The organism is Actinoplanes ianthinogenes (assembly GCF_018324205.1).
GTDB classification, from domain to species: Bacteria; Actinomycetota; Actinomycetes; order Mycobacteriales; family Micromonosporaceae; genus Actinoplanes; species Actinoplanes ianthinogenes.
Genome location: NZ_AP023356.1, coordinates 6247108 through 7169853, shown reverse-complemented (window position 1 = coordinate 7169853; position 922746 = coordinate 6247108). Strand labels below are relative to the sequence as shown.

General features: G+C 71.8%; 841 protein-coding genes, 3 tRNA genes, 1 other RNA gene, 8 pseudogenes and 1 riboswitch (2 of these 854 cut by a window edge). Of the genes and pseudogenes, 398 read left to right on the top strand and 455 right to left on the bottom strand.

Features of this window, described 5'->3' with window-relative positions; all coding sequences use genetic code 11:
• Positions 1–19: the beginning of a helix-turn-helix domain-containing protein gene (locus Aiant_RS32620; protein ID WP_189333526.1), read on the bottom strand. The gene continues 521 nt to the left of window position 1, outside the view; the window shows 19 of its 540 coding nt (coding positions 1–19); its start codon is at positions 17–19; its stop codon lies off the left edge, out of view.
• A 93-nt stretch (positions 20–112) separates the two neighbouring features.
• Here Aiant_RS32620 and Aiant_RS32615 point away from each other — a divergent pair, with 93 nt between their 5' ends.
• The 4 genes from Aiant_RS32615 to Aiant_RS32600 all read left to right on the top strand — a co-directional run bounded on the left by Aiant_RS32615 (position 113) and on the right by Aiant_RS32600 (position 2957).
• Positions 113–1108 carry an NADH-quinone oxidoreductase subunit B family protein gene (locus Aiant_RS32615; protein ID WP_189333527.1) on the top strand — a complete coding sequence of 332 codons (996 nt, stop codon included), beginning with the start codon at positions 113–115 and terminating at the stop codon, positions 1106–1108.
• Positions 1089–1580: a hypothetical protein gene (locus tag Aiant_RS32610; RefSeq protein ID WP_189333528.1), complete on the top strand. Its 492-nt coding sequence runs from the start codon at positions 1089–1091 to the stop codon at positions 1578–1580. Before Aiant_RS32615 ends, Aiant_RS32610 begins: the two co-directional genes overlap by 20 nt.
• Positions 1577–2173 (top strand): DUF5947 family protein, encoded by a 597-nt coding sequence (locus Aiant_RS32605; protein WP_189333529.1) that lies wholly within the window; start codon positions 1577–1579, stop codon positions 2171–2173. Before Aiant_RS32610 ends, Aiant_RS32605 begins: the two co-directional genes overlap by 4 nt.
• 229 nt (positions 2174–2402) lie before the next feature.
• Positions 2403–2957 carry a hypothetical protein gene (locus Aiant_RS32600; protein ID WP_189333530.1) on the top strand — a complete coding sequence of 185 codons (555 nt, stop codon included), beginning with the start codon at positions 2403–2405 and terminating at the stop codon, positions 2955–2957.
• Positions 2958–2961: 4 nt separating this feature from the next.
• Here Aiant_RS32600 and Aiant_RS32595 read toward each other — a convergent pair whose 3' ends face one another.
• A complete protein-coding gene (locus Aiant_RS32595) occupies positions 2962–3276 on the bottom strand; it encodes a hydrogenase maturation nickel metallochaperone HypA (RefSeq protein ID WP_189333531.1) in 315 nt (104 codons plus the stop codon).
• A gap of 117 nt (positions 3277–3393) precedes the next feature.
• On the opposite strand from Aiant_RS32595, the gene Aiant_RS32590 reads away from it, so the two are divergent.
• Genes Aiant_RS32590 through Aiant_RS32540 form a run of 11 tightly spaced genes read left to right on the top strand, consistent with a single transcriptional unit; the run spans position 3394 to position 16498 of the window.
• Positions 3394–5133 carry a nickel-dependent hydrogenase large subunit gene (locus Aiant_RS32590; protein WP_189333532.1) on the top strand — a complete coding sequence of 580 codons (1740 nt, stop codon included), beginning with the start codon at positions 3394–3396 and terminating at the stop codon, positions 5131–5133.
• A gap of 5 nt (positions 5134–5138) precedes the next feature.
• Positions 5139–6353 (top strand): hypothetical protein, encoded by a 1215-nt coding sequence (locus tag Aiant_RS32585; protein ID WP_189333533.1) that lies wholly within the window; start codon positions 5139–5141, stop codon positions 6351–6353.
• Positions 6350–6826 (top strand): hydrogenase maturation protease, encoded by a 477-nt coding sequence (locus Aiant_RS32580; RefSeq protein ID WP_189333534.1) that lies wholly within the window; start codon positions 6350–6352, stop codon positions 6824–6826. The genes Aiant_RS32585 and Aiant_RS32580 overlap by 4 nt, the downstream gene beginning before the upstream one ends.
• A 1-nt stretch (position 6827) precedes the next feature.
• Entirely contained in the window at positions 6828–9410 is a 2583-nt protein-coding gene (gene hypF, locus Aiant_RS32575; protein ID WP_189333535.1) for a carbamoyltransferase HypF, read from the top strand.
• Between the two features lie 19 nt (positions 9411–9429).
• Entirely contained in the window at positions 9430–9687 is a 258-nt protein-coding gene (locus tag Aiant_RS32570) for a HypC/HybG/HupF family hydrogenase formation chaperone (protein WP_189333536.1), read from the top strand.
• Entirely contained in the window at positions 9684–10772 is a 1089-nt protein-coding gene (gene hypD / locus Aiant_RS32565) for a hydrogenase formation protein HypD (protein ID WP_189333537.1), read from the top strand. The genes Aiant_RS32570 and hypD overlap by 4 nt, the downstream gene beginning before the upstream one ends.
• Positions 10769–11812, top strand: a complete 1044-nt coding sequence (gene hypE, locus Aiant_RS32560; protein WP_189333538.1) for a hydrogenase expression/formation protein HypE — start codon at positions 10769–10771, stop codon at positions 11810–11812. The genes hypD and hypE overlap by 4 nt, the downstream gene beginning before the upstream one ends.
• 1 nt (position 11813) lies before the next feature.
• Positions 11814–12491 carry a DUF6390 family protein gene (locus Aiant_RS32555; RefSeq protein ID WP_189333539.1) on the top strand — a complete coding sequence of 226 codons (678 nt, stop codon included), beginning with the start codon at positions 11814–11816 and terminating at the stop codon, positions 12489–12491.
• 47 nt (positions 12492–12538) lie between these two features.
• On the top strand, positions 12539–13126 hold the full coding sequence (locus Aiant_RS32550) for a D-alanyl-D-alanine carboxypeptidase family protein (protein WP_189333540.1): 588 nt from the start codon (positions 12539–12541) through the stop codon (positions 13124–13126).
• Positions 13119–15080, top strand: coding sequence for a sensor histidine kinase (locus tag Aiant_RS46045; protein ID WP_229830746.1), 1962 nt, complete (start codon positions 13119–13121; stop codon positions 15078–15080). Before Aiant_RS32550 ends, Aiant_RS46045 begins: the two co-directional genes overlap by 8 nt.
• Entirely contained in the window at positions 15059–16498 is a 1440-nt protein-coding gene (locus tag Aiant_RS32540; RefSeq protein WP_189333541.1) for a hypothetical protein, read from the top strand. Before Aiant_RS46045 ends, Aiant_RS32540 begins: the two co-directional genes overlap by 22 nt.
• Here Aiant_RS32540 and Aiant_RS32535 read toward each other — a convergent pair.
• Positions 16471–17073, bottom strand: coding sequence for a response regulator (locus Aiant_RS32535; protein ID WP_189333795.1), 603 nt, complete (start codon positions 17071–17073; stop codon positions 16471–16473). The two genes, Aiant_RS32540 and Aiant_RS32535, sit on opposite strands and share 28 nt — an antisense overlap.
• Before the next feature lie 86 nt (positions 17074–17159).
• On the opposite strand from Aiant_RS32535, the gene Aiant_RS32530 reads away from it, so the two are divergent.
• The gene (locus tag Aiant_RS32530; protein ID WP_189333542.1) at positions 17160–18260 is read left to right on the top strand and encodes a phospholipase D-like domain-containing protein; all 1101 of its coding nucleotides are present in this window, start codon (positions 17160–17162) and stop codon (positions 18258–18260) included.
• Between the two features lie 162 nt (positions 18261–18422).
• Positions 18423–19178: a M23 family metallopeptidase gene (locus tag Aiant_RS32525; protein ID WP_189333543.1), complete on the top strand. Its 756-nt coding sequence runs from the start codon at positions 18423–18425 to the stop codon at positions 19176–19178.
• 3 nt (positions 19179–19181) lie between these two features.
• On the opposite strand, the gene Aiant_RS32520 is transcribed toward Aiant_RS32525, so the two are convergent.
• Positions 19182–20441 (bottom strand): MFS transporter, encoded by a 1260-nt coding sequence (locus tag Aiant_RS32520; protein ID WP_189333544.1) that lies wholly within the window; start codon positions 20439–20441, stop codon positions 19182–19184.
• Positions 20442–20799: 358 nt separating this feature from the next.
• Between Aiant_RS32520 and Aiant_RS32515 the strand changes: the two genes are divergently transcribed.
• Both Aiant_RS32515 and Aiant_RS32510 read left to right on the top strand, forming a co-directional pair.
• The gene (locus Aiant_RS32515) at positions 20800–22236 is read left to right on the top strand and encodes a GGDEF domain-containing protein (RefSeq protein WP_189333545.1); all 1437 of its coding nucleotides are present in this window, start codon (positions 20800–20802) and stop codon (positions 22234–22236) included.
• A gap of 53 nt (positions 22237–22289) precedes the next feature.
• On the top strand, positions 22290–22814 hold the full coding sequence (locus tag Aiant_RS32510) for a GNAT family N-acetyltransferase (RefSeq protein WP_189333546.1): 525 nt from the start codon (positions 22290–22292) through the stop codon (positions 22812–22814).
• Positions 22815–22826: 12 nt separating this feature from the next.
• Here the strand turns inward: Aiant_RS32510 and iolB are convergent, their stop codons facing one another.
• The 7 genes from iolB to Aiant_RS32475 are packed head-to-tail and all read right to left on the bottom strand — an operon-like array spanning position 22827 to position 30390.
• The gene (iolB, locus tag Aiant_RS32505; protein WP_189333547.1) at positions 22827–23651 is read right to left on the bottom strand and encodes a 5-deoxy-glucuronate isomerase; all 825 of its coding nucleotides are present in this window, start codon (positions 23649–23651) and stop codon (positions 22827–22829) included.
• Positions 23652–23661: 10 nt separating this feature from the next.
• A complete protein-coding gene (locus Aiant_RS32500) occupies positions 23662–24744 on the bottom strand; it encodes a glycoside hydrolase family 88 protein (protein ID WP_189333548.1) in 1083 nt (360 codons plus the stop codon).
• 32 nt (positions 24745–24776) lie between these two features.
• Positions 24777–25493, bottom strand: coding sequence for a YesL family protein (locus Aiant_RS32495; RefSeq protein WP_189333549.1), 717 nt, complete (start codon positions 25491–25493; stop codon positions 24777–24779).
• Positions 25490–26368, bottom strand: a complete 879-nt coding sequence (locus Aiant_RS32490) for a carbohydrate ABC transporter permease (RefSeq protein WP_189333550.1) — start codon at positions 26366–26368, stop codon at positions 25490–25492. The genes Aiant_RS32495 and Aiant_RS32490 overlap by 4 nt, the downstream gene beginning before the upstream one ends.
• A gap of 1 nt (position 26369) precedes the next feature.
• Positions 26370–27236, bottom strand: coding sequence for a carbohydrate ABC transporter permease (locus tag Aiant_RS32485; RefSeq protein ID WP_229830749.1), 867 nt, complete (start codon positions 27234–27236; stop codon positions 26370–26372).
• On the bottom strand, positions 27233–28522 hold the full coding sequence (locus Aiant_RS32480) for an extracellular solute-binding protein (protein WP_189333551.1): 1290 nt from the start codon (positions 28520–28522) through the stop codon (positions 27233–27235). The genes Aiant_RS32485 and Aiant_RS32480 overlap by 4 nt, the downstream gene beginning before the upstream one ends.
• Positions 28519–30390, bottom strand: coding sequence for a DUF2264 domain-containing protein (locus Aiant_RS32475; protein ID WP_229830752.1), 1872 nt, complete (start codon positions 30388–30390; stop codon positions 28519–28521). Before Aiant_RS32475 ends, Aiant_RS32480 begins: the two co-directional genes overlap by 4 nt.
• A gap of 216 nt (positions 30391–30606) precedes the next feature.
• Between Aiant_RS32475 and Aiant_RS32470 the strand changes: the two genes are divergently transcribed.
• Positions 30607–32607: a heparinase II/III domain-containing protein gene (locus Aiant_RS32470; RefSeq protein ID WP_189333553.1), complete on the top strand. Its 2001-nt coding sequence runs from the start codon at positions 30607–30609 to the stop codon at positions 32605–32607.
• Positions 32604–33695 (top strand): substrate-binding domain-containing protein, encoded by a 1092-nt coding sequence (locus tag Aiant_RS32465; protein ID WP_189333554.1) that lies wholly within the window; start codon positions 32604–32606, stop codon positions 33693–33695. Before Aiant_RS32470 ends, Aiant_RS32465 begins: the two co-directional genes overlap by 4 nt.
• A gap of 95 nt (positions 33696–33790) precedes the next feature.
• Here the strand turns inward: Aiant_RS32465 and Aiant_RS32460 are convergent, their stop codons facing one another.
• Positions 33791–34306, bottom strand: a complete 516-nt coding sequence (locus Aiant_RS32460; protein WP_229830801.1) for a hypothetical protein — start codon at positions 34304–34306, stop codon at positions 33791–33793.
• Between the two features lie 280 nt (positions 34307–34586).
• Here Aiant_RS32460 and Aiant_RS32455 point away from each other — a divergent pair, with 280 nt between their 5' ends.
• From Aiant_RS32455 to Aiant_RS32445, 3 genes are all read left to right on the top strand, one after another.
• Complete coding sequence (locus Aiant_RS32455) at positions 34587–35216, top strand: hypothetical protein (RefSeq protein WP_229830755.1); 630 nt, start codon at positions 34587–34589, stop codon at positions 35214–35216.
• Positions 35216–37669 carry an AAA family ATPase gene (locus Aiant_RS32450; protein ID WP_189333557.1) on the top strand — a complete coding sequence of 818 codons (2454 nt, stop codon included), beginning with the start codon at positions 35216–35218 and terminating at the stop codon, positions 37667–37669. Before Aiant_RS32455 ends, Aiant_RS32450 begins: the two co-directional genes overlap by 1 nt.
• Before the next feature lie 83 nt (positions 37670–37752).
• Positions 37753–38085, top strand: coding sequence for an STAS domain-containing protein (locus tag Aiant_RS32445; protein ID WP_189333558.1), 333 nt, complete (start codon positions 37753–37755; stop codon positions 38083–38085).
• Between the two features lie 511 nt (positions 38086–38596).
• Here Aiant_RS32445 and Aiant_RS32440 read toward each other — a convergent pair.
• The 5 genes from Aiant_RS32440 to Aiant_RS32420 all read right to left on the bottom strand — a co-directional run bounded on the left by Aiant_RS32440 (position 38597) and on the right by Aiant_RS32420 (position 47811).
• Positions 38597–39340 (bottom strand): sulfite exporter TauE/SafE family protein, encoded by a 744-nt coding sequence (locus Aiant_RS32440; protein WP_189333559.1) that lies wholly within the window; start codon positions 39338–39340, stop codon positions 38597–38599.
• A gap of 138 nt (positions 39341–39478) precedes the next feature.
• Positions 39479–41875, bottom strand: a complete 2397-nt coding sequence (locus tag Aiant_RS32435) for a ricin-type beta-trefoil lectin domain protein (protein WP_189333560.1) — start codon at positions 41873–41875, stop codon at positions 39479–39481.
• A 31-nt stretch (positions 41876–41906) separates the two neighbouring features.
• The gene (locus Aiant_RS32430; RefSeq protein WP_189333561.1) at positions 41907–43337 is read right to left on the bottom strand and encodes an endo-1,4-beta-xylanase; all 1431 of its coding nucleotides are present in this window, start codon (positions 43335–43337) and stop codon (positions 41907–41909) included.
• Positions 43338–43358: 21 nt separating this feature from the next.
• Entirely contained in the window at positions 43359–46115 is a 2757-nt protein-coding gene (locus Aiant_RS32425; protein WP_189333562.1) for a glycosyl hydrolase family 95 catalytic domain-containing protein, read from the bottom strand.
• Positions 46116–46386: 271 nt separating this feature from the next.
• The gene (locus Aiant_RS32420) at positions 46387–47811 is read right to left on the bottom strand and encodes an RICIN domain-containing protein (protein WP_189333563.1); all 1425 of its coding nucleotides are present in this window, start codon (positions 47809–47811) and stop codon (positions 46387–46389) included.
• Between the two features lie 136 nt (positions 47812–47947).
• Here Aiant_RS32420 and Aiant_RS32415 point away from each other — a divergent pair, with 136 nt between their 5' ends.
• Positions 47948–49144: an MFS transporter gene (locus tag Aiant_RS32415; RefSeq protein WP_189333564.1), complete on the top strand. Its 1197-nt coding sequence runs from the start codon at positions 47948–47950 to the stop codon at positions 49142–49144.
• A gap of 71 nt (positions 49145–49215) precedes the next feature.
• Positions 49216–49380, top strand: a complete 165-nt coding sequence (locus tag Aiant_RS32410) for a Flp family type IVb pilin (protein ID WP_189333565.1) — start codon at positions 49216–49218, stop codon at positions 49378–49380.
• 22 nt (positions 49381–49402) lie between these two features.
• Here the strand turns inward: Aiant_RS32410 and Aiant_RS32405 are convergent, their stop codons facing one another.
• Together Aiant_RS32405 and Aiant_RS32400 are read right to left on the bottom strand one after the other, a co-directional pair.
• On the bottom strand, positions 49403–50644 hold the full coding sequence (locus Aiant_RS32405) for a GDSL-type esterase/lipase family protein (protein ID WP_189333566.1): 1242 nt from the start codon (positions 50642–50644) through the stop codon (positions 49403–49405).
• Positions 50645–50646: 2 nt separating this feature from the next.
• Positions 50647–53589, bottom strand: a complete 2943-nt coding sequence (locus Aiant_RS32400; protein ID WP_189333567.1) for a glycosyl hydrolase 115 family protein — start codon at positions 53587–53589, stop codon at positions 50647–50649.
• 233 nt (positions 53590–53822) lie between these two features.
• Between Aiant_RS32400 and Aiant_RS32395 the strand changes: the two genes are divergently transcribed.
• The 3 genes from Aiant_RS32395 to Aiant_RS32385 all read left to right on the top strand — a co-directional run bounded on the left by Aiant_RS32395 (position 53823) and on the right by Aiant_RS32385 (position 57594).
• Positions 53823–55778: a PAS domain-containing sensor histidine kinase gene (locus tag Aiant_RS32395; protein WP_189333568.1), complete on the top strand. Its 1956-nt coding sequence runs from the start codon at positions 53823–53825 to the stop codon at positions 55776–55778.
• Positions 55779–55824: 46 nt separating this feature from the next.
• Complete coding sequence (locus tag Aiant_RS32390; RefSeq protein ID WP_189333569.1) at positions 55825–56814, top strand: radical SAM protein; 990 nt, start codon at positions 55825–55827, stop codon at positions 56812–56814.
• A 180-nt stretch (positions 56815–56994) separates the two neighbouring features.
• Entirely contained in the window at positions 56995–57594 is a 600-nt protein-coding gene (locus Aiant_RS32385; protein WP_189333570.1) for a DUF3455 domain-containing protein, read from the top strand.
• 42 nt (positions 57595–57636) lie between these two features.
• Here Aiant_RS32385 and Aiant_RS32380 read toward each other — a convergent pair whose 3' ends face one another.
• From Aiant_RS32380 to Aiant_RS32355, 6 genes are all read right to left on the bottom strand, one after another.
• Entirely contained in the window at positions 57637–57939 is a 303-nt protein-coding gene (locus tag Aiant_RS32380) for a hypothetical protein (RefSeq protein WP_212846566.1), read from the bottom strand.
• Positions 57940–57951: 12 nt separating this feature from the next.
• Complete coding sequence (locus Aiant_RS32375; protein WP_189333572.1) at positions 57952–58935, bottom strand: WXG100-like domain-containing protein; 984 nt, start codon at positions 58933–58935, stop codon at positions 57952–57954.
• Between the two features lie 2 nt (positions 58936–58937).
• The gene (locus Aiant_RS32370) at positions 58938–59294 is read right to left on the bottom strand and encodes a hypothetical protein (RefSeq protein ID WP_189333573.1); all 357 of its coding nucleotides are present in this window, start codon (positions 59292–59294) and stop codon (positions 58938–58940) included.
• Positions 59291–59611: a hypothetical protein gene (locus Aiant_RS32365; protein WP_189333574.1), complete on the bottom strand. Its 321-nt coding sequence runs from the start codon at positions 59609–59611 to the stop codon at positions 59291–59293. Before Aiant_RS32365 ends, Aiant_RS32370 begins: the two co-directional genes overlap by 4 nt.
• A 151-nt stretch (positions 59612–59762) precedes the next feature.
• A complete protein-coding gene (locus Aiant_RS32360; protein WP_189333575.1) occupies positions 59763–60464 on the bottom strand; it encodes a DivIVA domain-containing protein in 702 nt (233 codons plus the stop codon).
• A 194-nt stretch (positions 60465–60658) separates the two neighbouring features.
• Complete coding sequence (locus Aiant_RS32355) at positions 60659–61873, bottom strand: low temperature requirement protein A (RefSeq protein ID WP_189333576.1); 1215 nt, start codon at positions 61871–61873, stop codon at positions 60659–60661.
• Positions 61874–61957: 84 nt separating this feature from the next.
• On the opposite strand from Aiant_RS32355, the gene Aiant_RS32350 reads away from it, so the two are divergent.
• The 6 genes from Aiant_RS32350 to purU all read left to right on the top strand — a co-directional run bounded on the left by Aiant_RS32350 (position 61958) and on the right by purU (position 67285).
• A complete protein-coding gene (locus Aiant_RS32350) occupies positions 61958–63502 on the top strand; it encodes a serine hydrolase domain-containing protein (RefSeq protein ID WP_189333577.1) in 1545 nt (514 codons plus the stop codon).
• Between the two features lie 12 nt (positions 63503–63514).
• Positions 63515–64351 carry a rhamnogalacturonan acetylesterase gene (locus Aiant_RS32345; protein ID WP_189333578.1) on the top strand — a complete coding sequence of 279 codons (837 nt, stop codon included), beginning with the start codon at positions 63515–63517 and terminating at the stop codon, positions 64349–64351.
• 64 nt (positions 64352–64415) lie between these two features.
• A complete protein-coding gene (locus Aiant_RS32340; RefSeq protein WP_189333579.1) occupies positions 64416–65636 on the top strand; it encodes an inorganic phosphate transporter in 1221 nt (406 codons plus the stop codon).
• A 10-nt stretch (positions 65637–65646) separates the two neighbouring features.
• A complete protein-coding gene (locus Aiant_RS32335; protein ID WP_189333580.1) occupies positions 65647–65928 on the top strand; it encodes a hypothetical protein in 282 nt (93 codons plus the stop codon).
• Positions 65929–65941: 13 nt separating this feature from the next.
• Positions 65942–66259: a DUF3349 domain-containing protein gene (locus Aiant_RS32330; RefSeq protein ID WP_189333581.1), complete on the top strand. Its 318-nt coding sequence runs from the start codon at positions 65942–65944 to the stop codon at positions 66257–66259.
• A 120-nt stretch (positions 66260–66379) separates the two neighbouring features.
• A complete protein-coding gene (purU, locus tag Aiant_RS32325; RefSeq protein ID WP_189333582.1) occupies positions 66380–67285 on the top strand; it encodes a formyltetrahydrofolate deformylase in 906 nt (301 codons plus the stop codon).
• 1192 nt (positions 67286–68477) lie between these two features.
• Here the strand turns inward: purU and Aiant_RS32320 are convergent.
• Complete coding sequence (locus tag Aiant_RS32320) at positions 68478–69239, bottom strand: SGNH/GDSL hydrolase family protein (RefSeq protein ID WP_189333583.1); 762 nt, start codon at positions 69237–69239, stop codon at positions 68478–68480.
• 514 nt (positions 69240–69753) lie between these two features.
• Complete coding sequence (locus Aiant_RS32315) at positions 69754–70746, bottom strand: sulfotransferase (RefSeq protein ID WP_189333584.1); 993 nt, start codon at positions 70744–70746, stop codon at positions 69754–69756.
• A gap of 244 nt (positions 70747–70990) precedes the next feature.
• Between Aiant_RS32315 and Aiant_RS32310 the strand changes: the two genes are divergently transcribed.
• From Aiant_RS32310 to Aiant_RS32300, 3 genes are all read left to right on the top strand, one after another.
• Positions 70991–71890: an alpha/beta hydrolase gene (locus Aiant_RS32310; RefSeq protein WP_189333585.1), complete on the top strand. Its 900-nt coding sequence runs from the start codon at positions 70991–70993 to the stop codon at positions 71888–71890.
• A gap of 211 nt (positions 71891–72101) precedes the next feature.
• Positions 72102–72953 (top strand): Midasin, encoded by an 852-nt coding sequence (locus tag Aiant_RS32305; RefSeq protein WP_189333586.1) that lies wholly within the window; start codon positions 72102–72104, stop codon positions 72951–72953.
• Positions 72954–73020: 67 nt separating this feature from the next.
• Complete coding sequence (locus tag Aiant_RS32300) at positions 73021–73497, top strand: NUDIX domain-containing protein (RefSeq protein ID WP_306415839.1); 477 nt, start codon at positions 73021–73023, stop codon at positions 73495–73497.
• Here the strand turns inward: Aiant_RS32300 and Aiant_RS32295 are convergent.
• Positions 73482–74321: a helix-turn-helix transcriptional regulator gene (locus tag Aiant_RS32295; RefSeq protein ID WP_189333587.1), complete on the bottom strand. Its 840-nt coding sequence runs from the start codon at positions 74319–74321 to the stop codon at positions 73482–73484. The two genes, Aiant_RS32300 and Aiant_RS32295, sit on opposite strands and share 16 nt — an antisense overlap.
• An 86-nt stretch (positions 74322–74407) precedes the next feature.
• Between Aiant_RS32295 and Aiant_RS32290 the strand changes: the two genes are divergently transcribed.
• Both Aiant_RS32290 and Aiant_RS32285 read left to right on the top strand, forming a co-directional pair.
• The gene (locus Aiant_RS32290; protein WP_189333588.1) at positions 74408–75421 is read left to right on the top strand and encodes an aldo/keto reductase; all 1014 of its coding nucleotides are present in this window, start codon (positions 74408–74410) and stop codon (positions 75419–75421) included.
• Entirely contained in the window at positions 75418–76173 is a 756-nt protein-coding gene (locus Aiant_RS32285) for an alpha/beta fold hydrolase (RefSeq protein WP_189333589.1), read from the top strand. Before Aiant_RS32290 ends, Aiant_RS32285 begins: the two co-directional genes overlap by 4 nt.
• A 150-nt stretch (positions 76174–76323) precedes the next feature.
• Here the strand turns inward: Aiant_RS32285 and Aiant_RS32280 are convergent, their stop codons facing one another.
• Positions 76324–77121, bottom strand: coding sequence for a polysaccharide deacetylase family protein (locus Aiant_RS32280; RefSeq protein WP_189333590.1), 798 nt, complete (start codon positions 77119–77121; stop codon positions 76324–76326).
• 214 nt (positions 77122–77335) lie between these two features.
• Here Aiant_RS32280 and Aiant_RS32275 point away from each other — a divergent pair, with 214 nt between their 5' ends.
• A complete protein-coding gene (locus tag Aiant_RS32275; RefSeq protein WP_189333591.1) occupies positions 77336–77809 on the top strand; it encodes a DUF1707 and DUF4190 domain-containing protein in 474 nt (157 codons plus the stop codon).
• Here the strand turns inward: Aiant_RS32275 and Aiant_RS32270 are convergent.
• Positions 77781–78314 (bottom strand): SDR family NAD(P)-dependent oxidoreductase, encoded by a 534-nt coding sequence (locus Aiant_RS32270; protein ID WP_189333592.1) that lies wholly within the window; start codon positions 78312–78314, stop codon positions 77781–77783. The two genes, Aiant_RS32275 and Aiant_RS32270, sit on opposite strands and share 29 nt — an antisense overlap.
• 145 nt (positions 78315–78459) lie before the next feature.
• On the opposite strand from Aiant_RS32270, the gene Aiant_RS32265 reads away from it, so the two are divergent.
• Positions 78460–80502, top strand: coding sequence for a methyl-accepting chemotaxis protein (locus Aiant_RS32265; RefSeq protein ID WP_189333593.1), 2043 nt, complete (start codon positions 78460–78462; stop codon positions 80500–80502).
• A gap of 6 nt (positions 80503–80508) precedes the next feature.
• Here Aiant_RS32265 and Aiant_RS32260 read toward each other — a convergent pair whose 3' ends face one another.
• On the bottom strand, positions 80509–82059 hold the full coding sequence (locus tag Aiant_RS32260) for a M1 family metallopeptidase (protein WP_189333594.1): 1551 nt from the start codon (positions 82057–82059) through the stop codon (positions 80509–80511).
• Positions 82060–82184: 125 nt separating this feature from the next.
• Here Aiant_RS32260 and Aiant_RS46915 point away from each other — a divergent pair, with 125 nt between their 5' ends.
• Genes Aiant_RS46915 through Aiant_RS32245 form a run of 4 tightly spaced genes read left to right on the top strand, consistent with a single transcriptional unit; the run spans position 82185 to position 86152 of the window.
• Complete coding sequence (locus Aiant_RS46915; RefSeq protein WP_342358065.1) at positions 82185–83096, top strand: pyruvate formate lyase family protein; 912 nt, start codon at positions 82185–82187, stop codon at positions 83094–83096.
• Between the two features lie 2 nt (positions 83097–83098).
• Positions 83099–84244, top strand: a complete 1146-nt coding sequence (locus Aiant_RS47090) for a pyruvate formate lyase family protein (protein WP_425322632.1) — start codon at positions 83099–83101, stop codon at positions 84242–84244.
• On the top strand, positions 84241–84984 hold the full coding sequence (pflA, locus tag Aiant_RS32250) for a pyruvate formate-lyase-activating protein (protein ID WP_189333595.1): 744 nt from the start codon (positions 84241–84243) through the stop codon (positions 84982–84984). The genes Aiant_RS47090 and pflA overlap by 4 nt, the downstream gene beginning before the upstream one ends.
• A gap of 52 nt (positions 84985–85036) precedes the next feature.
• Positions 85037–86152, top strand: coding sequence for an AI-2E family transporter (locus tag Aiant_RS32245; RefSeq protein ID WP_189333596.1), 1116 nt, complete (start codon positions 85037–85039; stop codon positions 86150–86152).
• Here the strand turns inward: Aiant_RS32245 and Aiant_RS32240 are convergent.
• The gene (locus Aiant_RS32240) at positions 86120–86419 is read right to left on the bottom strand and encodes a hypothetical protein (RefSeq protein WP_189333597.1); all 300 of its coding nucleotides are present in this window, start codon (positions 86417–86419) and stop codon (positions 86120–86122) included. The two genes, Aiant_RS32245 and Aiant_RS32240, sit on opposite strands and share 33 nt — an antisense overlap.
• A gap of 234 nt (positions 86420–86653) precedes the next feature.
• Here Aiant_RS32240 and Aiant_RS32235 point away from each other — a divergent pair, with 234 nt between their 5' ends.
• From Aiant_RS32235 to Aiant_RS32225, 3 genes are all read left to right on the top strand, one after another.
• Positions 86654–87079: an Hsp20/alpha crystallin family protein gene (locus Aiant_RS32235; protein ID WP_189333598.1), complete on the top strand. Its 426-nt coding sequence runs from the start codon at positions 86654–86656 to the stop codon at positions 87077–87079.
• 267 nt (positions 87080–87346) lie between these two features.
• Positions 87347–88324 (top strand): LacI family DNA-binding transcriptional regulator, encoded by a 978-nt coding sequence (locus Aiant_RS32230; RefSeq protein ID WP_189333599.1) that lies wholly within the window; start codon positions 87347–87349, stop codon positions 88322–88324.
• A gap of 32 nt (positions 88325–88356) precedes the next feature.
• Positions 88357–89541, top strand: a complete 1185-nt coding sequence (locus tag Aiant_RS32225; RefSeq protein ID WP_189333600.1) for an aminotransferase class I/II-fold pyridoxal phosphate-dependent enzyme — start codon at positions 88357–88359, stop codon at positions 89539–89541.
• Positions 89542–89705: 164 nt separating this feature from the next.
• Here Aiant_RS32225 and Aiant_RS32220 read toward each other — a convergent pair whose 3' ends face one another.
• The 3 genes from Aiant_RS32220 to Aiant_RS32210 form a co-directional block, all read right to left on the bottom strand.
• Entirely contained in the window at positions 89706–90305 is a 600-nt protein-coding gene (locus tag Aiant_RS32220) for a hypothetical protein (protein WP_212846565.1), read from the bottom strand.
• Between the two features lie 418 nt (positions 90306–90723).
• Entirely contained in the window at positions 90724–93606 is a 2883-nt protein-coding gene (locus tag Aiant_RS46670) for a carbohydrate binding domain-containing protein (protein WP_189333798.1), read from the bottom strand.
• Positions 93607–93839: 233 nt separating this feature from the next.
• Complete coding sequence (locus Aiant_RS32210; RefSeq protein ID WP_189333602.1) at positions 93840–94430, bottom strand: TetR family transcriptional regulator C-terminal domain-containing protein; 591 nt, start codon at positions 94428–94430, stop codon at positions 93840–93842.
• 202 nt (positions 94431–94632) lie between these two features.
• Here Aiant_RS32210 and Aiant_RS32205 point away from each other — a divergent pair, with 202 nt between their 5' ends.
• From Aiant_RS32205 to fahA, 3 genes are read left to right on the top strand one after another with little or no spacing between them, the layout of a single operon-like run.
• A complete protein-coding gene (locus Aiant_RS32205; RefSeq protein ID WP_189333603.1) occupies positions 94633–95808 on the top strand; it encodes a homogentisate 1,2-dioxygenase in 1176 nt (391 codons plus the stop codon).
• Positions 95805–96758: a hypothetical protein gene (locus Aiant_RS32200; RefSeq protein ID WP_212846564.1), complete on the top strand. Its 954-nt coding sequence runs from the start codon at positions 95805–95807 to the stop codon at positions 96756–96758. Before Aiant_RS32205 ends, Aiant_RS32200 begins: the two co-directional genes overlap by 4 nt.
• On the top strand, positions 96755–98008 hold the full coding sequence (gene fahA, locus Aiant_RS32195; RefSeq protein WP_189333604.1) for a fumarylacetoacetase: 1254 nt from the start codon (positions 96755–96757) through the stop codon (positions 98006–98008). Before Aiant_RS32200 ends, fahA begins: the two co-directional genes overlap by 4 nt.
• 194 nt (positions 98009–98202) lie before the next feature.
• Here the strand turns inward: fahA and Aiant_RS32190 are convergent, their stop codons facing one another.
• From Aiant_RS32190 to Aiant_RS32170, 5 genes are all read right to left on the bottom strand, one after another.
• Positions 98203–98589: a hypothetical protein gene (locus tag Aiant_RS32190; RefSeq protein WP_229830757.1), complete on the bottom strand. Its 387-nt coding sequence runs from the start codon at positions 98587–98589 to the stop codon at positions 98203–98205.
• Positions 98590–98777: 188 nt separating this feature from the next.
• Positions 98778–99773 carry a nitronate monooxygenase gene (locus tag Aiant_RS32185; protein ID WP_189333605.1) on the bottom strand — a complete coding sequence of 332 codons (996 nt, stop codon included), beginning with the start codon at positions 99771–99773 and terminating at the stop codon, positions 98778–98780.
• Positions 99774–99847: 74 nt separating this feature from the next.
• The gene (locus Aiant_RS32180) at positions 99848–100270 is read right to left on the bottom strand and encodes an RDD family protein (protein WP_212846563.1); all 423 of its coding nucleotides are present in this window, start codon (positions 100268–100270) and stop codon (positions 99848–99850) included.
• A gap of 231 nt (positions 100271–100501) precedes the next feature.
• Positions 100502–100912 carry a DUF2752 domain-containing protein gene (locus Aiant_RS32175; RefSeq protein ID WP_245006628.1) on the bottom strand — a complete coding sequence of 137 codons (411 nt, stop codon included), beginning with the start codon at positions 100910–100912 and terminating at the stop codon, positions 100502–100504.
• An 81-nt stretch (positions 100913–100993) separates the two neighbouring features.
• Complete coding sequence (locus Aiant_RS32170; protein ID WP_189333608.1) at positions 100994–106183, bottom strand: diguanylate cyclase; 5190 nt, start codon at positions 106181–106183, stop codon at positions 100994–100996.
• 157 nt (positions 106184–106340) lie between these two features.
• Here Aiant_RS32170 and Aiant_RS32165 point away from each other — a divergent pair, with 157 nt between their 5' ends.
• The gene (locus tag Aiant_RS32165; protein ID WP_229830759.1) at positions 106341–107207 is read left to right on the top strand and encodes a M15 family metallopeptidase; all 867 of its coding nucleotides are present in this window, start codon (positions 106341–106343) and stop codon (positions 107205–107207) included.
• Between the two features lie 101 nt (positions 107208–107308).
• On the opposite strand, the gene Aiant_RS32160 is transcribed toward Aiant_RS32165, so the two are convergent.
• A complete protein-coding gene (locus tag Aiant_RS32160) occupies positions 107309–108001 on the bottom strand; it encodes a hypothetical protein (RefSeq protein WP_189333610.1) in 693 nt (230 codons plus the stop codon).
• A 198-nt stretch (positions 108002–108199) separates the two neighbouring features.
• Positions 108200–108616 (bottom strand): PPOX class F420-dependent oxidoreductase, encoded by a 417-nt coding sequence (locus tag Aiant_RS32155; RefSeq protein ID WP_189333611.1) that lies wholly within the window; start codon positions 108614–108616, stop codon positions 108200–108202.
• Positions 108617–108886: 270 nt separating this feature from the next.
• Here Aiant_RS32155 and Aiant_RS32150 point away from each other — a divergent pair, with 270 nt between their 5' ends.
• Positions 108887–109942: a hypothetical protein gene (locus tag Aiant_RS32150; RefSeq protein ID WP_189333612.1), complete on the top strand. Its 1056-nt coding sequence runs from the start codon at positions 108887–108889 to the stop codon at positions 109940–109942.
• A 26-nt stretch (positions 109943–109968) separates the two neighbouring features.
• On the opposite strand, the gene Aiant_RS32145 is transcribed toward Aiant_RS32150, so the two are convergent.
• Positions 109969–110700 (bottom strand): MBL fold metallo-hydrolase, encoded by a 732-nt coding sequence (locus Aiant_RS32145; RefSeq protein WP_189333613.1) that lies wholly within the window; start codon positions 110698–110700, stop codon positions 109969–109971.
• Between the two features lie 73 nt (positions 110701–110773).
• Between Aiant_RS32145 and Aiant_RS32140 the strand changes: the two genes are divergently transcribed.
• The 4 genes from Aiant_RS32140 to Aiant_RS32125 all read left to right on the top strand — a co-directional run bounded on the left by Aiant_RS32140 (position 110774) and on the right by Aiant_RS32125 (position 112835).
• Positions 110774–111094 carry a TrmB family transcriptional regulator gene (locus Aiant_RS32140; RefSeq protein WP_189333614.1) on the top strand — a complete coding sequence of 107 codons (321 nt, stop codon included), beginning with the start codon at positions 110774–110776 and terminating at the stop codon, positions 111092–111094.
• A gap of 11 nt (positions 111095–111105) precedes the next feature.
• Complete coding sequence (locus tag Aiant_RS32135) at positions 111106–111714, top strand: DUF998 domain-containing protein (RefSeq protein ID WP_189333615.1); 609 nt, start codon at positions 111106–111108, stop codon at positions 111712–111714.
• A 113-nt stretch (positions 111715–111827) separates the two neighbouring features.
• Positions 111828–112217 carry a Rid family detoxifying hydrolase gene (locus Aiant_RS32130; protein WP_189333616.1) on the top strand — a complete coding sequence of 130 codons (390 nt, stop codon included), beginning with the start codon at positions 111828–111830 and terminating at the stop codon, positions 112215–112217.
• A 33-nt stretch (positions 112218–112250) separates the two neighbouring features.
• Positions 112251–112835 (top strand): hypothetical protein, encoded by a 585-nt coding sequence (locus Aiant_RS32125; protein WP_189333617.1) that lies wholly within the window; start codon positions 112251–112253, stop codon positions 112833–112835.
• Positions 112836–112856: 21 nt separating this feature from the next.
• On the opposite strand, the gene Aiant_RS32120 is transcribed toward Aiant_RS32125, so the two are convergent.
• Both Aiant_RS32120 and lpdA (Aiant_RS32115) read right to left on the bottom strand, forming a co-directional pair.
• A complete protein-coding gene (locus Aiant_RS32120) occupies positions 112857–114077 on the bottom strand; it encodes a lysylphosphatidylglycerol synthase transmembrane domain-containing protein (RefSeq protein WP_189333618.1) in 1221 nt (406 codons plus the stop codon).
• 276 nt (positions 114078–114353) lie between these two features.
• A complete protein-coding gene (lpdA, locus tag Aiant_RS32115; protein ID WP_189333619.1) occupies positions 114354–115733 on the bottom strand; it encodes a dihydrolipoyl dehydrogenase in 1380 nt (459 codons plus the stop codon).
• Between the two features lie 101 nt (positions 115734–115834).
• On the opposite strand from lpdA (Aiant_RS32115), the gene Aiant_RS32110 reads away from it, so the two are divergent.
• The 5 genes from Aiant_RS32110 to Aiant_RS32090 are packed head-to-tail and all read left to right on the top strand — an operon-like array spanning position 115835 to position 123227.
• Positions 115835–116803, top strand: a complete 969-nt coding sequence (locus Aiant_RS32110) for an effector-associated domain EAD1-containing protein (protein ID WP_189333620.1) — start codon at positions 115835–115837, stop codon at positions 116801–116803.
• Positions 116781–117728 (top strand): AAA family ATPase, encoded by a 948-nt coding sequence (locus Aiant_RS32105; RefSeq protein ID WP_189333621.1) that lies wholly within the window; start codon positions 116781–116783, stop codon positions 117726–117728. Before Aiant_RS32110 ends, Aiant_RS32105 begins: the two co-directional genes overlap by 23 nt.
• A complete protein-coding gene (locus tag Aiant_RS32100) occupies positions 117725–118906 on the top strand; it encodes a VWA domain-containing protein (RefSeq protein ID WP_189333622.1) in 1182 nt (393 codons plus the stop codon). Before Aiant_RS32105 ends, Aiant_RS32100 begins: the two co-directional genes overlap by 4 nt.
• A complete protein-coding gene (gene eccCb, locus Aiant_RS32095; RefSeq protein WP_189333623.1) occupies positions 118903–122190 on the top strand; it encodes a type VII secretion protein EccCb in 3288 nt (1095 codons plus the stop codon). The genes Aiant_RS32100 and eccCb overlap by 4 nt, the downstream gene beginning before the upstream one ends.
• On the top strand, positions 122187–123227 hold the full coding sequence (locus tag Aiant_RS32090) for an effector-associated domain EAD1-containing protein (RefSeq protein WP_189333624.1): 1041 nt from the start codon (positions 122187–122189) through the stop codon (positions 123225–123227). The genes eccCb and Aiant_RS32090 overlap by 4 nt, the downstream gene beginning before the upstream one ends.
• Here the strand turns inward: Aiant_RS32090 and Aiant_RS32085 are convergent.
• From Aiant_RS32085 to Aiant_RS32075, 3 genes are all read right to left on the bottom strand, one after another.
• Entirely contained in the window at positions 123214–124344 is a 1131-nt protein-coding gene (locus tag Aiant_RS32085; RefSeq protein ID WP_189333625.1) for a hypothetical protein, read from the bottom strand. The two genes, Aiant_RS32090 and Aiant_RS32085, sit on opposite strands and share 14 nt — an antisense overlap.
• Before the next feature lie 116 nt (positions 124345–124460).
• Positions 124461–126032 carry an amidohydrolase gene (locus tag Aiant_RS32080; RefSeq protein ID WP_212846562.1) on the bottom strand — a complete coding sequence of 524 codons (1572 nt, stop codon included), beginning with the start codon at positions 126030–126032 and terminating at the stop codon, positions 124461–124463.
• 8 nt (positions 126033–126040) lie between these two features.
• Positions 126041–126649: a TetR/AcrR family transcriptional regulator gene (locus Aiant_RS32075; RefSeq protein WP_189333627.1), complete on the bottom strand. Its 609-nt coding sequence runs from the start codon at positions 126647–126649 to the stop codon at positions 126041–126043.
• Between the two features lie 72 nt (positions 126650–126721).
• Here Aiant_RS32075 and Aiant_RS32070 point away from each other — a divergent pair, with 72 nt between their 5' ends.
• The 3 genes from Aiant_RS32070 to Aiant_RS32060 are packed head-to-tail and all read left to right on the top strand — an operon-like array spanning position 126722 to position 131027.
• Positions 126722–128131: a purine-cytosine permease family protein gene (locus Aiant_RS32070; RefSeq protein WP_189333628.1), complete on the top strand. Its 1410-nt coding sequence runs from the start codon at positions 126722–126724 to the stop codon at positions 128129–128131.
• Positions 128132–128190: 59 nt separating this feature from the next.
• Positions 128191–129030, top strand: a complete 840-nt coding sequence (locus tag Aiant_RS32065) for a hypothetical protein (RefSeq protein ID WP_189333629.1) — start codon at positions 128191–128193, stop codon at positions 129028–129030.
• Positions 129027–131027 carry a hypothetical protein gene (locus Aiant_RS32060; protein WP_189333630.1) on the top strand — a complete coding sequence of 667 codons (2001 nt, stop codon included), beginning with the start codon at positions 129027–129029 and terminating at the stop codon, positions 131025–131027. Before Aiant_RS32065 ends, Aiant_RS32060 begins: the two co-directional genes overlap by 4 nt.
• A gap of 15 nt (positions 131028–131042) precedes the next feature.
• On the opposite strand, the gene Aiant_RS32055 is transcribed toward Aiant_RS32060, so the two are convergent.
• The 3 genes from Aiant_RS32055 to Aiant_RS32045 all read right to left on the bottom strand — a co-directional run bounded on the left by Aiant_RS32055 (position 131043) and on the right by Aiant_RS32045 (position 134433).
• Positions 131043–132071 (bottom strand): hypothetical protein, encoded by a 1029-nt coding sequence (locus Aiant_RS32055; protein ID WP_189333631.1) that lies wholly within the window; start codon positions 132069–132071, stop codon positions 131043–131045.
• 267 nt (positions 132072–132338) lie between these two features.
• Positions 132339–133460: a glycosyltransferase gene (locus tag Aiant_RS32050; RefSeq protein WP_189333632.1), complete on the bottom strand. Its 1122-nt coding sequence runs from the start codon at positions 133458–133460 to the stop codon at positions 132339–132341.
• The gene (locus tag Aiant_RS32045; RefSeq protein ID WP_189333633.1) at positions 133450–134433 is read right to left on the bottom strand and encodes a glycosyltransferase family 2 protein; all 984 of its coding nucleotides are present in this window, start codon (positions 134431–134433) and stop codon (positions 133450–133452) included. Before Aiant_RS32045 ends, Aiant_RS32050 begins: the two co-directional genes overlap by 11 nt.
• A gap of 216 nt (positions 134434–134649) precedes the next feature.
• On the opposite strand from Aiant_RS32045, the gene Aiant_RS32040 reads away from it, so the two are divergent.
• Together Aiant_RS32040 and Aiant_RS32035 are read left to right on the top strand one after the other, a co-directional pair.
• The gene (locus Aiant_RS32040) at positions 134650–135777 is read left to right on the top strand and encodes an LCP family protein (protein ID WP_189333634.1); all 1128 of its coding nucleotides are present in this window, start codon (positions 134650–134652) and stop codon (positions 135775–135777) included.
• Between the two features lie 28 nt (positions 135778–135805).
• A complete protein-coding gene (locus Aiant_RS32035) occupies positions 135806–136735 on the top strand; it encodes a diacylglycerol/lipid kinase family protein (RefSeq protein WP_189333635.1) in 930 nt (309 codons plus the stop codon).
• Between the two features lie 28 nt (positions 136736–136763).
• Here the strand turns inward: Aiant_RS32035 and Aiant_RS46025 are convergent, their stop codons facing one another.
• A complete protein-coding gene (locus Aiant_RS46025) occupies positions 136764–137321 on the bottom strand; it encodes an Rdx family protein (protein ID WP_229830763.1) in 558 nt (185 codons plus the stop codon).
• Positions 137322–137420: 99 nt separating this feature from the next.
• Between Aiant_RS46025 and Aiant_RS32020 the strand changes: the two genes are divergently transcribed.
• Both Aiant_RS32020 and Aiant_RS32015 read left to right on the top strand, forming a co-directional pair.
• Positions 137421–138077: a hypothetical protein gene (locus tag Aiant_RS32020; protein WP_189333636.1), complete on the top strand. Its 657-nt coding sequence runs from the start codon at positions 137421–137423 to the stop codon at positions 138075–138077.
• A gap of 156 nt (positions 138078–138233) precedes the next feature.
• A complete protein-coding gene (locus Aiant_RS32015; protein WP_189333637.1) occupies positions 138234–139334 on the top strand; it encodes a calcium:cation antiporter in 1101 nt (366 codons plus the stop codon).
• 173 nt (positions 139335–139507) lie between these two features.
• Here Aiant_RS32015 and Aiant_RS32010 read toward each other — a convergent pair whose 3' ends face one another.
• The 8 genes from Aiant_RS32010 to Aiant_RS31975 form a co-directional block, all read right to left on the bottom strand.
• Positions 139508–140035, bottom strand: coding sequence for a pyruvoyl-dependent arginine decarboxylase (locus Aiant_RS32010; RefSeq protein ID WP_189333638.1), 528 nt, complete (start codon positions 140033–140035; stop codon positions 139508–139510).
• Positions 140036–140156: 121 nt separating this feature from the next.
• On the bottom strand, positions 140157–140582 hold the full coding sequence (locus Aiant_RS32005; protein WP_189333639.1) for a MarR family winged helix-turn-helix transcriptional regulator: 426 nt from the start codon (positions 140580–140582) through the stop codon (positions 140157–140159).
• 4 nt (positions 140583–140586) lie between these two features.
• The gene (locus tag Aiant_RS32000; RefSeq protein WP_189333640.1) at positions 140587–141459 is read right to left on the bottom strand and encodes an alpha/beta hydrolase family protein; all 873 of its coding nucleotides are present in this window, start codon (positions 141457–141459) and stop codon (positions 140587–140589) included.
• Positions 141460–141682: 223 nt separating this feature from the next.
• Complete coding sequence (locus tag Aiant_RS31995; protein WP_189333641.1) at positions 141683–144460, bottom strand: AbfB domain-containing protein; 2778 nt, start codon at positions 144458–144460, stop codon at positions 141683–141685.
• Between the two features lie 8 nt (positions 144461–144468).
• Positions 144469–145446 (bottom strand): ABC transporter permease, encoded by a 978-nt coding sequence (locus tag Aiant_RS31990; protein ID WP_189333801.1) that lies wholly within the window; start codon positions 145444–145446, stop codon positions 144469–144471.
• A 2-nt stretch (positions 145447–145448) separates the two neighbouring features.
• Positions 145449–146408 (bottom strand): ABC transporter permease, encoded by a 960-nt coding sequence (locus Aiant_RS31985; RefSeq protein ID WP_189333642.1) that lies wholly within the window; start codon positions 146406–146408, stop codon positions 145449–145451.
• The gene (locus tag Aiant_RS31980) at positions 146398–147906 is read right to left on the bottom strand and encodes a sugar ABC transporter ATP-binding protein (RefSeq protein WP_189333643.1); all 1509 of its coding nucleotides are present in this window, start codon (positions 147904–147906) and stop codon (positions 146398–146400) included. Before Aiant_RS31980 ends, Aiant_RS31985 begins: the two co-directional genes overlap by 11 nt.
• A 62-nt stretch (positions 147907–147968) precedes the next feature.
• Complete coding sequence (locus tag Aiant_RS31975; RefSeq protein WP_229830765.1) at positions 147969–149042, bottom strand: ABC transporter substrate-binding protein; 1074 nt, start codon at positions 149040–149042, stop codon at positions 147969–147971.
• 443 nt (positions 149043–149485) lie between these two features.
• On the opposite strand from Aiant_RS31975, the gene Aiant_RS31970 reads away from it, so the two are divergent.
• Positions 149486–149992 carry a GAF domain-containing protein gene (locus Aiant_RS31970; RefSeq protein WP_189333645.1) on the top strand — a complete coding sequence of 169 codons (507 nt, stop codon included), beginning with the start codon at positions 149486–149488 and terminating at the stop codon, positions 149990–149992.
• A 12-nt stretch (positions 149993–150004) separates the two neighbouring features.
• On the opposite strand, the gene Aiant_RS31965 is transcribed toward Aiant_RS31970, so the two are convergent.
• The 6 genes from Aiant_RS31965 to Aiant_RS31940 all read right to left on the bottom strand — a co-directional run bounded on the left by Aiant_RS31965 (position 150005) and on the right by Aiant_RS31940 (position 155630).
• The gene (locus Aiant_RS31965) at positions 150005–150409 is read right to left on the bottom strand and encodes a VOC family protein (RefSeq protein WP_212846557.1); all 405 of its coding nucleotides are present in this window, start codon (positions 150407–150409) and stop codon (positions 150005–150007) included.
• Between the two features lie 10 nt (positions 150410–150419).
• On the bottom strand, positions 150420–150860 hold the full coding sequence (locus Aiant_RS31960) for a helix-turn-helix transcriptional regulator (RefSeq protein WP_189333647.1): 441 nt from the start codon (positions 150858–150860) through the stop codon (positions 150420–150422).
• 137 nt (positions 150861–150997) lie between these two features.
• The gene (locus tag Aiant_RS31955) at positions 150998–151600 is read right to left on the bottom strand and encodes an HAD-IA family hydrolase (protein WP_189333648.1); all 603 of its coding nucleotides are present in this window, start codon (positions 151598–151600) and stop codon (positions 150998–151000) included.
• Positions 151601–151660: 60 nt separating this feature from the next.
• A complete protein-coding gene (locus Aiant_RS31950; RefSeq protein WP_189333649.1) occupies positions 151661–152893 on the bottom strand; it encodes a hypothetical protein in 1233 nt (410 codons plus the stop codon).
• 140 nt (positions 152894–153033) lie between these two features.
• Positions 153034–154134: an aminopeptidase P family protein gene (locus Aiant_RS31945; protein WP_189333650.1), complete on the bottom strand. Its 1101-nt coding sequence runs from the start codon at positions 154132–154134 to the stop codon at positions 153034–153036.
• Entirely contained in the window at positions 154131–155630 is a 1500-nt protein-coding gene (locus tag Aiant_RS31940) for an MFS transporter (protein WP_189333651.1), read from the bottom strand. The genes Aiant_RS31945 and Aiant_RS31940 overlap by 4 nt, the downstream gene beginning before the upstream one ends.
• Positions 155631–155739: 109 nt before the next feature.
• Here Aiant_RS31940 and Aiant_RS31935 point away from each other — a divergent pair, with 109 nt between their 5' ends.
• The 6 genes from Aiant_RS31935 to Aiant_RS31910 are packed head-to-tail and all read left to right on the top strand — an operon-like array spanning position 155740 to position 161866.
• Positions 155740–156981, top strand: a complete 1242-nt coding sequence (locus Aiant_RS31935) for a threonine/serine exporter family protein (RefSeq protein ID WP_229830767.1) — start codon at positions 155740–155742, stop codon at positions 156979–156981.
• Entirely contained in the window at positions 156978–158189 is a 1212-nt protein-coding gene (locus Aiant_RS31930; protein ID WP_189333652.1) for a threonine/serine exporter family protein, read from the top strand. The genes Aiant_RS31935 and Aiant_RS31930 overlap by 4 nt, the downstream gene beginning before the upstream one ends.
• Positions 158190–158225: 36 nt before the next feature.
• Positions 158226–158666 carry a DUF2231 domain-containing protein gene (locus Aiant_RS31925; RefSeq protein ID WP_189333653.1) on the top strand — a complete coding sequence of 147 codons (441 nt, stop codon included), beginning with the start codon at positions 158226–158228 and terminating at the stop codon, positions 158664–158666.
• Positions 158663–160114 (top strand): glutamate/gamma-aminobutyrate antiporter GadC, encoded by a 1452-nt coding sequence (gene gadC, locus Aiant_RS31920; protein ID WP_189333654.1) that lies wholly within the window; start codon positions 158663–158665, stop codon positions 160112–160114. The genes Aiant_RS31925 and gadC overlap by 4 nt, the downstream gene beginning before the upstream one ends.
• Positions 160111–160524, top strand: a complete 414-nt coding sequence (locus tag Aiant_RS31915; protein WP_189333655.1) for a hypothetical protein — start codon at positions 160111–160113, stop codon at positions 160522–160524. The genes gadC and Aiant_RS31915 overlap by 4 nt, the downstream gene beginning before the upstream one ends.
• Before the next feature lie 4 nt (positions 160525–160528).
• Positions 160529–161866: a dipeptidase gene (locus Aiant_RS31910; RefSeq protein WP_189333656.1), complete on the top strand. Its 1338-nt coding sequence runs from the start codon at positions 160529–160531 to the stop codon at positions 161864–161866.
• A gap of 751 nt (positions 161867–162617) precedes the next feature.
• On the opposite strand, the gene Aiant_RS31905 is transcribed toward Aiant_RS31910, so the two are convergent.
• From Aiant_RS31905 to Aiant_RS31880, 6 genes are read right to left on the bottom strand one after another with little or no spacing between them, the layout of a single operon-like run.
• Positions 162618–163154, bottom strand: a complete 537-nt coding sequence (locus tag Aiant_RS31905; RefSeq protein ID WP_189333657.1) for an HdeD family acid-resistance protein — start codon at positions 163152–163154, stop codon at positions 162618–162620.
• A 55-nt stretch (positions 163155–163209) separates the two neighbouring features.
• Positions 163210–163650 (bottom strand): DUF7144 family membrane protein, encoded by a 441-nt coding sequence (locus tag Aiant_RS31900; protein ID WP_189333658.1) that lies wholly within the window; start codon positions 163648–163650, stop codon positions 163210–163212.
• A 16-nt stretch (positions 163651–163666) separates the two neighbouring features.
• The gene (locus tag Aiant_RS31895; protein ID WP_189333659.1) at positions 163667–164125 is read right to left on the bottom strand and encodes a hypothetical protein; all 459 of its coding nucleotides are present in this window, start codon (positions 164123–164125) and stop codon (positions 163667–163669) included.
• Between the two features lie 33 nt (positions 164126–164158).
• Complete coding sequence (locus Aiant_RS31890) at positions 164159–164848, bottom strand: potassium channel family protein (protein ID WP_189333660.1); 690 nt, start codon at positions 164846–164848, stop codon at positions 164159–164161.
• Positions 164845–165069, bottom strand: coding sequence for a hypothetical protein (locus Aiant_RS31885; protein ID WP_189333661.1), 225 nt, complete (start codon positions 165067–165069; stop codon positions 164845–164847). The genes Aiant_RS31890 and Aiant_RS31885 overlap by 4 nt, the downstream gene beginning before the upstream one ends.
• A gap of 11 nt (positions 165070–165080) precedes the next feature.
• Positions 165081–165947, bottom strand: coding sequence for a M48 family metallopeptidase (locus Aiant_RS31880; protein WP_229830769.1), 867 nt, complete (start codon positions 165945–165947; stop codon positions 165081–165083).
• Between the two features lie 259 nt (positions 165948–166206).
• Between Aiant_RS31880 and Aiant_RS31875 the strand changes: the two genes are divergently transcribed.
• On the top strand, positions 166207–167502 hold the full coding sequence (locus Aiant_RS31875) for a diacylglycerol/lipid kinase family protein (protein ID WP_189333662.1): 1296 nt from the start codon (positions 166207–166209) through the stop codon (positions 167500–167502).
• A 146-nt stretch (positions 167503–167648) separates the two neighbouring features.
• Here the strand turns inward: Aiant_RS31875 and Aiant_RS31870 are convergent, their stop codons facing one another.
• Positions 167649–168191 carry a hypothetical protein gene (locus tag Aiant_RS31870; protein ID WP_189333663.1) on the bottom strand — a complete coding sequence of 181 codons (543 nt, stop codon included), beginning with the start codon at positions 168189–168191 and terminating at the stop codon, positions 167649–167651.
• 118 nt (positions 168192–168309) lie between these two features.
• On the opposite strand from Aiant_RS31870, the gene Aiant_RS31865 reads away from it, so the two are divergent.
• The 3 genes from Aiant_RS31865 to Aiant_RS31855 are packed head-to-tail and all read left to right on the top strand — an operon-like array spanning position 168310 to position 170025.
• Entirely contained in the window at positions 168310–168717 is a 408-nt protein-coding gene (locus tag Aiant_RS31865; protein ID WP_189333664.1) for a mediator of RNA polymerase II transcription subunit 21, read from the top strand.
• Positions 168718–168733: 16 nt separating this feature from the next.
• Entirely contained in the window at positions 168734–169147 is a 414-nt protein-coding gene (locus Aiant_RS31860; protein ID WP_189333665.1) for a DUF7144 family membrane protein, read from the top strand.
• Positions 169144–170025 carry a YihY/virulence factor BrkB family protein gene (locus tag Aiant_RS31855; RefSeq protein WP_189333666.1) on the top strand — a complete coding sequence of 294 codons (882 nt, stop codon included), beginning with the start codon at positions 169144–169146 and terminating at the stop codon, positions 170023–170025. The genes Aiant_RS31860 and Aiant_RS31855 overlap by 4 nt, the downstream gene beginning before the upstream one ends.
• On the opposite strand, the gene Aiant_RS31850 is transcribed toward Aiant_RS31855, so the two are convergent.
• Complete coding sequence (locus Aiant_RS31850) at positions 169967–171370, bottom strand: MFS transporter (protein WP_189333667.1); 1404 nt, start codon at positions 171368–171370, stop codon at positions 169967–169969. The two genes, Aiant_RS31855 and Aiant_RS31850, sit on opposite strands and share 59 nt — an antisense overlap.
• An 89-nt stretch (positions 171371–171459) precedes the next feature.
• Positions 171460–172059, bottom strand: a complete 600-nt coding sequence (locus Aiant_RS31845; RefSeq protein WP_189333668.1) for an Rv1733c family protein — start codon at positions 172057–172059, stop codon at positions 171460–171462.
• Positions 172060–172252: 193 nt separating this feature from the next.
• Between Aiant_RS31845 and Aiant_RS31840 the strand changes: the two genes are divergently transcribed.
• Positions 172253–172744, top strand: coding sequence for a hypothetical protein (locus Aiant_RS31840; RefSeq protein WP_189333669.1), 492 nt, complete (start codon positions 172253–172255; stop codon positions 172742–172744).
• 6 nt (positions 172745–172750) lie between these two features.
• Here Aiant_RS31840 and Aiant_RS31835 read toward each other — a convergent pair whose 3' ends face one another.
• From Aiant_RS31835 to Aiant_RS31805, 7 genes are all read right to left on the bottom strand, one after another.
• Positions 172751–173497, bottom strand: coding sequence for a metallophosphoesterase family protein (locus Aiant_RS31835; protein WP_189333670.1), 747 nt, complete (start codon positions 173495–173497; stop codon positions 172751–172753).
• Between the two features lie 61 nt (positions 173498–173558).
• Positions 173559–174491: a carbamate kinase gene (locus Aiant_RS31830; RefSeq protein WP_189333671.1), complete on the bottom strand. Its 933-nt coding sequence runs from the start codon at positions 174489–174491 to the stop codon at positions 173559–173561.
• Positions 174492–174494: 3 nt separating this feature from the next.
• The gene (gene argF, locus Aiant_RS31825; protein WP_189333672.1) at positions 174495–175496 is read right to left on the bottom strand and encodes an ornithine carbamoyltransferase; all 1002 of its coding nucleotides are present in this window, start codon (positions 175494–175496) and stop codon (positions 174495–174497) included.
• A gap of 11 nt (positions 175497–175507) precedes the next feature.
• Positions 175508–176728, bottom strand: a complete 1221-nt coding sequence (locus Aiant_RS31820; protein WP_189333673.1) for an arginine deiminase — start codon at positions 176726–176728, stop codon at positions 175508–175510.
• A gap of 13 nt (positions 176729–176741) precedes the next feature.
• On the bottom strand, positions 176742–178100 hold the full coding sequence (locus Aiant_RS31815) for an amino acid permease (protein WP_212846555.1): 1359 nt from the start codon (positions 178098–178100) through the stop codon (positions 176742–176744).
• Between the two features lie 20 nt (positions 178101–178120).
• Positions 178121–178957, bottom strand: a complete 837-nt coding sequence (locus tag Aiant_RS31810) for a class II glutamine amidotransferase (RefSeq protein ID WP_189333675.1) — start codon at positions 178955–178957, stop codon at positions 178121–178123.
• A 58-nt stretch (positions 178958–179015) separates the two neighbouring features.
• Positions 179016–180935 carry a phage holin family protein gene (locus Aiant_RS31805; protein ID WP_189333676.1) on the bottom strand — a complete coding sequence of 640 codons (1920 nt, stop codon included), beginning with the start codon at positions 180933–180935 and terminating at the stop codon, positions 179016–179018.
• Positions 180936–181095: 160 nt separating this feature from the next.
• On the opposite strand from Aiant_RS31805, the gene Aiant_RS31800 reads away from it, so the two are divergent.
• On the top strand, positions 181096–181941 hold the full coding sequence (locus tag Aiant_RS31800) for a YhjD/YihY/BrkB family envelope integrity protein (RefSeq protein ID WP_189333677.1): 846 nt from the start codon (positions 181096–181098) through the stop codon (positions 181939–181941).
• On the opposite strand, the gene Aiant_RS31795 is transcribed toward Aiant_RS31800, so the two are convergent.
• Positions 181913–184489 carry a winged helix-turn-helix domain-containing protein gene (locus tag Aiant_RS31795; protein WP_229830771.1) on the bottom strand — a complete coding sequence of 859 codons (2577 nt, stop codon included), beginning with the start codon at positions 184487–184489 and terminating at the stop codon, positions 181913–181915. The two genes, Aiant_RS31800 and Aiant_RS31795, sit on opposite strands and share 29 nt — an antisense overlap.
• A gap of 340 nt (positions 184490–184829) precedes the next feature.
• On the opposite strand from Aiant_RS31795, the gene Aiant_RS31790 reads away from it, so the two are divergent.
• Positions 184830–185276 carry a DUF7144 family membrane protein gene (locus Aiant_RS31790; RefSeq protein WP_189333679.1) on the top strand — a complete coding sequence of 149 codons (447 nt, stop codon included), beginning with the start codon at positions 184830–184832 and terminating at the stop codon, positions 185274–185276.
• Between the two features lie 101 nt (positions 185277–185377).
• Here the strand turns inward: Aiant_RS31790 and Aiant_RS46665 are convergent, their stop codons facing one another.
• The 5 genes from Aiant_RS46665 to Aiant_RS31765 all read right to left on the bottom strand — a co-directional run bounded on the left by Aiant_RS46665 (position 185378) and on the right by Aiant_RS31765 (position 194339).
• A complete protein-coding gene (locus Aiant_RS46665) occupies positions 185378–187909 on the bottom strand; it encodes a winged helix-turn-helix domain-containing protein (protein ID WP_268248827.1) in 2532 nt (843 codons plus the stop codon).
• A gap of 178 nt (positions 187910–188087) precedes the next feature.
• Complete coding sequence (locus Aiant_RS31780) at positions 188088–189518, bottom strand: alpha-amylase family protein (RefSeq protein ID WP_189333681.1); 1431 nt, start codon at positions 189516–189518, stop codon at positions 188088–188090.
• Positions 189515–192139, bottom strand: a complete 2625-nt coding sequence (locus Aiant_RS31775) for an MGH1-like glycoside hydrolase domain-containing protein (RefSeq protein WP_189333682.1) — start codon at positions 192137–192139, stop codon at positions 189515–189517. The genes Aiant_RS31780 and Aiant_RS31775 overlap by 4 nt, the downstream gene beginning before the upstream one ends.
• 24 nt (positions 192140–192163) lie before the next feature.
• Complete coding sequence (locus Aiant_RS31770) at positions 192164–193834, bottom strand: SulP family inorganic anion transporter (RefSeq protein WP_189333683.1); 1671 nt, start codon at positions 193832–193834, stop codon at positions 192164–192166.
• A 10-nt stretch (positions 193835–193844) separates the two neighbouring features.
• Positions 193845–194339, bottom strand: coding sequence for a DUF1269 domain-containing protein (locus tag Aiant_RS31765; protein ID WP_189333684.1), 495 nt, complete (start codon positions 194337–194339; stop codon positions 193845–193847).
• A 220-nt stretch (positions 194340–194559) separates the two neighbouring features.
• Here Aiant_RS31765 and Aiant_RS31760 point away from each other — a divergent pair, with 220 nt between their 5' ends.
• From Aiant_RS31760 to Aiant_RS31740, 5 genes are read left to right on the top strand one after another with little or no spacing between them, the layout of a single operon-like run.
• Positions 194560–194766, top strand: a complete 207-nt coding sequence (locus Aiant_RS31760; RefSeq protein WP_189333685.1) for a hypothetical protein — start codon at positions 194560–194562, stop codon at positions 194764–194766.
• Positions 194763–195179, top strand: a complete 417-nt coding sequence (locus tag Aiant_RS31755) for a DUF7144 family membrane protein (RefSeq protein WP_189333686.1) — start codon at positions 194763–194765, stop codon at positions 195177–195179. The genes Aiant_RS31760 and Aiant_RS31755 overlap by 4 nt, the downstream gene beginning before the upstream one ends.
• 51 nt (positions 195180–195230) lie before the next feature.
• Positions 195231–196352, top strand: a complete 1122-nt coding sequence (locus tag Aiant_RS31750; RefSeq protein WP_189333687.1) for an AI-2E family transporter — start codon at positions 195231–195233, stop codon at positions 196350–196352.
• Positions 196353–196356: 4 nt separating this feature from the next.
• On the top strand, positions 196357–196851 hold the full coding sequence (locus Aiant_RS31745; protein WP_189333688.1) for a DUF1269 domain-containing protein: 495 nt from the start codon (positions 196357–196359) through the stop codon (positions 196849–196851).
• Positions 196848–198200 carry a DUF2252 domain-containing protein gene (locus tag Aiant_RS31740; protein WP_189333689.1) on the top strand — a complete coding sequence of 451 codons (1353 nt, stop codon included), beginning with the start codon at positions 196848–196850 and terminating at the stop codon, positions 198198–198200. Before Aiant_RS31745 ends, Aiant_RS31740 begins: the two co-directional genes overlap by 4 nt.
• Positions 198201–198257: 57 nt before the next feature.
• Here Aiant_RS31740 and Aiant_RS31735 read toward each other — a convergent pair whose 3' ends face one another.
• Positions 198258–199724, bottom strand: coding sequence for a hypothetical protein (locus tag Aiant_RS31735; RefSeq protein ID WP_229830773.1), 1467 nt, complete (start codon positions 199722–199724; stop codon positions 198258–198260).
• 442 nt (positions 199725–200166) lie between these two features.
• Here Aiant_RS31735 and Aiant_RS31730 point away from each other — a divergent pair, with 442 nt between their 5' ends.
• The 3 genes from Aiant_RS31730 to Aiant_RS31720 are packed head-to-tail and all read left to right on the top strand — an operon-like array spanning position 200167 to position 201146.
• Positions 200167–200400, top strand: coding sequence for a hypothetical protein (locus tag Aiant_RS31730; protein WP_189333690.1), 234 nt, complete (start codon positions 200167–200169; stop codon positions 200398–200400).
• A complete protein-coding gene (locus Aiant_RS31725; protein WP_189333691.1) occupies positions 200400–200852 on the top strand; it encodes a DUF6325 family protein in 453 nt (150 codons plus the stop codon). Before Aiant_RS31730 ends, Aiant_RS31725 begins: the two co-directional genes overlap by 1 nt.
• A gap of 6 nt (positions 200853–200858) precedes the next feature.
• On the top strand, positions 200859–201146 hold the full coding sequence (locus Aiant_RS31720; RefSeq protein WP_189333692.1) for an SHOCT domain-containing protein: 288 nt from the start codon (positions 200859–200861) through the stop codon (positions 201144–201146).
• 49 nt (positions 201147–201195) lie between these two features.
• On the opposite strand, the gene Aiant_RS31715 is transcribed toward Aiant_RS31720, so the two are convergent.
• The 6 genes from Aiant_RS31715 to Aiant_RS31690 are packed head-to-tail and all read right to left on the bottom strand — an operon-like array spanning position 201196 to position 206520.
• Complete coding sequence (locus tag Aiant_RS31715; RefSeq protein ID WP_245006627.1) at positions 201196–202245, bottom strand: carboxylate-amine ligase; 1050 nt, start codon at positions 202243–202245, stop codon at positions 201196–201198.
• A gap of 27 nt (positions 202246–202272) precedes the next feature.
• Positions 202273–202689 carry an RDD family protein gene (locus tag Aiant_RS31710; protein ID WP_189333694.1) on the bottom strand — a complete coding sequence of 139 codons (417 nt, stop codon included), beginning with the start codon at positions 202687–202689 and terminating at the stop codon, positions 202273–202275.
• Positions 202686–203132, bottom strand: coding sequence for a hypothetical protein (locus Aiant_RS31705; RefSeq protein WP_189333695.1), 447 nt, complete (start codon positions 203130–203132; stop codon positions 202686–202688). Before Aiant_RS31705 ends, Aiant_RS31710 begins: the two co-directional genes overlap by 4 nt.
• The gene (locus Aiant_RS31700) at positions 203132–205783 is read right to left on the bottom strand and encodes a cation-translocating P-type ATPase (RefSeq protein ID WP_229830775.1); all 2652 of its coding nucleotides are present in this window, start codon (positions 205781–205783) and stop codon (positions 203132–203134) included. Before Aiant_RS31700 ends, Aiant_RS31705 begins: the two co-directional genes overlap by 1 nt.
• Before the next feature lie 22 nt (positions 205784–205805).
• Positions 205806–206291 carry a DUF6069 family protein gene (locus Aiant_RS31695; RefSeq protein ID WP_189333697.1) on the bottom strand — a complete coding sequence of 162 codons (486 nt, stop codon included), beginning with the start codon at positions 206289–206291 and terminating at the stop codon, positions 205806–205808.
• A gap of 58 nt (positions 206292–206349) precedes the next feature.
• Positions 206350–206520 (bottom strand): hypothetical protein, encoded by a 171-nt coding sequence (locus tag Aiant_RS31690; RefSeq protein WP_189333698.1) that lies wholly within the window; start codon positions 206518–206520, stop codon positions 206350–206352.
• A gap of 128 nt (positions 206521–206648) precedes the next feature.
• Here Aiant_RS31690 and Aiant_RS31685 point away from each other — a divergent pair, with 128 nt between their 5' ends.
• Positions 206649–207872: a pyridoxal phosphate-dependent aminotransferase gene (locus tag Aiant_RS31685; RefSeq protein ID WP_189333699.1), complete on the top strand. Its 1224-nt coding sequence runs from the start codon at positions 206649–206651 to the stop codon at positions 207870–207872.
• On the opposite strand, the gene Aiant_RS31680 is transcribed toward Aiant_RS31685, so the two are convergent.
• On the bottom strand, positions 207869–208855 hold the full coding sequence (locus Aiant_RS31680) for an aldo/keto reductase (RefSeq protein ID WP_189333700.1): 987 nt from the start codon (positions 208853–208855) through the stop codon (positions 207869–207871). The two genes, Aiant_RS31685 and Aiant_RS31680, sit on opposite strands and share 4 nt — an antisense overlap.
• A gap of 1754 nt (positions 208856–210609) precedes the next feature.
• Between Aiant_RS31680 and Aiant_RS31675 the strand changes: the two genes are divergently transcribed.
• On the top strand, positions 210610–210747 hold the full coding sequence (locus Aiant_RS31675; RefSeq protein WP_212846553.1) for a hypothetical protein: 138 nt from the start codon (positions 210610–210612) through the stop codon (positions 210745–210747).
• Positions 210748–210965: 218 nt separating this feature from the next.
• On the opposite strand, the gene Aiant_RS31670 is transcribed toward Aiant_RS31675, so the two are convergent.
• The 4 genes from Aiant_RS31670 to Aiant_RS31655 all read right to left on the bottom strand — a co-directional run bounded on the left by Aiant_RS31670 (position 210966) and on the right by Aiant_RS31655 (position 216276).
• Positions 210966–212765 carry a glycoside hydrolase family 15 protein gene (locus Aiant_RS31670; RefSeq protein WP_189333702.1) on the bottom strand — a complete coding sequence of 600 codons (1800 nt, stop codon included), beginning with the start codon at positions 212763–212765 and terminating at the stop codon, positions 210966–210968.
• Between the two features lie 84 nt (positions 212766–212849).
• Entirely contained in the window at positions 212850–213692 is an 843-nt protein-coding gene (locus Aiant_RS31665) for a geranyl diphosphate 2-C-methyltransferase (RefSeq protein ID WP_189333703.1), read from the bottom strand.
• Positions 213689–214867, bottom strand: coding sequence for a family 2 encapsulin nanocompartment cargo protein terpene cyclase (locus Aiant_RS31660; RefSeq protein WP_229830777.1), 1179 nt, complete (start codon positions 214865–214867; stop codon positions 213689–213691). Before Aiant_RS31660 ends, Aiant_RS31665 begins: the two co-directional genes overlap by 4 nt.
• Positions 214867–216276 carry a family 2B encapsulin nanocompartment shell protein gene (locus Aiant_RS31655; protein ID WP_189333704.1) on the bottom strand — a complete coding sequence of 470 codons (1410 nt, stop codon included), beginning with the start codon at positions 216274–216276 and terminating at the stop codon, positions 214867–214869. The genes Aiant_RS31660 and Aiant_RS31655 overlap by 1 nt, the downstream gene beginning before the upstream one ends.
• Before the next feature lie 198 nt (positions 216277–216474).
• Here Aiant_RS31655 and Aiant_RS31650 point away from each other — a divergent pair, with 198 nt between their 5' ends.
• The 6 genes from Aiant_RS31650 (at position 216475) to Aiant_RS31625 (ending at position 222543) form a co-directional block, all read left to right on the top strand.
• Positions 216475–217452 (top strand): hypothetical protein, encoded by a 978-nt coding sequence (locus Aiant_RS31650; RefSeq protein ID WP_189333705.1) that lies wholly within the window; start codon positions 216475–216477, stop codon positions 217450–217452.
• Between the two features lie 110 nt (positions 217453–217562).
• Positions 217563–218063 (top strand): hypothetical protein, encoded by a 501-nt coding sequence (locus tag Aiant_RS31645; RefSeq protein WP_189333706.1) that lies wholly within the window; start codon positions 217563–217565, stop codon positions 218061–218063.
• 48 nt (positions 218064–218111) lie between these two features.
• Complete coding sequence (locus tag Aiant_RS31640) at positions 218112–219317, top strand: GAF domain-containing sensor histidine kinase (RefSeq protein WP_189333707.1); 1206 nt, start codon at positions 218112–218114, stop codon at positions 219315–219317.
• Between the two features lie 19 nt (positions 219318–219336).
• The gene (locus Aiant_RS31635) at positions 219337–219915 is read left to right on the top strand and encodes a hypothetical protein (RefSeq protein ID WP_229830779.1); all 579 of its coding nucleotides are present in this window, start codon (positions 219337–219339) and stop codon (positions 219913–219915) included.
• 19 nt (positions 219916–219934) lie between these two features.
• Complete coding sequence (locus Aiant_RS31630) at positions 219935–221491, top strand: cation:proton antiporter (protein ID WP_189333708.1); 1557 nt, start codon at positions 219935–219937, stop codon at positions 221489–221491.
• Between the two features lie 254 nt (positions 221492–221745).
• A complete protein-coding gene (locus Aiant_RS31625) occupies positions 221746–222543 on the top strand; it encodes a phosphatase PAP2 family protein (RefSeq protein ID WP_189333709.1) in 798 nt (265 codons plus the stop codon).
• Positions 222544–222762: 219 nt separating this feature from the next.
• Here Aiant_RS31625 and Aiant_RS31620 read toward each other — a convergent pair whose 3' ends face one another.
• On the bottom strand, positions 222763–223269 hold the full coding sequence (locus tag Aiant_RS31620; protein WP_189333710.1) for an FBP domain-containing protein: 507 nt from the start codon (positions 223267–223269) through the stop codon (positions 222763–222765).
• Positions 223270–223302: 33 nt separating this feature from the next.
• Positions 223303–225630: a sensor histidine kinase gene (locus tag Aiant_RS31615; RefSeq protein WP_189333711.1), complete on the bottom strand. Its 2328-nt coding sequence runs from the start codon at positions 225628–225630 to the stop codon at positions 223303–223305.
• 104 nt (positions 225631–225734) lie between these two features.
• On the opposite strand from Aiant_RS31615, the gene Aiant_RS31610 reads away from it, so the two are divergent.
• Positions 225735–225911, top strand: a complete 177-nt coding sequence (locus tag Aiant_RS31610; protein ID WP_189333712.1) for a hypothetical protein — start codon at positions 225735–225737, stop codon at positions 225909–225911.
• Between the two features lie 12 nt (positions 225912–225923).
• Here the strand turns inward: Aiant_RS31610 and Aiant_RS31605 are convergent, their stop codons facing one another.
• Positions 225924–226583, bottom strand: a complete 660-nt coding sequence (locus Aiant_RS31605) for a TetR/AcrR family transcriptional regulator (protein ID WP_189333713.1) — start codon at positions 226581–226583, stop codon at positions 225924–225926.
• Between the two features lie 95 nt (positions 226584–226678).
• On the opposite strand from Aiant_RS31605, the gene Aiant_RS31600 reads away from it, so the two are divergent.
• Together Aiant_RS31600 and Aiant_RS31595 are read left to right on the top strand one after the other, a co-directional pair.
• Positions 226679–227650 (top strand): NAD(P)-dependent alcohol dehydrogenase, encoded by a 972-nt coding sequence (locus Aiant_RS31600; RefSeq protein ID WP_189333714.1) that lies wholly within the window; start codon positions 226679–226681, stop codon positions 227648–227650.
• A gap of 9 nt (positions 227651–227659) precedes the next feature.
• On the top strand, positions 227660–228454 hold the full coding sequence (locus Aiant_RS31595; protein ID WP_189333715.1) for an isocitrate lyase/PEP mutase family protein: 795 nt from the start codon (positions 227660–227662) through the stop codon (positions 228452–228454).
• Here the strand turns inward: Aiant_RS31595 and Aiant_RS31590 are convergent.
• Both Aiant_RS31590 and Aiant_RS31585 read right to left on the bottom strand, forming a co-directional pair.
• On the bottom strand, positions 228451–229677 hold the full coding sequence (locus tag Aiant_RS31590; RefSeq protein WP_189333716.1) for a GAF domain-containing sensor histidine kinase: 1227 nt from the start codon (positions 229675–229677) through the stop codon (positions 228451–228453). The genes Aiant_RS31595 and Aiant_RS31590 overlap by 4 nt on opposite strands.
• 44 nt (positions 229678–229721) lie before the next feature.
• Positions 229722–231761 carry an ATP-binding protein gene (locus tag Aiant_RS31585; RefSeq protein WP_189333717.1) on the bottom strand — a complete coding sequence of 680 codons (2040 nt, stop codon included), beginning with the start codon at positions 231759–231761 and terminating at the stop codon, positions 229722–229724.
• Between the two features lie 183 nt (positions 231762–231944).
• On the opposite strand from Aiant_RS31585, the gene Aiant_RS31580 reads away from it, so the two are divergent.
• The 6 genes from Aiant_RS31580 to Aiant_RS31555 all read left to right on the top strand — a co-directional run bounded on the left by Aiant_RS31580 (position 231945) and on the right by Aiant_RS31555 (position 239484).
• The gene (locus Aiant_RS31580) at positions 231945–233126 is read left to right on the top strand and encodes a globin domain-containing protein (protein WP_189333718.1); all 1182 of its coding nucleotides are present in this window, start codon (positions 231945–231947) and stop codon (positions 233124–233126) included.
• Positions 233127–233204: 78 nt separating this feature from the next.
• Positions 233205–233624 (top strand): response regulator transcription factor, encoded by a 420-nt coding sequence (locus Aiant_RS31575; protein WP_189333719.1) that lies wholly within the window; start codon positions 233205–233207, stop codon positions 233622–233624.
• 31 nt (positions 233625–233655) lie between these two features.
• Complete coding sequence (locus Aiant_RS31570; protein WP_189333720.1) at positions 233656–235884, top strand: ATP-binding protein; 2229 nt, start codon at positions 233656–233658, stop codon at positions 235882–235884.
• 74 nt (positions 235885–235958) lie between these two features.
• The gene (locus tag Aiant_RS31565; protein ID WP_189333721.1) at positions 235959–237410 is read left to right on the top strand and encodes a type IV pilus modification PilV family protein; all 1452 of its coding nucleotides are present in this window, start codon (positions 235959–235961) and stop codon (positions 237408–237410) included.
• Positions 237404–237967 carry a PulJ/GspJ family protein gene (locus Aiant_RS31560; protein ID WP_189333722.1) on the top strand — a complete coding sequence of 188 codons (564 nt, stop codon included), beginning with the start codon at positions 237404–237406 and terminating at the stop codon, positions 237965–237967. The genes Aiant_RS31565 and Aiant_RS31560 overlap by 7 nt, the downstream gene beginning before the upstream one ends.
• The gene (locus Aiant_RS31555) at positions 237964–239484 is read left to right on the top strand and encodes an RICIN domain-containing protein (RefSeq protein WP_189333723.1); all 1521 of its coding nucleotides are present in this window, start codon (positions 237964–237966) and stop codon (positions 239482–239484) included. The genes Aiant_RS31560 and Aiant_RS31555 overlap by 4 nt, the downstream gene beginning before the upstream one ends.
• Here the strand turns inward: Aiant_RS31555 and Aiant_RS31550 are convergent.
• Positions 239481–239804: a hypothetical protein gene (locus tag Aiant_RS31550; RefSeq protein WP_229830781.1), complete on the bottom strand. Its 324-nt coding sequence runs from the start codon at positions 239802–239804 to the stop codon at positions 239481–239483. The two genes, Aiant_RS31555 and Aiant_RS31550, sit on opposite strands and share 4 nt — an antisense overlap.
• Positions 239805–239998: 194 nt before the next feature.
• Here Aiant_RS31550 and Aiant_RS31545 point away from each other — a divergent pair, with 194 nt between their 5' ends.
• Positions 239999–240859, top strand: a complete 861-nt coding sequence (locus tag Aiant_RS31545; protein WP_229830782.1) for an SDR family oxidoreductase — start codon at positions 239999–240001, stop codon at positions 240857–240859.
• On the opposite strand, the gene Aiant_RS31540 is transcribed toward Aiant_RS31545, so the two are convergent.
• Positions 240846–241415 (bottom strand): nucleoside/nucleotide kinase family protein, encoded by a 570-nt coding sequence (locus Aiant_RS31540; protein ID WP_189333724.1) that lies wholly within the window; start codon positions 241413–241415, stop codon positions 240846–240848. The genes Aiant_RS31545 and Aiant_RS31540 overlap by 14 nt on opposite strands.
• A gap of 283 nt (positions 241416–241698) precedes the next feature.
• Here Aiant_RS31540 and Aiant_RS31535 point away from each other — a divergent pair, with 283 nt between their 5' ends.
• Positions 241699–242646, top strand: coding sequence for a glycosyltransferase family 2 protein (locus Aiant_RS31535; protein WP_189333725.1), 948 nt, complete (start codon positions 241699–241701; stop codon positions 242644–242646).
• A 34-nt stretch (positions 242647–242680) separates the two neighbouring features.
• Here the strand turns inward: Aiant_RS31535 and Aiant_RS31530 are convergent, their stop codons facing one another.
• Positions 242681–242947, bottom strand: coding sequence for a helix-turn-helix domain-containing protein (locus Aiant_RS31530; protein WP_189333726.1), 267 nt, complete (start codon positions 242945–242947; stop codon positions 242681–242683).
• A 64-nt stretch (positions 242948–243011) separates the two neighbouring features.
• On the opposite strand from Aiant_RS31530, the gene map reads away from it, so the two are divergent.
• Positions 243012–243779 (top strand): type I methionyl aminopeptidase, encoded by a 768-nt coding sequence (gene map, locus Aiant_RS31525; protein WP_189333727.1) that lies wholly within the window; start codon positions 243012–243014, stop codon positions 243777–243779.
• 431 nt (positions 243780–244210) lie between these two features.
• Here the strand turns inward: map and Aiant_RS31520 are convergent, their stop codons facing one another.
• The 4 genes from Aiant_RS31520 to Aiant_RS31505 form a co-directional block, all read right to left on the bottom strand.
• On the bottom strand, positions 244211–244963 hold the full coding sequence (locus tag Aiant_RS31520) for a DUF6928 family protein (protein WP_189333728.1): 753 nt from the start codon (positions 244961–244963) through the stop codon (positions 244211–244213).
• A gap of 338 nt (positions 244964–245301) precedes the next feature.
• A complete protein-coding gene (locus Aiant_RS31515; protein WP_189333729.1) occupies positions 245302–247557 on the bottom strand; it encodes an FdhF/YdeP family oxidoreductase in 2256 nt (751 codons plus the stop codon).
• A 194-nt stretch (positions 247558–247751) separates the two neighbouring features.
• Positions 247752–248366, bottom strand: a complete 615-nt coding sequence (locus Aiant_RS31510; protein ID WP_189333730.1) for an NAD(P)-dependent oxidoreductase — start codon at positions 248364–248366, stop codon at positions 247752–247754.
• A gap of 5 nt (positions 248367–248371) precedes the next feature.
• The gene (locus Aiant_RS31505) at positions 248372–249154 is read right to left on the bottom strand and encodes an inositol monophosphatase family protein (RefSeq protein ID WP_189333731.1); all 783 of its coding nucleotides are present in this window, start codon (positions 249152–249154) and stop codon (positions 248372–248374) included.
• A 67-nt stretch (positions 249155–249221) separates the two neighbouring features.
• Here Aiant_RS31505 and Aiant_RS31500 point away from each other — a divergent pair, with 67 nt between their 5' ends.
• Positions 249222–250151, top strand: a complete 930-nt coding sequence (locus tag Aiant_RS31500; RefSeq protein ID WP_189333732.1) for a LysR family transcriptional regulator — start codon at positions 249222–249224, stop codon at positions 250149–250151.
• A gap of 3 nt (positions 250152–250154) precedes the next feature.
• Here the strand turns inward: Aiant_RS31500 and Aiant_RS46010 are convergent.
• Positions 250155–250322, bottom strand: a pseudogene (locus Aiant_RS46010) (IS701 family transposase); the annotation flags it as partial.
• Positions 250323–250359: 37 nt separating this feature from the next.
• Entirely contained in the window at positions 250360–251556 is a 1197-nt protein-coding gene (locus Aiant_RS31495; protein WP_189333733.1) for a DUF1444 domain-containing protein, read from the bottom strand.
• Between the two features lie 2434 nt (positions 251557–253990).
• On the opposite strand from Aiant_RS31495, the gene Aiant_RS31490 reads away from it, so the two are divergent.
• The gene (locus Aiant_RS31490; protein WP_189333734.1) at positions 253991–254374 is read left to right on the top strand and encodes a hypothetical protein; all 384 of its coding nucleotides are present in this window, start codon (positions 253991–253993) and stop codon (positions 254372–254374) included.
• Between the two features lie 69 nt (positions 254375–254443).
• Here Aiant_RS31490 and Aiant_RS31485 read toward each other — a convergent pair whose 3' ends face one another.
• From Aiant_RS31485 to Aiant_RS31435, 11 genes are all read right to left on the bottom strand, one after another.
• Positions 254444–254740: a MoaD/ThiS family protein gene (locus Aiant_RS31485; RefSeq protein ID WP_189333735.1), complete on the bottom strand. Its 297-nt coding sequence runs from the start codon at positions 254738–254740 to the stop codon at positions 254444–254446.
• A complete protein-coding gene (locus Aiant_RS31480; RefSeq protein ID WP_189333736.1) occupies positions 254737–255852 on the bottom strand; it encodes a WD40/YVTN/BNR-like repeat-containing protein in 1116 nt (371 codons plus the stop codon). Before Aiant_RS31480 ends, Aiant_RS31485 begins: the two co-directional genes overlap by 4 nt.
• Before the next feature lie 34 nt (positions 255853–255886).
• Complete coding sequence (locus Aiant_RS31475) at positions 255887–257419, bottom strand: methyl-accepting chemotaxis protein (protein ID WP_189333737.1); 1533 nt, start codon at positions 257417–257419, stop codon at positions 255887–255889.
• Positions 257420–257494: 75 nt separating this feature from the next.
• Positions 257495–258160 carry a response regulator gene (locus Aiant_RS31470; protein ID WP_189333738.1) on the bottom strand — a complete coding sequence of 222 codons (666 nt, stop codon included), beginning with the start codon at positions 258158–258160 and terminating at the stop codon, positions 257495–257497.
• A 13-nt stretch (positions 258161–258173) separates the two neighbouring features.
• The gene (locus Aiant_RS31465) at positions 258174–260651 is read right to left on the bottom strand and encodes a DUF4118 domain-containing protein (RefSeq protein ID WP_189333739.1); all 2478 of its coding nucleotides are present in this window, start codon (positions 260649–260651) and stop codon (positions 258174–258176) included.
• The gene (locus Aiant_RS31460; protein WP_189333740.1) at positions 260638–261387 is read right to left on the bottom strand and encodes a potassium-transporting ATPase subunit C; all 750 of its coding nucleotides are present in this window, start codon (positions 261385–261387) and stop codon (positions 260638–260640) included. Before Aiant_RS31460 ends, Aiant_RS31465 begins: the two co-directional genes overlap by 14 nt.
• A 6-nt stretch (positions 261388–261393) precedes the next feature.
• Positions 261394–263445 carry a potassium-transporting ATPase subunit KdpB gene (gene kdpB / locus Aiant_RS31455; protein ID WP_189333741.1) on the bottom strand — a complete coding sequence of 684 codons (2052 nt, stop codon included), beginning with the start codon at positions 263443–263445 and terminating at the stop codon, positions 261394–261396.
• On the bottom strand, positions 263442–265079 hold the full coding sequence (gene kdpA / locus Aiant_RS31450; RefSeq protein WP_189333742.1) for a potassium-transporting ATPase subunit KdpA: 1638 nt from the start codon (positions 265077–265079) through the stop codon (positions 263442–263444). Before kdpA ends, kdpB begins: the two co-directional genes overlap by 4 nt.
• Complete coding sequence (locus tag Aiant_RS31445; protein ID WP_189333743.1) at positions 265079–265168, bottom strand: K(+)-transporting ATPase subunit F; 90 nt, start codon at positions 265166–265168, stop codon at positions 265079–265081. Before Aiant_RS31445 ends, kdpA begins: the two co-directional genes overlap by 1 nt.
• A 196-nt stretch (positions 265169–265364) precedes the next feature.
• Positions 265365–265817, bottom strand: a complete 453-nt coding sequence (locus Aiant_RS31440) for a universal stress protein (protein WP_189333744.1) — start codon at positions 265815–265817, stop codon at positions 265365–265367.
• Between the two features lie 131 nt (positions 265818–265948).
• A complete protein-coding gene (locus tag Aiant_RS31435; RefSeq protein ID WP_189333745.1) occupies positions 265949–266953 on the bottom strand; it encodes a DUF2278 family protein in 1005 nt (334 codons plus the stop codon).
• A 161-nt stretch (positions 266954–267114) separates the two neighbouring features.
• Here Aiant_RS31435 and Aiant_RS31430 point away from each other — a divergent pair, with 161 nt between their 5' ends.
• Positions 267115–267759, top strand: coding sequence for a hypothetical protein (locus Aiant_RS31430; protein ID WP_189333746.1), 645 nt, complete (start codon positions 267115–267117; stop codon positions 267757–267759).
• Here Aiant_RS31430 and Aiant_RS31425 read toward each other — a convergent pair.
• A complete protein-coding gene (locus Aiant_RS31425; RefSeq protein WP_189333747.1) occupies positions 267747–268634 on the bottom strand; it encodes an SDR family oxidoreductase in 888 nt (295 codons plus the stop codon). The two genes, Aiant_RS31430 and Aiant_RS31425, sit on opposite strands and share 13 nt — an antisense overlap.
• Positions 268635–268719: 85 nt before the next feature.
• On the opposite strand from Aiant_RS31425, the gene Aiant_RS31420 reads away from it, so the two are divergent.
• The gene (locus Aiant_RS31420) at positions 268720–269280 is read left to right on the top strand and encodes a TetR/AcrR family transcriptional regulator (RefSeq protein WP_189333748.1); all 561 of its coding nucleotides are present in this window, start codon (positions 268720–268722) and stop codon (positions 269278–269280) included.
• Here the strand turns inward: Aiant_RS31420 and Aiant_RS31415 are convergent.
• The 4 genes from Aiant_RS31415 to Aiant_RS31400 form a co-directional block, all read right to left on the bottom strand.
• Positions 269277–270515, bottom strand: coding sequence for an SLC13 family permease (locus tag Aiant_RS31415; protein ID WP_189333749.1), 1239 nt, complete (start codon positions 270513–270515; stop codon positions 269277–269279). The genes Aiant_RS31420 and Aiant_RS31415 overlap by 4 nt on opposite strands.
• A gap of 44 nt (positions 270516–270559) precedes the next feature.
• Positions 270560–271849 carry a hemolysin family protein gene (locus Aiant_RS31410; RefSeq protein ID WP_189333750.1) on the bottom strand — a complete coding sequence of 430 codons (1290 nt, stop codon included), beginning with the start codon at positions 271847–271849 and terminating at the stop codon, positions 270560–270562.
• Between the two features lie 187 nt (positions 271850–272036).
• Positions 272037–273503 (bottom strand): sensor histidine kinase, encoded by a 1467-nt coding sequence (locus Aiant_RS31405; RefSeq protein ID WP_189333751.1) that lies wholly within the window; start codon positions 273501–273503, stop codon positions 272037–272039.
• 51 nt (positions 273504–273554) lie between these two features.
• Positions 273555–274142, bottom strand: a complete 588-nt coding sequence (locus Aiant_RS31400) for a TetR/AcrR family transcriptional regulator (RefSeq protein WP_189333752.1) — start codon at positions 274140–274142, stop codon at positions 273555–273557.
• Between the two features lie 240 nt (positions 274143–274382).
• Here Aiant_RS31400 and Aiant_RS31395 point away from each other — a divergent pair, with 240 nt between their 5' ends.
• Positions 274383–275834, top strand: a complete 1452-nt coding sequence (locus Aiant_RS31395) for a CocE/NonD family hydrolase (RefSeq protein WP_229830783.1) — start codon at positions 274383–274385, stop codon at positions 275832–275834.
• Between the two features lie 21 nt (positions 275835–275855).
• Here the strand turns inward: Aiant_RS31395 and Aiant_RS31390 are convergent, their stop codons facing one another.
• The 3 genes from Aiant_RS31390 to Aiant_RS31380 form a co-directional block, all read right to left on the bottom strand.
• A complete protein-coding gene (locus tag Aiant_RS31390) occupies positions 275856–276935 on the bottom strand; it encodes a hypothetical protein (protein ID WP_189333754.1) in 1080 nt (359 codons plus the stop codon).
• Positions 276936–277119: 184 nt separating this feature from the next.
• The gene (locus Aiant_RS31385; RefSeq protein ID WP_229830785.1) at positions 277120–277647 is read right to left on the bottom strand and encodes a class F sortase; all 528 of its coding nucleotides are present in this window, start codon (positions 277645–277647) and stop codon (positions 277120–277122) included.
• Between the two features lie 97 nt (positions 277648–277744).
• Positions 277745–279013, bottom strand: coding sequence for a hypothetical protein (locus Aiant_RS31380; protein WP_229830787.1), 1269 nt, complete (start codon positions 279011–279013; stop codon positions 277745–277747).
• A gap of 158 nt (positions 279014–279171) precedes the next feature.
• Here Aiant_RS31380 and Aiant_RS31375 point away from each other — a divergent pair, with 158 nt between their 5' ends.
• From Aiant_RS31375 to Aiant_RS31335, 9 genes are all read left to right on the top strand, one after another.
• Entirely contained in the window at positions 279172–280494 is a 1323-nt protein-coding gene (locus tag Aiant_RS31375; RefSeq protein ID WP_189333756.1) for a serine/threonine-protein kinase, read from the top strand.
• Between the two features lie 16 nt (positions 280495–280510).
• Positions 280511–281506, top strand: coding sequence for a 3-oxoacyl-ACP synthase III family protein (locus Aiant_RS31370; protein ID WP_189333757.1), 996 nt, complete (start codon positions 280511–280513; stop codon positions 281504–281506).
• Positions 281503–282246, top strand: coding sequence for a glycosyltransferase (locus Aiant_RS31365; protein WP_212846552.1), 744 nt, complete (start codon positions 281503–281505; stop codon positions 282244–282246). The genes Aiant_RS31370 and Aiant_RS31365 overlap by 4 nt, the downstream gene beginning before the upstream one ends.
• A 6-nt stretch (positions 282247–282252) precedes the next feature.
• Positions 282253–283740 (top strand): AMP-binding protein, encoded by a 1488-nt coding sequence (locus Aiant_RS31360; protein ID WP_189333758.1) that lies wholly within the window; start codon positions 282253–282255, stop codon positions 283738–283740.
• Complete coding sequence (locus Aiant_RS31355; protein ID WP_189333759.1) at positions 283737–284489, top strand: glycosyltransferase family 2 protein; 753 nt, start codon at positions 283737–283739, stop codon at positions 284487–284489. The genes Aiant_RS31360 and Aiant_RS31355 overlap by 4 nt, the downstream gene beginning before the upstream one ends.
• Positions 284486–285619, top strand: coding sequence for a cytochrome P450 (locus Aiant_RS31350; protein WP_229830790.1), 1134 nt, complete (start codon positions 284486–284488; stop codon positions 285617–285619). Before Aiant_RS31355 ends, Aiant_RS31350 begins: the two co-directional genes overlap by 4 nt.
• On the top strand, positions 285616–286563 hold the full coding sequence (locus tag Aiant_RS31345) for an NAD-dependent epimerase/dehydratase family protein (protein WP_189333760.1): 948 nt from the start codon (positions 285616–285618) through the stop codon (positions 286561–286563). Before Aiant_RS31350 ends, Aiant_RS31345 begins: the two co-directional genes overlap by 4 nt.
• A gap of 159 nt (positions 286564–286722) precedes the next feature.
• The gene (locus Aiant_RS31340) at positions 286723–287343 is read left to right on the top strand and encodes a TetR/AcrR family transcriptional regulator (RefSeq protein WP_189333761.1); all 621 of its coding nucleotides are present in this window, start codon (positions 286723–286725) and stop codon (positions 287341–287343) included.
• A 299-nt stretch (positions 287344–287642) separates the two neighbouring features.
• Positions 287643–288470 carry a GtrA family protein gene (locus Aiant_RS31335; RefSeq protein ID WP_189333762.1) on the top strand — a complete coding sequence of 276 codons (828 nt, stop codon included), beginning with the start codon at positions 287643–287645 and terminating at the stop codon, positions 288468–288470.
• Positions 288471–288695: 225 nt separating this feature from the next.
• Here the strand turns inward: Aiant_RS31335 and Aiant_RS31330 are convergent, their stop codons facing one another.
• The 4 genes from Aiant_RS31330 to Aiant_RS31315 all read right to left on the bottom strand — a co-directional run bounded on the left by Aiant_RS31330 (position 288696) and on the right by Aiant_RS31315 (position 294545).
• Complete coding sequence (locus tag Aiant_RS31330; protein ID WP_189333763.1) at positions 288696–289262, bottom strand: TetR/AcrR family transcriptional regulator; 567 nt, start codon at positions 289260–289262, stop codon at positions 288696–288698.
• 250 nt (positions 289263–289512) lie between these two features.
• The gene (locus Aiant_RS31325; protein ID WP_189333764.1) at positions 289513–290922 is read right to left on the bottom strand and encodes a hypothetical protein; all 1410 of its coding nucleotides are present in this window, start codon (positions 290920–290922) and stop codon (positions 289513–289515) included.
• A gap of 114 nt (positions 290923–291036) precedes the next feature.
• The gene (gene ctaD / locus Aiant_RS31320; RefSeq protein WP_189333765.1) at positions 291037–292773 is read right to left on the bottom strand and encodes an aa3-type cytochrome oxidase subunit I; all 1737 of its coding nucleotides are present in this window, start codon (positions 292771–292773) and stop codon (positions 291037–291039) included.
• Positions 292774–293027: 254 nt separating this feature from the next.
• Positions 293028–294545, bottom strand: coding sequence for a DNA polymerase IV (locus Aiant_RS31315; protein WP_245006626.1), 1518 nt, complete (start codon positions 294543–294545; stop codon positions 293028–293030).
• 45 nt (positions 294546–294590) lie between these two features.
• On the opposite strand from Aiant_RS31315, the gene Aiant_RS31310 reads away from it, so the two are divergent.
• The 4 genes from Aiant_RS31310 to Aiant_RS31295 all read left to right on the top strand — a co-directional run bounded on the left by Aiant_RS31310 (position 294591) and on the right by Aiant_RS31295 (position 299383).
• Entirely contained in the window at positions 294591–295868 is a 1278-nt protein-coding gene (locus Aiant_RS31310; RefSeq protein ID WP_189333767.1) for an alpha-hydroxy-acid oxidizing protein, read from the top strand.
• Positions 295869–295894: 26 nt separating this feature from the next.
• Entirely contained in the window at positions 295895–296500 is a 606-nt protein-coding gene (locus Aiant_RS31305) for a hypothetical protein (RefSeq protein WP_189333768.1), read from the top strand.
• A 71-nt stretch (positions 296501–296571) separates the two neighbouring features.
• The gene (locus Aiant_RS46660; protein ID WP_212847257.1) at positions 296572–297618 is read left to right on the top strand and encodes an ATP-binding protein; all 1047 of its coding nucleotides are present in this window, start codon (positions 296572–296574) and stop codon (positions 297616–297618) included.
• Position 297619: 1 nt separating this feature from the next.
• Positions 297620–299383 (top strand): vWA domain-containing protein, encoded by a 1764-nt coding sequence (locus tag Aiant_RS31295; protein WP_189333770.1) that lies wholly within the window; start codon positions 297620–297622, stop codon positions 299381–299383.
• A 104-nt stretch (positions 299384–299487) separates the two neighbouring features.
• Here the strand turns inward: Aiant_RS31295 and Aiant_RS31290 are convergent, their stop codons facing one another.
• The gene (locus Aiant_RS31290; protein ID WP_189333771.1) at positions 299488–299976 is read right to left on the bottom strand and encodes a hypothetical protein; all 489 of its coding nucleotides are present in this window, start codon (positions 299974–299976) and stop codon (positions 299488–299490) included.
• Positions 299977–300080: 104 nt separating this feature from the next.
• On the opposite strand from Aiant_RS31290, the gene Aiant_RS31285 reads away from it, so the two are divergent.
• From Aiant_RS31285 to Aiant_RS31275, 3 genes are read left to right on the top strand one after another with little or no spacing between them, the layout of a single operon-like run.
• Positions 300081–300458, top strand: a complete 378-nt coding sequence (locus tag Aiant_RS31285) for a YccF domain-containing protein (protein WP_229830792.1) — start codon at positions 300081–300083, stop codon at positions 300456–300458.
• Positions 300459–300494: 36 nt separating this feature from the next.
• Positions 300495–300767 (top strand): GlsB/YeaQ/YmgE family stress response membrane protein, encoded by a 273-nt coding sequence (locus tag Aiant_RS31280; protein ID WP_189333773.1) that lies wholly within the window; start codon positions 300495–300497, stop codon positions 300765–300767.
• A 46-nt stretch (positions 300768–300813) separates the two neighbouring features.
• Positions 300814–302037 (top strand): NYN domain-containing protein, encoded by a 1224-nt coding sequence (locus tag Aiant_RS31275; RefSeq protein ID WP_189333774.1) that lies wholly within the window; start codon positions 300814–300816, stop codon positions 302035–302037.
• 534 nt (positions 302038–302571) lie between these two features.
• Here the strand turns inward: Aiant_RS31275 and Aiant_RS31270 are convergent.
• Entirely contained in the window at positions 302572–303243 is a 672-nt protein-coding gene (locus Aiant_RS31270; RefSeq protein ID WP_189333775.1) for a TetR/AcrR family transcriptional regulator, read from the bottom strand.
• Between the two features lie 130 nt (positions 303244–303373).
• Here Aiant_RS31270 and Aiant_RS31265 point away from each other — a divergent pair, with 130 nt between their 5' ends.
• From Aiant_RS31265 to Aiant_RS31255, 3 genes are all read left to right on the top strand, one after another.
• Entirely contained in the window at positions 303374–305548 is a 2175-nt protein-coding gene (locus Aiant_RS31265) for a glycoside hydrolase family 3 C-terminal domain-containing protein (RefSeq protein ID WP_189333776.1), read from the top strand.
• 91 nt (positions 305549–305639) lie between these two features.
• The gene (locus tag Aiant_RS31260) at positions 305640–305993 is read left to right on the top strand and encodes a PadR family transcriptional regulator (RefSeq protein ID WP_189333777.1); all 354 of its coding nucleotides are present in this window, start codon (positions 305640–305642) and stop codon (positions 305991–305993) included.
• On the top strand, positions 305990–306967 hold the full coding sequence (locus Aiant_RS31255; RefSeq protein WP_189333778.1) for a permease prefix domain 1-containing protein: 978 nt from the start codon (positions 305990–305992) through the stop codon (positions 306965–306967). The genes Aiant_RS31260 and Aiant_RS31255 overlap by 4 nt, the downstream gene beginning before the upstream one ends.
• 47 nt (positions 306968–307014) lie before the next feature.
• Here Aiant_RS31255 and Aiant_RS31250 read toward each other — a convergent pair whose 3' ends face one another.
• Positions 307015–307389: a response regulator transcription factor gene (locus tag Aiant_RS31250; protein ID WP_189333779.1), complete on the bottom strand. Its 375-nt coding sequence runs from the start codon at positions 307387–307389 to the stop codon at positions 307015–307017.
• Between the two features lie 241 nt (positions 307390–307630).
• Between Aiant_RS31250 and Aiant_RS31245 the strand changes: the two genes are divergently transcribed.
• On the top strand, positions 307631–307864 hold the full coding sequence (locus Aiant_RS31245; RefSeq protein WP_189333780.1) for a hypothetical protein: 234 nt from the start codon (positions 307631–307633) through the stop codon (positions 307862–307864).
• A gap of 75 nt (positions 307865–307939) precedes the next feature.
• Here Aiant_RS31245 and Aiant_RS31240 read toward each other — a convergent pair whose 3' ends face one another.
• The 4 genes from Aiant_RS31240 to Aiant_RS31230 all read right to left on the bottom strand — a co-directional run bounded on the left by Aiant_RS31240 (position 307940) and on the right by Aiant_RS31230 (position 313324).
• Positions 307940–308212, bottom strand: coding sequence for a hypothetical protein (locus Aiant_RS31240; protein ID WP_189333781.1), 273 nt, complete (start codon positions 308210–308212; stop codon positions 307940–307942).
• Between the two features lie 113 nt (positions 308213–308325).
• Complete coding sequence (locus Aiant_RS46655) at positions 308326–308451, bottom strand: hypothetical protein (RefSeq protein WP_268248829.1); 126 nt, start codon at positions 308449–308451, stop codon at positions 308326–308328.
• Positions 308452–308519: 68 nt separating this feature from the next.
• Positions 308520–310322 (bottom strand): anthranilate synthase family protein, encoded by a 1803-nt coding sequence (locus Aiant_RS31235; protein WP_189333782.1) that lies wholly within the window; start codon positions 310320–310322, stop codon positions 308520–308522.
• Positions 310323–310690: 368 nt separating this feature from the next.
• Positions 310691–313324 carry an MGH1-like glycoside hydrolase domain-containing protein gene (locus Aiant_RS31230; RefSeq protein WP_189333783.1) on the bottom strand — a complete coding sequence of 878 codons (2634 nt, stop codon included), beginning with the start codon at positions 313322–313324 and terminating at the stop codon, positions 310691–310693.
• A gap of 124 nt (positions 313325–313448) precedes the next feature.
• Between Aiant_RS31230 and Aiant_RS31225 the strand changes: the two genes are divergently transcribed.
• Genes Aiant_RS31225 through Aiant_RS31215 form a run of 3 tightly spaced genes read left to right on the top strand, consistent with a single transcriptional unit; the run spans position 313449 to position 317359 of the window.
• Positions 313449–315278, top strand: a complete 1830-nt coding sequence (locus Aiant_RS31225) for an amylo-alpha-1,6-glucosidase (protein ID WP_425322726.1) — start codon at positions 313449–313451, stop codon at positions 315276–315278.
• 50 nt (positions 315279–315328) lie between these two features.
• A complete protein-coding gene (locus Aiant_RS31220; RefSeq protein ID WP_189333784.1) occupies positions 315329–316819 on the top strand; it encodes a GGDEF domain-containing protein in 1491 nt (496 codons plus the stop codon).
• A 54-nt stretch (positions 316820–316873) separates the two neighbouring features.
• Positions 316874–317359: an NUDIX hydrolase gene (locus Aiant_RS31215; RefSeq protein WP_189333785.1), complete on the top strand. Its 486-nt coding sequence runs from the start codon at positions 316874–316876 to the stop codon at positions 317357–317359.
• A gap of 322 nt (positions 317360–317681) precedes the next feature.
• Here Aiant_RS31215 and Aiant_RS31210 read toward each other — a convergent pair whose 3' ends face one another.
• Together Aiant_RS31210 and Aiant_RS31205 are read right to left on the bottom strand one after the other, a co-directional pair.
• The gene (locus tag Aiant_RS31210; protein ID WP_189333786.1) at positions 317682–318353 is read right to left on the bottom strand and encodes a response regulator; all 672 of its coding nucleotides are present in this window, start codon (positions 318351–318353) and stop codon (positions 317682–317684) included.
• On the bottom strand, positions 318350–319795 hold the full coding sequence (locus Aiant_RS31205) for a sensor histidine kinase (protein ID WP_229830795.1): 1446 nt from the start codon (positions 319793–319795) through the stop codon (positions 318350–318352). The genes Aiant_RS31210 and Aiant_RS31205 overlap by 4 nt, the downstream gene beginning before the upstream one ends.
• A gap of 221 nt (positions 319796–320016) precedes the next feature.
• On the opposite strand from Aiant_RS31205, the gene Aiant_RS31200 reads away from it, so the two are divergent.
• Together Aiant_RS31200 and Aiant_RS31195 are read left to right on the top strand one after the other, a co-directional pair.
• Positions 320017–320451: a DUF1707 domain-containing protein gene (locus Aiant_RS31200; protein ID WP_229830798.1), complete on the top strand. Its 435-nt coding sequence runs from the start codon at positions 320017–320019 to the stop codon at positions 320449–320451.
• Between the two features lie 111 nt (positions 320452–320562).
• A complete protein-coding gene (locus Aiant_RS31195; protein WP_189333788.1) occupies positions 320563–321390 on the top strand; it encodes a metal-dependent hydrolase in 828 nt (275 codons plus the stop codon).
• Here Aiant_RS31195 and Aiant_RS31190 read toward each other — a convergent pair.
• From Aiant_RS31190 to murD, 11 genes are all read right to left on the bottom strand, one after another.
• On the bottom strand, positions 321359–321850 hold the full coding sequence (locus tag Aiant_RS31190; protein WP_189333789.1) for a gluconokinase: 492 nt from the start codon (positions 321848–321850) through the stop codon (positions 321359–321361). The genes Aiant_RS31195 and Aiant_RS31190 overlap by 32 nt on opposite strands.
• Before the next feature lie 13 nt (positions 321851–321863).
• Positions 321864–325463, bottom strand: a complete 3600-nt coding sequence (gene metH / locus Aiant_RS31185) for a methionine synthase (RefSeq protein ID WP_189333790.1) — start codon at positions 325461–325463, stop codon at positions 321864–321866.
• Positions 325464–325583: 120 nt separating this feature from the next.
• The gene (locus Aiant_RS31180; protein WP_189333791.1) at positions 325584–327224 is read right to left on the bottom strand and encodes a bifunctional 3'-5' exonuclease/DNA polymerase; all 1641 of its coding nucleotides are present in this window, start codon (positions 327222–327224) and stop codon (positions 325584–325586) included.
• 35 nt (positions 327225–327259) lie between these two features.
• Positions 327260–328162 carry a carbohydrate ABC transporter permease gene (locus tag Aiant_RS31175; protein ID WP_212846551.1) on the bottom strand — a complete coding sequence of 301 codons (903 nt, stop codon included), beginning with the start codon at positions 328160–328162 and terminating at the stop codon, positions 327260–327262.
• Between the two features lie 16 nt (positions 328163–328178).
• Positions 328179–329072: a carbohydrate ABC transporter permease gene (locus tag Aiant_RS31170; RefSeq protein WP_189337034.1), complete on the bottom strand. Its 894-nt coding sequence runs from the start codon at positions 329070–329072 to the stop codon at positions 328179–328181.
• Between the two features lie 31 nt (positions 329073–329103).
• Positions 329104–330528 (bottom strand): N-acetylglucosamine/diacetylchitobiose ABC transporter substrate-binding protein, encoded by a 1425-nt coding sequence (ngcE, locus tag Aiant_RS31165; RefSeq protein ID WP_212846550.1) that lies wholly within the window; start codon positions 330526–330528, stop codon positions 329104–329106.
• Positions 330529–330552: 24 nt separating this feature from the next.
• Complete coding sequence (locus Aiant_RS31160; protein ID WP_189336744.1) at positions 330553–331449, bottom strand: carbohydrate ABC transporter permease; 897 nt, start codon at positions 331447–331449, stop codon at positions 330553–330555.
• Positions 331449–332438 (bottom strand): carbohydrate ABC transporter permease, encoded by a 990-nt coding sequence (locus tag Aiant_RS31155; protein ID WP_189336743.1) that lies wholly within the window; start codon positions 332436–332438, stop codon positions 331449–331451. The genes Aiant_RS31160 and Aiant_RS31155 overlap by 1 nt, the downstream gene beginning before the upstream one ends.
• A 92-nt stretch (positions 332439–332530) precedes the next feature.
• Positions 332531–333838 (bottom strand): extracellular solute-binding protein, encoded by a 1308-nt coding sequence (locus tag Aiant_RS31150; protein WP_189336742.1) that lies wholly within the window; start codon positions 333836–333838, stop codon positions 332531–332533.
• A 36-nt stretch (positions 333839–333874) separates the two neighbouring features.
• On the bottom strand, positions 333875–335005 hold the full coding sequence (locus tag Aiant_RS31145; RefSeq protein WP_189336741.1) for a MurR/RpiR family transcriptional regulator: 1131 nt from the start codon (positions 335003–335005) through the stop codon (positions 333875–333877).
• A gap of 1330 nt (positions 335006–336335) precedes the next feature.
• On the bottom strand, positions 336336–337679 hold the full coding sequence (murD, locus tag Aiant_RS31140) for a UDP-N-acetylmuramoyl-L-alanine--D-glutamate ligase (RefSeq protein ID WP_189336740.1): 1344 nt from the start codon (positions 337677–337679) through the stop codon (positions 336336–336338).
• A gap of 89 nt (positions 337680–337768) precedes the next feature.
• Here murD and Aiant_RS31135 point away from each other — a divergent pair, with 89 nt between their 5' ends.
• Positions 337769–339049, top strand: coding sequence for a MurL-like N-terminal domain-containing (locus Aiant_RS31135; protein ID WP_189336752.1), 1281 nt, complete (start codon positions 337769–337771; stop codon positions 339047–339049).
• 196 nt (positions 339050–339245) lie between these two features.
• Here the strand turns inward: Aiant_RS31135 and Aiant_RS46000 are convergent, their stop codons facing one another.
• The gene (locus Aiant_RS46000; protein ID WP_245006625.1) at positions 339246–340484 is read right to left on the bottom strand and encodes an FAD-binding oxidoreductase; all 1239 of its coding nucleotides are present in this window, start codon (positions 340482–340484) and stop codon (positions 339246–339248) included.
• Positions 340485–341243: 759 nt separating this feature from the next.
• Between Aiant_RS46000 and Aiant_RS31125 the strand changes: the two genes are divergently transcribed.
• Positions 341244–342038: a TrmH family RNA methyltransferase gene (locus Aiant_RS31125; protein WP_189336739.1), complete on the top strand. Its 795-nt coding sequence runs from the start codon at positions 341244–341246 to the stop codon at positions 342036–342038.
• On the opposite strand, the gene Aiant_RS31120 is transcribed toward Aiant_RS31125, so the two are convergent.
• Positions 342028–342531 carry an RICIN domain-containing protein gene (locus Aiant_RS31120; protein ID WP_189336738.1) on the bottom strand — a complete coding sequence of 168 codons (504 nt, stop codon included), beginning with the start codon at positions 342529–342531 and terminating at the stop codon, positions 342028–342030. The genes Aiant_RS31125 and Aiant_RS31120 overlap by 11 nt on opposite strands.
• 148 nt (positions 342532–342679) lie before the next feature.
• On the opposite strand from Aiant_RS31120, the gene Aiant_RS31115 reads away from it, so the two are divergent.
• The gene (locus Aiant_RS31115; protein WP_189336737.1) at positions 342680–345481 is read left to right on the top strand and encodes a helix-turn-helix transcriptional regulator; all 2802 of its coding nucleotides are present in this window, start codon (positions 342680–342682) and stop codon (positions 345479–345481) included.
• Between the two features lie 6 nt (positions 345482–345487).
• Here the strand turns inward: Aiant_RS31115 and Aiant_RS31110 are convergent, their stop codons facing one another.
• The 4 genes from Aiant_RS31110 to Aiant_RS31095 form a co-directional block, all read right to left on the bottom strand.
• Entirely contained in the window at positions 345488–346075 is a 588-nt protein-coding gene (locus tag Aiant_RS31110; protein ID WP_189336736.1) for a dihydrofolate reductase family protein, read from the bottom strand.
• A gap of 35 nt (positions 346076–346110) precedes the next feature.
• The gene (locus Aiant_RS31105) at positions 346111–346788 is read right to left on the bottom strand and encodes a hypothetical protein (protein WP_189336735.1); all 678 of its coding nucleotides are present in this window, start codon (positions 346786–346788) and stop codon (positions 346111–346113) included.
• A gap of 164 nt (positions 346789–346952) precedes the next feature.
• Entirely contained in the window at positions 346953–348071 is a 1119-nt protein-coding gene (locus Aiant_RS31100) for an SPFH domain-containing protein (RefSeq protein ID WP_189336734.1), read from the bottom strand.
• 34 nt (positions 348072–348105) lie between these two features.
• A complete protein-coding gene (locus Aiant_RS31095) occupies positions 348106–348555 on the bottom strand; it encodes an NfeD family protein (protein WP_189336733.1) in 450 nt (149 codons plus the stop codon).
• Between the two features lie 110 nt (positions 348556–348665).
• Here Aiant_RS31095 and Aiant_RS31090 point away from each other — a divergent pair, with 110 nt between their 5' ends.
• Positions 348666–349976, top strand: a complete 1311-nt coding sequence (locus tag Aiant_RS31090; RefSeq protein ID WP_189336732.1) for a serine hydrolase domain-containing protein — start codon at positions 348666–348668, stop codon at positions 349974–349976.
• A 1121-nt stretch (positions 349977–351097) separates the two neighbouring features.
• On the opposite strand, the gene Aiant_RS31085 is transcribed toward Aiant_RS31090, so the two are convergent.
• Positions 351098–351985: a DMT family transporter gene (locus tag Aiant_RS31085; RefSeq protein WP_229831466.1), complete on the bottom strand. Its 888-nt coding sequence runs from the start codon at positions 351983–351985 to the stop codon at positions 351098–351100.
• A 146-nt stretch (positions 351986–352131) separates the two neighbouring features.
• Here Aiant_RS31085 and pdxR (Aiant_RS31080) point away from each other — a divergent pair, with 146 nt between their 5' ends.
• Positions 352132–353559, top strand: coding sequence for a MocR-like pyridoxine biosynthesis transcription factor PdxR (pdxR, locus tag Aiant_RS31080; RefSeq protein ID WP_229831465.1), 1428 nt, complete (start codon positions 352132–352134; stop codon positions 353557–353559).
• Positions 353560–354601: 1042 nt separating this feature from the next.
• Here pdxR (Aiant_RS31080) and Aiant_RS31075 read toward each other — a convergent pair.
• Positions 354602–355408, bottom strand: coding sequence for a DUF3097 domain-containing protein (locus tag Aiant_RS31075; RefSeq protein WP_189336729.1), 807 nt, complete (start codon positions 355406–355408; stop codon positions 354602–354604).
• Between the two features lie 90 nt (positions 355409–355498).
• On the opposite strand from Aiant_RS31075, the gene Aiant_RS31070 reads away from it, so the two are divergent.
• Both Aiant_RS31070 and Aiant_RS31065 read left to right on the top strand, forming a co-directional pair.
• Positions 355499–356281, top strand: coding sequence for a hypothetical protein (locus Aiant_RS31070; RefSeq protein ID WP_189336728.1), 783 nt, complete (start codon positions 355499–355501; stop codon positions 356279–356281).
• A complete protein-coding gene (locus tag Aiant_RS31065; protein ID WP_189336727.1) occupies positions 356278–356775 on the top strand; it encodes an NUDIX domain-containing protein in 498 nt (165 codons plus the stop codon). Before Aiant_RS31070 ends, Aiant_RS31065 begins: the two co-directional genes overlap by 4 nt.
• Here the strand turns inward: Aiant_RS31065 and Aiant_RS31060 are convergent.
• The 6 genes from Aiant_RS31060 to fabG all read right to left on the bottom strand — a co-directional run bounded on the left by Aiant_RS31060 (position 356764) and on the right by fabG (position 361061).
• The gene (locus Aiant_RS31060) at positions 356764–357171 is read right to left on the bottom strand and encodes an NUDIX hydrolase (RefSeq protein WP_189336726.1); all 408 of its coding nucleotides are present in this window, start codon (positions 357169–357171) and stop codon (positions 356764–356766) included. The genes Aiant_RS31065 and Aiant_RS31060 overlap by 12 nt on opposite strands.
• On the bottom strand, positions 357168–357590 hold the full coding sequence (locus Aiant_RS31055) for an NUDIX domain-containing protein (protein ID WP_425322725.1): 423 nt from the start codon (positions 357588–357590) through the stop codon (positions 357168–357170). The genes Aiant_RS31060 and Aiant_RS31055 overlap by 4 nt, the downstream gene beginning before the upstream one ends.
• 131 nt (positions 357591–357721) lie before the next feature.
• The gene (locus Aiant_RS31050) at positions 357722–358558 is read right to left on the bottom strand and encodes an HAD-IIA family hydrolase (RefSeq protein WP_425322724.1); all 837 of its coding nucleotides are present in this window, start codon (positions 358556–358558) and stop codon (positions 357722–357724) included.
• Positions 358498–359529, bottom strand: a complete 1032-nt coding sequence (locus Aiant_RS31045) for a ferrochelatase (RefSeq protein WP_189336724.1) — start codon at positions 359527–359529, stop codon at positions 358498–358500. The genes Aiant_RS31050 and Aiant_RS31045 overlap by 61 nt, the downstream gene beginning before the upstream one ends.
• A 19-nt stretch (positions 359530–359548) precedes the next feature.
• Positions 359549–360316, bottom strand: a complete 768-nt coding sequence (fabI, locus tag Aiant_RS31040; protein ID WP_189336723.1) for an enoyl-ACP reductase FabI — start codon at positions 360314–360316, stop codon at positions 359549–359551.
• A 40-nt stretch (positions 360317–360356) separates the two neighbouring features.
• Positions 360357–361061 (bottom strand): beta-ketoacyl-ACP reductase, encoded by a 705-nt coding sequence (fabG, locus tag Aiant_RS31035; RefSeq protein WP_189336722.1) that lies wholly within the window; start codon positions 361059–361061, stop codon positions 360357–360359.
• 230 nt (positions 361062–361291) lie between these two features.
• Between fabG and Aiant_RS31030 the strand changes: the two genes are divergently transcribed.
• Together Aiant_RS31030 and Aiant_RS31025 are read left to right on the top strand one after the other, a co-directional pair.
• Positions 361292–362380 carry a sensor histidine kinase gene (locus Aiant_RS31030; protein WP_229831464.1) on the top strand — a complete coding sequence of 363 codons (1089 nt, stop codon included), beginning with the start codon at positions 361292–361294 and terminating at the stop codon, positions 362378–362380.
• A complete protein-coding gene (locus Aiant_RS31025; RefSeq protein WP_189336720.1) occupies positions 362377–363033 on the top strand; it encodes a response regulator in 657 nt (218 codons plus the stop codon). The genes Aiant_RS31030 and Aiant_RS31025 overlap by 4 nt, the downstream gene beginning before the upstream one ends.
• 444 nt (positions 363034–363477) lie before the next feature.
• Here Aiant_RS31025 and Aiant_RS31020 read toward each other — a convergent pair whose 3' ends face one another.
• From Aiant_RS31020 to Aiant_RS31010, 3 genes are read right to left on the bottom strand one after another with little or no spacing between them, the layout of a single operon-like run.
• Entirely contained in the window at positions 363478–364428 is a 951-nt protein-coding gene (locus tag Aiant_RS31020) for a VWA domain-containing protein (RefSeq protein ID WP_189336719.1), read from the bottom strand.
• Positions 364425–365618, bottom strand: coding sequence for a DUF58 domain-containing protein (locus tag Aiant_RS31015; protein WP_229831463.1), 1194 nt, complete (start codon positions 365616–365618; stop codon positions 364425–364427). Before Aiant_RS31015 ends, Aiant_RS31020 begins: the two co-directional genes overlap by 4 nt.
• Positions 365615–366787: an AAA family ATPase gene (locus Aiant_RS31010; protein ID WP_189336718.1), complete on the bottom strand. Its 1173-nt coding sequence runs from the start codon at positions 366785–366787 to the stop codon at positions 365615–365617. The genes Aiant_RS31015 and Aiant_RS31010 overlap by 4 nt, the downstream gene beginning before the upstream one ends.
• A gap of 345 nt (positions 366788–367132) precedes the next feature.
• Here Aiant_RS31010 and Aiant_RS31005 point away from each other — a divergent pair, with 345 nt between their 5' ends.
• From Aiant_RS31005 to Aiant_RS30990, 4 genes are read left to right on the top strand one after another with little or no spacing between them, the layout of a single operon-like run.
• Positions 367133–367354 carry a hypothetical protein gene (locus Aiant_RS31005; RefSeq protein ID WP_189336717.1) on the top strand — a complete coding sequence of 74 codons (222 nt, stop codon included), beginning with the start codon at positions 367133–367135 and terminating at the stop codon, positions 367352–367354.
• A gap of 9 nt (positions 367355–367363) precedes the next feature.
• Positions 367364–367867, top strand: a complete 504-nt coding sequence (locus tag Aiant_RS31000; RefSeq protein WP_189336716.1) for a PH domain-containing protein — start codon at positions 367364–367366, stop codon at positions 367865–367867.
• Positions 367864–369273 carry a PH domain-containing protein gene (locus Aiant_RS30995; RefSeq protein ID WP_189336715.1) on the top strand — a complete coding sequence of 470 codons (1410 nt, stop codon included), beginning with the start codon at positions 367864–367866 and terminating at the stop codon, positions 369271–369273. Before Aiant_RS31000 ends, Aiant_RS30995 begins: the two co-directional genes overlap by 4 nt.
• 9 nt (positions 369274–369282) lie before the next feature.
• Positions 369283–369675 carry a thioesterase family protein gene (locus Aiant_RS30990; RefSeq protein WP_189336714.1) on the top strand — a complete coding sequence of 131 codons (393 nt, stop codon included), beginning with the start codon at positions 369283–369285 and terminating at the stop codon, positions 369673–369675.
• On the opposite strand, the gene Aiant_RS30985 is transcribed toward Aiant_RS30990, so the two are convergent.
• A complete protein-coding gene (locus tag Aiant_RS30985) occupies positions 369672–370628 on the bottom strand; it encodes a carbohydrate kinase family protein (RefSeq protein WP_189336713.1) in 957 nt (318 codons plus the stop codon). The genes Aiant_RS30990 and Aiant_RS30985 overlap by 4 nt on opposite strands.
• An 87-nt stretch (positions 370629–370715) precedes the next feature.
• On the opposite strand from Aiant_RS30985, the gene Aiant_RS30980 reads away from it, so the two are divergent.
• The 3 genes from Aiant_RS30980 to Aiant_RS30970 all read left to right on the top strand — a co-directional run bounded on the left by Aiant_RS30980 (position 370716) and on the right by Aiant_RS30970 (position 373360).
• Positions 370716–371255, top strand: coding sequence for a superoxide dismutase family protein (locus Aiant_RS30980; RefSeq protein ID WP_189336712.1), 540 nt, complete (start codon positions 370716–370718; stop codon positions 371253–371255).
• A 54-nt stretch (positions 371256–371309) separates the two neighbouring features.
• Positions 371310–372782 carry an aminopeptidase P family protein gene (locus Aiant_RS30975; RefSeq protein WP_189336711.1) on the top strand — a complete coding sequence of 491 codons (1473 nt, stop codon included), beginning with the start codon at positions 371310–371312 and terminating at the stop codon, positions 372780–372782.
• Positions 372783–372883: 101 nt separating this feature from the next.
• A complete protein-coding gene (locus tag Aiant_RS30970) occupies positions 372884–373360 on the top strand; it encodes a hypothetical protein (RefSeq protein ID WP_189336710.1) in 477 nt (158 codons plus the stop codon).
• A gap of 28 nt (positions 373361–373388) precedes the next feature.
• Here Aiant_RS30970 and Aiant_RS30965 read toward each other — a convergent pair whose 3' ends face one another.
• The 3 genes from Aiant_RS30965 to Aiant_RS30955 all read right to left on the bottom strand — a co-directional run bounded on the left by Aiant_RS30965 (position 373389) and on the right by Aiant_RS30955 (position 377571).
• A complete protein-coding gene (locus Aiant_RS30965) occupies positions 373389–373901 on the bottom strand; it encodes a hypothetical protein (RefSeq protein ID WP_189336709.1) in 513 nt (170 codons plus the stop codon).
• A gap of 77 nt (positions 373902–373978) precedes the next feature.
• Positions 373979–377149, bottom strand: coding sequence for a pullulanase-type alpha-1,6-glucosidase (gene pulA / locus Aiant_RS30960; protein WP_189336708.1), 3171 nt, complete (start codon positions 377147–377149; stop codon positions 373979–373981).
• Positions 377150–377181: 32 nt separating this feature from the next.
• Positions 377182–377571: a hypothetical protein gene (locus Aiant_RS30955; protein WP_189336707.1), complete on the bottom strand. Its 390-nt coding sequence runs from the start codon at positions 377569–377571 to the stop codon at positions 377182–377184.
• A gap of 215 nt (positions 377572–377786) precedes the next feature.
• On the opposite strand from Aiant_RS30955, the gene acnA reads away from it, so the two are divergent.
• Complete coding sequence (gene acnA, locus Aiant_RS30950) at positions 377787–380564, top strand: aconitate hydratase AcnA (protein WP_189336706.1); 2778 nt, start codon at positions 377787–377789, stop codon at positions 380562–380564.
• Between the two features lie 45 nt (positions 380565–380609).
• Here the strand turns inward: acnA and Aiant_RS30945 are convergent, their stop codons facing one another.
• Positions 380610–381422 (bottom strand): hypothetical protein, encoded by an 813-nt coding sequence (locus Aiant_RS30945; RefSeq protein ID WP_189336705.1) that lies wholly within the window; start codon positions 381420–381422, stop codon positions 380610–380612.
• A gap of 74 nt (positions 381423–381496) precedes the next feature.
• Here Aiant_RS30945 and Aiant_RS30940 point away from each other — a divergent pair, with 74 nt between their 5' ends.
• Positions 381497–381742 carry a DUF2630 family protein gene (locus Aiant_RS30940; RefSeq protein WP_189336704.1) on the top strand — a complete coding sequence of 82 codons (246 nt, stop codon included), beginning with the start codon at positions 381497–381499 and terminating at the stop codon, positions 381740–381742.
• A 150-nt stretch (positions 381743–381892) separates the two neighbouring features.
• Here the strand turns inward: Aiant_RS30940 and Aiant_RS30935 are convergent, their stop codons facing one another.
• Both Aiant_RS30935 and Aiant_RS30930 read right to left on the bottom strand, forming a co-directional pair.
• A complete protein-coding gene (locus Aiant_RS30935; RefSeq protein WP_425322631.1) occupies positions 381893–382810 on the bottom strand; it encodes a serine protein kinase RIO in 918 nt (305 codons plus the stop codon).
• Positions 382811–383132: 322 nt separating this feature from the next.
• Positions 383133–383780: an HAD family hydrolase gene (locus Aiant_RS30930; RefSeq protein WP_189336703.1), complete on the bottom strand. Its 648-nt coding sequence runs from the start codon at positions 383778–383780 to the stop codon at positions 383133–383135.
• Between the two features lie 154 nt (positions 383781–383934).
• On the opposite strand from Aiant_RS30930, the gene Aiant_RS30925 reads away from it, so the two are divergent.
• Positions 383935–384513 (top strand): TetR/AcrR family transcriptional regulator, encoded by a 579-nt coding sequence (locus Aiant_RS30925; RefSeq protein ID WP_189336702.1) that lies wholly within the window; start codon positions 383935–383937, stop codon positions 384511–384513.
• Positions 384514–384517: 4 nt separating this feature from the next.
• Here the strand turns inward: Aiant_RS30925 and Aiant_RS30920 are convergent, their stop codons facing one another.
• Positions 384518–384889, bottom strand: a complete 372-nt coding sequence (locus Aiant_RS30920) for a nuclear transport factor 2 family protein (protein ID WP_189336701.1) — start codon at positions 384887–384889, stop codon at positions 384518–384520.
• A 122-nt stretch (positions 384890–385011) separates the two neighbouring features.
• On the opposite strand from Aiant_RS30920, the gene Aiant_RS30915 reads away from it, so the two are divergent.
• From Aiant_RS30915 to mug, 3 genes are all read left to right on the top strand, one after another.
• Positions 385012–385755, top strand: coding sequence for a helix-turn-helix domain-containing protein (locus Aiant_RS30915; protein ID WP_189336700.1), 744 nt, complete (start codon positions 385012–385014; stop codon positions 385753–385755).
• Between the two features lie 81 nt (positions 385756–385836).
• Positions 385837–386598: an SDR family oxidoreductase gene (locus Aiant_RS30910; protein WP_189336699.1), complete on the top strand. Its 762-nt coding sequence runs from the start codon at positions 385837–385839 to the stop codon at positions 386596–386598.
• Complete coding sequence (mug, locus tag Aiant_RS30905; protein WP_425322630.1) at positions 386595–387188, top strand: G/U mismatch-specific DNA glycosylase; 594 nt, start codon at positions 386595–386597, stop codon at positions 387186–387188. The genes Aiant_RS30910 and mug overlap by 4 nt, the downstream gene beginning before the upstream one ends.
• On the opposite strand, the gene Aiant_RS30900 is transcribed toward mug, so the two are convergent.
• The 5 genes from Aiant_RS30900 to Aiant_RS30880 all read right to left on the bottom strand — a co-directional run bounded on the left by Aiant_RS30900 (position 387157) and on the right by Aiant_RS30880 (position 392507).
• Positions 387157–387366 carry a hypothetical protein gene (locus Aiant_RS30900; RefSeq protein ID WP_189336698.1) on the bottom strand — a complete coding sequence of 70 codons (210 nt, stop codon included), beginning with the start codon at positions 387364–387366 and terminating at the stop codon, positions 387157–387159. The genes mug and Aiant_RS30900 overlap by 32 nt on opposite strands.
• Entirely contained in the window at positions 387363–389294 is a 1932-nt protein-coding gene (locus Aiant_RS30895; protein ID WP_189336747.1) for an ABC transporter ATP-binding protein, read from the bottom strand. The genes Aiant_RS30900 and Aiant_RS30895 overlap by 4 nt, the downstream gene beginning before the upstream one ends.
• A gap of 133 nt (positions 389295–389427) precedes the next feature.
• A complete protein-coding gene (locus tag Aiant_RS30890) occupies positions 389428–390228 on the bottom strand; it encodes an enoyl-CoA hydratase/isomerase family protein (protein WP_425322629.1) in 801 nt (266 codons plus the stop codon).
• Complete coding sequence (locus Aiant_RS30885; protein WP_014441759.1) at positions 390225–390452, bottom strand: helix-turn-helix domain-containing protein; 228 nt, start codon at positions 390450–390452, stop codon at positions 390225–390227. Before Aiant_RS30885 ends, Aiant_RS30890 begins: the two co-directional genes overlap by 4 nt.
• 450 nt (positions 390453–390902) lie before the next feature.
• Positions 390903–392507, bottom strand: coding sequence for an ABC-F family ATP-binding cassette domain-containing protein (locus Aiant_RS30880; RefSeq protein WP_189336697.1), 1605 nt, complete (start codon positions 392505–392507; stop codon positions 390903–390905).
• A gap of 178 nt (positions 392508–392685) precedes the next feature.
• Between Aiant_RS30880 and ypfJ the strand changes: the two genes are divergently transcribed.
• Positions 392686–393615: a KPN_02809 family neutral zinc metallopeptidase gene (ypfJ, locus tag Aiant_RS30875; RefSeq protein ID WP_189336696.1), complete on the top strand. Its 930-nt coding sequence runs from the start codon at positions 392686–392688 to the stop codon at positions 393613–393615.
• A gap of 67 nt (positions 393616–393682) precedes the next feature.
• Here the strand turns inward: ypfJ and Aiant_RS30870 are convergent, their stop codons facing one another.
• Positions 393683–394315 (bottom strand): acVLRF1 family peptidyl-tRNA hydrolase, encoded by a 633-nt coding sequence (locus Aiant_RS30870; protein WP_189336695.1) that lies wholly within the window; start codon positions 394313–394315, stop codon positions 393683–393685.
• Between the two features lie 32 nt (positions 394316–394347).
• Between Aiant_RS30870 and Aiant_RS30865 the strand changes: the two genes are divergently transcribed.
• Complete coding sequence (locus Aiant_RS30865) at positions 394348–395061, top strand: DNA alkylation repair protein (RefSeq protein ID WP_189336694.1); 714 nt, start codon at positions 394348–394350, stop codon at positions 395059–395061.
• Between the two features lie 298 nt (positions 395062–395359).
• On the opposite strand, the gene Aiant_RS30860 is transcribed toward Aiant_RS30865, so the two are convergent.
• Entirely contained in the window at positions 395360–395962 is a 603-nt protein-coding gene (locus tag Aiant_RS30860) for a LysE family transporter (protein ID WP_189336693.1), read from the bottom strand.
• 174 nt (positions 395963–396136) lie between these two features.
• The gene (locus Aiant_RS30855) at positions 396137–396646 is read right to left on the bottom strand and encodes an AAA family ATPase (RefSeq protein ID WP_189336692.1); all 510 of its coding nucleotides are present in this window, start codon (positions 396644–396646) and stop codon (positions 396137–396139) included.
• A gap of 56 nt (positions 396647–396702) precedes the next feature.
• Here Aiant_RS30855 and Aiant_RS30850 point away from each other — a divergent pair, with 56 nt between their 5' ends.
• Complete coding sequence (locus tag Aiant_RS30850) at positions 396703–397401, top strand: histidine phosphatase family protein (RefSeq protein WP_189336691.1); 699 nt, start codon at positions 396703–396705, stop codon at positions 397399–397401.
• A gap of 88 nt (positions 397402–397489) precedes the next feature.
• Positions 397490–398734 (top strand): MFS transporter, encoded by a 1245-nt coding sequence (locus Aiant_RS30845; RefSeq protein WP_189336690.1) that lies wholly within the window; start codon positions 397490–397492, stop codon positions 398732–398734.
• Between the two features lie 345 nt (positions 398735–399079).
• Here the strand turns inward: Aiant_RS30845 and Aiant_RS30840 are convergent, their stop codons facing one another.
• A complete protein-coding gene (locus Aiant_RS30840) occupies positions 399080–399925 on the bottom strand; it encodes an alpha/beta fold hydrolase (protein WP_189336689.1) in 846 nt (281 codons plus the stop codon).
• Positions 399926–399995: 70 nt separating this feature from the next.
• Between Aiant_RS30840 and Aiant_RS30835 the strand changes: the two genes are divergently transcribed.
• Positions 399996–401564 carry a nucleotidyl transferase AbiEii/AbiGii toxin family protein gene (locus Aiant_RS30835; RefSeq protein ID WP_229831462.1) on the top strand — a complete coding sequence of 523 codons (1569 nt, stop codon included), beginning with the start codon at positions 399996–399998 and terminating at the stop codon, positions 401562–401564.
• 261 nt (positions 401565–401825) lie between these two features.
• On the opposite strand, the gene Aiant_RS30830 is transcribed toward Aiant_RS30835, so the two are convergent.
• From Aiant_RS30830 to Aiant_RS30790, 9 genes are all read right to left on the bottom strand, one after another.
• Entirely contained in the window at positions 401826–402563 is a 738-nt protein-coding gene (locus Aiant_RS30830) for a maleylpyruvate isomerase family mycothiol-dependent enzyme (protein WP_189336687.1), read from the bottom strand.
• 76 nt (positions 402564–402639) lie between these two features.
• Positions 402640–403095 carry a metal-sulfur cluster assembly factor gene (locus tag Aiant_RS30825; protein WP_189336686.1) on the bottom strand — a complete coding sequence of 152 codons (456 nt, stop codon included), beginning with the start codon at positions 403093–403095 and terminating at the stop codon, positions 402640–402642.
• Positions 403092–403547 (bottom strand): Fe-S cluster assembly sulfur transfer protein SufU, encoded by a 456-nt coding sequence (sufU, locus tag Aiant_RS30820; protein WP_189336745.1) that lies wholly within the window; start codon positions 403545–403547, stop codon positions 403092–403094. Before sufU ends, Aiant_RS30825 begins: the two co-directional genes overlap by 4 nt.
• Positions 403544–404773 carry a cysteine desulfurase gene (locus Aiant_RS30815; RefSeq protein WP_189336685.1) on the bottom strand — a complete coding sequence of 410 codons (1230 nt, stop codon included), beginning with the start codon at positions 404771–404773 and terminating at the stop codon, positions 403544–403546. Before Aiant_RS30815 ends, sufU begins: the two co-directional genes overlap by 4 nt.
• Positions 404774–404782: 9 nt before the next feature.
• Positions 404783–405541 (bottom strand): Fe-S cluster assembly ATPase SufC, encoded by a 759-nt coding sequence (gene sufC / locus Aiant_RS30810; protein ID WP_189336684.1) that lies wholly within the window; start codon positions 405539–405541, stop codon positions 404783–404785.
• Positions 405538–405870 (bottom strand): Rieske (2Fe-2S) protein, encoded by a 333-nt coding sequence (locus Aiant_RS30805; protein ID WP_189336683.1) that lies wholly within the window; start codon positions 405868–405870, stop codon positions 405538–405540. Before Aiant_RS30805 ends, sufC begins: the two co-directional genes overlap by 4 nt.
• Positions 405867–406994, bottom strand: a complete 1128-nt coding sequence (gene sufD / locus Aiant_RS30800) for a Fe-S cluster assembly protein SufD (protein WP_189336682.1) — start codon at positions 406992–406994, stop codon at positions 405867–405869. The genes Aiant_RS30805 and sufD overlap by 4 nt, the downstream gene beginning before the upstream one ends.
• Before the next feature lie 38 nt (positions 406995–407032).
• A complete protein-coding gene (gene sufB, locus Aiant_RS30795; protein WP_189336681.1) occupies positions 407033–408454 on the bottom strand; it encodes a Fe-S cluster assembly protein SufB in 1422 nt (473 codons plus the stop codon).
• Positions 408447–409172 (bottom strand): helix-turn-helix transcriptional regulator, encoded by a 726-nt coding sequence (locus Aiant_RS30790; protein ID WP_229831461.1) that lies wholly within the window; start codon positions 409170–409172, stop codon positions 408447–408449. Before Aiant_RS30790 ends, sufB begins: the two co-directional genes overlap by 8 nt.
• A gap of 116 nt (positions 409173–409288) precedes the next feature.
• On the opposite strand from Aiant_RS30790, the gene Aiant_RS30785 reads away from it, so the two are divergent.
• On the top strand, positions 409289–410245 hold the full coding sequence (locus Aiant_RS30785; RefSeq protein WP_425322628.1) for a COX15/CtaA family protein: 957 nt from the start codon (positions 409289–409291) through the stop codon (positions 410243–410245).
• A 1722-nt stretch (positions 410246–411967) separates the two neighbouring features.
• Here the strand turns inward: Aiant_RS30785 and Aiant_RS30775 are convergent.
• The 3 genes from Aiant_RS30775 to Aiant_RS30765 form a co-directional block, all read right to left on the bottom strand.
• Entirely contained in the window at positions 411968–412849 is an 882-nt protein-coding gene (locus tag Aiant_RS30775) for an ATP-grasp domain-containing protein (protein WP_189335832.1), read from the bottom strand.
• Positions 412849–413142, bottom strand: coding sequence for a hypothetical protein (locus Aiant_RS30770; protein WP_185040401.1), 294 nt, complete (start codon positions 413140–413142; stop codon positions 412849–412851). Before Aiant_RS30770 ends, Aiant_RS30775 begins: the two co-directional genes overlap by 1 nt.
• A 226-nt stretch (positions 413143–413368) precedes the next feature.
• A complete protein-coding gene (locus tag Aiant_RS30765; RefSeq protein ID WP_425322627.1) occupies positions 413369–414331 on the bottom strand; it encodes a heme o synthase in 963 nt (320 codons plus the stop codon).
• Positions 414332–414668: 337 nt separating this feature from the next.
• Here Aiant_RS30765 and tkt point away from each other — a divergent pair, with 337 nt between their 5' ends.
• From tkt to Aiant_RS30735, 6 genes are all read left to right on the top strand, one after another.
• Positions 414669–416708 (top strand): transketolase, encoded by a 2040-nt coding sequence (tkt, locus tag Aiant_RS30760; RefSeq protein ID WP_229831306.1) that lies wholly within the window; start codon positions 414669–414671, stop codon positions 416706–416708.
• Positions 416709–416722: 14 nt separating this feature from the next.
• Positions 416723–417835, top strand: a complete 1113-nt coding sequence (gene tal, locus Aiant_RS30755) for a transaldolase (RefSeq protein ID WP_189335830.1) — start codon at positions 416723–416725, stop codon at positions 417833–417835.
• Between the two features lie 75 nt (positions 417836–417910).
• Positions 417911–419428 carry a glucose-6-phosphate dehydrogenase gene (zwf, locus tag Aiant_RS30750; RefSeq protein WP_189335829.1) on the top strand — a complete coding sequence of 506 codons (1518 nt, stop codon included), beginning with the start codon at positions 417911–417913 and terminating at the stop codon, positions 419426–419428.
• Positions 419425–420423, top strand: coding sequence for a glucose-6-phosphate dehydrogenase assembly protein OpcA (locus Aiant_RS30745; protein ID WP_189335828.1), 999 nt, complete (start codon positions 419425–419427; stop codon positions 420421–420423). The genes zwf and Aiant_RS30745 overlap by 4 nt, the downstream gene beginning before the upstream one ends.
• 70 nt (positions 420424–420493) lie before the next feature.
• The gene (gene pgl, locus Aiant_RS30740; protein ID WP_189335827.1) at positions 420494–421216 is read left to right on the top strand and encodes a 6-phosphogluconolactonase; all 723 of its coding nucleotides are present in this window, start codon (positions 420494–420496) and stop codon (positions 421214–421216) included.
• A 24-nt stretch (positions 421217–421240) separates the two neighbouring features.
• Positions 421241–421843 carry a GNAT family N-acetyltransferase gene (locus Aiant_RS30735; RefSeq protein WP_189335826.1) on the top strand — a complete coding sequence of 201 codons (603 nt, stop codon included), beginning with the start codon at positions 421241–421243 and terminating at the stop codon, positions 421841–421843.
• A 1-nt stretch (position 421844) separates the two neighbouring features.
• On the opposite strand, the gene Aiant_RS30730 is transcribed toward Aiant_RS30735, so the two are convergent.
• From Aiant_RS30730 to rsgA, 13 genes are all read right to left on the bottom strand, one after another.
• Positions 421845–422189 carry an RNA polymerase-binding protein RbpA gene (locus tag Aiant_RS30730; RefSeq protein ID WP_189335825.1) on the bottom strand — a complete coding sequence of 115 codons (345 nt, stop codon included), beginning with the start codon at positions 422187–422189 and terminating at the stop codon, positions 421845–421847.
• A gap of 128 nt (positions 422190–422317) precedes the next feature.
• Complete coding sequence (gene secG / locus Aiant_RS30725; RefSeq protein WP_189335824.1) at positions 422318–422575, bottom strand: preprotein translocase subunit SecG; 258 nt, start codon at positions 422573–422575, stop codon at positions 422318–422320.
• Between the two features lie 92 nt (positions 422576–422667).
• A complete protein-coding gene (gene tpiA / locus Aiant_RS30720) occupies positions 422668–423459 on the bottom strand; it encodes a triose-phosphate isomerase (RefSeq protein WP_189335823.1) in 792 nt (263 codons plus the stop codon).
• Entirely contained in the window at positions 423459–424655 is a 1197-nt protein-coding gene (locus Aiant_RS30715) for a phosphoglycerate kinase (RefSeq protein ID WP_189335822.1), read from the bottom strand. The genes tpiA and Aiant_RS30715 overlap by 1 nt, the downstream gene beginning before the upstream one ends.
• Positions 424656–424663: 8 nt before the next feature.
• Complete coding sequence (gap, locus tag Aiant_RS30710; RefSeq protein ID WP_189335821.1) at positions 424664–425665, bottom strand: type I glyceraldehyde-3-phosphate dehydrogenase; 1002 nt, start codon at positions 425663–425665, stop codon at positions 424664–424666.
• Between the two features lie 383 nt (positions 425666–426048).
• Complete coding sequence (whiA, locus tag Aiant_RS30705) at positions 426049–427029, bottom strand: DNA-binding protein WhiA (RefSeq protein ID WP_189335820.1); 981 nt, start codon at positions 427027–427029, stop codon at positions 426049–426051.
• A gap of 56 nt (positions 427030–427085) precedes the next feature.
• Entirely contained in the window at positions 427086–428120 is a 1035-nt protein-coding gene (locus Aiant_RS30700) for a gluconeogenesis factor YvcK family protein (protein WP_229831293.1), read from the bottom strand.
• Positions 428117–429019: an RNase adapter RapZ gene (gene rapZ / locus Aiant_RS30695; RefSeq protein WP_189335842.1), complete on the bottom strand. Its 903-nt coding sequence runs from the start codon at positions 429017–429019 to the stop codon at positions 428117–428119. Before rapZ ends, Aiant_RS30700 begins: the two co-directional genes overlap by 4 nt.
• A 112-nt stretch (positions 429020–429131) precedes the next feature.
• Entirely contained in the window at positions 429132–431120 is a 1989-nt protein-coding gene (uvrC, locus tag Aiant_RS30690; RefSeq protein WP_189335819.1) for an excinuclease ABC subunit UvrC, read from the bottom strand.
• Between the two features lie 110 nt (positions 431121–431230).
• On the bottom strand, positions 431231–431764 hold the full coding sequence (locus tag Aiant_RS30685) for a Rieske (2Fe-2S) protein (RefSeq protein WP_189335818.1): 534 nt from the start codon (positions 431762–431764) through the stop codon (positions 431231–431233).
• 355 nt (positions 431765–432119) lie between these two features.
• Positions 432120–435077: an excinuclease ABC subunit UvrA gene (gene uvrA, locus Aiant_RS30680; RefSeq protein ID WP_189335817.1), complete on the bottom strand. Its 2958-nt coding sequence runs from the start codon at positions 435075–435077 to the stop codon at positions 432120–432122.
• A gap of 248 nt (positions 435078–435325) precedes the next feature.
• Entirely contained in the window at positions 435326–437122 is a 1797-nt protein-coding gene (locus Aiant_RS30675) for a glycosyltransferase family protein (RefSeq protein ID WP_189335816.1), read from the bottom strand.
• Positions 437123–437338: 216 nt separating this feature from the next.
• The gene (gene rsgA / locus Aiant_RS30670) at positions 437339–438373 is read right to left on the bottom strand and encodes a ribosome small subunit-dependent GTPase A (RefSeq protein WP_189335815.1); all 1035 of its coding nucleotides are present in this window, start codon (positions 438371–438373) and stop codon (positions 437339–437341) included.
• A 197-nt stretch (positions 438374–438570) separates the two neighbouring features.
• Here rsgA and Aiant_RS30665 point away from each other — a divergent pair, with 197 nt between their 5' ends.
• The 3 genes from Aiant_RS30665 (at position 438571) to Aiant_RS30655 (ending at position 440854) form a co-directional block, all read left to right on the top strand.
• The gene (locus Aiant_RS30665) at positions 438571–439272 is read left to right on the top strand and encodes a maleylpyruvate isomerase family mycothiol-dependent enzyme (protein ID WP_189335814.1); all 702 of its coding nucleotides are present in this window, start codon (positions 438571–438573) and stop codon (positions 439270–439272) included.
• A gap of 8 nt (positions 439273–439280) precedes the next feature.
• Positions 439281–439925 (top strand): MBL fold metallo-hydrolase, encoded by a 645-nt coding sequence (locus Aiant_RS30660; RefSeq protein WP_189335813.1) that lies wholly within the window; start codon positions 439281–439283, stop codon positions 439923–439925.
• A gap of 671 nt (positions 439926–440596) precedes the next feature.
• Entirely contained in the window at positions 440597–440854 is a 258-nt protein-coding gene (locus Aiant_RS30655) for a hypothetical protein (RefSeq protein WP_189335812.1), read from the top strand.
• 77 nt (positions 440855–440931) lie between these two features.
• On the opposite strand, the gene Aiant_RS30650 is transcribed toward Aiant_RS30655, so the two are convergent.
• From Aiant_RS30650 to Aiant_RS30630, 5 genes are all read right to left on the bottom strand, one after another.
• Complete coding sequence (locus Aiant_RS30650; RefSeq protein WP_189335811.1) at positions 440932–441588, bottom strand: hypothetical protein; 657 nt, start codon at positions 441586–441588, stop codon at positions 440932–440934.
• A gap of 12 nt (positions 441589–441600) precedes the next feature.
• Positions 441601–442113, bottom strand: coding sequence for a SigE family RNA polymerase sigma factor (locus tag Aiant_RS30645; RefSeq protein WP_189335810.1), 513 nt, complete (start codon positions 442111–442113; stop codon positions 441601–441603).
• On the bottom strand, positions 442110–442889 hold the full coding sequence (locus tag Aiant_RS30640; protein ID WP_189335809.1) for an aspartate/glutamate racemase family protein: 780 nt from the start codon (positions 442887–442889) through the stop codon (positions 442110–442112). Before Aiant_RS30640 ends, Aiant_RS30645 begins: the two co-directional genes overlap by 4 nt.
• Entirely contained in the window at positions 442889–444385 is a 1497-nt protein-coding gene (locus tag Aiant_RS30635; RefSeq protein WP_189335808.1) for an NCS1 family nucleobase:cation symporter-1, read from the bottom strand. Before Aiant_RS30635 ends, Aiant_RS30640 begins: the two co-directional genes overlap by 1 nt.
• Before the next feature lie 67 nt (positions 444386–444452).
• On the bottom strand, positions 444453–445358 hold the full coding sequence (locus tag Aiant_RS30630; RefSeq protein WP_189335807.1) for an alpha/beta fold hydrolase: 906 nt from the start codon (positions 445356–445358) through the stop codon (positions 444453–444455).
• 64 nt (positions 445359–445422) lie between these two features.
• On the opposite strand from Aiant_RS30630, the gene Aiant_RS30625 reads away from it, so the two are divergent.
• Entirely contained in the window at positions 445423–446037 is a 615-nt protein-coding gene (locus tag Aiant_RS30625; protein ID WP_189335806.1) for a TetR/AcrR family transcriptional regulator, read from the top strand.
• Positions 446038–446218: 181 nt separating this feature from the next.
• Here Aiant_RS30625 and Aiant_RS30620 read toward each other — a convergent pair whose 3' ends face one another.
• Positions 446219–446935 (bottom strand): GntR family transcriptional regulator, encoded by a 717-nt coding sequence (locus Aiant_RS30620; RefSeq protein WP_189335805.1) that lies wholly within the window; start codon positions 446933–446935, stop codon positions 446219–446221.
• 208 nt (positions 446936–447143) lie between these two features.
• On the opposite strand from Aiant_RS30620, the gene Aiant_RS30615 reads away from it, so the two are divergent.
• The gene (locus Aiant_RS30615) at positions 447144–447755 is read left to right on the top strand and encodes an ATP-dependent Clp protease proteolytic subunit (RefSeq protein ID WP_189335804.1); all 612 of its coding nucleotides are present in this window, start codon (positions 447144–447146) and stop codon (positions 447753–447755) included.
• A gap of 113 nt (positions 447756–447868) precedes the next feature.
• Here the strand turns inward: Aiant_RS30615 and Aiant_RS30610 are convergent, their stop codons facing one another.
• Together Aiant_RS30610 and Aiant_RS30605 are read right to left on the bottom strand one after the other, a co-directional pair.
• Entirely contained in the window at positions 447869–448294 is a 426-nt protein-coding gene (locus Aiant_RS30610; protein WP_185040379.1) for an uL11 family ribosomal protein, read from the bottom strand.
• A 187-nt stretch (positions 448295–448481) separates the two neighbouring features.
• Positions 448482–449282 carry a transglycosylase SLT domain-containing protein gene (locus Aiant_RS30605; protein ID WP_189335803.1) on the bottom strand — a complete coding sequence of 267 codons (801 nt, stop codon included), beginning with the start codon at positions 449280–449282 and terminating at the stop codon, positions 448482–448484.
• Between the two features lie 152 nt (positions 449283–449434).
• On the opposite strand from Aiant_RS30605, the gene typA reads away from it, so the two are divergent.
• Entirely contained in the window at positions 449435–451300 is a 1866-nt protein-coding gene (gene typA, locus Aiant_RS30600; RefSeq protein WP_189335802.1) for a translational GTPase TypA, read from the top strand.
• Positions 451301–451682: 382 nt separating this feature from the next.
• Here the strand turns inward: typA and Aiant_RS30595 are convergent, their stop codons facing one another.
• Entirely contained in the window at positions 451683–452684 is a 1002-nt protein-coding gene (locus tag Aiant_RS30595; RefSeq protein WP_189335801.1) for a TerC family protein, read from the bottom strand.
• A 613-nt stretch (positions 452685–453297) separates the two neighbouring features.
• Here Aiant_RS30595 and Aiant_RS30590 point away from each other — a divergent pair.
• Positions 453298–453633: an antibiotic biosynthesis monooxygenase family protein gene (locus Aiant_RS30590; protein ID WP_189335800.1), complete on the top strand. Its 336-nt coding sequence runs from the start codon at positions 453298–453300 to the stop codon at positions 453631–453633.
• Between the two features lie 20 nt (positions 453634–453653).
• Here the strand turns inward: Aiant_RS30590 and Aiant_RS30585 are convergent, their stop codons facing one another.
• Positions 453654–454046 (bottom strand): winged helix-turn-helix transcriptional regulator, encoded by a 393-nt coding sequence (locus Aiant_RS30585; protein ID WP_189335799.1) that lies wholly within the window; start codon positions 454044–454046, stop codon positions 453654–453656.
• A gap of 270 nt (positions 454047–454316) precedes the next feature.
• On the opposite strand from Aiant_RS30585, the gene Aiant_RS30580 reads away from it, so the two are divergent.
• Complete coding sequence (locus Aiant_RS30580; protein ID WP_189335798.1) at positions 454317–454898, top strand: MBL fold metallo-hydrolase; 582 nt, start codon at positions 454317–454319, stop codon at positions 454896–454898.
• 617 nt (positions 454899–455515) lie between these two features.
• On the opposite strand, the gene uvrB is transcribed toward Aiant_RS30580, so the two are convergent.
• From uvrB to rpsA, 3 genes are all read right to left on the bottom strand, one after another.
• Positions 455516–457621: an excinuclease ABC subunit UvrB gene (gene uvrB, locus Aiant_RS30575; protein WP_189335797.1), complete on the bottom strand. Its 2106-nt coding sequence runs from the start codon at positions 457619–457621 to the stop codon at positions 455516–455518.
• Between the two features lie 307 nt (positions 457622–457928).
• Positions 457929–459125: a dephospho-CoA kinase gene (coaE, locus tag Aiant_RS30570; RefSeq protein WP_189335796.1), complete on the bottom strand. Its 1197-nt coding sequence runs from the start codon at positions 459123–459125 to the stop codon at positions 457929–457931.
• A gap of 127 nt (positions 459126–459252) precedes the next feature.
• The gene (gene rpsA / locus Aiant_RS30565) at positions 459253–460755 is read right to left on the bottom strand and encodes a 30S ribosomal protein S1 (RefSeq protein WP_189335795.1); all 1503 of its coding nucleotides are present in this window, start codon (positions 460753–460755) and stop codon (positions 459253–459255) included.
• A 322-nt stretch (positions 460756–461077) separates the two neighbouring features.
• Between rpsA and Aiant_RS30560 the strand changes: the two genes are divergently transcribed.
• From Aiant_RS30560 to Aiant_RS30550, 3 genes and pseudogenes are all read left to right on the top strand, one after another.
• The gene (locus Aiant_RS30560) at positions 461078–461893 is read left to right on the top strand and encodes a class I SAM-dependent methyltransferase (protein ID WP_229831290.1); all 816 of its coding nucleotides are present in this window, start codon (positions 461078–461080) and stop codon (positions 461891–461893) included.
• A 36-nt stretch (positions 461894–461929) separates the two neighbouring features.
• Positions 461930–462142, top strand: a complete 213-nt coding sequence (locus tag Aiant_RS30555) for a hypervirulence associated TUDOR domain-containing protein (RefSeq protein WP_189335794.1) — start codon at positions 461930–461932, stop codon at positions 462140–462142.
• A pseudogene (locus Aiant_RS30550) lies at positions 462135–462455 on the top strand (DUF3140 domain-containing protein); the annotation flags it as partial. The gene Aiant_RS30555 and the pseudogene Aiant_RS30550, both read left to right, overlap by 8 nt.
• Here the strand turns inward: Aiant_RS30550 and Aiant_RS30545 are convergent.
• From Aiant_RS30545 to Aiant_RS30495, 11 genes are all read right to left on the bottom strand, one after another.
• The gene (locus tag Aiant_RS30545; protein ID WP_425322723.1) at positions 462455–462862 is read right to left on the bottom strand and encodes an ArsR/SmtB family transcription factor; all 408 of its coding nucleotides are present in this window, start codon (positions 462860–462862) and stop codon (positions 462455–462457) included. The pseudogene Aiant_RS30550 and the gene Aiant_RS30545 overlap by 1 nt on opposite strands.
• 184 nt (positions 462863–463046) lie before the next feature.
• Entirely contained in the window at positions 463047–465743 is a 2697-nt protein-coding gene (gene polA / locus Aiant_RS30540) for a DNA polymerase I (RefSeq protein ID WP_189335792.1), read from the bottom strand.
• Positions 465744–465797: 54 nt separating this feature from the next.
• Positions 465798–466559: an amino acid ABC transporter ATP-binding protein gene (locus Aiant_RS30535; RefSeq protein ID WP_280528214.1), complete on the bottom strand. Its 762-nt coding sequence runs from the start codon at positions 466557–466559 to the stop codon at positions 465798–465800.
• Complete coding sequence (locus Aiant_RS30530; protein WP_189335791.1) at positions 466556–467542, bottom strand: amino acid ABC transporter permease; 987 nt, start codon at positions 467540–467542, stop codon at positions 466556–466558. The genes Aiant_RS30535 and Aiant_RS30530 overlap by 4 nt, the downstream gene beginning before the upstream one ends.
• A 13-nt stretch (positions 467543–467555) precedes the next feature.
• The gene (locus Aiant_RS30525; RefSeq protein ID WP_189335790.1) at positions 467556–468455 is read right to left on the bottom strand and encodes an ABC transporter substrate-binding protein; all 900 of its coding nucleotides are present in this window, start codon (positions 468453–468455) and stop codon (positions 467556–467558) included.
• Positions 468456–468483: 28 nt separating this feature from the next.
• On the bottom strand, positions 468484–469194 hold the full coding sequence (locus Aiant_RS30520) for an ABC transporter ATP-binding protein (RefSeq protein ID WP_189335789.1): 711 nt from the start codon (positions 469192–469194) through the stop codon (positions 468484–468486).
• Positions 469184–469939 carry an ABC transporter ATP-binding protein gene (locus tag Aiant_RS30515; protein ID WP_189335838.1) on the bottom strand — a complete coding sequence of 252 codons (756 nt, stop codon included), beginning with the start codon at positions 469937–469939 and terminating at the stop codon, positions 469184–469186. Before Aiant_RS30515 ends, Aiant_RS30520 begins: the two co-directional genes overlap by 11 nt.
• Before the next feature lie 137 nt (positions 469940–470076).
• A complete protein-coding gene (locus Aiant_RS30510) occupies positions 470077–471201 on the bottom strand; it encodes a branched-chain amino acid ABC transporter permease (protein ID WP_189335788.1) in 1125 nt (374 codons plus the stop codon).
• Complete coding sequence (locus Aiant_RS30505; protein WP_189335787.1) at positions 471198–472148, bottom strand: branched-chain amino acid ABC transporter permease; 951 nt, start codon at positions 472146–472148, stop codon at positions 471198–471200. Before Aiant_RS30505 ends, Aiant_RS30510 begins: the two co-directional genes overlap by 4 nt.
• 82 nt (positions 472149–472230) lie before the next feature.
• On the bottom strand, positions 472231–473394 hold the full coding sequence (locus Aiant_RS30500) for a branched-chain amino acid ABC transporter substrate-binding protein (protein WP_189335786.1): 1164 nt from the start codon (positions 473392–473394) through the stop codon (positions 472231–472233).
• A gap of 209 nt (positions 473395–473603) precedes the next feature.
• Positions 473604–474224, bottom strand: coding sequence for an ANTAR domain-containing response regulator (locus Aiant_RS30495; protein WP_189335785.1), 621 nt, complete (start codon positions 474222–474224; stop codon positions 473604–473606).
• Positions 474225–474354: 130 nt separating this feature from the next.
• Between Aiant_RS30495 and Aiant_RS30490 the strand changes: the two genes are divergently transcribed.
• Together Aiant_RS30490 and Aiant_RS30485 are read left to right on the top strand one after the other, a co-directional pair.
• Positions 474355–474431: transfer RNA gene (locus Aiant_RS30490), tRNA-Leu, on the top strand.
• A 279-nt stretch (positions 474432–474710) separates the two neighbouring features.
• Positions 474711–475610, top strand: coding sequence for an HdeD family acid-resistance protein (locus Aiant_RS30485; protein WP_189335784.1), 900 nt, complete (start codon positions 474711–474713; stop codon positions 475608–475610).
• Between the two features lie 82 nt (positions 475611–475692).
• Here Aiant_RS30485 and Aiant_RS30480 read toward each other — a convergent pair whose 3' ends face one another.
• From Aiant_RS30480 to gltB, 4 genes are all read right to left on the bottom strand, one after another.
• Positions 475693–476571: an acyl-CoA thioesterase gene (locus Aiant_RS30480; RefSeq protein ID WP_189335783.1), complete on the bottom strand. Its 879-nt coding sequence runs from the start codon at positions 476569–476571 to the stop codon at positions 475693–475695.
• On the bottom strand, positions 476568–478007 hold the full coding sequence (pyk, locus tag Aiant_RS30475; protein WP_189335782.1) for a pyruvate kinase: 1440 nt from the start codon (positions 478005–478007) through the stop codon (positions 476568–476570). The genes Aiant_RS30480 and pyk overlap by 4 nt, the downstream gene beginning before the upstream one ends.
• Positions 478008–478276: 269 nt before the next feature.
• Entirely contained in the window at positions 478277–479749 is a 1473-nt protein-coding gene (locus Aiant_RS30470; protein ID WP_189335781.1) for a glutamate synthase subunit beta, read from the bottom strand.
• Entirely contained in the window at positions 479742–484295 is a 4554-nt protein-coding gene (gltB, locus tag Aiant_RS30465; RefSeq protein WP_189335780.1) for a glutamate synthase large subunit, read from the bottom strand. The genes Aiant_RS30470 and gltB overlap by 8 nt, the downstream gene beginning before the upstream one ends.
• A 204-nt stretch (positions 484296–484499) precedes the next feature.
• On the opposite strand from gltB, the gene Aiant_RS30460 reads away from it, so the two are divergent.
• Together Aiant_RS30460 and Aiant_RS30455 are read left to right on the top strand one after the other, a co-directional pair.
• Complete coding sequence (locus Aiant_RS30460) at positions 484500–485378, top strand: GNAT family N-acetyltransferase (RefSeq protein WP_189335779.1); 879 nt, start codon at positions 484500–484502, stop codon at positions 485376–485378.
• A 256-nt stretch (positions 485379–485634) separates the two neighbouring features.
• Positions 485635–486081 carry a hypothetical protein gene (locus Aiant_RS30455; protein ID WP_189335778.1) on the top strand — a complete coding sequence of 149 codons (447 nt, stop codon included), beginning with the start codon at positions 485635–485637 and terminating at the stop codon, positions 486079–486081.
• A gap of 143 nt (positions 486082–486224) precedes the next feature.
• On the opposite strand, the gene Aiant_RS30450 is transcribed toward Aiant_RS30455, so the two are convergent.
• The 5 genes from Aiant_RS30450 to trpC form a co-directional block, all read right to left on the bottom strand.
• Positions 486225–487412: an FAD-dependent oxidoreductase gene (locus Aiant_RS30450; protein ID WP_189335777.1), complete on the bottom strand. Its 1188-nt coding sequence runs from the start codon at positions 487410–487412 to the stop codon at positions 486225–486227.
• A 29-nt stretch (positions 487413–487441) separates the two neighbouring features.
• Positions 487442–488512 carry a prolipoprotein diacylglyceryl transferase gene (lgt, locus tag Aiant_RS30445; RefSeq protein WP_229831286.1) on the bottom strand — a complete coding sequence of 357 codons (1071 nt, stop codon included), beginning with the start codon at positions 488510–488512 and terminating at the stop codon, positions 487442–487444.
• 133 nt (positions 488513–488645) lie between these two features.
• Positions 488646–489443, bottom strand: a complete 798-nt coding sequence (gene trpA / locus Aiant_RS30440) for a tryptophan synthase subunit alpha (RefSeq protein WP_189335775.1) — start codon at positions 489441–489443, stop codon at positions 488646–488648.
• Entirely contained in the window at positions 489440–490681 is a 1242-nt protein-coding gene (trpB, locus tag Aiant_RS30435; protein WP_189335774.1) for a tryptophan synthase subunit beta, read from the bottom strand. Before trpB ends, trpA begins: the two co-directional genes overlap by 4 nt.
• Positions 490678–491538 carry an indole-3-glycerol phosphate synthase TrpC gene (gene trpC, locus Aiant_RS30430; protein ID WP_189335773.1) on the bottom strand — a complete coding sequence of 287 codons (861 nt, stop codon included), beginning with the start codon at positions 491536–491538 and terminating at the stop codon, positions 490678–490680. Before trpC ends, trpB begins: the two co-directional genes overlap by 4 nt.
• 319 nt (positions 491539–491857) lie before the next feature.
• Between trpC and Aiant_RS30425 the strand changes: the two genes are divergently transcribed.
• The gene (locus tag Aiant_RS30425) at positions 491858–492145 is read left to right on the top strand and encodes a hypothetical protein (RefSeq protein WP_189335772.1); all 288 of its coding nucleotides are present in this window, start codon (positions 491858–491860) and stop codon (positions 492143–492145) included.
• Positions 492146–492230: 85 nt separating this feature from the next.
• On the opposite strand, the gene Aiant_RS30420 is transcribed toward Aiant_RS30425, so the two are convergent.
• From Aiant_RS30420 to hisI, 3 genes are read right to left on the bottom strand one after another with little or no spacing between them, the layout of a single operon-like run.
• Positions 492231–492776, bottom strand: a complete 546-nt coding sequence (locus Aiant_RS30420; protein ID WP_189335771.1) for a Trp biosynthesis-associated membrane protein — start codon at positions 492774–492776, stop codon at positions 492231–492233.
• Positions 492773–494281 carry an anthranilate synthase component I gene (locus Aiant_RS30415; protein ID WP_189335770.1) on the bottom strand — a complete coding sequence of 503 codons (1509 nt, stop codon included), beginning with the start codon at positions 494279–494281 and terminating at the stop codon, positions 492773–492775. Before Aiant_RS30415 ends, Aiant_RS30420 begins: the two co-directional genes overlap by 4 nt.
• Entirely contained in the window at positions 494278–494652 is a 375-nt protein-coding gene (gene hisI, locus Aiant_RS30410; RefSeq protein ID WP_425322722.1) for a phosphoribosyl-AMP cyclohydrolase, read from the bottom strand. The genes Aiant_RS30415 and hisI overlap by 4 nt, the downstream gene beginning before the upstream one ends.
• A gap of 189 nt (positions 494653–494841) precedes the next feature.
• Here hisI and Aiant_RS30405 point away from each other — a divergent pair, with 189 nt between their 5' ends.
• Positions 494842–496797, top strand: coding sequence for a hypothetical protein (locus Aiant_RS30405; RefSeq protein ID WP_189335768.1), 1956 nt, complete (start codon positions 494842–494844; stop codon positions 496795–496797).
• Positions 496798–497086: 289 nt separating this feature from the next.
• On the opposite strand, the gene Aiant_RS30400 is transcribed toward Aiant_RS30405, so the two are convergent.
• Entirely contained in the window at positions 497087–497812 is a 726-nt protein-coding gene (locus tag Aiant_RS30400; protein ID WP_189335767.1) for a DUF2470 domain-containing protein, read from the bottom strand.
• 70 nt (positions 497813–497882) lie between these two features.
• Here Aiant_RS30400 and rpsD point away from each other — a divergent pair, with 70 nt between their 5' ends.
• On the top strand, positions 497883–498491 hold the full coding sequence (gene rpsD, locus Aiant_RS30395) for a 30S ribosomal protein S4 (protein WP_189335766.1): 609 nt from the start codon (positions 497883–497885) through the stop codon (positions 498489–498491).
• Positions 498492–498506: 15 nt separating this feature from the next.
• On the opposite strand, the gene Aiant_RS30390 is transcribed toward rpsD, so the two are convergent.
• Together Aiant_RS30390 and Aiant_RS30385 are read right to left on the bottom strand one after the other, a co-directional pair.
• Entirely contained in the window at positions 498507–500270 is a 1764-nt protein-coding gene (locus Aiant_RS30390; protein ID WP_189335765.1) for an ABC transporter ATP-binding protein, read from the bottom strand.
• A complete protein-coding gene (locus Aiant_RS30385) occupies positions 500267–502039 on the bottom strand; it encodes an ABC transporter ATP-binding protein (protein ID WP_189335764.1) in 1773 nt (590 codons plus the stop codon). Before Aiant_RS30385 ends, Aiant_RS30390 begins: the two co-directional genes overlap by 4 nt.
• A 123-nt stretch (positions 502040–502162) precedes the next feature.
• Between Aiant_RS30385 and Aiant_RS30380 the strand changes: the two genes are divergently transcribed.
• Both Aiant_RS30380 and Aiant_RS30375 read left to right on the top strand, forming a co-directional pair.
• Positions 502163–502789 (top strand): TIGR03085 family metal-binding protein, encoded by a 627-nt coding sequence (locus Aiant_RS30380; protein ID WP_189335763.1) that lies wholly within the window; start codon positions 502163–502165, stop codon positions 502787–502789.
• Positions 502790–502859: 70 nt separating this feature from the next.
• Positions 502860–504152: an APC family permease gene (locus Aiant_RS30375; RefSeq protein ID WP_189335762.1), complete on the top strand. Its 1293-nt coding sequence runs from the start codon at positions 502860–502862 to the stop codon at positions 504150–504152.
• On the opposite strand, the gene pdxR (Aiant_RS30370) is transcribed toward Aiant_RS30375, so the two are convergent.
• Together pdxR (Aiant_RS30370) and Aiant_RS30365 are read right to left on the bottom strand one after the other, a co-directional pair.
• Positions 504048–505412: a MocR-like pyridoxine biosynthesis transcription factor PdxR gene (pdxR, locus tag Aiant_RS30370; protein ID WP_189335761.1), complete on the bottom strand. Its 1365-nt coding sequence runs from the start codon at positions 505410–505412 to the stop codon at positions 504048–504050. The two genes, Aiant_RS30375 and pdxR (Aiant_RS30370), sit on opposite strands and share 105 nt — an antisense overlap.
• 180 nt (positions 505413–505592) lie before the next feature.
• Positions 505593–506447, bottom strand: a complete 855-nt coding sequence (locus tag Aiant_RS30365; protein ID WP_189335760.1) for a carbohydrate kinase family protein — start codon at positions 506445–506447, stop codon at positions 505593–505595.
• A gap of 124 nt (positions 506448–506571) precedes the next feature.
• On the opposite strand from Aiant_RS30365, the gene Aiant_RS30360 reads away from it, so the two are divergent.
• Together Aiant_RS30360 and Aiant_RS30355 are read left to right on the top strand one after the other, a co-directional pair.
• Positions 506572–508395, top strand: a complete 1824-nt coding sequence (locus tag Aiant_RS30360; RefSeq protein ID WP_189335759.1) for an AMP-dependent synthetase/ligase — start codon at positions 506572–506574, stop codon at positions 508393–508395.
• 252 nt (positions 508396–508647) lie between these two features.
• Complete coding sequence (locus tag Aiant_RS30355) at positions 508648–508980, top strand: VOC family protein (RefSeq protein WP_189335758.1); 333 nt, start codon at positions 508648–508650, stop codon at positions 508978–508980.
• A gap of 107 nt (positions 508981–509087) precedes the next feature.
• Here the strand turns inward: Aiant_RS30355 and yczR are convergent, their stop codons facing one another.
• Entirely contained in the window at positions 509088–510542 is a 1455-nt protein-coding gene (yczR, locus tag Aiant_RS30350) for a MocR-like transcription factor YczR (protein WP_189335757.1), read from the bottom strand.
• Between the two features lie 58 nt (positions 510543–510600).
• Between yczR and yczE the strand changes: the two genes are divergently transcribed.
• Both yczE and Aiant_RS30340 read left to right on the top strand, forming a co-directional pair.
• Positions 510601–511224, top strand: coding sequence for a membrane protein YczE (yczE, locus tag Aiant_RS30345; protein ID WP_189335756.1), 624 nt, complete (start codon positions 510601–510603; stop codon positions 511222–511224).
• A 132-nt stretch (positions 511225–511356) separates the two neighbouring features.
• On the top strand, positions 511357–511785 hold the full coding sequence (locus Aiant_RS30340; protein WP_189335755.1) for a hypothetical protein: 429 nt from the start codon (positions 511357–511359) through the stop codon (positions 511783–511785).
• 454 nt (positions 511786–512239) lie between these two features.
• Here Aiant_RS30340 and hisF read toward each other — a convergent pair whose 3' ends face one another.
• Both hisF and Aiant_RS30330 read right to left on the bottom strand, forming a co-directional pair.
• Entirely contained in the window at positions 512240–513001 is a 762-nt protein-coding gene (gene hisF, locus Aiant_RS30335) for an imidazole glycerol phosphate synthase subunit HisF (RefSeq protein ID WP_189335754.1), read from the bottom strand.
• Positions 512998–513882 (bottom strand): EamA family transporter, encoded by an 885-nt coding sequence (locus Aiant_RS30330; protein ID WP_189335753.1) that lies wholly within the window; start codon positions 513880–513882, stop codon positions 512998–513000. The genes hisF and Aiant_RS30330 overlap by 4 nt, the downstream gene beginning before the upstream one ends.
• A gap of 91 nt (positions 513883–513973) precedes the next feature.
• Here Aiant_RS30330 and Aiant_RS30325 point away from each other — a divergent pair, with 91 nt between their 5' ends.
• Positions 513974–514423: a nitroreductase/quinone reductase family protein gene (locus tag Aiant_RS30325; RefSeq protein ID WP_189335752.1), complete on the top strand. Its 450-nt coding sequence runs from the start codon at positions 513974–513976 to the stop codon at positions 514421–514423.
• A gap of 19 nt (positions 514424–514442) precedes the next feature.
• On the opposite strand, the gene priA is transcribed toward Aiant_RS30325, so the two are convergent.
• Genes priA through hisD form a run of 6 tightly spaced genes read right to left on the bottom strand, consistent with a single transcriptional unit; the run spans position 514443 to position 519109 of the window.
• The gene (gene priA / locus Aiant_RS30320) at positions 514443–515168 is read right to left on the bottom strand and encodes a bifunctional 1-(5-phosphoribosyl)-5-((5-phosphoribosylamino)methylideneamino)imidazole-4-carboxamide isomerase/phosphoribosylanthranilate isomerase PriA (protein ID WP_189335751.1); all 726 of its coding nucleotides are present in this window, start codon (positions 515166–515168) and stop codon (positions 514443–514445) included.
• Between the two features lie 10 nt (positions 515169–515178).
• Entirely contained in the window at positions 515179–515499 is a 321-nt protein-coding gene (locus tag Aiant_RS30315) for a hypothetical protein (protein WP_189335750.1), read from the bottom strand.
• Entirely contained in the window at positions 515496–516116 is a 621-nt protein-coding gene (gene hisH, locus Aiant_RS30310) for an imidazole glycerol phosphate synthase subunit HisH (protein WP_189335749.1), read from the bottom strand. The genes Aiant_RS30315 and hisH overlap by 4 nt, the downstream gene beginning before the upstream one ends.
• 1 nt (position 516117) lies before the next feature.
• The gene (gene hisB, locus Aiant_RS30305; protein ID WP_111648744.1) at positions 516118–516729 is read right to left on the bottom strand and encodes an imidazoleglycerol-phosphate dehydratase HisB; all 612 of its coding nucleotides are present in this window, start codon (positions 516727–516729) and stop codon (positions 516118–516120) included.
• A complete protein-coding gene (locus Aiant_RS30300; protein WP_189335748.1) occupies positions 516726–517802 on the bottom strand; it encodes a histidinol-phosphate transaminase in 1077 nt (358 codons plus the stop codon). The genes hisB and Aiant_RS30300 overlap by 4 nt, the downstream gene beginning before the upstream one ends.
• Positions 517799–519109, bottom strand: coding sequence for a histidinol dehydrogenase (gene hisD, locus Aiant_RS30295; RefSeq protein ID WP_189335747.1), 1311 nt, complete (start codon positions 519107–519109; stop codon positions 517799–517801). Before hisD ends, Aiant_RS30300 begins: the two co-directional genes overlap by 4 nt.
• 165 nt (positions 519110–519274) lie before the next feature.
• Here hisD and Aiant_RS30290 point away from each other — a divergent pair, with 165 nt between their 5' ends.
• The gene (locus Aiant_RS30290) at positions 519275–519982 is read left to right on the top strand and encodes an LON peptidase substrate-binding domain-containing protein (protein WP_189335746.1); all 708 of its coding nucleotides are present in this window, start codon (positions 519275–519277) and stop codon (positions 519980–519982) included.
• On the opposite strand, the gene Aiant_RS45995 is transcribed toward Aiant_RS30290, so the two are convergent.
• From Aiant_RS45995 to Aiant_RS30155, 27 genes are all read right to left on the bottom strand, one after another.
• Complete coding sequence (locus Aiant_RS45995) at positions 519897–520847, bottom strand: hypothetical protein (protein WP_229831283.1); 951 nt, start codon at positions 520845–520847, stop codon at positions 519897–519899. The two genes, Aiant_RS30290 and Aiant_RS45995, sit on opposite strands and share 86 nt — an antisense overlap.
• Before the next feature lie 30 nt (positions 520848–520877).
• Positions 520878–524411, bottom strand: coding sequence for a DNA polymerase III subunit alpha (dnaE, locus tag Aiant_RS30280; protein ID WP_189335745.1), 3534 nt, complete (start codon positions 524409–524411; stop codon positions 520878–520880).
• A 40-nt stretch (positions 524412–524451) separates the two neighbouring features.
• On the bottom strand, positions 524452–525888 hold the full coding sequence (locus Aiant_RS30275) for a MinD/ParA family ATP-binding protein (RefSeq protein ID WP_189335744.1): 1437 nt from the start codon (positions 525886–525888) through the stop codon (positions 524452–524454).
• Between the two features lie 184 nt (positions 525889–526072).
• Positions 526073–527014: a hypothetical protein gene (locus Aiant_RS30270; protein WP_229831281.1), complete on the bottom strand. Its 942-nt coding sequence runs from the start codon at positions 527012–527014 to the stop codon at positions 526073–526075.
• A gap of 91 nt (positions 527015–527105) precedes the next feature.
• Positions 527106–528035 carry an RluA family pseudouridine synthase gene (locus Aiant_RS30265; protein ID WP_189335742.1) on the bottom strand — a complete coding sequence of 310 codons (930 nt, stop codon included), beginning with the start codon at positions 528033–528035 and terminating at the stop codon, positions 527106–527108.
• Entirely contained in the window at positions 528032–528631 is a 600-nt protein-coding gene (gene lspA, locus Aiant_RS30260) for a signal peptidase II (protein WP_189335741.1), read from the bottom strand. Before lspA ends, Aiant_RS30265 begins: the two co-directional genes overlap by 4 nt.
• Complete coding sequence (locus tag Aiant_RS30255; RefSeq protein WP_189335740.1) at positions 528604–529026, bottom strand: TraR/DksA family transcriptional regulator; 423 nt, start codon at positions 529024–529026, stop codon at positions 528604–528606. The genes lspA and Aiant_RS30255 overlap by 28 nt, the downstream gene beginning before the upstream one ends.
• Before the next feature lie 443 nt (positions 529027–529469).
• Positions 529470–529775, bottom strand: a complete 306-nt coding sequence (locus Aiant_RS30250; RefSeq protein WP_229831278.1) for a DUF167 domain-containing protein — start codon at positions 529773–529775, stop codon at positions 529470–529472.
• A gap of 793 nt (positions 529776–530568) precedes the next feature.
• A complete protein-coding gene (locus Aiant_RS47085) occupies positions 530569–531585 on the bottom strand; it encodes a hypothetical protein (RefSeq protein ID WP_189335738.1) in 1017 nt (338 codons plus the stop codon).
• Between the two features lie 32 nt (positions 531586–531617).
• Positions 531618–532427: a DivIVA domain-containing protein gene (locus Aiant_RS30240; RefSeq protein ID WP_189335737.1), complete on the bottom strand. Its 810-nt coding sequence runs from the start codon at positions 532425–532427 to the stop codon at positions 531618–531620.
• 43 nt (positions 532428–532470) lie between these two features.
• Entirely contained in the window at positions 532471–532776 is a 306-nt protein-coding gene (locus Aiant_RS30235) for a YggT family protein (protein ID WP_189335736.1), read from the bottom strand.
• A gap of 23 nt (positions 532777–532799) precedes the next feature.
• Positions 532800–533555 carry a cell division protein SepF gene (locus Aiant_RS30230; RefSeq protein ID WP_189335735.1) on the bottom strand — a complete coding sequence of 252 codons (756 nt, stop codon included), beginning with the start codon at positions 533553–533555 and terminating at the stop codon, positions 532800–532802.
• A 186-nt stretch (positions 533556–533741) separates the two neighbouring features.
• Entirely contained in the window at positions 533742–534452 is a 711-nt protein-coding gene (locus Aiant_RS30225; RefSeq protein ID WP_189335734.1) for a YggS family pyridoxal phosphate-dependent enzyme, read from the bottom strand.
• Between the two features lie 18 nt (positions 534453–534470).
• Entirely contained in the window at positions 534471–535607 is a 1137-nt protein-coding gene (gene ftsZ, locus Aiant_RS30220; RefSeq protein ID WP_189335733.1) for a cell division protein FtsZ, read from the bottom strand.
• 299 nt (positions 535608–535906) lie between these two features.
• On the bottom strand, positions 535907–536674 hold the full coding sequence (locus tag Aiant_RS30215) for a cell division protein FtsQ/DivIB (protein ID WP_229831277.1): 768 nt from the start codon (positions 536672–536674) through the stop codon (positions 535907–535909).
• Between the two features lie 2 nt (positions 536675–536676).
• Positions 536677–538113 carry a UDP-N-acetylmuramate--L-alanine ligase gene (murC, locus tag Aiant_RS30210; RefSeq protein WP_189335732.1) on the bottom strand — a complete coding sequence of 479 codons (1437 nt, stop codon included), beginning with the start codon at positions 538111–538113 and terminating at the stop codon, positions 536677–536679.
• A 28-nt stretch (positions 538114–538141) separates the two neighbouring features.
• Positions 538142–539248: an undecaprenyldiphospho-muramoylpentapeptide beta-N-acetylglucosaminyltransferase gene (gene murG / locus Aiant_RS30205; RefSeq protein ID WP_189335731.1), complete on the bottom strand. Its 1107-nt coding sequence runs from the start codon at positions 539246–539248 to the stop codon at positions 538142–538144.
• Complete coding sequence (locus Aiant_RS30200; RefSeq protein WP_189335730.1) at positions 539248–540663, bottom strand: FtsW/RodA/SpoVE family cell cycle protein; 1416 nt, start codon at positions 540661–540663, stop codon at positions 539248–539250. The genes murG and Aiant_RS30200 overlap by 1 nt, the downstream gene beginning before the upstream one ends.
• 91 nt (positions 540664–540754) lie before the next feature.
• A complete protein-coding gene (locus Aiant_RS30195; protein ID WP_212846549.1) occupies positions 540755–541492 on the bottom strand; it encodes a hypothetical protein in 738 nt (245 codons plus the stop codon).
• Between the two features lie 265 nt (positions 541493–541757).
• Positions 541758–542873 carry a phospho-N-acetylmuramoyl-pentapeptide-transferase gene (mraY, locus tag Aiant_RS30190; protein ID WP_189335728.1) on the bottom strand — a complete coding sequence of 372 codons (1116 nt, stop codon included), beginning with the start codon at positions 542871–542873 and terminating at the stop codon, positions 541758–541760.
• Positions 542870–544261, bottom strand: a complete 1392-nt coding sequence (locus tag Aiant_RS30185) for a UDP-N-acetylmuramoyl-tripeptide--D-alanyl-D-alanine ligase (protein WP_189335727.1) — start codon at positions 544259–544261, stop codon at positions 542870–542872. Before Aiant_RS30185 ends, mraY begins: the two co-directional genes overlap by 4 nt.
• The gene (locus Aiant_RS30180; protein ID WP_189335726.1) at positions 544258–545763 is read right to left on the bottom strand and encodes a UDP-N-acetylmuramoyl-L-alanyl-D-glutamate--2,6-diaminopimelate ligase; all 1506 of its coding nucleotides are present in this window, start codon (positions 545761–545763) and stop codon (positions 544258–544260) included. The genes Aiant_RS30185 and Aiant_RS30180 overlap by 4 nt, the downstream gene beginning before the upstream one ends.
• A 56-nt stretch (positions 545764–545819) precedes the next feature.
• A complete protein-coding gene (locus tag Aiant_RS30175) occupies positions 545820–548234 on the bottom strand; it encodes a peptidoglycan D,D-transpeptidase FtsI family protein (RefSeq protein ID WP_189335725.1) in 2415 nt (804 codons plus the stop codon).
• A 3-nt stretch (positions 548235–548237) separates the two neighbouring features.
• On the bottom strand, positions 548238–548747 hold the full coding sequence (gene ftsL, locus Aiant_RS30170; RefSeq protein WP_306415854.1) for a cell division protein FtsL: 510 nt from the start codon (positions 548745–548747) through the stop codon (positions 548238–548240).
• 206 nt (positions 548748–548953) lie between these two features.
• Entirely contained in the window at positions 548954–550078 is a 1125-nt protein-coding gene (gene rsmH, locus Aiant_RS30165; protein ID WP_189335724.1) for a 16S rRNA (cytosine(1402)-N(4))-methyltransferase RsmH, read from the bottom strand.
• A gap of 233 nt (positions 550079–550311) precedes the next feature.
• Positions 550312–550743: a division/cell wall cluster transcriptional repressor MraZ gene (mraZ, locus tag Aiant_RS30160; RefSeq protein ID WP_043523825.1), complete on the bottom strand. Its 432-nt coding sequence runs from the start codon at positions 550741–550743 to the stop codon at positions 550312–550314.
• Between the two features lie 674 nt (positions 550744–551417).
• Positions 551418–552248, bottom strand: coding sequence for a C40 family peptidase (locus Aiant_RS30155; protein ID WP_229831274.1), 831 nt, complete (start codon positions 552246–552248; stop codon positions 551418–551420).
• A 6-nt stretch (positions 552249–552254) separates the two neighbouring features.
• Positions 552255–552384: riboswitch (cyclic di-AMP (ydaO/yuaA leader) on the bottom strand.
• Between the two features lie 469 nt (positions 552385–552853).
• Here Aiant_RS30155 and Aiant_RS30150 point away from each other — a divergent pair.
• The 3 genes from Aiant_RS30150 (at position 552854) to Aiant_RS30140 (ending at position 555702) form a co-directional block, all read left to right on the top strand.
• Entirely contained in the window at positions 552854–554074 is a 1221-nt protein-coding gene (locus tag Aiant_RS30150) for a Mur ligase family protein (protein WP_189335835.1), read from the top strand.
• Positions 554075–554095: 21 nt separating this feature from the next.
• Entirely contained in the window at positions 554096–554809 is a 714-nt protein-coding gene (locus tag Aiant_RS30145) for a type 1 glutamine amidotransferase (RefSeq protein WP_189335723.1), read from the top strand.
• 92 nt (positions 554810–554901) lie between these two features.
• On the top strand, positions 554902–555702 hold the full coding sequence (locus tag Aiant_RS30140; RefSeq protein ID WP_189335722.1) for a TVP38/TMEM64 family protein: 801 nt from the start codon (positions 554902–554904) through the stop codon (positions 555700–555702).
• A 116-nt stretch (positions 555703–555818) separates the two neighbouring features.
• On the opposite strand, the gene Aiant_RS30135 is transcribed toward Aiant_RS30140, so the two are convergent.
• Positions 555819–556541, bottom strand: coding sequence for a nucleotidyltransferase domain-containing protein (locus Aiant_RS30135; protein WP_189335721.1), 723 nt, complete (start codon positions 556539–556541; stop codon positions 555819–555821).
• Positions 556542–557000: 459 nt separating this feature from the next.
• Positions 557001–559808: a leucine--tRNA ligase gene (gene leuS / locus Aiant_RS30130; RefSeq protein WP_189335720.1), complete on the bottom strand. Its 2808-nt coding sequence runs from the start codon at positions 559806–559808 to the stop codon at positions 557001–557003.
• Between the two features lie 430 nt (positions 559809–560238).
• Here leuS and Aiant_RS30125 point away from each other — a divergent pair, with 430 nt between their 5' ends.
• The 3 genes from Aiant_RS30125 to Aiant_RS30115 are packed head-to-tail and all read left to right on the top strand — an operon-like array spanning position 560239 to position 565015.
• On the top strand, positions 560239–561276 hold the full coding sequence (locus Aiant_RS30125; RefSeq protein ID WP_189335719.1) for an AAA family ATPase: 1038 nt from the start codon (positions 560239–560241) through the stop codon (positions 561274–561276).
• Between the two features lie 2 nt (positions 561277–561278).
• Entirely contained in the window at positions 561279–562577 is a 1299-nt protein-coding gene (locus Aiant_RS30120; protein WP_189335834.1) for a DUF58 domain-containing protein, read from the top strand.
• Entirely contained in the window at positions 562574–565015 is a 2442-nt protein-coding gene (locus Aiant_RS30115) for a transglutaminase TgpA family protein (protein WP_189335718.1), read from the top strand. The genes Aiant_RS30120 and Aiant_RS30115 overlap by 4 nt, the downstream gene beginning before the upstream one ends.
• Before the next feature lie 493 nt (positions 565016–565508).
• On the opposite strand, the gene Aiant_RS30110 is transcribed toward Aiant_RS30115, so the two are convergent.
• The 8 genes and pseudogenes from Aiant_RS30110 to Aiant_RS30075 all read right to left on the bottom strand — a co-directional run bounded on the left by Aiant_RS30110 (position 565509) and on the right by Aiant_RS30075 (position 575444).
• Positions 565509–565901: a DUF3040 domain-containing protein gene (locus Aiant_RS30110; RefSeq protein WP_185040298.1), complete on the bottom strand. Its 393-nt coding sequence runs from the start codon at positions 565899–565901 to the stop codon at positions 565509–565511.
• 227 nt (positions 565902–566128) lie between these two features.
• Positions 566129–567319 (bottom strand): alkaline phosphatase family protein, encoded by a 1191-nt coding sequence (locus tag Aiant_RS30105; protein ID WP_189335717.1) that lies wholly within the window; start codon positions 567317–567319, stop codon positions 566129–566131.
• On the bottom strand, positions 567316–568062 hold the full coding sequence (locus Aiant_RS30100) for a methyltransferase domain-containing protein (RefSeq protein WP_189335716.1): 747 nt from the start codon (positions 568060–568062) through the stop codon (positions 567316–567318). Before Aiant_RS30100 ends, Aiant_RS30105 begins: the two co-directional genes overlap by 4 nt.
• Positions 568063–568089: 27 nt before the next feature.
• The gene (locus tag Aiant_RS30095; RefSeq protein ID WP_189335715.1) at positions 568090–568467 is read right to left on the bottom strand and encodes an SSI family serine proteinase inhibitor; all 378 of its coding nucleotides are present in this window, start codon (positions 568465–568467) and stop codon (positions 568090–568092) included.
• A 64-nt stretch (positions 568468–568531) separates the two neighbouring features.
• Positions 568532–571885, bottom strand: a complete 3354-nt coding sequence (locus Aiant_RS30090; protein ID WP_189335714.1) for an error-prone DNA polymerase — start codon at positions 571883–571885, stop codon at positions 568532–568534.
• 12 nt (positions 571886–571897) lie between these two features.
• Positions 571898–573733: a DNA polymerase Y family protein gene (locus tag Aiant_RS30085; RefSeq protein WP_189335713.1), complete on the bottom strand. Its 1836-nt coding sequence runs from the start codon at positions 573731–573733 to the stop codon at positions 571898–571900.
• Positions 573734–573981: 248 nt separating this feature from the next.
• Positions 573982–574782: pseudogene (locus tag Aiant_RS45985) on the bottom strand (hypothetical protein); the annotation flags it as partial.
• A 260-nt stretch (positions 574783–575042) separates the two neighbouring features.
• On the bottom strand, positions 575043–575444 hold the full coding sequence (locus tag Aiant_RS30075) for an SAV_6107 family HEPN domain-containing protein (protein WP_189335833.1): 402 nt from the start codon (positions 575442–575444) through the stop codon (positions 575043–575045).
• Positions 575445–576195: 751 nt separating this feature from the next.
• Between Aiant_RS30075 and Aiant_RS30070 the strand changes: the two genes are divergently transcribed.
• The 3 genes from Aiant_RS30070 to Aiant_RS30060 all read left to right on the top strand — a co-directional run bounded on the left by Aiant_RS30070 (position 576196) and on the right by Aiant_RS30060 (position 578719).
• Complete coding sequence (locus Aiant_RS30070; protein ID WP_189335711.1) at positions 576196–576357, top strand: hypothetical protein; 162 nt, start codon at positions 576196–576198, stop codon at positions 576355–576357.
• Positions 576358–576766: 409 nt separating this feature from the next.
• A complete protein-coding gene (locus Aiant_RS30065) occupies positions 576767–577756 on the top strand; it encodes an IS481 family transposase (protein ID WP_212847250.1) in 990 nt (329 codons plus the stop codon).
• Positions 577757–577936: 180 nt separating this feature from the next.
• On the top strand, positions 577937–578719 hold the full coding sequence (locus Aiant_RS30060; RefSeq protein ID WP_189336399.1) for a hypothetical protein: 783 nt from the start codon (positions 577937–577939) through the stop codon (positions 578717–578719).
• 74 nt (positions 578720–578793) lie between these two features.
• Here the strand turns inward: Aiant_RS30060 and Aiant_RS30055 are convergent, their stop codons facing one another.
• A complete protein-coding gene (locus tag Aiant_RS30055) occupies positions 578794–580743 on the bottom strand; it encodes an APC family permease (protein ID WP_189336398.1) in 1950 nt (649 codons plus the stop codon).
• 73 nt (positions 580744–580816) lie between these two features.
• Between Aiant_RS30055 and Aiant_RS30050 the strand changes: the two genes are divergently transcribed.
• Genes Aiant_RS30050 through Aiant_RS30025 form a run of 6 tightly spaced genes read left to right on the top strand, consistent with a single transcriptional unit; the run spans position 580817 to position 586160 of the window.
• The gene (locus Aiant_RS30050; RefSeq protein ID WP_189336397.1) at positions 580817–581632 is read left to right on the top strand and encodes an SDR family NAD(P)-dependent oxidoreductase; all 816 of its coding nucleotides are present in this window, start codon (positions 580817–580819) and stop codon (positions 581630–581632) included.
• Positions 581629–582294, top strand: coding sequence for a monooxygenase (locus Aiant_RS30045; RefSeq protein WP_189336396.1), 666 nt, complete (start codon positions 581629–581631; stop codon positions 582292–582294). The genes Aiant_RS30050 and Aiant_RS30045 overlap by 4 nt, the downstream gene beginning before the upstream one ends.
• A gap of 3 nt (positions 582295–582297) precedes the next feature.
• Entirely contained in the window at positions 582298–582876 is a 579-nt protein-coding gene (locus Aiant_RS30040) for a GNAT family N-acetyltransferase (protein WP_189336395.1), read from the top strand.
• A 3-nt stretch (positions 582877–582879) separates the two neighbouring features.
• On the top strand, positions 582880–583656 hold the full coding sequence (locus Aiant_RS30035) for a carotenoid biosynthesis protein (RefSeq protein WP_189336394.1): 777 nt from the start codon (positions 582880–582882) through the stop codon (positions 583654–583656).
• Positions 583653–584711, top strand: coding sequence for a glycosyltransferase family 2 protein (locus Aiant_RS30030; protein ID WP_189336393.1), 1059 nt, complete (start codon positions 583653–583655; stop codon positions 584709–584711). Before Aiant_RS30035 ends, Aiant_RS30030 begins: the two co-directional genes overlap by 4 nt.
• A 15-nt stretch (positions 584712–584726) precedes the next feature.
• Complete coding sequence (locus Aiant_RS30025; protein WP_189336392.1) at positions 584727–586160, top strand: phytoene desaturase family protein; 1434 nt, start codon at positions 584727–584729, stop codon at positions 586158–586160.
• 156 nt (positions 586161–586316) lie between these two features.
• Here the strand turns inward: Aiant_RS30025 and Aiant_RS30020 are convergent, their stop codons facing one another.
• From Aiant_RS30020 to Aiant_RS30010, 3 genes are all read right to left on the bottom strand, one after another.
• A complete protein-coding gene (locus Aiant_RS30020; RefSeq protein ID WP_189336391.1) occupies positions 586317–588023 on the bottom strand; it encodes a substrate-binding domain-containing protein in 1707 nt (568 codons plus the stop codon).
• Between the two features lie 113 nt (positions 588024–588136).
• Positions 588137–588892, bottom strand: a complete 756-nt coding sequence (locus tag Aiant_RS30015; protein ID WP_189336390.1) for a class I SAM-dependent methyltransferase — start codon at positions 588890–588892, stop codon at positions 588137–588139.
• 54 nt (positions 588893–588946) lie between these two features.
• Entirely contained in the window at positions 588947–589870 is a 924-nt protein-coding gene (locus Aiant_RS30010; protein ID WP_189336404.1) for a LysR family transcriptional regulator, read from the bottom strand.
• 179 nt (positions 589871–590049) lie between these two features.
• Between Aiant_RS30010 and Aiant_RS30005 the strand changes: the two genes are divergently transcribed.
• The 4 genes from Aiant_RS30005 to Aiant_RS29990 all read left to right on the top strand — a co-directional run bounded on the left by Aiant_RS30005 (position 590050) and on the right by Aiant_RS29990 (position 594051).
• The gene (locus tag Aiant_RS30005) at positions 590050–590682 is read left to right on the top strand and encodes a succinate dehydrogenase cytochrome b subunit (RefSeq protein WP_229831417.1); all 633 of its coding nucleotides are present in this window, start codon (positions 590050–590052) and stop codon (positions 590680–590682) included.
• 1 nt (position 590683) lies between these two features.
• Positions 590684–592633: a fumarate reductase/succinate dehydrogenase flavoprotein subunit gene (locus tag Aiant_RS30000; protein WP_189336388.1), complete on the top strand. Its 1950-nt coding sequence runs from the start codon at positions 590684–590686 to the stop codon at positions 592631–592633.
• Complete coding sequence (locus Aiant_RS29995; RefSeq protein WP_189336387.1) at positions 592633–593376, top strand: succinate dehydrogenase/fumarate reductase iron-sulfur subunit; 744 nt, start codon at positions 592633–592635, stop codon at positions 593374–593376. Before Aiant_RS30000 ends, Aiant_RS29995 begins: the two co-directional genes overlap by 1 nt.
• 159 nt (positions 593377–593535) lie before the next feature.
• Complete coding sequence (locus tag Aiant_RS29990) at positions 593536–594051, top strand: VOC family protein (RefSeq protein ID WP_189336386.1); 516 nt, start codon at positions 593536–593538, stop codon at positions 594049–594051.
• 31 nt (positions 594052–594082) lie between these two features.
• Here Aiant_RS29990 and Aiant_RS29985 read toward each other — a convergent pair whose 3' ends face one another.
• On the bottom strand, positions 594083–595480 hold the full coding sequence (locus Aiant_RS29985) for an FAD-dependent monooxygenase (protein ID WP_189336385.1): 1398 nt from the start codon (positions 595478–595480) through the stop codon (positions 594083–594085).
• Positions 595481–595532: 52 nt separating this feature from the next.
• Between Aiant_RS29985 and Aiant_RS29980 the strand changes: the two genes are divergently transcribed.
• Positions 595533–596195 carry a TetR/AcrR family transcriptional regulator gene (locus Aiant_RS29980; protein WP_189336384.1) on the top strand — a complete coding sequence of 221 codons (663 nt, stop codon included), beginning with the start codon at positions 595533–595535 and terminating at the stop codon, positions 596193–596195.
• 480 nt (positions 596196–596675) lie between these two features.
• Here Aiant_RS29980 and Aiant_RS29975 read toward each other — a convergent pair whose 3' ends face one another.
• From Aiant_RS29975 to Aiant_RS29965, 3 genes are all read right to left on the bottom strand, one after another.
• Entirely contained in the window at positions 596676–598145 is a 1470-nt protein-coding gene (locus Aiant_RS29975) for an MFS transporter (RefSeq protein ID WP_229831414.1), read from the bottom strand.
• Positions 598146–598204: 59 nt separating this feature from the next.
• Positions 598205–598702: a hypothetical protein gene (locus Aiant_RS29970; RefSeq protein ID WP_189336383.1), complete on the bottom strand. Its 498-nt coding sequence runs from the start codon at positions 598700–598702 to the stop codon at positions 598205–598207.
• A 608-nt stretch (positions 598703–599310) separates the two neighbouring features.
• Complete coding sequence (locus Aiant_RS29965; RefSeq protein WP_189336382.1) at positions 599311–600015, bottom strand: TetR/AcrR family transcriptional regulator; 705 nt, start codon at positions 600013–600015, stop codon at positions 599311–599313.
• 81 nt (positions 600016–600096) lie between these two features.
• Here Aiant_RS29965 and Aiant_RS29960 point away from each other — a divergent pair, with 81 nt between their 5' ends.
• On the top strand, positions 600097–600840 hold the full coding sequence (locus Aiant_RS29960) for a DUF2306 domain-containing protein (RefSeq protein WP_189336381.1): 744 nt from the start codon (positions 600097–600099) through the stop codon (positions 600838–600840).
• Positions 600841–601141: 301 nt separating this feature from the next.
• On the opposite strand, the gene Aiant_RS29955 is transcribed toward Aiant_RS29960, so the two are convergent.
• The 5 genes from Aiant_RS29955 to metF all read right to left on the bottom strand — a co-directional run bounded on the left by Aiant_RS29955 (position 601142) and on the right by metF (position 605609).
• Positions 601142–602869, bottom strand: a complete 1728-nt coding sequence (locus tag Aiant_RS29955; RefSeq protein WP_189336380.1) for an MFS transporter — start codon at positions 602867–602869, stop codon at positions 601142–601144.
• A 76-nt stretch (positions 602870–602945) separates the two neighbouring features.
• Entirely contained in the window at positions 602946–603425 is a 480-nt protein-coding gene (locus Aiant_RS29950) for a MarR family winged helix-turn-helix transcriptional regulator (protein ID WP_189336379.1), read from the bottom strand.
• Positions 603426–603522: 97 nt separating this feature from the next.
• Positions 603523–603960, bottom strand: coding sequence for an HNH endonuclease (locus Aiant_RS29945; RefSeq protein ID WP_189336378.1), 438 nt, complete (start codon positions 603958–603960; stop codon positions 603523–603525).
• A 102-nt stretch (positions 603961–604062) separates the two neighbouring features.
• Positions 604063–604689: a CDP-alcohol phosphatidyltransferase family protein gene (locus Aiant_RS29940; protein ID WP_189336377.1), complete on the bottom strand. Its 627-nt coding sequence runs from the start codon at positions 604687–604689 to the stop codon at positions 604063–604065.
• Complete coding sequence (gene metF, locus Aiant_RS29935; protein WP_189336376.1) at positions 604686–605609, bottom strand: methylenetetrahydrofolate reductase [NAD(P)H]; 924 nt, start codon at positions 605607–605609, stop codon at positions 604686–604688. The genes Aiant_RS29940 and metF overlap by 4 nt, the downstream gene beginning before the upstream one ends.
• A 60-nt stretch (positions 605610–605669) precedes the next feature.
• On the opposite strand from metF, the gene Aiant_RS29930 reads away from it, so the two are divergent.
• On the top strand, positions 605670–606740 hold the full coding sequence (locus tag Aiant_RS29930) for a polyprenyl synthetase family protein (protein ID WP_189336375.1): 1071 nt from the start codon (positions 605670–605672) through the stop codon (positions 606738–606740).
• On the opposite strand, the gene Aiant_RS29925 is transcribed toward Aiant_RS29930, so the two are convergent.
• From Aiant_RS29925 to Aiant_RS29915, 3 genes are read right to left on the bottom strand one after another with little or no spacing between them, the layout of a single operon-like run.
• The gene (locus Aiant_RS29925) at positions 606721–607056 is read right to left on the bottom strand and encodes a lycopene cyclase domain-containing protein (protein WP_189336374.1); all 336 of its coding nucleotides are present in this window, start codon (positions 607054–607056) and stop codon (positions 606721–606723) included. The genes Aiant_RS29930 and Aiant_RS29925 overlap by 20 nt on opposite strands.
• Entirely contained in the window at positions 607053–607379 is a 327-nt protein-coding gene (locus Aiant_RS29920) for a lycopene cyclase domain-containing protein (RefSeq protein ID WP_189336373.1), read from the bottom strand. The genes Aiant_RS29925 and Aiant_RS29920 overlap by 4 nt, the downstream gene beginning before the upstream one ends.
• 4 nt (positions 607380–607383) lie before the next feature.
• Entirely contained in the window at positions 607384–607734 is a 351-nt protein-coding gene (locus tag Aiant_RS29915; RefSeq protein ID WP_189336372.1) for an Rv2175c family DNA-binding protein, read from the bottom strand.
• A gap of 36 nt (positions 607735–607770) precedes the next feature.
• Between Aiant_RS29915 and Aiant_RS29910 the strand changes: the two genes are divergently transcribed.
• From Aiant_RS29910 to Aiant_RS29900, 3 genes are all read left to right on the top strand, one after another.
• A complete protein-coding gene (locus Aiant_RS29910; protein ID WP_189336371.1) occupies positions 607771–608505 on the top strand; it encodes a hypothetical protein in 735 nt (244 codons plus the stop codon).
• A 124-nt stretch (positions 608506–608629) separates the two neighbouring features.
• The gene (gene pknB, locus Aiant_RS29905; RefSeq protein ID WP_189336370.1) at positions 608630–610627 is read left to right on the top strand and encodes a Stk1 family PASTA domain-containing Ser/Thr kinase; all 1998 of its coding nucleotides are present in this window, start codon (positions 608630–608632) and stop codon (positions 610625–610627) included.
• A complete protein-coding gene (locus tag Aiant_RS29900; RefSeq protein ID WP_189336369.1) occupies positions 610618–611481 on the top strand; it encodes a deoxyribonuclease IV in 864 nt (287 codons plus the stop codon). Before pknB ends, Aiant_RS29900 begins: the two co-directional genes overlap by 10 nt.
• Here the strand turns inward: Aiant_RS29900 and Aiant_RS29895 are convergent.
• A complete protein-coding gene (locus tag Aiant_RS29895; protein WP_189336368.1) occupies positions 611459–612331 on the bottom strand; it encodes a hypothetical protein in 873 nt (290 codons plus the stop codon). The genes Aiant_RS29900 and Aiant_RS29895 overlap by 23 nt on opposite strands.
• A 322-nt stretch (positions 612332–612653) precedes the next feature.
• Between Aiant_RS29895 and Aiant_RS29890 the strand changes: the two genes are divergently transcribed.
• Positions 612654–613436: a LamG domain-containing protein gene (locus Aiant_RS29890; protein WP_189336367.1), complete on the top strand. Its 783-nt coding sequence runs from the start codon at positions 612654–612656 to the stop codon at positions 613434–613436.
• A 70-nt stretch (positions 613437–613506) separates the two neighbouring features.
• Here the strand turns inward: Aiant_RS29890 and Aiant_RS29885 are convergent, their stop codons facing one another.
• Entirely contained in the window at positions 613507–614379 is an 873-nt protein-coding gene (locus Aiant_RS29885) for a LysR family transcriptional regulator (RefSeq protein ID WP_189336366.1), read from the bottom strand.
• A 72-nt stretch (positions 614380–614451) separates the two neighbouring features.
• Here Aiant_RS29885 and Aiant_RS29880 point away from each other — a divergent pair, with 72 nt between their 5' ends.
• Complete coding sequence (locus Aiant_RS29880) at positions 614452–615153, top strand: CTP synthase C-terminal region-related (seleno)protein (RefSeq protein ID WP_189336365.1); 702 nt, start codon at positions 614452–614454, stop codon at positions 615151–615153.
• On the opposite strand, the gene Aiant_RS29875 is transcribed toward Aiant_RS29880, so the two are convergent.
• The 5 genes from Aiant_RS29875 to Aiant_RS29855 form a co-directional block, all read right to left on the bottom strand.
• A complete protein-coding gene (locus tag Aiant_RS29875) occupies positions 615138–616325 on the bottom strand; it encodes an IPT/TIG domain-containing protein (RefSeq protein ID WP_189336364.1) in 1188 nt (395 codons plus the stop codon). The two genes, Aiant_RS29880 and Aiant_RS29875, sit on opposite strands and share 16 nt — an antisense overlap.
• Before the next feature lie 20 nt (positions 616326–616345).
• Complete coding sequence (locus tag Aiant_RS29870; RefSeq protein WP_189336363.1) at positions 616346–617857, bottom strand: IPT/TIG domain-containing protein; 1512 nt, start codon at positions 617855–617857, stop codon at positions 616346–616348.
• A gap of 44 nt (positions 617858–617901) precedes the next feature.
• Positions 617902–618921: a threonine aldolase family protein gene (locus Aiant_RS29865; protein WP_189336362.1), complete on the bottom strand. Its 1020-nt coding sequence runs from the start codon at positions 618919–618921 to the stop codon at positions 617902–617904.
• On the bottom strand, positions 618914–620305 hold the full coding sequence (locus tag Aiant_RS29860; protein WP_189336361.1) for a class II 3-deoxy-7-phosphoheptulonate synthase: 1392 nt from the start codon (positions 620303–620305) through the stop codon (positions 618914–618916). The genes Aiant_RS29865 and Aiant_RS29860 overlap by 8 nt, the downstream gene beginning before the upstream one ends.
• A 64-nt stretch (positions 620306–620369) precedes the next feature.
• The gene (locus tag Aiant_RS29855; protein WP_189336360.1) at positions 620370–621872 is read right to left on the bottom strand and encodes a glycosyl hydrolase family 18 protein; all 1503 of its coding nucleotides are present in this window, start codon (positions 621870–621872) and stop codon (positions 620370–620372) included.
• 559 nt (positions 621873–622431) lie between these two features.
• Here Aiant_RS29855 and Aiant_RS29850 point away from each other — a divergent pair.
• The 62 genes from Aiant_RS29850 to Aiant_RS29550 all read left to right on the top strand — a co-directional run bounded on the left by Aiant_RS29850 (position 622432) and on the right by Aiant_RS29550 (position 659707).
• The gene (locus Aiant_RS29850) at positions 622432–622641 is read left to right on the top strand and encodes a helix-turn-helix domain-containing protein (RefSeq protein WP_189336359.1); all 210 of its coding nucleotides are present in this window, start codon (positions 622432–622434) and stop codon (positions 622639–622641) included.
• 92 nt (positions 622642–622733) lie between these two features.
• Positions 622734–622874, top strand: coding sequence for a hypothetical protein (locus Aiant_RS29845; RefSeq protein WP_189336358.1), 141 nt, complete (start codon positions 622734–622736; stop codon positions 622872–622874).
• Positions 622875–622952: 78 nt separating this feature from the next.
• Positions 622953–623861 (top strand): hypothetical protein, encoded by a 909-nt coding sequence (locus tag Aiant_RS29840; protein ID WP_189336357.1) that lies wholly within the window; start codon positions 622953–622955, stop codon positions 623859–623861.
• Positions 623861–624106: a hypothetical protein gene (locus Aiant_RS29835; RefSeq protein WP_189336356.1), complete on the top strand. Its 246-nt coding sequence runs from the start codon at positions 623861–623863 to the stop codon at positions 624104–624106. Before Aiant_RS29840 ends, Aiant_RS29835 begins: the two co-directional genes overlap by 1 nt.
• A 152-nt stretch (positions 624107–624258) precedes the next feature.
• Positions 624259–624609, top strand: coding sequence for a hypothetical protein (locus Aiant_RS29830; protein WP_189336355.1), 351 nt, complete (start codon positions 624259–624261; stop codon positions 624607–624609).
• Positions 624606–624962 carry a hypothetical protein gene (locus tag Aiant_RS29825; RefSeq protein WP_189336354.1) on the top strand — a complete coding sequence of 119 codons (357 nt, stop codon included), beginning with the start codon at positions 624606–624608 and terminating at the stop codon, positions 624960–624962. The genes Aiant_RS29830 and Aiant_RS29825 overlap by 4 nt, the downstream gene beginning before the upstream one ends.
• Positions 624959–625183, top strand: a complete 225-nt coding sequence (locus Aiant_RS29820) for a hypothetical protein (RefSeq protein WP_189336353.1) — start codon at positions 624959–624961, stop codon at positions 625181–625183. The genes Aiant_RS29825 and Aiant_RS29820 overlap by 4 nt, the downstream gene beginning before the upstream one ends.
• A complete protein-coding gene (locus Aiant_RS29815; RefSeq protein ID WP_189336352.1) occupies positions 625180–625599 on the top strand; it encodes a hypothetical protein in 420 nt (139 codons plus the stop codon). Before Aiant_RS29820 ends, Aiant_RS29815 begins: the two co-directional genes overlap by 4 nt.
• Positions 625599–625922 (top strand): hypothetical protein, encoded by a 324-nt coding sequence (locus Aiant_RS29810; RefSeq protein ID WP_189336351.1) that lies wholly within the window; start codon positions 625599–625601, stop codon positions 625920–625922. The genes Aiant_RS29815 and Aiant_RS29810 overlap by 1 nt, the downstream gene beginning before the upstream one ends.
• Positions 625919–626623, top strand: coding sequence for a hypothetical protein (locus Aiant_RS29805; protein WP_189336350.1), 705 nt, complete (start codon positions 625919–625921; stop codon positions 626621–626623). Before Aiant_RS29810 ends, Aiant_RS29805 begins: the two co-directional genes overlap by 4 nt.
• The gene (locus Aiant_RS29800; protein WP_189336349.1) at positions 626620–626934 is read left to right on the top strand and encodes a hypothetical protein; all 315 of its coding nucleotides are present in this window, start codon (positions 626620–626622) and stop codon (positions 626932–626934) included. The genes Aiant_RS29805 and Aiant_RS29800 overlap by 4 nt, the downstream gene beginning before the upstream one ends.
• On the top strand, positions 626931–627857 hold the full coding sequence (locus Aiant_RS29795; RefSeq protein ID WP_189336348.1) for a PD-(D/E)XK nuclease-like domain-containing protein: 927 nt from the start codon (positions 626931–626933) through the stop codon (positions 627855–627857). Before Aiant_RS29800 ends, Aiant_RS29795 begins: the two co-directional genes overlap by 4 nt.
• The gene (locus tag Aiant_RS29790) at positions 627857–628042 is read left to right on the top strand and encodes a hypothetical protein (protein ID WP_189336347.1); all 186 of its coding nucleotides are present in this window, start codon (positions 627857–627859) and stop codon (positions 628040–628042) included. Before Aiant_RS29795 ends, Aiant_RS29790 begins: the two co-directional genes overlap by 1 nt.
• Positions 628039–628908, top strand: coding sequence for a hypothetical protein (locus Aiant_RS29785; protein WP_189336346.1), 870 nt, complete (start codon positions 628039–628041; stop codon positions 628906–628908). The genes Aiant_RS29790 and Aiant_RS29785 overlap by 4 nt, the downstream gene beginning before the upstream one ends.
• Positions 628908–629237 carry an ArsR/SmtB family transcription factor gene (locus Aiant_RS29780; protein WP_189336345.1) on the top strand — a complete coding sequence of 110 codons (330 nt, stop codon included), beginning with the start codon at positions 628908–628910 and terminating at the stop codon, positions 629235–629237. Before Aiant_RS29785 ends, Aiant_RS29780 begins: the two co-directional genes overlap by 1 nt.
• Positions 629234–629794, top strand: coding sequence for a crossover junction endodeoxyribonuclease RuvC (locus Aiant_RS29775; RefSeq protein ID WP_189336344.1), 561 nt, complete (start codon positions 629234–629236; stop codon positions 629792–629794). Before Aiant_RS29780 ends, Aiant_RS29775 begins: the two co-directional genes overlap by 4 nt.
• Positions 629794–630048: a hypothetical protein gene (locus Aiant_RS29770; RefSeq protein ID WP_189336343.1), complete on the top strand. Its 255-nt coding sequence runs from the start codon at positions 629794–629796 to the stop codon at positions 630046–630048. The genes Aiant_RS29775 and Aiant_RS29770 overlap by 1 nt, the downstream gene beginning before the upstream one ends.
• A gap of 49 nt (positions 630049–630097) precedes the next feature.
• On the top strand, positions 630098–631039 hold the full coding sequence (locus Aiant_RS29765) for a hypothetical protein (RefSeq protein ID WP_189336342.1): 942 nt from the start codon (positions 630098–630100) through the stop codon (positions 631037–631039).
• A gap of 4 nt (positions 631040–631043) precedes the next feature.
• Complete coding sequence (locus Aiant_RS29760) at positions 631044–631298, top strand: hypothetical protein (protein WP_189336341.1); 255 nt, start codon at positions 631044–631046, stop codon at positions 631296–631298.
• An 8-nt stretch (positions 631299–631306) separates the two neighbouring features.
• A tRNA-Ile gene (locus Aiant_RS29755) sits at positions 631307–631384 on the top strand.
• A gap of 35 nt (positions 631385–631419) precedes the next feature.
• Complete coding sequence (locus tag Aiant_RS29750; RefSeq protein ID WP_189336340.1) at positions 631420–631908, top strand: hypothetical protein; 489 nt, start codon at positions 631420–631422, stop codon at positions 631906–631908.
• Between the two features lie 23 nt (positions 631909–631931).
• The gene (locus tag Aiant_RS29745; protein WP_189336339.1) at positions 631932–632096 is read left to right on the top strand and encodes a hypothetical protein; all 165 of its coding nucleotides are present in this window, start codon (positions 631932–631934) and stop codon (positions 632094–632096) included.
• A complete protein-coding gene (locus tag Aiant_RS29740; RefSeq protein WP_189336338.1) occupies positions 632093–632323 on the top strand; it encodes a hypothetical protein in 231 nt (76 codons plus the stop codon). The genes Aiant_RS29745 and Aiant_RS29740 overlap by 4 nt, the downstream gene beginning before the upstream one ends.
• Before the next feature lie 126 nt (positions 632324–632449).
• Positions 632450–632677: a hypothetical protein gene (locus tag Aiant_RS29735; protein WP_189336337.1), complete on the top strand. Its 228-nt coding sequence runs from the start codon at positions 632450–632452 to the stop codon at positions 632675–632677.
• Positions 632674–633024 (top strand): hypothetical protein, encoded by a 351-nt coding sequence (locus tag Aiant_RS29730; RefSeq protein WP_189336336.1) that lies wholly within the window; start codon positions 632674–632676, stop codon positions 633022–633024. The genes Aiant_RS29735 and Aiant_RS29730 overlap by 4 nt, the downstream gene beginning before the upstream one ends.
• 8 nt (positions 633025–633032) lie before the next feature.
• Positions 633033–633278, top strand: a complete 246-nt coding sequence (locus Aiant_RS29725) for a hypothetical protein (protein WP_189336335.1) — start codon at positions 633033–633035, stop codon at positions 633276–633278.
• A gap of 35 nt (positions 633279–633313) precedes the next feature.
• Positions 633314–633586, top strand: coding sequence for a hypothetical protein (locus Aiant_RS29720; protein ID WP_189336334.1), 273 nt, complete (start codon positions 633314–633316; stop codon positions 633584–633586).
• Positions 633576–633881, top strand: coding sequence for a hypothetical protein (locus Aiant_RS29715; protein WP_189336333.1), 306 nt, complete (start codon positions 633576–633578; stop codon positions 633879–633881). Before Aiant_RS29720 ends, Aiant_RS29715 begins: the two co-directional genes overlap by 11 nt.
• Complete coding sequence (locus tag Aiant_RS29710; protein WP_189336332.1) at positions 633878–634132, top strand: hypothetical protein; 255 nt, start codon at positions 633878–633880, stop codon at positions 634130–634132. Before Aiant_RS29715 ends, Aiant_RS29710 begins: the two co-directional genes overlap by 4 nt.
• Before the next feature lie 73 nt (positions 634133–634205).
• Positions 634206–634928 carry a hypothetical protein gene (locus tag Aiant_RS29705; protein ID WP_189336331.1) on the top strand — a complete coding sequence of 241 codons (723 nt, stop codon included), beginning with the start codon at positions 634206–634208 and terminating at the stop codon, positions 634926–634928.
• Positions 634925–635212: a WhiB family transcriptional regulator gene (locus Aiant_RS29700; protein ID WP_189336330.1), complete on the top strand. Its 288-nt coding sequence runs from the start codon at positions 634925–634927 to the stop codon at positions 635210–635212. Before Aiant_RS29705 ends, Aiant_RS29700 begins: the two co-directional genes overlap by 4 nt.
• Entirely contained in the window at positions 635209–636150 is a 942-nt protein-coding gene (locus tag Aiant_RS29695; protein ID WP_189336329.1) for a hypothetical protein, read from the top strand. The genes Aiant_RS29700 and Aiant_RS29695 overlap by 4 nt, the downstream gene beginning before the upstream one ends.
• A complete protein-coding gene (locus Aiant_RS29690; protein ID WP_189336328.1) occupies positions 636147–636338 on the top strand; it encodes a hypothetical protein in 192 nt (63 codons plus the stop codon). The genes Aiant_RS29695 and Aiant_RS29690 overlap by 4 nt, the downstream gene beginning before the upstream one ends.
• A gap of 508 nt (positions 636339–636846) precedes the next feature.
• On the top strand, positions 636847–637812 hold the full coding sequence (locus tag Aiant_RS29685) for a hypothetical protein (RefSeq protein ID WP_189336405.1): 966 nt from the start codon (positions 636847–636849) through the stop codon (positions 637810–637812).
• Entirely contained in the window at positions 637809–638390 is a 582-nt protein-coding gene (locus Aiant_RS29680) for a DUF4082 domain-containing protein (RefSeq protein WP_189336327.1), read from the top strand. Before Aiant_RS29685 ends, Aiant_RS29680 begins: the two co-directional genes overlap by 4 nt.
• 7 nt (positions 638391–638397) lie before the next feature.
• Positions 638398–638646 carry a hypothetical protein gene (locus Aiant_RS29675; protein WP_189336326.1) on the top strand — a complete coding sequence of 83 codons (249 nt, stop codon included), beginning with the start codon at positions 638398–638400 and terminating at the stop codon, positions 638644–638646.
• Positions 638643–639305, top strand: coding sequence for an AAA family ATPase (locus Aiant_RS47080; RefSeq protein WP_425322626.1), 663 nt, complete (start codon positions 638643–638645; stop codon positions 639303–639305). Before Aiant_RS29675 ends, Aiant_RS47080 begins: the two co-directional genes overlap by 4 nt.
• Before the next feature lie 132 nt (positions 639306–639437).
• Positions 639438–639989 (top strand): helix-turn-helix domain-containing protein, encoded by a 552-nt coding sequence (locus Aiant_RS29670; RefSeq protein ID WP_189336325.1) that lies wholly within the window; start codon positions 639438–639440, stop codon positions 639987–639989.
• The gene (locus Aiant_RS29665; RefSeq protein ID WP_189336324.1) at positions 639986–641611 is read left to right on the top strand and encodes a terminase; all 1626 of its coding nucleotides are present in this window, start codon (positions 639986–639988) and stop codon (positions 641609–641611) included. The genes Aiant_RS29670 and Aiant_RS29665 overlap by 4 nt, the downstream gene beginning before the upstream one ends.
• A gap of 11 nt (positions 641612–641622) precedes the next feature.
• On the top strand, positions 641623–641856 hold the full coding sequence (locus tag Aiant_RS29660; RefSeq protein WP_189336323.1) for a hypothetical protein: 234 nt from the start codon (positions 641623–641625) through the stop codon (positions 641854–641856).
• Positions 641856–642026 carry a hypothetical protein gene (locus Aiant_RS29655; protein ID WP_189336322.1) on the top strand — a complete coding sequence of 57 codons (171 nt, stop codon included), beginning with the start codon at positions 641856–641858 and terminating at the stop codon, positions 642024–642026. The genes Aiant_RS29660 and Aiant_RS29655 overlap by 1 nt, the downstream gene beginning before the upstream one ends.
• The gene (locus Aiant_RS29650) at positions 642023–643459 is read left to right on the top strand and encodes a hypothetical protein (protein WP_189336321.1); all 1437 of its coding nucleotides are present in this window, start codon (positions 642023–642025) and stop codon (positions 643457–643459) included. Before Aiant_RS29655 ends, Aiant_RS29650 begins: the two co-directional genes overlap by 4 nt.
• Entirely contained in the window at positions 643456–643740 is a 285-nt protein-coding gene (locus Aiant_RS29645; RefSeq protein ID WP_189336320.1) for a hypothetical protein, read from the top strand. Before Aiant_RS29650 ends, Aiant_RS29645 begins: the two co-directional genes overlap by 4 nt.
• Before the next feature lie 2 nt (positions 643741–643742).
• Positions 643743–646781, top strand: coding sequence for a peptidoglycan-binding domain-containing protein (locus Aiant_RS29640; protein ID WP_189336319.1), 3039 nt, complete (start codon positions 643743–643745; stop codon positions 646779–646781).
• A 66-nt stretch (positions 646782–646847) separates the two neighbouring features.
• Positions 646848–647249 carry a hypothetical protein gene (locus Aiant_RS29635; protein WP_189336318.1) on the top strand — a complete coding sequence of 134 codons (402 nt, stop codon included), beginning with the start codon at positions 646848–646850 and terminating at the stop codon, positions 647247–647249.
• Positions 647249–647518 carry a hypothetical protein gene (locus tag Aiant_RS29630; protein WP_189336317.1) on the top strand — a complete coding sequence of 90 codons (270 nt, stop codon included), beginning with the start codon at positions 647249–647251 and terminating at the stop codon, positions 647516–647518. The genes Aiant_RS29635 and Aiant_RS29630 overlap by 1 nt, the downstream gene beginning before the upstream one ends.
• Positions 647518–648501, top strand: a complete 984-nt coding sequence (locus Aiant_RS29625) for a hypothetical protein (RefSeq protein ID WP_189336316.1) — start codon at positions 647518–647520, stop codon at positions 648499–648501. Before Aiant_RS29630 ends, Aiant_RS29625 begins: the two co-directional genes overlap by 1 nt.
• Entirely contained in the window at positions 648498–648941 is a 444-nt protein-coding gene (locus Aiant_RS29620; RefSeq protein ID WP_189336315.1) for a hypothetical protein, read from the top strand. Before Aiant_RS29625 ends, Aiant_RS29620 begins: the two co-directional genes overlap by 4 nt.
• A 10-nt stretch (positions 648942–648951) precedes the next feature.
• The gene (locus Aiant_RS29615; protein ID WP_189336314.1) at positions 648952–649263 is read left to right on the top strand and encodes a hypothetical protein; all 312 of its coding nucleotides are present in this window, start codon (positions 648952–648954) and stop codon (positions 649261–649263) included.
• Position 649264: 1 nt separating this feature from the next.
• Positions 649265–650011 carry a hypothetical protein gene (locus Aiant_RS29610; protein ID WP_189336313.1) on the top strand — a complete coding sequence of 249 codons (747 nt, stop codon included), beginning with the start codon at positions 649265–649267 and terminating at the stop codon, positions 650009–650011.
• A gap of 13 nt (positions 650012–650024) precedes the next feature.
• Positions 650025–650444, top strand: coding sequence for a radical SAM protein (locus tag Aiant_RS29605; RefSeq protein WP_189336312.1), 420 nt, complete (start codon positions 650025–650027; stop codon positions 650442–650444).
• Complete coding sequence (locus Aiant_RS29600; protein ID WP_189336311.1) at positions 650444–650947, top strand: hypothetical protein; 504 nt, start codon at positions 650444–650446, stop codon at positions 650945–650947. The genes Aiant_RS29605 and Aiant_RS29600 overlap by 1 nt, the downstream gene beginning before the upstream one ends.
• Position 650948: 1 nt before the next feature.
• Positions 650949–651329, top strand: coding sequence for a hypothetical protein (locus Aiant_RS29595; RefSeq protein WP_189336310.1), 381 nt, complete (start codon positions 650949–650951; stop codon positions 651327–651329).
• 135 nt (positions 651330–651464) lie between these two features.
• On the top strand, positions 651465–653411 hold the full coding sequence (locus Aiant_RS29590) for a hypothetical protein (protein ID WP_189336309.1): 1947 nt from the start codon (positions 651465–651467) through the stop codon (positions 653409–653411).
• Positions 653411–656119: a hypothetical protein gene (locus tag Aiant_RS29585; protein WP_189336308.1), complete on the top strand. Its 2709-nt coding sequence runs from the start codon at positions 653411–653413 to the stop codon at positions 656117–656119. The genes Aiant_RS29590 and Aiant_RS29585 overlap by 1 nt, the downstream gene beginning before the upstream one ends.
• A gap of 9 nt (positions 656120–656128) precedes the next feature.
• Positions 656129–656545, top strand: a complete 417-nt coding sequence (locus Aiant_RS29580) for a hypothetical protein (protein ID WP_189336307.1) — start codon at positions 656129–656131, stop codon at positions 656543–656545.
• 11 nt (positions 656546–656556) lie between these two features.
• On the top strand, positions 656557–657534 hold the full coding sequence (locus Aiant_RS29575) for a hypothetical protein (RefSeq protein WP_189336306.1): 978 nt from the start codon (positions 656557–656559) through the stop codon (positions 657532–657534).
• Between the two features lie 43 nt (positions 657535–657577).
• Complete coding sequence (locus tag Aiant_RS29570; protein ID WP_189336305.1) at positions 657578–657871, top strand: hypothetical protein; 294 nt, start codon at positions 657578–657580, stop codon at positions 657869–657871.
• Entirely contained in the window at positions 657868–658104 is a 237-nt protein-coding gene (locus Aiant_RS29565) for a hypothetical protein (protein ID WP_189336304.1), read from the top strand. Before Aiant_RS29570 ends, Aiant_RS29565 begins: the two co-directional genes overlap by 4 nt.
• 339 nt (positions 658105–658443) lie before the next feature.
• The gene (locus tag Aiant_RS29560; RefSeq protein WP_189336303.1) at positions 658444–658656 is read left to right on the top strand and encodes a hypothetical protein; all 213 of its coding nucleotides are present in this window, start codon (positions 658444–658446) and stop codon (positions 658654–658656) included.
• The gene (locus Aiant_RS29555) at positions 658653–658934 is read left to right on the top strand and encodes a hypothetical protein (protein WP_189336302.1); all 282 of its coding nucleotides are present in this window, start codon (positions 658653–658655) and stop codon (positions 658932–658934) included. The genes Aiant_RS29560 and Aiant_RS29555 overlap by 4 nt, the downstream gene beginning before the upstream one ends.
• A complete protein-coding gene (locus tag Aiant_RS29550) occupies positions 658931–659707 on the top strand; it encodes a hypothetical protein (protein ID WP_189336301.1) in 777 nt (258 codons plus the stop codon). The genes Aiant_RS29555 and Aiant_RS29550 overlap by 4 nt, the downstream gene beginning before the upstream one ends.
• Here Aiant_RS29550 and Aiant_RS29545 read toward each other — a convergent pair.
• The 4 genes from Aiant_RS29545 to Aiant_RS29530 all read right to left on the bottom strand — a co-directional run bounded on the left by Aiant_RS29545 (position 659704) and on the right by Aiant_RS29530 (position 661574).
• The gene (locus Aiant_RS29545; RefSeq protein ID WP_189336300.1) at positions 659704–659907 is read right to left on the bottom strand and encodes a hypothetical protein; all 204 of its coding nucleotides are present in this window, start codon (positions 659905–659907) and stop codon (positions 659704–659706) included. The two genes, Aiant_RS29550 and Aiant_RS29545, sit on opposite strands and share 4 nt — an antisense overlap.
• Positions 659908–660017: 110 nt before the next feature.
• Positions 660018–660539 carry a hypothetical protein gene (locus Aiant_RS29540; protein ID WP_189336299.1) on the bottom strand — a complete coding sequence of 174 codons (522 nt, stop codon included), beginning with the start codon at positions 660537–660539 and terminating at the stop codon, positions 660018–660020.
• 106 nt (positions 660540–660645) lie between these two features.
• The gene (gene cutA / locus Aiant_RS29535; protein ID WP_189336298.1) at positions 660646–660978 is read right to left on the bottom strand and encodes a divalent-cation tolerance protein CutA; all 333 of its coding nucleotides are present in this window, start codon (positions 660976–660978) and stop codon (positions 660646–660648) included.
• On the bottom strand, positions 660975–661574 hold the full coding sequence (locus tag Aiant_RS29530) for a helix-turn-helix transcriptional regulator (RefSeq protein ID WP_189336297.1): 600 nt from the start codon (positions 661572–661574) through the stop codon (positions 660975–660977). Before Aiant_RS29530 ends, cutA begins: the two co-directional genes overlap by 4 nt.
• A gap of 465 nt (positions 661575–662039) precedes the next feature.
• Between Aiant_RS29530 and Aiant_RS29525 the strand changes: the two genes are divergently transcribed.
• From Aiant_RS29525 to Aiant_RS29515, 3 genes are read left to right on the top strand one after another with little or no spacing between them, the layout of a single operon-like run.
• Positions 662040–662285 (top strand): hypothetical protein, encoded by a 246-nt coding sequence (locus tag Aiant_RS29525; protein ID WP_189336296.1) that lies wholly within the window; start codon positions 662040–662042, stop codon positions 662283–662285.
• The gene (locus Aiant_RS29520; RefSeq protein ID WP_189336295.1) at positions 662285–662455 is read left to right on the top strand and encodes a zinc finger domain-containing protein; all 171 of its coding nucleotides are present in this window, start codon (positions 662285–662287) and stop codon (positions 662453–662455) included. The genes Aiant_RS29525 and Aiant_RS29520 overlap by 1 nt, the downstream gene beginning before the upstream one ends.
• Positions 662452–662835, top strand: coding sequence for a hypothetical protein (locus Aiant_RS29515; protein WP_189336294.1), 384 nt, complete (start codon positions 662452–662454; stop codon positions 662833–662835). Before Aiant_RS29520 ends, Aiant_RS29515 begins: the two co-directional genes overlap by 4 nt.
• On the opposite strand, the gene Aiant_RS29510 is transcribed toward Aiant_RS29515, so the two are convergent.
• The gene (locus Aiant_RS29510) at positions 662832–663050 is read right to left on the bottom strand and encodes a helix-turn-helix transcriptional regulator (protein WP_229831413.1); all 219 of its coding nucleotides are present in this window, start codon (positions 663048–663050) and stop codon (positions 662832–662834) included. The genes Aiant_RS29515 and Aiant_RS29510 overlap by 4 nt on opposite strands.
• Before the next feature lie 275 nt (positions 663051–663325).
• Here Aiant_RS29510 and Aiant_RS29505 point away from each other — a divergent pair, with 275 nt between their 5' ends.
• Complete coding sequence (locus Aiant_RS29505; RefSeq protein WP_189336293.1) at positions 663326–663688, top strand: hypothetical protein; 363 nt, start codon at positions 663326–663328, stop codon at positions 663686–663688.
• Between the two features lie 59 nt (positions 663689–663747).
• Here the strand turns inward: Aiant_RS29505 and Aiant_RS29500 are convergent, their stop codons facing one another.
• Positions 663748–664572 carry a tyrosine-type recombinase/integrase gene (locus tag Aiant_RS29500; protein ID WP_189336292.1) on the bottom strand — a complete coding sequence of 275 codons (825 nt, stop codon included), beginning with the start codon at positions 664570–664572 and terminating at the stop codon, positions 663748–663750.
• A gap of 385 nt (positions 664573–664957) precedes the next feature.
• Here Aiant_RS29500 and Aiant_RS29495 point away from each other — a divergent pair, with 385 nt between their 5' ends.
• Both Aiant_RS29495 and Aiant_RS29490 read left to right on the top strand, forming a co-directional pair.
• Positions 664958–665428, top strand: coding sequence for a glutathione peroxidase (locus Aiant_RS29495; RefSeq protein ID WP_189336291.1), 471 nt, complete (start codon positions 664958–664960; stop codon positions 665426–665428).
• A 64-nt stretch (positions 665429–665492) separates the two neighbouring features.
• A complete protein-coding gene (locus Aiant_RS29490) occupies positions 665493–666170 on the top strand; it encodes a DUF429 domain-containing protein (protein WP_189336290.1) in 678 nt (225 codons plus the stop codon).
• Between the two features lie 1225 nt (positions 666171–667395).
• Here the strand turns inward: Aiant_RS29490 and proC are convergent.
• The 4 genes from proC to Aiant_RS29470 form a co-directional block, all read right to left on the bottom strand.
• Complete coding sequence (gene proC, locus Aiant_RS29485) at positions 667396–668202, bottom strand: pyrroline-5-carboxylate reductase (RefSeq protein ID WP_189336289.1); 807 nt, start codon at positions 668200–668202, stop codon at positions 667396–667398.
• 61 nt (positions 668203–668263) lie between these two features.
• Complete coding sequence (locus tag Aiant_RS29480; RefSeq protein ID WP_189336288.1) at positions 668264–669292, bottom strand: 6-phosphofructokinase; 1029 nt, start codon at positions 669290–669292, stop codon at positions 668264–668266.
• A gap of 138 nt (positions 669293–669430) precedes the next feature.
• Complete coding sequence (locus tag Aiant_RS29475; protein ID WP_189336287.1) at positions 669431–669817, bottom strand: ROK family protein; 387 nt, start codon at positions 669815–669817, stop codon at positions 669431–669433.
• A 724-nt stretch (positions 669818–670541) separates the two neighbouring features.
• Positions 670542–672032 (bottom strand): DHA2 family efflux MFS transporter permease subunit, encoded by a 1491-nt coding sequence (locus Aiant_RS29470; RefSeq protein WP_189336286.1) that lies wholly within the window; start codon positions 672030–672032, stop codon positions 670542–670544.
• Between the two features lie 95 nt (positions 672033–672127).
• On the opposite strand from Aiant_RS29470, the gene Aiant_RS46650 reads away from it, so the two are divergent.
• Positions 672128–672784 carry a TetR/AcrR family transcriptional regulator gene (locus Aiant_RS46650; RefSeq protein ID WP_189336285.1) on the top strand — a complete coding sequence of 219 codons (657 nt, stop codon included), beginning with the start codon at positions 672128–672130 and terminating at the stop codon, positions 672782–672784.
• On the opposite strand, the gene Aiant_RS29460 is transcribed toward Aiant_RS46650, so the two are convergent.
• Positions 672785–673279 (bottom strand): polyadenylate-specific 3'-exoribonuclease AS, encoded by a 495-nt coding sequence (locus Aiant_RS29460; protein WP_189336284.1) that lies wholly within the window; start codon positions 673277–673279, stop codon positions 672785–672787. It lies immediately after the preceding gene.
• 22 nt (positions 673280–673301) lie between these two features.
• Positions 673302–674138 carry a phosphotransferase enzyme family protein gene (locus Aiant_RS29455; RefSeq protein ID WP_229831411.1) on the bottom strand — a complete coding sequence of 279 codons (837 nt, stop codon included), beginning with the start codon at positions 674136–674138 and terminating at the stop codon, positions 673302–673304.
• 266 nt (positions 674139–674404) lie between these two features.
• On the opposite strand from Aiant_RS29455, the gene Aiant_RS29450 reads away from it, so the two are divergent.
• Positions 674405–675079 carry a Crp/Fnr family transcriptional regulator gene (locus tag Aiant_RS29450; protein ID WP_425322721.1) on the top strand — a complete coding sequence of 225 codons (675 nt, stop codon included), beginning with the start codon at positions 674405–674407 and terminating at the stop codon, positions 675077–675079.
• Between the two features lie 116 nt (positions 675080–675195).
• Here the strand turns inward: Aiant_RS29450 and Aiant_RS29445 are convergent, their stop codons facing one another.
• Positions 675196–675876, bottom strand: a complete 681-nt coding sequence (locus tag Aiant_RS29445) for a lysophospholipid acyltransferase family protein (RefSeq protein ID WP_189336281.1) — start codon at positions 675874–675876, stop codon at positions 675196–675198.
• Between the two features lie 142 nt (positions 675877–676018).
• Between Aiant_RS29445 and Aiant_RS29440 the strand changes: the two genes are divergently transcribed.
• Both Aiant_RS29440 and Aiant_RS29435 read left to right on the top strand, forming a co-directional pair.
• On the top strand, positions 676019–676789 hold the full coding sequence (locus tag Aiant_RS29440) for a DUF308 domain-containing protein (RefSeq protein ID WP_189336280.1): 771 nt from the start codon (positions 676019–676021) through the stop codon (positions 676787–676789).
• A 47-nt stretch (positions 676790–676836) separates the two neighbouring features.
• The gene (locus Aiant_RS29435; protein WP_189336279.1) at positions 676837–678291 is read left to right on the top strand and encodes an alpha,alpha-trehalose-phosphate synthase (UDP-forming); all 1455 of its coding nucleotides are present in this window, start codon (positions 676837–676839) and stop codon (positions 678289–678291) included.
• A gap of 142 nt (positions 678292–678433) precedes the next feature.
• On the opposite strand, the gene Aiant_RS29430 is transcribed toward Aiant_RS29435, so the two are convergent.
• From Aiant_RS29430 to Aiant_RS29405, 6 genes are all read right to left on the bottom strand, one after another.
• Complete coding sequence (locus tag Aiant_RS29430; protein WP_189336278.1) at positions 678434–679036, bottom strand: alpha/beta hydrolase; 603 nt, start codon at positions 679034–679036, stop codon at positions 678434–678436.
• Positions 679033–680376 (bottom strand): flavin-containing monooxygenase, encoded by a 1344-nt coding sequence (locus Aiant_RS29425; RefSeq protein WP_189336277.1) that lies wholly within the window; start codon positions 680374–680376, stop codon positions 679033–679035. The genes Aiant_RS29430 and Aiant_RS29425 overlap by 4 nt, the downstream gene beginning before the upstream one ends.
• A gap of 25 nt (positions 680377–680401) precedes the next feature.
• Positions 680402–681079, bottom strand: a complete 678-nt coding sequence (locus tag Aiant_RS29420; protein ID WP_189336276.1) for an endonuclease/exonuclease/phosphatase family protein — start codon at positions 681077–681079, stop codon at positions 680402–680404.
• A gap of 15 nt (positions 681080–681094) precedes the next feature.
• The gene (locus Aiant_RS29415) at positions 681095–682045 is read right to left on the bottom strand and encodes an ROK family glucokinase (protein ID WP_189336275.1); all 951 of its coding nucleotides are present in this window, start codon (positions 682043–682045) and stop codon (positions 681095–681097) included.
• A gap of 26 nt (positions 682046–682071) precedes the next feature.
• Complete coding sequence (locus Aiant_RS29410; RefSeq protein WP_189336274.1) at positions 682072–683472, bottom strand: hypothetical protein; 1401 nt, start codon at positions 683470–683472, stop codon at positions 682072–682074.
• 69 nt (positions 683473–683541) lie between these two features.
• Positions 683542–683994, bottom strand: coding sequence for an SRPBCC family protein (locus Aiant_RS29405; protein ID WP_189336273.1), 453 nt, complete (start codon positions 683992–683994; stop codon positions 683542–683544).
• Positions 683995–684131: 137 nt separating this feature from the next.
• Here Aiant_RS29405 and Aiant_RS29400 point away from each other — a divergent pair, with 137 nt between their 5' ends.
• Both Aiant_RS29400 and Aiant_RS29395 read left to right on the top strand, forming a co-directional pair.
• Positions 684132–685811, top strand: coding sequence for a sensor histidine kinase (locus tag Aiant_RS29400; RefSeq protein WP_189336272.1), 1680 nt, complete (start codon positions 684132–684134; stop codon positions 685809–685811).
• Positions 685812–685818: 7 nt separating this feature from the next.
• Positions 685819–686487, top strand: a complete 669-nt coding sequence (locus Aiant_RS29395) for a response regulator transcription factor (protein ID WP_014688640.1) — start codon at positions 685819–685821, stop codon at positions 686485–686487.
• On the opposite strand, the gene Aiant_RS46645 is transcribed toward Aiant_RS29395, so the two are convergent.
• The 3 genes from Aiant_RS46645 to Aiant_RS29385 are packed head-to-tail and all read right to left on the bottom strand — an operon-like array spanning position 686484 to position 687410.
• The gene (locus Aiant_RS46645; RefSeq protein ID WP_268248865.1) at positions 686484–686615 is read right to left on the bottom strand and encodes a DUF4395 family protein; all 132 of its coding nucleotides are present in this window, start codon (positions 686613–686615) and stop codon (positions 686484–686486) included. The two genes, Aiant_RS29395 and Aiant_RS46645, sit on opposite strands and share 4 nt — an antisense overlap.
• Before the next feature lie 20 nt (positions 686616–686635).
• Complete coding sequence (locus Aiant_RS46640; RefSeq protein WP_268248864.1) at positions 686636–686899, bottom strand: DUF4395 domain-containing protein; 264 nt, start codon at positions 686897–686899, stop codon at positions 686636–686638.
• 7 nt (positions 686900–686906) lie between these two features.
• Positions 686907–687410, bottom strand: a complete 504-nt coding sequence (locus tag Aiant_RS29385; RefSeq protein WP_229831409.1) for a MarR family winged helix-turn-helix transcriptional regulator — start codon at positions 687408–687410, stop codon at positions 686907–686909.
• Between the two features lie 68 nt (positions 687411–687478).
• Here Aiant_RS29385 and Aiant_RS29380 point away from each other — a divergent pair, with 68 nt between their 5' ends.
• Entirely contained in the window at positions 687479–688687 is a 1209-nt protein-coding gene (locus tag Aiant_RS29380; protein ID WP_189336271.1) for an MFS transporter, read from the top strand.
• Between the two features lie 603 nt (positions 688688–689290).
• Here Aiant_RS29380 and Aiant_RS29370 read toward each other — a convergent pair.
• The 6 genes from Aiant_RS29370 to Aiant_RS29345 form a co-directional block, all read right to left on the bottom strand.
• Positions 689291–689629, bottom strand: coding sequence for a TlpA family protein disulfide reductase (locus tag Aiant_RS29370; protein WP_229831408.1), 339 nt, complete (start codon positions 689627–689629; stop codon positions 689291–689293).
• 551 nt (positions 689630–690180) lie between these two features.
• Positions 690181–692055: an ABC transporter ATP-binding protein gene (locus Aiant_RS29365; protein ID WP_189336269.1), complete on the bottom strand. Its 1875-nt coding sequence runs from the start codon at positions 692053–692055 to the stop codon at positions 690181–690183.
• A 617-nt stretch (positions 692056–692672) separates the two neighbouring features.
• Positions 692673–693800: a glycosyltransferase family 4 protein gene (locus tag Aiant_RS29360; RefSeq protein WP_189336268.1), complete on the bottom strand. Its 1128-nt coding sequence runs from the start codon at positions 693798–693800 to the stop codon at positions 692673–692675.
• Positions 693800–695056: a M48 family metallopeptidase gene (locus Aiant_RS29355; protein ID WP_189336267.1), complete on the bottom strand. Its 1257-nt coding sequence runs from the start codon at positions 695054–695056 to the stop codon at positions 693800–693802. Before Aiant_RS29355 ends, Aiant_RS29360 begins: the two co-directional genes overlap by 1 nt.
• Positions 695057–695084: 28 nt before the next feature.
• Positions 695085–695297, bottom strand: coding sequence for a hypothetical protein (locus tag Aiant_RS29350; RefSeq protein WP_189336266.1), 213 nt, complete (start codon positions 695295–695297; stop codon positions 695085–695087).
• A gap of 84 nt (positions 695298–695381) precedes the next feature.
• Positions 695382–696947 carry an NYN domain-containing protein gene (locus Aiant_RS29345; RefSeq protein WP_189336265.1) on the bottom strand — a complete coding sequence of 522 codons (1566 nt, stop codon included), beginning with the start codon at positions 696945–696947 and terminating at the stop codon, positions 695382–695384.
• A gap of 104 nt (positions 696948–697051) precedes the next feature.
• Here Aiant_RS29345 and Aiant_RS29340 point away from each other — a divergent pair, with 104 nt between their 5' ends.
• From Aiant_RS29340 to Aiant_RS29325, 4 genes are all read left to right on the top strand, one after another.
• Positions 697052–698851, top strand: coding sequence for a DEDD exonuclease domain-containing protein (locus tag Aiant_RS29340; RefSeq protein ID WP_425322625.1), 1800 nt, complete (start codon positions 697052–697054; stop codon positions 698849–698851).
• A gap of 106 nt (positions 698852–698957) precedes the next feature.
• Positions 698958–700760 (top strand): RelA/SpoT family protein, encoded by a 1803-nt coding sequence (locus Aiant_RS29335; protein ID WP_189336263.1) that lies wholly within the window; start codon positions 698958–698960, stop codon positions 700758–700760.
• 32 nt (positions 700761–700792) lie between these two features.
• Complete coding sequence (locus tag Aiant_RS29330) at positions 700793–701359, top strand: NUDIX domain-containing protein (protein WP_189336262.1); 567 nt, start codon at positions 700793–700795, stop codon at positions 701357–701359.
• Complete coding sequence (locus Aiant_RS29325; protein ID WP_189336261.1) at positions 701356–702216, top strand: nucleotidyltransferase family protein; 861 nt, start codon at positions 701356–701358, stop codon at positions 702214–702216. The genes Aiant_RS29330 and Aiant_RS29325 overlap by 4 nt, the downstream gene beginning before the upstream one ends.
• A gap of 38 nt (positions 702217–702254) precedes the next feature.
• On the opposite strand, the gene Aiant_RS29320 is transcribed toward Aiant_RS29325, so the two are convergent.
• The 5 genes from Aiant_RS29320 to ctaE form a co-directional block, all read right to left on the bottom strand.
• Positions 702255–702542, bottom strand: a complete 288-nt coding sequence (locus Aiant_RS29320) for an Lrp/AsnC family transcriptional regulator (RefSeq protein ID WP_185040226.1) — start codon at positions 702540–702542, stop codon at positions 702255–702257.
• Between the two features lie 110 nt (positions 702543–702652).
• The gene (gene qcrB, locus Aiant_RS29315; RefSeq protein ID WP_189336260.1) at positions 702653–704263 is read right to left on the bottom strand and encodes a cytochrome bc1 complex cytochrome b subunit; all 1611 of its coding nucleotides are present in this window, start codon (positions 704261–704263) and stop codon (positions 702653–702655) included.
• Positions 704260–705351: a cytochrome bc1 complex Rieske iron-sulfur subunit gene (qcrA, locus tag Aiant_RS29310; RefSeq protein ID WP_189336259.1), complete on the bottom strand. Its 1092-nt coding sequence runs from the start codon at positions 705349–705351 to the stop codon at positions 704260–704262. The genes qcrB and qcrA overlap by 4 nt, the downstream gene beginning before the upstream one ends.
• Positions 705348–706196, bottom strand: coding sequence for a cytochrome bc1 complex diheme cytochrome c subunit (gene qcrC, locus Aiant_RS29305; protein WP_189336258.1), 849 nt, complete (start codon positions 706194–706196; stop codon positions 705348–705350). The genes qcrA and qcrC overlap by 4 nt, the downstream gene beginning before the upstream one ends.
• A 50-nt stretch (positions 706197–706246) precedes the next feature.
• On the bottom strand, positions 706247–706843 hold the full coding sequence (gene ctaE / locus Aiant_RS29300; protein ID WP_189336257.1) for an aa3-type cytochrome oxidase subunit III: 597 nt from the start codon (positions 706841–706843) through the stop codon (positions 706247–706249).
• Between the two features lie 109 nt (positions 706844–706952).
• Between ctaE and Aiant_RS29295 the strand changes: the two genes are divergently transcribed.
• The 5 genes from Aiant_RS29295 to Aiant_RS29275 all read left to right on the top strand — a co-directional run bounded on the left by Aiant_RS29295 (position 706953) and on the right by Aiant_RS29275 (position 711475).
• Positions 706953–707924 carry a cytochrome c oxidase assembly protein gene (locus Aiant_RS29295; protein WP_189336256.1) on the top strand — a complete coding sequence of 324 codons (972 nt, stop codon included), beginning with the start codon at positions 706953–706955 and terminating at the stop codon, positions 707922–707924.
• Positions 707925–707973: 49 nt separating this feature from the next.
• A complete protein-coding gene (locus Aiant_RS29290) occupies positions 707974–708408 on the top strand; it encodes a hypothetical protein (RefSeq protein ID WP_185040220.1) in 435 nt (144 codons plus the stop codon).
• 36 nt (positions 708409–708444) lie between these two features.
• Positions 708445–709503, top strand: a complete 1059-nt coding sequence (gene trpD, locus Aiant_RS29285; RefSeq protein WP_212846548.1) for an anthranilate phosphoribosyltransferase — start codon at positions 708445–708447, stop codon at positions 709501–709503.
• A gap of 347 nt (positions 709504–709850) precedes the next feature.
• Entirely contained in the window at positions 709851–710060 is a 210-nt protein-coding gene (locus Aiant_RS29280; protein WP_189336254.1) for a hypothetical protein, read from the top strand.
• A gap of 579 nt (positions 710061–710639) precedes the next feature.
• Positions 710640–711475, top strand: a protein-coding gene (locus Aiant_RS29275; RefSeq protein ID WP_425322624.1) for an IS5 family transposase whose coding sequence is annotated in 2 segments (ribosomal slippage) — positions 710640–710957 and positions 710960–711475 — 834 coding nt in all. Because the reading frame shifts where the segments join, the coding sequence is not laid out codon by codon here.
• A gap of 78 nt (positions 711476–711553) precedes the next feature.
• On the opposite strand, the gene Aiant_RS29270 is transcribed toward Aiant_RS29275, so the two are convergent.
• Positions 711554–711979 carry a cytochrome c oxidase subunit 4 gene (locus Aiant_RS29270; RefSeq protein ID WP_189334838.1) on the bottom strand — a complete coding sequence of 142 codons (426 nt, stop codon included), beginning with the start codon at positions 711977–711979 and terminating at the stop codon, positions 711554–711556.
• A 9-nt stretch (positions 711980–711988) separates the two neighbouring features.
• Positions 711989–712924 carry an aa3-type cytochrome oxidase subunit II gene (gene ctaC / locus Aiant_RS29265; protein WP_189334837.1) on the bottom strand — a complete coding sequence of 312 codons (936 nt, stop codon included), beginning with the start codon at positions 712922–712924 and terminating at the stop codon, positions 711989–711991.
• Between the two features lie 156 nt (positions 712925–713080).
• Between ctaC and Aiant_RS29260 the strand changes: the two genes are divergently transcribed.
• Both Aiant_RS29260 and Aiant_RS29255 read left to right on the top strand, forming a co-directional pair.
• Positions 713081–714217 carry a cysteine desulfurase family protein gene (locus tag Aiant_RS29260; RefSeq protein WP_189334836.1) on the top strand — a complete coding sequence of 379 codons (1137 nt, stop codon included), beginning with the start codon at positions 713081–713083 and terminating at the stop codon, positions 714215–714217.
• Positions 714214–714423, top strand: a complete 210-nt coding sequence (locus Aiant_RS29255) for a sulfurtransferase TusA family protein (RefSeq protein ID WP_189334852.1) — start codon at positions 714214–714216, stop codon at positions 714421–714423. The genes Aiant_RS29260 and Aiant_RS29255 overlap by 4 nt, the downstream gene beginning before the upstream one ends.
• Here Aiant_RS29255 and Aiant_RS29250 read toward each other — a convergent pair.
• The 4 genes and pseudogenes from Aiant_RS29250 to Aiant_RS29235 all read right to left on the bottom strand — a co-directional run bounded on the left by Aiant_RS29250 (position 714420) and on the right by Aiant_RS29235 (position 717583).
• The gene (locus Aiant_RS29250) at positions 714420–714920 is read right to left on the bottom strand and encodes a P-loop nucleotide/nucleoside kinase family protein (protein ID WP_189334835.1); all 501 of its coding nucleotides are present in this window, start codon (positions 714918–714920) and stop codon (positions 714420–714422) included. The genes Aiant_RS29255 and Aiant_RS29250 overlap by 4 nt on opposite strands.
• Positions 714920–715897, bottom strand: coding sequence for a carbohydrate kinase family protein (locus Aiant_RS29245; protein ID WP_189334834.1), 978 nt, complete (start codon positions 715895–715897; stop codon positions 714920–714922). The genes Aiant_RS29250 and Aiant_RS29245 overlap by 1 nt, the downstream gene beginning before the upstream one ends.
• 122 nt (positions 715898–716019) lie before the next feature.
• Positions 716020–716388: an iron-sulfur cluster insertion protein ErpA gene (gene erpA / locus Aiant_RS29240; RefSeq protein WP_185040212.1), complete on the bottom strand. Its 369-nt coding sequence runs from the start codon at positions 716386–716388 to the stop codon at positions 716020–716022.
• Between the two features lie 89 nt (positions 716389–716477).
• Positions 716478–717583: pseudogene (locus Aiant_RS29235) on the bottom strand (glycerate kinase family protein).
• A gap of 71 nt (positions 717584–717654) precedes the next feature.
• Here Aiant_RS29235 and nadA point away from each other — a divergent pair.
• The 3 genes from nadA to Aiant_RS29220 all read left to right on the top strand — a co-directional run bounded on the left by nadA (position 717655) and on the right by Aiant_RS29220 (position 721053).
• Positions 717655–718824 carry a quinolinate synthase NadA gene (nadA, locus tag Aiant_RS29230; protein ID WP_189334832.1) on the top strand — a complete coding sequence of 390 codons (1170 nt, stop codon included), beginning with the start codon at positions 717655–717657 and terminating at the stop codon, positions 718822–718824.
• A 185-nt stretch (positions 718825–719009) separates the two neighbouring features.
• Complete coding sequence (gene murA / locus Aiant_RS29225) at positions 719010–720365, top strand: UDP-N-acetylglucosamine 1-carboxyvinyltransferase (RefSeq protein ID WP_189334831.1); 1356 nt, start codon at positions 719010–719012, stop codon at positions 720363–720365.
• A 67-nt stretch (positions 720366–720432) separates the two neighbouring features.
• A complete protein-coding gene (locus Aiant_RS29220) occupies positions 720433–721053 on the top strand; it encodes a DUF3043 domain-containing protein (RefSeq protein WP_189334830.1) in 621 nt (206 codons plus the stop codon).
• Positions 721054–721608: 555 nt separating this feature from the next.
• On the opposite strand, the gene Aiant_RS29215 is transcribed toward Aiant_RS29220, so the two are convergent.
• Both Aiant_RS29215 and Aiant_RS29210 read right to left on the bottom strand, forming a co-directional pair.
• The gene (locus tag Aiant_RS29215; RefSeq protein WP_189334829.1) at positions 721609–721917 is read right to left on the bottom strand and encodes an AzlD domain-containing protein; all 309 of its coding nucleotides are present in this window, start codon (positions 721915–721917) and stop codon (positions 721609–721611) included.
• Positions 721911–722876: an AzlC family ABC transporter permease gene (locus tag Aiant_RS29210; RefSeq protein WP_189334828.1), complete on the bottom strand. Its 966-nt coding sequence runs from the start codon at positions 722874–722876 to the stop codon at positions 721911–721913. The genes Aiant_RS29215 and Aiant_RS29210 overlap by 7 nt, the downstream gene beginning before the upstream one ends.
• A 69-nt stretch (positions 722877–722945) precedes the next feature.
• Here Aiant_RS29210 and Aiant_RS29205 point away from each other — a divergent pair, with 69 nt between their 5' ends.
• The gene (locus Aiant_RS29205; protein WP_189334827.1) at positions 722946–723503 is read left to right on the top strand and encodes a helix-turn-helix domain-containing protein; all 558 of its coding nucleotides are present in this window, start codon (positions 722946–722948) and stop codon (positions 723501–723503) included.
• On the opposite strand, the gene Aiant_RS29200 is transcribed toward Aiant_RS29205, so the two are convergent.
• The 4 genes from Aiant_RS29200 to Aiant_RS29185 form a co-directional block, all read right to left on the bottom strand.
• On the bottom strand, positions 723500–724816 hold the full coding sequence (locus Aiant_RS29200) for a glycoside hydrolase family 16 protein (RefSeq protein ID WP_189334826.1): 1317 nt from the start codon (positions 724814–724816) through the stop codon (positions 723500–723502). The genes Aiant_RS29205 and Aiant_RS29200 overlap by 4 nt on opposite strands.
• 63 nt (positions 724817–724879) lie before the next feature.
• Positions 724880–725827, bottom strand: a complete 948-nt coding sequence (locus Aiant_RS29195) for an ABC transporter ATP-binding protein (RefSeq protein ID WP_189334825.1) — start codon at positions 725825–725827, stop codon at positions 724880–724882.
• The gene (locus tag Aiant_RS29190) at positions 725824–726624 is read right to left on the bottom strand and encodes an ABC transporter permease (RefSeq protein WP_189334824.1); all 801 of its coding nucleotides are present in this window, start codon (positions 726622–726624) and stop codon (positions 725824–725826) included. The genes Aiant_RS29195 and Aiant_RS29190 overlap by 4 nt, the downstream gene beginning before the upstream one ends.
• Positions 726617–727330: an ABC transporter permease gene (locus Aiant_RS29185; RefSeq protein ID WP_229831059.1), complete on the bottom strand. Its 714-nt coding sequence runs from the start codon at positions 727328–727330 to the stop codon at positions 726617–726619. Before Aiant_RS29185 ends, Aiant_RS29190 begins: the two co-directional genes overlap by 8 nt.
• 1955 nt (positions 727331–729285) lie before the next feature.
• On the opposite strand from Aiant_RS29185, the gene Aiant_RS29180 reads away from it, so the two are divergent.
• Positions 729286–734103, top strand: a complete 4818-nt coding sequence (locus tag Aiant_RS29180) for a WG repeat-containing protein (protein WP_189334822.1) — start codon at positions 729286–729288, stop codon at positions 734101–734103.
• Between the two features lie 21 nt (positions 734104–734124).
• The gene (locus Aiant_RS29175; RefSeq protein ID WP_189334821.1) at positions 734125–735123 is read left to right on the top strand and encodes an aldo/keto reductase family protein; all 999 of its coding nucleotides are present in this window, start codon (positions 734125–734127) and stop codon (positions 735121–735123) included.
• Between the two features lie 13 nt (positions 735124–735136).
• Here the strand turns inward: Aiant_RS29175 and Aiant_RS29170 are convergent, their stop codons facing one another.
• Together Aiant_RS29170 and Aiant_RS29165 are read right to left on the bottom strand one after the other, a co-directional pair.
• Complete coding sequence (locus Aiant_RS29170) at positions 735137–735952, bottom strand: site-2 protease family protein (RefSeq protein WP_189334820.1); 816 nt, start codon at positions 735950–735952, stop codon at positions 735137–735139.
• Between the two features lies 1 nt (position 735953).
• Positions 735954–736151: a hypothetical protein gene (locus Aiant_RS29165; protein ID WP_189334819.1), complete on the bottom strand. Its 198-nt coding sequence runs from the start codon at positions 736149–736151 to the stop codon at positions 735954–735956.
• An 83-nt stretch (positions 736152–736234) separates the two neighbouring features.
• On the opposite strand from Aiant_RS29165, the gene Aiant_RS29160 reads away from it, so the two are divergent.
• Positions 736235–738268 (top strand): bifunctional adenosylcobinamide kinase/adenosylcobinamide-phosphate guanylyltransferase, encoded by a 2034-nt coding sequence (locus Aiant_RS29160; RefSeq protein ID WP_212846547.1) that lies wholly within the window; start codon positions 736235–736237, stop codon positions 738266–738268.
• On the top strand, positions 738265–738999 hold the full coding sequence (locus Aiant_RS29155) for an adenosylcobinamide-GDP ribazoletransferase (protein WP_189334818.1): 735 nt from the start codon (positions 738265–738267) through the stop codon (positions 738997–738999). Before Aiant_RS29160 ends, Aiant_RS29155 begins: the two co-directional genes overlap by 4 nt.
• Positions 739000–739757: 758 nt before the next feature.
• On the opposite strand, the gene gcvT is transcribed toward Aiant_RS29155, so the two are convergent.
• Positions 739758–740849: a glycine cleavage system aminomethyltransferase GcvT gene (gene gcvT, locus Aiant_RS29150; protein WP_189334817.1), complete on the bottom strand. Its 1092-nt coding sequence runs from the start codon at positions 740847–740849 to the stop codon at positions 739758–739760.
• 120 nt (positions 740850–740969) lie between these two features.
• On the opposite strand from gcvT, the gene Aiant_RS29145 reads away from it, so the two are divergent.
• On the top strand, positions 740970–742502 hold the full coding sequence (locus tag Aiant_RS29145) for a leucyl aminopeptidase (RefSeq protein ID WP_189334816.1): 1533 nt from the start codon (positions 740970–740972) through the stop codon (positions 742500–742502).
• Between the two features lie 21 nt (positions 742503–742523).
• Here the strand turns inward: Aiant_RS29145 and Aiant_RS29140 are convergent, their stop codons facing one another.
• Positions 742524–742844: a hypothetical protein gene (locus Aiant_RS29140; RefSeq protein ID WP_189334815.1), complete on the bottom strand. Its 321-nt coding sequence runs from the start codon at positions 742842–742844 to the stop codon at positions 742524–742526.
• A 166-nt stretch (positions 742845–743010) separates the two neighbouring features.
• Here Aiant_RS29140 and lpdA (Aiant_RS29135) point away from each other — a divergent pair, with 166 nt between their 5' ends.
• From lpdA (Aiant_RS29135) to lipB, 5 genes are all read left to right on the top strand, one after another.
• Positions 743011–744402, top strand: coding sequence for a dihydrolipoyl dehydrogenase (gene lpdA, locus Aiant_RS29135; protein WP_189334814.1), 1392 nt, complete (start codon positions 743011–743013; stop codon positions 744400–744402).
• Positions 744403–744439: 37 nt separating this feature from the next.
• Complete coding sequence (sucB, locus tag Aiant_RS29130) at positions 744440–746233, top strand: 2-oxoglutarate dehydrogenase, E2 component, dihydrolipoamide succinyltransferase (protein WP_189334813.1); 1794 nt, start codon at positions 744440–744442, stop codon at positions 746231–746233.
• A gap of 86 nt (positions 746234–746319) precedes the next feature.
• The gene (locus Aiant_RS29125; protein ID WP_189334812.1) at positions 746320–747219 is read left to right on the top strand and encodes a TIGR01777 family oxidoreductase; all 900 of its coding nucleotides are present in this window, start codon (positions 746320–746322) and stop codon (positions 747217–747219) included.
• A gap of 30 nt (positions 747220–747249) precedes the next feature.
• Positions 747250–749130, top strand: a complete 1881-nt coding sequence (locus Aiant_RS29120) for a DUF6311 domain-containing protein (protein WP_189334811.1) — start codon at positions 747250–747252, stop codon at positions 749128–749130.
• Between the two features lie 32 nt (positions 749131–749162).
• Positions 749163–749792, top strand: a complete 630-nt coding sequence (gene lipB / locus Aiant_RS29115) for a lipoyl(octanoyl) transferase LipB (RefSeq protein ID WP_189334810.1) — start codon at positions 749163–749165, stop codon at positions 749790–749792.
• Here the strand turns inward: lipB and Aiant_RS29110 are convergent.
• Together Aiant_RS29110 and aspS are read right to left on the bottom strand one after the other, a co-directional pair.
• On the bottom strand, positions 749776–750957 hold the full coding sequence (locus Aiant_RS29110; RefSeq protein ID WP_189334809.1) for an outer membrane protein assembly factor BamB family protein: 1182 nt from the start codon (positions 750955–750957) through the stop codon (positions 749776–749778). The two genes, lipB and Aiant_RS29110, sit on opposite strands and share 17 nt — an antisense overlap.
• Before the next feature lie 15 nt (positions 750958–750972).
• Complete coding sequence (aspS, locus tag Aiant_RS29105) at positions 750973–752226, bottom strand: aspartate--tRNA(Asn) ligase (protein ID WP_189334808.1); 1254 nt, start codon at positions 752224–752226, stop codon at positions 750973–750975.
• A 385-nt stretch (positions 752227–752611) separates the two neighbouring features.
• Between aspS and lipA the strand changes: the two genes are divergently transcribed.
• Positions 752612–753508, top strand: coding sequence for a lipoyl synthase (gene lipA, locus Aiant_RS29100; protein ID WP_189334851.1), 897 nt, complete (start codon positions 752612–752614; stop codon positions 753506–753508).
• Positions 753509–753578: 70 nt separating this feature from the next.
• Here lipA and Aiant_RS29095 read toward each other — a convergent pair whose 3' ends face one another.
• From Aiant_RS29095 to Aiant_RS29085, 3 genes are all read right to left on the bottom strand, one after another.
• Positions 753579–753842 carry a hypothetical protein gene (locus Aiant_RS29095; RefSeq protein ID WP_189334807.1) on the bottom strand — a complete coding sequence of 88 codons (264 nt, stop codon included), beginning with the start codon at positions 753840–753842 and terminating at the stop codon, positions 753579–753581.
• Between the two features lie 183 nt (positions 753843–754025).
• Complete coding sequence (locus Aiant_RS29090; protein ID WP_229831057.1) at positions 754026–756908, bottom strand: helix-turn-helix transcriptional regulator; 2883 nt, start codon at positions 756906–756908, stop codon at positions 754026–754028.
• Positions 756909–756952: 44 nt separating this feature from the next.
• On the bottom strand, positions 756953–757117 hold the full coding sequence (locus tag Aiant_RS29085; RefSeq protein ID WP_189334805.1) for a hypothetical protein: 165 nt from the start codon (positions 757115–757117) through the stop codon (positions 756953–756955).
• 175 nt (positions 757118–757292) lie between these two features.
• Here Aiant_RS29085 and Aiant_RS29080 point away from each other — a divergent pair, with 175 nt between their 5' ends.
• Genes Aiant_RS29080 through Aiant_RS29065 form a run of 4 tightly spaced genes read left to right on the top strand, consistent with a single transcriptional unit; the run spans position 757293 to position 762474 of the window.
• A complete protein-coding gene (locus Aiant_RS29080; RefSeq protein WP_189334804.1) occupies positions 757293–757985 on the top strand; it encodes a DUF4191 domain-containing protein in 693 nt (230 codons plus the stop codon).
• Positions 757986–758043: 58 nt separating this feature from the next.
• Positions 758044–759378, top strand: coding sequence for a hypothetical protein (locus tag Aiant_RS29075; RefSeq protein WP_189334803.1), 1335 nt, complete (start codon positions 758044–758046; stop codon positions 759376–759378).
• A gap of 10 nt (positions 759379–759388) precedes the next feature.
• Positions 759389–761047, top strand: coding sequence for a right-handed parallel beta-helix repeat-containing protein (locus Aiant_RS29070; RefSeq protein ID WP_189334802.1), 1659 nt, complete (start codon positions 759389–759391; stop codon positions 761045–761047).
• Between the two features lie 56 nt (positions 761048–761103).
• Positions 761104–762474: a type VII secretion protein EccE gene (locus tag Aiant_RS29065; protein WP_189334801.1), complete on the top strand. Its 1371-nt coding sequence runs from the start codon at positions 761104–761106 to the stop codon at positions 762472–762474.
• A gap of 326 nt (positions 762475–762800) precedes the next feature.
• Here Aiant_RS29065 and Aiant_RS29060 read toward each other — a convergent pair whose 3' ends face one another.
• Entirely contained in the window at positions 762801–763133 is a 333-nt protein-coding gene (locus tag Aiant_RS29060; protein WP_189334853.1) for a hypothetical protein, read from the bottom strand.
• Positions 763134–763169: 36 nt separating this feature from the next.
• Here Aiant_RS29060 and Aiant_RS29055 point away from each other — a divergent pair, with 36 nt between their 5' ends.
• The 3 genes from Aiant_RS29055 (at position 763170) to Aiant_RS29045 (ending at position 766016) form a co-directional block, all read left to right on the top strand.
• Positions 763170–764051 (top strand): hypothetical protein, encoded by an 882-nt coding sequence (locus Aiant_RS29055; protein ID WP_229831054.1) that lies wholly within the window; start codon positions 763170–763172, stop codon positions 764049–764051.
• A 347-nt stretch (positions 764052–764398) separates the two neighbouring features.
• Positions 764399–765067, top strand: a complete 669-nt coding sequence (locus Aiant_RS29050) for a DUF4097 family beta strand repeat-containing protein (RefSeq protein ID WP_342358064.1) — start codon at positions 764399–764401, stop codon at positions 765065–765067.
• A gap of 124 nt (positions 765068–765191) precedes the next feature.
• A complete protein-coding gene (locus Aiant_RS29045; protein ID WP_189334800.1) occupies positions 765192–766016 on the top strand; it encodes an alpha/beta fold hydrolase in 825 nt (274 codons plus the stop codon).
• 207 nt (positions 766017–766223) lie between these two features.
• Here Aiant_RS29045 and eccCa read toward each other — a convergent pair whose 3' ends face one another.
• Positions 766224–770180: a type VII secretion protein EccCa gene (eccCa, locus tag Aiant_RS29040; RefSeq protein ID WP_189334799.1), complete on the bottom strand. Its 3957-nt coding sequence runs from the start codon at positions 770178–770180 to the stop codon at positions 766224–766226.
• 146 nt (positions 770181–770326) lie between these two features.
• On the opposite strand from eccCa, the gene eccD reads away from it, so the two are divergent.
• Both eccD and eccB read left to right on the top strand, forming a co-directional pair.
• Positions 770327–771730, top strand: coding sequence for a type VII secretion integral membrane protein EccD (eccD, locus tag Aiant_RS29035; RefSeq protein WP_189334798.1), 1404 nt, complete (start codon positions 770327–770329; stop codon positions 771728–771730).
• Positions 771731–771736: 6 nt separating this feature from the next.
• A complete protein-coding gene (gene eccB / locus Aiant_RS29030; RefSeq protein ID WP_189334797.1) occupies positions 771737–773107 on the top strand; it encodes a type VII secretion protein EccB in 1371 nt (456 codons plus the stop codon).
• On the opposite strand, the gene Aiant_RS29025 is transcribed toward eccB, so the two are convergent.
• From Aiant_RS29025 to Aiant_RS29010, 4 genes are all read right to left on the bottom strand, one after another.
• On the bottom strand, positions 773100–774329 hold the full coding sequence (locus Aiant_RS29025; RefSeq protein WP_212846545.1) for a S8 family serine peptidase: 1230 nt from the start codon (positions 774327–774329) through the stop codon (positions 773100–773102). The two genes, eccB and Aiant_RS29025, sit on opposite strands and share 8 nt — an antisense overlap.
• Before the next feature lie 46 nt (positions 774330–774375).
• Positions 774376–775227, bottom strand: coding sequence for an SseB family protein (locus tag Aiant_RS29020; protein ID WP_189334795.1), 852 nt, complete (start codon positions 775225–775227; stop codon positions 774376–774378).
• A 73-nt stretch (positions 775228–775300) separates the two neighbouring features.
• Positions 775301–776269, bottom strand: a complete 969-nt coding sequence (locus Aiant_RS29015; RefSeq protein WP_189334794.1) for an SMI1/KNR4 family protein — start codon at positions 776267–776269, stop codon at positions 775301–775303.
• Between the two features lie 5 nt (positions 776270–776274).
• Positions 776275–777312 carry a hypothetical protein gene (locus tag Aiant_RS29010; RefSeq protein WP_189334793.1) on the bottom strand — a complete coding sequence of 346 codons (1038 nt, stop codon included), beginning with the start codon at positions 777310–777312 and terminating at the stop codon, positions 776275–776277.
• 38 nt (positions 777313–777350) lie between these two features.
• Here Aiant_RS29010 and Aiant_RS29005 point away from each other — a divergent pair, with 38 nt between their 5' ends.
• Together Aiant_RS29005 and Aiant_RS29000 are read left to right on the top strand one after the other, a co-directional pair.
• Positions 777351–777701: a hypothetical protein gene (locus Aiant_RS29005; protein WP_189334792.1), complete on the top strand. Its 351-nt coding sequence runs from the start codon at positions 777351–777353 to the stop codon at positions 777699–777701.
• Between the two features lie 14 nt (positions 777702–777715).
• Positions 777716–778066 carry a hypothetical protein gene (locus Aiant_RS29000; protein WP_189334791.1) on the top strand — a complete coding sequence of 117 codons (351 nt, stop codon included), beginning with the start codon at positions 777716–777718 and terminating at the stop codon, positions 778064–778066.
• Positions 778067–778129: 63 nt separating this feature from the next.
• Here Aiant_RS29000 and Aiant_RS28995 read toward each other — a convergent pair whose 3' ends face one another.
• Entirely contained in the window at positions 778130–779014 is an 885-nt protein-coding gene (locus tag Aiant_RS28995; protein ID WP_189334790.1) for a hypothetical protein, read from the bottom strand.
• A 67-nt stretch (positions 779015–779081) separates the two neighbouring features.
• Here Aiant_RS28995 and Aiant_RS28990 point away from each other — a divergent pair, with 67 nt between their 5' ends.
• Positions 779082–779537, top strand: coding sequence for a hypothetical protein (locus tag Aiant_RS28990; RefSeq protein WP_189334789.1), 456 nt, complete (start codon positions 779082–779084; stop codon positions 779535–779537).
• Between the two features lie 9 nt (positions 779538–779546).
• On the opposite strand, the gene Aiant_RS28985 is transcribed toward Aiant_RS28990, so the two are convergent.
• The 9 genes from Aiant_RS28985 to Aiant_RS28945 all read right to left on the bottom strand — a co-directional run bounded on the left by Aiant_RS28985 (position 779547) and on the right by Aiant_RS28945 (position 798377).
• Positions 779547–780074 (bottom strand): hypothetical protein, encoded by a 528-nt coding sequence (locus Aiant_RS28985; RefSeq protein ID WP_189334788.1) that lies wholly within the window; start codon positions 780072–780074, stop codon positions 779547–779549.
• Positions 780075–780099: 25 nt separating this feature from the next.
• Positions 780100–781143 (bottom strand): hypothetical protein, encoded by a 1044-nt coding sequence (locus tag Aiant_RS28980; RefSeq protein ID WP_189334787.1) that lies wholly within the window; start codon positions 781141–781143, stop codon positions 780100–780102.
• A complete protein-coding gene (locus Aiant_RS28975; RefSeq protein WP_189334786.1) occupies positions 781140–781712 on the bottom strand; it encodes a hypothetical protein in 573 nt (190 codons plus the stop codon). The genes Aiant_RS28980 and Aiant_RS28975 overlap by 4 nt, the downstream gene beginning before the upstream one ends.
• A 102-nt stretch (positions 781713–781814) precedes the next feature.
• Positions 781815–782855, bottom strand: a complete 1041-nt coding sequence (locus Aiant_RS28970) for a hypothetical protein (protein WP_189334785.1) — start codon at positions 782853–782855, stop codon at positions 781815–781817.
• Between the two features lie 182 nt (positions 782856–783037).
• The gene (locus Aiant_RS28965) at positions 783038–796867 is read right to left on the bottom strand and encodes a glycosyltransferase (protein WP_189334784.1); all 13830 of its coding nucleotides are present in this window, start codon (positions 796865–796867) and stop codon (positions 783038–783040) included.
• A 17-nt stretch (positions 796868–796884) separates the two neighbouring features.
• A complete protein-coding gene (locus Aiant_RS28960) occupies positions 796885–797244 on the bottom strand; it encodes a hypothetical protein (protein WP_189334783.1) in 360 nt (119 codons plus the stop codon).
• The gene (locus tag Aiant_RS28955; RefSeq protein ID WP_189334782.1) at positions 797237–797647 is read right to left on the bottom strand and encodes a YbaB/EbfC family nucleoid-associated protein; all 411 of its coding nucleotides are present in this window, start codon (positions 797645–797647) and stop codon (positions 797237–797239) included. The genes Aiant_RS28960 and Aiant_RS28955 overlap by 8 nt, the downstream gene beginning before the upstream one ends.
• Positions 797648–797723: 76 nt before the next feature.
• Positions 797724–798008, bottom strand: a complete 285-nt coding sequence (locus Aiant_RS28950) for a WXG100 family type VII secretion target (RefSeq protein WP_189334781.1) — start codon at positions 798006–798008, stop codon at positions 797724–797726.
• 27 nt (positions 798009–798035) lie between these two features.
• Complete coding sequence (locus Aiant_RS28945; RefSeq protein ID WP_189334780.1) at positions 798036–798377, bottom strand: WXG100 family type VII secretion target; 342 nt, start codon at positions 798375–798377, stop codon at positions 798036–798038.
• Positions 798378–798614: 237 nt separating this feature from the next.
• On the opposite strand from Aiant_RS28945, the gene Aiant_RS28940 reads away from it, so the two are divergent.
• The 4 genes from Aiant_RS28940 to Aiant_RS28925 all read left to right on the top strand — a co-directional run bounded on the left by Aiant_RS28940 (position 798615) and on the right by Aiant_RS28925 (position 802737).
• Positions 798615–799676, top strand: a complete 1062-nt coding sequence (locus Aiant_RS28940) for a hypothetical protein (protein ID WP_189334779.1) — start codon at positions 798615–798617, stop codon at positions 799674–799676.
• A gap of 2 nt (positions 799677–799678) precedes the next feature.
• The gene (locus Aiant_RS28935) at positions 799679–801616 is read left to right on the top strand and encodes a hypothetical protein (RefSeq protein ID WP_189334778.1); all 1938 of its coding nucleotides are present in this window, start codon (positions 799679–799681) and stop codon (positions 801614–801616) included.
• 98 nt (positions 801617–801714) lie between these two features.
• Positions 801715–802164 (top strand): hypothetical protein, encoded by a 450-nt coding sequence (locus Aiant_RS28930; RefSeq protein WP_189334777.1) that lies wholly within the window; start codon positions 801715–801717, stop codon positions 802162–802164.
• A gap of 21 nt (positions 802165–802185) precedes the next feature.
• On the top strand, positions 802186–802737 hold the full coding sequence (locus tag Aiant_RS28925) for a hypothetical protein (protein ID WP_189334776.1): 552 nt from the start codon (positions 802186–802188) through the stop codon (positions 802735–802737).
• Here Aiant_RS28925 and Aiant_RS28920 read toward each other — a convergent pair whose 3' ends face one another.
• Positions 802738–803133: an RDD family protein gene (locus Aiant_RS28920; RefSeq protein WP_229831052.1), complete on the bottom strand. Its 396-nt coding sequence runs from the start codon at positions 803131–803133 to the stop codon at positions 802738–802740.
• A 191-nt stretch (positions 803134–803324) separates the two neighbouring features.
• Between Aiant_RS28920 and glnA (Aiant_RS28915) the strand changes: the two genes are divergently transcribed.
• The 4 genes from glnA (Aiant_RS28915) (at position 803325) to Aiant_RS28900 (ending at position 807042) form a co-directional block, all read left to right on the top strand.
• Positions 803325–804749, top strand: a complete 1425-nt coding sequence (gene glnA / locus Aiant_RS28915) for a type I glutamate--ammonia ligase (RefSeq protein WP_189334775.1) — start codon at positions 803325–803327, stop codon at positions 804747–804749.
• Positions 804750–804980: 231 nt separating this feature from the next.
• Positions 804981–805760 carry a GntR family transcriptional regulator gene (locus Aiant_RS28910; protein WP_189334774.1) on the top strand — a complete coding sequence of 260 codons (780 nt, stop codon included), beginning with the start codon at positions 804981–804983 and terminating at the stop codon, positions 805758–805760.
• On the top strand, positions 805760–806587 hold the full coding sequence (locus tag Aiant_RS28905; protein WP_189334773.1) for a hypothetical protein: 828 nt from the start codon (positions 805760–805762) through the stop codon (positions 806585–806587). The genes Aiant_RS28910 and Aiant_RS28905 overlap by 1 nt, the downstream gene beginning before the upstream one ends.
• Entirely contained in the window at positions 806584–807042 is a 459-nt protein-coding gene (locus Aiant_RS28900) for an NUDIX hydrolase (RefSeq protein ID WP_189334772.1), read from the top strand. The genes Aiant_RS28905 and Aiant_RS28900 overlap by 4 nt, the downstream gene beginning before the upstream one ends.
• Before the next feature lie 204 nt (positions 807043–807246).
• On the opposite strand, the gene Aiant_RS28895 is transcribed toward Aiant_RS28900, so the two are convergent.
• Both Aiant_RS28895 and Aiant_RS28890 read right to left on the bottom strand, forming a co-directional pair.
• Positions 807247–807411 (bottom strand): hypothetical protein, encoded by a 165-nt coding sequence (locus tag Aiant_RS28895; protein WP_189334771.1) that lies wholly within the window; start codon positions 807409–807411, stop codon positions 807247–807249.
• Positions 807412–807523: 112 nt separating this feature from the next.
• Positions 807524–808165 (bottom strand): hypothetical protein, encoded by a 642-nt coding sequence (locus tag Aiant_RS28890; RefSeq protein ID WP_189334770.1) that lies wholly within the window; start codon positions 808163–808165, stop codon positions 807524–807526.
• 2265 nt (positions 808166–810430) lie between these two features.
• Here Aiant_RS28890 and Aiant_RS28885 point away from each other — a divergent pair.
• Complete coding sequence (locus tag Aiant_RS28885; protein ID WP_189334769.1) at positions 810431–813439, top strand: AfsR/SARP family transcriptional regulator; 3009 nt, start codon at positions 810431–810433, stop codon at positions 813437–813439.
• Positions 813440–813521: 82 nt separating this feature from the next.
• On the opposite strand, the gene Aiant_RS28880 is transcribed toward Aiant_RS28885, so the two are convergent.
• From Aiant_RS28880 to mptB, 5 genes are read right to left on the bottom strand one after another with little or no spacing between them, the layout of a single operon-like run.
• Entirely contained in the window at positions 813522–814316 is a 795-nt protein-coding gene (locus tag Aiant_RS28880) for an ABC transporter permease (RefSeq protein ID WP_189334768.1), read from the bottom strand.
• On the bottom strand, positions 814313–815263 hold the full coding sequence (locus tag Aiant_RS28875) for an ATP-binding cassette domain-containing protein (protein ID WP_189334767.1): 951 nt from the start codon (positions 815261–815263) through the stop codon (positions 814313–814315). The genes Aiant_RS28880 and Aiant_RS28875 overlap by 4 nt, the downstream gene beginning before the upstream one ends.
• 56 nt (positions 815264–815319) lie before the next feature.
• Positions 815320–817443, bottom strand: a complete 2124-nt coding sequence (locus Aiant_RS28870) for an esterase-like activity of phytase family protein (protein ID WP_189334766.1) — start codon at positions 817441–817443, stop codon at positions 815320–815322.
• A gap of 9 nt (positions 817444–817452) precedes the next feature.
• Positions 817453–818610, bottom strand: a complete 1158-nt coding sequence (locus Aiant_RS28865) for a glycosyltransferase 87 family protein (RefSeq protein ID WP_189334765.1) — start codon at positions 818608–818610, stop codon at positions 817453–817455.
• Entirely contained in the window at positions 818537–819931 is a 1395-nt protein-coding gene (gene mptB / locus Aiant_RS28860) for a polyprenol phosphomannose-dependent alpha 1,6 mannosyltransferase MptB (protein WP_189334764.1), read from the bottom strand. The genes Aiant_RS28865 and mptB overlap by 74 nt, the downstream gene beginning before the upstream one ends.
• 58 nt (positions 819932–819989) lie before the next feature.
• On the opposite strand from mptB, the pseudogene Aiant_RS47075 reads away from it, so the two are divergent.
• A pseudogene (locus Aiant_RS47075) lies at positions 819990–820406 on the top strand (hypothetical protein); the annotation flags it as partial.
• Between the two features lie 621 nt (positions 820407–821027).
• Positions 821028–822032: pseudogene (locus Aiant_RS47070) on the top strand (hypothetical protein); the annotation flags it as partial.
• Here the strand turns inward: Aiant_RS47070 and Aiant_RS28850 are convergent.
• A complete protein-coding gene (locus tag Aiant_RS28850) occupies positions 822014–823123 on the bottom strand; it encodes an MFS transporter (RefSeq protein WP_189334763.1) in 1110 nt (369 codons plus the stop codon). The pseudogene Aiant_RS47070 and the gene Aiant_RS28850 overlap by 19 nt on opposite strands.
• Positions 823124–823252: 129 nt before the next feature.
• A complete protein-coding gene (locus tag Aiant_RS28845; RefSeq protein WP_189334762.1) occupies positions 823253–823459 on the bottom strand; it encodes a hypothetical protein in 207 nt (68 codons plus the stop codon).
• A 101-nt stretch (positions 823460–823560) separates the two neighbouring features.
• Here Aiant_RS28845 and Aiant_RS28840 point away from each other — a divergent pair, with 101 nt between their 5' ends.
• Positions 823561–823995: a MarR family winged helix-turn-helix transcriptional regulator gene (locus tag Aiant_RS28840; protein WP_189334761.1), complete on the top strand. Its 435-nt coding sequence runs from the start codon at positions 823561–823563 to the stop codon at positions 823993–823995.
• A gap of 114 nt (positions 823996–824109) precedes the next feature.
• Here the strand turns inward: Aiant_RS28840 and Aiant_RS28835 are convergent, their stop codons facing one another.
• Positions 824110–827082, bottom strand: a complete 2973-nt coding sequence (locus Aiant_RS28835) for a bifunctional [glutamine synthetase] adenylyltransferase/[glutamine synthetase]-adenylyl-L-tyrosine phosphorylase (protein ID WP_189334760.1) — start codon at positions 827080–827082, stop codon at positions 824110–824112.
• A 1-nt stretch (position 827083) separates the two neighbouring features.
• Entirely contained in the window at positions 827084–827857 is a 774-nt protein-coding gene (locus Aiant_RS28830; protein ID WP_189334759.1) for a type 1 glutamine amidotransferase, read from the bottom strand.
• 105 nt (positions 827858–827962) lie between these two features.
• Here Aiant_RS28830 and Aiant_RS28825 point away from each other — a divergent pair, with 105 nt between their 5' ends.
• Positions 827963–828337: a VOC family protein gene (locus Aiant_RS28825; RefSeq protein WP_189334758.1), complete on the top strand. Its 375-nt coding sequence runs from the start codon at positions 827963–827965 to the stop codon at positions 828335–828337.
• 37 nt (positions 828338–828374) lie between these two features.
• On the opposite strand, the gene Aiant_RS28820 is transcribed toward Aiant_RS28825, so the two are convergent.
• Together Aiant_RS28820 and Aiant_RS28815 are read right to left on the bottom strand one after the other, a co-directional pair.
• The gene (locus tag Aiant_RS28820; protein WP_189334757.1) at positions 828375–828821 is read right to left on the bottom strand and encodes a GNAT family N-acetyltransferase; all 447 of its coding nucleotides are present in this window, start codon (positions 828819–828821) and stop codon (positions 828375–828377) included.
• Between the two features lie 169 nt (positions 828822–828990).
• Positions 828991–829749, bottom strand: coding sequence for a helix-turn-helix transcriptional regulator (locus tag Aiant_RS28815; protein ID WP_189334756.1), 759 nt, complete (start codon positions 829747–829749; stop codon positions 828991–828993).
• 57 nt (positions 829750–829806) lie between these two features.
• On the opposite strand from Aiant_RS28815, the gene Aiant_RS28810 reads away from it, so the two are divergent.
• Complete coding sequence (locus tag Aiant_RS28810) at positions 829807–830949, top strand: low temperature requirement protein A (protein ID WP_189334755.1); 1143 nt, start codon at positions 829807–829809, stop codon at positions 830947–830949.
• Positions 830950–831054: 105 nt separating this feature from the next.
• Here Aiant_RS28810 and Aiant_RS28805 read toward each other — a convergent pair whose 3' ends face one another.
• Entirely contained in the window at positions 831055–831480 is a 426-nt protein-coding gene (locus Aiant_RS28805) for a DUF350 domain-containing protein (RefSeq protein ID WP_189334754.1), read from the bottom strand.
• 132 nt (positions 831481–831612) lie between these two features.
• The gene (gene glnA / locus Aiant_RS28800) at positions 831613–832965 is read right to left on the bottom strand and encodes a type I glutamate--ammonia ligase (RefSeq protein ID WP_185040140.1); all 1353 of its coding nucleotides are present in this window, start codon (positions 832963–832965) and stop codon (positions 831613–831615) included.
• Positions 832966–833077: 112 nt separating this feature from the next.
• On the opposite strand from glnA (Aiant_RS28800), the gene Aiant_RS28795 reads away from it, so the two are divergent.
• Together Aiant_RS28795 and panB are read left to right on the top strand one after the other, a co-directional pair.
• Entirely contained in the window at positions 833078–834853 is a 1776-nt protein-coding gene (locus tag Aiant_RS28795) for an NAD+ synthase (protein ID WP_189334753.1), read from the top strand.
• A 101-nt stretch (positions 834854–834954) separates the two neighbouring features.
• Entirely contained in the window at positions 834955–835785 is an 831-nt protein-coding gene (gene panB, locus Aiant_RS28790; protein ID WP_189334752.1) for a 3-methyl-2-oxobutanoate hydroxymethyltransferase, read from the top strand.
• A 718-nt stretch (positions 835786–836503) separates the two neighbouring features.
• Here panB and Aiant_RS28785 read toward each other — a convergent pair.
• Positions 836504–837928: an RNB domain-containing ribonuclease gene (locus tag Aiant_RS28785; protein WP_189334751.1), complete on the bottom strand. Its 1425-nt coding sequence runs from the start codon at positions 837926–837928 to the stop codon at positions 836504–836506.
• Between the two features lie 2950 nt (positions 837929–840878).
• On the opposite strand from Aiant_RS28785, the gene Aiant_RS47065 reads away from it, so the two are divergent.
• Complete coding sequence (locus tag Aiant_RS47065) at positions 840879–842723, top strand: pentapeptide repeat-containing protein (RefSeq protein WP_368857294.1); 1845 nt, start codon at positions 840879–840881, stop codon at positions 842721–842723.
• Between the two features lie 1979 nt (positions 842724–844702).
• On the opposite strand, the gene Aiant_RS28775 is transcribed toward Aiant_RS47065, so the two are convergent.
• Entirely contained in the window at positions 844703–844906 is a 204-nt protein-coding gene (locus Aiant_RS28775; protein ID WP_189334750.1) for a hypothetical protein, read from the bottom strand.
• Between the two features lie 242 nt (positions 844907–845148).
• On the bottom strand, positions 845149–846174 hold the full coding sequence (locus tag Aiant_RS28770; protein WP_189334749.1) for an aspartate-semialdehyde dehydrogenase: 1026 nt from the start codon (positions 846172–846174) through the stop codon (positions 845149–845151).
• 102 nt (positions 846175–846276) lie between these two features.
• Here Aiant_RS28770 and Aiant_RS28765 point away from each other — a divergent pair, with 102 nt between their 5' ends.
• A complete protein-coding gene (locus Aiant_RS28765; protein WP_189334748.1) occupies positions 846277–847068 on the top strand; it encodes a class I SAM-dependent methyltransferase in 792 nt (263 codons plus the stop codon).
• 101 nt (positions 847069–847169) lie between these two features.
• Here Aiant_RS28765 and Aiant_RS28760 read toward each other — a convergent pair whose 3' ends face one another.
• The 4 genes from Aiant_RS28760 to Aiant_RS28745 are packed head-to-tail and all read right to left on the bottom strand — an operon-like array spanning position 847170 to position 850936.
• Positions 847170–847760, bottom strand: coding sequence for a M15 family metallopeptidase (locus Aiant_RS28760; protein WP_229831047.1), 591 nt, complete (start codon positions 847758–847760; stop codon positions 847170–847172).
• Positions 847663–848955 (bottom strand): ABC transporter permease, encoded by a 1293-nt coding sequence (locus Aiant_RS28755; protein ID WP_212846544.1) that lies wholly within the window; start codon positions 848953–848955, stop codon positions 847663–847665. Before Aiant_RS28755 ends, Aiant_RS28760 begins: the two co-directional genes overlap by 98 nt.
• A gap of 14 nt (positions 848956–848969) precedes the next feature.
• A complete protein-coding gene (locus Aiant_RS28750) occupies positions 848970–849857 on the bottom strand; it encodes a threonine/serine dehydratase (RefSeq protein WP_189334745.1) in 888 nt (295 codons plus the stop codon).
• A 20-nt stretch (positions 849858–849877) separates the two neighbouring features.
• Positions 849878–850936 (bottom strand): type I glyceraldehyde-3-phosphate dehydrogenase, encoded by a 1059-nt coding sequence (locus Aiant_RS28745; RefSeq protein WP_189334744.1) that lies wholly within the window; start codon positions 850934–850936, stop codon positions 849878–849880.
• Positions 850937–851141: 205 nt separating this feature from the next.
• Between Aiant_RS28745 and Aiant_RS28740 the strand changes: the two genes are divergently transcribed.
• Positions 851142–851519, top strand: a complete 378-nt coding sequence (locus Aiant_RS28740) for a toll/interleukin-1 receptor domain-containing protein (RefSeq protein WP_189334743.1) — start codon at positions 851142–851144, stop codon at positions 851517–851519.
• A 154-nt stretch (positions 851520–851673) separates the two neighbouring features.
• Here Aiant_RS28740 and Aiant_RS28735 read toward each other — a convergent pair whose 3' ends face one another.
• Complete coding sequence (locus Aiant_RS28735) at positions 851674–852438, bottom strand: sulfite exporter TauE/SafE family protein (RefSeq protein ID WP_189334742.1); 765 nt, start codon at positions 852436–852438, stop codon at positions 851674–851676.
• Positions 852439–852561: 123 nt separating this feature from the next.
• Here Aiant_RS28735 and rnpB point away from each other — a divergent pair.
• Positions 852562–852954: RNase P RNA component class A (gene rnpB / locus Aiant_RS28730), an RNA gene on the top strand.
• Positions 852955–853022: 68 nt separating this feature from the next.
• Here the strand turns inward: rnpB and Aiant_RS28725 are convergent.
• The 9 genes from Aiant_RS28725 to Aiant_RS28685 all read right to left on the bottom strand — a co-directional run bounded on the left by Aiant_RS28725 (position 853023) and on the right by Aiant_RS28685 (position 861902).
• Positions 853023–853760 (bottom strand): hypothetical protein, encoded by a 738-nt coding sequence (locus Aiant_RS28725; RefSeq protein WP_229831045.1) that lies wholly within the window; start codon positions 853758–853760, stop codon positions 853023–853025.
• Positions 853761–853954: 194 nt separating this feature from the next.
• Positions 853955–855541, bottom strand: coding sequence for a monocarboxylate uptake permease MctP (gene mctP, locus Aiant_RS28720; protein WP_229831074.1), 1587 nt, complete (start codon positions 855539–855541; stop codon positions 853955–853957).
• A 56-nt stretch (positions 855542–855597) separates the two neighbouring features.
• Positions 855598–855828: a DUF3311 domain-containing protein gene (locus tag Aiant_RS28715; RefSeq protein WP_189334739.1), complete on the bottom strand. Its 231-nt coding sequence runs from the start codon at positions 855826–855828 to the stop codon at positions 855598–855600.
• Between the two features lie 132 nt (positions 855829–855960).
• Positions 855961–857241: a glycoside hydrolase family 18 protein gene (locus tag Aiant_RS28710; protein WP_189334738.1), complete on the bottom strand. Its 1281-nt coding sequence runs from the start codon at positions 857239–857241 to the stop codon at positions 855961–855963.
• 81 nt (positions 857242–857322) lie between these two features.
• Positions 857323–858414, bottom strand: a complete 1092-nt coding sequence (locus tag Aiant_RS28705) for a bifunctional RNase H/acid phosphatase (RefSeq protein WP_212846542.1) — start codon at positions 858412–858414, stop codon at positions 857323–857325.
• Positions 858411–859145, bottom strand: coding sequence for a zinc ribbon domain-containing protein (locus Aiant_RS28700; RefSeq protein WP_189334737.1), 735 nt, complete (start codon positions 859143–859145; stop codon positions 858411–858413). The genes Aiant_RS28705 and Aiant_RS28700 overlap by 4 nt, the downstream gene beginning before the upstream one ends.
• Positions 859142–859993 carry a Nif3-like dinuclear metal center hexameric protein gene (locus Aiant_RS28695; protein WP_229831042.1) on the bottom strand — a complete coding sequence of 284 codons (852 nt, stop codon included), beginning with the start codon at positions 859991–859993 and terminating at the stop codon, positions 859142–859144. Before Aiant_RS28695 ends, Aiant_RS28700 begins: the two co-directional genes overlap by 4 nt.
• A gap of 81 nt (positions 859994–860074) precedes the next feature.
• Positions 860075–860659: a flavoprotein gene (locus tag Aiant_RS28690; RefSeq protein ID WP_189334844.1), complete on the bottom strand. Its 585-nt coding sequence runs from the start codon at positions 860657–860659 to the stop codon at positions 860075–860077.
• A gap of 16 nt (positions 860660–860675) precedes the next feature.
• Positions 860676–861902: a helix-turn-helix domain-containing protein gene (locus Aiant_RS28685; protein WP_189334736.1), complete on the bottom strand. Its 1227-nt coding sequence runs from the start codon at positions 861900–861902 to the stop codon at positions 860676–860678.
• Between the two features lie 242 nt (positions 861903–862144).
• Between Aiant_RS28685 and Aiant_RS28680 the strand changes: the two genes are divergently transcribed.
• The gene (locus Aiant_RS28680) at positions 862145–862813 is read left to right on the top strand and encodes a bifunctional DNA primase/polymerase (RefSeq protein ID WP_189334735.1); all 669 of its coding nucleotides are present in this window, start codon (positions 862145–862147) and stop codon (positions 862811–862813) included.
• Positions 862814–862961: 148 nt separating this feature from the next.
• Here Aiant_RS28680 and Aiant_RS28675 read toward each other — a convergent pair whose 3' ends face one another.
• Complete coding sequence (locus tag Aiant_RS28675) at positions 862962–863795, bottom strand: hypothetical protein (protein ID WP_229831073.1); 834 nt, start codon at positions 863793–863795, stop codon at positions 862962–862964.
• Between the two features lie 295 nt (positions 863796–864090).
• Between Aiant_RS28675 and Aiant_RS28670 the strand changes: the two genes are divergently transcribed.
• Complete coding sequence (locus tag Aiant_RS28670) at positions 864091–864588, top strand: hypothetical protein (RefSeq protein WP_189334733.1); 498 nt, start codon at positions 864091–864093, stop codon at positions 864586–864588.
• Positions 864589–864949: 361 nt separating this feature from the next.
• On the opposite strand, the gene Aiant_RS28665 is transcribed toward Aiant_RS28670, so the two are convergent.
• The 4 genes from Aiant_RS28665 to Aiant_RS28650 form a co-directional block, all read right to left on the bottom strand.
• Positions 864950–865024 (bottom strand) — tRNA-Val (locus Aiant_RS28665).
• 52 nt (positions 865025–865076) lie between these two features.
• Positions 865077–865541: a peroxiredoxin gene (locus Aiant_RS28660; protein WP_189334732.1), complete on the bottom strand. Its 465-nt coding sequence runs from the start codon at positions 865539–865541 to the stop codon at positions 865077–865079.
• A 70-nt stretch (positions 865542–865611) separates the two neighbouring features.
• Positions 865612–866046, bottom strand: a complete 435-nt coding sequence (locus Aiant_RS28655) for a DUF3052 domain-containing protein (protein WP_185040114.1) — start codon at positions 866044–866046, stop codon at positions 865612–865614.
• Between the two features lie 108 nt (positions 866047–866154).
• Positions 866155–868374 (bottom strand): transketolase C-terminal domain-containing protein, encoded by a 2220-nt coding sequence (locus Aiant_RS28650; protein ID WP_189334731.1) that lies wholly within the window; start codon positions 868372–868374, stop codon positions 866155–866157.
• A gap of 186 nt (positions 868375–868560) precedes the next feature.
• On the opposite strand from Aiant_RS28650, the gene Aiant_RS28645 reads away from it, so the two are divergent.
• Positions 868561–868965, top strand: coding sequence for a YjbQ family protein (locus Aiant_RS28645; protein WP_189334730.1), 405 nt, complete (start codon positions 868561–868563; stop codon positions 868963–868965).
• A gap of 152 nt (positions 868966–869117) precedes the next feature.
• Entirely contained in the window at positions 869118–871856 is a 2739-nt protein-coding gene (aceE, locus tag Aiant_RS28640; RefSeq protein ID WP_189334729.1) for a pyruvate dehydrogenase (acetyl-transferring), homodimeric type, read from the top strand.
• 68 nt (positions 871857–871924) lie between these two features.
• On the opposite strand, the gene Aiant_RS28635 is transcribed toward aceE, so the two are convergent.
• A complete protein-coding gene (locus Aiant_RS28635) occupies positions 871925–872458 on the bottom strand; it encodes a dihydrofolate reductase family protein (RefSeq protein ID WP_189334728.1) in 534 nt (177 codons plus the stop codon).
• A 104-nt stretch (positions 872459–872562) separates the two neighbouring features.
• On the opposite strand from Aiant_RS28635, the gene gltX reads away from it, so the two are divergent.
• Positions 872563–873975, top strand: coding sequence for a glutamate--tRNA ligase (gene gltX / locus Aiant_RS28630; protein ID WP_189334727.1), 1413 nt, complete (start codon positions 872563–872565; stop codon positions 873973–873975).
• Positions 873976–874281: 306 nt separating this feature from the next.
• Positions 874282–875013 carry a hypothetical protein gene (locus Aiant_RS28625; protein WP_189334726.1) on the top strand — a complete coding sequence of 244 codons (732 nt, stop codon included), beginning with the start codon at positions 874282–874284 and terminating at the stop codon, positions 875011–875013.
• A 1320-nt stretch (positions 875014–876333) separates the two neighbouring features.
• On the opposite strand, the gene Aiant_RS28620 is transcribed toward Aiant_RS28625, so the two are convergent.
• Together Aiant_RS28620 and Aiant_RS28615 are read right to left on the bottom strand one after the other, a co-directional pair.
• Positions 876334–876903, bottom strand: coding sequence for a TetR/AcrR family transcriptional regulator (locus Aiant_RS28620; protein WP_189334725.1), 570 nt, complete (start codon positions 876901–876903; stop codon positions 876334–876336).
• 297 nt (positions 876904–877200) lie between these two features.
• Positions 877201–877434, bottom strand: coding sequence for a hypothetical protein (locus Aiant_RS28615; RefSeq protein ID WP_189334724.1), 234 nt, complete (start codon positions 877432–877434; stop codon positions 877201–877203).
• Between the two features lie 232 nt (positions 877435–877666).
• On the opposite strand from Aiant_RS28615, the gene Aiant_RS28610 reads away from it, so the two are divergent.
• The 6 genes and pseudogenes from Aiant_RS28610 (at position 877667) to Aiant_RS28585 (ending at position 883805) form a co-directional block, all read left to right on the top strand.
• Positions 877667–878875, top strand: a complete 1209-nt coding sequence (locus tag Aiant_RS28610; protein ID WP_189334723.1) for a PucR family transcriptional regulator — start codon at positions 877667–877669, stop codon at positions 878873–878875.
• Between the two features lie 154 nt (positions 878876–879029).
• Positions 879030–879956: pseudogene (locus Aiant_RS28605) on the top strand (ACP S-malonyltransferase); the annotation flags it as partial.
• A 37-nt stretch (positions 879957–879993) separates the two neighbouring features.
• Entirely contained in the window at positions 879994–880941 is a 948-nt protein-coding gene (locus Aiant_RS28600; protein WP_189334843.1) for a beta-ketoacyl-ACP synthase III, read from the top strand.
• Between the two features lie 46 nt (positions 880942–880987).
• Positions 880988–881230 carry an acyl carrier protein gene (locus Aiant_RS28595; RefSeq protein ID WP_189334721.1) on the top strand — a complete coding sequence of 81 codons (243 nt, stop codon included), beginning with the start codon at positions 880988–880990 and terminating at the stop codon, positions 881228–881230.
• Between the two features lies 1 nt (position 881231).
• Complete coding sequence (gene fabF / locus Aiant_RS28590) at positions 881232–882458, top strand: beta-ketoacyl-ACP synthase II (protein WP_189334720.1); 1227 nt, start codon at positions 881232–881234, stop codon at positions 882456–882458.
• Positions 882459–882470: 12 nt separating this feature from the next.
• The gene (locus Aiant_RS28585) at positions 882471–883805 is read left to right on the top strand and encodes a carboxyl transferase domain-containing protein (protein WP_189334719.1); all 1335 of its coding nucleotides are present in this window, start codon (positions 882471–882473) and stop codon (positions 883803–883805) included.
• Positions 883806–884224: 419 nt separating this feature from the next.
• On the opposite strand, the gene Aiant_RS28580 is transcribed toward Aiant_RS28585, so the two are convergent.
• Both Aiant_RS28580 and Aiant_RS28575 read right to left on the bottom strand, forming a co-directional pair.
• Positions 884225–885967: a glycoside hydrolase family 3 protein gene (locus Aiant_RS28580; RefSeq protein ID WP_189334718.1), complete on the bottom strand. Its 1743-nt coding sequence runs from the start codon at positions 885965–885967 to the stop codon at positions 884225–884227.
• A gap of 99 nt (positions 885968–886066) precedes the next feature.
• Positions 886067–886558 (bottom strand): DUF3145 domain-containing protein, encoded by a 492-nt coding sequence (locus Aiant_RS28575; RefSeq protein WP_189334717.1) that lies wholly within the window; start codon positions 886556–886558, stop codon positions 886067–886069.
• A 243-nt stretch (positions 886559–886801) separates the two neighbouring features.
• Here Aiant_RS28575 and Aiant_RS28570 point away from each other — a divergent pair, with 243 nt between their 5' ends.
• The gene (locus Aiant_RS28570; protein WP_189334716.1) at positions 886802–887128 is read left to right on the top strand and encodes a hypothetical protein; all 327 of its coding nucleotides are present in this window, start codon (positions 886802–886804) and stop codon (positions 887126–887128) included.
• Positions 887129–887216: 88 nt separating this feature from the next.
• Here the strand turns inward: Aiant_RS28570 and Aiant_RS28565 are convergent, their stop codons facing one another.
• Complete coding sequence (locus Aiant_RS28565; RefSeq protein WP_189334715.1) at positions 887217–887825, bottom strand: carbonic anhydrase; 609 nt, start codon at positions 887823–887825, stop codon at positions 887217–887219.
• 170 nt (positions 887826–887995) lie between these two features.
• Here Aiant_RS28565 and Aiant_RS28560 point away from each other — a divergent pair, with 170 nt between their 5' ends.
• From Aiant_RS28560 to surE, 5 genes are all read left to right on the top strand, one after another.
• Positions 887996–888937, top strand: a complete 942-nt coding sequence (locus Aiant_RS28560; protein ID WP_189334714.1) for an alpha/beta fold hydrolase — start codon at positions 887996–887998, stop codon at positions 888935–888937.
• Between the two features lie 152 nt (positions 888938–889089).
• A complete protein-coding gene (locus Aiant_RS28555; RefSeq protein WP_189334713.1) occupies positions 889090–891213 on the top strand; it encodes a HelD family protein in 2124 nt (707 codons plus the stop codon).
• Positions 891214–891304: 91 nt separating this feature from the next.
• Positions 891305–891613 (top strand): hypothetical protein, encoded by a 309-nt coding sequence (locus Aiant_RS28550; RefSeq protein ID WP_189334712.1) that lies wholly within the window; start codon positions 891305–891307, stop codon positions 891611–891613.
• Positions 891614–891678: 65 nt separating this feature from the next.
• On the top strand, positions 891679–892617 hold the full coding sequence (locus Aiant_RS28545) for a PfkB family carbohydrate kinase (RefSeq protein WP_229831040.1): 939 nt from the start codon (positions 891679–891681) through the stop codon (positions 892615–892617).
• Complete coding sequence (gene surE, locus Aiant_RS28540) at positions 892614–893465, top strand: 5'/3'-nucleotidase SurE (protein WP_189334711.1); 852 nt, start codon at positions 892614–892616, stop codon at positions 893463–893465. Before Aiant_RS28545 ends, surE begins: the two co-directional genes overlap by 4 nt.
• A 17-nt stretch (positions 893466–893482) precedes the next feature.
• On the opposite strand, the gene Aiant_RS28535 is transcribed toward surE, so the two are convergent.
• Positions 893483–893833, bottom strand: coding sequence for an STAS domain-containing protein (locus Aiant_RS28535; RefSeq protein ID WP_189334710.1), 351 nt, complete (start codon positions 893831–893833; stop codon positions 893483–893485).
• 295 nt (positions 893834–894128) lie between these two features.
• Here Aiant_RS28535 and Aiant_RS28530 point away from each other — a divergent pair, with 295 nt between their 5' ends.
• The 4 genes from Aiant_RS28530 (at position 894129) to Aiant_RS28515 (ending at position 898140) form a co-directional block, all read left to right on the top strand.
• The gene (locus Aiant_RS28530; RefSeq protein WP_189334709.1) at positions 894129–894542 is read left to right on the top strand and encodes a hypothetical protein; all 414 of its coding nucleotides are present in this window, start codon (positions 894129–894131) and stop codon (positions 894540–894542) included.
• 375 nt (positions 894543–894917) lie between these two features.
• Positions 894918–896351, top strand: coding sequence for a serine/threonine-protein kinase (locus tag Aiant_RS28525; RefSeq protein ID WP_189334708.1), 1434 nt, complete (start codon positions 894918–894920; stop codon positions 896349–896351).
• A gap of 36 nt (positions 896352–896387) precedes the next feature.
• Entirely contained in the window at positions 896388–897248 is an 861-nt protein-coding gene (locus Aiant_RS28520; protein ID WP_189334707.1) for a MerR family transcriptional regulator, read from the top strand.
• Between the two features lie 82 nt (positions 897249–897330).
• The gene (locus Aiant_RS28515; RefSeq protein ID WP_189334706.1) at positions 897331–898140 is read left to right on the top strand and encodes a hypothetical protein; all 810 of its coding nucleotides are present in this window, start codon (positions 897331–897333) and stop codon (positions 898138–898140) included.
• Between the two features lie 5 nt (positions 898141–898145).
• Here the strand turns inward: Aiant_RS28515 and Aiant_RS28510 are convergent, their stop codons facing one another.
• Positions 898146–899948: a bifunctional metallophosphatase/5'-nucleotidase gene (locus Aiant_RS28510; RefSeq protein WP_189334705.1), complete on the bottom strand. Its 1803-nt coding sequence runs from the start codon at positions 899946–899948 to the stop codon at positions 898146–898148.
• Positions 899949–900066: 118 nt separating this feature from the next.
• On the bottom strand, positions 900067–901710 hold the full coding sequence (argS, locus tag Aiant_RS28505; RefSeq protein ID WP_189334704.1) for an arginine--tRNA ligase: 1644 nt from the start codon (positions 901708–901710) through the stop codon (positions 900067–900069).
• Between the two features lie 194 nt (positions 901711–901904).
• Here argS and Aiant_RS28500 point away from each other — a divergent pair, with 194 nt between their 5' ends.
• Together Aiant_RS28500 and Aiant_RS28495 are read left to right on the top strand one after the other, a co-directional pair.
• Positions 901905–902357, top strand: coding sequence for a protein-tyrosine phosphatase family protein (locus Aiant_RS28500; RefSeq protein ID WP_229831038.1), 453 nt, complete (start codon positions 901905–901907; stop codon positions 902355–902357).
• Between the two features lie 91 nt (positions 902358–902448).
• Positions 902449–903198: a hypothetical protein gene (locus Aiant_RS28495; protein WP_189334703.1), complete on the top strand. Its 750-nt coding sequence runs from the start codon at positions 902449–902451 to the stop codon at positions 903196–903198.
• Here Aiant_RS28495 and Aiant_RS28490 read toward each other — a convergent pair.
• The 6 genes and pseudogenes from Aiant_RS28490 to Aiant_RS28480 form a co-directional block, all read right to left on the bottom strand.
• Positions 903195–903785: a hypothetical protein gene (locus Aiant_RS28490; RefSeq protein WP_189334702.1), complete on the bottom strand. Its 591-nt coding sequence runs from the start codon at positions 903783–903785 to the stop codon at positions 903195–903197. The genes Aiant_RS28495 and Aiant_RS28490 overlap by 4 nt on opposite strands.
• Positions 903782–904969 (bottom strand): extracellular solute-binding protein, encoded by a 1188-nt coding sequence (locus Aiant_RS28485; protein ID WP_189334701.1) that lies wholly within the window; start codon positions 904967–904969, stop codon positions 903782–903784. Before Aiant_RS28485 ends, Aiant_RS28490 begins: the two co-directional genes overlap by 4 nt.
• Positions 904970–904998: 29 nt before the next feature.
• Positions 904999–905229 carry a DUF6250 domain-containing protein gene (locus tag Aiant_RS47060; protein WP_425322623.1) on the bottom strand — a complete coding sequence of 77 codons (231 nt, stop codon included), beginning with the start codon at positions 905227–905229 and terminating at the stop codon, positions 904999–905001.
• Positions 905211–905333 (bottom strand): annotated as a pseudogene (locus tag Aiant_RS47055) (rhamnogalacturonan lyase family protein); the annotation flags it as partial. The pseudogene Aiant_RS47055 and the gene Aiant_RS47060, both read right to left, overlap by 19 nt.
• Positions 905334–905349: 16 nt before the next feature.
• On the bottom strand, positions 905350–905478 hold the full coding sequence (locus Aiant_RS46630; RefSeq protein WP_268248841.1) for a hypothetical protein: 129 nt from the start codon (positions 905476–905478) through the stop codon (positions 905350–905352).
• Between the two features lie 82 nt (positions 905479–905560).
• On the bottom strand, positions 905561–905989 hold the full coding sequence (locus tag Aiant_RS28480; protein WP_189334700.1) for a MarR family winged helix-turn-helix transcriptional regulator: 429 nt from the start codon (positions 905987–905989) through the stop codon (positions 905561–905563).
• Positions 905990–906050: 61 nt separating this feature from the next.
• Here Aiant_RS28480 and Aiant_RS28475 point away from each other — a divergent pair, with 61 nt between their 5' ends.
• The 6 genes from Aiant_RS28475 (at position 906051) to urtE (ending at position 912100) form a co-directional block, all read left to right on the top strand.
• Positions 906051–907097: a substrate-binding domain-containing protein gene (locus tag Aiant_RS28475; RefSeq protein WP_229831036.1), complete on the top strand. Its 1047-nt coding sequence runs from the start codon at positions 906051–906053 to the stop codon at positions 907095–907097.
• Positions 907098–907418: 321 nt separating this feature from the next.
• Positions 907419–908630: an urea ABC transporter substrate-binding protein gene (gene urtA / locus Aiant_RS28470; protein WP_229831035.1), complete on the top strand. Its 1212-nt coding sequence runs from the start codon at positions 907419–907421 to the stop codon at positions 908628–908630.
• Positions 908631–908687: 57 nt separating this feature from the next.
• A complete protein-coding gene (gene urtB, locus Aiant_RS28465; protein ID WP_189334697.1) occupies positions 908688–909575 on the top strand; it encodes an urea ABC transporter permease subunit UrtB in 888 nt (295 codons plus the stop codon).
• Positions 909572–910669 (top strand): urea ABC transporter permease subunit UrtC, encoded by a 1098-nt coding sequence (gene urtC / locus Aiant_RS28460; RefSeq protein WP_189334696.1) that lies wholly within the window; start codon positions 909572–909574, stop codon positions 910667–910669. Before urtB ends, urtC begins: the two co-directional genes overlap by 4 nt.
• Complete coding sequence (gene urtD / locus Aiant_RS28455) at positions 910666–911421, top strand: urea ABC transporter ATP-binding protein UrtD (RefSeq protein ID WP_189334695.1); 756 nt, start codon at positions 910666–910668, stop codon at positions 911419–911421. The genes urtC and urtD overlap by 4 nt, the downstream gene beginning before the upstream one ends.
• The gene (urtE, locus tag Aiant_RS28450) at positions 911408–912100 is read left to right on the top strand and encodes an urea ABC transporter ATP-binding subunit UrtE (RefSeq protein ID WP_189334694.1); all 693 of its coding nucleotides are present in this window, start codon (positions 911408–911410) and stop codon (positions 912098–912100) included. Before urtD ends, urtE begins: the two co-directional genes overlap by 14 nt.
• A gap of 5 nt (positions 912101–912105) precedes the next feature.
• On the opposite strand, the gene Aiant_RS28445 is transcribed toward urtE, so the two are convergent.
• From Aiant_RS28445 to Aiant_RS28435, 3 genes are read right to left on the bottom strand one after another with little or no spacing between them, the layout of a single operon-like run.
• Positions 912106–912753 (bottom strand): hypothetical protein, encoded by a 648-nt coding sequence (locus tag Aiant_RS28445; protein ID WP_189334693.1) that lies wholly within the window; start codon positions 912751–912753, stop codon positions 912106–912108.
• A gap of 45 nt (positions 912754–912798) precedes the next feature.
• The gene (locus tag Aiant_RS28440) at positions 912799–913674 is read right to left on the bottom strand and encodes a GDSL-type esterase/lipase family protein (RefSeq protein WP_189334692.1); all 876 of its coding nucleotides are present in this window, start codon (positions 913672–913674) and stop codon (positions 912799–912801) included.
• 5 nt (positions 913675–913679) lie between these two features.
• A complete protein-coding gene (locus Aiant_RS28435) occupies positions 913680–913985 on the bottom strand; it encodes a hypothetical protein (RefSeq protein WP_189334691.1) in 306 nt (101 codons plus the stop codon).
• A gap of 109 nt (positions 913986–914094) precedes the next feature.
• Between Aiant_RS28435 and Aiant_RS28430 the strand changes: the two genes are divergently transcribed.
• Positions 914095–914616 carry a SigE family RNA polymerase sigma factor gene (locus Aiant_RS28430; RefSeq protein WP_189334690.1) on the top strand — a complete coding sequence of 174 codons (522 nt, stop codon included), beginning with the start codon at positions 914095–914097 and terminating at the stop codon, positions 914614–914616.
• A complete protein-coding gene (locus Aiant_RS28425) occupies positions 914613–915842 on the top strand; it encodes a hypothetical protein (RefSeq protein ID WP_189334689.1) in 1230 nt (409 codons plus the stop codon). Before Aiant_RS28430 ends, Aiant_RS28425 begins: the two co-directional genes overlap by 4 nt.
• A 97-nt stretch (positions 915843–915939) precedes the next feature.
• Here Aiant_RS28425 and Aiant_RS28420 read toward each other — a convergent pair whose 3' ends face one another.
• Positions 915940–917502 carry an ADP-ribosyltransferase domain-containing protein gene (locus tag Aiant_RS28420; protein ID WP_189334688.1) on the bottom strand — a complete coding sequence of 521 codons (1563 nt, stop codon included), beginning with the start codon at positions 917500–917502 and terminating at the stop codon, positions 915940–915942.
• A 65-nt stretch (positions 917503–917567) separates the two neighbouring features.
• Between Aiant_RS28420 and Aiant_RS28415 the strand changes: the two genes are divergently transcribed.
• The gene (locus Aiant_RS28415) at positions 917568–918221 is read left to right on the top strand and encodes a macro domain-containing protein (protein ID WP_212846538.1); all 654 of its coding nucleotides are present in this window, start codon (positions 917568–917570) and stop codon (positions 918219–918221) included.
• Positions 918218–918829, top strand: coding sequence for a hypothetical protein (locus tag Aiant_RS28410; protein ID WP_189334686.1), 612 nt, complete (start codon positions 918218–918220; stop codon positions 918827–918829). Before Aiant_RS28415 ends, Aiant_RS28410 begins: the two co-directional genes overlap by 4 nt.
• Here the strand turns inward: Aiant_RS28410 and Aiant_RS28405 are convergent, their stop codons facing one another.
• On the bottom strand, positions 918830–920071 hold the full coding sequence (locus Aiant_RS28405) for a DUF7402 domain-containing protein (RefSeq protein ID WP_189334685.1): 1242 nt from the start codon (positions 920069–920071) through the stop codon (positions 918830–918832).
• Between the two features lie 202 nt (positions 920072–920273).
• Between Aiant_RS28405 and Aiant_RS28400 the strand changes: the two genes are divergently transcribed.
• Positions 920274–920831, top strand: coding sequence for a hypothetical protein (locus Aiant_RS28400; protein ID WP_189334684.1), 558 nt, complete (start codon positions 920274–920276; stop codon positions 920829–920831).
• 67 nt (positions 920832–920898) lie between these two features.
• Positions 920899–921795 carry a LysR family transcriptional regulator gene (locus Aiant_RS28395; RefSeq protein WP_189334683.1) on the top strand — a complete coding sequence of 299 codons (897 nt, stop codon included), beginning with the start codon at positions 920899–920901 and terminating at the stop codon, positions 921793–921795.
• A gap of 51 nt (positions 921796–921846) precedes the next feature.
• Here Aiant_RS28395 and Aiant_RS28390 read toward each other — a convergent pair whose 3' ends face one another.
• A protein-coding gene (locus tag Aiant_RS28390; RefSeq protein WP_212846532.1) for a LamG-like jellyroll fold domain-containing protein crosses the window boundary here: on the bottom strand, positions 921847–922746 show its 3' end. It continues 1563 nt past the right edge of the window; 900 of the gene's 2463 nt are visible here — the last part of the coding sequence; its start codon lies beyond the right edge, outside the window; it ends in the stop codon at positions 921847–921849.

Genomic DNA, 922746 nt, shown 5'->3' with positions numbered 1-922746 from the left:
CCGGGGCGTCCGGAACCATGGCGTCACCTTACGCCGGCCCGGACGGGTGACCAGCTTCTGCGAGCGGCCGCGGGAGCCTAGGCTGCCGGGTATCGAGCGGACGGTGACGGCGATGCTGCCAACAGACTTCGGCGACGATCGGGTGCTGCACATCCTGTGGATGAACGGCGGCCTCAGCTGCGACGGCGAATCGGTCTCGCTGACCGCCGCGACCCAGCCGAGCATCGAGGAGATCGTGCTCGGCGCGCTGCCCGGCCTGCCGCCGATCGAGCTGCACTGGCCCTATCTGGACTATCAGAACGGTCCGGACCTGATGACCTGGTGGCACCGCGCGGAGCGGGGCGAGCTGGACCCGTTCATCCTGGTGGTCGAGGGTTCGGTGCCGGACGAGCGCAACAAGCCGGAGGGGTATTGGAGCGGGTTCGGCAACGACCCGGTGACCGGTCAGCCGATCACCGTGAGCGAGTGGCTGGACCGGCTCGCGCCCCGGGCCACCGCGGTGGTCGCGGTCGGGACCTGCGCGGCGTACGGCGGGATCCACGCGATGGCCGGCAACCCGACCGGCGCCATGGGCGTGCCGGACTACCTGGGCCGGGAGTGGCGCTCGACGGCCGGGGTGCCGGTGGTCTGCGTGCCCGGCTGCCCGACCCATCCGGACAATCTCTCGGAGACCCTGGTCTACCTGCTGAACCAGGTCGCCGGGCAGGCGCCGATGATCCCGCTCGACGAGGAGTTGCGCCCGCGGTGGCTGTTCGAGGCGACCGTGCACTCCGGCTGCGACCGCGCGTCCTATTACGACCAGAGCGACTTCGTGGCCGGGCCCGGCTCGTCCGCCTGCCTCGTCAAGATCGGCTGCTGGGGCCAGGTGGTGCGGTGCAACGTGGCGAAACGGGGCTGGATCAACGGGGTGGGCGGCTGCCCCAACGTGGGCGGCATCTGCATCGGCTGCACCATGCCCGGCTTCCCGGACAAGTTCCAGCCGTTCATGGAGAACCCGGTGGGCGCGGCGACCGGGCCGGTCACCGCGTTCGTGCCGCTGGTGCAGACCCTGCGCGGTTTCACCGTCCGGGTCGGCATGGAGCCGGTCGATGAGCCCGCCCGATCCTGACACCGTGGCCGCGCGGATCGAGGGGCTGCTGGCCGCCCTGCGCGCCGGGCCGGATCCGCGGGCCGCGGACACCGCCGAGGAGCTGGTCCGCTGCCTGGTCCAGCTCTACGGCGCCGGGCTGGGCCGGATCACCGCCGCGCTCGGCCCGGAACGGGTCACCGAGCTGTGCGCGGACCCGCTGGTGGCGAGCCTGCTGCTGATCCACGACCTGCATCCGGTGCCGGCCGCCGACCGGATCCGCGCGGCGGTTCCCGGCGCCGTCATCGACCTGGACCCGGACGGCACCGTGCACGTGCATGCCGCCGAGCCGGCCCCGGGCTGCGGCGGCACCCGGCAGGCGCTGGTCCAGCGGATCGAGGCCGCGGTGCGCCGGGCGGCGCCCGAGGCGGGCCCGGTCGACGTCCGGTTCCCACCCGCCCGGCCGGCCCTGCTCCAGATCTCCCGCCGGCCCGGCGCGGTGCGCTCGCCGTGAGCCTGCGCCGCTTCGCCCGGCCGGGCGCGGGCCCGGTACGCCGCTGCGAGCTCTGCGGCGAGCCGCTGGGTGAGCCGCACGGTCACCTGGTGGCGCTGGACGATCGGGCGCTGCGCTGCGTCTGCCGGGCCTGCCACCTGCTGTTCGCCCCGGAGGGCGCGGGCCGGCTCCGGGCGATCCCGAACCGCTACCTGACCGATCCTGACCATCCCCTCGACGGGTCGGACTGGAACCGGCTGGGCATCCCGGCGCTCCCGGTGTTCGTCTTCGTCAACAGCGACCTGGGCCGGCCGGTGGCCTGCTGCCCGAGCCCGGCCGGCACCACCGAGTCCACGGTGGATCCGGGCGACTGGGCGGCGCTGGGTGAGGTGTGCCCGCTGTTCCGGATGCCCGCCCCGGACGTCGAGGCGATCTACGTCAGCCGTACCCCGGAGGGCCTCGACGCCGCCCTCGTCCCGATCGACGTCTGTTTCGCGCTGGCCGGCGCGATCCGGCTGCACTGGCGGGGGCCGGACGGTGGTTCCGAGGTGCGCCGGGCATTGACCACGTTCCAGCGACGGATCGGCGAACGCGCCCGTCACTCGATCGGCTGAGTGCACTCGCCCAGCGCCGCCGGCCACCGGACACAACTGTCCGGCACCACCCGTGACCAGGTGTTCCCTTCCTCCGCAGGCGCCCAGAGCTGGGCGGACACGCTTGGGGCTGGTGGCCGTCGGGGAGGGTAGGGCAACGTGACCAGCACGCCAGACCGGCACCGTCATGAGCGGTGACCCCCTTGCCGGAGGGCGCCCCCGCTACGACGAATCCCCGAGGAGCGAGAACGTGATCTGGCACCGCATCTCCGAGCACCGGGCCCTGGCCGTCGCCAATGCCGGACGGTGGTACCTGCCGTTCGAGCCACCGCCGGCCCGGCCGGCCGGAATATCGCTGCTCGAGCTGCCCACCGACGAGTCGTCGGTCACCGTCGCGGTGGTCCGTGAGCCCGCCACCGGCTGCCACCGGATGGTGTCCCGGCTGGCCGAGCTCGCGGCGGCCGACGAGCTCCTCGTGGTGCTCGGGTCGGACGGCCCGGCGCTGACGGCCGGTTCGGCCGTGATCGCCGGGCTTCGTCGCCGTCTGACCCGGCACCACGTGGTCCCGATGCCGGCCCGGCAGGACCGCGCCTGGCTGCGGGAGAACCTCACGGCGCTGCACAACTGCCTGGCCGACGGGAGCCTGCCGGTGCTGGTCACCTCGCCCGCGGCGCTGCACTCGGTGGCCGCCGAGACCGCCAGCAGCGTGCACGCCGACCGGGTGGTCGGGGTGCGGCACACGCCCGCCGACGCGGAGCTGGTCCCCATCTGGCACCGGCAGCCGGTGGTCGCGCTGGCCGGGTGACCGGTCAGGCCAGTTCCATCGTGACTATCTCCAGCTCCCGTCCGCCGGTGACCGCCACGTCGGCGCTCCCGCACGAGCAGAGCAGGATCTGATCGGGCAGCTCGCTCTCCCGCCCGCAGGCTCGGCACAGGACGGTCGCCGGCCGGTGCTCGATGACCAGTTCGATGCCCGCCGCGGCCAGCTGGAAGCCGAACCGCAGGGCGTCGGGCTGCACCGCGTGCAGCGCGCCGACCCGCACGGTGACCCGGCGCACCGGGCGACCGGCCGCGCGGTCCCGGACCTCGCCGGCGATGCCCTCGGCGATCGACAACTCGTGCACGTTCGCGCCTCCGGGATACCCGGTCAGGTGGTGTTCGCCGGGCCGATTGACAGTCTCCCACGCACCGCGCAAGGCTGTTACACGCGTCACACTATCGGGCGGGACGGTGGAGACCGCATGACCGAGCTCGTGGAGATGGCCTGGGATCCGATCACCCGGATCGTCGGCAGCCTGGGCATCTACACCAAAATCGACTTCGAGCGCCGGGTCGTCGCCGAGTGCCGGAGCACCAGCTCGATCTTCCGCGGGTACTCGATCTTCATGAAGGGCAAGGACCCGCGGGACGCGCACTTCATCACCAGCCGGATCTGCGGCATCTGCGGCGACAACCACGCCACCTGCTCCTGTTACGCGCAGAACATGGCGTACGGCGTGAAGCCCCCGCCGCTCGCCGACTGGATCGTGAATCTGGGCGAGGCCGCCGAGTACATGTTCGACCACAACATCTTCCAGGAGAACCTGGTCGGGGTCGATTACTGCGAGAAGATGGTGGCCGAGACCAACCCGGGCGTGCTGGAGCTGGCCGACCGGACGCAGGCCCGGCACGCCGACCGGCACGGCTTCCGCACCGTCGGCGACATCATGCGCTCGCTCAACCCGTTCACCGGTGAGTTCTACCGCGAGGCGCTCCAGGTCAGCCGGATGACCCGCGAGATGTTCTGCCTGATGGAGGGGCGCCACGTGCACCCGTCCACGCTGTACCCGGGCGGGGTCGGCACGGTCGCCACCAGCCAGCTGATGACCGACTATCTGACCCGGCTGATGCGCTACATCGAGTTCATGAAGAAGGCCGTGCCGATGCACGACGACCTCTTCGACTTCTTCTACATGGCGCTGCCCGGCTACGAGGAGGTCGGCAACCGCCGGGTCCTGCTGGGTTGCTGGGGGTCCTTCCAGGACCCCGAACACTGCGATTTCCGGTACGCCGGGATGGCCGACTGGGGTCGCAAGATGTACGTCACCCCGGGCATCGTCGTCGACGGCAAGCTGATCACCACCGACCTCGTGAAGATCAACCTGGGGATCCGGATCCTGCTCGGCTCGTCGTACTACGACGACTGGGCGGACCAGGAGATCTTCGTGACCCAGGACCCGCTCGGCAACCCGGTCGACCGCCGCCACCCGTGGAACCAGCACACCAACCCGCACCCGCAGAAACGCGACCTGGACGACAAGTACAGCTGGGTGATGTCGCCGCGCTGGTTCGACGGCAAGGACTACCTGGCCCTGGACACCGGCGGCGGCCCGCTGGCCCGGCTCTGGACCACGGCGCTGGCCGGGCTGGTCGACATCGGGTACGTCCGCTCGACCGGGTCGAGCGTGCGGATCAACCTGCCGAAAACGGCGCTCAAGGGTCCGGTCGAGCTGGAGTGGACCATCCCGCGGTGGAGCAACACGCTGGAGCGCAACCGGGCGCGGACCTACTTCCAGGCGTACGCCGCCGCCTGCGCGCTGCACTTCGCCGAGCGGGCGCTGGGCGAGATCCGGGCCGGGCGGACCAAGACCTGGGAGCCGTTCGAGGTGCCGGACGAGGGCATCGGCTGCGGCTTCACCGAGGCGGTGCGCGGCGCGCTCTCGCACCACATGGTGATCCGGGACGGCCGGATCGCGAACTACCACCCGTACCCGCCGACGCCGTGGAACGCCGGGCCGCGGGACAGCTTCGGCACCCCGGGACCGTACGAGGACGCGGTGCAGGGCCAGCCGATCTTCGAGGAGAACGACCGGGAGAACTTCAAGGGCATCGACATCATGCGTACGGTGCGCAGCTTCGACCCGTGCCTGCCCTGCGGCGTGCACATGTATCTCGGCGGCGGGAAGAAGCTGGAGCTGACCCACTCCCCGGCGGGCGGGTGACCGGGATGACGCCCAGCCTGGACGCCGCCCGGGCGGTCGCGGACGCGGTGCTCTACGAGGGTTACCTGCTCTACCCGTACCGGGCCGGCGCGCTGAAGAACCGGTTCCGGTGGCAGTTCGGCGTGCTCGGGCCGCCCGGGGCGCAGCCGTCGGCGTTCGCCGAGCCGGCCGGGATGAGCATGCAGTGCCTGGTCGCGCCGGGCGACTTCGGGTACGGCGTGGTCGACATCCACCTGCGGTTCCTCCAGGTGCAGGCCCGCCGGGTGACCGGGGTGCCGGCGGTGCTGAGCTGCGACGAGGCGGTGCCCCGGGAGATCGTGCTGCCCGGGGTGCCGCTGTGCGGGTCCACCACCTACCGGGTGAGCGTGCCCGGCGGCGAGGAGGTCACCGACGTCCCGCCGGACGGGTGGATCCTGCGGTCCCGGCGGCCGCTGGCCGCCCGGGTCCGTACCGTGGCCGAACCGGACGGCGACCTGCTGCGGCTCACCGTCGAGGTCGAGAACGAGCACCCCGGCCCGGTCACCGGCAAGGACGCCGCGCTGCGGCACTCGCTGGTCGCCACCCACCTGCTGCTCCGCACGCACGGCGCGACCTTCGTCTCGGTGCGCACCGACCGCCCGGAGGCGGCCCGCTGCCGGCAGCACCGCTGCTGGCCGGTGCTGGCCGGGCCGCCGGACACCACCGGCCTGCTGCTCGGCTCGCCGATCATCCTGGACGACCACCCGCACATCGCCGAGCAGAGCCCGGGCGACCTGTTCGACGCCACCGAGATCGACGAGCTGCTCAGCCTGCGGGTGATGACGATGACCGAGCAGGAGAAGGCCGAGGCCCGGGCCACCGACCCGCGCGCCGCCGCGATCGTCGACCGCTGCGACCGGATGGGCGCGGACGACCTGCTCGCCCTGCACGGCGTCCGGCTCCCCCCGGCCTCGCCGGAGCTGATGGTGAACGGCGTGACGGTGGCCGCCGGCACCCGGGTGCGGCTGCACCCGTCGCGGCGGGCCGACGCGCAGGACCTGTTCTTCGCCGGCCGGGTGGCCCGGGTCTGCGCGATCCGGTCCGACGTGGACGGTGGCGTGCACGTCGCCGTGGTGCTGGCCGAGGACCCGGCCGCCGACCTGCACGACTGGTACGGCCGGTACCTGTACTTCGCGCCCGACGAGGTCGAGCCCCTGCCGGACGAGGCGGAGCCGAGCGGCGGAGCAGGACCGAGCCGATGACCGCACGCGTCCTGGTCGCCGGCATCGGCAACCTCTTCCTCGGCGACGACGGCTTCGGTCCGGAGGTGGTCCGGCGGCTGCTCGCCGGCGACCCGTTGCCGGCCGGCGTCCGGGTCACCGACTACGGCATCCGCGGCATGCACCTCGCCTTCGACCTGCTCGATCCGTACGACGCGGTGATCCTGGTGGACGCGCTGCCCGGCGAGGGGCAGGCCGGGCTGGTCGAGGTGCTGCGGGTGACCGGTGTCCCGGACGGGCGGGACCTCGACGGGCACCAGATGGACCCGGCCGCGGTGCTGGCCGCGGTGGTCCGGCTCGGCGGGACGGTGCCGGACACGTACGTCGTCGGCTGCCGGGTCGCCACGGTCGGCGAGGGGATCGGGCTGAGCGCGCCGGTGGCCGCCGCCGTGCCGGCCGCGGCCGCGACGGTCCGCGCGCTGACCGCCTCGGTGGCGGGCGCCGGAGGGGGCTGACATGTGCCTAGGCATCCCGGGGCGGGTGCTGTCGGTGCTGCCCGGCAACGCGGGACAGCTCGCGCTGGTCGACGTGGTCGGCGCCGAGCGGCAGGTGAACATCGGCATGCTCGACGCGCCGCCCGCCCCGGACGACTGGGTGCTGATCCACCTGGGCTTCGCCGTCGAGATCATCGACGCGGAGCGGGCCGCCCGGGCGCTCGGCGCTCTGGAGCTGATCGGCCGGCCGCGCGACGACGCCGCCCGGATCCGGCGCCGCTACACCGTGTCCGGGCTGGTGCAGGGCGTCGGGTTCCGGCCGTTCGCCTACGCCGTGGCGGGTGAGCTGGCGCTGGCCGGGTCGGTGGTGAACACCGTGGACGGCGTGGTGGTCGAGGTGGAGGGGGACGCCGGGGCGGTGCACGAGTACGGCCGCCGGCTGCGTGACCGGCCACCGCCGCTGGCCCTGGTCACCGCGGTGCGTGCGGAGCCGCTCCCGGCCGAGGGCGGCACCGGGTTCACCATCGGCGCCTCCGGCTCGGCCGCGCCGGCCCGCACACTGGCCTCCCCCGACGTGGCGATCTGCGCCGACTGCCTGGCCGAGCTGCACGACCCGGCCGACCGCCGGCACCGGCACCCCTTCATCTCCTGCGTCAACTGCGGGCCGCGTTTCACGATCATCGAGAGCCTTCCGTACGACCGCGCCACCACCACGATGGCCGGCTTCCCGATGTGCGCGGCGTGCGAGGCCGAGTACCGCGATCCGGCCGACCGGCGGTTCCACGCCCAGCCGATCGCCTGCCCGGACTGCGGCCCCCGGCTGGAGCTGATCGCCCCGGCCGGCGCACCGACCGGCGCGGACGCGCTCGCCGGGGCCGGGAAGCTGCCGGCCACCGGCGCGGACGCGCTCGCCGAGGCCCGGCGGCTGCTGGCCGCCGGGCGGATCGTGGCCGTGAAAGGGCTCGGCGGTTACCACCTGGCCTGCGACGCGACCAGCGGCGCCGCGGTCGCCGAGCTGCGTCGCCGCAAGAACCGTGGCGGGAAGCCGTTCGCGGTGATGGTCACCGACCTGGCCGCCGCCCGGCGGCTCGCGGAGGTCGGTGACGAGGCGGCCGCGCTGCTCACCGGCGTCCAGCGCCCGATCGTGCTGCTCCCCCGGCGGCCGGGCGCGGCAGTCGCCGCCGAGGTCGCCCCGGACACCCCGGACCTGGGCATCCTGCTGCCCTACACGCCGCTGCACGTGCTGCTGCTCGGCCTGCCGGGTGACCCGCCCGGCCCGCCGGCCCTGGTGATGACGTCCGGGAACCGGGCCGGCGAGCCGATCGTGACCGGTGACGCGGAGGCGGTCCGCCGGCTGACCGGCCTCGCCGACGCCTGGCTGCGGCACGACCGGGAGATCCGGGCGCCGTGCGACGACTCGGTCAGCCGGCCCCTCGCCGGTGGAACCGGACTACCGATCCGCCGGTCCCGGGGCTACGCGCCGCTGCCCCTGACACTGCCGTTCCCGATCCGGCCGACCCTGGCCGTCGGCGCCGACCTGAAAAACACCTGCGCGCTCGGCGACGGCCGGTACGCCTGGCTCAGCCAGCACCTCGGCGACCTCGACGAGCTCGCCACCCTCGACGCGCTGACCGGCGCCGAGCGGCACCTGGAACGGCTCACCGGGGTCCGCCCGGAGGTGCTCGCCGCCGACCCGCACCCCGGCTACCGGTCCACCGGCTGGGCCCGCGCGCACGCCGCCGGCCGCCCGGTCCGGCTGGTCCAGCACCACCACGCGCACATCGCTGCGGTGATGGCCGAGCACGGGCTGGGCCGGGACGAGCGGGTGATCGGCTTCGCGTTCGACGGGACCGGGTACGGGCCGGACGGCGCGATCTGGGGCGGCGAGGTGCTGATCGCCGGCTACCGCGACTACCGGCGGGCCGCCCACCTCGGGTACGTCCCGCTCGCCGGCGGGGACGCGAGCGTGCGGCGGACGTACCGGATGGCCCTGGCCCACCTGCGGGCCGCCGAGGTGCCGTGGGATCCGGACCTGCCGCCGGTGGCCGCCTGCCCGCCGGCCGAGCGGCGGGTCCTCGACCATCAGCTCGCCACCGGGCTGGGGTGCGCGCCGACCTCCAGTGTGGGGCGGCTGTTCGACGCGGTCGCCGCGCTCGCCGGGGTACGCCAGACGGTCGCCTACGAGGCCGAGGCGGCGATCGTCCTGGAGGGTGTGTCCCGTGCGCGGGGGAACGGGACGCTCCGGCCGTACGAGAACTGTCTGAGCGAAGCCGGACCACCGCGGACCTGGCCGTGGGTCGCGGACCCGGCGCCGCTGATCCGGGCGGTCGCCGGCGATGTGCGGGCCGGCCTGCCCGCGGCCGTGATCGGCGCACGGTTCCACGCGACCCTGGCCGGCCTGATCGGGGTGCTGGCCGACCGGTGCCGGACCGTGACCGGGCTCGGCGTGGCCGTCCTCGGCGGCGGCGTCTTCCAGAACACCCTGCTGATCGAGTCGGCGACCCGGGAGCTGCGGGACCGCGGCTTCACGGTGCTGCGGCCCGGCCTGCTCCCGCCCAGCGACGGCGGCCTCGCCCTGGGCCAGCTCGCGGTGGCCGGGTGGTGAACGAAGGAGGGAACCAGCCATGTGCCTGGCCGTCCCCGGACGGGTGCTGAGCGTCGTCGAGACCGACGGCACCCGGATGGCCGAGGTCGACTTCGGCGGCGTCCGCAAGGACGTCTGCCTGGAGTACGTCCCGGACGCCACGGTCGGCGAGTACGTCATCGTGCACGTCGGCTTCGCCATCCAGCGCCTCGACGAGGAGTCCGCGATCCGCACCCTGGCCGGCTTCGCCCGGCTGGGCCTACTGAACGAGGAGTTCGGGGAGCGAGGAACGCCGTGAAGTACCTGGACGAGTTCAGCGATCCGGACCTGGCGGCCGGCCTGCTGGAGCAGATCCACGCGAGCGTCACCCGGCCGTGGGCGCTGATGGAGGTGTGCGGCGGGCAGACCCACTCGATCATCCGGCACGGCATCGACCAGCTGCTGCCGGACGGCATCGAGATGATCCACGGGCCGGGCTGCCCGGTCTGCGTGACCCCGCTGGAGACCATCGACCGGGCGCTGGCGATCGCCGCGCAGCCGGACGTGATCTTCTGCTCGTTCGGCGACATGCTGCGGGTGCCGGGCAGCGGCCGGGACCTGTTCACGGTGCGCAGCGAGGGCGGCGACGTCCGGGTGGTCTACTCCCCGCTCGACGCGGTCCGGCTGGCCCGGGAGAACCCGGACCGGGAGGTGGTGTTCTTCGGGATCGGGTTCGAGACCACCGCGCCGGCCAACGCGATGACCGTGCGCCAGGCCCGGCGGCTCGGGCTGCGTAACTTCTCGCTGCTGGTGTCGCACGTGCTGGTCCCGCCGGCGATCGCCGCGATCATGGAGGCGCCGCGCTGCCGGGTGCAGGCGTTCCTGGCCGCCGGGCACGTGTGCAGCGTGATGGGCACCGGGGAGTACCCGCCGCTGGCCGCGAAGTACCGGGTGCCGATCGTGGTCACCGGGTTCGAGCCGCTGGACATCCTGGAGGGGGTGCGCCAGGCGGTCGGCCAGCTGGAGGCGGGACGGCACGAGGTGCGCAACGCGTACCCGCGGGCGGTCCGCGACGAGGGCAACCCGGCGGCCATGGCGATGCTGCGCGACGTGTTCGAGGTGACCGACCGGACCTGGCGGGGCATCGGGATGATCCCCGGCAGCGGCTGGCGGCTCGCCGAGCGGTACCGGGAGTTCGACGCGGAGCACCGGTTCGCGGTCGGTGACGTGCGGACCGCGGAGTCGCCGCTGTGCCGGTCCGGCGAGGTGTTGCAGGGGCTGCTGAAACCGGACGAGTGCGCGGCGTTCGGCACGCGGTGCACGCCGCGGAACCCGCTCGGGGCGACGATGGTGTCGTCCGAGGGGGCGTGCGCGGCCTATTACGCGTACCGGCGGCTCTCATGACGATCGACTTCGAGGGCTGGGCGTGCCCGCTGCCGCTGCGGGACACCCCGGCGATCGTGATGGGGCACGGCGGCGGCGGGGCGATGTCCGGCGACCTGATCAACCACCTGTTCCTGCCCGCGTTCGGCGACGTCGCGCTCACCGACAGCGCGGTGGTCACCGCCGGGACCGCCCGGCTGGCGTTCTCCACCGACTCCTTCGTGGTGCGGCCGATGTTCTTCCCGGGCGGCTCGATCGGCGACCTCGCGGTCAACGGCACCGTCAACGACCTGGCCATGTCCGGCGCCACCCCGCTCTACCTGTCGGCCGCGTTCATCCTCCAGGAGGGCACCCCGCTCCCCGCGGTCGGCCGGATCGCGACGGCCATGGGCGAGGCCGCGCGCGCCGCCGGGGTCCGGCTGGTCACCGGCGACACCAAGGTGGTCGACTTCGACAGCGGCGACGGCGTCTACGTCACCACCACCGGCATCGGCCTGGTCGCCGACGGCGTGGACCTCGGGCCGCACCGGGCCACGGCCGGCGACGCGGTCCTGGTCAGCGGGCCGCTCGGGGTGCACGGGGTGGCGGTGCTCAGCTGCCGGCAGGGCCTGGAGTTCGGCACCGAGGTGCGCAGCGACACCGCGCCGCTGCACGGCCTGGTCGCCGCGATGCTGGCCACCGGCGCGGACGTGCACACGCTGCGCGACCCTACCCGGGGCGGGCTGGCGGCCACCCTGAACGAGATCGCCGGGGCCGCGAAGCTCGGTGTCGAGCTGGTCGAGCGGGACCTGCCGGTGCCGGCCGAGGTGGCCGACGCCTGCCACCTGCTCGGCCTCGACCCGCTCCAGGTGGCGAACGAGGGGAAGCTGGTCGCGCTGGTCCCGCCGGACCAGGCCGACCGGGTGCTGGCCGCGATGCGGGAGCATCCGTACGGCCGGGACGCCTGCCGGATCGGCGTCTGCGTCGCCGAGCATCCGGGCATGGTGGTGGCGCGCACCGGGCTCGGCGGGACCCGGGTGGTGACCATGCCGATCGGCGAGCAACTGCCCCGGATCTGCTGAGGTGAGCGACGCCGGGGCGGTGCTGTTCGCCCGGTACGCGTACCCGCCGAACGAGCTGGGGCACTGCGGGCCGGACGGGGCCGCCGCGCTGCTCGACGCGGGCGCGCCGGACGAGATCGGGCGGCGGGCGCGGGGCTTCCACGGCGCCTGGACCTACCTGGAGTTCATCGCCCGCGCGGCCGGGCTGGACGATCCGCTGGACGAGGCGGTGGTGCGGGCGTACTGGCTCGGCGGCGAGCTGCTGGACCGGGTGCCCGGGGCGGAGCTGGCCGACTTCCTGCGGGCGCGGTTCGGCCCGGTCTTCGCGGGGCCGGCCGTGGCGCACCACGCGTTCCAGGTGTTCGCGGTGTACCCGTGGCTGGGGCTGCTGCGGCGTACCGGGCACCCGTCGGCGCTGACCGTGCTGGACCGGTGCCGGATCCGGCCCGGGACGGTGGTCGCGGTGGACGGGGAGCAGGCGGTGGTGCGCTGCCGCCCGCTGGTGTGGGACGGCGGCGCGCTGGCCGGCGGGCCGGTGCGGGAGGAGCGGGTGAGCTGGTCGGTGGGCGGGCGGGCGCTGCTGGCGGGGCTCGGCGTGGGTGATCGGGTGGCGTTGCACTGGGACTGGGTATGTGACCGGATCAGTGCGGGCGAGGCGGCCGGGCTGGTGGCGTACGAGAAGCGGATGGTGAATTTCTGAGTACGCGTACTCAGGAACGTGCGCCCGCGAGCCGGGATCTTGAGTACATGCCTCTGCACGAGACCGATCGGGGCGTGGCGGAGCCGAGGCGCCGCCGCGACCCGGTGTACGCCGCCGCCACCCGGCTGCTGGCCTTCGCCCTGGCCCCGGTGGCTGCCCTGATCACTGTTGGGCAGGCCCGGCAGACCGCCTGCCGGTGGGCGCTCACCGCGCGGTTCCCGGCGGAGAGCCTGGACGGGCTGGCCCCGGCCGCGCGGGCGGCGTTCGAGGCGGCCCGCACCCGGGCGCTGTGGGAGCACGGCGAGCTGATCGGGCTCACCTCCGGGTATCGCGACCACGGCACGCAGACCGTGCTGTACCTGGCCGAGGTGCGGCGCCGCGGGTCGGTGGCCGAGGCGCGGCGGTGGACGCTGCCGCCCGAGGAGTCCCGGCATGTGGCAGGCACGGCGATGGACGTCCGCCCCACGGAGGGGGCCCGGTGGCTGGAGCGACACGGGGCGCTGCACGGCCTCTACCGGGTTTACGACAACGAGTGGTGGCACTTCGAGTACCACCCCGGGGGCCGTCCGCCGCGCCTGCCGCATCCGGGCGCACACGCGTTCGCATCGATAGGCCATGATCTGCGCCATGGATAGCAACCGCCGGCCGGCGATCCTCACCGGGCTGAGTGGCTGCCTGCTGCTGATCTTCCTGCCGGCCTCGGTGAGCGGCGGGCTCAGCCTGGTCGCCCCGTTCGGCAGCGAGTACTACTCCGGGATGCCCCGGTCGGCGGCCGGGATCGTGGTCCTGCCGCAGGTCGCCGCGCTGGTCCTGGCGCTGCTGCTGGTGCGCTGGTGGCCCTGGCTGCTGGTGACGTCGGGGGTGTTGGTCGCCGGGATCACGCTGTCCACGATGCCGCGCGAGATGCTGCTGCCGGCCTACCTGATCGGGCCGGTGACCGTCACGTTCGCCCTGATCGGGGTGCTGGCCTGCGCGCAGCGCCTGTTCCTCGACGGCGCGCCACGCTGGGGCGCCGCGATCGCCGTGCTGGCGCTGGGCCTGCGGGTGTTCTCCGCGGCGGTGATCGGCCGCGGCGGCATGGCGTCCCGCGACTACCAGCTGCTCAAGGCCGGCGTGGTCGCGGTGGCGCTGTTCGGGCTGCTCGCGTTCGCCTGGCGGGTGCCGCGCGCCGGCCGTGCGCCGCTGAGCTGGGCGCGGGTCCGGCCGGTGCTGGCCGCCGGGGCCGCCGTGTTCCTGGTGATCCCGCTGTCGCTGGTGACCCGGGCCGACGTCGCCACGCTGCTCGGCATCGACTCGTCGGTCCTGTTCCGGCACCCGTGGGTGGAGAACGCGCTGGCCGGCGGGGCCACCCTGGTGCTGGCCGCCGGGCTGGCGGCGCTGGCCGGGCTGTGGTCGCTCGGCGGCGCGCTGACCATGGCCCTCGCCCAGGCCGGCATGGGCACGCCGCTGCTGCTGGCTTTCTTCGCGCTGGAGGGGCAGACCGCGGCCCGCTGGTCGGGTGTGCTGGCCGGGACCGCGATCGGGGTGCTGGCCGCGCTCACCCGGTGGCGGGTGGCGGTCGCCGGGACGCTGCACGTGCTGGCCGCCACCTCGCTGTTCATCGCCTGGTCGGCGACGACCGGCGACCCGGGCCGGATCGGCACCCAGCACCGGGTGGTCCCGGCGCTGATCATCCTGGTGCTGGTCGTCGCGGCGGTGACCGCGACCGCCGGCGCCACCGTGCCGGTGCTGGCCCGGCGCGGCTCGATCCCGGCGGTGCTCGGCCCGGTCGCCGGGCTGCTCGCGGCCAGCGCCGGGCTGCTGCTGGCGGCGACCTATGTGGAGGACGACGGCCTACCGGCCTCGGACACCCTGAACGCGGTGCGGCACCTGACCACCTCGGGCGTGCTGCTGCTGGTCGCCGGCGCCGCGGTCGGCGGCCTCGGGCTCGCCCACTACCTGACCGAACGCTGGGCGGAGCGGCGACGGGCCGAGGAGATCCGCCGGGAGGCGGCCGCCGCCGAGCGGGACCGGCTGGCCCGCCCGATCCACGACGGGGTGCTCCAGGTGCTGGCCATGGTGCAGCGGCAGGGCGCCGAGCCGGGCGCCACCGGCACCGCGCTGGCCGAGCTCGCCACGCTGGCCGGGCAGCAGGAGACCGCGCTGCGCAAACTGCTCGCCGGCGGCGGCACGCTGGTCCCGCCGGCCCGCGAGACCGAGGCGGTCGACCTGCGCGCGGCCCTGTCCGAACTGGCCGGTCCGGGGATCGAGGTCGCCACGCCGGCCGAGGCGGTGCCGCTGGCCGGGCACGAGGGCCGGGAGCTGCTCGCCGCGGTCCGCGCGGCCCTGGAGAACGTGCGCCGGCACGCCGGGTCCGGGGCGCGGGCCTGGCTGCTGCTCGAGGACGAGGGCGACGGCGTCCGGGTCACGGTCCGCGACGACGGGGCCGGGATCGCGCCGGGCCGGCTCGCCGAGGCGGAACGCGACGGGCGGCTCGGCGTCGCCCAGTCGATGCGCGGCCGGATCGAGGATCTGCGCGGCACCATGACCGTGGACAGCCGTCCCGGCGAGGGAACAGAGGTGGAGTTGTGGGTACCCCGTCGAGGCTGATCGGCACGTCGCTGCTGGCCATGACCTCGTTCCTGCTGGTGCCGTCGTTGCTCGACCTGATCGCCGGCGAGGGTTACGTGACGATCGTCGACGGGAACCCGCAACCGGACCCGGCCGCTGGCACGGGCCCGATCCGGCTCGCGCTGATCGGCGTGATCTGGCTGGTCAGCCTGATCGGGGCGATCCGCGGCGGCGCGATCCGGGTCCGGGCGATGCCGGTGCTGCTGGGCTGGGTCGTGGCGCCGGCGGCGCTGGCCGGGCTGCGGACGATGCTCGGCACCGTGCCGTGGGTGGACCGGCTGCTGGACGCGGTGCTGCTGGCGCTGGTGCTCGCCGTGCAGGCGGCGGCGCTGCTGAGTCCCGAGGCGAAGCGGACCAGGGTGTGGCCGGCCGCTGTCGCGACGCTGGCCGGGCTGGCGCTGACCTTCGGGATCGTGGTGTGGAACCCGTACCGGGCGCCGGTGATCCACACCGGGCCCGGGATCGAGGGCGCGGTGGCGGTGGCCTGGCCGGCCGGGCAGCATCCGGTGATCGTCACCATCGGCGGGGTGCGGTACTGCGAGGACGACCGGTGCGCGACCTTCCGCGGGGTGACCGGGTCGCCGGCCGCGGTGCAGGGGTACAGCACCGTCTCCATCGGTGCGGACGGCACCGTGGTCAAGGCGGCGCTCAGTGGCGGGACGGACACCGGCGGCCCGTTCGTGCAGTACGCCCGCTGCGACCGGGAAGGCTGCCGGACCGCGTACTTCCCGGTCCGGGCCTCGGCCGACGACGAGCTGGACCTGTACGGCCGGATCGAGGTCGCGGGCGCCGCCGCGCCGGACGGCTCGCTCTGGTTCTTGCTGGCCGTCCCGCAACCCGGCGGCCGGCACCGATTCACCATGGTCCACTGCGCCATCGCCTGCGTGCACCCGGACCGGTACCCGATCGGCGCCGCCGACCAGCCCGCGGACGACGGCTACCGGGACGGGATGCGGGCCCAGCTCCGGATCGGGGCGGACGGGCGGCCGCACGCGGGGTTCTGGGTGGGCCGCAGCATCCTGGAGCTGACCTGCGACCCGGACACCTGCGCCCACCCGCGGCAGGACAAGCGGCCCGGCGGCGACCCGGAGGCGGTGTGGGCGCTGACCGGCCGGGGGACGGTCGTCCACTCCGGAGGCAAGCTGTCCGACGGCCGGCAGACCTGGCAGCTGTCCGAGTCCGGCTCCGGCTCCGTCGCCGTCGACGAGCAGGCGACCTATGCGGCGGCCGGGGAGGAGGTGTGGCGCTGCGCCGACGTCGACTGTGACGCGGTGTCGCTGGGCACCCCGGCCCGGGGGCTCATCGCGGTCGGCGGGGACGGCCGGCTGCTGGTGATCCGCGACGACCGGGTGCTGCTGGTCGACAAGCCTTACGAGATGCCCTCCTCCAGGGCGTAACGGACCAGTTCGGCCCGGTTGTGCATCTGGAGTTTGCCGAGCGTGTTCTGCACGTGGTTCTGCACCGTGCGGTGCGAGAGCACCAGGCGCTCGGCGATCTGCTTGTACGACAACCCCTTCGCCACCAGCCGCAGCACCTCGGTCTCCCGCTCGGTCAGCCGCGGCCGCCCCGGTCGCCGGTACTCCCCCAGCACCAGCCCGGCCAGTCCCGGGGTGAACACCGGGTCGCCCTCCGCGGTCCGCCGCACCGCGTCCAGGAACTCCTGCCGCCCGGCAGATTTCAGCAGGTAACCGGTGGCCCCGGCCTTGACCGCCTCGAGCACGTCGCGGTGCTCGCCGCTGGCCGAGAGCATCAGGATCCGCACCCCGGGGTCGGCCGCCCGCAGCCCGTGGATCACCGCCACCCCGGACAGGTCGGGCAGTTGCAGGTCGAGCACCACCACGTCGGGCCGGGCCGCGGGGGCCACCCGCAGCGCCTGCCGCCCCTCGCCGACCGCGGCGGTGACCAGATATCCGGCCTCGCCGAGGTCCCGGGCCACCCCGTCCCGCCACATCGGGTGGTCGTCCACCACCATCACGCGTACCGCCACGCCGATCACCATAACGACGTGCGGATGATCGGCGGATGGGCCGGCGCCGGGCCCCGGCGCACACTGGCCCCATGGGTGCTGACCTCGGCGGAATCGAGTTCTACGCGGGCCCACCGGTGCTGGGTGGACCGGACGACCTGGACGCGGTCATCCGCGCGTTCATCGACGGCGCGACCAGCAAGCTGCTGATCGCCGTGCAGGAGCTGGACTCCCGGCTGATCGCCGACGCGATCGTGGCGGCCCGGGCCCGGCGGGTGAAGATGCAGATCATCCTGGAGGGCGATTACCTGCGGGAGGAGAAACCGGTCGCCGACCCGTGGCTGATCGGCGGGGAGAACGAGGGCAACCGGGTGATCCACGCGGCGCTGCTGCGCGCCGGCATCGACCTGGTCACCGACCTGAACCCGTACATCTTCCACCAGAAGTTCATGGTCCGGGACCCGGGGAAACCGACCGCCGCCGTCCTCACCGGCTCCACCAACTTCACCCACACCGACACCGGCACCAACCCGCCGGACGTCCTGGACAAACCGGGCAACAACCTGAACCACGTGGTCGTGCTGCACGGCAGGACCGCGGCCGATCTCTACATGGCCGAGTTCGCCCGGTTGCGCAGCGGCACCTTCGGCGACCTGCACGAGCGGCACGAGCCGCGGCCGCGCGAGTTCCGGCTCGGCGGCATCCGGGTGAAACCCGTCTTCGCCCCGGAGCAGGGCCCGGAGATGGAGATCATGAAGCAGATGCTGAAGGCGAAGGAGCGGGTGGACTTCGCGATGTTCACCTTCGCCCAGTCGTCCGGCATCGACGACACCATGGAGTGGATGCTGCGGGCCGGCGTCCCGGTCCGCGGTGTCCTCGACCGCGGGCAGGGCTCGCAACGGTGGGCCGCGACCGAGCCGCTCAAGGCCGCCGGGGCGCAGCTCTACGAGAACACGCCCGGCAACGGCGTCCGGAAGATCCACCACAAGCTGATGGTGATCGACCGCAAGCTGACCATCATCGGCAGCTTCAACTACACCGCCCCGGCCGCCACGCTCAACGACGAGAACATCGTCGTCCTCGGCGACCTGGAGGAGACGAACCCGGACGCGCAGGCCGCCCAGGAACGGCTCGCCGCCTACGCCCTGACCGAGATCGATCGCATCATCACCACTCTCTCCCGGCCCGCCTGACCCTCCCGGTCCGCTTCCCCTCCGGCCGCCGCTTGGGGTACGACCACAGCTCCCGTGGCGCAAATCCTGACAAGTCCGGGTCGCCGTCCGCCGCCGGGCCCCCTAGAGTGGGCGGTCGGCGTCGCGCCCGCGTCGCCGGACGGCGGATGAGGGGACGGCGGGATGCGCAAGTTCGTGGCCGGAGTCGCGGCCATGACGGCGGCGCTGGCCTTGGCGGCCTGTGGCGACAAGAACGAGGAGCCGTACTTCGTGAGCGAGGGGTCGGCCGTCTCGGGCTCGGCCGCGCCGGCCACCTCGGCGGCGGCCCCGGCGAGCGAGGTGACCAGCGCGCCACCGGCGAGCCCGAGCGCGAGCGCCTCGCCGAGCGTCAGCCCCTCCGCGTCGAAGAAGGCGACCAGCTTCACCTATGTCTTCCCGGTGGTCGGCAACAACTCGTACGCGCACACCCACCACGACTACCCGGCCACCGACGTGATCACCGGCTGCGGCAACAAGTTCCGCGCGGTCACCGACGGCGAGGTGCTCGCCGTCAGCACCGTCGACAGGTGGAAGGCCTCGGTCAACGACGGCGCCACCCGCGGCGGCCTGTCCATCTCCATCCTCGGCGACGACGGCGTGCGCTACTACGGCTCGCACCTGTCGAAGATCGCCGCCGGGGTGACCGTCGGCGCTCGGGTCACCGCCGGCCAGACCATCGGCAAGACCGGCGACACCGGCGACGCCAGCGCCTGCCACCTGCACTTCGGCATCTCCCCGCCGTGCGCGAAGTCCGGCGACTGGTGGAACCAGCGCGGCACCGTCTTCCCGTGGCCGTACCTGGACGCCTGGAAGGCCGGGAAGAACAAGTCCCCGGTCGCCGCGGTCAAGAAGTGGAAGGCCGCGAACGGCTGCCCGACCAAGCCCACCACCTTCGGCTGACCGTCAGGCCGGGACCGGGTCCCGTTCCGGCTCCGCCACCGGCTGAGCCGGCCGGGCGGGCGTGAAGACACCGGCCGAGGTGGCCAGCACGACCAGGACGGCGAGCGTCGCCAGCAGCGCGGCGCCGCCGACCACCAGGCTCGGGCGGACCGTCTCGGCGACCGCACCGGCCCCGAGCATGGACAGGCCCTGCACCGCGCAGAGCCCGGACATCGCCACCCCGAACGCGCGCGCCCGGTAGGCGGCCGGGACGGCCCGGCCGAAGAGGGCGTTCAGCGGGATGCTGAACGCGCCGGCCAGCCCGCTGACGAAGAGCAGGACCAGCACCACCGGCAGCGGCGGCTGCGCGGCGACCGGCAGCAGCACGGCGCAGGACAGGACGGCGAGCGGCAGCATCAGCTTCTGTCGCAGCTCCGGCGGGCAGAACCGGGTGAGCAGGACGCCGCCGATCGCCACCCCGGCCGGCATCATGGCGAGCAGCAGGCCGCCGACGCGGGCGCCGCCGCCGTACTCGCCGGCCAGCGGGGCGACCACCCCCTCGGTGCCGTACACCAGGCAGGCCAGCCAGAAGAGCAGCAGGTAGGACCGGAGGGCGCGGTCGGTGAAGACCACGCGTACCCCGGCGGTGGTCTCGGCCCACCAGGAGCCGGACGGTTCGGCGGCGACCTCGGTGGCCGCCGCGCAGCGGCGCAGACCGGTCGCGATCAGCGTGGCGGAGAGCAGGAAGGTGGCCGCGTCGACGGCCAGCACCGTCTGCGCCGAGCCGACGGTGACCAGCAGGCCGCCCAGCGCGAACCCGGCCACCTGGGTGACCTCGGCGACGATGTTGTCCAGGCCGTTCGCGACCGGGTAGCGGTCGCCGTGAAGGATGTCGGGCAGCAGCGACGAGCGCGCCGACTGGAACGGCGGGCGGCACAGGTTGGCCACGAACGCGATCGCCACCAGCAGCGCCACCGGCATCCCCGGGACCAGCATGAGCAGCACGAGCGCGGCCCGGACGAGGTCGCCGCCGAGCAGCACCCGGCGCCGCGGCAGCCGGTCGGCGAGGACCGCGAGCAGCGGGCCGCCGACCACCCAGGTCAGGTAGGAGCCGGCGAACGTGAGCGCGGCCAGCAGCGAAGATCCGGAGCGCTGGTAGACCAGGAACGACAAGGCCACCGCGGTCAGCTGATCGCCGATCATCGACAGCAGGTTGGCGGTGAAGAGGTGGCGGTACTCGCGGACCGCGAAGACCTCGCGGTACCCTGCCGGCTGTTCGGGCAACGATACTTCCCTGTACATAGGTCGACGGCGGGTCGTCCCAGGTCCAGTTGGGACGACCCGCCGTCGCTGACGGTCAAACCACGTTCAAAGGATGCTCAATTCCAGCTACGACCACGCATATGGCGGCCCTCCTTTCCCGTCGAGACCTCGCGCAACTTCAGCTCCAGGTACGACCGCGCATCGAGGCACCTCCTTCACCGGCCGGGATCGACTGACGGGACCTACCGTAAGTTTCCCAAGAATTCGGGCATATCAGCTTTTCGTATGACCTATCGGCGCCACCCGTCGCGATCGGGACGACTCAGATCGGCCCCGTCCCGGCCGATGGGAAGCGGCCGAGCCGAGAGGGGTGAACCGGATGCGCTGGCCCCACGCCACCGCGCCGGCGTGGATCGTTCACGCCGGCTTCCTGACCTGCGCCCTCGGCGCGGGCGGCGGGTTCGCCCTGGCCACGCCGGGCGTCCGCGCGGTGATCTACACGCTGGTCGTGATCGCCTCGATCGGGCTGTTCGTCCTGGCCCTGGTCTCCGGGCACCTGGCGCACCCCCGGCCGTGGCTGGTCGCCATCGGCGGTCTCCTGCTGCTCCTCACCGACCAGCTGCTCTGGCCGTACTGGATCATCGACGGCCACCTGGGCCGGGCCGAGGGCCGTCCCGCCGACCTGCTGCTCGCCGCCGCGCACGGGCTGTTCATGGTCGGCGCCGCGATGGCGGTCCGGCACCGGATGAGCGCGGACGCCGGCGGCATCGTCGACGCCGCGATGTTCGGCCTGTGCGCCGGTGGCGCGCTCTGGATCTGGGTGTTCGAGCCGCACCTGCCGGCTGGCGCCACCCCGGTCGGCCAGGCGCAGGTGCTGACCGACGTGCTCGCGCTCTGCGCGGTCATCGGCTGCCTGCTGCGGATGGCCTCGGCGGCCACCGGCGCGGCCCGCGGCACGATCGGCTACCTGCTGCTCACCGTGGTGCTGACCGGCGCCGCGCTGACCGCCGGAGCGCTCGGGGTGCCGCACCGCGGCACCTGGTCCGGCGTGCTGATGCTGGTCGCCTTCCTGACCATCGCGGCCGGCGCGGTGCACCCGGGCGCGCCGGCCGCGATCGAGCCGACCGGGGTCACCGAACGCCGGCCCGGCCGGTTCCACCTCGGCTGGCTCGGGGTGGCGCTGAGCGTGAACCCGGCCATCACCGCGGTGCAGGCCATCCGCGGGGACGACCGGGCCGGGCCGCAGCTGCCGGTCGCCACCCTGCTGGTGATCCCGCTGGTGCTGATCCGTTTCAAGCAGCTGTCCGGGCAGCGGGAGAAGGCCGAGCGGGTGCTCGCCTACCAGGCCTCGCACGACGAGCTGACCGGCCTGTACAACCGGCGGCAGATCATGGCCGAGATCGACCGCGCGCTGGCCACCCAGCATCCGGTCACCGTGCTGCTCTGCGACCTGGACGGGTTCAAACCGGTCAACGACCGGCACGGGCACGCGGCCGGGGACGAGGTGCTCCGGACCGTCGCCGCCCGCCTCACCGCGGTGGCCGGCCAGGGGCACGCGGTGGGCCGGCTCGGCGGCGACGAGTTCGTGGTGCTCTGCCGATCCGGCACCGAGGCCGAGGTGGCCGACCTGCGGGACCGGATCGCCGGCACGGTCGGTGCGCCGATCCCGCTGGCCGACGCGACCGTCTCGGTGGGCGTCACCATCGGCGCGGCCCGCACCACCCCGTGCGCCCGGCTCGATCGCACCGCCCTGATCGCCCAGGCCGACGCCGCCATGTACGCCGGCAAACAGCACCGCCGCGCCCGGGTCGCCTGACCCGGGCGGCAATCGGTTTGCCTGCCGGGCCGGTCGGCGGCACAGTGGCCGCCATGGAAGCACCCGAAATGATCAACGCCGGGACGATCGTCCTCAAGCGCTGGGAACCGGCCTGGGCCGCCGAGGCCGCGGCGGCGGTCCAGGAGTCCCTCCCCGAGCTCAAGCCGTTCCTGCCCTGGGCCACCGACGGTTACGGCCTCGACGAGAGCCGCGCCTACATCCAGATGTCGGTGGACAACTGGGCGGCCGGCACCGAGTTCAACTACGCGATCTTCACGGCCGTGGGCGAGCTGGCCGGCTCGATCGGCCTGATGACCCGGATGGGCCCGGGCACCCTGGAGATCGGCTACTGGATGCGGACCCCGTATGCCGGCCGGGGCTACATGACCGCCGCGGTCACGGTGCTGACCCGGGTGGCCCTCACCCTGCCCGGCGTGGAGCGGGTCGCGATCCGGTATGCCGAGGCCAACAAGGCGTCCGCCGCCGTCGCGGCGAAGGCCGGCTTCGCCGAGGTGGCCCGCGGCCCGGAGACGCCCGGCGCGACCACGATCCTGATCACGGCCGAGCGCCGGGCCTGATCCCGCGGATCGTCAGTGCCCCAGGTCGCGCAGCATCGGCACGGACCTGCCCACCCAGGACAGGTTCACGTCCTCCAGCGCGCCCTGGGTCCGCTGCGTCCCGCCCAGGAACCACAGGTAATAGGTGATGTACCCGGGCGCGCTGACCACCGTGTGATATCCCTCCGGCATCATGTGCACCCCGTGGTCGCGGACCGTGAAGTTCTCCTCGTAGCCCTCGTCGGTGTACATCCGGCAGATCCCGAACCCGTCACCGGGCTGCACCTTGAAGTAGTACATCTCCTCGTGGGCCGCCTCGGCGGGCAGGTTGTCGTTCTTGTGCCGATGCGGCGGGTATGTGCTCCAGTTCCCGCTCGGGGTGAACGTCTCCCCCACGATCAGCCGCCGCGCCGGCAGGTCCGGCTGCGCGATCTCGGTGAGGATCTGGTGGTACGTCCGCCCGAAGTTCGCCGCTCCCCACCGGCCGGACGCGACCCGGGCCGGCTCGATCACGTACGGGTCCACGGCCAGGTCCGACGGGGCGCTGGGCAGCGCGATCTCCACCGGCCCGGACGCCTCCACGGTCACCGCGACGCCGGCCGGGATGTAGACCGAGTGCGGTTTTCCGGAGAACACGTTCGCCCGGCCGCCCACGTCGGCGAACTTGGCCGCGCCGACGGTGAAGGTGGCCTTGCCGCTGAGGATCACGGCCAGCATCTCGCGGTCGCCGGACTCACCCGACCAGGACTCCCCGGCGCCGAGCCGGAGCAGCTGGAAACCGAGCAGCGAGCACGGGTTGAACGGCAGCTCGTTGAGCCCGGGCTCGGCCGGGATGTAGCAGTGGTACCGGTAATCCATGACAGCTCCTTCACCAGGGATGGGTCCAGCCGGGCCGGGTGACGCGGGTGAGGGCCTCCAGGTAGAAGTAGTCACCCCAGAGCGTTCCCTCGTCGACGCCGACACCTTTGGGTTTGTCGTAGACGCCGTGCCGCAGCAGCGCGTTGCCACCGCTGAGGTAGTCGCTGATCAGTGAGCCGAGTATGCGCCCGGCCGCGTCCCGCTCGCCGAGCTCCCACAGCCCGCACGCCGCGATCGCCGCCGCCGAGGAGTCCCGTTCGACGCCGGTCAGCGAGAGATCCCAGTAGGGCACGCCGTCGGCCGGCAGGTGCGCCCGGAAGTAGTCGGCGCAGCGCCGGGCCGCGGTGAGGAAGGACTCGTCGCCGGTGTGCCGGTGGTTCAGCAGGAACCCGTAGACGCCCCAGGCCTGGCCCCGCGCCCAGCACGACTCGTCGGCGTGACCCTGCTCGGTCTCCCCGCGCAGCGGCTCGCCGCTCACCGGATCCCAGTAGAACGTGTGGTACGTGCTCCCGTCCGGCCGCAGGATGTGGTCGCGCAGCTGCGCCGCGTGCCGCCACGCCGTCTCGGCGTACCGGTGCTCCCCGGTCTCCTCCGCCGCCCAGAACAGCAGCGGCGTGTTCATCAGGCTGTCGATGATGGTCCGGCCCCGCTGCGCCGGATCCCGCAGGTCACCCCAGGCCTGAATGATCCCGGCCGGGTGCAGGACGCGAGACATCAGGTGGTCGGCCGCCGCCAGCGCGGCCCGCTTCGCCACCGGATTCCCGGTACGCCGGACCGCCGTCACGCACGACAGCGTGTACAGAAAACCAAGATCGTGGGTGTCCACGTCGACCCGCCCGTCGACCCGTGCCGCGAAGCTCCCGACGTGCCCGCTCGCCGCCGTCAGATACTTCTCGTCCCCGGTCAGGTCGTACGCCAGCCAGAGCATCCCGGGCCAGAAACTGGTCGTCCATCCCACGTTCCCGGCCCGCATCGGGTAGCGGTCCCCAACCGTGGTGTCGTCCGGATACTCGTCGCCGAACTCGTGCAGGTTGCCGTCGATGATGGACAGTGCCGCGGTCACCGCGGCGGCGGTCACGTCGATCGCCGTCATGTGGTCCTTTCGGTCGGGAGGTCGGCTGGTTCTCAGGGCTGGGTCGCGGGCTCCGCGGATCGGCGCGCGTCGTCCACACCGGCGGCTCGTCCACAGGCCGCCCGCCCGGCACCACGATCACGAATAGACTGGCCCGGGGCAGGCCCCCCTGGGCGGGTGGGGACGGGCGAGTGGGGGGACAGCGTCCAGCGACTGTTCGCCCACACCACATACAGCAGCGGCGACGCCGCCAGGCTGACCGCCGGCACCGGCGCCGCCACGTAAAGCGCCTCCCACAACACCAGCACCCCGAGCGACGGCACCGTCAGATACCACCGGCGCACTCCCCCGAACACCCCGGCCCGCAACACGTCACGCAGCCTGGCGTCCGGCCGGCCGGCGATCGCCACCAGCGCCAGCACCGCTGTGGCCACCACCAGCCCGATCAGCACCACCAGCACCGGGATCACCACCGCACCGGCGGGATGCTCCCAGGCGGCCCGGATGTCCACGCCGAGCACGACCACCACGGCCGTGGCCAACGCGCCGAGCGGCAGCGCCCGGCGACAGGACCGCAGCCAGGCCCGCACGAAGGTGCGGACCACCGGCCCGGGGTACGCGCCGAAGACGGCGAACGCCGCGCACAGCCCGGGCGCCGCGAACCCCAGCAGCCACGGGCTGAGGAACACCGGCAGCACCGCGACGGCGAGCAGCACGTTCGTCATCAGGGCCAGGTAGGCCAGGTCGAAGAGGGTGCCGATCCGGTTCATCCCTTCAGTCCCGTCGTCGCGATGCCCTCGACGAAGTACCGCTGCCCGAGCAGGAAGACCACCACGATCGGCAGCACGGAGAGCACCGAGCCGGTCATGATCAGGGCGTACTCCGCGTTGTACTGGCTGATGAAGGTACGCAGGCCGAGCTGGATCGTCCACAGATCGCTGGACCGCAGGTACAGCAGCGGCCCGAGGAAGTCGTTCCACGTGTTGACCAGGGTGATCAGGGCGAGGCTGGCCAGTGCCGGGGTGGACAGCGGCAGCATGATCCGGCGGTAGATGCCGAACTCGCTCATCCCGTCGATCCGGGCCGCGTCGATCAGCTCGTCCGGGATCGACTCGTAGAACTGCTTCATCAGGAAGACGCCGAGCGCGCCGAACGCCTGGATCGCGATGATCGACCACAGGGTGTCCGACAGGTGCATCTTCGACAACAGCACGAACTGCGGGATCATGTACGACTGCCAGGGCACCGCCAGGGTGCCGAGGTAGGCCAGGAACAGCAGGTCCCGCCCCGGGAACCGGATCTTGGCGAAGCCGTACGCGGCGAAGCTGCCGGTGAACACCTGGAGCAGGGTGACCACCACCGAGAGCAGCACGGTGTTGCCGAGCCAGGTGGTCATGTCCGACCGGGTCCAGATGTCCACGTAGTGGTGCCACTGCGGATCCGCGGGCAACCATTGGACCGGCAGGGTGAACACCTCGTTGTTGGTCTTCAGCGAGGAGACGACCATCCAGTAGAACGGCAGCAGCACGGCCACCGAGGCGACGGCCAGAAGGAGATATCCGGCGAAGCGGCCCCACTTGAAGGAACGCCGCCGATGGTGGTCGCGCCGTGCCGCCACGGCGGGCTTGTCCAGGAGAAGACTCATCTCAGGCCTCCCTCCGCCGGTTCACCACGAACTGCACGACGGTGACCAGGAAGCAGAGCAGGAACAGGACGACCGACACCGCGGACGCGTAACCGAACTGGTTCTCCTCGAAGCCCTTGCGGTAGACGTACTGGGCCAGCACCAGGGTGGACTGGCCGGGGCCGCCGTTGGTCATCACCAGGATCAGGTCGAGGATCTTGAAGCTGTTCACGGTGAGCAGCACGATCACGAAGAACATGGTCGGGCGCAGGCAGGGCAGGGTGACCGCGCGCAGCCGCTGCCAGGCGCCGGCGCCGTCCACCCGGGCCGCCTCGTAGAGCTCGCCCGGCACGGTCTGCAACCCGGCCAGGAAGATCAGCATGAAGTAGCCCATCTCCCGCCAGGTGCCGACCAGGATCACCGCCGGCATCGAAGCGTCCGCCGAGGTGGTCCAGCCCGGCGGATGGTCGGCGCCGATGGCCCGCAGCATCGCGTTGATCGGGCCGTACCCGGGGCTGAACAGCATGTTCCAGACCTGGGCGACGGCCACGATCGACGCGATGTAGGGGAAGAACGCGACGGTGCGGAAGAACGCCACGGCCCGCAGCCGCTTGTTCAGCAGCAGCGCCAGCCCCAGCGACACCACCAGGGTGAGCGGGATGTGGAACACCGTGTAGTACAGCGTGTTCCGCATCGCGGTCCAGAAGACGGCGTCGTGGATCAGCTGCCGGGCGTTGTCCAGGCCGGTCCACTCGGCGCCGCCGAAGATGTCCCAGGTGGTGAACGCGTAGTAGAACAGCAGCACCACCGGCACCATGGTGAGCAGCGCGAACCCGGCGAGGTTCGGCAGCAGGAAGCCCCAGCCGAGCAGAGTGTTCCGGCGGGTCACTTGGTGAGGACCTCGTTCTTGGCCCGCTCCTGCGCCTCGGCGATCGCGGTGTCGATGTCCTTGGAGCCGGACAGCACCGCGGTGTGCAGGTCGTTGAGGATGTTCTGCAACGGCGCGGTGTTCTTGCCGACCGGGTTCTCCGGCTTGGTGTCGTGCTTGGTGAACGCGAACTTGGACACCGCGTCGGTGGGTACGCCCGGGATCGCGAAGATGGTGCCGGCCGCGGCGTCGGTGTTCGCCGGGGTGATGCCGATGCCCGCGAGCGCCTTCGCGGCGTCGGCGCTCCCGGCGTACGCAAGGAATTTCTTCGCAGTGTCGATCCTGTCTTTATTGATCTTAGGGTTGATACCCATGCCGGTCGGGTCGGCGAAGGTGACCGGCGTGGCGGAGGTGCCGGTGGTCGACTTGTCGAGCTGCGGCGCCGGGGCGATGCCCCACTCGAACCTGTCCGCGTCGCCGCTCTTCTGCTGGCTGAGCAGGGTGGCGATGTACCAGGTGCCCATGGTCATCATGGCCGCCTGCTGCTTGCCGAACTGCGCCTGGTAGGTCAGGTTGTTGGTGGTCGCGTCGCCGAGCGAGACCTGCGCCCCGGCCTTCTGGAGATCGACGGCCCGGGTGTAATACGGCTTCAGGTAACCGAAGTTCCCGCTGGTCAGGTCGGCGCCGGGCGACTGCGCCAGCGCGAATCCCTGCAACGTCGACTGCCAGACGTGCTCGTAGACGCCGAGCGCCTTGGACCCGGCCGCCTTCAGCCCGGTGGTCAGCCGCTTGCCCGCGTCGGCATAGTCGTCCCAGGTCCACGACCCGTCCGGATACTTCACCTTGGCCTGGTCGAACAGCGCCTTGTTGTAGTAGATGACCCAGGAGTCCTGCCGATAGGGAATCGCGTACGTCTTCCCCTCGACCTGGTACGACGACAGTCCGTTGGTGCCCGAGCCGAGCCCGGACGCCACGTCCGAGACGTCCAGCAGCTGCTTGCCGTTCTGGTAGGTGTAGAAGTTCTTCAGCGTCTTCTGCACGTACACGTCCGGCGCCTTGCCGGCCGCCAGGTCCGCGATCATCTGGGTGTCGTAGTTCTTCGGGTCGTACTCCTTGAGCGCGACCGTGACGTCCGGATACTTCGCGTGGAACCCGTCGGCGAGCACCTTGAACTCGGGCGTGGTGGCCAGGCTCCACCCGGCCAGCGTGAGCGTGTTCGCGTCGTCCCCGCCGGACCCGCCGTCTCCGGACGAGCAACCGGTCAGCGCGAGCAAGAGCGCCGTGACGGCGGCTGTCGAGCGTTTCATCCCTGCTCCTTCATCAGATCGAGGTGGTGCTCCGTGATGACGCCGTCCGGCCAGGTCACCCGCACGGTGTCGCCGATCTCGACACGACAGCGCGGTTCCTCGGGCAAGGCGGTGGTGAGCGCGACGAGCGTGGCGGTCCAGGCGCCCGGCTCGACCGGATGGTCGACCCAGGGCACCCGGACCGGGCCGCCGAACGGCCCGGCGTCGTCGTGGACGGTGGTCCCGGTCGCGCCGCCGGGCGGCAGGATCGCGGACAGATGGGAGATCAGGTCGCCGGTGACCGGCCAGCCGCCGATCCGCAGCCGCAGCGTCGCGGGATCGTCGCGGACGTCGTCGACCTGCGCCAGCCGCACCTCGAAGATCCCGCGGACCAGCGAGAAGACCGTGAGACGCGCGGCCGTCCGGACCGTCCCGGCCCGCCCCGACCCGTGGTCCGGACCGCTGTCCTCGATCCGCACCCAGTGGATCAGACCGTCAGACCCGGTTTCCGGTACGCCCAGAGCCCGCATCCCGCTGCGATGCGTGGTGTTCCCGTCCCGGTCGACGAGCACCACCGACTGGTCCTCGGGCCGGGTCCAGCCCGCCTCGTCGAGCACCGGCGCGGTCGCCGTCGAGTAGCCGAGCCGGGCGTACAGCGGTGAGTCCGCCCCACCGCGCCCCTCGAACCCGTGGTCCGTCCCGTGGTTGACCACCCGGACGATCCCGTCGGCTCTCGTGCCGGAGACGATCCAGGCCGGAGCCGCCACCGTCCGGACGAAGTCACCCCGCTCGACCGGCAGCGGCACGCTCGGCGCGGTCCACACCGGATGGTCGGCGGGCAGCGCGATCCCGAGCAGGCCCTTGCTCGCCCAATACGGCGACCCGGGCCCGGAGTACGACTGCGCCAGCCGCCGCCACGTCCCGTGCCACCCCATGGTGAGCAGCCCGTCCCCGTCCGGCGCGCCCCGATCCACGAAGTGCCGCACGACCAGGTCGGCCGCGTGCCGCAACTGCCCGGCCGGCACCGACGGCACCTCGGCGACGACGCCGGCCCAGAACGGTACGGCCGCCGCGAACCGGTAGATCAGGCTGCGTCCCTGCACCAGCGGCGACCCGTCCGCACCGACCAGCGCGACCGCGTCCTGGAGATACCGGTCGAGATCGCTCACCCACTGCTTCTCGCGCCCGCCGGTCAGGCCGGACGCGCCGAGCATCCGCATCCACAGGATCGGGTAGAGGTGCAGCGCCCACCCGATGTAGTGGTCGAACCCGCGCCGGTCCCCGTCGGAGAGCCAGCCGTCGGCGCGCCGGAACGACTCGTGCGCGGCCAGGTCGGCGGCGATGTCCCCGGCCGACCACGGGCCACCGGCCGAGCGCAGGAACGTCTGCACCACGATCCGGAACCAGACCCAGTTGATCCGTGGATAGGTGTCGTCGCCGACGGCCGGCGCGAGGTAGTCGACGATCCGCTCCTGCACCGCCGGGTCGAGCCGGTCCCACAGCCAGGGGCGGGTCAGGTCCAGGATCAGCGCGATGCTCGCCGCCTCGACCTTGGCCTGCGAGTGCTCGGTGAGCCGTACCCAGCGCTCGGGCGAGTGCGGGTCGCTGCCGGTGGCCAGGCCGGTCGCGTACCAGTCGAGCAGCTCGTCGACGCCCTCGCCGCGGGCACCGGCGATCCGGAAGCCGGCCGTCAGGAACGTCCGGGCGAAGCCTTCGAGCCCGTCCACGTCGTGGCCGTAACCGCCCTCGGCGCCGGGGAAGGTGATCCGGGCGTGGCCGGGCGAACCGTGGCGACGGGCGGCGGAGAGCATCCGGTCGGCCAGGTGCAGCCACTGCTCGCGGGTCCAGTCGGGGCGGGACGGGGCGGGTGTTCGCGGATCCTCAGGCACGCGGCACTCTCCGGAGTGGAGCGATCGTTGCGTGGAAGTAAAACGCTCATAATCGAGCATGTCAATGTCTGTTACGAACTGATGCGCTCAGAAGCGATCTGCCTTCTCAACCTGGAGCTTTGCTTCCCGACGGTCCAGAGTGGCGATCGGCGCAGGCATCCATGACCGCCGAAGTGATCTGATACGATCTCAATCGATCACATCGGGGGTGGTGCGATGAGCTCGTTCACCGGGCCTCTGGCCGAGTTGTGGCCGACGGTCGGGCCGGGGCTGCTGCGGCCACCCGGCCGCTGCCTGCCGGTCCCCCCGGCGACCGACCGCACCGCCTGGACCCCTCCCGACCCTGCCGGCCACCGCGCGGACCGGGCCGCTCCCGACGCCGGCCATCGCTCGGACGGAGCCGCTCCCGACGCCGGCCATCGCCCAGACGGGGCCGCTCTCGACGCGACCACCGTGCGGGAGCTGCGAGCGCGGGCCGAGGCCGAGCTCGGGACCCCGTGGCCGGTGCCGTTGGCCAGCGGTTATGCGCGCTACTTCCGGGACGGGGATCGGGACGGCTACGAGCAGGTCGTGTGGGCGCGGCACGAGCGGGTCGCGCGGGCCGCGGTGGTCGCGGCGGTGACGCTCGACGAGCGGTGGCTGGACGAGGTGGCCGACGGGGTGACCCTCTGGTGCGAGCAGAGCAGTTGGTGCTGGCCCGCGCACGACGACACGTTCGAGCGGTACGGCGCGGTGGTGCCGACCGTCGCCGAGCCCTACCTGGATCTCGGCGCCGGCGAGGTGGCCGCCGACCTGGCCTGGATCGACCACCTGCTCGGGGCGCCACTGGACGAGCGGGTGCCCGGCGTGCGCGCGCGGATCCGGTGGGAGGTGGAGCGCCGGGTGCTGGGGCCGTTCGAGCGGCGGCGGGACTGGCAGTGGCTCGGGGACGTGCACAACTGGAACCCCTGGATCCACGGGAACGTCCTGGTCGCCGCCTTGCAGCTGGTCGACCCCGGCGAGCGGCGGGAGGCGCTGGTCCGGCTCGCGATCGAGGGTATCGATCGGTTTGTCGCCGCGCTGCCCCCGGACGGCGCGATCGACGAGGGCTACGGGTACTGGTGGAACGGCGCTGGCCGGCTCCTCGAGGCCCTCGACGTGCTGGCCTACGCCTCGGACGGGGCGCTGACCGCCGGCGCGATCCCGGTCCTGCGCGAGACCGTGGCGTTCCCGCACCGGATGCACCTGGGCGGCCCCTGGTATGTCAACTTCGCGGACTGCTCGGCCCGCCCCTCCGGCGACCAGCCGTGGCAGCAACTGCACCGCGAAGCCCGCCGTGCGGGCGACCCGGCGGCACTCGCCCACGCGGCGGCCCACCGCCGCCCCGGCGAGCCGGTCGCCCACGAGTCCGACGGCCTGGGCCGCCTCCTGCGCGCCCTGACCGACCCCGCCTGGCTCGCGGCCTCCACCACCCCACCCGCCCCTGCCACCGGCAACCCGGCCGGCCTCGCGGGCGAGTCCTGGCTGGCGCGGGAGGTGTGGTTTCCGTCGACGCAGGTGCTGATCGCGCGGGCGACGGCCGGTAGTGCCGCCGGGCTGACGCTGGCGGTCAAGGGCGGGCACAACGACGAGAACCACAACCACAACGACGTGGGCAGTTTCCTGGTCGCGCTGAACGGGGTGCCGGTGCTGGTGGATCCGGGACGGCCGACGTACACGGCGCAGACGTTCGGGCCGCGACGGTACGAGCTGTGGATGATGGGGAGCTCCTGGCACAACGTTCCGGAGATCCGAGGGGTGGCACAGGCGGCGGGACGTGCGTGCCGGGCTCGGGACGTCGTCAGGTCGTACCGGGAACTGGTCTTGGATCTTGCCGACGCCTATCCGGGAGCGGGCGTGCGGACCTGGCGCCGGACGGCCCGGCTTGATCGGGACACGGTGACCGTGACCGATCAGTGGGAGCTGGAGCCCGGCGACGACCGGCCGACGCGGATCCACCTGGTGCTGGCCGGTGCGGTGCGCGTCGGCGACGGCACGGCCGAGGTGCGCGCGCCGGACGGCGCGGGCCTGCTGCGGCTGAGCTGGAGTCCGCCGGTACCGTGCGCGACAAGCGTGCGGGAGCTGGACGATCCCCTGCTCAGCACCGTCTGGGGCGATCGCCTGACCCGCCTGGAGATCGACGTGAGCGGGCTCGGCCCGATCGGTACGCTCGACCTGACCGTCAAGGAGCCGGAGTGAACACATCGGACAAGCGGGGTCCGCTGGCGGAGACCCGGCGGGCGCGGCTGCTCGAGGCGTTGCAGCGGGACGGGGTGCTGCGGATCTCCGACCTGACCGAGACGCTCGGCGCGGCGGCCGTGACGCTGCGCCGGGACATCGCGCAGCTGGCCGCCGAGGGCCTGGTCCGGCGGGTGCACGGCGGCGTGGCCCTGCCGTCGGCGGACGACCCGCCCGCCCTGGCCGAGGAGCCGGACGTCACCGCGCTCGGGATGCTGGTGCCGTCGCTGGACTACTACTACCCGGCGGTGGCCCGGGGCGCCGAGGAGGCGGCCCGCGAGCTGGCGATGCGGATCGTGCTGCGCGGTGGGTCCTACAAGACCGAGGACGATCAGCCGCACCTGCTCCGCCTGGTCGATCAGGGGGTGGACGCGCTGATCGTGGCGCCCCGGATGGACGTGCCGACCGCCGGACGGACCATCGACTGGCTGGCCGGCACCGGGCTGCCGGTGGTGCTGCTGGAGCGCACCGCGGCGACCGGGCCGTTCCACGCGGCCCTCGAGTCGGTGGTCACCGACCACGCGCTGGGCGCCGCCATGGCGGTCCGGCACCTGGTCGGTCTCGGCCACCGCAGGGTCGGCGTGGCCCTCGCGATGAACAGCCCGACCCGCCCGCACGTGCATCGCGGCTGGCGGGAGGCGGCCACCGAGTGCGCCCTGGACGTGGCCGCGACGGTCGACGCGCTGATCCCGGACGCGCAGAGCCCGGACTCGGCGGCTGCCCTGGACGAGGTGCTCGACCGCTGCCTGGCCACCGGGACGACGGCCCTGCTGGTGCACGCCGACCCGGAGGCGATCGCGCTGGTCCAGCGGTGCGAGGAGCGGCGGATCGCGGTGCCCGGGCAGCTCTCGGTGGTGGCCTACGACGACGAGGTGGCCGGGTTGTTCAGCCCGGCACTGACCGCGGTCCGGCCGCCGCGCCGGTCGATCGGGCGGGCGGCGGTCCGGCTGGTCGCCGACCGCCTCGCCGACCCGGACCGGCCGGCCCACCGCGTGGTGATCAGCCCGTCGCTGCGGATCCGCGCCTCCACCGCCGCCCCGCCGGACTGAGCGGATCCGCGCCTCCACGGCCGCCCCGCCGGGCTGACGGCCCGCCATCAGGGATCCGCCGCCTGCCGGAATGCCTCCCGCCGGCGTGCGGGCCGTCAGGCGCGGGCCTGTTTCTCCGCGACCTCGACGACCTTCTTGACCGCGGCCGGGCTGAGCCGGTTGCCACCGGCCACGAGCAGGCGATCCAACTCCCGGGCCGTGGAGATCAGGCACTCCCGGGGCGGTCCGTGAAAGCTGATCGTCCCGGAGCCGATGAAGGTGAGCACCGGCGTCACCGGCACCGCGCGCCCGAGGTCGGCGGCGAGCACCTCCGCGGTGCGCCGGGCCGTCAATCTGGCGTCGACCACATAGGACTGGCGCCGGCCGCCGCTCTGCACGGCGTCGCCGACGATCAGGACCCGGGAGAGTCCCTGGTCGACGACCGTGACCGCGTAGATCCCGCCGGGCCCGATCACCAGGAACCCGGGACCGGCCGGCAGGTCCACCAGGGACCACTCCGGCCCGAGCCGGTCGAGCCGGGCCAGGGCACGCGCGTCGGCGCTCTCCCGGCGGCGGTGGTCACGCTCGGCGCGCACCCGCCGAGCCCACTCCACCGGGGTCAGTTTGGGCATCCTGTCCACCCGCACCACCGTAGCTCCACAGGTCACCGGACGGCCGGAACGACCACCGGCCCGCGCGTCAATGACGAATTTGAAGTTGATCTTTATATCGAGTCGACACAATTGAGTCGACATTTGCCGATTCACCTGGGTGCACCACGAAACTCAAGGTCTCGAATACGGAGATCAGAGCACCGTTCGGTAACAACCTGGGGTGATACTGCTAGCACGGGCGGTGCGTTCAGGGCGGTGGTTGCCAGTGCTGAGACGAGCGATCCAATCCGGAGTGGCGGTGGTGGCCGTTGCGGCGGTCACCCTGGGATGTGCGGCTCCGGAATACACCTACGTGAAGAACTCCGACGAGAAGACCTACTTCAAGGTTCCGCACGACTGGGCGGAGACCGATGCCGACGACATCGACAATGCCCTGAGCGGGACCAATCCGGATTCGGCGACCGCGGCACTGCGCCGGCAACACTCGTGGTCGGTGGCCTACGACGCCGCCTCGATCCCCAACGGCCTGCACTTGCTGAGCTACGACGCGACCGACCAGCCGATCGTCTACGCCCGGGTCACCCAGCTCACGGAGCGGGAGCAGAACGCCGTGTCGCTGGACAACCTGCGCAACAGCGTCCTGCCGGTGACCGCAGCCGCGCGTGAGGCCGCGAACGATCCTCAGCTGAGCGACTTCGAACTGCTCAGCGACGAGGTGCTCACCCCGACCGACGGCACTCACGGCGTCCGGGTCGTCTACGACTACTCGGTCACCGGCGTGATGCACACCTTCGACCTGACCGCCCTGGTCAACAACACCGGTGACCGGCTGTACATGCTCCTCATCCGGTGCTCCACGAGCTGTTACCGGGAACGCGGCGAGCAATTGAACGCCATCGCCACATCCTTCACGGTGAGGAGCAAGTGATGACCGCTCCGACTGACGTCACCCCCGAGGGCCTGCGCCCACCGGACGAGGGTCCCCGCGAACGCCAGGAACGCACCACTCGCAAGAAGCTCCCGTTCTGGGACCGGATCAAGTTCCTGCTGCTCTTCACGATCGCCTGGTTCGCTCTGGTCTGGACAGATATGGCGGACAACCCGCTGTTGACGTTCCAGGACGCGATGTACGCCCGGCTGCACAGCGGCTCCGGCATCACCCTGCTGGTGCTGGCCGGCCTCGAGGTGCTCCGCCAGCTGCACTACCTGATCAGCGAGCACGTCTCCTGGTACCACCGGATGTGGACGCACGGCATCTTCGGCGGCGTCGAGCGGCTCACCCACCGGATGTTCTCCGACTGGACGCGCTACCGGCTGACCCGGGTCTTCAAGTGGCTGCTGTTCCTCGCGGTCGTGTCGCTGGTGCTCGCCTCCGCCCTGGACACCACCCCGGCCCTGGCGCTGTTCCAGATCCCGGCCCTGCTGTGGTCGGCCGCGCCGATGTTCCTCCAGGTCATCTTCATCCTGTTCATCGCGGTCGGGCAGTTCGCGGCGATCTTCTGGTTCCTGTCCCGGGGCGGCGTCGAGGTCTACTACCCGGACGACGTGAAGACCCGGTTCACCGACGTGTGGGGCCAGGACCACGTGCTGGAGCGGGTCAAGGAGAACATCGTCTACCTCGAACGTCCCGAGGCGATCGAGGGCCAGGGCGGTTACGTGCCCGGCGGCATCCTGCTCTGGGGCCCGCCCGGGACCGGCAAGACCCTGATGGCCGAGGCGGTGGCCGGCGAGACCGGGCGGCCGTACGTGTTCGTCGACCCGGGCGCGTTCATCAACATGTTCTTCGGCGTCGGCGTGCTGAAGGTCAAGGGACTCTTCCGCAAGCTGCGCAAACTCGCGCTCCGCTACGGCGGCGTGATCGTCTTCTTCGACGAGGCGGACTCGCTCGGCAACCGGGGCGCGCTGGCGCAGGGCGGGCCGGGCTTCCCGCGCGGCGGGTTCAGCCACTCCGGCTGCAACGGGATGTCCTACCTGTCCGAGCAGTCCCGCTGGGAGGCCGCCCGTGAGGCCATGATGTACGGCGGCGGGATGGGCGGCGGCGGTGGCATGGGCACCCTCGAAGCCCTGCTCACCGAGCTGTCCGGGCTGAAGAAGCCGCGCGGGTTCATCAACCGGCACGTGCGCCGGGCGCTGGGCATGCGGCCCAAGCCGCCGCCGAAGTACCGGATCCTGGTGATGATGGCGACGAACCTGCCGGAGGCGCTGGACGAGGCGCTGCTGCGACCGGGCCGGATCGACCGGATCTACAAGGTGGGTTACCCGAGCAAGGCCGGGCGGGTGCGGACGTACCAGGGCTATCTGGAGAAGGTCCGGCACGAGCTGACCGACGAGCAGGTCGACAAGCTGGCGACGATCACGCCGTACGCGACCGGCGCGACCATCAAGGACATGGTGAACGAGGCGCTGATCACCGCGATCCGCGACGGCCGGGACACCATCACCTGGCGCGACATCATCAAGGCGAAGCAGCTCAAGGAGCTCGGCCCGGCGGAGAACGTCGAGTACATCGAGCGGGAGCGGCACGCGGTGGCGGTGCACGAGGCTTGTCACGCGGTGGTGGCGTACCGGACCCGGCACCACATGGAGATCGACATCGCGACGATCGAGAAGGGCAGCGGGTACCTGGGCATGGTGGCCAGCATCCCGCCGGAGGACCAGTTCACCACCTGGCGCAGCCACTACGAGTCGGACATCCTGGTCTCGCTCGCCTCGCTGGCCGGTGAGCGGATGTTCTTCGACGGCGACAGCTCCTCCGGCGTCTCCGGCGACCTGGAGCAGGCGACCGCGGTGGCCACCAACATGGAGGGTGTCTGGGGCATGGGGTCGACGGTGTCGTCCTACGCCGCCTCCAGCCGCCTCGGCGTCGGCACCCCCGGCGCGATGCCCAAGGGCGAGAAGAACGACCTGAGCGCCCGGCGCGCCCTGGCCGACCGGATCGAGGACAGCCTGAGCGAGATGATGAACAGGGCGACCGCCATCCTCACCGAGAACCGGCGGCAGGTCCTGGCCCTGGCACACGCCCTGGAGACGCACAAGACGCTGACCGGCGAGGACGTGGTCGCGGTCCTCGAGGGCCGGCCCGGTCCGCTGGTCGACGGCTCGGTCTACGCCGACGACCAGTTCATCGCCGAGGTGGAGAGTTACCACCGGGCCGCGCTCGTCGCGCACCGCGGGCACGGCCGGCTCGGCGTGGCGCTCCCGGCCCGGCACGTCCCGGAACCGGTCATCCTGGAGGTCGCCGCCGACGTCCCGGCCCCCAACGGCACCGCCGCCGGCCGTGCCGCCCCGACGGGCAACGAGATCTGGCGGCGTCCGGACCCGGTCGACCCGCCCGCCAACGGCAACGGCGTCCCCCAGCAGCGTCACCCCGAGCAGCCCTGACCGTCCACCGATCGGCGTCGTCCCTCTCCGGGGCGGCGCCGATCATGTGTCCGGACCCGCTTCCCGGGGTAGCTTGGGGCGGCATGACGACTGATGCGATCGTGTCGTACCGGACCAGCGCCGACGGCCGGACCCTGCACGCCACGCTGCTGGCACCGGAGCTGGACGTGGACGTCGCCGACGAGCTGCGCGCCAGCCTGGAGAAAGCCGTCGACGGCTCCCCGTGCCGCCAGCTCGACCTGGACCTGGCCGAGGTGACCTTCATCGACTCCTATTCGCTGGGCGCCCTGGTCGGCGTCCGCAACACCGCTGCCGCGGCCGGCCTCACCATGATCCTGACCCGCCCCTCGCCGCCGGTCCGCCAGGCGATCGAGGTGACGGGACTGGCCGAGGTCTTCGGCATCGCCCCGGTCTGACCTTCCCCACCGCCCCAAGATCAACTTCAGGATCTTCCTTTACGCAGGCCCAGCGGGGTGCGGACCGCATGCTCCCGCGCGGGCCGGAGGCGGCGATCTGGCCGCTGGCGCGTCCAAACCAATCGCCGCCTCCTTCACTGTCCGCGGCTGGTCCCGGAGATCAACCCCCAGCTGGCCCCCACCGCCCTATCCCACCCCCGGAAAGGGCCACCAGCACCAGCCCGACACCCCCCAGCTGGACCCCACCGCCCTACCCCATGCCCGGAAAGGGCCACCAAGGCCAGCCCGACACCCCCCAGCTGGACCCCAGCGCCCTATCTCGTGCCTGGATAGGGCCACCAGGACCAGCCCGACACACCCCGGCTGGCCCCCAGCGCCCCATCCCATGCCCGGAAAGGGCCACCAAGGCCAGCCCGACACTTCTCAGCTGGCCCTCAGCGCCCTGGCCACGCCGCTTGACATCCCTGGCACAGGGGGATGCCTTCACGGTCCGTGGGTGGTCACCGAGAAGTCAGGCGGCGGTGTTCCAGAGGTAGGTGGCCAGGCCGAGGGCGGCGACGGCGATCGCCACCCGCAAAGGGCGTTCCGGGGTGCGGCGGACCAGGGCCGGGCCGATCCAGCTGCCGATCAGGCAGCCCAGGCCCAGCAGCGCCGCCGCGGCCCAGTGCACCGGGCCGGTCAGGGCGTAGAGGATGGCGGCGACCAGGTTCGCCACGCCGAGCACCATGCTCTTGACCGCGTTGGTGACCGGGAACGGCTCGGTCACCGCGACCGCGAGCACGGCCAGCAGCAGCACGCCGGCCGCCGCACCGAAGTAGCCGCCGTAGACCGCGATCAGGAACACCGACAGGCTCAGCGGCGGCCGCCGGCCGGGCCGCAGGTACCAGTCCCGGACGGTGTTGCGGAAGAGCAGGACCAGCGCACCGAGCACGATCAGACCGGGCACGATCCGCTCGAACGCCTCGGACGGCGTACCGAGCAGCAGCAGCGCCCCGGCCACCCCGCCGGCGACCGCGATCCCGCTGAGCCCGGCGATCCGGCGGCCCTGGCCGCGCAGCTCCCGCCGGGCGCCCACCGCCGACCCGGCCGTGCTGGCCATCAGCGCGACCGTGTTCGTCATGTTCGCCGCCACCGGCGGAAGCCCGGCGGCGAGCAGCACCGGATAGCTGACGAGCGACGCCAGCCCGGCCATCGACCCGGTCAGCCCGGCCCCGATTCCCCCCGCCACCAGCAGCGCACCATCGCCAGGCCCCATGTCCCGGCACCCTACGGTGACTCCCGTCCGGCTCCCCCGCCGCCGTCCGCCTCTGTGATGTGGTGGCGGACGGCGGCCTGTCCCGGGCAGTGACTTCGCTTCAGGACGTCACGGCGGTCCTCATCCGGCACTACTCGGTCATGACCTGATCCATCGCTGGTTGCTGCCCCCGTTGCACGTCCACAGTTCGACGGCCGTGCCGTTGGCCGTCCCGGCGCCGGTCACGTCCAGGCACAGACCGGACTGGACGCCGGTGATCGTGCCGTCGGCGTTGAGCCGCCATTGCTGATTGGCCGCGCCGGTGCAGGACCAGATCCGGACCCGGGCGCCGGCGGCGGCGCCGGGGGCGTCGAGGCACTTGTTGCCATAGACGGTCAGCTGGTTGCCCGACGTCGCCGTCCAGGTCTGGTTGGCGCCACCGTTGCAGTCCCAGATCTGCACGACCGTCCCGTCGGCCTGGCTCTGCCCGTTGACGTCCAGGCACCGGTTCGACCCGGCTCCGCGCAACGTGCCGGTCGGGCTCGGGTCGCCGCCGAGCGGGGTGATGGTCAGGTTGTCGAACTGGGCGGTCACGCCCTGGCCGGTGGCGTAACCGATCTGGCCGGCCACCCAGGTGGAGTCCGAGACACTGCCCAGCGTGGTCCCGTCGAGGGCGGCGGTCAGGGTGCTGCCGTTGAGGGTGAGGGCCAGCTTGTGCCAGCGCCCGGTGCCCAGGGCCGTCGTGGTGCCGCTGGCCAGGGTCCGCTGGTTGCCGCTGGTGGTGTTGCTGCGGATCGACCACGAGCCGTTGTCGGACACCCGCAGGTAGTAGGCGTTGAGGTTGTGCGGGTTGTCGTGGTTGTAGTTGCCGGCCCGGCCGACGAGTTGCGCGTAGCCGCTCTTCTCCAGCAGGACGTCGGACGAGACGGTGTAGTTGCGCCAGTTGACGTCACCGAGCAGCGTGAACGGCTCGGCGTGCCCCGTCGTCCAGAAGATCGGCGCCTGTTCCGACATCTGGCGTACGCACTGACCGGCACGGCCGCCACCGCACGGGGTCACCTCGAAGGAGCCCTGGTGGTCGGAGAGGTATTTCGCCTCGCGTCCGGTCGCGTAGCCGTCGAAGTCGTCGCTGTAGGGCAGTGTCAGGGCGCCCTGGGCGGGGCTGGTCGCGGTGCCCTTGCCCTGCCCGGTGGTCGTGGTGATGCTGTAGACGTAGCCGGGCTGGACGGTCAGCGAGAACGAACCACCGGACGGGGTGATGTCACTGCGCCGGACGAACTGGTCGGCCGGGTTTCCCGACCGGACGTTGGTGGACCACACGTGCACGGTCCCGGTCGACAGCCCTCCGGTGACGGTGAACTGGAGGTCCTGGGCCGAGCCGGCGTCCATCGTCTCGATGATGGTGCTGTAGTCGCTGCCCGTCGGCGACCTCAGGGAGACGTAGCTGCCGTTGGCGCGATTGCCGCCGAGGTAGCCCGTGGAGCTGTCCAGATAACGCCATCCCGGTGCGGTGAACTGGGTGGTGTGGCCCATGACCCAGGTGCTCGCACCGATCGAGTAGTAGCCGGACCACGGCTGTGGCGCGACGGCCACACCGGTGGTGGCCCAGGGGATGTTGGGTGTGATCGCGGCGATGACCGGCCAGTTCAGGTAGGCGGTCATCTTCCCGTCGATGTAGTCCCGGTTGATGCCGCGGGCCAGGGCCGGCGCTCCCCCGTTGTAGTCGTCGGAGCCGTTCTCGCTGGCCCACAGCGTCTTGCCCGAGTTGACCGCGTTCGCCGAGCTGGGGCAGCTGGTCTGGGCGCTGCGGTAGCCGCAGACGTAGTGGCTGCCGACCACCGAGATGGCCGAGCCGAACGCGGGGTCGCGCAGCGCGTCGTCCGCCGAGCCCCAGCCGAACTCGTCCGAGGCCACGATCTTGACGTTCGGGTATCCGCGCGAGTTCAGCGCCGAGCGCAGGTTCTTGTACCAGGTCAGATCCCGTCCGCGTTCGTTCCAGCCGCCGAGGTAGTCGATGGTCAGCCCGTGGGAGGTGGCGCACCCGAGCCAGGCGATCAGGTAGTCGATCGAGTCGCTGGACCAGAAGTTGCCGTTGCCGATCCAGCCGGGGGCGCCCCAGGACAATCCGACCAGCTTGATGCCGGGATTACGGGCCTTCGCCTGGCCCATCAGCCACCATTCGTACCCACGGTCGCAGTTCACCTGGCCGCGCGTGTGCTCGTGGCTGGGTTCCGCGCCGGAGGTCGAGTTGGTGTCGCCGCCGATCTCCACTTTCATGATCTGCATCGCCGCGCCGTACCCCGGCTTGAACAGGTAGTCGAGGATGTCGCTGCGCTGGGGTTCCGGATAGTCGATGAGCAGGCGGCTGTTGCCGCCGCCGCCGCTGATGGCCCCCACGCCGTCGAACGTGCGCCCGCCGGACGCCCCGTTGATGGTGATCGCCGTGGCGGCCTGCGCCGGTGCGGGAATCACGGTCAGCGCCCCCGCCACGGCCAGCAGCAGACCGGCGGCGGCGGCCCAGCCGCGGTGCGGCCGGTGCTCCTCACGTGTTGTCATCCGAATGCCGTTCCCTTCTGGGCGGTAGCGGTCAGGGGTTGGTGCACGCGACGACGACGGGCGCCGTGCTGCTGCTGCCGTTGACCAGGAAGCCGAAGCTGGTCGAGGCGTTCGCGCCGAGGGTGCCGTTGTAGTCGGCGTTGCGGACGCTGATCGTGCCGCTGGTGCCGGTGCTGACGCCGTTCCAGACGTTCGCGAGGGTCTGCCCGCCGGCCAGCGTCAGTTGCACGGTCCAGCCGCGGAGGGTGGCCGAGCCGTTGTTGGCCACGGTGACCTCGCCCTGGAAGCCGCCGCTCCAGCTGTTGGTCAGGTGATACGTCGCGGTGCAGGCGCCCGGCGACGGGCTGCTCGGCGGCGGGCTGCTCGGCGACGGGCTGCTCGGTGACGGGCTGCCCGGAGTGCTCGGCGACGGGTCGCTCGTGCCGGGCACCGAGGTGGAGGCGGCGTTGAGGGCGTTGAGGACCGACGTGTACGCCGCCTTGGGGTTGCTGTTGCGGTCGAACAGCAGCGGGTTCTCGCTGCCACGCCAGGAGTCGCTGTCACGGATGCCCCACGTCGTGATGCCGACGCAGCGGGGGACGCTCACGCAGGCCTGGGTCAGTCCCGCGTACTGCGTGGCGGAGGCGTTGGTGACGTCGGCCTCGGTCAGCGCCACGTCGACACCCAGGGCGGCGAAGCTCGACAGCGTGGTCTGGAAGTTGCCCGGCAACGAGCTGCCACCGGTGAAGTGCGTCTGCAGGCCGACGCAGTCGACCGGGACGCCGCGGGACTTGAAGTCCCGGATCATGGCGTAGACACCCTGCGTCTTGGCGTACGTCCAATTCTCGATGTTGTAGTCGTTGTAGCAGAGCTTCACCGACGGATCAGCGGCCCGGGCGGTCCGGAACGCCACCTCGATCCAGTCGTTGCCGGTGGACTGCAGGTTGGAGCCGCGGCGGCTGCCGTTCTCGGCGAAGGCCTCGTTGACCACGTCCCAGGCGTAGAGCTTGCCGCGGTAATGGGCCATCACGCCGTTGATGTGGTCGATCATCGCGGTGCGCAGGGCGCTGCCACTGAGGCTCCCCCAGAATCGCGGTTGCTGCGCGTGCCAGGCCAGGGTGTGGCCACGGACCCGCATGCCGTGCTGGGTGGCCCAGTTGTAGATCGCGTCACCGGCCCGGAAGTCGAACTGGCCGCGGTTGGGCTCGGTCGCGTCGGGCTTCATCTCGTTGACGGCCGTCATCATGTCGAACTCGCGGTTCGCGATGGTCAGGAAGCCCTGGTCGCTGAGGCGGTCGCCGCCCATGGCGGCCCCGAAGTACCGCCCGCTGCGCTCGGCGGCCGCCTTGAGGGTGGTCCCGGGCGGGCCGGTCAGGTCGGCACGGGCGACGGTGGCCACGGCCACCGTGGACACGGCGATCAGCAAGGCACAGGCGCCGCCGAGGAGAAGTCGGGCGCGGCCACCGGTACGGCGTCGGTTCATCTCGGTGCTTCCTCTCGCGGTTCAGCTGGTGGTGACGGTGAGGGCGGTGGGCGGTACGTTCACGCCGGTCACCGAGGCGATCAGTCCGAAGCTGGTGGCGGCGCCGGGGGCAAGGGCGCCGTTGTACGCGGCGTTGGTCACCGTCACGTCCGGTCCGCTCTGGATGTAGGTGCCGTTCCAGACCTGGCTGATGACCTGACCACCGGGGAAGGTCCAGGAGACGGTCCATCCCCTGATCGCCGTGGCTCCCGCGGTCACCGTCACCTCGGCCTGGAAGCCACCGGACCAGGAACTCGTCACCGCGTACGCCGCCCGCGCGCCGCCCGGCGGCGACGACGGGGACGACGGGGACGGGGTCGCCGCGGGCCGGGCGGCCCGGTAGGTGTGGCCGGCGCGAGCGGAGAGCTGTACGGCGTCGGACTCCAGGCGAGTCACGGCGATGGTCGCGCCGTCGGTGAGGTCGGTGACGGTGAAGGTCCCGGTGAACAACTGGGCGCGCAGCCTGACGGCGCCGTCACGATCGGCCGTGATCAGCAGCTCGTCCGCCTGACCGGCGCTCCAGCTCAGTCCCACCGTGTATCCGCCCCGCGCCCGCAGGCCGGTCACCCGGCCGGCGGGCCAGGCGGCCGGCAACGCCGGCAGCAGGTGCAGTTCGGCGTTGTGGCTCTGCAGCAGCATCTCCGCGATGCCGGAGGTGGCGCCGAAATTGCCGTCGATCTGGAACGGCGGATGCAGGTCGAACATGTTGGGCGCGAGGCGGTCCGGGCGCACGAGATCGCCCAGCAGCTTGCGCGCCCGGGCGCCGTCCTCCAGCCGTGCCCAGTAATTGATCTTCCAAGCGAGCGACCAGCCGGTCCCGTCGTCGCCGCGCAACTCCAGGGTCCGGCGTGCGGCCTGGTGGAGCTGGGGAGTGCCGCGCTTGGTGATCTGGTTGCTGGGGTGCAGGCCGTACAGGTGGGAGACGTGCCGGTGGTTCGGCTCCGTCTCGACCCAGTCGGCCAGCCACTCCTGGATGTTTCCGCGCGAGCCGACGCGCATCGGTGGCAGCCGGTCCCTCGTCGCCCGTACCCGGGCCCGGAAGTCCTGGTCGACGCCGAGGATGTCGCCGGCCCGGTCGACCCCGTCGAACAGGTCGCGCAGGATCTGGTTGTCCATGGTGGGACCGGCGCACACGCTGGCGTTCGCGTGGTGGGGCAGTTCCGGCGAGTTCGACGGGTTGGTGACCAGATAGCCACGCGCCGGGTCGGTGACCAGCGTGTCCAGGAAGAACTGCGCGGCACCCCGCATGGCCGGGTAGTGATCGCGCAGGAAGCCGAGGTCGCCGGTGAAACGGTAGTGGTCCCAGATCAGGGTGGCGAGCCACGCGCCGCCGGTCTGCCACATGCCCCACAGCGCGCCGTCGACCACCGAGGTGCCCCGCCAGGCGTCGGTGTTGTGGTGGGCGACCCAGCCGCCGGCGCCGTACTGCGCCTGCGCCGTCCGGGCGCCGCTCACCGCCAGCTCCTTGATCATGGCGAAGACCGGCTGGTAGCACTCCGCCAGGTTGGTGGAGTCGGCCGGCCAGTAGTTCATCGGCAGGTTCGCGTTGAGGGTGTACTTCGAGTCCCACTGGGGGCTGGTCGAGTCGTTCCAGATGCCCTGCAGGTTGGCCGGCTGGGTGCCCGGCCGCGACGAGGAGATCAGCAGGTACCGGCCGAACTGGAACAGCAGCGCGGAGAACTGCGGGTCGTCGGCGGTGGCGTGCTGCGCGATCCGCACGTCGGTCGGCTGGTCGGCGGCGGCGGTGCGGCCCAGCTCGATCGTCACCCGGCCGAACAACGCCTGGTAGTCGGCGACGTGCCGGGTGCGCAGCTGGTCGTAGGAGAGGGCGCGGGCGGCCGTCAACCGGCTGCGCGCGATGCCCTGGTAGTCGCCGTTGACGGTGCGGTAGTCGACGTAGCTCGAGCCGATCGACACCAGCAGCGTCACGCTGGTGGCACCGGACACCCGCAGCGTGCCGCCGGAGCTTGCGACCGACCCTCCGGTGACGACGGCCTCGGCCAGGGCGAGGAAGCGGACGGATCCGGTGACGCCCTCCATGGTGCCGGAGATCCCGTCGAGGGCGATCATGGCGCCACCGGGGCTGGACGTGGTGGTGCGCTGCGGGCTGGCGAAGGTGCCGCTGAACGAGATCGCGCCGGCCCGGTCCGCCGTCAACCGGACGACGATCACCTGGTCCGGCGCGCTCGCGAACACCTCACGCTGGTGACGCACCCCGTTCAGCACGTACGTCGTGGTGGCGATCGCGGTCGTCAGGTCGAGCGTCCGGTGGTACTGCGTGGCCCCCGAGGCGGAACCCAGGGCCAGCCGGAGGTCACCGACGGTCTGGTACGCCAGCTGCCCGCCGGGCGTACCCATCATGGTCTGGTTGATCAGGTCCTGCGCCGACGTCCACTGGTCGGCGAAGACCCGGCGCCGGATCTCGGGCAGGGCCGCCGCTCCCCGGGAGTTGCTGGAGTCGTAGGGGCCACCGGCCCAGACGGTGTCCTCGTTCAGCTGGAGCCGTTCGGTGTCGACGTTGCCGAACACCATGGCGCCGAGGCGTCCGTTGCCGATCGGCAGTGCCCGCAGCCACTCCGTGCCGGCCGGCTCGTCGTACCAGAGGGCGAGGTCGCCGGCCGCACGCACCTCGGCGGGTGCTGCCGAGCCGGCCCGTGCGGCCGCCGTCCGGCCCAGTGGCAGGAGCGCCGCCCCGGCCGCGCCGCCGAGAAGCAGGCGTCTGCGTGTCACCTCGGGCATGGCGGTGCCTCCAAGCAGAGCTGAGTCGAATGCCGGACCCTCGTGGAAGCGCTCCCAGCGGCCCCCAGATTGCCAGATTGTTTCCGGCTCATCAAGCGAAAGACGTCAATGCAATGCGGTTTTCGGGGAGCCGCTTTTATAACACTTTCCGATCGACGATTTTTGAATAATGGCGCGCGGCGTTCCACCGGCCGGCACCGTGCCGAAGGGGCGCGGACCTGCGCGAACCCGGAGCCGCGAGATGCCTATCGGCAGCGAGCCGGCGGCGCCTTCACGCGGCGCTCCGCGTCCACTGCTGATTGGCGCCGCCGTTGCAGGTGTATTGGTGGATGTCCACGCCGTCGGCGGTCCCGGACCCGACCACGTCGAGGCACTTGCCGCTGTGCCGGGCGACCAGCGTCCCGTAGCCGCCCGAGACGACCCAGGACCACTGCTGGTTGGTGCCGCTGCCGCAGGTGTACTGGATGACGTTCGCGCCGTCCGCGGCCGACGCCGACGCCACGTCCAGGCACTTGCCGCTGTACTGGTTGACCACCCGGACGTACCCGTTGCCGAGGTCCTCGAAGGACCACTTCTGGTTCGCGCCGCCGTTCCAGGTGTACTGCTTCACCTCGGCGCCGTCCGCGATCGACGAGCCGACCAGGTCCATCGCCTTGCCGCTGGCGCGGCTGGTGACCCGGTAGTGGGTGAGCGGCGTGTTGCCGGCGACGTCCAGCCCCCACGAGTAGCGCAGCTGGTCGCGGCCGGAGTTGTTGGTGGTGGTCAGGGTCAGCGCGGTGCCGCTGCCGCTGATCTCCTGGAGCCGGTACGGGTCGGCGACCCGCACCCCCGGCCAGTAGACCGTGCCCAGCCCCTCCGCCCGCGCCTCGGCCGCCACCCCGCGGATGAACGCGATCATGTCGTTCGTCGTCGAGGGCACGTCGAAGTTGCGCCCGTCGGTCATGGTCGCACCGAATTCGGTGATCACCACCCGATTCGCGTACGCCCCGACGCTGCTCCGCAACGACTCCCGCCACGAGTCCTCGGTGTGCCGGCTCGCGTCGAAGAACTGGTAGATGTGCCGGGAGATGAGCGTGCCGTCGAACCGGGTGTCGCCGCCGATCGTGGTGAGCCGCTGGTTGTACCCGGCCCCGCTGATGATCACGCGGCCGCGCGGCACGCCGGAATACGTGCTGAGCCACTGGGCGGCCAGGTTCTTCCAGTCGGCGTCGCTGTAGCCGTACGGCTCGTTGAACGGTTCGAAGTAGACGCTGGCGTTCGACGAGTACCTGCTCACGATGGTCTGCCACATCGACCAATACTGGCCGGCGTTGTCGACCTTGCCGTCCCGGGAGCTGTTCGCCTCCCAGTAACTCAGGATGACCTTCATGCCCTTGGCGGCGGCCATGTCGATGGCGCCGGTGTAGGACGCCCAGTAGGACCCGGCGACGGTCGGGTAGTTGACCGGCATCCGGACCGTGTCGGCGCCCAGGTTGGTCGCGAAGCCGGTGAGGATCGCGTTCGCCTTGGCCTGGGTGGTGGCGTAGCTGTCGGCGGTGCTCAGCCCGCCGAGCACGAGGGTGTCGTCGACGAAGTTGTCGCGCTGGTCGGCCCAGTTCACCCCGCGGAAGCCGGTGGTGGCGGCGGTGACCGGGGCGCTCGGGAGGGTCAGGGCGCTGGTGAGCAGGAGCAGGACGAGGGGGATTCTTGCTCGCATGGCGAGGCCTTTCGTCTCGGCCGGCGGACACCGGCTGGGGATCGAGATGCCTCGATGTTAACGTAAACCTCCGTAAACGACCTCGTCTCCTGTTGGGCACCAACTCCCGGCCGCTGAGGCGTGAGATCATCCCGCCGTGCGTCGCTCGATCATCACCCTGCTCGTCGTCTGCCAGAGCGCCCAGGCGCTGATCTTCGGCGGGATCGCGCTGTTCCTCCCGCTGATCCGGACCGACCTGGGCCTGACCTTCGCCCAGGCGGGGACGCTGGCCGCGGCGAGCAACCTGACGTACGCCCTGATGCAGGTGCCGTCCGGATTCCTGGCCGACCGGTTCTCCCCGCGCACCCTGTTCCTGATCGGGCTGCTCAGGACGAACCTGCTGGCGGCCACGTTCGCCGTGCTCACGTCGTACGAAATCCTCCTGATCAATCAGGCCTTGTCCGGTTTCTTCCGGGCGCTGGTCTTCGCGCCCGGCCTGCTGCTGATCAGCGAGCAGTTCCCGAGCGACCGGCGCGCCACCGCGATGGGCCTGTACGTCGCCGGCGGCTTCTCCAGCAACATCCTGCTCAGCTCGCTCGGCCCGTGGCTGGTCGGCCCGCTCGGCTGGCGGCTGCTGTTCGCGCTGTTCGCGGCGGCCGGCCTGCTGGTGCTGGTGCTGTACCGGCGGGCGGCCGGACCGGCCGTGCCGAAGCCGCCCACCGGCGACCCGGCCCGGATCACCGACCTGCCGGCGCTGCTCCGGCACCGGATCGTCTGGCTGACCGGGGTGATCCAGTTCGCCCGGCTCGCGGTCGCCCAGGGGTTCACCTTCTGGCTGGCCACCTGGCTGGTGGTGGACCGCGGGCAGTCGCTGGCCACGGCCGGGCTGGTGGTCGCGCTCGGTGCCGCGGTCACCGCGCCGGCAAACTACTTCGGCGGCCTGATCTCCGACCGGCTCGGCCGGCCGCTGCTGGTGATCGGCGGTTCGCTGGCGATCCTGACCACCGGGCTGGCGCTGCTCACCTACGTGCCCGGGATGCCGGCGATCCTGGTGGTGGTCGCGATGATCTCGGTGGTGGTGCAGGTCTACTTCGGGCCGCTGTTCGCGGTGCCGATCGCGGTGCTCGGGCCGGAGCGGGCCGGGCTGCTCAGCGGGTTCGGCAACTTCTGCGCCAACCTGGGCGGTTTCGCGTTCGTCTACGCGCTCGGGGCGGTGAAGGACGCGACCGGATCGTTCCGGACCGGTTTCCTCAGCCTGTCCGCGCTGTGCCTGATCGCGCTGGTCGCGGCGTTCCTGGCCCGGCCGGTCGTGGCCGGCCGCAACCGATCGGGACCCGTACCGCACCGCGGATGAACCTCACCGGGGCGGCCGGCCCGCCGAAGAACAGGGTGCAAGTGTGGTGCACGTCGAAGAGGGAGATCCCCATGGACAAGCTCACCGAAGGCCGCCGCGACGACGAGGGCGCCACCGTCGTCGAGTACTCCCTGCTCGCCGCGATCGTCACGGGCATCTGCCTGGTCACCATCACCTCGCTGGGCCACCAGATCGCGCACGTCCTCACCGTCGCCGGCGGGTCCCTGCTCCCCTGATCGGGAACAGGGACCCGGCCGGTCAGAACAGGCGGCGCGGCACGGCGGCGGCGAGCGCCGCGTAACCCGCCGGGTTCAGGTGCAGGTGGTCGCCGACGTCGAAGGCCGGGTCGAGACGGGACGGCGCGGCCGGGTCCGCCACCGCGGCGGCGAAGTCGACGTACGAGTCGAACACCCCGCCCCGGATCACCCCGTTGACCGCCACCCGGGCCCGCTCCCGCAGCCCGCCCGGGTCGTCGTACCCGGCGTTCCCGCCGAACGGCGTGATCGTCGCGCCGTAGACCCGCAGCTTCTTGGCGTGCGCCCGCTGCACGATCTGCCGGTACGCCCCGGTCAGCGCCGTGATCGCCCGCAACTGCCCGGCCTCGGTGGCCTCCGCGGTCCCGATGTCGTTGACCCCCTCGAAGATCAGCACCCACGCGGCGCCGCTGACCCCGAGCACGTCCCGGTCGAGCCGGGCCAGGACGTTCGGCCCGAGGCCGTCGTGCAGCACCCGGTTCCCGCCGGCCGCCTGGTTGAGGATCGCCAGCCGCGGGTCGCGCCAGCGGGCGGCCAGCTGGTCGGGCCAGCGGTCGTTGCCGTTGGTGGTGGAGCCGCGGCCGTCGGTCAGCGAATCGCCGACGATCACCACACCGGCGGCCCGGCTGGCGACCACCTCGACCCCGCTGATCAGATACCAGTGATCGACCGGCGTCGCATCCGACATCTCGGACTTGTCCGTCCAGTCTCCATGGGCCAGCCAGGAGGTCGTCCGGGAACCCGGATGTGCCGTCAGGTTCAGCCCCGCCTGCCCGGTCGCGAGATAGGCGGAAACGGTCAGGTTCGCCCTGGCCGCGACGGGCATCGCCACCGGGTCCGAGACGACCTGCGCGCCGGCGGGCACGACGATCGACGGCAGCCCACTGAAGGTCAGCGGCCGCGAGCTGCCCGGGGCGATCCCGGACACTCCGGCTTTGCCGTCGACCGGCAGGGCCACGGAGGCGGCGGACAACGGCAGGTCCGTGGTGCCGAAGGCGTTGGAGAAGCGGACCCGCAGCCACTTCCCCCCGATCGAGGTGTGCACGGTCTGCCGCAGCGTGGTGTCCACCAGCACCGCGTCGGTCCCGGTGAACGGCGCCGGCGGCATGTTCCCCGGCTCGGTGAGCTGCGGCATCGCGGTCCAGGTGTGCACCCAGGACGCGCTGTCGGAGGCGGAGGCGGCGGACGGGACGAGGCCCGCGGCGACCGCGCCGGTCGATCCGGCCAGCAGGGCACGACGTTTCATGATCAGAACCTCCGGCTGGTCGGCGGACCGAGATAGCTGTACTTGACCCCGCCGGTGTCCACGATCAGCCGTTGCAGGATCACCGAGGAGTCCAGCGCCCAGAACGAGACGGTGTGCGTCCCGGCCCCGGCGATCTGGTGCGTGGTACTGGTGACGTTGACGTTGTCCGAGGTGTTGCGGGCCCACTGCCGGTTCATCGTGGTGTCGACGGCCCCCGTCGCCGCGACCGCGTCGACCACCTGCGGGGTGCCGCCGTCCACCGCGATCGCGTACCGGAGCTGCCCGTTGCGCGGCGCCAGCAGCGCGTTGATCGTCACGGGGCCGGCGCTGGTCAGCGTCACCCGGTAGTCGAGCCGGGCGTCGCCGCCGCCGGCCGGCATGATGCCGTCACCGGTCTTGCCGATCCCGGGCAGCACCCGCCAGTCACCCGCCTTGCGATCGAAACCGGTCGCCGGGATCGACACGTAGCCGTTCGCCTCGGCATAACCCCGCGGCGTGATCCCGGGGTTGCGGACCGGCGCGCGGACCACGACCGCGCTCCCCGCGCCTTCCACCCTTATCGGTACGACGGTGAGCCCGGCCGGGGCTCGCCGCCAGTCGACCGACACCACCGCCCGGACCTGCTTCCCCACCGTCCCGGTCGCCGGCGTCACGCGCACCCACGGCTGCTCCGCCGTGATCGTGTAGGCGAACGGCGTGGTGCCCTTGTTGTAGACGTCGACGTACTGCTGCGGCTGGGCCTGCCACGGGCTGAACTCCGGCAGCGTGGTGGCGTCGCCGCCGTCCAGCGCCACGCCGAGCGCCGCGTCCGCCGGGACCTCGATGCGCTTGAGGTACGGGTAGATCTCGTCGGGCAGCGCCACGTTGTTGAGCTCGGGCTGCTGCCACGGGGCGTTCGGGCCGTACCGGGCCACGTTGCCGTACCCGATCTTGGGTTGCAGCTGCCAGTCCTTCCACTTCCCGCCGGCCAGCGCGGTGTTGTAGTGCGCGTTGAGCGCCTGGTCCTCGGCGAACCGGGCCTCCGCCTCGTCGGCCAGGTCGTTGGTGGCCGCCCGGCCCTGCGCGGCGTACAGGATGTTGGTGAACTCGGCGCGGCGCAGCCGGTACAGGTTCGCGGTCGCCTTCACCTGGTAGTAGACGAGCTGGAAGAAGGCGTCCTGCCAGGCCTCCGGCACGCGTCTTCTGATCGATTCGGCGCGGGCGGCCAGGGCCTGCCACTCGGCGACCACCCGGTCCATCTCGCGGTAATCGGTGAGGCTGAACGGGTTGCCCTGGTCGTCGTAGACCACGGCGGTCGGGTCGGTGGTCAGGTCCTTGGCGGGGTCGACGGTGATCCGGCGGTTGAGCAGCTCCGGCTTGCGGCGGGACTGGAGCCGGCCGTACCCGGAAAGGACCTCCGCGATCTCGGCGGACAGTGCCGTGCCGAAGTTCTCCGCCGCGAAGCGGCGCTCCCAGGCCTCGATGCCGCCCAGCGGGACGGCGTCCGGATTCCAGGCGTAGTCGAGGAAGAACTGGGTGGGCTCCTCCTCGTTCTTCAGGTCGCCGACGTTGGCCACCCAGAGCCGGTCCACTCCGGACGCGTACGCGCGGTGCAGCTGCTCCCAGGTGTTGGTCAGGTTGGCGGTGTCCACCCACTTGTAGTTGCGGCCGTCGCCGACGTAGTCGAAGTGGTAATACAGGCCGTAACCACCGCTGCGGGCCGGGAGCGACGGGTCGGGCAGCTTGCGCATGTTGCCCCAGTTGTCGTCGCAGAAGACCACGGTCACGTCGTCCGGCGGGCGGTAACCCTTGTCCCAGTAGCGCTGCACCTCCTTGTAGAGGGTCTGCACCTGCGGCGCGCCCAGCATGCCCTCCTCGCCGAGGATCTGCCGCTGGGTGTCGATGATCGAGCTCATCAGGTCGATGCCGTCGCCGTCCGGCAGGCTCACGTCACCGTTGCCGCGCATGCCGAGCGTGACCACGCCCTCGATGCCCTGGTCGCGCATCCGCTCGATGCCGGCCCGCCAGTAGTCCTTGATCGCGTCCGGGTTGCGCCGGAAGCTCCACTCCCCGGTGCCGGTGGGGTGCCGGTTCCACTCCTCGATGCCGCGCATCATCGGCGCCTCGTGCGAGGTGCCCATGACGACGCCGTAGTAGCTCGCGGTGGCGTGGTTGGCCGGGTCGTCCTCGGCGAACGCGCGGCCCCAGACGGCCGGCCAGAGGTAGTTGGCCTTGAGCCGGAGCATCGTCTCGAAGACCTTGGCGTAGTAGTTGGCGTTCAGCCCGCCCGGGTAGCCGGGCGCCTTGCCCGGGCCGAAGAAGGCGGGTGCCCAGGTGCCGGTGTCCGGGTTCTCGTCGTTGATGAAGACACCGCGGTACTTGACCTTCGGGGTGCCCTGGCTGTGCCGGCCGGGCAGGGCGTACAGCGCGTCCGCGTGCGGGACCGGCACGTCGTCCCAGAAGTGCCAGGGCGAGACGCCGATCCGGCGGGACACGTCGTAGACGCCGTAGATGGTGCCGCGCTGGTCGCTGCCGGCGATCACGAAGGCACGCCGGACGCCCGGCAGGGGATGCTCGACGACCTGCTGCAACGAGGTCTCCCACCGGCCGGCGACGCCGTGGGTGTCGAGCTTGCCGGCCGCGATCAGGCGGTCGATCAGCGCCGACCGTCCGATGGTGCCGACGATGATCGGGTCCCGCCCGGCGGGGACGGTGTCCTGGGCGGTCGACGGGGTGACGCCGGTGGCCGCGCCGAGGTCGGAGCGCAGGTCGCCGGCTGCCCGCAGCACGCCCGGGTAGTCGTTCGCACTGGTCACGATCGGTGCGGCGACCAGCGGGAAGCGGCCGGGGCCGGGCCGGGTGGAAATGTAGTCGGCGGTGCTCTGGGGGGTGGGGGCGGCACGGGCGGGGACGGGGGTGAGGAGGAGGGCGAGCACGGTGAACGCGCCCGCGAGGGGGCTTCGCATGGGTACGCCTCCGGTGGATGAAGCGCTCCGAAACTTTCGGTAACATGCCGATCGGTAACGGCAACGTATAGCCATGCGTCTATAGAGTCAATGAGTGCAGCAGGACCTCGGTCCGGCATATCGTCCGAAACTTTCATAGATTCCGCCGGACCGCAGGTCAGCGGACCGTGGTGCCACCCCCGACATCTCAGCTCCGTGCGGCGCCGTCCGATAGGACAAACGTGCCGGATCAGATGTTTCTGCTGGCCAATCTGGTGATCATGGTGGCCTACGCGGCCATCACGGCGGCCATCGTCGTGCCGGTCGGACGCGCCGGCCAGCTGCGCAGCAACAAACTCGCCACCGCCACCGCCATGATCTTCTTCAGCTGCGCGGTCGGGCACGGCCTGCACGCGTTCGCCATGCTGCTGGCCGAACTTCGCGGGGCCCGGCACCCGGCCACCCACGCCGACACGGCCGACTGGTTCTGGACCTCGGCGGTCTGGGACACGCTCACCGCCACCGTGGCGGTCTACTACTGGACCCTGCGCCGGAACTACCGGGTGCTGCTGGCCCCGGGCGCGATCTACGACGACCCGTGGAGCCGGGACCGGCTGGACCGGGCCGACGCCCGGGAACGAGCCGCCCGCGACGTGGCCGAGGCGCAGCGGGCGATCCTCGCCACGGTGGTCCAGCACAGCGCGGACGCGATCGCCGGGCTCGATCCGGACGGCCGGTTCACCGCCTGGAACAGCGGCGCCGAACGGATCTTCGGGTACACCGCCGAGGAGGTCATCGGGCAACCGGTCAGCATCCTGGCCGACGCCGGGTCGACCGCCGCCGACCAGCTCGACTGGCTGGAACGGGTCCGGAACAGCCCCGGTGGCGTCAGCTACGAGGGCCGGCGGCTGCGCAAGGACGGCACACCGGTGGACGTGGCCATGGCGATCTCGCCGATCCACGACCACGGCGGCGCGCTCGCCGGCTTCTCCGCGGTCGTCCGGGACGTCACCGCGGCCAAGGAGCACGCCGAACGCCAGCGTGCCGTGCAGGAGCGCACCCAGCAGGCGCAGCGGATGGAGAGCCTGGGCAACCTGGCCGGCGGGGTGGCGCACGACTTCAACAACATCCTGGCGATCATCGCGAACTACACCGAGTTCGCGATCGAGGAGACCGGCGACCGACCGGAGGTGCGGGCCGATCTCGTCCAGGTGCGCACCGCCGTGGAGCGGGCCACCAATCTCACCCGGCAGCTGCTCACTTTCACCCGGGGCGACGCCATCCAGCCGCGCAACGTCTCGCTCAACGCGGCGCTGGCCGAGGTCCAGGCCATGCTGGAGCGGACCATCGGCGAGCACATCCACCTGGTCGCCCGGCCGTCGTCCGTCCCGCTGACCGTGCACGCCGACCCCGGCCAGCTCCATCAGGTGCTGCTGAACCTGGCGATCAACGCCCGGGACGCGATGCCGGAGGGCGGCACGCTGGTGCTCGAGGCGAACACCGCCGACCTGGACGGCAACGAGGTCAACATGCAGCCGCCGCTGCCGGCCGGCCGGTATGCCCGGCTGCTGATCAGCGACACCGGCGAGGGCATGCCGCCGGAGGTGGCGGCCCGCGTCTTCGAGCCGTTCTTCACCACCAAGCCACGGGGCAAGGGCACCGGGCTGGGCCTGGCCACCGTGTACGGCATCGTCACCGAGGCCGGCGGCAGCATCAACCTGTACTCGGAGCACGGCGTGGGCACCACGTTCCGGATCTACCTGCCGCTCGTGGACGCCCCCGCCGACCTCCTGACCGGCGGGCAGCCGAGCAGCCCGCCGCGCGGCGACGGGCAGACCGTGCTGGTGGTCGAGGACGAGGTGGCGCTGTCCCGGATCATCACCCGGATCCTGACCGAGAACGGATACCGGGCGGTGACCGCCCCGGACGGCCGGTCGGCGCTGGCCAAGTACCAGCAGCACGGCTGCGACCTGCTGCTGACCGACGTGATCATGCCGGAGATGTCCGGGCCCCGGCTGGCCGAGCTGCTCCACGAGCAGCAGCCGGACCTGCCGGTGATCTTCATGTCCGGGTACAGCAACGGGCTGCTCGGCACCACCCACGTGCTCGACGACGACATCGCGTTCCTGGAGAAGCCGTTCACGGCCGCCGACCTGCTGCACAAACTGGCCGCGGCCAGGACCGCCGACGCCGTGACCCGCACTCCTTGACCCCGCCGGGCGTTTCGAGGGCCGGGCACGGGGCATCCGGCGGCCCATGTCCGTTTCCGTGCTGGACCCGCCGCTGCCCGCGCACCTCCAGGTCGAGGTCACCTCGGCTTGCAACCTGCGCTGCACGATGTGCCTGGTCCGCTATCGGCCGCCGGTGAACAAACTGGCCGGGGCGATGCCGCTGGAGCTGTTCCACCGGCTGGTCGGTGAGCTGCCGCTGCGCCGGCTCACCCTGCAAGGCCTGGGCGAGCCGCTGCTCTCGCCGCACCTGCCGGAGATGATCGCGACGGCCGTCCGCGGCGGCATCCGGGTCGGCTTCAACACCAACGCCACCCTGCTGAACCGGCGCCGCGCCGAGGAACTGGTGGCCAGCCGCGTGGACTGGCTGCACGTGTCGCTGGACGGCGCCGGACCGGAGGTCTACGAGGCGATCCGGGAGGGCGCCCGGTTCGACACGGTGCTCGGGAACCTCGCCGGGCTGGTCGCGGCGAAACGGGCGGCGGGCAGCGCCACCCCGTGGATCCGGGTGGTCTTCGTGGCCATGCGAGACAACGTCGCCGAACTGCCGGCGCTGGTCCGGCTGCTGGCCGGGATCGGGGTGAACGAGCTCCGGGTGCAGAACCTGTCGCACAGTTTCGACGACACCGGGACCGGTGGCTACGACGAGATCCGCGACTTCACCGCCCGGCAGGCGCTGTGGTCCGGCGCCGACCTGGCCCGGGTCCGGTCGGTGTTCGCCGAGGCGCTGGCCGCCGCCCGGGACAGCGACCTGCGGCTGCGGCTGCCCAGCCTGGCCGACGAAGGCGGTGGCAACTGTGGCTGGCCGTGGGAGGCGGCTTATGTGACCAGCGCCGGCGTCGTCCAGCCGTGCTGCATGGTGATGGGCGACGACCGGATCCGGCTCGGCGACCTGACCGAGTCGAGCTTCGCCGACATCTGGCACGGGCCGGCGTACCGCGACTTTCGGCGGCGGCTGGACAGCGCCACCCCGCCCGAGGTGTGCGCCGGCTGCTCGCTGTACCGGCACACGTTCTGAACCGGAATGATTAGCCGGAACCTCGCCGGGCGGGACCCATTGAGACATCGACATCCGCCGAATGATGACTCCCGGACGTACGAACGGTCAGTAACCGGACTGCGGTCGATCCGTGGTGGATACGGCATCCGTGTCTGTATCCGGTGGGCAGGGGGCTCACCCACAACGCAGGGGGAATTCATGTTCCGTACCAAGCGTTCCCGGATCCGCGCTCTCACCCTGGCCGGCGGCCTGGTCGCCGCCCTCGGCACGGTCGGCGCGGTCACCTTCGACGCGTCGGCCGCCGAGAACACGGCGGCGAGCGGCAATCTGCGGCCGCTGACGCCGGCCGTCTCGGCGGTCCCGGAGGCGATCCGGCCGCCGGACGGGTCCCGGCCGATCGGCGCCTACCTGGTGGCCACGGGGACACAGACCTACACGTGCGTGGTGCCGGCCGGTGCGGCGAGCGGGGCCTTCACCGGAGGATCGGTGCCCGAGGCGCAGCTGGTCGGGACGGGCGGGTGGATCCACCACTTCGCCGGGCCGAGCTGGCAGTCGGAGCGGGACGGGTCGCTGGTGACGGCGACCAAGGAGAAGGAGCTGAAGCGCGACGGGACGATCGCGGAGCTGCTGCTGAAGGTGAACTCGCACTCCGGGACCGGGATCCTGAGCAAGGCCGACTACATCAACCGGCTCTACACCTCGGGTGGGGTCGCGCCCGCCGGGTCGTGCACCGCCGGGCAGACCGCCTCGGTGGCCTACAAGGCCGTCTACGTCTTCTGGGACGCCCCGGCCGCCTGACCCGCCGCGACATCGGCCCGGCGGTCCGCCGCCGGGCCGGTCTCACCCTTCGCTGGGCTCCTGACCGACGGTCCAGAACACCGGCTCGAACTTCCAGAACCGCGAGATCTCGGTGAGGATCTCCCGCAGGTTCCCGGCCAGCTCGGGTGGCAGCGGCTCGCCGTTGTCGTCCCACCGCGGCTCTGCCGGCAGCCGGAACAGCATCTGGCCGACTCCGTGATCGACCGCGATCATCAGCGAGTGCTCCCCGAGCCGCAGCAGCACGTCCTCACGCCCCGCGCCGGCCAGCATCGCGCCACTCTCGACGTGCAGCGCCAGCTGTGACTCCAACGCGCGCACCGTCATGCTGGCGGCCTCCTACGGGAACGGATCGATCTCATCGATCCTCGTAATCTTTGGGTTCAGCTGCAAGGCGGGCTTCTCCGCAGTGTTCCAGATGCTTCCCGACCAGCTGTTGTGCGTCCAGCCGGTGGCCACACCAGACGCGTCTTGCGCGTAGCGCTGAGAAAGTCGTTTCCACACCTCGGCCGCCTGATCCCGGTTGATCGGTGACCCGTGCTCGAAAAGCTTCAGATCGTCGAAGCGGCGGCCGCCCGGTGTCATCTCCAACGTCACCGAGAGGACGCCGTCGACCTGCTTCTCCGCGTATTGCCGCATCTTCTCGCCGTTCGGCTGGTTGCCGGAGTAGAAGTTGGCGCCGTTGAACGGGCTGCGCACGTCGGCGTTCTCCACCTGGTGCATGAAGCCCTTGAACGCCGTCTTCTCGCTGCCCTTCAGCGTCTTGTCCGCCAGATGCCTCGCGCCGGCCTTCTCCAGCATCCTGGCCGCCTTCCGGAGCAGCGCCGCGATCTCCCGCTCGATCAGCGCCATCGCCTCATGGATCAGCTTCCGGCAGGCCACCCGGGTCAGCGCGATCCAGACCGGAATCTCCGCGAGGGTCGCCCCGGCCGTCGCCGCCGCCGTGGCGACCGCCTGCCCCACCTCGACCGCCAGCGCGGTCAGCTGGGCGATGAACGCCGCCTTCAGCCCGATCGTCACGCCGGCCATGGCGATCAGCGCCCCGCCGATCAGCTCCGCCGCCGTCGCCGCGTCCTGGAGGTGGCGGCCCGGCCCGTCCTCGCCGTTCCACCAGCGCTCGAACGCCTCGATCGAGTCGCCCTCGTTCTCCAGCCACACCATGCGGGCGGTGTCGGTGGCCTGCCGCGCGTGCGCCCGCATCCGGGTGCCGTGCGCGATCCACGCCTGGCCGTCGGCCTGGAGCTGATCCTCGTCGGCCTCCGGCCACTCCAGGCCGATCCAGCTGAGCGGTTCGGTCAGCTCGGCGGGCAGCGTGACGGTCATGGTCAGCCCCCGCCGCCCGCCGCGGCGCCGTGTGCCGCGGCGCCGAGCGCACCGCCGTACAGGGAAACAGCGGCCGCCGCGTCCTCGGCCGCGACCGAGCGGGCCTCCATGACCAGCGTCGTGGCGGCGAAGCCGACCTGTTCGGTGTAGGAACCGAGCGCGTCCAGCGCGGTCACGACGACCGCCCGGTACGCGATCCCGAACACCCCGCCGGCCTCGTCCCCGCCCCAGGGCGTCGACGCCCCGCCCACCTCGCGCTCCAGCTCGGCGATGTCGTCGGCCATCCGCTGGGCGACCCCGGCGAGGTCCCGCCCGGCGGCCGCCATGCTCTCCGGGTCGACCCGCAGCCGCCCGCTCACGGCCGGGCCGCCCGCCGGTTCAGGTCGTACAGCGCCGTGGAGACCTCGGCGAACCGGCGCTCCGCGGTGTCCGACGCCTCGGCCAGCGCGTTCCGGAGGCGTTCCGGGGTGGCGACCGCGTCGTACCGGCCGGGGCGGTCCCGCAACCCGGCCTGGGCCATGTCGAACGCTTCCAGCAGCGCGACGCGCAGCTCGTCGAGCGGCAGGTACGCCACCCGCGGGTCGAGGTACAGGTCGGACACCCGCCCGTCGCCCTCGAGTTCGACCCGGACCCGGCCGTCCGCCGCCTCACCGTAGGCGAACTCCTGATAGGCCATGGCGCCCCTCCCCCTCGACGTCGTGGGAACGCCCTGTGAAGCGGCGCTCACCCCCTGTGTCGCCGAATACAGCCGGGAGAGAGAAAGCGTTCAATGAAAAAGCCCCGCGGACCGAAATCGGTCCGCGGGGCTCGACGCCGCCGGGTGGTGCTTACTCCAGCTCGCGACCCGCCGAGTCGGGGCCGCTGGTGAGGTCCATCAGCTGCTGGGTGACGTGGTTGGTGAGGGCCTGCTGGTATCCCTTGGCCAGCTGGCCCAGCTTGTCGATCTCGTCGATCAGCGCGGCCCGTTTCTCCACCAGGCTGTCCATCGCCTCGGCGTGGTTGCGGCGCGCGTCGCTCTCGATCGTGCTGGCCTTCATCTGCGCCTCGGCGGTCAGCTGCTCGGCCTTGCCGCGAGCCTGCTCGAGCAGCGCCTCCACCTCGCGCTGGGCGTCGCGCATGTGCTCGTCGGCGGTGCGCTGGGCCATCATCAGCACCCGGGCGTTCCGGTCGTCGTCGCCGACGGTCGGCATCGCGCCGGACGGGGTGGCGCTGCGCGCGCGCTCCAGCTGGGCCTGCATGTCCCGGGCGTTCTGCTCGGCGCGGGCGCGGGCCTCCTGGAGCCGCTCCAGCTGCCCCTGGAGGTCGGCGAACTCGTTGGTGATCACCATGGTGGCGGCCGGGTTGCTCGCCATCCCACCGCCGCCGCGCTGCGCCTGGTTACGCAGCGCGTTGTTCTCCTCCAGGAGGCGGATCAGCTCCTGCTCCACCTCGTCGAGGAACGCGTCGACCTCTTCCTCGTCGTATCCACGCTTGCCGATCGGCGGCTTCTTGAAGGCCACGTTGTGGATATCTGCTGGGGTGAGCGGCATCGCATTCCTCGGTTCCCGTCGGCGGACGTGGTGCGGCCCGAAATCCTACGCAACGGCGGCACGTTACCGCCGGTCGGCATGATCACGCGCCCCCAAAGCCGGTGACCTGCCATTTTGTGAGTAGGCGCACGCCCGGGTCACAGCGTGCAAGTCACGGATAGTACCGGCCGGAGGCGGCTCGCACATCCGGTGGTTCACACCTTGGCCACTCGGACGGCACCGGCCTTGTGCTGCGCGACGCCGGTGATCACGCCGGCCACCAGGACCGCCGCGCAGAGTGCCACCAGGAGCATCGGCGGCCCGTCCGGGAGCAGGGTGGCCGCCAGGATCAACGGTATGCCGAGGCCCGGCCAGACGAGCGCCACCCGCCACCGCCGGGACAGCACACCCTGGATGACCGTGGCGCTGAGCAGGTATCCGGCCAGTCCGGCGCCGAGCACCGCCCGGGTGCCGGTGGACACGTGCTCATGCGTGATGGCGTGCTCCAGGCCGACCGCGACGGCGGCGAGGCTCACGGCGACCGGGAGGTGGGCGTACACGTAGAAATCGTGCACCCCGCGGCGCGTGCGCTCACCGCCCTCCTGGACCAGGCGGCGTTTCGCCGCGCCGCCGGACAGGTCGAAGTAGGACCACCAGAGTGCCGCCGCGGCCAGGAAGGCGAACATGGCCGTCGCGATCACCTCGGCCGACCAGTCGCCGTCGCGCAGCCCGACCACGGTGGCCGCCACCGACTCGCCGAGCACCAGGATCACGAAGAGCCCGAACCGTTCCGGCAGGTGCTCCATGTGCAGCGGCGGCGCGTCCGGGACCCGGGCCGCCAGGTAGGGACCGGCCAGGTCGACCAGCACCCCGAGCGCCCAGAGGGCGTACCGGGCCGGTTCCGGCACCGCCAGCGAGAGCAGCCAGCAGGCGGCCCCGGCGGCATGCCCCCACAGGTACGGCCGGATCCCCACCCGGGTATCCGGCAGAGTCCGCCACACCCGCAGGTAGCCGAGCACCAGGACCACCCGCAGCAGCGCGTAGCCGGCCGCGAACCAGCGCGCGTGCGCGCCGATCGCCTGGTCGGCCGCCGCAGCCATGACGATCACCCCGCCCATCCCGGTGAGCGTGAGCAGCCGGAAGATCGCGTCGTCGGTGTCGAACCGGTTGGCGTACAGCGTGGTGCTGGCCCACGCCCACCAGCCGGCCACCAGGATCGCGGTGAACGTGAACGCGCCGCTCCAGGTCTGGTGCTCGGCCAGCACGTCCGCGCAGTGCCCGACGAACAGCACGAAGGCCAGGTCGAAGAAGAGCTCCAGCCGGGTCGCCGAGCGGTTCGAGTCGCGGTTCACGTCCGGTGGCCGGACCAGGTCCCGCTCCTCCTCGTCCTCCCGGTCCAGCCGGTCCTGCTCCGCCGTCGTGTCGGCCATCCCGCCTCCCAGGTCGCAGGTCGGGGATACCCCTAAGTGAAGGACCGGAACCAGGCAGTGACACCCGTGGATAGAGTGAGCCGCATGTCCGTATCGGTTACCCGGCGTACCGTCCTCGCCGCCGCTGCCGCAACCGGCGCCGCGACCCTGACCACAGCCCCCGCGAAGGCCCTCGGCAGCGCCTTCGCCGACCTGGAAGCCAAGATCAAGGAGGGGATGGCGGCCTACGGCATCCCCGGCGTCGCCCTCGGCCTGCGCTATCGCGGCCGGGACTACCTGCGCGGGTACGGCGTGACCAGCGTCGCCGACCCGCAGCCGGTGGACCCGGACACCGTGTTCCAGGTCGGTTCCACCACCAAGACCTTCACCGGCACCGCGCTCATGCGGCTGGTCGAGCGCGGCAAGCTCGACCTGAACCGGACCGTCCGCAGTTATCTGCCCGATTTCCGCACCGCCGACCCGGCGGCCTCGGCCCGGGTCACCGTCCGGCAGGTGGTCCAGCACAGCGCGGGCTGGCTGGGCGACTTCCTGCTGGACACCGGGCCGGACGACGGGGCGCTCGCGCGGTACGTGACCGAGATGTCCCGGGTGCCGCAGCTGACCGCGCCGGGGACCGTGTTCGGGTACAACAACGCGGCGCTCTCGGTGGCCGGGCGGCTGATCGAGGTGGCGACCGGCCGGACGTACGAAAATGCCGTCCGCGTCCTGGTGACCGATCCGCTCGGCCTGGAGCACAGCGCGTTCTTCCTGGACCAGCTGCCCGGCGCCCGGGTGGCCCTGCCGCACCTGCCGGACGCCGACGGCAATCCCGCCGCCCTCCCGGAGCTGTACACCGTGCCGCGCAGCATCGCCCCGGCCGGCGGCCTGATCTCCAGCGCCCGGGACCAGCTCCGCTGGGCGCGCTACCACCTGGGCACCGGGAAGCCGCTGCTCAACCCCCGCTCGCTGCACCTGATGCAGTCGCACCCGGGCCCGGGCGGCACCCTCTTCGTCGAGCTGAACGGGGTCGGCATCACCTGGATGCTGCGCCCGACGGCGGAGGGCCCGCTGGTGGTGCAGCACGGCGGCGACTGGATCGGGCAGCACTCCGGGTTCCTGATGGTGCCGGAGCGGGACTTCGCGATCACCGTGCTGACCAACTCGGAGACCGGCCCGGCGCTGCTGGCCGAGCTGTTCGCCGACGACTGGGCGCTGACCCGGTTCCTCGGCCTGCACAACCTGCCCGCCAAGCCGCGGCTGCTGCCGGCCGACAAGCTCGCCGAGTATGCCGGGACCTACAGCTTCGAGCAGATCGGGTTCGACGGCGAGACCGTCTCGCTCTCCTTCGACATGGTCCCGGACGCCGGGAAGCTGCTCTTCCGGGCGGCCGACGGCACCGCCGGCGGGTGGGCGGTCTTCTACCGCCGGGACTACGTGCTGGAGCAGGCGCCGGACGGGACGTACGGCGCCGGCCGGGACAACTTCGTCCGGGGCGACGACGGGACGGTCGTCTGGTTCCGCAGTGGTGGCCGGCTGTTCCGCAGGAGTCCGCTCGGCAGCGCCCCGCTGGCCGCGAAACGTCCCGTCACGCCGTGGAAGCTACCCCCTCTCAGCACCGGGAAAGCGCTTGCCCACATCGACCTGAGCTGATTCCATGTGGGGATGACGATCGACCGGAGAACCCTCCTGCGCGCATCCCTCGGCGGCGCGACCGCCGGCGTCCTCGGCGTCACCACCGCGGCGCACGCCGCTCCCCGCCCCCGTCGCCGGTCCACGATCTTCGTGGCCGGCGACTCCACCGCCGCCACCTACGCCCTGGCCGACGCTCCCCGCGCCGGCTGGGGCCAGGCGCTGCCCGTCTTCCTGCACCACGAGATCACCGTGGTCAACGCCGCCCTCTCCGGCGCCAGCTCGAAGAGCTTCGCCGACCTGGGCCGGCTGGACCTGATCCGGGACGCCCTCCGCCCCGGCGACACCCTGCTCGTCTCCTTCGGCCACAACGACGAGAAGGTCGAGGACCCGGCCCGCGGAACCGACCCGTGGACCACCTTCCAGGACTACCTGCGCCGCTACCTCGACGGCGCCCGCGCGGCCCGGGCCCATCCGATCCTGGTCACCCCGGTCGAACGGCGCCGGTTCACCACCGCCGGGGTGCCCTACCTCTCGCACGGCGAGTACCCGGACGCCATGCGCGCCCTGGCCACCGAGACCGGGACCCCGCTGATCGACCTCACCGCGCTCTCCTTCGCGCTCTGGGGCGAGCTCGGCCCGGAGGCCACCAAGGACCACTTCCTCTGGCGGGACGCGGGCGAGTCGCCGAACTATCCGGCCGGGGTCGCCGACAACACCCACTTCCAGGCACACGGCGCGATCGAGGTGGCCCGGCTCGTGGTCGGCGCGGGCTGCACCATCCCCGGCCGCGACCGGCGCGCGCTGCGCGACGCGTCCATCCCGGACGAGGTGCTCACCTGGCCCGCCACCCGGCCGGCGGAGAGCTGAAGCCTGGCTGAACGCTGGACGAACTCGCTTTTAGCCCGTCATCGACGGGGTAGAGGCTGATCTCGTGACCGAGACAACAGTGGTCCTCATCCTCGTGGTCATCACCGCCCTCGGCTTCGACTTCACCAACGGCTTCCACGACACGGCCAACGCGATGGCGACCTCGATCGCCACCGGCGCGCTGCGTCCCAAGGTGGCCGTGCTCCTGTCCGCCGTGCTCAACCTGGTCGGCGCGTTCCTCTCGGTGGAGGTCGCGCTCACCGTCACCAACGCGGTGGTCAAGATCCAGAACAGCGACGGCACCCCGAAGGAGGCCCTGCTCGCCGACGGGGGCCTGGGTTTGCTGCTGATCATCCTGGCCGGCCTGGTCGGCGGCATCGTCTGGAACCTGGTCACCTGGCTGCTCGGCCTGCCGTCCAGCTCGTCGCACGCGCTGTTCGGCGGGCTGATCGGCGCCGCCGTGGCCGGCCTGGGCTGGGCCGGCGTCAAGTGGACCGGCGACGGCTCCAAGCTGGACGGCGTGGTCGGCAAGGTGCTCCTGCCCGCCGTCATGTCGCCGGTGATCGCCTGCGTGGTCGCCGCGGCCGGCACCTGGATGATCTACCGGATCACCGTCGGGGTGGCCCAGCGGTTCACCGACAACGGGTTCCGCTGGGGCCAGATCGGCTCGGCCTCGCTGGTCTCGCTCGCGCACGGCACCAACGACGCGCAGAAGACGATGGGCGTGATCACCCTCTCCCTGATCGCGGCCGGCGAGTGGACCGACACCGGGAACATCCCGTTCTGGGTCAAGGTCTCCTGCGCGCTGGCCATCGCCCTCGGCACCTACCTGGGCGGCTGGCGGATCATCCGAACCCTGGGCAGGGGCCTGGTGGAGATCACCCCGCCGCAGGGCATGGCCGCCGAGGCGGCCTCGGCCGCGGTCATCCTCTCCTCCAGCCACCTGGGCTTCGCGCTCTCCACCACGCAGGTGGCGACCGGCTCGATCCTGGGCAGCGGCGTCGGCAAGCCGGGCGCGAAGGTGCGCTGGCCGGTGGCCGGCCGGATGGTCTCCGCCTGGGTCATCACGCTGCCCGCGGCCGGCCTGGTCGGCGCGCTCATGTGGTGGATCAGCGACCTGATCGGCGGGCTCGCCGGCGCGCTGACGATCTTCGCGATCCTGATCGTCCTCGCCGCCCTCATGTACCACCGCTCCCGCCGCGAGCCGATCGACCAGCACAACGTCAACGACGACTGGGACGCCCCGGCGGGCACGCCCAGGGCGACCGCCGGCACGGCGCGCTGAGGAGGACGACATGCACAACCTGACCCTGGCCTTCGAGGGCGCCTGGAAGGTGCTGCTCGCCAGCCTGATCCTGGGCGCCGGGCTGCCGGCGATCTTCGCGCTCGGTGTCCGGTCGCTCGCCTACGGCGGCGCGGGCCCGAAACCGCGGCCGCTCGCCACCGCCGGTGGGTACGCCGCCTTCGCCGTGGTCCTGCTCGGGGTGCTCCTCGGGATCGCGTACATCGTGGCCAGCGGGCTCGGCAAGACGCTCACCTTCGAGCACGTCTTCCCGGCCATCGCCGACAAGCACTGACCGGGAGGGCGGCATGAGCGAGCAACGGTCGAACTTCCTGGCGCGGGCCGTGGAGTGGCTCCGGGCCGGTTACCCGGAGGGCGTGCCCCGCCGGGACTACGTGGTCCTGCTCGGCCTGCTGCGCCGCAAGCTGACCGAGGACGAGATCCGCACGATCGCCCGGGAGCTCGCCGCGCAGACGCAACCGGGCGACGGCCCGATCACCGCCGCCGACATCGAGGAGATGATCAGCGACCGGATGCTGCAGGACGCCACCCCGGCCGACGTGGTCCGGGTGTCGGCGCACCTGGCGGCCGGCGGCTGGCCCCTCGCCGACCCGCCCCCCGAGTGATCCGCGGCACTGGATGGGCCCGGACGTCACCGTCCGGGCCTTTTCGCGGCCCATAGGGCGGATCATGTCACTGCCCTTCTCCGCGCTACGGTGCTCACTCTGACGAAAGGAGGACCTGACGTGACGCTGACCCAGGATGCACTCGCGGTCCGCACAGAGCCCTCGCCCACCCACAATCAGGCCGTCCTGATCGTGCACGGCAAGGATCGGACCGGCATCGTCGCCGCGATCAGCGCCGTTCTCGGCAAGCACGACGCGAACATCGTGTCGCTCGACCAGTACTCCGACAACCCGCACGGCGGGGCGTTCTTCCAGCGGACCGTCTTCGCGCTGGACCACCTCAAGGCCCGGCTGCCGCAGGTCGAGCTGGACCTGCAGGCCAAGCTGGCCGAGGGCTTCGAGCTGGAGTACACCCTGCGCGACCTGTCGCAGCCCAAGCGCGTGGCGATCTTCGCCTCCAAGGACGACCACTGCCTGCTCGACCTGCTCTGGCGCCACCGCCGCGGCGAGCTCCCGGTGAACGTCTCGATGGTCATCTCCAACCACCCGGACACCGCCGACGAGGTCCGCTTCTTCGGCGTCCCGTTCTTCCACGTGCCGTCCGCCGGCCCGGACAAGTCCGCCGCGGAGGCCCAGCACCTGCGCCTGCTCCAGGGCAACGTCGACTTCATCGTCCTGGCCCGCTACATGCAGATCCTCTCCGGCGACTTCATCGAGCGCGTCGGCGTCCCGATCATCAACATCCACCACAGCTTCCTGCCGTCGTTCATCGGCGCGGGCCCCTACGCCAAGGCCAAGCAGCGCGGCGTCAAGCTGGTCGGCGCGACCGCCCACTACGTCACCGAGGACCTCGACGAGGGCCCGATCATCGAACAGGACGTCATCCGCGTCTCCCACGCCGACACGGTCCGCGACCTGCAACGCCGGGGCGCGGACGTGGAGCGGGCGGTGCTCTCGCGCGCGGTCCGCTGGCACTGCGAGGACCGAGTCATCCGCCACGACAACCACACGATCGTCTTCGCCTGACCAGCACCATCCCCGAGGCGGCCAAGGCCATCCGCCTCACGGCCGATCAGTCCGAGGCCCGCCGCGCCCCTTCTCCGCGGCGGGCCTTCGCCACACCAAGATCAAATTCTTCACATACGCGGGTACGCCGGGGTGCGGACCGCATGCTCCCGCGCGGGCCGGGCCCGGCGATCTGGCCGCTGCGCGTCCAAAACAATCGCCGCACCCTTCAATGTCCGCCGCTGGTCCCGGAGATCAAACCCGGGCTGGCCCCCAGCGCCCTATCCCTCCCCCGGATAGGGCCACCAGTACCAGCCGAACAACCCCGGCTGGCGCTCAGCGCCCTATCCCTGCCCCGGATAGGGCCACCAAAGCCAGCCCGACAACCCCGGCTGGCCCCCAGCGCCCTATCCCTCCCCCGGAAAGGGCCACCAGAGCCAGCCCGACAGCCCCGGCTGGCCCCCAGCGCCCTATCCCTCCCCCGAATAGGACCACCAGAGCCAGCCCGACAACCCCGGCTGGCCCCCAGCGCCCTATCCCTCCCCCGAATAGGACCACCAGAGCCAGCCCGACAACCCCGGCTGGCCCCCAGCGCCCTATCCCTCCCCCGAATAGGACCACCAGAGCCAGCCCGACAACCCCGGCTGGCCCCCAGCGCCCTATCCCTCCCCCGAATAGGACCACCAGAGCCAGCCCGACAACCCCGGCTGGCGCTCAGCGCCCTATCCAGGCGCGACATAGGGCCCTGAGCACCAGCCCGGTGTTCCGGCTGCGCTCAGGGCCGTTATCCATCCGGCTTTCGGACACTCAGCGCCAGCCGGGGCGGTGAGCGGACCCCCACCAACGGACCGCGAGCGGCGGCCGCAACCGCGAGCAGGGACCCCGTGGCTCGGTACGCAGACCGCGACAAACCGCGGACCGAAAACGGCGGCCGCAACCGCGAGCAGAGACCCATGGCTTGGCAGGCAGACCGCGACGAACCGCGAGCCGAAAGCGGCGGCCGCAACCGTGAGCAGGGACCCCGTGGCTTGGCACGCAGACCGCGACAAACCGCGAGCCGAAAGCGGCGGCCGCAACCGCGAGCAGAGACCCCATGGCTTGGCACGCAGACCGCGAGCAGCGGCAGGACGCCACTCTCCGGCGCACCCACAGCCACGGCCCGCCGACGCTCTGGCCCCGGAGCGGCGGACGAGGAAGCGGCAGGAGGGCGGGGTCAGGCCGGCTGGGTCGCCGGGACCGAGATCCAGTCGGTGTACTTGCCGGTGCGGTTGTCGCCGGAGGACTGGCCGCGCAGCCGGCGCTGCACCCACGGCAGCACGTGCTCGCGGTAGTACCGGGCCTCCGCCAGCAACCCGCCCCGGGCCCCCGGACCGGGATCGATCACGTGCGCCGGCGTCGGGTGCCCGAGCGCGTCGAGCACCAGGCTCGCCACCCGCCGGTGCCCGTTCGCGTTCAGGTGCAGGCGGTCCGCCGACCAGTACCCGGCCCGCTGGATCTCCTTGTCGTGGAACACGTCCACGAACGTCAGGTCGTACCGCTTCGCGAACGGCGCGCACGCGGCGGTCAGCGCCTCGCCCTTGCGCCGCATCGAACCGCCGAGCGGCAGCCGCGACGACGGGTCGGCGCCGGAGAGCAGCAGCACCCGCACCCCGTTGTCCAGGCACCGCCGGATCGCCTGCTCGGTCATCTCGACCAGCGTCGACAGGTCGCCGCCGGGCCGCATCATGTCGTTGCCGCCGCCGTTGAGCGACAGCAGCGTCGGCTTCGGGTCGAGGGCGAGCGCCGCGTCCAGTTGTTCGGTGACGATCGGGCGCAGCAGCCGGCCCCGGATCGCCATGTTCGCGTACTGGATCGGCTCGCCGAGCCCGGCGGCCAGCCCGGCCGCGACCAGGTCGGCCCAGCCCCGCTCGCTCCCGTCCGGCTGGGTGTCCCCCATGCCCTCGGTGAAGCTGTCCCCGATCGCGACGTACCGCATCCGCACTCCCCCGGCCCTCGCCGCCAGCCCGACATTGAGCTGCCAGCCCAACATTGAGCTGCCAGCCCGACATTGCTGAGCTGCCAGCCCGACATCACAGCTGCCAGCCTGACATTACTGATCAGTACCCACCCTAGTCAGCGGGTGCGGCGACACGGCGAGCCCGTGATCAACGACTCCCCGGCGAGAGGGACGGTGACCGCACCGCCGGATGTGAGCATCGGCGCGATGGCGATGGCCGCGGTGCTCCTCCCGGCAGCGGGACAGACGACCACTGCCGTCCGCGCTGATCGTGGTGCCGGCTCGGCGCTGGTCAAGTGCTCCAGGCGGACCTCGCCGCCCCGGCTCCACGCGGTCCAGCAACCGGTGAACCTTGCCGTTGGCGCGGATTGCGGGCGCCGGTCCCGGGCGCGGCGGAACGGGACGGCGCCGAGGTCGTTGCGGGAACTCCCCCATCGGGCCGGCGCCGCCCAACGGGATGCCATCCGCTGCCGGTTGCTGACAAAGCGTCCCGTCAGGAGAGCTTCGAGTGCTCCGGTACCCGCGGCGCGGGAGGGCGGACCGGCCGGTTGGGCAGACTCGTCCGAGCGCGGTATCCGTACCGGTGCAGCAGCGGCCAGGCGAGCGCGGTGGCGGTCAGCCGCGGCCCGGGGGCCTGCTCCTGGCGCCACCGGTCGTCCGCCCGCAGCGCCACCTCGCCGGTGCGGAACCGTCCCGGGTTCCCGGCGATCGTGTGATTGGTGGCCAGCGACACCGTGACGTCGTCGGTGAACGGCCCGTCGACGGCGTCCACCCCGGCGAAATCGAGCAGGCTCTCGATCGTCGCGCGCGGCCGGGCCACGAAGTCCTCGTACCGCAACATCCGGTAACGCCCGCCGTAAGCGCCGGCCAGCCGTTCCGCGAGGGCGTTGCGGACCAGCCAGTGCATGGTGCTGGCGGCCGGCGCCTCGCGGTGCATCATGGCCGGTTTCCCGCGGTCCACCTGCGGGACCGTGCGCATCCAGGAATGGGTGACCGCGCGTGGATCGCGGATCATGTGCAGCAGATAGGGCTCCACGCCGGCCATCCCGGGCAGCAGCGCGGCGGCCGACGGTATCTTCGAGGAATCGATGATCAGCCGAGCCCCGGTGACCTCGCCGATCGCGCCGTAGAGCCGCCGGGTGACCTGCCGGTACTCCTCCGCCTCCGGTCCGGCCACCGGCGCGGTCAGCGCGCGGGTGTGCCGCACCCGGATCGCCTGCCGCTGGAGCCGGAACATCCGTCGCGGATCGGGCCGCTCGGCCCCGAAGGCGGCGTCGAGAATGTCACCCCACAATGCGCAGCGCGGCAACGTCACGCCGCATCCGCATTTGCGCCCCTCGATGAGCCCCCGGCTCCACAGATAGAACAACTCGCCGGTCGAGAACACACCGTCATACGAATTCAGAATGTTGTCGACAATGGTGGTGCCGCTCCGGCCCCACCCGGCGATGTACATGACCTTCACCAGCCGCGTCGTCGCACTCACGCTGACGATCAACGACCCGGCAACACTCTCGTGACGTGTTTTAACCGGACATATCCGTTTTGCCCAGCAAGCCGCCATCAAGATCAAGATCCGCTTACGGTACGCCCGGCAGCCCCGTGCCCCGGATCAGGTGCGAGGCGGTCCCCGGCACGCCTCGCGTTCCCGCAGGCCGGCGGCCATCTTTCCGGTGCCCGGACCACGTCCGCCCCCGCCCCCGGCACCATTTCTGATACGAGGTGAGATCGTGACCGCAGAAACGCACGAACCGCAGCCGTACGCACCGCCCGCACCCGTCACCGAGGGCGACCGGGTCAGCCGGCGGGATGCCGTGGTGGCCGAGGTTCCCGGCTTCCGCCCGCTGACCCTGGACCTGTTCCGGCCGGTGGCCGCCGAGCGACCCAGCCCGCTGCTCATCTGGATCCACGGAGGCGCCTGGCTGTTCGGCAGCAACAAGAGCGACGGGCCGCTCGCACCCGGGAACATCACCACCCGCAGTCTCGCGGCCGGGTTCGCGGTGGCCCGGGTGACCTATCGCTTCAGCCGCGAGGCCTGCTTCCCGGCGCAGCTGCACGACGTCAAGGCGGCCGTCCGCTGGCTGCGCAAGTACGCCGCCGAGCTGGGCCTGGACCCGGCCCGGTTCGGCGTCTGGGGCGAGTCCGCGGGCGGCCACCTCGCCTCGCTGATCGCCCTGACCGGCGACGATCCGGATCCGGCGCTGGCCGGGCGCAACGGGATACGGGGCGTCTCCGACGCGGTCCAGTCGGCGGTCGTCTGGTACGGCCCGAGCAACCTGCCGACCATGGCCGCGCAGAACCATCCGGAGGGCCCGCACGACCACGACGCCGCGGATTCGCCGGAGAGCCTGCTGATCGGCGGCCCGGTGCCGACCCACCCGACCGAGGCGGTGGCCGCCTCCCCGGTCACCTACGTCTCCGGCGACACACCCCCGATCCTGCTGATGCACGGCGCCGACGACCGGATCGTGCCCGCGGCCCAGAGCGAGGAACTGCACGACCGGCTGGTCGCGCTGGGCGCCCCGGCGACCCTGCGCGTCATCCCCGGCGCGGATCACTGCTTCACCGGCGTCGACCTGGCACCGCTGGTCGACGAGTCCCTGGAGCACTTCGCCAAGACCCTGTCCTGAGCGGGTCCGGCGGCCGCCACGGGACGGGCGGCCGCCGGGTGCGGCGAGCGCGGGGCTCCGGGCGTACCGAAACAGTGGCGGGCAATGCGGGAAGCGGGACCTGGTTGCCGGACGGGAGCGAGTCCGGGGCGGGTCGGGTCCGAAACCGCCACGGGGTCACGCGCGGCCCTACGGTGGTGACTCCCCGTAAGCGTCACGAGAGGCCCCCACCGTGAACTACCGCCGTTCCGTCTCCGTCGCGATCGCCGCCGCCGCTGCCACCGTGACCATGCTGTCGATGTCCGGCGCCGCGATGGCGGCTCACGCGCAGAGTGCCAAGCCGGCCGCCGCCGCGACCAAGGACGCCGACCGGGACGGGATGCCGGACAAGTGGGAGAAGGCGAACGGCCTGAACCCGAAGAAGAACGACGCGCGCGCGGACAAGGACCGGGACGGGCTGAACAACAAGGCCGAGTTCAAGGCCGGGACCAACCCGCGCAGCGCGGACACCGACCGGGACGGGATGGACGACGGGTGGGAGGTGGACAACCGCCTGAACCCGAAGAGGGACGACGCGGACGCCGACCCGGACGACGACGCTCTGACCAACGGCCAGGAGTTCGAGCTCGGCTACAGCCCGCGGGCGCAGGACAGCGACGACAACGACATCCCCGACGGTGACGAGGACCCGGACGAGGACGGGCTCAGCAACGTGCAGGAGTACCAGCTCGGGTACGACCCGCAGGAGGCCGACTCGGACGACAACGACGTCACCGACGGCGAGGAGGACCTGGACGGCGACGGGCTCACCAACGCCCAGGAGTTCCTGCTCGACGACGACCCGGAGAGCGACGACACCGACGGCGACGGGGTGCTCGACGCCGACGAGGACAGCGACGGCGACGGGGTCGGCGATCTGGACGAGCTGACGGCCGGCACCGACCCGCAGGACCCGGCCGACGCCGAGCTGCCCGGCGACGACGCCCCGAGCGACGAGGTCCCCGGCGACGACGCGCCGGGCGACGACGTCCCCGGCGACGACACCCCGGGCGACGACGTCCCGGGCGACGCCGGCGAAGCGTAGGCAACCGGCCGGGAAACAGAAACATCGCCGACCCCCACTGCGGCGCGGTCACCGCTAGCCTGACGCGGTGACCGCGAGCGACTACACCGCGACGTTGGCGCGCAAACGGATGGGCGCCGGCGCCCTGCTCTCCGACCAGTTCGGACGGGTGCTGCTGGTCGAGCCGACCTACGTGCCGTACTGGGAGATTCCCGGCGGCTCGGTGGAGGCCGGCGAGTCGCCGTACGCGGCGGTGAACCGGGAGCTGCGGGAGGAGCTCGGCGTGCTGGTCCGGGTGGGCCGGCTGCTGGTCACCGACTGGGTGGCGCCGGTGCCGGAGCGCACCGAGGGACTGATGATGATCTACGACGGCGGGCTGCTCACGCCTGAGCAGACCGCCCGGATCCGGCTGCCCGCCGCCGAGTTGCGCAGCTGGGCCTGGTGCACGCCGCAGGAGGCGTCCGGCGTGCTCCCGGAGACCCTCGCCCGGCGGATCACCGCCGCGGTCCGCGCCCGCCAGGACGGCGCGGCGTACTACCTGGAGAACGGCTACTTCGTGGCGTAACTCCAGGTCGCCAGCAGGCGCAGGGCGGTCTCGGACGGGGAGCCCTCCTCGACGGTGTGGGCGACCAGGGCCTGGTCCGGATTGTCGGGCAGGCGCAGGGCCTCGAAACCGAGGGTCAGGCGGCCGACGACCGGGTGCAGATACACATAAGTCCCGTGGGTCTTCTCCTTGAGACCGTGCTCGGCCCAGGCCGCGCGGAACTCCGGGCTGCCGGCCCGCAGCTCCTCGATCAGCGCCCGGCTGCGTGGGTCGGCCGGGTGGCGCGCGCCGTCCAGCCGCAGGAATCCGGCCACGTCCCGGACCTTGGCCGGCCAGTCCGCGTAAAGCCGGCGGATGCCCTCGTCGAGCAGGACCAGGCGGGCCATGTTGCGCTGCTCCGGCGCCAGCGCGCCGAAGTCGGTGAGCAGGGCGGCGGCCAGATCGTTCCAGGCCAGGACGTCGGCGTCGCGACCGATCACGTACGCCGGGACGTCGCCGACGGAGCGCAGCAGGCGAAGCAGCCCGGGTCGCACCCGCTGCTCGCGCCCGGCTTCGGCGGGCGTGAACGGCCGGGCCAGCCGGTACAGATGGTCCCGCTCGACCGGGTCCAGGCGCAGCGCCCGGGCCACCGCGTCCAGCACCGACTCGGAGAAGTGCAGGGTCCGGCCCTGCTCCAGCCGCACGTAGTGGTCGACGCTGACGCCGGCCAGCAGGGCCAGCTCCTCGCGCCGCAGCCCGGGCACCCGGCGCCGGCCGCCGCCGGGCAGGCCCAGCTCGTCCGGGTTGAGCCGGGCCCGCCGGGAGCGGAGGAACTCGCCCAGCTCGGCACGCCGGTCCAGAATCATGCACCCAGTATTCCCGGCCGCGGGCCGCGCTGCCTGGTCACGTCATGCCCTGGTTGCGGCGCCGGGTCCGGCCGACGATCGCTGTCATGACGACAACCCGAGAACTCGGCACGACCGGTCTGGAACTGTCCACCGCCGGACTCGGCGCGTGGGTGATGGGCGGCGCGGACTGGGAGTACGCGTGGGGCCCGCAGGACGACGCCGACTCGATCGCCACCATCCACCGGGCGGTCGGCGCCGGGATCAACTGGATCGACACCGCGGCCGCGTACGGCCTGGGCCACTCCGAGGAGGTGGTCGGCCGGGCGGTCGCCGCGCTGCCGGCCGCCGACCGCCCGCTGCTGTTCACCAAGACCGGCCTGGTCTGGGACGACCCGGCCCGGCGGGACACACCGCCGCGGCGGCTGATGACCGCCGCCTCGGTGCGCCGCGAGCTGGAGGAGTCGCTGCGCCGGCTGCGGGTCGACCACATCGACCTCTACCAGGTGCACTGGCCGGGCGACGGCAAGCTGCTGGTCTGGGGTGGCGCCGACGAGACCGAGCCGGTCGGTGCCACCGAGCTGGAGGAGTACTGGCAGACCATGGCGGATCTGCGGACCGAGGGCAAGGTCCGGGCCATCGGGCTGTCCAACCACGGGGTCGCCGAGCTCGCGCGGGCGGAGAAGGTGGCGCACGTGGACGCCATTCAGCCGCCGTTCTCCGCGCTGGTCCGGGACGCGGCCGACCAGATCGCCTGGAGCGCCGGGAACGGCACCGGCGTGATCGTCTACCAGCCGATGCACTCCGGGCTGCTGACCGGGACGTTCGACGCGGCCCGGGTGGCGGCGCTGCCGGCGAACGACTGGCGGCGCACGCACCCGGACTTCACCACCCGCCTGCCGGAGAACCTGCGGACGGTCGACGCGCTGCGGCGGGTCGCCGACCGGCACGGCGTGCCGGTGGCCGCGGTGGCGGTGGCCTGGGTGCTGGCCTGGCCGGGGGTGACCGGCGCGATCGTCGGCGCCCGCCGCCCGGAGCAGATCGACGGCTGGCTGCCCGGCGCGGACCTCCGGCTCACGGACGGCGACCGGGAGGAGATCTCGCATAGCCTCGGCGGGTGACTGATCTCTTCGTCGAGGAATTCGGCGCCGGGCCACTGCTCGGCTACTCGCACGGCATCTTCTTCAGCAACCGGGTCGAGGACCGGCTCGGCCAGCTCGACTGGTCCCGGCTCGCCGGCTCCCACCGGATCGTCCGTCACCACCAGCGCGGGCACGGGCTCTCGCCCGGCGAGCCGGACCCGGACCTCTACACCTGGTCCAGCCTGGCCGATGACCTGCTGACGGTGGCCGACGAGGTGGCCGGCGACGGCCCGGCTGACTGGGCCGGGTCGTCGATGGGCACCGGCACACTGCTCTGGGCGGCGGCCCGGCGGCCGGAACGGTTCCGCCGCCTGGTGCTGATGATCCCGCCGACGGTGCGTGACGGCCGGGAGGCGTCGCGGCGGGCTTACGAGTCCGGCGCCGCCGGCGTCGAGGTCAGGGGCAAGGACGCCTGGGTGACCATCATGCGCGGGTTCGGAAAGCCGGAGATCTTCGCCGATGTGCCCGGGTGGGAGTTCTCGGCCGACGTGCCGGAGGCACTGCTGCCCGCGGTGATGCGCGGGGCAGCCCGCAGCGACCTGCCCGCCGACGAGGCGCTGGCGGCGGTCACCCACCCGGCGCTGATCCTGGCCTGGGAGACCGACCCGGGGCACCCGGTGGCCAGCGCCGAGCTGCTGGCGAAGGTGTTGCCGGACGCCCGGCTGCACGTCTCGGCCACCTCGGCCGACGTGCGCACCTGGCCGGACCGGATCGGCGAGTTCCTGTCCTGAGCCGCACGGGAAGCGGACCGAGCCGCGCGGCGGACGACTGAGCCGCGAGGGGAAGCGGACCCGCACGACACGCGCCGCGGCCCGGTGGAAGCCGGGCCGCGCGAGCCGATTCGCACGGGGCCGCCAGTCGTACAGTGAAAAGATTTTGATCTAACTCGCTGATTGTTTTTTCGCGCCGGCGATCATCTCGGAGACGGTGACCATCCGGAAGCCGCGGGCGCGCAGGCCCTCGAACATCATCGACAGGCCACGGATGGTCACCAGCCGCCGCTCGTCGCCCTCGTCGTGGGCGAGCAGGATCGAGCCGGGCCGCACCGAGTCGATGATGTCGCGGGCCTGGCCCTCCGGGTCGCCCTTGAACATCAGCTCGCGCATGGCTTTCGACCAGAGGACCACGTCGTAGCCCATCGAGTCGGCGGCCAGCATGGTGGAGCCGCCGATGTGCCCGAACGGCGGGCGGAGCAGGGTGACCGGCCGGTGGAACTGCTTGTGGATCTCGTCCTCGGTGCGTTTCAGCGACTCGGTGACCCCGGCCAGGTCGAGGGTGGCCAGGTCGTCGTGCTCCCAGGTGTGGTTGCCGATCTCGTGCCGGTCCATCCGGCCGCGCACCACGTCCGCGTTTTTCGCCAGATTGCTGCCGACCATGAAGAAGGTGGCCGGCACGTCCGCCTCGTCGAGCACGTCGAGGACCTGCGGGGTCCAGTGCGGAGCGGGCCCGTCGTCGAAGGTGAACGCCACCACCGGCTCGGTGGTCTCGACGTAGTAGCGGACCGCGACGCCCGGGTGGTGCACCGCGTCGAGCACGTCGGCGGCCGCCGCATAACCACCGGCCACCGGTGGACGGTCCCAGCCGAACAGGTGCGGGATCTCCTTCATCCCGGCCGCGCCGACCGCGACACCCGCCGCGCCGACCAGGGCGGTGCGCAGGAAATCGCGGCGGTTCAGCATGGAGCCATTACTTGTGCCACGGTCTACCCCCGTATGCCCGGCATCGACGTCCCCGGATTCTCCATGACCCTGTCAAGCCCAGCAGGTGAACATCTCGCTAGATAGAGCACCGAACTGTCGGATACCGGGCAGGCACCGTAATCAAGATCACTCCGAGGGAAGACCGCCCGGCCGGTGGACGCGCCGAACGACGGTCGCCGGTAGCCTTTCCGGCATGTATCGCTCGCCGCACGTCCGCGTCTCGGATGCCGACCGTGAGGCCATCGTCGCGCACCTGAGCGCCGCGGCCGCCGAGGGCCGGCTCACCATCGAGGAGTTCAGCGAGCGGTCCCGGCAGGCGTACGCGTCACGCACCTGGGGCGAGCTCTCCACAATGGTGCACGACCTGCCGACGCCGGTGCCGCCCCGGCCGGCGTTCCCGCCGCCGCCGGCCGCCGATCAGCGCAGCAAGACCCCGCTGCTCGCGATGATCGTCGGGATCCTGTCCCTGCCGATGGTCCCCGTCTTCGGGTTCCCCCTGGGCGCCTTCAGCGGCATCGCCGCGGTGGTGCTCGGCGTCGTCGCGCTGAGGGCCAATCCGGTGCCGAACGGGCGGGCGATGGCGATCACCGGCCTGCTCTGCGGCTCGCTCGGCATCCTGTCCCAGGTGGTGCTGATCGTCACGCTGATGCTCGGCTACTTCTCCTAGTCCGGTGCCACCAGCGGCCCGCGCCGAGCCGGACCCGGCCCGCGTTGCGCTCCATCGCGTCCAGCAGCACGCAGGCCGCCCGGTACGCCTCGTCGCCGGACAACACGGTGTCCGCCGGGATCACCGCGGTGACCCGCACGGTCGTCCCGGTGTGCAGCGCGCCGGTCCCTGCCCCGTGCACCAGGTGCGCCTCCGGCCGGTTGCGCAGCAGCGGCAGGAACGTCCGGAACAGTGTGCCGGCGTCGTCGACCACGCCGTCCACCCGTCCCCAGCGCTCGATCACCGCGCCCGGAAGCGCTTCGACGTCCAGCCGGTCGGTCACGTCCACCACGTGGGTGGAGAGCTGCTGCGGGGCGACCACCTGGCGGGCGGTCTCGCGCAGCGCGACCGGATCACGGTCCGCGGCGGCCACCCGGGCGCCGCGCCGGACCGCCTCCAGGGCCACCGCCCGGCCGATCCCGCTGCCCGCACCGATCACCACCAGGGTCCGGCCCGCCACTCTCATTCCGCACTCCCTCGATAGTGACGGCGATCACGCTACTGCGGCTCGGTAAAGAAAGGCAACGACACGGGTTTCGGACTTCTCATCGCGGGGACGGGAGAAAACGGCAAAATACCGACAGATAGGGAACGAGGAGGGAGGCCCGGCATTGCGTCCGCCGCCCCTCCCGCTTCGCCCGGTTCTGGCGATCACCGATCGGCTGCGCACCGGCATGCGGCTCGGCCTGCTGGTGCTCGCCCTGCTCGTGCCGGGCGGCCTGGCCACCGGCATGTACACCGCCGAGAAGGGCCACGACCTGTCCTTCAGCGACAAGGAGCGGCAGGGCGTCGCCGTCCTCGGGCCGGCCCTCACCGCGCTCGCCGACACCGCCGCCGGCCGCAAGCCCGACCTGGACGCGATCCGCACGGCGATCGCCGCGCACCCCGATCTCGACCTCGGCGGCGAGATGACGAAGGTGCCGGAGATCGGCGACGGCTCGGGCGCCGCGCGGATCGCCACGGCCACCGGCCTGGCCGGGCTGATCGCCGCGCTCGGCAACACCTCGAACCTGATCCTCGACCCCGACCTGGACTCGTTCTACGTGATGGACGCCCAGGTGGTGCAGGTCCCGCAGGCGCTGCTGACCGCGCTCGCGGCGGCTCACCCGGACACCGGGCTGAACACCCGGCAGGCAGTCGCCGCCCAGGCGGTGCGGGCCGGCCGGCTGGAGGGGATCGCCGACGCGCTGCGCAACGACGTGGCGACCGCGGCCAGGAACACCCACAGCGACGGGCTGGCGAACCGGCTCACCCCGGTGCAGACGCTGGCCGACACGATCACCGCGCTGGACAAGCACCTGACCGAGACCCTCGACACCCCGGGGCCCGCCGATCCGGCCGCGGTCGCGGCGGCGGCCACCGCTACCGTACGCCCGCTGACCAGCACCCTGACCGACCTGCTCGACGCGCGGATGGCCGCGAACTCGCTGGAACGCGGCCTGGTCCTGGGCATCTCACTGGGTGGCTTCCTGCTCGCCCTCTGGTGCGCCGCCGCGGTGCTCTGGCGGACCAGCCACGACGTGCGGCAGACGGTGGCGGCGGTGACCGCGATCTCGCAGGCCGATCTGGCGCCCCGGCCACTGCCCGGCGGGCGCGACGAGATGGGCGACATCGGCCGGGCCCTGGTGGTGGCGAGCGCCCGGTTGCAGGACCAGGAGGCCGCCCTGGCCCAGGCCGACGTGGCCCGGGAACAGCAACTGCGGGCCGGGTTCATGCACCAGCGCCAGGCCGAGACCCTGTTCCGGCGGCGGACCCAGGAGATCATCGACGAGTCCACCACGGTGATCGCCGAGGAGCTGCGGCAGGTCACCGACAAGGTCAGCGAGGTGCGTACCGCGGCCGACGTGATCGACGAGCGGATCAGCGTGGCGGACGCGGCGACCAACGCGATCGTCGGCCAGGCACACGACGCCGAACAGGTGATCTCGTCGCTCGAGCACAGCCTGCGCCGGGTCGCCTCGACCGCCGAGCTGGTCACCGGGATCGCCCGGCAGACCCGGCTGCTGGCCCTGAACGCGACCATCGAGGCGGCCCGGGCCGGCGAGCTCGGATACGGCTTCACCGTGGTCGCCGACGAGGTCAAGCAGCTCGCCATGCACACCGCCGAGTCCACCGACCAGATCCTGCGGACCATCGACGACCTGAGGCGGGACACCACCGCGATGTCCGACACGATCGCCACGATGATCGACGGCATCGGCGGGGTCGGCGACGCGGCCACCTCGTTGCGCTCGGTCGCCGCCGACCAGGGCACGCTGATGGGGCGGCTGGCCGAGCAGATGACCGCCACGCTGGGCCGGGTCGACGAGATGACCGACCTGGCCGACCGCCTGGAGCGGCGGGAGCACGAGCGGATCGCCGCGGCCGGCAAGGTCGCCCTGCGCCGGCCCGGACAGGGCGCGACCAGGGCCGTGCTGATCAACCTCAGTGCCGGTGGGCTGCGCTGCATCGTCGCCGGCGAGGACACGTTCGCCGAGGGCACCTCGATCGACGCGGAACTGACCGGGTTCGCCGACGGCACGGTCACCGTTCCCTCGCGGGTGGTGAACGTGGTCGACTCCCCCGGCCAGCAGGAGCTCGGCCTTCAGTTCCTGGTCACCGACGACGCCATGGCGCAGCAGCTGGTGGCCTTCGCGGAACAGATGGTCGGTTGATCTTTCTTACCGGAGCGTTCTCGCCAGGGCGGAGGCCTTGGCGGAGGCCTTGGCGGACGCGGCGGTCGGCGGGGTCACCGTCCAGTCCGGGTGACCCGGCATGGGCGGCGTCGTGGTGCCATAGAGCCAGGCGCCCAGGAACCCGCGCAGGTTCTGGCCGGACACCTTCGAGGCCAGCGCGATGAAGTCGTCCGTCGAGGCGGACTTGCCGCGGTACGTCGAGACCCAGGCGCGTTCCAGGGACTCGAACTTCTTCACGCCGATCTTCGTGCGCAGCGCGTACAGGACCAGCGCGCCGCCGTCGTACACGTTGGGGTTGAAGACGTCCCAGATGGAGTCGGAGCGCAGCGGGTGCGCCACCGGGCCGTAGTCCTTCCGGTACTGGTCACCCTTGCTGTAGACGTTCTTGAAGTACGACTCCAGGTCGGTGTAACCGGTGTAGTCCTCGAACTGGCCGTGCTCCAGGGCGTAGGTCAGCTCGTACCAGGTGGCGTGGCCCTCGCTCTGCCAGACGTTGCTCCACTCGTACGGCGCGACGCTGTCGCCGAACCACATGTGCGCGAGCTCGTGGTTCATGATCGGGTCGAGCACGAACTTCGGGTAGGAGAAGAGCCCGGTGTCGTACAGCGACAGGGTCTGCGTCTCCAATGCGAAGCCCAGGTCGGCGTCGATCACCAGCGAGCCGTACCTCTCGAACGGGTACTTGCCGACCTTGTTCACCATCCAGGCCAGCTGCTCGCGCTCCACCTCCGCCTTGGGCAGCAGGTCGGCGGCGAGCCGGGTGGGCACCACGTCACGGATCGGCACGCCGCCCACCGCCGGGCGCTCGTGCACCGTGAACGCGCCGACCGCGAGCTGGATCAGCTCGCTGGCCATCGGCTTGGTCTCCCGGTACACCGAGGTGACCGTGGTCCCGCTGGTCCGGTCACCCACGTGCACGCCGTTGGCGACCGCGGCCCAGCCGGACGGCCGGGTCATCGAGATGGTGTACGTCGCCATGTCCCGCGGGTGGTCGTTGCTCGGGAACAGCTGGTGCGACTGGTCCGGCTGCCCCGCCATGATGGTGCCGTCCGGGGTGGTGACGAACCCGGCCGGCGAGTCGGCGTTGGCCGGGATCGGGGTCGCGGTGAAGCCACTGACCGTGACCCAGAACCGCTTGCCCTTGGCCAGATGGTGCGCCGGCGTGACGATCAGCTCGTCGCCGTCGCGGCTGAACCTCGCCGGCTTGCCGTTGACCGACACCTTGCCGACCCCGTCGCCGCCGAAGTCGAGGTCGAACCGGGACAGGTTCTGGGTGGCCACCGCGGTGATCGTCACGTCACCGGTGATCTGCTGCTTGGGGTCCTTCTGCGGATAACGGATCTTCAGGTTGTAGTCCTGCACGTCATACCCACCGTTACCGAGCAGCGGGTACAGCCGGTCACCGAGACCGGCCGATCCTGGACTGGCAGCTCCCCCGCCCGCGTACGCCGGGGCGGCCAGGCCGGCCACCACGACCACCGCGGTGGCGCCGGCCGCGAGCAGCCCCGAGAGACGTTTCTCGATTAAGTCACTCATGACCGCCGACGGTACGCCGTCCATTGTCGATCGTCACCGTCCTGTCCCGGATCAGTCGGGACGTTGGTCCCTGTCGCCCGGGACCGCGCCCGGCGCACGCTGAGAAAGCAGACGGAGGAGGCACCATGACGACAACGGCCTGGCGGGGGTTCCACGGGACGGCCTGGCGCGAGACGGTCGACGTCAGCGCGTTCGTGCACGACAACGTGCGGCCCTACACGGGGGACGCCGCGTTCCTGGCCGGCGCCACCGCGCGCACCACGCGGATCTGGGCGCGGCTGACCCGCATGTTCCCGGAGGAGCGCGCCCGCGGGATCCACGACGTGGACGCGCACACCCCGTCCACCATCACGTCGCACGCGCCCGGTTACATCGACCGCGACCACGAGCTGATCGTCGGCCTCCAGACCAGCGCGCCGCTGCGCCGGGCGATCATGCCGGCCGGCGGGCTCCGCATGGTGCAGAACGGTTTGGCCGCCTACGGTTACTCGCTGGACTCGACCGTCCGCGCCATCTACAGCCAGTACCGCAAAACTCACAACGACGGCGTGTTCGACGCCTACCCGGCGGACGTGCTGGCGGCCCGCCGCTCGCACATCATCACCGGCCTGCCGGACGCGTACGGCCGGGGCCGGATCATCGGCGACTACCGCCGCGTCGCCCTCTACGGCGTCGACTTCCTGATCGCCGAGCGCCGGGCCCGCAAGACCGCGCTCGACGCGACGCGCTCCGCCGAGGACGTGATCCGCGACCGGGAGGAGCTGGCCGAGCAGATCCGCGCCCTGGAGGACCTGCGGTTCATGGCCGGCCGCTACGGCTTCGACATCTCCGGCCCGGCGGCCACCGGCCGTGAGGCGATCCAGTGGCTCTACTTCGCGTACCTCGCCGCGATCAAGGAGCAGAACGGCGCGGCCATGTCGCTCGGCCGCACCTCAACGTTCCTCGACATCTACCTGCAACGCGACCTGGACGAGGGGGTGCTCACCGAGGAGCGGGCGCCCTCTACAACCTGGGTCCCGCCCCCGAGCCGAACCTGACCGTGCTCTGGTCGCCGCGGCTGCCCGAGGGGTTCAAGCGGTTCTGCGCCCAGGTCAGCCTGGACACCAGCGCGATCCAGTACGAGAACGACGACCTGATCCGCCCCGCGTACAGCGACGACACCGCGATCGCCTGCTGTGTCTCGGCCATGCGGGTCGGCAAGGACATGCAGTTCTTCGGCGCCCGGGCGAACCTGGCGAAAGCGCTGCTGTACGCCATCAACGGCGGCCGTGACGAGATGTCCGGTTCACAGATCACCCCGCCCTTCGCCCCCATCACCCACGATGTCCTGAAATATCAGGAGGTGATGGCGACGTTCGATCACGTCCTCGACTGGCTCGCCGAGACCTACGTCGACGCGCTCAACGTCATCCACTACATGCACGACAAGTACGCGTACGAGCGCATCGAGATGGCCCTGCACGACTACCCGGTGCATCGCTTCCTCGCCACCGGGATCGCCGGCCTCTCGGTTGCCGCCGACAGCCTCTCCGCGATCAAGTACGCGCAGGTGAAGGCGCTGCGCGACGAGACCGGGCTGGTCGTCGACTACGCCGTCGACGGCGAGTTCCCGGCGTTCGGCAACAACGACGACCGGGCCGACGAGATCGCGGTCGACCTGGTGGAGCGGTTCATGGCGAAAATCCGCCGGCAGCCGACCTACCGCGGGGCCGAGCCCAGCCTGTCCGTGCTGACCATCACGTCCAACGTGGTGTACGGCAAGCACACCGGCAACACGCCGGACGGGCGACGGGCCGGCGAACCGTTCGCGCCGGGCGCCAACCCGATGAACGGGCGGGACCGGCACGGCCTGGTCGCGGCGGCGCTCTCGGTGGCGAAACTGCCGTACCGCTGTGCCCGCGACGGCATCTCGCTGACCACCACGGTCACGCCGGACGGCCTGGGCCACAGCCGCGACGAGCGGATCGCCAACCTGGCCGGGGTGCTCGACGGGTACACCGACGCCGGCGGCTTCCACCTGAACGTGAACGTGCTGGACCGCGCCACGCTCGAGGACGCCATGCTGCACCCGGAGGACTACCCGCAGCTCACCATCCGGGTCTCCGGCTACGCGGTGAACTTCGTCAAGCTCACCGCCGAGCAGCAGCGCGACGTCATCTCCCGGACCTTCCACGGTGCGCTGTGACGACCGCGCTGCTCACCGGCAGCCTGCACTCGTTCGACGTGTCGACGGGCGTCGACGGGCCGGGGACGCGATTCGTCGCGTTCCTGGCCGGTTGCCCGCTGCGCTGCCAGTACTGCCACAGCCCGGACACCTGGCACCGCCGCGCCGGGCAACCGGTCACGGCCGACGATGTGATGAGCGAGATCGCGCGCTACGAGCGGTTCGTCAAGGTGGCCGGCGGCGGCGTCACGATCAGCGGCGGCGAGCCGCTGGAGCAGCCCGGCTTCGTCCGCGAGATCCTGCGCCGCTGCAAGGCGAAAGGGCTGCACACGGCCCTCGACACCAGCGGTTTCCTGGGCGACCGGGCGGATGACGAGCTGCTGGCCGCCACCGATCTGGTCCTGCTGGACATCAAGTCCGGCGACCCGGAGGCCTACCGCCGGGTGACCGGCACCGGCCGCATGGAGCCCACCGTCCGCTTCGCCCACCGGCTCGCCGACCGCGGCATCCCGATCTGGGTCCGTTTCGTGCTGGTCCCCGGTCTCACCGACGCCGAGGCCGACGTGGCGGCCGTCGCCGAGATCGCCGCCGCCGTCCCCACCGTCGAACGGGTCGAGGTCCTCCCGTTCCACCGCCTCGGCATCCACAAGTACGACGCTCTGCGCCTGCGCTTCCCGCTGGCCGGCACCCCCGCGCCGTCCCCGGAGCTCCTCTCCCGCGTCCACGGCCAGTTCCGCGCCCACGGCCTCCAGGTCTTCTGACGCTCCGGCCAGGGTCATCCCGGGAGGTGTGGTTCACCGTAAGGTGATCAACATGCCCACACTGAGCGCCACCAAGACCCGGGCGGCGCTGCGCGACGCCGCCCGGGTCTCCGGCCAGAGCCTGCTGATCCTGCTGCTCACCTACGTGCTGCTGCGGTTGCTCGGGATGGCCTGGTCGGTCCTCTGGCCGCTGGTGGTGGCCCTGCTGCTGACCACGCTCACCTGGCCGCCGGTGCGCTTCCTGCGCCGCAAGGGCTGGCCGCCCGCGCTCGCCGCGTCACTGGTCACCGTGCTGTTTCTGGGCCTGATCGCGGGCATCGTGGTGCTGATCGCGGTCCCCGTCTCGGCGCAGTCCGGCAAGCTCGGGCAGGGCGTGGTGGACGGCATCCAGACGGTCCGGGACTGGGCCTCCGGGCCCCCGCTGAAGATCAGCGACGACCAGGTCAACAGCGGCCTGAACAGCGCCATCGACAAGCTCCAGGCCAGCGTCGGCAGCATCGCGAACGCCACCCTGACCGGCGTGAGCACGGTGGTGAACGGCCTGGTCACCACGATCCTGGCGCTGTTCCTGATGTTCTTCTTCCTCAAGGACGGCCCGCGCTTCCTGCCCTGGCTGAGCCGCCAGCTGCCCGGCCGGCTGAGCACCGACCTGCCGGAGATCGCCGCCCGCAGCTGGAACACGCTCGGCTCGTTCGTCCGCTCGCAGGCGTTCGTCGGCCTGCTCGACGCGGTCTTCATCGGCCTCGGCCTGTGGATCACCGGAGTCCCGCTGGTGCTGCCGCTCGCGGTGCTGACCTTCATCACCGCGTTCATCCCGATCGTCGGCGCGGTCTTCGCCGGCCTGGTCGCGGTGCTGATCGCGCTGGTCTTCAGCGGCTGGGTCAAGGCGTTGATTGTGCTCGGCATCATCCTGCTGGTCCAGCAGCTGGAGGGCAACGTCTTCCAGCCGATGATCCAGAGCCGTGGCCTGGGCCTGCACGCGGCCGTGGTGCTGCTCGCGGTGACCCTGGGCGGCAACCTGGCCGGCATCGTCGGCAGCCTGCTGGCCGTGCCGGTCGCCGCCCTGGTCGCGGTCGTCTGGAACTACCTCCGGGAGCAGCTGAGCGAGCCGGTGCCCGTCGAGGAGCCGGTGGAGCTACCCGTGCCCGAGCCGGACCCGCATGGGTGACGGCCACGGGTGGTGGGCACATTCCGCCTCGCACCAGCGGGTGCGGTAACCGCGGCCTTCGAGCTCGGCGCGGGCGACGCTCATCCAGGCCGGCGGCTCGTCCGGGCTGTAGCGGCCGGCCAGGAAGGCGGGCATCCGCGGGTCACCCATCGCGGTGGCCCGCCGGTGGATGCACAGGTCGGCGAGGACCTCGTCGACCTGGTGCGGGCTGGCGGCGACGTGCAGTACCCACTGATCGTCGACCGGGGGCGGCGGCTGTGTCCACATCAGCGATCACCTCCTCGAACGGCGGCGCAACTTCCTGAATCAACCAATAGAACTTGAGTCGAGCGCTGTCAACTCCCTCAAGGATTCGCAGGCCACGACCGGTTTTCGGCGAGAGACTTGACGACACCATCGGTTCGTTGTATGGGTAGAGACAGGTTGAGTCAAGGGCACTCAACCACCGGGGGATCCCCGGACCGAAAGCTTTGGTGAGGGAGCACCAAGGAGGAGATGACCATGCTTCTGCGTACCGACCCGTTCCGCGACATCGACCGCCTGTTCGAGCAGATCGTCGGCACCACCAGCCGGCCCGCGGTGATGCACGTCGACGCCGAACGCGACGGTGACACCTTCTACGTGTACTTCGACCTGCCCGGCGTCGACCCCGACTCGATCGACGTCACCGTCGAGCGCAACGTCCTCGAGGTCAAGGCCGAGCGCCGGCGCCACACCAAGGACGGCGTCGAGACCGTGATCAACGAGCGGCCGGTGGGCGTGTTCAGCCGCCAGCTGTTCCTCGGCGACACGCTCGACACCGACAGGTTGCAGGCCACCTACGACAACGGCGTGCTGACCCTGCAGATCCCGATCTCCGACATGGCCAAGCCGCGCAAGATCGCCATCGCCTCGGGCACCAGCGGCCGCAAGCAGATCAAGGGCTGACCGGCCGCGACGCCGGCATGCCCGCACCGGCCGGTGTCCTCGTGACCTCTCTTCCGGTCACCTCCGAAGCGGCCCGGCACCCCGACCGGGTGCCGGGCCGTGACCAGCCCGCCGCAACCGGCTCGCCCCGAGGCCACCGCGTCCGCCGAGACGCAGCTCCGGGATCGACGGTCAGGAGTGCGCAGGGGGCTACCCTGTGTTGCTTGCGACGGTGCTGAAGGGGGCTGCGTAGTGCCGGCAGATCAGCGACCCGCCACGCTCCACGACGTGGCCCGGCTCGCCCGCGTCTCGGTGGCGACCGCGTCCAAGGCGCTCAACGGGCGCAAGCACGTCTCCGCGGCCAGCCGGGCCGAGGTGCTCAAGGCCGCCGAGGTGCTGGCGTACTCGCCGAACACGCTGGCCCGCGGTCTGGTCGCGGGCCGCACCGGGATGGTCGGCCTGCTCACCTCGGACCTGGAGGGGCGGCTGTCGATCCCGATCCTGATGGGCGCCGAGGACGCGTTCGGCGCCGACCGGACCAGTGTGCTGCTCTGCGACGCCCGCGGCGACGCCGTCCGGGAGGGGCACCACCTGCGGACCCTGCTCAGCCGGCGGGTGGACGGGCTGATCGTGGTGGGCGCCCGGCCCGACCCGCGGCCGTCGATCGGGCGGGACCTGCCGGTGCCGGTGGTCTACGCGTACGCGCCGTCCGCCGACCCGGACGACCTCTCCCTGGTCACCGACAACGTGACGGCCGGCCGGACGGCGATCCGGCACCTGGTCGAGGTGGGCCGGCGGCGGATCGCGCACATCACCGGCGACCCGTCCTACGGCGCGGCGCAGGACCGGGCCCGCGGCGCCCTGGACGAGCTGGCCGAGCACGGCCTCAAGCTGGCCGGTGACCGGGTGATGTTCGGCGCCTGGTCGGAGGCGTGGGGCCGGAGCGCCACCGGGATGCTGCTCACCCAGCGCACCGCGGTCGACGCGATCTTCGCGGGCTCCGACCAGATCGCGCGGGGCGTGCTCGACGCCCTGCACGGCGCCGGCCTGGAGGTCCCGCGGGACGTGGCGGTCCTCGGCTTCGACAACTGGGAGATCTTCACGACCAGCTCGACCCCGCCGCTGTCCAGCATCGACATGAACCTGGAGACGCTCGGCCGGGTCGCCGCGGAACGCCTGATGGCGGCGTTCGACGGCCGGCTCGGCTCGGGCGTCGAGCAGCTTCCGTGCCGCCTGGTCCCGCGCGAGTCGACCACCGCCCGCTGAGGCCGCGCGCCGCGGGGTGGCATGCTGCGGCCATGAGGTTGTCGCAGCGTGCCCAGTCCGCCGAGCCGTTCCACGCCATGGCGTTCGGCGAGCAGGCCGGCAAACTGGAGGCGGCCGGCCACCACGTGATCCGGCTCGGCCTCGGCGAGCCCGATTTCGGCGCGCCTCCGGCCGTCCGCGCGGCGATGCGCGAGGTGATGGACGGGCGCCCACTGCCCTACACGCCGGCTTTCGGCCTGCCCGCGCTGCGCGAGGCGATCGCCGGTTTCTACCGCGACCGGCACGGCGTCCCGATCGACCCGGCCCGGATCGCCGTCACCCCCGGCGCGTCCGGCGCGCTGCTGCTGGCCGCGGCCGCGACCACGGATCCCGGCGACGAGGTGATCCTGGCCGACCCGTCCTACCCCTGCAACCGGCAGCTGGTCGAGACCTTCGGCGGCACGGTGGTCACCGCCCCGACCACCCCCGGCTCGCGCTACCAGCTGGACGCCGCCGCCGTCGACCGGGCCTGGACCGACCGCACCAGCGCCGTCATGGTCGCCAGCCCGGCCAACCCGACCGGCACCTCGATCCCGTTCACCGAGCTCGTCGAGGTGTGCCGCCGAGCCGAGGCCCGCGGCGCCTGGCGCATCATCGACGAGATCTACCTGGACCTGGCCGACCCGTCCGCGGACGGCACCCCACCGCGCACCATCCTCACCGCCGACCCGGACGCCATCGTCATCAACAGCTTCTCCAAGTATTTCGGCATGACCGGCTGGCGTCTCGGCTGGTGCGTCCTGCCACCAGCCCTGGTCCCCGCGGTCGAGCGGCTGGCCATGAACTATTTTCTCTGCGCCTCCACCCCGGCCCAGATCGCCGCCCTGTCCTGCTTCACCCCGGACTCCCTGGCCGTCTGCGAGGCCCGCCGCCAGGAGTTGTCCGCCCGCCGCGCGATCGCCCTGACCGGCCTGGCCGCCATCGGCCTCCCGGTCCCGGTGCCCCCGGACGGCGCCTTCTACATCTACTTCGACGTCTCCCCCACCGGCCTCACCGCCTGGGAGTTCTGCCGCCGAGCCCTGGCCGAGGCCCACGTGGCCGTCACCCCGGGCCGCGACTTCGGCGCCCAGACCGCCGAGTCTCACGTCCGCCTGTCCTACACCGCCTCCCAGGCCGACCTCAGGGAAGGCCTGAACCGCCTGGCCACCTTCGTCCGCTCCCTGCCCGCCGCCACCTGACGGGCCCGCTTCGCCCCTCTTAAAATCCCATTTTGTACGACTTGCCCCTCCGTGGCTGGTCAGTGCGCAAGACCGCGACCGGCCCGGACCGCCACGCGCGTCATGCGGGTTCGCCGCCGCTCACGGTCGCCGCGGAGGTTTGCCCGCACCTCGACCAGGCGGATTCAGGCGGTCGTCGCAACGCCACCAATTCGGCGAAGGATGCGGCGCCAGCGGCCAGTCGGCGACGGTCTGCCGGGGAAACCGTGCCAGCCCAAGTCCTGAATATTCCGATCGTCGAGCGCAGCAGGATTGATGCTCCAAGCGCCTGCTATCCGCAGCACCTTCTCTTCATCGGGTGCGGTCTTGAACCAGATATCCCATTCCTCCTCGCCCCAGCAACTGGTGTCGGCCGGCGGGACCACACCAACATGAGCCTCGCGCTCGGGCTCCGAGGGACTGCCGATGGCGAGCATGACCTCATCGGACTCCCCGACGTAGCAATAGGCGCGACTCAGTTCACCATCGATCGCGCGGGCCCACGCGTGGTACTCGACTACGCGATGAGTTCCGAAGAATTGCACCTCGCCGAGTACCCGGCTCAGCGCGCGCAGCCGATCAGGGAACTCCGGCTCTGCCGCGTCGAGTGCCAATTCACGCGGGCTATGGGCGAGGGTCCAGCCGCTGATCGCCGGACAGACATAGATTCCCTCGTGGTAGGCGCGCTCGGTGCCGGCCCCGAACGACATCCTTACCCGGCCGGCGAGTCCGAGCGCATCGGCCACCCGCTCAGGCTCACAGTCGCGCACCGCGATCCAGCAAGTCTTGTATGCGAAGCCCACCATCAGATCGTTGCATCGACCGACCGTCTGGCACCGCCAAAGCAGTGGACGCCCCATCACCTCGGAGCCGTGAGCCGGTTGAAGACCGGCAGTCAGGCACGCGCTCCGCGGCGGATGAGGGCGCTTGGATGTGGCTCCGGACCCACGCGCCTTCATGCCCTGAGCCATGAGGTGAAGACGGGTCAGATGTTGCGACGACCGATAGAACCTGAACCACCAGCGGACCCGCACGACACGCGCCTCGGTCCGGAGCGGCCGCGGTCTCGCGAGCCGGCCGCCAGGGGACTCCGAGTCGTACAAAATGAAAAAGAATGCCCCGCCGCTTCCGAAAGAAAGCGGCGGGGCCGAATGCGAAGAGTCCTTATTTCAGATACGTCGTGTCCGCGCCGACCTTGCCGGGCGCGGGATTGCCCGTCTGGTCGAGGACGTAGACCCGGAGGTTGCCCTTGCCGCTCAGCGAGATCGACAACGAACCGCCGGTGACCACCTTCCGGTCACCGGTGACCGCGTCGACATACGTGCCGTTCGGGATGCCGCTGAACGTCGCGCTCCCGGAGACCGTGATCAGCGCGAAACTGTCCACGCCGCCGGCGGTGTAGCGGCGCTTGTACGCCATTCCGCCGGAGACGCCGTCGATGGAGTACTGCCCCATCTGGAGCGCGGGGACCGCGCGGCGGATCTGGTTGAGCCGTTGCAGATGCTTGACCAGCGGCTTCGACAGGGTGGTCGCCACGTTACCGGTCGCCGAGGAGACCACGCCGTAATCGCTCGCGGTGACCGACCCGGTGAGGTTGTCGCCGTAATACGCCCGCCCGGTCGTGGCCAGCGGACACGTCGGTCCGCAGTCGATCTGCTTGCCGGCCTGGAACTCGATCTCCGACCCGTAGTACAGCGTCGGGATGCCGCGGAACGTCCACATCAGCGACATGTTCTCGGCCCACGCGTCGGTCCCGCCGGAGTACCGCGTCGACGACTTGTTCGGCCCGTAGTCGTGCGAGTCGACATAGACCACGTTGTACGTCGCGTCGTTGACCGAGTCGTCCGAGTCCTTGCCGTTGCTGAACGCGTTCTGCGCGTCACCGAAGTTCATGTGCATGCGCATGTCGATGATGTTCATGCCGGAGAACTGGCTGTGGTCCGGCGCGTGATACGCATTCCCGCTCAGGAACGCGTTGGTGCTCGTCGGCTGGTTACCGGTGCCCAGGTTGTTCTCGTAGGTGAACTGCTCGATCGCCGCCGTGGCGTCGTCGGCCGAGTACGTCTTGCGCTCTTTCCAGGTGTAGAACTGCGCCGAGTGGTTCACCGACCCGCGGTTCCACTTGTCGTTGACGAACGCCGCCACCTCACCGAAGACGTAGAAGTCGTCGGCCTTCGCCGCGCCGTACTTCTGCACCAGGTGGTCGTGCAGCGCGGGCAGGAACCGCCGGTTCCAGGTGACCCGGGGAATGTGCACGGCGGTGTCGATCCGGAACCCGTCGACGCCCATGTCGATGTACTTGTTGTACGCGTCGATCAGGTATTTCTGCACCGTCGCGTTCTCGGTGTTGAAGTCGGCCAGATCCTCGTGCAACCAGCAGGACCGCGCGTCCTCGCCCTCCCAGTTCCCGATCCAGCACTGATGATAGAGGTCGGACGGGAACATCTTGGCGGTCGGCGACGGCCACTGGCAGTTGTAGAGGGTGTACCCCTCCTTGCTCTTGCCACCGGTCGGCGTGCCGTAGTTCGGGCAGGTGTTCCCGGCCGGCGCGGTGCCGCTCCACAGGTCGCCGTTGTACGGGTACCCCTTGGCGTTCTCCTGCAGCGGGTCGTACTGCTGCCCGGCCACCTTCTCGCTGTAGTACCAGCTCCACTGGCTGTCCCGGACCCCGTACACGGTCGGCGTGAACAGCCCGTTGGCACCCCACCGGGAGCTGTGGTTGTACACCACGTCCTGATAGATCTTGAGCCCCTTGGCGTGCGCCTTGTTGATCAGGTCCTGGTAGGACGCCCCGGTCGACTCGAGGCGCGGGTCCACCCGGTAGAAGTCCCAGCCGTGGTACCCGTGGTAGTCGTAGTCGGACCGGTTCAGCACCACCGGCGTGATCCAGATGGCGGAGAAGCCGAGCCCCTTGATGTAGTCGAGCTTGTCGACCAGCCCCTGGAAGTCGCCCCGGAACATCGGGTCGTTGTTCGCCGCGTTGCCGGAGGCCACGTGCTGGCTGCCGCCCCGGTCGTTGCCGGTGTCCCCGTCGTAGAACCGGGCGGTCAGCACGAAGTAGATGCTGTCCTTGCGCGGGTCCCCGCCGAGCATCTCGCCCTGGGTGACCGGCGCGGCCTCGCCGGTGGTGACCGTGACCGCGCTGCTGGCGGCCGACAGGTTGCCGGCCGCGTCGACCGCCTTGACCGTGTAGGTGTACGCGGTCCTCGCCGACAGCCCGCGGTCCGCGTAGGCGTTGGCCGACGAGGTCAGCACCGTGCCGCCCCGGATGATCTGGTAGCCGGCCACGCCGACGTTGTCGGTCGAGGCGGTCCAGGTCAGCGAGACCGTGGTGTTCTGCACGGTCGCGGCGAGCCCGGCCGGCGTGCTGGGCGCGGTGGTGTCGGCCGGCGCGGTGACGCACGGGCTCGTCGCGTTCGCGGTGATCACCCCGGCGTTGACCGTGGTCACCCCGGTGCCCAGCGCGTAGTTCTTGCCCGCGTTGTTGTCCCAGGTCCCGGAGCCGTTGGTGAAGGTGGCCTGCCAGCCGGTGGCGGTGCCGAGGCTGACCGTCTCGCGGGCCCAGCCGCTGCACGCCTCCTCGTCCATCACCACGCCCGGCGCGGTCGTCCACGAGCCTCCGGCCGGCGCCCAGTGCAGATAGCTGGTGGTCCAGGACGTCTTGTAATACACGGTCGCGGTGTTCGTCGCCGAGGTGCTGCACGGCTCGACCGAGCTGACCGCGCCGCCGGAGATCGCCACGATCCCGGTGCCGACGCTGTAGTTGGCGCCCGAGTTGTTGTCCCAGGTGCCGGAGCCGTTGGTGAAGACGACCTGCATCCCGGCGGCGGTGCCCAGGTCGACCGTCTTCTGGTACCAGCCGGTGCAGCTGGAGGCGGTCATCGCGACCCCGGGCACGGTGGTCCAGGCGCCGCCGGTGGGCGCGTAGTGGACGTTGACAGTGGACCAGGAACCGGGCGGTTTGTAGTAGACGGTCACCGAGTTGGCCGCGCGCGCCGCCGGTGCGGCGAGCACCAGCAGGGGGATGACGCAGAGCGCAGCGAACATTCTGCGGAGAAACGTGGACACGGAAGAGCCTCCAGGGCCATGGGGGACGGCGCTGTTAGAGAGGTGCGGTGTGACAAGCCGGAAATCCGGCGTTCATGTGTGAACGGAAGGTAGCAAGTTCTTTCAGGACCCGAAAGAGCTTCCCATCAATATGCACACAGCAGCACCTCAAGACCCCAGGATCAAGCGCTTTCGGTACGCGAAGAGGGGCCCCAGAGGCCTTGCAAGTTCTTTCAGCGCCGCCACGGAAGCAGACAGTGGTCGACCATCCCGAGCTGCCGGCTCGGGTCCACCATGGGTGACGCCATCACCGCGTTCACCTGCTGTCCGAGGCAGACGGTGAGCAGCACGTCGAGCACGTCCGGAATCGGCATGGCCGGGTCGAGGACCCCGTCCTCGATCGCCTCGGCGAAGTAACCGGCAATCAGCCCGCCCCAGTAGTCCCCCAGGTCCTCCTGGGTCTCCTCGATCTTGGCGTTCGCCGCGAGCCGGCCCCAGAAACCGACCACCACGTGCGCCTCGTCCAGGGTCTCCTTGGTCAGCGGCAGGATCTCCCGGATCATCGGGTAGAACGCGTCCAGCCCGCGCAGCCCGGCCGTGACCGCGGCGATCCGCCCGTTGGTCCGCTCCACGATCCGCTTGTACGCCCCCGCGGCCACATCGTCGAACCCGTCGAAGTAGTGCCAGAGCGCGCCGGTGCCGATGTTCAGCTCGGCCGCGATCGCCCGGCTGGTCGCCGCGGACAGCCCGTCCCGGGCCACCACCGCGAGATACGCCTCGACGATCTCGGACCGCCGCTGGTCGTGATCAACGATCTTCGGCACGGTGCCCCCTTCTCCACCGTCAGGCTACCGGCTTGATCGGCTGTGACGAATCCGTGGATCCCCTTGTGCGGCCTGTTACGGCTCCGTAAATTCCGTAGCACATGGAGTCGTCACCACCACCCCTGGTGACGACTGCGTGGTCCTGGACCACTGCGGCGTGACCCGCCGAGGTGGTCCGCAGGAACCACAGGAGGTCAGACGCGTGACGTTCTACCGGCAGGTGGGCAGCATCCCGCCGAAGCGGCACACCCAGCACCGCCGTCCCGACGGCGGGCTGTATGCCGAGGAGTTGGTCGGCGAGGAGGGCTTCTCCTCCGACTCGTCGTTGCTCTACCACCGCGGCATCCCGTCGGCCATCGTCGACGCCCGCCCGTGGGAGCTCCCCGACCAGTCCCTGACGCCGAACCTCCCCCTGGTCCCACGGCACCTCAAGCTGCACGACCTGGCGTTCAAGGACGCCGACCCGGTCACCTCGCGCCGCCTGGTCCTGGGCAACGCCGACGTCCGGATCTCCTACGCGGTCTCCACCGAGATCTCGCCGTATTACCGCAACGCGACCGGCGACGAGTGCGTTTACGTCGAGCGGGGCAGCGCCACCGTGGAGACGGTGTTCGGCGCGCTCACCGTCGGCCAGGGCGATTACGTGATCATCCCGCGGACCACCACGCACCGGTGGATCCCGACCGGCGCCGAGCCGCTGCGCACGTACGCGATCGAGGCGAGCTCGCACATCGCCCCGCCGAAACGCTACCTCTCCCGTTACGGGCAGTTCCTGGAGCACGCGCCGTACTGCGAGCGGGACCTGCGCGGGCCGGTCGAGCCGATGCTGGCCGAGGGCACCGACGTCGAGGTGTACATCAAGCACCGCGGCGGCGGCTCGATCCACGTCGTGCCGGAGCACCCGTTCGACGTGGTCGGCTGGGACGGGTGCCTGTACCCGTACGCGTTCAACATCGCCGACTTCGAGCCGATCACCGGCCGCGTGCACCAGCCGCCGCCGGTGCACCAGGTCTTCGAGGGCACCAACTTCGTGATCTGCAACTTCGTGCCCCGCAAGGTCGACTACCACCCGCTCGCCGTCCCGGTGCCGTATTACCACTCGAACGTCGACTCCGACGAGGTGATGTTCTACGTCGACGGGGACTACGAGGCGCGCAAGGGCTCCGGCATCGGCAAGGGCTCGATCTCGCTGCACCCCGGCGGGCACTCGCACGGCCCGCAGCCCGGTGCGGTCGAGCGCTCGCTCGGCGTCGAGTTCTTCGACGAGACCGCGGTCATGGTCGACACGTTCCGCCCGCTCGACCTCGGCGAGGCGGGCCTGGCCTCCGACGACGGCCGCTACGCCTGGTCGTGGTCCGGCCGCGGCCCCGCCGCATGACCGCGCCGGCCACCCCACCGCACGCCGCGACCACCGACCCCGGCACCGCGTCCGCCGCGGTGGCTTCCGCGCAGCCCGCGGCACCCGCCTCCTCCGGGCGGCCCGCGGCGGCCGCCGCCTCCGGGCGGCCCACGGCGGCTGTCGGCGAGTTGTTCGCGCGGTTCTTCGACGACGCGGCGCTCTTCCCGCCCGGGAACGCGACGATGGCCGAGGCCGTGCCGGCCTTCCTGCGGCGGCACGGGACGCTCGTCGGGCCGTTCGTGCTGCCCGCGTCGCGGCTGGCGGAGGTCGACGTACACCTCGATCGGTCCGGACCGCCGCTGGACCTCGCGCTGATCGCCTCGCCCGCCGATCTGCCGGCCGCGGCCGGCACGATCGCGAAACACCCGGGATTGCGGCTGGCCACGGTCGAGGCCACGGTCGCGGTCGATGCCGCGCACCTGCGGTTGACGGTACGCACGGCAGCCGGCTGCCTTCCGCCCGATCTGCCCGTGGCGGTCGAGATCCCGCGCACCGACGCGCGTGACGAGGTGCTCGACGCGCTGGCCGGCACCGGCTTCCGCGCCAAGCTGCGCACCGGCGGGGTGCGCGCCGACCTGTTCCCGCCGGTCGCCGAGCTGGCCGCGACGATCCGGGCGTGCGTCGACCGGGGCATCGCCTTCAAATGCACCGCCGGACTGCATCACGCCATCCGCCACACCGACCCGGCGACCGGTTTCGACCACCACGGCTTCCTGAACGTCCTGCTCGCCGCCGATGAACCGTCCCGCGCCGCCGAGCACCTGGCCCGCACCGACGCCGCCGCGATCGCGACCGAGTTGCGGACCTGGTCCCCGGCTCGCGCCGCCCGCGCCCGCGCGGTCTTCACCTCGTTCGGCACCTGCGACGTCGGCGACCCGATCCACGATCTCGTCCAACTCGGCCTGCTCCCGGAGAGAATCACCGTATGACCTGGCTCGACCTGCCCTCGGACACCGGCTTCGGCCTGGCCAACCTGCCCTACGGCATCTTCTCCCCGGCCCGGGCCACCGCCCACGACCCGTCCCCGGGCGCCGCGACCACGCGCGGACCGGCGCACCCGGGCGCGCCGCGCACCGGCGTGGCGATCGGTGACCACGTGCTGGACCTCGCCGGGCTGACCGGCGACCCGGTGCACGCCACCGGTTCGCTGAATGCCTTCATGGCACGGGGCCCGGAGTCCTGGGCCTCCACCCGTGCGATGATCACCGCGTGGCTGACCGATCCGGCCCATCGCGAGCGGGTCGAGCCGCACCTGATCCCGCGCTCCTCGGTCACCCTGCACCTGCCGATCGAGGTGGCCGACTACGTCGACTTCTACAGCTCGCGGGACCACGCGGAGAACCTGGGCCGGATGTTCCGCCCCGGCTCCCCGCCGCTCACCCCGAACTGGAAGCACCTCCCGATCGGCTACCACGGCCGGTCCGGGACCGTGCGGGTCTCCGGCACCCCGGTGGTCCGCCCGCTGGGCCAGTCCCGCCGCCCGGACGAGCCCCCGGTCTTCGGCCCGTCCCGCCGGCTCGACATCGAGGCCGAGGTGGGCTTCGTCGTCGGCATGCCGTCCGAGCTCGGCGCCCCGGTCGCGGCCCGCGACTTCCCGTCGCACGTCTTCGGGGTCTGCCTGGTCAACGACTGGTCCGCCCGCGACCTCCAGGCCTGGGAGTACGTCCCGCTCGGCCCGTTCCTGGGCAAGTCCTTCCTGACCTCGGTCTCCCCGTGGGTCGTGCCGCTGACCGCGCTCGCCGCGGCCCGGGTCGCTGCGCCGGCTCGCGACGAGCCCCTGCTCCCCTACCTGGACGACCGCGACGACCCCTGGGGCCTCGACCTGTCCCTGGAGGTCCGGCTGAACGGCACGGTGATCAGCCGTCCCCCGTTCGCCGGGATGTACTGGACCCCGGCCCAGCAGCTCGCCCACATGACCGTCAACGGCGCCTCGCTGCGCACCGGTGACCTCTACGCCTCCGGCACGGTCAGCGGCCCGGCCCCGGACACCCGAGGCTCCCTGATCGAGCTCTCCTGGAACTCCCAGGAGCCCCTGAAACTCCCGGACGGCTCCACCCGCTCGTTCCTGGAGGACGGCGACGAGGTGACCATCACCGCCACCGCCCCGGCCGCCGACGGCTCCCGCCTCTGTTTCGGCGAGGTGACCGGCCGGGTGGTCCCCGCCCCGCCGGCGGAATAGCTGTTAATCGCCCGGTTTCCGTTACCCCGGTGGCAACGGAAACCGGGCTCCCCCCAGCAAAGTCAATGGCGCGCTCCGCACCCGAATCTTCAGGTTGATGCGCGGCGCACGCACGAATCCGCACAATCGTGCGCGGGAATCATCGGCGCCGGGTGCACCCGAGAAATCCCGCACGAAAAGGTGTTCGCGGTCGGTCAGCGGACGAGCAGCGTGTAATTCGGCGCGACGCCGGTGCGGCACCGATACGACACCCAGACGTGCTTGGCCACGCCGTCGGCCCCGACCCGGTCGCACTCGGCGTCCGGATAGGCCACCTCGGTGAACAGCGCGGTGTAGACAACCCGCTCGGTGGCCGACGCCTTGTACCTCGGCGTATACGTGATCACCAGGTCGTCTCCGGCGATCCCGGAGTAGATCATCGTCGTGGACCAGAGCCCGGCGGCCTCACCGGCGGAACCGATGACCGCGGCGCGACCGAACCCATAGGTGCCCAGCACGTCGGTCGTGTGGCGCGGGGCAGCCTGTGCCACACCGGGCACGAGCACGGCCGGAACAATAGCGGCGAGCAGCGCACTACGCATTTCCAGGATCCTTTTCTGAATCGCCGCGAGGATCTCCCGCGACGCCGGACGAGATCACCGGCGAACGGTTCTCATCCGCCCGGCCGACCTCGGCCCGAAACAGAATCTACACCGGAGTCGAACCCGAATGTCGCGTGCCGCGAAGAACAATTTGTTAAGTATTAACGATCGTTAATTTAGTTCTTATTTCAGGCCGAAAGGAGCTGGTCCACCAGCGTCGCGGTGGCCGCGGGACGAGCGGCCGCGTGGTTCACCCCGGCCCAGAGGTTCAGCGCGCCGGCGTCGCCCCGCCGGGCCGCCGCCGCCCGGATCGGAGCCGTCAGGTGATGGATCGCCGGGTAGCCGACCGGGGCGAGCGGCGAGTACACATCCACGAAACGATTCCGCAGCGCCCGCGCCGGCTGCCCGGTGAACGCCCTGGTCACCACGGTCTCCACGGACTCGCCGGAGAGCATGGCGGCCCGCTGGACTCCACGGGTGCCGGCCTCCTCGGCGAGCAGGAACGCGGTGCCGCACTGCACCGCCGCCGCGCCGGCGCGGAGCAGCCCCGGGACGTCCGCGCCACCGGCCGCGATCACCGGCAGATCGGTGACGGCACGGACCTCGGCCAGCACCTCCGCCGCGCCGCGGTCGCCGCGATAGGCCGCCGGGCGGAACGTCGCCGAGTGCCCGCCCGCATCCCCGCCCTGCGCGATCAGGCCGTCCGGCCCCGCCGCGAGCGCCTGACGCGCCTCGTCAGCGGTCGTCACGGTGATCAGCACCGCCGAGCCGGCCGCGTGCAGCGCCCGCACCACCGCCACCGGCGGGACACCGAAGGTGAAGCTGACCAGCGGGACCCGATGCTCCACGGCGATCGCCACCTTGGCCGCGAAGTGATCGTCGTCGGCCGGCCGGATCGGCGGCAGCTCCACGCCGTAGCGCTCGGCCTCGGGACGCAACGCCTCCCGATACCGCTCGACGGCCGCCACGTCACGCAGCGGCGGCATCGGCACGAAGAGGTTGAGGCCGTACGTCGATGAGGAACCTCGCACCGAGCGGACCTCGGCCTCGACAGCCTCCGGGGTCTTGTAGCCGGCGGCGAGGAAGCCGAGCGCGCCGGCCCTGCCGGCGGCGACGACCAGCTCCGGGGTGGACGGACCGCCGGCCATCGGCGCCACCACGATCGGCCGCAACACGTCCCGCATGCGCCCAAACTACCGCCGCGGTAACAGAAAACCCCGCCGGTGCGGGCACCGGCGGGGTTTCGACGAGCGGTATGTCAGAGACGCACGACGACCGTGCTGCAGATCTTGTCGGACAGGGTCTGCCGCTTCTCGTCCCAGAGCGGGAACAGGTAGCCGATGCCGCAGATGAAACCGTCCGCAATGTGGGCCAGATCCCGCAGGAACGCCTTGCCGGCCCCGATGGTCTGGCCGCTCGCGCCGTCCACCAGCTTGATGCCGAGCGCCTTCTTGCCCCAACTCTGGCCCGTGGTGCCGGCCAAGTACCAGCGGTTGTAACCCCAAGCGGCGAGACCCAGGAAGTAGATCACCCAGTACATCGGGCTGGTGTGGATCTCCAGGGTTTGCGGGTCCACGGTGGGCCGGAAGAACAGCGCCACGATGTAGAACGGCACGTAGACCAGCATGTCAATGATGGTGGCGCCGACGCGCTGGATCCAGCTCGCGTAACCCACCGGCATGCCGGGGCCGTAGCCGGGAGCGCCGTAGCCCGGGGCGGGCGCGCCGTAAGCCGGCTGGCCGTAACCCGGGGCGGGCTGGCCGTACGGCTGCTGCGGCTGGCCATAGGGCTGCTGGGGCTGGCCGTACTGGGGCTGGCCGTACTGCGGCTGCTCGCCCTGGCCGTAGGGCGGCTGCTGCCCCTGGCCGTAAGGGTCGTTGGGGGAGGGTATGACATGTCAGAAGTCCTTTTATCAGGCCCAGCTCACGCCGAGCCGGTGCAGTTGAAAGAGCCAGCTCGCCGTCGCCAGCAGTCCGGCCAACCATCCCATCCGCCGCCGCCCGGTGGGCGACCACGGTTTCGGCGGGGCCAGCACACCCGTGGCGCGCAACGCCACGAGCGGGCCGACGGCGACCGCTAGAGCCGCCAGACCGAAGATCACCGGGTTCGCGTGGAAGGCCGCCGCGGCCTGGCCGCGCACGAGCGCGACGGCCGCGGTGGTCAAGCCACAGCCCGGGCACGGCACGCCGGCGAACGTCCGCAGCGGGCAGGGAAGACCCATGCCACTGCCGGTCGTCAGGGCGGGCCACACCGCGGCGGCCCCGGCCACGAGCACGCCGAAGCCACCGATCCGCTCTGGCACGGAGAAGGTTCGCAACGGCACACCTCGTGATCAAGGAAAGGCGCACAATGATAAGGCGTCACGTCTATCCCTCGCGACCCCGTTCACCTGCGCATCTGCGGATCAGTCAGCCATCACACGGTTGCGGCCCGCTTCCTTTGCCCGGTAAAGGGCGTGATCCGCGCGCGCGAGAAGGTCGTCCAGCGCCGCATCTCCGTCACCCAGTCGGGTCAGGCCGATGCTGATGGTGACAGGAAGGGGTCCCGCCTGGGTGTTGACGGGCTCGCCGCCGACCGCCATACGCACCCGCTCGGCCAGCTCCAACGCCTCACCCTCGTGGTCCGGCAGGACGATCGCGAACTCCTCCCCGCCGTACCTGCCGAGCACGTCGGAGTGCCGCAGCACGGCCCGGATCCGCCGGGCCACGGTGCGGATCACCTCGTCGCCGACGCCGTGGCCGTACGTGTCGTTCACGCTCTTGAACTTGTCGATGTCCAGCATCGCGGCGGCCAGCGGCCGGCCGCCCCGGGCCGCGGCCTGCACCAGCGCCCCGGCCACGGCGTAGAAGTGCCGCCGGTTGTGCTGCCCGGTCAGCTCGTCCGTGGTGGCCAGCTCCTGCACCCGGGTGAACAGCCGGGCGTTGTCGTACGCGGTCATCCCCTGCGAGGACAGCGCCGCCGCCACCTGCCGGCTGGTGTCGTCCAGCGTCTGGCCGCCGAGCAGCGCCACTCCGGCCCGCCCGTCCCGGCCGTCCAGCGGCACCGCGAGCGCCACCGGGTGTCCGGCCAGCAGCCGCTCCCGCAGCCCGCCGGTGCCGGCCGGGTCCAGCAGGGCCGGCTCGGTCAGCCCGGCGAGCAGCGCGATCTCCTCGGGGGTGAGGCGCGCCCCGGCCACCTCGGCCGGTTCCAGCACCTCGCCGTCCGGGGCGACCAGGCAACCGGACGCGGCGCCGAGCGAGCCCTGCAGCGTGCCGCTGAGCCGGCGCAGCAGCCGGTCCGGCTCCAGGATCCCGGTCAGCTCGGCCAGGCTGGCCCGCAGCATCTCGGCGAGCGCCTGCTGCTGCTGGGCAGCCTGCACGGCCAGGTGCAGCTGCGCGGCCCGGGCGGTCTCCAGGGAGACCGCGACGTGGCTGCTGACCGCGGTGAGCACCTCGACGTCGTCGTCGGTGAAGATGCCCCGGGCGAGCCTGCTGTCCAGGTAGACCACGCCGATCAGGCGGCCCTTGAACTGCACCGGTGCGACCAGGATGCTGCGCAGCCCGTGCTGCACCGCGCTGCGCGAGCCGAGCGCGGCGCCCTGCTCGGTGCCGGTGACCACGACCGCCTCGCCGGACTCGGCGACCCGGCGGACCAGGGTGGCGCCGTACCCGGTGGTGTCGGTGAGCTCGCCGTCGGCGGACCGCCCGGCGAACCGGACCGGCTCGCCCGCCTCGTCGAGCAGGAAGAACAGCGCCCGCTCGGCGCCCAGGATGCGCAGCGTCTCGTCCAGCGTGACCTGGGCCAGCTGCTGCGGGTCGAGAACCGTGGCAGCCGCCGTGCTGACCTGCTGCAACGCCTCCAGACGGCGGTTGCGGCCGGTGGTACCGGTGCCGCCGCCGCGGCGGTCCGCGACGGTACGCCGATGGGTGCTCGCCCCCTCGTCCACGCCGAACTCGGTCCGGGTCTGCCGCCGGCGCGGCTCCCAGCCGTAGAACGCGGTCAGGGTGAGGGCGGACCGGGCTTGCCGCTCGGACTCGTGGATCTGGCCCAGCGCGCGCATCGCGCGGGCCCGGATCCGGTGCAGCTCGTAGTGCGCCAGCGGGGCGTCCAGCGCCCGGGCCTGCTTCTCCGCCTCGTCGGCCAGCTTGATGCTGCGCGCGTGCTCGCCGCTGATCTGACTCAGCGAGGCCTGCAACATCTTGTGGGCGAGCCGGGTCAGCGGCGTGCCACCGACCCGGCCGAGTTCGCGGATCGCCTCGACGGCGTCGGCCCGCCGGGCGGCCCGCTCCTCGTCGGTGGCGAAGCGCATCCGGATCAGCTTGGCGTGCGCGTGGAACACGTAGATCCACTTGTGCTGGGCCATCAGGTCGCCGCGGCGCAGCCCGAGCTCGCCGAACTCGGTCATCACCTGGTCGAACGGCTCGCCGATCTCGCCCTGTTCGAGCAGCGCGCAGGCCGCCGCGGTGAGGATGTTGGCCCGCTGCACCCGGGTGCCGGTGCCGGCCGGGTAGGCCTCGCGCATCTTCTGCAGGGCGGCCGCGGCCTCGCCGGTCCGGCCCTGATAGGCGGGGACCATGACGCCCAGCATGCCGAGCGAGGTGCCCATCGCCTGCGCCGGGTCGGCCAGCGCGCGCAGGCCGCGCTCGTACTCCCGCTCGGCCTCGCCGGTGTAGCCGCGCAGCAGCAGCCGCAGCCCCTGGGAGGCGTGCCCGGGCAGGGTCTGCGCCGGCTCGTACCAGCGGGCGTTCTTGGTGATGGTCTTTTCCCAGGTGGAGCCGTCGTCGTAGCCGCCGAACAGCATCGCGCAGCCGTGGATCCACTCGACGTAGGCGACCAGCGCCGGGTCGCCCAGCTCGGTGGCGACCCGGGTGGCGCGGCGCAGGCACCTGGTTCCCACGCCGTGCAGCTTGATCACCGAGGTGACGTAGCCGACCAGCGCGTACACGTGGGCGTACTCGCGGCTGGGGCCGAGCCGGTTCACCGCCCAGAGCGCGCGCATCGCCAGCACGATGCCCTCGCGCAGGCGGAGGCCGACCACGGCGGCGTACCCACCGGCGTCCAGCACCGCGGTCAGCACCGCGAGGGTTTCCCGCTTGTGGCCCTGGGCGGTGCCGAAGCCGAGCCGGGTCCGGCGGACGAAACCACCCGCGAACGCGTACGCCAGCGTGGACAGGATCAGCAGCAGTCCGTTGGCCGGCAGCGGCCGGCCCAGCTCGGTCAGCGCGTGCCGGGCCGCCTCGAGAGCCCGGGCGTCGTCCCAGACGGTGTGGTGCAGCTCGATCCGGGTGGTGTAAAGGCGGGCGCGCTGCACCCGGTCGGTCTCGGCGGCGAGCGCCTGTTCGAGGACGTCGTCGGCCTGGGCGACCCGGCCGGCCCGCAGGTAGGCCTGGGCGAGCGCGTGCAGCAGCGCGGTGCCGGGCGCAGGGTCGCCGTCGACCGCGTCGGTGAGATAGCCGATCGCGTCGACCGGGGCCTGGTCGGCCAGCGCCTGCAGCCCGGCGACGGCCGCGGTGCGGCGCCGCTCGGCCTCCGGGGCGGCGTCACCGGCCCGCTGGTAGTGCCGGGCGACGGTGTACGCGTGCCCCTCGTCCCGCAACTCCGGCGGCAGCTGGTCGAGGACCGCGGCCAGCGCGGCGTGACAGTGGCGGAGCCGGTCGCCGGAGAGGCGTTCGAGCAGGTTGTCGCGGAGCTGGGGGTGGACGAAGGCGTACCAGCCGCCGGGGCGCACCTCGAGGACGTGCCGATCGAGACCGGCCCGCAGCGCCTCCAGGGTCTCCTCGGCGTCGCCGTCCGGCAGCCCCTCCGGGCGGAACCGGACGCCGGCGACCGCCGCCGTGGTGAGCCGGTCGAGGACCGGTTCGGGCAGGCCGGACAGGCGGGCGGCGAGCAGGTCACGGACGCCGGCGGTGGACGGCAGCGCGTCGGCCCCGGCCGCGTCCAGCCGCCAGGTGCCCCAGAGCGGGCCGAGCAGGCCGGCGCCGAGCAACCGCATCAGGTAGCTGACCACGGCGAGCGGGGTGCCGTCGGTGCGGACCGTGACGTGCCGGGCCAGCTCGGCCGGCACCTCGGCGCCGGGCAGCCGGGAGGCGACCACCTCGGCCACCACCGGCGGCGGCAGCGGGGTGCAGGTCAGTTCCAAGGTGCCGGGCACGTCCAGGTCCAGGCTGGGCTCCTCGGCGATGTCGGTCAGCAGCACCAGCAGCGGCAGGTGCGGCAGGTCCGGGGCGAGCGCGGCGAGCAGCTGCCGGGTGGCGGCGTCCAGCAGGTGCGCGTCGTCGATCACCAGGATCATGCCGTCGGCGCGCCGGGCCAGGTCGCCGAGGAAGGTGGCGCCGGCCGCGAAGACGTGCTCGTCACCGCCGGCGGCGGGACCGGCCGGGGTCAGCAGGCCGAGGTCGCCGAACAGTTTGATCACCTGGGCGACGCCGGCCCCGGTGGCGGCCTCGACGATGTTCCGCTCGGCCGTTTCGCGGGCCTCGGCGGGCAGCCGGTGGATCCGGGCCATCGAGGCCTGCACGGCTTCGCGGAGGACGGCGAGCGGGACCGCCTCGTCCGGGCGGCAGGTGCCCCAGAGCACCGGGCAGCCTTCCGCGGCGGCCAGTCCGGCGGCGTGCTCGGCGAGCCGCGTCCGCCCGGAACCGGGCGTGCCGTGGATCATCACCACGCCGCCCAGGCCGGCCCGGGCTCGTTCCCAGCGGCGGGCCAGCCGGTCCGCCTCGGCGTCCCGGCCGCACATCGGCCAGTGACCGGCGGCCGGCTCCTCGGCGGCCGCGCCGCCCGGGCATCGCCGCAGGGCGGTGAGCAGGGCGGCAGGATCCGGGTAGCGGTCGTCCGGGTCCTTGGCGAGCAGCCGCTGCACCACGGCGGCCAGCTCCGGAGCGATCTCCGGGCGCTTCTCCCGGACGTCCGGGACCGGGGCGGCCAGGTGCAGCCGGAGCAGCTCGCCGACGTCGTCGGCCTCGAACGGCAGCCGCCCGGTCAGGCACTCGTAGAGCACCACGCCGAGCGAGTACAGGTCGGAGCGGCCGTCGACCGGGCGGCGCAGCATCCCGGACTGCTCCGGCGAGGTGTAGAGGAAGGTGCCGACCGCCTGGTCCGCCTCCTCGGCGGTGACGTCCCGGCCGAGCTGGGCCAGCCCGAAGTCGATCAGCTTGGCCCGATCGTCCTTGCCGATCATGATGTTGTCCGGCTTGATGTCCCGGTGCACCAGGCCGACCCGGTGCGCGGCGGCCAGGCCGCGGGCCAGCTGGGCGGCCAGCTCGACGGTCCGCTCCTGGCTCAGCACGCCGTAGACCAGCAGGTCGGCGAGGGAGCCGCCGGAGAGGTGCTCGAGCACCAGGCCGGGCACCCCGTCGACTTCGCCGACCGCGTGCACGCCGACGACACCCGGGTCGTTGATGCAGGCGAGCAGGGCCGCCTCGCGCTGGAACGCGCTCTGGATCTCGGCGGGCTCACCGGCGTCGGCGAGCGGTCGCTTCAACGCGTACTCCTGGCCGCCACGGCGGACCTGGTGCACCATGGTGAACGCGCCGCGGCCGAGCTCGTCGACCACCTGGAGATCGGTCAGCTCAGCGGCACGCGGCCCGTGGGGGCGCACCTGGGGGAAATCCGTCACCGAACGCACTCATTCCGTATCTGCCTGCACCCCTGCTGATCGACCGGTTACTCCAGAACCTGAACGTTCCCGCAACCGGGTTCGCCGGCGCTCCCCGTCCGGGTCGATGTCACGGCGTTCGGCTGCGCCCCCGTCGTCCGGGCCGGAGCCTGTTCTGGTGCTCAAACGCGTGCTCACCGCTCTGCTCCTGCTGCCCTTCTCGCAGTCCGCCTCTCAGCTGCCTTTTTCGCAGGCCGCAGCCGCGCTGCCTTCCTCTCAGGCCGCGCTGCCTTTATTCCAGGTCGCGGCTCCGCTGCCTTCTTCTCAGGTCGCGCCCCCGCTGCCGCCCGGGCACATCGTCCGGCCGGGCGACACCTTGTCGGCGATCGCGGACCTCTACCACCTCCGGACCGCCGACCTGCGCCGCTGGAACAGCCTCACCCGGGACGAGGTCCTCCGCCCCGACGGCGCTCTCCGCCTGTCCGGTTCCGATCAGTACCGCCCGGCCTGGGCCACCCGGGTCGAAACGGTCACCGCCACCGAGGCGAACGGCGACCCGGCCAAGAAGTGCCCGGTCCCACCCGAGTCGCTACGCCGGGTCTGGGTCCGCTACACGGACTTCAACGGCGTGGTGCACGACGGCAACCTGATCGTCCACCAGTCGATCGTCCCGGCGACCCAGCGAGCCTTCGCCCTCCTGTACGCCTGGCACTTCCCCGTCATGGCCATGGCCCCCGCACCCGGCTTCCCCGACCGCAGCGTTCTGACCAGCGGCTACGAATGCCGCACCGTAGCCGGCACGACGAAGTGGTCCCAGCACGCCTACGGCCTGGCCATCGACGTCAACCCCCGCCAGAACCCGATGATCCGCGGCACCTACCTGGACCCGCCGCACAGCGAACCCTGGATCCGCCGTCTCCCCTACCGAACCGGCATGATCCACGACAACGGCGCCGAGCTGGCCTTCACCACCAACGGCTTCGCCTGGGGCGGCCGCTGGCACTCCTTGAAGGACTACATGCACTTCAGCCCCACCAACCTCTAATGACCTGCTGGCGTCACCCAAGCACGACGTACGTCGACTTCCCCCAACTCCTGCCACGCCCTGGCAATGACTGGCTCATCTGGCACGGACCTGACTTCCCGCTACGGAGCGCCGTTAATGGGTTCCTCGTTGGGGCCGAGGAAGACCTCCAAGTAGAAGTTGGTAACAGTCGACCATTCGAGCGGCGCTCCATTTTCCTCAGCCTGGCGCAAATGGTCGCGGTATTTACGCATCTGCCGCTCAATACCTAGCGTCCGCTGAGATGGCGCAGGCTCGATATCGAGATCAGCGCGCACGACATCCATCAGCCGCGCCCGGACCAACCGAGCGCCCTCCCCGGCAATCTCAGCGACGAGGCTGGATTCGGGTGCGGCGGCCGCCGCTTCGGCCCCTGAGCAAACCGCAATTACGCAGTTGTGCAACCTGGTCAGCTGTATTGACGCCTCAAGGCCGGCGACGACGCCAGCAGCGGCCAGAGCCTCGATCACCGCAGGTGACAAAGCGTTAAGGTGCTCTGGTTTCAGGTTCCACGGCGTTGCACCTCGGCCCCACTGGTCAACGGCGGCAACGGCTTGCCCGTAGAGTGCGCGCCGCTCGACGTGCCAGCGGGCCCGATCCTCGCGCTCCCATTGCTCTCGCCGCTCGGCCCGTTCACGTTGCCAGCGCTCGCTCTCTCGCCGATCGGTTCGCCGCTGCGTCAGTACATGCCCGAAGACGCCGGCGAGGCCGCCAATCGCCGCGGCAACGACGACACCCGCGAAGGCGAGGACGGGAACCCACCAAGGTGTTTGCACCGGCGCAGGCTACTAGGGCACCTCAACAGTGTTGATCGCTCGGCGTTGTCGCCATCGGTTGTCACCCAGTTAGACGCTCAACAGCGGTCTGACCATGGGGCTTGTGTCTGCACGGCGATGACGGTCGTGTTCGCGTCGCTACCATCGCCGAGCAGCTGCCGGGGAACGGTTGATCGGGCAGGTCGCCAGCTGACCGGGTCACTTCGCCCAGGGGCCGACTCCGCCGACGCGGTCGATGCGGTAGCGGATGATCCAGCCCTCGGCCCGGGGCGCCGGGAAGGACGAGCCCGGCCCCAGATACACCGGGGTGAGGCGATCCAGCAGGTCCCAGGCCTGTGCGCTCGGCTCGACGGTCGCGTGGGCGCGGAGGACGGCGTGCTCGGCCAGGAAGACGCCGGGGCGGCGTGGGGCGTCGAAGGAGAGGACGACCCGGGGGTCGCGCTCGATGTTGCGCAGCTTGACCCGCCGGCTGAGGTGGCCGCTGACCACGTCGTCGCCGTCGAGACCGATCCAGATCACCGAGACCTGGGGGCTGCCGTCGGGGTTCGTGGTGCTCAGGTGGGCGAGCGGGCCGGACTCGATCAGGTCGCGCAGTTCCTTCGGCAGAGCGCTCATGCCTGAACCCTAGCCATCCGGAGCAGCCGCTGGTGCCCCGCCGGCATGTCAGCGTTGCGCGGGCCGGCAGCCCCGGTCAGCGTCAGGAACCCCGGGTCGCGCCCCGCTCCGGTTCCGGCTGGTGCCCATGGCCCTTTCCCGGCCCCCAATAGGGCCGTGGGCACCAGCCGGGGGCTGTGCCGCGACCCGGCTGGGAGGCGGGGTGGCGCGATCCGGGGGAATCCGGCGAAGGGCCGCATCCGCCCTGATCAGCGTGGCTAGGGTGAAGAAATGCAGATTATTCGGCATAAATCGGTCAGAGCGACGCTCGCTCTCACGCTCTCCGCCGGCTTGGGGCTGACCGCGGTGGGCCTCGGCCAGGCCGCTGCGGCCTCCACCAGGGCGAGCGGCAACCAAGGCGTCTGGACGCCGCCCAGGAACGTCATCATCGCCCAGCTGATGGCCGACGCGGCCGCCCCGTCGCTGCTGACCGGCTCGGTGCTGCCCGCCGAACTGGCCGGCGCCGCTCTGCTGCCCGGCGCGTCACCGCTGCTCGGGGCGGCGGCTGCGGTCGCTGACAAGCCGGACCCCGAGCGGCTCAAGGCCGCCCTACTGGTGCAGACCGACCTGCCGCACGGGTACGCGCCGATGCCGGACGCGCTGAAAGCCTTCGCCGACGCCGGCTCCCAGATCGGCGCCTGCGACAAGAAGCCCGCGCCGGCCGCGCCCGGCAAGCCCGCCGCGCCCGGCAAGCCCGCCGCGCCCGGCAAGCCCGGCGCCGAGCAGCCCACGGTCCCGGACCGGCCGGTGGCGCCGGGCAATCCGACCGGTCCCGGCATCCCGGTGCAGCCCCGCCCGCGCGTCGCCGTGTCGCCACCCGGCGGCCCAGGGCCCGACCAGCCCGGGAAGCCGGGCCCGGACCAACCGGGCGGGGCGAAGCCGGTCAGTGACACGGTGCGGGCCGCGTTCATGAAGGGGGAGACCGGGCCGGTGCTGATCGAGGCGCTCAACCCGGCCGGGGACCGCGGCGCCCGCGACATCGTCGCGCAGGTCGCCGAGTCGCCGCGTCGCTGCCCCACCTACGACGAGGGGAAGCCCGGCTCCCCCGACGCGCTGCACATGGCCACGTTTCCGCTCGACGTGCCGCGGCTGGGCACCAAGTCGGCGGGCGTGCGCTTCGAGGTCGACATGACCAGTCCACGCGTCACGGTGTACGGGAAGATGATCGCGGTGTCCCTGCGCGGCGTCGCGCTCACCATTCTGCTCGCCAATCTGGAGGAGCCGGACCAGCGCGAACTCGAGGCGATCACGCGGTCCGCCGTACGCAAACTCAAGCACCAGAAATGACAGCGGACCGCGAGTGAACGGCGGCGTCAGAGCGACGCCGCCAATTTCTGCAAAGCCTCCTTGGCGCCCGAGGTGAGCGGCTCGCCGTGCCCCGGCAGGATCGCCTTGACGTCGAGGCCGGCCAGTTTCTTCACCGACGCGATCGCCGCCGTCTCGTCCGCGGTGAATTGCGGGTCGGAGCCTTCCAGGCCATTTTGGGTACGCAAGGCGTCGCCGGCCACCAGCGTCCCGGTCGACGTGTCGAGGATCGAGATGTGCCCGGCCGTGTGGCCCGGCGTGCTCACGATCCGCAGCCCGAAGACGTCGGCGCCGTCGTCGAGCGGCTTGATGTCGGCGTCCGAGACGATGTTCCCGGCATCCGCCGCGCCGGTGTAGAACGACGCCTTGACGTGCGGGAACAGCTCGTCCACCCCGCCCGCGTGGTCCTGGTGGTAATGCGTGATCAGCACGTGTTTCACCGTGGCCCAGTCGGCGCCGGCCGCCTGCAAGCCGGTGTGGATCGACTCGCCGGAGCCGGGCGTGCCGGTGTCGACCACGGCCGCCTCCTTGCCGCGGACCAGCACATAGGCGGAGACGAATCCGAGGGTGACGCGTTTCCAACCGGTGTTCTCCTGGGTGGCCGCCACGCTCGGCGCCGGCTCCGCGGTCGAGGGTGGCGATGACTTGGAACAAGCGGTGATCGTGTTGTAGACGGCGAGCCCCAGCACCCCGGCCCCGCTGGTCACGAAAAGACGTCGGTTGATCCGATGAGCGGTCATCTCTCTTGCTTAGCGCAATCAGCCCGGAACCGGCAGCTATGCTTCGGCATTTACCTCTGCCTATAGTGCTGACATGCCGGTCCAGCGCCTGGTGGGGCACCTGCGCGAGCTGGGATTCTCTCCGTACGAGGCACGCTGTTACGCCGGGCTGCTCGGCGCCGGCGCGCAGACCGGGTACGCGGTCGCCAAGCTCACCGGCGTCCCGCAGCCCAAGGTGTACGAGACCCTGCGCCGCCTGGTCGCCCGGGGTGCGGCCGAGCGGCTGCCCGGCTCACCGACCCGGTTCACGGCGGTCGATCCGAAGGTGCTGCTGGACCGGCTGGCGAGCGATCACGCGGCTTCGATCGCCGGCGCCCGCGCGGCGGCGGCCGAGGTGGACGGTTCGCTCGCCTAAGATCGACTCTCGTGTCTGGAAGCCTGCTCGCGGTCCTCGCTGTCGTCCTGCTGCTCGTCTATCTGGCGATCTTCGTCCTCATGCACCTGCGGCCCACCGGGTACAGCGTGGTGCGCAACGCGGTCAGCGACTACGGGGTGGGCCCGACCGCGGGCCTGTTCCGGGTCGCGGTCGTCGCGAACAGCCTGGGGATCCTGGCGCTGACCGGCGCGCTGGCCGGGGCGTTCGGCTCGGGTCCGTTCTCCACCGCGGACTACGTGATCCTGCTGCTGATCCCGGTGACCAGGCTGGCGATGGGGTTCTTCCCAACGGACGTCCCCGGGGAGCGGGTCACCACGACCGGGCGGATCCACCTGCTGCTGGCGATCGCGTCGTTCACCTTCGTCTATCTGTCGGTGGCGAACCTGACCCCGTACCTGAGCGACATCACCGCGGAGGTGACCGGTTACGTGCTGATCACTCTGCGGTGGCTCGCGGCGGCCGGCCTGCTCGCGGTCGTGGTGACGATGGTGGCGCCGGCCCTGCGCCGCGTCTTCGGCCTGGCGGAGCGGGTGTTCCTGCTCAGCAGCAACGTGTGGTTCCTGGTCGTCGCCCTGGTGATCGCCGTCCGGGGCAGCTGACCCCGCCATCGCGGGGCGGGCCGGGTCCTCGGGCACGGCTACGGGGTTTCTCCAGCCGAAGCTGTCAGGTAGTTGAAAGCTTGTCGATGGGTCGTGCGCCAGACTCGGGGTTCATGGAGAGAGTCGCGGTATCCAGTGCGGGCGCGCCGGAGGCGCTCGGGCCGTACAGTCAGGCGATCGTCGCGAACGGGTTCGTGTTCTGTTCCGGGATGCCGGGGATCGATCCGGTGAGCGGGGAGCCGGTGGACGGCATCGAGGGGCAGACCGAGCAGGCGTTGCGGAACCTGGGGGCGGTTCTCGACGCGGCCGGGTCGGGGCTCGATGAGCTGGTCAAGGTGACTGTCTTCTACGCGCGGGTCGAGGACTTCTCGCTGATCAACGAGGTGTTGGCGCGACACATGCCGGAACCACCGCCGGCCCGGTCGGCGCCGGCGAACGTTGCTCTGCCGCGCGGTCTGCTGATCTCGATCGAGGCGATCGCCGCCACGCGTTCGCGTGATTGACTCGTGTCCAACGGCGCTGGTAGGCACGGAAGGGTGACCTTCCTGTGGTCCTACACCGATGCCTTGGCAGCCGGCGACGAGGGTTGGTGGCGGGTGGCGACCCGGCACACCGCCGATCTGCTGGAGGCGGAGCACTGGTGGCTGGACCCACCCGGGCCGGTTCCGGTCCAGCACCTGCTGGTCGAGACGACCGCGCTGCTGTCCTACGCGCTGGCCCGCAGCCGGGACGGCGACCCGGACACGGTGACCGGCGCCATGCTTGCCGCCTGGGCCGCGGCCCGTCCCCTCCCGATGCTCGACGAAACGGTCCCGGACTCGATCGAGGGCTCTCTGTCGCTGATGCAGTGGAGCAAGATCTTCGAGGAACAACGCCTCCGCCAGCAGGACGACCTGGCCCGGCTCCTGCATGCCGCCGGTCACCGCCTGCCCGCCGCTGACCACCAGCTCGCCGCACCCGGCCACCAGCGGCCCGAGCCCGCCGATCCGGTCATGGTTCTCTGGAACGACCTGGTCGACCGGGAGCACCCGGGGCGCCGATACGGTCCGGACTCCCGCCTCCCCGGCCCGGCCCTGGCGCTCGGTCTCGGCGCCGTCGTTCAGCACTTCGACCGCGCCTGACCCACAACCCGAGCCGCCGGTTCAGGGTTCGCGGAATCGCGCCACCCCGTCCGGGAGGGCATCCATGCGGGTGGGGCGGCGGAGGGCCAGGTGGGCGGCCAGGCCGGCCGGGAGGATCAGCCAGAACGAGACGGCTCGGTAGATCAGGACAACGGCTGCGGCGGTCACCTGAGGGGCGCCGGCGGCGATCAGACCGGCCAGCATGCTGGTCTCGATCAGGCCGATGCCGCCCGGGGTCAGCGGGATCTGGCGGACCACCTGGACGGCCAGGTAGATCAGTGCCAGGCGATGCCAGGGGATCTCGACGTGCACCGCCGCGGCCGCGAGGACCAGGCAGCACATGTCCAGGAGCCAGTTGACCGTGCTGGCCACGAGCACGGCGAACCAGGTCACCGGCGGGACGGCCCGCGCGTCCCGCAGCGCCTGCGTCAGGGCGGGCCGGCGCAGGAGACGGGCGGCCGGCGCGATGACCCGGCGACCGGCTGCGCGGAGGCGGCCAGCGCCCCGGCGACGGCCGGGTGAGCCAGGGACGGCGGACCGGGGTGAGAGGTCGGGCGGGCCGGAGGCGATGGACCGGGGTGAGAGGTCGGGCGGGCCGGAAGCGGTGGGCTGCGGCGAAACGTCGGGCAGGCCGGAAGCGGCGGCCTGCGGCGAAACGTCGGGCAGGCCGGAAGCGGCGGCCTGCGGCGAAACGTCGGGTGAGCCGGAGACGGCGGGCTGCGGCGAAAGGAAAGGAGCGGCGGGGCGGCGGGAGCGGAGGCGGAGCCACAGCAGGGTGGCGGCCAGCAGGGTGAGGAGGGTGGCCGGCACGGACCAGGCGGCCGAACAGAGGAGGACCAGGGACAGGACGGTGACCACGGCGGAGAGCAGGGTGGCGGTGGCGGAGACGGCCGGGGTGGCGCCGTGCCGGCGGTAGGTCTGGAAGGCGTAGGCGGCGGACGCGGCGGAGCCGGCCGGGAGGGCCAGGCTGAGGGCGGAGCGGACGTAGGTCATGGCGACCGCGCGCCAGGACGGGACGTGGACGTCGAAGGCCGCGAGGAGGCGGCGCTGCTGCTCGGCGTACGCGAACTGGGACAGCGATCCGGCGGCGACCGCCAGCAGTGCCCACCACCAGTCGGCGGCGCGCAGCGCGCCGAGGAAGTCGGCCGGGTCCGGCAGCCGGCCGCGGAGAGTGCCGATCGCTACCGCGGCCACCAGCACGATCAGGAGATAGCGCAGCCGGCGCCGGCCCGTTCCGGACACCGGCGCTCGATCGGAATCGTCGTCCTCCCCGCCGTCGGCAGCGGGGAGTTCGCGTGTGGGCGGGACGCCGGGTGGGGCCGGGGCTGGGGCCGGCTGGGCGATCACGGTCACCGGTTCAGCGTTCCGGAACGGCGAGCGTTGGTCGTCATCCGCAGGGAGGCATTGCGGGGTACCGCGGACGCGGTACTTCCGGCGGGAATGGGCCGGGCGGCCTACGCCGCGCGGACCACGCGACCGCCCGGGGCGCGGCGGGCGGGCCCCGGGCGGCGCGGCGGGTCAGAAGTTGATCATGTGGCCGGCGAGGCCGTGGATCGCTTCCTTGACGGCTTCGCCCAGGGTCGGGTGGGCGTGCACGTTGCGGGCCACCTCGGTGACCGTCAGGTCCCACTGCTGGGCCAGGGTCAGCTCGGGCAGCAGCTCGGTGACGTCCGGGCCGATCAGGTGGGCGCCGAGCAGTTCCCCGTAACGAGCGTCACTGATGATCTTGACGAAGCCGGTGGCGTCGCCGAGGCCGTGCGCCTTGCCGTTCGCGGTGAACGGGAACTTCGCCACCCTGACGTCGAAGCCCTGCTCGCGGGCCTGCGCCTCGGTCCAGCCGAAGCTCGCCACCTGCGGCTGGCAGTAGGTGGCGCGCGGGATCATCCGGTAGTCGAGCGACATCGTCTCGGCGCCCGCGATGGTCTCGGCCGCCACGATGCCCATCGCCTCGGCGGTGTGCGCGAGCATCAGCTTGGCGGTGACGTCGCCGATGGCGAAGATGCCCGGGACGTTGGTGCGGCAGTGCTCGTCCACCTCGACCGCGCCCCGCTCGGTGAGCGTGACACCGGTGGTCTCCAGGCCGTAACCATCGACGTTGGGCGCGAAGCCGATCGCCTGGAGCACCTTGTCGGCCTCCAGCACCTCGGTCTTGCCGTTGCGCGAGACGGTGACCCGCACCGCGTCGGCCCGCTCCTCGATGCTCTCCACCTTCGCGCCGAGCCGCACGTCGACGCCGAGCTTGCGGTACTGCCGGAGCAGCTCCTTGGAGACGTCCTCGTCCTCCAGCGGCAGCATCCGGTCGAGGAACTCCACGATGGTCACCTCGACGCCGTAGTTGCGCAGGACGTACGCGAACTCCACGCCGATCGCGCCGGCACCCACCACGATGATGCTGCCCGGCAGCTCCGGGTCGAGGATCTGCTCCTCGTAGGTGACCACCCGGTCGGTGACGGTGGTGCCCGGGATCAGCCGGGTGCTCGACCCGGTGGCCAGGATGCAGTGGTCGAAGGTGACCTGCCGGTCCCCGACCCGCAGCGTGCTCGCGTCGGTGAAGACGCCGCGCCCCTGGATCTCGGTGATCCCGTTCTTCTTCATCAGGTAGTGCACGCCCTTGACCCGGCCGTCGGCCACAGTACGGCTGCGCCGGTGCGCGACCCCGTAGTCGAAGGTGACCGTGCCGTCGATGCCGAACGTCTTCGCCTCGTGGGTGAAGATGTGTGCCAGTTCGGCGTTGCGCAGCAGCGCCTTCGACGGGATGCAGCCGACGTTGAGACAGACGCCGCCCCAGTACTTCTCCTCGACGACGGCGGTGGAGAGCCCGAGCTGGGCGGCACGGATGGCGGCCACGTAACCGCCCGGCCCGGCGCCCAGCACGACAAGATCGAAATGTTCGGCCATGCCGCCGACCCTAGTCCGCAGTGGACCGGTCGCGGGCGGCCTTGCCCAGGTATTCATCGGGGCTCTACTGTCGCAGGATCCGCAATCTCACCGGACCGCAGTTGCGCGAGCTCGCCGAGGTCATGTGCGACGCCTACGTCGACCGGCAGCCGCTGGAGGAGCTCTTTCTCTTCCGGCTGGACCGGGATCTGTCGACCTACGTGGGCAATGTCGGCATGTCCGAGGTGATCTTCACGGTGATCCGTACGGCCAGGACGCAGGGCTGGCTGCCCGACCTGGTCGACCAGTTCCTCACCGACCGGGCGGACAACGCCGCGGTGCAGCGGTGGGCCGGCCAGAATTGGTCCGGCGGGCCGGCGCCGGCGATTCCGCCGCCGCCGGTCGACCATCGGCTGCTCGACTCCACCTTCTTCGACCTGGCGCCGCTGAAGAACCGGGTGAACGAGGTCCGGCGCCGGGTGCACCGCGCGGTGCTCGGGTTCGGTGTGCACGACGCCGACCCCACGGTCGTCGAGAAGCTCGTCGCCTGGCTGCCGCACTCGCTGGGCGAGAGCGAGTGCAAGGATCCGCTCAGCCTGCGCCCGGATCTGTATCCGGTGGACCGGCAAATCAAGCACGCGCTGCGTTACCTGCCCGACCTGGAGTACGTGAACGTGATCTGTCGGGTGCAGACCGAGGGCGCGCCGGTCACCACGCTCGCGGCGTTCTGGCGCGGGCTGTGTGCCCAGGCCGGGGTGCCGCGGCACCGGTTCGTGGTGCTGTTCACCGGCGGCCTGCGCAGGGACACCGGCGACTATCCACCGGACGTGGAGCGCCTGCCGCCCCCGGCGGTGCAGCAGGAGGACATCTATCTGTGGACCCAGGAGGTGGTGTCGCGGCGGGGCTGGCCACCGGCGCTGGCCGACTCGTGGGGCGCGCACCTGGAGCGAGAGGCGTCGATCGGCGCCGAGCTGGACATCCGGCTGCTCCTTGAGGAGATCGACAAGACGACGCGCCGGGCCCGGCAGACGCCGGACGAGTTCCGGCGGCATTTGGAGGGGTTGGGTCGTGCAGACGCGGCATCGCGTTGACACCTCGGTCTGGTTCGACGCCGAGGAGAAGCTACCGCCGTCCCGGGAGATCGAGGACGTCGCGGCGCCGATCGCGGTGACCGATCCGCCGGTGCGGGAGGTGCAGCGGGAGCCGTACCGGTTCGCGCCCCGGCTCGCCGAGGCGGTGAATCTGGCGATCGGGCTGGGCCGCCCGCTGCTGCTCCAGGGTGACCCGGGCGTCGGCAAGACCCGGGTGGCGCACGCGGTGGCCTATGCGCTCGGGCTGCCGCTGGAGCGGGCGTACGTGAAATCCACCAGCCGTGGCCGCGACCTGCTCTACACCTACGACGCGGTCCGCCGCCTGCACGACGTGCATCTGCACCTGCCCGCGGCCCAGGATGTGCGGCCCTATCTGCGGCTCGGCCCGCTCGGCCGGGTGATCGCCCGCGCCGAGCACCAGCGCCGCTCGGTGCTGCTGATCGACGAGATCGACAAGGCCGACCTGGATTTCCCCAACGATCTGCTGCACGAGCTGGACGAGCTGGCGTTCAGCGTCGAGGAGGACCCCGGCCAACGGTACGCGGTGCCGCCGGACCGTCCCGACCTGCGCCCGATCATCGTGGTCACGAACAACGAGGAGAAGACGCTGCCCGGCGCCTTCCTGCGCCGTTGCGTCTTCCACTACCTGGAGTTCCCGGCCGACCCGGCGGAGCTCGACGCCATCCTGGCGCTGCACGGCATCGACGGCCCGGACCTGCGGGAGGCGGTCGTCCGGGTGGCGCAGCGGCTCGGCGAGGTCGACTTCACCCGGCGGCCGGGGCTGAGCGAGCTGCTCGACTGGGCCGGGTTCCTCAAGGCCATGGCGGTCCCGGCGGACCGGGTGGACCAGCTGCCGTATCTCGGCGCCCTGGTCAAGCACCTGCCGGATCAGGTCCGGGCACGCGGCCGGGTGTCCCCGCCATGACCGGCGCGGCCCTGCCGCCGTTCCTGGTCGACCTGGTCACCCGGCTGCGCCGGCGCGGTCTGCCGATCGGGGTGGACGACTACCTGGCGCTGCGGTCCGCGCTCGGCGCCGGCTTCGGGGTGGCCTCGACCGCGGACTTCACCGAGCTGTGCGTGGCGCTCTGGGCGAAGTCGCTGGACGAGCGGGACCTGGTCCGGACCGTGCTGGCCGGCGCCGACCTGCCGGTGTGGCAGTCCGGGGTGGCCGCTGTCCCGCCACGCGCCGCGGAACCGCCGGTCGAGATCCCGGCCGGTGAGCCGCGCCCGGAGCCCGCGCCCGAGACCTCTCCGCAGCCGGCGCCCGAGACTCCGGCCCGGCCGGTAGTGCAGCGGCTGACCGGGATGACGGTGCCGCCGCCGAGCACCGGCGAGTTCGACTCGACGCTCGCGGTCACGCCCCGCTTCCCGCTCACCGCGCGCGAGATCGCGCAGATCTGGCGGCGGCTGCGCCGCCCGGTGCGGCAGGGACCACCGATCGAGGTGGATCTTGAGGCAACCCTTGACCGGTACGGCCGGACGGGTCTCGTGCAGGCCCCGGTCATGATGCCCGCCCGCCGGAACACCGCGCGGCTGCTCCTGCTGGTGGACCGGCAGGGCTCGATGACGCCGTACGCCGCGTACGTCGACCACCTGATCCGGGCCATCCGCAGCGCCGGGCGGCTCGACGCGATCACCACCTGGTACTTCCACAACCTGCCGGGCAAGCGGGTGGACAGCGCGCTGCTGGACCAGTTGCCCGACCCGTTCAGCCCGGCGGTCGACGCGGTGCTGACCCGGATCCCGCCGTTGCGGACCGGGCTGGTGCACGCCGACCCGGACCTGACCGAGCCGGTGCCGTTCGCCAGGGTGCTGGAGCAGACCGCGCCGGGCACCGCGGTGGCGATCGTCAGCGACGCCGGGGCGGCCCGCGGCAGCCTGCGGACGACCCGGCTGCTCGGGTCCTTGTCCCTGGTCAAGGCGTGGTATTCGGCGCACTGCCCGGTCGCCTGGATCAACCCGGTGCCGGTGTCCCGGTGGGCCGGGAGCACGGCCGAGCAGCTGGCCCGGCACGTGCCGATGTCCGGGCTCACCACCGAGGGACTGCACCGGGCGGTCGACGTGCTGCGCGGACGGCCGGGCCGGACGGAGCGGCCGCTGTGAGCGCGTGGACCCGGTCCTCCCGGGCGACCCAGGTGCTCTACGACGTGCGGACGGGGCTGCCGCCGGGAGCTCTCGACCTGGCCTGCCACGCGGCGGTGCCGGTCGTGCTCGACGTCGGGTTCCTGCACCTGTTACGGATCAACTTCTTCCTGGATCCGCCGGTGAGCCTCGGTCACGAGGTGGAGGCGGAGCTGCTGAACTCGGCCATGTTCCAGGAGGTCGGGGACGGGCTGTACGAGGTCGAGGCGGAACTGCGCGGGATGCTGCTGGCCGCCCTGGAGTCGGCGTACGGGACGGACCGGCTGAAGAAGGTCGCGCTGCTGCTGGAGCAGTACACCGATCACAGTGACCCGTGGAGCCCGCGCGAGCTGGACTTCGCCCAGCGGCTGACCGCCCTCAGCATGATCAACCCGGGTCGGGCGGCCGACTGGCTGGAGTTCGCGCAGCAGGCCACCGCGGGGTCGGACCAGCTCGGGCGCGAGTGGTTCGTCGCGATGCGGGAGCGCCTCGACCGGCAGGAGTCGCGCCCGGACAGCCTGGCGTACCGGCAGGCGGAGCTGCTCGACGAGCTGGCCTCCTTCGAGGGGCCGCCGGGCGTGGACGCGCTGACCGAACTGGGCCGGCTGAGTCTGCTGCCCGGGGTGGATCTGACGGCGGTGCTGCGGGCTCTGGACGAGCTCGAGGTGGACGACGGCTCCGAGTTCGGCGTGACCCTCCAGCGGATCCGCGCCACCCTGGCCGGCCTCGCTCCCGCCGCGGAGCCGGTGGCGCGGCGCGCGAGCCTCGACGACGAGTTCTCCCTGCTGGAGCTTCTCGGCATCGAGGACCTCTCCGCCGCCCGGATCTCCGCGCTCTGGAATCAGGGTGCCACGCCCTTGTTCGTGAGCTTCGGGCTGGACGAGAACGGCGCCACAGTGAACTTGGTGCCCGCCTCCGGCGATCCCCATGCGCTGATCGTCGGCATACCCGGATCGGGACGCTCGGAACTGCTCCGCACGCTGGTGCTGAGCCTAGCCCTGTACTACTCGCCGGAGCAGGTTCGGCTCCTGTTGATCGACTCGCACGGCAGCGCCCTGTTCAACGAGATGGACCGGCTGCCGCACACAACCGGCCTGGTGGTCAACCCGGCCGGCGATCCTGCCCTGCTCGACCGTCTGCTGGAGGTGATCGACGGCGAACTCGACCGGCGGCGCGCCAACTATCGGTCGCTCACCGCTTTGCCGCACCTGTTCATCGTCTGCGACGAAATCGTCAGCCTGCTCAACGCGAATCCGGAAGCCGAGGAGCGGATCCTCGCGGTGGCCCGGGACGGGCCGGCGCTCAACATATGCCTGATCCTGGCCACTCAGAGCGTGCAGCGTGACCAGCTGCGCGGGCTGGACGGCGAGCTGACCTGGCGGATCGCGCTGGCCGGTGGATCCACCGCCGAGTCGGAAGCCGTGCTGGGCAGCGCGGCGGCCCGCGACCTGCCCGGCGAGCCCGGGTTTGGCCTGCTGCGGCACGGCGGGGATCAGCAGTTGACCAGATTCCGGGCGGCCTATGTGTCCGGCCCGGTCTCAGCACCCGGCGGAGGGCGGCCACGGCGGCTCGCCGAGGTCGCCGTCAACCTGCTGAGCGGCATGGCCGACCCGGTCCCGCGGATCTGGCTGCCACCGCTGGGCGGCCCCGGCTCGCTGGACGCGATGGACCCCGTCACGATCGACGTGGAACGCGGACTTCAGTTCGTGCACCGCTCCGACCGGCCCGCGCTCACGGTGCCGATCGGCATCGTCGATCTGCCTCGCGAGGGCCGCCGTGACCTGCTGACCCTCGACTTCGGCGGCGACGCCTACCACGTGGGGATCGTGGGCGGAGCGGGGAGCGGCACGTCCGCCGCCCTGCGCACCGTGGTCCTCGCACTGGCGCTGTCGCACACCCCGGAGGAGGTGCAGATCTACTGCCTCAGCCCGGAGCCGGGGACCTTCGACGAGCTCCGGGACCTGCCGCACGTCGGCGGCGTCTTCGACCGGCGCAACCCGGACGGCGTCAAGGCCACCCTGGACAAGATCATCTATCTGTTCCGGCAGCGGCACCGGCAGCACGGCGGCCTGGCATTTCCCCGGGATCTCCGGCATGGTGGCCATGGGCACGTCTTCCTCGTGCTGGACGACCCGGCTGCGTTGCGCGCCAGTGCCCTGGAAGCGCTCTCCGAGCTGGTCCGGGGCCGGATCGGACACGGGATCCACCTGGTGGCCGGCGGCAGTCGGTGGCAGGACCTGCCCATGCCGCCCAGCGGTCTGCCCGAGTCCCAGCTGGAGCTCCGGCTCGACCGGCCGGACACCTCCGCGATCAACGCGCGAGCGGCCGCGCGGGTGCCGGCTCACTGGCCCGGGCATGGCATCACCCGGCCGGCCAGCCCCAGCACGGCGGTCCGGCACTTCGTCATCGCCCAGCCCGATCTGACCAGGACGCCGACCGCCCAGGTGGTGAACTTGGCAGCCGTCGGATGGCCGGGCCGCGGCGCGCCACGAATCGAAGTGTTGCCGAACTCGTTCATGTTCGCGGAGCTGACCGCCGAGCTGGGGCTGGCCGGCCGGATCCCGATAGGACTGCGTGAGCTGGACAACGGCCGGATGGAGGTGGACACCGAGAAGCACCCGAGCTTCCTGGTCTTCGGTGCTGCGGAAGCCGGCCGGACCACCTTCCTGTGGAACTGGGCCACCTGGCTGATCCGCCGGTGGACGCCCCTCCAGGCACGAATGCTGGTGATCGACTATGGCCGAGGACTGGTCCGCCTGGCCGACGCGGAGCACGTCCTCGGCTACGCCGTGTCGGCCTCGCATGCAATGACGCTGGTGCGCCAGATGGCCGACGCCCTCACCCACCGCCTGCCCGGGCCGGAGATCACCCCGGAGGAGCTGCGGACGCGGTCTTGGTGGACCGGACCCGAACTCTTCGTGCTGGTCGATGACTACGAGCTGGTGGCCTCCGCCCCCGGCAACCCGCTCGCCCCCCTCGTGGATCTGCTTCCACATGCTCGGGACATCGGTCTTCACCTCGTGCTGGCCCGGCGCACCGGCGGCGCCCGCGAAGCGAGGCTGACCGACCCGGTGTTGCAGCAGCTTCGCGAAACGGACGCACCGGGTCTGGTCATGTCCGGTGACCCGGCGGACGGAGCGCTGATCGGCAACGTCCGGCCAGAGCCGATGCCCCCCGGCCGGGCCCGCTTCGTCGTCCCCGGCGAGCCGACCCAGTGGGTGCAGCTGGCCCGCCGGATCTGGCCCGACCAGGAGGACCCGGCATGATCGACGGGCGGACGGCTCGGCTGCTCAGCGAGTCGCTGATGGACGCCTTCCCCCGGACGGCCGACCTCGAGGAGATGCTCTACTTCCAGCTCGACCGGCAGCTGGCCCGGATCGTCTCCACCGAGCAGCCGCTGACCACGGTCGTCTTCCGGCTGATCCGGGCCGCCGACTCGGAAGGCTGGCTGGACCGGCTCGTCCAGGCCGCCCGCGACTCCCGGCCGGCCCATCCCGGGCTGTTCGAGGTCGCCCAGTCCCGCCGGCCGACCGTGGACACGGGCGGACTGGAGAGCATCCTCAGCAGCCGGAACCTGGATATCCGGCCGGCCCTGTTCCGCGAAGCCCTCGCTCGCCTCGAAGGCCAGATCTGCCTCCTCGAAGAACGCACCGCCGTCGGCAGCCGGCCGCTGGGCACCGGGTTCCTGATCGGGCCGGATCGCGCGCTGACCAGCTACCACGTCGTACGAAAATTGATTGATCGAAAAACCGGAGCGGGTGACGTCGTGCTGCGCTTCGACCACAAGCATCCCGTGGACGGTGGACCGCCGTCGGAGGGGACCGCGTTCGGCCTGGCGCCGGACTGGCTGGTCGCCGCCGCGCCGAACGCGGCCTTCGAGGAGCTTCCGGGCGAGTCCGCCGAGTTGCCGGCCGCGGGTGAGCTCGACTTCGCGGTGCTGCGGATCGCCGGAAGCCCCGGCGAGGAGCCGATCGGGGCGCATCCCGACCCGAGGGCCGGGCGGCGGGGCTGGATCACCACGATCGGCGACGTGCCGCGCCGGAACGACGACATCCTGGTGTTGCAACACCTGCTCGGGCGGCCGATGCGGCTCGCTTTCGGCAAGGTGCTCGACGTGAACGCGAACGGGACCCGGCTGCGGCACACCGCCGACACCGACGAGGGGTCGTCCGGGTCGCCGTGCTTCACGCTCGCGTTCGAGCTGGTCGCGATCCATCAGGCCGGCGACCCGAACCAGGACGCCTGGCGGCCGAAGACCTACAACCGGGCGGTGCCGGCGCGGCCGGTGTTCAACACTTTGTGACGGCGGTGAGCCGGGCTACGCCGGCGGCGGGGACCTTCTCGACCGAGCCGTCGTCCGATCGGCGGACGCGCAGCTCACCGTCCGCCGTGGAGTCGAGCAGGGTGCCGCAGATCTGGGCCTGCTCGACCGTGGTCACCTTGACCAGGGGCTGGGCGGGGGCCGATTCGGGGAGGAACCAGTTCAGCACGCCGGCGACGGCGAGCAGGACCAGGGCGCTGCCGGCCAGGGCGACCGCGGAGCGCAGCCGCTTGCCGAGAGCCGCGGGCAGAGCCTGCCGGTCCCGATGCCAGTCGAGCAGTTCCTGATCGGTGGCCGTGGATCGGGTGCGCGGCCAGCCGTACGCCGCGCGGTAGGCCTGCACGACGGCGCTCCCGGCGGCGATCAGCGCGACCGCGACCACGAGCCCCAGGACGACCTTGCCGGGGTTCGCCAGCTTGCGGATCTGGTCGGTGCCGAGGGTCAGGCCGGCGATCCCGATCAGGCCGAAGAGCGCGCCCAGCGCGCCGAGCCACTTCTCCGCGGCCGCCCGCAACCGCTCCGGCTGCCCGTCCTGCGCCTCCCGGAAGGCCTCGGCGGCCGCCTGGAGCGACGCCGCATCCCGGGCCGACGCAGCATCCCGGAGCGACGCAGCATCCCGGGCCGACGCAGCATCCCGGAGCGATGCGGCGTCCCCGAGCGACCCGGCGTCCCGGAGCGACGCGGCGTCCCCGGCCGATGCCGTCTCCCGCGCCGACGCAGCATCCCGGGCCGACGCGGCATCCCCGGCCGGTCCGGCATCCCGGGCCGCGCCGGAACCGATCGGCTCGACCGTGATCGGGTCGCCGATCAGGGCGGTCGCGGCCCACGTCGCGCCGCATCCCCGGGGCGGGTTCCCCGGCCAGCCAGGATGCTCGGTCCCGCAGTTGCACACCACCGCGAAACTGCGCCGCGTGACCGCGTCGCCGTCCCCGCCGCCCTCCAATGACGTGCTGGTCAGCGAGACCTCGAGGCGCTGCGGATCGTCGCAGGCCGGGCACGGCCCGGTGAGGCGCAGCGTGGTCCCGGCCCGCACACCGCTCCAGCCGGCGACCTGTGTGGCGGTGACCGTGATCGGTCCCGGTTGATACGCCTTCGGCATGCCGCGAGGCTAGCGGACCGGCGCGCGGCGGCTGTCCTCACCGGTGAGGGCGGCACCTATGTCCGGGACGTCGCGCTCGCACGGACGCGTGACCGGCCGGCTGACCCCGGGAACGGTCACAGATCGGCGGCCCGGTGCACGACGCGGCCACCGGTGACGGTGAGCCGGACCGGCAGCGCGGCCAGATCCTGATCAGACACCCGCAGCGGGTCGTCGGCGAGCACGGTCAGGTCGGCGCGATCACCGACCGCCAGGCGGCCCGAGCCCGCGTTGACGGTCATCCCCCGCAACGCCTGGAGCGGGGTGAGCGCCTGGTCGGGGCCGTGCGGCGGCTGGGTCAGGTCGCGGGCCGGACGGCGGTGACGGGCACCGGCCATCACGCCGAGCGGCGGGTACGGGGCGATCGGCCAGTCCGAGCCGAGCACCACGGTCGCGCCGGCCTCCCAGAGGTCGCGGCAGCGCCAGGCGCGGGCGGCGCGGTCCTCGCCGAGGCGGCGGGACCAGTTGTCGGTGTGGTCGGCCCGGGTGAACTCGCAGCAGTGGGTGGGCTGCATGGAGGCGGTCACGCCCAGTTCCGCGAAGCGGGGCACGAGGTCGTCCGGGAGGGTCTCGATGTGCTCGATGCGATGCCCGATTTTTCGGGATTTTTCGTGGGTTTCGAGCACGAAGCGTACGGCCGCGTCACCGATCGCGTGCGTCGCGGTCGGCACCCCGGCAGCGTCCAGCTCACCGATGACCTTGCGGAAAAGCAACGGATCCGGCCAGTAGGCGTGGACCGATTCTCCATGACAGTCCGGCTTCTCCAACCAGGCCGTCCCGTTGTCGATCGTCCCGTCCATGAAGAGCTTCACGCCGTCGACGCGCCACAGCGCACCACCCTCCCCCTGCGCCGCGATCAGCTCGCCGACTCCGTCCCCCGGCCGGCACCAGGGTGCGAGCCGCAACCGCAGCGGCAGCTCACCCCGCTCGTCCAGCTCGCGCAGCACGGCCCGCTCGGCGACATCGCCCTCCATCATGTGCCCGCCGGTGAGCCCGGCCGCCGCCATCCCGCGCAGCACCTCGGCCACCCGCGCCCGGAACTGCTCCCCGGTCGGCTTCGGCGCGGCGTCCTCGACGAGCATGCTCGCCGGCTCCTCCAGGAGCAGCCCGGTCGGGCGACCGCGCTCGTCGCAGACGACCTCCGCCTGCTCGGCGAAGCGGCGCGGGCCGGTCACCCCGGCCAGCTCCAGGGCACGGTGGCTGGCGAGCGTGGAGTGCGCGTCGAAGAGGCGGAGCACGGCGGGCACCCCGTCGAGGACCGGGCCCACGGTGTCCGCGCTGATCGGGAGGTCGCCGAAGACGTTCGGGTCGAGGCCCCAGCCGTGCAGCCACTCGCCGGGGGCCAGGGCGCGACGGGCGCGGTCCAGCTCGGCGCGCAGGGCGGGCAGGTCGGTGCAGGCCGAGAGGTCGGCGCCGCGGGTCAGGTCCGCGCCGGAGACCGGGTGGCAGTGGCCGTCGATCAGGCCCGGGGTGACCACGGCGTCGCGCAGGTCGATGACGGTCGTGGCGGGGCGGATCAAGGGGCGTACCGAAAACTCGTCGCCCACCGCGACGATCTCGCCGCCGTGCGCGACGAGCGCACCGTGCGGGAGGAATCGGCCGGTCACCGGGTCGAGCAGGCGGGCATTGAGCAGGACGAGATCGGACACCACGGCTCCTAGAGCGATCCGGCGGGCAGGCCGAGCTCACGCTCGGCGGTCATCACGGCGAAGGCGGCGGCTTCCGGCGGGATCCGACCGACATTGACGTACGTGCTGACGCCGTCCACCGCGACCAGGATCCGGGTGGCCGCCACCGCCGCGTCCCCGGCCACGAACGCGCCGGTGGCGATCCCGTCCGCGATCACCGCGGTCAGCCGCTCGTGCCAGTTGTCCTGCTGGCGGTTGACCTCGGCGGAGAGCACCGGGCGATAGCGGCTGAGGTGACGAGCGTTCAGCCACAGACGGCTCACGTCGTCGAACATCTCGCCGATAGCAGCTTCGAAGAACCGCCGGAAGCGCTCCAGGGGCGTGGCGTCGGAGGGCGGCAGGAGCTCGTCGAGCTCGGCCGAGGCGGTCGCGCCGAACGCCGTGGCCACCAGCTCCTCGGCGACCGGGAAGTAGTGGCTGATCAGTCCGGGGCGGACGCCGAGCTCGTCGGCGACCCGGCGGAGGGTGACGCTCTCCAGGCCCTCGGCCAGCGCGACGCCGCCGGCCGCCCGGACGATCTCGGCCCGGCGGTCTTCCGCGGTTTTACGTGTCCGTGACGGAGAGGGGCTTGACGTCATGCATCGCAGGCTATTGGGTGTGTGACCAATAAGCAATTGAGCGCATGACCAATAGCCGTTTGCGGAGGTCCCATGACGTCTATCGACACTGTGCCGGGTGACCGAGCAGGGCAGATCGAACAGCGCGGCATCGAGTACGTGCCGGACGGCGAACGGCACGGCCGTCCCCGCGAGCTGTTCGCGCTCTGGGCCGCGCCGAACGTCAACTACGTCTCGCTGACCCTCGGCGGGATGCTGACCGGGCTGCTCGGGCTCAGCTGGCAGGCCGGGCTGGTGATCACCGTGCTCGGCAACCTGCTCTGGGTGTTGATCGGCATCCTCGCGGCGAGCGGCACCTCCTCCGGCACGCCGAGCGAGGTGGTCTCCCGGACCATGTTCGGGATCCGGGGGAACCGGGTGAACATCGCGATCACCGGGTGGCTGCTCTGCGTCTCCTACATCGCCCTCAACCTGGCTGCCGCCGCGCTGGCCGCGTTCGCCCTGGCCGACGTCTTCGGCTGGCAGCCCGGCAAGCCCGCCCAGGTGGCGCTGGTCATCGTGATCGCCGCGGTGACGCTGACCCTGAGCGTCTACGGGCACGCCACCATCACCCGTCTCTACCAGCCGTTCTCCGCGGTGCTCGGCGGCGCGTTCCTGATCCTCGGCGGCTACGTCCTGACGCACACCAACTGGGACTGGCGGCCGGCCGAGCCGCTGCACGGCGCCGCCCTGATCGCCGCCTGGATGGCCGGGATCGCCATCATCGGCTCCGGCCCGCTCTCCTACCTCAACAGCGCGGACTTCGCCCGCTACCTGCCCCGGAGCACCTCGGCCAGGTCGGTGGCCGGCTGGACCTTCCTCGGCGCGTTCCTGCCCAGCACGATCATCTCCGGGCTGGGCGTGCTGGCCGGGACCGTGATCGACATGACCGACCCGCAGACCACGCTGCGCGCGATCCTGCCCGGCTGGTTCTACCCGGTCTTCCTGCTCGCGGTGGTGCTCGGGCTGATCGCGAACAACGCGATGACGGCGTACAGCTCCGGCCTGGCGCTGCAGGCGATCGGGGTGAAGCTGCGCCGGTCGGTGTCGGTGCTGCTGGACGGTACGGTCGGCATCCTGGTCACGCTGTACGCGCTGTTCGTCTCGGAGAACTTCCTGGACACCGTGAGCCAGGCACTGCAGCTGTCGATCGTGCTGGTCGGGCCGAGCGTGGCGATCTACGTCGCGGACATCCTGCTGCGCCGCAACGACTACGACGGCGAGCAGCTCAGCGACGAGACGCCGGGCTCCCCGTTCTGGTACTCCGCCGGGGTCAACTGGCACGGCACGATCGCCCTGCTCACCGGCATGGTCGCGGCGGCACTCTGCGCGGACACCGACGTCTACCTCGGGCCGGTCGCGCGGGCCCTGTCCGGCATCGACCTGTCGCTGCCGGTCGGCATCCTGGTCACCGGCGGCCTGTACACGGTGCTGATGCGCGGGCGGGTGCGCGCCACGATGTAAAGCCGCCGGACACGGCGAGTTCGCCTGCCGGACGCCGGAGCAGGGTGGGATGTGCCACCGTGCACCACGCCAACCACTACTACGGGCACTCCCACGTGCTGGCCCGGTACTGCGGGCTCGACCCGGCCGAGGTCCACCGGATCCGGGGGTACCTCCAGCACGGCTGGAACATCGGGGACGGGATGGCGCCCGACCACGAGTTCACGCCCGGCATCCCGCTGTTCGTCTGGAGCGACCAGGTCCGCCGCCGGGCCTGGTCGCTCGGGCGGCGGCCGGTGCACGTGATCGGGGCGCCGTGGGCGTACCTGCTGGCCATGGACCCGATCCCGGCCGCCGCCCCTCGGGAGGGGACGATCTACTACCCCTTCCACGGCTGGGAGGGGCAGCACATCGTCGGCGACCACGGCAGGCTGATCGAGGAGATCCGGGCGACCGAGGACGGGCCGGTCACGGTCTGCCTGTACTGGCAGGAGTACCGGTCGGCCCGCCTGCGCCGCCGTTACGAACGGGCCGGCTTCCGGGTGGTCTGCCACGGCTATCGCGGCGGCTGGTACAAGGACCTGGACCCGCGGTTCCTCCAGCGGCAGCTCGCCGAGCAGCGCCGGCACCGCCGGGTGGCGTCCAACCGGCTGTGCAGCGCGATCTTCTACGGCATCCTGGCGGGCTGCGAACCGGCGGTCTACGGGGATCCGATGCGGCTCGAAGGGGAACGCTCGTCGTTCGGCGGGCAGTCCCGGATCGAGCGCCAGTGGGCGTCACTGCACGGAGTGCACCCCGATCCGGTGCGGGCGCGGGCCGTCGCGGTCGCCGAGCTGGGCGCCGATCGCCTGCTCTCCCCCGCCGAGCTCCGCCGCCTCTTCCACTGGCCGGCCCCCCACCCGGAAGGAGCGGCTCGGTGAGCGTGCTCGTGATCGGCGGCGAGATGCCACATTGGTCGGAACCGGCCGGCTCCGGCGCGCACGGTCCGGCGCTGGCCGCGCTCGCGGCCGCGACGCACGGCAGGACGCTGGTCGTCGGACCGCACGGGCCCGAGATCGTCGCTCAGCTCACCGACCGCGAGCTGACGTTTTTGGTACGCGGGGAGCACGATGGCCGCCCTGGCGCCCAGGTCTGGTGTGGCAGCCTCGACCGGCTTCCCGCCGGGCCGGAGTTCGACACGGTGCTGGCGCTGGGCGGGCTGGACCGGGCCGGGACCACGGAGTCTCCCGACCTGCGCTGGTCAGAGGCGTTGTCCCGGGTGGTGGGGGTGTTGCGCCCGGGTGGACGGCTGGTGCTCGGGGTGGACAATCCGGCCGGCCTGCATCACCTGGTCGCCCTGCCGGCCGAGCCGTCCCCGGCGGACTGGTCCGCCCCGGCCGAGGATGCTCCGGCCGGCTTTTCCCGGCTCGTCGCGGCGCTGTGCTCCGCCGGCCTGGAGGTGGATCGTGGCTATGCCGGGTTCCCCGCGCCGGGCGCGCCGTCCGCGCTGGTCAGTGCGGAGTTGCTCGCCGACCCGGCGATGCTCGGATTCCTGCAGTCGACCCTGCGCCGGTCTCTCGTCCCGACATCTCCGCTGCTCGCGGACCCTCGCCCGGTGGCCGCCCGCCTCCTGCGATCCGGGCTGGCCCTGCAAACCGCACCCGCCTGGTTCCTGGTCGCCACCCGCCCCGGCCCCCGGCCGGATCCGGGGCCGGTCTCCGGTGCCTCTGCCGTCCCGGCGCATCCACCAGCCCCGAGCGTCTCCTGGATCCCGGCACCACCCGAGGGCCCGACCGCCCCGCTTGGGCCGGCGGGTCCACCGGTTCTGGATCTGCCGCACGCCCTGATCGGCGCGCCACCCCCAGCGATCTTGTCGGCCGCTCCGCCGACCGTTCCGCCGGCTGCTCCGCCAACCGTTCCGCCGGCTGCTCCGCCAACCCTTCCGCCGGCTGCTCCGCCAACCCTTCCGCCGCCTGCTCCGCCAACCGTTCCGCCGCCTGGTCCGCCGGCTGCTCCGCCAACCGTTCCGCCGCCTGGTCCGCCGGCCGCTCCGCCAACCGTTCCGCCGCCTGGTCCGCCGGCCGCTCCGCCGGCTGCGGAGGACCTCAGCCTTCACCGCTCGCCAGACGGAACATCGCTGCTCGTCCGGGTGGACCGTGATCCGGTCCACGGGTGGATGTGCTCCGGCGCCGCATCCCCGCTGCCGGCGGGCCGATGCCTGCACGACGTGTTGATCACCGCGTTCCGACGTCATGATCAGCCGACGGCGCGCCGCCTGTTGACGGCCTGGCAAAGCGGCAAACTGGCCGAAATGGACGCGGATGAGCTCATCGTCGGCTCGGACGGAACCCTGCATCCCTCGGCGGCATTTCCTACCGAGACAACCGATTCGCCGGAAACTGTCGATCAGGTCGCCACTCCGAATTCGATCGAATCACCGGGCTCCCTGGCTTCTGCCGGACACCCCGGATCTGCTGCTCCCGTCGAACCGATGGGTTCGGTCGCACAGGCCGATACCGCGCTCCGGCGATTCGCCGCGGCGATGTTCCACGAGGGACTCGCGCACCTCTGGCCGGCTCCCGCCGACGAATCCGAAGTCGCCGCCCTCCTGGCGGAGATGGCCGGTCGGCAGGCAGACACCGAAAGGCACCAGAGTTCGGGCCGCGGTGAGCGATCGCACGTGGATCTGCCGACACTGCGGGAGACGGTGGCCGAGCGGGATCGGTTACGCCGTGAGCTGGCCGAAGCGCGCGCCCAGGTCGACTGGTGCGAGCAGCGAGTGGCGCAGCGCGACGCCGAACTGATCCGCGCCAACCGCATCATCACCGCACTGAAGGCCACCGCACCCGGCCGGGCGGCAACCGCCATGGCCGGTGGCCTGCGCACCGGAAAGCGGGTGGCGCGGGCCGCCCTCCGCCGCCTCCGTCCGGAAGCCTGAGGAGGCGGCGGCCGGTCAGAGTATGCGGACGAGGATGCTGAAGGCGATGCCGACGATCAGGCAGATCGTGGCCACCTTCATGGCGGTGGCGGCCAGGCGCTCGCCGTTGCGCTTCGCACGGCTGGCCAGGAATATGGCGACCCCGCCGAAGAGCGGGGGCACCAGGAAGACCGCGATGGCGCTCAGGACGAACGCGATCACGCTGAGCGTGTTCCCCTGGGCGACCGGCTGCGGATATCCATGGCCGTAAGGCGAGGGGCCGTAAGGCGAGGGGCCGTAGGGCGAGGGGCCGTAGGACGGCTGGCCCGGATACGGCTGCCCTGGATAGGGCTGCTGGCCTGGATAGGGCGGCTGGCCTGGATAGGGCGGCTGGCCGGGGTAAGGCGGCTGACCCGGGTAGACCTGGGCCGGCGGGTAGGGCTGGCCGGGCGGCGTATACGGCTGCGGCGGAGTGCCCGGCGCTCCGTAGGGCGGGCCGGGTGGGCCGTAGGTCGGCGACGGGCTGTAGGGCGCGGGTGGAGGGCTCGGCGCCGACTGACCATAGGGCCCGGTCTGCGGCGGCGTTCCATAACCGGCCGGCGGGAACGGCCCGGCGGAAGCCGGCGGAGCGCTCGACGGCGGCCCACCGAACGGCGGCGTCGAGGCAACCGGCGGGGCGCTCGACGGCGGCACACCGTAAGCCGGCGGAGCGCTCGACGGCGGCGCACCGTAAGCGGGCGGGGCGCTCGACGGCGGCGCACCGTAAGCGGGCGGGGCGCTCGACGGCGGCGCACCGTAAGCCGGCGGAGCGCTCGGCGGCGGCGGGCTGTAGGGCTGGGCCGGGGCGGCGCTCAACGGGTCAGGGGTGACCGGCGGTGGCGTGAACGGGTCGGCCGTGGTGGGACCGGAGAACGGGTCGGCCGGGACCCCGTAGGGCGACGTGGGCATGGCGGTGGTCGCCGGGTACCTCGGGTCGGTCTGGCTGGGCGGCGTGGTGGTGTGGCCGCAGGCCGGGCAGACGCCGGTGGAGGGTACGGCGGTGGAACCGCAATGTGTACAGGTCATGCTGCCTCTCCCGTGCTCCGTCGGCGCTGCGTATCGGCACTGCGCGGAGGGATCTGAGCGCCGGGACCCCGGATGGGATCAGCGCCACCATGAGCCGCGACGCGGACCCGGCGCCGGGCAGGTCGCGCGGATGAACGGACCTCGAAGCGGGCACGGGCCTCGAAGCGGATGCGAGCCTCGAAGCGGAGACCGGCCGAAGCGGAGACCAGCCCCGGACGGACCCGGCCCCTCGAAGCGGACGAGCGGGCATCGAGCAGTGAGCGGATATCAGCGCTGACTGGTCAGCCTAGCGCCCGCTGTCGACTCGTCATAGAGACGCTCCAGCCGCCGCGTCTGCTCCCCCAGGTCGAAGTGCGTGCCGATGCGCCGCCGTGCCTGGGTGCCCAGCCGGTGCCGCAGCTCCGCGTCCCCGAGCAGCCGGGTCAGCGACGCGGCCAGCGCGGCCGGGTCCGCCTCGGGGGTGAGCAGACCGGTCTCCCCGTCCACGACCGCTTCCGGGATGCCGCTGTGCCGGGTCGCGACGACCGGCAGGCCCAGCGCGCCGGCCTCCAGGATCGTGGTGGGCAGTCCCTCGGTGTCGCCGTCCGGTGCGGTCTTCGACGGGCAGGCCAGGATCCGGGACTCGGACAGGTGCCGGGCCACCGCCTCGGGGGACTCGCTGCCCACGAAGGTGGCGTCCACCCGCAGCTCCTCGGCCCGGGCGCGCATCGCCGGCATCAGCTCGCCGTCGCCGATGAACAGCGCGCGCGGGCGCGGCGTCTCGATCCGGGCGAGCGCGGCCAGCAGGTCGTCGACGCCCTTCTTGGCGACGAAGCGGCCGACGAACACCACGTCCCAGCGCTTCGGGACCATCGGGACGGCCGCGGGGACCGGCACGCCGGTGTAGTGCACGCGTACCTTCGCCGGGTCGGCGCCCCAGCGGATCGCCCGCTCCCGGATCACCTCGGAGACCGCGATGACCGTGGTGGCCCGGCGGAAGACGGTGCGCAGGTTGCGGCGGTACCGCAGGCCCTTGGCGCCGGGGCCGGCCGGCTGCCGGGTGACGTCGTGGCCGTGCACGGTCACCACGAGTGGCACACGGAGCCGGGCGGCCGTGTGGCTGACCAGCCAGCCGTCACCGCCGAAGTGGGCGTGCAGGAGCTCTGGGCGTACCGAAAGAAGGGTGTGGTGAAGCCGGGGCGAAGCCCCGGTCAAGCGCAGGCGCAGGAAGCCTCGGTGGTCCGGGAAGGCGATCACGTCGTCCGGGCGGGAGAGCGCCGACTCGATCCGGGTGGCGCCCACGTAGGTCGGGGTCCAGCGGGACAGGGCGTCGCCCTGGTTGCGGATGAACGTCTCGGATCCGGGCAGCATGGCGCTGCGCCAGATCGCGACCCGGCGCTCAGTCGACATCGGCGTGCACCTGCGGCGCCGGCTCGGCCGGCCGGCTCACGGACCGGCGGCCGACGACCAGATCGCGCAGCCGGTGCCGCAGGCTCGGCGGAAGCGCCCAGATCTGGAGGTGGGTGAGGTAGTCGAGCAGGCCCGGGCGACCGTGCCGGCGGGCCTCGGCGAGCAGCTCACGGAAGAGCTTGCCGTCCCGGGTCGGCGCGGCCATCGAGCTGAGCACGCTGAGCGTGAAGGCGGCGTAGGCACGCCGGGTGAACAGCTCGCGGCTGGCGCGCAGCCACTCCAGCTGCTCGCGCCACGGGTTCTCCAGGCTGATCCGCTCGCGGTCCTCGTCCTGGTGCCACAGGACCAGCGGCTCGGCCGCGTAGATCAACTCGGTGCCCGGCTCGCGCAGCGCCCGCAGCGCCCAGTCCAGCTCCTGCTGCCGGCGCAGGCCGACGGTGAACGGCACGGCGCGCCACAGCTCGGTGGGCGCCATGATGGTGGAGGTCTGGATGAACCCGTCGCCGTAGAACAAGCCCTTGCGGACGGTGAAGTACTCGCTGATCGGCTCGCCCGGCGCGGGCAGCCGGCGCGGCATGACCGAGTCGGCGCGCGGGGTCCGGTTCACCATCCGGCAGGCCACGATCGGCGTCGCGGACCCGGCCTGAGCGGCCAGGTCGAGCTGCACGGCGAGCTTGGTGGGCAGCCACTCGTCGTCGTCGTCGAGCATCGCGGTGAACCGGCCGCGGGCGTGCCGTGCGCCGGTGTTGCGGGCGTTCGGCGCCTTGCCGCGCCGCGGGAGCACGAGCACGTCCAGCCGGGGGTCGCCGATCTCGGCCAGGGCCCGGGTGGTGGCGTCGTCGGGGCCGTCGACGACGACGAGGACCTCGAGGTTCCGGTGTGTCTGACCGAGCGCGCTGCGGGCGGCGCGGACCGCCAGCTCCGGCCGGTTGCACGTCGGGATGACCACGCTGACGTCCGGCTGAGGGGACATGTCGACTCGCTTAACGGCGGGGAATGGTGATCTGGACGCTAGGGACGGTCGAAGGCGCGACAGTGAACGGAAGTAAGCGGGTCGCCGGCGGCTGGAGAAAATTCACAGCCGTCGGCGCAATCTTTCGAGCGGCCGCTCCCGTCTTCATGGGTGGAATGACCGTCGACCCAGAGGAGACCTCCCGTGCGCAGGATCAGCAGGCGCCGACGACGCCGCATGCCACGCTGGGCTTTCTGGACCGTGGTCCTCGGAGCAGCGCTGCTGGTGGTCGGTGGCGGCGGCGCGGTCGGGGTGCGCTTCGCGGTGGCCGCGGCCACCTCCGAGGTCGGCCAGGAGGATCTGCTCGGCAACGCCAAACCCGTCGAGGAGAAGAAGAACGTCAATCTCGACGGCGCGAAGAACGTGCTGCTGGTCGGCATCGACCAGCGCCCCTCACAGATCAACGGCGAGGCACTGCGCTCCGACTCGATCATCCTGCTGCACATCAACAAAGATCATTCGAGTGGCTATCTGATCTCCCTGCCCCGGGACAGCTACGTGCGAATCCCGGCCTATGACAACGGCGCGCAGTCGTTCGCGGGCGGCAAGTTCAAGATCAATGCCGCGTTCGCCTTCGGCACCCGCGGGCTGAAGGGCACCGAGGCGCTGAAACACGGCTTCGAGCTGCTCACCATGACGATCAAGGAGCTGACCGGGATCACCCCGGACGCCGGCGCGATCATCGACTTCCAGGGCTTCCGCGACGTGGTCAAGGTGCTCGGCCGCGTCTGTATGTATGTGGACACCCAGACCACCTCGATCCACCGGGGCACCGACGCCAACGGCAAGCCGGCCGCCCCCTTCGTGATCAACCCGGACGGCACACTGCGGTCCAGGATCGCGGGGGTGAAACCGAAGGTCTACACGAAGGGCGATCACTGCTTCACGCCGGCTGACGCGCTCGACTTCGTCCGGCAGCGCGACCTGCTCGGCGACAAGTCGCTGGACTACGGCCGGCAGCGGCACCAGCAGCAGTTCTTCAAGGCGATCATCAACCAGGCGGTGTCCGACGGGCTCGACTCGCCGACGAAACTCCCGGCGCTGCTGAGCGCGTTCGGCAAGTCGATGACAGTGGACAAGGGCGGCATCAGCCTCGTCGACTGGGCGCTGGGGATGCGCGACCTGAAACCCGACCGGCTGGTCACCATCAAGACCAACGCCGGCAAGCTGAACTCGCAGAACGTGCCGAACGTGGGCAGTGTCGAGCTGTTGAGCGACGACAGCATGAAACTGCTCCAGGCCGTCAAGAGAGACACCATCGACAGCTTCCTGCTGAGCCACCCGGACTTCATCTCGACGGTCTGAGCGGACCGGCGGCGGATAGGGTCGCGGGGTGCGGAGCAAGCAGCAGCTCACCGATGACATCCGCCGCGACCGCCGGGCGGCGCTGGTCGTCAACACGCGGTCCCGCCGCGGGCGGCAGCTCTACGAGGACGCTCGGGACCGGCTGCTCACGGCCGGTTTCGAGCTCCTCGGGACATATGCCATGGAGGAGTCCGGCGAGCTGGAGACGCTGCTTCAGGACGCGCTCGGCAAGGGGCCGGACCTGCTGATCGCCGGCGGGGGCGACGGCACGATCAGCACCGCCGGGCGGCTGCTCGCGCACCGGGACGTCGCGCTCGGGCTGCTGCCGCTCGGCACCACGAACAACTTCGCCCGGACCGTGCGTATCGCGCCGGACCTGGACACCGCGATAGCCACGCTGGTCGACGGCAAGGTGATCGACGTGGACCTGGGGGTCGCCGGGGACCGGCCGTTCACCAATCACGTCGGGATCGGGCTGTCCGCCGAGGTGATGATCAGCGTGCCGCCGGGGCTGAAGCGGCTGGCCGGGCGGGTCGCCTACCCGCTCACCGCGCTCGGGCTGCTGGCCCGGCACCGGCCGTTGCGGGCCACGATCCGGGCCGAGGGGCGGGAGCTGCGCTTCCACACCCACCAGGTGTATGTGGCGAACGGCGGGTTCCACGCCGGGCGCCCGATCACCGCGGACGCGCACGCGGACGACCGGCTGCTGGTGGCGTACCCGGTCGGTGGTCCGGCGCGGCGCGAGCTGCTGCGCGAGACGGCTCGCAACGCGGCCACGGGACATAGGCGGACGCTGCACGAACGCCCGTTCCTCGCGGTCCGCGAACTCTGGCTGGAGACGGACCGGCCCGCGGCGGTCGAGGTCGACGGCGAGCCGTGCGGCGCCACCCCGATGCGGATCGCGGTCGACCCGAACGCGCTGCGCATCATGGCCCCGCTGGACAGTCCCGACCTCTGACCCGCGGCAGTAAGGGTTATTTCGGAACTTAACTCTTACCCGGCGGCGCGGCTGGATCGGTGGGCGCGGCGGGCGCGGCGGGCGCGGCGGGCGCGGCGGGCGCGGCGGGCGCGACCGCAACGGCGGGAGCGACGGGAGCGACGGGAGCGGCCGGCGCGGCGGGAGCGGCCGGCGCGGCCGGAACGGCGGAAGCGTCCGGCGCGGCCGGAACGGCGGAAGCGTCCGGCGCGGCCGGAACGGCGGAAGCGTCCGGCGCGGCCGGAACGGCGGAAGCGTCCGGCGCGGCCGGAGCGGCCGAAGCGGAAGCGGCACGGTCGGAGTGGCCCAGGTCGCGGCCGGGGGCTACCAGGTCGCGGACCAGTCGCTTGAGCTGGGGCAGGTCCGGGAAGCCGTCCGGCTTGCGGGTCCACAGGACCTCGTCGTCGAGGCGCACCTCGAACACGCCGCCGATGCCGGGGACCAGCGCCACCTCGCCCAGATCCCGGGGGAACGTCGTCAGCAACTCCTGTGCCAGCCACGCCGCCCGCAACAGCCAGCGGCACTGCGTGCAGTATTCGATCTCGATCCGGGGCGTCCGCTCACTCACAACGCCCGAGTATGCCCGGCCGCGGGCCGGATGCTTGCCCACCCCGGCATCGACCCTTAGGTTGACGAACAGCGTTTCGGAGTGAGAAACGGAGCTCGCATGGTCAGCACGCTTTTCGCCCTGATCGCCGTGGCCGAACTCGTCCTTCTGACCCTGCTCCTCCGCCTGCCCCGCGGCTGGGTGCCCACCCTGCTGATCCTCGTGCTCGTCGCCCTGATCGGGGACAACGCGGTGATCGCGAGCGGCCGCCTGCTCGGCGCCGGCCCGCTGCTGCACGCCCTCTCGATCCCGCGATTCGTCACGCACGCCCTGCTGGTGCCGCTGCTCATCATGGTCGGTGTCGGTCTCGGCCGCCGTCACCGGGTCGGCTGGCTCCAGCGCCGCACCGCCCCGGCGGCCTTCGGCGCACTCACCGCCCTGATGATCGCGCTCGGCGTGTTCCAGGACGTGGCCGCCCTCGACCTCCAGCCCAAGACCTACGCCGACACCATCCGATACACCAACGCCGCCGCTGCCGGCCCGCCCATCCCGGCCATCGTCGCGATCGGGGTACTGATCGCCATCGGCATCGCCGTCCAGATCACCACCCGCCACCCCTGGCTGCTGATCGGCTCCCTCACGATGCTGATCGCGGCCGGCGTCGGCGCGGCCGTCCCGTGGCTGGGCAATCTCGGCGAACTCCTCCTGGCGCTCACCCTGTGGCAAACCGCCAAAAACCCAGATTTTGTACGTTCTACGCAGACTATCCGTGGCTAACCGCGAGGCCCGCCGCACACCGGACCGCCCGGCGCCCGCCGGGCTGAATCCCGGCTCGAGGTAGCGGCTCGAACAGATCGAGAAGCGGACCGCGGAAGTCTCGGTGGCATTTCCGGAAGCCGGGCCGGCCGGCGGAGCCTCTGGCAGAGTTGGCGGATGACGCCCAAGATTCGGTCCTATCTGTCGCACTGGACGGTCTACCTTCCGGTGCTCGCCGTTGCCACCCTCGTCCTGACCTGGGGCCGCGACCTGCCCCCACCCGCCGTCGCCCTGCTGGCCGCCCTGCTCGCCGGCGCCGTCCTGGCCGCCGTGCACCACGCCGAGGTGGTCGCGCACCGGGTGGGTGAGCCGTTCGGTTCCCTGGTGCTCGCGGTGGCCGTGACCATCATCGAGGTCGCCCTGATCGTCACGCTGATGATCAGTGGTGGCGAGAAGTCCCAGTCGCTGGCCCGGGACACCGTCTTCGCCGCCGTGATGATCACCTGCAACGGGATTCTGGGCCTGTCCCTGCTGGTCGGCGCGCTGCGGCGACGGATCGCGGTCTTCAACCCGGAGGGGACCGGGGCCGCGTTCGCCACGGTCGCGATGATCGCCACGCTCAGTCTGGTGCTGCCGAGCTTCACCACCAGCCGACCGGGCCCGCAGTTCTCCCCGGCACAGTTGGGCTTCGCGGCCATCGCGTCGCTCGGGCTCTACCTGCTCTTCGTGACCGTGCAGACGCGCCGGCACCGGGACTATTTTCTGCCGATCACCACCGAGGGCCGGGTCGTCGACGAGGAGGAGCACCTCGATCCGCCGACGAACCGGGCGACCCTGCTCAGTCTCGGCCTGCTAATGCTCGCCCTGGCCGGCGTGGTCGGCCTGGCCAAGGGCGTGTCCCCGGCGGTCGAGTCGGGCGTGGCGGGCGCGGGCCTGCCGCAGTCCGTCGTCGGCGTGGTGATCGCGCTGCTGGTGCTGCTCCCGGAGACGATCGCGGCGGTCCGCGCGGCGACCCGGGACCGCATGCAGACCAGCCTGAACCTGGCGCTCGGCTCGGCGATGGCGAGCATCGGCCTGACCATCCCGGCGATCGCGGTGTCGATGTTCTGGCTGGACGGCCCGCTGCTGCTCGGCCTGGGCGGCACCCAGACGGTGCTGCTGGCCCTGACCGTGGTGATCGGCACGCTCACCGTCGTCCCCGGCCGCGCGAACGTCCTCCAGGGCGGCCTCCACCTGAGCCTGCTGGCGGCGTTCCTCTTCCTGGCCGCGAGCCCCTGAGGGACGGCCTGGCCGCGAGCCCCTGAGGGACGGCCGGGGCGCGAGCCCCTGAGGGCCGGCCGGGGCGCGAGCCCTGACCACGAGAAGCCCCGCTCCGAACCGGAGCGGGGCTGTCCACGGGAGAACCAGAGCGAGACCGGCCGGGAGCGGCGCGGATTCGCGTACCGAAAGAGTCAGTTCATGCCGGGCGGGTCGGTCGCGCGGATCCCGCGCCAGGAAGCGGTCTCGTAGGGCGCGAGCACCAGCGCGCAAACCGGTTCCCCGTCGCAGACCGCACCGTGCACCACGAAGTCCGGTCCGTCGAACTCGTCCTCGTGCCCCTTTACCAGGTCCCGCAGGCTGGCCTTGATCGCCTCGCGGACGAACGCCTCGCTGGTCCCCTCGTGCTCGACGAAGAGCCCACCCTTCCCGTCGCGCCGCTGCACCCAGCCGATGCCGGCCCACGCCTCCTCGCCCACCTGGGTCGCGTGCTGCTCGGCGTAGACGCAGTACAGCTTGTCGCCCCAGGCGCCGACCGGGACCGGCGCCTTGCCGCTCGGGTCGACCGCGGTGCCGGGCGGGATGACGCTGGAGAGCCGGACCAGGTTGTAGAAACCGCACTCCATGGTCACCAGGGCGTCGTGGAACGCGGCGAGCGAGGTGGTGCCCCGGCCGATGGCGCGAACGACGGGGATCTGGTCGAAGACGACGGAGTCAGTCATGGGTCTCCTCGGACGGGTCGGACGGCAGCGGCGCGGGTACCCGGTGGGCGCCCACGCCGTGTTCCTTCGGCCATCCCCGGCCGGGGTTGAGGAAAGCGCCGGGTTTTCCTCCCGGCATCGGTCACTCCCGATGCATGGAGACCCGGGTCACATGCTCCAGCCAGCGCTGGACCACCGCCACCTCGGCCTCGTTGAAACCTGCCGTGAGCTGCTGATTCAGGTCGTCGACCAGTTCCCGGGCACGGGACACCGCGGAGAGGCCGCGCGGGGTGAGGGCGAGCCGCACGGCGCGGGCGTCGGCCGGGTCCGGGGAGCGGGTCACGCAGCCGCCCCGCTCCAGCCGGTTGACCAGGCCGCTCATCCCGGACGGGGAGGCGCCGAGGGCCGCGGTCACGTCGCCGATCAGGGCGTTCTCGTGTCCGGCCAGGTAGAAGAGCACGCCGGCGCCGGACGCGCCGATCCCGGTGTCCCCGGAACGGGCGTCGATCCAGCGCCGGACCGCGCGGTCGGCATTGAAGAGCAGGAAGATCAGGCGAGGCAGGCGCACGCGGTCATCTTGTCGCCTTCGCCGCGTGGGTGTGCAACCAGGCCAGCAGTTCCGGCCAGACGGCCTCGCGCATCGAGCGGCGCATCAGCCCGTGATGCCCGATCACCGGCACCCCGGCGGCGGCCGGCGTGTAGGTCCGCCGCTCCACCTCGGCGCCGGTCAGGTGGGTGGTGAGCGCGTCCATCTGGCGCGGCGTGGACCACGGGTCGTCCGAGGTGCCGACGGCGAGGACCGGGCCGGTCAGGGTCGCGGTCCGCTCCCGGGCGCGCATCGACGGGTCGTCGAAGAAGTAGTTGTCCATCCGGGCCCAGCCGCCCCACTCGGCCATCGCGGCCAGCGGCAGATTTTCCCCGAGGCCCAGGCGGCGGGCCGGGACGTAGCCGTAGAACCGGCCGGCGAGCGGGCCCAGCAGGTGCAGCAGCAGCCGCACCCGGAAGCGCTCCGCGCGGCTGGGGATGGTGCGGATCGCGGCGACGTGCGACGCGACGATGACCGAGGCGGCCAGGTCGGTGCCGGCCGCGCCGAGCGCGATGACGTGCCCGCCCAGGCTGTGCCCGAGGGCGAGCCGGGGCAGCCCGGGGAACCGCTGCCGCGCCCACTGCGCGACGGCCGGCGCGTCCGCACCGATCCAGTCGCGCATCCCCAGGTCGCGGTGGTCGCGCGGGTGGCCGGAGCGGCCGGTGCCCCGGTAGTCGTAGGTGACCGTGGCGATCCCGTGCTCCGCCAGGTAATCCGCGAACGCGGCGTAGAAGCCCTGCGGGGTGGCGGTCGCGGGGTGCAGGACGAGGACGGCGTCGGCGACGGACGGCTCGAACACCGTGGCCACGATGGCGCCACCCGTCGCGACCGGGATGCGCACCGTCTCGTTATTTCGCATGCGAAATAAGGTAACACCGCCGAGTGCCGATCCTGTGCGCCGCTGTGGTGACCACCACACTCCTGCCGGCCCGCCGCCTGCCTCTGACCGCCGAGATCCGAACCACCGGCTCGCGCTGATGGTGGTCATCCAGCCCGGGACACCACCACCACGCCCAGCCTGATGACCACGGCCGAACGGCCGCCCAGGGCTGTTCCCCTGGACGGCCGTTCGGTGGTTGCGGTCAGGCCCAGCCGGTGGCGACGTTCCAGCTGCTGTCCGCGGAGAGTTGCTGGGGACGGTTCCGGTCGGTGCCGACGCCGGCCGAGATCCAGGCCTGCGAGTCGTAGTGCCGCAGGTAGTTGCCCGGGAGGTTGATCGACTCGAAGGTCACCCCGGTGCCGCCCAGACCGGGGCGAGCGCAGAAGGTGGCGTCCGAGGCGAACAGGGCCGAACCGTCGTTGGCGGCGAGCCGGATCCGGCTGTCGGCGTGCCGCAGGAACTGGCCCGGGTAGTTGACCGACTCGAAGGTGTAGCAGGACGAATCGGCCAGGCCGTGCCGCAGGGTGAACGTGGCGTCCTGCTTGAGCAGCGCGCCGCTGCCCGCGTCGACGTGTTCGGTCCAGCCCTGGCTGTCCGCGTGCCGCAGGTACCGGTCGGTGAAGCCGAACGTGGTGACCTGCAGCGACCGCCGCACGTCGAACGGCAGGATCACCGAGCTGCGCCACTGCGCCGGGTTGGTCACGTTCCAGGTGGCGTCGGCGGCGAACTGCGCGCTGCCGTCGTTCGCCGCCAGCACCACGTTGTCCGACTGGTGCCGCAGGAACGAGCCCGGGAAGTTGTACGACGCGAACGACGTGCCGCCGGTCGCCAGCCCGGCGCGCGAGCACCAGGTGGCGTCGGCCCGGAACGTACCACCGGTGTCGGCGTCGATCCGGACCTGCCCGCTCGCGTGCCGCAGGAATTTGCCGGGGAAGTTGACCGACTCGAACGAGTAGCAGTGCGGGTCGGCCAGACCGGCGACGGTCCGGAACGACGCGTCCTGCCGCGCGGTGTCCCCGCTGATCACGTCGGTGCGGGCCAGGGAGTTCGCGTGCCGCAGGTAGCGGTTCGTCAGCCCGGCGTTGGTCACCTGGAACGAGCGGACGTGCCCCAGGGTGAGCGGCGCCGCCGCGTTCTGGTTCTTGGACGCGTTGATCAGATTGGTCAGCGCGGTCCGCACCTGGCCGGTGTCCACCTTCTGCACCTGACGGTCATAGGTGAACAGCCCGTTGTACTCGCCCTCCACGTCGGTGATCTCGGTGTAGACGAATCCGGACAGGCCCCTCGACGTCATCAGCCGCTCGGAGTCCCGGATCATCCCGGTGAACCGGTCGTTGAGCTGCGCGTTCGACGACATCTGCTCGTACGCGAAGAACTTGCCGTCCGGGCTGTACTCGTGCCCCGGCGTGCGCAGGCCGAGCCCGCCGAACTCGCCCAGGATGGACACCCGCGACGCGGTCGGCGCCGGCGCGTCCGGTCCGGTGTAGATGTGCCAGTCGATGATGTCGCCGGTGCCCGGGTCGCCCTTGGACGCGCAGCAGTTGAAGCCGCTGTGCGGGTTCATCAGCCGGGTGGAGTCGTAGCTCTCCAGGTCCCGGGTGATCCGCTGGGTGTCGGCCAGGTTCCACTCGCCCCAGCCCTCGTTGAACGGGACGTAGGTGACCACCGACGGGAAGGCCCGGTGCTCGTCGATGATCTCGTGGGCCTCGGTCTCGTACTCGGCGATCTGAGCGGCCGTCCGGTTCGCGTCGAACGGGATGGTCGACGGGATGTCCTGCCAGACCAGCAGCCCGAGCCGGTCCGCCCAGTAGTACCAGCGGGCGGGCTCCACCTTGATGTGCTTGCGGACCATGTTGAAGCCCAGGTCCTTGTGCTTCTGCAGGTCCGAGGCGAGCGCCGCGTCGGTGGGCGCGGTGTACAGCCCGTCGGGCCAGAAGCCCTGGTCGAGGGTGCCGGCCTGGAAGACGAACTCGCCGTTCAGGGTCGGGCGCAGCACCCCGTTGACCAGCTTGGTGCCGACCTCGCGCATGCCGAAGTAGCTGGTCACCTGGTCGACGGTGGCGCCGGACGCGTTGCGCAGCGAAACGCGCAGGTTGTAGAGGTAGGGATCGTCGGGCGACCACAGGCGCGGGTTGGGCACCGGGACGGTGAATTCGGTGAACCCACCGACGGAGCTGCCGACGACCGTCGAACCCGCCAGCGCCTCGGCGAGCACGCTGTAACCGGACACGTTTCCGCGCGTGAAGACGCGAACTCGCGCCGTCTTACCCGAGATATTCGGATAAATATCGACAGAGAACAACGAGGACGTAGCGGTCGGCTCGAGCCACACCGTCTGCCAGATCCCCGAGGTCGGCGTGTAGAAGATGCCACTGGGGTTGTTGGTCTGCTTGCCGATCGGCTGCTTCTCCCCGCGACCGTCCGTCGGGTCGTACACCCGCACGATGATCTCGTTGGTGCCGCCGTTCAGAGCGTCGGTGACGTCCACCTCGAACCGGTCGTAGCCGCCCCTGTGGGTGGTCACCTGCCGGCCGTTGACCCAGACCGTGGCCTCGTAGTCGACGGCGCCGAAGTGCAGCTGCACCCGCCGGCCGCTCCACGCCGCCGGCACGGTGAAGGTCCGGCGGTAGAACATCAGGTCACGGTCGTCGTTGCGCATGATCCCGGAGAGCGCCGACTCCACCGGGTACGGCACCAGGATCCGCTCCGGCAGCGTCTGCCCGACCGGCGGCGCGGCGTTGCGGTCGACCGTCGCCGGGTTGAGGAACTGCCATTCGCCGTTGAGCGACTGCCAGTCCGGGCGGGTCATCTGCGGGCGCGGATATTCGGGGAGCGGGTTGGTCGTGGACACCTGATTGGTCCACGGGGTGGTGAGCGGGGGTGTCTTGGGGGTGACGGCCGCGGCCGGGCTGCCGGTGGCGGCGATGCCACCGGCGACCAGCGCGAATGCGGCCACCGCTCGGAGGACGAGGCGGCGCATCTGACTCCTTAGGGGGATGGGGTGCGTCGGACCCGGGCGAGGTAGGTCTGAGCCACCACGACAGCGGCGAGGAAGGCGCCGCTGATCACCTGCTGCCAGTTGCTGTTGACGTCACCGTTCTGGTTGATCAGGTTCTGGATGACGCCGAGCAGCAGCACACCCGCGACCGTGCCGGCGATGGACCCGGCGCCACCGGTGAGCAGGGTGCCGCCGATGACGACGGCGGCGATGGCATCGAGCTCCATGCCGCCGCCGAGCACGGTGACGCCGGAGCCGAGCTTGGCCGCGTTGATCGCACCGGCCAGGCCGGCGAGCAGGCCGGAGAGCAGGTAGACCCCGACCTTGATCCGGCGTACCGGCAGGCCCATCAGCGCCGCGGCGTCCTCGCTGCCGCCGATCGCCTGCACGCCGTGACCGAACCGGGTGCGGTTGAGCAGCAGCACCCCGAGCAGCACCAGCACCGCGGTCAGCCAGACCTGGACGCCGACGCCGAGCAGCGAGCCGGTGCCGATCCGGTGGAAGGCGTCGCTCTCCACCAGGTAGGTGGTCGAGCCCTGGTCGCTGATGCTGCGCATCAGACCGCGGGCGCCGAGGAGCGAGGCCAGGGTCACGATGAAGGGCGCCATCTGCGTTCGCGAGATCAACACCCCGTTCAGTACGCCGATCGCCCCGCACACCAGCAGCGGCGCGGCCAGCGCGGCGGCGAAGCCGTACTGGGAGGCCCAGGCGGCGACCACCCCGCCGAGCGCGTAGAGCGAGCCGACCAACAGGTCGATGCCACCCGTGATGATCACGAAGGTCATCCCGAGCGCGATCAGCATCGGTGGCGCCGCGGCGACCAGGATCGTCCCGGCGTTGTCCACGCTGCGGAACCCGGGGAACAGGGCGAGGCTGACCACCACCACGGCGAACAGCACGGCGAGCGCACCCTGGCGCTGCACCACCCCGGACATCCGGCCGGGGCTCGCGGGAAGTGTGGCGGACATGGTCACCGGGTCCTCCTCTCCCGGGCCACGTAGACCGCGACCAGGATGATCACGGCCTGCACCATCTCGGTGGTGGACGGCGGGAGATCGTGTTTGATCATGGTGGCGACCACCAGTTGCATGAGCAGGGCGCCGGCCACGGTGCCGAGCACCCGGACCCGGCCGCCGGTGAGCGGCGTGCCGCCGACCACCACCGCGGTGATCGCGGAGAGCTCGATCAGCAGGCCGACTGCCGAGGCGTCGCTGGACTGGATCCGCGAGACCGAGAGCAGGCCGGCGATCGCGGCGAGCACCGCGCAGAGCACGTAGACCCCGATCAGGACCCGCTTGACCGGCAGGCCGGCCAGCTCGGCCGCGGGCCGGTTGCCGCCGATGGCGAGCAGCCGCCGGCCGAACACGGTGCGCCGGATCACGAACGCGACCACCAGCACCAGCAGCGCGGCGGTCCACACCAGCACCGGGACGCCGAGCAGGTCACCGGAGCCGAGGTAGAGGAAGTCCTCGTTGCGGATGTCCTTGAGCTGGCCACCGGAGATCACCACGGCCAGACCGCGGCCGCCGACGAACAGCGCCAGGGTGGCCACGATCGGTTGCAGGCCGACCTTCGCCACCAGCAGGCCGTTGGCCAGCCCGACGGCGACCCCGGCCAGCAGCGAGACGCCGATCGCGGCGACCACGCCGTAGCCCAGGTAGAGCGGGATCAGCGCGGCGGTCAGCGCCATCACCGAGCCGACCGAGAGGTCGATGCCCTCGGTGCCGATCACCAGCGCCATGCCCATCGCCACGATCACCACGGGCGCCGCCTGGATCAGCTGGATCCGCAGGTTGCTCAGGGTCAGGAAGTACGGCGTGAACGCGATGTTGTACGCGATCAGCAGCAGGATGGCGGCGTAGACCCCGTACTTGGGCAGCCACGCCTTGTCGAACGCCCACCGCGGGCGGGCGAGAGCTTCAGTGGTCATCCGCGGCCTCCGCGATCGTGGCCATCAGGTCCTCGGTGGTCACCCGGTCGCCGGTCAGCGTGCCGACCACCACGCCGTCGCGCAGCACCACCACCCGGTGGGCGCCCTCGACCAGCTCCTCGGCGTCCGAGGAGACCAGCACGACGCCGAGCCCCTCGCCGGCCAGCTCGTCGATCAGCGCCTGCACCTCGGCCTTGGCGCCGACGTCGATGCCCCGGGTCGGCTCGTCCAGCAGCAGCACCTTGGGGCCGGTGGCGAGCAGCCGGGCCAGCAGCACCTTCTGCTGGTTGCCGCCGGACAGGTCGCCGACCACCTGGTGCGGGCTGGACGCCTTGATCCGCAGCCGCTTCATGTAGATGTCCACGACCTCGTCGATCTTCCGGTCGCTGACCAGGCCCATCCTGGTCATCCGGGGCAGGATGGCCAGCGCGATGTTGTCCCGGATGGACAGCCCCGGGACGATCCCCTCGGCCTTGCGGTCCTCCGGCTGGGTCGCCACGCCGGCCTTCACCGCGCGTACCGTGCTGGGCCTGGTCAGCCTGACGCCGTCCACCTCGATCTCGCCGGCGTCCACCGGGTAGGCCCCGCCGATCGCCTTGACGGTCTCGCTGCGGCCGGCGCCGAGCAGGCCGCCGAGCCCGACCACCTCGCCGGGGCGCACCTCGAAACTGATGCCGTCGAGCCGCGGCCGGCTGGTCAGACCGGTCACCCGGAGCACCGGCTCGCCGGCCTCGTCACGGACCGGCACCTCGGTGAAACTGGTGAAGTCCTCGCCGAACTCGCGGCCCAGCATCAGCGAGACGAGCTTGCGGCGTTCCAGGTCGGCCATCCGGCCGGTGTGCACCAGCTTGCCGTCGCGCAGGATGGTGACCGTGTCACAGATCCGGTAGAGCTCGTCGAGCCGGTGCGAGACGTAGATGATGCCGATCCCCCGGGCGTGCAGGTCCCGGATCACCCCGAACAGGGTCTCCACCTCGCGTGGCTCCAGCGACGAGGTGGGCTCGTCCATCACCACGACCTTGGCGTCGATCATCACGGCCCGGGCCAACGCGACCATCTGCTGCGCGCCGAGCGGCAGGGTGCCGAGCCGGCGGCGCGCGTCGGTGCGGACGCCGTAACCGGACAGGATCTCGGTGGCCTCGCGCACCATCCGGGCCTCGTCCAGCAGGCCGAACCGGTTGCGCGGCTCGCGGCCGAGGAACAGGTTGTGCGCCACGCTCATCAGCGGGACGAGGTTGACCTCCTGATAGATGGTCGAGATCCCGGCGCGCTGGGCGTCCAGCGGGGTGCCGAACCGGGCCGGCTCACCCCGGTACCGCAGCTCGCCGCCGTCCGGCTGGTACACCCCGGTGAGTACTTTGATCAACGTCGACTTGCCGGCGCCGTTCTCCCCCACGAGCGCGTGCACCTCACCCGGATTCAGGGTGAAGGACACCCCGTCCAGCGCACGCACACCCGGGAAGATCTTGGAGACACCGGCCACTTCCAGCAGCGCCATGCGCCGCCCTCCTCCGTGCCGGACCGGCGCCCGGCCTCGCGGGCCGGGCGCCGGCGTATCGCTCAGTACGCGCTGGTGATGTCGGTCTTGGCGTTGCTCTCGTCGTACGACCGGTCCTGGATGATGATGTCCTGGCCGACCGGCTTGCCACCGAAGAAGTCGGTCGCGGTGGAGAAGGCCAGCGGGCCGAAACGCGGGTTCGACTCGATGACCGAGTAGATCCAGCCGTCGATGATCGCCTGGACCGCGCCCTTGGTGCCGTCGATCGACACGATCTTCACGTCGCCGGCCTTCTTGCCGGCGCCCTTCAGCGCGGTGATCGCGCCCAGGGCCATCTCGTCGTTCTCGCCGTAGATGCCGTTGATCTTCGGGTTGGACTGCAGCAGCTGCTCGGCGACCTTCTGCCCGTCCTCCCGGGAGAAGTTGCCGGTCTGCTCGAAGGTCACCTTGATCTCCGGCGCGACCTTGGCGATCTCGTCCTTGAAGCCGCTGGTCCGCAGCGTGGTGACGTTGTTGCCGGGGGCGCCCAGCAGGATCGCCACCTCGCCCTTGTTGCCCAGCGCCTTGGCCATCGCGTCGGCGGCCCGCTTGCCCTGCTCGGCGAAGTCCGAGCCGATGAAGCTCAGGTAGTCCTTGCAGGCGGTGGCGTTGATCTTCCGGTCGATGGTGATGATCGGGATGTGCTTGGCGGACGCCTTGGCGAACACCGAGTCCCAGCCGTCCGAGTTGAGCGGCGCGATGATCAGCAGCTGGACGCCGCCGTCGATCATCTGCTCCACGTCGGCGATCTGCTTGGGGAACTGCGAGTTCGCGTTCGTGGTCTTCAGGTTGGTGATGCCCAGCTTCGCGGCCTCGTCCTTGATGGACTGCGTCTCCGCGATCCGGAACGGGTTCGCCTCCTTCTCCGACTGGGAGAAGCCCACCTGCGCCGTCTTCAAGTCGATCTTGGAGGCGCCGTACTGGTCGGAGGTGCAGGTGGCGGCGTTGGGTGCGGCGGACTGCACGACCTGGGTGGCGGCGGGGCCCGCGCTGGAGCCGCCGCCGGTCGCCCCGGAGTCCTCGCTCTTGGCACAGGCGCCGGCGCCGAGCAGCAGCGCGGCGGCGGCAAAGGTGGCGGCAACGGTTTTCGGGCGCACGGAACTGACGTTATTGAACATGGAGCCCCCTCAAAGCCAAACGGCTTCACACGCAAACGGTGGTGGACCACTCACTTGTCCGATCAGGAACTCACACATTCACCCATCGACGCTCGTTATCTGTCAAGACCCCTAACCGTAATCGGGGCGAAACGTGACATCACCGCGTTGTGAACGCTCACGTACGGACGGTGCCGCAGGCCGCGGCGTGACCCGACCGGCCGGGGCCCCGACTGGCGTGCATGAACACGCATAACGCGTAAAGGCGGAGGGGATGCTCATTCGGGGCGCTCAGGTCGTACCGAAAACCGGTTTTGATCAACAACCGGGCGGCAACCGGCGGCGCACCCGATGGCACCCGGGGGCCCGCACCTTGGGTTCACCGCGCCGCCGTTCCGGACGACATCCGGGCGACGGCGTGCCCTCGGTTGAAAGGATCTTCCATGTCGGTGACGGCCTTCGAGACCTGCTCGCTGGACGTGCTGGTGGACACGCGGACCGCCGCGGTGACCGACCTGTTCCTGGCGGGGCTGCTGGTCCGGGACCGGTTGCAGGAGATCCTGGACGAGGTCGCCGGGGAGCTGAAGGCCCCGATCGCCGGGATCAACCTGGTCCGCGAGGACGCCGTGCTGTTCGCGGCCGCGACCGGCGCGCCGGCCTGCCTCGACGACCCGGGCGGCATGCCCGCCGAGTGGGCGCCGTGCAGCCGGGTGGCCGGCCACGACAGCCCGCTGGTGATCGGCGACCTGCACGCCGGGACCTGGGGGTTCTTTCCGCCGTCGGCACTGTTCGGCGCGATGCGGACCTATGCCGGGGTGCCGCTGCGCCGGCACGGCGTGGTGGCCGGCACGCTGTTCATCATGTCCGACGTGTCGGACGTCTTCGACGAGGAGACGATCGCGCGGCTCGAGGACCGGGCCGGCGAGGTGATGCGGATCCTGGCACCGTGACGTCCGGCGCTCCTACAGCTGATTGATTCTGATCATGTTGCCGGCCGGGTCGCGGAAGGCGCAGTCGCGGATCCCGTAAGGCTGGTCGGCCGGCTCCTGGACCACGTCGGCGCCACCGGCCACCAGCCGCTCGAAGACGGCGTCGACGTCCTCGGCCCCCAGGATCAGACCGGCGTAGGTGCCTTTCGCCATCATCTCGGCGATCATCCGCCGCTCGTCCTCGGTGATGCTGGGATCGACGGCCGGCGGCGTCAGCACGATCGAGGTCGACTGGCCTTTCGGTCCGACCGTGATCCAGCGCATGGCGCCGTAACCGACGTCCTTGCGGATCTCGAAACCGAGGACGTCACGGTAGAAGGCGACGGACGCCTCCGGGTCGGTGTGCGGCAGGAAACTCGCGTGAATGGTGATGTCCATGCCGCCCATGCTAGGAACGCGCAGCCTGGCGGGCTTCTCGATTCCTGACCGGTCTGGTCACCTGTTTCGCCACGCAACTCGGAATGCCCTCGGTGGCGCCGGACTGGGTTTTCCGGTACTCACTCGGGGAGACGCCGACCAGCTGGGTGAACCGGGTGCTGAAGGTGCCCAGCGACGAACACCCCACCGCGAAGCAGACCTCGGTGACGCTGAGATCGCCGCGGCGCAGCAGGGACATGGCCCGCTCGATGCGGCGGGTCATCAGGTAGCCGTAAGGGGACTCGCCGAAGGCGAGCTTGAACTCCCGGCTGAGGTGGCCGGCGGACATGTTCGCCCCGCGGGCCAGGGCTTCGACGTCGAGCGGCTGAGCGTAATCGCGGTCGATGCGATCCCGCACGCGCCGAAGCCGGACGAGGTCACGCAGCCGTTCCGGTGCCCCCGATCTGCTCATTCCCGCATCCTGCCACGGCGGATCGCGCGGCGGCTTCCCGCGAAGGACCCACTTCAAGATCCTTATATACGCGGGTCCGCCGGGGTACGGACCGCATGCTCCCGCGCGAGCCGGGGTCCGTGGGTGGTCCGGGAGATCTAACCCAGGAGGCGGGCCAGGTCGGCCAGGGTGTCGACGGTGAGGTCGGCTTCCAGGCCGCGCAGGCCCGCGGTGCGGGCGCCGGCGGCCCGGCCGGCCCGGACGCCGACCTCCGCGTCCTCGACGACCAGGCAGGTCGCGGGCGGGACGCCGAGGATGGCGGCGGCTTTGAGGTAACCGTCCGGGGCGGGTTTGCCGGCCGCGATGTCCTCGACGGTGACCAGCACGGGCGGCACGATGCCGGCGGCGGCCAGCCGGGCGTTGGCGAGGCGGATGTCCGCGCTGGTCACGACCGCCCAGGGGAGGCCACGGCGGGCGAGGGTGCCGAGGAGCTCGGCGGCGCCGGGGCCCGCGGTGACGTCCGAGAGGTCGTCGTATTGGAGAGCCAGTTGGCGGGCGGCGGCGATGCCGGTCTCGGCGGCCGGGAGGAAGCGGCGGACGGTCGTCTCGGCGGGCGCGCCGTGGGCGACGGCCAGGACCGCGTCCGGGTCCACGCCGTGCTCGGCCGACCAGGTGCGCCAGGCTCGCTCCACGGCGGCGTGCGACTCCACCAGGGTGCCGTCCATGTCGAGCAGTACGGCCTTGATGTCCGACAGATCCACCGTGACCCCCTCCGATGTTTATGCTCTCCGGTAGAGCATAAACATCGGAGAGCGGGCGGTTCAGTACCCCGGGTGGGAGTTCCCGCTCGGGCCGAGATCGTCCGGGTCGGTGTAGTCGGCGTAACCGGGCGCCGGACCCGGATCGCCCGGGCGCGGCTGGCCGGGTTGGGGCTGGCCGGGCTGGGCGGGACCGGGCTGCTGGGTGGGATAGCCCGGCTGCGCCTGTCCCGGCTGCGGCTGGGTCGGGTATCCCGGTGCCGGACCACGACCGGGATCGGAGCCGGGGGCCGCGTGACGGGGCGGCGGCGGGTAGTCGTACGGATCCTCCTCGTCGAGCGGCTCCCCGTAGGCGTTGGTGGCCGGCGGCGGCGCGGCCTCCGCCGGCGCCGGCGCCGCGTGCTGCGCGGCGTAGACGGTGGCCGGCCCGGGCGCCGGCTCCAGCGCGGCGGTGAGCGCCGCCAGGATCGCGTCCAGCCGCGGCCGCAGCATCTGCCAGTCCCGCCCGCTCGCCACCGCCTCGTTCTCCGCGTCCACCGCGATCACCAGGTCGCGCAGCATCCCGCCGATCCCACCGGCGTACGAGGACCGCTCCTCGTCCGGCGCCGTCGCCACCACGGCGGCCCAGCGCGCCTCCAGCGACGTCAGGTCGTCGCGCACCGGCGGCCAGGCCAGTCCCCGCTGCCCGGGGTCGGCCGTGGTCAGCACCGGCGGAAGGCGCACGCCGAGCACCGTCCGGGTCTCCCCGGCCAGCCCGCGCGTCTCCCCGTCCCAGGCGGTGACCTTCCGGTTGCGGCCGTAGAGCAGCGCCCCGACCAGGCCGGTGAGCAGCGCGATCAGCAGCAGCCAGCCCCAGGCCCCGCCGCTGCTCTCGTCCTCACCGGCGGCCGGCTCGGCGACGACGGCCGAGGTGGAGGTCGCGGTCGGCTCCGGCTCCTCGGTCTCGGTGGGTTCCTGGGTCTTCGTGGGTTCCTGGGTCTTCGTGGGTTCCTGGGTCTTGGTCGGTTCCTGGGTCTTGGTGGGTTCCTGGGTCTTGGTCGGTTCCGGCTTCTCGGTCGTCTTCGTCGGCTCCGCGGTCCGGCTCTCCCGGGTGCGGGTCGGCTCCGGCTCCGAGGTCGTCGTGGTCTCGTCCCCGGTGGGCGTCGGACGGGTCCGGTCCGCGGTGTTCTCCACGGACGGGCGGTTCGACGGCAGCCCCTCCGGCTTGTTCTCCCCGCTGCACGCCGCCGGACCGGCGAGCAGCAGCCCGGCCAGCGCGAGCGCCGCGACCGGGCGCCGATTTCGCAGAGACTCCATCGCTTCCTCACTCCTAGCCGGCACGAGAGAACAAGGGGGGAGGCGGGGCGCCGGCCCATCAAGTGGCGGCACTACGGCCGGCGCCCCGCAACGCCACGGACGACCCCCATCGGCCGCGGCGTTCCATGAGGAGAAGTCGGTCAGGCCACGACCTGGAGGTCGTGACTGGTGTTGTTGAGGCGCCGGCCACCGGTCTCGGTCACCGTGACGATGTCCTCGATCCGCACGCCGAGCCGCCCGGGCAGGTAGATCCCCGGCTCGATGGAGAAGCACATCCCGGGGACGAGCGGCTGCTCCTCCCCCTCGACCATGTACGGCGGCTCGTGCGTGGTCAGCCCGATCCCGTGCCCGGTCCGGTGGATGAAGTACTCGCCGTACCCGGCCTCGTCGATCACCCGCCGCGCCATCCGGTCGACCTCCTGGCACGGGATGCCGGGGCGGACCGCCTCGAACGCGGCCTGCTGCGCCCGCCGGACCACGTCGAAGATCTCCTGCTCGTCCGCGGTCGGCGGTCCGACGTGCACGGTCCGGGTGGTGTCCGAGCCGTAGGAGTCCTTGAGCCCGCCGAAGTCGAGCACCACCATGTCGCCGCGCCGGATCACCCGGTCGCCCATCTCGTGGTGCGGGTTGGCGCCGTTGGGACCGGACCCGACCACGGTGAAGTCCACCTGGGAGTGCCCGTGCTCGGTCAGCAGGCGGGCCAGGTCGTTGCCGACCTCGCGTTCGGTGCGGCCCTCGAAGCGTACCGAAATGATCTGCTCGTAAGCCGCGTCGGCGGCGGCCCCGGCGGCCGCGAGCCGGTCCACCTCGTCGGCGTCCTTGACCGCCCGCAGCATCGGCAGGCTGCCGGTCATCGACGTGTAGGACGAGTCGGGCAGCGCCTTCTGGAGACCGAGCAGGTGCATCGCCCAGGCCGAGTCGGAGATCGCGTAGCGGCCGCTCGGGTCCAGCAGGCGCGCCGCCGCGGCGTACGGATCGGTCCCGTCCGCCCAGTCGGTGATCGCCACCGGGGCGCCCTCGGCGTCCGGGCGTTCCAGCACCGGCACGATCAGGTGCGGGTCGTGGTCGGCGTCCAGCACCAGCATGGTGATCCGCTCGGTGATCGCGGTCGGCTGGTACCCGGTGAAGTAGGTCAGGTCGGGACCGGGTGTGACGAGCAGCCCGGTGAGGCCGGCCTCGGCCGCCTGCGCCACCGCGCGTTCCATCCGCTGGACGTAGTCCTTGCTGGTGAACGGGGTCATCGAGCACCTCCGGTAGTCGCCGGCTGCGGCCGGGTCGGAATCGTGTGGCTGGTCGCCGCGGCTGCGGCCGCGAGGTGGACGGCGGTGGCCGGCTCGGACCTGTGCCGGCGCAGCAGGAGCACCAGGGCCACCCCGGCGGCGGACATCAGCGCCAGCAGCAGCGCGCCGGCGCCGAGCCCGTCCGAGATCCCCTCGGGGGTGGTCCGGCCGGCGGTGGCCGCGGCGGAGACGGTGGCCGCGGCGGCGACCGCGAGGGATCCGCCCACGTAGCGGGCCATGTTGGAGATGCCGGAGGCCTGGCCGACCTCGTCGGCGTCGACCGCGCTGGTCGAGGCGGACGACGCCGGGCCGTTGGCCAGCCCGAGACCGACCGAGAGGACGATCAGCGGGAGGACGAAGGCGCCGTAGCCCCAGGACGGGCTGACGAAGATGAGCGCCGCGCAGCCGACCGTGGAGAGTCCGAAACCGATCGCTACCGCGTACCTCGGGCCGATCTTCACCGCGAGCGGCGTGATCACCGGGGTGATCGCGATCATCGCGGCCGCGGCCGGCAGCGTGGCCAGGCCGGCCTCCAGCGCGGTCATCCCGAATCCGTTGGGGTCCTGGAAGTAGAGGCTGAGCAGGTACATCAGCGCGTTGATCACGCCGGCCACCAGCAGGATCGCCAGCGCGGCGCCGACCAGCACCCGGTTGCGCAGCAGCTGGAGGTCGACCAGCGGCGCGGTGGCGCGCCGCTCGGCCCAGACGAACCCGACGCCGCCGAGCACCGCGATCACCAGGCAGATGACGGTCGGCGCGGAGAACCAGCCCCAGTCGCCGCCCTCGCTGAGCGCCAGCACCAGCGGGACCAGCAGGACCGCGACCAGGACGGTGCCGAGCACGTCGATCTGCCGGGGCCGGTCCGGGTCGCGGGACTCCTTCACGGTGAACCAGGTCAGCGGGATGCACAGGGCGGCGATCAGCGCGTCGATCCAGAACAGTCCCTGCCAGCCGGTCGAGTCGACCAGCACGCCGCCGAGCAGCGGACCGGCCGCGCCGCCGACCGCGGACGCGGCGCCCCACAGCGTGATCGCCTTCATCTGCCCGGCGCCGGACGAGTCCACCGAGAGCAGGCTCATCCCGCAGGCCAGGATGGTCGAGCCGGCCGCGCCCTGGATCATCCGGCCGGCGATCACCCCGGCCGCCGCCGAGGAGAGGGCGATCAGCGCGCAGGACAGGACGAACAGGACCAGGCCGCCGAGGAAGATCCGGCGGCGGCCGAAGACGTCGCCGAGCGCGCCGGAGGTGACGATCACCGCGGCGCCGACCAGCATGTACCCGGTCACCGCCCACTGCAGCGTGTCCACCGAGGCGCCGACGTCCTCGCTGATCGCCGGGAGCAGGATCGTCACGGCGGACGTGTTGGCGTTCACCACCAGCGCGGACACACAGGCCGCGAGCAGGACACCGAGTCCTGCCGCGCGGTTGGTCGTTGCCGGTGAATCCGTCGCCGCCATGGGCCGCCCCTCCCTTTCGATGCCGCCAGCCTCTCCGGCGCCGGCGCGTACCGGCATCGTTCGTGCCGGATGAATCGCCGGGCCGCGGAACCGCCTACCTTCGGAGCCCATGGCCGCATCGACCATGCCGCTCACCCCCGCTGACGAGCAGGATCTGCAACAGTTCCTGCTGTTCCTGGGCAGCGCGCTCACCGCCGCCGGCGAGGCGGTCAACCAGATCGAGGAGCACCTGTCGAGGGTCGCGGCCGCGTACGGCGCCCCGCACGCCAGGTTCAGCGTGCTGCCCACCTACGTGGTGGTGTCCCTGGAACCGGGCCGGCCGGCCACCCTGGAGCCGACCCGGCAGCTGCGCGGCGGCCTCCGGCTGGACCAGACGGCCGCCCTGTTCGACCTGCTCCGGGTCGCCCAGCGGGGCGAGGTGCCGCCCGCGACGGGTAGCCGCCAGGTGCTCGCCGCGGTGGACATGCCCCCGCGGTTCGGGCCGGTCACGCGGGTGACCGGGCACGCCGTGCTGATCGTCGGCATCTGCCTGATCCTGGCCCCCACCTGGGGCGACGTCGCGCTGGCCGGCCTTTTCGGGGTGCTGATCGGGGTGCTCCGGCTGGTCGGCGGCCGCTGGGCCAGCGTCCAGATGATCATGCCGGTGATCGCCGCGTTCGCCGTCTCGGCGATCACCTTCGTGCTGGCCGGCGGCGGGTGGCTGGAGGCCGACCTGCGAGCCATGGTGGCGCCGCTGGTGACCTTCCTGCCCGGGGCGATGCTGACCATGGGCGTGGTGGAGCTGTCCGCGTACGAGATGATCACCGGCTCCAGCCGGCTGGTCGCCGGGGCCCTCCAGCTCATGCTGCTCGCCTTCGGGATCATCGGCGCGGCGCACGTCACCGGCGTGCCGGCACCGGCCGCGCCCAGCGACGTGGCGCCGAACACGGTCGGCTGGTGGGCGCCCTGGGCGGGTGTCCTGATCGTCGGGATCGGCAACTACCTGCTGCACGCCGGGCCACCACGCTCGTTCGGCTGGCTGCTGCTGGTGCTCTACTCCGGCTACCTCGCGCAGTACCTCGGGAATCTGTTGCTCGGCGGCTACCTGAGCGGGTTCGTCGGGGCGCTGGCCCTGACCGTGGTGGCCTACCTGGTGGAACGCCGGCCCTCGGGGCCACCGGCGCTGGTCTCGTTCCTGCCCGGGTTCTGGCTGCTGGTGCCAGGCGCGCTCACCCTGATCGGGGTGACCGAGTACCTCGGGCAGGACACGGTACGCGGGGTGCAGGACGTGATCGGCTCGATCGGCACGATGGTCGCCATCGCGCTCGGGGTGCTGTGCGGGCACCCGCTGGTCCGGGCCATGACCCGATGACCACCGAGAAGGAGCTGCTGGGACTGCTCGGGCCGCTGAGCGAGTGGCTGCTCAGCTCCAGTTTCGAGGGGACGATGCGGTGCGAGGCGATCGTCCGGGAGGTGGCCGCGGCGTACGGGCACACCGTGGAGGCGACCTTTCTGGCCGACGCGGCGCTGGTCACCGTCGGGGACCGTACGCTGTCCTTCGCCCGGGAGCCCGGCGTCCCGCCCCTGCACCAGGTTTCCACGATCAAGGGCCTCCTGCGCGAGATCAGCGAGGCCGATCTGTCCGCGCCGGACGCGGCCGCCCGACTCGCGGCGATCCGCCGCGAGCCCGGCCGCTGGTCGCGGCCGTGGCGGGTGCTCGGGCTGGTCGCCTTCACCGTCGGCTTCGGGATCTCGGTGCAGGCCACCTGGCAGCAGGTCGGCGTCTCGGCCCTGACCGGCCTGCTGATCGGCCTGCTGGTGGTGGCCGGCAACCGCCACCGCCGCCTGGTCCTGATCGAGCCGTTCCTCGCCTCGCTGCTGGTCACCACGGTGGTGCTGACGATCTACGAGCACGGCCTGATCGACGGCGGCCCGATCCAGCTGATCGTCCCGGCGCTGTTCTACTTCATCCCCGGGGACGCGATCAGCGCGGCCGCCCTGGAGCTGGCGGTGAACCGGATGACCGCGGGCGCGGCCCGGCTGGTCTACAGCACGGTGGTGCTGCTGGTCCTGGCGTTCGGCGCGCTGATGGCGACGGTCCTGCTCCAGGTGCCGCAGAGCCGGCTGTTCGACACCACCGTGCCAGGCAATCTCGGCCCGGCCGGTGTGTGGGGCGGCTGGGTGCTGTTCGCGGCCGGGGTGATGCTGACCTTCTCGATGGCGCCGCGGGACTTCCCGTGGGCGCTCGGGCTGGTGCTGCTCACCGCCGCCGTGGTCGAGGCCGGGACGCGCGCGCTGGGCGATCCGGCCGGCACGTTCCTGGGCGCCGTGGTGATGATGGCGACCGCGCTGCTGCTCGGCCGGCGGCCCGGGATGCCGCCCGCCTACGTGCTCTACCTGGGCGCCTTCTACGTGCTCACGCCCGGGTCGCACGGCCTGCGCGGGCTGGAGAGCTGGATCGGCGGCGACCCGATCCAGGGGGTGACCGGGCTCGCCGACATGGTGTCGCTGCTGGTCGCGATCGCGGTCGGGATGCTCGTCGGGGCGGCTTCGGTAGGACGTTTCATCCGTCCGGGGTGACGCTTTCACCAGGCGAAATCCGGACCCTTGGGTGATATGCGGAGACGTAACCCGGTGGAGCCGGTGCTGTTGATGTTCCCGCTCGGCCTGTTCCTGGTCGCGACGATCCTGGACCTGGCCACCCTGGCCGGCGCCCCGTCGATGGTGGGCACTCTGGCGTACTGGAATGTGCTCGCCGGTCTGGCCGGCGGCATCTTCGCCGCCGTGGTCGGGCGCCCGCGAGCCGCGATCCTGCTCGCCGACCTGGGCGTGCTGTTCCTCTTCGCGGTGCTCGTGATGATCCGGGTACGGACCAGCGACCGCACCGTCGATCCCGGCCTCTTCCTGCTCGAACTTCTCGGCTGCCTGTCAGCTCTTGCCGCGTCCTGGTACGGCGGCCGTCTCGATCCGAACCGCTCTCCAGGGATGAGGCGACCCACATCCAGGCACGCCGATGATTCCGCCGGGATTACGACTACCCGAAGGGAGGCAGCGTGAGCGCTGAGGCGGAAAACCAAGCGACACAGCCGCCGAAATCCGCGCGAGCGGTGTCCTACATCTCCTGGGTGGCGCTGGCGCTGATGACCACCAGCTCGGTGGCAAGTCTTCGCCCATCGCCGACCATGGCGGTCTACGGCCTCGCCAGCATCTTCCTCTACATCGTGCCGGCCATCGTCTTCCTGCTGCCGACCGCGCTGGTCTCGGCGGAGCTGGCGTCCGGCTGGAACGGCGGCGTCTACAACTGGGTGAGCCAGGGCCTGTCGAAGCCGATGGGCTTCCTCGCGGTCTGGTGCCAGTTCGCGATGACCATCTTCTACTACCCGAGCCTGCTGGGCTTCGTGGCCAGCACGCTGGCCTATGTGATCAACCCGGATCTGGCGTCCAGCGGCCTGTGGACCGCGATCGTGATCATGGTCTGCTACTGGGCCGGCGTCTGGGTCTCGTCCCGCGGCACCAAGGGCGTCGCCGGCCTGGCCAGCGGCGGCCTGATCATCGGCACCCTGATCCCCGGCGCACTGCTGGTGATCCTGGGCATCGCGTTCCTCGGCCAGGGCAACGAGTCGGCCGCGCCGATGACCGCCGACCACCTGCTGCCGACCTGGGCGGGCCTGTCCAGCCTGGTGCTGATCGTGAACAACTTCCTGTCCTACTCGGGCATGGAGATGAACGCGGTGCACGTCTCCTCGCTGCGCAAGCCCGGCAAGGAGTTCCCGCGGGCGATGTTCCTGGCCATGGGCCTGGTGCTGCTCATCTTCATCCTGCCCGCGCTGGCGATCAGCTGGATCGTGCCGGCCGACGAGCTGTCGCTCACCGCCGGTGTGATGCAGGCGTTCGACGCGGTGTTCGCCGCGTTCGACTCGCAGTGGCTCACCCCGATCCTCGGCGTCATGCTGGTGGCCGCCTCCCTGGGTGGCATGCTCACCTGGCTGGCCGGCCCGTCCCGGGGCCTGCTGCTGATCTCCCGCACCGAGGGTTACCTGCCGCCGTACCTCCAGAAGCTCAACAAGCACGGCGTGCAGCAGAACATCCTGGTCGTCCAGGGCCTGGTCACCACCGTGATCGCGCTGGCCTACGCGTTCATCCCGGACGTGTCCAGCGTGTACTGGATCTTCTCGGTGATCACCACCCAGGTCTACCTGATCATGTATCTGCTGATGTTCGTCGCTGCGGTACGCCTGCGCCGCAACCAGCCCGACCACCCGCGTGGCTACAAGGCCCCGATGCTGACCGCCCTGTGCGGGGTCGGCTTCGCCGCCTCGCTCGCCGCCCTGCTGATCGGTTTCGTCCCGTCCTCGCAGTTCGGCGGCGGCAGCGTCTGGGCCTACCTGGCGATCGTCGCGGGCGGCGCGCTCGGTCTCGGCCTGCTGGTGCCCTACCTGTTCTACCGAGCCCGCAAACCCTCCTGGAAGACCGCTACGGCTGACGAGGCGGAGGTCGCGGCATGAGCGAGAAGCGGTTCCTCATCTATCTCATCAGCGGCATCCTGTTCGTGCTGCTCGCCGGGGTGGGCCTGGTCCGATACCACGGCAAGAAGGAGACCGAGCAGGCCAACGCCAAGGCGCAGCAGCTCCAGTCCGAGCTTCAGTCGGCCGGGCTGCGGGTGCCGTCCACCGAACAGATCGCCCGTGTGCTGGGCGACGACGGCGGTGCGATCTGCTACGACCCGGGCGACTCGCTCCGGCGCGGCGTCCTGTACGGGATGCTCACCAACGGCGCGGCCGGCCCCGGCCTGCGTCCGGTGCTGGTGGACAACCGGGTCCTCCAGGGCCAGCTGCTGATCATCAAGGTGTACTGCCCGCAGTACATCGACGCTTTCCAGGACATCATCGACGACGTCAAGAAGGCCGAGGTGTGACAGCGTGGAGCTGCGAGAGCGCATCAGCGAGCTGATGCCACGGGCCCGGGCCGACCTGGCCGACCTGGTGGCGATCCGCTCGGTGGCCGACCCACGGCAGTTCCCACCCCAGGAGTGCGAGCGCGCGGCGACCTGGGTGGTGGACCACTTCGCCCAGGTCGGCTTCACCGACCTGGGCCTGCACGAGACCAGTGACGGGAGCAAGGCGGTCTACGGGTACCGTCCGGCCGGCCGGCCGGACGCCCCGACCGTGCTGCTCTACGCGCACTACGACGTGCAGCCGCCGCTCGGCGAGCAGGCCTGGCGGACCCCGCCGTTCCAGCTCACCGAGGTCGGCGGGCGCTGGTACGGCCGGGGCGCCGCCGACTGCAAGGGCAACATCGTCATGCACCTGACCGCGCTGCGGGCGCTCGGCGACGACATCCCGGTGAACCTGAAACTGATCGTCGAGGGTTCCGAGGAGCAGGGCACCGGCGGGCTGGAGGACTTCGTCGTGCGCAACCCGGAGCTGCTGCGCGCCGACACCATCCTGGTCTGCGACACCGGCAACGCGGCGGTCGGCCAGCCGGCCACCACGGTGACGCTGCGTGGCCTGGTCAACGTGGTGGTGAGCGTTTCGGCGCTGGACGGGGAGCTGCACTCCGGCATGTTCGGCGGCGCCGCCCCGGACGCGCTGGCGGCGCTCATCCAGATCCTGTCCACGCTGCGCGATCGGGCCGGGAACACCACCATCGCCGGGCTGGAACACGACCAGACCTGGGGCGGGGCGCCGTACCCGACCGCGCAGTTCAAGTCGGACGCCGGCCTGCTGGACGGCGTCGAGCTGCTCGGCGACGGATCGGTCTCGGACATGATCTGGGCCCGTCCGGCGGTGACCGTGCTCGGCATCGACTGCCCGCCGGTGGTCGGCTCGGCCGCGGCCATCCAGCCGCACGCCCGGGCCCGGCTCAACCTGCGGGTGCCGCCGGGCATGGACGCGGTCAAGGCCCAGGACGCGCTGATCGCCCACCTGCACGCGGCCGCGCCGTGGGGCGTCCGGGTGGAGGTCGTCAAGGAGGCCCTCGGGCAGCCGTTCGAGGCCCGCACCGGCGGCCCGGCATATCAGGCCCTGGCCGGCGCGATGCGCGACGCCTACGGCCGGGAGATGAGCACTCTCGGCCAGGGCGGCTCCATCCCCCTGTCCAACGTCTTCGCCGACACGTATCCGGACGCGGAGATCGTACTGATGGGCGTCGAGGAACCGCTGGCCCTCATCCACGCCCCCAACGAGAGCGTCGACCCGACCGAGATCGCCAATCTGGCCCTCGCGGAGGCGCTCTTCCTCCAGAGATACACCAAATAGATCCCCTGGGGACGAGGCCCGGCGCTCGGGAAAGGCGCCGGGCCCTTCGCCGTCCCAAACCCGGGCTGGTCCTGGTGGCCCTATCCGGGCATGGGACAGGGCCCTGAACACCAGCCGGAAACTGTCCGGCTGGTCCTGGCGGCCCTATCCGAGCATGGGACAGGGCCCTGAGCACCAGCCGGAGACAGTCCGGCTGGTCCTGGTGGCCCTATTCGGGTACGGGATAGGGCCCTGAGCACCAGCCGGAGACTGTCCGGCTGGTCCTGATGGCCCTATCCAGGCACGGGACAGCCCTGAACACCAGCCGGAGACTGTCCGGCTGGTCCTGGTGGCCCTATCCGGGCACGGGACAGGGCCCTGAACACCAGCCGGAGACAGTCCGGCTGGTCCTGATGGCCCTATCCGGGCACGGGACAGGGCCCTGAACACCAGCCGGAGACTGTCCGGCTGGTCCTGGCGGCCCTATCCGGGCACGGGACAGGGCCCTGAACACCAGCCGGAGACTGTCCGGCTGGCCTCCAACGCCCTATCCGGGCATGGGATAGGGCCACCAGGACCAGCCCGGGGGTTGATCTCCGGAACCAGCCGCGGACAGTGAAGGGGCCGGCGATTGGTTTGGACGCGCCAGCGGCCAGATCGCCGGCCCCGGCCCGCGCGGGAGCATGCGATCCGTACCCCAGCGGACCTGCGTATATGGAAATGCCGAAAGGGGAGCCCGGGCATATCCCCGGACTCCCCGAGCCGCGAACCCCTATGCGACGATCGGGTCGCGGGAGCGCAGGCCGGCGATCCCGGCGATGATGCCGCCGATGCCGACGAAGCACAGCGTCGTCGCCCCGATGAAGACGAACGTCGCCAGGCCCAGCCCCGGCCAGACCAGCACCGCGATCGCCGCGAGCACCGCGAAGATGCCCAGGCCGATGCGCCAGCCGGCGCCGGATTCTCGGTGGCCGATGCTGGTGAAGATCTCGGCGAGGCCCTCCAGAAGCCAGCCCAGCGCCACGATGACCAGCAGCAGTGTCACCGAGCCGGCCAGGTTGCGCATGCAGAGGATGCCCAGCAGGCCGACCAGCACGCCGAAGATGACGCCGAGCACCCGCCCGGCCACCGGCGCGTCCGGGGTGAACGCGAACTGGAGGACCCGGATCACGCCCACGATCAGCAGATTCAGTCCGAACAGGAAGCCGACCACCTTCAGCGTGGCCGACGGCCAGGCGAACGCGATGATCCCCAGCACCAGGGCGAGCACCCCGGCGACCAGGGCCAGCCAACCGGCTTTTCGTCCCATTTACGCCCCCTCAAGGCAAAATGGGGGCCCGGCGGTCGGCCGGGCCCCACAGTGGTCAGCGGTACCGGACCTCGCGGCCGTGCACCGACAGGGCGTAGATGATCAGCACGTCGGTGGCGATCATGATGGTGCACCAGATCGGGTACGCCGGGAGGAACATCAGGTTCGCCAGGGCGCTCACCGCGGCGACGATGATGCCGACCACCCGGGCCCACATCTGCCCGAGGAACACCCCGATGCCGGCCAGCACCGCGATGATGCCGAGCAGCAGGTGGGTCCAGCCCCAGGTGGTGTAGTCGAAGGTCAGCACCAGACCGGAGTTGGTGGCGACGTAGTACTCGTCCTTGAAGATGGCGACCAGGCCCTCGATGGCCTGGAAGCCGCCCATCAGCAACAGCATGACGCCGGCGAACACCACCATGCCGACCCACGCGGTGGGTTCCCGGTGCGCCGAGGGCGGGATGTAAGGAGTCTCCTGATCCCTCACGTCTGCCATGTCGAATCCCTTCGTCTCAGTTCTCGGGGCGCCGGACCGGCGCCCGAGGGAGGTCGCTGAACGCCGCGGCGACGTACATCCCGACCAGCTCGGTGCGGGCCGCCGCGTGGGCGGCCACCTCGATCACCGCGCCGTCGGCCGTCCGCAGCCGCACCGCTATCGGGTTGCGCCCGCACTTGCGCCCCTCGTGGAGCGGAAGCACGTAGACGCCTTTCGGCGTGACCTGTGCGGCGAGCCGGACCGTCCGGTCGAAGACCGGTCCGCGCCGGATCACCAGCACCTCGCCGGACCAGCGCGCCCACACCCAGCGGGACCAGCTCCGGCTCAGCCGGCGCCAGCCCTGCGGGGACCGGCCGGCGGCCCGGATCCGGCACTCGAAGGTGGGACCGTCCTCGGCGAACGCCCGCCGCTTGCGTCGCTCCCGTGCGACGGCGGCGAGCACCGCGAGGAACATCAGGAACAACAGCGACGCCACCACGGGAACCCCTCACATTCTTCGATGGCATGCTCACCGGACCTCCCCGCCGGCCGCGTCATCCCCTTGGGATGAGACCGCGGAGGAGTCCCGGTTCCAGTTCCGTGGCCGCCAGTTCTCCACCACCTTGGCCACCGCGGTGACCAGGAAGAGCTGGCCGGTGAGCGCCTCGAACACGGCGATCGTCTGTGCCGGGTTGGAGACCGGCACGTGATCGCCGTACCCGGTGGTGGTCACCGTGACGAAGCTGAAGAACAACGCGTCGGCGAGCGACGGATCACCCTGCTCGCCGAAGAGCGGGCCGGGCTGGATCGCCGCCACGCACGAGTACGCGAACCCGAACGCCATCCCGATCAACAGGTACGCCGCGAGCGCCCCCAGCATGGTCTGCAGGTCGACCCGCTGCCGGCGTCCGAGGTCCCGGACGATCGCGATCGGTGCCAGCAGGTACAGCGCGCTCGCCGCGGAGAACGCCACCCCGGTCAGCACCCGCCACTGGGTGAAGGCGGTGAGCGTGGCCGCCGCGAGAGCGAGCACGAAGACCACCGCCCCGGCCAGCCGGAGTCCCGGGCGGGCCCGGGCCACCCGCAGTGACTGCCACACCGTCGCGGTCTGCACAGCCAGCAGCACTGCCACCAGCCAGCGTCGTTCCGCGAAGAGCGCCAGCACGTACGTGCTCACGATCAGGAGCAGGACCAGGCCGTACCCGTAGCGCGGAGTCATCCGGCCGGATCGTCGTCCGCCGGTAGCCGGCGTACCTCGATCAGGCGCAAGCCGAGCCCGTGAATCCGGGAGATCAGGCCGACCACCGCGGACTGATCCGGCAAATTCCCGTGCAGCACGGTCTCCGGCGGCTCGACGCTCACTGTCAGATCGCGTAATTCGGCGAGTACCTCGTCCGGGATCACTCCCGAGACCCGGACCTGGTAGGTCGCATCCGGCATCACATTGCCCCCTAGTTCACGAACTGTTCCGAGCCGGCCGAGTTGGCGGACGGCCTGGTCTGCTTCAGCAGCCCGAGCCGGAACAGCCGCTCGATGCGGCGGACCGTGAACGGGTGCGACTGCGGCAACTGCGCCAGCTCCACCCAGAACCCGCGCAGTGCCCTGCCCTGGCGCAGCAACTGGTCGACGTCGGTGGTGTGCTCGGTGTACCGCCCGGACGCCAGCAGGACCAGGCCGGTCGCGCCGGTCGGGCACAGGTAGGCGCCGTGCCGGTCGCAGGAGTACTCCCGCAGCCGGGACAGCGTGGGGCCGAGCACCGGGATCCGCTCCGAGTAGGCGACCGAGAGCTGGTACCACAGCGCGACGTGGTGAAGGTGGATGTGGCCCATCTCGTGGCCGAGGATGAACCGCAGCCCATCGCGGTTGTTCTGCTGAAGGTTGACGAAGAGCTCATTGGAGAGCACCACGTAGTCATGTCCGGTGGCCTGCGCCGCGAAGGCGTTCAGCGTGCCGTTCCCGTTGGCCAGGTAGATCGACGGCCGGCGGGGCAGACCCAGCCGGTGCGCGAAGTCGTCGGCGGTCCGGTACAGCTCGCCGTACTGGTGCGGGCTCAGCTCCACCGCGGTGCCGCGCACCGAGGCCCGCTGCGTCTCACGGATGATCACCAGAGCCGGCACCAGCAGGAGCAGCCCGATGAACGCACTGCGGATCGCGGTGCCCCACCCCGACTCGACCACCCGTTCGGGGAGGAACGGCAGGGTGATCGCCGCCTGGATGATCAACCAGATGATGATCAGGTTGAGCACCACCATGAACACGTAGAACGGTTTCTCCGCCGGGTGCCGCAAACGCTTGCCGACCGCTGATGACGTCGACACAGCCGGTCTCCTCTCTGGTCTCCCCGCGGATCGGCGTGCCGCGGCTCCATGCCGACGGTCCACCCAGGAAAGGTTCCGCACCTCATCCCCTTGGAATGAGGCCGCCGGGAAAGGCTGCGGCGACGCTGAGGCAAGACCGGGAGAGCGGTTCGCCGCCGGACCGCGGGCGCTCGCGACCACCATTGCTTGCGTACGCCGTGAGCACCCGTCCCGCGGTCACCCGCGAGAGCCGCGCCCGCCGTACGAAAAGGAGCCCAAGGTGATCGACAACCGTGAGCGTCGCTGGCTCGCCCGCCTCGCGTTCGTCGCGGCCGCAGCCGCCACCGTGCTGGTCCTCGCGGTCGCCGGGCTGCGCGGCAGCCTCGGCCTGCTGCTGGTCGGCGTGCTCGGCAGCGCGGTGACCCTGGCCGCCGCCTGGCTGTTCCTCACCCACCGCGGATTGCTGCGCTGGCTCGCCGGCCTGGTGACGGTGCTCTCCCCGGTGGTGGTGGCGGTGCTGTTCGCCCGCGCCAACCTGATCTGGGTGGTGGTGGCGTTCGGCCTGCTCTGGGCCGGCGCCGTGGCCGCCGGCCGGCGGGCGCTGGCGGCCCAGCCCGAGGAACCCACGGTGCTGCGCACCCCGGCCCCGCGGCGGCCGTTCCTGATCATGAATCCGCGCTCCGGCGGCGGGAAGGTCGGCAAGTTCCGGCTCGACGAGAAGGCCCGGGAGCTGGGCGCCGAGGTGTTCCTGCTGGACGGCCCGGCCGTGGACGTCGCCGAGGTGGCCCGGCAGGCGATCCGGGACGGCGCCGACCTGCTCGGGGTGGCCGGCGGCGACGGCACGCAGGCCCTGGTCGCCGGGGTGGCCGCCGAGCACGGCATCCCGTTCCTGGTGATCTCCGCGGGCACCCGCAACCACTTCGCCCTGGACCTGGGCCTGGACCGGGAGAACCCGGCGGCCTGCCTGGACGCGCTCACCGACGGCGAGGAGGTGCGGATCGACCTGGGCCGGATCGGCGACCGGACGTTCGTCAACAACGCCTCGTTCGGCGCCTACGCGACCGTGGTGCAGAGCGCGGAGTACCGGGACGACAAGATCGGCACCGCGCTGGACCTGCTGCCGTCCGCGCTGACCGGGGCGTCACCGCTGGAGCTGACCGTGGACGGGACCACGGTGAGCGGGCCGCAGGCCGTGCTGATCAGCAACAACGCGTACCGCCCCGACTCCGGGCAGCGGGCCGCCATGGACCGGGGTGAGCTCGGCGTGCTCGCGGTGACCGTGCGCGGCGCGCTGGACGCGGCCGGGCTGCTCGGCCGGCGGGGCCGGGACCGGGCGCTGACCGTGCGGACCGCGCACGAGGCGATCGTCGACGCCGACCTGGCCGAGGTGCCGGTCGGGGTGGACGGCGAGGCGCTGGTGCTGGCCACCCCGGTGCACTGCGAGATCCGGCCCGGCGCGCTGCGGGTCCGGCTGCCCCGGCAGCGGCCCGGTGTGCCGACGCCTCCCCCGCAGCTGGACTGGACCCGCTTGCGGAAACTCGCGCTCTCCACCGGCGCCGACGCGGTCGCCGCATGAGAAGAGGCCCGGAAGCCAGCGGTTTCCGGGCCTCTCGTCACTGACCGCTACCGGCGGCGGTCGACACGCCGGACGGTGCGTCGGGCGGTCCGCCGGCCGGTGCGCCGGGCGACTCTCCGTGAACCGAACATGTCAGTCTCCCCTCCTCAGGACCGCGAGGTCTCCAGGTCGTGCAGAACCTTGGCTTCTTCGGCACTCACCAGTCCGATCCCGATCAGGTCGAGCGGGCTGATGAACCCGTCCGCCAGCCGGAACCCGCCGGCCCGCGCGATCGCGTCGCGCAGCGGCACCGCCCAGTGGTGCTCGATCAGCAGCAGCGCGGCGGCGCTGTCGTTCGGGATCTCCGCGAGCACGTCCCAGGCCTGCGGGTCGTCGAAGACCGCGACCCGCCCCTCGGCGTCGGCCGCGGCGGCGCCGAGCAGGGCGCCCGCCTCCAGCCCCTCCTCGCCCTCGATGCCGAGGCCGATCAGCGCGCCGATCTTGCTGCCGAGCTCGACGGCCTCCTCCCGGGTCAGGTTGCTGAGGTGCTCGACCTCGATCTCGCCCTCCGCGTCCTTGTAGACGGCGAGCGCGTCGATCACCCGCACCGTGTCGTTCTGGCGCAGCCGTTCCAGCTCGGCGATGACCTCGCCGTGGAAGTCCGGGTGCTGGAATCCCAGCACAATCAACTGGACGGGTCCGATGGCCATTTGTCGCTCCTTCTCGAATCCCCTGCTTTCCGTCCGATCCTCGGTTCGGCGGCCCGGATCCCGCCTCATCCGGCACGGGTGAGGCCCCGGATCCGGCCCGCGCGGCACGCTGACGGCCATGAAGCGCATCCTCGTCGTCGCACTGCTGGTCCTCGGCATGGCAGGCTGCTCGTCTTCGTCGGCCTCGTCCCCGGCCGCCGCCCCGGCGGTCTGCGACAGCTGGGAGGCGGTGCAGGTGACCGTCGACCACATCAAGAACGTCAACGTCTCGGAGAACGGGCTGACCGCCCTGCGGCCGTACCTGACCCAGCTCCAGCAGGAGCTGAACCAGCTCTACCTGGACGCCAAGGCGCAGTTCGCGCCGCAGGCCGAGGCGCTCAAGGCGGCCACCGACCGAGTCCGCACGGATCTGCAGGCGGCGCAGGCCAGCCCGGACCGGACCACCCTGGCCGCCGTGCGCAGCTCGGTCGCCGAACTCCGGAGCAGCGCCGACGGCCTGCACACCGCGATGGCCTCGACCTGTTGAAAGGGGCGCTGACGTCATGGAGATCGAGGAGAGCCGGGCCAGCGGCTGGGTCGCCTGGGTGCTGTTCGGTGGCATCCTGCTGGTGCTGCTCGGCGCCGTGCACCTGACCGTCGGCCTGATCGCCCTGCTGCGCCCGGAGGTCCTGGCCGACACCCGCTCCGAGCACCTGTTCTCGATGCCGCTGACCGGGCTGGCCTGGGTGCACCTGGCGCTCGGCGTGGTCGCGCTGGTCACCGGGGTCGGACTGATCCGCGGGGTGGCCTGGGCCCGGATCGTGGCCATCGTCATCGCGCTGCTGACCGCTCTGGTGAACTTCGCGTTCATCGCGGTGTACCCGGCCTGGTCGGTGATCGCGATCGTGCTGGCCACGCTGATCGCCTGGGCGGTCGCGGCGCACGGCGGCGAGGTCGCCGACGCGTACGGCCGGTGATCCGCCGGCTCGACGAGTGGCAGCGGCGGCACCGGCTCCCCGGATTCGGGTACGCCGTCGTCTGCAAGTACTTCGACGACGGCGGCCCCCGGGAAGCGGCGCTGATCACCTATTACGGGTTCCTCGGCATGTTCCCGGTGCTGCTGCTCGCCGTCACCATCGTGAGCGAGGTCCTGCGCAACCGTCCCGAGCTGCGTCTGCAGATCATCGACGGGTTCGTGCCGCCGGCGCTGCGGGCGGACGTGGACGCCGCGGTGGCGAGCATGCCCACGTCGCACGCGGCGTGGATCGTCGGCATCCTGGGGCTCGCGTACACCGCGACCGGGGTGGTGCTCTCGGCGTATTTCACGCTCAACCATCTGGCGGCCGTGGCGTGGCGTGACCGGACCGGTTACGTCTCCCGTTACCTGCGTGTGCTGGGTGCCCTGCTGGTCCTGCTGGCCGGGATCGTGGGCACCGCGCTGCTGCCCGCGGCCGCCGCGTTCGTCACCGCGTTCGCCGTGTTGTGGCTGCTCGCCTGGCTGCTGCTGGACCGGCCGGCGCCGCTGCGCGCGCTCTGGCCGGCCGCCCTGCTGGGCGCCGGCGCGGTGACGCTGATGCTGGAACTGGGCGCCTGGCTGCTGCCCCGGCTGATCCGCGGGGCCGGGCCGGTCTACGGCGGGTTCGCCACCGTAGCCGGCATCTTCACCCTGCTCTACCTGCTGAGCAACGCCCTGGTGCTGTCGGCCGAGGTGGCCGCCGTCCGCTGGGCCTCGCTCTGGCCGCGGGCCCTGGACCCGTCCCGGCCGACGGCGGCCGACCTGCGCCTGGTCGCCCTGCTCAAGCGCGAACAGGAGCGGTTCGGTCCGGCAGGAGCCACGCCGCCGCCAGACCGATGAGCCCGGCCAGCGCGACCGAGATCATCGCCACGCTGTAGGCCGTGCCGGGCCGCGAGCCGATCCCGGCCACCAGGATGGTGCCGGCCACCGCGCCGCCCAGCGCCGACCCCAGGTTGGAGACACTGCGGGACAGCCCCGAGATCTCGCCTTGCAGGTCCTCGCCGAACGCGGACTGCACCACGTTCACCGACGGGGTGAGCATGCCGCCCAGTCCGAAACCGATCACGAACAGGCCGGGCACGAACATCCACACCGACTTCGAGATCAGCACCAGGGTCAGCAGCAGCACCACGCCGGCCACGGTGATCAGGAAGCCGGCCACGATCAGCGTGCGCTGCGCCCGGCGCTTGGCGAACCGCTCGGCGGCGAGCGAGGAGATCAGCAGGCCGGCCGTGGTCGCGGTGAACACCACGCCGGTCTCGATGGCGTTGTAGCCCCGCTCCACCTGCAGATAGGCCGACACCACGAAGGACGTGCCCATCAGCATCAGCCACTGCATGCTCTGGGTGATCATGCCGAGGTTCGAGGTCTTGTTCTTGAACAGCTCGGTGGAGAGCAGCGGCTCCTTCCCGGCGCGTTCCTTGGCCCGCACCGTGGCGAAGAACCAGACCAGCACGGCCGCCCCGGCGACCAGCAGGCCCAGCATCACCCAGACGTTGTCGTCGGCGGCCAGGATGCCGGAGACGATCAGCACCAGGCCGAGCGCGGAGAGCACCGCGCCGAGCGGGTCGGTCGGCCGGGTCGGGTCGGCCGGCAGCGGGTCGGTCACCCAGCGGCGGCTCAGAATCGCGATCAGCAGCACCACGGCGGCCTGGAACAGGAACGCGGCACGCCAGCTGATCGCGGTCGAGATGAAGCCACCGATCAGCGGGCCGGTCGCCGCGCCGATCCCGCCCAGCGCGCTGATCATGCCGAACGCCCGGGCCCGCGAGGTGAGGTCCTTGAAGAGCAGCGTGGTGAGGATGTAGACCGGCGGGATCAGCATCGCGGTGCCGATGCCCTCCAGGATCGAGTTGCCCAGGATCAGGATGCCCAGGCCGGGTGCGGCGGCGCTGATCAGCGCACCGATCCCGTAGACCAGCAGCCCGATGGTGAGGCACCTCTTCCGGCCGATCCGGTCGGTCAGCTTGCCACCGGGGATCATCAGCGCGGCCATCACCAGCAGGAAGATGGTGATGGCCAGCTGGACCCCGGCCACCGTGGTGTCGAGGTCCTCGCTGATGTCGTTGATCATCACGTTCATGTTCGAGCCGGCGAAGCTGCAGATGAACTGCGCCAGCGCGAACGGGATCAGCGCCCTTCTGAGTGCGGGCGAGAAACGCCCGGTCCTGGTCTGTTCCGCCATCGCGGCACCGCCTTCGTCGTCCGCTCCCGATACCGGACGAACGCTGCCCGCCCCGGCGGCCCCGGGCATCCTCCCCCGCGCATGACCCGCTAGTAGCGGCCACCCCAGCGGCTGTCCCGGCTCCAGCGCGGGCCGACCTCCATCCACTCCCGGCCCCAGGCCCGGTCCCGCTTGCGGTCCAGCACCCCACGGCCGATCCGGTGCAACCCGACCAGCGCGGCACACAGGCACAACGTCACCGCGGCGCCGACCAGGACCGCCTGCGAAGCGGGGTTGCGGTTGGCCGGCGGCATCCGCAGCGTCCCGGTGTCGTCCACCCAGATCGGCACCCGGGCGCCGGTCCGCGCGTCGGCGGTGGTCTGCACCACACCGCTGCGCACCGACCCGTCCGGCGCCGTCCAGGTGGCCTTGGCCGCCTGCGGGGCGGCGGTCCGGGCGCCGTCCGCCGCGGCCGGCGTGGCGTCCTCCATCAGCACCGCGTCGATCTGGAAGGTGTGCTGCCGCTCCCACTGCTGCGCCCGCAGGTCCTGCCGGTAACTGGCCTCGCCGGCCCACCAGGCCAGCAGCGGCGCCCCCGCCAGGAACGAGAAGACCAGCACGAACACCATGAGACTCTCGAAACGGTCCGTGCCACGCCGCAATACGTTGCGTTCCCAGCCGAACCGGCGCGCGACCCGACGCCCGATCATGTTCCAGCTCCCTCTCCCCGCGGTCCTCACCGGCCCGGCGAGCATCACCCGGAAACCTGTGCCGGCGACGCACATCGGCGCACCGGGGCCTTCATGATCTGCGCGGCGGGGCACGGCCGTCGCCATTCGCCACGGGTGAATCACCCCGCCCGGGTGAGGGCCCGGGGCGGCGGTTCCGGCCACCCTTAGGCCCATGACCGGTACGCGAATCCGCCTGACCCACGAGTCCGCGGAGGCTACGGCATCCGGCATCTACGGCATCATCGTCGGCGCGGCCGTGCTGGTCGCCGGCCATGCGCTGACCGCCTGGCAGGACGTCCTGGCGGTGCTGATCACCCTGATCGTCTACTGGGCCGCGGAGCGCTACGCCCGGATCGTGGCCGAGCGGATCCACGAGGGTCACCGCCCCGCCTGGCACATCATCCGCGAACAGGTGACCAGCGGCTGGGAGATGGTCACCGCCTCGATCCTGCCCCTGCTCACCCTGGTCGTGGTCCGCGTCTCCGGCGCCGCGCTGGTCACCGCCGAGGTCGCCTCCCTGGCGGTCAGCACCGTCCTGCTCTGCCTGGCCGGCTGGCGGGTCGGCGCGGGCGGCCGGCTCACCACGGGCGAGCGCGTGGTGTCCACCCTGGTGGCCGGCTCGTTCGGCGCCGCCCTGGTCGTCCTCAAGACCCTGCTGCACTGATCGTGCTCAGCCGATCCTCAAGGATCGGAGCAGCGTCATTATCCGGCCGGTCTCCCAGCCCCGGTCCGCGTCATACCGCTCGGTCACCGTGATCGCCTCGGTGTCGACGCGGATCAGGCTCCAGGACCGCGGCACCCCCCGGGTCCGATGGCTGGTCGCGGTCCCCGCCACCACCACCGCGACACCCTCGATCCGCCGGACGTCCGGGATGTGCGTGTGCCCGGCCAGGATCAGGTCGACGCCGGCCGTGCGCGCCGCCCGCAGGAACCGCCGCCGCCCGGCGAGGGCGGTCCCGACCGGCGGGTGGTGCAGCGCGATCACCTTGACGTCGTCCTCCGGGGCGGCCCCGAACACCGAGGTGATCAGCTCGGCCTGCCGGCCGGTGATCAGCCCGTCCTTCCACCGCCACCGCGGCATCGACTGGAGACCGAGGGCGGTCAGCCCGGGCAGGCCGGCGACCGGGTCCAGGTCGTCGTCGATCCAGGCCCGATAGCGTTCGTACGGCTCGGCCAGCCGCAACGGGCTGATCAGCGGCAGGTCGTGGTTCCCGGTCACCGCCAGCAGCGGCCGCGGCAGCTCCTCGAGCACCGCCCGGGCCAGCGTGAACTCCCGGGGCCGGGCGCGCATCGTCCAGTCCCCGGTGACCACGGTGAGGTCCGGCGCGGCGGCCGCCACGTCGGCGATCAGGCTCGGCACCGCGTCCGGCTCGTGCGCTCCCAGGTGCAGGTCGGACAGGTGCGCGACGGTCAGCACGGCGCCGGCCCGGCCGGAGGGAGTCCGGGCCGGGCCGGCGGGGTGAGTGCGGCGACGACACTCACCGGGAGGGGAAGCCCTCTCCGCTGGGTGTCACCACGGTCCCCGCCTTGCCGGCCAGGATCGCGGCGGCGTCCTCCAGCGCTCCGATCGCCGACAGTCCCCCGGTCAACTCGGTGAACCGGCAGACCGCCTCCACCTTCGGCCCCATCGACCCGGCCGGGAAGTCCTCCCGGCGCAGCTCGGCCGGGGTGGCCCGGGAGATCGGCTCGGGCGACGGGCCGCCGAACCCGCGCAGCACCGCCGGCACGTCGGTGAGCAGCAGCAGCGCGTCGGCGTCCAGGGACTCGGCGAGGACCGCCGTGGCCAGGTCCTTGTCCACCACCGCCTCCACCCCGCGCAGCCGGCCGTCGGCCTCGTCGCGGACCACCGGGATGCCGCCGCCGCCGGCACAGACCACGACCGTACCGTCGTACAGCAACGACCGGATGATCCGGGTTTCCACGATCCGCTGCGGCTGCGGCGACGGCACCACCCGCCGCCAGTTCGCGCCGTCCGCGGCGACCGCCCAGCCGCGCTCGGCGGCCAGGCGCTTCGCGGTCACCTCGTCGTAGACGGCGCCGACGAACTTGGTCGGCTTCCCGAACGCCGGGTCGGCCGCCGAGACCAGCGTCTGGTCCAGGATCGCGGCGACCTGCCGGCCGGGCAGCGCGTTCTGCAGGGCCTGGAGGAGCCAGTACCCGATCATGCCCTGGGTCTGCGCGCCCAGCACGTCGAACGGGTACGGCACGGCCAGCAGCGGATCCGCCGCCGACTCCAGGGCGAGCATCCCGACCTGCGGCCCGTTGCCGTGGGTGATCACGATCTCGTGCTCCGCGGCGAGCGGCGCGAGCGCCTCGACCGCGCGGATCGCGTTGGCCTGCTGCACCGCGGCGTCCGGTCGCTGACCGCGCTGGAGCAGCGCGTTCCCCCCGATCGCGATGACGATGCGCATCGCTCAGACCCCCAGGGTCGCGACCATCACGGCCTTGATCGTGTGCATCCGGTTCTCCGCCTGGTCGAAGACGATCGAGGACGGCGACTCGAACACCTCGTTGGTGATCTCCAGCGACGCCAGGCCGGTGTGCTCGTAGATCTCCTCGCCCACCTTGGTGTGCCGGTCGTGGAAGGCCGGCAGGCAGTGCATCACCTTGGTGGCCGGGTTGCCGGTGGCCCGGACCACGTCCATGTTGATCTGGTACGGCTTGAGCAGCCGGATCCGCTCGTCCCAGGCGTCCTTGGGCTCCCCCATCGACAGCCAGACGTCGGTGTACAGGAAGTCCGCGCCCCGCACGCCCTCCCGCACGTCGGTGGTGTGGGTGATCCGGGCCCCGGTGGTCTCGGCGATCGCCTGGGCCGCCTTGATCACCTCGTCCGGGTTCCACCGCGACTCGGGCGCGACCATCCGCACGTCCATGCCCATCATGGCGCCGGCCACCAGCAGCGAGTTGCCCATGTTGTTGTGCGCGTCGCCGAGGAACGCGAACGCCACCTCGTTGTCGTGCTTGACCGTGTGCTCGCGCATGGTGAGCAGGTCGCAGAGGGTCTGGGTGGGGTGCCACTCGTCGGTCAGCCCGTTCCACACCGGCACACCGGCGTACCGGGCCAGGGTCTCCACGCTCTCCTGGCCGAAGCCGCGGTACTCCAGGCCGTCGTAGAAGCGGCCGAGCACCCGGGCGGTGTCCTCGACCGACTCCTTGTGCCCGAGCTGGGTGCTGCCCGGGTCCAGGAACGTGACGTGCGCGCCCTGGTCGTGCGCCGCCACCTCGAACGCGCAGCGGGTCCGGGTGGAGGTCTTCTCGAAGATCAGCGCGATGTTCTTGCCGGTCAGCCGTGGCACCTCGGTGCCGGTGTACTTGGCGGCCTTGAGCTGGGCGGACAGCCGCAGCAGGAATCGCCACTCGTCCGGGGTGAAGTCGAGTTCCTTGAGGAAGCTGCGGTTACGCAGATTGACGGACATTTCCGTGCCTCTCAGATGGCGTCGCGTTCGATCGGACAGGTCATGCAGCGCGGGCCGCCGCGGCCACGACCCAGCTCGCCGCCGGCGATGGTGATCACTTCGATGCCCTGCCGGCGCAGGAACGTGTTGGTGGTGACGTTCCGCTCGTAGCCGACGATCACCCCCGGCTCGACGGCCAGGAAGTTGTTCCCGTCGTCCCACTGCTCCCGCTGGGCGGCCCGGATGTCCTCGTTGGTCTCCAGCACCCGGATCTTGTCGATGCCCAGGGTCTCCGCGATGGTGGCGAACAGGTCGGGGTTGCGGACCACCTGGAGCCCGTCCGGGTCGGTGTCCGGCAGCACGGTCCACGACCGCAGCTCGCCCTCCAGGTACGGGTACATCACGAAGGTGTCCCGGTCGATCATGGTCATCACCGTGTCGAGGTGCATCATCGCGTGCGAGTGCGGCAGCTCGATGGCGATCACCTTGGTCGCGGCGCCGGCCTGGAACAGGTTGCGGGCGAGGTTCTCCACGCCCATCGCGGTGGACCGCTCGCCCAGCCCGATCATCACGGCGCCGTTGCCGAGCACGTGGATGTCGCCGCCCTCCAGGGTGGCCGGCTGGTGCGGCGTGTCGTCACCGCCGTACCAGGTCTCGAAGTCGGCCAGGGCGAACATCGGGTGGAAGCGGTAGATGGCCGAGCTGTGCACCGACTCGCGCAGCCGGGCGGCCATCGCCATCGGGTTGATGCTGACCCCGCCGTAGATCCAGGCCGAGTTGTCCCGCTGGAACAGGTGGTTGGGCAGCGGGGTGAGCACGAAGTCGTCGGCGCTCATCAGCTCCCAGCGCAGGCTGTTCACGGTGAACCCGGCCAGCTCCTGCTTGAGCACGCCGCCGATCAGGTAGTCGGCGAGCTTGGTGCTCTCCGCCTGCTCGGCGAGCCGGCGCAGCGGCCCGGTCAGGGTCGGCCCGACCGTGTCCTCGGTGATGATCCGGTCCAGCACCCAGCCGCGGGCGTGCGGGATGTCCAGCACGTCGGCGAGCAGCTGGGCGAAGTAGTGCACCTTGATCCCGCGCTCGCGCAGCACCTCGGCGAACGCGTCGTGCTCCTCGCGGGCCCGCTTGGCCCAGAGGATGTCGTCGAAGAGCAGGTCCCGGACGTTGTCCGGGGTGAGCCGGCTGAGCTCGACGCCGGGGCGGTGCAGGATCACCTGGCGCAGCCGGCCGGTCTCGGAGTCGACGTGGAATGGCATGGTGATCCTCCGATCACTCGTAGGCCGGGACCGGTGGTGGTGCGGTCATCCGGTTGCGGACGGAGAGGTAGACCGGCACGCCGAGCAGGAACGCGCCGCCGGCCATCAGGAACGGACCCCAGACCACGTACCAGTGCTCCTGTCCGGTGTTGCGCGAGTACCAGACGAACAGGATCGAGAAGATCAGGCTGAGCAGCGCGATCGTGGAGTCCCGGGCGAACCGCGCGCCGTTGCCCGCGCGGCGGTCCTGGACGCGCCACTTGAGCTGGGCGAGGGCGGAGAACGCGTACGGGATGGCCGCGGTGATCCCGGTCATCAGCACCAGCGTGTTGAAGACCGTGGCCCCGCTGGCGCCCATGTAGCTGACCACCATCGCCAGGCTGCCGAGAATCGTCGACGAGAGGATGCCGGCGGTCGGCACCCCGCGCCGCGAGACCTTGCCGAAGACGGCCGGGAACACCCCGTCCTTCGCGGCGGCCAGCGGCATCTCGGCGCAGATCATGGTCCAGCCGTTGAGCGCGCCGAACCCGGAGACGATCACCGCGAGGGCGGTCAGGTCGCCGGCCCAGGTGCCCCCGCCGGCCATCAGGTTGGCGGCGACCGAGTACGACGCCTTGTCGCCGGCGAGCGTGGTGGCCGGCACGATGCCGAACACCGCGATCATCGAGAGCAGATAGACGACGGCGGCGCCGAGCGTCCCGAGCACGGTGGCCTTGGGCACGTTCCGGGCCGGGTCGCGGACCTTGGCGGCGGCCACCGCGGCGCACTCCACGCCGAGGTAGCTGAACAGGCAGATCGCCATGGCGCTGCCGATCGCCGTCCAGTCGCTGTCACCGCTGAGGTTGGCCGGCGTGTAGTTGGCGGTGCTGATGAAGAACAGGCCCGCGGTCGACATGATCACCAGCGGGATGAACTTGATGACGGTGGTCCAGAGCTGGACGGCGCCCATGTTCTGCACACCGGTCAGGTTGATCAGCGCCGGGATCCAGAGGCCGACGAGCGCGATCACGATGGACCAGGCGGTCTTGCCGTCCTGGTTGATGAAGTGCTCGACGTAGAAGACCCAGCCGGTGACGATCGCGGCGTTCCCGGCCCAGGCGGTGATCCAGTACGACCAGGCGTTGGCGAAACCGACCGTGTTGCCGAAGGCGGAGCGGGCGTACGCGTACGGCCCGCCGTCGGCCGGCACCCGCCGGGACAGCACGGCGAACATCAGCGCCAGGGCGAGGGCGCCGACCGTGGTCAGCGCCATCGCCAGGATGCTGATCGGGCCGATGCCGGAGAGCGAGTACGGCAGGTTGAAGATCCCGACGCCGATGATGGTGCCCAGGATCAGCGCGGTGGCCTGCGGCAGACCGAGCTTGCGGTCCACCGTCCTCTCCGGGGCGGTGGTCATGGCGCGGCCGGCTCGAAGCGGCCGAGCTCGTCCGCGCCCTTCTGGATCACGCCGTAGCTCGACTCGGGGACCGGTTGCCAGGTGCCCTCCAGGTCACCGAGCGGCTCGGAGACGACCAGCCGGGTCTCGTCGGAGACCTCCTGGAGCCGGGCGTTGTCCGGGTAGAGCCGCTTCAACGCGGAGGTCTCGGTGCTGTAGAACAGCGACCGGCTGTGCCCCTCGCTGGAGTAGCGGAACGCCCAGACCTTGTCCCCGTCCGTGGTGGCCACCGTCATCTGCAGCGGGTTCTCCACGTTGTGCGCGCTGCCCACCGCCTCGACCAGCCCGGCCATCCGCTCCACCGCGGCCACCGGCCGGTCCCGCAGGCCGAAGGTGAGCGCCAGGTGGAACATCACCTCGGAGTCGGTGGACCCGGCCAGCGACGGGTAGAGCCGCGGGTCGATGGCGAGCACCAGGTCGCGCTTGAGCTTGGCGAACTCGCGGATCGACCCGTTGTGCAGCCACAGCCAGTTCTCGTGCCGGAACGGGTGGCAGTTGGTCTGCTGCACCGCGGTGCCGGTGCTGGCCCGGATGTGCGCCAGGAACAGCGGCGACATCGTGGACCGGGCGATCTCCCGCAGGTTGGCGTCGCTCCAGGCCGGCCCCACGCCGCGGAACAGCGCCGGGTCGGCCGGGCCGTCCACCGGGTACCAGCCGACCCCGAACCCGTCGCCGTTGGTGGTCTCCACTCCCATCCGGGAGTGCATGCTCTGGTCGATCAGCGAATGTCGTGGTTTGTAGAGCAGTTCCTCGAGACGGATCGGGGTGCCTGAGTAGGCCAGCCAGCGACACATCGCGGGCTCCTTCCGATGTCGATGATGGTCATCGTCTCCGCGCGGGAGGCGGCGGGACTCACCCCGGCGGGGTGAGCTTCTTGAGACAGCCGCTCAGATATCGATAAACGTCGTCGGCGCCGACCAGCGGGCCCGGCTCCGGCCAATCCCGCGGGCGGATCAGCACCGGCCGGTTCTGCTGACCGCCGAGCCCGCCGTGGCAGCCGATCAGCTCCTCGAACGCCGCGACCTCCTGGCTGACCGGGTCCCACAGGCTGTTCACCACCAGGTCCCCGGTGTTCGCGAGGCGGTCGTGCCGGCGCAGGTCGTCGGCCGCGTGCGGCCCGAACCCGAGCAGCGGATCGACACCCAGGACGTGGTCGTCGTCCAGCCAGCGGCGCCCGTCCGGACCGAGGACGATCGGGCCCTCCCGCTCCGAGCGGACCAGCACCCAGCCGATCCCGGGATGGGCGGTCAGCCCGGGCAGCAGCTCCGGGTAGCTCTCGGTGATCTCTTCGAGGGTCACCCGCCCCGGTCGCCGCGGGAAATAGACGAGAGCGAGATTTCCCGACGCCGCGACCACGAGCTCGGGACGGTCCGCCGTCCCTTCCGGTTCCGGCTTTCCGGTACGCCCGATGCCCGCCCGCAGGTTCCGCGCCCGCCCGGCCTGCTCGTCCTCGTCCGGCACCACCACGTCCTCGGTCGTGGTCAGCCGCGCCACCAGGTCCTCCAGCCGGATCCCGTACCGCTGCCGGAACGTCGACCCCTGGCTCTGCCCGTGGTCGGAGAGCACCACGAACCGGTACGGCCGGGGCGCCGCCGCCGCGACCTCCTCGAGGATGGCCAGCGCCGCGTCGATCCCCTCCAGCGACGCCAGCGACTCCGGCCGGGCCGGCCCGGCGTGGTGCGCGATCTCGTCGTAGTCGACGAAGTCGCAGTACACCGCCGGCGCCCCGCGCATCATCTGCTCGGCGAGCACGGCCAGGTTCAGGTGCCGCAGCAGCACGTTGGTGACGCCCCGGAGCAGCACGTACGACCAGATGCGGCGCATCCGCGGGCGGACCCGGCGCAGCCGCTGCCGGCGTGCCTGGTGCAGCTCCTTGACGATCTCGCCGACGGTCAGCACCAGCGAGCGGGTCAGGCCGAACGGGTCGAGCAGGTACGAGCTGACGTACCGGCGCGGACCGTTGCCGCGCCGGGCGGTGCTCATGGTGAGCAGCGAGGTCGGCGCGTCGCCGGAGAACACGTTGCTGACGCTCACCCCGCCGTCGGCGAGCAGCCCCTGCCCGTCCGAGCAGCGGCTCTCCACCAGCGCGGCGTCCTGCGGGTGGTTGGTGACGACCAGCCGGCCGGCGTCCTTCTCGTACCAGCGGAAGGCCGGGATCTGGGCGCTCGCCCCGTGCAGCAGGCCGGCCTGGCTGGCCGGGGTGGTGGCCGGCAGCTGGGCGTGCCACTCGGTCATCACGTGGCTGCCGCCGGACAGCCACCGGCCCAGGGTGGGCAGGTTGCCGGCGTCGACCGCCCAGCGCGCGAGCGGCGCGGAGAGCCCGTCGATCTGCAGGAACAGCACGCCCGGGACCTCGCTGGGCGGCACCTGTCTGCGGAAGCGCCGGTTGACCCGGAGGAGATGCTGGGTGACCGCGCCGTCCTGTCCCGCCGTGACCACCCAGAGGCCCACGCTCATCAGCGCCCCGCCGATCCAGGCCGCCCAGAAGGCCGCCCAGAACTCGGTCACGTGCACTCCCGGCGCCAGCAACAACGCGGCCCAGACCACCAGCGCCTGGCAGACCAGCCAGCCGGCCACCACGCCGGCCCAGCCGAGCGCCGAGAGCAGGCGCACCATGATCGGCCGGATGACCGCACCGAGCGCGGTGACCAGGATCGCGACGGCCAGCACCGACCAGCCGTCGTCCGCGCTGATCCCGGGGAGCACGCCGATCGTCACGCCGACGACGGCCGTCCCGAGTCCGACCGTGACGAGAAGCTCCCTGACCCGCATGGCCACAGCGTCCCGGCCGCCCGGCGGCGCCACCTCACTCCGGCGGGGTGAACGCGGGCGGCGGGACCGCTCCGGGCGTACCCACATCGGTTTTCATTCCGGTGGGATGGGGCGACCCGGCGGTGGCTCGCGAACAGTGACCCACCGGGGGTGAACCGTGATGCCGGAACCGACCGAGTGGGACGCACGGATCCCGCGCTGGCTGCGGCCGCGGGCCGCGCTGTGGCTGGGCACCCGGGTCGGCAAGCTGACGCTGACCGGCCTCGGTGAGCTGGTCCGGGTGCAGATCTTCGACCGCGCGATGACCCTGGCCGCGCAGTCGTTCACCTCGATCTTCCCGCTGCTGATCATGCTGGCGGCGCTGATCGGGCCGCATTACCGGGAGCGGCTGGCCGGGGTGCTGCACCTGCCGGACAGCAGCGAGCGGCTGCTGCAGGACGCGATCGGCGGCAGCCACAGCAACGCGTTCGGCGTGGCCGGCTGCCTGATCGTGCTGCTGTCGGCGACCGGGCTGAGCCGCGCGCTGGTCCGTTCCTACCTGGTGGTGTGGCCGGTCGAGCAGAAGCCGGCCGGCGCCGCCGCGACCGGGCGGCAGATCGGCACCGTGGTGGTGCTGGTGGTGTTCCTGCTGTTCGCCCGGGTGCTGACCTGGCTGGCCTCGCTGCTGCCCGCGCCGAACGTCTCCGGGGTGCTGGTCGCGTTCGTCGCGGACTGCGCGCTGGCGATCCTGCTGCCCTGGCTGCTGCTCGGCCGGCGGGCCCCGAAGGGCCCGCTGCTGGCCGGCGGCGTGGTGTTCGGCCTGATGATGATCGCGGTGCGCGGCGCCGGGGCGATCTATCTGCCCCGGGCGCTGCAATCCAGCGCCGACAAGTACGGCACGATCGGGCTGGCGTTCACCTACATCGGCTGGCTGTACGTGCTCTCCTTCTGCCTGCTGCTGGCCGCGATCGTCGGCGGCCTGATCAGCCGGGAGTTCCTCACAGCAGCCCCAGCTGACGAGCCGTGACCACGGCCTCCCGGCGGCGGCCGGCGCCGAGCTTGCGATAGATCGAGCGCATGTGCGCCTTGACCGTGTTCACCGAGATCCCGAGGTTCTCGGCGATCTCCCCGGCGGTCAGCACGGTCGGCAGGTACTGCAAAACGTCGATCTCACGCTCGCTGAGCGGCCCGGCGACCGCGCCGCCGATCGTCGGGAACTCCCCGGTGATCTCGGCGAGCACGCTCTCCCCGGACGAGCCGACCGGCTCGGTCAGCCACTGCTGCCGCTCGGCCAGGACCAGCACCCGATCGGCGTCGAAGCGGCGGAACGGCCGCCGGATGTGCTGCGGCTCGGCCCCGGCGAGCGCGTGCGCCATCGCGTCGGCCGCGCGCTGGCCCCGGCCCTGCGCGTCGGCGGCGAGCGCGGTGAGCAGCCAGGCGGAGACCGAGGAGAGCCGGTCGGTGCCCTCCCGGACCCGGGCCAGCAACTCCTCGGCCTGGACCGGGTGGCCGGAGGCCTGCCAGGCCTGCGCCACCCGCAGCTGTTCGGCCGGGTACAGGCCGGCGCGGCCGGAGTAGCGGTCGAGCACCGCGTTCGGCCGGTTGCGGGCCAGATCGATCTCGCTGTGCGAGACGTCGAGGATCCGTTGCAGGATCGGCGCGACCAGGCCGGGGCCGGCCGCCTCGGCCACCCCGCCGAGCATCGCCCGGGCCGAGTGCGCCTCGCCGCGGTCGATCAGCAGGTAGGCCCGGACCACGCCGGAGAGCACGGCGATCGCCGCCTCCGGCTGCTCACCGGCCGCATGCAGGGCCCGCCGCAGCGCCTCCTCGGCCTCCGCCTCGCGACCCTGCTCCTGCTCGATCACCGCTTTGGCCAGGAAGGCCGAGGCGACCGGCGGCCGGTCCTCGGCGTCGACCCGGTGGGCCACCCCGACCGACGCGGCGACGTGCTCCTTCGCCTCGTTCAGCGAGCCCTGGATCACGCTGAGCAGCGCCAGATGCCCGAACGCGCTGATCTCGACGAGCGGCGTGCCGGCCGCCCGGGCGCCGGTGGCGGCCGCCCAGAGGTAGCGGTCGGCGTGGTCGAACTGGTCCGTCCAGAGCATCCCGATGCCCTTGTTGAGCAGGGACAGCGCCCGGTACTGCGGCATCGACGGCACCTGGTCCCAGCGCAACCGGCCCAGCTCGGCGAGCACCTCGGTGAAGGTCTCCGCCAGCTGCGGCATGTCGCCCCGCCAGCGGTACACGGTGACCGCCTCGACGATGGTCAGCGCCAGCCCGATCACCCGGCGGTCGTCGGCGCCGCGGCCGGCCAGCAGGGCCCGGGCCTGGGCGATCCGGGTGGCCACGCCGGCCACGTCGCCGAGCGCGTAGGTCTGCAACGCCGCGCAGAAGGTGAGCTCGGCGCTGTCGGTCAGCCGCTCGGCCGGGATCCGCCGGAGCAGCGCGATGAGGTCGGTGCGGTCCGACGAGCCGAACAGCGACATCCCGTAGTCGACCACCAGGCGGCTGACCAGCTGCCAGTCGCCGGCCGCGGCCGCGTGGTTGAGCGCGGCCAGCGGGCTGCCGAGCCGGGCGTGCCACTGGGCGGCGAGCAGGTGCAGCCGTGCCGGGGTGTCCGCCCGCTCGGCCGGCAGCCGGCGGCGCAGCGCGGCCCGGAACTGCTGGTGGTAGCGGAACCAGCCGTTGTTGCCGACCCGTTCGAGGAACAGATTCGCCCGTTCGAGGTCGGCCAGCACTTGGTCGGCGTTGCGCCGGCCGGTCAGCGCCTCGGCCAGGCCGCCGGAGATCCGGTCCGGCACGCTGGTCCAGAGCAGGAACTCGCGGACCTCCGCGGGCTGTCCGGCGAGCACCTCCCGGACCAGGTAATCGGCGGCCGCCTCGTCCGGGCCGACGCCGGGCGGCGCGTCCACCGCCAGCCGCAGCCCGGTCGCCCACCCCTCGGTGTTGCGGACCAGCTCGGCGAGTTTCTCCGGCGCGATCCGGCGGCCGCGCAGGGCCAGCAGCTCGCTCGCCTCGTCCATCTGGAAGGCCAGGTCGCGGGCCTTGATCTCGGTCAGCTCGCCGGCCGCCCGGAGCCGGTGCAGCGGCAGGTCCGGCTCGGTCCGGCTGATCAGCACCAGGCGCAGCCGCTCCGGCGGGTTCCGGATCAGGCCGCCGAGCCCGTCCAGCACCCGCGGGTCGGCGATCTCCTGGAGGTCGTCGAGGACCACGACGACCGGCCCGGGCATCGCGGCCAGCCCGGAGGACAGCCGGCGCAGGAAGGCCGGCGCGTCGATGGAGAGCACCGGGCCGCGGTCCGGGAGCGCGGTGCCGGGCCGGATCGCGCCGCTGGTGCGCAGGGCCAGCAGCAGGTCGGACCAGAACACGTACGGGTCGTTGTGCCCGGGCTCGCAGCTGAGCCAGGCGATCGGGCCGCCCATCGAGCGGGCCCCGGTCCAGGCGGAGGCCAGGGCGGTCTTGCCCCACCCCGGACCGGCGCAGATCAGCGTCACGGCGCGCCGGGCGCCGACGTCCATCGTCTCGGCCAGGCGGGTCCGCCAGATGACCCCCTGGGGCAGTCTCGGTCGAGCCACGCGTGCCGTACCTATGTGTGTAGGCGGACTGTTACCCGTCGTCTTCCGCATGGCGCCCCCAACCCCCGAATAGCGTCCTGGCCTGCATTCGGTCAACATCACTCTGTGTCACCGAATGTTGAAGCTTCACGCTGCGAGTCCCGCCCCCAAGACCACAGCCGTGACGATCAGTGCGCGACCGGTCGGGTCACCCCGACACCGAATCACAGGGAGTGCACGCGGAGCAACCCCCCGTATTTGCACTTTCCGCGCATTCAAACGTGCAACTTGCACGATCTTGGAAGATGTTCACCCGTGACGCGGGAGGTGCGCAACCCCCGCCAAGCGGTCTTCTAGAAGCATGTCGAACAGTAGCTACGCAAGTGACCGCGCCACCGGCTCCGACACCCCCGCCGCGCCCTCCACCGGCTGGGCGGGCCTGGTGGTGTTCGCCGGAGTGATGCTGCTGACCCTGGGTGTCTTCCAGGTCACCGAGGGTCTGGTCGCCCTGTTCAAGGACGACTTCTACCACGTGACACAGGGCGGCCTGGTGCTCCAGGTGAGCTACACCACCTGGGGCTGGCTGCATCTGGGTCTCGGCCTGCTCTCCCTGCTCGCCGCCACCGGCGTGTTCCTGGGCCGGATATGGGGCCGGGTGATCGGCATCCTGATCGCCTTCCTCGGCGCTCTGCTGCACTTCATGTTCGTCGCCGCCCAGCCGGTCTGGGCCGCCATCCTGATCGGCATGGACGTGCTGATCATCTACACCCTGGCCGCCCACGGCGGTGCGGTGCGCAGGGAGAACTAGGGATCGGGCTGGCCCTGGTGGCCCTTTCGGGTCGCCCGACAGGGCCACCAGCACCAGCTCGTCACTCTCGCGTCGCCGAGCGATCCACGAGACCACGGTTCCTAGATCAGGTTCAGTGCGCGGGCCCGGCGTACCGCCTCGTTGCGCCGGGACGCGGAGAGTTTCCGCAGGATGCTGCGGACGTGGGTCTTCACGGTGTTGACCGAGACGTACATCGAGGCGGCGATCTCCTCGGTGGGCAGCATCTCCGCCATGCCGCGCAGCACGTCCAGCTCCCGCTTGCTGAGCGCCTCCACCACCACCGGCTCGCTGACCGACGCGGTGCCGGCCGGGCCGCCCAGCGCCGCCAGCTTCTCGTCGTCGCGCAGCACCCGCCGCAGCGCGCCCCATACCTGGTGCACCGGCCGCCGGACGTTCTCCGGACCGGCCACCCGCAGTGCCCGGCGCAACGCCTCCCGCGCGCCGGCCGCGTCGTCCGCGCTGGCCGCCAGCATGGCCAGCAGCAACCAGGCGTCCAGAGCCACCGGCGTCGCCACCCCTGCGGCGTCGGCGACCGTCCGGGCGACCTCGTGTGCTCGCGACGCGTCGCCGCGAGCCAGCGCGAGCCCGGCCTCCACCACGGCCACATCGGCGGTGCGGGAGTGCGTGTGGGCGAGCAGAACCTCCGCGGCGTCGTCCAGCCGGGCGGCGCCGATCAGCAACCGGGCCCGGCCCAGGTCGATCTCCCGGCGCAGCCAGGGCGGTGCGGCCGGGATCGGGATCAGCGCGTTCAGCGCGCCCCGGAGCTCGCCGCGGACCTGGAGACGGCGGGACTTGACCACGGCGTGCGCGGCGACCGCGAGGGGATCCTCGCCGAGGTGCGCGGACCTCAGGTGCCGGTCGGCGGCCTCGATGTCGTACCGCTCCAGGGCCACCCAGGCGAGCGCCACCTCGGCGGCGCCCGGCCGGTGCTCCCGGTCCATCCCGCACTGTAGGGCCAGGTCCAGGGCCTGCCGCGCCGCGGTCTCGGCCCGGCCCAGCCGGCCCCGGTACGCCTCCAGCACCGCGACCGCCCGCAGACACTCCACCTTGAGCGCCTCACACCCGGCCGGAGCCGCCGTGACGGCATCGGCCAGCACCGTCACCGCCCCGTTGACGTCGCCGCATGCGCTGCGCGCCCGTCCCTCGGCGGCCAGCAGCACCGCCCGCAGCTCGGGACGCCGGACCAGCTTGCGGGCCGGGGCCACGGCCAGGAACGCGGTCGCCACCGGCGCCAGCTCGTCCACCTGTTCCGGCTCCGGGCCGTCGGCCAGCAGCAGCAACCGCATCAGGAAGCAGGCCAGTGTGACGCCCTCGCCGCAGTCGCTGCCCTGGATCGCCAGCAGGTTGCCGGCCAGCGTGAACAGCTCGCGTGCCTCGTCCGGGCGGCCGTCGCCCCAGGCCAGGGCCGAGCGGACCAGCACCACCTCGGGCAGGTCCAGGTGCTCGGGCAGAGCGGCGAGCTGCTCGCCGAGCCGGCCGGAGGTGCCCTCGATGACGAGGCGGCCGACCGCGAAGTCCTCGATCACCATGGCCGCGGCGGTCCCCCAGTCGCCGGCCACGACCGAGTGCCCGACCGCGTCGGTGAGCCGGCCGTGCTGGGACAGCCAGCGCGCGGCCCGCTGGTGCAGCACCGCGATCTGCTCCGGCTCGACCCAGGAGAGCTGGGCTCGCAGCAGCTCGGCGAAGAGCCGGTGATAGCGGTACAGCTCGGCCCCCTCGCCGACCGGCTGGATGAAAGCGTTCTCCCGGGTGAGCACCGCGAGCAGCCGGGCGGCGTCGGGCCGCGCGGTGACGGTGGCCGCCAGGTCCGCCGAGAACGTGTCCAGGATGCTGGTCTCCAGCAGGAACCGCCGCATCGCCGGGGACTGGGTGCGCAGCACCTCGCCGATGAAGTACTCGGCGATCGTCGATTCGTCCCCGGAGATCGCGCTGACCATCCGGGTGACGTCCGCACTGCCCTGCATCGCGCACGCACAGAGCCGGATCCCCGCGGCCCAACCCTCGGTGTGCTCGAGCAACGCGGCCAGGTCGGTCCCGCCGACCGGCACGCCGTGCAGATCCATCAGCCGGGACGTCTCCTCGGCGGTGAACGCCAGGTCCGCCGTGCGCACCTCCCGCAACTGCCCGGCCAGGCGGTAGCGGTACAGCGGCAGCGGCGGGTCCCACCGGCCGGCCAGCACGACCCGCAGCCCGCGGGCGTGGGCGAGCAGGAACTCCAGGCCGGAGGCCCACTCGCGGCCGGGCAGCTGGGCCGCCCCGTCGAGGACCAGCACCACCGGGGTGGGCTGCTCGTCGACCACCGCGGCCAGCCGGGCCAGGATCGCCCGGCTCGCGGCCGCGCCGGGCACGGCCGGCTCCGGGGCCGGCACGCCGGCCCGGCGCAGGCCCTCCAGCACGTACGACCAGAAGGTCGGCGCCGGTTCGTCACCGTTCTCCAGAGTGACCCAGGCGATCGGCCAGTCGACCGCGCGTGAGCGCACCCAGGAGGCGAGCAGTTGCGTCTTGCCGCTCCCGGCCAGGCCGGTCACGAGGGTGACGGGGCCGCGGACGCCCTCGCTCACCCGGTCCAGCAGTCCCGGCCGCGCCACCATGAACGGCGGTGCGGCCGGCACTGCGAACTTCGAGGCTAGAAGGGAACCAGATATGTCAGGCGTGTCAGTGATCTGGGCGATGGTCACGTTCGCTACCTCCGAGCCGACCCCGTTCGGATCTCCTCGTTCAGACTCGCGGCGGTGGCGCGGTGGCGCATCGTCCGGATCGGATAATCCGTGACCGTTAGTCCTGGTCCAGTTACTCGAAAGTTAAGACGTGTGATCCCCAAGGAGGCAGATCAACATAGAGACCGTCGGCCGCCAGCTCGCTGCCGGACCGCTCGAACACCCGGCCGTCCAAGTGATCCACCAGGCGCCACGCCCGTCCGGACAGGTCTGTCCACGGTAGTGCGACCCGGGCCTGGGACGGGTGCCCGGAGTAGTTGACCACCACCACCGCCCGGTCCCAGGACCAGGCCAGCAGATCCTGGTGCGTCCAGTTGTCCGCCCAGCCGTGTGTCTCCAGCAGCCGCCAGTCGCCGCGCCGCACCTTGGCGGCGATGCCGACCAGCCGCCGGTGGAACTCGCGCCGCCCGGCGTCGGCCGGCTCGTCGGGATAGCGCCCGAGGAACACCGGCAGGAAGGTCCGCCGCCCCTCGAACTCCCCGTCGTGCCAGAGCGTCCCGCCGGGCAGGGTGGCGGTCGCGACCGCCGCCGCCCGCTCCCGGGCGGGCGCGAAGGTGGCCGCGGCGCGCGGCTCGTCGTGGTTCTCCAGGAACCGGATCAGCCGGTCCTGGTAGTCCCGGCCGGCGGTGAGGTGCTTGCGGATCGCACCGGCGTCCTCGTGCACCAGCCGGTCGTAGAGCCGCTTGTCGTAGCAGTAGTCGAAGCCCTGCTGCTGCAACATCCACTCGGTGTCCCAGTACGCCTCGGCGATCAGCACGACGTCCGGGTGCCGCTCGCGCAGCTTGCCGATCAGCTCCGGCCAGAACTCGGTCTCCGGAGCCGGGCCGGCGTACTGTCCCCAGGTCCGCGCGAAGATCTCGTTGGTCAGCAGCATGGCCATGTCGCAGCGCATGCCGTCGCACTGCTCGGCGATGCTCGACATGGCGGCCAGGGTCGCCGCCCGCATCCCCGGGGAGAACGCGTTCAGCTGGGCCACGTCCGGCCAGGGCGGGAAGTACGGGTCCCGGCCGTGGGCGATGATCTTGCCACCGGCCTCGAACCCGTCCTCGGTGCCCTGCACGAACCAGTCCGGGTGGGAGAGCACCGCGGGGTGATCCGGGGCCACGTGGTTCGGCACGTAGTCGAGGATCAGCTTCAGCCCGCGCTCGCGCAGCTCCCGGCGGGCGACGGCGAGACCGTCCGGCCCGCCGAGCCGGTCGTCGACCCGGTAGCGGCGGACACAGTACGGCGAGCCGACCACGTCCTCCGGCGTCAGGTCGGGCAGCGCGGCTCGGAACGCCCGCTGCAGCCCCTCGTTGGCCCGGGCCACCGCGAGCCCGGCCGGGCTGCGCTCCCAGACGCCCATCAGCCACACCCCGTCCAGGCCGGGCGTGGCGATCTCGTCCCAGATCTCGGCCGGCACGTCGGCCAGCGTGACCGGGCGGCCGAGCCGGCGGGCGACGCCGGTGAGCCAGGGCCAGGTGTCGATCTCGTAGATCGCCGGGGTGGGCGGCCAGGCGGTCATTGTTCCTCCCCCTGATCGGCGAACTTGCGGAAGACGCCGGTCATGCCGTGGTCGAGCAGTTGCCGGCCGGTCAGCCCGGCGAACAGGTTCGGGAAGACCGCCACGAGGCCGGTCCAGCCGGTCTGGTGCGCGGCACCGATGCCCGCCCCGTTGTCCCCGTGGAAGTACTCGGAGAACAGCATCAGGTCACGCCAGTGCTCGCCGGCGAACGTCCCCTGGCCACCGTAGCAAGGCCGGTGCCCCGCGGCGTCGGGCAGGAAGATCCGGGTGAGCCGGTCGGAGATCTCCCGGGCCACCTCGAAGAGCGTCATCTGCTGCCCGGAGCCGGTCGGGCACTCGACGGTGAAGTCGTCGCCGTACCCGACGTACAGGTTGAGCAGGGCCCGGATCATCAGCGCGTTCACCGGGAACCAGATCGGGCCGCGCCAGTTGGAGTTGCCGCCGAACATCCCGCTGTCCGACTCCGCGGGCTGGTAGGAGACCCGGTACACCTGGTCCTGCACCCGGAACTCGAACGGGTGCTCGGCGTGGTGCCGGGACAGGGCGCGGATGCCGTACGGACTGAGGAACTCGTTCTCGTCCAGCATCCGGGCCAGGATCCGCCGCAGCCTGCCCTCGTCGAAGAGGGAGAGCAGCCGCTGCCCGCGATGCCCGGTGGCGAGCACCGCCTTGACCTCCTCGTTGCGCCCGAGGAACGCGCGCATCTCCTCGAGAACCTCCGGATACCGGTCCACCACGTCGCGGTCGTACACGGTGGCGGCGGCCAGCGGCAGCAGCCCGACCATGGACCGCACCCGCAGCGGCATCGCCGTACCGTTGGTGCGCAGCAGGTCGTAGAAGAAGCCGTCCTCCTCGTCCCACATCGAGGCGCCGCCGCCGGCGTGGTTCACCGCCGCCGCGATCCAGGCGAAGTGCTCGAAGTAGGTCTGCGCCTGCTCCACGTACACCTCGTCGGTGGTCGCCAGCTCCAGCGCGATCTGGAGCATGTTCTGGCAGTACAGCGCCATCCACGCGGTCCCGTCGGCCTGGTCCAGGTGGCCGCCGGTGGGCAGCGGCGCGCTGCGGTCGAAGACGCCGATGTTGTCCAGGCCGAGAAATCCTCCCTGGAAGACGTTGCGCCCGTCCATGTCCTTGCGGTTCACCCACCAGGTGAAGTTCTTCGACAGCTTGTGGAAGGCGCGCTCCAGCCAGGCGTGGTCGCCCTTCCCGGTACGCGCCTTCTCCAGCTCGTAGACCAGGTAGGTGGCCCAGGCGTGCACCGGCGGGTTGACGTCGCTGAAGTTCCACTCGTACGCCGGGATCTGCCCGTTCGGGTGCAGGTAGCGGCGGCTGAGCAGCAGGTCGAGCTGGCCCTTGGCGAAACCGAGGTCGACGACGGCCAGGGCGACCGCGTGGAAGGCCAGGTCCCAGGCCGCGAACCAGGGGTACTCCCAGGTGTCCGGCATCGAGATGATGTCGTGCGCGTCCAGGTGGAACCAGTCGCCGTTGCGGATGTCGGGCGCGCCGAGCGGGTCCTTGCCGTGCTCGCGCAGCCAGCGCTCCACGTCGTAGCCGAAGTACTGCTTGCTCCACAGCATCCCGGCCAGCGCCTGCCGGGTCACCTGGCGCTCCGGCCCGCCCAGCGCGGGCGCGAACAGGCCGTCGTAGAACGTGTCCGCCTCGCCGCGGCGCGCCTCGACGATCGCGTCGAACTCCGCCTCGGTCAGGGTCCGCTGCCGGTCACCGAGAATCGTCCGGACGACCAGGGTCCCGCCCGCCGGGATCGTCCCGGACACCACCGCCGCGGCCTTGGTCCCGGCCTGCTCGGCGTTGACCGCCTCCTTCTCCCCGTGGATCAGGTAGCGCCCGAACGCGTCCTTGCGCCCGTCCGCGTTCTCGGTGAACAGCAGCGGATGGTCGCCGAGGCAGGTCCACCAGCGCGCGCCGAGCCGGTCGTGGTCGGCGCGCACCACGCCGCCGTCCAGCGCCCGCAGGCCCTCCCCGGCGCCGGTGGGACGGAACAAGACGGTCGGCAGCAGGTGCAGCTCGGCCGGCTCCGGCCCCCGGTTGTGCACGGTGATCCGGGTGAGGATCTCCTCCGGGCCGTCCTTGGCGTACTCGATCTCCACGTCGAAGTACCGCTCCTCGGCGAAGATCCCGGTGTCCAGCAGCTCGTACTCGAACTCGGAGAACCCCCGCGCCCGGTTGGTCTCGACCAGGTCGGTGTACGGGAACGCGGCGTGCGGATACTTGTAGACCATCCGCATGTACGCGTGGCTCGGCACCCCGTCGACGTAGAAGTAGTACTCCTTGAGGTCCTCGCCGTGGTTGCCCTCGGAGTTGGTCAGTCCGAAGAACCGCTCCTTGAGGATCGGGTCCTTCCCGTTCCACAGCGCCACCGCCAGGCAGAGCTGCTGCTGGTCGTCGCTGAACCCGCCGATCCCGTCCTCGCCCCACTTGTACGCCCGGGACCGTGACTGGTCGTGGGTCAGGTAGTTCCAGGCGTCCCCGCCCTCGCTGTAGTCCTCCCGGACCGTGCCCCACTGCCGTTCGCTGAGGTACGGCCCCCAGCGCCGCCAGTCCACGGCGCCGGTGTCGGCGTCCCGAAGTCGTCGCTGCTCGGCGTTCTCGCTTGCGCTCATACCGCCAAACTGAGCGGCGGAGGCTCAGCGGGCATCCTCCCGCAGGGCTGAAACCGCGTCCTCGACCGTGGGGAAGAAGTGCGCCGGGTCGATCGTCCGGGTCAGCTTGTACCGGTCGATCTTCTCCCGCACCCGGTCCTTCATCTCCGCGAAGACCAGCGAGATCCCCAGCTCGTTCAGCTCCTCGTCGAGCTCCTCCAGCATGTCCGCGGCGGTGGTGTCCACATCGGTGAGCGGCTCGGCGGCCACCACGATGTAGCGCGGTTTCGGTTCGGCGCGGGCCAGGGCGCGGACCTCCTCGCGGAACGTCCGCGCGTTCGCGAAGATCAGCGGCGCGTCGAACCGGAAGATCACCAGGCCGGGCACCAGCGCGGCGTCCGGGAAGGACCGGACGTCGTGGTATCCGTTGACGCCGGTCGGCCGGCCCAGCACCGTGAAGTACGGCCACCAGGCGCGGCGGAACACGTTGAGCACCGACAGGCCGACCGCGACCGCGATGCCGGGCAGCACGCCGAGCAGCGCGACGCCGAGGAAGGCCGCCGCGGCCAGGGAGAACTCCACCCGGCGCTGCCGCCACAGCCGGCGCATCCCGGCCAGGTCGGCGAGCGACAGCGAGGCGGCGATCACCACCGCGGCCAGGATCGGCTGCGGCAGGTTCTTCAGCAGGCCGGGCGCGAACACCAGCAGCAGGGTGATCGCGGCCGCGCCGACCAGCCCGGTGAGCTGGCTGCGGGCGCCGGCCTGGAAGGCCACCGCGGTCCGGGAGCCGCTGGTGCTGACCGGGAAGCCCTGGAAGAACGCGGCGCTCAGGTTGGCCGCGCCGATCCCCAGCATCTCCCGGTTGCCCTTGACTTCCTGATCGGTGCGGGCGGCGAAGGCGGACGCGGTGGAGATGGTGTCGGTGACCGAGACCAGGGTGATCCCGAGCGCGCCGGCGGCCAGCAGACCGAGGTCGTGCCAGCTCGCGTGCGGCAGGGTGAACGGCGGGAAGCCCTGCGGCAGCTCGCCGACCACGTCCACGTCGAGGCTGAACAGCGTCACCGCGAGGATCGCCGCCACCACGACGAGCAGAATGCCAGGAACTTTCGGGAAATATCGTCGCAAGAGAAGGATTATCGTCAGGCCACCGGCCCCGAGGGCGAGGGCGACGGGAACCGTCTCCCCGTTCGCCACCCCGCGCACGAAGCCGGCCGCCTCGGCGAACAGCCCGTCCGCGTCCACCGAGAACCCGAACAGTTTCGGCAACTGGCCGATCAGGATGGTCAGGGCCAGCCCGTTCATGTAGCCGAGCTGGGTGGGATGGGACAGCAGGTCGGCGACGAAGCCGAGCTTGGCCACCGCGGCGACGGTCATCATCACACCGACCAGCAGCGCCAGCATCGAGGCCAGCGCGACCGGGTCGGCGCCGGAGGCGGCCACGATCGGCACGATCACCGCGGCGATCATCGGCCCGAGCGACGAGTCCGGGCCCAGTACCAGCACCTTGGACGGGCCGATCAGCGCGTAGGCGACCAGGCACAGGATGCTCGTGTAGAGCCCGGTGATGGCCGGCAGCCCGGCCAGCTCCGCGTACGCCATGCCCTGCGGCACCAGCAGCGTGGTCAGCACCAGGCCGGCGATCAGATCCCGGCCGGCGTGCCGGCGTTCCACCTGGAAAACGCCGCCCAGCCAGGCCGGGCGGCGCCGATTCTCCACAGTGAGGACCTTACTGGGCGGTGCCGCCGTGCAGGGCCTCCTGGAGCTCCTCCTCGGTCTCCTTCGGCAGCGAGGACTTGAGGACCGTGCCGCCGAACTTGCTCAGCGCCTCGACCGCCTTGTCCGGCGTCACCGACTCGACCACGAGGAACAGCGCCGAGGTGCCCGGCTGGAGCTCCTCACGGATCCGCTCCTGGAACTCCTTGTTGATCGCGTTCTTCGCGATCTTGCCGGTCAGGGCGCCGAGGCCCGCGCCGACCGCCATGCCGAGCACCGGGATGAAGAAGAGCATGCCGAACAGCAGACCCCAGAACATTCCCCACGTGGCCCCGCCGCCCACCGCGTGATGGTTCGTCGTGACGTGGAACTTGCCCTCACGGTCCCGGATGATCACGGCGATCGCGTCCGGCTGGATGATCAGATCCTTGGCGAGCCGGTCGGCCTCCAGCGACGCCGCTGTCGCGGTGGTCTCGTCGGGGTAACCGATGGCGACCAGTGTTGACATGTCGTGCTCCTTCCGCATCGTGTCGCCACCGTGGCGCGGCCCGGCGGCGTGATGCCCAGTCAGCCACGGCGCGCCGCGTCCCTCCTCATTCCGGACGGATGACTTCTCCCGATTCGCCGACCGCTGCCGGGATCTCTCATCCCCGGTGGGCGATGCATCGGTACGCCCCGGGCCGCGAGTGTCTTCAGGAGCGTCTATTTCCGTACGAGGGGAGCAGGTCATGCAGGAGCGATACGAGATCCGGGTGCGCGGCTTCCTCGGCCCGTTGCTCCGTAGAACCCTCGGTGATCTGCGGGTGCGTCCCATCCCCCGGCAGAGCACCATCAGCGGCCGGCTCTCCGACGACGACTTGGAACGTCTGCTCACCCGCTTGGACAAGTCCGGCGTCCAGGTGGTCTGCCTCACCTCCCTGGGAGAGACCCGATGACTACTTCGAACACCAGTTACGCCCGGCCGCAGCAGTCGCCGTGGGTGGGCATGGTCCTCTTCTCCGGCGTGCTGCTGATCCTGCTCGGCGCCTTCCAGGTGATCGACGGCCTGGTCACGCTGTTCCGCGACGACATCAAGCAGGCCACCGCCGACCACCTGGCCATCCCGATCAACTTCACCGCCTGGGGCTGGACGCATCTGATCCTGGGCGCGCTCACCGTTCTGGTCGGGATCGGGGTGCTGCGCGGCAACACCTTCGCCCGCGCGGCCGCCGTCCTGCTCGCGATGGTCAGCACCTTCGCGAACCTGGTGTACCTGCCGGTCTACCCGTTCTGGTGCAGCATCGTCGTGGCGCTGAACATCATCTGCATCTACGCGATCGTGGCGCACGGCCGTGAGCTGCGCGCCTGACGCCCGCCCGGCCGGGGCCGCACGAGGAGGCGGCCCCGGCCGGGCCGGGTCATGAGCCGGCCAGTCGTGCGGCCGGGGCACCGCCGCAACGGGACGGCGCCCACGCCGGCCGCGATGCTGCCGCGCGGGGTGCTGGTGCTGCTCGGCTTCGCCTGCCTGGTGGTCGTGGTGGCCGGGCTGCGCTGGGTGTCCGACCTGGTCGGCCCGGTCTTCCTGGGGCTGATGCTGGTGGTCACGGTCAGCCCGCTGACCGACTGGCTGCGCCGTCGCAAGGTGCCCGGCTGGCTGGCCGCGCTCGCCACGGTGCTGGTCATCTACGCGATCCTGGTCGCGCTGGGCGGCGCCCTGGTGCTGTCGATCGCCGAGCTGGTCGACCTGATGCCGACGTACGCCCAGCAGTTCAGCGAGCTGCGCGACAGCATCGTCAGCGGTCTGGGCACCCTGGGGGTGAGCGCCGACCAGGTGCGCAGCGCGGTGGAGGGCGCCAACCCGACCTCGGTGGTGGACGCGATCGCGTGGCTGTTCGGCAGCCTGGCCTCGGTGTTCACGAACACCCTGTTCCTGGCGGCCGTGGTGCTGTTCATGTGCCTGGACGCGGTGGAGTTCCCGGCCCGGCTGCGGATCGTGGTCGGGGAACGGCCGCAGGTGGTCTCCGCGCTCCGCTCGTTCGCCTCGGGCACCCGCCGCTACCTGGTGGTCTGCACGGTGTTCGGGCTGATCGTGGCGGTCTTCGACACGCTGCTGCTGTGGGCGCTCGACGTGCCGCTGCCGCTGCTGTGGGGGTTGCTGTCGTTCATCACCAACTACATCCCGAACATCGGCTTCGTGATCGGCGTGATCCCGCCGGCCCTGCTCGGCCTGCTGCAGGGCGGACCGGAGCTGATGATCACCGTGATCGTGCTGTACTGCCTGGTCAACTTCATCATCCAGTCGGTGATCCAGCCCAAGGTGGTGGGCGACGCGGTGGGCCTGTCGACGACCATCTCGTTCCTGGCGCTCATCTTCTGGGCCTGGGTGCTGGGCGGGCTCGGCGCGCTGCTGGCCATCCCGCTGACCCTGCTGGCCAAGGGTCTGCTGGTCGACATCGACCCGAGCACGCGGTGGATGAACGTCCTGCTCTCCGATTCCCCCGCGCAGGATGAGGCTCCGGCCACACCGGCACCGCAACCATGACGGCATGACGACCTTCACGGTATGGAAGTACGACGATCCGAAGGGCGCCGAGCACGCGTTCGACGCCATCAAGTACGCGGCCGCGGACGATCTGGTGAAGATCGTCGACCACGCGATCGTGTCCTGGCCTCAAGGAGCGAGCAAGCCGGACACCCACCACGCCCACGACCGCACCTGGCGCGGCACCGGCTGGGGCGCGTTCTGGGGCGTGGTGCTCGGCAGCCTGTTCTTCATCCCGGTGATCGGCGGCGTGGTCGGCGCCGGAGTGGGCGCGCTCGCCAAGGCCACCGAGGGGACCGGCATCGACCGGGAGACCCTGGAGAAGATCCGGCTCGAGGTCACCGAGGGCACCTCGGCACTGTTCCTGGTCACCGAGAACAGCAACCTGGACCGGCTCGGTGAGCGGTTCCACGGCCTGGGCAACAAGCTGATCGCCACCAACCTGACCGACGAGGAGCGCGAAGAACTGCTCGAGACGTTCGGCGACCACCGTCCATGAGCACCGTCGCAGCCGGTCCGCCGGCGCGCGCCGAAGCCGGTCGAGCGGCCCGCGAACGGGCCCCGCTCGACCGGCACGGCTCGTTCCAGCCCGCCTCCGATCGCCCGGATCCGGTGGACCTGCTCTTCGCCCAGGAGGCGACCCGACTGCCCGAGCTGCTGGACCTGCGGCACAAGCGGATGCGGGCGTCGCCGCTCGCGTTCTACCGCGGGGCGGCCGCCGTGATGGCCGCCGACCTCGCCGCCCAGCCGCACTCGGGCCTGACCGTCCAGCTCTGCGGAGACGCCCACCTGTACAACTTCGGGCTGTTCGCCTCGCCGGAGCGGCGACTGGTCTTCGACCTCAACGACTTCGACGAGACGTTCCCCGGTCCGTTCGAGTGGGACGTGAAACGGCTGCTGGCCAGCGTGGCGCTGGCCGGCCGGGCCAACGGATTCGGCCGCCGGGACCGGGCCTGGATCCTGCGGGCCACCGCCCGGCGTTACCGGGAGGCGATGGCCGGCTTCGCCAAGCTCGGCGAGCTGGACGTCTGGTACGCCCACGCCGACGTGGACGACCTCACCTCCCGGCTGGACAAGCAACGCCGCCGGAAGGTGGCCGAGGTGGGCGCCAAGGCCCGGTCCCGGACCAGTCTCCAGGCGTACCGGAAGCTGACCGAGTCGGTCGGTGGCCGGCGGCGGATCGTCGCCGACCCGCCGCTGCTGGTCCCGGTCGCCGACCTGCTCCCCGAGGTGGAACGGGAACAGCTGGAGGAGCAGATCCGCGGGCTGCTGGCGGAGTACCGGGAGACGCTGGTCGAGGACCGGCGGCACCTGTTCGACGCGTACCGGTTCGTCGACCTGGCCCGCAAGGTGGTCGGTGTGGGCAGCGTCGGCACCCGCTGCTGGATCGTCCTGCTCACCGGGCGGGACGACACCGATCCGCTGCTCCTTCAGGTGAAGGAGGCGACCCGGTCGGTGCTCGGCCCGGACACCCCGGATCCGATCGGCGAGGGGCACCGGGTGGTGGCCGGGCAGCGGCTGATGCAGGCCACCAGCGACATCTTCCTGGGCTGGGACCGGATCGAGGGCTTCGACGGGAAGACCCGGGACTTCTACGTCCGCCAGCTGCGCGACTGGAAGGGCTCGGTGACCACCGAGGAGATGGTTCCGGAGGGGCTGCGGGCGTACTCGGAGCTCTGTGCCTGGACCCTGGCCCGGGCGCACGCCCGCAGCGGCGACCGCATCGCGATCGCCGCGTACCTGGGCCGCAGTGACCGCTTCGACCGGGCGCTGGCCGACTTCGCCGAGTCCTACGCCGAGCAGACCGAACGCGACCACGCGGCCTTCAAGACCGCCACCAAGTCCTGACCCCGCACGGCGGGGAGCCCCGGATGCCGTCGGCATCCGGGGCTCCCCGCCGTGCGGTCACGTGCCCGGCTGCGGCGCGGCCGGCAGCACGTCGTCCGCCCCGCGCCGGCCGATCAGCGTGATCGCGACCTCGTAGGCGGCCAGCAGGATCAGGATCACCAGCAGCGACGTCCACGAGGAGAGGATCAGCGCGAGGACGGCCGCGACCACCACACCGGCGATCCGCAGCGGGTCGAGGTGGGTGGCGATCCAGCCCGGCCCGCGAGTGGCCGCCACGTGCGAACCGGCGCGGATGCCGCGGCCTGCGGCCTTCCCGCCCCGGCTGATCTGCCGGCGCAGCCAGACCGGGAAGCGGCCGGGACCGACCAGGTAGGCGAGCAGGGCGAGCAGCGCGCCGATCCAGATGATCTGCTGGCCGCGTTCCCGCAGCAGGCTGAAGATGGTGGTCATCGCGCTGTCCACGCCGTCCCGGTACACCCCGGCGGGCACCTGCTCGAGGATCTGCCGGCGGACCGCGCGCAGGATCGCGGTGACCGCCACGGCCGCGATCACCAGCCAGATCCCGAGCTGGACGGTGGTACGCCGGCGGCGCGGCGAGACCAGGTACGCGGCGATCAGCAGCAGGACGGTCGCCCCGACGAACAGCGCCAGGTCGCGCTTGGCGGTCGCCACGGCCTGCTGGGCGGCGTACAGCTTGCCGCCGTCATAGACGGTGAACTGCGCGAAGTTGGCCGGCAGCGTCACGCCCAGTTGCTCCTGCACCTTCTCCCGCAGGTTGGGCGGGATCTCCCCGCTGCTCAGGTCGGGCAGCGTGAGCTGTTTGCCGAACAGTGTCGGCAACTCCGCGCTGATCGTCCGCAGCGCCTGATTGATCAGTGGTAACAGGTCGATCTGGATCTGGTCGCCGCTGGCCGTCACGACGTCGCTGGTGCCGTTCAGGACCGCCATCATCCGGGTGTGCAGCCGCTGGTTCAGCTCCACCCAGACCGTCTGGAAGCGGTCGCTCTGGAGCACCTGGAGCACCACCTTGTGGACCTGCTGCTGGAGCTGGCCGGTGAGCGGGCCGACCACGAAGCCGGCCTGCGGCGGCAGCACCTCCCGCAGCCGCTGGTCGACGTTCACCACCTCGAAGAGCTGGATGGTGGCGTAGTCGGCCACGGCCGCGGCCACCTTCGGGTCCTGTGGCAGCGGGGCCACCGTCGCCACCCACCGCTCGGTGTTCAGCGTCGTCCGCGCCGCCCACAGCCCCACCACGCTGGTGACCAGGGCGAACGCCGCGACAGCGACGAGCACCGCGGCGATCGCGGCGCGCACCCGGTGAGTGCCGGCGCGCTGCCGCCGGGGCGGCCGGGCGCCCAGCTCGGCCCGCAGCGAGAGCACCTCGGCCCGCAGACGGGCGAGCTCGGCGGCATCGTCCTCGGGCGGCGGGGCGTCCGCCACCGGCGCCTCGGGGGGCGGGGCGTCCGCCACCGGCGCCTCGGCCGCGGTGCCGTCCGCGGGTGCCTCGGCGGCCGTGCCGTCCACGGGCGGGTCCTCCGGTCGTACCGGGAAAGGGTCTTCTGATGCCGCGGCTGATGACGAACTCGCGGGCCTTGTCATGGCTTCTCCCTTGCCGGCCGTCGGCCGGCGCGGGCCGCGCAACGCGCGGACGCCGGCATGCTGCGACGGTCGCCGACCGGGGGCGCACCGCGCCTCACCCGGCGGGGATGAACCCCGGGCGAACCGTTCGCTTTCACCCCCGACGGATGAGGACCCTGCCGGGCCCTACGAGCACGCTGGGGCAATGGCATGGGGGCCGGTCGAACCGACTGAGCTGCCGGTGCTCCCGGCGGGCCTGGCACGGGCCCGGCCGGCGACCGGGCCGGCCGGGTCGCCGCGTCCCGCGGAACCGTCGTGGCGCTGACCCACCTTCCGGGGGCGCCCGGCCACGGACGCGTGCTGACCACCACGAGCTGAAGGGGAATCGATGAGCAGGACAGAAATCGCGAAGCAGCGAGCGGGGGACGCGTATCTCGTGCTCCGGGGCCGGCCCGCCCGGCCCAGCTACGGGGTCCTCGTGGTGCTGCCGCTGATCGCGGCGGCCGGCGGCGCGATGATCGCGCTGGGCCTGGAGGCGCTGATCAGCCGCCGCCGGGTGCCGACGCCGGTGGCCGAGGTCGCCGACGCCGCGGACCGCCGCCTCGAATCGGTAGGTGCCTGATGCCCGAGCTCGACGAGTTGGGCCCGGTCGACTACCTCTGCATCGAGTTCCCGCAGGGCAGCCTGACCGGCAAGGCGTTCCCGCAGCTGCTGGACCTGGTGGACCAGCACATCATCCGGGTGCTCGACCTGCTGTTCGTCCGCAAGAACCAGGACGGCTCGGTGATCGCCCTGGACGGCACCGAGCTGGAGATCGCCGGGCTGGGCGCGTTCCACGGCGCGGCGTCCGGCATCCTCGGCGGCGACGACCTGGGCGACATCGGCGAGATCCTGGCGCCCGGCGCGGCCGCGGTGATCATGGTCTACGAGAACACCTGGGCGGCGCCGCTGGCCCGGACCCTGCGCGACAACGGCGCGCAGCTGGTCGGCGGCGGCCGGATCCCGGTCCAGGCGCTGCTGGCCGCGCTGGACGCCACCGAGCCGGAACAGTCCACCATCACGAGCGGGAGTTGATCGGCGATGCCGGGTTTGCTCAGAGGAGTCGCACGGACCGCGGTGGTCGCCGGGACGGCGACCGCGGTGTCCAACCGGGTTTCCCGGCGGCAGGCCGGCCGCTGGTCCCGGCAGGCACAGGAGGAGGAGCAGCAGTATTACGACCAGCAGCCGGAACCCGAGCCGGCCGCGCCCGCGCCGGATCCGATGTCGGTGAAGCTGGAGCAGCTGAAGCAGCTGTCCGAGCTCAAGGCGCAGGGCCTGCTCACCGACGCCGAGGTCGAGGTGCAGAAGTCCAAGATCTTGAACTCCTGACGCGGCGCTGAACGGGCCGGTCACCGCAACGACGCGGTGACCGGCCCGTTCAGTACGCCATGGCCAGCGGCGTGGTCGCGTGCGCCAGCCCCCGTACGAACCCGGGTCCCGCCCCGTGCCGGGCCCAGAGCCGTCGCTGCCGGTCCGCCCCGGTGCCCTCCCGCCGCAACCGCTCGAACCCGGCGTAGACCGTGCCGACGTCCCCGTCCAGGTACGGCGTGATCTTCGCGAGCAGCCGGTCCTCGTGCCGCAACCGGCCACGGGCGGCCAGCTCCAGGTGGGCGTCCAGCCACGCCTCCGCCGGCGGCACCACCTTCTCGCCGCGGTCCACGTCGGCCAGCAGCGCCTCGACCAGGGCCCGGACCACGCCGGCGAGCAGCACGGCGTCGCCCACGTCGAGGCAGGTGTCGGCGACGCGTACCTCGATGGTCGGGTATCGCGGGGAGAGCCGGGCCTGGAAGTACACGCCGGCCGGATCCATCGCGCTGCCCGCGTCGACGTGCTCGCGCACCGCGCGGTCGTAGCGTTCCGCGCTCGCCCAGACCCCGGGCGGCCGGAACGTCGGCCAGCGCAGCTGGGCCGGGTACCGGGAGCTGGCCCATCCGGTGTCCTCGGCGCCCGCGAACGGTGAGTTGACGCTGAGCGCGAGCAGCGCCGGCAGCCACGGCCGCAGCCGGGTCAGCACCGCGGCGGCCAGTTCCCGGTCCGGCACGCCGACGTGCACGTGGCAGCCGCACGTCCCGCCGGCCACCGACGCGTCCGGGAACCGCCGGGCCAGCTCCCGGTACCGGTCCCCGTCGGTGAGCGCGTCCCGCGGGCCGCCGTTCAGCGGCACCGAGCCGGTGGCGATCAGGGCGGCCCCGGTCCGCTCGGCGGCGTCCGAGGCGATCAGCCGCAGCCGGGTGAGATCCCGGCGCAGGTCGTCCAGGGTCTCGCAGACCCGGCTGCTGGTCTCCAGCTGGTAGGCCATGTACTCGGGCTTGATCTGGTCGGGTTGCCGCGCGTGGCGGACCACGGACGAGGCGGTCGGCGCGAGCGCGCCGTCCGCCTCCAGCAGCAGGAATTCCTCTTCCACACCGATCGTCAGCACGACGAGCATCGTGTCCGGGAGCGGTGGCCCGGCACGTCATCCAGGACGGATGACCGAGGTCCGGACGATCTTGTCGTGCAGGCCCTGGTACCGGCGGTCCACGAGCAGCCAGAGCGCCAGGATCGGCAGGTAGGCCAGCAGCAGCCCGCGGACCAGCGCGGCGAACCAGCGCACCGGCCGCCCGTCGGACCGGATCACCCGGACCCCGAGCACGGCCATCCCCGGGGTCCGCCCGGCCAGGCTCCAGAACAGCGCGCAGTAGATCGCGAACACGGCCGGCAGGAACACCAGATAACCGGAGACGATCACCTCGGCCCAGTCGTGCGCCCGGGTGCCGATGACCGAGGCGACCGCCCCCAGGGCGGCCACCCCGATCCCGGCGGCGATCGCGACGGTGAAGGTGTCGATCAGGTACGCCAAGGTCCGGCTGACCAGCCCGGCGTACCCGGTCATGGCGCCTCGCCGCGCCGCATCCGCAGGGTGAGCCGGTCGACGGCGCTGTCCCCGGCGGCCGCGCCGGCCCGGACCCGGCCGACCGCCTCACCGACGATGCTGTCCCGCTGGCCGCGGACCAGCCCGCGGATCCGCTCGGGATCCTTCTCCAGGATCCCGAACACCCGGTCCAGCTGGGCGTCCACCACCCGCTCGACGATGCTGGAGTGGGCCAGCTTCTCGACCGCGGCGTCGACCGCGCTCCGGGCGTTCTGCACGCCGCGCTCGCGCTCCGCGGCGCCCCGCTCGGCCAGCACGGTCCAGCGGGCCCACGCTTCGCCGGCCGTACGCAAACTCTCCCGGTCGAACCGTGACCGGAGCTCGGCCAGTTTGTCGGCGCTCTTCTCCCCCACCCGGAAGGCGACGCCGATGGCCACGTCTCCCAGCTGGATAAATCCGATCATCAGGAACCTCCCGCCCGGCGCCGCAGCACCGCCTTACGGATCTCGGTGGGCACGATCACGGTGAGCGCGGCCACCAGGCAGATCGCCCACTGACCGAGGTTCAGGTGGACGGTGTTGAGGATCCGCTGGAACAGGCCGAACTCGGTGGCCAGCACGATCGCGGCCAGCGACATGCCGCTGGTGATCACGAAGCGCCGGTCGTTGAAGGTCTCCAGGCTGAAGACCGAGCGGATGTCGCTGCGCACCGTGAACGAGAAGATCAGGTTCATCAGCGAGAACGCGGTGAGGCCCATGGTCCGGGCGACGCCGATGTCGGAGTCCCGCTCGGAGAACCAGATCACCGCCAGCGTGATCACGCCCATGAACACGCCCAGCAGGCTGAGCCAGCCCAGCACCCGGTTGCTCAGCAACGGCTCGTCGGAGCGGCGCGGCTTGTGCCGCATGATGTCCGGCTCGGCGTTGCCGTAACCGAGGCCGACCGACTGGAAGACCTGCGTGGTGAAGTTCAGCCACAGGGTCTGCAGCGGCACGAACGGCACGCCGGCGGCGATGTTGCCGATGCTCGCCCCGAGGAACGTGACGATCATGGCGGCCAGCACGCCCATCTGGAAGAAGATGTACTTCTTCAGGTTGGCGTACAGGGCCCGGCCCAGCTCGACGGCCTTCACGATGGTGGCGAAGTCGTCGTCGGTGAGGATCATCGCGGCGGCTTCCTTGCTCACCTCGGTGCCGGTGATCCCCATCGCGATGCCGATGTCGGCCTTCTTCAGCGCGGGCGCGTCGTTCACGCCGTCACCGGTCATCGCGACGATGTGGCCCTTGCGCTTGAGCGCGTCGACAAGGCGTACCTTGTGCTCCGGGGTGACCCGGGCGATCACGCCGATGCCGTCGATCTCCCGGTCCAGCTCGTCGTCGCTCATCGCGGCGAACTCGGCGCCGGTGATCGCCCGGCCACGGATGCCGAGCTTGCCGGCGATCGCGGCGGCGGTGATCGCGTGGTCACCGGTGATCATGCGGACCTCGATGCCGGCCGCGTGTGCCTGCTCGATCGCGGCCTTGGCCTGCGGCCGCGGCGGGTCGACGATGCCGACCAGGGCGAGCGGTTCCAGGTCGGTCAGCAGCTCGAGGAGATCTTTACTGGCGTCGACGGCATCGAGGTCCTTACGGGCGGTGGCCAGGACACGCAGGCCCTGTTTGGCCAGGCGCTCGTTCTCGGCGAGGTAGCGTTCGCGCTGCTCGTCCGTCACATTGCAGCGAGCGAGAATCTGGTCCGGCGCGCCCTTGACGAAGCACCTAATTTTTCCCGACATTTCATGGAATGTCGCCATCATCTTGTACGCCGCGTCGAACGGCAGCTCGGCCACCCGCGGGTACTTCTGCCGGGTCGCCTCGGCGTCCAGACCACCCTTCTCGGCGAGCACCACCAGCGCGCCCTCGGTCGGGTCACCGATCATGGTGCCGTCGCTGACCACCGCGTCGGAGGCCAGGATCATCGGCAGCAGATACTCCTCCAGCGGGGTGTCCGGCTCGCCCGCCACCCGCTTGATGGTGCCCTCGGTGGAGTAACCGCTCCCGGAGATCACGTACCGCCGCCCCGGGATCGCCATCTCGGTGGCGGTCATCTGGTTCAGCGTCAGCGTCCCGGTCTTGTCCGAGTTGATCGCCGAGGTGGAGCCGAGCGTCTCGGTGGACCGCAGCCGTTTGACGATCGCGTTCGACTTGGCGAGCAGCTGGGTGCCGAGCGACAGGATCGTGGTGACCACGGCCGGCAGGCCGGTCGGGATGGCCGAGACCGCGAAGGCGACCGCGGCCGTGAAGACCACGTTGAACTCGTTGCCCCGGGCCAGGTTGATCACGACCGAGGCGAGCAGCGCGAACCCGGCGATGTACAGGATTTGGTTGGTCAGCTTGGCGAGCTGCCGGGTGAGCGGCGTGTCCTCGTCCTTCGCCTGCTGGAGCATCCCGGAGATCCGGCCGACCTCGGTGTTCATCCCGGTCGCGGTGACCAGCAGCTCGCCGGAACCCCGGGTCACGTTGGTGTTCATGTACGCCATGTCGGCCCGGTCGCCCAGGTCGGCGTCGACCTTCTCCAGCGGCTCGACGTTCTTGGCGACCGGCAGGCTCTCCCCGGTCAGCGCCGACTCGGCGACCTCCAGGGTGGCCGCGCGCAGCAGCCGCCCGTCGGCCGGGACCACGTCACCGGCCTCGATCAGCACCACGTCGCCGGGGACCAGCTCCTCGGCGGGCAGTTCCTCGAGCTTGCCGTCGCGGCGTACCCGGGTCTTGATGATCATCATCTTCTGGAGCGCGTCGATCGCGGCCGCCGCCTTGCCCTCCTGGTGCAGACCGAGGAAGGCGTTGAGCAGGGTCAGGGCGATCAGCATGACGCCGGTGCCCCACTGCTTGAGCGGGTAGAGGCTGCCGATGCCGGCGGCCAGCAGCACGATCTGCATCGGATCGGCGTACTGCCGGACGAAGGAGCGCCACCAGGGTTCCTTCTTGGCCTCGGCGAACTTGTTCGGGCCGTATCTCTCCCGGCGCTGGGCCGCCTCGTCGCTGCTCAGCCCGCGCTGCTGGTCGACGTTCTCGGCCTGGAGCGCCTCCGGCACGGTGAGCACGTGAAAGACCGGCGTCTCCGGCGGTTCTGTCATGGTCGCCATCTCAGGCCCCCCTCTACCGGTACTGCTGCGGATAGGGCCGCGGAGCGGGCGGGATGTCGGTCCGGACCAGCCGGGTCGCGGACCGGGCGACGCCGGCGACCAGGGAACCGATCGCGATACCGAGTATCATGTTGAGCCCCGCGGTGTAGAACTGCGACGCCCGGCTCGCGTCGGTGACGAACGGCGCGAGCACCGCGGACACCGTGGCCAGGCTGACCACCCAGCCGAAGAACCGCATCGGCCGCGGGGTGGTCAGGATCAGCACGTGCACCAGGCCGGTGGCGACCAGCGCGGCGCCGGCGGCACCCAGGGCGTACCACCCGGTGCTGGCGTCTCCCCAGGTGCCCTGACCTTTCGGCGCCAGGACGTCGACGTCGAAGATTCCGCGTCCGAGCAGAATCCCGGCAATGGCGATCAGTGCGGCCACGGCCGCGGTGGCGCCCCCGCCGGCCCACAGCTTCCCGGCGTTGACAGTGGGTTTGACAGGTTCGACGGTCATGGCGCTGAGGATCGCCGTGGGCCGGGCATGACCGCCTCATCCGACGGGGGTGAAAGCGTCAGCAGCCCTTGCGGACGTCACCCGGCACCGGTACCGGATGCCGCCGCGCGCCACTGTCCACCGTCCACTGCACGGCCCGGACCGGCTCCCCGCCACCCGGCCGGGCGCGCGCCTCGTCCGCCACGGTCACCGATCCGAGCACCACACATCCGATCAATCCGGTACGCACGATCCCCCGCATTGTGTTCCTTTCCTCCGGCTTAAACCTCCGTGTGGATCAACGATGGTGTGAACGATCGGGCTGCGAGTCCCGTACTCGGGGGCGGTAACGTCACCGAGAGGCATCCGGAGGACACCGTGGCACGGACCGGAATCGACACTGCGATCCTGCACAAGGGAGCTCACAGCGCCTCCTACTTCGACCTGGCCCGAGCGGCCGGCGAGGGCGCGGAGATCGTCGACTTCTGCATCCCGTGCAACCCGTACTTCCCCACCCCGGAGATGTTCGACGAGCTCACCCGGGAGCTGAAGAGCATCCTGAAGTACTACCCGAGCGACTCGGCCACCATCACCAAGAAGCTGGCCGCCGTGCTCAACCTGCACCCGCAGACGGTGGCGATGGCGAACGGCTCCACCGAGCTGATCACCTGGATCGACCACCTGCTGGTCAAGGAGAGCCTGGCCATCCCGATCCCGACCTTCGGCCGGTGGACCGACCAGCCTCTGGAGACCGGCAAGCGGGTGGACATGTTCCCGCTCCAGGAACGCGACGGCTTCCGGCTCGACCTGGAGGAGTACGTCGAGTTCATCCGGGAGCGCCGGTCCCGGGTCGCGGTGGTCTGCAACGTGAACAACCCGGACGGCAACTACCTGCCGCGGCGGGACGTCATCCGGTTCATGGACCAGCTCAGCGACCTGGACCTGGTGGTCATCGACGAGTCGTTCATCGACTTCTCCGACGCCGAGCGCTACCCCTCGGTCGGCCCGGACGCGGTGATCCGGCCGAACACGGTGGTGCTCAAGTCGCTCGGCAAGAACTTCGGTCTGCACGGCATCAGGTTCGGCTACATGCTGGCCAACCCGGCGATCGCCGGCAAGATCGCGAAGATGCTGCCGAAGTGGAACCTGAACTCCCTCGCGGAGAAGGTGGTCCACATGATCGAGCAGCACGAGATGGAGTACGAGGAGAGCCTGCGCCTGCTCAGCCGCGACCGCCGGTCGATGGGCCGGGAGCTCCAGCGCATCCCGGGCCTCACCGTCTTCCCGTCGCAGGGCAACTTCTTCCTGGTCAAGCTGCCGACCGAGTGGTCCGGCGTGGCGCTGCGCGACTTCCTGGTCGCCAACCACGGCATCATGACCCGCGAGTGCGGCAACAAGCTCGGCATGACCAGCCAGTTCATGCGCCTCGTGGTCCGGCCCGCCGGTGACGTGGACCGCCTCGTCGACGGCATGATCGACTACTCGCAGCGTTTCCACGGCCGGTCGGTCTACGACACCGACCCGCTGGAGTCGAGCAGCCGCCGCTGGACCGAGCAGTACGAGGAGAAGGAGTACGCGCCGCGCCGCGCCGCCGTCGGCTAAAGGTTGGTCATCTTCTCCATCTGCTCGGGGTAGCGGCTCCCCTGCACCTCAATCTTCGCGGCGGCCGTCTCGATCTCCGCGAGGTCGGCCGCGGTGAGTTCGATCCCGGCCGCGCCCAGGTTCTCGTCCAGCCGGTCCAGCCGCCGGGTGCCCGGGATCGGCACGATCCACGGCCGCTGCGCCAGCAGCCAGGCGAGCGCCACCTGCGCCGGGGTCGCCGCCTTGCCGGCCGCGATCCGCCCGATCAGCTCGACCAGCGCCTGATTCGCCTCCCGCGCCGCCGCCGAGAACCGGGGCAGCCCGTTACGCATGTCATTCTCGGCGAAAACGGTGTCCGCACCGATCTTCCCGGTCAGGAAACCGCGGCCCAGCGGACTGAACGGCACGAAGCCGATGCCCAACTCCGCGAGCGTGTCGAGCAGTTCCTCCTCGGGCCGGCGCCACCACAGCGAATACTCGCTCTGCACCGCGGTCACCGGCTGCACCGCGTGCGCCCGCCGGATCGTCCCGGGGGCCGCCTCGGACATCCCGAAATGCCGCACCTTGCCAGCCGCGATCAGGTCCCGCACCGTTCCGGCCACGTCCTCGATCGGCACGTCCGGATCCACCCGGTGCTGGTAGAACAGGTCGATCGCGTCCACCCGCAGCCGCCGCAGCGACGCCTCCGCGACCTTCCGGATGTTCTCCGGCCGGCTGTTCACCCCGGCGCCCTGCCGCCCGTCGTCATCGATGACGAACCCGAACTTGGTGGCGATGACCACCTGCCCCTTGAACGGTTCGAGCGCCTCACCGACCAGTTCCTCGTTGACCCACGGCCCATAGACCTCGGCCGTGTCGAAAAGCGTGACCCCCCGCTCGACGGCGGCCCGCAACAGCCCGATGTTCGCGTCCCGATCCGGCCCGGGCCCGTAACCGTGGCTCATCCCCATCGCGCCGAACCCGATCGCGGAGACCGTCAGATCCCCCAGTTTTCTTTCCCGCATGCCCCCACACGCTACGGAACCGGCCGCCCCCGGCAACCCCGAAACCACGCTGTGGTCCCGAGGCTCCACAGCCGTACCCGCGATCCGACGCCCCTCCTTCGGTCCCGCGGGCCACCGCCCCGACCGCACTCCGGGGGCCCCAGCGGAATGATGGGCCCCAGCCCGGCCACCCCCGCCATCGCCCGCGTCGCCCACACCCCAATGTCGATCATGGTCACTCTCACGCCACCAACGATCGCCCCACCGACCCCACCGAACAACGCAAAAGATCGAACCGCCGATTAACCCGTCGGTTATCGTTCGCCCCACGAGGCGACGCCCGGAATCCCCGCCGGCTCCGCAACTGCACCGACCCAGACGTCGGAGACCACCACGCCGCACCGCCCGACGCGCCGCATGCCGTCACCCACCACGAGGGACAGCGGACGATCCACAGGTCACCCGCGCTCCAACTGCGCCCTGAAAAGATCCGTAAATTCCCCCAAAAGTCATACCGCCACGAATCACCACCCGGGAGCCAGAATACAAAAAGAATAAGCGCGAATCATCTCTCAAACCCGAGCCACCCGACAGGGAGACCCACGAACCCGATTGTCGCGGACAACCCCGAGTGTCACCTTTATCACCGCCCCACAGTGACCACCCTCATTCATTTCATTCCCACCTCGCCCCGCACGCACCCGCACCGATAGACTTGTCACCACCCGCCACCGGAAAGCGCGCGTCCTCCCGGCCGACAAGGAGAACAAAGCGGCCCGGACAGTCAGCACCCCAGATGGCGCAGGCACCGAGAATCCCGATACGGCCGAGACAACCGGCGCGCCCACGAACAACGCCAGCGCTGCGGCCGGTCGCGAGACGTGCCGCACCACCAGCCATGACGCCGGCCGCGAAACATGCCGCATCACCAGCGCTGCGGCCGATCGCGAAACGTGCCACACCAGCAGCGATGACGCCGGCCGGGAAACATGCCGCACCGTCAGCAACGACGCCGGCTGCAGAGCGTGCAGCGCAGCCGACAATGCCTCCGGTCGGGAAACGTGCCGCATCACCAGCGCTGCGGCCGATCGCGAAACGTGCCCCACCCGCAACGGTGTGGACCCATTGGTGGTCGCCAGTGACGGTGGCGACGCCAGTTGCAGAGCGTGCAGCACCGCCGGCAATGCCGCTGGTCGCGGCTTCGGCGACATCGACGTTCGCGGCACGGACCGCCTGGCCGGTGATGCAGTCGGCTGTCTCGCCGACCGCGTGGCAGGAGCGCGGGCCTGCGGTTTCTGCTCAATGAGCGCGGCTTTCGTCGGACAACTCCCGGGAACCCGCAGCGGCTCGACGATGGGCCGCGCCTGAAGCGGCTGCGCTTGGACCGGCCGGGGCCGGCTCGACTGCGGCTGCGACGGGATCGACTGCGGCTGCGGCCGGGTCGACTGCCGCTGCGGCCGGGTCGGCGGCGACGGGATTGGCTGCGGCTGCGGCCTGGCCTGCCGCGGCTGCGGCTGGATCGGTTGCGGTTGCGGCTGCGGCTGGATCGGCGGCGACGGGATTGGCTGCGGCTGCGGCCTGGCCTGCCGCGGCTGCGGCTGGATCGGCTGCGGCTGCGGCTGCGGCCGGGTCGGCGGTGACGGGATTGGCTGCGGCTGCGGCCTGGCCTGCTGCGGGTGCGACCGGATCGGTTGCGGCTGGATCGGCTGCGGCTGACGCTGACTTGGCCGCGGCCGGGCTGGCGCCGACTGGGGCTGGGGTGGTCGGCCCGGAGGGTGGACCCGGTGCATGGTGGCGGCTATGGCTTCGGCGTCCGGGTGGCCGAGGCGCCGCAGTTTCTCAGCATGTCGGCGACGCAGACCGAATTTCCGGCGTCGCTCCTGCTCACGGCGGAATTCGTCCTTCTCCGGTGAATAATTGCGCGCAGCAGTCCGGTCCCGCATCTTCGCGAGATCCGCCTTCCCGAAGAACGACAACTGCCGCATGAATCAATTGTTCCGCCCCCGACACCTCACCGGTCAGTGCCCGAGCGTGCCAACCCAATATTTTTTCCAGCAATGTTCCGCAATAGCGCGGGCCACCGCACCGAAGGCAGAAGGCAAGAGCGGTAAGCGACCTCCCCGCCCAGGCGCTACTTGAGCCCCTCCCGCACCCGAGCCTCAGTCGGACCCAAAGCACTACTCAGCGTCCGAGCCGTATCAATCAGCGGAACATGGCTGAAGGCCTGAGGAAAATTCCCGACCAGCCGACCGGCCACGGTGTCGTACTCCTCCGACAGCAGGCCCACGTCGTTCCGCAAGGCCAGCAGCCGGGCGAACGTCTCCCGGGCCTCGTCGTGCCGGCCCATCAGCGCGTAATTGTCGGCGAGCCAGAACGTGCAGGCCAGGAACGCCCCCTCCCCCGGCGGCAGCCCGTCCACGTCGGTGTCCGGGTGCTGCGTGTAACGCTGCACGAAACCGTCGACGAGCAGGTGCTTCTCGATCGCCGCGACGGTGCCGGCCACCCGCTCGTCGTCGGCGGGCAGGAAGCCGACCAGCGGGACCATCAGCATCGCGGCGTCCAGTTCCGCCGAGCCGTAGTACTGGGTGAACGTCTTGCGATCCGGGTCGTAACCGTGCTCCAGGATGTCCTCCCGGATCCGGGAGCGCAGCTCGGTCCACCGCTCCAGCGGCCCGTCCAGGCCGAAGTCCTCGACCGCCTTGACCGCCCGGTCGGCCGCGACCCACGCCATCAGCTTGGAGTGGGTGAACTGCTTCGGGCCGCCGCGCACCTCCCAGATGCCCTCGTCCGGGTCCTGCCAGTGGTTCTCGACGAACTCCATCAGTTTGACCTGCAACCCCCACGCCGGGTCGTCCGCCTTGAGCCCGGCCCGCCGGCCCTGGTGCAGCGCGTCCATCACCTCGCCGTACACGTCGAGCTGGAACTGTTCGGCCGCCGCGTTGCCGATCCGCACCGGGTTGCCGTCGTACCCGCCGAGCCAGTCGGCGAGGTACTCGTCGAGGCGGCGCTCCCCGCCGACGCCGTACATGATCTGGAGCTCGGCGGGGTTGCCGGCGATGGCGCGCAGCAGCCACTTGCGCCAGGCGGTCGCCTCGCTCTGGAAGCCGGAGAAGAGCAGCGCCTGAAGGGTGATGGTGGCGTCGCGCAGCCAGCAGAACCGGTAGTCCCAGTTGCGCACGCCGCCGAGCTTCTCCGGCAGGCTGGTGGTGGCGGCCGCGACGATGCCGCCGGTCGGGGCGTAGGTGAGCGCCTTCAGGGTGAGCAGCGAGCGCACCACGGCGTCGCGCCACTCGCCCTCGTAGGTGCAGGCGGAGATCCAGCCGCGCCAGTAACCCTCGGTGACGCCGAGTTCGTGGGCCGGGTCGAGCGGCTCGGGTGGTGGCAGGTGGGAGGGGCGCCAGGTGAGCACGAACGGCACGCGCTCACCAGCTCGTACTGAAAAATCGGCTTTTGTGGTGAGGTTTTCGCCGCGCAGATCGACGGGGGTCCGCAGCCACGCCGCGTCCGGACCGGCCACCCCGACCAGCGCGTCGCCCTCGCGGTACACCCATGGGACGACGTGCCCGTAATCGAAGCGCAGCCGCAGCTCCATGCTGAAGTCGACCTGCCCCCGGACACCCTCGACGATCCGGATCACCGATGGGGAGTCGGTCCGCGGGGGCATGAAGTCGATGAGCCGGGCCACGCCGCCGGCGGTCTCGAACTCGGTCTCCAGCACCAGAGTCTCGTCGCGATACCGGCGACGGGTGGTGATCACGTCCGTGGGAGCGACCGTCCAGTGACCGTTGTCGGCCGAGCCGAGCAGCGCCGCGAAGATCGCCCCGGAGTCGAACCGGGGCACGCACAGCCAGTCGATCGACCCGTTGCGGCCGACCAGCGCGGCGGTCTGGGTGTCAGCGATGATCGCGTAGTCCTCGATCGGCAGCGCCATGCTCGATCAGTGCCCCCGGCGCCGGAAAACAAACCGCCGCCGGGGGCACGAGGCCCCCGGCGGCGGCGCATCCGGCCGGGCTGGTCAGACCCGGTCGGCGGCGATCAGGAGGTAGTGAAAACTGCCTTCCCGGTACGCCGTGAGAAAAGCCTCCTCGATCCCGGTCGCCACCTCCGACTTGGCCCGGAGCTCCCAGTACGGGATGGTCGCGGCGGTCAGGTCGACCACGTTGATCGGCACCAGGTCGTTCGCCGCGAGCGCCTTGAAGTAGTCGCTGCGCGGGTGGATGTCGCAGGTGTAGTGCTCGTTGATCTTGCTGACCGACTTGGACCGCCGGCCGGTCACGTCGTTCGCGCAGCCGGTGATGCAGACGTAGCGCCCGCCGAACCGGAGCATCCGGGCGAACTCCGCGTAGAGGTCGAACAGGTCGACGTACATCGTCGTCTCGTTCGTCCAGATCGCCTGCCGGGACCCGTCGGCGAACCCGGAGTCCAGCATGTTCCGGAAGTGGAACCGGACCCGGTCGGCGACCCCGCGCCGGGCGGCCTGCTCGTTGGCGAACCCGACCTGGTACTCGGAGATCGACACCCCGTCCACCCGGCAGCCGAACCGGGCGTTGGCCATGATGCTGGTCCCGCCCCGACCCGACCCGCCGTCGAGCAGCGCGTCCTCCGGCCGGATCGGCCCGAGATGGTCGAGCAGCAGGTCGGCCTGAGCGCTCTCCAGCCGGTGCAACTCGGCGATCACGCCCGGCTCGGGACCGTCGAGCACGCTCCAGTCCGGCTCGCCGACGCCGTAGTGATGGTGGTACAGCCCGTCGACCTCGCCGAGGCGCAGGTTGACCGGGTCGACCCGGTTGGTGTTCCAGTAGTTCGCGACCGAGCGCTCGAAGTCGGTCCGCAGCGGCGAGACGGCCGTCGTTGTCATGATTTCTCCTCCTGAGAGTCGTGATAGCGGCCGCTCGTGGCGTGCCACTCCCGGCTTCCGCCCAGCCACGCCCAGGTGTCCGCCAGGAACCGGCGCAACTGCGGCGACCCGGTCACGCTGAGCGACCCGGCCAGCCGGACGAAGTCGTCCATCAACTCGTTGTGGATCTCGACGGTCCGCAGCACCGCCGCCCGGTGACCGAGCCCCTCGTTCGCCGCCAGCACGGTCGGCAGGTTGTGATCGTTCTCGGACTCGTTCTTCCCGGAGTACAGGTCGTTGATGAGCACGGCCGCGTTGGCCGCCGTGGTGAACGCCCGCCGCACCCGCGGGTGGTAGAACTCGTCGGCCGGAAGCTCGTAACCGCCCAGCACGTCGATCAGGATCATCGGCGGCAGGTAGCTGTTGAGATGCCGCTGGACCAGGTACTCCCAGACCGGTGGCGTGCGCCGGTTCGCGTGCCAGTCCGCCTCCTGCGTCCAGGCCAGGAACAGGATGGCCATCTGGTGCTGGAACCGGCCCAGCTGCGCCACGCTCGCGTACTCGGCGAAGTGCTCCATGGCGCTGCGGAACGCCCGCGAGATCGGCAGCAGCCGATGGTGGTCCCGGTAATCGGCCAGGTACCGCGGCACCATCGACACCGGATCGACCACCGCGTGCAGGTTGGCCAGCCGCGATCCGACCACCATCGGGTCGGCGCCCAGCGACACCTCGTCCACGTAGTAGTCGTCCGCCGCCCACTCCGCGACCAGGCATTTCGTCGCGGCGAGCAGCCGGTCCGGGTCGCTGGTGGCCGGGTGGGCCAGCATCATGAAGCGGCCGAAGTTCGCCGAGCGCAGCGTGTCCAACCGGCCGGGGTAGATGCCGATCCCCTCGGCCCAGCGCACGACGGCCTCGTTGACCCGCTCCCCCAGCGCCGGGTCGTCCCGCAGCGGCCCGGGACAGCGCAGATGCGGGCCGTCCGGCCGCGCCGGCACGGGACGAAAGGCACGCGCGGCGGAGGTGCCGAGTCCGCTCGGCCCAAGACCGATCATTGCCGGTACGCCGTCCGGCGCCGGACCGCTCGTCATCGGCCCGCCGGTTCCCGGTACGGCGCCCAGCACCGCCGCGAGATCACCGGACGGCGCCGCACGCAGGTCGCGCAGGATCTCCCTGCCGAGGTCGAGGGTGAGCACCATCAGTGCGACAGCTCGACGTGGTCCAGGATGCCCAGCGCGTCCGGCACCAGCACCGCCGCCGAGTAGTAGGCGCTGACCAGGTAGGACATGATCGCCTGCTCGTCGATCCCCATGAACCGCACCGACAGGCTCGGCTGGTACTCGTCCGGGATCCCGGTCTGGTGCAGTCCGACCACGCCCTGGTCCGCCTCCCCGGTCCGCATCGCCAGGATCGAGGTGGTGTGCGTCTCGGTCACCGGGATCTTGCCGCACGGCAGGATCGGCACCCCGCGCCAGGACAGGAACGTGCCGCCGTCGTGCTCCACCATCGGCGGGTAGATCCCGCGCTTCGTGCACTCCCGGCCGAACGCCGCGATCGCCTGCGGGTGCGCCACGAACATCTTGGTGGCCCGCCGCATGCTCAGCAGCTCGTCCAGGTCGTCCGGGGTGGGCGGCCCGCTCCGGGTGTGAATGCGCTGCCGCAGGTCGGCGTTGTGCAGCAGGCCGAACTCGCGGTTGTTGACGATCTCGTACTCCTGGCGCTCGCGCAGCGCCTCGACGGTCAGCCGGAGCTGCTGCTCCAGCTGGTTCATCGGATCGTTGTAGAGGTCGGCGACCCGGGTGTGCACCCGCAGGATGGTCTGCGCGACGCTCAGCTCGTACTCCCGCGGGCTCTGCTCGTAGTCCACGTACGTGCCGTCCAGCTGCGGCTCGCCGGTGTGCCCGGCCGCGACCGAGATCGCCGCCTCGCCGTGCTTGTTCTGCGGCCGGCGGTTCTTGGCCCGGAACCGGTCGACGTGCGCCCGCAACCGGTCGCTCTGCCCGAGCAGGGCGGTGAACGCCGACCGCGGCATGGCCAGCAGGGTCACCGCCGTCATCGCCTTGGCGGTGTAGTCCCAGATCCGCTGATCGTCGGTGAGCGAGTACTCGCCGAACGCCTCGCCGTCGGCCAGCACGCCGAGGTTGACCGGGTCGCCGTAGTTGCCGACGCCGACCTTGTTCACCTTGCCGTGCGCGATCAGGTAGACGTGGTCGGCGACCGAGCCGAACTCGACGATCACCTGACCCGGCTGGTACTCCTGCTGCACGAACTTGTCGGCCATCGCGGCCAGCACCTCGGCCTCGTCGAACTCGCTGAGCACGGAGAGCTCGCGCAGCTCGCCGGGGATCACCCGGACCTGGGCGCCGACGTTGGTGAAGCTGAGCCGGCCGTCGCCGATCCGGTAGGTCATCCGCCGGTTCACCCGGAAGGCGCCGCCGGACACCTGCACCCACGGCAGCTTGCGCAGCAGCCAGCGCGAGCTGATCTCCTGCATCTGCGGAACCGTCTTGGTGGTGGTCGTCAGGTTCCGGGCCGCCGCCGTGCTCAGGCTCTGCCGCCGTTGCTCCTGCTCGTCGTCCCGAATCTCGGACTGCGTGGGAGTGGCCACCGCTCGTAACCCCGTTCGTCGTTCGGTCCGTGCCTACTTATGGTCGTTCTATCGCATATCTGACTTGTTTGTCGGGATTCGCGGAATCTGCACACATGCTCTGACCAGCAATTTCGTCGCGAAGGGCGGTTCTCAAGTGGCCGACCGGGGTGCCGAAGGAACCGGCGACTCACTCCTGTTCCGGAAAGGACACCTCCGGTGTTCCGTGCCCTGCTCCTCACCACCGCCTCGCTCACCGCCGGCGTGCTGGCCGCCCCCGGCGCCGCCCTCGCGGCCGACACCAGCACGTCGCTGACCGCGGCCGAGATGTCCGCGGCGCTCAAGGCGGTGGCCGCGACGACCGCCACGGCGGAGATCCCCGGCTACGCCGGCTCGCTGCGGGCGACCCTGGACGGGAGGGTGGCCGCGATGGCGTTCGCCGTCGACCCGGCGACCGGCCGCGGCTACTACCGGATGGCCTACACCGGGTACGGCACCGAGGCCGTCTACGCGGTCGCCGGCAAGGGCGAGTACGACTACCTGACCGGCTCGGCCGAGCGCGCCGCGGCGAAGATGGCCGGCCGCCCCGAGGCCCGCTACGTCTTCGTGCCGAACGCCAAGCTCACCCTGGACGGCTGGAGCAGCCGGCAGATGAGCGCGCCCTCGGAGATCGTCGTCGAGGACGCCCGGCACGCCGGCACCAAGACCACCCACGACGACGGCTCCGCCGACTACTCCTTCACCGGCGAGGAGAAGACGCGGGTCACCTTCACCGTCGACGCCACCGGGGTGGTCACCCGCGGCCGGGTGGTCGACACCGGGGTCGAGCAGACGATCACCTTCGGCTACGGACCGCAGACCGTCACGCTGCCCGCCACCGGCCAGGTGATCAGCCAGACGACGCTGACCAAGGCGGTGGCCTACTACGACCTGGCCCGGAAGATGTCCCGGCTGACCTCGGACATCATGATCGGGGTCGACGACCGGGCCCGGGGCCGGAACGTCACCGTGGCCGCCGTGCGCAAGGGCGCGCGCGCCGCCGTCGCCGGCTTCAACGAGAGCCTCGCCGTCAAGGTGGTCACGGTCCGGAACGTCACCGGCGGCGTCACGATCTCCGCCACCAACCCCTACACCGGCGTCCGGATCGCCTACCGGCTCAAGCTCTCCGGCAAGCACACCGTCGCCCGCAAGCTCTGACCCGTTCGGTTCCCGATTTCCCGCCGGTGGGCAGATGGTGCGGGTCGTGGCGCCGGGGGTGGTCCGCCGGTCGCGGTGGCTGCCACAGTGCCAGGCAGGAGGTGGTTGCTTTGCGTACGCCCGTCGCCTGCACGACCGTCACGATCCTGATGTTCGCCGGCGCCTGCTCGGACCCACCGTCCGGGAGCGCCACCTACGGTCCCGCCACCTCCGCTCCGGCTCCTACCGGGGCGGCGGTGTCGTCGGCCGAGTGCAACGCCGGGATCAGCACCGAGGCCCTCCCGGTCTGGGCCCGGGAGGGCTTCAACTTCGACGGCTCCGGCGTCCCGCACCGCCTCGGTGACCAGGGCGGCCTGATGGCGATCCTGTTCGCCCCGCCGAAAGCCGACCCGGTGGACGGCACCAAGATCCTCTGGGTGTCCCGTCTGCCGGTCGAGACGGCCGCCCCGCTGACCGTCAGCGGCGTCCGCTCGGACGGTCTCACCGCCACCCAGGAGCTGCCGAACGGCGCCGGGCCGTCGGCCGTGAAGATCCCCGAGCCGGGGTGCTGGGACCTCACCCTGACCTGGTCGGGACACACCGACCGGATGCGGCTCTGGTTCACCGGGTAACGGATCACAGACCCTCAGGATCGCCGATGCCGCGCCGATGGTCAGGCTATGAGCGACGAGGTCAGCGACGAGGTCCACGACGAAGCCCGGCTCGCCGCACTGCACTCCTACCGGGTGCTGGACGAGCCCCGCGCGGCGGTGCTGGACGATCTCACGCGGCTCGCGGCCACCATGTTCGACACCCCGATGGCGGCCGTGTCGCTGATCGACCGGGACCGGCAGTGGTTCGCCGGCAGCATCGGCCTGGCCGACGCGCAGACCCCGCTCGACGTGTCGTTCTGCGCGCAGATCCTGCCGGCCCGCCGCCCGCTGATCGTCCCGGACGCCACCGCGCACCCGCTGTTCTCCGGGTACCGCAACGTGGTCGAGGCACCGAACATCCGGTTCTACGCCGGCGCCCCGGTGATCGACGAGGACGGGCACGTGCTCGGCGCGATGTGCGTGATCGACGACGTGCCCCGCGAGGTCAGCGACCGCCAGGTGGAGGCGCTCACCACGTTCGCCGGGCAGGCCGCCACGCACCTGTCCGCGATCCGCAACCGGCTGCGGATGGCCGACCTCGGCGATCACCTGTCCCGGGCCGCGCAGCGCGAGGACGACCTGGTCGCCACCATCACGCACGAGCTGCGTACCCCGGTGACCAGCATCCAGGGATACCTGGAGCTGCTCAGCGAGAACGAGGAGCTGGCGGCGTACAAGCGGTTGATCGAGCCGATCCACCGCAACGGGCAGCGACTGGTCGCGATGGTCGACCACATCCTGTCCGGCACCCGCCCGCACGACGCGCCGCTGCCCGCCCCGGTCGGCCCGGTCGACCTGAACACCGTGGTCGCCGCGGCGCTGACCTCGTGCCGGGCGCTCACGGCGCTGCGCGCCGCGCCGGTCGACGTGTTCTCCGGCCCGCCGATCGTCGTGCAGGCCGACCTGGCCCGGCTGTCCCACGCGATCGAGCAGGTGCTGCGCAACGCGCTGCTGTTCACCCCGGCCGACCGGCCGATCACGATCCGGGTCGGCGCCGAGCCCCGGCCCACGGTGGAGGTCATCGACTGCGGGGTGGGCATCCCGGACGACGAGCTGGCCTTCGTCTTCGACCGCTTCTATCGCGGGCGGCACGCCCGTGAGCAGGCCATCCCCGGCGTCGGCCTGGGACTGACGATCGCCCGCGCCTCGATCGCCGCACACCTCGGGGACCTCACTGTGACCAGCGGCCCGGCCGGTACCACCGCCCGGGTGACCCTGCCCGCCGTGGCCTGAGCCCGGATACGGTAGGTGGATGGAGCGGCCGATGACCCCCGACGACGTGGTCGCGGTGATCATGGGACGGCTCGCCGAGCAGCACAAGGTGGTCCCCGGTTACGTGATCCGGGACGCGGTCGAGGCCGCGCTGCGCCGCCGTTTCCCCGACGTCCCGCCGGCCGAGTTGTGGGTGCCGGCCGAGGTGGCGGCCGAGCTGGTGAGCGGGTTCGGGGACGGGGCGGCGGTGGCCGAGGACGACTCAGCGACCATGCCGGCGGTGCTCAGCGGTGACGAGACCGGGCGGCTGCTGGCCGGGCTCGGGCTGGCCGTGCACGTCGCCACCTTCAACCTGGACCGGGACCGCCTGCACGTGGCGCAGATCCTCAACGGGTCGGCGGCCGTGCTGGTCGCGCTCGGCGCCGCCTCCCGGGCCGCGCACGCCGACGGCACCTCGGCCGTGCTGCTCTCCCCCGCCACCCTGCGCACCGTGCGGACCACCATGATCGGTGTCCTGCAGGGCGTGCGCACCCGTGGCTGGCAGGCCGAGCACCTCGACCCGGTGGCCACCGTCACCATGTTCACCGACGTGCTCACCATGCTGGGCGCCGTGCCCTGAGCAGGCCTAGATTGATCTCGTGAACGGGGTGCAGCTGCTGCTCATCATCGGGGTCGGGATCGCGGTCACGTCGGTCGCCCACCGGCACCGGTTCGAGCCGGGCTGGGTGATCGTGGTGCTGGCCGCCGCGGCCTCCTTCATCCCCGGGGTGCCGCGGCTGGAGCTGGAGAGCCACCTGATCCTGGCGATCGTCATCCCGCCGCTGCTCTGGTCCGCGACCCGGGGCGCCTCGGTCTCCGGCTTCGGCGCCAACCTGCGCCCCATCGTCTCGCTCGGCGTGGTCCTCGTGGTGCTCACCGCCGGGGTGCTCGGCTGGCTCTCCTCGCTGCTGCTGCCGTCGATCGGGGTGGCCGCCGCGTTCGTGCTCGGCTCGGTGCTGGCCCCGCCGGACACCATCACGACGGTCTCCCACGGCGACGAGATCGGCCTGCCGAAACGGGTCACCTCGATCCTCACCGGGGAGAGCCTGGTCAACGACGCCACCGCGCTGACCCTGTTCAGCATCGCGGTCGCCGCGGTCAACGGCGAGCACGCCACCTGGACCGGCGGCATCGGCGAGTTCCTGCGCACCGCCACGCTCGGCGTGCTGATCGGCGGGGCCTTCGCGGTGCTCGGCCTCACCGTGCGCAAACGACTCGGCAACCCGACGCTGGAGACGTCGCTGTCGCTGCTGCTGCCGTTCACCGCGTTCCTCACCGCCGAGGAGGTGCACGCCTCCGGCATCCTCGCGGTGGTCGCGGCCGCGTTCCTGATGAGCGCCAACCTCACCCTCGACCCGAGACACCAGTACCCGGGCGGCTACCGCACCCGGCTCCAGGAGGAGCAGGTGTGGCGGGTCGCCGACTTCCTGCTGGAGACGTTCGTCTTCGCCTACATCGGCCTCCAGCTCAGGTTCGTCCTGGACGACCTGGCCGACTCGGCCGAGCCGGGCCTGACCCGCACCCTGATCGCCGCCGGCGTGCTGCTGGCGGCCGCGATCGCGGCGCGCCTCATCGGCGTGTTCGGGCTGTTCGGCCGCTGGACCCTGAAGCAGCGCATGATCGACCGCCGGATCGCCCGGGACCCGCGAGCCGCCAGGGTCCACGCGGGACGGGTCGCTCGCCGCCGCGGCGGCGAGCCGCTGCCGCCCCCGACGATGAAGGAGAACGCCCTGGTCGGCTGGACCGGCATGCGCGGCATCCTCACCCTCGCCGCGGCCGCCGCGATCCCGGAACACACCGCGTCCGGTGCGCCGTTCCCCGGCCGCGACGCGATCCAGGCCATCGCCCTCATCGTCACCCTCGGCACGCTGCTGCTCCAGGGCACCACGGTCGGCTGGCTGGCCCGCCGCCTCCGGTTCGACCTGACCGCCGAACACGCCGCCGCGGAGGAGCTGCGCACCGAGGGCCACCGCATCGTCGCCGAGGCGGCCGCCGCGCCGGCCCCGGACGTGGACGCCTCGTTCGAGGCGCAGCGCCTGGCCCTCGGCCGGGCCGTGATGGAACGCCGGATCACCGAGGAACTGGCCCGCGAACTGATCGAGGACATCGACCTCCGCCAGGCCGCCCGGCACACCAACCCGGCCGACTCCCACTGACCGCGTCCGGATCGCGCGGTCGGCGATGAGCGGCCCGTTCCATGGCTGTTCCTGGGTGCACGAAAGGCTGTCGCGTTGCCACGATCACCATGGAGCAAACGACCGACTGCCTGGTCTGAATACCACGGTCGACACGACTCGCCGTCCATCACATCATTCGCCAAGCCCCGCCAACAAATGAATCCATCCCCCACGCCGAAACAATAATCGACTAGCCGCTTTTGCGTCGCTCCGTTCGTGTATGATCGCGCGCCGTGAAGAAGTATAGGTTTTACCTGGCGTCCATGGGCGCGGCATTCGGGCTGTACGCACTGCTCACCGCGCTCATAGCCGTCCACTTCTTCATCGATACAGACATCGCGGTGCGCGATGGGATAGCGCGCGACCTGCCACACTGGTTGATTTCCGCGAGCAAGGCAGCGGCTCGCCTCGGGCAGGGCGGTCCGCTGATGTACCTTTCTCTTGTCATCGCCGCTGCACAGTCTTTCCGATTGAAGACGGTGAAGCATTTTGCGCTGTGGGCATGCACGTCGGCATCACTGATCATGATTGTCGGGTCCGTAAAGATGTATACGCGTCGCGGAGCGCCGGCCGACCCCCAGCCGGGCGCGGTCGAATTCTTCAGCAAGGAGCCGTGCGGAGGGCCTGCTTGCCAATCGTTTCCCTCCGGGCACGTGGCGAACTCTGTTGTCTGGTACGGCCTCATCCTGATCTTGCTCAATCATTGGGCAAGCTCTCAAGCCCGCAGAACAATCCTGGCCTCGGCCGTGTCCGTGACCGCGGTGGCGAATGTCGTGTCAGGTCACCACTGGCTCAGCGATTCACTGGGGGGCATGCTCGCCGGTAGCGGCATACTCGGTTTTCTGCTCATCGCCGATCGGGCGAACCCGCGCATATGGGGGTGGCTCGACAAGCGGATCTTCACCTCGAGACGATCAGGGACGACGAGGCCGTTCCGGGAGATCGGAGGCATGCGCCCTGAACGATCGTCCGGAAGTCCGCGCGGATGGCAATCGCCGGCGCAACGAACCGCGCCCGCCGGCCCGCACTGACCACGGGAGGTCCGGCGGGCACACGACCCGCGCCGGTGGCGGCGGCACCGTTGCGGGCGGCGGGGCGGTCGGACCGTCAGGGGCCGCATCAGCCCGGCGCGGCCTCGCGGGTGGTCGGACCGTCAGGGGCCGCATCAGCCCGGCGCGGCCTCGCGGTCCGGACGGACGGCGGGCCGTGCGGGTAGCCACGGGACTGTGGATAGATCGTACAAAATGGGTTTATGCGGCAGCGATGCGTGCGGTGAAGGCGGACAGCTTGGTTAGCGCTCGGTCGATCTTCTCGGCGAGGGTGAGCGTCTCCTCGAAGCGGACCAGGCGCAGTCTCGGGCGTTTCTTGCCGCGCAGGTAGAGGGAGCAGGCGAGGTCGGCGCAGAGGTACTCGCCGACCGAGTTGCCGTTGCGGCCGGCGGCACCGGCCAGCGGGGCGGTGAACAGGCTGACGCCGCCGGCCGCGTGGTCGGTCAGGCAGACCTGGCACATGCTGGAGCGGGCGGCGCTGCCGGCGCCGGCGCGTTCCGCCTTGCGCAGCAGGACGGCGACCGGGCGGTCCTCGCGGGGCAGCAGCAGGGCCGCCCGTTGCGGGGCCGCGGGGTCCACCCAGCCGTAGAAGTCGAGGTCAGACCACGGGGTGTCGCGGAAGTCGGCGGGCAGCTTGATCCGGGCCGCCTCGCCTTTGCTGCCGTTGATGAACGAGGCTCGGATCGTCGCCTCGCTGATCGGTTCCATGAGGTCGGACCCTCGCACATCCCGGCGGGGGCGTCACCCGATTTCCAGACGCAGGCTGAAGACGCTGCCGGTCGGGACGCCCGGGCGGTGGGCGACGCTGCCGCCGTTCGCCTGGGCCAGGCTGGCGACGATGTGCAGGCCCAGGCCGTGACCCTCGGCCGCGGCGTCGGCGGCCCGGGTGTACCGCTCGAAGAGGTGCTCGCGCAGGGACTCGGGGACGCCGTCACCCTCGTCGTGCACCGCGATCTCCACGCCGGTGTCCCGGGAGTGGACGGACACGCGGGTCGCGCCGCCCCCGTACTTCCGCGCGTTCGTCAGGAAGTTCACGATGATCTGCCGCAGGTGGGCGGGGTTGGCGAGCACCTCGAGGTCGTCCGGGCACTCGATCGGCACCACGGCGTCGGCGGCGTCGGCCGCGTCCCGCAGCGCCGCACGCAGCGCGACCGGCTGCCGGACCGTGGTCAGCTCGCCGGCGTCCAGCTTGCACATGGCCAGCACGTTGTGCCGCAGCTCGTCGATCCGGTGCGCCCCGGTGATGATCCGCGCCGCCGCCCCGCCGAGCGGCCCGGGCAGCTCCGCGTCGGTGAGCACCTCGCCGTAACCCATGATCGCCGTGAGCGGCGTGCCGATGTCGTGCGACAGCATGCCCATCAGGTCGAGTTTCAGCTGGTTGGCCTGCTGCAGCTGCTCGTTGCGCTCGGCAAGGACGAGTTGCGCGGCGTCGCGTTCGCGGCGGGCCCGGTTCTGCTCGGTGACGTCCTGCACCACGCCGATCAGGTGCAGCGGGCGGCCGTCCGCGTCCCGGACCAGGCGCACCCCGGTCTGCACGTCGACGTAGTGGCCGTCGGCGTGCAGCAGGCGCTTGGCCCGCTCGTACGAGTCGCTCTCCTCGGCGAACAGCCCGGCGAGCGCCTCGGTGTCACCGTCCCGGTCGTCCGGGTGGGTCAGCAGGTCCACGCCGTGCCCGCACAGGTCGGCGGCGGACCGCCCGACCATCCCCGCCAGGGCATCGTTGACGTGCAGGACGACGCCGTCCAGCCCGAGCATCACCTGCCCGATCGTGGACTGGCGGAACTGCACCCGGAACCGCCGCTCGCTCTCCTCCCGGGCCTCCTCGGCCCGCCGGCGCTCGGTGATGTCGGTGTTCGTCTCGATGATCTCGTGACCGGCGCCGTCCGCGGCCGGCCGCCGCACGTGCCGGCTGAGCGCGACCACCACCCGGCCGTCGGCCCGCCGGTGCACCAGTTCGCCCTCCCAGGACCCGGTCTCCTCCAGGGCGCGGGCGATCGCGTCGAGTCGCGTGGGAAAGACCGTGGAGAGCAGCCGGTGGATGTTGCGGCCGACCGCGGCCGAGGCCGGCCAGCCGTAGACCTGCTCGGCGCCGCGGTTCCAGAACCGGATGGTCCCGTCCGGGTCGCGCACGATGATCGCGGCCGGCGCCGCGTCGATCAGCTCGGCCTGTCGGCGCAGCTGCTCCTCGGCGGCCCGCCGGTCGCTGATGTCGTGCAGGAACGCGTGGAACATCGGCCGCCCGCCACCCATGTTGGTGGCCTGAAGGGTGAGCTCGACCGGGAAGAGCCGGCCGTTCCGGTCCACCGCGGGCAGCTCCAGCCGCTGGCCGGCCAGCACCGACCGGCCGGTCTCCCGGACCCGGTCGAGGCCCTGGCGGTGCGCCTCGCGGTGCTCCTCGGGCACGATCAGCTTGCTCACGTCCATGCCGAACGCCTCGTCGCGGGCCCAGCCGAAGAGCCGCTCGGCGGCCGGGTTCCACTCCCGGACCAGGCCGTCCGCGTCGATCGACACGTAGGCGTCCTGCGACACCTCCAGGATCCGCCGCACCAGCGCCGAACCCTCCTCGGCGTGGTGCGCGGCCCGGGCCAGCTCGATCTCGGACGCCACGGCCGCCGCCAGGTCCTCCAGGAGGTCCAGGTCGTTCGCCGCCCACGAGTGCGGCGTGTCCGCGATCGCACAGAACGCGCCCAGCGTCTGCCCGTCCACCCGGATCGGCATCCCGGCGTAGGCGACCACGCCGATCTCGTCGATCGCCGGGTTGTCCCGCAGCACCGGATGCTCCCGGGCGTCGCTCACCACCAGCGGTTCGTCGCTGTCCACCACGTGCCGGCAGAACGAATGTGTCAGGGGCGTCCGCCCGCGCCCGGCCCACGGCTCCGGCAGCCCGTGCTGACCGGCGAACACCTGCTGCTCGTCGGTCACCAGCGACACCAGCGCGGTCGGCACGCCGAGCAGCCGTGCGGCGAGCCGCGTCAACCGGGTCAGCCCGGGCGCCTCCGGCAGGTCCAGGAGCCCGGACGCCCGCACGGCGGCCACTCGCTCCGGACTGCCGACCCGACCCACTGCCATGCCCCGAAGATCGGCACGGTGGGCGGTTAGTTGAGGCACACCCTCTTTCCGTACGCCCCGAGCACGGTCCCCACGGCGGCGGATCGGCGGTGAAGAATGACGGGATGGGGATGTGGAGACCCGGGCGGGCGCTGGTGGCCGGGGTGGTGGCGGTGGTCGTCGGGCTCGGGCTGAGCGGGTGCCCGTCGTCGAGCGGGTCGGAGCCGGTCTGTGCGCAGCCCACCGCGGGCAGCGCCGACGGCGGGGAGTGCGACGACGTGGACACCGTGACCGGCCGCTGAGCACCTAGGCGGCTAGCGGGGCAGGCGGTCGAAGCCGTCCAGCAGCAGGCCCAGGGCGAACTCGAACTCGAACTGGTCGTCGCAGCCCGCGCCGACCACCGACGACTCGTCGTGGGCGGCGGCCATCGCCATCAGGGCCAGGTTCGGGAAGCGCGGGGCCATCGCGCGGGCCATCTCCAGCTGGGCCTCCGGGGGCAGCGGGGTGGAGTCGTTGAACAGCTCCGGGGTGTAGCCGAGCATCCGGGTGCCGAGCGCGTGGGTGATGTGGTGGACCTGGTCCGGGGAGAAACCGCCGGCCAGGAAGAGGCCGATCACCGAGTCGAGGTAGGCGAGCATCGCCGGGGTCGGGTCGGTCCGCGAGTTGATCACCTGCCAGGCCCACGGGTGGCGGAGCAGGGCCTGGCGGGCGCCGAGGATCCGGTCGCGGACGGCCGCTTTCCAGTCACCGGTCGGGGACACCGCGGGGATGCCGGCCACGACCGTGTCGACCATGCCGTCCAGCAGCTCGTCCTTGTTGGCGACGTGCTTGTACAGCGCCATCGGCACGACGCCCAGCTCCTGGGCCAGGTTGCGCATGCTCAGCGCGTCGAGGCCGGTGCGGTCGGCCAGGTCGACGGCGGCGTTCAGCACGCGTTCGCGGTTGAGCGGAACCCGCCGCTCGGCAACATCCACGTGCCAACCCTAATACCGCCGATTGACGAGTGTACGCCGTACACCTACTCTCGAGGACGTCGAGGTGTACGACGTACACCGGAGGGGAGACGGTGATGAGGGCGATCGTGCAGGACCGGTACGGCGGCCCCGAGCAGCTGCGCTGGACCGAGGTGGCGACTCCGGAGCCGGGCGACGGCGAGGTGCTGATCGCGACCCGGGCGGCCTCGCTGAACGCCTGGGACTGGCACTTCATGCGCGGCGATCCGTATCTGATGCGCCTCCCCCGCAACCTCACCCGCCCGGCGCACCGGATCCGGGGCCGGGACGTCGCGGGCGAGGTCGCGGCGGTCGGCGCGGGCGTGACCGAGTTCCGGGTCGGTGATCCGGTCTTCGCCGATCTCGGCGCCCGGGAGGGCACCTTCGCCGAGTTCGTCCGCGCGCCGCGGGAGCTGGTCGCGCCGAAACCCGCGGGCCTGAGCATGATCGAGGCGGCCGCGCTCCCGCTGGCCGCCGGAGCGGCGCTGGGCTGCCTGCGCGAGGCCGGCCTGACCGCCGGGCAGCGCCTGTTGATCAACGGCGCGTCCGGCGGGGTCGGCACGTTCGCGGTGCAGATCGCCAAGGCGTTCGGCGCCGAGGTGACCGCCGTGTGCAGCACCCGCAACGTCGACCTGGTCACCGAGCTCGGCGCGGATCACGTCATCGACTACCACCGGGAGGACTTCGCGAGGCGTCCGGGCAGGTTCGACGTCGTCCTCGACCTGGTCGGCAACCGCACCCTGGCCGACCTGCGGAGCAAGGGCGGCACCGTCGTCCTCTCCGGCGGCGGCACCTCCCGGGGCGGCAGTTTCCTCGGCCCGTTCCCCCTGGTCGTCCGCGGCATGCTGGCAGCACGCACCACCCGGCAGCGGATCATCCTCCCGGAGCCCGCGCCGAGCCGCGCCACCCTGGAGACCCTCGGCGCCATGACCGGGTCCGGCGCCCTCACACCGGTCGTCGACCGCACCTATCCGCTGGCCGAGGCCGCCGACGCCATGCGCTACCTGGAGACCGAGCACGCCCGCGCCAAGGTCGTCCTCACCGTCTAGGGTCGTCCCATGACCGCGGTGCGCGAGAAATTCCGGGACCTGCACGAGTCCGGCACGTTCCTGATGCCGAACCCCTGGGACGTCGGCTCCGCCCGGCTGCTGGCCGCTCTCGGCTTCCCGGCGCTGGCCACCACGTCCTCCGGCTTCGCGGCCACCCTGGGCAAGCGGGACCAGCACGTCACCCGGGACGAGCTGGTCGCGCACGTGGCCGCGCTGACCGCCGCGCTGGACATCCCTCTCAACGTCGACGCCGAGCGCTGCTTCGCCGACACCGCGGCCGGGATCCGGGAGACGGTGGACCTGCTGGCCGCGGCCGGCGCGTCCGGCATCTCGATCGAGGACTACGACCCGGGCGCCGGCCGGCTGGAGACCCTGGAGGCCGGGGCCGAGCGGGTCGCCGCGGCGGCGGAGGCCTGCGCGCGGCACGGGATCGTGCTCACCGCCCGCGCGGAGAATCTTCTGTACGGGCACGACGATCTCGACGACACCGTCGCCCGGCTGCGGGCGTACCGGGCGGCCGGCGCGGACGTGGTCTACGCGCCGGGGCTGCGGACCCCCGCCGAGATCAGCCGCGTGGTGGCCGGGGTGGACGCTCCGGTGAACGTGCTGGTTGTCACGGGAGCTCCGGCCGTACCGGAAATCGCCTCGCTCGGCGTGCGGCGGATCTCCACGGGAGGCTCGCTCGCCTGGGCGGCCTACGGTGCCCTGCGCGACGCGGCGCGCGAGTTGCTGACCACCGGGACCACGGAGTTCCGGTCTCGCGCCCTGCGCGAGGAAGATCTCGAGGCGGCCTTCCCCGCCTAGCCGGGATAACGACCGGCGGCCGGCACCTCGATCCCGACGGTGGTCCCGCGGCCGGGGATGCTGTCGATGGTCACCGTGCCGTCGTGCCCCTCGGCGATCGCCTTCACGATGCCCAGACCCAGCCCGAGACCCTGCACCTCGGCGCGCTCCGCGTCGGCGCTGCGGCGGAACGGCGCCAGCACCCGCTGCTGGTCCGCCTCGCTGATGCCCATCCCGGTGTCCCGGACCAGCAGCACCGCGCACCCGGGCCGGGTCGTGGCGGTCACCGTGATGGTGCCGCTGGCGGTGAACTTGACCGCGTTCAGCACCAGCCGTTCCAGTGCCTGACCCATCCGGCGCAGGTCCACCTCGGCCAGGACCGGCTCGCCGGTGTCGGCCGCGATGGTCAGCCCCTTCGCCTCGGCCAGCGGCCGGTTCGCGGTGACCACGCCGCGGACCAGCACCGCAAGGTCGGCCGGGGTCCGCACGAAGTCCCGGCTGCCCGCGCTGACCTGCGCGGCCAGCAGCATGTCGTCGACCAGCGCGAGCAGCCGGTCGGAGTTGCGCTGCACCCGCTGGAGGAACCCGTCGCGGGCCTCGGACGGCAGCTCCGGGTCGCCGAGGACCTCCAGGTAACCGTGGATCGAGGTGATCGGGGTCCGCAGCTCGTGGTTGACCCGGGCGATGAACTCGTCCTTGATCTGCTCGGCGTCCCGCAGCCGGTCGTTGAGGCTGCGCATGTCCCGGGCGTATTTCCGCAGCTCCAGCTGGTTGACCACGTGCCGGGCCAGGGCCCGCAGGCCGTGCTGCTGTGCCGGGGTGAGCAGCCCCGGCTCGCCGTCGGCGACGCAGAGCGTGCCGAGCGGCCGGCCGAACGGAGTGACCAGCGGCGCGCCCGCGTAGAACCGGACGTACGGCGGGCCGGCCACGGTCGGCATGCCGGCGAACCGCGCATCCGAGCGGGCGTCCGGGATCTGCATCACGTCGTCGCTGTACATGGCGTGCGCGCAGATCGAGTCGTCGCGCGCGCTGCCGCAGAGGTCGGTGCCGAGCCGCGCCTTGAACCACTGGCGTTCCTCGTCGACCAGGCTGACCATGGCGATCGGCTTGTCACAGAGCTGCGCGGCGAGGGCGACGATGTCGTCGAAGTCGCTCTCCTGAGGGGTGTCGAGGATGTCGTAGCCGCGGAGGGCGGCAAGGCGTTCCTGTTCCAGCATCTCGCCGGCAATCCCGCTGGCCGCCATCCGCATCCCCTTCGAGCAGGTCTTCCCTCACCGCTATTGGTCGGTCAGCGGCTGCCGGGATTGAGACCTACCGCGGGTGCAGGCCGGTGCTGCCACTGGCTCTCCAGGGTGCGGGCGTAGGCGGAGCGCCCGGCCGGCAGCGTGAACGACATCCGGGTGCCGCTGCCGTACGGATTCGCCGTCGCCTCGATCGTCCCGCCGTGCCGCTCCACGATCCGTTTGCAGACCGCGAGCTCCAGCCCGGATCCGCTGCCGCCCTCGCCCCGGTGGAAGTTCGTGAAGATCGCCTGGCGCAGGCCGGGCGGGATGCCGCGCCCGTTGTCCAGGATGTCGATCCGCAGCATCCCGTTCGGGGCCGGCTGGGCGGCCACGCTGATCAGCGGCGGCACGCCCGGCATGGTCTGCTCGAGCGCGTAGTCGATCACGTTCTCCAGCAGCTGCCGGGTCAGCACCGGGTCGGCCTCGACCGCGTCGAGCTGGCCGAGGGCGAACTGCGGCGGGTGGATGCCGGCGCTCTCCGCCTGGTCGTACCGGCTGTTGGCGATGTCGGTGAGCAGCAGCTGGAGGTTGATCGTGGTGGGCATCAGCTTGCCGTCGCGGGCCGCGGTGTAGGCGAGCAGGCCGTTCAGGAAGGTGCGCATCCGGGCGGCGGCCCGCTGGATCCGGCTGACCCGCTCGGCCGGCTTGTACCCGGCCAGCTCGGTCTCCAGGACCTCGGCCCAGCCCTCGATGGTGGTCAGCGGGTTGAGCAGGTCGTGCGCCACCACCCCGGCGAATGACATCAGCTCGTCCCGGTGCCGGCGGTCCGCGGTGACGTCGTGGAAGACCACGACCACGTGTTGCAGGCCGCTCGGACTGGCCAGCCGGGACACGTTGAACCGGACGATCCGGCCCTCGGGCACCGCCGCGTTGCGGATCAGCACGTCCATCGGCTGCACGTCCTCGCCGGCCAGGGCGCGTTGGTAGGGCAGCTCGGCATCGGCGAGCGGGGTGCCGTCCGGGTGGAAGAAGCCGTAGTCGCTGCCCAGCGCGGCGCCACCGGCCACCGTGTTGGTGCTGCCCAGCAGGCGGCCGGCGGCCGGGTTGCGGAGCACCAGCCGGCCGGCCTGGTCGAGGATGGCCAGGCCCTCGGTCATCGAGTTGATGATCGTGGTCATCAGCTCGGCCTTCTCGGTGGCCTCGTGCTCGGAGGACTGGAGGCGCTCGATCAGCGCGGTCCGCTCGTCGCGGCTGAACGCCAGGGCCAGGCCGACCAGGGCCAGGACCCCGATGTAGAGCTGGACGACCAGGGCCCGGGTGCCGGGTTCGCCGGTCATCGCGTACGGGCCGCTGCCGTGCAGGGTGAAGACGGCCGCCGCGGTGCCGAAGGCCATGGTGTGCACGATCGCCAGCACGGTGGGCAGCCGCAGGCCCACCCAGACCGTGAGGGCCAGCAGGGCGAACCCGATCGGCAGGCGCTCGTTGAGGGAGAACACGTAGAAGTAGGCGGCCGCCGAGAGGAAGTAGACGATCACCGCCTCCATCCAGGTCTCCTGGCCGCGGGGCAGGTCGCGCAGCCGCCGCGCGGCCGCCCCGAAGAGCAGCACGCTGACCACGTCACGGACCACCCAGATCGCGATCGCGGTGACCGACTGGTCGTGGGTGATCAGCCGCTCGCCGAGGCCGCCCAGCACGCCGCCGCAGACCGCGCCGGCCACCGCCACCAGCAGCACCCGGAGCAGGTCGGTCAGGGTCCGCAGCGGCCGGCCGCCGGGGCCGCCCCAGACGCCGGGCAGCCAGTGTGACGCGGCGACCGCGAAGACCAGCGCCTCCAGCACCGCGGCGCCGCCGTGCACCAGGGCGGGTCCGATCGCGGTGCCGGTGGCGGCCAGGGCGAGCGCGGTGAGCAGGCCGAGCACCGCGGCGTCCGCCCAGCGCCAGCGGGAGTCGTTGCGGTTGACCAGCCAGACCGCGGCGACCGCGGTGGCCGGCCAGATCACCGGCAGGGCGTCCGGCTTGCCGAGGATGGTGAGCTGCCCGGCGAGGATCGCGACGAGGTAGAGCGCCGCGAAGCGCACGGTGCTGGGCAACATCCGAAGACTCATCAGGGATCGCCTCGTGTGGGGTGGCCGGCTCTAACACCCAGTTCGGCCGCAACGGCGAATCCCTGAACAACAGGGCACAAAGTCCTGCATTTCAGTGACCGTGAGGGGTCTCGCCAGGGGTATCGCCGCACCGCCGGCGCACGAGACGCTGGTCATCGATCTTCCTGGGGAGGGAACCGAACAATGCTGTCCGCATCCAGCGTGCCCGTCGTGGAGGCGACCCTGCCGGTCGTCGGCGAGCATCTCGACGCCATCACCCGCGTCTTCTACGAGTCGATGCTCACCGAGAACGCGGAGCTGACCAACCTGTTCAGCCGCAGCGCGCAGGCCACCGGCGAACAGCGGCAGGCCCTGGCCGGCGCGGTGGCCGCGTTCGCCGCGCACCTGATCGGCGCCGGCCCGGACGGCCCGGCGTTCGAGCACATCATCGACCGGATCGCGCACCGGCACTGCGCCCTCGGCATCCGCCCGGAGCAGTACACGACGGTCGGCAAGTACCTGCTCCGCGCGGTCGGCACGGTGCTCGGCGACGCGGTCACACCGGAGATCACGGCCGCCTGGGACGAGGTGTACTGGCTGTTCGCGGCGCGGCTGATCGGCCGGGAGGCGCGGATCTACGCGAGCGCCGGGGTGGACGACGACGACCCGTGGCGGGACTACCTGGTGATCGCCAAGGTCGCCGAAGCGGAGGACACGGTGTCGCTGCTGCTCGCGCCGGCCGACGGCGGTCCCGCGCCGGCCTTCGTCCCGGGGCAGTACGTGACGGTCGCGGTGGACCTGCCGGACGGCTCCCGCCAGCTCCGGCAGTACTCGCTCTCGCAGGGCCCGGCCGCCGGGGCGCTGCGGATCACGGTGCGCCGGGTCCGCGGCCGCGGCGGTGCGCCGGACGGGCTGATCTCCGGGTTCCTGCACGACCGGGTCGAGGCGGGTGACAAGCTGCGGCTCAGCCAGCCGTACGGCGATCTCGTGCTGCGCCCCGGGGACGCCCCGTTGCTGCTGATCAGCGCCGGTGTCGGGATCACCCCGATGGCCGCCGTCCTGGACCACGTGGCCCGCACCTCGCCGGAGCGTGAGGTGGTCACGGTGCACGCCGACCGGAGCCCGTCCCGGCACGCGCTGCGCGCCGAGATGGACGCCGCCGGGGCCCGGCTGCGGTCCTTCACCAGCCAGGTCTGGTACGAGGACAGCACCGGCCTGATCGACGTCGGCAAGATCCCGCTGCCCCCGGAGGCCGACGTCTACCTCTGCGGCCCGGTCCCGTTCATGCGGCAGGTACGCGCCGGCCTGCACCGGCGCGGCGTCCCGGACGAGCGAATCCGCTACGAGGTGTTCGGCTCCGAGCAGTGGCAGACCGCATCCGAGTAGCAACCTCGGTTTGGCTGGCCGGGGCAGGCGCCGGGCCGATGACTCCGGGCACCTCACCCGAAGACGTTGGGAGTCAGCATGACGGTCGTCCTGGAATCCGCCCCCGCCCTCGCCCCGGCCCTGACCGGCCCCACCGTCCTGGTCGTCGACGACGACGAGAACGTCCGGGACCTGGCCACGTTTCGCCTGCAGATGGCCGGGTACCACACGGTGACCGCCGCGGACGGGTGCACCGCGCTCACCCTGGTCGCGGCGACCCGCCCGGACCTGGTCGTGCTGGACATCGCGATGCCCGGCCTGGACGGGCTGAGCGTCTGCTACCGGATGCACGCGGACCCGGCCACCGCCGACATCCCGGTGATCATGCTGAGCGGCATGGCCACCGCCACCGACATCGACCTGGCGTTCGTCTCCGGCGCCGAGGAGTACCTGGCCAAGCCGCTGAACCCGGCCGATCTGGTGCGCCGCGTCGGCTGGCTGCTGCCCAGGGACGCTTAGAGTTCCGGCCCGCCCTGTCGATAGTGCAGACATGAGCCGGAGGCATGGTCGACCCTGGCGCCGGGCCGCGGCGCTCAGCGCGCTGGTGGCCGTGGTCGGCTGCGCCGTCTCCCTGGGCGTCGCCGCGGTGCTGCACCGCGACGAGCGCGCCGCGGCCGACGTGCAGATGGATCGGCGTACCGCCGCCGTGGTGACCGCGGTGCAGGCGGAGACCCGCCGATACGTCGACACGCTGCGCACCACCGCCGCGGCGATCGGCGCCCAGCAGACGCTGACCGCCGCCGAGTACGCCACGCTGACCGCCCCGCTGCACCAGATGCGGCTGGCCGGCGCCACCTCGATCACCCTCGTGGTACCGGCCACCGACGGCGAGGTCGCCGAGGTCCAGCGCACCTGGCGGGACCGCGGCGTCCAAGACCTCACGCTGCAACCGCAGGGCACCGGCCAGCACGCGTTTGCGGTTCTGGTCCAGGTGCTGGACAACGGCCCGTCCGGCCGGGCCGGCCGGCCCGGGCTGGACGTGATGCAGGCCGCGGCGCCGGCCGCCGCGCTGGCCGAGTCGCGCCGCAGCCAGCAGGTCGCCGTCTCGGACACCTATCAACTGCTGGTCGACCGGGCGTTGCCGGCCGCGCAGCGGCAGAACTCGTTCGTCCTGGCCGCGCCGGTCTTTCAGGGCGTCGGGCAGAATTTCCTGGGCTGGCTGCTCTTCGGGGTGCGCGGGCAGGACTTCATGGGCGCCACGCTGCGGGCGGCCGGCGCCGAGCTGACCGGCCTGCTGCTGGAGGCCGACGAGGCGGGCGGCCGGGCCGTGACGGTGGCGACCATCCGCAACCATCCGGGCCGGCCGGCGGATCTGGAGCGGGCGGTGGCCGTACCGGTGGCCGGCTCGACCTGGACCCTGCGCCTGACCGCGGACCGCGACGAGCTGCCCGGCGGGCGGACCGTCCTGCCGGTCGCCGTGGCCGGCGGTGGCGCGTGCCTGACCCTGCTGCTCACCGTGCTGGTCTGGGTGCTGGCCACCGGGCGGGAACGCGCGCGGGCCCAGGTCGAGGCGGCGACCGGCGAGCTGAGCGCCGAGCAGGCCGAGACCGGCCGGCAGGCCGTGCTGCTGCGTGCGGTGCTGGACAACATCAGCGACGGCGTGGCCGTGGTCGGCCCGGACGGGCGGTTCCTGCTGGACAACCCGGCGGCCCGCAGCATCCTCGGGCAGGCCGAGCCGCCGGACGGCGGGGCGGAGACCTGGTACGAGCACTTCGGGCTGTACCAGGCGGACGGCGTCACGCCGTACCCCGGGGACCGGATGCCGTTGTCCCTGGCCCTGGCCGGGGAGAACGTGGACCACGTGGAGATGGTGGTCCGCAACGGCGCGCACCCGGACGGGCGGGTGATCAGTGTGGCGGCCCGGCCGATCGACACCGTGGCGGGCCGGCACGGCGCGGTCGCGGTGTTCCACGACATCACCGAGCGCAAGCGGGTGGAGACCGAGCTGCGCGGCTTCGCGGGCGTGGTGGCGCACGACCTGAAGGCGCCGCTGACGCTGGTCAGCGCGTACGCCGAGCTGGTCGCCGAGGCCCTCGCCGACCTGGCCGGCGGGGCCGGCGCGCCGACCCTGGAGCAGGCTCGCCGGGGCACCGCCAAGGTGCTGCACGGCGCCGGCCGGATGCAGCGGCTGATCAACGAGCTGCTGGACTACACCGCGGCCCGGGATGCGACCCTGCGCGTCGAGCGGCTGAGCCTGCGCGCCCTGGTGGACGACGTGGTCGTCACGCGTACCGACGCGCCGGACGAGGAGCCGGACGCCCGGCCGGACGTCTTCGTCGGCCCGCTGCCGGAGGTGTGTGCCGACCCGGTCCTGCTCCGCCAGGTGATCGACAACCTGGTCGGCAACGCGATCAAGTACACCCCGCCGGGGCGGGCCGCGCGGATCGACATCACCGCGCGCACCGAGGAGGACGGCGAGGTCCGGGTGCGGATCGCCGACCGCGGCATCGGCATCCCGGACGGCGAGCACGCGGCCGTCTTCGACAGTTTCCACCGGGCCAGCAACGGCACCGCCCACCCGGGCACCGGCCTCGGCCTGGCCATCTGCCGGCGGATCGTGGAGCGGCACGGCGGGCACATCGACGCCGGACCCAACCCGGGCGGCGGCACGATCTTCTCGTTCACGCTGCCCGGCGTGGCCGCCGGAATCCGTACCGAAAATCGAGGATCGTCGAAAGATCTCCGCACCGGCACGACCGCGGACGCAGGCCGGGGCTGACCGCTCAGCATCCACCTCGAACTGCCGATCAAACGCCGAGTAGTCAGTCAGCCGAGGCGGAACGGAGTGGTGCTGTGAACCGGTCCGCTGACGACGACGGATTCACCCTGATCGAGGTGATCGTCGCGATCGCGCTGATCAGCATCGTGCTCACCTCGATGACCGCGTTCTTCGTGCGCGGCCAGATCCTCGGCGACCACTACGCCGGGCGGCAGGACGCCGTCCGGCTGGCCACCGCCGCGCTGGCGCGCACCGACGGCCTCGGCGGCGACGGCGTGCTGACCGGGCGCGACCAGGGCGGTGTCCTAGCCCAGACGGTGGTCGCGGGCGTCGAGTCGTACCTGACCGACGGCGAGCAGATCTGGGACGACGACGCGCAGGCCGGCGACGGCGCCACCGCGGCCCTGCCGACCGTCCCGGTCCAGGTCACCGTGAACCAGGTCGCCTACACCGAGAGCTGGTACGTCCGGCGGTGCTGGCTGGCCACCTCCCGCAGCACCTGCAACCTGATCAACGCCACCGCGAGCGGCAAGATGGAGTTCTACCGGATCGTGGTCGCCGTGCAGTGGCGGGACCGGGGCTGCCCGGCCGGGCGCTGCTCCTACTTCCTGGCCACCCTGGTCAGCCCGGCCGACGACCCGATCTTCCCGCTGCCGCCGACGGCCGCCCCGTCGACCAGCGCGACGCCGTCCGCGTCCGCCTCGCCCAGCCCGTCGGTCTCGGCCACGCCGTCGGTGTCCCCGACCCCGTCCGTCTCGCCGACCCCGACGGTATCCCCCACCCCGTCGGTCTCGCCGACCCCGTCGGTGTCCCCGACCTCGTCGGGCGGCACCCCGGCGGCCATCTGGGTCAACCACACCAGCGGTTACGTCAACCCGGCCGCGATGTGGGTCTCCTCGGCCGGCCTGACCGTCAACGGCCTGGTGCACTCCAACTCCGACCTGCGCATCGAGGGCAGCAGCCTGGCCGTCTCACCCCGGATCGAGTACGTCACCGGCCAGTACGTCAGCGACAGCTCCCTGCCCGCCCCGGTCGCGGTGACCGCCACCACGTCGCCCAGCTGGGTCCGCGTGGTGTCCCAGTACGCGCCCGGCGGGAGCGCCGCCACCGCCGCCGGCGCCGGGTACTACGCCGTCCCGGCCAGCGCCTGCACCTCGGGCACCTGGACGTACGCGGCCGGGTCGGTGCCGGCCACCGCCACCGTGGTCTACGTGCCGTGCTCGGTGAACGTGACCACCAACGTCAGCCCGCTGCTGGTCGCCACCGGCACGATCACCGTCAACTCGGCCAGCGTGACGATCGGCAACAAGGCGAACCCGAAGTCGACCGGCCTGGTCAGCGGCTCCTCCGCGGTGCCGGCCATCCAGATCGCCGGCTCGTACGCGGTCGTCTACGGCAACGTGCAGGCGCTGGCCGGCGGGGTGCACCTGCTCGGCTCGTACAGCACCTTCCAGTGCGGGATCACCGCCGACACCGCGCAGATCCGCGGCTCCTCGATCACCATCACCACGGACAGCACGTGCTGACCGCCGGCGACGACACGGACGACCGGGGCTTCAGCCTGATCGACCTGATGGTGAGCATGTCGCTGATGGCGGTGTTCATGGCGATCTTCACGACCGGCATCGTGCAGATGTACCGCACCGCCGGCCGGGCCGAGGCCACCCAGGCCGTGCAGGGCAACCTCGACGTGGCGTTCGAGCGGCTCGACGACGAGGTCCGGTACGCCAAGGCGATCAGCAAGCCGGACACCGACGGCCACTGGGTGGAGTACCTCACCGTCGACGGCGCCGCGCAGACCTGCACCGGGCTGCGCCTGCAGGGCGGCCTGCTGCAACGCCGCACCTGGGCGAGCGGCGCCACACCGGGCAGCACCTGGAACACGCTGGCCTCCGGGGTCAGCGGGACGTTCACCGCGGGCAGCCGGGCCGACCAGCGCCAGCAGCTGACGGTCCAGCTGAGCGCCCGGTTCACCGCCGACGACGCCGCCCGCGAGACCTCGTTCCAGTTCACCGCCCTGAACTCGGACGCCACGGCGAGCAAGACCAACGACACCGTCTGCGCGGAAGGCCGGAACCAGTGACGAACGACCGGGACGACCGTGGCTCCCTGCCGATGGCGATGCTGATCGCGCTCGTCGGGCTGACGGTCAGCGGCCTGCTCGGCTCCGCCCTGATCGCTCAGGTGCGCAACGTCCGCCGGACCGCCGACCGCGGCCTCGGGCTCGCCTCCGCCGAGGCCGGCCTGCAGGTGGCGATGGGCTCGATCCGGGCGGCCGTCGGCATCGACGGCAAGGGCAGCCTGAGCCGGCTGCCGTGCGGGACGATCGAGGGCGCCATCTCCGGGGCGCCGGGCAGCTCGTACCGGGTCGAGGTGACCTACCGCAGCGCGACCGGGGCGGTGATGACCTGCCCGCCGACCACCACCCCGGCCACCGCCGTGGTGAACTCGCGGGTGGTCACCGACGGCTCGGCGGGTGGCACGGCCCTCGGCGGGACCACCAAGGCCCGGGTGCTGGAGGCCACCTACCCGTTCCGGGTGCCGGTCGCCCAGGTCCCGGCGGGGCTGGTCCGCAACTACCCGGACGGCACGCTGTGCATGGACGCCGTGCAGGAGCAGCCGTCGGCCGGCGACCCGGTGCTGATGACGACCTGCGACCCGCAACGGCCGCAGCGGCAGATGTTCGCGTACGTCAAGAGCATGGCCGTCGCCCATCCCCGGTCGAACCAGTCCACCGGTACCGACATGTGCCTGGACGCCACCAAGCCGGCGAGCGGCACCTTCAGCTACGTCACCTTCCAGCCGTGCGCCGTGGCGCTGGACGACACCACCACCCAGTCGCCGATCCGCCAGCTCTGGAGCCTGCACGCCAGCTACGCGGCGTTCGCCGGCACCGACGACGGCAAGACCCTCAACGGCTGGTGCGTCGTGCAGCAGAACCCCGGCGCGTCCGGCACCCGGCTGATCTACACCACCTGCCCGAACGCGCCGGCCAATCCGTACAACGCCGCGGACTCGATGGCGCTGGAGCCGAGCGTCGGCGCGGGCGCGGCCGGGGAGAGCACCGGGCAGCTGGTGAACTACAAGCAGTTCGGCCGCTGCCTGGACGTGACCGAGGGCAAGGTCGACTACGAGTACCTGATCGCCTGGCCGTGCACCGCGAACCCGGATCCGGCCGGCATCTCCTGGAACGAGCGCTGGACGCTGCCCGCGGTGACCAACACCAAGACCGGCGGCATCGGCCAGGTCACCACCGTCTCGGGCAAGAAGAACACGACCGGTTACGGCAAGACGTTCTGCCTGCGCAGCCCGCTCTCCACCGACACCGGCAAGTTCGTCACGACGACCCTGTGCAGCGGCGCGGCCGCCGCCGAGGTGACCTGGACCCGGTACCTCGCGAACAAGAACAGCACCAAGGCGTACACCCTGGTCGACTCGGCCGGGAACTGCCTGCAGCCCAGCGAGACGGAGCTCTACACCCGGGCCGGCGACAAGATCGGCGCGCTGAAGGTGGCCAAGTGCGACGGCGCCAACCTGTTGCAGAAGTGGAACGCGGTGATCGCGGCCGGCACCGGCCTCACCAACGTCCAGGAACGCTAGAGGACCGGGTTGACCCGCTGCCGGGGCACGCCGGCCGCGGTGAGACGGTCGGTCACCGCGCCGCTCGGGCTGCGCACCACGACCAGCACCTGGTGCTCGTCGCCCAGCACGCAGGCGGCGGCCACCGAACCGACGTGAAACGGGTCCGGCTCCGGCAGGTCACAGAGATCCACGATCAGCACCATCGGCCGGACCCGGCGCAGCAGGTGCACCAGCGCGAGGCGCAGCTCGGCGCCGCAGACCGAGTCACCGGCCCCGTGCGGGCAAATGACCACGCTGCCGTCGTCGGCGGTACTGATGTCCAGGACAGAACCAAGCATCGGAGCACCCTCCGTTACCTTGCGTTCAACCGCCGGACCACCATACGACCCATCACACCCTCCCGTCGATCACCCGGCACGGTCTCGTCCAGGCCTATTTCACCCTGGCCACGCTCCGCATCCGCCCCCTTACCCAGATCCGCTGACGGCCGGGTGAACACCCGCGGAACACCTCCCCCGGATGATCACCGTGCGTGAGCGTGGGGGACGATCGGGGGATGGACGAGCAGCGGATCGGCGTGACCGGAGCGAGCGGGCAACTCGGCGGGCGGGTGGCGAGGCGGCTGGCGGCTCGGGGCGTACCTCAGAAATTGCTGGTGCGGGATCCGGCGCGAGCGCCGCGCCTGCCGCAAGCGGTCACCGGCCTCGCGCCCTTTCACGACGGCGAGGCCTGCCGGGCGGCGCTGGCCGGGCTGCGGACCGTGCTGATGGTGTCGGCGTCGGAGACGCCGGACCGGGTCGAGCAGCACCGCACGTTCGTCGACGCGGCGGCGGCCGCCGGGGTCGAGCACCTGGTGTACATCTCGTTCTACGGCGCGGCGCCGGACGCCACCTTCACCCTGGCCCGCGACCACTGGGCCACCGAGGAGCACATCCGGTCGCGCGGGCTCGCCGCGACGTTCCTGCGGGACAACCTGTACGCCGACTTCCTGCCGATGCTGGCCGGCGCGGACGGTGTGATCCGCGGCCCGGCCGGTGACGGGCGGGTCGCGGCGGTCGCCCAGGACGACATCGCCGACGCCGCGGTCGCGGTGCTGACCGACCCGGCCGCGCACGCCGGGCGGACCTACGCGCTGACCGGGCCGGAGGCGCTCACCCTGGCCGAGATCGCCACCGTCGTCGGTGCGCGGTATCACCCGGAGACGATCGAGGAGGCGTACGCGTCGCGGGCGTCCTACGGGGCGCCGCGATGGCAGCTCGACGCGTGGGTGTCGACCTACACCGCGATCGCCGCCGGGGAACTGGCCGGCGTCACGACCGACATCGCCGGCCTCACCGGGCACCCGGCGACGTCGGTCGCCGCTCTGCTGGCGCGGTCCGCTAGTTCTCGATGATCAGGCCGGCCCGCTCACGGATCGGCTCGGCCGCGTAGAACGCGTCCTCGTGCCGCGCCCAGCTGTCCCAATGCGGGGCATAGGTCTCCCCGTCCCGGGCCAGGGCGCGCCGCTTGCGGACCGCTGCGGGGCTGGTCAACCAGACCACCCCACTGAGGTACGCCGGGAGCGCCCCCGCGCCCACCCCCTCCACGACCAGCCACTCCGCGTCCGGCACCCGGTGTTCCTCGGCATACTCCCCGGCGGCCCAGTCCCACCGCCGCCAGATCGCCGGGCGTCCCGCGGCGAGCGGCGCGAGCACCCAGTCGCGTAGTGCCTCGACGCCCCGCTCCAGCCCGTCCCAGCCGGCGTAAAGGTCATCCATCCTGATCAGCGGCGCGGCCAGCCGTCCGGCCACCGCCGCGGCCAGGCTGCTCTTGCCGGACCCGGACCGGCCCTCGACCGCGAGCACCCGGCGGTCCCCCGCGGACGGCCCCCGGCCCGCCGCCCACGCGACGACGCGACCGGCCGCGACCGTCGGCCACGAATCGCCTTTCCCACGGCTTTCCTGGCTCATCGTCCTCATTTTCGCACGGCGGACCAGTGAGCAATATCGCGCCGTTGTCGCGGCGGAATCACAGGCCCCGCACAACGAGAAAGGCGACATTCGAGGCAACCGGAAGGGCAAATGAGCACGGTGCGGGAACGTCCGATCACGGCGCGCATTTCTTCACCCTTTCGGAGGAGTTCCGGTCCCCCGTTCCAACAATTCCGTCCGTGAGAAACGGCTACGTAGCGTCTAGCCGCCCACCCCCGTCCGCATGACTGCGCCGCTTGCAGTTGACTGAGGAGCAGCCAGCTTGGAGCCCTTCGGCAGTCCCGCCGTCAGCATCGTCATCCCCACCCATACCGAACGGCGGTGGGCGTCGCTGTCCCGGACCATCAGGTCGGCACAGCGGCAGACCCATCCGGCCGGGGAGATCGTGGTCGTGGTGGACCACAACCCGGCCATGGCGACCCGGGTCCGGCACGAGTTCCCCGGGATCACGGTGCTGGAGAACGCGTACGCCCGGGGCGCCTCCGGCAACCGGAACACCGGCGCGTTCCACACGCGTACCCCGCTGATCGCCTTCCTGGACGACGACACCGTGGCCGCGCCCACCTGGTTGCAGGGCCTGATCCCGCCGTTCCGGGACCCGCGGGTGGTCGGCGCCGGCGGCGGCATCATCCCGAACTGGGAGGGGCGCCGCCCGCGCTGGTGGCCGGACGAGCTGCTCTGGGCGGTCGGGGTGTCGTACACCGGGATGCCGACGACCACGGCGCCGATCCGCAACGTCTGGTCGGCCAGCATGATCGTGCGCCGCGACGCGTTCCTGGCGGTCGGCGGATTCCGCACCGGTTTCGGCAAGCTCGGCGACCAGAACCGGCCCGAGGACACCGAACTGTGCCTGCGGATGAGCGCGGTGAACGGCGGGCACTGGATGTACGTCCCGGACGCGGTGATCGACCACGAGGTGCCGATGTCCCGGTCGACCTTCAGGTTCCTGATGTCGCGCTGCTACCACGAGGGCCGCGGCAAGGTGCAGATGGCCGGGCTGATGCCGAAGGACCAGAAGCTCGGCGCCGAGGCCGACTACCTGAAGCGCACGCTGCCGCGGGCGTTCGGGCGGGGCCTGCTGGACGCGCTGATGGGGCGGGGCGGCTTCCACGCGCTGCGTGCCGTGACGGTCATCGCCGCGGTACTCGCCGCGGCCTGGGGCGGCGGCGTGGAGACACTCGCCGGAGTGCTGGAGCCGACCGCCGACTGATCCCGGTGGCGCCTGGTCAGCCGGTGGCGCCTGGTCAGGACGCCTGGTCGACCGCGGTGTCCGCCAGCCAGACGTCGGCCAGGTCGCTGAGCGGAACGCCGAGCGCCTGACTGAGGCAGACCACCGTGCCGAACGCCGGCGCGGGCAGCCGGCCGCCCTCGATCTTGCGCAGCGTCTCGGGGGAGATGCCGGCCGCCACCGCCACCTCGACGAGGCTGCGGCCGGATCGCGCGACCCGCAGCGCGGCCCCGAGGCGCCGGCCCGCGGCGATCTGTGCGGGGGTGAGCGGTTGGCGAACCATGCCAGCAGGATATCCCCCGATCCGCCCGTGGTATAAAAATACCGCACCGGAGAGGGAGGCTGTCGTGATCGAGCTCAAGTCCGCCGCGGAGATCGCCCGGATGGCGGTGACCGGCCAGTTCGTCGGCGAGTTGCTCGCCGAGCTGAGCGAGGTCGCGGCGGTCGGCGTCAACCTGATGGACGTGGAGCACCACGCCCGCCGCCGGATCAAGGAGCGCGGCGCCGAGTCCTGCTACTGGGACTACGCCCCGTCGTTCGGCCGCGGCCCGTTCCGCAACGTGCTGTGCCTGTCGGTCAACGACGCGGTGCTGCACGGCCTGCCGCACGACTACGTGCTGCGCGACGGCGACCTGGTCAGCATCGACATGGCGGTCAGCATCGACGGCTGGGTCGCCGACTCGGCGCTCTCGGTGATCGTCGGCGAGCCCGACCCGGCCGACCTGAAGCTGATCGAGGCCACCGAGGTCGCCCTGGCGGCCGGCATCGCCGCGGCCCAGCCCGGCGGCCGGATGGGCGACATCTCGGCCGCGATCGGTGAGGTCGCCCACTCCTACGGCTACGGGGTCAACGGCGAGTTCGGCGGCCACGGCATCGGCCGGACCATGCACGAGGCCCCGCACGTGGCGAACAGTGGCCGCCCGCGCCGCGGCATGAAGCTCGACCCGGGCCTGACGATCGCCATCGAGCCGTGGTTCTGCAAGACCACCGACAAGATCAAGTTCGACGACGACGGCTGGACGATCCGCTCGGCGGACGGCTCCCGGACCGCCCACTCCGAGCACACCGTCGCCATCACCGAGTCGGGTCCGCGGATCCTGACCGGCCGCCCCTAACTTGCCGGGAGACTCATGACGCTCTGTGGCAGATCCGGGGTATGAAGCGACCATCGCAGCCGGGCATGGTCTCGACAGTCACTGATGACCTTTGGATTCCGCTGGCTGTCCCGCGCCTGGGCAGTCCTCGGGCGGGGCATAGGCACGGATGGTGCCGTTGTGCCGGGCGACCTTTCCGTCGGCGGTGAGGGCCACGAGACGTTTGCAGACGGGGCAATGGTCTCGCTGTTGCCGCGATCGTTGAGTCACCCTGACTCCTCCGGCTAGGCCGTTGTAGGTCGTGGGCTCAACCGCCGGACCATGACCGCCATCGTGCCGTATCGAGGCCAGACAACCGCGAAGGCTTCGTTACGAGGGTGACTCCGTGACGCGGCTCGGGCGTCCGCTCGGCGACAGATCCGTAAGTTGGCGCAGGGCATGTCGACGCGGGGTCACGCCTCAGCGTTGCGGATCTCCTCAAAGGTGCCGTCGGACTTCATGCGGTAACGGCGTGGCGGTCCCATCTGTTGCAGTAGCCGCTTCATCGTGGCCTCGCGCTCCGCCTGTTCCCGGCCTGTCGGGTCAGCGACGCGGAATCCCCGCAACGGAACTTCGTACGGATCGACATCGCCCGGGTCGGGAAGACCCTCCAAGACGAAGCCGAACAACGCCCGCAACGCGTCCTCACCCAGCTCCAACGGGTGAAACGACAGCGGATACGGATCTCCTGACAACGTCGACTCGACAGGCCGCTCGCCCGCCCAATACGGCCGCTCAAAGTCATACGGCTCGCCGATGTCCTCCACGATGCCGCCATCCGGAGAAAGACTCAGCGAGCGGACCAGCGAACCGTTCTCCCACACCGCGAAGCACAGCCAATCAGAGACCGAGTGCATCCCGTGCATGATGATCCGACGGCCATCGCCAGCACGAAGCAGCCGAGACGGCAGCTGCGACGGGCGGTCACAGACGAGGCGGCGATCGCAGAACAACTCCGCCCCGGCCAGCACCGTCGCGTAGCTGGTGTCATCCGGCGGGTACGTATCGTCCCCCAGCACGCCGTCGGCGATCGGTGTCACGTCGTAGCCGGGGTGTATTCCGCGCACCAGCGCAAGGACCTCGGCGGGGTCGGCGTCAACCGCTTCCCGCAGCGCCGGGCGTAGATCGCCCTTGGTGAAAGCAAGCAGTGCGGTTTTCGCGCCCATCGAACCCTTCGCCTCCCACGGAGATGATCACGCAGCCTACGGCCAGCCGGCCTCCTCAGGCGTGGAGGACTGAACGCACTCTCTCGGCAGATCCGTGCGATCGATGTGTTGGCGGAGTTCCGTGAGCAGCTCTACCGACGCATGACCCGCCGCGCGGCCTGGGTTGACCATGACGGTCCGTTGCCGATCATCGCCGGCACGGTCGTCCGGCTCACCGTCGAGCACCTGCCCAGCCGCGACGAGCCGAAGCCGCTCGGGCCGTGGTGGTCCAGGATCGACGCCACCGATGCTGATGTCGACCGGTACTGGCAAATGCGGGCGAGGTCAGGAAACAGGCCTCAGGCTCGCTCCAGCCGCACGATCACCCACTTCGACGTGGGCGTGCCGCTCTCCTCGGCCTGCGAGTCGAGCGGGACCAGCGGGTTGGTCTCCGGGTAGTAGGCGGCCACGCACCCTTTCGGAGTGTCGTACTCGACCAGCCGGAACCGGTCGGCGCGCCGCTCCCCGTCCGCCCACTCGGAGATCAGGTCGACCAGGTCGCCGTCGGCGAAGCCGAGCTCGGCCAGGTCGGCGGCGCTGATGAAGACCACCCGACGGCCGGACCGAATCCCCCGGTACCGGTCGTCGAGTCCGTAGATCGTGGTGTTGAACTGGTCGTGGCTGCGCAGGGTCTGGAGCACCAGCCGGCCCTCCGGCACGGTCAGCACCTCGAGCGGGCTGACCGTGAAGACCGCCTTGCCCTCCCGGGTCGGGAAGGTCCGCGAGTCCCGCGGCGGGTGCGGCATGGTGAACCCGCCGTTGTCCACCCTGGTCGCGTAGTCGTCGCAGCCCGGCACCACCTTGCCGATCCGCTCCCGGATCCGGCCGTAGTCCGCGGCGAACTCGTCCCACGGGATCTGGTGCCGGTCGCCCAGCGCGGCCGCCGCGATCGAGCAGACGATGTCCACCTCGGAACGCAGCAGCGGCCCGGCCGGCTCGGAGCGGCCACGGGAGGCGTGCACCGCGGACATCGAGTCCTCCACGGTGACCCGCTGCACCCGGCCGCCGGTCAGGTCCCGCTCGGTCCGGCCCAGGGTGGGCAGGATCAGGGCGGTCCGCCCGGCGTCCAGGTGGCTGCGGTTGAGCTTGGTGGAGATCTGCACGGTCAGTTCGGCGTTGCGCATCGCGGCCGCGGTCACCTCGGTGTCCGACATGGCGGCCACGAAGTTGCCGCCCAGCGCGACGAAGACCTTGGCCCGGCCGTCCCGGAACGCCCGGACCGCGTCGGCGGCGTCCACCCCGTGCTCGCGGGGCGGCTCGAAGCCGAACTCGTCGCGCAGCCGGTCCAGGAACAGCGCCGGCGGTTTCTCCCAGATGCCCATGCTCCGGTCGCCCTGCACGTTCGAGTGCCCGCGGACCGGGCAGAGACCGGCGCCCGGCTTGCCGATCATGCCCTGGAGCAGGGCGACGTTGACGAACTCCTTGATCGTGGCGACCGCGTTGCGGTGCTGGGTGATGCCCATCGCCCAGCAGTGCACGATCCGTCGCGACGAGGCGAGCATGTCGGCCGCGGCCTCGATCTCACTCCACTCCAGCCCGGTGGCGGCCAGCACGGCCTCCCGGTCGACCCGCGCGACGTGCGCGGCCCAGGCGTCGAAGCCGACCGTGGACGACGCGATGAACTCCCGGTCGGCCACGCCACGCTCCAGCAGCAGGCTGCCGATCGCCTGCCAGAGGGCCAGGTCGCCGTTGGAGCGGATGCGCAGCAGGCGGTCGGCCAGGCCGGTGCCCTTGCCGACCAGGCCGCGCGCCTTCTGCGGGTTGTCGAAGCGCAGCAGGCCGGCCTCGGGCAGCGGGTTGATCGCCAGAATCCTCGCGCCGTCCCGCTTGGCGATCTCCAGCGCGGTCAGCATCCGCGGGTGGTTGGTGCCCGGGTTCTGCCCGGAGACCACGATCAGGTCGGCCTGGTGCAGGTCGTCCAGGGTGACCGAGCCCTTGCCGACGCCGATGGTGCGCATCAGCGCGGTGCCGGTGGACTCGTGGCACATGTTCGAGCAGTCGGGCAGATTGTTGGTGCCCAGGGCCCGGGCGAGGAGCTGATAGACGAACGCGGCCTCGTTGCTGGCCCGGCCCGAGGTGTAAAAAACGGCCTCATCCGGATTTTTCAGCTTTTTCATCTCGGCGCCGATCACCGCGAACGCTTCGTCCCAGGAGATCGGCTCGTAGTGCGTGCCACCCGCGCGCCGGACCATCGGGTGCGTGAGCCGACCCTGTTTCTCCAGCCAGTGATCGGTCCGGCCGGACAGCTCGGCGATCGAGTGGGCGGCGAAGAACTCCGGCCCGACGGTGGACCGGGTGCCCTCCCAGGAGACCGCCTTGGCCCCGTTCTCACAGAACTCGGCGGTGTGCCGGTGGCCCTGTGGGTCCGGCCACGCGCAGCTCATGCAGTCGACGCCGTCGTGCTGGTTGAGCGTGCGCAGATTACGGACCGACTTGCGGACGCCCATCTGCCGCACGGCGTTGGTAAGGCTGAGCCGGACGGCCTGGAGCCCCGCGGCATGGTCGGCCGGCGGACCCACCCGCAACCGGCGCTCTTCGTCATCGATCGGCGACACCCGGCCAGTCTGCCCTCCACCCTCCGCCCGGCGTCCGGCGGGATCGGCGGACTAATACCGCTGCGCCGCGCGGACCGGGATGTCGACGCTGTTCGTGACGACATCCGTGACTACGTCGATCAACGCTGGGCTGATGCGGCTCGCACGAAGGCCGCGGCTACAGGTGGCAGCCGGGCTGCCTGTGCGGGGGACGGTCAACGGTCCAGGGGTACGGCGATGCCGGCGGCGTGCCGCGGATTCTCGGCCTCGTCGAGCATGGCGGCGGCAACCGTGGCGCGGCTGACGCGGGCGGGAAAGAGCCGCCGCGGAACGCTGTCCAGGGCGACCGTTCGCCGCGCCGGGCTCAGCGGCCCGTTCCCCAGCGGCCCGGCGTGGAAGACCGTGCCGCCCGCATCATGGATGGTTTCGTCCGCGGTGACCTTGTCGTCCAGGTCGCCGAGCATCCGCAACAGGGTGCGGGTGAGCGCCCCGGCCGCCCGCCCCGAGCGCCCGGTGCCGAACGCGCCCAGCCAGACGATCCGAGCCGGCCCGGCGGCCACCACGGCCCGCGCGCCGGCGGTCAGCACCCCCGGCTTGTCGCCTTTGGCGACGCCGAGACCGGACACCACGATGGCCCGCCCACTCAGGGCCGAGGCGATGCCGGCCGGGTCGCGCACATCGGCGGCGACCCGGATCAGCCGCGGCGAGTCCGGGACGGCGATGCGCTGCGGGGACCGGGCGATCGCCACCACCGTGTGGCCCCGGTCGAGGGCCTGCCGCGTCAGCTCGAGCCCGGTCGCGCCGGTCGCGCCCAGCACGGTGATCTCCATCCCGGTCATCGCAGCGGCCGCAGCACGTCGAGGGCGGCGCCGTGCACTCCGGGCGCGGCGGCCAGATAGCCGTCGCTGGTCACCTGCCACGGCTCGCCGTCCAGCCCGGTGACGACACCGCCGGCTTCCTGGACGAGCAGCACCGGCGCGATGTGCGAGCGCAGGTTGTCGAACTGCCAGTGCAGGTCCATCCGCCCGGCGGCGACCTGCGCGAGCTGGTGGCCGACCGGGACGGACGCCCGTACGTACAGTGCATGGCGCATCATCGTGGCGACGGCGGCGCCGGCGCGTTCGGCGGTGGCCGCGTCCCGGCCGGGTTGGGCCTGACCGGTTCCGGTCAGCGCCAGCGTGAGGTCGGTCTTCCGGGAGACCCGCAGCGGTACGCCGTTCACCCACGCCCCGGCGCCCGCGATCGCGGTGAACGTCTCGCCGGCGACGGGTGCGTGCAGCACGGCGAGCACCGGGCGGCCGTCGCGGACCAGGCTGACGCCGACGTTCCAGTCGGGCATGCCCTGCACCGCGTTCATGTTGCCGCCGACCGGGTCGACCACCCACCAGTCGCCGGACGGCATCGGCCCGGAGCCGTGCTCGTCGGAGGTCCACTGTGATCCGGGGAGGGCGTCGAGCAGCGCCGGCCGCAGGCTCGCGGTGACGGCGTCGTCGTTGGCGCGCAGGGCGGCGAACAGCTCGCTGGTGGTGACCGGGGTCTGCTCGGGGCGGGTGACGAGGCCGGCGGCCTGTCGCACGGCGGCGGTCGCGACGGCCAGGAGTTGCTGGTTCGAGGTCATGCGTCAAAGCCTGCGGCCAGACAACGATTAATTCAAATGCAACCTTGCTAAGGTACGATTTACCGTCGTGCAACTGGATCTCAACCTGCTCACCGTGCTGGACGCGCTGCTCGAGGAGGGGAGCGTGGCCGGGGCGGCGCAGCGGCTGCGCCTGTCGTCGCCCGCGGTCAGCCGCAGCCTCGGCCGGCTGCGGCGCCTCACCGGCGACGACATCCTGGTGCGCACCGGGCGGACGATGACCCCCACGCCGTATGCGACGGCGGTCCGGGATCGGGTCGGCGAGTTGCTGCGGCAGACCCGCGAGGTGCTCGCCCCGCACGGCGAGCTCGACCTGGCAGAGCTCGACCGCGTCTTCACGCTGCAGTGCCACGACACGCTGGCCACCGCGCTCGCACCGGTGCTGCTGGCCGACGTCGCCGAGCTCGCTCCCGGTGTGCGCCTGCGGTTCCTCGCCGAGGGCGCGGTCGACACCGACGAGCTGCGGCACGGCCGCGTCGATCTGGAGATCGGCGCCGGGATCCCGGCCGCCGCCGAGATCCGGCACGAGACCGTGGGTCACGACCGGTTCGTCGCGGTCATGCGGCGAGGTCATCCGTACGCGGACCGCCTGGACCTGGCCGCGTACGCCGCCCGGCCGCACGTCCTGATCTCCCGCCGCGGCCGGCTCAGCGACCCGGTCGACGCGATCCTGGAATCGCACGGCCTGCACCGCCGGGTGCTCGCCGCGACCGGCACCACCGCCAGCGCCGCGCACATCGTCGCGTCCGGCGACGCGGTGCTGACCGCACCGGAGTTGACCTGGCAGCCGCTGATCCGGGCGTTCGACCTGGTCGCCGTGCCGCTGCCGGTCGAGCTGCCGGCTCCGCCGATCGTCTGCTGCTGGCACCAGCGCTACGACACCGACCCGGCACACATCTGGTTGCGCGATCGCGTCCGGGCCGCGTTCACCACGGTCCTCACCCGGGACCGGCGGCAACGACATGTGAGGGCAGAGTGAGGGCAGAAGCCGCTGCATCCCGTCCGGAGACACGTCGCCGGCGTGCTCCGCCAGGGTCCAGCCATTCTTGCGTTCCAGCCCAGCGACCAGACCGTGCACCTAGCGACCGACTCGCTCCCGCGGTTTCGACCTGGCGAAACGTGGACCGATCCGGACCGGCAGGCCGTCCAGCTCAGCACGCCAGACCTCGACGTCAACAGTTGCAGTACTAAGCGTTCATCCGCAGCTCGTTCAGCACCTCGGCGGGCGGCCAGTCGTCGACCCGGTAACGGGCCGGGGCCAGCAACGGCTCCGCCTCCAGCCCGACCCGCTCGGCCACCGCGTCCCACGGCGCCTGGAACTGCGGCCCGGCGTCCGGGTGCACGAACGCGATGGTGTCCGCCTTGGGCAGCAGCGTGCTCACCCCGGCGGTCCACACCGCGATCGTCTCCGGCGGGCCGCCCACCGGCTCGGCCGCGAGCAGGCCGCCGACGTGCACCTCGACGCCGGCCTGCGCGTACTGGCCGGCCAGCCAGTTGGTCTGCCCGTGATACTCGGTCAGCGCGAGCAGGGTCTCGGCACGCCGCGCGGAGAGGTGGTGCGGGTGACCCGGCGGCGGCGTGTAGGCGACCGCCCGTCCCTGCGGCCCGGCCACGTAACCGACCGGCGACAGGCTCCGCGGCGCCTCCTTGAAATGCTGGTCGACCAGCGCGTAGAACGGCTCCGCCGTGCTCTCCGGCAGTGGGCAGAGCAGCAGCGTGTTGTTGTCCGGCGCGAACGCCAGCACCGGGCCGCCGAGCCGCTCACCGACCTCGGCCAGCCAGCCGGGCGCCAGCAGCAGCGAGGTGAAATACGCGTCGCCGTCGTCGAGCATGCTGATCAGCGGCTGCCCGCTCGGCCACGGGTGCTCCAGCGAGGTGCGGGCCATCTGGGCCAGGTTGGCGCGGGCGGTGCTGAACACCTCCTCGGCGGAGACGCCCCACTCGTCCACCCGGTCCGGGACGACGTAGGCCATCGCCTCCGGCTGGTCGACCACGACGAGCTCCTTGAGATACGGCAGCGCCGGGCGGGAGATCGGCGGGCGCATCCCGGGCGGGCCGGCCGATCCGAAGGTGACCGGGCGCAGCACCGGGCGCAGCTTGGGGCGTACCGTCTCCCAGGTGTCGTCGGACGGCGGCGCCGCCATGATCCGGACCAGCTTGGCCAGCCGTTCCCGGCGCTCCGCGGCCGGGATGTCGGCCGTCTCACGGAAGATGTTCGCCAGGTACAGATGTGCCGGGCCGGACGCGCCGGTGCGATAGATCGCGATGGCGAAGTCCTCCGGCCGGTGCACCGCGCGCTCCACCCCCGGAGTCCTCCGGGCGACGCGGAGGGCCAGCGCCGCGAATCGGCGCCGGGGCGACACGAACCGGTCGAGCAATCCCACGGCGGAACCCTAGCCGACCCGGCGCACCGGGATCAGTCTCGACCGGGGGAACCGGCCGGCACCGGCTCGCCGGCCGGGCGGGTGGCGATGGTGGTGAGCGCCTCGTCAAGGGTCATCGTGAAGTCCTCCAGGCGGCGTCCATCCCCTGCCGCCGGGCGTGCCGGGGCGCGGTCGGCCTGTTCCCGCGCGGCCTCGGGAGCCGGGCCGGGCCGCCGTGTCCAGCCTGGCAGAAGTCGGTGGGAGCGGATCGCGGCACCCAGCGGGTCCGGGTGATCGCCCCGGATTCGGCGGCGCCCCGGGCGCGGGTGTGCGGATGCGTCCGGCCATGGCCCGGGCCGCGCCGGACTCGGCCACCGCCCGAGTCGGCCGGAATCTCGTCGAGCGCCGTGCGGTCATGTCCGGGTTTGCGCATGGTGTCACTGATCGCCCGTTCCAGCGAGGTCCGCCACGATCGTCTGATGCCGCGCGGCGCGTCACCGCCGGCCATGACGTCAGTCTTACGGTCCGCCCCGCACGCCCGGGCCGCTATCGCCAAACCCATTCTTTCGGTACGCCCTCCGCCCCGTCCCGACCTCCGCCGCGTGCCGCTTTTTCGCTGACCAGGCGCTCGCCGTACCGCTGTCGCGGGTGAGCGGGACGGGACCGGCCGGGCCGCGTATAACGCATCAGAGCCCTCATTTCCGGAAATAGCACTTTGATTCCTTCGATCGAATGAAATACGGCTGGGAGGCGTGGTCAGCTTTGGCGGTTGTGTCCACTGCCAGAGAGGGATGAAATGAGCAAGACGACACGGAGCCTGACCCTTGCCGGAGCGGGACTGCTGGCCGGTGCGACGCTGGCCGGGCCGGCTCAGGCGGCGCCGGCGAACTGGCCCGACAGCGGCGGTTCGAGTCAGACACAGAGTCATCGCCCGGACGACGTCGTCGGCGTCTACGACACGAAGGCGGCCTGCGACCAGATCAGTCAGGTCGGGGCCGCGCTCGGCGCCTGGGATGCCCCCGATTGCAGGCAGCTATTCCACGGCGTACGGCGAATATTCGTGCTGGTGGTCGACTTCGATCAGGGCAACCGGCCAGCACTGCCCGAACTGCCGTTCCCCAGCGACCGCGGCGCCACCGGCACAACACCGACCGGTCCCACCGGACAAGGCGCCCCCAGCGGCCCCGGAACGACCACCGGCCCCGCCGGTCAGGGTGGACCCGCCGGTCCGCATGCCGGGCCCGAGAATCCAACCGGGCCCAACGCCGGGCCGGGGGCACCGGCCGGGCCGGGCACCGCCGGTGGACCTGGAACAGTCGGCGGACCGAACGCCGGTTCCGGAGAACCGGCCGGGCCGAATGCCGGTCCTGGCGCGCCCGGCGGACCTGGCGCTCCCGGCGGGCCTGGCGCACCCGGCGCACCCGGCGCACCCGGCGGACCTGGCGCGCCCGGCGGACCTGCGGGCTCGAACGGGCCGAACGTCGGGGCTGCTGCGCCCGGCCCGAACGGCGGGCCCGAGGCGCCCGGTGGACCTGGAGCGTCCGGCACGCCCGGCGGCCCGAGTGCAGGATCGGGAACACCCGGTGCCGGGCCTGAGGCACCCGGCAGCCCTGGGGCCGCCGGCGCGCCGAGCGCTCAGCCCGGAGCACCGGCTCCCGGCCAGGGAACGCAGGAACCTGCTGGCGGGCCGGCACTTCCGGAGCCCGCGGCTACCCCCGAGCCCAGCCCTTCGGCGGGCGCCGAGCCGGCTGCGGCCGTGACTACCGAACCGAGCCCGACCGCAACCCCCGAGCCGACGACCGGCGCGAACACCGAACCGACCCCGGCCGCAACCACCGAGCCGACGACCGGCGCGAACACCGAGCCGACCCCGGCCGCAACCACGGAACCGGCGCTCGGCGCGGCAACTGAACCCAGCCCGGCAACCACCACAGAACCCACGGCCGGCGCGAACACAGAACCGACTCCGGCCGCAACCACCGAACCGACCCCAGCGGCAACGACGGAGCCGGCGCCCGCTGCGGCCACTGAGCCGAGCCCGGCAACCACCACCGAGCCGACCGCCGGTGAGGCCACCGGACCGGCGGCCGCCACCACGGAGCCCGCCGCCGGTGAGGTGAGCGGGCCGACTACGGGTGCCGAGCCGGCACCGGGCGAGACCGGCGGACCCGCTGCCGGTGCTGAGGCTGCCGGAGGCGGGACCACTCCGGCGACGGAAGCACCGGTTGCCGGGTTGGCCATGACCGGGCCTGCTCCCAGCGCTGAGACGCCGCTGGTCATAACGGCCGAGCCGGCCGGGACCCCGGTGCCGGGCGCAAGCGCCGCCGTTCCGGCGCGGCGCTGACAGCGGTAACGGGACATCAAGCGGCGGCCGCTTTCCCGGAAGCGGGAGGGTGGCCGCCGCCGGCGTGCTGAGCTGGGGATTGTCATGGCACGCAGCCGAGGGAGGGATGACATGAACACGACGACGAGGCTGGCCGTGGCCGGCGGCGGAATGCTGGTCACGCTGGTGATGACGGCCGGGGCGGCGCAGGCGGCGCCGGCCGGGGACCGGGACGACGTCAAGGCCGCCTGTGAGACGTTCAACCGGGTCGGGGCGCAGACCGGGCTCTGGGAGCATCACGACTGCTCGTCCTGGCGGGCGGATCAGCACGCCTCGGTGACGATCGTGCGGCAGAACGGGACGGTGACCCGGACGGCGATCAGCGGCGGCGCGGACCTGGACTTCCAGGGCTGGCCGTTCACCGGGCTGACCATCGACCTGCCGCGCGTGGTGAACGTCAACGGACCGGCCGGGGCGGTCACCGTCCCGGTGCCACCGAAAGCGCGCCCGCACTGAACGGTGCGGGAGGCCCGGGCGGCGCCGACGCCGCCCGGGACCTCTCCGCGACCACCCGCGGCTCCGAGCTCAACCGCCCGCCATCGCGCCGACCACCATGAACGGCTCCTCGCCGCGCGCCACCCGGTCCGGCAGCGGCGCGTCCGGCGGATCGTTCGACAGGTCCTCCTCGCAGGCGAAGAAGCGGACCAGCGGCCGCCGCCGCCCGCTCTCCCGGTCCCGGATCGTGCCGACCAGCATCGGGTAGTCACGTTCGACCGCGTCCAGGACACCTCGCTGGGTGATCGGCTCCGGCACCTCGACCTGCACCTCCTTGCCGGTCCGGGCCAGGGTGCGCAGGTGGACCGGGAGGATCACCCGGATCACGGCAGCACCTGGGCTTCGACCGAGAGGACGGCCGGCAGGTCGCGGGCGATCGCGGTCCAGCTGTCGCCGCTGTCGGCGGAGGCGTAGACCTGGCCGCCGCTGGTGCCGAAGTAGATGCCGCAGTCGTCGAGGGTGTCGACCGCCATGGCGTCGCGCAGCACGTTGACGTAGCAGTGCGACTGGGGCAGGCCCGCGGTGAGCGGCTCCCACTCCTCGCCGCCGGTCCGGCTGCGGTACACCCGGAGCTTGCCGTCCATCACGTAGTGCAGCGAGTCGCTCGTGATCGGGACGACGTAGATCGTCTCCGGCTCGTGCGCGTGCACCGCGATCGGGAAGCCGAAGTCGGTGGGCAGGTTGCCGCTGATCTCCCGCCACCGGCCGCCGGCGTCGTCGGTGCGCATCACGTCCCAGTGTTTCTGCATGAAGAGCGTGTCCGGCCGGGACGGGTGCATGGCCAGCCGGTGCACACAGTGGCCCACCTCGGCGTCCTCGTCCGGGATGCCCTCGGAGCGGAGCCCGGCGTTGATCGGCTGCCAGGTGGCGCCACCGTCGTCGGTGCGGAAGGCGCCGGCCGCGGAGATCGCGATGTACATCCGGTCCGGGTCGGTGGGGTGCAGCAGGATCGTGTGCAGGCACATGCCGCCGGCGCCGGGCTGCCACTGCGGGCCGGTGCGGTGCTGGCGGAGCGCGGTCAGCTCCTCCCACTTCTGCCCGCCGTCGGTGGACTTGTAGAGGGCGGCGTCCTCGGCGCCGGCCCAGACGACGTCCGGGTCGGTGCGGGACGGCTCCAGGTGCCAGATGCGCTTGAACTCCCAGGGGCGGGGGGTGCCGTCGTACCAGAGGTGGTCGCCGACCGGCGGGCTGTAGGCGAAGTCGTTGCCGACCGCCTGCCAGTTCTTCCCGCCGTCGTCGGAGCGCTGCATGATCTGGCCGAACCAGCCGGACGTCTGGGAGGCCCAGAGCCGGTCCGGGTCGGCCGGAGAACCGTTGAGGTGGTAGATCTCCCAGCCCGCGAAGTGCGGGCCGTCGATCGTCCAGTCCTGGCGCGTCCCGTCCGAGGTGAGGATGAACGCGCCCTTGCGTGTGCCTACCAGTAACCGAACGCCAGTCATTCGCCTACTGTGCCGCATCCGGTGCGGACCGGCCCTACAAAGCCCGAGCCATTTCAGCCTGTTCAGCGAGGACCTCGTTCATCCGGATCTGGACCGCGTCCATCTTCCCGATCGTCTCGCTGGTGGTGTGGATGCCGGACGCCACGGTCTCGGCGCTGGCCTGGATCCCGGCGATCTGCTCGGCCACCTTCTGGGTCGCCTCGGCGGTCTCCCGGGCCAGGTCCTTGACCTCCCCGGCGACCACCGCGAAGCCCTTGCCGGCCTCACCGGCCCGGGCCGCCTCGATGGTGGCGTTCAGCGCGAGCAGGTTGGTCTGCTCGGCGATCGACTCAATGATCTTGATGACGTCGCCGATGGCGGTGGACGCCTGGCCGAGCGCGGCCACCTCGGCGGTCATCGCCGACGCCCGGGTGACCGCCTGCTCGGCGACCTCGGTGGCGTCGCCGCTGGCGCTGCGCAGCCGTTCCACGGTGTCCAGCAGGGCACGCGCGTTGGCGGACGCCCGCTCCTGCCCGCGCAGCACGTCCAGCCGCTGGTTGACCAGCTGCTGCACGTTGCGCAGGGCGGCCGCCCGGGACTCGGACAGGTCGATGTACTCGGTGGTGAAGAAGTCCATGGTGCCGACGATCCGGTCCCCGCTCATGATCGGGAAGCAGACGCCGGAGCGGACCCCGGCCCGGCCGGCCGCGGGCGCCCGCACGCAGTCGGTGAGTTCGGCCAGGTCCTTGACGAAGACCAGGTCCCGGGAGCGCCAGGCGCGCCCGGAGAGCCCGACGCCCTCGGCGAACGTGGCCGCGAGCGTGACCCGGCGGAACTCGTCGCCGGCCGAGCCGGACTCGACCTGGAACTTGAGCACGTTGTCGGTCGGGTCGACCTCCCAGTACGACCCGTACGCCCACCCGAACGCCGAGCGCACCGCGTCGAGCGCCGCCCGCAGCGCGGTCTGGCTCTCCTGCGCCGCGCCCAGCCGGTTGACCACCGTCGTGACCGCCACCCGGTCGTCGGCCGCCTGCCGCAGCTCGGCCGCGGCGACCGCGCTGCTGCGGGCCCGCTCGGCGATCCGGGTGATCGCGCCGAACTTCTCCCGGCGCGCGGCGTCGAGGTACAGCGGCGTGGCCGAGTAGTACTCCAGCACGGCCAGCACCTCGTTGCCCCGGGTGACCGGCAGCGCCACCCCGGTGGCCATCCCGGCCCGCATCGCCGCCTCGCAGCGCCGGCAGTCGCCGCACTCGTCGGGCGACTCGGCGACGGCGGCCTGCCGGGTCCGGTACGCCCGCCCGATCAACCCGCTCTCCGGCCGCACACTGGCACCGGTGCCGACCGCCTGCACCTGCGGGCTGATCCGCCCCACCTCGTGCAGCAGCCGCAGCTGGCCACCCTCGGGGATCCAGACGGCGCCGTACCCGAAATCGTACGACTCGACCGTGCTGGCCACCGTGATCCGCCAGGCCGTGGTCTCGTCGATCGCCGACTCGAGGGCCAGCACCAACTCCTCCAGCGCTTCGACATCGCGAGGGATCGGCCGCGTGACCTCCGTGCTCGCCTGCCGGGAACCGAACAACCGCACGCCGCTTCTCCTCTGTTGAAAAACAGGCCGTCACCCGGTGTATCGGCCTGTTCCCGGAGAGATGTAGCGGAAATCTCAGGGCTGGAAGCGGTATCCCATACCCGGCTCGGTGAGCAGATGCCGCGGCCGGGCCGGATCGTCCTCCAGTTTGCGGCGCAGCCGGGCCATGTACTGGCGCAGGTAGTTCGTCTCGGTCGAGTACTGCGGTCCCCACACCTCGTGCAGCAGCTCCCGCTGGGTGACCAGCTTGCCCGGGTGCCGGACCAGGTGTTCGAGCAGCTGCCACTCGGTCGGGGTGAGCCGCACGTCCGGGCTGATCGCGTGCTCGGCCAGGTTGATCTCGAAGACGCCGAGCCGGACCAGCGGGGAGCCGGCCGGCTGCACCCGGCGGGTCACCGCCCGGATCCGGGCGAGCAGCTCGTCGAGGCCGAACGGCTTGGTCACGTAGTCGTCCGCGCCGGCGTCCAGGGCGTCGACCTTGTCGGCGCTGCCGGCCCGGCCGGAGAGCACGATGATCGGCGCCGTGGTCCAGCCACGCAGCCCGGCGATCACCTCGGCGCCCTCCATGTCCGGCAGGCCCAGGTCGAGCACCACCAGCTCGGGGTGGAAGTGCGCGGCGACGTGCAGGGCGGCCGCGCCGTCGCCGGCCACCTCGACCTGGTAACCCCGCGCCTTCAGGTTGATCCGCAGCGCCCGGACGATCTGCGGATCGTCGTCCACGACCAACACCCGGGAGCTCATGGCGCCACCTCGCTCATGGGGCGACCGGCAGGGCGAGGATCATGGTGAGGCCGCCTCCGGGGGTCTCTTCGGGCGTGAGCGTGCCGCCCATCGCCTCGGTCAGCCCGCGGGAGAGCGCCAGTCCCAGACCGACCCCGTTGTGGTTGTCCCGGTCGCCGAGGCGCTGGAACGGCAGGAACACATCGTCCCACCGGTCCGCCGGGATGCCCGGCCCGTGGTCGATGATCCGCAGTTCCACCAGATCACCGTGGCTGCTCCCGGTGACCGTCGGCGGCTTGCCGGGCGGGCTGTAGCGCAGCGCGTTGGCGATCACGTTGACCAGCACGCGTTCCAGCAGCCCCGGGTCGGTGGTCAGCGGCGGCAGGTCGTCCGGCACGCGCACGGTCACCGTCCGCCCGGCATCCCCGAGATCATCAAGCGCTTTCGGTACGACCTCCTCCGCCCCGACCACGATCCGCGTCACGCCCAGCGCCCCCGCCTGCAACCGGCTCATGTCCAGCAGGTTCGCGACCAGCCGATCCAGCCGGTCGAGCGACTCGTCCGCGGTGGCCAGCAGCTCGGCCCGGTCCTCCTCGTCGAACTCGACCTCCGCACTGCGGAGTCCCGCCACCGCTGCCTTGGCGCCGGCCAACGGCGTACGCAAATCGTGGCTGACGGCCGCGAGCAGCGCGGTCCGCAACCTGTTCGCCTCCGCGAGGGGTTTGGCGGTCGCCGCCTCGGCGGCCAGCCGTTCCTGGCGCAGCGCGACCGCGGCCTGCGCGGCGAACGCCTCCACGATCCGCCGGTCGGACGCCTCCAGAGTGTGCCCCTTGAGCAGCATCAGCAGCCGGTCGTCGGCCCGCACCGCGACGTCCGCCCCGGCCGGGTCGGCGCAGACCGGCTCGCCCACCGCGGCCACCACCGTGCCGTCCTCCAGCAGCGCCACCGAGTCCAGCGCGAACGTCTCGCGCAGCCGGTCGAGCAGGGCGGTCAGCGGCCGCTGCCCGCGCAGCACTCCCCCGGCCACCGCGGCCAGCGTCTGCGCCTCGGCGGCGGCCTGCGCGGCCTGCCGGGTGGTCCGGGCCGCGGTGTCCACCACCCAGCTGACCGCCACCGCGACCACCACGAAGATGATCAGGGCGAGCAGGTTCTGCGACTGGGCGATGGTGAGCCGGCCGTAGGGCGGCGTGAAGAACCAGTTGAGCAGCAGCGATCCGGCCACCGCGGCGAGCAGCGCCGGCCACCGGCCGCCGATCAGCGCCACCCCGACCACCGCGGCCAGGAAGAGCAGGATGTCGTTGACCAGCGGCGGGTCCGGCACGATCGTCAGGACGACGGTGAGCAGGGGAAGGCCGAGCACCGCGACGGCGAATCCGGCGATCCGGCGGCCGCGGGACAGCGCGGCGGGCATCCGCTCCCGGCCGCGGCCCCGCCCGGCCCGCTCGTGGGTGACCAGGTGCACGTCGATCGAGCCGGACAGCGCCGTGGTGGTCACCCCGACGCCGGCGGTGAACAGCTGGGCGAACCGGCCGCGGCTGGAGGCGCCGAGCACGATCTGGGTGGCGTTCACCCCGCGCGCGAACGCCAGCAGCGCACCGGACACATCCCCGCCGGTGACCTGGTGATACGTCCCGCCGAGGCTCTCCGCCAGGACCCGCTGCCGGGCCAGCGTGGCCGGGTCGGCGCCGGCCAGCCCGTCGTTGCGGGTGACGTGCACGGCCAGCAGGTCGGCGCCCCTGGTCCGGGCGGCGATCCGGGCGGCCCGCCGGATCAGCGTCTCGCCCTCCGGCCCGCCGCCGAGCGCCACCACCACCCGCTCCCGGGTCTCCCAGGTGGTGTCGATGTCGTGGTCGGCGCGGTACCGGTCGAGCTGGTCCTCGACCTGGTCGGCGAGCCAGAGCAGGGCCAGCTCGCGCAGCGCGGTGAGGTTCCCGGTCCGGAAGTAGTTGCCCAGCGCCGCGTCGACCCGCTCGGGCCGGTAGACGTTGCCGTGGGCCATCCGCCGGCGCAGCGCCTCCGGGGTCATGTCGATCAGCTCGACCTGCTCGGCGGCGCGGACCACGGCGTCCGGGACGGTCTCCCGCTGCTCGACGCCGGTGATCCGGGCGACCACGTCGTTGAGCGACTCCAGGTGCTGCACGTTCACCGTGGTGAGCACGCTGATCCCGGCGTCCAGCAGCTCCTGGACGTCCTGCCAGCGCTTGGCGTGCCCGGCCCCGGGGATGTTGGTGTGCGCCAGCTCGTCGACGACGGCGATCTCGGGCCGGCGGGCCAGGACCGCCGCGAGGTCCAGCTCGGTGAAGGCCACACCGCGGTGGACGATCTCCCGGCGCGGCACCACCTCCAGGTCGCCCAGCATGGCGGCGGTGTGCTTGCGGCCGTGCGTCTCGACCAGGGCGACAACGACGTCGGCGCCCCGGTCGGCCCGGCGGTGTGCCTCCTCCAGCATCGCGTAGGTCTTGCCCACACCGGGGGCCGCGCCCAGGTAGATCCGCAGTTCACCGCGAGGCATGGCCGTCGAGGGCTTCGTTGAGCTTCAGCACGTTGACGACCCCACCTTCGGCGTTCTCCTTGATCACATCGTGCACGAGTCCGACGGCGAGCCCCCTTTCCCGCGCGACACGAGCGGCCTGCAGCTCAGCGTATGCAACGGAAATGTCCGGATCTATCCCTGAGCCACTGGCGGTGACGGCGTCCGCGGGGACCACCGGCCGCGACGGCGCGTCACCCCGGATCGGCGTGATCACCCCACCGGGGACCCGGCCGGAACCGGGCTCGACGGGCACTCCGGCGTAGGTGCTGACGAAGGCCGGCCCGTTGACCGCGATCACCCGGACGACCGGCCCGGTCAGCCCGTCCCGGCGGAACACCTCGAGGACCGCGCCGACCCCGCCGGCGGTGCAGTAGGGCCGGCTCCCGTCCACACCTTCCAGCCTGCCGATCGCCAGGCTGCGCGCACACACCTGGGTGAGCAGGCTGGTGCGCTCCGGGGTGTCGACCACGTCCTCCGGCCCGAGGTTGCTCGCCCCGGTGGCCGTCGGATCGTAGTCACCCGCCGACGGCCGGCTCTGGAAGTAGCGGGGCACCGGATTGCCGTCGGCGTCGGTGAACGACTGCCCGATCAGGTGGCGGTCCGCCGCGAAGACCGGCAGCCTGCCGAGCGCGACGAAGGCCAGCGGATAGACCAGGCCCAGCAGGACCGTGAAGACGAGCAGCGCGCGCAGCGCCGCGGGGTAGACAGTTCGCATCGTGGATCAGATCCCCGGGATGAGCTGGATGACGAGATCGATGAGCTTGATGCCGAGGAACGGCGCGACGACGCCGCCCAGGCCGTAGATCAGCAGGTTCCGGCGCAGCAGCGCGCTCGCCGACGACGGCCGATAGCGCACCCCGCGCAGGGCGAGCGGGATCAGCGCCACGATGACCAGGGCGTTGAAGATGACCGCGGACAGGATCGCCGAGCCGGGCGAGTGCAGCCGCATCACGTTGAGCGTGTCCAGGCCCGGGTACACCCCGGCGAACACGGCCGGGATGATGGCGAAGTACTTGGCGATGTCGTTCGCGATGCTGAACGTGGTCAGCGCCCCCCGGGTGATCAGCAGTTGCTTGCCGATCTCGACGATCTCGATCAGCTTGGTCGGGTCGGAGTCGAGGTCGACCATGTTGCCGGCCTCCTTGGCGGCCGACGTGCCGGTGTTCATCGCGACGCCGACGTCGGCCTGGGCCAGGGCCGGCGCGTCGTTGGTGCCGTCGCCGGTCATCGCCACCAGGCGTCCGCCCCGCTGTTCCTTTCTGATCAGCGCGAGCTTGTCCTCCGGGGTCGCCTCGGCGAGGAAGTCGTCGACTCCGGCCTCGGCCGCGATCGCCGCCGCGGTCCGCGGGTTGTCCCCGGTGATCATCACGGTCCGGATGCCCATCCGGCGCATCTCGGCGAACCGCGCCGGCATCCCGGACTTCACCACGTCCTTGAGGTGGATCACCCCGAGGATCCGCCCGTTCTCGGCCACCACCAGCGGCGTCCCACCGCTCGCGCTGATCCGGTCGACGATCTCGTCCACCTCGCCGGACGTCTCGCCGGCCCAGGCGAGCACCGCGGCCGCCGCACCCTTGCGGATCGTCCGCCCGGGCAGGTCGACCCCGCTCATCCGGGTCTGCGCGGTGAACGGCACCCAGACCGCGTCGCCCATCAGTCCCGGCTCGCGCTCGCGCAGCCCGTACTCGTTCTTCGCCAGGACCACGATCGACCGCCCTTCGGGCGTCTCGTCGGCAAGGCTGCTGAGCTGCGCGGCGTCCGCGAGCGTCCGGGGATCGACCCCGGTTTCCGGTACGAACTCAGCGGCTTGCCGATTGCCCAAGGTGATCGTCCCGGTCTTGTCCAGCAGCAGGGTGCTCACGTCACCGGCGGCCTCGACGGCGCGCCCGCTCATCGCCAGGACGTTGCGTCGCACCAGCCGGTCCATCCCGGCGATCCCGATCGCGGACAGCAGGGCGCCGATGGTGGTCGGGATCAGGCACACCAGCAGCGAGACCAGCACGATCCCGGTCACCCCGTCCGCGGTGATCGCCGCGGTGTCCGGCGCCGCCGACTGATAGGCCTTCGAGAAGATCGCCAGGGGCTGGAGGGTGACCACGGCCAGCAGGAAGATGATCGTCAGCGCCGCGAGCAGGATGGTCAGGGCGATCTCGTTCGGCGTCTTCTGCCGGTTCGCGCCCTCGACCAGGGCGATCATCCGGTCCACGAAGCTCTGGCCGGGCCGCTGGGTGATCCGGACGACGATCCGGTCGGAGAGCACCCGGGTGCCGCCGGTGACCGCCGACCGGTCGCCGCCGGACTCGCGGATGACCGGGGCGGACTCGCCGGTGATGGCCGACTCGTCGACGCTGGCGATGCCCTCGACGACGTCACCGTCGCCGGGGATGGTCTGCCCGGCCTCGACCACCACCACGTCGCCGAGAGCGAGCTCGGTGGCCGCGATCTCCCGGCCGTCCCGCAGGTGGGCGACGGTGTCCCGCTTGGCCGACCGCAGCGCCGCGGCCTGGGCCCTGCCGCGGCCCTCGGCGACCGCCTCGGCCAGGTTGGCGAAGAACACGGTCAGCCACAGCCAGCCGGTGATCAGCCAGGCGAACCCGCTCGGCGCGGCGATGCTCAGCACGGTGGTGAAGACCGCGCCGGCCTCGACGACGAGCATCACCGGGTTGCGCCACATGACGCGGGGGTCGAGTTTGCGCAGCGCCTCCAGCAGGCTCGCCCGCCGGACTCCGGCCGGCCGCACAGGGGTGGCCGGGTGGCCGAGAACGACGGTCATGACAGGCCCTCCGCGAGGGGTCCGAGAGCGAGAGCGGGGAGGAAGGTGAGCGCGACGAGGACGACGGTCACCCCGGCGACCATGCCGACGAACAGCGGCTGATGGGTGGGGAGCGTGCCCTCGGACTCGGGGACCGGCTGCTGCCTCGCCAGGGCACCGGCCAGCGCCAGCACGAGCACCAGCGGCAGGAAGCGGCCGAGCAGCATGACCAGCCCGGTGGCGACGTCCCACCACGGCGTGTTGACGGTGATGCCGGCGAAGGCGGAGCCGTTGTTGTTGGCGGCGCTGGTGAAGGCGTACAGCACCTCGGCGAGACCGTGCGGCCCGCTGTTCAGCGCGGTCGCGCTGTTGCCGGTGGCGAACGCCGTGGCCACACCGGTGAGCACCAGCACCGGGGTGACCAGGAAGTACAGCGAGGCCAGCTTGATCTCCCGGGCGCCGATCTTCTTGCCCAGGTACTCCGGCGTGCGGCCGACCATCAGCCCGGCAACGAACACCGTGAGCACCGCGAGGATGAGCAGGCCGTACAGCCCGGAGCCGACGCCGCCCGGAGCGACCTCGCCGAGCATCATGTCGGCCATCGGCATCATCCCGCCCAGCGACGTGAACGAGTCGTGGAACGAGTTGACCGCCCCGGTCGAGGTCAGCGTGGTCGCGGCCGCGAAGACCGCCGAGCCGGTGACCCCGAACCGGGTCTCCTTGCCCTCCATCGCCGCGCCCGCCGCCTGCGGGACCGTGCCGGCCCCGTGCGTCTCCAGGCCCACGGTCAGCGCGACGCTCGCCAGCGCCAGCAGCGCCATCACCGCGACGATCGCGTAGCCCTGCCGGTTCTGCCCGACCATCCGGCCGAAGACCCGGGGCAGCGAGAACGGGATCAGGAGGAGGAGAAAGATCTGGAGCCAGTTGGTCCAGACCGACGGATTCTCGTACGGGTGAGCCGAGTTGGCGTTGTAGAACCCGCCTCCGTTCGTGCCCAGTTCCTTGATCGCCTCCTGGGAGGCGACCGGTCCACCGGTGAGGTGCTGGGTCCCGCCGGTCAGCGTGGTGACGTCCGTGCCGGCCGAGAGGTTCTGCACCACCCCGCCGACCATGAGGATCAGCGTGGCCAGCACGCAGATCGGCACCAGGATCCGCAGCGTGATCCGGGTCAGGTCGACCCAGAAGTTGCCCAGCGTGGTCGCCCGCCTGGCCGCGAAGCCCCGGACCAGGGCCACGGCGACCGCGATGCCGACGCTCGCCGAGACGAAGTTCTGCACCGCCAGGCCGGCCATCTGGGCGAGGTGGCCCATCGTGGACTCGCCCGCATAGGCCTGCCAGTTCGTGTTGGTCACGAAGCTGACGGCGGTGTTCCAGGCGATGTGACTCGTCACCGGGTCCATGCCGAGCGACAGCCACAACCTGTCCTGCACGCGCAGCAGCAGATAGAGGAAGAGGATCGAGACGGCGGAGAAGGCGAGCACCGAGCGGGCGTAGACACCCCAGGACTGATCGGCTGCCGGGTTCGCTCCGACCGTACGGTAAATCGCTTTTTCCAGGAAGTTGTGGTTTTTGCCCGTCACCACGCGATACATGTAGTCACCGAACGGGCGGTGGACGGCGACGAGGGCGATGGCCAGCGTCAGGACGAGGACCATCAGAACTTCTCCGGGAACAGCAGGGCGGCGACCAGCAGGACGGCCAGCGGCACGGCCACGACGAGGCCGGCGAGGTTGACGGCGCTCATCAGCGTTCGACCACCCGGACCAGCACGGTCAGCGCCGCGAACAGCGCCACCGTGAGCAGGACGAAGCCGAGATCAGCCACGGGGACTCCTCAGTAGAGGTTTTTCGGGTACGCCCGAACTCAACCTCGCCGACGATCCCGTTACGAGAGCTGTTCACGTCTCGCAGACGGCCCCGGCCCCGTTTTTGACGCCCTGTTCACGGCCAGACCAGCAGCACCCGGCACGGGGCGTGGTCCAGCACGAACCGCCCGGCCGGCCCCAGACTCCTCGGCCCGGCCCGTCCGGTCTCCCCGTCCCGGGCCATCACCAGCAGGTCCATCCCGGCGCAGGCCGCGACCACCTCGTGCTCGACCCGCCCGCGCCGGAACACGGTCCGCACGTCCCGCCCGAACCGCTCCACCGCCGCGGCCATCAGCTCGGCCTCCGCCGCCACCCCGGCCGCCTCGACGGCGTCCCCGGGATCCGGGTGTCCCCGGTGCGGCCACCCGCCTCGCCCCAGCAATCCGGCGTAGGCCCCGTGCGCCCCGGCCGCGATGGCCGGATCCAGCACGTGCACCATCGTCACCGCGTCGTCCACCCCGGCGGCCTCGCCGGCCGCGTCGATCGCCGCCGGCCAGACTCCCTCCCGCACCCACACCAGCACCTCCATGGTGTGAGGCTCCCAGCCACTCCCGCCGCCCGCCACCCGGCGCGCGCACTTGGGCAACTCCCGGCGCAGCAGCGGACCGCCAATCCTGACCGGAAGCGTGCCGCAGCCCGCGCAGGGGCCGGGGCGGGCGGTCAGAAGACGATCGTCCAGCCCTCCGTGGCGGCCTGGTCGGCGGTGTAGGCGACGCCGTCCACCTTCAGGCCGTCGGCGTTCAGGACGGTGATCGTGCCGCCCCGGTTGCCGAGGGCGACCGGGGCCGCGACCGCCACCCGCAGGGTCGCGCCCGCCGCGAGCAGGCCGCTCAGCGGCTGCCTGTTCTTGGCGCGGTCGAGCAGGGCCCACCCGGTCAGGTCGAGGTCGGACGGGGACGCGTTGAGCAGCGTCACCGACTCCGCCTCCGGGGCCGGGCCGACCGGGTTCGCCAGGGCGCCCACGATGCGGACCAGGTGGTCGGGCTCGCCGGGGCCGGGGGTGGGGCCCGGGGTGGGCACGTCCGGGAGGCGGTGGCCGGTGATGTCGTCGGTGTGCCAGGCCTGCGACTGGAAGGCCAGGAAGATCGCCACCCAGGCGTCGCCGAAGCGCAGCAGCAGACCGCCGTCCTGATAAACGCCGTCGTCACCGGTGAAGCGGCCGTCGTTGCCCTGATTCATGTGTATGTCGTGGACGCCGTTGCCGGGCGAGAAATGGAAAATCTTGTCGGGCTGCGGCTCCGGTCCCCAGGCCTGGCCGAATAGATGGACCCGGGCCTCGGTATCGGCCAGCGCACGGCGTACATAATGATCTAGGAAATCGCCGAGATCGTTCTCCGGGCCGGGTGCGGCGGTCGGGACCGGGCGCATGTCCTGGCGCTGGAACAGGTTGCCCCGGATGTAGTCCAGGGCCGCGCCGCCGGGGCGGCTCTCCAGCTCGGTGAACCCGTCCGGCAGCGCTTTCAGCTGCTCCAGCACCGGGTGGGTGAACGGGTCGACGGCCAGGTAGAGCAACTCGGGCGGCGACTGCTGGGACCGCACGTTGACGGCGGCCCGGTAATCGACGCCGGCCGCGCGCAGATGTATCTGGTAATGCGGAGTGTCGGTGGTTTCGATCTTGCAATCGATGACGGCGGCACGCAGCACGCCGTACCGTTTTATCGGCATGCCGGAAAGTCAACGCCGGTCACTTCACCAGTGTCAATCAGCCGATCTATCCATTGTTTCCCAGGTCGCCTTCCGGACACTTCGTATTCATTGACCCGGGTGGCTTCCGGGCCTAATGTCGCCTCAATTTTCCGTTCTGAGTCTTGCCCCGGAGGGCCGGCATGAGCCTGTCGTCGATGGCCGAGGACAGTGCGCTGCGTCTGCGCGGCACGCCCGGCGCCTCCCCGCAGACCGCGGCCGCCACCGCGGCCGCGGTCACCGCCGAGCAGATGGCCAAGGGCGCACCGCCCGACGACGCCAAGATCGCCGGGGAACTGGCGGCGAGGACCAACGCCGGCACCAGCGTCACCGGGTCGGTCCTCACCCAACTGGTCAAGTACGTGCCGACCGAGACCATCTCGATCTACCTGGCCGTGCAGGCCGCGCTCGGCACGGTCAGCGCCCCGCCGGGCGCTCGGGAGTGCGACGCGAACTACACCTCCCGCTGGGTCTGGCTGGCCCTGCTGGGGGTGGCGACCGTGCTGCTCACCCTGGGGCTGGCATATCGCAGTCAGAAGCAGGTGGCACCGGCCGCCCGGTTCAAGGTGCCGCTGGTCGAGCCGGCCGCCGCCACCGCGGCGTATCTGGTGTGGACACTGTCGCTGCCGACGACACCGTTGAAGGACTACTGCTCCTACGACGCGACGGCCTGGGGGCCGGTGATCCTCCTGGCCGGGACGACCCTCATCGCCACTACGGCGTACGTGTTCGGCAAGACCGTGACCTGGGAAAAAGTGCTGATGGACGCGGAACGTCAGCCGAAGTAGTGTCCCGCCGCGATGTCCGCCAGCAGGGTCGGGTGGGTCGGCTTCCAGCCGAGCAGCCGGCGCGTCGCCTCACTGCTCGCCGGGCTGTCGAGCGAGAACAGCCGCCCGATCCACCCGAAGTGCTCGTCGACCCGCTCGACCGGCACCGACTCCACCGGCAGGCCCAGACCGCCGCCGATCGCCTCGGCGATCTGCCGGCCGGACACCCCCTCCTCGGCCGTGGCGTGCAGCACCGACCCGGCCGGCGCGTCCTCGATCGCGAGCCGGAGCAGCGCCGCGGCGTCCCGGACGTGCACGGCGGGCCACCGGTTGGCGCCGTCCGCGACATAGCCGGCGACGCCGGTCCGCCGGGCGGCCGCGACCAGCGCCGCGACGAACCCCTTGTCGCCGGGGCCGTGCACGGTCGGCGCGAAGCGCACGACGACCGGGCGGACGCCCTGCTCGGCCAGCGCCAGCGCCACCGCGCCGTTGGCGCCCCGCGGGTGCACGCCGGGCACCGGGCCGTCCGCCTCGGTGGCGACCGGGTGGCCGGCCAGGCCGAGCACCCCGGCGGCGACCACCAGCGGGCGGCCGGTGCCGGCCAGGCCCGCGCCGAGCGCCGTGATGGCCGCGCGGTCGGTCTGCGCGGCCTCGGCCATCCGGGAGAAGTCGTGGTGGTAACCGAGGTGGATGACCCCGTCGGCGTCCGCGGCGGCGGTCCGCAGGCCGTCGAGATCCTCGATGTCGCCGCGGACCGGGGTGGCGCCGAGCGCGGTGATCCGCGCGGCCGAGGCGTCCGAGCGGGCCAGGCCGGTGACCTGGTGACCCGCGGTGAGCAGGGCGGCGACGGTGGCGGAGCCGATCCAGCCGCTGGCGCCGGTGACGAGAACACGCATGACAGCCTCCGTGGACGTGATGTCACTTGATGACATCACTGTAGCGCAGGCGATGTCATCAAGTGACATGACTACGATCACCCGTATGGTGCGTTGGGAACCCGGGGCCGCCGGCCGCCTCCGCGAGGCGGCGATGGAGTTGTACGTCGAGCGGGGCTACGAGCAGACGACCGTGGCCGAGATCGCCCAGCGGGCCGGAGTGACCGCGCGCACCTTCTTCCGGCACTACGCGGACAAGCGCGAGGTGCTGTTCGGCGGTTCCGAGACCCTGGAGAAAGCCCTGCTGGAGGGGCTGGCGTCGGCGCCGGCCGAGGCGGCGCCGCTGGCCGTGGTGGCGGCCGCGCTGGACGCGGCTGCCGGGCCGCTCGGGCGCGACCACGCGTACTCCCGGCGCCGGCAGTCGGTCGTCGACGCCAACGCCGAGCTGCGCGAACGTGAGCTGATCAAGATGGCCCGGCTGGGCGCCGCGCTGGCCGGCGGGCTGCGGCGGCGCGGGGTTCCGGACCCGGCGGCGACGCTCGCGGCGGAGGCCGGGATCGTGGTGTTCCGGGTGGCGTTCCACCGGTGGGTCGAGGCGCCGGAGCCGGCCGACCTGGGCCGGCTGATGCGCGAGACGCTCACCTCCCTGCGAGCCGTGACCGCTTAGGAGACGCCTCCGGCGCGGAGCGCGGCCCAGAGCGCCACCACCGCGACGACCAGGCACAACGGCACCGTGGCCAGGCCCAGCAGGAGGAACTCCGAGGTACGCGGCGCCGCGTCCCGGCTGTGCAGGATCCGCCGCCACAGCAGGGTCGCGAGCGACCCCACGTAGGTCAGGTTCGGTCCCACGTTCACCCCGATCAGCACCGCCAGCAGCAGCCCCGGCGAATGCGCGGCGGCCGGCAGCAGCACGAGCGTGGCCGGCAGGTTGTTCAGCACGTTGGCCAGCAGCGCGGCCAGCCCGGCCACGGCCAGCAGCCCGAGCAGGTCGGCGTGCGCCGGGACCAGGCCGTCGATCCGGTCGCCGAGCCCGTGTGACCGGACCGCGAGCACCACCACGCCCAGCGCCAGCACGAATGCGCAGAACAGCGGGTTCGCCTCGTCGAGCAGCGTGCGGAGCCGCTCCTCGCCGCGCCGGAACAGCGGCACCGCCAGGGCGAGCGCGCCGGCCGCCGCCACCCAGGCCGGATCCACGCCGAGCGGCTGCAACCCGGCGAACCCGGCCAGCGTCGCGGCGAGCACGACCAGGGCGTACCGCGGGGCCGGGCCGGGCGGGGCGGGCTCCGCCGCCCGGCCGACCAGGTCGCGGCGGAAGAAGAACCGGAAGATCAGGTACTCGGCGGCGACCACCACCAGCCACGGGACGGCCATCAGCGCGGCGAACCCGGCGAAGCTCAGCCCGCTGGCCGCGAACGCCAGCAGGTTGGTCAGGTTCGACACCGGCAGCAGCAGCGACGCCGAGTTCGCCAGGTGCGTGCAGGCGTAGACGTGCGGGCGGGGCGCCACCCCGGCGCGCGCCGCGACGGTCAGCACGACCGGGGTGAGCAGCACGATGGTGGCGTCCAGGCTGAGGATCGCGGTGGTCACCGCGGCCGTCGCGAAGACCGCGGTGAGCAGCCGGCGCGGGCGGCAGCGGCCGAACCGGGCGACGGCCGCTCCGGCGTACTCGAACACCCCGTGCTTCTCGGCCAGATAGGCCAGCACCAGCACCGCGGCCAGGAACAGGACGGTCGGCAGCAGCTCGCGGATCTCGTGCGCCGCCGCCGACGGGGTGACCAGGCCGAGGACGACGCAGAGCAGCGCGGCCGGGAGCGCGGCGGCCGCCTCGGGCAGGCCGCGTGGCCGGGCCACGGCGAAACCGAGCACCGCGCCCAGCAACACGAGCGCGATGATCGTGGGCATGCCCGCAGCCTGCCCGATCCGCATCGGAAACTAAACCTGGCCGCTCAGCCGACCGGGGCCGTCTCCTCGCTCGGCACCGCCCGCAGCCGCAGCTGGGTGATCGCCCGCCCGGTGATCTCCACGACCTCGGCGGTGTGCCCGTCGATCGCCACCGTCTCGCCCGGCGCGGTCGGGATGTGCCCGAGCCGGGCCAGCACCAGGCCGGCCACCGTGGTGTAGTCGCCCTCGTCCTGTTCGTCGAGCTCGACGCCGATGTCCGGCAGGTCGTGGATCGGGAAGGTGCCGGGCAGCAGCATCGCGCCGTCCTCCTCGCGCACCACCGACTGCACGTCCCGGTCGGTCTCGTCGTAGATCTCGCCGACCACCTCCTCGACCAGGTCCTCCATCGTGACGATCCCGTCGATCGCCCCGCGCTCGTCCACCACCAGGGCGAACTGCTGGCGCTGGGTGCGCAGCTGGCGCATCGCGTCGGCGATCTTCAACGTCTCGGGAAGGAACAGCGGGTCGAACATGTGGCCGCGCACCGGGCCCTCGGCGCCGATCAGATCCCGCAGGTGCACCACGCCGAGCACGTCGTCCAGGCCCATCGGGCCGGTCACCGGGGCGCGCGAGTGCGCGCCGGCGACCAGCCGCCGCAGGCCCTCGGCGGCCGGCAGGTCGGCCGGCAGGATCAGCACGTCGCGGCGCGGCACCAGGATCTCCCGCAGGGTCCGGTCGGCGATCTCGAACGCGCCGCTGATGATGGTCCGCTGCTCCGGGGTGAACTCCTGCTGCTGGGCGACCATGTCGCGGATCTCCTCGGCGGAGACCTCCTCGCGGCCCGCGTCCGGGTCGCCGCCGGCCATCCGGACCACCAGGTCGGTCGCCTTGCCGAGCAGCCAGACCACCGGGCGGCTCAGCGTGGCCAGCACGTCCAGCGGGCGGGCCACCAGCAGCGCCCAGCCCTCGGCCCGCTGCATGGCGATCCGTTTCGGCGCGAGCTCGCCGACGACCAGCGTGAAGAACGTCAGCACGATGGTGATGAGCACGATCGCGGCCGGCTCGGCGGCGGTGCCGAGGAACCCGAGCGGCTCGATCAGCGGCTGGGCCAGCGAGACGGCCGCGGCCGCCGACGCCAGGAACCCGGCCAGCGTGATGCCGATCTGAATGGTGGCGAGAAACCGGTTCGGGTCCCGGGCGAGCCGGGCCAGGGTGCGCCCGGTGCGGGTCTGCCGCTCCAGACGCTGGAGCTGACTCTCCCGGAGCGAGATCAGGGCCATCTCACTGCCGGAGAAAGCCGCGTTGAGCAGCACCAGCACCACGACGAGGACAACTTGCCACCCGTATCCGCCCACGGCGGAAATCAACTCCCTCACAGAGTGCGAAGCGGGCGCCGGGATCCGGCACCCGAGTCAGTCAAGGTACCCAGCCAACCTGAATGACACTCCCAGGAAACGCCGATCCGTCGCATGCTTACGCATCACTGGCATGCACCCCATTTTTCCGGTACGCCGTGCCGCGCCCCCACCAGCACCTCCGGGGTCAGGCGGCGTCGGCTTCGACGACGAAGACCGAGCCGCCGTCCGGGTGCGGCTCGTGCCGGACGTCGCCGTGGTTGGCCTGGGCCAGGCTGCGCACGATGTACAGGCCCAGCCCGGTCCCGCGAACCGTGCCGGCGGTCTGGTCCGCGCGGGCCAGCCGTTCGAACAGCCGGGGCCGGAACTCCTCCGGCACCCCCGGTCCGCGGTCCTCGACCCGCAGCCGGACCCGGTCGCCGTCCGCCTCGATCCGCAGGACACTGGCGCCGCCGGCGTACTTGTCCGCGTTCGAGAGCAGGTTCACCACCACCTGCTGCAAGTGGGCGGGGTGGAAGAGCACCTTGGCGTCCGGGCCGAGCACCGGGACGTCCCGCCGGCCGGTCGCCTCGAGGGCACGGGCCAGCTCGGCGCGCAGGGACAGCCGTTCGCGGACCGCGGCGATGTTGCCGGTGTCCAGGCTGACCAGGGACAGCACCTCACGGACGATCTCGTCGAGGCGTTCGGCCTGCCGGTTCACGATGCCGACCAGGCGGCCGTGCGGGGTCTCCGGGTCCATCTCGGCGGCGAGCAGGTCGGTGAACCCGAGGATCGACTGGAGCGGGTTGTTGATCTCGTGGCCGAGCATCCCGATCATGTCGAGCTTGAACCGGTCGGCCGCTTCCAGCTCGGCGTTGCGCTCGGCCAGCGCGGCCGCCGCCTGGTCCCGGGCACGTTCCGCGGTCGCGCGCGCACAGATGTCGGTGATCACCACGATCAGATGCTCGGGCCGTTGCTCGGCGTCGCGCACCAGGGAGACGGTGGCCTCCACGTCCACCCAGTGCCCGTCGGCGTGCCGGAGCCGCGCCTCGTGCGTGTACGAGTCGGCCTCCCCCGCGAACAACCGGGCGAACTGCCGTTGCACCCCAGGCACCGATTCCGGGTGCAGCAACTCGTCACCGGTGATCCGGCCGATCACCTCCTCCGGCCGGCGGCCGAGCATCCCGGCGAACGCGGTGTTGACCGCGATCAGCGCGCCGTCCAGACTCCGGATCGCCTGGCCGACCGGCGACTGGGTGAACTGTGCCCGGAACCGCTGCTCGCTGAGCCCGAGGGCCTGCTGCGCCGCCCGGGCCGCGGTGACGTCGGTGTTGATCTCGAGAACCTGGACCGGCGCGTCATCGTTCTCCGGCCGGTAGAGCACCTGCCGGCTGAGCACCGTCACGGTCCGCCCGGTGGCGGTCAGGTGCTGCATGGTGCCGTCCCAGTGCCCGTCCCGCTCCAGCGCCGCGGTCTGCTCGGCCAGCGAGCCGCCGTCGACGTAGGTGGTGCTGAACAGCCGGTGGGTGACGTGGCCGTACGCCGCGTCCGCCGGCCAGCCGTAGAGCCGCTCGGCACCGCCGTTCCACCAGAGGATCCGGCCGGTCAGGTCCCGGACGATCACCGCGGTCGGGATGATCTCCAGTACCCGTTTCTGACCCAGCTGCCCTAGCACCCGCAACGCCCCCCGCGTCTCCGTTCCCGTCAAGGGCTGTTCGGCGGGCGGTCAGCGAAGCTGAGACTGCTCCGGGAGCGCGCGGCAGACGCCGTCCAGCATCAGGTCCACCGAGCGGTCGGCCGCGGCCCGGGCGGCGGCCGTGTCGGTGGTGGCCTCGGCGACGCCCTGCACCATGGTGAACAGCAGCACCAGGTCGTCGGGGACCAGGTCGGTCCGGACGTGCCCGTGCTCGCGGGCCCGGCGCAGCGGGCCGCCCAGCGCGGTCAGCGCGCGCTGGAGATAACGGTTCTGGGTGGCGCTGTCCAGCCGGCGGATCAGCACCACCAGGCCGCGCATCGCGATCTGGGTGTGCAGCACCGACCGCAGCAGCTCGACGAAGTGCTCGGGGTGCCCGGCCAGCTCGGCGGCGGCCTGTTCGAGCCGGTCGATCTGGTGGTCCAGCACCGCGACGGTGAGGGCGTGCCGATCCGGGAAGTGCCGGTAGAGCGTGGCTTGGCCGACACCGGCGCGGCGGGCGATCTCCGGCATCAGCGAGACCGGATCGGCCTCGGTGAGCACCTCGCTCGCGGCCATGACGATGGCCGCACGGTTGCGCTGAGCGTCGCGGCGACGCGCAGTCGGGGTTCCGTAGAGCATCCTCATCGCCCCCTTACCGACCAGTCACGTTACCGGTCGGTAACGAGAATGTCATCACCTTCACTTTCTCGGTACGGCTTCCTACGCTGCCGCCACGACGCGTCGCCATACCCGCCCGATCCGCCCCAGGAGTGCGCTATGGCACTACGCCGCCTTTTTTCGGTTTTCATCGGATTGATACTCATCGTGGCCGGCCTCGCCAGCCCGGCGCGGGCAGCCTCCACCACGGGCTTCCAGGCCGTGGACATATCCGGGGACGGCGGCGTAACACTCAAGGCCAACTGGATCGCCCCGGCCGGCGACGGCCGGCATCCGGTGATCGTCTTCCCGTCCAGCTGGGGACTCAACGACGCCGAGTACCTCGCGCAGGCGAAGATCCTGGCCGGCAAGGGCTACGTGGTGGTTTCGTACACCCCTCGCGGCTGGTGGTTCTCCGGCGGCACGATCGACACGGCCGGCCCGCTCGACATGGCCGACCTGTCCCGGGTGCTGGACTGGACGATCGCGAACACGCCCGCCGACGCCACCCGGATCGGGGCGGCCGGGATCTCGTACGGGGCCGGGATCAGCCTGCTCGGCGCCGGCGCGGACAAGCGGATCCGGGCGGTCGCGGCCCTCAGCGGCTGGTCCGACCTGGTCTACTCGCTGTACTCCGGCAACACCCGGCACCTCCAGTCGTCCGGGCTGCTCCAGCTGGCGGCGCAACTGGTCGGCAAGCCGAGTCCCGAGCTGACCCGGATGCTCGGCGACTTCAACGGCAACACGAACGTCGAGCAGATCAAGGCGTGGGGCAGGGCCCGCTCGGCGAGCACCTACCTGTCCGCGATCAACGCGAACCAGCCGGCCGTGCTCCTGGCCAACGGCTGGGGCGACTCCTTCTTCCCGCCGAACCAGCTGACCGACTTCTTCGGCAAGCTGACCACCCCGAAGCGTCTCGAACTGCGGCCCGGCGACCACGCGATCGCCGAGCTCACCGGCGTGCTCGGGCTGCCCAACGACGCCTGGCAGAGCCTGTACGACTGGTTCGACCACTACCTGGCCGGCACCGACAACGGCATCGAGAGCCGGCCGGCGGTGCACATCGACCCGCTCAACGCCGACGGCGAGTCGTACCCGACCTGGTCCGCCCTGGCCGGCACCACCCGTCGTTACGGCCTCGGCAAGATCCGTCTGCTGGACGGCACCGGCCTGCTCGGCGGCGCGGTCTCCAGCGGCTGGACCAAGAAGCTGCCCACCGACAAGGACACCGTGGCGAACGGCGGCGTGGTGCTGCTGACCAACGGCGCCTCGGCGATCACCGGGCAGCAGCCGAGCATCTGGCTGCCGTTCGTCGACCGCGGCCGGGCCGGCGTCTGGGCGGCCGAGCGCCCGTCCCGTGCCCAGCTGATCCGCGGCGTGCCGAAGGTGCACCTGGAGCTGTCCGGCGCCGCCGACACCGGCACCCTGGTCACCTACCTGTACGACCTGGACAACCTGGGCAACGCCAAGCTGATCACGCACGCCCCGGTCACCTGGCTGAGCCGGACGAGCAGCGTCGACGTGGACCTGTTCGCGACCGCGTACGACCTGCCGGCCGGGCACTCGCTGACCCTGGTCGTGGACACCGTCGACCCGCTCTACTACGACGAGAACGCGTCCGGCGGCTCGGTCACCGTCACCGGCGGCTCCTACGTGGACGTGCCGCTGCGCTGACGACCCGGGACCCCGGCCCGGTCAGTCGCCGGGAGGGGGATCGGGGATCGGGGCGCGACCGCGAGCGGCCGGCCGCATCGTCCCGGCCGACGGCGGCGCGGGCGGCAGCTCGACGCCGGGAGACGGCGGGGACAGCGGCGGCGGCAGCGGCGGCCCGCCGAGCAGGACCGCGTAGGGCGAGGCCGGCCCCACCCGCGCGGTCCGCGACCGGCGACGACGCACCACCACGAGGATCAGGACCGCCAGGAGCACGAGCAGGACGAGGCCGGCCGCGGCGCCGAGCAGCTCATACCGGCGAGAGCCGGCGGGTGGCGCCGCGCCGAGCACCGTCTCGCCGGAGAGAAGCAGGTCACCGGAGCGCACGGACACCGACACCCGGGCGGGCGAGGACGCCGGCGCGGCGAACCGCACCAGGCCCCGGCCGCGCAACGCCGTCTCCACCTGGTCCAGCGCCGGCACCACCACCGGGTCACCGGCCGGCGCAAAGAATCCCCCGGTCGCCGCGGCCGCCGTCGACCAGTACCGCCGCGGATCCGCGGTGCCCACCACCACCAGCAGAGTCCCCGCCGTCCGGAACCGGTCGGCCAACCGGGCGGCGCTCAGCCCGTCGATCCCGGTCGCCGTGGTGTACAGCACCGCGATTCGCTGCCCCACCGGCTCCGCCGGGAACTGCCCCGCGGCCAGCGTCAGTGCCGCCGCGGTGTCCCGCGTCCCGCCCGCCCGCACCGCGCCGAGCGCCCGCACCACCCCGGCCGGCCCGCGCACCGGCCCGGCGATCACCCCGGCCGGCGCCCGGTCCGCGATCACCACGGTCCGGGTCCGGGCCGGCGCCGCCAGGCTGAACCGGGCCCCGGCACTGAGCCAGCCCGGCAGCGCCGCCGCACCGTCCGCCGACGCGTCGACCACGATGGACACCGCCAGCTTCGAGGAGACCACCGGCGTCAACTCGGCGCGCTGTGGCCGGCCGTCGACACTGACCGCCACGCTTCCCCGGCCGGCCGACGGCGCCGCACCCAGGTCCACGACCAGCGTCGTCTCCCCCGCCCCGGCCAGCACCGCGTCGATCGGCAGCGGCACCGGGGCCGCCGCCGGAGAAGCCACGCCGGGAGAAGCTGAGCCCGGAGAAGCCACGCCCGGAGAAGCCACGTCCCGGGAAGCCGACGCTCGGGAAGCCGACGCCCGAGAAGCCGACGCCCGAGGACCCGCGGCTCCCGAAGGGCCGGGAACCGCGAACCCGGGCACCGCGACCAGCGCGAGAGCGGCCACCGCCACCCCGGCCCGGGACCTACGCGAGATCGGCGAAGGCGATGACATTGTCCCGATAGCTTCCCCGGGCGGCATCGAAACTGCCCCCGCACGTGACCAGCCGCAACGTCGGATCCAGCGTCGGCGCATAGACCAGATCCGTCGGAAACTCCACCTTCGGCACCCGCGACAGCCCGGTGATCCGGAACGTCACGCTGCTCCCGTCCGCCCGCTCGACACCGACCAGCGCCCCGGCCCGCAGCCCGCTGAGCCGCGCGAAGATCCCCGGCCCGGTCTTCGAGTCGACGTGCCCGAGGATCACCGCGGGCCCCGGCTGCCCCGGCCGCGGCCCGAACCGGTACCACCCCGCCACCTCGACCCGGTCCGGCACCGCGATCGTCCCGTCCCGGCGCAACCCGAGCGGCTGCAACCCGCTGTCCACCCGCAGCGCCGGGATCCGCAGCCGCACCGGCTCGGCCACCAGCGGAAACGTCCGCTCGGACCGGAACCCGTCGGCCACCAGCGGCCCCACGACGGCCGGCGGCGGCCCGGGAACGACGCGCGTCACGGTCCGCTCGCCCGTCACGGCAAAACCGATCAAAAGCACAACAACAAGACATTTACCGTACGCCCTGAGCGCGCCCCGCCGCGTACCGGAAAGCATCTCAACGACCCACCGCGAGCCAGCCGTATCCGGTCTGCGCACCGCCCACCGGAAGCCGCCCGGCGACCGTTGCCCCGAACGCGTCCGCGAGGTCCCGTGCCATGGCGAACCCGTGCTCGTAGGTCTCCTGCGCCAGCTCGTGCGCCGTCGCGTAGTCCCGCGCCGCGTAGGCGTCGGCGTGCCGCAGCAGCAGCTCGTCGTGCCCGCGGAAGGCCGCCGACAGCCGCGCCGCGTCCATCCTCTTCCCGGTGACCTCGCTGAGCAGCGCCCCCATCCGCTGCTCGTAGTCGTGCAGGTGCAGTTTCGCCTGCTCGCGCCCGCTCTCGTCGCGGCCGGCCGTGGACGCCGCGTACCCGACCAGCTGTTCCACGTGGAAGCCCCAGACCTCCTGGAACCGGCGTGCCGTGGGAGCGCCGAAGAGCGTGTCCATCGCCGTCGTCAGGTCCCGGGTGTTCGCGTTGATCTGCTGGGCGGCCGCGTCGAAGTCGGGCGTGTTGGTCACCGCGGCCCGGGTCACGTCCTCGGCCAGCACCACGTGCTCGGCGAGCAGCCGGCCGAGCTGGGACCGCAGCCGCCAGACCGGCTCGCGCAACGCGTCCCGGTCACCGGCCGGTAGCAGGCCGTCGGCCAGGGTGCGGCCCAGGTCGTAGGTCTGCTCGTAGCTCTCCCGATAGGTGCGGTCGGCGCGCGCGTAGTCGCGGACCGCGTACGCGTCGGCCTGGACGATCAGGTGGTGCGCGTGCATGTCGAGCACCGCGCGCACCTTGCCGGACGGCAACCGCCCGTGCGAGGCGCCGGCGAAGAACTGGCTGAGCTCCTCCTCGTACTCGGCGAGCTCCTCCTCGGCGTGGTCCTTGGCCGCCTCGTCCTGGTCGGCGACCGCGCTGGCGTAGGCGGCCAGCTCGACCACATGCTCCGACCAGAGTGGACCGAACCGCCCGGCCAGGCCGGCGCCGAACAGCTCGCGCAGCAGGCCGGTCATGGCGTCGGTGTTCTGCCCGAGGGCGGCGTTGGCGGCCTGCACGAAATCGGCGTCGCCGCGGATCCGGCTGCGCATCATGTCGGCGGCCAGGACCGCGTGCTGCCCCATCAGCGCTTGCAGACGCACCGCGGAGTCGGGCGCGCTGACCGGGGCGGCCACGGGCACCGGAGCGGCCGCGTCGACCGGAGCGGCGGGGTTCACCGGAGCGGCCGCCTGCACCGGGGTGGCGGCGAGCAGGGCGAGAGCGAGCAGGACCGGCATCATCCGCCGGAACCGGCAACGTCGCATCCGCCTCACCGCCCGGGACATTCGCACGCCAGGCCACAGTCGACACTACGCCGCACACCGTTCGCCGTCCCGCCCGAAATCCGACAACCACCGGCCGCCTACTTGCAGTAGCGTCTTGATTACTGTTGGCCTATGGGTGGGGGCCGAAATTGGTCACGGTGGAAGCGGTCACCATCGCCGAGCGCTACCGGATCATCCGGCCTCTCGGCTCCGGGGGGATGAGCCACGTCTGGCTGGCCCGCGACGAGGTCCGGCACGTCGATGTCGCGATCAAGCAATGCACCGTGCCCGAGGGTCTGCACCCCGAGCAGCGCGAGGTGATCCGCACCTGGGCGCTGAGCGAGGCGCAGGCCGCGGCCCGGGTCCGGCACCCGCACGTGATCCGCACCCTGGACGTGCTCCCCGACCCGGACGGCCCCTGGCTGGTCATGGAGTACGTGCCGGGTCGCTCCCTGCAACAGGTCATCCAGGACCGGGGCGCCCTGCCGCCGGCCCGGGTCGCGGAGATCGGCCTGGCCGTGCTGGACGGGCTGGCCGCCGCCGGCCGCACCGGGCTGCTGCACCTCGACGTCAAACCGGGCAACGTGCTGATCGCCGACGACGGCCGGATCGTCCTGATCGATTTCGGCCCGGCGGTGACCCCGGCCGGGATCGCCGCGCTGACCGAGGCGCGCGTCGTGCTCGGCTCGCCCAAATACATCGCCCCGGAGCGCCTCTTCGACCGCACCTCGTCGGCCCGCTCCGACCTGTGGTCGCTGGGCGCCACCCTCTACCACGCCGTCGAGGGCCGCCCGCCGTACGCACGGGGCAGCACCGCGGCCACCCTGCGCGCCCTGGCCGCCGGCCCACCCGACCCGCCCCGCCGGGCCGGCCCGCTCACCCCGCTGCTGGCCGGGCTGATGCGTCACGCCCCGGCCGACCGGCTCGACCCGGCCGCCGCCGAGCAGCTGCTGCGCCAGGTCGCCCGGCCGGCCGCGTCCACCATCCGCCGCCGGGTGCCCGCCCTGGCCGCCGCGCTCACCCTGATCGCCGCGCTCGCCGTCGGCGGCAGCGCGCAGGGCGTGGAGACCCCGCCCGCCCCGCTGCCGGCCGGCTTCATGTGGTGGCAGGACCCGGCCGGCCTGCGGCTGGCGGTGCCGACCGGCTGGACCGTGCACAGCGCCGCCGGCGCCCTCTCCTTCACCGACCCGGCCAACCGGATCACCCTGCGGATCACCCGCTGGACGCACCCGCACCGGGACGTGCTGGCCGACCTGCTCGCCCAGGAGCGCGCGGTGAAACTCCCCAGCTACCGGCGGGTGCGGATCGAGGCGGTGCCGGCGCCGCTGTGGGAGTTCACCTATACCGATCCGAAGGCCGGCGCGATGCACGTGCTGCGCCAGCTCGTCGGCGGGGCCTACCTCGTGGAGTGGCGCACACCACGTGCCGATTGGGCCACCAGCCTGCCGAAACTCACCGAAATCAGAGCGAGTTTCGGCTGAGGCAGAATGTGCAGCCATGTATGTCGGGATCACCGGGGTGGGCGCGTACCTTCCGGAACGCGAGATCACCACGGGAGAGCTCCAGGAGGGCATCGCCCGGGCCGGCGGTGTCCGCCTGCCGCGTGGGTTGTTCGCCCGGCTCACCGGCATCCAGCGGCGCCGGCTCGCCGGCCCGGAGGAGTACGCGTCCACCCTCGCCGTGCACGCCGCCCGCGCCGCCCTGGCGCAGGCCGAGCTCGACCCGCTCGACCTCGACCTGCTGCTGTTCGCCTCCGCGTCCCGGGACATGGTCGAGCCGGCCACCGCGCACATCGTGCAGGCCGAGCTGGGCAGCCGGGCGCACGCGCTGGACGTCACCAACGCCTGCAACAGCTTCCTCAACGGCATCGACCTGGCCCGCTCGATGATCCTGTCCGGCCGGGCCCGCCGCGCCCTGGTCGTCACCGGCGAGACCCCGAGCCGGGTGATGCGCGACCGGATCGACAGCCTGGCCGAGGCCCGCCGCTCGTTCGCCGGGTTCACCTTCGGCGACGCGGGCGCGGCCGTGGTGGTCGAGCCGGTCGCCCGCGGCGGCATCCTGGACGTCGACACCGAGACGCACTCGCAGCACTGGACGGTCGGCGGCATCCCGGGCGGCGGCTCCCGGCACCCGCGCGGCGACGAGCACACCTACTTCGCCGGGGACGGCCACCGGCTGCGCGGCGTCTTCGAGAAGGTCGGGGCCAGCATCCTGGACCGGGTCCGGGCCCGCACCGGCCTGGACCACACCGATTACGCCAAGGTGCTGGTGCACCAGGTGACGCTGCCCTATCTGGACCGGTTCGTCGAGGTCACCGGGGTGCCGCGGGACCGGCTCGAGGTGACCGTGACCGAGCTGGGCAACGTCGCCAGCGCCACGCTCGGCGTGCAGCTCGCCCGGATCGCCCCGTCGCTGAACCCCGGGGACCGGGTGCTGCTGATGGGCCTGGGCGGCGGCGTCAGCATGATGACCATGGTGTGGGAGCGCTCGTGACCAGCACGGATCTGTGGGTGGTGGTGCCCGCGTACAACGAGGCGGCCCGGATCAGCGCCACCCTGTACGCCCTCGCCGCCCAGACCGACACCGACTTCACCCTGCTCGTGGTCGACAACGGCTCCACCGACACCACGGCCGACGCGGTCCGGTCGTTCGCCGGCTGCGCCCCGTTCCCGGTGCACGTCCTGGTCGAGACCGAGAAAGGCGTCGGCTGCGCGGTCGACACCGGGGTCCGGCACGCCATCGCGGCCGGCGCCACCCGGATCGCCCGCACCGACGCCGACTGCCTGCCCCGGCCCGGCTGGGTCGCTGCCGCGCGGGCCGCGCTCGACGCCGGGGCCGGCATGGTCTGCGGCCGGATCACCGCCCGGCACGACGAGCACGGTCCGGCCGGGCGGGCGGTCTTCGCCGGGCTGGTCGGGATCGCCGCCGCGTTCGGCCGGATCCGTCCCGCGCACCGCGGCGCGGCGTACCTCGCGCCGTACCGGATGCACGCCGGCAACAACATGGCCATCACCGCCGACCTCTACCAGGCCTGCGGCGGGATGCCGCGCCGGCCGTCGCCGACCGACCGGCTATTCCTCAACCGGGTACGCAGCACCACCGCGTCGATCACCCGCAGCCGCGACATGGTGGTGGAGAACTCGACCCGCCGGATCCGTGCCTACGGCGTGCTGGGCACCGCGAAGTGGTACCTGGACCGGGGCAGCGGCCCGCTCACCCCGGACCCGAGGTGACCGGTCGTGCTCGATGAACTGATCGCCGGCCTGCGGCCCGGCGACGACACCACGGCATTGCTGGGACGCCGCCGGGTCACCCGGGGAGACCTCGCCGACCTGCTCTTCCGGTACGCCGGCGCGCTGCACGCCCGCGGGCTGCGTCCGGGGGACACGGTCGGCATCGCGGTCCGTCCCGGGGCGCGGGCCCTGGCGGTGCTGCTGGCGGCGTACCGAAATGGTCTGCGCGTCGCCGTGCTGGACCCGTCGGCCGGGCCGGACGTCCTGCGTGCCCGCCTCGGGCTGGCGCAGCCGGCCCTGATCGTCGCGGACGCGGCCGCGCAGGCGGTCGCCTCCTGGGCCGCGCCGCTCGCCCGCCGGGCCGGTCTCGCGCTGCCCGACCTGTCGCGGCTCGCCCCGACGGTGACCGTGGGTCGGCGGCTGCCCGGCTCCGCGCCGGCGCTGGCACCCGGCGGACCGCCGCCCCGGCCCCATGACGGCGACGGGGACGCGGTGGTGATCTTCACGTCCGGGACGACGGCGAGCCCGCGGGCGGTGGTGCACACTCGGGCCGGGCTGGCGACCGGGCTGCGGTCGGTGGCCGAGCTGGTCCGTCCGCGGGCCGGGGAGCCGATCCTGGGCGGGATGTTCTTCGTGCTGGTCCCGTCGCTGGCCTCGGGCGCGCCGGTGGCGATGCCGTCGCGGCGGCCGCGGGCGCTGGGGCGGCAGGTGATTTCGTTGCGGCCGCAGGCCACCTATCTGACGCCGCCGCAGCTGCGGGCCGCGCTGGACGCCGGGGTGCCGTTCCGCGGGCGGGTCTACAGTGGATCGGCGCCGGTGTCGTCGACGCTGCTCGGCCGGGTGCGGGCGGCCGGGGCGGACGAGGCGTGGTGCGTCTACGCGCTGACCGAGGTGTTCCCGGCCGCCGCGGTCGAGGCCACCGAGAAGGCCGCGCACACCGGCGCCGGGGATCTGGTCGGTGAGCTGCTTCCGGGTGTCCGTGCCTCGCTGTCGCCGGCCGGGGAGCTGCTGCTGGCCGGGGCCGGGGTGTGCGATCGCTACCTCGGCGCGGAACCGCACGAGTGGGTGTCCACCGGGGACATCGCCCGCCTGGACGACCGGCGGGTGGTGCTGGCCGGCCGGGCCAAGGACATGATCCTGCGCCGCGCCGAGAACATCTATCCGGGCCTCTACGAGCCGTCCCTGCACGTTCCCGGGGTCTCGCTCGCCGTGCTGGTCGGCGTCCCGGCCGGCGACGGCGACGAGGAGGTGGTCGCGATCGTCGAGACCGCGCCGGGGGCGGACCGGGCCGCGGTCCGGGCCGCGGTCCGGGCCGCGCTGCGGGAACCGCTGCGCCGGATGGGCTCGGCCCGCCCGGACCGCGTGCTGTTCGCGCCGATCCCGCTCTCCGGCCGCTCCCGCAAACCCGACCGTGCCGCCGCCACCCGGCTCGCCTCCCGGTCCGCCTCCGCCGAGGCCGCCTCGGGACCCGCCTCGTCCGGGGCGCCGCGATGAAGCCGCTTGCCGTGATCGTTCCGGCGTTCAACGAGGCCGCGTCGATCGGCGGCACCCTGGACGCGCTCGCCGCGCAGACCGACACCGACTTCACGCTGGTCGTGGTCGACAACGCGTCCACTGACGACACCGCGGGCGTGGTCCGGGGGTACGCCGCGCCGTTCCCGGTCGAGGTGATCACCGAGCCGGAGCGCGGGGCCGGGACCGCGGCCGACACCGGGTTCCGTCACGCCATCGAGCAGGGCGCCGTCCTGCTCGCCCGGACCGACGCCGACTGCCGTCCGGCCCCGGACTGGGTGGCGACCGCCCGCCGTTACCTGACCAGCGGCACCGAGCTGGCCTGCGGACGCAGTGTCCCGCGCCGCGACGAGCAGCCGACGTTCGCCGAACGCCACGTGTTCCCGGCCGTGGTCCGCCTCGCCGCCCTCTACGGCCGATATCGCAGCGCCCACCGCGCGGCCGGGTTCCGCACGCCGTACGTTCTGGTCCACGGGCACAACCTGGCCCTGACCGCGGACCTGTACCGCAGCTGCGGCGGCACCGCCCGGGAGCCCCTGGAAGCCGGTTCGGAGGACGTCACCCTGCTGAACCGGGCCCGCCGCCACACCGACCGCATCGTCCGCGCCGAGGACCTGGTGGTCGAGTCCAGCCTGCGCCGGCTGCGGGCCTGGGGCGCGCGGCGAACCCTGCTCTGGTACTGGGACCGCCGCTGGCTTCCCCCGACGTCATCGCAGGTCCACGTCCGATGATCGACCGGCGGGGACACGAGCACGGTTCGCCGGACGGCATGCGGCGTGCCCGGCGGCGGGACCGGCGCGTCTACCTGTTCAGCCATCCGGTGCTGTTCGCGCTGCTCGCGGCGACCCGGCGAGCGCCCGCCCGCAAGCTGGGCGGCACCGTCCTGGCGCACTCCCGGGAAGCCGTCCGGGACGGCCTCACCCGGATCCCGCTGGACCGCACGGCGGCCGGGACCACCGGCGGCGCGGCCGGCGACCTGACCGGCGGGGAACTCCTCTTCAACCAGTCCGGCGACGATCACCGCGGCTCGCGGCGCGGCCTCGCCGACGCGCTCAGCGCCGACGGCGTGCAGCGGCTCCGTCCGATCTGGACCGAGGTCCTCGACCGCCGCCTCGCCCCGCTGGCCGCCGGCGTCCCGATCGACCTGGTGGACGTGACCGCCGAGATGGCCGGCGCCACCGCCGCCGCGCTGCTCGGCACCGGCGCCGACCCGCGCGCCCTGGCCGCGGCGGCCCGGGCCGCCGCGGCCGCCGCCGCGCGCGAACACCTACCCGGGCCACCCCGCCCCGGCGCCCGCCGCGCCGCCCGGGCCGCGACCGCCCACCTGACCGCCCTGCTCACCGCACCGCAGCGCGCGGCACACCCGGCCGACGGCGCCGCGCTGGCTGCCATGCTGGCCGTGGCCGCGATCAACACCACTGTCGCCGCCCTGCCCCGGGCTGCCGCGTGGTGTGCCGACGCCGGCCTGTGGTCCTACGCCGAGACCGCCCCGGACGCCCTCACCTCCGAACTCCTCCGGGTCACCGCTCCCACCCCGCTGCTCCCCCGGGTCGCCGCCGCCCCCGGCACGCTGGCCACCTGCCCCGTCCGAGCCGGTGATCGCCTGATCCTGGTGGCCCGCCACGCCGTCGACGCCCACCGCACCGACCCGTGCCCCGCCGACCCGGCCCCGCCCCAGACCGCCCAGCTGGTCTTCGGTGTCGGCCCGCACGCCTGCCCCGGCGCCCGGCTGGCCCGCCTCCAGCTCACCGACGCCCTCCAGGCCCTGGCCCGGCACCGCCCCCGCGTGGTGACCGCCCGGGTCGACCGCCGCAGCGCGCTCCCCGGCTGGTCCCGCCTGATCCTGGCGCCCACCCGATGACCCCCGCACCGCCGCGTCCCGGATCGCTTCGTGGCCTGCGGATCGCGGTGACCGGGGCGAGCGGCTTCTGCGGCTCCGCCGTGGCCCGGGCTGCCGCCGCGGCCGGCGCCCACGTCATCTGCCTCGGCCGCCGTCCGGGCCCGCTCGGCGAACACCGTCCCTGGGACGCCACCCGGAGCATCCCCGACCTGACCGGCGCCGACCTGATCCTGCACCTGGCCGCCGCCGTCGGCGACCCGCGACCGGGCCGCGCCGCCGCCACCGTCTTCCACCGGGTCAATGTGGACGGCACCGCCCGCCTCCTGGAAGCCGCCGGCAGCCGTCCGCTGGTCTGGGTCAGCAGCGCGAGCGTCTACGCACCCGGTCCCGCCCCGATCCGCGAGGATCACCCACTGGGCGGGCTCACCGCGTACGGAAAGACCAAAGCCGCGGGGGAAAGCCTCGCCCTGGCCGCCGGAGCCGTGATCCTGCGACCGCGCGCCGTCTACGGTCCCGGTGATCCGCACCTGCTGCCGCGCCTGCGCCGTGCCGTGCGCGGCGGCCGGGTCCTGATGCCCGGGCCGGACATCCGGCTCAGCCTCACCGCCGTCGAGAACCTCGCCGACGCCTGCCTGCGGGCCCCGGCCTGGCCACCGGGCGCCTACAACATCGCCGACGCCACGCCGTACAGCCGGGACGCGGCCATCTCCGCGGCCTGCGGCGTGCCGGTCCGGCACGTGCCGATCACGCTGACCCGCGCGGCCGCCGCCCTGGCCACGGCCGTCTCGCGACTCACGCGCCGCGAGCCGGCCCTTTCCCGGTACGCCCTGGAGCAACTCACCGCCCCGGTCGTCCTGGACATCTCCCGTGCGAGGGCGCAGGGCTGGGAGCCCACCCGCTCGTTCGGTGACTACCTGGCCTCTCGGTCCTCATCGGACACCGAACCTCAAAAGCCGCGCTTATAAAGGGAACGCCAAGTTTCGCAAACCCGCGGGATTTTCCAAGGCTTGAGACAGCCCGGGGAAACACGACGTTCCTTTATTGACACCGGCAAACACATCGGCAAGATGTTCACCGGCTCCACCCCACGCAGCCCTGAACTCCCGAAGCCCCCGAGGAGATCCATGATCCCGACGAGCGCCGTGGATGCCGTCCCGGCCGCCCGCCGGCGGGGCCGTCCGCCGGATCCGCACTCCCGCACCAGAATCCTCTTCGCGGCCGAGTCCCTCCTCGACGAGGCCGGCTACCTGGGCGTCACGATCGACGAGGTGGCCAGCCGGGCCGGTGTCTCGAAGAAGACGGTGTACCGCTTCTGGCCGCACAAGCCGGCCCTGATCAGCGACCTGATCGTGGAACGCTCCCGGATCATGCCGGTCCCCGACACCGGCGACACCCGCGGCGAGCTGGCCACGCTCTTCCAGATGATCATCGAGTACCTGACCGCCGGGCACGGGCGCACCATGACCCTGCTGATCGCCGCCACCCACGACGACCCGGGCACCCTGACCAGGGTGCGGGAGCAGGTGCTCACCCCACGCCGGGACATCGCCCGCAACGTGCTGCAACGCGGCATCGCCCGCGGCGACCTCCCGGCCGACATCGACATCGACGCGCTGCTCGACCTCTGGCACGGGCTGGTGGCGTACCGGCTCAGCGGCCGCCCCGCCGCCCTCCCGGGCCACACCGTCGACCAGCTGGTCGACCTGGCCATGAGCGGCCACGTCCCACGCCTTCCGCAGACCTGAGCGTGACCCGCCCGGTGATCCCGCCCGCGATCGCCGGGCGGCATCGCCGATCGGAAACGGCCGGGTAACGGCGAGGTTGCAGATCCCCGGCCCGCCCGCGTGGCGCGCCCCGGAAAGCGCCTTGGCAAAACGGGATCTTCTACCCTGAACTGGTCCACAAAAACGGACAGAAGCCACCTCGCACCGCCACCGCACGATGGCGCAGGGTAACCCGCATCACGGTGTCAACGTCGTTGACACGGGCCGTCAACGGTGTTGACACTACGGCGGTAACCATCGCTGTCCGAAAGCGCTCAGTCATGCCACAACCAGCAGGACGGCTCGCCCGCCCACCCGCGTGGAACGCGACCGTGCCCCGCCAGCTCTTCTGGTTCATGCTGGTCGGCGCGCTGAGCACGGTGCTGCAGACGGTCGTCTACGTCTCCGTCCGTGAGGTGCTGGCCGCCACCTGGGCGAGCTGGCTGGCGCTGCTCGTGGTCACCCCGGCCAACACCGAGGCCCACCGCCGGATCACCTTCAGCGTCACCACCTCCGCGATCGGCCGCCTGCACTGGGAGGCCGGCCTCACCTCGGTGGTCGTCTACCTGGCCAACCTCGCCGTCTCCCCCTGGCTCGCCTCGGTCGCCGGCCCGCACCCGTCCGCGCTGACCGAGTCGATGATCCTGGCCCTGACCGGCAGCCTGGTGGGCGGCGCCCGCTACCTGGTCCTGCGCACATGGGTCTTCGCGGCCCACCGGCACACCCCGCCCGCCGAGCCGGAACCCGTCCGGTCGCCGGCCCCGCTCGTCACCACCTCGCCGGCGGCCGTCCGCACCGGCGGCCCGGACACCACCGTCCCGCGCCGCACCACGCCGAGCCGCCGCACGGTCCGCTCCCGCGCGAACAGCGCTCCCGCCACGGCTGTCCGCGCCACCCCGGCCGACACCTTCGCCGCGCCGTCGATGCCGGCCTTCCCCACGACCGGCAACCTCACCGCGGCGCTGGCCTGCCTCGGGACCCTGGCGCCCATCCCGACGGCTCGCCTCTGCACCGGGCAGCCCAACTCCGGCGTCCTCAACCAGCGTCCGCCCGGCCGCCTCCGCACCTGGCACCGCAACCGCCGCCAGCACCTCACCGCCCGCAGCTAACCGCCGCGCCGGAACACCGCCAGCAGCTGACCGCCCCGCCGCAACGCCGCCAGCACCCCACCACCCGCAGCCGACGCCCTCGCCGCAACGCCGACCGCCCTGCGTCACTCACCGCGCCACGCCGGGCCGCCCGACCCGCGCCGCCCGCAGCGGCCCACCCGCGCCGGAAGACCGACGGCACCGAGCCGCCGCCCACAACCCCACCGGCTGTGAGCGACCACCGGATCAGCCGGCGGGCAGCGGGTCGTCGGAGGTGAGCAGGCGCTGGATCGCGTCGCCGTAGAGCGCGATCACCGCGTCGTGGTCGGCGTGGGCCAGCACCGGATCGCCGACCAGCCAGTAGGCGTTGATCAGCCCGGCGAACTGGGCAGCCGCCAGGCGGGCACGCAGCTCGGGAAGGTTGCCGCCGATCCGCTCGGCCAGCGGGCCGACGAAAACGTCATGCATGGAGGCCCGGATGCGTTCCTTGATCTCCGGGCGGTCGGAGGCGCTCAGCAGGGCACGGTAGACCCCGGCGACCGGACTGCCCGCCCCGTCCAGGACGTAGCGGACCAGCTCACGGCCGATCGACTCCAGGGGGCCGGCCAGGATCCCGGTGAGGTCTCCGGAGACCGAGACGGTGGCGAGGAACAACCCCTCCTTGGACCCGAAATGCCGGATCACCAGTGCCGGGTCGCACCCGGCCGCCGCCGCGATGGCCCGGACCGTGGTGGCGCCGTAACCATCCCGGACGAACATCTCCCCGGCCGCGCGATGGATCGCGTCGCGGGGCGGGAGGTTTTGCGGTGGCACACGATCAATCTTATGGCCGCTTCCGGAACTGCCCACCCGCCCCATAGGCACTCTTAACCGGGCCCTCCGGCTCACCGCGGCCGAACCGGGAACACCGGCGGCCGGCCGCCGGAGCGAATCCCCACGCGAGGTGGGGCGGCGGCCGACCGCCGGAGCAATCACCGGACGACCCACGGCATCACCCGGCACAACGACCCGAACGGCGGCGTGGACGCGGACCCGGCCACGTCCGGCGGCCGAAGGCAACCACCTACGCCCGGCGACGGCGGCGCGTCAGGAAGAGCGCCCCGAGACCCACGACGATCAGCGAGACCCCGCCGAGGCCGACGGCCGCCACGTTCGACCCGGTCAGGGCGAGACCGCCGGCTGAGGGCGTACCCGAATCGGGTTTGCCGAACGGACCGGAAGTCGCGTCGCGGCCCGCGGCCGGGGAGGCCGGCGAGGTGTGCCGCGCGGCGGCGCGCGGCGACGCGGCGGACCGGCCGGAGGGCACCTCGGCGGAGGACGGTGCCGAGCCCACCGGAGTATCGGAATCGGACACCTGCCGACGCGGCGTCGAGGCGCCCACCCGGCACGGCGCGGTCGCCGAGACCGACAGGTACCCGATCGCCACGTCCAGCAGGTGCACTGCCCCGAGCTTCACCTCGACCCGCAGCGAGGCCGCCGTCGCCGACACCGACGCACCGTCGACCTTCTGGGTCGGCGTGCCCAGCGACAGCCGGACCGACAGCAGCGACGCGGGCCGGTCCGCCGTGAGCCGGCCGAGCAGGCTGAGCGAGACGTCGGCGTGCTTGGCGTCCAGGCTCTCGACCAGCTTGCCGCCGGAGCGCACCGAGAGGACCGCGGGCTGATAGGTGACCCGGGAGTGCTTCTCGTCGCCGCCGGCCACCACCTCCAGCGTCGGCTGGGTGAGCACCTTGGCGGTGATCTCCTGCGGGGTTCCGGCGAACAGGGTCAGGTCGCTGAGCGCCAGGCCCGCCCCGGCCCGTACGCCGATCCGCCCGCCCCCGAGCTTCACCAGGTCGGTGGCGCTCTGCGTGGATCCGGTCGGCCCCACCTTGAGCAGGCTGGTCGGACTCGCCGCCCGGGTGAGCTCGCTGACCGCCTGGATGGCCGGCCCGCCCGCGCGACCGCCGCCGAGCAGGCTGAGGCCCTCGATCATGGCGGCCCCGCGGGTCAGCGGGCCGGTCTTTCCGCACCCATACCTGTCGTCCCAGCTGGCCGCCGCGGTCGCCTTGCCGGCCTGGGCGGTGGCGAGCCCCCCGGCGTTCAGGGCGGCGAGGGCGACGGTGACCGGGCCGGGGCGCTGGCCGGGGGCCAGGTGGGTGGCCTCGGCGTCGCGCAGCGGCAGGCCGGGCAGGTTCATGCCGAGCAGCTTTGCGTCGCCGTACCCGGCGGTGCTCCGGGCCCTGCCGAGACGCCGCCCGCTGTCCACGTCGCTGCGGGCGGGGGCGAGCCGGACGTCGGCGAGGGCGGGCAGCTCCGGGGCGAGCGGGCCGGGGTCGAGCACCGTGATCTTGGCGAGGTCGGCCTGGGAGGTGGCGGTGAAGCGGCCGAGGTCGCAGGCGGAGCCGCCGGCCCAGGCGGGTGTCGCCGGCACCGCCAGGGCCGCGAGGGCGGCGGTGGCAGCGCCGAGGGAACGGGCAAGAGCAGGCGGCATGAAGCATCCTTCCGGACAAAGGAGGAAGTGTCTGACGTTTCATCGGACGCCCCCTGAGCCCGGCTACGGCCGCCTCAGCCTTCACTCACCATCCGGTCATACCGGCAAATACTGCTATTTCCTATTTTCGCCTGAATTCTCCTCCAGCAGCGGGTTCTCCCCGCGCACCAGCGACCCCTCCTCCGGCGTCCCGCCCCGGGCCGACACCGCCAGCTCGGGGAACTTCGCGTCGAACGCCGGCCGCTCCGACCGGATCCGCGGCATCTTGTCGAAGTTCCGCAGCGGCGGCGGGCACGACGTGGCCCACTCCAGCGAGTTCCCGTGTCCCCACGGGTCGTCCACCGTCACCGGCTCCCCCGCCCGGTACGACTTCCACACGTTGTAGAGGAACGGCAGCGTCGCCGCCCCGAGGATGAACGAGCCGATCGTCGAGACGGTGTTCAGCGTGGTGAAGCCGTCGCCGGGCAGGTAGTCCGCGTACCGCCGGGCCATCCCCTCGGCGCCCAGCCAGTGCTGCACCAGGAACGTCATGTGGAACCCGATGAACGTCAGCCAGAAGTGCACCTTGCCCAGCCGGTCGTCGAGCATCCGGCCGAACATCTTCGGGAACCAGAAGTAGATCCCGGAGAACACCGCGAACACGATCGTCCCGAACAGCACGTAGTGGAAGTGCGCCACCACGAAGTACGAGTCGTGCACGTGGAAGTCGACCGGCGGGGACGCCAGCAGCACCCCGGTCAGCCCGCCCAGCAGGAACGTGATCATGAACCCGAGCGCGAACATCATCGGCGTCTCGAAGGACAGCTGCCCGCGCCACATGGTGCCGATCCAGACGAAGAACTTCATCCCGGTGGGCACCGCGATCAGGTAACTGAGCAGGCTGAAGAACGGCAGCAGCACCTGCCCGGTGGCGAACATGTGGTGCGCCCACACGCTCATCGACAGCCCGGAGATCAGCAGGGTGGCCGCGACCAGAGGTTTGTAGCCGAACACCGGCTTGCGGCTGAACACCGGGATCACCTCGGTGATGATCCCGAAGAACGGCAGCGCCACCACGTAGACCTCGGGATGCCCGAAGAACCAGAACAGGTGCTGCCAGAGCAACGGGCCGCCGGTGTTCACGTTGAAGACCTGCGCGCCCAGGATCCGGTCGGCCGCCAGGGCGAACAGCGTCGCCGCCAGGAACGGGAAGACCAGTGCCACCAGCAGGCTGGTGAGCAGGATGTTCCACGTCATGATCGGCATCCGGAACATGGTCATCCCGGGCGCGCGCAGGCACAGGATCGTGGTGATCATGTTGACCGCGCCGAGGATGGTGCCGAGGCCGGAGAGCGCCAGCCCGACCACCCACATGTTGCCGCCGATCCCCGGCGAGTTCTGCCCGCCGCTGAGCGGCACGTAGGCGGTCCAGCCGAAGTCGGCCGCCCCGTTCGGCGTCGCGAAGCCGAGCACCGCGATCGTCCCGCCGAACAGGTACAGCCAGTAGGCGAACGCGTTCAGCCGCGGGAAGGCGACGTCCGGCGCGCCGATCTGGAGCGGCACCACGAAATTCGCGAAGGCGAACAGGATCGGCGTCGCGAACAGCAACAGCATGATCGTGCCGTGCATGGTGAACAGCTGGTTGTACTGCTCCGGCGAGAGGATCTGCATCCCCGGCTGGGCCAGCTCCGCGCGCATCAGCAGCGCCATCAGCCCGCCCACCATGAAGAAGGCGAAGGCGGTGACCATGTACATGATGCCGATCTGCTTGGCATCGGTGGTGCGGATGGTCCGGGCCAGCCACGACCCGCGCACCGACCGGCGGACCGGCCAGGAACGGGACTGCACCGGACGCGGCGCGACGGTCGTCATTCAGGCCTCCTGCGAGGACACACTCGATCCGTTCGTACTCCCCCCAAATCGCCTTGCCAACCCGCGCCACACCCATCGGTTCCGGTCAACCCCACCGAAAATCACCAAATGCACAACCCGGCAGCCCGCTCCCCGCCCCCGAGTGCGCCTCACAAGATCAAACCCGATTTGGTACGCCCTCGCAGAGTCCCGTGCCTCGACGCCCACGCCGCCGCGGGCCCGGACCGCGAGGCCGCGCCGGGCTGAATCCCGGCTCAAGGATCATGTGCCCCGTCCGTCGTCCAATCCGGCGGATCGGCCGGGTGCAGCATCGGATCCGTGACCGCGAACGTCCGCACCGGCCCCGGCCCGGTCAGCGGCCCCTCGAACCGAACGGTCACCAACCCGAGCCCGCTCCCCCACACCCACCCCGCCCCGAACTCCTCATGCCGGACGTCCTGCCCCGTCCGCCACACCGGAACCACCGCCTCGTCCCGTCCCGCGCCCGCCGGCCATTTCGCGGGCATTTCCGATGTGTCGGATGATTCCGGCGCGGCGACGACCGGCAACAGATCGACGACGGCGGAATCGGACCGCTCCGCGGGAGGAGGGAACCCGGCCTCAGCCGACGATCCACCGCCCGCACCCGGAAACTCGCCCAGTGGCTCCGCCGCTCCCGCGAAGGCCGCCCCGAACTCCGGGAACGATCCCGAGAACAGGTCGTCCTGCGCGAAGTCGGCCAGCGTCGACACGCCCACCCCGAGCAACCGGATGCCGCCCGACGTGTCCACCTCGGCGAGCAGCCGCCGGGCCAGCTGTGCCACCAGGCGCCCGTCGTCGGTCGGCTGGTCCCGGGTCACCGCCCGGGTCACCGTGGTGAAGTCGTGATGACGCACCTTGATGTTCACCGTCCGCCCGGTCACCCCGCCGGCCCGCAGCCGCCCGGCCACCCGTGCCGACAGCAGGTCCAGCTCCCGGTTGAGCCGCACCGGATCGGTCAGGTCGACGTCGAACGTCTCCTCGGCCGACACCGACTTGGCCTCCCGCTCGCTCACCACCGGCCGGTCGTCCTGCGCCCGGGCCAGCCTGTACAGCCCCTGCCCGTGCGCCGTCCCGAACCAGTCGACCAGGTCGTCGAGCGGCACCCGGGCCAGGTCGCCGACGGTGCGCACCCCGGAGCGGTGCAGCCGCTGCTCGGTGGCCGGGCCGACGCCGCCCAGCCGTTTCACCGGGAGCGGGTGCAGCACGGCCAGCTCCTGCCCGGCCGGCACCACCGTGAGACCGTCCGGCTTGTGCAGGTCCGAGCCGATTTTCGCGAGCAGCTTGGAGGAGGCCGCGCCGATCGAGCCGGTGACCCCGCCGGTGGCCGCGGCGATCTCCGCCTTGATCCGCAGGGCCAGCTCGGTGACGCCCGCGGTGCTGAGATCGTGCCCGGTGACCGCCAGGTCGACGTAGGCCTCGTCGATGCTGACCTGCTCGACCAGCGGGGACACCTCGGCGAGCAGGCGCATCACCACCTCGCTGGTCCGCTTGTACGCCGCGAAGCGCGGGACGAGATAGGCCGTGCCGGGCGGGGAGCGCCGCCGCGCCTGGGACATCGGCATGGCCGAGTGCACGCCGAAGGCGCGCGCCTCATAGGAGGCGGTGGCGACCACGCCCCGGCCGGCCAGCCCACCGACCACCACGGGTTTTCCGCGCAGCGAGACCTTGTCGCGTTGCTCGACCGCGGCGAACATCGCGTCCAGGTCCACGTGCAGAATGCTCGGATCCCCCGCACGACGATCCCCCCTCACGACCCGCAGCCTACGCACCGGGTACGACAAGTTAAGGAGCCCGCGATGCCGGAGAACGGACTGTCCCGCCAGTCGACGATCTACCGGGCCGGCACGCTGGGCCGCCGCCCGGTGGTGCCGACCGACTTCGCCGAGCTGGAACGCCGCGCGAAGCGCGCCAGCAGCGCCGAGGCCTGGGCCTACGTGGCCGGCGGCGCGGGCGAGGGACGGACCATGCGGCGCAACCGGGCGGCCTTCGACCGGTGGGCCATCGTGCCCCGGATGGCGGCCGGCGCGGTCGACCGGGACCTGTCCACCGAGGTGCTCGGCACCCGGCTGCCCAGCCCGCTGCTGCTCGCCCCGGTCGGCGCCGGCGCGCTGATGGGCCGGGACTCGGACATCGCGATCGCCACCGGGGCGGCCGCGACCGGGACGCCGTACATCTTCTCCAACCAGGGCTGCAACCCGATGGAGGAGTGCGCGGCCGCGATGGGCGAGACCCCGCGCTGGTTCCAGCTCTACTGGAGCAAGGACGAGCGGCTGGTCGACAGCCTGATCGCCCGGGCCGAGGCGATCGGGGCGGGCGCGCTGGTGGTGACCCTGGACACCACGGTGCTGGGCTGGCGGCCGCAGGATCTGAACCTGGGCTCGTTGCCGTTCGCCAAGGGCCTGGGGATCGCCCAGTACACCTCGGACCCGGTGTTCCAGGAGATCGCCGCGGAACGCGCCCGCCAGCCGCGGGAGCGGCCGAAGGTGACGCTCGGCGCGATCCGGGCGCTGCTCGCGATGTCCCGCAACCACCCCGGCTCGTTCTGGGACAACCTGCGGTCACCGATCCCGCGCGCCAGCGTCGAGACCTTCCTCGACATCTACTCCAACCCCGGGCTGAGCTGGGAGCACCTGGCGACGCTGAAACGGCGGACCAGTCTTCCGGTCGTACTCAAAGGGATCGTGACTGTGGCGGACGCCCGGCGCGCCTTCGAGATCGGGGTGGACGCGCTGGTGGTGTCGAATCACGGCGGGCGGCAGGTGGACAACGCGGTGGCGTCGCTGGACGCGCTGGTGGAGATCCGGGCGGCGCTCGGGCCGGAGCCGGCCCTGCTGCTGGACAGCGGCATCCGGACCGGGGCGGACGTGTTCACCGCGCTCGCCCTGGGCGCCGACGCGGTGCTGCTGGGCCGGCCGCACCTGTACGGGTTCGCGCTGGCCGGCGCGCACGGCGTGGCCGAGGTGATCCGCAACGTGGTCGCCGAGCTGGACCTGACCATGGCCCTGACCGGAGCCCGCACGATCGCGGACATCACCCGGGACCGGGTCCGCGCTGAACCGGGAACGGCCGCCTGAGGTACTGACCGACAGGGAGGTCGGCCGTGGACTTGAGACAGCAGCTCGGCATGATGAGGGTGCTGGTGGGGCTGGCATTGCTGGCGCTGCTCGGCACCGTCCTCTGGGGATTGGCCATGGCGGCGGTCCGGGAGGTGGCGGCCTGGCGGGTGCGGGGCGACGACGGGGGCGCCTTCGCCGACCCGGTGATGCGGCGGCGCTGCCGGACCGCCGGCGGTGTCCTGATCGCGACCAGCCTGGCGGCGATCGCCGGGGGCCTGACCGTCGAGGCGCTGCTCTGGGCCGAGGAGGGCGATCGGCCGGTGATCCCGCTGCTGGCGTTGTTCCCGCTGGCGATCCTGCTGCTGATCGGCAACCGGCTGATGGTTTCCGGCCGGATGACCCTCAACGGGGACCCGGACGGCATCCGGACCGGCAGCTGGATGCTCGCGATCCTGGTCGTGCTCTCCGCCGCGTGCCTTCCCGGCATCACCGACGAGCGGGTGTATTTCCAGGTCATGGGCGCGCTCGGGGTCGCCGTCGGGGTGCTCGCGGCCCTCACCTGGGTCGCCCTCCGGATCCTGGACCGGTCGCTGTACGCGGCGGTCGCCCGGCACTGGGCGGAGGTCGCCCGGCAACGATCGGGTCGGTAGGCACTCGTTTAAATCGGCTGCTCGCCGCGGGTGGAGCCAGCAGACTGTGCGCCATGCACTCCGCGCTCACGGTGACCCCGGCCCAGCTGCCCGACCTGCTCCTGCACGTCGCGGTGGTCCGGCCGGTGTTCCTGTGGGGTGCCCCCGGCATCGGCAAGAGCTCGCTGATCCGCGACTTCGCCGCCTCGCTCGGCCTGGAGTGCGTCACCCTGGTCGGCACCCAGCTGGCCGCCGAGGACCTGATCGGCGTGCCCGAGCTGCGCGACGGCCGCAGCCGCTTCGCCCCGCCCGAGGCGATCGCCCGCGACGAGCCGTACTGCCTGTTCCTGGACGAGTTGAACGCGTCCGCCCCGGACGTGCAGAAGGCGTTCTACTCGCTGATCCTGGACCGCCGGATCGGCGCGTACGAGCTGCCCGCCGGGTCCATCGTGGTCGGCGCCGGCAACCGGAGCAGCGACAACGCGCTCGCCCGCCCGATGGCGTCGGCCCTGGTCAACCGGATGATCCACGTGCACCTGCGGGCGGCGTACGCGGACTGGGCGAACTGGGCGGCAGGCGCCGGCATCCACCCGTGGGTGCTCGGCTACCTCGCCGAACGCCCGGACCAGCTGTGGGCCGCCCCGCCCAAGACCGAGGAGACGTTCTCCACCCCGCGCAGCTGGCACATGCTCTCCGACGCGCTGCACTCGTACGGCGACGACGTCGGCGACGAGACCCTGCGGCTGCTGGCCGGCGGCACGCTGAGCCCGGCGCACGCCGCCGCGTTCAGCGGCTACGTCAAGATCGTCCGCCACCGGTACGGTCTGGAGGCGATCGTCCGCGGTGACGCCGGCTGGCCCTCCGCCCCGGCCGACCGGGACCTGCTCTACTTCCTGGCCGAGGCGTTCCGGGCCCGGCTGATCAAGGACCTGCCGGCCGCCAAGGACCGGGCGCCGGCGAGCGTGCGGCAGTTCGCGCACCGGGCCAAGGCGCTGCTGGTGGAGCTGGCCGAGCTCTCCCTGGAGTGCGGCCGTCTGGTGATCGCCGCGGACGCCGGCGGCGCGCCGGTGCTGCCCGCCTGGTTCCTGGTCGAGGTGAGCCGCGACCTGCCCCGGCTGATCGCCGCCCGGGCGGCCTGAGATGGCCCGCCGGACGGGTAGCGACCGGATCGACCCGAACGTCGCGGCGTTCACCGCGGCCTGGCAGTCGCTCGTCCACCACCCGATGTTCCAGCCGCTGACCACCGGTTCCTGGCAGCGGCCGGCCGCCTCGGCCACCCTGGTCGAGGACTCGGCGCTCGGCTTCGCGCTGGTCGACGCCGCCGGCCGGATCCGGGCGAACAGGGCACGGCGGCTGGCGGTCGAGGAGTGGACCTGGGTGCTCGGGCACTGCCTGCTGCACCTGGGCTTCGGGCACCTCGGGCCCGGGGCGGCGCGCGATCCGGCGTACGAAAATGTCGCCTGTCTCGGGGTGACCCGGTTCCAGCGGGAGGTCAAGCTGGGCTGGGAACCGGTCGCCGTCCCGGCGGTGCTGCCCACCGCGGACGAGGAGCGGCTGCTGCGCGAGTGGCGGCGGTCCGGGGTGCCGGCCGAGTTCGCGGCCTGCGGGGCCGGCATGCCGGACCTCGGGCCGCCCACGACGAACGAGCACAGCGACTGGCCGGAGCGGTTCGCGCTGGGCCTGGCCGCGGCGGCCACCGCGGCCGTCGACCAGGCCGGCGGCGGACGCGGGCCGCAGGCCGCCTGGGACCGCGCGATGAGCTGGTTCATCGGGTCGTTCCCGCTGCTCGGCGCGGTGGCGGCCGGTTTCCGGGTGGTCGCCGACGCGGAGCTGGCCCGGAGCTGGGACATCCAGGTGGCGGCGGTCTCCGCGGAGGCGGGCGAGATCTACGTGAACCCGCGGTGCGGGCTGGGCGGGTACGAGTGGCGGTTCGTGCTGGCCCACGAGATGCTGCACGCCGCGCTCCGGCACGCCGACCGGGTGGGGCCACGCGACCCGTACCTGTGGAACGTTGCCTGCGACTATGTGATCAACGGCTGGCTGGTCGAGATGGGTGTCGGGACGATGCCGGACGGCCTGCTGCACGACCCCGAGCTGGCCGGCTCGTCGGCCGAGGAGGTGTACGACCGGATCGCCGGTGACCTGCGGCGGATGCGCAAGCTGGCAACGCTGCGCGGCAGGGGCGCCGGCGACATGCTGGGCGAGCCGCTGCCCTGGGCCGGTCACCGGGCCGGCGGGATCGACCTGGACGAGTACTACCGGCGGGCGCTGCTGACCGGGTACGCGTTCCACCACAGCAGCGGCCGCGGGCTGCTGCCGGCCGGGCTGGAAGCGGAGATCCGGGTGCTCGAGCAGCCGCCGCTGCCGTGGGACGTACGGCTGGCCCGGTGGTTCGACGAACACGTGCCGGTGGTGGAGCCGCGACGGTCGTACGCCCGCCCGTCCCGCCGCCAGGCGTCCACCCCGGACATTCCGCGACCGGGCCGGCACCTTCCGGAGGAGCTCGTGCCACGCGGGACGTTCGGCGTGGTGGTGGACACCTCCGGCTCGATGAGTCACGAGCTGATGGGCAAGGCGCTCGGCGCGATCGCGTCCTACGCCACCGCCCGGGACGTGCCGGCCGCCCGGGTGGTGTTCTGCGACGCCACCGCGTACGACGCCGGGTACCTGCCGGTCGACGAGATCGCCGGGCGGGTCCGGGTCCGCGGCCGAGGTGGCACCGCCCTGCAGCCGGCGATCAGCCTGCTGGAGCGCGCCCCGGACTTCCCGCCGGACGGCCCGATCCTGGTGATCACCGACGGCGAGTGCGACGTGCTGCGGATCCGCCGGCCGCATGCTTACCTGATGCCGCGCGGTGCCCGCCTGCCGTTCACCCCGCGCGGCGAGGTGTTCGGGCTCTGCTGACTGGCTCCGCTTCGCTCCGCGCACAAAACGCCTTGTAACCGGTGAGATGGGCGCGTCTTTTCCGCCTCCGCAAACCCCGCGGCGTCGGAAAAGCCGAGCCCATCTCACCGGCGGCGTTTTGCGAGCACGATCTGGTACTCGGGGTGTGGCTCGGTGTCCGGCTCGACGGTGGGTCCGCCGGCCGCCGTGGCGCGCAGCAGGTAGGCCGTACCGTCGGCGCAGTTGATCCGCAAGCCGAGCGGCACCTTGCCGCGCTCGCCGGCCGGGCCCAGATCGGGGAGCGCGACCAGTTCCCAGGCCCGGAACACGCCGGGCCGCGCCGCCTCCAGCAACTGCGCGGCGAAGGCCGCGGCCCGTGGCGCGCGCCGGTTCGGCGGCGGCAGCACCTCCGGCACCGGCACGGCCGTCTCCCCCGGCCAGACCGCACCCCACAGATAGGCCTCCGACCCGGTCACATACCGGATCCGGAGCCCGGCCGGCGACGGCCCGCCGGGCGCGCCGTCCGTGCCGAAGCGGGCCACCTCGGCGATCTCCGGGTGTCCGGCGGCGACGTGAAGTTCCTGGAGGACATCGAGCACCTGAGCGAGCTGCACGGCAGTACCCAACCCGGAGCCGGTCCGCACCCGCCGTCCAGACTGTGCGACCTTGGCGGAACGGGTGACCCCTACGGGTGGCCCCGGAGGTTCATGCTGAGCGGGTGCGCTTCCTCCTGAATGTCCTGTGGTTCATCTTCGGCGGCGGGTTCCTGCTCGCGATCGGCTACGGCATCGCGGCCGTGATCTGTTTCATCCTGATCATCACGATTCCGTTCGGGATCGCCGCGGGCCGCCTGGCGCTCTACTCGATGTGGCCGTTCGGCCGCACCGTGGTGTCCCGCCCGGGCGCCGGTGTCGGCTCCGGCCTGGCGAACATTCTGTGGGTGGTCCTGTTCGGCTGGTGGATCGCGCTGGCCCACCTGACGGCCGGCATCGCGCTGTGCATCACGATCATCGGCATCCCGTTCGGGATCGCCAACTTCAAGCTGGTCCCCGTGGCGTTCTGGCCGCTCGGCCGGGAGATCGTCGACGCCGACTGACGGTCGGCCCATCAAGGAGCACGGACAGGAGCTGGGATGGAAATCAACGGCATCTTCACCGGGATCGTCTTCGGCCTGATCATCGGCGCCCTGGGGCGCCTGGTCGTGCCCGGCAAGCAGAGCATGCCGATCTGGGTCACGCTGCTGGTCGGCGTGGTGGCCGGGATCCTCGGCACGTTCCTCGCGGCGGTGTTCGGCGTGGACGAGACCCCTGGCATCGACTGGATCGAGCTGGGCCTCCAGGTCGGCCTCGCGGCGGTCGGCGTGGCCCTGGTCACCGGCGCGAGCAGCCGCCGCAGGCTCGGATAAACGTTCTTGAGAGACGGCGCGACGCGGGCACGGTAGGTTTTCGGTCATGGCCCGCGTACGCGCCGCACTCTACCTGGACTTCGACAACGTGTTCAGCGGACTGATCAAGCAGGACCCGGACGTGGCGATCCAGTTCGCCAAGGACCCGGCCGCGTGGTTGGTCCGGCTGACCACGGCGCTGACCGTCGACGGCCCGCGCCGCTGGCTGATCCTGCGCTGCTACATGAACCCGGGCGGCTGGGTGCCCAATCCGGACACCGAGGCGGCCCAGCCCCGGCTCTACTACTCGCAGTTCCGGCCGTTCTTCGTGAACGCCGGCTTCGAGGTGATCGACTGCCCGCGGCTGACCCACACCAAGAACGCCGCCGACATCCGGATGGTCGTCGACGCCGTCGACGCGCTCGCCGACCCGGTGCCGTACGAGGAGTTCGTCATCGCCTCCGGCGACTCGGACATGACACCGCTGCTGGTGCGCCTGCGCCGGGCCGACCGGCGCACCACGATCGTGTCGCCGTCGGACGCGGCCGAGGCGTTCATCGCGGTCGCCGACCGGCTGATCACCAGCCAGGAGTTGCTGGAGCTGGTGCAGGGCGAGCCGGTGGAGAGCGACGAGGCGCCGGTGACACCCGGCGACCCGGAGACCCCGGTCTCCTACGAACAGTTCCGTGACCTGGTCGTCTGGCGCTACACCGCGGCCACCGGCCCGCTGAACCTGGCCTCGCTCGCCCACGACCTGCGCCGCCAGCTCGGCCCGAGCGTCGACGAGACGAGCTGGTTCGGCAACGGCGGTTTCGTCCGCGCCCTGGAGAGCCTGGCCCTGCCCAGCGCCAAGTTCTCCAACCACTTCGTCTGGGACTCCGCCCGGCACGAGCCACCCGAGTCCGGGATCAGCACCGGTCCCGCGCCGGAGCCGGTCGGCCGCCTGTCCGCGCTGCTCAGCCTCCCCCGGCTGCCCCGCGAGATGTGGCCGCCGGTCTACCAGTCGCTCGCCGACTACGCGGCCGGCCACCACTTCAACCTGACCGAGGCGACCCGCTGGGCCCGCGACCAGCTCGCCGCGCAGGGCGTGGACGTGAGCCGCAGCGCCATCGCCTTCGTCACCCGGGGCACCGCGTTCGGCGGCGCGCCGCTCTATCGCCAGCCCCCGCCGAACGCCACCGAGATCGCGGCGGCCTTCGCCGACAACGTGCTGAACCGGGCCGAGGCCGCCGCCATCGCCCTCAGCGACGACGAGATCGCCGAGGTCCGCTCCTGGCTCGGCGCCGCTTGAAACCCGATTACGGTACGCCCTGAGCACGCGCCCGTGGCTCGCCCGCCGCGAGGCCCCGAGCCCCCGGACCGCAACGCGACTCACGGTCCAGGCCGGTCACGCCAGGTCCACACGAACCCGGACCGCAACGCGACTCACGGTCCAGGCCCGTCGCGCGAGGTCCGCGCGAATCCGGACCGCAACGCGACTCACGGTTCAAGCTGGTCACGCGAGGTCCGCACGAACCCGGACCGCAACGCGACTCACGGTTCAAGCTGGTCACGCGAGGTCCACACGAACCCCGACCGCAACGCGACTCACGGTCCAAGCTGATCACGCGAGGTCCGCACGAACCCCGACCGCAACGCGACTCACGGTCCAGGCCGGTCACGCGAGGTCCGCACGAATCCGGACCGCAACGCGACTCACGGTTCGGGCTGGTCCTGGTGGCCCTATTCGAGGGTCGGATAGGGCCACCAGGACCAGCCCGGGTCGGGAGCGCGCCGCCTGCCCGGACCCTCGCGGACCTCGCGTCCCCGCTCGCCAGGCAGTCCGCTACTTCCGGGCGGGGAAGAGGGCCGGGGCAGCGGCGGACCAGGCGGCGACCAGGTCGACGCGGGCCGGGTCACGGAGCCACTGGATCTGGAGGCCGTCCATCAGCGCCATGATCTGGCGGGCCAGCGTCTCCGGCTCCGGCGTCAAGTCCCGGGCGAGGACGCTGAGCTGGGCGATGGTGCTGTCCTGCCGGACCCGGAAGTAGTCGTGGGCGGGATGGTCGGGCGCCAGTGACTCGGCCTCCAGGACCGCGAAGAGCCGGACGATCTCCGGCTGGCCGGCGTTGCGGCGGACCAGGGCGGCGCAGACCTCCGGCAGGGTGATGTGGTGCGCCGACGCGGCCACGCGGGTCGCCAGCGAGGAGAAGCGGGTGACCGGCGGGGTGAGGTGCTCGGCGATCTCGTCACCGGTCAGCCCCAGCTCGGCGGAGAGCGACCGGTAGTCCTCCTCGTCGCGGTGCTCCAGCACGGCCACCAGCAGGTTGTCCTTGGAGCCGACGTGGTGCAGCAGGCCCGGGACGGTCAGGCCGCAGTCGTCGGCGACGTCCTGCATCGACAGGCCCCAGAAGCCGCGCTCGGCGATCAGCCGCGTGGTCGCGTCGAGGATCTGCCGGCGGCGCTCGGCGGCCGGCAGGCGGGCCCGGTCCCGGCGGCGAGGTGGTGCGCTGTTCACAGCGTCTTTCCTACCAGCAGCCCCTTGCCGGGCGGTCGCGGCGTGCCCTAGGTTACCGATTAGTTAATACCTAGTAGGTACTCAGTAACGCGTTCTCCGGCTCGCTGGAGAGGAAGGACCGGATTGCGTCATGACCTCCGAGCTCACCACCGCCGAGCAGGCGGCGCTCACCAGCGGAAGCGACTTCTGGCAGACCACCGGCATCGCGCCGGCCGGGCTGCCCGCCGTCGTCGTGACCGACGGCCCGCACGGCGTCCGCATGCAGGCCTCCGGCGGCGACCTGCTGGCCGGCGTCCCGGCCACCTGCTTCCCGCCGGCCGTGGCCACCGCCTCCACCTGGGACCCGGAGCTGCTGCGCCGGATGGGCGAGGCACTCGGCGACGAGTGCCGGGCGATGGACGTGGCGGTGCTGCTCGGCCCGGGTGTCAACCTCAAGCGCAGCCCGCTCGGCGGCCGCAACTTCGAGTACTTCTCGGAGGACCCGATCCTGACCGGCGTGCTGGCCACCGAGTGGGTGCGCGGTGTGCAGAGCAAGGGGGTCGGTGCGTCGCTCAAGCACTTCGCGGTGAACAGCCAGGAGACCGACCGGATGCGGGTCAGCGCCGACGTCGACGAGCGCACGCTGCGGGAGATGTACCTGCGCGCCTTCCACCGGGTGGTGACCCGGGCGCAGCCGTGGACCGTGATGTGCGCGTACAACAAGGTCAACGGGGTGTACGCGAGCGAGCACCACTGGCTGCTCACCGAGGTGCTGCGCGACGAGTGGGGCTTCGAGGGCCTGGTCGTGTCGGACTGGGGCGCCGTGGTCGACCGGGTGGCCTCGATCCGGGCCGGCCTGGACCTGACCATGCCCGGCCCGGACGCGGCCGGCGACCAGCAGCTGGTGGACGCGGTCGAGGCGGGCACGCTCGACGCCGCGGTGCTGCGGAGGTCGGCTGATCGCGTACGGACAATGGTGGTGAACGCCGGGAAGCGCGAACCCGGAGGCTATGACGCGGACTCGCACCACGAGCTGGCCCGGGAGATCGCCGGGAGGGCGATCGTGCTGTTGAAGAACGACGGCGGGCTGCTTCCGCTGCGCGCGGAGGGGCAGACGATCGCGGTGCTCGGCGAGTTCGCCCGCACGCCGCGGTACCAGGGTGGCGGCAGCTCGCAGATCACGCCGACCCGGCTGGACGACGCGCTGACCCGGATCCAGGCCTCGACCAGCGCCACCGTCACGTTCGCCGAGGGCTACGACGACCCGGACGCGGCGGCCCGGGTGGCCCGGGGCAGCGACGTGGCGCTGGTCTTCGTCGGCTCGGCGCACGAGACGGAGGGCGCCGACCGGGACTCGCTGGACCTGCCCGCCGAGCACCTGGCGCTGATCGAGCGGGTGGCCGCGGCCAACCCGAACACCGTGGTGGTCCTCTCCAACGGCGCGGTGCTGCTGACCAGCCCGTGGGAGTCGGCCGTGCCGGCGATCGTGGAGGGCTGGCTGCTCGGGCAGGCCGGTGGCAGCGCGCTCGCCGACGTGCTGTTCGGCCGGGTCAACCCGAGCGGGCGGCTGGCCGAGACGATCCCGGTGAAGCTCGCCGACCACCCGTCCTACCTGGACTTCCCGGGCGAGCACGGGCATGTCCGGTACGGCGAGGGCCTGCACGTCGGCTACCGCGGCTTCGACGCCCGGCAGACCCCGGTCGCCTACCCGTTCGGCTTCGGGCTCTCCTACACGACGTTCGCCTACGGCACGCCGACCGGCTCCGGCCTGGAGATCACGGTGCCGGTGACCAACACCGGCGACCGGGACGGGCGCGAGGTGGTGCAGGTCTACGTGAGCCTGCCCGGGTCGGCGGTGCGCCGGGCCCCGCGGGAGCTGAAGGCGTTCGCGAACGTGGCGATCGCGGCCGGCGAGACCGTCGAGGTCACGCTGCACGTCGACCGGGACGACCTGGCCTACTGGGACACCCGGCTGAACCGGTGGGTGGTCGAGGACGGCGACTACGTGTTCGAGGTCGGCGCCTCGTCCCGGGACATCCGGGGCACGCTCACCCGGCACGTCACCGGCGACGAGGCCCGGGTGCCGCTGACCGAGGAGTCCAGCATCGGCGAGTGGTTCGCCGACCCGCGCGGCGCCCAGGTGCTCGGCGAGGCGTTCGCCACGGCGATGGCGTCGGCCGGGGACTCGACGATGGCCGCGATGGCCGCCGACCCCGGCATGATGCTGATGATGGCCAGCATCCCGATCAAGCGGATGGCGAGCTTCCCGGGCAGCCCGGTCACCGCCGACACGCTGGAGAAACTCATCCAGGCGGCGAACGAGTAACCGCTTTGACAGTGGCCCGCAACCATATGGTTGCGGGCCACTTTGCTGTGTCCACTTGCCATAGTGTGCGACACACACTATCGTTTCTGGCATGACAATGGATGCGACGCTTGCGGGACACCTGCAAGAGCTGCGGCGCGGCACCGTCGTCGTCGCCAGCCTCACCGTGCTGCGGGAGCCGGGCTACGGCTATTCGCTGCTGGAGACGTTGAGCCGGGCCGGCTTCGAGGTGGAGGCCAACACGCTCTACCCGCTGCTGCGCCGGCTCGAGGCGCAGGGGCTGCTGACCAGCGAGTGGAACACCGACGAGGCCCGGCCACGCAAGTTCTACCGGACCACCGAGCAGGGCGAAGCCGTCGCCGGCACCCTGCGCGGAGAGTGGGCGCGGCTCGACACCGCGATCGGCGACCTTTCGGTTACGACCAATCACGGGAGTGAGAAATGACCAACCTCGTCGATCGATACGTGCTCACCGCCCTGCGCCGCATCCCCGAGCAGCAGCGCGCCGACATCGACCGGGAGCTGCGGGCGTCCATCGACGACGCGGTCGAGGCCCGGATCGACGCCGGTGAGACGCCGGAGGCGGCCGTCGAGTCCGCGCTCACCGAGCTCGGCGACCCGGAGCGGCTCGCCGACCGGTACGCCGACCGCCCCAACTTCCTGATCGGCCCCGACCTCTACCCGATCTGGCGCCGGCTGCTCAAGATCCTGCTCGCCACGGTGCTGCCGCTGGTCGTGGCGATCGGGGTGGTGGTGCAGCTCTTCGACGACCCGGACATCGGCAAGGTGATCGGCGGCGCGGTCGCCGGCGTGCTCACGATCGGCGCGCACATGTGCTTCTGGGTGACGCTGGTCTTCGCGATCATCGAGCGCACCGGCGTCAGCCGGGAGCACCTGAAGGCCAACTGGAAGCTGTCCGACCTGCCGAAATACGAGACCAACCGGGCCGGCCTCGCCGAGATGATCAGCGGTGTCGTCTGGTCGGTGCTGCTGATCGCCGCGCTGGTGCTGCAGCAGTTCACCTTCACCGACGTGCCGCTGCTCGACCCGGCGAACTGGGCGTTCTGGTGGCCGGTGCTGATCGCCCTGTTCACGCTGCGCGCCTTCTACCACGTCTGGGTCTACCGTCTGGGCGCCGTGACCCGGGCTGCCGCGGTGGTGAACGCGGTGCTCACGGTGGCCTACACGGTTCCGATGGTGTGGCTGCTGGCCACCGACCGGTTCTTCAACCCCGAGTTCCACGGCTTCCTCGACGTCAACGGCGGGGACGTGAAGGACTGGATCAGCATGGCCGCCATCGCGGTCCTGGTCCTGGGCGGGCTCTGGGACGTCGTCGAGAAGTTCGTCAAGGCGGAGCGGGCCCGCCGCGGCCTCCCGACGCGGGTGCCCGGGACCGGCGGCAGCTACGACTTCAGCTGATCTCACAGCACGCGGGAAGCCGGGGCGCATCGCGCCCCGGCTTCTTCTCAGGTGCGCGTGCGGGTGAGCAGGGCCTGAATCCGGGAGACGAGCTCGCGCGGGCTGAACGGTTTCGTCACGTAGTCGTCGGCACCGGCGCTGAAGCCGCCCTCGACGTCCTGCTCCTGCACCCGGGCGGTGAGCATGATGATCAGCATCCCGGCGGTGGAGGGGTCGGCGCGCAGCATCCGGCACACGTCGATGCCGGACAGCAGCGGCATCGAGACGTCCAGCACGGCGAGGGTCGGGCGGTGCACCCGGGCCTGCTCCACAGCGGCCTGACCGTCACCGACCGTGATCACCTCGAGCCCGGCCTGCTCCAGCTTGAAGGCCACCAGGTCACGGATGTCGGCGTCGTCGTCGGCCACCAAGACCGTGGTCACGGCAGCTCCCCTCGATCGGCATCACTACTTGTCCGACGATATCCGGTTATTTTGGGCGAGGCGGCGGGACTACCGGATTCCCGACCCATCCGCGCCCCGCTCAGCGCCGAATCCCGGGTATGCCAGCGGCCACACCGTTAGCAACCGGCTCGCAACCGGGGTACGCCCCGGTTGCATCCCGGCAGCGGTGTGCTGATTCCCGAGCGACCGCCGAGCTACCGACCGGACCGGGGAGGACCCGATGAACGCAGTGATCGATGACGTCCGTACCGAAGCGCTGTTCGTATCGGACCTGCAACGCTCCCAGGAACCGACCCCGGAGCTGATCCGCGAGGCCATCACAGCGACCGTCGATCGCCTCGGCGCCCACGGCTGCGCGGCCCTGGTGGCCCAGGAGTTCGGCGAGCACCCGGACTGCGCCCTCGGCCGCATGCGGTGGGCCCGGATGGCGGTCCGGCACGCCTTCGCCGCCTGAGACCCGATCAGGGTACGCCCGGAGCACCCCTGCGCGAACGCCCAGGATGCACCTCGCGTACCCCGGCCCGGAGACTCAGTGTGCGTGGGTGACGATCGCCTCGGCCACGTGGCGTAGCTGGTCGTGGTCGGGGCGGAAGCCGGCGGCGATGTCCGGGTGCAGCCCGGCTCTCGCCTGGTCCAGCAGCATGCTGGTGACCTGCTCGATGCTCTCGCCGGCATACCGCTGGCGGATCTTGACGGTCGCGGCCTGGAGCGCCGAACTGAGCTGGTCCTCCAGCGGACCGCGCAGTTTCTCCTCCACCGGGTTGAGCGATTGCGGGTCGAGTGTGACGTGCGGCTCGGCCAAAGTGTCCTCCGGAGGTCAACGACGCCGTACGGATACCCGTCGACCAACCCTCAGTAAACCGTGCGGACACGCGCCCGCGCCGGGTTTCCCCGGGACGGGGGACCGCCGGGGCGTCAGGCGGCACGGCTGACGGCCTCCTCGATCAGGCCGCGCCGGGCCAGGCGCGGCAGCCGGGTCAGCAGCGGCCGGATCTGCGCCGTGACCAGCGGCGGTGCCGCTGTCAGGGGCGGTCCCAGCACACGGAGCACCGGGTCGGTGGCCCAAGGAGAGGCTCTCGATCGCCTTGGACCACCGACGGTATCTATCGCTACCCGTTCGTGAGCGGGCTAACCACCTCGGCGAGCAACGGCGGCAGAAGTTCCCGCAGCACGTCGATCCCGTCCCGGCTGAGCACCGACTCCGGATGGAACTGCACCCCGGCGAACGACGCGCCGCGCAGCGCGTGCACCGCCCCGTCGGCCGGGTCCCGGGCGATCTCCACCGGCCCGTGCGCCGAGTCGATCGCGGCGGCCGCGGACACCGCGGCGAAGCTGGAGTAGAACCCCACCCGCCGCACCGAGCCGAACAGGTCCACGTCCCGCGCCAGCCCCTGATAGGGCGACTCCCGCCGGATCAGCGACAGCCCGAGCTCCAGGGCCAGCATCTCCTGACCGAGGCAGACCGCGAACAGCGGCGACCCGCTCGCCAGCCGGTCCCGGACGATGCCGCGCATCACCGCCATCTTCGGGTCGCCGGTGTCCTCCGGGTCACCCGGTCCCGGGCCCACCACCAGCAGGTCGGCGTCCGGCGCCGGCGACGACCAGGGCACCACCGACACCGTCAGGCCGAGCGCCTTCAGCTGGTGGGCCAGCATCGCGGTGAATGTGTCCTCCCCGTCCACGATCACCGCGGACCGCCCGGCCAGCCCCGGCGCCACGAGCGCGCCGGGCGCCCGGGAGTCCAGCCAGAACCGGGCCAGGTCGACGTTGCGGGCGGCGAGCGCGGCCAGCTCCGGCTCGCCGGCCACGGGAGCGGTCGCGTCGCGTACCGGAAAGGACGCGGAACCGAGCGCGGCCAGCACGCCCGCGGCCTTCGTGTGGGTCTCGGCCACCTCGCCGGCCGCCGTCGAATGCCGCACCAGGGTGGCCCCGACCGGCACCCGCAGGGTGCCGTCGGGCGTGATCTCCGCGGTCCGGATCAGGATCGGCGCGTCCAGGCTCTGCCGTCCCTCGTCGTCGACCTCCAGCAGGGCCAGCACGCCCGCGTAGTACCCGCGCCCGCGGCGTTCGTGGCGGGCGATCACCCGGCACGCGTTCTCGATCGGGCTGCCGGTGACGGTCGGCGCGAACATGGTCTCGCGCAGCACCTCCCGGACGTCCAGCGAACCGCGCCCGGCCAGCAGGTACTCGGTGTGGGTGAGGTGCGCCATCTGCTTCAGGTAGGGCCCGGCGACCTGCCCGCCGTGCTCGGCGACGGTCGCCATCATCTTCAGTTCCTCGTCGAGGACCATGTAGAGCTCCTCGACCTCCTTCGGGTCCCGCAGGAAGTCGAGCAGCGGCCCGGACCCGTGCCGGAACGTCCCGCTGATCGGGTTCATCATCACGATGCCGTCGGTGACGCTGACGTGCCGCTCCGGCGTGGCCCCGACCAGCGTCCGGGTCCCGGTGTGCACCAGGAACGTCCAGTACGTCCCCTGTTCCTGCGCGAGCAGCCGCCCGAACGCCGCCCGCGCCGCGTCCACCGGGTCGCCGTCGACGGACGCCTCGAACACCCGGTGGATCACGAAGTTCGCGCCCTCGCCGTGCCCGATCTCGTCGCGCAGCACGTCCTCGACGATCCGCCCGTACTCGTCGTCGCTCAGGTCGAACCTCCCGCCGGAGACCCGCAGCTCACCGGCCGGGAAGTCGCTCAGCGGCCGGGTCTCGCGGGAATCGATCAGCAGACACTCCAGCGGCGCGCCGTCGTCCACGCAGTCGAAGCCGCGCTCGGCGATCTGCCGGTAGGGCACCACGGCGAGCACCGGCCGCCCGGGGTCGAGCGGGATGGCGGCGAGCGCGTCGACGGTGATCACGTCACCGGTGAGCACCTCGACGTGGTCGGCGCCGTCGCGGTGCAGGTAGGCGAAAGGCATGGGTCCTCGTTCCGGGCCGGGCGGGCGCCCACCGAGTCCGGACCATGCGAAACGGCCGCCTCGGGGAGGCGGCCGCGGGTTGGTTACGCGCGGGGGATGTGGCCGCCGGTCAGGCGGGCCACCACATGCTCAGTCGCGCGTTCATGCCCTGCAGCCTAACGGCGTCCGCGTCACTCCGCGCCACCCGTCCCGCATGGAGAGACCTAAGGCCTGTTTCATAACCCGACCGGGGCTGCGGCGTGGCCAGGAGCGCGCCTGGCAGCGTCCGCGATTTGCCCGCATACAACACCGGTATGCGGGCAAATCGCGGCCGTTGCCAGCCACACTCCTGACCTCGCCTCGCACTCGGCCGGGTTATGAAACAGGCCTTAGCGGGGCTTGTCGTGCAGGGTGAGGATCAGGTCGACGACCAGCGCGCTCCAGCCGGTCTGATGCCACGCGCCCAGTCCGGCCCCGTTGTCCCCGTGGAAATACTCCGGGAAGACGATCAGGTCCTTCCAGTCCGGGTGGGTGTGGAACATGTCGGTCGCGCCGTAGATCGGCCGGCGCCCGTCGTCGTCCGGGACGAAGAGCGCGATCAGCCGGCGGGACAGGTCGTCGGCCACCTCGGACAGCGACATCTTCGTCTGTGCCCCGGTCGGGTACTCCACCCGCAGGTCCTCGCCGTAGAACTCGGCGAACTCCCGGAGCGCCTCGACCAGCAGGTAGTTGACCGGCATCCAGACCGGGCCGCGCCAGTTCGAGTTGCCGCCGAACAGGCCGCTGGTGCTCTCCGCCGGCTCGTAGCCGACGGTGAAGTCCGAGCCGCCCAGCGAGACCGTGAACGGTTTCTCCAGGTGGGCACGGGAGAGCGTGCGCAGGCCGTACGGGGAGAGGAATTCCTCGGGGTCCAGCAACCGGGCCAGGATCCGCAACAGCTGGTCCTGGCCCACCATGCTCAGCAGCCGCTGGCGGCGCCGATCGGCGCCGCCGAGCCGGCGCGCGCTGATCACGTCGCCGTAATCGGTCTGCTTGTGCAGCATCCAGCGGACCCGGGCGTTCACCTCGGGCAGCCGGTTCAGGGTGTCCGAGGTGAGCCGGGTGGTCGCGGCGAGCGGCAGCAGGCCGACGATCGACCGGGCCTTGAGCGGCACCTTGTGCCCGTCCGGCAGCCGCAGCACGTCGTAGAAGAAGCTGTCCTCGTCGTCCCAGAGCCCCTGCCGGTACGCCGCCTCCGCGATGTACGTGAAGTGCTCGAAGAACTTGGTGGCCATGTCCTCGTAGGACCGGTCGTGCAGGGCCAGGATGATCGACATGTCGAGCAGGTTGAGGGCGTACATGGCCATCCAGCCGGTGCCGTCGGACTGTTCGAGCACCCCGGCGACCGGTAACGCGGCCGAGCGGTCGAACGGGCCGACGTTGTCCAGGCCGAGGAAGCCGCCCTCGAACACGTTGTTGCCGCCGACGTCCTTGCGGTTGACCCACCAGGTGAAGTTGAGCAGCAGCTTGTGCATCACCTTGGCGAGGAAGTCGTAGTCCCGGCCGCCGTCGATCTGGAAGACGCGCAGCGCGGCCCAGGCGTGCACCGGCGGGTTCACGTCGGCGAACGACCACTCGTACGCCGGGATCTGCCCGTTCGGGTGCATGTACCACTCGCGGAGCAGCAGGAGCAGCTGCGACTTGGCGAAACCCGGGTCGACCCGGCTGATGCTGACACAGTGGAACGCCAGGTCCCAGGCGGCGTACCAGGGGTACTCCCACGGGTCCGGCATGCTGATCACGTCGAAGCTGTTCATGTGCCACCAGCCGTTGTTGCGCCCGTAGCGCCGGCCCGGTGGCGGTGGCGAGTTGCCCGGGTCGCCGTGCAGCCACTGCTTCACGTCGAAGTGGTAGAACTGCTTGCCCCACATCAGCCCGGCGATCCCCTGCCGGGCCACCGCGGCCTCCTCCTCGGACGCGGCCGCCGGGATGACCTCGCGGAAGAACGCGTCGGCCTCGGCGAGCCGGTCGCGCATCACCGCGTCCCAGTCGCCGGCCAGGTCGAGCGGCGGCGCCGGGGCGTCGGTCTGGGTGAGCCGCATCCGAAGGGTCCGGGACTCCCCCGGGCCCAGGGTGATCTCGTAGTGCAGCGCGCCCTTGGTGCCGGTCCCGCTCGGGTTCACGGTCGGCATGTCGGAGATCAGGAAGTCGTTGATCCCGTCCTTCGGGTACGGGCTGCGCCCGGGCAGGCCCCACAGCCGCTGCGCGTTGGTCTCGTTGTCGCAGACCAGCGCGGGCGGGGCGCCCTCGGCGTCGAGCGTGACGTGCCCGATCGACCGGTGCCGCCCGGCGAGACGCCCGGGGGTGCCGGTCAGGGACGGGATCGGCCGGTTCGGCAGGCCCCAGGACCACGTGTTGCGAAACCAGAGGGTGGGCAGCACGTGCAGGGTGGCCGGGTCCGGGCCGCGGTTGGAGACGGTGACCGCGATGCACATGTCGTGCGGGCCGGCCTTGGCGTAGTCGACGGTCACCGCCCAGAACCGGTCCTGGTCGAAGATGCCGGTGTCGACCAGCTCGTACTCGCTCTCGGTCCGCGAGCGCTGGCCGTTGACCCGGACCAGCTGGTCGTACGGAAACTCGGCTTGTGGGTAGTGATAGCGCCAGCGCATCCACGAGTGGGTCGGCGTGGAGTCCTGGTACCACCAGTAGTCCTTGGCGTCCTCGCCGTGGTTGCCGCCGTCGCCGCCGAGGCCGAACATCCGTTCCTTGAGGATCGGGTCCTTGCCGTTCCAGAGCGCGAGCGCGAAGCAGAACGTCTGCCGGTCGTCGCAGACCCCGGCCATGCCGTCCTCGTTCCACCGGTACGCCCGGGACCGCGCGTGGTCGTGCGGGAAGTAGTCCCACGCCGTCCCGTGCTCGCTGTAGTCCTCCCGGACCGTGCCCCACGCCCTTTCGGAGAGGTAGGGACCCCAGGCGCGCCACGGCTGCTCGCCGGAGTCGGCCTGGGCCAGCCGATCCCGCTCCGACACGTGCGTTCTCACCATCCCCACCATTACGACCCGGAGTCGATCACACTGAGACTGTCATGGTCTGGTGTCAAGTGTGTCGGCTCCGCCGATTCTGCCCATAGGTCGGAGGTTCCCTTCCGTGTCCACCGTGTGCCCGATCATGTTCGGACCGCAGCTGTGTACCGATGTGGGTGCCGGATCGGCTCGAGAGTGGCTGGTACCCGACGGGGTGGGCGGCTATGCCATGGGCACTGTCACAGGGTTGCGAACACGTCGTTACCACGGGCTGCTGGTTGTGTCCGGCGCCACACCCGCGTCCCGGATGCTGGGCCTGGCGTCGCTCGACGCGGTGGTCACGCTGCCGTCCGGCGCCCGGGTGCGGCTGGGCTGTCACGAGTGGGCGGGCGGCGTCATCGCCCCTGCCGGGCATTCGTACTTGTCAGGATTTTTCCTGATCGATGGCATCCCGCGCTGGCGATGGCGGATCGGCGACATCGTCATCGAGCGGGAGATCGCGATGGCGACCGGGCGCCCGGCGGTCGCGGTCGTCCATCGGCTGATCGCCGGCGGTCCGGTCCGGATCGCCGTCGAGGCGCTCTGCGCCTGGCGCGACGCCCACGGGGAGCAGGGTCCCGCGATCACCGTCACACCCACCGCGGACGGTTGCGTCGTCGAGGACGCCTACCGGATCGCCGGGCCGGGCTTCGCCGCGGCCGGCGAGTGGTTCCGGGATGTCCGATACCGCGAGGAGGCGGCCCGCGGCCTTCAAGATCAAGAGAATTTATGGTACGCCGGGAGCTTCCACGCCCGCCTCGACCGCCCCGGGGCGATCGCCGAGATCACGGCCTGGGCCGATGATCGGGATCAGCCACCGCCACCGGCCGCCGCGGTGGTGGACGCCGCCCGCGCGCGCAACCGGGCGCTGACCGCCGGCGCCGATCCCGCCGAGGCCGCGCTCACCCTCGCCGCCGACGCCTTCGTGGTCCGCACCCGCACCGGCCCCGACGTGGTCGCCGGCTACCCGTGGTTCGGCGCCTGGTCCCGGGACACGATGATCGCTTACGAGGGGCTGTTCCTCGCGACCGGCCGTTTCGACACCGGCCGCGAGCTGCTCCGGTCCTACGCCGCGACGCTCTCCGAGGGGATGCTGGCGAACACCGCGGACACCGGCAGCGTCGAGTACAACACCGCCGACGGCACCCTCTGGTTCCTGCACGCGGCCGACCGGCACGTGACGGTCACCGGCGACACCGACCTCGGCGCCGAGCTGCGGCCCGCGCTGACCGGCGTGATCGAGCACCACCTGGCCGGCACCCGGTACGGCATCCGCGCCGACCCGGCCGACGGCCTGCTCGTCCAGGGCGCCACCGGCGAGGCCCTGACCTGGATGGACGCCCGGGTCGACGGGGTGCCGGTGACGCCGCGGGCGGGCAAGGCGGTCGACATCAACGCCCTGTGGGTCAACGGGCTGGCCACCCTCGGCGACACCTTCGCGGCCGTGCGCGACCGGGCCAGGGACAGTTTCGCCCGGTCGTTCGTCACCCTCTCCGGGCAGTTGCAGGACGTGCTCGGGGACCACACCATGCGACCCAACCAGCTGCTCGCCTGGTCGCTGCCGCACGCGCCGCTGCGGCCCGACCCGGCGGTGCTGACCCGGATCGGGGCGGCGCTGCTCACCCCGATGGGGTTGCGCAGTCAGGCGCCCGGGACGGCGGGATATCGCGGGCGGCATCGGGGCGGGCCGGGTGAGCGGGACACGGCGTACCACACCGGCACCGTCTGGCCGTGGCTCACCGGGCCGTACGTGACGGCCTGGCGGCGGCTCGGCGTCGAGGTCACCGACGTCCTCACCGATGCCGAGCAGCACCTGACCGAATACGGACTCGGGTCGATCTCCGAGACGGCTGACGGGGACGCGCCGCACACCGCGACCGGCTGCCCGTTCCAGGCGTGGTCGGTGGCCGAGCACCTGCGGGCCCGGAAACTCTGAGAAACCGGGGATGCACCCGATCCGCAACCCACAGCCTCGACGATGAGCCGATGGAACGCACCAGGTCCAGCAGCGTGGCGTGGCGGCTCTGGCTCGCCGTCGTGGCCGTCTGCGCCCTGATCCGGTGCCTCGGCCAGCTGCTCGGCGCGCCGTTCCGGATCTACGAGATCCCGTACGTCGTGATCACCTGTGGCGTCCCGATCATGATCCTGGCCGGGATGCGCCTGCACCGGCCGGCCCGGCCCACCGGGTGGTACCTGCTCGCGCTGGGCCAGGCCACCTACGCCGCCGCCGACGTGGTCTACAGCTTCGACGTGTGGAGCACCGGGAACATGGCCGAGCCGACCCCGGGCGACGTGCTCTACCTGTGCAGTTACCTGTTCACCGGCGCCGCGGTGCTCATCTTCATCCGGCGGCGCACCCCCGGCTGGGACTTCGCCACCGCGGTCGACGCGCTGGTCATCGCGCTCAGTGCCGGCCTGCTGACCTGGGAGTTCCTGGTCGAACCGGTGGCGCAGGACTCCACGCTGCCACTCGCCGCGAAGCTGACCGAGGTGTCGTACCCGGTTCTCGACCTGATGCTGCTGATCCTGGCCGTCCGGCTGCTGTTCGGCTCGGGCGCCCGCAGCACGGCGCTGTACCTGCTCTTCGGCTATCTCGGGCTGATGTTCGCGGCGGACACCGCGTACGCGGTGATCGGGCTGCTGGGCGGGGCGAACACCACCGAGCCGTTCACCGCGCTGCTCTGGGTCGTCTCGCTCGGCATGATCGGCGCCTGCGCGCTGCATCCGGCCATGCGGGACTTCGACGCGCGCAGCCCGGTGGCCGCCCCGGCCGCCACCCCGGCCCGGCTCACCATGCTCACCGGCGCCGTGCTGATGGTGCCCGGCTTGCAGCTGGGCGAGCACCTGGCCGGTAAGGATCTGAACGTGCCGCTCACCAGCAGCGCCTGTGCCGTGATGTTCCTGCTGGTCCTGGCCCGGATGGCGGGCCTGGTGGCGGCGCAGCGGCGGGCCGCCGACACGGACGCGCTGACCGGCGCGCACAACCGCCGTTACTTCGAGGAGGCGCTCACGGCCGAGTGCCGCCGCGCCGCCCGGGCCGGTTACGACTTCGGCCTGCTCATGATCGACATCGATCACTTCAAGAAGATCAACGACACGTACGGCCATCCGGGCGGCGACCGGGTCCTCCGCGAACTGGCCCGGCGCCTCAACTCCGGCAAGCGATCCGGCACCGTCTTCGCCCGCTACGGCGGCGAGGAGTTCATCGCTCTGATCCCGCACGTCGCGGCCGGCGACCTTCCGCTGATCGCCGAGCGCACCCGCCAGGCGATCGCCGACCTCCCGTTCGACGTCACCGCCACGGACCTGATCACGGTAACGGCCTCCCTGGGGGCCGCCGCCACCTCCGGCCCGCTCACCGACCCGGCCGAGCTGCTCCGAGCCGCCGACGAGGCCCTCTACGCCGCCAAGGCCGGTGGCCGGAATCGGTCAGTGGTCGCCCCCACCACCCTCACCCCGGCAACCGCACCCCACTGACCCCTCCCGGCGTCGTTCGCGCACCGGCAACCGGTCCCGGCTAGGGTCCCGTTCATGCCTGCTTCGGAATACGTCCGGAACCTGCGCGCCCGCGTCGGTCACGAGATGCTGATGTTCCCGACGGTCTCCGCGATCGTCCTGAACGACCGTGGCGAGGTGCTGCTGCACCAGCGCAGCGACAACGGGCACTGGACCCTGATCGCCGGCCTGATGGACCCGGGCGAGCAGCCGGCCGACGCGGTGGTCCGCGAGGTGGCGGAGGAGACCGCGGTCCAGGTCAAGATCGACCGCCTGGCCGGCGTGGTCTCCCACGACGTCACCTACCTCAACGGCGACGAGTGCCAGATGGTCAACATCTTCTTCCGCTGCCACGCCGTCGGCGGCGAGGCCCGGGTCAACGACACCGAGTCCCTGGCCGTCGCCTGGTTCCCCCTCGACGCCCTCCCCGACCTCAACCCGTTCACCCGCCGCATGCTGGCCCTGGCCCTGGACGACAACGCCCCGCCGTATTTCGCCGCGCCGGGCGAAGGCGGCTTCTGACCCACCACCCCAGGCCCGCGGCAACGACGCGAATCAGTCGCCCGGTGAGCCCGGCCATCCGCCACCGGACGGCCGGATCAAGCCGCCCCGCACCGACACAGCCACGCCAACCGAACGCCCCGATCAGCCGAGCCGGCCGGCGCCGACACAACCGCACGAATCGCACGGCCCCATCAGCCGAGCCAGCCGACGCCGACACAACCGCACAAATCGCACGGCCCCATCAGCCGAGCCAGCCGACGCCGACACAACCGCACAAATCGCACGCCCATCAGGCGAGCCGGCCGGCGCCGACACAGCCGCACGAATCGCACGGCAGGCGTCAGGCGAGCCAGCCGGGACGGATCAACCCGGCCTCGTAGGCATAGACGACCAACTGCGCCCGATCGCGGGCGCCCAACTTGATCATGGTGCGACTGACGTGGGTCTTGGCGGTGGCCGGGCTGATCACCAGGCGGGTGGCGATCTCGTCGTTGGAGAGGCCCTCGGCCACCAGCGCCATCACCTCCCGCTCCCGGTCGGTGAGCTGGTCCAGCTCGCGCGGCGGCTCCGGCCGGCGGCCGGCACCCGCGCCGGCGAACTCGCCGATCACCCGGCGGGTGACGCTCGGCGACAGCAGGGCGTCACCCGCCGCCACCGCGCGCACGCCGCGCAGCAGCTCGACCGGCTCGGTGTCCTTGACCAGGAACCCGGAAGCGCCGGTGCGCAACGCCTCGAACACATACTCATCCAGCTCGAACGTGGTCAGGATGACCACCCGGGTGTCGGCGCAGGCCGGGTCGGCGGCGATCCGCTTGGTCGCCTCCAGGCCGTCCACACCGGGCATCCGGATGTCCATCAGCACCACGTCCGGCCGGGTGGCCCGCACCAGGGTGACCGCCTGCAACCCGTCCGCGGCCTCACCGACCACCTGGATGTCCGGCTCCGCGTCGAGCAACGCCCGGAACCCGGCCCGCACCAGCGCCTGATCGTCCGCCAGCACCACCGAGATCATCGTCTCTCCTCAGAAGTCACTCGATCACCGGAGACATCGCTCTCCCCCACCGTCACCCCATCGCTCGCCCCGGCCGCCGGCGGCTCGGCCGGGTCCGGCGCCGGTGGGGCGGTGGCCGAGCGCCCCGTCGGCAGGATCACCGTGACCAGGAAGCCACCGGTCGGTGGACGCCCGGCCTCGAGCCGCCCGCCCAGACTCTCGGCCCGCGCCCGCATCCCGGTGATGCCGCTACCTTTCTCCCCGCCCTCGGCCGGCGGCGGTGGCGGCTCCACGATCACCGGGCCGTCGTTGCGAATCGACAGGTACAGCGCGGCGGGGAGATAGCCCACCGCGACGTCCGCCTCGGGCTGCGGCCCGGCGTGATGACGCCGCACGTTGGTCAGCGCCTCCTGCACGATCCGATAGGCCGCCCGATCCACCTCGGCCGGCAACTCCCGCGGCTCGCCGGTGATCGTCGTCCGCACCGGGATGCCGGCCGTCGCGGTCAGCTCCGCCAAGCGGTTCAGCCCGAGCGCCGGCTGCCGGGGCGCCGCCTCCCCCTCGGTCCGCAGCACGCCCAGCACCGACCGCACCTCACGCAGTGCCTCCGCGCTCGCGCTCTTGATCGCGGTCAGCGCCTCGCGAGCCTGCTCCGGCCGCTGATCCATCAGGTGCAGCCCGACCCCGGCCTGCACGTTGATCAGGCTCAGGTGGTGGCCGAGCACGTCGTGCAACTCGCGCGCGATCCGCAGTCGCTCCTCGGAGTCCTGCCGGCGCTGCTGCTCCTGCTGCGCGCGGGCCTGCTCGGCCCGGGTCCGGGCCTGCTCGGCGTAATTCTCCGCGCGGATCCGGGCGGCGCCGCCGAGCAGGATCATCAGGCCGAGCCCGAACGCCGCGAGGCAGGTCTGCCCGACGACCGGGCGCACCCCGGGAGGCAGCCCGAGCGGGCCGGACAGCCCGACGGTGACACCGATCCAGACCGCCCAGGCGGTGACCCCGCAGAGCAGCGCGGCCTGCCGGCGGCCCTGCCGGGCCACCGAGAAGAGCGCCACGCCCGCGGCCGCCGCATAGGCCGCGTGCGGCATGGCGTGGGTGGCGAACAGGATGGTGGCGGCCGAGGCGATCGCGAAGACCGTGATCGGGGCACGTCGGCGCCAGATCAGCGCGATCGGGCCGGCCAGCAGCATCAGGGTGGTGAGCGAGTCCCACGGCCGGTAGAGCCCGCCGTGGCTGATGACGTTGTTGAGCCCGATGAAGTGGATGACCGCGGTGATCACGGCGGCGCTCTGCGGCATCCCGTTGTGCGCCTCCCGGATGCGGCGCCGCCAGGGCGGGCCGGCCTGCTCCGGGGTGTCCGGCCCGGCCTGACCCGGATCGTCGGCGACCGCACCGCCGGGGAACGCGCAGCCCTCGGCTCGGCGGCCGCCCGGCGGTCGCCGCCGATCCCGGCCACGCTTGCTCATGCAGCCGAAACTACGGCACCACGACCCCCGTGGCATCGGCCCGGGAACTGAATTACGGACTACGACCACGGGCGTACACAAGATCGCGGAGCTGCGCCTCAGGTCGTACGAAAAGGGAATCGTGACCCGCGGACCACCGCGCGCGAATGCGTCCGCGAGCCGACGCGGACCCGGCGCCGGGCGGCGAACCTGGATGCAGAAACCCCGCCGAGGAGGACATCGTGCATCCCGAAGACGCCACCTGGTCCGGGCCGGTCGCCCGGCTGCGGACCTCCGACACCGAACGCGAGGAGATCGCCGAGATCCTGCGGGCCGCGATGGCCGAGGGCCGGCTCAGCCTGGACGAGGGCGAGGAACGGCTGACCACGGCCTATGCCGCGAAGTTCCGCGACGAGCTGGACGTGCTGACCCGCGATCTGCCGCACGGCGGCCGTCAGGCTCTCGCGCGGATGCCGCACCGGCGCGCCGCGACACGCCGGTCACTGCAGCGGCATGCCAGTTTCATCCTGATTGTCGCCGGCGTGCTGACCGGTCTCTGGGTCCTCTCCGGAGCACCCTTCTTCTGGCCGGTGTTCCCACTGTTCTTCCTGGTGATGGGCTTGATCCGGCACGCCCGCGAGGGCCGGTGGGAGCCGCGGGCGCACCCTCGCCACTGACCCCCGCCCTGTCGGGTGGCCGACTCCACTCCGCAGTGGACGGCCCGGTCGTTGATCTTCGTCCCGCTCTCTGCGACAGTGTCGCAGTTTGTTCGGGGAGGGACGACGCACATGATGGGTCCGTCGCACGCGCTGTCCGGGGCGGCCGCCTGGCTGGCCGGCAGCTGGGCTGTCGACCAGTTCGCCGGCTATCACCAGACGCCGCTGATGATCGGCGTGGGCACCGCGATGGCCGCCGGCGGCGCGCTGCTGCCCGACTTCGACCTGTCCGGCAAGGTGACCACCAACCAGGGCGGCGCCACCGTCGCCCGGACGTTCGGCGTGTTCTCGCTGTTCGTGGCCGAGGTGATCGAGAAGATCTCGCTGGGCATCTACGCGGCGACGCGGCAGAAGCGCGACCCGAAGCGGGACCACGGGCACCGGACGTTCACCCACACCCTGCCGTTCGCCGCGCTGGTCGGCTGGGGCACCACCGAGCTGGCCGCGCACTACGGCAAGTGGGCCGTGGTCGGCATCATCTTCTTCATGGCGGGCCTGGCGCTGCGCGGCCTGTTCGAGAAGTGGGCGGAGCGGGCCGGCTGGCTGATCGTCACGCTCGCCGCCGCCGCGATCGCCTGGTTCACCGCGGCCAACCTGCCCGGCGACCGCGGTTACCCGCTGCTCGGCTTCGCGGTCGGCGCCGGCTGCGTGGTCCACCTGCTCGGCGACATGATCACCAAGAACGGCGTACCGATCTTCTGGCCGATCCCGACCGGCCGCAACCGGATGTGGCGCATGGTCGGCATCCCGAACCAGTTCGCGGTGAAGGTCGGCGGCAAGACCGAGACGGTCGTCCTGACCACCGCGTTCACCGTGATCTCGCTGGTGTCGCTGGCCGGCCTGTTCGCCCCGGTCCTGCTGCACCGGCTCAACCTCGACGTGTGGGCATCCTCGAAATAGCCTTCTCCACGATCTTGTCGACCGGGAGCGTGGCGTCCACCGCGACGCCACTCTCGTCCGGCTCGAGCGGCTCCAGGATCGCGAACTGCGACGCGACCAGGGTGCTCGGCATGAAGTGACCCGCCCGCCCGCTGACGCGGGCGGTCGCTGTCTCCGGCGACAACACCAGGTGGACGAAGAAGACGTCCGGGTTTCCCCCGCGAAGCACATTCCGGTACGCCCGTTTGAGCGCCGAGCAGGACACCACGACGTCGCCCGCACCCAGCGACGCCGCGATCGCCGCCAGCCAGGGCGCCCGGTCCTCATCGGTCAGCGGCACGCCGCCGTGCATCTTGGCCACGTTGGCCGCCGGATGGAACGCGTCGGCCTCCTTGTAGGGCACGCCGAGCCGGTCGGCGAGGGCCTTGCCGACCGTGCTCTTGCCGCAGCCCGCGACCCCCATCACCACGATCGGCACCATCCCGCTGCTCCCGTCAGTCGATCGAGTACGCCAGGTTCGGCCGCAGCCACCGCTCCACATCGGCGAGCGGCATGCCACGCCGGGCGGCGTAGTCCTCGACCTGATCCTTACCCAGCCGGCCCACCGTGAAGTACTTCGCCTCCGGGCTGGCGAAGATCAGCCCGCTGACCGCGGCGGCCGGGGTCATCGCGAACGACTCGGTCAGGCCGACGCCGATCCGGCCGGTGTCGAGCAGCTGGAACAGGTCCTTCTTCTCGCTGTGGTCCGGGCAGGCCGGGTAGCCGAGGGCCGGGCGGATGCCACGGAACCGCTCCGCGTGCAGGTCCTCCAGCTTGGGCTTGGCGTCCGGCTCGAACCAGTCGCGACGGGCCTTGAGGTGCAGGTACTCGGCGAACGCCTCGGCCAGCCGGTCGGCCAGCGCCTTGACCATGATGGCCTTGTAGTCGTCGTGCTCGGCCTCGTATTTCGTGGCCAGCTTCTCCGCGCCGTGGATCGCCACGGCGAAACCGCCCAGGTGATCCCCGGCCGGGGCGACGTAGTCGGCGAGGCAGCGGTTCTCCCGGCCGGCCGGCTTCTCGGTCTGCTGGCGCAGCATCGGGAAGCGGTGACCGTTCTCCAGGACGATGTCGTCACCCTCGGCGTGCGCCGGCCAGAAACCGTACAGGCCGCGGGCCTGGAACGAGCCGTCCGCGATGATCTTGTCGAGCATCGCGTTGGCGTCGTCGAAGAGCTCCTTGGCGACCGGCTCCTTGAGGATCGCCGGGTACTTCCCCTTCAGCTCCCAGGCCAGGAAGAGGAACTGCCAGTCGATCAGCTCGCGCAGCTCGGCGATGGTCGGCTGCACCTCGCGGACCCCGGTGAAGGTGGGCGTGGGCAGCTCCGCGAAGTCGACCGTCTCCCGGTTGGCGCGGGCCTGGGCCAGGGTGAGCAGCGGCTGGGCGTGCCGTTTCTCGTGCTGCTCGCGCAGGCGCTGCTGGTCGTCCCGGTTCGCCTCGTCGAGCTTGCGCGCCCGCTCCGGGTCGAGCAGGTCGGAGACCACGCCGACGACCCGGGAGGCGTCGAGGACGTGGACGGTCGACCCGTCGTACGCCGGAGCGATCCGCACCGCCGTGTGCTGCTTGGACGTGGTCGCCCCGCCGATCAGCAGCGGGATCTTCAGCCCGCGCCGCTGCATCTCGGCGCCGACCGCGACCATCTCGTCCAGCGACGGCGTGATCAGGCCGGAGAGCCCGATCGCGTCGGCCCCCTCGGCGATCGCGGTGTCCAGGATCCGCGCGGTCGGGACCATCACGCCGAGGTCGATCACCTCGTAGTTGTTGCAGCCCAGCACCACGCCGACGATGTTCTTGCCGATGTCGTGGACGTCGCCCTTGACCGTGGCCAGCACGACCTTGCCCTGGCCGCGGGCGCCCTCCTCCTTCTCGTCCTCCATGAAGGGCAGCAGGTAGGCGACCGAGCGCTTCATCACCCGGGCGCTCTTGACCACCTGGGGCAGGAACATCTTGCCGGAGCCGAACAGGTCGCCGACGATGCCCATGCCGTCCATCAGCGGGCCCTCGATCACGTCGAGCGGCCGGGGCAGCTTGAGCCGGGCCTCCTCGGTGTCCGCCTCGATGAAGTCGACGATGCCGTGCACCAGCGCGTGCGACAGCCGCTCCTCGACCGGAGCCTCCCGCCAGGACAGGTCGACCTCGCGCTTGGCGGCGCTGCCGGTGACCGTGGAGGCGAAGGTGACCAGGCGGTCGGTGGCGTCCTCGCGCCGGTCGAAGAGCACGTCCTCGACCAGCTCCAGCAGATCGGCCGGGATGTCCTGATAGACGGCGAGCTGGCCGGCGTTGACGATGCCCATGTCCAGCCCGGCCTTGACCGCGTGGAACAGGAACGCCGAGTGCATCGCCTCGCGGACGATGTCGTTGCCCCGGAAGGCGAACGACAGGTTGGAGATGCCGCCGCTGGTGCGGGCGCCCGGGCAGCGCTGCTTGATCAGCGGCAGTGCCTCGATGAACGCCTTGGCGTACCCGTTGTGCTCGGCGATGCCGGTGGCGACGGCCAGCACGTTCGGGTCGAAGATGATGTCGGTCGGGTCGAAGCCGTCCTCGACCAGCAGGTCGTAGGCACGGCCGCAGATCTCCACCTTGCGGTCGCGGGTGTCGGCCTGGCCCTGCTCGTCGAAGGCCATCACCACCACGCCGGCGCCGAAGTCGCGGATCCGGCGGGCGTGCGCCAGGAACTCGGCCTCGCCCTCCTTCAGGCTGATCGAGTTGACCACGCCCTTGCCCTGCACGCACTTGAGGCCGGCCTCCAGCACGTTCCACTTCGAGCTGTCGATCATGATCGGGATCCGGGCCACCTCGGGCTCGGTCGCGATCAGGTTGAGGAACGTGGTCATCGCCCGCTCGCTGTCCAGCAGGTCGGCGTCCATGTTCACGTCGAGCAGGTTGGCGCCGCCGCGGACCTGGTCCAGGGCCACGTCGACGGCGGCCTGGTAGTCCTCGGCCTCGATCAGCCGGCGGAACTTGGCCGAGCCGGTCACGTTGGTCCGCTCGCCGATCATCACGAACCCGGTGTCCGGGCCGATCGCGAACGGCTCCAGGCCACTGAACCGGGTGGCCGGCGCCGGCGGGTCCACCACGCGCGGCGGTGTCCCGGCGACCGCGCCGGCGATCGCCGCGATGTGCGCCGGGGTGGTGCCGCAACACCCGCCGACGATGTTGACCAGGCCCGAGTCGGCGAACTCGCCGATCAGCGACCCGGTCTCCGCGGGCGTCTGGTCGTAACCACCGAACGCGTTCGGCAAGCCGGCGTTCGGGTGTGCGGCGACAAAGGTGTCCGACAGGCGGGCCAGCTCGGCCACGTGCGGGCGGGCCTCGGTGGCGCCGAGCGCGCAGTTCAGCCCGACGACCAGCGGATGGGCCCGCTCGATCGATCGCCAGAAGGCCTCCACGGTCTGCCCGGAGAGCGTGCGGCCGGACAGGTCGACGATGGTGACCGAGACCCAGAGCGGCAGCTCGGGGGCGACCTCGTGGGCCGCCGCGATCGCCGCCTTGGCGTTCAGCGTGTCGAAAACGGTCTCGATCATGACGAGGTCGACGCCGCTCTCGGCGAGCGCCGAGATCTGCTCCGCGTACGCGGTCTTGACCTGGTCGAACGTGACGGCCCGATAGGCCGGGTCGTCGACCTTGGGCGACAGCGACAGCGTCACGTTCAGCGGGCCGACGTTGCCGGCCACGAACCGGCGCCGCCCGTCCGCGGCCTGCGCCTCGTCGGCGGCCTGCCGGGCCAGCCGCGCGGCCTGCCGGTTCATCTCGGGGACCAGGTGCTCCAGCCCGTAGTCGGCCTGGGCGATGGTGGTCGCGGTGAACGTGTTCGTCGTGACGATGTCGGCGCCGGCCGCGAGATACTGCCGGTGCATGTCGAGGATCACGTCGGGACGGGTCAGGTTGAGCAGGTCGGGGTCGCCGGTGACGTCCTGCGGGTGGTCGGCCGGGATGAGGTCGGCGCGGAAGTCGGCCGGGGTGAGCCGGGCGCCCTGCAACATCGTGCCGGCGGCACCGTCCAGCACCAGGACCCGCTCGGCGAGGAGCTCGCGCAGCGTGGTGACGGTCTGAGTCACGGGTACACCTCCGAGAGAAGTCGGAGGCGCCCTTGTTTCGGGTTCATCACCGGTCGAGCGTGACGGGTAGGCCCCCCGCTGCAGCGCCTCTCGGCCGGACCACTGAGTTTACCCGGCTCCTCACTTGGCGTCCGCGTAGCAACCAACCACTGAGACGTCGAGGGGGAATCGCACCGCGGTGTCGCCGAACAGCATCCGCCCGGCCCGCGCGGCACACTCCCGGACCGCCTCGGCGACCTGTTCGGCCTGGTCGGCGGGGCAGTGCACGACCACCTCGTCGTGCACGAAGAAGACCAGCTCGGCTTTCGTCCCGGCCAGGGCGGTGCGCAGGGTGGCCAGCAGGACGAGCGCCCACTCGGCGGCGGTCGCCTGAATCACGAAGTTACGGGTGAATCGTCCCCTCGCCCGACCGGGTGGTGGCGCCACCTCATCGGGTGGATCCAGGCCGGCGTCACGCTGCGCGCCGGCGGCGGGCGGGCAGGTCCGGCCGAGCCAGGAGCGGACCAGCCCGCCGGTCTCGCCGGTGCGGGCGGCCTGCTCGACGTAGTCGAACGCGGTCGGATAGTGCCGGCGCAGGGCGGCCAGGGCGGGGATCGCGTCGCCGCCGGTCTGCCCGTACATCGCGCCGATCAGGGCGATCTTGGCCTTGGCCCGGTCGCCGTCGAACGAGTCGGCGGCGAGCGCGGCGTAGAGGTCGCCCTCGGCGGCGGCGCGGGCCAGCTTGGTGTCGCCGGAGACCGCGGCCATGACCCGGGGCTCCAGCTGCCCGGCGTCGGCGACGACGAGGCGCCAGCCCGGGTCGGCGAGCACCGCCCGGCGGATCACCTTGGGCACCTGGAGGGCGCCGCCGCCGCGGGCGCCCCAGCGGCCGGAGACGACGCCACCGGCGACATATTCCGGGTGGAAGCGGCCGTCGCGCACCCAGGCGTCGAGCCAGTTCCACCCGTGCGCGGTCCAGATCCGGTAGAGCTCCTTGAACTGGAGCAGCGGGGCGACCGCCGGATGGTCGACCTGGCGGAGCACCCAGCGTCGCGTGTTCGGGATCTGGATGCCGGCCCGGGCGAACGCGCGGACCACCTCGGCCGGCAGGTCGGGGTGCAGCCCGTGGGTGCCGAACGCCGCGTTGATCTCCGCGGTCAGCTCGACCAGGCGGCGCGGCGGACCCACCGGCTGTGGCGGGCCGAGCAGCTCGCGCAGCAGCTCGTCGTGCACGTCGGCGCGCCACGGCAGGCCGGTGTGGCCCATCTCGGCGGCGATCAGGGCGCCGGCCGACTCGGCGGCCACCAGCATCCGGAACCGGCCGGGGTGCTCGGTCGCGGCGAGGCGGCGCTGCTGGTCGGCGTAGACCGCAAGGAGATCCCCGGCGGAGGCCGGGAGGGGCGGCGGGACCGCGTCGAAGAGGGCGGCCTGGGCGAAACCGGGCGGCTCGGCCTCGGGGCGGGGCCGATCCGGCGGGACCGGGAGCCCGCGCAGCCGGGCGGTCGCCGCGGCGAGCCCCCGTGGCTCGCCCCAGCGACCGGCGTGGCCGAGCAGCAGGGCCTCGGTCAGCTCCAGGTCGTGGCAGCGCGCGACCCGGACGCCGGCGCGCAGCAGCGCCGGGTAGACGTCGGCGGTGGCGGTCCAGACCCAGCGGGGCTGGTCGGCGGCCTCGCGCGCGGCGACGGCTGCGGGCAGGTCGGCCACCGGGTGAGGTGGACCGACCGGCCCGCCATCGGCACGCAGGTCTTGCAGCCGACCGTCGGGGAGTACCGCTACGAGCACATGGTCATTCTGCTCGCCGGGTACGACAAATCACTTCACTTGACGGCGCCGGCGGTGAGGCCGGCTTGGATCTGCCGTTGGAAGATCGCGTAGACGACGATCATGGGCAGGATGGAGAGGGTGAGGGCGGCGAACAGGGTGGACCATTCGGCGTGGTAGCCGGCCGAGGTGCTGATGTTCGCGATGCCCTGGGTGAGGACCCATTTGGAGTCGGCGCCGGCGCCCTGCATGATCACGACGGGGAGCAGGTACTGGTTCCATTGCCCGACGATGTTGAAGATGGTGATGCTGATCAGGCCGGATTTGGCCATCGGCATCATGATCTGGAAGAACCGGCGCAGGTGGCCGGCGCCGTCGACCAGGGCGGCCTCGTCGATCTCGTGGGGCAGCGTCTTGAAGAACGCGACGAGGAAGAACACCGTGAACGACAGCGAGTACGCGATGTAGACCAGGATCAGGCCGGTGAACGTGTTGAGCAGGCCGAGGCTCTGCACGATGCCGAACAGCGGGGCCAGGGCCATGAAGGTCGGGAACGCCAGCCCGGAGACGAACAGGTAGTAGATCGCCCGGTTGCCGGGGAACTTGTAGCGGGCCAGGACGTAGGCGGCCATCGAGCCGAGCAGCATGGTGCCGGCGGTGCTGACCGCGACCACGAACACGCTGTTCAGGAAGTACTGCCCGATGTGCGCCTCGCTCCACGCGTCGGCGTAGGTCTTGAACGAGAACGACTCGGGCAGCGCGAACGGCTTGCCCAGGAAGATCTCCGTGTTGTTCTTGAACGAGGCCAGCACGACCCAGATCAGCGGACCCGCCGTAGCGAGGGCCCACAGGAACAGCGAAACGTGCGCGACCCCGTTGAGCGGGTTGATCTTCCGGGACCTGTCCGCGGGCTTCGGCTTGGTCACGACCGCGGACTGCTTAACGGCAAGATTGGTCATCGTCATTCTCCGCGGGTCAGGCCTGCACGGCGTCGCGGCGGGTGACCCGCAGGGTCAGTGCGGCGAACGTCAGGGTCAGGAAGAACAGCACCACGCCGAGCGCGGACGCGTAACCGGCCTGCGAGTTCTGGAACGCGTTCAAATAGATCTGCATGCTCAGCACCTGGGTGCTGTTGTCCGGCCCGCCGTGGTTCACCGACATGATGTTGACCAGCGCGAACGCGTCGAACGCCGCGATACCCAGATACACCCAGGCGACCTGCAGCGTGTCCCACAGCAACGGCAGCGTGATCTTGAAGAACAGGGTCACCTTCGTCGCCCCGTCCAGCGCCGCCGCCTCGTAGATCTCCTCGGCGATCGAGCCCATCCCGGCGGAGAACAGCACCACGTAGAAACCGACCGCCTGCCAGACCAGCACGACCAGGATGCAGGTCAGCGCCCACTGCTCGTCGGCGAGGAACAGCCACGGCGTCCACGACTCCGGCAGCAAACCGTTGATCATGCCGGACTTGTCCGACCCGAACACCCGCCCGAAGATCACCGCCACGATCGCCAGGGCCAGGAGCTGCGGGAAGAAGAAGATCACCCGGTACACCTTCGAGCCCCACACCCCGCCGGCCTTACGGCCACCGGAGTTGAGCAGGAACGCGAAGAACAACGCCATCGCGATCGTGATGATCGGCATCGCGATCAGCAGATACACGTTGTGACGCAACGCGATCCAGAAGACCGGGTCGTCCCACAGCTTCTGGAAATTCTCCAGACCGATGTACGTGAAGCCGCCGTAGCCGGACCAGTCGGTCAGCGACAACTGGAACATCTGCACGTACGCGCCGACCACGAACACCAGGTAGAGCGCCAGCGGCACGACAAGGAAACCGATGATGAAGGGATACTTGCCGTGCCGCATGACGCCTACCTAGGGGTTGTCCGAGTGCGAATCAGGAGCGGGTGAACTTGGTGATCGACGAGTCCTTGGCCACCGCCTGCGACGCGGCCTCCATGGTGTCGCAGAACTTCTGCGCGTCGCCGCCCTTGAAGAACAGCTGGTTCGCCGCCTCACGGGAGGCGTCGTCGAGCTTCTTGTACCAGGTGTCGAACAGGTAACCCATGAACACGTCCTGACCCGCCTTGCCCAGGGCGTCGTTCGCCGAGGTCAGACCGGGGCTGATGGTCACACCGTCCGCGGCGCCCGCCACGACGGTCAGCGACTTGGTCAGCTTGGTGAACTCCAGGGCGGCCTCCTTGGAGAGCATCGTCCGCAGGTACTCCTTGCCACCCTGCGGGTTCTTGCCCTTGGACGCCGCGAAGTAGATCTCGCCCGCCGCCGCGTTGATCGCGGTCGCCGGCAGCTTGTCGCTGGCGGTCACGCTCGGGAACGCCATCATGGCGTACTCGAAGCCGGCCGGCGTCGAGGCCGCCTGCTCGTTCTCCAGCCACGACCCACAGGGGTAGAACGCGACCTTGTCCTGGTTCTGCTGGAGCTGGACCTCGGTGTGCCGCAGACCCAGGTGGGACGGGTTGGCGTACTTCTTGCCGACCTCACCCCACGCCGCCGCGGCCTGCTTGACCGCGTCGTTGGTCCACGCGCCCGGCTTCAGGTTGTCGATGTCCTTGAGCACCTGCTCGGTGCCGATCTTCGCCGCGCTGGTCATGATCGCCCGGACCATGTAATACGACGCGTTCGCACCCGCGTAACTGAACGGCGTGATCCCCGCCGCCTTGATCTTGTCCAGCAGCGCGGTGAAGTCCGCCCACGTCGTCGGGATCGTCCAGCTGTTCTTCTCGAACAACTTCTTGTTGTACCAAAGCCCGAACACCGTGAACGAGTAGTTCACCGCGAACGGCTTACCGTCATACGTACCCTGCTGCACCGCACCCGGCACCAGAGTCTCCGCGACGGTCTTCCCGGCGATGTCCAGCGACGGCGCCGCGAACAGGTCCGACAGATCAGCCGCCTGACCCGCCTTCACGATCGCACCGAAGTCCATCAGGTCCGACCCCGAGTTATTGATCATGTCCGGCGGCGACCCCGCGTTCAGCCGCGGCTTGATCGTCGTCGCGACCTGCTGCGTCGCCGAGTACGTGACCTTCGAGTCCGGCCACTTCTTGTTGTACAGCGGAGTGTCCACATCGGTGGCGTACTTCGTACCGAGACCACCATCGAAGATCACAATCTCGATGCCGGCCTTCGGGTCGATACCCAGCGGGTTGTCGGCGGACTTCTCGCCGGTCGCCTGCTTGGTGTCATTGCCACTGTCGTCCGAGCCCGCGCACGCGGACAGGAAGCTGACGCCCGGAACGGCCACCAGGCCGGCGGCGGCAGCGCGACGGAGCAGGGTACGACGGTCGGTTGTCACAGACATCTATGTCCCTTTCGAAGAGTTTGCTCAGCCCTTGACCGCACCGGCGGTGAGCCCGGAGGCAATGTTGCGTTGCACGGCTAGGAAGAAGATGACAACCGGGATCGACGTGATGATCGCGCCGGCCATCAGCGGGCCCCAGTAGGTGCCCCGGCTGGTCTGGTTCTGCATGAGCCAGGCCATCAGGTTCTGGTGCTCCGGGTCGTTGAGCGTGTTGATGATCATGAACTCGTTCCACGCCTGGATGAACCCGTACACCGAGGTGGCGACCAGGCCGGGACCGGTCAGCGGCAGGACGATCCGCCAGAACACCTGGCCCCGGGTGCAGCCGTCGATCATGGCGGCCTCGTCCAGCTCGCGCGGGATGCCGGCGATGAAGCCGCGCAGCATCCACACCGTGTACGGCAGGATCAGCACCGTGTAGACCAGCGTCACGCCGACCAGGGTGTTCCCGACCGCGTGCCAGTTCTGGAGCATCAGGAAGATCGGGATAAGCAACGAGATGAACGGGATCAGCTGGACCGCGAGGACCACCATGATGATCGCCCGCCGGCCGTAGAACCGGAACCGGGCGACGGCGAGCGCGCCGAGGAACCCGATGATGAGCGCCGCCACCACCGCCATGGCCGTCACCAGCACCCCGTTGACCAGGGACTGCTTGAACAGCGGCGCGTTGAACGCGGACTTGAAGTTGTCCAGCGTCGGCGAGTCCGGGAAGAACGTCGGGGTGAAGCTCGACCACTCGGTCTGCGGCTTGAACGAGGTGATGAGCACCCAGTAGACCGGGAAGAACATCACGATCGCGAAGATGACCCCGCTGATGTTGGCGATCAGGTTGCCGGCCGGGCTGCGCCCGACCGTCATCACGCCGTCGTCGGCCCTGCGGGTCTTGCGGCGCGGCGGGGTGCTGGTGAGGACGGCCATCAGTCCACCTCTCCGATCTTGAACATCTGGCGGATGTAGACCGCCATCGCGCCGAGCAGGATGAGCACGGTGATCATGGCGATCGCCGAGCCGAGGCCGTACTTGTTCTGCGCGAAGGCCTGCACGTACGAGTAGGTGGCCAGGGTCTGGAACTCGGGCTCCGGCTTGCCGTCGCGCATCACCCAGTTCTGCGTGAACAGGCCGAAGTTCCAGATCACCGACAGGGTCGTGACGATCACCAGAAGCGGCTTGAGGATCGGCACGGTGATGTTCTTGAACGACTGCCAGGCGTTGGCGCCGTCGACCGTGGCGGCCTCCATCAGCTCCTTGGGCACCTGGGTCAGGCCGGCGTTCAGGGTGATCGCCAGGAACGGGATGCCGGCCCACACCACACAGGACGTGATCACGATCCAGCCCTGGATCGGGGTGAAGAACCAGGAGTGGTTCTGGAACTCGACGCCCGGAAGCTTGTCGATCAGGTAGTTGATCACACCGACGTCGGAGTCGGTCATCATCTTGAAGATCTGCGCCTGGACCAGCGCGGGCAGCGCCCAGACGAACATCATCGCGATGATCATGACCAGCCGGACGGTCCGGTTGACCCGGCGCATCAGCAGCGCGACGCCGAGGCCGATCAGCACACTGAGGACCACCGAGACCGCGGTGAAGAGGACCGTGCGCGTGACCACCGACCAGAAGGCGCTGTCGGAGAGCACCGAGACGTAGTTCTCCAGGCCGATGAACGGCGCGGTGGCACCGGTCCAGAGCTCTTTGAGCCCGAACTTCTGGAACGAGAGCACGAGCATGCGCCCGACCGGGTAGGCCAGCAGCAGGGCCAGGAGGATCAGCGCCGGGCCGGACAGCAGCCACGGAAGGACGACGTCGTCCCCACCGCGCTTGCGTCGCCGGTGGCCGGCCGCCTTTCGCTCCGGGCCGGGTCCGTTCGGCCCGCGCTGCGTGCGGGTCGCCGGAGAGTCGACGGCGTACATCAGCTTTCCTCTCTCACCGAGGACGAATCTCACCGAAGAAGAGACAGCGGTGCGCTGCCCGCCCGCCGGAGGGCGGGCGGGCAGCGTCCGCATCAGCCGTTGAGCGTCTTGGCGATCTGCTCGTCAGCGGCGGCGGTGGCGTCCGCCAGGGACTTCTTGCCGGTCAGGATGTCCGACAGCATGTTCTGGAGAACGTTGGCCTTCTCCACGTCGGCCCACTTGCCGGAGTTCGGCACGGCCCAGCTGTTCTTCGCGGCGCCGGCGGTGAACTTCAGCGCCGGGTTGTCGGTGGCGGCCTGGTCCAGCAGCGAGGTGGCGTTCGGCAGGGCGCCGGCCTTGATCAGGCCCTTCATCGAGGTGCTGTCGGTGAAGTACTTGATCCACTGAGCGGCCAGCTCCGGGTTCTTGCTCTTCAGCGGGACGCCGACGTTCGAGCCACCGAGCAGCGAGGGGATCTCCGGCATCGGGGCGGCGGCCAGCTTGCCGTTCACCTTGGTCGGGACCAGCTTCGAGTTCGGGTCGTTCGGGTCCTTCTTGACCTGCTCGGCCGAACCCTGCTCCCAGCCGTTGCCGTAGAACATGCCGGCGTTGGCCTGGCTGAACACCAGGTACTGGTCGGCCTCGTCCTTGGTGACGTCCGCCTTCGAGTACTTCTTCACCAGGTCGACCCACTTCTGCAGGCCCGCCTGCGAGGCCGGCTGCGAGAGCTGGCCGACCCACTTGTCGCCGTCCTTCTTGGCGATGTCGCCGCCGTTGGCCTTGACCCACGACATCGCGGCGTACCAGTAGCGACCCGGCATGTAGACGGAGCCGAACTTGGCGTCCTTGTTCGCGGCCTGCACCTTGTCGGCGTCGGCGAGGAACTCGTCGTAGGACTTCGGCGCGTCGGTGATGCCGGCCGCCTTGAACAGGTCGGTGCGGTAGATCAGCACCCGGGCGCCCGCGTAGTAGGGCACGCAGTAGGTCTTGCCGTCCTTCTCACACGCGCCGGAGAGGCCGGTGAGCCAGGTGTCGGAGTTCTCAAAGCTCTTCTTGTCGAGCTCGGCGAAGCCCTCGGAGTCGACGTACTTCGGGAACTGGGTGTTGCCCAGCTCGACGACGTCCGGCACGTCCGAGCCGGCCAGCGAGGCGTCCAGCTTGGTGAGCACGTTCGCCCACTGCTGGTACTCGACCTGCACCTGGGCGCCGGTGGCGTCGGTGAACCGCTTGGAGGCGTCGTCCACGACGCTCTTCCAGCCGCTCTGGGCGTCGACCATGAGCCAGACCTTGATGGTCTTGCCCTTGCCGTCGACCTTGCCGTCGGCCGAGGTGGTGCCGGTGTCACCGCTGTTGCCACCGCACGCGGCGGTGCCGACCAGCGTCGCGGCGAGGGCCGCGGCGAGGGCGATCTTGCGCTTCACTTTTCCTCCCGAAGGGGTTTCATTCGTAAAAAGGGGTCAGGCGTCTTTCGCCGCTTTGTGCCCGTGCACCGCTTGGGCGGTGCGCTGGAAGGCGGCGTGCGAGCGTTCATGGGTCCGCTGCGCGACGGCCACGTACAGCAGATCGAGGACCACCAGTTGCGGGTGCCGTGCGGAGAGCGCGTCCGGCCGGAAGGTGGTCGCCTGGGTCGCGGTGATCAGGACGATGTCGGCGAGCTCGGCCAGCGGAGAACGAGGGAAGCTGGTGAGCGCGATGGTGGTGGCGCCCCGGCTGCTCGCCTCGGCGAGCAGCTCGATCGTCTCGCCGGTCTCGCCGGTGTGCGAGATGCCGAGCGCGACGTCGCCGGGCCGGGACAGCGCGGCGCTGGCCAGACCGTTGTGCACGTCGGTCCAGGCCCACACCGGGATGCCGATGCGGTGCAAACTGAACTGCATCTCCTCGCCGACCAGCGCGCTTCCGCTGGCGCCGAAGATGTTCACCCGCGGAGCGGCGGCGATCGCCACCGCGGCCCGCTCCACCTCGCCCAGGTCCAGCAGCGAGGCGGTGTCGTGCATGGCCCTGGTGTCGGAGGCCATGATCTGGCCGAGCACCCGCTCCAGGGGGTCGTTGGGCTGGATCTCGCGGCCGATGTCGACCGTCCAGCCGGCCGAGCGAGCCCGCCCGGTCTCCGCGGCGATGCCCAGCCGCAGGTCGGCGTATCCGTCGAAACCCAGCGCGCGGCAGAAGCGCGTCACCGTGGCCGGTGAGGTGCCGCTGCGCTCGGCCAGCTCGACGATGGTGGCGCGGGAGGCGGCGGCCGGGTCGGTGAGCACCTGCTCGGCGACCCGCTGCAACGCGCCGGTGAACTCCGGCAGCAGCGTCCGGACCCGGACCAGGACCCCGTCGGCGGGCGGGTGGTCCATGGAGTCGCTCCCGATTTTTTCCGTACGGCCGTTGTCACCGCGCGCGGTCTCGTTGCGGTTGCTCTCGCTCCGCCCGTTCTCGGGGCGGCCGTCGGCCGGCCGGATGCGCGGTTCGCTCCGGGACCAGAAGTTCTGGTCGAGCCGGTCCCGCACCGTCAGGTCGCTCCCGTTGAGGGCGGCCTCGCCGCGGGCCGGCGAGTCGGCAACCGCGGTCGACGCGGTCCCGTCCATCTCCGGCTCAGCCATCGGTCACCCTTTCAGGAAGGACTGTTTACTGTTGCGGTAAAAGTTCTTACTAACCGCCCCTCCGTGTCAAGGCCGTGGGTGAAGTTTTCAAACCGTTACCTGACCTGGGCCGATGAACGCATGTTTCGGCCGGGTCAGATGACAGCCATCGATCCGGAAATAACCCTTACAACGTGGTCGCCATCACATGTCCGCCTTGCGCCCGTTTTGCCGTCCACCTTTTGACGGATACCGGCGCGTCGTTCGGTCCAGGCGACCTCGTCCGATCAGCCGCTTCCGATCACGCCACGAAACCTCGCCGTCACCGACGAAACACGACCAAAAGAATTTCCGGTACGCCGTGAGCACCCCCCACGCATGCTCCCGTCCCGCGCCGCCCCGGCCACCGATCAAGCAGCGTCGTCCACCGTCCCGGTGCGTTTCTTCCCGGAAAAGATCGCTCTGCCCGGTCCCCTCAGGCGGCTGGCCCTGGCGGCCCTATCCGGATCCGGGATAGGTCCATGAGCGCCAGCCCGACAGGTTCCGGCTGGCCCTGGTGGCCCTATCCGGGCCGGGGATAGGGCCGTGAGTGCCAGCCCTACAGGTTCCGGCTGGACCTGGCGGCCCTATCCGGGCCGGGGATAGGGCCGTGAGTGCCAGCCCTACAGGTTCCGGCTGGACCTGGCGGCCCTATCCCAGCCACGGGTAGGGCCATGAGCGCCAGCCCGACAGGTACCGGCTGGCCCTGGCGGCCCTATCCCAGCCACGGGTAGGGCCATGAGCGCCAGCCCGACAGGTACCGGCTGGACCTGGCGGCCCTATCCCAGCCACGGGTAGGGCCGTGAGTGCCAGCCCGACAGGTACCGGCTGGCCCTGGCGGCCCTATCCGGGCCGGGGATAGGGCGGCCGGGACCAGCTCGGGTCTTGGCTTGCGCCGCGGGCCTTTGACCGGGCGGGATACGGGCTCCGAGCGCGAGCCGTGGCGTATGGGCGCGGCGGGAGCTGGCACCGCCGGCGGCGGGCTGGAGCGGGGTGGCGAAGTAGCGGGCCGTCAGCGGCGGCTGTGCCGGTGATCAACAGCCCGTGGGTCACTTCAGAAGCAGGCCATCCGGCGCCCAGCGCTGAATCCCGCCACGCTGATCAACGGGGGCGGCCCCAGGGAAGGGCGGGGCCTGCCGGCTGCTTGGGCGCGGGGCGCGATCTTGATCTCCGGAACCAGCCGCGGACCGTGCAGGGGCCGGCGATCGTTCTGGACGCGCCAGCGGCCAGATCGCCGGCCCCGGCCCGCGCGGGAGCATGCGGTCCGCACCCCAGCGGACCTGCGTCAATAAAGCCTTTGAAGATCCCCGTGCTACTCCGCGGTCGCGCGGATCGCCTCGAGGAAGGCCTCCGATCGGTGCTCGAAGTTACGGAAGCGGCCGTAGCTCGGCGCGGCCGGCGACAGCAGCACCACACCCCCGGGCGGGGTCACCTCGCGGGCCAGCCGGACCGCGTCGGCGAGGTCCTCGGACGGGAGCGTGCTGACTTTCGGCAACCCGGCCAGTTCGGCCAGGATGCGCGGGCCGCTGTCCGGCATGCCGATCACGGTGAGTTCCCGGGCGGCGAGGAAGTCTCGTAACGGTGAGTAGTCCAGGCCGCGGTCGGTGCCGCCGACCAACACGGTGAGTGGCCGATCCTCGTAGGCCTCGATGGCGTGCATGGCGGCGAACGGCGCGGTGGAGAGGGTGTCGTCGACGAAGGTGAGGCCGGACGGGTCGGGGATCTCGGTGAGCCGGTGCGGAAGGCCCTCGAAGGAGCGGACCGCGGCCGCCAGCTCGGACCGCAGCCCGACCACGTCGACGCCCATGCCGTCCAGCACGGCGAGGGCGACGCACAGGTTCCGCTCGTTGTGCCTGCCCTTGAGCCGCAGGTCGGCGCGGGGGAAGAGCGGGTCGTCGCTGCAAAAGACGGTGCCGTCCTCGACCCGGAAGCGGGAGTCGCCGGCGGCGGCCGGCACGGGCGGGAAACCGTTGCGGTCGGCGACCCCGCGGATCTCGTCGCGCAGCCGCTCGTCGGCGCCGTTCACCACGATCAGATCCGGTCCGTGGCGGAGCAGGTTCAGCTTGTCGCGGTAGTACTCCCGCTCGCCGCCGTGCGCGTCCAGGTGCTCCGGGAAGAGCGAGGTGACCACCGCCACCCGGGGCGAATCGGTCAGGTCGGCGCACTGGTAGCTGGAGAGTTCCAGCACGTAGAGGTCGGCCTGGGGAAGATCGAGCAGGGGGACGCCGATGTTCCCGCCGTACGCGTTCGGCCGGCCCACCGCGGCCAGCAGGTGGCTGATCAGGCTGGAGGTGGTGCTCTTGCCCTTGCTGCCGGTGACCCCGACGGTCTGCGCCGCGTGGTCGGCCATCCAGAGCGCGCTGCCACCGGTGATCGTGATGCCCCGGGAGCGCAGCTCGGCCATGAACGGGTGGGTGGACGGCACCCCGGGCGAGCGGACGATGACATCCGCGCTGGCCAGGGCCGCGAAGGCGTGCTCACCACCGGCCAGCGGGGCGAGCTCGCCGTCCCAGGGGTCGTCGAGGTATCCGGCGCTGTCGTTGACGGCGATCAGCCGGGCCGGCTCGTGCCGGGCGATCGCGGTCACCGCCGCCCTGCCCTCGCGGCCGGTCCCCCAGACCGCCACCGAGCGGCCGCGCAGGTCTGCCAGGCGCACGTCAGTCTCCCCCAGTCGGTTTTTCGCGGGACCGCACTAATATTGCCCGTCGGCCGTTAGACAGGAGTTCCCGGGTGCAGTTCGACGTCATGCGCTTCCCCTCGTCCGCGTTCGACCCGACGACGGGAGTCGCCACGTTCGACTACGTGCTGGACGGGCCGGAGCCGCTGAGCTTCACCGAGACGATCACGTTCCCGGTGTCCGAGCACCCGGTGCCGGAGGCGTTCCACCGGGTGCTCGACCTGCTGCACGTGGTCGCCGGGGTGAGCTATTACAAGGTCGGCGCCCCGCCGCGGGTGCTCGCGCCGGAGCCGGTCGCGCCCGCCGTCGCCGCCTGGTTCACCCGGATCTACACCGACGGGCTCGCGGAGTACGCCTATCGCAACCAGCTCCCACACGTCCTGGAGCTGACCGTCGAGACCCCCGGCGAGCTGTCCCCGGCCGCTCCGGCCGAGGTCACCGGCCGGCCGCTCTCCGCCGTCGGCGGCGGCAAGGACTCGATCGTCACGCTGGAGATCCTGCGCGCGGCCGGCCTCGACCCGGTGCCGTTCTCGGTGAATCCGAACCCGGTGATCGAGAACGTGAACGCCGCTTCCGGCCTGTCCGCCCTGGCCGCTCGCCGCAAGCTCGACCCGCGGCTGTTCGAGCTGAACAAGGCCGGCGCGCTGAACGGGCACATCCCGGTCACCGCGATCAACTCGCTGATCGCGATCGCCACCGCGGTCTGGCACGGGCTCGGCCCGGTGGTGATGTCGAACGAGCGCTCCGCCTCCGATCCGAACCTGATCTGGAACGGTCACGAGGTCAACCACCAGTGGTCCAAGGGGGTGCTCGCCGAGGGGCTGCTGCGGGACGCGGTGACGGCGCACACCGGGCTCGTCGACCCGTACTTCTCGCTGCTGCGGACGCTCTCCGAGCTGCACATCGCGCAGCTGTTCGCCGGTTACAGTGCGTATGACGACGTCGTCACAAGTTGTAACAAGGCGTTCAAGCTGCACGACCCGACGGCGCGGTGGTGCGGTGACTGCCCGAAGTGCCGGTTCGTCTTCCTGGCGATGGCGCCGCACATGCCGCGGGAGCGGCTCGCGCACATCTTCGGGCACGACCTGTTCACCGACGAGTCGCAGGTCCAGGGCTTCAAGGAGCTGCTCGGCGTGGACGGGCACAAGCCGTTCGAGTGCGTCGGCGAGGCGGAGGAGTGCCTGGTCGCGCTCTCGCTGCTGACCGACGACGCGCCGGTGCTGGTGGCGCTGCGCGCGGCGGTCCCGGCGTCGGCCTGGGAGGACGTCTCGCACAGCAACGTCTTCACCCCGGGCGGTCCGCACCACATCCCGCCTGCCTTCCAGAAGATCCTCGAGACGGCCCTGTGAGCACCATCGGCTTCCGGACGGCCGTCACCGCCCGGTCCGCCGTCCGGTCACGGTTCGCTGAGGGCCGGGGCCGACACGATTTCGGTACGCTCGCCGCGTCGGCAAGCCGTGCGCCTCGGTGGAAGCCCCCGGGTCCCGCGGTGACTGCGCTGGGCGGGCGTCGTGGCGTACCGAAATCGGGGTCCGGTCTATGAGATCACTCCGGGGCGTCGTGGTGGATGCGGTCCGGGTCGACGCCGAGCTGGCGCAGCGCGATGCTGGTGGCGGCCAGCATCAGCGGCGGCCCGGCCAGGTACACCTCGTGCCGTGACCACTCGCCGTATGCCGCGACCGCGTCGGTGACCAGGCCGGACGGGTACGGCCCCGGGCTGCCCTCGGCGACCACCGGGACCACCGTGGCCCGTGGCGCCTGCCGGGCCAGCGCGGTCAGCGCGTCGATGTCGTAGAGCTCGGCCAGGTTGCGCACACCCCAGAACAGCACCGCCGGCCGGGTGTCCTGGACCGCGGCCAGCTCGGCGAGCATCGCTTTCATCGGGGCCACCCCGGTGTCCCCGGCGATCATCAGCATGCCCCGGCCCGGCTCGGCGGGCAGGCCCATGTCGCCCTCGGCCCGGCTGATCCGGATCCGGTCGCCGGGCCGGGTGTGGTGCACCAGCGTGCCGCTCACCCCGGCCTCGGTCTTGGCTCGCACGTGCAGCTCGATCACGTCGTCCGCGTGCACGGCGCCGGCCAGCGAATACGGCCGCCAGACACCGGGGACGGCGTCGACCTCGACCCGGGCGTACTGCCCCGGGCGGTAGGGCATCGGCAGGAACGGGCGCAGCCGGACCACCGCGAGGTCGGGCCGGCGCAGCTCGTGGCCGACCACCTCGCTCTCCCAGACCGTCGGCTGGTACGCGATCAGCGTCCCGCCGTGCACGATCCACTCGTAGACGTGCTGCCACGCCCACCGCCAGGCCTGGTCGAAGTCCTGCCGCCAGGCGCCCGGCGCCATCCCGGCCCGCATCGCCTCGGCGAGCGCCGCCCCGACCAGGCTCAGCTGGCTCCACTGCACGCCGCACTCGGCCAGCACCGCGCCGAGCTGCCCCGCCCCGGCCACCACGGCCGGCGGGTCGTCGAGCCGGTGCACCAGCCAGGTGAGCGCCCGGGCCAGCTGCTCCCGCTGCGAGTCGGCGGTCCCGGGCAGCGCGGTCAGCAGGTCCGGCTGGGCCTGGAGCAGCGCCCGCCAGAGCCGCTCGGCCACCTCGTCGACGCCGCCGGCGAAGGTCAGGCTGGTGCTGAGCAGCCGCTGGGTGTCCTGCAACGCCCTGGTGTCGCCCGGGTCCATGCCGTCCGCCCCCGCGTGCCGGCGGGTGGTGTCGCGGGCGAAGTGCGCGGCGTACTCCGCGGGGGTCACCGAGGGGAACTCGGTGCCGGGCGGCCCGATCGGGCGCACCGGGGCCACACCGGGGACCGCGGGGGCCGGGGTCACCGGTCCGCCCGGGTTGATCCCGGTGATGGGATTGACCCGATTGATCGGTACGCCATAGGCGGCGCTCGCACCGGCCGGGTCGGTGGCCCCCGGCCGCCGGCCGCCCGGCCCGAGCCCGGAACGGCCCAGCGCCGCGCCCTGGTCGCCACGCCACAGCAGCTCGGACCCGGCGCCGTTGCGTTGCGGCGGCGATCCGGCGGCTTCGGCGTCGCTTCCGGACGGTGCGGCCTCTCCGGCCCGGCGGGCGGCGTCTCCGGCCGGGCGAGCCGCGTCCCCGGTCGGGCCGGAGCGGCCGATCCCCGCGACATTTCCCGCGCGCCCGGCGGCACCCGCGGCAGCGGCGGCGGTCGCCTGCCGGAAATACGATCCGACGACCGGAGCGATCGGGTTCGCCCCCGGAGCGGGTGTCTCCGTCGTCTCCGGCGTCTCCGGCTCAGCGGCCGCGGGCTTCTCCGGCTCGGCCGCGGCCTTCCCCCGGGCAACTCGGACAACGCCGCAGCCGCGTCCGCGGCCCCGGCGGCAGCCGCATCAGGCGCGCTCTGCCGCAGCCGGATGGCCCGCAGCAGGGCGAGCAGATGCGGGTCTGATCCCGGACCAGACGACAACCGACACCCCCCGAGAAGCGGAACGCGCGAACAGTACAACCGTACTGCCGATCCGTACCCCAAACCCCATCTTGCCCCGCCCATGATGTCCCGCAACGCCCGTCGGCAGAATGCTGGTGTGCCAGCCATCGCCATCACCGCCCCCGACGACCCGCGCATCGGCGACTACCGCGCCCTCACCGACCTGGAACTGCGCACCCGCTGGGAACCGCCCAACGGCCTGTTCATCGCCGAGGGCGAACTCGTCATCCAGCGCGCGCTGCGGGCCGGTTACCGGATGCGCTCGGCGCTCGTCGACGAGAAACGCGCCGACCAGCTCACCGGCCTGCCCGAGGACGCGCCGCTGTACACCGCGGCCCCGCCGGTGGTGGAGTCGATCACCGGCTTCCACGTGCACCGGGGCATCCTCGCGTCGTTCCACCGCCGGCCGCTCCCGGCGCTGGACGACCTGCTCGGCACCGCCCGGAACCTGGCCGTCCTGGAGGGCCTGAACACGCACACCAACCTGGGCGCGCTGTTCCGGAGCGCGGCCGCCCTCGGCATCGACGCCATCGTGCTCTCCCCGAACTGCGCCGACCCGCTCTACCGGCGCGCGGTGCGGGTCAGCATGGGCGAGGTGTTCGCGATTCCCTACGTCAAGGCGGAGACCTGGCCGGATCCGCTGACCGCGATCCGCGACGCCGGGTTCACCCTGCTCGCGATGACCCCGGCGCCGGACGCGGTCGCCCTCCAGCGGCTCACCCCGCAACAGCGGAGGCGACCCGCCCTGCTCCTCGGCGCCGAGGGTCCCGGCCTCACGCCGGAGGCGCTCGAGGCCAGTGACGTGCGGGTCGCCATCCCGATGCACAACAACGTGGACTCGCTGAACGTGGCGACCGCCGCCGCCATCACGTTCTACGAGCTCACCCGATGATCCACTGCTGAGCCCGGATGTCGGTGGTGTCCCGGCACGTCCACTGCATCAGGCTGTTCCCGATCGAGTCGAGGCACAGCCCGCTGCGGTAGTTGAAAACCAGTTCCGGGCCCAGGCCGATGAACTCCCGGTCCCACTCCTGCGCCCCGGTGCCGTTGCACGTCCAGATCTGCACCGGCGCACCGGGGTCCAGGGATCCGGCGTTCACGTCGATGCACTTGCCGGTGCTCTTGCTCGTGAACGTGTAGACCCTGCCGAAGACCTGGGTCGCCAGCCAGCGCTGGTTGGCGGCCCCGGAGTTGCAGGTGGTCCGGACCAGCCTGGTTCCGTTGCCGGGCGCGGAGCCCGGCACGGCGACGCACTTGCCGAACCCGTCCCTGATCTGCCCGTAGCCGTCGGCGGCGCCGGCCGCCTGGGCGGTGCCGGCCAGGCCGGCGACCAGGCCCAGCAGCACCACGACCGACCTCGACAGGATGGTGTTTCGCGACATCATCGATTCCCTCCGTAAACAGGCTCGGGGGCCGGATCTCGACGTTAGGCAGCGCCGCGCGCCGCCGAATCCGGGAAAACACGGATCGACGATGTGTCGGCAAGCCGCCGCTCCCCTGGGCGATCCCGACCTTGGATGCTCTGCTGTCGGGATGGGCGAGCACACGGGGGACGGCGTCGTCGGGCGTCAGACCGAGCGGGCCCGGATCGACGCCGTGCTCGCCCGCACCCGCGAGGGGTCCGGCCAGGCGCTTCTGATCCGCGGCGAACCAGGAATCGGAAAAACCACCCTGCTCGCGTACGCCCGGAGCACCGCGACCGGATTCCGCACGCTGCGAGCCGCCGGCACCCCGGCCGAGTGGGAGCTCCCCTACGCCGCCCTGTACGCCCTGCTCCGCCCGATCCTCGAGCACCGTGACGAGCTGCCCGCCGTCCAGGCCGCAGCCCTGACGGCGGTGTTCGCGCTCGGCGCCGACCCGGCCGCCCCGGTCAACCGCCTGGCGGTCTACGGCGCCACGCTCGGCCTGCTCGCCGCCGCGGCCGAACGCGCACCGGTGCTCTGCCTCGTCGACGACGCGCACGGGATCGACCCGGCCTCGGCCGGCGCCCTCCGGTTCGCCGCCCGCGCGCTGCACGCCGAGCCGGTGGCGCTGCTGTTCGCGGCCCGGACCGCGCCGCACCCGCAGGCCTCCGGGTTCGACGCCGCGGGCCTCGACACCCTGCACCTGACCGGCCTGGACGCGGACAGCTCGGCGGCCCTGGCGGTCCGGGCCGGGATGGCGCCCCGGGCCGCGCACCGGCTGGCCGCGGCCACCGCCGGGAACCCGCTCGCCCTGCTGGAGCTGCCGGCCGCGCTCACCGAGGCGCAGCGGAGCGGCCGGGCCCCGCTGACCGATCCGCTGCCCAGCACCGCCCAGCTCGACGAGGTGTTCCTGACCCGGGCCTGGGCGCTCGGCGCGCCGGCCTGGCGGGCGCTGGTGGCCTGCGCGATCGACGACGGGGTGGCCGCGGCGTCCGGACCCGAACCGGCCGGGATCAGCGAACCGGCCGACTCCGGCGGGCCGGCCGACGCGGGGTCGACCGGCTCCGGGCCGGCCGGAGTCGACCCGGCCGCGCTGGACCCGGCGATCGCCGCCGGGATGCTGGTGGTCCGGGACGGCGCGGTGACGTTCCGGCATCCACTGATCCGGGCCGCCGTGCACGCCGCCGCGCTTCCCGGCGAGTTGCGGGCCGCGCACCTGGCCGCCGCCGCGGCGCTGACCGACCCGCAGCAGGCGGACCGCCGCGCCTGGCACCGGGCCGCCGCCGCGACCGGCCCGGACGAGGAGATCGCCGCGGCGCTGGTCCGCTCGGCCCGCCGGGCCCGCGCCCGGGGCGGTCAGGTCGCCGAAGCCCGGGCGTACGCGCGTGCCGCCGAGCTCTCCCCCGACCCGGACGACCGCGCCGACCGCCGGCAGCGGGCGGCCGAGGCGTGGGCGTACAGCGGCGCGGGCGAGCACGCGGAACGCCTGCTCGACCAGGTGCTCGCCGAGGAGGCGCCGGTGGCGGTGCGCTGCCGGGCCGAGTGGGTCCGGGCGTGGCTGCTCCGGCTGCGCGGCGACCTGAGCGTCTTCGACGACGACTACCTGCGCCGCGCCGAGAAGTACGCCGCCGAGGCGCCCCGCGAGGCGGTCGCCATGGTCAGCCAGGCCGCCAACGCGTACTGGGCCCGGCTGGACGCGCCGGGTCTGCTCGCGATCTGCCGGCGGGCGGTCGCGATCCACGACGAGCCGGGTTATCTCAAGGGCCGGATCCGGCTGGCCGGCGCGCTGGTGCTGACCGGCGACCCGGAGGGTGCCACGCTGGCCCGCTCCTGTGTGCCCGGCGTCCGGCAGGCGCCGGCCGACGGCGCCGCAGCGGAGCTGGCCGAGGTGCTGACCTGGCTCGGCGACCACCCGACGGCCGGTGACCTGCTGACCGCCGAGGCGGCCGGCGCGCGGCGGGACTCGGACCTCGCCCTGCTGGCGTACACGCTGCCCCGGCTGGCGGTGCTGGAGGCCCGGCGGGGGCGGCTGCACCGGGCGTACCAGGCCGGGTCGGAGGCGTTGCGGATCGCCGAGGAGTTCGGCCAGGACGGGCCGCTGGCCGATGCGCTGGCCGTGCTCGCCCAGGTCGCGGCGCTGCACGGCGCCGCCGCGGAGAGCACCGCGCTGGCCGGGCGGGCGGCCACCGTCGGCCCGCCCGGGCGCCGCAGCCTGCTCGTCCAGCTCGCGTACGCCCGTGGCCTGAACCTCATCGCCGCCGGCCGGCCCGGCGCGGCCACCGAGTTCGGCACGGCGCTGGCGTTGCTGGACGCCGGCGGCATCCGGGAGCCGGGGTTCCTGCCCGTGCTCCCGGAGCTGGCCGAGGCGATGATCCGCGACAGCGGCCCGCTCGGCGGTCGCCGCCGGAGCCCGGCCGGCGATGCGATCGCGCTGCTGGACCGGCTGGCCGGGGTGGCCGCGGGGACCGGCGTGCTCGCCCGCTGCCGGGGACTGGCCGCCCCGGAGGACGAGATGGACGAGCACTTCGCCGCCGCGGTCGCGCTGCCCGGCTCGCCGGTGGACCGGGCTCGCACCCTGTTCGCCTGGGGTCAGCGGCTGCGCCGGGCGCGACGCCGCCGGGACGCACGGATGCGGCTGCACGCGGCGCTCGACGGGTTCACCGAGGCGGGGGCGGACGGCTGGGCGGCTCAATGCCGTACCGAAATCGCCGCCACCGGCCGCGGCGCCGCACCGGCGGCGGACCCGGTGGAGGGACTGACCGCGCAGGAGTGGCAGGTCGCCCTCACCGCCGCCGAGGGCCTGAGCAACCGGGAGATCGCCGCCCGGATGTTCCTCTCGCCGCGCACGGTCGAACACCACCTGGGCAGTGTCTATCGCAAGCTGGGGCTGCGCTCGCGGGGCGAGCTGACCCGGCGCCTGGCCGACCGCTGAGCGGGGTCACTCCAGCAGATACGTCAGGTGGGTGGCCTGCCCGGACGGCCGCGAGCGCACCTGGCGCAGGTGCCGCGGCGGCCCGCCGGCGAAGAGCGGGGTCCCGGCGCCGAGCAGCACCGGTGCCAGGTGGAGCCGCAGCTCGTCGACCACGCCGGCGTCCAGCGCGCCGCGGATCACCTCGGCGCCACCCATGATCACCACGTCCCGGTCGCCCGCGATCGACGCGCCCTTGGACACCGCGCTGGCCACCCCGTCCACCACGAACGTCATCCGGTCGGCGAGCCGCACCCGCGCCGGCGGTATCCGGGTCACCACCAGCACCGGAGGCGTGGCGGCCCGGTCCGCGCCGTAGCCCATCTCGTCGGTCCACCCGTGCGGGCCGTCGATGATGTCGAACAGCCGCCGTCCCATGATCACCGCGCCGGTGGCCGCGGTCGTCGTGTCCAGCACGTCGGCGTCGACCGGGTCGGGATGCAGCGCCCAGGTGTGCAGCGCCTCGCCGCCGTCGCCCAGGCCGTTGTCGAGGCCCGGGTTCGGCCCGGTCACGAACCCGTCCAGCGACATCGAGATGTCCGCGATCACTCGTGCCATGTCCGTCCCCTCCCGCCACGGTGTTGGGGACAGTCTCAGGCGCGCGGCACCAATCGGCCACCGGTCCAGGCGAGCCCCATCCCGGCGGCGAGCAGCAGCAGCGCCCCGACGGTGGGCAGCGGCTTCACCGCGTACGACCCGGCGCCCAGCGCGACCGCGGCGAGCATCAGCAGCACCCCGTCCGCGGGATTGACCAGCTTGGAGCGGAACACCGCCCAGCCGAGCAGCAGCACCCCGGTCGCGGCGATCGCGCAGGCCACCTCGACCAGGACGCCCACCTGGCCGGGCGCGAGCGACACCGCGTCCACGCCGGTCTCGGCGGGCAGCGCGGCCAGCGGCAGCAGCAGGGTGGCGCCGGCCAGCGCGACCAGCAGCCCGGTCAGCGCGATGCGCCGGGTCCGCGCACCGGCGAGCAGGCCGGCCAGGGCGATCAGCGCGATGGTGGCCAGCCAGCCGGCCAGCAGGGCGACCGGGAGCGGGCCGGGCGGGACGTTCACGCCGAGGGTGAGCCAGCCGTACAGGACGGCGGCCGCGGGCAGCGCCCACAGCGCCAGCCGGGCGAAGCGGCGCACCGACCAGATCCAGACCGCCTCCCGCACCGGGAGCACGTAGTGGTCCGCGGCGGCGCCGGCGGCCGGGGTGGCGGCGCCGACCCAGGCCGGGGCCACCCGCAGGGGCCGGCCGCTCGCGGTGTGACGATGGCTGATGCTCATGGCTCCGCCTCGCTCGCAGGGGCAACACGCCGAGCGGCCGGGGTACCGGTCGGAATCCGAGACGAAGCATGTCAAATTGCCAGCGAACTGTGAGCCTAATCTCAGGAAATAGGGAGAAAAGCCGGACGGCCGGTCTCATCGGAGACCGGCCGTCCGCAATCGGGTCAGGAACGCTCGGGCTGGCCCGACTCGTGGTAATCCGCCCCGCCGAGCGCCGACGCCGGCGGCACCGGAGGCGCGGCCGGCAGCGCCGCGGTCTTGTCCGGGTCGCCCGACACCTGCGCCTCGGCCTCACGCACCTCGGCGTTCACCCGCCGGGCCTCGGCCTCCGCGGCTTCCGCGGCCGCCGCCGCCTCACGCTCGACGGCGCCCGAGTCGACCTGCGACGACGGGACGTCGCCCGCCATGTTCGCCAGGCCGCCCAGTGCGCCACCGAGACCCTCCAGGGCCTTGGTCAGCTCGGTCGGCACGATCCACACCTTGTTGGCGGTGCCGTTCGCGATCTGCGGCAGCGACTGCAAGTACTGGTACGCCAGCACCTTCTGCGAGGGGTTCGCCTGGTGGATCGCGTCGAACACGGTGCGGATCGCCTTGGCCTGGCCCTCGGCCTGAAGGATCCGGGACTGCCGGTCACCGTCGGCGCGCAGCACCGCGGCCTGCTTCTCACCCTCGGCGGTGAGGATCTGCGCCTGCTTGTGACCCTCGGCGTTCAGGATCGTCGCGCGACGCTCCCGCTCGGCGCGCATCTGCTTCTCCATCGAGTCGCGGATGCTCGGCGGCGGCTCGATCGCCTTGATCTCCACCCGGGTGACCTTGATGCCCCAGCGGCCGGTGGTCTCGTCGAGCACCGTCGACAGGTGCCGGTTGATCTCCTCGCGGCTGGTCAGCGCCCGCTCCAGGTCCAGCGAGCCGATCACGTTACGCAGGGTGGTGACGGTGAGCTGCTCGATCGCCTGGAGGAAGTTGGAGATCTCGTAGGTGGCCCGCACCGGGTCGACGACCTTGAAGTAGAGCACGGTGTCGATCGAGACGACCAGGTTGTCCGAGGTGATCACCGGCTGCGGCGGGAACGAGACCACCTGCTCCCGCATGTCCACCTTGCTGCGTACCGCGTCGATGAACGGGACCAGCAGGTTCAGGCCCGGGTTCAGGGTCCGCTTGTAACGGCCGAGCCGCTCCACCACGTCCATCCGCTGCTGCGGGACGATCCGGATGGACCGGACGATGGTGGTCACCGCGAAGATGGCGATGACTATGACCAGGACAGCGATGACTGCTTCCATGGCGCCTCTCTATATGTGTAGCGATGTGCGGGATTCAGAGGTCGGGAAGTTCGTCGTACCAGACCAGGACGGTGGCGCCGCGGACCTTGACCACCCTGACACGCTGACCGGCCGCGAACGTCTCCTTGCCGTCGAAAGAGCGCGCCTGCCAGATCTCGCCCTCGATGCGGATCTGCCCGTGGTCGGCGTCGACGTCCTCGAGGACCGTGCCGTGGTGCCCCTCCATCGCCTCGATGCCGAACGGGGTGTCGCCGGTCTCCAGCGCGGACCGCGCGTGCCGCATGACCACCGGGCGGACCGCGGCCACCGACAGGCCGGACACCAGGGCGAACACGATGACCTGGACGAGCACATCGGCGCCGAGGGCGGCGGCGACGGCCGCCGCGGCCGCGCCGGCCGCGAAGAAGATGATCAGAATGGTCGCGGTGAAGGCCTCACCGATCGCCAGGGCGACGGCGAGGACGATCCAGAGTACGGCATCCACATCAACGATCGTGTCACGTCCACGCATCTCCGGCGATGCCACGGTACGGCGTAGCCGAACCGCCCTCGGACAGTTAGACCCGTCAGTCGCACAGCAGGAGGACCCCCACCGTGACACTGCTTCCGGAGACCGCCCGACGGGTGGACGAGATCGCCGCCCGGGCACAGTCCCGCGGCCGGGTGCCGTCGCTCACGCTGGCCGTGGTGCGCGACCGGGCGGTGCTGCACAACGCCTGCGCCGGGGAGACGCCGCGCCCCGACCCGAAGACCCAGTACCGGCTCGGCTCGATCACCAAGACGATCACCGCGACGCTGGTCATGCAGCTGCGGGACGAGGGCTTCTTCGCGCTCGACGACCTGCTCTACCGGCATCTGCCGGGCACCCCGATCGGCGGGGTGACGCTGCGTCAGCTGCTCGGGCACGTCTCCGGGCTGCAACGGGAGCCGGACGGGCCCTGGTGGGAGCGGAACCCGGGTGGGGACGTGGACCAGCTGCTGGGCGGGTTGACGTACGAAAAACTGACCGGACCCCCCTTCCGCCGTTACCGCTACTCGAACCTCGCCTACGGACTGCTCGGCGCGGTCCTCGCCCGGGTCACCGGGCAGAGCTGGTCCGAGCTGGTCACCAAGCGGGTCCTCGACCCGCTCGGGATGAAGCGCACCAGCTACCACCCGGTCGAGCCGTACGCCCGCGGTTACGTCGTGCACGCGCTCGGCGGGACCCTGCACGAGGAGCCGCGCCCGGACACCGGCGCGATGGCACCGGCCGGCCAGCTCTGGTCCACCGTCACCGACATGGCCAAGTGGGCCGGTTTCCTGGCCGACCCGGCCCCCGCGGTGCTGGCCCGGGAGACCGTCGACGAGATGTGCAGCCCGGTCACCATCAGCGACCTGGAGTCCTGGACCGCAGGCCACGGTCTGGGCCCGCAGCTGTTCCGGGTCGGCGAGCGCGTCTACGTCGGTCACGGCGGCTCGATGCCCGGTTACCTCGCGCACCTCGCGGTCCACCGCCGCAGCCGGTTCGGTGTCGTGGTGTTCGCCAACACCTACGGCTTCGACGGCGAGGACAGCATCAAGGACCTCAGCCTCCGCACCCTGACCACGGTCCTCGACGGCGAACCGCCCGCGCCCGCCGCGGCCTGGCAGCCGCCCGCGCCGCCGCAGGGCGAGGCCGCGGAGATCTGCGGCCGCTGGTGGTGGATGGGCCGCGAGTACGACCTGGCCCCGGAGGCCGGCGGCCTCGCCATGACCGGGCCCGGCCACCACACGCTGTTCCGCCGCGAGGCCCCGGACCGCTGGCGCGGCCTCTCCGGCCCCAACGAGGGCGAGATCCTCAGGGTCCTGCGCACCCCGGACGGTGCCGTCAGCAAACTGGACATCGCCACGTTCCGCTTCAGCCGAAACCCCCAAGACCTGGCCTGAAACCTTACTTTTGGTACGCCCGGAGCCCCGTCCACCAGCTGTCCTCCGCCCGAAACCGCGCCACCCCGGACCGGCCGCCCAGCCGCCGCCGGTTTTCCACAGTCCCGGCTCGTCCACAGCCCACCCAGCCCTCCCCACCCCACTCCGCCACACTGACCAGCGGGGGCTGCCCCCTTGGGAGGGCGGGCTGGGAGCGAGCCGGGGCGACAGCGATGCCAGGCCGACCCGGGTCGCGAGGTCCGGGCTGGCGACCACAGCCCTATCCCGGGCTCGGAAGGGGCCACCAGGTCCAGCCCGAACCACCGAGCTGGCATCCACGGCCCTATCTCGGGCTCGGAAAGGGCCACCAGGTCCAGCCCGAACCACCGAGCTGGCATCCACGGCCCTAACCCGAGCACGGAAAGGGCCACCAAGCCCAGCCCGAACCACCGAGCTGGCATCCACGGCCCTACCCCGAGCACGGAAAGGGCCACCAAGCCCAGCCCGAACCACCGAGCTGGCGCCCACGGCCCTACCCCGAGCACGGAAAGGGCCACCAAGCCCAGCCCGAACCACCGAGCTGGCATCCACGGCCCTACCCCGAGCACGGAAAGGGCCACCAAGCCCAGCCCGAACCACCGAGCTGGCGCCCACGGCCCCGTCCCGAGCTGGGAGACAACCATCGGGCTGGGCGCCGTGGTTGTCTCTCAGGCCCGAGACAACCATGGGGGCCCGGGCGGGGCGTGACGGGTAGGTCGTGGGCGTTGCCCGGGGTCGGAGGCTGCGGCGTACCGGAAGAATCGGACGGCGGTCGGAGAGCGTGCGGCGGACCGCGACCAGCTGCGCATTGGCTCTGGCCGGTTCAACGGCTGGCCGCAACCGGTGGCCGCGACCGCGACCAGCAACTCCGTGGCCTGGCACACAGACCCGCAACCGGCGGAGGCGGGAAGGCCGGCCGGACGCGAGCCGCGAGCACCACCCGGGGTCCGGGCTGGCGTCCACGGCCCATCCCCGGCGGTGGATAGGGCCATCATGCCCAGCCGGGACCGTCGGGCTGGGGTTCGCGGCCCTAATCCGGGCTTGGACAGGGCCACCATGGCCAGCCGAGGCAGTACACCGGGGATATGGCCGGGGCGGGCTGCTCAGGCGTGGGACAGGGCAGGGGTGGGCGCCGGGGCTGGGGTGGTCAGGCCGAGAGCGAGGCCGGCGGCGACCGTGGCGATGCCGAGCCAGACCAGGGGGCTGGGGGCGGGGGCGCCGAGGGCCATGCCGGTCAGGGCTGCCGAGATCGGGGCTACGCCGGTGAGCAGGCCGGCGCGGCCCGGGCCGATGCGGGTGACGCAGGTGTACCAGAGGAGGAAGGCCACGGCGGTGACGGCTACCGCGAGGTAGGCGCCGGCCAGGAGGTCGTCGGGGTGCAGGCGGGTGACGGCGGCCGGGCCTTCGGTGACCAGGCCGGCGACGCCGAACAGGACGACCGCCATCCAGGTGGCGTGCACCGAGACGCCGAGCGGGCCGTGCCGTCCCAGCACCGGGACGGCGAGCAGGGTGAACAGGGCTTCGCAGACGAAGGTGACGACCGCCCAGAGGATGCCGGTGGCGTCGGCTCTCCCGAGGCCTTCGACCAGGATCGCGCCGAGGGTGACCACGACGGCGGCGAGCAGGACGCGTGGGGCGACGCCGCGGCCTTCGAGCAGTGGGCCGCCGACGGCGAGCAGGATCGGGACGCAGGCGACGGCGACGCCGAGAACCGCGGGTTCGGCGTGCTCGGCGCCGTGTACCAGGGCGATGTTGAAGACCAGCAGGCCGGCGACGGTGACGCCGAGCAGCCAGAGCCATTCGGCGCCGCGCGGGCGGCGCAGCGGGGTGCGGGTCCCTCGGGCCCAGACGATCAGGAGCAGGCAGGCCAGCGCGTAGCGGAGGGCCTGGACGGTCAGGTTGGGCGCGTCGGCGAGGTGGCCGGAGACGGCGACACTGCCGCCGACGAAAACCATCCCGGCCGCGCCGGCGAGGATCGGAAACGCCTTCATGCGTCTCATGCTCCCGGCGAGTATGGTCCGTTTCGAGGACCAATCCTGCCGCGATGAAGCGGACCAATTCTGGTCGAGGCGGCGGGGCGGGCGGCGGGGCGGCGGCAAGGTCGGGGCGAGGCGGGCGGCAAGGGGGAGGCGGAGGCGTGGGAGTGACGCAAGCGGCCGGGAGCGGGTCGGATTTCCTGCAACTGCGGGCCGGGGAGGCGCCCGCCAAGGGTCTGACCGGCTGGCTGACCGACGGGCTGCGCGGGGCGATCGCCGCCGGGCGACTGGCGCCCGGGACCCGACTGCCGGCGACCCGGCAGCTCGCGGCCGAGCTGGGTATCTCCCGGGGCGTCGTGGTGCAGGCCTACCAGCGGCTGGTGGACGAGGGGCTGGCCGGGGCCCGGACCGGCTCCGGGACCGTGGTGGCCCGGGACGCGGCGGTCACCCCACGGCCGCCGGTCGACCGGCGACGCACGTTGCACGAGCTGCGGCTCCCGCTGTCCACCCCGGACGGCATCGACCTGAACCTCTCCCCCGGCGTGCCGGACCTCGCCGCGTTCCCCCGGGCGGCCTGGCTGCGGGCGGAACGCGCGGTGCTCGACCGGGTGACCGCGGCCGACCTCGGGTACGGCGACCCGGGCGGCAGCCCGCGCCTGCGGACCGCGCTGGCCGCCTGGCTCGGGCGTACCCGAGGAGTCCTGGCCGAGGCGGACGACATCCTGGTGTGCGGCGGCGTCGCGCAAGGTCTCGCCTTGCTGGCGCAGGTTGCGACGGCCCGCGGCGAAGCCGCCTGGGCCGTCGAGGATCCCGGATCTCGCGGTGCGCGCGACCAGATGTCGCATTGGACGGTACGCCCGGAGCCGGTCCCCGTCGACGAGCACGGCCTGTGCGTCGACGCCCTGATCGGAACCGGTCTGCGAACGGCGCTGCTCACACCGGCCCACCAGTTCCCGACCGGCGTGGTGCTCGCCCCGCACCGCCGCCGCGAGCTGCTCGCCTGGGCCGCCGCGGACGACCGTCTGGTGATCGAGGACGACTACGACGCGGAGCACCGCTACGACCGCGCGCCGGTCGCGGCGCTGCAGGGCACCGCGCCGGAGAGCGTCGCCTACCTCGGCAGCGTCTCCAAGTCGCTGGCGCCCGGGATGCGGCTGGGCTGGCTGATCGCGCCCCGCCGGTGGCAGGCCGGCCTGCTCGCCGCCAAGCACGCGAGTGACCTGGGCAGTTCCGCGCTCCCGCAGTTGGTGCTGGCCGAGCTGCTGGCCGGCGGCGACTACGAACGGCACCTGCGGACGGTCCGGACCCGGCAGCGTGCCCGGCGGGACGCGCTGCTCGCCGGGCTGCGGACGCACCTGCCCGGCGCCCGGGTCCGCGGGGTGGCGGCCGGCCTGCACCTGCTGGTCGAGCTGCCGGACGGCGTCGACGACGTCGCGCTCGCCGAGCGGATCCGGCGGACCGGTGTGCTGGTGCATCCGCTGAGCTGGCATCGGCAGCTGTCCGGCCCGCCCGGCCTGGTGCTGGGCTATGCCGCCCACCCGCCGGACCGCCTCGCCGAGGCCGCGGCCCGGATCGGCCAGGCGCTCTGACCCTCTCGGGCTGGCGTCCACGGCCCTATCCGAAGCTCGGATAGGGCGGTCAGGACCAGCCCGAGCCGGCGAGCTGGCACTCACGGCCCTATCCCGCACCCGCACAGGGCCACCAGGACCAGCCCGAGACGGCGAGCTGGCACTCACGGCCCTATCCCGCACCCGGATAGGGCCACCAGGACCAGCCCGACACGAGAACCGCACCCGCACAGGACCACCACGACCGGCCCGAGACGGCGAGCTGGCACTCACGGCCCTATCCCGCACCCGGACAGGGCCACCAGGACCAGCCCGAGACGGCGGGCTGGCACTCACGGCCCTATCCCGCACCCGGATAGGGCCACCAGGACCAGCCCGACACGAGACCCGCACCCGCACAGGGCCGCCACGACCAGCCCGAGACGGCGGGCTGGCACTCACGGCCCTATCCCGCACCCGGATAGGGCCACCAGGACCAGCCCGACACGAGACCCGCACCCGCACAGGGCCGCCACGACCAGCCCGAGCCGGCGGGCTGGCACTCACGGCCCTATCCCGCACCCGGATAGGGCCACCGGGACCAGCCCGACACGAGAGCCACGCCCCGCACAGGGCCACCAGGACCAGCCCAGCACGAGAGCCGCGCCCGGACAGGACCGCCAGGAGCAGCCCGAGACGGCGGGCTGGCACTCACGGCCCTATCCCGCACCCGGATAGGGCCACCAGGACCAGCCCGACACGAGAACCGCACCCGCACAGGGCCACCAGGACCAGCCCAGCACGAGAGCCGCGCCCGGACAGGACCGCCAGGAGCAGCCCGAGACGGCGGGCTGGCACTCACGGCCCTATCCCGCACCCGGATAGGGCCGCCAGGACCAGCTCGACACGAGAGCTGCGCTCGGACAGGACCGCCGGGACCGACCCGACACGGGGGCGTGATCATGGGCTGGTGCGGCGGTGGCGGTGACCGGCGGCGAACCCGCACGACACGCGCGACGGTCCGGGGTGGCGCGGCCTCGCGAGCCGAACCCCACGGAGCTCCCAGTCGTACGAAATCAAGAATTCAATCAGGCAGGACCGTGACGTGGTCGATCAGCCGTTCCATGGAGTTGATCAGCGGGGTCTCGACGTCGCGGTAACTGTGCACCGAGGCGAGGATGCGCCGCCACATGTCGGCCGGCTCGCGGACCCCGACGGCCTCGCAGACGCCCTCCTTCCACGGGCGGCCCGGCGGGATGACCGGCCACTCGCGCAGGCCGACCCGTTCGGGCTTGACCGCCTGCCAGACGTCCACATACGGATGCCCGGTGACCAGCACGTCCGGGTCGGTGACCGAGGCCACGATCCGGCTCTCCTTGGAGCCGGGCACCAGGTGGTCGACGAGCACCCCGAGCCGCCGCCGCGGCCCCGGGCGGAAGTCGCGGACCGCGGCCGCCAGGTCGTCGATGCCGTCGAGCGGCTCCACCACCACGCCCTCGATCCGCAGGTCGTCGCCCCAGATCCGCTCGACCAGGGCGGCGTCGTGGATGCCCTCCACCCAGATCCGGCTGGCCTTGGCGACCTGCGCGGTCACCCCGGCCACCGCGATCGACCCGGACGCGGTCAGCCGGCGCTGCGCCGGGGTCGCCTGTGGAGCGGGGCGGCGCAGCGTGACGACCTGCCCGTCGAGCAGGAACGCGGCCGGCTCCAGCGGGAAGTTGCGGCGCTTGCCGTGCCGGTCCTCCAGGACCACCGCGCCGTACTCGAAACCGACCACCGCGCCGCAGAACCCGGAATCGGCGTCCTCGACGACCAGGTCCGGCTCGGCGTCCACCTCCGGGATCACCTTCCGCCGGCGCCAGTTGCCGGACAGCACATCCTCCCCATACATGAATCGCACGGTAACCCCTGCCGTTCGGACACGCCGGGGTGACGCTCCGAGCCGAGACAAGGTTCCGGGGTGGCACGTACCCTTGCTCGCATGCATTCCGCAGCAGATGCGGCCACCCGCACCGCCCGCCGGTCCACCCGATTCGTGGCCTGGGTCCGGGCCTGGCGCGCCGGGCTCGTCCCGTTCGACGAGCTGGCCGACGAGATCGCCGGCGACGAGGAGCACCTCGTCGCCGATGCCCCGGGCACCTGGACCGACGTGCCGCTCGGCCAGGGCCTGCCGATCTTCGCGAAGCTGCATCCCGACGACATCCGGCTGGTCCTGCCGGTCCCCGGCGACCCACGCGGCCTGCCCGGCCCGGGCCCGCTGACCGGCGCCGCGCTGCTGGCCGGCGAGGCGGTGATCACCCCCGGGTTCGGCGTGATCCCGGAGGTTCGCCGGCACACGTCCGGCTCCGGCGTGGAGTTCGAGACCGTGGTCTGGCGGGTGCTGCCCGCGCCCGAGCACCGGCCGGTCTTCCAGATCGGCGCCGCCGAGGCCGAGGCCGAGCTGACCGCGGCGCTCGGCGAGGCCACCACCCGGCTCACCAAGCTCGACGTGGCGCAGTGGAAGCCGGAGCTGGCCGGCGCGTTGCAGGCGCTGCGCAGCCCGGAGAGCACGGCCACCCTGCCGGCCGGTTTCGACCCGCGGTCGCGGCGGCTGTTCGCCCGGGCCAGCGTGCTCGACCGGGTGCTCGCGCTCGCCGAGACGAACGCGCCGGGCGGCGCGGTCAACGGCTACGAGGCCCAGCAGCGGGACGAGGCACTCCGCCCGCTCACCGCGGCGTGCCGGCAGGCGCTGGTCGCGGCGTGCAACGCGCCGCTGCGCCCGTGACGGCCGACCGGCACGCGCACTGCACGTTCTGCGGGGCCAGGTTCGTCCCCGACCAGCCGTGGCCGCGGCGGTGCGGGGCGTGCGGTGAGACGACGTACCGGAACCCGACGCCGGTCGCGGTGGCGCTCCAGCCGATCGGTTCCGGTCTGCTGGTGGTGCGGCGCGGCATCGCGCCGGCCGCGGGCCGGCTCGCCCTGCCGGGCGGCTTCATCGAGCTGGGCGAGACGTGGCAGACCGCGGCGACGCGCGAGCTCCGCGAGGAGACCGGTCTCACGACAGACCCCCTTGAGGTACGCCTTTTCGACACGCTCAGCGCCCCGGACGGCACGTTGCTGGTGTTCGGCCTGCTGCCCCCGCTCGCCGACGCGGGCCAGTTGCCCGGCATCCCGCCGCCCGAGGTGCTCGGGCTGGAGGTGCTGACCGCGCCCACCGAGCTCGGCTTCAGCCTGCACACCCGGGTGGCGAACCGATGGTTCGCCGAGTCAGTCGATTAGCCCCGCGCCGACCAGCTCGTCCAGCAGCAGGCGGATGGCCGGGGCGCAGCGGGCGGCGTCGGCCGAGGTGAACCAGGCCAGCTCGGCGATCTCGTTGGCCGGGGCCGGGGTGGGCTCGGGGGTGCCGGGGTCACCCAGGAAGGTGATCAGGCGGACCCGGGTGCCGGGCGGGCGGTTGTGGGCGGGCGCGTCGATCGTACGGAAAAGGCGCAGCCCAGCGGCCCGGAGTGGGATGCCGACCTCCTCCTCGGCCTCCCTCGCCGCCGCCTCGGCGTGCGTCTCGCCCGCCTCCGGCTTGCCGCCGGGCAGGTAGAACGCGTCCGAGCCGTGCGCCCGGACCACCAGCACCTGACGTTTGCGCACCCAGACCCAGGCGGCCGCGACGACCTCGCTCATGCCAGCACGAACGGGTCGCCGGCCTCGAAGCGGGCCAGGTCGGCGAGGGTGCGCCGGGTGTTCGGACCGGCCGTCTCGGGCAGCGCGTCGACCGGGTAGAACGCGGCGTCGACCGTCTCGTCGGTCTCCCGGAGCAGCTCGCCGGACCAGGAGTCGGCCCGGCAGGCGAGCGTCACGTGCTGGTAGGGCTGGCCCCAGGCGCTGGTGGCCAGCTGCTCCCCGGAGTACAGCGCGAAGGGGGTGACCCCGTGCACGACGAGGCCGGTCTCCTCGAACACCTCGCGGATCGCGCACTCGCTGAGCGTCTGCCGCAGCTCCATGGTCCCGGCCGGGAGCGCCCACCGGCCGTTGTCGCTGCGCTGGATCAGCAGCACCCGGCCCTCGGGGTCGCGCAGCACGGCGCGCGCCCCCACGGTCATCAACACCCGGCCCGGTCCGACCGACTCCCGCAACTGCCCGAGATAAGACTCTTCCCACGCCGGCACGGAAGCGACGGTAGCGCACCGGGGCTCGGACCGGCCGGCCGCCCGGGGACGACCGGCCGGCCGGATCAGATCTCGTCGATCAGGTCGGCGACCGAGTTGACGATGCGGGACGGGCGGTACGGGTACGTCTCGCTCTCCATCCGGCTGCTGATCCCGGTGAGCACCAGGATCGTCTCCAGCCCGGCCTCCAGCCCGCACAGCACGTCGGTGTCCATCCGGTCACCGATCATCGCGGTGGTCTCGCTGTGCGCGCCGATCGCGTTCAGCGCCGAGCGCATCATCATCGGGTTCGGCTTGCCGACGAAGTACGGCTTCACCCCGGTCGCCCGGGAGATCATCGCGGCGACCGAGCCGGCCGCCGGCAGCAGCCCCTCGGTGGACGGGCCGGTGGCGTCCGGGTTGGTGCAGATGAACCGGGCGCCGCCGTTGATCAGCCGGATCGCCTTGGTGATCGCCTCGAAGCTGTACGTCCGGGTCTCGCCGAGCACCACGTAGTCCGGGTCGAACTCGGTGAGCACGTAACCGGACGCGTGCATCGCGGTGGTCAGGCCGGCCTCGCCGATCACGTACGCCGTGCCGCCGGGCCGCTGGTCGGCCAGGAACTGCGCGGTGGCCAGGGCGGCCGTCCAGATCGACTGCTCGTCCACCTCGAAGCCCATCCGGGTGAGGCGGGCCTGCAGGTCACGCGGCGTGTAGATGGAGTTGTTGGTGAGGATCAGGAACGGTTTGCCGGACGCCTTCATCCGGTTGACGAACTCGGGCGCGCCCGGGACCGGCTCACCCTCGTGGACGAGCACGCCGTCCATGTCGGTGAGCCAGCTCTCGATGGCTTTGCGTTCCTTCATGCAGCGGCTCCAGGTCGTTTCGCAGGGGGGCAGCAGTCCGCCGGGCAGACGTCCCAGGTCGGGAGCGTACCCAGCCTGGTGTGCGCTTGATCACCCAGTCGCTCCTCGACGAGCTCGCGCACCATGGCGACGAATCGTGGGTGGACGCCGGGGGTGACGGCCCGGGCGTACCCGAGACCGAGCCGGGCGGCGGTCTCCCTCGCCTCGTTGTCCAGGTCCCAGATCACTTCGAGGTGATCGGAGACGAAGCCGATCGGGCTGACCACCACGTCGGTGACGCCCTTCTCGGCCAGCGCCTCGAGGTGATCGTTGACGTCCGGCTCCAGCCACGGGATGTGCGGCGGGCCGGAGCGGCTCTGCCAGACCAGGTCCCAGCCCAGGTCGTCGGCCGCGCGGGCGTGGACCAGGCGGGCGGTCTCCTCCAGCTGAGCGGTGTAACGGCCACCGGAGGGACCCGCGGTGCGGGCCATGCTGACCGGGATCGAGTGCGCGGTGAAGACGATCCGGGTGGTGGCGCGGCGGGCCGGGTCCAGGGTGGCCAGGGCGGCCCGGACCGCTTCGGCGTTCGGCTCGACGAAGCCCGGGTGGTCGTGGAACTGCCGCAGCTTGCTGATCCGCGGGGCTTTCGGCCCGACCGCCTTGCGCGCCGCGGCGATGTCCTCCCAGTACTGCTTGCAGGACGAATAGCCACCGTACGCACTGGTGGCGAAGCCGAGCGCGTGCTCGACACCGTCGTCCCGCATCCGCGCCACGGTGTCCGCGAGCATCGGGTGCCAGTTCCGATTGCCCCAGTACGCCGGCAGCGCGATGTCGTGCGCCGCGAACTCGGCCGACACCGCGGCCAGCAGGTCGCGGCACTGCTGGTTGATCGGGGACACCCCGCCGAAGTGCATGTAGTGCTCACGCACCTCGGCGAGGCGCTCGTCCGGAACGCCGCGCCCGCGCACCACGTTGCGCAGGAACGGCATCACGTCATCGGGTTTCTCCGGACCGCCGAAGGAGAGCAGGACGAACGCGTCGTAAGCCACCCGTCCATCCTGTCACCGCTCAGGCCCCGAGCGCGTGGTAGCCCCCGTCGACGTGGACCATCTCACCCGTCGTCGCCGGGAACCAGTCGGAGAGCAGCGCGCAGATGGCCCGCGCGGTCGGCTCGGTGTCGCTCAGGTCCCAGCCCAGCGGCGCCCGCTCCGACCAGGCCTCCTCGAACTGCTCGAAGCCCGGGATCGACTTGGCCGCCATGGTGCGCAGCGGACCGGCCGAGACCAGGTTGCTGCGGATGCCGTGCTTGCCCAGGTGCAGCGCGAGATAACGGTTCGCCGACTCGAGCCCGGCCTTGGCCACACCCATCCAGTCGTAGACCGGCCACGCCTTGGTCGCGTCGAAGGTCAGCCCGACGATCGACCCGCCGGAGCTCATCAGCGGCAGCGCAGCCGTGGCGAGCGACTTGTACGAGAACGTCGACACCTGGAGCGCCGTCGCCACGTCCTCCCACGGCGCGTCCAGGAAGCCGCCGCCGAGGCAGCTCTGCGGAGCGAAGCCGATCGAGTGGACCACGCCGTCCAGCCCGTCGACGTGCTCGCGCACCTTGTCGGCCAGGCCGGCCAGGTGCTCCTGATTGGTCACGTCCAGCTCGATGACCGGCGCGGGCTCGGGCAGGCGCTTGGCGATCCGCTCCACCAGCGACAGCCGGCCGAAGCCGGTGAGCACGACCGTGGCGCCGTTCTCCTGGGCCACCTTGGCCACGTTGAAAGCGATCGAGGCGTCGGTGATGACACCGGTGACTAGCAGCCGTTTTCCGGCCAGCAGTCCAGACAAGTTTCTCTCCTGAAGAAATTTGCGGCTGACAGATGCGGGGTCAGTGCCCCATGCCGAGGCCCCCGTCGACGGGGATCACGGCACCCGAGATGTATGCCGCGTTGTCGCTCGCCAGGAAGGTCACCGCGGCGGCGACCTCGTCGGGGCTGGCGAGGCGACCGGCCGGGACGGCCTTGATGATCTCGGCCTTGCGGGACTCCGGCAAGACCTCGGTCATCTCGGTCTCGATGAAGCCGGGCGCCACCACGTTCGCCGTGATGTTGCGGGTGCCCAGCTCGCGGGTGATGCTGCGGGCCACGCCGACCAGTCCGGCCTTGGACGCGGCGTAGTTGACCTGACCAGGACCGCCGTACAGGCCGACCACCGAGGAGATGAAGATCATCCGGCCCCACTTGGCGCGCAGCATCTTGGCGCTGGCCCGCTTGGCGACCCGGAACGAGCCGGTCAGGTTGGTGTCCAGGACCCGCTCGAACTGCTCCTCGGACATCCGCAGCAGCAGCGTGTCGTCGGTGATGCCGGCGTTCGCCACCAGCACCTCGACCGGGCCGAGCTCGTTCTCCACGAAGCTGAACGCGGCGTCCACCGACTCCGCGTCGGTCACGTCGCACTGCACGCCGAACAGGCCCTCCGGCGCGCCGGAGCCGCGGTGGGTGATGGCGACCCGGTCACCCTGCTTTTCGAACGCCCGGGCGATGGCCAGCCCGATGCCGCGGTTTCCGCCGGTCACCAACACGGTGCGAGGCACAGCGCAACTCCTTCGAGAGGTACGGGTCATACCCTGGTAGGGGGTACCGCAGGGCGACGACAGTCCTGTCCCGCGTCACTAGCCTGCTGGGAATGGAGACTATCGGCCCCCAGCGGCGGAGCTCGGTAATGGGGCCGCTGACTTACCTAACGTTCAAAAGGGAAACGCCCAGGCCCCCGATCCGGAGACGCGGTTTCCGCTACGCGATTCCGGTCCTGCTCTTCCTGCTGGTGAGCCTCGCCATGGGGATGGCCGCGACCCTGGAGGAGACCCGCACCCTGCCGCCGGTGGCGATCTACGCCATCTCGGCCGGCGCCGTGTTGCCGGTGGTCGTCGCCTACCGCCGCCCGGTCGCCGCCTGGCGGCTGACGTTCCTGATGCTCTTCATCGGTGTGATCAACGCGAATGTCGGCACGCACGAGGAGCCCTGGCCGTGGAACGCGGTGCAGATCGTCGCCACCCTGTTCGTGCTCGGCCGGCTCGCCACGGTCAGCGAGGCGCTGGTCACCGCCTGGGCCACCGTGCTCACCCTGGTCCCGGTCTTCCTGTTCGCCCCGCACGCCAACGTCTGGGGCGCGGCCACCGCGGTCGTGGCCGTCGCGGCGCTCGGCAGCATCGCCTCGTTCCGCCGCCGCGCCGGTGAGCTGATCGCCCGGCAGACCGAGCTCAGCGAGCTGGAACGGGCCCGCCGCGCGGTGCTGGAGGAGCGCACCCGGATCGCCCGCGAGATGCACGACGTGGTGGCGCACCACATGTCGATGATCGCGGTGCAGGCCGAGACCGCGCCCTACCGGCTGGCCGGCCTCCCCGAGGAGGCGAAAGACGAGCTGACGTCGATCGCCGGGGCGGCCCGGGAGGCGCTCGCCGACATGCGCCGGCTGCTCGGTGTGCTGCGCGCCGAGGACCAGGCCGCCGAGCGGGCCCCGCAGCCGGGTTACCCGGAGATCGCCGAGCTGGTGGCGACCGCGCGCAGGGCCGGGCTGCCGGTCACCGGGGAGCTGCCGCCGCTGGACGGGGTGGACGCGACGGCCGGGCTCACGGCGTACCGGATCGCGCAGGAGGCCCTGGCCAACGCGGCCCGGCACGCGCCGGGCGGCCCGGTGCGGATCCTGGCCCGCGCCGACGGCGACCGCTTGGAGCTGCGGGTCTCCAACGAGCTGACCTCCACCCCGGCCCCCGGGCACAAGGCGGGCCACGGATTGATCGGGATGCGTGAGAGGGTGGCTCTGCTGGGCGGCGAGCTGACCGCAGGCCCGGACGGCGCCGGGAGCTACCAGGTCCTGGCCCGGATCCCCCGACAACCCGAAGGTGCTCGATGATCAGGGTGTTGATCGCCGACGACCAGGCGATGGTCCGGCAGGGCTTCGGCGCGCTGCTGGCCGCGCAGCCCGACCTGCTGGTGGTCGGCGACGCGCCGGACGGGGCGGCCGCGGTGACCGCGGCCCGGCAGCTGAACCCGGACGTGATCCTGATGGACGTCCGGATGCCGGTGATGGACGGCCTGGAGGCGACCCGGCGGCTGGCCGGCGGTCACGACGGTCCGAAAATCCTCGTCCTGACCACCTTCGACCTCGACGACTACGTCTACGAGGCGCTCCGCGCCGGGGCCAGCGGCTTCCTGCTCAAGGACGCGCCGGCCGCCGACCTGGTGCAGGCGGTCCGCGTGGTGGCGGCCGGCGAGGCGCTGCTCGCCCCGTCGGTGACCCGCCGGCTGATCGCCGAGTTCGCCGCCCGGCCCGCGTCCGACCGGCCCCGCCCGGTGGCGCTGAACGCGCTCACCCCGCGCGAGACCGAGGTGCTGCGGCTGATCGCGCGCGGCCGGTCGAACCAGGAGATCGCCGCCGACCTGGTGGTCGCCGAGCAGACGGTGAAAACGCACGTCGGGCGCATCCTGACCAAGCTCGCGCTGCGGGACCGCGCGCAGGCCGTCGTCTTCGCCTACGAGACCGGCCTGGTCGCGGCGGGCGAATAGGAGCGGCACGCCGACAGAACACGGAAGGGTGGTCCGCGCCACCTCCGGCAGGCCTGAGTTTCTTAAGTTGTCTTTAAGAGGTACAGTTCCCGGCGGTTCCCAAGGCCCGACGAGCTGTGGAGGTGATCGCTGTGCGAGATAGCGATCCTCCTAGTCGTGGCCGGGACGCTCGTCAGCGCCTCTGACCGCTGACCAGGATTTCTCCCACCCGTTCCCACCGGATCCCGCCTGCTCGCGGGATTGCCGGGCGTGTCGTGTGCGCCGCGACATCCGGGGAACGGGCATGGCCGCGACGTGACCTGCGCACAGCAGTAACCCCCGCCAGTCACGATGCGGAAGGTGGCTCCACCATGAAGAACCTCATCGCGCCCCTCGGTCTCACCGTCCTGTCCGCGTGGGTCGTGCTCCTGTTCGTGCTCGCCTCGCACAACACCCCATAAGCCGTCACGGCAGGCGGGACGTCCACAGCAGACTGCTCGCCGCGCCGACCAGGGCCAGCAGCAGGGCGACCCCGGCGTACCACTGGGTCACCTCGCGCGGCTGCGTCCGGTGCCCGATCGAGCTGCCCATGTCCTCGTAGACCTTCTTCAGCTCGCTGACCGAGGCCGCCTCGTAGAAGTAGCCCTTGGTCCGCTCCGCCAGCTCCTGCAGCGAGAGCCGGTCCACCGGCACCCGCTGGAGCTGGCCGCGGATGTCCACCACGCCGGCGTCGGTGCCGAACGCGATCGTGCTGACCGGCACGTTCGCCCCGGCCGCGGCGGTGGCGGCGTCCTCGATCGAGCGACCGGACGTCCGATATCCGTCGGAGAGCAGCACGATCCGGGCCGGGGGCGCGCCGTCCGCGCCGTCGGCCGGCACCGAACGGATCGCGTCCAGTGAGGTGAACACCGCCTCCCCGGTCGCGGTCGCCTCGGCGAGGGTCAGGCTGTCGATCCCGGCGATCACCTCGGACCGGTCCTTGGTCGGCGCGACCAGCACGTTCGCCGCTTTCGCGAACGACACCAGGCCCAGGTTGTAGGTGGGCGGCAACTCGTTGACGAACGCCTTGGCCGCCTCCTGCGCGGCCTCGATCCGGGTCGGCGCCACGTCGTCGGCCTGCATCGACAGCGACACGTCGATGGCCAGCATCACGGTGGCGCGTTCCAGCGGCTGCTCGGTGTCCACCGAGGGGCGTGCCGTGGAGAACGCCAGCGCCGCCATCATCATCAGGAACGCGATCGCCGAGACGTGCCGGCGCCAGCCCAGGCCTTTCGGGGCGAGGGTGCGCAGCAGGTCGACGTTGGTGAAGCGCATCGCGTACTGCCGTTTGTGCAGTTGCCGCCAGACGTAGGCGCCGGCGACGGCGAGGACGGGCAGCAGCGTGAGCAGCCACCACGGAGCCAGGAAACGGATCATCGAGTGGTCCCCCGGGTGCGTGCGTGTCGTTGGGCGGCCACGAAGCGGACGATGTCCAGCAGCCAGTCGGTGTCGGTGCGCAGCCGCAGGTGCGAGGCGCCGGCCGCGCGCAGCGTCCGGGCGATCGCGGCGCGCTGCTCACCCGCCGCGGCCGCGTAACGCTGCCGCAGCCCTGGGTCGGTGGTCTGCACCTCGTGCAGCTCGCCGGACTCCGGATCGGCCAGGGTCAGCACGCCCACGTCGGGCAGCTCCAGCTCACGCGGGTCGACCACCTCGATGGCGAGCACGTCGTGCCGCACGCCGAGTTTGCGCACCGGCCGCGCCCAGCTCTCCACCGGCGCCAGGAAGTCGGAGATCACCACGGCCACCCCGCGCCGCCGCGGCGGCCGGTTCAGCATGTCGATCAGGGCGCCGAGGTCGGTCCGCCCCGGCCGGATCCGGGTGCGCGCGATCGCCCGCAGCAGGCCCTGCGCCTCCTTGCGGCCCGGCCGCGCCGGCATCCGCACCACCGACGGCCCGGGCGCGTCCTCGGTCACGGCCGCTTTCTTCTTGAAGAGACCACGAGCAAAACCGCTTCGGGGTACGCCGGAGCCGGTCCCGACCACGGCGCCGATCCTGTTCCCGCCCCGGGCGGTCAGGTGGGTGACCGCGGTGGCGGCGGCGATCACCAGGTCCTTCTTCAGCCACTTGGCGGTGCCGAAATCGAGGCTGGCCGACAGGTCGACGGCCAGCCAGGTCTCCAGCTCGCGGTCGGCCACCGTGCGCCGCACGTGCGGCAGCGTGGTGCGGGCGGTGACCGGCCAGTCCATCCGGCGCACGTCGTCGCCCGGCCGATACTCCCGGGACTCGCCGGCCTCGGTGCCCGGGCCGGGCAGCAGGCCCACGTAGTCGCCCTGGAGCAGGCCGTCGAGCTTGCGGGTGACCAGCAGCTGCAGCTTGGCCAGCACCGCCTCGGCCCGGGCCGCCTCCTCCAGCGGCGCCGGGACGGTGCCGCCGGCCGGGCCGGTCCGCGCCGCCTGGTCCGCCGACGCCGCGGCCGGGCCGGGCCAGGCCGCCTGAGGCTGCGGCACCGGGGCCGTGCCGCCCCAGGCCGGCTGAGGCTGCCCCGCCGGGGCGGTGCCGCCCGCGGCCGGGCCGGGCCAGGCCGCAGGCGGCTGGGGCGCCGGGGCGGATCCGATCGGCTGGCTCATGCCGGGCCGGGCCAGCCGGGGCCGTTCGGCGGGAACGGGGTGCCGGCGCCGTTCGCCGGGTAGCCCGCGCCGGCCGGCACGCCACTGGTCGGCGTCCCGGTCGGCGTGGGCGGGACGGGTGCGCCGTTCGGCGAGGTGCCCTGGCGGGAGGCGACCGACGGCATCGGCACCATCTGCATGATCCGGGCGACGATCTGGTCGGCCGGGACGTCGTCGGCGAGGGCGTCGTAGCTGAGCACCAGGCGGTGCCGCAGGATGTCCGGCGCGACGTCCTGCAGGTCCTGGGGCAGCGCGTAGTCCCGGCCGCGGAGCAGGGCCAGGGCGCGGGTGGCCCGGACGATGCCGAGCGAGGCACGCGGGCTGGCGCCGTACTGAATCAGCTGGGCCACGTCGGGCATGCCGTGCTGGGCCGGGGCGCGGGTGGCGAGGACCAGCCGGACCGTGTAGTCGACCAGCGCGTTGTGCACGAAGACCTGGTCGGCGCGGCGCTGGAGGGCGAGCAGGTCGGCCGGGGTGAACACCTGCTTGGGCTCCGGCGCGCTGACCCCCATCCGGTAGACGATCTCGCGTTCCTCGGCATCCGTCGGGTAGCCCACGATGATCTTCATGAGGAAGCGGTCGCGCTGCGCCTCGGGCAGCGGGTAGACGCCCTCCTGCTCGATCGGGTTCTGCGTGGCCATCACCAGGAACGGGTCGGGCACGTCGTAGCTCTTGCCGCCGATCGACACCTGGTGCTCGGCCATCACCTCGAGCAGGGCCGACTGCACCTTGGCCGGCGCGCGGTTGATCTCGTCGGCGAGCAGGAAGTTCACGAACACGGGGCCGAGCTCGACGTCGAACTTCTCGTTGCTCTGCCGGTAGATCCGGGTGCCGACGATGTCGGCGGGGACCAGGTCGGGGGTGAACTGGACCCGGGAGAACGTGCCGCCGACCACCTTGGCCAGGGTCTCGACGGCCAGCGTCTTGGCCACCCCGGGGACACCCTCCAGCAGGCAGTGCCCGCGGGCCAGCAGCGCCACGAACATCCGCTCGACCATCCGGTCCTGGCCGACGATGACCCGCTTGACCTCGAACATCGCCCGCTCGAGCTGCGACGCGTCGTGCGCCGGAGGGACCGGCACGGCCGGCTCCGGGCTGGTCTCGGTCTCGGGCGTGCTGGGCTGCGCCACCGGTCCTCCACAACGGTCAACATGTGCCGGCGCTGATGCCGACGCTCAAGACTTACACGACAGACAACTACACACGGCTGAGAGGTTCCTAGGAGCATAGAAACCCCGGCCGTCACCTGACCGTCATCATCGTCCCGGCGCCGCGAGATCTCCGCAGCCCAGGGCACTATCGGCCGAACATGTTGATCTTTCTGCGCGATCCGCCGGAACGGGCACGCTCACCGGGTGGATACGGAAGTCTTTGAACCGTGTAGCATTTACTTCGTCGCCGGGCGGCTTCCCCCGTGGCCGCCCGGCGCATAACGTCTTTCATTACTCCCGCGTCGTTCCATTAAGTTGGTCGACATGGTCGAGGAACTCTCCCCGCAGTGCTCCGCCAAAGGTTGTCGCGCGTCCGCGGCCTGGCAATTGTTGTGGAACAATCCCAAACTTCACGCCCCGGAATACCGCAAGACCTGGCTGGCCTGCGACGATCATCGGGTTTCCCTGGGCACGTTCCTGGAGGCCCGCTCCTTCCTCCGGGAAGTCACCCCTTTCGTCTCGGCAGACGATGCATCCGTCTCCTAGTCTCTAAACGTGAGCACGCCCTCGGTCGATGCCCTGCAACCCTGGCCCGACACGGTCCAGTGGCGCCCGGTCTCCGGCAAGTTGATCACTGTTGAGCTGATCGGCCTCGCCATCTGGCAGGTGATCCTGGTGGCCGGCCTGGCCGTCGGGTGGCTGTTCGTCCACCACTGGGGCTGGCTCGCCGGCATCGCCGCGGTGCTCGCCCTCGGCGTCTGGCGCGCCACGGTCGCCGTCCGCGCGGTGCGCGCCTGGGGATACGCGGAGCGCGACAACGACCTGATGGTCCGGCACGGCCTGCTGGTCCGCCGGTTGTCCATCGTTCCGTACGCGCGGATGCAGTTCGTGGACGTCACCGCCGGCCCGCTGGAGCGCGCGTTCGGGCTGGCCACCGTGCAGTTGCACACCGCGGCGGCGGCCAGCGACGCCCAGGTGCCCGGCCTGCCGCCGGAGGAGGCGGCCCGGCTGCGCGACCGGTTGACCGCCCTCGGCGAGGACCGGGCCGAGGGCCTGTGACCGCCACCGAGACCCCCGAGCAGGCCGCCCGGCAGCGGCTGCACCCGCTCAGCCCGCTGCTGCACGGCGCCAAGAGCCTCTTCGTGATCGTCGCGGCGCTCTCCTGGCAGGCGCTGCGCGAGCTCGGCCCGACGCACTTCGCCATGGTGGTGCTGGCCGTCGCGGTGGGCGCGGTGATCTTCTCGGCGGTCGGCTGGTGGACCACCGGATACCAGGTGGTGGCCCGGGAGCTGCGGATCACCGAGGGGCTGATCTGGCGGCGCAACCGGGCCATCCCGCTCGACCGGCTCCAGTCGGTGGAGGTGCGCCGGCCGCTGCTGGCCCAGTTCAGCGGGCTGGCCGAGCTGCGCCTGGAGGTGGTCGGCGGCGGCAAGGCCGAGGCGCCACTGGCCTATCTGACCGTCCGGGAGGCCGCCGCGCTGCGGGAACGGCTGCTGGCGCTCTCCGGGCGTACGCCAGAGGTGTCCGTCGCCGAGGCGGACCCCGCGGCCGGGCCGCGGACCGCGAGCCCCGGCGAACAGTCCCTGCACGCGGTCGGCAACCGGGAGCTGCTGATCAGCCAGCTGCTCACCCCGCAGGCGTTCTTCCTGCCGATCGGCGTGGCGTGGGTGGTCACCCAGTTCGTGATGGAGGGGTCGTGGACCTTCATCGGGATCGCCAGCACGGTCACCGCGATGGCCGGCGTGCTGCTCCAGCCGATCCGCCGGGTGCTGCGGGACTGGGACTTCCGGCTGGCGCGCGACCCGGGCGGGCGGCTGCTGCTGCACTACGGGCTGACCGAGACGCGCAGCCAGGTGGTGCCGCTGCACCGGGTGCAGGCGGTCCGGATCACCTGGCCGTTCCTGTGGCGGCTGACCAGCTGGCTCTATCTGCAACTCGACGTCGCCGGGTACGGCGCGCCGGAGCGCGGCAACGACACCGGCTCGGACCGGCTGCTGCCGGTCGGCGACCAGCACGCGGCCCGGCTGGTGGTCGGCGCGGTGCTGCCCGGCGTCGACCTGGCCGCGCTCGCCACCTCGCCGCCGCCGGCCCGGGTGCGCTGGCTGCACCCGGTCGGGCTGCGGTTCATGGGCGTCGGGCTGCACCCGGACGTGCTGGTGACCCGGGAGGGGCGGCTGTCCCGGGAGATGACGCTGGTGCCTTACGCCCGGTTGCAGAGCGTGCGGGTGGTGCAGGGGCCGTTGCAGCGGATGCTCCGGCTGGCCACGGTCTATGCCGACGCGGCCGGTGGGCGGTCGGGCGCGGCCCGGGACCGGGACCTGGCCGAGGCGTGGGCGCTCGCCGACGAACTGGCCCGCCGGGCCCGGCTCGCCCGGCACCCGATCCCGCCGCCGGCGCCCGCCGCGCCGTCCGATCTCGGTCAACCCGCTGACGAGACGTTCTGGCAGCGGCCCGCACAAGCTTAAGCTGTGCCAATGGAGCTACCGGAGTTCGCTCCCGGCCTCAGCGCCCGGGTGGAGTTGAGGGTCACCGACGCCGACACCGCACAGGCCCTCGGCTCCGGCGACGTGCCGGTGCTCGCCACGCCGCGGGTGCTGGCCCTGGCCGAGGCCGCCACCGTGGCGGCGACCGCGCGGCAGCTGCCCGGCGGGGTCACCACCGTGGGCACCCGCGCCGAAGTGGAGCACCGGGCCGCGGCGCCGGTCGGTCGCACGGTTGTCGGGCAGGCCACGCTGACCAAGGTGGACGGGCGCAAGCTGGTCTTCGAGGTGAACGTCAAGGACGGGGACACGGTGGTGGCCGACGTGCGGGTGGAGCGGATGCTGGTCGACCGGCAGCGCTTCATCGCCAAGGCGCTCGGCGACTAAGGCCTGCCCTGACCCTGGATCTCCGCGCCCCAGCGGGCGGTGACCTCGGCCGGGGTCGGCATCGCGGTGGCGCCGCCCTGGCGCTCGCAGACCAGGCCGGCCACCGCGAGGGCGAAGCGGACGTGGCCCTGCCAGTCGGCCAGGCCGGCCGGGCGGCCGCCGGCCAGGAGCCGGCTGACCAGCGCGCCCATCACCGAGTCGCCGGCGCCGGTGGCATCGATCGCGCGCACCGACGGGGCCGGCAGCGTGGCCGCGCCGTCCGCGGCGGCCACGTGCGCGCCCCGCGCGCCGCAGGTCACCACCACGGCCCGCGCGCCCAGCGACCGGATCCGCTCGGCGGCGGCCGCGGGATCCGGCTCGCCGTAAAGCAACTGCGCGTCGGCGAGACTGAGTTTGACCAGGTCGGCGGTGGCGAAGAACTCCTCGACCAGCTCGCGCAGGGCGGTCAGCGCGGCCTCGTCGGGGAGCAGTTTCGGGCGGACGTTGGGGTCGAAGACGCGCAGGCCGGCGAAACCGTCCCAGGCCGCCCGGGCAGCGGCCCGGAACGGCTCGCGGAGCAGGCAGATCGAGCCGGTGTAGAGCACGCTCGCGCCGGCCAGGCCGTCCCGGTCCAGATCCGCCTCGCTGAGCAGGGCGTAGGACGGCGGCTCGCCGTAAAACGTGAAGGACGGCTCGGCGCCCTCGAAGGTGGTGACCGCCAGGGTGGTCGGGACGCCGACGCGGCGGACGCCCCGCTCGCCGACGCCGGCCTCGGCCAGGAAGGCGGCGATCCGGTCGCCGAGCACGTCGGTGCCGAGCGTGCCGGAGTATTCCACCCGGCCGCCGAGCCGGGCCACCGCGACGGCGACGTTGAGCGGCGCGCCGCCGATCGCCTGGCGATAGATCAGCTCACCGTCGTGCTCCGCCTCGAGAAGGTCGATCAGCGCCTCACCCAGCACCACCGCGTAGCCCATGCCGCTCCTCCGTCGTCGGACTCCAGCCTCGCGGTCGGCGGCGCAGAAATCCAGTCGCGACAAATCCTCATTTGTCAGAATTGGTACATGTTAACTAGCGTGCTGTCCGCCGTCCTCGCCCTCGTCCCGATCCCCGCCCCGGCCACGTTCCAGACCTGGAAGCCCGGGGTCCAGGCGGTCACCTACGACCCGGCGGTGGTGCCGGTCGGCGCCACCGCGCAGGTCGCGTTCAGCTCGACCGGGCAGAACCTGTGGGTGGAACTGGAGGTGACCGGGCTGGTGCCGGGGCACGCGTACGGCGCGCACATGCACGTCGCCGGGTGCGGCCGGGACCCCAAGGCGGCCGGCCCGCACTACCAGCACCGGCCGGATCCGGTCAGCCCGTCGGTCGACCCGGCGTACGCCAACCCGGCGAACGAGATCTGGCTGGACTTCACCGCCGACGCCCGGGGCGCGGCCACCGTCCGCCACGAGCAGCAGTGGATGTTCGCCGACGACCGGCTGCCCAAGTCGCTCGTGCTGCACGCCGAGACGACCCGGACCGGGCCCGGCGTGGCCGGCATGGCGGGGGCCCGGGTCGGCTGCCTCGACCTGCCGTTCGGCTACGGGACTGGCGGCGGACGATGAATGGGGGCAGGCGGTAACGTCGGGGCACAGCTGAGAATACGGAGGCACCCCACGATGGCGCAGAAGGACGGCGGCACCACCCCCGCACCCAAGACGGAGTCACACGACCCGGCCTTCCCGGAAGCGTTCTTGCAGTTCATGCGGACCGGCTGGCGTGAGGACCCGATCTCCATCACGCCGCTGCCCGAGGTGCCGAATTACGCGAAGCGCCGGGCCGCGCTCTCCGAGGCGTTCCCCGGCGAGACGCTGATCATCCCGAGCGGCAACGAGAAGGTGCGGGCCAACGACACCGACTACCCGTTCCGCCCCGGCAGCGACTTCTTCTACCTGACCGGCGACCGCGACCCGGACAGCGTGCTGATCCTGCACCCGAGCGGCTCCGGGCACGAGGCGGTGCTGTTCACCCGGGAGCGCAACTCCAAGGACACCGACCGCTTCTTCCGGGACCGCAACGGCGAGCTCTGGATCGGCCGCACCCACACCCTCGCCGAGAAATCGGCCGAGCTGGGCCTGGAGACGGCGTCGCTGGGCCACCTCGGCTCGGCGCTGGCCCTCTCCGCGCCGGGCCGCACCCGGGTGCTGCGCGGCCTGGACGCCAACGTCGACCGGGCGATCCTCGCCTACGAGCCGGACCGGTCCCAGCCGCGCGACCGCGAGCTGGCCTGGGTGCTCTCCGAGCTCAAGCTGGTCAAGGACGAGTGGGAGATCGCCCAGCTCCAGGCCGCCGTCGACGCCACGGTGCTCGGCTTCGAGGACGTCGCCCGGGTCCTGCCGGCCGACCGCGGGGTCAAGGAGCGCCTGCTGGAGGGCGTGTTCGGGCTGCGCGCCCGGCACGACGGCAACGACCTGGGTTACGGCTCGATCGTCGGCGCCGGCGCGCACGCGACGATCCTGCACTGGGTGCGCAACACCGGCGTGACCGCGCCCGGCGAGTTGCTGCTGATGGACATGGGGGTGGAGGGGCACAACCTCTACACCGCCGACGTCACCCGCACCGTCCCGGTCTCCGGCACGTTCACGCCGCTCCAGCGGCAGGTCTACGACATCGTGCACGCGTCGCAGCAGGCCGGCATCGACGCGATCCGGCCCGGCGTGCTGTACAAGGACGTGCACCAGGCGTGCATGCGGGTGCTCGCCGAGGGCCTGCACGACCTGGGCCTGCTGCCGGTCGGGGTGGACGAGGCGATGGCCGAGGACAGCACGATCTACCGGCGGTGGACGCTGCACGGGTTCGGGCACATGCTCGGCATCGACGTGCACGACTGCTCGAACGCGCGGAACGAGACGTACCGGGACGGTTCGCTCCAGGAGGGTTACGTGCTCACCGTCGAGCCAGGGCTGTACTTCCAGCCCGAGGACGACCTGGTGCCGGCCGAGCTGCGCGGCATCGGCATCCGGATCGAGGACGACGTGCTGGTCACCGCGGACGGCTGCCGCAACCTGTCGGACGGCCTGCCCCGCTCGTCGGCCGACGTCGAGTCGTGGCTGGCGGCCCAGCGGGAGGCGGGGCCCCGCCTGCCGGGCTGAGCCGTCGCGGACGCCCGGCGCCACTGCCGCGCCGGGCGTCGTGTTTGCGGGACGCTGCGAGGATTGACGGATCCTGCGTTCCGCCGACTCCGGGAGCCGCTGTGACCGACGCCCCACCCTTCCTCGTCGACGTCGAGCGGAGCGACGGCCGGGTGGCCGTCGAGGTTCGCGCCGAGGGACGCCGGCACTCCGCCGTCGTGGAGCGGGTGCACGACCCGCGGCTGCACCCGCACATCCCGATCGGCACCCGCGAGCGGCAGCACCTGCGGATGACGGTCGACGACCTGCCGGTCGGCCTGCGGCCGGGGCCGGGACGCTGGTCCCGGCACTCCTACCGGGTGGTGGCCGAGCACGACGGCCGTCAGTACGTGTACCGCCCGCTGACGGCCGAGCGCAGCCGCCTGCTGCGGGACGGCTTCCCGGTCGGTGACTTCACCGTTCCGGACCTGGGGGTGCTCGCCGACTGGGCGGGCACCCCGGAGCCGGTCGACGCGGCAATCGGTTACGCGCTGGCCGCCGCGTTCGGCGCGGGCGCCGAGTTCTTCCTCGTCGCCTTCCTCGAGCACCCGGCCCTCTGAGACCGGTCGTGACCGGCGGCCCGGACGGTCAGCCGGCCTTGTAGTCGGAGATGAGGAAGCACTCCGCCGCGCCCGGGTCGTCGCTGACGTTGATGGTCACCTTCACCGGGTGGCCGTCGGTCGCGTCGTACTCCGTGTTCACCTCGCCGCCGTCGTCGGCGCTGGTCTGTGCCATCTCGACGAGCTGGCCGAGGCTCGGGACCTCGATCTCCTCGCCCTCGTCGCCGGTGATCGGGCCGAGGTCGACGGCGGCCGACGCGCCCGGGTCGGCCGCCGAGGCGCCCACCCGGGAGTAATCGGTGACCTGGCCGGACTTCACGGTGGCCTGATAGCGCCCGAGCGGCTTGGCGGGGTCACAGCCGCGGGTCAGCACGAACGAGTAACCGCCCGGCTCGGTCCAGGCCGGCGCCGAGCCGGCGGCCGCCGCACCGGCGGCCGTGGCCGACGGCTCGCTGAACCTCGGCTCGTCGGACGACGACGAACTGCACCCGGCAATCGCACCGACCAGGGCAACCGCGCACAGGGCACGCTCGAACCGCACAACGACCTCCGCTTCGGGTGCCCGCCGACCACCGGCGAGCCCACCCGGCGCAATCTAGCCCAGCCGCGCACCCGTCCTCAGCCGAGGTCGGACACGAACACGGCGACCTGGCGGGCCGGGACGCTCAGCTCGGCGCCGTCCACCTTGGTCACCGCGGAGGCGCCGCGCAGCACCGGGTCCGCCGAGGCGGTCAGCTCCGGGTGCGGCCGCAGCGGCTCCTCGACCGGGACCACCTGGCAGGTCGGCTCGTCGGTGGCGTTGAAGACCACCACGATCCGCCGCCAGCGCTCGTCCAGGCCGGTCCCGTCCAGGCACATCACGATCACCCCGGGCGTCTCGGCCGGGCCGCCCAGCGGGAACGTCAGCCGCCGCTGCACCTCCTCGGCGGTCGGCAGCCCGAAGACCGGCGACGACCGCCGGATCCGGAGCAGCTCCCGGTACCGCTCGGCGGTCAGGTTGATCACCTCGGCGCCGGGCACCAGCGCCGGGTCGGCCAGCAGCGGCCGGGCGAAGTCCCACTTGTCACCGTTGTCGGCGAACGGGGGCAGCCCGAGGCCGAACCCGTTGCCCTGCCCGGGGTCCCAGCGGATCTGGTTGAACCAGTCGCCGGAGTCGAACGAGTTGCGGTCGAGCGACTTGGACCGCAACCGCTCGCTGCCCAGCGCCACGAACCCGGCACCCTGCCCGAGCACCACCAGCGACAGCGCCAGCACCTGCATCCGGGCCCGGTCCACCGGCCGGGTGCCGGGCGGCAGCTTGAACGCCATCGCGTCGTAGAGGATCTCGTTGTCGTGCGCGTCGACGTAGTTCACCGTCTCGCCGGGCGAGGCCGCGTAGCCGCACGGCGAGCCGTTGTAGTCGACCTGGGCGCCGCTGCGCTCCACCCCGTCGTGGGTGACGAACCGATAGGTCGCCAGCCCGCCGGCCAGCCCGACCTTGAGCCGGTCGTGCACCAGCCCGGGTGTGCGCGAGCCGAGCCCGGTGGCGAACCCGGGCACCCCCGGATCGTCACCGAACGCCCCACCCCCGCGGGCCGCGTCACGCAGCCGGTCGTTGAACGACCCGATCCCGGTGCCGGCCATGTTGACCTGGGTGGCCTGGGCGAACCGGGCGTCGTACGCCACCTCGCCGAAGTTCCACCCCTCGCCGTACAGGCAGATGTCCCGCCCGCCCTCGACCCGGTGGTCGAGGGCGAGCCGCGCCTCCAGGATGTTCGACCGCGGATGATGTCCCATCAGGTCGAACCGAAAACCGTCTATCTTGTACGCCTGAGCCCAGGTCACCAGCGAGTCGATGACCAGCTTGCCCATCATCATGTGCTCGGTCGCGGTGTTCGGGCAGCAGGTCGACTCGGCGGTGCTGCCGTCGGCGAGCAGCCGGTGGTAATAGCCCGGGACGATCCGGTCCAGCACGCTGAACCGGTCGAGGCCGTCGCCCATCGTGTGGTTGTAGACCACGTCGAGGACCACCCGCAGGCCGGCGGCGTTCAGCGCGGCCACCGCCCGGCGCAGCTGGAGGATCCGGGCGCCGCCCGCCGGGTCGGTGGCGTAACTACCCTCCGGCGTGGTCCAGTGCCACGGGTCGTAACCCCAGTTGTAGCCGTCGCGATCGGCGACCGCCGCGACCGCGCGCTGCTGCTCGGCCGAGTCGGGCGGGAAGGACGCCAGGTCGCACGCCGGCTGGGCCCGGTCGGCGCGGCGGTCCGGGACGGTGGCGAAGTCGTTGACCGGCAGCAGGTGCACGTGGGTGAGGCCGGCCTCGGCGAGGGAGCGCAGGTGCCGCATGCCGTCCGAACCGGACCGGGTGAAGGCCAGGTAGGTGCCGCGCTCCGCGGCCGGCACCGAGCCGTCGAAGATGGAGAAGTCGCGGACCGAGACCTCGGCGATCTGCATCCGGGCCGGCGCGACGGCGGCCGGTTTCTCCAGGTCGTCCCAGCCCGCCGGGCGGTGATCGTGGACGAGGTCGACGAGGTGGCTGTGCGTCGAGTCCGTCGCCAGCGACACCGAGTACGGATCGGTGACGCTCGTCGTCACGATCCGCTGGGCGGCCGGGTGCCACACCTCCACCCGATACCGGTAGTAACGGCCGAGCCACTTGCGCTTGACCGGGATCGACCACACCCCGGTGAGGTCGTCCCGCTCCATCGCCAGCACCCGTGGCTCGCCGGACGGCTCCCGGAACAGCTCCAGGCACACGGTCCGGGCGGTCGGCGCCCAGACCGCCAGCCGCGGCTGGTCGGCGTCCAGGGTCAGGCCCAGGTCGGCGTCGGCGGCCTCCAGGTAGAGGTCGTCGAGCACGCCGGCGATCTGCACCGCGGTCCGCGCGGTCAGCTCGCCGCCCGGGGCCCGGCCCTCGACCAGCAGCCGGTCGCGCAGCAGGTCGCCGAGCGCGGTGTCGCCCAGCTCCCGCACCGCGAAGGCGCGATAGGCCCGCAGGTGCGGGAAGCGGCGGCTCTGCGCCTGGAACAGCCCGCCCGGGCGCGGGGTGAGCGCCATCGGACCGCCGGCGCCGAGCAGCTCGAAGGTGGCGGCCCGGGCGGCGAACCACTCGGGCAGCGCCACCGTGGTGCGGTCGACGAAGACGGCCAGGGCGCGGGCCGGGTCCCGCTCCGGGCCGAGGGTGCCCAGGTCGGGGCGGATCGGCTCGACCGTGCCGGCCAGCAACCAGACCTCGCGCGCCACGGTCAGGTCGAGGCGCTGGTCGGCGGGGAGGTCCTTCTCCTCGCCGCGGTGCAGCACGTAGCGCAGGCCGACGGCGTCCGGCGCGAGCGGGACGCGGAACACCGCGCCGAAGGCGTCGAAGCGGGACGGTGCCATGGGCGTACGCCAAGGGGTTCTGCTCTCCCGGGGGACGCCCTCCCAGAAGTGCAGGCCCCACCCGGAGTAGTCGCCGTCCGGGCGTCGGTAATGGATCTCGGCGAAGCCGGGATCCGGGCCGGGCGGCGGGCCGGACAGTGCGACGCGGCGGTCGCCGGAGGTCAGCCAGATCTCGCGATGCTCGCGGACGTCGACGGCGCGATCGAGATCGACGTCTTTCACCCCGTCGGCGCGGACCGCGACGAAGTGCACCGACTCGGCCCGGTCGGCGAGCCGCACCCAGGCGAAGCGCCCGGACGCGTCCTCGCCGGCGAATGGATGGCCGCCCGGGAACGTGATCTCCTGACCGGGAGCGACATCGCCCCACGCGTGCAACGACCACCCCGTGTAGTCGCCGTCAGGACGGTGGTAGTGCACGATCAGCCAGGACACCGCCACATCGTCGCACCGAGGTGAGACGTTTTTCAGCGGGAAGCGATGACCGTGGTGATCAATGGGCCGTCCGCGCCGGTGCGGATCAGGTAGCGGTACCGCTCGCCGGGGACCGCGGCACCCGTGCTGTCCAGGTACTCCCACTCCACCTCGACCAGCGACAGGGCGGCCGAGATCCGCTGCACGTCGCGGATCTGCGCGTGCGCCGCGACGATCTGCTGATCCCGGTACGTGGGAGCCGCCCCGAGGAACGACAACGCCACCGCCGCAGGCGAGCTGAACGTGAAGCTGTAGGAATCGGCGACCACGATCCCGGGCAGCGCGTGGCAGCCCGCGATCACTCCCACGTCGCCGGTGGTGAGAGCCGTGCCGTAGCGACCGAAGAACTCGGTGAGCTGGTCCTGATCCGCCGTGGCCGTCATGGCCGCATGATTTCCCACCGATCGACGAAAGCAAACCCGAGCCCGCCGGACCCCTGGCGACTGGGAGTATCGGGACGTGGACCCCGCCTTGCGACGGCTAGCAAGACGGACGTACGGTTTACCGGAGACGCACAACCGAGAGTTAGGCAAACCTAACCCGAAGGTCGCCCTTTCGGTGCGAAAGACTTGACTTCCAGTCGCTGGGTGTGAAGGAGATGACGGTGGCCAGCCTCGACACCTTTGGTGCGAAGAGCGAGCTGCGCGTCGGAGACGCGAGCTACGAGATTTTCACGATCGACAAGGTGAAGGGGCACGATCGCCTGCCCTACTCCTTGAAGATCCTCCTGGAGAACCTGCTGCGTACTGAGGACGGCGCGAACATCACCGCCGACCACATCAACGCGCTCGGCAACTGGGACCAGAACGCTGACCCCAGCGTGGAGATCCAGTTCACCCCGGCACGGGTGCTGATGCAGGACTTCACCGGTGTCCCCTGCGTGGTCGACCTGGCCACCATGCGGGAGGCCGTCAAGGACCTGGGCGGCGACGCCGGCAAGGTCAACCCCCTCGCCCCGGCCGAGCTGGTCATCGACCACTCGGTGATCGCCGACCTGTTCGGCCGCGAGGACGCGTTCCAGCGCAACGTCGAGCTGGAGTACCAGCGGAACAAGGAGCGTTACCAGTTCCTGCGCTGGGGCCAGACCGCGTTCAACGAGTTCAAGGTCGTCCCGCCGGGCACCGGCATCGTGCACCAGGTCAACATCGAGTACCTGGCCCGCACGATCATGGAGCGCAACGGCCAGGCGTACCCGGACACCGTGGTCGGCACCGACTCGCACACCACCATGGTCAACGGCCTGGGCGTGCTGGGCTGGGGCGTCGGCGGCATCGAGGCCGAGGCCGCGATGCTCGGCCAGCCGGTCAGCATGCTGATCCCGCGGGTCGTCGGCTTCAAGCTGTCCGGCGAGGCGCCGGCCGGCACCACCGCCACCGACCTGGTCCTGACCATCACCGAGATGCTGCGCAAGCACGGTGTGGTCAGCAAGTTCGTCGAGTTCTACGGCCCCGGCGTGAGCGCCGTGCCGCTGGCGAACCGGGCCACCATCGGCAACATGTCGCCGGAGTACGGCTCGACCGTCGCGATCTTCCCGATCGACGAGCAGACCATCGACTACCTCAAGCTGACCGGCCGCACCGAGCAGCAGGTCGCGCTCGTCGAGGCGTACGCGAAGCGGCAGGGCCTGTGGCTCGACCCGAACGCCGAGCCGGACTACAGCGAGAAGCTGGAGCTCGACCTCTCCACCATCGTCCCGTCGCTGGCCGGCCCGAAGCGCCCGCAGGACCGGGTGCTGCTCAGCGAGGCCAAGGACGCGTTCCGCGACGCCCTGCCGAACTACGCCGCCCCGCACGGCCACGCCGACGAGGCCAGCGAGGAGTCCTTCCCGGCCTCCGACTCGCCGGCCAACGGCGTCGACGACGAGGCGGACAAGCCGCACCTGTTCAGCGCCGCGCTCGGCGCCGCCGGCCGCACCTCCAAGCCCACCCGGGTCAAGGGCGACGACGGCGTGGAGTACGAGCTGGACCACGGCGCGGTCGTGATCGCCGCGATCACCTCCTGCACGAACACCTCGAACCCGCAGGTCATGATCGGTGCCGCCCTGCTCGCCAAGAAGGCGGTGGAGAAGGGCCTGACCCGCAAGCCGTGGGTCAAGACCACCCTGGCTCCCGGCTCCAAGGTCGTCTCCGACTACTACGACCGGTCCGGCCTCACGCCGTACCTGGACAAGATCGGTTTCAACCTGGTCGGCTACGGCTGCACCACCTGCATCGGCAACTCCGGCCCGCTGCCCGAGGAGATCTCGGCCGCGATCAACGAGAACGACCTGACCGCGGTCAGCGTCCTCTCCGGCAACCGGAACTTCGAGGGCCGGATCAACCCGGACGTCAAGATGAACTACCTGGCGTCCCCGCCGCTGGTCGTGGCGTACGCGCTGGCCGGCTCGATGGACATCGACATCACCACCGAGCCGCTCGGCACCGGCTCGGACGGCAAGCCGGTCTACCTCAGCGACATCTGGCCGTCCGCGCAGGAGATCGACGAGGTCATCGCGCAGGCGATCGGCGCCGAGGGCTTCTCCACGGCGTACCAGGACGTCTTCGCCGGCGACGAGCAGTGGCAGTCGCTGCCCACCCCGACCGGTGACACGTTCGCCTGGGCCGAGGACTCCACCTACGTGCGCAAGCCCCCGTACTTCGAGGGCATGGCCGCCGAGCCGGCCCCGGTCGCCGACATCACCGGCGCGCGGGTCCTGGCCAAGCTGGGCGACTCGGTCACCACCGACCACATCTCCCCGGCGTCGTCCATCAAGGCCGACTCCCCGGCCGGCAAGTACCTGACCGAGCACGGTGTCCCGCGCGCCGAGTTCAACAGCTACGGCTCGCGCCGCGGCAACCACGAGGTCATGATCCGGGGCACCTTCGCCAACATCCGGCTGCGCAACCAGCTGGTGCCGGGCGTCGAGGGCGGTTTCACGGTCAACCACCTGACCGGCGAGCAGACCACCATCTACGACGCCTCGGTCGCCTACAAGGAGGCCGGCGTCCCGCTGGTCATCCTGGCCGGCAAGGAGTACGGCTCCGGCTCGTCGCGCGACTGGGCCGCCAAGGGCACCATGCTCCTCGGCGTCCGCGCGGTCATCGCCGAGAGCTACGAGCGCATCCACCGCTCCAACCTGATCGGCATGGGCGTGCTGCCGCTGCAGTTCCCGCAGGGGCAGAACGCCGAGTCGCTGGGCCTGACCGGCACCGAGACCTTCTCGTTCGCCGGCGTCACCGAGCTCAACGACGGCACCACCCCGCGCACCGTCAAGGTCACCACGGACACCGGCATCGCGTTCGACGCCGTGGTCCGGATCGACACCCCCGGTGAGGCGGACTACTACCGCAACGGCGGCATCCTCCAGTACGTGCTGCGCAAGATGCTCCGCGGCTGATCTGCCACGCGACGGCCCCGTCTGTGTCACAGGCGGGGCCGTCGCCTATCCGAGCCCGGTGATCGCCGCCGCCTCGGCCGCGGCCGCGACGGCCTCGTGCTCGCGACCCACCCGCCTCAGCATGATCGCGTAGTCGGTCAGCACCGACGCCAGCCGGTCCGCCGGCTCCCCGGCCAGGCCCCGGTGGATCGCCACCGCCTCGGCGCCGAACTCGATCGCGTCCGCCCACCGCCCGGCGGCGACCAACCGGTTGGCGTGCTCGGTCAGCGCCTGCCCGAGACGGATCCGGCTCCCCCGATCGTTCCCGGCCGCCGTCGCCCGCCGCATGCCGACCACCCGCTCGCTCTGGGCCAGCGCCGCCTCGTGCTCCCCCGCACCGGCCAGCGCCGCCGCCAGAGTCGTCAGCAGCTGCGCGAGCGCCGCATCCGGCCGCACCCCGCCGAGCGCCGCCGACTCCCGGGCCACCTCCAGCCCGTCCGCCGTCCGCCCCGCGTGCAGCAACCGACCGGCCAGCGTGGCCAGTGCCACCGCCAGCGACTGTGTCCGTGCCGGATCAGCCCGGGCCAGCGTCACCGCCTCCTCGGCCACCGCCACCGCCTCGGCGTGCCGGGCCAGCTCCCGCAGCTCCTCCGACTGACTGAGCAGTCCCCGCACCAGCCCCGGCTCGGCCTCGTGCACCCCGGCCGCGACCAGCGACCGCAGCTCGGCCACCGCGGCGTCGCCGAGCCGCCGCGCCGTCGCGCGATCGCCCGCGTCACGGGCGCGTTCCGCCTCGTCGAGGGTCGCCATCGCCCGCTGCGCCGGCCCGCCGCCCTCGCCGGTCACCTGCCGCAGCCGCCGCATCCATCCCGTAGCCACGCCGAAGAATCTAAGGTCACCGATCAAGTCGCGCCGAACCGCGGCGCGCGCGGCCCGGTGAATATGCTTCGGGGATGGATGACAACAGTGTGCTGAGCCGGATTCACGGCCTGGTCGACGAGGAGCACCGGCTGCGCAGGCAGCTGAGCCAGGGCCAGATCTCCTCCGCCGAGGAGCACGCCCGCCTCCAGGAGCTCGAGGAGGCCCTCGACCAGTGCTGGGACCTGCTGCGCCGGCGCCGGGCGGCCCGTGACGTCGGGAACGACCCGGACGCGGAGCAGGCCCACGCCGTCAGCGAGGTGGAGAACTACCTCCAGTGACCCGGGTCGCGGCCGCCGTGCGGACGGCGGCCGCGGTCCGAGTCGGTCAGCGACGCCCGGGGCGCCCCGCGCGCGGGCCCGGTGCGGGACGGCGGCAGCCGTTGAGCGGCGAGCCGCTGAGCGTCCACCGCCGCGGCCGGCACCGGCGCCTCATCGCAGGCCCGCCTCGAGGAGCAGCCGGTCGATCAGCTCGTCCGCGTCGATCGCCAGCCCGCGGGCGCGGAACCAGGTCGCCACGTTGGTCACGTCCCGGACGATGAACTCGGCGCCGCGCGGGTTCGCGATCACGTCGACGATCTGCGGCAGGTCGATCAGCACCAGCCGCCCGTCGTGCACCAGCGTGTTGTACGGCGACAGGTCCCCGTGCGCCACCTGGGCCCGGGCCAGCACCGACAGCGCGTCGGTCATCTGCCGCCAGAGGTCCTCGAGCTGCTCGTCGCCGGAGCGCACCTGGGCCAGCCGGGGAGCGGCCTCGCCGGTCTCCCAGTCGCCGATGAACTCCAGCATCACCTCGGTGCCGATCAGCTGCACCGGGTACGGCACGCAGACCAGCCCGCTCTCCTGGCCGATCTCCCAGAGCCGGCCGAGCGCGTCGAACTCGGCGGCCGCCCACTGCCCGGCGATCATCTGCTTGCCGAACGTGGTGCGGTTGGTCATCGCCCGCATCTCCCGGGACCGGCGCACCCGGCGGCCCTCGAGATAGCCGGCGTCCCGGTGGAACATCCGGTGCTCGCCGTCCCGATACCGTTTCGCGGCGATCATGCTGGTCTCGCCGGTGCTGGGCAGCCAGCGCCGGACCAGGAAGACGTCCGCCTCTTTGCCGGTCTTGAGGACACCCAGCTCGGAGTCCACGGCACCATGCTCGGTGCGTACCCAATCGGGCCGGGGTTGCGGGCCGTGCAGCGCGCCGTCCCAGGTGGACCAGCGGTCACCGACCTCGGGCAGGTCGGGGTCCTCGTGCAGGGCCGGCTCCAGCCGGCCGGTCTTTACGAAATCTGCTTCGTCGTCGTCGAACTTGCGACGGCCGCGGCGCATGGTCGCCGGGCCGTAGGAGTCGTGCTCTCGCACTGGAGGGTCTCCTCGGAGAAAGAAGTTTTCGGGGATGCCAGGACAGCGGGCATGACAAAGACAGCCATTTCGTGGCCACCCCCTTCCCTCTCGATGCGGCCCGGTGCCGGGCCGACAGTGCGGTGCGCGGACGACTCTTTCCCACCCGCGCGAGGGACGCAACCCATTTATTTCGGTACGACCGCAGCCGGCCGCCGTGACCCGCGCTCAGCCGGTCGCCATGACCCGCGCTCAGCCCGCCGCCGTGATCAGCCTCAGGGGTCGCCACGATCAGCCTCAGTGGGTCGCCGCGATCCGCCTCAGCGGGTCGCCGCGATCGGCCTCAGCGGGTCGCCATGATCGCCGAGATGCCCTGGATCACGTTGCCGACCACCCGCGTCGGCGCGAACCGGGTGTCCATCCACTCCCGCCCCCGGTGCAGCCACACGCTGGGCAGCCCGAGCGCCGCGGCCCCGCCGATGTCGGCCTCCGGGCTGTCGCCGACCACCCAGGCGCCGGCCAGCCGCATCCGCACCCGCTGCGCGGCCAGCGCGAAGATCCGCGGGTTCGGCTTGCTCACCCCGGCCTCTTCCGAGATCACCCAGTCGGCGACATAACGGTCCAGGCCGGTCCGCCGGATCCGCCCCTCGCACTGCTCGGCCGCGCCGTTGGTGACCACCACCGGCACCAGCCCGGCGTCGGCGGCGATCTCCAGCGCGCAGCCGACCATCGGGTCGAGCCGCTCATAGGTCAGCGGTCCCTCGTAGAGCTCGTCGACGAGATCGATGGACGGGACTCGCAGCTGGTAGCGGTCCCGGATCTGGTCGGCGAGATCCCACCGGGAGGTCAGGCCGTCGGCGTCCACGGCGACCAACCAGTCAAGATCATCTTGCGATGCACCGATCTCGTCGAGGAAGCCTTTAGCCCACAACCGGTACGCACCGCTGCGATCGAGCAGGGTGTCGTCCAGGGCGAGGAAGACTAGAGGCACGCGGGCACTTTACGTGAGCGGTGACCGCAGCGAACAGTCCAGGACTGTAAACAAAGAGCAGAAAGCTTGACGCGATTCGCATCATCCGATCGTGGCTTAAAAAGCCGTACGTACGGATTGCAAGACTGCGGGGCCACATGACACGATCAGCGGCGTGCCCAGGGTAAGCCAGGACCAGCTAGACGCCCGCCGCCACGAGATCCTCACGGCGGCCCGCGGTTGCTTCGCGCGGTTCGGCTACGAGGGTGCGACAGTCCGCCGCCTGGAGGAGGCGACGGGCATGTCCCGCGGCGCGATTTTCCACCATTTTCGTGACAAGGAGTCGCTGTTCCTCGCGGTCGCCGAGGACGACGCGGCGCTGATGGTCGAGACCGTCGCGCGCAACGGCCTGGTGCAGGTGATGCGTGACCTGCTCGACCGGGCCGGCACCAGCGACGGCGACACCGCCGGCTGGCTCGGCACGCAGCTCGAGGTCTCGCACCGGCTGCGCACCGACCCGGCGTTCGCGAAACGGTGGGCGCAGCGCTCGGCCGCCATCGCTGACGCCACCCGGGAGCGCCTCCAGCGCCAGGCCGAGGCCGGGGTGCTGCGCAAGGACGTGCCCGTCGACGTGCTCACCCAGTTCCTCGAGCTGGCCTATGACGGGCTGGTGCTGCACCTGGCCACCGGCCGGCCGCCGGGTGACCTGGCCCGCGTCCTCGACCTGGTCGAGGACGCGGTCCGCCGCCACTGAGCGGTCAGGCGCCGGCCGGCGCCTTGTCGATGAAGCCGAGCACCTGGTGGATCCGCCCGGACTCGTCCCGCTCGGCCACGTCGAAGCCGACCACCAGCGGCTCGTCCCCACCCGGCTGCCCCAGATTCCAGGTGAACCGCACCTGGTCGTGGTGCGCGTCGAGGGTGTCCCCCGGGCTGAACACCAGCCCCGGGAACTGCTGGTGCACCGCCCCGATCAGCCCGTTCAGCTGGTCCCGCCCGCGGACCGCCGCGATCGGGTCGACGTAACGCACGTCCTCGGTGAACAGGTCGGCGATCGCGGCCTGCCGGGCCGCCGGGTCGGTCTCGTTCCAGACCGCCAGGTACCGGTCGATCATGGTGTCGAAGTCGCTCATCGTCTCGTCCCCTCATCGGTGTGTCTCGCTCTGACGGGACTCAGCCTGCCGCCGCGAGGTAATCCCGGCGATTACCTCAGGGGTAATGCCGCCGCACCGGCCACCCGCCTAATCTGGCGACCATGAGCGCGGTAGGACAGTTGTTGCGGACCTGGCGGGACGATCGGCGGCTGAGCCAGCTCGACCTCTCCGGCCGGGCCGGCGTCTCGGCCCGGCATCTGTCCTTCGTGGAGACCGGCCGGTCGCGGCCGACCCGGGAGATGATCCTGCGGCTGGCCGAGGAACTGGACGTGCCGCTGCGGCAGCGCAACGAGCTGTTGCTGGCCGGCGGTTACGCACCGGCCTACTCCGAGTCCGATCTGGACGGCACCCCGCTGGCCGTGGTGCTGGACGGGCTGCGGCAGGTGCTGATCGGGCACGGGCCCTGCCCCGCGGTGCTGATCGACCGGCACTGGACCATGGTGGACGCCAACCCGGCGATCGACCGGTTCACCCGCGACTGCGCTCCCGAGCTGCTGGAGCCGCCGGTCAACGTGCTGCGCCTGGCCCTGCACCCGGACGGCCTGGCGCCCCGGATCGAGAACCTCGCCGAGTGGCGCACCCACCTGCTGCACCGCCTGGACCGGCAGGCCGCCGCGACCGCCGACCCGGTGCTCCGGGAGCTGCGCGCGGAGATGAGCGGCTATCCGGGCGGCGAGCTGACCGGCGAGCCGATCGGGGTGGTGGTGCCGCTCCGGTACGCCGGGCTGAACTTCTTCAGCATCACCTCGGTCCTCGGCACCCCGCGCGACGTGACCCTCTCCGAGCTGGCGATCGAGGCGTTCCTCCCGGCCGACGCGGCCACCGCCGCCGCTCTCGGGAGATAGCCGGCCCGGCTGATCGTGCTCCGGGACGATCGGCGGCCCGGAACTCGGCCCGGCGGATCGCGCTCTGGAAAGATGGTCCGCATGGATCTCGGGCTGGCTGATCGCGTCTTCATCCTCACCGGCGCCTCACGCGGACTCGGCTTCGCCACCGCGCAGGCGCTCGTCGCCGACGGGGCGCGAGTGGTGATCTCCTCGCGCAACCCGGACAAGGTCGCCGACGCGCTGGCCGAGCTCGGCGCCGGGCCGGACGCGGTGGGGGTGACCGCCGATCTGACCGACCCCGGCACCCCGCGTGAGCTGGTCGATGTCGCCACCGAGCGGTTCGGCCGGCTGGACGGCGCACTGATCTCGGTGGGTGGCCCGGCGCCCGGCTCCGCCGCCAGCATGAGCGACGACCAGTGGCGGGCCGCGTTCGAGACGGTCTTCCTGGGCTCGATCCGGGCGGCTCGCACGTTCGCGGCGGCGCTGCCCGAGGGCGGCGCGATCGGCCTGGTCCTCTCCACGTCGGTGAAGACGCCGCTGGCCGGGCTGGGCATCTCCAGCGGTCTGCGGCCCGGCCTGGCGATGGCGGCCAAGGACATGGCCGACGAGTTCGGTCCGCGCGGCATCCGGGTGCTGGGCCTGCTGCCCGGCCGCTTCATGACCGACCGGAACAGGGAGTTGTTCCAGGCCACCGGCGATCCGGCGACCGCGGCGTCCGAGGTGGCGGCGGCGATCCCGGTGCGGCGGATCGGGGAGCCGCCGGAGTTCGGGCGGGTGGCGGCGTTCCTGCTCTCCCCGGCGGCGGGTTACGTGACGGGCTGCGTGGTGCCGATCGACGGCGGCGCGCTGCGCTCCCTGTGACGGCGGCGGGTCGCCGGCCGGGCGTACCGGAAACCGGTCCTGATCGTGCGAAGCCGTCGGCCGCCGACCTCGCGGCGGCCGCGGACCGGACCATCCCCGATCTCGTCGGTCCCGGCTTGAAGGTCCTCTTTTCCGGGATCAACCCGAGCCTGTACTCCGCCGCGACCGGCCACCATTTCGCCCGCCCGGGCAACCGTTTCTGGCCGGCGCTGCACGGCGCCGGCTTCACCGACCGCCTGCTGCACCCCTCCGAGCAGCACCTGCTGCCCGCGCTCGGTCTCGGCATCACCAACGTCGTGGCGCGGGCCACGGCCCGCGCCGACGAACTCTCCCCCGGCGAACTGACCGCCGGTGGTCAGGCCCTGACCCTTCTGGTACGCCGTGAGCAGCCGCAATACCTGGCCGTCCTCGGCGTCACCGCATACCGAGCCGCTTTCGCCCGCCCGAAGGCGAGGATCGGTCCCCAGCCGGACCAGATCGGCGGCGTCCCGGTCTGGGTCCTGCCGAACCCGAGCGGCCTGAACGCCCACTTCCAGCTCCCCGACCTGATCCGCGAGTTCAGCGCCCTTCGCCGGTCTCTCGTGGACTGATCCGCTGCTCGTGGATCACTGTCTCGCGGCGGAGCCGGTCGGCCGACGGGCGGTAGGCCTCGTCGATCGATCCCATGATCCCGCCGCCGATGCCCTTGCGCCTGACCCAGCCGCCGAACCGCGCGATCGCGAACAGCACGCCCGCGAACATCACCGCGAAGATCAGGAAGCCGGTCATGGCTCGACGGTACTCGCGGGCACCGTCACGATCTCCACGTCCGTCTCGGGGAAGCCGGGCGACGCGGGCGAGGCCGCGGCGAACTGGGTGCGGTAGAGATCGGCATACAACCCGCCGGCCGCGACCAGCGAGTCGTGGGTGCCCCGCTCCACCACACGTCCGCGATCGATCACCAGAATCTGGTCCGCCTCCCGGATGGTGGAGAGCCGGTGCGCGATGACCAGGGCCGTCCGGTTCTCCAGGGCCACCGACAGGGCCCGCTGCACCGCCGCCTCGGACTCGCTGTCCAGGTGCGCGGTGGCCTCGTCGAGGATCACGATCGACGGCTGCTTGAGCAGCAGCCGGGCGATCGCGATGCGCTGTTTCTCGCCGCCGGAGAAGCGATAGCCGCGCTCCCCCACCACCGTCTCCAGCCTGTCCGGCAGCGCCCGGACCAGGTCGCCGACCTGCGCGCCGTCCAGGGCGGCCCACATCTCGTCCTCGGTGGCGTCGGGCCGGGCGTACCGCAGATTCTCCGCGATCGTCTCGTGGAACAGGTGCGAGTCCTGGGTGACCACGCCGACCGTGTCGCGCAGCGAGTCGAGTGTCGCGTCCCGCACGTCGACGCCGCCGACCAGGACCGCGCCGCCGGTGACGTCGTAGACCCGGGAGACCAGCATCGAGGTGGTCGACTTGCCGGCGCCGGACGGGCCGACCAGCGCGACCAGCTGCCCCGGCTCGACGGTGAAGTCGACGCCGTGCAGGACCGGCGAGTTCTCCGTCCGGTCCAGCGTGCTGACGTCCTCCAGGGTGGCCAGCGACACCTCGGCCGCGCTCGGATAGCGGAACCGCACGTCGCGGAACTCGATCCGGCCGGCGCCCGCCGGGATCGGGGTGGCGTCCGGTTTCTCGGCGATGCCCGGCTCCAGGTCGAGCACCTCGAAGACCCGGTCGAACGAGACCAGCGCGCTCATCACGTCGACCCGGACGTTGCTCAGCGCGGTCAGCGGGCCGTACAGGCGGGTGAGCAGCAGCGCCAGGGTGACCACGGTGCCGGCCGAGACCTGGCCGTGCACGGCGAGCCAGCCGCCCAGGCCGTAGGTCAGCGCCTGCGCCAGCGACGCCACCAGCAGCATCGCGACGAAGAACGTGCGGGAGAACATCGCCTGCTGCACGCCGATGTCGCGGACCCGCTCGGCGCGCTCGCCGAATTTCGCCGCCTCGGCGTCGGGCCGGCCGAACAGCTTGACCAGCAGCGCCCCGGAGACGTTGAACCGCTCGGTCATCGTCGCGTTCATCTTGGCGTCGAGGTTGTACGACTCCCGGGTGATCTCGGCGAGCCGGGCGCCGACCCGCCGCGCCGGGATGATGAAGACCGGCAGGAGCAGCAGCGACAGCACGGTGATCGGCCACGACAGGCTGAACATCACGACGGCGGTGAGCACCAGCTGGATGACGTTGCTGAGCACCCCGGAGAGGGTCGACGTGAACGCCCGCTGCGCGCCGACCACGTCGTTGTTGAGCCGGCTGACCAGCGCGCCGGTCTGGGTGCGCGTGAAGAACTGGAGCGGCATCCGCTGCACGTGGTCGTACACCCGGGTGCGCAGGTCGAGGATGATGCCCTCGCCGATCCGCGCGGAATACCACCGCTGGGCCAGCGACAGCAGCGCGTCGGCGACCGCCAGCGCGGCGATCAGCAGGGCGATCCGCACCACCGCGGCGGCCGCGTCGGCGCCACCACGGGTGATCGTGTTCACCACGTCACCGGCCAGCAGCGGGGTGGCGACACCGATCGCGGCGGCCACCACCACGGCGATCAGGAACACCACGATGTCCCGCCGGTACGGCCGGGCGAACCGCAGGATCCGTCGCGACGTGCCGGGCTTGACCTGGTGGGAGGCCACTCGGTCGGCGCTCTGGATCGAGCGCAGCATGTTCCAGCTCGGCATGCTCATTCGTCACCTCCGGGTGTCGCGCCACGGGCAGAACAGAGTCTGCCGCGTGGGTACGACAACCTGGACGGCGAAGGCGCTATTCCAGCCCGCCGGCCCGCTTCGCTGCCCGGAGCGGACCGGCGGGTGGCTACTCCCCGCTGCCGAGAAGGTCGGCGAGCCGGCGGCTCTGTGCCTCCCGCTCGGCCCGGTCCTGCTCGGCGTAGGAGCGGCGGGGCGCCCCGGCCAGCAGGCCCTTGATCTCGGCCACCGCGCCCGCTTCACCGGCCAGGACGGCGGCGGCCAGGTCGGCGACCGCCGCGTCCAGGTCGGCCCGCGGGACCACGGCCGTGGCGAGGCCGAGGCGGTCGGCCTCGTCGGCCGGGATCCGCCGGCCGGTCACACAGATCTCCAGCGCCCGGGACGGGCCGACCAGCTCGGTGAGCCGTTTCGTCCCGCCCAGGTCGGGCACCAGACCGAGAGTGACCTCCGCCATCGAGAACCGTGCGTCATCGGCAAGAACGCGCATGTCGCAGTTCAGCGCGAGCTGGAATCCGGCGCCGATGGCATGGCCCTGCACCGCCGCGATGGACACGATGGACGGACTGCGCAACCACGTGAACGCGGTCTGGAAGCCCGCGATCCGATCGGTGCGGTCAGCGGCGGACAACTGTGCCAGACGAGCCAGTGAAGAATCGCCGGCGCCGCGGGCGACCGACAGATCCAGGCCGGCGGAAAACGCACGGCCTTCGGCTCGCACAATGACGACGCGCACGTCGCCAGGCAATTTCCGGGAAATGTCGCTGAGCTCCGCCCACATGGCCGGAGTCTGTGCATTGAGAACGTCGGGCCGGCACAACGTCACCGTTGCGACCGGCCCAGCCTGTTCGTAGCGGACGCCTACTTCGTCGATGGTTTCCGCGGATACCGGCCCGGCTTTGTCGGACGTCACGCCTTCTTGCGACGACGAGCGCCGCCGCGCTGGCGCAACTGCACGCCCGACTCGGTGAGCACGCGGTGGACGAATCCATAGGAACGGCCGGTGGAAGCGGCGAGCGCCCGGATGCTCTCGCCGGAGGTGTAACGCTTCACCAGGTCCTTGGCGAGCGACTGCCGCTCGCTACCGACGATTCGACGACCCTTCTCAGTACTGGTAGCTGTGCCAGTGGCTGCCATCTTGAATCCTCACGTCGCAGACAGTGCGGTCAGATACGGTCCCACCTATTACACCGCCTCCAACGATCATGCGCCAGGCATCTCGCGTCGAAGAACGTGCCCATTTATTACTGTCAGGAACTTGACGGTTACCAAGTGCATCAATGTCAGACACTTTGGTGACGTCGGCCGGAGCGGCATTTCCGGCGCGTCACAGCGGCACCGCCCGGCTCACCAAGACCATCGATCACCTGCAAAAACACTCGATCGAGGGCGACCCGCCGGACACCGCCCGGCGCGGCTGCGCGGGGACGATGTCCAGGCCGTACGGGACGTCGGGCGCGTACGGGAGCAAGTCCGACCTGCCCGCAAACGCCCGAACATCGCACTGTCTGTGTGGGCACCAGTTGACAACTGACGATGCCGATGATCCTGGATCTCCAGCACCTTCTGAACTACGGCTTCACCGGCTCAGGCCAGCTCCACGAGCTCCAGCAGGTCGTCGCTCCACGCGTCCTCGTCGCCGTCCGGCAGCAGGATCGCCCGGTCCGGCTTCAGCGCCTGCACGCAACCGGCGTCGTGGGTGACCAGCACGATGGCGCCCGGGTAGTTGGCGATCGCGTCCAGCACCTGCTCCCGGCTGACCGGGTCGAGGTTGTTCGTCGGCTCGTCGAGCAGCAGCACGTTCGCCCCCGAGCAGACCAGGGTGGCCAGCGCCAGCCGGGTTTTCTCCCCACCGGAGAGCACACCGGCCGGCTTGTCCACGTCGTCGCCGGAGAACAGGAACGCGCCCAGGATTTTCCGCAGCTCGGTGTCGGTCTGCTCGGACCCGGCGCTGCGCATGTGCTCCAGGATGGTCCGGTCCACGTCCAGCGTCTCGTGCTCCTGCGCGTAGTAGCCGAGCCGCAGCCCGTGGCCCGCGCGCACCTCACCGGTGTCGGACTCCAGCATGCCGCCGAGGATCCGCAGCAGGGTGGTCTTGCCGGCGCCGTTCAGCCCGAGGATGGCGACCCGGGAGCCGCGGTCGACGGCCACGTCGACGTCCGCGAAGATCTCCAGCGACCCGTACGACTTCGACAGCCCGTGCGCGGTCAGCGGGGTCTTGCCGCACGGGGCCGGGCTCGGGAACCGGACTTTCGCCACCTTGTCCGAGACGCGGGTCTCCTCCAGGCCGCCGAGCAGTTTCTCCGCGCGCTTCGCCATGTTCTGCGCGGCGACGGTCTTGGTGGCCTTGGCCCGCATCTTGTCGGCCTGCGCCATCAGGGCGCCGGCCTTCTTCTCCGCGTTGGCCCGCTCCCGGCGGCGCCGCCGCTCGTCGGTCTCCCGGGCCTCCAGATACGTCTTCCAGCCCATGTTGTACATGTCGACGACCGAGCGGTTGGCGTCGAGATACCACACCTTGTTGACCGCGGCGTCGAGCAGCTCGACGTCGTGGCTGATCACGATGAGTCCACCCTTGTGCTGCGCCATGTAACCGCGCAGCCAGGCGATCGAGTCCTGGTCGAGGTGGTTGGTCGGCTCGTCGAGCAGCAGGATGCCCTTGCCGTTCTGCCCCGAGTTGGCGAACAGGATGCGGGCCAGCTCGATCCGGCGGCGCTGACCGCCGGAGAGGGTGCCGATCGTCTGGGCCAGCGCGCGGTCGGGCAGGCCGAGGTTCGCACAGATCCGGGCGGCCTCGGCCTCGGCGCCGTAGCCACCGAGCGCGGCGAACTGGTCCTCCAGCTGACCGTAGCGCCGGACCAGTTTCTCGTCGGTGCTCTCCTCGAGCTGGATCTCGAGTTTCTGCATCTCGGCGAGGATGCTGTCCAGCCCGCGGGCGGAGAGCACCCGGTCGCGGCCGGTCACGTTGAGGTCGCCGGTGCGCGGGTCCTGCGGGAGGTAACCGATCTCACTGGTCCGCTCGACCTGACCGGCATAGGGCATGCCCTCGCCGGCCAGCACCTTGAGCGTGGTGGTCTTGCCGGCGCCGTTGCGACCGACCAGGCCGATCCGGTCGCCGGGCTGCACCCGTAGGGTGGTCGGGGACAGCAGGATGCGCGCGCCGGCGCGAAGTTCCAGTCCGGTGGCGGTGATCATTAAACGCTTCTCGCTCTCGGGAATCGGGCTGACTCGGGGCGCAACGTGGAAATCGGCAGGTCAGCCTTCGCGGAGCAGCACCCGGCCATACTACCCGGGCGGCGACACCACCTCCCAACCGATTAGGCGGCAAGATCATCGGGTACACGCGGGTGCAACCGTGGCGCAGGAGGACGGCATGGAACTCAATGAGAACGCCGAGATCGACACCAGTCAGGTGGAGGACGCCCGCGGATCGGGCGGCGGCGGTGGTGGCTTCGGCGGGCTGCCCATCCCGATCGGTGGCGGCGGGCTCACCGGGATCATCATCACCGTGCTGCTGGTGCTCGTCGGCGGCTACTTCGGGGTCAACAACCTGGGCGGCGGTGGAAGCTCGTCGACCAGTGACAACGGCAAGATCAACAGTGAGTGCAAGCAGGGGGACGCGACCAAGCAGCTGGACTGCCGGAACGTTCTCTACATCAACTCGATCCAGGCGTACTGGGCCACCGAGCTACCCAAGGCGTTCGGCAAGCAGTACGAGAAGTCGGTCACCAAGATTTTCGCGAACCGGGTGAACACCGGCTGCGGCGCCGCGGACTCCGGCGTCGGCCCGTTCTACTGCCCGGCCGACGACAAGGTCTACATCGACCTGACCTTCTACCAGCTGCTGGCCAAGCAGCTGGGCGCGCCCGGCGAGTTCGCGCAGCCCTACGTGCTCGCCCACGAGTACGGTCACCACGTGCAGGACCTGCTCGGCACCGAGGCCAAGATGCGCCGGGCGCAACAGTCCGATCCGGACTCGGCCAACCTGCAGTCGGTCCGGCTGGAGCTCCAGGCCGACTGCTACGCCGGCGCCTGGGCCAAGGGCGCCACCGGCACCACCGACGCCAAGGGCAACAAGATCTTCAAGAGCCTCACCGACGAGGACATCCAGGAGGGCATCCAGACCGCCGGCCAGATCGGCGACGACACCCTCCAGCAGCGCAACGGCGGCACGGTCAACCCGGCGGAGTTCACCCACGGCACGTCCGCGGACCGGCAGAAGTGGTTCCGGACCGGGTACGACTCGGGCGACCCGACGAAGTGCGACACGTTCGCGCCGGGAGCGGTCAACGAGGGCGACTGACCGCTTGCGCCCCCTGAGCATCCGGCCGCCGACCCGCACCTGGCGCGGGACGGCGGCCGGAGCCGTCTCAGGGTTCTCTGATCAGGATCGGGACCGCGCGGGCCATCGCCACCGCCGCGACCAGCACGGCGTGCCGCGGCTCCGGCACCTCCAGCAGCCGCCCGGAACGCAGCGCGGCCACCGGCGCCAGCGCCCGGTCGGCCAGGATCGCGTCGACCGCCGTCCGATCGCCGCCGGTGACCAGAGCGGCCATCCCGCGTACCTCAGGAAGCAGCAACCGGCCCACGATCCCGGCCCCGTCAGCGGCCGCCGCCTTGGCCTGGTTGTCCCGGCGGCGGGCGAAGCGCTGCTGCGACCAGCCCCCGGCCGCTGTCCGCCCCTGCACATAGTGGGTGTCCACCTTGGAGGCGACCAGCTCGGTCCCGTCCGCCACCCCGACCGCGACCGCACCCTTACGCGCCAGCAACAGCCCCAGCCGCCGCGAGGCCTGCGCCTCCCGGACGAGCTCGCTCACCGTCCCGGCCGCCGCCACCCCGGGCGGCGCGTGCAACGTCGCCACCGCCCCGTCCGCGGCGACCAGAGTCAGCCCGTCCTCCCGATACTCCCCGTGCCGGGTCGCGAAGTTCGCCAGCCACCGAGGCAGCCGCTCCGGCGCGACATCCACCCATTTCCCGCCGCCGGCCGCCGCCCGTTCACCCATTCTTGTCAGACTACGGTGGCAGGATCCCCGGCATGACGGACAGCCTTCCCCAGACGCCGCTTTCCGCGACCCCGCTCGCGGAGACGCTGCTGGCGCGGCTCACGACCGCTTTCGAGGCCCACCGGGACGACGCCCGCGCCCTCGCGATGGCCGCCTACCTGCGCGACCGGTTCCCGTTCTTCGGCCTGTCCGCCCCAACTCGCCGCGCCGCCGCCCGCACCGCCCTGACCGGCCTGCCGGACCCCTCCGAGACCGACCTGGCCGAGATCGCCCGGGCCTGCTGGTCCCGGGACGAGCGCGAGTTCCACCAGTTCGCCTGTGACTACCTGATTGCCCACCCGGCCGTCCCCACCCCCGCCTTCCTGGAGGTGACCGCCGACCTGATCACCACGAAATCCTGGTGGGACACGGTCGACCCGCTGGCCACCCGCTTCGTCGGCGGCCTGGTCCGCCGCCACCCCACCCTGCTCGGCCGGATGGACGACTGGTCCGAGTCCACCAACCTGTGGCTGATCCGCACCGCACTGCTGCACCAGCTCCACTACGGCCCGTCCACCGACGAGAAACGCCTGTTCCGCTACTGCTCCGCCCAGGCCGCCCACCCGGACTTCTTCGTCCGCAAGGCGATCGGCTGGGCCCTGCGCCACTACGCCCGCACCAACCCGCAAGCCGTCCGCGCCTACCTGACCACCGAGTCCGCCCACCTCTCGCCGTTGTCGATCCGAGAGGCCGCCAAACACCTTTAACCCACTTTTGTACGCTTCACCCCTCCCCAAGCGCACCACCCCCGCCCGTGCCTACCCGCGATGTCCGCTCCCCTCCAGCTCCGCCCGGCGACCGCCGGGCTGAGTCCCGGCTCGATGCCCACGGTGACCCGCCGCACCCCAGTCCCCGCGCCGTGCTCGCCGCTCCTTCCGCACCCGGCCATCGCCCCCAGCCCGCCGCCACGCGCCTCTCCCGCGCCCCGCTCCTCACCACCGGAGCCGCACAGCAAGAGGCCACCGGCTCGCAGAGCCGATGGCCTCGATGACATATCCGTCTTTGTCAGGCATCCAGCAGTAATCGCACCGCCAGCACCGCGATCACCACGCTGGACGTCAACGCCGTCACCAACCGCCCGCGCGGCCCGGTCAGCAGCCGCCCGATCAGCGACCCGCCCCCGGCGATCAGCAGTTGCCAGCTCGCCGAGGCGAGGAACGCCCCGGCCACGAACCAGATCCCGCCGCCGGCACCTCCACTACCCAGCACCAGCGCCGCGAAGTAGATCACCGTGGCCGGGTTCAGCAGGGTCAGCCCGAGAATCCCGGCATACGCCCGCCAAGCCGTGGTCGGCCGCTCCTCCCGAGCCCCGGAGCCCGGCCCGCGAACGGCGCCCCAGGCGGTCCACCCGGCCAGCGCCAGCAGCACCAGCGCACCGACCCACCGCAGCGGCCCGGCCACCGGCGCGATCACCCCGGCGACCGCGGAGCCGCCGGCCACCGCGACGGCGGCGTAGATCCCGTCCGCCGTGGCCGCGCCCATCCCGGCCGCCGCACCGACCCGCAGCGACGTGCGCGCGCTCAGGCCCGCGATCAACGCCCCGATCGCACCGACCGGCACCGCGATCCCGTAGCCGGCGACCACGCCGGCCAGGAACGGGGCGCTCATGACCGCTGCTTCGGCACCGCCGTTCCCCGGACGGCCTTCTGCTGTCGCCCGGCCCGTTCGGCCGCGGCGACAGATACAGCGAGGAAGGCCATCAGCTCAGTCACGCCGCCATCATTGCCACCCGCCATTCTCCCGAGCCACCGAATTTCACCGCCGCACCACGTCCCGGGGCCATCAGCCCAGCTGGTCCAGGACCGCCTGATAGGTCCGGTCGATCTGCCCCTCATGACTGGGCACCACCCGCGCGCCCGGCCGCGACCCGAGCAGCGCCAGCAACCGGTCGTACAGCGCCGCCACGTCAGCCCGCGCCTCCGCGGTCACCACGCCCTCCCGCGCCGCCCACCGCCGCAGCGCGTTCTCCCGGCTGTCCATCAGCACGATCTCGTGGAACTCGGCGCCCACCGCACCCGCCAGCTCCGCGGCCTGCTCCAGGAACTCGGGCCGGGCCAGCAACTGCGGAACGATCACGTCATGCCCGGCCAGCAGGTGCGCCCGAGCCCCGGCCAGCACCACCGCCCGGGCCAGCAGCCCGGCCTCCCCCGGCCGCTCCCGCCACCCGCCGATCAGGTCCCGGATCCGGTCGACGTCCAGGTTCAGGGTCAGCGGATGCTCCTCGGCGAACCGCCGGGCGAGGGTGGACTTCCCGGTCCCGGCCGGGCCGTTCACCACGATCAACCTGGGCATCGCCGGATGGTATCGCCGGCATGCGGGCGCGGGAGGCCGCCGCTAGGGTCCAGATCATGGGTGTGGTCGCCGAACTGATCCTGATCCGGCACGGGCAGAGCCTGGCCAACGTCGCCTTCGCGGACGCCGACGCGCAGAACCTGCTGGAGGTCGAGCTGAGCGGCCGGGACGCCGAGGTCCCGCTCACCGATCTCGGCGTCGAGCAGGCCCGAGCCGTCGGCACCTGGCTGGCCGCGCGGCCCGCGGACCGCCGTCCCGAGGTCGTCGTCACCTCGCCGTACCTGCGGGCCCGGGAGACCTGGCGGCACGCCGCCGCGGCCGCCGGCGTCCCGCTTCCCGCACCGCGTACCGACGATCGTCTTGTCGATCGGCTCCTCGGCGATCTGGAAATGCTCACCCGGGCCGCGGTCGCGGCCCGTTTCCCGGCGGAGGCGGCCCGGTTCGCCGAGGCCGGCTTGTACGAATACCGGCCACCGGGCGGTGAGTCGTTCGCCGACATCCGGATCCGGCTCTCCTCCTTTTTGAGGGATCTGCACCGGGACCACGCCGATCGGCGCATCGTGGTGGTCGCGCACGATTCGGTGGTGCTGATGACCCGGGCCGTTCTGGAAGACTTGGACTGGGACCAAGTGGCCGCTGTGGAGAAATCCGCGGGCAGCGTCCGGAACGCGTCGGTCAGCCGTTTCCTTCCGGATGGTGGGAACGCGCTGAAACTCGATCGCTACAACGTGATCGATCATCTGCCGCCGTCCTGACGACCGGAAAACATATCGACCGGCGTCTTCCGCGAATTCTGCGTGGTGGATAGGTTGGGTCGATGCCCTTCCGACCTCTGGATAAGCGGTGAGGCGCGGGCTGGCCGGTCTGCTCGCGGCCGAAGCGATCTCGCTCCTGGGCAGCCGGATCACCTTCGTGGCACTGCCCTGGCTGGTGTTGACCAGCACCGATTCGGCGCTCCTGGCCGGTCTGGCCGGGTTCGCCGAGATGCTCCCCTACGTGCTGGCCGGCCTGCTCGGCGGCCCGATCGTGGACCGGGTCGGTCCCCGGCCGACCGCGGTGGCCGCCGACACGGCCAGCCTGCTCGCGGTCAGTGGCATCCCGATCCTCACCAGCACCGAGTCGGTGCCCTACCACACCCTGCTCGGCCTGATCGCCCTCGCGGGCGCACTGCGCGGCTTCGGCGACACCGCCAAGCGCGCCCTGCTGCCCCGGGTGATCGCCGGCGCCGGGCTGACCACCGAGCGCGGCACCACCCTCTACGACGGGATCAGCCGCGCCGCCACCCTGCTCGGGCTGCCGCTGGCCGGGCTGCTGGTCGCCGCGATCGGCCCGGCCCGGGTGCTGCTGGTCGACGCGGCCACGTTCGGTCTCTGCGCGCTGCTGATCACGGTCTACGTCAAGGCCGGTTCCACCGGCCACCACGCCGCCGAGGACGAGGAGGGCGGATACGCCGCGGCCCTGCGCTGCGGTTTCCGGTACGTCCGTGAGGACCGCCTGATCATCGGGATCATGTCGATGCTGTTCGCCACGAACCTCTTCGACCAGGCGTTCGCCACGGTGTTCGTGCCGGTGTGGGTGCGCGAGGGACCGCACGGCCCGGCCGCCCTCGGGGTGCTGGGCAGCGCGTTCGGCATCGGCGCGGTGGCCGGCAACCTGCTCTGGACGGTGATCGCACCCCGCCTGCCGCGCCGCACCACGTTCGCCGTCTGCTTCCTGGCCGGCGGCCCCGCCCAGCTGTTCGCACTCGCCCTGACCGACCGATTATGGCTGGTCCTCGCGGTGGCCGCGCTGGCCGGCGCCCTGATGTCGACGATCAACCCGATCCTGCTCGCCGCCGTCTACGAACGCGTCCCGACCCGCGTCCAGGGCCGTGTGATGAGCGTCCTGATCGCCTTCTCCTGGGCCGGCATCCCGCTCGGCGGCGTCCTCGGCGGCTGGGCCGCCGACGAGCTGGGCCTGCGCACCGGCGCCCTGCTGGCCGCCATCGGCTATCTGGCGGTCACCCTCTCCCCGTTCCTGTTCTCCGTCTGGCGCTCTCTCGACGAACACCGCGTCGTCTCCACGAAAACCCTGGTCACCGCCAAGTAGCCGCCCCGACTACCGTAACCGCATGAGTGCCGGCGGGTGGGAACAGAGAATGGCTGCGCGTGCTCATGGCCGTGCGGCGCGGCAGATAGCCGAGCGTGAGCGTCCGCTGGCTCTCGATCGCCCGGGTCACGCCGGTCACCACTTGCACCGGACGCGGCTGGGCACGGAATGCTCCTGCGGCGCTGATTTCCGAGAGGCCTGCCACGTCGCGGATGGTGAGGATCAAGCGTGGTGGGACGCGCAGGAGTGCGCGGTGTGCGGGCTGCCGGGCCTGGTGCTCGAGGGCGCGGCCGTCGGGTCTGCTGAGGCCTCTTCCGGTTAGCTGTGTCGTCCAGCCGGGTCCGGTCAGGAGCGGTGGAGGAAATCGGTGACTTTCTGGCGGAACCAGTCGGCGTCGTCGAGCCAGGCGAAGTGGCCGCCGCCGGGGACCATGGCCAGCTCGGCCTGGGGGAACAGCCCGGCGTACTCCGCGGCGGCTTTCGGCGGCAGCTGGAGGTCGACCTCGCCCGAGATGAGCAGGACGGGTGCGGGTAATCCGGCGAGCTGCGACCGTACGGAAAGAGGGTTGAAAGCGCCCTCGGCGTAGTAGGCCGCGGCCGCCAACCGGTTCTTCTGGCCTGCCTCGCGGGCCGAATAGGCCTGGGTCTCGGCGTCCCAGCGGCCGTAGATGAACGGCGCCAGCGCCCGGCCGTCGGCCGGGGTCGCCTGGCCGGACTGGATGCGTTCCAGGGCGGCGAACGCCTCCGGGAACCACGGCTCGCCGCGGCGCTCCTCGGCGACCTGCCGGCGGTCCAGGTCGGTGATCTCCAGGCCGACCGCGCGCGGGCTCGGGTTGACCAGCACCAGGCGGCGGACCCGGTCCGGGTGCCGGGTCGCGTAGAGCAGCGCGATCGTCGCCCCGGCCGAGTGTCCGAGCAGGTCGAAGCGGTCCAGACCGGCGTGCTCGCGGAGCGCCTCGACGTCACCGACCTGGTGGTCACAGCGATAGGTCGCCGGGTCGGCCGGGACCGCGGAGGCGCCGGTGCCGCGCAGGTCCGGGACGAGCAGCAGCCGGTGGCCGGCGAGGCCGCCCAGGTCGTCGAGGTACGCCGCGGCCTGCATCGGGCCGCCGGGCAGGCAGACCAGCGGATCACCGGCGCCGGAGCGGTGCAGCGCGAGGTGGGTGCCATCGGGGGCGTCGAAGGTTTCCACGCCCGGATCCTATGCGTGAGGCTCGATAAATGGCCGGGAAATGTCGGGGGACCTGACTACCCTGACCGCCGTGACAGAGATATCGGGGGACTTCGAGACGCACCTGACGGTCTATCCCGGACAGGCCGACGGCCTGGCCGCGTTCGCCGCGGAGCACGGTGTCACGTTCCTGCACATCGAGCTGGACCGGGGCACGTCGATGTCCCAGCCGATGCTCACCCTGCACGGCAGCGGCACCCTCACCGAGCAGCTCGCCACCGTCCACCAGTGGTGCCACTGGCTGCGGGTGGCCGGGATGGACCCGATCCGCAGCAAGATCGAGGCGGCTCCGTGGGCCGCCGGCGTGCCGCAGCACGACGAGGCCGCCCGCGACGAGCCGGCGTATCGGTATTTCGAGCATCACCTCAAGCTGCGCCTGCCCGCCGGGGTCGCCGACCTGATCGCGATCACCGACCTGGTCGAGCCGCACGGCGCCCGCCTCTCCCGCAACGCGCGACAGCGCTCCGCCGACGGCACCGAGACCCGCTTCGTCAATCAGCGCTGTCACCAGGTCGGCCGGGACACCGCCTCGCAGCGCCTCGACCGGCTGGTCACCGCCCTGCGCGAGGCCGGCCACGAGATCGTCTCCGTCGAGCAGGAGTACGTGGTGCACGACGACAACCTGCGGCTGGACGACGGCTGGCTGCCCCGGTCCGCGACCACCACGGGCCGGGCGCTTGCGCTGGACCGGATCGCTCCGCCCCGGCGCCGCGACTTCCCGGCGACCTACCACCCGGTGCCGGGCACCCAGCAGGGCCTGGTCTTCGACCCCGCGCTCAAGCAGCATCCGGACGCCTATCGGGCCGGTGAGCCGATCTTCGGCAATCCGCTGGAGGGCGAGCGCTGGCGGGCCGCCCGGCGGGCCGCGCTGGACCATGTGCTCTCGGTGCTGGCCGGCGGTTCCTGGAGCCGGTCGCTGGTGCTGCGCGGCAGCGTCACGATGCCGGCCTGGGCCGGCGCGGCCGCCCGCGAGCCGGGGGACCTGGACTTCGTGGTCACCCCGGCCTCGATCACCAGCGGCAGCCCGCAGGCGCGGGCGCTGCTCGACGGCATCGTCGCCGACCTGGCCGCGCGGCCCGGCGCCGGGCTGCGCCCGGATCGCGTCGAGCAGTCCGCGATCTGGACCTACGAGCGGGCCGACGGCCGCCGCCTGGTGATCCCGTTCACCGGGTCGCGGATCCCGGAGGGCGCGGTGCAGGTCGACATCGTGTTCGGCGAGGAGTTGCCGATCCCGCCGGAGCCGATCACCCTGCCCGGCCAGCGGCAGCCGGTCCTGGCCGCCACCGCCGGGCTGTCCCTGGCCTGGAAACTGTTGTGGCTCGCCACCGACTGCTACCCGCAGGGCAAGGATCTGTACGACGCGGTGCTGCTCGCCGAGCGGACCACCGTCGACCTCGCGCTGGTCCGTGACCTGATGCGCCCGGAGCTGGGCGACGAGGCCGACCGGTTCACCGCCGAGTCGGTGCTGAGCTGGCCGGACATCCAGTGGGACAACTTCTTCCAGGAGTACCCGGAGCTGGTCGCCGAGCCGCACGAGCTGCCGTGGTTGCGCCGGCTCGCCGTGGCGCTGGACCGGGCCTGGGGGCAGCAAGGGCACTAGGCACGACCGGGTCGTCCCGGCCTGGGCGGCAGCGGGCTGCCCTCAGGCCGGGACCCAGTCGCGGATCGGCGGCGGGTTCTCCTCAGGCCGGGACCCAGGCGCGGATCGGGGCGGCAGCGGGCCGCCCTCAGGCCAGGACCCAGTTGCGGATCGGGGCGGCAGCGGGCCGCCCTCAGACCGGGACCCAGTTGCGGATCGGGGCGGCAGCGGGCTGCTCTCAGGCCGGGCCCAGCCGGCAGCGGGCTGCCGTCAGGCCGGGACCTAGTCGCGGATCTGGGCGGCGACCTCGCGGTCGCCGTCGATCCGGACCGCGTCCAGCGGGATCCGGCGGTACAACAGCAGCACCAGGTCGCTGGCGGTGCCGTGGACCCGGGTCACCGGCTCGCCGCTGGCGGCCGGGTCGGCGGTGGCGCCGGCCGGGGACAGGTCGACGGTCCAGGACGGGCCCTCGATCGCCTGGTAGTGCACCCGGGCCGGGCGGTGCGGCCACGGGCCGAGCGAGCCCAGGCCGACGGTGAGGAACTCGCTCACCCCGTCGACGGCGACGGCGGCCGGCAGCGGCTCCGGCTTGCCGAGGGACTCCCCCACGTCGTAGGTGTGCACCGCCGCCTCCTGCGCCTGGTGCCGGGCGACCGCCCCGGCGGTGTGCGGCGCGGCCGTGGCCGGCCACCACGCCCAGCAGGGCGCGTCCGGGCCCGCCGCGCGCAACGCCGCTCCCAGCATCCGGGTCGACTCGGCGAACCAGCCCAGCAGGTCGCTGTGCGGGAAGGTGCTGCCGTGCCGCTCCCGGGAGGGTGGGCCGGACGGATCCGCCTCGGTCACCACCAGAGCCCAGAAGCGCTGCACCTCGCCCAGGTGGGCGATCAGGTCGCGCAGCGACCAGTCCGGGCAGCCGGGCACCGGGACGGTCAGGTCGGCGTCGGCGGCGGCCGCGCGCAGGGCCGCGGACCGCTCCTCGACCAGGGTGACCAGCTCGGAGAAGGGCGGAGTCGGAGTCATGTCCGGTTTCTATCACCGGAATATGACAAAGAGCGGCACGCTTTCCCGCGCACCGCCCTTTGGACGTACCTCTGTCTCAGACGTTGAAGCCGAGCGCCCGGAGCTGCTCACGCCCATCGTCGGTGATCTTGTCGGGGCCCCACGGCGGCAGCCACACCCAGTTGATCCGGAAGTCCTGGACCAGGCCGCCGCCCGGCCCGGTGGTCAGCGCCTGCCGGGTCTGGTCCTCGATCACGTCGGTCAGCGGGCAGGCCGCCGAGGTCAGCGTCATGTCCAGGGTGACCACGTTGTCGTCGTCCACGTGCACGCCGTAGACCAGGCCCAGGTCGACGACGTTGATCCCGAGCTCGGGGTCGACGACGTCCTTCATCGCCTCTTCGACGTCGTCGACGGAGGCCTTCTTCGTCACGGCCGGTTTCTCGGCCGCCTCCGACACGCTGGCCTCGGGAACCTCGACCGGCTCGCCGGCCTCAACAGCCGCGGCACGCTCCTCGGCGAGCCACGCGGGAACCTCGTCGGTCTTGTCGGTCATGCCTTCACCTCCGGGCTCGCGCCCACGTCGACGCCGGCGCGCGCCGCGGCGTCCTTGAATGCCATCCACGGCAGCAGGGCACACTTCACCCGGGCCGGGAATTTCGCCACCCCGGCGAAGGCGATCCCGTCGCCGAGCACGTCCTCGTCGGGCTCGATCTGGCCGCGGCTCTGCATCAGCTCCACGAACGCGTGGTGGATCGCCTCGACCTCGCCGCGGCTCTTGCCCTGGAGCAGTTCGTGCAGCACCGACGCGGACGCCTGACTGATCGAGCAGCCCATGCCGTCGTACGAGATCTCGGCGAGGTCCGAGCTGACCCGCAGGGTGATCTCGTCGCCGCAGGTCGGGTTGACGTGGTGCGCCTCGCCGTCGAAGGGATCGCGCAGTCCACGCCCGTGCGGGTTCTTGTAGTGGTCCAGGATGATCTCCTGGTACAGGCCGTCGAGCATCAGCCGAACACCTTCCGAACCTGGTCGAGACCGCGCGCCAGGGCGTCGATCTCGTCCGTGGTCGTGTAGAGGTAGAACGAGGCCCGGGTCATCGCCGGCACCCCGAACCGCACGCACACCGGCCGCGCGCAGTGGTGGCCGACCCGCACCTCGACGCCGAGCGCGTCCAGGATCTGCCCCACGTCGTGCGGGTGTACCCCGTCGACCCCGAACGACACCGTGCCGCCCCGGCCCTCCGGCTTGGCCGGGCCGAAGATCCGGACGCCGGGGACCGCGGCGAGCTGCTCCAACGCGTACGCCGTGATCTCCTGCTCGTGCTTGTGGATGTTCTCCATCCCGAGCCCGGTCAGGTAGTCGACGGCCGCGCCCAGCCCGATCGCCTCGGTGATCGGCGGGGTGCCGGCCTCGAAGCGGGCCGGCGGCGGAGCATACGTCGTCTTCGCCATCGTGACGGTCTCGATCATCGACCCGCCGGCCAGGAACGGCGGCATCTCGGCGAGCAGCTCGAGCCTGCCCCACAGCACGCCGATGCCGGTCGGGCCGAGCATCTTGTGTCCGGTGAAGGCGATGAAGTCGACGCCCAGCTGCCGCACGTCGATCGGCAGGTGCGGCACCGACTGCGAGGCGTCCAGCATGACCAGGGCGCCCACCTGCCGGGCCCGGGTCACCAGCGCGGACACGTCGTTGACGGTGCCGAGCACGTTGGACATGTGCACGACCGAGACCAGCTTGGTGCGCTCGTTGACCAGCTCGTCGAGCTGCGACTCGTCGAGCCGGCCCTCGTCGGTGATGCCGAACCAGCGCAGCGTGGCGCCGGTCCGCTCGCAGAGCAGCTGCCAGGGCACCAGGTTGGAGTGGTGCTCCATCTCGGAGATGACGATCTCGTCGCCCGGCTTGAGCGCGAGCAACTGCCCGGCCGCGTGCGCGACCAGGTTGATCGCCTCGGTGGAGTTCTTGGTGAACACCACCTCGTCCGGGGTGCCCGCGCCGATGAACGTGGCGATCTTGGCGCGGGCGGCCTCGTACATCTCGGTCGACTCGGTGCCCAGGGTGTGCACCGAGCGCGACACGTTGCCGTTGTGTTTCTCCTGGTGCAGGCGCATGACGTCGAGCACCTGCACCGGCTTCTGCGAGGTGTTGGCGCTGTCCAGGTAGACCAGCGGGTGGCCGTTCACCTCCCGCTCGAAGATCGGGAAGTCCTTGCGCACCCGCGCGACGTCAAAGCTCATCTGTGACTCCTAGGCCTTGGCGAGGAACTTCTCGTAGCCCGAGACCTCGAGCTCCTCGGCCAGCTCCGGGCCGCCCTCCTCGACGATCTTGCCGCCGACGAAGACGTGCACGAAGTCCGGCTTGATGTACCGCAGGATCCGCGTGTAGTGGGTGATCAGCAGGAAGCCGGTCTCGCCGGTCTCCCGGACCCGGTTGACGCCCTCGCTGACGATCCGCAGCGCGTCGATGTCGAGGCCGGAGTCGGTCTCGTCGAGGATCGCCATCTTCGGCTTGAGCAGTTCGAGCTGCATGATCTCGTGCCGCTTCTTCTCACCGCCGGAGAAGCCCTCGTTCACGTTGCGCTGCGCGAAGGACGGGTCCATCTGGAGCTTCTCCATCGCGCCGCGCAGCTCGCCGGCCCAGGTGCGCAGTTTCGGCGCCTCGCCGTCGATCGCGGTCTTGGCGGTGCGCAGGAAGTTGGCCACCGAGACGCCGGGCACCTCGACCGGGTACTGCATGGCCAGGAAGAGGCCGGCGCGGGCGCGCTCGTCGACGGACAGGGCGAGCACGTCCTGGCCGTCCAGGGTCACCGAGCCGCCGGTGATCTCGTACTTCGGGTGACCGGCGATGGAGTAGGCCAGGGTCGACTTGCCGGAGCCGTTCGGGCCCATGATGGCGTGCGTCTCGCCGGACTTGATGGTGAGGTCGACCCCGGCCAGGATCGGCTTCAGCTCGCCATCGGGCAGCTTCACCGAAACCTGAAGGTCACGGATCTCGAGGGTGCTCACGGCTCTACTCCATTGCTCGTCTGTGTCGAAACGTAGATGTCTCCGTCGCGGATCTCGACGGGGTAGACCGCCACCGGGTCGATGGCGGGCGGTCCGGAAGGCTCACCGGTACGCAGGTCGAAGCGCGAGCCGTGCAGCCAGCACTCCAGCGTGCACCCGTCGACCTCGCCCTCGGAGAGCGCCACCGAGGCGTGGCTGCACTCGTCCCGGACCGCGTAGAAGTTGTCGTCGTCGGCGTGCACCACCGCGATCTCGACCCCGTCGACCTCCACCTGGAGCGACGTGCCCTTCGCGATGTCGGCCGCCGGTCCGACGTTCTCGAACGTCACTGACCGGCCTCGACGAGCCGGGCCTCGATCGCGTCGCCGAGCCGCTCGCGCAGCTCCTCGACTGGGATCTTGTTGATCAGCTCGGCGAAGAAGCCGCGGACCACCAGCTTGCGCGCCTCACCCTCGGGGATGCCGCGGGCCATCAGGTAGAACAGCTGCTCGTCGTCGAACCGGCCGGTGGCGCTCGCGTGCCCGGCCCCGGCCACCTCGCCGGTCTCGATCTCCAGGTTGGGGACCGAGTCGGCGCGGGCGCCGTCGGTCAGCACCAGGTTCCGGTTGATCTCGTACGTGTCGGTGCCGGTCGCGGCGGCCCGGATCAGCACGTCGCCGACCCAGACGGTGTGCGCGGACTTGCCCTGCAGCGCGCCCCGGTAACCGACGTAGCTGCGGCAGTCGGGCACCGCGTGGTCGACCAGCTGCCGGTGCTCGTGGTGCTGGCCGGCGTCGGCGAAGTACAGCCCCCAGAGCTCGGCGTCGCCACCGCGGCCGGTGTACTCCACCGAGGTGAACTGGCGGACCAGGTCGCCGCCGAGGGTCACCTGCACGTGCTGCACCCGGGCGTCCCGGCCGACCCGGAACTTCACGTGCTGGGCCTGCACCGCGTCGGTGTCCCACTCGGCGAGGGTCACGAAGGTGAGCTGGGCGCTGTCGCCGATGATCACCTCGACGTTGTCGGCCAGGGTGACCGTGCCGGTCTGCTCCAGCACCACGGTGGCCTTGGCGAAGTTGCCCACCTTGACCACGGTGCGCGCGGCCGCGGCCTCGCCACCCTTGCCGACCAGCCGGATCACCGCCGCCTCGGCGGGAGTGGCCTCGGCCGCCACCTCGATCACGGTGACGCCGGCGGCCGACCCGTACGCCAAAGCGCTGATCCGGTCGAACGGGGTGAGCACCGGGTCGACGTCGTCGGCGGTCGAGACGGTCACCCCGGCGGGCAGATCGCCGTGTTCCACGGAGGGGGCGACCCCGGTCAGCGTGGTGGCCTTGACCAGGTCACGCAGCCGCTTGAGCGGGGTGAAACGCCACTCCTCCTCCAGGCCGGTGAGTGCCGGGAAATCGGCGACGTCGAAGGAGCGCAGCACCTGCGACTTGGTGCTCGGCGGGGCGATGGCCTCGGTAGTCATTTCTTCCTTATGTCCGCTTTCGAATAGGGCCGGGCCGCTTAACCGACGGCGCCTTCCATCTGGAGCTCGATCAGCCGGTTCAGCTCCAGCGCATACTCCATCGGGAGCTCCTTGGCGATCGGCTCGATGAAGCCACGCACGATCATCGCCATCGCCTCGTCCTCGGTCAGGCCGCGGCTCATCAGGTAGAAGAGCTGGTCCTCGCTGACCTTGGAGACGGTCGCCTCGTGGCCCATGTTCACGTCGTCCTCGCGGATGTCCACGTACGGGTACGTGTCCGACCGGGAGACGGTGTCGACCAGCAGCGCGTCGCACTTGACCGTGCTCTTCGAGTGCGAGGAGCCCTCCAGCACCTGCACCAGGCCCCGGTACGACGTGCGGCCGCCGCCCCGGGCGATCGACTTCGACACGATGGTCGAGGACGTGTACGGCGCGGCGTGCACCATCTTGGCGCCGGAGTCCTGGTGCTGGCCCTCGCCGGCCATCGCGATCGAGAGCACCTCGCCCTTGGCATGCGGGCCGGTCATGTAGACGGCCGGGTACTTCATGGTCACCTTGGAGCCGATGTTGCCGTCGATCCACTCCATGGTCGCGCCCTCCTCGCAGGTGGCGCGCTTGGTGACCAGGTTGTACACGTTGTTCGACCAGTTCTGGATGGTCGTGTACCGCACCCGGGCGTTCTTCTTCACGATGATCTCGACGACCGCGGAGTGCAGCGAGTCGGACGAGTAGATCGGCGCGGTGCAGCCCTCGACGTAGTGCACGTAGCTGCCCTCGTCGGCGATGATCAGGGTCCGCTCGAACTGGCCCATGTTCTCCGTGTTGATCCGGAAGTAGGCCTGCAGCGGGATGTCGACGTGCACACCCTTCGGCACGTAGATGAACGAGCCACCCGACCAGACGCTGGTGTTCAGAGCGGCGAACTTGTTGTCGCCGACCGGGATCACCGTGCCGAAGTACTCCTTGAAGATGTCCTCGTGCTGCTTCAGCGCGGTGTCGGTGTCCAGGAACAGGACGCCCTGCTGCTCGAGGTCCTCACGGATCGCGTGGTAGACGACCTCGGACTCGTACTGCGCGGCGACGCCGGCCACCAGGCGCTGCTTCTCCGCCTCCGGGATGCCCAGCTTGTCGTAGGTCGCCTTGATGTCCTCCGGCAGGTCCTCCCAGGAAGCGGCCTGCTTCTCGGTGGAGCGGACGAAGTACTTGATGTTCTGGAAGTCGATGCCGGTGAGGTCGGCGCCCCAGTTCGGCATCGGCTTGCGGTCGAACAGGCGCAGGCCCTTGAGACGAAGGTCGAGCATCCACTGCGGCTCGCTCTTCTTCGCGGAGATGTCGCGCACCACGGCCTCGGACAGACCACGCTGTGCGGCGGCGCCGGCGACATCGGCGTCGGCCCAGCCGTACTCATACTTGCCGAGCGCGGCGAGGTGCTCTTCCTGAGTGACGATCTGGTCAGTCATGACTATCTGTCCTAACCGTGGTGGCAGTGGTGTGCGTGCGGCTGGGGATGTGCGTGGTGCACACCCCGTCGCCGTGCGCGATGGTGGCGAGGCGCTGCACGTGAGTGCCGATGAGCCGGGAGATGACTTCGGTCTCGGCGTCGCACAGCTGAGGGAACTCGGCAGCCACGTGGGCCACCGGGCAGTGGTGCTGGCACAACTGTCCGCCGGACGCGATCGTGGTCGCGCTGGCAGCGTAGCCCTCCGCGGTCAGCGCGTCGGCGAGCGCCTCCGCCCGGGCGATCGGATCGGCGCCGGCCTCCTGCATGGCCGTGCGGCAGCGATCCTCCAGGGCCTGGATCTGCGCGCCGGCGAACGCGCTGACCGCCTCCGGCCCGTGCTGCTGGGCGATCCAGCGCAGGGCCGCGGCGGCGATGTTGTCATAGTGGTGCGGGAAGCTCTCCCGGGCGGCGGCGGTGAGCACGAACGCCTTGGCCGGGCGGCCGCGGCCGCGCGGGCCGGTGCGCCGCACCTCGCGGGTCTCGACGAGGCCGTCGGAGAGCATCGCGTCCAGGTGCTTGCGGATCGCCGCGGGGCTCAGGCCGAGGCAGGCGCCGAGCTCGGCCGCGGTGGCCGCGCCGCGCTCCAGCAACAACTGGGCGACCCGGTCACGGGTGCGGCCGTCCGACGCGGCGGCTGTCGCCACCGCACCGTCTCCGAGCTGCACCACGTTTTTCACTACGGCAACGTTACGTATTTCCTCCGGAGCCTGCAAACCGATCCCCGGGTGATCCATCACACCGGCCGCCGGGGACGCCTCCTTTCAAGATCAAATTCGAGCGTACGATGCCACGGGTGAAGTCCTTCGAGCCGCTGTTCCGCCCGTTCGCCGCGTGGTTGCGCCCTCTGGCCTTGGCGTCCCTGGTCGCCAACGTCGCGCTGATCGTCACCGGCGCGGCGGTCCGGCTCACCGACTCCGGCCTCGGCTGCCCGACCTGGCCGCGGTGCACCGACGAGTCCTACACGACGACCGCCGCCATGGGCGTGCACGGCGTCATCGAGTTCGGCAACCGGCTGCTCACGTTCGTGCTGGCCGCGCTCGCCATCGCCTGCTTCCTCGGCGCGCTCGGCCGCCCCCGCCGCCGCTCGCTGGTCCGGCTGTCGGTCGCGGTCGGCCTCGGCATCCCGATGCAGGGCGTGGTCGGCGGCATCACCGTGCTGACCCACCTCAACCCGTGGGTCGTCGGCCTGCACTTCCTGCTCTCCATCGCGCTGATCTCGGTGGCCTACGCGTTCTGGCGCCGCATCGACGAGGGCGACGGCGCGCCGCGCTCCCTGGTCCCGGCGCCGCTGCGCACCCTGGGCCGGCTGACCGCGCTGGCCGGCCTCGCCGTGGTCGCGGCCGGCGTGGTGGTCACCGGCAGCGGCCCGCACTCCGGCGACCGCGGCGCCAAGCGCAACGGCCTCGACCCGGCCGCGATCTCCCAGGTCCACGCCGACCTGGTGTTCCTGCTGATCGGCCTCTCGGTGGCGCTGTGGTTCGCCCTCCGCGCGGTCCCGGCCCCGCCGGCCGCGGCCCGCGCCGCTTTGGTCCTGATCGCGGTCGAGCTCGGGCAGGGCCTGATCGGCTTCGTCCAGTACTTCACCCACCTCCCGGTGATCCTGGTCGCCGCCCACATGCTCGGCGCCGGCCTGGTCTGGTGGGGCACCCTCGGCGTCCTCTGGTCCCTACGCGAGCGCCCGTCCCTCAGCCCAGCCGACCAGGTCCCGGCATCGTCGTCCCCGGCCCCGGAGCCCGTGCCCACCGCCTGACGAGCCCTGCCGGCCGCCCCATCAGGCAAACCCCTTTCCGGTACGCCCGGAGCCACACTCCCCGCCTTCTCGGAGTCCCCTGACTCCGCCGGCGAGTGGTTCACAGCGACGCGACCTCCATCAGCCCGTCGCGGTACTCGAACAGCGCCCTGCCCACCTGCCTTCCATGACCTGCCCAGCCGCCCGGTCGTCACGGTGGTAGCCGGCTTCGGGACAGGCGGCGGCAGCCCGGTCCCGACCAGATGGCGGCAGCCCAGTCCCGAACAGATGGCGGCAGCCGGGTTCGGGACAGCCCCATCCCGGGCTCCCGATACGACCAGGCGCGACCACCGGGCTGGTCCCCACCGCCCTATCCCCGGCCCCGATAGGGCCACCAGGACCAGCCACCACCACCGGGCTGGCCCCCACCGCCCTATCCCCGACCCCGAAAGGGCCACCAGGACCAGCCGCCACCACCAGGCTGGCCCCCACCGCCCCAACCCCGACCCCGAAAGGGCCACCAGGACCAGCCACCACCACCAGGCTGGCCCCCACCGCCCCAACCCCGACCCCGAAAGGGCCACCAGGACCAGCCACCACCACCAGGCTGGCCCCCACCGCCCCAACCCCGACCCCGAAAGGGCCACCAGGACCAGCCACCACCACCAGGCTGGCCCCCACCGCCCCAACCCCGACCCCGAAAGGGCCACCAGGACCAGCCACCACCACCGAGCTGGCCCCCACCGCCCCAACCCCGACCCCGAAAGGGCCACCAGGACCAGCCACCACCACCGAGCTGGCCCCCACCGCCCCAACCCCGACCCCGAAAGGGCCACCAGGACCAGCCACCACCACCGAGCTGGCCCCCACCGCCCTATCCCCAACCCGAAAGGGCCACCAGGACCAGCCGCCACCACCACGCCGCACCCCACACCCACTCCCAGCCGACACCACCAGCCCAACCACCCGGCTGGACCCCACCGCCCCAACCCCGACCCCAATAGGGCCACCAGGACCAGCCGGGGATCGACGACGGCGAGGCGCCGCCGGGGCAGGGTGCCGGCCGTACCGGAATAGCCGGACGCGATCCGGAGCGGGTGCGGACCGTGACCGGCCACGGGCCTGCACCGACCAGATGGTCCGCGGGCGAGGACCGGCGGCCGCGACCCGTGACCAGCGATTCCCCGGTCGGACACGCCTCCGCCACCGACCACAACCGGCAGCCACAACCACGGCCGGCGACCCCGCCCTGACACAGCTCAGCCGCGGCCCACCATCAACCGCGACCGGCAGCCACAACCGTGAGCAGCAACGACCCGACACGCCTCAGCCGCGACCCACCATCGACCACAACCGGCAGCCACAACCACGGCCGGCGACCCCGCCCTGACAGACCTCCGCCGCGACCCACCATCAACCGCGACCGCAGCCACCACCGTGAGCAGCAACGTTCTGACAGGCCTCAGCCGCGACCGACCACAACTCGGAGCCACACCCGCGGCCGGCAGCCGCTGGTCCGGCACGACCGACCGTGACCCGCCGCAGGCCGGCGAGACCGATCACCAGAGAAACGGCCCGGCGCACCTTTCGCACCAGCCACAGCAGCGGGGCGGCCCGGGGTAACTCGACGAGGCGGGCTCGCCTCCCGGGGCCGACCGTGGCGGAAGGCCGGCCGTGGGCGTACTGAAAGAAACGAAGCGGGCCGCGACTCCAGTCGCGGCCCGGGTGTTCGCAGGGGTGGGGTCAGAGGCGAGCCAGGATGGCGTCGGCGAGGCGGTCGGCGGCGCCGGGGGCGGTGCGGAGGAACAGGGCCGGCTCGGTGAGCTCCAGCTCGATCATCTGTGGTGCGCCGTCCGGGCCCGGGATGACGTCGACCCGGGCGTAGAGCAGGCGTTTCGCGCCGCCCGGGACGGCGGCCAGGACCTGGCGGGCGACGTCCAGCTCGGCCTCGGACGGGGTGCGCGGGGTGATCTCCTCGCTGCCCACCTCGATCGCGTGCTCGCCGGACTGCCGCAGCATCGGGCCCTTGCGGATGGCGTGGCTGAAGCTCAGCTCGCCGGACTCGTCCGGGAAGCAGAGCAGCGCGGTCTCGCCGGCGGTGGCGACGGCGGACAGGTACGGCTGGACCATCGCGGTGCGGCCGTCGGCGACGAGCCGGGCGACGTGGGCCCGGGCGCCGTCGAGCTGCTCCGGGAGGGTGTAGCGGGCGGTGTCCTGGCTGCCGGCCGAGACGGTCGGCTTGACCACCCACTCCCCCTCGTCCGGTGGGGACCAGGTCTCCCCCGGGGCGACGAAGTCGGTCGGGATGACCGGGACACCGGCCGCGGCGAGCTCGCCGAGGTAACGCTTGTCGGTGTTCCAGGCGACGATGTCGCCCGGGTTCGCCAGGCGGGGGACGGTCTGCGCCCAGGCCACGAACTGCTCGTGGCGGGCGACGTAATCCCACGGCGAGCGGATCACGGTGAGGTCGAACCGCGACCAGTCGGCGTCCGCGTCGTCCCAGCGCAGCACCTCGACGGCCACCCCGCGCGCGAGCAGCGCGTCGCGCAGCGGGTGGTCGTCCTCCCAGAGGTCGGGGAAGTGGGCGCAGGTGACCAGGGCGACCCGGGCGTCCGGGGTGGGCATCAGCGGGCCATGCTCCGGCGCGCCATCGACCGCCACAGGTCGTTGCTGGGACGCATCTGCTCCAGGAGCTCGCGCTCCCACTCGTTCTCCACCTGGACGCCGGCGTGCTCGCAGGCCTCCCGGGCAACGCCGGTGTCCTGGGCGAACTGGTCGGACCACTCGCCGTCCTCACCGACCAGGACGATGCGGGCGCCGCGCTTACCGACGTACTCGATGACCGCCTTGGCGCCGCCGTGCCCGGCGGCGAAAGACTTGATCTCGGAGGTCAGCGTCATTACGGAACCTTCTGCCATGCCCCGCAGCCTAAGCAATCAGCGACGTGCAACGGGGTACTCCGGAGCGCTTTTGTGATTGGAGTTACCAGCAGGTTTCCGCGCTCGGCGTATAGTTATGCACCAATTACGCCCGAATTGCGAGGTAGCTAGAATCCGCCTATCGAGTGACAGACAGTAGTTGACACTGGTCACAATCCGGGCATCGTGTGCGACATGCCCGTTACTCCGCTGACTTAACGCAACCTCAGATCAGCGCATCGACCGCGATGGCCATGAAGAGCAGCGTCAGGTACGTGATCGAGAGCTGGAACAGGCGCATCGGCTTCACCAGACCGCCGTTGCGGGTCTGGTGGACCAGCCGGATCGACTCGCCGAGGAAGAGCGCGCCGGTGAGCACCGCGGCCACGCCGTAGATCCAGCCCAGCCCCAGGTCGCGGCCGAGCGGCCAGGCGATCAGCGAGAACGCCACGGTGAGCACCGTGTAAAGCAGGATCTCGAAGTTCACCCGGGCGGCCGAGCGCACCACGGGGAGCATCGGAACGCCCGCCCGCGCATAGTCGTCCCTGTACTTGATGGCCAATGCGTAGAAATGCGGCATTTGCCAGAAGAAGACGACTGCGAACAGCGCCCACCCCATCGGGGCGATCGATCCGGTCACCGCGGCCCAGCCGATGACCACCGGGGCCGCCCCGCAGACGCCGCCCCAGAACGTGTTGGCCGGGGTGCGCCGCTTCAGCCAGAGCGTGTAGATCACGTCGTAGTAGAAGATCGAGAACGCGGTGAGCGCGGTCGCCAGCCAGTTGGTCAGCACTGCCATCAGCACCACCGAGACCACCGCGAGGGTCAGCCCGAAGATCAGCACCGCGCGCGGAGTGATCTGGTGGGTGGGCAGCGGCCGCCGCTTGGTCCGCTTCATCAGCACGTCGATGTCGCGGTCGATGTAGCAGTTGAGCGCGCTCGCCGCGCCGCCCGCCAGCGCGCCGCCGACCAGCACCGCGAAGAAGGTGACCAGGTCAGGCCAGCCGCCGGCGGCGAGCATCATCGTCGGCACCGTGGTGACCAGCAGCAGCTCGACGATGGCCGGCTTGGTCAGCGACAGGTAACCCCGGAACACCGCCATCCGGCCGCGACGCGCTTCCTCGCGTGGCGCGGGCTCCGCCACGCCGGGCGACCGCCGCTTGACGGAACGCTCGGTGATCATGCTCACGGACAGCCACCTTCCGGCATTTGGACCAACTCGCGGCCACCTGCCGGATGGAGATCAACCCGGCCAGGCCGCCCGGACAGCCTACGCGCCACCGTCTCCGCTGCTCGGGCCACCCGGCACGGGTGGACGCCGTCACACCCTTCAACCGTGTGTCCGCTCACAGCGTATGCACCTGTGCCGTTCGCTGCGCAGACGTTTAGGCCTACTGGATAGGGTCAAGCCGAAAAGGGTTCCACAATCCTGCCCGAGGAGCACAACAGACGTGGGTGCCACAGATCCTGCTCTCAATTGGTCCGACCTCGACCGCAAGGCGGTCGACACAGTGCGGGTGCTGGCCATGGATGCCGTCGAGAAGGCCGGCAACGGCCACCCCGGCACGGCCATGAGCCTGGCTCCGGCCGCCTACCTGCTGTTCAACCGTGTCTTGCGGCACGACCCGACCGACCCGCACTGGGCGGGCCGCGACCGGTTCGTGCTGTCCTGCGGTCACTCCAGCCTCACCCTCTACATTCAGCTCTTCCTCAGTGGCTACAGCCTGTCGCTGGACGACCTGAAGTCGCTGCGGCAGTGGGACTCGCTGACCCCGGGTCACCCGGAGTACGGGCACACCCCCGGTGTGGAGATCACCACCGGGCCGCTCGGCCAGGGCATCGGCAACGCGATCGGCATGGCCATGGCCGCCCGCCGCGAGCGCGGTCTGTTCGACCCGGACGCCGCCCCCGGTCAGTCGCCGTTCGACCACCACGTCTACGCGATCGCCTCGGACGGCGACATCGAGGAGGGCGTCAGCCACGAGTCCAGCGCGATCGCCTCGGTGCAGAAGCTGGGCAACCTCACGGTGATCTACGACGACAACCAGATCTCCATCGAGGACGACACCCGGATCGCCAAGTCCGAGGACGTCGGCGCGCGCTACGAGGCGTACGGCTGGCACGTCCAGACGGTCGACTGGTCCGGCTCGGAGCCCTACGTCGAGGACGTCGAGGCGCTCTGGAACGCGATCCAGGCCGCCAAGGCGGTGACCGACAAGCCGTCCTTCATCGTCCTCAAGACGATCATCGGCTGGCCGGCCCCGAAGAAGCAGAACACTGGCAAGATCCACGGCTCGGCGCTGGGCAAGGACGAGATCACCGCCACCAAGGCGCTGCTCGGCTTCGCCGACGAGCCGTTCGCGATCGACGACGAGGTCGTCAAGCACGCGCAGCAGGCGATCGAGCGCGGCAAGGCGGCGCACGCCGAGTGGCAGCAGGCGTTCGACGCCTGGGCGGCCGGCAACGCCGAGGGCAAGGCGCTCTTCGACCGGCTGAGCACCCGCAGCCTGCCGGAGGGCTGGCACAACGCGCTGCCCGAGTTCCCGGCCGACGAGAAGGGCCTGGCCACCCGCGCCGCGTCCGGCAAGATCCTGGAGGCGCTGGCGCCGGTGCTCCCCGAGCTCTGGGGCGGCTCGGCCGACCTGGCGGAGAGCAACAACACCACGATGAAGGGCGAGCCCTCCTTCATCCCGGCGGAGTACGCGACCAAGGAGTTCCCCGGTCACGAGTACGGCCGCACGCTGCACTTCGGCATCCGTGAGCACGGCATGGGCTCGATCCTCAACGGCATCGCGGTGCACGGCGGCACCCGGCCGTACGGCGGCACCTTCCTGGTCTTCAGCGACTACATGCGCGGCGCCGTCCGGCTCTCCGCGCTGATGAAGCTGCCGGTCACCTTCGTGTGGACGCACGACTCGATCGGCCTGGGCGAGGACGGCCCGACGCACCAGCCGATCGAGACGCTGACCGCGCTGCGCGCCATCGTCGGCCTCGACGTGGTCCGCCCGGCCGACGCCAACGAGACCGCGTACGCGTGGCGCGGCGCCCTGGAGCACACCGACCGCCCCACCGCGCTCGCGCTGTCCCGGCAGAACCTGCCGGTCGTCGACCGCACCAAGTACGCGTCGGCCGAGGGCACCCTCAAGGGCGGCTACATCCTCTCCGAGGCGTCGAACAGCGCCCCCAAGGTGATCCTGATCGCCAGCGGCTCCGAGGTGGCGATCGCGCTCACCGCGCAGGAGCGCCTGGAGGCACAGGGCACCCCGACCCGCGTCGTCTCGATGCCCTGCCAGGAGTGGTTCTTCCAGCAGCCGGTGGCCTACCAGCAGGAGGTCATTCCGAACGGGGTGAAGGCTCGGGTCACCGTCGAAGCGGGTATCCGGATGAGCTGGGACCGGATTCTCGGCGACTCCGGCGAGGCCGTCAGCATCGAGCACTACGGCGCCAGCGCGCCCGCCAAGATCCTCTTCGAGCAGTTCGGCTTCACCGCTGACAACGTCGTCGCCAAGGCCAACGCCTCGCTGGCCCGGGTCGGCGAGATCACCGGTCACACGACCGGCAACTGAGGGAGTTGAAGGTAATGACCGACAGGCTGGCAGAGCTCTCCGCCCAGGGCGTGGCGGTGTGGCTCGACGATCTCTCCCGGGTCCGCCTGACCAGCGGCTCGCTCGACAAGATGCGCCGCGAGCAGCACATGGTCGGGGTCACCACGAACCCGAGCATCTTCCAGAAGGCGCTGTCCGACGCGGACGCCTACGACGAGCAGGTCAAGGACCTGGCCGCGCAGCGCGTGACGGTGGAGGAGGCGGTCCGGCTGATGACCGCCGCCGACGTGCGGGCGGCGGCCGACGTGCTGCGCCCGGCGTACGACGCCTCCAGCGGCGTGGACGGCCGGGTCTCGATCGAGGTGGACCCGCGCAAGGCGCACGAGACCGCGTCGACGATCGCCGAGGCGAAAACGCTGTGGTGGCTCGTCGACCGGCCGAACGTGTTCATCAAGATCCCGGCGACGCTGGCCGGCCTGCCCGCGATCACCGCGGTGCTCGGCGCCGGCATCAGCGTCAACGTCACGCTGATCTTCTCGCTGGAGCGCTACCGGGCGGTCATGGACGCGTTCCTGGCCGGCCTGGAGCAGGCGAAGGCGAACGGCCACGACCTGTCCAAGATCGGCTCGGTGGCGTCGTTCTTCGTCTCCCGGGTGGACAGCGAGGTGGACAAGCGCCTCGACAAGATCGGCAGTGACGAGGCCAAGGCGCTCAAGGGCAAGGCGGCGATCGCCAACGCCCGCCTGGCGTACGAGGCTTATGAGGAGGTCTTCGGGACCGAGCGGTGGACGGCGCTCAAGGAGGCCGGTGCGCACCCGCAGCGGCCGCTGTGGGCGTCCACCTCCACCAAGAACCCCGATTTCCCGGACACCATCTACGTCGAGGAGCTGATCGCGCCCGGCACGGTGAACACCATGCCGGAGTCGGTGATCGTGGCGTTCGCCGACCACGGCACCGTCAAGCCCAACTCCATCACCGACAACTACGCCGACGCCAAGAAGGTCTTCGCCGACCTGGCGGCGGTGGGCATCGACTTCGACGACGTCGTCAAGGTCCTCGAGGAAGAGGGCGTGGAGAAGTTCGACGCCAGCTGGAAAGAGCTGCTGGAGCACGTCGACAAGTCGCTGAAGGCCGGCTCGAGCGTCTGACGAACACCCTGCGGCCTGTCGCGGAACACTCCGCGACAGGCCGCTCCATTCGCGAAAAACTGGCAGGATGGCAACGTGGGTAATCCGCTGCGCACCGCACAGGACCGACGGCTCCCGCGGATTCCGGAGCCCTGTGCTCTGGTGATCTTCGGGGTCACCGGTGACCTGTCCCGAAAGAAGCTCATCCCGGCCGTGTACGACCTGGCCAACCGCGGCCTGCTGCCCCCCGGTTTCGTGGTGGTCGGCTTCGCCCGCGCGGACTGGGGCGACGGCGACTTCGAGTCGCTCGCGTACGCCGCCGCCAAGAAGGGCGCCCGCACCCCGTGGCGGGAGGACGTCTGGCAGCGGCTGTCGAGCCAGTTCCAGTTCGTGCCCGGCTCGTTCGACAACGACGCCGACTTCGACAAACTCGCCGAGACCCTGGACGAGCTCCGGGAGCGCAACGGGATCGTCGGCAACACCGCGTTCTACTTCTCCATCCCGCCGGTCGCCTTCCCGCTGGTGCTCAACCAGCTCAACCGCACCGGCCTGGCCGACAACGCCAAGGCCGGCGGCTGGCGCCGGGTGGTGGTGGAGAAGCCGTTCGGCAACGACCTGCAGACCGCGGTCGCGCTGAACGCGCTGGTCGACGACGTGTTCAACCCCGACGACGTCTACCGGATCGACCACTACCTGGGCAAGGAGACGGTCCAGAACATCCTGGCCCTCCGCTTCGCCAACAGCCTGTTCGAGCCGGTGTGGAACTCGAAGTACGTCGACTCGGTGCAGATCACCATGGCCGAGGACGTCGGCATCGGCACCCGGGCCGCGTTCTACGACGCGTCCGGCGCCGCCCGCGACGTGCTCCAGAACCACCTGCTCCAGCTGCTGGCCCTGGTCGGCATGGAGGAGCCCACCAGCTTCGACCCGAACGAGATCCGCGCCGAGAAACTGAAGGTCCTCAAGGCGATCAGCCTGCCGGCCGACATCTCCGCCGGCTCGGTCCGCGGGCAGTATCTGCCCGGCTGGGTGGCCGGCGAGCGCGCCGTGGGCTATCTGGAGGAGGCGAACATCCCGCCGGACTCCACCACGGAGACCTATGTGGCCGTCCGCCTCGGCATCCAGAACCGCCGGTGGGCCGGGGTGCCGTTCTACGTGCGGGTGGGCAAGCGGATGCCGCGCCGGGTCACCGAGATCGCGATCCTCTTCAAGCAGGCGCCGCACCTGCCGTTCGACCCGGCCGACGTGGAGATGCTGGGCCACAACCAGCTGGTCATCCGGGTCCAGCCGGACGAGGGCGTGGTGCTCAAGTTCGGGTCCAAGGTGCCCGGCACCGCCATGGAGGTCCGCGACATCGCGATGGACTTCCAGTACGGCGAGGCGTTCACCGAGTCGAGCCCGGAGGCGTACGAGCGGCTCGTGCTGGACGTCCTGATCGGCGACCGCACGCTCTTCCCGGACGCCGCCGAGGTGGAGCAGTCGTGGCGCGTCATCGACCCGCTCGAGGCGGCCTGGGCGGGCACCAAGCCGGAGCCGTACCGGTCCGGCGAGTGGGGCCCGCGGGCCTCGGACGAGATGCTGGAACGCGAAGGCCGCGCCTGGAGGCGAGCATGATCGGGCTGTGGGACACCACCGGTAACGAGGTCGTCAAGGCGCTCGCCGCGGAACGCCGCAGCGCCGGCGGCGTGGCCTCCGGCCTGGCGCTCACCCTGATCGCCGTGGTCGAGGAGAAGAAGGTCCGGGAGGCCGAGGCGGCCGCCACCATCGCCGCCGCGGCGCACCCGTGCCGCCTGCTCATCGTGGTCCGCTCCGATCTGGACGGCCGCAGCCGGCTGGACGCGGAGATCGTGGTCGGCGGCCGGCTGGGCCCGGCCGAGGCGGTCGTGATGCGGATGTACGGCCGGCTCGCGCTGCACGCCGAGTCGGTGGTCATCCCGCTGCTCGCCCCGGACGTCCCGGTGGTCACCTGGTGGCACGAGGAGCCGCCGAACATGATCGCCAACGACTTCCTGGGCGTCGTCTCGGAACGCCGGATCACCGACAGCGCGCAGGCGCCCGACCCGGTGGCCGCCCTGCGGCAGCGGGCCGTCGACTACGCGCCCGGCGACACCGACCTCACCTGGACCCGGATCACGCTGTGGCGGACCCTGGTGGCCGGCGCCTTCGACGCCACCGAGGCGAAGGTGACCGGCGCGCGGATCGTGGCGCCGGAGAAGGACCCGACCGCCTGGCTGATGCTCGGCTGGCTGAAGTCCCGGCTCGGCATCGAGCCGGTGCTGGAGCACACCGACCGCGCTCCGCGGATGCACTCGGTCGAGCTCCAGTGCGAGAACGGCGACTGCGTCCGGGTCACCCGCGAGGAGGGCACCGCGCTGTTCAGCCGGACCGGCCAGGAGGACCGCTACATGCCGCTGCCGAAGCGGCCGGTCGGCGACGAGCTGGCCGAGGAGCTGCGCCGGCTGGACGCCGACCAGATCTACGCGGAGGCGCTGGGCGCCATGGCCGGGCTGTCCGGTCTGGATCAGCGCCCGGCCAGCCGGGTGCACGTCTGGAAGGATCCGGCGCTGGCCGCCCGGGCGGCCAGCCCGACCGACGCGATGGCCGGCTGAGCCCCACAACTACAGAGAAGGGCCGTCCGCCGCCGGCGGGCGGCCCTTCACAGCTAATGGAGGAGACGCAGTGAGTGAGACCGTGGTCGTGGTGGTTCCGGACGCCGACATCCTGGCGTCCACGGTGGCGGCACGGCTCGCCATCCGGATCATCGACGCGCAGGCGGTGCACGGGACGGCGAGCGTGGTGCTGACCGGCGGCCGGGTGGCCGCCAAGGTGCTGCGCCAGCTGCGGGACCTGCCGGCCGCCGCCGCGATCGACTGGTCCCGGGTGGACCTGTGGTGGGGCGACGAGCGGTTCCTGCCGGCCGGCGACCCGGACCGCAACGAGACGCAGGCGCGCGAGGCGGTCCTCGACGCCCTGCCGCTGGACCCGGCCCGGGTGCACCCGATGCCGGCCACCGACGGCCCGGACGGCGACGACCCGGACGCGGCCGCCGCGCGCTACGCCGCGGAGCTGACCGCCGGCGGCCGGCCGCCGCGGTTCGACGTGCTGATGCTCGGCGTCGGCGAGGACGGGCACGTGGCGTCGCTCTTCCCGGGGCACCCGGACGCGACGGCCACCGGGACCACGTCCGCGGTCCGCAACAGCCCGAAGCCGCCGCCCACCCGGATCACCCTGACCATGCCGACCATCCAGCTGGCCGAGGAGGTGTGGCTGGTGGCAGCCGGGCCGGACAAGGCCGAGCCGATCGGCACGGTGCTGCGGGGCGGCGATCTGCCGGCCGCGCACGCCAAGGGCGTACGCAAAACGCTCTTTCTTCTTGATGAGGCCGCCGCGAGCAAACGGTGAACGCCGATCCGTAAACTCCGGTAGGTGTCAGCGACAATCCGCGCCTACCGGGCGAGCGATCTCGACGCCATCTACGACATCTGCGTCCGCACCGGCGACGCGGGCCGGGACGCCCGGGGCAAATACAGCTCGGACCGGCTGCTCGGGGACATCTGGGCGGCGCCCTACGTGATCCTGGAGCCGGAGCACGCGCACGTGCTGGACGACGGGACCGGGCGGCCGGCCGGCTACATCATCGGCACCGCGGACACCGCGAAGTTCGTCGCGCGGTACCGCGCCGAGTGGCTGCCGGCCACCGCGGACCGCCTGGTCGACGGTGACCCGCGCGACGAGATCATGCTGGAGCTGCACCGCAACCCGGAGCGGATGCTGCACCCGGAGCTCGCCGATCACCCGGCCCATCTGCACATCGATCTGCTGCCCGAGTGGCAGGGCAGGGGGCAGGGCCGCGCGCTGATGGCGGCGTTCCTGGCCGGGCTGCGCGCGGCCGGCGTGCCCCGGGTGCACCTCGGCATGTCGCCGCAGAACCCCGGGGCCTACGCCTTCTACCACCGCCTCGGCTTTTACGACCTGCCGATCGACGATCCGGGCGCGCTGTACCTGGGCCGGGACACCGGCCCGGTCTGAGTCACTCGCGGCCGCGGCGCTGGCGCACCTTGGCGAGCGCCTCGGCGAGGATCGCGGCCGCGTCCTCCTCGCTGCGGCGCTCCTTCACGTACGCCAGATGCGACTTGTACGGCTCGATCCGCGACCGCCCGGGCGGTCGCTCCTGGTCGAGCCCGGCAGGCTGCCCGCACCGCGGGCAGTCCCAGGTCTCCGGCGCCGCGGCCTCGGCGGCGAACCAGATCAGGCTGTCGTGGCCGGCCGCGCAGAAGTACTTCACCTGCCGGCGGGGAGCGGGTTCGGTGCGCTCGTCGGGGCGCATCGGGCTGGACCCGACGCGACTGCCGCGGATAGCGCTGCCACTGGACACGGATGTCACTCCTGTCAAAGCTGGCGGAAGGTCGACCTTGCCAAAAGATCAAAACGGGCTTAAAAGCCAAAAGCCGCACGGCCGGTGATAACCGGCCGCGCGGCAGATTGTACGACGCTACTCGCGGGTCAGGAAGAAGACACCGTGACTTTGAGCCAGAAGCCAAGCCCGACAATGCAGGCGAACCACACGATGCCCACGAGCAGCGTGTAGCGGTCCAGGTTCTTCTCCGCCACCGATGAACCGGCCAGGCTGGAGGTCACGCCGCCGCCGAACATGCTGGACATGCCGCCGCCCTTGCCGCGGTGGAGCAGGATCAGCAGGGTCAGCAGGATGCTCGTGATGATCAGCAACGCGATCAACGTGTAAGCGAATCCGATCGGCATGGTCGGGGTCATTCCTCTCGAAGGGCACAGCAGCGGTCCCACAATAGCGGGTGCCCGGCCGTTTACCACGGCCGGGCACGCGCTTGAAACAATCAGCGAGCGACGTGCTCCGGGAAACGCACGATGGCGGCGAAGCCCTCGGCGTCCAGAGCCGCACCGCCGACCAGGGCCCCGTCCACGTCGGGCTGGGCCATGATCTGCGCGATGTTGTTCGCCTTGACCGATCCGCCGTACTGGATGCGGACGGCCTCGGCGACCTCGCTGCCGTACTTCTCGGCCAGGCGGGCACGGATCGCTCCGCAGACCTCCTGGGCGTCGTCCGGCGTCGCGGTCTTGCCGGTCCCGATCGCCCAGACCGGCTCGTACGCGATCACGATCTGCTTGACCTGCTCGGTCTTGAGGTCCTCGAGCCCACCGTCGACCTGGGCGAGCACGTGCTCGACCTGGTTGCCGGCCTCGCGGATCTCCAGGCCCTCGCCGACGCAGAAGATCGGGGTCAGGCCGGCCGTGAAGGCCGCCTTGATCTTCGCGTTGACCAGCGCGTCGCTCTCGTTGTGGTACTCACGGCGCTCGGAGTGCCCGATCACCACGTAGGTGCAGCCGAGTTTCGCCAGCATCGAGCCGGCGATCTCGCCGGTGTACGCGCCGGCCGCGTGCTGCGAGACGTCCTGGGCGCCGTAACCGATGTTGAGCTTGTCGCCCTCGATCGCGGTCTGCACGGTGCGCAGGGCGGTGAACGGCGGCAGCACGACGGTCTCGACCGCCTCCAGCTGCGCGGCGTTCAGGCTCGCCGCCAGCTTCTGGACCAGAAGATTCGCCTCGAAGTGGTTGAGGTTCATCTTCCAGTTGCCGGCGATGATCGGCTTGCGGGTCACGTCACCCATCACTTCTCCAGAGCGGCGACGCCCGGCAGCGTCTTGCCTTCGAGGTACTCCAGGGACGCGCCCCCACCGGTGGAGATGTGGCCGAACGCGGACTCGTCCAGGCCGAGCGTGCGGACCGCGGCGGCCGAGTCGCCGCCGCCGACGACCGAGAAGCCGTCGATCTTGGTGATCGCCTCGGCGACGCCACGGGTGCCGGCGGCGAACGGGGCGAGCTCGAAGACGCCCATCGGGCCGTTCCAGAACACGGTCTTCGCACCGGCGATCGCCGACGCGAACAGCTCCGTCGACTTGGGGCCGATGTCGAGGCCGAGCCGGTCAGCCGGAATTTCGGAAATGTCCGAAATATCGTGATCGGCCTCGGCGGAGAACTCCGTCGCCGCGACCACGTCGACCGGAAGGACGAGCCGGTCGCCGGCCTCCGCGAGAAGCTGACGGCAGGTCGCCACCATCTCCTCCTCGAGGAGAGACTTACCCACCTCGTGACCCTGCGCCTTGAGGAACGTGAAGCACATCCCGCCACCGACGAGAAGCTTGTCCACCTTCGGCAGCAGCGCCTGGATCACGGCGAGCTTGTCGGAGACCTTGGAGCCGCCGAGAACGACGACGTACGGCTTCTCCGGGGTCTCGGAGACCTTGCGAAGGACCTCGACCTCCTTGACGACCAGCCCACCCGCGTAGTGCGGGAGGCGAGCCGGCACGTCGTACACCGAGGCGTGCTTGCGGTGCACCGCACCGAAAGCGTCATCGACGTAGAAGTCCGCGAATTTCGCCAGTTCGTCGGCGAAAGCGCCACGAACCGCGTCGTCCTTCGAGGTCTCCCCCTCGTTGAACCGCAGGTTCTCCAGCAGCAGAACCTGGCCGTCCTCCAGGGACGAGACCGCGGCCGCGGCAGACTCCCCGACGGTGTCGGTCGCGAAGACGACCGGCGAGCCGAGCAACTCCCCCAGTCGCGTGGCGACCGGCGACAGGGAGAACTTGGGGTCCGGCGCGCCCTTCGGCCGCCCGAGGTGGGACGCCACGATCACGCGGGCGCCCGCGTCCCGCAGCGCGATCAGCGTCGGCAGCACCGCGCGGGCGCGGCCGTCGTCGCTGATGACACCCGGGTTTGCTTTGTCGAACGGGACGTTCAGGTCGGCGCGCACGAACACGCGCCGACCCGAGACACCCTCGCCGAGCAGGTCGTCGAGAGTCTTCATGATGAAGATCAGGCCCCGACGAGCTGGACCAGGTTGACGAGGCGGTTCGAGTAGCCCCACTCGTTGTCGTACCAGCCGACGACCTTGACCTGGTTGCCGCCGATGACCTTGGTCAGGCCGGCGTCGAAGATGCAGGAGGCCGGGTCGGTGACGATGTCGGCCGACACGATCGGGTCCTCGGTGTAGACCAGGATGCCCTTGAGCGGGCCCTCGGCCGCGGCCTTGATCGCGGCGTTGACCTCGTCGACCGTGGTGTCACGGGCGGCGGTGAAGGTCAGGTCGGTGGCCGAGCCGGTGGGGATCGGCACCCGCAGCGCGAAGCCGTCCAGCTTGCCCTTCAGCTCCGGCAGCACCAGGCTGACGGCCTTCGCGGCGCCGGTCGAGGTCGGCACGATGTTCAGCGCGGCGGCGCGGGCACGGCGCAGGTCGCTGTGCGGGCCGTCCTGCAGGTTCTGGTCCTGGGTGTACGCGTGGATCGTGGTCATCAGACCCTTTTCGATCCCGATCGTGTCGTTCAGGACCTTCGCCATCGGGGCGAGGCAGTTGGTGGTGCAGGACGCGTTCGAGATCACCGTGTGCTTGGCGGCGTCGTAGAGGTTGTCGTTGACACCCACCACGATGGTGATGTCCTCGTTCTTCGCCGGGGCGGAGATGATGACCTTCTTGGCGCCCTGGTTGACGTGCGCCTTGGCCTTGGTGGCGTCGGTGAAGAAGCCGGTCGACTCGATGACGACGTCGGCGCCCAGGTCGCCCCACGGCAGGTTGTTCGGGTCGCGCTCGGCGAACGCCTTGAAGGTCTTGCCCGCGACGGTGATCTCGTCGGCGGTGGCCTTCACCTCGTGCGGCAGACGGCCCAGGATGCTGTCGTACTTCAGCAGGTGGGCAAGAGTGGCGTTGTCGGTCAGGTCGTTCACACCGACGATCTCGATGTCGGCCCCGGACGCCAGAACCGCCCGGAAGAAGTTACGACCGATACGGCCGAAGCCGTTGATGCCAACCCGGATGGTCACAGGTGGTCTCCTCGTTTCGGTCCGCCGGATTATGCGACCGGCGGAGGGTCTCGTGCCGGCCGGTGCAAGGCAGGCACTAGGGGCGTCCGGCCGCCGCGCCCGAAGGAGCGAGGTCGCCGCAGCAGAGACACATTGGCGGCGTCACAGCGGGGTTCGGCCGAACTGCCGGCACCGTCGCCGTCACCAGTGACCCTAGCCGAGACCCACCGCCACGACCGCAGCGGGGCGCGACCTGAACGTTACCTAATCCGGATCACCGCGAGCGCGACCGCGGCGCCGGGCCACGGCCGCGACTCACGGCATGCCACACAAGATCAAAAGCCGTTTACGGTACGGCCGGAGCGCGCCGGCCAGCCGGTGAGCCAGATCACCTCAACGGGTGACTAACAAGCCATCATCTCGGGGGTGACGGCCGCCTCCGTGTCGGGGATGCCGAGGTCCCGGGCGCGCTTGTCGGCCAGCGCCAGCAGCCGCCGGATCCGCCCCGCGATCGCGTCCTTGGTCAGCGGCGGGTCGGCCAGCGCCCCCAGCTCCTCCAGCGACGCCTGCCGGTGCTCCAGCCGCAGCTGCCCGGCCGAGGTCAGATGGTTCGGCGCGTCCTCGGAGAGGATCTCCAGTGCCCGGGTGACCCGGGCCGCCGCCGCCACCGCGGCCCGCGCCGAGCGCCGCAGGTTCGCGTCGTCGAAGTTCGCCAGGCGGTTGGCGGTGGCCCGCACCTCGCGGCGCACCCGCCGCTCCTCCCAGGCCAGCACGCTGGAGTGCGCACCGATCCGGGTGAGCAGCGCGGCGATCGCGTCACCGTCCTTGATCACCACCCGGTCCACGCCGCGCACCTCGCGCTCCTTGGCGGTGATCCCGATCCGGCGGGCCGCGCCGCGCAGCGCGAGCGCCGCCTCCGGCCCCGGGCAGGTGATCTCCAGCGCGCTGGAGCGGCCCGGCTCGGTGAGCGAGCCGTGCGCCATGAACGCGCCCCGCCACGCGGCGACCGCGCAGCACACGTTGGCCGAGACCACGTGCGGCGGCAGGCCACGGACCGGGCGCCCCCGGACGTCGAGCAGGCCGGTCTGCCGGGCGAGCGCCTCGCCGTCCTTGACGATCCGGACGATGTAGTGGCTGCCCTTGCGCAGGCCACCGGAGGCGAGCACGTGCACCTCGCTGGGGTACCCGTACACGTCGGCGATCTCCCGGCGCAGGCGCCGGGCGACCGCGCCGGTGTCCAGCTCGGCCTCCACGACGACCCGGCCGGAGACGATGTGCAACCCGCCGGCGAACCGGAGCAGGGAGGCCATCTCCGCCCGGCGACAGCAGGGCTTGGGCACGTCGACCCGGCTCAGCTCGTCCTTGACCGCTGCCGTCATCGCCATCGTGTTGTCACCTCATGCGCCGGATCTGGACATTGTGTGCCGCACTACGCCAGTAATTAACGAGCGGCGCCCAATACTGGCACCAGTGCAACACCCAGTGCCTCAGGATCATGCCGTGGGCTCCCGTCCGCAACGGCGACGGGTGCCAGCACCAGCTCGGCTCCCATCCGCTGAGCGGCGACGCGTACCGGTTCGGGTTCGCCTGCCCATTTCTCGTCGGCCAGCACCGTGTCGACCCGCAGCGACGGCAGGTAACCGTGCAGCGTGCCGAGGTGACCGGCCGCGGAGAGACCGTGCGTCTCCTTGTCGGTGCCCAGGTTCAGGGTGACCAGCCGGCGGGCCGGGCTCGCCACGATCGCCCGGGCCAGGCCGGGCACCAGCAGGTGCGGCAGCACGCTGGTGTACCAGCTGCCCGGCCCGAAGATCAGCCAGTCGGCCGCGCCGACCGCCTCCACGGCCTGCGGGCAGGCCGGCGGGTCGGCCGGCTCCAGCCGCACCGCCTCCACCCGGCCGTCGACGACCGCCACCGAGTGCTGGCCGCGGATGGTCGAGCGCCGGCCGGCCCCGTCGATGACGTCCGCCTCGATGCCGACCGCGTGCAGCGCCATCGGCAGCACCCGGCCGCGCGCGCCGACCATCGCGGCCGCGTGGTCCAGGGCCCGCACCGGGTCGCCGAGCATCTCCATCAGCCCGAGCAGCAGCAGGTTGCCGACCGCGTGCCCGGCCAGGGTGTCCTTGCTGCGGTCGGCGCGGCGCTCGATCCGCGGGCCGCGCAGCACCGGCGGCGGCGCGGCGCCGTCGGGCGGGGACATCGCCACGAACCGGTGCTGCATCAGGGTGGCCGTGAGCTGCGCGTGCGGGTGATCGTCGGCCAGCGCGGCGAGCGCCTGGCGCAGGTCGCCCGGGGGCAGCAGCGCGTCCCGCTCGACCCGCAGCCGGCCGCTGGAGCCACCGTCGTCGCCGACCGTGACGATCGCGGTGATGTCCAGCGGCAGCTCTCTCGCCGCGTGCCGCAGCGCCCGCAGCGAGGCGCTCAGCCCGTGGCCACCGCCGAACGCCACCACCCGGATCGGCCGGGCCGGGGCCGTCACTCGCGCCCCAGGTCGCGGTGCGAGGCGTGCGCCGAGAGGCGCATGGCGCTCAGCCGCGAAGTCAACTCCTCGGTTATCGCCACGCTCCGGTGTTTCCCACCGGTGCACCCGATCGCGACCGTCAGATAGCGCTTGCCCTCCCGCTCGAAGCCCGGCGCGGTGGCCGCGATCAGGCCGGCGTAGGTCGCCACGAAGTCGGTGGCGCCCTCCTGGCCCAGCACGTAACTGCTCACGCCCTCCTCCAGGCCGGTGTGCTCGCGCAGCTCCGGGACCCAGAACGGGTTCGGCAGGAAGCGGGCGTCGAGCACGTAGTCGGCGTCCGGGGGCAGGCCGTACTTGAAGCCGAAGGAGAGCACGGTGATCCGCAGTTTGCGGGCGTCCTCCCCGCCGAACAGCTCCTCCACCCGGCGGCGCAGCTGATTCACGTTCAGGTGGCTGGTGTCGATGATCACGTCGGCCTGCTCGCGGGCCTCCTCGAGCAGCTTGCGCTCGGCGGCGATCCCGTCGGCCAGCCGGCCGTCGCCCTGGAGCGGGTGCGAGCGGCGGACCGACTCGAAGCGCCGGATCAGCACCTCGTCGTCGGCGTCCACGAAGACCACGCGCGGCGAGAAGCCGCGCTCCTTGAGGGCGCGCACCGCACCGGCCAGGTCGGTGGAGAACGCGCGGCTGCGCACGTCCAGCACCATCGCGGTCCGCCGGGCCGCGCCGCCGGCCGCGAAGGCCAGCTCGGCCATCTCCAGCATCAGCGCCTGGGGCAGATTGTCGACCACGTAGAACCCGACGTTCTCCAGGGCCCGGGCCACCGTGCTGCGGCCACCACCGGACAGCCCGGTGACCACCACCAGATCGGTACCGGCCTCGTCCGGGTCGACCACGTCGTCGGTGCCGAACTCGGGCATCGCTTCCGTCACGCACGCCTCCCGCGTCGCTTCGCCCGCACCTCGCGAACGGACACAACATGGTAGTCCGATGAGTACCCGGACAGCCGCCGGACAGGGTGTCCGGCGGAGTTCACCCCTTCTCCGGAGTCGCCTCGCCGTTCAGCGCGGCCAGCACCGCCTCGGCGGTCCGACGGCCGATCCCCGGCACCTCGATGATCTCCTCCGGGGTGGCCGCGGCGAGCCGCTTCACCGATCCGAAGTGCCGCATCAGCGCCTTGCGCCGGGTCTCCCCCAGCCCGGCGACGGTATCCAGGGCGGACTCGGTCATCCGTTTCGACCGCCGCTGCCGGTGGAACGTGATGGCGAACCGGTGTGCCTCGTCCCGCACGCGTTGCAGCAGGTAGAGCGACTCCGACGTGCGCGGCAGGATGACCGGGAAGTCGTCGCCGGGCAGCCACACCTCCTCCAGCCGCTTCGCCAGGCCGCACAGCGCCACATCCGTGATGCCCATGTCGGCGAGCACCGTGGCGACCGCGTTCACCTGCGGCTGACCACCGTCGACGACGATCAGCTGAGGTGGGTACGCGAACCGCCGCGGCTTGCCGGTCAGAGGATCGATCCCGGGCAGCTCCGCTGTCTCCAGCTCGCCGGTCGCCTCACCGGTCTCCTCCGCGGTGGGCTCCGGCTGGTCCCGCGGCGCGTCCGCGCCCGCCTGCGCCTTGTAGCGGGCGAACCGCCGTCGCATCACCTCGCTCATCGCGGCAAGGTCGTCCAGTCCGCTGCCGTCCGCGTTGCCCCGCACGGCGAACCGCCGATACTCCGACTTGCGGGCCAGGCCGTCCTCGAACACCACCATCGAGGCGACCACGTCGGTGCCCTGGATGTGCGAGACGTCATAACACTCGATGCGCAGGGGCGCCGACTCCAGCCCGAGCGCCTCGGCGATCTCCTCCAGCGCCTTGTTCCGGATGGTGAGGTCACCGGCCCGGCTCAGCTTGTGCCGCTGCAGGGCCTGACCGGCGTTCCGCGCGACCGTCTCCATCAGGCCGACCTTGTCGCCGCGCTGCGGCACGCGGAGGCTGACCCGGCTGCCCCGCCGCTGGGAGAGCCAGTCGGCGAGCGCGTCGGCGTCGTCCGGCAGGGCCGGCACCAGCAGCTCGCGGGGGACGTCGGTCTCGCCGGCCGACTCGCCGTACATCTGCGTGCAGAAGTGGTGGACCAGGTCGCCGGTGGAGAGATCCTCCACCTTCTCCACCACCCAGCCGCGCTGGCCGCGGACCCGGCCGTCGCGGACGTGGAAGACCTGGACGGCGGCCTCAAGCGGGTCCTCGGCGAAGGCGACCACGTCGGCGTCGGTGCCGTCGCCGAGCACGACGGTCTGTTTCTCCATGGCCCGGCGCAGCGCCGCGATGTCGTCACGCAGCCGGGCCGCGCGCTCGAACTCCAGCTCCTCGGAGGCGGCCAGCATGTCGCGCTCCAGCCGTTTCACGAACGCGTCGGTGCGGCCGGCCATGAAGTCGCAGAAGTCGTCGACGATCGCCCGGTGCTGCTCGGCGCTGACCTGGCCGGTGCACGGGGCGGAGCACTTGCCGATGTAGCCCAGCAGGCAGGGGCGGCCGATCTGGCCGGCCCGCTTGAAGACGCCGGTCGAGCAGGTCCGCGCCGGGAAGACCCGGAGCAGCAGGTCGAGGGTCTCGCGGATGGCCCAGGCGTGCGAGTAGGGACCGAAGTAGCGGACGCCCTTGCGCTTGGCGCCGCGCATCACCTGGAGGCGGGGGAACTCCTCGTTCAGCGTGACGGCGAGGAACGGATACGACTTGTCGTCCCGATACTTCACGTTGAAGCGGGGGTCGAACTCCTTGATCCAGGAGAACTCCAGCTGGAGCGCCTCGACCTCGGTGCCGACCGTCACCCAGTCGACCGAGCCGGCCGTGGTGACCATCTGCTGGGTGCGCGGGTGCAGCGACCAGGTGTCGGCGAAGTAGGAATTCAGCCGGTTACGCAGGCTCTTGGCCTTGCCGACATAGATCACCCGGCCGGCCGGATCGCGGAAGCGGTAGACGCCCGGAGCGTCGGGAATGGTACCGGGCGCCGGACGATAAGTGGACGGGTCTGGCACAACCACAACACTAGTGCGTGGGACTGACAGAATTGCCCGACCGGAGGTCCGGTGCCGCCGCCACGGCGCCGGATCTCCGGCCTGTGCGCGCGAGCGCGACGGACGAGCGCTCAGGCCGCGACGATGTTGTCGCCGTCGACCTTGACCTTGGTCTCCGGCAGCGGCTTCGGCGCCGGGCCGCCCTGCACCGAGCCGTCCTCGATGGAGAACTTGGCGCCGTGGCACGGGCAGTTGATGGTGCCGTCCTTCACCGTGCTGACCTCGCAGCCCTGGTGGGTGCAGATCTTGCTGAACGCCTTGAAGGTGCCCTGCTTGGGCTGCGTGATGACGTAGTCGCCGGCGATGATGCCACCGCCCGAGGGCACGTCGGCGACCAGCGCGAGGGATGCTCCGGCCGCACCGCCGCCGCTCTTGCCGCCGCCACCGGTGCTGCCGGCCGCCGCGCCCTCGCTGCCGGCCGGGGCCGGGTCCTTGGCGAAGTCGGAGCCGTTCGGGTGCGTGCCGCTGGTGGCGGTGCCGCAGGCGGTCAGGACCGCGGCGGCGCCGAGGCCACCGGCGCCCAGCAGGACGACGCGGCGGGTGGATGTCGTGCCCGCCTCCTCGGTCCGGTTGTCGGCGCCGGTTCCCGTCTGCACGTCAGTCATGTATCGCCCTCCAGTACCTGGTCCGCGCCCGAAGTCACGCGGAGTCGCCCGTGAGTACGCGGCTGCCACCGCGATCGGTTCATGCGTGCGGCGAGATTAACCACCTCGAGCGGTGGCGTCTTCCCCCGTTTCGTGCGCATTCGCACGACCGTTTGCTGGGCTCGACCCTAGGAGATCGAGGCGGCGGCGTCGTTATGAGTCACCTAAGAAATTTCTAAAATCAAATTTCCCGAGGTGGCGCAGTACGGCCGCTCGACTTGAAGACACCACCGGCGGGCGGTCCGGTTCCCCCCGCCGAGCAGCGGCGGCCGCCTCCCGGCGGGAGACGGCCGCTCATCGCGTACGGAAAAGGGGTTCAGACCGCGGCCTTGGCCCGCGACCTGGTGGCGCGGGTCTTCGTCGCGGTGGCCTTCTCCCCGTTGGCCTTGGCGGCCCGGGCGGTCGCGGCCGGCGACCCGGCGGCCTCCCCGGTCAGCCCGAGCATGTGCCGCAGGAACTGTCCGGTGTGGCTCTCCGGCACCTCGGCCAGCTCCTCCGGCGTGCCGGCGGCCAGCACCAGACCGCCCTTGTGCCCGCCCTCCGGGCCCATGTCGATCAGCCAGTCGGCCGTCTTGATCACGTCGAGGTTGTGCTCGATCGTGATCACCGTGTTGCCCTTGTCGACCAGGCCGTTGAGCACGATCAGCAGCTTGCGGATGTCCTCGAAGTGCAGGCCGGTGGTCGGCTCGTCGAGCACGTAGACGGTCCGGCCGGTGGAGCGTTTCTGAAGCTCGGAGGCGAGCTTGACGCGCTGCGCCTCACCGCCGGAGAGGGTGGTGGCGGGCTGGCCGAGCCGCACGTAGCCCAGGCCGACGTCGACCAGGGTGCGCAGGTGCCGGTGGATGGCCGGCAACGCCTCGAAGAAGCTCGCGGCCTCCTCGATCGGCATGTTCAGCACCTCGGAGATGGTCTTGCCCTTGTAGTGCACCTCCAGGGTCTCCCGGTTGTACCGGGCGCCCTTGCACACCTCGCACGGGACGTAGACGTCCGGCAGGAAGTTCATCTCGATCTTGATGGTGCCGTCGCCGGAGCAGTTCTCGCAGCGGCCGCCCTTGACGTTGAACGAGAACCGGCCGGGGCCGTAGCCGCGCACCTTGGCCTCGGCGGTCTCCGCGAACAGCTTGCGGACGTGGTCGAAGACGCCGGTGTAGGTCGCCGGGTTCGACCGCGGGGTACGCCCGATCGGCGACTGGTCGACGCCGACGACCTTGTCCACCTGCTCCAGGCCGGTGACCCTGGTGTGCCGGCCGGGCACCTGCCGGGCGCCGTTGATCTGGTTCGCCATCACGGTGTGCAGGATGTCGTTGACCAGGGTCGACTTGCCCGAGCCGCTGACCCCGGTGACCGCGATGAACTGGCCGAGCGGGAACGGGACGGTCAGATTCCGCAGGTTGTGCTCGCGGGCGCCGTGCACGACCACCTCGCGTCCGGCGGTCTGCGGCCGGCGGGTCCGCGGGACCGGGATCACCTTGCGGCCGGAGAGGTACGCCCCGGTCGGCGACTTCTCGTTCGCCAGCAGGCCCTCGACGGTGCCGCTGTGCACGATCTCGCCGCCGTGCTCGCCGGCGCCCGGGCCGATGTCGACGATCCAGTCCGCGGTGCGGATGGTGTCCTCGTCGTGCTCGACCACGATCAGCGTGTTGCCCAGGTTCCGCAGGCGGACCAGGGTCTCGATCAGCCGGTGGTTGTCCCGCTGGTGCAGGCCGATGGACGGCTCGTCCAGCACGTAGAGCACGCCGACCAGGCCGGAGCCGATCTGGGTGGCGAGCCGGATGCGCTGCGCCTCGCCGCCGGACAGGGTGCCGGCGCCGCGGTCCAGGGAGAGATAGTCCAGACCGACGTCGACAAGGAAGCGGAGCCGGGCGTTGATCTCCTTGAGCACCCGCTCGGCGATCATCTTCTGCCGGTCGTCGAGCTCGATGGTCGCGAGCAGCTCGGCGCACTCGCCGACGGAGAGGTTGCACACCTCGGCGATGCTCTTGCCGGCCACCGTGACGGCGAGCACCTCGGGCTTGAGCCGGGCGCCGCCGCAGACCGAGCAGGGGACGTCGCGCATGTACCCCTCATACTTGTCGCGCGACCAGTCGCTCTCGGTGTCGTTGTGCCGCCGCTCGATCCACTGCACCACGCCCTCGAAGGCGGTGTAGTAGGAGCGCTCCCGGCCGTACTTGTTCCGATACCGCACGTGCACCTGGTCCTCGGCGCCGTACAGGATCGTCTTCTGCACGGCGCTGGGCAGCGCGCGCCACGGCGTGTCCAGCTTGAAGCCCTCGGCCTGGGCGAGCGCCTCCAGCAGGCGCAGGAAGTACTCCAGGGTGGTGCCGCCGGCCCACGGCTGGATCGCGCCCTCGAGGAGGCTCTTCTCCTCGTCCGGGATGATCAGCTCGGGGTCGACCTCCTTTTTCGTGCCGAGGCCGGTGCACTCCGGGCAGGCGCCGTAGGGCGCGTTGAAGGAGAAGACCCGCGGCTCCAGGTCCTCGATCGCCAGCGGGTGATCGTTCGGACAGGCGAGGTGCTCGGAGAAGCGCCGCTCCCGGCCCGGGTCGTCCTCCGGCAGGTCGACGAAGTCGAGCAGGACGATGCCACCGGCCAGGCCGAGCGTGGCCTCCACCGAGTCGGTGAGGCGCTGCTTGCTGCTCGCCTTGACGCTGAGGCGGTCGACCACCACCTCGATGGTGTGCTTCTCCTGCTTCTTCAGCTTGGGCGGCTCGGTGAGCGGGTAGACCACGCCGTCGACGCGGGCCCGGGCGTAGCCCTTGGCCTGGAGCTCGGCGAACAGGTCGACATACTCCCCCTTGCGGCCGCGGACCACCGGGGCGAGGACCATGAATCGGGTGCCCTCGGGCATCGCGAGGACCCGGTCGACGATCTGCTGCGGCGACTGCTTGCTGATCTGCTCGCCACAGACCGGGCAGTGCGGGATGCCGGTGCGGGCGAACAGGAGCCGCAGGTAGTCGTAGACCTCGGTGATGGTGCCGACGGTCGAGCGCGGGTTCCGGTTCGTCGATTTCTGGTCGATCGAGACGGCCGGGGAGAGACCCTCGATGAAGTCGACGTCCGGCTTGTCCATCTGACCGAGGAACTGCCGCGCGTACGACGAGAGTGACTCCACATATCGCCGCTGCCCCTCGGCGAAGATCGTGTCGAAGGCGAGGCTGGACTTGCCCGAACCGGACAGACCGGTGAAGACGATCATGGCGTCGCGGGGCAGGTCGAGGTTGACGTCGCGCAGGTTGTGCTCGCGAGCGCCACGAATAGTCAGTCGGTCGGCCACTACTAGCCTCTCCGTACAGGTGTTTGAAAGACGGCGAACACTCTAGCGACGGGGTATGACAATTTCCGTCGACACAGGTGCAGCGCCGCTCACATGACGGACATTCCCGCAAAGCGGACGCCCGAACGTCACTCGGGCGAGGGACCCCCCAGCCTATCCGGCCCGCTCCCCACCGGACCGCCCCCACGCACCGGGTCCGCTCCCCGCCAACCCCCGGCTTCCGGTACGCCCGGAGCCCGCCCGCCTCGTTACCCGACGCCCACCAGGGCGCGTACGTCCCAGATCTCCACGCCGCCGACCAGCTGCGGCTTCCCGAGGGCGTCGGTCAGCGTCGCCCGCAGCGCCGCCACGTTCGGCGCCTGTGGGATCAGCACGACCACCGCCGCCCGCCAATAGACCAGGTCGGCGCGGATCTGTTCGCGCTCCCCCTCGCTGATGACCGGGCGGATCCCGGTGGCCTGCACCATGGCGAGCAGCTCGGACGTCGGCCGGACCGGCGCCCGCCACGACCCGGTGCGGTCGTCGGGCGGGTTGGCCGGGCCCATGAAGTAGCCGCGCGGCACTGCGAAGTCCAGGTTCTCCAGGGTGGCCCAGCGCTGCGCGGTCCGCCCGGTCGTCACCTCCGGCAGCGGCACCGGCACCAGGGTCCGGCCCTCCGGCACGTACTGCTTCCAGGTGCCCGCGGTCAGGAACTCGGGCAGCGGGTCGCCCTGGACCACCGGCGCCGGGGTCGGGAAGAGCGGGACCAGCGCCAGCGTCATGCCGGCCCAGAACCGGCGGCGGCGCACCGGCGAGTAGTCGTCGATCTTGTCGGCGGCCAGCGCGAGCAGGATCCCGGCGATGGTGGCCGGCACCATGGCGAACCGGCTGACGCTCACCAGGTCGATCACCGGCACGTGGCTGATCAGGCCGAACGGGAGCGGGATCGCGGTCCTGACCCCGGCGACCTGCAGGCGCGGGCCCATCGAGGCGAGCAGCAGGACCAGCCCGGCGATCGCCGCGGACCGGGCCGCCGCGTTCTGCCACAGCATCCGCAGCGACACGATGATCATCAGCAGGCCGATCGGGCCGAAGAACGTGTTGTCCTCGGTGGCGCTCACGCTCAGCCGCTCGGTCACCGCGTCGATCCCGGCCACCGACTGCCGCGGGTAGGCGCCCAGCGCCAGCAGGTCGGTGACGAACTCGGTCGGCGCGAACGGCTGCCCGTGATAGTTGCCCGGGCCGAAGAACTGGTACCACAACGGGTATCCGGCCAGCGCCAGCGTGGTCCCGGCGGCCACCCCGAGCCCGGCCAGGAACCGCCGCGCCGTCGCCCGTGCCTCGGCCGGCCGCATGATCGCGTAGGAGAGCACGAAGACGCCCAGCGTGAGCGCCGTGAAGAGCAGCGTCTCCTCGTTGATGAAGATCTGGAGCAGGATCAGCAGACCCAGCGTGATCCCGCCGCGCACCGCCCGGCCCGGCTCGCGCAGCCGCAGCACCTGCCAGACGATGAACGGCACCAGGTACTGGTTGACGAAGTTCAGATGCCCGTTGGCGTGCGAGATCATCGTCGGCCCGAAACCGCACCAGAGCGCCCCGATCAGCGCCGCGCGGCGGCTGCGCACCAGGTGCCGGGCGAACAGCCAGTACCAGGCCGCCGCGGTGCCGGCCAGGCCGAAGGTGAGGATGATCGCGACCGAGACGCCGCCGCCCAGGAAGTGGGTGACCGGGGCGAGCGGCAGGCTCAGCGCCAGGATCGCGGTGTTCGCCATCATGTTGACGCCGACCGGCGCGTTGAAGTGTGACTCGAAGAACGGCGGCGCCCCGTCGAAGATCACCCGCTCGCCGTGCGCCAGCATGAACAGGAAGATCCCGTGGTCGTCGTCGTTCCCGTCGAGCACCCGCCCGTTCGGGTCGACCCACAGCCGGATCATCACCAGGACGGCCAGCGCCACGAATCCCAGCAGCGCCCAGAGATCGCTCCGCCGCCACCCGCCGAACCCCGTCCGGACCGTGGCGGGGACCGCCTCGTCCCGCTCCTCGAGCATCTCTTCCGCCGCACGCACCGTCCGGATTCTGCCAGAGTCACCTGAACCCCGGCGCAGACCCGGGCAGTCGGCCCCCCACGGTGTGAGGTGCGCTTACGCGCCGCTCGCCGGATCGAGGACCCGATTTCGGTACGGCCGCGGCACCCGTGCCTCGCCACGGCGCGCGACGATGCCCGGGCTACGGACGGGTGCTCCAGGCGTACCGAAATCGGATCTGACCGGAACCACCCGCGGTCAGTGATGACGCCGGCGTGGGGCCGTCGCCAGACGGACCGAGCGGCGCCTGCTCTCCACCGCGACCTCCCGGTGCAGCTTGCGCCAGCTGGCCAGGCGGCGCGGCGGCAGCGTGCCGTCGACGAGCGCGGCCTGCACCGCGCAGCCCGGCTCGGCGTCGTGCCCGCAGTCGTCGAAGCGGCACTGCCCGGCCAGCTCGGCGACGTCGGCGAACGCCCGGTCCAGGCCGGACTCGGTGTCGAGCAGGCCGACACCCCGGATGCCCGGGGTGTCGATCACCGCGCCGCCGCCCGGAAGCGGGACGAGATTCCGGTACGCCGTGGTGTGCCGGCCCTTGCCGTCGGCGTCGCGGATCGCCTGCACCGGCATGACCGCGGTGCCCGCGAGCGCGTTGGCCAGCGTCGACTTGCCGGCCCCGGACCGGCCGAGCAGGGCCAGCGTGCGGCCCGGGGTGACGAACTCGCGAAGCCGGTCGAGGCCCCGGCCGCGTTGCACGCTGACCGGGATGACCGGCACGCCCGGGGCCAGCTCGGCGAGCTGCCGGGCCACCGCCTCCGGCGCCGCGGTGGTGTCGCTCTTGGTGAGCACCAGCAGCGGGTCGGCGCCGGACTCCCAGGCCAGGGCGAGCAGGCGCTCCACCCGGGCGTCGCTGGGCTCGGGGAAGATCGGCTCGACCACCGCGACGGTGTCCATGTTGGCGGCGAGCACCTGCCCGGACGCGTCCTTGCCGGCGGTGCGCCGGATCAGGGTGGTGCGGCGGGGCAGGACCAGTTCGAGAGTGACCCGGCGGTCGGGCCAGGTGCGCAGCACGACCCAGTCGCCGGCACAGGGCAGCAGGGCGGGGTCGCGGGCGGCCTCCAGCAGCGCGTTCCCACCCAGGCCGGCGCGGGTCACGCCGCCGGCGGTGAGGACGGTGCTGATCCCGCGGTCGGCGCGGAGCACCCGGCCGGGGACGGTGTCGGAACGGTCGTAGCGACGGAACGAGGATGCGAAGGTCTCGTCCCAGCCGAGCTGGGACAGGTCGAACGACGACATGGGAACCCTTTACGGTCGAGTAGGGGCGAAGGCCCCCGGGTGAAGGGACGCGAAAACGACGAACGACACGTGCCTCACCTCCTCCGCGGGTTCTTTCCAGCGGCGCGTCTCGGGATCGACCGTACGGTCACGGTCAGCGCGGCGAAAGTGAATTCCGCCGGCCTGTGGACAAGGCCCGGGACGCTAATGTCATTCCCGTGACGATCGACCCGCTGGTCCTGATGACCGACGTGGAGCAGGCCACCGAGACGCTGCTGCGGACCGTCGGGGGTTTCGACGACCCGGTGATCGGTGAGCCGTCCGCGCTGCCCGGCTGGACCGTCGGGCACGTGCTCACCCACCTGGCCCGCAACGCCGACGCCCTGACGAACCTGTTGACCTGGGCGCGGACCGGGGTCGAGACTCCGGCGTACCCGTCCCGCGAGGCCCGGGACGCGGCGATCGAGGCCGGCGCCGGGCGGCCCCTGGCCGAGCAGCTCGCCGACCTCCGGGCCGCGCACGAGCGGTTCGCCGACGCGGCCGCCGCGATGCCGGCCGCCGCCTGGACGTTCTCGTATCCGGCGATGGTCCCGTCCGCGGCCGTGGTGCCGTGGGCCCGGCTGCGCGAGGTCGAGGTGCACCACGTCGACCTGGGCCGCGGCTACACCCCGGCGGAGTGGTCGGACGCGTTCGCGCTGCGGCTGCTCCGCGAGATCGCCGGTGACCTGCCGGCCTCGGCGCCGCCGATGGTGCTGCACCCGGCCGGGGTGGAGCACCCGTTGGTGATCGGCTCGGCGGACGGCCCGGCGATCGGCGGCCCGACCCGCTCGATCGCGGCGTGGCTGGCCGGCCGCGCCGACGGCGCCGACCTGACCGTCTCGCCGGACGGCGAGCTTCCCCAGCCCGTGCAGTGGAAATGAGGTTCGGCATGACCGCGGACTACACCGGCGACGCCCCCGGCACCCGTGATCTCGGCGGCGGCCTGACCCTGACCAAGGTGTCGGTCGGCCCGATGGACAACAACGCGTACCTGCTGAGCGCCGGCGCCGAGCAGCTGCTCATCGACGCCGCGAACGACGCTCCCGCGCTGCTGAAACTGATCGGCGACGCGGGCCTGGCCACGGTGGTGACCACGCACCAGCACCAGGACCACTGGTTCGCGCTGTCCGAGGTGGTCGAGGCGACCGGGGCGGCGTCGCTGGCCCACGCGGCGGACGCCGGCGCGCTGCCGGTGGTGACCCGCACCCTCCAGGACGGCGACACGGTCACGGTGGGCGGGCACTCCCTGGAGGTGATCCACGTGGTGGGGCACACACCGGGGTCGGTGGTGCTGGCGTACCAGGAGCCGGACGGCGGCCGGGTCCACCTGTTCACCGGGGACAGCCTGTTCCCGGGCGGCGTGGGCAACACCCGCGGTGTGAAGGAGAACTTCGAATCCCTGATCAACGACGTGGAGCGCAAACTGTTCGACCGCTTCCCGGACGACACGTGGTTCTACCCGGGCCACGGCAAGGACTCGACGCTGGGCGCCGAGCGCCCCCACCTCGCCGAGTGGCGCGAACGCGGCTGGTGACCCACCGCACGTTCCGTCCGGGGCTTCATTCCGCCCGGCACCGAACACGGCCCCGGGGCTGGTCCTGATGGCCCTATCCGGGCGCGGGATAGGGCCGTGAGCACCAGCCCGACAAATCCGGCTGGACTCCACGGCCCCATCCCAGCCCGGGAAAGGGCCCTGAGCACCAGCCCGACAAAACCGGCTGGACTCCACGGCCCCATCCGAGCCCGGGAAAGGGCCCTGAGCACCAGCCCGACGGGTCCGGCTGGACTCCACGGCCCCATCCGGGCGCGGGATAGGGCCGTGAGCACCAGCCCGGGTCTTGGCTGCGCTCACGGCACCTTGTCCGGCCCGGATGACGGCTCCGGGCGCCGTCCTCGACTGGGCCGGGCGCTGGGCGTACCGAAAACCGGCACCGGCATCGGGCACCCACGAACCGCGACCCGGTCCGCGGGCCGCACACCACCGAAACAGCGGACCGCGGGCGGCGGCCGCAACGGTGACGCACCGCCCCATGGCCTGGCACGCACACCGCGACCAGCGGCGGGCCGCGGGCGACGGCTGCGACGGTGACCGGCGCGGTTAGCCGGAATGGGTCGGCCGAGGCTTCGGGTGGGTGCGCCGAACGGGCGTGAGCGGCGGCGGTATCGTCGATGTCCGGCGGCGGTGGGCGCGCCTACCGTCGGGTGATGATTCTCGCTCACGTGTCGGACAGCCAGGGTGCGATCAGCGCGCTGGTGGTCTTCGGGCTGCCGCTGCTGCTCTGTGTCGGGATCGTCGGCGGCATCTGGTGGGCGATCATCGGGTGGAGCGTGCGGCGCGACGAGCGCAAGGGCCGCTGTGGCGGCTGCGGCGGGCGGGGGAGCATTCCCGGGCCGAACTCCAACTGGGTCCGATGCACGAGCTGTTCCGGGACCGGGAAGTACACGCCCTACAACCTCCGGTGATCCGGGTGGTAGACGTGTAGGCGCCGGATCCGGGCGATTGGCGCGCCCGGATCCGGCGCCTCGGCGAGTTGCCGGGGTCAGCCGCGGCCCTGCTTGGCGTTCGGGTTGACGTGGACACCCTCGGCGAACTGGACGATCTGGTCACGGGTCCAGCCGATGCCGTCCCAGACCTGGATCTCCAGGTTGACCCCGTTGGGCTGCTTGACGAAGAGGGTGACGCCGTCCTTGGCGTCCAGGCGCTTGACGAAGAAGCCGTCCTTGTCGCCGACCTTCACCTTCTCCGGCTTGCCGGGGAGCTCCCCGTGCTCGTCGACGGACTGGAGCATCACCGCGACCTTGTCGACGAAGCTGCTCGGGTCCTTGTCGGCCATGCCGAGCGGGCCGACGGTCAGCGAGCCCTCGGTGACGCCCTGGACCTCCCAGCCGGCCGGGACCTTGTCCACGGTGAACGCGTCCGGCTGCTCGCCCTTGTAGTCGACCAGCTGGAAAGCCGAGCTGGTCGCCGGGGCCTTGGTGCCGGTGGCGCTGGGGACGGTGGCCGGCGAGCCGGCGGTGACGAAGGCGAAGGCCGCGGCGACGGCGGCGATCGCGAAGGTGGAACCGGCGACGGACTGGGTCAGCCGGCGGCGGCGCAGCGCCGAACGGCCTCGGGCCAGGTCGGCGTCGGCCTGAGCGGGAGTGGGTTCGCCGGGCGAGCCGGCGATGTCGGCGAGCTGGTCACGCAAATTGGTCATGATCATGCCTTCTCAGCGATGGGCGGTGGTCAGCGATGGGCCGATGACGGCCCGGAGCCGGTCGAGGGCCCGGGCGGTCTGGCTCTTCACCGTTCCCTCGGAGCAGCCGAGGGCGTCGGCGGTGTCGGCGACGTCGAGGTCGTAGAAGTAACGGAAGACCAGCGCCGCCCGCATCCGGGGTGGCAGCTGCTTCAGGGCCACGCGCAACCCGTCGGCCAGCTCCCCGGGGACCACCGGCTCGGCCGCGGGCTGGTCGGGCACGTCTGCCATCGACTCCTCCCGTCGCCGCCACCAGCGCCGCCGCTCGTCCGTCAATGCGTTGACCAGCACGCGGCGCAGGTATCCGTCCGGATTGTCGGCCCGCTGGAACGCCGGCCAGGCCACGTACAGCTTGGTCAGCGTCGACTGGACCAGATCCTCCGCCAGGTGCGCGTCCCCCGCCGTCAGCAGGGTGGCTGTGCGCACCAGGCCGGATCTCCGGGACACCACGAAGCGGTGGAATTGTTCGTCGCGCTCGCTTCTCACAAGACCTCCTTCGCTCTCACACCTCCCTGACGACTCGCGTCTCGCCCAGGTTGCACGAAGCCGGCCAGCAGTCCGGTGTAGGGCTTGGGCGGGGGTGGAGCGTACTCGTCGCGGCGGGACGTTCGTAGTCCGAGCGTGAGCAGCGACTGGACCAGGAGGGTCCCGGCGGCGACGCCGTCGATGACCGGGACGCCGAGTTCCGCGGAGAGGCCGGCGCAGAGGGCGGCCATGCCGGCGCAGCCCAGGACGATCACGTCGGAGCCGTCGCGGGCCAGGGCCTCGCGGGCCACGGTCGCGACCCGGGGCAGGACGGTGGGGTCGCCGTCCAGGTCCAGGACCGGGATGTCACAGGGCCAGACGCCCTTGCAGGCGCCGGCCGGGGCGTACCGGTGGGCCAGGTCGCGCGCGCGGCCGGTCGTACGGGAAAGGGTTGTCACGACGCTGAAACCGCGACCGAGCAGCGTGGCCGCATGCATCGCGGCCTCGGCGATGCCGACCACCGGCCCGGCGGCGATCTCCCGGGCCGCGTCCAGGCCGGGGTCACCGAAGCAGGCGATCACGTAGCCGTCGGCGCCGTCCCGCTCCCCCGCCGCGACCGCCGCCAGCAGGCCGGGCACCGCCAGAGCCTCGTCGTAGTGGCTCTCGATCGAGGCCGGGCCCATCGCCGGGGTGATCCCTTCGACGACGACGCCCGGGCCGGCGACGGCCCGGGCGCTCGCCTCGATCAGCGCGGTCATCGACGCCGTGGTGTTGGGGTTGATGACGCGGATCAGCATCAGGCTGGCTTTTTGGCGAGACCGAGGTAGATCAGGAAGCCCAGCCCGCAGCCGACGAACCAGCTGTACTGAGCGACCGTGTGCATGTGCGGCCCGCCGGTCCAGAGCACCGGCACCACCGCGACGACCGCGCCGATCGCGGTCGCGGCGATCGCCGGCGGGTGATAGCCCTTCTTGTAGTGGTACTTGCCCGCGGGCGACATGGTGAACATCGCGGCCACGTCCACCCGCTGCTTACGGACCAGGTAGTAGTCGGCGATGAGCACCCCGAACAGCGGGCCGATGAAGGCGCCCAGCGTCTCCAGGGTGTAGTGGATGACGTCCGGGTTGTTGTACAGATTCCACGGGGTGATCAGCACCGAGCCGACCGCGGCGATCATGCCGCCGGCCCGCCAGCTGATCCGTTGCGGACTGACGTTGGAGAAGTCGAAGGCCGGCGAGATGAAGTTGGCCACGATGTTGATGCCGATGGTGGCGATGGTGAAGGTCAGCGCGCCCAGGACGATCGCGAAGGTGCTGTCGATCCGGGACACCGTCGCGACCGGGTCGGTGATCAGCTCGCCGAAGACCGGGATGGTCAGCGACGATGTGACCACGGTCAGGATGCTGAACATCAGGAAGTTGACCGGCAGCCCCAGGAAGTTGCCGATCTTCACCGCCCGGAAGCTCTTGCCGTATCGCGAGAAGTCACCGAAGTTCAGCATCGGCCCCGAGAAGTACGACACGACCAGGGCGATCGCGCCCAGCATGACCGGGACGGCCGCCAGTCCGGTGTACTTCACCTCACCGAGACTGAGGTTGATCGCGCTCCACCCGGCCTTGTAGATCAGGTAGCCGGTCAGCGCGAACATCACCACGTAGACGGCCGGGCCGCAGAAGTCGATGAACTTGCGGATCGCCTCCATGCCGGTCCAGAACACCGCCGCCTGCAACACCCAGAGCAGCGCGTAGGTGCACCAGCCGAGGAGCGGAAGACCCAGGAAGCCGTGCTGGTCGACGTCCGCCCACGGGGCCAGGTCCGGCCAGATCTTGAGGACGACGACGTCCAGCGCCGCCGAGGCCAGGTAGGTCTGGATGCCGTACCAGGCGACCGCGATCGAGCCGCGGATGATGGCCGGGACGTTCGCCCCGAGCACCCCGAACGCGGCCCGGTTGATCACCGGGTAGGGCACCCCGGTCACCTGGCTGGGCTTGGCCACCAGATTGCAGAAGAAGTAGACGATCGTGATGCCGACGACCAGCGAGACCAGCACCTGCCAGCTCGACAGGCCGAGCGCGAACAGGGAGCCAGCGGTGACGTACCCGCCGACACTGTGCACGTCGGACATCCAGAAAGCGAAGATGTTGTAGGAGCCCCACGTCTGCTTCCGCAGCGGCGCGAGGTCCTGGTTCGTCAGGCGGGGGTCGTATTCAGGTTTGATGACGCCGCTGCCGACCGGCATGCCGGCGGCCTCGACCAGGTCCTCGTGCTGTGCTCCGGGAATGGTGTCAGCCATGCGAACAAGCTAGGAACCAGGTGTTTCGCAGCGATGAGCGGAAATGTATATCTTCAACGCGTCACGGTCACCTCATGACCGCGGGCCCGCCGAGATCGCCGGACGCGCCGATCGCGGCGAGCCTCGACGAGCCGCGGTCCAGGAAGTCCGCGATCAGCGGCGCGATCTCCGGCAGGTGATCCTCCAGCGCGAAGTGCCCGGTGTCGAAGACGTGCACCTCGGCCTCGGGCAGATCCCGCCGATACGCCCAAGCCCCCGCCTCCGGGAAGAACGCGTCGTTACGCCCCCACAAGATCAGCGCGGGCGGCCGCCGCTCGGCCAGCCACCGCTGCCACACCGGGTACTGCGCGACGTTCGAGTGGTAGTCCAGCGCCAGCGCCACCTGCGCGTCCTTGCGCCCGGGCTGGTCGAGGAAGTGCTGGTCCAGGGTCCATCCATCCGGCGCGACGAAGGCCGGGTCGGCGACGCCACCCTCGTACTGCCCCCGGGTCACCGGGAGCACCAGGATCTCCCGCGCCTGCTCCGCGGTCCCGGCGATCATGCCCCGGGCCAGGTCCGACAGCCCCTCCTGGTAGCTGTTGGCGTTCTGCGCGATCAGCCCGGCGACCGCTCCCGGCCGCCGGGTGGCCAGCCGCAGCCCGACCGGCCCGCCGAAGTCGAAGAGATAGAGGAAGAAGCGCTCCAGCCCGATCGCGTCGACGAAGCCCTCGACCACGTCGGCGAGACGCTCGAACGAGTAGGTGAAGTCGTCCGGCGCCCGGGTGTGCCCGAAGCCGGGACAGTCCGGCGCGATCAGCCGATACCGGGTACCGAGCACGTCGAACAGCCGCCGGAACTGGTGCGACGCGGACGGGAAACCGTGCAGCAGGAGCAGCACGGGCGCATCGGCGGGCCCGGTCTCGCGATAGAACACCTGCACGCCGTCCACCTCGGCGAACCGGTGCGCGATCCGGGCAACCTCGATCGAACTCATGGAGCCACTCCTAACAGGAATCGCTTTGCATTAGCATCGGCAGCCTGACAGGAGGACACCACTAATGCAAGACGATTCTCGTTTACAGGGCACGCGACGGCCCGGCGGGCGGACGGCACGCACCCGGGCCGCGGTCTTCGAGGCGGCCATGGCCGAGCTCGCGGAGAACGGGTACGCCGGCACCCGGATCGAGGCCGTCGCCACCCGGGCCGGCGTCGCGCTCTCCACGGTGTACCGGCGCTGGGGCAACCTCGACGGGCTGATCCAGGACCTGGTCGACGAGATCACCGTGGAGCTGCCCATCCCGGACACCGGCACGCTGGAGGGCGACCTCACCGAGGTGGCGCGGATCATCGTCGGGCTGCATCGGCACCCGGTCCACCGCCCCTGGCTGGACGCGCTGATCATGACGGCGGTGCGCGACCCCGCCTCCCGCCACACCCTCACCGAGACCATCCGGGTCCGGATCAAGCGGGCCGCCACGGTGGTGGATCGGGCCGTGGAGCGCGCCGAGATCCCCGCCGGCACCTGCGCCGACGAGGCCGTCCGGATGCTCGCCGCGCCGTTCTACTACCGCATCTACATCAGCGGCGAGCCGATCGAGGAGGACCTGCCGGAGCGCACCGCGGCCCGGGTGCTGGCGGCGATCCGGGCCGGCACGGTGCGGTCAGGCGGATAGCGTCTGGTCGTCGCCGCCTTGTGTCCGCCGGCTTCCCGGCGCTGTCGATTCGCTTTCCGGCGCCGGCGATGCGGTCGTCGAGGTCACTTCCGTTTTCGGTACGACCGGAGCCGCCCCGCCACCTCCGAGGACCACTCCGGTGCCGGTCGTGCCGGAGTCCCCGGCCGTGCCCGGTGTGAGATCAGTCTCCCTCGGCGAAAAGTCCGGTGTGCTGCGGCAATGCGGAGATGAACCCCTGCAGACGGTGATGATGGTCGGCGCACACCCGCGCGAGCGCGTCGGCGTCGCGGCGCAGGAACGCGGCGAGCATCCCGGCGTGATCGGCGTGCAGCAGCTCCCGCTCCGCGGCGCGCAGCTGGGACATCGGGCGCAGCGGCTCGGTCATGTTCCACGCCGCCTCCAGCATGTGCAGCAGGCGGCGCATCCGGCACGGGCTGATCAGGGCGAGATGGAACCGGCGACTCTCCCGGTGGTACGCCGTACCCTTGTCGTCGGCCTCGATCGCCGCGTCCAGCGCCCGCAGCGCGGACCGTGCCTGCCGGTCGTCCTCCTCGGTGGCCTGGGCCACCGCCGCGCGCAGCGCCGCCGACTCGAGCGCCTCCCGGACCAGGTAGATCTCGCCGAACTCACGGGCCGTCATCATCGCCACCCGGTAGCCGCCGTTCGTCCGATGATCCACCAGCCCCTCGCCGATCAGGGTCATCAGCGCCTCCCGGACCGGGATGCGGCTCACCCCGAAGGCCGCCGCGACCGCGTCCACCGGAATCGCCGAGCCGGGCGGCACCTGACCGTGCAGGATGATCACCCGCAACTCGTCCACGATCGCGCTCGGCGTGCTGCCGGCCGGCCGGTCGGCCAGGCGGGCCAGCAGCGCGGAACGACGTCGCGGAGCGGACATGTGCGGAGTCTAGGGCTTCCCCGGCGGATCACGGCCCGCCGAACGGTGCGCCACCCGATCCACCCGGCTGCTCCGGCGGGCTGCCGCGCCGACGACGCCGGCCCCATGACACCGGCCCGTGCGATCGGGGCCGGCCACCGCGGATCCCGGTCCCCGGCAGGTTTCCCACGTAGGCTGGCGGAAGCCACGGACGATGTGGAGGCCGCCCATGACCATGCGACACGATCCGTCCCGGTGGGGCTTCCCGGTGCAGCCGCCGCTCCCGCCGGAGCCCGGTCCCGCGTTCCCCGGGTGGCTTGAGGAGCGGCTCTTCGACCAGCGCATCGTGATGATCCGCGGCCAGCTCACCAGCGAGGTGGCGACCGGCATCTCGGCCGCCCTGCTCACCCTGGACGCGGCCGGTCAGGCGCCGATCCAGCTGCACGTGGCCTGCCCGGGCGGCGAGCTGAGCGCCGCGCTCGCCGTGGTCGACGTGATCGACGCGCTGGTGTCGCCGGTGCACGCGCTGGTCACCGCGGAGGCGGGCGGGGCGGCGCTGGCCGTGCTGGCCGCCGCGGACCGCCGGGCGGGTTACCGGCACGCCCGGTTCAAGCTGGCCGAGCCGCGGGCCGCCGGGGTGAACGGGACCGCCGACGAGGTGGCCGCCGCGGCCGGGCAGCACCTGCGGGAGCTGGAGGAGGTCGTGGTCCGGCTGGCCGAGGTGACCGGGCGGCCGCGCAGCCGGGTGGAGGACGACCTGTCCGCGGGGCGGAGCCTGAACGCCGCGGAGGCGCTGGAGTACGGACTGCTCGACGAGGTGATCTCGCCGAAGGCGCGCTGATGGCGTACCGGAAACGCCGTGGTCGCGCCCACAGCGGACCGGAAACCGGCGGGGCGGGCGCGACGAAAAACGGCCCCGGACCGAAGTCCGGGGCCGTTCTCAGATCTTGACGATCAGGAGGCGACCTTGACGCCCATCGAACGCGCGGTGCCGCTCACGATCTGAATCGCGGCGTCCATGTCGTTCGCGTTGAGGTCGGGCAGCTTGCGCTCCGCGATCTCCTTGACCTGCTGGGCGCTGAGCGTGCCCACGGTCTGGGTCAGCGGGTTCGACGCGCCCGACTGGATCCCCAGAGCCTTGCGGATCAGGAAGCTGGTCGGCGGGGTCTTGTAGGCCAGCGTGTGGCTACGGTCCTCGTAGACCGACACGATGACCGGGATGATCTCGCCCCGGTTCTTCGCGGTGGCCTCGTCGTACTCGACCTTGACGGCGCGCATGTTGGCGCCGGTCGGACCGAGCATCTTACCGAGGTCGACCATCGCGGCGTTACCCGCCTCAAGCGCGAGGGTTACCTCATGGGTCTTCTTCTTGGGAGGCATCGGGTAAGGCTCCTTAGGGTGAGCTGCGGGCCGAGAAAAAACGCAGCTCGCCAGCATCAACGACACACGACAACCCCGAGACCTTACTACCGCTGTGACGAGAGGGTCAAAACGGCTGGGTAAGCGGGGTCTCGGGTCCGCTGACCAGTGTAGCTCGCGGTCCCGGCAGCCCCGGGACCACCCCGGATCAGTAGGTGTCGCAGAAGCAGTCCGCCATCAGCGAGCGCACCGAGTCGACGTACCCCGGGTTCGGCAGCTTCTTGGTCTTCGCGTTCGCCAGCACGTCACCGGGGCCGAACTGGTACGCCGAGATCACCAGGTTCAGCAGGCACCACGAGCTGTGTGTCTTGCACTTGCGCGGACTGAGGTCGAAGACCTTGTCCTCGTTGAACGCCTTCTGCGACATGTAGCGGGTCAGCCAGGCGAGATAGTTCGCCCCGGCGGTCGCGTTCTGCTGGTAACCCGACACGTCGTAACTCAGCCCGAACCGGTCGTTGATCATGCTGACCGTGTCCGGCATCAGCTGCATCAGGCCCTGCCCGCCGTCACAGTTGAAGACGTTGGTCTGCCAGCCGCTCTCGTGCCAGGCGATCGCCTTGACCAGCGGATAGTTCAGCTTGAGCTGGGGCGCCTCGTGCGTCCAGTAGGTCTTGCCGGCCGCCGCCTTCAGCGCCGCCTTCACCTTGGTCTTGGAGACCGCGGTGCCCTTCTTGGTGGAGCACGCCGACACCTCGAAGTTGTTCACCGGGCCGGTCGGCGTCGGCGACGACGTGGTCTTCTTCGGCTTGCTGCTGGTCTTCGACGGTTTCGGCGCGGGCGCCGTGGTCGTCTCCTCCGGCTCCGGGGTGGGCGACTCCTCCGGGACCGGCGACTCGGACGTCACCGCCACCGTCGGCGCCGAGCCCGACGCCTTGTCGTCCTTACCGCCGAACCCGCAGCCCGCGGCCACCACCAGCACCGCCACCGCGGCGAACAACCGCACCTTCATCGACGTATTCCTCCCCGTGGGTATATCGATGAAGACGCTAACAGCGGTGATCGCCTTGCACGGACCCGTGAACTTTGTTCAAAAAATCTTGTGGGCTCGGCAACATGACCCCGTGTCACGAACGGCAACCTGAACCGGGGACAATGGGCCTCATGCAGACCCGCACCGACCTCCGTAATGTCGCCATCATCGCTCACGTCGACCATGGCAAAACCACCCTGGTCGACGCCATGCTCCGACAGGGCGGTCAGTCCCACGCACGTGGAGAGATGGCCGAGCGCGCCATGGACTCCATGGACCTGGAGCGGGAAAAGGGCATCACCATTCTCGCCAAGAACACCGCGATCAGCTACCAGCCGGCCGAGGGCGAGCCGGTCGTCATCAACATCATCGACACCCCGGGCCACGCCGACTTCGGTGGCGAGGTGGAGCGCGGCCTGACCATGGTCGACGGCGTGGTGCTGCTGGTCGACGCGTCCGAGGGCCCGCTGCCGCAGACCCGCTTCGTGCTCCGCAAGGCGCTCCAGGCCAAGCTCCCGATCATCCTGGTGATCAACAAGGTGGACCGGCCGGACGCCCGGATCAAGGAGGTCGTGGACGACACGTACGCGCTCTTCTTCGACCTGGACGCGGACGAGGACCAGATCGAGTTCCCGATCATCTACGCGTGCGCCCGCGACGGCATCGCCTCGCTGAACCAGCCGGCCGACGGCGCCGTCCCGCAGGACAGCGCCGACCTGGAGCCGCTGTTCTCCACGATCCTGAACACCATCCCGGCCCCGACCTACACCGAGGGCGCGCCGCTCCAGGCGCACGTCGTCAACCTGGACGCCTCGCCGTTCCTCGGCCGTCTCGCGCTGTGCCGGGTGCACGAGGGCACCATCCGCAAGGGCCAGACCGTCGCCTGGTGCAAGACCGACGGCACGATCAGCAATGTGCGGATCTCCGAGCTGCTGATCACCGAGGGCCTGGAGCGCAAGCCGGCCGAGAGCGCCGGCCCGGGCGACATCATGGCCGTCGCCGGCATCCCGGAGATCATGATCGGCGAGACCCTGGCCGACGCGGAGAACCCGAAGCCGCTGCCGCTGATCACCGTCGACGAGCCGGCCATCTCGATGGTCATCGGCACCAACACCTCGCCGCTGGTCGGCAAGGTCAAGGGCGCCAAGGTCACGGCGCGCATGGTCAAGGACCGCCTGGACAAGGAGCTGATCGGTAACGTCTCGCTCCGCGTCCTGCCGACCGAGCGCCCGGACGCCTGGGAGGTGCAGGGCCGTGGCGAGCTGGCGCTCGCCATCCTGGTCGAGCAGATGCGCCGCGAGTCCTACGAGCTGACCGTCGGCAAGCCGCAGGTCGTCACCAAGGTCATCGACGGCAAGGTGCACGAGCCGGTCGAGCGCTTGACCATCGACGCCCCGGACGAGTACATGGGCGCCATCACCTCGCTGCTGGCCAGCCGCAAGGGCCGGATGGAGCAGCTGACCAACCACGGCACCGGCTGGCTCCGGATGGAGTGGCTGGTCCCGGCGCGTGGCCTGATCGGTTTCCGGACCGAGTTCCTCACCGAGACCCGCGGCACCGGCATCATGCACCACCTGTACGAGGACCACGAGCCGTGGTTCGGCGACCTCCGCACCCGGCAGAACGGGTCGCTGGTGGCCGACCGGGCCGGCGCGGTCACCCCGTTTGCGATGATCAACATCCAGGAGCGCGGCCAGCTCTTCGTCGAGCCGACCACCGAGGTCTACGAGGGCATGATCGTGGGTGAGAACTCCCGTGAGGACGACATGGACGTCAACATCACCAAGGAGAAGAAGCTCACCAACATGCGTGCCGCGAGCGCGGACAACACCGAGAAGGTGATCCCGCCCCGCAAGCTCTCCCTCGAGCAGTCCCTCGAGTTCTGCCGGGAGGACGAGTGCGTCGAGGTCACCCCGTCCGCGATCCGCATCCGCAAGGTCGTTCTGGACCAGACCGCTCGGGGCCGGGCCGCCGCCCGCCGCAAGCACCAGCAGTAATCCACGCCCGGTTCACCCCGGGTCACCGAGACGCCCCCGCCTTCCCGGCGGGGGCGTTTCCCGTTCCGGTCCGCTTCCCCGGCCCGGCCGCCGCATCCCCGGATCGCTTCGCCTTTCCGGTACGCCCACAGCCCCGCCCAGCCCCGTCACCCCACTCCGTCGGCAAGCGCGAGACCCCGCCCTATCCCTGGGCGCGAGACCCCGCCCTATCCCTGGGGGAGCCCCCGCTGATCAGTGTGGCGGGGGCGGGCGAGATCACGTGGCCGGCCTGTGGACGACCCGCTGGTGTGGACGACGGCGCCGATCGACGGAACCCGTGATAGCGAAGAGCCCGGGCAGCGGACGCCGCCCGGGCTCAGGTGCTTACTTCGTACCGTAAAGATCAGTGACCGGCGGTGACTAGTTCCCTTTTCCGGTCCCGGGAGGATTTGGCCAGGCTGGCGACCGTGGCGACGCCGAGCGTGCCGAGGATGACCAGCAGCGACAGCCAGATCGGGATCTCCGGGGCCCAGTGCAGGCCCTCGCCACCGTTGAGGAACGGCAGGCTGTTGGTGTGCAGGGCCTCGAGGAAGAGTTTGACGCCGATGAAGGCGAGCACCACGGCGAGGCCGATGTTCAGGTAGACCAGGCGCTCCAGCAGGCCGCCGAGTAGGAAGAAGAGCTGACGCAGGCCCATCAGCGCGAACACGTTCGCGGTGAAGACGAGGTACGGCTCCTTGGTGATCCCGAAGATCGCGGGGATCGAGTCGAGCGCGAAGATCAGGTCGGTGGTGCCGATCGCGATCATCACGATGAGCATCGGGGTGAACAGGCGCTTGCCGGCCGAGGTGACCACCCGGAACTGCCCGTCGCCGAACGACGAGGAGAGCGGCAGCGCTCGTTTCGCCCAGCGGATCAGCACGTTCTCCTTGAAGTCCTCCTCGTCGTTCTCGCCGCCCTTCACCAGCGTCACGGCCGTGTAGACCAGGAACGCCCCGAAGATGTAGAACACCCAGGAGAACTGCGAGATCAGCGCCGCGCCGGCGGCGATGAACGCGCCCCGCATGACCAGCGCGAGCACGATGCCGATCAGCAACACCTTCTGCTGGAATCGGCGCGGCACCGCGAACCGGCCCATGATGATCACGAAGACGAACAGGTTGTCGACGCTCAACGAATACTCAGTGAGCCAGCCGGTGTAGAACTCCCCGGCCGCCCGTCCGCCGCTGACCGCCCAGACGCCGACCCCGAAGAGCAGCGCGAGCGCGACGTAGAAGGCGACCCAGCCGCCGGCCTCTTTCATGGTCGGCTCGTGCGGCCGGCGCCCGATGATCAACAGATCCACGGCAAGCACGGCCACCAGCGCCACCAGCGTGGCGAGCCAAACCCAGGTTGAAACGTTCAATGCGAACCTCCGGCAGACACGTGTCGTCGCTGCGCCCTCTCCGGAAGATCAAGAAAGCCCAGCGACGTGCGACTGTCGGAGGTCTCTTCCGCCGCGAAGCTTCGTCGCGACCCCCGGCCCCGGGTCCCCCCGCTGGTCACCCAGGCGAGCGTTCCGTGTTGACGAGACCGGGGCGGGGGAATACTCCCCTCCCACCCCACCATTGTTGCGCATCCGGACCCCGATCGACGAACCGGGAGCCAAAGAGTGGGCGGACTCGCTCCTCAAACCACCCAGCAAGGCAATTTCCCGTACGTAACCCAGGCGCCATCTTGCCTTAACTATCGTTCAACCGGCCGTGAGGTCGGGAACATGGCCCCCACCAGCCACTTCTTCCCCTCCGGCACCAGCGCTCAACGATCTTCATCCGCGGATACCGCTCCGGGGTCGCAACGACCGGCCGAGGCTTCACCCGTTTCACCCCAGCCGCCGCCGGCCGTACCCGTCGCGGCCTCTCCGGACCGCTGCGGTTTCGCCGCTGCGGGCGGCCGGTTCGCGCAGGTGAGAGGCTGTCATGATCATTTCGGGGCTCCTCGTAGGGTCGCCATCTGGTGCGTATGGGACGCTTGCGGGCATGATCCTCGAAGTCATGCTTATCGACGTCCTCCCCGGTCGGGAGGCCGATTTCGTCGCCGCCTACCGACTCGGCCGTCCGCTGATCGCGGGCGCCGAGGGTTGCCGGGGGCTGGCAATCAAGCATCGCGTCGAGTCAGCCACCCGCTTCCTGCTCCTGGTCGAGTGGGATTCCATGGACGCCCACGAGCACCATTTCCGCCGCACGGAACGCTTCGCCCAGTGGCGCGCCCTGATCTCCGCCACCCTGGCCCAGCCCCCGGTCTCCGAGTACTTCACGGAACTACCGGCCATCGCCAACCAGCCCGACCCCGACCACGACTTCTTCGCCGGCTGACCCCGCCAGGGCCGGCCGGGTCAGCGGCCGTCGAAGGCGGTCCGGGCCTCTTCCACCTCGGTCATGTGCCGCTGACCCCAGTCACGGATCGCCATCAGTGGTTCGAGCAGCGAAGAGCCGAGCCCGGTGAGCCGATAAGCGACCCCGGGCGGCGTTCCGGGCAGCACCTCGCGGGCCACCAGCCCGTCCCGCTCCAGGCTGCGCAGGGTCTGGGTGAGCATCTTCTCGCTGATGCCGTCGGCCGCCGCCCGCAACTGACCGAACCGCCGCTCCCCGCCGGACAGCGCCTCCAGCAGCACGATCGTCCACCGGTCCGCCAGCCGGGCCACGGTCTGCCGGGTCGGGCAGGTCGTCGGACAGTTCCGTCCCGCCCCGACCGGAAGCAACGTACCGGGACGCGGTCTGCTCGCCATGCCGCCACCGTAGCGCCCGCCTCCGGAACCCACCCGCGGGCGCGGTCCCGCACTTACAAGTGCGTTCTTGCCGACACCCGGCCGCGCCCGCCACGGTGGTGCCATGCGGCTCGGACAGACGACGATCACTTTTGTGCCGGACACGGAGATCAGTGGCAAGCCCGGTGACTTCTCCCGGACAGCGACTGGTCAGCGCACACCCATCTGCTGAACGACGCCGGCCACGCGGTCGCCAACGTCGGCTCGTTCCTGATCCACTCCCCGGCCGGGGTGATCCTCATCGACCTCGGTCTCGGGCCCGGCGGCATGCTGCTGGACAACCTCGCCGCCGACGGCGTGACGCCCGCGGACGTCGACCTGGTCGTCCTCACCCACCTGCACCGGGACCACGTCGGCTGGGCCGGCGCCTTCCCCCGCGCCCGTTACCTGGTCGATCGCCGGGAGTGGGAGCACTGGTGCGCCCACCCGGGCGGAGTCGGCCCGGACCCGGACCGGGTGCTGCCCGCGATCGCCCGCCGGCTCGGCCATCTGGACCAGCTTCCACCCGGCATCCAGGCCGTGCCCACCCCGGGGCACACGCCCGGCCACACCTGCCTGCTCGTCACCGACCCGGACGTCGAGGAACGAGTCCTGGTTCTCGGCGACTTGCTGCACACCCGCGCCCAGTTCGCCGAACCGCACTGGCGGTTCCGCTCCGACGTCGACCCGGAGCAGGCCCGCCGGCACCGCACCGACGTGCTCGACCGATTCCGAGACGGCCGCACCGTCCTGGCCGGCGGCCACTTCACCGGCACCGCCTTCGGCGAACTGCCGCAACAAAGGCAACACCCACAAACCAGCCACCCGGACTAGCGCCCCCACCGGCGCCGGACCAACGTCAGACCCACCGGACCACCGCGCCCAAAGCCAACCCGAGACCGACCGGACCACCCGGCCTAAAGCCAACCCGAGACCGACCGACCACCGCGCCCTGAAGCCGACCGGATCACCGCGCCTGGGGCCAACCCGAGACCGGCCCGCCCGCCTGACCCAAAAGCGGCCCAGGACCGACCCGGCCACCCCAACGCCAAGACCAACCGGACCACCGCGCCCCAAGGCCAACCCGACAACCCCGCCCCGAGAAAACCCGAGACCCGCCCGGCCGCCCGACCCAAAAGCGGCCCACGACCGACCCGGCCACCCCAACGCCAAGACCGACCGGACCACCGCGCCCAAGGCCAACCCGACGACCCCGCCCCGAGGAAACCCGAGTCCGGCCCGGCCACTCCAGCGCCAGGACCGACCCGGCCGCCTGCGCCCAAGGCGGACCTCGACCGCCTCGGCGCAACCGACCCCAGGCGAATCCGGGACCGCCTCGACCACCTGGGCCCGACTCGAACCCGGGACCGCGACGGCCGCCTCAGCCCAGGTCGAACCCTGGAGTCGACGCCACCTCCCCGGGCCGAAACAGCCCGGGGAACGGGAAAGCCCTACTTCACCCCCGCCATGTCCATCCCCCGCAACTCCTTCTTCAGCTCGGAGATCTCGTCGCGGATCCGGGCCGCCAGCTCGAACTGCAACTCCCGCGCCGCCCCCAGCATCTGGTCGTTGAGGTCCTGGATGAGCTGCACCAACTCCGCCCGGGCCATCCCCTCGCGAGCCGGCCCGGCCCCCGCGCGCCCCTTCGACCGCGTCTCCGGCACCGGCGCCTTGCCCCGCGACATCTGCCGCCCCGCGCCACCGACGATCGCCGAGTCGGTGTCCTCCGCCTCGCGGTAGATGTCGTCGAGGATGTCGTGGATCTTTTTCCGCAGGGCCTGCGGCTGGATCCCGTTGGCCTCGTTGTGCGCGATCTGCTTGGCCCGCCGCCGATCGGTCTCCTCGATCGCGTCCCGCATCGACGGAGTGATCTTGTCGGCATACATGTGGACCTCGCCGGACACGTTCCGCGCGGCCCGGCCGATGGTCTGGATCAGCGAGCGCCCGCTGCGCAGGAAGCCCTCCTTGTCCGCGTCCAGGATCGCGACCAGCGACACCTCGGGCAGGTCGAGACCCTCGCGCAGCAGGTTGATGCCGACCAGCACGTCGTAGTCACCTTTGCGCAGCTCCTTGAGCAGCTCGACGCGGCGCAGGGTGTCCACCTCGGAGTGCAGATAGCGGACCCGGATCCCGTTCTCCAGGAGATAGTCGGTGAGGTCCTCGGCCATCTTCTTGGTCAGGGTGGTGACCAGGACACGCTCGTCCTTCTCCGTGCGCAGCTGGATCTCGTGCATCAGGTCGTCGATCTGGCCCTTGGTCGGTTTCACCACGACCTGCGGGTCGACCAGGCCGGTCGGCCGGATCACCTGCTCGACGAACTCGCCCTGCGCCTGCTCCATCTCCCAGTTGCCCGGGGTCGCGGAGAGGAAGACCATCTGGCCGACCCGGTCCAGGAACTCGTCGAACCGCAGCGGCCGGTTGTCGGCTGCGCTGGGCAGCCGGAAGCCGTGCTCGATCAGGATGCGTTTGCGGGAGGCGTCGCCCTCATACATCCCGCCGATCTGCGGGATCGAGACGTGCGACTCGTCGATGACCGTGATGAAGTCGTCCGGGAAGTAGTCGAGCAGCGTGTACGCCGGATCGCCGGGCTGCCGCCCGTCCATGTGCATCGAGTAGTTCTCGATGCCGTTGCAGAAGCCGACCTGGCGCATCATCTCGATGTCATAGGTCGTCCGCATCCGCAGCCGCTGTGCCTCCAGCAGCTTGCCCTGCCGCTCCAGCTCGGCCAGCCGCTCGGCCAGCTCGGCCTCGATGTCGCGGATCGCCCGCTCCATCCGCTCCGGGCCGGCCACGTAGTGCGTCGCCGGGAAGATGATCAGCTCGTCGACCTCGCGGACCACCTCGCCGGTGAGCGGGTGCAGATAGTAGAGCTTCTCCACCTCGTCGCCGAAGAGCTCGACCCGGACGGCAAGCTCCTCATAAGCCGGGATGATCTCCAGCGTGTCACCGCGCACCCGGAACGTGCCCCGCTGGAAGGCGACGTCGTTACGCGTGTACTGGATGTCGACGAGCCGGCGCAGCAGCTTGTCCCGGTCGATCTCGCCGCCGACCTTCACCTTGACGGCCCGCTCGATGTACTCCTGCGGGGTGCCCAGGCCGTAGATCGCGCTGACCGTGGCCACCACGATGGTGTCGCGGCGGGTGAGCAGGGACATGGTGGCCGAGTGCCGGAGCCGCTCCACCTCCTCGTTGACCGAGGAGTCCTTCTCGATGTAGGTGTCGGTCTGGGCGATGTACGCCTCGGGCTGGTAGTAGTCGTAGTAACTGACGAAGTATTCGACCGCGTTGTTCGGCAGCAGCTCGCGGAACTCCTTGGCGAGCTGGGCGCAGAGCGTCTTGTTCGGCGCCATGACGAGGGCGGGCCGTTGCAGCCGCTCGATCAGCCAGGCGGTGGTCGCGCTCTTGCCGGTGCCGGTGGCGCCGAGCAGCACGGTGTGCCGGTCACCGGCGCGGACCCGCCGCTCCAGCTCGTCGATCGCCGCGGGCTGGTCACCGGCCGGCTGGTAGTCGCTGACGACCTCGAACCGGCCGTCGAGTCGTGGGATGTCGAGCGCCATGCCCACCACCGTACGTCGGGGGTATGACAAGTTCCGGGACGGCCGTGCCGATGGTGCACAATCGGCCTCGCCCCGCGGCATTGTCGGCCCTTTCCCCCGCCACCTACCCTGGCTGGGTAGGCCGCTCGCGGCGGCCGACGAGCGCGGTCGGGATCATCCAACGATCCAGCCGTGCCGCACCGTGGTAGATGCGCCCCGGCACCCGGCGAGCGCACCCGCGGGGGTCGCGCGGAAAGCGGACCGGTCGCCGCGAGCGCCGCTCCTTGTCCGTCACCTTCAGGACGAGGAACGGCGCCCCCTTTGAAGATCAAAAAGCGGGCGGCTGCCACCCAGTGGCCTCGGCCCAGTCGTCCGCGGCCCGCGCCTCCTCGTCGAACCACGGCTCCTTGGCCGTCGCATACCCCGCCCGGTCGGCGAACCGCAGTGCCAGCTCGGCCTTCGCCGCGGCGTAGGCGTCCCGCGCCTCCGGCACCGCACGCAGGTGATCCCGCATCAGCAGCGCGAACCGCCACCCCGGCGACCCGGCCACCCGCACGTGCAGGATCACCGGCCGGCCCGGATCGGCCGAGCCGTGCATCCGTTTCGGCCAGGTCTCCCCGGACAGACCCCGCGCGCTGTCCGTCCACTCGCCCGGGCGGCTCGGGAAACCGGCCGCGGCGAGACGGCCGGCGAGCGCGTCGGCCTGGTCCAGAGTGCGTACCGAAAGCATGAGATCGATGATGTCCTTGGCCGGCAGACCCGGCACCGCGGTCGACCCGATGTGATGCACCTCGGCGGAGCCGAGGGCGTCGCCGAGATGATGCCGGATCCGGGCGATCAGCCGGGCGGCCGCCTGCGGCCAGGCCGGATCGGGCGCCACGACGCTCAGCGCGGGCGACTTGCGGGCCGCGACGCCGAGCCGGACATTGCGCTCGAACTCCACCAGCCGGTCGTGCCACAGCGCGTCCACCCGGGCGTGCAGCGTTGTGAGATCAGCCACGTTCGGCAGCAGGACATCGGCGGCGGCCTCGCGGGTGGCGTCGTCGGCCTGCGCGCCGATCCGGGCGGCGGCCTCGGCCGCCGACATGCCACGATCGCGCACCAACCGCTGGACCCGCACCTCACGGTCCGCCGCCACCACGACCACCAGCTGGTACGTCGGAGCGAGTCCCGTCTCCACCAGCAGCGGAACGTCGTTCACCACGATCGCGTCGTCCGGCGCGTCCTGGATCATCTCGGCGGTGCGCGCCCGGACCCGCGGGTGGATGATCCGCTCCAGCCGGCGGCGGGCCGCCTCGTCGCCGAAGACCTTGGCGCCGAGCGCGGGCCGGTCCAGCGCGCCCTCCGGCGTGAGCACCCCCGACCCGAACGCGTCGACGATCTCGGCGAGCCCGTCGGTGCCCGGCTCGACCACCTCGCGGGAGAGCCTGTCGGCATCGACGACCACCGCGCCGAGCTGCGCGAGCCGAGTGGCCACGGCACTCTTGCCCGCGCCGATACCACCGGTGAGACCGACCTTCAGCATGCGGCCCAGTATTCCGTCCCGGGGTCACGACTCGGCGAACGGCCGGGGCCGGAAATGCGGAAAGACCGCCCCGGCCGAGGCCGGGACGGTCTTTCTCAGGTGCTGCTTACCGGAGCAACCGGACTGGTCAGCTCTTGCCGCCGGCCAGCTTCTCGCGCAGGGCGGCGAGAGCCTCGTCGGTGGCCAGGGTGCCCGCGGGCTCCTCGGCGGAGCGCGCCGGGGCCGACGAGCTCGAGGTGGTCGACGACGAGGTGGTCACGCCACCGGCCGGAGCCGGGTTGAGCGCGGCCTCGGCGTCGGCGTCGCGGGACGCCTGCACCTGCTTGGTGTGGGCCTCCCAGCGCTCGCGGGCGTCGGCGTACTGCTTCTCCCACGTCTCGCGCTGCTTCTCGAAGCCCTCGAGCCACTCGCCCGTCTCCGGGTCGAAGCCCTCCGGGTAGATGTAGTTGCCCTCGGCGTCGTACGTCGCGGCCATGCCGTAGAGGGTCGGGTCGAAGTGCTCCTCGCCCTCGACGAAGCCCTCGTTGGCCTGCTTGAGCGACAGCGAGATCCGGCGACGCTCCAGGTCGATGTCGATGACCTTGACCAGGACGTCGGAGCCCACCTGGACGACCTGCTCGGGCAGCTCGACGTGACGCTCGGCCAGCTCGGAGATGTGCACCAGGCCCTCGATGCCGTCGTCCACGCGGACGAAGGCGCCGAACGGAACCAGCTTGGTGACCTTACCCGGCACGATCTGGTTGATCGCGTGGGTCCGGGCGAACTGACGCCACGGGTCCTCCTGCGTCGCCTTCAGCGACAGCGAGACGCGCTCGCGGTCCAGGTCGACGTCCAGAACCTCGACCTCGACCTCCTGGCCGACCTCGACGACCTCGGACGGGTGGTCGATGTGCTTCCAGGAGAGCTCGGAGACGTGCACCAGGCCGTCCACGCCACCCAGGTCCACGAAGGCACCGAAGTTGACGATCGAGGACACGACGCCCTTGCGGACCTGGCCCTTCTGGAGCTTGTTGAGGAACTCGGTGCGAACCTCGGACTGCGTCTGCTCGAGCCAGGCGCGGCGGGACAGAACCACGTTGTTCCGGTTCTTGTCCAGCTCGATGATCTTCGCCTCGAGCTCGCGGCCGACGTACGGCTGGAGGTCGCGGACACGACGCATCTCGACCAGGGAGGCCGGCAGGAAGCCACGGAGGCCGATGTCCAGGATGAGACCACCCTTGACAACCTCGATGACCGAACCGCGGACGACGCCGTCCTCTTCCTTGATCTTCTCGATGGTGCCCCAGGCACGCTCGTACTGAGCGCGCTTCTTCGAGAGGATCAGGCGACCTTCCTTGTCCTCCTTGGTGAGGACGAGGGCTTCGATGTGGTCACCGACCGACACCACTTCCGCGGGGTCCACGTCGTGCTTGATCGACAACTCGCGCGAGGGGATGACGCCCTCGGTCTTGTAGCCGATGTCGAGCAGGACCTCGTCCCGATCGACCTTGACGACGGTGCCTTCGACAATGTCGCCGTCGTTGAAGTACTTGATGGTCTCGTCGATGGCTGCGAGGAAAGCTTCCTCAGAGCCGAGGTCGTCGACGGTGACACGGTTGGCGCTCGAGGTGGCCTCGATGCTGCTCGTCATGTGGACAGTTGCTCCGAACGGATGGATTCGTGGTGTCTCCCGCGCTCGGCGGAACTGCCGCTGGAAGCGGCACGAACGAACGAGAGAACCAACCGAGGAGCAGTCAGATCATTACCAGTCGATCATGCCGGGACCGGCGACCGTGGAACCTGCTCCCTGCCGAGGCACACGTTCCGCGAGCGCATCGACTAGCTTACCGTGCGCATTACCACAGGTTGCAAGCCCTCCTGAGGACCGCGGCACATTGTTCGGACGGAACCCGTCATCATGCCCGTTTTGAGCCGAATCAGGACGGCTGACACGCCTGCCGTACCGTGGTCGAGTGACCGAGATCCCCACGATCGAGCCGACCTCCCCCCGCCGGGTGACCGAGGAGGAGACGCGCCACGCGAACCGATCCTGGTGGGATCTCGACGCGGACGACTATCAGGACGAGCACGGAGCCTTCCTCGGCGACGTCGATTTCGTCTGGTGCCCGGAGCGGCTGCGCGAGGCCGACGCGGGACTGCTGGGTGACGTCCGGGGCAAGGATGTCCTGGAGCTCGGCGCCGGCGCCGCCGCCGGCGCCCGGTGGTTGCGGTCGCAGGGCGCCCGCGCGGTCGCGATGGACCTGTCCGCGGGCATGTTGCGGCACGCTCAGGCCGCGGCCGCCAGGTCCGGCGTACGCGTACCGCTCGTCCAGTCGGATGCCCTCGCCCTACCGTTCCGGCCGGCGTCGTTCGACATCGTGTGCACCGCCTTCGGCGCCATCCCGTTCGTGGCCGACTCCGCCGCCGCGATGCGCGAGGTGGCCCGGGTGCTCCGTCCCGGCGGCAGCTGGGTGTTCTCCGTCACACACCCGATGCGCTGGGTCTTCTGGGACGAGCCCGACGAGAGCGGCCTGCTCGCCCGGAATTCGTACTTCGACCGCTCGCCGTACGTCGAGCGCGACGAGCACGGCCGGCTCACCTACCTGGAGCAGCACCGGACTCTGGGCGACCGGATCCGCGAGCTGGTGGCGGCCGGCTTCGTCCTGCGCGACCTGGTCGAGCCGGAGTGGCCGGCCGGGCACGAGGAGACCTGGGGCCAGTGGAGCCCGCTGCGCGGCCGGCTCTTCCCCGGCACCGCCATCTTCGTCTGCGACCTGCCGGCCCGCTGACGGTTCTCTCCTGCCGGACCGGGTATTGCCCTGGTCATGGCCGATGAAGACCTGACAAAGGGCGACAAGGTGACCTGGCGCAGCCACGGCGAGAACGTGCACGGCACCGTCGAGCAGAAGATCACCGAACGGACCGAGGCGGCCGGGCGCACCGTGGCGGCGTCCTCCGACGACCCGCAGTACCGCGTCCGGAGCGACAAGACCGGCAAGGACGCGGTGCACAAGCCGGGGGCGCTGAAGCATGGCTGACACGTACGCGGAATTCCGCGAAGCGGTCAACATGAGCGCCGCCGACCTGAAGAAGTGGCTCGGCACCGACGAGTCGAAGGACGTCGGGCAGAAGGCCTCGGCCGGCGCCGAGTCGGTCGGCCACGACTCCGGTCGCAAGATCGTCCAGCTGCTGGGCAAGAAGAAGTCCGCCCTCAGCGAGGCGGACGAGGAGCACATGCGCAAGGTCGTCGGTTACGTGCACCGCCACCTCGCCCAGCGCCCGGAGGGCGACGTCACCGAGACGAAGTGGCGGTACTCCCTGATGAACTGGGGACACGACCCGCTGAAGGGCTAGGTCGCGTGCAGCAGGCCGGCGAGCAGGATCAGGGTGGCCGGGACGGCGCGGTAATAGACCCAGGTGCCGCGGCGGTCGCTGTCGACCAGGCCGGCCTCGCGCAGGATCCGCAGGTGGTGCGAGATGGTCGGGCCGGTCAGGTGGAAGGCGCTGCTGAGGTCGCAGACGCAGATCTCGCCGTCGGCCGCCGAGGCGATCATCGACAGGAGCCGCAGCCGGACCGGATCGCCGAGCGCCTTGAACATCGCGGCGAACTCGGTCGCGCTCGACGCCGGCAACGGCGCGACGGTCAGGCCGACGCCGTCCACCGAGACCGAGACGACGTCGGGTGGAACGGACGGATTCGTCATGCCGACAACCGAGCTGGTCAGGCGCGGCACGGCCGGATGAACGGTCTGCTCCATCGACATCGATCGGCTCGACATCGGTCCAGCGTGGCAGATCGGAGCAAGCCGCGAAGCCCCCGGGGTACCCGAAACTCCGCCGAGACGCCCGAACGAGCCCAAAAACCGCCAACCATCACCCACCCGTGGCGCCCGGCCACGCGCGGGACCGTCGCGGGGACGGCCGCCGCGCGCGGCGTGGCCGTCAGTGGTCGGCGCCGTTCCAGTCGCGGCCGGTGCCGACCGAGACCTCCAGCGGCACGGAGAGCGGATAGGCCCCGCCCATCTCCCGCCGGACCAGCTCCTCCAGCGCGTCCCGCTCCCCCGGCGCCACCTCGAACACCAGCTCGTCGTGCACCTGGAGAAGCATCCGCGAGGAGAGCCCGGACGAGCGCAGCGCCGCGTCCACCTTCAGCATGGCGACCTTGATGATGTCCGCGGCCGAGCCCTGGATCGGCGCGTTCAGCGCCATCCGCTCGGCCATCTCCCGCCGCTGCCGGTTGTCGCTGCTCAGGTCGGGCAGGTACCGCCGGCGGCCCAGGATGGTCGCGGTGTAGCCGTCCTTGCCGGCCTGGAGCACCACGGCCTTGAGGTAGTCGCGCACGCCGCCGAAGCGCTGGAAGTACTCCTCCATCAGCGCCTTGGCCTCGTCGTTCGAGATGGTCAGCTGGTTGGAGAGGCCGAACGAACTCAGACCGTACGCCAAGCCGTAGTTCATCGCCTTGATCTTGCGGCGCTGGTCGGCGGTGACCTGGTCGAGCTCGACGTGGAAGACCGAGGAGGCGGTCGCGGCGTGGAAGTCGGCGCCGGAGTTGAACGCCGCGATCAGCGCCTCGTCCTTCGACAGGTGCGCCATGATCCGCATCTCGATCTGGCTGTAGTCGGCGGTCATCAGCTGCTCGAACTCGCCGCCGACGACGAACGCCCGGCGGATCCGCCGGCCCTCCTCCGTGCGGATCGGGATGTTCTGCAGGTTCGGATCGGTGGACGACAGCCGGCCGGTCGCGGCCACCGTCTGGTTGAACGTGGTGTGGATCCGCCCGTCGTCGGAGACCGACTTGAGCAGCCCGTCCACCGTCGACTTCAGTTTCGCCATGTCGCGGTACCGCAGGAGGTGGGCCAGCAGCGGATCCTCGGTTTTCGCGAAGAGGTCCTGGAGGGAGTCCGCGTCGGTGGTGTACCCCGACTTGATCTTCCGAGTCTTGGGCAGGTTGCGCTCGACGAAGAGGATCTCCTGGAGCTGCTTGGGCGAGCCCAGGTTGAACTCCCGGCCGTGCACCTCGTGCGCCGCCTGCTGGGCCGCTTTCACCTCGGCGGCGAAGGTCGCCTCCAGCTCGGAGAGGTAGCCGGTGTCGGCGGCGATGCCCTTGCTCTCCATCTCGGCGAGCACCACCGCGAGCGGCAGCTCCACCTCGGCGAGCAGGCGCTGCGACGCGCCGCCGTCCCGGGACAGCTCGGCGGTGAGCACGTCGGCCAGGTCGAGGGTGGCCCGGGCGCGCAGCATCACGCCCTCCTCGGCCGCGGTGTCCTGGCCGTCGCCGTCGAACGAGAGGGCGAGCTGGCCGTCGTCCGGCGCGTCGACCTTCAGCTCGCGTTTGAGGTAACGCAGCGCCAGGTCGGTGAGGTCGTAGCCGCGCTGGTCGGGTTTCGCCAGGTAGGCGGCGAGGGCAGTGTCGGTGGTGACGCCGTCGAACGCCCAGCCGTGCGCCCGGAACGCGAGCAGGGCCGGCTTGGCGTCGTGGATCACCTTGGGCCGGGCCGGGTCGGCGAGCCAGGCGGCGACCGCGCGCTCGTCCGTCTCGTCCAGGGCGGCCGGGTCGAACCAGGCGGCCGGGCCGCTGCCGGTGGCCACCGCGATGCCGGTCACCTGGCCGGTGCCGCGGCCGAAGGAGCCGGTGACGGCGAGACCGACCGGGGCGGCCGCGGCGTGCTCGGTGAGCCAGCCGGCCACCTCGCCGGCCCGCAGCACCTGCCCGGCCAGGTCGAAGCCGGACTCGGCCTCGGGCTCGACGGCCTCGAGGTAGGAGTAGAGCCGCTCGCGGAGCACCCGGAACTCGAGGGCGTCGAACAACTGGTGCACGGCCTCGCGGTCCCAGCCGTGCCAGCGCACGTCCTCCGGCCGCAGCGGCAGCTCCAGGTCGCGGATCAGCGCGTTGAGCTCGTAGTTGCGCATGACCTCGGCGAGGTGGGCGCGCAGGCTCTCGCCGGCCTTGCCCTTGATCTTGTCGACGTTCGCGATGACGCCGTCCAGGCCGCCGTACTCATTGATCCACTTGGCGGCGGTCTTGTCGCCGACGCCGGGCACGCCGGTCAGGTTGTCGCTGGACTCGCCGACCAGGGCGGCCTTGTCCCGATAGCGCGACGGGGGGACGAAATACTTCGCCTCGATGGCCTCGGGGGTCATCCGCCAGACCTCGGAGACGCCGCGGACCGGGTAGAGGATGGTGACGTGCTCCTCGGCGAGCTGGAACGCGTCCCGGTCACCGGAGGAGATGATCACCTCCATGCCGGCCGCGCGGGCCTGCGTCGCCAGCGTCGCGATGACGTCGTCGGCCTCGTAGTTCTCCTTGGTCACCACCGGGATGCGCAGCGCCTCCAGGACCTCCTGGATCAGGCTGACCTGGCCCTGGAACGGCGCCGGGGTCTCCGAGCGGCCGGCCTTGTAGTCCGCGTACTTCTCGGTGCGGAAGGATTTCCGGGAGAGGTCGAAGGAGACCACGATGTGGGTCGGCTTCTCGTCGCGCAGCATGTTGATGAGCATCGACGTGAAGCCGAACACCGCGTTGGTGTGCTGGCCGGTGGCCGTCGAGAAATTCTCCACGGGCAGGGCGAAATACGCCCGGTAGGCCAGCGAATGACCGTCTAGCAGCAGCAGGCGGGGGGTCGTCGCGTCGTCACTCACGTCCAGGAACTCTAGTCCCGGGGTACGACAGAAACGGCGACCGCCCCGCCCGCCTTACAGCACCTTGCTCAGGAACGCCTTGGTGCGTTCCTGCTGCGGATTCGCGATGACCTCGTCCGGCCGGCCCTTCTCGACGACGACCCCGCCGTCCATGAAGACCACCTCGTCGGCCACCTCCCGGGCGAAACCGATCTCGTGGGTCACCACGATCATCGTCATCCCGTCCCGGGCCAGACCCTTCATCACCTCGAGCACCTCACCGACCAGCTCCGGGTCGAGGGCGCTGGTCGGCTCGTCGAAGAGCATCACCTTGGGCCGCATGGCCAGGGCCCGGGCGATCGCCACCCGCTGCTGCTGGCCACCGGAGAGCTGACCGGGGTAGTTCTCCACCTTCTCGGCCAGGCCCACCCGGTCGAGCAGCGCCAGGGCCCGGTCCCGGACCTCGGCGCGGCTCTCCCGCTTCACCCGGCAGGGCGCCTCCATGACGTTGTCCAGGACGGTCATGTGCGGGAAGAGGTTGAACCGCTGGAACACCATGCCGATCGACTGCCGCTGCTTGGCGATGTCCCGCTCGTTCATCTCGTGCAGCTTGCCGCCGCGCTCGCGATAACCGACCAGCTCGCCGTCGACCATGATCCGGCCGGCGTTGAGTTTCTCCAGGTGGTTGATGCAGCGCAGGAACGTCGACTTGCCCGACCCGGACGGGCCGAGCACGCAGCTCACGCCGCCGGACGGCACGGTCAGGTCGACACCCTTGAGCACCTCGAGCGAGCCGAAGTACTTGTGGACGTTCTCCGCCTTCACCATCTCGGTCATGTGATCCGCCCGCCCTGCTCGACCTGGATGTCCCGGAGCCGCTGCTTGGCCTTGCCGGCCGCGCCGTACCCCTTGCCGAAGTGCCGTTCCACGAAGTACTGGCCGATCATCAGCACGCTGCAGATGATCAGATACCAGATCAGGGCGGCGACCAGGCTGGGCAGGACCACGAAGGTACGGGCCTCGACCTGCTGGATCTGGAAGAACAGCTCCGTGGCCACCGGGACGTAGGCCACCAGTGAGGTGTCCTTGACCATCGCGATGATCTCGTTGCCGGTCGGCGGCACGATCACCCGCATCGCCTGCGGCAGCACCACCCGGCGCAGCACCTGGCCACGGGACATGCCCAGGGCCACCGCCGCCTCGCTCTGCCCCGCGTCGATCGACTGGATGCCGGCCCGGACGATCTCGGCCATGTAGGCCGCCTCGGACAGGCCCAGCGCGAGCACGCCGGCCACGAACCCGGCGAGCAGGTCGGTCGACCTGATGCTGAAGAACTGCCCGTTGAAGTCGTCGATGCCGAACAGCGCGCCGATCTGTTTATCGAACGGCAAGCCGAAGCCGATCCGGCTCCAGAGGATGTTGAGGTTACCGAAGAGGATCGCCAGCACCAGTCGCGGCGCGGCCCGGAAGAACCAGGTGTAGACCCAGGCCACCGAGGAGAGCACCTTGTTCGACGAGAGCCGCATGATCGCGATGATCACGCCCAGCACGATGCCGAGCAGCATCGAGAAGAACGTGAGCAGCAGCGTGCCGCGCAGACCCCGCAGGATCGGCTCGGTGAACATCACGCCGCGCTTGCCCGGGGCGTACTCGAGGAAGATGAACGACCAGCGGAACCCGGAGTTGGTCAGCAACAGGTGGGCGAACATGGCGACGAGCACCGTCAGGACGGCGACCATCACCCATCTGCCGGGGTGCCGCACGGGCACGGCCTTGATCGCCTCAGGCCGTTCCCGTGCGGTCTCTGTCTCTTGCGTCATTCCCGGACGACGATCAGGAGGCCGGGTTCACCGCGGGCGCGTCGATGGCACCGGCCGCGACGCCCCACTTGTCGAGGATCGTCTTGTAGGTGCCGTCGGCGATGAGCGCCTTGACCGCCTCCGCGATGACGTTCGCGAACTCGGTCTGGTCCTTGCCGACGGCGTAGCCGTACGGCGCGGAGTCGTAGATGTCACCGAGCAGGGCGAGCTGGCCGGCGGTCTGCTTGACCGCGTACGCCGTCACCGGGGAGTCGGCCAGCATGGCCTCGTCCTTGCCGGTCACCACGGCGTTGGTGGCGTCCGACTGGGCCTGGTACTGGTCGATGGTGATCTTCGCCTTGCCGGCCTCGGTGCACTTCTTCGACCGGGCCGCGATGTCGTCGGCCTGCACCGTGGAGGTCTGCACCGCGATCTTCTTGCCGCAGGCGTCGTCCGGGTTGATCGTGGCGCCGGTCTTGGCCGCCCACTGGGTGCCCGCGGAGAAGTAGGAGATCATGTTGACCTCCTTCAGCCGGTCCGCGTTGATCGTGAAGGACGAGACGCCGACGTTGTACTTGCCGCTGCCGACGCCCGGGATGATGCTGTCGAACTTGGCGGTCTGCCACTCGGTCTTAAGGCCCAGCTTCTGGCCGACCGCGTTGAACAGGTCCACGTCGAAACCGATGATCGTCTTGCCGTCGGTGTCGATGAACTCGCTGGGGGCGTACGTCGAGTCGGTGCCGATGACCAGCTTGCCGGCCGACTTGATGCTCGCGGGGACCTTGTCGGCGAGCGAGGTGTCGGCGGCCGCGCTCGGCGCGGTACCGGTGCTGCCGGTGTCGGACTCCTCGCCACAGGCGGACAGCGACACGGTCAGCGCCGCCGCCACGGCCACGCCGAGGATCGCCCGCCGGCCGGGGGTGATGCGGAACATGGGTACTCCTAAGGGGTGTGCGAGGAAATCAGGCGACGCCGAGGTAGGCGTCCTTGACCGCGGGGTCGGTCAGGAGGTCCTGTCCGGTGCCCTCCTTGACGATCCGGCCCGTCTCCAGAACGTACGCGCGGTGCGCCCGGGAGAGTGCCTGCTGCGCGTTCTGTTCCACCAGCAGCACGGTCGTGCCCTGCTGGTTGATCTCCACGATGATGTCGAAGATCTGCTGGATCAGCATCGGCGCGAGGCCCATCGAGGGCTCGTCGAGCAGGAGCAGCTTGGGGCGGCTCATCAGCGCCCGGCCGACCGCGAGCATCTGCTGCTCGCCGCCGGAGAGCGTGCCGCTGCTCTGCTTCTCGCGCTCCTTGAGCCGCGGGAACAGGGTGAACACCCGGTCCATGTCCTGGGCGATCTCGGCCTTGTTGCGCCGGGTGTAGGCGCCCATGTCGAGGTTCTCCCGGACGGTCATGCCCGGGAAGACGCCCCGGCCCTCGGGCGACTGGGACACCCCGCGCACCACCCGCAGGTCGGCGCGCATCTTGGTGATGTCCTGACCGTCGAAGACGATCGAGCCCTGGGCGATCGGGCGCAGGCCGGAGATGGCCTTCATCGTGGTGGTCTTGCCGGCGCCGTTGGCGCCGATCAGGGCCACGATCTCGCCCTGGCCGACGGTCAGGCTGATGCCGTGCAGGGCCTGGATCCGCCCGTACAGCAGCGTGACGTCCTTCAGCTCAAGCAGCATCGGTGGGCACCCCCAGGTAAGCGGCGATGACCGCCGGGTTGTCGCGCACCTCGGCCGGCGTGCCCTCGGCGATCTTCTTGCCGAACTCGAGCACCACGATCCGGTCGGTCACGCCCATCACCAGGCGCATGTCGTGCTCGATCAGCAGCACGGTGACGCCGGTGTCCCGGATCTTCCGGATCAGGCCGAGCAGGTCCTCCTTCTCCGCCGGGTTGAAGCCGGCGGCCGGCTCGTCCAGGCAGAGCAGGGTCGGGTTGGTGGCCAGCGCCCGGGCGATCTCCAGCCGGCGCTGCTCGCCGTAGGAGAGGTTCCGGCTGACCTCGCCGGCCCGGTGCTCGATGCCGACGAAGCGGAGCAGCTCCATCGACTTGGCCCGGCCCTCGCGCTCCTCCCGCCAGAACCGCGGCAGGCGGAACAGCGCGCTGATCACACTGGTCTTGAAGTGGGCGTCGGCGCCCACCATCACGTTCTCCAGCGCGGTCATCTCCGGGAACAGCCGGACGTTCTGGAACGTCCGGGCGATCCCGCCGCGGGTGATCTCGTGCTTCTTCTTGCCGATCAGCGACTGGCCCTGGAACCGGATCTGCCCGCTGGTCGGCCGGTAGACACCGGTCATCGCGTTGAAGCAGGTGGTCTTGCCGGCGCCGTTCGGGCCGATCAGGCCGAAGATCTCGCCCTTGCGCAGCGCGAAGCTGATCCCGTTCAGCGCCACCACGCCGCCGAAGCGGAGCGTGACGTTGTCCATCTCCAGCAGCACGTCGCTGTCCGGCGCCGACTTACCCGCCGGCGCCGCGTCGGATTCCGGCCCCGTCGAGGCGGCCTCGTCCACCGGGCCCGCGCTGAAGCGGTCGAGCTCCTCCGGAGTCTCGATGTGTGGCTCGCTCATTGCGGCGCAGCCTCCTTCTCGCGGTCCTTGAGCTCCATCGCGCGCCGCCTGCTCGGGATCAGGCCCTGCGGCCGCAGCACCATGATCAAGATGATCATCGCGCCGAACAGCGCGAACCGGTACTCGTACAGGTCGGTGTCGAACGGGCCCTGGATGCCCCGGAGCCGGTTCGGGATGTACGAGATCAGCGCGCCACCCAGGATCGCGCCGGCGATGTTGCCGGAGCCACCCATGACCACGCCGGCCAGCACCAGGATCGAGAACTGCAGGATGAACGTCTGCGAGTTGATGAAGCCGGTCTCGCCGGCGAACATCACGCCGCCCAGGCCGCCGATGAACGCGCCGATGGCGAACGCCCACAGCTTGAACTTGATCGTCCGGACACCCATGATCTCGGCGGCCTCCTCGTCCTCACGGATCGCGAGCCACGAGCGGCCGACCCGGCTGCGGTCGAGGTTGCGGACACCGAAGACGATCACGATCACCACGGTCAGGCCGAGCCAGAAGTACGGGATGGCGTCGGTGACCCCGAAGATCGGGGTGCCGTCGGACGTCTTGCCCGGCGGGTGCGGGATGCTGGAGAAACCGCGGTCACCGCGGGCCCAGGTGGCGCTGGTGGCGATGATCCGGATGATCTCGGCGAACCCGAGCGTCACGATCGCCAGGTAGTCGCCCCGCAGCCGCAGCGTCGGCCAGCCCAGCAGGACACCGGCCAGCATCGTCACGGCCAGCGCGGCCGGGATCGCGACCACCCAGCCGTACTGGGTGTGCAGGACGCTGTCCGGCGAGGTGAGCAGGGCGGTGACATAGGCGCCGACGGCGAAGAAGCCGACGTAGCCCAGGTCGAGCAGACCGGCGAAGCCGACCACCACGTTCAGGCCGAGGGCCAGCAGCACGTAGTACGACATCTCGAACAGGACGGTGGACCAGTCCACGCCGGTGGTGACGATCTGCGGGCCGATCAGCGGGACCTCACCGACGTACGGCAGCAGGTACGCCGCCGCGACGAACGCGATGATCACCAGCCAGCGCACCGGGGCGGGCTGACGGCCCAGCCACCCGCGCAGCTGGCGGCTGCTCTTGCCGCTTCCGGCGGCCGGCTTTTCAGCGATGGCACTCATGCGCGCGCCCTCCCCAGAGACTCGCCCAGCAGACCGGTCGGGCGGAACAGCAGGATCAGCACCAGGGCCACGAACGACGCGAGGTGCAGCCACTGGGTGCCGAAGAGTCCGGCCGCGTAGTTCTGCAACAGGCCGAGCAGGAGGCCGCCGAGCAGCGCGCCCCGCAGGTTGCCGATGCCGCCGAGCACGGCCGCGGTGAACGCTTCGATGCCCAGCAGGAAGCCCGCGTCGTACTTGGTCACGCCGACCTTCAGGTCGTACATCACCGCGGCGATGCCGGCCATCAGGCCACCGAGCAGGAAGACCAGGGCGATGACCCGGGACTTGTTGACGCCCATCAGGGCGGCGCTGTCCGGGTTCTGCGCGACGGCACGGATGCCGCGGCCGAGCCGGGACCCGTTGATGAAGCGGTCCAGCGCGAACATCATCACCAGGGCCAGCCCGATGATCAGGATCTGCAGGTTGGAGACCTGCATGTTGCCGATGCTGAACACCGTCGAGGGCTTGATCAGCGGCGGGACGCCCCGCGGGTTGCGGTGCGTCACCACGCCGACCACCTCGGAGATGACCAGCGAGGCGCCGATCGCGGTGATCAGGAAGGCGAGGGGCGGCGCGTTGCGCTTACGCAGCGGCCGGTACGCGACGACCTCCACCGCGAGCGCGGTGACGCCGGAGATGACGATCGCGGCGATCATGCCGAGGACCAGGTAACCGAGGACTGCGCCGACCGAGGGGGTGGCCGAGTTCTGGTCCAGGCCGAACCAGCCCCAGGAGATCAGGGCGGCGTAGGTGCCGAGGAGGAAGACTTCGGAGTGGGCGAAGTTGATCAGCCGAAGGACGCCGTAGACCAGGGTGTAGCCCAGGGCGAACAGGGCGATGATGGCACCCTGCTCCAGGCCGGTGATCGTCAGCGGCCCGAAGTCTTGGATCAGACCGGAGAAATTCACAAGAGGGCTCCAAAACGACGAGGTCGGTGTGGCCGGAGATCATCCGGCCACACCGGCCACACAGAGAGTTACCGCCGAGAGATCAGGAGACCTTGATCTCCACGTCCGCCTTCTCCTCGCCGGACGCGTCGAACTTGAACGCCCAGACCTTGATCAGGGTCGGGTCGAGCTCACCCGTGGAGGTCCACTTGTAGGTGTTCGCGATGCCCTTGTAGTTCACCGTGGACAGGTAGGTGTTCAGCTTCGCCGGGTCGGTGTTACCGGCCTCGATGCCCTGCAGGAAGATGTTCGCGGCGTCGTACGCGACGTCGGAGTACGTGCCGGCGGCGACGTTCCACTTCGTCTTGTACGCGTTGTTGAACTCCTCGCCCGCCTGCTCCGGCGGGGAGCACGGGCAGGTCACCACGGTGCCGGTCGCGGCGGCGTTGCCGGCCGCCTTGGCCAGGCCCGGGTCCTTCATGCCGTCGCCACCGAGCAGCGTGCCGGTCCAGCCGGCCGAGGTGAGCTGCTTCCGGATCAGGCCGGCGTTGGTGTAGTAACCGCCGTAGAAGAACGCGGTCGCGCCGCTCGACTTGACCTTCGCCACCAGGGCGGAGAAGTCGGACTGCTTGCCGTCACCCTCGGTCTTGTCGGTGTTGACGACCAGCGGGCCGAGCTTGGACTTGACCACCTCGGCCAGGCCCGCGCCGTACGCGGACTGGTCGTCGGCGACGAAGACCTTCTGCGCCTTCAGGGTGTCCTTGATGTACGCCGCGGCGGCCGGACCCTGCGAGTCGTCGTTGGCGACGGCGCGGTGGAAGACCTTCCAGCCCTTCGACGAGAGGGAGACCCGGGTCGCCGACGGGGTGATCGTCGGGATGCCGGCCTCCTCGAAGATCGGGTCGGCGGCCTCGGACTCACCGGAGAACGGCGGGCCGACGATGCCGAGGATCTTCTTGTCGGCGACGAGCTGCCGGGCCACACCGGGAGCCACCTCCGCCGCACCCTGCGAGTCGAACTTGGCGACCTCGATACAGGTCGACCCCTTCTTCTCGTTGTACTGGTTGACGGCCAGCTCGAAGCCCTGCTCGATGTTCACACCGAGGTTGGCGGCCGAACCGGTGAGCGCACCGAAGAACGCCAGCTTGTAGCCACAGTTCGAACCTGACGCCGTGTCGCTGCTCGTATCCTTGTTACAAGCTGCAGTACCGGCGAGCAGCCCGATCAGAGCGACACCGCCGATCGCACGCGCGAAGACCTGCTTCAAGGTTTGAACCCTCCTCATAACCGAACCCACCGGGCCACCGCACACCGATTGGCCCTTGCCAACCGGGGTCGAGCAGTCAGCCCGTCATGGGGCGGGACGCTATCCCAGGTGAGTCACGGGTGGATAGCGTTCGAACCGGCTTTCACCGAACCGTTACGTCCGGTGATCGAACGCGCGAGGAGAGTGTTACGAGCCACCGTTTGTCAAGGTCAACTCGGCTGTTGTGCCCCGCCGGACTCCTGACCCTCGGCCAGGATGCGGTCGGCCACCTCACGCATTGTCATGCGGTGGTCCATCGCGGTCCGCTGGATCCACTTGAAGGCCTGCGGCTCGGTCATCGCGTACTTCGTCATCAGCTCACCCTTGGCGCGCTCCACCGACTTGCGCGTCTCCAGGCGATCGGTCAGCCCCGCCACCTCGGACTCCAGGGCGGCGATCTCGGAGTAGCGAGAAAGCGCGATCTCGATGGCCGGCACCAGGTCCGACTTCTGGAACGGCTTCACCAGGTACGCCATCGCGCCCGCCGCCCGGGCACGCTCGACCAGATCCCGCTGGCTGAACGCGGTCAGGATCACCACCGGGGCGATCCGTCCACCGGCGATCCGCTCGGCGGCGGCCAGCCCGTCCATGATCGGCATCTTGATGTCCAGGATCACCAGGTCCGGCTTCAGCTCCTCGGCCAGCCGGACCGCGGTCTCACCGTCTCCCGCCTCGCCGACCACGTCGTAACCCTCTTCGACGAGCATCTCGGCGAGGTCCAACCGGATCAGGGCCTCGTCCTCGGCGATGAGCACCCGTTTGCGCTCGGCACCAGCCTGCGTGTCGGCCACGGAACCTCTTCCCTCATCCCTCTAGATCGCGACACCCCGGTATCTGGGTGTCACCCTCCTCAGCGTAGTAGGTAGGCTGTCTCTCGCTGAGCTTGGCACCACCGCTTCCAGCGGTGCGGTCAACCCGTCTGTCCCCGTAGACCAACCGGCAGAGTCGATGGACTCAAAATCCATTCAGTGTGGGTTCGAATCCCACCGGGGACACCAGAAATACCACCAGCGCAGTCGCCGTGGCGAGCGCGGCATTCATCGTTGACCATGTCGTGACGTGGGCCACACACGCTGGAAACACGCGGGCCGCGGCACCATCGGGAAACCATTCCGGTTCCGGTCCGCCGCGCCTCCGGCGATTTTCCGGTACGCCGATCGCAGCGTACGGAAAAGGGTCTCATAATCGTCCCGCCTGCCCGGCCAATCTCCGCGAACGCGCCGCCGGGCGCGGTCCGTGGTGCTGTCATGGCAGGGACAGCATCAGCGGGAGGCCTCATGTTGTGGTCCGGTTCGTCACCACTGACCGCCACGCGCGGGGGCATGTGGGGATTCCTGATGTTCGCCGGCGCCGCGTGGCTGGTCATCGGCTGGAGCGTGCTGCGGCTGGAACCGACCGACATCACCGGGGTGGCCGGGCCGATCGTGCTGTTCGGGGCGGTCTGCGAGGGGCTGCGCGCGCTGGCCGGCACCCGCACCTGGTGGCTGAACACCGGGCTGGCCGTGCTGTTCGCCGCGACCGGCACGATCATGCTGGTCAGCGACGACTCCGGGTACACCACGACGGCCTCGCTGATCGGCTGGTACCTGCTGGTCCGCGGCGCGGTGGACGTGGCTGTCGGAATCATGACACGCGGCACCGACCGGGTGTGGAGCCTGGTCGTGATGATCGGGGTGCTGGAGACCGCGCTGGGTTTCCTGGCCGCCAGCCCGCCGGCCCGCGCGGCGCAGACCGTGCTGATCGTCCTCGGTGCGCTCGGCGTGCTGCGCGCGGTCGCCGACCTGGTCACCGCGCTGCGTCTGCGGGAGGTGGCGGCCAAGGGCCGGGACGTGCTGGAGCTGCCGCCGGAACGGGCGGCCGGGCTGGCCGGATACTCCGCCGGCCACACCGACTTCGAGGGGTCGAGCCGGTCGCGGGCCAAGCACCGGGCCCGGGACGGCGCGGTCGCCACCGCCGAGCCGCACACCGGCGTACACACCGAGTCGTTCCACGACCGGGTCGTGCGGACCACCGCCGACCTGGACGCGATGCTGGCCCAGGCCGGGATCACCGGGCCCCGGCCGGGCGCGCCGACCACCCCGGAGACCGAGGACCTGCCGCCGGCGCCGCACAGCCCGGCCGGCATCGAGGGCACCGCGAACGCCGCCAAGCCGGATCATCCGGCGGGCGGGCACTAGAAAGTCCTGTCCCCGGCCCCGCCGGTGATGGATCCGCGAACGGCCAGTCGCCAGGCCGGGATCCACCCCGGCGGGGTCACTTTCACGCGCCGACGCGGCGCAGCAACCCTTCCTGGACGGCGGAGGCGATGTGCTTGCCGTCGCGGGTGAACATCCGGCCGCTGGCCAGGCCGCGGGCCCGGCCCGCGGACGGGCTGGCGCTGTCGTAGAGGAACCACTCGTCGGCCCGGAACGTCCGGTGGAACCAGAGCGCGTGGTCGAGGCTCGCGCCCACCACGCCACCCGGTCCCCACACCTCGCCGTGGTACGACAGCACCGCGTCGAGCAGCGACAGGTCGGACGCGTAGGTCAGCGCGCACGCGTGGATCAGCGGGTCGTCCGGCAGCTTGCCGTCGATCCGCATCCACACCCGCTGCTGTGCCTGGGCGTCCCGGTCACCCGGCGGCACCCAGCCGGGCTGGCCGAGGTAGCGCACGTCGACGGCCTGCGGGCTGGCGTTGAACACGCTGCGGCGGCTGGGGTATTTCTCCACCCAGTCGCGCATGGTGGGGACGTCCTCCGGGCCGGGCACCCCGGACGGGGCCGGCTCGTGGTGGTCCAGACCCTCCTCGAGCACCTGGAACGACGCCGACATGAAGAAGATCGTCTTGCCGTGCTGCTTCGCGGTGGACCGCCGGACCGAGAAGGAGCGCCCGTCGCGGATGGTCTCCACGTGGAACGTGATCGGCTCGGTCGGGTCGCCCGGGCGTACGAAATAGCCGTGCAGTGAGTGCACGAGCCGCGCCGGATCGACGGTGCGGCCCGCGGCGACCAGCGCCTGCCCGGCGACCTGGCCGCCGAACACGCGCTGGGCACCGGTCTGCGGGCTGTCCCCGGTGAACGTGGCCGCGTCGACCTGCCTCAGGTCGAGGATCTCCAGAAGCTGGTCGACGGCGGCCTGGCCCTGCAAGGGTTGCGTCATACGGCGGACGGGTCCACGAGGGAGCCGAGCTGGTGCACGCGCAGGGTGTTGGTGGAACCGGGCGCGTTCGGCGGGGAGCCGGCCACGACGACCACGTAGTCGCCGGGCTTGGCCAGGCCGAGACCCAGCATCTTCGCGTCCACCTGGCGGAACATGTCGTCGGTGTGCTCGACGAAGTCGGTCAGGAACGTCTCCACGCCCCAGCTCAGCGCCAGGGTGCTGCGCACGTGGTCGACCGGGGTGAACGCGTAGAGCGGCAGGTCGCAGTGCAGCCGGGCGAGGCGGCGCACGGTGTCGCCGGTCTGCGAGAACGCGACCAGCGCCTTGGCGCCGATGTTCCGCGCGATCTGCGAGGCGGCGATGGTCAGCGCGCCGCCGTGGGTGCGCGGGTCGTGCTGCAGCCGGGCCACGCCGAGACCGCCGGCCTCGGTAGTGGCGACGATCTTGGCCATCGTGCTGACCGTGAGCACCGGGTACTTGCCGACGCTGGTCTCGCCGGAGAGCATCACCGCGTCGGTGCCGTCGAGCACCGCGTTGGCCACGTCGGAGGCCTCGGCGCGGGTCGGCCGCGAGTTCTCGATCATGGAGTCGAGCATCTGGGTGGCGACGATGACCGGCTTCGCGTTCTCCCGGCAGAGCTGCACGGCGCGTTTCTGCACCAGCGGGACCTGGTCCAGCGGGAGCTCGACGCCCAGGTCACCGCGGGCGACCATGACGCCGTCGAAGGCCAGCACGATCGCCTCGAGGTGCTCGACCGCCTCCGGCTTCTCCACCTTGGCGATCACCGGGACCCGGCGGCCCTCCTCGTCCATCACCTGGTGGACGAGCTTGATGTCCTCCGGCGAGCGGACGAAGGAGAGCGCGACCAGGTCGACCCCGAGGTTCAGCGCGAAGCGCAGGTCCTGCTCGTCCTTGTCGCTCATGGCCGGGACGCTGACCGCGACGTTCGGCAGCGAGACACCCTTGTTGTTGCTGACCGGGCCACCCTCGGTGACCAGGCACTGGATGTCCTTGCCGTCGACCACACCGGTCACCTCGACGGCGACCTTGCCGTCGTCGATCAGCAGCCGGTCACCGGTCTTGACCTCCAGCGGCAGCTTCGTGTACGTGCAGGAGACCCGCTCCTTGGTGCCGAGGATGTCGTCGCTGGTGATGACGACCCGGTCGCCGGTCTCCCAGCGGTGCGGGCCGTCGGCGAACTTGCCCAAGCGGATCTTCGGACCCTGGAGGTCGGCGAGGATGGCGACGGCGCGGCCGGCCTGTTCCGACGCGGAGCGGACCAGCTCGTACATCTCCCGGTGGTTCTCCCGGGTGTCGTGGCTGAAGTTCATCCGGGCCACGTCCATGCCCGCCTCGACCAGGCCGAGCATCCGCTCCGGCGACTTGGTGGCGGGGCCCATCGTGCAGACGATCTTTACGCGGCGTGTCACGGCCATCAGGCTAATCCTTCTCCTGGGGCGGCTCGGCGAGCGACCCCCGTCCTCGGCATGAATTGCGGGTGTCGACGGCGAGGTCAACCCGGGAAATCACGGGTTCGCTGCGTCGTCCGCGGGCTTCAGCGACCGCCGGATCAGCTTATCGGTCGCCGGAAGGCGACCGACGCCACATGCCACAACCCCCTCCGAAGTCCGTCGATGAAAGCCCTGACCAGCAAAAATCAGGCCCGCCACCCCACTTTCGGGTGACGGGCCTGATGAACGTTCACTCAGACGGCGAGCGGCTGCTGATCCGACCGGACCGGCGCTGGGAGGTCCCCCGCCGCACCCAGGTAGTCGTGGATCGCGGCCGCGGCGGAGCGGCCCTCGGCGATCGCCCAGACGATCAGCGACGCGCCCTTGTGCATGTCGCCCGCGACGAACACGCCCTCGGCCTCGGTCTGCCAGCCGGCGTTCGCGTCCAGCACGTTGCGCCGGTTGCGGGTCAGGCCGAACTGGGCCAGCAGCGGCTGGTCCTCGGTGCCCTCGAAGCCGATCGCCAGCAGCACCAGGTCGGCGCGCAGCTCGCGCTCCGAGCCCGGGACCACGGTGACCGTGCGGACCCCGTCGATCCGCTGCACCGAGACCTCGGCCAGCCGGATCGCGACCAGGTTGCCGTCCGCGTCACCGACGAACTCCTGGACCGCGACGCCGAACACCCGGTCGCCGCCCTCCTCGTGTGCGGCGTAGTTGCGCAGGATCATCGGCCAGGTCGGCCACGGGTCCTTGAGCCCGGCCCGGACCTCCGGCGGCAGCGGGTACTGGTCCAGCTGGGTGACCGAGGCGGCGCCCTGCCGGTGCGCGACGCCGAGGCAGTCCGCCCCGGTGTCGCCGCCACCGATGATGATCACGTGCTTGCCCTTGGCGTCGATCGGCGTGGTGTCCTGCAGGCCCGCGACGATCCGGTTGGCCGGGACCAGGTGCTCCATGGCCAGGTGCACGCCGTTCAGCTGCCGGCCCGGGGTCTCCGGGGTGTCCCGGCCGGCCAGCGCGCCGGCCGCCAGCAGCACCGCGTCGAACCGCTCGCGCAGATCGTCGGCGGTGATGTCGACGCCCACGTTGACGCCGGTCTGGAAGACCACGCCCTCGGCGGCCATCTGCTCGAGGCGCGCGTCGATGACGTGCTTCTCGATCTTGAAGTCCGGGATGCCGTAGCGGAGCAGGCCGCCGATCCGGTCGTCGCGCTCGTAGACGGTGACCGCGTGCCCGGCCCGGGCCAGCTGCTGCGCGGCGGCCAGACCGGCCGGGCCGGAGCCGACCACCGCGACCGACTTGCCGGACGCCACCGGCGCCGGCTGCGGCCGGACGAAGCCCAGGTCGAACGCGTGGTTCGCGATCTCCACCTCGACCTGCTTGATGGTCACCGGGTCGTCGCCGATGCCCAGCACGCAGGCCGCCTCGCACGGCGCCGGGCAGAGCCGGCCGGTGAACTCCGGGAAGTTGTTGGTGGCGTGCAGCGACTCCGCCGCCGACTCCCAGTTCCCGGTGCGGACCAGGTCGTTCCAGTCCGGGATGCGGTTGCCCAGCGGGCAGCCGTCGTGACAGAACGGGATGCCGCAGTCCATGCAGCGGGTGGCCTGGTCGCGGATCAGCTCCTCGCCCGCGGGCGGGTAGACCTCTTTCCAGTCCATGATCCGCACCGGGACGGGGCGCCGCTGGGGCAGCTGCCGCTCGTAGCGGAGGAAACCGTTCGGATCAGGCACTGGTGACCCCCATGACCGCCTCGTCCACGTTGCGACCGGCGGCTTCGGCGGTCTTGATCAGCTCCATCACGCGCTTGTAGTCGCGCGGCACCACGGCGGTGAACCGCTCGACCGCGGCCGGCCAGTCCTTCAGCAGGCGCTCGGCCACCGCCGACTCGGTCTCCGCGTGGTGTTTCTCGACCAGCGAGCGCAGCAGGTCGCGCTCGGAGTCGGTGAGCGGCGCCAGGTCGACCAGCTCCGGGTTGACCAGGTCCTGGTTCAGGTCGAGCACGAACGCCTTGCCGCCGCTCATGCCGGCCGCGAAGTTGCGCCCGGTCGGGCCGAGCACCACCACGGTGCCACCGGTCATGTACTCGCAGCCGTGGTCGCCCACGCCCTCGACGACGGCCGCGCCGCCCGAGTTGCGGACCGCGAACCGCTCGCCGACCCGGCCGCGCAGGAACAGCTCGCCGGCCGTGGCGCCGTACAGGATGGTGTTGCCGGCGATGATGTTGTCCTCGGCGGTGAACGGCGCGTCCTCGGCCGGCCGGACGATCACCCGGCCGCCGGACAGGCCCTTGGCGACGTAGTCGTTGGTGTCGCCGATCAGCCGCAGCGTGACGCCGCGCGGCAGGAACGCGCCGAACGACTGGCCGCCGGTGCCCCGCAGGGTGAACTCGATGGTGTCGTCGGGCAGGCCGTTGCCGCCGTATCGCCGGGAGACCTCGCCGCCCAGCATCGCGCCGACGCTGCGCTGGTCGTTCCGGGTGCGCAGCTCGTGCCGGACCCGGTGGCCCTTGATCAGGGCCGGCTGGGCCAGCGCGATCAGCTCGTTGTCCAGCGCCTTCTCCAGGCCGTGGTCCTGGGCCACCACACCGCGGCGCGCGGCGCCCTCGGGCAGCTCCGGCACGTACAGGATCGGCGCGAGGTCGAGGCCCTGCGCCTTCCAGTGGTCGACCGCCTCGGTCACGTTGAGGATCTCGGCGTGGCCGATCGCCTCCTCGATGCTCCGGAAACCGAGCTCGGCCAGGATCTCCCGGACCTCCTCGGCGAGGAACATGAAGAAGTTCTCCACGAACTCCGGCTTGCCGGTGAACCGCTCGCGCAGCACCGGGTTCTGCGTGGCGATGCCGACCGGGCAGGTGTCCAGGTGGCAGACCCGCATCATGATGCAGCCGGAGACGATCAGCGGCGCGGTCGCGAAGCCGAACTCCTCGGCGCCGAGCAGGGCCGCGATCACCACGTCCCGGCCGGTCTTGAGCTGGCCGTCGACCTGCACGGTGACCCGGTCACGGAGCTTGTTCAGCAGCAGCGTCTGCTGCGCCTCGGCCAGGCCCAGCTCCCACGGGGTGCCGGCGTGCTTGAGCGAGTTCAGCGGGGACGCGCCGGTGCCGCCGTCGTGCCCGGAGATCAGGATGACGTCGGCCTTCAGCTTGGCGACACCGGCCGCCACCGTGCCCACGCCGATCTCGGAGACCAGCTTGACGTGCACCCGGGCGGCCGGGTTGACCATCTTCAGGTCGTGGACCAGCTGCGCCAGGTCCTCGATCGAGTAGATGTCGTGGTGCGGCGGCGGCGAGATCAGGCCGACGCCCGGGGTGGCGTGCCGGGTCTTGGCGACCCACGGCCACACCTTGTTGCCGGGCAGCTGGCCACCCTCGCCGGGCTTCGCGCCCTGCGCCATCTTGATCTGGAGGTCGTCGGCGTTCACGAGGTACTCACTCGTCACGCCGAACCGGCCGGAGGCGATCTGCTTGATCGCGGAACGGCGCTCCGGGTCGTAGAGGCGCTCGACGTCCTCGCCGCCCTCACCGGTGTTCGACTTGGCGCCGAGCCGGTTCATCGCGATGGCCAGGGTCTCGTGCGACTCGGCGGAGATCGAGCCGTAGCTCATCGCGCCGGTCGAGAACCGCTTGACGATCTCGCTGGCCGGCTCGACCTCGCTGATGTCGATCGACGGGCGGTCCGCCTCGAAGCGGAACAGGCCGCGCAGGTGACCGGCCTGGGCCGACAGCTCGTTGACCTTGCCGGTGTACCTGCGGAAGACGTCGTACTGCTTGCTGCGGGTGGCGTGCTGCAGCAGGAAGACCGTCTCCGGGTTGAACAGGTGCAGCTCGCCCTCGCGGCGCCACTGGTACTCGCCGCCGACCTCGAGGCGGCGGTGCGCCCGCTCGGCCTGGTTCGCCGGGTACGCCTTCTCGTGCCGCGCCTTGACCTCGGCGTGGATCTCGGCCAGGCCGACCCCGCCGATCCGCCCCGACGTGCCCGCGAAGTACCGCTGGAGCAGCTTGTTGTCCAGGCCGACGGCCTCGAACACCTGGGCACCGCAGTACGAGGACACCGTGGAGATGCCCATCTTGGACATGATCTTCTGGACGCCCTTGCCGAGCGCCTTCACGTAGTTGCGGACCGCCTTGCGGGGGTCGATGCCGGTCAGCGCGCCGGTGGCGATCAGGTCGTCCACGCTCTCGAAGGCGAGGTACGGGTTGACCGCCGCCGCGCCGAAGCCGATCAGCGTGGCCGCGTGGTGCACCTCGCGGCAGTCACCGGACTCGACGACCAGCGCCACCTGGGTGCGGGTCTGCTCGCGCACCAGGTGCTGGTGCACGGCCGCGGTGAGCAGCAGCGACGGGATCGGCGCCAGGTCGGCGTTGGAGTCCCGGTCGGAGAGCACCAGGATCCGGACGCCGTCCTCGATCGCCTCGGAGACGTGCCGGCAGATCTGGGTGAGCCGGGCCTTGATGCCGGCCCCGCCGTCCCGCAGCGGGTAGAGACCGGAGACCCGGACCGCCTTGAAGCCGGGCAGGTCGCCGTCCTCGTCGATGGAGAGCAGCTTGGCCAGCTCGTCGTTGTCGATCACCGGGTACGGCAGGGCGATCTGCCGGCAGCTCGCCGGGCCCGGCTTGAGCAGGTTCGCCTCCGGGCCGATCGTCATCGCGAGGCTGGTGACCAGCTCCTCCCGGATGGCGTCCAGCGGCGGGTTGGTGACCTGCGCGAACAGCTGGTGGAAGTAGTCGAACAGCAGCCGCGGGCGGGTGGACAGCGGAGAGATCGGGGTGTCCGTGCCCATCGAGCCGAGCGGCTCGGCGCCGGACCGCGCCATCGGCGCGACCAGGATCTTCAGCTCCTCCTCGGAGTAGCCGAACACCTGCTGGCGGCGGGTCACCGAGTCGTGCGTGTAGATCACGTGCTCGCGCGGCGGCAGGTCGGCGAGCTCGATCAGCCCGGCGTGCAGCCACTCCGCGTACGGCTCGGCGGCGGCCAGCTCGGCCTTGATCTCGTCGTCGTGCGCGATCCGCCCGGCCGCGGTGTCGACCAGGAACATCTTGCCCGGCTGGAGGCGGCCCTTGGCGACCACCTCGGCCGGGTCGAAGTCCAGCACGCCGGCCTCGGAGCCGAGCACGACCAGGCCGTCCTTGGTGTGCCACCAGCGGCCCGGGCGCAGACCGTTGCGGTCCAGCACGGCGCCGATCACGGTGCCGTCGGTGAAGGCGACCGCGGCCGGCCCGTCCCACGGCTCCATCAGGCTCGCGTGGAAGCGGTAGAAGGCACGCCGCGCCGGGTCCATGCCCGGGTCGTTCTCCCACGCCTCCGGGATCATCATCAGCACCGCGTGCGGCAGGCTGCGCCCGGCCAGGTGCAGCAGCTCCAGGACCTCGTCGAAGGAGGCCGAGTCGGAGGCCTCCGGCGAGTTGATCGGGAACAGCCGCTTGATGCTGCCGGGCAGGTTCGGGGTGGACAGCAGCGCCTCGCGGGCGGCCATCCAGTTCTTGTTGCCGCGGATGGTGTTGATCTCACCGTTGTGCGCGATCAGCCGGTACGGGTGCGCCAGCGGCCACGACGGGAACGTGTTCGTGGAGAACCGGGAGTGCACCAGGGCGATCGCCGAGGTCACCCGCGCGTCGGCCAGCTCCGGGAAGAACGCCGGCAGCTGCTCGGGGGTGAGCATGCCCTTGAAGGTGATGGTCCGCGAGGACAGCGACGGGAAGTAGGCGGCCACGCCACGCTGCGCGGTCTCCCGTTCGGCCTGCTTGCGGATGCAGAACGCGACGCGGTCCAGCTCGATGCCGGACAGCTGCTCGCCGGCCGGGCCGGAGGGCGAGTCGACCAGCCGGTGCGCGGCCAGGAAGACCTGCCGGATCGCCGGGCGGGCGTCCTCCGCGGTGGCGCCCAGGTCGGCCGGGTCCACCGGCACGTCCCGCCAGCCGAGCAGGTCGCCGCCCTCGACCAGGGCGTACTTCTCGAAGACCTTGATCGCGCGGGCGGCCTCGTCCGCGTCGGTCGGCAGGAAGACCAGACCGGTCGCGTAGTGACCCGCCTCGGGCAGGTCGAAGTCGAGGATCGCGCGGTAGTACTCGTCCGGGACCTGAATCATGATCCCGGCGCCGTCGCCGGTGTTCTGCTCCGCGCCACGCGCGCCCCGGTGGTCCAGGCGGATGAGCGCCGACAAACCCTTGGCAACCACGTCGTGACTTCGACGGCCATGAATGTCGGCAACAAAGGCCACGCCACATGCGTCACGTTCGAACGCCGGGTCGTACAACCCCTGGGGGTGCGGATATGCCACCGGGCCTCCAGTCGTCTCTGGTGTTTCGGATCAAGGTCGGGACGACGTCGGCCCTGCAAAGTCTCTTGAGTCTACGTTAAGAGACACCGATCTCCGCCAGGTGCGGATTGATCACACTTGGCGCGGTATGCGCGACGCGAAGGTCGGCAAACGTGCGGACGAACTGAATAGCACAGCCGAACCGGTGCCCGGTAGTCTCGCGCGATGGCACGAGCGGATTCCGACCTCTTCGACCGGCTCGAACAGTTCTACGACGCTTTGCCCCGGCCCTGGGCGCGGATCGAGGAGATCGGCTCGCTGGTGCTCTTCGTCCGCGAGGGCGAGGGGTGGCCCTACTATGCCCGGCCCCGGCTCGGGTCGCCCACCCCGTCGGCCGCCGACCTGACCGAGGCCCGCCGCCGGCAGCGTGAGCTGGGCCTGCCGGAGGCGTTCGAGTGGGTGCACGAGACCACCCCGGACCTGCTCGCGGTGGCCCGCTCGGCCGGCCTGGAGGTGCTGCTCGCGCCGCTGCTGACGCTGGACCCGCAGGCGCTGGTCCCGGACCTGCCGGTGCCCGGCGCGACGATCCGGCTGCTCGACCCGGCATCGACCGGATTCGCCGCCGACCTGGCCGCGTCCCGGGCCGTGGCCCGCCTCGCGTTCGCCGCCCCGGCCTATCGCTCACCGCTGGAGATCGCCGAGAAAACCCTGGTCATCGAGGGTGCCGGCCCGTCCGAGCGGGATGCCGCGGCGGATCTCGCGCCGAGCGACGAGGCGGTCCGGCAGGCCCGCGCGCTGCTCGCCACCGGCGACTACCGGACCGCGGTGGTCGCCTCGCCGGAGGACGGCATCGTGGCCACCGGGACCAGCCAGCGGGTCGGCGACGTGGCGGAGATCGCCGGGGTCGCCACGCTGCCCTCGGCGCGCGGTCGCGGCTATGCCTCCCAGCTCACCGCCACGCTCGCCCGTGACCTGCTGCACCGTGGCGCCGGGCTGATCTTCCTGGCCGCCGGGGACGACGACGTGGCCCGTCTGTACACGCGGGTCGGCTTCCGCCGGGTCGGCACGGCCTGCATCGCCGAACCGGCCGCCGCGCCCCTCTGAAAGCCCCGCCGCACGGTCCGCCCGGCTTCCGGAAAGCGACGCGCGACTGGCTCACACTTCCCACATTTCGGTACGCGGTAAGCACGGTGATCGTTTTCAGGGCTTACCGGCGGGTCCCGGACGAGCGCCTCCGGGGGAGGTAGTCAGGTGTATCGGACGGGTGAAATCACTGTGACGATCGCCGGCGGCCGATGATCCGGGCGAATCTCACACCCTGAACCTGCGCCCGGCGCCCGCTCCTCCGCTTTTGCAGCGTGTGAACTTCCGCGCGAGGCACCCCTGCTCGGCGGCGCGGGCGGGGCGGGACGGGCGGGACGGGCGGCACGGGCGGCACGGCTCGGCGCGGGCGGCACGGGCGGCACGGCTCGGCGCGGGCGGCACGGCTCGGCTCGGCGCGGGCGGTGCGAGCGGCTCGGCGCGGGCGGTGCGGCGGGAGCGGCTCGGCGCGGGCGGCGCGGCGCGGGCGGCGCGGCGGGAGCGGCTCGGCGCGGGCGGCGCGGCGCGGGCGGCGCGGCGGGAGCGGCTCGGCGCGGGCGGCGCGGCACGGAGGGCACGGGCCGGGGACGCAGAGAACTCAGGCGGCGCGGGCGCGAGGAGCGCGGGCGCGGGCACGGAGGACGTGAGCACGAGGGGCGCGGGCGCGGAGGACTTGGGCACGAGGAGCGCGGGCACGGGGAGCGCGGGCGGACAGGCCGACATGTGAGGGTGTCGCCGGCGGAGTCCGGTGAGCGGTGGGCCCGAGCCGTCCGCGGACCCGCACGACACGCGTTGCGGTCCGGACGGATCGCGGTCTCGCGAGCCGATTCGCACGGGACGCCGAGTCGTACCGGAAAGTGATTTGATCTTTTATTCGGGCGGTGACCAGTCGGAGACCGCGAGCGTCCGGCCGAGGATGCGGGGTCGCATGTGGTTCAGAGCGGCGTCGCGGGCGCGGAGGGCGAGCCGGCCGCGGGCCTGGACCACGGCGGACATCCGGCGGTTCTGCCGGACCACGCTGGTGGTGCGGGGCTGGCGCAGGCGGGTGTATCCGTCCAGGGCGCGGGTGAGGGCGTCACCGGGCGCGGCGTCGGCGAACAGCGAGTGGAGCGTCGCGGCGTCCTCGAAGGCGAGGCCGGCGCCCTGGCCGAGGTGGTGCGGCATGGCGTGCGCGGCGTCGCCGATCAGCAGGACGCCGCCGGGGCCGGACGGGAACGCGTAGCTGCGCGGCAGCGGCCGCAGCTCGCGGACGCCCTGCGGGACGAGTTCCTCCGGGCGGGTCAGCGAGAGCAGCTCGCCGACCGGCTCGTGCCAGCCGGCGAACCAGCGTTGCAGCAGGGCCAGCTGAGTGGCCGCGGGCTCGGGACGGGCGGCGCCGGCGGCGGTCGCGACCCAGTAGATGCCGCCCTTGCCGGCCGCGTGCGCGCCGAGCGGGAGGGCCACGAAGCGGTAACCGGCGCCGAGCGTCTCGCCGCCCAGCGACTGGCCCTCGGACAGGCGCGGCATGCGATAGCCGGGGATGACCGCCTGCCACTCGGCGAAACCGGAGCCGACCGCGACCGACTCCGGGGCCAGCGCGGCGCGGACCCGGCTGTCGATGCCGTCCGCGGCGATCAGCAGGTCGGCCTCGATCAGGGTGCGGCCGTCGCCGACCGCGGGACGTTCCCGGCGGCCGGTGCGGACCGTGTGCACCTCGAAACCGGTCCGGATCTCGGTGTCGCCGAGGCCCGCGACCAGCGCGTCGTACAGATCTTCCAGATGGGCGACGGACGGGCAGGGCCCGGCCGCGGCGGCCCGGGGGCGCGGCGCGACCAGCCACTGGCCGTCCGGGCGGCGGACGCCGCCGTCCGGCAGCGGCGACGCGATCGCCGACCAGCCGCCGTCCGGGTCGAGCGCGTCCAGGGCGCGGCGGCCGTTCGGCCAGAGGACGACGGCGGTGGGTGGCGCGGCGATCCGTTCGGCGCGCTCCAGGAGCGTGACCCGCCATCCGGTACGGGAGAGCGCGCCGGCCGCGGCCAGACCGGCCATCCCCGCGCCCACCACCACGGCCGTACGCATATCGCCGCCTTTACCGGGACCGGCCGCGATCAGTTCTCGCCGGCCGGCGGACTGCTTACCTCTGCGGGCTCGGTCTCGTCGGACTTCTCCTCGATCACCGTCTCCGCCGGAGGCAGCACCCCGGTCCGCTGGTAGGCCAGGAAGCGCTCCTCGCTGACCACCTGGTAGCCGGTCGGGTTGCGACCGGCCTCCTTGGCGTCCACGTCGACCGCGGAGACGTCGCTCCCGGCGTCCGGCTCCGGCGCCTTGTCCGGCGCGTCGATCGGCACCACGTAGGCCCGCGGGCCGCGCATCACGACGAAGTAGATCGCCGCGCCGATGAAGACCGCGATCGAGACGAACACGTTGAGCCGGATGCCGAAGAAGTGGTTGGCCTCGTCGGTGCGCAGCATCTCGATCCAGAAGCGGCCCGCCGTGTAGGCCATCACGTACAGCGCGAAGGCCCGCCCGCGGCCGAACTTGAACTTGCGGTCCAGCAGCCAGACCAGGCCGGCCACGCCGAGGTCCCAGACCACCTCGTAGAGGAAGGTCGGGTGGTAGAGGTCGGGACGGGTCACCGGCTCGCCGTCGATCATCGTGGCGTGGCCCGGGTTGGCCGAGTCCATCTCGTGCACCTGGAGGCCCCACGGGAGGGTGGTGACCTTGCCGTACAGCTCGTTGTTGAACCAGTTGCCGAACCGGCCGATCGCCTGGGCCACCGGCAGGGCCGGGGCGAGCGCGTCGGCGAAGATGCTCAGCGGCAGGCCGATCTGGCGGGCCGCGATCCACGCGCCGAGCGCGCCGCCGGCCACCGCGCCCCAGATGCCGAGGCCGCCCTCCCAGATGTAGAGGGCCTTGATCGGGTCACCCCCGGCGCCGAAGTAGTCCTGCGGCGAGGTGATCAGGTGGTAGACCCGGGCGCCGATGATGCCGAACGGGACCGCCCAGACCACCAGGTCCAGCGACACCCAGGGCGCCACCCCCCGGTGACGCAGCCGCTGCTCCATGAGCAGGGTGGCGACGACCATGCCGGCGATGATGCAGAGCGCGTAGGCCCGGATCGGGAACGGGCCCAGGTGCCACACCGACGTGGTGGGACTGGGGATTAAGGCGTAGTTCACGGGTGCACACGCTACCGTCGCGCGGCCACTTGGCAATGCCCAGGGCAGCTGACATTTCGGTAACCGCACGGGCCGGCGCGGGACAACCCCAAGCAAGATCAAATTTGGGGTACGCCCGGCAGCCGGCCCTCCGTCAGCGGTTCCGGACGCCCTCGGCCAGTTCCGCGCTCAGCGCCCGGAGATTGGCCAGGCCGGTCGTGCGGCCGGGCGCCTCCAGCACGCACCGGATCAGCGCGCTGCCCACGATCACGCCGTCGGCGAAGGCGGCCACCTCGGCGGCCTGCTTGCCGTTGCCGACACCGAGCCCGACGCCGACCGGCATGGCCGGGTCGGCCTCGCGGATCCGGGCGACCAGCTCGGGCGCCTGCGAGGAGACCACCTGGCGGGCGCCGGTGACGCCCATCAGCGCGGTGGCGTAGACGAAGCCCCGGCAGTTCGCCAGGGTCATCGCGATCCGCTCGTCGGTGGAGCTCGGCGCGACCAGGAAGGTCCGGTCGATGCCGTGCCTGTCCGAGGCGGCGATCCACTCGGCGGCCTCGTCCGGGATCAGGTCCGGCGTGATCAGCCCGGTGGCCCCGGCCGCGGCGAGGTCGCGGGCGAACGCGTCGACGCCGTACTTCTCGATCGGGTTCCAGTAGGTCATCAGCACGACCGTGGCGCCGGCCGACGCCACCGCCTCGATGATCTTCAGGGTGTCCCGGGTGCGTACGCCGTTCGCGAGGGCGATGTCGCTGGCCTTCTGGATCACCGGGCCGTCCATCACCGGGTCCGAGTAGGGCAGCTCGACCTCGATCACGTCGCAGCCGGCCTCGTGCATCGCGATCATCTGCTCGATGCTGCGGTCGACCGTCGGGAAGCCGGCCGGCATGCAGCCGACCAGCACCGCGCGGTTCTCGCTCTTCGCCTTGGCGAAGGTGTCCGCGATGCTCACGTGTTCTCCCCCGGGACGACCGCCTCGACCGGGTCGAGGATGCCGAAGTAGGCGCCCGCCGTGTGCACGTCCTTGTCGCCACGCCCGGACAGGTTGATCACGATGGTCGGCGTCCGGCCCAGCTCCTCGCGCAGCCGCGGCGCGATCTTCGCGGCGCCGGCCAGCGCGTGCGAGCTCTCGATCGCCGGGATGATCCCCTCGGTCCGGCAGAGCAGCTGGAACGCGGCCATCGCCTCGGCGTCGGTGACCGGCTCGTAGGTCGCCCGGCCGGAGTCGTGCAGCCAGGCGTGCTCCGGTCCGACACCCGGGTAGTCCAGGCCGGCCGAGATCGAGTGCGACTCGATGGTCTGCCCGTCCTCGTCCTGGAGCAGATAGGTCCGGTTGCCGTGCAGGACGCCGACCGAGCCGCCGGTGATCGACGCCGCGTGCCGGCCGGTCTCGACACCGTCGCCGCCGGCCTCGAAGCCGTACAGCCGGACGCTCTCGTCCGGGACGAAGGCGTGGAAGATGCCGATCGCGTTGGAGCCGCCGCCGACGCAGGCCGCGACCGCGTCCGGCAGCCGGCCGATCTGGTCCAGGCTCTGCTGCCGGGCCTCGACGCCGATGCCGCCGACGAAGTCGCGCACCAGCTCCGGGAACGGGTGCGGGCCGGCCGCCGTGCCGAGCAGGTAGTGCGTGGTGTCGACGGTGGAGACCCAGTCGCGCAGCGCCTCGTTCAGCGCGTCCTTCAGGGTGCGCGACCCGTTGGTCACCGGGACCACGGTGGCGCCGAGCATCCGCATCCGGGCCACGTTGAGCGCCTGGCGCTCGGTGTCCATCTCGCCCATGTAGACCACGCACTCGAGGTCGAGCAGGGCGGCCGCGGTCGCACTGGCCACGCCGTGCTGGCCGGCGCCGGTCTCGGCGATCACCCGGGGCTTGCCCATCCGCTTGGCGAGCAGGGCCTGGCCGAGCACGTTGCGCACCTTGTGGGCGCCGGTGTGGTTCAGGTCCTCACGCTTGAGCCAGATGTCCGCGCCGAGCTTCTCGGAGAGCCGGCTCGCCCGGTAGAGCAGCGACGGGGTGCCCGCGTAGTTCAGCAGCAGGTCCTTGAACTGCCGCTGGAACTCCGGGTCCGTTTTCGCCGACCGGTAGGCCGCGTCCAGCTCGTCCAGCGCCTTGATCAGCGCCTCCGGGACGAACCGGCCGCCGTACTTGCCGAAATGTCCGGCCAGATCCGGGAACGTCGGTGCGGTCATCGGACCGGCCTCGGCGTCGCCGGGTGGTTGCCGGCGTTGACCAGCTCGGCCACCGCGTCGCGCGGCGACTTCTGGGTCACCAAGCCCTCGCCGACCAGGACCGCGTCGGCGCCGGCCGAGGCGTACCGGATCAGGTCGTGCGGTCCGCGGACACCGGACTCGGCGATCTTCACGACGTTCTGCGGGAGGCCGGGGGCGATCCGCTCGAAGACCGACCGGTCCACCTCGAGGGTGCGCAGGTCACGGGCGTTGACGCCGATCACCTTCGCGTTCGCCTCGAGCGCCCGGTCCGCCTCCTCCTCGTTGTGCACCTCGACGAGGGCGGTCATGCCCAGCGACTCGATCCGCTCCAGGAGGCCGACCAGCGCGTTCTGCTCCAGCGCGGCGACGATCAGCAGCACCATGTCGGCGCCGTGCGCGCGGGCCTCGTGCACCTGATAGCTGGAGACCACGAAGTCCTTGCGCAGCACCGGGATCTTGACCGAGGCGCGCACCGCGACCAGGTCGTCCAGCGAGCCGCCGAACCACCGGCCCTCGGTGAGCACGCTGATGCACCGGGCGCCGCCGGCCGCGTACTCCCCGGCGAGCTCGGCCGGATCGGGGATGTCGGCGAGCGCGCCCTTCGACGGCGATGCCCGCTTCACCTCGGCGATCACCGCCACGCCCGGCTTGCGCAGGGCCGCGTAGGCGTCGATCGCCGGGGGCGCGGCAGCGGCGAGCTCCCGCACCTTGTCCAGCGGCGTCGCTGCCTGCCGGGCTGCCACGTCCTCGCGCACCCCGGCGAGGATCTCCTCGAGTACGTTCTGCGGCCGCGCGGGTCCGCCAGCGCCCGCTTCCGCCTGCTCATCGGATGTCACGTAATGACTCCCCTCTCCGGGTGTCTTCGAGCCCGATGCTAGGAGGTCGGGCCGGTCACCGGCCCTCCGGGGTATGGCGCGCCTCACGAGTTGGACTGCGGCATAATGCCAGGCTGCCCGGCCCGCATGTCAGTTCTCTCACATCGGGCGAACGGCCCTCCCCCGCTGTGCAGGGGCACCTCCGCCGAACGGCCCACACCACACTCCGTTGACGAGCGTGTCACCGTGCGGAAATACGACTCGGGCATCGTGTGACTCGGGCAAACTTGTCCACGGCGTCGACGGCGCCGCCACCCGGACGATGATGCGGAGTCGACCAATGGCCACTGACCAGAGTCCTCAAGCAGCGGGTTTCGCGGAGGTCTCCCGGACCCTCGTCGCCATCGCGGCGGACGTCGTGACCGGCGTTCGGCGGGCGGTGGTGGGCTCGGACAACGTGCGCACCGCGCAGGACAACGCGTGGTCCGCCATCCAGGCCGACCGGGCCCGGGCCGAGGCCCGCGCCGAGACCAGCCGGGCCGTCGCCGCCATTGTCGCCACCAGCCCGCGGCGGACGGTTGCCGCCGCCCGTCGCCGGGCCCGGACGGCGGTCGCGCCGGTCCGCTGATCGGCCGCATTGTTACCGACCCATTGATGACGATCTGTTGCTACGGGTCTGTTGACGCCTGTCCGCTGATGCCGCGAAAACTCCGTTAAGCGGTCGGATCGTCCCCGCGGTCCAGCGCGTCCCAGGCCGCCCGGTGGTCGGCCGGGGCCAGATCGTCGGCCGGGGCACGCCCGGCATCGACTCGCGGTCTCCGCTCGTACCGCGCGGACATCGCCGCCCACTCGTGGCCGTGCCGGACGGCCAGCACGCCGCCCAGCATCACCACCACACCGCCGAGCACCGCCGCCACCGGCCAGACCGTCGCCCCGGCCCCGGCCTCGCCGGCGGCCGTCCCGGTGCGGGCCAGCACCGCCCCGGCCACGATGCCCGCGCCGGCGGCGACCAGCAGGCCGCCGAGCACCCGACGGGCCACTCCCCTGGTCGCCAGCAGCGCCCCGGCGCCGGCCAGCGCGACCACCGCCAGGCCGACCAGCCACGGCTGCGCGTCCGCGCCGGTCCGGGCGGTGGTCAGGTCGGACAGGCCGGTGCGGTGCTCGACGGTCAGCGACCAGGTGCGGGTGACCGCGTACAGGGTCAGCCCGGCGCCGGCCAGGCAGGCGACGATCGCGGCGAGGTGGGACCGCCGGCTCATCGTGCGGCGCGCAGGGTTTCGGCGGCGGCGATCGCGGCGAGCACGGCCGCGGCCTTGTTCCGGGTCTCCTGCTCCTCGGCGGCCGGGTCCGAGTCGGCCACGATGCCGGCGCCCGCCCCGACGTAGGCCACCCCGTCCTTGACCAGCGCGGTCCGGATCGCGATCGCCATGTCCATGTCGCCGGCGAAGCCGAAGTAGCCGACCGTGCCGCCGTACAGGCCGCGCCGGGTCGGCTCCAGCTCCTCGATGATCTCCATGGCCCGGACCTTGGGCGCGCCGGAGAGCGTGCCGGCCGGGAACGTCGCGGCGAGCGCGTCGAACGCGGTCCGGTCCGCGCGCAGCCGGCCGACCACGGTGGACACGATGTGCATGACGTGGCTGTACCGCTCGATCCGGGCGAACTCCGGGACCTCGACGCTGCCCGGCTCGCAGACCCGGCCCAGGTCGTTGCGGCCCAGGTCGACCAGCATGACGTGCTCGGAGCGCTCTTTCGGGTCGGCCAGCAGCTCGGCGGCGAGCGCGGCGTCCTGCTCCGGGGTGGCGCCCCGCCAGCGGGTGCCGGCGATCGGGTGCAGCAGCGCGGTCCTGCCGGCGCTGACCTTGAGGTGCGCCTCCGGCGAGGAGCCGACGATGTCGAAGTCGTCGAAGCGGAGCAGGTACATGTACGGGCTCGGGTTGGTGGCCCGCAGCACCCGGTAGATGTCCAGCGCGTTCGCGTCGGTGGGCCGCTCGAAGCGCTGGGCCACCACGATCTGGAAGCACTCGCCGGCCCGGATCGCCTCCTTGGCCTGCTCCACCGCTTTCTGGTAATCGCCGGGGGCGGTCCGGCTGACCGGCTCGCCCACCGCGGGACGCTCCACCGTGGAGACCATCGGCGGGGTGGGCCGGGACAGCGCGGTGGTCATCGCGTCCAGCCGGCCGACCGCGTGGTGGTACGCCGCCCGGCGCGCGTCGTCGTCGGCGTCCTCGGCCAGCACCGCGTTGGCGACCAGCAGCGCGGAGCCGTCGTGGTGGTCCAGCACGACCAGATCGGTGGCGAGCATCATGCCGAGCTCGGGCAGCGGCAGGTCGTCGGCGGCGGTGGCGGGCAGTCGCTCGAAGCGGCGGACCAGGTCGTAGGCCAGGTAACCGACCATGCCCCCGGTCAGCGGCGGAAGGCCGGCGTCCGGTGTGTCGCCGCCGGTCAGCGCGGCCACCGTCGCACGGAGCGCGGCCACCGGATCACCGTCGAGCGGCACCCCGTCCGGCGGCGTGCCGAGCCACCGCGCCTGCCCGTCCTTCTCCACCAGGGTCGCGGCGCTGCGAACGCCCACGAAGGAGTAGCGGGACCAGGCCAGTCCCTGCTCGGCCGACTCCAAGAGGAAGGTGCCCGGGCCGCCGGCGAGTTTGGTGTAGACGCCGACCGGGGTCTCGCCGTCGGCGAGAAGCTTGCGGGTCACCGGAACGACGCGCTGCCTTTTCTGGACAAATCCCGCTTCGTCGGGAAATGTCGCTCCGCTGGTCACTGACCCTCCAAAGGCAACTCGTCGAAGAAGCAGTTGTGCGCCCCGGTGTGGCAGGCCGCCCCGGTCTGCTCGACGGTGACCAGCAACGCGTCCCCGTCGCAGTCCAGCGCCACCCGCCTCACGTGCTGGTGGTGGCCGGAGGTGGCGCCTTTCACCCAATATTCGTTACGGCTGCGGGACCAGTAGGTGGCCCGTCCCGTGGTCAGCGTGCGATGCAGCGCCTCGGCGTCCATCCAGGCCAGCATCAGCACCTCGCCGGTGCCGTGCTCCTGGACGATCGCGGCGACCAGGCCGTCGGGGGTGCGCTTGAGCCGGGCGGCGATCGCCGCGTCGAGGGACGTCTCTGCATCTGATACGGGCACGCCAGCGATTCTCCCGCATCCGCCGGAGCGCCCGTCGAGGGCCCACGATCCGGTCACAGGGGATGTGCCGCGCCGATCGGGACGGTACCGTCGGCGGGGCGCCGTACCTGCCTGAGATGCCCGGCGCCCGCCGCCGGTGTGTCTGCGCAGCTCCAGGCAGTCCCGGTGCGCGCGCCTCGCGACGGGAGTGGTTTACCGATGGAGCCGAAGTCCAGCCCCGACAACGCCCGGCCCACGCCCGGACTCGCCCGCTTCTGGCAGGTTCGTCCGGACTCGGACCCGGAGTCGACCTACCTGCCCTCCGCCTACCTGCCACCCGCCGACGAACCGTCGGCGGACGCGGAGCCGGAGCCGGAGATGGTGTCCCTCGGCTCCCGCCGCGCCGCGAACCCGCTGGAGGCGGGGGCTCCACCCCTCCCCACCGACCTGCTGACCGGGACCTCGCTGCCGTTCGGCCCGCGGTCGGCGTCCGCGTTCACGCCGGTCGCGTCGGCCCGCGGACCGCACGGGCCGGGCGAGGCCAACGGCTTCCACGGCAATCCGGGCGATCTGCCGGGCAGCGATCCGTTCGGGCTGAACCGGGCCGCCGGCCGCGGCCCTGGCCAGGGCCGGGGCGAGCGCGGCGGCATCCCGTCGGCCCGGTCCCGGCACGGCGATTCTGATCACTCGGTCCCCGCGGAGCAGGAGCCCGAGCCTGGCCAGGACGTAGAGTCCCAGGGGCCCGAGGCCGCGACACCGGGACGGGAAACCTCTTTCGGGGGATTCCGGCTCGGCGGCACCGGGCGGTTCCTCTTCGGCGGGCGGACCCCGGAGGCGCCTCCGGGCGTCAACGGACATCCTGCCGGGGCGGAGTCATCGGCCGCGGAGGAGACCGGGGTCGCCGAGCCCGGCGATGCTCAAGTCGCCGAGCCACCGGCCGACGAGGAGTCCACCGGTGCGACACCGGCGGCCGAGCCGGCGGACGACGCGTCGCCGGAGGCCGGCCAGGACGCCGCCGACGAGGCGGGACCACGCGACGAGAACGGACGTGAGGACATGAACGGACGGGCAGGAGCCCCCGGCTACGCACAGGCCGGCGACGCGCCGGGCCCGGACGAGGCGCCCGTGGTGGACGGCCCGCCCGGCGAGCCGGCGCTCGGCGAGGCGGCCGACGCGGGCCCGGCGGAGGGCCGGGTCGCGGCCGGCTGGGCCTCGGTCCCGGTGCCGCCGCCCACGTCCGGCGGTCCGACCGGCCCGGTGTCCGGCGCCCCGGTGTCGCCCGGTTACGCGCCCGCGCCGTATCTCCCGACCGACTTCACCCCGGACCACCCGGCCGGCACGCTGGCGCCGGTCTCCGGGCAGCCCGACCACGACGCCGAGCCGCCGGCCGACCCGGCCGCGTCCGCCGCGCCGGTCTCCCCGGCCCCGCCGGCGGCCACCGGCTCGGCCTCGGTGCCGGTGCCGGAGCTCCAGTTCCCGGTGCTGCCGCCGCAGATCCCGGCCACCCGCACCCCGGCCGACCCGCCGGCCGCCCCGGACACCGGGTTCGCCTTCGGCTCGCCGGCCACCACCGGGTACAGCCTGGGCCGCTCCGGTGAGGCGTTCGGGGTCGCCTCGGTCACCCCGGCCGGTCCGGCGGCGCCGCAGCCCGGTTCGGTCACCCCGCCGCCGCTGGACTTCCAGCCGTACCCGGAGTCCGGGCTGGCCGGGGTCTCGGTCGGCACCGGCCGCCGTGGCCTGCTCGACCTGCCGGAGGACGAGCCGCGCCCGGCCGCCCGCCGCTCGGCGAGCCTGGAGGACGCCGAGCCGGTGCGCCGCTCGGGCCGCCGGTCCGCCCCGGCCGAGGAGGACGAGGAGAGCGAGGAGACCACCACCGAGCCGGCTCTGGCCGGGGAGGAGACGGTCATCCGCGCCACGATCTGGGACGACGACGCCGCCCGGCACTTCCGGGCCGCCTGGCACGAGGTGAAGGCGGAGTTCGTCGACGACCCGGTGAACGCGCTGACCCGGGCGCACGACCTGCTCACCGACGCGGTGAACGAGCTGACCGAGGTGCTGCTGGCCGAGCGGGACGACCTGGACCCGCTGCGGGGCACCGGCACGCCGGACACCGAGAGCATGCGGATGGCGATGCGCGGGTACCGCGAGTTCCTGGACCGGATTCTCTCGCTCTGACCGTCCAGTGATCGAGAAAGGCGGGCGGCCCCGGCACGGGGCCGCCCGCCTTTTTGCCACCCCGCCTCACCGCGGCACCGGGAGGTGGGGTGAACGGGATCCCGACGGTGGCGGCAGGAAGGGATCCCGGGCTGATTGACGTTGTCCACAGCGAGCTGTTGTCCACAGGGCGCCGGCGCGATCATGAAATCTCGCGTCACCATTGAGGCAGCGGCGGTGGCCCCCCAGTGGTGGGTGGGTCTTGCTGTTGGGCTGGTCTTGCTGTTGGGCTGGTCTTGCTGTTGGGCTCCTACGCGGCGCAGCGGCGGCACAGGATCGGGTGCAGCAGGTGCGCGAGGTCGTGGCGGTCGGTGACCGGGCGGGGGAAGGCCAGCCGGGCGCTGCGCCCTTCGAGCCGGACCACGAAGCCGTAACGGTCCAGCCGCACCACCCGGGGCTCGTCACCCGGGCGGGCGGCCGGCCCGAGCTGCCGGCGCACGTAATCGCCCATCTCGCCCAGGTGGTGGTCGGCCAGGTCGGCGATCAGGTCGAACTCGACAGCGCGCAGCGGGTCCGGGGACGCCGCGGCGTAGTCGTCCGGGTCGATCTCGATCAGGTGCTCGGAGCGCTCGAACCGGACCTCGGCCACGTCCATCCGGTACAGCGTCTGGCTGCCGCCGACGTCCAGCAGGTCGCCGCAGGCGTCGGTGTCGGCGTAGTCCAGCGCGGCGGCGCGGGCCTCGTCGCCGGTGAGCCGGGCCGCCCAGCCGGAGACCCAGACCCGGCCGATCGACGGCGAGGAGGCCATCGGCGGGACGTCCCGGATGTCCAGGACCAGCGCGGCGTCGTCGTTGCCGGGCTGCGGGCGCAGCGCCGCGGACAACGCGCTCTCCGACGGCACGAGCAGCAGCGGACGGCCCTGCGCGTCGGTCACGTGGCGGATCGGCAGCGGCCCGGGGTGACAGGCGATGTGGGCGACGGCGGGCAGGTGACCGGCGGCGAGGGTTCGCGCGATCTCGGCGGGACTGGGTTGCATGACGAGCACCTCCGGGCACCGGTTAGGCTTACCTAAGTTAGGCAAGGCTAACCGTAACAGGAGATCCGCGTTGAACAACTCTCGACCCAAAGCGAAGCTGTCCCGGGCGCTCGGCATCCCGCTGACCCGCAAGTGTGTGAAGTACTTCGAGCGGCGCCCGTTCCCGCCCGGCGTGCACGGCCGGGGCCGGCGCAAGAGCTCGGACTACCAGGTCCGGCTGCTGGAGAAGCAGCGGCTGCGGCACCAGTACAACATCAGCGAGGTCCAGATGCGGGCCGCGTACGACGCCGCGCACCAGGCCGAGGGCAAGACCGGCGAGAACCTGGTCACCCTGCTGGAGCGCCGGCTGGACGCGACGGTGTTCCGGGCCGGGCTGGCCCGCACCATCTATCAGGCCCGCCAGCTGGTCGTGCACGGGCACTTCACGGTGGACGGCAAGAAGGTGGACCGGCCGGGCTACAAGCTCAAGCCGGGCCAGGTCGTCGAGGTGCGCGAGTCGAGCCGGCAGAAGCCGCCGTTCCAGATCGCGGCGACCGGGGCGCACCTCGACGGGCCGACCGCGCCCTACCTCTCCACCGTCGTGGAGGAGCTGCGCACCACGGTCATCCGGGTCCCGCGGCGCACCGAGGTCCCGGTTCTGTGCGACGAGCAGCTGGTAGTCGAGTACTACGCCCGGTAGACCCCGCGGAGCCGGCTAGCTCCGCGTCTGTTCGAGCCAGCTGGCGTAGAGCTTCGCGTAGATCGAGCCTTCCTCAGCGACGAGCTGGGCGTGCGGGCCGCGTTGCACGACGCGGCCCGCGTCGACGACGATCACCTCGTCGGCGGCCTGGGCGGTGGACAGCCGGTGCGCGATCGCCACCGTGGTCCGGCCACGGGTGACCAGGTCGAGCGCACGCTGCAAGCGCACCTCGGTGGCCGGGTCGACCGCGCTGGTGGCCTCGTCGAGCACCAGCAGGTCGGGGTCCGCGACATAGGCCCGGACCAGCGCCACCAGCTGCCGCTCCCCCACGCTGAGCGCCTCGCCGCGCTCGCCCACCGGCGTCGCCAGGCCCTCCGGCAGCCCGGCCAGCCAGTCGGCCAGGCCCAGCTCGGTGAAGGCGGTCAGCAGCTGCTCGTCGGTGAGCGACGGCTCGGCGAACCGGATGTTCTCCGCGACGGTGGCGTCGAACAGGAACCCGTCCTGCGGCACCATCACCACCCGGGACCGCAGCGAGGAGAACCGCACCGAGGTCAGCGGCGTCCCGGAGAGCAGCACCTCGCCCTCGGCCGGGTCCATCAGCCGGGTGAGCAGCTTGGCGAACGTGGTCTTGCCGCTGCCGGTCTCGCCGACCACGGCGTACTTCTTCCGCGCGTCCAGCGTGAGGTCCACGTCGGCCAGCACGATCGGGCCGCCCGGGTAGCGGAACGACACGTCCGCGAAGGTCACCGAGAGCGGACCGGCGGGCAGCGGCACGCCCCGGTCGTCCGGGTCGGCCACGTCCGGCTCGACGTCGAGCACGTCCAGGATGCGGCGCCAGCCGGCCACCGCGTTCTGCGCCTCGTTGAGCATGTCGGTGGCGATCTGCACCGGCTGGATGAAGAGGGTGACCAGGAACAGGAACGCGGTCAGCTGCCCGACCGTGAGCCCGCCGTCCACGCCGAGCAGGACGCCGGCCACGACCACGCCGGCCAGCGCCAGGCCGGCCCCGATCTCGGCGCTGGAGAAGCTGGTCACGCTGGTCCGCAGCGCCTTCTGCTGCGCCACCCGCAGGCTCTCGATCGACGAGTTCAGCCGCTCCTGGGTGCGGCCGGCGACGCCGTACGACCGGATCACCGTGGCGCCGACCACGCTCTCCGCGACCGCGCCGAGCATCACCCCGGTGCGCTCCCGGACCGACTGGTAGACCAGCCGCAGCCGGGTCTGGAACAGCCGGGAGACGCCCACGGCCGGGCCGAAGGCGAGCAGCACCACGACCGCCAGCTGCCAGGAGTAGACGAACATCACCACGGCCGAGACCAGCAACTGGCCGGAGGCGAGCAGCAGCTGCACCCCGCCGGTCTGGAGGAACTGGGAGATCTGGTCGACGTCGCTGGTCACCCGGGACACCATCGAGCCGCGCCGCTCGGACTGCTGGTGCAGCATGGACAGGTCGTGGATGTGCCGGAAGGTACGCGACCGCAGCCCGCCCAGCGCGGTCTCGCTGACCGTGAAGAGCCGCCGGGTCATCAGGTAACCGCAGAGCGTGGAGATCGCCAGCGCACACACGGTGAAGGCCACGATCTGCCAGATCACCCGCAGGTCCGGGCCGCCGGCCGCGCGGATGCCGTGGTCGATGCCCTGCTGCACGGCGATCGGCACCGCCACCCGGCCGGCCATCTGGAGGACGGCCAGCACGATCGTCCCGCCCAGTCCGGTGCGCAGCTCCGGCGAGAGCGCCAGGCCACGCTTGATGGTGCCCAGGGTGGTCTCGCCGCTCACTGTTTCTCCGCCTTCTCGTACGCCGTGACCAGCTCCCGATACCCGTCCTGGGTCGCCATCAGCTCGGCGTGCGTCCCGGTCGCCAGCACCCGCCCCCGCTCCAGGTAGACCACCTCGTCGGCGAGCGCGATGGTCGCCCGCCGGTACGCCACCACCAGGATCGACGCCTCCGCGTCGGACCCTCGCAGCGCGCCCAGGATCGCCGCCTCCACCCGTGGGTCGACCGCGCTCGTCGCGTCGTCGAGCACCAGCAGCCGGGGCTTGCCGGCCAGCGCCCGGGCCAGCGTGAGCCGCTGCCGCTGCCCGCCGGAGAGCGAGGTGCCACGCTCGCCGACCGCGGTGTCCAGCCCGGCCGGCAGCCCGTCGACGAACCGGTCGGCCTGGGCCAGGGCCAGCGCCGCCCGGACCGCGTCGTCGTCGATGCCCGGCCGGTCCAGGGCGATGTTGCCGCGCACCGTGTCGTCGAAGACGAACGGGATCTGCGGGACCAGCGCGGTCGCCCCGGCCAGCGCGGCGAGGCTCAGATCGGGCAGTTTCACCCCGTCCACGCCGACGGTGCCGGATTCCGGGTCGACCAGCCGGACGGCGAGCGAGGCGATCGTCGACTTGCCCGAGCCGGTCGCGCCGACCAGCGCGACCGTGCGGCCGGCCGGGACGGTGAAGCTGACGTCGTGCAGGACGGCCGGGCCCTCGGCGTACCGGAAAGTCACTCGATCGAACCGCAACTCGGCCGGGCCGGAACCGGGCAGCGCACCCTCGCCGTAGGCGAGGTCACCCTCGGCGCCGAGCACCGCCTGCACCCGGTCCCACCCGGCCACGCTGCGCGGCAGCTCGGCGACCACCCAGCCGATCGCGCGCACCGGGAAGGCCAGCACGGTGAACAGGAAGGCGACGCTGACCAGGTCGGCCACCCCGATCGCGCCGGTCTCCAGGCGCCAGGCGCCGAGCAGCAGCACCGCGAGGGTGCCGAGGCTGGGCAGCATGTCCATCAGCGGGTCGAACAGGCCGCGCAGCCGGCCCACCGCGATCAGCGAGTCGCGCAGCTCGTCGACGAAGACCGCGAAGCGGCGCGACTCGTCGGCCTCGCGGCCCATCGTCTTGACCACCAGGGCGCCGTCGAAGCTCTCGTGCGCGACCGCGCTCACCTTGGCCCGGGTCCGCTGGGCGCGGATCTGCCGTGGCGACATCCGCCGCGAATAGACCAGGTTGAGCCCGAACAGCGAGGGGAACAGGGTGGCGCCGACCAGGGCGAGGACCCAGTCGGTGGCGAACAGCGAGATCAGCGCGGCGATCAGCATCACGATGGTGCCGACCGCGAACGGCAGCGGGGCGATCGGCACCCAGGCCGCCTCGACGTCCGAGTTCGCGTTGGAGAGCAGACTGCCGGTGGCGTGCCGCTGGTGCCAGGCCGGGGGCAGCGCGAGGTAGCGCCGGGTGACCGCGCTGCGATAGCGCGCCTGGAGCCGGAACTGCATGTAGCCGGCGCCGAGGCGGCGGCCGAAGATGCTGGCCACCCGCAGCCCGCTGATCCCCAGGAAGATCGCGGCGACCAGGGAGAGCTGCGCGGTGCCGACCCGGTGGGTGGCGAAGGCGGGCACCACCACGTGACCGATCACCCAGCCGACGACGTAGGAGTTCGCGATGATCAGCAGGCCGAACAGGCTGCTGCCGATCGTGCCGATGGTGAAGAGTCGTGGCTCCGTGCGGATCGCGTGGCCGAGCACCCGCAGACCCCGTCCCAGCACGTCGCGGCTGGTTCTGCTGCTCAAAATCCCTACCTGACTGGTAAGTATTGACCGGCGGATCCGGCCTTACCGATCCCATCCTGCCGAAGGAAGCTCCGCCAGCCCCACTGTTTACATTGTGGCCACGATTACACATACCATCGGCCGATGAACGAGTACGCCCGCCGGGAGCGTCAGTTGCTCGCCGACCTGCTGCTGCGCGAGGGCCCGGACGCGCCGACACTCTGCACCGGATGGACCACCCGTGACCTGGCCGCGCACCTGGTGATCCGGGACCGCCGGCCGGACGCCTCGGCCGGGATGTTCATCCCCGCCCTGGCCGCGTACGGCGAACGGATCCGGCTGGCCAAGGCCGCGCTGCCCTATCCGGACCTGATCGACGAGCTGCGCGATCCACCGGTCTGGAGCCCGGTCAGCAACCCGCTGACCGACGGGCTGGCCAACACCATGGAGTTCTTCATCCACCACGAGGACGTACGCCGGACCGGCCCGGCCTGGGAGCCGCGTCCGCTGGAGGCCGGCCAGCAGGCCGCGCTCTGGCGCAGCGTCAAGCTCACCTCCCGGATCTCGCTGCGCCGGATGGGGCTGCCGGCCGAGGTGATCGCCGACGGGTTCCCGCCGGTGCGGACCGGGGAGCAGCCGCGGGTGCGGATCACCGGGGACGCCGGCGAGCTGGCGCTGTTCTTCTCCGGGCGCCAGCGGATCGCCCGGGTGCGGATCGACGGCGACCCGGCGACGGCCGACCGGCTGCGCGGGGCGAAGCTCGGTTTCTAGGGATTGGCTCGGCCAGAACGGGCCTGATTGGCCCAGGAGCCGGGGCCGATCACGATCTAGGTTCGTAGTCATGACCGCACGACTCTCGGTCGCCCAGGGCGCCGCGCTCTCCATCGGCGCCGTCCTGGGCACCGGACTGATCTCCATGCCGGCGCTGGCCGCCGAGGCCGCCGGCCCGGCCGCGCTGGTCGCCTGGCTCGCCCTGATCCTGCTCTCCGCACCCCTGGCCTGGACCTTCGCGGCGCTCGGGGCGCGGTTCCCGGACGGCGGCGGGGTGGCGACGTACGCCGGGATGGCGTTCGGCCCGCGGGTCGCGGCCGCGGTCGGCTGGTGCTTCTACTTCGCGGTCCCGCTCGGCGCACCGGTCGCCGCGGCGTTCACCGGCGGCTATGTGGCCGACGCCACCGGCGGCGGCAAGGTCACCGAGTTCCTCACCTTCCTCGGCGTGGTCAGCGCCGCCTACGCGATGAACTGGTTCGGCCTGCGCGTCTCCGGCCGGGTCCAGCTGGTGCTCACCGGCACCCTGGCCACCCTGCTGGTGGTCACCGTGCTGGCCGCGCTGCCGCACCTGGACACCGGCAACCTCACCCCGTTCACCCCGCACGGCTGGCACGGGGTCGGCGCCGCCGCCGCGATCCTGGTCTGGGGATTCGCCGGCTGGGAGGCGCTCTCCTCGCTCTCCGCGGAGTACCGGAATCCGCGGCGGGACGTGCCCCGGGCCACGATGCTCGCGGTCGCCGTGGTCGGCGTGCTCTACCTGGCGGTGGCCGCGGTCAGCGTGCTCGCCCTCGGGCCGGCGCTGGCCGGCAGCCGGGCGCCGCTCGCCGACCTGCTCGCCATCGGGCTGGGCGGGCCGGTGCGGGCGCTGACCGCGGTGGTCGCGGTGGTGCTGACGCTGGGCGCGGTGAACGCGTACTACGCCGGGGCCAGCCGGCTCGGGGTGGCGCTGGCGCGGGACGGCGCGCTGCCGGCCCGGGTGTTCGGGGGCCGGCGCCGCTCCCTCACCTTCATCTTCGTCACCAGCATCGGGTGTGCGCTGCTGCCGATCGCGCTGCGCACCTCGGCGCTGCTGGTGACCGGGTGCTTCACGCTGGTCTACGTGCTGGGGACGGCGGCGGCGCTGCGGTTGCTGCCGCGCGGGTGGTCGCGGGTGGTGGCCGGGGTGGCGTTCCTGGCGGTGTGCGGGCTGCTCTGGCTGAACGGGTGGCCGGCGCTGCTCAGCCTGGTGTTCGGGGGTGGGGCGCTGGTTTACCAGGTCTCACAGCAGCGCCGCCAGCGCGGCGAGGCCCTCGTCGATCAGGAGGGGGTCGACGGCGCCGAAGCCGAGGACGAGGCCGGGGCGGTCACCGCCGTACCGAAGTAGGCCCTCGATCCCCAGCGACCTGTCCGAGATTTCGGACAAGTCGCGGGAAAGCAGGGCGGTGACGTGGAGGCCTGCCGCTGACGGCAGGACCTCCAGTCCCGAAATTTTGCCCAATTTCGACACTATTCGGGCATGGCGCGCCGCATACTCCCGCCGCGCCCGCCGCACATGCCGAGCCAGTTGCCCCTCGTCGATGAACCGGGCCAGCGCCGCCTGCATGGCGACCTGCCCATGCCCGTCCCCCAACTGCCGCGCCGCGGCGAGCGCCTCCCGCAGCCCCGGCGGCGCCAGCACGAACCCGGTCCGGATCGTCGGCAGCATGCTCTTGGAGAACGTCCCCACGTACAGCACCCGCCCGTACCGGTCCATCGCTCGCAGCGGCTCCAGCGGACGGCTGCCGAACCGGAACTCGCTGTCGTAGTCGTCCTCCACGATCGCGCTCTGCCGCCGCCGGGCCCACTCCAGCAGCTGCTGCCGCCGGTCCATGCTCAGCACCGCCCCGAGCGGGAACTGGTGCGACGGCGTCACGTACACGATCCGTGCCTGCGCCGGCAGCTCGTCCACCACCAGCCCGTCCGCGTCCACCGGCACGCCGGCCACCCGGGCGCCGAGCGAGGTGAACAGGTCCCGGGCCGGCGGGTAACCCGGCTCCTCCATCGCCACCACGTCACCGGGGCGCAGCAGCACCCGCCCGATCAGGTCGAACGCGTGCTGGGCGCCGTTGGTCACCAGGACGTCGCCGGCGGTGGCGCGGACCGCGCGGGCGTACCCGAGATAGCGGGCGATGGCGGCCCGCAGCGCCGGATGCCCGTAGGGATCGGCGTACGTCCCCGGCCCGTTGGCCCGCAGCCGCAACTCCGCGCCGACCATCCGCCGCCAGGTGTCGAACGGGAACAGCGACGCGTCCGGGATGCCGACCCGGAAGTCGTACCGCGGCGGCTCCCCGGCGCCGCTCGTCGGGACCGGGTCGAAGGTCCACCCGGCGCGCGGGCGCAGCGGGTCCGGGACGGACCGCGGCGGCTGGCGTGGCGCCCGCGCCGCGGCCACGAACGTGCCGGCGCCGACCCGGGCGGTCAGGTGCCCCTCGGCGACCAGCCGCTCGTAGGCGCCGGCCACGCTGCCCCGGGAGACGCCCAGGTCGGCGGCGAGCACCCGGCTGGCCGGCAACCGGTGCCCGGCCGGCAGCCGGCCGTCCGCGACGGCCGCGCGCAGCGCCTTGTACACCGCGGCGGTCGTGTGTCCGTCGATGACCAGATCCACGCCTAGACGGTATAGACAATCCGATATACCCGCGGCAGGTATTCCGGCGCTTACGCTCAGCTCATCTTTAGTCCACTTCGTACCGGAGGATTGGCATGAGGATCCGGCGTGGCATGTTCGCGGCGCTGTTGCTGGCGCTCGCCGCGGTCGCGGTGATCAGCGGCCCAGGGGTGTCGCTGCTCAGCGGCGGCGTCGCCTGACCAGCTCGTCCCGGGTGATGAAGGAGTCCACTCCCACCGGCTTGGTGCAGGCGTAGGCCCCGGCGATCACCCCGTCGTCGAGACATTCGCCGTCGCTCTTCCCCGCCGTCCAGGCGGCCAGGAAGGCGGCGGCGAACGCGTCCCCGGCCCCGTTGGTGTCCACGATCGGCGCGAGCGGGTCGACCGCGTCCCGGTGCGTCACCCCATCCGGGGTGATCAGGTCGGCGCCGCCGGCGCCGTGGGTGACCACCACCCGGTCGGCCGGGACCCGGCCGGCCAGCTGCACCCCGCTGACGAAGACCAGGTCGGCCTGGCGGGCGAACTCCAGGTGGTACGGATTCGTCCCGTCCCAGTCGTGCAGGTCGGTCGAGACGGTCACCCCGGCCGCCCGCAGCGACGGGAGCAGGTGCCGGGCCCAGTCCATGATCGTCACGTGCACGTGCCGGATCCCGGCCGGCAGCGGCACGTAGTACGACTCCGGCAGCCGGTATCCGGGGACGTCGCGCCCGTCGTACAGGGAGAGCCGCCGCCCGTCCGGGCTCATCAGGTTGACCGCGCGCCGGGTCCCGGCCGGCGCCGGCGCCGCGACCAGCGGGATCTCCCACTTCTGGAACGCCTCGGCGATCCGCCGCCCCGGCTCGTCGTCACCGAGCGTGTCGATCACCCGCACCGGCTCGCCGAGCGCGCGCAGCCCGAGCGCCACGCAGGTGCCGGTGTGCGAGACGTGGTCCGTGATGGGTCCTCGCGGCCGCGCGGAGTCGGCGCCGAGCACCGGCAGGCCGGCCACCGGAACCACGGTGTCGATCCCGGTCCCGCCGATAACCAGAAACGTCATGCGGTCACGGTAACGACTAGGATTGACGCCAGTTGCCGGGGCACTCTTCCCGTGTCACCGCCACCGCATTACTGTGCGGTAACAACGACGTTACGTCCCCCTGTTCAGGTTAAGGCGGCGCCTGATGGCTCTTGAGGTTCCCTACCGGTCGATCCCGGACATGCTCTTCCAGCGCGTGGCGAAGACCCCGGACGCGCAGGCGTTCGCCGGTCCGAACGCGGATGACACCGGCATGGACTGGCTGACCTGGCGGCAGGTGGGCGAGCGCACCAAGGCCATCGCGGCCGGTCTGCGCGAGCTCGGCGTCGGGCTGGAGGACCGGGTCGCGATCCTCTCCGGCACTCGCCTGGAGTGGATCCTGGCCGATCTCGGCATCAACGTGGCCGGCGCGGCCGCCACCACGGTCTACCCGACCACCGAGCCCGAGGACACCACGTTCATCGTGGCCGACTCCGGGTCCAAGGTGCTGATCGCGGAGAACCCGAAGCAGGCGATGAAGATCTCCGGCGCGGAGACCTCGATCACCAAGGTGGTGCTGATCGACGGCCCGGCCGACGCCGGCGCCACCCCGCCGCAGATCACCCTGGCCGAGCTCGAGGAGCTGGGCGCCGCGGCGCTGCGGCGCGAGCCGAGCCTGATCGACGACGTGATCGCCCAGCTCACGCCGGACCACATCGCCACGCTGATCTACACCTCCGGCACCACCGGCCGGCCCAAGGGCGTCGAGCTGCTGCACCGCGGCTGGACCTGGGAGGGCGTCGCGCAGAACGACTTGGGCCTGTTCTCCCCCGACGACCTGCACTACCTGTGGCTGCCGATGTCGCACGCGTTCGGCAAGACGCTGCTCTGCGGCATCCTGCACGTCGGCGTACCCACCTACGTCGACGGCCGGGTGGACAAACTGGTCGACAAGCTGGCGCTGATCCGCCCGACGCTGATGTGCGCCGCCCCCCGCATCTTCGAGAAGGTCTACAACAAGACCGTCACGAGCGGCCTGGCCGGCGGTGGCGCCAAGGCGAAAATCTTCACCTGGGCGGTCCGGACCGGCAAGCGCAAGGTCGCCCTGGAGCAGGCCGGCAAGCCGGTCGGCGCGGTCCTCGCGGCGCAGTACGCGGTGGCCGAACGGCTGGTCTTCAAGAAGCTCCAGGACCGGCTCGGCGGCCGGCTGCGGGTGCTGGTCAGCGGCTCGGCCGCGCTCAGCCGGGACATCTCCGAGTTCTTCGCCGCGGCCAACCTGCCGATCCTGGAGGGCTACGGCATGACCGAGGCCTCCGCGGCGAACTTCGTGAACCGCAACGGCCGCCTCAAGATCGGCACGGTCGGCGAGGCGATCGGCGACCTGGAGGTCCGCATCGACGCCGACGGCGAGGTGCTGATGCGCGGCGCCCCGGTGATGCGGGGCTACCACAACCTGCCGGAGGCCACCAAGGAGGCGTTCACCGACGACGGCTTCCTGCGCACCGGCGACATCGGCGAGCTCGACGCGGACGGCTTCCTGAAAATCACCGACCGCAAGAAGGACCTGGTCAAGACGTCCGGCGGCAAGTTCATCGCGCCGAGCGCGATCGAGGGCGCGTTCAAGGCGGTGTGCCCCTACACCTCCCAGGCGATCGTCATCGGCCAGTCCCGCAACTTCGTCACCATGCTGATCGCCCTCGACGAGGAGGCGATCGTCACCTGGGCCGCCGGCGGCCCGCTGGCCGGCAAGAGCTACGCCGAGATCGTCGCCGCGCCGGAGACGCACGCCCTGGTCGAGGGATACCTGGCCGAGCTCAACAGCAAGCTCAACCGCTGGGAGACGGTCAAGAAGTTCAGCATCCTGCCGCGCGACCTGAGCATCGAGGCGGGCGAGGTGACGCCGTCCATGAAGATCAAGCGGCGCAGCGTCGAGACGAACTTCGCCGAGCAGATCGACGAGATGTACAAGGGCAGCCTCGCGCAGATCTGAGTAGTTTTGCCGGAAGGCCGCTTTCCATCGGGAAGGCGGCCTTCTTCGCGTTTTCGCAGATCAACTTCAAGATATCCACTCGGGCCGCGCTGATCACCGATCGTCGCTCCCGCCAGGGACCCTTCCGGGCTGAGCTGGCCGCTGACGCGTCCAGAACGCTCAGCCCGAAAGGGCGACGTCCGTGGGTGGTCGCGGAAAACCATCGTGGTGATCCGGCCGTCGCGCACCGCCGCCCCGGCATACGGTGAGGCCATGCCGATCCGCACGATCACCGTCCCGGTCAAGGATCTGGACGCCGCCAAGGCCCTGTACACCCGGCTGCTCGGCACCGAACCGTACGCCGACGCGCCCTACTACGTCGGCTTCCGCCCGGAGGGCGGCCCCGAGCTGGGCCTCGACCCGCACGGCGACGTGGCCGCCGGCCCGATCGTGTACTGGCACACCGGCGACATCCACGCGGAGATGGCCTCGCTGATCGCGACCGGCGCGACCGAGGAGATCCCGGTGCACGACGTCGGCGGCCCGCTGATCGCCACCCTCCGGGACACCGACGGCAACCTGTTCGGCCTCTACCAGGCTCCCTAGGCCTGTCCTGCCGATCAAGCGGGGCTGCGGCGTGGCCCAGGTGGCGCCTGGCGTCGGCCGCCACCACCTGGACCTCGCCTCGCACTCGCTTGATCGGCAGGACAGGCCTAGGCGATCACGGCCGGGGTGCGCCAGGCCGGGCGCGCCGCCCGGTCCAGGTCGTGGCGGACCGACGCGATCCGCCGCACCGCCTCGGTCAGGTCGTCGGCCGCCAGCGTGAACGGCAGCCGCAGGAAACGCTCCAACGTCCCGTCCAGCCCGAACCGCGGCCCCGGCGCCAACCGGACACCCACCTCCTCGGCGGCCCGGGACAGGGCGCTGGAGATCGGCCCGTCCAGCTCCACCCAGAGCGTCACCCCGCCGCCCGGCACGAAGAACCGCCACTCCGGCAGTTGCTCCCGCAGCGCCGTGACCAGCGCGTCCCGCCGGAACCGCAGCTGCGCCCGGCGCGCCTCGACAATCGTCGGCGCCTGGCTCAGCAGGTGCACCGCGACCAGCTGCTCCAGCACCGGGCTGGCCATGTCCACCCCGACCCGGATCGCCGCGAGCCGCTGCACCATCGGGGCGGACGCGCGCACCCAGCCGATCCGAAGCCCGCCCCAGTACGGCTTGCTCATCCCGCCGATCGACATCACCCGCGAGTGCCGGTCGAACATCGCCACCGGCGGCGGCATCTCCGGGTCGTCCAGCGGCAGATCCACGAAGGACTCGTCGACGACCAGATCGGTGCCACCGGCATGTGCCGCGGCGACCATCCGTTCGCGCAGCTCGACCGGCATCAGGTGGCCGGTCGGGTTGTGGAACTCGGGGATCATGTAGGCCAGCCGGGGCCGTGTCTGCCGCAGCGCGCCGAGCAGCATCTCACCGTCCCAGCCCGTCGCGGTGTCCAGCCCGTGCGTGCTGATCCGGGCCCGCCGGGCGGAGAGCGCCGCCAGCGCGTTCGGATAGGTCGGCGTCTCCACCAGAACCGGCGCGCCGGCCGGCACGGAGAGCCGGAGCACCAGGTCGAGCGCCTGCTGGGTGCCGCTGGTGATCAGGATCTGCTCGGCCGACGTGGGCACGCCGCGGGCCGTGTAGTTGTCCGCGACCGCCGCGCGCAGCTCCGGCAGGCCGGTCGGGTGATATCCGGCACTCCCCAGGTACCGCGGCAGGTCGTCGGCGGCGGCCCGGGCGGCCGGCACCAGCTCGACCGGCGCGGCCGAGGCGGCCACCCCCATGTCGATCATGTCGAGGTCGTCGTCCGCGGTCCACAGGCCGGAGGTGGCCACCCGGTGCCCGTTCGGCAACGTGGTCCAGCTGCCGGCGCCGCGCCGGCTGGTCAGGTGACCGGTCTCGCGCAGCGCCCGGTAGGCCGCGGACACCGTGGTCCGGCTCACCGCGAGCGCCTCGGCCAGCTCTCGCTCGGCCGGCAGCCGCACCCCCAGCGCGAGCCGCCCGTCGGAGAGCAACCCCCGCACCGCCGCGGCCAGCGCCGCGTAGTCCGGGCTCCGGTGCCGCCCCGGCAGCGAATGCCACCGACCCAGCAACCGGGCCAATTGGTCCCCTCGCACCGACGTCGTCATAGCCACCTCCCGAAGATTGGCACTTTAACACCGACGAATTGGCATCGAGAGTGGCAGCATGATCCTGGTTCGCCGCGTCACCCAGCTCCTCGTCGGACTCGTCCTCTACGGCGTCAGCATGGCCCTCATGATCGAGTCCGGACTGGGCCTCAACCCGTGGGACGTGTTCCACCAGGGTCTCTCCGAGGTGACCGGGATCAGCTTCGGCTGGGTCGTGCTGCTGGTCGGCGTGCCGGTGCTGCTGCTCTGGATCCCGCTGCGCCAGCGGCCGGGCATCGGCACGGTAGCCAACCTGCTGATCGTCGGGTTCTCCGCGGACGCCGCGCTGGCGGTGCTGCCGGCCGGCGCCACGATCCCGGCCCGGGTCGGCTACCTGGTCGCCGGCATCCTGCTGAACGGCGTCGCCACCGGCCTCTACATCGGCAGCCGGATGGGCCCGGGTCCGCGCGACGGGCTGATGACCGGCCTGGCCAGGCGCTTCCCCAAACTGTCGCTGCGGATGATCCGGACCGGCATCGAGCTGTCCGTGCTGGGCGCCGGCTTCCTGCTGGGCGGGACGGTCGGGGTGGGCACGATCGCGTACGCGCTGGCCATCGGCCCGCTGGTGCACCTGTTCCTGCCCCGGCTCACGGTCCCCGAGCCCGGGCGGGACGCGACCACGGATGCGGTGCCCGCCCACTGAGACGGGGCGACCCCGATGCGTACCCTATGCCGTTTACAACGGTATAGATCCGCTTTTATCTCTCGCCACCGGCCGCTGATCATCCGGACACAATCGCTTCCCGACATGCCGACGGCACGGCATCATTGCGGCATGGGGGTCGGCGGCTGGAATTGGAACGACGCGTGGATCTTCGTCTCCGCGGTCATCGCCGAGCGCCTGGAGCGCGACCGGGCGCTGCACGCGGCGCTGCCGGTCACCGGCGCGACGCTCGCCGACCTGCTCGCCGCCGCTGACTTCCTGCACCACAGCGTCCCGGCCCGCGCCGACCTGGAGGAGTCCGTCCGCCGCCTGGCCGGCGCCGGCCTGATCACCGTCGCCGACGACGTCATCGAGGTCGCCCCGGCCGGCGAGCAGCTCTGGCGCACCCGCCCGTTCAGCGGCCTCTCCTCCGCCGTCATGACCTTGCAGGCCCAGCTCAACCGGGCCGCCGAGCCCGGTTACACGGATTGGTCGCTGGACGAGCCCACCTACAACGCCGCCGTCCGCGAGTACAGCCTCCGCCTGGCCGACGGCCGCTGAAACCCTTCTTTCAGTACACCCGAAGCGGGACACAGCCCCGTCACACCCAAAGCGGGGGCACAGCCCCGTCCCGCGCCGGCCCCTACGCGATCGCCGCCCCACCCCGGACCGCAGCGCGCCGCAAGCTCCCGGGCTGGCCTCCAGCGCCCTATCCAGACCCCGGATAGGGCGCTGGAGGCCAGCCCGGACCGCGACACGCCCAGCGACCGGAACCGGCAGCGGACACCGCGTGACATTCGCGGGCCGCGACGCGCGCAGCAGCCGGCAGACGATGCGGACACCGCGCGACACCCGAAGGCCGGGACACGCGCAGCAGCCGGAAGCGGCAGCGGGCACCGCGTGACACCCGCAGGCCGGGACACGCGCAGCAGCCTGGAGGCAATGCGGACACCGCGCAGGGGCTGGCGCGGGACGGGGCTGGTGCGGTTGGTGGGTGCTCAGGGCGTACCGGAAATCAGCGGACCGGGTTGCCGGCGGACCGCAAGGAATCCTTGACCTGGCCGATGGTGAGGTCGCCGAAGTGGAAGACGCTGGCGGCCAGGACGGCGTCGGCGCCCGCGGCGACGGCCGGCGGGAAGTGCTCGACCGCGCCCGCGCCGCCGCTGGCGATCACCGGGATGTCGACGACGGCGCGGACCGCGCGGATCAGGTCGAGGTCGAAGCCGGCCTTGGTCCCGTCGGCATCCATCGAGTTGAGCAGGATCTCGCCGGCGCCCAGCTCGGCCACCCGGGCCGCCCACTCGACGGCGTCGAGACCGGCGCTGCGACGCCCGCCGTGCGTGGTGACCTCCCAGCCCGAGGGCTGACCGGCGGCGCGACGCACGTCGAGGGAGAGGACCAGCACCTGGTTACCGAACCGCTCGGCGATCTCGCTGATCAGCTCCGGACGGTTGATGGCGGCGGTGTTCACCCCGGCCTTGTCGGCGCCGGCCCGGAGCAGCACGTCCACATCGGCCACCGAGCGGACACCGCCGCCGACGGTGAGCGGGATGAAGACCGACTCGGCGGTGCGGCGGACCACGTCCAGCATGGTGCCACGGTCGTCGGAGGAGGCGGTCACGTCGAGGAAGGTCAGCTCGTCGGCTCCGGCCGCGTCGTAGGCCGCGGCCAGCTCGACCGGGTCGCCGGCATCCCGCAGGTCGACGAAGTTGACCCCTTTCACCACCCGTCCGGCGTCCACGTCCAGGCAGGGGATCACACGCACCGCGACCGTCATGCCTCCACCCTAACCAGCGGCTCGTGCACCGCCGGACGGGACCGGACCAGTCCCAGAAGCACGCCGCCGACCACCAGCACGCCGCCCGCGACGTCGATCGCGTGCACCGGCTCGCCGAGGATCAGCGCCGCCGAGGCGATCCCGAAGAACGGGACGAGCATGGAGAACGGCGCGACCGTGGCGGCACCGTGCTTGCGGATCAGGTAGCCCCAGGCGCCGAAGCCGGCCAGCGTCGCGAGCAGCGCGATGTAGAGCAGCGCCAGGACCGCCTCGGTGTCGATGGCGCGCATCGCGGCGAGATCCGCGGACGGGCCGTCGACCAGCAGGGAGAGGACGATCAGCGGTCCGGTGGCGAGCGCGCTGACCCAGACCATGAAGCGCAGCGTGTCCGGCGGCGACGCCTTGCGGGTGGCCACGTTCGACAGGCCCCAGGCCGCGGCCGCCGCGATGACCAGCAGGAAGGCCGGCAGGCCGGCGCCGGTCCGGGTGGCCACCAGGGCGACGCCGGTGGCGGCCACGGCCAGCCCGGCGATCTGCACGCGGCGCGGCCGTTCGCGCAGCAGCAGGGTGGCGAAGAGCATCGTGAAGATCGCCTGGCTCTGCAACACCAGGGAGCTGAGCCCGGCCGGCATCCCGGCCGCCATCCCGGCGAAGAGCAGGGAGAACTTCACCACGCCGAGGATCAGGGCGACCGCGGCGACCCATCGCCAGGGAACCTGCGGGCGGCCCACCACGAGGATCGCCGGGAATGCGGCCAGCCCGAACCGCAGAGCGGAGAAGAGCAACGGCGGGAAGTGGTCCAGCCCGGTCTCGATCACGACGAAGTTGACGCCCCAGACCGCCGCGACGGCGACGGCCAGGGCGATGTCACGCGGCCTCATGGTGCTCAGCCTGGTGCCCGGCAACCCTTAACCACCAGCGAGATTTGCTACACCATCGATGTAGCGGCCCTTAATCGTGGAGGGATGTGCGATGGCCCCGACAACCGGGAGACTTCCCGTCTGGCTTCCCCTCGTCAACCGGCTCACCCGGGGGCTGACCCGGCTCGGGGTACGGGTCGGGCCGGTCTGTGTGCTGACCGTGCCGGGCCGGCGCAGCGGGGTGCCGCGGCCGGCCCCGGTCACCCCGATCACCGTGGACGGCCGGCGGTACGTGATCGCCGGCCTGCCACGCGGCGACTGGGCCCGTAACGTGCGCGCCGCCGGGCGAGGTGAGCTGGCCGCCGGGCGACGGCGCAGCCAGGTGATCCTCACCGAGGTGACCGATCCCGGGCTGCGCCGGCGGGTGGTCCGGGCGTTCCCGGCCGAGGTGCCGGCCGGGGTGTTCTTCTACATCCGGATCGGGCTGGTGACCAGCGCCGACCCGGACGAGTTCGAGGCCGCCGCCGATCGGGTGGCGGTCTTCGAGATCACACCCGTGTGAGAGTCCCCGTGCCTGAGGGTTACGCCTGCTTGAGGACGTCGAGCGCTTCCCGGACCGTGAAGGCGCCGGCGTAGAGCGCCTTGCCCGCGATCACACCCTCCACCCCGACCGGCTCCAGGGTCGCCAGGGCCCGCAGGTCGTCGAGGGTGGAGACCCCGCCGCTGGCGATCACCGGCTTGTCGGTGGCGGCGCAGACCTCGCGGAGCAGTTCGAGGTTCGGGCCGCGCATGGTGCCGTCCTTGGTGATGTCGGTGACGACATACCGGGTCGCGCCGGCCTTGTCCAGGCGCGCCAGCACCTCGTAGAGGTCACCGCCGTCCCGGGTCCAGCCGCGGGCGGCCAGGGTCCGGCCGCGGACGTCGAGGCCGATGGCGACGCGGTCGCCGTACTCCGCGCAGATCCGGTCGCACCACTCCGGGTCCTCCAGCGCGGCGGTGCCGATGTTGACCCGCTGGGCGCCGGTCGCGAGGGCCCGGGTCAGCGACTCGTCGTCGCGGATGCCGCCGGAGAGCTCCACCTTGACGTCCAGGCGGCGGACCACGTCGGCGAGCAGCTCGGCGTTCGAGCCCCGGCCGAACGCCGCGTCCAGGTCGACCAGGTGGATCCACTCGGCGCCGTCGTTCTGCCAGGCCAGGGCGGCTTCCAGCGGGTCGCCGTAGGCGGTCTCCGAACCGGCGGCGCCCTGGACCAGGCGGACCGCCTGGCCGTCGGCGACGTCGACGGCGGGCAGCAGGTGAAGCGTCACGATCTATCTCCTATGAACGGCGGCCGAGCACCACGACCACGAGGGCCGGGGCGGCCAGGACGAGCAGGACGGTGAGCAGGATGCGCAGCGCCGTCTCCGGGATGAACAACCAGACCGCGGCGATGGCGATCAGCGGGACGACCACGATGCCGACCCGCTGCCGGCGGCTGCGGTGATAGAGCCGGCCGTCGCTGCCCAGTCTCGGCAGCGAGAGCTTCCTGAGGAGTGCACGGCGACGCTGCCGCCGGGCCACCTTCCGGGCCCGGTCGGCCTTCTCCCGTTCGAGGACGACGAGCCGTTCGGCCCGGCGGCGTGCGCGTTCCTTGCTCATCGGAGGGTGGCGACCCAGTTGGTCAGCAGCGCGTACCCGGCATCGGCCGATTTCTCCGGGTGGAACTGGGCGACGCTGAGAGCGCCGCGTTCCACCACGGCCGCGAACGGCTCGTCGTGGGCCGCGGTGGTGACCGTCGCCGGGGCGAGGGCCGCCAGGTCCTGAGCGGCGTAGGAGTGCACGAAGTAGAACCGGGCGTCCTCGGGCAGGCCCGCCAGCAGCGTCGACCCGGCCGGCACGGTGACCGTGTTCCACCCCATGTGCGGGATCCGCTCGGCGCGCAGCCGGGTGACCGAGCCGGGCAGCAGCCCCAGCCCCTTGGTCTCCAGCCCGTGCTCCACCCCGGACTCGAACATGATCTGCATGCCCACGCAGATGCCGAGCACCGGACGGCCGGCGGCGACCCGCTCGGCGATCACCGGCCCGGCGCCCAGCTCGTCGATCCCGGCCATGCACGCGGCGTAGGCGCCGACACCCGGCACGACCAGCCCGTCGGCCGCCGCGGCCAGCGCGAGGTCACTGGTCACGGTGACGTCCGCACCGGTACGCGCCACCGCGCGCTCCGCCGACCGCAGGTTCCCCGAGCCGTAGTCGAGAATGACCACGTTCGCCGTCATGTCAGAGCACGCCCTTGGTCGACGGCAGCGAGCCCGCGTTGCGCGGGTCGATCTCGACGGCCTCGCGCAGCGCCCGGGAGAACGCCTTGAACTGGGCCTCCACCACGTGGTGCGCGTCCGGGTGCCCGCCCGGCCGGCAGGCCCGCAGCACGTCCACGTGCAGCGTCACCTTGGCCGCGTGGCCGAACGCCTCGAAGATGTGCCGGGTCATGCTGGTCGCGTAGACCGGCCCGATGTACGGCGTGAGCAGCGGCTCGTCGTGCACCACATAGGGCCGCCCGGACAGGTCGACGGCCGCCCGGACCAGCACCTCGTCCATCGGGATGGTGGCCGAGCCGTACCGCCGGATGCCCCGCTTGTCGCCGAGCGCCTGCGCGAACGCCTCGCCCAGCGCGATCGCGGTGTCCTCGATGGTGTGGTGCGAGTCGATCTCCAGGTCGCCCTCGGTGCGCACGGTGAGGTCGAAGCCGCCGTGCTTGGCGAGCTGGTTGAGCATGTGGTCGTAGAAGCCGACGCCGGTGCTCAGGTCGCCCTTGCCGGTGCCGTCGAGGTCGATCTCGACGAGCACCTTGGTCTCGTTGGTGACGCGGTCAATCCGCCCGGTACGACTCACGAAAGGATCTCCTCAGCGGCATCAAGGAATGCGGAAGTCTCGGACTCGGTGCCGGCGGTGACCCGCAGCCAGCCGGCCAGGCCGACGTCGCGGATCAGCACGCCCCGGTCGAGGAACTGCTGCCAGGCGGCTTTCTGGTCGCCGCCGGTCGCGAACAGCACGAAGTTGGCGTCGGAGTCGGCGACCCGGACGCCGCGGGAGCGCAGCGTCGCCACGATCCGGTCCCGCTGCTCCTTGATCGCCTCGACGGTGGCCAGCAGCGACGCGCGGTGCACCACGGCCGCCCGCGCGGCGGCCTGGCTGATCGCGGAGAGGTGGTAGGGCAGGCGGACCAGCTGGACCGCGTCCACCACGGCCGGGTCGGCGGCGAGATAGCCCAACCGGCCGCCGGCGAAGCCGAACGCCTTGCTCATGGTCCGGCTGACCACCAGGCGCGGGTGGCCGGGCAGCAGGGTCAGCGCGCTCGCCGTGCCGGCCCGGGCGAACTCGGTGTACGCCTCGTCGACGATCACCATGCCCCGGGCCGCGGCCAGCACCGCGTCGACGACCGCCGGGTCCAGCGCGGTGCCGGTCGGGTTGTTCGGCGAGCAGAGGAAGACCAGGTCGGGGTCGTGTCTCTCGATCTCGGCGACCGCCTTGGCGGGGTCCAGGCCGAAGTCCGGGTCGCGCAGCGCGCCGATCCACTGCGTCCCGGTCCCCTGCGCCAGCAACGGATGCATCGAGTAGGACGGGCCGAAGCCCAGGGCCGAGCGCCCCGGGCCGCCGAATGCCTGGAGCAGCTGCTGCTGCACCTCGTTGGACCCGTTGGCGGCCCACACGTTCGCGGCGGTGAGGCCGTGACCGAGGTAGCTCGCCAGCTCGGTGCGCAGCGCGACCACGTCCCGGTCCGGATAGCGGTTGAGGTCACGCAGCTCGGCCTGCACGGCCTTGCCGATCGCCTCGACCACGTCGTCCGGCACCGGATACGAATTCTCGTTGGTGTTCAGCAGGACCGGGACGTCCAGCTGGGGCGCGCCATAGGGCGATTTCCCCCGCAGGTCGTCCCGGATCGGCAGATCGTCGATCGTCGTCACCGCGCGAACCTCGCTGTGACGGCGTCGCCGTGCGCCGGCAGGTCCTCCGCGTTGGCCAGCGCCACCACGTGACCGGCCACGTCACGCAGGGCGGCCTCGTCGTACTCGATCACGTGGATGCCGCGCAGGAACGACTGCACGGACAGACCGGACGAGTGCCGCGCGCAGCCACCGGTGGGCAGCACGTGGTTGGAGCCGGCCGCGTAGTCCCCCAGCGACACCGGCGACCAGGCGCCCACGAAGATCGCGCCGGCGTTGCGGACCCGCATGGCCCACTCCCGCGCGTCCCGGGTCTGGATCTCCAGGTGCTCGGCGGCGTAGGCGTCCACCACGGCGAGGCCCTGCTCCAGGTCGTCGACCAGGACCACCCCGGACTGCTCGCCGGTCAGCGCGGTGCGCACCCGCTCGTCGTGCTTGGTCGCGGCGACCTGGACGGCCAGCTCGGCCTCGACCGCGTCGGCCAGTGCCGTCGAGTCGGTGACCAGCACGCTCGCCGCGAGCGGGTCGTGCTCGGCCTGGCTGATCAGGTCGGCGGCGACGTGCCGCGGGTCGGCGGTCTCGTCGGCCAGGATGGCGATCTCGGTGGGGCCGGCCTCGGCGTCGATGCCGACCACGCCGCGCAACAGCCGCTTGGCCGCGGTCACCCAGATGTTGCCCGGCCCGGTGATCACGTCGACCGGCTCGCAGCGATCGTCCTCGTCGACGCCGTCCGACCCGTGGCCCAGCATGGCGATCGCCTGGGCGCCGCCGACACCGTAGACCTCGGTCACGCCGAGCAGCGCGCACGCGGCGAGCACCCGGGAGTCGGGCAGCCCGCCGTTCTCCGTCTGTGGTGGGCTGGCCACCACCAGGCCCTCGACGCCGGCCTCCTGGGCGGGCACCACATTCATGACCACGGTGGACGGGTAGACCGCGAGGCCGCCGGGCACGTAGAGCCCGACGCGGCGGACCGGCACCCAGCGCTCGGTCACCGTGCCGCCGTCGACCACCTTGGTGGTGGTGTCGGTGCGACGCTGGTCGGCGTGCACCTTGCGAGCCCGCTTGATCGCCTCGAGCAGGGCGGCGCGGACCTCCGGGTCGAGCGTCTCGGCCGCGGCCGCGATCGCCTCGGCGGGCACCCGCAGGCGCTCCAGCCTGACCCCGTCGAATCGCTCGGTCGCCTCGCGGATCGCGCTGAAGCCATGCTCATGGACCGCCTCGACAACGGGACGAATCCTCTCGACGGCAACGGAGACGTCGAGCTGGGCACGGGGCAGCAGACCGCGCGGGTCCCGGCGGGAGCCGCGCAGGTCGATCCGATTCAGCACGGGGACCAGTCTAGGCGGCCGGTCCGACAGCCTCGCGGCCAGAAGGCCGCGGCCCAGGCGTTGAGACACGCAGGTCACCTTTTTCCATCCAAGATCTTTTCGGTACGGCAGCAGCACCGGCCGGCGCCGGGTTGACCAAGGTCAGCGGACGACTAGGCTGAACCCGTGAGCGATCGGCTGCCGGTCTTCCCGCTGAGCACGGTGCTCTTCCCCGGTCTGGTGCTGCCCCTGCACATCTTCGAGGAGCGTTATCGCGCCCTCGTGCGGGAGCTGGCCGCCCAGCCGGCCGAGCCGCCGGCCGAGTTCGGCGTGGTCACCCTCCGGCACGGCAGCGAGGTCGCGCCCGAGCCCGGGGACGGCCCGGCCCCGCCGTCCGACCCGGTCGGCGCCGCCGACCTGTTCGACGTGGGCTGCACCGCCGAGCTGCGGCACGTGACCGAGCTGCCGGACGGCCGGTTCGACATCATGACCGTGGGCCGCCGCCGGTTCCGGATCCTCGACGTGGAGCAGGGCGCCGAGCCCTACCTGACCGCCCGGGTCGAGTGGCTGGCCGACGACGACGCGCCGGACCAGACCGCCGAGCTGCTGAAACCTCGCGTCCTGGCCGCCTTCCAGCAGTACCTGGAGCTTCTCCGGCCGAATGCGGAGATTCTCGATCAGGTGCCGGACGACGCGACCGTGCTGTCCCACCTGGTCGCCGCGACCGCGCAGCTCACCTTGGAAGAGCGGCACGCGCTGCTGGCCGCGCCGGACACCACCGCCCGGCTGCGCGCCGAGCTGCGGCTGCTCAACCGCGAGGCTGGTCTGCTGGCCCGGGTGCGGGCGGTGCCGGTGCCGCTGTCGGATCTGGCCCGCCCGGCCAGCCCGAACTGAGCGGGTCGGCGCCGAGCGGCCGCTGCTCCTCGACCGGCCCGTACTGCCCGGTGCCCGGGCCGTAACCGGGCTGCGCCCCCGGGACGCCGGGGCCGTAACCGGGCTGCGCCCCCGGGAGGCCGGGGCCAAAACCGGGCTGGGCCCCCGGGACGCCGGGGCCGTAACCGGGCTGCGCCCCCGGAAGATCGGGGCCGTAACCGGGCTGCGTCCCCGGATGGTTGGGGCCGTAACCGGGCTGCGCGCCCGGCTGGTCGAGGTCCGGGTCGTTGGACCAGCCGGCCAGCAGCGTGAGCACGATCGCCGCGACGAACGCGGGCACCAGCGTCGGCCCGATCGAGTGCACCTCGGGCGGCGCCAGATAGGTGGCGCCCTGGGTGGCGGTGGCCCGCCACTGCGCGTAGGCGTCCTTGCCGATCAGCTCGCCGATCGGCACCGCGATCCAGTGGGTGGCCACCCCGGCGCCGACCACCACGCCGAGCAGCAGCGCCGGCCCGCGGTCACGGCGCAGCAGCAGCCAGGCGGCGATCGCCACGAGCAGGCCGAAACCGATCCCGAGCAGGGTCAGCCAGCCGTCGGCGGCGATGTACTGCTCCGGCGACGGGTCGTTGACCACGATGCCGCTGTCGCCGGCGTCGATCACCGGCACCTCCGGCGCGAGCGCGTGCCAGAGCAGGCCGAACGGCGCACCCAGCACGGTGATCACCGCGGCCGTGCCGGCGGCGACGGCCAGCGACCGGCGCCAGGGCCGGCGGCTGCCCTGCTGCAAGCGCCACCACGGCGGGCCGGCCGCCGGCTGTTCCACCCCCGCGGGCGGAAAACCCGCGGGCGGGAAGACCATCGGTGGGTTCGGCTCCTGTGGTTGCACCCTCTGATCCTTCCAGATCCGGCCGCGCGGTCAGGCCACGGCCGCGGGGCCGAGGATCATCTTGAGGTCGGCACGCAGCGCGGGCGTCGCCGCGACCCGGGCCGCGACCAGCCGGATGACCGTGGTCCGCTTCCCGTTCTGCAAGTGGACGTGCACCTCGGTGTCGCCCGGGTGGCCGGACAGGATGTCCTTGAGCTCGTCGACCAGCGGCGGGGTGACCCGGGTGATCGGCATGGTGAGCACCACCGGCTTGCTGTCCGGGTTGTGTGAGATGTCAGGGATGGACATGTCCATCGCCATGATCCGCGGGGTGTCGTCGCGCCGGTCCACCCGGCCCTTGACCACCACGATCGCGTCCTCGGCGATGTACTGCCCGACCAGCTCGTACGTATTCGGGAAGAACAGCGTCTCGACGCCACCGGCGAGGTCCTCGACGGTGGCCGACGCCCACGCCCGGCCCTGCTTGGTGATCCGGCGCTGGACGCCGGTGAGGATGCCGGCGATCGTGACGATCTGCCCGTCCTGGACCGAGCCCTCCTCGTTGAGCGCGGCGATGCTGATGTCCGCGTTGCTCTGGAGCACCTGCTCCAGGCCCGCCAGCGGGTGGTCGGAGACGTACAGGCCGAGCATCTCGCGCTCGAAGGTCAGCTTGTCGCGCTTGTCCCACTCGCTGTCGCCGATGGTCGGCATGGCGACCGTGGCCGACGGCGCGCCCTCGGTGTCGCCGAACGCGCCGAACAGGTCGAACTGGCCGGCCGCCTCGTTCCGCTTGACCCCGGCGTACGCGTCGATCGCCTCGGCGTGCACGGCCAGCAGGCCCTTGCGGCTGTGCCCCATCGAGTCGAACGCGCCCGCCTTGATCAGCGACTCGATGGTCCGCTTGTTGCAGGCCACCGCGTCCACCTTGGACAGGAAGTCGTAGAAGTCGGTGTAGTCGCCCTTCTCCTTGCGGCAGCGGGCGATCGCCTCCACCACGTTGCCGCCGACGTTGCGGACCGCGCCCAGGCCGAACCGGATGTCCTTGCCGACCGGGGTGAACGGACCGGCCGACTGGTTCACGTCCGGCGGCAGCACCTGGATGCCCATCCGGCGGCACTCGGCCAGGTAGACCGCCATCTTGTCCTTGTCGTCGCCGACGCTGGTGAGCAGACCGGCCATGTACTCGGCCGGATAGTGCGCCTTCAGGTACGCCGTCCAGTAGGAGACCAGCCCGTACGCCGCGGAGTGCGCCTTGTTGAACGCGTACCCGGCGAACGGCACCAGCACGTCCCACACCGCCTGGATCGCCTCGTCGGAGTACCCGTGCTCGCGGCAGCCGTCGCGGAACGGGATGAACTCCTTGTCGAGGATCTCCTTCTTCTTCTTACCCATCGCGCGGCGGAGCAGGTCGGCCTGGCCGAGGCTGTACCCGGCGAGGATCTGCGCGGCGCGCTGCACCTGCTCCTGGTAGACGATCAGGCCGTACGTCGGCTCGAGGATCTCCCGCAGCGGCTCCTCCAGCTCCGGGTGGATCGGGGTGATCTCCTGGAGCTTGTTCTTGCGCAGCGCGTAGTTGGTGTGCGAGTCGACGCCCATCGGACCGGGACGGTACAGCGCCAGGACGGCGGAGATGTCCTCGAAGTTGTCCGGTTTCATCAGCCGCAGCAGCGACCGCATCGGCCCGCCGTCGAGCTGGAACACGCCCAGCGTGTCACCGCGGGCGAGCAACTCGTACGCGCCCTTGTCGTCCAGCGGCAGGGCCAGCAGGTCGAGCGGCTTGCCGTGGTTGAGCTCGATGTTCTTGTTCGCGTCGTCGATGATCGTCAGGTTCCGCAGGCCCAGGAAGTCCATCTTCAGCAGGCCGAGGGTCTCGCAGGTCGGGTAGTCGAACTGCGTGATGATCACGCCGTCGCTGGCCCGGCGCATCAGCGGGATGTGGTCGATGATCGGCTCGGCGCTCATGATGACGCCGGCGGCGTGCACGCCGGTCTGCCGGATCAGGCCCTCGATCCCGCGGGCGGTGTCGATCACCTTCTTGACGTCCGGGTCCGTCTCGTAGAGCGAGCGGATCTCACCGGCCTCGTTGTACCGCTTGTGCTCCTTGTCGAAGATGCCGGTGAGCGGGATGCCCTTGCCCATCACGTCCGGCGGCATGGCCTTGGTGATCCGGTCGCCGACCGCGAACGGGTAGCCGAGCACCCGGGCCGAGTCCTTGATCGCCGCCTTCGCCTTGATCGTGCCGAACGTGGCGATCTGGGCGACCTTGTCGTCGCCCCACTTCTCGGTCACGTAGCGAATGACCTCGGCGCGCCGGCGCTCGTCGAAGTCGATGTCGACATCCGGCATCGAGATGCGCTCGGGGTTGAGGAACCGCTCGAAGATCAGGCCGTGCGGCAGCGGGTCCAGGTCGGTGATGCCCATGGCGTACGCGATCAGGGAGCCCGCCGCGGAGCCACGGCCCGGACCGACCGCGATGCCGTTGTTCTTCGCCCACTGGATGAAGTCGGCGACCACCAGGAAGTACGCCGGGAAGCCCATGCTGATGATCACGCCGAGCTCGTACTCCGCCTGCGTGACGTGCGTTTCCGGGATGCCGTCCGGGAAGCGTTTGCGCAGCCCCTCGAACGCGACGTGCCGGAAGTACTCCTCCTCGGTGAAGCCGTCCGGGATCGGGAACCGGGGCATCAGGTTCTTGAAGGTGAACATCCCCTCGATGTCCACCTTCGACGCCACCAGCAGGGTGTTGCGGCAGCCCTCCTGCCAGGCCTCCGAGGAGTCGACGGCGCGCATCTGCTCGGCCGACTTCACGAAGTAGCCGTTGCCGTCGAAGCGGAACCGGTTCGGGTCGGCGATGTTGCTGCCGGTCTGCACGCAGAGCAGCACGTCGTGCGCCTCGGCCTGCGCCTCGTAGGTGTAGTGCGAGTCGTTGGTGACCAGCGGCGGGATGCCCAGTTTCTTGCCGATCTCCAGCAGGCCGTCGCGGACCCGCTTCTCGATCGACAGACCGTGGTCCATGATCTCCAGGAAGTAGTGCTCCCGGCCGAGCGCCTCCTGGTACATCGCGGCGGACTTCAGCGCCTCGTCGAACTGGCCCAGTCGCAGCCGGGTCTGCACGGCGCCGGACGGGCAGCCGGTGGTGCCCATGATGCCCTCGGCGTGCTCCGCGATGATGTCGAAGTCCATCCGCGGGTACTTGCCGAGCTGGCCCTCGATCGAGGCCCGGGAGTTGAGCCGGAATAGGTTTTTCAGGCCGACCGCGTTGCGGGCCCACATGGTCATGTGCGTATACGCACCGTTACCGGAGACGTCGTCGCTCTTCTGCTCCGGCCGGCCCCACTTGACCCGGCTCTTGTTCAGCCGCGAGTCCGGGGCGACATAGGCCTCGACGCCGATCAGCGGGGTGATGCCGGCGGCCTTGGACTGCGTGTACATCTCGTAGGCGCCGTGCATGTTGCCGTGATCGGTGATCGCGGCGGCCGGCATGCCGAGCCGTTTGGCCTCACCGATGAGTTCCTTGACCCGGGCCGCTCCGTCGAGCATCGAATACTCGGTGTGAACGTGCAGATGCACGAACGAGTCGGACACCCGGGACCCCCTCTTCGTTTGGCAGCGCCCCGGAAGCCTACTACTCGGCGAAGGGCTCCAACATCGTCGACGCGGCCCGCAACCATGCCTGCCGGGTCTCCGGTTGCAGGTCCCCGTACTCGATCGAGGAACCCACCTCGAGCGCCGGGTCGTAGGGCACCACCGCGACCGCGCGGGTCCGGGTGGCGAAGTGCTTCTTGAAGTCCTCCAGGAGCGGCAGCGCGCCCGGCGACGGACACGAGATCAACGTCACGGCATTGGCCACCATGTCGCCCATCCCGCTCTCCTCGAGCACGTCGAGCATCCAGTCCGCGGTGAAGGCGGCGTCCTCCCGGGGCACTGTGGTGATCACCAGCTGGTCGGCCATCCGCATGACCGTCTGCCAGTTCACGCTCTCCACGTTGTTGCCGGTGTCCACGCAGATCACGTCGTGGGTGCGGCGCAGCAGGTCGGTCACCCGGCGCACGGTGGCCTGGTCCAGGCGCTGGGCGAAGCGCGGGTTCTCCTCGCCGGCCAGCACGTCGTAGGACCCGTCGGAGGCGTGCCGCAGGTAGGCGTCGAGCTCCTGGAGCAGCGCGTCGCCGTGCAGCGCCTCGATCCGCATCAGGTCGGCCAGCAGGTGCTTGATCGTCCGGGCGTGCCGGGCGCTGCCGGCCCGCAGGCCGAGCGTGCCGCGCAGCTCGTTGTCGTCCCAGGCGAGCACGCCGCGGCCGCGGACGCTGCCGATGGTGGCCGCGGCCAGCACGGTCGCGGTGGTCTTGTGCACGCCGCCCTTGGGGTTGGCGAACGCCAGCACGCGGGGCTTGCCGAGCTTGCGCCGCATCACCGCGACGGCCCGCTCGGTCCCGTCGTCGGGGCGGGTCTGCCGCCACTCGATCCGTGCGCCCGCCGGCGACGAGGGAGCCACCGGAGCGGGCGCGGGTGGTGGGGACACGGGCTGGGGCGCCACCGGGGCGGGCGCGTAGGCCTGGGCATAGGCCTGGGGCGCATACCCGTTCGGCTGCGGGGCGGCGGGCGGGGCGGGCTGCGGGGCCGGCGGCGGATAGCCGGGCGCCGGCGGGTACGCCGCCCGGGTGGGCGGCGGGGGCTGCGTGGGCGGCGGGGGCTGCGGCGAGCGCGGCGCCGGCTCGAAGAAGCTGTGCTGCTGCTGATCCGGGCGGGCCTGCCAGCGCGGGTCCAGCGGGTTGATCGGGCGCTGCGGCATCGGCCGCGGCGCCTCGGCAGCGCGCGGATCCGGCTCCGGGGCCCGCCGCTGACCGTCGTAACCCTGCCTGCTGTCCAGCGGATTCACCGGGCGGGCCGACCCGCGGGTCGGCGGCGCCTGCTGGCCCCACTGCTGCGGAACCGGGGCGGGCTCCGCCTTCGGCTCCTCCGCCGGCTCCTCGGCGCGGTGACCATGCCGGGCACGGTCGAGCAGCGCCCGCCAGCGCGGGGCTGGTTCCGCAGGCCGGCCCCAGCCGGTCTCGGTCCCGTCCACGGCTTGTCCCTTCTGCGCCTACCCGACGTCGTTCTCCGGCGAGGGGTTCTCGCCATGACAGGCTACGGACGAGAACCCTATTCGGGCCACCGACCGTGCGCCCATCCCCCTGTCGTTCTTGATCACATGACGGCACGCTGGTCGTGCACGTGCCTTCACCCGAACGTTCTGTTAGACGGAAAAACTAACGCCACGGTTCGGCGCCGGATGCTCCGAAAGACGCGCCCGATGCGTCACGAGCACTACTCACTTCCGTCTCCGAGGGTACGACAAGCAGCTCCGGTGCCGACCCGACGACGGCCGGCGACGGCGAGACGCCGTGGCTGGGTGAGTCAGAAGTCACAGCGATGCCGATCGACGACGGTAACCGTCCCGGCGAGGCGGAGGCAACGTCCGGCGCCGGGGTTGGCACGGGCTGTGACGACGGCTCGGCGGACACCGTGCCGCGCTCCTCCGGCAGCGGCGGCCGGAACTCGGTGCGGTCCAGGCTGCGCACCTCAGGGGCCGGATCGACGGCCCGGACCCCGGCGCGGGACGCGATGTCGCCGAGGGCCGCGGGAGTGCCGCGGACCACGGCCGCGAACACACAGGCACACCCTTCCCGGTACGCGGCAGCCTCCCGCGCCGCCGTCCGGGCCGCGTTCCCGTACGTCTGCCGCAGCCGCCGCTCACGCTGCCCGTCCCCGGTCAGCGACCGTTCCAGCCGCAGGTAGTCGGCCTGCTCCCGATCACGGATCAGGGCCGCGTCGAGCATCCCGGCGGTCACGTCGCCGGGCATCGTGTAGACCGGGATCAGTGACACCTGGGTCCGCGTGTCCGGCAGCGGCACCCGCGCGTAGGCCTGGGCCACCGCCGCGCCGCCCAGCAGCGCCGGCAGCCGTCCCGGCCCGATGTAGCCGTCCAGGCTGACCAGCGCCCAGGTCTCCCCGGCGACCGGCCCGGACGGATCGGTCAGCATGGCCAGCTCGCGCCGCGAGGACGCCAGGTAACCGCTGACCGACTGGCCCTCGACCACCCCGACCCGGACGACGTCACCCGGGTCCTCGCCGGGTGGGCCGCCCGGCCGGCCGGCCCAGGCGACGGCGAGGACCAGCGTGACGGTAGCGGTCAGCGCCACTCCGGTCATGATCTGCAACCGGAGCGAGCTGCCCCCGAACCTGACGAGGACCGCTCGCAGCCGATGCGCGGGGCCCACGGTAAGCACTCCAGAGTGAAGGTCAGCCGGCGTCCTGCAGGACGTCCAGCGCGAATTTCAGGTCGTCAGGGTAGTCGCTGACGAACCGGACCTCATCATGCGTACGCGGATGCAGGAAGGCCAGCTCCCGGGCGTGCAGCCACTGCCGGTTCAGCTTCAGCCGGGCCGCCAGGGTGGGATCCGCGCCGTACGTGAGGTCGCCGACGCACGGGTGCCGCAGCGCCGAGAAGTGCACCCGGATCTGATGGGTACGCCCGGTCTCCAGCCGTACGTCGACCAGGCTGGCGGCGCGGAACGCCTCCAGCGTGTCGTAGTGGGTGACGCTCGGCTTGCCGCCGGACATCACCGCGAACCTGTAGTCGGCCGTCGGGTGCCGGTCGATCGGCGCGTCCACGGTGCCCCGCAGCGGGTCCAGGTGGCCCTGCACCACGGCGTGGTACCGCTTCTCCACCTCGCGCTCCTTGAACGCCCGCTTCAGCACGCTGTACGCCATCTCGGACTTGGCCACCACCATCAGCCCGGTGGTGCCCACGTCGAGGCGGTGCACGATGCCCTGGCGCTCGGCGGCGCCGCTGGTCGCCACGTTCTGCCCCATCGCGGCCAGGCCGCTGACCACGGTCGGCCCGGTCCAGCCCGGGCTCGGGTGGGCGGCCACGCCGACCGGCTTGTCCACCACCACGATGTCGTCGTCGCTGTAGATCACGGTGAGGCCGTGCACCGGCTCGGCCACCAGGACCGGCGCGGTCACCGGCCGCGGCAGGGTCACCTCGAGCCAGGCGCCCGCGGCGACCTTGTCCGATTTCGGCCGGGGGATGCCGTCGACCAGCGCGTGGCCGTCCTCGACCAGGGTGGCCGCGGCGGTCCGGGACAGCCCGAACAGCCGGGAGACCGCCTGGTCCAGCCGCATCCCGTCGAGCCCGTCCGGCACGGGCAGAGACCGCGTGTCGCTCATGCGGTCTCCTCCGTCCCGGTCGCGCTCTCGGCCTTCTCCTCGGACTTGCCCTTCAGCCGGCTGCCGTCCCGCTGCCGGCCGGTCAACTCCAGGACCACCGCGAGGCACACGCCGACCGTCAGGCAGCTGTCCGCGATGTTGAAGACCGCGAACCTCTCCCCGCCCGGGGCGAACGCGCTGATCATGTCGACCACGTGCCCCTGGAACGGGCCGGGAGCCCGGAACAGCCGATCGGTCAGGTTGCCCAGCGCACCGCCGAGCACCAGGCCGAGCGCGATCGCCCACGGCACCGAGCGCAGCCGGGTGGCCATCCAGCCGATCCAGCCGATCACCACCAGCGTGATCACCGGGAAGATCCAGGTGTACGCGCTGCCGAAGCTGAACGCCGCCCCGCCGTTGCGCAGCAGCGAGAGATAGATCAGGCCACCGAGGATCTTGACCGGCTGGTTCGGGTCGAGATTCTCGGTGGAGAGGTGCTTCACCCACTGGTCGAGCGCCAGCGCCAGCAGAGCGGTGGCACCCAGCACCGCGACGGCGCGCGGGGCGAAACGGGGGGCCTTGTCGGCGTTCAGCGTCTTTCCTCCAACTGCTTGCAAGAGACACAGAGAGTCGCGGACGGGAAGGCGGCCAGCCGCTCCACCGGGATCTGGTTACCGCACTTCTCGCACCAACCGTAGTTGCCCTGCCCGAGGCGATCGATGGCACGCTCCACCTGTGTGATCCGCTCGAGCAGGTTGTTGGCCAGCGTGATCTCCTGCTCCCGCTCGAACGTCTTGGTGCCGGTGTCGGCCTGGTCGTCCCCGGCCGAGTCGGCGAGCCGCTCACGGGAGAGCTCGGTGATCGCACTGAGCGCCTGATCGTACTCGGCCTGCAGCTCGTTGAGCCGCGCCACCAGAGCTTCCCGGATCTCCGCGGTCTCCGCGGTGGTGCGGGACCGCTCGGAGGCGGCCCCACCGCTCGAAGCGGGCCGGATGTCGGTTGCCTTGGCCATCATCGCTCCCTCGGCCGCGCCAGGCGCGGCGATCAGCGGTCCTGAGGAACCGTCCGGCCCCGCGGGCCACCCGGTCCCTCCTGTCTTCCCCCGTGCGGTCGCGGTCGCGAGCGCCGCCCGTGCACGCCCGGGCCGGCCTGTGCGCCCGCCGCACGCTCCGGGCCGCGCCGGCCGTCTCTCCACCTCGGCCGCCGCAGATCTTGCCCCACCTGCACAAATGGCGCGGCTGGAAAAACGCCGCGCACTCCGGAGGGTGGCAAGGATACGGAACGTGAGATGCCCCGACAACCTGTCGACCCGCCCGCACCCGACAAACCGGCACGAACGCGTCGCCGGGCCGTCGGATACACGACGATACACCCCGAGTCACGTCCGCATCACCGGTTGTCACTCCATGCCAGACTCCCGCGCTACCGGAATCGCCGGCCGCCCCGGAGTGCGGATCAGGCGGAGAGAAGCTCGGTCAGCCGGGCCGCCACCCCGGCGGCCGGGGCGTCGACGGTGAAGACCTTGTCCCGGCTGGTGGCGCCGATCCGGAGCGTCACGGCGGCGGCGCGCACGCCGAGCGCGTCGGCCAGGGCCCGCCGGACCGCCTCGGTGGCCTTGCCGTCCACCGCCGGGGCGCCGACCGCGACGATCAGCGCCGGACCGTGCGGCCCGGCATAGCGCCCACCGACCCTGGTGCGTCCCGCCCCGGGCCGGACCCGCACCGGCACCGAGAACCCGGACGGCTCGTCCCGCTTACCCATGCGCGCCATTCTGCCGTCGACCCGCCACGACCGGCGAACCCGGAATGCCCCGGTCTAGCTTGCCGTCGGCGGTTGCCCGGAGGCGGTACCGGCTCCCGCTACGCCCCCACGCCACAGCTTGCACTTGGAGCCCGTATCCCGCCCGGTCAAGGGGCCCCCAGCGCAAGCCGATACCCGGGCTGGTCCTCATGGCCCTATCCCCGGCCCGGAAAGGGCCACCAGCACCAGCCCGAACCCACCGAGCTGGCACTCACGGCCCTAACCCCGACCCAGAAAGGGCCACCAAAACCAGCCCGAACCCAACGAGCTGGCACTCACGGCCCTAACCCCGACCCAGAAAGGGCCACCAAAACCAGCCCGAACCCAACAAGCTGGCACTCACAGCCCTAACCCCGACCCAGAAAGGACCACCAGCACCAGCCCGAACCCACCGAGCTGGCACTCACGGCCGTATCCCGGATCCGGATAGGGCCACCAGGGCCAGCCGCCCGAGCGCACCGGGTAAAGCAGACGGCGTTACCCGAGGTTCGCGGGCCAGACCGCGTACCGAAAAGTCGAACCAGCGGACCGGAACCGGGCCGGACCGGGGCATCAGCCGGCCGTGACCGGCGGCCGGGGCCGTGACCGGCAGAGACGTGGCCTGGCGCGCAGAGACGTGACCAGGCACGGACCGCAACCGGCGGCCGGGCCGGGCAATTCTCTGGCCGACGCGACGGCGTCAGAGAACGGGGGACATCGCTGAGCCGGGTCGTTACCGGGCAGAATGATCTCCTCAGGAAGGCCGCCGACCGGCTCAGTGGTGAACGTTCGCCCCGAGCAGCCGGTCGACCGGCCGGCACAGCCCGCACGGGCTGAAGCCCAGCTCGACCGCCTCGGCGGCCGGCAGCGGCTCGGTGAGCCTGCCGACCAGGTGCGGGCAGTCCGCCATGTGGTAGCGCGGGCGCCCGTCGACGACCAGGACCTCGGTGTCCAGCCGGGCCACCTGGACCGCGTCGGTGGGCCGGACCGACTGCGGCAGCGGCTCGTCGTCCGGATCGTCGGCGTCCGGCTCGCCGAACTCGTCGCCGAGCGGCCCGGAGTCCGCCGGAGTGACGCCCGACGCGGACGCCTGCGCCGGGAACCCGCGCCCCTGAGCCGTGGACTCGGCGGCATCCGGACTGTCAGGTCCGTCCGCGCGCGCCGGGCCGCCGGGGGTGGCGGCCGGGCGGCGCCAGGACTGATCGTCGGCCTCGGTGCTCCGGGCCGCGCCGATCGTGGACGACGCCGCGTGGTAGTCGGCCGCGGCGGGCGTTTCGTCCGGCAGGTGTGTTCCCGCGGCAGGAGCGCCACCGGTCGTTTCGCCGGCGCCGGGGAGATCGACAGTGTCGCCTTGATCCGCCGGGGCCTGATCCGCGTATACCGGATCAGCGCTGCCGGCGGGGAATCCGATCGGGTCGGTCCGTCCCGCGGTGGCGGAGGACTCAGCGGGCTCGGGAGAGTCGGAGGCGTAGGACGCGGCGGCGTGCGGCGTGTCGCCGGGGTACCCGGAATCGGCTGCGGACGCGGCGCCGTCCGGGGCAGAATCGTGGGCGTCGGACGGCGCCGCGGAGGTGCGGCGCGGAGGCGGCCCGGTGGGCACGGCTTCGTCCGGGAGGTCGGCATCGGCCGCGCGACGCGCCGGGGGCTTCTGCCGCAGGCCGATGACCAGGGCGACCGCGGCCAGCAGACTGGCCACGATCGACGCTATGAGAAGACTGCTCGACCCGCGGATCAGACCGATCGCGAGGCACACCACCCCGACGAGGATGAGCGGCAAACTAGCAGGAATCATGGCTCATCCTCGTCGAGATACGGGGCTGCGGGTCAGCGACCCGATTCGATGGCGTTGGAGCGGCCGCCGTACGACCCGGCCAGGCCGGCCGCGGCGAGACCGCCGGAGCCGCCGACCGAACGGCTCGCGTCGGCACGCGCCATCTCGGCCTCCAGGCCCTGACCGCGGCCGTCGAGGTCACGCAGCTGGCTCTCGAGGTACGCCTTCAAGCGCGTGCGGTACTCCCGCTCGAACTGCTTGAGCTCCTCGATGTGCTTCTGGAGCGCGGTCCGCTTGGCGTCCAGGCCGCCCATGGCCTCCTGGTGCCGCTGACGCGCGTCCCGCTCGAGGGCGTCGGCCTTCGCCCGCGCCTCACGGGTGACCTCCTCCGCCTTGGAACGGGCGTCGGAGAGGAGCTTGTCGGCCTCGCGACGGGCGTCGGACACGTGGTCGTCCGCGGTGCGCTGGGCCATCATCAGCACCCGGAGCGCCTGCTGCTCGCCGTCGGCGCCGGTCGGGCCGCCGGCCGGGCCACCCTGGGCACGCACCTGCTCCAGCTCGGCCTGCATCTGCCGGGCTGCCTGCTCGGCCGCCGACTTGTCCCGCTGCACGCGGTCGAGCTGGCCTTTCAGGTCGTTGAGCTCGGCCGCGAGGCGGGGGTCGGCACTCGGGCCGGCTGGCGCGCCACCCCGACCGCCACGCTCCACCTGGGCACGCAGCTCGTTGTTCTCCTCGATCAGACGGGCGAGCTCGCGCTCGACCTCGTCCAGGAAGGCGTCGACCTCCTCCTCGTCATACCCCCGCTTGCCGATCGGGGGCTTCTTGAAGGCGACGTTATGCACGTCGGCCGGGGTCAGCGGCATCGAAACTCCTCGGGTCAGTCGCGGCCGCGGTTGGGGCTGCTGTCTATCTGTAATTCAGGATGAGGCGAGCTAGCACTAACTCCATGAGCACGAACAGGATAACCAGCAGCACGATGGAAGCCAGGTCCAAACTCACGTTACCAATGCGCAGCGGTGGGATCACACGCCTCAACGCCTTCAGGGGTGGATCCGTGACGCTCCACACCAATTCGAGTGCGGCGGACGCGCCCCGGCCCGGTTGCCAGCGGCGTCCGTACTGGAGCACCGCTCCCATGACGAACCTGCTCAGCAGCACCAGGAAGAAGAAGTACACCAACAGATAGAGAATCTGGAACACGATCGACAGCACGTCCGGCGGATCCCTCGTTCGGGTCAACTCTGAGTGAAGAAGCCACCCTCAGCGATCTTGGCCTTGTCCTCTGCGGTGACCTGGACATTCGCCGGTGAGAGCAGGAAAACCCGGTTGGTCACGCGCTCGATCGTACCCCGGAGGCCGAACGCCAGGCCCGCCGCGAAGTCCACAAGCCGCCGCGCGTCCGACTCGTCCATCTCGGTGAGATTGATGATCACCGGTGTCCCGTCGCGGAAGTGCTCGCCGATCGTCCGCGCCTCCCGGTACGTGGTGGGGTGCAGCGTGGTGATCTGGTACCGCTGCTCCTCCTCCACCGGACGGTGCTGGACCTGCGGCTGGTGGACCGGCGGCTGCGGGGCCAGCGCCAGGTTCTCCCGGGTGGAGTAGGTCAGCGACGAGGACTGCTCGGGCGCGGACGAGGGCCGGGTGATCGACCGGACGCTGGCCCGCTCGATCCGCTCGTCGTCGTCCCGGTCCAGATCGGCGCGCACCGAGGAGACGCGCTCGCTGAGCCGGCTGCTGCGCTCGAACCGGTCGGACCGGTCGGACCGATCGCGGTCGGCACGGGCCCGCGGGACGGCGTGCTCCTCCTCGACCTCGTCCTCGTCGTAGGAGTCCGAGTACCGGGAGCTGGAGGAGTAACGATCCCGGTCGCGGTCCCGATCCCGGTCCCGGGACGTGCGGTGGGAGGTCTCCCTGTACCCACGGTCCTCGTAGTCGACGTCCTCTTCCTCAGCAAGCCCCAGCCACACGAGCGACTTCCGAAAACCGTTCATGCCCCCACCTCCGTCCGCTTCTGCGGCTCACGCCCCCCGGCGAACCGCTTCCCCCTGGCGAGCCGGACATCGAGTCCGATGCGGACCCGCGGCTCACTGCGACGCTGCGTCGTTGGACGCAACGGCCGCCGGGCGGTGGCACGTCGCGTAAAACAACACCCATGTAGTTTGCTGCCCGCCGCAAGGCTACCGCAGCGAGTTTCGCATCCCGAGTAAAGATGTACCGATCCGTACGTGTGTCGCCCCATGCCGGACAGCGGCCTCCAAATCGCCACTCATCCCGGCCGACAGCACGGTCGCGCCGGGATGCGTCGCGACGAGCTGACCAGCCAGTTCGGCCAGTCGGGCGAAGGCGCGATCGGGATCCTCGCCGAGCGGGGCGACGGCCATCAGCCCGCCCAGCCGCAGCCCGTCCGACGCGGCCACCGCGTCGGATACCCGCCAGAGATCGTCTCCGGTCACCCCACCGCGGTGCGGGTCGCCGTCCAGGCTCACCTGGACCAGCGCCTCGAGCGGCTCGTCACGCGCCGCGACGGCGGCCCGGTCCAGCGCCGTGACCAGACGCAGCGAGTCCACGGACTCGACCACATCGGCGTACGCGGAAACTGATTTTGCCTTGTTGCGCTGCAATTGTCCGACGAAATGCCAGCGCAGGCGCACGCCGGCGGCCCGGACCTCGGCCGCCTTGCCGGACGCGTCCTGATCCTTGTTCTCCCCCACGTCGGTGACGCCGAGACCGGCGAGCAACAGCACGTCGCTCGCCGGGTAGGTCTTCGTCACCGCGGTCAGCGTGACCGAATCCGGTCGCCGGCCGGCCGCCTCGCAGGCGCGCGAGATCCGCTCGCGCACCTGCCGGAGGTTGGCGGCGAGCTCGGCCCGCCGCGCCTCGTCACTCATCACGAACCATAGGTGCGGTCAGGAACCGTTCTTCAGGAAGTCCGGCACGTCCACGTCGTCGAAGAGCACCTTGCGCGGCGTCGGCGTGGCCGGCATCGGCGGCTGCTGGTGCTGCGTGATCGAGGTCGACGTGATCGGCGACGACGTCTGCGCCGGCGGCGACTGCGGGATCGACTTGCGCACCGGCTCGGACGGCTTGTAGGAGGGCGAACCCCCGTCGAAGCCCGCGGCGATCACGGTCACCCGCACCTCGTCGCCGAGCGCGTCGTCGATGACCGCGCCGAAGATGATGTTCGCGTCCGGGTGGGCCGCGTCGGTGACCAGCTGCGCCGCGTCGTTGATCTCGAACAGGCCCAGGTCGGAGCCACCGGCGATGGAGAGCAGCACGCCGCGCGCGCCGTCCATGCTCTGCTCCAGCAGCGGGCTGGAGATGGCCCGCTCGGCCGCCTCGACCGCGCGGTTGTCGCCGCGCGCGCTGCCGATGCCCATGAGCGCGCTGCCCGCGTTGCTCATCACGCTCTTGACGTCGGCGAAGTCCAGGTTGATCAGACCGGGCGTGGTGATCAGGTCGGTGATGCCCTGAACACCGGAGAGCAGCACCTGGTCGGCCTGGCGGAACGCGTCCATCATGCTGATGCCGCGGTCGCCGAGCGCCAGCAGCCGGTCGTTCGGGATCACGATCAGCGTGTCGCACTGGTTGCGCAGCTCGTCGATGCCGGCCTCGGCCTGGACCTGGCGTCGCTTGCCCTCGAAGGAGAACGGGCGGGTCACCACGCCGATGGTCAGCGCGCCCAGCTTGCGGGCGATGTTCGCCACCACCGGGGCGCCACCGGTGCCGGTGCCGCCACCCTCGCCGCAGGTCACGAAGACCATGTCGGCGCCCTTGAGGACCTCCTCGATCTCGTCGCGGTGGTCCTCGGCGGCGTTCTTGCCGACCTCGGGCTGGGCGCCGGCGCCCAGACCACGAGTCAGTTCGCGGCCGACGTCCAGTTTGACGTCGGCGTCACTCATCAGCAGGGCCTGGGCATCGGTGTTGATCGCGATGAACTCGACGCCTTTGAGCCCAACCTCGATCATGCGGTTCACGGCATTCACGCCGCCGCCGCCGATGCCGACGACCTTGATGACCGCAAGATAGTTGTGCGGAGGTGTCATCGGGCTCAGCCTTCCCTTCCGGGGTTGGCGGATGTCGAGGGCCCCTGCGGTTCCACGGGGATCCGCACTTCGACATCCACTGCCGTACAAGGGAGGGCGAGGAAACCCTCACCCTCTACTAGAGGTTTAGAGTTATGTCAACCACTCAAACCTCTTCGACGCAACGTATGCGGACATCGCGCCGGGACCAAAGAACCCGGACGGCGTGTCGCGTCCGCTTACGAGGTGAGTATGCGACTCACCCGTAACCTCGACGGTAATATTCCGTTCGTACGTTTTTGCCGGTTTTAGATAATTAGTTACCGGATGGTCACGATCCTTGGGGCGCTCACGTCGAACTCGGTGCCCTTCCGCTTGATCAGCGCGGTGGCCACCTTGCTCTTCTGATCGCTCTGGGTGTCGTCGCCCCAGACCACCACCCGGCCCTTGCTGAGCTCCAGCCGGATCGCCACCGGCGTCGGCACCGCGATCGCCACCAGCTGCTCGCGCAGGTCGTCGCTGAGCGCACCCAGCACGATCAGCGCCGAGGCGGTGTTCGCGTCGGCCGGGCCGGGCGTCGCCAGCCGGGCCAGCGGCAGACCGGCCGGCGCCTCGGCCACCGTCCGGAACGCCACACCGTCGTCGTCGATCAGGGTGAACCCGCCCTGGCCCGGCACCGCGGCCACGGCGACCCGCTCGACCACCTCGATCCGCAGGGTGGACGGCCAGCTCCGGGTGACCGTCACCCTGTCGACCGGGGCCAGTCCCCGCACCCGGGCCTCGACCTCGTCCGGGTCGACCCGGGCCAGCGGACGGTCGGCCGGCACGGCGGCGGCGGCCCGCACCTGCTCGGGGTCGAGCGTCTGGGCGCCGACCACGTCCACCGTCTTGACCCCGAGCACCGCGGTGCCGTAGATCAGCCAGGCCAGGCCGCCGGCCACCAGCAGCGCGCCGGCGCCGATCAGCCAGGGCAGCGCGGCCCGCAGGCGGCGCTGCCGGGCCCGGGCCATGAACCGGCGCGCGGACGGCGGCACCGCGTCGGTGTCCGCCCGCACCAGCCGCCAGTTGCGGGTGCCCGAGCCGGCCACCGTCAGCCCGCGAGGTCCGGCCGCAGGTCCGCCTCGCTGAGCGCGGCCAGCAGCTCGTCGCCCATCAGCGAGATCGGCGGCGCGCCCATGGTCACCACCACGTCGCCGGGCCGGCTGCGGCGGACCACCTCGGCCGGCACGTCCTCCCAGTCCGGGACGAAGATCTTGCGGTCGGCGGGCAGGTCGATCGCGGCGGTCAGGGCGAGACCGCCCTCACCCGGCCCGCGGGCCTCGCCCGGGCCGAACACCTCCATGATGATCGCCTCGTCGGCCACGGCCAGGCCCTCGGCCAGCTCGGCCTGCAGGTCGCGGGTCCGGTACACCCGGTACGGCTGGAAGACCACCAGCAGCCGCCCGTCCCCGGCCACCTCGCGCAGCGTGCGCAGGGCGGCCAGCACCGAGGTCGGGTGGTACGCGTACTCGTCGTAGACCCGGACGCCGGCCGCGGTGCCCTTGCGCTCGAACCGGCGGCGGACCCCCGGGAACGACTCCAGCGCCTCGACGATCTTGTCCAGCGGCAGGCCCAGCTTGAGCGCGGTGAGCACGGTCGCGGCGCTGTTCAGCCCCATGTGCTTGCCGGGCAGCGCGAGCTTGAACTCGCCCAGCGGCTTGCCCTCCAGCTCGGCCTGGTAGCGCACGCCGCTGACGGTGGAGACCACGTCACTGATCCGGAAGTCCGCGTCGGGCGACTCGCCGTATGTGTAAACGGTCTTGCCCTGAGCCCGCAGCCCGGCGATCAGCTCCTCGGTCCCCGGCCCGTCCGCGCAGGTCACCACGAAACCGTCGGCCAGCCCGCCGAACTCCAGGAACCCGGCCTTGAGGTTGTCCAGGTCGCCCCAGTTGTTGAGGTGATCGCCCTCGATGTTGGTGATGATCGCGACGTGCGGGCGGTAGATCAGGAACGACCGGTCGTGCTCGTCCGCCTCGGCCACGAAATGCGGGCCGGTGCCGTGGTGGCCGTTCGACCCGGCCGCGGAGAGCTCGCCGCCGATCACGAACGACGGGTCCTGACCGGCGTGCTGGAGGATCACCGTCATGATCGACGTGGTGGTGGTCTTGCCGTGGGTGCCGGCCACCGCGATGGTCTGCCGGTTCGTCATCGCCGCGGCGAGCGCCTCGGAGCGGTGCAGCACCCGCAGCCCCCGGCGGCGGGCCTCGACCATCTCCACGTGGTCCCGCGGGATGGCGGTGGAGTAGACGACCGTGTCGACGCCGTCCAGGTTCGACGCCTCGTGCGCCATGTGCACGGTCCCGCCGAGCGCGCGCATCCCGGCCAGGGCGGGCCACTCGCGCAGCTCGCTGCCGGAGACCGGGATGCCCCGGGTCAGCAGGAGCCGGGCCAGGCCGGCCATGCCGACCCCGCCGATCCCGATCAGATGCACGCTGCCCAGGTCCTCGGCGGTCATCTCACCGGCCGGCGTCAACTCCGCCGTGTTCACCACGTCTCTCCCTCAGTCACAGAAAAGCTCACCGACCCACCGCTTCCAGAACGAAGCGCAGCAGCTGCTCGTCACCGTCGCGGCGGCCGTACTGCGCCGCGGCGTGCCCCATGCCGGCCAGCCGCTGCCGGTCCCGGGCCAGCGGGATGATGTTGCGCTCGATCCAGTCCGGGGTCAGCTCGCTGTTGTCCACCAGCAGGCCGCCACCCGCCTCGACCACCGGCAGCGCGTTGCGGCGCTGCTCCTGGTTGCTGAACGGATAGGGCACGTAGATGGCGGGCATGCCGAGCGCGGTGGTCTCGGCGACCGTGATCGCCCCGCCCCGGCAGAGCATCAGGTCGGCGGCAGCGTATCCGAGCTGCATGTCCGACAGGTAGGGCACGACGACATAAGGCACCGGCAGGTCGTTCGGCACGTCGAAGGGGTCGTTGCGCCCGCCCTGCACGTGCAGCACCTGGATGCCGGCGTGCGCCAGCCGCTTGGCCGCCGCGGCCACCGCCAGGTTGATCGTCCGCGCGCCGGACGAGCCGCCGGAGACGAACAGCACCGGCAGGTCGGGGCGCAGCCCGAAGTGGTAGAGCGCCTGCGGACGCAGCGCCGCCCGGTCCATCTGGGTGATGCCGGTACGCAACGGGACGCCGACCAGGCGCGCGTTGCGCAGCGACTCGGCCTGCTCCAGCTGGTGCGGGAAGCCGACGGCGACCCGCTTGGTGAACTTCATGCCCATCCGATTGGCCACACCGGGCGGCACGTTCACCTCGTGCACCACGATCGGCAGCTCGCGGCGCCAGGCGGCCAGGTAGGCCGGCACCGAGACGTAGCCGCCGAACCCGACCACGACCTCGGCCTGCACCTCGTCGAGGATCTCGCCGGCCGCGTGGGTGGACTTGTACATCCGGTCCGGGGTGCGCAGCAGGTCCAGGTTGAGCGAGCGGGGCAGCTGGAACGCCGGGATCACCCGCAGGTCGTAGCCGGCCGCCGGGATGAGCTGGTTCTCCATCCCCTTGGGGCTGCCCAGCGTGGTGATCCGGATCTGCGGGAAGTGCCGGCGTAACGCGTCGGCAAAGGCCAGCAGCGGATAGATGTGTCCGCCGGTGCCTCCCCCGGCGAGCACGACCGACCGCAGCGGAACCATCACCGTCTCCTTCCGTCCCCCGCACCAACGGACTTCACCGGCTTCACCGGCTTCGCCGGCGTCTTGGAGACCGGCCGCCGCGGCGAGGGAAGCGGCGGCAGCGGGGCCCAGACTAGTCGCACCCATCGAGGCGTCGGACGGGCGTTCAGGGCCCGCGCCGCGTCCGGCTCCGCCCGGGCGAACGAGGCGAGCATCCCGATCGCCGCCATCGCCACGATCAGGGCGCTACCACCTGCGGAAATGAACGGCAGCGGAAGACCGGTGATGGGCAGCAGACCGACCACACCGCCCATGTTGATCACCGCTTGGGCGACCAGCCAGGTGGTGATCGCGGCGGCCGCGAGCCGGCGGAACGGGTCGGCCGAGCGGCGGGCGATCCGGAAGCCGCTGTACGCCAGCACCGAGAAGAGCGCCAGCACCACGGTGCAGCCGACCACGCCCATCTCCTCGGCCAGGATCGAGTAGATGAAGTCGTTCTCCGCCTCCGGCACCCAGCCCCACTTGAGCGCGCCCTTGCCCAGGCCGACCCCGAACCAGCCGCCCTCGAAGATCGCCGAGCGGCCCATGATCAGCTGGTAGCAGGCCCCGTTGAGGTCGCACTGGTCGAGCGGCTTGAGGAACGCGGTGAGGCGGGCCACCCGGTAGTTCTCCGCGCCGTCGGTGCCGGAGCCGGCGCCCCGGGACGCGGCCGCGATCAGCAGCCCGATGCCGGCCAGGCCGAGCACGCCGAGCGCGCCGAACACCCGCAGCCGGACACCGGCCGCCCAGAGCAGGCCGACGATCAGCGCCAGCAGCACCAGCATGGTGCCCACGTCGTTGTAGCCGACCAGGACGAAGAGCAGGCCGATCACCGGGAAGAGCGGCATCGCCAGCTCCCGCCAGTGGCCCAGCGCCGGGCCCTTGCGGGCGATCATGTCGGCGCCCCACAGCACCATGCCGAGCTTGGCCAGCTCGGAGGGCTGCATAGGGACGCCGCCGACGTACAGCCAGAGCAGGCTGGCGCTGACCGGGCCCGCGTGCACCACCTGGTTGGCGTCCGCCTTCAGGACGCCGAGGCCCTTCAGCGCGTTCAGCAGGTCCAGGACGCAGAGCAGCACGATCGCGGCGCCCAGGATGTACTTGCCGAGGGTGCGCAGGGTGATCGCGGGCAGCCGCTGGCAGACCCAGAAGGCGACCAGGCCGAGCAGCGCGAAGACCGCCTGGCTGGAGATGGCGGAGAAGGCGTTGCCGTTCTTGGCGTACGCCGCCACGCTGGTCGCCGAGAAGACCATCGTCAGCCCGATCAGCAGCAGCATCCCGGCACTGGCGATCAGCAGGTAGTAGGACGAGAGGGGGCGCGCCAGCAGCCCGTGCACCGCGGGCAGGAACTGCCGGCTCAGTGACGGGCGGGCCTTGTCGGTACGGTCGTCCGCCATGCCCCCATCATCGTCGCGACGACACGCCACCGACGGGTACGTCGATGGCGTGTCGCCTGAGGGTTTGTCGCGTACGCCACGTGCGGGTCCGTCACGGGGTCGAGCAGATGACCGTCAGCGCCGCCCCGCTCCCGGCGGTCAGTCCACCGGAGAACGTGAAGGTCCAGTCCTCGCCGCTTCCGGCGGACCCGATCACCGTGGCGCCTTCCCCGGCGGCCAGGCTCGCGAGGCCGGCGATGGCGGTGTTGCCCTCGCCGCATCCCACGGTCTTGCTGGACTGGCCCTGGGTCGCCGTCGAGTTCACCGACGTCAGCGTCGGCGTGGTGCCGGGAAGGCCCTGGAGGCCCCGGACGCCCTGGATGCCCTGGATCCCCTGGCTGCCCGGGGCACCGGGAGTCCCGGGCGCACCCGATGCGCCGGTGGCCCCGGTGGCTCCGGTGGCGCCGGTGGCCCCGGTCGGTCCGGTGGGGCCCGCAGGACCGGCAGCACCGGCAGCACCCTGCGGACCGGCGGGGCCCGCAGGCCCGGCGGGACCGGCAGCGCCGGCGGGACCGGCAGGACCGGTAGGACCGGCGGCACCGGTGGCGCCCTTCGGACCGGTGGCGCCCTTCGGGCCCGTCTCGTTCCAGGACTCCAGCATCTCCCCGTTCCGGCACTTGGTCGTGCTGTCGGAGACCCAGCGCATCTCCCCCGACTTCTTGTTCACACAAACCTTGATCACATCGGCCGCGGCGGCGCCGGTCCGGGCGGCGGCTGCCGCCGGTCCCGCACCCACCAGCGACGCGATCGCCATCGCGCCGGCCGAGGTCAGCAGAATCTGTCGCCTCATCGGTTGTTCCATTCTCTGCGCATCGCGGATTCCGGGCCGGCGGTCACCGGCGCAGGACGTCCGGACGCTCCCGCCTGGACGGAGCGCCATCGGCTCCCGCACCGGCAGTCCACAGCCTATGAACCGGTTCGCCCCGGCCATGGGGATATCGACGCATTGGTCACGGCTCCGCGACGACGCCGGCCGCATGCACGCACGCGAATGGGGCCACGGCCGATCGGCCGTGACCCCCGCCCGGTTACCCGGGATCGTGCGGAGAAACCGGTCAGCCCATGACCGCGAGATGGTCGCTGTAGAACAGCCCCAGACCGATCGCCGCGCAGATCCCGGCGATGATCCAGAACCGGACCACGATGTTCACCTCGGACCAGCCGGCCAACTCGAAGTGGTGCTGGAGCGGCGACATCCGGAACACCCGTTTACCGGTGGTCTTGAACGAGATGATCTGGATGACCACGGACATCGTGATCACCACGAACAGGCCGCCGATGATCACCGAGAGCAGCGTGGTCCGGGTGGCCACCGCCAGGCCGCCGATCAGGCCGCCCAGGCCGAGCGCGCCGGTGTCGCCCATGAAGATCCGCGCCGGGTTGGTGTTCCACCACAGGAAGCCGACGCAGGCCGCCGCCGCGGCCGCCGCGATCAGCGCGATCTCCAGCGGGTCGCGGACCTGGTAGCAGTGCTCCTGGGTGAGCTGGCTGGTGAGCCGGTAGTCGTCGTCGCCGCACCAGTGCCGGTACTGCCAGAAGCCGATCAGCGAGTACGCCCCGAGCACCAGGATCGACGCGCCGGTGGCCAGGCCGTCCAGACCGTCGGTCAGGTTCACGCCGTTGGACATCGCCATGATCACGAAGACGAAGACCATGACCGCGCCGACCTTGCCGACGTCGAGCCAGCTGACGTCCCGGATGAACGAGATCTTCTCGCTCGCCACGGTCTCCCCGTTGGTGCTCGGGAAGTACAGCGCCGCGATGCCGAAGCCGGTGCCGACCAGCAACTGCCCGAGCAGCTTGCCCTTGGCGCTGAGGCCGTCCGAGTTCTTCTTGCGGACCTTCAGGAAGTCGTCCAGGAAGCCGACCGCGCCGCAGAACACGAACAGACCGAGCAGCACCAGCGCGGTCATGGTGGGCCGCTCCTGGGCGATCTGCCGTTCCGGGAGCGTGGTCAGCGCGACGTGGCCGGCGACGTACGCGAAGACCGTGGCCAGGATGAACGCCACGCCGCCCATGGTCGGGGTGCCCCGCTTGCCCAGGTGGGTCTGCGGACCGATGGTCCGGATCGGCTGCCCGGCCTTCAGCGCGGAGAACACCTTGATGGCGATCGGGGTGCCGAAGAGCGAGATGAGAAAGGCGACCGCGGCCGCGACGATGACTGCCCTCACGTGGGCTGAACCTCCTCGGAACGCCGCAGCCAGTCGGCGACGTCCCATGTGCGGTACCGGGAACCCTTGACCAGCACGACATCGTCGGCGCGCAGGTCGTTGCGCAGAATCTCGATCGCGGCGGCCTGGTCGGCGGCGAACCGGGCGGTGCCCCGCCACGCGCCCACCTCCGCCGCGCCGTCCAGGATCGGGCGGGCGTTGTCCGCCACCGCGATCAGCCGGTCCACACCCAGCTCGGCGGCCAGCCGGCCGACCTCGGCGTGCCCGGACACCTCGTGCTCGCCCAGCTCGGCCATGTAGCCGAGCACGGCGGTGGTGCGCTTGCCCTCCCCCATCGCGGCCAGCGCGTGCAGCGCCGCCGCGGTCGAGGACGGGTTGGCGTTGTAGGAGTCGTCGATCAGCGTGACCCCGTCCGGCCGCTGCACCACGTCCATCCGCCGCCCGGACACGATGCCCACCTCGCCGAGCGCGACGACCAGGTCGTCGAAGGCCATCCCGGCGGTCAGCGCGACCGCGGCCGCGGCGAGGCTGTTGGCCACCTGATGCCGCCCGGCCACCCCCAGGCGCACGTTTCCCGATTCAGGACCGGATTTCAGTACGTACGACGCCCGCCCCGTGGCGTCCACGGTGACCTCGGCGGCCCGCAGTCCCGCCGAGTCCCGCTCGCCGACCTGGATGACCCGCGCCACGGTCCGCGAAGCCATCGCCGACACCAGCGGATCGTCCGCGTTCAGCACCGCGACGCCGGACTCCGGCAGCGCCTCGACCAGCTCGCCCTTGGCCCGCGCGGTCCCCTCGACCGACCCGAACTCGCCGAGGTGCGCCGCCCCGACGTTGAGCACCACGCCGATCGACGGCCGGGCGATCCCGGTCAGGTACCGGATGTGCCCGATGCCCCGGGCGCCCATCTCCAGCACCAGGAACCGGGTCTTCTCGTCGGCCTGGAGCACCGTGTAGGGGAAACCCAGCTCGTTGTTGAGCGACCCGGGCAGCGCCACGGTCGGCCCGAGCCGGGACAGCAGCTGCCCGATGTAGTCCTTGGTGGTGGTCTTGCCGGACGAGCCGGTCAGCCCGACCACGGTCAGCTCCGGCAGCCGCTCCAGCACCGCGGTCGCGAGCTTGGCCAGAGCGGCCAGCTGGTCCGCGACGACGACGCCGGGCACGCCCGCGTCCCGGGTGCCGAGCACCCCGGCCGCGCCGGCCGCGACCACCTGCGGGCCGAACTCGTGCCCGTCCACCTTCTCCCCGGCGAACGCCACGAACAGCCCGCCCGGGCCGACCTTGCGGGAGTCGTACTCCACCCCGCCGGTGACGATCGCCGAGCCGTCGCTGTTGACCAGCGTGCCGCCGGTGATCCCGGCGATCTCGGCGAGCGAAAGACTGATCATGAGTGACCCCCCAGCGCGGCGGCCAGCTCGATCCGGTCGTCGAACGGCAGCACCTGGCCGTTCACCTCCTGGCCCTGCTCGTTGCCCTTGCCCAGGACGGCGATCACGTCGCCCGCGGCGGCCATCCGGACCGCCTCGTCGATCGCCGCCCGGCGTCCGGCGACCTCGACCACCTTGGCGGCCGAGTGTGCCTGTTCGGCGCCACGGCGCACTGCCGCGCGTACCGAAGCCGGGTCCTCGGTCCTGGGGTTGTCGTCCGTGATGATCACCAAGTCGGCGCCCTGCGCCGCGGCCTCACCCATCAGCGGCCGCTTGCCCTTGTCCCGGTCGCCGCCGGCGCCGAGCACGCAGATCAGCCGCCCGCCGCGACCGGTGGCCAGCTCGCGCAGCGCCGCGAGGGCGGCCACGATCGCGTTGGGCTTGTGCGCGTAGTCGACGACGCCGAGCACCTCACCGGGCGACGGAACCTGCTCCAGCCGGCCCGGCACCCCGGAGCACTCGAGGATCCCGCGACCGGCCACCGCCGGGTCGACACCGACCGAGGCGAGCAGGGCGAGCGCGAGCAGCGCGTTGGCGACGTTGTGCAGGCCGGGCAGCGCGACGCCGGTGTCGACGGTGACGCCGCCCGGTCCGTGCGCGGTGAACAGCTGACCGAAGTCCGACGGGCGCACGCCGGAAGCCCACCAGGTGGCGTCCCGGTTGCCCGCCGCCGAGTAAGTCACCATGCCCGGCTTGAAAAGCGACATGACGGAGGAATCGTCATGGTTGAGCACCCCGACCGCGCTGCGCCCGTCGAAGAGCCGGGCCTTGGCCGCGAAATACTCCTCCGACGTCGGGTGGAAGTCCAGGTGGTCCTGGCCGAAGTTGGTGTACCCGGAGGCCGCGAACCGGATCCCGTCCGCCCGGCCCATGACCAGGGCGTGGCTGGACACCTCCATGACCACCGCGGAGACCCCCCGGTCCACCCCGACGGCCAGGATCGCCTGGAGGTCGGTGGCCTCGGGCGTGGTGCGGACGCTCTTCACGGTGAAGTCGCCGAGCCTGGTCTCCACCGTGCCGACCAGGCCGGTGACCTTCCCGGCCGCCCGCAACCCGGCCTCCACCAGGTACGACGTCGAGGTCTTGCCGGCCGTCCCGGTGATCCCGATCATGGTGAGCCGCCGGGACGGATCGCCGTAGATCGCCGCCGCGGCCGCGCCGAGCACCGCTCGCGGAGCGTCGGCGACCAGCACCGGCAACCCGGCGGCGAGCGCGGCCTCGCGCCCGGCCGGGTCGGTCAGCACCGCCGCCGCGCCGGAGCGGGCCGCGTCGGCGACGAACTCGGCGCCATGCCGGTTCGCGCCGGGCAGCGCCGCGTAGAGATCTCCAGGGCGCACCGCGCCACTACTGTGCGTGACCCCGGTGACATCGACGTCACCACCGTGCAGCGTTGCCGTGAGCAGCTCAGCGAGCCGCGTCAACGGGAACGGCGCGACGGTCTCGGGGCGGGGAATGCCGGACACGGCGTCAGACCCTACCCGGTACGGCACCGGTTCCCGTCAACGCCATGCGCCCTCCGTCAGTCCCGGAGCTTGAACGTCGGCGGTTTCGTGGTGGACGGTGGCACAAAGTAATGGAGCAGGGTGTAGCCCATCATGTCGGAGAAGGCCGGCGCGGACACCTCGCCACCGGTGCCCTTGGCCACGTCCATCGAGACCGCGACGACGTACCGCGGGTTCTCGGCCGGTGCCATGCCGACGAACGAGCTGGCGTTGTGGCTGGTGTACTGCCCGTCCACGACCATCTTGCCGGTGCCGGTCTTGCCGGCCACCCGGTAACCGGCCACCTGCGCCTTGGTGCCGGTGCCCTCGTTGTCCTCGGTCACCGCCTCCAGCAGGGTGCGCAGCTCGCCCGCGACCTTGGCGTCCAGCACCCGGTGCGTCTCCGGGGTGGCGACCGGGGTCTCCGTCCCGTCGCCGGCCACCGTCGACTTGATCAGGTGCGGCTGGATGTAGACGCCGTCGTTGGCGATCGCGCCGTACCCGGCGGCCATCTGCACCAGGGTCGCCGAGACGCTGTGCCCGATCGGCACCGACCCGTACGCCGAGCCGCTCCACTGGTCCGGCGGCAGCAGCAGGCCGGGCGACTCGCCGGGCATGCCCTCGCCGGTCGCCTTGCCCAGCCCGAACTTCTGCTGGTACTCGTAGAGCTTCTGCTTGCCGAGCTTCTCGCCGATCAGGATGGTCCCGACGTTGGACGAGTAGGCCAGGATCCCGGCGATGGTCAGCTTGGAGCCCTTGGTCACCTTCTCGTGGTCCTCGAACGGGATCCCGCCGCGCACGATCGCCGGCGCGACCACCTGCGTCGACTCCGGCGTGATCAGACCCTCCTGCAGCGCCGCGCCGATCACGAACGCCTTGTGGCTGGAGCCCGGGTCGGTGACCACCGCGGTCGGCACGTCGATCCGCTCGTTCTCCTCGGACTTCTCCGGCTGGGCCGCGTTGTAGGTCGGGTAGCTGGCCTGGGCCACGATCTCCCCGGTCTTGACGTCCAGGATCACCGCGCCGGCCACCGTGGCGTGGTTCCGCTCGGCCTCTTCGTTCAGGATCCGCTGGGCGTTGTACTGCACCCAGCGGTCGATGGTCAGCTTCACCGAGCTGCCCGGGCGGGCGGCGGTGATCTGCTCGTACCCGCCCGCGATCGGCACGTTCAGGCTGCCCTTGCCGGTCTCGTAGACCCGCTTGCCGTCGGTGCCGTGCAGCAGGTCGTCGTACCGGGCCTCCAGGCCGACCAGCCCGCGGCCGTCGTCGCCGGTGAAGCCGATCAGGTTCGCGGCCAGGTCCTTGCCGGGCACGTCACGCCGCTCGTCGACGTGCGTGTAGATGCCCTTCAGCCCCATCGCCTCGATCTGGTTGGCGATCGAGATGTCCACGCCGCGCGCCAGGTAGCTGAACCGTGACCAGGTGCCGAGCACCTGCTTGCGCTGCATCTTCGCGGCCAGTTTGGAGGCCGGGATGCCGAGCAGCCGGGACAGCCGGACCGCGGTGGCGCCCAGGTTCTTCTGCAGTTGCGCGTTCTCCGGGTCGGCGTAGATGTACCGGGCCTCCACGCTGTTCGCCAGCACCGCGCCGTTCCGGTCCAGGATGCTGCCCCGCGGGGCCGGCAGCTCGACCGTGCTGAGCCGCTTGTTGCGCAGCTTGACCAGGCTCTCCACCTCGGCCGGCGAGGTGCCCACCTGGAGCACCACCAGCCGCACGCCGATCATGACGAACAGCGAGAGTGCGAGCACCGTGCCGAGCCGCAGCCGGCGGGTGCTGTTGGCCAGCTTCGGCGGCTCGGCCGGCACCGGGCGCGGGCGGCGGGCCGGTTCCCGGCCGGGACCACGACCGGTCCGATCGGTCACGGTCCGCCGTGCCGCGGGTTCCTGCTTTCCGGTACGCCGTGAGCTCGCTCGCGGGGGTTCCGGGGCGCGGCGTACCCGGGGGACGTCGCGGTCCCCGGCCCGGCGCTCCCGTTTCTCGCGCGCCTCCCGTGCCTCGCGCGCCTCCCGCTCCCGGCCCTTGCCGGTGGCCTCCCGCGCCTCCCGGCCCCGGCTCGTGCCCTCCCGCGGCTCCCGGGCCCGTTTCGTGCCCTCCCGCGGCTCGCGAGCCCGGCCCGTGCCCTCCCGCGGCTCGCGCTCCGGGCGGCCCCGCTCGTCGGCCGGCGGCTCACCCGTGCGGGCGCCGCGCTGCCGGGCCCGCGGAGTCCCCTCGCCGCCCTCGACCACCTGCAACGCCGGGCGGAACGGGTCGGTGGTGCGGCCGGTCCGCGGGGTGCGCCCCCGCTCGGCCACGGTGCGCCCGCGCGGCGTGTACGCCCGCGCCTCACCGATGCTGGAGCGCCCGCGCCGTTCGGGGCGCTCCGGCTCCTCGGGTCCCTCCGGAGGGACGGCTCGGGACGCAGCGCGCCGGGGCGGAGTGCCCCGGCGCGGTGTCTCGTCGTCTCGCGGCGACACGGCCTACTGCCCCGTTCCGTTCTGACCGCCGGCGCCCTGCCCGGTGTTCCCCTGGCCGGTCTTGCCCTGGTCGGTGTTCCCGTCGCCCTTGGCCGGCTGCGCGGTCACCGAGACCGGGCCCTCACCCGGCGTCGGCGGCCGGATGATCTTGCCGTCGGGCAGCCGGATCATCGCCGGGTTGTCCGCCCGGACCAGGCCCAGCCGGCGCGCGGCGGCCTCCAGGTTGCCCGGGCTGGACAGCTGGATCAGCTGCTGGTTCAGCTCCTGCTGCTCCTCGTCCAGGGCGGTCTGCTGGTCACGCAGCGCGTCCAGCTTGAACGACTGCTCCATGGTCTTGGTGTTGATCAGCAGGATGCCGACCACACCGATCAGGACCAGCACGATCACGCCGGCCGCGAAGGTCGGCCGCGGCGCGCGGATCGGCAGCGGCGGCGCGACCCGCAGGCGCGGCGACGCCGGCGCGGTCGTCGCGGCGGTGTCCAGCCGCTTGGCCGCGGTGCCCTCGATGCTCACCTCGACCTCACCCCCGGCCCGCGGCCCGGGCCGGTCACCGCGGTCGTCCCGCCCGATCCCGGACCGGCGCGTGTCGGACCGGCGCGCCCCCCGGACGCCGGCCCCCTCAGTCCTGGCATCGCGGCTCGCCCCGCGCCCACGCTCCCCAGCGGTGGAGCGCGGTTGCGCCGCACGGCCCCCCGACCGCGGCGCGTTGGTTCGCTCGCTCATGCTTCCCCCTCCCCCTCGTCGTCCGCCTCGGAGCGTTTCCGCCCCTGTCCCCCGTGCGTTTCACTACGGTGTTGCGTCGGTTCTCCGCCGCGGACCGACGTAGTCATGCGGGGCCGTTCGCGGCCGGCCCTCGGTCCCTGGTTCGCCCTGCTCTCGTTCTCGTCCAGCCGCTCCACCGCGCGCAGCTTCACCGAAGCCGCCCGCGGGTTCGCCGCCACCTCCGCCTCGCTGGGCAGCTCCGACCCTCGGGTCAGCAGCCGCAGCGTGGGACCGGTGCCGGGCAGCTCGACCGGCAGGTCGATCGGCCCGGTGCTGCGCGCCCTCGCGGTGACGGCGCGCTTGACGATCTTGTCCTCCAACGATTGATAACTCATCACCACAAGTCGCCCGCCGGGCGACAACGCGTCCAAAGCCGCCGGAACAGCGGATTCGAGCACTTCGAGCTCGCCGTTCACCTCAATGCGTAGTGCCTGGAACGACCTTTTCGCGGGATTTCCACCCGTTCGCCGCGCGGCGGCCGGAATAGCGTCTTTGATCAGCTCGGCCAGCCGCGCGGTCGAGACGATGCGTTCTCTCGCCCGTTCCCGGACGATCGACGAGACGATCCGTGGAGCGAATTTCTCCTCGCCGTACTGCCGGAGAATGCGCACCAGCTCGCCGGGCTCGTACGTGTTGACGACCTCTTCCGCGGTGATCCCCCGGGACTGGTCCATCCGCATGTCCAGCGGGGCGTCCTGCGCGTACGCGAAACCCCGGTCCGCCTCGTCCAGCTGCAACGAGGAGACACCCAGATCGAACAGCCCGCTGTCGATCCCCGGTAGGTCCAGCTCGGTGAGCACCCGGGGCAGCTCGTGGTAGACCGCGTGCACCAGGTGCGTCCGCTCGGCGAACCGGGCCAGACGGTGCCGCGAGTGGGCGAGCGCCTCGGTGTCCCGGTCGAGACCGATCAGGGTGACGTCCGGGAACCGCTCCAGCACCGCCTCGGCGTGCCCGCCGAGGCCCAGCGTGAAGTCGACGTGCACCGCGCCGGGCCGGGCCAGGGCCGGACCGAGCAGCTCGAGGCAGCGTTCCAGCAGCACCGGAACGTGCGCACCGCGCGGCTCCCCCATGTCGACCCCCATTGCCCCACCTGATCGCGTTACACCCGGTTGTTACCTGTTGCTGCCATGCCGGCCCGGCCGCCATCCGTACCGCCAGATCCCCATCCGCTCTGCCCGCGCCGGTATGACCGGGCCCGGACACGCGCCTGGCGCCGGGGAAGAGGCGCCAGGAGCGGGAGCGGCTGGAGATCTCGCAGTACGGCAAGCAGTGGCGGTCGGGCCGGAAGTCCCAGCGGCCCACCGAGTGCCACGCCTTACAGTCCGCCGGGCAGCACCCCCTCCTCGATGTCGGCGAACTCTTCCTCGCTCGCCGAGAGGTAGTCGTCCCAGGACTGCTTGTCCCAGATCTCGACCCGGGTGCTGGCCCCGATCACCACGAGATCCCGGCCGAGACTCGCGTACTCCCGCAGGTGTGCGGGGATGGTGACCCGGCCCTGTTTGTCAGGCACCTCGTCGTGGGCGCTGGCGAAGAACACCCGGCTGTAAGCCCGGGCGGCCTTGTTGGTCACCGGCGCCTCGCGCAGCTGGCCCGCGATGCGCTGGAACTCCGGCATCGGGAACACGTAAAGACAGCGCTCCTGCCCCTTCGTGATCACGACACCTCCCGCCAGCTCATCTCGGAACTTCGCCGGGAGGATCAGCCGGCCCTTCTCGTCCAGCCGAGGGGTGTGCGTGCCGAGAAACATCGGCCCCCACCCCTTTGCCGGGACGGCCGCTCCTTCGCGGAGGGAGTGGACCGTCTGTCAACTCGGGCCGGCAGGCTCTCGGTGTCGTCCGCTCAGTCCTGCCACTGCGCCCCACTCTACTCCACTTCCCTCCACCTGCAACCCGAAAGCGATCGCTCACGAGCCGTTTTCGCGGACGTAATCCCAGTTCACAGGCGGTGGCGCGGAGTGGAGGGCGAGACCATGATCCACCAGGTCCGGTTTCCGACATCCGGCGCAGGAGGGTCGATAACTCCGCCCGAAAAGCACTGTTCAGCCGCTTGGGGAGGGTTGTGGAGTGCGGCGGGGAGAGAAGTGGAGGACCCCGGTGGAGGAGAGTGGAGGACCCCGGTGGAGGAGAGTGGAGGCTCCCGCCGGGACTTGTGGAGGGTCGCCCGCGCCGAAAGTGGAGGGTCCGGCGGCGCCCATGTGGACGGATCCCGCCGGTGAGGGGTGGAGAGCCGGCCCGGGCCGTGGCGCTGCGGTCGTACCGGAAACCGGTCAGCGATCAGAAGGCGGGGCGCGGACCGCGACCGGCCGCCCGTGCCGCACCGGGAACGCCAGTGGGGCGCGACCCGAACCGGGTCGCGCCCCACTGGCGGTGTTTCCTTACTTACTAGGGCGCTGGCGACTCACGGAGGCGCCGGCGCCCGGCATCAGGCGACGAGACGCCGCACGACGTAGTTACTGCCGTAGATCTTGTGCTTCCCGACACGCGCGCCGGTGTGCGGCGAGTCGTACATGTAGCCGCCGCCCGCGTAGATGCCCGCGTGGTAGCCGTACGACCCGGAGCGGAAGACGATCAGGTCGCCGACCCGCTTGTGCGACTTGCTGACCGCCTTGCCGTACTTCTGCTGCGAGTTCGCCTTGTGCGGCAGGTTCTTGCCGGCCGCCTTCTTGTACACGTACTTGGTGAACCCGGAGCAGTCGAACCGCTTGGGCCCGGCGGCGCCGAACAGGTAGAGCGCGCCCTTGTGCTTCTTCGCCTCGGCGAGGATCTTGGCGCCGCTCGACTTGACCGAGATCTTGACCTTGGTGGAGGCGGCCTGGTTGTAGCCGCTGCCGGTGAAGAGCGTGCGGACGTAGACGCCGGAACCGACGCCCTTGGAGGTCGGACGGGCCGCCAGGGTGACCGCACCGCTCTTCACGGTCTCGGTGTCCCAGGTGACCCACTTGTTGGTCCGCCAGGCCTGAAGCCGGACCGTGCCCTTGGCGACCTTGCCGGTGCGCGGGTCGATGACCTTGGCGGTGACCTTGAGAGTGGAGCCCCAGGCGAGGCTCCGGGTGTTGACCGAGGCGGTCAACTTGGGCGTGACCTTCGCCGCAGCGGCCGCCGTGCCGGCGGTCGTGCTCGCGGCCTGCGTGGTGGACGCGACCGCGGGGGAAGCTCCGATGAGCTGGCCGGCGCAGAGGCAGAGGCCCAGGGACAGTGCGACGGTACCGGCGCCGGACATGCGGCGGCCCCGGCTCGAACTGTGTTCGTGCACGGTTGAGAGATCCCTCCGGCACGCCTGCGAGGTTAGCTGTCGGGTTCGGGCGGGAAGGCTTGCCCGGCCACCGTGGTGGCTTCACCCCAAGGTCCGACCGATGGCGCCGCCGTGGGGCGTGCGGCGCCGGCGCGGACCGGTAAATGGGTCCCCCGTCCCTGCCCCCTGATGCCTTGTCAGCTGTTCTGGTGCTTGGGCGTTCGCGTCGACCGGCCCGGGGCAGGGCTCGGCGTGAACCGGATCGTCGCGACCGGCGAGCGGTTGCTGCCGGCGAATCTTTGGTACCTGAATTCGCCCATGATCGTCAGGTGCGATTCAGTCACACACCGTGTTTGGCATGACGGACGCTGTCCCATTTGTTCGCTCCGCAAGACAAATGTCATCACCGATTGCATTCATCCGACTACATTCCGTCGAAATAGGGAAGTGAACCAGAACACACAATTTCTCGGGTGGTAACCCATTAGGAACCCCGAAACGTCAGGGCACCGGCGCAAACGTGGTAATCCGATGGGAGGAGGGCCACAGCAACGGTGGTGGGTGCCTTCCGGCAACGCGACGTAACCCCGGGGTCCGGTACCCTCGCTGGCGTGACGGACGGGAAGATGCCCCTGCGGGCCATAGTCGCGACCACCGCGTCGAAGACCGCGGCCGCGCTCTCCAGGGCCGCGGGACGCGGCGACGGTTCGGTGATCGGCGGCTGGATCGGCCTCAAGATCGATCCGGACCTGCTGGCCCACCTGTCGTCCGGGCGCGCCGTCGCCCTGGTGTCCGGCACCAACGGCAAGACCACCACCACCCGGCTCACCGCGGCCGCGGTCGGCGTGCTCGGCCGGGTCGCCACCAACGGCTACGGGGCGAACATGCCCACCGGCCACACCTCGGCCCTGGCGAAAGAGGGACACACCCCGTTCGCCGTGCTGGAGGTCGACGAGCACTACCTGGCCCAGGTGATCGACTCCACCCGGCCCAAGGTGGTGGCCCTGCTCAACCTCTCCCGCGACCAGCTCGACCGGGCGAAGGAGGTGGCGATGATGGCGCAGCTGTGGAAGACCGCGCTGGCCGGCCACCCCGAGATCCGGGTGGTGGCCAACGCGGACGACCCGATGGTGGTCTGGGCAGCCGTCAGCAGCCCGCAGACCACGTGGTTCAGCGCCGGTCAGCGCTGGCACGACGACTCGTTCGTCTGCCCGGAGAGCGGCCACCCGATCGAGCGGGCGAACGGTGACTGGTGGTGCACCGGCTGCCCGCTGCGCCGGCCGACCCCGCAGTGGGTGGTCGAGGAGGACGGCGTCATCGACCCGCGCGGCGACTGGCACCTGGTCAAGCTCCAGCTCCCCGGCAAGGTCAACCTGGGTAACGCGGCCACCGCCCTCGCGGTCGCCGGTGAGTTCGGGGTCCGCCCGATCGAGGCCCTCCCGCGACTCTCCCGGGTGACCTCCATCGCGGGGCGGTACGCGCAGGTCGACCGGGACGGCCGCAACATCCGGCTGCTGCTCGCCAAGAACCCGGCGAGCTGGCTGGAGGCGTTCGACATGGCCGACCAGGCGCCGACGCTGCTCTCGATCAACGCGCGGGACCCCGACGGGCTGGACACCTCGTGGCTGTGGGACGTCGACTTCGCCCCGCTGCGCGACCGGCGCGTGCTGATCACCGGCGACCGGGCGTTCGACCTGGCCGTCCGGCTGGAAGTGAACCGGGTGCCGTTCCAGCACGTAAACACCTTCGACGAGGCGCTGGCCGCGGTCCCGCCCGGCCGCCTCGAGGTGATCGCCAACTACACGGCGTTCCAGGACATCCGCGCGGTGCTCGACCGTGTCAATTAACACCAAGACCGAGGTCAAGGCATGAACGACAGCACCTTGCGGATCGTCTGGATCTACCCGGATCTGCTCTCCACCTACGGCGACCGGGGCAACCTGCTGATCCTGGCGCACCGGGCGGCCGCCCGCGGCATCCCGGTGGAGACCTACGAGGTCCGCTCCGACATGCAGATGCCCACCACCGCCGACATCTACCTGATCGGCGGCGGCGAGGACGGCCCGCAGTCGCTCGCCTCGCAGCGGCTGATCACCGACGGCGGCCTGCACCGCGCGGTGAACCAGGGCGCCTCGGTCCTGGCCATCTGCGCGGGTTACCAACTGTTCGGTCATTCGTTCTTCGCCAAGGGGACGAAATGTGCCGGGCTCGGTCTGCTCGACATCACCTCGGACCGGGGTGAGACCCGGGCGGTCGGCGAGCTCCGCGGGGACATCGACCCGCGGCTCGGGCTTCCCCCGCTGACCGGTTTTGAGAACCATGGCGGCCGCACTCACCTGGGCCAGCACGCCGCGCCGCTGGCCCGGGTGACCGGTGGCATCGGCAACGACGGGCACACCGAGGGCGCCTGGGCCGGCAAGATCATCGGGACGTACTCGCACGGGCCGGCGCTCGCTCGCAACCCAGCGATAGCCGATCTGCTACTGCGTTGGGCGACCGGCGCGGATAGGCTTGCGCCCCTTGACGACACCTGGCCGGAGCGGCTGAGGGGCGAGCGGTTCGCCGCCACGGCCCCGGCCTGAGTGCCTCGGCACCACGACGACGAAGACGAGCGCGGAACAAACTGCACGACCGTGTCCTGAACCGACGAGCCGTTGGGGCGGTAGGCCTGCATATGACCGACAAACCTGAACGCCCCGTGGGCGCCCTCGCCGGGGACTCTCAGGCTGCGCCGATCAGCCGGTCCGTCGCCGTCCTCGAGCCGCCGGTCGCGGCGGTTCCGGCGGAGCCGGAGGCGCACGCCCCGATCAGCCGCAAGCGGCGCCTGGTCCGGCTCGGCGTGCTGACCGCGCTGATCGGCGGCCTCGCGGTGGCCGCGAGCACCCTGCCGCTGCGCGACATCGGCGACGCGGTGGTCGCGCTCGGCCCGGGCGCCGCCGTCGCCGTCGCCGTGCTGGGCGGCCTGCTCCTGTCCGTCCTGGTCCCCCGGACCGCGGTCACCGTGGCCTGCGGCGCCCTGCTCGGCGCCGCCACCGGCGCGATCGCCGCCCTGGCCGCCGCCGTGATCGCGGCGATCGCCACCTACTACGCCGGCCGCTGGGCCGGCCGCGGCGCGCTCCAGGCCAAGGCCGGCGGCCGGCTGGCCCGCCTCGACGGCTGGCTCAACCGTCGTGGCCTGGCCGCCGTGCTCCTGGTCCGCTTCCTGCCCCTGGCCCCGTTCGGCCTGGTCGGCTACGCCTACGGCACCACCAGCGTCTGCCGCAAGCGTTACCTGCTCGGCACCACGATCGCCGCCATCCCGTCCACGGTCACCTACGCCGTGATCGGCGCCGCGGTGGCCGCTCCGGGCCGGATGAGCGCCATCACGATCGCCCCGGCGGCGATCAGCTTCATCCTGAGCACCGCGATCGTCATCCGCTGGCGCCAGACCTCCCGCCGCGCCGCCGGCCCGGTGGCCACCGCGACTCCGGCCTGACCGGACCGCTCCCCCACCCGCGGGCCGCTCCTCCGCACGGTCTGCCCTTCCGTGTCGGGCCGTTTTGTCCGGAAAGCCTTTTTCGGTACGGGCGGAGCTGCCGGGCGCCGGCCGCCTCAGTCCGCCAGCACCCGCTCCGCGAAGGCCAACAGGTCGGCACGGCGGCGCACCGGGTTCCGGTAGCGGGACGCTCCGCCGCAGCGGATCCGGAGCGCCTCCCCGACGATGCGCTCCCAGCGGTTCCCGTAGGCCCGCAGCGCGAACTCACCCGCCGCCGTCTTCGAGGTGACCTCCCCCGCCTCCAGGGTGTGCCGCAGCCGCGCCACCCCGAGTACCGTCCAGGAGACCGCCCAGCCCGTGAACCCGGCCGGGCCGACCCGCAGCCGCCGGACCCACGGCCGCCAGTAGGAGTCCAGGTTCGCCCGGGTCCGCTCGGCCAGCGCCGGCCAGTCGGTGTAGATCTCCGGCCGCTCGGGCCCGCGCAGCGTCACCGCGGCCTGGGCCAGCACGTGCCATGTGACCAGGTTCCGCTCGAAGTCGGAGGCGGCCAGCACCCGACCCTCGTGCACGGCCGGCCCGGGCGGGAGCTCCGCCGGATCCCGCCGCAGGTCGTCCCACCCCACGAAGACCCCGTCGAGATGCGGCCGGCGCGGCAGCTCCTGATGGATCCGCCTGATCAGCTCGGGCGCCGGCGGCCGCGACGTGACCGCCACGAAGTCGACGTCACTGACCCCCGCCCGGTAGTCCCCGAGCGCCACCGACCCCTGCAGATAGAACCCCTCGACCAGCCCCGGAGCGAGGACGTCGGCCCGGCGCACGAAGCTTTCCGCGATCTCCATCCCGCGAACCGTATCGAGCGGTCTCCACAGCAGCCGGTTATCCACAGGCCGTCTGCGGGATCTTGGCCTTCTAGCCCAAAATGATCGATGGGCTGGCTCCCCCTGGGAGGGCGGGCTGCAGGCGGGCGGGCTGTAGGCGGGCGGGCTGTAGGCGGGCGGGCTGCAGGCGGGCGGGCTGCAGACGGACGAGCTGCAGACGGACGAGCTGCAGACGGACGAGCTGCAGGCGGGCGGGCGCTGCGCGGTCCCCCAGCGGACCCGCACGACACGCGCCGCGGTCGTTCGGGGCCTCGGCCTCGCGAGCCGACCGCCACGGGACTGCCAGTCGTACCAGAAAAGGATCCGCGCGGAAGCCGGCGGCATCGCGGCAGCGGGGATGGTTGTCGCCGGCGATGGCCGAAAGCGACGGGCCGACCTCGCGGGTGGCGAGATCGGCCCGGGTGGCGCGGGGAACCTGGCTCAGACGACCACGCTGACCAGGCGGCCCTTCACCACGATGACCTTTTTCGGGTCCTTGCCGGCCAGGGCCTCGGCGACGGCGGCCAGGGCCTGCGCCCGGACCTCCTCCTCCGGGGTGTCCGGGGCGACCTCGACCCGGCCGCGGACCTTGCCGTTGACCTGGACCGGGTAGGTGATCGAGTCGGCGACCAGCTGGGCCGGGTCGGCCTGCGGGAAGTCCGCGTAGGCCAGCGTGCCGATGTGGCCCAGCTTGCCCCACAGCTCCTCGGCCAGGTGCGGCGCGAACGGGGACAGCATCAGCACCAGCGGCTCGACCGCCTCGCGGGAGACGGTGGGCAGCGGGGTCAGCGTGTTGGTCAGCTCGATCAGCTTGGCGATCGCGGTGTTGAACCGCAGCTCGGCCATGTCCTCGCGGACGCCGGCGATGACCTTGTGCAGGACCTTGCGGGACTTGGCGTCCAGCGGCTCGTCGGTGACCCGGACCGCGCCGGTCTCCTCGTCGACCACCAGACGCCAGACTCGCTGCAGGAAGCGCTGCGAACCGATCACCGCCCGGGTCTCCCAGGGACGGGAGACGTCCAGCGGGCCCATCGCCATCTCGTAGACCCGGAACGTGTCGGCGCCGTACTGCTCGCACATCTCGTCGGGGGTCACCACGTTCTTCAGCGACTTGCCCATCTTGCCGTACTCACGGTTGACCTGCTGGTCGCCGTAGTACCACTTGCCGTCGCGCTCGACGACCTCCTCGGCCGGGACGATCACGCCGCGGGCGTCGCGGAACGCGTACGCCTGGATGTAGCCCTGGTTGAACAGTTTCTTGAACGGCTCGAAGGACGAGACGTGGCCCAGGTCGAACAGCACCTTGTGCCAGAAGCGCGAGTACAGCAGGTGCAGCACGGCGTGCTCGACGCCGCCGACGTACAGGTCGACGCCACCCGGGTCGCCGGCCGAGCGGGGACCCATCCAGTACGCCTCGTTGGCCGGGTCGACCAGCACCTTGTCGTTGTGCGGGTCCAGGTAGCGCAGTTCGTACCAGCAGGAGCCGGCCCACTGCGGCATGGTGTTGGTCTCGCGGGTGTACGTCTTCGGCCCGTCGCCCAGGTCCAGCTCGACCTGCACCCAGTCCTTCTTGCGGGACAGCGGGGTCTCCGGCTCGGTGTCCGCGTCGTCCGGGTCGAAGGTGCGCGGGGAGAAGTCGTCCACGTCCGGCAGCTCGACCGGCAGCATCGACTCGGGCAGCGCGATCGGCAGGCCGGTCTCGTCGTAGACGATCGGGAACGGCTCGCCCCAGTAGCGCTGGCGGCTGAACAGCCAGTCGCGCAGCCGGTAGGTGGTGGCGCCGGCGCCCTTGTCGTTGTCCTCCAGCCAGGCGATCATCGCGGCCTTGGCGTCGTCCTTGGTCAGCCCGTCCAGAAACTCCGAATTGATCACTACGCCGTCGCCGGTGTACGCGCCCTCGAAGCCCTCGGGCGTCTCGATGGTGCGGACCACCGGCAGCTCGAACACGGTGGCGAACGCGAAGTCGCGCTCGTCGTGCCCGGGCACCGCCATGATCGCGCCGGTGCCGTAACCGGCCAGCACGTAGTCGGCGATGAAGACCGGGATGCTCGCGCCGTTGACCGGGTTGGTGGCGTACGCCCCGGTGAAGACGCCGGTCTTCACCTTGCCCTCGGCGGTGCGCTCCTCCTCGGTCTTGGCCGCGGCGGTCGCCTTGTAGGCGGCGACGGCCTCGGCCGGGGTGGCCGCCCCGCCGGTCCAGACGTCGTGGGTGCCGGCCGGCCAGGCGTCCGGGACGATCGTGGCGACCAGCTCGTGCTCCGGGGCCAGGACCATGTACGTCGCGCCGAACAGGGTGTCCGGCCGGGTGGTGAAGACCCGGATGTGGTCGGCGCCGATCGGGAAGTCGACGTGCGCGCCCCGGCTCCGGCCGATCCAGTTGCGCTGCATCAGCTTGACCGGCTCCGGCCAGTCCAGCGCGTCCAGGTCGTCGACCAGGCGGTCACCGTACGCGGTGATCCGCATCATCCACTGCTTCAGGCTGCGCTGGAAGACCGGGAAGTTGCCTCGCTCGGAGCGGCCGTCCGGGGTGACCTCCTCGTTGGCCAGCACGGTGCCCAGGCCGGGGCACCAGTTGACCGGGGCCTCGGAGACGTAGGCCAGCCGGTGGCCGTCGATCAGCTTGCGCCGCTCGACCGGCGACATGTCCTTCCACGGGGTGCCCGGGGCCGGGCGGGTGCCGGTCTCGAACTCGGTGATCAGCTCACTGATCGGCCGGGCCTTGTGCAGCTCGGTGTCGTACCAGGAGTTGAAGACCTGCAGGAAGATCCACTGGGTCCAGCGGTAGTACTCCGGGTCGGTGGTGGAGAACGAGCGGCGCTCGTCGTACGCCAGGCCCAGGCGGCGCAGCTGCTGCCGGTACCGCTCGACGTTGGCCGCGGTGGTCACCGCGGGGTGGGTGCCGGTCTGCACCGCGTACTGCTCGGCCGGCAGGCCGAACGCGTCGAAGCCCATCGGATGCAGCACGTTGAAGCCGGCCATCCGCTGGTAGCGGGTGTAGCAGTCGGTGCCGATGTAGCCCAGCGGGTGCCCGACGTGCAGGCCGGCGCCGGACGGGTACGGGAACATGTCCTGCACGTGCAGTTTCGGCGCGCCGGCGCGCGGGTGGTCCGGGTCGGCCAGCTCGCCGACCGGGTTGGGCGCGTGGAACGTCCCGTTCTCCGCCCAGTACTGCTGCCAGCGCAGCTCCATCTCGCCGGCCAGCGCGGCGGTGTAACGGAACGGGTTCTCGGTCTCGCTCATCTTCACCATCTCGTCTACGTCAGTGGGCTGGTGGGGTTCGCGCTCCGAAGGGCATAAAAAAGCCCCTCACGCAGGAGGGGGCGCCGCACTGTACCGACTGTTCAGATAACGCTGTCGGTTCAGCGCGGCCGGCTAAGGAGCAGAACAGACCGAGCCATGCGCGCCATGATACCCGCCCACCGTCACGCACGGCGACCGGTATGCCCGCGCGTACGAAACGGGTCTGAAATCCGATCACCGTCGGTAAATGGACCGTGTTTGCTCCGTTTTCTGGAAAGCGCTCGCGTTCCGGCCTTTCGGAGGGGTGTACGTCCGGGGATAACCTGTCAGGACGGGCGGCGAGCGCCGGAGGCCCACGGACCGCTGGGCGCCCGCAACCTTGGGGTGCCCTGACGGTGGGTGACCCACCCTCGGGGTACGTACTACTGGGAGGAAGCCCGTGACAACGCCGACCTGGGGCGAGCCGACAGGACCGCTGACCAGCGCCGAGTTCCGCGCCGCGACGCAAGCCATCATGACCAACATCGAGCAGGTCATCGAGGGCAAGAGCGCGACGGTGCGGCTGGCCCTCGCGGTTCTGCTCGCCGAGGGACACCTGCTGATCGAGGACGTGCCGGGCGTCGGCAAGACGAAACTCGCCAAGGCCCTCGCGCGGTCCATCGACTGCTCGGTGCGCCGGATCCAGTTCACCCCGGACTTGTTGCCCAGTGATGTCACCGGGGTGAGCGTCTACAACCAGGAGACCCGGGACTTCGAGTTCAAGCCCGGCGCGGTCTTCGCCAACCTGGTGGTCGGCGACGAGATCAACCGTGCCTCGCCGAAAACCCAGTCGGCCCTCCTGGAGTGCATGGAGGAGCGGCAGGTCACCGTCGACGGCACGACCTACGAGCTGCAAGCCCCGTTCATGGTGGTGGCCACGCAGAACCCGATCGAGATGGAGGGCACCTACCCGCTGCCCGAGGCGCAGCGAGACCGGTTCACCGCCCGGATCGCGATGGGTTACCCCGATCCCCGCGCCGAGCTGGCCATGCTGGGCCTGCACGGCGACCACGACCCGCTCAACGACATCCACGCGGTGGCCGACGCCGCGCTGGTCCGCCGGCTGATCGAGACGGCCCGCGCGGTGCACGCCGCCGACGCCGTCCAGCAGTACGCGATCGCCCTGGTCACCGCCACTCGCGAGGCCCCGGAGATCCGCCTCGGCGCGTCCCCGCGATCCACCCTCCAGCTGCTGCGCACCGCCAAGGCGGTCGCCGCCCTGGAGGGCCGGGACTACGTGCTGCCCGACGACCTCCAGGCGCTCGCCGTCCCGGTGCTCGCGCACCGGCTCATCCCGACCCCGGACGCGCAGCTCAACCGCCGCACCACGGACACCATCGTGTCCGAGATCGTGCACCGGCTGCCGATCCCGCAGGCGAACCGGAATCCGTACGACACCCGGGACGGCCGCGCGCCGTACGAGTCCCGGGGGCGGTGAGCATGCGGGAGGCGCTGCGGGGTCTCACCACGCGCGGCCGCTCGTTCCTGGCCGCCGCGATCGCGGCCGGGATCTCCGCCCTCATCCTGGGCGAGCGTGACCTGCTGCGGGTCGCCGTGCTGCTGGCCGCGCTGCCGTTGCTGGCCGCGGCCTACGTCGGGCGCAGCCGGTACAAGCTCGCCTGCACCCGGTCCCTGGAGCCGGGCCGGGCGCCGGTCGGCTCCAGCGCGCGGGTGATCCTGCGCTTGCAGAACCTCTCCCGCCTGCCCACCGGCACCATGCTGCTGGAGGACCGCTTGCCCTATGCGCTGGGCAGCCGTCCCCGGGTGGTGCTGGAGCGGCTCGGCGCGCACCAGGCGAGCTCGGTGGCGTACACCGTGCGCGCCGACGTCCGCGGCCGCTACCCGATCGGTCCCCTGGTGGTCCGGCTGACCGACCCGTTCGGGCTGTGCGAGCTGACCCGCTCGTTCCCCAGCGTCGACCAGCTCACCGTGATCCCGCAGGTCCTGCCGCTCCCCCGGGTGCGGCTGGCCGGGGAGTACGCGGGCACCGGGGACAGCCGGGCCCGCTCGGTGGCGGTGCACGGCGAGGACGACGCCGCCACCCGGGAGTACCGGCGCGGCGACGACCTGCGCCGGGTGCACTGGCGGTCCACCGCCCGCACCGGCGAGCTGATGGTCCGCCGCGAGGAGCAGCCCTGGGACAGCCGGGCGACCGTGGTGCTCGACACCCGGGCGCACGCGCATCGCGGCGAGGGCCCGACGGCCAGCTTCGAGTGGGCGGTCTCGGCGGCCGCCAGCATCGCGGTGCACCTGCGCGAGGCCGGTTACAAGGTGCGCCTGGTCACCGGGACCGGGATGGACATCGACGCGGCCGAGGCCGGTGGCGAGGGCCTGATCCTGGACACCCTGGCCGACGTGAAACTCACCTCCGCCGGTGACGTGGCCGGCCTGGTCGAGCAGGTCCGCCGGCGCTCCGACGGCGGCCTGGTGATCGGACTGTTCGGCACGCTCACCACGGCCGAGGCGCACCTGCTCACCGGGCTGCGCGGCAACGGCGCGACCTGCATCGGCTTCGCCATCGACAGCTCGACCTGGATCCCGATGACGCCGGGCGACCGGCAGGAGTCGGACCGGGAGCACGCCGCCGCCTCGCTCGCGCTGGTGCGCAGCGGCTGGCGGTCGGTGCCGGTGACGCACGGCGAGACGCTGCCCGCGCTGTGGCCCACGGTGGGCCGCGGTTCGCAGGGGTTCGCGTATCGCGCGGCGATGGCCGAGACGGTCGGCGGGGTGATCCGATGACCGGCCGCCGTCGTCTCGGACTGGTCGCGGCCGGCGCCACGCTGCTGGCCGCCGCGCCGCTGTCGACGATCTTCGACTCGTGGACCTGGCTGCTCCAGGTGCTGCTCGTGGTGATCATGGTGGCCGGGTCGGCGGTGCTCACCCGGACCCTGCGCTTCCCGAGCTGGGCCCAGGCGCTGGGCATGGTGGTGGCCCTGGTGGTCACGCTGACCTGGATCTTCCCGAGCGGGCACGAGCTGCTGGTGCCGATGCCGGCCAGCTTCGCCCACTTCGCCGACCTGATCCAGCAGGCCGGGCAGGACACCCGGCAGTACGCGGTGCCGGTCCCGGACCGGGACGGCCTGCTCTTCGTCACGGCCGCCGGCATCGGCGCGGTCGCCGTGGTGGTGGACCTGCTCACCGCGGTGTTCCGGCGGCCGGCCCTGGCCGGCCTGCCGATGCTGGCGATCTACTCCATCCCGGTCGCGGTCTACCCGGACAGCGTGCCGGTCGCCCCGTTCGTCATCGGCGCCTGCGGCTACCTCTGGCTGCTGGTCGCCGACAACGTGGACCGGGTGCGCCGGTTCGGCCGCCGGTTCACCGGCGACGGCCGGGACGTGGACGTCTGGGAGCCGTCCCCGCTGGCCGCGGCCGGCCGGCGGCTCGGCCTGGTCGGCGTGGTGGTGGCGGTGCTGCTGCCGCTGGTCGTGCCGACCGTCACCGGCGGCCTGCTGTCCCAGCTCACCCAGAGCGGCAACGGGGTCGGCGGCGGGCTGGGCAAGGGCGGCGGCGGGCGGATCAACCTGTACGCCGCGCTCAGCGGCCAGCTCAACCGCTCCGACACGGTCACCCTGCTCAAGGTCAGGACGACCGAGAAGGAGCCGTTCTACCTCCGCTTCGGCGTCGCCGAGCAGCTCACCGAGGAGGGCTCCGGCGGCCAGCCGCCGAACGGGAACACCCTCGACAAGGGCAGCCTGCCGAACCCGAGCGCCGGGTCGTCGGTCTCGTTCCAGCAGTACCACGCGGACATCGAGATCACCGACCAGCTGAAGCAGACCATGGCGCCGATCTACTCCTACCCGGTCTCGATCGGCGGCCTCTCCGGCACCTGGGCGTTCGACCCGAACCAGCAGGTGCTGTACTCGAACCGGGTCACCACCAACAAGCAGAAGTACTCGATCGACTATCTGCGGCCGGACTACTCGCCGAGCCAGCTGCGCCAGGCCGAGCCGACGCCGGAGAACAGCAACCTCCAGCAGCTCACCCAGGTCCCGAGCAACGCCTACGTGGAGCAGAAGGTCCGGCAGCTGACCCGGGGCAAGACCACCGACTACGACAAGGTGCGGGCGATCTACGACTCGTTCTCCAAGAAGAACGGGTATTCGTACGCGGTGACTACCACGTCGACGCCGAACATGCCGGCGATCGAGTCGTTCCTGCGGAACAAGCAGGGGTACTGCCAGCAGTACGCGACCGCGATGGCGTGGATGGTGCGGGCGGCCGGGATCCCGGCCCGGGTGGCGTTCGGCTTCACCCGCGGCAGCAAGGACAACGACTGGTATGTGATCACCAACCGGAACGCGCACGCCTGGACCGAGGTCTACCTCCAGGGCTTCGGCTGGATCCCGTTCGACGCGACGCCGTCGACCGGGGTGACCGGCTCGGCCCGCTCGGACTGGGCGCCGGACACCGACCGGACGAGCACGCCGACCACCACGGCGTCCAGCTCGGCCGCCCCGGGCACCAACGCGTCCGCCGCCCCCGGCCAGACGCAGAAACCGGAGCGGGGTGGCACCGACGGCAGCAACCCCACCCTGGCCGGCGGGTCCGCCCCCGACCAGGACAACTGGACCGGTCTGCTGATCGCCATCGCGGTCTTCACGGTGCTCGCGCTGCTGCTGGTGCCGGCCGTGCGCCGGGTTCTGCTACGCCGCCAGCGGCACCACGCGACCATCGGTCCGCCGCCGGCGACGCCGGAGCCGGGCACCGCCGGGGCGGTCACCGGGCTGGTGGTCACCAGCGACACGGCGCGGGCCCGGGCGGACGCGCACGCGGCCTGGGACGAGCTGATCGACACGATGGTCGACTACCGGATCGCGATCGACCCGACGGAGACGCCGCGGGTCACCGCGCAGCGCCTGGTGCACGAGGGCGTCCTCGGGGCGGAGCCGGCCACGGCGGCGGAGTTGCTGGGCACCGCTGAGGAGCGGGCTCGGTACGCGCGGGAGCCGATGCACGGTGCCGAGCTGAACTCGGCGCTGAAGCAGGTGCGGGCCGGGCTGTCGCACTCGGCGACGGCGCGGATCCGGATGCGGGCGGTGCTGCTGCCGCCGTCGATCACCCTGTCCTGGCGGCTGGGGATGGCCGAGGCCGGCACCCGGACGATGGAGGCGGCGACCCGGGTGCGGGACGGGCTGGCGCGGTTCAACCCGCGGCGTCTGCTGAACCGGGCTCGCTGACCAGGCCTCGACGACGACAGGCCTTCTCCTCGGTCGAGGAGAGGGCCTTCTCGTGCTCGGGGCCACGGGCGGCCGGCGGACACGATCGGCGGCGCGCAAGCGATCGGTACTGCCAAGAGCGGGGCACACGATCCGCAGACGCACGAAGCGGCGGCCACGATTCCGTGGCGCCGAAGCAACTCACACGATGCGCGGCCCGAGCAGCACGCGCCATGCGCGGCCCGACCAGCACGCACGATGCGCGGCCCGACCAGCACGCACGAAGCCCGGCCCGACCAGCACGCACGATGCGCGGCGCAGAAAGCAGCGGACGCGATCTCGCGACGTCCGCAACGCAGGGACTACGGACGAGCAGCGCAGCCGGGGGTCATCACGGGGCCGTGCTCACGGCGTACCGGAAATGGCGGCAGCAAACCGCCGCCTGCCGTGAGCAAGCAGCGGGGAAATGGCGACGGCGGCCGATGGCCGCCGTCGGTCGTCACCGGCCGGGCCGTCAGCGATGCCCCTCCGGCCGCTGCTTCCAGCGGTCCTCCAGGCGGTCGAGCAGCCCACCGTTACCCCGGCGACCGGACCGGGTGCGCCGGGAGGCGGTGCCGCCGACGGACCGGAGATCCGGGGCCTGGCCGCGTTTGCGTGACTGCATCGCGAAGGCGGCCGAGCCGAGCATCACGACGAAGCCGGCCACGCCGAGCAACGTGTTGCTGGCGACTGTCCCGTAAACCACGAGAGCCAGACCAAGCACGATCACGAACGCGGCGATGATGAGCCGGCGCCGTGCATGGAAACGCGGGTCGCTGGCCCGCACAGCCGAGGCGAATTTGGGGTCCTCGGCAAGCGACCGCTCGATCTGATCGAACAGCCGCTGCTCGTGCTCCGAGAGCGGCACGGCTTTCCTCCCCGGGCGCAAGTCCGGCCCGCGTGGGGCCGGGGCAGCCGTCGGCTGCCTTACCACGCAAGTCTACGAGGGGGTTGGCGGGTCGGAAAGCGGGACGACGGCCGAGTGCGGGTGATTTTCCGTGCCGAGAAGATCGATTCGTCCGAAAAGCCCGTCTCACCTGCGTCGTTACGGCAGGTAGACCGTCCGGCGACATCGAGTGATACGGATATGAAAGGTCATCGGGCGAGCAGCAGGGGCACGGTCATCTCGGCCGCGGTGGCCGAGCCGTGATATGCCACCAATTGACCCGCCTTGACCGGTTCCCAGCCGGAGGCCACCGACACTGTCCGGCCCCAGCAGAGCACCACGACGTCCCCGATCCGGTCGGCGTGCCCGGCCGGCACCGGCCCGAACCAGCCGGCCTCGATCGCCTCGGTCCGGGTCATCACCGCGGCCTCGTCCCCGAACACCCCGCGCCAGTTGTCCAGCACGTCGCCGAGCGCCCCGTCGGCGGCGTAGAGATAACGCACCCGGGGCTCACCGGCCACCCCGATCACGCCGTCGCTCAGCTCCGGGATCGCGGCGATGTCCCGCCGGCCCTCCAGGGGCACGTTGAGCTGCCCGTGATCGGCGACCACCAGCAGCGCGGACCGCGGCGGCAGCCCGTGCACCACCCGGTCGAGCAGCTTGTCCACGCCGCGGGCGGCCTCCCGCCAGGTCTCCGAGCCGACCCCGTCCTCGTGCCCGAAGTGGTCGAGGTCCGGGTGGTAGCCGTAGACCAGCGCCGGGCCGTCCGCCTCCCGCAGCGCGGCCAGCATCTCGCCGGCGACGGCCGTCGCGTCGGCGGCGCCCCGGTAGGCTCCGCCCCGATTCGCCGCGAGCGAGAGCCCGCTGCCCTCGAACTGCGGCCGGCTGACCACGGTGACCCGCACCCCGGCCGCGGCCGCGAGCTCCATCCGGGTCGGCACCGGCTGCCACTGCCGCGGGTCCGGGTCGTCGCCCCAGAGGATGTGGGTGAGCGGCCGCCCGTCCGGGCGCCGGACGGTGAAGCCGAGCACGCCATGCGCCCCGGGCGGCACCCCGGCGCCGAGGGTGACCAGGCTGACCGGGGTGGTCGACGGGAATCCGGCGGTCAGCGTGCCGGCGTGCCCGCGACCGCCGGCGGCGAGGTCGGCCAGGACCGGCGCGTGCGGCGCGGCGAGCGGCAGCTGATAGGCGCCCAGCCCGTCCACCAGCAGCACCGCGATCTTGTCCACCCCGTCGAGGCGGGCGCCGAGGCCCAGCACGTCGGCCGCGCCCGGCACCCCGAGCACGGCGCTCACGCTGGGGAGCAGGTCGGCCAGGCTCCCGGTGCCGTAGGCCGGCCGGACCAGCCGCAGCGCGTCCGGATGAAGACCGTCCTCCGGAAACGAAGGATCGGCGGTCATGGCCGGCGGGCGAACAGGTGCAGCTGGGAGGCGATGTCCCGGAACGGCGGCTGCGCGCTCAGCGCCAGCTCCAGGTCCAGCACCGCCTGCGGGTCCTCCTCGACGACGGTGGCCGGCAGCAGGTCGGCGACCACCCGCACGCCGTGCGTCTCCTCGACCTGGAGCCCGGCGCCGCCGAGCAGCGCCGCGGCGGTGTCCGCGTCGTAGCGCCGGCGCAGCGTGTCGCGCGGCCCGGACCGGCCCTCCGGGTCGGTGACCAGGGCGGACGCCGCCCGCAGGTGACCGTTGACGGCGCGGCCCAGGATCGCGGCGGCACGGCTGGCGACCAGCAGGCTGACCGCGCCACCGGGCCGCAGCGCGCCGGCGATCGCGGCGACCGTGGCGGCCGGGTCGTCGACCACCTCGAGCACCGCGTGGCACAGGATCAGGTCGGCGCTGCCCGGCTCGACCAGCCCGGCGAGCGCGTCGCCGTCGCCCTGCACGGCGCGCACCCGGCCGGCCACGCCCGCGTCGGCGGCGCGGCGGGTCAGGGCGGCGAGCGCGTCCGGGCTGGCGTCGATCACGGTGACGGTGTGCCCGGCCTCGGCCAGGGGCACGGCGAACCCACCGGTGCCGCCGCCGACGTCCAGGACGGTCAGCTCACGGCCGGCGTGCCGGTCCAGCTCCCGGCGCAGGACGGCCCAGACCGCGGCGGTGCGGGCGGTGACGAGCGGCCGGCCGGTTCGTGCGATTGCGGTGTCCACCCAGGCAGCGTAGCGGCCGGGACAAGTCTAAAAATCGAACAGGACGCCCGTGGCGCGGTTCATCTCGCAACTGTTGCCGTAGGTGTGCGCCCACGTCACCGAGCGTCCGCGCCAGGTGCCGGCGAGCCGCGCGGTGATCGGCCGGTAGAGCAGGAAGCAGTAGCGGTCGGCCGGCCTGAGCCGGGCCGGGTCGGCGCCGGCCCGGGTGAGCGCGGCACAGGCCTGCGCCGGTTTCGGATGGCCGCCACCGGCCGGGTCGCAGGTGAGCTTGACCGCCGTGGCGTAACCCGCGTCGGCCGTGTAGGTGAGGACGAGACGTGAGCCGGTGGCCGGGCGGGCTTCGGCGCTCACCGGCACGGCGGCGGACAGGACCGCGGCCAGGCCGGCACAGATGCGCAACAACATGGTGCACTCCCCGTTGGTTCTTTGGTAGCGCACCCTATGCCAACAAGGCGCACATTTCCGGCATTCACCGGAAATCGCGCGAGGCCGGCGTCACCGGCGGCGTGATCGCGTCCAGCCGATCCGCCACCAGGTTCAGCACCCCCTCCGCCTTCTCCAGCTTCCCGCGCACCAGCAGCGCCGAACTGCTCCGCGCCACCCGCCGGTACCGCAGCCAGAGCCCGGGCGAGCAGGTCACGTTCAGCATCCCGGTCTCGTCCTCCAGGTTCACGAACGTCACGCCGCCCGCGGTGGCCGGCCGCTGCCGATGCGTCACGATCCCGCCGACCCGCACCCGGCTGCCCGCCTCGACCTCCGGCAGGTCGGCGATCCGCACCGCCCCGGCCCGCGCCAGCTCCTCCCGGATGAACCGCGCCGGGTGCGTCTCCGGCGACAGCCCGGTCGCCCAGACGTCCGCGACCAGCAGGTCCACCTCGCTCATCCCGGGCAGCATCGGCGCCTCGGTGCCGGTCGCCGTCCCCGGCAGCCGGTCCGGCTTGTCCTGGGCGGCCGCTCCGGCGGCCCACAGTGCCTCGCGCCGGGAGAGGCCGAAGCTCGCGAAGGCGTCGGCGGTGGCGAGCGCCTCCAGGTGCGCGGTCGAGCATCCGGTCCGCCGGGCCAGATCGGTCATCGACCGGTACGGCCCGTGCGCGCGCCGCTCGGCCTCGATGCGCTCGGCGAGCTCGGCGCCGATCGTACGGACAGCCTTCAATCCCTGCCGGACCGCGGGCCCGCCGAGACCCCAAGCGTGCGGCGGCTCCCCGGGTTCGGATTTCCGCCGGCTCGCCGGCGTGGTCTCCAGGGTGGCCATCGCGTCACTGCGGTTGATGTCCGGGCGGCGCACCTCGACACCGTGCCGGCGCGCGTCGTCGACCAGGGTCTGCGGTGAGTAGAAGCCCATCGGCTGCGCGTTCAGCAGCGCCGCGCAGAACGCCGCGGGGTGGTACCGCTTCAGCCAGGCGCTCGCGTAGACCAGGTAGGCGAAGCTCATCGCGTGGCTCTCCGGGAAGCCGTAACTGGCGAACGCGGAGAGCTTGTGGAACAGGTCGTCGGCCAGCTCGCCGGTGATCCCGTTGCCGGCCATCCCCTCGTAGAGGCGGCGGCGGATGCGTTCCATCTTCTCCACCGAGCGCTTCGCGCCCATGGCCCGGCGCAGCTGGTCCGCCTCGGACGGATCAAAACCGGCCACGTCGATCGCGAGCTGCATGAGCTGCTCCTGGAACAGCGGCACCCCCAGCGTCTTGGCCAGCGCGTTCTTCATCAGCGGGTGCGGCACGCGCGGCTCCTCCAGGCCGTTCTTGCGCCGGATGTACGGGTGCACCGAACCACCCTGGATCGGTCCCGGCCGGATCAGCGCCACCTCGATCACCAGGTCGTAGAAGCAGTCCGGCTTGAGCCGGGGCAGCGTGGCCATCTGGGCCCGGCTCTCCACCTGGAACACCCCGACCGAGTCGGCCCGGCAGAGCATCGTGTAGACCTCGGGGTCGTCGAGCCGCATCGTGCCGATGTCCAGCTCGTCCTCGATCATGTCGTACGCGTAGTGCAGCGCGGAGAGCATGCCCAGCCCGAGCAGGTCGAACTTGACCAGGTCGACCGCGGCGCAGTCGTCCTTGTCCCACTGGAGCACGGTGCGGCCCGGCATCCGGCCCCACTCCACCGGGCAGACCTCGATGATCGGGCGGTCGCAGATCACCATGCCGCCGGAGTGGATGCCCAGGTGGCGGGGGAAGTTCTGCACCGCGTTGGCGAACTCGACCACCTGCTCCGGCATGTCGCTGCCGGCGGTCGCGACGTCGCCCCACCGGTCGATCTGCTTGCTCCAGGCGTCCTGCTGGCCGGCCGAGAAGCCGAACGCGCGGGCCATGTCCCGGACCGCCGAGCGGGGGCGGTAGGAGATCACGTTGGCGACCTGGGCGGTGTGCTCCCGGCCGTACTTCTGGTAGACGTGCTGGATGACCTCCTCGCGGCGGTCCGACTCGATGTCCACGTCGATGTCCGGCGGGCCGTCGCGTTCCGGGGCGAGGAAGCGTTCGAAGAGCAGGTTGTACTCGACCGCGTCGACGTTGGTGATCCACAGGGCGTAGCAGACCGCCGAGTTGGCCGCCGAACCGCGCCCTTGGCAATAGATTCGGTTTTTTCGACAAAAGTCCACTATGTCGTAGACGACGAGAAAATATCCGGGGAAGCCGAGCTCCTCGATCATCCGCAGTTCGTATTCGAGCTGCCGATAGGCCTTCGGGTGGTGCTCCCCGTAACGAGCTCTGGCGCCCTGCATGGTCAACTCGCGCAGCCAGCTCATCTCGGTGTGCCCGGGCGGCACCTCGTAGTCCGGCAGCTTCGGGGCGACCAGGTCGAGGTCGAAGGCGAGGCCGGTGCCGTACATCGCGGCGTTCGCCACCGCGCCCGGATAGTCCGCGAACCGGCGCGCCATCTCGGCGCCGCTGCGCAGGTGGGCGGTGCCGGCCGCGGGCAGCCAGCCGTCCATCTCGTCCAGGCTGCGCCGGGCCCGGACGGCGGCGAGCGCGGTGGCCAGGTGCCGCCGGGACGGGGTGGCGTAGTGCACGTTGCCGGTCGCCACCACCTCCAGCCCACGCTGCCCGGCCAGCAGGAAGAGGGCGTCGTTGTAGTCCGCGTCGTACGGGTCGCCGTGGTCGGTCAGCTCGACCGCCACGTTCGGCGCGCCGAACAGGTCGACCAGCCGGTCCAGCTCCCACCCGGCCGCGGCGTGCCCGCCGGCGGCCAGGGCCCGCGGGACGGTCCCCTTGCGACAGCCGGTCAGCACCAGCACGTGGTCCTTCAGCGTCTCGGCGACATGCTCCAGGCTGCCGTACTCCGGCTTGCCCTTCTCCCCACCGGCCAGCTGGGCCTCGGCGATCACCCGGGACAGCCGGGCGTAGCCCTCGTGCCCGTGCGCCAGGGCGAGCAGGTGGGTGCCCTCCGGGTCCGGCTCGCCGCTCTGCGGGCGGGTCAGGCCCAGCGACAGCTCGGCGCCGAAGACGGTGGGCAGGCGCAGCTCGCGGGCCGCCTGGGAGAAGCGGACCACGCCGTAGAGACCGTCGTGATCGGTGACGGCCAGCCCGGTCAGGCCGAGCCGGGCGGCCTCCTCGGCCAGCTCCTCGGGGTGACTGGCGCCGTCCAGGAAGCTGAAGTTGGTGTGGCAGTGCAGCTCGGCGTAGTCGACTGTGGACTCCGCGCGGACCAGGGCCGGTGCCCGGTAGGGCTCCCGCTTCCGGGTCCAGGCCGGCGAGTCCCCGCCGTCACCGTCCGCCACGATCGGATCGACGACCCGGGCGGGCCCGGGATCCGACCAGAGATCCCGGGACTTTCCGGACAGCGTCCGCTCCATCTCGGCCCACGGCCGCTCCGGATTGTGGAAACTCATCGGCCCGCCCGGTCAGTCATAGATCGCCTCCACCGCCCACTGACCGGCCGCCAGCGAGAGCAACAACGCCCGGCCGTCCGCCAGGCACATCTGGAACCGGGCCCGCCGCCGCGCCTCCTCGGGCACCCACCACCGCTCGTCGATCGGCCACGGCCCGGCCCACCCGGTGATCGGCAGCGGCGCGGACCGATCGACGGTCAGGGTGGTCGGCACACCGGTGAGCTCGAGCCGCGCCGACACCCCGATCGGCAAACCGGTCTCGTCATGCACCACCGCCGGAATCGGCTGCGGCAACACCATCGCCGGTGACGGCCGCGGCATCCGCCCCGGCCAGGGCGGCACCATCGGAGGCCGCGGACCCTTCCGCCCCCGGCCGGTGGTCACCACGGGCCGCTTCAGATCCACATCCTTTTTCGGTACGCCCGCAGCACCCGCCCCGCCCCCGGCGGCAACCACCTCCCGCCCGGCCCCCCGCGCCTCGCCGTTGATCACGGTGAACGGCGCCGGGCCCGCGGGGTTGACCGGCACCGGGAACTGGCGGGCGGGCATCCCCGGAAGCTCCGGAGCGACGGTGCGATCCAGGACCGGGACCGTGCGCAGGTCCGGGATCGGATCGGCGTGCGAGGTGGCCGGCCGGGCCGGCGAACGCTCGTCGCCCCACGGCACCAACCGAACCTGGTCGTCCCCGGAGCGGCCGCCACCGATCACCGGGGTCACCACCGCTTCCGGGCCGAGCAGACCCTGCACCCGGCTGAACGCCCGATGCGCGCGATCCCGTTCGGCGCCCGCGTCCCCCCACAGACCCGGCTGCAAGCCGGCGTGCGCCAGCAGACCGTCCGGGATCAGGCTCAACCGGACCAGACCGGCGGTCGGCCGGGCCGGCGCGTTCCGGCGCGCCCCGGTCAGCCAGCCGTCCAGTTGCCAGCGCACCCGTTCGGCGATGGCGGCCGCGGTGAGCAGCCCGTCGTGCCGCCACACCCGGTACAGCTCCTGGCCGTCCGCGGTGACCGCCTCGACGCCGAGCCGGGTGCAGGCGAGCCCGTGCCCGGCCAGCCGCTCGTGCAGCCGCTCGGCCAGCACCCGCCCGGCGAACGCGGCCGTGTCCACCCGGTCCAGCGGCTCGTCGTAGGTCTCCTCGACAGCCAGATCCGGCGGCGGCTGCCGCACCGCGAGCGGCCGATGGTCCCCGCCCCGGGCCAGCCGATGCGCCAGCGCCCCGTCGAACCCGAACCTGGTCAGCACGTCCCCGGCCGGCAACGCGGCGAACTCCCCCAGCGTCTTGGCACCGAGCCGGCGCAGCAGATCGGCGAGCTCCGGCCGTTCCAGCGCCTCGACCGGCACGCCGGCCAGGAACCCGGGCGTCTCCCCGGGCGCGACGATCCGCCCGCTGCGCGCCGCGATCCCGGCCGCGAACACCCCGTCCGCGATCCCCGCCTGGCTCTCCACCGCACAGCTCTGCGCGACGTGCTCGACGATCCGCTCGGCGGCGGCCTCCTCACCCCCGTAGTACCGCGACGGCCCCCGAGCCGCCAGCGCACAGGCCCCCGGCCGAACCACCTCGACCCCGGCCGCCACCTCCTCGACCGCCGCCACCACCGGCTCGAACGCCCGCGCATCCCGCCCCGGGTCATGCTCGACCACGATCAGTTGGGGACACCGCCCCTGCGCGTCCCGCCGCCGCAGCCCGCGCCGCACGGTCTCCCGCCGGGCCGCCTCGGAACAGGCCAGCACCCGATTGTTCGCGAACACCGCCACCGGCTCCCCGGCCGGCACCCCGAGCACGATCTCCGCCGCCACCACCGGCCAGTCCGGACACCAGAGCAACAACGTCCGCGCCCCGTCCCCCATCCTCAGCTCCCACCCGAAGATCCAGCCGGCACTCCCCGCCGCTTCCCCTCCCCGCCCCGCCGCCGTCCCGGGCCCGCACTCCGCCCGGCGGTCCCGTCGGCACCGGTCCCTGCTCCGACAAGCACCAGCTCCCCCTCGCCCCAGCGGTTTCCGCTTCCGCCGGCCCGCGCGGAAGCGGAAACCGGTGAGACGTCACCGGCCCGTGCGGAAGCCGGACGAGCCGGTGAGACGTCGCCGGCCCGCGCAGAAGCCGGACGAACCGGCGAGACGTCATCGGCCGGCGCCGGGACGGCGCGGATCGCCCGATCGCCGGAAGGCTCCGGGACAACCGGCATCGGCCGGGTATCCGGGCTGGTCGCAGGCGTGCCCCCGCCGATGGCGGGAGTGGCGTCCGGGCGAGTGGTCAGCCCGGGCATCCAGAGGGTGAGCTCCCTGGGGCGGGCGGCGGCACCGCGACCGTTGGCGACCACGGTCACCTCGCGCCGGCGCAGGCGCCCCCGGCCGTCCCCGAGGCCCTCCCAGCGTCCCCGGCTGACCTGCAACGTCACATCCGCCCCGGACCAGTCGCCGAACGGCATCAGCACGCTCCCCCGCTGCCGCGCCCGCGCCGCCAACCGGCTCGCGATGGACGCGGACACCGGCCCGGGCACCGCCGTGACCACCACGTCCACGCCGTCGATCAGGGCGGCCACCACCGTCGGCCAGTCCGGCCCCGGCTCCGGCACCAGCGCCAGCCGTTCCAGCACGATCCCGGTCTCCGCCGCGGCCAGCGCACCGAGCGCCGGCAACCCGACCACCGCACACCACGACCCGGCCCGGGACGCGGCCGCGAGCAGGGCCAGCATCAGCGAGGTCCCGCCACCGGCCCGCGCGGCCCGGCCACCGGCCACCGCCACCGTGCTCCCGCGCCGCAGGCCGCCGCCGGGCAGCAGATTTCCCAACTCGGCCGCCACCGGCAGCATCCGGTGCGCGCCGGACTCATCCGTCCCGCTCGCCGGCCGCACCAGTTCCGCGAGGGCGGCCGTGCCACTGATCATGCGCCCTGCCATCGTGCCCCGCTCTGTTCCCCGTGTGTTCAACCGCGGCGACACCCCTCCGCCCGAGCCGCGCGTTCCCCTCCGACGCGCGCCCCGGCCGAAGCCACCCGGCAGCGGCCCGCCAGTTCCAGGCCCGCTGACCGCAGGTACCAACCTCGAAGCGCTCGGCCGGCCCCGTCATCCCCCCGGCTGACGCCGCAGCTCCCGGGCCGGCGGCATCGAGCCACGACTCACCCGCCCGGCAGCGCCGAGCCCGGAAAAGCAGAAATCGATCAGGCCGCCAGCGGCGGCTGATAGGACATCCCGAGCGAAGACTCCGCCACCGTCACGAACTGCTCGGCCGCGCGCAGCAGGTCATCCGCCTCCCGGGCGCTCACCACGCGCGGAATGCCGGCCTCGGCCGCCGCTCGCTTCCCGGCGCCGAGAGCGAAATAACCGGCCCAGTCGCCGAACTCCGGAGCGACCATCGCCAGCAGCGACCAGACGCTGGTCGCCCTGGCCCGCCGCCCGGGTGCGGCCGGGCGGGCCCGGGCGGCGAGCAGAGCCGCGGCCGCGCGCAAGGCGGCCAGATGAGCCGCCGCGTATCGCAGGCCGTCAGGATCGGTGTGCGCCGCCTCGGCCAGCCCCTGCCGGGCGATCGCCAGCAGCTGGGCAGGACTCCGATGGGGCAGCATGTGCGCCGGCACCGCGGGCGCCTCCGCCCGGCTGCCCGTGGCCCCCACCGGCGCCGGCGCAGCCGGACCGGGCACAGGCGTCGCCGCGTGGGTGCCGGGCATGGGTGCCACCGCAGCGGTGCCGGGCATGGGTGTCGCCGCATGGGTGCCGGGCATGGGTGCCGCCGCAGCGGTGCCGGGTGTGTGGGCCGGGCCGGGAGCCGACATCAGGCCGGGGGCCGTGGTGCTCGCCATGCTCGTTTCTCCTCGCCTGTTCCGCATCCGACGTACTGGCCGAACCGGACCGCTACGGAGGAAGTCGCAACGGGCCACACCTGAACCACCCCGCTCCCGCCGCTGCCACCCGAGTGGCGCGGCCGGACGACCGGGGCGGCCGACAAGGCCGGGTGCCGGGGCCCCACGGGCAGTAGGAACCCCGGCGCAGACCGGCCGGATGTGAAGCTTCCCCACACCACACCCGGCCGGACACTGCCGGCGGGTCCGCCGCCCACCACCGGGGGTCGGGGGCAGTGAGCGGCGGCCTGCCTGTCGCGAAGCCCGAACCCGCGAATGCTCGGACCACGCATGTGCGGCACTTCGCGGGTGCCGCTCCCCGGAGACGCGCCGCGAAACACGCTCCCGGGGGGCCAGACCGGATGTCCGTGAGGCTGGCCGCCGTTCGAACATCCGTTCTAACTACAGCAGAGACTAACACCCCCCTACGACAAAACCGCAACCTTCACGACGCCACGCCGCCCCTTTTTTCGAACAGATGATCGACAAACCGGCCTCAGCCGACGGCGGCCCGGACCACTGCCTCGCCCGCCCCGGTTCGGGTGCAGAGCACACTGCGGCCCACCCGCCGCCGCGCCACCAGCCCGGCCTCCAGCAGCACCCGCAGATGCCCGCCGAGCAGTACCCCGGCTGGCCCTGATGGCCCTATCCGGCAACGGAATAGGGCGCTGGACGCCAGCCGAGCAGTACCCGGCTGGCCCTGATGGCCCTATCCAGCAACGGAATAGGGCGCTGGACGCCAGCCGAGCAGTACCCAGCTGGCCCTGATGGCCCTATCCAGCAACGGAATAGGGCGCTGGAGGCCAGCCGAGCAGTACCCGGCTGGGCCTGGTGGCTGCGACCCTTTGCGCCATGGACCGCGGCCGCCAGGACGGCACACTCGACTGTTGTCCGCGCGCGGCACCGAAGGACCGGCCACTGGACGACCCGACCTGGGTAGATGTTCTGCTCACGGACGTTGGTAACGGGGCTGACTTGCTGAAATAGGTGAGGACCTCCGGGTGAGGTGGAGCTTGTCGAAGGTTCCACACCACACCCGGGAGGTCCTCGTGCCCCACGCTAACGCTCCGTTGACCGAACGCGGCCGATTGAGGCTGGCCCGGTGCGTCGTCGATGACGGCTGGTCGCTACGGCGGGCCGCGGATCGGTTCCAGGTCAGCCCGACGACAGCGAAACGCTGGGCCGACCGCTACCAGAGCGAGGGCGCCGCCGGCATGCGCGATCGGCCCAGCCGGCCGCGTCACAGTCCCCGCCGCACACCCCGGCCGATCGAACGACGAGTGTTGCATCTACGTCGCAGCCAGCGCCTGGGCCCGGTCCGGATCGGTTGGCGACTCGGCTTGCCCGCCTCGACCTGCCACGCGATCCTGCGCCGGGCCGGTGCTGTACCCCTGACGCATCTGGACCGGGCCACCGCCGAACCGGTCCGCCGCTACGAACACGAAGCGCCCGGCGATCTGATCCACGTCGACGTCAAGAAACTCGGCAACATCCCCGACGGCGGCGGCTGGCGCACCCAAGGCCGCGCCCAGGGCAAACTCAACCGCACCGCCACGACCGGGCACCGCACCGACAGGTTCGGCGGCGCCCGGCTCGGCTACGCCTACCTGCACACCGCCCTCGACGACCATTCCCGCCTGGCCTACACCGAAATCCTGGCCGACGAAACGAAAGAGACCGCCACCGCCTTCTGGCGACGCGCCCACGCCTGGTTCGCCGGCCACGGCATCAGCATCGCCCGGGTACTGACCGACAACGGCTCCTGCTACATCTCCCGCCTCTGGCGCGAGACCTGCGCCGAACTGGGCGTCACCGTGAAAAAGACGCGTCCTTACCGGCCGCAGACCAACGGCAAAGTGGAACGCTTCCACCGCACACTGGCCGATGAATGGGCCTACTCCAAGCCATACACCAGCGAAAACGCCCGCCGCAAAGCCCTACCCCGTTTCCTGCACACCTACAATCACCACCGCTACCACTCCGCCATCGGCGGCTCACCCGCCAGCCGCGTTCCTAACCTCTCTGGGCAGAACAGGTAGAGCCAGCTATACCGCACAGGTGGAGCCACCTGCCCCGGTGGTGCTAGCTCCTGCGTCATCGTGCTCTGAGCTGCCGGTCCCTACCGTCATCCCATGCGATTCCGATCGATCACGCCACCTGGCGCCGCCGGACCGACACCGGATTCCGGCCGTAGAGTTGTTCGACTGCATGCGAGGTCCGTGATCGGGTTGCTGCTGGTGGCCGGCGCAGCGTTGGGGGCGGCATTCGAGCTTGCCCCCAGGGTCCTCCTGAGGCCGAGTTTCGGGGCTTACAGCGACGCGAAACTGCACGATGCCCTCGGGCGTGCTTTCGTCGAGTATTGGGAAAGCGGATCCCGGGCGTTCCCCGCCCACCTGACGTCGCTGGTCGACTACTGGTTCCGATGGCATGCGATCAAGGTCGTGATCAGCGCCTTGTCGGCCGTTGTCCTGGCCCTGCTCACGACCGCGCTGTGGCAGAAGTATCTGCGTGGCCGGCGCTGGTACGCGGCGATCGCCACGGCCGCAACGACGTCGACGGTTTTCGTTGTCTGGGTGCTGTCGGTGAACATCCAGGTGACGGCCCTGCCTCTGATCCCGTTGCTGGGGGTGTTGCCCGGTAGAACCGCTGACGGACGACTCGCCCAGGTGGTGAGCGAGATGCGCGGAGGGCTGACGAATGCGGCCGGCCCGCACGCCGGTTCCCCCGTGCTGACGGTGCTGCTCGGCGAGGTCGAGCGATATCAGTGGGTCACGGCGGGGATCTCCGCCACGCTGATGGTGGCAGCCGGCCTGGCGAGCGCCTATTTCTGGAGGCGGCGTATCACCGGCGACCCGAGCGCCACCTGCGTCAGATTCATGCACCGCACGCTCGGTGTCATCACGGCCCTGACCGCGTGTGTGCTGCTTCTCATGACAGTGGCCGGTGCACTCTCGGCGCTGGAACCCACCGCCCCGCTGCTCGGCATCATCGGTGCGGGCTGACATCGCTCGCGCCGTAGGGGGGTGACCGTGGTGGCGGTCACCCTGGCGCTGGCCGGCCCGCTCAGGGAGCGGGCTCAGCCGACGTGGACCCGCGGACGCAGCTCCGGATCGGGCTCGGTCTGGCGGAGGATCTCGCGGACCACCGGCGCCGTGTCCCCCCGCCCGAAGAGCAGATAGCGGAACAGGTGCCCGAGCGGGCTCCCCTCCGCCCACTCGAAGTAGCAGTGCGGCCGCACCCCGGTCGCGTCCCGCAGCGCGAGCAGCACCGCGGCGATCGCGTTCGGCGCGGCCGGGCTCTGCACCCGCAGGATCCGGTGCCCGCCGACCTCGACGCCGTGCACCTCGAGCACGTCGCTGAACTCCGACGGGTCGACCACGTCGATCTCCAGGAAGAGGATGTCGGCGCGGCCGGGCACCGGGTTCATCCCCCGCTGCTCGCCCTCCTTGGCGTCGTACTCCGCCTGGTCGCCGGCCTGCCGCTGGTTGGCCACGATGTTCAGCTCGCCGTCGTGCTCGATCGAGTCGGCGATGAACTTCCGGGCCGCCTCGTCGAACTCGATCCGCTCCGCGCGCAGCTCGGTGGTCCGGGTGACCCGGGAGATCAGCGAGATCAGGATGATCGCGCCGATGAACACCGCGGAGATCGCGATGCCGTCCGGTTTCTCGATGATGTTGTCGCCGAGGGCGTAGAGCAGCACCAGGGTGAGCACGCCGAAGCCGGACGCGGCGCCCCGCTGGCCGGCCCGGTACGCCGAGATCGTCACCGCCACCGCCCCGGAGACCATCATCGCCAGGATGCCGGTCGCGTACGCCCCGGCCTGCGCGTTCACGTCGGCACCGAAGGCGATCGTGATGCCCACGCTGATCACCGTGTAGACCAGCACGACCGGCCGGACCGCCCGGGCCCACTCCGGCGCCATGCCGTAACCGGGCAGGTACCGCGGCACGATGTTGATCAGGCCGGCCATCGCGGAGGCGCCCGCGAACCAGAGGATCAGGATGCTGCTGATGTCGTAGACGGTGCCGAAGACCTCGCCGAGCTGCTCGTGCGCCAGATAGGCCAGCGCCCGCCCGTTCGCCGCGCCGCCCGGCTCGAACTCCTGCGGCGGGATCAGCACCGTGGTCACGAAGCTGGTGGCGATCAGGTAGACACTCATGATCCCGGCCGCGGTGGTGAGCAGCTTGCGGGTGTTGTGAATGCGGGACTCGAGACCGTCGGCCTTGATCAGCGGCATCATGCTGACCCCGGTCTCGAAGCCGGAGAGCCCGAGCACCAGTGCCGGGAAGGCCAGGATGGACGGTCCGATGAGGTCGGCGAAGCTGCTGCCGTGCTCGGTCAGGCGATCGACCCAGGTGGACAGCGCGCCCGCGGTGCCGAAGACGTCGACCAGGCCGACCACCGTGACCACCGCGTTGAGCAGCAGGAAGATCGCGACCAGCGGGATCGCGACGCCGACCGCCTCGCTGAAGCCGAGCAGGAAGACGAAGCCGAGGATCAGTAGCAGCACCACGGTGATCAGCACCTGGTGGCCGTGCAGGAAGCCGGGCAGGTACGGATTCTCCGTCATGTGCACGGTGGCGTCGGCCGCGGACAGCGTGATCGTGATGATCCACGAGGTGCAGACGAAGCCGAGCAGCACCAGCACGAAGATCTTGCCGCGCCAGAACGGCAGCAGGTGCTCCAGCATCGCCACCGAGCCCTGCCCGTGCGGGCTCTCCTTGGCCACCCGCCGGTACATCGGCAGCATGCCGAGCAGGGTCAGCGCCACGATCAGCAGGGTGGCGAGCGGGGAGAGCGCGCCGGCCGCGAGCGCCGCGATGGCCGGCAGGTAGGACAGCGTGGAGAAGTAGTCCACGCCGGTCAGGCACATCACCTTCCACCAGGGCTGCTCGTGGGTGGCGTGCTCGGACTCCGGGCCGACCGGCTGCACCCGGTGGGCCAGCAGCCAGCGGGGCAGAGCGTGCTGCGACGGCCGCTCCCGGACCGGCTCCACGACGGCCGGTACGTTGATCTCGGTGCTCATGCCACCCTCTTCCTCGGACGAGCAAGTGTCAGGATGCACCAGAGGTACGACAAGCCGCAGTCCAGGAGGCCCGATGTCGCAGACAATCGTGATCACCGGCAGCAGTTCCGGCGTCGGCCTGGCCGCCGCCGAGCAGCTGGCCGCCCGCGGAGACGAGGTGATCCTGGTCGGCCGGGACGCCGGTCGCCTGGCCGCCGCCGTGGCCCGGGTCCGGGAGGCCGGCGGCCGCGAGCCGCGGCACTTCCAGGCCGACTTCGAGCAGCTCGACGACGTCCGCGAGCTCGCCGCCCGGCTGCTCGCCGACTATCCGGCGATCCACGCCCTGGCCAACAACGCCGGTGGCATCATCAACCGCGCCCACCTGACGATCGACGGGCACGAGGCCACCATGCAGGCCAACCACCTGGCCCCGTTCCTGCTCACCCACCTGCTGCGGGAGCGGCTGACCGGCGCCCGGGTGGTGAACACCGCCTCTCGCGCGCACGTGCAGGGCCGGCCGGGCACCAACTTCGCCGAGGACCTGCGGTCGTACTCCTCCTGGCGCTCCTACGGGGCCAGCAAGTCGGCCAACATCCTGTTCGCCGCCGAGGCCGCCCGCCGCTGGCCGGACGTGCTGAGCGTCTCCTTCCACCCGGGCGTGGTCCGCACCAACTTCGGCGCCGGCCGACTGACCCGGCTCTTCTACAAGTACGCGCCCGGCCTGGTCACCCCGGAGGCCGCCGGCGAGCTGCTGACCTGGCTGCTCACCACCCCGGCCGGGGAGCTGGAGAACGGCGCCTACTACGTCGGCCGCACCGTCACCCGCCCGGCCGCGCACGCCCGCGACCCGGAACTCGCCGCCGACCTGTGGGACGCCAGCCTCACCGCGACCGGTCTCACGAAGGAATGACCGACGTCACCCTGCACGTCTGGCGGGTGCCCCGGCGCGCGGTCGGCTCGGCCATGCTGCGCATGGCCACCGCCCGGCACCACCTGTCCGGCCTGCGGTTCGGCAAGTTCCTGGGCACCGGCACGGGCCGGACCTTCGGGCCCGGGGACGCCGATCTGACCCGGTGGGCGGCGATCACGGTGAGCGATTCCCCGGTACGTTTTCCCGCCTGGGACCGGATCGCGCAGGCGGGGGCCCGCGTCGACCTGGAGCCGTTGATCAGCCGGGGCACCTGGTCGGGCCGGGAGCCGTTCGCGCCGACCGGCCGCCGCCACGACGGCATGGTGCTGGCCCTGACCCGGGCCCGGCTGCGCCCCACCCGCGCGCTCCGGTTCTGGCGGGCCGTCCCGGCCGTGGCCCACGAGGTGGCCGCCGCGCCCGGGCTGCTCGCCCGGTTCGGCGTCGGTGAGGCGCCGATCGCCTGGCAGGGCACGGTCAGCGTGTGGCGCGGCGCGGCGGATCTGACCGCGTTCGCGTACCGTCAGCCGGGACACCGTGCGGCGATCGCCCGGACCCCGGCCGACCGCTGGTATGCCGAGGAGCTGTTCGCCCGATTCGCGGTGCTCGGGATCAGCGGCGACCGGTCCGTGCTGGGCTGGACGCCGGGACGGGAGCGGACGTAAGCGATGAGGCTTGTGGCGTGGCAGCCGGACGACCTGCTGCGGCGGCTCGACGACGTGGTCGCGGTCTACGGCGAGGCGATGGGCTACCGCCAGGAGCTGCTCCAGACCCGCCGGGGGTACATCGGGTCGCACGTGCGCCGGCCCGGGTTCCGGGCGGTGGCGACGCTGACCACCGAGGGCCGGGTGATGGGCTTCGGGTACGGCTACACCTCCGCCCCCGGCCAGTGGTGGCACGACCAGGTCCGGTACGCCCTCGACGAGCCGTCCCGCCGGCAGTGGCTGGCCGACTGCTTCGAGGTGGTCGAGCTGCACGTGCGCCCGGCCGCCCAGGGCCACGGGGTGGGCGCCCGCCAGCTGCGCGCCCTGCTCGCCATGGCCAAGGGCACCACCGTGCTGCTCTCCACGCCGGAGGCCGACGAGCAGGTGTCCCGCGCCTGGCGGCTGTACCGGCGGTACGGCTTCACCGACGTGCTGCGGCACTTCTACTTCCCCGGCGACGAGCGGGCGTTCGCCGTGCTGGGCCGGGAGCTGCCCCTCGCCGAGCGCCCGGTCGAGGACGCGTCCGGGATGGCCGGCGCCTGACCGGTGAGCAAGCGGTATGTGTCCTGGGGTCTGCTCGCCGCGCTGGTGTGCGCGCAGATCTGCTATCCGCTGACCGGCGGTGACACGCGGGCCCGGCTGACCGTGCTGACGGTGCTGCTCGGGGTCGCGTTCTCGGTGTCGCACGCGCTGCTGGCCCGGGGTCCGCGGGCGGCCGTCGCGCTGGTGGCGACCGCGACGCTGGGTGGCTTCGCGGTCGAGGCGGTCGGCGTGGCCACCGGCTTCCCGTTCGGCGTCTACGAGTACTCCGGGCGGCTCGGGCCGCGCCTGCTCGACGTACCGTTGATCATCCCGCTGGCCTGGACCTGGATGGCCTGGCCGGCCTGGCTCGCGGCGCTGCGGGTGGCGCGCCGCCGGGCGACCCGGGTGCTGGTGGCCGCGGCCGGCCTGGCCGCCTGGGACGTCTTCCTGGACCCGCAGATGGTCGCCGAGGACTACTGGACCTGGCGGCACCCGACGCCGGCGCTGCCCGGCGTGCCCGGGGTGCCGCTCGGCAACTACCTGGGCTGGATCGGCTTCGCGGTGCTGCTGATGATCGCGCTGGGCGCCGCCGCGGGACGCGCCGCCGACGGTCCGGCGCCCTCGGACACCCCCGCGCTGGCCCTGTGGGTGTGGACCTACGCTTCATCGGTGCTCGCCCACGCCGTCTTCCTCGGACTCCCCGCGTCGGCCGCCTGGGGCGCGGTGCTCATGGGCGCCGCCGTCCTCCCCCTGCTGCGCGGCCGGCGAGCCGGAGTCGCCGAGCGAAGCAACGTCGGATGATCCTCGTCCTGCTGCCGTTGCTGCTGCTCACCCTGCACACCGCGGTGAACGCGCTGTTGCTGCGCCGCCCGCGCCGGGAGGCGACCACCGGTGAGCGGGTGGCCGTGCTGCTGCCGCTGCGCGACGAGGCCGCCCGGGTCACGCCCTGCCTGCGGTCGCTGCTCGCCCAGCGGGGTGTGCCGGAGCTGACCGTGCACGTCCTCGACGACGGCTCCACCGACGGCACCGCCGACGTGGTCCGCGCCGTCGCCGGCGACCGGGTGCGGCTGCACACCGGGGCGCCGCTGCCGCCCGGCTGGCTCGGCAAGCCGCACGCCTGCCGGCAGCTCGCCGACCTGGCCGGGGACGTGGACGTGCTGGTCTTCGTGGACGCGGACGTGGTGCTGGCGGCGGACGCCGTGGCCGGAGCCGTCGATCTGCTCAGGCGCAGCCGGACGGGACTGCTCAGCCCGTACCCGAAGATTGTCGGTGCCGGGCGTCTGGTCCAACCGCTCCTGCAGTGGTCCTGGCTCACCTTCCTGCCGCTGCGCGGCATGGAACGCTCGCCGCGGCCGTCGCTGGCCGCCGCGGGCGGGCAGTGGCTGGTCCTGGACCGGTCCGCTTATCAGCGGGCCGGTGGGCACGCCGCGGTCCGTGACGAGATCCTGGAGGACATCGCCCTGGCCCGCGCGGTGAAACGCGCCGGCGGCCGGATCGCGCTCGCCGACGGATCCCGCCTGGCCACCTGCCGGATGTACGACTCGTGGCGCGAGTTGACCGACGGTTACGCCAAGTCGCTCTGGGCGTCCTTCGGCTCCGCGACCGGCGCGGCCGCCGTCGTCGCGATGCTGCTCCTGCTTTACGTCGTCCCGCTCCTCGCACTGCCCTGGATCGCCCTGTTCGCCTACCTCCTCGGCGTCACCGGCCGGGTGCTCGCCGCCCGCGCCACCGGCGGCCGCGCCTTCCCGGACGCCCTGGCCCACCCGGTCTCCGTCGTCCTGTTCGCCTGCCTGATCGCGCGCTCCTTCCACCGCCGACGCCACCGCCGCCTGTCCTGGCGCGGCCGTCCCGTCTGAACGGACCCTTCTTCGATGAGTGAGATCGTGGTGATCGGCGCCGGTGTCGGCGGTCTGGCCGCGGCCGTCCGGCTCGCCGAGGCCGGGCACCGGGTCACCGTCCACGAGCGGTCCGGCACGGTCGGCGGCAAGCTCGCCACCCACGAGCGGGACGGCTTCCGCTTCGACACCGGCCCGAGCCTGCTCACCCTGCCGCAGGTCTTCGCCGACCTGGGTCTGGACCTGCGGCCCGAGCCGCTGGACCCGGTCGTCCGCCACGTCTTCCCGGACGGCACGGTGCTCGACTCCTCCGCCGACCACGAGACCTTCCTGCGCCGGATCGCGACGGTGCTGGGCGGCGACGCGGCCCGCGACTGGGCCCGGTTCTGGCACCGCGCCGAGCGCATCTGGCACGCCTCCTGGGACTCGGTGCTCCAGCGCCCGGTCACCGCCGCGTCGCTGGCCCGTCTCGGCTGGCGGCTGCCCGATCTGGCCGCGATCGCACCGGGCCGCTCGCTGCGCTCGCTCGGCCGTCGCTACCTGCGCGATCCGCGCCTGCGGATGCTGCTGGACCGCTACGCCACCTACACCGGCGCCGATCCGCGCCACGCGCCCGCGGCGCTCGCCGCGATCCCCTATGCCGAGCTCACGCACGGTGGCTGGTACCTACCGGGCGGTCTGTGGACCCTCGCCGAGGCGCTTCGCGCTCGGTGCGCCGCTCTTTCCGTACGCGTGGAGCTCGGTTCCACGGTGACCGGCATCGACGCCGACCGCCGTGTCCGCGGTGTCCGCCTCGCCGACGGCACCCGGGTACCGGCCGACGTCGTGGTGTCCAACGTGGACGCCGAGGTCCTCTACCGCGACCTGCTCCCCACCCCGAGCCGGCTGGCCCGGCTCGCCGACCGCAGCCTCGCCGGGTTCGTGCTGCTGCTCGGCGTCCGCGGCGAGACCCCGGAGCTGGCCCACCACAACGTCTTCTTCCCGCGCGACTACGACGCCGAGTTCGACGCGGTGTTCGGCGCACCGGGCCGGCGCGCCCGGCCGGCCGGCGACCCGACGGTGTTCGTCACCCGCGCCCCCGATCCGGCGGTCGCCCCGCCCGGCCACGAGGCGTGGTTCGTGCTGGTCAACGCGGCCCGCCACGGCACCGACTGGTCCGCTGTGGACTGGCGGCGGCCGGGACTGGCGCAGGCGTACCGGGACCGGATCCTCGCGGTGCTGGCCGAGCGCGGTCCGGACGTACGCAAAAGGCTCCTGTTCTGTGAGATCCGGACCCCGGCGGACCTGGCCGAAGCGACGGCCGCGCCCGGCGGAGCGATCTACGGCACCGCGGGCGGCCTGGTGCGACCGGCGAACCGTGCCCCGGTCGACGGCCTCTTCCTGGTCGGCGGCTCGACGCACCCGGGCGGCGGCCTCCCGATGGTCACCCTCTCCGCCAAGATCGTCGCCGACCAGATCGGACCCGCCTAGCCGTCGGTCGCTCCTTGTCCACACCAGCGCGCCGTCCACAGCCCCGCCCCGCGACACCCCGCTTCCCCGCCATACTGTCTCCGGGGAGCCCCCCAGGGCGGGCGGGGACCGGGCAGTGGCCGGGACGACCCGATCAAGCAGCGTGGACCAGCGGAATCAGGACTGGCTGTGCGCGGCCACGAAGGCCTGGGCGATGCCCGAGGCGAGGTCGGCCGGGTTGGTCGCGGCGATGGCGCGACCACCGGTCACCTTGGCCATGTTCTGGAGCGCGGGCAGGTTCGCCCCCGGGCCGAAGCCGACCGCGATCACCGGAACCGGCCGGGCCGGATCCACCCCGGCCTGCAACCGTTTCAGGAAGTCCGCTTGGGACATGGCGAACCTGGTCCCGCCGTCCGATCCGTCGGTGAGAACCACCACCACGCTCGCCGTGTCCGGCTTGACCTGCCCGCGCATCGCGGCGACCCCGTCCAGGACGGTCTGATAGAGCGGTGTCCCCGCTTTCGCCACCGGCTGGTACGAACTGATCTTCGCGGCCAGCTGCTCCCGGCGCGTCCTGCCGTTGGTGGACCCGGTGAGCGGCCCGAACGACACCTCCTCGACGTGCGCCGGGCCGTTCGGGCCGGACGTGCCGAAATACCACATGCCGAGGCTGGTGTCCTTGCCGAACACCCGGGCCGCGGTGGCCCCGGACTCGCGCAGCAGGGTGGCCTTGGTGACGCTGCGCCCGGCCCGGTCGGTGATCTTCTCGTTCATCGAGCCGGACCCGTCGATCAGCAGCAGCACCTGGAACGCCACCGACCGGTAGGCGGACCACTGCCGGGCCGGGCCGAGCAGCGCCTCCGGGTCGGCCGGCAGGGTCAGCGCGCCCGGGGTGGCGGCGGACCGGAAACCGGCCGCGGTGAGCGCCGTCGTGGTGATCGCCGCCCGCAGCCGCTTGCTCAGCTCGGCCGGCGCGCCCTTGCGGGTGGCATAGGGATAGTCGGCGTCCACCAGCCCGTCGGCCGGCGGCCCGCCGACCAGCCGGACCCGGTGCCCGCCGTTCTGATACGCGGTGAGCTGCTGCTCGGTGGCCGGGAAGACGCCGACCTCGTAGCTGGCCGCGGTGTCGTCGGTGCTCCGGGCCAGCTGGGCGAGGATGTCGGCCGGGTCGGCGCTCGCGTTCTCCAGCCGGCTGCGCAGGGTGAGCGCTTGGAGGGTGGCGATCCCGGCGTCCGGGGTGTTCCTGGCGATCGCCTGCCGCACGGCGTAGACGCCGAGCAGGCCGGTGGTGCTGAGCAGCGGATCGGGCATCCGGATGGCCGGCACCCGCTCGTCGGCGGCGCTCTGCGCCAGCACGGCCCAGGAGGTCTTGTCACCCGGCGCGAACAGCCGGGCGATCGTCTCCGGCCCGGCGATCACCAGCGGCGACCAGGCGAGTGACGGGCCGCTGGTGGACCAGGTGCGGCCCTGCGCCCGCGCCGCGGCCAGCCAGGCGCTGCTGGACGGCACCCAGACGTCCGGCTGCGGTTTGCCGGCCAGCACCGCGCCGGGCTCGACGGCCTGCACCGCGACCTCGGAGCAGCGCTGCCCGGCCTGGCTGAGGGTGGCGGCCGCCTGCTGGATCACCGGAGCGATCTCGGGGGCCGCGGCGACCCGCAGTTTCGGGTCGGGGCAGGGCGGGGCGGTCTGCTGCCGGGAGGCCGGCGGCGGCGCGCTGGGCGCGGCGGCCGGGGTCCCGGCGTCGGTGCTCATCAGCCGCCAGGCGAGACCGCCGGCGGCCAGCAGGACAAGGACGACCACCGCGGCCGCGAGCGACGTGCGTCCCCGGCTGGGGGTCGGCTCCGGGAACGGCAGACGTGGGTCGGGCCACTCGTTGTCGGGCATGCACACCTTACCTCGCGTAAAGGTCACCACCGATGGAGCGGATGGTAGTCCGGGATTTATGTCTCGCAATGGCTCCTAAGGTTCCGGACAGAATCTCGGCACGATCGCGACCTCTACGACATCAACCGGGGCGTCGCGACGGCGATCACGATGAACTCGCCGTCGCCGCTGAGCCCGACCGGTTCGCGTCCCCAGCCGCCGTAGATGCGGTCCACCCGGAAGCCCGCCTCCCGCAGCGAGTCCCGCAGCTCCGGCTCGGTACGGAAACGCAGCGTTGCCGAGTTGATCAGGCTCTGGCCGTCGGCGAACTGGTAGCGCTGCGTGACCTCGACGACGCCGGGCGCCATCTCCTCGGCCTCGCTCCACGCCTCCACCACGGCGCCGTCGCCGAGCACCACGGTGCGCCACGAGTCCTCCGGGTTCCACAGCTGCCACGGCCGCTCGGCCGGGTCCAGGCTGTCGAAGATCAGCCGGCCCTCCGGGACGAGCGCCCGGCGCAGCCCGCGCAGCACCGCGTCCCACTCCTCGTCGTCCACGAAGGACTGGGCGACGTGACTGGTCATGAACGCGGCGTCGTACGACCGGGCCGGCAGCTGCTCGACCGAGCCGCACAGCCAGCGCACCCGGGCGCCGCCCTCCTTGCGCCGGGCCGCGGCGAGCGCGGCGGCCGCCGGGTCGACCGCGGTGACCTGGTGACCCGCGCCGGCCATGGCGATGGCGAGCCGGCCGGTGCCGCAGCCGAGGTCGACCACCCGATGGGCGGACCGCTCGGCGAGCACGGCCATGAAGAAGTCGTCGTCCCAGCCCCAGGGACACTCGGCGTCGTAGACCTCGACCAGTCGCGGGTCGTGGAACTCGCCATGCCACACACCCAGGACTCTAAACGGAGCGTAGACACCTGACTACCCGAAGTTGACGGTCGATCAGAGAGCGCGTACTCCGTACGGGAGGCGGCCGGACGCGATGTGGTCGCGCACCACCTCGCGCAGCGCGGCGGCCGCGTGCGGCAACACCGCGGCACGGCGCTGGGCCAGCGCGATCGTCCGGCGCATGCCGGGTGGGGCCAGCGGCGTGGCCCGTAGCAGCGGCCGGTTCGCCAGCACCATGCTGGGCACCAGCGCGACCCCGAGGCCGGCCTCGACGAAGGCCAGCACGGCGTCCATCTCGCCGCCCTCGACCGCGAACTTCGGGGTGAAGCCGGCCCGCTCGCAGGCGTGCAGGGTGACCTCGCGGATGTCGTAGCCCTCCCGGAACATCACCATCGGGGTGTGCCGCAGCTCGGTCAGCTCCAGCTGCCGGCCCACCGTCGGCGGCGGCCCGTCCGCCACCGAGGCGACCACCAGGCTCTCCCGGAGCACCTCGATGGCCTCCAGCCCCGGGTCGACGCCCTGCTCGGGCGCGACGATCAGGGCCAGGTCCAGGGTGTGCGCCAGCAGCCCGGCGATCAGGTCCTGCGAGCTGCCCTCGCTGACGTGCAGTTTCACCCCGGGATGGTCGCCGCGGAAGGTGCGCAGCACGGCCGGGACCAGCGAGGAGCAGAGACTCGGGGTGGCGCCCAGGCGCACCTCGCCGCGGCGCAGGCCGACGATGTCCTGCACGGCGTCGCGGGCCGCGTCCGCGTCGGCGACGATCCGCTGCGCCATCGGCAGCAGGGTCTCGCCGGCCACGGTGAGGGTCACCGAGCCCCGCATCCGCTCGAACAGCGGGGCGCCCAGCGACGTCTCAAGGGTGTGAATCTGCTTACTCAACGTAGGCTGCGAAACCCCCAGAATGTCCGCCGCCTGGGTGAAATGCCGGGTTTCTACCACCGCTAGGAAGTACCGGAGTTGTTGCAGCTGCACCGTAATAGCCTATCGCTATGACCACCCGCCCGATCATGCATTAGACGAATGACTCGGGACTTTCTACCGTCCAGGTTGTGGCGGTAGACACTCCTATTCCCAAGACCAAGAACGCGGCGGGGGCGACGGCAACGCCCACCCCGCGCAAGGTGGTCCGGCCCTCGTCGGTCACCCTGAAGATCACCATGGCGGTCAGCGGCATCCTGCTGGTGCTCTTCCTCTTCGTGCACATGGCCGGAAACCTCAAGATCTTCTTGGGCGCGACCAGCTTCGACCACTACGCGCACTGGCTGCGGTCGATCGGCTCGCCCCTGCTGCCGGACACCTGGTACCTCTGGATCCAGCGGGCCGTGCTGACCGTCGCGGTGCTGGCGCACATCTACACCGCGGCCGTGCTGACCGTCCGGGCCAAGAAGGCCCGCCCGGTCAAGTACGCGCACCGGCCGAAGGTCCAGGGCAGTTACGCCGCGCGCACCATGCGCTGGGGCGGCGTGATCGTCCTGCTCTTCGTGATCTACCACATCCTGGACCTGACCACCGGGAACCTGAACCCGAACGGGGACAAGGCGCACCCGTACGCCAACGTGGTCGCGGACTTCGCGCCCGAGCGCTGGTACGTGACGCTCTTCTACACGCTGGCGATCGTGGCCGTCGGGTTCCACCTGGCGCACGGCATCTTCAGCGCGGCCCGGACGCTGGGTCAGCAGACCATGAAGGGCCAGCGGCGCGCGAAGTACATCGCGATCGCCCTGTCGCTCGTCCTGGTCGTCGGGTACCTCTCGGTGCCGTTCGCGGTGCTGACCGGATTGGTGGACTGAAATGGCTGAGACGGATTTCTGGAAAGAGGGCGACCCGGTCGTCGACAAGGCCGCCCCGGACGGCCCGATCGAGACCCGCTGGGAGCGCCGCAAGTTCGCCGCCAAGCTGGTCAACCCGGCGAACCGCCGGAAGCTGACGGTCATCGTGGTCGGCACCGGCCTGGCCGGCGGCTCCGCGGCGGCCACGCTGGCCGAGCAGGGGTACCGGGTCAAGTCGTACTGCTACCAGGACAGCCCGCGGCGCGCGCACTCGATCGCCGCGCAGGGTGGCATCAACGCCGCCAAGAACTACCGCAACGACGGCGACTCGGTCTACCGGCTGTTCTACGACACGGTCAAGGGCGGCGACTTCCGCGCCCGGGAGTCCAACGTGTACCGGCTGGCCCAGGAGTCGGTGAACATCATCGACCAGGCCGTGGCGCAGGGCGTCCCGTTCGCCCGCGAGTACGGCGGCCTGCTGGACAACCGCTCGTTCGGTGGCACCCAGGTGTCCCGGACCTTCTACGCCCGGGGGCAGACGGGTCAGCAGCTGCTGCTCGGCGCGTACCAGGCGCTGGAGCGGCAGATCGGCCTCGGCAACGTCGAGATGAACGCCCGGCACGAGATGCTCGAGCTGATCATCGTGGACGGCAAGGCCCGCGGCATCGTCGTCCGGGACATGGTCACCGGCGAGATCACCACCGAGTTCGCGGACGCCGTGGTGCTCGCCTCCGGTGGTTACGGCAACGTGTTCTTCCTGTCCACCAACGCCAAGGGCTGCAACGTCACGGCGTCGTGGCGGGCGCACCGCAAGGGCGCGCTGTTCGCGAACCCCTGCTACACGCAGATCCACCCGACCTGCATCCCGGAGTCCGGCTCGCACCAGTCGAAGCTGACCCTGATGTCCGAGTCGCTGCGCAACGACGGCCGGGTCTGGGTGCCCAAGCGCTCTTCGGACTGCCAGAAGCCCGCGGGTGAGATCGCGGAGGAGGACCGCGACTACTACCTGGAGCGCATCTACCCGTCGTTCGGCAACCTGGTGCCCCGCGACATCGCGTCGCGCGCCGCCAAGAACGTCTGCGACGAGGGCCGCGGCGTCGGCCCCGGCGGCCTCGGCGTCTACCTGGACTTCGCGGACGCCATCAGCCGGCTGGGCCGCAAGGCGGTCGAGGCGAAGTACGGCAACCTCTTCGAGATGTACCAGCGCATCACCGGCGAGGACCCGTACGAGACGCCGATGCGTATCTACCCGGCCGTGCACTACACGATGGGTGGCCTCTGGGTCGACTACGACCTCCAGTCCACCGTCCCCGGCCTGTTCGTGGTGGGCGAGGCGAACTTCTCCGACCACGGCGCCAACCGGCTCGGCGCGTCCGCGCTGATGCAGGGCCTGGCCGACGGCTACTTCGTGCTGCCGAACACGATCAACAACTACCTGGCCGCCGGCCCGTTCAAGAAGGTCTCGGCCGCTGACGCCGAGGTCGTCGAGGCGCGCAAGGAGGTCGAGGATCGGATCGCCAAGTTCCTGTCCATCGACGGCGACCGGACCGTGGATTCGTTCCACCGCGAGCTCGGCCACATCATGTGGGAGTACTGCGGCATGGAGCGCACCGAGGAGGGGCTGACCAAGGCGATCGGCCTGATCCGGGCGCTCAAGGAGGAGTTCTGGACCCGGGTGAAGGTGCCCGGCAAGGGCGAGGAGCTCAACCAGAACCTGGAGAAGGCCGGCCGGGTCGCCGACTTCATCGAGCTCGGTGAGCTGATGTGCATCGACGCGCTGCACCGGCGGGAGTCGTGCGGCGGGCACTTCCGGGCCGAGTCGCAGACCCCGGACGGCGAGGCGCTGCGCCACGACGACGAGTTCGGCTACGCCGCGGCGTGGGAGTACTTCGGCGCCGACGGCAAGCCGACGCTGCACAAGGAAGAGCTCGTTTTCGAGTACGTCCACCCGAGCACGCGGAGTTACAAGTAATGGACATCAAGGTCAGGGTGTGGCGTCAGTCCGGCCCCTCCTCCTCCGGGAAGATGGTCACCTACGACGTGAAGGGGATCTCCCCGGACGCGTCGTTCCTCGAGATGATCGACGTTCTCAACGAGACGCTGATCCTCAGTGGTGACGACCCGATCGCGTTCGACCACGACTGCCGCGAGGGCATCTGCGGCATGTGCAGCATGGTCATCAACGGTGTGGCGCACGGCCCGGAGAAGGCCACCACCACCTGCCAGCTGCACATGCGGCACTTCAAGGACGGCGACGTGATCGACGTCGAGCCGTGGCGCGCCGCCGCCTTCCCGGTGATCAAGGACCTGGTCGTCGACCGGACCTCCTTCGACAAGATCATCCAGGCGGGCGGGTACATCAGCGCCCCGACCGGCACCGCGCCGGACGCCCACGCCGCGCCGGTGCCGAAGAAGGACGCCGACGCCGCGTTCGAGGCGGCCACCTGCATCGGCTGCGGCGCCTGCGTCGCCGCCTGCCCGAACGGCTCGTCGATGCTGTTCACCGCCGCGAAGATCACCCACCTCGGGCTGATGCCGCAGGGCCAGCCGGAGCGCGACAGCCGGGTGATCGACATGCTCCAGGCGCAGGACGACGCCGGTTTCGGTGGCTGCACCAACATGGGCGAGTGCGCCGAGGTGTGTCCGAAGGGGATCCCGCTGAGCCTGATCGGACGGCTCAACAGCGATTACCGCAAGGCGGTCGCCAAGCGGTGACGGTCTTCGGCGGTGGGGCACAGCGTGGTGGCCCGCCGCCGGAACGTACTCCAGATGCCCGGCACAATGGCGTGCCGGGCATCCGGCTTTTCCGGCCCGCTGCTGACCTAAATGGGATCTACCGTGATCCCGGTCCGCATCGTCCCGAGGAGAGTCGCCATGTCAACCACTCAGCCGGCCGGATACACGACCGTGGCGCCATGGATCGTCACGCCCGATACCGGGCAATTGCTGGACTTCATTGCCGCGGTGTTCGATGGGGTCGAGGTGGGCCGCGTGAAGTTGGAGGACGGGACCATCGGTCACGCCGAGATGCGCGTCGGCGACACCGTCTTGCTCGCTTTCGATCGCAGACCGGACTGGCCCGTGATGCCGTCCTTGCTGCGAGTCTTCGTTGCCGACCCGGACGCGACGATCGAACGAGCTGCCGCCGCCGGTGCCCGTGTCATCACCGCGCCGGCGACCCAGGCGTTCGGCCAGCGAGGTGGGCGGGTGCGTGATCCGTTCGGCAACATCTGGTGGATCAGCACGGTGGTCGAGGTGGTCGCTCCTGAAGCAGGCATGCGCCGGCTTGCCGAGCCGGAATATGCGGAGGCGATGCGTGACGCGCAGGAGACTCTCGACCGGGAACTGAGCGGCAAGACCGACGGTGTCGTCAGCCGCCCGGAACACTGAAGCGGCAGGACGTCCCGGCCCGGCTGGTCTCTCAAAGGCCCAGCAGTTTCAGGTAGGCGACGACGTCCTCCGGATCCGTCGTGGCGCAACCGACGTAGTTGTCCGGGCGGATCAGGAGCAGGGTGGGCTCGTGAACGTCGTAGGACTGCCAGACCGCGCCCTCGCCGGAGGTGAGCTGATGCGGGTGCACTGACGACGGCAGGGCCGGCAGCGCACCCTCGAAACCGAACGCGAGCAGCGTGGCGTGCCCGCCACGGAGCAGGTCGAAGACCCGGCGGCCGTCGGCGAGCGGAGCGTCCGGGGCGCGGTCGCCAGCCTGGACCAGGCCCGGAGCGGCACGGTGCTCGGCGGCGAGCGGGCCGCCGCGATAGGACAGCGTGAGCTGGCGCAGCACCGGATCGTCGCGGCGCATCGCGTCGGTGTCATTGGCGACGTGGCGGCGGTGCAGGTCGGTGCTGATGCCGAGCACGCCCGCGGCGACCGGGAGGCGCTCCGCCTCGTAGGTGTCCAGCACGGCGTCGTCGCCGGTGGCCAGTTTCCACCCCAGGTTGTAACCGTCCTGGATGCCGGTGTTGAGTCCCTGGCCGCCCGCCGGGGAGTGGACGTGCGCGGCGTCGCCGGCGAGGAACACGCCGCCCACCCGGAAGCGGGCGGCCATCCGGATGTTGGCCCGCCACTGGGACGTCCAGCCGATCTCGGTGATGGTGATCGCCGGGTCGACCGACGCGACGAGCTGCTCGATCGGGGTGTCCGTGGGCGGGGCGGTGAGCTGCCACCAGTCGCCGCCGGGCAGCGGGCACAGGCCCAGCCGGAACGCGGGCTCGCCCGGCCAGACGTGCCAGTGCGAACGGTCCAGACCGGACAGTCGCACGTCGGCGATCAGCATCTGCTCGTCCTCGTGGGTGGAGCCGAGGAAGTCGACGCCGAGCGCCCGCCGGACCGTGCTGCGGCCGCCGTCGGCACCGACGACATAGCGCGCGGTCACCACCTCGCCGGTGTCGAGCGTGACCCGGACCCCGCCGGAGTCCTGCTCCAGCGCGGCGACGCCGACCCCGAACTCGACCGGCACCCCCTCGGCGAGCAGCTCGCACGTCCGCCACTGGGGAACCATCAGCATGTTCGGATAAGGGACCTCGGGGGTCGGGTCGTGCAGCTCGTCCATCCGCCAGGCGGCGGTCACACCGTCGGGGCGGTGCACCAGCATCTCCGGATAGTCGTCGCCGGCCGCCCGGAACCGGTCGATCAGGCCCAGGTCGTCGAGCACCTCCAGGGTGCGCGGCTGCAAACCCTTGCCCCGCGAGCCGACGAACGGCCGTGCAGATCTCTCGACGATGCGGAACGGCACGCCGAGCCGTTGCAGCTGGCGGGCCACGGTGAGGCCGGTCGGGCCGGCACCGACGATTACGGTGAATCTGGATTCAGTGAACATGGATTCACCGTCGGCCGCTGATACGCTCCCGGTCAAGGGGGTGGCTTTCGGGATGCGGGATGAGCTGGGCGTGCGGATCGATCTGGCCTGGCCCGATCCGTCCGGAGCCGGCAGGCAGCCCAACTCGCGCCGTCAGCAGGCGGCACAGACCGAGGCCGAGTTGAAGGCCGCCGCGATCCGCGTCTTCGAGCGGGTCGGCTACCTCAATGCGAAGATCACCGACATCACCGCCGAGGCGGGCCGGGCCACCGGTTCGTTCTACAAGCACTTCGCCGGCAAGGAGGCGCTGCTCGAGGCGCTGCTGGCCGACCTGCTCACCGAGGGCGACGCCAGCGCCGAGCTGCCCGGGCACGGCACCGACTTCCAGGACCGCGACGCGGTCCGGTTCCACGTCGCCGCGTTCTGGGACTTCTACCGCCGGCACCGCGTGATCATGGTGGCGTTGCAGCAGGCGGCCCTGGTGGACGAGGCGTTCGCCGAGCGCAGCCGGGACATGCTCGCCCCCGACCTGGGCCACATCGCGGACCACCTGGCCGGCCTGGATCTCCCCGGCGACCCGCTGGTCACCGCGTCGCTGTTCGGAGCGACCGTCAGCAGCTTCGCCGCCACCTGGCTCAACCCCGCGACCCGCCCCGGCCTCGGCCGCGAGCTGACCGACGACGAGGCCATCGAGACCCTGACCACGTTCCTGCACCGGGGCTTCGGCGCGTCCTGACCGGAAATGCACGCCCGGTCAGGCGCTGCTCCGGACCGCTGCGCGGCTCCCACGACGCCCGTTCTTCTTTCGGTACGCCCGGAGCACCGCCCGCCTCGCCACGGCGAAGCGGTGTCTAGCCGCGGGCCGTCTCGTCCAACCGTCGCCCGGCTCGTCGTGTCGCGGCCCGGCTCGCTCTGTCACGGCCCGGCTCGCTCTGTCACGGCCCGGCTCGCTCTGTCACGGCCGGGCTCGCTCTGTCACGGCCGGGCTCGCTCTGTCACGGCCCGGCTTGTTCTACCGCGGCCCGGCTTGTTCTACCGCGGCCCGGCTTGTTCTACCGCGGCCCGGCTTGTTTCAGCCGCAGGTCGGCTCGTCTTGCCGGAGTCGGCTCGCCCTACCTCCCCGGCTCGCCCTGCCGTTCCCCGGCTCGCCCTGCCGTTCCCCGGCTCACCCTGCCGTTCCCCGGCTGCGGAACAGGGACTTCCCGTCGGGCAGCTGTCAGGTGGTCGCCGACAGCCGGGTCCGGCGGACAGCCAGCAGGGCCGCAGTCAGGATCACGGCGGCTCCGAGGATCAGTGGCGGGTGGGCACCCACCTGGGAAAGGGCCGCACCGAGAGGGATCGCGAGGGTGATCGGGCCGAACATGACCATGTTCCCGGTGGCGGCGACCCGGCCGAGCAGGTGATCGGGGGTACCGGTCTGGATCGCGGTGATCCCGGCGATCAGGGTCCACGGCAGGCCGAGGCCGGTCAGGGCGCTGCCCGCGAGCATCGCCGGCCACCAGGGCAGCGACCAGGTCACGCAGGCGGCGGCGAAGAGGACCGCGCCGAGCGCGGCGACCCGGGCCGGCGCCAGGTGGGCGAGCAGGCGGCCGACCAGGAGACCACCGAGGATCGAGCCGGCGCCCTGGACGCTGGAGAGGATGCCGAGATGGGTGGCCGGGCGGTGCAGATCGCCGACGAGGTGCAGCAGCACGGCGGCGTTGGTCAGCCCGGAGACCGCGATCGCCACGGCCGCCACCAGCACCGGCGTCCGCACCGGCTCCCGCCAGAGCCTCCCCAGCCCGACCCGCACACTCCCCCAGCCGAACGTCACCGCCCGGCCCTCCCCCTCCACCGACCGCCCACTGTCCTGACCGGACTCCCCCAGCCGGGCATCCGCCGGAACAGGCCGATCCCCCTGCCCCGACTCCCATCGGACATCCGCCGGACCAGACCGATCCCCCAGCCCCGACTCCCACCGGACATCCGCGGGGACAGACCGATCTCCTTGCGTTTCCGCACGCCAGGGTTCAACCGGAGTGGACCGCTCGCCTTCACCTCGGCCCCGCCGGGCGCCCGCCTCGGCAGGCGGGCCACCCCGCCCCTCGCCGGCGCTGACCGGAGCGGGCTGGCCGGCCCGTTGCGGCGGGCTGGGCCGGGTGGTGGACGGTCGGAGTTGGACTAGGGCGTACAAGGCGGCGGTGACCAGTGGCAGGGCGGCACAAAGCAGCACCACCGCGTGCGGCCCGCGCCAGGCGTACAGGGCGGCGCCCGCCAATGGGGCCAGCAATTTCATGCCCTCCTGGGCGCTGGAGCGCCAGCCGTTGACGTCGCCCAGCAGGTCGGCCGGCAGGGCGGCCGGGAGCAGGGCGGTCTCACCGGCGTCGAGCAGCACGTAGCTGAACCCCCGGACCAGCAGGACCAGATAGATCCAGGGGGCGGACGAGGTGGCGAGCAGGGTCAGGATCACGGTGCCGATCAGCACGTCGACCGCGATCAGCAACGGGCGCCGGGGGAAACGGTCGACCAGGGCGCCGAGCCACGGGGCGGCCAGGGTGGGTGTGTAGACGCCGATGCCGGCCAGCGCCGCGAGGCCGGCGGAACCGGTCAGGTCGAGGATCCACAGGCCGGCGGCGAGCCCGAGCGCGTAACTGCCGAAGCCGGAGAAGAGGGAGATCAGCACGAACAGGACGGCGTTCCGGCGCATGGGTCACTCCAGGATTGAGTCCGTAAGGCTCACATCCTGTGGGCTTGAGTGCAGAGGTGTCAACCCGGACTTGCTGCCGTGAAGCTCGCCTCCAGACGGTCGACGGCGGCACGCAGCGGTGCCGGGAAGCGCGGGACGCCGGGCGCGGTGAGGTCGGCGAGCGCCTGGGCGGCCAGGTCGTAGAGGGCGCCGGGCGGGGCGTCCGGGGCGGCGGCCAGGGTCTCCCGGACCAGGGTGGCGCGCGGGAACCGGGCATCCCACCGACGGTCGGCACCGATCCGGCGATGCAGGTCGGCGACGGAGTCACGCAGCTGGGAAGGGCTTTCGCCGTACCCCACATCGAGCCGCACCCGAGACGGCCGCGACTCGCGCTCGGCGACCTGGGCCAAGCGGTCCCGGCGCTGCTCCGCCGCCTGGCGGCTGGCCAGCCCGAGCGCCTCGGCGATCGCCGGCCAGGTCGCGCCGTCACGCCGGGCCTGGTCGATCAGCGCCAGCTCCTCGGCATCAAGCCGCGCGCGATGCGCGCGAATCTCGCGAAGCGCGGAGAGGTCAGCCACACCCCCACCCTAGCAGATGTCAACAATCAGTTGACAACCCAAAGCCCCCGAGCTGGCACTCAACGCCCCACTCCGGGAGGCGATAGGGCCATGACGACCAGCCGAACCCCCCGAGCTGGCACCCATCGCCCATCCCGGGCAGCGATAGGGCCATGACGACCAGCCGAACCCCCCGAGCTGGCACCCATCGCCCATCCCGGGCAGCGATAGGGCCATGACGACCAGCCGAACCCCCCGAGCTGGCACTCAACGCCCTACCCCGGACGGCAATAGGGCCATGACCGCCAGCCGAACCCCCCGAGCTGGCACCCAACGCCCCACCCCCGGACGGCAATAGGGCCATGACGACCAGCCGAACCCCCCGAGCTGGCACTCAACGCCCTACCCTGGACGGCAACAGGGCCATGACGACCAGCCGAACCCCCCGAGCTGGCACTCATGGCCCTATTCCGGGCGGCGACAGGGCTATGACGGCCAGCTGAGATTGCTGAGCTGGTGCTCATGGACCTATCACGGGTGGTTGCACGACGGGTTCGGTGACCGGTCGGCTAGAGCGGGTCGCAGCCGGTTGTGATCTGGCTGACCGGCGCTACGGGACGGCGCGCCGGTCAGCCCTTGGCGGTGATCAGCAGGTCGATGCCGTCCAGGAGGCGGGCCAGGGCCACCTCGAAGGAGCGGTCGGGCTCATCGGCGCGGAAGACGCCCGCGGCGACGGCCTCGGCCAGCGCCGGGAAGCGGTCCGGCGTGACGAAGCGGTTGAGCAGCGCGCCGTAGTCCGTCAGCACGTCCGGGGTGCCACTGAGCAGCACCGCGCTGATCTGCGCCTCGCCGCGGGTCAGGTAGAGGGCGGCCAGCACCATCTCGACGCGTTCACGGTGGCTGAGCGGGGTGCCGGCGAAGGCGGACAGGCCGCGATCGAGCCAGGCGAGCTGCCCGGGCTCCAGCGGCGGGCGGCCCATCGAGGCTTGCAGGAGCCACGGGTGGGCGGCGAGCACTCCGCGCAGCGCCCGCGCCCACGCGGCCAGTCCGTCGCGCCAGCCCGGCGGCAGGGACGGCGGCTCTCCGGGTGCGGCGTTCTGCATGAAGACCAGCAGCTCGTCCTTGTTGGCGACGTGCCGGTAGAGGGACATCGGCGCGCAGCCGAGCCGCTCCGCGAGGCGGGCCATGGAGAGGGCGGCGAGGCCGTCACGATCGGCGATCGCGATCGCGGTGGTCACGATCCGCTCCAGGCTCAGGGTCGGCTGCGGGCCACGGGTGGGTCGCTCCGCGACGCCCCAGAGGACCTGAAGGGTACGCGGTAGGTCGGTCGGCACCGGCCCATCGTAGGGGCTTCCCGGTTTACTGCGTATGGCATACGCTCAATTGCGTAGACCATACGCAGAAGGGGAGCCGGCATGACCCGATGGTGGCGACGCCCGTGGATAGTCCCGCTCGCGGCGATCGTGGTGATCTTCGTGGCGTTCTCGATCCCGCCGTACCTCAGCTTCGACCCCGCACGGTCCCGGGTGCCTCAGCCGCCGTCGCTGGGAGTCGCGCACTTCTGGCTGCTCGTGCCGCACGTGCTGTTCGGCAGCGTGGCGCTGGGGACGGCGGTGTTCCAGATCTGGCCGTGGTTCCGGCAGCGGTATCCGGTGGCGCACCGGCGGATCGGGCGGCTCTACGTGTTCGGCGGGGTGCTGCCGGGCGGACTGTGTGCGCTGACGATCGGGGCGTTCACGCCGTTCGGGCCGGTGACCCGGGCGAGTGACGTGCTGCTGGCGCTGCTCTGGCTCGGGACGACCGTGGCGGGCTGGCGGGCGGCGCGGCGGCGGCGCTTCGGCGAGCACCGCCGCTGGATGATTCGCAGCTTCGCACTGACGGCGTCGATCATCAGCAACCGGATCTGGGGCGCGATCTTCGCGATCGCGCTGCTGCCGCGGCTGGACACCACGTTCCATGGCGATGAGAGGCTGCTGAGCTGGGTGGTCTCGGCGGGCGCGGCATGGTTGGGGTGGACGATTCCGCTGCTCGTCGCGGAGTGGTGGCTCGACCGTGACCGCACCCGGGGGCGTCGCCGGGACCGTGGTCAGGACCGGCGCCGGGTCCCGGGTGCCGACGCGGAGCACGCCGCCGCGGGTTCCGGCGCCCCGGTGGCCTGATCCGGGCAGCCGGGACCAGGTGAGCCACGCCGCGACGGCGCCTCGGAACGCCGACACACCTCTCACGGCCGGCGACCCCCCTGGCCGGCGGCGACAGTGCCGCACAACATCGACGCCCCGACGGCCGGCCGATCCCGAGGATGTCTCGGAACGCCGACACACCCCTCACGGCCGGCCGACCCTCCCGGCCGACCCCGAGGGGTGCCGGCTCGACTCGCCCAGCGAACCGCGAGGGTGCCTCACGGTCGGTGAGACACCCTCGGGGAACCAGTCGGTCGTGGACAGCGCGGCGGAACCGAAGTCAGCGTTCGCCGGCGCAGACGACCGGGCTGGGCGGCCGCGAGTCCGACGGTTGAAGGGAGGGCTCGTCGGTGGCCGGCTGCTGGAGGGAGAGCTGGTCGGAGGACGACCGCTGGAGAGAGAGCTGGTCGGGAGCCGGGTGCTGGAGAGAGAGCTGGTCGGTGGCCGGCTGCTGGAGGGAGAGCTGGTCGGAGGACGACCGCTGGAGAGAGAGCTGGTCGGGAGCCGGCTGCTGGAGGGAGGGCTGGTCGGAGGACGGCCGCTGGAGGGAGGGCTCGTCGGGGGCCTGCTGGAGGGGCGGCTCGGTGGCCGCGGCCGGGGCGGGCGGGTGGCGCAGGGCGGTCAGGACGATCAGCAGGGCGGCGACGACGAAGGCGGCCGCCGTCAGGAAGGCGAGGCTGTACCCGTCCCGGAGGGCCGGCGTCTCGGGCAGTCCGGCGGACGTCCGGGCGGAGGTGCGGCTCGCGGCCACCGCGGCCAGGACCGCCAGGCCGAGGGCGGCGCCGGCCTGCTGGGCGGTGTTGATCAGGCCGGAGACCAGGCCGGTGTCCTCGTCGGACGCGCCGGCCATGGCGAGCATCATGATCGCCGGGACGGTCACGCCGACGCCCAGGCCCATGATGATCAGCGGGGTGAGGACGTCGATCAGGTAGGACGGGTCTGCCGGGACGCGGACCAGCAGGGACAGGCCGATCGCGAGCAGCAGCAGGCCGGTCAGCAGGACTCGGCGCGGGCCGAAGCGGGCGGTCAGGCGGGCGGCGACGACGAGGGACACCAGGCCGATCACGATCGGGGTCGGCAGGAAGGCCAGGCCGGTTCGCAGCGTGTCGAGGCCCATCACGCGCTGGAGGAACAGGGTGTTCACGAACTGGAAGCCCATGCCGGCGGCCAGGATCAGGATGACGGCGGCGTTCGCGGCGAGCAGCCAGGGACGGCGGAGCAGGCGCAGCGGGACGAGGGGTTCGGGCGCGCGGCCCTGGCGTACCAGAAATGCGCTGATCAGCAGGACCGAGCCGGCGGCGAGCAACCACGCCGGGGCCGGCGGGCTCGGCTCGCCGACCGTGACGATGGCGTAGACGCCGAGCGACAGGCCGGCGGTGATCAGCGCGGCGCCCAGCAGATCGATCCGGCGGGTGACCGCCTGACCGGCCGCGGACCGCGCACCGGCGGCGGGTGCGGGGAGCAGGCGGCGGCCGGCGAGCCAGGCGGCCAGGCCGATCGGGACGTTGATCAGGAAGATGGCGGGCCAGCCGGCCAGGTCGGTGAGGACGCCGCCGGCCACGAAGCCGATCGCGGCGCCGCCGGCCTGGGTGAAGCTGAAGATGCCCATGGCGCGGGCCTGCGGGCCGGGCTCCGGGTAGAGCCGGACGATCATGCCGAGCACGACGGCGGAGGCGAGGGCGCCGCCGACGCCCTGGACGAAGCGGCCCGCGACCAGCAGGCCCGCGGTCGGCGCCAGGCCGCAGAGCAGGCTGGCGGCGGTGAAGACGCTCAGGCCGGCCAGGAAGACGCGGCGGGCGCCGAGGAGATCACCGAGGCGGCCGGCGAGCAGGAGGAAGCCGGCGAAGGCGACCAGGTAGCCGTTGACCACCCAGGCGACGCCGGCCGGGGTGAAGCCGAGATCCCGCTGGATGGCGGGGATGGCGACGGCCACGATCGTGCTGTCCAAGACGATCATCAAGGCGACGGTGCACAGAACGGTCAGCGTCGCTCCACGGGAAGGAGTCATGAGCCGACCGTAACAGATAATCCGCTACGGAACTATCTGTTGGAGGATCATCTTCTGGCAGAGGATCGCGGGGCGCTCACTTGCCGCGGGCGCGGCGCACCGGCTGGGGGCCGGCGAAGGACTCCTGCGCCAGGGACTCGAGCAGGCCGAGGAACGCGGTGCGGGACTCCGCGGGGAAGCCGGCCAGCGCGTCGCGGTGCACCCCGTCGACGATCCGCTGGCCCTCCTCCGCGGCGAGGCGGCCCTTCTCGGTGACCGCGATGATCCGGGCCCGCCGGTCGGTGGCCGACGCCTGACGCTCGGCCAGGCCGCGCCTCTCCAGCTCGTCGACGGTGCTGACCATGGTGGTCTTGTCCAGCCCGGCCAGCGCCGCCAGCTGGATCTGGGTGCGCTCCTCCTCCAGCGCGTGCACCAGCACGCACTGCATCCGCGGGGTGAGATCGACCTCGGCGAGGGCGGCGGCGAGGCGGTTGGTCAGCGTGTGCCCGGCTTCGTTGAGCAGGCGGCTGACGTCGAGCACGGTGCGGTCAGGGACGGTGCGTTCGGGGACGGCCATGAAACAAGGTTATCCCCGGATCGTCCGTAAGCGGACGATCCGGGGACGAGGAGGGGCGGCCGGCGGGGCCCCGTGTCAACCCGCCGGCCGCCCGGTATCAGGCGAAGGTCACCCAGGCCGGCGCGTAGGGCGTCACGCGCAACGGCATCCGGGCCTCCGCGGGAGTCCGGTCCCGCTTTCGGTTGTTGCAGCGACCGCAGGCCGCCACGGTGTTGAGCCAGTCGTTCCCGCCGCCGCGGGACCGGGGCAGGATGTGGTCGATGGTGGTGGCCGTCTCCCCGCAGTACCCGCAGACCTTCCGGTCCCGGGTCAGCACCCCGGCCCGCGACCAGCCCGGGCCGCGCCCGCGCCGCCAGCGGGTCACCACGTAACTGACCAGGCGGACCACGGTCGGGACCTGATAGACCCCGATGGTCGCGTCCGGCTGCGCCTCGTGCACCACCGCCACCTGACGGAACAGCATCCGGATCGCGTGCCGGAGGCTGACCCGGTGCAGCGGCCCGCAGTCGGCGTTGAGAACCAGCACCGCGCTCATTCCGTTTCACCTCCGTCAACTCTTTTTCCACCACGAATTCGCAGCTCACAGCCGTGACTGCTGAGGAAGAAAATAGGCGCGGCATCGACGGCCGACAACCGATTAAAGAGCGCGACGGACCGCGATCCACAATTGCACGAGGCCGGCGAATTGCAGGGCTGCCCAGAGCGCCGGCGGCACCCAGGGCAGCGCCACCACGGCGAGGCCGGCCAGGCCGAGGCCGGCCACCAGGACGCGGGTGGGCCGCTCGGCCACGGTGACCGCGCCGATCTCGGACATGCCGGCGGCGGTGGCGCGGGCCCGGAGGTACTCGTGCAGCCAGCTCGCGGCGCCGGCCACGACGACGAGCCAGCCCGGCGCGCCGACGAGCCAGAAGGCGGTCAGCCAGGCGGCCTCGCCGAGGCGGTCGGCCATCGAGTCGTACACAAAACCGGTTTTGGTCACCCGGTCCGAGACCACCGCGACCGCCCCGTCGAGCCCGTCCGCGAGCGCGGCCAGCACCACCAGCAGGGCGGCCGCGAGGAGGCTGAGGGGCGCCACGAGCGGCACGGCCACGCAGAGCAGGAGGCCGAAAGTGGTCACTGCCATCGGCGACACGCGGTGGCTGCTCAGCCACGCCCCGATCCGGTACGCCGTGCGCACCCACCCGCGCACCACCGGCGACGCCCGCCGCGGGTCGAATCCGCCGTGCAGCCCGGACCAGGCGGTGGCGTATTCGTCCCAGTTCACGCGGCCGCGGCGACTTCCGGCGGGGCGAGCCGCTGCCACACCTCGCGGGTCGCGGTCGACCGATTCATGGTGATGAAGTGGATGCCCGGCACGCCCTCGTCGAGCAGCCGCGCGCACATCTGCGCGCACTTCTCGATGCCGAGCTCACGCACCGCCGCGTCGTCCCCGGCGACCCGCTCGAACTCGCGCAGCAGCGCCGGCGGGAACGGCGCCCCGGACAGCTGGGTGGACCGCTCGATGGTGGCCAGCCGGGTCACCGGCATCACCCCGGCCACGATCGGGGTGCCGCAGCCCTCGGCCGCCACCCGGTCACGCAGCCGCAGGTAGTCGTCGGCGTCGAAGAACATCTGGGTGATCGCGTAGTCCGCGCCGGCCCGGCACTTGCGGACGAAGTTGCGGGTGTCGTCCTCGACGTCCGCCGAGCGGGGGTGCTTGTAGGGGAACGCGGCCACCCCGACGCTGAAGTCCCCGGACTCGCGGATCAGCCGGACCAGGTCCGCCGCGTAGTCGACGCCCTCGGGATGGCGCACCCACTCCCCCGCCGGGTCGCCCGGCGGGTCGCCGCGCAGCGCGAGCACGTTGCGGATCCCGGCGCCGGCCAGCCGGCCGATCACGTTGCGCAGGTCGGCGACCGAGTGGTCGACGGCGGTGAGATGGGCCAGCGGCAGCAGGGTGGTCTCGGTGGCGACCCGCTCGGTGACCGCGACCGTGGTCTCCCGGGTGGTGCCGCCGGCGCCGTAGGTGATCGACACGAAGCTCGGCCGCAGCGACTCCAGCTCCCGGATCGCCTGCCAGAGCAGCCGCTCCCCGTCGATCGTCTTCGGCGGGAAGAACTCGAACGAGAAGGTCGGCGCCGCGCCACGGATCAGCTCGCCGACCGACGGCGTGCCGGGCAGCTTGGAGGGGAGACCGAGAGACACACCGGGCACTCTACCGGGCCGGTTTACCGGGGTATCTGCGCGAACAAGTAGCGTCGTCGTGTGACGACTTCCCCGCTCGAACTGGCCGGGCTCCGGCCCCGGGTCGACAAGGCGCTGACCGCTTTCCTGGCCGCGCAGCGCGACCGGCTGCTGGCGATCGACCCGGCGCTGGCCGAGGTGGCCGCCACGCTCACCGAGTTCGTGCTGGGCGGCGGGAAAAGGCTGCGGCCCGCGTTCGGCTACTGGGGGTTCCGGGGCGCCGGCGGGTCCGACACCGACGAGGCGGTCGCCGCCCTCGCGTCGCTGGAGCTGGTGCAGGCCAGCGCGCTGATCCACGACGACCTGATGGACCGCTCGGACACCCGGCGCGGGGTGCCGTCGGTGCACCGCCGGTTCGAGCGGCTGCACGCCGGGTCGGGCTGGCGCGGGTCCGCGGCCGGGTTCGGCGAGTGCGCCGCGGTGCTGCTCGGCGACCTGGCCCTGGTCTGGTCCGACGAGCTGCTGCACACCTCCGGGATGCCGTGGGCCGACCTGGCCCGGGCCCGGCCGGTGTTCGACGCGATGCGCACCGAGGTGACCGTCGGGCAGTATCTCGACGTGCTCACCCCGGTGACCGCGGACACCTCGCTGGAGCGGGCCGGGAAGGTCGCGCAGTACAAGGCGGCCAAGTACACCGTGGAGCGCCCGCTGCTGCTCGGCGCGGCGCTGGCCGGCGCCGGGCCGGAGGTGTCCGCCGCCTACTCGGCGTTCGGGTTGCCGCTGGGTGAGGCGTTCCAGCTGCGCGACGACGTGCTCGGCGTGTTCGGCGACCCGGCGCAGACCGGCAAGCCGGCCGGGGACGACCTGCGCGAGGGCAAGCGGACCTATCTGGTGGCGGCGGCGTTCGGGGCGCTCGGCGCGGCCGGGCGGGCGGAGCTGGACGCGGGCCTCGGCGATCCCGGGCTGGACGACGCCGGGGTGGCGCGGCTGCGGGCGCTGATCCGCGACTGCGGCGCGCTGGACGCGACCGAGGCGCGGATCGAGGAGCTGATGGCCGGCTCCCTGGCGGCGCTCGACCGGGCGCCGATCGAGGAGGAGGCGCGCGGCGTGCTGCACCGGCTCGCGGACGCGGCTACCCGTCGCTCCGTCTAGCTCCGGCGGCCGGGGTCCGCTGCACGCCGCGGCGGCCCCACACGATCCACAGCGAGAGGGTGCTCAGCACCATGGCGAAGCCGAACAGCAGGTCCTCGACGGGGGCGTGGACCAGGCGCCAGCCGATGATCGCGTCCGGGTCGTAGATGACGATGTTCCGCCCGGTGAGGATGCCGTTCGAGATCAGCTGAAAACCGAAGATGATCGGATAGGTCGCCCAGAAGACCAGGCGGGTCACCAGCTTCGTCCGGAAGATCAGCAGATCGAGGGCCAGAGCACCGAGGACTCCCAGTACTGCCGCGGTGGTGTAACTCACTCGTCCCCCGCGGGTCGTCGCAGCACCGCGCGCACCGCCTCGAACCCGAGGATCGCGCAGACCGGCACCACCAGGAAGAACAGCACCTCGTCGAGCGGCAACCCGGCGCCCAGATAGATCCCGGTGATCTGCCCCGGGTCGAAGGTCCAGTGCCCGGCGGCGATCGCCCCGAGGTCCCAGAGGACGAAGACGACCGCCACCGGCAGCACGGTCAGCAGCAGCCGGCGCCACCGGCGAAGCACGTTCACCCGCAGGATCGGCTCCAGCCACAGGGCGCCGGCCAGGCAGCCGGCCAGCACCAGCACGTACGCCAGATGCCGCACGGAATCAGAAGCCGAGCGCTTGGGCGCGACGCTTGACCTCGCGGGCCAGGTCTCCGCCGAGCGCCGTCGCGGCGTTGCCGCCCAGCCCCGGATCGGCTTCGTAGAGCCACCCGAAGGCCTCTTCGTCGTTATACCCGGCGTCGCGGAGCAGGGTCAGGATGCCGGGCAGGTGCTTGAGAACGGTGGCGTTCGCCACCAGTTCGGCGGGCACCAGACGGATGCCGTCACGGCGGACGGCGAGCAGGTCGCCGTCCTTGAGCATCTGGTTGACCTTGCTGATCGACACGCCGAGTTTCTCGGACACGTCCGGCAGGTTGATCCATCCGGCGGGTTCGGTGATGACGGGTTCGCTCACGCGTACAGGGTGCCAGACCAGATCGGAGAACTGTTGATGAGCCTGTGGCGAAGGATCCGTGCCGAGCTGCGCGGGGCCTGGCGCTCGGTCAAGTACGACCTGGGCCGCCGCCCGTCCGAGCCGGTCGACGGGCCGGACGTCACCTCGACCGGGCTGAGCACGTTCCCCGGCTCGCTGATGGAGTGGCGCACCGTCCCGCCGGAGACCGACGCGAAGCCGCCGCGTCGATTTGTCGCGGTTACGGTGTTGTGTCTCGTCGCGATGCTCGGCGCGGTCGGCTCCTACCTCCTCGTGGCCCGCGGCCTGACCTCGGCCTTCGCCGATCAGACGGCAGCCGATCAGACGGCGGCCGATCAGGCGGCAGCCGCGCCGGCGCTGTCCGCGCCGGCCGCCGAGCCCACCCCGCCCACCGCGGACGCGACCACCCGGATGGGTGAGGTCACCCACAAGCGGACCACCGCGCCGCACGCCACCGCCGCCGGCCACCAACCCGGGGCGATCGAGCCGGCGGCTCCGGCGGATTTCAGGGACCGGCCGGCGCGACCGAGAACGACCACCACCCCGCCCTGCGACTGCGTCACCCCGCCGGTACCCACCCCGACCGCGCCGTCCCCGGCCGGCAGCACCCCGCCGCCGGACAGCCCGGCGCCCAGCGATCCGCCGTCCACCGGCGCGTCCGCCTCGCCCGGCGCATCGACGGACCCCAGCCCCGAACCGACCCCCTCGCAGGGGTGGCGAGAGCGTCACCGGCGCTGGCAACAGACCGGATAAAAACCCGATATACCCTCGGGTCGCCACCGATCGACGCAGGTCACGGCTGGTTCAGGTACCCGTTTGGACTCAGCTGTGACATCCTGGGTCACCCCCACCGGAAAGACACATACACTTCACGCCGATGGACACCACAGTCGCCGATACGTTGATCGGCACAACGATTGACGGGCGCTACCGGATCACCGGTCGCGTCGCCCGTGGTGGCATGGCGACCGTGTACCGGGCCACCGACGAGCGGCTCGCGCGCACCGTCGCGCTGAAGATCATCCACCCCTCGCAGGCCACGAACGTGCACTTCGTCGATCGGTTCACCGACGAGGCGAAGACGATCGCCCGGCTCACCCACCCGAACGTCGTGGCCGTCTACGACCAGGGCCGGCATCAGGGCCTGCCCTATCTGGTGATGGAGTTCGTGCAGGGCCGCACCCTGCGTGACCTGCTGGCGCAGCGGGGCAAGCTGACCCCGGTCGAGTCGCTGGCGATCCTGGAGCAGATGCTCGCCGCGGTCGCCGCCGCGCACCGCGCCGGCCTGGTGCACCGCGACGTCAAGCCGGAGAACGTGCTGGTCGCCGAGGCGCCCAGCGGCGGCACGGCCGACCTGGTGGACGCCGTGGTCAAGGTCGCCGACTTCGGTCTGGCGCGGGCCATCGAGGCGAGCACCGTGGACGAGTCCGGCCAGCTGATGGCGACGGTCGCCTACGTCGCGCCGGAGCTGGTGCAGAGCGGCCAGGCCGACGCCCGCACCGACGTCTACTCGGCCGGCATCGTGCTGTTCGAGATGCTCACCGGCCGGGTGCCCTACGACGACGCCGAGCCGGTCGAGGTCGCCTGGCAGCACGTGGACAACGACGTGCCCGCCCCGTCGACGCTGGTCGCCAGCCTGCCGCGGGCGCTCGACGAGCTGGTCGCCCGGGCCACCCGGCGCAACCCGGCCGAGCGCCCGACCGACGCCGGCCGGCTGCTCACCGAGGTCCAGTCGGTCCGCGACAGCCTGGGCACGCTGACCGTGGAGACCGCGATGATGCCCCAGATCCCGGGCCGTCCCGGGGTCGCGGACGCCACCGCCCTGGTCCCGACCGTGCCGGCCGCCGGCGCCACCGCCCTGGTCCCGCCGGTGCCCGGCGGTTACGGTCCGCCCGGCGGGCAGCGCCCGTCCTGGGCCCGGCTGCCCGAGCAGGGCGGCCGCAGCTCCGCGCCGCACCGCCGGTCCGGTCCCGACCCGCACGGCGAGGGCTTCTTCGCCGACCGCCGCCGGGTCACCCTGGTCTCGCTGATCGCGGTGATCGCCGTGGTCGTGCTCGGCAGCACCTGGTGGCTCACCCTGGGCCGCTACACCGACGCGCCGAACCTGGTGAACCTGCCCCGCGCGCAGGCGCAGGAGGTGGCCGACAAGGCCGGCTTCGGCGTCCTGTTCGCCGAGCCCGGTGCATACAGCGACACCGTCCCCAAGGACGCCGTGGTCAGCCAGAACCCGGGGCCGGACGAGCGGGTGGTCAAGGGCGAGACGATCACCCTGATCATGTCGCTCGGCCCCGAGGTGCACGCGGTGCCCGACCTGGCCGGTCAGGAGGCCGCCGCGGCCAAGGGCTCGCTGGAGGAGCTGGGCCTGAAATACAAGGAGGGCAAGGGACAGTACAGCGACACCACCCCGGAGGGCGTGGTGATCTCCACGACGCCGAAATCCGGGACCGAGCTGAAGCCCGGCGAGACGGTCACCGTCGTGCTGAGCAAGGGCCGCGCGCCGATCACGGTGCCCAACCTGGTCGGGATGAACATCAACGACGCCCGCTCCAAGCTGGGACAGCTCGGTCTCCAGGTGCTGGAGCGGTCCAAGGACAGCGACCAGCCGAAGGACAGCGTGCTCGCCCAGACACCGAAACCCGGCACCGGGGTGGAGAAGAACGCCGAGATCACCCTGGACGTCAGCAACGGTCCGCCGCTGGTCACCATGCCGGACGTGAACCGGCAGCCGTGCCAGCAGGCCAAGGGCACGCTGGAGGGCCTGGGCCTGGTCGTGCAGATCGGCGGGATCAACCCGAACGGCACCGTGTTCGCCCAGAACCCGGGGCCGAACACGCAGCTCGCCCCCCAGAGCGCGGTGCAGCTCCAGTGCTTCTAGACCGTCGCATCGGGTCGCACACGAAGACGTCGGGCGGGCTGGCCAAGGCCGCCCTCCCGTACGCCGACGCCGCCGGCTCGGAAACCCTTCAGGTGTACGTCTCCAACTCCCGTGGCTGGGCGCTGCCGCCCGGTGACCCGAAACAGGACACGCTGTTCCGGGACGGGATCGGGGAGCGGCAGCTGCCCGCGTACATCCACGCGTCGCTGCTGGTGAACCTGGGTTCGCCGACCGAGCTGACGGTGGAGCGGTCGATCGCCACGCTGGAGCACGCGCTGCGGCGCGGCAAGGCGATCGGCGCGACGGCCGTGGTCTACCACGCCGGCAGCTCGGTCGACGAGGCGCACGCCGAGAAGGCCATGCACCAGCTGCACGAGCAGTTGCTGCCGCTGCTGGAGACCGCCGCCGCCGAGGACCTGCCGAAACTGCTGGTGGAGCCGAGCGCCGGCGGCGGCCGCAGCCTCGCGTCGAAGGTGCAGGACCTGACGGCCTACCTGGCCGCCGTCGAGCGGCACCCGTGGCTGGGCGTCTGCTTCGACACCTGCCACGCCTGGGCGGCCGGGCACGACCTGGCCACCCCGGGCGGGATGACCGAGACCCTGGACGCCCTGGTGGCCGCGGCCGGCCCGGGCCGGTTGCAGCTGATCCACGCGAACGACTCGAAGGACGCCTGCGGCTCGACGCGGGACCGGCACGAGACGATCGGCAAGGGCACGATCGGCACGGCGCCGTTCGCGGAGCTGTTCCGCCATCCGGCCACCGCCGGCGTGCCGATCATCGTGGAGACCCCGACGGTCGAGCACGAGGGGCACGCGGCCGACATCGCCCTGCTCAAGGGGCTGCGCGACACCTGACCTTTCGGCGATCTTGAAGGGGCCGGACGGCGGTTTGCCGTACCGGCCCCTTTCGCGTTTCCTCGGGGGCGTTGCGGCAGGCGGAGACGAGGGGAGGCCGGTTCAGGTGGATGGCGCGCGTGGACCCGGCCTCGACACCCCGGCCGGCTACACCCGGCTGCGCCGGATCGGCTCCGGCGCCGAGGCCGTCACCTACCACGCCTGGGAGCAGCACTCCCAGCAGTGGGTGGTGCTCACGCTGTTCCACGGCTACGTGGCCGGCCGGCAGCAGGAGGCGGACTTCGCCGACCGGTACGCGGCCGCCGCCCGGCTCGGCAGCCACCCCGGCATCGTCCCGGTCCGGACCGGCGGGATCACCCCGACCGGCCGCGCCTGGCTCGCCGCCGACCTGGTCGAGGGCGTCACGCTGGCCGCCGCGCTGCGCTCGGGTCCGGTCCCGGCCGACCGGGCGCTCGCCCTGACCGCGGCCCTGGCCGACGCGCTGGCCTGGGCGCACGCCGGCCATCCGCCGACGACGCACGGCCGGATCGACGCCGAGCACGTGCTGCTGGCCCCCGACGGCCGTCCGCTGCTGACCGGTCTCGACCTGGCCCGTCCCGCCCCGCTCGCGGATTCGCCCTCGCCGCGCGCCGACGTCGCCGCCCTGGCCACCCTGCTGGGCCGGATGCTGACCGATCGTGATCTGGCCGCGGTGCCGGGCCTGGGCCGGTTGCTCGCGGACGGGCCGGCCGCCTGCTCGGCCGCCGAGTTCGCCTACCGCCTGCGCGACGCCGCCGCCCGCCTGCTCTCCCCCGGGCTGTCCGCCCCGTCCGGCGCCTATCCGGCACTCCTCGCGCCCTCCGGCACCCATCCGGCCTTGCTCGCGCCCTCCGCCGCCCACCCCACGCTCCCCGACACGACGTCCTCTCGGCTCACGCTGCCCGGCACGACGTCCGCCCACCCCACGCTCCCCGGCACGACGTCCGCTCGGCTCGCGCTCCCCGGCACGACGTCCTCTCGGCTCACGCTTCCGGGCGCGACGTCCGCTCGGCTCGCGCTGCCCTCAGCGGCGCCGGATCCGCTGTCGCCGACACCCCGTTCTCGGTACGCCCGGAGCCACCCCCCACCGCCGTACCCGTCCCCGGCCCCGCCGCCGCCTCGCCGGCGCGGCCACGCTCGCCCTCGTCCTGGTCGTGGCCGCCGTCGGCCTGGCGCGCGCCCGCTCCGGCGGAACCACGGCTCCGAGCGCGCTCCCGGCCGCCTCCGGCACCGGCGGCGCCGCCCCGCCGCCGGCCTGCCCGTCCGTCACCTCCGCCGCGGCCACCGGCACGGCGAGCACCCCCGTCCTGTGGTGGCGTTTCGGCGAGGGCGCCGGCTCGATCGCCTGCGATGCCTCGGGCAGCGGCAACGCCGCGACGCTGAGCGCGGCGGCCGGCTGGCGGCCCGGCTCGCCCGGCGCCCTCCAGCTCACCTCGGGCGGCTACGCCGCCGGATCGGCGCCCGCGGTCCGCACCGACCGCAGCTTCACCGTGATGGCCTGGGTCTACCTGACCGACAAGCGCGCCCCGCACGGCGTGCTGTCCCAGCCGGGCGAGGTGAGCAGCGGTTTCGTCCTCGAGTACGAGAAGCCGGCCGACTCCTGGCGGCTGATCATGCCGCGCTCGGACAGCGCCGGCCCGGAGGTGGACGGCCCGTCGTCCGCCTCCCCACCCGCCCTGAACACCTGGACCCACCTGGCCGGGCGGTACGACGCGGACCGCGGCACCATCACGCTCTTCGTCGACGGGACCGCCGACGAGTCCGTCCCGCACGCGTCGGCCTGGGCGGCGGCCGGGCCGATCCAGGCCGGCCGGACCTGGTACGACGGCGCCTGGACGGACCGGTTCGCCGGCTCGATCAAGGACGTGCGGGCGTACCCGCAGGCCCTGTCCACCGCGGAGATCGCCACCATCGCCCGGGACACCCGCCCGGCCTGACCCCCGATTTCGTGCCACCCTCGGCCGCCGACCGGACCTCGCCGGGCGGGCCCGGGAAAGACTGGGCCGGTCAGCCCGTCAGCAGGGCGGACAGGTGGGTCGCCGGGTCTTCGGGGGCGGTGGTGGCCGGGGCGCGCAGCAGCTCGACCCGGTGCACCAGGCGCGGGACGGCGATCGGAACGGCGGCCAGGGCGGTACTGCCGGCTAGTAGCGGAGCCGGCAGCACCGCCAGGCCGTGCCCGGCCGCGACCAGCCCGGTCAGCACGGTCACCTCGGCGCCGTCGTAGTGCAGCCCGGCCCGCAGCCCGTCCACCGGCAGCCGGCCGAACGGGGCCACCGCGGGGGCGTCGATCCAGTACGCGTCGGCCAGGTCGGCCAGGTCCACCGAGGTGCGCCGGGCCAGGGGGTGGCCGGCCGGGACGGCGACCACGGCCGGGCTCTCGGTCACCCGGAGCGCACCGGGGTCACCGGGCTCGGGCAGGCGCAGCGGGTCGCTGGGTGCGGTGAAGCCGTCGACCAGGCCCAGGTCGAGCGCGCCGGTGGCGGTGGCGGTGACGATCCGGTCCAGGGCGGCCACGAGCAGCCGGGTCTGCAGGCGGGCCGACGCGGCGCGGATCCGGGCCAGGGCGGCGGCGACCGGGGCGGACCAGGCGAGCGGGGTGAGGCCGAGGGCCAGCCGGCCGGGTGGGGCGGTGGCGCGGGTGACGTCGGCACGGGCGGCTTCCAGGCGTACCAGAAGAATCCTGGCGTGGCGCAGCAACCGCTCGCCGGACGCGGTGAGCGTGACCGGGCGGCGGGTCAGCAGCGGCGTGCCGAGGTCCGCCTCCAGGGTGGCGATCTGCTGGGAGACCGCGGACTGGGTGTAGCGCAGACGGTCGGCGGCGGCCGAGAACGAGCCGGTCTCGGCCACCGTGACGAAGGTGCGCAGCAGGTGCGGGTCCACATCAGGAACCCTAATGCCGTGTGCACCGATGATCGTTGGACCTGATCTCGGGAGACGGCCCAGGATGGGTGCATGATTCCGATCGCCTTGGTCGGCGACCGTTCGCCGGCCGTCCGCGCGCACGCCCGCATTCCCACGATCATCGACGCCCTGCGCGACAGCGAGGGCCTGGACCTGGACGCCTACTGGGTGCCGACGCCGGCCGCGGAGGACCCGGCGGCGCTGCTCGGGTTCGCCGGGGTGTGGCTCCTGCCGGGCAGCCCGTACCGGAGCGAGACCGGCGCGGTCACCGCGGCCCGGACCGCCCGGGTCGAGGGCATCCCGTTCCTCGGCACCTGCGGCGGGTTCCAGCACGCCATGCTCGACTTCGCCCGGGACGTCTGCGGGTTCGCCACCGCCCGGCACGCGGAGAACGACGACGGGCCGGGCGGCGACGAGCTGATCGTCCCGCTGTCCTGCTCGCTCGCCGGGCACGAGGCGGCCATCGCGCTGACCCCGGGATCACTGGTGGAGCGACTGCTGGGCTGCACCCGCACGGTCGAGCGCTACCACTGCTCCTACGGCCTCTCCCCGGCCCACCTGGCGCTGCTGGCGGCGCACGGCATGCGCTTCACCGGCCACGACGACGCCGGCGAGGTCCGGGTGGCTGAGCTGCCCGGCCACCCGTTCTACCTCGCCACGCTGTTCCAGCCGGAACTCGCCGACGAGCCCCCGCACCCACTGATCCGCGGCTTCGCCCGCGCCGCCCTGGCCGCCCGTCAGTTGTCGGTGTAGCTGAAGGCGGCCGCGGCCGTGAAGCGGCTGGCCTGGCCGTTGCCGGCGATGAAGTGGAACCAGGTCGGGCCGGCCGTGGTGGCCGCCGGGACCGTGCAGCTGAAGGTGACCGGCACCGTGGTGCCGACCCGGGAGCAGTCGGCCGGGTTGTCACCGAAGGCGAAGTCGGTGGCGGTGGCCACGTCCACCCCGGCCAGCTTCGCGGTGACCGTGGTGCCGCCGGCGACGGTGTCGGTCTTGGCGGACAGTGCGGTCACCACCGGCACCACGGTGACCTCGGCGGGCTCCCCGGCGATCGTGTCGTGCACCACGGTGACCTGGGCGGTCGCGGTGGTGACGGCGGGCAGGGTGACCTTGAGGTGACCGGCGTCGACGTAGGCCGCGGCCAGGCTCCGGGTGCCGAGTTTCACCGTGACGGCCTCCGCGGCGAACGCCGTGGGGGTGTCGCCCAGGGTCCCGCCGGTGACGGCGAGGACCAGCGGGCCGCCGCTGGCCTTGACCGCCGGGTCGCCGCTGAGGTCGACGCCGAGCGGCGCGCGGTACAGCACGCTGCCCTTCGCGGTCGCCTCGCTCGCGCCGCCCTCGCTGGTGACGATGATCGTGGCGGCGCCGTTCGTGCCGGGCGGCGCGACCGCGGTGATCTTCGTGGCCGAGTCGACCGTGAACGAGGTCGCCGGCGTGGAGCCGAAGGTGACGGCGGACGGGTTGTCGGCGCTCACGCCGAGGAAGCCGGCGCCGCTGATGGCCACGGTGGCGCCGCCGTCGGTGCTGATCCGGGCCGGGGCGGCGGTGGTCACGACCGGGGCGTACGCCACCGTCGCGCTCGACTCCGGTCCGCCGACCCCCTTGCTGAACAGCTGCATGGTGGCGTTCGTCGCCCGCGGGGTGGCTGGTGCGGTGACCCTGAGGTGGGTGGCGTCCACCCAGGCCACGACGGCGTTCACCCCGCCGACCTTGGCGGTGATCCGCAGCGCCGAGTACGCCGTCGGGGTGTCGCCGACCGTCCCGCCGGTGACGGTCACCGGGATGACGGTGCCGCCGGTCGCCTTGGCCGCGATCCCGTTGGTGAAGCCGGGGGTCAGCGTGACCTCCTCGGTCGCGTAGGCCGCGGCGGAGACGCCGGTCAGCGCGATCGTGGTCACCGCCGCGAAGCCGGCGATCCTGCTCTTCATCGCCATCGGACTCTCCGGAATCAGTCGAGGTCGGTGTAGCTGAACGCGGCGGTGCCGGTGAACCGGCTCGCCGTGCCGGTGCCGGAGGTGAACCGGACCCAGGTCGGGCCGGCCTGGGCCGCCTCCGGGACGGTGCAGACGTAGGTCAGGCCGGTGCCGCTGCCGGTGGTCCGGCAGTCCGCCGGGTTGTCGCCGAAGGTGAAGTCGGTCGCCGCGCCCGAGCCGGCGCCGGCCACCTTGATCTGCACGGTGCCGCCGCCCGCGAGCGGCGAGGTGACCGCCGACAGGCTGAGCACGACCGGCGCGACCGGCAGGGTGACCTTCGGCCCGACGAGGGTGTCCTGGAGCACGACCAGGTCGGCCGTCTCGGTGGTCATCGCCGGCAGGGTGACCTTGAGGTGGGTCGCGTCGACGTAGGTGGGTGTCAGCTTGGTGGCGCCGAGCCGTACCGCGATCTTGGCGGCGGCGAAGTCCCGGGCGGTGTCGCCGAGCGTGCCGCCGGTGACCGCGAACACGTGGATGCCGCCGGAGGCCCGCACGAACTGGTCGCCGGAGGTGTCCACGGCCATCGGCCCCCGGTACGCCACGGCCGGCGCCTCCGCCTCGGGCGTCGTCCCGCCCGGGGTGGTCACCTGCACCTTGGACACCGTGCCCACCTCACCGGCCGGCGCCTCGGCGTAGATCAGCGTGGCCGAGTCGACGTCGAAGCTGGTCACCGGCACTCCGCCGATGGTCACCGCGGCCGGGTCGTCCGGGTCGACGGCGAGGAAGCCGGTGCCCTTGATCTCGATGCTCGCGCCACCCTCGGCGGCGAGCGAGCCGGCCGAGACCGAGGCGACGGTCGGGTAGTACGCGACCGTGCCGGTGGACTCCGGTCCGGCGTACCCGTCCTGGAACAGCTGGACGGTGGCGGGCAGGGCCTTGGTGGTGGCCGGGGTTGTGATCTTGATGTGGCTCGCGTCGACCCAGGTGACCCGGCTCGCGGCCACCCCGCCGACCTTGGCGGTGACCTTCAGCGCGGCGAACGCGGACGCGCTCGCGCCCATCGAGCCGCCGCTGACCTCGGCGGTGATCTCGGTGCCGCCGCTCGCCTTGGCCGGCGTGTCCGCGAAGTCGGCGACGAGCCGCATCCGGTACCCGAACTTCGCCGAGGTCCCGGTGCTCGGCCCGTCCGGGTTGACCACCTTGATCACGACGTTGCCGGTGCCGGGCGGGCTCACCGCGACCAGCCGGGTGTCGGAGAGGATCACGATCCGGTCGGCCGGCGTGGTGCCGAACAGCACCGAGTTGAGGTTGGCCGGGTTGATGCTCTTGAACCCGGCGCCGGCGATCGACACCGCGGTGCCGCCGGCGGCGTCCCCGGTGGCCGGGGAGGCCACGGTGACCACCGGCACCGCGGCGGCGGCGACCCGGCTGCCGACCGCGGCGAGAGCCACGGTCGGCTGAGCGACGGAGGTTGCCACGCTGCTGACGACGGCCAGGGCAGTGGCGGTGAGTGCGGTGGCCCGGCGGGCCCGATTTGTCTTCGCCATAGCGAAGAAACCCATCGGCAACCGGCCGCGAAACCTTTGGGAAACTACGCGAGCAGCACCGTGAGCACCGAGATCGCCTCGTCGATGCCGGCGTCGTCGACGTCCAGGTGGACCACCAGGCGGGCAAGTTTGGGCAGCATCGCGGCGATCTGCACGCCGCGCCGGGCCGCCTCGGTGGCCAGCTCGGGCGCGTCCAGCGGTGCCTTGGTCAGGTCCAGCGGGACCAGGTTGGTCCGCACCTTTGCCGGGTCGACCACACCGAGCGGGGCCAGCCCCTCGGCGAGCCGGCGGGCCCGGGCGTGGTCCTCGGCGAGCCGCTCGACGTGGTGGTCCAGCGCGTACCGGCCGGCCGCGGCGAGGATGCCCACCTGCCGCATGCCGCCGCCCAGCCGCTTGCGGAGCACCCGGGCCCGGGCGATCCGTTCCCGGTTGCCCACCACGAGGGAGCCGACCGGGGCGCCGAGGCCCTTGGACAGGCACACCGAGAGGGTGTCGAAGAGTCCGCCGTAGCTGGCCAGCGGCACCCCGTCGGCGACGTGCGCGTGCCAGATCCGGGCGCCGTCGCAGTGCAGGGCGATCCGGTGGGCGTCGGCGACCGCGCGCAGGTCGCGCAGCGTGGCGAGCGGGATCGCCCCGCCGCCGCCCAGGTTGTGGGTCTGCTCGACGGCGATCGCGGCGGTCGGCACCGACGGGAACCCGGACGGGCGGATCATGCCGGCGATCCGGTCCACGTTCAGCGCGGCGCCGGTGGCCGGCCAGGTCCGGGTGGAGATCCCGCCGAGCATCGCGGCCGCGCCCAGCTCATAGGTCACCACGTGGGCGTCCGCGCCGGCCAGCAGCTCGCCGCCGGGCGGCACGACCAGTTGCAGGGCGATCTGGTTGGCCATCGTGCCGGACGGGCAGAACAGCGCCGCCTCGTGCCCGAACAGCTGGGCGACGTGCTGCTCGAGGGCGTTGACCGTGGGGTCGTCGCCGAACACGTCGTCGCCGACGACGGCGGCCGCCATCGCCTCCCGCATCCCGGCGGTCGGCCGGGTCACGGTGTCCGAGCGCAGATCAACCACGGAGCATCTCCGCGACCAGGAAGGCGAGCTCCAGGCTCTGCTGGGTGTTGAGCCGCGGGTCGCACGCGGTCTCGTAACGGTCCGGCAGGTCGAGGTCCTCGATGCCCTGCGCGCCGCCCAGGCACTCGGTGACGTCCTCGCCGGTCAGCTCGATGTGGATGCCGCCCGGGTGGGTGCCGAGGCCGCGGTGCACCTCGAAGTAACCGAGCACCTCGTCGACGATCCGGTCGAAGTGCCGGGTCTTGTAGCCGTTCGACGACTCGTGGGTGTTGCCGTGCATCGGGTCGCACTGCCAGACCACCTTGGCGCCGGCGGCGTGCACCTTCTCCACGATCGGCGGGAGGGCGTCGCGCACCTTGCCGTTGCCCATCCGGCTGATCAGGGTGAGCCGGCCCGGGATGTTCTCCGGGTTCAGTTTCTCGCACAGCTCGATGGCGGTCTCCGGGCTGGTGGACGGGCCCAGCTTGACGCCGATCGGGTTGGCGATCCGGCTGATGAAGTCGATGTGCGCGTGGTCGAGCTGCCGGGTGCGCTCGCCGATCCACAGGAAGTGCCCGGAGAGCCCGTACGCCTTCCCGCCGGACACCCGGGTCAGCGCCCGGTCGTACTCCAGCGCGAGCGCCTCGTGCGAGCAGTACAGGCTGACCGTCCGCAGCGCCTCGCTGTCGGTCATCCCGCAGGCGCGGATGAAGTCCAGCGCGCGGTCGATCTCGCGGGCGATCGCCTCGTAGCGCTCGCCGGCCGGCGAGGCCCGGACGAAGTCCTTGTTCCAGTCGTGCAGCCCGTGCAGGTCGGCGAGGCCGCCGGCCAGGTAGGCACGGAGCATGTTCATCGCGGCGGCGGAGTTCGCGTACGCCCGGATCATCCGCTGCGGGTCGGCGACGCGAGCGCCCTCCTCCTTGTCCAGCGAGTTGATCATGTCGCCCCGGTACGCCGGCAGCCCCAGCGAGTCGGTCAGCGACGACCGTGGCTTGGTGTACTGCCCGGCCACCCGGGCCACCTTCACCACCGGCATCGAGGCGCCGTACGTCAGCACCACCGCCATCTGGAGCAGCGTCCGCGCGTTCGCCAGCAGGTGGCTCTCGGTGTTGTCGGCGAAGGTCTCCGCGCAGTCGCCGCCCTGGAGCAGGAACGCCTTGCCCTCGCACACCTCGGCGAGCCGGGCCCGGAGCTGGTCGACCTCGTAGGGCGCGACGATCGACGGGACGTTGCCCAGGACCTCACAGACCGAGGCCACCTCGTCCATGTCCGGCCAGGGCGGCATCTGCACCCGGGGCAGGGCCCGCCAGCGGTCGAGACCCAGGGCCTCGTCCTCGGCGGAGTCGGTGGACGGGCGGGAGGTCGCGACTCCCGGGTGACTGAGCTGGTGCCACTCTCGGCGCATGCGGAAAGCGTACGAAAGAGGGGCACCGGGCTCGCGCCCGGTGCCCCTACTTACCACCTACTGATCAGAGGTTGCCCTTGATCGCGGTGATCAGCTCACCGTTGCTGGTGTCACCGGAGAACTCCCAGAAGAAGGCGCCGCCGAGACCCTGGTTCTTCACGTAGGTCATCTTGCCGGCGATCGTCGACGGGGTGTCGTAGCTCCACCAGTTGCTGCCGCAGTAGGCGTACGCGGTGCCGGCCACCGTGCCGTTCGCCGGGCAGCTGCCCTTGAGCACCTTGTAGTCCTCGATGCCCGCCTCGTAGGTGCCCGGAGCGGCGCCGGTCGCGGCCCCACCCGGAGCGGCCTGGGTGACCCCGGTCCAGCCGCGGCCGTAGAAGCCGATGCCGAGCAGGATCTTGCTGGCCGGAACGCCCTTGCTCTTCAGCTTCTGGATCGCGGCGTCCGAGTAGAAACCGGCCTGCGGGATGCCGGTGTACGACGTCAGCGGCGAGTGCGGGGCGGTCGGGCCCTTGGCGTTGAACGCGCCGAAGTAGTCGTAGGTCATCGGGAAGACCAGGTTCAGCTTCGCGATGCCGGAGGCGTAGTCGGCCACGTCCAGCTTGCCGCCCTGCGAACCGTCGGCGGAGATCGCCGAGGTGATCAGGAAGCTCGAGCCGAACTTGGTGCGCAGCGCCGAGATCACCTTGTTGTAGGAGTCCGGGCCGGACGCGTCACACTGCAGGCCACAGGCGTTCGGGTACTCCCAGTCCACGTCGATGCCGTCGAAGACGTCGGCCCAGCGGGAGTCCTTGACCAGGTTGTAGCAGGAGTCGGCGAACGCGGCCGGGTTCGCGGCGGCCTGGGTGAAGCCACCGGACCAGGTCCAGCCGCCGAACGACCAGATCACCTTGATGTTCGGGTACGCCTTCTTGAGCTTGCGCAGCTGGTTGAACGAGCCGCGCAGCGCGCCGGTGTCCCAGGTGTCGGCGACGCCGTCGACGCTCTCGGCCGCGGAGTACGCGCGGTCGTAGTCGGCGTAGGAGTCACCGATCGAGCACTGGCCGCCGGTGGTGTTGCCGAACGCGTACAGGATGTGGGTCAGCTTGGCGGCCGAGCCCGACGTCACCAGGTTCTTGACGTGGTAGTTGCGGCCGTAGACGCCCCACTCGGCGAAGTAGCCGACGACGTTCTTGCCGCTGGTGCCACCGGTCGGCGCCGTGGTGGGCGCGGTCGTCGGCGCCGTGGTGGGCACCGTGGTGGGCGCGGTGGTCGGCGTCGTGGTCGGCGCCGTCGTGGGGGTGGTGGTCGGGGCGGTCGTCGGGGTGGTGGTGCCACCACACACGCCGCCGTCGATCCAGACGTCCCACTGCCCGCTGTGCGTGGCCGGCGACTCGTTCTGGGTCCACCACTTGGCGGTGTAGTTGTGTCCGTTCTGCGACGCGACGTTGTCCTTGACATACGTGCCGGTGGCGGACCAGGCGGGGGCACACGCGACCGCGGCGTTCGCCGTGACGAGCGGGACCGACACGGACGCGCCGATCACCACCGCTCCGGCGAGCAGCGACCGGCGGAGGGTTTTGCCCACGGGCTCTCCTCAATAATTAAGAAACTTTCCAGAAGGAAGGTTGAGGAGACGGTAGTCACATCGATTAACAACAGTCAAGCCTGATGAAGACCTTTAAGGTCGCTTTAACGTGGTCCCGGAAGCGCGAGGCTTGCCACCAGGGCCGGCAACAAGCCAGAGATAATTCGCGCCGGTCCGAGCGGCGATTTTCTCGCAGATCTCGGTGTACTTACGGGGCATGGCCCCGTCCTCCCAGCTCGCCCACGATGCAGGAGCGATACCGCACGCCTGGGCAGCTTCCTTGATGTTCCACCGCATGCGCTGACGCACGAGCGCCAGGCGGGCTCCGAACTGGCTGTCGTCGACGGTCCAGCCCTCGGTAGCAGTTCCCTCGTTCGCGGGCGAGGGCTCCCCATGTACGGCTGTCATGAGGCACAGCTTACGGAGCATGCCTCAGGAATCAAGAGTAAGCCTGGGTTTGTGGCACATAACCCGGCATTCCGGCGCATGTCGCTGAACCTGGGAATGGTGAGTGAACCTGTGCTTGACACAGCTTCTCGCAGGATCTAGCTTTCTGTGCATGGAACAGCTTCCCGAGCAAAAAACAGGTGAAGCTCTCCCCCAGCTCTACACCGCGGAAGAGGTTGCGCTCGCGGTCAAGGTGAAGGAGAGCACCGTCGTCACCTGGGCGCGGACCGGAAAGATCGACGCGGTCGTGCTGCCCTCTGGTCACCGGCGCTTCAAGCGCGAGGTCATCGACGCACTGCTGGCCGGCCAGGCCGCCGCGTGAACGCCTCTACTGGGCCCGGTCCGACTGGCCCCGGCGGCCCGACTCATCCGGGACCGCCTGCCCCGCCCAACCCGACTCCGCCGACCCGCCTGATGGCCCTGCTCGGGTCTGCCGCCGCGGTGATCGAGGCCCTGGTGCTGCGCGGTGCCTACCCGCGGTCCCGGCCGCATCGCGACATCCGGCGGCCGTACCGCCCGGGCGTCAACCCCGCGCTGGCCACTCGGCCGCGCTGAAACAGAAGCGCGCCACCCGTAGCCCCGGGCGGCGCGCAAATCACCGGATCAACCTCCCCATCACGAAAGGCCTATCCGATGACGCATCCGACCGTACCTGACCGCAAGACCAAGCGCGCCGACGAGCTGGAGCGCGACGACTGGATCAAGCTCGACCCGGCCGACGGCGAGGTCTCCGGCCCCGCGGTTGTCCGCTACGTCGAGAAGTTCAACAACGGCTACGACGGCCCTCGGGTGCTGGCCATCGTCGAGGGAGTCGGCGACCTGGAGCCGTCCTTCCGGCGGTGGGGTGCCGCGAAGCCGGTGCGCATGCTGACCGCCGAGGAGATCGAGAACGCCAAGGCGGACGACCGCCGCAGCCGGATCGCGCTCCAGCTGGAGCAGCTGGCCGCGCTGGTCCGGCAGGGCCGAGTGCCGCTGCCCTCCGGCGCCTCCGGTCGCTCTCGGTCGCTCGACATCGACTTCCACCTGGGCAGCGTCGAGGAGATCGAGCAGGCCGCGGCGGCGCTTGACGTGCAGGTTGCCAACCCGTTCGGCAAGTACCTGTGCGTGGACTGGCCGGGCAACGGCCGCCACGGGGAGGTCGCGGTCAGCTGGTCGACGTACCGGAAGGACCCGGAGCCCAAGCCGGAGCCGGAGCCGCTGCCCGACCCGCAGCCGGCCTCGATCGTCGAGCACTATCACTCCGCGGGCCAGGCGGGCGGCCAGGGCGAGTGCGCGTCCGAGTGCGCGTGCGGCACCAGCTTCAGCGGCTTCGACTCCCTCGCCGAGGCGGTCGAGCAGGTGGAGCTCCACATCGCCGACGCGACCGGGGTGACCTATCAGCGCGAGCCGGACGACCCGGGTGTGCCCGGCCGCCGGATCGCGCCGCACTTCGAGGACGCCCGGAACCCGGGCGTCGCGGTCGACGCGACGCTCCGGCCCGGCACGACGTGCGAGGAACTGAGCGACGACGCGGCCGAGCCGACCTGCCCGGGCGGCTGCTGATGACCGCCCCGTGCGCGTGGCTGCTGCTCATGTCGCAGATGGAGGCCCTCGACGGCGTCCCGTCGATCGTGCTGCCGCAGGCCTGCGCCGAGCTCGTCGCGGAGCGGGTGCGGTTCGACCGGCCCGACCTCGGCGTGTGGTTCATCGCGGTCGGCGAGGTGTGCGAGGGCCACGCGGAGTCCGCGGCCCGGCTCGGCGCGCTGCGCCTGGGCGAGATCCCCCGCCACGTCCCGGCCGGCACCTGATGACCCGGCGCGGCGGTAGCCCCAATCCTGCCGCCGCGCCGCCCCGGCCGGTCTCGCCTGCCCGGGACCGGCCCGGCCCGGGGCGCACGCCGCCCGCTGTGCCCCGGGCCACTCCGACTTCGCCCTCTTCGCACGACTTGCAGGAGATAGCAGTGAGCCTGAGCATCTTCGACACCCACGAGGTACCGGTGATCACGCCCGGCGACCTCGACCCCCACGAGACGATCACCCGCCGTCTGACCCCGCCGCACCTGCGCCGGCCGCTGGCGCTCGCGGTCCCGGCCGAACGGACCAGCTTCGCCGTGCTGAGCGACTCCGGCGAGCTGCCGCTGGTCGCGCTGGACCGGCCCCGGCCGGACGAGACGGCGCGGATCGCCACTGGCCGCCTGGTCGACAACGAGCCGGACGAGCCGCGCCGGCCGTGGTTCTTCCGTGGCACGCGTCGGTTGACCCGATCCCGCGCGCTGGTTTTCGCGGCGACCTGGCCGGGTGGTCTCCAGTGAACCCCAACTTCTCCGGCCCGAGCATGGGCGAGGTCGACCCGAACGCCATCGGAGTCGTCATCAGCGTCGGCCTGGCGCTCGTGCGCGACGAGGCGATTAAGGACATGACCGGCGGAATCCTCAAGCCGCCCGCCGCCGTGATCGTCGCGGACCTCGTGACCCGAGTCGGCGTGCGTACCTCCCAGATGCTGACGAGCGCCGACTCTCTCGCAGCGCTGCACGGGGCGCTTCAGGCGTGGTCGCGGGACCTGCCGACCGCCGCCCGCGACCAGTACGAGGCGACGGTGGCCGAGGCCGACCAGCGGTACTCGCAGGTCGTCGCCGAGTTCCGCAACGGCGGTGGGTGGCGGTGAACAACTCCGACGAGCGTGACTACGCCGAGGAGTCGGCGAACCGGGCGGAGATGTTCGAGCCGGACCACTGCATCCGCGGCTACGACTCGGAATCCGAGCGCGCGACCTCTTGCAGCGACACCGACAACGGCGGCGACTGCGTGCACTGTCCGTGCTGCTGCACCTGCCGTCCCTGCGCCGAGCCCGGCGACGTCCCGCCGAACGCCGGGAGCGCGTCATGAAGGCCCGGCCGATCTACGTCTGCCGGTTCGGCTGCCCCGGCCACCGCCGGATCCGGCCCGGCCGCTGGGCCTGGTGGATCACCGACGGCCCCACCGGGCCGGTCGCCGCCGAGGGCACCACCCGCACCGAGCGCGGCGCCCTGCGCCAGCTCGACCGGGCGCTCTCCCGCGTGCAGCTCGCCGTCGGCGACCACGTGTGCCGCCGGCCGATCCTGCACCCGCTCGACGTGTTCGAGGCGGCCAAGCTCACCGCGCGGCTGGAGGCCGACGGGGTGCCGGTGACCGTGCAGGTGCCGGTCGACGGGCAGGTGGTGCTGTTCCCGGCGCTGGAGCTGACGACGGCGCAGGAGGCCCACACCTACCGGCTGGTGGCTCGGGAGACCGACGCGCCGGTGCGCTGGGCGGGGGTGGCCTGATGCGGCTGCGCCACGTCACCACCAAGTACGTCTTCGACGCCTCCGCGCTGCCGGTCACCCGCGACGCGAAGCGCCGCAAGTTCCAGCCCGCCGACGTGATCGTCACGCACCGGTCGACCTTCGGGTTCTGGGAGGTCCGGGTGCACGGCTTCACGACCAACACGATGCCGTACTCGACGTCGGTCATCTGGGGGATCAAAAACGACCAGGTGCTGGAGAACAACGTCGGCCAGGCCCCGGGGTGGCTGAAGGATGTGGTCGCGCAGGCCGTGAGGCTGCACGCGGCGGCCGGGGTCGCGCTTGCGGGCGGTGAGACCCGATGACCATCTCCGACGAACGCCGCGCCTTCTTCCTGGGCCTGCCGCCGGAGGACCTCGACCTGCTCGCCGGGCTCATGCGGCGCGAGCTGGACAAGATCCCGGACCGGATCGCGCGGCTGCGCAACGACGAGGAGCAGATCGTCGAGTGGCTGACGGAGTTTGCCCCCAGCCTCCTCCCGGCGCCGCCGGTCGAGCCGGAAGCGCAGCCCTCGGGCCAGGCCACCGGCTCCGCCGACCTGCTCGACCGGGCCCGCGCCCACCTCGTGCAGTGCGGGCCCTGCGACTTCGGCATGCCCGGCGCGTGCAACTGCCCGCCCGGCGACCCGCGGGCGCTGATCGACGACCTGGTCAACGAGGTCACCCGACTCCGTGCCGCGCTGGTTGACGAACAGGCGGCACACGCCAAGACGATCTCGAATTTCGAGGAATTCGCCGACTCGGCCCGGGAAGTCGAGATCACCGACCAGGTGGTCGCGGCCGTCTGCGCCGAGGTCGATTACTTCGGGTTCGACCTTGGCGAGGGGAACGCCCGGACCGTCGCTCGCGCCGTGCTGGAGGCGGCCGGCTTCACGGTGGCGGATGGACAGTCGGAAGTGAAGTCGACGGGCCAGGCCACCGATTCCCTATGCCGCTGCACGTGGCTCGGCGTCGGAACGCCCGAGCACGAGCGGTCCGCGTTCTGCCCGCCGGAGGTGACCCGGTGACCGCGCCGACTAAGACCGCGGCCGAGATCATCCGGTGGGAGAACCCGCCGCCGTCGCGCCGCAACCCCGGCGGGGTCGTCGGCAGCCGCTGGGACGAGGTCGCCGAGCAGCTGCGCGACGAGCGCGGCCGGTGGGCGGTCGTCTACGAGGGCGACGCCAACAACGCCTCCTCGGCCGCCTCGATTATCCGGATGGGCAATGTCGCCTGCTTCCGGCCGACCGGTGACTTCGAGGCCGTGTCCCGGCGCTCGCCGAGCACCGGCCGGACCACCGTCTACGCCCGGTACCTCGGCGACGGGGGCGGCCGATGAGCGCGCCGACCCTGCCGCCGCCGGCCAAGGTGACCGGTCCGGGCGTCTACCAGCTCACCGCGGCCGAGTACCACGCCGACCCGGTGCCGGGTGGCTCGCTGTCGTCGACCGGCGCCCGGAAGCTGATCGCCCCGTCTTGCCCGGCGCTGTACCGCCACTGGGCGGACAGCCCGGAGGAGGTCCGGGACTACTTCGACTTCGGCGCGGCGGCGCACCAGCTGGTGCTCGGCGAGGGGCCTGGCATCCACGAGGTGAAGGCCGATAGCTGGCGGACGAATAAGGCCAAGGACGAGGCGGCAGCCGCCCGGGAGCGCGGCCAGACGCCGCTGCTGTCGCGGGACGTCGAGATCGTCGAGGCGATGGCCGACCGGCTCCGCGAACACCCGATCGCCTCCGCGCTGTTCGAGCCGGGTTCCGGCCGGGCGGAGCAGGCGATCGTCTGGGCCGAGACCGCCATCGTCGAGGTGACCCGCACCGGTGAGCATCAACCGGCGTTCGAGCGGCGCGCGGTGCGCTGCCGGGCGTTGATCGACTGGCTGCGCCACCCGGGCGCCGGCCGCTTGCTGGTGCCGGACTACAAGACCACGAACAGCGCGGCCCCGGACGACGCGATGAAGACCGTCGCCCGGCTCGGCTACCACGTGCAGGGCGCGTTCTACCTGGCCGGGCTGCGCGCCCTGGGTCTGGCGGACGAGAGCGCCCGCTTCCTGCTGGTGATGCAGGAGAAGGTCGCGCCGTACCTGGTGACCGTGATCGAGCCGGATCAGACCGCGATGCGCCTCGGGGCGATGCGGGTCCGCGAGGCGATCGACATCTACGCGCGGTGCACCGAGTCGGGCCGGTGGCCGGGCTACTCGGACGACGTCGTGATCGGCGAGCTGCCGCCGTGGGAGACGCGCGAGCTGGACGGGCAGGTGTGGTGATGGCTTCCCGGCGCATCCAGGTCGATCGCTTCAAGTCCAAAGGCCGCGCGCAGTGCGAGGAATGCGGAGGTCCACCCAGGCAGTGGACCCGCGAGCGGGCTCGCGTGCATGCCGATCTCAAACGCCACACCGTCCGCTTCGTCATCGAGGACACCACCATCTACAGCAGAAAGGGCAGCTCGTGACCAACGCCCTCGACCGGCTGACCGCGCCGGCACAGATCACCCAGACCACCGCCGTCGAGCAGGCCCGTGCGGTCGCCGAGGTCGCCGCCGCCGTCCAGGTCGCCCAGATGAACCCGCGCGACGTCCGCCGCGCCTGGGCCGAGATGGAGGACGCCTGCCGCCGCTACGAGCTGGCCGACGTCGCCTTCTACAAGGTGCCCAACCGCGGCCGGGACGCGTCCGTCCACCTGGCCCGCGCCATTGCCCTGATCTGGGGCAACCATGACTCCGGCGTGCGCGAGCTGTCCCGCGACGACGCACGCGGCATGTCCGAGATCCAGGCGTACGCCTGGGACCAGCAGCGCAACGTTCGCAGCTCGCGGACCTTCCAGGTGCCGCACGCCAAGATGGTCAAGGGCGAGCGCAAGAAGCTGGATGACCTCTCCGACATCTACCTCAACAACCAGAACATCGGCGCCCGAGCGCTGCGCGAATCCATCTGGGCCACCCTGCCCCGGGACTACGTCGCCCGGGCCAAGGAGGTGTGCGAGGAGACCCTGCAGAACGGCGATGGGACGCCGCTGCTTGATCGCATCGAGCAGATGATCGCCGTATTCAGCAAGGGCGGCATCTCGGCGAAGCAGATCGAGGCGCGACTCGGTAAGCCCCGCGGCCAGTGGACGGCGGTCGACGTCGCCGACATGCAGGTGGTCATCCGATCGATCGCCCGCGGCGAGACGACCGCGGCCGATGAGTTCCCGGCGGAACGGGTGACCGCGGCCGAGATCACCGGCCAGCGACCGGCCACCACACCGAAGCTCTCCGACCCGAACGCGACCGACGACATCTGGCCCGCCCCGGCCGAGATCCCGGCGGGTGACTTCTGATGGCCGCCGTCCTGCACTCGCCGTTCTACGCCGGCCACAAGTTCACCCCGAACGACGCCGAGGACCTGGCGACCGCGCTGAAGGTCGTCGCCGACCCGATGCGGCTGCGGATCCTGGCGCTGCTCGCCGAGCGCGGCCCGATGCGCGCGGTCGACCTGGTGCCGCTGCTCGACGCCAAGCAGCCGAACGTGTCGCACCACCTGACCGTTCTGCATCAATCGGGATTGGTGCGCAACGAGGTTGTCGGGCCGGACGTGCTGCGCGCCATCGATGTCGACCGGATGTCACGGCTGGCGCGGCTACTCGACCCGAACGGTGGCCGCCGATGAGGCCGCTACGCGTGATCGGGCTCGACCTGTCGCTGACCGGAACGGGCATCGCCGCGACCCACACCGGCGCGGGCGAGCCGCGGCTGTGGTGCACCCGGATCAGCCCGACCAAACGGCGGTCGACCACGAAGATCGATCACGACCGGATGCACCAGGCGGTCAGCATCATCATGGGCGCCGCCCGGATGCAGCCCGACGTGGTCGCCATCGAGGAGCCGCTGCTGCTCGACAAGGGCGACACGTCGCTGCGCCTCGCCGAGCTGCACGGAGCCGTGAAGCACTGGCTGTGGGCAAGGTCGATCCCCTACGTCGACGTGCACCTCACCAAGGTGAAGACGTACGCGACCGGCAACGGCGGGGCGAAGAAGGACGTCGTGCTCGCGGCGATGATCGCCCGCTACGGCTCCCGGCTGCATATCGGCACCGATGACGAGGCCGACGCCATGTCGTTGCTCGCCGCCGCGCTCGATGCGTACGGGCAGCCGCTCGCCGACGTCCCGGACTCGCATCGACGGGCGCTGAGCGGGGTCGAGTGGCCGAAGCTGGCGGTGGCGTGATGCTCGACCGACTGCGCCGTGCCATTCGGCCGATCTTCCGGCACGCCGACGGGACGCTGATCATCCCGGACAGCGCGCTGTACGCCGCCATCGACGCGCAGCTCCGCATGGTCGCGAAGATCCCCGCGGACCAGCGCACGCAGGCGGACTGGGACTACGCCGACCGGATGCTCCTCGACCGCCTCGCGGTCGGCCAGCCGCGGCCCGCGCCGCTGGTTCGGCCGGCGGTCCCGGTCATCTCGGGGAGGTCCTGATGGACAGCCCGACCAAGGTGGCGATCGCGATGATCGCGCTGCTGGCCCTGTGCGCGCTGTTCGGCGGTCGGCGATGAGCGGCGCGCTGTGCCGCTGCGGTGACGAGCAGGAGGATCACCGGCGCAAGACCGGCGGCTGCCGGGAGCCGGGCTGCGGCTGCGGGAAGTTCGAGCCGGTCGGCACCTTCGCGCCGGAGCCCACGCTGGCGCTCGACGTGGCCGCGCTGCTGGCCGAGGTCCGTGAGGACGTCGACCGTGAGGCGCAGCTGGCCGCCCGGCTCGCCGAGGTCGAGCGGGAGCGCGACGAGGCGTGCACCGAGCTGGTCCGCGTCCAGCGCGAGCTCGTCCCGGCGGTCGACGAGCGGGACCAGGCCCGCGAGGACCTGGAGAAGCTGCGCGCCGCGCTGGCCGAGGCCGAGCAGGAACGGGACCAGCTCGCAGCGCTGGTCGACCAGAAGCAGACACGCCTCGGCGAGTACTCCGACCTGCTCACCGGGTCGCGGGCGAAGGTCGAGAGCGTCGAGCGCGAGCGCGACATGGTCCAGGCCAAGCTCGACGGCGCGCTGCTCCAGCTGGCCGAGGTCACTGACGAACGCAATGCGTTGCGGGACGCGGTCCCGTGTGGCTGGTGTGACGGGCTCGGCGTGGCGCCTGCCGAGCGCTTCGGACGCGATGCGGACGGTGCGCCGGAGGCCGACGAGGACCGGCCTTGCCCGGAGGGCTGCGCGGTCCCCGGCTGGCTCCAGGCCGAGCGCAACGACGCGGCAGACGACGCCCGGCGGGTCGCCGAGCTGGAGGCGCTGCTGGAGCAGGCCGAGCAGTACGCCCGCGACCTCCAGGACAACGGCGACGTGTCGCCGGTTGGCCGGGTCTGGGACGAGCACGTCCGCTACCTCTGCACCACGTGCGGCAGCCGGTACCGGGAGCACCACAACCACGTTTGCGGCCGGCTGGAGCCGGTCCGCGTTCGCATCACCTTCATCAAGGAGTAACCGAATGCTCGACTTCACCGCCGCCGCTTTCCGCGAGGCCGCCCTGCGCATGGCCGTCGACACCGTCGACCCCGAGACTCAGCCCACCGCCGCCGAAGTGATCGGCATGGCCCAGGAGTTCGAGGCCTACCTGCGCGGCGACGAGCAGCCGGAGGCCGAGACCGCGAGCGCCAAGCCGGAGCAGTCGGACCCGTGCGACTGCCCGAGCTGCACGCTTCGCAAGGCGCTGACGGTCCAGCTCGTCCGCCGTCTGCACTGATCCGAGCCGCCGCCGAGCGCCCGGCAGGGCGCCCCCTCTGGATACGCGGGGAGCTGGAAGCGCGGGTTCGAGTCCCGCCGGCGGCACGCACCATATCCCATCGAGCAAGGAGCACCACGGCATGACCGCTGTGAAGTTGAAGGGCACGTTCAGCAAGAACGAGCGGGACTCGAACGGCCTGGAGGACATCGCCCCGGACCTGGTCAAGAACGAGTTCGGCCGGTACGTCGTCGTCGGGATCGTCGAGCAGCACAAGGTGACGAAGGAGCCCGGCGAGGCCCCGATCCCGACGGCCCGGTTCGTGGCCATCGAGGTGGCGCGGGACGCGGACGAGGCGATGGCGCGCGGCATCCTCGACCGGGCCCGCAAGTCGCGTGGGCTGGCGGACCTCGCTGACACGCTGTTCAACGCGCCGCGCGAGTCGTACGACTTCGACGGCGGCGAGGGCGGCCGCGCGCCGGCCGAGCTGGACGGGCAGATGGAGATGCGGCTCGGCCCGGACGGCGAGCACCAGGTGCCGGAGGCCTCCGGCGAGGAGATCCTGGCCGAGCGCGAGGAAGCCAAGGCGGCCGGCGTCCCGGCGGCCGAGTTCTCCGGCGGCACTGAGTGACCCGCGCGCGGAGGGAGCGCCTGGTGCGGGCGTGGCGGGCGTACACGCGCCGCAACGACGCTCTGGTCCAGCACCAGGGGCACACCGCCGGGCTGCTGCACCCGATGCGGATCGCGCCGGGCTACTTCCGTCGCGTCGAGGGGCACGGGAAGCGCTTCGTCCGGCTCATGCGGAAGACCGGACTATGACCCCGGCCACCGACATCGAGATCGCGCTGCTGCGCGACGTTGCCGCCGACCGGGTCGAGGACGACGAGGACTTCACGCCGATGCTGCTCGTCGACGGCGAGCGCACCTCGGTCGCGCAGTCCATCTGGTCGATGGAGCGCCGGGACCTGGTCGTCCAGCCGTTCACCTCACGCCGGTGGGCGCTGACCTGCAAGGGCCAGGCCCTCGTCGACGAGGCGGACCAGTGAAGCCGCGCCACGCCTACCGGCTGAACGAGCGGATACAGCGCGCTGCCGCTCTGTGCCAGGTGTCGCCCTCCGAGTGGGTCTCGCTGACCCGCTCGGAGCGGCGCCGCCGCCTCTGGGCGGTGCGCCGTGGCTGAGCCGATGCGTGACTTCCTGCGCCGCCTGATCGCCCGGCTGCTCAACCGGCTGCCCGGCCAGTGCTCCGTCGACCTGGCGCTGTGGGCCACCCGGAACACGAGCCGCACCACACCCTGGTCGCCGCGATCGCGCGGCTGCGAGGCGATGTGCGTCTTCCAGCACTGCCGCGAGGACGGCGAGCAGATGTTCCGCGACGGCGCCCGGGGAGGCATCCGATGATCGGCGAGTTCATCCCGTACTACCACCTCGACCCCGAGCAGCGGGCGGAGCTGCACGGCTGGCTCCTCGACCACCGCATCGACTATCACCGCGTCCCGGCCTACGAGCAGTTCACCTGGGACGCGGCGACTGGCGAGTGGCGGATCCCGCTGTACTGGCACAACACCGAGGGCCGGATGCAGATCAACCCGGACGGCGAGACGGTGCGGATGCTCGTCGTGCGGCGCCGCGAGCTGTGGCCGCTGCCGTGGCCGCGCGTCGCGCTCCGGCTCGAACGGCCCACGGTCTCGATCAACGGCGTAGACCTCACCCCGTACGTCCGCAACGTCGTGATCGGCGGTGCCTGATGCCGAACATGGGCACGCAGATGGACTCGGTTTCGTCGGTTCCAGCCGCCGACCGGGCCCTCGCGATCCAGCACCTGGAGCGGACCGGCAACGCCGACCTGCTGCCGATCCTCGGCCTTGCCGCCGCGCCGCCGGCCACGCCGGAAGCCCGGCCGGGTCACTGCCCGCTCTGCCACAACCCGCTGCCGAAGACCGGCATCTGCCGCCGGGCCATTCGGTGCAAGGCCGCGGCGGAGAAGGCGGCGGCATCGTGATCGCGCCGACCGTAGTCGACAAGCTGAGGCGCTGCATGACGCTGCCGGACTGGGCCCGGGTCTCGATCAGCCCGGCTGAGGCAAAGGAGCTGCTCGCCATCATCGGCCGCGACCCGCAGCCGGCCACCGCGCCGGACCGGTGCTCGGACTGCGGCCGGTCCGCCCGCGAGCTCCAGCCATGGCACGAGACGGTCGGCGGCCAGCGCATGGTCGTCGCCCGGCTCGGGCCGAGCTGCTGGCGCAAGCGGATGGACGCGGGCGCCGGCCGGCAGGCGCTGCCGATCGGCGGTGAGTCCGATGGTCGATGAGCCGCGCTGGCACTTCCTCGACACCCGGGAGCAGGCCGACGGCAGCACGGTCGTCTACCACTGGCGGCTCGACATGACCGAGTTCGCCTGCATGACCTCCCGCGAGGTGATCAGCAGGGATTCCTGGCGGTGCGCTAACCACGTCGAGACCGTCCAGCCGTGCCAGGTCGGCGAGTGGCGCACGCCGACGTGCACGCACGAGAACCTGTCGCCGAATCACTCACGGCCGCACTGCCTGATCTGCGGCATGAACGGCGAGGTCGTCACGGACCAGGTGCTGGGCGGTACGCCGTGAGCCGCGTGTACCACCCGGACGTCCTCATCGGCCACGACGCCGTCAGCGGCATCGAGTGGGACCGGCACCGACGCGAAGGCCTCACCGTCGGCGCGTGCCCAAAGTGCCGCACCTCGATGCTCCAGCCCGGCGAGCCGTACGAGATCGGCCGGCGCGTCTGGTACCCGGCCACCTGCCGGTCCAAGACCTGCGACTACGAGACCACGGGCGCCGGACCGCGGCCGCCGAAGGTCCAGAAGGGAGCGGCCTGACGCCGGCCGAGAACCGCACCCAGCACCGCGGCCGGGCCGCACCACCCGCTCCACGAGTAAGGAAGCACGACGCATGACCTGGTTCAAGGTGGACGACAACCTCCACTCGCACAACAAGATCCGCAAGATCCTCGCGGACGATCCGGCCGCCCTCGCGCTCTGGACAGTCGCTGGCTCGTGGTCCTCGGACAACCTCACCGACGGGTTGATCCCCGACCACCAGCTCCCGTGGCTCATTCCGTCGCGCGCTGACGAGCTGGCTCGAATGCTGGTGACCGCCGGTCTCTGGAAGCGCGTGAAGGGCGGATACCAGTTCCACCAGTGGACTGCCGACGGCGACGGAACGAAGAGAAACCCGACTCGCGAAGAGGTCGAGGCGGAGCGCCGAAAGAAGGCAGAAGCGGGACGCAAAGGTGGCCGGGCCAGCGGAAAGGCTCGAAGCAAACCCGAAGCACGTGCTTCAGCATCTGGTTCAGCAGGTGCTTCGGGTTTGCTTGAACCCCCGACCCGACCCGACCCGAAGGGGAGGGTCGGTGGTTCTAGTGAATCTCTAGGGGGACAGACCGCTACGCGCGCGAAGTCAGATCCCCCTTCGCCCCGATGCGAACAGCACCAATTCGTCGACGATCCGCCGCCCTGCGGGGGATGCGCCGACGCCCGGCGCGCCCGCACCCGCTGGGACCTCGCCGACGCCGAACGCCGACGCACCGCCCCGAAGTGCTGGCGCCACCGCGGCCAGCCCGCCGACAACTGCGGCCTCTGCCGCTCCGAACAACTCGCCGAGGAGGACGCATGAGCCGCTCGCGCATCGACGCCGCCCTGCTCGCCCTGCGCGCCCAACGCCCGCCGGCCGCCGACCAGCCCGACGCAGCCTGCCGCCAGCCCGACGTCGACCCGGATGTGTTCTTCCCGCCGCCCGGTACCGCCATCGGCTCCGCCGCGGCCAAGACCGTCTGCCGCCGATGTCCCCACATCGACGACTGCCGAGACTGGGCCGTCGAGACCCAGCAGGAACACGGCGTGTGGGGTGGCACCACGCCGTCCGAACGCGTGGAACTCCGGAAGAAGGCCGCCGCGTGACCCAGACCTGCGTGCGCTGCGGCGCGTCCACGAAGGACGGCTACGTCTGCGCCCGGCCATGCGCCCAGAGCCTCGCTGAGGATCTTGTGGGGGCCGCCGGGCATGCGGAGGACGCCTGGACCGTGATCGCCCGGCAGACGCGCTACGGGGGCGGTTCCCGGGGTGGTTCCGTCGACGCTTCGCCCGGCGACTTCACCGCCTCGGCGAAACTGGCGCCCATCGCGGCCGCCGTGGGCGGCTGGACGCGGATCGTCGCCGAGGAGACCGGGCGACGGCCCGTCTGGCGCGTCATGGCCGGCCCGCTGTGCCCGCCCACCGGCCAGCGGTGCGCGCACGGCAGCTGCGAGGCGCTGCGTCGCCGCGAGCCACCGCCAGCCCTTGCCCTGGAACTGGCCTGGCTCGCCCGCCAGGTCGGCTGGCTGCGCCAGCACCCGGCCGCCGACGAGGCATTCCGGGACCTGACGCACGCCTGCCACCAGCTGACCCGGCTCGTCGACCGGCCCGCCGAGAAGGAGCTGGTCGGCGTGTGCGACTGCGGCAAGGTGCTCTATGCGGTCGAGGGCCGCCAGATCATCCAGTGCCCGATGCCCACCTGCCAGCTGGTCTGGGACGTTGAGCGGTCCCGCGACATCCTGCGGCGCCACCTCGGCGACAAGCTGGTGACCGCGAGCGAGGCGGCGAAGCTGGCCAGCTACCTCGACGCCGATCGGACCCAGGAGACGATCCGGAAGCTGATCGCGGCCCGGGTGCGCGACGGCCGACTGGTCGCGCACGGCCAGGTCCTCGGCGAGCCCGACGAGGACGAGATCGCCGCGGCCGCCGAGGAGGATCGCGAGCCCGAGCCAGTGGTCATCCCGCTGTACCGGTTCGGCGACGTCGCTGCGCTGCTGGCCGCCACGCCGATCCGGCGGCGGCGCGAGAGCGAGGTGGCGGCGTGAGGTGCTGGATCTGCGGCGAAGAGCCCGACTGGATCAACGTCCAGACGCTCAGCGATCCCGGGCCGGTGCTCATCCCGGGCGCCTGGCCACAGGCTTCCGACGGGCACCGGCACGCCGAGCGGCCGCCCACCCCGGCCGAGCTTGAGCAAGCCGGCCACGAGGCGTTGCGCCGGATCCTGGAGGGGTGACGCACCGTAGGCGTAGTTGCGTGAGTTGATCACGCGCCGTACTATTCCGGCCATCCAGGACAGACGAACCCTGCCCGGAAGCCTCCGACCAGGCCCCGCCCGCCAGCGGGGCCTTCGTCGTATCCGGGAGTGCCCGAGCCGCGATATTCGACGCGTGCAGTGGCGTCGCTTCGCTACTCGGTCGAGCCCTCGCGAGTCGCGCTGACCCATTGGCCGGGAGCGAAAATCGCCAAGACGCCCGAAGTTCCGTACGTCACCTTGAGATGACCCTCATCGACCGAGAAGAAGTTCGCACCGTTCACCTTCACGGTGCCGCCCCTTGTCTCCGCTCCCGATCGCGGAGTCGCCACCGTCACGGTGAATTGATCGTCAGTCATTACCGGTTCCCCTTGGATTGACGACAGTCCCAGTTGACCTGTCGCCGCCCCCAACGATTCAGTCGCCAAATCGTTGCGCCCTAAACCGTCTCGGCCGACCACGGGCCTTCGTCGCACCCGGGGAGGTGACCATGGCCTTCCCCGCCAGCCTCACCCTGGTCACCGTCACCATCCAGGTCGACCTGCCGCCCACCGGCGGAGCCACCGGCTGGATCGACTTCACCGCGCCGTACCCGCTGCAAGGCAGCTCGGTCGTGGCCCCGTTCACCCAGCGCGCCTACCTCACCGCGGCCGGCGCGGGAACCATCCAGCTGCCCGCCACCAATGACCCGCAGTGGTCGCCGACCGGCTGGGCGTACGCGGTCACCGGCCGGATCGGCACCACGGCGATCAAGGGCACGCTGCAACTCGACCACCAGTCGACCACTGCCAACTTCGCCGCGCTGTTCCAGCCCGACGGCGCCGCGGTCACCGGCCAGACGTACCTGCTCACGTCGCAGCGCAGCGTCGCCGGCGGAGTCGCCGCGCTCGACGTCGACGGCGACGTCACCAACGCGAGCGGCGCGAAGATCACCGGGGGCGGCGGAGGCGGCGCATCGCCGTCCGGCACGGTCACCTCCGGCACCGCGTTCGGCGCCAGCGCCACCGCCGGCGTCGCGACCGCCTACTCGCGCGGCGACCACTCCCACGGCACCCCAGCCTCGCCGACCCTCGCCTCCATCGGCGCAGCCGCCGCATCACACACCCACCCGGCCGCGCAGATCTCCGACAGCACGGCCACCGGCCGGTCCGTGGTCACCGCCGCCGACGCCGCCGCCGCGCGGACCGCGATCGGCGCCGGAACGTCCAACCTCGCGCTCGGCACCACCAGCAGCACCGCGGCCGCCGGTGACCACCTGCACACCGGCGTCTACGACCCGGCCGGCACCGCCAGCACCGCGGTCAGCGCGCACACCGCGGCCGCCGACCCGCACCCGCAGTACGCGGTGATCTACTACTGGAACGGCACCAGCTACGACATCGTGAACGGCGCCGCGGTGTACGTCGGCGGCACCGGCCCGGCCTCGCCCGTCAACGGCGACGTCTGGTTCCCGTGACCGCCGCGAAGACCCGGACCGGCGGCGCCTGGGTCGACTCGACCAAGGTGGCCAAGGTCCGCGTCGGTGGCGTGTGGGTCGACTACGGCCCGAGCGGGGGCGGCACCGTCACCGAGCGGTTCAGCTACCCGACACCGCCCGGCCTGCCGAACAACGACGAGGCCCAGCGGCTCAACCTCGGCGTCCTGTGGTCCGCGAGCGCGAGCGGCTCGTGGATCGGGAATCAGGTCTACACGCCGTCGTCCGTCATGCTGCCCGACATGACCGCGCTGGCGTTCACCGGTAGCACCGAGCTGGCGCGCAAGACCGCGACGTCGCCCTCCGTGGGCCAGCTGGTCGACATCCTGTTCGACACGCCCGTCGCCATCACGGCCAGCGTCACCTACCAGGCGGCCTACAGCGCCGTCCGCTACGCGGCCACGGCTGGCGGCTCGATGACCTGGCCGTACACCACGGCGCACATGGCCACCGGATCCGGCACGCCATCCCGGTTCGCCGCCGGGCCGGTCGGCACCGTGCCGACCAACGCCAGCGCGGCCGGCTACCACGTGACGCCCATCGTCCAATTCTCGGCATGAGGTGACCATGAGCAGCGTCCGCATCACAACGAACGCGAGCACCACCAGCGGCTCGATCGAGATTGACGGACTCGACGTGTCCAGCTGGGCACGCGGATTCAGCTTCTCGGCCGCCGTCGGCGAACTGCCTCGGCTCGACCTGGAGCTGGTTCCGCGCGGTGTAGCCGAGTTCGAGGGCGATGCGTTCGTAAGCCTGAACTCGGACTTCGTGGAGTTCCTGGTCAAGCTGGGCTGGAAGCCGCCGTACCGGCCGTGACCCGCAGGGTCGTCCTCGTAACGGGCCCACCGTGCGCGGGCAAGACCACCTACGTCCGGACCCATGCTGAGCCCGGCGACCAGGTCCTCGACCAGGACGTGCTCGGCGCGAAGGCCATGCGCACCGCGCTCGCCCAGATCCACCAGCACCACGGCACCACGTGGGTCATCCGGTGCGCGCCCGGGCCGACCGCACGGCAGCAGCTCGTCGACCAGCTCGGTGCCGAGCACGTCCACCTGATCGCGCCACGGGACGAGCTGATCGCACGGGCAACCCACCGGCCCGACCGACGACGCCACATCGCCGCCATCGGGAAGTGGGTCACCGCAGAAGCCACGGACGCACCACCAGCGCACCGTACGGTCCACGGTGGCCACGGTGCGGCCGACAGGGCACGCAAGGGCAGGCCCTACCGCAGAGCCAAGCAGGCACTGCAAGACGCCACACAGACGTGCTGGCTGTGCGGACACCACGGCGCACGCGAGCTGGACCACGAGCCACCACTGAGCAGGCTGCTCGACCTCGGGCTCGACCCACTCGACCCGCAGTACCACAAGGCAGCACATGGGACGTCGTGCCCATGCCCCACGTGTGGGCAGGCATGCAACCAGGTCAAGGGTGCGAGCACGAGATCAACACGCATGACGTGCGAGTGGTGATCGAGGGCGGCGCCCCCGGGGGTGAATGTCCGTTTCGGGTGGGTCGGGTGACCCCACGCTCCCGCCTCCCGTTCTCTCTCCCCGAGCCCAGATCTCGGCCGTCGTTCAGTCCGACAAGGGGGCGTCGATCCGATGAGTTCCCTGATCAGTGACCGGCTCGGCGAACGCCTGCGGCAACTGCGCACCGACGCAGGCCTCTCTCGCGACGAGCTTGCCGAGCTGGCGGGCGAGGGCATCTCGGCCACGGTCCTCGGGTTCATGGAGACCGGCCGGCCGAACAAGGACGGCCAGCGGACCCGGATCTTCTCCGTCGACGAGATCCCGGCGCTCGCGGCCGCACTGAAGGTCACGCCGCTGGAGCTGCTCGGTGACGACGCGCACCTGTTCGCCGGCGACGGCGTCCTGCGTGTCGAGTGCCCGACGTGCACCGCGCCGGTCGGCCGGCTGGAGCAGGTGGTCCGCAAGGACCTCGACGGGCTCGGCGACCTGTCGGTGATGGAAGAGACGCTCGTCGAGACCGCCTTCCGGCTGGCCGGAGCGATCGACCAGGCGCGCGGCGAGGATGCGCGGGCGCTCCCGGCGCTGACCAAGGAGCTGCGGGCGACGCTGGAGCAGATCGCCGCGGCCCGGCGCGACGTCGGCGACGATGACGACGAGTTCGGCGACCTCGACGAGCCCGAATGACCCCGGCGGACGCCGCGCTGCTGTACGAGCACTACGGCCTCACCTGCCCGCCCCGGTGGGGGACCGCCCGCAACTTCGACCGGAAGACGTACGGGCCGAAGGTCGCGAAGATCGCCCGGGCGCTCGGCACGCCGCTCATGCCCTGGCAGCGCTACGTCGTCGACACCGCCCTGGAGATCGACCCCGAGACCGAGTCGCTCGCCTACCGCGGCGTCGACATCACCGTGCCCCGCCAGTCCGGCAAGACGTCGCTGATCCTGCCGGTGATGATCTGGCGCGGCATGTACAAGCCGCGGCAGCGGATCGTGTACGGCGCGCAGACCGCGGTCGCCGCCCGGGAAAAGTGGGAAGACGAGCACCTGGTGGCGATGGGTGCCGCCCGGTCGCTGAAGAACCGCTACCGGGAGCGCAAGGCGAACGGCCGCGAGGCGATCCTGTGGGGCAACGGGTCGATCCAGACGCTGCTCGCGTCGACAGAGATGGCCGGCCACGGCAAGACGCTCGACATGGCCGCGCTCGACGAGTACTTCGCCCAGGTCGACTACCGGTCGGACCAGGCGGTCGGCCCGGCGATGATCACCCGGGCCGACGCGCAGAAGTGGCGACTGTCGACCGCGGGCACGCAGAAGTCGGTGCCGTTCAACGCGATGCGCAAACGCGGCCGCGCCGCGATCGAGGTTGGCCGGCTGTCGACGATCGCGTTCTTCGACTGGTGCGCCCTGCCCGGGATGATGCGCGACGACCCGGCGACGTGGCGGTCCTGCATGCCGGCGCTGTGCCCGGCGCCGGTCCGCGGCGTGTGCCGTTGCTCGCGGGAGTGGCGGCATACGGTCACCGAGCCGGCCATTGCGACCGAGCTGGAGACGTACGCCGAGGACCTCGGCGAGTTCGATCGGGCCTACCTCAACATCTCCCGCGAGCTGGGCGAGCTGGACCTCGACCCGAACGTACCGACGGCCGAGGAGTGGGCGCTGCTCGCCGACCCGGAGGCCCCGGGCGGTGAGGTCCTGGCGCTCGCGATCGACTGCACCCCGGACGGCGGCTGGACGTCGATCGTTGCGGTCGGTGACTCGCCGCTCGGCATGCCGCTGATCAAGGTCCTCGACCACGGCGCCGGCCGCGGCTGGGTGCCGGGCCGGATCCGGCAGCTGGTCGACCGGCTCAACCCGGTGTGCGTGGTCCTCGACGACAAGTCCGCGGCCGGCGTGCTGCTGCTGCCGCTGGAGAAGGTCGGCATCAAGCGGATGCCGCCGGTGAACGAGGACAACCCCCGGCAGGGCCCACAGCGCGGCCAGCTGTGGGTGCCAACGGTGCAGCAGCTCGGCGCGGCGTGCGGCTCGTTCACCGACGCGGTCCGCGGCGGCCAGCTGGTGCACCTCGGCCAGCAGGAGATGACGATCGCGCTGGACGGCGCGAAGACCCGGCCGCTCGGCGACGGCGCGTGGGCGTGGGGCCGCAAGATCGCCAGCGCCGACATCAGCCCCCTGGTCGCCGGATCGCTCGGCCTGGCCGGCCTGGAGCGCTGGCGGCACCTGAGCAAGCCGCTCGGCGTAGCCACGGCCCGGCCGGCGCAGCAGCAAACCGCATCAATGTTCCGCCCGTCCGGGCGCCTTGGCCTGTGAGGAGGTCTCGCATGGAGATCCGGATCGCCGTGCCCCGCCTGCCGCACGGCCTGGTCGCGAACCTGATCGGGCTGTTCGGCCTGATCGGGGTCGCGCTCGCCGTCGGCGGCCTGGCCGGCAACTGGTGGTGGAGCGTGCTGGTCGGCAGCGTGTTCGCGGTCGGCCTGTCGTGGATCGCGTCGACGCACGCGGCTGCGGCCGTCCAGCCCGCCAAGCCGGTTCTCGCGGTGGCGAAGAGCGCGTGATGGCGGCCGTAGACCTTGCCGTAGCCGTGGCCGACGCGGTCGTGCTCTGGCTCGACGAGCCCGAGGGGTCTCGCGACAACAGGGACTACTTCGCGGAGATGGAGGCCCTGGCCAGCCAGTACAAGGCGGCCCGGACCGATCGTGATGCCGGATCGGAGCCGAGCGCATGAAGCCCTGGCTCGTTCCGGCCCGCCGGGCGACCGAGGCGATCGCCGACCAGGTGGTCTCGTCCGGCGGCGCGCTCGGCGCGTACGGCCGCGACCCGATCGACGGCGACACCGGGTGGAAGCGGGTGGGCACCGGCACCCGGGACGTGCCGTACTGGACCCGGGAGAAGGCGCGCACCTACTCGGTCACCGCCTACCGGTCGAACCCGATGGCCACTGCGGTGATCGATACCTACACCGCGTTCTGCGTCGGCGACTCCGGCGTGAAGTGGCAGGCCACCAACCCGCAGGTCGCCGAGGTGGTCCGCGAGTTCTGGGACGACCCGGCGAACCGGCTCGGCGAGATCCAGGAGATCAGCCTGCGGTCGCAGCTGCTCATGGGCGAGAAGCTGTACGAGATGCTGGTCGGCCAGTCCAGCGGGGTGGTGCGGTTCGCGCCGATCGACCCGACGCACATCAAGGACGTCCGGTTGCGCGCCGGGAACCCGCTGTGGCCGTCGCAGGTGGTCCTGCCGGGCGCGGAGGATGACCGGCGGCTCGCGATCGTCCAGGTCGACGACGAGACCGGGCTGCGCTCCGGTGAGGCCATGTTCTGGGCGCCGTGGCGGACCCTCGATACCGACATCCGCGGCATGCCGTTTATGACGCCGATCCTGGACTGGCTCGACAGCTACGACACCGTGCTGTCGAACCTGATCGACCGGACCGCGCTGGCCCGGTACATGGTCTGGGACGTCGAGGTGAAGGGCAGCCAGACCGAGGTCGACGCGTTCATCGAGGGGCGTGGCGGCCTGCACGTCCCGCCGTCCGGGTCGGTCGAGGTCCACAACGACGCGGTCACCTGGAAGCCGCAGACCGTCAGCACCGGGGCGATGGAAGACGCGGCCGCGAACCGGTCGGTCCTGACCAACATCGCGTCCGGCGCTGGTCTGGCGAAGACGTGGCTGGCCGAGCCTGAGGACGCGAACCGGGCGACGTCGCTGACGATGGCCGAGCCGGTGCGCCGCCGGGTCGGCGGGATCCAGAAGACGTGGCTGGCGCAGCAGACCGAGCTGGTGCGGTTCGCCGTCGACCGGGCGGTCGCCGCGGGCCGACTCCCGGCGAAGGTCGAGGCGACCGATCCGCGGACCGGCGAGGTCACGCAGATCCCGGCGTCGCAGGCGGTCATCGTCACCGGCCCGGAGATCGCCGCGTCTGACTCGCAGCTGACTGCGCAGGTCCTGCTGAACCTCAGCACCGGCCTGGAGAAGCTCCAGCAGATCGGCGCGCTGTCCCCCGAGGCGGCGGCCACCGCGGCGCGCAAGGCCTGGGAGGACTACGTCGGCGTGCCCTATACCGCCGAGCTGGACAGCCCGGCCGCGAATCCCGATGACCTGGCCGCTGCGGTCGAGGAAGCGAACCAACGAAACCTGCGGGTTGTGGGAGGTAAGGCATGAGCGAGAAGGACACCGCCAAGGACGCCGAGTTCGTCGAGCGGGTCGCGCGCCGGCTGGGCATGAAGCCGGCCGAGATCGTCGACGTCGAGCGGGACGGCGACGACGTGCTGGCCCAGACCCACGACGGCGTGTGGACCCGGATCCGGGCCGACGGCGAGCTGGAGTTCCAGGTCGAAGGCCCGGTCCGCGCGAAGGACGCCGACGAGGCGACCGCGGCGGCCGGCGACCCGCAGGCCGAGGACGACAAGGCCGCGGCCGCGGCGAAGCGCCGGGGCCGGTAACCGTGGCTTGGCAGGACGAGATCGAGGAGCTGGTCCGCGAGGCCGAGCCCGAGCACGCTGACCACGTTCTCGACCGGCTTGCCGAAGCGGTCGCCGCGGTCGACGTCGACGAGGACGCGGTCGAGGAGCTGGCCGAGCTCGCGCTGGAATCGTGGCTCGCCGACGAGGTCACCGAGGCGTGGGACGGCTCGAAGCACCCGCGCGCCGCGGCCGGATCCGCCGGCGGCGGCCAGTTCGCCGCGAGCGGTGGCGGCGCGGCCGGCTCGTCGTCGAAGAGCAAGAGCGCGGCGAAGAAGAAGGCGACCGGCGGCGACACCCTGTCGTTCGACGCCAAGTCGGGCAAGGGTGCCGGCTACGGCAAGAAGGGCGGCGACCCGCGCGTCCGGAAGCTCCAGGCCGCTCTGAACCGGCTCGGGCTGACGGACTCGAAGGGCAACAAGCTCTCCGTCGACGGGAAGCTGGGCCCGCTGACCACGCAGGCGATCAAGGCCGCGCAGCGCAAGCTCGGTGTGCCCGCGAACGGCAAGGTCACACCGGAGCTGCTGGCCAAGCTGGTCGCGATGAAGGCTCCGAAGGCGAAGGTGGCCCCGGCTCGGCACTCGTCGACGAGGCATGCGGCCCCGTCGCGCAAGAGCAGCTCGGGCGGCAACAAGGCGGTCAAGGCGGCCCTGGCCGGGACGACGTCGAAGGCTCGGGCTGCGGTTCGCAAGAACGAGGCGATCGACGGGGTCCGTAGCGCCCGGGACACTCGCGGAATCCTTCAGGCCGCCGTGAACGAGCGGGCCCGAACGCTCGCCGGGAACCGGTGGGCGTGGGCGGACGTGTGCGACTACACCGACGACCTGGTCGTCTACGAGCACGACGGCAAGACCTGGCAGGCGCCCTACACGCTGACCGAGGCCGGCACTGCCGGCACCGCGGAGCTGGGCGAGCCGACCGAGGTCGTCGCGCAGGTCTGGTACGTGCCCGCGGCCGACGCCGAGGACGACGCGCCCGGGATCGACGACCCGAACCCGGAGCTGGCCGAAGAGGACCAGGTCGCCGAGTCCGTCGACGAGCCGGAGACCGAGGAACTCGACCGCATCGACGGCCGGGTTATCGAAGCCGCCGGCACCGACGCCGCAGGCGGCCGGATCTTCCGGGTCCGGATCATCTCCGCCGGCGACTCGAAGAACGGCCGCCGCTACCCGGCGAACGTGCTGGAGTCCGCGGCGTCGCTGTACGAAGGCGCGAAGGCGTACGACCACCACCGGACGATGGAGGAGCTGCGCTCCGGCACCATCTCCGGGCTGATCGGCTACTACCGCAACGTCGAGGCCGCCTCGGACGGGCTCGACGGCGACCTGTGCCTGCTGCCCAGCGCCACGCACACGGCCGAGGCCCTGGACGCGACGATCGCCGCCCAGGAGCAGGGCCTGCCGCCGCTGGTCGGCATCTCCCACGACGCGATGACGGTCCTGCGGCCGATCTCCGTCGGCGGCCGCCGCATGCAGGAGGCCGTGTCCATCACCAAAGTCAACTCCGCCGACGTGGTCTCCGACCCGGCCGCCGGAGGTAAGGCCACCCGCGTGCTCGCGGGCGGCATCGAGATCGAAGAGAGCAAGGAGTCCGACGTGGCTGTTAACGCCGCTGACGTGCTCGCCGCGCTGAAGACCGCCACGCCCGAGGACCTCGCCGCGGTCGGTCTCCAGCGCTCCAGCGAGACGACCACCCCGCCGGAGCCGGAGGGCATGCAGAAGACCTCATTCCTCGGCGGGCTGATGATCCAGCAGAAGGTGTCCGGCGCCGGCCTGCCCGCGCAGGTCGTCGAGAGCCTCACCGAGGCGCTGCCGGACCGGATCACCGAGTCCGACGTCGACGCGCAGATCGCCTCCCTGAAGACGGCGATGGGCATGGCCGAGCGCGCCGGCCTGGCGCCGACCGCGACCACCCAGGTCACCCAGGAGTCGTTCGACAAGAAGAAGGCCGCCCTGGACGCCTTCTTCGCCGGCGACTTCTCCAACGGCTACCGCAGCTTCAAGCAGGCCTACCTGGACGTCACCGGCTACCGGCAGGCCAGCTGGGACGAGGACCTCAACCGCCGGATCATGCGCGAGAGCATCGGCAACCTGTACGACTCGGGCGACCGGTCGACGGAGTCGCTGACCTCCGCCTCGTGGAACCTGGTGCTGGGCGACTCGATCACCCGCCGCCTCGTCGCCCAGTACGCGCACCCGTCGCTCCAGACCTGGCGGCAGATCGTCTCGTCGGTCATCCCGGTCTCGGACTTCCGGACCCAGCGCATCGACCGGGTCGGCGGCTACGGCACCCTGCCCGTCGTCAACCAGGGTGCGCCGTACCAGCCGCTGACCTCGCCGGGCAACGAGGAGGTCACGTACGCGCTGACCAAGCGTGGTGGCACCGAGGACCTGACGATGGAGATGATCGCCAACGACGACGTGCGGGCGATCTCGAACATCCCGAACAAGCTCGGCCTCGCGGCCGCGCGGACCCTGCACAACTTCGTGTGGGACTTCATCCTGAACAACCCGACGGTCTACGACGGCGTCGCCCTGTTCCACGCCTCGCACAACAACACCACCGCGGTGGCGCTGGGCCAGTCGACCCTGTCGCAGCTGCGGGCGAAGATGCGCGACCAGACCGCGTACGGCGACACGAGCGACATCCTGTCCCTGGTGCCGAAGTTCCTGATCGTGCCGAACGAGCTGGAGGAGCTGGCGTTCCAGCTCACCACCTCGGCGGTGGCGATCCCGTCGACCCCGGCCGGCGCGAGCAACACCCCGAACCTGCACCAGGGCATGACGCCGATCGTCGTCGACTACGACACCGACCCCAACGACTGGTTCGTCGTCGCGGACCCGAGCATGTGCCCGACGATCGAGGTCGGCTTCTACCAGGGCCGCGAGACCCCGGAGCTGTTCACGCAGTCGGACCCGTCGGTGGGCTCGATGTTCAACAGCGACACGCTCACCTACAAGATCCGGCACATCTACTCGGGTGCCGTGCTCGACTTCCGCGGCTTCCAGCGCGCCACCCAGTAACCCAGTTCGCCCACCCGGGCCCCGGCACTCGCCGGGGCCCTTGCCATTCCTGAGGAGAAAGCAGACATGCAGCTCAAGGAGCTTTCGGGCGACCTGGTGTTCACCGCGTCGGTCCCGCCTACCGCGGCCGGCACGCCGATCGAACTGCCGGTGATCGCCCTGCCGTTCGGCCTGACCATCACGGAGATCAAGTGGATCCCCGGGGCGGCGATCACCGCCAACGGCACGAACTTCTTCACCCTGACGTTCCGCAACCGCGGTTCGGGCGCCGGTGTGGTCGTCCCGGCGACCCGCTCCTACGCGTCGGGGAACTCCGCGTCCACCACGCCGGAGAACCTCACCCTCTCCAGCACCGCCACCGACCTCCAGACGGTGGCCGGCGACGTGCTGACCGCGCACTTCACGCACTCCGGCGCCGGCCTCGCGATCCCGAGCGGGCTCGTGCAGGTGAAGGTGCGGCTGCGCTGATGACGGCCCAGGCCACGGCGTACAACGTCACCGGCACCGGCCAGGTCGTCACCGGGGTGTGCACGTACCGGGGCCTGTCGGTCGGATCAACCGCCGGCGCCGCGGTCGTCGTCTACGACGGCACCTCGGCGGCCGGCACGGTCCTGGCGAGCTTCACGCTCGGCGCGAACGGGTTCCAGGACATCGCGCTGCCGGACGGGGTGCGCTGCAACCTCGGCATCTACGTGTCGAGCACCGCGGCGATTCAGGGCCACGTGCGGGTCGGCTGATGCCCGCGCTGACCCGCATCGCGAGGAACACCGCCGGCACCCTGTCGACAACGTTCCTCCTCGACGAGATCCCGACCGCCTCGTCCACCTCCGTCACGTACGCGGTGGTGGACGCGGCCGGGGCCTCGGTCGCCACCGGCACCGCGACGCCGGGCGACACGGGCGAGTACTCGTTCGTCCTGCCCGCGCAGGCCGCGCTGAAGACGCTCACGGTCACCTGGTCGGGCACCGTCGGCGGGTCGGCCGCCACGATCACGACCGGTGCCGAGATCGTCGGCGGCTTCTTCTTCACCCTCGCCGAGGGCCGCGGCTCCGACGGCTCCCTGGCGGACACCGGCCGGTATCCGACCGAGGACCTGATCGCGGCCCGCCTTGAGGTGGAGTCGGAGTGCGAGACGATCTGCGACCGGTCGTTCGTGCCGCGCTACGACCGGGTGATCCTCGACGGCACCGGCACTGGCCAGGTGCTGCTGCGCCACTCCGATCCGGCCCGGTCGGTCGCCGACGTCCGCGCGATCCGGTCGGTTCGGATGGCCGACTCGGTCGACGGCACGTTCGTCGCGTTCACGGCCGCCGAGCTGGCGGACCTGGCGGTGACCGGCGACGGCACCCTGATCCGGACCGGTGGCGGCTACTTCGTCGAGGGCCGCGCCAACGTGGTCGTCGAGCTGGAGTACGGCCTGGACCGGCCACCCGCCGACCTGGTCCGGGCTGCCCTGACCCGCTTCCGGACCACGCTCAACATCAACAAGAGCGGCGTCCCGGACCGGGCCAGCTCGTTCACGATCACCGACGGCGGCACGTTCCGGCTCGACATGCCCGGCGCATTCAAGACCGGCATCCCGACCGTCGACGCCGCGTACTCCCGGTACTCGCGGCGCTCGACCGGCACCGGCGCGACCGGCCGCGCCGTCCCGGCGTCCCGGACGCTGTCTTACAGCCCGCAGAACGCGTCCGTGTTCCACGCATGGGGGCGGCGGTGAGCGTTGCCGCGTCCGCCAAGCGGGCTCTCGTCGGCAACGGCAACCCGCTCGGCGCGCTGCTGCCCGGCGTGATCGTCGCCTACTCCGCACCGCGCGACCTGCCGCGCGAGGTGGTCTACGGCGGCCAGGTGGTCGGCCCGGTCGAGCTGCTCTCGATGGCCGGCGGCGGCCGCGTGAAGCGGCGCGAGGACCTGAGCCTGCTGCTGCACGTGCGGGTCTACCAGCCGGGCCAGGAGACCGCCGAGACGGCCGAGGCCCGGGCGGTCGAGATCGGCGATGTCATCTGCATCTACATCGCCACGAACACCAAGCTCACCGGCGACATCGAGGACCTGCGGCTCGCCCACGTCACCGGCATGGACCTGGACAGCTGGACCGACGACGACGGCGCCGGGTCCATCTTGACCATCTCCGTCGGCCTGATGTCCAACCTGAACTGAGAGGCACCCTGTGGAGATCAAGCTCTGCGAGAACGGCGACGGCCGGATCGCCGTCGGCACCGGCATCCGGCCGATCCGGTACTGCCGCCCCTGCTACATCGAAAGGTTCAGCGGCGAGTTCCAGCAGTGGAACGTCGTCACGCCGTACCCGGACACCGCGGTGGTGTGCGCCAAGACCGGCGAGGACATCGAGCGCGGCGGCACGGTGTGGCTCGACCCGGTCGAGACCAGCATCCCGGCCCTGGTCTACGGCGGCTTCATCGCCCCGATCGAGGATCCCGCCCCGGCCAAGGCCAAGGGGCAGCGGGTCACCGAGGCCTGACATGGGCAGCTTCGCCGCCAACAACATCACCACGTGGTTCAGCGGCTACGACATGACGGCCGACCTGAACTCGACCCAGCTGGCCCTGTCGTACGACGCCCTCGAAGACACCGCGTTCCTCGACGGCGCTCGCAGCCGGATCGCCGGACTGGAGGATGCACAGCTGTCCGAGGCCGGCTGGTGGCAGGGCGGCGCAGCGAACGCCGCCGTCGACCCGGTCGCGTTCGCGGCCCTCGGCGGCACGCCCCGGCTGGTCACCAACTCCCCGGACGGCGCCGAGCAGTCGGTGGCCTACTTCTACCGGGCGCGGACGTTCAGCTATCAGACGTTCGGCCAGGTCGGCGAGGTCATGCCGTTCCAGCTGTCGGCCCAGTCAGCGAAGGTCGGCGGCGTCGCCGGGATCGGCGCGGTCCGCGGCCGCGTCCTGAAATCGAACCGGACCGCGAACGTCACCGCGACCGGCGCCGTCGGCACCGCGTTCCAGCTCGGCGCGGTCGCCGCCGGCCAGTACCTGTACGCCGGCCTGCATGCGTTCGCGGTCGGCACCACCCTGACCGGCGTCGTCGAGTCCGCCCCGGACAACACGTTCGGCGCGGCCACCACACGGATCACCTTCTCCGGGATCACCACGGTCGGCGACACCTGGGGCGCCCGGGTGGCCGGCCCGATCACCGACACCTGGTACCGGCTGCGGATCACCGCGATCACCGGCACATTCACCGTCGCCTGCATCGCGGGCATCAAGTAGAAGGAGGGCCCGCGTGGGCACGCTCGCATTGATCGACTGCCGGTTCGAGGTGAACTCGGTGGTCCTGTCCTCGTACTGCACCGGCGTCACGCTGCCGATGGAGTACGAGGCGCTCGAAGACACCGCGTTCGGCGATGTCGCCCGCAGCCGGATCGCCGGTCTCGCCGACAGCACGCTGTCCGCCCAGTTCAACCAGGATTTCGCCGCGTCCGCCACCGACGTGACGCTGTACACCGCGTACGCGACCAAGGCGCCGGTCGTGGTCAAGGTCCGGCCGACGTCCGGTGCGATCTCCAGCACCAACCCCGAGTACGTCGGGAGCTATTTGCCGAACCAGCACAACCCGTTCGGCAACCAGGTCGGCGAGCTGGCCACCACGCAGATCTCCTGGCCGCTGTCGAACCCGTCCGGGATCGCCCGCAACCTCACCTGATGGATCTCGACCTGAAGATCCGCGGCGACCGCCGGCTCCGGGAGGTCGCCGCCCAGATCAAGGCGATCGGCGACAAGGGCCTGGGCCGCGAGATGGCCGCAGGCCTGCGCAAGGCGACCGAGCCGATCAAGAAGGGCATCCGCACGTCGGCCGAGCAGACGATGCCGGCCTCCGGTGGCTACTCGGCGCTGCTGTCGAAGAGTCTGCGATGGCGGGTCAACGTCCGGCCCGGCGCCCGGATCGCGAACGTCACGCTGACCACCACCGCGGACGGCACCAAGGAGAAGCGGGACCTGGGGCGCCTGGAGGCGGGCGAGCTGCGGCACCCGGTCTGGGGCCGGTCTCGCAAGCTCAAGTCCGGCAAGCGGAAGTCCAACCCGTGGGCGACCACGACGATCCGAGCCGGCTTCCACAAGCGCGGCACCGACAAGGCGGCCGACGTCGCCGAGAAAGAGATGGCCGAGGTCCTCGACGGGCTCGCGGCCAAGCTCGCAGGAGGCTGATGTGCGCGACCTGAAGCGATTCCGGTTCCGGTTCCTCGACGAGGCTGACAAGGCCAAGTGCGGCGACGGCTGGTTCATCTGGGACGAGGCGGCGATCGTCCGCACCCCGGCCCGCGACCTGGTCCGGCTGGAGATGGAGATCGGCGTGCCCATGACCGCCGTGTTCGACGGCTGCCGCCGGGACACCGCCGGCGGGAACCTGGCTGCGACCTGGCTCGGCGTTCGCGCCGCTGACCCGGCCCTGGCCGGCCGGTTCGACGACTGGACGCCGCTGGTGATGCTCGTCGACTGGGAGTTGGCCCCGGCGGACGAGCCGGAGGTTGCTGCCCCTTTGGATCCGACGCCGGCGCCCGATTCGCAGGCGTTGCCGACCGCGGAGTAGCTCGGCTTCTCGCCGAGTTCGAGCCGTTCTTCACCTTCAAGGCGGGCATCCCGCCGCACCAGCTCGGCGTCCTGACCGTGCCTCAGATCATCGCCCACCTCGACTACTGGGTCGAGCAGAACCAAGGGGGTGGCGGTGGCGACCGAGAAGCGTTCCCTGCTGCTGGAGCTGCTGGCCAAGGACAAGACCGCGGCGGCCACCCGTTCGGCGGCCGATAACCTCGACGACGTCGCCGACGCCGCCAAGGACGCGGACCGGGCGGCCGAAAAGTTCGGCCGGACCGGCCGGACCGCCGCCGAGCACGTCGAGCACCTCGACCGCGAGATCGAGGCCTGCGAGCGGGAGCTCCACCAGCTGGCCGTCGCGTTCGCCGAGGCGGAGACCGTCGCCGACCGTACCGACCTGTCCGGGGCGATCCGGCGCACCGAAACCGACCTGAAGCGGCTCAGCAAGGCGCGCGGGCAACTGCAGGACCTGGTCCCGGACGTCGAGCCGGGCAAGTTGCGAAGCATCGGCACCAAGCTCGGCGCCGCGCTGGGCAGCTCGATCGGCCCTACCGCTGGAGCGGTCGCCGCCCCGCTGGTCATCAGCGCGCTCGGCGGGGCGATCTCGGCCGGCGCCGGAGCGGGCGCGATCGGCATCGGTATCGGGCTGGCGGTCGCCCGGGATCCGGCGATCCAGGCCGCGGGCAAGGAACTCGGCAAGAAGCTGTTCGACGAGGCCGGCGCCCGGGCGCACAGCGCGTTCGGCAAGCCGGTCATGGAGCTGCTCGACGATCTCGGCACCGCCGGTGAGCAGGTTGTCGACCAGTGGGGCGATGCGTTCGACAAGCTCGCCCCGGCGGTCAAGCCGTTCATCAAGAGCATCCTCGACGGGGTCACCTCGCTGTCCGGCACGATCGCGGACATCGCCGGGGACTCGGGGCCTCTGCTGAAGGTCCTCGGCGACGGCTTCGAGGACGTCGCCGATTCGGTCGGCGGGGCCCTCAGGCGGATCACGGGCGACAGCGAGCGCAACGCGGATGGCCTGGCCATGGTGTTCAGCGCGGCCTCCACCACCATCGACATCCTGGGCTGGCTGGCGGCCGCGGCTGCCGAGGCCGCGAAGCCGTTGATCTGGCTGTATGAGGCCGGCGAGAAGGCCGGCGAGGGAATCGGCAAGGCCGCCCTGGCTATCGGCGCGGCCGAGGAGCCGCTGCACAAGATCCGCGCCCTGCACGGCGACGCGGCGACCGCCATGGACAAGACCACAGCCGCGGCCTACGACGAGAAGGCCGCCCTTGTCGGGCTGTCGAACACGCTGAAAGGGCTGACCGACCCGACGTTCGCCCTGGTCGCTGCGCAAGACGATCTCGCCAAGGCGCAGCAGGACGCCACCAAGGCGCAGAAGGAACACGGCAAGAACAGCCCCGAGTACCGGGCCGCGCTGCGCCAGGCCACCGAGGCCGCGCTGTCGTTGGAGGCCGCGGCCGGCAAGGTCGCGACCACGTCGACCGGCAAGCTCGACCCGGCCCTGCGCGCCACGTTGCAGGCGGCCGGCCTTACCAAGGGCGAGATCAAGGCCTTGGAGCGCGAGTTCGGCGACGCGAAGAAGTCCGGTGACCGGTTCGCCAAGACCTATCAGGCGAAGGTCGAGGTCCTCGGCCTGGAGGCGGCCAAGCGTGTCGCCAAGCGGATCAGCGACACGCTGCACGCGATCAAGGACGAGAACGTCAACATCAACTACACGACGTCCGGCGGGGTCAACAGCTCCCGGCTGCGGTCCAACCTCGACAAGAACCGCGAGTTCGGCGGCCCGGTCCGCAAGGGCCACGCGTACGTCGTCGGCGAGCGGCGCCCCGAGGTGTTCGTCCCCGACCGGGACGGGAAGATCGTCCCGTCGATCGAGCAGTACCAGCGGTCGATCGGCACGTCGTACGGCGGCGGTCGCCCGGCCGGCGGCACGCCCCCGGTCATCCCGGCCCAGCTGGTCGTCCGGTTCGACTTCGGCGACAGCGCGTTCGGTCAGCTGCTGAGCAAGGCCGTCCGGACGCAGCCCGCCCTGGCGGCCTCGCTCGGCCAGTACATCCGGGCGGCGAGCTGATGGCGTTCCCGACCACACCGCTGCCGATCTACGTCGGCCTGGCCACCGGTGCTGACCCGGTCAACCCGGCCACCTGGAACTACTCCGAGATCACCTCGGACGTGCGGGACGGGGCCGGGGTCACCATCGTGTCCGGCCGGCAAGACGAGGGCACCCAGGTCGGGGCGACCAACGTCAACGTCACCCTGGACAACCGGACCGGACGCTACTGCCGCACCAATCCGCTGTCCGACCTGTACGGCACCCTCGACAAGGGCTCACCGGTCCAGGTTCGCGTCACCCGGCTGGTCGACACGTTCAGCCGAGTCTCGGGCGCCGGGCTCGGCACCGAACCGGCCAGCGGCATCGCGTGGACCGGCAACACCCAGTGGACCGCGAACGGCACGGCCGCGCAGGTGTCGCTGGCCACCGACAACCTGGCCGCGCTGGCGATCACCACGGCTGCGACCGGCTTCGACGTCGAGATCTCCTACAGCTGCTCCATCTCGCTCCTGCCGACCGGTGCGTCCTGGGTGTTCGGTGCCGCGTTCTGGCTGCTCGACGCGAACACCTACTACCGCGCTCACACCGAGATCGCGCCCGGCGGCGTGGTGAACGTCAAGGTGCAGAAGCGCATCAACGGCGTGGTCAACGACGTCCTGGGGATCACCTCGACGGGGCTCACCGTGTCGGCCGGGACGGTCCTGCGTAACCGGATCCTGGTCATCGGCGGCACCATCCTGATCAAGGTGTGGCTGGCGTCCGGCTCCGAGCCGGCCGCCTGGACCGCGTCGGTGACCGAATCGCAGCCGCAGAGCACCGGCGCTGCCACCGGTCTGTTCGGGTGGCGTGTCTCGGGCCTGACCAACGGCTCGTCCATCGTCGGCAGCGTCGACGACTGGCGGATGGACACGATCCGCGCGACCACCCCCGTCCCGGAGTGGCCGGTCCGCTGGGACATGTCCGGCCGCGACGTCCGCGCCCCGATCACCGGCGCCGGAATCCTGCGGCGGCTGTCGCAGGGCCAGTCCGCGCTCCAAAGCCCGATCCGGCGCCAGCTGTCCGCGCAGCCCGTCTGCGCGTACTGGCCGCTGGAGGACGGATCGAGCGCGACGCAGGCGTCGTCGGCCATCGCCGGAGGAGCGATGGCCACCGCAGCCCAGGTGACATTCGGCAACGCCGACTGCCCGCCCGGCGCGTCCAGCGCGGCCGTGCTGACCACGTCCGGCGTCTCGGGCATCACGGGCCGGGTCAACCGCTGGACGGTCCCGCAGGACGGGTACGCCTGCATGACCTATTTCCGGCTGCCCACCCTGTCCGGTTCCGCATCGCCGAACCCCACCAACCGGCTGATGTCGATCAACGCGACCGGCACGGTGGTCCGCTGGATCATCTACACCACCTCGACGGGTTTCTACATCTCGGGTTACCTGGCGGACGACGTCACCGCGATCGTGAACACCGGCTCGTTCGCCTTCTCGCTGGATCCGACCCGCTGGTCCGCGATCCAGCTCGAAACGCAGGAGTCCGGCGGCACCGTGAACTGGAGCCTGATCTGGTACCAGATCGGCGCGGGTGCTTTCACCATGGGCAACGGGTCGTACTCGGGCACCGCCGACCGCATCACCCAGGTGACCCTGCACGCCCCGGTCGATGGCACGCTCGTCAGCCACCTGTGGGCCGGCGACGACCAGCTGGCGTTCGTCGACGGCACTTTCATGGCGGTCAGCGCCGCATACGCCGGGGAGACCGCCGGCGCCCGGCTGGCCCGGCTGGCGGCCGAGACCAACGTGCCGGTCACCATGATCGGCTCGGCGGCGAACACCGCACGGATGGGCGCGCAGCCCCAGGGCGTGCTGCTGGACCTGGTGCGAGAGTGCGAGGCGGCCGACCAGGGCACGCTGTACGAGCGCGGCGCCGGACTCGGCTACGTGACCCGGGCGTCTCGCTACAACCAGACCCCCGCGCTGGTCCTGGACTTCAACCAGGGCCACGTCGCGGAACCGCCGGAGCCGACCGACGACGATCAGAGGTTGCGGAACCGGATCACTCTGCGGAGTAACGGTTCGGAGGCCACCGCCGAGGACACGGCCTCGATCGCGAAGAGCGGCGTCTACGGCGACGACCCGACCGTGAACCTCCAGGCCGACCAGCTGTCCGCTCACGCCTACTGGCGGCTGCACCTCGGAACCGTCGACGAGCTGCGCTGGCCGCAGATCAGCCTCGACCTGGCCCGCAACCCGTCGCTGATCGCCGCCTGGTGCTCGGTTCGGATCGGCTCGCGGATCACGATCGCCAACCCGCCGAGCGCCGTCGCCGGCCAGCCTCTGGACCTGATCGTTGAGGGCTGGACGGAACGGCTGTCCAACTTCTCGTGGACCGTCGAGCTCGTCTGCTCTCCAGCACGGCCATGGGACGTCGGCGTCTGGGGAGCCACAACCAGCCGCTGGGACTCGGCCAGCACCACGCTCGTCTCCGCCGCGGCCGCCGGCGCCACCTCGCTGCCGATCACCACGGCCACCGCCGCGGACTGCTGGTCGACGACCGCCGTTCCCTACACCTGGTCGATCGCGGGTGAGGACGTCACCGTCACCTCGATCACCGCCCCGGCAGGCACCGGCCCGTACACCCAGACCGCGACCGTCACCCGGGCGGTCAACGGCATCGCGAAATCGCTGCCCGCGGGCAGCTCTGTGCGTCTGTCCCGGCCGATGCGCTGGGCGCTCTGAGGAGGTCCGATGCCCATCCAGGCCGGTGAAATCGCGGTCGCCTCAGAGGTCGCCGAGGCCCTCGACGGCTGGATCAGCTACTCGCCGCTGCTCTACAGCGCGATGGCGACCACGCCGGTGTCGATCGCCCGGACGGTCACCGCGGCGCGGTACGTCGAACGCGGCGGCCTGGTCATCGTGCAGGCCAACATCGTTGCCAATGCGGCGTCTTCCGGCGGGGTCGGCGTGCAGCTGCCGATCGCGGCGGTCACCGGGATCGGCATGCTCGGCTCCGGCGTCATCACCGGTTCCGGTGCGCCGGCGACCCAGTCCGGATGCGCGTTCCTGAGCGGCACCGACAAGGTGACGATCTCCCTCCCGAGCACCGCGTTCTTGGACGTCGCGTCCGGCCAGCGTGTGCAGATCTCTCTCGCCTACCAGTCCTGAGGAGGACCGCCATGACCGCGGCCAAGCCCAACCACCTCGCCGCGAGGCGGATCCTGCTCGATCACCTGGACCTGCATCCGGGTCGGACCGTCGGCAACGACCTCGACCCGCTGGAGGCCGGGATCGTCGGCGACACCAGCCACGCCGAGGGTGGCGACAGCTACCACCTCGGCGAGGACCAGATCCGCGCTCGGGCCGGGCGTGACCGGTATTCGGTCGACGAGTCCCGCCGCGATCAGCACGGCCTCGATGACTACGCCAGCGCGATGGACATCGGCTACTTCAAGGTCACCACGGCCAAGGGCACGTTCGACCTGTACGACTTCAACGCCTGGCTGGTCGGCCTGTGCAAGGCCGGGGACCCGGACACCGTCGACCTGCGCGAGGTCATCTACTCGCCGGACGGCAAGACGGTGAAGCGCTGGGACGACCTCGGCCGCCGCTCCACCGGCGACAGCTCGCACCGAGAGCACACCCACCTGTCGGAGTACCGCGACGCCGACGGGCACCGCATGATCCGCCTGGTCACCAGGTGGCTCCAGCACATCGGCCTGATCCCTGAGGAGGACGACATGACCAAGGACGAGTTCAGCGCCTGGATGACCGAGTGGGCGAAAAGCGCCGCCGGCCGGGCCGCGATCTACTCGGCGATCAACCAGGACACCGTGCAGCGGTACATGCCGGACGGCTCGATCATCAAGCCGGTGGCCGGCAAGCCCGGCGAGGAGCTGATGACCTGGGGCAGCGCGCTCGCGTACGCCACCCGGTATGCGCAGATGAGCCAGGCGCAGATCGCCGGCACCGTGGTCCCGCAGCTCGCCGCGATCTCCAAGGGCGTATCCGAGCTGACCGGCAAGGACCTCGTCGACGAGCAGGCGATCGTGGCCGGCGTGCTGGCCGGGCTCCCCGCCGAGCAGATCGCCGCCGCGATCCCGCCGACGATCGCCAAGCAGGTCGCGCAGGAGCTGGCCGACCGCCTCGACTCGTGACGCGCGTGATCCGCCCCGACGCGGGGAAGGTCAGGCAGCATGCATGAGCACGCCGCGAACCTCTCGCCGACGTCGTGGTCGCCCGTCCGGGTGGACGCTGTTCAAGGACGTGTCGCTCTACCTGGGCGGGTGGGGGCTCATCTGGCACCAGGCCCTTATCGTGCGGCCGGCGGATTTCAATCTCACGCTGACGCTGGTCGGGGCGGCGCTGATCGGGGTGCCGGGCGCGAGCCAGCTGCTGGCCGCGCGTACCGGTGGCTCGCCGTCGCCGGATCCGCCGGAGGGCTCGGAGCCGTCGCCGCTCTCATCGCCGAGCGGCTCGGGGGCTGACCGGTGAGGCGGCAGACCTGGTACTGGTGGGCGGCGCTGCTCGCCTCGTCGCTCACTACCGGCTTCACCGCGGTCGCGATCAGTCTGCACGCGCAGGCGGAGTCCGACCGGAAGTTCTGCACGCTGATCACTACCCAGGACGACGCGTGGTCGGAGACCACGCCGACCACCGTCACCGGCAAACGAGTCGCGGAGGCGATGCGGCAGCTGCGCCGGGACCTGGACTGCCCACCGGAGTAGCGCGGGCGCCCGGCGGGTGGGTGATGACCTTCAGTGACCCATGGCTGCCGACCGGGCCGCCCTGCATTCATCATGATCGGCCGCCGCGGGCAGCGCGTTAGCCTCTGCGGCTGCCAATCCGGCGTCGCTGCTGCGCCTCCAGGAACACCCACGGGTTGTTCGGGTCCTTCGCGGCAGTGCAGGCGTCCTCGAGGACTGCCGCTGCCGCTGCACCCCAATCGCCGTCATGGTCTCGGTCGGCCAGTTCCTGCAGCCACGCCCGAGTCTCCTGGCCAAGTAACGCCTCACGGTCCCCACGATCCATCACGTCATTAGAACAGCTGTTCGGAGGAAATCGCTATGATCTCTCGCATCCGGAAGGCCGTTGTGGCCGGCGTCGGCGCTGGTGCCGGGGCGGCCGTCGCCGTCATCGCCAAAGCCAACTGGCACCTGGACCACACGACCTTGACCCAGGCGCTCGCGGCCGCCATTGCCGTGGGCGGCCCGGTCGCCTGGACGACCTGGCGCGTCCCGAACGCGCCGAAGTACGCCACGGGCGGTCCGGTCCGATGAAGCCGACCGTCGGCCGGATCGTCCGCTACGTGGGCCGGTTCGGCGTCAACGCCGTGCGGCCTGCGATCGTCACCGTCGACTCCGAGACGTACGTCGAGCACGACCAGGGCGTGCCGCTCACGTCGAGTACCCACGCGCACCTGTGGGTCTTCACCACGAAGAGCCGCGCTGACCACGAGTCGGGCGCGCCCGGACAGCCTGGTTTCCACGAGATGGACGTGCCGTACGACCCGGGGAAGGCACCGGGCACCTGGCACTGGCCGACGGTGAAGCGGTGAGCGTACAGATCGGCTCGCTGACCGACCTCCGCCCGGGCGACATCATGTTCGGGCCGATCGGCGGCCTGGTCCCAGGCGTCTTCCCGGTCGGCGTCGGCCAGCTGGCGCTCGGCGAGGTGTTCCGCGCCGGCCACCTCTCGGTGCGGCACGTGGGCGTCGTGGTCGAGGCCAGCGTGCATCACGACGGCCCGACCACGTACGACAGGACGACCCGGGCGTATTTCCCGGCCAGCACGGATGAGCTCCGCCGGGACACGGTCGCCCTGGAGTACTACCCGAACGGTGTCATCACCGCGCCGAAGCTCGTCCAGGCGATGCCACGCGGGGCCGAGGAGATCGAGCTGCGCCACGACTCGCACTGGACGCCGCGCCACGCGTACGTGCGCCTGCCGGAGGACTACCCGGGCCAGGCGGAGGATGCCGCGGCAATCGCCCGGCTGTTCGTCAGCGAGAAGGTGCCGTACTCGTTCGCCAGCTACGCGGCACTGGCCGCGTGGCGGTTCGGGCTGAAGGCCGAGCGGCTGGCCCGGTGGATCAACCGGCGGCGGCCGCTGTCCACCGGCGCGTCGTATTGGTCGCACCAGCACGACGACCTCGTGCGGCCGCAGCTGCCCGCCGAGGCGATCTGCTCGGTGCTCGCCGACCAGGCGTGGACGCTCGCAGGCAAGGAGCTGGTCACCGGCACCCGGTCGCAGATCGTCACGCCGGGCATGCTGGCCACGCAGCTATGGCGACGCGACGGCGTGATCTGGGGCGGCGCCGGGCTCGCCTAGCCTCGTACCTTCGCGGCCGCGCCGGCGGCCAGCTTCGCGACGACGTCGAGCGGGATGACGATCCGGCCCTGCCCGTTCGCGCCCCACCCAAGGCCACGCTCGGGACCAGGTTCGACGTTCAGCATCTTCGCGAGTTCGTCCAGCATCCGGTTCAGTTCGGCTTCGATCGCTTCAGCGATGGGCGTCTCCATTCCGATCACGCAACCACCTCGCCGACCGGCGCGCCACCCTGATCACCCTGCCTGGGGATAACTCTCGACATCGCGCCCCGCCCCGGACAGCCGTCCCGGGGCGGGGCGCTTCGTCGTGTTCAGGCCTTGGTGATCGTCATCTGTAGGCCGGCGTCTGGGTGGTACGTCCAACGCGCCGAGACGCCCGGCCAGGTGTCGGTCTGCTGCCCGTCCAGCGCCCGAGTCGTGTCCACGTGCTGTAGCACGGAGGCCGGCGCGCCGAGCTTGCCGAGCACGCAGCCCAGCTTCTGCACCGAGATGCCCTGGCTGCTGCTGGTGGACAGGATCAGTGTCTTCCCGCTGTCGGTGATCTGCGCCCCCGGGTAGCTGCCGTTCCCGGCCTCGCAGGCTTGTAGCGCGCCGCCGAACTGCATGGTGGCAGGGGCTGCGGACGCCGCGGTGGGCTGGTCATCGTCCGCCAGGAACAGGAACCCGCCGGCGGTCGCCGCGGCGCCGATGGCGATGCCGGCCACGAGCGCGCCGAGGATGGCGCCCGTCCGTCGGGGCGCGGCAGGCGGAGCCGGGGTGACGGGGGAGACCGGCGGGCCGGACGGCTGGGCGGACGGGATGTATGGAGCCTGGGCAGGCTCGTAGTAGGACATGGAATCTCCGGAGGTCGCGGTCTGCTGCCTCAGGTTGATACCGCAGCACAGGCGGCCGCGGGGTCGACTATGGATGATCGGCGTCGACCTCCGGCCGATCATCCGATCAGGCGGGCGCGTCCGTGGAGTCGAGGACCCACTGGACGTAGGCGGGGTTCGCCGCCATCACCGGCAGGGCGATGATGCACGGCACGTCGTACGGATGGTGGTCCTTGGCGTAGTCGACGATGCTCGGCACGAGGCTGGTGCGGGTGTGCAGCGCAACCCGGGCCTCGGGCTCGTCCTGGACGTCGCCCTCCCACCGGTAGATCGACCGGATCCGGGTGACGGTCTGGCCGCAGGCCGCCAGGCGAGCTGCCACGAGGTTGCGGGTGAACTCGACGACCTGGTCTTCGGTCGGACCCGTAATGACGACTTCAGAAATCCCGGTGTCGGTCATGCCTCTTGCTCCTTCAGTTGGTGAACCAGTGCAACAGCCTCATCTTCGGTGCGCGCCATCGCGCCCCACCCGGTGATGACCGGACCGTCGTGGCTCAAGCCGACCCATCGGCCTGTCATGTGTGTACCGTGCTGGTGCAGGACGAAGTACAGCGTGCCCTTGGAGCGAACCGCGCCCTCGTCGGCGACGTACCAGCCCATGAGGATCTCGTTGTCCCAGATCCGCATCTCGCCTCGCCAGAGGTAGCCGCCGTCCTCGTAGGCCTGGGTTCCGCGCGTGACTGCGACCACGTCGAGATTGTCGCCGACCTGGCGGATACGCGCCCGGTGCGGGTTCAGGATCTCGCGGCCGTTGTTCCAGGTTTGCCAGCATGCCCACCAGTCGCCCGACACGTCGACCCGCTGGGTCGGTTCGCCGGCGAGTTCGTCGAGGGAGACGCGGAGAGCTTTCGCGATGGCCTTGGCGATGGGCAGGGTCGGTTGTCCTTCGCCGGCCTCGTAGCGCCGGATCTGCCGCGTGTCCACGCCAGCGAGCGCAGCCAGGTCAGCCTGCGTCAATCCCAGCTCGGCTCGGCGCTGACGGATGATCTCTGACATCTCCACCCCCACATCCTCCGAGGCGGGGCGCAGGGGATTCAACGGGGGTCCGGACGACTCCGAGTGGTGATAGGACGGATGAGTCCTTGACATAGGACGAATATAGCCGCAAGGTGAGGACGGGAACGCCCTGCTGGCGGACAAGATAGTCCCATGGGTGAACCCAGCGACGGCGGGCGGGCGGTCTTGGGAACCACCCTGATCACGAGGCCTGTCCGTCGTCGCCCTCAGCGCGGTGGCGGCCGGTCTCGTCGATTAACTGGAAATGCACGGCCGCCACCGCTCCAGTCCACGAGGGGTGAGGGCGGAGGCAGGTGTGCGCGGCACGGTGATCGAGCACGGGCGGTGTCGACGGTGGAGACGCTGCCGACCATGGACCGTGGGATGCAGATGCGGAGTGGACGCCTACCCGTGCCCGGCCCAGAGGCAGCGGGCCGCCCTCGCCGCGCTGATGCGGAGGCTGTCGTGAAGCGGCCAATCCGGCAGCCCCGGACGTGGCCTCTCGATCCGCAGCTGGCTGTCGCGTTGCTCGCCACCGAGCTGCCGGGCTGGGACATCAATTACGTGCCGGCGTTGTTCTTCCCCGGGTCCTCACCGGGCCGGCATGTGTTCCAGGCCGCCCGGCCGCGGCCCGGCGGACACGAGTCGGTGGAGTGCGCATACCCGGACGACCTGATCAAGTGCATCGACCGGTTCTGCGAGGTGAGCTGATGTCCGTCAGCGGCGAGCACGCCTACCGCCTGGCGGTGCACTGCCCGGCCTGCGGAGCGGGCATCGGCAAGCGCTGTATCAACCGGATCGCCGGGCGTCCGTTCCTCCGGACCGACCAGGTCCACGAGAGCCGTCGGCGCAAGGCCGTCGCCCCGGCGGCTGAGCGGTGAACGCGCCGGACGAAAACAGCCTCAGCTGGCGCAACCGGCGGGTGATGGCCCGCCGGACCGGATGGCCAGCTGGAGCGCTGGCCGAATGCGAGCGCCTCGACCGTGAACATCCGGGCTGGTCGTTCGGCTGGCTGCCCGAGAACCGCACCCGAGGGTGGGAACGGCCAGCGGGATTCGCGGCGAACCGGCGGGACTGGAGCCTGGTTGGCGCTGACGAGCTGCGCCGCGACCCGGAGGACGGAGTGCGCCGCCGTCCGTACGTTTTCGGGCCGAGCGTGGCCGAGCTGGAGCAGCGGATCGCGGCGATCGAGGCCCGGCATCACGAGGAGGAGGCACGCCGCGAGGCGGCCTGGGAGTCAATGGCGCGTGGGCTGCGCTAGCTCTCCGAGTCCTCCGAGATCTCTGTGCGGTGCTCGCGGATCCAGGCCTCGACATCCTCGGTGTGCCACACGTTGCCCATGGCCAGCTCGGCGACCGGCGCGGGGAAGCTTCGGCTGTTGGTGATCTGGTAGATCCGGCTGGTCGAGAGGTTGTCGCCGAGCCGTTTGCGGATCTCGGCGGCTCCCATGTGTCCGTGGGCCGGTAGGTCTGCCATGCCCGCACGCTAAGCAATGAGTGACTGAGTGAGTTGACTCAAGGTGGACTCTTAGCGTGCTCACTCAGTGAGTGCCTAGTGATCATGCGTCAACCGGATAGTCAAGAGGATTAATTAATCTTCAACCATTCGGTCGGGTCCATGTAAGCGGATGTTGATATTGCCCGACGTTACAGCCGTGTTGCCGTGAGTCATGTTCGCGTTCTCATAGACCCCTCGTGATCAGCTGAGTCGGGGTGGGGCTCCACATCATGCGATCTGAGGGGAGATCAACCATGACCCAGGCCGACCATCCAACGCACGAACCCGCCGTGGTCTTCGTGCCCGCAACGGAGGGAGAGATTGACGCCCGCTACGCCACTCTGTGCATGGACTACTGCACCCGGAAGGGCTACCGCTTCGTCGGTATCGTCCGCACCTACAGGGACGGGATGCGGATGCTCTACGAAGGCACGGCCAAAGTGATCGTCGCCGCACGCCGTGACCACATCGATCCGACCGATCTGCCGAGGGTCGAATTCGTCGCCGAGGACGAAAGCCCCCGGCGCGCGAGCCGCCCCTACGCGCGCCCAGAGACTCCCGCCTCGCCCCCCGACGCCAGCCGCGAACGGCGTCCCCGTCAGCTGCGCCGCGAGTAGCCCCCAACAGCATCGCGCCGTCGACCTCGGCAGGGGAGGTCGACGGCGCGATCGTCGTCTCAGGCCAGGGCGGCAACCGCGTTCGCGAGCTTGCCGGCGGCCACGCCGACGTAGATCTGGGTGGTCGCCACGCTGGAGTGGCCAAGGCCCTCTTGGGTGGCGCGCAGGTCGTTGCCGCTGGCCTCGTAGAGCTTGGTCCCAAACCGGTGCCGACCCATGTGGTTGTGGTAGCCCGGGTATCCAAGTCGCCTCATCTCCCAGCGGACCCCGTGCGAGACCTGCTGGGGCGTCGCGCGCACCTTGGTCCTGGGGGCGATCACCAGCGGCCCGGACGGCATGCCCTTGACCCGCTCCCACACGTTGGCGTGCGTGGGCACGTCCCGGTATCGATCGCCCTTGCCGTGCAGCCGGGTCACCGATTCGGTCACGTGCTCGCGGTCGAGCCGGGAGATCTCGATGCATCGCGCGCCGGCGTAGGCCGCGAGGTCGATGGCGAGCGCCCAGGGGTCGTGAGCTTTGACGCGGATCTTCGCCAGCGCATCCTCGGGCAGCGGCTTCGGCCGGCCCTTCGGTGGGGTGATGTGCGGCAGCTCGGCCGCCGCGTCGTAGTCGATCCAGCCGTTGAGCACCGCCCAGCGGGTGTATCCGCGGACAATGGTGATGTAGTTCGCTCGCGTGGCCTTGCCGCGGCCCTCAGCGCAGATCCAGGCGCGCAGCTCGGCGCCGGTGGAGCCGAGGACGCCGTGGTCCAGGCCGTAGTCCATGCGGCGCAGGATGCCCTCGTAGTGCGTCAGCGATGCCTCTCCGAGGGGCTTCTGGCCGCCGGTGCCGGCTTCGCGGTAGTGGAGGTAGTCGCGGATGGGGTCTGGCGTAGCGTCGTACACGGGTCGCCTCCCTGTAGGCGGTCAAACGGTCTCCGGCCGGTGGTGGCTCACCAGGCCGGGGGCCTATCTGTGATCGATCTTTGTCGCGGCGTGATCACCGCGGCATGGGCCGATCGCCCGGCCTCCCACCCGGCCGGAGCATCTTCGGGCGCCGCGAGGTCGCCGGAACGGCGGAGACGGGGCGGGCGCTGTCACGCCGGCCTCCTGCGAACGGACCAGGTGCCTTGGGGCGGCCTTTCATCGGCTCATCCGTTCGGTCAGGGCGTCGGCCGGCGTCCGCTTTCAGCTCATCCGTTCGGGTGACGGGGCGATAAGGTCGCTTTAACGGAGATCAGGGGATGACCACGGCGTGCATTCACGTGGCTACACCGCGTAGGCTTCGGTCATGACCATCTTCGACGTCAGCATTGACGCCCTCACCGGCGGGGCGACCGATTTGGACCGCTACCGCGGATCGGTCCTGCTGGTGGTCAATGTGGCCTCGCGCTGCGGCCTGACCCCGCAGTACGACAAGTTGCAGCCGCTCTACGACACCTACCGCGAGCGCGGCCTGGTCGTCCTCGGCGCGCCCTGTGACCAGTTCGGTCACCAGGAGCCGGGCACCGCCACCGAGATCGACGAGTTCTGCCGGACCAGCTACGGCGTCACCTTCCCGATGACGGAGAAAATCGAGGTGAACGGCGCCGGCCGGCACCCGCTCTACCGGGAACTGGTCGGCGACGGGCCGGACGTCCAGTGGAACTTCGAGAAGTTCGTGGTCGCGCCGGACGGCACGGTGGCCGCCCGATTCAGCCCACAGGTCGCACCCGACGACCCGGAGCTGGTCGCGACCATCGAGAAGCTGCTGCCCCGCTGAGCGGCCGATTCATGGGCACAGTTCTCAGCTCATCGCGACGCCGGAGCGCAGCGGAGGTGACGCGATGAGCATCCATGTGATCGGCGTCGACGCCTACGCACTCGGCTGGGTCGGTGTCGAGCTCCGCGACGGCGCCTTCGGCCGCGCCGTGCTCGCCTCGACGCTCTACGAGATCGTCGCGGGCAGCTCCGGCGCCGCGGTCATCGGCGTCGACATCCCCCTGGGCATGCTCCCGGACCGCTGGCGCACCGCCGACACCCTCGCCGCCGACCAGCTGGGCCCCCGGCGCGGCAGCGTCTTCCGGGTGCCCCCGCGCGCCGTCTGGATGGAGCCGGACTTCGCCGCCGCCAACCGCCTCTGCCGTGAGCTGACCGGCGCCGGCCTGAGCCGCCAGTCCTGGGCCCTGCGCCCCAAGCTGCTCGAGGCGAACGCGCTCTGGGAACGCCACCCCGGCCTGCTCTTCGAGGCCCACCCGGAGGTCTCGTTCCGCACCATGGCCGGCGAGCCCCTCCCGTTCGCCAAGAAGACCTGGAGCGGTCAGGCCCGCCGCCGCGACCTGCTGGCCCGCCACGGCATCGTCCTCCCCGACCAGCTGGGCCCCGCCGGCCAGGCCCCACCGGACGACATCCTGGACGCCGCCGCCGTCGCCTGGACCGCTCACCGGGTCGCCACCCGCACCGCCCTCTCCCACCCCTCCCCGCCCGAGGAAGACAACGGCTCCAAGATCGCTATTTGGTATTAAAAAAACATTTCCCTGTACGACTCGGAGTCCCGTGCCCGTCGGCCCGCGAGACTCCGGCCCCCGCACGACCGCCACGCGTGTCGTGCGGGCCCGCCGCCCCGCACGGTCACCCCACCCCCGCCCACCCAGCGCCCCACCGCCACGAACCGGCGCACCCACCGCAACTCAACCAGCGAGACACCCCGCAGACCTCAGCAATTCCCCCGCCCTCCCCCTCCCTGCCCTGCCCCGCCCTGCCCCGCCCTGCCCGCTCGCCGGCTGGCGCTGGTGGCCCTATCCGGACCCGGGCAAGGGCCCTGAGCACCAGCCGGAACCCATCGGGCTGGCACTCACGGCCCTATCCCAGCCCGGAATAGGGCCACCAGCACCAGCCCGGTTCACGGCTCGCGCCGAAGGCCCTTGTCCAACCGGACGGGCGCCACCCAGCACGAGCCCGGGACACGGCTGGCACAGGAAGCCCTCAACCAACCCCGACAAGGGCACCCAGCACCAGCCCGGAACACGGCTGGTGCTGGGTAGCCCTCAACCAACCCTGACAAGGGCACCCAGCACCAGCTCGGATCACGGCTGGCACTGGTGGCCCTTGACCGGGCCGGACAGGGGCGCTGAGCGCCAGCCCGGGTTACGGCTGGCACTGGTAGCCCTTGACCAGCCCGGACAGGGGCGCTCAGCACCAGCTCGGATCACGGCTGGCACTGGTGGCCCTTGACCGGGCCGGACAGGGGCGCTGAGCGCCAGCCCGGGTTACGGCTGGCACTGGTAGCCCTTGACCAGCCCGGACAGGGGCGCTGAGCGCCAGCTCGGGTTACGGCTTGCGCGGGAGGCACTTGACCGGCCGGGATACGGGGCAGTCAGCGGTCTGGGCCGCAGCGCACGCCCGGTTCCGGGTGGCCCTCACGGGTGCCTGACACACCCTGAGACACCCTGGGAGCCGGCAGGAAGCGCAACCCGCGACCGTGAGGTCAGGCGGACCCGCACGACACGCGCTGCGGTCGTGCGGGGGCCGGGCCTCGCGAGCCGATTGTCACGGGGCTACGAGTCGTACAAGGAAATGAGCGGCCGGAAGCGCCGCCCGCCGGAAGCGATCACGCGGCCCGAACGATCTCCACACGCCGCCCGCCGGAAGCGATCACGCGGCCCGAACGATCTCCACACGCCGCCTGCCGGAAGTGATCAGGCGGCCCGAACGGTCTCGGTACGCCGCCTGCCGGCGGCGGGCACGTGGTCAGACGGCCTGGGAGGCGATTTCGCGGGCTCGGTCGCGGGCGGCTTCCAGGGCCGACAGCAGGGCCGCGCGGACGCCGTGGTTTTCCAGTTCGCGGATGGCGGAGATGGTGGTGCCGGCCGGGGAGGTGACCGCTTCGCGGAGTTTGACCGGGTGTTCGCCGGAGTCGCGGAGCATGACGGCGGAGCCGACGGCGGTCTGGACGATCAGCTCGTGGGCGACCTGGCGGGGCAGGCCGAGCAGGATGCCGGCGTCGATCATGGCTTCGACCAGCAGGTAGAAGTAGGCCGGACCGGAGCCGGAGAGGGCGGTGACGGCGTCCTGCTGGGACTCCGGGACGCGCAGGGTGACGCCGAGCGGCTTGAACATCTCCTCGGCGATGGCCAGGTGCTCGCCGGTGGCGTGCGGGCCCGCGGAGATCGCGGTCATCGCCTGGTCGACCAGGGCCGGGGTGTTGGTCATCACCCGGATCACCGGGGTGCCCTCGGGCAGCCGGGCGGCGAAGAAGCCGGTGGGCAGGCCGGCGCAGAGCGAGACGACCAGTTTGTCGGCCGGGACCTTGGCGCCGATCTCGTCGAGCAGGGTGGCGGCGTCCTGCGGTTTCACCCCGATCGCCAGGATGTCGGCGCGCTCGACCGCCTCGGCGTTGCCGACCACCGGGACGCCGTATTTCGCGGTCAGCGCGGCGCCGCGCTCCGGGCGCCGGGCGGTGATCAGCAGCCGGTCGGCCGGCCAGCCGGACCGGAGCAGGCCGGCGAGCACCAGCTCGCCCATCTTGCCGGTGCCGAGGATGGCGACGGTGTGCATCGGGCTCCATTCAACGAGAAATGCCGGGGACAGGAGCGTCCCCGGCATTCATCACAGCACGTCAGTTACCGAAGAAGACCTCGGCCTCTTCGTAACGCGACAGCGGGACGGTCTTGAGCTCGCCGGTGCCCTCGATCAGCGGGACCCGGACGATGTCGGTGCCGCGCAGCGCCATCATCTTGCCGAAGTCGCCCTCGTGCACGGCGTCGATCGCCTGCAGGCCGAAGCGGGTCGACAGGACCCGGTCGAACGCGGTCGGGGTGCCACCGCGCTGGATGTGACCGAGGACGACCGTGCGGGCCTCCTTGCCAGTCTTCTCCTCCAGCTGCTCGGCCAGCCACTGGCCGATGCCGCCGAGGCGGACGTGGCCGAAGCTGTCCAGCTCCTGGTTGTGCAGGACCATCTGGCCGTCGAGCGGCTGGGCGCCCTCGGCGACGACCACGATCGGCGCATACTCGACCTGGAAGCGCTTGGTCACGTACGTCGCGACCTGGTCCACGTCGAACTTGCGCTCCGGCAGCAGGATGACGTTGGCGCCACCGGCGAGACCGGCGTGCAGCGCGATCCAGCCGGCGTGCCGGCCCATGACCTCGACGACCAGGGTGCGGTGGTGCGACTCGGCGGTGGTGTGCAGCCGGTCGATGGCCTCCATCGCGATGTTCACCGCGGTGTCGAAACCGAAGGTGAAGTCGGTCGCGTTGAGGTCGTTGTCGATCGTCTTCGGCACGCCGACGACGTTGACGCCGAGGTCGTGCAGCTTGGTCGCGACGCCGAGGGTGTCCTCGCCGCCGATCGCGACCAGCGCGTCGACACCCTGCTCGGCCAGGTTCGCCTTGATCCGCTCGACGCCGCCCTCGATCTTGAACGGGTTGGTCCGGGAGGAGCCCAGGATCGTGCCGCCGCGCGGGAGGATGCCGCGGACCTCCGCGATGCCGAGCGGCTTCGTCAGACCCTCCAGCGGACCCTTCCAGCCGTCGCGGAACCCGACGAACTCGTGGCCGTAAGCGGTCACGCCCTTGCGGACCACGGCACGGATGACCGCGTTGAGACCGGGGCAGTCGCCGCCACCGGTGAGCACGCCGATACGCATGTTTCTCCTCGTCCTTCCCCTGAAACGGGTAGCGAGATGCAGATAGCCCGTGAGAATCCCCGGGAGCGTTCACGTCGGCAGCGTTGCCGGCCCGGGGCGAGCCGCAACCGAACTCTAGTCTCCGCCCGACCGGCCGCTTTACGCGCCCCTTCCCACCGACAGCAACGACTCGACCGCGCCCAGCGCCTCGGCCTCCGCGCCGAGCTGCGCGGCGACCACCCGCAGCCCGGCCGCGGCGCTCGGCCCGCAGTGCCGGCGCAACGCCTCACGCACCCCGTCGACCACGTACGGACCGGGCTCGGCGAACCGGCCGCCGACCACCACGACTGCCGGATTCAGCACGTCGCAGGCGACCGCCACCCGTCGCCCGATCAGGCGACCGGCGTCCAGCAACGCCCGCTGGACCGGCCGGTGACCGCCGGCCGCGAGCGCGAGCAGCCGCTCCTCGGTCAGCTCGGCCGACGGCAGGAGCGCCTCGAACGAGGCGGGGGCGGATCCGCTGTTCCCGTACGGGCACGGCCTCACCCGCTGATCACGGTGCGGCCGCGAGTCGCGGTAGCCGGCTGGTGCTCAGGGCCCTATCCGAGCGCTTGACAGGGCCGTCAGGACCAGCCCGGCGCACCCGGCTGGCCCGGGCGGCCCTATCCGAGCACGTGACAGGGCCATGAGGACCAGCCCGGCGCACCCGGCTGGCCCGGGCGGCCCTATCCGAGCACGTGACAGGGCCATGAGGACCAGCCCGGCGCACCCGGCTGGCCCGGGCGGCCCTATCCGAGCGCGTGACAGGGCCACGAGCACGAGCCCGACACACACGCTGGCCCGGGCGGCCCTACCCGAGCACGCAACAGGGCCGTCAGGGCCAGCCCGACACCCCCGGCTGGCCCGGGCGGCCCTACCCGGGCACGTGACAGGGCCATGAGGACCAGCCCGGCACACACGGCTGGCCCGGGCGGCCCTACCCGAGCACGCAACAGGGCCGTCAGGGCCAGCCCGACACCCCCGGCTGGCTCTGACGGCCCTATCCGGGCACGTGACAGGGCCACGAGGACCAGCCCGACACACACGCTGGTCCTGACGGCCCTGTCCGGGCACGTGACAGGGCCATGAGCACCAGCCCGCGGGGTCTGCTCGGCGGGCCTTCCCGCCGTACCGGAAATGGGCGATCCGGCAGGACAGCGGCCCGGCGGCGAAGGGCGGAAACGGCGACAGCCAGCCGGGGATCCGGCTGGCTGTCGCGTTGCTGAAGCGGTCAGTGCGCCATCGCGGGCGGGGCGTCCGGGTCGACGTCCAGCGGGCCGGTGCGGAACAGCACCGCCGCGACCACCGCCGCCAGCACGAAGAAGCCGGCCGACCACCAGAACACGGTGTGGTAGCTCTCCAGCGCGGCCTGCGCCTGGGCCAGCTTGGACGACGGGTCCTTGCCCTTCAGGTAGTCGGTCGCGGCGGAGGCGGCGAACGAGCTGAGCAGCGCGGTGCCGATCGAGCCGCCGATCTGCTGCACCGTGTTGATCATCGCGGAGGCCACACCGGCGTCGCGGTGCTCGACGCCCGAGGTGGCGGCGTTCTGCGTCGGCGCGAAGACCAGGCCGAGGCCGAGACCGATGATGATGAGGCCGGGCAGGACCCCACCGGCGTAGGTCGAGTCGAGCTGGAGGCGGGTCAGGAAGAGCATGCCGCCGGCGGCGACCAGCGCGCCGACCGGGACCAGCGGGCGCGGGCCGACCTTGGGCGCCAGGATCGAGCCGGCCGTGGTGGCGGTCAGCATCACCGAGCCGAGCATCGGCAGGAACGCCAGCCCGGTCTTGACCGGGGTGAAGCCGAGCACCGCGACCAGGAAGTAGGTGAGGAACAGGAAGATGCCGAACATGCCGGCGCCGGCGATCGCGATCGAGGCGTAGGAGCCGCCGCGGTTGCGGTCCAGGACGACGCGCAGGGGCAGCAGCGGGTTCTTCACCCGGCGCTCGATCAGCACGAACGCGATCAGCGCGAACACGCCGACGGCGATCGGGCCGAGCGTCCAGCGGGAGGTCCAGCCGTCCGTCTCCGCCTTGCCGAGGCCGTAGACCAGGCCGACCAGGCCGACGACGGCGGCGACGGTGCCCGGCACGTCGATCTTGCCGTGGGCGTTGACCGGCTCGTCCTTCAGCTTGACGAGAGCGCCGACCACGGCGAGCGCGGCGATCACCAGGTTGACGTACAGGCACCAGCGCCACGACGCGTACTCGGTGAGCACGCCGCCGAGCAGCAGGCCGATGCCGCCGCCGGCGCCGGAGATGGCGCCGAAGATGCCGAACGCCTTGCCCCGCTCGGCCGGCTCGGTGAACGTCGTGGACAGCAGCGAGAGCGCGGCCGGCGCCAGCGCCGCGCCGAACGCGCCCTGCAGCGCGCGGGCCACGATCAGCATCTCCAGGTTGCCGGCCGCGCCGCCGAGCGCGGAGGCCAGGGCGAAACCGATCAGGCCGATGAGGAACATCCGCTTGCGGCCGAAGAAGTCGGAGAGCCGCCCGCCGAGCAGCAGCAGGCTGCCGAAGGCGAGGGCGTAACCGGTGACCACCCACTGGCGGTCGGCGTCCGAGAAGCCGATGTCGGCCTGGGCGGTGGGCAGCGCGATGTTCACGATCGTGGCGTCCAGCACCACCATCAGCTGGGCGAGCGCGAGCACCACCAGCGCCCACCAGCGGCCGGTGTCACCCGGAGCCTTAGTACCGGCGCCCTGTGGTCGATCAAGAAGGGTGCTCATGGTGCCCTTTCGAGAAGTTGAGGTACGTCCTCCACTTCGGCAGGCTAGCACCGTAAGTTGAGGAATCACCTCCGTTTCGATGTACGCTCGGACACATGACCGAGACCGCCCGCCCGCTGCGCCGCGACGCGCAGCGCAACCGGGAGCGCATCCTGCACGCCGCGCACGACGTCTTCGCGGCCCGCGGGTTCGCCGCGACCCTGGACGACGTGGCGCAGCACGCGGGCGTCGGCGTGGGCACGGTCTACCGCCGCTTCCCCACCAAGGAGTCGCTGATCGAGGCGCTCTTCGCCGACCGGCTGGAGGATCTGGTCTCGATCGCCGAGGACGCGCTGGCCCTCCCGTCCGGCTGGGACGGGCTGACCATGATGCTGCGCCGCACGGTCGAGATGCACGCGGTCGACCGCGGGATGCGGGACGCGGCGCTCTGCCTGGGCGTGGACAAGCAGCACTTCGTGGAGGTCGGCGAGCACCTGGTGCCGCTGATCCAGGAGCTGATCGACAAGGCGCACGCCGAGGGGACGCTGCGGGCCGACGTGGGGCTGCACGACCTACCGGTGATCATGGCAACGGTGACCGAGCTGGCCCAGCACAGCAGCGCCCGCCGGCCGGCCGTCTACCGCCGTTTCCTGGAGCTGATCATCGACGGCCTGCGGGCCGGCCCGGACAACGGCGACCTGGGCCCGGCGATGACCCAGGAGGACGTCGAGGCGATCGTCGACGACTGCGTGCCACCCATCAAGCGGACCTGATCAGGCGGGGCCGGTCATCGCCTGCCAGCGGGCCAGGTTGTGCCGCGCGTCGACCAGCGCGTCGTGCCGCCCGGCCATCTCCGGCAGCGGCGGCCGGCCCAGGTCGTCCCAGCGCTGGCGCAGGTCCTTGGTGAACCGGGGGATCTCGCGGGGCAGCGCCGGCATCGCGCCCCACAGCTGCGCGAGGGCGACGTGGTCATACGCCGCGTACCAGGCCCAGAGCTCCATCTGCTCGCTGCGCCCGTGCAGCGGCTCCATCAGGAACTCGTAGAGGTCGTCGCGGATCCGCTCCCGGCTGCGCCACGCCTTGTCGGCCGGCGACGGGAGCTTGTCCAGCACGTTGCGGCGTACCCAGGGCACGGCGCGGCTGTCGTCGAACTCGGTGCTGACCGCGTAGAACTCGCGGCCGAACTCGTCGACGACACCGATCGAGACCAGGTCGACGATCCGGCCGTCCTCGATGAACTCACAGTCGTAGAAATAGCGGTACCCCATCGCGGTACATCCTCGCCCATCGTCATCCGGGCATGGACTCCAGGGCCTCCCTCGCCGTCGCCAGCCCGGCCGCGCATCCCCAGCGGGCGAACCGCTCGGCCAGCACCGCCCAGCGCAACCGCAGCAGCACCGGCAGCGCCGCCTCCAGCTCGTCGGCCGCCACCGGGCCGGCCGCGCGGTACCCGTCGAGCAGCTCGGCGGCCCGCTCCGGGCCACCGGCGTAGACGACCGCGGCGGCCACGTCGTAGACCAGCGGGCCGGTGCCGGACGCGCCGCAGTGCAGCAGGCCGGACCGCCCGGTCGCGGCGTCCAGCACGAACGCCTCCGGGGCCGGGTCGCCGTGCAGCACGCCGTACGTCAGCCGGTCGGTGACCGTGAGCCGGGTCGCCGCGGCGAGCGCCGCCGCGACCGCGCCCCGCAACCACGGCTCGGCGTCCAGGTGCGCGGCCTCCGGGTCGACCGGCTGCCAGGGCCGCAGGCCGGGATGCCGGAACCCCTCCAGGGCCCGGTGCACGGCGCCCAGGCGTTCGCCCCACCACTGCTGGTCGACCGGGTCGGCGCCGTCCAGGTGCCGGCCGGGCACCCGGCGCAGCACGGCGAGCGCGCCGTGCGGGGTCTCCACGGTGAGCGCGCCGCCCAGTGTCCGGACCGGCTCGCCGGCCTCGATCCGCACGCCGCGCAGGTGCACGGCGGCGGCCAGCCCGGCCTCGACCGGGAGCCGCGCCGCGGTCTCCACGAGCCGCGCCACGTAGCGCTCCGGCCCGGCGGTGACCTCCCAGCCGCGGGACATCACCGCCATCGGCAGCTCGGTGATCTCGGACGGGGAGAGGTGCCACTGCTCGCGGAGAGCGGTTCGCACAATGTCGTCTTCCGGCACCGCGGGATTATCGCGGCACACCAGTCAAATCCGACGGACAGCGAGGGCGACAATCACAGAAGGCGATGGGGTGTTTACAGAAAGCGACGGAAGCGACATGATCGGACGAGGCATGTGTCGATGTCCGAGGTAGAAATGGCGTTCGAAGCGTGCTGTGTGCTAAGAGTGATCGTTCGCGTCGTGGGGCCGACGCCGGCCGGGGTCGACGCGGTCCCCCTGGGGGGAGGGATAACGCCGTGGACCATCGCATGCCGGATAACGGCGACGCGCTTACCGGCGTGGAGATGTTCGCCGGGCTTGAGCCGGATGTCCGACAGCGGGTCATCGCCACCGCGGTTCCGCGTCACTATCGGAAGGGACAGATCCTCTTCGTCGAGCACGACCCGGGGGACTCCCTGATCATCATGAAACGAGGCGCGGTCGCGGTCTTCCGCACCGCGCCGACCGGTGAGCGCGCCGTGCTCACCGTGGTGCGACCACCCGATGTGCTGGGTGAGGTGTCCCTTCTGGACGCCTCGACGCGCAGCGCCTCGGCCGAGGCCATCGAGGACTCCCAGGCGCTGTCGCTGTCCCGGGCCGCCTTCATGGACCTGGTCCACTCGAACCCGCGGATTCTCGATGCGGTGATGCGATCAGTCGGGGGGCTGATCCGTCGTCTCACCGAGCAGAACGCCGACCACGTGTTCCTCGACCTGCCCGGCCGGGTGGCCAAGACGCTGGTGCGGCTCTCCGGCGAGAGCCAGGCGCCGATGATCACCATCGAGCTGAACCAGAGTCAGCTGGCCGAGATGGCCGGCGGTTCCCGGCAGAGCGTGAACCAGGCGATCGGCTCGTTCGCCAACCGCGGCTGGCTGCGCACCGAGGGCCGCCGGATCGTGGTCACCGACGTGCAGGCGCTCAAACGCCGCGCCGGCATGAACTAGGTCAAGGTCAAACCCGCTTTACGGTACGCCCGGAGCGGTCCCGTGCCGGTCTCGCGCGAGGGGGCGCGGCGGCCACGGGACGGTGCTCCGGGCGTACCGTAAAGCGGTTGTGATCCTCAAGCCGGTTGCACTTGTTTGAGTTTCGAGGCGTAGACGTCGACGTACTCGCGGCCGGAGAGCGCCATCAGCTCGAACATGATCTCGTCGGTGATGGCCCGTTCGACGAACCGGTCACCCCGCGACTCGGAGTACCGGGAGAAGTCGAGCGGCTTGCCGATCCGCATCCGGACCCGCTTCACGGTCGGGATCAGCGTGCCGGTCGGCTGGATCTCGTCGGTGTTCAGCAGGGCCACCGGGACGACCACGGCGCCGCTCTCCAGGGCCAGCCGCGCCACCCCGGTCTTGCCGCGGTACAGCCGCCCGTCCGGCGAGCGGGTGCCCTCCGGGTAGATGCCGGCGACGTTGCCCTCGCGCAGCACCCGCAGCAGGGTGTCCAGCGCCGCCTGGGCGGCCTCGCCACCCGAACGGTCCACCGGGATGGTCCCCGCGCCGACGAAGAACATCCGCGAGAACCAGCCCTTGATCCCCTTGCCGGTGAAGTATTCAGCTTTGGCGACGAAGGTCACTTTCCGCTTCATCACCAATGGGGTGAAGATCGAGTCGGAGAACGAGAGATGGTTGCAGGCCAGGATCACCGGGCCGGACCGCGGCACGTTCGCCAGGCCCTCGACCTTGGGGCGGAACACGAGCTTCAGCACGGGTCCGAGGACCACCAACTTGAGCAGCCAGTAGAACACTGCCGTCCTTTCAGCGGATGCCGCCGGCGTCCCGGGGCGCAAGAAGGGTACGAAGCGGGGGCGGCGCGCCACAACGCACTCCCGCAACAGGCGCATGCCGTGTCACCATTCAAGGCACGGTCGGCGAGGGGGGTGTGCATCGGTGACAGCGGGCGGCGCCCGTCGCGGGCGGCGGGACAACGGGCTCGACGCGACCGATTACGCGGTCGCGGGTGACGTGGATCCACGCGTCGGTGAGCACCTGCTCGACGTGCTCGCGGCCGGCGGCATCGCGGCCTATCTGCAACCCACCGCGGACCTCAACCCGATCCTGCGGGCGACCACGCTGCCGGCGCGGCCGACCGATCGGCTCTACGTCGACCGGACGCACCTGGAGACCGCGCGCGAGCACCTGCACCAGGTGACCGGCGGCCAGCCGCCCACCCCGCCCGCCGAGCCGCCGGCCGCGCCGCGCCCGCAGGCCGAGGTGGACGCCGAGTGGGACAAGATCATCGCCGGCTTCCACACCACCGTCGACCCGCAGGCCGCGCCCTGGCCCGAGGCCGAGGGCACCACCAAGCCGGAGCAGCCCGACCCGCCGCACAACCGGCGGCGCACCGACCCGCCCGCGGAGCTGGTCTTCCACCCGGTCGTCGACCCGTTCGGCCACCCGGTGGCCGACGACGAGGACGACGAGCGCTACGTCCCGCCCCCGCCCCCGCCGCTGCCGAAAATCTCGAAGTACGCGGTGACCGGCGTCCTCGGCATGATCCTCGGCTTCGTGCTGTTCCTGGTTCCCACGCTGATCCCGATCGACTCGTTCTTCGTGATGGTCCTCGGCGTCGCGGCGATCGTCGGCGGCGCCGCGACCCTGGTCTGGCGGCTGCGGAGCGGCGACGACGACGACGAGTTCGACGACGGCGCCGTGGTCTGAACCGGTCACATCGACAAGCATAGGTGTTCTGACGGTAACCTACGGTGATGCGCCGTAGTTCGCTCGTGGTCGTCGCCAACCGTCTGCCGCTCGATGACAACGCCGCCCGGGACGGCGCCTGCGAGTGGCGGCGCAGCCCCGGCGGGCTCACCGGCGCCCTGCACTCGATCCTCCAGCAGGCCCCGGCCACCTGGGTGGGCTGGGGCGGCGGGGAGGGCCCCGGCCCCCGGTTACCCACCGTCGGGAGTGTGCGGTTACGCCCGGTCGCGCTGAGCAGCGACGAGCAGCGCGGCTACTACGAGGGGTTCGCCAACTCCACGCTCTGGCCGCTGTACCACGACGCGGTGCAGCAGCCGGTCTTCCAGCGCGAGTGGTGGGAGACGTACCGCGCGGTCAACCAGCGGTTCGCCGAGGCCGCCGCCGAGGTGGCCGGCCGGCACGCGGCGGTCTGGGTGCAGGACTACCACCTCCAGCTGGTCCCGCGGATGCTCCGGGAGCTGCGCCCGGACCTGCTGATCGGCTTCTTCATGCACATCCCGTTCCCGCCGCCCGAGCTGTTCATGCAGCTGCCCCGCCGGGTCGAGCTGCTGGACGGGATGCTCGGCGCCGACCTGGTCGGCTTCCAGCGCGAACAGGCCGCGCACAACCTGGCCCAGCTGGCGCAGAAACTGCTCGGCGCGCAGACCGGCGACCACACCGTCCACGTCGGCGGCCGGACCGTGCGGACCGGCGCGTTCCCGGTCTCGATCGACGTGGCCGAGATGGCCGCGCTGTCCGCCCGGCCGGACGTGGTGGCCCACGCCGGCAAGCTGCGGCACGACCTGGGCGAGTCGAAGCGGGTGCTGCTCAGCGTGGACCGGCTGGATTACACCAAGGGCATCGAGCACCGGCTGACGGCGTACCGGGAGCTGCTGCGGGACGGGCACGTGAAGGTGCGGGACACCGTGCTGGTGCAGGTGGCGGTGCCCAGCCGGGAACGGGTGGAGAGCTACCGTGACCTGCGGGACCGGATCGAGGGCGAGGTCGGCCGGATCAACGGCGAGTACGGCCGGGTCGGTGAGCCCGCCATCCACTACCTGAACCAGCCGTTCGACCGGGCCCAGCTGGCCGCGCTCTACCGGACCGCCGACGTGATGGTGGTGACCCCGCTGCGGGACGGGATGAACCTGGTCGCCAAGGAGTTCGTGGCGGCCCGGGAGGACGGCCTGGGCGCCCTGGTGCTCAGCGAGTTCGCCGGGGCGGCCGCCGAGCTGCCCACCGCGTTCCTGGTGAACCCGCACGACCTGGACGGGCTGAAGCAGACGCTGCTGCGGGCCCTGGAGGCGGAGCCGGCCGATCTGCGGGCCCGGATGAGCGCGATGCGGCGGCACCTGGCCGAGCACGACATCAACGCGTGGGCGCGGGCGTACCTGACCGCTCTGGATCAGACCGGCAGGCTCGCGCAGCGTCTCCCCCAGCTTCAAGATCCCATTCAGGATCTTGCCGACTCGGATCCGCGCTGATCACCGATCGTCGCTCCCGCCAGGGACCCTTCCGGTCTGAGCAGGCCGCTGGCGCGGCCTGAACGCTCAGCCCGGAAGGGCGACGTCCGCGGGTGGCCACGACCCGCCGGACCCTGAACCCGGCCCGGCCTCTCCCGGGTCGTCAGAGTTGCTTGGTGAGCCAATCCAGGATCGCGTCGATCGGCTCGGCCCAGCTGTCCTCCAGCATCAGGTCGTGGCCCATGCCGGGGAACATCAGCGGTGCGACGCCGTAGGCCGCCGCGGCCCGGTCCAGCGCTTTCGGCGACACCGTGCGGTCGTCCGGGCTGCCCACCACCAGCACCGGCGGCGCGCCGACCGGGCGCGGCGGGACGGTCCGGCGCCACCGGCCGAAAACCGGCGCCACCAGCACCGCCGCCCGGGCCGGGTAACGGCCCAGCGCCCGGGCCACGGCCGCCGCGCCGGTCCCGTGCCCGACCAGCACGGTCTGGCGGGGCAGCGCGGCCGCGGCCTGCACCGCGTCGTGCGCCTGCACCCGCAGGTCGCCACCGGGGCGCGGGGTGAGCGCGTGCGCCGGGAACCCGCGCCCGGCCGTCCGCGGCAGCCAGTGCTCGGCGAACACCGCGGCGCTGTGCCGGCGGCCCGGCACGAACAGCACCGGCGGATGCCCCTCGCCCTCGTCCGGCAGCAGCGAGACGACCTCCCGCTCGGCGGGCGGCACCGGATCGGTCCAATCCTGGAACCGGAGCAGATCAAAAGCGGTCACGCGACCGGCTCCATCTCATTGAGCAGACTCTCCAGCGCACGCAGATAGTCGATGTGGTCCACCTCGAACCAGTGCCGCTCGGTCTTCACCACCCGGCGCCGCGACCAGGAGGCGAGCGGCTTGGCCGACTCCCTCTGCTGCACCGCGGCGGCCCGCTCCGGGTCGCTCTGGCGCAGCCGCAGCCACCGGGCCGCCGCCACGCTCTGCCAGTGGGCCAGCGGGAACACCCCGGAGTCCGGCTGCACCAGGCCGATCACGGCGAGCGTCGGGTTCTTCCTGGCGAAGGTGTGCAGGTGCAGGTCGGGGCGGCCGTCCGCGTCGAGGTCGAGCAGTTCGGGGGCGAGGAACTCGAAGCGCGGGCGGTACCCGGTCGCGGTGATCACCAGGTCCGGTTCGATCCGCTTGCCGTCGGCGAGCTCGACCGCGGGGCCGTCGAACGCCGTCACGTCCGGCACCGGGGTGATCCGGCCGTGGCCGAGGTAGTACGGCAGCTGGCTGTTGACGATCGGGTGACTCTCGTACGGCTGGTGGTCCGGCTCCGGCAGCCCGAACCGGGTCAGGTCGCCGGTGGTGAGCCGCACCGTCCGGCGGTACAACCACTGCCGCACGCGCAGCGGCAGCCGCCACCGGAGCAACCGGTCGTTGACCTGGTCGGCGGGGCGGCCGAGGACGTACTTGGGGGCGTACCAGTACCCGCGCCGGGTCGAGTGCCACACCTGGGCCGCCTGCTGGGCCGCCTCCACCGCGATGTCGCAGCCGGTGTTGCCGCCGCCGACGATCAGCACCTTGCGGCCGCGCAGCAGCGACGGATCCTTGTACGCCGACGCGTGCAGCACCCGCCCCCGGAACTCCCCGGGGATCGACGGTTTCCGCGGGTCCCAGTTGTGCCCGTTGGCCACGATCAGCCCGGCGTACCGCGAGGTCCGCGACGAGCCGCCCCCGGTCGACCGGGTGGTCACCTCCCAGCCGCCGTCACCGGTCGGCACCGCGGAGACCACCTCCATCCCGAACCAGATGTGCTCCCCCAGCCCGAAATGCGCCGAGTACCGCTCCAGGTAGCTCAGCACCTGGCTGTGGTGCGGATAGTCCGGCCAGTTGTCCGGCATCGGGAAGTCCGGGAACTCGGTGAGCGGCCGGGACGAGATCAGGTGCGCGCCGGCATAGACCGGGCTGCGGTCGTGCCGCCAGTTCCAGGCGCCGCCGACCGCGGTCTCCCGCTCGTAGCAGTCCACCTGGAAGCCCAGCTCACGCAAGTTCTTGACGGCGGTGAGGCCGCTGGCGCCGGCACCCACGACGCAGACGGCGTCGCGACGGTCGCCCAGGTCCGGGGAGTCGTGCACCCGGCGATCCTGCCAGACGTGAGCCTCAGTCGGAAGGGAGTAGAAGGTCCGCGAGGACCGGTAGATGGTCACTCGCGGCACGTGCCCGATCGGTCGCGATGATCTCGTATCGCTCGATGTGCACGTCCGGGCTCACGAACAGCCCGTCGATCCGCCGGCTCGGCGCCGTGGCCGGAAAGGTCGGCTCGTCGTCCTTGGTGGTCAGCAGACCGTCCTCGACGGTCCGCCAGGCGCCGCCGCCGGGACCCTCGTTCAGGTCGGCGGCCGCGATCACCGGGCCGGTCAGCGCGTCCAGCTCGGACTTCCAGTGCATCGCCTGGGCCGGGCGCTCGGCCGGGTCGGTGGCCAGGTGCGAGCCGGAGACGGTGAACGCGGCGCCGAGCACCCGGCAGCGGGCGAAGAACGCGCCGCGCAGGTGCCGCCCGGGCGTCAGCGGGTAACGCAGGCACCAGGTCTCGCCGACCGCCACCCGCAGGCTGACCAGCAGCAGGTTGCCCAGCGCGGGCAGCCCGCCGGCGGCCACCACCAGGCCGCACTCGTCGGCCAGCGTGGCGCTCCGGGACCGCCAGCGGAACCGGCGCGGGGCCTCCTGCATCACGAGGACGTCCGGGGCCAGCTCACGGACCAGGCTCACCAGCGCGGCACGGTCGTCCTTCAACCCGTGCACGTTCCAGCTGAGCACGCGCAGCGGCACCCCGGACATCCCCACCACCACGTCCTAGGCGCGCCGGGCCAGGTCCGCCGCGCCGACCACGCCGGCCACGTTGCCCATCCGGGCGGCGTGCACCTCGGCGACCGGGAAGCGGTTGCGCTGGGCGAGCTGGTCCCGATAGGTCCGCTCGGCCGGGCCCATCAGCAGCGGGCCCGCGTCGATCACGCCGCCGCCGATCACCAGGATCTGCGGGTCGAGGCTCTGCGCGAGGTCCGCGAGGGCCACCCCGAGCCAGTACCCGACCTGGGCGAACGCGTCCATCGCCACGCCGTCGCCGGCCCGCGCCGCCTCGGTGATCTGCCGGCCGCTGATCGCCAGGGCGTCCCCGCCGGCCAGCTCCAGCAGCTTCGCGGCGCGCTCCGGCTCCTGCCGGGCGGCGGCCCGGGCGAACCGGACCAGGGCGTTGCCGCTCGCGTACTGCTCCAGGCAGCCGAGCCGGCCGCAGCCGCACGGGTGCCCGTCCGGCACCGACTGGATGTGCCCGAGCTCGCCGGCGATGCCGTTGGCGCCGTGCCACAGCTTGCCGTTGAGCACGATGCCGCCGCCGATGCCGGTACCCACGGTGATCATCACCATCGAGTCGTCGGCGTGCTTGGCGACGCCGAACCGGAACTCCGCCCAGGCGGCCACGTTCGCGTCGTTCTCCAGCACGGTCGGCAGGCCGACGGCTTTCGCCACGTAGTCGCGCAGCGGCTCGTCGCGCCAGGCCAGGTTCGGCGCGAACAGCACGGTCGAGCCGGCCGCGTCGATCCACGCGGCGGCACCGATCCCGATCGCGGTCGCCTCCGGGTACTGCGCCGCCAGCTCGGCGGCCACCTCGACGATCGTGTCCCGGGTGCCGGCCGGGTCCTCCGCCGGCGTCGGCCGGCGGTTCGCCGCGAGCACGTTGCCCTGCTCGTCGACCACGCCACCGGCCACCTTGGTGCCGCCGACGTCGATTCCGATGGTCAGCGTCACGCTGCCCGTCCCCTCTACAAGCAAGTTCACACCGCGTCGCCGTCGCGGGCGTCGTCGCCCGGGCCGGCATCACGGTCCTCGGGCGCCGAGGCGCCCAGGTCATGATCCACGCTACGGTGCGCGGCCGGGCCTTGTGCGGCGGCCTCCGCGGTGACCACGGACCAGACGTCGGAACCCGCTTTCCCCCGATTACCCGGAACTCGCCTCGCCGACCCGTTCCGCTTCGCCGCCGCCTTCGCCGGGGCGGCCTTGCTCGCCGTTTCCTTCGGCACGTCCGCGGACCGCTCCGACTCACGGTCGTCCGGCGCACTCGCGGTCCGCGCGTTCTGCGTCGGTACGTCCGCAGACCGCTCGCCCTCACGGTCGTCCGCCGGACTCCCGGTTCGCGCGTTCTCTTCCGGTACGTCCCTAGACCGCTCCGACTCACGGTCGTCCGCCTGACTCCCGGTTCGCGCTTTTTCTTTCGGTACGTCCGCAGACCGCTCGGGCTCACGATCGTCCGGCGCGCTTCCAGTCCGCGCGTTTTGTTCCGGCCCGTCCGGAGATCGCGCTGGCTCGCGGTCATTCGCTGGGCCGGCGGTTTGCCGGCTCTCGCCGGGAACGCGCCCCGCGAGCAGGTCGCGCGCCACCCGTCGAGCCTCCGACACCGCCCTGGCCACGGCCTCCTCAGCCGCCCGTGCCCGGGCTCGCGCCTGCTCCGCCTCCCGCGCGCTCGCCGCCGTCGCGGCCGCCCAAGGATCCGCGCCGGTCTCCGCCGCACTCGTGCCAGCCTCCGCCGCCGGCGCACTCCCGGCAGTGCCCGCAGCCGAGCCACGCGCGGTAGTCCCCGCGGCCGAGCCACTCGCCGCAGTCCCCGCAGCCGAGCCACTCGCCGCAGTCCCCGCAGCCGAGCCACCCGCCGCAGTCCCCGCAGCCGAGCCACTCGCACGGGTCGCCGCCGACCAGGCGTCGTCCGGCTCCGCGGCGGGCCGCCCCGCTCCCCCACCGGGTGATTTTCGTGCCCGGTCGCCCTGGAGCGAGCCGGCCAGCGAGGCCAGCCCGCGCAGCACGCTCGCCGCTCCGGTGGCGATGTCCCCGGCACCGCTCGCGATCTTGAAAGCGGTCTCCGGGCTGGGGTCCCGGACCGCGGCGATCGCCTTGCAGACCGGGCAGACGCAGCACTCCGGGCTGCCGGTGGCCCACGCCCCGGCACCGCTCGCCGGGTGCGCGCCGCCGCCGGGACCGCGGGCAGCGTCGTTCAGCGCGCCGAAGAAGCCGTCCACGGTGCCGCCCACCAGCGTGGCGGCGTCCGAGACGACATTGGGCGTACGCGAAGGGTCTTTGGGGCTGAAGCGGCCTCGCGCCGCGGCGCCGACCCCCGCCGTCGCGGCCCGGGCGAGGATCGTGGCGACCAGCCGCTCGGCCTCCTCGCGTGCTGACCCGGCCATCCGCTCCCCCTCACGCTCGCTGCGGGCAGGCTCTCCACCCGGCGTCAGAGCTCCTTGAGCGCGCCGCGGTCAGGCCGCGGACAGGCTCTCCACCCGGCGCTTGAGCTCCTTGAGCGCCGTGTCCATGATCAGTTTCTCGGCCTTGCGGCGGAACATCCCGAGCATGCCGATGGCCAGCTCCACGGCCAGCGAATACGTCACCGTGGTGGTGCCGTCCGGCCCCTCGACCAGGTCGTAGGAGCCCTCCTGGGACTTCTGCGTCTTGGACGGCGCGACCAGGTGCCACTCGATCCGGGAGAGATCGTCGGCGTACGCGTACTCCAGCGTGTACTCGTCGGCCATCACGCCGGCGTCGATCCGGAAGGTCACCTGGGCGGCGTAGCCGTCCTCGTACTCCTCGACGATCGTGACCTGCTTGATCGCCTCGGCCCAGGCCGGATAGGCCGGGAAGTCGCAGATGACCGCCGCGACCCGGGCCAGCGGCGCATGGACCTGAATCGACTGGGTCGAGGTGTCCGCCATGCACGGGAGGCTACCCGCTGCGTGCGACAAAGCGCGCCACCGCCCCGAGCGCGCCGCCGCTCCGGTCATCGGCGTGGCGGACACCCGGGGACGTCGCCGATGGGCCGATGTCGGCCGGTGCCGCTACCATCCGTGACGTGCCAGCCCTCGCCCGCGGATCCACGCGCATTCGTCCGCTCGAAGCCGCGTCGCGCGTGATCATGCTCGCGCTGGTCGCGGTGCTCACCCTGATCGCCACCGGCGATCCCCGGCAGCTGATCTGGATCGTCCTGCTGGCGATCGCCGCGCTGCCCGCGTTCTTCTTCCGGGAGCATCCGATCCTGGCCCCGGCCGGCCGGTTCGCCGAGGTGATCGTGACCGGCCTGGCCGCCGGCTCGATCGCGGAGGCGTCCGACGGGGTGGCCCAGGGCTTCGGCGCCGAGGCGATCTTGCCGTACCTGGCGGTGCCGTTGCTCACCGCCGCGCTGCGCCGCAAGCCGACCGAGGGCGCCGCGCTGCTCGGGGTGGCCGCGGTGTCGATCGTCCTGGGCGGCGCGCTCGCCGATCCGAAAACGGTGCTGGCCGGCACCGGTTATCTGGCGGCCGGCGGCCAGTGGCTGGTGCTCGGCGCGATCGTGACCTTCGCGGCCGAGGCGATGCGCCAGTTCCTCCAGCCCGCCGAGCCCACCCCGCAGCCGTACGCGGAGGCCACCCGCCTGCTCACCCAGCTGCGCAGCGTGGCCCGGTCGCTGCCGGGCGCCACCCTGGACCCGGGCGGCATCTCCGAGCACCTGCTGGAGGAGCTGCGCGCGGTCGCACCCGGGCACCGGGCCGCGGTGCTCTCGGCCAGCGGCGGCGGCCGGCTGGTGGTGCTCGCCCAGACCGGTGCCGAGCGGGTCGACTGGGAGACCACGCTCGACGCGGACTCGGCGATCGCCGACGCCTGGGCCACCCAGCAGCCACACGTGGCGAGCCGGTCGCAGGCCCGCACGCACCGCGGCGGCGAGGTCTCCTCGCTGGTGATCCCGCTGGTGGCCGGGGTGCGCACGATCGGCCTGGTGATCCTGGAGACGGACGCCGCGGGGGCGTACCCGTCCTCGGTGGTGCAGGGCGTCACCGAGGTGACCGGCCCGGCCGCGCTACGGCTGGAGGCGGCGCTGCTCTTCGACGACGTCCGCTCGCTGGCCACCAACGAGGAGCGGCAGCGCCTGGCCCGGGAGATCCACGACGGGGTCGCCCAGGAGCTGGTGATGGTCGGTTACGGCATCGACAACGCCCAAGCCACCCTGCCGGAGGGCGCCGAGGAGACGGCCGAGGAGCTGCGCGCCCTGCGCGGCGAGGTGACCCGGGTGATCACCGAGCTGCGGCTGAGCCTGTTCGAGCTGCGCTCGGAGGTGGACCGCAACGGCGGCCTGGCCGCCGCGATCGCGGAGTACGCGCGGACCCTGGGCACCAGCGCCGGCCTGCGGGTGCACTTCACCTTCGACGAGTCGACCGCGCGGCTGCCCGCCGCGACCGAGGCCGAGCTGCTGCGCATCGCCCAGGAGGCGATCACCAACGCCCGCAAGCACGCCGGCGCGGCCAACCTGTGGGTCACGTGCACCGTCGATCCGCCGTACGCGGAAATCGAAGTCTCCGACGACGGCAAGGGTTTCGCCGACAATAGACCTGATGGCCGGTACGGTCTGACCATCATGGCCGAGCGGGCCGAGCGCATCCGGGGCCGTCTCAAGATCACCCCAAGACACCCCAGCGGGACAACCGTCGCCGTAGTGCTCGGAACCCCGCCTCGGCGCGATAGCGTGCGGGATAGCGTTTCCGCTCCAGAAGGGGAGTAACCCGAGCATGTCGACCAGTCCGGCGCCGACGACGCGCACCAAGGTCCTCCTTGTCGACGATCACGACTTGATCCGTAAGGGGCTGCGACACGCATTCGAGCGCGACCGGCAGTTCGAGGTCGTCGGCGAGGCGGCGACGGCCGCGGAGGCGGTGCGCCAGGCCGGCGCGCTGCAGCCGGATGTCGTGATCATGGATCTGCGGCTGCCCGACGGCAGCGGCCTGGAGGCCACCCGCGCCCTCCGGAAGAACAACGCCAACATGGGCATCGTGGTCCTGACCATGTATGCGGGCGACGACCAGCTGTTCGGCGCCCTCGAGGCCGGGGCCAGCGCGTTCGTGCCCAAGACCGCGCCGGCCGACGAGGTCGTGGCGGCCGCCCGGCACGCCGCGTCGGCGCCCAGCGCGTTCACCGCGGCCGACCTGGCCGAGGCGATGAAGCGGCGGCTCGCCCCGTCCGGCCCGCAGCTGTCCCCGCGCGAGGGTCAGGTGCTGCGGCTGCTGGCCGATGGCATGAGCGTGGCCGGGATCGCCAAGCAGCTGTTCGTCTCCGAGTCGACCGCGAAAACCCACATCTCGAAGCTCTACGAGAAGCTGGGCGCGGCGAACCGGGCGCAGGCACTCATGACGGCGCTGCGGCTGGGGCTCCTGGAAGCCCCCGACGCCCCGAAGTTCTAGACATTACCGACGCTTTCGGCGTTTCTGCCTGTCAGCCTACGAATCCCCAGATAGGCCTCGCAGCCCAGGCACAGCCCGAAAGCAGCATTCAGGAACGCCGCGAGCAGCCCGAACGCCGCGGCGATCATCCCTAGCGTCTCCGCGCCCGTCAGGTATCCCCCGCGGAGACGCTCAGGAACACGAAGCCGACCAGCTGCGCGAACCGTACCGGCGCGGCCGGCTCCTTCGGCCCGGGCCGCTTGGCGAGCTTGAAGAGCCTCGAGTACGGCCCCCACTGCGGCCGGTACGCGGTGATCGCGAAGACCACCGCCTGCGCCAGTGCCAGCCAGCCGGAGCCGGTGATCAGCACGAGCGCGATGACGATGCTGGTGACGGCGGCGGCGAAGCGCTGACCGTTGGCGTCGATCTCCATTCCCCCATTATTCCCCTAGGGAATGAAGGACTTTCCGCAGCAGCCCGTTGAGCTGTGTCAGCTCCTCCAGCGAGAGCGCCGCGAGCGCCGCCTGATCGCGTGCCATCCCCTCGAAGATGTAGCGATTCCACATCTCCCGCCCCGTCGGCGTGGGCCTGACCAGCACCCTCCGCCGGTCCGCGGCGTCGATCGACCGGGTCACCAGGCCGGCCTGCTCCAGGCGGTCCAGACGGCTGGTCATCGCGGCGCGAGTCACGTTGGCCGCCTCCGCGAGCTGCGCCGGCGTGGCCTCGGTCGGCCATGGTTGCACCATCAGCACGTGCAGCGTCTTCATGTCCTGGAGGGTGAAGTCCTCCGCGTTGTGAGCGAACGCCGCGGCGTCACCCCGCTCGATGAACCGCAGGATGTGCTTCATCCGCACCAACGCGCCCTCGACCTCCGGCGCGAACTTCGGCTCGTCCTTCCAGAACGACGCCCACCGGGCCACATGCTGATCCACACCGTCTTCCACCCACCCAGTCTTGCACAGTATCTGATTATTAGTTGCCTGATAGTTAGATGCTGAACTACCTTCGCGGCATGACACGCGACTTCCGGCTCCTCGCCACCGGCCAGGCCCTCTCCTGGCTCGGCAACGGCTTCCAGACCGTGGCGCTCGCCGTCGCGGTGGTCACCCACGGCGGTGGCGCCGACGACCTCGGCCTGGTGATGGCCGCCTCGGTGCTCACCATGCTGGCCGGCACGCTGTTCGGCGGCGTCTGGGCCGACCGCCTCCAGCCGCGGCACGTCATGGTCGTCTCCGACCTGGTCCGCCTGCTGGCCACCGCCGGCATCGCGGTGATGTTCGCCGGCGGGGGCTACCGGCTGCCCCTGCTCTGCGCGCTCACCGTCGTCTCGTCCGGCGCCGGCTCGTTCTTCGCCCCGGCGATGAGCGCACTCAAGCCGCTGCTCGTCCCGTCCGACCAGCTCCAGCAGGCCAACGCCACGCTCACCATGCTTCAGACCGCCTGCGGCATCGCCGGTCCCGCGCTCGGCGGGCTCACCGTCGCCGCCTTCGGCGCTCCGGCGGGCTTCGCCGCCGATGCGGTCAGCTTCGGGTTGTCCGGGGTCTTCGCCGCCATGCTTTCGGTACGCGCCGAGCGCGGCCCCCGTGCCCCGATGGTTCGCGAGCTGGCCACCGGCTGGCAGGCGATCCGCAGTCGCGACTGGCTGATCGGCGGCCTGTTCGGCGCCACGGTCTACCACATCGCCAACGGGATGATCCTGGTCCTGGTCCAGGTGACCGCCGTCGAACGCCTGGGCGGCGCCCACGCCATCGGCTGGATCTCGGCCGCCGAGGGTCTGGGCGGCCTGCTCGGCTCGGCCCTGGCGCTGCGCTTCCACCCCCGGCACCCGCTCCGGGCCGGCTGGCTCACCCTGCTGCTGATGCCGTTCTGGGCCCTGTCCTACGTCTGGCCCGGGGCGCTCACCGCGGTCCTGGCCGGCGCCGTCATCGGTTACGGCGGCCTGATGTTCTTCGCGGTCGCCTGGGAGACCGCGATCCAGGACCGGATCCCTCAGGCCATGCTCGGCCGCGTCGCCTCCTGGGACTATCTGACGTCCTTCCTGGCGATGCCCCTGGGCAACGCCTTGGCCGGCCCCCTCTCGGCCCGCTTCGGCGTCGACGGGGTCCTGACCGCCTGCGCCTTCGTGCTGTTCGCGTCGGCCGCTTCCCAGCTGCTGATCCCCGGCGCCCGCAACCTCACCCGGACGACGACCACCCGGGATGCCGTCCTGACTCCCGCGTGAACGCCAGGGCCGCCGTGCAGCGGCCGCCCTCCCCGAGGCCACCCAGCCCCCCGCCGGTCAGCCCCGTCCAGGCCCCCAAAAGTGAACCTGCCCACCCAGAGCGAAAGCAGAACCGGGCTGGCGCCCACGGCCCTATCCCGTCCCCCGATAGGGCCACCAGGACCAGCCCACCACCACCCAGCTGGCGCCCACCGCCCTATCCCGCCCCCTGATAGGGCCACCAGGACCAGCCACCGCCACCCGGCTGGCGCCCACCGCCCTATCCCGTACCCCGATAGGGCGACCAGGACCAGCCGCGATGGCGGGGGACGGGTAGGTGGCGTTGCCCCGGCCGCGAGCCGAGGGTGTACCGGAAAAGTCGGACTTCGGGCGGCGACCGGGCAGCGGACCGCAAGCAGGAGACGGACCGGATCATCGGCCGGCGGTGACCGGCGGCTGGGCCGCGATCAACAGCCCGCGTGGCCGGCATGCGAAACCGCGACCAGACAGCCGGCAGCCGGTCCTGGGCGGCGCGACAGGGCGCCGGGACGAGGTTCGGTACCGCGGCAGGATCGCTACCGGCCTCAGAGAGAAACGCACCCACCCTCCGGGTGGAAACGCGGATCAGGCGGGCAGCAGGTCGGCGAGCGCGGCGATCAGGTGCGGCTTGGTCGGGACACCGGTGGCACGGCGGGTCACCCGGCCGTCCGAGTCGACGATCAGCAGCGTCGGGGTGCGCCAGATGCTCAGGGCGCGCACCTCGTCGAGGTGGCTCTCGGCGTCGACCTCGACGTGCCGCACGTCCGGAAGCAGCGCCACGACCTCGGCGCTGACCCGGCGCAACGCCCGGCATGGCGCGCAGAACGCGGTGGAGAACTGCACCAGCGTGACCCTGCCCGGCTCGACCCCGAGCCGCTCCAGCAGCGCCGGGTCGAGAAGCTCGCCGTCCCGCGCATCCGTCACGCCACCAGTCTGCTCCGCCACCCCACCGACCGGCACCGTGCCCTCCGCCACGCCCCCGCCGCTCTCCAGACGCGAATGGGCCCAAGAGCCCGAACCCGCACCCCCACGAGCACCCGAATCGCCACTCGCGCCCCCACGAGCACCCGAACCGCCACTCGCGCCCGAGACAACTCCCGAACCCGCGCCACCGCTCGAATCCGAGACGACTCCCGAACCACTGCTCCAATCAGAGAGGATTCCCGAGCCCGAAACGCCGCTCGAATCCGAAGCAACTCGTGGACCCGAAACGCCACTCGAATCCGAAGCGGCTCGCGGACCCGAAACGCCACTCGAATCCGAAGCAACTCGTGAACCCGAAACACCGCTCGAATCCGCAGCGGCTCGCGGATCAGAGGCCGCGCCCGACCCCGACACAGCTCGCCGATCCGGAGCCACAGGCCGGAGACGTCCATCGCTGCGACGGCGCCAGACACCCACGGCCACCCCGGCCGCCAGCACCACCCCGACCGCCGCCATCCCCACCGGATCCATGGGACAACTGTGACACCTGATCAGGCCGATTGATAGGCGCTGGCCTGCAAAGTGAACAACTGCGCGTACACACCGTCCGCCGCCAGCAGCTCGTCGTGGCCGCCCTCCTCCACGACCTTCCCGTGGTCCAGCACATAGATCCGGTCCGCCTCCCGGACGCTCGCCATCCGGTGCGTGATCAGTACGACCGTGCGGCCCGCCGCCAGGTCCCGCAACCGCCGGTACACCTCGTGCTCGGCCCGGGCGTCCAGGTTCGCGGTCGGCTCGTCGCAGATCAGCAGCGGCGCGTCCCGGTGGAACGCCCGGCTCACCGCGAGCCGCTGCCACTGCCCGCCGGACAGGTCGGCGCCGTCGGTGAAGTGCCGGGACAGCAGGGTGTCGTACTGCCGGGTCAGCTCCATCACGAACTCGTGCGCGTCCCCGGCCCGCGCCGACTCCTGCACCTGGGCCAGCGACGCCGGGCGGTCGTGCCGTCCGATCGCGATGTTGGCGCGGGCCGACAGCGGCCACCGGGTCGGCTCCTGCATGACCACCGCGACCCGCTCCCGCAGCGACTCCGGATGAAACCGGGACACGTCCACCCCGTCCCAGGTGATCGTCCCCTGCTGCGGGCGGTACAGCCCGGCCAGGACCGCGGCGAGCGTGGACTTGCCGGAGCCGTTCTCGCCGACCAGCGCGATGATCTCGCCGCGGCGCAGGGTCATGCTGACCTCGTCGACCGCCGCCCGTTCGGCGTCCGGGTAACGGAAGGTCACCCGGTCCAGCCGGATCTCGCCGAACCCGTCCGGGGCCCGCGACTCCGGCGACGGCTCGGCGTGCGCCAGCGACATCGCACAGAAGCCCTGGAAGTCGGCGAAGTACAGCCCCTGCTCGTACACCCGGTTCACCGAGAAGGCCAGTTCGCGGAGCTTGCCGATGCCGATGTTGATGGCGTACGCGGCCGCTCCGCCGACGGCCAGCTCCATCCGGCCGGTCCAGAGCAGCCAGAGCAGCACGAGGTAGGCCAGTCCGCTGATCAAGCCGCTGAGCGCCTGGCCGTAAAGGTTGGTGCGGACCGAGCTGGTCACCACCCGGATCTCCTCCACGGTGGAGATCCGCAGCAGCCGGGCCACCTCGGCGAGCAGGAACCGGCGCACCGTGAAGGCGCGCAGCTCACCGGCCGGTTCGCGGGCCGCCAGCAGGTAGGCGAGCATGCGCTGACGCCGCCAGACCGCGATCAGTTTCAGCTCGCTGCGGTAGTTGAGCCGCGCCGCCCGGACCGCGGCCCACCCGGTCGGCAGCGCGGCCAGGACCAGCAGCGGCAGCAGGATCGGGTGCAGCACCGCGAGCACCCCGGCCGCGGCGACCAGCCCGACCAGGTTGGTGAGCACCTCGATGCCGAAGTCGACGACCTGCTGCGCGGCCGGGATCCCCCGGTCCCGGGCGCGTTCCATGGCGTCCCGCCAGTCCGGGTCGTCGAAGGTGGCCAGGTCCACCCGGGTGGTCAGATCGAGCAGCCGGTTCTCCGCGGCCTCGTAGACCGCGGGCGACAGGCGGCCATGGGTCGCGGTCGCGGCGCTCGCCAGCAGACCGCGCACGGCAAGGGCCACGATCAAGAGCACCAGCGACGGTACGGCGGCCCGCACCCGCTCCGGCGTAGGGCCGGCCGAGAGCAGCCCGTCGAACACGCCGACCGTGCTGATCAGCCCGAGCGCCCCGGCGATCCCGGCGGCGACCTGCAACACCAGCACGGCGGCGGTGGTGCCCGGCCCGGCCCGCCAGGCGAGCAGCCAGGCATCCTTGAGCAGTCGCGGCAGCCGCCGGAACATGCGCAGGAAACTGGTGTTCGCCGCCTCCTGCGTGCTGGTCAGCCAGTAGGGCACGTCCAGCTCGCCGTCGCCCCCGGTCTCCAGCATCGCGGCACCGTCGTCACCTCCCGCGGTCCCCGGCTCGCCCCGCGCGCCCGGATCACCGCCGCCCGCGGACGCACGCCGGCCACCGCCGGCCGCGCCCGGCACACCAGCAGAATCCGGCACGTCGGCGAAGCGGGCGGGATCGGCGGACGCCGGCGAATCGGCAGGGCCGGCGGATCTGGCAGATGCCGACGAATCGGCAGAACCGGCGGCATCGGCAGGCGCCGGCGAGTCGGCGGACCCGGCGGCATCGGCAGGCGCTGGCGAATCGGCGGACCCGGCGGCATCGACAGGCACCGGCGAATCGGCGGAGCGGGCGGAATCGGCGAACATCGACGGAACCGCGGAATCGGCAGACGTCGACGGATCGGCGGAGCGGCTGGGATCAGCGGATGGGGTGGCGGGTCGGGCGGGGCTGGCGTCCGGCATCGGCGGCCTCCGGTCGGGGGTCCCTCCGTTTCGTTCCTACGCCGGTGGGCCGCCCACTGTCCACGGAGTAATCCGCTCACTCATGCCAATCCGCTACTACTAGGGGTTTCCTCCGCGGATGTCGCCCTTGCGGGAGTGGCCATCGGTGATCAGTGCGGACCCCGAGTCAGGAAGACCGTGACGGGGATCGGTCAGGCCGGGACGAGCAACTCCCGGAGCCTGGCGGCCTGGGTCTCCCAGCGCCACTCCCGCTCGACCCAGGCACGGCCCGCCTTGCCCATCGCCTGGGCGCGATCAGGATCGGACAGCAGCTCGGCCACGCGGGCGGCGATGGCGGGCACGTCGCGGCCGCCGACCACGTAGCCCGTCTCGCCCTCGCGGACCGCGTCCGGCGCGCCGCCGGAGTCGCCACCGACGACCGGCAGGCCGGTCGCCGAGGCCTCCAGGTAGACGATGCCGAGGCCCTCGACGTCCAGGCCGGCGGCCCGGGTGCGGCAGGGCATCGCGTAGACGTCGCCGGCCGCGTAGTGCTCGGGCAGCTCGCTCCACGGGACCGAACCGGTGAAGACGACGTCGGACTCGACGTCGTGCTCGCGGGCCAGGCGGGCCAGCGTCTTGCGGTGGGGACCGCCGCTGACCAGGAGCAGTGCGGCGCCCGGGACGCGGCGGCGGATCTCCGGGAGGGCGCGGATCAGCATGTCCTGGCCCTTGCGCGGGACCAGCCGGGAGACGCAGACCACCACCGGGCGGTCGGACAGGCCGTGCCGGGCGCGGACCGCGGAGCCGTCCACGCCGGGGTGGAACGTGTCCACGTCGACGCCGGGCGCGAGCCGCCGCAGGTCGGTCAGGCCGTGCAGCGCCTTGTCCAGGCGGGTGCGCTGGTAGTCGCCCAGGTAGGTGATCACGTCGTTCCCCCGGGCGATGCGGCGCAGCAGGCCGCGGGCGCCGGGCAGCGCGGCCCAGCCGATCTCGTGCCCGTGGGTGATGCCGACCGCTCGGGTGACCCCGGCATCCCGGCGCAGGCCGTGGGCGAGCAGGCCGAGTGGAGCGGCCGCACCGAACAGGACGCTGTCGCAGTCATGCGCCCGGGCCAGCTCGGCGGCCCGGCGGGCGACCCGCGGGGTGGGCAGCAGCATCCCGGTGTCCTCGCGGACCACCTCGAACGGCTGCTCGGCGTCGAACGCGGCCGCACCCCGCCAGGTGGACGCATAGACCACCACCGAGCCGGGCGGCTGGCGCACCGCGAGATTGTGCACGAACTGCTGGATGCCGCCGGGCCGGGGCGGGAAGTCGTTGGTGACCAGCAGGGTGCGCCCCATCAGCGCTCTCCCCGGGCGTACGCACGGGCCGCGGCCATCCGCTGCACGGTGGACGGGTGCGAGGCGAACATCAGGAACTCCCAGGTCGGCGGATCGGGATCGGACAGGTTGACGGTGCCGAGGCGGCGCTGCATCGCCTCGAAGGTCTGCGGGTCGCCGGTCAGATCGAGGGCGTGCCGGTCGGCGCGGGCCTCGATGTGCCGGGAGACGAACGCCTGACCCGGACCGGCCAGCAACCCGGCGAGCGCGACCACGGCGAGCAGCAGCCCGATCGCCCGCGGCTCGCCGATCGAGTCCACCCCGGCCAGGCGGAGCAGGGCGGACCAGGAGCCGAGCAGGTAGACCCCGATCACCGCCAGCGCGGCGCCGAGCGCGCCGAGCAGCGTCCCGGTCAGCACGTCGCCGTCCTTGGCGTGGCCGAGCTCGTGCGCGGCCACCGAGACCACCTCGTCGGGGGTGGCCTCGGTGAGCATGGTGTCGTAGACGACGATCCGCCGGGTCGGGCCCAGGCCGGAGACGTAGGCGTTGACCGCCCGGGTGCGCCGGGACGCGTCGGCGACCAGCACGTCCCTGACCGGGACGCCGTCGCGGTCGGCCAGCTGGATCAGCTCGGTGCGCAGCGGGCCGTCCGGCATCGGGGTGAACTTGTTGAAGATCGGCTCGACCACCACCGGGAGCACGAAGGAGAGCAGCACCACCAGCCCGGCCGCGCCGGCCGCGCCGAACGCCCACCACCAGCGGGGCGCGAAGTGGGTGACGGCGAAGAAGCCGGCCAGCGCCAGGCCGCCCAGGAGCGCGCCGACCACGAGCGATTTCGCCAGGTCGGCGCCCCAGCCGCCCCACGACTGGGTGGAGATGCCATAGCGCACCACGATGGTGTGCCGCCAGGCCGCGAGCGGCACGGTGAGCAGCTCGCCGGCCAGCACCACGAGCAGGCCGCCGAGCACCGCCCGGGCCAGCCAGTGGTCGCCGAACGGCCGGCCGCCCAGCTCCACCAGCCGGGCACCGAGTGGGGTGAGCCCGAGCAGCAGGGCCACCAGCAGGCCCAGGGCCATGCTCAGGTAGCTGCCCGGGCGCAGGTCGGCGCGGAACTGGCGGGCCCGGGCCACCTGCTCCGGCGGGAACTGGCCGAGCGCGGCGACCTGGTCGGCACGCGGCGCGGGGGCGCGGTGCCAGGGCACGGTCAGCGCCGCGAACAGCACCAGCGCGACGAGCAGCACCCCGAACGCGACGAGGGCCCACCAGCGGGGAGTCATGTCCGAAGATCCTAGGTCAGCGTCGTGATCACGCCACGTGGCGGCGGAACGGGACGATCGCCGGTGGCTCCGGGGTCTCCAGCAACTCCACCTCGAAACCGGCCAGCTCGAACGTCTCGATCGCCCGCAGCTCGCCGGGAGTCAGGTCGGCGATCCCGCCGGGCGTCTGCTCGAGCACGCTGACCAGGCATCCGGTGCACTCGTCGGTCCGCTCGACGCAACGACCACAATCGATGATCATTACCCCTCCTCGACCAGGAGGGATCCGCGCGACGGACCGGTCACCTCAGGTAATCGTCACGCTAGGCGAGGGGTACGACAAAACTCAGGATCGGGCCAACCGGCGCAGGAGCGAATCGGCGCCCATCGGGTACGCCCCGTGCCGGCGCACGCCGTCGGCCACCTCTCGATCGGAGGAGACCACCACGATCGGGCGGCCCGGCGGCTCGGCTCGGACCAGCTGCCGGATCAGCTCGTCGGCGGTGGTGCCCTTGCGGGAGAAGAGCACCCGGACGCCGCGCGGCGCGGGTGGCAGGCCGTGCACCCGCTCGGCCCCGTCGAAGACCACGGTGACCTCGTCCTGGGTCTGCGCGGCGATCCCGCCCAGCCCGGTGATCAGGCGTTTGCGCTGCTGCTCCAGGGACATGTCGGCGAAGCCGCGCTTGGTCACGTTGTAACCGTCGACGATCAGGTGCGCGCGGGGCAGCGCGAGCAGCTGGTCGAGGCGGCCCGGGTCGTCGGTGTCCTGGGCACGGGCCCGGGAGCGCTCCGGTGCGCCCGGCCGGTCCGCGGCGGCGTCGGCCACGAAGTCGGCGGGGAGCTTGTCGGTCGGGTCGAGGGCCAGCTCGCGGCGCAGCCCGGTGGCCGCCTGGCCGATCGTCTCGAGCAGCAGCCAGAGGCGGGCGTCGTCGACCGCCCGGGCGTCCTTGGCCGCCTGCTTGCCGGTGGCGGCGAGGGCCTCGGCGTCGGCGAGGCGGGACCGCATCCGGCGTATCTCAGCCTCGTGATCGAGAGCGGCGCGTGACGCGCGCCCCTTCTCGGTGGCCAGCAGGTCCGCCGCGCGTTTCTGCGCGGCCAGCGCCTCGCGCAGCGCCTTCGTCGTGCTGCGGGCCTCCTCGCGCAGCTGGCCGAGCTCCTCGCGGACCCGGGCCAGCTCGTCGCGGAGCTTGTCGGCCTCGACCCGGGCCACCGCCCGGTCGTGCTCGGCCCGGGTGGCTCGCTGCTCGGCGGCGCGCAGCCGGTCGGCCTGTGCGGCGCTGTCCGCGTCGGCCCGGACAACGTCGCCGGCCGCCTCGATCAGCTCCCGCCAGCCGTCCGGACGGGCCAGGTAGGCCAGTGCGGCGACCTCGACCGGGTCGGCGGCGGCCGGGGCGACCCCGCTGGTCACCGCGGCGCCCAGGTCACCGGCCTCGTTGACGATCCGGGCGCCGATCCGCTGGCGGAACAGCGGGTCGGCGGTGAGCTGGGCGGCGATCTCCCGGCCGCCGAGCCGGGCCCGCCGGTTCGGCGCGAAGCGGGCGACGCGGCGCAGCGCGACCGGGATCTCGTCGGCGGGCAGGCCGGGCAGGGCCGCGGCGGCGAGCGTCATGATCCGCTGACGGACCGGCTCGGGCAGGATCGGCTCGGGACCGGCCGGCTCCGCATCGTCCGCGAGCGAAGGACCGACCGGCTCGGCATCGTCCGCGAGCGAAGGACCGACCGGCTCCGCATCGTCCGCGAGCAAAGAGCCGACCGGCTCGGCGTCGTCCGCGAGCGAAGGACCGACCGGCTCCGTTCCCTCCGCATCCTCCGGGAGCGGAGGGAGGGGTGGCAGCGACAGCGAAAGGGCGTCCGCAGCCGGGAACGCCGCCTCCTCTACGGGGCGGTCGTCGGGTTCGAGCGGCGCGGACATCCACCCATTCTCACACCGTGGCAAGCGAAAACGCTTGCTGAGGCAAGTGATCTTTTCCAGGTGGGCTCGGTTTCTGTCGTACCCCCGCTCTAATGTTCCCCGCCGTGGCACAACCGGCTTACGTGCAGGGCACTCTGGACACGCTGCTGTCCGCCGACGGCTCGGTGGATCCGGCCGCCGTCTCGCTCTCCGACACCACGTTCGTGGTGCTCGACCTGGAGACCACCGGCGGCGCGCCGGACGGCGGCGGGATCACCGAGATCGGCGCGGTCAAGGTGCGCGGCGGCGTGCCGCTGGGCGAGTTCGGCACCCTGGTCAACCCGGGCGAGCCGCTGCCGCCGTTCATCACCGTCCTGACCGGCATCACCGAGGCGATGCTGCGCCCGGCCCCGCCGATCGAGACGGTGCTGCCGGCCCTGCTGGAGTTCCTCCGCGGCGCCGTCCTGGTCGCCCACAACGCGCCCTACGACGTCGGCTTCCTCAAGGCCGCCTGCGCCCGGCACGGCTACCCGTGGCCCGCGCCCCGGGTGCTGGACACCGCGGCGCTGGCCCGCCGCGCCCTGACCCGCGACGAGGTGCCGAATCGGAAGCTCGGCACCCTGGCCCACTTCTTCCGGTCCACCGTCCAGCCCAACCACCGCGCCCTGGAGGACGCGAAAGCGACCGTCGACGTGCTGCACGGCCTGATCGAGCGGCTGGGCAGCTTCCGGGTGCACACCCTGGGCGACGCGATCGAGTTCGCCAAGGCGGTCACCCCGGCCCAGCGCAGCCGCCGGCACCTGGCCGACGGGCTGCCGCACGTGCCCGGGGTCTACATCTTCCGGGCCGCCGACGACCGCCCGCTCTACGTCGGCACGTCCAAGGACGTGGCCACCCGGGTGAAAAGCTATTTCACCGCCGGCGAGAAACGCGCCCGGATCTCCGAGATGCTCACCGCCGCGGTCCGGGTGGAGGCGGTGGAGTGCGCCCACGCGCTGGAGGCCGAGGTCCGCGAGCTGCGGATGATCGCCGCACACGCCCCGCCCTACAACCGGCGGTCGAAATATCCCGAGCGGGTCGTCTGGCTCAAGCTCACCGCCGAGGCCTATCCACGGCTGTCGGTGGTCCGCCGGTTCGCCGACGACGGCGCGACCTATCTGGGCCCGTTCTCCTCCCGGCGCACCGCCGAGCTGGCCGCCGCCGGGGTCTACGACGCCGTGCCGCTGCGCCAGTGCAACCACAAGCTGTCGCTGCGCACCAAGACGCCGGCCTGTGCCCTGGCCGAGCTGGGCCGCTGCCCGGCCCCGTGCGAGCACGAGATCACTCCGGAGGATTACGACCTGCGGGCCGCCCTCCCGTTCCGGGTCGCCACATCGGGGGACCCCGGACCGGTGATCGAGGCCATCCTGGCCCGGATCGAGGCGCTCAGCGACCGCCGGCGCTACGAGGAGGCGACCACCCTCCGCTCCCGGTTGATCGCCCTGCTGCGCGCCCTGATCCGGATGCAGCGGCTGGACGCCCTGACCCGCATCCCGGAGATCGTCGCCGCCCGGCGGAACGACAAGGGTGGCTGGGAGATCGCCGTGATCCGGCACGGCCGGCTGGCCGCGGCGGCCACCTCCCCGCCCCGTGAGCACCCACGACCCACCCTGGACGCGGCGAAACTGACCGCCGAGACGGTCCTCCCCGGACCGGGCCCGGTGCCGTCCGCGTCCGCTGAGGAGACCGAGCGGGTTCTCGCGTGGCTGGAGCGGGTGGACACCCGCCTCGTGGAGACCGACGGCGACTGGGTGTCACCGGCTCGTGGCGCGGCGCGATTCAGCGCCCTCCTCACCAGGGCCGAGGCGGCCGCTTCGGGCCAAGACTCAACCGTTCGCCTATCGGTAACTGACCGTTCGGATGACGCTCGCTCGCTTAGGCTGTAAGGCACGCGGGGAGCTTGTGGTGATTCCGGTTGTGGAGTCGCAGCCACCTGAGCTTCTCGTGTCATGCTTCAAAGCAGGCATGAGCGAGCGGTGAGGGGGTGTCCGGGTGGACGTCGACGCCGGCCACGGCGCCGCTCTCGGTCGTGCCCTGCCGGCCACCACGTCCCAGGCCGGCTCGTCGAGCCCGCTCACCTTCACCCGGCGATTGCGTTCGCTGCTCAGCTTTCAGGGCAATGACGACGATCCGGTCTCGACCCTGGCCCGCACGCACCGCACCATTCACCCGTCGGCCGATGTGGCCCTGCTCCGCCGCAGCTACTCGATTGCCGAGAGCATGCACCGCGGCCAGTTCCGCAAGTCCGGGGATCCCTACATCACGCATCCGCTCGCCGTCGCGCAGATCTGCGCCGAGCTGGGCATGGACACGACCACCCTGGTCGCCTCGCTGCTGCACGACACGGTGGAGGACACCAGCTACACGCTGGAGGCCCTGGAGGGCGACTTCGGCCCCGAGGTGGGCCATCTGGTCGACGGCGTGACCAAGTTCGACAAGGCGTTCTACGGCAAGGCCGCCGAGGGCGAGACGATCCGCAAGATGATCGTCGCGGCCGGCAAGGACGTCCGGGTGCTGGTGATCAAGCTGGCCGACCGGCTGCACAACATGCGCACGCTGGACGCCCGCTCCCCCGCCTCCCGGGCCCGGATCGCCAACGCCACGCTGGACGTGCTGGTCCCGCTCTGCGACCGGCTCGGCATCCAGGCGCTCAAGCGCGACCTGGACGACGTGGTCCTGTTCCACCTGGAGCCGGACGCCTACGCGCGGATCGACGAGCACGTGAAAAACCGTCCCGGCTGGAGTGAGTACCTCGCCGACGTCTCCGCCAAGGCGCGCACCGCGCTGCGCCGCTCCCGGGTCGACGCCGAGGTGACCCCGCGTCCCCGGCACTACTACTCGATCTGGAAGGACACGGTCGCCGGCGGCCACGCGGTGCCGCTCGACCTTCCCCGCATCGCGGTGGTGGTGGACGGGCCGGACACCGACTGCTACGCGGCGCTCGGCGCCATCCACGGCCGCTGGCGCCCGGTCGCCGGCCGGTTCAAGGACTTCATCGCCTCGCCGAAAAACAATCTGTACCGCTCGCTGCACACCACCGTGGTCGGCCCGGAGGGACGCCTCGTCGAGGTCCTGATCCGCACCGAGACCATGCACCGTTACTCGGAGTACGGCGTCGCCACCAGCTACCGATATCCCAAGGTGTCCGACGAGCCACCCGGCGCCGACCAGCTGACCTGGCTGAAACGGGTGCTCGACTGGCAGCAGGACACCACCGACGCGGCCGAGTTCCTCGATTCGCTCCGATGTGACCTCGCCGAGGCGCAGATCACGGTCTTCGCCCACGGCAACGCCTACGAGTTACCCAGCGGCTCCACCCCAGTCGACTTGGCGTACGAACTGGGCCCGCAAAAGGGCGACCAATGCCTGGCCGCCACGATCAACGGACGTCTCGCCCCCCTCAGCTCGCCCCTGCGCGACGGTGACGTCGTCGAGATCTTCTCCGAGAACGACGGGCACGTCGAGGTCGAGCCCAACGCGCCGCGCGGCCCCCGCAAGGAGTGGCTCGGGTTCGTCAAGTCGAGCCAGGCGCAGATGCAGATCAACCGCTACTTCGACGAGCGGAACGAGCCCGGCATCAGCATCGCCGACAAGGTACGCCTCGGCCGGGCCACCATCGGTCTCACCCTCCGCAAACACGACCGTGGCCTGGCCAGCGAGGTCCCGCTGCGCCGCCTGGCCGAGGACCTGGGATATCCCGACCTGGAGACCCTGCTGGTCGCGGTCTGCGAGCGCACGGTCGAGCCGGACGCCGTGGTCGAGCAGCTCATCGCGATGGTCGACCACCCGGACTAGGACTCTCAGTCTTTCCGGCTAACCTTGCCCGCGTGAACTTCTCTCGGCAGCTGCGCGGCCTGGCCTACCAAGTGTTCTACGGCCTGCCCCTGCCGGTGCGCCGCCACGTGGCCCGGGCCGTCTCCCCCAAGTTCCTGGTCGGGGCAGTCGCCGTGATCCGCGACTCGGAGGCCGCCGAGCCGGGCCGCTTGCTGCTGCTGCGCCAGCCGTCCAGCCGCGGCTGGGGCCTGCCGGCCGGCCTGCTCAAGCGGGGCGAGCTGCCCGCCGTCGGCGCCGCCCGTGAGCTGTTCGAGGAGTCCGGCGTCCGGATCGAGCCCGGCGACCTGCGCCCCGGCAATCCGAACGCGATCCTGCACCCCAACGCGGCGAATGTCGACATGGTCTGGTTCGGCTGGGTGCCGGCCTCCAGCACGCCGCTGGTGGTGGACGGTGGTGAGGTCCTGGAGGCGCGCTGGTTCCCGCTCGACGACCTGCCCCGGCTCACCTGGCCGACCGCGCGCCTGCTCGGCATCTACGGCCTCGGGCCGCGGGCCGGGGAGCTGCCACCGTCGGTCCCGGTCTCCGACACCGCCCCGACCCGCCCGGCCTCCGCCCCGTGACCGCCGCTTCGGGAAACGCCGCGCGCCCGGAGGTCTGCGGTGTCGTGCTCGCCGCCGGTGAGGGTCAGCGCCTGCGCCCGCTCACCGCGTCGGTGCCCAAGGCGCTCTGCCCGGTCGGCAACCTGCCGCTGCTCGACCACGCCCTGCGCCGCCTGGCCGGTCTCGGCCTGAGCGGTCCCGCTCAGGTCGGCGTGAACGCCGCCTATCTCGCCGACCAGGTCGTCGCCCACGCCACCGGCCGCGCGCACCTCTCGGTCGAGCTGGACGGCCCGCTGGGCACCTCCGGTGGCGTCGCCCGGCTGAAAGGCTGGATCGACGGGCGCGGAGTGCTGGTCGGCAATGCCGACGCCTACCTGGCCGATCCGTTCCGGGAGCCGGGCAAGGACATCGCCGCGCTGCTCGACGGCTGGTCCGGCGAGACGGTGCGGATGCTCACCAAACCCTGCCGCCCCGGCGAGACCGGCGGTTTCAGCGGACACCGCTTCGCCGGCTTCTCCCTGATCCCGTGGCGCTTCGTCGTCGATCTCGACGATCACAACACCGATCTGGTACGCACGGTGTGGCGCCCGGCCGAGGCCGAGGGTGCCCTGGAGCTGATCGGATACGAAGGCCTCTATCTGGACACCGGCACCCCGGCGCTGTACCTGGAGGCGAACCTGCACGCCGCCGGCGCCGGGCTGGCCGACCCGGCCGCCGAGGTGACCGGCACGGCCGTCGAGTCGGTGATCGGCGCCGGCGCCCGGGTGGCCGGCAGCGTGACCCGCTGCGTGGTGTGGCCCGGCGCCACCGTCGAGGCCGGCGAGTCGCTCAGCGACGCGATCCGGGCACCCGGCGGCCTGACCGTCCACACGGCCTGACCTCGCGCCGAGCCACCCGCGGGCCGCGCGCCCGGCGGTCAGTCCGCGTCGGGCAGGCCGATCGCGAACGCGTCCTCCAGGTCATGCTTGGAGTACGCACGGAACGCGATGTGCGACTCCGTGTTGATCACACCCGGGGTCTTGGAGATGCGGCCCGCGATGACCTCGGCGATGTCGTCGAAGCGCGGCACCCGCACGATGGCGATCAGGTCGACGTTGCCGGCGACCGAGTAGACCTCGCTGACCCCGTCCAGCGCCGCCAGCGCCTCCGCGACCTCGGGAATCGAATCGGTGGCGCAGTCGATGTGGACGATCGCGGTATTCACCTGAGGTCTCCTCACCCATGAGGCCGAATGGTCGTGCCCATGCTATCCGCACCCCGATCAACAGAACCGGCCCGCCGGCGAGTGCCGACGGGCCGTTCTGAGGAAACGCCTTACTTCCTGCCGGAGAGTTCCTCGCGCTTGCCACTGGTGATCGGGGCCGGCGAGACCGGCGCCTCGGCCGGTTTCTCCACCGGGAAGAAGAAGCCCTTGACCGCCGGCGCGAGCGCCCCGATCTTGTTCATCTTCTTCGGCACGACCCAGCCGCGGTACTCCAGCGGGATCGGGTGACCGTGCTCGTCCACCGGGCCGAGCGGCTGGTGCACCTCGACGAACTGACCGTTCGGCAGGCGCTTGATGATGCCGGTCTCCACACCGTGGGCCAGGACCTCGCGGTCGTGCTGCTGCAGACCGAAGCAGATCCGGACCGAGACGTAATACGCCAGCGGCGGGAGGATCAGCAGGCCGATACGACCGGCCCAGGTCATCGCGTTCAGGCTGATGTGGAACTTGTCGGCGATCACGTCGTTGCCGCCGGAGATCGTCGCGACCAGGAAGAACGCCAGCGCCATCATGCCGATGCCGACGCGCTCCGGGTTGTCCCGGGGACGCTGCAGCAGGTGGTGGGTGCGCTTGTCCTTCAGCTTCCGCGCTTCCAGCCACGGGTACGCCATCGGCAGCGTGAACAGCGCGCCGAGGCCGACCACGGCGGGCCAGAACAGCGGCGGGATGCTGTAGCCGTCGCCGAACGGGATGTAGATCTGCCAGTTCGGCATGAGCCGGACCAGGCCGTCCATGAACATGACGTACCAGTCGGGCTGGGACGCGGCGGAGACCTCGGCGGCCCGGTACGGACCGAACATCCAGATCGGGTTGATCTGGAACAGACCGGCCATCAGCGCGATGACGCCGAAGACCGCCATGAAGAAGCCGCCCTGCTTCATCACGTACCGCGGGAACATCCGCTCGCCGACCACGTTCTCGTTGGTCCGCATCGGGCCCGGCCACTGGGTGTGCTTCTGCTTGAACACGATGCCCAGGTGCACGCTGATCAGCGCCAGCAGGATGCCCGGGATGAGCAGCACGTGCGCGATGTAGAAGCGGCCGATGATGAACTCGCCCGGGTACTCCCCGCCGAAGATGGCGGCGGACAGCCAGGTGCCGATCACCGGCAGGGACAGCATGATCGCGGAGGCGATGCGGAGACCGGTGCCGGAGAGGCCGTCGTCCGGCAGCGAGTAACCGGTGAAGCCGGCGAAGAACCCGAGCAGGAACAGGATGACGCCGATCACCCAGTTGATCTCACGCGGCTTGCGGAACGCGCCGGTGAAGAACACGCGGGCCATGTGCACCACGATCGACGCCATGAACAGCAGCGCCGCCCAGTGGTGCATCTGGCGCATGAACAGACCACCGCGCACCTCGAACGAGATGTGCAGGGACGACGCGTACGCCTGGGACATCTCGGTGCCGCGCAGCGCCGCGTACGAACCGTCATACGCCGTCTCGGTCATCGACGGGTCGAAGAACAGCGTCAGGAAGACACCGCTCAGCAGCAGCACGATGAACGAGAAGAGGGCGATCTCGCCGAGCAGGAACGACCAGTGGTCAGGGAAGACCTTGTTCAGCAGCCCGCGCAGCGGGGTGGCAGCCTGGAACCGGTCATCGACGCCCTTGGCGAAGTTGGCGGTTGCCTCGGCGGGATCAAGCTTTCGGCGTTTCACGGCCGCTCCCAGAAGTCGGGTCCGACAGTGTCCTTGAAGTCAGACGTTGCCACAAAGAAACCTTCGTCGTCCACCGAGAGCGGCAACATCGGCAGACGCCGGGTGGCGGGACCGAAGACCGGCTGCGCGTTGTCGGTGATCAGGAACTGCGACTGGTGGCACGGGCAGAGCAGCCGGTTCGTCTGCTGCTCGTACAGGCTGGCGGGGCAACCGGCGTGCGTACAGATCTTCGAGTACGCGACGTAGTCGCTCCACATCGAGCCCTTGTTGCGCGGGTCGGCGTCGGCGTTCGCCCGGGTGATCGCCGCGTCGTCGGGCCGCAGGTGGATCAGCAGCGTCGGCGAGTCGGCGTGCTTGTTCGTGGCGCCGCCCGGGATGCCCGGGTAGACGGTCATCTGACCACCGGCGCTGACGTCCTCGGGGCGGATCGGGGATCCGTCCTCGCGGGTCAGCCGGACCAGCTTGTCGCCGTTGGTCTTCGGATTGAAGCCGGTGCGGTACATCATCGGCTCGGGGTCCTTGTGCGGGTTCTGGATCAGGCCGCCGACCAACGGGGCCGCCGCGGCCAGGCCGAGCGGGGCCAGGCCGAGGCCGATCGCGCCCTTGAGCAGCGGCCGCCGCTGCACACCGAGCTCGTCCGCCACGTACATCATGGTCTGACCGGTGATCAGCCGCTCGTCGTCGCCGGACGGGTCACCGTGCCGCTGCTGGATCGAGAGCTCGTGCGGCAGCAGTTTCTTGGCCCAGGCCAGGATCGCGATGCCCAGGGAGAACAGCGCGATGCCGAGGCTGATCCCGAGGACCGGCGTGTAGTAGTCGTTGATCGTGTGGCCGAGCTGGTACTCCCACGGCCAGACGATGTAGAAGACCAGGAACGCCACCGCGAACAGGCCGGAGAACAGGAACAGGAAGGCGATGCTGCGGACGACCCGCTTCTCGGCCTTCGAGTTCGGCCCCTGGAACTGCGACTCGTACGTGACGATCTCGATGTCGTCGCGCCGCAGCCCCTCTTTGACGATGTCGAAGCGGGTCAGCTTCGGATCGTTCACGTCGACCGGCTCGGCGGCCGGGCCGTGATGCGTTGTCATGACTTCCCCGCAATCCAGAGCGACGTGAAGACCAGGATCGTGATGCCGACCAGGAAGATCGCCATGCCCTCGGTCGCCGGACCGTATCCGCCCAGGTTGAAGATGCCGCCCGCGTCCTTGTTGTCCTGGAGCTGCACGGTGATGTACGTGATGATCTCGCGCTTCTGCTCCGGGGTGAGCTGGTTGTCCCCGAAGACCGGCATGTTCTGCGGGCCGGTCAGCATGGCGGCGTAGATCTGCTCAGGCGTGGCGTCGTGCAGGCTCGGGGCGAACTTGCCCGAGGAGAGCGCGCCGCCGGCGCCGGTGAAGCTGTGGCAGGAGGTGCAGTTGACCCGGAAGAGCTCGCCACCGCGCGCCAGCGCCTCGGGGTTCGCCTTCGGGTCGAGCTTGAGCTCGCCGGCCGGGATCTCCGGCCCGCCACCGATCTCCTGGATGTACTGCGCGAGCTGCTTGGTCTCGTCCGGCGTGAACTGCGGCTTCTTCTGCTCGGCCTGCGCCTCCTGGCGGGCCATGGGCATGCGCCCGGTGCCCACCTGGAACTCGACCGAGGCCGATCCGACGCCGATCAGGCTCGGACCGCGGCCCGCGACACCCTGACCGTCCCGCCCGTGGCAGGAGATGCAGCTGTTGTCGAAGAGCTCTTTGCCCTGCTGCGCGGCGCTGGAGAGCGGGGTGCTGTCCTCGGCGAAGGCACCGGGGGTGAAGGCGGTGTACACGCCGCCGGCGAGCGCGAGCGCCGCGATCATGCGAACGGCCGCGCCGACCCGGCGGCGAGCCCGGCTGGGCGCGCCGCCGCGCCGGGAGAACACCCGGGCACGCCTGCGGGCGGGGGTGTCAGAAGTCATGGGCTATGTCCCTCTGGGTGTCGTTAGAAGTCCTCGCCTGCGGCGCTGAATCACTTGAGCCAATAGATCATGGCGAACAGCGCGATCCACACGATGTCCACGAAGTGCCAGTAGTACGACACGACGATCGCCGACGTGGCCTGTGCCGGGGTGAAGCGGCCCATGGTCGTCCGGATCATGTAGATGATGAAGGCGATGAGGCCGCCGGTCACGTGCAGGCCGTGGAAGCCGGTGGTCAGGTAGAACATCGAGCCATACCCGTCACCGTTGAGCTTCACGCCCTCGTGGACGAGGTTCCGATATTCGTTCGCCTGGCCCAGCACGAAGATCAGGCCCATCACGAAGGTGATCGTGAACCAGCGCCGCAGCGCGAACACGTCGCCCTTCTCCGCCGCGAAGACGCCCAGCTGGCAGGTCACCGACGAGAGGACCAGGATCACCGTGAACGTGGTGGCGTACGGGATGTTGAGCTCTTTGGTGTGCTCCGCCCACATCTCGGGAGCCGCGGCGCGGATCGAGAAGTACATGGCGAACAACGCCGCGAAGAACATGAGCTCGCTGGAGAGCCACACGATGGTCCCGACGCTGACCATGTTGGGTCGGGTCAGCGAGTGGATCCGGCTCTTGTCGATGGCTGCCGCTGTCACGGGCTCATTATTCCCCCGCGGTAGGTCCAAGGTCAGGCGGGGTCCCTAATCCGGCAGTGTGTGCAGCCCGGAATATTCGGTGACCAGCGGGTAGGTCTAGCTTCGAGTGGTGCAGTCAGTCGAAATCGCCTCGCTGGCGGACGCGGCCGGGGATACTGGACTCCCACCGTTCACCGCGTCGGCCATCTTCACCCAGTTCCACTGGTTCAGCCTGATCGCGGTGGGCCTGCTGGTCGCGGCAGCCCTCTATCTGTACGGCGTGCACCGCCTCCGCCAGCGTGGCGACCACTGGCCGGGTGGCCGCACCGCGGCGTTCGTCGCGGGTGGACTCGGCTCGATCGCCGCCGTCTCGGTGACCGGCATCGAGGCGTACGACACCACGCTGATCTCGGTGCACATGGTCCAGCACATGGTGCTCTCGATGATCGGGCCGATCTTCCTGGCCCTGGGCGCGCCGACCACCCTGGCCCTGCGGGTGCTGCACGGCCGGCCGCGCAAGACGCTGCTCGCCGTCGTCCACTCCCGGTACGTCCGGGTGCTGACGTTCCCGCTGGTCGCGTTCGGACTGTTCATCGCGAACCCGTTCGTCCTCTACTTCACCGGGCTGTACCGGCAGACCCTCGAGCACGCCTGGTTGCACGAGTTCGTCCACATCCACTTCATGGTCACCGGGTGCCTCTTCTTCTGGCCGCTGCTCGGCCTGGACCCGCTGCCGAACCGCTGGCCGTACCCGGGACGCGCGCTGCTGATGGTGCTGTCGGTGCCGTTCCACACCGTGCTCGGGCTGACGATCATGCAGCAGCAGGAGCTGCTCGGCGGTGATTGGTACCCGAACCTGCACCTGGCCTGGATGAACCCGCACTCGGACCAGGTCACGGCGGGCGGCATCCTGTGGGCCGGCGGCGAGATCGTGAGCGTCACCATGCTGGGCATCCTGGTGGTGCAGTGGGTGCGCCAGTCGGAGCGGGAGGCCCGCCGGATCGACCGTGCCCTGGACCGGGCGGAGCTGGAGGAAGCCGCGGCAGCGGCCAAGATCACAACTGCGGAGAACCCCGAGCGACCGGCCCCGGACCCGGGATAACAGATCCGATACGATCCCTGGGACCTACAAGGTGAAGTGGGGCACAAACATGAGCGACACCACCACGACCCAGTACACGGTTCTGCTATACAGCGACGACGCCGCGGTGCGCGACCGGATCCGGCTCGCCATCGGCACGCGTCCGGCGGCCGATCTCTCCGTCGAGTTCGCCGACGCCTCCTCGTGGGAGGAGTGCCGGCGGCTGCTCGACGACTACGAGATCGACCTGATGGTGCTCGACGGTGAGGCGACCCCCGCCGGTGGGCTCGGCATCGCCCGTCAGACCAAGGACGAGTACCAGGACCCGCCACCCACCTGCGTCGTGATCGCCCGTGCCGCGGATCGCTGGCTGGCGGCGTATTCGCAGGTCGACGCGACCCTGCTGGCCCCGCTCGACCCGGTGACCACCGGGCAGACGGTGGCCGGGCTGCTCCGGGCGCGCCGCGACGGCGCGATCCCGCTGGGCGCCCTCCCGCGCACCTGACCGACTGAGAAGACACCCCCCGACGGAGGCCCCGCCATGGGCGCACGCACCTGGCCGAATCTGACGATGTCCCTGCTTCGCGGCGAGGAGCTCGCCACCGCGGACACGGCCTGGGCGATGGGCGAGATCATGGCGGGTAACGCCACGCCGGTCCAGATCGCCGGCTTCGCCGTGGCGATGCGCGCCAAGGGCGAGACGCCGGCCGAGCTGGCCGGTCTGGTGGAGGCGATGCTCTCCGCCGCCACCCTGGTGGAGCTGCCCGCCGAGGTCCGCACCCGCGCGGTCGACGTGGTCGGCACCGGCGGCGACCGGGCCAACATGGTGAACATCTCCACCATGGCGGCGATCGTGACGGCCTCCGCCGGGGTGACCGTGGTCAAGCACGGCAACCGGTCGGCGTCCTCCACCACCGGTACCGCCGACCTGCTGGAGCACTTCGGGATCCCGCTGGACCTGGGCCCGGCCGGGGTGAACCGGACGGTGGCCGAGGCCGGCATCGGCTTCTGCTTCGCCGCTCGGTACCACTCCGGCATGCGGCACGCCTCGGTCACCCGGCGGGAGCTGGGCGTGCCCACCTTCTTCAACATGCTCGGCCCGCTGACCAACCCGGCCCGCCCCACCTCGGCCGCGGTCGGCTGCTTCGAGCCGCGGATGGCGCCGGTGATGGCCGCGGTCTTCGCCGAGCGCGGCGACTCGGCGCTGGTCATGCGCGGCGAGGACGGCCTCGACGAGTTCACCACCGCGGCGCCGACCCGGGTGTGGATCGCCCGCGACGGGAAGGTCGAGGAGCTGTTGGTCGACGCGACCGAGCTGGGCCTGGCCCGCAGCGCGCCGGACGCGCTGCGCGGTGGGGACGCCGCGTTCAACGCCGACGTGGCGCGCCGCGTGTTCGCCGGTGAGGCCGGTCCGGTGCGGGACGCGGTGCTGGTCAACGCCGCCGCGGCGTTCGCCGCGCAGAGCGGTTTTCCGGGCGATTTCCGGGACACGCTGCGGGCCGGCATCGCCCGGGCCGCCGAGGCGATCGACTCGGGCGCCACGACCGCGCTGCTGGACCGGTGGGTCACGGCCGCCCAAGCCGCCAAGGCCGCCGAATAAACCCCATTTTCGGTACGCCCACAGCACCCGCCGAGCCCGCACCCCGCCGCAACACCGCCAGTGACACGCACCACCTGTGGCACCGGCCCGCAGCACCCCGCTCGCGGCCCGCAGCACCCCGCTCGCAGCCCCGCACCGGCCCGCAGCGTCGGCCCGCGGGCTCTGCCTCGGCTCCGGCGTGACCCGCGACACCCATCCGTGGGTCACGTCCGTTTAAGGCACTACCTGCTGAAAAATCCTGAAAAAGACTGCAACACGCCGCCGGGAATGCTCGGCATCACCCGGCCGACGTGACAGCGTCTGAATGACATTCGGGTAATCCCACCTTCCGCACGAAGGAGAAGCCCGTGGACGAACGCGAACTGCGCTGCGTCATCTGCGACGGCGACATGCTCTTCGAAACGCCGCCCTGCGACGACGGGCACGACGACTGCCCCGAGCTGGTCTGCACCCGCTGCGGCGCGGCCGAGGTGGTCGCCCCGATCGTCGTGCACCTGTGGATGCCGCCGAAATCTCCCCGCCGGATCGCTCCCCAGCAGCGCACGGCCGCCGCCTGACCCGGCCGGCGAACCCCCACACCCGGCTGGCCCCCACGGCCCTTCCCGGTGCCCCGATAGGGCCATGACCACCAGCCCACCAACCCCGGCTGGCACCGAGCGCCCTATCCCCCGCCCCGATAGGGCCATGAGCACCAGCCCACGAACCCCGGCTGGCACCGAGCGCCCTATCCCCCGCCCCGATAGGGCCATGAGCACCAGCCCACGAACCCCGGCTGGAGCTGAGCGCCCTATCCCGCGCCGGGATAGGGCCATGAGCACCAGCCCGACAACAGAGCGCCGCGACCACCAGCCCACCACACCCCGGCTGGCCCTGAGCGCCCTATCCCCCGCCCGGAAAGGGCCATGAGCACCAGCCCGACAACGGAGGGCCGTGAGCCGCGCAGCGGGCCTGCGGCGGAGCGGCCTCGCGCTGCCCCGGGACACACCCGTGCGTCGCGGGTCGGTCTCGGGTGGGACCGCCTCGCGCTGGACGGCGGGGCGGGGTTGGTGCGGTTGGGGCGGGGCCTAGGAAGCGTCTCTCGGATCACGTTGGCTCGTTGATGGAACGTGCCGGTTCGTCGATGGATCTCTGATGACATGTGGGCTCGGGTGGAGCCCCATCTGCCGGACCGGTCGCCGCAACGCGGCGGCCGGTGGGCTGATCACCGTGAGGTGATCGAAGCGATCGCGTGGAAGTACCGCACCGGGTCACCGTGGCGCGACCTGCCCGACGAACTGGGATCGTGGAAAGGGGCCTACTCCCGGTTCCGGCGCTGGACCCTAGACGGGACCTGGCAGAACGTGCTGACCGCGGTGCAGGCCGACGCGGACGCGGCAGGCGAACTGGACTGGTTGGTCACGGCAGTCGACTCGACCGTGGTCCGCGCCCATCAGCATGCGGCCGGGCTCAGGCCGGGAAAAGACCACGTCGGCGAGAACCCGCCGACCACGGCCTCGGCCGGTCCCGCGGCGGCTTGACCACCAAGCTTCATCTGGCCGCCGATTCCTGCTGCCGACCGATGAGCCTGGTGGTCACCGCCGGCCAGGCCGGTGATGCACCACAGTTCGAAACGGTCATGAACGCCATCCGCGTGCCCCGCCAAGGATCCGGACGGCCACGACAACGGCCACGGCGGGTTCTCGGGGATAAGGCGTACTCGTCGAGGGCGATCCGTTCTTGGCTGCGCCGCCGCGGCATCCGCGCAACCATTCCACAGCCGTGTGACCAGCAAGAACATCGTCTGCGGCGAGGCAGTCACGGCGGCCGTCCACCTGCTTTCGACCCCGTCGCCTACCGACAGCGCAACATCGCCGAACGCTGCATCAACCGGCTCAAACAATGGCGCGGCCTGGCCATGCGTACCGACAAACTAGCCGTCCACTACCAGGCCGCACTCACCCTCGCAGGGATCCTGCTCTGGGCCAAACCATGATCCGAGAGACGCTTCCTAGGCGTACCGAAAAAGAAAGCCCACTCTCCGGAGAGAGCGGGCTTTCCTTGAGTTGAGCGGTCAGTGCTCGGCGGGCTGCCGGGTGCTGGAGTAGTACTCGAAGAGCATGCCGCAGGCGCTGAGGATGACCATGACCAGGCCGACCGCGAGCAGCCACCACATCCAGAAGACCAGGCCCATGCCGGCCACCGCGGCGGAGAGCGCGATGCCGAACGGCCAGTAGCTGCCCGGGCTGAAGAAGCCGAGCTCACCGGCGCCCTCGGCGATCTCGCCGTCCTCGCGGTCCTCCGGGCGCAGGTCGATGCGGCGGGCGACGAACCAGAAGAAGCCGCCGCACATCGAGCAGAGCAGTCCGGAAAGAATCAGCGCGACGGTGCCCACCCACTCGACGTGGTCACCGGAGCCCTTGGTGTAGAAGCCGTAGACGGTGGCCGCGGCGAAGAGGAACAGGGCGACCCCGGAGAAGATCTTGTATTCGGTCCTCACGTCACACCCCTACTTCCCGGCCGCGATGGCGTCGGAGGCGCCACCCTGGTTCCAGCTGTGCGTCCCGCGCCGGGTGTCGAACGGCTGCGTGGTCGTCGCGTAGGCCGGCTCACCGATGGTGACCAGCGCCTGCGGCGTCGACTGACCGGCTTTCTTGGCGGCCAGGAACTGGTCGAACTTCTCCGGGGTGACCGCGACCAGCTCGAAGTTCATGAACGCGTGGTACGTCCCGCAGAGCTCGGCGCAGCGGCCGACGTAGTGCCCGGTCTTGTCGAGGGTGACCTCGAAGACGTTGCGCACGCTGCCCGGCATGACGTCCCGCTTGAACAGCAGCTCCGGCACCCAGAACGAGTGGATGACGTCCTTGCTCGTCTCCTCGAAGCGGATCTTCTCCCCGACCGGCAGGACCAGCGACGGGATGACGTCCGAGGAGCCCACCGTGGACGCCACGGTGTTCGCGTCCTTGCCGATGCCGTCCCGGTACTCGAACTCCCAGTTCCACTTGAAGGCGGTGATCTGGACGATCTGATCCGGGTTCTTCGAGAGCTTGTCCACGTCGGTCTGCACGATCGCGGTGTAGTAGAAGAGCACCGCGACGATCAGCACCGGGGCGACCGTGTAGAGGACCTCCATCGGCATGTTGAACCGGGTCTGCACGGGCAGCTCGTCGCCGCGCTTGCGATACCGGATGATGCACCAGAAGATCAGGCCCCAGACACCGAAGCCGACCACCAGGGCGGCGATCGTCGAGGCGATCCACAGGTCATACATCTTGTGCGCCTGAAGGCTGATCCCCGGGCCGGGCCATCCGAAGTGGCCGAACTTGCTCCCGACGTCCTCGACCGAGCACCCGGCGAGCAGCGCCAGCAGCAGCGCGCCACCGAGACCCAGCCCGGCCGCCCGGCCACCTGCCCGCGGCCGTGTGGCCGAACTCCTTGCGCCCACCTGCTTCTGCCTCCTTAGCAGCGCCGCCTGCGCCGAAAACGGACACCTGGCGGCAAGGCTCACCGACGGTCGCACACTACTCGACCAGGGCCGGGCCGCCCGTCACCGGGGGGCGTTCGAAAAATCTCCAGACAACCGGACGATACCGTTCCCCTTGTGGATTACACAGGCGATCCGCACGTCTACCTGGACGCCGCCAGCGCGGCGCCGTTGCACCCGGTGGCCCGGGAAGCGCTGCTCGCGGCGCTCGCCGACGGCTGGGCCGACCCGGCCCGCCTCTACGCGGCGGGCCGGCGGGCCCAGCGGTTGCAGGAGGCGGCGTCCGCGGTGGTCGCGGAGATTCTTTCGGTACGCCCGGACGAGCTCTCGTTCTGGCCCTCCGGCACCGCCGCCGCGCAGGCGGCCGTGCTCGGCGGCCTGGCCGGCCGCCGCCGTGCCGGGTCCACGCTGGTCCACTCCGCGATCGAGCACTCCACAGTGCTGCACGCGGCCGGGACCACCGAGGCCCGTGAGGTGGGAGTGGACCGCCTCGGCCGGCTCGACCTCGATGCTTGGTCGGCCGCCGTGTCCGCCCCCGGCGTGGCCCTGGCCGCCCTGATCAGCGCCAGTCACGAGGCCGGCACGGTCCAGCCGGTGGCCGCCGCCGCGGACTACTGCGCGGAATCCGGGGTACCCCTGTTCGTCGACGCCGCCCAGTCGGTCGGCCGGGTCCCGGTGCCGCCCGGCTGGTCGCTGCTCAGCGCCAGCGCGCACAAGTGGGGCGGCCCGCCGGGCGTGGGGCTGCTGGTGGTCCGCAAAGGGGTGCGATGGATCTCACCCTCTCCACAGGATGATCTTTATCGCCCCCGGCCGCAGGGCGCCGCCGACCTGCCGGCGATCGTGGCCGCCGCGGCGAGCCTGCGTGCGGTGACCGCCGAGGCGCAGGCCGAGGGGGTACGCCTCAGCGCCCTGGTGGACCGGATCCGGGACCGGGTGGCGGCCACCGTGCCGGACGTGGAGATCGTCGGCGACCCCGTCGACCGGCTCCCCCACCTGGTCACCTTCAGCTGCCTGTACGTGGACGGCGAGGCGCTGCTGCACGCCCTGGACCGGCGCGGCTTCGCGGTCTCGTCGGGCTCCTCGTGCACCTCCTCGACGCTGCGGCCGAGTCACGTGCTGGAGGCGATGGGCGTGCTCAGCCACGGCAACGTGCGGGTGTCGCTGCACCGCGGGACCACCGAGGCCGAGGTGGACCGGTTCCTCGCGGTGCTGCCGGAGCTCGTCGCGGACATCCGGAAGGAGGCCGGGTTCTGATCACGCTGGACTGCCGGGGGCAGAAGTGCCCGCTGCCGATCATCAAGCTGGCCAAGGCGATGCCCGGGGCCGCGGTCGGCGAGATCGTCCGGGTGCTCGCCGACGATCCGGCCGCGGCCAACGACATCCCCGCCTGGTGCCGCATGAAGGGGCAGGAGTTCGTCGCCGGCCACGGCCATCAGTTCGACGTGCGCAAAGTCGGCTAGCTCAGGTAGCTGACCACCTGCGGGACCGGGTCCTTCGCCAGGAAGGTGTCGACGACCAGGCGGGGGCCGAGATAGGGCTCGTACTCCGACTGGCGCTCCAGGACACGCACCCAGTCCGGGACGCCCTCGTGGTCGCGGGACGCGTACCGCGACTCCACCCGGCGGCGGTGCTCCGCGTCGTCGCCGCAGATCACCTCGACCACGCGCAGCGGCACCGCCATCCGGTCGGCCAGGTCGACCCAGAGCTCCCGGGCCGCCTTGACCGGGCTCACCGCGTCGATGATCACGTGGTGACCGATCTTGAGCTGCTCCTCGGCGAGGGCGGCGACCACGCCGTAGGCGGCGTAGCCGGGACGGGTCTCGTGCACCGCGTACCGCTGGAGGGCGAAGTCGACCGTGTCGACGGCGAGCACCGCCGCCGGCAACGCGGCCGCGACCCCGCCGGCCAGCGTGCTCTTCCCGACGCCGGGCAGGCCGGCGAAGACCGCGAGGACCATCAGGCCGGCAGGTGCGGGGCGATCTCGGCGGCGGCCTGCTCGCCGTACGCCGCGGTGAACCGCTTGAGGAAGTCGGTCGGCTTGACGTCGTACTCCTGGGTGCCGACGGTCTCCAGCACCAGGGCCGCCACCAGCGAGCCGACCTGGGCGGAGCGCTCCAGGCCGAGACCCCAGGAGAGGCCGGAGAAGAAGCCGGCCCGGAAGCCGTCACCGACGCCGGTCGGGTCCTCGCCGAGCACGTCCGGGACGACCGGCACGTGGATCCGCTCGATGCCCTTACCGGTGATCTCCACGCCGTCCTTGCCCAGCGTGGTGACCCGGATCCGCACCTGGTCGAGGATCTGGTCGCCGGTCAGGCCGGACTTGCTCTCCAGCAGCGAGCGCTCGTACTCGTTGCAGAGCAGATAGTCCGCACCCTGGATCAGGGTCAGCACGTCCGAGCCGTCGATCCGGGCCAGCTGCTGGGACGGGTCGGCGGCGAACTTGTAGCCCCGGGTGCGGCACTCCTGCGAGTGCCGGATCATCGCGGCCGGGTCGTTCGCACTGATCAGGACCAGGTCGATGCCGCCGGCCCGGTCGACGACCGGCGCCAGCTCGATGTTGCGGGCCTCGGCCATCGCGCCGGCGTAGAACGACGCGATCTGGTTCAGGTCGTCGTCGGTGGTGCAGACGAACCGGGCGGTGTGCGCCACGTCGCTGATGTGCACCGAGTCGCAGTCCACCCCGTGCCGCTCCAGCCAGGACCGGTAGTCGGCGAAGTCCGCGCCGACCGCGCCCACCAGGATCGGCCGCAGACCGAGCTTGCCCATCCCGAAAGCGATGTTCGGCGCGATGCCGCCGCGGCGCACGACCAGGTCGTCGACGAGGAACGAGAGCGAGACCTTGTGCAGCTGGTCGGCGATGAGCTGGTCGGCGAACCGGCCCGGGAAGTGCATCAGATGGTCGGTGGCGATCGAGCCGGTGACGGCGATCTTCATGGCGGCCCTCAGGTGTTGGGGATACAGGGTCGTTACGGCTAGAGACTACCGGTCCGTTACGCGGAACAGGCCGCCCCGTTGACGGGACGGCCTGTCCGATGGTGCACGAACGAACTCGAGGATCAGTGGAACGAGTCACCGCAGGCGCAGGAGTTCTGCGCGTTCGGGTTGTCGATGGTGAAGCCCTGCGCGTCGATCCGGTCCGCGAAGTCGATGGTGGCGCCCGCCAGGTAGGGAGCGGACATCCGGTCCACCACGACCTCGACGCCGCCGAAGTCGTTCACGACGTCGCCGTCGAGCGAACGCTCGTCGAAGAAGAGCTGGTAACGCAGGCCGGAGCAGCCACCGGGCTGTACGGCGATGCGCAGGCGCAGGTCGTCGCGCCCTTCCTGCTCGATCAGGGCCTTGACCTTCACCGCGGCGACGTCGGTGAGGATGACGCCGGTCGGGGCGGTCGCCTCGGTCGACTCGGTGTGCGCTTCAGTGGTCACTTAGGTATCTCCCTGCCAGGTGCGGTCATGTGCCGTACCAGGCAACGCTAACCCTAATCCCCAGGATTCCCAATCTCAGTGGTCACAGATCACCGACTCCACTGCCGGGACAGCCGCTCGGCGAGTTCCCGCAGGCCGCGGGCGGGTTCGGCGAGCGCCTTCTCGACCGAACCGTAATGGTCGACCAGCGTGTGCGTCTCGGTCACACCCGCTGCCGACGCCTCCCGGTGCCCGGTCTCGTTGCGCCCGGCCAGCACCACGCACGGCAGACCGCGGTCGCGGGCCCCCGCGGCGATCCCGGCGACCACCTTGCCGCGCAGCGACTGGTGGTCGAAGCTGCCCTCGCCGGTGATCACCAGATCCGCCGCGTCCAGCTCCCGGTCCAGCCCGATCAGGTCGCCGACCAGGCCGATCCCCGAGGTCACCCGGGCGCCGAGGGCGATCAGGGCGGCCCCCAGACCGCCGGCCGCGCCGGCTCCCGGCCGGGCCGCCAGGTCGTCGATCCCGAAGGCCTTCTCCAGTACGCCGGCGAAGTGCTCCAGGGCGGCGTCGAGGCGGAGCACGTCCTCCCTGGTCGCGCCCTTCTGCGGGCCGAAGACGTTGCTGGCGCCGTGCAGGCCGGTCAGCGGGTTGTCCACGTCGGTGGCCGCGACCAGGGCGACCTGGCGCAGCTGCGGGACGCCGGCCAGGGCGGCGGCGGTGATCAGCGGGGCGCCGCCGTAGGGCAGCGCGTAACCGGCCACGTCGACCGGGGCGGCGCCGAGCGCGGCGAGCATGCCGGCGCCCGCGTCGTTCACCGCCGAGCCGCCGAGACCGATCACCACCTGGGCGGCGCCGGACTCCACCGCGGCGGCGAGGAGCAGGCCCAGGCCGTACGAAGAAGTCTTGGTGGGGTCTCGCTCCTCCTGCGCCAGCAGGTGCAGGCCGCAGGCCTGCGCGCTCTCCACGTAAGCGGTCCCGCCGGCGAGCAGGATCTCGCCCCGCGCCGGACGGCCGAGCGGGTCGACGGTCTGCACCGGGATCCGCCGCCCGTCCAGCGCGGTGGCGAGCACCTCGACGAAGCCGGGACCGCCGTCGGCGATCGGCCGCAGCACCAGCTCGTCGGAGGGGACGGACCACCCGTCGGCGACGGCCTGGGCGACTTCGGGGCGGAAAGGGTGCCGGCGAACTTGTCCGGACAGATCAGTACGCGCACGCCCAGGAGTGTGCCAGCACACGCTGTCCGGGCGCAGCTACCGTCTCAGCGGCTGTGCAACGATGATTGGCGTGACGTCGACCTGGACCGAACCCGGAAACACCCCTGTTGCGCTGCTGCTTCTCGGCAAGGGCAGCGACCCGGCCAGCGAGCGGGGCGTGGACTGCCCCGGCGACCTGCCGGCACCCAGCGACCCCGACCTGGTCGCCCGCGCCACGGCCGCCAAGGCCGCGCTCGGCGACCGGGTGTTCGTGCTCGGGCATCACTACCAGCGCGACGAGGTGATCCAGTTCGCCGATGTCACCGGCGACTCGTTCAAGCTGGCCCAGCAGGCGGCGGCCCGGCCGGAGGCGGAGTTCATCGTCTTCTGCGGCGTGCACTTCATGGCCGAGAGCGCCGACATCCTGACCCAGCCGTCGCAGCGCGTCATCCTGCCGGACCTCGCGGCCGGCTGCTCGATGGCCGACATGGCCGTGCTCGGGCAGGTGGAGACCGCCTGGGAGCACTTCCAGGACCTCGGCATCGCCGGCGACATCGTCCCGGTGACGTACATGAACTCGTCCGCCGACATCAAGGGCTTCGTCGGCCGCAACAAGGGCGTCGTCTGCACCTCGTCGAACGCGAAGCGCGCGCTGACCTGGTCGTTCGAGCAGGGTTCCAAGGTGTTCTTCCTGCCCGATCAGCACCTGGGCCGCAACACCGCGGTGCTGGAGATGGGCTTCGACCTGGACGACTGCGTCCTCTACGACCCGCACAAGCCGCACGGCGGCCTCACCGACGAGCAGCTGCGGAACGCGCGGATGATCCTCTGGCGCGGGCACTGCTCGGTGCACGGCCGGTTCACCCTGGACAGCGTCCGCGACGTCCGCGAGCGGGTCCCGGGGGTGAACGTGCTGGTCCACCCGGAGTGCCGGCACGACGTGGTCAAGGCGGCCGACTTCGTCGGCTCGACGGAGTACATCATCAAGGCGCTGGACGCCGCGCCCGCCGGTTCGGCCTGGGCCGTCGGCACCGAGCTCAACCTGGTGCGCCGGCTGGCCCTGGCCCACCCGGACAAGCAGGTCATGTTCCTCGACCGGACGGTCTGTTACTGCTCGACGATGAACCGGATCGACCTCCCCCACCTGGTGTGGGCGCTGGAGGAGCTGGTCGCCGGCCGCGTGCCGAACGTGATCACGGTCGACGAGAAGACCGCGCACGAGGCACGCGTCGCGCTCGACCAGATGCTCGCCCTTCCGTAACGCTGTGTAGCCGGGAGATTTCACCTCGGAGGGTGATTGCCCGGCTACTCCGTTTTCTCGGCCGCGCGACGACTGGCGTACTTGTCACTCAGCGCTATGCTTCCCCGGTTGCAGAATCGGGTACCCCTGCCCGAGTTCATGCCCCTCGATCACCGGGCGTACACGCCCGCCGGCTGGAGGTTACGTTGACCGACGATGTCCTGATCGTGCACGGCGGTACGCCGTTGCAAGGACAGATCCGGGTCCGTGGCGCCAAGAACCTGGTTTCCAAGGCGATGGTCGCCGCCCTGCTGGGCGAGTCACCGAGCCGCCTCTTCGACGTGCCGCGGATTCGCGACGTCGAGGTCGTCCGCGGCCTGCTCGGCCTCCACGGGGTCAAGGTCAGCGACGGCGCCGAGGACGGCGAGCTGGTCATGGACCCCACCAACGTGGAGTCCGCCAGCACCGACGAGATCAACGTGCACGCCGGCTCCAGCCGGATCCCGATCCTGCTCTGCGGCCCGCTGCTGCACCGGCTCGGCCACGCGTTCATCCCGGACCTGGGTGGCTGCCACATCGGGCCGCGCCCGATCGACTTCCACATCAAGGCGCTGCGCGAGTTCGGCGCCGTGGTGGAGAAAACGCCCGAGGGCATGCACCTGAGCGCCCCGAACGGGCTGCACGGGGCGAAACTGGAGCTGCCGTACCCGAGCGTCGGCGCGACCGAGCAGGTGCTGCTCACCGCGGTGCGCGCGGAGGGCGTCACCGAGCTGCGCAACGCCGCGATCGAGCCGGAGATCATCGACCTGATCTGCGTCCTGCAGAAGATGGGCGCGATCATCACGGTGCACACCGACCGGGTCATCGAGATCCAGGGCGTACCCAAGCTCTACGGCTACGAGCACAAGCCGATCCCGGACCGGATCGAGGCCGCCAGCTGGGCCGCCGCCGCGCTCGCCACCCGTGGCGAGATCGAGGTGCTCGGCGCCCGGCAGGCCGACATGATGACGTTCCTCAACGTCTACCGGAACATCGGCGGCGAGCTGAAGATCACCGACGACCGGGTGGCCCGCGACGGCGTGTCCGGCGCCGAGGGCGGCATCAAGTTCTGGCACCCGGGCGGCGAGCTCAAGGCCGTCGCGCTGGAGACCGACGTGCACCCCGGCTTCATGACCGACTGGCAGCAGCCGCTGGTGGTCGCCCTGACCCAGGCGCGCGGCATCTCGATCATGCACGAGACGGTGTACGAGCAGCGGCTCGGCTACACCGAGGCGCTCAACTCGATGGGCGCCACCATCCAGGTCTACCGGGACTGCCTCGGCGGCACCCCGTGCCGGTTCGGCCGCCGCAACTTCATGCACTCCGCGGTGATCGCCGGCCCGTCCAAGCTGCACGCGGCCGACCTGGTCATCCCGGACCTGCGGGCCGGCTTCGCGCACCTGATCGCGGCGCTGGCCGCCGAGGGCACCTCGCGGGTCTACGGCGTCAACCTGATCAAGCGGGGCTACGAGGACTTCGAGGCCAAGCTGGCCGCCCTCGGCGCTCACGTCGAACGCCCCTGAGCTGCGGTTTCGTCTCGATCAACGGCGCGGTGTGTCACACACCGCGCCGTTTGGCTACGCTCGTGGCGTGTCCCCGCTGTTTCGTCGTAAGCCAGTCGACCTCGTCGAAGACGCCACCTCCTCGGTGACCGAGGAGGATTCCGCCGATAACCGCCGCAAGAGCTACACGCCCAGCAAGAAAGAGCTGGGTGTGGTCACGCCGAAACGCGCGCCGCAGGGCCGCCGGGTCGAGGCCGCGCCGGCCGACCGCAAAGAGGCGATGAAGCAGCTGCGCGAGCGGCAGCGGCAGGAGCGCGCCGAGGCCGCCGAGGGCATGCGCCAGGGCGACGAGAAATTCCTGCTGGCCCGCGACCGCGGCCCGGAGCGCTCCCTGGTCCGCGACATCGTCGACTCCCGCCGCACGGTCGGCTCGTTCTTCATCGCCGGCGCCCTCATCGTGATGGTCGGCTCCCTGATCAAGAACTACGCGGTCGTCCTCGCGAGCAACGTGCTGTGGGCCCTGCTCGCCCTGGCCGTCGTGGTGGACAGCGTGTTCATCGCGCGCCGGATCAAGCGGCTGGTCAAGGAGCGTTTCCCGAGCTCGCAGCAGCGGATGGGCTCGCTCTACCTCTACGGCATCATGCGCGGCCTCACTTTCCGCCGCATGCGCGTCCCGAAGCCCAAGGTCGACCTCGGCGCCAAAATCTGAACCCCATTTTCGGTACGACCTGAGCGTCGCGTCCGTGGCCCCCGGTGGGGTCCGTGGACGCGACGCTTCTTTGTGCAAAGCGGGGCCGGTCGCCGTTCATGGACACGGTCGCCGCTCTCAGCCGGCCAGTGGTCAAGACGCGCCCCTGAGCGGTCGGGACACTCCTGCGGACCGGGTGGCACCGCTCGGCTGTCGGCGCCTCAGCACGGTCGGGACACCCTGCGGACCGGCCGATACCGCTCGGCTGGCGGCGTTTTCTACACGGTCGAAACACCCCTGCGGCCCCGCCGATACCGCTCGGCTGGTAACCGCGGATCATTCGCGCCGTTACCGGCGGCCGCGACAGTGAGCCGCGGCTCCGTTGCCTGGGACGCCGACCCCGCCAGGCCACAGGCCGCGAGCGGCGGCCGCAGCCCACTCCCGAGAATCCACAGTGCAAGGTTGTCCACAGCCCGCCCGACGATGCCCTCCACAATCCGCCACACTGTCCGAGGAAGGTCCCCCTCGGGAGGGTGGGCTGCGAGCGAGGGCCGGGAGCGGCGGGATGTCTGCCGACTACGGGAGGCCGGCCAGGCGGAGCAGGGCGGCGACGGTGGCTGCGGCGATGACGACCAGGACGAACGGGACCTTGCGCCAGGCCAGGAGGGCACCTACGGCTACGCCGGCGGGGCGGGCTACGCCGGCGAACTCGGTGCCGGCCATCAGGGTGGCGGTGCCGGCGAGGGCCGCGAGCAGGGCTGCGGCGGCCATCGGGAGCAGGCGCTGGACGGCTGGGGAGAGTTCCAGACGGTCGCGGAGGAGGACTCCGCTGAGGCGCATGGCGTAGGTGCCCACGCCGAGGGCGATGACGGCGGCGATCAGCATCGGTTCTCCTGGACACGCATGGTCGATCCGGTGACCGGAAGGACGCCGGCCGGGAGCGGTTCGCTTGCGGCGGCGACCGGAAGCGGCCCGATCGCGGCGGCGACCGGAAGGGGTTCGGTCGCGGCCTCGGCCGGGAGCGTTTCGGTCGCGACGGCGGCCGGAAGCGGTTCGCTTGCGGCGGCGACCGGAAGCGGTTCGGTCGCGACGGCGGCCGGCAACGGTTCGGTCGCGACGGCGGCCGGAAGCGGTTCGGTCGCGGCCTCGGCCGGGAGCGGTTCGGTCGTGGCTCTGGGGTGGCGGACTGCGGGGACCAGGAGGACCAGGAGGCCCAGGAGGGCGGCCAGCACCGGGAGGCCGGCCGGGAGCACCGGGGTCAGCAGGACGGCCAGGGCGGCTCCGGTGAGGGCGACCAGGCGGGTGTCCCGGTCGCGCAACGACGGGAGGATCAGGGCGATCAAGCCCGCGGGGAACGCGGCGTCCAGGCCAAAGGCGTTGGGGTCGCCGGTGGCACCGCCGAGGAGGACACCCAGGATCACGCCGGCGTTCCAGGAGATGACCAGGGAGACGGCGACCAGCCAGTAGACCCGGCGGCGGGCGGCCGGGGTCTGTTCGGCCAGGGTGAAGGCGACCACCTCGTCGGTCATCAGGTGGCTGCCGATCAGCCGGTCGCGCCAGCGGGTGCCGAGGGTGTCCGCGACCGCCAGGCCGAACGGCAGGTGGCGGGCGTTGAGCAGCAGGCCGGCGAGGACCGCGGCGACCGGGTTGCCGGCCGCGAACAGGCCGACGGCCAGGAACTGGGCGCCGCCGGCGAAGACCACCACCGACATCAGCGGGGCGAGCCACACCGGCAGGGCGTACCCGACGGTGATCGCGCCGAACGAGGCGCCCACCGCGAGGGTCGCCGCGGCCAGGGCCGCCACGTCGCGGGGGCGGGCTTGCGTTCGATATACCGTACCCATAGTTCGTCATGCTGAACGAACGCGAAGCGTTCGTCAAACCGAACGATTCGACCGATGGAGCGAACGCCCATGGAACAACCGGCACCGCCGCTCGCCGTCATCGCCGCCGCCCTGCGCCGCGAGCGGGACCGGGCCGGGATCTCGCTGGCCGAACTGGCCCGCCGCGCCGGCCTGGCCAAGTCCACGTTGTCGCAGCTGGAGGCGGGCAGCGGGAACCCCAGCATCGAGACGCTGTGGGCGCTCGGGGTGGCGCTCGGGGTGCCGTTCAGCAGGCTGGTCGAGCCGGAGCCGACCCGGGTGCGGGTGATCCGGGCCGGCGAGGGCACCACCCGGCTGCGCGCCGACCGGGCCGACTTCGTCGCCACGCTGCTGGCCACCGGATCCCCGCACACCCGGCGCGACCTGTACCTGATGGAGCTGGAGCCGGGCGAGGCCCGGGAGGCCGAGGCGCACATCCCAGGCACCGTCGAGCACATCGTGGTGGGCGCCGGCCGGATCCGGACCGGGCCGGTCGAGGAGCCGATCGAGGTCGGGCCGGGCGACTACGTGTCCTTCCCGGGCGACGTCCCGCACCGCTACGAGGCGTTGGAGCCGTCCTGGGCGATGCTCGTGATGGAGCACCGCTAGGCGGGCACCCCGCCGGTCCAGATGGAGATCGGGCCGACCGTCATGGTGCGCGGGAAGCTCGTCGCGGACGAGTCCACGTCGCCCGCGACCGCGACGTTGACCAGGAGGAACTGCGGCTTGCCAAAGGTCCAGGAGCGGCCCGAGACGACCGCGTCGGACGCCCAGAGGGTCATGGTCGGCTTCCGGTCGAGGAAGAAGCGGACCACGGTCGCGTCGAAGTAGACCCCGAACCGGTGGGGGCCGGCATCCAGCGGCACGCCGAGGTCGGTGGTGGCTCCGCCCTCACCCCAGTCGTACGGCCGGTCCAGCCGCGGGTCCGCCGCGTCCGGCAGGTGCGCGGCGGACTTGGCCAGGGTGGGTTCCGCGCCGGTGCCCTCGAAGACGTCCAGCTCGCCGCAGGCCGGCCAGCCGACCTTCTCCATCGACGTGCCGAGCAGCCAGAACGCCGGCCAGACGCCGGCGCCGACCGGGGCGGTCAGGGAGGCTTCGACGTACGAACCGGCCGGCACCGCGACCTTGCCCCGGGTGGTCAGCCGGGCGCTGGTGAGACCGCCCCGCTCGTCCCGCCGTACGGTGATCAGCAGCCGCCCGGCGCCGTCCAGCCGCACGTTGTCGCCGCTCGAGGTGTACGTCTGCAGCTCACCGTTGCCCCATCCGCCGGCGCCGAGGTCGTGGTTCCAGACCCGGCTGTCCGGTGCCGAGCCGGCCGCCCCGGCGAACGTGATCACCCGGGACGGCGCGCCGGAGACCCGGGCCGGCAGCGGGGCGGTCACCGCCTGCACGGTCAGCCCGGTCACCTGGATCGTGAACGGCCCACCGGCCGGCAGGCTCAGGTAGAACCCGGTGTCCGCCGCGCCGGCCGAGGTGGCCACCAAGGTCCGGGTCATCCGGCGCCAGCCGGTGCCGGCCAGGGTGCCGAACTCGATGACGCCGGCCGGGCGGTGCTCCCAGGCGCCGTTGGCGAGCAGCATGCCGAGCCGGCTTCCGGTGCCGGCCGTGTCCCGGGCCCACACCGTCATCCGGTAACTGCGGCCGGGGACGAACCCGCCGGTCAGCCGCGCCAGGGCGAAGGCCCAGGCGCCGGACGCGGCCGGCCGGCTCAGCTGGACCGCGGTACCGGCCGGCGCGCCGCGCAGGCCGGTCACCCGGCGCACGTCCACCTCGCCGGACTGCCCGGCCGCGGTCCAGCCGGTCAGGTCCCGCAGGGCGGAGCCGTTGAGCACCAACTCGGCGGCGGCGCCGCGGGCCGGCGCGGCGATCCCGGCGGCCAGCAGCAGGGCGGCCACGGCGGCGGCCAGGGCTCGTCGTCTCATGCCGCGCACCATCGCCGCCCGGGGCGGGTGGCGAAGCAGGACCGCCGGACCGCACCCGATTCGCTACCCGGCGTACAGCCGGGCGACCACGTCCTCGATGTCCGGCTCGACCACCGAGAGATCCCGGATCGGCACCGCCGCCACCAGCTGGGCGACGGCCTCGCCCGCCGTCACGCCGTCCAGCGCGAACGTCACCCGGTGCCGGTCGGCCTCGACGTCGACCAGCGTCGCCCCGGGCAGCCGGAACTCCGGCGGCAGCGGTGTCGCGAGGTCGGCGACCAGGCTGCGGCGGGAGCCGTACCGGGCGTGCAGCGCCTCGATCGTGCCGTCGTGCACCACCCGGCCGTGGTCGATCACCACCAGCCGCTCGCAGAGCCGCTCGATGTCGGCCAGGTCGTGGGTGGTCAGCACCAGCGTGACGTCGCCGGTGGCGCCCAGCTCGGCCAGGAAGGAGCGGACCGCCTGCTTGCTGACCACGTCCAGGCCGATCGTCGGCTCGTCCAGGAACAGCACCCGCGGGCCGTGCAGCAGCGCCGCGGTCAGTTCGCCGCGCATCCGCTGGCCCAGCGACAGCTGCCGGACCGGGGTGTCCAGGAAGTCGTCCAGGTCGAGCAGCTCGCGGCAGCGGCGCAGCCGGTCCCGGTGCTCCGCGGCGGGCACCCGGTAGATGTGCCGCAGCAGCGTGAACGACTCGTGCAGCGGCAGATCCCACCAGAGCTGCGAGCGCTGGCCGAAGACCACCCCGATGCCGAGCGCCAGCCGGGTGCGCTGCGGGACCGGGCGCAGGCCGCACACCTCCACGTCGCCGCTGGACGGGGTGAGCACGCCGGTCAGCATCTTCAGGGTGGTGGACTTGCCGGCGCCGTTCGGGCCGATGTAGCCGACCATCTCGCCCGGCTCGATGGTCAGGGTCACCCCGGCGACCGCCTCCACGGTGCGTTTCTCGCGGCGGAACCGGCCGCGCTTCACGCGTACGTCGAAGGTCTTTCGAAGGTCCTTGGTCTTGATCATGAGCCGGTGCTCCTGTAGTGACGGAGGCCGACGCGCCAGACGGTGGCGGCGACGGTGGCCGCGGCGAGCGCGACCAGCGGAGAGGCGAAGCCGGCCCAGGCCGGCAGACCCAGCGGGTCCGGGCGGCCGAGCAGGGCCAGGGCCGGTTGGTAGGCGACGAAGGCGAAACCCAGGGTGTACGCGAACAGGTTGCGGAAGACCGGGCCGTAGACCGTGATCGGGTACGACGCGAAGTCCCGCCCGCCGTAGGTGAAGGCGCTGCCCAGCTCCCCCGAGTCCACCCACCAGAAGGCCAGGCTCGCGCTGATCACGAAGATCGCGCTCATGAACACGGCACAGGACAGCGGCGCCACGGTGATCAGCACCAGCCGGGCCGGCGTCCAGTCGATGGTGTTCAGGCTGATCGCGACGCCCAGCACGACGAAACCGAAGACCACCCGCAGCGCCTTGCGGAGCGGCAGGTCCATCAGCAGCAGCTGAGGCAGCGCGGGCAGCGGCCGGACCAGCACGGCGTCCAGGGTCCCGGCCCGGACGTGGGTCTTGAGCCGGTCGATGCTGCCGATGGTGAAGTCGGCCACCGCGAACCCGGCCGCCGTGATGCCGGTCATCAGCAGCGCCTCGGCGAAGGTGAACCCGCCCAGCGTGTCGGTTGCCCGGAACAGCACCAGCACGGTGAGCACGTCGAAGACCGTGGAGCCGACGTTGCTCAGCACCTCGACCAGGAACGAGGTGCGGTAGGAGACGACCGAGCGGATCTGGGCCCCCGCCAGCGCGGCGTAGGCACGCAGCTCACCCACCCTGCACCACCAGGCGCCGCTCGGCCCGCCGCTGCACCAGCCGGGCCAGGAGCAGCAGCCCCACCGCCCAGCAGGCCTGCACCCCGACCAGCCCGGCCTGGAGCGCCAGGCCGTCCCGCTCGGCGGCCACGTCCAGCGGCGTCTGCAACAGGCTCGGCATCGGGGTGGCCACCCAGAGCGTGACGGCCAGCCACTCCGGCAGCATGCGCAGCGGGAAGTAGAGGCCGCCCAGCACACCGGCGCCGAGCACCCACAGCATGATCGGGCCGCGGGCGTCGTGCAGCCAGTACGCGGTGGTGTTCACCAGGTAGCGGCAGCCGAAACTGACGATCACCGCGAGCAGCACCGAGGCCAGGAACAGCGGGACCGTCTGCCAGCGGGTCGGTATCCGCAGCGGGAAGCAGAGCACTCCGACCACCACCGGCACGACGAACCGGGTCAGCATCGCGTGCCCGGCCCGGCCCAGGTCCGCGGCGAGGTAAGCGGTGAGCGGGGCGACCGGACGTAACAGATCGGCTGCGACGTCACCGGTGCGGATCCGCTCGGCGAGGTCCGCCCAGCCCCACAGCAGCACCACGCTGAGTAGACCCTGGCCGAGCCAGACGTAGGTGGCGAGCTGCTGCGGGTCGTACCCCGCGGGACGGCCGCCGGGAGCGCTCGCAGCCACCGCGAGCAGCACGTAACAGCGGAGGTAGCCGAAGACCACGTTGGTGAACGTTCCGGCTATGGTGGCTTGACGATAGGTGGTGTAGCGCCGGAAACCCGACCCGACCAGTGCACCGAAAGTAGCGACCCATCCCCTTAACGGACCAACCGTTGAGATCGTGAGCACGCTGGCGCCCTTCCCGGACACGCCGCTAATCTCCTTCCCACACACCCGCAGTGGAGCCGGGAGACTGTACCCGGGATCCCCGGTCGGCCACGGCTCGTTTTTCACACGTTGGAGTTCGCCGTGACGGAGCGTTGCCAATCGCCGGGCCTGGACGCCCGATGAACGGTTGGAGCTCCCGCCCGGGTGCGGAAGGCTGGGACGACGAACCGGCGTGGGTGTACGAGATCACCTGGGAGTGGGAACCACTTCCCGGTCAGCGCTACCCGGGCGACCCGGGCCGCCGCAAGGCCGTGCACACCCCGGTCTACGAGGCGTCCCGTGGTTCGTCCGCGCCGGTCAGCTCGGCTCCGGAGGGCGGTTCGGCGCAGGGTCGCGGCCGGGTTCCGGCTGAGGACCCGCAGAGGTACGTGGTCAGCCCGCCCCGTGACGCGCAGAACGATCCGTCGTGGAACCGGCCGATGCCCTATGGGGGCGCGCCGGATCAGCGGCGTGGGGCGGTGCCGGTCTACGGGCGTGGGGCTCCGTCGGTGCCGGTGACGCCCGGGCACGCGCGCGTGCCCGGGTCGGCGGCGCCGGTCTCGCCGGGGCGGCCTTCGTCGGCTCCGGTTTCGCCGGGGCGGTCTTCTGGGGCGGCTCGGGTTCCGCAGCAGCCCGAAGGTCCCCGTCGTGGTCCCGGTGCCCCTGGCGCTCCCGGTGCGCCTGGCGCTCCCGGTGCGGCTGGCGCTCCCGGTGCGGCTGGCGCTCCCGGTGCGGCTGGCGCTCCCGGTGCGCCTGGCGGTCCGGGTGCCGCTGGTGGTCCCGGTTCGCAGCAGCCGTGGGGGCGCGAGGGTGGGCCCGGGTTCGGGAATCGGCCGGTCTCGCCGCCGCCCGGGCGTGGGGGGTTCGGGCCCGGTCAGCAGGGCGGGGCGCAGGTGCCGCCCGGGCCGCGTGGGCCGGTTCCGCCGGGCGGGCCTCAAGGGCGTCGTCCGATGCCGGAGCAGGGTGGGCGGCCTTCGTACGACCAGCATGGTCGTCCCGTTTCGGGTCAGCAGGGCCGTCCTCTGTCCGATCAGCACGGACGGCCGTTGCCCGATCAGCACGGGCGGCCGTTGCCCGAGCAGCACGGGCGGCCTCTGTCCGATCAGCACGGACGGCCGTTGCCCGAGCAGCACGGACGGCCGCAGGAACAGCACGGGCGGCCCCAGGAGCAGCACGGGTGGGCGCAGGAACAGCACGCGCGGCCGCAGGAGCAGCACGGGTGGGCGTCGGAGCAGTATGGCCGGGGTGGGGCTGAGCAGCAGCGTGGTGGCGGGCCTCGGCCGGTTTCGCCGGCTGGGCAGGGTTACGGCAGCGCTCGGCCGGTTCCGCCGGAGGCGTTCCCGGCCCGGCAGGGGCGTGGGCCGGACTCGCCGTTCGATCTTCGGCCGGCTCCGCCGGAGCGGAACAGTCCGGCTCCGGCGCGTCCGGCGGCGCAGCCGACCCGGATGACGCCGCAGCAGCCGGTGGTGCCGCCGGCCGCGGTCTACCCGGCCGTGCCCGGGCAGGCTCCGGGACATCCCGGACAGCAGCCGGCGGGGCCGGGGCGTCCGCCGATGGCACCCGGGCAGGCTTCGGCTGTTCCGGGGCAGGTGTCGGCCGTGCCCGGATTCGGTCACCCCGGTCAGGCGCCGACGGCTCCGGTGGCGCCGGTGTCCGGGCCGGTTGTTCATGGCCAGGCCGCCGCACCGGTGTCGGGGCCGGTTTTCCCAGGCCAGGCTGCTGCGCCGGTGTCCGGGGTGGCGGTTCCGGGGGCTGGGGACGAGTACGAGGAGCGGACTCGGCCGCTCGACCCTCGGCGGGTGGTACAGCCGATGCGGCCCGAGTCGGCGCGGGTGGCCGAGCCGGTCGAGCGGCACGACGAGCCGACGCGGCCGTTCGATCCGCGGCGGGTCGACCTCGACGCTTCCGGTTCGCATCAGCGGGCCGGGGTGGACGGGCCGTTCCTGCCGGACGACCGTACGCAGGCGATCGACACCAGCGGTGTCGACCTGAACGCTTATCGGGCGCCGCAGCAGGGTGGCGGTGCGCCGTTCGCTCCCGAGGAGCGCACGCAGGCGATCGATCCGCGCCGGATCGGTCCGGACGTGCCCGGCCGGGAGCAGCAACTGGGCGGTCCGGCCACGGCCGCGAGTGGTGCGGCGACGTCGTTCGGGTCGCCGGCCGCGCCTTTCGCTGAGGCCGATGCTCCGGTCACGGGTGCGCCCGTCGCACCGGATGCGGTCGCTGCGCCGGAGCCGGTCGCTACGCCGGACCCGATCGCGGCAGCGGAACCGGTGGCCGGGGAGGCTCGTGGGCTGGGCTGGCTGTTGTCGATGAGCGGGCTCGGGGCGGAGACGCCGCTGCCCGACACCTCGACGGTGGCTGAATCGGAGACGGCGGAGACTGAGGAGCGGCCTGCCGGCTGGTTCGCGCCGGGTCTTGAGGACGAGCAGGAAGCCACTTCGGAGGAGGCGGCCGGGGCCCCCTCCGACGACGCGCTCGGTACCTCCGACCTGGCGCCCGACACCTCGGAGTTCGCCGCCGACACCTCGGACACTGCCCCCGACACGTCGGAGTTCGCCTCCGAAGCGTTGTCGGAGTTTGCCTCCGACGACGCTTCGGGCGCTGCCTCGGATCACGCTTCGGGTGCTGCCTCGGATCACGCTTCGGGTGCTGCCTCGGATCACGCTTCGGGTGCGGGCTCCCTTGACGCTTCGGGTGCGGGCTCGGATGACGTTTCGGGTGCGGGCTCCCTTGACGCTGCGGGTACTGCTGTCGGCTCTGTTTCGGGCGGTGGGTTCGGCGCTGGTTCTAGCGATGAGGCCGAAGAGGCCGAGGTTGGGACCACCGACGGGATCGTCGAGACCGGTGGGGCGGAGGAGACTGGCTTCGCCACCGAGGCGGGCTGGGGGGCTCCGGCGGTTGTCGTGGACACCACGCTTGCCGTGAGCACGGCGGCCGGCGAGGGCGACTCGGTTGCGGATGACCCGGGTACGGGTGGCTCGGATGCGGGCGACCCGGATGCGGGTCGTTGGGCTGCTGGCGACCCGGGTACGGGCGTCGAAGCGCGTGCGGCGGACGCTGAGCCTGGTGGCGGCGCTTCTGTGGCAGGCACCCACGAGGGTTCGTCCTATCCGGAGACTCCCGTGGGGATGTTCCCGTGGGACGTTCGACCCGTGTCGGGTGGGCACAGCCACGCGCTTCCGGACGATGAACTCTCGGCCGGTGACTATCAGGACTTCGCCGATCATGACGGCTCGGGCTCGCCGGCGGGTGCCGGGCGTCACGAGCGATTCGCGGACGAGCGTCCGGGACGGCATGAGTCGGCCGATTCCGATCACCCGGTGAGCGGACACCACACGGCTGCGGACCTTGGCGACGACGGGCTGCGACCGATCTCGGCTCTCCCGGTCTCGGCTGTCCCGGTCTCCGCCGCTCCGACTTCGGCCATCCCGGCCTCCGCGGCCCCCACTTCGGCCATCCCGGCCTCCGCGGCCCCCACTTCGGCCATCCCGGCCTCCGCCGCTCCGACTTCGGCCATCCCGGTCTCCGCCATGCCGGCTCCGGAGGCTCCGACTTCGGCCATCCCGGCCTCGGCGATTCCAACATCCGCTGATCCGGCCTCTGCCATCCCGTCTCCGACTGACCCGACGTCGGCAGTCCCGGTTTCGGCCCCGGCTGCGGCCTTCCCAACCTCTGCTGTTCCGGTTTCGGCCGCCCCGGATTCGGCGGCGCCGACCTCGGCTGCCCCGGTCTCGGCTGCGCCCGTTTCGGCTGCCCCGGTCTCTGCTGCTCCCGTCTCGGCTACTCCCGTTTCAGCTGCTCCCGTCTCGGCTGCTCCCGTCTCGGCTGCTCCCGTCTCGGCTGCTCCCGTCTCGGCTGCTCCGGTTTCGGAGGCTTCGGTTTCTGGGGCTGCTCCGGTGGCGGGCGGGTTCGTGGTGGATCAGACCGCTGACGTGGGCAGCGTTTTTGAAGGGTCTGCGGCGGCTTTCGGCGTGGAGGGGGCGGCCCGCGTTCCTGACTGGCCACCTACCGGCTCGCATGCGGCGAACACGGACGTCGCTTCGCGAAGTGACCTCGGCGGGAGCGGGAACACGCCGACGGATGTCGCGGCCGACGCCCGCGGTGACCTGAACACCGGCTTCGAGAGCGACGCGAGTGCCGACTTCGAGACCGTGGCGGCTGCTGGGGTCGGCTCGGACTTCGAGTCCGAAGCGACCGCTGAGGTGGATGCGGATCGTCAGGCCGGAGCGACCGATGAGGCTGGCTCGGACTACCAGGCCGGCGTGACCGCTGAGGTGGGCTCGGGCCACCCGGCCGGCGCGACCGCTGAGATGGGCTCGGACTACCCGGCCGGCGCGACCGCTGAAGTGGGCTCGGGCCACCTGGACGGCGCGACCGCTGAAGTGGGCTCGGACTACCCGGCCGGCGCGACCGCTGAGCTGGGCTCGGGCCACGAGGCTGGGCCGGGTGACCGGGGGCTGGTGGGCGAGGTCGGGTTCGCTCGGGACGGCGGCCTCTCGACCGGCACGGCGAGTGCTGGTGCGGGGCCGGTGGCCGGGGACGTCCACGACACGTCCGACCCGGGGTCTACCGCCGCGCACCACCACGGCGGGACCGGACCGGCCCACACACTCGCCGACGACACCGCGACCGATGCGGCCGCCGTCTCCAGCATCGTGGACGGCCTACCGGCGGACGGGACGGACAGCGAGTCCGCAACGGAGGCGCATGCCGCTGACGCGATGGCCGACCCGGACCCGGGCATCGGCTTGGAGGCGGCTGAAACCGCGCTGACGGCCCCGGTGACGCCGGACGTGACCCCGGTATGGGCCGCCGGCACCCCGACGGCTTCAGCGATCTCTGAGACCGTCGCGGCAGCGGCCGAAGGGGCACCCGACCGCGCCGAGGAACCGGTCGCGGCAACGGCCGAAGAGGCGATCGAGGAACCGGTTGGGGCACCGACCGAATCCGCTGCGGCAAGCGCCGCCGAGACAGCCGCGACGGCTCCCGAGCACGCCGGCGAGGCGGTCACCGCGCCGGCCGGGACGGCACGAGCGCACGCCGGCGAGCCCGCCGAGGTGACGGTGACGGCTGCCGACGGGATGGCTGACGACCGTACCGAAAATGCGGCGGCCGGCCGCGACGTGGCGGCGGACCTCCGTACCGAAAAATCGGCGGACGACCGTGAGCGGACCGCGGACCCCCGTACCGAGGAATCGGCAGACGACCGTGAGCGGACCGCGGACCCCCGTACCGAAAAATCGGCGGACGACGGTGAGCGGACCGCGGGCCGGGTGGTGGCGGACGTCGCGCCGGTCCGGCAGCGGCGGGACCAGCAGGCGCCGGCCGACCGGCGGCGGGCCGACCCGGAGCAGATCCTGGCGTCCTACCCGTGGATGTTCGATCCGGCGACGTTGCGGGAGCGGGTCGATGAGCCCGACCGGCTGTGGGACGTGGCGGACCGGCTGACCGACCGGCTGGAGTTCGCCGAGCGGGACACCGTGCGGGCCGGGCTGCTGAGTCTGCGGGCCGTGGTGTCGCGGGTGCTGGGTGAGCTGGACGACGCGCTGGCTGACGGGCGCGAGGCGGTGCGGCACGCCGAGGCCTCCGGTGCGGCGCGGACGATCGCGATCGCGCAGGCGCGGCTGGCGCACGTGTTGCAGTGGCGGGGTGAGTTCGGCGAGGCGGACCGGCTCTATGCGCAGGCCGACTCGGTGGAGCTGCCGGCCCGGCTGCGGGCGGAGATCCGGGAGCTGGCCGGGCGGTCGGCGTTCGACCAGGGGCGGTTCCTGGAGGCGGTGAACCACTTCGAGCGGGCCCTGGACCTGTGCCAGGGCGGCGACCCGGAGCTGGTGGAGCGGGTCGAACTGGCCCTCGACGTGATGGCGCGGCGGTCCGGTGACGGCTGGGGTCCGTATCCGCGGAGCCGGGACCAGGTGCTCGGCCTGCCGCCGGCGCCGACGCCGTTGCGCGACGACGGCACCACGCTGTGGGGCTACGCGGCGGCGGTCGAGCCGCGGTACGCCGAGGCCCAGCCGTTCGCCGAGGGTGTCGCCTGGGTGCGCCGTCCCGACTCGGCGGCCTGGGAACTGATCGACCCGTCCGGGCAGGTGCTGATCGGCGCCGACTCCGGTTACCTGGCGGCCGGCCGGTTCGCCGAGGGCCTGGCCTGGGTCACCCGGGACACCGAGGGCGGCTGGTTCGCGATCGACCGGAACAACCGGCTGGTGGTGCCCGGCGGCTTCGAGGAAATCCGGCCGTTCCGGCGCGGGCTGGCGCTGTTCCGGCGCGGCGGCTGGGGTGCCGTCGACCGGCACGGGCGGATCGCGGTGCAGCCGAAGTACCGGCAGTTCGCCACGGTGCTCAGCGCCGGCGGGCCGATCGACGGTTTCAGCGACGAGGGTCTCGCGGTGATCGACGCGGGCACCGGCCTGGGCGTGGTGGACCGCGCCGGGCAGCCGGTGGTGCCGCCGGTGCACAAGGCCGTGGTGATCCACCCGTCGGCGTTCTTGATCGCCGACGAGGCGGGCCGCTGGGGCGCGCTGGACCGGCAGGGCCGCCCGCTGGTGGAGACCCGGTACGTGGAGCGCGCCGACGCGATCGACGAGGTCGTCCGGCTGCTACCGGACGGCAGGCCGGTTCTCTAGTTCTTCGATAGGGTTCGAGATATGGAGTTCCGTCATCTCGGCCGTTCCGGCCTGCTGGTCAGTGAGATCGCCTACGGCAACTGGATCACCCATGGATCCCAGGTGGAGGAGGAGGCCGCGCTCGCCTGCGTGCGCGCGGCCCTGGAGTCCGGGATCACCACGTTCGACACCGCCGACGTCTACGCCGGGACGCGGGCCGAGGAGGTGCTGGGCCGGGCGCTGAAGGACGAGCGCCGCGACGGCCTGGAGATCCTCACCAAGGTGTACTGGCGGACCGGGCCGGGCGCGAACGACAGCGGCCTGTCCCGCAAGCACATCATGGCCTCGATCGACGGCTCGCTGCGCCGGCTCGGCACCGATTACGTGGACGTCTACCAGGCACATCGGTACGACCACCACACCCCGCTCGAGGAGACCATGGAGGCCTTCGCCGACGTGGTGCACCGGGGCAAGGCGCACTACATCGGCGTGTCCGAGTGGAGCGCCGCCGAGATCCGCGCGGCCAAGCCGCTCGCCGACGAGCTGAAGATCCGCCTGGTGTCCAACCAGCCGCAGTACTCGCTGCTCTGGCGGGTGATCGAGGCCGAGGTGGTGCCGGCGTCGCAGGAGCTGGGTCTGGGCCAGATCGTCTGGTCGCCGCTCGCGCAGGGCGTGCTGACCGGAAAGTATCAGGCCGGGCAGCAGCCGCCGGCCGGCTCGCGGGCCACCGACGAGAAGTCCGGGGCCGGGTTCATCGCCCGCTGGCTGGAGGACGACGTGCTGAACGCGGTCGCCCGGCTCAAGCCGCTCGCCGACGAGGCCGGGCTGACCATGGGGCAGCTGGCGATCGCCTGGGTGCTGCACAACCCGAACGTGTCCGCGGCGATCATCGGCGCGTCCCGGCCGGAGCAGGTCCGGGACAACGTGAAGGCGTCCGGGGTGAAGCTGGACGACGGGCTGCTGAAGGCGATCGACGAGATCGTCGACCCGGTCGTCACCCGGGACCCGGCGCTCACGACCAGCCCCGCCGAGCGGCCGTGAACGCCGGTCTGCCCTAACTCCAGAAACGCATCAGGTCCAGACCCTTGCTGATCAGGGTCGGGTCCACGTTCAGGAGGTCGCAGCCCCAGAGCACGACGCTGTAGAAGTACCGGCTGAGACTGGTCTGCCAGAGCGCCACGAACAGCAGCAGGAAGCCGAACGGGGCGAACAGGTCCCAGGCTCGCCGGTACTCCGCGCTCAGCCAGGGCCGCAGGATGCTGCCGCCGTCCAGGCCGGGGATCGGCAGGAAGTTCAGCACGCTCGCGGTGACCTGGAGGAAGGCGAGCGCGGAGAGCGCCGACCAGAACTCCGGGTGGTCGGTCATGATGATCAGCCGGGCGCCGGTGTCGATCACGTCCGGCCCCAGGCCGAGCAGGAACGGCGCGGCCGCCACCAGCGCGAGCAGCACGTTGGTGAGCGGCCCCGCCGCGCTGATCAGCGAATCCTTGATCTTGCTGTTGATGTACCGGTGGTCCACCCAGACCGCGCCGCCGGGCAGGCCGATGCCGCCGAGGATCACCACGACGATCGGCAGCACGATGGAGAGCAGCGGGTGCGTGTACTTCAACGGGTTGAGCCGCAGGTAACCCCGGTCGGCCACGGTCAGGTCGCCGGAGAAGAACGCGGCGATCGCGTGCGCGTACTCGTGCAGGCAGAGCGAGATCAGCCAGCCCGAGATGATGAACAGGAACACGTCGAAGCCGACGTTGCCGAACTGCCGCCAGGCCAGAAAGCCGCTCACCGCGAAGACCGCGACGATGCCGACGAAGACCGGGCTCGGGATGAACGCGTTCCGTGGAGTGCGTGTGTAGACCGGTTCGTAGGTCACGTCACTCCGCCGGTTGCAGGCTCATCTGATAGTCGACCCGGTCGTCCTCGACCAGCGTGACCGTGCTGACGCCGCTCGACTGAAGCGCGCGCCACTCCTGGCCGATCCAGGACTCGGCATCCGCCTGGCTGCTGAACGTCTCGGCAGGCCCGTCGACCGGTTTGCCGTCGACGTCCTCGTACCGCCAACTCCACGGCATTGAGCCGCCCCCTCACGTCGTACCGTCGGTGGCCTTCCACCCTACGGCGTGTGCGGGTGCGGACCGGCTCTAAGGTACGGGGCATGTCCGAAGATCGGTGGAACACGGTCCTGGTGCTCGGCGGTATCCGCTCCGGTAAATCCGCGTTCGCCGAATCGCTGGTGGCCGACGCGCCGGCGGTGCGCTACGTCGCCACGGCGGTCGGCGGCGAGGACGATCCGGAGTGGCGGGGCCGGATCGAGGAGCATCAGCGACGCCGGCCGCAGTCCTGGTCGACCGAGGAGACCGGCGCCGACCCGGCCCGGCTCACCGAGCTGCTGTCCGAGGCGAAACCCGGCGACACGCTGCTCGTCGACGACCTCGGCGGGTGGGTGGCCGCGGTGCTCGACCCGGCCCGGCAGCCGAACGACGACGAGGCCGACGTGGCCGCGCTGGCCGCCGCGGTGCGCGGGTGCGCGGCGCGGGTGGTGCTGGTCAGCCCCGAGGTCGGTCTCGCGCTGGTGCCGGTCACGCCGGTCGGGCGGGCGTTCGCGGATGCGCTGGGGACGACCAACCAGGCGCTCGCCGACGCTTGTGACGGCGTGGTGCTGGTGGTCGCCGGACAGCCGGCATGGCTGAAGCAGGCGGCTCCCTCTCCGGCTTTCGAGGCGCCGAAACCCAAGCCGCCGGTGACGGCCACCCCCGCGCCACCCCCGCCGCCGGTCATGGTGGCACCCACCGGCTTCGTCGAGGCGCCCACCGAGGCCAGCGTGGTCGCCGCGAAGATCCCGGCGCCCACCGAGGCCGCCGCGGAGACCCCGGCGCCCAGCGACGCGTTCGCCGGCGCCACCATGAGCCTGCCGCTGGTCGCCTCCGGCCTCACCAAGATCGAGCCGGGCATGGACCTGCCGCTGCCCAGCAGCGACGCCGGCCCGGACGCCCGGGAGCGCCTCGGCACGATCGACCTGCCCGGCGCCGGGCTCGGCATGGCCGGCGAGGCCGTCGAGTTCGCCGCCGCCACCCAGGACACCACCCGGCCGCAGCCGTGGTCGTCGGTCCGGGTCGTGCTGATCTCCGGCCGGCACGGCGGCGGGGCCGCGGCCGGCGCCGACCCGCTCGACGCGGAACGCCGGGTCGCCGAGACCGAGCTCGGTGCCGGCCTGCTCGGCCGGTTGGCCGGCCAGACCGGCGCGGACATCGCGGTGCTGCGGGTGCAGGCCTCCGGCGCGATGGAGGAGGGCCCGGTGGCCGCCGACCACGCGGTCGACGCGGCGCTGCGGCAGGGCTGGCAGCTGGCCGACGAGGCCGCCGACGCCGGCCGGGACGCGCTGCTGCTGGCCGGGATCGGGGTCGGCGTGGAAGCGGTGGCGACCGCGGTGCTCGCCGCCACCACCGGCGCCGAGCCGGCCGCCACCCTCCCCCGGGTCCTGCTGCCCGGCGGGAAGTTCGACGACCACGCCTGGATGGTGCGCTGCGCCGCGATCCGGGACGCCCTGCACCGGATCCGGCAGGAGCCGCGCGGCGCCACCGACATCCTGCGCGAGCTCGGCGGCCTGGATCTCGCGGTCGCCACCGGCCTGCTGCTCGGCGCGGCCGCCCGGCGCCTCCCGGTCCTGGTGGACGGGCCGCTCGGCATCGCGGCCGGGCTGATCGCCCGGGACGTGGCGGGGCAGACCCGGCACTGGTGCCTGCTGCCCGAGGCGGGCACGCTGGCGCTGGTCAAACAGGGCGCGGACGTGCTCGGCCTGACCCCGGTGCTGGATCTCGGCCTGGACCTGGGCGAGGGCGCGAACGCGCTGGCCGTGCTGCCGCTGCTGCGGACCACGATCGGGCTGGCCGCGGCCCTGCCGGTGCATCCGGCGCTGCTGGCCGGCCACGACGACGACGGCCTCGCCGACCCGGACGCCAACCTGACGTCGGCGGACGAGGCCGGGGATGAGGCCACCGTCGTCATGGACGGTCCGGCGGCCGGCGACGGCTTCGGCGAATCCGCCGGTCCGGCGGCCGGCAACGGCTTCGGCGAATCCGCCGGTCCGGCGGCCGGCAACGGCTTCGGCGATCCCGCCGGCCCGGCGGCCGGCGACGGCTTCGGCGATCCCGCCGGTCCGGCCGAGGACGGCGCGGCCGGCCGTTCGTGATCGACGGGCTGCGGCTGGCGGTCACCACGCTGACCGTGCTGCCGGTGCGTGGCGGCCGGGTGGACCGGCCGGCCGCCGCCGTCGCGATGGGTCTCGCGCCGCTGGTCGGCGCGCTGCTCGGGCTGGCGCTCGCGGCCCTGCACGAGGGGCTGCGGGCGCTCGGCGCGCCCGGCATGGTCGCCGGTGGGGTTACGGTGGCCGTGGGGGCGCTGCTGACCCGCGGGCTGCACCTCGACGGGCTGGCCGACACGGTGGATGCGCTCGGCTCCTACCGGTCCGGCCCCGCCGCCCTGGAAATCATGAAAAAACCGGATATCGGGCCATTTGGCGTCGTGGCGCTCGTGGCGGTCCTGCTCATCCAGGCGGCCGCGATCTCAGCGGTCGGCTGGTGGGCGCTGGTGATCGCCTGGAGCACCGGACGGCTCGCGATCACGCTGGCCTGTCGGCGCGGGGTGCCGGCGGCCCGCCCGGACGGGCTGGGCGCGCTGGTGGCCGCCACGGTGCCGGTGCCGGTCGCCCTGCTCGCCGTCGCGGTCGTCGCGGCGGCGGCGATTCCCGCGGTGCCGGGCCGCCTCTGGCAGGGACCGCTCGCTGTGGCGGTCGCGGTCTCCGGCGTTCTGGTGCTGCTGCGGCACTGCGCGCGGCGGTTCGGCGGCATCACCGGGGATGTGCTGGGCGCTTGCGTCGAGACCGCCACCACGGTGACGGTCATCGCGCTGTCGCTGCGCTGATCCACGTTCACGTTTGCTGGTGGGCGCGGCCGCCGGGCTGCCGGGACTGTCTCGGCCGCCGCTCACGGTCCGCTGCCTTTGGGTGGCGCGGGATTCGCGGTCCGGTTGCGGCGGGCGGAGCTTGGGGTGGTGCCGGTTTCCGGTACGCCCATCGGGTGCTCTCAGAGCCCCAGCCCCTACCCCGGCCTGCTCTCGGAGTCGTTGTTGTCCCGGCCGGACAAGGGCTCGCACTACAAGCCAAGACGCGGGCTGGCGCTCATGGCCCTATCCCGAGCTCAGATACGTCCACCAGGACCAGCCGGGCCGCTCGGGCTGGCACTCACGGCCCTATCCCCAGCCCAGATACGTCCACCAGGACCAGCCGGACCCCTCGAGCTGGCACCCACGGCCCTATCCCGAACCCAGATACGTCCACCAGGACCAGCCGGACCCCTCGAGCTGGCACCCACGGCCCTATCCCGAACCCAGATACGGCCACCAGCACCAGCCGGAACCCTCGGGCTGGCACTCACAGCCCTATCTTGAGCTCAGATACGGCCATCGGGACCAGCCGGAGCCGTCGGGCTGGCGGTCGTCGCGCTGATCCGCGCTGTCCACAGGTGCGGGTTGTCCACAGGGCGCGTACCCGATCTTGGCCGGCTCCGCCACACTGACCGATGGGTCGGCCCCCTGGGCGGGCGGGGTGTGATGACGTGGGCGGCTGCGGGCGTACCGGGAACCGGGTTGGGGATGAAGCGGCCCGGAGCGGACCCTGCGGGTCAGCGGACCGAGGGCTGCACGAACGGCGGCTTGACCAGGCGGGCCTCGGTGCGCCGGCCGCGGATGTCGATCTCGACCAGGGTGCCGTCCGGGAGGGCCGGGGCGGTGTCGATCAGGGCCAGGGCGATGCCGGCCTTCTTCGTCGGCGAGAAGGTGCCGCTGGTGGTCTCGCCGACCTGGACGCCGTCCGCGTACACGGCCATGTGGCCGCGCGGGATGCCGCGGCCGGTCAGCTCCAGGCCGCGCAGCTGGCGGCGCGGGCCGGCCGCCTTCTCGGCGAGCAGGGCGTCGCGGCCCCAGAAGGCGGGCTTGGACCAGCCGACCGCCCAGCCGGCGCGGGCCTGGACCGGGGAGATGTCCAGGGAGAGTTCCTGGCCGTGCAAGGGATAACCCATTTCGGTACGCAGGGTGTCGCGCGCGCCGAGCCCGCACGGCCGTACCCCGGCACCGATCAGCGCGTCCCAGACCGTGGTCGCCGAGTCCCAGCGAATGACCAGCTCGTAGCCGTGCTCGCCGGTGTAGCCGGTGCGGCAGACGATCAGCGTGGCGTCGCCGAGCGTCGCCTCGGTGAACGACATGTACTCGTGGTCGGTGGGCAGGCCGAGCCGGCTCAGGACGGACGCGGACTCCGGGCCCTGGACGGCGAGGATCGCGTGGTCGCGGTGCTGCCCGGTCACCGAGACGCCCGCCGGGGCCGCGGCGGCGAGACGGCGGACCACCTCGGCGGTGTTCGCCGCGTTCGGGATCAGGAAGACGTCGTCGGGGCCGTAGAGGTACGCGATCAGATCGTCGACCACACCGCCGCTCTCGTCGCAGCAGAGCGTGTACTGCGCCTTGCCGGGAGCGATCCGGGCCAGGTCGTTGGTCAGGCAGGAGTTGACGAACTCGGCCGCTCCAGGGCCCGTCACGCGCGCCTTGCCCAGGTGCGACACGTCGAAGACGCCGGCCGCCTCGCGGACCGCGGCGTGCTCCTTGAGGACGCCGCCGCCCGCGTACTCCAGCGGCATCTCCCAGCCGCCGAACGGAGCGAGTTTCGCCCCCAGCGCGACGTGGCGTTCGTGCAGCGGAGAGCGGAACAACTCGGCAGACATGAGACTCAACTTACCGGTGACCTTGGGGCTGGTTAGAGTCGCGGGGAATACCAAGTGTTTCCCACCAGCCGGGAGATCGCCGTGCGGCGGCTCCCGCCCCCAACGTCGCGGAGTGCCCGAGTGACCCAGCCCAGCCTCAGCCTGGTCGACACCGACCCGGCCGAATTGGCGGTCGATGCCATCGTCATCGGCCTGCACAGCCAGCCCGACCAGGACGGCGCCCTGCTTCCGGCGTCCGGCGCGGAGAGCATCGCCGCGGCGTTCGACGGGAAGCTGACCTCGACGCTGGCGCTGCTCGGCGCGACCGGCGCGCCCGGTGAGGTGACCAAGCTGGCCACGCTCGGCACGGTCACCGCGCCGCTGGTGGTCGCCGTGGGTCTGGGCGACGAGCCGTCCGGGTCCGCGCCCGACCTGGAGACGCTGCGCCGGGGCACCGGCGCCGCGGTGCGCGCGCTGGCCGGCAGCGCCACGGTGGCGCTGGCCCTGCCGGTGCCGGACGACGCGGACGCCCCGGCGGTGCTGCGGGCGACGCTGGAGGGCGCGCTGCTCGGTGGCTACCGGTTCGCCGGCTACAAGACCAAGCCGCAGAAGGGCCGCCGGGAGCCGGTGGGCGCGTTGCAGGTGCACGTGCCGGACGCCGCCGACGAGGCGGCCCAGGCCGAGCTGACCCGAGCCGCGGTGGTCGGCCGCGCGGTCCGGCAGGCCCGGGACTGGGTCAACATGCCGCCGAACATGCTGCGCCCGGCGACCTTCGCCGACCTGATCGCGGAGGCCGCCGGCGAGGCCGGGCTGGCCGTCGAGGTGCTCGACTTCGAGCAGCTCAAGGCCGGTGGGTACGGCGGCATCGTGGCGGTCGGCCAGGGTTCCGAGGCGCCGCCGCGGCTGGTCAAGCTGACCTACACGCCGGAGGGTGTCGCCGAGCCGAAGCGGGTCGCGCTGATCGGCAAGGGCATCACGTTCGACACCGGTGGCGTGAGCATCAAGCCGGCCGCCGGCATGTGGGAGATGAAGTCGGACATGGCCGGGGCGGCCGCGGTCGCCGCGACCATGCTGGCGATCGCCGCGGTCAAGCCGGGGGTCGCCGTCTCCGGTTACCTGGCGATCGCGGAGAACATGCCGTCCGGGTCGGCGTACCGGCCGGGCGACGTGATCACGATGTTCAACGGCAAGCGGGTCGAGGTGTTCAACACCGACGCCGAGGGCCGCATGGTGCTCGGCGACGCGATGGCCCGGGCCTGCGCGGACGGCGCCGACTACCTGTTCGAGACGTCCACCCTGACCGGCGGGCAGGTGATCTCGCTGGGCAAGCGGATCTCCGGCCTGATGGGCTCGGAGGAGGCCACCGCGCTGGTCAAGTCGGCCGGCGACGCGGTCGGCGAGCCGTCCTGGCCGATGCCGCTGCCGGACGACGTGCGCAAGGGCATGGAGTCGGAGATCGCCGACATCTGCCAGACCAACGCCAACCTGGACCGCGCCGGGCACATGCTCCAGGGTGGCGTGTTCCTGCGCGAGTTCGTGGCGCCGGGCGTGGAGTGGGCGCACATCGACATCGCCGGTCCGGGGTACCACTCCGGCGAGGCGACCGGGTACTGGACCAAGGGCGGGACCGGCGTGCCGGTCCGCACCCTGCTGCGCGTGGTCGAGAGTCTCTGACCGGGACGCCGCCCGGCCGGATCAGGCCGGGCGGCGTTTCTGCCGGGCGTTGAAATCGCGCATCCGCTGCGGATAACCGAGCAGCCGGACGTCATAGATCGGCAGTGAGAGCTGGTGCGCGAAACGGCGCGCGACCTCGGGCGACTCGATCCGCCGCCGGGTCCATTCGCCGTCGTGTGCGACAAGCAACACGGTGGTCTCGGTCACCGTGGTCCGCGGCTCGACGAAGGCCTCGACGCCCGTCCGGCTCCGGACGAACTGCGTAAGGTGGTCGAGATCGGCCTGGTCAACCCGTCGCCCTCCGGCTCCGACCGATCTCGGGCGCCGTCGAAACCAAGCCACTTCCGCTCCCCCTCGTCTCAGGTCCCGCAAGGGTACGACGAGGTGACGTGTCTTGGGGCACCTGCCCGCATAGAGCGGGTCCAGAAGTGACAAGATGTCCGAGACGGGACTGTGACCGTTTCCATTGTGTGACCCACATGGCGACGACTCGACTACTGGAGTCAACGTGAGCCAGCCGAACGGCGGAACCTTCGACATCGTCATTCTCGGCGCAGGCAGCGGCGGGTACGCGGCCGCGCTGCGCGCCGCCGAACTGAACCTCTCCGTAGCGCTGATCGACAAGGCCGAGGTCGGAGGCACCTGCCTGCACCGTGGCTGCATCCCGACCAAGGCCCTCCTGCACGCGGCGGAGATCGCCGACCAGACCCGGGAGAGCGAGCAGTTCGGCGTCAAGGCCGACCTGGTCGGGATCGACATGGCCGGGGTGAACGCGTACAAGGACGGTGTCGTCGGCCGTCTGTACAAGGGCCTGCAGGGCCTGCTGGGCCACAACAAGAACATCACCCTGGTCCAGGGCGCCGGCAAGCTGGTCGGCAAGGACACCGTCGAGGTCGACGGGCAGCGCTACACCGGCCGTAACGTCATCCTGGCCACCGGCTCCTACTCCCGCTCGCTGCCGGGCCTGGAGGTCGACGGCACGCGGGTGATCACCAGCGAGCACGCGCTGAAGCTGGACCGGGTGCCGAGCTCGGCGATCGTGCTGGGCGGCGGCGTGATCGGCGTCGAGTTCGCCAGCGTGTGGAAGTCGTTCGGCGCCGACGTGACCATCGTCGAGGCCCTCCCCCGGCTGGTCGCCGCGGAGGACGAGGAGATCTCGAAGACCGTCGAGCGCGCCTTCCGCAAGCGGAAGATCAACTTCAAGGTCGGCAAGCCGTTCGAGAAGGTGGAGAAGACCGCGGACGGCGTCAAGGTCACCATCGCCGGTGGCGAGACCCTGGAGGCGGAGGTCCTGCTGGTCGCGGTCGGCCGCGGCCCGACCACCGCCGGCCTGGGTTACGAGGAGCAGGGCATCACCCTGGACCGCGGCTTCGTGATCACCAACGAGCGCCTGCACACCGGCGTCGGCAACATCTACGCGGTCGGCGACATCGTTCCCGGCCTCCAGCTCGCGCACCGCGGCTTCCAGCAGGGCATCTTCGTGGCCGAGGAGATCGCCGGCAAGAACCCGGCGGTCATCGACGAGGCCGGCATCCCGCGGGTCACCTACTCCGACCCCGAGGTCGCGTCGGTGGGCCTGACCGAGGCCAAGGCCAAGGAGAAGTACGGCGCCGACAAGGTCACGTCGTACAACTACAACCTGGGCGGCAACGGCAAGAGCCAGATCCTCAAGACGGCCGGCTTCGTCAAGCTGGTCCGGGTCGAGGACGGCCCGGTCGTCGGTGTCCACATGGTCGGCGCCCGGATGGGCGAGCTGGTCGGCGAGGCCCAGCTGATCTACAACTGGGAGGCCTTCCCGGAGGAGGTCGCTCAGCTCGTGCACGCCCACCCGACGCAGAACGAGGCGCTGGGCGAGGCCTTCCTGGCGCTCGCGGGCAAGCCCCTGCACGCGCACAGCTGATTCATCGCTTCGACGCGATTAAGGAGTTTGGGAAAAGATGCCGACATCGGTAACCATGCCGCGGCTGGGTGAGAGCGTCACCGAGGGCACCGTCACGCGCTGGCTGAAGCAGGAGGGCGAGCGCGTCGAAGTCGACGAGCCGCTGCTCGAGGTCTCCACCGACAAGGTCGACACGGAGATCCCGTCGCCCGCCGCGGGTGTGCTCTCCCGCATCGTGGTCGGCGAGGACGAGACCGCGGAGGTCGGCAGCGAGCTGGCCGTCATCGCGGGTGAGGGCGAGGACGCCGGCGAGGCGGCCCCCGCACCGCAGCAGGAGGCTCAGGCCGAGCCGGAGCCGCCGGCGCCGACCACCCCGTCGACCGAGAAGCCGGTCGAGGAGGAGGCTCCGGCCCCGCAGACCGCCGGTGGCTCCGCCGAGGGCACCGAGGTGAAGATGCCGGCGCTCGGCGAGAGCGTCACCGAGGGCACCGTCACCCGCTGGCTCAAGGCTGTCGGCGACACCGTCGAGGTGGACGAGCCGCTGCTCGAGGTCTCCACCGACAAGGTCGACACCGAGATCCCGTCGCCGGTGGCCGGAACGCTGCTGGAGATCCGGGTTCCGGAGGACGAGACCGCCGAGGTCGGTGGCGTGCTCGCGATCGTCGGCTCGGCGTCGTCCGCGCCGGCCGCCGAGTCGAAGCCGGCGCCCGCGCCGCAGGTCGAGTCGAAGCCCGCGCCGGCCCCCGCGCCGCAGCAGGCGCAGCCGCAGGCCGAGTCGAAGCCGGTCGGCGAGTCCTACGCCACTCCCGCTCCGGCCGCCGAGACGAAGCAGCCGGCCCAGCCCGCTCCCGCGCAGCCGGCCGCGCCGGCCGCCGAGACGGTCAAGGCGAACGGCGCCGGCGACGCCGGCTACGTGACCCCGCTGGTGCGCAAGCTGGCCGCGGAGAAGGGCGTGGACCTGTCCTCGCTGACGGGGACCGGCGTCGGAGGCCGGATCCGCAAGCAGGACGTGCTCGACGCCGCGGAGAAGGCCGCCGCGGCCCAGGCCCAGGCCGCCGCCCCGGCGCCCGCTGCCGCCGCTCCGGCCGCCGCACCGGCCGAGGCCAAGGCCAAGGCGGAGCCGAGCCCGCTGCGGGGCCGCACCGAGAAGCTGACCCGGATCCGGGCCACCATCGCCCGCCGCATGGTCGAGTCGCTCCAGATCTCCGCGCAGCTCACCACGGTCGTCGAGGTGGACGTCACCAAGATCGCGACGCTGCGGAACAAGGCGAAGGCCGACTTCCAGGCCAAGCACGGGGTGAAGCTGACCTTCCTGCCGTTCTTCGCCCTGGCCACGATCGAGGCGTTGCAGCAGCACCCGGTGGTCAACTCCTCGATCGACGTCGAGGCCGGCACGGTCACCTACCACGGCGCCGAGCACCTGGGCATCGCGGTGGACGCGCCGAAGGGCCTGGTCGTCCCGGTCATCAAGGACGCCGGCGACCTGAACCTGGCCGGCCTGGCCAAGCGGATCGCGGACCTGGCGGACCGCACCCGGAACAACAAGATCGGGCCGGACGAGATCGGTGGCGGCACGTTCACGCTGACCAACACCGGCAGCCGGGGCGCGCTGTTCGACACCCCGATCATCAACCAGCCGCAGGTCGGCATCCTCGGCCTGGGCGCGGTCGTCAAGCGCCCGGTGATCGTGAACGACCCGAACCTGGGCGAGATCATCGCGCCGCGGTCGATGGTGTACCTGGCGCTCAGCTACGACCACCGGATCGTGGACGGCGCGGACGCCGCCCGCTTCCTGGGCACGCTGAAGGAGCGCCTGGAGGCCGGCCACTTCGAGGCCGACCTGGGACTGTGATCCCGGCCTGAACATGCTGGGGTGCGCCGTCACGGCGTACCCCAGCTTTGTTTGGATTTTGATCTTTTTCGGGAAAGAGTGGGCACATGCGGATCGTCATGGCCGGCGCCTCCGGCTTTCTCGGTACTCGGCTCGCTGATCAGTTGCGTCAGAGCGGGCACGACGTGCACCGGCTGGTCCGGCAGCCGGGCACCTGGGACCCAGGGCAGGGCCGGCTCGACCCCGAGGCGCTGGCCGGGGCGGACGCCGTGATCAACCTGGCCGGGGCCAACATCGGGGCCCAGCGGTGGACCGCCGCCTACAAGCGGGTGCTGCGGGCCAGCCGGGTGAACACCACCGACACGATCGCCCGGACCCTGGCGAAACTGCCGGCCGCCGACCGCCCGCGCACCCTGCTCCAGGCCTCCGCGGTCGGCTGGTACGGCGACACCGGCGACCGCGAGGTCACCGAGGACGCTCCGGCCGGCAGCACCTTCCTGGCCGACCTGTGCCGGGTCTGGGAGGCCGCCGCCCGGCCCGCCGAGGACGCCGGCGTCCGGGTGGCCCTGCTGCGCACGGCGCCGGTGCTGGACCGGACGGGTTCGCTGCTCAAGCCGCTGCTGCCGCTGTTCAAGCTGGGTGGTGGCGCCCGGATCGGTGGCGGCCGGCAGTGGATGTCCTGGATCTCGCTGCCGGACTGGCTGGGCGCCACCGAGTTCCTGCTGGAGCGCGAGGACCTGGCCGGGCCGGTGAACCTGGTGTCCGACAAGCAGTGCACCAACCTGGAGTTCACCCGGGCGCTGGCCCGCCAGTTGCGCCGCCCGGCGCTGTTCGCGGTGCCCGGCCCGGTGCTCGATCTGGTGCTCGGCGAGTTGGCCGGGGAGGCGCAGCGCAGCCAGCGGGCGATTCCCGGCGTCCTGCGCGATGCCGGATTCTCCTGGGCATATCCGGACATCGAGTCCGCCTTGGCGGCGGCTTTGCGACCGGAACCACCGATCGGCCGATGAACTACAGCTCCCGCTGCTAACCTGCGGCTGATGTCCGTGACCGCCCCTGCCCCCGCCGCGTCCGCCGATCCGCCCTCAGAGCCCGTCACCACGCCCGGCCGCCGGCCGCGCGCCTGGCGGGCTCATCTGACCATGGCCGTGGTCGCGCTCGCCATGGCGGGATACGTGACCCACGGCCTGTGGGCGGACCCGTACAACCACGTGCTCTCCGACAATGTCGGGGACCAGGCGTTCTTCGAGTGGTTGATGGGCTACGGCTATTACACCGTCACCCAGGGCTCGGACCCGTTCTTCACCGACCTGCTGAACGCCCCGCTCGGCGTCAACCTGGCCGCGAACACCTCGATCACGGTGTACACGGTGCTGCTGACGCCGCTGACCCACCTGGCCGGGCCGCAGGTCAGTTTCGTGACGGTGCTGACCCTGAACCTGGCCGGCTCCGCCTTCGCGTGGTACCTGTTCCTGCGTCGCTGGCTGGTCCGCAACGCCGGGGCGGCCGCGGTGGCCGGACTCTTCTGCGGTTTCGCGCCCGGGTTCATCTCGCACGCCAACGGCCACCTGAACTGGACCGCCGGCTGGGTCGCCCCGGTCGTCCTCTGGCAGGTGCTCAAGCTGCGGGAGGAGGGCCGCTGGCTGCGCAACGGGATCCGGCTCGGGGTGCTGCTCGCGATCGGCTTCTCGATCGCCGCCGAGGGGCTGTTCTACACCGCCCTGGCCAGCGGCATCTTCCTGCTGGTGTGGTCGTGCGCCAAGGCGGTGCGGCACGAGGCGCGGGCGGCGCTGGGCACCGTGCTGCGGGCCCTCGGGGTGACCGCGGTGGTGGCCGGGGTGCTGCTCGGCTATCCGCTCTACATGCACTTCGCCGGTCCGCAGACGTTCTCGGGGACCGGGTTCAACCAGCGGTACTTCGCCGAGGACCTGGCGTCGTACCTGTCCTTCCCGAGCCGGTCGCTGGCCGGGATGTTCGGCATGCACAAGGACCTGGCGCCGAACCGGACGGAGGAGACGTCGTTCTTCGGCGTACCGATGGTCGTCCTGATGGTCACCACGTTCATGGTGCTCCGGCACCGGGTGACGCCGGGGCGCCGGGCCACGCTGCGCGCCGTCGGCGTGGTCGGCCTGGTCTTCGTCGTGCTCTCCTGGGGCCCGCGGCTGTTCGTCAACAAGCACCAGTACGACTTCCCGCTCCCCTACGCCGCCCTGGCCCACCTGCCGCTGTTCGACTCGGCGCTGCCGGTCCGGTTCGCGCTGGTGGTGGTCGGCGTGTTCGGCATCCTGCTGGCGCTGCTGCTGGACGAGCTGATCAGCCGGGGGATCCCGTACGGCTCGCTGCACGGCGCGCTCTCCGCCGCCGTGGTGGTCAGCCTGCTGCCGCTGTTCCCGCTGCCGGTCCGGGTGCAGCACCGTTCGCCGGAGCCGGCGTTCATCGCCGACGGCACGTGGAAGAACTACGTGCCGGAGGGCGGGACGATCTCCTCGCTGCCGTTCGCGCTGAACGTGACCGCGGACGGGCAGCGGTGGCAGGCGTACACGATGGCCCGCGGCGGCCGGCCGTTCCGGATCCCGGACGGGTACTTCCTCGGCCCGCAGGCCGAGGGCGAGGCCGGCCGCAAGCTCCCGGGCCAGATCGGCGCCACCCAGCGGGCCACCGACTGGCTGTTCCTGCGCGCCGCCTGGTGGGGCTACGTCATCCAGCTCAACAACTCCGACCGCGCGCAGGCTCGGGCCGACTTCGCCTACTGGGGTGTGGACGCGGTCTTCCTGACCGCCGAGATCACCGGCTCGGACCACCAGACGCTGAACCGTGACGCGGTGCTGGCCACCGCGACGGATCTGCTCGGCCCGCCGGAGCGGGTGGACGACGTCCTGGTGTGGCGCATCCGTCGCGGCGTGGACCCCGTCGACCGCTGAGTACCGGTGAGTACGGGGCTAGGCTTTCGGCTGTGACATCCTCCGTACTCACCGTTCTGCGCCCCGGCCTGGTCGATTACCGCGACGCGTGGGACGAGCAGAAGCGTCTGCACGAGGCCGTGGCGGCCGGCGACCAGCCGGACACCATCCTGCTGCTGGAGCACCCCAGCGTCTTCACCGCCGGCAAGCGCACCGAGCCCGCCGACCGGCCGTGGGACGGCACCCCGGTGGTCGACGTCGACCGCGGCGGCAAGATCACCTGGCACGGGCCGGGCCAGCTGGTCGGCTACCCGATCCTGCGGCTGCCCGACCCGGTCGACGTGGTCGCCTACGTGCGCCGGGTCGAGCAACTGCTGATCGACGTCTGCGCCGAGTTCGGCGTGGTCACCGAGCGGGTCGAGGGCCGCAGCGGCGCCTGGGTCCGGGCCACCGACGGCGGCCTGGACCGCAAGATCGCCCAGATCGGGATCCGGGTGGCCCGCGGCGTGACGCTGCACGGCTTCGCGCTGAACTGTGACTGTGACCTGGCGAATTTCGAGCGGTTCGTGCCCTGCGGGATCCGCGACGCCGGGGTCACCTCACTCAGCGCCGAGCTGGGCCGGCCGGTGACCGTGGCCGAGGTGATGCCGGTCGTCGAGCGGCACCTCACGACCCTCTTCTGATCCGGAAGACGCTGGTGGCCCCCTGATCCTGGCAGGCCACCAGGTCTCCGGCGGCGGTGCAGCCGAACGGCAGCACCCGGGGCAACGTGCCGTACACCAAGCCGGTGCGCAGGTCGGTGACCTCGGTGTGGTCACCGGCCGCGCGCAGCAGCAGCCCGTCGGTCACCTGGCCGCGGCCCAGCCTGCGGGTCACCCGGCCGGTCGCCGGGTCGATCAGGACCAGCCGCCCGTCCAGCGACCGCGCCACGCCACCGGCGTAGTCGTGCCACCCGTCGGCGGTCCAGCGGACCGCGCCGGTGCGCGGGTCCACCCCGGTCAGGCCCCGATCACCCTGGACGCAGAGCAGGGCGCCGCAGGTCACCGCGTCCCGCGGCATCAGCACGCTCGCCGGTTTCGCCCAGACCGGTGTCAGGTCCGGCAGGTGCAGCGCGGTCAGCGTGTTCGGCCCCATCACGTACGCCTGGTCGCCGGCGAGCACGGCCAGCGGGTTGTCCGGGTCGATCGACTCGCGCACCGACCGGTGCGCCAGCACCCGCCCGTCGGCGGCCGAGCGCACCTCCGCGCCGAGCAGGCCCTCCAGGGTCAGCAGGTACCGCCCGGTCGGGTCGAGCATGGCAAGGTCCGCCGCGCCGCGCCGCGTCCAGAGGATCCGGCCGGTCGCCAGGTCGGCCAGGCGCAGCAGGGAGGCCCCGTCGTCGCCGGAGTCGCCGAGCAGCACCCGATCGCCGGTCACGGTCGCCGGGCCCAGCGGCGACCAGACGTCCTTCCCGGTCGCCGCGTCCAGCACGCGGAACTCGGTCGCGTCGGCGGCCACCAGCACCGGGCCGGAGCGGAACAGCCGGAGATCCGGCCCACCGCTCAGCCCGGTCTCGATCCGCCAGTCCGGGCCGCCCGGCCGCATCGGCTGGGCGACCAGGTCGACGCCGTCCCCGCCGTCGGCCGGCTGCACGGTGTACAGCGCCTCCGGGGTGAGCAGAACGTTCGTCGAGGCGTGGCCCCCGGTGCCGCCGATCCGCGGGAACGACGCGATCCGGGGTGGTGCGGCGGCGGCGCCGAGCAGCAACAGCACGGCGGCCACCGCCGCGGCCCGGATCCTGCGCCACGGGATGGCCCGGCGGCTCCGCTCGGGGGCGGGCGCCGGGGGCACGTCGAGGTCGATCAGCACGGGCCCAACCTACGACTACGGCGCGAGACGATGCGGGTCCCTCGGGAACGCGGTGACCTCGCGGACGTTCGTGGCGCCGGTCAGCCGGGCCACCAGGCGTTCCAGGCCGATGGCCCAGCCGCCGTGCGGGGGCAGGCCGTACCGGAAGGCGTCCAGATAGCCCTGATAGGCCGCCACCGGTTCGCCCGTCGCGCGCAGCGCGGCGACGTAGTCGGCGTGCCGGTGTAGGCGCTGCCCGCCGGTGACGATCTCCAACCCGCGGAAGAGCAGGTCGAATCCGTTCGAGTACGCCGGGTCGGCCGGGTCCGGGTGGGTGTAGAACGGCCGCTTGCGCATCGGGTACCCGGTCACATAGACGAACTCGGAGCCGTGCTCGCGCCGCGCCCACTCACCCAGCGCCCGCTCGTGCGCCGGGGCCAGGTCCGGCTCATCGGCCGGCGCCCCCGCGATCGTCAGCGCCTCGGTGAAGTGCACCGCCGGGATCTCGGCCGGCACCTCCGGCACCGCGAACCCGGTCCGCGCGGTGATCTCGCCGAACATCCCGGCGAGCGTCCGGGTCAGCGCCGCCATCACGTCCCGGTGGTCGGCGATGAAGCCCATCTCCGCGTCGAGCGACGTGTACTGGGTCAGGTGCCGCGCGGTGTCGCTGTTCTCCGCGCGGAACACCGGACCGACCTCGAAGACCCGCTCGAAGACGCCGACCATCATCTGCTTGTAGAACTGCGGCGACTGGGCCAGGTAGGCGGGCCGCCCGAAGTAGTCCAGCTCGAAGACGTCCGCGCCGGACTCGGTCGCCGACTCGACGAGCTTCGGCGTGTGGATCTCGACGAACCGCTGCGCCTCCAGCGCCGCTCGGAAGCCCGCGGCCGCGGCCGCCGAGATCCGCAGCGCGGCCCTGCGGGCCGGATGACGGAGAGCGAGCGCGGCGTGGTCCAGCTGGGTGGGCAGACCCGCGGTCAGCTCGGGCCGGTGCAGCTCGAACGGCAACGGTACGCCCACCGCGGAGAGCACCTCGATCGCCGGCCCGGTCAGCTCCACGCCGCCCGGCGCCTGCTCGTTCGGCGTGACCGTGGCGGTCACCGAGACGACGCTCTCCTCCGGCGCGGTCAGCTGCGCCGGGTCGGTCACCACCACCTGGGCGAGCCCGGCCGCGTCCCGGACGATCAGGAAGGAGACCGATTTGAGCCGGCGGATCCGATGGATCCAGCCCTCGACCCGGACCTTTTCGTACGGGTGGGACGCCAGTTCGGTGGAGAGGATGCGTTGCATGGCGGTTACCTCCTCCGGTGACTGCAACGCGGCCCCAGGGAGGTGCGGGCGAGCGGGAATCCTCGCGGTACCACCGCACCTTCGCGCTCCGTGGGCGGAGCGCCTCTTGCACTGCTCGGCTCCGGGGTGTCTTCACGCTCCGGCGCTCGGGCCACCGTCACAGCTGCTGGTGGCTCTCTCGGCCGGCGGATCGGAGCGTTACTCGGTCCCATCACTGCCGTGCCGGGAAGCCTAGGCACGTCCCGCCGTCACCCGCATCCGGTTTTCCCACTATGTGTGTCGGCGGTCACACGTCAGGTCACGTGAGCCTCGTCGCCCCTGCGCTGCGGGCGGCGTGGATCGGCGTAATCTCGGGGTCGTGACTATTGCTCCCGAGGGCCGCCGCATGCTGCGCATCGAGGCGCGCAACGCCGAAACTCCCATCGAGCGGAAGCCGCCGTGGATCAAGGTCAAGGCGAAGATGGGTCCGGAGTACACCCAGATGCGCGGGCTGGTGCAGAAAGAGGGTCTGCACACGGTCTGCCAGGAGGCAGGCTGCCCCAACATCTACGAGTGCTGGGAAGACCGCGAGGCGACCTTCCTGATCGGTGGTGACCAGTGCACCCGCCGCTGCGACTTCTGCCAGATCGACACCGGCAAGCCGGCCGAGTTCGACGCCGACGAGCCGCGCCGGGTCGGTGAGTCGGTCGCCACCATGGGCCTGCGTTATGCGACGGTCACCGGCGTGGCCCGCGACGACCTGCCCGACGGCGGCGCCTGGCTCTACGCGGAGACCGTCCGCCAGATCCACAAGCTCCAGCCCGGCTGCGGCGTCGAGCTGCTGATCCCCGACTTCAACGCCGAGCCCGAGCAGCTCGCCGAGGTGTTCGGCGCGCGGCCCGAGGTGCTCGCGCACAACGTCGAGACGGTCCCCCGGATCTTCAAGCGGATCCGCCCCGGCTTCCGTTACGAGCGCTCCCTCGACGTGATCACCCAGGCCCGCGCGGCCGGCCTGGTCACCAAGAGCAACCTGATCCTCGGCATGGGCGAGGAGCGCGCGGAGATCTCCGCCGCCCTGCGCGACCTGCACGCGGCCGGCTGCGAGCTGATCACCATCACGCAGTACCTTCGTCCCACCCCGCGGCACCACCCGGTCGAGCGCTGGGTCAAGCCGGAGGAGTTCGTCGAGCTGCGCGAGGAGGCCGAGCAGATCGGCTTCGCCGGTGTGATGAGCGGTCCCCTGGTCCGCTCGTCGTATCGGGCGGGCCGGCTCTACCGCCAGGCCCTCGACGCCCGGGGCTGACCCTTCGTCGACGTGACGAAAGGCCCGCGACCTGATGTGGTCACGGGCCTTCGCCGTCTGCGCGGGCGGATCACTTCTTGCCCTTCTTGCCCTTCTTGCTCTTCTTGTCAGCCTTCTCCTTGCCCTTGCCGTTGCCGTTGCGTTCCCGGCGGAACTCGGCGAGCCGGCGATCGGTCTCCGCCTCCGCCGCGGCGGCCTCGGGAAAGACCACCGGGTAGAGCAGTCGGCCGAAAAGCACGATGACCGGCGCGAGCCAGGCCCACCACGGGACCCCCGACTCCGGGCCGAACAGCGCCTCGACCGCCTGGTAGGCATCGTCGACGGCGCTGTCCATCACCAGCCCCCGGAGGGCGAACGGAACTTGTCGTGCATGACGGCTCCTCAGCTGTTGGTCGGCCCCCATCATCGGAACCGGCCCGGCCCGGATTAGCCTTCGCCGCCCACCCCGGAGATTGCCCCCGCCCGGCAACCCGGCGCACCCCGCCCGCACCTGAGGTCCGCGCCGGTCCGGCGCGGGTCAGTCGTCGATCAGGTGCAGGCGGCGGGCCACCGCGGCGGCCTCCACCCGGTTGGTGACCTCGAGTTTCGCGATGATGCGGGAGACGTGCACGCTCGCCGTTTTCGGTGAGATGAACAGGCGCTGGGCGATCTGGCCGTTGCTCTGCCCCTCGGCGACCAGGTGCAGCACCTCCCGCTCCCGGGCGGTGAGCACCTCGTCCACCGCGCTCTCGGCCGCCGCCGGGCGCACCCCGAGCCGCCGGGCCAGCGTCTCGGCCGCCTCCAGCAGCGGGGCCGCGCCCAGCCCGGTGGCGATCGCGGTCCCCTCGGCGAGCGCCGCGGCCGCTGCGGACCGGTCGGCGGCGTGCGCCTCGGCGCTCCGGATCAGGGCCGTGGCCAGCTCGAACGGCTGCCCGTCGACCCGCCACGCGGCCACCGCCGCGGTCCATCGCTCGGCGCCGCCGTCCAGCTCGGCCCCGACCTGCGCGGCGCCGGCCAGCTCGGCCGGATAGCGCCGCGGCAGCCGGGCGGCCGCCGCGCGGATCCGCTCGGCCAGCTGCTCCACCGTGTCCACCGCGACGCCCTGCCCGGGTGCGGGCTCGCGGGCGAGGCTCACCGCGCGGGCCGCGGTGGCCAGCACCTGCCAGGCATAACGCGGCCGGTCCAGCAGGCCGGTGTCGCCGACCGCGACCCGGGCCGCGGCCACGGCCGCCGGGGCGTCCCCGGCGGCGAGCGCGGCCAGGATCCGCAGCTCCAGCATCCAGAGGCGTTTCTCGCAGGGTAGATAGGGCTTGCCGAGCATGCCGGTCGCCCGGGTCAGCACCTGCTCGGCCCGGGCGTGCCCGCGGGCGAGCCGCAGCCGGGCCCGCAACCGCAGCCAGGGCAGCGCCATCAGGCCGGGCGGGTCCTGCCGGGCGGCCTCGGCCAGCCGGGCGTCCGCCTCGTCCCAGCGGCCCAGCGCCAGCAGCGCCTCGGCCTGGTTGGCCAGCAGGTAGACACCGGTGGTGCGGGAGACGCCGTAGCGCATCGCGTGCGGGACGCCCTCGGCGGCGGCCTCCGCCGAATCCGCATAACGCCCCAGCTCGAACAGGACGTCCGAGACATTCACCAGGCCGCGGGAGAGTGCCTGGTCGTCGCCGCAGGCACGGGCCTGCTCGACCGCGGCCAGCAGGATCGGCAGCCCGTCGGCGGCGGGCGTCCAGCCGGCGCAGACCTGCCCCTTGGTGATCTCCGCGTAGACCTGGGCGGAGGCGTCGCCGAGCTGGTCGACCGCGGCCCGGACCTGCTCCCAGATCCGCCGGACCTCGTCGCCGTCCATGCTGGCGAACAGATAGGCCACCTCGCCGAGCAACTCGGTGCGGGTGTGCCCGTCGGGTGACCCGGTGAGCAGCCGGTAGGCCTCCTTGGTCTCGGCGAAGCCGTCGCTCTTGCCGGCGGTGCGCAGCAGCTTGGCCCGGCGCACCAGCAGCCGGGCGGTGCGCAACGGCTCGGCGCCGGCGTCCAGGTCGCTCAGCGCGGCCCGGGTCAGGCTCAGCGCCCGGTGCAGCTCGCCGGACTCGATCGCCACCAGCGCGGTCTCCTCCAGCAGGTCGAGGTGACCGGCGCCGAGCAACTCGGCGGCCTCGGGCACCTGCTCCCACAGCTCCAGGACGCGGTCGAGCAGGCGGGCCTGCTCCGCATAGGCGAACCGGCGGCACGCCTCGTCGGCGGCGCGTTTCGCGGCGACCAGGGCGCGCGGACGGTTGTGGGCGGCATGCCAGTGGTGGGCGATCTCGGCGGCCGCCCGGCCGGCCGGCACCAGCCGCGGATCGGCCTCGATCGCCTCCGCATACCGCGCGTGCAGGCGGGTGTGCTCGCCGGGCAACAGGTCGTCGTGAACCGCCTCGCGCACCAGCGCGTGGCGGAACTCATAGCCCCCGTCCGGGTCGAAGACGATCAGCTGGGCGGCGACCACCACGCGCAGCGCGGACTCGCAGGTGATCTCGTCGACCCCGGCCACCTGGGCGATCAGCTCGTGGCCGATCCGGGTGCCGCCGACCGCGGCCACCCGCAGCATCCGCTGGGCCGGCTCGGGCAGCAGGTCGACCCGGGAGAGCAGCAGGTCGCGCAGGGTCTCCGGGATGTCGGAGCAGGCCGGGTCGGCGCTGGCGGCCAGCTGCTCGATGAAGAACGGGATGCCCTGGGCGCGCCGGCTCACCGCGTCGACCGTCTGCGGCTCGGGCTCACCGCCGATCAGGTGGCCGAGCAGCTCGGCGGTGCCCTCCCGGTCGAGCCGGTCGATCTCCAGGCGCTGCACGCCACGGACCCGCTCCAGCTCGGCCACGAACGGGCGCAGCGGGTGGCCGCGGTGCAGCTCGTCGGTGCGATAGGTGCCCAGCAGCATCAGCCGCGGCGCCCGGGCCGAGCGGACCAGGAAGCCGATCAGGTCGCGGGTGGACCGGTCGGCCCAGTGCAGGTCCTCCAGCACCAGCACCACCGGCCGCTCCGTGCCCAGCCGGGCGAACAGCGACCCGACCAGCTCGAAGAGCAGCCCGCGATGGCTCTCGCCGAACGCCGATGCGGGACCGAGCTCGGGCAGCAGCCGGGCGAAGTCGGACTCCCGCCCCTCGAACACCTCGCGCCCCTCGCGGCGGACCAGCTCGCGCAGGGCCGCCGCGAACGGCGCGAAGGGCAGGCCCTCCTCGCCGAGCTCCAGGCACTGGCCGGTGAGCACCCTGACCGGCTCGCCGGCCAACCCCCGAGTGAACTCCTCGACCAGCCGGGTCTTGCCGACGCCGGCCTCGCCGCCGACCAGCAGGACGGCCGGCTCGCCGGCGCGCACCCGGCGGAGCGTGTCGTGCAGCGTGGCGAGCTCGCCGTCCCGGGCGACCAGGATCTCGCTGTGGCTGCTGACCGTCGTCATGAGGTCGAGCATGCCACGCGGGTCCGACAGGAAATGTGAGCCGATCATGCCGCTCGGGACCGGAGGAACGAGCGCCGGCGGAGCGCGAGGAACCGCCACCGTGGCCGCCGTCCACCGGCGGCTTCCCGGGCGCGCCGGTAGGCCTCCGCCTCCTGCCGCAGCTCCGCGCCGCGCTGCTGGGCCAGTTGCAGAGAGATCTCGGGAACCATCTCGGTGCTCCTCGTGAGTCGTGTCGTCGTGCTTGCCGACATCGACTCTTCACCCGAAGGCGGTGCTCCGGCATGGGGACGCCGCCCCATGTCCGGGCCGCCGGCCCCCTTACGCGACGGTCGCCGGGTGCCCGGGCCGCCGTAAGGTACCTGAGTCCCACTACACTTTCCGGCTATGGCAAAACCCCAGGAGAAGGTGTCGTTCGGCGAGCGCCTGAAGCAGATCGGCCAGGTGTTCTCGTTCACCGCGAAACAGGACAAGTGGTTCGTTCCGCTAGTCATCGGCGCGGTGGCGATCCCGATCGCCCTGACCGTGACAGCCGTGCTCCTGGGTCTCGGCCTGCTCTGGATCCCGGTCGGCGTGCTGGTCACCCTGCTCGCCGTGCTGATCGTGCTGAACCTGCGCTCGAACACGGCGATGATGAACGTGGCCGAGGGTCAGCCCGGCGCGGCCGCCTCGCTGATGGAGAACATGCGCGGCGACTGGCGGGTCCGCCCGGCGGCCAGCTCGACCACCCAGTTCGACATGGTGCACGTGGTGATCGGCCGGCCCGGCGTGATCCTGCTCGCCGAGGGCAACCCGCAGCGGGTCAAGGCCCTGCTCGGCCAGGAGAAGAAGCGGCTGTCCAAGGTGATCGGCAACGCGCCGCTCTACGACTACGTGATCGGCAGCGAGGAGGGCCAGCTCCCGGTCCGCAAGCTGCGCACCACGATGCTGAAGCTCCCGCGCAACCTCACCGGCAAGGACGTCAACGCGCTCGACAAGCGGCTCGGCGCGCTGATGGCCCGCCCGCAGATGCCGAAGGGCGCGATCCCCAAGAACATGCGGCCCGGCAAGGGCGCCTTCCGGCAGCAGCGCCCGCGCTGAGCCCAGCTCCATCCCGGTGATCCCCCTCACCGGGCCACGAACTGAAGACGGAGGCGAGATGTCAACCGCTGGGCCGAACCGCCTGGATCGCCGGCTGTCGACCTGCGAGGTCGGTGACGTCTGGTCCGGCGCCGACGCTCAGGGCCGGCCCATGACCGTGGCCCAGCTCAACGAGCTGGCCTCGGCCGACGACCGCTGGCGGAGCGCCTTCCGGGCGGCCTCGGAGGCGCTCGGCGCGGCGGAGGACGACGGGCTGCCGATCGCCGGGTCCGACCACGACGCCGAGCGGCCCTGGGTGGCCTGTCCCGAGGTGCCCGGCAGCGGCGGCGCCGCGGAGATCTTCACGGTGCTCGGTCAGCAGCTGCGCCCGGCTTTCGCCGGAGAGACCGCGCTTTCCGTACGCACGGAGCCCGACCCACCCACGGTGCCGTTCCAGCCGGTCACGCCGGGATCGGTCGCCGCGGCGCAGCCCACGGCCACGCATCCGGTCCCGATCCAGCCGGTGGCCACCCACCCGGTCGCCGCGCACCCGGTCTCCGCGCAGCCGATCTCCGGGCACCCGGTCTCCGGCCGGCCGCTCTCCGGGCGCCCGACGTCCGGGCCGCCGACCTCGGGGCTGCCGTCGTTCGGTAACCCGATCTCGGTGGTGCCGATCTCCGGGGGCTCCCCGGCGTACCGTCAATCGGGTGTCGGACCGCGACCGGACCGCCTCCTGTTGCTGATCGTGGCCCTGGTGTCGTTGCTGGTCGGCGCCGCCATCGGCGCCGCCGTGGTGACCGTGGGCAGCGACGGCGACAAGGCGAGCCCCCAGCCCAGCAGCGCTCCGGTCACCTACACCGACGCGCAGCTGTTGCTGCCGGCCACCCCGCCGGCCCGGCCCGGCCTGGACCCGGCGCCGGACGGCACCTGGCCGGACGACTGGCCCAAGTTCCCGTGGGGCAAGCCCGAGGTGCAGGACGTGACCGGGCTGCCCGGCCTGGGCTTCGACTTCCGCATGCCGACCGGCTGGACCTGCGAGCTCGCCGAGAAGGCCGAGGCCGCGGTGCACTACCGGTGCGGCCTGTGGGAGGGCACCACGCTGACCGCCGGGGGCGACCTCACGGTGCGGACCTGCGTGGCGGTCTGCGACGACACCGCGCGCACCGCCCTGCGGCAGCGCGAGGAGGCCTGGGGTCTACGGTGGACCAGCGGCACCTCGTTGCGCTCCTGGGCCGACACCGCCGAACTGGACGGCCAGGCGGTCTACGGGCTGGTCTACGTCGGGTTCTGGCGCACTGTTCCGGAGGGCGTCCTCGACCGGGAGGTCGTCCTGCGGATGACCGCGCCGGTGGCCGCGGCGGACGACGTCAAGAAGGTGGCCGACAGCATCCGCGACCGCACGTACTCGCAATAAGGAGTCCTCCGTGGCCAGCACCCTCGCTGTCCCCAGCACATACCCGACCATCCGCGACGCGCTCGAGGTGGCGCCGGACGGCGCGGTCGTCACCATCGCCCCCGGGACCTACCGGGAGCGGATCGAGCTCCAGGGCCGGCGGCTGACCCTGCGCGGCACCGGGGAGCCGGACACCGTCGTGGTGGACGCGGCCGGGCTGGAGGGGCCGGCGCTGGCCGTGCTCGGTGGCGAGGTGACCGTCGAGGGCCTGGCTCTGACCTCCGGCGACTACCCCGCGGTCTCGGCGATCAACGCCCGGCTGACGGTCCGCAGGACCCGGCTCGCCGCCGGTTACGGCGCCGGGCTCCAGGCCACCGACATGTCCACCGTGGAGGCCGCCGAGGTGCAGGTCCAGCGCGGGCAGTACGGCCTGGTCTTCTCCGACTCGGGCGGCACCGTGGACTCCTGCGAGATCCGCGGGGTGAACGACGACGGCATCATCGTCCGGCTCGGCGCCGACCCGGTGATCCGCAACACCACGGTCGCCGACTGCGGATATCGCGGGGTCTACGTCTACCAGTCCGGCCGCCCGGTGCTCGAGCGCTGCGACATCTCCGGCACCGGCGACGCCGGCATCGTGGTGGCCAACAGCAGCGCCCCGCAGATCCGGGAGACCTGGGTGCACCAGACCAGTGGCTCCGGCATCGTGATCGGCGCCGGCTGCACCGCGGTCGTCGAGCAGTGCCGGGTGGAGGGCACCGCCGAGCCCAAGGTGAGCGTCGACCCGCGGGCGCAGGCCACGGTCACCCTCTCCGAGGGCGGTCCGGCGCCGCGGGCCGGGATCAGCGACGCCGGCGGCGGCCAGGACGCCGCCGAGGTGGACCGGTTGCTCACCGAGCTCGACTCGATGATCGGCCTGGCCGGCGTGAAGAACGAGGTCCGCGCCCTGATCGACGAGATCCAGGTGAACGAGTGGCGGCGCAGCGCCGGGCTCTCGGTGGGCGCGGCCAGCCACCACCTGATCTTCACCGGCGCCCCGGGTACCGGTAAGACGACGGTGGCCCGGATCTACGGCCAGCTGCTCAAGGCGCTCGGCGTGCTGCCCAACGGCCGGTTCCGCGAGGTGTCCCGGCGTGACCTGGTCGGGCAGTACATCGGGCACACCGCGGAGAAGACCACGTCGGTGTTCGAGGAGGCGATGGGCGGGGTGCTGTTCATCGACGAGGCGTACACGCTGTCCCGGGCCGGCGGGGCCAGCGCCGACTTCGGCCAGGAGGCGATCGACACCCTGGTCAAGCTGATGGAGGACCACCGCGACCAGGTCGCCGTGATCGTCGCCGGGTACACCCAGGAGATGCTCGACTTCCTGGACGCCAACTCGGGTCTGGCCTCCCGGTTCGCCAAGACCCTCGAATTCGAGAACTACGGCCCGGACGAGCTGGTCCTGATCGCCACCCGGATCGCCAAGAACGACGACTACGTGTTCGCCGACGGCCTCACCGAGGCGCTCTACGAGCACTTCTCGCAGATCGAGCGGGACCGCAACTTCGGTAACGCGCGCGAGGCCCGCAAGCTGCTGGAGGGCATGCGCAAGGCGCAGTCCGGCCGGCTGCGCTCGATCGGCCGGATGCCCAGCCGGGACGATCTGACCACGCTGGTCATCGACGACCTGCTGACAGCGATCCGCTGATTGTCGGTGGCGGCACATAGAATGGGCTCTCTATCGCGGGGACGGGGAGGCGAGCGATGAACCCTGAGGGTTACCCGGGGCAGGCGGCGCCTCCGCAGGCTCACGCGACCGCCGCGGCCACCCCGTTGCGCCGGGTCACCGCCCAGGCCCGGGGCAGCGTTCCGGTGCCGGCCGCGCCCGCCGCCGCGCCGGTGCCGCAGCGGCAGCCGACGCCCTCGCCGAGCCCGGCCGGCGCGGCCGCCGACGCCGGGGTCCGGGCGATCCCGCGCCGCGGCCAGGTGGGCCCGCTCAGCCTCACCCAGATCGTGGTCGCCGAGCTGTCCGTGCTGGCCACCGTGGCGGCGGCGATCCAGGGGCCGCTGGCCGCGCTGGTCGTCGGCGCGATCGGGCTGGTCCTGATCGTGATCTTCTTCGCCCGGCAGCAGGGCCGCTGGTGGCTGGAGCACCGGCAGGTCTCCCGGGCGCACGGCCGGCGCCGGGCCGCCGCGCTGGAGACCGGCAGTGGCCCGGTCCTGGCCGCGCTGCGCACCATCGCGCCTGGTCTCGCGATCCGCGACATGACCGCGCAGGACGGGGCGAGAGCCGGGGTGGCCAAGGACGAGGCCGGCTGGTTCAGCGTGGTCGCGCTCACCCCGACCGCCCCGATGCACCACGACGGCGCCCCGATCCCGCTGGACGCGCTGGTCAGCGTGCTCGCCGCGACCGAGCAGCCGGGCGTGGTGCTGGAGCTGGTCACGCACACCGTGCCGGCGCCCAGCCCCGACGTGCACGCCTCGTCGCCGGCCGGCTCGTCCTACCGGCAGCTGGTCGAGTCGCTCAGCCCGGAGCCGGTCCCGGCGCACCGCGAGTCCACGATCAGCGTCCGGGTGGACGCCCGGGTGCTCGCCGAGGCGCTCTACGATCACACCGCCGACCTGGAGGCGGCCGCCGCGCTGGTGGCCGGCCTGGGCCGCAAGGTGGCGACCAGCCTGCGCCGGGTCGGGATCGGCTGCCGGGTGCTGGACGCCGACGAGCTGCTGGCCGTGCTGGCCCGGTCCTGCGACGTCGAGGCCGGCGCGCTGACCGAGGGCTCGCAGGTGGACGAGGACTGGACGCACTGGCGGTCGGCCCGCCTGGTCCACCGGACGTATTGGTTGAAGACCTGGCCGACGTCGGCCGGCGAGATCGGCTCGCTGTTCGCCTGGGCGGCCACCGCGCCGGCCGCGCAGACCAGCGTGGCCCTGGTGCTGAACGCGGCCGCCGACGGGGACGACGTGGCGGTGCGGGCCTTCATCCGGCTGGCCACCCGGCCCGACGCCGACCTGGGCGCGCTCGACCGGGTGCTGGTCGACGGGGTCCGGCGGGTCGGGGCGGAGCTCCAGCCGCTGGACGGGGAGCACGGGCCGGCGGTCTATGCCACGGCACCGACCGGAGGTGGGGCGGGATGACACATCCGGACCAGGAGGGCGGCTGGCGGCCCGGTCAGGACTCCTCGGAGCGTTCCGACTCCGATGATGATCGGCAGTTGCCGCCTCCTCCGGCGATCTTTCCGCCCAGCGCGGTTGCCAGGGCGTCGGTGCGGCCGCCGCAGGGGCCGTTCCCGCCTCAGGGCGCGCCGCAGCAATACCCTGCCCCGGGTGGGCCGCAGCAGTTCCCCGCTCCGGGTGGGCCGCAGCAGTTTCCTGGCCCGGGCACGTCGCAGCAGCTTCCGGCGCCGGGCACGCAGCAGCAGTTCCCCGGTCCCGGCACCTCCCAGCAGTTCCCCGCGCCGGGTTCACCACAGCAGTTCCCCGGTCCCGGCACCTCCCAGCAGCTCTCCGCGCCGGGTTCGCCACAGCAGTTCCCGGCGCCCGGTGCACCGCAGCAGTTCCCGGCGCCCGGTGCACCGCAGCAGTTCCCAGGCCCCGGCGCGTCGCAGCAGTTCTCGGGGCCCGGTGCGTCGCAGCAATTCTCCGCGCCGGGTGGGTCGCAGGCGCAGCACGGGCAGTTTCCCGGGCAGGCGCAGTTCGCGCCGCCTCCGCAGGGGCAGTTTCCCGCGCAGGCTCAGGTGGCGCCGCCGGGCCAGGCCGTGGCTCCGATGCCGGCGCAGCCCATCCAGCCCTTCCAAGGTCAGCCCATCCAGCCGGTCCAGGGGCAGACCGGCGTGGCCCCGGCCCCGCTGGGTCAGCAGCAGGGCAGCGCCGAGGGCGTCGGCCGCCGCCTGGCCGCGCCGCAGCTGACCTCGGCCCCGCTGGCCGGTCCGCAGGGCCGCGCGATGGCCGCCGCCGCGCACGGCTGGGAAAACGACACCCCGCCGGAGGAGCCGCCCGCGAGCGACGACGACGCCCGCACCGGCCCGTCCGGCAAGACGTCGCCGCTGCACATCGGCTGGCACGCCATCTCCCGCAAGACGCTGCGCCGGGTGACCGTCGCCCCGTCCGCCGGCGCCGGCCTGGTCCTCGGCCGCGACCGCCAGCAGGTCCCGGTCCCGCTGCGCCTCTTCGCCCCCGAGCCGGTCCGGATCGCCCTGGTCGGCGGCGTCTGGGCGGCCCAGCTCCTGATCTTCCGCGCCTTCGCCCTGGGCGCCCGGGTGGTCGTGATCACCACCGAGCCCCGCGCCTGGGCCGGCTTCGGCGAACGCGCCACCGGCCAGTACAACCGCCTCACCGTGCACAGCAGCGACCAGGGCGTGCAGCTCAACGGCACCGCCCAGATGCCCACCCTGGCCGTCTACGACCTGGGCATGACCGGCCCGGCCACCACCCCGCCGCTCGGCCCGTGGCGCACCCAGCTGACCATCCTCCGCCAGCTCGACCGCCCCGGCCTGGCCGCGCTCCAGGACGCCCAGTTGACCCTCCTCCAACGCCTCGGCGGCGACGAGTCCGCCCTGGCCGCCTCGGCGCTCAAACTGCGCCCTCACAGCAGCCAGTTCCTCCAGTTCATGGCCGACGACATGCTCGCGCTGATCGGCGACGGCACCGACCGCTACCTGTTCCTCGCCCAGACCCAGACGGAGCAGCAGTTCGTCGGCCTCCCCCGCCGCTGACCCACTTCCCCCAGCACCAAACCCCGCCGCCCGCCGCCGGGTCGCTCAACCTCGCGCATCACCCCTTTCCGGTACGCCCTCGGCCGCTGCCGACCAACCACCGCTCTCGCGCCCGCCTGACAACTCCCCCGCGCCCGGACCTTGTCCATGGATCCGGCGCGTAGCGTTCAGGCCCGCGCCATTGCAATGACGCCTTGCTCGTTCATTGCAGTCAAATTTCTGCCATTGCAACGATTTCAGCGCTCTGAACTGCTAATAGTCGACTATCACGCAACGAAGTAGTTGCTCGATTCTTGAACGCAACGTAGCGTTTCTGTTGTCGGAAACAGCTACGAGCACTGGAGAGCATGATGCAGAAGTTCGCCACCCCGGCCCCGATCTCCGCCGTCCTGGACGTTCCGGCCGGCCGGATCCAGCTCATCGCCGCGGACCGCGCCGACACGACCGTCGAGGTCCGGCCTGCGAATCCCGGCAAGAGCCGCGACGTCAAAGCCGCCGAGCGGACCACCGTCAGCTACACCGATGGGGTCCTGCGGGTGCACGCCCCCGAGGCCAAGCACCAGTTCATCGGCTCGCCCGGCTCCCTGGAGATCACCGTGCAGCTGCCGGCCGGCTCGCACGTCGAGGCCACCGCCGACGCCACCGAGCTCCGCGGCGTCGGCCGGCTGGGAAACCTCGCGTTCGACGGCGCCTACCGCCAAATCAAGATCGACGAGGCCACCGGCGTGCGCCTGACCGCGGTGGACGGCGACGTCGAGGTGGGCCGCCTGAACGGCCCGGCCGAGATCACGACCACCCGCGGCGACATCCGGATCGCCGAGGCCAAGCGCGGCACCGTGGTGCTGAGTACCCAGTCCGGCAGCATCTCGGTCGCCGTCGCCCCCGGCGTCTCGGCCGCGCTGGACGCCGGCACCTCGTTCGGCCGGATCAGCAACTCCCTCAGAAACGACGGCACCGCCGACCTCGACATCCGCGCCACCACCTCCTACGGCGACATCACCGCCCACAGCCTCTGACCGCGACAGCGGACGGCACCGACCACAGCCGACGGACGATGCGGTGGGCCGGCCGACAGCGCCGAGCCCACCGCCGCACACACGGGCACCAACAGACCCCCCGGACATGAACAGGTGGAAGAAAATGACCAAGAACAACACCTCCCCGACCGGTACGCCGTGGACCGGCATGGTCGCGGTCGACGACACCGCACTGGCCGTGACCGACACGGGCGGGTCCGGTGTTCCGGTGATCTACCTCAACGGGCAGTTCGCCACCCAGGGCTACTGGCGGCACCTGATCGCCGCGCTCGGGCCGGGATGGCGGCACATCACCTACGACGAGCGGGCTCGCGGCAAGAAGTCGAAACTGTCGGCGGACTATTCGTTCGAGGCTGCGGTCCGCGACGTCGACGCCGTGCTCGCTGCCCGGGGCGTGCACCGGGCGCTGGTGGTGGGCTGGTCCTACGGCGCGTTCGTCGCGGCTCACTGGGCCAGCCGGAACCCGGACCGCACCATCGGCGCGGTCCTGGTCGACGGGGCGCAGCCGTCCGACTGGCTGGACGAGGCCATGGAGTTGCGGATCCGGAAACTGTTCCGCCGCATGCGATGGTTCATGCCGCTGCTGCGCCCGACCGGTCTGGCCCCCCGGCTGACGGCCGAGCAGCAGGCCGAGTCGAACATCGAGCTCGGCCGGGTCGCCCGGGAGCGCGAGCTGGGTCCGGTGCTGGACCGGATCACCGTACCCACCCGGTACGTGGTCGCGTCGGGCACCTCTTTCGGGAGTCGTGGCGACGAGCAGGAACGGATCCGGGCCGGCCTCGACGCGGTGGTCACCCGCAACCCGAACATCAAGATCAGCGCCAAGGTGGCCAGCAACCACGGCGCGATCCTGCGCAAGGACTTCCCGGCCGTCGTGGCGGCGATCACCGAGGTGTCCACCCTCGCCGACCAGCAGCCCACCGACTGATCGGCGCCGACGCGCAGGTGACCGGGACGTGGGCGGAAACGAGCCGCGAGCAGCCGCGTACCGAAAAACTGCGAACCGGACGAAGCAGCGGACCGGAAGCGGGAAGCGAACCGGAAGAAAGGCCGAAGCGGGCCCGGCGAGCGAACGCTCGCCGGGCGGAAAGCGGAAGGGCAGAAAAGCGGAGGGGCGGAAGGGCGGAAAGGGCGGTCAGCGGGCCGGTGGGGTCCAGGCGAGCTGGACCAGGCGGGCCCCGTGCCGGCGGGTGATCATCCAGGCGCGGCCCGGAGGCAGGACCTGGGGTTTGACCGTGCCGAAGAGCGGGCCCTCCTCGCGCGGACCGGACATCATGATGCCGGGCGAGGCCAGCTCGCGGATGCGGCCGATGACCGGGTCGAACATCGCGCGGGCGGCACCGCCGATGCGACGGGTGATCACCAGGTGCAGGCCGATGTCGCGGGCCTGCGGGAGGAACTCCAGCAGGGGCAGCAGCGGGTTCTGCGAGGCGGCGGCGACCAGGTCGTAGTCGTCGACCAGGACGTAGAGCTGCGGGCCTTTCCACCAGCTGCGGTTGGCGAGCATCTCCGGGGTCACGTCCGGGCCGGGGAGGCGTTCCCGCATCACCACCACGACCTGGTTGATCAGGTCGGCGGTGACCTGGTGCGAGGTGCCGTAACCGATGGTGTTCTCGGCCGGGATGCAGCCGAGCAGGCTGCGCCGCAAGTCGACGCAGAGCACCCGGGCCTCGGCCGGGCTGTTGCCGGCCACGATCGATTTGGCCAGGCTGCGCAGGAACGAGCTCTTGCCGCTCTCGATGTCACCGAAGAGCAGCGCGTGCGGCTCGGCATCGAAGTCCAGCCAGACCGGCTGGAGGTCGGCTTCGGCGATGCCGATCGGGACGACCGGGCCGCGGGCGGCGGGCAGCATCTCGAACGGCAGCTCCGGCGGCAGCAACCGGACCTTGGGCGCGGGCGGGCCGCTCCAGTGCTCGGTGGCGTGTTTGACCAGCTCGGCGACCGCCTCGGCGAGGTCGTCGGCGCGCTGCTCCCGGTCGATGCGGGGCAGCGCGGCGAGGAAGTGGTGCCCCTCCGGGGTGAGACCGTGGCCCGGCGACTGCTCGGGCACGTTCACCGCCTCCCGCCGGTTGATCACCGAGTCGGTGGGCTCGCCGAGGCGCAGCTCGATCCGGGTGCCGAAGACGTCGCGGATCTGCGGGCGCACGTCCATCCAGCGGTTCGCCGCGGCGACCACGTGGATGCCGAAGCCGAGACCCCGGTTGGCCAGCTCGTTGACCGTGGGCTCCAGGTCCTCGAACTCGGCGCGCAGGGTGGACCAGCCGTCGATGACCAGGAACACGTCGCCGAACGGGTCCTCGGCGAACCGGCCCTGGGCCTTGGCCCGCCGGTACGCCGTCATGCCCTCCACGTTCTGCTGGGCGAACAGGTCCTCGCGGATCCGCATCAGCCCGTGCACCTCGGCGATCGTCCGGCGCACCCGGTCCACGTCGCGACGGGTGGCGACGCCGCCGACGTGCGGCAGGTCGGTGAGCGCGCTGAGCGGGCCACCACCGAAGTCGAGGCCGTAGAACTGCACCTCACGCGGGGTGTGCACGAGCGACAGGCTGGTGATCAGCGTGCGCAGCAGGTTCGACTTGCCGGACTGGGAGCCGCCGACCACCAGCAGGTTGCCGGCCGCGCCGGAGAGGTCCAGCCACATCGGGTCGCGGCGCTGGTCGAACGGCTTGTCGATGATGCCGACCAGGGCGTGCAGGGTGCCGAACCGCTCCGCCGCGTCGACCGTGAGGCCGCGGTCCGGCATCGAGATCACCGGCGGGAGCATCTGGCCGAGGGTGGGCGCCTTGTCCAGCGGGGGCAGCCACACCTCGTGCGCCGGGGTGCCGCGACCCTCCATCTGCCGGGCCAGCACGTCCATCAGGGTGTCGCCCTGAACCTTCTCCTCGACCTCCTGGCCGGTCTCGGCCGCCTCCGGGCGCTCCTCGTGGAGCGGGGCCGAGTAGTAGGTGCTGAACTCGCGGATCGGGCTGCCCGCCCGGGTGCCGCCGGCGGCGACGGTGCCCTCCTTGCGGACCGCGCCCGACACGTAAGCCGCCTTGAGCCGGACCAGGCCGTCGGTGCCGGCCCGCAGATAGCCGTGGCCGGGGTGGTGCGGCAGCTCGTAGGCGTCCGGCACGCCGAGGACCGCGCGGCTCTCCATCGAGGAGAAGGTGCGCAGACCGATCCGGTACGACAAATGGGACTCCAGCCCGCGCAGCCGGCCCTCGTCCAGTTTCTGCGAGGCGAGCAGCAGGTGGATGCCGAGCGACCGGCCCACCCGGCCGATCTGGACGAACATGTCGATGAAGTCGGGGCGGTCGGCGAGCAGCTCGGAGAACTCGTCGACGATCAGGACCAGGCTGGGCAGCGGGGCCAGCGGCACCCCGGCCGCGCGGGCCCGCTCGTAGTCCCGGGCCGAGGCGTAGTTGCCGGCTTTGCGCAGCAGCTCCTGGCGGCGGGTGAGCTCACCCTGGATGGCGCCGAGCATCCGGTCGACCAGGGGCTGCTCGTCCTGGAGGTTGGTGATCATCGCGGCGGTGTGCGGCAGCCGGTCGAGCGAGGCGAAGGTCGCGCCGCCCTTGTAGTCGACCAGCACGAAGTTGAGGATCTCCGGGTTGTGGGTGAGCGCCAGCGCCACCACCAGGGTGCGCAGCAGCTCCGACTTGCCGGAGCCGGTGGCGCCGATCAGCAGGCCGTGCGGGCCCATGCCGTCCTGCGCCGACTCCTTGAGGTCCAGCTCGATCGGGCGGCCGTCGACGCCGATGCCGATCGGCACCCGCAGCCGGTCCCGGTTCGGCCGACCGGCCCAGAGCGTCTCCAGGTCGACCTGGTAGGGGTCGTCCTGCTCGAGCAGCTCGGCCAGGCCCATGTCCTGCGAGATGGCGGGCTGATCGCCGAAGGTCGCGGCGGACAGCCGCAGCGGCGCCAGCTCGCGGGAGAGCACCTCCATGTCGGCCAGCGCGAGCCCGTCCGCCTTGCCCACCTCGGTGGAGCCGTCCATGGTGACGCCGGTGATGGTCCCGTCCGGAGCGATCTGAAGGACCACCGAGCTGTCGTCGAGCAGCCGGGGCGGCGGGACGGACAGGTCGAGGATGGTGACCCCGGCGACGCCGCCCTCGGTCATCAGGTGGTCGGAGCCGGCCGTCGAGCCGCCGTCGATGATCACCACCACGTGCGGGCCGCCGGGCGGCGGGCCGGACGGGTCGAACCGGGACCGGTTGACCAGCACGTCGTCGAGCATCGCCTCGAGCGCCGGGACGCTGGGCGCGACCAGCCGGACCGGGCCGACCGCGTCGGTCTTGTCCGGGTGCTGGGCGTGCGGCAGCCATTTCGCCCACTCCCACCAGGGCCGCTGGTGGTCCGGCACGCAGACGCCGATGCGCAGGTCGTCGGGGGCGTGGAAGGTGGCGATCTGGGCGACCAGGGCACGGGTGAAGTCGTGCACCGCGTGGTCGGCGCCGCGCAGATAGATGTGCGAGAAGTCGCGCAGCGCGACCGAGACCGGCAGGTCGGGAACGACCGAGTAGGTGTTGACGAACTTGCGCAGCGCCATCGCGCAGAGCGGCTCCAGCTCGTCGACCGGGCGGGTCTGCGGCGGGATCAGGCGGGTCGCCACCTCCTGCACGCCGACCGCGATCCGGACCACGGTGAAGTCGGCGTCGCCCCGGCGCCGCTCCCAGAGCCGGCCGCTGTCGGCGAAGGTCCAGAGGGTGGCCGGGTCGGGATTGCGGTAATAGAGCGCCTCGCGCTGCTGACGGATCGTGTTCCGCAGCTGGGCGCGGAGCTGGGAGAGGTGCCGCAGATACTGCCGGCGGGACTCGATCATCTCGCGCTTGCCGGGGCCCGAGGTGTTGGTCGCCATCATCGCGATCATGCCGAGGATGGACACCCCGTACATCGCGCCGGCGACGTAGGTCAGCGGGCCGCCGCCCTGCCGGCTCATCATCAGGCCCATCGCCGCCGCGCCGGCGCCCATCGGCAGCACCATGAGCATCCGGGTCCAGCCCTTGGCGGCGGCCGACGGCACCTCGGGCGGCGGGTCGAGCAGCACCTCGCCGGAGGGCATCAGCGGCGCCGGGCGGCGCGGGGGGCGCTTGACGATGGTGACGGTCACGCTTGGCTCTCCCCTGGTCCGTATTGCCGCTCATCTTAGCCGTCACCCCCGACAGCGAAGCCCCGGAAGGCATTCGCCGGGGCGAATCCCGACGGAGCGGGCCTGCTAGTTTGTGTGGCACTGAAGGCACAGCAGGAGGTGACCGCGTGACCGCACCGGGTGGCCCGAGTCTGGCCCGGGTGACGATCGCCGCGCCGACCCGCCGGATGGACATCGCCCTGCCGGACAACATGCTGGTGGGCGAGCTGTTGCCGCACCTGTTGCGGCACGCCGAGGGCGCGCTGGGCGAGCCGACCGAGCGGCACGGTGGCTGGGTGCTGCGCCGGGCCACCGGCGCCGCCCTGGAGCCGCACCGCAACCTGGCCGCCCAGGGTGTCCGGGACGGGGAGCTGCTGCATCTCAAGCCGGCCCGCGAGGACTGGCCCGAGCTGGCCTATGACGACGTCGTCGAGGTGATCGCCAGCGGCGCCCGGCGCGCCGGGCGGTCCTGGGGCGCCGCCGCCACCCGCCGCTGCGGCTTGGCGATCTTCGCGGTCGCGCTGCTGGTCGGCCTCTACGGTCTGGCCTACGGCGGCCCGGCCCGGCAGACCGCGGCGATCGTCGCGCTGGCCGTGGCCCTCGGGCTGGCCGTGGTCGGCATCCTGCTGTCCCGGGCGTTCACCGACGCGGCCGCCGGCGGCGTGGTCGCCGCCAGCGGCCTGCCCTACGCGTTCTTCGGCGGCGCCTGGCTGCTCGCCGAGACCGGCGCCGAGGTTCTCGACATCGGCGCCCCGGCCCTGCTGCTCGGCTCCGCGGTGCTGCTGGTGTTCAGCGTGCTCGGGCACACCGGGGTGGCCGGCCTGCCGCGGCTCTTCGTGGCCGGCGTCTCGGTCGCCCTGACCGGCCTGCTGGCCGCGCTGCTCACGCTCGGCGGGGTGTCCTCGGACGGCGCCGCCGCGGTGGCGCTGACCGCCGCGATCGGGCTGCTCCCCGGCTATCCGGTGCTGGCCAGCTGGATCGGCCGGCTGCCGTTCCCCGAGCTGCCCAGCCGGGCCGAGGAGATCCTCAAGGACAAGCCGATGCCGCGCCGGGCGGACGTGTTCGCCGCCGTGGTGCGGGCCGACGAGGTGCTCACCGGGCTGCTGCTGGCCGCCGCGTTCAGCAGCGTCGTGGCGATCGTCTTCCTGGGGTGGTCGCACCCGAGCACGTCGGCGATGCTCCTGATCGTCGCCGCGGTCGCCGCCCTGATGCTGCGCTCCCGGCTGCTGGCGACACCGCAGCAGCGCGGCCCGCTGCTGGTGGCCGGGGTGGCCGGCCTGGCCGTGCTGGGCGTCGGCGCGGTGCACAACGACGTGATCCCCGGCCTGGTGCTGCTGGCCGCCGCCGCGGTGGCCGGCGGCCTCGCGCTCTACACCGCGGTGGTCTACAGCCAGCGCCAGCCCTCGCCCTACCTGGGCCGCGCCGCCGACCTGCTGGACGTGCTGTCGATCATGGCGCTGATCCCGCTGGCCTGCGCGGTGATGGGCGTCTTCGACGACATCCGCGGGCTGTTCTCCTCGATCGGCGGGTGATCCGGCGTGGCTTCCCGGCGTGACCAGCTCCAGTCGTACCAATTCTTGAACCAGCGGGTGATCTCCGCCTTCGTGATGCGGGAGACCGACCCGGCGCAGTCCCCGCTGCGGCGCGGCATCGGCGCGCTGTTCGGCGGCCTGATGGTGGCGGTGCTGATCGCCGCCGGATTCGGCATCTACGGCATTCTCACGAACGTCGGCACCGACGCGTGGAAAGCCGACGGCACGGTCGTGGTCGAGAAGGAGACCGGCGCCAGCTTCGTCTACGTGCAGGGCCGGCTCAACCCGGCACTCAACTTCACCTCGGCCAAGCTGGCCGCCGGCCGGCCGAACCCGCAGGTCTACCGGGTCGCGGCCAAGGCACTGGCCGACACCCCGCGCGGCGTCACCATCGGCATCCCGAACGCGCCCGCCTCGCTGCCCGCGGGCGACCAGCAGGTCGGCCTGCCCTGGACGATGTGCGCGGTGCCGGGCGACGACCCGGCCGCCGCGCTGCTGATCGCCCAGACCGGCCCGGCCGGCACCCTGCTCGGCGACAACGGCCTGCTGGTGACCGACGGCACCGACCGGGACGCGCAGCTGGTCTGGCACGGCTTCAAGCACCGGATCGACGACGCGCAGACCACGGTGCCGGCGCTGTTCGGCGCGGTGGACGTCACCGAGGTGAGCACCGCCTGGCTGAACGCGCTGCCGGCCGGCGCCGACATCGAGCCCCTCCAGGTGGAGAACCGCGGGGCCCGCTCGGACCGGGTGACCGGCTTCGTCAACGGGCAGGTGCTGACCGTCGAGACCGGGACCGGCGACAAGCAGTACTACCTGATCCTGGACGAGGGTCTGCTGCCGATCACCGCGCTCCAGCAGGCGGTGCTGAAGGCCAAGTTCCCGGCCGAGCCGCGGATCGTGGACAACAGCGTGATCGCCCCGTTCTTCCCGCTGCTCAAGCAGAACAACGGGCCGGCCGACGCGCAGCCGCCGAAAGACCCGCCGCAACTGGTGACGATCGCGGCCGGCACCACCGCGTGCGCGATCACCCGCGCGGCGGCCAAGGCGCCGACGATCACCTACGGCGGTCAGGCCGCCGGTCTCGCCTCGGCGGTGCCGACCGCCGGCAGCACCCCGGGCGGCAAGGCGCTGGCCGACGCGGTGCTGGTGCCGGCCGGCCGGTTCGCCCTGGTGAAAGTGCCGGGTTCGGGCGGCTACCAGGTGGTGACCGACCTCGGGGTGCGGCATCCGGTGCCGAGCGCGGACGCGCTCAGCCGGCTCGGTTACGCCCCGACCGCGGCGACCGAGGTGCCGACCGCGCTGGTGGACAGCATCCCGCAGGGAGTCACGCTGGACCCCGCCGCGGCGGTGAAGCCGGTCTCCCCGGTCAATTAGGGCCGGGCTGCTCCAGCAGCATGACCGGCGGGCCGGGCTCGACCGGCTCGTCGTACTCGGGCAGCGGCGGCGCCGTCGCGGGCCGCCAGTGCTGCCGCCGGCTGCGCCGGATCGCCGCGGTCACCATCAGCACCGCCACCACCGCGACGGCCGCGATGATCGCGCCGGTGTAGGCGGCCACCCGGCGCCGCTGCTCGGCGCCGGTGCGCTCGGCGGCCGGCGCGGACATCGCCGGCAGGGCCCGCTCCCGCTTCGTGCTGATCTGCCCGGTGATCGCGGCGTACGGGTTGACCACGCCGGCGCCGAACGCGTCCCCGGCGACGGCCGGGCTGGCCGACGCGGTGAGCAGCCGGGTCAGGTCGGCGACCGGCATCTTCCCGGACCGGTTGCGGATCAGCGCGGCGGCCGCGCCGACGTAGCCGGCGGCCAGCGCGGTGCCGTCCGCCTCGGCGGCACCGCCGCCCTGGAGGGTGGGCACGGCCACCCCGGGAGCGACCAGGTCGACGTAGTCCCCGTGCTGGGACTTGGTGTAGATCTGACCGCTCCGGTCGATCGCGCCGACCCCGATCACCCCGTCGTAGGCGGCCGGGTACGGCGTCGGGTTCTTGTCCTCCGCCGAGCCGAGATCCCCCACCGCCGCGATCACCGGCACGTCCTGGGCGATCGCCGACGCGACCGCCGAGCGCATCCGCTGCCCGTCCTGGTAGACCGCGCAGGCCACCACGATCACCTGGGCGCCGTTCTGCAAGGCCAGCTCGATGCCCCGGCCGATCGACCCGGGCGTGGCCGCGGCCTGCGCCGACGAGTTGTCCGGAACCACCCGGATCGGCAGCACGGTCGCCCGGTACGCCAGACCGACGACCGGGCTGCCGTCGGCCGGCTCGGCGGCGATCACCCCGGCCACCTGGGTCCCGGTGCCGGTGCAGTCGGTGTTCGCCGTGCCGCGCTGGGCGACCGCGTCGACGCCGGAGAACACCCGGCCGTCGAGCTGCGGGTTGCTGGCCTGGACGCCGGTGGAGAGAACCGCGACCTCGACGCCGCCACCCCGGCTGAACCGGCCGATCGCGTCCATCGCGAGCATCTGGCGGGGCCAAGCGGTGTCCCCGCTGACCTGGCCGGCCTGCGCGCACTCGGCGGCGTGCGCGGGGGCGGGCCCGAACCCACCCGGCGCCATGACCGCGAGCAGGGCGACGGCCGCAGCGCGCGCGACTGAGCGCGTCATGGTCGATAACACGCACCGATGATATGCCCGTCGATCCGCACGGCAGTCAGTCGCGGCTCGGCGGCTCCGGCTCGAAGGTCAGCAGCACGGGCACCTGGTCGGCGGAGACCTCGAAGCCGGAGGCGCCGTCCGGGTCGACCGAGACCCCGTGGTCCTCCGGCCAGACCGCGAGCGCCAGCGCGAACGGCACCTCGGTCACCACGATCGGCTCCGGGTGGCTCGCCGCGAGCGACTCCGCGCTGGTGAACACCTCGATCATCCGATCCGGGCCGGGTGACCAGGGGAAGTCCGGCTCGGCGATCTCCTCCGGCTCGGCCGGGCGGGTCGTCGGGATCAGCACCGTGCTGTCCAGCAGCCGGTCCACGTAGCCGTACACGTCCCCGGCCTCGGCGGCGAGCCGCATCGCGGTGGCGTCGTCCTCCGGATAGGCGCCCGCCGCCTGATGCCGGGCCCACATGTCGTCCTCGGCGCCGAGATCCTCGGCGGCCTCCGCGGCCACCTCGGCGAGGGTCGGCACGCGCAGATCGCCCACCGCCGCCTCGGCCAGGTCCTCCACCGGCAGGAACGCCGCCAGCGGGGTGCCCGGGTCGATCGCCAGCCGCCACTCCGGGTGCGGCCACTTGCGCCGCAGCTCGGCGTAGTTGGTGACGGTGTACCCGTCGACCGCGTGCCCGAACTGCGCGGCCAGCGCCTGCACCGAGGTGAAGACCGGCAGCAGGACGTGCTCGAAGGCGTGCACGGTCAGGAACCGCTGCCCGGCCGCGGGATCCCCGGTCAGCTGCGGCAGGAACAGGTCCGCCACCGAGACCAGCTGGAAGAACGACTGCCGATCGTCGGCCAGGACCGCCGTCAGCAACGCGTTCTCCACATCGTTGGCAGGCGCCCAATCCTCGCTCATGCCGCCACCTCCGCTTCGCTCCGGCGTCGGCATGAGTACATGACTGAGCTGACCGATTCGCTCGCAAGCTCGCTCATGCCGGCCGCCGGTGGGTCGCCGGCAGCAGGCTGCCGGCTCCCTCGGGAGCGACGATCGCGGCGGTCGCGGCAGCGCCGGCCGCGAGGTCCGACAAATCTGACGGTACGCCACGCAGCGCCAGCCAGAACGAGGCGAAATCCCCGGCCAGCCGGTGCATCAGCCGCTCACACACGTCGGCGGCGGTGAAGTGGTCCCGGTCGCGCGGATCGTCGTCGTCCAGGTAACCGACCGCGCCGGCGTCCTCGCCCCGCAACCGCAGCGCGAGCAGGCCGCCCTGCACCAGGCCGATGGCGAGCCAGTCCTCGGTCAGCCGGTCACCGAAGAACGCGTTCAGATAGCCGAGGTCGTGGGTGCGGTCCTCGCGGAACCCGAACAGCGGCTGGTCGAGAACGAACCCGTACCCCGGGTGGACCGCGGGGACTGCCGGGGCGCCGCCGTTCGTCCGGCCGAGGAAGTCACGGTAGTGCGGCGGGAGGCGTACGCCGAACCGCTCGTCGGCCACGTCCAGCGCGGCGTCCGTGAGCCGCTCGGTGACCAGGATGCCGGGCGGCGCCGCGCCGGGCGCGGTGAGACCGTGCCCGGTCAGCGTGCGGGCGCCGACGCTGACCCCGCCGAGGTGCCGGAAGCTCGCGTGCAGCTCGGCCGGGACCAGCGCGAGGTGCCGGGTCTGCGCGGTGTGCGCCCAGGTCCAGCCGACCGGGGTGCCGACCGTGCCGGCCCAGAGCGGGTCGCCGCCGGCCCGGGCCACCAGGTCGGCGGTCCGCACGTCGACGACGCGCGACTCCTCCACGGTGAGGTCGGCGATCGCCGGGGGCAGGGCCACCAGGGTGCGGGCGTACGGCGTCCAGTCCGGGAAGCCCCAGGGGTCGACGGGCACGCCGTGCCGATAGCGCACCCGGAGCATGGGGCTCGCCGGATGTGCGGCGCGGAACGCGTACCGGGCACCGGCTATCCGCTCACTCACCCCTGTCACTTTACGAAGTCGCCGGTCCGCGGGTCCATCCCGGCGGCCTCCCGAGCGGCACGCACCATCGCCCAGGCGGACTCGGGCGGGGGCAGGTCGTCGTCCGGGATCGCGGACAGATCGTCGTCGACTCCCCAGACGGCGCAGCCGGTCTGCTCGCACCAGCGCGCCCGGACCGCCTCGGCCGCCGCCGTCCGGCGGGCGCGTTCCGCCGGCTCCTCCGCGAAGCGGAAGAAGATCGCCCGGCCCACCGAGTCGAACGCGCCCAGTGCGCCCGGCGTCCGGAGCAGGCTGGCGCCGGTCGCCACGTCCAGCCCGGCCAGCTCCCGCTCGGCCCGGCGCAACTCCAGGCGCTGCGCCTCGGTCCAGTGCCGGTCGTTGTGGATGTCGGTGATCCCGTGCCGCTCCGCCCACTCCAGGCGCAGCCGGTGCCGGCGCTCCCGGTACGCCTCGTCCTCCGGCGTCTCCCGGCTCCGGGCCTCGTCCCACCTCGACCCGGTGTCGTCGAACCGGTCCTCGTAGGAGCTCCGGACCTCGGCCAGGGCCCACCGGTGGAACCGGTCCAGGCCGGCCGCCACGGCCGCGCGGCCCTCCGCCGACCAGAACGCGGACTCCGGCATGTCGTCCGCGTCGTCCGGCAGGAACCGCTCGGCCTCGGTGATCGCCGCGATCGCCGCCGCGAGCCGGGTCCGCGCGATCCGCCGCGCCTCACCGGTCAGCCCGCGGGGCCGGGCCGGCACCATCGCCGAGTAGCGGGCCGCCACGGCGACCCACTGCGCCGCGTCGATCAGCTCGGATCGCTCCCGGACACCGTAGGTGACCTCGTCCGGCATCTGCTGGAACTCCCGCTCGGGGAGCCGGAACTCGAAGACCCGGGACCGGCCGCAGGACGGGCAGGTGCCGGTGTAGCGGGCACCCGGCGAACCGTCCGGCAACGTGATCGCCGCACTCGACCGGGGCAGCTTCAGCTCTCCGCACTCACACGGCGTGAGATCGATGTAGAGGTGCGCCTCCAGGCTGGTGCGGGCGAGCGGAGCGGTCATTCCGGTAACCCTACCGCTCACATTGATAGGATCACCCGGTGACCGAACCGGAGGCGGAGCGCGATCCCGCCCAGCATCTGATGCTGTGGACGGACATCCGGCGGCAGCCGGACGGCAGTCAGCGGCGCACCCCGATCCCGCTGGACGCCGCGGCGGCACAGTTCGCGGCGATGATCGAGGCGGGCCGTGCGGCCGAGTCGCTCCTCGACCCGGAGGATGCGGACGACGCGGTTGCCTTCTCCCGCAACCGCGGCCGGGTGATCGCCACCCTGCTGGCCGAGCTGTCGCTGCGGCTGACGCCCGGCCAGAGCGTCGGGGCCATCCGCAGCGACGGCGCGATGAGCGAGCTCGCGGCCGAGATCGCCGGTTACCTCCGCGCCGGGTACTGAGCAGAGGAGCCGCCGTGACCCCGCCCGACCTGACCCTGCCGCAGCCCGAGCTCGACCCGACCCGGCACTGGCTGGTCTACGCCGCCGCCGAGCGGAATCCGGACCGGTTCCGCCCGATCCCGCTGGACGAGGCCGCCGAGCGGCTCGGTCCGGCCGCCGCCGGCGGTGAGGCCGACACTCGCGCCCGCAGCGACCGCCGGTTCGTGGTGATCTCCCGGGAGCGCGCCACCGCCATCGCCAACCTGCTGGACGAGCTGGCCCTGCGGCTCGCCCCGGGCACCGAGGTCCGCACCATCCAGTCGGACGGCTCGATCAGCCGGCTCGCCAAGGAGCTGGCCGACGACATGCTGCGCCGCTCGGCCTGAGCGTCAGCCGCTCGGCCTGAGCGTCAGCCGCTCGGCCTGATCGTCAGCCGCTGCGGCGGAGCGTCAGATGTCGACGAGCTGACCGGTCTCCGGGTCCAGCCCCATGATCTCGCGGGCCCGGACGGTGTACTCCCAGTCCGCCTCCGGTGACGCCTCGACGGTGACGTGATGCTCGTGATACGCCGGGTCGTCGGGATAGCGCTCCGGGTGATACGGCGTGGTCGCGGCGTGCTTGCGCTCCCACTCGGCGTGCCAGGCGCTGAGCGCGCGCTGCCGCTCCTCCCGGGTCGGCGGCGGCGGCTGCCCCGGCACGTTCGCCTCCCGCACCCGCTCGGTGTGCCCACCGGCCGCGGCCACCGCCAGCAGCCCGCGCGCCCGCTCGGCCACCCCGGGCGCCAGCTCGTCCGGGAAGACGAACGCCCGCGCCCGGATGTGGTAGAAGAACTCGTCCTCCGGCGGGTCACCGGTCTCCAGCACGTGCTGCGCGATCGACTCCGGCCAGACCCACATGCCATCCGTACGAAAAACGCCCTGTCCCGTGGCAGCGACCAGGGGCGCGCCGGTGAGGAAGGCCGCAACCTCGGCCCGGGCCTCGGCATCCAACTTCCCGTACGCCGTGCCGGTCCCGGGCACCGCGAGCCGCAGCACGAACTCACCCGCCTGCTGACGCGCCACCGCCCGCCGGACGGCCCGGAACTGTCGCTGCGCCACCTCGGCCAGCGCACCGGGCAGCATCGGGCCCAGCTCTTGCAGCCGGCCGGGCAGCTCGCCGCGCTCGGCGCGGGCCAGCATGTCCGACGGGTGCCACTCGCCGTCCCGCCCGAGGATCTCGTCCCGGGTCCGGCCCTGCACGGTCACCCGGCGCAGCACCCAGGAGGGCTCGGAGAGGGCGTCGCCGGGACGCATCCGGCCGATGTAGACCGGTTCGCCGTCTGTCGGGGCTGCCATGCGAGCGAGCCTACCGACCGGCGGCGCGGGCGTGCACGGGCGGCGGCTTTCGCTCTAAGCTGCCTCGATGATTATCCGCTGGACCGGTTTGGGCGTGCTGCTCTACCTCTTCTCGTGCCTGGCCATCCCGGCCGCGTTCTGGGCGAAGGAGACCACCTACCGCCTGACCGGGACCCACAACGTGCAGCTCGCCGAGCTGGCCGTGGCCCTGGTCATGCTGGTCTTCGCGGCGGCGGTCTGGTTCGTCGGCTCGCTGCTCAACGCGAAGGGCGACCGCCACACGGTGATGGGCACCCCGCTGCAGAACGGCGCCGCCCTGTTCCTGCTCGTCGCGTGGCTGATGCCCTGCATCGCGGTCGGCCAGACCACCCACCCGGTGTGGGGCTGGCTGATGTTCCCCAGCGCGATCCTGCTGTGGTTCCTGTGGCTGTTCATCTCGGGCCTGTGGACCCAGCGCCACATTTTCTACGAGGGCCGCGCCAAGCTCAAGGCAGAGCGCGAGAACCCGAACCCACCGGCCTGACCTGACCGGTCACCGCCCGTGCCGCGCACGGGCCGCGGCGGCGATCAAGTCGTCGCGGCTGAAGCGGTGCGGCGAGCGCTGCCGGAACTCCCGGCCCGCCACGCTCCAGAACGCCCGATCCGGCAGCCGGTCGGCGCCGGCCGGCAGGAACTTGAGCGCCTCGTCGTAGCAGGCCGCGGCGATCGCGGCCGACTCCCGCGCCTCGTCCGGCGGCAACTCCGCCAAGCCGGACGCCAGCGTGCTCATGTCGGCGATCGCGACCCACTCCCCCGCATCGAACAGCTGGGACGGATCGTCGGCCGCGCCGAAAGTCACGCTCTCCCCGGGCGCGGGCGGGGTGGCCCGCTCGGGCAACCGGAAGAGGAACTCACGGTCCAGGCCGCAGTCCTCGCAGGCGCCGGCGTACCGCCGGGCGAGCACGCCGTCGGCGTCGGCCAGGGACTCGGCCCAGGCGACGGCCACGCTCCCGCAGCGGGGGCAGCCGTGCAGGTCCATGTAGAGGTGGGCTTCGTCGCGGGTCCGGGCGGGCGGTAACACCCCGCGATGATATGCCGATCCGCTCCTACGCGACGGCCGCGCGCGCGGCCCGCACCATCTCCCAGACCCCGTCCGCCGCCGGCAGCGCCACCCGCGGAACCTCCCACACCCGGTCGCTGAGGAGCAGGTCACGCCAGGCCTCATCGGACAACCCGGCAGCGGCCAGCCACGCCCGGTAGGCCGAGAGCGCCACGCCCAGACGTCGATCACGCTGCGGCACATCGCCCGCCCATCGACTCTCCACCTCACCGATCAGCTGACGGAACGCGGCCAGCCCGGCCACCGGATCGTCCAGCGACAGCCCGGTTCGCTCGTCCAGTCCGGCCGCCTCACGCAGCAGCCGGGTCAGCTCCGCCCGCTGCGCCGGGCTCGGTGACCGGCGGCGCGGCCCGGAGGCGCCGCCTTCCACCCACTCCTCGTCGTCGATGCCATGGCGTTCCACCCACTGTTCCTGGATCCGGTTCGCCGATGTCACGCGGGCAGCCCGTTCCCGGCTCATCCGCGGAGGCGCGCCCGCACGCATCGCTCGCAGCCGGCGTTCATACCCCATGCGCAGATCGTCCAGGCTGTCCGCACGGAAGGCGTGCGGATCCCGCTGATACCAGGCCTGACCACCCCGGGTCCGGAACGCCGACGCCGGGACGCTGTCCCCGTCGTCCGGCACGAACTTCTCGATCTCCCCGACGGCGGCCACGGCCGCCATCAACCAGCTGCGCACGGTGGCACGCTCGGCTTCCGGCACGCTGTCCGAGTTCGACGGTACGGCCGCCGCGTACCGCTGTGCCACCCAGAGCCACTGCGCCGGGTCCAGCAGCTCCGACGTGCCGCCGAGGCCGTACACCACCTCGTCGGGAGTCGACACCTCCTGCGAGACCGCCGGCGCGCGGAAGACGTACACCCGGTCCCGGCCGCACGCCGCGCACACGCCCGCATACCGCCAGCCGGGCGTGCCGTCCTCGAACCGCACCGGCTCGGCCCGCGCGTCCAGGCCGAGATGCCCGCACTCGCACGGCGTCACCTCGAGATAGAGCTGCGCTTCCAGCCTGGTCCGGGCCAGTGGATAGGTCACGATCCGTCACCCGCCGCCGGAGGAACAGCCGGCTTCCGCCGGGCCCGCAGCTTCTCGGCGAACTCCGCGTCCGCCTCGTCCAGGTATGCGGCGTCGAGCGACGCGATCGGCGCGACGGACAGGTACTCCCGCGGCGTCCGTCGCGGAATCCCGACCAGGTCGACCTCGATCATCCCGGCGCCGTTGAAGGTGAACGCGCCACCACGCTCGTACATCAGCAGCAACGGCTCGAACGGATCCGGCCACGGCACGGCCCGCTCGGCCGCCAGCCGAGCCCCATGCAAAGCCGCCACACAGGTCTCCGGAATCGGGGTGAACTGCCCGGCGCCGCGCACCGCTCCGGCCACCTCCGCGACCAGCGCTGCGTCAGCACGCACCGAGGGATCGACGACAGCGACCAGATCGCAGAACGGCCACCCCGGCGGCCCGCTGTCACCCACCACGACAGCGGCTCGCCGCAGAAACTCCCGCATCAGCAGCGTTCGCGAGTAGACGTGGTCCATCGACTGCGCCCAGGAGATCGCCCGGATCCGTTCCGCGCGGATCCGGACACCATCAATCGACACCATCACGCCACGCCTCAATCTCTGGTCCAGCAGCCCCGCACTCACAGGGCGTCACCTCGAGGTACACCTGCGCTTCCAGCCTGGTCCGGGCCGGCGGAGTCGTCCTCATCGCGGCTCGATCACCCAGGTGGCGCCCGGCTCGGCCGGCGCGCGGTACCGCGGCGACACCGCGTGGAAGGTGACCGCTCCCGGCTCGGCGAAGACATGCAGGCGGTGCTCGCCCCGGCTCACGTCGAGTTCCAGCTTTCCTGGCTTCTCCTGCACCGGGCCGACACTCCAGCCACGACCGGTCAGCACCGGCGTCAGTGCGGCGACCTCGTCGGCGGGCGGCACATCCGCCGGGTACTCGGGGAACACCATGAAACTGATCCGGAAGCCCCACAGCTCCTCGTGCTCGTACACCGACGCCGGCGACATCCGGACCGGACCCTGGATGTCGTTCAGCTGCGTCGGAGAGCCGGGGAAGGCCTCGGCGGCGATGCTCTCCAACTCGGCCAGCACGGCCGAGCCGTCCCGGCGGATCTCCGCACGCATCGCCGCCAGGCCCGGCGGCGACACGTAGGCCTGCGGCACGCTCCGGACGGGCAGCGGAACGCCGTCGACGAAATGCCGCTGCCGGAACTCCTCCCAGGTCGGCAACGCGCCACCGGGATATCCGGCGGAGCCTTCGACGCCGGAGAGGGACCGGATGATCCCGCGCTCGGACAGCGCCTTCGACGCCTCCTGCCTGGCCGCCTCCGCCAGCCAGGGCCGCGGATACGCCCGATCCGCGATGTAGAACGCCGACCGCAGATCGTCCGGAGCCTCACCGATGCGATACACCGTCACCCAGTCCGGCATGGCCGCCCGGTACGAACCGTCCCACCACCAGTGCGACGCCGGCACGTACTCCGGCAGGTCCTCCGGATCAGCCGGCCCGTGCTCGTCGATCAGCTCCCGGATCGCCGCATCCGCGTCCGCGATCGTCTCCGCGTCCACCAGATCCGCCACCGACGTACCGGCGAAGTCGTCCTTCAGATACTCCAACGCCGAACGGACCCGCAACGCCTGAGCACGCCGCTCCCACCCGGCCTCCTCGATCTCATCGACCTGATAGGCGGCGGCCATCCCCGCGTCCCACCGCAACCGCTCCAACTGCGCCACCATGGCGGGCAGGAAATCACCAGCCGGAAGTTCGCCATCCGTAGTAGCGGAGTGCAAGTCCACCAAGGCAAGAAAAGAGTCCGCGATGTCTCGGCGCACCCAGCGGTCACCCGGGGTCGCGCTCTCCAGACCCCGCAAGGCGAAGCCGCTCAATTCTTCGGGTGTGAACTTGCGACGCGTCACCCTCAGACCTCAACTCTTCCATAGGTTGCGACGCGAGCCGAACCGTCGTCGCCGACAAAGACCCGGACCAGCATGATGAACCTGGCGTCCGCCGTTGCCCTTGTGTAGGTAATCATCGTCTTCCCGCCATCGATCACCGGCGGCTCGACCCGGATCTCACCGATGAGCATGGTCTTCAGAAGACTTCGCGTGTAAACGTCTATCGGATTGCCATCGAACCGATCTTCTCGCGGCAAATCCGACAGATGCTTGTGTGCGTGGTAGGCCTCCGCCTCGGGCATCTCCCATGGCGGGTATTCGAGTTCGGAGAGCCTGGTGTCAACGAGATCCGGGTGCACGCGAACAGGCAGACCGCCGCCGGAGTGCGGTATCCGGGCGATGTGCCCGATGTCCCCGTCCAGACGGGCTTTCAGCTCAGCCAGTCCTTCGTCGGCGAGCATCACCGAAGTGGCGTGCTTCTGCAGCGCCGCCTTGAACTGCTTGGGGGTGAGCTGCTTCCCCTCCTGGCGCAGCTCGTCCTGGAGGACCGGCTCGTGCTCCGCCACCAATTCCTTCCATCTCGCCCGGGCGTACTCGACATGGTTGGCGAACACCCGGACGTTGCCGTGGGACTGCGCGAACGCCCACTGGCGGATCTGCTCACGGGACTCCGGCGTGCTGTGCTTCGGCCAATCACTCAATGCCGCGGCGACCTTCCCCCGCGTCTGCCCGTCAAGATTCTGGAACATCGCGTGTTCGGTCAGGTCGTTCTTCTCGAGCGCGGTCTGGAAACGCAGATCCTTCTTCCGCTGGTCCTCGCGCTGGAACTCCTGCCGTGCCGCGGCGCTCTCCGCGGCGCGTGACTGCACGTCGGCGATGGTCTCGGACCGGGACTCCATCTGGTCGAGCGCGGCGGCCTCCCGGACCATCTGCTCGGCCAGGTGCACCCGCTCGTGCGGCACCTCACCGGTGACCGACCGGTCCATCGCGGACTTCAGATCCGCCGCCACCGCCGCCCGCTCGGTCATCAGCCGCAACTCGTAGGCGTGCGTACGCCCCCCGGCCTCGACCTTGACGAGCAGCGAGATCTCACGCTCCGCCGGCGCGCGAAGGCCGTCCCGGGGATGGGCATACGTGTTCTCCACCCGCAGGGTCCGGCCGCCGTCCCCGACCCCGAACCGTTCCTGCACGTGGTCGTACACGCTGCGCAGGGTGGCCATGTCCGGCGCGGTGACCCGGATGCGGACCGCGTCGAGAACGTCACCGACACGCGCCTGGGGGCGGGCCGGTTCGGTCCAACTGCCCTCGGCCATCCGGCGGACCTCGGCGTGCAGGGCGGCGGCGTCCCGCGACTCGTACGACAACCGCACGTATTCGCCGGTCTGCCGGGCCACCTCGCCGGCGATGTCCCGCGCCTCGGCCCTGGCCGCTGGGAGAACGTCGCGCTCCATCCGGGCGGCGTAGTCGTCCACCAGCGCGCGCTGGCCGGCGTCCGGGTGCAGGCCGACATCGCGGGCCGGGTCCTCGGCCCGCACCGTGTCGGCGAACTGCCGGGCGCGGAGCTCACCGCCGGCGGTGTGGTCGACCTCGTGGGGCACCTGCTCGAACAGCCGGCCTTCCCCCGGGTTCAGCTGGTTGAACTTCTCCAGCCAGCCCTTGCTGGGGTGCAGTGCCTCGCCGGCGGCGAGTTCGGCCAGCACCGTTCCGGCACGATCGATCGCCTCGGGCGTGCTCAGCATCCGAGCGAGATCGGGCGCCGTGGCGGGATCCGCCACGAGCCGGCCGATGTGCTCGGCCAGTTCCGGAGGGAGGTGGGACCGCAGACGGCCCGCGACCTCTTCGGCGGAGAGCCCGGCCGGCGCCTCGCCGCGGGCGTGCTGGACGCCCGCGTCACTGATCGGCTTCACGCCGTTCCAGTCCTGGCCGAGCATCGACTCCTTGCCGATCCAGAGCGCGTCCGGTCCGTGCCGGTCGTGGGCGCCCGCCGTGGCGATGTCGTGCGGGGTCGGATATCCCTCGGTGCCGAAGGCGTGCCGGGCGGCCCGGTTCAGGATCTCCTGACCGGCGTCCCGCTCCTGGCGCATGTTCGCGGCGATCTCGGGCGCGCTGTCACCGCCGTATCGCGCCCGGAGTTCGCCGAGGTCGGCGGAGCCGTCGCCGATCTGCCGCAACGCGGCGTCGATGCCGTGAACGCGGCGCTGCAACTCGGCGAGGATCGGGGTGACGCTGCGGCCCTCGTTGTCGGGGGCCCATTCGTACCCGGCCTTGGCCCAGACGTACGCGCCCTTGTTGACCGCACGGACCTCGATGTGGCTGACCCCGGACTCGCGGTACCACTGCTCCATGTGCCGGTTGAAGCCGGACGCGAACCCGCGCCCGTGCATGTCGGCGTTCAGCTTCAGCGAGGAATGGCGGACCACCAGACTGCCGTCGTGCTCCCGGCGGAACTGCCGGGTCGCGCTGCCGACCGAGTTGCCGTCGGCGTCGCGGACCCGCAGCCGGATCACCACCTCGTTCTTGTACGCGCTGATCGGCGTGCCCCACTCGTCGAACTCGACCCGCAAGCCACCGAACTCGCGCCCCTCGATGTGCCGGGCGAACTCCTCCCGGATGGCGCCCTCCCACCGGCTCGCCTCGGCGTCGGTCTCGGGGATGAGCTCGTCGAACGACGGCCGGCGGCCCTCCTGCTCCCACCGGCGCTCGTCCCAGTGCGCATCCCGGCCCGGGTCGTGGTCCGCTTCCGGTGCCACGTCGCGTTCCGGCACGGCACCGGTGTCGTGGCTGTCGGGTGTGCCGGGATGGCCTCCGGGGTCCGGTGCCGGGTCGGGCGGGCGACCCAGAACGCCGTCCCGCGACAGCAGCTCCGCCTGCCGGTGGACGAACGCCGAGTCCACCGGATGTCCGAGCGCGTGCAGATCCCGCTCCACCCCGAGGATCTCGTCCCGTATCCGGGCCTGCTCGTCCGGCCGCGCCCAGGCTCGGTCGAACTGCCGTTGCAGGTGCACCCGTTCGTTGAGCCGGGCCGCTGTGTGCGGGTCCACCCGGGGCCGCTCCGGCGTCGCCGGGCCGTCCCCGCCGAAGAGCCGGCCGATCGCCGCCATGGTCCGTCGCACCAGACCCTGCGGCCGCGCGTGGGCCTCGGCGTGCTGCATCGCCAGCGTCTCGGTGATCTCGTGCACCCACACCCGGCTCAGCTGCTCGCCGGCCACCCGGTCGTTGACCCGGACGACGTGCGGATCGTCCGCGGTGCCGGACCGCACGGTGGTCTCCGCGAGATCGCGCATCCCGGAGCCGACCTCGGCCCGGAAGTGCCGCACCGTGCCGTCGGTCAGCGTGACGTGCACCCGGTCGCCGTCGGTGGCCACGAAGGACACGCCGTCGCCCGCGAAGTCCTGCGGCAGCACGTCGTGGACCGCCGTGTGCAGTTCGTGCGAGGTCAGCGCGGGCAGTTCGGCGGGGCGCCCGTCGGGCACGAAATCGGTCCGTTCGATGGGGCTCGCGGTATGCCGTGGCCCCTCGGCCGGCGGGTCTTCCGGGCGTACCGGAATCGGGGTCGTCTCGGCCGTGGCCCGGACCGGCGTGGCGGTCTCGGGCGCCGCGGACCTGGCCTCCGTCTCCGGGGCGCGCAGCGTCCGGCCCGCCAGTTCCTCCGGCGTCACCTCGCCCCGCAGGATCCGCAGCACGCCCCGGGCCGCGTCGCCGATCTGGTAGTTCTCGTGCAGGTGGTCGCGCAATCGGGCGGCATCCAGATGACGCTGGTCGATGTTGTCGAGCACCTCGCGCACGTGCCGCAGCCACTCCGCCCGGCGGGCGTCGTCGACGCCGCGCAGGATCTTGTCGACCTGCTGGCGGGAGATGTGGTCGGCGTCGCCGGCCTCGGCGTGGACGGCGTCGAGCAGGGCCCGGACGGTGTTGTGGTCCCGGACCGACGACAGCGCGCCCAGGTCGTGCGGCACGTAGTGCGGGTCGCCGAAGAACATGCCGGCGCCGGTGCCCTCGCCGGCCACCACCGGGATGGCGGCCCGGGCCGCCTCGCTGGCCACCAGGCCGAAACCGTCCTGGATGGACGGCATCAGCACCAGGTCCGCGTGGTGCAGGTCGTTGAGCAGTTCGGCGCGGCCCTCCGGGGTGCCGGACTTGACGAACGGCCGCACCTCGACCGGGGTGCCGGCGATCCGGGAGAGCCGGTCCACCATGTCGGACAGTTCCTCCGGCTTCGCGCCGCGCACCACCAGGCGCACGTCCTCGCCGCCCGCGCGCAGATCGCGGACCAGGCCGGCGGCGAAGTCGACGCCCTTGATCGCGTCGCCGGCCCGGCCCTGCACATAGAGCGTGTGCCCCTGGCGGCCGGCGCGGCCCGGCGGATCGTGCGGGTCGCGCGGCATGTCGGAGATGATGGTGTGCGCCGGCGGACGTCCGGGCTCGCCGGAGCCGGCCAGCCGGGCGGCCTCCTGGCCGAGCAGCGGCCCGATGCCGGTGACCAGGGTGGCGCCCTCCATCAGGGCCCGCTCGGTGTCGGCGTGGCCACGGCCCTCCACGGGGTTGCCGCGGACCGCGTCCAGCACCTCCGGGGAGGTGTGCAGCACGTGCACGTAATCGGCGTCCGGGTAGACGTGCTCCTGGAGGATCCGGGCCACCCCGCCGCCGAAGCGCGAGTTGCCGACCAGGATGTCGACGTGCGGCGGCAGGTTGTCCAGCAGCATCGACATGGCCCGGGTGTCGGGTCCGTTCTTGTGGTCGGTGACGCCCCAGACCTCGGGTACGCCCCGGACGTGGATGCCCTCCGGGCTCTCCCACCGGGTGAGGGCGTGGTCGTCCTCGTCGACCCGGGTGACCCGGCCGTACACGTCGGCGCCGGCCGCGGCGAAGCTCTGGCTCAGCTCACGGTTCGCGGTGATCACGCCGCCGGCCGTCGAGTTGTACTCGGTGCAGACCGTCATCACCCGGGTGGTGCCCTCGGCGACCGGCGCCGCGTCGTTGTTGCGCAGCACCACGTCACGCGGGTTGAGAGTCCGGTGGAAGGTGGCGTCGTCGACCCGGTGCACCCCGTCGCCCAGGCTCGCGATCGCGTCGTGCACCGCGTGCGCGGTGGTCTCCGGGTTGTACCGGTCCAGCAGGTCGAGCCGGAGCTCCGCGGCGCGGTCGCGGGCGCCGGGCAGGTCGTCGATCGTCCGTCGCAGATGGTCGGTGAGGGCGGACCGGTCACCGACCGCGTGGTCGCCCAGCCCGTCGCTGACCCGCAGCGGATCGGTGAACAGGCGTCCGGCGCCGCTCTCGGCGGCCACCACCACCGGTACGCCGTGCCCGGCCGCCGAGGTGACCGCCGTGTCGAGCGCCGCGGTGGTCCGCGGGTCGACGACCACGTCGGCGCCGTGCCACAGCTCCCGCCGCCCGGCCGGGTCGTCCGGCAGCCGCACGATCTCGACCTCGACCCCGGCCCGGTCGGAGAGCGCCAGCCGGTGCCAGCCGGTCGCGGCCTCGTCGGCGTCCGGGATCGCGATCCGCAGCCGCACGTCGACGCCCTGGTCGCGGAGCTCCCGGACGGCGTCGGCCGCCTGGGTGTGCGCGGCGAAGTCGTCGTTCGCGACCAGGACGTGGTAGCCGCCCGATCCGGGCTCCCGGACCGGCGCGATCGGCCCGCCGTCGATCGGCGGGACGATCTCGTGCACCGGCGGGATCGGCTCCCGGCCGTGCGCCTGCAACGCGGTGCGCAGCCCGTCGGCGACCTCCGGGCCCATCGCCACCACCACGTCGGCCTTGGCGATCACGTCGAGGTGCTTCGGGTCGACCGGCACGCTGTCGAGGATCTGCACCACCCGGGCGTCCGGGAAGGCGTCCCGTCGCGCCTCCGCGACACCGGCCGTCTGTCCGTAACCGACCAGCACGTCGGTGTCCGCGGGCAGGTGGTCCGGACGCAGCAGCGGGCTGATCCGCCCGGTGACGCCGGGGATCGGGTCGGCCGGGACGCCGTGCACCCCCGGGCTCAGCTCGCCGCCCTCGATGCCCGGGATCCGCAGTCGCACGTGGTCGCCGGTGGCGCCGAGTCCGGCCGCCAGCCGGCGCAGCGTCCCGTGCTGCAACTCGCCGTCGGCGGTGTCGTCGAAGGCGAGCAGGTGCAGCGGCTCGGTGTCCCGCGGACGGACCGGACCGGCATCGCCGATGATCTCGCGGCGAGTGGCCGCGCCGGGATCGTCCGGCGACAGACCGAGGTGCCGATCAAGAAGATCAAGTTCACGTCTTGCGTACGCGGTGTGCTCCGGCTCCTCGGCCAGCGAGCGCAGATGGTCCCGCTCCGCCAGCCGCCCCATGTCGTGCGGGCTGAGCTCCCGTCCCGGGCCGGCCTCACCCGGCCGCAGCGTGTCCGGCGGATGCAGGTCGAGTCCGTGCCGGGCGCGCAGCTCGATCGCGCCGATCTCGGCCACCTCGTGCGCGACGGCCCGGGGCACGGCGAGGTCGCTCGCCCGGTCGGAGACCTCGATCCGGTACCCGCCGTCGGGCGGCGGCAGGTGCCCGTCGGGCAGCGGCCGGCCAGCGGCGTCGACCGGCACCGAGCGGGCCACCGCCCCGTCCGGCAGGCTGTCCGCGGGCACCACCTCGATGGTGTGCCGGGTGCCGGCCGGCGTCAGCTCTCGCAGCGCGGGCTCGGCGAGGGCGCGGACCGCCGCCGGGTCCGCGACGTCCCGTGCATGGCCGTGGAAGTCGCCGCCGGGCACCTCGGCCGCGGTGATCGGGCCGCGGAGCACCTTGTGGCCGTGCCAGTCGCCGCCGTCGAGCAGCGCGTCCTTGCCCACCCAGTGCGCGTCCGGGCCGCGCTGGAACGACCATCCGACGTAACGGACCTCCTGCGCGGTCGGGTACTCGTGGGGCGCCAGCACGCCGCGACGGACCCCTTCCGCGCGGTCGACCAGGCCGGTCGCCTCCTGCCGGATCTCGCGCATCTGGCCGGCGAGCTGCTCGGGCGTGTTTCCGCCGTACTTCTCGTAGAGCGGCCGGAGCTCGCTCTCGCCGAGCCGGGACAGCCGGGACAGGTGGTGGTCGATCTCGTGGATCTGGCCCTGGAGAGCGCTCATCACCCGGCCGCCGCCGTTCGGCTCCCAGGTGTAGCCGTCCCGGGCCCAGGCGTAGGCGCCGGCCTTCACGGCGTGCAGCTCGATCCGGATCCGCGGCGCGTCGGACCGCTGGTACCAGTCCTCCATGAAGTGGTTCAGGTCGGCGGCCATGCCGTGGCCCTGGACGTCCTTGCGCAGGAAGAGCGCGTCGATCTTGACCCGCAGCCCGCCGTCCGGGTCACGCTCGAACTTCCAGCCGCCGTGCCCGACGCTCGTGCCGTCCGGGGACTTCACCGTGAACTTGACCGTCACCCGGTCCGCCTCGGTGCGCACCGAGCCCAGCTCGTGGTTGTAGTTGGCGTGGTCCGGGCCCATCAGCTCGACCCGCAGGCCGGCGAACTGCTTGCCGTCGAGCTTCGCGGCGATCGCGTCGCCGATCGCCGCGTTCCAGGCCGCCGCGTCCGCCTCGGAACGCGGGATCAGGTCGATGACCTCCGGCGTCTCCCCGGGCCGCCAGGGCGGGTCGTGGGCCGGCGGTGCGGTCTCGGCGTGGTTCAGGTCCAGCGCGTGACGGACCTCGTCGGTGGGGTGCGGCGTCTCCCCGCGCGGCGGGGCCTCCGGCGTGCCATGTGGCGTCTCCCCGCGCAGCGGGGTATCCGGCGTGCCGTGCGGCGTCTCCCCGCGCAGCGGGGCCTCCGGGTGCGGCGTCGGTGCCTTCGCTCCGTGCCAGCCGGTGCCGAGCATGGCTTCCTTGCCGACCCAGGTGGCGGTGGGCGCGACGTTCTCGTGCCGGCCGATCTGGCTGATCTCGTTCGGCGAGGGGAAGTCGCGGTGCCCGTAACCGGCGGCCCGGGCCCGGGCGACCAGCTCCGACGCCTCGGCCTTCTGGCGCGCGATGCCCTCCATGGCCGACGCGGCGTCCGGGTAGCCGTACCGGTCGGTGAGGAACTGGACGGTCTCGTCCTGCTGGTGCAGGACGGCGTTGGTCAGTCCCTCCAGGTCGCGGCGCAGCTGCCCGATCGCCTTGTCGAGCTTGTCCAGCACCCGATAGGCCTCTTCGGAGTTCGTGTGGTTCCAGTCGTAGCCGGCCCGCGCCCACGCGTAGCCGCCGACCGACTTGCCGGCCTGGATGGTGATCCGGTCCACACCGGACTCGACGTACCAGCCCTCCATGTGGCCGTTGAACGCCTTGCTGAAGCCGCGGTTCTGGTAGTCGGCGTGGATGTCGAAGTTGTAATGGTGTACCTCGAACCGGCCGCTCTCCGCGTCGACGCTGAACCGGCGGACCGCGTTGCCGACCTCGTGGCCGGTGGCCGGGTCGACGACCGACACCCGGACGTCGAGGTGGTGGCTGCCCGCCTCGACCCGTTCGACACGCACGTCGAGCCCGGCGAAGTCCCGCCCGGCCAGCTCCCGGGCGAACTGCCGATGGACGGCCTCGGTGAACTCCGGGCTCGCCTCCCGGGTGTCGGAGAAGAACTCACGCAGCGACGGTCGCGGCTCACCCGGACGCCGCGGCCCGTCCCCGCCGTCGTCCCGCCGAGCCGCCTCCTCCTGCGCGAACCGCTCCCGCTGCTCAGCCTCCCGCTCCCGAGCCTCGCGCTCCCGCACCTCACGCTCACGGGCGTCCCGCTCGCGCGCCTCGCGCTCACGGGCCTCCCGCTCCCGAGCCTCCCGCTCCCGCGTTTCCTGCTCATGGCGGGCGTTCTCGCGTGCCTCGTGCTCGCGTCGAGCCTGCTCACGGGCGGCCTCTTCCCGGGCGGCCCGCTCGTGCGCGGCCTGCCGGGAGCCGGCCTCCTCAGCGCCCGTCCGCACATGGTCGACCGCCTGATCCGCGAGGTGGTCCACGGTCCGGGCGATCTCCGCGTCCGATTTGGGCCGCATCCCGCCGTGCTCCGACTGCTCCGCCAGATGATCGGCGGCCCACCGGCCGAACTGCTCCGGCCCACCGCGCCCCCGCAACTGCCCGGCCACCTGATCCTGGCCGAGCCGCTCCACCGGCGGCAGATCCGTCCTGGCCGACGGGTGGCGGTTGACCACCTCGACGGGCTGCGCGGGCGCGTCGTCCCCACGAAGCACCTCGAGAACCTGAAGCGCATCCTCCGCCGGCAACCGATCCTGCGGCATACCGTCATGCGGCGCCCCGTCGTGAGGCGGCAGCCCGTCATGGGGAGGAGCCCCCTCGTGGGGCGGCGGCCCGTCGTGGGGCGGCGGCCCGTCATGCAGCGGCGGCCCGTCATGCAGCGGCGCCCCTTCGCGGGGCGAACCGAAGTCATGCGCCGGCCCGGCCTCCCGCATCGGCACTTCAACCCGCGGGCTGAGGCGGTCCGCCACCTCACTGTGCAGCGCACGCCAGGCCGCATCAAGACTTTCGCGTACGTACGCAGCACGCGCCGTGGGCTCGGCGGGAACGTGCGCCGAGAGCCCCACGCCGGCGTCCCCTTGCTGCCGCCATCCACCGCCCTCGACCGGCTCCAGATGCGGCCGGACGACGACGGCGTGCCCCGGCGGGATCGACTCGTTGACCTGGATCTTGACGTCGACCGTGACCCCGTCGCCGTAGTGCACCCGCAGCCGCTGGTTCTCCGCGTCCCAGTCGGCCCGGTACGGCTGATCCCCCGCGCCGGCCTCCCGTCCGGTGTAGACCAGCTCGCCCAGTTCCCCGTTGATCGTCGTGGTGACCTCGTGCGCGGCGGCGATCGGCTGCTCCGGCGCCCGCACGTCGATCGGAACCAGCCGCGACTCCTCCGCCCGCGGCACCTCCACCTCGGGCGCCGGACGCTGGACACCGGAGTCCCGGTCACCCGCGGGCGTCTCCGCGGCCGCCCGCTCGGGGACGCCACCGTGGTCGCCGATCGGCGCCTTGGCCATCGGCCGCCCGTCCCGCAACTGCGGATACGACCGTCCGGTCGAACCCTCGTCCCCCGCGGCCGCGCGCAACTGCTCGTACTGTCGCCTCAGCTCGGGAATCTCCGGGAAGTGGTCCCTCGCCCACCCGGCGAGCTTCTCCTTGCCCCGGCCGAACGTCGCGTTACGGAACTTGTCGTGCTGCGCGTCCACGCCGCGCGCGTGCTCCTCCAGCAGCGGCCGGTCGATCCCCCGCTCCGCCAGCCGGATGTACTCCCGGAGCCGGACGTGGTACTCCACGACGTGGTCCTGGGTCTCGCTGAGCACCCCGCGGGCGGTGCGCATCTCCTTCGGCGTGTTTCCGGGACGTTCCCGGACCGCCTCGGTGGCCACCTTCCCCTCGAACCGGTCCACGAGCTGGCGAACGTGGTCCACCTCGTGTTCCAGATCGAGGAACCGCATCCCGTCGAGGTGCCGAACCTCCCGCTCGGTGCGCAGCAGATGCTTGCCGGTGGCGTCATAGACGTCACGCTGCACGGCGCGGGCGCCCTCCGGGTCCACGACGAGCTTGAACCCGTGCCGATCGAGATACTCGGCAACCGCCGGGAAGTCCGGATGCAACTCCATCCGTACGGTTCCCTGCCGAATCGTCTCCGGCGTAGCCGGATGCCCGACCTCAGCCCCCGCATCCCGCATGGGATACCCGGCGTCGTCCGCCCGCCCCGCGGTCCCGTCCTCACCCCGGCCCGGGGCCGCGTCCTCCGACCGCCCCGCGCTACCGTCCTCACCCCGGCCCGAGGCCGCGTCCTCCGCCCGCCCCGCGGTCCCGTCCTCACCCCGGCTCGTGGCGGCGTCATCGGCCCGCCTCGTGGCGGCGTCATCCGCCCGGCCAGGGGCCGCCTCATCCGGTCGGCCCGCGGTCGTGTCCTCAACCCGGCCCGTGGCCGCGCCATCGGGACGGCTCGTCGCCGCCTCGTCCGGCCGGGCCGTGGCCGGGTCGTGCGGTGGGCCGTCGTGCGGTGGGGTGCCGTCGTGCTCGGTTCGGACGGGCGACTCGCCGTTCCGCGCCGAGCGGTCCCCGGTGGTGGCGTCGCGATGCGCCGGCCCGGCCGCGCGATCCACAACGGACGCTTCGCCGCGCGCGGGAGCAGCACCGCCGTCGGTGCGGCGAGGTGCGTCTAGGGGACCGATGACCGGGGCAACATCGCTGTCCCGGCGTTCCGTACCGGTGCGCGGTTCGGCGGTGTCCCGTGTGGAGCCACCACGATCGGCGGCCGGCCGATCCGCACGCGTGTGATCCACCCCGCCCCGGTCGGCTCCGGGGTGCTCGCCAGCCGCTCGATCGGGCACCGGATGATCCGCACCGACCCGGTCCGCGCCAAAACGGTCCGCGCCGATGCGATCCGAGCCAAGACGGTCCGCGCCCAGACGGTCCGCGCCCAGACGGTCCGCGCCCAGACGGTCCGCGCCCAGACGGTCCGCGCCCAGACGGTCCGCGCCCAGACGGTCCAGCCCCACCCGGTCGGAGCCGACACGGTCACCACTGCTCCGGTCCACAGTCGACGCCGGATGTTCCGCCGACGTCGTGGCCCGATCCGCCGCCTCGCCGGTGCGGTCGGACGGCTGGCTGGTGCGATCGGAAGCTTCGCTGGTGCGACCGGAAGGATCGGTCGTGCGGTCGGCCGGTCCGCTGGTGCGGTCGGCCGGAGGCGAACCGTCGTGACCGGCGCGATCACCGGACACACCGGCACGATCGCCGGAAGCCGTGGTGTGATCGCCGGACGGCGCGGTGCGGTCGGCGCCGTCGGGCGGGCGGTCGGCGCCCACGGCGGGACGGTCTCCCCCGGCGACCGCCCGCTCACCCGGTCGCGCCGGGTCGCCGGCCGGTTCGTGCCGGGAACCCGGCTGGTCGGGACTCGTCGTCTCGTCGCGGGCGGGGGTGGGGGGGTCACCACCGGGCGGGCGGTCGTCCGCCGTACGCAAGCTGTCTGCCCCGTCGCGGGCGGACCCGGCGGCGGGGTCGCTCGCCGGACGGGCAGCGGTCGTGTCCTGTCCCCGGTCTCCGACCGGTTGATCGGCGGCTGCCGGGGCCGGGCGATCCGGCGCGGCCGGGCGATCGGTGACCGGGGTGTCCCCACCGGCGCGGGCCTGGGCGCGGTCGCCACCCGTCGGGCCGGCGGACCGGCCGCCCCCGTCGCCGGCCACCGGAGTCTGCCGCTGGCCGCTGCCGCCTCCGCCTCCGCCGCCCGCTTCGGTGCGCGCCGGAGCGGCGGCCGATTCCGGGCCGGGAGCGGCCGACGGGCCCCAGTGTTCCTTGGCGGTCGCGACGTCGGGGCGGTCGGCGATCTCGGTGGGGTGCATGCCGGTGCCGTCGGCGTTCTGGAAGCTGACGTAGCCGTCGCTGGTGAGCAGCAGGTGCGAGCTGCCGTCCGGCATCGACGAGACGACGTTGAAGCCGCCCTCGTGGCCGGGCAGGACGTGCAGGTCCTGGCCGATGCGCAGCTCGCCGCCGCCGAGGTTGGCGTGCTCCAGGTGGGTCTGCCCGCCGAAGATGGCGCCGGCCATGGCGCCCTGTGCCGCGCCGTGCCCGACGTTGGTCCAGCTGAAGTCGTGGTTCGGATCCTGGAGGCCGGCGATGCCCTCGCCGATCGCCGCGGTCGCGCCACCGGCGAACGCGCCACCGACGGCGTGCCCGAGCGGTCCGCCGAACATGCCCGCGCCGAAGGCCGCGCCCTGCATGGTGCTGTTGCCGATGTGACCGAAGTCCATGTCGGTGCGGTTGCCGGAGATCTGCTGGAGCCCCTGGGCGATCAGGTCGCCGCCGCCCATCATGGCGCCGCCGAGGGCCATCCGGGTGCCGACGAACTTGGCGAACTCCCGGCCGAGCGCCGACTTCTCGATCGCGCCCGCCGCGAGCTTCTCCAGCTCCTTGCCGGTCGCCGTCTCCGCGGCCTTGCGCATCTCGACGCCGGCCCACTTGTTCAGCAGCTGCTGGCGGATCTCCTTGGACAGCTCGCGCTTGAGGGCCTGGCGGGTCTGGTTCTTGAGTGCCCCTTTGAACCCCTGCCGGGCGAGACCGCGCAGCTGCTGCGCGGCGAGCTTGTTGGCGACCGCCTTGGAGATGCCGCGGGCCATCATCTCCCGCGGCCGCAGCGAGCGGAGCACCTGGCCGGGCAGCTTGCGCAGCTCGTCGCGGGTCATCTTGCCGGCCACCGACTTGCCGAAGTTGCGCAGCGCGCGCCCGCCGGCCCGCAGCCCGTACTTGCCGAGGTTGAGCGCTCCGCGACCGGCTGCCGCGGCGCCCCGCCCGGTCGCCGCCGCGCCCCGGCCGATCGCCCGGGGCGCGCCCTTGGCGACCATGCCGGGCAGTTTGGTGAAGAGTTTGCCCAGGGCCCGCAGGGTGGTCCGCAGGGTCATCTGGGTGATCTTGTGAAGGGTCGTCTCGCACAGCTTCTTGATCGCGAACTTGCTGCCGGCGATCAGGCCCATGGCCGGGCCGAGCGAGGCGCCACCGGTCGGGATCGCGGCCGCGATCAGCGGGATCAGCGAGGCCGCCAGCATGAACAGGTTCAGCGCGGCCATGTACTTGAGCAGCTCGACCTCGAGGCCGTAGTTCTGCACGAAGTTGCGCATGCCGGCGGCGCTGTCCGCGTTCCCGCGCAGCCCCTCGAGGTAGGCGAACCACTGCTCGACGAACTCCTGGGCCGCGCCGTCGCCCGACCAGTTCTCCAGGAGCGGGTTCGCCATGACCGAGATGTCCTGGTAGGCCCCCTGCATGGCCTCGGCCAGCTCACCCCACTGATCCGCCAGGTCGTAGATGGCGTTGGCGTTCGCGAGCGGGATCTGACCGAAGATGATCTCCCCGACCGTGCTCCGGGCACCGGGGATCCACTGCTCGATCTCGGCGAACCAGTCGACCAGTGTGGTCAGGAATTCGTGATCGTCGCCACCGCTCATCGGGCCGGGAACCGCACTCAGAGGGCCTTGCGGATGTCGCCGGCGGCGTCCTCGTCCGCGGATTGATAATTGACCATGGCATTCGCCACGGTCTCACCGACGCGAATCAGCATGGTGCCGCAGTACCGGCAACTTTTGACGACGGCCTCATTCGACTTCGACGTGGTGCCCTCGGAGTCGGTGATCTCCTCGAAGTACTTCTTCCGGTATTCGTCGGTGTACTTGTCCTCCGGGAGCGCCCGAGCATTCTCGTGCGAGGTGATGCCGTTCCTGATCTCGTCGACCCGGTTCTCCAGGTCCCGGCCCGCGCGCTGCATGCTGTGGCCGATCTCGATCAGCGAGGCGGGACTCGTCCGGATCTGCACGAACTCACCCATTCCGCTCCCCCATCTGGCGGCGGACCTCGGCGTCGTGACTGCCGACGAAGTTCTCGATGCCGGCCTGGCTGCCGAGTGCTTTCAGGTCGCCCGGCATGCTGTCGGCGAGCACCTCGCGGCTCTGCCGGCCGGCGTCCTCGATCGCCGCGCGGACCGTCTGCACGATGCTCGCGGAGAGCGCCTTCGAGTTGGGCTGGCGCAGCACCCGCGGGTCGATGTCCAGCTCCAGGAGGTGGCCACGCGGCCCGACGACTGCCTTGATCATCCGATCCGGCGACCAGGCCGTGCCGGTGATCTCGAGCATCCGCTGCTGCATGGCGGGAATGTCAGCGGTCGCCTTCCGCAGGTCCGCGAGCATCGCGTTGAGCGCACCCCAGTTGGGCCGCCCCGGAACGTCAGCCACCCCACACCTCCCCGGTTTTCCCGTCCATCATGAGGGACCGACCGGCCGCCGGCCACAGGCCGGCGGCCGGTCGCACTCACATCCCGGCAGCGATCTGCTGGTCGATCTGCTGCATCCGGTCCGCCGACGCGCCGAGCTTGACACCGACGCTGGACAGCGCGGTCTTGATCTCGTTGGCGCCCTGGTTCCACTTCTGCCGGGCCTCGTCACAGGCGGTGCCGGCGGCGCCGGTCCAGTCCTGCGCGAACAGCTGCGTGAAAGCGGTGTAGAGGTCGTTCAGCTGCTGGTCCATCTGGCCCTCGAAGGTGCCGATGGCCGCCGCGACGTCGTTGATCTGGCCGAAGTTGTAGGTGATGCTCATGACTCGCCTCTCCGATCTTCGTCTGCGTCAGCCGCGGAGGATGCTGATGACGGAACTGTCACCGGTCGAGGCGGCCGCGGCGCGGATCTCCTGCGCGGCATCCTCGTCGTGCACGCCGTACTGCTTGGACGCGTTGCTCATCTTCCCGGCGAGCTCGTCCAGCGCGTTGATGATTTTCTTGAGGCCGTCGTTCAGCTGAACGGACACGTCCTGCAGGGCGTTGTTCGCGGTGCCCTGGAAGCCGCCGCCACCGAGCGTCTGGATGCGCTCCAGGAGCTGGGCCATGCCCTGGGCAACGCTCTGCCCCGTCTCCTCGCATCGCGACGCCATCGCGTTGAGCTGATCCTGCGTGGCATGGACCTGTCCCATACCCGGAGTTCCTGACAAGGTGGTTCACCCCGATTCTCGTAGTCGGCGCACCGGGAGCCGTGCTTTCCGGAACTTCTCGCCGCGCCATTTGGGCTATGTCCTGTCGTACACCGGGTGGCTCAAGTTGGTTCGAACCCCCGCATCGACGAAGGCGTACTCTATAACGTCCGCCTGATCATCGGCCGTCATACTAATCTGGCGCGACGATGGCCGTTCAAGACCCGTCGGGGAGGCGTCATGGGAGAGCAGGCTCCGTTCGACGATCAGGGCATCGCCAATCCGTACTCTGATCAGACCAAGGCCAACACGCACACACCATGGCTCGCCGACGGGCCGCCGGTCGATGTCGACCTCGACGGCCTCCGGGAGTACGCGAAGCTGATGATGAAGGCGCAGCTCGATCTCTCCAGCCGGCGCACCCACCTCAGCCAGCTCTTCGAGTTGCCCGTCATGGCGTGGGACGGCGACGTGCTCGGCGAGGCGGCCGCGGTCCGCTCCCAGATGAGCGCGAACGCCAGCGAGTTCAACACGTACCTCGCCAACCTCGGGCAGTCGCTGATGAACATCGGGTCGGCGGCGCAGACGATCGCCGACATCTACGAGCACGGTGACGCCACCTCCGCCGCCTCGCTGAACGACGTCCTGTTCGCCTTCGGCGACAAGTCCGTCCCGCGGCCCCACGGCCTGCCGTCCTACCTCGGCAAGACCTACGCCGACGCGATGGCGGAGGGCGCCAAGGAGGGTGGCGCGGCCGCCGACAGCGCCGAGTGGGTCGACCAGGGCACCGTCGTCAACGGGCCGTACCACACGTTGCAGACCTCGGTGGCGAACGGTCAGCGCCGGACCGTCGAGACGATGACGATCCCGAACACCGGCACCACGGTCGTCACCACCACCGTGTACGACAAGAAGGGGAACGTGGTCTCCACGTTCTCGACCCGGACCGAGACGACGTACGACTCCCGGACGAACACGCAGACCACCACGGAGACGACGACCGCCGGCAAGACCGTCACCGGCAGCTCCACCAGCGTCAAGACGTACGCGAACGGGGAGGTGGTCCACGAGGTGACCACGTCCAAGGACGGCAGCGGCACGGTCACCGGCCAGAAGAGCACGGACGTGAATCGTGAGACCGGCGTGCGGACCGACGTCACCAGGTCGGCGGACACCAGCACCGACGACAAGAACGATCTGAAGGAAACCGACCGGGTGGTCTACGGCAAGGAGACCAAGAGCGAGAAGACCGTGACCAAGGAGATCGCGGAGGACTACTACCCGGAGGGGACGAGGGGCTGACGATGGGCGTGGAGTACTGGGGCGCCAGCGCCGACCCGAACTACGGCTACAGCCCGTACAGCGGGCAGCTGCACTACGGCAGCCACGCGGCGTCCGACGCGCCGTTCACCCAGAAGGCGGGCGAGGGCAACAACACCACCATCGAGGAGATCCACCGCAAGATCCACAACATGCATCCGGAGCGGATCGCGGTCCTCGCCGACCAGTGGCAGAACGCGTGGACGCTGATGAGCGAGGTGCGGTCGTACCTGCTCGCCGAGAGCGAGGCGCTGGAGAAGGAGTCCTGGAAGTCGCCGAAGGCGCGCGAGGCCTTCCTGAAGATGGGCCCCGGCCAGTCGCTGGCGTACCTCGACGTCTGGATGGACGCGGCGCAGGTCAACGTCACCCAGCTGCGCCACGTGGTGCTCATCACCAAGGCGGCGCAGAACTCCATCGACGACCTGGTGGATCAGTACAAGAAGGACCTCGGCGCCGCGGCCGACGTCACCGGCATGGACCAGCTCGGTCACTGGCTGACCCACTGGAACACGACGTGGACCGACGCGGAGAAGAACGAGGCCCGCGACGACATCAACGACGTCAAGAAGGACTACCAGGAGCGGGCCCAGCGGATCGCGTACTACTACGGCAACGAGATCTACGGCTACATCGGCAAGCTGAGCAACGGCATGGGCCCGCCGGTCCGGCCGATGGACGCGGTCCTCAACACGCCGGGCAAGCCGCCGACGCCGGCGCTGCCCAACCTGCCGGGTGGCGGCGGGGGCGCTCCGCCACCGCCGGCCTTCGCCAACACCCCGCCGCTGCCCGGTCAGGGCAACGCGCCGACGCTGCCGCCCGGTGCGAACGACCAGGTGAAACTCCCGGACGCACCGGGTGACCAGCCGGGCGGCAACCAGCAACCCGGCCAGCAGCCCGGCGTCCTGCCGGTGCTCCCGCCGCTGCCCGGGCAGTCGACCGTCCCGCCGCCGAACGCCGTGCCGCCGCCCACCGGGCTGCCGGGACTGCTGCCCGGACAGCTGCCGCCCGCGTTGCCGGGCAACGGCGTGCTCAAGCCGCCGGCCTTCGGGCCCGGCCTGACGCAGAACGCGCCCGGCCCGCTGTCCCCCGGGCTCAAGCCGGGCACGTCGGCGCCGACCTCGCCGCCCAACCCGGGCCAGCTCGGGCGGAACTCGTTCGGTCGCGGTCCGGCACAGCCGCCCGGCACGGGGCAGCCGCCCGGCCGTACCCTGCGCCGCCCCGGCAGCACGAACCCGTCGCAGCCCGGCCGCCCCGGCGACCGCCGCCGCGGCGAGGACCGCTCCCGGCAGACCGGCACGCCGTACGAGGGTGAGGAGAGCTTCAGCCGGCCGCCCGGTGGCATGCCACCCGTACTGAAAAATCCCGCCGGGGACCGGGACCGGCGCCGCCCCGGCAGCACCGAGGAGTTGCGCCCGACGACCCCTGCGAGCGGCGACGCGTTCCGCCCGGACGGCACCGCGCCGCCGGTGCTGAACCGGCCGACCGGCCCGGCCACGCCGCCGTCACCCGCCCGGCGCCGCGAGACGACGCAGCGGGACCGGCAGCCGACCGCCTGGGCCGACTACTTCGGGTCGGAGCAGGCCCGTGTCGAGGCCGGTTCGGGCATGCTGGAAGCGCCCTCGGTGCCGCCCACCGGCGCCGGCGTCTCCCGGCTGGAGGAGATCCCCCGGGGTCTGCGCAGCCGGGCCGCCACCCAGGCGGCCGGGCAGCACCCGCAGGGCACCGTCTCGCCGGAGCTCAGCAAGCGGCGGACCACGGCGGAGCCGACCCCGGCCGGGCCGCAGGACGACGAGGCGCCCGGGATCGTCACCGACGAGCGGGCGTTCGAGGTCCAGACGCCGGGTGGTGGTGTGGTCACCAGCAAGCGGGACGAGCCGGTCTACGAGCCGGAGATCCGGCGGGCGCTCGGCGGAGGGCAGTGATGAAACTCGGGACACCGGCGAACTACTACGTTCGCGTACGGTTCGCCGGTTGGGAGGACACGCCCGACCGACAACATCTCCACCGAGGCAGCTACACGGTGACCTTGAACATGTTGCCGGAGATCGCCTTCGTCGATGACCTCGGTCACCTCGGTCCGCCGTGGCGGGAGTCGGCGCTCCCGCCCGAGGAGGCGGGCGACCTCGTCGACGCGGACATGGTGCGGCTGCTCACGCTCCTGCAATCCCGGTACACGGTGACGCCGAACGACGCCCTGGCCGGGCAGACCGACCGGTTCGCGCTGCCCTGGGGCTTCGACGACCGGCAGGAGGGCGTCGTCTTCTACACCGATCGCGCGGAGTTCGCGGTGCTGCTCGACGATCTCGCCGCGCTGGCCGACACCGAGGCGGGGAACGTGCACTCGACGGTCCGGCGCGACGCCGTGCGGGACCATCCGGTGATTCGGTTCATCGAGGACCGGGTGCTGAAGTCACCCCTGCTGCATCCGATGGACGCGCAGTCGGCCGGGCTCTCGGAGCGGCCGGGCTGATCAGGCGCGCGGAGGGCAGTGATGAAACTCGGGACACCGGCGAACTACTACGTTCGCGTACGGTTCGCCGGTTGGGAGGACACGGCCGAACGCTCCGCCCTCTACCGCGGCGTGTACACCGTGATCCTCAACGAGGGGCCGGACATCACGTTCGTCGACGACCTGACCCGGTACGGCCCTCCGTGGCTGGCGTCGTCGTTGCCACCCGAGGAGGACGGCGACCTCGTCGATCCGGACATGGTCCGCCTGTTGGAGTTGCTGCAAGCGCGATACGTGGTGACTCCACATGACACCCTGGCCGGCCAGACAGAGCGGTTCGCCCGCCCGTGGCCGATCGAGGAGAACGACCAGGCCGTCGTGTTCTATGTGAGCCACGCGGAGTCCGCCGCGCTGCTCGCCGAACTCGAAGCGCTCGCGGACAGCGAGCTGGGCAACCGGTTCCCGGCGGCCCGGCGCGACCAGATGCTCGACAATCCGGTCATCCGCTTCATCGAGGACCGGATCCTCACGTCGCCGTGCCTTCGCCCGAGGGACGTCGAGCGCTTCGGGCTATCGCAACGGCCCGCACCCTGATCAGGCGCGCGGGGGCCGGACCACGATCGATCCGGCGGCGCGGTCGTGCACCCCGCGACCGTCGCCGTCGGCGATCAGCGCGGGGATCAGCAGCGCCAGCAGCACCGCCCGCACCAGCCCTCGGCCGAGGCCGATCGCCCCGCCGTCGGTGAACGAGACACAACGGATCCGGACCAGCCGCATCCCCGGCGTCTGGCCGAAGAGTCCCAGGAAAATGGTGTTGATCAGGATCAGCAGCACGACCGGCGGCCAGGCCACCCGGCTCGGGCTGGCATAGAGGCTGGCCACCAGCAGACAGAGAACCCAGTCGATGAGCAGCGCGATCAGCCGCGGCCCGCCGCCCGCGGGCTCCGGACGGGTCGCGGCCCGGGGTACGTCGTTCGCGGAAGCTGCCACGACCGCCGAGCGTACGCGATAGGGTCCGGTGGTCGGCCTCGCGCTCACGCCGTGCCTGATCATCCGGTTACGTAACACGGCGGAAACAATAGGGATACGCCGGGGCAACTCCGTACCCATAACGTCGCGACCAGCCTTGCCAGGTGGCGGCCCAGGCCGCCCGGTATCGGAAAACTGTGCCAGGAGGACGTGTGTTCGCCAATCCCGAGGAACTCCTGCGATACCTCAAAGACGAGGACGTCAAGTTCGTCGACGTACGTTTCTGTGACCTCCCCGGCGTGATGCAGCACTTCAACATCCCGGTGGAGTCGTTCGACGACAGTGTGGCAACCGACGGCCTCGCCTTCGACGGGTCCTCGATCCGCGGCTTCCAGGCCATCCACGAGTCCGACATGATGCTGCTGCCGGACGTCGCGACCGCGTTCGTGGACCCGTTCCGCCAGCAGAAGACGCTCGCGCTGAACTTCTTCATCCACGACCCGTTCACCCGCGAGGCCTACTCGCGTGACCCGCGGAACGTGGCGAAGAAGGCCGAGGCGTACCTCGCGTCCAGTGGCATCGCCGACACCGCGTACTTCGGCGCCGAGGCGGAGTTCTACATCTTCGACTCGATCCGCCACGAGACCTCCGCGCACCAGGCGTTCTACTACATCGACTCGATCGAGGGCGCGTGGAACTCCGGCCGTGAGGAGGAGGGTGGCAACCGCGGGTACAAGACCGCGTACAAGGGTGGCTACTTCCCGGTCTCCCCGGTCGACCACTACTCCGACCTGCGCGACTCGATGGTCCGCCGCCTGGTCGACACCGGCTTCACCGTCGAGCGCTCGCACCACGAGGTCGGCACCGCCGGCCAGGCCGAGATCAACTACAAGTTCTCGACGCTGCTGCACGCCGGCGACCAGATGCAGCTGTTCAAGTACATCATCAAGAACACCGCCTGGGAGCACGGCAAGACGGCGACGTTCATGCCGAAGCCGCTCTTCGGTGACAACGGTTCCGGCATGCACACCCACCAGAGCCTCTGGCTCGGCGGCGAGCCGCTGTTCTACGACGAGACCGGCTACGCGGGCCTCTCGGACACCGCCCGCTGGTACATCGGCGGCCTGCTGCACCACGCGCCGTCGCTGCTGGCGTTCACCAACCCGACCGTCAACTCGTACCGGCGCCTGGTGCCCGGCTACGAGGCCCCGGTCAACCTGGTCTACTCGCAGCGCAACCGCTCCGCCTGCACCCGCATCCCGGTGACCGGCAGCAACCCGAAGGCCAAGCGCGTCGAGTTCCGCGTCCCGGACCCGTCGTCGAACCCGTACCTGTCGTTCTCCGCCCAGATGATGGCCGGCCTCGACGGCATCAAGAACAAGATCGAGCCCCCGGCCCCGATCGACAAGGACCTGTACGACCTGCCCCCGGAGGAGTGGGGCAACGTCAAGCAGGTGCCGGGCTCCCTGGACGCCGTGCTCAACTCCCTGGAGAACGACCACGACTTCCTCACCGCCGGCGGCGTCTTCACCGACGACCTCATCTCCACCTGGATCGACTACAAGCGAACCAACGAGATCGACCCGGTCCGCCTCCGCCCGACCCCGCACGAGTTCGAGATGTACTACAACGTCTAGGGGTTGACCATGCCTTTGACCAGCGGGTTTACCCCCTGAACTGATCTTGGGCACAACTCGGGCACAGCTTGAGAAACGGCGGTCATGATCGGCTCCCAGCCGATGTGGCCGCCGTTTCGCGTACGCCGAGCGCGCCGTCGACCAGCGACCGCGTGTGGTCGAGCGCGTCCGGCAGCGGCAGTCGCGGGGCGCCTACGGTGTTTCGTAAGGCGTCCTACGGCAGGAGTTCCAGTGGTCATCGAGCCGCCGAAGTCGCAGTACATCCAGATCGCTGATGAGCTGCGCGCTCGAATTCAGGGCGGCACCTACCCGGCCGACGCTCCACTGCCCAGCGAACAGCGACCAGCCGATGAGCTGGGCGTTTCCCGGGTCACCATCAATAAGGCCATCACGCTTCTTCGGGCTTCGGGAGACGTGAAAGTGCGGCGTGGAGCAGGCACTTATGTACGAAAGCTGCCCAAGATCCCCCGAGACGCCAAGCGCCGCTACGCCGCTCGCGCACTAGGCACCGGTGCCGGCGAAGTCGAAGTGCGGACCCTCAAGCTTCAGTCCCGAACGCAATATCGCGAAATCGGGCGCGTCAACCCGCCGTCCGCGGTCGCCCGCGCACTGGGCCTATCGGAGGGTGAAGAAACACTGGTCCGTCGTCGTGTCCTCTTCGCCAACGACGAACCCACCCAGATCGCCGATTCGTACTACCCGTGGTCGATCACTGAGGGCTGCGATGCGCTGCTTCAGGCCGACGCGGGCAGGGGCGGCTCATACTCCCGCTCCGCCGAGCTCGGTCACGGACCCGTTCGGTTCACGGAGGACGTCAACGTCCGGGTGCCCGACGACGCGGAACAGCGTCTGCTCGACATCGAAGCGACGCTTCCCGTGTTCGATATCTGGCACGTCGCCTACGACGCGCAGAACAGGCCCGTCGAGGTCTGCGTTCACGTCATGCCCGGCCACCTATGGACGTTGCACTACGACTGGGATGACGAGACCGCCGAGGAAGAGACCGACTAATGGACGTACGGTTCTCGTCGCAGGCCGCACCCGGCCGCACCGACAACGAGGATGGCGCGCTCACCGTAGGCAACTTGGTTGCGGTGTTCGACGGCGTCACCCAAGCGCCAGGCATCGAAAGCGGGTGCATACACGGTCCGGCCTGGTACGTACGCCATCTCTCACACCAGCTGAAGGCGGCCTATTCGAAGGCGCCGGCCGCCCCTCTGTCAGATCTACTGGCTCTGGCCATCAGCGGCGTCGCCGACCAACACCGCACGACGTGCGACCTCACCAGCCGAGCGACTCCCGCGTCAACCGCCTGTCTCCTCCGCGAAGGGACTGACCAGGTCGAGTACCTCGTTCTCTGCGACGGCACGCTAGTCCTCGACCGTGGCGGACGAGTCGAGACCGTGACCGATGACCGCTTCAGCAGGGTCATCGCCGACTTGCGCCGCACGGAGCCCGCATACGCCATGGCCAGCCCGGTCAAGGCGGTCACCGTCGAGAAGTGGCAGTACATCAACCGCCCGGACGGCTACTGGATCGCCGCCGCCGATCCGCAGGCCGCCTACGAGGCCGTCACCGGCTCGATTCCGTTGAACGGCCCCGACCGCCTGCGCCGCGCAGCTCTACTCACCGACGGAGCCTCAGCCGCAGTCGACCAGTTCGGCCTCTTCGACTGGAACGGCTTGCTCGACATCCTCACCAATGCGGGACCAGCACACCTGATCCACAAGGTCCGCACCGCTGAAAACGCCGATCGGCCCGCAGACACCCGCCTGCGCTACAAACGGCACGACGACGCCACCGCAGCCATCTGCCTGTTCGAAGGGACCGACCTGTGACCCAGTCAGAACGCCCCCGGCACTCCGTCAGCGTCGCCGCCGTCATCACCAACGACACCGGCCACGTCCTCGTCGTCCAACGCCGCGACACCGGCAAGTGGGAGATCCCCGGCGGCATCCTCGAACTCGACGAGTCCCTAGCGGCCGGCGTGCGCCGCGAGGTCGAGGAAGAAACCGGCGTCACCATCGAACCCGACCGCCTAACCGGCGTGTACAAGAACCTGCGCCTCGGCGTCGTCGCCCTGGTCTTCCGCGGCCACATCGTCAGCGGCAAACCCGGCCCTACTGACGAAAGCGCCGCCGTTGACTGGTGGACCGCCGACCAAGTCACCGACCGCATGAGCGAAACCTTCGCCGTCCGCGTCCTCGATGCACTGGACAGCACGGACGTAGCCGTCCGCCTACACGACGGCGTACATCTGATCCAAGAACCGGCTTCGCTACCTGTCCGATAACCCCCACACTGCCAGGACGGTGCTCGCCCAAGATCGCTGATCTGCAACACGCTGACCTGCACAGGCGTGGATCGACTTACCGTAGTTCCCCGCTAAGCCCTGTTCCCGACCGGCCCACCTGGCACGGATCTGGCACAACGCAACCTCTTCTGTGCTTAGCCGCGCGCTGGCATACAGGCATCACTGGCGGGCGAGCCGACCATGTCAGGGCTTATGGACGAGGCAGTCCTTGTGAGCTTTCCCGTCGGGCACGTTCTCAGGGTCCGCGACGAGCTTGCGCATCTCCTCAGCACGGATCACCCAATCGCCGTGACGCAACTCTTCGCCGCAAATCACGCAGTTGCCATAAGTCGTCGTACCCTCGGCCACTTGATCTCCCCTCGTCAACGGTCGGGTGCAATGGTCGCATGTCCGGGGCGTCCGACCCTTCGGCAAGGCCCTTGACAGCTCTGCCTGGCTCGGTGCCGCTACGCCTGGCGAGTCACAATTCAAGCGAAGGTCGCTCTTCGGGATTCCGTTGGGGCATTGGCGGTGGCATGGCCCGATAAGGAAGCGGCTTACGGATCGTCCGCCGTAACAGCTCTCTCCATATTGGCGTAAAGGCGGAGTATATAATGGCGTTGAAGTGCTCGCTCTCCTTATTGATTTCAAGAGCCAGTACCTCATGCTGCTGGTTGAAGAATGCCCAAGCCGCGTCTGCTTCTTTGATACGAAGCGAGGCGCAATGGTTAAAACATTCTGTTAATGCCTCCATGCAAGCGCGAGCCGGTATCTGAACGTCGGGCGATGCGTGCGACTCCAGCTCTGCATATGCGTCCCGCGTAAGTTCTTGACCCTCCCGGGCCTTAACCAAGTCGAAACGGACCGACGAAAAGTCTTTACCCGATTCCCGTAGCGCGACTGCTTCATGTGCCAGACTTCGCATAGCTTGAACTCTTGCCGAGAAGCCCCAAAGAGCTTTTCTATACGCAGTGGCGTGCTCGCGACGCTTGGTCATTTCATTGAATACCCGCTCGCGCATGAAGTTCTCTCGTTGGGCTCGAACGGTGATTCGCGCTCCGAACCATCCCCCAACGAAGGCCGCAACTGGTCCGGCCGCCTTTAGCAACTCGACGAAATCCACTGGCATAGTTGGTGCCGTCATCTCCGTGAGGCAAACAAGGTGCCCAGGAGCTTAGGCGGGCATCGCAACTAGAGGAGACATGGCGTCAAGGGACGATTGACACAGCTGTCCGCACGGAGTCGGAGACGGACGCGGCGGCGCGCGCCCATACGCGGGCAGGCCATTGGCCTGCCGCTTGACCACCTGGCTGCCAGGGCCGCAGGACGCTCCGAGGTCCAGGGCGGCCGCTTGCGGCCGTCGCTTGCGACGCGAAGCGCCCTTGACCTCGGAGGGGCGGCCCGGACACACTGCGCGCCGCCGCGCCCGGCTCCGACGGCCGTGAGTCGCGCTGCGGCCCGGCGCGGCAGCTCGGCCGCGTCGTCCCGGCCATGCCGGTCGGCTGCCGGCCAAACTCTTCCAGCCTCACCCCCTGTTGAACTGTCGTCGCTGCGGCCCGATTCGCTCCTGCACGCCAGCCGACGGGCTGTCTGCGTGCCGGTCGTGTGCGCCAGCTAAGCGACCGGCACGCGCCCAGGCGGCGGCGTGAGCGGCCCGTTTCGGGCCGCCTTGAAGACGTACGGAAAGTTTGACCAAAACGCACGACCGAACGCCTGTCCCGTCCACGATTCGCGCGCGGCTCTATGACGCTTGTCTGTGCACCTCGCCGGTGAGAACTTTCTCTACATCTTCAAGGCGCGGCTTCGGGGCACGGCGCCGCCGGCCTTCGGCCTTGGCGCCGGCCCCGGCCGCGCATCGTTGAAGTTGCGCTAGACGACACGAAACCCCGCCTGCCTCCACCGGGCGTCAACGGGGCTTCGAGGTAACTGATTGGTCAGAGATCCAGATGGCTATAGCCCAAGATCCTCCCGAATCCGGGCAGACTGCTTCGCCTTCCGATAGTGCGCCTGTCGACAGCGGTTGCTGCAATACTTGGCTGTCTTTCGACGCCACCGGGACGTATCTCCGGTCGATCTGCCAGGAATCCAGCCGCCGCAGTACTCGCACGGCTCGCGGTCCGATCCGAGGAACCGCGACAAGTCGGACCGGCGAGCCTCCCGCCACGCCTGGGCACGGCATCTCGGGGAACAGTACTTAGCGTTCGGACGGCTGTCCGGAAGTAGGGAATTCTGGCAGAAGTAGACGTTCTCGCACCCGCGAGAGGACCGCGTGCCCACGCCGCAAGTGTAGACGCGTTACAGATCTGCGGTACGGAACAGATTGATACATAGGATTTGGTCGCGCCAGATGCGGCTGGTCCGGCAGGTGATCCACAGTGGCTCGTATGCTTAACTCTCGCGCGCGCAGGCGCGCCCGCGCTGGAGACGACCACCCCCATACGCTCGTCACGCCTCCTAATGAGGCAGTCCGAGAGGGTCAGCGGCCAGCTGTACCGCATAGCTGAGACGCCCCATCCGGATCAAGGAAATCGATGGGGGGTAATTGATGGATGAGCTGCTGAAGCAGCTCGGCGAGACGATCCGAGAAGCGTCGGGTGACTGGACCCGGACCGCCCGCCTCTGCGTCCTGCTTGCGGTTGCAGCCGCTTGCTGGACTTGCTACCACCTGCTCGCCAAGTAGTAGTTGCGCCGTGAGGGTATGCGTCGTACGGCCATGTCGGCAAAGGCGGCGCATGCCCCTCCCATCCCTCACCTCGCCATAACCGTTCAGCCGAACGAGTCTGCCTCCGGCGGGCAGGGCCTCCGGCCCTACGACCCGGGGATGGCCTCCGGCGGCCAGGGCTGCCCGCCCTGGACCCGGGCGGCTCCGGGATGGCCGGCACGGACGACAACCCCTCGCACACCGGAGGCAGCCAGACCGCGTCTGCCTGGCCCAGGTCGTTCGTCCGGTGGGGCGCTCCACCTGGACCAGGCAGACGCGGCCGAGCGGGGCGGTGCCTGCGCGACGGGATGCCACCGAGCACAGCCGGGACACCCAGCTTGCAAAGAAGGTCAAGATCATCGGGCACAACCAGGGCACATCCCAGCCCGAAAAGCAGCATAAACGACGGCAGTCGATAGAAAGCCTCGGCGCTGCTCACGACGCCCTTCGACCGCGTTTCCGCAGGTCGCCACACCCTCATGATTGGTTCGAGATCTACTACAACGTCTGACACCGGCCAGCGGGCTCGCCCGCTGATCTGACAGTGCGCACGACATCTCGGGAACGGCGGTCATGATCGGCTCCCAGCCGACCTGGCCGCCGTTTCGCGTGCGTCGCAAAGCAACCCGCGAGCCGTCGGGGACTCGTCGCGGGCTCCGCGGTCACCGATCGGGCAGAATCGAGCCTGTGGACATCGCGGTGCTGGGGCCGGTGGAGCTGCGCACCGGCACCGGGGAGGTCGTGCCGATCACCGGCTCGCGGCTGCGCTCCCTGCTGATCCTGCTCGCGCTGGACGCGGGCCGCGTCGTCTCCGTGGACCGGCTGATCGACGGCGTCTGGGGCGACAGTCCCCCGTCCGGTGCGCCGAACGCGTTGCAGGCCCTGGTGTCGCGGCTGCGGAGGGCCGAGCTGCGGATCGAGGCCACCGCCACCGGCTACCGCCTGGCCATCGACCGGAAGAATGTGGACGTCTTCCGCTTCGAGGAGAGCGATCCCGGCGACGCGCTGAAGCTCTGGCGCGGCGAGCTGGAGTTCCCCGAGGCCGCCACGGCCGAGGCCGTCCGCCTGCGCCAGTTGCGCCTGGCCGCGCAGAAGGCCTGGCTCGCCGCCGAGATGACGCACCGCGACGTGGTCCCCGAGGTGGAGGCCCTGGTCGCCCAGCACCCGTTGGACGAGCCGCTGGCCGCGCTGCTGATCCGGGCGCTGCGGGCCACCGGACGACCCGGCCGCGCCTTGGACGCCTTCGAGCAGACCCGCCGCCGCCTCGCCGACCAGCTCGGCGCCGACCCCTCCCCCGAACTCGCCGCCCTGCACCTGGAGTTGCTCCACGATGGACCGCGGCGTGGCAACCTGCCGGTCGAGCTGAGCAGCTTCGTCGGCCGCGAGGCCGACATCCACGCCGTCCGGACCCTGCTCGACACCCACCGCCTGGTCACCCTCACCGGCCCCGGCGGCAGCGGGAAGACGAGGCTGTCGGTCGAGGTCGGCGGCCGGCTGCCGGGTCCGGTGTGGCGTGCGGAGCTTGCTCCGGTACGCGACCCCGCCGAACTCCCGCAAGCCGTCCTGACCGCCCTGGACCTCCGCGAGCAGGTCGTCCTGGGCGGCGCCCGCGAGCCCCTCACCCGGCTGCGCGACGCTCTCGCGGGCCGCGAGATGGTGCTGGTCCTGGACAACTGCGAGCACCTGATCGACGCCGCCGCCCGCCTGGCCGACACCCTGCTGCGCGCCGCCCCGGGCCTGCGCCTGCTCACCACCAGCCGGGAGCCGCTGGGCCTGCCGGGCGAGGCGCTGCACCCGGTGGAGCCGCTGGAGCTGCCGCCGCCGGACGCGGACCCGGCCACCGCGAACGGCTCCGCCGCGGTGCGCCTGCTCCTCGACCGGGCGACCGGCTTCACGCTCACCCCGGCGACCACCGCTCCCGTGGTCCGGATCTGCCGTGCCCTGGACGGGATGCCGCTCGCCATCGAGTTGGCCGCCGCCCGGTTGCGCACCCTGCCGGCGGCCGTGCTGGCCGACCGCCTGGCCGACCGGTTCCGCCTGCTCACCGGCGGCAGCCGGGCCGCCCTGCCCCGGCATCAGACCCTGCGCGCGGTGGTGGACTGGAGCTGGGACCTGCTCACCGAGCCGGAGCGGCGGCTGTGGCGGCGGCTGGCCGCGTTCCCGGGTGGCGCCGACGTCGCCGCGGTCGAGCAGGTGTGCGACGCCGACCTGGACCTGCTCAGCGCCCTGGTGGACAAGTCGTTGCTGGTCCTGGGCCCGGACGGGCGCTACCGGATGCTGGAGACGATCCGCGGGTACGGCCTGGAGCGGCTGGCCGCGGCCGGCGAGACCGAGTCGATGCGGGTGGCGATCGCCGGCTGGCTGCTGGCCCGGGCGCGGGAGGCCGAGCCGCACCTGCGCGGCGCCGAGCAGCTCACCTGGATGGCCCGGCTGCGCGCCGAGCACGACAACCTGCACGCCTCGGTGCGGGCCGCGATCGCCGCCGGGGACCGGGCCACCGCGGTCGCGCTGGTCGCCAACCTGGGCTGGTACTGGTGGATGGGCGGGCACCGGGTCGACGGCACCGCGCTGTGCCTGGACGCGGTGGCGCTGGACGGGCCGGCCGACAGTCAGGAGCTGGCCTTGGCTTACACGCTGGCCGCGCTCAACGGCGTCGAGGGTCCGCTGGACTTCACCGAGGTGCGGGAGTTCTTCCACCGGGCGCTGGAGCTGGCCGAGCCGAGCCCGGACGGCCATCCGGGGCTGCGACTGGTGAGCCCGATGGCCGCGCTGTACACCGCGCCGGAGCAGGACGGTGTGATCGCCTTCGGTCAGGCCCTCTACGACGACCCGGATCCGTGGCTGCGCGCCATGGCCCGGATGATCGTCGGGCAGGTGCGGCTGAACTTCGGCGAGCCGGCCGAGGTGGCCGAGGCCGACCTGGCCGCGGCGCTGGCCGGGTTCCGGGCGGTCGGCGACCGCTGGGGCATCGGCTTCACGCTGAGCGCGCTGGCCGACCTGACCGCGGCCCGCGGCGACTTCGCCCGCGCGGTCGGCTGGCAGCGGGAGGCGATCGCGCTGGTCGAGGAGGTCGGCGTGCGCGAGGACCTGCCGCAGCTCAGCGCGAAACTGGCGCACCAGCTCTGGCTGTCCGGCGACCACGAGGCGGCGCACCGGACGCTCCGGAGGGCGCGCCGGCAGGCGAGCGACTCGGGCGTCCCCGAGGTGATGGGTTCGGTGCACCACGCGGGCGCGACGATCGCCCGCGCCGAGGGCCGGCTCGACGACGCCCGCCGGGAGATCGCCCGGGCCGTCGAGCTGATCGCGGACTCCACGCTGGCGCCGCAGTTCCGGGCGATCGCGGCGAGCGCCCAGGGCCTGATCGAGGGCGCGGCCGGCGACCTGATCGCGGCGCGGGCCCGGCACGAGGAGGCGCTGCGCATCGCGATCGGCACGCTCGACTCCCCGGTGATCGCGCAGGTACTGGTCGGGATCGCCGACCTGGCCCGGCGCGAGGGCGATCCGGCCCGGGCCGCCTACCTGCTGGGGGCCGCCGTGTCGGTGCGCGGCGCGGTGGACCGCACGGTCGCGGACGCCGACCGGGTCGAGGCCGAGGCCCGCGCCGCCCTCGGCGACGCGGCCTTCGACCAGGCATTCCACCGCGGCGACGGCATCACCCTAAACCCCGACAATCAACACATTTTCGGTACGCCCTGAGCACCGGTCCTCCAGCGCGGCGGCAAAGGCGCGCCCGAGCAGCGCCGGCTTCTGACGGCGACAGAAAGCCCGCGCCGGCTTCTCAGACGCGGCGGCGGAACGCCCGCACCGAGAGCGGCGCGAAGATCGCCACCAACGCGAGGCCCCACAGCACCGACCCGGTCACCGGACCGGCCACCGGACCACCGGTGAGCAGCCCCCGCACCGCATCGGACAGCACGCTGGTCGGGTTGATCCGCACGAACCCCTGCAACCAGCCCGGCATCGTCTCCGGCCGGACGAAGGCACTGCTCGCGAACGTGATCGGGAAGATCAGCACGAACCCGAAGATCTGCACCTTGTCCGGCTCGTCGACCAGCATCGCGACCAGCACCGAGATCCACGAAGCGGCCGCCGCGAACCCGACCAGCAGCAGGAACGCCCCGAGCACCTCGACCGGCCCGGTGGTGACCCGGAACCCGAGCAGCATGCCGAACCCGAGCAGCAGCACGATCGCCCACGCCTGCTTGATCACGTCGGCCAGGATCCGCCCGGCCAGCGGCGCGAACCGGGCGATCGGCAGCGACCGCAGCCGGTCGAACACCCCCTTGCTGATGTCGGTGTTCAGGCCGACCCCGGTGTTCATCGTCGCGAACAGCATGTTCTGCACGATGATCCCGGCCAGCGCGAACTGGAGGTACTCCGCCGGCGAGCCGGCCAGCTGCCCGCCGAACACGAACGTGAACAGCAGCAGGAACATCACCGGCTGGATGCTGAAGTCCATCAGCTCCATCGGGTTGTGCTTGATCTGCACCAGCGTCCGCCAGGCCAGCGTGGCGGTGTTGCGCAGCGCCGTCGTGCCGCGCCGGGTCTCGGGCGGCAGGGTGAGCGTGGTCATGCGGCCACCTCCGCGGCGTGCCCGGTCAGGCTCAGGAAGACCTCGTCCAGGCTGGGGCTGCGCAGCGCCAGCTCGGCCACGGCCAGCCCCCGCTCGTCGAGGTCGCGGACCAGGCCGGCGAGGGCCCCGGGGTCGGCGACCGGCGCGGTGACGACCTCCCCGGAGACGTCGAGCGGCCCGGCCGCCACCCGGCTCACCGCGCCCTCGACCGCGGCCAGGTCGGCGGGCGTGGCCACGCGTACGGTCAGGGTCTGCGCCCCGGTCCGGGCCTTGAGCTGCTCCGGCGTCCCGGTGGCGATCACCGTGCCGTGGTCGACCACCACGATCTCGTCGGCCAGCTGGTCGGCCTCGTCCAGGTACTGCGTGGTGAGCAGCACCGTGGTCCCGCCGGCTACCAGCCCGCGGACGATGTCCCACACCTCGTTGCGACTGCGCGGATCCAGTCCGGTGGTGGGCTCGTCCAGAAAGAGCAGGCGCGGGTCGCCGACCAGGCTGGCGGCCAGGTCGAGGCGGCGCCGCATGCCGCCGGAGTACTTGCCGGCCGCGCGGTCGGCGGCGTCCTGAAGCTCGAACCGGGCCAGCAGCTCCCGGGCGCGGGCCCGCGACGCGGACCGGGAGAGGCCGAGCAGCCGGCCGATCATGAGTAGGTTCTCGGTGCCGGTGAGCTGCTCGTCGACCGAGGCGTACTGGCCGGTCAGGCCGATCAGGCGGCGTACCTCGTGTGCCTGCCGGAGCACGTCGAAGCCGCCGACCGTGGCGTGCCCGGCGTCCGGCCGGATCAGCGTGGAGAGCACCCGGACCGCGGTGGTCTTGCCGGCCCCGTTCGGCCCGAGCAGCCCCAGCACGGTGCCGGGGCGGACCGCGAGGTCCACCCCGGCCAGGGCCGTGGTGTCGCCGTAGCGTTTCACCAGGCCTTCGGCATAGATCGCATTGGTGTCGGTTCCCATGCCGACACCGTGCCGGGGGCCGCTGACACCGCGCTGACACCCCCGGCGGCGACGTGTCAGAGCAGGTGGCCGAGGTCCAGGAAGACGGTCTCGCCGGTGGCGTCGTCGAGCGCGTCGTTGTCGGTCACCGCGTAGGTGTGCCCGTTGCCGGCGACCGCGAGGCCCTCCAGCTTGTCCTGCACCCAGCCGTGGTCCGCCCGGAGCGCCGGCAGCACGTCCTTGACCAGCTTCTTGCTGACGGCCGGGGTGCCGGTCCAGGTCGCCGGCACGTCGAACGTGTAGATCTTCTTGATCGACGCCAGCTCACCGCGCTGGTTGTCCCGTTCGATCACCGCGAAGGTGTTCGCGTCGACGGCGACCAGCTCGGACAGGCCGCTCCAGCCGACCGGCGCGACGTCGGCCGGGTAGAGCAGCCACGACCAGGTCTTGGTGACCGTGTCGTAGCGGCCGATCCGGTTGGTGTTCGCCGGGTCGCCCTTGATCGCCCGCTGCACGGCGACCCAGACGTTCGTGCCGACCTCGGCGACGCCCTCCAGGCCGTTACCGGTGACCGCGGCCGCCACGTCGGCGGAGAGCGGGATCTCCTCCTGCACCTCGGCGGCGGCGTTCAGGCGTACCAAAAGATTGGGTTTGGTCGAAGAAGACCCCTCGACGGCCAGCCAGTAGCCGCCACTCTTGCGGGCCACCAGGCCCTCGGCGTCGTAGCCGACCGGCTCGCCGTTCTTGGTGACGGTCAGCTGCGAGTCGATCGTGCCGCTGGTGGTGAGGCCGAGGATCCGGGTCGGCGAGTAGGCGGAATCGGTCACCGAGACGAGCCGGTTGCGCTTGCCGGGCACCGCGGAGAGCGCGGAGAGCGTGCCGAACGGGATGTCGCCGACCGAGTGCAGCGGGGTGTTCGCGGGCTTGCCGAAGCCGTAGACCTGCACGGTGCCGCGGATGCCGATCGACGCGTCGTCCTCCTCCGAGGAGACCACGAGCAGGTTGCGGGACGGGACCGCCACCACGCCCTCGGGCGCGTTGGTCGTGGGCAGGAGCTGCTTGAACTTCGGCGCCCACGGCTTCGAGACGTCGTAGACGGCGGTGAAGTTGCCCCGCTCGGAGTTGACGAAGACGTAGGGCACGCCGCCCATCCGCGCGAACGCCACGTTCTCCGGCTCGATGCCCTTGGCGTCCGACCGCTTGTCCGGGTACTGCCCGTGCTCGACGGCGAGGTGCTCCAGCGTGTTGCCGGCGTCCCAGACCACCCTGCCGGTGCTCTTCGAGAAGATCGACCAGCCGCGCGAGCCGCCCTCGTAGTCGCCCTCGTTCGCGGTGGCGAACAGGTCGTCGGTGATCCAGGCGACGCCGTCCGGCTCCCGTTTCGCGGTGATCGACCCGGTGAGCTCGATCTTGTCGTCGTCCAGGGTGTCGACGCCGTCGACGGTGACCGTGCCGGCCTCGAACGACGTGACGACCTTGGGCGACTTGAGATCCACCACCACCAGGTGGTTGTTCTCCTGGAGCGAGACGACCGCCTCGTCCCGGGAGTTGATGCTGACGTACTCCGGCTCGGGGTCGCCCGGCGCGACGAGCGCCAGGCCGGTCAGGTCGACCTTGGTGAGCTTCCACGTCCTGGTGTCGATCACCACGAGGTAGCCGGCCGGCGCCTGCGGGAGGGCGCCGTCGTCGACGTCCTCGTCCCGCTCGTTCTCGATCGCGACCGCGAGGTAGCGACCGCTCGGCGCCACGGCGACCGAGTCGGGCTGACCGCCCAGATCGAGTTCCCGGACCACCGCGCGGGACCGGTCGTCGATCACGACCAGCTTGCCGGACGGATTCGTGAAGGATTCCCGGGTGTTCACCGCGGCCAGCAGCAGGTGGCCCAGGTGCGCCACCGAGGTCGGCTCACCGCCCATGGCCAGCGTGCCCCGCGGCTCCGGACGGGACGGGTGGGTGATGTCGACGAACCCGAGGCGCTTGCCCGGGCTGTCGGTGTAGACGACCGTACGACCGTCCTCGGTGACCGTGGAGATCTCGGCCGAGGCGGTGTCGCCGGCCGACGAGTTCAGGTAAACGGGGAACGTGGAGAGCCGGTGAAAGGAGTCGGAGCGGCCGTGCGCGGCCGCCGCGGCGGGCACGCTGCCCACCGCGGCCAGGGCCACGACGGAGACAACCGCCGAGGTCTTACGGCGTAGTGACATGCGAATTGACTACGCCAAGATCCTTTCCGGTTCATGGACGGGAACCGAACTGCGGGTGCCGGCCGGTGTCCAGATCAGCAGAGCCAGGCCGAACCAGACATAAATGTTGCTGCCCAGGAACGCCAGCGGCGGATACGGCCGGTCCTCCCACATCCAGGTGAGGTGTGAGGTCATCAACACGTACGCGGCCACCGCCAGGTAGGCCGGGCGCCGGTCGCCGCCGGACCAGAGCCGCTGGACGCAGCGGATCAGCGCCGGGATCAGCCAGACGCAGTGGTGCACCCAGGTGACCGGGCTGATCAGGCAGCCCAGGACGCCGGTCAGGGCCAGGCCGCCGAGCACGTCGTCCCGGGTCCGGGTCACACGCCAGGCCCAGAACGCCAGCGTCGCCAGCACGCAGACGAGCCACACCTTGGACTCGATCTCGTCGAACGGGAACCGGGCGAGCATCCCGCGCTCCGACTGGTTGGACAGGAACCAGAGGTTGCCGACCCGGTTGGTGTCCCAGAGCGCCGAGGTCCAGAACTCCCGGGACTGGTCCGGGAAGAGCGCGCCGGCCAGCACGGTCGCCGCGCCCGCCGCGCCGATCGCCGTCCCGGCCTCCCGCCAGCGGCGGGTGACCAGCAGGTACAGGATGAACACGCCGGGGGTCAGCTTGACCGCGGTGGCCAGGCCGATCCCGACGCCGGCCCACCACTTGCCGCGGGCCACCCCGAACAGCATGTCCGCCGTTACCACGGTGAGCAGCAGCGTGTTCACCTGGCCGAAGGTGAACGTCTCCCGGACCGGCTCGAAGGCCAGCGCGAACGCCCAGGCCAGCCCGAAGGTGAACCAGAGCGGCTGGGGCAGCCGGCTCAGCAGCGGCCCGGCCAGCCACCAGACCAGCAGGCCGGTGGTGAGCACCGTGCCGATCGAGGCGAACACCACGACCAGCCAGAGCGGCAGCACCGTCATCGGCGACATGACCAGGCCGGCGAAGGGCGGGTAGGTGAACCCGTACGGCGTGTCCGCCTTCAGCCAGTCGTAGACCATGCCGCCGTCGTGGAACCAGTACCGCACCGCGCCGTAATAGACCGTGGAGTCGAAGAACTTGTTACGGAGCCCGGAGATGAGGATCAGCCCCGCCGCGGCCAGCACCGAGACGATCAGGATCACGATTCGTTTCATGCAGCACTTTCCACGCTAGAAAACCGGCGAAAACCGTCATCGCGACGGCGCCCTGCGCCTTGGTGGCGAGGGCCAGGTTGTAACCGTCGGGCAGGCAGAGGACGGCGGCCACCGCGCATGGTACGACCAGCCAGCGAGTGTCCGGGCGAACTGTGGCGGCCAGCACGGCGAGCGGCCAGATCGCATACCACGGATGGAAGACCGGGGCGAGCAGAACGGTCGCGGCCAGCGCCAGCCCGGCGTGCAGCACCGGGTCGGCACCGCGCCAAGCCCGGCGGAACAGCCAGAGCAGCACCCCGGCCAGGGCGATCAGGCCGAGCACCCGGGTCACCGCGACCGCGTGCGGCACGCCGACGAGCTCCAGAGTCATCCCGATCGCGGTCGGCGGCGCGGTCCACTGCACCGAGATCCCGCTGCCGGCCAGCCCGCGGACCCAGCCCAGCCCCAGCCCGGACCCGAGCGAGACCACGGCGAGGGCGCCGAGCGCGCCGGCGGCCAGCTCCAGCGCGGCCCGCCACCACGGCCGCGGGATCAGGAAGACGGCGAACGGCAGCGCGACGATCGCGGTCGCCTTCACCCCGACCGCCAGCCCGAACAGCACACCGGCCGGCCAGCCGCGCCCGGTCGCCGCCACCGCCAGGGCCCCGGCCAGCAGCGCCACCATCACCGCGTCGTTGTGCGTGCCGGAGATCAGGTGGATCAGCACCAGCGGACAGGCCAGCACCAGCCAGACCGCACGCGCCGCCGGCACCCCGGCCCGCCGGGCCAGCACCGGCAGGCAGGCGCCGAGCGCCGCGACGCCGAGCACCGCGATCAGGCGGAGCAGGGCGACGGTCCCGGTGAGCGAGCCGCCCAGCTTGGCCGCGGCCGCGGCCAGGACCAGGAAGACCGGGCCGTAGGGCGCGGGGGCGGCCCGCCAGGTGGGCGCGACGGCGTCGGCCCAGGGACACCCCAGAAGATCGACCCCGCCGGCGTACGGGTCGAGCCCGGCCGCCTGCTGCCAGCCCTGACACGCGTACGAATAGGCGTCGTAGCTGCCCAGCGGCAGGAACGCGAGCAGCGGCAGCGCCCACAGCCCCGCCGTGACGAACGCCCACCGCGCCGACGGCACCACCCGCCGCCCGGCCCACCAGGCGCCGATCAGCAGCGCGACCCCGGCCAGCCAGAGCAGCGGCAGCAGCACCCCGTCCCGCCCGGCGAGGACCGTCCGCGGGGTCATCGTCGGCGTCCACGGCCGGTGCGCGCCACCGAGGTAGGCGGCGCCGGCCAGCAGGGCGCTGCCGAGCAGCCCCGTGGCGCGGACGAGGGACGGACGGGGCATGGCGCTGACCCTACCGTGACACGCTGCAACGCACGGGACGCCCGGTACTGTCGACGGGATGTGGGCACGGCACCGGCGGGAAGGGATCATCGCGTTGCTCGCGGCGGTCCTCGGCGGTGCCTACCTGGCCGCCCCGCGGATGGGCTCTGACCTGGCCGCTCAGGTCGCCCGGGCGGAGTTCTTCGCCGCGCACGGGTGGACCCCGATCGACCTGCGGTGGTACGCCGGGGTGGACCAGCTCGGCTACAGCCTGGTGTCACAGCCGGTGATGACGTTGCTCGGGGTCCGGGTCGCCGGCGTGGTGGCGTCGGTCACCGGATCGGTGCTCCTGCTCCAGTTGTTCCGGCGGACCGGCGGGCGCCGCCTGTGGCTGGCCGGCCTGCTCGGCGTGGTCGGTGTCGGCGGCAACCTGGTGAGCGGACGGGTCACCTACGGTCTCGGGGTCTGCCTCGGCCTGGCCGCCCTCCTCGCCCTGACCTACCTCCCCCGCCGCTCCGCCGCGTTCGCCGCCGCCCTGTTGGCCGCCCTCGCGTCAGCCACCAGCCCCGTCGTCGCCCTCTTCCTCGGCCTCGCCGGCACCGCCCTACTCCTGTCGAGCTGGCCCTGGTGGCCCTTTCCCCCGCCTCGAAAGGGCCACCAGGACCAGCCCGACACCCCGGGCTGGCACCCACAGCCCCTCCCCAGGCCGGCCAAAGGCCACCAAGACCAGCCCGACACACCGGGCTGGCACTCAGAGCCCTTCCCCGGGCCGGGCAAGGGCCACCAGGACCAGCCCGACACACCGGGCTGGCACCCACGGCCCCTTCCCCGGGCGGACAAGGGCCACCACGACCAGCCCGACACCCCGGGCTGGCACTCAGAGCCCTTCCCCGGGCCGGGCAAGGGCCACCAGGACCAGCCCGACACACCGGGCTGGCACCCACGGCCCCTTCCCCGGGCGGACAAGGGCCACCACGACCAGCCCGACACCCCGGGCTGGCACCCACGGCCCCTTCCCCGGGCGGACAAGGGCCACCAGGACCAGCCCGACAACCCGGGCTGGCACTCAGAGCCCTTCCCCGGGGCGGGTAGGGGCCACCGGGACCAGCCGGGGGTTCGGGTGCTCGGCGGGCTGCTGATCGCGGCGCCGGCGGCGGGGCTCATCGGGCTGAACGCGCTGCTCTTCGGCGACGGCGGGTGGATGAACATCAGCCGGACCGACACGCTGCACGCGGTGCTGACCGGGCTGCTGGTGGCGGCGCTGGTCCCGGTCCGCCCGGTACGGATCGGCGCGCTGCTGTCGTCGGCCGGCGTCCTGGCGGCGGCTCTCGTGCACACGCCGGTCGGACTCAACGCGACGCGACTGGCGGTGATGTTCGCGTTGCCGGTGCTCGCGGCGTACGCGAAACTGCCGGACCGCCTGGGCAAGCGGACCGTGACCGCCGGGATCACCGCGATCCTCGCCCTGACCGCCTGGTGGCAGCCGCCGGTGGTGCCGGCGGACCTGCGCGACATCGGCAACCCGGCCGCCGACCCGGCCTACTTCCGCCCGCTCACCGACCGCCTCGCCGCCGAGACCCTGACCGGCCGGGTGGAGATCCCGCCGACCAGGGCTTACTGGGAGGCGGCCCGGCTCGGCGACGTCCCGCTGGCCCGGGGCTGGCTGCGGCAGGCGGACATCGACCGGAACCCGATCTTCTTCACCACGGTTCCGGGCGCCGCCGGCACCGGCGTGCCGCTGAGCGCCGGCACCTACCGGCTGTGGCTGGCCGAGCAGGCGGTCCAGTTCGTCGCGGTGCCGGACACCGAGCTGTCCTGGTCCGGCCGGGCCGAGGCGGAGCTGGTCACGGCCGGTCTCCCCTACCTGACCCCGGTCTGGTCGGACGCGCACTGGCGGCTCTACGCCGTCGCCGCCCCGCAGCCGATCGTGGCCGCCCCGGCCACCCTGGTCCGGCACACCGCCGCCGCCCTCACCGTGGACGCGCCGGCCGGCGGCGACATCCGGCTGCGGGTCCGCTGGTACCGCTGGCTGCACGCCTCGGACGGCGCCGAGGTGATCCGCGACGGTGACTGGACGATTCTGCGGGTGCCGGGCCCCGGCCGCTACGAGCTGACCAGCTGACGCGGTCGCGGCGCGGCGGCGACCAGCAGCAGCAACACCGGCAGCGCGGCCATCGTCGCGGCGAGACCGAGCCGCCCGGCGCTCCAGCCGATCAGCGCCGGCCCCAGCAGGATCCCGGTGTAGGTGAACGTCGTCAGCCGCGACACCAACGCCGCCTCGGACGCGCCCCCCAGCCGCCCGACCGCGCTGTAGGTCAGCGGCACCAGCACCGAGGAGCCCGACCCGGCCACCGCGAACCCGATCACCGCGACCACCGGATGCGGCGCCAGGACCGCCCCCGCGAAACCACCGGCGGCCAGCACCGCACCCAGCCGGAAGAGCGTGGTCGCACCCCACCGCACCGTCAGCCGGTCCCCGACGAGCCGCCCGGCACTCTGGCCGCCGGTGTAGGCGGTGATCGCGGCGGCCGCCAGCCCCAGCGTCGCGTGCCGCTCCTCGTGCAGGAAGATCCCGCCCCACCCGAGCGCCCCGCCCTCGCAGATCATCACGGCCGTGGCGGTCAGCCCGAGCAGGACCAGGGGCCGGCTCCAGCCGGCCCGCTCCGGCGCGCCGCCGGGCACGCCCCGGCCGTCGTCCGGCAGCCGCGCGCCGAGCACCGCGCCCGCGACCAGCAGGAGAACGCCGGCGCCCACGAGGTGAGCGGTGAGCGAGACCCCGGCCTGGATCAGGGCGGCGGTGGAGAGTGAGGCGACGACCGCGCTGACGCTCCACGCCGCGTGACAACCGTTGAGGACCGGCCGCCCGGCGCGCCGCTCGACGGCGACCGCGCTGGTGTTCATCGCGGCGTCGGTGGTCCCGTGCGCCGCGCCGAGCAGGGTGGTCAGCACGGCGAAGCCCCACGCCCCGGGGACCACGGCCAAACCGGCGAGCAGCACCGGCATCACCGCCAGCGTCACCCGCAGCACCGCCCGGGTGCCCACCCGGGCCGTCAGCGGGCCGACGACCTGCATGCAGGCCAGGGCCGCCACGGCGAACAGCAGGCCGGTGCACCCGAACCAGCCGGCGCTGAGGTGGTACGCCTCCTTGAGGGACGGCGCCCGCACGATGTCCGTCGACAACGTCAGCCCGTTGACGAAGAACACGGCGGTCACGGCCCACCGCCCGGATGTGTCGGACGAGGTCCGTTGCTGGTCGAGGATCACTGTCCGCCTCCCGGTTCGGTACGGACCCGGACGGGTCCCACCAGAACGACGATCGGGAGGGCTGCGGATCGGACAGATTCAGCGCTTCATCGCACGTTTGCGGTTGCGCTCGTCGCGGGTGAACTGCTTGCGGCGCTCCAGGTCCGCCTTCCACCCCTCGCGGGCGAACTCGTCGCAGCCCTGCACGGCGCCCTTGGTCTGGGCCGGCCCGATGATGGTGCGGAACCACATGTCGTCGAAGGTCTGGTGGAACCAGTTCGCGAACCGATCCTGCCACTGCGACACGACGCTCTCCTCACCTGGTTGGCGCGCTGAACTACTTGGTACACAAACCGTTGGTACCCCAATTATTGGTAGGATAACCGCCGACCTGAGGAGAAGCGCAAGTGAGTGACGACGATCCCCTGGCCCTGGAACGGCAGGTCTGCTTCGCCCTGTCGGTGGCCGCGCGCAGCGTGGTGGCGATCTACCGCCCCCTGCTGGAGCCGATGGGCCTGACCCACCCGCAATATCTGGTGATGCTCGCCCTCTGGGGCGACTCGCCGCTCTCCGTGCGCCGGCTCAGCGAGCTGCTCCAGCTCGATCCGGGGACGCTGTCCCCGCTGCTCAAGCGCCTGGAGGCGATCGGTTACCTGACCCGCCAGCGGGACCCGGCCGACGAGCGCAGCCTGGCCATCACGCTGACCGATCGCGGCCGTGCCCTGCGCGCCGAGGCGGAGAAGATCCCGCCCGCCGTCGTCGAGCGCCTCGGCATGCCGATCGAGGATCTCCAGCGCCTGCACGCGTCCCTCACCCAGGTCATCGCCGCCGCCACCCCCTGACGATCAAACCCGTTTTTCGGTACACGGTGAGCACCGTCCCGCCCCGGCCCAGCCCGGGACGCTCCCGCCGTACCGGAAGAGCCGCGGTCGCAAGCCGAAGCGGACCGGAAGTGGTCAGGACTCCATGACGCGTTGCATGGCGGCCCGGGAGCGCCGGGTGATCCGCAGGTAACGGTCGACGAACTCGCCCGGATCGCCCCCGCCGAGCAGCAGCACCGTCCCGGCCAGCTCCACCCCGTGCTGCGGCAGCTGGTCGGTCGGGCGGCCCCGGACCAGGGTCAGCGCGTTGCGCACCTGGGCCGCGAGGGTCCAGCCGGCCGCCATCGCCTCCGCGTCGGCCGCCTCGACCAGGCCGGCCTCGGCCTCCGCGTCGAGCGCCTCCAGGGTGCGGGTGCGGCGCAGGCCGGGCAGCGCGTGCGCGTGCCGCAACTGGAGCAGCTGGACCGCCCACTCGACGTCGGCGAGCCCGCCGCGGCCCAGCTTGGTGTGCGTGTTCGGGTCGGCGCCGCGGGGCAGCCGCTCGGTCTCCACCCGGGCCTTGATCCGGCGGATCTCCACCACCTGCTCGCGGGTCAGGCCACCGGCCGGGTACCGCTTGGTGTCGGCCAGTCGCTCGAAGGCCAGGCCCAGCTCCGGTGAGCCGCAGACGAACCGGGCGCGCAGCAGCGCCTGCGCCTCCCACACCTTCGACCAGCGGTCGTAGTACTGCTGGTAGGCCTGCAAGCTGCGGACCAGCGGACCCTGCCGGCCCTCCGGGCGCAGGTCGGCGTCGACGCCCAGGGCCGGGTCCGGGGCGGGCGCGTTGAGCAGCCGCCGCATCTCCTCCGCGATGGCGTGCGCGGCGGCCTCGTCACCGCCGTCGAAGACGAACAGGACGTCGGCGTCGGAGGGGTAGCTCATCTCGTACCCGCCGAGGCGGCCCATGCCGATCACCGCGAACCGCATCCCGGGCGGGCCCGGCTTGACGCGGCGGGCGATGAGCAGCGCGGCGTTCAGGGTGGCGTCGGTGACGTCGGAGAGCGCGGCGCCGAGGGTGTGCACGTCGATCGGCCGGTCCGGGGCCAGCGCGCCGCCGTGGCTCAGGATGTCGGCGCAGGCCAGCCGGAACAGCTCCCGGCGCCGCAGCGCGCGGACCGCCGCGATCGCCTTGCCCGGGTCGTCGGCGTGCCGTTCGGCCGCGGCGGCGAACCCGTCCAGCAGCTTCTCCCGGGAGCGGGGCTGCAACTCCGGGTCGTCGGCGAGCAGCCGCAGCGCCTCCGGGTCGCGGGTGAGCAGGTCGGTGGCGTACCGGGAGAGGCTGATCACCCGGGCCAGCCGGCGGGCGACCGGGCCGCCGTCGCGCAGCAGCCGCAGGTACCACGGGGTGCTGCCCAGCTTGTCCGACACATGCCGGTAGTTGAGCAGGCCGCGGTCCGGCTCCGGCGCGTCGGCGAACTCCTGGAGCAGCATCGGCAGCAGGGTGCGCTGGATCGCCGAGGTCCTGGTCACCCCGCCGGTCAGCGCCTCCAGGTGCCGCAGCGCGGCGGCCGGGTCGGCGAAGCCGAGGATCTCCAGGCGCTTGCGGGCGGACGCCGGGGTCATCCGCAGCGCCTCGGCCGGCACCCGGGCCACGGCCTCCAGCAGCGGCCGATAGAGCAGCTTGACGTGCAGGCGGCGGACGTTGGCGGCGTGCCCCACCCAGTCGGAGCGGAACGCCTCCACGGCGTCCTGCCCGGGCAGCGGGGTGTAGCCGAGCGCCGCCGCGAGCCAGCGCACGCCGGCCGGGTCGTCCGGGACGGTGTGCGTCCGGCGCAGGTGCTGCAGTTGCAGGCGGTGCTCGACGGCGCGCAGGAAGCGGTACCCGCGCAGCAGCGTCTCACCGTCCTGGCGCCCCACGTAACCGCCGGTGACCAGCGCGCGCAGGGCCGGCAGGGTGCCGGGCAGCCGCAGCGTCTCGTCGACCCGGCCGTGCACCAGTTGCAGCAGCTGCACCGCGAACTCGATGTCGCGCAGGCCGCCCGGCCCGCGCTTGATCTCCCGGTCCAGCTCCTTGGGCGGCACGTTGTCGATGATCTTGCGGCGCATGTCGCGGACGTCGGCGACCGCCTCCGGCCGCTCGGCCGCGTGCCAGACCAGCGGCGCCAGGTCGGCCAGCCACTCCTGCGCCAGGGCCAGGTCGCCGGCCGCCGGGCGGGCCTTGAGCAGCGCCTGGAACTCCCAGGTGCGTGCCCAGCGCCGGTAGTAGGCCTGGTGGCTGGCGAGGGTCCGGACCAGCGGGCCGCGGCTGCCCTCCGGGCGCAGTGCGGCGTCCACCGGCCAGGCCACCTGCCCGCAGATCTCCATCAGCCGGGCGGCGACGGTGGTCCCGGCCTGGAGGTCGTCGTCGCCGGCGGCCACGAAGATCACGTCGACGTCGGAGACGTAATTCAGCTCGTTGCCGCCGCACTTGCCCATCGCCACCACGGCCAGGCGGGGCTCCGGTGTGCCCTCGGGGAGAGCGGCGACGGCGATCGCGTACGCCGCGGCCAGCGTCTCGTCGGCGAGCGTGGAGAGCGCGAGCATGGTCGGCTCCAGGCCGCGCCCGCCGGTCAGGTCGGCGGCGGCGACCCGGAGCAGCGCGATCCGGTACGCCCGGCGCAGCGCCGGAACGGTCGCCGCCTCCAGTTCGAGGTGCCCCTCCGGGTCCGGCGGCAGCCCGCTCTTCTCGGTGGCCAGGGTGCGCCACTCCTGCTCGTTGGCGACCAGGTGATCGCCGAGCGTGGACGACGCGCCGAGCACCGCGACCAGCCGCCGGCGCAGCCCGTGGTCCTGGTGGAGCCGGTCGATCAGCTCCCGGGTCGCCGCGTTCTCGGTGATCTCGCCGGTCGGGCCGGTGGGGCGGCCGCCGTTGGCCCGCTCGGCGGCCCGGGAGACCGAGTCGACCAGCCGGTGGAACTGCCGCAGCGCCAGGTCCGGGTCGGCGGCCCGGGACAGGGCGTGGATCAGCTCGGCCGCCTCGGCGCTGACCGGCCCGTGCTCGGCGTCCCAGAGCCGCAGGCCCCGCGCGCCGAGCAGGTCGGCCCCGTTGTCGGCGAAGCCGTACCGCGCCAGCCGGGTGGGCCGGGTCATCTCAGTGCCCCAGCAGGGGCAGGTTCTTGGCCGGGATGTCGGCGTCCGGCAGGGTGCCCAGGGCCAGCGCCGCGAACCGGGCGGCGAACGGCTGCCACACCTCCTCGACGTCCGGCAGGATCTCGGCGACGGCGAGCACCACCGCCTCCGCGTCGTAGCCCAGCTCGTCCAGGTCGGCGGCGCCGAGCCGGGTCCAGTCGGCCATCATCGCGGCATCGCACTCGATGTGGAACTGGAGGCCCCAGGCCCGGTCGCCGATCCGGAACGCCTGGTGCGGATAGCGGCTGGAGGCGGCCAGCAGGGTGGCGCTCAGCGGCAGCTCGGTGATCTCGTCGCGGTGCCACTGGATCACGTCGGGCAGCAGCGGCACCCACTTGAACAGCGGGTCGGTGTCGGCCGCGTCGCGCTTGCCGACCAGGCCGGGGCCGATCTCCGGGCCGGACGGGCTGCGCTCGACCAGTCCGCCGTGCGCGGCGGCCAGCAGCTGCCCGCCGAGGCAGATGCCGAGGGTGGGCACCCGGTGCCGGACCGCCTTGCGCAGCAGTCCCTCACACGCCGGGAACCACGGGGCGCCCGGGGCGCCGGCCACGTCCGGATAGGCACTCTGGTCCCCGCCGAGCACGATCAGCGCGGCGTAGTCGTCGAGGGTCTCGGGCAGCTCGTCGCCCGCGTGCGGGCGGAGCACGGTGAGCCCCAGCCCGGCCTCGGTCAGCCAGTCCCCGAGGCGCCGGAGGTCGTCGGTCGGATCGTTCTCGATGACAAGCGCTGTGCTCACGTGACGAGGCTAACGAATTGGCGCGCGACAAACACCGACAGGACGTTGTCGGGGCGGCCCGCGAGAGTTCCCGGTGAGGTTCGAAGTCGTCCTGAAGGAGATGAGATGAACACCATCGGCTGGATCGAAGTGGGTACGGAGCGTCCGGAGGAGGCCGAGCGGTTCTACGGCGACGTGTTCGGCTGGACGTTCGCCGACGACGACAACTCGGTGGGGCTGGACGGCCGGCCGTACCGGATGGTGACCGGGCCGGACGGGGGCGCGCCGTTCGGCGGGTTCTACGGCACCGGCGGGAAGGCGCCGGACCAGGCGATCTTCCTGATCGTGGTGGCGGACACCGAGGCGGCCTGCCGGCAGGCCGAGGCGCACGGCGCGAAGGTGCTGGTCGGGCCGCAGCGGGAGGCGAGCGGGCTGGTCTACGCCCGGCTCAGCGACCCGCTGGGCAACCTCTTCGGCGTGTTCACGCCGCCGGCGCGGTGAAACGCCGCCGGCAGGCGCCGCGGCACCCGCGGAGCGGTCAGGCGCCGTGCCAGCGGGCGACGATCTCGTCGCCCTCGGTCTCACCGGTCTCCACGAAACCCAGAGCCAGGTAGAGCGAGCGGGCCGCGGTGTTCTCCGGCTGGTAGCTGAGTGCCACGTTCGGCGTGCCGGGCTCGGCGATCAGCCGCTCCCGCAGCTGCCGGACCAGCTCCCGGCCGATGCCCTGGCGCTGGTGCTTCGCGTCGACGACGACCCCGCCGATCCACCGGCTCCGGTCGTCGTCGACGCCCCAGATGGCGAAGCCGACCACCTCGTCGCCGCGGACCGCGGCGAGCGGCTGCCAGGTGTCGCCGTAATGGCACATGCACAGGTAATAGGTCACGTCGGCGACGAACCGCTTCTGGTCCTCGTGGACGGTGAGCTCGGCGCAGTCCCGCCAGTTGCCGGCGGTGACCGGCACCAGGCGAAGATCGTCGGAAGTCATCCGGAGATCTTGGCAAACGCCGCCGGTGCGCAGGCGAGTGGGTTTGCGTCGCCCGTGGGGTTTGCGGGTGACGCAAACCCGCCCGCCTGCGCACCGGTTACCAGGCGTTGCCGCGAAGCGCAGCGGAGCCAGCCGGCTCAGCAAACGCCGCCGGCTCAGCAGGCACCGGTTACCAGGCGTTGCCGCGAAGCGCAGCGGAGCCAGCAGGCCCAGCAAGCGCCGCCGGCGCGGCGGCGCGCGGCTCGGCGAACAACGTCAGGGGCTCTCGCTTGTCGGGCGGGATGTCCAGATCGGCGTCGGACAGGGTGCGCTGCGGCGCGAGCTCCCGGGTCGGGGTGACCGTGGTGATCCGGTCGACCCGGAAGATCCGCGCCGAGTCGCGCAGCCGGCACCAGGCGATCAGATACCAACTGTCGCGAATCCCCACGTAGCCCTGCGGCTCGACGTCCCGCCTGGTCACCGCGCCGGACCGGTCCCGATAGCCGATCCGGATCACCTGGCCGACCGGCAGCACCGGCGGCATGCTGGCCGGCGCCGACTGCCCGACCAGGTGGATCCGGCCGGCCAGGGCCTGCGCCGCGGCCGCGTCGTCGGCCCGCATCGCGGCCACCAGCTTGCGCAGCGCGCTCGCCGCGGCCTGCCGGAACGGTGTCCCCTCCAGCCGGCGCAGGGCCAGCGCCATGGCCACCGCCTCCTCCGGCGTCAGGTTGACCGGGGGCAGGGTGTGCGCGCGGTCCAGACAGTAACCACCGGTGCGGCCGGGCTCGGCGTAAACCGGGGTGCCGGACTCCTGGAGGGCCAGGATGTCCCGCTCCACCGTGCGGGTGCTCACCTCGAAGCGGCCGGCCAGCCAGCGCGCGCTGCGCGGCCGGGGCGCGACCGCCCGCAATTCCTCGACGATGGCGTACAGCCGATCGGTCCGGTTCACGTCTCGCAGGTTAGAGCGGGGGTACGACAATCTCCGGGAACGCCTAATCTCTCGGGCATGACGCAGGAGTCGCCCGCTGTCCGGGTGTCCACGCTGGAACTCTTCTTCGATCTGGTCTTCGTCTTCACGGTGACCCAGCTCGCCGACTCGCTCGCGCACCACCTGACGCCCGCCGGCCTGCTGAACGTGGTGCTGATCCTGGTCGTGGTCTGGTGGATGTACTCGGGCTACGCCTGGCTCACCAACGCGGTCGCCCCGACCACCTCGGGCCGGCGCACCCTGCTGCTGATCGGCATGGCCGGCTTCCTGGTGATGGCGCTGGCCATCCCGGAGGCCTTCGGCAAGTACGGCTGGATCTTCGGCCTCGCCTACGTGGTGGTCAACCTCACCCACTCGGTGATGTTCCTCCAGGCCGGCCCGGCCGCGACCCGGGTGATGCGGACGCTGGGCCCGCTGAACCTGCTGGCCGCGCTGCTGGTGCTGGCCGGCGGGCTGCTGCCCGAGCCGTGGCGGCACCTGTGCTGGCTGGCCGCCCCGGTGGTGCAGATCTCGGCCGGTTACCTGCACCCGGCGGAGCTGCACCACATCTCGGCCGCGCACTTCGTCGAGCGGCACAGCCTGGTCACCATCATCGCGATCGGCGAGTCGATCATCGCGATCGGCGTCGGGGTGGGCGCCGATCTGAGCGGCGGCGTGATCATGGCCGCGGTGCTCGGCCTCTGCGTGGCGTATTACCTGTGGTGGGCCTACTTCGCCGACGGCGACCGGCGCTCCGAGCACGTGCTGGCCGAGGCGGGCGACCCGAAACGGCGGGCCCGGCTGGCGCTGAACGCCTGGGGCTACGCGCACGTCCCGATCCTGCTCGGCATCGTCGTCACCGCGGTCGGGATCAAGAAAACGCTGGGACACGCGTTCGGCGCGTTGCCCTGGAACGAGGCGATCACGCTGGGCGGCGGTGTCGCGATCTACCTGCTCGGGCACGCCGTCTTCCTGCGACTGCTCGGGCAGCCCGGCGCGGCGTACCGGATCGGCGTCGCGGCGCTGTGCCTCGCGACCGCGCCGCTCGGGCACCTGCTGGCGGTCGCGCAACTGGCTGCCGTCGCGGCCATCATGGCCGGTGGCGCCATCGCCGAGGACATCCACCGGATCCGCCGCTCCAGCCTCGCCGAGGCGATCGGTGACTTCGGCCGAGGATCATGAAAACCCGCTTCCGGTACGCCGTGAGCACCGCACCGTAGCGACTCGGGGCGGGGCGCTCAGGGCGTACCGAAAGCGGGTGTTGATCGTGGGTTTTGGCGGGTTTGATCAGGCGATGCAGGCGCACACGATGAGCGCGGCGCCGAAGTGCGAGGCGGCACTGACCAGCGCGCCGCCGTGGTAGTCCTGGGTGCAGATCACCTCGCCGAGCTTGCCCGGCGTCATCCAGTCGAGCACCAGGAAGGCCAGGCCCATGATCACGATGCCGAGGACGCCGAACAGCAGGGTCGAGGCGAGGCCCTGGCCGAACGAGTCGTAGGTGGTCCAGATCGAGGTGAACACGATCAGCGCGATGCCGAGCTGGTTGGCGGCCAGCAGGAGCGACGCGTTCGGGTTGCGCTCGGTCCAGATCAGGTCGCGCAGCTTGCCCGGCGTGAGCACGTCGATCAGCACAAAACCGAGGGCCATCAGACCGATCCCGATCACACCGAAGGCGATGCTCCGCCCGGCGCCCTCCAACAGCTCTTGCAGCACAGCCTCTCCCCTTGTCGCATGACGTCGAAGGAGACCGTACCCCGTGTGACAAAACTTCGTGGCGCGGCGCTGTGGACAGCCGCACCGGTCAGGCGGCGGTCCTCCACGGACCGCCGCCGGCACCGGTGTCGATCAGAGGGCGCCCAGGTAACGCTGGCGCTCGTAGGGCGTGACCTCGCGGCGGAACTGCTCCCACTCGGCCCGCTTGTTGCGCAGGAAGAAGTCGAACACGTGCTCGCCGAGCACCTCGGCGATCAGCTCCGAGCCGGCCATCACCTCGATCGCCTCGGACAGGTTCTCCGGGAGCGCCTCGTAACCGGCGGCCTTGCGCTCGGCCGGGGACAGCGACCAGACGTCGTCCTCGGCGCCCGGGGGCAGCTCGTAGCCCTCCTCGATGCCCTTGAGGCCGGCGCCGAGCATGACCGCGAAGGCCAGGTAGGGGTTCGCCGCGGAGTCGATCGAGCGGACCTCGACGCGCGCCGAGTTCGGCTTGCCGAACGCGGGGACGCGGACCAGGGCGGACCGGTTCAGGTGGCCCCAGCTGACGAAGGCCGGGGACTCGGTGATCCGGTCCGGCAGCTGGAGCGGGAAGAGCCGCTTGTAGGAGTTGACCCACTGGTTCGTCACCGCGGTGTACTCCCGGGCGTGCACCAGCAGGCCGGCGATGAACGCGCGGGCCGTTTTCGACAGCTTCTGCGGGTCCTCGCTGTCGTAGAACGCGTTGCGCTCGCCCTCGAACAGCGACAGGTGGGTGTGCATGCCGGAGCCGGGCTGGTCGGTGTACGGCTTCGGCATGAAGGTGGCCTTGACCCCCTGGGAGAGCGCCACCTCCTTGACCACGTGCCGGAACGTCATGATGTTGTCCGCGGTGGTCAGGGCGTCCGCATACCGCAGGTCGATCTCCTGCTGGCCGGGGGCGACCTCGTGGTGGCTGAACTCGACCGAGATGCCGATCCGCTCCAGGGCCAGCACGGCCTGCCGGCGGAAGTCGCGGGCCACCGCGTGGGTGGTGTGGTCGAAGTAGCCGCCGGTGTCGACCGGGATCGGCACCGAGCCGTCGTTGTCCCCGTCCTGCACCAGGAAGAACTCGACCTCGGGGTGGGTGTAGAAGGTGAAGCCCTTCTCCGCGGCCCGGGCCAGCGCGCGGCGCAGCACGTGGCGCGGGTCGGCCCAGGCGGGGCTGCCGTCGGGCAGCAGGATGTCGCAGAACATGCGGGCGCTCTCGCCGCTGCCGCCGCCCTCGAACGGGAAGACCTGGAACGTGGTCGGGTCCGGCATGGCGACCATGTCGGACTCGAAGACCCGGGCGAAGCCCTCGATCGCCGAGCCGTCGATGCCGATGCCCTCCTCGAAGGCCGACTCGAGCTCGGCCGGCGCCACCGACACGCTTTTCAGCGTGCCGAGGACATCGGTGAACCAGAGACGGACAAAACGGATGTCGCGCTCCTCGAGCGTACGAAGCACGAACTCCTGCTGTCGGTCCACTTCCACCCCTTGTCCCGGTGCCGATCCGTCGATCCGAGACTACGCTGGCCCGGCCCTGTGACGTGGGCCCGGGTCCGGATCCGAAACCCCGTCATGGGGGAGAATGAGGTCCATGCCCACGCTGCGCATCGCCCTCGCTCAGGTGAACTCGACCGTCGGTGACATCCCCGGCAACGCGGCGGCGGTCCGCCGCTGGTCGAGGACCGCTTCGGAGGCCGGCGCCCACCTGGTCGCCTTCCCCGAGATGATGCTGACCGGTTACCCGATCGAGGACCTGGTCTTCCGCAACTCGTTCGTCGACGCCTCCCGGCGGGCGCTGCGCGCGCTCGCCGCCGACCTGGCCGCCGACGGCCTGGGCGACCTCGCCGTGGTGGTGGGTTACGTGGACGCCGACGGCCCGGCCGCGATCAGCTCGGACGCGGCGCCGGGCAGCGGCCGGCGGGACGCCTCCGCCCTGCTGTATCGGGGTGAGGTGGCCGCCACGTATTTCAAGCACCACTTGCCGAATTACGGGGTGTTCGACGAGGACCGCTACTTCGAGCCCGGTGACTCGCTGACCGTGGTCCGGCTCGGCGGGGTGGATGTCGCGCTCACCGTCTGCGAGGACATCTGGCAGGCCGGCGGCCCCTTCACCGCGGCGCGGCGGGCCGGGGTGGGGCTGGTCGTCAACGTGAACGCCTCGCCCTACGAGCTGAACAAGGACGACGTCCGGCTGCCGCTGGTGCAGCGGCGGGCGGCGGAGGCCGGGGCCACGGTGGCGTACGTGAACATGATCGGCGGGCAGGACGAGCTGGTCTTCGACGGCGACTCGATGATCGTCGGGCCGGACGGGGCGTTGCTGGCTCGAGCCGGACAGTTCACCGAGGAGCTGCTGGTCCACGACCTGGACCTGCCTGCCGCTTCCGCCGCGCCCAACGCGGAGGGATCGACCGATGCGGCGAAGCCGCTGGTCGAAACCGAGATTCCCGACGACATGGCGATAAGCAGGGTTTCACTGGGAGCCGATTTGCCCGCTTTGCCAGATCGCCGGGACGGCGGTGTCACGGATCGCATCGCCGACGAGGCGGAGGTCTGGACCGCGCTGGTCATGGGCCTGCGCGACTACGTGAACAAGAACGGCTTCCGCTCGGTCATCCTCGGCCTCTCCGGCGGCATCGACTCGGCCGTGGTCGCCGCCATCGCGGTCGACGCGCTCGGCCCGGAGCGGGTCACCGGCGTCTCGCTGCCCAGCGGCTACTCCTCCGAGCACTCCAAGGACGACGCCGCCGACCTGGCCAAACGCACCGGTCTGAGCTATCGCGTGGAACCGATCCAGCCGATGGTCGACGCCTTCCTGGCGAACATGTCGCTCTCCGGCGTCACGGTGGAGAACCTGCAGGCCCGGGTGCGCGGCGTGATCCTGATGGCGCTCTCCAACCAGGACGGGCACCTGGTGCTCACCACCGGCAACAAGAGCGAGCTCGCGGTCGGCTACTCCACGCTGTACGGCGACTCGGTCGGCGGCTTCAACCCGCTCAAGGACGTGCCGAAAACCATGGTCTGGCAGCTCGCCCGGTGGCGGAACACGCAGGGCGACCCGCCCATCCCGGAGAACTCGATCACCAAGCCGCCGAGCGCCGAGCTGCGCCCGGACCAGAAGGACTCGGACTCGCTGCCGGACTACGAGGTGCTTGACCCGATCATCAAGGGGTATGTGGACCACGACCTCGGCCGCGCCGAGCTGATCGCGGCCGGCAACGATCCGGCCCTGGTCGACCGGGTGCTGCGGATGGTCGACCTGGCCGAGTACAAGCGCCGCCAGTCGGCGCCGGGCACCAAGATCTCCGGCAAGGCGTTCGGGCGGGACCGTCGCCTTCCGATTACCAACAGGTTTCGCGAGGGGGTGTGACACCTTCCACTGACCCCTCGGCCTAATGGCCGCCGTGGTGCGACGATGGCCCCGACACCCGGGGACCGCACCAGGCGGCCTCGAGGGAGGAGAGTGACGACATGTCGGAAATTCCGACCTTGTACGGTGGGCCCGCGACTCGCCGGGTCCGCACCCGTGACCTGCTCAACGCCAAGGTCCGCGGCGACCGCTGGCCGATGCTCACGTCCTACGACCAGTACACCGCGTCGATCTTCGACCAGTCCGGCGTACCGGTCCTGCTCGTCGGCGACTCCGCCGCGAACAACGTGTTCGGCTACGAGACCACCGTCCCGATCACCGTCGACGAGCTGTTGCCGCTGGTCCGCGCCGTGGTCCGGGCCACCAAGACCGCGCTGATCGTCGGCGACCTGCCGTTCGGCAGCTACGAAGAGGGGCCCACCCAGGCACTGCGCACCGCCGTCCGGTTCATGAAGGAGGGCGGCTGCCACGCGGTCAAGCTGGAGGGCGGGCGGAAAATGGCCCCGCAGATCGAGGCGATCACCAGCGCCGGCATCCCGGTGATGGCACACATCGGCTTCACCCCGCAGCGCGAGCACGCCATCGGCGGCTACCGCGTCCAGGGCCGGGAGAACGAGGGCGCCGAGGTGATCTCGGACGCCCGCGCGGTCGTCGACGCCGGCGCCTTCGCGGTCGTGCTGGAGATGGTCCCGGGCGAGGTCGCCAAGCAGATCACCAAGGAGCTGCCGATCCCCACGGTCGGCATCGGCGCCGGCCCGGACACGGACGCCCAGGTCCTGGTCTGGCAGGACATGGCCGGCCTGCGCACCGGCAAGGCCCCGCGCTTCGTCAAGCGTTACGCCGACCTCGCGGGCGCACTCACCGAGGCCACCCGCCAGTTCGCCGACGAAGTCCGCAACGGCGAGTTCCCCACCGCGGAACACACCTTCTGAAACCCGCTTTACGGTACGGCCGGGAGCCCCGCTCCCGGCCCGGTCCGTCGCCCTCCCGGTGAGCTCGCACCGGTTCCGCCCGGCCGCCGCGTCTACGAGCCGGCACCGGTTCCGCCGCGCCCCCGCGAGCGCGGTCGCATCCGCCCGACCGGCGCACCCACGAACCCGCACCGGTTCACCCGGCCAGCGCCCCCGCGAACACCGTCGCACCCGCCCGACCGGCGCACCCACGAACCCGCACCGGTTCACCCGGCCAGCGCCCCCGCGAACACCGTCGCACCCGCCCGACCGGCGCACCCACGATCCCGCACGGTTCCGCCCGACCACCGCCCCGCGAACACCGTCGCACCCACCCGACCGGCGCACCCACAAACCCGCACCGGCACCGCCCGACCACCGCTCCCGCGAACACCGTCGCACCCACCCGGCCACGGCCCCCGCGAACGCGGTCGCATCCGCCCGACCGGTACACCCACGAACCCGCACCGGCTCCGCCCGGCCACGGCCCCGCGAACACCGTCGCACCCGCCCGACCGGCGTGCCCGCGAACCCGCACTGGTGCCGCCCCGGGCGCCGTGGCTTCAGCGTTTTCCACATCAGCGGGCTGTCCACAGCCTGGCCGCGCGGTCACCGCATCGCCCGCCACACTGATTCTGGCGGTGGCCCCCTGGGGAGGGCGGGCCGTTGAGGTGCGGATTTCTTCGGGCGGGGCTCCGGGTCAGGCTCGTTCGAAGCGGACGGTGCGGGTCGCCGGGTCGGCCGCGGTGAGACGGGCCTGGATGCGGGCGCCCAGGGGCAGGTCGCCGAGGCAGCGGGCGCGGACCGCCGGATCGTCGAGGGCCACGGTGCCGCCGGCCGGTCGTTTGCCGGAGGCCTCCTCGCGGTCCAGCACCGCGGCATCGAAGCACTCGCCCACCCGGCCGTGCAGCAGCACCGCCTCGGCCAGGTCGATGGCGCCCCGGTCGGCGGCCGAGGCGAGCCGGTCCGTCGCGGTCATCTGTTTCGGGAGGCGGGGCAGGGCGTCGAGCGCCCACGGCGGGACCGGGCGGTTCTCGTACAGGGCCAGGCAGGTCTCCGTGACGTATCGGTCGGCCAGGCGCCGCAGCGGTGCCGTGACGTGCGCATACGGCGCGCCCACCCCACCGTGGCCGGCGTCCTCGGGCGCCGGGCCGGCGTCGCCACCGAAGGCGGTGTACGCCGCACCCCGCAACAACTCCGCCGCCTGATCGAGAAACGCGGCACCGCGCGGGCTGCCCGGATCGACCGAGGCCACCACCGCACCGACACTCGCCCCGGCCGGCCAGTCCACCCCGAGCGACGCCGCCGCGGCCCGCAGCCCGTCGACCGCCTCCGGTTTCGGCCCGGGCATGGTCCGCAGCATCCCGATCCCGCCGTCCAGCATGATCCGCGCCGCGGCCATCCCGGTGAGCAGCGAGATCTGCGCGTTGTGCTCCTCCACCGGCAGCGGCGCCCGCAGCACCAGCCGCCAGCCGTCCCCGTCCCGCTCCACCTCCTGCGCCGGAAGAGGCAGGTTGACCGCACCCCGCTCGGCCGCCCGCCGCGCCAGCAGGGTCCCGATCTCCGCGAGCAGCGCCACCGGCTCCGACGGCTCGCCGCCGTCCAGCTCCCGCTGCACGCTCGGATAGTCCAGCTTGGCCCGGCTGCGCACCCGCGCACGCTCCAGATGCGTAGCGGTCGTCGCCCCGTCCGCGTCCAGGTCGATCGTCCACACCACGGCGGCCCGCTCCACGTCCGCGAACAGGCTCACCGCCCCTTCGCTGAGCACCGGCGGATGCAGCGGAATCCGCCCGTCCGGCAGATACACGGTCTGCCCCCGCACCCAGCTCTCCGCCTCGACCGCCCCACCCGGCCGGACGAACGAGGCCACGTCCGCGATCGCATACCGCACCCGGTAGCCGCCGCCGTCGCGCCGGCTCAGGTGCATCGCCTGATCCAGATCCTGCGACCCGGCGGGGTCGATCGTCACGAACGGCACGTCCGTCCGATCCGCACCACCCGGCACCACGGCGGCCGCCTGCTCCGCCTCCGCGATCACCGCAGCCGGAAACTCTCCCGGCAATCCCAGCTCCCGGCGCAACACGGAGAAGTCAATCTGCGGCGCCCACACCCGTTTGATCGGCACCGCCCATTCCTACCCCAACGGGAGAGGACCGCACCCGACGGGCGCGGTCCTTCCTCACTTCTGTTCGAATACCACCCGGAGCGCGGGGCCGAACTTCTGTTCGAACACCGCCCGGAGCCAGGCCGAACCTCACCGCCGGACGCGCCGAGCGATCCGAAGCCAGACCTGGCGCCCGGGGCCTCGGCTAGCGGGCGCGCCGGCTGGCCGGGGCCGGGGTTCGGACCGCGCGGGCCCGGGATGCCGACGCCGCCTTGGCGGCATTGCGGGAGCTGCGAGCGCCGCCACCCGAGGCGCCGCTGTTCGCCCCGGAGGTGCGGGTGACCTTGGTGGCCTTGGCCGCGTTCCCGGTCGACCGGCCACCGGCGGTGGTGGCCGCCGACTTGTTCGCCGCCTTCTTCGCCGGAGCCTTCCGGGCCGGGGCCGCCTCGATCGCCTCGGCCGCCTTCGCGGCCTTGGCCGCCGCTGCCTTGGTCGTCTTGACTGCCTTCGTCGCGGCGGCCCGCGTGTTGGCCGCGCTCCTGGCCACCTTGGCCGCCGCGCTCTTGGCCGCCGACGCCGACCGGGCCGCCGCACTCGCGGTAGCCATCGCCTGATCAGCCTTGGCCAGCGCAATCTCGGTAGCCGCCGCCTCAGCCGCAGCCGCCGCCGCAACCCTCGCCTCAGCCGCCGCGGCAGCCCTGGCCGAACTGGCCCGCCCCGAAACCGCCTTGCGCCCGGTCGCCTTGGCAGCCGCGCCCCGCGCCCCGGTCGCCGTGGCTCCAGCCGCCTTGGCCCCCGCCGCCTTCGCACCCGTCACCTTGGCCCCGGTTGCCTTGGTGCCACGAGCCACAGCTCCGGTCGCCTTGGCCCCAGTCGCCTTGGCTCCAGCCGCCTTGGCCCCGGTCGCCTTGGCCCCGGTCACCTTGACCGCAGCCGCCTGCGCACCCGTCGCCTTGGCGCCACGAGCCACAGCTCCGGTCGCCTTGGCTCCAGCCGCCTTGACCCCGGTCGCCTTCGCACCCGTCGCCTTGGCCCCGGTCGCCTTGGTGCCACGAGCCGCAGCTCCGGTCGCCTTGGCCCCAGTCGCCTGCGCACCCGAAGCCTTCGCCGCGGTCGCTTTCGCGCCCGATACCTTCGCACCAGCAGCCTTCGCGCCGGTCGCCTTCGACGCCGTAGCTCGCGCACCAGCAGCCTTCGCCGCCGTGGCTTTCGCCCCCGTAGCCTTCGCGGCCGTAGCTTTCGCCCCCGTAGCCTTCGCCGTCGTAGCCATCGGCGCACCAGCCTTCGCGGTGGTGGCCTTCGCGCCGCCAGCCTTCGAGGCCGCGGTCTTCACACCAGTCGCTTTCGCAGCGGTGGCCTTGGTAGCCGTCGCACCAGTCGCCTTGGCCCCGGTCGCTTTGCCGACCGCTTTCGCCGCTGTGGCCTTAGCCCCACTTGCCTTCGAGGACGCGCTCCTGGCGGGCGTAGCCTTCGCCGCACTCGCCTTGGCAGTGGTCGCCTTAGCGGTAGTCGCCTTCGTCCCAGTCGCCTTGGCGGCAGTCGCCTTCGCCCCAGTCGCCTTCGCCGCACTCGCCTTCGCCGCACTCGCCTTCGCCGCACTCGCCTTCGCCGCAGTCGCCTTGGCCGCAGTCGCCTTGGCCGCAGTCGCCTTGGCAGTGGTCGCCTTCGCCGCAGTCGCCTTGGCAGTAGTCGCCTTAGCCGCACCGGCCCTCGCCGGCGCCCGCCCGGCCCCGGCCTTCGCAGTAGTCGCCTTACCGGCCGTCGACCTGACTCCCCCAGCGGACGCAGCGCCCGCCCTAGCCCCGGTAGCCTTCACACCCGCGACTTTGGCGCCCGCGGCTTTCGCCGCCCCAGCCTTCGTACCCGCCGCTTTGGAGGCCGTAGCCTTCGTGGCCGCCGCAGCCTTCGTACCGGTCGCCTTCACCGCCGTAGCCTTCGCCGCTCCGGCCTTCGTGGTGCCCACCTTCGCAGCCGTGGCCTTGACACCTGCTGATCTCGCGGCCCCAGCCTTCGTGCCCGTAGCCTTCGCACCCGTAGCGGCCTTGGCCCCTGCTGACTTCGCAGCCGTAGCCTTCGCAGCACCCGTTGCCGCTGCGCCAGCCCCAGTCGCCTTAGCTACCGCCCCGGCCCGCCCACCAGCCGTAGCCTTGGCCGCCTTCGCAGCACCACTACCCACGGCCTTCGCCACTCCAGCCTTGGCCCCGGTGAGCTTGGCCGCCGTCCCCGTCGCCTTGGCCACGGTCGCACCACCGCGAGCGGACTTCGCCGCCGTGCCCCGCTTCGCCACAGCCCCACCAGCAGCCGCCTTAGCAGCGGTCGCCTTAGCGCCAGTCCCGGTCGCCTTAGCTTCAGTAGCCTTGGCAGCAGTGCCCTTCACCGCGCCGACCTTGGCCCCAGCCGCCTTACCCGCAACACTCTTGGCCCCCGAGACTCCAGCCGCCTTACCGGCAACACTCTTGGCCGCCGAGGCCCCAGCCGCCTTACCCGCAGCAACCTTCGTCGCCTTACCCACAGCCGCCCCAGCAGTCTTGGCCCCAGTCGCCTTCCCAGCCACGGCCTTGACCGCCGCCGCCTTCGCCCCAGCCCCACCGGTACCAGCCGCCGAACCCCCAGCCGCTTTCCCCGCAGCCCTCTTGGTCCCAGCAGCCTTCGCCGCAGCCTTGACCCCAGCCGCCGCCTTCTTACCACCCGAGGCCCGACCACCAGCCGCCTTGGAACCGCCGGCCTTCCCCGCTCCCCGAGCCTCGACCGCCGCCGCTTCCTCAGCCGCCACCGCCGCCCGAGCCGCCGAAGCCGAAGCCGAAGCCCCCGCCCGTCCCCCGATCGCTTTCACGGGAGCAGCAGCCCCCGAACCCGCCTTGGACCCCACCGCCTTCACCGGCGCCGCGGCCCGCCTTCCAGCAGCCTTGCTTCCGACCGCCTTGACCGGCCCCCGGCCCGGACCTTCGGCAACGGCCGCCATGACCGCCTCATCAGCCAGTTCCGCAGCCTTCGCCGCCGCCTCAGCCGCCTCAGCCGCCGCACCACGAGCAGCCCCGACGGTTCCCCGACGCGCCTCAGGCTGCACCTCCGCCGAAGCCTCAGCGTCTGCGAAGTCCGCCGCCGGCTTCGCGTCCCAGTCCTCCTCCGGCTCGACCACCGAAGCCCGTCCGACCGCCCGAACCGCACCGGCCTCCCGAGCCGCCGCCCGCTGAGCCGCCGCCTGCCGCCGGGTCATCCGGGACGGCGCGAGTTCCGAACTGGCCGCCGCTTCGTCCGCCGCTCCCGGCTCCACCGGCGCTCTCCCGATGTCCCCACCGGCGCCCGGATCCGGAACGGCCGCCATCCCCCGTCGCCCGCCGGCCGGCATCTCGCCGGCGCCGACCGCGACCTGTGCCGCCGGCGGTTCCGGCCGCTCCGGCCCGAACCGGCCCACCGCCGCGGTTCCCGCCTGCGCCGCCCGGCCGGCCGCCATCTCGGCCTGCGCCGCCCGAACCGCCGCCGCCTCGGCCCGGCCCCCGCCGGTCTCACCCTCCGAGGCCGTCCCGGCCGGGGCAGCCGCCCGCTTCCGCACCGGCGCACTCCGGACGATCCCCCCGTCCTCGACCTCGACGACGCCTTCGTCCGGCGAGAGGAACAACTCCCCCCGAGCCCGAGCGCTCTTCGCGAACGCCGCCATCTGCGCCGAAGCCAGATCCTCGCCCGCCGGCTCTTCGTCCTCGGGCGTCTCCAAAGCTTCCAGATCGGGCCGATCCGCACCCCACTGGTCGGATTCCCGTCCGGGGTTCGCCGCATCCCGCGGCGGCGCGAACCACCCACCGAGGAACGGCCGATCCGTCAACTCACTCGGCGAGACCTCGTCGTCCTGCGGCCGCGACCCGGCCGCGGCGGACTCCGGCCAGGCCGACGACGCCCCCCGGTCCCAGTCCTTGTCGCCGGCATCCGCCGACATCGTCACCTGAGTCTTGTTCGGAAAGTTACTGCTGGCCGCCGCGACGCGCCGACCGCTCCGGACCGCTGCCGCGCCCCCAGATTTCCGCTGCGACACAACCCCTTTACGTACGCCCTCAGCCCGCGCCACCGGCACCCGCACCTGCCCGGAGCCCCGCCCCGACCCACTGGCCCCACCAGCGACGGCAGCACCGGTCCTACCCGCGCCCGCCTTGGCCGCACCAGCCTTAGCCATGCCGCCCTTAGCCGCACCAGCCTTGCCCACGCTCACCTTGGCCGTCCCGGCCTTGGCCGCACCCGCCTTGGCCACACCAGCGTTAGCCGTGCCGCCCTTAGCCGCACCAGCCTTAGCCACGCTCACCTTGGCCACACCAGCGTTAGCCGTGCCGCCCTTAGCCGCGCCAGCCTTGGCCCCGCTCACCTTGGCCGCACCAGCCTTAGCCGCACCAGCCTTAGCCGCGCCCGTCTTGGCCGCACCAGCCTTAGCCGCGCCACCCTTAGCCGCACCGGCCTTGGCCGCACCAGCCCGAGCCGCAACCGTCTTGGCCGCACTTGCCTGGGTCGTTGCAGCGTTTGCCGCACCGGCTTTTGCCGACCTCACCGGGCTCGCGCTCGCCGTGCCGACGGCACCGCCCTTGGCACGGTCCGCCACGGCGGTCTTGGCCGCCGCGGTCTTGCCGGGGCCGCCACGCCCGGCCGTCCCTTTCGCCGAAGCCGCGGTCGCCGAGCCGGTCCCGCCCACCCGGCCGGTCACCGCCCGAGCCGAACCACCCTTGGCCACGGTCCGAGCCGCCGCCACCGCCTTGACCGCCGACTTCCCGGACGCACCGGCCGTCTTGGTGACCGACTTGTCCGGACCCGCGCCCTTAACCACCGACTTGCCTAGACCAGCGCCCTTGGCCACCGACTTCCCTGGGCCAGCGGCCTTGGCCACCGACTTCCCTGGCACGGCAGCCTTGGCCGAGGGCTTACCAGGTGCAACAGCCGCCTTCCGGGCAGCTGGCACCGACGAAGCCGCACGCTTGCTCCCGGGCACCACCTTGGCCGAGTCACCGGCCGTCCGCGCCACCGGCACCACCGTCGCCGCGTTCTTCCCGGCCCCGGCCGATGCCTTCACCACACCCGAGCCCACACCACTGACCGCGGACCGAGCCACCGGCACCTTGGCCGCGGCCTTCGCCCCCGCCAGACCAGCCGGCTTCGTGCCCGCAGAACCCACCGCCGACTTCTTGCCCGCCGACGCGGCCGTCTTCTTGCCAGCCGCCGACGCCCCCGGCTTCTTGGCCGCCGACGCCGTCGGCTTGGCCACTGACGAAGCCGCCTTCGCCGCGCTCTTCGCCGCACTAGTCTTCGGCACCGCAGCGGTCTTGCCAGCGCTCGCTGAAGAAGTCACCTTCGCGGCAGCCGCCTTACCCACAGCCGCCTTACCCACAGCCGCCTTACCCGCAACCGTCTTACTCGCGATCGTGCCCGCAGCCGCCTTGCCCACAACCGCCTTACTCGCAGCCGCCTTGCCCGCAGCCGTCTTGCTCGCGGTCGTGCCCGCAGCCGCCTTGCCCACAGCCGCCTTGCCCGCAGCCGTCTTACTCGCGGTCGCCGTGCCCGCAGCCGCCTTGCCCACAACCGCCTTGCTCACAGCCGTCTTAATCGCAGCCGACTTACTCGCGGTCGTCGTGCCCGCAGCCGCCTTGCCCACGGCCGCCTTGCCCGCAGCCGTCTTACTCGCGGTCGCCGTGCCCACGGCCGTCTTACCCACGGCCGTCTTACCCACGGCCGTCTTGCTCGCGGCCTTGGCGACCGCAGTCTTGGTAGCCACAGTCTTAGCCGCCGCCTGCACCGCGTCGGCCTTGGCCCCACTAGCCTTCACCACCGCCGTCTTGCTGACGACCGGCTTCGCAACACTCTTCACCGCGGCCCGCGCCGACCCAGCAGCCGGCTTGGCCCCCGCCGCCCACGCAGAAGCCGCAGCCGACCGACCCGTCGCCGACTTCACCACGACCGCCTTCGCGCCAGCCGCCTTGGCCGCACCAGCCGCCTTCCCGGCACCGGCCCTCGTCGCAGCGCCAGCCGTCGTCGCAGCACCAACCGTCTTGCCCGCGCCGGCCGTCTTGACCGCACCGGTCGTCTTGGCCCCGCCAGCCGCCTTGACCGCGCTAGCCGTCTTGGCCGCGCCGGCCGCCTTGACCGCGCTAGCCGTCTTGGCCGCGCCGGCCGCCTTGGCAGCACCAGCCGTCTTGACCGCGCCGGCCGCCTTGGCAGCACCGGCCGCCTTGGCAGCACCAGCCGTCTTGACCGCACCAGCCGTCTTGGCCCCGCCGGCCACCTTGGCTGCCGTCCCCCGGGCCGAGCCCGCCTTCACCTCGGGCTGCTTGCCGGAAACCCGAGCCGTCACACCCGCCGATACCTTCGACTTGGCCGCCACCGCGACTCCACTCCCCACTTTCGCGGCGGCCCGTCCCGCCACTGCCGTTTTCGGCGCGCCCGCCCGAGGCGCGGACGCCCGCCCAACCACACGCTTCTCCCCGGCCGCAGCCGCCGCCCGCCCAACCACACGCTTCTCCGCGGCCGCAGCCGCCGCCCGCCCCGCCACACGCTTCTCCCCGGCCGCCGCCGCCCGCCCACCGGCAGGCTTCACCGCGGCACCCACCGCCCCGCGACCGTTCACCGTCCGAGCGGCACCATTCCGCGCCGGCACACTGCCGGCGGCGGCGCGTTTCGTCGTACCGGAAACGGGTTTTGCATCGGCGCCGGAGGCGGCGGATCTGATCGGAGCCTTTTTGGCAGCGGGCATCGAGGTGTTCCTCCTTGCGAATGACTGCGGGCACGTCTGCGCCAGGGATGTCGGACGGGGAGCGAGGTGACGGTCTAGCTCTCTCCGGTCCAGCGAGCGTCCTCGGCATCCCACTCGGCATTGCGCTTCTCGACCGTTTCGAGGGCCCGCGTCGCCTCGTCAGCCGTGGCGAACGGGCCGAGCCGGAATTGGGCGGGACACACGTCGTCGCCGATCTCGACCCGGTGGTGTCGGAGGCACCAGAAGTAGCCCGCCCCGCCGAGCCCACTGTCGTTCATTCCATCACTCTGCAACTAAAAACGACCATGCGCTACCGATTCGGGCAAAATGCCCAAGATTTCCATTGTGGAGCCGAGTGGATTGACCGTCATACCTCATCGGAACGAGCCACCCCGGGCATTCGCGCGGTTTCCCGCTCGCATTCACACCACAGAGACCTTCATCGAGCGGCACGGAACCCTGGAAACACAAAGCCGCCCCCGCCACGGTGCGTGGCGGGGGCGGCCCGGAACGGGACGGATCAGCTCAGCTCGGCGGCGACCAGCTCGGCGATCTGCACGGCGTTGAGCGCGGCGCCCTTGCGCAGGTTGTCGTTCGAGATGAAGAACGACAGGCCGTTCTCCGCGGTCGGGTCGAGGCGGAAACGACCCACGTACGACGGGTCGCGGCCGGCGGCCTGGAGCGGGGTGGGCACCTCGGACAGTTCCACGCCGGGCGCCGAGGCGAGCAGCTCGCGGGCGCGCTCGACGGCGAGCGGGCGGGCGAACCGCGCGTTCACCTGGATCGAGTGCCCGGTGAAGACCGGCACCCGTACGCAGGTGCCGGAGACCAGCAGCTCGGGCAGGCCGAGAATCTTCCGGCTCTCGTTGCGGAGCTTCTGCTCCTCGTCGGTCTCGAAGCTGCCGTCGTCGACGAACGAGCCGGCCTGCGGGATCACGTTGAACGCGATCGGCTTCGGGAAGACCTTGGACTCCGGGAACTCCACGGCGGACCCGTCGTGGACCAGCTCGAGAGCCCGGTCGGCGACCTTCTTGATCTGCTCGTCAAGCTCGGCCGCGCCGGCCAGCCCGGCGCCGCCGACGGCTTGGTAGGTGGTGGCGATGAAGGAGACCAGCCCGGCCTCGTCGTGCAGCGGCCGGAGCACCGGCATCGCGGCCATCGTGGTGCAGTTCGGGTTGGCGATGATGCCCTTGGGCCGCACCTTCGCCGCGTCCGGGTTCACCTCGGCGACGACGAGCGGGACGTCCGGGTCCATCCGCCAGGCCGACGAGTTGTCGACGATCACGGCGCCGGCCTCGGCGACGCGCGGGGCGTACTCCTTCGACCCGCCCTTGCCGGCCGAGAAGAGCACGATGTCCAGGCCGTTGTAGTCAGCCGTGGCGGCGTCCTCGACGGTCACCTCGCCGTTTCCCCACGGCAGGGTGCGGCCCGCGGAGCGCGCGGAAGCGAAGAGCCGGAGCTCAGAAACAGGGAACGCGCGCTCGGCCAGGATGCGGCGCATGACGCCACCGACCTGTCCCGTCGCGCCGACGATGCCGATCCTCATGCCGACCAAAATACGTCCTGAACTGCATACCAAGAAATCGCCTTGTTCATTATGTGGGACTGTTGTCCCACATTCGAGGACAACAGGGCTAGCTTCGAGGGCATGGCGACGTACACCCACGGGCACCACGAGTCGGTCTTGCGCTCACACCGCTGGCGCACCGCAGAGAATTCGGCGGCATACCTGCTGCCGCATCTTTCCTCCGGATTCACCCTGCTGGACGTCGGATGTGGCCCCGGCACCATCACGGCGGACCTGGCGACACACGTCACACGCGTCACCGCGCTGGAGCAGACCGACGCCGCGCTGGACGTGGCCCGCGCCGAGATCGCGCGGCGCGGCCTGGCCAACGTCGACTTCGCGGTCGGCGACGTGCACGCCCTCGACTTCCCGGACGACAGCTTCGACGTGGTCCACGCCCACCAGGTGCTCCAGCACGTGACCGACCCGGTCGCCGCGCTGCGCGAGATGCGCCGGGTCACCCGCCCCGGCGGCGTGGTGGCCGCGCGGGACAGTGACTACGCGGGCTTCACCTGGTTCCCGCTGGTGCCGGAGCTGGACGAGTGGCTGGCTCTCTACCAGCGGGTGGCCCGGGGCAACGGCGGCGAGCCGGACGCCGGGCGGCGGATGCTGTCCTGGGCCCGCGCGGCCGGGTTCACCGACGTGACGGCCACGGCGAGTGTCTGGGGCTTCGCCGACGACGCCGACCGGCAGTGGTGGGGCGGCATGTGGGCGGACCGGATCCTGAAGTCGGAGATGGCCGCCACGGCGCTGCGGACCGGGGCGGCGACGCGGGACGACCTGGAGCGGCTGTCGGCCGGCTGGCGCGAGTGGTCCGCGTCGCCGGACGGCTGGTTCACCATCCCGCACGGCGAGATCCTCTGCCGGGCCTGACGCGCGGCGGGACGGCTCCGGGCGTACCGAAAGAGAGGGAAGCGGCGCGGGACCGCGACGCATCGCCGCGGTCCCGCCTTCCCCCCGGTGTGGTCCTTGGGTCAGGTCATGTTGGGGCGGAACGCCCAGTGCCAGGACTCCCGGCGGACGTTCTCGACGAAGCCGTAACGGCCGCCGTTCTTGCGCATCCAGGACAGGGCCTCGGGGTTGAGGTCCAGGTCGGTGGCCATGCCCCAGCCGTGTTCGCTGGTGCCGGGCTTGGCCGCCAGGCCGCCCTGGGAGTACAGGCCCTTGCGGCGGGCCAGGTCGACCTGCTCGGTGTAGGGGCGGTAGGAGTCGGTGATGCCGATGGTGACGCCGTCGGCCTTGGCGTCGGCGATCAGCTGGGTGAGTTTCTCGGCGGCCGGGGCCCAGAGTTTGTGCCGGGTGCCGCCGACCTGTTCGAGGGCCTCCGCCGGGATGCGGCCGTTTCCGTACGCGGCGAGATCCTCCGGAATACCCTTGCCGTTGAGTTTGTACGTCCGGTCCGCCGCGGAGGTGCCCTGCGCCGCGATGGCGCCCTGCAGGTGGCTGGCGAACGTGCTGCTGGTGGCGCTAGCGGACCCCGCGGTCCGGGTCGCGGTCGACGTGGTCGCCTGCTGAGTCTGCAACGCCAGGATCCGGCTCTGGATGTCCGCGATGCGCGAGTTCACTCCCTCGATTCCCACGCTCTTCTGGTTCGGCGTGGCCACGGAAATCTGAGTTGCTCCGGGAAATTGACTCAACTCCCGGGCCTTCCAGCCGCACGGTCAGGTCGAGATCGACCTCGGACGTGCTGTCCTTCCGGTTCGGCAGCCCGTTGGTGATCAGGATGAGCAGGCAGCCGACGATCGCGTAGGCGGCGAGCACCCACATGTGCTGCGCGATCGGCGCCTGCGGGAAGTAGAGGTCCTGGCGGACGGCCTGCACGCCGGCGCCGGTGGGCAGGTTCTCGCCGAGCCGGCGCCCGAACGCGGGCAGGAACTCGGGGAGGATGCTGGCGCCGGAGATGACCGTGCCGATCATGAAGTAGAACGCGCCGACCGCGGCGCCGGCCGGTCCGATCAGCGCCACCGCGCCGGCCGTCGACCCGGTGACGGCGAGCGAGATCAGCGAGAAGATGCCGAGCATCTCCCCGTGGTTCGCCCCGCTGCCGATGCCGAACCAGCTCATCGACCAGAGCACCGCGGCGCCCGAGCCGACCGCGTAGAGGATCAGCGTGGACAGGTGCGCGACGCCGCGCCGCCAGCTCCGGCGGGTTCGCGGGATCAGCCGGCCCAGCCCCATCGAGGCGACCGTGCCGCCGAGCGACAGGGCCTGGGTGAGGAAGCCGAGCGACACCCCGTTCACGTCGTCGGGCGGCAGCGGCACCACGTCGGTGACCTGCGGCGGAGTGGTCAGCGACCGGACCACGACGATGCCCACCTGGTCACCGGCCTCGGCCAGCTGCGCCACCTGCGCGGCGGTCCGTTGCTGGAGGACCGCGGTGTAGGTGCTCCGGAGCAGGCTGGCGGCGGCCGGGCCGGCGGCACTCGCCACGTAAAGATGCGGGGCGTCGCCGGTGAGGTCGGCTCCGCCGTACACCTCGCGGCGCTTGATCGCGGTGGTCAGCGCCGCGGCGCCGGGATAGTCGGTCACCCGGAAGCGGCCGCCGTCCTCGAGCATGCCGACCACCTCGGCGCGCTGCTCAGCGCCGGCCACCAGGCCCACCGGCAGGTGGTGCGGGGCGGCCTTGTGTCCCATGCCCAGGTAGTACGCGGTGAGGCCGAGCTGGATGACCACGCCGATCGCACAGACGGCGAGGGCGAAGCGGCGGAACTGGCGTCCCGACTGGATCTCGTTCTCCTCGGCCACCCCCGAGCGTCCCATTATTTCCGGATAAGTCAGCCCAAATCGGCGGGGTTGGTGTTGGCACCGCAGAGCAGGGTGATGACCCGCTCACCGGGAGCGGGACGGTAGGCGCCCGACGTCAGGGCGGCATAGGCCGCAGCCGTGCCGTGCTCGACGACGATGCGGTAGTCGTCCCAGAGACGCTTCCGGGCGTCGACGATCGCGTCGTCCTCGACCACGAGCGACTCGATCTTGGCGTCGGTGGCGAGGGCGAAGGCGATGTCGCCGACGCGGCGGGCGCCGAGGGAGTCGGCGGCCACACCTGACACCGGGACGTCGACCGGCGCTCCGTTCTTCAGCGCGGCATGCAGGGCTTGGGAGGTGACCGGCTCGACGGCGACGATCTTGGCCGTGTCGCGCAGGGCGGCGATGACGCCGGCGATCAGGCCACCGCCGCCGACGGCCACGAGCACGGTGTCCGATCTTCCGGCGATCTCCAGACCCAGCGTGCCGTTCCCGGCGACCATCGCCGGATCGTCGTAGGCGTGGCAGAACAGCGCGTCGGTCCGCTCCCGCGCGGCGGCGTAGGCCTCGGCGTACTCGTTGCCGACCTGGACGACCCGGGCCCCCAGCTTCCCGAGTTTCGCGACCTTCACCGCCGGCGCGGTCACCGGCACGAACACCTCGGCGGGCACGTTCAGCCGGCGCGCCGCGTAGGCGGCCGCCAGCCCGGCATTGCCACCGGACGCCGCGACGATGCCGGCCGGCGGAACCTCGCTGCCGAGGATCTTGTTCATCATGCCGCGGGTCTTGAACGTGCCGGTGTGCTGCAAGTACTCCAGCTTGAACCATCGGTCCGGCCCCGCCTCGACCAACGGCGTCCGCCGGATCCGTCCGTCGATCCGCCGGTCGGCGGCTTCCACATCCGCAAGGTTGATCACCTGACCAACCTACGGCTGTCCTAGACGACGCTCCAGCTGACCTGGGTGGACGGGACGGGTAAGCGTTCCCCGATCAGCCGGGCCAGGTCCAGTAATCGGTTCGAGAAGCCCCACTCGTTGTCGAACCAGCCGCGCACCTTGACTCCGCCGTCCGCGGTCGCCTGGGTGCCGGACGGGTCGAACAGGCAGGAGGCCGAGTTGTTCTTCACGTCGATCGACACGGTGGGGTCCGGGTCGTACGCCAGAATCCCCCGCAGCGGCCCGGCGGCCGCCTCGGCCATCGCCCGGTTGACCTCCTCGACCGTCACCGGGCGCCCGGTCTGCCCGGAGAGCTCGGCCAGCGAGCCGACCGGGGTGGGCACGCAGTAGTAGCTGTACCGCATCTCGCCGATCTCCGGCAGCGCCACCCGGACCAGGTCGCCGACCACGTGGTTGTGCGGGATGATGCTCTCCCCGGTGGCCCGGCCCAGCCGCGGATCGTCCCGCGAGGTGCCGATCAGCGAGTCCTGCACCCGCTGCCAGCCCTGGGCGGCCAGCATCACCGAGGTGTTCACCGAGTGCAGGCCGAACCGGTCGAGCAGCACCTTGGCCATCACGGTGAGCGCGTTCACCCCGCAGGAGGCCGGGGAGACCACGTCGTGCACGGCCGGGTTGTAGCTGAGGTGATTGGCCCCGAGGACCAGGAAGGCGTCCGGGTCGTCGGCCGAGGCGCTGATCACCACCTTGCGGGCGCCGCCGTGGGTGATGTGGGTACGCGCCGTGGTGCCGGCCCGGAACCGGCCGGTCGCCTCGATCACCACGTCCACCCCCTGGTCCGCCCACGGGATGCGTTCCGGGCGCTCGTGGCGATAGGCCCGGATGGCGTGATCGTTCACCACCAGGTAGTCACCGCGCGCCGTCACGGTTCCGGGGAACGCTCCCCGGATACTGTCCCGGCGCAGGCCGTACGCCAGCTTCTCGGTGGGCGCGATGTCGTTCACCGCGGCAATCGAGATACCCGGATTCGGGGCGGCAGCCACGATTCGGGTCAAGCTGCGACCGATCCGCCCGAGGCCGTTGATCCCGATCGCGACAGTCATCGAGCGCTCCTCGACTCCGCTGCTGTTATGCGTTCCCCGTCCGCACAGGACACCCTTGTTTTGCACAAGAGTCCACCCGGCGTCACGGCTCCGACACTATGAGTTGTGCAAGTTGCACGTCAACGGATGACAATGTCACACCCCGGAAATGATGACCATCGACGCCTTGGGACCAATGTGGAACGCGTTACGGCATGCTGGAGACGTGCCCATACTCCTCTCCTATGCCCCGTCGGACACGATCTGGGCACAGTGGATCGACCGGTCCTTGCAGGCCGCGGGCCATGTGGTGGAAAAGCTCCCGGCCGGGGTCGACTTCGCCGATCGGATAGCAGCCGCGCTTTCCGGAGCGGATCAAGTGATCATTCTGGTCTCCCGGGAGCACCGAGCGTCCGCATCGGACTGGACCGGTGTGCCCCGCGCGCCCGGATTGGTGGTGCTTCTGCTCGATTCCGGATCGCCGCCCGCGGCGCTCCGCGCCACGAACTGGAAAAGCCTCTGTGACCTGGACGAAGAGGACGCATTGGAGGCCTTGATGGTCGCGGTCGGCGGCCCGCAAAACCCCTTTTCGCGTACGCCGTGATTGCGGGCGGGTTTGCCGTTCGGCGTGTCGGGGTATCAAGATCAACTAGGTGGAGCGCGACCACTTTCGGACCCGGTTCCAGTGTCCGCCCGGTGACGCGAATCGGCCCTCGTCCGTTCTGCGGATACATCTGCCAACCGCCACGTCTCGGCCGTCAGGCGAACGCCCGGTACGACAGGAGCAGCCCGATCGTCGTCCCGAACGTCACGATGACCCACTTGAGCACCCGCGCCGGCATCCGCCGGGCGACCCGCGCCCCCACGTAACCCCCGGCGATCGTGGCCGGCGCCAGCACCGCCACCGCGTCCCAGTGCACGTCCGCGAAGAACGCGAACACCAGCAGGGTCACCAGCCCCACGGTCGCCGACAGCACGTTCTTCAGCGCGTTGATCCGCTTCAGCTGCTCGTCCAGGACCAGGGCGAGGGCCGCGACGTACATCACCCCGAGGGCCGCACCGAAGTACCCGCCGTACACCGCCCCGACGAAGACCACGGCCTGCACCGTGATCCCGGCCCGCCGCGGCGACATCGCCCGCGGATGCCCGACCAGCCCGCGCAGCCGCTCCTGGAACGCCAGCGTCGCCGCGGCCCCCAGCACCAGGAACGGCACGATCACCTCGAACACCCGGCCGGGTGTGGAGAGCAGCAGCGCGCACCCGGCCACCGAGCCGAGCACCGCGGCGGGCAGCACCGCCCGCACCCGCCGCCCCTGCCCGGCGAGGTCCGCCCGGCTCCCCACGACACTGGAGACGTACCCGGGGAACACCGACACCGAGTTGGTGACGTTCGCCTCCACCGACGGCAGCCCGGTCGCGATCAGGCTCGGAAACGTGATCAGCGAGCCGCCCCCGGCGATCGCGTTCACCCCACCGGCCGCGACCCCGGCGACGACCAGCAACACGACATGCGACAGATCCATGATGCGAGCGAATCTACGTGCTCACCGGCCTCCGGTCCCGCTCTTCCCACGGAGATCACAACCGGTGCCGGCCCGGGTGCACCGGCCGCCACCGGCCAGGACGTAGTATTGCGGCGCGACGGACGAGTCGGCTGGGCGGCCGCGTCGGTGCCCCCGGGCACCGCCGAGGAACGTCCGGACTCCGCAGAGCAGGGTGGTTGTTAACGGCAACCCGGGGCGACCCGCGGGAAAGTGCCACAGAGAACAGACCGCCGGCGCGAGCCGGTAAGGGTGAAACGGTGAGGTAAGAGCTCACCAGCACCCCGGGTGACCGGGGTGGCTCGGTAAACCCCACCCGGAGCAAGGCCAAGCAAGGCCGCGACCGCAAGGTCACGGCCGGCGCAGGGTTCGAGGGCTGCTCGCCTGATCCTGCGGGTAGGCCGCATGAGCCTGCCGGCAACGGCAGGCCGAGATGGATGGCCGCCACCGCGGACTTCGGTCCCGGTACAGAATCCGGCGTACAGGCCGACTCGTCCGCCGCCCTCAGGTCCGCCGAGGGGCGCCGGCCCGGGGCGTCCGGCGGAGCGCGCTCGACCGGCTGTGGATCACGAGCGCACCCGGACCTGCTGCGTCACCTCGGGAAATCCGGGCTCATAGCCCTGCTGATACGGCTGCTTCGCCGCGAAGAAGCCGTCCAGCTCCGCCTGCTCCAGAACGTCCTTCGCCGCGCGTACGCGAGCCCTTTCGGCGGCCTTGACCCCCCGCGACCGGGCGGCGTCCTCAGCGGCCTTGGCCGCCTGGTTGGCACGGCGGGTGACCGCCGCCTTCGCCGCCCGCTGCCGGGCCACCTCCGGGTCGAGGCGCCGCGACGGACGCACGTCCGCGGTCGCCTCCACCTCGCGGGCCTCGATCGCCGCGAAGTCCGGCCGGATCTTGGCGGCCACCCATTCGACGCCCGCGACCAGGCCGACCACCAGCGCGAAGATGACGCGCAGACCGAGCGGCCCGGGCGCCGCGAAGTTCACCGCGGCCGAGATGCTGACCACCAGCACGAGGACCTTGAGGGCGGCCTTGCGCGCGTCCTGGGCCATCCCGGCGGTCTGGCTGATCGTCAGCATGGAAAGCATGGCCAGATCAAAAACGGCCGGCACGATCCAGGAGAACAGTCCGGCGCCGAGGCTCACCAGGTAGTGCCCCTGGTGCAGGTAGCTGGCGGCGAGCGCACCGGCCAGGATCCCGTTGTTGGCGCGTTTGATGGTCCGGATCGCTTTCAGCATGCCCGGCACCGCACCCTTGGCGTATTCGGTGGCGAACTGCTGCGTCAGCGTCATCTGCGCCGGCAACGCACGACCCCCTCGACGCGAAGAACCTTCGGATGACAGGCCAGACGCTACCGGAGAGTCGGGCGAAGCGGGGCAAGGTTCGCAACGGACCGCAAGGTCCGCAATAAATCAAAAACCCGATTCGGGTACGCCCGGAGCACGCGCGCCGCCCCCCGTAGCCGGAACGCGGCGCGCGTGATCAGAAACGGACCAGATCAGGTGGAGGAGACCGTGTCGACCGTGCCCGCCCGCTCCTTCTCGATCCGCGGGTCCCCCTCGTCCGCGAAGTAGTCGTCCGGCGACGTGCCGTCCACGCCGGGCGCCACCTTCATCACCCGCAGCCACCAGGTGACCAGCACCGCGACCGCCAGGTTCGCCAGCACCGCCACGAACCCCACATAGATCGTCTTGCTGGAGTCGAGGCCGAACTCGGAGAGCGGGAACGCCGACCCGCCGAAGTGTGCGCGTTTGGTGGCCGCGTTCGGGATCTGCCAGAGCATCCAGAACGCCAGGACCATGCCGGCCGCCCAGCCGGCGATCAGCGCGCCGCGGTGCAGCCACCGCTTGTACAGCCCGAGGATCACCGACGGCGCGGTCTGCAGGATGATCACGCCGCCGATCAGCTGGAGGTCGATGGAGAACTGCGGGTCCAGGAAGACGATGAACGCCACCGCCCCGATCTTCACCACCAGCGAGGTGACCTTGGCGACGCTCGCCTCCTGGGCCGGGGTGGCGTCCCGCTTCAGGTACTCCTTGTAGATGTTGCGGGTGAACAGGTTGGCCGCGGCGATCGACATGATCGCGGCGGGCACCAGGGCGCCGATCCCGATCGCGGCGAACGCGATGCCGGCGAACCAGGCCGGGAACTTCATGTCGAACAGCAGCGGCACCACCGTGTTGCTGTCCACGCTGCCGGGCTTGGCGCCGGGCAGCGGCTTCACCCCGGCCGCGATCGCCATGAAGCCGAGCAGCGCGATCAGGCCGAGCAGGAAGCTGTACGCCGGCAGCGCCGACATGTTCCGCTTGATCACGTCCCGGTTCCGGCTGGCCAGCACGCCGGTGATGCTGTGCGGGTAGAGGAACAGCGCGAGCGCCGAGCCGAGCGCCAGGGTGAAGTACTGCACCTGGTTGTTGGCGTTCAGGATGATCCCGTCGCCGGGCGCCGGCGACGCGGTGAACTTGGCGTCCGCCGCGTCGAAGATCGCACCCCAGCCGCCGAGCTTGTACGGCAGGTAGATGACCGCCACCGCGATCACCACGTAGATCAGGGTGTCCTTGACGAACGCGATCAGCGCCGGCGCCCGCAGCCCGGACTGGTAGGTGTACGCCGCCAGGATGGCGAACGCGATGATGATCGGCGCGTGCCGGGCGAGCGGGCTGTCCCCGGTCACGCCCATCGTCTTGAGCACCGCCTCGATGCCGACCAGCTGCAACGCGATGTACGGCATGGTCGCCACGATCCCGGTGACGGCGATCAGCAGGGCGAGGGTGGGCGAGTCGTACCGGGTGCGGACGAAGTCGGCCGGGGTGACGAAACCGTGCCGGTGCGACACCGACCAGAGCCGGATCAGCACCAGGAAGAACAGCGGGTAGATCACCACCGTGTAGGGCACGGCGAAGAACCCGGCGGCGCCGGCCCCGAACATCAGCGCCGGGACGGCGACGAACGTGTACGCGGTGTACAGGTCCCCGCCGACCAGGAACCAGGTGATCCAGCCGCCGAAGCTCCGGCCGCCCAGGCCCCACTCGTCGAGGTGAGCCATGTCCTGCGGAGCACGCCACCGGGCCGCGACGAAGCCCATTCCGCTGACCAGCAGGAACAGGGTCGTGAAGATGATGATCTCGGTAAGGTGCTCGCTCACGGCCGGTCACCCCGCTTCCGCCTGGTCATCTGGTAGACCAGCGTGGTGGTGCCGACGCCGAGCAGGATGAAGGCGAGTTGCAGCCAGTAGAAGAGCGGGAATCCGCCGAGCCGCGGCTCGACGTGGTTGTACAACGGGGTCAGCAGCGGCACCACGATCGGCACCAGCAGCAACCAGTTCCAGGGACTGCTATCGGTACGTGGTGGTGGGGATTTCGGCTCCGCCATGATCCGCCTCCCTCAACAGCGAGACAGTGCGTGTGGTCTCCGTCACGCTAACGAGACAGGCGGAGCATTGGCGATCAAAGTGCGCCGAACGGGCGAGGCGGTGCGCCGAACGGCACACCGCCTCACCCCAGGTCAGAACAGACCCACCGCCACGGTCTTGGTGAGCGTCGCGTTCTCGTCGTCACCGTCGAGCGACCACATCATCGCGCCACCGAGGCCACGGGTGCGGATGTAGAGAGTCTTCTGGAGCAGCACCGCCGGGTCGTCGTACGTCCAGAAGGTGGTGCCGTCGAAGAGCCAGGCGTGACCGGCCCGCAGATCCCGGTGCACGGTGTATCCCTGTGCCGGCAGTTTCTTGAGGGTCTTGTAGTCCTCGGTGCCGGCGGCGAAGACGCCGGGCGCCGGGCCGGTGGCCGGCTGGAACAGGCCGTTGCCGCCGCCGGTCACCCCGGTCCAGCCCTGGCCGTAATACGGCAGGCCGAGCACCAGCTTGCGCTTCGGCGCGCCGCCGGCCAGCCAGGCGTTGACCGCGTTGTCCGCCGAGAAGTCCGGGTTGTCCGGCGCGCCGGCCGGCACGCGGAGCGCCGACTGCTGGTTGGTCCTGGCCTCCCAGGTGCCGTGGAAGTCGTAACCCTGGAGGGTGCCGAAGTCCAGGTACTTGAAGATCTTGGAGGCCTCGAAGCCCGCGTCGATCTTGGCCGGGGCGGCCGGCAGGAACGCGGTCAGGTCGTAGTGCTTGCGGGTGGACTTGCCGAGCTTGTCCAGCTGGGTCCGGAACTCCGCGGCGAGCAGGGTGAAGTTCTGCTTGTCCTCGGGCCGGATCACGTTGCCGGCGTTGCCGGCCGACCCGGGCCACTCCCAGTCCAGGTCGACGCCGTCGAAGATGCCGCCCGCCACGCCCTCGGCCAGGCCGGGCAGATTGCCCTTGATCCAGAGGTCGACACAGGACGACACCAGCTTCTTGCGGGAGGCGTCGGTCAGGGCCGCGTCCGAGAAGTACGCCGAGCCGCTCCAGCCACCCAGCGAGATGAGCACCCGCAGCTTCGGGTTCTTCTTCTTGAGCTCGGCGAGCTGGTTCAGGTTGCCGGCCATCGGCTGGCCGGCCACGTCACCGACACCGTCCACACTGTTCGCGTCGGAGAACGGGGTCTGCCAGTCGGCCCACGGGTCGGCGGAGGCGCAGACGCCGTCCGCGGTCACCGGGCCGAACGCGTAGTTGAGGTGGGTGAGCTGGGCAGCGGCGCCCGAGTTCTGCACCTTGGCCAGCTGGAAGTCGCGGCCGTAGATGCCCCACTGAGTGAAATATCCAACTTTGACGTATTTATTGGATGCAGAGGCGGGTGCGGGCGCTCCCGCCACGACGGCGGTGACGGCCGCGGTGATCGCGACGAGACCGCGGGTGAAACCCTTCATGAGCCCCCCAGGAGCGAAACGGTTAAGAACGTTTCCTGATCGAGGAAACTAAACGTTTCGCCCTGGGAGGGTCAATGCTTTCTATCGAAGATGGGCGGTCTCGTTCACCGACCGGACCGCGATGTTGCCATCAGGCCAGACGTCCATGGTGGAAACGCCCGCTGCGTCCAGAAACAGCCGGTGCAGGAACGCGTCACCGGCCGCGAGCGCGTCCCGGAGGATCAGTTTGATCGGCGAGACGTGCGAGACCACCACCACGGTCTGCCCCGGGTACGCCTGCATGATCGTCGCCAGGGCGCCGCGCACCCGCTTGGCCACCGCCTTGAACGACTCCCCCTGCGGCGGCGCCACACTGGTCGACTCCAGCCACGCGGTCATCTCCCGCGGCCAGCCCTCCTGCACCTCGGCGAAGGTCTTGCCCTCCCACAGCCCGAAGTCGCACTCGATCAGGTCGTCCAGCACGGTCACCGGCACCCCGCCCACCTCGGCGGCGATCAGCTCGGCGGTCCGCACGCAGCGGGCCAGCGGCGAGGTCAGCACCGCGCCGACGTCCCGGGACAGCCCGGCGACCCGGCCGGCCGCGGCCATCGCCTGCGCCTCGCCCTCGTCGGTGAGCGGCACGTCGCCGCGCCCGGAGTACCGGCCCTGCGCGGTCATCGCGGTCGCGCCGTGCCGGACCAGGATCAGCCGGGTGGCGTTCTCCAGCTCGGGCGGCGCCCAGGACTTCGGCGCCGGCGCCTCCCGTGGCTCGCGCGCGGACTCGGTCTCGCCGTCCATCGCCCGGTTGGCCAGGGCGTCCGCGTCCCTGTTCCGCTCCCGCGGGATCCAGCTCCAGGTGACCTCCCGGAACTTGGCGACCAGGCCGGCCGCCTCGGCGGCCAGCGGCCGGAGCCCCGGGTGTTTGATCTGCCAGCGGCCGGCCATCTGCTCGATCACCAGCTTGGAGTCCATCCGGACGTCCACCCGGGTGGCGTTCAGCTCGAGCGCGGCGCGCAGGCCGGCGATCAGCCCCGAGTACTCCGCGACGTTGTTCGTGGTCGTACCCAGCGCGGCGAAGCGTTCCAGCAGGACCTCGCCGTCGGTGTCCTTGACCACCGCGCCGTACCCGGCCGGGCCGGGGTTGCCCCGCGACCCGCCGTCCGCCTCGACGACAACCCGCAGGTCACCGCTCACAGGCCCGACTCCGAGGTGCGCACCATGATCCGGCGGCACTCCTCGCAGCGCACCACCTCGTCGGCCGGCGCCGACTTCACCCGGTTCAGGTCGGCGCCGTACAGCTCGATCCGGCAGGCGCCGCAGCGACCGGCGTAGACCAGCGCCGCGCCCATCCCGGTCTCGGTGCGGATCTTGTCGTACAGGGTGACCAGGTCGGCGGGCAGGTCGTTGGCCAGCGGGCCGCGGGCGGCCGCCTTGAACTCCTGCTCCTTGACGATCTCGGCGGACGTCTCGTCGCGGCGCCGCTCGGCGTCGGCACGCCGGTGCACCGCCGCGGTGATCCGGTCCTGCACCTCGGTCAGCGCGGCGGCCGCGGCCTCGCGCTGCTCCATCAGCTCCAGCTCGGCGTCCTCCAGCTCGGACTGCCGCCGGTTCAGCGTGGCCAGCTCGTGCTGCAAGCCCTCGACCTGCTTCAGCGAGCCGCCCGCGTCCAGCTGCTTCTGGTCCTTCGCCTTGCGCTGCCGGACCTGGTCGATGTCCTTCTCGAACCGGGAGATGTCCCGGTCCAGGTCGTCGACCGCGACCTGGGCGCGCACCCGCTCGTCCTCCAGCGCGGAGATCTCCCGGGCCACCGCCTCGATCTCGGCGATTTCCGGCAGGCTCTTGCGGCGGTGGGCCAGCTGGGCCAGGGCGGTGTCGACGGCCTGCAGGTCGAGCAAGCGGCGCTGGGCTTCCGGGGCGGCCTTCACGGGTGGGTCTCCTTCGACACAGAAGCGACATGAACGGTCCAGGGGTCCGTGTCCAGGTCGGACACCACCACTTCGACGGGGAACTGAGTACGCAGCCAGGACGCCACCTCGTCGAGCCAGGGCCGCTCGGTGGCCCAGTGGGCCGCGTCGAGCAACGCCGGTCCGTCGTTCGCGAGGTGCTCGCTCACCGGATGGTGCCGCAGGTCCGCGCAAAGATACGCGTCCACCCCGGCGCGGGCCGCGTCGGCCAGGAAAGAGTCACCGGCGCCACCGCAGACCGCGACCGTGCGGATCACCCGGCGCGGGTCGCCGGCGGCACGCACCCCGGCGGCGGTGGCCGGCAGGCGGTCGGCGGCCAGCGCGGTGAGATCGGCCAGGGCGAGCGGCTCGGGGAGGTCGCCGATCCGGCCCACGCCGCGGCCCTCACCGGCGGCGGCGCCCTCGGCCGGCGCCAGCGGGCGCAGCCCGGTCAGGCCGAGCCGGGCGGCGAGCGCGTCGGAGACGCCGGGGCTGGCCACGTCCGCGTTGGTGTGCGCGGTGTACAGCGCCACCTCGGCACGGATCAGCCGGTGCACGATCCGCCCCTTGAACGTGTCCGGGGCGAACGAGGACACCGGCTTCAGCAGCAGGGGGTGGTGGGCGACGATCAGGTCGGCACCGGCCGCGAGAGCCTGGTCGACGGTCTCCGGCACGCAGTCCACCACGCAGAGGACGCGGGAGACGGCGTGCTCGAACTCGCCGAGCACCAGGCCGACCCGGTCCCAGGACTCCGCCCAGGCCCGGGGATAACGCCCGTCCAGGGCGTCCACCACCTGACGAACGGTCGGCACGCCGACCGGGCCGGTCACCGCGTCACCTCGCCGGTCAGGCTGTCCGGCGCGCTGCGGCGCCTCGGGGTGCAGTCGGTCACGCCCGCAAACTCTACTTGGCTAGGAAACCGCCCCAGGCTCGACTCGGCTCGCCGCCGTGATCGGATTGCTGACCGCCTGCAGAGCCCGGCGCCAGGGGAACTGGCCGCGGAACCGGTCGGTCTGCCCCGGGCCGCCGAGCCGGCACACGTCCTCGCCGTAGAGCACGTGCACGCCCCAGTCCCGGAGCTTGGCGAGACTCTCGTGCAGCGCCGGGTGCAGGGCCATGACCTTGTTGGTGTACGGCACCACGGCCGTCGGCACGCCGTACCCGTAGCCCTCCACGAGGAGGCCGAGCACCAGCGTGTCGGTGATCCCGGCGGCCCACTTGTTCACCGTGTTGACCGTGGCCGGCGCGACGATCATCGCGTCCGCCGGCGGCAACACGTCCGGGTCGCCGGGACTCTTGTAGAAGGTGCGTACCGGATGTCCGGTCTGGGTCTGCAAGGCCGGTACGTCGACGAACTTGCGACCGTCCGGGGTCGTGATCACACAGACCTCCCAGCCGTCCCGCTGGGCCATGCCGACCAGAATTCCGACGTCCCGGGCCATCGGTGAGCCGCACACGAGGACGTACAGCACACCGGGTGAGGGGTTACCCGTCATCACGCGCGGACCCACCTCATACGCCGACTCCCATCTGTTCGGCCAACTCCGCGATCGGAGCCGGCGGCGTGCCCCGCGTCCGGCGCAGCACGTCGGAAAGGACTTCGTGGGCGAGCGGCCGGCAGCGGATCTCCGAGGGGGCGAGCCGGTCGCCCTCCAGCAGCATCTCGCCGGCTTTCTCCACGTCGCCGATCTGTGTGTAACCACGAGCGATGTCCAGGTAGTGATGCGCCCGCCGCTCCGGCAGCATGGCGTGGAACCCGGCTTTCTCCATCCGCTCGTGCGTCTCCACCGCGGTACGCCCGTCGCCGAGCTCCACCGCCGTGGCGCAACGGTGCAGCTGCACGTTGGTCGGGCCGAAGGACGTCCAGTAGTGGTTGAAGTCGCCGCCCAGCTCCAGCGCGGCCTGCTCGGCACCGCTGAGCAGGTCCCGGACGGTCGCGCTGTCGCCGATCCGGGAGGCCGACATCGCCCCGTTGAGCAGCAGCATCCCGTACACCGAGAGCTGCTCCGCCTCGGGCCGGGACGGTCCGGGGGCGAGCCGGTTCGCGATGTTCACGTTGACCTCGAGGGACGGGCGCACCCGGCCCAGGGCCAGCAGCGCGCTGCCCACGCGGTAACTGGCGAGCCCGGCCAGCAGCTGGTCGCCGGCCCGCTGGGAGACCGCGATCGATCGGTCCGCGGCCAGCCAGGAGAGCTCGTGCTCACCGACTTTCCGCAGCGCCGAGGAGGCGATCTGGTAGACCTGCCCGAGCAGGTGCGCCGCCTTCGGGGCCTGCTCACTGTTGGCGTGCGCGCTGTCCGCCGCCTGGGCGTCGCGCAGCAGCTTGGGCAGCGCGCGGGCCAGGACGCCGTACTTCGCGTGCTGGTAGGTCAGCCACGCGTGACTGACCGCTTTGTGCATCTCCGCCAGCGGTGGTGATTGCGGCACCGCCTGGAAGAACGCGCTCATCTGGTCATATCGCTCCAGAGCTGCTCGAATCTCCTCGACCTCAACCTGGTCGATACAGTTCTGCGTCTCTGGTTTGCGCTCCACCTCCTTGCCCAGCAGCAGCTGGACGTCGACCTGGAGCACGTCCGCGATGTCGTAAACCACTGAGAACTTGTCGAGCCGGCGGACCCCCCGCTCCACCTTGTCGACCCAGCTCTTGCTCTTGCCCAGCCGGTCTGCGAAGACCTGCTGGGACATCTTGCGCCTGCCCCGCCAGTAGGCGACGCGGCGGCCGATCGGCAGCTCGTCCACGGTGCCTCCCCCACTCACCCGGCGGCCCATCCGCCGGTGAGCCATCCGGTGGCTTGCAGTCTGAACCGCTCACGTTCGCACAGATCGCACAACGTGTGTGATCGCCTGCTCACCGATGCTCGTAGTTTTTGTGCAAGTTGCAAAGGGTGGATCTGACCGGCCCAACGACGTTCATCGCGCTGGGATACGGCTCCGAAACCCGATTTGACGGCAGCAGAACCGGATCCTGGGGGAATCAGGCCATGCAGTGGACCAACCGTCAGCCGTTCGTCCGTCAGCCATTCGTCCCACCGTCGCTTCTCGACCGCCTCGACCGGGTGCGCCTGCGCCGGGCCGCACAGGCATTCGCCGGACACGGCTGGGCGGTCGCGCCCGGCGCCGTCCTGACCGGTCCGCGTTTCGACTGCGGGCGCCCCGGCTGCCCGATCACCGGATGCCATCCGGCCGTCGACTCCCTCGCCGAGTCGGCCACCACCGATCCCGGCCGGGTGGCCGGGTGGTGGCGGCACCGGCCGCACAACGTGCTGCTCACCACCGGCGACGCCTTCGACGTGCTGGAGGTGCCGGCCGCGCTGGGCCGGCCGGTCGCCGACCGGCCGGACGACACGGCCGGACCGGTCGCGGTCACCGCGGCCGGTCGCTGGATGTTCCTGGTCCGGCCCGGCTGCCCGCTGCGGGCCGAACTCGACCTGCGCCAGGACGTGATCCGCCATGGGCAGGGCTCGTGGATCCCGGCACCACCGAGCCGGCTGGTGGAGGGCCCGGTGCGCTGGGTGATCGCACCCGGGCAGGTGGGCTGGGCGCTGCCGGACCCGGAGCGGGTGCAGGAGATGCTGGCCGCGACCGTGAGCCGGGCCACCGGCAAGCCTCTGGTGCCCCGTCAGCTCTCCACGCTGCGCCGGGCCGCCTGACCCGGACGCGTGGTCCCGGCCGGCCACCTCGGTGGTGCTGGCGACCGGTTTCCGGGCGTGGGCACGGGAACACATGTCATCCGACAAGCTATCCCGGACCCTGGCATGGGGCGAGTCCCCCGAACGTATGAAGCCGATGAATGAAAATTCAGGCGGCCAGATCGCGGTAGGCCGCGATCACGGCAGCGGTGCGGTCGGCGAGCTCCGGCCCGCTCTCCGCGGCCGGCGCGCCGCCGACCCGGGCCAGCGCGCGCTCGGCGTGCCGGGCGGTGGCGGCCACCTGCTGCTCGCGGATGAAGCTCTCACCGGCCCGGGCCGCGGCGTCGATCGCCCGCAGGATGCCCTCGGCCGCCGCGCCGGTCTCCCGCCACAGCTCGTCGGCCCGCTCCCGCTGGAGGTCCGCGGCGATCCGGGCCGGGCTGTCCACCGGGATGTCGGCGTCCCGGGTCGCCTCCAGACCCGCCCGCACCCGGCGCAGCTCCTGGCGCCGGGCCAGCAGGGTGGCCAGCTCGTCCAGGGCCCGGGTGAGCGAGCGGTCGCCGAGCTCCGGGTCGATCATGTCGGTCAGCGCCGGCCAGGTCCGGCGCACCCGGTGCGAGGCGGCCAGGGCACGCGCGAACGCCCGCCGCTCCGGCTCGGTCCACAGCACCCGTGACTCCGGGTCGCGGGGCACCGCGAACGCGGCGAACTGGGCGGCCCGGGCCTGCCCGCGACAGAACCAGACGATCAGGGCGGCGCTCGCGGTCGCCGGCAGCCACCAGGTCAGCCCGACGGCCGAGAGCACGGCGGTGGCGAAGATCAGGCCCAGGGCCAGGCGCGCGGTGCGCGCCAGGCGAACCTCGCGGGTGCGCGCGGCGGGCGGTCGCGGCACGGCCTGCACCAGAGTTCCGGTACGCCGGGTGCGGGCGCGCCCGGTCCGGGTCCGCACCGGCCGGGGCGAGATGACGACCTTCTCGTCGTCGGCGCCGATGTAAAGGTCCATGCTCACCGCGCCTGTTCGCCGTAGCCGTCCGGGCGGGCCCGAACCGCCGAGGGGAAACCGGCCGGACCCGCCCATCTGCGGTGTTCCCCGCAGGTACCAGTAGGGATCGGAGGCCCGCCGGTCGAGTTGAGCCGCGACCGGTTGCGCTGTCGTTGCGACCCTGGTCCCGGATCGGGCGGCGGCCGGACGCGCCGGGGACGGCCCGGGGCGGCCCGCCCGTGACCCCGGTCTCGCCGACCGGCACCGCGCGGCACACCCCCGGAAAACTGTCAGAGGGTAACCCTACGGTCACCCCATGACCGACACAGCACTCCGGAACTCCCCGATCACCCTCGACCGCCGCCTCCTGCTCGGCGAGACGGACTATCAGGTCACCGTCTTCCCCACCGAGGACCAGCGGCTCGACCTCTGCATCGTGAGCAGCGACGGCGACGGCCAGGTGGTGAGCGAGATCAGCGGCAGCCTCGCGCCCGCCGACCTGCCCGGCCTCACCGAGGTCCTGGCCTCCACACTGGCCGGCCTGATCGCTATGACCGGCCCGCCCGGCGGCGGCCAGGCGCCCCTCCCGGCCCCGCGCCGCCACCCGCCCAACCAGGGGGCCCGCTGGACACCGGCCGACGACGAGCGGCTCCGCACCCGCTATCGCGAGGGCGCCGGGCAGGTCGAGCTCGCCACCGAGTTCGGCCGCACCACCGGCGGCGTCCGGGCCCGGCTGGAACACCTCGGCGAGATCCCGCCCGGTGGCCGGTGGCGCCCGCCCCGGGCCGACCCACCGGGGCCGGGAGCGGCCTGACCACGGCGGTGGTGGTGGGCCGGTCCGGCATCGGCCCGCCACCGCCGCGGCGCTGCGGGTGTGCCGGCGCGTTCCTCGACGCTCCAGCCAGGACACGCCGGGCGACGCGGGGAGATCCTCGGCTCACGGCGCGCCCGCTCCGGGTCGGGCAGACCGGAGACCCGGTGGCCGGCCGCTCCTCGTCCTCCGCGGGCCGGACGGCCGGAGCGCAAAGCGCGACAAGCGGACGACCGATGCCGGAAACCGCGACCCACAGCCCGGCCGCGACCGACCGGGACGTGGGGTTTCCGGGGCTCGGCCCCGGAGCGGACATGACGAACGTCCCAGCTCCACGCTCTTCGCGGACCGGGGACGCCGACGGTGGTGGGCGCGGTAGGTTTCGAACCTACGACCCCTCGCTTGTAAGGCGAGTGCTCTCCCACTGAGCTACGCGCCCGGGGTGATACCGGAGTGGTCATCCTACCCTGCCGCCGATCGTGACCCGCCAGTCAGGCGTCGAGGCGGCCGAGGGCGACGCGCCAGGCGGACTGGTCGCGAGACTCGCCCGGGCCGGTCATCTCGGCGAAGCGGACCGTGCCGGCGGGGTCGATCAGGAACGTGCCGCGGTTGGCGAAGCCGGTGTCCTCGTTGAAGACTCCGTAGGCGCGGGCCACCTCGCCGTGCGGCCAGAAATCGGACAGCAGCGGGAAGCCGAAGCCCTCCTGCTCCGCCCAGACCTTGTGGCTGTAGACCGAGTCGACGCTGAGCGTGAGCACCTGCACCCGCTCGTTGACGTAATCGGCGAGGTGTTCCTGGATCTCGGTCAGCTCGCCCTGGCAGCGCCGGGTGAACGCGAGCGGGTAGAAGACCAGCAGGACCGCCCTGCGGCCGCGGAACGCGGACAGGCGGACCTCTTGGTTGTTCTGGTCCTTGAGCAGGAAATCCGGCGCGGGCACGCCCACCTCGATCGGCACCGGACCAGCCTAGCGATGCCGATGGGCCGGCGCCCGGAGGGACGCCGACCTGGGCGGTGAGGTCAGTGAGCTATTTCTTCTTGGCGGCGCCTCGCGGGGAGACCAGCCGTGCCCCGGTCCAGTCCTTGCCGGCGTTCACCGTCGAGGTCTGCTGCAGGCCGGCGGTCGGCGCCGACTCGCTGATCTCGCTGGGCTCGACGTGTCCGTCGCGCCCCGCCTTCGGGGTCAGCAGCCACACCACGCCGTTGTCGGCGAGAGGGCCAAGAGCATCGGTGAGCAGCTCGAACAGATCACCGTCGCCATCGCGGTACCACAACAGCACCGCGTCGACGACCTCGTCGGTGTCCTCGTCCACCAAATCACCGACGCGTTCGGTCAGGGCGTCACGGAGATCCTCGTCGACGTCGTCGTCGTATCCCATCTCCATGACCACCATGTTCGGCTCGAAGCCGAACCGGTCCGCCAGGCTGCGTACGCCGTCGGCCTGACCCGCGGTCGCGCTCACTGTCCAAATCCTCCTAGCCGTGAAATGCCGCGAAAATGTACCGGAACCTGGGGGTAGTCCACACACTCCGGGCCCCGGGCGCAAGTGGCGCACCGAGTGTGTGGCAATTTACCGCGCCAGCAGTGCCTGGGCACCCTGTGTGATGGCATCCTCCCCCACCAGCACGTGCTGAGCGGCCGGACCCAGGGGAACCGGTGCGTCGGCCGCGGCCACCCGGCGCGCGGATCCGACGAACGCCCCGTCGACCAGAGCCGCGAGCACTCCCTCGCCGACCCCGCCGGAGCGGCGGGTCTCGTCGACGATCAGCACCCGGCCGGTGGCCAGGCTCTCGCGTACCAGGTCAGCGACGGGAAGGGGGTTCAGCCAGCGCAGGTCGACGACCCGGGTGCCGTACCCGTCAGCGGCCAGCCGGGCCGCCACCCGTAGGGACATCCGCACCCCGCCACCGTACGTGACGATCGTCAAGTCCTGCGCGGTGCCCAGGGGGTAGATGCGAGCCCGGCCGATCGGGGCGTGCTCACCGACCCACCGTTCGGGTGGCGTGTAGGGGGCCAGCCATTCATTGTCACCTTGCTGATAGAGGTCCCTCGTCTGATACAGCGAGGCCGGCTCCAGGAAGACGCAGACACTCCCGTCCACCTCGGCGGCGGCCAGGCAGGTGCGCAGCATCGGCGCGGCGTCCTCGGCCCGGGCCGGCACCGCGACCACCAGGCCGGGCACGTCACGCAGCACGGCGAGGGAGTTGTCGTTGGCCAGGTGGCCGCCCAGCCCGTACGGGTCGGCCAGGGCCGGCAGGCGCAGCACCAGCGGGTTGCGATACGCCCCCGAGGAGAGGAACGACATGGTCGCCGCCTCGCCGCGCAGCTGGTCCTCGCCGCTGTGCAGACTGGCCAGGTCGGGCAACTCGGCGACCGGGAGCAGCCCGGCCAGCCCGGCGCCCAGGGCCAGCCCGAGCACGCCGGCCGCGTCCGGCGGGGTGTCGAAGACCCGGTCGCCGCCGCGCTCGCGCAGCCCGGCGGTGACGCCGTGCCGCCCGCCGCGGGTGGTGCCCGGGCCGAAGGCCAGCAGCCCCGGGCGGGCGGCCAGCGCGTCGGTGAGCGCGGCGTTGACGGTCTGCGCCAGGGTCATCGGCCCGGCCTGCTCGGGCAGCCGCCCGTCGAAGATCCGGGCCCGCCCGGCCGCGCCGGGTCCGGCGGCCCGGCTCGCCGCCTCGGTGACCGCGTGCGCCACCCGCAGCGGGCGGCGCGGGGCCAGCGAGGCGACGATCTCGCCGACGGTGGCCAGTTTCGGCTCGCCGAGCACCTCCTCGGCCGCCTTGCGCACCTGCCAGCCGACCTCGTCGTACCGGGTGATCACGTCGTCCGGGCCGAGCAGGCCGGCCTCGACCACCAGCCGGGCGGTGCCGACCAGCGGATCCCGCTCCAGGTCCGGGCCGGGCTCCGGGTCGCCGGGCCGGCCCAGCAGCAGCACCGTGCCCAGGTGCAGCACCGCGGGACGGCGCTCGCGGCGGACGAACTCGGCGGCCTCGGTGGCGGCGTCGTAGGTGGCGGCCAGGTCGCACCCGTCGGCGTACGAATACCGCACCCCGGGCCGGGCCCGCAGCACCGAGGCGACCCAGCCGTCCGGGTCCGGGCCGCCGGGCGCGTCGTCCTCGCAGACCAGCAGCAGCGGGACCGGCTGCCCGGCCCGGCCGTGCCAGCCCGCGGCGTGCAGGGCGGCGGCCGCGCCGGGCTGGTCGATCCCGTCGTCGCCGAAGGTGGCCGCGACGATCGCGTCGGACGGCCAGCGCGGGTCCGGCGAGCGGCTCAGGCCGTACGCAAGACCGACCGCTCGCGGCAGATGACCCGCCGGCGCCGAGACCACCGGGACCAGATGCAGTTCGGCGTTTCCGAACACCTTGTCGCGCCCGCCGCTGATCGGGTCCCGGACCGAGGCCACCACCCCCCGGAGAATGTCCCGGGCGGCGTCCTCCAGCCGCTGCACGCGGCGCTCCGGCTCGGACGCGGCGGCGCGCGCGCAGTAGAAGGCCGCGGCCCGGTCGTGCGGCAGCGCCGGATCGTCGCCACGCAGCGCCGCGGCGACCGCCGCGTTCCCCTCGTGGCCGGCCGAGCCGACCGTGTGGAAGCCCTCGTTGAAGCTGCGCAGCCAGCGCGCCGCCAGGTCGAGATGGCGGCTGGCGAGCTGGGCGTCGAAGAGTTCCAGGGCACGGGCGCCGGTCAGCGTGACGCCGTCGCGGACCGGATCGCCGGGAGCGCGCCGCTGCTCCGGGGGTCGCAGGGCCGAGACCGCATCGCGGAACCGCTCGTCGAGGCTTTGCGGGGTGGTCACGAAATCAGCATTGCGGACCGGGGCGAACGCTGCCACCCGCCGACGGATCCGATCACACGTGTCGATCTTCCGGCGCGAACGCCGGATCGGTGGTGCAATACCGGGATGATCATGAGGTGCGCCACGTGTCTGCTGCTCGTCGCGGCCGCTTTCATGGTGCTCGACCTGTACACATAGGCTCTGCCGATGCGTAGCGAAACGATCACCGTCCGGACCGGGGACCGGCCCGTCGTCGTCGACATCACCCGGCAGGCGGACCAGTTCGTGGCGTCCGAGCAGGACGGCCTGCTGCACGTCTTCGTGCCGCACGCGACGGCCGGGCTGGCGATCATCGAGACCGGCGCGGGCTCCGACGACGACCTGCTGACCGCGATCGACGACCTGCTGCCGGCCGAGGACAAGTGGCGGCACCGGCACGGATCGCGGGGACACGGGCGCGATCACGTACTGCCGGCCTGGATCCCGCCGTACGCCACCCTCCCGGTGCTCGGCGGCCGCATCGCGCTGGGCACCTGGCAGTCGATCTGCCTGGTGGATCCCAACGGCGACAACCCCACCCGGCAGGTGCGGTTCTCCTTCCTCCAGGGGTGAGGCGGAAAGTTACTGGTCAGTACATGTGTCGCGCATCGCTGCGCCGACCGTTAGGCGTGACGATGCCCACCGTTAAGAGGCAGGATGGAGACCTCCGGGCGATACGCCACCTGGATCGCACCGGTTCCGACACTCAACCAAGAGGATTGCCTGTGGCCACGGAGCGCAAGCGCCCGGTGATCAGCGATGGCCTGCCGAGCCAGCTTCCGGACATCGACCCTTCGGAAACAAACGAGTGGATCGAGTCCCTCGACGGAGTCATCGATGAACGGGGCGCCAAACGAGCCCGGTACGTGATGTTGCGCCTGCTGGAGCGCGCTCGCGAACGACAGGTTGGCGTTCCGCCACTGACGTCCACCGACTACATCAACACGATCACCCCGGAGCAGGAGCCCTGGTTCCCGGGTGACGAGTTCGTGGAGCGGCGCATCCGGGCCTACGTCCGGTGGAACGCCGCCATGCTGGTGCACCGCGCGCAGCGTCCGGAGATTGGCGTCGGAGGCCACATCTCGTCGTACGCGTCCAGCGCCAGCCTCTACGAGGTCGGCATGAACCACTTCTTCCGGGGCAAGGACCACCCCGGCGGTGGTGACCAGATCTTCTTCCAGGGTCACGCCTCCCCCGGCATGTACGCCCGGGCGTACCTCGAGGGTCGTCTCACCACCAACCAGCTCGACGGTTTCCGCCAGGAGCTGAGCCACCCGGGCGGCGGCCTCCCGTCGTACCCGCACCCGCGGCTGATGCCGAACTTCTGGGAGTTCCCCACCGTCAGCATGGGCCTGGGCCCGATGAACGCGATCTACCAGGCGCGGTACAACCGCTACCTGCACAACCGCGGCATCAAGGACACCAGCCAGCAGCACGTCTGGGCGTTCCTCGGCGACGGCGAGATGGACGAGGTCGAGTCGCTCGGCGCGATCGGCCTGGCCGCCCGCGAGGAGCTGGACAACCTCACCTTCGTGGTCAACTGCAACCTCCAGCGCCTCGACGGCCCGGTACGCGGCAACGGCAAGGTCATCCAGGAGCTGGAGTCCTTCTTCCGCGGCGCCGGGTGGAACGTGATCAAGGTGGTCTGGGGCCGGGAGTGGGACCCGCTGCTCGCCGCGGACACCGACGGCGCCCTGGTCAACCTGATGAACGTGACGCCCGACGGTGACTACCAGACCTACAAGGGCGAGTCCGGGGCGTATGTGCGCGAGCACTTCTTCGGCCGCGACCCGCGCACCCGCAAGCTCGTCGAGGGCATGACCGACGACGAGATCTGGAACCTCAAGCGCGGCGGCCACGACTACCGCAAGCTCTACGCGGCGTACAAGGCTGCCACCGAGCACACCGGCCAGCCGACGGTGATCCTCGCCAAGACCATCAAGGGCTGGACGCTGGGCTCGCACTTCGAGGCCCGCAACGCCACCCACCAGATGAAGAAGCTGACCCTGGAGGACCTGAAGGGATTCCGGGACCGGCTCTACCTCGACATCAGCGACAAACAGCTCGAGGAGAACCCGTACCTCCCGCCGTATTACCACCCCGGCGAGAAGTCCGACGAGTACCAGTACATGCAGGAGCGCCGCCGCGACCTGGGTGGTTACGTGCCGTCCCGGCGCACCAAGGCCAAGTCGCTGGCGATCCCGGACACCAAGGCGTTCGCCGACATCAAGCGGGGCAGCGGCAAGCAGAAGGTGGCCACCACGATGGCCTTCGTCCGCCTGCTCAAGGACCTGATGAAGGACAAGGAGTTCGGCGCCCGGTGGGTGCCGATCATCCCGGACGAGGCCCGCACCTTCGGCATGGACTCGCTCTTCCCGACCAAGAAGATCTACTCGCCGCACGGCCAGACGTACACCTCGGTGGACCGGGAGCTGTTCCTGTCCTACAAGGAGGCGACGAACGGCCAGATCCTGCACGAGGGGATCAACGAGGCCGGCTCGACCGCGAGCTTCATCGCGGCCGGCACGTCGTACGCGACGCACGACGAGCCGATGATCCCGCTGTACATCTTCTACTCGATGTTCGGCTTCCAGCGCACCGCCGACGAGCTGTGGGCCGCCGCCGACCAGATGACCCGGGGCTTCCTGCTCGGCGCCACGGCCGGCCGCACCACGCTCAACGGTGAGGGCCTGCAGCACGAGGACGGGCACTCGCTGCTGATCGCGGCGACCAACCCGGCCGTGGTGGCGTACGATCCGGCGTTCGCCTACGAGATCGCGCACATCATCGAGAACGGCCTGCACCGCATGTACGGCGAGAAGCAGGAGAACATCTTCTACTACCTCACCATCTACAACGAGCCGGCGATCCAGCCCGCCGAGCCGGAGGGCGTCGACGCCGAGGGCATCCTCAAGGGCATCTACCGCTACTCGGAGGGTCCGGCCACCGGCGGGCCGAAAGCACAGCTGCTCGCCTCCGGCACCGGCATGCGCTGGGCGCTCAAGGCGCAGGAACTGCTCGCCCAGGACTGGGGCGTGAGCGCCGACGTGTGGTCGGTCACCTCCTGGGGCGAGCTGCGGCGGGACGCGATCGAGGCGGAGGAGCACAACCTGCTCCACCCGAGCGACCAGCCGCGCAAGCCGTACATCCAGCAGAAGCTGGAGGGCGCCGAGGGCCCGTCGGTGGCGGTCAGCGACTGGATGCGGGCGGTGCCCGACCTGATCGCCCGCTGGGTGCCGAACGGGTACACCTCGCTCGGCACCGACGGCTTCGGCATGAGCGACACCCGGCACGCGCTGCGCCGCCACTTCCACGTGGACGGCGAGTCGGTCACCGTGGCCACGCTGCGCGAGCTCGCGCTGCGCGGCAAGGTGCCCGGGCACGTGCCCGGCGAGGCCGCCAAGAAGTACGCGATCGACGACGTGAACGCGGCCCCGGTCGGCGAGACCGGCGGCGACAGCTGATCGTCTGACCAATCGGAAGCCCGTCGCGTTTCGCGGCGGGCTTCCGACTGTCCGCGAGACGTCACCCGTCAGGCCGGGACGTAGGTGACGACCTCGACGCCGGTCGTGGTCCGCCACCGCGCGGCCGGCGACAGGGCGATCTTGGTGCCGTCCTCCCAGAGCTTGCGCCCCTCGCCCTGCACCACCGGGTACACCATGATCCGGTACTCGTCGATCAGGTTGTGCCGGGTCAGGTGATTCACCAGGGAACCACTGCCGTTGATCAGCAGGGTGCCCGGCTCGGTCTTGAGCTTGGCCACCGCGTCGGCCACCTCGCCCTCGATGAAGGTCGCGTTCCACTCCGGCTCGCTCAGCGTGGTGGTCGCCACCCACTTGGGCATCGTGTTCATCCGGACGCCGAAGTCGCCGGTCGACGCCTCCATCTGCGGCCAGGCGGCCTTGAAGCCCTCGTACGTCCGCCGGCCGAGCAGCAGCGCGTCGGCCTCCCGCAGGTTCTCCGCCTGCCAGGCGCCGAGCTCGTCGTTGAAATACGGCCCGCTCCAGGCCGGCTCCTCGAAGACACCGTCGAGCGTCACGTACTCCACCGCGATGACCTTGCCCATCTCGCACCCCTTATTTAGCCAACTCGTTAATTAACTGAATGGTAAAGTACGCCGCTCCGAGCACCGTGTCAAATACCCCTCGCGGGCCTCGGTAGGCTGACCCCGTGACTGTTCGCGTACGTTTCGCACCCTCACCCACCGGCATGTTCCACGTCGGCGGCGCCCGCTCGGCGTTGCAGAACTGGATCTATGCCCAGCAGCACGGCGGCGTCTTCGTGCTCCGGATCGAGGACACCGACGCGGCCCGCAACAAGCCGGAGTGGACCGAGGGCATCATCTCGGCCCTCGATTGGATCGGCATCGAGCGCGGGACGTACGAAGGGCCGTATTACCAGTCGTCCTATGCGGCCGACCACACCGCCGCCGCCACCCGCCTGTACGGCGAGGGCAAGGCCTACTACTGCGACTGCACCCGCGACGACGTGGTGGCCCGCTCGGGCAACAAGCACACCGGCTACGACGGCTTCTGCCGGGAGCGGGCGCTGGGCCCGGGCGAGGGCCGCGCGCTGCGCTTCCGCACGCCGGACGAGGGCGAGACGGTCGTCGTCGACCTGGTCCGCGGCAAGCCCACCTTCGAGAACAAGCTGATCGAGGACTTCGTCATCGCCCGCTCCGACGGCTCGGCGGTCTTCCTGCTGGCCAACGTGGTCGACGACATGAGCATGGGGATCACCCACGTGTTCCGCGCCGAGGAGCACCTGCCGAACACGCCGAAGCAGCAGCTGCTCTGGGAGGCGCTCGGCGTGACTCCCCCGGTCTGGGGACACGTCCCGGTCATCGTCAACGAGAAGCGGCAGAAGCTGTCGAAACGGCGTGACAAGGTCGCCCTGGAGTCCTACCGGGACGAGGGCTACCTGGCCGCCGCGATGCGCAACTACCTGATGCTGCTCGGCTGGGCGCCCACCGGCGACCGGGAGATCGTCCCGTGGTCGGTGATCGAGGAGGAGTACCGGATCGAGGACGTCAACCACGCCCCGGCCTTCTTCGACGTCAAGAAACTGCGCGCGTTCAACGGGGAGTACATCCGGGCGCTCACGCCGGGCGAGTTCACCCAGGTCTGCGCGCCGTGGCTGACCGGCACCGACACCATCCCGGCCCCGCCGTGGGACCCGGCGAAATTCGACGCGGAGATCTTCACCACCATCGCACCGCTCGCGCAGACCCGGATCGCGGTGCTCTCCGAGATCGTGGAGAACGTGGACTTCCTCTTCCTCGACCAGCCGGTCGACGACGAGGCGTCCTGGGCCAAGGCGATGAAGGAGGGCGCGGCCGACATCCTGGACGGTGCCGCCGAGGCCTTCGCCGCGCTCACCGACTGGCGCGCGGAGACACTGAAAGCCGCGTTGGAGCAGGTCGGCGAGGCCCGCGGGCTGAAACTCGGCAAGACTCAGGCGCCGGTCCGGGTCGCGGTCACCGGGCGTACCGTCGGGCTTCCGCTCTTCGAATCGATCGAGCTGCTCGGCCGGGAGCGGACGCTGTCCCGGATCGCGGCGGCCCGGGCGCGACTTTCCGCCTGATCGCCCCCTTTTACCGCATTCGGCGGCCGGCCGCCATAGCTGGTCGTCGAATGTGGTGATGCGGTCCGCTACATGGGTGGCCGCCACCCCCACGCGTTGCATGGACTGGGTAATATTCGGCCGCTGATCAACGGCTTTACCGTCCTCCGCGGTCGTCCCCCCAAATAGCTCCAATTAACCCTGTCTCTGGATGCGACAGGGTCGGTGCTTCGGGAAGGCTGGAGAGGCCGATGCCGCGTGCCGGCCGTCGCCGGCGCACGAGCAGCGGTTCACGCAACCATGTCATCCACGGGCGGGGGAGGTCGGATGGTGGTTCGACGGGCACTGAAACGGGTGGCCACGGCGGCCGGCGCACTGACGGTCGCGGCGGCACTGGCACTCGGCACGACCCCGGCGGCGGCGCAGGCCACGCCCGCCGGGCGGAGCGGAACGACCGCGGCCACGAAGCCGGCGACCAAGCCGTCGGCCCAGCCGAAACCGCAGCCGAACGGGCTGCACATCACCGGGCAGGGCGTGCCGGCGGAGGGGATCAAGGTCCTTCAGACCGAGGACCCCAAACTGTTCCGGATGCTCTTCAGCGAGGTGGGGTGGCTCGCCGCGGCGCAGCCGCAGGCCTCGCCGCCGGGCAAGACCGCCAAACTGGGCCCGAAATACACCGTCAAGGTGTTGATCGGGGAAAAGGCCGCCCAGGAGTACGAGCTGTACCCGCTGGCCACCGGCGGCCCGCGGGCACACCGGCCGGCGCAGCAGCCGGGCACGACCAAGCGGCAGGTGGACGGCTGGTTCTACGGCCGCCAGTCGATGTCCGAGTCGCTGCGCCTCAGCGGCGTCCCGCTGAAGGCCAAGCCCGACGTCGTCAACGGCGGCATCGGCGGCGGCATCGGCGAGACCCTGGACCAGTCCGAGCTGGACCCGGTCTCCGGCGCCGGCCACCTGTTCGGCCAGATGCGCCAGCTGCTGCTCCTCAACGGAGCGGTCCTGCTGGTCATCCTGACCGGCCTGGCCGGCATGGCGTTCCTCATCCGCCGCCGCGTCTGACCAGCGTCATCGCGACGTCCGCCCTGGCTCCCGGTTTCCCCGCGAGCCAGGGCGGTCCGTTTCCAACCCCATTTCCGGTACGCCCAAAGCCCCCGCCGCGACCAAGCCGCCCATCCACACTCCCGGGCGGGTGCTCCTCTTCCCGAAAAGATCGCTCTGCCCGGTAACAACCCGGCTCAACGATGTCCCCTCGTTCTCCGACCCCGTCGCGTAGACCAGAAATTGCCCGGCCCAGCCGCCGGTCGCGGTCCATGCCAGTCACGTCTCTGCACGCCAGCCCACGCCTCTACCGGTCCCGGCCAGCTGATGCCTCTGTCCCGGTCCGCAGCCCCGTTTCTGCCCAAGGTTCGACTTTCGGTACGCGGTGTGGCCCCCGGCCCTCGAGTAACCCCGTCTGCCTCCTCAGTGCGCTCGGGCGGCTGGTGCTGGTGGCCCTATCCGGGCCGCGGATAGGGCCATGAGCACCAGCCCGACAGACTCCGGCTGGCCCTGGCGGCCCTATCCCGACCGAGGACAGGGCCATGAGCACCAGCCCGACGGACTCCGGCTGGCCCTGACGGCCCTATCCCGACCGAGGACAGGGCCATGAGCACCAGCCCGACGGGTTCCGGCTGGCCCTGGCGGCCCTATCCGGGCCAGGGCCAGGGCCGTGAGTGCCAGCTCGACGGGCTCCGGCTGGCCCTGACGGCCTATCCCGACCGGCGATAGGCCATGAACGCCAGCCCGACGGGCTCCGGCTGGCCCTGGTCGCCCTATCCCGACCGCGGACAGGGCCATGAACGCCAGCTCGACAGGCTCCGGCTGGCCCTGGTCGCCCTATCCCGACCGGGGACAGGGCCATGAGCACCAGCTCGACGGGCTCCGGCTGGCCCTGACGGCCCTATCCGGGCCAGGGACAGGGCCATGAGTGCCAGCCCGACGGGCTCCGGCTGGACCTGACGGCCCATCCCGACCGGCGATAGGCCATGAACGCCAGCCCGACGGGCTCCGGCTGGCCCTGACGGCCCTATCCGGGCCAGGGACAGGGCCATGAGCACCAGCTCGACGGGCTCCGGCTGGACCTGACGGCCCTATCCCGGCCAGGGATAGGGCCACGAGCACCAGCTCGACGGGTTCCGGCTGGACCTGACGGCCCTATCCCGAACGGGGATAGGGCCATGAGCGCCAGCCCGGGTCTCGGCTTGCGGCGAGCGCCCTTGACCGGGCGGGGATACGGGCTCCGAGCGCAAGCCGTTGGGGTGGACAGGCAGACCGTGGACGGGCGGGCGCTCGGCGGGCGGGGCCCGGGCGGCTCTGGCCGGATCCGCAGGCCCTGAGCGGCTAGTGCGGCTCGGGGGCGTGCACCGCGCGCTCGACCAGCCCGAGCAGGTCTTCCAGGTCCGCGTCGAACTCGGCGTCGCCCGGACACGCCACCGGTTCGACCAGCGGCAGTCCCCCGGTCACCTCCCCGGTCGTGTAGCCGAGCAGGAACGCGCAGATCATCCGGGCCAGCCGCGGCACCTCGCCGTCCCCGACCCCGGCGTCGTGCAGGATCCCGCGCAGCGCCGCGGTCAGCCAGGACGCCGAGGCGCCGGCCGCCGACCGGTTCAGCAGCAGGGGGAACGCGCTGGGGTGCGCGTGGGCGAGCGCCCGCACCGCCCGGCCCAGTGCCCGCAGCCGCCGCCGCCAGTCGATGTCCGCGAGGTCGTCGCCGACCGCCGTGCCCAGTTCCAGGTGCAGCAGGTCGACCAGGCCGTCGAGCAGAGCGTCCTTGCCCCCGACATAGGGGTAGAGCGCCATCGAGGTGAGTCCCACCCGCTCGGCCACCGCCCGCATCGACATGGCGGCCAGCCCTCGCTCGTCCACCAGGGCCAGCGCCTGGTCCAGGATCAGCCGTCTCTTGTCGTCCACCTGTTCACCTGACCAGTCCGGCCGCCCCGGTCGGCGTAACGCGCCCGGACCGCCGCCGGCACTCACCCGACGGGGTGAGCGGGCAACGGGCCGACGTCCGAAAAGAAACTATCCGCAGGCCACGCACGGCGAGCGCCCGTTCCGCACGGTCCGTACGGAAAAGTCGTGAAACGGTGGGCGCGCGGCGATGGCCGTACCCCAGGGGCGCGAAGCGCGAAGGAATCCGTGACCCGCCGAGCGGGCCGGGTGCCCGCCGGGCCTGGCGCGGCCCGGCGGATCGATACCCGAAAGATCAGCTCAGCACCAGCGGCCCGGCGGACGACCCCGCCCGGCGGCCCGGCGACGCGGCCGCACCGCGCCGTGCAGGTGTGCGCCGGCCCAGCCGCGCAACTCGGTCCGGCATCCCACCCGGCCCGGCTCCGTTCCGATGACCTGCTCCGACAGGAGCAGCGGTTCCTCCTCGGCCACCGGTGGCAGGTCCTCGAGGGTCGGGTCGATCTCGGCCCGCAGCGCGTCGTCCCGGTCCATCATCTCGCCTCCTCGATCCGCGGGTTCGGCTGTCGACAGGTTGTTCGGCACCGTCTCTTCATCGGCACGCCCGGCCCCGGGTTGAAGCACGGGCCGCGACGCACTAGTCGGACACGATGCCAGGTCACCGACCGGAATCGCGGGAGGGGCGCACCGCTACACCGGACAAATGTCATAAAAATGATGAAAGCGGCGCGGCTCGCGTCAGCCGATCGTGGCGTGACACGCTGGGCCCGTGGCGGAGAGCCGAAGCACCGAGTCCGCGCCGGAGTCCCCGGCGAACCCGCTGCAACCTGCGACGTTGCGCCGGATCGAGCGGCACGCCGGCGCGCTGGCGAGTTCCGCGGTGGCCCGGATGGAGGAGACGCTGCCGTGGTTCCGGGCGCTGCCGGCCGATCAGCGGTCCTGGGTGATGCTCGTCGCACAGGCCGGCGTCCGGTCCCTGGTCGAGTGGCTGCGCTCGGGCGCCACCGTGGCGGCCAGCACCCAGGAGATCTCCGACGAGGTGTTCGCGGCCGCCCCGCGCGCGCTGGCCCGGGCGATCACGCTGACCCAGACCGTGCAGCTGATCAAGGTGACCATCGACGTGGCCGAGGCCGAGGTGCCCGGCTTCGCCGCCAAGGGCGAGGACGACCTGCTGTTGCAGGCCATCCTGCGGTTCTCCCGGGAGATCGCGTTCTCCGCGGCCCGGGTCTACGCGCGGGCCGCCGAGTCCCGCGGCGCCTGGGACGCCCGGCTCCAGGCGCTGCTGGTCGACGCCCTGCTGCGCGGCGATTCGTCGGACGTGCTGGCCAGCCGGGCCGCCGCGCTGGGCTGGGTGGACACGCCACCGGTCGCGGTGGTGGTGGGCCGCTCCCCCGGCGGCGACATCACCGCGGTGCTGCACGCGGTCTACCGGGCCGCCCGCCGGGCCCGGCTCGAGGTGATCGGCGGTGTGCACGGCGACCGGCTGGTCGCGGTGGTCGGCGGCGCGGCCGACCCGGTGGCCACGGCGGCCGCGCTGCGCCCCAGCTTCGGCGAGGGCCCGGTGGTGGTCGGCCCGGCGGTGCCCACCCTGGAGCAGGCCACCGAGTCGGCCCGGGCCGCCCTGGCCGGGTTCCGCGCCGCGCCGGCCTGGCCGGGCGCGCCGACCCCGGTCGCCGCCGACGACCTGTTGCCGGAGCGGGCCCTGGCCGGCGACCCGGACGCCCGGCGCAAGCTGCGCAACGACGTCTACGCGGGGCTGGCCCGGGCGGGCGGCGGCCTGCTGGAGACGCTGGACGCCTTCTTCGCCGCGGGCGGGGTGCTGGAGAGCGCCGCCCGGGAGCTCTACGTCCACCCGAACACGGTCCGCTATCGCCTGCGCCGAGTGGCCGAGGTCACCGGGTTGTCCCCGCTGGACGGCCGGGACGCCTTCGCGCTGCGGATGGCGATGACCATCGGAAGACTGGAACCTGCGACATGAGTCACAGCGGAGAACAACCAACGACCAGCGCGTCAAATAGTGCTGAATCCGGACCAACTGACCTACGATTTGTAGGAACCCTACAAGGCTCGTCGTAGGGTTTGGTCGCGCCCGGCAACCCCGGAACGCCCCCCGATCCGGAAGAGTCGAAGACGTGCTCGCCGTACTTTCCCCCGGCCAGGGTTCCCAGAAGCCCGGCTTCCTCGCCCCTTGGCTCGACGTTCCCGGTGCCCGGGAGCGCCTGACCGCATGGTCGGCGCTCGCCGGCGTCGATCTGGTGCACCTGGGCACCGAGGCGGACGCCGAGGAGATCAAGGACACCGCCCGCACCCAGCCGCTGCTGATCGCCGCCGCCCTGCTGGCTGCCGCGCAGCTGCCATTGGAAGGTGTCGGCGTGGTCGCCGGCCACAGCGTCGGTGAGCTGGGCGCCGCCTCGGTCGCCGGCGTGCTGACCGCCGAGGACGCGGTCACGCTGGCCGGTGTCCGCGGCCGGGAGATGGCCGCCGCCTGCGCGCTCCAGCCGACCGGCATGTCCGCGGTGCTCGGCGGCGACCCGGACGAGGTGGTCGCCACCATTGAGAAGCACGGGCTGTACCCGGCCAACCGCAACGGCGCCGGGCAGATCGTGGCCGCCGGGGCGCTGGACGCGCTCGCCGAGTTCGCGGCCGCGCCGCCGGCCAAGGCGCGGGTGATCGCGCTGGCCGTGGCCGGGGCGTTCCACACGCCGTACATGGCGCCCGCCGAGACCGCACTGGCCGCCGTCGCCGCCGGGGTGACCGTCACCGACCCGGCCCGGACGCTGTTGTCGAACCTGGACGGCACCGCCGTGGCCGCCGGCGCGGAGATGCTGAACCGCCTGGTGCGCCAGGTCACCGCGCCGGTCCGCTGGGACCTGTGCATGCGCACGCTCAAGGACCTGGGGGTCACCGGGGTGATCGAGCTGCCCCCGGCCGGCACCCTGGCCGGTCTGGTCAAGCGCGAGCTCAAGGGCGACGGCGCTCCGGAGATCGTCACCCTGAACACGCCGGACGACCTGCCCGCCGCGCGCGACCTGATCGCCCGGCACGGCACGGCACAGCACTGACGCGCGCAGTCGCGACCGAAGGAGGAACAGGATGATCGCGGGTTCCCGCATCGTCGCGATGGGTCACTACCAGCCCTCGCGCGTGGTGACGAACGAAGACCTCACCAAGACCCTGGACACCAACGACGAGTGGATCCGGGACCGGGTGGGCATCGCCGAGCGGCGGATCGCCGACGGCGAGACGGTCGCCGACATGGCCACCTACGCCGCGGAGAAGGCGCTCGCGGCGTCCGGGCTCTCGGCCGCCGACATCGACCTGGTGGTCGTCGCCACCTGCTCGTCGATCGACCGCTGCCCGAACGTGGCGACCCGGGTGGCGAGCAAGCTCGGCATCGTCGCCCCGGCGGCGTACGACCTGAACACCGCCTGCTCCGGCTTCTCGTACGCGATGGCCAGCGCCGACCACGCGATCCGCGCCGGCGCCGCCCGCAACGCGATCGTGATCGGCGCGGAGAAGCTCTCCGACGTCACCGACTGGTCCGACCGGACCACCGCCGTGCTCTTCGGCGACGCGGCCGGCGCGGCCGTGGTGACCGGGGTGACCGCCGAGGACGAGGTCGGCGTCGGACCGGTGCTCTGGGGCTCCGCCCCGGACAAGGGTGACGTGCTGCGGATCGAGGGCTGGCAGCCGTACATCAAGCAGGAGGGCCAGATCGTCTTCCGCTGGGCGACCACCGCGCTCGCCCCGTTCGCCATCGAGGCGTGCCGCCGGGCCGGCGTCGAGCCGTCCGACCTGGCCGCCTTCGTGCCGCACCAGGCCAACACCCGGATCATCGACGGCATCGTGAAGCGGCTGGGCCTGGGCCCGGACGCGATCGTCGCCAAGGACCTGGTCGAGTCCGGCAACACCTCGGCGGCCAGTGTGCCGCTGGCCCTGTCCAAGCTGATCGAGCGCCGCGAGGTGCCCTCCGGGGCGCCGGTGCTGCTGTTCGGCTTCGGCGGCGGCCTGACCTATGCGGGTCAGGTCGTCCGCTGCCCGTAAGGTCGCTCTGCACAAACCGTTAAAACCGAGAGGAAACAGAAAAACCATGGCTACTCGCGAAGAGATCACCTCTGGCCTCGCCGAGATCCTCGAGGAGGTCGCCGGGGTGAACCCGGACGACGTCGCCGAGAGCAAGTCCTTCACCGACGACCTGGACGTCGACTCGCTGTCGATGGTCGAGGTCGTGGTGGCCGCCGAGGAGAAGTTCGGCGTCAAGATCCCGGACAACGAGGTGCAGAACCTCAAGACCGTCGGTGACGCGGTCACCTACATCGAGGCGAACCACTGAGATGAGCACTGTAGACGTCGTCGTCACCGGGCTCGGCGCGACGACCCCGCTGGGCGGGGACGTCGTGTCCACTTGGGACGCCATGCTTGCCGGCCGCTCCGGAGTGCGAACTCTCACCGAGGAGTGGGCCGGCCAGCTGCCCGTGCGCATCGGCGCTCGACTGGCCGTCGAGCCGTCGGAGGTCATCGAGCGGGTCCGGATGCGCCGCCTGGACCGCAGTGAGGCGATGGCCATCATCGCCGCGAAGCAGGCCTGGGCGGACGCCGGACTGGAGGGCGTCGAGCTGGATCAGGAGCGCCTCGCGGTCAGCTTCGGCAGTGGCATCGGCGGGGCGATCACCCTGCTGGACCAGGACGACATCCTGGAGCAGTCGGGACCGCGGCGGGTCAGCCCGCACACGGTGCCGATGCTGATGCCGAACGGCCCGGCCGCCTACGTGGGGCTGGAGTTCGGCGCCAAGGCCGGCGTCCGGGCGATGGCCAGCGCGTGCGCCACCGGCGCCGAGGCGATCGCCCTGGGCCTCGACCTGATCAAGGCCGGACGGGCCGACGTGGTGGTGGCCGGCAGCACCGAGGCCGTCATCCACCCGCTGCCGATCGCCGGTTTCGCCTCGATGCGCGCGATGTCGACGCGCAACGACGAGCCGGAGCGGGCCTCCCGCCCGTGGGACAAGAACCGGGATGGCTTCGTCCTCGGTGAGGGTTCCGGCGCGATCATCCTGGAGCGGGCCGACCACGCGGCCGCGCGCGGTGCCCGGGTCTACGCCCGGCTGGCCGGCGCGGGCGTCACCTCGGACGGCTACGACATCGTCCAGCCCGACCCGGAGTGCCGGGGCGGGATCCGGGCGATGCAGATGGCGCTGCGCGACGCCGGTCTGACCGGCGCCGACATCAAGCACGTCAACGCCCACGCGACCTCGACCCCGGCCGGTGACATGGGTGAGATCAAGGGCATCAGGGCCGCTCTCGGTGACCACCCGGTGGTCACGTCGACCAAGTCGATGACCGGGCACCTGCTGGGCGCGGCCGGCGCGCTGGAGTCGATCGCCACCATCCTGGCGATCCGCGACAACATCGTTCCCCCGACCATCAACCTCGACGACCCGGACGAGCGGCTGGACCTCGACGTGGCGGCGCACAAGCCCCGCCAGCTCGACATCCCGGCCGCGCTCAACAACTCGTTCGGTTTCGGCGGCCACAACGTGGCCCTGGTCTTCGCGCGCCCCTGACCAGGAGGAGCCGTGCCCTTCACCCCCGGAGGGACAGATTCGGCCACCGATCGGCGTGATCCCGAGCTGAGACTGCGTACCCTCTTCGACCGCGGCACCCTGCGCCTGCTCGCCCCCCGGGACGAGTCCGGCGTGCTGCACGCCCGTGGCACGGTCGACGGCACCCCCGCCGTCGCCTTCGCCACCGACGCCACCCGGATGGGCGGCGCGATCGGCGTGGCGGGGTGCCGGCGGGTCGTCGAGGCGATCGACGTCGCGGTGCGGGACCGCGTTCCGGTGGCCGGGCTCTGGCACTCCGGCGGGGCACGGCTCGCCGAGGGCGTGAGCTCGCTCGACGCGGCCGGCCGGGTCTTCGCCGCCATGGTGCGGGCCTCCGGCCGGATCCCGCAGGTCTCGGTGGTGCTGGGGCCGGCCGCGGGCAGTGCCGCGTACAGCCCGGCGCTCACCGACCTGGTGATCATGAGCAGGGCCGGCCGGCTGGTTCCGTCCGGCACCGCCACCTCGTGGGCGCACGTCGCCACCGAGGACGAACCGGCCGCGCTCGCCGAGGCGCGCCGGCTGATCCGGCTCCTCGGCCATCAGGGCCGGCTGTCGCCCGACGACGTCCGGCCCGGCAGCACGGTCGGGCGCCCGCTCGACTCGCTGCTCACCGGCGCGAACTACGACGTACGGCCGCTGGTCCGCGCCCTGCTCGACGAGCCCGGCCTGGAGTCGCACGCGCACTGGGCACCCAACCTGGTGACCGTGCTGGGGCGCTTCGCCGGGCGTACCGTCGGGGTGGTCGCGAACAACCCGCAGCACCTCAACGGCTGCCTGGACGCGTCCGCCGCCGAGAAGGCCGCCCGCTTCGTCCGGATGTGCGACGCCCTGGCGATCCCCCTGCTGGTCCTCGTCGACACCCCCGGCTACCTGCCCGACCGCGAGCCGGACGCGGTGGTCCGGCGCGGCGCCCAGCTCCTGCACGCCTTCGCCGCATCGGTCGTCCCCCGGGTGACCCTGGTGACCCGTCGCGCCTACGGCGGCGGCTACCTGGCGATGAACTCCCGCGCGCTCGGCGCCACCGCCGTCCTGGCCTGGCCACACGCCGAGGTGGCGGTGCTGGACCCGGGCGCCGCCGTCCACGTCCTGCACCGCCGGCAACTCGCCGCCGCCGCACCCGCCGAGCGCGACCCCCTCCGCGAACGCCTGATCCGCGCCCACGTCGAGGCCACCGGCGGCGTCCAGCCCGCCCTGGAAGCCGGCGTGGTCGACGCCGTCATCCACCCGGACGAGACCCGCCGCCGCATCGCCGAAGCCCTCGCCGAAGCACCCCCGGCCCGAGGCGCCCGCAGCAACATCCCTCTTTGACGATCTAGATCTTCATATACGCGCGTCCGCCGGGGTGCGGACCGCACGCTCCCGCGCGGGCCGGGCACGGAGATCTGGCCGCTGCAAAACGCCGCCGGTGACGAGGCAACTGATTCCCCGACGCCGGTGGGGTTTGCCGGTGGCGGGGAATCAGCTGCCTCGTCACCGGTTACCAGGCGTTTTGCCGCGGAGCGAAGCGGAGCCAGCCAGCTCAGCGTCCAGGACGATCTCCGCGCCCTTCATTGCCCGTGGGTGGTCACCGAACCCCGACCCCACCCGTCCAGCTGGCGACGCTCACCGCGACCGAGGGCGGACCGGTGGCGGCAGTGGCGGCGATGTCCACCTCGACCAGCCACGGGCATCGCCCGGGGTCCGCGCCGCGGACGTGAGCTCGTGGCGGCCACCGCCGCGGCGACGTCCTACTTGGCGCAGGCGCTGCGGGGCAGACCGGCCACCGCGATCGGCGACTTGCCCGGCGCGGTCGCCTTGCCGGCGATCACCGAGGCGAGCGCGGTCAGCGACAGCTTGCTGGACGAGTACGTGGCCACCAGCGTCGGCGACTTCGCATATGCCAGCAGCCCCGGCAGGTCCATCATCACCGTGACGGCCGCGTCCGGGGACAGGTCGACCGGCTTGTCGCCGTAGCCGACCAGCCGGATCTCCGCGCCGCCCGCGGCCTGCACCTTGACGCCGGCCGCCTGCAACGCGTGCACCAGGTTGACCCGGGCCACCTCGCGGGAGGACGGCGCGGTCACCGTGACCGGCCCGTCGACCAGCGGGCCCGCGCACCTGCCGCGCAGGACGGTGATCGAGGCCGCGTCGAGGGCCGAGACCGCCTGCTGGTGGGGCGCCGAGCCGAGCACGGAGAGGTCGGGCTGCGCGGTGGCCGCGGTGCGGAACTTCAGGGTGAGGATCCGGGTGACCGCCTCAATGAGGCGTTCCCGCTTGAGGGCGCCGCTCCTCAGCCCGGCGACGATGCCGTCCCGGGCGGCGCCGATGTCCGGCGGCATGAGCAGCATGTCGTTGCCCGCGTTCAGGGCGCGGACCGCGGCCTCGCCGGCCGGCCACTTCATCGCCGGGGCCATGTTCATCGCGTCGGTGATCGCCACCCCGGTGAACTTCAGCTGGCCGCGCAGCACGTCCGTCATGATCTTGTGGGAGAAGGTGGCGGCCGTGCCCTTGTCCACCGCCTGGAGGTTGAGGTGGCCGGACATCACCACGCCCGCGCCGGCCTGCACCCCGGCCTGGAACGGCGGCAGGTCCTGCGCCTTCCAGGCGGCCAGGTCCTGCTTGATCACCGGTAGCTCGTCGTGGCTGTCGCCGGTGGTGTGCCCGTGCCCGGGGAAGTGCTTGAGCGCGGCCGAGACCCCGCCCGCCTGGAGTCCGCGCACGGCGGCGGCGACCTGGGCCGCGTTCGCCTTGGCGTCCGTGCCGTACGACCGGGAGCCGATCACCGAGCTGCCCGCGGCGCCCAGGGTGTCGGCGACCGGGGCGAAGTCGACGGTGATGCCCATCGCGGCCAGCTCCCGGCCGGCCGCGTGCCAGGCCGCCTCGGTCAGCGGGGGCTGCCCGGCCGCGCCGACCGCCAGTGCCGACGGGAGCGCGGTGATGCCGTCGGTGACCCGGGTGACGATGCCGTACTCCTGGTCGGTGCCGATCATCAGCGGGGCACCGGCGGGCAGTTGGCGGGCGGCCGCCTGGAGGCCGTCGGTGAGCGCCCGCACCTGCTTCGGGTTCTCCACGTTCGACGTGGGGTTGGTCTTGCCGGTCGGGTCGTTCTGGGTGAACGAGACCAGGATCAGACCGCCCAGCCTGTACTTGGCGATCATCTGGGCCGGAGTGTCCACTCCGGCCAGGCTCCGGTTCCCGGCCGCCGAACCGGCGTCCACCTGGGTGGCCGAGCCGCCGTAGGCGTACGGCATCAGCACCTGCCCGGCCAGGTCGTCGTCGCTGAGCGTGGCCACCACCGCCGCGGCCCGGACCGCCGGGTCCGCCGGCGGGGCGGACGCCGACTCGGAGATCGGCGCGGGCGCCGAGGCGCTCAGCGCCACGGCGCTCGGCGGCGGGTTCGCCGGCGTGTCGGCATCGTCACCGCACGCTCCGGCGAGCAGCAGCAGCGGGGCGACAAATGCGACACGGGACAGCTTTTTCACATCTTCCATCGAATCAGGTCGCGGAAATCGCCGTGCGCCGACCCGGCAGAGAAAGGCGAACCACCCGGAAAGCCGGACCGGCCGGGGAACACCGGCCGATCGTGAGGGTCACCCGACCCGGGTGAGGAGCGTGACCGGGGCGCCGTCGCCGGCATACCGATACGGCTCCAGCTCCGCGTCCCAGGCGGTGCCGAGCGCCTTCTCCAGGGCGTGCGTCAGCGCCTCGGGAGCCCGGGCGGAGGCCATGATGGCCCGCAGCCGGTCCTCGCCGATCTGGATGTCGCCCGAGGCGCCCATCGCGCCGTGGAACAGGCCCCGGCCCGGGACGTGCATGAACCGCTCGCCGTCGAGCCCCGGACTCGGTTCCTCGGTCACCTCGAAACGGATCATGGGCCACTGCCGGAGGGCAGCAGCCAGCTCGGCGCCAGTTCCGGCGCGTCCGGTCCAGCTGCACTCAGCACGGCGCATGCTGGGATCGACCGGCTGCACGGTCCATTGGAGATTGACCGGCGCAGTCAGGACGCGCGCTATGGCCCATTCGACGTGCTGGCACACGGCGAGCGGGGATGAGTGGACGTATACGACGCCACACGTTGGCACGGTGACCTCCCGGAGACCGAGGTGCGTCTTCCCCTACGACCTCGACCGCGGTTGATCGTGTCCCATGATGCCGGTTGGTACGGATGGTGCGCCAGAGAATCCGCAACATCGACTATGGGAGCCGCCGTAGTGGCATATCCGGTCCAACGCTCGTACCTGCTCCGACGGTGCGGTTCACCAGGCGTCGTGTAGAGTTGCCACGGCCTTTTTCTTTGCCCGATGTTTTCCTCAAGGAGTACCGCCGTGGCAGGCAACACCTCAAAGACCGCCCGCGCATCAGTCCGCGCCGGCCAGGGCACCGGTGGCGCCCTCAGCGTGCTCGGTGAGTACAAGTACCTCATCCCGCTCGCCAACGGCCGCTTCGCCTACGTGCGGAACCTGACCAACGGCAAGACCACGCACCTGAACACCACCTCGGACGCGTTCGTCGAGGAAATCCGCGTGCTGGCCGCGGCCGGCCACGGTGCCAAGATCCGCGCTGAGCTGGGCGCGCTGCACACCGCCAACCCGGAGCACGGCTGGGCGGCCGCCGAGCAGCGGCTCGTCGACGCCGGCGTCTTCGAGGGCTGAGCAGCCCCACGCAGACACTGAAAAGCACCTCCCGGCCGGGCGGCCGGGAGGTGCTTTTTCGCGTCTGGTGAAGATCAGCTCAAAATCCTCAGTCGAGGAACTCGACCCATCCGCTGTCCAGGTCGTAGATCGCGCCCACCACGTTCACCCGGCCCTCGGCGATCCCCGCGGCCAGGCTCGGGGTCGCGCGCAGGCGCTCGACGGTGCGGGTCACGTGCGCGCGGATCGCCAGCTCGGTCGCCTCCGGGTCGGCCAGGTCGATCCCGTCGACCGCCGGGGCGATCTCCTCGACCAGGTAGCCGACGTCGCCGTCGGGCCGGTCGCCGGAGCGCACCGCGCCGACCGTGGCGGTCACCGCGCCGCAGCGCTTGTGCCCCACCACCAGGGCGAGCGAGACGCCGAGCGCGTCGACGGCGAACTCCACCGAGCCGATCAACGACCGGTCCAGCACGTGCGCGCCGGAGCGGGCCACGCAGATCGCGCCGAACGGCTGGTCGAAGACCGCCTCCAGGGGGACTCGCGAGTCGATGCAGCCCAGCACCACCGAGTGCGGCTGCTGGCCGCCGGCGGTCGCGGCGGCCTGGGTGACGTTGTGCCCATAATGCGGCTTGCCATACACGAACCGCTTGTTGCCGGTGATCAGCTCGCCGAGAGCCGTGGCGGGGGTGATGGCCGGGACGGTGCGGGTGCCTGTCATGTCGTCGATTCTCGCGGTCCGGGCGGCCGAGGAAAGTATTTGCGAGGCAGCTCACGGTCACCAAAGGTCGTCCGGCCCTACCCGGAGAGACAGTGGTCGCTGGGCCGGATCGCGAGTGATGATTGCTACCCGCGGGTACGACGGGGGGCGTGACACACGCGGAGGTGCCCATGTCCGAGCGAACCGAGATCCAGCTGGCCGACGGCGTGCGGCTGCACGCCGAGGTCTCCGGCCCCGCGGACGCCCCGGTGACCGTGATCCTGCTGCACGGCTGGTGCCTGGACAGGCGGACCTGGAGGCACCAGGTCACCGCACTCAGCGGGCTGGGCCGCCGGGCTCCGCGGGTGATCGCCTACGACACGCGGGGGCACGGGCGCTCCTCGGCCACCCGGCGCCACGCCGCCACCCTGGATCAGCTCGGCGACGACCTGGCCGAGGTGGTGCGCCGGCTGGCCCCGACCGGGCCGGTGGTGCTCGGCGGGCACTCGATGGGCGGTATGACGATCATGGAGTACGCGCACCGTCACCCGGACGAGTTCGCCGCCCGGGTGGCCGGCCTGCTGCTGGTCTCCACCACCGCCGAGGGACACACCCACACCCGGTACGGCCTGCCGCCCACCATGGCCGGCCTGCTGCGGGCCGGCGAGACCTTCGGCGCCGGCGTGCTGGCCCGCTCCGGCGCCTGGCGGCCGCACCGGGCCGTGCTGCCCGCGCTGGCCCCGGCGCTGCGCTGGCTGCTCTTCGGCGACCGGGTCACCGACGACGACCTGGGCCTGACCCTGCGCAGCGTGGGCCGGGCGTCGCTGCGGTCGATCGGCGGGTTCCGCACCTCGATCGGCGCGCAGCAGCGGCTGGACACTCTCGCCGCGGTCGGCGACGTGCCCGCCGCGGTGCTGGTCGGCGACCGGGACCGGCTCACCCCGCCGCCGTGCGCCGAGTCGATCGCTTCCGCCCTGCCGGCCGCCGAGCTGACCGTCTGCCCCGGCGCCGGCCACATGCTGCCGCTGGAGCGCCCGGAGGAGGTCTCCGCCGCGCTGCTGGCCATCGTCCGCCGGGTGAACCGCGGCAGCCGTAAGGCACCGCGGCGCGCGCACTACCCCGAGGCCGCTTAGCCGGAACATCCGCGCCCTCCCCATCGTTTCTGAAAAGCTCGAACGATGCGGTCGGCAGGCCGCTTCGACGCACGTTGCCGGGCAGGAGTAAGTTCGATTGCCCCCTTCGCGCGAGCGCGCTGGTGGTGCGCATGAAAGGGAGAACGACCGACTTGAGCGACGCCACCGTCCTGCAACAGGAGATCGCGGTCGAGCAGCAGCACGTCGACCGGGTCTACACCCGTCTCGCCGAGCTGCGCGCACACGCGTCCCGCGCCGAGAAGGAGGGCTATCAGCTCGCCGGGGTGGGCACCTTCGGCGCGCTGGTCGAGCGCGACGCGATGGTCTATCACGCGGCCCGCCGCCGGCACGCCCTCGACACCGAGTATGAGGGCCTGGTCTTCGGCCGCCTCGACCTGAAGACCGGCGCCACCCACTACGTGGGCCGGATGGGCATCCGCGACGACAGCTCGAAACCGCTGGTCGTCGACTGGCGGGCGCCCGCCGCCGCGGCGTTCTACCAGGCCACCCCGGCCGAGCCGCTGGGCGTGGTCCGCCGCCGGATGATCCAGTCCAGCCGGGAGAAGGTCACCGGCATCGAGGACGACCTGCTCGACCCGGAGTCGGCCCCGCCCGGGATGCGGGTGGTCGGCGACGGCGCGCTGCTGGCCAGCCTGGCCAAGGCGACCGGCCGCGGGATGCGCGACATCGTCGCCACCATCCAGCGCGAGCAGGACGAGGCGATCCGGTCCCCAGCCTCCGGGGTGACGATCGTCACCGGCGGACCGGGCACCGGCAAGACCGCGGTGGCCCTGCACCGCGCGGCGTACCTGCTGTATTCCGACCGCAGCCGGTTCGCCGGCGGCGGCATCCTGGTGGTCGGCCCGTCCGGCGTCTTCGTCGAGTACATCGCCACCGTGCTGCCCTCGCTCGGCGAGGAGACCGCGACGCTGCGCTCGCTCGGCTCGCTGGTGCCGGGGTACGACGCGACCCGGGTGGACGCCGGCGAGGTGGCCGCGATCAAGGGCTCGCTGCGGATGCGCCGGGTGCTGGAGCGCGCCTCGCACGACGCGGTGCCGGGCGGCCCCACCGAGCTGCGCCTGCTCTACCGGGGCACGCTGCTGCGGCTGGGCACGCCGGAGCTGGACCAGATCCGGCGCAAGGTGCTGCAGCGCGGCGCCCGGCGCAACGAGGTTCGCGGGCAGGGCTTCGACCGGGTCTTCGACGCGCTCTGGGCGCAGGCCCGCGAGCAGAAGGTGACCGGTCTGCCGGAGAAGCGCGAGTTCGAGTCCGAGCTGGCCGACCGCACCGACTTCCGGGAGTTCCTGAAAGCGTGGTGGCCGCGTTTCACCCCGATGCGGGTGCTGCGCTGGCTGGCCGATCCGAGACGGCTCCGGGCGTACGCGAACGGGGTTCTCTCCCGCGATGAGATCGCGGTCCTCCAGGGCTCCTTCGACGCGCTCGGCGAGCACGGGCCGACGATCGCCGACGTGGCGCTGCTGGACGAGCTGGACGAGCTGATGGGCCGCCCGCGGCAGCCGCAGCGGAAGACGAAGAACCCGTTCCACGTGCGGGACGGGATCCAGGAGGTCTCCACCTACGCCGACCGGCAGGCCGCCCAGCGGGCCCAGCAGGTGCAGCGTGAGGAGGACTACCGCGACTACGCGCACGTGGTGGTCGACGAGTCGCAGGACGTCTCGCCGATGCAGTGGCGGATGATCGGCCGCCGGGGGCAGTACGCGTCCTGGACCGTCGTCGGCGACCCGGCACAGACCGCCTGGTCCGGCGACCCGGCCGAGCTGGACCGGGCGCGGGAGCGGGCGCTCGGCTCGCGCAAGCGCAACAGCTACGCGCTGACCACCAACTACCGCAACTCGTCGGAGATCTTCGAGGTGGCCGCCGGCGTGATCCGGGCGATCCTGCCCGACCTGCCGCTGCCCCGCGCGGTCCGCTCCACCGGCGTCGACCCGGTCGACGTGGTCGCGGAGCGGGCGGCGCTGCCCGCCACGGTCCGCGAGCTGACCGAGAAACAGCTGGCCGATGTCGACGGGACGATCGGCGTGATCGCCCCGGTGCCGCGCCGCGACGAGGTCGCCGGCTGGGTCGCCGGCCTGCCGGAACGCGTCCAGGTGGTCACCGCGCTGGAGGCCAAGGGCATGGAGTACGACGCGGTGGTGCTGGTCGAGCCGGGTGAGATCGCCGTCGACCGGGCCGGTGTGCGCACGCTGTACGTCGCCCTCTCCCGGGCCACCCAGCGCCTCACCACGGTCGGTTCCGACCCCGCCTGGCATCCCTAGCCCCTTTCGGTACGGCCGGGGAGTACTCCGGTCGTACCGAAAATGGGTCTGCGGTATGGCGATCATCACATCGGTCACGCACGATCACTGCATGACACACGTGCAACACCAGCCACGGGTGGCCTGGGACGGCGCCCGGGCGTTCATCCGGGCCGCCGGACGGCCGCATTTCGCCGACTTCAGTCTCCAGGTGCGCGACCGGCTCGGGCCGGACATCCAGGAACAGCTGATCGCCACCCGGGACTATCTGATCGCGTCGGGCATCTGGGACCAGGGTGATCGGTATCCGATGGACGTGGAGGCCGGCAAGTGGCGGTGGCGTCTTCAGGACCTGCTCCAGAGCCGGCCGGACCTGGCCGGCGCGGTGGTCGATTTGACCGCCAAGAGCTTCGAGTTGTAAAACGTCGCTTCTGTTCTTTTTGCGAACCGCCACGCCGGATGCGCGAAAAGATGAGAATGCGAGTCATGAGTGACGGCCGGGTCATGGTCTTCGCGCCGGCCCCACAGCTGACGGTGACCATCGAGCAACACCACGACGAACCGGAGTTGCACGTGCATCCGGGCGGCCAGGGCATCTGGCAGACCCGCATGATCACGTCGCTGGGCGCCGAGGTGACGCTCTGCACCGCGGCCGGCGGCGAGGTGGGCCGGGTGCTGGCCCCGCTGATGGCCGACCTGCCCGGGGTCACCATGCGGCTGGTGGCGCGCGAGCACGGCAGCGGGTGGTACGTGCACGACCGGCGCAGCGGCAGCCGCCAGGAGATCGCCGAGCGGCCCGGCGTGCCGCTCTCCCGGCACGAGCTGGACGAGCTCTACAACCTCACGCTCGCCGAGGGCCTGCGGGCCGGCATCGCGATCCTCAGCGGCCCGGCGCACCCCTCGGTGATCAAGCCGGAGGTGTTCGGGCGGCTCGCCGCCGACCTGCGCGCCAACGGCTGCCGGGTGATCGCCGACCTGTGCGGGCGCTACCTGGAGTCGGTGCTGGAGGCCGGCCTGAACGTCGTCAAGATCAGCCACGAGGAGCTGATCAAGGACGGGCTGGCGAACGACGGCTCCACCCGGGAGCTGATGGCCGCGCTCGTGAAGATCAACACGGACGGCGCCGAGGCGGTCCTGGTGTCCCGGGCCGACGAGGGCGCCCTGGCCCTGATCGACGACGAGATCTACACCGTCACGCTGCCCCGGCTGACCGCCGCCGAGCACCGCGGCGCCGGTGACTCGATGACCGCCGGGGTGGCCGCCACCCTGGCCCGCGGCGGCTCGATGACCGACGCGGTCCGCACCGGCGCGGCCGCCGGCGCCCTCAACGTCACCCGGCACGGCCTCGGCACCGGGCACGTCGACGCCGTCCGGGTGCTGACCGAACGAGTCCGGCTCACCCCGATCAAGAAGGCGACGGCATGACCGCTCGACACCCCCGCATCCTGATCACCAACGACGACGGCATCGAGGCGCCCGGCATCCGCTGGCTCGCCCGGGCCTTCGCGCACGCCGAGTACGACGTGGTGGTCGCCGCCCCGCTGAGCGAGTCCAGCGGCAGCAGCGCCTCGATGACCGCCGTGGTGCAGGACGGCAAGATCGTGTCCGAGCCCCGCGAGCTGGCCGGGGCGAAACACATCCCGGCGTACGGGGTGGCCGCCTCCCCCGCCTACATCGTGCTGCTCGCCCTCCGGGAGGCCTTCGGCCCGCCGCCGGACCTGGTGCTCTCCGGGATCAACCGGGGCGCCAACGCCGGCGCCGCGGTGGTCCACTCCGGCACCGTGGGCGCCACCCTGACCGCCTCGCACGCCGGGCTGCGCGGGCTGGCCGTCTCGCTGGACGTGCTCACCCCGGCGCAGGCGACCGCGGCCAGCGGCGGCGCCGCGATCGACGCGATCCACAAGGCCGACGAGGAGCAGCACCACTGGGCCAGCGCCGCCGAGCTGGCGGTCCGGCTGCTGCCGTCGCTGCTGCACACTCCGCCCGGAACGGTGTTCAACCTGAACGTCCCGGACCTGCACGTGGACGGCATCCGGGGACTGAAGCAGGCCTCACTGGCCCGGTTCGGCCAGGTGCAGATGAGCATCGCGGAGGCGGGTGACGGGTTCGTCCGGACCGCGGTGCAGGCCGCCGAGGAGGAACTCGACCCCGGCACCGACCTGGCCGCGCTGGCCGACAACTTCGCCGTGGTGACGCCGATCCGGGCACCGCACGAGGACACCGACATCCGGATCAACGTCGGCGGCATCCACGTGCAGAGCCCGGCTTACTAGGGCCGATTCATCCGGACTCAGGCGCCGGAGAGCGCGGCGTCCTCCTGATGGGGCTGGGGGTTGCCGAACAGGCCCAGCAGGCCGGTGACCCAGAGCTGCTTGTGGGCGAATCGGCTGGGGTGCGTCACGACGACCTTGACACCACTCACGCCGGCGAGCTGGAAGGCCGCCACGAGCGCGCTGATGCCGACGGAGTCGATGAAGGTCACATGCTGCATGTTGAGCTCGATACGCACCGGGGAGCCGTCGGCGAGCTGGGCTGCCACGGCCTCACGGATCTCGTACGCGTTCTCGACGTCGATCTCGCCGCGCGGCGAGATCTCGACGGCACCGTCAGCGAGCGTCGACGTCGTTATCGACAGCGTCACGCCTCTTCCCTCCACCCGCCCGGGTCGTCCCGAGCGTTGTTCCTCTGTCCGTGGTCGTCCCGGCCACCCTTGAGCGAGCAGGGCGGATGGACTACCCCCGGAAGGTTCGGTGAAACTGACCGAAAGGTTAGGCCCCGAACCTGTTAGACACCTGAGTGGCCCGTGTGAGCGAGGTCAACAGTACTGCGGGCCGTCAAATCGTTTTCGAAACGTGATGACGTCCATACCGGACGTTTGCCGTACCCCGGGCCGGGGCACGGTTGTCGTGAAGGGCTAGCGCAGGAGGGTACCGAGGATGTTCGCGACCAGGAAGACCCGGACTGAACGGACCGCCGCCGAGGCGTGGGACTACCTGTCGGCTGCCATGGTCAGCGCCGGTGAGACCGGCAAGGAAGCGGCCGCGAAGGTCGACCGGAAGAGCCGGAAAGTGGCCCGCAAGGCCAGCAAGAAGGGCTCCTACCTCGCCGAACGTGCCGGTGGCGCGGCCGACGAGGCCTGGCTGCGGGCGAACGCGGCGGCTGCCGCGCTGGCCGGGCGCAAGCCGGGCCGCCCGTGGGGCCTGATCGCCGGTATCGGTCTGCTCGGGCTGGCGGCCGGCTGGGCCGCGGCCTCGGTCGCCCGCGCCGCGATCGAGCGGCAGGCGGAGAACGAGCAGCTGGAACTGGCCGAGACGGCCGTCGTGGTGACCCCGACGTACGACCAGAAATGACCTAACGGACGAACCCGTGGCAGGGTGGGCGCCGAGCGCGGCGGTCCTACCCTGTCACGATGGCCGAAGCCCTCGCCCTTCACCGACGCCGGTGTGACCGGCGTCTCCGACGGCGCTCAGCTCGCCCTTTTCCAGGCCGATCAGAGCGCGTGGACCTGGTTCGAGGAGCAGTCGCCGGCGTGCCGGAGATCCGCCACCCATGGGCCGCTCAGCAGCGACTCGCCCAGCTCAACGCCGATCCCGGGGCCGGCCGGCGGGTGCCTCCGCTGATCTCCCGTTGATCGGTCCGGCTCTGTACAGTTGAGCGGCATTGCGTTCGATCAACGAACCACTCCTACCGCGGCCCGGGCCGCCCGATCAGAAAAGGTCCACCTGGTGCTCAGTGCGGGACATCTCCTGGACAACCGCTACCGGTTGGACGAACGGATCGCGACCGGTGGGATGGGCGACGTGTGGCGCGGCACCGATGTGGTGCTCGGCCGCGTCGTCGCGGTGAAGGTGCTGCGCACCGCGCTGCTGGACGACCCGGAGTTCGCCGCCCGGTTCTACGGCGAGGCCCGGATGATGGCCGCGTTCCGGCACCCGGGCGTCGTCGAGGTCTACGACTACGCCGAGGAGGGCGACGCCGGCGGCCCGGAGAAGGTCGCCTACCTGGTGATGGCGTTCGTCGAGGGCGAGCCGCTGTCGAACCGGGTCAAGCAGGGCCCCCTCCCGGTCAGCGACACGCTGTCGATCGTGGCGCAGGCCGCCGAGGCGCTGCACGCCGCGCACGAGGCCGGCATCGTGCACCGCGACATCAAGCCCGGCAACCTGATCGTGAAACCGTCCGGCGCGGTCATCCTGATCGACTTCGGCGTCGCCCGGTCCAACACGATGACCAGCATGACCGGGGTCAACTCGATCGTCGGCACCGCGCTCTACATGGCCCCCGAGCAGGTCGCCAAGGGCAACCTGACGCCCGGCACCGACGTCTACGCGCTCGGCGCGGTGGCCTATCACTGCATCGCCGGGCAGCCGCCGTTCGACGGGGACAACGCGCTCCAGGTGGCGCTGCGGCACCTGGAGGACGAGCCGGACCCGCTGCCCGAGCACGTGCCGGCCGTGGTCCGCGAGCTGATCGCCCGGGCGATGGCCAAGCAGCCGGCCGACCGCTATGCCAGCGCGGCCGAGTTCGCCGAGGCGGCCTACGCCGCGGTCGGCGCCCCGCAGGACTGGAAACGGCTGACCGGCACCGCCCTGATCCGCCCGACCAGCGGCGCCCCGGCCACCGCGCCGGTCAGCCCGGCGCGGCCCACCCAGCCGGTCCACCGGCCGCGGATGTCACCGGCCCCGCCGCCGATGCCCGCGCCCGACGTGGTCCCGGTGGCGCCGCGCGCCCAGCGCACCCTGATGATCGCCGTGATCGCACTGTTCGTGCTGGCCGGCGGCCTCGGCGTGGCCTGGGCGCTGAGCGACAAGGCGCCGCCCGCCGACGCCAGCCCGACGGGCGTCTCCTCGGCCACCGTCGACCCCGTGCCGCAGACCGCCGATCCGGTGGACACGGACGGCCCGGCGCCGCAGGTCGAGACCACCACGCACAAGACCACGACCACCAAGCGGAACCGGACCCCGTCGGCGAGCGCCTCGGTCTCGGCGACCCCGTCGGTGACGCCCAGTGAGTCCCCCAGCCCCACGCCGTCGAAGACCGAGCCGACCACCAAGCCGACGGACGACCCGACCGGCGGCACCACCACCGGCACCGCCACACCGACCGGCACGACTCCCCCGGCCGACCCGGGCACCGGCGGCGGGTCCGGGACCAACGGTTGACCCTCCCCCTGTGTCAGACGGCACGGTGGAACGACCATGTTGAGTATCGGAGACTTCGCCGGCCTGGGCCGGGTGTCGGTGCGCATGCTGCGCCACTACGACGCCATCGGCCTGCTCCGTCCCGCCCACGTCGACCCGCACAGCGGCTACCGCTTCTACACGGCGGAGCAGCTGTTGCGGCTCAACCGGATCCTGGCCCTCAAGGATCTCGGCTTCAGCCTGCACCAGGTGCTGCTGATGCTCGAGGAGAAGGTCGATCTCGGTGAGCTGCGCGGGATGCTGCGGCTGCGACGGGCGGAACTGGCCGTTCAGGTGGAACGGGACAGCGCCCGCCTGGCCCTGGTCGACGCGCGGCTCCGGATGATCGAGACAGAGGGTCACATGAACACCGGAGACATCATCCTGAAGCAGGTCCCGGCGACGCGGGTGGCGGAGCTGTCCGCCACCGCGCTGGGGTACGACCACCCCGCGTCGATCACCGAGAACCTGTCCCCGCTCTACCCGCGCCTGATGGAGCTGATGGAGCAGGCGGGGGTCGCCATGACCGGCTCGCCGCTGGCGTATTACCAGCCCGCCCCGACCGGTCCGGAGGACGAGACGATCACCGTGCACGCGGCGTTCCCGATCGGCGACGCGGAGGTCGCCGGCGCCGGGTTCGACGTGGTGGTGCTCCCGCCGATCGAGGCGGCCACCGCGGTGCACGAGGGGCCGATGTCGGAGGCGTTCCGCACCGGCGGGCGGATCGCGGCCTGGATCGAGGACAACGGGTTCCGGCCGGTTCCGCCCGGATACGCCCGCGAGGTGTACCTGCACTGCCCGCCCGGTGGGCAGCAGGAGTGGCTCACCGAGATGCAGGTGCCGCTGGACGGCACCGGAATCGCAACCGGCGAGAACTAATCCTCAACTGGGTCTCGTCCCGGCCGATGAGCTCGGGTGGCACGGAAAAGCACCCGAGCCGCTACCGGGAAGGGCCGCCACCATGACGACCGTCGAGACTCACCAGACTCCGTATGAGCCGGGCGCGTACTCCGTGGCGCCGCCGTGGGCCGGCACACCCGAAACGGCCCAGCCGTGGGCCGGCACACCCGAAACGGCCCAGCCGTGGGGCGGCACACCGGAAACGGCCCAGCCGTGGGGCGGCACACCGGAAGCGGCGCCGGCCTGGGCCGGGCCGACCGCCGAGGTCGCTCCGCCCTGGGCCGGCCCCACCGAGCCCGTCGCCTCCGCCGACACCGCGGAACTGGGGGCGTTGCCGTTCGGGGGCACCGTCCCGCCGTACGGATCGCCGGACAACAAGCACGGTCAGCTGCTGGTCCGCTTCCCGCACGAGGTGCTGGGCGCGGCCCGGCCGGAGGCGCCGTCCTGGCGCCCGGTGGTGGTCTGGACGTTCTTCCTGAGCGTGCTGGGCGTGATCCCGGCGATGCGCCGGGCCGGCAAGGCCCGGACGTACGGCCGGGCCCGCCTCCCCTACTACGTGGCGTTCCTGGCCACCCTGGCCGCCGGCGCGGCGTTCTGGTCGGCCCTGGTGGTCAACGTCGCCCTGCCGCTGCGCCAGCACCACGTCGAGGCGCAGGCCACCGCCGCCGTGCAGAGCAAGGTGCTCGGCGACGGCCGGGTGGAGGCGGCGGTCGGCACCAAGGTCAAGTCCGGTGGCTGTGTGCCGGACGGCGACCGTGGCGCCGACGGCCTGCGGTCCTACGACTGCACGTTCCAGCTGGCCGACGGCCGGTCCGCCACGATGGCGATCATGGCGGACCTGCGCGGCAACTGGGAGACGCCGAAGAACTGAGCCGGTCAGAACGTGACCGGCACACCCTCGCGGACGAGCTGCCAGTTCTTGACGAAGAAGTCGGCCGGGTTGATCTGACCCTTCGCCTGCGCCCAGTCGATCAGGAGCTGGCGGATCTCCTTCTGCTCGTTGTAGACCTGGGTCTTCACGATGCCCGGGAAGTTGCCACCACCCGACCGGCGGTAGTTGTTGACCGCGACCACGAACTGCGCGTCGGCGGCCACGTCCACGCCACCGACCTGCAGCTTGGTGATCCGGCTGCCGACCGGCTTGCTGATGTCGATGTCGTACTCGACGCCGGAGAGGGTGTCGTAGTTGTAGTCCGGCACCGTGCTGTCGTTGATGGTCGCCACGTCGACCGGGGCGCCGACCGCGAGGGTCTTGAAGTACTTCGCCGAGTACTCCAGGTACGCCCGCACCTCGGCGCCGGTCAGCACGACCGCCTCCAGGGTGTTGTCGTAGATGTAGAGCCCCGCGACGTCCTTGATCTTGACGTTGCCCTTCGGGAACACCGCGGTCCGGCTGAACGGCGCGGCGATCGACAGGACCGGCAGGCTCGCGTACGACGTGCCGGCCAGCGCCCGGACCACCTCGTCGGTCTGCACCTTGTTGATGTAGTCCAGGATCGCGGTGTCCTCGTACCGCGAGGTGGCGGCGGAGAGCTCCTCGGTGGACGCGGCGACGATCTGGTTCACGTACGCCACGGTCTTGTCGTGCTGGCTCTTCACCACCGCGAGCACCTTCGGGTCGGCCTCGACCGTGTTGGTGTTCAGCGTGGTCGACGCCTTCGTGGCGACCTTCCAGCAGCCGTGCTCGCGGACCAGCTCGAAGTCCATCTTGGTGAGCCGCTGGCCGAACTTCGACGGCTCCGAGGTGAGCACCTGCGCCCCGGTCGCGGTGTTCGTGACGAACCGCTGCGGGATCTCCTGGTGCGCGTGCCCGAACAGGATCGCGTCGATCCCCGGCACCTGCTGGGCGATCAGCTGCACCGGGTTCTCGTTCGGCAGCTCGGGGCCGTAGCTGGAGGTGCCGCTGTCACCGCCGTGCGCCGAGACGATCACCAGGTCGGCGCCGCGGGCCCGCATGATCGGCACCCACTTGGCAGCGGTCTCCACCATGCCGAGGAAGTTCAGCTTGCCCTCGACGTTGCCCTTGTCCCAGATCGCCACGCCCGGGTTGGTCAGGCCCAGGATGCCGACGCGCAGGGTGGGCGCGTGCTTGCCGAGCGAGACCTTCTTGATCACGTACGGCGTGAAGGCCGGCTTGCCGGTCTTGGCGCTCACCGCGTTCGCGGCCAGGGCCGGGAAGCCCAGCTGCCGGATCCACAGGTTCAGCAGCGGCAGGCCGTAGTTGAACTCGTGGTTGCCGAGCGTGACCGCGTCGTAGTGCAGCACGTTCATCGACTTGGCCATCGGGTGCTTCTCACCGGTCTCGGTGATCGGCTCCTGCTTGGCGTAGTACGTGGCCAGCGGGGTGCCCTGGATGGTGTCACCCGCGTCGAGCACCAGCGTGGCGCCGGTCGCCTCGGCGCGCAGCTTGTTCACCAGCGCGGCCAGCTTGGCCACGCCGACGTCGTTGTGCGCGGAGTCGTCGTACTCGGCGTCCTTGTAGTAGTCCCAGTTGTAGACGTTGCCGTGCATGTCCGAGGTGCCCAGGACGGTCAGGTGGAACGTCTCCGGGGACTTCGGCGGCTTCGGGCCACCCTTGTCGTGGGCCTCGGCCGCGCCGGGGAAGGCGAGCGGTGCCGCGGCGGCGGCCGCCGAGGCGGCCAGCACGCTGCGCCGCGATACGCCGTTGGGAAGCGTCATTGCGAACCTCTCGCATCAGGATTTCGGTGCGCACCTCGTGGGTGCCGCAGACACGCACCCTAACGGGGGATCAGGGAATCGGTCGATCAACGGAAGGTTGCGCGACTGTCAAGTTTGCTCAAATCTGCTCCGGCGCCTCGATACCCAGCAGAAACAATCCGGTGTGGAGGGTCCGGGCGGTCAGGTCGGCCAGCCCGAGCCGGCTCGCCCGCACCTCGGGTGCCGACCGCAGCACCGGGCACTTCTCGTAGAAGCCGGAGAAGACCGAGGCCAGGTCGTGCAGGTAGACCGCGAGCCGGTGCGGTTCGCCGAGGGCGGCCGCCGCCGTCACGGCCGGTTCGAAACCGAGCAGCGCCAGCGCCAGGGCCCGTTCGGCCGGCTCGGTCACGCTGATCGGGCCCGGCCCGTGGGCCGCCTTCCTGAACAGGGACCGGACCCTTGCGTACGCGTACTGCAGATAAGGACCGGTGTTGCCGGTGCTGGCCAGCATCCGGTCCCAGTCGAAGACGTAGTCGCCCCGCCGGTCGCCGGAGAGGTCGGCGTATTTGATCGCGCCGATCCCGATGGCGGGCGCCGTGGCCCGGCCGACCGCCTCGTCGATCAGCTCGGCCAGCTTGATCGTGTCGCCGGCCCGGGTCCGCAGCATCTTGCCGTCCGCGCCCAGCACCGAGCCGAAGCCGAGGTGCTCGGCGGTCACCGGGTCCGGCAGCCAGCCGGCCGCCCGGGCCACCGCGAAGACCATCGCGAAGTGCGTCCGCTGCGGGGCGCCCACCACGTACAGCAGCCGGTTCGCGCCCAGCGTCGCGACCCGGTGCCGGACCGCGGCCAGGTCGGTGGCGGCGTAGCCGAACCCGCCGTCGGCCTTGCGCACGATCAGTGGCAGCGGCTCGCCGTCCCGGCCGGTGAAACCCGCCGGGAACGCGCACAGCGCGCCGTCGCTCTCGGTCAGCAGCCCCTGCGCCAGCAGGTCGTCCACCAGCACCGGCAGGTCGTCCTGATACCGGCTCTCCCCCGCGAAATCGGCCGCCGTGAGGGTGATCCCGAGCCGGGCGTAGACGTCCAGGAAGTAGACCTCCGACTGGGCGACCAGCCGCCGCCACAGCTGCCGGGAGAGCGGATCGCCGGACTGGAGCGCCACCACCCGCAGCCGGGCACGGGTCCGGAAGTCCTCGTCGGCGTCGAACTTGACCCGGGCGTCCTGATAGAAGGCGGTCAGATCCCGGATCGAGTGGTCGGCCGCACCGCCCAGGTCGACCAGGTGCTCGACGAGCATGCCGAACTGCGTGCCCCAGTCACCCAGGTGGTTCATCCGGATCACGTCGTGCCCCAGCCAGTCCAGCATCCGGGCCAGGGCGTCGCCGATGATGGTCGACCGCAGGTGGCCGACGTGCATCTCCTTGGCCGCGTTCGGCCCGGAGTAGTCGACCACGATCCGCTCCGGCGCCGCGGTGACCGGAACACCGAGCCGGTCGTCCGCCGCGACGGCCCGCAGCGCGCCGGTGAGCAGGCTGTCGGAAACGGTCAGATTGAGGAAGCCGGGACCGGAGACGGCGATCTCCGCGACACCGGTCAGATCGGCCTTCCCGGCCACCTCGGCGGCGATCTCCCGAGGCGCCCGCCCCAGCTCCCGGGCCAGCGCCAGCGGAGCGCCGGACTGGAAGTCGGCGTGCGGCGACGCCCGCACGACCGGATCGACGGGATGCCCGGCCACCGCTGCGAGGGCGGGCGCCAGCCGGTCGTGCAGAAGAGATTCAAGATTCACGATCAACCCCACTTTTTCGTACGAACAAAGCGGGTCGACCAGCAACGCATCCGTCACCGGCGGGATCGACCCGCCGGCGGAAAGCACAGATCAGCGGCGGCCCATGGGACGCCGGCGTCGCGCGCTGAAGTGGCTGTGCATGCCGCGACTATAGCCGCCCGTCGCGGGTGCTGTCGCCGGGTAGTGTTCGAGCGGTGAACGGGGACTCCACCTGGGACAAGGACGGCGCCGGGGTGCTGCGGCTGCCGTCCGGGCGGCTGATCCGCGGCCGTGGACTGCGTGCCCCGATGCCGACCGGGCACCCGCCCCGCTTCGGGGTCTACGTGCTGGGGGCGCCGCCACCGGAGTTCGGGTGGGAGAGCCGCTGGGTGCGCTGGCGGGATTTCTGGGTGCCGGCCGACCCGGCGTACCTGAAATCGGTCTTGACCGAAGCCTTGCGCCGGGCGGACCGGGAGCGGGTGGAGATCGCCTGTTTCGGCGGTGTCGGCCGGACCGGGACCGCGCTGGCCTGCCTGGCCGTCCTCGACGGGGTGCCGGCCGGGGAGGCCGTGGACTTTGTGCGGGAGCACTACCACCGGCATGCCGTGGAGACGCCGTGGCAGCGGCGGTTCGTGACCCGCTTCGAAAATGTCCGACCCCCGGCCTAGGGTTCCGGCATGTCGATTCTCGCGACGGATGTGCAGCACACCGGGCATGGGGCCGGGCAGCGGCTGGTGCGCTGGGGCGCGGTGCTCGCCGGTGGCGCTCGTGGCCGGCGGCGCGCTGGCCTCGGCCGGCGCCTGGCTGGGGTGGCGGGGCGCCGATCCGCTGCCGGGTGACGAGCGGGCCACGGCGATCGTCGCCGAGGTGCTGCCGGGCGCGCCGATCGGCACGATCGACCGATGGGATGCGATCTTCGGCGACCGCTGGCCGGACTGGGAGACCCGGCTGCTCACCGACGACGAGTATGACGGCGGATCGGTCCTGGTGCCGGTGCCCGTGCCGGACCTGGCGGCGGTTCGCGGCGCCCTGGAGCGGGCCGGTTGGCAGATCCTGACGCCCGCGCGGGTCGAGCGGCTCTCCGACGTGCAGACGGTGGAGTTCGTGACCGCGCGCCGCGACGGGGTGGAGCTCGCGGTCTTCCGCGACAGTGAGCCGGACGGCGCGGGGGTCGTGTTCCAGCGGCCCGAGCCGGCGCTCGTGCGGGAGCTGGCGCTGGCCGGCGGGGTGTTCGGGCTGCTGCTCGGCGGCTGGGTGGCGCTGCGGTTCACCGCCCGGCAGGCCGGTCGCCGCCCGTGGAACGCGCCGGCCTGGGCCGGGGGCGCGCTGCTGGCGCTGCCCACCCTCGCGGTCCTCGGCGAGCTGCTCTCCCCCACCGCGGCGATCCCGCCGGACGTGCCGGGAGCGCCCTGGGAGGGCTATGTGATCTTCAAACTGCTGACCGTTCTCGGACTCATCGCCTGGGGATGGGCCGTGGTCCTGCGTCTGCGCGCCAGATCGCGGACCTAGCCGGCCCCATCGATCCCGTTCCGGTCGGCGGGGCGTGCGGTCGCGGCCTCGGCCCCATCGATCCGCTCCCGGCCGTTGGGCTGCGCGGTCGCTCCCTCTGCGGCTTCGGGCGGCGGCGCGGCGGCTTCGGCTGATGCTGCGGGCGGCGGCGTGACGGCTTCGGCTGATGCTGCGGGCGGCGGCGTGACGGCTTGAGCGGAGGCCGCGGGCGGCAGTGTCGGCGTGGCGGCGGCTTCGGCTGAGGCTGCGGGCGGCGGTGTGGGCGTGGCGGCGGCTTTGGCGTCCAGGGTGGACTTGTAGGAGAGGTAGGTGAGGAAGGCGGAGACGCCGCCGAGCAGGGCGGCTATGACGCTGGCCAGCTGGTCGGCGAGGTTCGGGCCGAGGCTTGCCATGCCGGCGACCGCGAGGGCGAGCAGGACCAGCAGGCCGAGGGCGATCGTCTGGACCCGGCGGTCCTGGAGGGTGCCGTTCGAGCGGTTCGGCCTGCGGCGGCTGGTCACCAGCCAGACGACCGTCTCGACCAGGATGATCGCGGCGGTCACGAAGACCGGGACCAGCCATGCTTGCAGCCCGCCGTCGTCGATCACCGCAACGCCTCCCGCATGCCCTCGACGAAACCGTCGGTGAGCGCGACCCGCCGGTACAGGTAGTCGTAGGTGTGCTGACGGAAGACCCGGGCGAAATCGGCGTACCCGGCGCTCATCGGGCGCGGGTGCGCGTCCTCCACCGCGGACCGGACGATGTCGAGATGCGGCACCGCCGCCTTCACCTCCGGGTCGTTGTAGGCCTCCTGCGCGGTCGGCGCGAACCCGTAGGTGGCCAGCAGTTTCTGCGCCGGCATGCCGGTCAGGAAGTGAATCACCGCGGTGGCCTCCTCGCGGTGTTCGGTGTCCTTGGCGATCGCCAGCCCCTGCCCGCCGAGGATCCCGATCGGCAACCGGCCCAGCCGGATGGCCGCGGTCCGCGGCTTGGCCCGCTCCTCGCGGTCGATCTTCGGGTACCAGACCGGCCAGTTCCGCATGTAGCGCAGGGTGCCGGTCTGGAACGCGGCGTTGGTGTTCTCCTCGCCGGCCGCCGTCACGATCCGGTTGCGGCGCAGCGCCTCGGCGAGCGGCGCGAGGGCCCGCTGCCACTGGCCGAGGCTGGTCGAGACGACACCCCGCTCGTCGACGATGGTCCGGTCCTGGGCGAGCGCCTGCTCCAGCACATTGATCACGAAGGCCTCGTCGGTGACCGAGCCCTCGGTGGCGAGCTGCCCGGTGAACTGCCGGTTCTCGGCGATCACGGAGTCCAGCGTGGGTTCCGGACCGGTGGCCGCCTTGTCGGTGATCCGGCGGTACAGCATGCCGACGTCGGTGTTGAACGGGACCGCCCAGAGCGGCGCCGAGCCCTCCTCGACCTGGCTGACCCGCTGCACCGGCCGCAGCAGGGTGATGCCGTCCGGCGCCTCGATCGGGGCGATCCGGTCCCGGGCGGCGAAGCGCGGGATGTGGATGACGTCGAGGTTGTAGATGTCGGCCGGGGTGTTGACGAACTGGTCGTACTGGTCCTGGGTGGAGCTGTTGACCGTGACCACCCTGATGGTCACGTCCGGATGGAACCTGTTCCACAGGTTGATCAGCAGGTTGCGGCCGCCGGTGTTGTCGACCCCGGTGACCAGCGTGAGGGTCACCGGGGTGCGACGGGTGAACAGGTAGCCGGCGGCGGTGGACAGCATCCCCGCGGTCAGCACTCCGGCGATGAAGGATCGCCGCGAATACAGGTCCGGCATGTGATGCACGTTACTCGATGCGAGCCGTCCTACACGGTGGGTGGTCTCCAAACGGTGAAGTCCTGGATGTGGAAGTGGCTGGCCACCGTACGGAAGGCGACCCACCCGCGGAGGTACGGATCCGGGTCGGTGTAGTCGAAGACCAGCGGGCGGTTGCCGGCGACGCGGTCGTCCGGATGCGTGGCCGGGGCGGCAGCTGCCCGCCGAAACCGAGATAGAAATCGGTCAAGGTCGACTGGAGGTAGCCCCGGACCGTCCACCCCAGACGGTACGCCGGGTCGTGCGCCAGCGTGTACAGCCGGGTGCTGGTCGGCACGTTGGTGGTGAAGATCCGCAGCGCGGTGTGGTCGCTGGTCTCGGCCAGGTACTCCTCCCGCCAGTCACCGAGGATGTCGCCGTAGGTAGACGGTCACGTTGTCGCCGTTGCGGTACCGGGCGACGTCGCCGTAACCGCTGATCGCGGCGAGCGGCGGCTCGTTGGCAGCGGCCGCTGCGGTTACGCGTCTCATGGCGCGGACCGTAGGGAATCACGGTTATCGACCATTTGCGCACTTATAACGGTGCGGAATGTTAACTGTTCCGTTGGGGCAGCTAGCGGCTTTGCCGCGCTGCAAAAGTATGACCCGGGCTACACTCCAGCGCCTCCACCAGACCGGTGAGGCTGTCGCCGAGCGGCACGTCGGCCAGCGTGGCCCGGATGCGCTGGTCCACCCGCTGGTGGAAGCGACGGCCGCGGGCGGTCAGGTGCACCTTGATCCGCCGCCGGTCCAGGTCGTCCCCGCGTCGGTAGACCAGGTTCTCCTCGACCAGGTGGTCGATCAGCCGGGTCAGGCTGCCCGGCGGCAGGAAGGCCCGCTCGGAGAGCTCGGTCATGAAGTGGCCCCGCCCGTCGGCGAGCAGGGTGAGCACCCGCCACGCGTCGGGCGAGCAGCCCTCGGCGTCGAGGATGCCGGACAGTCGGCGGGCGAGCAGCCGCTCGGCCCGGGTCAGCAGGTACAGAAGATCCGTGGGTCCCCGCATCGTCGGGATGTTACCCAATCCGTGCTTCAGATCCAGCCCACCGTCCGGGACGATGTGGGCCATGCCTTTCGATGTCGCGCTGGTGGTGCCGCTGCGCGGCCCGGCCGGCATCTTCGGGCCAAGCGCCGAGTTGTGCGCGCAACTGGCCGCCGAGGAGGTCAACCGGTCCGGCGGGGTGCTCGGGCGCGAGCTGCGGCTGATCCCGGTCGACGGCGGCGCTCCGCCGGCCGTGGTGGCCGCCGAGGTGGAGGCGCTGGTCTCGGCCGGGGCGGTGCAGGGCGTGACCGGGTGGCACATCTCGTCGGTGCGGCAGGCGGTGGCGCCCCGAATCGCCGGCCGGGTGCCCTATGTGTACACGGCGCTCTACGAGGGCGGCGAGCGTACCGACGGGGTCTTCCTGACCAGCGAGACCCCGGACGTGCAGCTGTTCCCGGCGATGCGGCTGCTGTCCCGGGAGCGCACCGCCCGCCGGTGGTACGTGATCGGCAACGACTACGTGTGGCCGCGCCGGACCGCCCGGGCCGCACACCGCTACGCCGCCACGCACGGCCTGCACATCGTCGGCGAGAGCTACGTGCCGCTGGCCACCGCCGACTTCTCCGAGGCGCTGCGCCGGATCGAGATCTCCTCGGCCGACGCGGTGCTGATGCTGCTGGTCGGGATGGACGCGGTGCGGTTCAACCGGGCCTTCGCCCGGGCCGGGCTGCCCGGCCGCTGCCTGCGCCTGAGCACCCTGATGGACGAGAACATGTTGCTGGCCAGCGGCGCCCCGGCCACTCGCGACCTGTTCAGCACGGCCGGCTTCTTCGCCAACATGATCACTCCGGAGAACCTGGACTTCCACGGCCGGTACGCCGGCCGGTTCGGCCCGGAGGCACCGCCGCTGGGCAGCCTCGGCGAGTCCTGCTACGAGGGTGTGCTGCTGCTGGCCGCGCTCGTCGAGCAGGCCGGCGACCTGGACGTCCGGGCGATCGGCGCGCACGCCGAGTCGGTGTCCTACGAGGGCCCGCGCGGGCTGCTCCGGCTGCACGGCCGGCACGTGAACCAGCGGATCTACCTCGCCGAGGCGCGCGGTGTCGACTTCGACATCGTGACCCAGCTGCCTTGACAGCGCCGCCCGAGGGCGGTCAAGATGCTTCCAACGGGAAGTACCCCCATTTTTGCCGACCTTTTTCAGGTCGGCTTTTTTGTTTTTCCGGCCGACTTCCGCGGAAACCGCCAATTAAGAGCCGGGAAACAACCCAGAAATCGACACATCTAACACTGGCGTTGCCCAGGACCGGCATCGCGGCCAGTCAGAGCGGCGCACGACCGGACACCCCGGCGCATGAACTTCACCTACACCAATGCATATTGCGCCTCGAAATCGAGGCTGGGAGGTTTCATGTTCAGGATTCGCGGCCGCCGCTCAGCGGCCATTGTCGCAACGGTGGCAGCCTTCGCGACCCTTACCGCCTGTGGCGCCAAGACGTCCGACTCCACCTCGTCCTCCGCGGCCGGCGCGACGATCGACACCTCCGGCTCGTCGGTCAAGGTGGGCCTGCTGAACTCGCTCTCCGGCACCATGGCGATCAGCGAGGTGACCGTCCGGGACTCGCTCAAGCTGGCGATCGACGAGATCAACGCCGCCGGTGGCGTGCTCGGCAAGCAGATCGAGCCGGTCAGCGAGGACGGCGCGTCGGACTGGCCGACCTTCGCCGAGAAGTCGCAGAAGCTGATCAGCCAGGACCACGTCGCCGCGGTCTTCGGCTGCTGGACGTCGGCATCGCGCAAGGCGGTCAAGCCGGTCTTCGAGAAGAACAAGTCGCTGCTGTTCTACCCGGTGCAGTACGAGGGGCTGGAGCAGTCGCCGTACATCTTCTACACCGGCGCGACCACCAACCAGCAGATCGTGCCCGGCCTGGACTACCTGAAGGCGCAGGGCAAGACGTCGCTCTACCTGGTCGGCTCGGACTACGTCTTCCCGCGCACCGCCAACAAGATCATCAAGGCGTACGCCACGGCGAACGGCATGAAGGTGCTCGGCGAGGACTACGCGCCGCTGGGTTCCACCGAGTTCTCCACGATCGTCAACAAGGTGAAGGCGTCCGGGGCGTCCGCGGTCTTCAACACCCTCAACGGCGACAGCAACGTCGCGTTCTTCAAGGAGTACAAGTCGGCCGGCCTGACCGCCGCCGCGATGCCGGTGGTCTCCGTCTCGATCGCCGAGGAGGAGGTCAAGAGCATCGGCACCCAGTACCTGGCCGGGCAGCTCACCGCGTGGAACTACTACCAGACCACGCCGGGGGCGGCGAACGAGAAGTTCGTGAAGGCGTACAAGGCCAAGTACGGCGCGGACAAGCCGACCAGTGACCCGATGGAGGCCGCGTACACCTCGGTCTACCTGTGGAAGGCGATGGTCGAGAAGGCCGGCTCGTTCGACGTCGAGAAGGTGAAGGCGGCCGCGGCGGCCGGTGGGATCACCTACGACGCGCCGGAGGGCAAGGTCACTGTGGACGGCCCGACGCAGCACATCTTCAAGACCGCGCGGATCGGCAAGATCGGCACCGACGGCCTGATCACCGAGGTGTGGAACTCCGGCGAGCCGATCAAGCCGGACCCGTACCTCAAGGGCTACCCCTGGGCGGCCGGCCTCTCCTGATCGTTCGAACGGCGGGTCACCCCCTCGCGGGGGTGGCCCGCTGGAAGGGGTTCACCCGTGACTGTCGTCCTCAGCCAACTCTTCACCGGCATCAGCATCGGCGCGGTGCTGCTCCTCATCGCGCTCGGCCTGTCGCTCACCTTCGGCCAGATGAACGTGATCAACATGGCGCACGGCGAACTGATCATGTTCGGCGCCTACACCGTGTACGTGCTCCAGAAAGTGATCAGCGGGGCCGGGATCTCGCTGCTGGTGGCCCTGCCGGTGGCGTTCGTGATCGCCGGCCTGATGGGTGTGCTGATCGAGGTGCTGCTGATCCGCCGCCTGTACGCGCGCCCGCTGGACACGCTGCTGGTCACCTGGGGCGTCTCGCTGATCCTCCAGCAGGCGGCCCGGGACGTGTTCGGCGCGCCGAACGTGCAGACCCGGGCGCCGGAGCTGCTCACCGGCAGCATCCACCTCACCGACGACCTGGTCGTGTCGAGCAGCCGGCTGTTCATCCTGGTGCTGGCGCTGACCGCGGTGGGCGCGCTCAGTGTCGTCCTGAAAGTGTCTCCGCTCGGCCGGCGCATCCGTGCCGTGGTGCAGAACCGCGACCTGGCCTCGGTCTCCGGCCTGGCCACCGGCCGGGTCGACCGGCTGACCTTCTTCATCGGGTCCGGGCTGGCCGGGATCGCCGGGGTCGCGCTCACCCTGGTCGGCCCGATCGGCCCGACCATGGGCACCAACATCATCGTGAACGCGTTCCTGGTCGTGGTGGTGGGCGGCATCGGCCAGCTCAAGGGCACCGTGATCGTGGCGTTCGCGCTGGGCGTGGTGCAGTCCATGGTGGAGTACACCACCACGGTCAGCGTGGCCAGCGTGATCGTCTTCCTGGTGATCGTCGCCTTCCTCCAGTGGCGCCCGCAGGGTCTGTTCACCCTCCGGACGAGGAGCCTGGCATGACGACGCTTCAGGATCCGCCGGTCACCACCACCCCGCCGGCGCGGAAGCGCGGGGTACCCGCCGTCGCGATCGGTTTCGGTCTCGCGGCCGTCGCGCTGTTCGGGGTCGCGCCCGCGGCGCTCGGCGACTTCCGGCTCGGCCTGCTCGCCAAGTACCTGTGCATCGCGATCGTCGCGGCCGGCATCGGCCTCGCCTGGGGCCGCGGCGGGATGCTCACCCTCGGCCAGGGCGTCTTCTTCGGCCTCGGCGGTTACGCGATGGCCATGCATCTCAAGCTCACCGACGCCGGGCCCGGCCAGCTGCCCGACTTCATGCAGCTGTACGGCCAGCTCAACGCCCTGCCGTGGTGGTGGCGGCCGTTCGCGAACCCGGTGTTCGCGCTGGCCGCGACGGTGCTGCTGCCGATGCTGGTGGCGGCGCTGCTGGGCCTGCTGATCTTCCGGCGCAGGGTCCGCGGCGCCTACTTCGCGATCCTCTCCCAGGCGCTCTGCGCGGCCATGGCGATCTTCCTGATCGGGCAGCAGGGCACCACCGGCGGCACCAACGGTCTCACCGACATCCAGGGCTTCTTCGGCTACGACCTGACCGACCCGGTGAACCGCCGGATGATCTACTTCATCGTGGCCGGGGCGCTGCTGGCCGTGCTCGGCCTGACCTGGCAGCTGATGCGCAGCCGGTACGGCGAGCTGCTGGTCGCGGTCCGGGACGGCGAGGAGCGGGTGCGCTTCCTCGGCTACGACCCGGCGAACGTCAAACTGGTCGCGTACGTCGCGGCGGCCGGCATGGCGGGCCTGGCCGGCGCGCTGTTCGTCCCCGCCGTCGGGATCATCTCGCCGGCCATGATCGGTGTGGTCCCGTCGATAGAGTTCGTGATCGGGGTGGCGGTCGGCGGACGGGCCAGCCTGGTCGGTCCCGCGCTCGGGGCGGTCGCGGTGGCCTGGGCGAAGACGGCGCTCTCCGAGAAACTTCCGTCGGCCTGGACGTACTTCGAGGGTCTGCTCTTCATCCTGCCGATCCTCTTCCTTCCCGGCGGCCTGGCCTCGCTCGTGACATTGCTGCGCCGCCGGCGCCTCAGCAAGAAGGAGGCGGCATGAGCGAACTGGTGGTCAAGGACCTCAAGGTCGTGTTCGACGGGTTCGTCGCGGTCGGCGGCGTCGACCTGACCGTGCCGGCCGGCGACGTCCGGTTCGTGATCGGGCCGAACGGCGCCGGCAAGACCACCCTGATCGACGCGATCACCGGCCTGGCCAGGGCCACCGGCTCGGTCACCTTCGACGGGCAGGAGCTGCTCGGCCGCAAGGTGCACAAGATCGCGCGGCTCGGCGTCGGCCGGACGTTCCAGAACTCCACGGTCTTCGAGGAGCTCACCGTCCTGCAGAACCTGGACATCGCGGCCGGCTGGAGCCGCGGCCCGTTCACCATGCTGCGCCGCCGCTCGTCGGTGCCGCCCGCGGTGCAGCACGCCCTGGAGACGATCCGGCTCACCGAGGTCCGCGACCAGCTCGCCGGCACCCTGCCGCACGGGCAGAAGCAGTGGCTGGAGATCGGCATGCTGCTGGTCCAGAACGCCCGGCTGTTCCTGCTCGACGAGCCGGTCGCCGGGATGAGCCACGAGGAGCGGGACGCCACCGGTGAGCTGCTCGGCGAGCTCAGCAAGAACCACACCGTGGTGGTGATCGAGCACGACATGGACTTCCTGCGGCGGTTCGCCCGGACCGTCACGGTCATGCACGCCGGCCGGGTCCTCTCCGAGGGCACCGTCGCCGAGGTCCAGGCCGACCCCCGGGTGCAAGAGGTCTATCTCGGACACTCCGCTTCGCAGGAGGCGCACGATGCTTCGCTTTGACGACATCCATTGCGGGTACGGGCGCAGCATCGTCCTGCACGGTGTCTCCCTGACCGTCCCCACCGACGGTGTGGCAGCCGTGCTGGGCCACAACGGGGCCGGCAAGAGCACCCTGCTCCGCGCCGCGATCGGCCTGCTCAAGCCGAGGTCGGGGACGATCCTGCTGGACGGCGAGGACGTCACCCGGCTGGCGCCGCACGAGCGGGTGGCGCGCGGGCTGGCCTACGTCCCGCAGGGGCAGCAGAGCTTCCCGCACCTGACCGCGCTGGAGAACCTGCGGCTGATCGCCGACGGCCGCAAGGACGGCAAGGCGGCGATGGCCGAGGCGCTGGACCTGTTCCCGGCGCTCAAGGAACTGCTCGGGCGGCGGGCCGGACTGCTCTCCGGGGGCCAGCGGCAACAGCTGGCCCTGGCCCGGGCGCTGATCACCCGGCCCCGGCTGCTGCTGCTCGACGAGCCGACCGAGGGCATCCAGCCGTCGGTGGTCGCCGAGATCGAGCAGACCATCCTGGACCTGGCCGCCCGCGGCGGCATGTCGGTCCTGCTGGTGGAGCAGCACGTCGGGTTCGCCCTGCGCGCCGCCCAGCACTATTACGTCCTGGAGGCGGGCCGGGTCACCTCCACCGGCGACGGCGGCGCCGGGGCGGAGTCAACGGTCCGCCAGGCCCTGACCGTCTGATCCGGTCACCGCAGCACCCGGGCCCGCCGGCAGATCAGGTCCCAGGTGGCGGCGTGCGGCGGCGCGCCGGCCGGGGCCAGCCGGCGGCCGGAGACGAAGGTGACGTGCGCCCGGCCGGCCAGGAAGCACCAGACCGCCACGTCCTCGTCCGTGCCGAAGTAGTGGCAACTGTCGCTGCGGACCCGGTCGCCGGTCACGAACGGCTCCTGCATCAGCTGCTGGGCCTCGGCCGGCAGGTTGCCGAGGAAACCGCGCACCCCTTCGCTGATCGTCAGCGACGGGGCGGCCGCCTGGTCGTCGGCGACCTCGCCGATCCGGGCGGCGTCGGCGGGGCGCTGCTGGACGTGCGCCTCGGTGAGCGAGTCCGGCACCAGCCGGTGCAGGGTCAGCTCCTGCCTGCCGTGCCGGTCCGGGATCGACGTCACCAGGGCGTCGGTGCCGAGCACCACGGCGTAAGGCTGATCGTTGGCGTCGTGCCGCCAGGCCCACCAGTCGATGGTCGGGCCGGCCGCGGCGCCGATCCGCTGCCGGATGTCGGCGCCGAGCCGCCCCCACCAGTGGTCACGGTCCCCACCGGGGACGAACCCGAACCTGTCCGGCCGGTGCAACGGCACCGCGACCGGCCGGTACGCCTGCGGCGGCTGATCGCTCATCCCCCTGTTGTACCGTCCGACCGGCCTGCTTGGACAGTCCCGGGCTCACCAGGTGAAGGAGCCGGGATAGGTGCGGGCGGCGAGCTCCTTCTGGCCCGCCAGGCTCGGGTGGAAGTAGTCGAGCGGGCTCACCTGCTCGATGCTGAAGCGCAGGTCGTGGACCCGCCCCTGGTCCCAGCGGCACCGGCTGCCGTATTTCGCGCAGGCCTTGCGCAGTTGCTCGTCGTAGGCGTCGATCCGGTCGCGGACCGCGCGGCGCCGGCGGTTGTCGGCGCTCGCCGTGGAGGTCGGGTCGGCCAGCATCGACGGGCAGATGCCCAGGCTCTCCCAGAGCCGGACCGCGCTCGCGTCCTCGCGGCCGACCTGCCACAGCCGGTACAGATCCGGGATGCTGGCGACCAGCACCCGCGCTCTGGGCAGCCCCTTTCTCAGGGTGGCCAGCCCACGGTCCACCCGGGTGCGGAACGTCGCCACCGGGGTCATGTCCTCGACCCGCCCGGCGCAGGCGTCGTTCGCGCCGATCAGCACGGTCACGTACTGCGCCTTCGCGTCCACCGCCCGGACCGCCTGCCCGGCCAGCGCGTCCGACGCCGCCCCGGGCTCGGCGAAGTTGTCCACCCGCCTCTTGATCTTCGGGTTCTCGGCGAGGATCCGCTGGTAGTGACTCTCGACGCCGGCGCCGTCCCCGGCCGCCCAGGAGTTCTTGGCACAGGCCAGGTAGGCCAGGCAACTGCCCACCCCGGCGGTGATCGAGTCGCCCAGCGCCGCCATCGACGCGGGGTACCCGGCCGGGGCGGTCGTCGGCGCCTTCGTCCTGCCCCTGGTCGGCTCCGGCTCCCCGGCCGCCCCCGCGCCACCCTCACACCCCAGCGCGAGGGCTCCGGCGAGTGCCAGCGCGACCACCTGCCGACGGCGTGCCATCACGGTTACCCGGTGCAGGTCAGGGCGGCGACGGCGGACACCGTGACGACGGCGCCGAGGGCCCAGCCGAGCACGACCGCCGGGCGGGCGCGCCGGAAACGGTGCAGCGGGGCCGCGAGAAGGGCACCCAGCGCCAGCACGGTCAGCCCGAGCGAGAAGATCATGGCGCCGGAGCCGTCGCCGCCGACCCAGCTCTCGCCCTCCTCCTGGCTCATCGCGGTCCAGGCGATCAGGAGCAGGGCCGGGAGGGCCAGCATGGTGCGGCCGAAGATGTTGGCCGCGATGACCGGAGGTGTGGCGTCGTCCAGCATCCGCGCAGTCTGACACACGCTCGCCAGGCCGCCGCAAAATCGGTGACAACCGATCGGCGCCGAATCCCGTCGGATAGGGGGAGACGGCGGACACCGGGAGCGGGAGCCCATGCCAGACGGATCGGACAGCGAGTACCTCGCCTACGTGCGCGGGCGCGTCCAGGAGTTGCGCCGGACCGCGTTCCTGCTCAGCGGCGATCGGCACCAGGCCGACGACCTGGTGCAGGAGACCCTGACCAAGCTGTACGCGCGCTGGCCCCGGATCCGCGGGGCGGACAACGTGGACGCTTACACGCACACCATGCTGGTCCGCACGTTTCTCGACGACCGGCGCCGCGGCTGGTGGAAGGTCCGTTTGCTGAACTGGACACCGGAGCCGCCACCGGCCGACGACGGCGCGGCCGAGGACCGGACCGTGCTGCGGGCCGCGCTGGCCAAGCTGCCGCCGCGGCAGCAGGCCGTGCTGGTGCTGCGCTACCTCTGCGACCGGCCGGTCCGTGAGGTCGCCGACCTGTTGCGCTGCTCGGAGGGCACGGTCAAGAGCCAGTCCTCGCACGGCCTGAGCCGGCTCCGGGAACTGCTCGGCCCCCGTTTCCCGCAGACCACCGCCGCCAGTCGGAGCCGAGGATGACGAACGAGAACGAGATGCTCGACGACGAGGGCGCGGTCCGGTTGCTGGCGCCGCTGCGGGGCGAGCCGGACCCGCGGACCGGCGTCGACGTGCCGCGCGCCATGGCGGAGGGGCTGCGCCGCCGCCGGTCGCGCCGCTGGTCCTCCGGGGTGGCGCTGGTGGCGCTCACCTCGGTGACGGCCGGTGGCGGCAGCCTGGCGGCCGCCGCGCTGCGGGACCGGGACGACCCGTCGCCACGGCCGGATCCGACCGTGACCGCGCCGGTGACCGTGACCGCCACCGCGCCGACCGGGCCGGCCGCCTGCGCGGTCGTCCGCCTGCCGACCGGCGGGATCGCGAAGGCGCTGGTCACCGGCGGCGACCCGAGCGGCGCCTACCTGGCCGGGCGGCTGTATCCGGAGAACAGCGCGGCGCGGCGGATCGTGGTCTGGAAGAACGGCGCCATCGAGTACCGGATCGCGTCACCGGGCGCGGACTCCTCGATCGACGATCTCAACAGCGCCGGGGTCGGGGTCGGCAGCGCCTTCGACGGGCAGGGGCGGCAGCACGCGTATTCCTATCGGAACGGCCGGTTCACCGAGATGCGCGGCCGGGACGCGGCGGCCGTGGCGATCAACGAGGCCGGTGTCGTGGTGGGCGCCCTGGGCCCGGCGCCCGACGAGGTCCCGGCCCGGTGGCCGTCGCCGGCGGCCGCCCCGGTGAGACTGCCGCTGCCGGCCGGCGCGACGCGCGGGGACGCGCTCGGCGTCGACGAGGACGGCACGGTGATCGGCCGGATCGGCCCGGCCACCGGCATGGACAGCGGATACCTGTGGTTGCCCGGCGGCGCGGGCCGGGCGATGCCGCCGCCGGTCGTGGACGGCCGGACGGCCACCGCGTTCTGGCCCACGTCGATCAGCAACGGCTGGGTGGCCGGCGACGCGGTTTTCGACAGCGCGCAGACCCGGGACTTCACGCCGATGCGCTACCGGGTCGCCACCGGGACCTACGAGCGGGTGGACAAGCTGTGGCGGGCCGAGCTGATCGCGCCGAACGGCTGGGTGGCCGGGGAGTACCAGGACACTCCGGCCCTGGTCGCCGGGCCGAGGCTGGTCCGGATGCCGGCGTACGACGCGAGGGACGACTACTACATGCTCGTCAGCATCAGCGACGACGGCCGGACGATCGGTGGGTACAGCTCCGGGCCGGGCGTCACCAACACCCCTCTCCTGTGGACCTGCCGCTGAGAGAGGAACGGGGTAACGGGGGACGCCGGCCGGGGCTGCGGCTCCGGCCGGCGTCGCGGCGGGCGGGCTCCTGGCGTACCCAAAAAGGATCTTGATCTTAGGAGACCATGCGCCGGCCAGTGTGCTCGGTGAGTTTGACGGTGCACAGGCCGCCGCGCTCGGCCCGCACCTCGGTGACCGTGAGCCGGGTGCCGGGAGCGAGGATGAACTCCTCCTCGCCGGTGAACGCGGAGAAGCCGCGGATGCCGACCGCGCGGGCCGGGGTGACCTCGAAGAGGGTGCGTTTGCCGCGGCCGCCGAGGAAGGCCTGGGCGACGCTGAGTTTCGAGGTGCAGGACGAGACGCCCCACCAGGTGACCGTCCGGCCGAGCGGGTACTGCGGGCGCAGGTCGAGGGAGACGCCGCGCCAGAGCGGCTCGCGGCGGACCGGCAGGCGGTCGACCGCGGCGAAGAGCAGTCTGAGGTACGGCAGATAGGGCGTGATCCTGCTGCGGTCCGGGTGCCGCAGCGTCGCGTTGATCTGCCGGTAGAAGGCGGACTCGCAGGTGTACAGGAACAGCGCCGCCACCTCGTCGGCGCTCAGCCCGCTCGCGTCGGCCACCTGCTCGCCGAAGCGCTGCGACCGGTCGACGTAGTGGTCGAGGCCGCCCAGCACCTCGGCGGCCGGCGCGACCGCCTTGCGGAAGTCGAGCAGCGGGGTGTCCAGGACACCGCTGATCGCCGGCAGCGACAGACCCTCGTCCTTGACGCTGGCGAGCCGTTCCAGGTAGAGCTGATGCAGCTCCATGGTGGACGTGATGAAGGCGCCCATCCGGTCGGCGTGGTCGGACGCCTGGTTCCACCCGGCGCTGGGCAGCCAGTCGACCGGGTCCATCCCGAGACCCCGCAGGGCGTCGTTGACCACGGCGAAGTGCTCGTTGTCGCAGAAGATGTCGCCCTGGGCAGCCGGGTTCGGGTGGTCGATGTGCCGCACCTCGACCCCGGGATACTTCTTCTCCAGCCGCAGGACCAGGTTCTTGAGGGTACGCGCGTGCGCGCCCCACCACGCGAAGACGACCCCGCGGTCCGCCTCGTCCGTCGCGGACTTGGCGCGCAGGATCTCCTCGACGATCCGTTCCACCACCGGCCGCCAGAACGCGGTGTGCGAGTCGGTGCCCCGCGCGGCGTCGGCGCTCGCGGTCAGCGCCGCGTTGAGCAGCAGCACGCCCTGGGTGAGCATGGCCTGGAACCACTCCGGCGGCTGCACCGTGTCGTGCTTCTTGAGCAGCGCGCGGATGTCGGCGATCGGCGTCTTCTTCGGGATGCCGTACTTCCACATCGCGGCGGCCTTGATGATGCAGCGGATGCTGACCACCCGGCCGAACTGGCTGTCCGCCCAGTCGTGGAAGGTGTTGTCGAACATCGCGATGCCGGTGGCGCTCTCCGGTCGCGGATACGGGTTCTGTCCGAAGACGACGACCTTCCACTTCTCCGGCGGGTTCGGCTTCAGGGCCTGGAAGGTCAGCTCCCGGACCGGCACCACCTGCGGGCCGCGGCCCGGGCCGATGAACGCCTCGGCGCCGGGTTGTGCCTCGATCACCGGCTGGAGCAGCGGCTGCCACGGCTCACCGCCGCCGGCGAAGAGCTCGGTCAGTTTCAGCGGGTCATTCGTCTCCGTCACGCGGCGATGATCGCAGGCCCGCCGCGGCCGATTTCTTGTCGGACCCCGGCGGTAGGTTGCTCCCCGTGACCACGCTGCGCAAGGTAATCCTCGTCGATGTCAACGCCAAGGTGATCGAGGCCTGGAGGTCGGCGTTCGCCGACAACCCGGAGGTCGAGATCCATCAGGGATCGATCCTGACCCAGCAGGCCGACGCCTGGGTCAGCCCGACCAACTCGCACGGCGCGATGAACGGCGGGGTGGACGCGGTGATCAAGCGGCACCTGGGCGCCGGCATCCAGCTGCGGGTGCAGCGGGCGATCCGGGACGGGTTCGGCGAGGCCTTGCCGATCGGCAGCGCCGTCTGCGTGCCCTCGGGCGCGGCCACGCCGAAATTCCTGATCGCCGCGCCCACCATGGAGCAGTCCTCGGAGAACGTGCGGGAGACGCTGAACGTCGCGCTCGCCTGCGCCGCCGCCTTCCAGGCCGTGCACATGCAGAATGCGAAGGCGCCGGGCAGCATCGCGTCGGTCGCGCTGGTCGGGATGGGCGCGGCGACCGGCCGGGTGCCGGCTCAGGTCTGCGCCAACCTGATGTGGGCGGGCTACACGCTGTTCCAGGACTTCTCCTTCGACGACTACGCCGAGCTGCGCGCCACGGTGACCGGCCAGCTCGGCGACATCGAGACCCGGCCGGCGACCGAGCGGGTGCGGATCACGCCGCCGGCCGCCCGGCGATGACCGTCCCCGCCCGCCGGCGGCGTGCCGAGCGGATCGTCACGTCGCTGGCGGCGGTGGTCGCCGCGATCTTCTTCTGGGCGGCGGCACCACCACCCCTGCCGGCCGCCCGGCCGCCGGTCCCGGCACCCGCGACGAGCCCACCGCCGCGGGCCGTCCCGGCGGCGATCCCCGGGCTGACGGTCGCCGGGGTGACCAAGGCGTGGGCAGCCCGGTGGAAAGCGAAACCGGCGGAGGCCACCTGGGGCGATCGGCGGGTGGTCACCCTGACGGTGCCGTTCCCCGGTCACCCCCGCCGGACCCTGGCCCTGGTGCTGTATCGCCTGCCCGGCGACCCGGCCGGGGTGTGGATGCTCAGCTGTGGCCGCGACGAGTGGCAGCCCGAGTCCGACGGTGTGACCGACCCGGCCGCGATGATCGACTATTGCCTGCACGGCGTGGTGAGCACGACGTCGTACCGGGAGATCACCGCCTGGGCGAAACAGGTGCGGCCCTACGACGGGACCGGCCAGCAGGCCCTCGATCGGCACCAGTTCGCCGGCTACACCTTCCAGTCCGTCGGCGGCGGCCTCGCGGTGGACGTGACCGGCGGCACCGGGTACCCGGTGTGATCAGGACGCGGTCACCGCACGGATCTCGGCCAGGCCGACGTTCCGGGTGGTGCCGGAGACGCCGGTGACGGTGAACCGCAGGCTGGTCACCGTCCTCGGGGTGAACCCGACGGTGACCGGGGACCCGTCGTCGGGCAGCGGGCCGACCGGGATCGCGCTGCCGTCGGAGAAGCGCAGGACCGCGCCGGTGACCCGGTCCGACCGGCTCTCCCGGTCGTAAAGGACGACCTGGTCCAGCACCTGCGGCGCGGCCCAGGTCAGGGTCAGCCAGGCGCCGGCGCCCTCGGCGACGGTGACCCAGTCGCCACCGGCGCGCCGCCCGTCGACCGCCCGGGCCGCCACCTCCACGGTGGCCGCGTTGCCCGACGACGCGGCCGGGACGGCCTGCCCGGCCACGTTGCGGCCCGGCCCGGCCGGGGGCGCGACCCGGACGTTGCGGCGCAGGTACGCGCCGTATCCGCCCCGGTCGCACCAGTCGGCGGTCTGGCACACCACCCGGTCGTGCGGGGCGTAGGCGAGGAAGTCGGCGAGCTTGGCCCGGTAGCGGGCGGCGGTCAGGTTCGCCGGCTGCCGGGCGACCGGGTAACCGAGGTGCCCGATGATCCGGTGCGGGGTGCGGTACCACCGCGCGGCCGTGTAGGTGAGGTACGCGACCGTGTGGTGGTCGTCGTGGTCGCCGTCGCCGTACGCGCCCCGGAAGTCCAGGGTGCGGATGACCCGGGGACGGAAGCGGGCGAGGACGGCGGCCAGCACCTCCAGCAGGGCGGCCCGGCTGAAGCGGTAACCGGTGTCCAGCGTGTGCGTGCGGGCGGCCGGGTCCAGCCAGAGCATCTGGAGGGTCTGGTCCGGCCAGCCGCCGACCCGGTCGGGCAGCCGCAGGAAGAGCAGGGTGATCCGGGCGCCGTCCAGGACCGCCCGGTGCACCGGGCGCCCGTCGAGCGCCAGGGTGCCCTCGGTCCACCGGTTCGGGCGGCCGGCCATCCGAGCGTACGCCGCCATCTCCCCCTTCTCCCGGCCGCGCCAGTAGGCCGGGCCGCGGGCCGCGTCGCCGGAGGTGACGTAGAGCGTGGTGACGCAGCGGCCGGCCGCGATGTCGTCGCTGATCTCCGGGTTGAGAAAGAGCAGGTCGTCGTCCTCGTGGGCGACGACCGAGAGGGCGCACCGGCCGGTGGCCGCCGTCGCGGGCGCCGCGAGGCCGGTGACCAGGGTCAGCGTGACTAGGGCGAGCCTGGTCCAGTGCACGGTGCTCCTCTCGTCGCGGTGTCTCTGTGGTACCGCGGCGGCGGCGCCGGGTCGAGCGCCGGATCGGGTGATGTCTGCAAGATTGATTATTGGGTGAATGCGGTTACGTTTCTTTTGCAAGGTCTTGCAGAATGCCGCCGCCGCCCTAGGCTGAGTCCGCCAACCGTCCAAACAGGATGGTTCCGGGTTTTTCAGGAGAGCTATGCGTTCGCTCAGCAAGGTGCTGATCGCCCTGATCGTCGGCTTCGCCGGAGTGCTCGCCGCGATCAGCCCGGCCGCCGCGGCGTCCTCGACGCCCGAGCAGCTCGGCGGCCTCGACCTCGGCGCCTACTGCCGCTCGATCGGTTATGCCGACGCCACGCTGACCGGCTCGACCGCCTACGACTGGCACTGCGCCGGCAGCGACGGCGGCCGGCACGACCTGACCTTCGAGGCGGCCTGCCGCTGGACGTACCACAGCGGCGACGCCGTCGACCGGATCGGGAACTTCACCGACCCCACGTCGGTCCGCTGCTGGCGGGTCACCCCGACGATCCTCACCCCGGCTTTCAACGACTACTGCGTCTCCACCGGCCACAGCGCCTCGACCCTGACCGGCGCCACGGTCTACGACTGGCACTGCGTGAACTACAGCCGGGGCGGCCCGACGTACTTCGACGTGAGCCTGCCGGCCGTCTGCGCGTACACCGCGGGCACCGCCGCGACGGTCGACCGCTTCACCGACTTCCACGACGCCGCCTCCTGGCAGTGCCGGGTCTGACCCGGCGGGGCGGGGCCCGGGATCGCGGGACCACGCGGCCCCGGGCCTGGCCGTACACTCTCGGCTGGTGGAGTTACGCGACATCGAGATCTTCCTGACGCTGGCCGACGAGCTGCATTTCGGGCGTACGGCCGAGCGCCTCCACGTGTCGCAGGCCCGGGTCAGCCAGTCGATCAAGCAGCAGGAGCGCCGGATCGGCGGGGCCCTGTTCGAGCGCACCAGCCGCAGCGTGCGGCTCACCCCGCTGGGCGACGGGCTGCGGGACCGGCTCTCCGCCGGCTACACCGAGATCATGGCCGGGATCGAGGAGGCCACCTCGATCGCCCGGGGGCAGGCCGGCACCCTGACCGTCGGCACCTACGACGCACAGCACCGGTCGATCGCGGCCGTCCTCGACCTGTTCCGGCAACGGCATCCGCAGACCACCCTGCGGTTGCCGGAGGTGCTGCCGATCGACCCGTTCGCCGGGCTGCGCTCCCGCCGGGTCGACGTGGCGGTGCTCTGGCTGCCGGTCCACGAACCCGACCTGGTCGTCGGCCCGGAGTTGTTCACCGAGCCGTTGGTGCTGGCCGTCGCGGCGGACCACCCGCTGGCCGCCCGGGATCGGGTCGTGATGGAGGATCTCGGCGACCACCCGGTGATCTGCCCGGACGGGCCGATCCCGGACTACCTCTGGGCATCGCACACGCCGCCCGTGACGCCGTCCGGCCGGCCGATTCCGCGCGGCATCGCGGTGGCCACCCTGGCCGAGGCCCTGACCGCGATCAGCGGCGGCGGGGTCGTCTCGCCGGTCGGGTCGTACACCGCCGCGGACCGGACCCGTCCGGACGTCACCTTCCTGCCGATCGAGGACGGACCGATCCTGCGGTACGCGCCGGTGTGGCGTAAGGGCGCGGAGACTCCGCTGCTCCGGGCCTTCCTCCGCGCCGTCGGCGACACCCTGGCCCGCCGGCCCGCCGAGTGATCCGCACGCACGAGGGGCCGACGCGAAGGCGTCGGCCCCTCGTGCGTCCCGTTACTGGTTGGAGGCGTAGAGCTGCTGGATCTCGGCGGCGGACAGCGCCCGGTCGTAGAGGTGCACCTGGTCGGCGGCGCCGGCCAGGTAGTCGACCGGGTTGCCGCCGAACTTGCCGCGGCCGATCACCGTGTGACCGGTCGGGGCGGCCTGCGGGAGGCAGGCGTCGGCGGTGCCGGCGAGGACGCCGTCGACGTAGAGGCGCAGTTCGCCCTTGACCGTGTCGCGGACGCCGACCAGGTGGTACCACCGGCCCACCTCCGGCTTGCTCGGGCCGAGCGCGCGGACACCGGCGAAGCTCATCGCGAAGCGCTGGTCGGCGCCCGAGTACTGGAGGAAGAAGTCGCTGTTGGCGGCGCCGTCCTGGCTGACCACGGTCTGGAACGCGCCGTCGGCCTTGTCGAGCTTGACCCACGCCGCGACCGAGTAGTCGGAGGCGGTGTTCAGGACCGGGCGGCCGGCGTCCAGGTACTGGTTGCCGCCGTTGAACGCCACGCCCTGCCCGGTGTGCCCGTCGGTGAACGCCGGGCCGTTGACCGGGGTGAGGTCACCGTAGGACCCGTCGAGCGGCCAGAACGCGATCCCGGTCAGTCCCGGGGTGCCCGGGTCCGGCTGCGGGATGCCGGCGGTGGTGCCGTCCGCCCCCGCGATGATCTTCTCGTTGATCGCCCTGACCTGGGCCAGGTCCATCTTGGTGACCCGCCGGTCGTAGGTGAAGAAACCGTTGAGCTCGCCCTCCACGTCGGACAGCTGGGTGTAGATCGCCGCGCTGATCCCGCACCGCTGCGCCGAGGTCAGCACGTCCGCCTGGTTCTGCACGTACCGGCTGGTCAGCGTCGCCTTGTCGGGCGTCATCTGGTACGCGTTGCCGTCCCCGAACCACATGTGGTTGGCGACCTT

Bases quoted from the DNA above. Each gene is read 5' to 3' on its own strand.
- Aiant_RS32360 (WP_189333575.1), bottom strand. From the start codon at position 60,464: ATGCCGCTCACCCCAGCAGATATCCACAACGTGGCCTTCAAGAAGCCG.
- Aiant_RS32090 (WP_189333624.1), top strand. From the start codon at position 122,187: ATGATCGACGGGCGGACGGCTCGGCTGCTCAGCGAGTCGCTGATGGAC.
- Aiant_RS28675 (WP_229831073.1), bottom strand. From the start codon at position 863,795: ATGGACCTTTACATCGGCGCCGACGACGAGAAGGTCGTCATCTCGCCC.
- Aiant_RS30040 (WP_189336395.1), top strand. From the start codon at position 582,298: ATGAGGCTTGTGGCGTGGCAGCCGGACGACCTGCTGCGGCGGCTCGAC.
- Aiant_RS28735 (WP_189334742.1), bottom strand. From the start codon at position 852,438: ATGGATCTGTCGCATGTCGTGTTGCTGGTCGTCGCCGGGGTCGCGGCC.
- Aiant_RS32140 (WP_189333614.1), top strand. From the start codon at position 110,774: ATGCCGGTCCAGCGCCTGGTGGGGCACCTGCGCGAGCTGGGATTCTCT.
- Aiant_RS28820 (WP_189334757.1), bottom strand. From the start codon at position 828,821: ATGACTTCCGACGATCTTCGCCTGGTGCCGGTCACCGCCGGCAACTGG.
- Aiant_RS32610 (WP_189333528.1), top strand. From the start codon at position 1,089: ATGAGCCCGCCCGATCCTGACACCGTGGCCGCGCGGATCGAGGGGCTG.
- urtC (WP_189334696.1), top strand. From the start codon at position 909,572: ATGACGACGCTTCAGGATCCGCCGGTCACCACCACCCCGCCGGCGCGG.
- Aiant_RS30090 (WP_189335714.1), bottom strand. From the start codon at position 571,885: ATGAGTTTCCACAATCCGGAGCGGCCGTGGGCCGAGATGGAGCGGACG.
- Aiant_RS29850 (WP_189336359.1), top strand. From the start codon at position 622,432: ATGGAACAGCTTCCCGAGCAAAAAACAGGTGAAGCTCTCCCCCAGCTC.
- acnA (WP_189336706.1), top strand. From the start codon at position 377,787: ATGACGGTGGCCAGCCTCGACACCTTTGGTGCGAAGAGCGAGCTGCGC.
- Aiant_RS32295 (WP_189333587.1), bottom strand. From the start codon at position 74,321: ATGATTCTGGACCGGCGTGCCGAGCTGGGCGAGTTCCTCCGCTCCCGG.
- Aiant_RS32365 (WP_189333574.1), bottom strand. From the start codon at position 59,611: ATGGCCTATCAGGAGTTCGCCTACGGTGAGGCGGCGGACGGCCGGGTC.
- Aiant_RS30135 (WP_189335721.1), bottom strand. From the start codon at position 556,541: ATGGAGATCGCGGAAAGCTTCGTGCGCCGGGCCGACGTCCTCGCTCCG.
- Aiant_RS29530 (WP_189336297.1), bottom strand. From the start codon at position 661,574: ATGTCAGAGATCATCCGTCAGCGCCGAGCCGAGCTGGGATTGACGCAG.
- Aiant_RS32460 (WP_229830801.1), bottom strand. From the start codon at position 34,306: ATGCCCAAACTGACCCCGGTGGAGTGGGCTCGGCGGGTGCGCGCCGAG.
- Aiant_RS31155 (WP_189336743.1), bottom strand. From the start codon at position 332,438: ATGTACGCCGTCGACTCTCCGGCGACCCGCACGCAGCGCGGGCCGAAC.
- Aiant_RS29210 (WP_189334828.1), bottom strand. From the start codon at position 722,876: ATGGGTACGGTATATCGAACGCAAGCCCGCCCCCGCGACGTGGCGGCC.
- Aiant_RS32395 (WP_189333568.1), top strand. From the start codon at position 53,823: ATGTTTCTGCTGGCCAATCTGGTGATCATGGTGGCCTACGCGGCCATC.
- Aiant_RS32535 (WP_189333795.1), bottom strand. From the start codon at position 17,073: ATGGTGGTGGACGACCACCCGATGTGGCGGGACGGGGTGGCCCGGGAC.
- Aiant_RS32570 (WP_189333536.1), top strand. From the start codon at position 9,430: ATGTGCCTGGCCGTCCCCGGACGGGTGCTGAGCGTCGTCGAGACCGAC.
- Aiant_RS30150 (WP_189335835.1), top strand. From the start codon at position 552,854: ATGCCCCTGCGGGCCATAGTCGCGACCACCGCGTCGAAGACCGCGGCC.
- Aiant_RS30330 (WP_189335753.1), bottom strand. From the start codon at position 513,882: ATGAGGCCGCGTGACATCGCCCTGGCCGTCGCCGTCGCGGCGGTCTGG.
- Aiant_RS28550 (WP_189334712.1), top strand. From the start codon at position 891,305: ATGACACACGTGCAACACCAGCCACGGGTGGCCTGGGACGGCGCCCGG.
- Aiant_RS28530 (WP_189334709.1), top strand. From the start codon at position 894,129: ATGTTCGCGACCAGGAAGACCCGGACTGAACGGACCGCCGCCGAGGCG.
- Aiant_RS28940 (WP_189334779.1), top strand. From the start codon at position 798,615: ATGGGAGAGCAGGCTCCGTTCGACGATCAGGGCATCGCCAATCCGTAC.
- Aiant_RS29770 (WP_189336343.1), top strand. From the start codon at position 629,794: ATGCTCGACCGACTGCGCCGTGCCATTCGGCCGATCTTCCGGCACGCC.
- Aiant_RS31490 (WP_189333734.1), top strand. From the start codon at position 253,991: ATGAACACGACGACGAGGCTGGCCGTGGCCGGCGGCGGAATGCTGGTC.
- Aiant_RS29895 (WP_189336368.1), bottom strand. From the start codon at position 612,331: ATGGGTGCCGGAGGGCGCGAGGAGTGCCGGATAGGCGCCGGACGGGGC.
- Aiant_RS29420 (WP_189336276.1), bottom strand. From the start codon at position 681,079: ATGTCCGGGGTGCCGCTGCGCGTGCTCAGCTGGAACGTGCACGGGTTG.
- Aiant_RS29750 (WP_189336340.1), top strand. From the start codon at position 631,420: ATGACCGCTGTGAAGTTGAAGGGCACGTTCAGCAAGAACGAGCGGGAC.
- Aiant_RS30650 (WP_189335811.1), bottom strand. From the start codon at position 441,588: ATGACCAATTTGCGTGACCAGCTCGCCGACATCGCCGGCTCGCCCGGC.
- Aiant_RS31805 (WP_189333676.1), bottom strand. From the start codon at position 180,935: ATGCGGGTCAGGGAGCTTCTCGTCACGGTCGGACTCGGGACGGCCGTC.
- Aiant_RS32335 (WP_189333580.1), top strand. From the start codon at position 65,647: ATGCACAACCTGACCCTGGCCTTCGAGGGCGCCTGGAAGGTGCTGCTC.
- Aiant_RS31215 (WP_189333785.1), top strand. From the start codon at position 316,874: ATGCCTGCTTCGGAATACGTCCGGAACCTGCGCGCCCGCGTCGGTCAC.
- Aiant_RS32200 (WP_212846564.1), top strand. From the start codon at position 95,805: ATGACCGCGCCGGCCACCCCACCGCACGCCGCGACCACCGACCCCGGC.
- Aiant_RS31720 (WP_189333692.1), top strand. From the start codon at position 200,859: ATGCCGGGTTTGCTCAGAGGAGTCGCACGGACCGCGGTGGTCGCCGGG.
- Aiant_RS31620 (WP_189333710.1), bottom strand. From the start codon at position 223,269: ATGGAACCGATCAGCGAGGCGACGATCCGAGCCTCGTTCATCAACGGC.
- coaE (WP_189335796.1), bottom strand. From the start codon at position 459,125: ATGCTGAAGGTCGGTCTCACCGGTGGTATCGGCGCGGGCAAGAGTGCC.
- Aiant_RS28400 (WP_189334684.1), top strand. From the start codon at position 920,274: ATGCGTTCGCTCAGCAAGGTGCTGATCGCCCTGATCGTCGGCTTCGCC.
- Aiant_RS31865 (WP_189333664.1), top strand. From the start codon at position 168,310: ATGAAGCGCATCCTCGTCGTCGCACTGCTGGTCCTCGGCATGGCAGGC.
- Aiant_RS31615 (WP_189333711.1), bottom strand. From the start codon at position 225,630: ATGGCAGTGGGTCGGGTCGGCAGTCCGGAGCGAGTGGCCGCCGTGCGG.
- Aiant_RS31530 (WP_189333726.1), bottom strand. From the start codon at position 242,947: ATGGTTCGCCAACCGCTCACCCCCGCACAGATCGCCGCGGGCCGGCGC.
- Aiant_RS31715 (WP_245006627.1), bottom strand. From the start codon at position 202,245: ATGCTCGTCGTGCTGACGATCGGTGTGGAAGAGGAATTCCTGCTGCTG.
- Aiant_RS29705 (WP_189336331.1), top strand. From the start codon at position 634,206: ATGACCTGGTTCAAGGTGGACGACAACCTCCACTCGCACAACAAGATC.
- Aiant_RS28425 (WP_189334689.1), top strand. From the start codon at position 914,613: ATGACGAACGAGAACGAGATGCTCGACGACGAGGGCGCGGTCCGGTTG.
- Aiant_RS32270 (WP_189333592.1), bottom strand. From the start codon at position 78,314: ATGAGAGTGGCGGGCCGGACCCTGGTGGTGATCGGTGCGGGCAGCGGG.
- Aiant_RS29975 (WP_229831414.1), bottom strand. From the start codon at position 598,145: ATGCGCCGGAACGCCGTCCTGTTCGTGCTGATCTCCCTCTTCTCCGGC.
- Aiant_RS29700 (WP_189336330.1), top strand. From the start codon at position 634,925: ATGAGCCGCTCGCGCATCGACGCCGCCCTGCTCGCCCTGCGCGCCCAA.
- Aiant_RS32450 (WP_189333557.1), top strand. From the start codon at position 35,216: ATGACCGCTCCGACTGACGTCACCCCCGAGGGCCTGCGCCCACCGGAC.
- Aiant_RS31680 (WP_189333700.1), bottom strand. From the start codon at position 208,855: ATGCGGGAAAGAAAACTGGGGGATCTGACGGTCTCCGCGATCGGGTTC.
- Aiant_RS32015 (WP_189333637.1), top strand. From the start codon at position 138,234: ATGACGCCCAAGATTCGGTCCTATCTGTCGCACTGGACGGTCTACCTT.
- Aiant_RS31060 (WP_189336726.1), bottom strand. From the start codon at position 357,171: ATGAGCGAGGTCGTCGCGGCCGCCTGGGTCTGGGTGCGCAAACGTCAG.
- hypE (WP_189333538.1), top strand. From the start codon at position 10,769: ATGACGATCGACTTCGAGGGCTGGGCGTGCCCGCTGCCGCTGCGGGAC.
- Aiant_RS29345 (WP_189336265.1), bottom strand. From the start codon at position 696,947: ATGTCCGCGCCGCTCGAACCCGACGACCGCCCCGTAGAGGAGGCGGCG.
- Aiant_RS31400 (WP_189333752.1), bottom strand. From the start codon at position 274,142: ATGCTCTACGGAACCCCGACTGCGCGTCGCCGCGACGCTCAGCGCAAC.
- Aiant_RS29365 (WP_189336269.1), bottom strand. From the start codon at position 692,055: ATGCTGGAGACCGGGGGCGACGGCGAGCTGGACGTGCCCTACTGGCTG.
- Aiant_RS30860 (WP_189336693.1), bottom strand. From the start codon at position 395,962: ATGAGCGCCCCGTTCCTGGCCGGCGTGGTCGCCGGCTACGGGATCGCG.
- Aiant_RS30025 (WP_189336392.1), top strand. From the start codon at position 584,727: ATGAGTGAGATCGTGGTGATCGGCGCCGGTGTCGGCGGTCTGGCCGCG.
- Aiant_RS29665 (WP_189336324.1), top strand. From the start codon at position 639,986: ATGACCCCGGCGGACGCCGCGCTGCTGTACGAGCACTACGGCCTCACC.
- Aiant_RS28580 (WP_189334718.1), bottom strand. From the start codon at position 885,967: ATGGAAGATGTGAAAAAGCTGTCCCGTGTCGCATTTGTCGCCCCGCTG.
- Aiant_RS30910 (WP_189336699.1), top strand. From the start codon at position 385,837: ATGGATCTCGGGCTGGCTGATCGCGTCTTCATCCTCACCGGCGCCTCA.
- Aiant_RS30635 (WP_189335808.1), bottom strand. From the start codon at position 444,385: ATGGCTGACACCATTCCCGGAGCACAGCACGAGGACCTGGTCGAGGCC.
- hypF (WP_189333535.1), top strand. From the start codon at position 6,828: ATGTGCCTAGGCATCCCGGGGCGGGTGCTGTCGGTGCTGCCCGGCAAC.
- Aiant_RS28645 (WP_189334730.1), top strand. From the start codon at position 868,561: ATGCGTAGCGAAACGATCACCGTCCGGACCGGGGACCGGCCCGTCGTC.
- Aiant_RS28410 (WP_189334686.1), top strand. From the start codon at position 918,218: ATGACCGTCCCCGCCCGCCGGCGGCGTGCCGAGCGGATCGTCACGTCG.
- Aiant_RS30535 (WP_280528214.1), bottom strand. From the start codon at position 466,559: ATGACCGAGATGGTGAAGGCGGAGAACGTCCACAAGTACTTCGGCTCG.
- tal (WP_189335830.1), top strand. From the start codon at position 416,723: ATGACCGACAGGCTGGCAGAGCTCTCCGCCCAGGGCGTGGCGGTGTGG.
- mptB (WP_189334764.1), bottom strand. From the start codon at position 819,931: ATGCCCCGTCCGTCCCTCGTCCGCGCCACGGGGCTGCTCGGCAGCGCC.
- Aiant_RS28435 (WP_189334691.1), bottom strand. From the start codon at position 913,985: ATGCTGGACGACGCCACACCTCCGGTCATCGCGGCCAACATCTTCGGC.
- Aiant_RS29350 (WP_189336266.1), bottom strand. From the start codon at position 695,297: ATGATCATCGATTGTGGTCGTTGCGTCGAGCGGACCGACGAGTGCACC.
- Aiant_RS32190 (WP_229830757.1), bottom strand. From the start codon at position 98,589: ATGCGTAGTGCGCTGCTCGCCGCTATTGTTCCGGCCGTGCTCGTGCCC.
- Aiant_RS31255 (WP_189333778.1), top strand. From the start codon at position 305,990: ATGACCAACCTCGTCGATCGATACGTGCTCACCGCCCTGCGCCGCATC.
- Aiant_RS31380 (WP_229830787.1), bottom strand. From the start codon at position 279,013: ATGCGACGTTGCCGGTTCCGGCGGATGATGCCGGTCCTGCTCGCTCTC.
- Aiant_RS28945 (WP_189334780.1), bottom strand. From the start codon at position 798,377: ATGGGACAGGTCCATGCCACGCAGGATCAGCTCAACGCGATGGCGTCG.
- Aiant_RS30140 (WP_189335722.1), top strand. From the start codon at position 554,902: ATGACCGACAAACCTGAACGCCCCGTGGGCGCCCTCGCCGGGGACTCT.
- Aiant_RS28430 (WP_189334690.1), top strand. From the start codon at position 914,095: ATGCCAGACGGATCGGACAGCGAGTACCTCGCCTACGTGCGCGGGCGC.
- Aiant_RS29805 (WP_189336350.1), top strand. From the start codon at position 625,919: ATGACCATCTCCGACGAACGCCGCGCCTTCTTCCTGGGCCTGCCGCCG.
- pyk (WP_189335782.1), bottom strand. From the start codon at position 478,007: ATGGCCGTGACACGCCGCGTAAAGATCGTCTGCACGATGGGCCCCGCC.
- Aiant_RS28520 (WP_189334707.1), top strand. From the start codon at position 896,388: ATGTTGAGTATCGGAGACTTCGCCGGCCTGGGCCGGGTGTCGGTGCGC.
- Aiant_RS29840 (WP_189336357.1), top strand. From the start codon at position 622,953: ATGACGCATCCGACCGTACCTGACCGCAAGACCAAGCGCGCCGACGAG.
- ypfJ (WP_189336696.1), top strand. From the start codon at position 392,686: ATGGAACTCAATGAGAACGCCGAGATCGACACCAGTCAGGTGGAGGAC.
- Aiant_RS31590 (WP_189333716.1), bottom strand. From the start codon at position 229,677: ATGGCGGCCAGCGGGATTGCCGGCGAGATGCTGGAACAGGAACGCCTT.
- Aiant_RS29575 (WP_189336306.1), top strand. From the start codon at position 656,557: ATGACCGCGGCCAAGCCCAACCACCTCGCCGCGAGGCGGATCCTGCTC.
- Aiant_RS28745 (WP_189334744.1), bottom strand. From the start codon at position 850,936: ATGACTGTCGCGATCGGGATCAACGGCCTCGGGCGGATCGGTCGCAGC.
- Aiant_RS30230 (WP_189335735.1), bottom strand. From the start codon at position 533,555: ATGAACGGTTTTCGGAAGTCGCTCGTGTGGCTGGGGCTTGCTGAGGAA.
- Aiant_RS31510 (WP_189333730.1), bottom strand. From the start codon at position 248,366: ATGGAGATCACCGTGCTGGGCGCGACCGGCGCGACCGGGCTCGAGCTG.
- Aiant_RS29600 (WP_189336311.1), top strand. From the start codon at position 650,444: ATGGATCTCGACCTGAAGATCCGCGGCGACCGCCGGCTCCGGGAGGTC.
- Aiant_RS28440 (WP_189334692.1), bottom strand. From the start codon at position 913,674: ATGGCACGCCGTCGGCAGGTGGTCGCGCTGGCACTCGCCGGAGCCCTC.
- Aiant_RS28615 (WP_189334724.1), bottom strand. From the start codon at position 877,434: ATGATGGACCGGGACGACGCGCTGCGGGCCGAGATCGACCCGACCCTC.
- Aiant_RS31110 (WP_189336736.1), bottom strand. From the start codon at position 346,075: ATGGCACGAGTGATCGCGGACATCTCGATGTCGCTGGACGGGTTCGTG.
- Aiant_RS30450 (WP_189335777.1), bottom strand. From the start codon at position 487,412: ATGCGTACGGCCGTGGTGGTGGGCGCGGGGATGGCCGGTCTGGCCGCG.
- Aiant_RS30240 (WP_189335737.1), bottom strand. From the start codon at position 532,427: ATGCCGCTGACCCCGGCCGACGTGCATAACGTCGCCTTCAAGAAGCCC.
- Aiant_RS31310 (WP_189333767.1), top strand. From the start codon at position 294,591: ATGCCGGAGAACGGACTGTCCCGCCAGTCGACGATCTACCGGGCCGGC.
- Aiant_RS29660 (WP_189336323.1), top strand. From the start codon at position 641,623: ATGGAGATCCGGATCGCCGTGCCCCGCCTGCCGCACGGCCTGGTCGCG.
- Aiant_RS31810 (WP_189333675.1), bottom strand. From the start codon at position 178,957: ATGTGTCGCTGGCTGGCCTACTCAGGCACCCCGATCCGTCTCGAGGAA.
- Aiant_RS31335 (WP_189333762.1), top strand. From the start codon at position 287,643: ATGCCACAACCAGCAGGACGGCTCGCCCGCCCACCCGCGTGGAACGCG.
- Aiant_RS30380 (WP_189335763.1), top strand. From the start codon at position 502,163: ATGAACGAGTACGCCCGCCGGGAGCGTCAGTTGCTCGCCGACCTGCTG.
- Aiant_RS29510 (WP_229831413.1), bottom strand. From the start codon at position 663,050: ATGGCAGACCTACCGGCCCACGGACACATGGGAGCCGCCGAGATCCGC.
- Aiant_RS28975 (WP_189334786.1), bottom strand. From the start codon at position 781,712: ATGGTGTCGATTGATGGTGTCCGGATCCGCGCGGAACGGATCCGGGCG.
- Aiant_RS28875 (WP_189334767.1), bottom strand. From the start codon at position 815,263: ATGGGAACCGACACCAATGCGATCTATGCCGAAGGCCTGGTGAAACGC.
- Aiant_RS31830 (WP_189333671.1), bottom strand. From the start codon at position 174,491: ATGCGCATCGTCATCGCGATCGGGGGGAACGCGCTGCTCCAGCGCGGT.
- rsgA (WP_189335815.1), bottom strand. From the start codon at position 438,373: ATGTCGTCGTTCGACCTGTCCCAGCTCGGCTGGGACGAGACCTTCGCA.
- Aiant_RS29085 (WP_189334805.1), bottom strand. From the start codon at position 757,117: ATGGTTCCCGAGATCTCTCTGCAACTGGCCCAGCAGCGCGGCGCGGAG.
- Aiant_RS31280 (WP_189333773.1), top strand. From the start codon at position 300,495: ATGGAAATCAACGGCATCTTCACCGGGATCGTCTTCGGCCTGATCATC.
- Aiant_RS31960 (WP_189333647.1), bottom strand. From the start codon at position 150,860: ATGAGCAGATCGGGGGCACCGGAACGGCTGCGTGACCTCGTCCGGCTT.
- sucB (WP_189334813.1), top strand. From the start codon at position 744,440: ATGCCGACATCGGTAACCATGCCGCGGCTGGGTGAGAGCGTCACCGAG.
- Aiant_RS29215 (WP_189334829.1), bottom strand. From the start codon at position 721,917: ATGCTGATCGCCGCCGTCATCGCCCTCGGCGTGGGCACCTACGCCATG.
- Aiant_RS29395 (WP_014688640.1), top strand. From the start codon at position 685,819: ATGTCGACCAGTCCGGCGCCGACGACGCGCACCAAGGTCCTCCTTGTC.
- Aiant_RS29165 (WP_189334819.1), bottom strand. From the start codon at position 736,151: ATGCCGTGGAGTTGGCGGTACGAGGACGTCGACGGCAAACCGGTCGAC.
- Aiant_RS28765 (WP_189334748.1), top strand. From the start codon at position 846,277: ATGGCGACGTACACCCACGGGCACCACGAGTCGGTCTTGCGCTCACAC.
- Aiant_RS31790 (WP_189333679.1), top strand. From the start codon at position 184,830: ATGTCGAACAGTAGCTACGCAAGTGACCGCGCCACCGGCTCCGACACC.
- tkt (WP_229831306.1), top strand. From the start codon at position 414,669: ATGGATGCCGTCGAGAAGGCCGGCAACGGCCACCCCGGCACGGCCATG.
- panB (WP_189334752.1), top strand. From the start codon at position 834,955: ATGTCGGAAATTCCGACCTTGTACGGTGGGCCCGCGACTCGCCGGGTC.
- Aiant_RS32275 (WP_189333591.1), top strand. From the start codon at position 77,336: ATGTATCGCTCGCCGCACGTCCGCGTCTCGGATGCCGACCGTGAGGCC.
- Aiant_RS31730 (WP_189333690.1), top strand. From the start codon at position 200,167: ATGAGCAGGACAGAAATCGCGAAGCAGCGAGCGGGGGACGCGTATCTC.
- Aiant_RS29780 (WP_189336345.1), top strand. From the start codon at position 628,908: ATGGCCGCCGTCCTGCACTCGCCGTTCTACGCCGGCCACAAGTTCACC.
- Aiant_RS31345 (WP_189333760.1), top strand. From the start codon at position 285,616: ATGACCCCCGCACCGCCGCGTCCCGGATCGCTTCGTGGCCTGCGGATC.
- Aiant_RS31640 (WP_189333707.1), top strand. From the start codon at position 218,112: ATGAGCGACGAGGTCAGCGACGAGGTCCACGACGAAGCCCGGCTCGCC.
- Aiant_RS32440 (WP_189333559.1), bottom strand. From the start codon at position 39,340: ATGGGGCCTGGCGATGGTGCGCTGCTGGTGGCGGGGGGAATCGGGGCC.
- Aiant_RS29655 (WP_189336322.1), top strand. From the start codon at position 641,856: ATGGCGGCCGTAGACCTTGCCGTAGCCGTGGCCGACGCGGTCGTGCTC.
- Aiant_RS30555 (WP_189335794.1), top strand. From the start codon at position 461,930: ATGGCCGATGAAGACCTGACAAAGGGCGACAAGGTGACCTGGCGCAGC.
- Aiant_RS31705 (WP_189333695.1), bottom strand. From the start codon at position 203,132: ATGATCGGATTTATCCAGCTGGGAGACGTGGCCATCGGCGTCGCCTTC.
- Aiant_RS29020 (WP_189334795.1), bottom strand. From the start codon at position 775,227: ATGAGCGAGGATTGGGCGCCTGCCAACGATGTGGAGAACGCGTTGCTG.
- Aiant_RS31430 (WP_189333746.1), top strand. From the start codon at position 267,115: ATGAGCCTGTCGTCGATGGCCGAGGACAGTGCGCTGCGTCTGCGCGGC.
- uvrB (WP_189335797.1), bottom strand. From the start codon at position 457,621: ATGGCGCTCGACATCCCACGACTCGACGGCCGGTTCGAGGTCGTCAGC.
- Aiant_RS29815 (WP_189336352.1), top strand. From the start codon at position 625,180: ATGAAGGCCCGGCCGATCTACGTCTGCCGGTTCGGCTGCCCCGGCCAC.
- Aiant_RS28545 (WP_229831040.1), top strand. From the start codon at position 891,679: ATGAGTGACGGCCGGGTCATGGTCTTCGCGCCGGCCCCACAGCTGACG.
- Aiant_RS30000 (WP_189336388.1), top strand. From the start codon at position 590,684: ATGGCTGAGACGGATTTCTGGAAAGAGGGCGACCCGGTCGTCGACAAG.
- Aiant_RS32615 (WP_189333527.1), top strand. From the start codon at position 113: ATGCTGCCAACAGACTTCGGCGACGATCGGGTGCTGCACATCCTGTGG.
- ftsZ (WP_189335733.1), bottom strand. From the start codon at position 535,607: ATGACACCTCCGCACAACTATCTTGCGGTCATCAAGGTCGTCGGCATC.
- Aiant_RS30460 (WP_189335779.1), top strand. From the start codon at position 484,500: ATGGCACGAGCGGATTCCGACCTCTTCGACCGGCTCGAACAGTTCTAC.
- Aiant_RS29760 (WP_189336341.1), top strand. From the start codon at position 631,044: ATGCTCGACTTCACCGCCGCCGCTTTCCGCGAGGCCGCCCTGCGCATG.
- Aiant_RS32290 (WP_189333588.1), top strand. From the start codon at position 74,408: ATGACGACAACCCGAGAACTCGGCACGACCGGTCTGGAACTGTCCACC.
- Aiant_RS28755 (WP_212846544.1), bottom strand. From the start codon at position 848,955: ATGGGACGCTCGGGGGTGGCCGAGGAGAACGAGATCCAGTCGGGACGC.
- Aiant_RS30085 (WP_189335713.1), bottom strand. From the start codon at position 573,733: ATGGGGGACGGGGCGCGGACGTTGTTGCTCTGGTGTCCGGACTGGCCG.
- Aiant_RS30775 (WP_189335832.1), bottom strand. From the start codon at position 412,849: ATGCCCACCCCGGACGCCCGGGTCGCCCTGGTCACCTGCGCCCACTTC.
- Aiant_RS30070 (WP_189335711.1), top strand. From the start codon at position 576,196: ATGATCGACAAACCGGCCTCAGCCGACGGCGGCCCGGACCACTGCCTC.
- Aiant_RS28775 (WP_189334750.1), bottom strand. From the start codon at position 844,906: ATGAACGACAGTGGGCTCGGCGGGGCGGGCTACTTCTGGTGCCTCCGA.
- Aiant_RS29845 (WP_189336358.1), top strand. From the start codon at position 622,734: ATGGCCCTGCTCGGGTCTGCCGCCGCGGTGATCGAGGCCCTGGTGCTG.
- Aiant_RS31775 (WP_189333682.1), bottom strand. From the start codon at position 192,139: ATGAGCGCAAGCGAGAACGCCGAGCAGCGACGACTTCGGGACGCCGAC.
- Aiant_RS28905 (WP_189334773.1), top strand. From the start codon at position 805,760: ATGGACGTACGGTTCTCGTCGCAGGCCGCACCCGGCCGCACCGACAAC.
- Aiant_RS30545 (WP_425322723.1), bottom strand. From the start codon at position 462,862: ATGGAGCAGACCGTTCATCCGGCCGTGCCGCGCCTGACCAGCTCGGTT.
- Aiant_RS31265 (WP_189333776.1), top strand. From the start codon at position 303,374: ATGACCTCCGAGCTCACCACCGCCGAGCAGGCGGCGCTCACCAGCGGA.
- Aiant_RS31160 (WP_189336744.1), bottom strand. From the start codon at position 331,449: ATGGCCGTCCTCACCAGCACCCCGCCGCGCCGCAAGACCCGCAGGGCC.
- Aiant_RS29630 (WP_189336317.1), top strand. From the start codon at position 647,249: ATGACGGCCCAGGCCACGGCGTACAACGTCACCGGCACCGGCCAGGTC.
- Aiant_RS30120 (WP_189335834.1), top strand. From the start codon at position 561,279: ATGCGGGAGGCGCTGCGGGGTCTCACCACGCGCGGCCGCTCGTTCCTG.
- Aiant_RS29950 (WP_189336379.1), bottom strand. From the start codon at position 603,425: ATGGCCGTCCCCGAACGCACCGTCCCTGACCGCACCGTGCTCGACGTC.
- Aiant_RS29180 (WP_189334822.1), top strand. From the start codon at position 729,286: ATGCGGCCCGAGTCGGCGCGGGTGGCCGAGCCGGTCGAGCGGCACGAC.
- Aiant_RS31695 (WP_189333697.1), bottom strand. From the start codon at position 206,291: ATGACCGTCGAACCTGTCAAACCCACTGTCAACGCCGGGAAGCTGTGG.
- Aiant_RS31970 (WP_189333645.1), top strand. From the start codon at position 149,486: ATGTCGGTGACGGCCTTCGAGACCTGCTCGCTGGACGTGCTGGTGGAC.
- Aiant_RS46640 (WP_268248864.1), bottom strand. From the start codon at position 686,899: ATGGAGATCGACGCCAACGGTCAGCGCTTCGCCGCCGCCGTCACCAGC.
- urtD (WP_189334695.1), top strand. From the start codon at position 910,666: ATGAGCGAACTGGTGGTCAAGGACCTCAAGGTCGTGTTCGACGGGTTC.
- Aiant_RS30480 (WP_189335783.1), bottom strand. From the start codon at position 476,571: ATGACGCAACCCTTGCAGGGCCAGGCCGCCGTCGACCAGCTTCTGGAG.
- Aiant_RS31995 (WP_189333641.1), bottom strand. From the start codon at position 144,460: ATGCGCCGCCTCGTCCTCCGAGCGGTGGCCGCATTCGCGCTGGTCGCC.
- Aiant_RS29860 (WP_189336361.1), bottom strand. From the start codon at position 620,305: ATGCGCCGAGAGTGGCACCAGCTCAGTCACCCGGGAGTCGCGACCTCC.
- leuS (WP_189335720.1), bottom strand. From the start codon at position 559,808: ATGGTGAAGATGAGCGAGACCGAGAACCCGTTCCGTTACACCGCCGCG.
- ctaD (WP_189333765.1), bottom strand. From the start codon at position 292,773: ATGACGACCGTCGCGCCGCGTCCGGTGCAGTCCCGTTCCTGGCCGGTC.
- Aiant_RS31595 (WP_189333715.1), top strand. From the start codon at position 227,660: ATGACCGCGGTGCGCGAGAAATTCCGGGACCTGCACGAGTCCGGCACG.
- Aiant_RS28715 (WP_189334739.1), bottom strand. From the start codon at position 855,828: ATGGCGGAGCCGAAATCCCCACCACCACGTACCGATAGCAGTCCCTGG.
- Aiant_RS29175 (WP_189334821.1), top strand. From the start codon at position 734,125: ATGGAGTTCCGTCATCTCGGCCGTTCCGGCCTGCTGGTCAGTGAGATC.
- Aiant_RS29120 (WP_189334811.1), top strand. From the start codon at position 747,250: ATGTCCGTGACCGCCCCTGCCCCCGCCGCGTCCGCCGATCCGCCCTCA.
- hisF (WP_189335754.1), bottom strand. From the start codon at position 513,001: ATGACGGTCGCGGTGCGTGTGATCCCCTGCCTGGACGTGGACGCCGGA.
- Aiant_RS32480 (WP_189333551.1), bottom strand. From the start codon at position 28,522: ATGAAACGCTCGACAGCCGCCGTCACGGCGCTCTTGCTCGCGCTGACC.
- Aiant_RS29080 (WP_189334804.1), top strand. From the start codon at position 757,293: ATGGCAAAACCCCAGGAGAAGGTGTCGTTCGGCGAGCGCCTGAAGCAG.
- Aiant_RS30605 (WP_189335803.1), bottom strand. From the start codon at position 449,282: ATGAAGGTGCGGTTGTTCGCCGCGGTGGCGGTGCTGGTGGTGGCCGCG.
- Aiant_RS28625 (WP_189334726.1), top strand. From the start codon at position 874,282: ATGGTGGTTCGACGGGCACTGAAACGGGTGGCCACGGCGGCCGGCGCA.
- Aiant_RS28825 (WP_189334758.1), top strand. From the start codon at position 827,963: ATGAACACCATCGGCTGGATCGAAGTGGGTACGGAGCGTCCGGAGGAG.
- Aiant_RS29205 (WP_189334827.1), top strand. From the start codon at position 722,946: ATGGAACAACCGGCACCGCCGCTCGCCGTCATCGCCGCCGCCCTGCGC.
- Aiant_RS29200 (WP_189334826.1), bottom strand. From the start codon at position 724,816: ATGAGACGACGAGCCCTGGCCGCCGCCGTGGCCGCCCTGCTGCTGGCC.
- Aiant_RS29360 (WP_189336268.1), bottom strand. From the start codon at position 693,800: ATGGGGCGCACCCTGCTGGTCACCAACGACTTCCCGCCCCGGCCCGGC.
- Aiant_RS29650 (WP_189336321.1), top strand. From the start codon at position 642,023: ATGAAGCCCTGGCTCGTTCCGGCCCGCCGGGCGACCGAGGCGATCGCC.
- Aiant_RS30270 (WP_229831281.1), bottom strand. From the start codon at position 527,014: ATGACCGGAGTGGCGCTGACCGCTACCGTCACGCTGGTCCTCGCCGTC.
- Aiant_RS29720 (WP_189336334.1), top strand. From the start codon at position 633,314: ATGACGCTGCCGGACTGGGCCCGGGTCTCGATCAGCCCGGCTGAGGCA.
- Aiant_RS31005 (WP_189336717.1), top strand. From the start codon at position 367,133: ATGGTCGAGGAACTCTCCCCGCAGTGCTCCGCCAAAGGTTGTCGCGCG.
- rapZ (WP_189335842.1), bottom strand. From the start codon at position 429,019: ATGCCCGAGTTCGGCACCGACGACGTGGTCGACCCGGACGAGGCCGGT.
- Aiant_RS30250 (WP_229831278.1), bottom strand. From the start codon at position 529,775: ATGGGTAAGCGGGACGAGCCGTCCGGGTTCTCGGTGCCGGTGCGGGTC.
- Aiant_RS28865 (WP_189334765.1), bottom strand. From the start codon at position 818,610: ATGAAACGAATCGTGATCCTGATCGTCTCGGTGCTGGCCGCGGCGGGG.
- Aiant_RS32050 (WP_189333632.1), bottom strand. From the start codon at position 133,460: ATGTCGACTGAGCGCCGGGTCGCGATCTGGCGCAGCGCCATGCTGCCC.
- mraZ (WP_043523825.1), bottom strand. From the start codon at position 550,743: ATGTTTCTCGGCACGCACACCCCTCGGCTGGACGAGAAGGGCCGGCTG.
- Aiant_RS30980 (WP_189336712.1), top strand. From the start codon at position 370,716: ATGTTAACTAGCGTGCTGTCCGCCGTCCTCGCCCTCGTCCCGATCCCC.
- Aiant_RS29610 (WP_189336313.1), top strand. From the start codon at position 649,265: ATGGGCAGCTTCGCCGCCAACAACATCACCACGTGGTTCAGCGGCTAC.
- Aiant_RS28475 (WP_229831036.1), top strand. From the start codon at position 906,051: ATGCCTTTCGATGTCGCGCTGGTGGTGCCGCTGCGCGGCCCGGCCGGC.
- Aiant_RS31260 (WP_189333777.1), top strand. From the start codon at position 305,640: ATGACAATGGATGCGACGCTTGCGGGACACCTGCAAGAGCTGCGGCGC.
- Aiant_RS29775 (WP_189336344.1), top strand. From the start codon at position 629,234: ATGAGGCCGCTACGCGTGATCGGGCTCGACCTGTCGCTGACCGGAACG.
- cutA (WP_189336298.1), bottom strand. From the start codon at position 660,978: ATGACCGACACCGGGATTTCTGAAGTCGTCATTACGGGTCCGACCGAA.
- Aiant_RS30225 (WP_189335734.1), bottom strand. From the start codon at position 534,452: ATGAGTGACGAGGCGCGGCGGGCCGAGCTCGCCGCCAACCTCCGGCAG.
- Aiant_RS31295 (WP_189333770.1), top strand. From the start codon at position 297,620: ATGGCCCGCCGGACGGGTAGCGACCGGATCGACCCGAACGTCGCGGCG.
- Aiant_RS29870 (WP_189336363.1), bottom strand. From the start codon at position 617,857: ATGGCGAAGACAAATCGGGCCCGCCGGGCCACCGCACTCACCGCCACT.
- Aiant_RS31135 (WP_189336752.1), top strand. From the start codon at position 337,769: ATGCGCTTCCCCTCGTCCGCGTTCGACCCGACGACGGGAGTCGCCACG.
- Aiant_RS30895 (WP_189336747.1), bottom strand. From the start codon at position 389,294: ATGCCGAGCTGGAACATGCTGCGCTCGATCCAGAGCGCCGACCGAGTG.
- Aiant_RS31900 (WP_189333658.1), bottom strand. From the start codon at position 163,650: ATGGCAGACGTGAGGGATCAGGAGACTCCTTACATCCCGCCCTCGGCG.
- Aiant_RS32435 (WP_189333560.1), bottom strand. From the start codon at position 41,875: ATGACAACACGTGAGGAGCACCGGCCGCACCGCGGCTGGGCCGCCGCC.
- Aiant_RS29460 (WP_189336284.1), bottom strand. From the start codon at position 673,279: ATGGGGTACCGCTATTTCTACGACTGTGAGTTCATCGAGGACGGCCGG.
- Aiant_RS31585 (WP_189333717.1), bottom strand. From the start codon at position 231,761: ATGAGTCTTCGGATGTTGCCCAGCACCGTGCGCTTCGCGGCGCTCTAC.
- Aiant_RS30745 (WP_189335828.1), top strand. From the start codon at position 419,425: ATGATCGGGCTGTGGGACACCACCGGTAACGAGGTCGTCAAGGCGCTC.
- Aiant_RS31470 (WP_189333738.1), bottom strand. From the start codon at position 258,160: ATGAGCTCCCGGGTGTTGGTCGTGGACGACGATCCGCAGATCGTCCGG.
- Aiant_RS46915 (WP_342358065.1), top strand. From the start codon at position 82,185: ATGACGACAACGGCCTGGCGGGGGTTCCACGGGACGGCCTGGCGCGAG.
- Aiant_RS31940 (WP_189333651.1), bottom strand. From the start codon at position 155,630: ATGGCGGCGACGGATTCACCGGCAACGACCAACCGCGCGGCAGGACTC.
- Aiant_RS28925 (WP_189334776.1), top strand. From the start codon at position 802,186: ATGAAACTCGGGACACCGGCGAACTACTACGTTCGCGTACGGTTCGCC.
- Aiant_RS32260 (WP_189333594.1), bottom strand. From the start codon at position 82,059: ATGAGTGACTTAATCGAGAAACGTCTCTCGGGGCTGCTCGCGGCCGGC.
- Aiant_RS30055 (WP_189336398.1), bottom strand. From the start codon at position 580,743: ATGAGCACCGAGATCAACGTACCGGCCGTCGTGGAGCCGGTCCGGGAG.
- Aiant_RS32100 (WP_189333622.1), top strand. From the start codon at position 117,725: ATGACCGGCGCGGCCCTGCCGCCGTTCCTGGTCGACCTGGTCACCCGG.
- Aiant_RS30520 (WP_189335789.1), bottom strand. From the start codon at position 469,194: ATGCTGCTTGAGCTGAAGGACGTCACGCTGCTGTACGGGCGGATCCAG.
- Aiant_RS30880 (WP_189336697.1), bottom strand. From the start codon at position 392,507: ATGATCACCGCCACCGGACTGGAACTTCGCGCCGGCGCGCGCATCCTG.
- Aiant_RS31520 (WP_189333728.1), bottom strand. From the start codon at position 244,963: ATGGGCGCGAAAACCGCACTGCTTGCTTTCACCAAGGGCGATCTACGC.
- Aiant_RS31355 (WP_189333759.1), top strand. From the start codon at position 283,737: ATGAAGCCGCTTGCCGTGATCGTTCCGGCGTTCAACGAGGCCGCGTCG.
- Aiant_RS32390 (WP_189333569.1), top strand. From the start codon at position 55,825: ATGTCCGTTTCCGTGCTGGACCCGCCGCTGCCCGCGCACCTCCAGGTC.
- tpiA (WP_189335823.1), bottom strand. From the start codon at position 423,459: ATGGGTGACGTGACCCGCAAGCCGATCATCGCCGGCAACTGGAAGATG.
- Aiant_RS31845 (WP_189333668.1), bottom strand. From the start codon at position 172,059: ATGATCGGGCGTCGGGTCGCGCGCCGGTTCGGCTGGGAACGCAACGTA.
- Aiant_RS28690 (WP_189334844.1), bottom strand. From the start codon at position 860,659: ATGACGGGTAACCCCTCACCCGGTGTGCTGTACGTCCTCGTGTGCGGC.
- Aiant_RS31755 (WP_189333686.1), top strand. From the start codon at position 194,763: ATGACTACTTCGAACACCAGTTACGCCCGGCCGCAGCAGTCGCCGTGG.
- Aiant_RS32380 (WP_212846566.1), bottom strand. From the start codon at position 57,939: ATGACGGTGCGCGCGTTGGAGTCACAGCTGGCGCTGCACGTCGAGAGT.
- Aiant_RS30610 (WP_185040379.1), bottom strand. From the start codon at position 448,294: ATGCCTCCCAAGAAGAAGACCCATGAGGTAACCCTCGCGCTTGAGGCG.
- Aiant_RS30315 (WP_189335750.1), bottom strand. From the start codon at position 515,499: ATGAGCAAGGAACGCGCACGCCGCCGGGCCGAACGGCTCGTCGTCCTC.
- Aiant_RS28635 (WP_189334728.1), bottom strand. From the start codon at position 872,458: ATGGGCAAGGTCATCGCGGTGGAGTACGTGACGCTCGACGGTGTCTTC.
- pknB (WP_189336370.1), top strand. From the start codon at position 608,630: ATGGACACCACAGTCGCCGATACGTTGATCGGCACAACGATTGACGGG.
- argF (WP_189333672.1), bottom strand. From the start codon at position 175,496: ATGTCCGTCAATCTGCGTAACCGCAGCTTCCTCAAGGAACTCGACTTC.
- Aiant_RS30510 (WP_189335788.1), bottom strand. From the start codon at position 471,201: ATGAGTGCCATCGCTGAAAAGCCGGCCGCCGGAAGCGGCAAGAGCAGC.
- Aiant_RS31435 (WP_189333745.1), bottom strand. From the start codon at position 266,953: ATGCCGATAAAACGGTACGGCGTGCTGCGTGCCGCCGTCATCGATTGC.
- Aiant_RS31235 (WP_189333782.1), bottom strand. From the start codon at position 310,322: ATGCCTTTCGCCTACCTGCACCGCGACGGCGCCGACCACGTCGAGGTG.
- Aiant_RS29715 (WP_189336333.1), top strand. From the start codon at position 633,576: ATGGTCGATGAGCCGCGCTGGCACTTCCTCGACACCCGGGAGCAGGCC.
- Aiant_RS28960 (WP_189334783.1), bottom strand. From the start codon at position 797,244: ATGGGTGAGTTCGTGCAGATCCGGACGAGTCCCGCCTCGCTGATCGAG.
- Aiant_RS30585 (WP_189335799.1), bottom strand. From the start codon at position 454,046: ATGGCGAGCAGACCGCGTCCCGGTACGTTGCTTCCGGTCGGGGCGGGA.
- gcvT (WP_189334817.1), bottom strand. From the start codon at position 740,849: ATGTCTGCCGAGTTGTTCCGCTCTCCGCTGCACGAACGCCACGTCGCG.
- Aiant_RS31885 (WP_189333661.1), bottom strand. From the start codon at position 165,069: ATGCCGGATGCGACCTACCAGGTCCGGGTCTCGGGAGTGATCCCGGAC.
- Aiant_RS28485 (WP_189334701.1), bottom strand. From the start codon at position 904,969: ATGCCGGACCTGTATTCGCGGCGATCCTTCATCGCCGGAGTGCTGACC.
- Aiant_RS30715 (WP_189335822.1), bottom strand. From the start codon at position 424,655: ATGAAGACTCTCGACGACCTGCTCGGCGAGGGTGTCTCGGGTCGGCGC.
- yczE (WP_189335756.1), top strand. From the start codon at position 510,601: ATGATCCTGGTTCGCCGCGTCACCCAGCTCCTCGTCGGACTCGTCCTC.
- Aiant_RS29450 (WP_425322721.1), top strand. From the start codon at position 674,405: ATGCCGGATAACGGCGACGCGCTTACCGGCGTGGAGATGTTCGCCGGG.
- Aiant_RS31945 (WP_189333650.1), bottom strand. From the start codon at position 154,134: ATGACCCCGTTCACCAGCAAGGACTACGTCCAGCGGATGGAACGCGCG.
- Aiant_RS31660 (WP_229830777.1), bottom strand. From the start codon at position 214,867: ATGGTGCTCACCCTCGACCTCGGCAGGGAGATCCTGCGCGACCTGCGT.
- Aiant_RS29980 (WP_189336384.1), top strand. From the start codon at position 595,533: ATGCGGGATGAGCTGGGCGTGCGGATCGATCTGGCCTGGCCCGATCCG.
- kdpB (WP_189333741.1), bottom strand. From the start codon at position 263,445: ATGACCGTCGTTCTCGGCCACCCGGCCACCCCTGTGCGGCCGGCCGGA.
- Aiant_RS30630 (WP_189335807.1), bottom strand. From the start codon at position 445,358: ATGAGTTCGATCGAGGTTGCCCGGATCGCGCACCGGTTCGCCGAGGTG.
- secG (WP_189335824.1), bottom strand. From the start codon at position 422,575: ATGCCGATCGGATTCGCTTACACGTTGATCGCGTTGCTGATCATCACG.
- qcrA (WP_189336259.1), bottom strand. From the start codon at position 705,351: ATGACAACGCATCACGGCCCGGCCGCCGAGCCGGTCGACGTGAACGAT.
- Aiant_RS30525 (WP_189335790.1), bottom strand. From the start codon at position 468,455: ATGTTCCGCATCACCCCCGGCCGGCGGGCGATCCTCGGCGTGGCCGTG.
- Aiant_RS32470 (WP_189333553.1), top strand. From the start codon at position 30,607: ATGAGCTCGTTCACCGGGCCTCTGGCCGAGTTGTGGCCGACGGTCGGG.
- Aiant_RS29995 (WP_189336387.1), top strand. From the start codon at position 592,633: ATGGACATCAAGGTCAGGGTGTGGCGTCAGTCCGGCCCCTCCTCCTCC.
- Aiant_RS30870 (WP_189336695.1), bottom strand. From the start codon at position 394,315: ATGGGTGAACGGGCGGCGGCCGGCGGCGGGAAATGGGTGGATGTCGCG.
- Aiant_RS29065 (WP_189334801.1), top strand. From the start codon at position 761,104: ATGAACCCTGAGGGTTACCCGGGGCAGGCGGCGCCTCCGCAGGCTCAC.
- Aiant_RS31175 (WP_212846551.1), bottom strand. From the start codon at position 328,162: ATGACCAATCTTGCCGTTAAGCAGTCCGCGGTCGTGACCAAGCCGAAG.
- Aiant_RS29955 (WP_189336380.1), bottom strand. From the start codon at position 602,869: ATGACTCCTTCCCGTGGAGCGACGCTGACCGTTCTGTGCACCGTCGCC.
- Aiant_RS29160 (WP_212846547.1), top strand. From the start codon at position 736,235: ATGTCCGAAGATCGGTGGAACACGGTCCTGGTGCTCGGCGGTATCCGC.
- Aiant_RS32375 (WP_189333572.1), bottom strand. From the start codon at position 58,935: ATGACCGTCACGCTGCCCGCCGAGCTGACCGAACCGCTCAGCTGGATC.
- Aiant_RS32385 (WP_189333570.1), top strand. From the start codon at position 56,995: ATGTTCCGTACCAAGCGTTCCCGGATCCGCGCTCTCACCCTGGCCGGC.
- Aiant_RS31905 (WP_189333657.1), bottom strand. From the start codon at position 163,154: ATGGGACGAAAAGCCGGTTGGCTGGCCCTGGTCGCCGGGGTGCTCGCC.
- Aiant_RS31870 (WP_189333663.1), bottom strand. From the start codon at position 168,191: ATGGCCATCGGACCCGTCCAGTTGATTGTGCTGGGATTCCAGCACCCG.
- Aiant_RS31120 (WP_189336738.1), bottom strand. From the start codon at position 342,531: ATGATGTCGCGAAACACCATCCTGTCGAGGTCGGTCGTGGTGCTGCTG.
- aspS (WP_189334808.1), bottom strand. From the start codon at position 752,226: ATGCAACGCATCCTCTCCACCGAACTGGCGTCCCACCCGTACGAAAAG.
- Aiant_RS32020 (WP_189333636.1), top strand. From the start codon at position 137,421: ATGGTCAGCACGCTTTTCGCCCTGATCGCCGTGGCCGAACTCGTCCTT.
- Aiant_RS31990 (WP_189333801.1), bottom strand. From the start codon at position 145,446: ATGTCCGCCACACTTCCCGCGAGCCCCGGCCGGATGTCCGGGGTGGTG.
- Aiant_RS31670 (WP_189333702.1), bottom strand. From the start codon at position 212,765: ATGGCGCTGCCGATCGAGGACTACGCGATCATCGCTGACACCCAGACC.
- Aiant_RS28990 (WP_189334789.1), top strand. From the start codon at position 779,082: ATGATTATCCGCTGGACCGGTTTGGGCGTGCTGCTCTACCTCTTCTCG.
- Aiant_RS31245 (WP_189333780.1), top strand. From the start codon at position 307,631: ATGAACGCAGTGATCGATGACGTCCGTACCGAAGCGCTGTTCGTATCG.
- Aiant_RS30115 (WP_189335718.1), top strand. From the start codon at position 562,574: ATGACCGGCCGCCGTCGTCTCGGACTGGTCGCGGCCGGCGCCACGCTG.
- Aiant_RS30095 (WP_189335715.1), bottom strand. From the start codon at position 568,467: ATGTTGTTGCGCATCTGTGCCGGCCTGGCCGCGGTCCTGTCCGCCGCC.
- Aiant_RS31340 (WP_189333761.1), top strand. From the start codon at position 286,723: ATGATCCCGACGAGCGCCGTGGATGCCGTCCCGGCCGCCCGCCGGCGG.
- kdpA (WP_189333742.1), bottom strand. From the start codon at position 265,079: ATGGTCCTCGTCCTGACGCTGGCCATCGCCCTCGTCGCCGTCCACCGC.
- Aiant_RS29790 (WP_189336347.1), top strand. From the start codon at position 627,857: ATGGCTTCCCGGCGCATCCAGGTCGATCGCTTCAAGTCCAAAGGCCGC.
- Aiant_RS31460 (WP_189333740.1), bottom strand. From the start codon at position 261,387: ATGCGAACTGTCTACCCCGCGGCGCTGCGCGCGCTGCTCGTCTTCACG.
- Aiant_RS28970 (WP_189334785.1), bottom strand. From the start codon at position 782,855: ATGGTGGCGCAGTTGGAGCGGTTGCGGTGGGACGCGGGGATGGCCGCC.
- Aiant_RS29635 (WP_189336318.1), top strand. From the start codon at position 646,848: ATGCAGCTCAAGGAGCTTTCGGGCGACCTGGTGTTCACCGCGTCGGTC.
- Aiant_RS31800 (WP_189333677.1), top strand. From the start codon at position 181,096: ATGCCGGAACCGACCGAGTGGGACGCACGGATCCCGCGCTGGCTGCGG.
- Aiant_RS31860 (WP_189333665.1), top strand. From the start codon at position 168,734: ATGGAGATCGAGGAGAGCCGGGCCAGCGGCTGGGTCGCCTGGGTGCTG.
- Aiant_RS31070 (WP_189336728.1), top strand. From the start codon at position 355,499: ATGCATTCCGCAGCAGATGCGGCCACCCGCACCGCCCGCCGGTCCACC.
- Aiant_RS30830 (WP_189336687.1), bottom strand. From the start codon at position 402,563: ATGACTCCGACTCCGCCCTTCTCCGAGCTGGTCACCCTGGTCGAGGAG.
- Aiant_RS30855 (WP_189336692.1), bottom strand. From the start codon at position 396,646: ATGCCCAGGTTGATCGTGGTGAACGGCCCGGCCGGGACCGGGAAGTCC.
- Aiant_RS30365 (WP_189335760.1), bottom strand. From the start codon at position 506,447: ATGACGTTTCTGGTTATCGGCGGGACCGGGATCGACACCGTGGTTCCG.
- proC (WP_189336289.1), bottom strand. From the start codon at position 668,202: ATGCACACCGTCGCCATCCTCGGCACCGGCAAGATGGGCGAGCTGGTG.
- Aiant_RS46670 (WP_189333798.1), bottom strand. From the start codon at position 93,606: ATGTTCGCTGCGCTCTGCGTCATCCCCCTGCTGGTGCTCGCCGCACCG.
- Aiant_RS28935 (WP_189334778.1), top strand. From the start codon at position 799,679: ATGGGCGTGGAGTACTGGGGCGCCAGCGCCGACCCGAACTACGGCTAC.
- Aiant_RS28835 (WP_189334760.1), bottom strand. From the start codon at position 827,082: ATGACCCGGCCCACCCGGCTGGCGCGGTACGGCTTCGCCGACAACGGG.
- Aiant_RS30400 (WP_189335767.1), bottom strand. From the start codon at position 497,812: ATGCAACCCAGTCCCGCCGAGATCGCGCGAACCCTCGCCGCCGGTCAC.
- Aiant_RS31915 (WP_189333655.1), top strand. From the start codon at position 160,111: ATGAGCGAGAAGCGGTTCCTCATCTATCTCATCAGCGGCATCCTGTTC.
- Aiant_RS31780 (WP_189333681.1), bottom strand. From the start codon at position 189,518: ATGACCGCCTGGCCGCCCACCCCGGCGATCTACGAGATCGACACCTGG.
- Aiant_RS29570 (WP_189336305.1), top strand. From the start codon at position 657,578: ATGAGCACGCCGCGAACCTCTCGCCGACGTCGTGGTCGCCCGTCCGGG.
- Aiant_RS31950 (WP_189333649.1), bottom strand. From the start codon at position 152,893: ATGGAGTCTCTGCGAAATCGGCGCCCGGTCGCGGCGCTCGCGCTGGCC.
- Aiant_RS30620 (WP_189335805.1), bottom strand. From the start codon at position 446,935: ATGTCCGCTCCGCGACGTCGTTCCGCGCTGCTGGCCCGCCTGGCCGAC.
- Aiant_RS32280 (WP_189333590.1), bottom strand. From the start codon at position 77,121: ATGCTGAACCGCCGCGATTTCCTGCGCACCGCCCTGGTCGGCGCGGCG.
- Aiant_RS28510 (WP_189334705.1), bottom strand. From the start codon at position 899,948: ATGACGCTTCCCAACGGCGTATCGCGGCGCAGCGTGCTGGCCGCCTCG.
- Aiant_RS31210 (WP_189333786.1), bottom strand. From the start codon at position 318,353: ATGATCTCGGTGGTGCTGGCGGACGATCAGGCGCTGGTGCGGGCCGGG.
- Aiant_RS30615 (WP_189335804.1), top strand. From the start codon at position 447,144: ATGACCATGCGACACGATCCGTCCCGGTGGGGCTTCCCGGTGCAGCCG.
- sufB (WP_189336681.1), bottom strand. From the start codon at position 408,454: ATGACTGACCAGATCGTCACTCAGGAAGAGCACCTCGCCGCGCTCGGC.
- Aiant_RS32585 (WP_189333533.1), top strand. From the start codon at position 5,139: ATGACGCCCAGCCTGGACGCCGCCCGGGCGGTCGCGGACGCGGTGCTC.
- Aiant_RS28710 (WP_189334738.1), bottom strand. From the start codon at position 857,241: ATGAAGGGTTTCACCCGCGGTCTCGTCGCGATCACCGCGGCCGTCACC.
- Aiant_RS30515 (WP_189335838.1), bottom strand. From the start codon at position 469,939: ATGGACAACGTCACGCTCCGCTTCGGCGGCGTGGTGGCGCTGAACGGG.
- Aiant_RS32075 (WP_189333627.1), bottom strand. From the start codon at position 126,649: ATGACGTCAAGCCCCTCTCCGTCACGGACACGTAAAACCGCGGAAGAC.
- Aiant_RS31085 (WP_229831466.1), bottom strand. From the start codon at position 351,985: ATGAAGGCGTTTCCGATCCTCGCCGGCGCGGCCGGGATGGTTTTCGTC.
- Aiant_RS31740 (WP_189333689.1), top strand. From the start codon at position 196,848: ATGAGCACCGTCGCAGCCGGTCCGCCGGCGCGCGCCGAAGCCGGTCGA.
- Aiant_RS46650 (WP_189336285.1), top strand. From the start codon at position 672,128: ATGACCGAGACCGCCCGCCCGCTGCGCCGCGACGCGCAGCGCAACCGG.
- Aiant_RS30325 (WP_189335752.1), top strand. From the start codon at position 513,974: ATGGCCCCGACAACCGGGAGACTTCCCGTCTGGCTTCCCCTCGTCAAC.
- Aiant_RS28480 (WP_189334700.1), bottom strand. From the start codon at position 905,989: ATGCGGGGACCCACGGATCTTCTGTACCTGCTGACCCGGGCCGAGCGG.
- Aiant_RS30075 (WP_189335833.1), bottom strand. From the start codon at position 575,444: ATGCTGCCCCATCGGAGTCCTGCCCAGCTGCTGGCGATCGCCCGGCAG.
- Aiant_RS46645 (WP_268248865.1), bottom strand. From the start codon at position 686,615: ATGATCGCCGCGGCGTTCGGGCTGCTCGCGGCGTTCCTGAATGCTGCT.
- Aiant_RS30340 (WP_189335755.1), top strand. From the start codon at position 511,357: ATGGGGGTCGGCGGCTGGAATTGGAACGACGCGTGGATCTTCGTCTCC.
- Aiant_RS31440 (WP_189333744.1), bottom strand. From the start codon at position 265,817: ATGGAGGTGCTGGTGTGGGTGCGGGAGGGAGTCTGGCCGGCGGCGATC.
- Aiant_RS28670 (WP_189334733.1), top strand. From the start codon at position 864,091: ATGACCGACACAGCACTCCGGAACTCCCCGATCACCCTCGACCGCCGC.
- Aiant_RS29675 (WP_189336326.1), top strand. From the start codon at position 638,398: ATGAGCAGCGTCCGCATCACAACGAACGCGAGCACCACCAGCGGCTCG.
- Aiant_RS29880 (WP_189336365.1), top strand. From the start codon at position 614,452: ATGATTCCGATCGCCTTGGTCGGCGACCGTTCGCCGGCCGTCCGCGCG.
- Aiant_RS29585 (WP_189336308.1), top strand. From the start codon at position 653,411: ATGGCGTTCCCGACCACACCGCTGCCGATCTACGTCGGCCTGGCCACC.
- Aiant_RS30660 (WP_189335813.1), top strand. From the start codon at position 439,281: ATGACCGCGGACTACACCGGCGACGCCCCCGGCACCCGTGATCTCGGC.
- Aiant_RS32420 (WP_189333563.1), bottom strand. From the start codon at position 47,811: ATGCGAGCAAGAATCCCCCTCGTCCTGCTCCTGCTCACCAGCGCCCTG.
- Aiant_RS31890 (WP_189333660.1), bottom strand. From the start codon at position 164,848: ATGACTCCGCGCTACGGGTACGGCCTGGTCCTGCTCCTGATCGTGAGC.
- Aiant_RS30590 (WP_189335800.1), top strand. From the start codon at position 453,298: ATGATCCTCGAAGTCATGCTTATCGACGTCCTCCCCGGTCGGGAGGCC.
- Aiant_RS31015 (WP_229831463.1), bottom strand. From the start codon at position 365,618: ATGAGCCAGCCGATCGGATCCGCCCCGGCGCCCCAGCCGCCTGCGGCC.
- Aiant_RS31965 (WP_212846557.1), bottom strand. From the start codon at position 150,409: ATGGACATCACCATTCACGCGAGTTTCCTGCCGCACACCGACCCGGAG.
- Aiant_RS32410 (WP_189333565.1), top strand. From the start codon at position 49,216: ATGGACAAGCTCACCGAAGGCCGCCGCGACGACGAGGGCGCCACCGTC.
- Aiant_RS29405 (WP_189336273.1), bottom strand. From the start codon at position 683,994: ATGGCGGACACCTCGACCCAGTCGATTCAGGTCCATGCGCCGCTGGCC.
- Aiant_RS32085 (WP_189333625.1), bottom strand. From the start codon at position 124,344: ATGCCGAAGGCGTATCAACCGGGACCGATCACGGTCACCGCCACACAG.
- Aiant_RS30920 (WP_189336701.1), bottom strand. From the start codon at position 384,889: ATGAGCGACTTCGACACCATGATCGACCGGTACCTGGCGGTCTGGAAC.
- Aiant_RS29560 (WP_189336303.1), top strand. From the start codon at position 658,444: ATGATCTCTCGCATCCGGAAGGCCGTTGTGGCCGGCGTCGGCGCTGGT.
- Aiant_RS31745 (WP_189333688.1), top strand. From the start codon at position 196,357: ATGACGACCTTCACGGTATGGAAGTACGACGATCCGAAGGGCGCCGAG.
- Aiant_RS31100 (WP_189336734.1), bottom strand. From the start codon at position 348,071: ATGGAAGCAGTCATCGCTGTCCTGGTCATAGTCATCGCCATCTTCGCG.
- Aiant_RS31225 (WP_425322726.1), top strand. From the start codon at position 313,449: ATGTTCGGACCGCAGCTGTGTACCGATGTGGGTGCCGGATCGGCTCGA.
- Aiant_RS32235 (WP_189333598.1), top strand. From the start codon at position 86,654: ATGCTTCTGCGTACCGACCCGTTCCGCGACATCGACCGCCTGTTCGAG.
- Aiant_RS30850 (WP_189336691.1), top strand. From the start codon at position 396,703: ATGGGTGTGGTCGCCGAACTGATCCTGATCCGGCACGGGCAGAGCCTG.
- Aiant_RS30955 (WP_189336707.1), bottom strand. From the start codon at position 377,571: ATGACGGCCACGGCGGATCAGGACCAGCTCACCGAGTTCTTCGGTCGC.
- trpB (WP_189335774.1), bottom strand. From the start codon at position 490,681: ATGACCGCACCGACGTTCCCGGATCTGGCCGGACATTTCGGCAAGTAC.
- Aiant_RS31925 (WP_189333653.1), top strand. From the start codon at position 158,226: ATGCGGAGACGTAACCCGGTGGAGCCGGTGCTGTTGATGTTCCCGCTC.
- Aiant_RS30360 (WP_189335759.1), top strand. From the start codon at position 506,572: ATGGCTCTTGAGGTTCCCTACCGGTCGATCCCGGACATGCTCTTCCAG.
- Aiant_RS29875 (WP_189336364.1), bottom strand. From the start codon at position 616,325: ATGAAGAGCAGGATCGCCGGCTTCGCGGCGGTGACCACGATCGCGCTG.
- Aiant_RS30375 (WP_189335762.1), top strand. From the start codon at position 502,860: ATGACCGCACGACTCTCGGTCGCCCAGGGCGCCGCGCTCTCCATCGGC.
- Aiant_RS32515 (WP_189333545.1), top strand. From the start codon at position 20,800: ATGCGCTGGCCCCACGCCACCGCGCCGGCGTGGATCGTTCACGCCGGC.
- Aiant_RS29090 (WP_229831057.1), bottom strand. From the start codon at position 756,908: ATGACGACGGTCAGCAGCCACAGCGAGATCCTGGTCGCCCGGGACGGC.
- Aiant_RS28795 (WP_189334753.1), top strand. From the start codon at position 833,078: ATGCCCACGCTGCGCATCGCCCTCGCTCAGGTGAACTCGACCGTCGGT.
- Aiant_RS32525 (WP_189333543.1), top strand. From the start codon at position 18,423: ATGCGCAAGTTCGTGGCCGGAGTCGCGGCCATGACGGCGGCGCTGGCC.
- Aiant_RS29505 (WP_189336293.1), top strand. From the start codon at position 663,326: ATGACCCAGGCCGACCATCCAACGCACGAACCCGCCGTGGTCTTCGTG.
- rsmH (WP_189335724.1), bottom strand. From the start codon at position 550,078: ATGGGGGTCGACATGGGGGAGCCGCGCGGTGCGCACGTTCCGGTGCTG.
- Aiant_RS30815 (WP_189336685.1), bottom strand. From the start codon at position 404,773: ATGAGCTTTGACGTCGCGCGGGTGCGCAAGGACTTCCCGATCTTCGAG.
- Aiant_RS28880 (WP_189334768.1), bottom strand. From the start codon at position 814,316: ATGACCACGCTCACCCTGCCGCCCGAGACCCGGCGCGGCACGACGGCG.
- Aiant_RS31275 (WP_189333774.1), top strand. From the start codon at position 300,814: ATGGCCCGCGTACGCGCCGCACTCTACCTGGACTTCGACAACGTGTTC.
- Aiant_RS30915 (WP_189336700.1), top strand. From the start codon at position 385,012: ATGAGCGCGGTAGGACAGTTGTTGCGGACCTGGCGGGACGATCGGCGG.
- murG (WP_189335731.1), bottom strand. From the start codon at position 539,248: ATGGTTCCGCTGCGGTCGGTCGTGCTCGCCGGGGGAGGCACCGGCGGA.
- Aiant_RS29810 (WP_189336351.1), top strand. From the start codon at position 625,599: ATGCGGCTGCGCCACGTCACCACCAAGTACGTCTTCGACGCCTCCGCG.
- Aiant_RS29010 (WP_189334793.1), bottom strand. From the start codon at position 777,312: ATGACCGCTCCGCTCGCCCGCACCAGCCTGGAGGCGCACCTCTACATC.
- Aiant_RS32580 (WP_189333534.1), top strand. From the start codon at position 6,350: ATGACCGCACGCGTCCTGGTCGCCGGCATCGGCAACCTCTTCCTCGGC.
- Aiant_RS30255 (WP_189335740.1), bottom strand. From the start codon at position 529,026: ATGGCCAAGGCAACCGACATCCGGCCCGCTTCGAGCGGTGGGGCCGCC.
- Aiant_RS32345 (WP_189333578.1), top strand. From the start codon at position 63,515: ATGACGATCGACCGGAGAACCCTCCTGCGCGCATCCCTCGGCGGCGCG.
- typA (WP_189335802.1), top strand. From the start codon at position 449,435: ATGCAGACCCGCACCGACCTCCGTAATGTCGCCATCATCGCTCACGTC.
- Aiant_RS29410 (WP_189336274.1), bottom strand. From the start codon at position 683,472: ATGGCCGGGTCAGCACGCGAGGAGGCCGAGCGGCTGGTCGCCACGATC.
- Aiant_RS30985 (WP_189336713.1), bottom strand. From the start codon at position 370,628: ATGGGCTACGCGGTGGTGCTGGGTGAGGCGCTGATCGACCTTCTCGAG.
- Aiant_RS31610 (WP_189333712.1), top strand. From the start codon at position 225,735: ATGGGGATGTGGAGACCCGGGCGGGCGCTGGTGGCCGGGGTGGTGGCG.
- Aiant_RS32150 (WP_189333612.1), top strand. From the start codon at position 108,887: ATGCAGATTATTCGGCATAAATCGGTCAGAGCGACGCTCGCTCTCACG.
- Aiant_RS31700 (WP_229830775.1), bottom strand. From the start codon at position 205,783: ATGACAGAACCGCCGGAGACGCCGGTCTTTCACGTGCTCACCGTGCCG.
- Aiant_RS29250 (WP_189334835.1), bottom strand. From the start codon at position 714,920: ATGGTCCTCGCGGTCTTCGCCGGCCTGCCCGGCGTCGGGAAGAGCACG.
- Aiant_RS31445 (WP_189333743.1), bottom strand. From the start codon at position 265,168: ATGAGCGCCGTCAACCTCGCCGGCCTCGTCGTGGCCGTGCCGCTGGCC.
- Aiant_RS31230 (WP_189333783.1), bottom strand. From the start codon at position 313,324: ATGGTGAGAACGCACGTGTCGGAGCGGGATCGGCTGGCCCAGGCCGAC.
- Aiant_RS30020 (WP_189336391.1), bottom strand. From the start codon at position 588,023: ATGCCCGACAACGAGTGGCCCGACCCACGTCTGCCGTTCCCGGAGCCG.
- Aiant_RS31930 (WP_189333652.1), top strand. From the start codon at position 156,978: ATGACCACCGAGAAGGAGCTGCTGGGACTGCTCGGGCCGCTGAGCGAG.
- Aiant_RS31425 (WP_189333747.1), bottom strand. From the start codon at position 268,634: ATGCGTGTTCTCGTCACCGGCGCCAGCGGCTGGATCGGCTCCGCCACC.
- Aiant_RS30975 (WP_189336711.1), top strand. From the start codon at position 371,310: ATGGCGCAGAAGGACGGCGGCACCACCCCCGCACCCAAGACGGAGTCA.
- Aiant_RS32070 (WP_189333628.1), top strand. From the start codon at position 126,722: ATGACGTCTATCGACACTGTGCCGGGTGACCGAGCAGGGCAGATCGAA.
- Aiant_RS32320 (WP_189333583.1), bottom strand. From the start codon at position 69,239: ATGCGGTACGTCGCGATCGGGGACAGCTTCACCGAGGGCATGGGGGAC.
- ngcE (WP_212846550.1), bottom strand. From the start codon at position 330,528: ATGTCTGTGACAACCGACCGTCGTACCCTGCTCCGTCGCGCTGCCGCC.
- Aiant_RS31420 (WP_189333748.1), top strand. From the start codon at position 268,720: ATGGTGCGTTGGGAACCCGGGGCCGCCGGCCGCCTCCGCGAGGCGGCG.
- Aiant_RS29095 (WP_189334807.1), bottom strand. From the start codon at position 753,842: ATGGACAGCGCCGTCGACGATGCCTACCAGGCGGTCGAGGCGCTGTTC.
- Aiant_RS32185 (WP_189333605.1), bottom strand. From the start codon at position 99,773: ATGCGGGACGTGTTGCGGCCGATCGTGGTGGCGCCGATGGCCGGCGGT.
- Aiant_RS31480 (WP_189333736.1), bottom strand. From the start codon at position 255,852: ATGACTGGCGTTCGGTTACTGGTAGGCACACGCAAGGGCGCGTTCATC.
- Aiant_RS29290 (WP_185040220.1), top strand. From the start codon at position 707,974: ATGAGCGACACCACCACGACCCAGTACACGGTTCTGCTATACAGCGAC.
- Aiant_RS32400 (WP_189333567.1), bottom strand. From the start codon at position 53,589: ATGCGAAGCCCCCTCGCGGGCGCGTTCACCGTGCTCGCCCTCCTCCTC.
- Aiant_RS32425 (WP_189333562.1), bottom strand. From the start codon at position 46,115: ATGCCCGAGGTGACACGCAGACGCCTGCTTCTCGGCGGCGCGGCCGGG.
- Aiant_RS32550 (WP_189333540.1), top strand. From the start codon at position 12,539: ATGCCTCTGCACGAGACCGATCGGGGCGTGGCGGAGCCGAGGCGCCGC.
- Aiant_RS30195 (WP_212846549.1), bottom strand. From the start codon at position 541,492: ATGAGGCGACAGATTCTGCTGACCTCGGCCGGCGCGATGGCGATCGCG.
- Aiant_RS29520 (WP_189336295.1), top strand. From the start codon at position 662,285: ATGTCCGTCAGCGGCGAGCACGCCTACCGCCTGGCGGTGCACTGCCCG.
- surE (WP_189334711.1), top strand. From the start codon at position 892,614: ATGACCGCTCGACACCCCCGCATCCTGATCACCAACGACGACGGCATC.
- Aiant_RS28870 (WP_189334766.1), bottom strand. From the start codon at position 817,443: ATGTCACTACGCCGTAAGACCTCGGCGGTTGTCTCCGTCGTGGCCCTG.
- Aiant_RS31145 (WP_189336741.1), bottom strand. From the start codon at position 335,005: ATGGCTGAGCCGGAGATGGACGGGACCGCGTCGACCGCGGTTGCCGAC.
- hisH (WP_189335749.1), bottom strand. From the start codon at position 516,116: ATGACGGCGAACGTGGTCATTCTCGACTACGGCTCGGGGAACCTGCGG.
- Aiant_RS28680 (WP_189334735.1), top strand. From the start codon at position 862,145: ATGCAGTGGACCAACCGTCAGCCGTTCGTCCGTCAGCCATTCGTCCCA.
- Aiant_RS30185 (WP_189335727.1), bottom strand. From the start codon at position 544,261: ATGATCAGTCTTTCGCTCGCCGAGATCGCCGGGATCACCGGCGGCACG.
- lpdA (WP_189333619.1), bottom strand. From the start codon at position 115,733: ATGGCCGAACATTTCGATCTTGTCGTGCTGGGCGCCGGGCCGGGCGGT.
- Aiant_RS32145 (WP_189333613.1), bottom strand. From the start codon at position 110,700: ATGACCGCTCATCGGATCAACCGACGTCTTTTCGTGACCAGCGGGGCC.
- yczR (WP_189335757.1), bottom strand. From the start codon at position 510,542: ATGACGACGTCGGTGCGAGGGGACCAATTGGCCCGGTTGCTGGGTCGG.
- Aiant_RS29355 (WP_189336267.1), bottom strand. From the start codon at position 695,056: ATGACTCCCCGCTGGTGGGCCCTCGTCGCGTTCGGGGTGCTGCTCGTC.
- Aiant_RS29540 (WP_189336299.1), bottom strand. From the start codon at position 660,539: ATGTCCTACTACGAGCCTGCCCAGGCTCCATACATCCCGTCCGCCCAG.
- Aiant_RS31635 (WP_229830779.1), top strand. From the start codon at position 219,337: ATGGAGCGGCCGATGACCCCCGACGACGTGGTCGCGGTGATCATGGGA.
- Aiant_RS31170 (WP_189337034.1), bottom strand. From the start codon at position 329,072: ATGCGGCACGGCAAGTATCCCTTCATCATCGGTTTCCTTGTCGTGCCG.
- Aiant_RS31980 (WP_189333643.1), bottom strand. From the start codon at position 147,906: ATGGCGCTGCTGGAAGTGGCCGGTGTCTCCAAGATCTTCCCGGGTGTG.
- mctP (WP_229831074.1), bottom strand. From the start codon at position 855,541: ATGGGCTTCGTCGCGGCCCGGTGGCGTGCTCCGCAGGACATGGCTCAC.
- iolB (WP_189333547.1), bottom strand. From the start codon at position 23,651: ATGGATTACCGGTACCACTGCTACATCCCGGCCGAGCCCGGGCTCAAC.
- Aiant_RS29245 (WP_189334834.1), bottom strand. From the start codon at position 715,897: ATGAAGATCGCCGTCACCGGCTCGATCGCCACCGACCATCTGATGCAC.
- Aiant_RS31415 (WP_189333749.1), bottom strand. From the start codon at position 270,515: ATGCCCACGATCATCGCGCTCGTGTTGCTGGGCGCGGTGCTCGGTTTC.
- Aiant_RS31370 (WP_189333757.1), top strand. From the start codon at position 280,511: ATGTATGTCGGGATCACCGGGGTGGGCGCGTACCTTCCGGAACGCGAG.
- Aiant_RS31985 (WP_189333642.1), bottom strand. From the start codon at position 146,408: ATGACCACTGAAGCTCTCGCCCGCCCGCGGTGGGCGTTCGACAAGGCG.
- Aiant_RS29725 (WP_189336335.1), top strand. From the start codon at position 633,033: ATGGGCACGCAGATGGACTCGGTTTCGTCGGTTCCAGCCGCCGACCGG.
- Aiant_RS31840 (WP_189333669.1), top strand. From the start codon at position 172,253: ATGACCGGTACGCGAATCCGCCTGACCCACGAGTCCGCGGAGGCTACG.
- Aiant_RS29985 (WP_189336385.1), bottom strand. From the start codon at position 595,480: ATGTTCACTGAATCCAGATTCACCGTAATCGTCGGTGCCGGCCCGACC.
- Aiant_RS28560 (WP_189334714.1), top strand. From the start codon at position 887,996: ATGTCCGAGCGAACCGAGATCCAGCTGGCCGACGGCGTGCGGCTGCAC.
- Aiant_RS32055 (WP_189333631.1), bottom strand. From the start codon at position 132,071: ATGACCTGTACACATTGCGGTTCCACCGCCGTACCCTCCACCGGCGTC.
- Aiant_RS31765 (WP_189333684.1), bottom strand. From the start codon at position 194,339: ATGTCAACACTGGTCGCCATCGGTTACCCCGACGAGACCACCGCGACA.
- Aiant_RS30005 (WP_229831417.1), top strand. From the start codon at position 590,050: ATGGCGGTCAGCGGCATCCTGCTGGTGCTCTTCCTCTTCGTGCACATG.
- Aiant_RS31725 (WP_189333691.1), top strand. From the start codon at position 200,400: ATGCCCGAGCTCGACGAGTTGGGCCCGGTCGACTACCTCTGCATCGAG.
- Aiant_RS31105 (WP_189336735.1), bottom strand. From the start codon at position 346,788: ATGAGCATCAGCCATCGTCACACCGCGAGCGGCCGGCCCCTGCGGGTG.
- rpsA (WP_189335795.1), bottom strand. From the start codon at position 460,755: ATGACGAGCAGCATCGAGGCCACCTCGAGCGCCAACCGTGTCACCGTC.
- Aiant_RS30030 (WP_189336393.1), top strand. From the start codon at position 583,653: ATGATCCTCGTCCTGCTGCCGTTGCTGCTGCTCACCCTGCACACCGCG.
- Aiant_RS31935 (WP_229830767.1), top strand. From the start codon at position 155,740: ATGGCCGCATCGACCATGCCGCTCACCCCCGCTGACGAGCAGGATCTG.
- Aiant_RS31220 (WP_189333784.1), top strand. From the start codon at position 315,329: ATGGAACGCACCAGGTCCAGCAGCGTGGCGTGGCGGCTCTGGCTCGCC.
- Aiant_RS30655 (WP_189335812.1), top strand. From the start codon at position 440,597: ATGATTCTCGCTCACGTGTCGGACAGCCAGGGTGCGATCAGCGCGCTG.
- Aiant_RS31055 (WP_425322725.1), bottom strand. From the start codon at position 357,590: ATGACCGTGGGGGCGCGCGCCGTGCTGCGCGACCCCGAGGGCCGGGTG.
- Aiant_RS29125 (WP_189334812.1), top strand. From the start codon at position 746,320: ATGCGGATCGTCATGGCCGGCGCCTCCGGCTTTCTCGGTACTCGGCTC.
- Aiant_RS31570 (WP_189333720.1), top strand. From the start codon at position 233,656: ATGAGCCGGAGGCATGGTCGACCCTGGCGCCGGGCCGCGGCGCTCAGC.
- Aiant_RS30405 (WP_189335768.1), top strand. From the start codon at position 494,842: ATGGAGCCGAAGTCCAGCCCCGACAACGCCCGGCCCACGCCCGGACTC.
- Aiant_RS30105 (WP_189335717.1), bottom strand. From the start codon at position 567,319: ATGACCGCCGATCCTTCGTTTCCGGAGGACGGTCTTCATCCGGACGCG.
- Aiant_RS29025 (WP_212846545.1), bottom strand. From the start codon at position 774,329: ATGACGCGCTCAGTCGCGCGCGCTGCGGCCGTCGCCCTGCTCGCGGTC.
- Aiant_RS28965 (WP_189334784.1), bottom strand. From the start codon at position 796,867: ATGAGCGGTGGCGACGATCACGAATTCCTGACCACACTGGTCGACTGG.
- Aiant_RS32045 (WP_189333633.1), bottom strand. From the start codon at position 134,433: ATGTCCCCTCAGCCGGACGTCAGCGTGGTCATCCCGACGTGCAACCGG.
- Aiant_RS28995 (WP_189334790.1), bottom strand. From the start codon at position 779,014: ATGGCAGCCCCGACAGACGGCGAACCGGTCTACATCGGCCGGATGCGT.
- Aiant_RS31505 (WP_189333731.1), bottom strand. From the start codon at position 249,154: ATGACCTCGAACCAGCAACTCCTGGCCGTCGCGACCGCCGCCGTGCGA.
- Aiant_RS32590 (WP_189333532.1), top strand. From the start codon at position 3,394: ATGACCGAGCTCGTGGAGATGGCCTGGGATCCGATCACCCGGATCGTC.
- Aiant_RS30420 (WP_189335771.1), bottom strand. From the start codon at position 492,776: ATGAGCCGGCGGTCCCACCTCGCCGCGATCGTCGCCTGCCTGGCCGGC.
- Aiant_RS29495 (WP_189336291.1), top strand. From the start codon at position 664,958: ATGACCATCTTCGACGTCAGCATTGACGCCCTCACCGGCGGGGCGACC.
- Aiant_RS31550 (WP_229830781.1), bottom strand. From the start codon at position 239,804: ATGCTTGGTTCTGTCCTGGACATCAGTACCGCCGACGACGGCAGCGTG.
- Aiant_RS29645 (WP_189336320.1), top strand. From the start codon at position 643,456: ATGAGCGAGAAGGACACCGCCAAGGACGCCGAGTTCGTCGAGCGGGTC.
- Aiant_RS29960 (WP_189336381.1), top strand. From the start codon at position 600,097: ATGACCCGATGGTGGCGACGCCCGTGGATAGTCCCGCTCGCGGCGATC.
- Aiant_RS28445 (WP_189334693.1), bottom strand. From the start codon at position 912,753: ATGAGCGATCAGCCGCCGCAGGCGTACCGGCCGGTCGCGGTGCCGTTG.
- Aiant_RS30355 (WP_189335758.1), top strand. From the start codon at position 508,648: ATGCCGATCCGCACGATCACCGTCCCGGTCAAGGATCTGGACGCCGCC.
- Aiant_RS30045 (WP_189336396.1), top strand. From the start codon at position 581,629: ATGACCGACGTCACCCTGCACGTCTGGCGGGTGCCCCGGCGCGCGGTC.
- Aiant_RS31205 (WP_229830795.1), bottom strand. From the start codon at position 319,795: ATGAGCAAGCGTGGCCGGGATCGGCGGCGACCGCCGGGCGGCCGCCGA.
- Aiant_RS30825 (WP_189336686.1), bottom strand. From the start codon at position 403,095: ATGACCGACAAGACCGACGAGGTTCCCGCGTGGCTCGCCGAGGAGCGT.
- Aiant_RS31190 (WP_189333789.1), bottom strand. From the start codon at position 321,850: ATGGTGCCGATCGTGGTGATGGGGGTCGCGGGCTGCGGCAAGAGCACG.
- Aiant_RS29075 (WP_189334803.1), top strand. From the start codon at position 758,044: ATGTCAACCGCTGGGCCGAACCGCCTGGATCGCCGGCTGTCGACCTGC.
- Aiant_RS28950 (WP_189334781.1), bottom strand. From the start codon at position 798,008: ATGAGCATCACCTACAACTTCGGCCAGATCAACGACGTCGCGGCGGCC.
- Aiant_RS29670 (WP_189336325.1), top strand. From the start codon at position 639,438: ATGAGTTCCCTGATCAGTGACCGGCTCGGCGAACGCCTGCGGCAACTG.
- fabF (WP_189334720.1), top strand. From the start codon at position 881,232: ATGAGCACTGTAGACGTCGTCGTCACCGGGCTCGGCGCGACGACCCCG.
- Aiant_RS28565 (WP_189334715.1), bottom strand. From the start codon at position 887,825: ATGACAGGCACCCGCACCGTCCCGGCCATCACCCCCGCCACGGCTCTC.
- Aiant_RS29480 (WP_189336288.1), bottom strand. From the start codon at position 669,292: ATGCGTATCGGCGTGCTCACCGGTGGCGGCGACTGCCCCGGTCTCAAC.
- Aiant_RS32010 (WP_189333638.1), bottom strand. From the start codon at position 140,035: ATGACTGACTCCGTCGTCTTCGACCAGATCCCCGTCGTTCGCGCCATC.
- Aiant_RS30865 (WP_189336694.1), top strand. From the start codon at position 394,348: ATGACGGACAGCCTTCCCCAGACGCCGCTTTCCGCGACCCCGCTCGCG.
- Aiant_RS29380 (WP_189336271.1), top strand. From the start codon at position 687,479: ATGACACGCGACTTCCGGCTCCTCGCCACCGGCCAGGCCCTCTCCTGG.
- Aiant_RS30050 (WP_189336397.1), top strand. From the start codon at position 580,817: ATGTCGCAGACAATCGTGATCACCGGCAGCAGTTCCGGCGTCGGCCTG.
- Aiant_RS30685 (WP_189335818.1), bottom strand. From the start codon at position 431,764: ATGACTGACGTGCAGACGGGAACCGGCGCCGACAACCGGACCGAGGAG.
- Aiant_RS46630 (WP_268248841.1), bottom strand. From the start codon at position 905,478: ATGAGACGCGTAACCGCAGCGGCCGCTGCCAACGAGCCGCCGCTCGCC.
- Aiant_RS30485 (WP_189335784.1), top strand. From the start codon at position 474,711: ATGTTGTGGTCCGGTTCGTCACCACTGACCGCCACGCGCGGGGGCATG.
- Aiant_RS31600 (WP_189333714.1), top strand. From the start codon at position 226,679: ATGAGGGCGATCGTGCAGGACCGGTACGGCGGCCCCGAGCAGCTGCGC.
- Aiant_RS32495 (WP_189333549.1), bottom strand. From the start codon at position 25,493: ATGAACCGGATCGGCACCCTCTTCGACCTGGCCTACCTGGCCCTGATG.
- urtE (WP_189334694.1), top strand. From the start codon at position 911,408: ATGCTTCGCTTTGACGACATCCATTGCGGGTACGGGCGCAGCATCGTC.
- Aiant_RS30990 (WP_189336714.1), top strand. From the start codon at position 369,283: ATGGAGCTACCGGAGTTCGCTCCCGGCCTCAGCGCCCGGGTGGAGTTG.
- Aiant_RS31760 (WP_189333685.1), top strand. From the start codon at position 194,560: ATGCAGGAGCGATACGAGATCCGGGTGCGCGGCTTCCTCGGCCCGTTG.
- Aiant_RS30940 (WP_189336704.1), top strand. From the start codon at position 381,497: ATGGATGACAACAGTGTGCTGAGCCGGATTCACGGCCTGGTCGACGAG.
- Aiant_RS32040 (WP_189333634.1), top strand. From the start codon at position 134,650: ATGCCACGCTGGGCTTTCTGGACCGTGGTCCTCGGAGCAGCGCTGCTG.
- Aiant_RS29470 (WP_189336286.1), bottom strand. From the start codon at position 672,032: ATGAGCACCCTTCTTGATCGACCACAGGGCGCCGGTACTAAGGCTCCG.
- Aiant_RS46045 (WP_229830746.1), top strand. From the start codon at position 13,119: ATGGATAGCAACCGCCGGCCGGCGATCCTCACCGGGCTGAGTGGCTGC.
- Aiant_RS29050 (WP_342358064.1), top strand. From the start codon at position 764,399: ATGATGCAGAAGTTCGCCACCCCGGCCCCGATCTCCGCCGTCCTGGAC.
- Aiant_RS30625 (WP_189335806.1), top strand. From the start codon at position 445,423: ATGCAAGACGATTCTCGTTTACAGGGCACGCGACGGCCCGGCGGGCGG.
- Aiant_RS31195 (WP_189333788.1), top strand. From the start codon at position 320,563: ATGATGGGTCCGTCGCACGCGCTGTCCGGGGCGGCCGCCTGGCTGGCC.
- Aiant_RS29625 (WP_189336316.1), top strand. From the start codon at position 647,518: ATGCCCGCGCTGACCCGCATCGCGAGGAACACCGCCGGCACCCTGTCG.
- Aiant_RS32225 (WP_189333600.1), top strand. From the start codon at position 88,357: ATGAGGTTGTCGCAGCGTGCCCAGTCCGCCGAGCCGTTCCACGCCATG.
- Aiant_RS30425 (WP_189335772.1), top strand. From the start codon at position 491,858: ATGGCCACTGACCAGAGTCCTCAAGCAGCGGGTTTCGCGGAGGTCTCC.
- Aiant_RS32500 (WP_189333548.1), bottom strand. From the start codon at position 24,744: ATGACGGCGATCGACGTGACCGCCGCCGCGGTGACCGCGGCACTGTCC.
- Aiant_RS29910 (WP_189336371.1), top strand. From the start codon at position 607,771: ATGAGCCTGTGGCGAAGGATCCGTGCCGAGCTGCGCGGGGCCTGGCGC.
- Aiant_RS28515 (WP_189334706.1), top strand. From the start codon at position 897,331: ATGACGACCGTCGAGACTCACCAGACTCCGTATGAGCCGGGCGCGTAC.
- Aiant_RS30530 (WP_189335791.1), bottom strand. From the start codon at position 467,542: ATGACGCAAGAGACAGAGACCGCACGGGAACGGCCTGAGGCGATCAAG.
- Aiant_RS29555 (WP_189336302.1), top strand. From the start codon at position 658,653: ATGAAGCCGACCGTCGGCCGGATCGTCCGCTACGTGGGCCGGTTCGGC.
- fahA (WP_189333604.1), top strand. From the start codon at position 96,755: ATGACCTGGCTCGACCTGCCCTCGGACACCGGCTTCGGCCTGGCCAAC.
- Aiant_RS30200 (WP_189335730.1), bottom strand. From the start codon at position 540,663: ATGGCGGACGACCGTACCGACAAGGCCCGCCCGTCACTGAGCCGGCAG.
- Aiant_RS29835 (WP_189336356.1), top strand. From the start codon at position 623,861: ATGACCGCCCCGTGCGCGTGGCTGCTGCTCATGTCGCAGATGGAGGCC.
- Aiant_RS32240 (WP_189333597.1), bottom strand. From the start codon at position 86,419: ATGTGGACACAGCCGCCGCCCCCGGTCGACGATCAGTGGGTACTGCAC.
- Aiant_RS28770 (WP_189334749.1), bottom strand. From the start codon at position 846,174: ATGAGGATCGGCATCGTCGGCGCGACGGGACAGGTCGGTGGCGTCATG.
- Aiant_RS31540 (WP_189333724.1), bottom strand. From the start codon at position 241,415: ATGAGCCAGGAAAGCCGTGGGAAAGGCGATTCGTGGCCGACGGTCGCG.
- Aiant_RS31820 (WP_189333673.1), bottom strand. From the start codon at position 176,728: ATGCCATTCCACGTCGACTCCGAGACCGGCCGGCTGCGCCAGGTGATC.
- Aiant_RS32445 (WP_189333558.1), top strand. From the start codon at position 37,753: ATGACGACTGATGCGATCGTGTCGTACCGGACCAGCGCCGACGGCCGG.
- qcrC (WP_189336258.1), bottom strand. From the start codon at position 706,196: ATGACTTCTGACACCCCCGCCCGCAGGCGTGCCCGGGTGTTCTCCCGG.
- Aiant_RS32405 (WP_189333566.1), bottom strand. From the start codon at position 50,644: ATGAAACGTCGTGCCCTGCTGGCCGGATCGACCGGCGCGGTCGCCGCG.
- Aiant_RS31075 (WP_189336729.1), bottom strand. From the start codon at position 355,408: ATGTATGGGGAGGATGTGCTGTCCGGCAACTGGCGCCGGCGGAAGGTG.
- Aiant_RS32130 (WP_189333616.1), top strand. From the start codon at position 111,828: ATGGAGAGAGTCGCGGTATCCAGTGCGGGCGCGCCGGAGGCGCTCGGG.
- Aiant_RS29435 (WP_189336279.1), top strand. From the start codon at position 676,837: ATGCGCCGTAGTTCGCTCGTGGTCGTCGCCAACCGTCTGCCGCTCGAT.
- Aiant_RS29795 (WP_189336348.1), top strand. From the start codon at position 626,931: ATGAGCGCGCCGACCCTGCCGCCGCCGGCCAAGGTGACCGGTCCGGGC.
- Aiant_RS31115 (WP_189336737.1), top strand. From the start codon at position 342,680: ATGGGCGAGCACACGGGGGACGGCGTCGTCGGGCGTCAGACCGAGCGG.
- Aiant_RS28595 (WP_189334721.1), top strand. From the start codon at position 880,988: ATGGCTACTCGCGAAGAGATCACCTCTGGCCTCGCCGAGATCCTCGAG.
- Aiant_RS32000 (WP_189333640.1), bottom strand. From the start codon at position 141,459: ATGCGAAATAACGAGACGGTGCGCATCCCGGTCGCGACGGGTGGCGCC.
- Aiant_RS32155 (WP_189333611.1), bottom strand. From the start codon at position 108,616: ATGAGCGCTCTGCCGAAGGAACTGCGCGACCTGATCGAGTCCGGCCCG.
- Aiant_RS31025 (WP_189336720.1), top strand. From the start codon at position 362,377: ATGATCAGGGTGTTGATCGCCGACGACCAGGCGATGGTCCGGCAGGGC.
- Aiant_RS31750 (WP_189333687.1), top strand. From the start codon at position 195,231: ATGAGCCGGCCAGTCGTGCGGCCGGGGCACCGCCGCAACGGGACGGCG.
- Aiant_RS29045 (WP_189334800.1), top strand. From the start codon at position 765,192: ATGACCAAGAACAACACCTCCCCGACCGGTACGCCGTGGACCGGCATG.
- sufD (WP_189336682.1), bottom strand. From the start codon at position 406,994: ATGACTACCGAGGCCATCGCCCCGCCGAGCACCAAGTCGCAGGTGCTG.
- Aiant_RS31325 (WP_189333764.1), bottom strand. From the start codon at position 290,922: ATGCCGCCTGCTCTTGCCCGTTCCCTCGGCGCTGCCACCGCCGCCCTC.
- Aiant_RS28810 (WP_189334755.1), top strand. From the start codon at position 829,807: ATGACGCAGGAGTCGCCCGCTGTCCGGGTGTCCACGCTGGAACTCTTC.
- Aiant_RS29490 (WP_189336290.1), top strand. From the start codon at position 665,493: ATGAGCATCCATGTGATCGGCGTCGACGCCTACGCACTCGGCTGGGTC.
- Aiant_RS31575 (WP_189333719.1), top strand. From the start codon at position 233,205: ATGACGGTCGTCCTGGAATCCGCCCCCGCCCTCGCCCCGGCCCTGACC.
- Aiant_RS30640 (WP_189335809.1), bottom strand. From the start codon at position 442,889: ATGCTGATCCGCGTCATCAACCCCAACACCACGGCGTCGATGACCGCG.
- Aiant_RS32245 (WP_189333596.1), top strand. From the start codon at position 85,037: ATGCCCACACTGAGCGCCACCAAGACCCGGGCGGCGCTGCGCGACGCC.
- Aiant_RS29945 (WP_189336378.1), bottom strand. From the start codon at position 603,960: ATGAGCGCGGTGCTGGTTCTCAACGCCGACTGCGGGCCGCTGCACCGG.
- Aiant_RS32530 (WP_189333542.1), top strand. From the start codon at position 17,160: ATGGGTGCTGACCTCGGCGGAATCGAGTTCTACGCGGGCCCACCGGTG.
- Aiant_RS30885 (WP_014441759.1), bottom strand. From the start codon at position 390,452: ATGGCAGCCACTGGCACAGCTACCAGTACTGAGAAGGGTCGTCGAATC.
- Aiant_RS30265 (WP_189335742.1), bottom strand. From the start codon at position 528,035: ATGAGCGACACGCGGTCTCTGCCCGTGCCGGACGGGCTCGACGGGATG.
- Aiant_RS31020 (WP_189336719.1), bottom strand. From the start codon at position 364,428: ATGATCCGTTTCCTGGCTCCGTGGTGGCTGCTCACGCTGCTGCCCGTC.
- Aiant_RS29990 (WP_189336386.1), top strand. From the start codon at position 593,536: ATGTCAACCACTCAGCCGGCCGGATACACGACCGTGGCGCCATGGATC.
- Aiant_RS32330 (WP_189333581.1), top strand. From the start codon at position 65,942: ATGAGCGAGCAACGGTCGAACTTCCTGGCGCGGGCCGTGGAGTGGCTC.
- Aiant_RS47085 (WP_189335738.1), bottom strand. From the start codon at position 531,585: ATGATTCCTGCTAGTTTGCCGCTCATCCTCGTCGGGGTGGTGTGCCTC.
- Aiant_RS32510 (WP_189333546.1), top strand. From the start codon at position 22,290: ATGGAAGCACCCGAAATGATCAACGCCGGGACGATCGTCCTCAAGCGC.
- Aiant_RS29580 (WP_189336307.1), top strand. From the start codon at position 656,129: ATGCCCATCCAGGCCGGTGAAATCGCGGTCGCCTCAGAGGTCGCCGAG.
- Aiant_RS32180 (WP_212846563.1), bottom strand. From the start codon at position 100,270: ATGCCGGTGGGTTACGCGAGCTGGATCCAGCGCGTCGGCGCCACCATC.
- Aiant_RS31465 (WP_189333739.1), bottom strand. From the start codon at position 260,651: ATGCCTCGCGGTGAACTGCGGATCTACCTGGGCGCGGCCCCCGGTGTG.
- Aiant_RS29195 (WP_189334825.1), bottom strand. From the start codon at position 725,827: ATGATCAAGACCAAGGACCTTCGAAAGACCTTCGACGTACGCGTGAAG.
- Aiant_RS32490 (WP_189333550.1), bottom strand. From the start codon at position 26,368: ATGAGTCTTCTCCTGGACAAGCCCGCCGTGGCGGCACGGCGCGACCAC.
- Aiant_RS32355 (WP_189333576.1), bottom strand. From the start codon at position 61,873: ATGGCCGACACGACGGCGGAGCAGGACCGGCTGGACCGGGAGGACGAG.
- Aiant_RS31850 (WP_189333667.1), bottom strand. From the start codon at position 171,370: ATGGCGGAACAGACCAGGACCGGGCGTTTCTCGCCCGCACTCAGAAGG.
- Aiant_RS31665 (WP_189333703.1), bottom strand. From the start codon at position 213,692: ATGACAACGACGGCCGTCTCGCCGCTGCGGACCGACTTCGAGCGCTCG.
- Aiant_RS31710 (WP_189333694.1), bottom strand. From the start codon at position 202,689: ATGACCGGGTACGCCGGGCTGGTCAGCCGGACCTTGGCGTACCTGATC.
- lipA (WP_189334851.1), top strand. From the start codon at position 752,612: ATGCTGCGCATCGAGGCGCGCAACGCCGAAACTCCCATCGAGCGGAAG.
- Aiant_RS31580 (WP_189333718.1), top strand. From the start codon at position 231,945: ATGCTGTCCGCATCCAGCGTGCCCGTCGTGGAGGCGACCCTGCCGGTC.
- whiA (WP_189335820.1), bottom strand. From the start codon at position 427,029: ATGGCGATGACGGCAGCGGTCAAGGACGAGCTGAGCCGGGTCGACGTG.
- Aiant_RS29730 (WP_189336336.1), top strand. From the start codon at position 632,674: ATGATCGGCGAGTTCATCCCGTACTACCACCTCGACCCCGAGCAGCGG.
- Aiant_RS30770 (WP_185040401.1), bottom strand. From the start codon at position 413,142: ATGGCAGAAGGTTCCGTAATGACGCTGACCTCCGAGATCAAGTCTTTC.
- Aiant_RS32430 (WP_189333561.1), bottom strand. From the start codon at position 43,337: ATGAACCGACGCCGTACCGGTGGCCGCGCCCGACTTCTCCTCGGCGGC.
- Aiant_RS29685 (WP_189336405.1), top strand. From the start codon at position 636,847: ATGGCCTTCCCCGCCAGCCTCACCCTGGTCACCGTCACCATCCAGGTC.
- Aiant_RS31350 (WP_229830790.1), top strand. From the start codon at position 284,486: ATGATCGACCGGCGGGGACACGAGCACGGTTCGCCGGACGGCATGCGG.
- Aiant_RS30145 (WP_189335723.1), top strand. From the start codon at position 554,096: ATGAACGACAGCACCTTGCGGATCGTCTGGATCTACCCGGATCTGCTC.
- Aiant_RS32350 (WP_189333577.1), top strand. From the start codon at position 61,958: ATGTCCGTATCGGTTACCCGGCGTACCGTCCTCGCCGCCGCTGCCGCA.
- trpD (WP_212846548.1), top strand. From the start codon at position 708,445: ATGGGCGCACGCACCTGGCCGAATCTGACGATGTCCCTGCTTCGCGGC.
- Aiant_RS30900 (WP_189336698.1), bottom strand. From the start codon at position 387,366: ATGACCGGCTTCCTGATCTTCGCGGTGATGTTCGCGGGCGTGCTGTTC.
- Aiant_RS29740 (WP_189336338.1), top strand. From the start codon at position 632,093: ATGACCCCGGCCACCGACATCGAGATCGCGCTGCTGCGCGACGTTGCC.